We start from the raw sequence: 889,638 nt of genomic DNA on the forward strand, positions 1-889,638 counted from the left end.
ACGCCAGATCACGCTGTTGATGCTGCGCGGCAGGACGGTGCGCACATCCGCGCACTCGCCCGCTGCCGTTCCGATCAGTTCTATGCCCGAATAGGCGAACACCACGCCCTGCACCAGCAGCAGGCTGGCAATCAGCCCGTGGGGGAAGATGCCGCCATTATCGGCAATCAGGTGCAGGCCGGTCTGGTGGCCACCCACGGGCATGCGCACGCCCAGTATGATGCTGCCCGCCACAAGGAACAGGCACAGGGCCACGATCTTGATGAGCGAGAACCAGAACTCGATCTCGCCAAACCACTTGACGCCCACCAGGTTCAGCGCCGTGACCACGCATAGCGCCATGAGGGCGAAGACCCATTGCGGCACGAAGGCGAACGTGCCCCAGAAATGCATGTACAGCGCCACCGCCGTAATATCGACAATGCCGGTCATGGCCCAGTTCATGAATGACAGCCAGCCAGCCACGAAGGCCGCCTTCTCGCCCAGGAACTCGCGCGTGTAGGACACGAAGCTGCCGCAGGTGGGGCGGTACATCACCAGTTCACCCAGCGCGCGCATGATCAGGAACGAGAACATGCCGCACACAAGATAGACCAGCGCCAGCGATGGCCCCGCCGCCTGCAGCCTTGAGCCCGCGCCAAGGAACAGGCCCGTGCCGATGGCGCCCCCCACGGCGATCATCTGGATCTGGCGGCTGCCTAAACCCTTATGATAGCCCTCGTCATCTTCCGCCGGCAAAATGGGGGTGCTGTCTTCCTGCGCGTGGTCCGGTATGCTCATGCTGTTGTCTCCGCCGTGGTCATCGCAGATGGGAGGGTGAAGGGAGGCGCCAGCCGGGTGTCCGGCCTGGCATTGTTCGGGGCTGGCCTAAACCATGTACAAAAAATATGCAGTTTCGCTGTATGGTCGAAACGGATCAGTCCGGTCCGTACTGATCCGGCCTGCGGGGGGCAGATCCTGTGCGGTGGGGAAGAAAAAGAAAGAAATATCATGCAGCATCAAATAGTTGTTCTGTCGCGAACATTGTCAGACACATTAACGGCTGACAAGCAAAGATGCCTTGATAAAAGCGTTATGATTAAAAAATGAACATAATTTTTGAAGCTTTGGCAGAAAATGCATTATATTTCATCATGAAAGGGAGCCGTTCCATCATGTCTGAACAGGAATCAGGCCCCGCGAGAGTCCGCTTTGCCGCCCTGATTGCTGGCCTGCTTGGCGCCGTCACCATCCCGGTCGCGGCCCATGCCGATAATCAGCGTTTTGATGGTGGCGAACTCGCACAGGATGCGCCGCAGTATTTCGTGCTGCGCCCCGATGATGTGGCCACCACCACGCAGATGGGCGAACTGCGCCTGTCCGAAAGCAGCATTGATTTCAGCAATGGCGAGCGGCTTGACGTCAGGCCCGATCCGGGCGGGCGGGCGGGGCATCTGCTTTACCGGGTGGATTACGGGCAGAATCCGGTCATGCCAACGGGCAACCTGCTGTGCGCGGCCCCTCTTAACCCGCTTTATCTCGATTTCGCGGCCCGGGGCGATGACGAAGCGCATTATGACATGACGCTGTACTGCAGTTCGCGCGTGGTGCCGTTCCGCGCGATTGGCGCGGGGCGCAGCGCTGCCGTGTTTCATTACACCCGCGCCACCGATACGGTCTGGGCGCACAGCCCGGCCGAGAGCGGCTACCTGCATGGGGCGGTGGCGCAGTACTGCACCCGCCATCACGCGCATGACACGCAGGCAGCCTGCACCGCGCGCGAGGAATCAGCCTATGCCGCCATCATGGCGCGCCAGATCGCGCCGCCCGTGCTCAAGCAGTGCGCGGCCTATGTTACGGGCAGGCGCGAGCATGCGGGTTATGTCAGCTTTAGCGGCCTGCTCAACTGCGCGCGCCTGCGCGACAGCAGGGCCGTGTTTGATTATTGCGCCGCCCGCATTACCGGGCAGAAGCGGGCTGATGATACGGTTTTTTTCGATGCCTCGCCCGCCCAGGCAGATGGCGCGGCGCTATGCTTTAACGCGCTCGCGGCCCGTCAGGCGCGTGATTAGGGTCAGGATTTATGGCCCTGTGCGTCATGCCCCGGCCGGTCGCAGGTATTGCGGGCCGTAACATCAGCAAATGCACGGGTTGAGCAGGCTGCATTCATGTCCGGGGGCACGCTTTAGGCGATAAACCTGATCACTGCCACCGCCTGCCCGTGCCAACCACGACTGGCCTAACACGCAGGGCCTGTTCCTGCCCGTCAGGCGCAAAAGCACATGACATTTTTCAGGGAACAGGATGTTCAGGCCACGTCGGGCACTTCAATACCCGATACGAATTTGTAGACATCTTCATGATGCAGCAGGAAGATGCGGTGTTTCTTGCCCAGCAGCAGCGCTTCCTGCGTGTAGGGCGCGTTGGAGACGATGGCGCCGATATCGGCACGGCTTTCGGTCTTTTCCTTTATGCCCTGCCAGATCACGTCATCATGCACGGGCTTGCGGTCGATCCAGCAATGCACCAGCATCTTCAGCCCGTTGCGGCTGCAATGGATGACCGAGCCCAGGCCTGTGGCTACCGGGGGGCGGATTTCCCAGCCCGCCTTTTCAATCCATTGCGAGCAGAAGGCCGCGTATTCCGCCTGGTTCATGTCCTGGTGGTAAATGCCAGGCGTAAGGACAGTGGCAGAGGACGTGCGGGCGGTATTGGCCGCAAGCGTGGTGAGATGCGCACACACCGTCTTGTGAATGGCAGGCCATAATGCGCTCTGCCCGTCACGCGCGAGCGCGGGCAGGAGGGTGGTGCGCGTGAAACGCTCCACATGCGTGCTCCACGGCGTAGGGCTGTGGGGCAGGGCGGTGGCGCCATCCTCGGCCTGCTGGTACCAGCGCGCCAGCATGGGGCGATGGCGCTCGGCCAGTCGCAGGCAGGTGCCAATGGCCTTGCGCCGCCGCGCCATGAGCCAGATCGTGCGCAACACCCGCATCATGATCCACCCGGCACCGGCGATAAGCATCAGCGTGAGGGTGAGCGAGCCGAGTTTCTGGAAGCCGCGCGTCATGAAAAACAGGTCGGTTGGCAGCGGTCTTTCCTGGTTCTGCACGATCACGGGTGGCGCGATCGGGGGCAGGTCGTCCTCGACCGGCTGCTGCGGGCCTTCAGGGGTGGGGGTATCGGCCACGACGGGTGCGGGGGGCGGCGCGACATGAACCGGCGCAGATGCAGGCGCGCCGATGGCCGTGATGTCACCGGTCATGAAATACAGCGGCGCCAGCCCCGGCACCGGCGGCACGCGGCGCATGAGTGGCAGCCCGTTGCGGTTTGCAATCTTTTCCCACTTTATATCGGGGGTAACGGCATGGCAGTCGCCCTGCCGGAGCAGCGTCTTGCGCCAGGCGGGGGGGTGCTGGGCTACCATGGCGGGATCGGACACGGCACGCAGGGCGGCATCATCCCCACAGGCAACGGTGGGATGGGTCGCGCTGAACAGGCCCGCGGCGCTGGCGCTGGCAGGCAGCCACAGGAGCAGGCAGGCACTCGCCCATATCCGCATGATGCTCTTTATCCTTCCGGTCTGGTGAGGTGGCTGGCGCAGACCCTGGGTATCAGCAAATCAAGATGTGTTAACGTGCAGATGCCGATATGCAGAATACAGTTGTTCTTGTAAACAGGCTTTATTTAGTCCTGTATGTTTGAATCTCGATCCCGCTGAACAGGGCGGTACGAAAAGTGGCATGTCCTTATCGGGTATCTGCCCCCTTGCCGCTCTTATGGCGATGTTCACGAACTTCGCGGATGCTCAGCGCGACATGTTGGAAAGCAGGAGCGGATGACTGACCGTTTTGCAGTAGTGCTGGCGCGCCATCCCGCCGTAACCGGCGCGGAAGGCGTGTGTTACGGCCAACACGACGTTGCCCTGGCCGAGGGCTGGGAGCGCATGGCCGATGGCCTGCGCACCGTCATGCAGGGTGTGGGGTGCCGGATTCTGTTCTCTTCTCCCGCGCGGCGGTGCCGCATGGTGGCGGAGCGTGTGGCGCAATTCATGAATCTGGAGTTGAGGGTGGATTCACGTCTGCGTGAGATCAGCTTCGGGGAGTGGGAGGGGCGCCCCTGGAGCCGAATCTCGCGCACGGCACTCGATGCATGGGCGGCGGATGTGAGCGGGTTTGCGCCACCCGGCGGCGAGAGCGGCAGCGCGTTGCGGGCCCGCGTGCGCCATTTCTGGACCGAGATGCAGCAGCGCGGGCAATCCTGCGCCATCATCACCCATGGTGGCCCGCTGCGCCTCATGCACGGCATGGTTCATGGCACGGCGGGCAACCTGCTTGCACCTTCGCCGCCCATGGGGTCGGTGCGGGTGATCGAGCAGGGCAGTACCCCGTTCAGTACAGGGCCGTCAGAACTGCGCATTCCGTCACGACTGCCGTTGCACCAAGAACGTCACCGGTCTGTCCGCCAAGTTGCCACCGTGCAAGGCAGCACATAAGCACGCTGGCCAGCATGGCCACGGCGCAGGCGGTCATGGCCCCTGGAGCGGGCAACAGTATGGCCGCCAGTGCCACGGCAAGGCCCAGGCAGGCCAAAAGTGCTGTGCGGGGCAGGCTGGCCATGGTGCTGGCCAGTCCATCACGCCGGGCGGGTGGCAGCCGCCAAAGCACGCCTGCCATGGCGGCACGGGCCAGCGCGCCCGCCACCGGCAGCGCCACCAGCGCTCCCGGCCCCGACATGGCTGCAAGGGCCGTAATGCGCACCAGCAGGGCCACGACCAGCGCCATCACGCCATAACTGCCCACGCGGCTGTCACGCATGATCTCGAGCTTGCGCGCCCGGTCGCGGCCGCCGCCACAGCCATCGGCCATGTCGGCCAGGCCATCCTCATGCAGCCCGCCGCATAGCAGCAGCAGCCCGCCCACGCACCAGCCCGCAGCGGGCAGGGGGGCAAGGCCAAGCCGCAGGCTGGCCCCATAGGCAAGGGCTGCAAGCGCGTTGATGCCCGCGCCAATCAGGGGCCAGCACCATATCGAGCGTGTCATGCTGTAGGGCAACCCGTCGCGTGCCAGCCAGCCCGTGGGCAGGCGGGTCAGCAGCCCCAGCCCGCACACAAGATCGGCGCGCAGTCGGGCCGTCATGCTCATTCCCGCCCGCTCACCTGCGCCTGCGCGAAGGTGGCCATGCCGCACAGGCACGCCACCGCCGCGCGCACCAGCCCCACGGCCAGCCCCGCGCCCGAGCCTTCGCCCAGCCGCAGCCCCAGTTCCAGCAGCGGCGCCAGACCCAGTTCTGCTGCAAGGTGGGCATGCCCGCCTTCAGCCGAGCAGTGGGCCAGCCGCGTATGGGCCAGCCCCCCGGTGGTCAGCACGCCCAGCGGGGCGACCGCTGCCGTGCAGATGAAGCCATCAACCAGCACGGGAATATCCATGTAACGCGCGGCCAGAACCGCCCCGAATATGGCCGCAAGCTCGTGCCCGCCCACATGGCGCAGGATTTCGAGCGGGTCGGCCAGTCCGGCGTGATGGGCCAGCGCGCGGTCGATTACCGCCGCCTTGTGGCGCACGCCAGCCGCGTCCAGCCCGGTGCCGCGCCCGGCCCATCGCGCCCCACCCCCGCCAAACAGGGCGGCGCAGATGGCGGCGGCGGGAGTGGTGTTGCCAATGCCCATCTCGCCCACGCACAGCAGGTCCGTGCCCGGCTGGACCGCGCGGATGCCGGTGGCGATGGCGCGCAGGAAGGCGGCTTCATCCATGGCGGGAGCCTGCGTAAAGTCCGCCGTGGGGCGCAGGTCTTCAACCTCGACCACATGCAGCCGGGCGGCTGCCACGCGGGCGATCTGGTTGATGGCGGCTCCGCCCGTGCGAAAATTCTCGACCATCTGGCGCGTGACATCGCTGGGCCAGGGCGTGACACCCTGCGCGGTGATGCCGTGATTGCCCGCGAAGATGAGGATATCCACCCGCTCGGCCCGGGGGCGCCCGGTGCGCTGCCACTGGCCTGCCCACAGTGCCAGTTCCTCCAGCCGGCCAAGGCTGCCCGGGGGCTTGGTCAACCGGCTGTCATGAGCGGCAATGGCGGCACCGGCGGCGCTGTCGGCGGTGGGGAGGTCGCGGCACAGCACGCGCAGCGCGGCCATGTCCTGCGGTATGGAAAGACGGGATGGCATGGGCAGCGTTGTGTGGTCTTATGCGCGCCGATGCAAGATGCCCATGCAAGACGATGGAGAATAAAATGACGGCGCACCCCGCGCAGACCATGACTGCAGGCCTGCAGGGCTGCATTTTCGTGCTCGGTGGCGCGCGTTCGGGCAAGAGCGCCTTTGCCGAGGCGCTGTTCACGCCCTGGCCCGCGCCCTGGACCTACCTTGCCACCTGTAAGCCCCATGATGGCGAGATGGATGCCCGCATCAGCCGCCATCGCGCCCGCCGGGGTGAAAACTGGCGCACCGCCGAGGAACCGCTCGACCTGCATCGCGTGCTCGACGGGGCGGGCGCAAGCCCCGTGCTGGTTGATTGCCTGACCCTGTGGCTGACCAACCTCATGCTGGGCGAGCACGACATAACGGCGGCAACCCGCGCCCTGCTGGCCGCCCTTGCGCGCCGCGCGGGGCCGACGGTGCTGGTTTCGAACGAGGTGGGGCAGGGCATCGTGCCCGACAATGCGCTGGCGCGGCGCTTCCGGGATGAGGCAGGGCTGCTGCATCAGGCTATTGCGCGTGAGGCGGCTCGTGTTGTCTTTGTGGTGGCAGGCCTGCCAATGGAGATGAAATGACCCTGACCCCCGAAGAAATCCGCCACCGTGAAAAAATGGCCAAGCGCAAGGCCGTGCAGGACCGGGAGGTGGAGAGCAAATCCATCGAGAAAGGGCTGCTGGCCGTGCATACGGGGGCGGGCAAGGGCAAGTCCACCGCCGCCTTCGGCATGGCGCTGCGCACGCTGGCCCATGGTGGGCGGATCGTGGTGATCCAGTTCATCAAGGGCGCATGGAATACCGGCGAGCGCAAGACGCTCGAACGTTTTGGCGACCAGGTGGAATGGCATGCGCTGGGCGAGGGCTTTACCTGGAACACGCAGGACCGCGCGAAAGACATCGCCAACTGCCGCATGGCGTGGGACCAGGCCAGGGCCGCGCTGAAGCGCAGTGACGTGAACATGGTGATCCTTGACGAACTCAACATCGCCCTGCGCTACGACTACCTGCCCATTGACGACGTGCTGGCCGATATCGCCGCCCGCCCCCCCATGCAGCACGTGGTGGTGACAGGCCGCAACGCCCGTCCGGCCATGATCGAGGCCGCTGACCTCGTGACCGAGATGACGCAGGTGGCCCATCACTTTAAAAAGGGCGTCAAGGCGCAGGCCGGGATCGAGTTCTGAGCATGGCGCGCGCACTCATGTTTCAGGGCACCGGCTCGAGTGTTGGCAAGTCCGTGCTGGTGGCCGGGCTGTGCCGCGCCCTGACCCGCCGGGGGCTGCGCGTGCGCCCGTTCAAGCCGCAGAACATGTCCAACAACGCCGCCGTGACCGCTGATGGCGGCGAGATCGGGCGCGCGCAGGCATTGCAGGCGCGGGCGTGCGGCGTGCCGCTTTCGGTGCATATGAACCCGGTGCTGCTCAAGCCGCAGGGCATGACCGGCTCGCAGCTTGTGGTGCGCGGGCAGATGCGCGGGCAGGTGCGCGCGCGTGACTTCCAGTCCTTCAAGCGCGGGCTGATGCCCGAGGTGCTGGGCAGCTTCCGCACCCTTGCTGAGCAGGCCGACATCGTGCTGGTGGAAGGGGCGGGTTCCGCTTCGGAGGTCAATCTACGGGCTGATGACATCGCCAATATGGGCTTTGCCCAGGCGGCGGATATTGATGTGGTGCTGATTGGCGATATCGACCGGGGCGGCGTGATCGCGAGCCTCGTGGGCACGAAGGTGGTGGTGGCGCCGGATGACGCGCGGCGCATCCGGGGTTTTATCGTCAACCGCATGCGTGGCGACCCCACGCTGTTTGCCGCAGGCATGGACGGGATTGCCCGCATGACCGGCTGGCAGCCCATGGGCCTCGTGCCGTTTCTCGACCGGGTGCGCGCCCTGCCTGCGGAGGACGCAGCCGACCTTGCCGCTGGTGGCAAGCTGCGTGGGAAGGGCGTGCGCATTGTCGTGCCGTGCCTGCCCATGATCGCCAATTTTGATGACCTCGACCCGCTGGCGGCGGAAGAAGGCGTGTCGCTAACCATGGTGCCACGCGGGCAGGTGCTGCCCGCATGTGACCTGATCGTCCTGCCCGGCGCCAAGGCCACTATTGCCGATCTGGCCACACTCCGTGCGGAGGGGTGGGATATCGACATCCACGCCCATGTGCGCCGTGGTGGGCATGTGCTGGGCATATGTGGTGGCTACCAGATGCTGGGCCACAGCATTGCCGATCCCGATGGCATCGAGGGACCGCCCGCCACGGTGGACGGGCTGGGACTGCTCGATGTGACAACCGTGCTGGCGGGCCACAAGCGGCTGGAGGACGTAACCGGCAAACTGCTGCCCGAAGGCGTGCCCCTGCATGGTTATGAAATGCATATCGGCCGCACCGAAGGGCCAGATCACGCCAGCCGCCCGCTGATCGACCTTGGCGGGCGGCCTGATGGCGCGGTCAGTCCATCGGGGCGGATATGGGGAACTTACGTGCATGGGCTGCTGGCCGATGGCCGCGCGCGGGCAGCGCTGCTGGCGCGGCTTGGCGCAGGCTCGCATGCGCAGGATCATGATGCGACGGTGGATGCGGCGCTCGATGCGCTGGCCGACCATCTGGAAGCGCATCTCGATATTGACGGGCTGCTGGCCATGGCGCGGCCGGTGCAGCGTGGGTAAGGAAATAATAAAAGTTTTTGGTGAAGGTTTTTTTTAAACTTCAGAATAATGCTATGTTTTTTGGGAAAAGTACTGCCCGGAAACCTTGATTGCTTTCGGTCAGCGTCGCCGTAATGTCCGGCCAAGCAGAGCCATGGCTGTTACGCCCGCCAGTGTCTGGATCAGGCATGCGCGACGGTACAATGCCAGTGCGCGGTACAGGTCAGCCGGGCGCAGGTCGGGCGTGCCATCGCCCACCCATGGCTCGGCCACGCGCACGCCGTTATAGGCGCGTGGGCCAGACAGGCGGATGCCCAGCGCCCCCGCCATGGCCGCTTCCGGCCAGCCCGCATTGGGTGAGCGGTGGGTGCGGGCATCACGCCGCAGCACGCGCAGGGAACCACGCGCATCCATGCCGGGCAGGCTCAGGGCGGCAAGGATGATCCACAGGGCGGACAGGCGCGAGGCGGGCAGGTTGACCAGATCATCAAGCCGTGCCGCCGCATAGCCAAAGGCTTCATGGCGGGGCGTGCGGTGGCCGATCATGCTGTCAGCCGTATTGACTGCCTTGTAGAACACCGCCCCCGGCAACCCGCCCAGCGCCATCCAGAACAGCGGGGCCACGATCCCGTCGGAGAAGTTTTCGGCCAGCGTCTCGGTGGCCGCGCGTAGCACGGCGGCCTCATCAAGCTGTTCGGGGTCACGGCCCACGATGTGCGAGACTGCGCGCCGGGCGGCAGGCAGGCTGACCTGCGCCTGTTGGGCCACGGCCAGCACATGGTCATGCAGCGAGCGCTGGGCCACCAGCGAACTGGCCAGCACGCCGGTCAACGGCAGGGCCAGGCTGCGCGGCAGGATGCGGCGGATGCTGCGTTCAAGGGCTATGGCGGCCAGGGTTGGCACGGCCACGATCACGGCACTCGCCACAAAGCCGTTGGCCCGGCGGCGGGCGGGGGTGCGTTCGGGCGTGTTAAGGCGACGGTCCAGCCCACTGATCAGGCGGCCAATCCAGATCACGGGGTGCCCGATCCGGCTGACAAGCGCCTGCGGGTAACCAGCCATGGCATCGGTGACCGAGGCCACGCATGCGGTGCTGACAGGGCGAAGCAGAAAACGGGAAAGGCGCATGCCCGATGGATATTGCGCCCCCTGCACACGGTCAAGGGAGGCGATAACGGACGATGCGCGGGTTTTCCGCCATGGCGCGTGAACGTGCTTTTGGCGGGCAATGCAGGTCCTGCGCATGGCAGATATAGGACTTATGGGGTTCTATTGCTGCATGTGAGGTAATTATAGTGGTGACAACTGTGGGACTGAAATCTTTTTAAGGTATATGTAAAAAACTACAATAAAAATAACCTGTATTTTATTGGCAGAATAATACGGAAAAGGGAAGCCGTGGCCAGACTTCAAAAAAACGGCAGGCCTGCCGCGCGCGTGTGGACCGTTGATGCCACAACCATCCGGCCATGGGGTCGAATATCAGGATGAATGTCGCTGTGATCTACGGGAAAGAAATGCGTCATAACAATAAAATTAAAAAACTGTTTTTTCCAATGCTGATTTTACCACTTCTTGGTGGCTGCATTCATCCGCACCCACCTGCAATGCCATTCAACAGCAGTGAGGTGGCATGGGCGCAAAAGCCGGGTCATGCGGCCATCAGGGGGTGTGTCAGTGGGGCAATATTTACAAAACAGACGTCTACGCCCATGACTTTTGGAAATGAAACGGTCTATACGTTTCATGATGTACCGAGTTCCATCATGCAGATACCGCGAGGCCATTTTACAGTAGAGCTGCTTCCGGAAAGTGAATATATGCATGCGCTGTCAAAAAAGATGGAGTTTTACAGTACCCGGCTTATCGGCCCCACGGCCGTAAATGATCCCCGTTGGGTTGATCCGTCGGTGCTGTCTTTCATCCGGCGTATTTCCTGCCCGGTTGCCGGTCCGGATATCTGTACGTCTGTTGGTCATTTTCTCTGGACCAATCTTCCCGCGGGTCAGTGGTATATCGTTACGTCATATGACGCAGCAAACGTAGATGACAGTAGTGTCGTTGATGTACAGAAAATAACCACGGTTGACGGCAAGACGGTTCCGTTTCTTTCATGGACCGGCACGAGAAGGGTCCTATGCAGTTCGTGAAGCCTGCCACGGGCGGATGACACCACGACCCCGGCATATTCCCTGTGCCGCGCCTTAAATCCCGGATCATTTTTTCTTGCATTAAGGGAAATCATGCAAAAGGCTGCTAGGCAGCCTGTCCTGCCTCACGGATAAAGTGAGGGCAGGAGGCCGGTAGAGGCATGGCGTCAGGGGGAAGGCAGTTTTTGGGTATCAACGGTTCAGGGTTCATTTCATCGCGGCGGCGCTTCATGCAGGGGCTGGCTGGTGTTGCTACCTGCGGCACGGTATCTGCTTCCGGCACGGGGGCGGCCGCTCCGCCAAAGGCATACACGCCGGTTTTCTTTAACGTGGCGGAATGGAATTTTCTCCTGGCCGCCTGTGATCGCCTGATCCCGGCTGATGCCAGCGGCCCCGGCGCGTTGGCACTCAACGTGCCCCGCTTCATCGACCAGCAGATGACCACGCCCTACGCGCAGGGCGCACAATGGTACATGGCCGGCCCCTTCGTGCAGGGACCGGATAATCTGGGCTACCAGTTGCCTTACCCCCCGCGCGACCTGTACCGCCACGGCATCGCAGGCATGGATGCGCATGCCACCACCCGCCACGCCAGACCCTTTGCGGCCCTCGCGCCCGATGTGCAGGATGACCTGCTGCGGGCTGCCGAAGGCGGCAAGCTGGTGTTTGGCGATGTGCCATCGGCTGCGTTTTTCGATCAGCTTCTGGCCAATGTGATGGAAGGCGCGTTCAGCGACCCCATTCATGGTGGCAATACTGGTCTTGGCGGCTGGGCCATGCTGGGCTTTCCCGGCGCGCGGGCGGATTTCATGGATTGGGTGGACCGCTACGGGGCGCATTACCCGCTGGGCAGTGTCTCCATAACGGGGGAAACGGCATGAGCGATGATGCACGCAAACTCGGGCAGGTTGACGTAGTGGTGGTGGGCGGCGGTTGGGCGGGGTCCATCATGGCCAAGGAAATGACCGAGGCCGGGCGCTCGGTTGTCATGCTCGAACGCGGACCCGACCGGAGCACGGCGGGGGAGGGGGCCTATCCGGCCTCAATCGACGAGCTTGAGGCCAATTTCCGCTACAAACTGTTCCAGGACCTTTCCAAAAATACCGTCACCATCCGCAACAACGGCAACCAGACGGCGCTGCCCTATCGGCGCATGGCCGCCTTTTTGCCGGGCGAGGGCGTGGGTGGGGCGGGGCTGCACTGGTCGGGCGTGCATTTCCGCATCCCGCCCGATGACCTGCGCCTGCGCTCGCGCGTGATCGAGAGATACGGCGCCAAATTCATCCCCGAAGGCATGAACCTTCAGGATTACGGCGTGACCTATGAGGAACTCGAACCCTTTTTTGACAAGGCCGAGAAAGTGTTCGGCACCTCGGGCGAGGCCTATAAGGTCAATGGCCAGGTCGTGGGGCAGGGCAATGTGTTCGCACCCTCGCGCTCGGATCATTTCCCCCTGCCGCCGCTCAAGGATGTCTATACTGCCCACCTGTTCCGCAAGGCGGCGGCGGAAGTGGGTTTTCATCCCTATTCGCTGCCCGCGGCCAATGCCTCGCAGCAATATACCAACCCGTATGGGGTGCAGATGGGGCCGTGCAATTTCTGTGGTTATTGCAGCGGCTATGCCTGTTACATGTATTCCAAGGCCTCGCCCAACGTGAACATCCTGCCGGTGCTGCGCAGACATCCGTTGTTCGAGCTTCGGCCCAACTGCCATGTGCTCAGGGTGGAACGCGACAGCACGGGCAAACGCGCCACGGGTGTTACCTATACCGATGCCGATGGCAAGGTCGTGACCCAGCCTGCGGAAATGGTGATCCTGACCGCCTTCCAGTTCCATAACGTGCGGCTGATGCTGCTTTCGGGCATTGGCAAGCCGTATGACCCGCTCAAGAACGAAGGCGTTGTGGGGCGCAATTTTGTCTACCAGAACGTAACCACCAGCACGGTGTGGCTCGACCCGAAGGTGGAGACCAACCAGTATATCGGCGCAGGCGGCGGCGGCGTTGCGTTTGATGACTTCAACAGCGAGAACTTTGACCACGGGCCGCTCGGCTTCGTGGGTGGTTCGCCGGTGTGGGTCAACCAGGCAGGGGTCAGGGCCATTGCGGCGGCACATTCCGGCGGCCCGCCGGGCACGCCACGCTGGGGCAGTGCGTGGAAGGCGGGCATGATCGACACCTATCGCCACTCCCTGCGCATCGACGCGCATGGGGCGAACATGGCTTACCGCGATGTCTATCTCGATCTCGACCCGACATGGAAGGACGCCTACGGCCAGCCGCTGCTGCGCATGACGTTTGACTGGAAGGACAACGACATCCGCATGAACCGCTACGTGGTGGATAAAATTGGTGACGTGGCGAAAGCCATGGGCGCGCGTGACGTGCATCTGACCAGGCGTGAATTCGGCAGGCCATTCGATACGCGCCAGTACCAGACCACCCATCTGGGTGGTGGCGCCGTGATGGGCACGGACCCGCAGACAAGCGCGCTTAACCGCTACATGCAGTCATGGGATGTGCATAATGTGTTCGTGATCGGGGCCAACGCCTTCCCGCAGGGCACGGGCTACAACCCCACCGGCATGGTCGCGGCCCTGGCCTACTGGGCGGCGCACCACATCCGCACCACCTACCTTGCCCATCCCGGCCCGCTGGCCGGATGAGGGGGGTATGGAAATCCGGGCTGCGCCTCATGGCCGCAGTCCTGCTGGTCCTGTCGGCTCGGGGTGCCCCGCCTGCGCGGGCGCAGGAGGCGCAGGCTCCGGCAGATCTGGTCACGCGTGGGGAATATGTGGCCGAGGCGGCGGATTGCGGCGCCTGCCACACCGTGCCCGGTGGCCCGCACTTTGCAGGCGGGATGGCCTTTCACCTGCCCACCGGCACGCTGTATGCGCCCAACATCACGCCGGATGCAAAGGCGGGGATCGGCCAGTATTCCGAAGCCGAATTCATCCGCGCCATACGCAATGGCATCCGCCGCGACGGGGCCACGCTGTACCCGGCCATGCCCTATCCCTCCTACGCCCGCATGACCGATGACGACCTGCATGCGCTTTATGCCTATTTCATGCAGGGGGTTAAGCCTGTCGCTACGCCGGTGGTGCAGGATGGCATGCACTGGCCGTTGTCCATGCGCTGGCCGCTCACGGTATGGCGCAGGCTGTTTGCCCCTGATCCGGCGGCAACGCTAAAGGGGGCTACGGCGCGTAATTTCCCCGACCCGGTGGTGGCGCGCGGGGCCTATCTGGTCGAAGGGCCAGGCCATTGCGGGGCCTGCCACACGCCGCGCGCCGTGACCATGCAGGAAAAAGCCCTGACGGCGGAGGATGGTGCGCTCTACCTGTCTGGCGGGGCCCCGGTTGATGGCTGGCGGCCTGTCAGCCTGCGTGGCGAGAACCGTACCGGGCTGGGGCGGTGGAGCGAGCAGGATATCGTGCGCTTTCTGGCCACCGGGCGCATGCCACTTGGTGCTGCCTTTGGGGGCATGACCGATGCCATCAACCACGGCACCCAGCACATGACGGCGGATGACCAACTCGCCATTGCCCGCTACCTCAAGACCCTCTCGCCCACAACACCTGCAAAGGCGCCGGGCTGGGCATATGACCCTGCCGCCACCAATGCCCTGCGCGCGGGTGATATGGGCGCGCGCGGCGCGCGGCATTACGTGGATAGCTGTGCCGCCTGCCACCGCACCGACGGGCACGGCTACCCCACAACCTTCCCGCCGCTGGCGGGCAACCCGGTGGTGATGGACCCGACACCGGATTCGCTCATTCGCATCGTGCTGGAGGGCAATACGCTGCGGGCGACGAAGCAGGCCCCTTCCGCCTTTGTCATGCCCGGTTTTGCCGCCCGCATGGATGATGCGGCGGTGGCCGATACCGTAAGCTTCATCCGCGCCGCATGGGGTAATGATGCGCCTGCTGTGAATGTGGCCGATGTTGCGCGCATCCGGCGCAGCCTGTCGCCTGAACACCCGCCCGCCTCGCTGCCCATGAACTGATTGTGAACGCCATGCGGCGCGTGGCGCGATTGCCCTTGCGGTCCTGACTTGCATGAATGGGCGCGGGCCGCACAAACCGGGGGAGAATATCCATGACCATGCACAGGCGTGATCTGCTGTTCGGTGCGGCTCTCGTGGCGGTAGCGGGTTCTGCTTCCCTGGCGCAGGCGGCTGAACCCGCGCAGATGCCCATCAATCACGACCATGGCGCCGCCCCCGAAGGCCCGTTCGAGATCGTGGCCCGTTTCGATGGTCCCGGCCCGTCGGGCATTGCGGTCACGGGCGGGCGGGTGTTCGTGGGGTTTCCGCGCCATGCGGTCAACCACAGGGGCGCGACGCTGGCCGAACTGAAAAATGGCCGTCTTCTGCCCTATCCCGATGCCGCTACCGCCATGCCCTCAGGCCGGCCGCCTGCCACCCGGCTCATGTCCATCCACGGCATGACCACCGATGCGAAGGGGCGGCTCTGGGCCATTGATGATGGCAAGCTGGCAGGCGAGCCACTGGCGGCGGGGGCGGCCAAGGTGATCGGCATCGACCCGGCCACCAACCACATCTTCGCCAGTATCGTGCTGACTGCGCCCACCCTCCTGCCCGACAGCCACATGAACGACCTGCGCGTGGACCTGACGCATGGACCGCAGGGCACGGTGTTCATTACCGATTCCTCGTTTGGCCAGTCGCCCGCCCTCGTGGTGGTGGATGTAGCGAGTGGCCGCCAGCGCCGGGTGCTGGCAAGTCACCCCTCCATTCAGGCCGAACACCCCTTCATGGCGGTGGTGGAGGGGCGGCCGCTGGTGTTTGACCCGCCTGCGCACAAGCCTGCCTTTGTCTCGGGCGGGGTGGATGGCATCACGCTCTCGCCCGACAGCGCCACGCTGTATTACAGCCCGCTGACCAGCAGGCGGCTGTACAGTATTCCCACCGCCCTGCTGGCCGATTTTGACAAAACCGATGCGCAGCTTGCCGCAGCCATAAGCGATCTGGGCGAAAAGGGTGTGGCTGACGGGCTGGCCACTGATGCGCAGGGCCGCATCTACACCACCAATTTCGAGCATGACGCCATCTTCCGCCGCAATACCGATGGCTCGTTCGACACCATGGTGCGCGACCCGCGCGTGCTCTCGCCCGATGGCATTTTTGTTGATGGCACCATGGTTTACTGCACGCTGGGCCAGTGGAACCGCCTTGGTGGCCTCAACGGGGGCCATGATCTGCGCGTGCCGCCCTATTACCTGATCCGCTTCCCCACCGATGCGCCAGCACCGGTTGATGCCACAAAGCCCTTGCCGGGTTAGTTGCCCCTTTCCCCCGGCGCTGAATTGCGGCAACAATCGTGGCCATGAATATTATGTCGCGCATGATCCTGCCCCTGATGCGGCGCCTGGAGCCCGAGGCCGCCCATCATATTGCTCTTGATGCCCTGCAACTTGGCCTTGGCGGCGTCTCCTGCCCCGGTAATGACGACCCGGCGCTGTCCGTCCGCGCCATGGGGCTGCGCTTTCCCAACCCCATCGGCATGGCGGCGGGGTTTGACAAGAACGCCGTGGTGGTGCGCCCGCTCACGCGCGCGGGCTTCGGCTTTGTCGAGGCCGGCACCGTCACTCCGCGCCCGCAGCCCGGCAACCCGCAGCCGCGCCTGTTCCGCCTGACCGAAGACCGCGCCATCATCAACCGCATGGGCTTCAACAACCAGGGCATCGACCGCTTTGCCGTGCGCATGGCGCGGCTGCATCGCGTGTCCTCGCCGCGCCGCAAGCCCGGCGCGCAGGTGCCGGTGGGGGCCAACCTTGGCATCAACAAGGTGGGTGCAGACCCCGAGCGCGATTACCCCATGCTGGTGGGGCGCGTTAAGCACTATGCCGATTATATCGTCATCAACCTGTCATCGCCCAACACGCCGGGGCTGCGCGACCTGCTTGAGGCATCACGGCTCAAGGGCATTCTTGACGCCATCAATGCAGCCCACCCCGAGCGCCCGCCGCTGCTGGTCAAGATCTCGCCCGATATCGCGCATGATGATGTCGAAGCCGTGGTCGAGGCCGCCATTGCCGGCGGCGCGCAGGGGCTGATCGTGTCCAACACCACCATCTCGCGCCCGGCGGGGCTGCTCAGCCCCTACGCTACCGAGACCGGAGGGCTGTCGGGCCGCCCGCTGCGCCCGCTGGCGCAGGACATGCTGACCCGCGTGGCGAAGGTGGCGGCAGGCCGCGTGGCGCTGGTGGCCAGCGGTGGCATCGAGACCGGCGTGGACATTCTCGACCGGGTCAAGGCCGGGGCCGACCTTGTGCAGATCTATACGGCTTATGTGTACGAAGGGCCGGGCATTCTCAAGCGCCTCAAGGCCGAGACGCTCCGCGCCCTGCGGGCCGAAGGTTTCGAGACGCTGGCCGATGCCAAAGGGGCCGCCCTTAAATGAAATGGCATGATGGCCTGGCCGCGCTAAGCCTTGATTATGATGGCTATATCCTCGACCTGTGGGGCGTGGTGCATAATGGCGTAGTACCTTATCCCGGCGTGCTGGAATGCCTGCAACGCCTGCGCGAGGCGGGCAAGCGGGTGGTCCTGCTCTCCAACGCGCCGCGGCGCACCGCCACGGTGGAGCCGGGCCTGCGCCGCATGGGCGTGAGTGCGGACCTGTATGATGGCATCATGACCAGCGGCGAGTGCACGCATCGCATGCTTGCCGCCCGCACCGACCCGTGGTTTGCGGGGCTGGGCCGCCGCATGGTCCATCTCGGCCCCGACAAGGACGTGGATGTCTATGCCGGGCTTGACCTTGATGTGGTGACCGACCCCGCTCAGGCAGATTTCGTGCTCAATACCGGGCCGGACGCCGAACTGGGCGAGGAGGAAATTACCCCCTACCTGCCCCTGCTGGAGCAGTGCGCGGCCCGCAGCCTGCCCATGATCTGCGCCAACCCCGACCAGCAGGTGATTCGCGGCAGCCAGCGCCTGATCTGCGCGGGTGCGATGGCAAGCTGGTATGAAAGCCGCAACCGTGCCGTGCGCTGGATTGGCAAGCCCTACCCGGAAGTCTACGCGCTGGCGTTATCGCTACTTGATGTGCCGGGCGAGCGCGTGCTGGCGCTAGGCGATGCGCTGGCCACCGACATGCGTGGTGCCGCCACGGCAGGCATTGACGGCTGCTGGGTGCTGGGCGGCATCCATCAGGAAATGCTGGGCGGCAGCTGGGAGCACAACCGCAACCCCGATTACGATCTGGCGGTGGCGGAAGCGACCGCAGCCGGGCTAACCCCGGTCGCCTGCGTGCCGTCGCTGCGCTGGTAGGCCATATGCGTCTGGCCCGGCGCATGTGACATCCGCAATGCCCTGAAATGATAAAAGTTTTTGGCGACGTTTTTCAAAAAGCTTCGAAAGACGTCGCCTTTAAAAAAGGCGATACCCAAAAACTTTTCTTCTGTAAAACAAGTCCGGATGGATCGCGTGTTTCACTGTCCCATCGATCAGGATACGCGCGCCAGGGTCTGGCGTGATTGCATGCAGTTTGAAAGATTCTGCCAAGGCGGCCTGCACGTGTGGCAGCCGGTCCTGACTGACGTCAGGCGTGGCCCGCCGCCCCGGTAAACCACGCCGGGTCAATGCGCACGCTGGCCAGCGCCTGCCGCCACTTGGCGTTATGGTCGGGGCCGAACACGATGGCCTCGGTGGCGGGGGCGGCAACCCAGGCATTGTGGTGCAGCATCTCGTCTTCCAGCTGGCCTGCCTCCCAGCTGGCATGGCCCATGGCCAGCATGGCGTGGGCCGGGCCGTTGCCATCGGCAATGTCACGCAGCACGTCAAGGCTGGCGGTCAGCGTCGTGCTGTCATCGACCGGCAGGCTGCCATCGCCGCTCCAGTCCGATGTATGCAGCACGAAGCCGCGCCCGTTATCCATCGGGCCGCCCGCGCACAGATTGATGCGGCGGCGGGGCGGCACGGGCGCAATGCCAAGCTGTTCAAGCACATCATCAAGTACGGGTTGCGACAGCCTGCGGTTGACGACCAGCCCCATTGCGCCATCCTCGGGCGTATGGGCGCATAGATAGATGACACTCCGCGCGAAGGCGGGGTCGGTCAGGGCAGGGGTGGCCACCAGCAGGTGACCGGTCAGGCTACGGCCTGGAGATGTCGCGAAGGAAGCCATACACCACCATAGAACCGGATTTGCCCTCTTTTGCAACCATTTCAGCTTCGGGTTGTATGGTTGTTAGCCCCCATGACGGGAGGCGACGGATATGCAAGGCTGACCACCGACACAGCAGGAGAAAAGACCATGAAGCAGATTGCACTGGTAACGGGGGCCACGGCCGGATTCGGCAAGGCAATCGCCACGCGGCTCGTGCGTGATGGGTATCGTGTCATTGCCACCGGCCGCAGGCGCGAACGCCTTGATGCGCTGGCGGCCGAACTCGGGCCGGACCTGCTGGCCTTCGAGCTGGACATGACCGATGCCGCAGCCATTGCCGCCCTGCCGGGCAGCCTGCCCGAGGGCTGGCGCGATGTGGATGTGCTGGTCAATAACGCGGGTCTCGCCCTGGGCATGGAAAAGGCGCAGGAGGCGGACGTGGCCAACTGGCAGACCATGATCGCCACCAACGTGACCGGCATGGCCGAACTGACGCGCGTGCTGCTGCCTGGCATGGTGGCGCGCGACCGCGGGCATGTCGTGACGCTGGGCAGCACGGCGGGCATCTATCCCTATACCGGCGGCAATGTGTATGGCGCGACCAAGGCGTTCGTGCGCCAGTTCACCCGCAACCTGCGCTGCGACCTGCTGGGCCATAATGTGCGCGTGACCAATATCGAGCCGGGCCTGTGTGGCGGCAGCGAGTTCAGCACCGTGCGCCTGCGCGACCCGGCCAGGGCGGCGGCGGTGTATGAAGGGACCAAGCCCCTGCTGCCCGAGGATATTGCCGAGACCCTGTCCTGGATCATTGCGCTGCCGCGTCATGTGAATATCAACGAGGTGGAGATGATGCCGACCTGTCAGGCGGCTGGTGGCCTCGCGGTGGCGCGGGGCATGAAGGATTGAGTATGGCCCGCAAGAAAACGACCACAAACACGCTCGCGCGGCGTTTCAGCGTGCATAATGGCAAGGGGTTCTCCCTTGCCGACTGCCCGACCCGGGCAGCGGAGGCCTGCGGGCTGGACAAGAAAACCGGCAAGCAGCTGCTCAGGGAGCGCATCCGTCACCTCTCGCAACTGCAGGCCCTGCTATACGCCAACAACACATGGTCGGTGCTGGTCGTGCTGCAGGCCCTTGATGCGGGCGGCAAGGATGGCGTGATCAAGCATGTCATGTCGGGCATCAACCCGCAGGGGGTCAGTGTCTCGTCATTCAAGCAGCCCGGCCCGGTCGAGCTGGCGCATGGTTATCTGTGGCGCGAGCACATGGTGGCGCCTGCTGCTGGCCGCATCGGCATCTTCAACCGCAGCCATTATGAGGAAGTGCTCGTCACCCGCGTGCACCCCGAACTGCTCGAGCACGAATGCCTGCCGCTGAGCCTGCGCCGCAGGCCCACCTTCTGGAAGGACCGTTACGAGGATATCAGCAGTTTCGAGCGCTACATGGCCCGGCAGGGCACGATCGTGCTGAAGTTCTTCCTGCATCTTTCCAAGGAGGAGCAGCGCCTGCGCTTTTTGAAGCGCATCAGGCACCGCGCCAAGAACTGGAAGTTCTCACCTGCCGATATTCATGAGCGTCAGTACTGGGATGACTACCAGAACGCCTATGAGGAAGCGATCCGTCACACGGCCCACCCCGATGCACCGTGGTTTGTCGTGCCCGCCGACCAGAAATGGTTCGAGCGCCTGGTCGTGATCGAGGCGATCATCGACGCGCTGGAGAAGCTGCACCTGAAAATGCCCGCCATGGACCCCGCCATGGAGGCGGATATGGAAAAGGCCCGCAGGCAGCTTGAGGCGGAAGCCCCCCGGCCCGCGCATAACCCCGTTCATTGACGCCGCCGCCCGCGCACCGCAAAAGATTGTAATCTTTTGAAGAGGGAGAACATTCAGATGGCGGCAATGCGCTGGCAGCGATGCGTGATGACGGGGCTCGGGGCGGTCGTGGCACTGCAGATGGGGAGTATTGCGCCCGCCCATGCGCGGCACCACCACCACCGGCACGAAAGTGAATACACGCGTGATGAGACGCAGGACACGCAGGGCGCGCAAAGCGGCCGCGAGGGCGGCAGCTCACGCCCGCAGCCCATTGCCAGCCCCGTGCCCACGGCCTGCGATGACGGCAAATTCCTAGCCGATCTTCAGGCTGCGGAAGCCAGCAGCAGCGAAGCCCACCCCGACCGGGTCGAGCATGTGTGCGGGAAGGTCATCGCCGTTTCGGCGTCCAAGCGCACGCGCAGCGGCCTGCACGGGTATTTTTATGTTGACGTGGGGCATGGCGTGTCCATCCGCATCGTGTCGGATCTGGACCGGATGACAGCACCCACATGGCCTTGGGTGGCCAAGGACGACCAGGCCGATGTGCTGGGCCGCTATTATTATGATAATGCCCGCCGCCAGGGCATTGACTGGACCCATCATGGCACCGGGCGGAGCTGGCCGGTTGAGGGCTATGTCAGCGTCAACGGCACCCGTTACCAGTAATCACGTTGATAAGAGTTTTTGGGGGCCGCCTTTTTTCAAAAAGGCGGCGTTCTTCTGAAGCGTTTTGAAAAATGCTTCTCCAGAAACTCTTGTCAGGGATGGGCGCGTGGAGCGAACAGGATCAGCCCTGCACCCGCAAGGCAGATCGCGGCGCCCAGTATATCCCACCGATCAGGCGGCAGGCCTTCGACCAGCCAGGACCAGATCAGGCTGGCCACGATGTACACGCCACCATAAATGGCATAGGCCCGCCCCGCGTTATCAGCAGGGCTGAAGGTCAGCAGCCACGCAAAAACCACCAGCGACAGGCAGCCCGGCACCAGCACGAACGGCGAGCGGCCAAGGCGCATCCAGGCCCAGAAACAGAAGCAGCCGCCAATCTCGGCAAAGGCTGCGGGAATGTAGATGGCGGCGGTGAGCATGGTCTTCCTGTAGAAAAAAGATCAGAAGTTTTTAGTGAAGCTTTTTTCAAAAAAGCAGCGCTAAAAAAAACAGGAGCCATTTCTGGCTCCTGTTCTTGTTTTCAGGTTAAGCGGATTACGCTCAGTCAGCAGCTTCGGCTTCGCGGGTGCTGTCGCCTTCATCGCCTTCGGGGGAATCGTTTTCCGCCTGCGAGATATATTCAAAGTCGAGCTTGCCATCCTTGAGCGTGATCTTGGCAACCCCGCCCTTGGTCAGCTTGCCAAACAGCAGTTCCTCGGCCAGCGGCTTCTTGATGTTTTCCTGAATGACACGGCCCAGGGGGCGCGCGCCATACAGGCGGTCGTAGCCACGTTCGGCCAGCCATTCCCGCGCGGCGGACGAGATCTCGATCATCACGTTGCGATCAGCCAACTGGGCTTCAAGCTGGAAGATGAACTTCTCCACCACCCGGTCCACCACATGCGGCGACAGGTTGGCGAACGGAATGATCGCATCAAGCCGGTTGCGGAACTCCGGCGTGAACAGGCGCTTGATCGCATCCTCGTCCTCGCCTTCGCGACTGGTGCGGCCAAAACCGATGGCCTCCTTGCTCAGGTCGGCGGCGCCCGCGTTCGTGGTCATGATCAGCACCACGTTGCGGAAATCGACCGTCTTGCCGTTATGGTCGGTCAGCCGCCCATGGTCCATCACCTGCAGCAGCACGTTATACAGATCCTGATGCGCCTTCTCGATTTCATCAAGCAGCAGGACCGCATGCGGGTGCTGGTCAATGGCATCGGTCAGCAGGCCACCCTGGTCAAAGCCCACATAGCCCGGCGGTGCGCCGATCAGCCGCGAGATCGAATGCCGCTCCATGTATTCCGACATGTCGAAGCGGATCAGCTCAATGCCCAGCGTTGCCGCAAGCTGCTTGGCCACTTCCGTCTTGCCCACGCCCGTGGGGCCGGAGAACAGGTAGTTGCCAATCGGCTTTTCCGGGTCGCGCAGGCCCGCGCGTGACAGCTTGATCGCGGCCGTCAGGGCCTCGATCGCCTTGTCCTGCCCGTACACCATGCCCTTGAGGTCACGCTCGAGCGAACGCAGGGTTTCCTTGTCGTCCGACGAGACGCTCTTGGGCGGGATGCGGGCGATCTTCGCCACGATGTCTTCCACATCCTTCAGCGTAACGGTCTTGCGGCGGCGGTTCTCGGGCACCAGCATGCGCGAGGCGCCAACCTCGTCAATCACGTCGATGGCCTTGTCGGGCAGCTTGCGGTCGTGGATGTACTTGGCGGCAAGTTCCACCGCCCCACGGATCGCATCATCGGTGTAGCGCACCTTGTGGTGCTTCTCGTAATTGACCTTGAGGCCACGCAGGATCTTGATCGCATCCTCGACCGAAGGCTCCGCCACGTCGATCTTCTGGAACCGGCGTACGAGTGCACGGTCTTTCTCGAAGTGCTGGCGGTATTCCTTGTAGGTGGTCGAGCCCATGCAGCGCAGCGTGCCGGCGGCAAGGGCGGGCTTGAGCAGGTTGGAGGCATCCATCGCCCCGCCCGAGGTGGCGCCCGCGCCAATCACGGTATGGATCTCGTCAATGAACAGGATCGAGCCGGGATTGTTGTCGAGTTCGGTCACGACCGCCTTCAGCCGTTCCTCGAAGTCGCCACGGTAGCGCGTGCCCGCAAGCAGCGCGCCCATGTCGAGCGAGTAGATGGTGGCGTTGAGCAGCACTTCAGGCACGTCGCCTTCAACGATGCGCTTGGCCAGCCCTTCGGCAATGGCGGTCTTGCCCACGCCGGGGTCGCCTACGTAAAGCGGGTTGTTCTTGGTGCGGCGGCACAGGATCTGGATCGTGCGCTCGATTTCAGAGTCGCGGCCGATCAGCGGGTCGACCTTGCCTTCCTGCGCCTTGTCATTGAGGTTGGTGCAGTAGGTGGACAGCGCATCCTGGTTCTTCTGCCCGGTCTTGCCGCGCTCCTCGGTCTCGCCGCCTTCGGGCGGGCTGCCCGCAACCGGGCGGCGCGTGGAGCGGTCGGGTGCCTTGGCAATGCCGTGGGAGATGAAGTTGACCGCATCAAGCCGCGTCATGTCCTGCAACTGCAGGAAGTAAACGGCATGGCTCTCGCGCTCGGCAAACAGGGCTACAAGCACGTTGGCCCCGGTCACCTCGTCGCGCCCGGTGGACTGCACGTGAATGGCCGCGCGCTGAATTACGCGCTGGAAAGCGGCCGTGGGCTTGGGGTCAACGGTGCGGTCGGCCGCGAGGCCTGCGAGATCCTTGTCAAGAAAATCGGTCAGGTCGGTGCGCAGCTTGTTCAGATCGACCCCGCAGGCGCGGAATACCGTTACGGCATCAGGGTCATCGATCAGCGCGAGGAGGAGGTGTTCAAGCGTTGCGTATTCGTGCCGGCGGTCGCCAGCCAGTGTCAGCGCACGGTGAAGCGTCTGTTCAAGATTACGTGACAACATGCCGAGACGCTCCTTTTCCAAGTGGGGCCACCAGAGCCCCGGAGATCATAACCGGTAAGCCAGGACAATCCTTGCCCTGTTGCGATGGAAATGCCAGCACAAAATGCCATGGAACGCGATCGGATCGCGACGGGGGCGTTAAGATGCGCTTGCTCGTGGGCTCAGTCCTTTTCGATCGTGCATTGCAGCGGGTGCTGGTTCTGGCGCGCGAGGTCCATCACCTGCGTTACCTTGGTTTCGGCAACCTCGTACGTAAAGACCCCGCACACGCCCACGCCACGTTTGTGAACGTGGAGCATGATGTCAGTCGCTTCCTCGCGGTTTTTCTGGAAAAAGCGCTCGAGCACATGCACCACGAATTCCATGGGCGTGTAATCATCATTGAGCATCAGCACCTTGTACATCGCCGGCTTGCGGGTCTGTGGCCGGGTGCGGATGACCACGTCGATCATGCCGTCATCATTGCCCGGCGGCGAGTCCTGCCCGCCGTTACGGCGCGGGGGCGTATTGCCCCCATGCCCATATGGGCGCGGGCTGTCCGCGCAGGGTCGGGGCGCGGGGTGGGGCAGGGAAACTTGAGCAATAGAAGACATGACAGGTACCATATTGGAACTTTGCCGCCGGTTGAAAGGGGCGAGCGCCGGGGGGCAGGGATTTTTTTGCATGTGCCCTGATCCGCTGCCGCCCGCGTTTATGGAATGGCAAGGATATAAATACGCTCTGGACGAATAGAAAACCTTTCTTTTAGAATGGTTGCAGCCAAGCAACCCGTGAATGGATGGAGGGGTGCCGGGTAACCCCGTGCGCCCGAAGCCGTATGATGATGATTGCACGCGCAGGTTTCGCCATCCCATGAGCCGTTTATCCGCTACCCGTTTTTCCCGCCTCAAGGTCACTGTAACCGTGGGGCTGTGTGTCGGCCTTGGGGGCATGCAGGCGGCAAGGGCGCAATATGTGGGGCAGGTCAGCTCCATCGTGGTCGATGCCCGCACCGGGGCCGTGCTGTCGCAGCAGGATTCGGACCTGCGTCGCTACCCCGCCAGCCTGACCAAGCTGATGACGCTTTACCTCGCTTTCAAGGCCGTGCGCACGGGGCAGGTTGCATTTAATCAGGAAATGCCGGTTTCGGTTCACGCCGCCTCGATGGAGCCCTCCAAGCTTGGCCTGCGTCCGGGTTCGCAGCTTACGGTGGAGCAGGCGGTGCTCGCACTGGTCACCAAGTCCGCCAATGACGCGGCCTGCGCGCTTGGCGAGTTCCTTGGCGGTGGTGACGAGACCCGCTTCGCCGCGATGATGACGCGCGAGGCCGGCAGGCTTGGCATGTATGACACCGTGTTCCGCAACGCGTCCGGCCTGCCCAACCCCGAGCAGATGACATCGGCGCGTGACCTCGCCATCCTGGCGCGCCACCTGATCGTGGATTATGGCGAGTACTATCATTATTTCGCGGTGCCGGGCTTCTATTTCCACGGGCGCGAAGTGCCCAACCATGATCCGATGCTCGGCGCCTATCCCGGCGCCGATGGCCTCAAGACCGGTTATACGGATGAGGCGGGGCATAACCTCGTCACCTCCGCCGTGCGCGACAACGTGCGCCTGATCGGCGTGGTGATGGGGGCGAAGTCCAATACGCGGCGCAACACCACCATGGCCGCCCTGCTTGACACGAGCTTTGCGGCCGAGGGCGTGGCCCCCGTGGCACGTCCTGCCACAAGGCCGCTGCTATTGGCGCGTGCGGGCGGCAGGTCTGCCCTCGGCCGCCATGGCATGACGCTGGCCTCCGCGCGGCTGCGGGCCGAGACAGCGGATGAAGTGGCCGAGGCCCCGGCCATTCCCGCCTCTTACACCCGCATCCGGCGCGGGCATGGCACGGTGGTGCACGTGCACCCAGCCCCCGTGCGGGCGCATGTGCATCTGGTCAGCATGGGGCATGTGGCGCACGCCACGCACGCACGCGCCAAGTCACGAAGCTGACAGCACGCGTCGGGCAGGGTATAGAAGGCACGATTATCCATCCGGCGCGGCTGGCAGGCGGGTCAGGCGTGTTCCTGTTGTCCCTCTCATGACTGCGGGCGGGTGGTCATGCACAGATGACAGGAAAGGTTAGCGGCATGGAAGGCGATATGCACGGCGGCGCGGTAAAGATTCACACGCCAGAAGACTTCGTGGGCATGCGGGCAGCGGGCCAGCTTGCCGCCCGCACGCTCGACATGATCACCCCGCACGTGCGCGAGGGGGTCACCACGGGCGAACTCGACCGCCTCATTCATGATTACATGCTGGCCAATGATGCGGTGCCCGCCACGCTGGGCTATCGCGGCTACCCGGCCTCGAGCTGCATTTCGATCAATCATGTCGTCTGCCACGGCATTCCGGGCGAAAAGACGCTGAAGGATGGCGACATCCTCAACATCGACGTGACCGTCATCCTTGATGGCTGGTACGGTGATACGAGCCGGATGTACACCGTGGGCAAGGTCAAGCTGCGCGCGCAGAAGCTGATCGAGGCGACCTACGAATCCCTCATGCTGGCCATTGATGCCGTGCGCCCCGGCGCGACGCTGGGCGATATCGGGCACATCATCCAGACCTATGCCGAGGCGCGGCGCTTTTCAGTGGTGCGTGATTTCTGCGGGCATGGAATCGGGCGCACCTTCCACGCGCCGCCCAACGTGCTGCATTACGGCAACCCCGGCGAGGACCTGGTGCTGCGTCCGGGCATGTTCTTCACCATCGAGCCCATGCTCAATATCGGCCGCCCGGACGTGAAGATCCTTGAGGACAAATGGACCGCCGTGACGCGCGACCGTTCGCTGTCCGCCCAGTTCGAGCACATGATGGGTGTGACGGAGGACGGGTGCGAGGTCTTCACCCTCTCGCCCGCAGGCTATACCTGCCCGCCCTATCCGCAGGCGTAATACGCTGCCCCCCGCCGCCGCGCGCGGGGGATAAGGATACCGACGACACCCGAGAGGAAACGCCCATGCCTTCTGCCCGTGGCCCGCACTACCGCGCGCTCCTTCTTTCATGCTTTGTCGCCGCCCTGCCGGTGGCGGGGCAGGCCGCGGTGGTGGACCCGCTGGCATTTGAGAACACGCCGGGCGGGCAGGCCATCGGCATGGCCCCCACGCCGGGGCGCAATGGCATGGTGGTCGTAGCCCAGGATCTCGCGGCGCATGTAGGGGCCGATATTCTTGCGCGTGGCGGCAACGCGGTCGATGCCGCCGTTGCGGTGGGCTACGCCATGGCGGTGGTCTACCCCGCCGCGGGCAATATCGGCGGCGGCGGGTTCATGACCCTGCGCCTGCCCGACGGGCAGGCCACCTTTGTTGATTTCCGCGAACGCGCGCCGGGGGCGGCCACCGCCACCATGTATCAGGATGCGGCGGGCCACGTCCTTGCCGGGGCCTCCACCAGGGGGTGGAAGGCTGTTGCCATTCCCGGCACCGTGGCAGGGCTGGAGCAGGTGCATGACCGGTGGGGCAAGCTGCCGCGCGCGGATGTCATGGCGCCTGCCATAACGCTGGCGCGTGACGGGTTCATCCTCAAGCCCAGCGATGCGGACCTGCTGCATACCTCCACGGCGGCCTTTGCCAAAGATCCTTATGCCAGCAGGATATTCCTGCACCCCGATGGCACGCCGCTCATGGCGGGCGAGCGGCTGGTGCAGCCTGATCTTGCCCGCACGCTCGAGCGGATCGCGCGCAAGGGGGCCAGCGGCTTTTATGAAGGGCCGGTGGCGAAAGAGATCGTCAGAAGCAGCGAAAAGGGCGGTGGCATCCTGTCGCGCAAGGATTTTGCCAGTTACCACACCCGCATGATGGCGCCGCTGACCTGCGACTATCGCGGCTATCATATTGATACGGCCCCGCCGCCGAGTGGTGGCGGTGTTGCGCTGTGCGAGATGCTCAACATCCTGTCGGGCTATGACATGCATGCGCTCGGGCTGCACACGGCCGCGGGCGTGCAGCGCGAGGTCGAGGCCATGCGCCACGCCTATGCCGACCGGCAGGACCTTGGCGACCCCGCCTTCGTCAATAACCCGATCGCGCACCTGACAGACCCGGCTTACGCAGCGCAGGTGCGCCAGCACCTGCCGGCGGGCCATGCCGTTTCCTCCGCCAGCCTGCGCCCCGGCGCGCCGGAAGGCGAGAAGGAGGAAACCACCCATTATTCCATCGCCGACCAGTCGGGCATGACGGTGGCCGTGACCTATACGCTCAATGGCTGGTTTGGCGCGGGCGTGGTGGCGGGCAGCACCGGCGTGGTCATGAATGACGAGATGGATGACTTCGCCACCCGGCCGGGCGAGCCGAACATGTTCGGTATCGTGGGCAGCCAGGCCAATGCCATAGCCCCCGGCAAGACGCCGCTTTCCTCCATGGCGCCGACCATTGTTTCGCATGATGGCCAGCCCGCCATGGTGCTCGGCAGCCCCGGCGGCTCGCGCATTCCCACCATTATCCTGTCGGTGCTGACCGGCATGGTCGATTACGGGCTCGACGTGCAGCAGGCGGTCGACCTGCCGCGCATTCATGAGCAGTGGCAGCCCGATGTGGTGCAGGTGGAACGCGGCGCGCTGTCGCCCGCTGTCATCCGCACGCTCACCCATGAAGGCTACACGGTGGAGGAACATGCGCCCTGGGGTGTTGCCGAGAGCATTCTCGTTGGTGGCCCGCGCATCGGCAAGGTAGGACAGGCGCGTTATTATGGCGGAGCCGACCTGCGCCACCAGTCCGGCGCGGCCGTGGGGGAATAAGCGTGATTTTTTTGCCCGCCCCCTTGTGCATGGGGCGGGTGTATGTGTTAGAACCCGCTCGGGAGATCGGTTGTAGACGGATACCTTGCTAACCTGGTCAGATCCGGAAGGAAGCAGCCATAGTGAGTTTCGTCCGGGTTATGGCCGGTCTCTCACCTGAAACACGTTTCTGTGCCGCCATCGCGCCGCGTACGTCATGGCCACTTCTCCAGCCCGGATGCATCAATGACCGTTTCGTCGGATCAGGATCGTTCCGAGGAGGCCGGGCTGCCTGCACCGCCCGCAGATGGCCCCGGCCTGTTTGGTGACACCCCCCCGCCATCGGCGCCCCCCGCCGTAGCTGATGCCGCACCCGCCGCGCCTTACCGCGTGCTGGCCCGCAAATATCGCCCCACCACATTCGATGACCTGATCGGTCAGGAAACCACAGTCCGCATCCTGCGCAACGCCTTTGCGCTCGGGCGTGTGGCGCATGCCTTCATGCTGACCGGCGTGCGTGGCGTGGGCAAGACCACCACGGCGCGCATCATTGCCCGTGCGCTCAACTGCACCGGGCCTGATGGCAATGGTGGCCCCACGGCGGACCCGTGCGGCGTGTGCCCCAACTGCGTGGCTATCCTCGCCGACCGCCACCCCGATGTGCTGGAGATGGATGCCGCCTCGCGCACCGGCGTGGACGACGTGCGCGAGATCATCGAGGCGACCCGTTTCCGTCCCATGCAGGGGCGCATGAAGGTCTTCATCATCGATGAGGTCCACATGCTCTCGCGCAACGCGTTCAACGCGCTGCTCAAGACGCTGGAAGAACCGCCCGCGCAGGTTACCTTCATCTTCGCCACGACCGAACTGCGCAAGGTGCCGGTCACCGTGCTGTCACGGTGCCAGACATTTGCGCTGCGCCGCGTGCCGCAGGTGGAACTCGCCGCCCATTTCGACCGCGTGGCCCGCGCCGAAAACGTCACCTTCACTCCCGATGCGCTGGCCCTGATCGCGCGCGCGGCTGATGGCTCGGTGCGTGATGGGCTGTCGCTGCTCGATCAGGCCATAGCCCAGGGCACGCTTGATGGCGAGGGCGGCACGGATGCAGCCCCCATCGGGCTGGACCTTGTGGCGGGCATGCTCGGCCTGGCCGATCGCGGGCTGGTGTTCGACCTGCTCGATGCCGTGCTGGAAGGCCGCCCCGAGCGCGCGCTGGCCATTACCGGCGATGTTTATGAGCGCGGCGGCGATCTGGGCGTGATGCTCGGCGATGTGCTGGAACTTGTGCATACCGTTTCGCGCCTCAAGGCCATTCCCGCCCTGCGCGACAACCCCGAGATGCCCGAGGCCGAGCGCCAGCGCGGTTCTGCGCTGGCCGAGCGCGTGCCGGTGCCGGTGCTGGGCCGCACCTGGCAGATGCTGCTCAAGGGCGTGGCTGAGGTCGAGCAGGCGCCTGACCGCAGGCAGGCTGCCGAGATGGTGCTGATCCGCCTGTGCTACGTGGCTGACCTGCCGCCGCCGGGCGACCTCGTGCGCCGCGTGCTGGGGCAGGATGCCGCCGCCGCACCCGTGCAGGTTTCCGCATCACCTGCCGGGCCCACGGGTGGCGGCGTGCAGGCAGGCGCATCGTCCAGTGTCACAACGGGGCCAGAGGGGGGTGGTGGCGGCGCGATCCGCATGGTGGCCAATGGTGGCGTGCGGGTGGATGCCATGCCGCAGCACGCGCCCGATATGGGCCGGGTGGAGGATGAGGCGCTTGCGCCTTCGCCACGCACATGGCGCGAGACGCTGGCGCTTGTGTCCGGGCGGGACGCCATGCTGCACGGCCATCTTTATCATGCGGTGCATCTTGTTGCGTTTGCGCCGCCGCTGATCACGATCCGGGTGGAGCGCAACAGCCTGCCCGGCCTGGCCCGGCGGCTCGAAACCTTCCTGCGCGACATGACGGGCGATGCCACATGGCAGGTCCGTCAGTCCGAGGAGGAAGGCGAGGCCACGATTGCCGAGCAGGGCGCCGAGATCATCGAGTTGTACCGTGCGCAGGCCGAGGCCCATCCGCTGGTGCAGGCGGTGCTCGCGGTCTTCCCCACCGCCCGGCTTGGCGCCGTGACCGATCATGCGCTTGATGATTACGGCCTGCCACCCGAAGAACTGGCGCTAGAAAGTCTGGCGCCAGACCTCGAATTCGCCCCTCTTGATGCCGATCTGGTAGAAGAGGATGATCTGGATGCAGATGATTTTGCCTGAGGAGAGACACGGAACATGAAAAATCTTGCCGGCCTGATGAAACAGGCCACCCAGATGCAGGCCCGCATGGAAGAAATGCAGGCCAAGCTTGAAGACATGGTCATTGAAGGCAGCGCGGGCGCTGGCATGGTCACGCTGACCATGAACGGCAAGGGCGACATGAAGTCGATCACCATCGACCCCAAGCTGGCCGATCCCGGTGAGATGGAAATGCTGCAGGATCTGATCCTTGCCGCCAGCGCCGATGCCCGCAAGAAGCTCGACGCCACTGCCAGCGAGGAAATGAAGAAGGTCACTGGTGGCCTGAACCTGCCGGGCGGGATGAAATTCCCGTTCTGAGCCATGGCGCGGGAGGGGATGCATGAGCGGGCGGGGTGAGATTGACCGGCTGGTGACCCTGCTGGGCCGCCTGCCGGGGCTCGGGCCCCGCTCGGCCCGCCGGGCGGCGCTGGCCCTGCTGCGCCAGCCCCATGCCCGCATGCTGCCGCTTGCACAGGCCATGGAGCAGGCGGCGCGCGCCGTGCGCACCTGCTCGACCTGCGGCAATCTGGACACGACCGATCCCTGCGCCATCTGCGCCGACCCCACCCGCGATGCGGGGCTGGTGTGCGTGGTGGAGAATGTAGGTGATTTGTGGGCGCTCGAGCGCGCGGGCGTGCATCGCGGCGTGTATCAGGTGCTTGGCGGCACACTGTCGGCCCTATCCGGCATCGGGCCGGATGACCTGAACGTGCAGCCGTTGCTTGACCGCATTGCCCAAGGCGGCGTGCGCGAAGTGATCCTGGCCTTGGGTGCCACGGTGGAAGGGGCCACCACCATGCACTGGCTGCATGAACGGCTGGCTCGGTTCGACATCAAGATCAGCCGTGTGGGGCAGGGCGTGCCGGTAGGGGGCGCGCTTGATGTGCTTGATGATGGCACGCTGGCCGCCGCCATCATGGCGCGCAGGCCCGCATGAGCATGGTCTGGCCCGTGCCTGCCGGTATGCCGCGCGTAGCCCTTGTTACCGGCGGGGCGGCCCGTCTTGGCCGCGCCATTGCGCTGGAACTGGCGCGCGCGGGCTTTGATGTTGCGCTGCATTACAACACCTCCGCACAGGCGGCGGAACAGACCGCCGCCGGGATCCACGCGCTGGGCCGCAGGGCCGTGCTGCTGCCCGCCGATCTGGCGCAGGAGACAATGGTCACGCCGCTCATGGCCGAGGCGACCCGCAAGCTTGGCCCGGTGGGCGTGCTGGTCAACAACGCCAGCGTGTTCATGCGCGATGAATGGGACAGCGCGACAAGGGCAGGGTGGGATGCCCACATGGAGCCCAACACCCGCGCGCCGTTCGTGCTGATGCAGGAATTCGCCCGCCTGCTGCCCGAGAGCGCGCAGGGCATGGTGCTGAACATGCTTGATGAGCGCGTATGGTCGCTCACGCCTCATTTTGTCAGCTATACCGTGTCCAAGGCGGCGTTGTGGACCCTGACGCAGACCATGGCGCTCGCACTTGCTCCACGCCAGATTCGCGTCAACGCCATCGGTCCCGGCCCCGTGCTGCCCACGCCAAGGCAGACGGCGGAACAGTTTGCCCGCCAGTGCGCTTCCGTGCCGCTAGGCCAGGGTGCAACACCCGATGAGATCGCGCGCGCGGCCCTGTCGCTTGTGTGCCTGCCATCGGTTACCGGGCAGATGCTCGCCCTTGATGGCGGACAGCACATGCAGTGGTCGCCCGCCCCCCCCGTGCGCTGACCCTCTCCCGACTGACAGGAAGAACCATGTCCGTATTCCCGCCGTGGAATGAACCCGACCACCTGCGCTGCCTGTTCGTGCGCAATATGGTGCTTGATGCCCGTATCGGCGTGTTTGAACACGAGCAGGGCGTGACCCAGCGCATTCGCGTCAATGTGATGTTTGGCGTGCCCGACAGCGCCTCGCTGGAGGTGGGGGCGGATGATCTGGCCCGCACTGTATCATATGAACGTGTGGTGCTGCTGGTGCGCGAACTGGTGGGGCAAGGGCACATAGCCCTGGTAGAAACGCTGGCCGAGCGAATCGCGGCTGGCGTGCTGGCGGAAAAGCGCGTGCGCATCACGCGCGTCAGCATCGAAAAACTCGACATTTTCGATGATGCCGAATCGGTTGGCGTCGAGATCGAGCGCCGCAACCCCGCCTGATGCAAAAACGGCCCGGAGCGTGCTCCGGGCCGGTCAGGCTCAGTTGTCGTGGTCGTCCTTGTCGGTTTTTACGTCGATGTCAGCGCTGCTGATGTCGTCGTCATCATCGTCGTCAAGGCCTGCGTCATCCGGCAGAACGGCGTCGGAATCCTCATCCGCATCGGCGTCGAGATCGACATCCACGTCGTTATCGACCGCGTTCTCGCCGGTCTTGGGCTTGGATTCGGGGGCAGCTTCCACCGGGCGGCGCAGGCGGGGCAGTTCCACGGGCTGTTCAGCGCCGCATTTGGGGCAGACGGCCGGATTCTTGTTCAGATCGTAGAAACGGGCGCTGCAGGAGACACAGACACGTTTGGTGCCGAGGTTGGACTGAGCCATCTTGAACCTGTCGATCCTGTTTTTAATGATGAATGGAGCCACCGTATCCGGAAGTGGCAAAAGGCGCAGCCCCATGCCAGTTTGCGCGGCTGATGTCAAACATTGCCCCCGCATCCCGGCATCCCGATCATGCCGATCTGTGATTGACTTTGTCACCCGGAATACGGAATGGGATGCGTTATGAAAACCGATCATGCCCCTTCTTCCGTTCGCGCGCTGACGGTTCATGCCCCGCGCGCGCCCCTGTCCGGTTCGGTCCATGTGCCGGGTGACAAGTCGATCAGCCACCGCTCGCTGATGTTTGCCGCCCTCGCGCGCGGCACGACCCACATCACCGGCCTGCTGGAAGGCGAGGACGTGCTGCGTACCGCCGATGCCATGCGTGCCCTTGGCGCCGACATCACCCGCGAGGGTGCGGGGCAGTGGCGCGTGCAGGGCTGCGGGCTCGACGGGCTGCGTGAACCGGCCGATGTGCTGGACATGGGCAATTCCGGCACGGCGGCACGCCTGCTGTCGGGCATTCTGGCCAGCCACGGCTTCACCTCGGTCATGACGGGCGATGCCAGCCTGCGCGGCCGCCCGATGAAGCGCGTGACCGACCCGCTGGCCGCCACGGGGGCAACCTTCCTCTCGCGCCACGGCGGGCGGCTGCCGCTGGCCATTGCGGGCAACGCCAACCCGCCGCCGCTGGCCTACCGGCTGCCGGTAGCCTCGGCACAGGTCAAGTCCGCCGTGCTGCTGGCCGGGCTGAACGCGGTGGGCGAGACACGGGTGGAAGAGCCAGTTGCCACCCGCGACCATACGGAAAACATGCTGCGCCACTTTGGCGCGCAGGTGCAGGTCGAACCCATGGGTGCGGGCGGGCGTGTCATCACCCTTCAGGGCCGCCCCGACCTTGTGGCGCGTGACATCGTGGTGCCGGGCGATCCGTCCTCGGCTGCCTTCGTGCTCGTCGCGGCCCTGCTGGTGCCCGGCTCGAGCGTGCGCGTGCAGGGCGTGGGGCTGAACCCGCTGCGCACCGGGCTGTTCACCTCGCTGCGCGAGATGGGGGCCGACCTTGCCATCAGCAACGAGCGCATTGAAGGCGGCGAACCCGTGGGCGACCTGACCGCGACCGCAGGCGCGCTGCATGGCGTGGACGTGCCCGCCATCCGCGCGCCGTCAATGATCGATGAATATCCGGTTCTGGCCGTGGCCGCCGCCCATGCTGCGGGGCAGTCGCGCTTTCGCGGGCTGGAGGAGCTGCGCGTGAAGGAAAGCGACCGCCTTGCCGCCACAGTGGCGCTGCTTGAGGCCAACGGCATCAAGGTGGACGTGGTGGGCGATGACATGATCGTGCACGGCACCGGCGGCGCCATTCCCGGTGGCGGGCTGGTCGAGACCCGCATGGACCACCGCCTGGCCATGAGCGCCATCGTGATGGGCCTTGCAGCACAAAAGCCGGTCAGCGTGGATGACACCGCCTTCATCGACACGAGCTTCCCCGGATTCGTGGGGCTGATGAACAGCATCGGTGCGGGGCTTGCGGCATGACGCAGCGCCTGGTCATAGCGGTTGACGGCCCGGCCGCTGCGGGCAAGGGCACGCTGGCCCGCAGCCTGGCCGAGGCGCTGGGCCTGCCCTATCTCGATACCGGCCTGCTCTACCGCGCCACCGGGCGGCGCATGATCGATGCGGGCCACGACCCCGCCACCGCCCCGGCGGAGGAATTTGCGGCGGGTGTCGGCATGGAAGACCTGCGCCGCACCGACCTGCGCGTGCCCGAGGTGGACCGCGCCGCAAGCCTCGTCGCGGCCCAGCCCGCCGTGCGCCGGATGCTCGTTGATGTGCAGCGCCGCTTTGCCGGCGCCCATGGCGCGGTGCTCGACGGGCGCGATATCGGCACGGTCATTTTTCCCGATGCGCAGGTCAAGCTCTACATCACCGCTTCGGCCCGCACGCGCGCCGAGCGGCGATGGGAGCAGATGGCCACCGACCTCAACGCCCCTGACCGCGCGGCGCAGATAGCGCAGGTGGAGCGCGAGATCGCCGCGCGTGACGCCGCCGATTCCGCCCGCGCCACCGCGCCCTTGCGCCCGGCGGAGGATGCCGTGCATATCGAGACCGACCACCTCGATGCCGCCGCCGTGCTGGCCGAGGCCCTGCGGATCGTGGCGCTAAGGACGCGATAGCGCGCTTTTGTGCGCGAACCCTTGGCCCCCGGCACGGTTTTTATTGACATCCGCCGCCCATAGGGTGTCTGTGCTGAGCGGTATATGCCCCGCGCGCCTGCGTTGGGGCATGGCATTTCAACATCTGGCCCGCAGGCGTGCCGCGACCGTGTCGTGGCGGGGAGCCCGGGCAAGCCGTTCCCATGTTACCGCGCAGGCGGGCAGGCGGGGGCGCAGGATTGTCCACATCCACCGCCGCGCGGTCGTGATGTGGTTACAGGATTTACGAGTAACTCATGGCTTCAGCCACAACACAGCCCGTCGAGAACTTTGCCGATCTCCTCGAGGAAACCCTCGGTCGCGATTCCGCGTTTGACGGTTCCGTCGTCACCGGTCGCGTCGTTCGCCTGACGGATGAATACGCCATCGTCGATGTCGGCCTGAAAAGCGAAGGGCGCGTTTCCCTCAAGGAATTCGGCCCGCCGGGCGTTACCCCCGATGTCAAGCCGGGTGATGTCATCGAACTGTTCGTCGAGCGGTACGAAGATCGTGACGGGTCCATCGTCCTGTCGCGCGAGAAGGCCCGCCGCGAGGAAGCCTGGTCGAACCTTGAAAAGGCGTTCGAAGGCAACCAGCGCGTCAACGGCACCATCTATGGCCGCGTCAAGGGTGGCTTCACCGTCGACCTCGGCGGCGCGATGGCGTTCCTGCCCGGCTCGCAGGTCGATATCCGCCCCGTGCGCGATGTGACCCCGCTGATGGGCGTGCCCCAGCCGTTCCAGATCCTGAAGATGGACCGCGCACGCGGCAACATCGTCGTGTCGCGTCGCGCCGTGCTCGAAGAGACCCGTGCGGAGCAGCGCAGCGAGCTGATCCAGGGCCTGAAGGAAGGTATGATCCTCGATGGCGTGGTCAAGAACATCACCGATTACGGTGCGTTCGTTGATCTTGGCGGCGTCGATGGCCTGCTGCATGTGACCGATATCGCATGGAAGCGCATCAACCACCCGTCCGAGGCGCTGCAGATCGGCCAGCCGGTCCGCGTGCAGGTCATCCGCTTCAACCCCGACACGCAGCGTATCTCGCTGGGCATGAAGCAGCTTGAGGCTGACCCGTGGGAGAACGTGGCGATCAAGTACCCGCCGGGTGCCCGCTACACCGGTCGCGTCACGAACATCACCGACTACGGTGCGTTCGTCGAGCTCGAGCCGGGCGTCGAAGGCCTGGTGCACGTGTCCGAGATGTCCTGGACGAAGAAGAACGTCCATCCGGGCAAGATCGTCGCCACTTCTCAGGAAGTCGATGTGATGGTTCTGGATGTGGACAGCGCGAAGCGCCGCATCTCGCTGGGCCTGAAGCAGGTGCAGCGCAACCCGTGGGAGCAGTTCGCCGAGGAACACAAGGTTGGTTCCGTGGTGGAAGGCGAGATCCGCAACATCACCGAGTTCGGCCTGTTCATCGGCCTGTCCGCCGACATCGATGGCATGGTTCACATGTCCGACCTGTCGTGGGACGAGCCGGGCGAAGTCGCCATGAGCCACTACGAGAAGGGCCAGGTCGTAAAGGCCAAGGTTCTGGACGTGGACGTGGAGAAAGAGCGTATCTCGCTGGGCATCAAGCAGCTGCATGAAGACCCCGCCGCTGACACGCTGAGCAAGGTGCAGAAGGGTGCGGTCGTGACCTGCATCGTTACCGCGGTGCAGGCGAACGGCATCGAGGTGAAGGTTGACGACGTTCTGACCGGCTTCATCCGCCGTGCGGAACTGGCCCGTGACAAGGCCGACCAGCGCCCCGAGCGCTTCGCCGTTGGCGAACGCGTCGATGCGAAGGTCGTGTCGGTTGACCGCGCAGCCCGCAAGCTGGCCCTGACCATCCGCGGCCGTGAGGTCGAGGAAGACAAGCAGGCGATCTCCGACTACGGTTCTTCCGATAGCGGTGCTTCGCTGGGTGACATTCTGGGTGCCGCGATCCGTCGCCGTAACGCCGAGAGCTGATCCGAGCCACAGGTTCTGGCCCGCGCATGCGTGGGCTGGAGCCGGGCATGAAAAAGGGCGGTGCAGAAATGCACCGCCCTTTTTTTATGTCGAGAGAGAAGAAAAAAAGTTTTTTTACCGTGTTGCAGGCGGTCCCTTAATGATCTCGGCCAGATCGTCAGGACGGATCCATTTGCGGAAGGCATCGCGGATCGCCTCGGCACTCAGGGTGTAATAGGCCTGGGCTGCAATATCGTTCTGGTTGAGCGGCAGGCCAAGATCGCTGAAATGCAGGTAACCTGCCGCGATGGTGTCGAGGCTGGCTGATTGCAGCGCCAGGCCGCGCAGCATGCCCGCGCGCGCCATGGCCAGTTCATCCGCGCTGACAGGCTGGGCCTGCATGGCGGTGATGTCCTGTATCGCAGCACGCCGTGCGGCATCCACCTTCTGCGGGTCAGCGCCGAACGAAATGCTGTAGGCCGCGCGCTGGCGCTTCCATGTCAGGTGGCTGCGCACGGTATAGACATAGCCGGTGCGCACCCGCAGGTCGCGATACAGACGGGATGAAAAGCCCGAGCCCAGAATCTCGTTGCCCAGGTTGAGCGCGAAATGCTCCGGGTTGCTTGCCGTCAGCCCAAGGCTTTCGGGCAGGGAAACCGTGGCCTGCGTGCTTGATGGGTCGGGCACGCGGGTCACGCTGGCCCTGCTGTCGGGGCGCGGCGGCAGGTCAACTGCGGGCGTGGGGCCGGTGGCCCGCCATGCGCCAAAGGTGCGGGCAATGGCCTTGTAGGCGGCATCGGGCGTGATGTCGCCGGTAATGACGATGGTGGTCAGGTCAGGCCGATAGGCGGCGGCGTAAAAGGCACGGCAGTCCGCTACATTCAGCTTCATGATGCCTGCAGGCTCGGCCTGCCGCAGCGACGGATCGCCCTTGGGCGAGACAGCGGCCTGCATTGCACGGCCAAACAGATAGTCAGGCGAATGCAGCAGCCCGGACAGCGAGGCCGCCGCATTGGCCTGCACCACCTTGAAAGCCGCTTCGGGCAGGGCGGGGTGCAGTTCATTTTCCGCCAGCAGGTCAAGTCCGCGCCCGAAATCGGGGGTGAGCACGCTCAGGCTGAAATCGGAGCCCGCGCTTTCCGTTGCGGCAATATCATCAAGCGCCTTTTGCAAGCCGATCCGGTCATGCGTGGTGCTGCCGTAGCGGAACATCTCATCGGTGATGTCGGCAATGCCTTCCTTGCCCTTTGGTTCCTGCATGTCCTCATTCTGGCGGATGGTGCCGTACAGGCTGACCGTATGGCTGACATTGGCCGGGCGCACGATCAGGCGCAGCCCGTTGGGCAATGTAAAGGCGGCAGGCTGGGCGGAGGGCGTGGGGGCGGTCACGCCCATCAGGCTGTCATTGGCCCATTGCGGCAGGCTGACGGGGTGATCGGGTGTCGCGGCAAAGGATTCCGAGCCGCCAAAACCCTTGCCCTCAACCGGATGGCCACCATCACGCGGGGTAAGGATGGCGGTAATGGATTGCTGCGGGTCAAGCACCTGCCGGGCCAGGCGGTTGACATCCTCCGGGGTTACGGCGGCAAAGGCGGTGGCTTCATCATCGGGCGATTGCAGGCCCATGATGGCCTGTGCCTCCGACCAGCTTTCCGCAAGACCCGCAATGCTGTTGGCGGCAAAACCGAGCTGGGCCAGTTCCTTGCGTTTCGCGGCGTCTACCAGATCGGCGGGCACGCCGTTTTCACGCAGGGTTTTCAGTATTTCCTGCATGCGGGCCTGCAGGGGGGCTGCCTCGCCGCCCTTGGGGAAGGCAGCAATGGCAATGCCGATGCCTGCATCCGCCTTGGTGACGAAATCGAAGCTCGACAGCAGCGCGCGGCCCTGCGGCACGAGTTCGTACAATGCTCCGCGCTGGCTGCACAGTACATCGGCCAGAATGCGGGCGGCGGCATAATCATGGCTGTTCTGGCCGGGCATGCGGCTGGCAATGGCCACCAGCCCCACCGGGTAATCGGTGGGGAAGTGCAGTGTCTGGGCATGGACCGGGCCGGGGTGGACCTGCGGGCGGGCAGGCAGCGCGCGGGCGGGAATGGCGCTAAAGGCCGCGCGCACCTGCGCCATGGCGCGGGCGGGGTCAACATCACCGGCAATGACCAGAATGGCGTTGTTGGGCGCGTACCAGTCGCGGTAGAACCGGCGCAGCAGGGCGGTATCAGTCTTGTCAAAGGATGGCCTGCTGCCCAGCGCATCATGCTCATAGGGCGTGCCCGCGAACAGGATGGATTGCAGCCGGGCCAGATACACATAGCCGGGGCTCGACAGATCGCGTGAGACTTCCTGCTCGATCGCGCCGCGCTCATGCGCCCAGTCATCAGCCGCCAGTGTCAGGCCCTTCATGCGCAGGGCTTCGATATGCAGCAGCACGTCAAGGTTTTCCGCCGGGGCGGTATAAAAGAACTGCGTTACGTTTTCCGTCGTGTCGGCATTGTAGTTGCCGCCCAGCCGCGCCCCGATGGCGGCAAGCTGGTCGCGGTCCAGCCCCTCGCTGCCACGGAACATCATGTGCTCGAGCGCATGCGCCGTGCCGGGAAAGCCCGCCGGTGCGGCGGCCGAACCGGCCAGATAGTTGATCTCGGTGCTCACAACCGGGGCCAGCCGGTCGGGCACGATCACGACCCGCAGCCCGTTGGGCAGGGTGGCCTGCACCGGCATGTCGGGCTGGGGCGCGGCACTTGCGGCCCGCGCGGGGGGCAGCGTGGCAAGGGCGCTCCCACATAACAGGAGGGAGAGACATAATGTCTTGGAAAACAGGCGTGCTATCATGCCACAAGGTTACGCCGCTTTGCGGGCGGGGGCCAGTTCGCGTGTTGCGCTGCCAGCCATGAAGGAGCACGGTCATGTCCATAACCCAGCCGGAAACGACCCGCATGGCCGCGCGGGTGCACGATGTCATGGAAAGTGCGGTGGCCGCGGGCCGTCTGGTCGGCGCAGTGGTGCTGATCTCCGTTGATGGCGATGTGGTGGTGCGCGAAGCCGTGGGCCTTGCTGACCGTGAGGGCCGCCGCCCGATGCGGGTCGAGACTCCTTTTCGCCTCGCCTCGCTGACCAAGCCGGTCATCACCGCCGTGGCGCTGGCCCTGGCGGAGGCGGGACGGCTTGATCTTCATGCCCCGATTACGCGCTATCTGCCTGATTTCCGTCCTGCCCTGCCTGATGGTGCGCCCTGTCAGATCACGTCTCATCAGTTGCTTACCCATACCAGCGGGCTGGCATACAGCTTCTCCTTCCCGCAAAATGATAATCCCTATACCCGCGCAGGCGTGTCGGACGGCATTGCCGAGCCGGGGCTGTCGCTGGCGGATAATCTGGCGCGGCTGGCTTTGACGCGCCTCATCTTCGCGCCGGGGCAGGGATGGGCCTATTCGCTGGGGCTGGACGTGATGGGTGGCGTGATCGAATCCGTGGCCAGGTGCACGTTGCCTGAGGCGCTGCACCATTATGTGGGTGGCCCGCTGGGCTGGAAGCAGACAGGCTTTACCCCGCCAGAACCCGGCATGCTGGCTACCTGCTACGCCGATGGCAGACCCGCCCCCATCCGTATGGGCGCGGAATACGTGCTGCCCCGCCTGCTGCCCGGTGGCGGGGTGGGGGCCATCCGTTTTGCGCCCGACCGGATCTATAACCCGGCCTCCTATCCTTCAGGTGGGGCAGGCATGGTGGGCAATGCTCCGGAATTCCTTGCATTTCTCGAGGCAGTGCGGCTCGGCGGTGAGGGGCTGCTCTCGCCCGCATCAGCCATGCTGTTCGGGCGCAATGCCACAGGTGCGATCGAGATGGGGCCGCTCATGCGTGGGCGCGGCTTCGGTTATGGCGGGGCGGTGATAACCGACTCCACCGCCGCGCGCACGCCGCTCAGCGCGGGGAGTTTTACATGGGGGGGTGTGTACGGGCATCAATGGGCGGTGGACCGGGCGCGCGGCATGAGCATTGTCATGCTCAGCAACACCGCGCTGGCTGGAATGGCGGGCAGCTACCCCGATGCGGTCGTGGCCGCCGCCTGCGCGTGATGAGAAAGAAGGCTGGAAACTGTCATGTCATTTGGTGAACGCGTCAATAAGTTAGACGCCTGGCTGCTGGAGCGGGTTTTTCAGCCTGTTGCCGATGCACTACCCGAGCGCCTGACGGCGATGGACGTGGGCATGAGCTTTCTGATCGGCGCGGTCCTGCTTTCCGCTGCCGCCATTTCTGCCCTGCTGCTGCTTGATGGCATGACGATAAACAACCTCATCACCAATGTGCTGGGCTGGTTTTTCGAGGTTATTTTCTACATGGGCATTCACCGCATGCGGGCCATGGTGCGGCCGGGTTACCTGAACCCTTTTCGCGTCATGCTGGTAGGCATGCGGCCCATTTCCATTCCGTTTGCGGCCTATGCGCTGTATCAGGCCGTGACGGCGGATGCGGTGTATGAACTCGCGCTGTGGTTCAATTCGCTCTCGCAGCTTGTGTTCGTGGCCGGGCTTTACCTGATCTCGTGCAATGTGCCGCCGCCGGGGCATCGCGCGCGGCAGACATCCTTCGGGCGTGGCCCGCTGCCCAACGAACTCTGAGCAGAAACCCAATAAGAATGCCGCCTTTTTGAAAAAAGGCGGCACCCGGAAACGTCTGTCATTTAAAATTTCCGAAGCGTCGGGATCAGAAATCCACACAGCGGCCCTTCACCGTCCAGTCGCCGTACCGGGTGGGTTCCGGCCCCTTGGGGCCACCCACTTCATCGGCCTCGGCGGGCTGTTTCAGCAATGCGGCTTCCTTGGCCGCTTCATCCTGCGCGCTATCAGCCACAGGGGCGGGTGTGGGGGATGTGTCCTTGCTCATACCCACCATTTTCCGCCCGGCACGGGCGGGCTGGCAAGCGCAAAAGACCGCATCAGGCCACAGTAGCGCGTTATTGATGTTCAGACTGGGCAATGCGCTGCTGCACCGTCATGCGCCACGGGGCATTCGCAGGGGCGGCGTCAAGCGCGCGGCGGTACAGATCGGCGGTTTCGGGTGAGATATGGCCATCATCGGCCATCATCTGCGCTTCTGCGGCCCGGGCTGCTACCTCGGGGTCGAAACGCTGCTCGATGGCGCTGCGCCAGGCCTGGGCGGCGGCGGCGTAATGGTCGCGCCCGGCCTCGGCCTGACCAAGCAGCACGTAACCCTGGAACAGGCTCGGATCACCCGGCGGGATCTGCCTGAGCTGGTCGCGCAGGCGGTCGATCAGCGCGTCGTTGCGGTGGTCTTCCTTCTGCAGCGCCACAAGGCGCGGGGCCAGCGGCTGGGCAGGCAGGCCGGGGTGGCCCACGGTCATGTACAGCGCAATGGCCGCAACCGGCAGGCCAATGAGGGCTGCCGCAATGGCTCCGGTCGAAGCACCCTTGCGCGCAATGAAGGCAGGCAGCATGTCAGCCCCGAGCACGCGGCGCTGGATTTCCAGCCGGGCGCTGTCGTGCTCGGTGGGCGCGATCATGCCTTCGGCCAGGTCGCGCTCGAGTTCGGCCAACTGGGCCTGATGCAGCACCAGCGCGCTCTCGCGCTCGTCACGCAGGAGCGTGGCGCGGCGGAACGACAGGAGTGCTGGCACAAGCGCGATCACGCCAAGCAGGCAGATACCAATCCAGATCATATCAATCTCAGCGTGTTTCGGTCAGGTCGGACAGGCGGCGGCGTTCTTCATCCGAAAGCGGCGGCGGCGTGGGCGCGCGCGGGCGGCGGAAGGTCCACCACGCAATGCCGATGCCAATGCAAAGCGCCAGCAGCGGCATGACCCATAGCAGCAGCGTGCCAATGGTGAAGGGGGGCTTGAGCCGGATGAAATTGCCGTAGCGGTTGACCATCCAGTCCATGATCTGCTGGTTGCTCTCGCCCTTGGCCACATGCTCGCGCACCACGTGGCGCAGGTCGCGCGCCAGGTCGGCGCTGCTGTCCTCGATCGATTCGTTCTGGCACACAAGGCAGCGCAGTTGTGCGCCAATGGCCTCGGCGCGCTGCTCCTGCGCCGGGTCGGGCAGCATTTCCGATGGGTCATCCACCGCCAGCGCGACGAGCGGCGCAAAGATCAGGCAGGCCAGCAGGGCGATCAGGCCACCACGGCGTAGGGGATGTGTCTTCATGATTTGAGGCTGTCCGCCAGCGGCATGATGGTGTTGGTGATCATGGCCTCGGTGATGGGGGAGGCGGTGTGCCAGCGAATGATCCCGCCCGGCCCGACCAGGAAGGTTTCCGGCACGCCGGACACGCCCCAGTCAATCGCGGCCAGCCCGTCATGGTCGGCGGCGATGCGGGCATAGGGGTTGCCCGCGCGCTGCACGAAACCCAGCGCATGCTCGGGCTTGTCCTTATATGCAATGCCCCAGATCGGCAGCCTGTCCTTCAGCACGTTGAGCACCGGCATCTCGGCCACGCAGGGAATGCACCATGAGGCGAAATAGTTCACCAGCACCGGCGCCTTCAGCCCCCGCAGGTCGGCGGCTGAAAAGCCTGTGCCCGGCGCCTGGTCGGGCAGCGTGAAATCGGGCACGGGGCGGTTGAGTGCCGGGGCATGGATGTCATGCGGATCGAACGAGCCCCTGGTCATGCCCGAGAGCATGCGCCAGAAGCCCACGCCAACCCCGCCCGCCACAACCAGCGGGGCCGCCATGAGCAGGCGGCGGCGCGTGGGGGAAGAAGGCTGTTCGCTCATTGCGCCACCACCACATCAACGGTTTTGGCCCGGCGTGGCGCGCCCACGCGCACGCGCCGGTCGGACAGGGAAAGCGCGCCGCCAAAGGCCATGATAAGGCCCCCCAGCCACATCCACGGCGCCAGCGGGTTGTAGTGCAGGCGCAGCACGTAGGTCGGGTTGGCGTCATCGCCATGCTTGTCGCCCAGCACGCCATAGATGTCGGCCATGAGGTTGGTGTGGATCGCAACCTCGGTCGTGGTCTGGTGCTGGCTGGCAAAGGTGCGCTTGGAGGGGTGCAGCGTGGTGACCAGTTTGCCGTTGTGGCGCACTTCAATGGTTGCCACCAGCGCGGTGTAGTTCGGGCCCTCGGCCGGTTTCACGTCGGTCAGGGTCCAGCTATCGCCCGCCAGCATCTCGCTTTGGCCCACATGCACCTCGACAATGCGGTGTGCCGCCTGCGACATGCCGGCAATGCCCAGCACCACAATGCCCACGCCCGCATGGGCCAGGGCCGCGCCAAATACCGCACGCGGCAGGCTGCGCGCGCGCTGCCAGCTCTGGCCCAGAGGCTGGCGGAACAGGCGCAGGCGCTCGGCAATATCAGCAACACTCGAGCAGATCACCCACACGGCGGTGGCCGTGGCCAGCACCGGCAGGATCTCGCGCATCTGGAAAGTGGCCACCACGAGCGCCACAGCGGTCACGCAGGCGGCCCACCACAGGCGGCGCAGCACCGGCCACATCTGCGCGCGCTTCCACGGCATCATGGGGCCGAAGCCCATGAACACCATGAGCGGAATGGCCAGCGGAATGGTGGTTGCATCAAAGAACGGCTTGCCGACCGAAATGGTCTTGCCGAACAGCAGCGACATGAAGGGCGGATACATCGTGCCCGTCAACACCACCGCACAGATCGAGCACAGCAGGATGTTGTTGAGCACAAGCAGCCCCTCGCGCGAGACGGGGGCAAACAGGCCGCCTGTGGTCAGTTGCGGGGCGCGGATGGCGAACAGCAGCAGCGAGCCGCCAATGACAAGGGCCAGCAGGCCAAGGATGAACACGCCACGCGCGGGGTCATTGGCAAAGGCATGCACCGAGTTGAGAATGCCCGAGCGCACGAGGAACGTGCCCGAAAGCGAGAACGAGAACGTGCCGATGGCCAGCAGCACGGTCCAGATCTTCAGCGCCTCGCGCTTTTCCACCACGATGGCCGAATGCACCAGCGCCGTGCCCGTCAACCACGGAATGAGGGAGGCGTTCTCCACCGGGTCCCAGAACCAGTAGCCGCCCCAGCCCAGCACGTAATACGACCACCATGACCCCATGGCGATGCCACAGGTCAGGAAGCACCATGCCGCTACCGCCCACGGGCGCACCCAGCGGCCCCAGGCGGCATCCACCCGCCCCTCGATCAGGGCGGCGATGGCAAAGGCGAAAGGCACGGCAAAGCCGACATAGCCGGTGTAGAGAATGGGCGGATGAAAGGCGAGGCCGGGGTCCTGCAGCAGGGGGTTCATGCCCTGTCCGTCCATGGGGGCGGGCCACACGCGGGCAAACGGGTTGGATGTGGTGAGGCAGAACAGCTCAAAGCCTGCTGCAACCCCGCCGAGCACCGCAATCACGCGCGCCTGGAGTGCTGAGGGCAGGTTGCGGCCAAACAGGGCCACTGCGCCACCACATATGGACAGGATCATCGCCCACAGCAGCACCGAGCCCTCATGGTTGCCCCACACGCCGGTGATCTTGTACAGCAGCGGCTTGCTGACCGCACTGTTGGCCGCCACGTTCTGCACCGAAAAGTCATTGGTGATGGCAGCATGGATCAGGCAGGCAAACGAGGTGATGAGCGCGATCATCTGCCCCACCGCCAGCGCCGGTGCCAGCGCCATCAGGCGCGCATCGCGGCGGCTTGCGCCAATCAAGGGCAGGATGGCCTGTCCGGCGGCCATGCAGCATGCCAGCGCCAGCGCAAAATTTCCAAGTTCCGGGTTCATTGTCGGATGTCAGTTTCCGTTAAGGCGTCTGGGTGGCCGGTTTTTTCGCATTGTCGGCGGCGGTCATGGTGTTCCAGCTCGCGGCGTCAGGAGCCTTGCCGAAGCGCGGATCCCACTTGCCGCTGCGGCGCAGCTCCTCGGCCACTTCCTTGGGCATGTAGGTCTCGTCATGCTTGGCCAGCACTTCGCTGGCGCGGAACGTGCCATCGGGGTTGACCGTGCCCACCGCCACCACGCTTTGCCCCTCGCGGAACAGGTCGGGCAGGATGCCCTCGTAGCGCACGGTCACGGCGGCCTGCCCGTCGGTTACGTCAAAAATGGCGACCGGGGCGTCCTTCACCTTCTCCTGGTGCACGCTGCCTGCCACCACCATGCCGCCCAGGCGGATGGTGCGGTCGGCTGGCGGCGGCTTGCTGTGCACCTGCGAGGGCGCCATGAAGAACACGATATTGGAGGAAAAGGCATTGAGCGTAAGGGCGGCTGCCGAGCCCAGCCCGATCATGCACGCCACCACCAGCCACAGGCGTCTGCTCTTGCGGGTCATGAGGGCTGGCGTGTCCGGGGCTGTTCAATGGCGGCAAGGCGCCTGCGGGCCTGGCGCAGGCGCACGGTGGCATTGACCGACAGGATGGCGGCAACGCCAAGGGTCAGGCCATAGGCGGCCACGATATAGGGCAGGTGGGTCATGGGGTGGCGCGATCGGGCTGGGGGGCGGCAGCGGCGGACTGGCGGCCCCGGTTGGCGGCAAGGATGGTACGCACGCGGCTTTCCATGACCGAGGCGCGCAGCCGGGCGAGCACGATGGCGGCGAAGCCGAGCGTAAAGCCCAGTGTAGTCAGACCGAGCGGCCACAGCATGGAGGTGGACATGGTGGGCGCGCCGGTAACCGTAATGCTGTCGGGCTGGTGGAGCGTGTTCCACCACTGCACGCTGAACTTGATGATGGGCAGGTCAACCGCGCCTGCAAGGCCAAGGATGGCGGCGGCGCGGTAGCCGCGCTGCGGTTCGTCAAACGCGCGGATGAGCGCGATATGGCCCAGATACAGGAAGAACAGCACCAGCACCGAGGTCAGCCGCGCATCCCACACCCACCATGTGCCCCACATCGGCTTGCCCCAGAGCGAGCCGGTGGCCAGGCACACGGCGGTGATGGAAGCACCCACCGGCCCGATTTCCACCGCCGCAAGGTCGGCCAGCGGATGGCGCCACACCAGCGAGAGCAGCGAGCACACCGCCAGACCCATATAACCTGATGATGCCAGCCATGCAGTGGGCACATGCACGTACATGATGCGCACACTGTCGCCCTGCTGCCAGTCAGCGGGGGAGAAGAACAGCCCCCACACGATTCCGGCAACCGACAGCGCAAGGGCGGGCCATGTCAGCCACGGCTGCAGCTTGGCCCCCATGCGCAGGAAACGGCCAGGGTTGGCATAACGGTGAAAAAGGTTACCGGTTCGCGCGGTAAGGCTCTGCGTTGCGTTCAAGGTTGATCCATCCGTGCCGGGGGCACCTGTCCCTGCAATGAAAACGGTCAAGAAATTCCGGCCTTCCCCCATGGGTGGGTAGGGGCTGACGTTTTGTTGCTCTACACTATCGCGTTAAAAAAGACACGGCCAGTCCTGTCCCAATCATGAGGCAGCAGGCCCACAGGAGGATAAAACATGCTGTTTGCCATCATCTGCACCGACAAGCCCGGCAGCCTCGAAACCCGCAAGGCAACCCGCGAGCGCCACCTTGCCTACCTTGAGCAGCACCGGTCGCATCTCGTGCACGGCGGACCGCTGCTGGACGCGGAAAACCGCCCCTGCGGCAGCCTGCTGGTAGCGGATCTGGCCGACCGCGCGGCCGCCGAGGGATTCGCGGCGGAAGACCCGTATGCCAAGGTGGGCCTGTTCGAGAGCGTGGTGATCCGTCCGTTCCGTTCAGTTTTTCGTGATGGGCTGCGGGTGGAGTAGAAAACGGTCATGGCCTACTGGCTGATCAAGTCCGAGCCGGACGCGTTTTCATGGGCCGAGCAGGTGGAAAACGGTGTTGAACCCTGGACCGGCGTGCGCAACCACCAGGCGAAGAAAAACCTCGCCGCCATGCAGGTGGGCGACAGGGCGTTTTTCTATCACTCCAACGTGGGCCGCGAGATCGTGGGCGTGGTTGAAGTCGTGCGCGAAGCCTATCCCGACCCCACGGCGGCGGATGGCAAGTGGGTGTGCGTGGACGTGCGCGCCGCAGGCCCGATGCCACGCCCCGTAACGCTGGCCGAAATCAAGGCCGATCCGGCGCTGGCCGACCTGGCGCTGGTGCGGCAGTCGCGGCTTTCCGTCGTGCCGGTATCGGAGGCGCACTGGGCGCATCTGTGCCGCATGGGGGGCTGGAACAGCTAGGCTACGCCCGCGTTTCATGGCGGCGGGCATGGTCATGCCCGTTGCAAGAACGCCATCATGGTGCTGAAACGGTGGCAATTGCCACATGGGCGTCGCGGCTGGCCATGTGGGGCCGCGCCGCCACGGCGCGGCCCGCAGGCTGGCGCGCGGTACGATAGATCAGGCGAAGGGCATTGTAATGAGTGCAGGTTCCGCAAACGAACTGGCACCGCTGACGCTGGACAGCGCGTGTATCACTGAACTCCAGCAGGCGCTGGAACGTGTCGAGACCGGGCGGGGCGTGCTGGTGCGCCTTGCCGACCTCATGGGGGGTGCCGTGGGGCAGGCGGCCATGCTGGGCATGCGCACGCTGGGGCTTGCGCCCACGCTGCAGGCCAAGTTGCAGGCCACGGCGGAGGCGGCCATCCGCCGCGCGTTCGACCTTGCGGTGGTGGGCATGGACCGCCCGCATGATGTCTCGGCCGAGGCCAGCGCCGGGAGCACGTGGCGCGACCCCGCGCTGAAGGCGGCGGTGACCGTGTCGGGCGCCGTGGGCGGCTTTACCGGCCTGCCGGGGCTGGTGGCTGACGTGAGCTTCACCACCATGGCCATCATGCGTGATATCGCCCGCATCGCGCGCGAGAATGGCGAGGATCTCTCCACCGAAGCCTCGCGCGCGGCCTGTCTTGAGGTCTTTGCGCTGCGGGCCTTCCCATTTGGCGCAAGGAAAGGCCCGGCGGAAGAAAGCGAGCTTGGCTACTTCTCCGCCCGCGCCATGCTGCGTGGCCGCCCGGTGGTGATGCTGGTCAGCGAGGTGGCCACCCATTACGGGCTGGGCCTGTCGCGCAAATTCGCGGTGCAGATGATGCCGGTGGCGGGCGCTCTGTGCGGGGCCTCGCTCAATGCGGCGTTCCTGTCGCATTATCGCGCGGTGGCGCAGGCGCATTTCACCATTCGCAGGCTCGAGCGTGAATACGGACCCGAAGTGCGCCGCACCGCAGCCGACCTCAAGGCCCATGCCGCCACCCAGGCGCGTGAGGCCTGAGATAGAAGTTTTTGGGGTGCCGCCTTTTTTCAAAAAGGCGGCGTTCTTCTGAAGTTTTTAAAAAAAGCTTCACCAAAAACTTTTGTTTTTAAAGAGTTAAGGCTGTTTCAGGCCCTCTTTTGCCACGGCGGGGCGGAAGGCATTGCGCAGTTCAATGCACGTCGCCACCAGCATGAAGCCCAGATAGAACTTCAGCAGCGTGCCCAGAATGCCCCCATAGCGGGGGGCCAGCAGGTCCAGCCCGATGGTGATCAGCGTGAAGATAACGAAAATACCGGCAATGCCCATGTCTGTTTCTCCGTAAAGGGGGCGGGTCAGCCCTTGACCGGGGTCAGGGCGGCGCGTCCGTTCAGCACGGCCTCCACGTTATCGAGTGCCAGCATGCCCATGTCGCTGCGTGTCTCGGTGGTGGCGCTGCCCACATGCGGGGTCAGGAACACGTTGGGCAGTTCGAGAAAGCGCGGATCGGGGTTGGGTTCGTTGCGGTACACATCCAGCCCGGCGGCGGCAAGCTGGCCGCTTTTCAGCGCCGCGATCAGCGCATCCTCATCCACCAGCGCGCCACGGGCGGCATTGATGAAAATGGCCCCCCTAGGCAGGCGGCCGAGCAGGTCGGCATTGATCATGCCGTCGGTCTCGGGTGCCGCAGGCAGGTGCAGGCTCAGGATATCGCAATGCGGCAGCATGTCGGTCACGGTGCTGAAATAGGTTGCCCCTTCCTCCTGCCCGGCAGGCAGGCGGCGGCGGTTGGAATACATCACCTGCATGTCAAACCCGCGCGCGCGTTTCGCCACGGCGCGGCCAATGCGCCCCATGCCCACAATGCCCAGCCGCTTGCCGCTGATGCGCGTGCCCAGCATCTCGTCCATGGCCAGGCCGCGCCCCCAGCCCTGGCGCATCAGCGTGGTGTATTCGCCCGCCCGGCGCGCTGCGGCAAGCATAAGCAGCATAGCCATGTCGGCATTGCAGTCGGTCAGCACGTCGGGCGTGTTGGTCACGATGATGCCGCGCGCGTGCAGGGCGGATATGTCGAGATGGTCAGTGCCGACGCTGACGGTGGCCACGATTTTCACGCAGTCGGGCAATTGGGCCACATCGTCGTGGCGCAGCGGCAGGCTGGTGGAAATCAGGATGGCCTGCGGCTGGAACGCCCGGGCAGCATCAAGCAGTTCGCGCGTTGTGAGTTTATGCTCCGATACGCCAGATATGTTAAAACTCTGTTCAATACGCTGCATTACGGGAAGGGTCTGGCGCTGGGTCAGCAGAAGGCGGGGACGGGTGTCGGACATGGGGTATGGTTTCTCCTGCCAGATGGGTGCATGCGGGGGGCGGTCATGCCCATGATTGCGTGCGAAAGGGTTATCCTAAGAACATGACGGGTCAAGAGACGGTTTCCATCACGCCGGACCTTATGCTGCGTGCCTACAGGGCGGGGCTGTTTCCCATGGCGCCCGATGCCCGTTCCGATGATCTGGAATGGTTCTATCCCGAGATGCGGGGCATCCTGCCGCTTGATGATGGCTTCCATGCATCGCGCAGGCTCATGCGCACGGTGCTGTCGCCGCGTTTCGAGGTCACGACCGACCACGATTTCCCCGCCGTGATGGATGGCTGCGCGGAACCTGCGCCAGGGCGCGAGAATACATGGATCAACCCGCGCATCCGCGCCCTGTTCTGCCAGCTTCATGGCATGGGCCATGCCCATAGCGTGGAAGTGCGCCATGAGGGCCGTCTGGTGGGCGGGCTGTATGGCGTGGTGATCGGGCAGGCCTTTTTTGGCGAGAGCATGTTCAGCCGCATGCGTGATGCCTCGAAGGTGGCGCTGGTGCATCTGGTCGCCCGGCTGCGTCTGGGCGGATTCACGCTGCTCGATACGCAGTTCGGCACCACCCACCTTGCCGGGTTTGGCGGGGTCGAGATCCCGGCCGATGACTACATGCGCCTGCTGGGCCGCGCGGTTGCGGGGCAGGCGGCATGGGTGGGCAATGATGAGGGCACGCGGCTGCATGCCGCCCTGCTGGCCCTGCGGGGCGGGGTGGAGGGGGCAGGCGGTTGACAGGGCCACGCATGCGGGCTTCCGTCTGCGCAGATGAAAGGGAATATGTGATGAAGCATGCAACGGCCCGCCCGGCGCGGCGCGCGATGATGAGGCGCATGCGGCTGCCGGGCCGGGTGGCGCTCGTGGCGGCGGCGCTGTCCGCCACGGGGCTGTGCGCCGCGCGCGCGCAGGATGGCGCGAGTGTGCATCCGCCGCTTACCCCCACCCGCGACGTGCAGGTGGACTATAACGTGCAGCCCGATGGCGTGCCCGAGCCCAAGCCCATCCGCACATGGTTCGCCTATAATGGCGGGCTGATGCGAATCGACAGCCCGCAGGGCATGGGCGAGACGATTCTCAACCGCATGAGCCGCCAGGTCACCATCATCATCAACCCGCAGAAGGTGTACAGCCAGCTCGATGCCCGCTATGGCATCCGCAACCCCTTCCTGCTTGACCTGTCCATGACGTTTGCGCGCAAGGGCACGTCGAGCGTTGCAGGTGTGGCCTGCACGCAGTGGGATGTCACGACCGACCAGGGCAACGCCACCGCCTGCGTGACCGATGATGGCGTGGTGCTGCAGGAGATCGGGGTGGATGGCGACGGGCTGAAAGGCCGGCTTGAGGCGACGAAAGTGGTCTACGGCCCCATACCCGACAGCATGTTCCAGCCGCCCGAGGGCTACCGCAAGGTCGAGCCGCCACCGCCGCCCGGCACGCCTGCGGCCAAGGACAACAAGGGCGGCTGACCGCCAGCCCGTTTTTTTCAAGGATTGCATGACGTGACACGGATTACCCCAGCCCTGGGCCGGGCCTGCCTGCTGGCCTGCCTGCTGGCGGCTGGCGCAGGCAGCGCGCGGGCCGCCGATGAGGCTTCATCCCCCTATGTCACCCCGCAGGCCGATGTGGACGTGACCTACACCATCTACCCCCCGCACGACACGAGCCAGACCATGAGCCAGCGCATGCGGTGGTCGGCCAGCCGCATGATGCAGCGCGTCGATCCCGCCAATGCCACCACCTACATGATTACCGATTACCGCGCGGGCACGCTGACGGTGGTGAACGCCGACCAGAAGATCAAGACCATCATTCCCGCCCCCGGGGCTGCCAATGTGCAGATGGGCCAGCGCGCGCAGGGCAGCTGGCTGCGCACCGGCGTCTCAAAAGTGGCGGGCCTGCCCTGCGCCCTGTGGCAGACGCAGGACACCGACCAGCGCTCCAGCGAGATCTGCTACACCGATGATGGCGTGATGCTTGAGGTTATCCGCGATGGCAAGGTCATGGTCGAGGCGACATCGGTCAACCATGCCACGCAGGATGCGAGCGTGTTCGAGACCCCGCCGGGGCTGAAGGAACTGCGCGCGGCCCATCCGTAACGCTCCGGTCCGCTTTATGGCATGAAAAGGGCACCCCCTGCCCGTAAATCGCCATGTCCATCTGGTCTAGACGGTTCTGGCGGGGCTGTGTGCCCCACCGGAACAGGACAATCAGGAAACAGGTCATGAAGAACATGGGGCGTATTGCAGCGGGGCTGACCCTTCTTGCCGCAATGGCAGTGGCGGCGCCGCAGGCCCAGGCCCATGGGCGTGGCGCGGGCGATGCGTTTGCAGGCGGGCTGGTGGGTGGCCTGGTGGGCGGTATCGTTGGCGGTGCCATGGTTGATGCCTTTGGCCCGCCGCCGCCCCCTCCGCCGCCGGTCTATTACCGCCCGCCGCCGCCGCCCCCACCGGTGGCCTATTATGCGCCGCCGCCTCCGCCCCCGCCGGGCGCGTTCTATGGCCCGTATGGCCCGCCGCGCCCGTATTACTGACCTTTGGCGCCAGCCTGTAGTGTGAGGGCTGTAATGGCCTTGCGCACGGCAGCCACATGGTTCGTGACCTTGACCTTGCGCCATGCATGCACGAGGTGGCCGGTTGCATCGACAAGGAAGGTCGCGCGTTCGATGCCCATGTATTTGCGGCCATACATCGATTTTTCCACCCACACGCCATAGGCCTCGGTCACGCTTCCATCCGTGTCGGAGGCAAGCGGAAAGGTGAGGGCATGGTCGGCTGCGAATTTCTCGATGGCGGCCATGCCATCGCGCGAGACGCCGATCACGCTCACGCCATCTTTCTGCAGGTCGGCCAGGGCGGCCTCGAATTCACAGGCCTCCTTCGTGCAGCCCGAGGTATTGGCCTTGGGGTAGAAATACAGCACGAAGGGATGGCCCTTCTCGTCCTTCAGGCTGACCGTGCGGCCGCCGCTTGCGGGCATGTCAAAATCGGGGACGGCGCTACCGGGTTCGGGAAAGGGGATGGAAGCCTTGCTCATGACCTGCCTTGCTGCTCTGGGTGCGGGAGCCACGTCACGCGCTGGCCCCCGGCGGGGTTGAAACGGGGGCGATCATGCAACGCTTCAGGCGGCGGGGAAACCACCGTCATGCCCATCATGCGCGCCATCGGGCGCATCCGTGAGCGGAATCAGCCGATCGAACACGCCTGTGACATCATTGGCCATGCGGTCCATGCGGCGCAGCAGCCCCGCCGCATCGGCGGCCCCGACCTCGCCCGTCAGGATCTCAAGGCTTGCGGGCGCAATGGTGTCGGGCACGTCATGGCCACAGATGATGCGGATCAGCCCCTGCAACGCCCGCCAGAACAGATCGGCCCGGCGCAGCAGGCGAGCATCGGCCATGCTGATCTCGCCCAGCCGCGCCAGCCGCAGCAGCGCCGTGCGGGTGGACTGGCTGCGGCATGCGGGCGAGCGCGCCACGAGCTGCAGCCCTTGGGCCACGAATTCCACATCCATCAGCCCGCCCCGGCGGCGCTTTATGTCCCACGGGCTGGAGGCGGGGCGTTCGCGCGCCAGGCGTTCGCGCATGTGGCGCACGTCATGGAGCACCCGTGCGCGGGCCTGCGCCGTGTCGGGCGCGTGGTCAAGCGCGGTGGCAATGGCGGCATTCAGCGGGCCTGCAAGCCCGGGCGGCCCGGCCACCACCCGCGCGCGGGTCAGCGCCATGCGCTCCCATGTCCAGGCGGATTCGGCATGGTAGCGGCGGAAGGCGGAGAGCGAGACCGCCACGGGCCCCTTCGAACCCGAGGGGCGCAGCCGCATGTCCACCTCATAGAGCGGGCCTTCGCGCCCCGGCGCGGTCAGCGCCGCGACAAAGGCATGCGCCAGCCGCACGTAATAGGTTCCGGCGGAAAGGGGGCGGGCACGCGGGCCATCGCTGGCGCTGACCACGCTCTCGCCCGCCTCCTCGGGGTGGTCGAACACCACCATCAGGTCCAGGTCCGAGCCGGGCATCATCTCGCGCGAGCCGACCTTGCCCAACGCCACCACCGCCACCGCGCCGCCGGGCACGATGCCGTGGCGCTGGCGGTGCTCGGCGCTGACCAGGCGCAGCAGGCCGCGCATGACCGTCTCGGCCATGGCGGTGCGGGCGCGGGCGGCGCGGTCTTCGCTCATGCGGTGCTCAAGGCGGGCGACCGACAGGCGGAACTCCTCGCCACAGACCAGCCCGCGCAGCACCGGCAGCACCTGCTCGGCCGACTGCGCCGCCGCCACCTGCCGCCGCGCCAGGGCTGTCACCGTGCTGACCGCGCCGGGGCCGCCATCCATGTCAAGCAGGCCATCGAGCGCGGAGGGGGTCTCGGCCAGGTGGTCCGCCAGGAAGGGCGCGCAGTCCAGCACGGTCACGATGCGGTGGATCAGGGCGGGATTGCGCTCGAGCAGCGACAGGAACTGCACCCCCGCCCACTGCCGCTCGAGCAGCGCATCGAAGCGGCGCAGCACGGCCAGCGGCTGCTGGCGGCGGCCCATCTCGGCCAGCAGGCCGGGCAGCAGGCGGCGCAGCAGCTTGCGGGCGCGGTCCGAGCGCAGGGCGCGCAGGCGGTTGCCTTCCCACCGGTTGAGAATGGCCAGCGCGTCGTTGATGTCAGCCGCGGGAAAGCCGTGCGCGCGCAGGCGGTCGGCGGCATCGGCATCCTCGGGGGCGATGGTGATGTCCTCGCGGCCGCTTTCGGCAAACTGCTGGTCAAAGATGCGCCGCGAACGCTGCATGACCGCAAGCAGGCTGCTGGGCAGTTCATCGGGCGGGCCCATGTTCATGAAGGTGGCGAAGCGCGCGAATCCGTCCTCCGTGTCGGGCAGGCTGTGGGTCTGGTGGTCGAGGCGCATCTGCAGCCGGTGCTCGGCCTGCCGCAATATGCGGTAATTGCGGGCCAGTATTGCGGATTGTTCACGCGCCAGCAGGCCTGCCCGGCGCAGCCTGCGCAGCGCGCCCAGCGTGGTGGGGTCGCGCAGTTCCGGCCTTCTGCCACCCCATACAAGCTGCAGGGCCTGAGCTACGAATTCCACCTCGCGGATGCCGCCCTGCCCGAGCTTGACATTCTGGCCCAGCAGCCAGCGCAAGGCAGTGTCGGGGTTGCTGATATCTTCCGCGCGCAGGCTGTCCAGATTGGCGTGCCCTGCGTTACGGTGGCGGTCGATGCGGGCTTTCATGTCATGCAGATCATCAATTACCGCGAAATCCAGATGGCGGCGCCAGATGAACGGATGAATGGTTTTGAGGAAACGGCGCCCCGCCGTGATGTCGCCCGCCACGGGCCGCGCCTTGGTCATGGCCGCGCGTTCCCATGTGCGGCCCATGCTCTCGTAATACTGTATGGCGGCGGGAAACGACACGGCGGCGGGGGTCGCGCTCGGATCGGGTCGCAGCCGCAGGTCCATGCGGAAAACGTAACCATTTGCATCACGCGCTTCCATAAGCGTGACAAGATCGCTAGTCATGCGCACAAAGGTATGTCGCAGTTCCCCATTGCCGGGGTGGCGGTCCGGGTCATACAGAATGATCAGGTCTATGTCCGAGGAGTAGTTCAGTTCCCGCGCGCCCAGCTTCCCCATCGCCAGAACCACGAAGCCGCTGCCCCGGCACGGGGTTTCGGGGTAACGCAGGCGCAGGCGTCCGGTCTCGTGCGCGTGGAGCAGCAGATGCCTGAGTGCCGTGTTCAGCGCGTTCTCGGCCAGTTCGCTCAGCGCCAGGGTCACCTGCTCCAGCGACCATGCGCCCCCGATATCGGCCAGCGCTATGGCCAGCGCCGCCTGACGCTTGGCCTCGCGCAGTTCGGCCATGATCTCGGCGCGGGGCGTTGCGGGCGGCACGGTATCGAGTGCGGTAAGGATGCGCCGCACGCAGGTTTCCGCGCCTTCATGCACAAGGGTGGCGAAGGCTTCCGTATCACGCAGTGCCAGGTCGGACAGGTAGGGGCTGTTGCCCCCCAGCGCATCAAGCATGGGCATGATGCCCGGCGTGGCCGCCAGGTCGGGCAGGCCTGCGCGCGCGCACGCATCGGACAGGTTCTCGCGCAGGATGCGGGCGGCACGTGGGTCGGCGGGTCGGGGCCATGTGCATCCCTGCCACGAGGCATGTGGCGCGGGCAGGGGCGGGGTTGGCTGATCCATGGAGAAATGTCCGGCAAGAGACTGGGAATGAACGCTTATTGGCGCGGGAGCGTAGCGTGGACGGCATGACGCAGGCAGGTCAAGCCTCGCCGCCGCCCGGTGGCACGCCGCAACGCCCGAGCCGCGTGCGCCGCGCGGTACTGGCCGCGGGCCGCGTGGTGGTGTGGCTGGTGCTGCTGTGCATTACGCTGCCTGCGGTGCTGCTGCTGGTGCTGACCCTACGCCTTTCGGCAGGGCCGCTTGAGGTCACGCCGGTGGTGCGCCTGTTCATGCCGCTGCCCGTGGCCCATGGGCGCAGGCATGCGGATATTATTGGCAGCCTGTCGGCGGCGCATGTGCGGCTGGGCTGGAATGCGATGCATGAGGGGCTGCGCGCGCCGTTCGTGATCTGGGTGGAGGATGTGCGCATCGCGCGGCGCGATGGCGCCGTGGCCGATACGCTGCGCCGGGGGCGCATTACGCTCGATAGCCCGGCGCTGGCGCATGGCGTTGTCCGTATTCTTGAACTGTCGGTCTCGCACGGGCGGTTGCAGCTTGCGCGTAGCCGCGAGGGCAAGATCGGCCTCGACCTGGGGCCGGATACTCCCTACCCGCCGCATGAGAAGGAAGAACCCTCGCCGCTGGACATGAGCGCGCTGCGCAGGGCCATGGTGTCGGACACGCATGTGCAGTTCACCGATCGCATGACCGGGCGCAACTGGCGGCTGGGCGAGGCGGATGCCCGGCTGAAGGTGGTGAACGATACCGGGCAGAAAGGGGTGGAAGGCGATATCCGCCTCGGGCTGGAAGGCAATGGCGAGCGGCTGGTGCTGCACGGCCAAGGCATCCATGCCGGCCCCCGCCATGTTGACTGGACCCTAGTGCTCGACCCCATCAGCCCGGCGGCCTTTGCGCCGGGGCAGAAGCAGGTCGCCCCGCTTGACCTGCCGGTGGGCGGGCGGTTGCAGGTTGCTTTCCGTGATGGGGGGCAGGATCAGGGCTTCCTCATGCCGCGTGATTTCACGCTGCACCTCGATGCGGGCAACGGGCAGGTCACCACGCGCAAGGCCGGGCAGTTTTTGGTGGGCGAGGGGGTGGCCGACCTTGTCGGTTCACTGGGGCCGGGACCGGCCAACGCGCCGTTTGATGGCCCGCTGAAGGTGGCGCTGCGCAACCTTGAACTGCATCTGCGCGCACCGGGCCATGCCGATGATGATGGCAGCGGCCCCACGCTGAACGCCACGGCCGCACTCAGCGCCGCATCACTGATGAAGCCTGCCAACGTCCAGCTTGACGTAGGCGCGCATGCGCGGGCGCTGGAGTTTGAAACGCTGGGTGCGTTCTGGCCGCCCGCCGCCATGAAGGGCGCGCGCCGGTGGGTGACCGAAAACATACCGCATGGCCATGTGCGGCAGTTGCAGGTCAATATGGGCCTGACCAGCCACAAGGGCTGGGGGGGGCTGGATCTCGCCTCGCTTGGCGGCACGATCGATGCCGACGCGATGGAACTGCACTGGCTCAGCCCCATTCCGCCGCTGCACGACATGGATGCCCACCTGACCTTTGATGGTCCCGACGAGATCATGATCCATTTCGGCCATGCGTACCAGCTTGTTGACCTTGCGGGGCGGCATGTCGATGCCACCGGCACCGGGCGGATCGAGGTCGGCCCCGGCTCCATGCGCATTACCGGCCTGAACGAGAAGGTGCAGGTAGGCGACATCAACGTGACCCTGCTGGGCAATGCGCGCGACGTGCTGGCGCTGCTGGCCGAGCCCCGGCTCAATGTACTCTCGCGCCACCCCATGTCGTTCACGCACCCGTCGGGGCGGGCCAATGTGTCGCTGCACATAGCCCTGCCGCTCGATGCGCATGTGCGCCTCGACCAGATCGACCTGCGCAGCCATACCGATCTTGCGCAGGTGCATCTGGGCAATGTGGTGGTGGGGCGCCCGCTTGATAATGGCATCCTGGGCATCGACGCCACCACCAACGGCCTGCTGCTGCAGGGCACGGGCGTGCTGGCGGGCATTCCCTCGAGCGTGATCTACACCATGGACTTCCGCAGCGGGCCGATGGTCCATGCGGTGGAAAGCGCCAGCCTGCAGGGCCATGTCACGCCGGAGGGGGTGAAGCGGGCCGGATTTGAGATGGGCGAGCATTTCTCGGGCAGCGCCCTGCTTGATGTGGATTACGACCGCTACGTGGGCGGCAAGGCGCAGGTGAATATCGACCTCGATCTTGATCGCGCGGCGCTGGCCATACCCATCTGGTCCAAGAAGGTGGGGCAGGAGGCCAATGCCTCGGTCGAGCTTGACCTCGACCATGGGCAGATTGCAGGCATCGAGAACATGCGCGCCGTAGGCCCCGACCTGCTGATTGATGGCCATGCCGAGACCGCAGGCGGGGTGACGCGCCGGCTGGTGCTGCGTGGCTTCCGTATCGGGCGCTCGATGGGCAATGCCTCGGTGCTGCTGCCGCAGCGCGAGAACGACCCCATTGGCGTGAACGTGGCGGCCAGGGTGCTTGACCTCTCGCCGCTGGTCTCGTTCCAGACCGCGCCCGACAGCACGGCGGCGACCAAGGTGGCCGCCCACCAGGGCGATAGCGGTGGCTACCACATGCCTGAAATGGCGACCGGACGGGTCAACGGCCCGCCGGGCCGCCGGTGGGATCTGAACGTGGATGCCCGCACCCTGTATTACGGCCCCACCGATACGCTGACCAACGTGCATAGCCACCTTGAAACCAATGGCGTGCGCCTGACCCGTGGCGTGCTGACGGTGGAAGGCCCGGTGCCCGCGCAGGCGCACCTGACCCAGCAGGGCAATGTCCGCCTGCTTGACGTGCATGTGGCAAGCCTGGGCGACCTGCTGCACAACATGAAGGTGACTGACGAGATGCAGGGTGGCGTGACCGACATCACCGGCCAGTTCGATGACAGTTCGGCCACCGCCCCCTTCTCGGGCACGGTGCATATGGGGCCGTTCAAGCTGCGCAACGTGCCTGCCGTGGTCAGGCTGGCCAATAATGCCTCGATCTATGGCTGGCTGCGCGCGCCGCATGCGCCGGGCATGCAGATCGAGCAGCTGAACGCGCCGGTGAAGATGGATGAAGGCGACATCCATATCTCCGACGGGCTGGTCAGCAATGCCTCCCTCGGGGCCACGGTGTCAGGCGAGGTGAACCTGGAGAAGAAGACCCTTAACCTTGATGGCACCATCATCCCCGCCTTTGCGGTCAATGCGGCACCCGGCCACCTGCCGGGCCTGCTGGGCTGGCTGTTCAGCCCGGAGAAGAACGGGGGCGTGCTCTCGGCCACCTATCAGGTGACCGGGCCGATGGGCAACCCGGCAGTGCATGTGAACCCCTATGCCATGCTGCTGCCCGGCTTCCTGCGCAACCTGATGCATGTGCATTGAGAACATAAGGAAAAGTTTTTGGTGAAGCTTTTTTCAAAAAGCTTCAGAAGAAAGCCACCTTTTTGAAAAAAGGCGGCGCCCAAAAACTTTTATCTTTGATTTCAGGCTTCCGGCGTGATTCGGTCATGGCCGGGCAGCACGAACAGCACGGTCAGCAGCGAGCAGGCGATGCAGCCGGTCACGTACCAGTAAAACAGACCCTCATGCCCGATCTGCTTGAACCATAGCGCCACATATTCCGCCGTGCCGCCAAACACCGATACGGTTAGCGCATAGGGCAGCGCCACACCCAGCGCGCGCACGCGGGTGGGAAAGAGTTCGGCCTTCACCACCGCGTTGATCGATGTGTAGCCTGAAATGCCGATCAGTGCCGCCGTGACCAGGCCAAAGGCCGCCAGCGGTGAGTGCACGGTGGAAATGGCCTGCATGAGCGGCACGGTGCCCAGGCAGCCGATCACGCCAAAGGACAGCAGCAGCCGCCTGCGGCCCACCCGGTCGGACAGCGCGCCAAAGGCGGGCTGGATCAGCGCGAACACGAACAGCGATGCGGTCGAGACCAGCGTGGACTGCTCCTTGGCCAGCCCCGCCGTGTTGACCAGATATTTCTGCATGTAGATGGTGAAGGTGTAGAACGCCACCGTGCCGCCCAGCGTCAGGCCGCATACGCCCAGTACCTCGCGCGGGTGCTGCAGCAGCACGCGCAGGCCGCCATGTGTGTTCCTGTCTTTCGTGGCGGCGCTGAACTGCTCGCTTTCGGCCATGCCGCGGCGGAACCACAGGATGGATAGCGCCAGCAATGCGCCAATGCCAAACGGCACCCGCCAGCCCCATGCGCCAAGCTGTGCCGGGCTGAGCAGTACGAACTGCAGTGCGAGCAGCACCACGAGTGCGAGCAACTGCCCCATCACCAGCGTGACATACTGGAAGCTGGCATAGAACCCGCGCTGGGCCGGTGGCGCGATTTCGGAAAGGTAGGTCGCACTCGCCCCGTATTCCCCGCCAAGGCTCAACCCCTGCAACAGCCGGGCGAGCAGCAGGACGGAGGGCGCCGCCAGCCCGATCTGCTCATAGGTCGGGCACAGGGCAATGGCCAGCGAGCCCGCGCACATGGCGATGATCGACACGCTCAGCGCCGCCCGCCTGCCATGGCGGTCAGCCATCAGCCCCATCAGCCACCCGCCCACCGGGCGCATCAGGAAGCCGATGGCAAACACCGCAGCACTGCGCAGCAGTTCGCTTGTCGGGTTGCCGGGCGGAAAGAACGAATGGGCAAAATACATGGAAAATGCCGCATAGACGTACCAGTCGTAATATTCGATCAGATTTCCCGATGAACCCGCAACAATGCTTCGTATTCTTTGCGCGGTGGTCAGTGCGCCAGTCTGGGGCTTGAAAACAGGCATGTTATGAAACCTATGGACGCAAATGAAGAGACGAGAGGGAAAACAGGGCGTTAGTGAATGGTAGGCCGAGGGTGGTCATCGGCGGGCATGACGGGCGTATCGGCCTGCGCGTTGCTGATCCGCCCCGACAGGGCGGCGGCAAGGCGCTGTGTATCGAGCGCGCCTTCCCACCGGGCCAGAACGATGGTCGCCACCGCGTTGCCGATGATGTTGGTCAGCGACCGGCATTCGGACATGAAGCGGTCAATGCCAAGGATCAGCCCCATCCCCGCCACCGGCACGTCAGGCACTACCGCCAGCGTTGCGGCAAGGGTAACGAAACCGGCTCCGGTCACGCCTGCCGCGCCCTTTGAGCTGATCATGGCCACGAGCAGCAGGCTGATCTGCTGGCCCAGCCCCAGATGCACGTCGGTCGCCTGGGCGATGAACAGGGCCGAGAGCGACATGTAGATGTTGGTGCCATCAAGATTGAAGGAATAGCCCATCGGCACCACAAGCCCGACCACGGAGGGGGCGCAGCCTGCGTTTTCCAGCCGGGTGATGAGGGTGGGCAGGGCGGATTCAGATGAACTCGTGCCCAGCACGATCAGCAGTTCCTCGCGCAGGTAGCGCAGCAGCGGCAGGATGCGAAACCCGTTCCACCGCGCCACGGCCCCCAGAATGACCAGCACGAACAGGGCGGAGGTGGCATAGAACGTGGCTACCAGAAAGGCGAGGTGCAGTACCGCGCCAATGCCAAAGCGCCCGATGGTGAACGCCATGGCACCCAGCGCCCCGATGGGGGCTGCGTACATGACCAGCCGCACCACGCCAAACACCAGCTGCGTCAGCTGCTTGAGCAGGGTCAGGATGGCCTGCCCTTTGCTGCCCATGCGCGACAGGCTGATGCTGAACAGGATGGCGACCAGCAGCACCTGCAATATGTCGCCTGACACAAAGGCGCTGACCACCGTATCGGGGATGATGTTGAGCACGAAATCGCTGAATGAATGCGCCTGCGCCTTTGCCGTATAGGCAGCCACCGCATGCGCATCGAGCGTTGCGGGGTTGGCGTGGATATGCGCGCCCGGCTGCACCACGTTGGCCACGATCATGCCCACCACCAGCGCAAGCGTGGAGAAGGCGATGAAATAGACCATCGCCTTGCCCGCAAGCCTGCCCGCCTGCCCAAGGTCGGACAGGCCGGCAACGCCTGTGACCACGGTGAGGAAGATGACCGGCGGGATCACCATCTTGACCAGGCGGATGAACCCGTCGCCCAGCGGCTTGAGGGCCACGGCCGCATGCGGGCAGAAATGCCCCAGCGCAATGCCCGCCACCACCGCGATGATCACCTGCGCGTACAGGCTGGTGAACAGGGATCTGCCGCGCGCGGGCTGGCCCTGCGGGCAGGTCGGCGTTGGCTTGGGCATGGTAAGGCTGGTCCTTGGGGTCGTGTCGGTTCTATGGGCCGTAAACAGGCGGGGTGACGGCATGCCGGGGGCACGCTAGTGGGTTTTGGCGCGGCGCGAACCTGAAAATCAGGTGAGATGCAGATTGTTTCGGTTGGTGCATATCATCGGTTGCCAGATATTCCAAAAAAACATGATGACTTTACATCAGCCGCATGACAGGGCACGGACATGGTTTGTTCTTTTTTGTGGGAAATGGTTCATCATGGCTGATCTGTCCGCATCGCCCGTTATCTGGATTGGTCTGTTGTGCGCTGTCCTGTCGTGCCTGGTGTCGTTTATCGTGCTGCGCAGGCTGTCTTTCATGGGGGGCGGGCAGGATGCGGAATTGCTCGGGCGGCTATGCGTGATGATGGAGCGCGAGACCGCCGCCCGCATGGCCGGGAGCGAGGCCCAGCGCGCCCGCATGGCCGAGATCGAGCGCGCACTTTCCAACCGTTTCGACCAGCGCCATCAGGAACTGACCGAGACCTTCAACCGCATTGCCCGCATGATGGGCCGCGACCTGTCCGAGATGCGTGTGACCCAGTCCGAATCCCTGCGCGAGATGGCGGAGGAGGGCAGGCGCAACAGCGATGAACTCCGCGCCGCCGTAAACGAGCGCCTGCATGAGGCGGTGGAAAAGCAGATGCAGACCTCCTTCCAGCGCGTGCTCGAGCAGATCGGCGCGATGCAGAAGGCAATGGGCGAGGTCTCGGCCATGACCGCGCAGGTGGGTGACCTCAAGCGGCTGTTCTCCAACGTCAAGACCCGTGGCGGCTGGGGCGAGGCGCAGTTGCGCACCATCCTTGATGACGTGCTGCCCGCAGGCAGCTACGACACCAACCGCCGCCTGCGCGATGATAGCCGCGAGGTGGTGGAATTTGCCGTGCGCATGCCGGTGCGCGCCACCGTGCCGCCGGTGCTGGCCATTGATTCCAAATTCCCCACCGAAGCCTATGAGCGCCTGCTACAGGCCGTGGAGGACTGCAACCCCGATGCCGAGCGCGCCGCCCGCCGCGCGCTTGAAACCACGCTGCGCATCGAGGCCCGCAAGATCGCCACCAAATACATCGTGCCGCCCGTTACGGTGGAATTTGCGGTGCTGTACCTGCCCACCGATGGGCTTTATGCCGAGGTGGCGCGTATTCCCGGCCTGCTTGATGAAATCGGGCGCACCTACCGCGTTATCGTGATGGGGCCGGGGCTGATGCCCGCTATGCTGCGCACCATTCATCTTGGCTACGTGACCCTTGCGCTCGAACGCCGCACCGATGACATCGCCCGCCTGCTCGGCGCCACACGGCAGGAAATGCTGCGCATGGATGGCGTGCTGGAGAAACTGGCCCGCAATGCGTCCGCCATGTCCTCCTCGATTGATGAGGCCCGCCGCCGCACCGGGCTTGTCAGCCGCAGGCTGCGCGAGCTTGATGTCGATACGCAGGAGGCGGGAGCACCCGATTCCGCCGCCACGCCCCCCGCTCCTGACGCGCAGGGCGACATGACCGCGCGGTGGGGGCATGAGGGTGCTCCGCCTCGCTGAAATTGATTTTAATTGGCCGCGTTTGGCCACGCGCGGCATAAGGAGCAGGTGATGAGTGTTCCGTCTGAAAACCTGCCGCCCGACCCCATGCCCACCGTGCCCCGGCCCGAGGCCACGCCGCGCGTGCTGCTGGTGGAGGATGATGGCAAGATCGCGCAGGAAGTGATCGAGGAACTGGAAAGCCGGCACTTCGTGGTGCAGCACGAGTTTTCGGGGGCGGCGGGGCTGTCCATTGGGCTGAACGCGCATTTTGATGTGATGATCGTTGACCGCATGCTGCCCGAACTCGATGGCCTGACGCTGATCGAGACCCTGCGCGAGCGGCAGGTGCACGTGCCGGTGCTGGTGCTTTCCGCCCTTTCGGCGGTGGATGACCGGGTGAGCGGGCTCAAGGCGGGGGGCGACGACTACCTGACCAAGCCGTTTGCCATGGAGGAACTCGCCGCCCGCCTCGAGGCCCTGCTGCGCCGCCCCGACACCTCGCGCCACACCATGCTGCGCGCGGGCCCGCTGGAGATGGACCTCATCACCCGCACCGTGCGGCGCGATGGCGAGCTGATCGAGTTGCTGCCGCGTGAGTTCAGGCTGCTCGAATACCTCATGCGCCGCCCCAACCAGGTGCTCACGCGCAACATGCTGCTTGAGGATGTGTGGAACTACCGCTTCATTCCCCAGACCAACCTCGTGGACGTGCATATCGGCAAGCTGCGCCGCAAGATTGATGAAACGGGTCGCCCGCCCCTGATCCAGAGCATTCGCGGCGCGGGGTTCATGCTGCGTGTTTCGTAACGAGCTGTTCCGCACCGCCACCTTCCGCCTCACGCTGGCGGTCGTGGCGGCGATGATCGGCTCGGCGGCGTTGCAGTTCTTTTTTGGCTACAGCCAGGCGAATGTGTTCGAGGCCAAGCGTTCGGACACCCTGCTGCTGCGTGAGGCCAGCATCCTGCAGCACGAAACCCCGGAAGCGCTGGAGCAGCAGGTGCGCGACCGCGCCACCGATGACCTGCGCATCATCATGAACGCCACCACCCTGTTCGATGCCGGGCAGCATTACATCGTGGGCGACCTGCATAGCTGGCCCACCGGGCTGGTGGCCGACGGGCGCGTGCATGTCATAGCCCCCGAGGCCACGGGGGGCAGTTCGGTCACCGTGCTGCGCATGGTGGCGGTGAGCGTGCCCGGCGGGCGCTATCTGGTGCTCGGGCGCAGCCGGCAGATGCGCACCGAACTGCGGCTGATGATGCGGCATTCCATGCTGGTCTCGATCGTGCCGACCGTGCTGTTCGCGCTCATTACCGGCATCATTCTCAGCCACCGCGCGCTCTCGCGCGTCAAGGTCATGCATGAGGCGATTGACCGCATCATGGAAGGCGACCTGCATGAGCGCCTGCCCGCGGGGCGGCAGAATGACGACCTCCAGCGCCTTGCGGGCAGCGTCAACCGCATGCTCGACCGCCTCGAGCAGCTGCTTGATGAAATACGCGACGTGGGCAACGACATCGCCCACGACCTGCGCACGCCGCTCGCCCGCGTGCGCGCCCGGCTTGACCGCGCGCTCAACGCCGATCACTCGGCGGAGGCGCTGCGCAATGTCATCGCCCGCACCATTGATGATCTTGACCAGTCCTTTGCCATCATCACCGCGCTGCTGCGCATAGGCGAGATCGAGAACGGGCGCAGGCGGGCCGGGTTCGGCACGGTGGACCTCGGTGCGCTGGTGGCCGATATCGTCGATCTGTATGAACCCATAGCCGAAACCAAGGGTATCATCCTGGCCTGCGCCGCCCGCGAGGCGCCCATCAGGGTGCAGGGCGACCGCGACCTCCTGATCGAGGTGCTGGCCAACCTGGTGGACAACGCCATCAAATTCACCCCCGGCGGCGGCCGGGTTGAAATTCATACCGCAATGAACGGGGAGTGCGCCCTGCTGCAGGTGATCGATACGGGCATCGGCATCCCGGCAGCCGAGCGCAAGGCGGTGACGGGGCGCTTCTACCGCTCGGACAAAAGCCGCCACATTCCCGGATCAGGCCTGGGGCTGAGCCTGGTCTCCGCCATCGTGGCGCTGCATCATGCGCAGCTCGACATCACGCCCACGCGTGTGCACGAGCGGCGACCGGGCGTTACCATGACCATAATTTTTCCGCCTTTCTGTGTGGTGCAGGCCGGAAACTAAATTGAAATTTCATTTGCCACCTGACGCACCCCCATTAACACCGAATGGACAGACGGGGAGACGAGAGATGCAAGAACACCACCTGTCCCGGCCCGGGCCGCGCTGCGCGGGCTTCATGGGGCCGGGCCTGCCGACAGGGCAGGGGGCAACAGGCCGCGCATGAACGGTATTGTCGTTACCGCGCTCAAGCGGCCCTATACTTTTGTTGTCCTGTCCATTCTCATCGTCGTGTTCGGTGTCCGTGGCCTGCTCCGCACGCCAACCGATGTCTTCCCCAGCATCAACATTCCCGTGGTGGCGATCTGCTGGACCTATACCGGCCTCATGCCCGAAGACATGTCCGGCCGCGTGGTCTATTATTACGAGCGCGCGCTGACCGCCACGGTCAACAACATCGAACATATCGAGAGCCAGTCCTATTACGGGCGTGGTATCGTCAAGGTGTTCTTCCAGCCCGGCACCAACACCGCCGTGGCGCAGACGCAGATCACCGCCGTCTCCCAGACCGTCATCAAACAGATGCCCGCCGGCATGACGCCGCCGCTGGTGCTGACCTACAATGCCTCGTCTGTGCCGGTGCTGACGTTACAGGTCTCATCGGATTCCATGACGGCGTCGCAGATCTACGACATGTCCTCCAACCTGATCCGGCCCGCGCTGGTTTCGGTCGCGGGGGCGGCCATCCCCAACCCCTATGGTGGCCAGCCGGGCAACATCATGGTCGATCTCGACCAGAGCAAGTTGCTGGCGCACGGGCTTTCGGCCACCGATATCGGCAATGCGCTGAGCAAGCAGAACATCGTGCTGCCAGCAGGCGACCAGCAGATCGGCGCGTTTGACTGGATGGTGCAAACCAACGCCTCGCCTGACGAGATCGACAGTTTCAACAACATGCCCATCAAGCAGGAGGGGAATTCCGTCGTCTACCTGCGCGATGTGGCGTGGGTGCACGCAGGCGGGCCGCCACAGACCAACATGGTGCTGGTCAAGGGGCACCAGGCGGTGCTGATCGTCATCATGAAAAGCGGCGATGCCTCGACGCTTTCGGTGGTGAGCGGGATCAAGGCGCTGCTGCCCTCCATCGTGCGCACGCTGCCGCCCGGCGTTGACATTACCGTGCTGGGCGATGCCTCGACCTTCGTGAAGGAGGCGGTGCGCGACGTGGTGCAGGAAATGGGCACCGCCGCCCTGCTGACCAGCCTTGTCGTGCTGCTGTTCCTTGGCTCGTGGCGATCGACCGTCATCATCGCCACCTCCATCCCGCTGGCCATGCTGTGCTCGGTCGTTGGGCTGGGGGCTGCGGGCCAGACCATCAATGTCATGACGCTTGGCGGCCTCGCGCTGGCCGTGGGCATCCTGGTCGATGATGCGACGGTGATGATCGAGAACATCGATGCGCATCTGGAAATGGACAAGGATCTGGAAACGGCCATCATCGACGCCGCCAACCAGATCGTCATTCCCACCTTCGTCTCGACATTGTGCATCTGTATCGTGTGGATGCCGCTGTTCCAGCTGACGGGCGTTGCGGGCTGGCTGTTCATGCCCATGGCCGAAGCCATCATCTTCGCCATGATCGCCTCGTTCATCCTGTCGCGCACGCTGGTGCCGACCATGGCCAAATACATGCTCGCAGCCCAGGTCGCGGCACACGCCAGGGCCAAGGCGGAGGGCGGCCATCATGAGCCGACCAATATCTTCGGCCGCTTCCAGCAGGGTTTTGAGCGCCGCTTCGTCACCTTCCGCAACCGCTACAAGGCGCTGCTCGAGCACCTGCTGCTCATCCGCGGGCGTTTCGTGCCGATCTTTGGCGTCGCGGCCTTCGCCTCGCTGGGCCTGCTGCTGTTTGCCGGGCAGGACTTCTTCCCCGAGATCAATTCCAACGCGCTGGCCATTCACATGCGCGCGCCCATGGGCACCAAGATCGCGGAAGCAGGCAAGATCGCCATGCTGGTCAATGGCGAGATCGAGCGCCTGCTGCCCGGTCAGGTCGAGGGCATTGTCAATAACTGTGGCCTGCCGTTCAGCCCGCTCAACCAGGCCTTCATCCCCACGCCCACCGTCGGCGCGCAGGACTGCGACCTGACCGTGACGCTGAAGGACGAGGAAGCGCCGGTGGCGAAGTTCCGCGGCATCCTGCGCAAGGGGCTGGCCGAAAAATTCCCCGGCACCGACATCACCTTCATGCCAGCCGACCTGACCGCCAAGATCCTGAATTTCGGGCTGCCCGCGCCGCTCGACGTGCAGGTATCGGGGCGCAACCTGTATGACAATTTCGATTTTGCCGAGAAGCTGGCCGAGAAGCTGCGCCACGTCACCGGCATTGCCGACGTGTCGGTGCAGGAGCCGCTCAACACGCCCACGCTGCGCGTCAACGCCCGCCGTACCTACGCGCTGGGCACGGGGCTGACGGAATCGGACGTGGCCAATAACGCGCTCGCCGTGCTGTCGGGCAGCGGGCAGGTGGCGCCGACCTACTGGCTCGATCCCAAGACCGGGGTCTCGCATCTGGTCGATATCCAGACGCCGCTGCAGTTCCTGCAGACCATGAACGACCTCGAGACCATTCCCATCGACAAGGGCGATGGCAACCCGTCCGACAAGGCGCCCCAGATCCTTGGCGGCCTGAGCGAGATCGTGCAGACCGGCACGCCGGGCGAGGTGTCGCACTACAACATCATGCCCGTGTTCAACATCTATGCCTCGAACGAGGGGCTGGACCTTGGCGCGGTCTCGCGTGAGGTCGAGCGCGTGGTTGATGAAACCCGCAAGGAACTGCCGCAGGGCTCGAGCCTGACGATCTACGGCCAGGCCTCGACCATGAACGGAGCCTATACCCAGCTTATCGGCGGGCTCGCGATGTCGATTTTGCTGGTGTACCTGATCATTGTCGTCAACTTCCAGTCGTGGCTTGACCCGTTCATCATCATCACCGCGCTGCCCGGCGCCCTTGGCGGCATCGCGTGGGCACTGTTCCTCACGCACACGGCGCTGTCGGTTCCGGCGCTGACGGGCGCGATCATGTGCATGGGCACGGCCACGGCCAACTCCATCCTTGTCGTGTCATTCGCGCGTGAGCGGATGGACCTGCATGGCGATGCGGTGAAGGCCGCGATCGAGGCGGGCTACGAGCGTATCCGCCCGGTGCTGATGACGGCATCTGCCATGATCATCGGCATGCTGCCCATGTCGCTGAGCAATTCGCAGAATGCGCCGCTCGGGCGCGCGGTGATGGGGGGGCTGCTGGTCGCCACCTGCGCCACGCTGTTGTTCGTGCCGTGCGTTTTTGCGCTGATCCATTCCAGAAAGTCCAAGAAAGCCGCCGCTGCTGGCGAAGGAGAGCACGCATGACCGCCTCAGGGGAAAACCAGACGCCGCGCATGTCCAGGCGTGGGCGGCTGTACGTGACCCTTGGCGGGGTTGTGGTGGCTGCCATTGTTGCCGGGGGTATTCTCGAGCGGCGCATCCATGTCTCGAACCTGAAGGAGGCGGCGCAGGATGCCGCCATCCCGCGCGTGCAGGTCATCACGGCTGAAAAAGGCCCCACCACCCGCACGCTCGACCTGCCGGGCAACATCTCGGCATGGTACCAGGCGCCGATCTACGCGCAGGTCTCGGGCTATGTGCAGATGTGGTACAAGGATATCGGCGCCAAGGTGAAGGCGGGCGAGATCCTGGCCACCATCGACACGCCGGGCCTTGATGCGCAGTATGCGGCCTCAAAGGCCAATTTTGACGTGGCGATGGCGCGGTACCGCCTTGCGCAGATCACGGCCAAGCGCTGGCGCGCGCTGCAGGGCACGCAGGCTGTCTCGCAGCAGGAGGTGGACGTGCAGGCCGCCGATGCCGAGGCCCGTCAGGCCGAGGTCGAGGCCGCCCGCCACGAGGTCTCGCGCTATGCGGCCCTGATCGGGTTCAAGCAGCTTGTCGCCCCGTTTGATGGCGTTGTCACCAACCGTCTTGCTGACGTGGGCGATTACGTGAATGCGGGTGGCGGCGATGTTTCCTCACGCGGCACGGCCACCGAGCTGTTCAGCGTGGCCGATGTGCATCGCATGCGCGTGTTCGTGTCCGTGCCGCAGGATTATGCCGATATCATCAGCCCCAAGCTGGAGGGTGATGTGTCGGTGCCGCAATATCCGGGCCGGGTGTTCAAGGCCAAGTTCCTTGCCACCGCCAAGGCGTTCAACGCGGGCACCCGCACCGTGACCACCGAACTGGTGGTCGATAACGACAAGCGCGAACTGTGGCCTGATTCTTACGCCAATGTACACTTTGTCGCACCCGGCGACCCCGATATCCTGATAGTGCCTGAAGGCGCGCTTGTATTTCGCGCGCAGGGCATGCAGGTGGCGATCGTGGACAAGGACGACCGCATCCGCCTGCATAACGTGACGGTGGGGACGAACCTGGGTACCAAAGTGCAGATCCTGGCGGGCATCGGCCCGCAGGACCGGATTGTGAACAACCCGTCGGCAGGGCTGCTCGAAGGCCAGAAGGTCTATCTGGTCGGGTCGACGCCCGGCTATAACGATGCCGGCGCCACGGCCACGGCCGCCGTGGGCAAGGGAGATGATGTGCGCGCCATGCCAGCAGGAGACAGCAGTGCGAGTGACGCGGGAGTGCGTCAATGAGTGCAGCGCCGCGCAGCCGGTCACGTCATATCCTGTCCCGTCGCATGCTTTCCCGTCGTATGCTCTCTCTGGCCGGATGCGCCGCCCTTGCGGGCAGCCTGGCCGGGTGCGTGGATCTGGCGCCCAAATATCGCCACCAGCATTATCTCCTGCCCGATAACTGGAAGGGCGACAGCCTGATGCAGTACGGCACGCCGCAGGATGGCGCGTCGCGCGGGGACTGGTGGACCGTTTTCAACGACTCCACCCTCGATGACCTCGAGGATCGCGCCAGCCGCATGAACCCCAACCTGCAGGCCGATGCGGAAACCTTCACCCAGGCGCGTGACATCGCCGCCGAGGCGCAGTCCAACCTGTATCCGCAGATATCGGGCAACACCGGGGCCTCGAATAACCAGGCCTCCTCGCACAGGCTGTGGCGTGGCGCGGGCTCGACGGGGCCGATCTACATGTCATCGGAGCAGTACAGCGCCACTGCGCGGTGGGAGCCGGATTTCTGGTCGGCCATCCGTAACCGCAGGCGGGTGCAGCAGCGCATGGCGCAGGCGGCGGCGGCCGATTTTGCAGTGGCCCGGCTGAGCATCCAGTCCGAGCTGGCCAATGATTACATGCAGCTACGTGGCATGGACGCGCAGCACGCCGTCTATCTCGACTCGATCCACTATTACCAGACCGCCGTGCAGATCACGAAAATGCGGCAGGCAGGCGCGATTGCGGCGGGTATTGACGTAGCCCGCGCCCAAACCCAGCTTGCCTCCACCCAGGCGGCTGATACCGACCTGCAGGCCCATCGCGCGGTGATGGAGCATGCCATTGCCATCCTGTGCAACGTGGCGCCTTCCAGCTTCCGTATCGCGCCGCGGGCGCAGATCAGCTTCCCCAAGGTGAAGACTCCGGTCGGCCTGCCCTCGACCCTGCTCGAGCGGCGGCCCGACATCGCCAGCGCCGAGCGGCACATGGCGGCGGCCAACCGGGCCATCGGCATTTCACGCGCGGCGTTCTACCCGCATGTGACCTTCAGCGCCATGGCCGGTTTCATGGATAACGGCTTCACGCTCGATAAGATCGCCAACGGCATGTACAATTATGCCGCCCAGGCCGTGCTGCCGCTGTTCCAGGGGGGCTTGCGCCGTGCGGAACTGCAACGCAACTGGTCGCAGTACCGCCAGGCCGAGGATCAGTACCGCGCCACCGTGCTTGATGCCTTCAAGGACGTGGAAGACGGGCTGAGCATGACGCATGACCTCAACATTGAGGCCGGCCAGCAGGCCGAGGCCGTGCAGGCCTCCATGCGCACGCAGAACATGACCATGCAGCTTTACACCGGCGGCCTGACCAACTACCTCGACGTGGTGGTGGCGCAGGTGGCGGCCCTTCAGGCCCGCATTGCCGAGGTGCAGGTGGAGACCCGCTACATGCAGGCGCAGGTGGAACTCATCCGCTCGCTCGGCGGCGGCTGGACCACGGCCGAACTGCCCAACAACAAGCAGATCCGCCCGTTTGACGTGATGCAGTACAACCACCTGCGCATGCCCAAGGCCGTAAACGGGGTCAGTGTCGATAATGGACCCGAGTCCCTTGACCTGTCCGGCAGCGGATTCCATGACAAAGACTTGACAGGCACCCCAAAACAGCGGTAGGTGCGCGCCTCTTATCGGAACGCGGGAGGTCGCCCGCCCTGCCCATGCGGGCAGGCAGGTGGCCACCAGAACCGCGGTCCGGGTGAAACAGTCAGGAGCCCCGGATATGGCCAAAAAAATCGTTGGCTACATCAAGCTGCAAATCCCCGCCGGCAAGGCGAATCCGTCACCGCCGGTTGGTCCGGCACTGGGTCAGCGCGGCCTGAACATCATGCAGTTCTGCAAGGAGTTCAACGCCAAGACGCAGGGCCTCGAGCCCGGTATGCCGATTCCCGTCGTCATCACCGCCTATGCCGACCGTACGTTCAGCTTCATCACCAAGACCCCGCCGAACACCTACTTCCTGATGAAGGCTGCCAAGGTCTCCAAGGGCAGCTCGACCGTAGGCAAGGCCGCGAGCGTTGGTAAGGTGACCATTGCGCAGCTGCGCGAGATTGCCGAGACGAAGCAGAAAGACATGAACGCCAACGACATCGACGGCGCCGTGCGCATGCTGGCAGGTTCTGCCCGCTCCATGGGCCTCGACGTGGTGGAGGGCTGATACCAATGGCAAAGAACAAGCGTCTGACCGCAGCCCGCGCCGCAGTCGATACCACCAAGCAGTATGGCCTCGATGAGGCGATCAACCTGGTCAAGAACAACGCCAAGGCGAAGTTCGACGAGACGGTCGAGATCTCCATGAACCTGGGTATTGACCCGCGTCATGCCGATCAGATGGTCCGTGGCCTGCTGTCCCTGCCCAACGGCACGGGCAAGACCCTGCGCGTTGGCGTGTTCGCCCGCGGCCCCAAGGCCGAGGAAGCGCAGGCCGCCGGTGCCGACGTGGTTGGCGCCGAAGACCTGGCCGAGAAGGTGAAGGCTGGCGAGATCGAGTTCGACCGCTGCATTGCCACGCCGGACATGATGGCGCTCGTGGGGCGTCTGGGCAAGATCCTCGGCCCGCGTGGCCTGATGCCCAACCCCAAGCTGGGCACCGTGACCATGGACGTGAAGGGCGCGGTTTCCGCTGCCAAGTCCGGCCAGGTCGAATACCGCGCTGAAAAGGCCGGTATCGTGCACGCAGGCGTTGGTAAGGCTTCGTTTGACGAATCCAAGCTCGCTGAAAACATCCGCGCCTTCGTGGATGCCGTGCAGAAGGCCCGCCCGACGGGCGCCAAGGGCACGTATGTGAAGAAGATCGCCCTGTCCTCCACCATGGGGCCGGGTGTTACGGTTGACGTCGCCGCTTTCACGGCGGGCTGATTAACCAAAGAATGACCCTTTCCCGCTAGGGGGAGGGGACAGGGGCTGGCGGTTTTGCCGCCAGTTTCCGAACCTGTCCATGACCGGATGTGGCGCAAGCCTTGATGGCCCCGAAAGGGCGGCAACCGGGAGACGGGGATTACCGGATCGGGGCGAAAGCCCACACTGGTTGTTCCGTTAAAAGGACAGGCGAACCGGGATGCACCGGCTTGTCGGCGCATCCCCAGGGTAAACCCTACCTGCTGGCCCTGGCTGGCAGGTGATGATGGAGACGGGATTTGGACCGTACGGAGAAGCGGGAGTTTGTTGCCTCCCTCGCAGCCGTGTTCGCTGAAACGTCCATGGTCATTGTCACCCGTAATGACGGGCTGAGCGTGGCTGATGTGACGGACCTTCGGCGTCGCGTGCGTGCGGCTGGAGCTACACACAAGGTCGCGAAGAACCGGCTGGCCTCTCTCGCCCTGGCAGGGACCCAGTTCGAAGGCATCAAGCCGCTGCTTAAGGGGCCGACCGCGTTGTCGTGGGCGGATGAACCGGTAGCCGTGGCGAAGGTGCTCGTCGAGTTCGCCAAAACCAATGACAAGCTTGTTCTGCTCGGCGGATCGCTTGGTGCTCAGACGCTCAACGTCGAAAGCATCAAGGCTCTGGCCGAACTGCCGTCGCTTGACGTTCTGCGCGCGCAGCTGGTGGGGCTCATCTCCACCCCCGCTACGCGGATCGCAGGCGTGCTGCAGGCGCCGGCCGGACAGCTTGCACGGGTTTTTGGTGCCTATGCCAAGACGGGCGAAGCCGCCTGAGACCCCATGGCCCGGCCCGCCGGGCTATCAACAAAACGGCATTTTCCCTAAAAAACGGGATTGTGTCGTGCCAACCAGTGTATAAATTAGGAAGACCAATACCATGGCCGATCTGAACAAGATTGTTGAAGACCTTTCCGCCCTGACCGTTCTGGAAGCGGCTGAGCTGTCCAAGCTGCTGGAAGAGAAGTGGGGCGTTTCCGCCGCAGCTCCGGCCGCTGTTGCTGTTGCCGCTCCGGGCGCTGGCGCTGCTCCGGCAGAAGAGAAGACCGAGTTTGACGTTGTCCTGACCAAGGCTGGCGACAAGAAGATCAACGTGATTAAGGAAATCCGTGCGATCACCGGTCTGGGCCTGAAGGAAGCCAAGGACCTGGTCGAGGGCGCGCCCAAGACCATCAAGGAAGGCGCCAGCAAGGATGAAGCCGAGAAGATCAAGAAGACCCTTGAAGACAACGGCGCTTCGGTCGAAATCAAATAAGTTGGCCAATCGGGATGCGTCGTTTATGACGCACTCAGGCTGATTGTTCAGGTGAGGGTGGAAACCGTCTGGTTTCCGCCCCCTTGGGCGTTACAGGCACCCTGGCCGCAAGGCTTCGGGTGCCTTTGGCGGTAGTGAAGGGTTGGCCAGACTCAGGTCCGGTCGATCTGCCAAGAATTTTCAAGGGCCGCGCAGTCCGCGTGACATGACCATGTCACGACCGTGCGGGCCTGTGTGGATGGGGGCTGGATAGGCGATGAACGCGATTACGAAATCGTTCACGGGACGCAAACGCATCCGCAAGAGCTTCGGGCACATACCCGAAGTGGCTCCGATGCCCAATCTGATCGACGTGCAGCGGGCAAGCTACGAAACGTTCCTTCAGATGAATGTGGCGCCCGACAGCCGGACGCCGACGGGCCTGCAGGAAGTGTTCCGTTCCGTCTTTCCGATTAATGATTTCGCGGGGCGCGGACGTCTCGAGTTCGTAAGCTACGAACTCGAGGAGCCGAAATACGACGTTGAGGAATGCATCCAGCGCGGGCTGACCTTTGCCGCCCCGCTGAAGGTGATCCTGCGCCTGATCGTATGGGACGTGGATGAGGATACCGGGTCGCGCTCGATCCGCGATATCAAGGAGCAGCCGGTCTATATGGGCGATATGCCGCTCATGACCGATAACGGCACGTTCATCATCAACGGCACCGAGCGCGTCATCGTCAGCCAGATGCACCGCAGCCCCGGCGTGTTCTTTGACCACGACAAGGGCAAGACCCACTCTTCGGGCAAGTTCCTGTTCGCGGCCCGCGTCATTCCCTATCGTGGCTCGTGGCTCGATTTCGAGTTCGACAGCAAGGACCTGATCTACGTCCGCATCGACCGCAAGCGCAAGCTGCCGGTCACGACGCTGCTGTACGCGCTCGAAGGTGCTGCCTCCGAGGCCGCCCGCGCCGCCAAGGCCGCCGAGGGCGGGGATGTGGAGTCGATGGAAATCCAGGGCATGGACCCTGATGAGATCCTGTCCTACTTCTACGGCAAGGTGGAATTCACCAAGACCGAGAAGGGCTGGGCGCGTCGTTTCGATGCCGATGCCTTCCGTGGCCAGAAGCTGCTCGAGCCGCTGATCGACGCCCAGACCGGCGAGGAAGTGGCTCCCGTCGATGCCAAGCTGACCGCGCGGATGGTCCGCAAGATCGCCGAGACCACCAAGGAAGTGCTCGTCGGCCCCGCAGGGCTGATCGGCCGCTTCATCGCAAGCGATATCGTCAACGAGCACACCGGCGAGATCTATGCCGAAGCCGGCGACGAACTGACCGAGCAGAAGCTTGAGGAACTCGAGGGCGAAGGCCTGACCACGCTGACCACGCTGGCGGTGGACGCGGCCAATGGCCCGTGGATCCGCAATACGCTGGCGGTGGACAAGAACGCCTCGCGCGAGGAAGCGCTGACCGACATCTACCGTGTCATGCGCCCCGGCGAGCCGCCCACGCCCGAGACGGCGGAAGCGATGTTCTCCGGCCTGTTCTTCGATCCCGACCGCTATGACCTGTCCGCCGTGGGTCGCGTGAAGATGAACATGCGCCTTGGCGTGGACGTGCCCGACACGGTGCGCGTGCTGCGCAAGGAAGACATCCTGCGCACCGTCAAGATCATGTGCGAGCTGAAAGACGGTCGCGGCGCGATCGACGATATCGACAACCTTGGCAACCGTCGCGTCCGCTCCGTGGGCGAACTGATGGAAAACCAGTATCGCGTTGGCCTGCTGCGCATGGAGCGCGCCATCCGCGAGCGCATGGGCTCGGTCGATATCGATACGGTCATGCCGCATGACCTGATCAACGCCAAGCCGGCCGCCGCCGCCGTGCGTGAGTTCTTCGGTTCCTCGCAGCTCAGCCAGTTCATGGACCAGACCAACCCGCTTTCGGAAGTGACGCACAAGCGCCGCCTCTCGGCGCTTGGCCCGGGCGGCCTGACCCGTGAGCGTGCGGGCTTTGAAGTCCGTGACGTGCACCCGACGCATTATGGCCGCATCTGCCCGATCGAGACGCCGGAAGGCCCGAACATCGGTCTGATCAACTCGCTGGCCACCTACGCCAAGGTGAACAAGTACGGCTTTATCGAGACCCCGTACCGCATGGTCGAGGACGGCGTGCTTCAGGATGGCTGGAAATATCTTTCCGCCATGGAAGAAGAGAAGCTGATCGTCGCCCAGGCCGATGCGAAGCAGGACGAGCAGGGTCATCTGACCGATGATCTGGTCTCCGTGCGCCGTGGTGGTGACTTCCGCCAGGTACCCCCGACCGAAGTGACCGCCTGCGACGTCTCCCCCAAGCAGCTTGTTTCGGTTGCCGCAGCGCTCATCCCGTTCCTTGAGAACGATGACGCCAACCGCGCCCTGATGGGCTCGAACATGCAGCGTCAGGCCGTGCCGCTGGTGCGCTCGGATGCGCCGCTGGTCGGCACGGGCATGGAAGCGGCCGTTGCGCATGACTCGGGCGCCGCCATCGTGGCCCGCCGCCATGGCGTGGTGGACCAGATCGACGGTGCGCGTATCGTGGTGCGCGCCACCGATGATGGCGGTGCGACACAGGGCGTGGATATCTACCGCCTGCGTAAATACATGCGCTCCAACCAGTCCACCTGCATCAACCAGCGCCCGCTGGTGCGCGTGGGTGACCAGGTGCGTGCGGGCGAGATCATCGCCGATGGTCCGTCCACCGAGCTGGGTGAACTGGCGCTGGGCCGGAACGTGCTGGTCGCGTTCATGCCCTGGAACGGTTACAACTTCGAAGATTCGATCCTGATTTCCGAGCGGATTGCGCGTGATGACGTGTTTACCTCGATCCATATCGAGGAATTCGAGGTCATGGCCCGCGACACCAAGCTGGGCCAGGAAGAAATCACGCGCGACATTCCCAATGTCGGCGAGGAAGCGCTGCGCAACCTCGACGAGGCGGGCATCGTTTATGTCGGCGCGGAAGTGAACCCCGGCGATATCCTGATCGGCAAGGTCACGCCCAAGGGCGAAAGCCCGATGACGCCGGAAGAAAAGCTGCTGCGCGCCATCTTTGGCGAGAAGGCGTCCGACGTTCGTGACACCTCGCTCAAGCTGCCGCCCGGCACGACCGGCACCATCGTGGACGTGCGCGTCTTCTCCCGCCGTGGCGTGGACAAGGACGAGCGCGCGATGGCCATCGAGCGCGCCGAAATCGAACGCCTCGCCAAGGACCGTGATGACGAGCGCGCCATTCAGGAGCGTTCCTTCTACAACCGTCTGCGCGAGCACCTGATCGGCCAGACCGCAGGTGCAGGCTTCAAGGGCATCCGTTCGGGCACCGAGATCACGGACGAGGTCCTGTCCGAGCACCCCCGTGGTGCGTGGCGCAACATCACCGTCGTGTCCGATGAGGTCATGGCGGAGCTTGAAACGCTGCGCCGTGAGTTTGATGCGGCAGTGGCCAAGATCCAGGCCCGCTTCGACAACAAGGTCGAGAAGCTGCAGCGCGGTGACGAACTGCCGCCGGGCGTGATGAAGATGGTCAAGGTCTTTGTCGCGGTGAAGCGCAAGCTGCAGCCGGGTGACAAGATGGCCGGTCGCCATGGCAACAAGGGTGTCGTCTCGCGCGTCGTACCGGTGGAAGACATGCCGTTCCTTGAGGATGGCACGTCGGTCGACATCGTGCTCAACCCGCTTGGCGTGCCGTCGCGCATGAACGTGGGGCAGATCCTTGAGACGCATCTGGGCTGGGCGTGCGCCAATATCGGCCGCCAGATCGGCCAGCTGGCCAATGACTACCAGCGCACGGGCGAGAAGCGGCAGGAACTGCTTGATGAACTGAAGTCGGTCTATGGCGACGCGGTTTATGACGAGCAGATCGGTGACATGACCGATGCCCAGTTGCTTGAGCTGTGTGGCAACCTGCGCAAGGGCGTGCCGATCGCGACCCCGGTGTTCGATGGCGCGTCCATCCCCGACATCGAGGCGATGCTGACCCGGGCGGGTGTGGACAAGTCCGGCCAGTCGCAGCTGATCGACGGGCGCACGGGCGAGCCGTTCGAGCGCAAGACCACGGTTGGCTACATCTACATGCTCAAGCTGCATCATCTTGTTGATGACAAGATCCATGCACGCTCCATCGGCCCGTATTCGCTGGTGACCCAGCAGCCGCTGGGCGGTAAGGCGCAGTTCGGTGGGCAGCGCTTTGGTGAGATGGAAGTGTGGGCGCTCGAGGCATACGGCGCCGCCTACACGCTGCAGGAAATGCTGACGGTCAAATCGGATGACGTGTCCGGTCGTACCAAGGTCTATGAGGCCATCGTGCGCGAGCAGGATGATTTCGAGGCCGGTATTCCGGAAAGCTTCAACGTGCTGATCAAGGAACTGAAGTCCCTTGGCCTGAATGTTGACCTGGAACAGAGCGGTAACTGATCCGGTCGGCATGTTGCACGTCGGTCCATCTATTTTTCTTTCAGGAGTGGAGGCAGGTGCGGCGCCTGCTTCCGCTTCATTCCCTCAGGGGGTTTGCGGCGCATGAATGAACTCATGAAGATCCTTGGTCAGGGCGGCCAGGCCATGACCTTTGACCAGATCAAGATCCAGCTGGCTTCGGCCGAGCAGATCCGTTCGTGGTCCTATGGCGAGATCAAGAAGCCCGAGACCATCAACTACCGGACCTTCAAGCCGGAGCGTGATGGCCTGTTCTGCGCGCGGATTTTTGGTCCGATCAAGGACTACGAATGCTTGTGCGGCAAGTACAAGCGGATGAAATTCCGCGGCATCATCTGCGAAAAGTGCGGCGTTGAAGTGACGCTGGCCAAGGTGCGCCGTGAGCGCATGGGCCATATCGAGCTGGCCAGCCCGGTTGCGCATATCTGGTTCCTGAAGTCCCTGCCCAGCCGTATCGGCCTGATGGTCGACATGACGCTGAAGGATCTGGAAAAGATCCTGTATTTCGAGAGCTATGTCGTGCTCGAGCCCGGCACCTCGCCGCTCAAGCAGTACAGCCTGCTGACGGAAGATCAGTACCTTGATGTCATGGACGAGCATGGCGACGAGGGCATCGAGGTCGGTATTGGCGCGGAAGCGATCAAGAAGATCCTCGAGCGCATCGACTGCAAGGTCGAGAAGGAAGAACTGCGCCTCGAGCTGAAGGAAACCACTTCCGAAGCCAAGCGCAAGAAGCTGGTCAAGCGCCTGAAGCTGGTCGAGGCCTTCGCCGACAGTGAATCGCGCCCGGAATGGATGATCCTGGACCTCGTGCCGGTCATTCCGCCTGAACTGCGCCCGCTGGTGCCGCTTGATGGTGGCCGTTTCGCCACGTCCGACCTGAACGACCTGTATCGTCGCGTCATCAACCGTAACAACCGCCTCAAGCGGCTGATCGAACTGCGTGCGCCGGATATCATCGTGCGTAACGAAAAGCGCATGCTGCAGGAATCGGTCGATGCGCTGTTTGATAACGGTCGCCGTGGCCGCGCCATCACCGGCGCCAACAAGCGCCCGCTCAAGTCGCTGTCCGACATGCTCAAGGGCAAGCAGGGCCGCTTCCGCCAGAACCTGCTCGGCAAGCGCGTCGACTATTCGGGCCGTTCGGTCATCGTGGTGGGCCCGGAGCTGAAGCTGCACCAGTGCGGCCTGCCCAAGAAGATGGCGCTCGAGCTGTTCAAGCCGTTCATCTACTCCAAGCTGGAAAAATACGGTCACGCCACCACCATCAAGGCTGCCAAGCGCATGGTGGAAAAGGAACGTCCCGAAGTGTGGGACATCCTTGAAGAGGTGATCCGCGAGCATCCGGTCATGCTCAACCGTGCGCCTACGCTGCACCGTCTGGGCATCCAGGCGTTCGAGCCGGTGCTGATCGAAGGCAAGGCTATCCAGCTGCACCCGCTGGTCTGCACCGCGTTCAACGCCGACTTCGATGGCGACCAGATGGCCGTGCACGTGCCGCTGAGCCTCGAGGCACAGCTTGAAGCCCGCGTGCTGATGATGTCGACCAACAACATCCTCAGCCCGGCCAACGGCAAGCCCATCATCGTGCCGTCGCAGGATATCGTGCTCGGGCTGTATTACCTCAGCCTCGAGACGCCCGAATTCCGCGCGACGCCCGATAAGAACAGCTACGACGACAAGGGGCAGGTGACCGTAACCGGCGCACCGTCCTTCTCGAGCGTTGGCGAAGTGGAATACGCGCTGAGCACGGGCGCGGTGAAGCTGCACGACAAGATCCGCGCGCGCATCGAAGGCTTTGATGCCGAAGGCAAGACCGTGCGTGAGACGGTGGTGACCACGCCGGGCCGCATGCTTGTTGCCCAGATCCTGCCGCGCAACCAGGCGCTGCCGTTCTCGCTGATCAACCGCCAGCTGACCAAGAAGATCGTGTCGGACGTGATCGATGCGGTTTACCGTCACTGCGGCCAGAAGGAATGCGTGATCTTCTGTGACCGCCTGATGGGCCTTGGCTTCCGTCACGCCGCGCGTTCGGGCATTTCCTTCGGCAAGGACGACATGATCGTTCCCGTCGAGAAGAAGGAACTCGTGGACCGCACCGCCACCGAGGTGAAGGAGTTCGAGCAGCAGTATCAGGACGGTCTGATCACCGCTGGCGAGCGCTACAACAAGGTGGTCGACGCCTGGTCGCGCTGCACCGATGAAGTGCAGGCCGCGATGATGAAGGAGATCTCCAAGCAGGAGATCGGCAAGCCCACCAACTCGGTGTGGATGATGAGCCACTCCGGTGCCCGTGGGTCGCCAGCGCAGATGAAGCAGCTTGCCGGGATGCGTGGCCTGATGGCCAAGCCGTCGGGTGAGATCATCGAACAGCCGATCATCGCCAACTTCAAGGAAGGCCTGTCGGTTCTCGATTACTTCACCTCCAGCCACGGTGCGCGTAAGGGCCTGGCCGATACCGCGCTCAAGACCGCGAACTCGGGTTACCTGACCCGCCGCCTCGTTGACGTGGCGCAGGACAGCATCATCGTCGAGGAAGATTGCGGCACCGAGCGTGGCCTGACCGTGCGTGCGGTCATGGATGGCGGCGAAGTCGTGGCCTCCCTGTCCGAGCGGATGCTTGGCCGCACGCTGGCCGCCGACGTGCTGGACCCGGCAACGGGCAAGGTGCTCTTCCCGCGCAATACGCTGATCGAGGAAGCCGAGGCCGAGCAGATCGAGAAGGCGGGGGTCGAAAGCCTGCTGATCCGCTCCGTGCTGACCTGTGACAGCCGCGTGGGCGTGTGTGGCCACTGCTATGGCCGTGACCTTGCACGCGGCACGCCGGTCAACATCGGTGAGGCCGTGGGCGTTATTGCAGCCCAGTCGATCGGTGAGCCGGGCACACAGCTGACCATGCGTACCTTCCATATCGGTGGTGCGGCGCAGCGTGGCGCCGAGCAGTCGATGGTCGAGGCCTCGCGTGATGGCAAGGTGACGATCCGCAACAAGAACGTGGTGCATAACAGTCAGAACGTGCCCATCGTCATGTCGCGTAACTGCGAGATCCTGCTGACGGACGACCGCGGCACCGAACGTGCCCGCTACCGCGTGCCCTATGGTGCGCGCCTGCTGGTCGAGGACGGCGCCGAGGTGGCCCGTGGCCAGAAGATGGCCGAGTGGGATCCGTACACCCTGCCGATCATCACCGAGCAGCCGGGTAAGGTGGAATATCTCGACCTGATCGACTCCATCACCCTGGTGGAGCGGATGGATGAGGTGACCGGCCTGACCTCGAAGGTGGTCGTGGATTACAAGCAGGCTTCCAAGGGGATCGACCTGCGTCCGCGCCTGCAGCTCAAGGATGCCAACGGCGACGTGGTGAAGCTGGCCAACGGCAACGACGCCCGCTACTTCCTGTCGCCTGACTCGCTGCTCTCGGTCGAGAACGGCGCCCAGGTCAACGCAGGTGACGTGCTGGCGCGTATCCCGCGTGAAGGCTCCAAGACGCGTGACATTACCGGTGGTCTGCCGCGCGTGGCGGAACTGTTCGAGGCCCGTCGGCCGAAGGATCACGCCATCATCTCGGAAACCGAGGGACGCGTGGAATTCGGCAAGGACTACAAGTCCAAGCGTCGCGTCATCGTCAAGAACGACGAGACAGGCGAGGAGACGGATTACCTTATCCCCAAGGGCAAGCACGTGTCCGTTCAGGAAGGCGACTTTGTCCAGGTGGGCGATCCGCTCGTCGATGGGCCGCGCGTGCCGCATGACATCCTGAAGGTGCTGGGTGTCGAGGCGCTGTCGGACTACCTCGTTAACGAGATACAGGACGTGTACCGACTGCAGGGCGTGAAGATCAATGACAAGCATATCGAAGTCATTGTTCGTCAGATGCTGCAGAAGGTGGAAATTCTTGAGCCGGGCGATACGACCTACCTGATCGGTGAGACGGTGGACCGTATCGAATACGAGGAAGAGAATGCCAAGCGCCTGAACCTTGGTGAACAGCCTGCCGTTGCCATGCCGGTGCTGCAGGGCATCACCAAGGCCTCGCTGCAGACGCAGTCCTTCATCTCGGCGGCCTCCTTCCAGGAGACCACCCGTGTCCTTACCGAGGCCGCTACAGCGGGCAAGAAGGATACGCTCAACGGCCTCAAGGAGAACGTCATCGTCGGCCGCCTGATCCCCGCAGGGACGGGCAGCGTGATGAACAAGCTCCGCGCGGTTGCCGCGGGCGAGGACAAGCAGCGCCTCGCCAAGGCCCGCGCTGCCGTGCCGCCCAAGGCGGCCGAGTAACCATACGAGAGAAATGCCGGATGGCGGGGGACCGCTATCCGGCATGATTCGGTGCTGCACTATTGTCACCATCCGATTCAGGCGGTATCAGCAGCCTGACGGAGCGGTGCTCCGAGTCTGGCGGAACAGAGTCGTTTCGTCGGACTGCTAGCGAATCCTGCGCAAGGCTTGACTTTTGGTCAGTTTGCCCGTAGGTAACGCGCCCTCGGCTAGCCCTGTCTGAAAGACGTCGTTGGCCGTCGAATGCAGCATGCAGACATGCGGTGCCGCAGTCCGGGAATCGGGCTGCCCAGGCCGGATGTAAATATGATGCCCGAACGAATGGTTGTCATTCGTTGGGGTTTTGTTGTGAACGACAGTCGGCAACCAGATATGGGGTTGGCCGGCCGAATTTTGTAAGGATCGGGAAAGGCGTATGCCGACCATCAACCAGTTGATCGCGAAAGGTCGCGAACCCGCAGCCAAACGCAATAAGGTTCCTGCCCTGCAGGGCTGTCCGCAGAAGCGTGGCGTTTGCACTCGTGTTTACACAACCACACCGAAGAAGCCGAACTCGGCTCTGCGTAAGGTGGCAAAAGTACGCCTGACCAACGGTTATGAGGTTGTGAGCTATATTCCGGGTGAGGGGCATAACCTCCAGGAACATAGCGTTGTCCTGATCCGTGGTGGTCGCGTTAAGGATCTTCCTGGCGTGCGTTATCACATCCTGCGCGGCGTTCTGGACACCCAGGGTATCGCCAAGCGTCGTCAGCGTCGCTCGCTCTATGGCGCGAAGCGTCCTAAGTAAAAGGAATAACGAGGCATGAGTCGCCGTCATCGCGCAGTCAAGCGCGAGATTCTTCCCGATCCGAAATTTGGTGATGTCGTCATTACGCGTTTCATGAACGCCCTGATGTACGACGGCAAGAAGTCCACCGCTGAAGGGATCGTCTATGGCGCCCTTGAGGTGCTGCGCCGCCGTGGTGGCGCTGCTGCGGACCCTGTGGTCATGTTCCACAGCGCGCTGGACAACGTCAAGCCGGCTGTCGAGGTGCGTTCCCGCCGTGTTGGTGGCGCCACCTACCAGGTTCCGGTCGAAGTCCGGGCCGAGCGTCGTCAGGCGCTGGCCATCCGCTGGCTGATCGACGCCTCGCGCAAGCGTGGCGAGAACACCATGCAGGATCGTCTGTCGAACGAACTTCTTGACGCCGTCAATAATCGTGGCGCCGCGGTCAAGAAGCGCGAAGACACGCACCGCATGGCCGAAGCCAACAAGGCATTCAGTCATTACCGCTGGTAAAGGCGGTCAGGCCGGTTTATTGACCGGCCCGGCTTCCGAAACGGAACTTTCCAACCCGACTCTCGGCACGAGGCCGAGTTAACGGAGAAAACGATGGCAAAGGCTAAATTTGAGCGGAATAAGCCGCACTGCAACATCGGCACGATTGGTCACGTCGATCACGGCAAGACCTCGCTGACCGCTGCTATCACCAAGACGCTGGCGAAGGCCGGTGGCGCGGAATTCAAGGCGTACGACATGATCGACGCCGCACCTGAAGAACGCGCCCGTGGCATCACCATCTCGACCGCCCACGTCGAGTACGAGACCGCCAAGCGTCACTACGCACACGTCGACTGCCCCGGCCACGCTGACTATGTGAAGAACATGATCACCGGTGCCGCGCAGATGGACGGCGCGATCCTGGTCGTGTCGGCCGCTGATGGCCCGATGCCCCAGACCCGCGAGCACATCCTGCTTGCCCGCCAGGTTGGCGTGCCGGCCCTGGTTGTCTTCCTGAACAAGGTTGACCAGGTTGATGATCCGGAGCTGCTTGAGCTGGTCGAGATGGAAGTGCGCGAGCTGCTTTCCGCTTACCAGTTCCCCGGCGACGATATCCCCATCATCAAGGGTTCCGCCCTGGTGACGCTGGAAGACGGCGATCCGGAAGTCGGTGAAAACCGCGTCATGGACCTGATGAACGCTGTGGACGAATACATCCCGCAGCCGGAGCGTCCGATTGACCGTCCGTTCCTGATGCCGATCGAAGACGTGTTCTCCATCTCGGGCCGTGGCACCGTGGTGACGGGTCGTGTCGAGCGTGGCGCCGTGAACGTTGGCGACGAAATCGAGATCGTTGGCCTGCGCCCGACGCAGAAGACGACCGTGACCGGCGTTGAAATGTTCCGCAAGCTGCTTGATCGTGGTGAAGCAGGTGACAACATCGGCGCGCTGCTGCGTGGCACGAAGCGTGAAGACGTTGAGCGTGGCCAGGTGCTGGCGAAGCCGGGTTCGATCACCCCGCACACCAAGTTCAAGGCGGAAGCCTACATCCTGACGAAGGAAGAGGGTGGCCGTCACACGCCGTTCTTCACCAACTATCGTCCGCAGTTCTATTTCCGCACGACCGACGTCACCGGCGTCGTTCACCTGCCGGAAGGCACGGAAATGGTCATGCCTGGCGATAACGTCGCCATGGATGTCGAGCTGATCGCTCCGATCGCCATGGATGAAGGCCTGCGCTTCGCTATCCGCGAAGGCGGCCGCACCGTTGGTGCAGGTGTTGTTGCTTCCATCACCGCGTGATTGGACAGTAACTGAACTGTGGCATCCCGGTCGGAGTAATCCGGCCGGGTTTCCATTGCGGATCGGGTTCCCCCGAATCAGGTAAAGTTGGACTGAAACAGAAAGATGGACAACCAGAACATCCGCATTCGCCTGAAGGCGTACGATCATCGGGTGCTAGACAACAGCACGAAGGAGATCGTCAATACGGCGAAGCGTACGGGTGCGCGGGTTCGGGGTCCTATCCCGCTGCCGACGCATATTGAACGGTTTACCGTAAACCGCTCCCCCCACGTGGATAAGAAAAGCCGCGAGCAGTTCGAAATTCGGACCCATCGCCGGCTGCTCGACATTGTCGAGCCGACCCCGCAGACCGTGGACGCTCTCATGAAACTCGACCTCGCCGCTGGCGTAGATGTCGAGATTAAACTCTAAGGTCCAGACGATGCGCACCGGATTGATCGCAAAAAAGCTGGGTATGACCCGGCTGTTCAAGGAAGACGGCACACATGTGCCGGTGACTGTCCTGCAGCTTGATGATCTGCAGGTGGTTGATGTCCGCACCACCGAGCGTGATGGCTACGCAGCCGTCCAGCTTGGCGCGGGCAAGGCCAAGGTCAAAAATGTGTCCAAGCCGAACCGTGGCCATTTTGCCAAGGCCAAGGTCGAGCCCAAGAAGAAGCTGGCAGAATTCCGTGTATCGGATGACGCCGTCCTGGAAGTCGGGGCTTCTCTGTCCGCCGCCCATTTCGTGGTGGGGCAGAAGGTGGACGTTACCGGCACCAGCAAGGGTAAGGGTTTTGCCGGCGCGATGAAGCGCTGGAACTTTGCCGGTCTCGAAGCCACCCACGGTGTCTCGATCAGTCACCGTTCGCACGGTTCCACGGGTAACCGTCAGGATCCGGGCAAGGTTTTCAAGAACAAGAAGATGGCCGGCCATCTCGGTTCCGAGCGTATCACTACGCTGAACCTTGAGGTTGCGGCTGTTGACGCCGAAAAGAACCTGATCATGATCCGCGGCTCCGTGCCGGGCGGAAAGAATGAAACGGTTCTCGTTCGTGATGCGATCAAGAAGGCCCGTCATGCCGAGGCGCCGTATCCGGCGGCCCTGGTTGAGGCTGCGGGCTGAGGATAGAGGGCAATGGATTACGAGATCAAAACCCTCGATAACGGAAGCGCAGGTACCGCCAGCCTTCCCGACGAGATTTTCGCCGCAACGCCGCGCACGGATATCCTGGCGCGTGTGGTGCACTGGCAGCTGGCCAAGCGCCGGGCTGGTACGCACAAGGTCAAGGGCATGGGGGAAGTCTCCGGCACGACCAAGAAGCCGTACCGCCAGAAGGGCACGGGTAGCGCCCGCCAGGGTTCGCTGCGCGCGCCGCAGTACCGCACCGGTGGCATCGTTCATGGCCCCGTGGTACGTGACCACGGCTATGACCTGCCCAAGAAGGTGCGTCGCCTTGGCCTGATTTCCGCCCTGTCGCAGAAGGCAGCGGAAGGCAAGCTGGTGGTGCTCGATGCCGCGACTGCCTCGGGCAAGTCGGCTGAGCTGGCCAAGAAGCTGAAGGTCCTGGGCTGGACATCCGCGCTGATCGTGGATGCCGCGGTTGAAGAGAACTTCGGCCGCGCGGCGCGCAACCTGCCGAAGATCGACATTCTTCCGACGGTGGGCGCCAATGTCTACGATATCCTGAACCACGATGTGCTCGCGATCACGCGCGCCGGGGTTGAGGGTCTGAAGGAGCGTCTGGCATGACCAACATCCTGGCAATCCGCAAGAAGGCGGAACGCATGTCTCGGGAAGCGATGTATGACATCATCCGCTCCCCCCTGATCACGGAAAAGGCGACCGCCCTTTCCGAGAAGAACCAGGTTGGCTTCAAGGTTGCGATCAGCGCCACGAAGCCGGAGATCAAGGTTGCGGTCGAGACGCTGTTTGGCGTGAAGGTTCTGGGTGTGAACACGCTCATCCAGAAGGGGAAAGCCAAGCGCTTCAAGGGACGTCCCGGCCAGCGTTCGGATGTTAAGAAAGCGTTTGTTCAGCTTGCAGAAGGTCAGTCCATCGACCTGACCGCGAAGCTGGTCTGACGCGGGGTGACAAGAAATGGCATTGAAGCACTTTAATCCAGTTACCCCCAGCCTGCGCGGAACGGTTCTGATCGACCGCAAGGAGCTGTGGAAAGGCAAGCCCGTCAAGGGCCTGACCGAGGGGAAGAACAAGAGCGGCGGCCGTAACAACCACGGCCGCACCACCTCGCGTTTCATCGGTGGCGGACACAAGCAGTCCTACCGTTATGTTGACTTCAAGCGTCGCAAGTTCGACGTGGTCGGCACGGTGGAGCGCCTGGAATACGATCCCAACCGTACGGCGTTCATCGCGCTCATCAAGTATGCTGATGGCGAGCTGGCCTACATCATCGCGCCGCAGCGCCTGAAGGTGGGTGACGAAGTCATCGCCGGTGCGCGCGCCGATATCAAGCCGGGCAACGCCATGCCCCTGTCTGCCGTTCCGGTGGGCACGATCATCCACAACATCGAGCTCAAGGCCGGTGCTGGTGGCAAGATCGCCCGCTCGGCTGGCACGTATGCACAGCTGGTCGGCAAGGACATGGGCTATGCCCAGATCAAGCTGCAGTCCGGTGAGCTGCGTGTTGTTCGTGCGGAATGCATGGCTACCATTGGTGCCGTGTCCAACCCGGACAACATGAACCAGCACCTGGGCAAGGCCGGCCGCAATCGCTGGCTGGGCCGCCGCCCGCACAACCGTGGTGTTGTCATGAACCCGGTTGACCATCCGCATGGTGGTGGTGAAGGACGCACTTCGGGTGGGCGTCATCCGGTTACGCCATGGGGCAAGCCGACTAAGGGTTACAAGACCAGGGTCAACAAGCGTACGGACAGTCTGATCATCCGTCGCCGGAAGACCGGCAAGTAAGGGGCATTTAAGATGGCACGTTCCGTCTGGAAGGGCCCGTTCGTGGACGGGTATCTGCTGAACAAAGCCGATGCATCGCGCGCGTCGGGCCGTAACGAAGTGATCAAGATCTGGTCGCGTCGATCCACCATCCTGCCGCAGTTCGTCGGACTGACGTTCGGCGTCTATAACGGGCACAAATTCCTGCCCGTGCAGGTTTCCGAGAATATGGTGGGGCACAAGTTCGGTGAGTTCTCACCGACCCGTACCTTCACGGGTCATTCTTCGGACAAGAAAGCGAAGCGGGGCTGAACATGAGCAAGCCTAAGCATCCGCGCACGCTCGCGGAAACCGAGGCGCAGGCGCTGACGCGGAACATCCGCATCAGCCCGCGCAAGCTGAACCTTGTTGCGGGTCTGATCCGCAACAAGCCGGCTGCGCAGGCAATCGCCACCCTCACATTCTCCAAGCGTCGCATTGCCCAGCAGGTCAAGAAGACGCTGGAAAGTGCGATCGCCAACGCCGAGAACAACCATCAGCTGGACGTTGACCAGCTGGTCGTTGCCCGCGCTGAGGTGGGCAAGTCGATCGTGATGCGTCGTTTCCACGCACGTGGTCGTGGCCGTTCGGCCCGCATCGAGAAGTTTTTCAGCCACCTGACCATCGTCGTGGCCGAAAAGAAGCCCGAAGCTGAAACCGAAAAAAAGGCGGCCTGATCCATGGGACATAAAGTTAATCCGATCGGGCTTCGGCTCGGTATTAACCGGACATGGGACAGCCGCTGGTACGCCGATGCGGACTATGCCCGCCTGCTGCATGATGACCTGAAGCTGCGCGCCTACCTGCGTCGCAAGCTGGCAGGTGCGGGTGTATCCCGCGTAGTGATCGAGCGCCCGGCGAAGAAGCCGCGCGTGACCATCTACGCGGCACGCCCGGGCGTGGTGATCGGCAAGAAGGGCCAGGACATTGATGTGCTGCGCAAGGATCTGGCTCGTATGGCCAAGACCGATGTTGCGCTGAACATCGTCGAGATCCGCAAGCCGGAAATCGACGCGACCCTGGTGGCCGAGAATATCGCCCAGCAGCTCGAGCGCCGCGTTGCCTTCCGTCGCGCCATGAAGCGCGCCGTGCAGTCCGCCATGCGCCTTGGTGCGCAGGGGATCCGGATCAACTGCTCGGGCCGTCTGGGCGGCGCGGAAATCGCGCGCGTCGAGTGGTATCGTGAAGGTCGGGTGCCGCTGCATACGCTGCGCGCGGACATCGACTATGGTGTGGCGACCGCCAAGACGACCTATGGCACCTGTGGTGTGAAGGTCTGGATCTTCAAGGGCGAGATTCTTGCCCATGATCCGCTGGCGCAGGACCGTCGCGCCGCCGAACAGGCCCCGCAGCGCTGATCTGCGGGGTCCAATGGACCTAGATGCGCCAGGCGGCGCGTGAGGATTTGAAAAATGCTTTCTCCCAAGCGGACAAAGTACCGCAAGGCCCACAAAGGGCGCATTCATGGGTTGGCCAAGGGCGGCACAACCCTGAATTTCGGGGCTTTTGGCCTGAAGGCTCTCCAGCCTGAACGGATCACGGCCCGCCAGATCGAAGCGGCTCGCCGGGCCATTACCCGTGCCATGAAGCGTGCGGGTCGTGTCTGGATTCGGATTTTCCCTGATCTTCCGGTCTCGACAAAGCCGGCAGAAGTGCGTATGGGGTCCGGCAAGGGGTCGCCCGAATATTGGGTGGCTCGTGTGAAGCCGGGTCGAATCCTGTTCGAGATCGAAGGCGTGCCGCCGGAAGTCGCGCGTGAAGCGCTGGCTCTCGGTGCGGCAAAGCTGCCGATCAAGACCAAATTCGTGACCCGTATCGGAGAGGCGTGAGATGGCAAAGGCAACAAAGCCGGCCGATCTGCGTGCCAAGACTGTTGAAGAACTGGATACGCTTCTCGTCGATCTGAAGCGCGAGCAGTTCAATCTTCGGTTTCAGCATGCGACCGGCCAGACCGAGGGGCAGTCCCGCATGCGCGTGGTTCGTCGTGAGATCGCGCGTGTGAAGACGATTGCGACCGAGGTTGTTAAGAAGAGTTCTGCTGGCCACGCGCCGGCAGCAAAGTCCTGAAGGGAGACGGGCGATGCCAAGGCGCGTCCTGACCGGGCGGGTAACGAGCGACAAGATGGACAAGACCGTTACGGTTCTTGTCGATCGTCGCATTATCCACCCGCTGTATAAGAAGTTCATTCGCCGCTCGAAGAAGTATGCGGCGCATGACGGCTTGAACGAATGCAAGGTGGGCGACACGGTGCGCATTGAAGAATGCAAGCCGATTTCCCGCCGCAAGACCTGGACGGTCGTTGTCCGGAATGGCCAGCCGCTTGCGGCAGCCGCCGGTGCTGCGTCTGGCGCCCAGGCGTAAAGAAGGCATAGACCATGATCCATCCCGAGACCAACCTTGACGTCGCCGACAATTCCGGCGCCCGTCAGGTGCAGTGCATCAAGGTACTGGGCGGTTCCAAGCGGAAGTCTGCCTCGGTCGGCGACGTGATTGTCGTGTCCGTCAAGGAAGCCATTCCCCGTGGCAAGGTCAAGAAGGGCGACGTTCACCAGGCGGTGATCGTGCGCACTTCCTACCCCGTGCGCCGGGCTGATGGCAGCGCCATCCGTTTTGACCGCAACGCGGCCGTGCTGATCAACAAGCAGCAGGAGCCGATCGGTACCCGTATCTTTGGCCCGGTCGTGCGTGAACTGCGTGCCCGCAAGTTCATGAAGATCATCTCGCTGGCACCGGAGGTGCTGTAATGGCTGCTCGTATCAAGAAGGGTGACCAGGTTCTGGTCACCACCGGTGGTTCCAAGGGAACCCGTGGCGAGGTCGTTACGGTCCTGCCCGCAGCCAACAAGGCCGTGGTGCGTGGCGTTGCCATTGCGAAGCGTCATACCCGTCCTTCGCGCATGGGTGAGCAGGGCGGCATTGTCCAGAAGGAAATGCCGGTGCACCTGTCCAACCTGAAGCTGATCGACCCCAAGAGCGGTGATCCGACGAAAGTCGGCTTCCGTGTTCTGGAAGATGGTCGCAAGGTTCGTGTCGCCAAGGCGACCGGCGAAGTAATCGAAGGCTGAGGGGGCGGGAATGTCTGAAGTGAAAGAAGCCCGCGCCCTGCCGCGCATGCAGCAGCGTTATAAAGACGAGCTGCGCGCGAAGCTGCGTGAGGAATTCGGGTACAAGAACGAGATGCAGGTTCCGCGTCTCGAGAAGATTGTCCTGAACATGGGTGTTGGCGAAGCCGCTGGCGACCAGAAGAAGCTCGACGCGGCGGTCAAGGAAATGACCCTTATCGCTGGTCAGAAGCCGGTCAAGACGGTTGCCAAGAAGGCGATCGCCGGTTTCAAGATCCGTGAAGGTCTGCCCATCGGGTGCAAGGTCACGCTGCGCCGTGCCCAGATGTTCGAATTCCTTGATCGTTTCGTGACGATCGCCCTGCCGCGCGTGCGTGATTTCCGCGGGCTGCCGGCGAACAAGGGTTTCGACGGCCGTGGCAACTTCGCGATGGGGCTGAAGGAACAGATTGTCTTCCCGGAAATCGAATACGACAAGGTAGACGAGATCCGCGGCATGGACATCATCTTCGTGACCACTGCGAAGACGGATGCGGAAGCGAAGGCTCTGCTGAAGGCGTTTGATCTGCCCTTCGCTGCATAAAATGTAGCGAAAGGGCTTCCGTCTGAAGTCCAGAAGACCTAATACACACGTTGTTTGGAAAACCGTTGGGACTGGCCCGACAGGTTCCGGAGGGTAAAACAAGGCATGGCCAAAATTTCCGCCGTAAACCGGAATGTCAAGCGCGAGCGCATGGCAGACCGGGACCGGGCTAAGCGGACAGCATTGAAGAACATCATCATGGACCGGTCTCTGCCGGTTGAAGATCGATTCGATGCTTCGCTCAAGCTTGCTGAACTTCCTCGCAATGGCTCGCGCGTGCGCGTGCGCCTGCGCTGCAAGCTCACCGGGCGTCCTCGCGCCAATTACAGAAAGTTTGAACTCTGCCGTATCGCCCTGCGCGACCTGGCCTCTAATGGTCAGATCCCGGGCATGGTCAAGTCAAGCTGGTAAGGGCAGGGAACGATGTCACTTTCTGATCCTTTGGGTGATCTGCTCACCCGGATCCGCAACGCGCAGCGTGCACGGCATGCTGCCTGCGTGGCGCCGGCTTCCAAGCTGCGCGCCAGTGTTCTCGAGGCGCTTCGCCGCGAGGGGTATATCCGTGGTTTCTCGCGTGAGGAACTGCGCAAGGGTGTGGCCCAGCTGCGCATCGAGCTGAAATATCTCGATGGCGAGCCGGTCATCAAAGAAATCCACCGTGTGTCCAAGCCGGGGCGCCGCGTCTATTCCAAGATCAAGGAACTGCCGCGTGTCTATGCCGGGCTGGGTGTGTCGATCCTGTCGACGCCGCGTGGTGTTCTGTCCGATGCGGAGGCCCGCGCTGCCAATGTTGGCGGTGAAGTCCTCTGCCGTGTGTTCTGAGGAGGGATAAATGTCGCGAGTGGGCAAATATCCCGTCGAAGTTCCGTCGGGCGTTCAGGTTTCCGTTGCTGATGGCGTGCTGACCACGAAGGGCAAGCTCGGCGAGCTCAAGCTGCCCCTGTCCGGTCACATCGCCGTTGATGTCGCGGATGGCAAGGTTGCGGTAAAGCCGGTTGGCACCGAGGCCCAGGCCCGCATGATGTGGGGGACCACGCGTTCCCTGATCGCGAGCATGGTCAAGGGTGTGTCGGAAGGGTTTTCCAAGACTCTGGAAATCTCCGGGACCGGTTACCGCGCTGCGGTGCAGGGCAAGAACCTGGTCATGAACCTCGGTTATTCGCATGACATCGTCTATGCGATCCCCGAAGGCATCAAGATCACCACCCCGCGGCCGACGGCCGTGACTGTCGAGGGAATCGACAAGCAGCGGGTTGGTCAGGTTGCGCTTGATATCCGTAGCTTCCGCAAGCCTGAGCCCTATAAGGGCAAGGGTGTCCGTTATGAAACGGAAACCATCCGTCGCAAGGAAGGCAAGAAGAAATAATGAGCACGCAGAAGGATCTGCGGGAGCGGCGGCGCCAGCGCCTCCGTTTCCAGCTTCGCCTCAAGAGTGGTGGCCGTCCGCGTCTGTCGGTGTTCCGTTCGGGCAAGAATATCTACGCGCAGGTGATCGACGATGCCGCTGGCCGCACGCTGGCCGCAGCTTCGACGCTCGACAAAGACCTGCGTTCCACCCTCAAGGGCGGAACGGACGTGAAGGCAGCCGGTGCAGTCGGCAAGCTTCTTGCCGAACGTGCGGTGGCTGCTGGTGTGTCGAAGGTCGTTTTCGACCGCGGCTCGTATCTGTATCATGGGCGTATTAAGGCCCTGGCGGAGGCTGCCCGTGAGGGCGGTCTCTCGTTCTGACGAAAGGGTCACGCATAATGGCACGTGAACCGAGAGAAGGCGGCCGGGGTGGTCGCGATCGTGACCGCGAAGGCGACGATCTGGTCGACAAGCTGGTCACGATCAATCGTGTTGCCAAGGTTGTAAAGGGCGGTCGCCGCTTTGCATTTGCGGCACTGGTTGTTGTTGGTGACCAGAAGGGTCGCGTAGGGTTCGGCGCGGGCAAGGCCCGTGAGGTTCCCGAGGCGATCCGCAAGGCAACCGACCGCGCCAAGCGGACGATGATCCGCGTTCCGATGAAGGAAGGCCGTACGCTGCATCACGATGTGGCCGGTCACTTCGGGGCGGGCAAGGTTGTCCTGCGTTCCGCTGATGCGGGCACGGGCATCATTGCCGGTGGTCCGATGCGCGCCGTGTTCGAGAGCTTGGGCATCAATGACGTGGTGGCCAAGTCGCTCGGCACCCGCAACCCGCACAACATGGTCAAGGCGACGTTCGCCGCGCTGGAGCGTTGCGCCAGCCCGCGTTCGGTTGCCAACCGCCGTGGCAAGAAGGTTTCGGACATTCTGGGGCGCCGCGAGGCTGCGGTAGCGACGGAGGCTGCGGCCGATGTCTGATACCAAGGCAACCATTCGCGTTACCCAGGTGCATTCTGGCAATGGCCAGAAGCCGGGCCAGCAGGCTACGCTGGTGGGCCTGGGCCTGAACAAGATCGGTCGTACCCGCGAACTGGAGGATACTCCTTCGGTTCGTGGCATGATCCGCAAGGTGTCCCACCTGATCAAGGTGGAGGATTGAGATGAACCTGAACGAACTTCGTGACAACGAGGGCGCACGCTATCGCAAGAAGCGCCTTGGTCGCGGCATCGGCTCTGGCAAGGGCAAGACGTCGGGCAAGGGTGTGAAGGGTCAGAAGGCACGCTCCGGTGTGTCGCTGAACGGTTTTGAAGGCGGTCAGCTGCCCATCTACCGTCGTCTGCCCAAGCGCGGCTTCAAGAACATCTTCCGCAAGGATTACGCGGTGGTGAACCTGGGCGTGCTCGACAAGGCGATTGCTGCTGGCAAGATCGATGCCAAGGCCGTGGTGACGGAAGAGATTCTGGCCACTGCCGGTCTGGCCGGGTCGGGCCGCTTCGATGGCATCCGCCTGCTTGCCGATGGCGCGCTGAACCATGCCGTGACCATTGAAGTGTCCGGTGCTTCGGCCGGTGCCATTGCCGCAGTTGAAAAGGCTGGCGGCAAGGTGCAGGTCAAGGTCCAGAAGCAGCAGGCTCCTGCCGCCGAATGACCGGCTGGGGGCACAGGCACGTTCTGTACCCGAAGCATGATAAAAGCGATGCTGCTTGCACTCGGCGGGCGCATCGCTTTATTACTTTCTGCGGTTTTTTTTATCATGACAGCGTCCCGTTTTCGGCGGTGGCGCTGTTCTTGTGAAAGGATGGGCGCATGGCCTCCGCGGCCGAACAGTTGGCTGCCAATCTGAATTTCAGTTCCTTCGCCAATGCAACGGAACTGAAGAAGCGTATCTGGTTTACCCTCGGTGCGCTGATTGTCTACCGGATTGGCACCTATATCCCCGTCCCTGGCGTCGATGCGACGGTGATGGGGCAGCTTCTGGCCCGGCATCAGGGCGGTATCCTGGGTATGTTCGATATGTTCACGGGTGGTGCGCTGGGGCGCATGACCGTGTTCGCACTCAACATCATGCCCTATATCAGTGCCTCGATCATCGTGCAGCTCATGTCAGCGGCCATTCCCTCCCTTGAAGCCCTGAAGAAGGAAGGCGAGGGCGGGCGGCGCAAGCTCAATGAATATACCCGTTACCTGACGGTGGTCATTGCGCTGTTCCAGGCCTACGGCATCGCCATCGGGCTGGAGAACATGCACACGGAGGCGGGCTCGGCCGTTGTCTCGCCGGGGCTGTTCTTCATCGTCTCGTGCGTGCTGACGCTGGTGGGTGGCACCATGTTCCTGATGTGGCTTGGTGAGCAGATAACGTCGCGGGGGGTTGGTAACGGCATCTCGCTGATCATCTTCGCGGGTATCGTGGCAAACCTGCCCAATGCGCTCGCAAGCCTGTTCCAGCTTGGCTATACCGGGGCGCTTTCGCCGTTCTTCGTGCTGGTCTTCCTGGTGCTGGCCGCGGTGACCATTGCGTTTATCGTGTTCATGGAACTGGCACAGCGGCGTGTGGTGATCCAGTACCCCAAGCGGCAGGTCGGCCAGCGCATGTTTGGCGGTGACTCGACGCATATGCCGCTGAAGGTGAACACCGCAGGCTCGATTCCGCCGATCTTCGCGTCATCGGTGCTGCTGATTCCCGTGACCATTGCGGGATTCGTCAATAACAGCTCGATGCCTGGCTGGCTGTCCTTTCTGGGGCAATCGCTGGGGCAGGGGCAGCCGCTCTACATGCTGTTCTATGCGGCGATGATCGTGTTCTTCTCGTATTTCTATGCGGCGGTGACATTCAACCCACAGGAAACGGCCGAGAACCTGCGCAAGCAGGGTGGGTTCGTGCCGGGGATCCGGCCTGGCGCCAATACGGCGGCGTTCTTTGACCGCATCCTGACGCGTATCACGACGATTGGCGCACTCTATCTTGTCGCTGTCTGCCTGTTGCCGCAGATCCTGATCAGCCATTACAACGTGCCGTTCTATTTTGGTGGTACGAGTCTGATCATTATCGTGACCGTGACGATCGATACGGTGACACAGGTGCAGTCGCATCTGGTGGCGCACCAGTATCAGGGCCTCATGCGTCGCGGACGGGGCCGAAAGGGCAAAATGCGGTGAATATTATTTTTCTCGGGCCGCCGGGTGCTGGAAAAGGCACCCAGTCAAAGCGGCTGGAAGAACGCTACGGAATCGCCCAGATTTCAACCGGCGATATGCTGCGGGCTGAAGTCGCGACCGGCAGCCCTCTGGGGCAGAAGGTCAAGGCGGTCATGGCGAACGGGCAGCTTGTGTCCGATGACCTGATCATTGCCATGATTGAAAACCGCATCCGCCAGCCGGACTGCGCCAGGGGGTTCATCCTTGATGGATTCCCGCGCACGCGGGCACAGGCGGAAGCGCTTGACGCCATGCTGGCCCGTAGCGGGCAGCACATCGATGCCGTGCTGCTGCTCGATGTGGACGAGGATGCCCTGGCCGACCGGATCGCGGGCCGTTACACCTGCGCCAAGTGCGGCGCGGGCTATAACGACGTGTCCAAGCGGCCGAAGGTGGAAGGCACATGCGATGTGTGTGGTGGCCACGAGTTCATTCGCCGCGAAGATGACCGGCGGGACACCGTGGCTGCGCGCCTGAAGACCTATCGGGAACTCACGGCGCCGATCCTGCCTTATTACGAGGCGGAAGGCCGTCTGTACCGTGTGGATGGCATGGCGGATATCGATGATGTGACAAAGCAGGTCTTTGGTGTTATCGATCGTATCACTAAAAAGTGATGCAAAATAATTGACTCAATGGGGGGCAGCAGTATATTGCGCGCCCTCAAGGTATGAGCGTCGTGTGAGTCGTCCATGAGGGGCGGCTCGTAGGGCCAGAATGTATGATGATGGGGTTGGCCGGTCCGTAAGCCGGTATGTTCACGATGCTCCCGCCAGACAGGGCGGGTGGTGTGACGCAGCCCTGCCTGATAGTTAGTGCCCTGAATCAGGGGCGGACGAGGAGTAAGTGGCGTGGCACGTATTGCCGGCGTGAACATCCCTAGCAACAAGCGGGTCACAATTGGCCTTCGTTATATCTATGGTATCGGGGCCACCAAGGCCCAGGCGATCTGCGACAAGCTGGAAATCCCGGCTGAGCGGCGCGTCAACGAACTGTCTGACGACGAGATCGGCAAGATCCGTGAACTGATCGACAGCGATTACCGCGTTGAAGGTGACCTTCGCCGTGAAGTGGCGATGAACATCAAGCGCCTGATGGACCTCGGCTGCTACCGTGGCCTGCGCCACCGTCGTGGCCTGCCTGTCCATGGTCAGCGGACTCATACCAACGCCCGTACCCGCAAGGGTAAGGCCGTGGCTATTGCGGGCAAGAAGAAGGCGACCCGCTAATCAGCGGATTGCCTGGTATGAGTGCATGGAGCCTGCGGGTTCCGTGCACCGTTTGAACTGACAGGATCGAGAAAATTATGGCGAAAGCTGCGGCTCCGCGTATTCGTAAGAAAGAGCGGAAAAACATCATCTCCGGTGTGGCGCATGTGCTGTCCACCTTCAACAACACCATGATCACCATCTCGGATGCGCAGGGCAATGCGATTGCCTGGTCTTCCGCTGGTGCCCAGGGTTTCAAGGGCTCGCGCAAGTCCACGCCGTATGCGGCGCAGGTTGCTGCTGAAGATGCAGGCCGCAAGGCCCGCGAGCACGGCATGGAAACGCTGGAGATCGAGGTTTCCGGTCCGGGTTCGGGGCGTGAGAGCGCCCTGCGCGCGCTGCAGGCTGTCGGCTTCTCGATCACGGCCATCCGTGACATGACGCCGGTGCCGCACAATGGCTGCCGTCCTCGCAAGCGCCGTCGCGTCTGATACGCCGTCTGCCTTAAGTCGTATTTCCCCCGCATGCGGGGGAAGATTGTCATTCCGGTATCCTGCCACAGGGTACCATCTGCCACTCTCGGGTGGCAGATCAGTCTTGAAAGGCCATTACCTTGGTCCTCCAGAAAAACTGGCAATCCCTGATCAAGCCGGAAAAGCTGGAAGTCGAACCGGGGGCGGAACCTTCACGCATTGCTACCGTCGTAGCCGAGCCGCTGGAACGCGGCTTTGGCATGACGCTGGGCAACGCGATCCGTCGGGTTCTGCTGTCGTCCCTGCAGGGGGCTGCGGTTACGGCAATCCAGATTGACGGCGTGCTGCATGAATTCTCGTCGGTGGCGGGTGTTCGTGAAGACGTGACCGACATCGTCCTGAACATCAAGCAGCTCGCGCTGCGGATGCATGGCGAAGGCCCCAAGCGCATGGTGCTGACGGCCACGGGCCCAGGCGAAGTGCGTGCCGGCCAGATCCAGACCGGGCATGACATTGAAGTCATGAACCCCGATCTCGTGATCTGCACCCTTGATGAAGGGGTGAAGTTCGGGATGGAGTTTACCGTGAACATGGGCAAGGGCTATGTTCCGGCAGCGGCCAACCGCCCGGAAGATGCGCCGATTGGCCTGATCCCGGTTGACGCCATCTACTCCCCGGTCCGTCGCGTGTCGTACAAGGTGGAGCAGACCCGCGTGGGTCAGGTCACCGATTATGACCGCCTGCTGCTGACGGTGGAAACCAACGGCGCGGTGACACCGGAAGATGCCGTGGCCCTGGCCGCGCGTATCCTTCAGGATCAGCTCCAGCTGTTCATCAACTTCGATGAGCCGCGCACGGTGCGTACGGAAGAGCCGCAGGATGACCTGCCGTTCAACCGCAACCTGCTGCGCAAGGTTGACGAGCTGGAACTGTCGGTCCGTAGCGCCAACTGCCTGAAGAACGACAACATCGTCTATATCGGTGATCTGGTTCAGAAGACCGAGCAGGAGATGCTGCGTACCCCGAACTTCGGCCGCAAGTCGCTCAACGAGATCAAGGAAGTCCTGACCGCCATGGGGCTTTCACTGGGTATGAATGTCCCGGCATGGCCGCCGGAAAATATCGAAGATCTGGCCAAGAGGCTCGACGAGCCGTTCTGATCCTCCGAACCGGATAAAACAGGAAATTACATCATGCGTCACGGTGTTGCCGGCCGTAAGCTCGGCGTTACCTCGTCCCATCGACAGGCCATGTTTCGCAACATGGCTGTCGCCCTGATCAAGCACGAACAGATCACCACCACGCTGCCCAAGGCGAAGGAACTTCGCCCGGTTGTGGAAAAGCTGATCACCCTTGGCAAGCGCGGCGATCTGCATGCCCGCCGCCAGGCTTTCGCCCAGCTGCGTGACGACAAGATCGTGTCCAAGCTGTTTGCTGCCGTGGCTGACCGCTACAAGGCGCGTTCGGGTGGCTACACCCGCGTGCTGCGTGCGGGCATGCGCCATGGCGATGCGGCCGACATGGCCGTAATCGAACTGGTTGACCGCGATGTGTCAGCCAAGGGCCAGGACAGCGGTCCGCGCCCCGAGGCCGCCACGGAAGAAAACCTGGCAGCCTGAGGAACCTCGTTCCTTCAAGAAAACCCGGCTTTATGCCGGGTTTTTTTGTGTCTTGGGCTTAATTAAGCGTTTTCATCGTTATATAGATATACAGGCAGGATTGCGTATATTATTGATTAATACACTTAGGGTCTGTTTAAAAAGCCTCGAAGTGCGTGGTCCGTTTTGAAAACAGGCGGCACGCGACATTTTTTACCAATCGGGTGTTTTAAAAAAAATCGCTTACCAGCAGGGTTTCGCCTGCGCGGCAGGATAGGGCGTAAAACATGGCAGCAAAGGTTTGGGGGCATTTGTTACGGTGCGGGCTTTACGCCATGGCCAGCGTGATGATGCTGTGCGGCACGGTGCAGGCGGCCTCCGTGCGGGTGGGCTATATTCCCGTAATCGGCTCGGCGCCGTTGTTTGTCATGCAGGGCACGAACTGGGGGCATGAGGTGGGGGTGGACCTGCAGCTTGTGCGCTTTCAGTCAGGGCCACAGGCCATACAGGCGCTGATATCGGGCAAGATCGATGCCTATGTGGCGGGCGTGCTGCCGCTGTTGCAGGCCCGCGCGCATGGGGCGGATGTCAAGGTCGTGGCCAGTGCGGCGACGGAGGAACTCGAAGTCGTTGCGCGCGGGGATCTGGCCACGGGCCTGCCCGAGCCGCCAGCAACGCTAACACCTGATGCGCTGCGCCAGCGCCTGGCTGATTTTACCGCCAAGGCTGGCCACAAGCCCAAGATTGCCGCCCAGCCCCTGGGCTCCGTGCCCGATACGCTGCTGCGCTACTGGCTGAAGGCGGGCAACGGGCTCGACCCGGCGCAGGTTGCCGATATTGTGGGCATTGATATCGATGCCGCCCAGCAGGCTTTTCTGGCTGGCGCGGTCGATGGCGCCATCCTGCGTGAACCGGCGCTGACCATCATCCGCCATCGCCTGCCTGCAACACGGGTGCTGGCCTCGGGTCATGACCTCATGCCCGGCCAGCCGGGATCGGTGCTGGCTATCGTCAATGAAAATGCGCCTGACCGGGCCGCGTGGAAGAATGCGTTTGTCAGCGCCTTCGTCAAGGCCACGCAGCTTCTGGCCACCGACCCCGAGCAGGCGGCACCTTACGTGCAGCAGGCGCTCGGCGGCGGCATGCTGCCCAAGGCGATTATCGTCGAGGCGCTGAAGGCCTCGGCAGGCGGCTATGTGTCCGATCCCGGTCGGATCATGGAGGCCGTGGGCAAATTGCAGGATTTCGAGGTTGAAAGCGGCCTGCTGCGCAAGGCGGAGCCGGTAGCTGACCTGTTCGATCTTGAAACCTATCGGCAGGTCCGGCCATGAGTCAGGCGCGCGCCCGCCTGCTGCGCCCCGCTCTCGGGCTGGCTGGGCTGGTCGTGCTGTTTGGCGTATGGGAAGGGGCGGTGCGCGGGGGGTGGATACAGTCCGGTTTCCTGCCTGCCCCCTCCAGCCTTGGCCCGGCATGGCTCGATGAGGTGCGCAGCGGGGCGTGGGTGCAGGCCATTCGCGACAGCCTGACCCATTACCTGACCGGCCTTGTGGCAGGCTCGGTCACGGGCGCGCTGGTGGGGCTGCTGTGTGGGGCGTTGCCGGTGCTTGATGGGCTGCTATCGGGCATCGTGCGCGTGCTGCGCCCCATTCCGGGTCTGGCGTGGGTGCCTTTTGCCATTCTGTGGTTCGGGCTGGACACGGCAGGGGCGACATTCATCATCGCCATCTCGGTATTCTGGATCAATTTCTACGCGGCCTACGGCGCGGTGCGCGCGATCGATCCGGACCTGTATGAAGTCGCCGCCGCATTCGGCCATGGCGGCTTCTGGGCGCGGCTGCGCACGGTGGTGCTGCCTGCCGCAAGCCCCGGCGTGCTTGATGGGCTGCGCACGGGCATCGGTCAGGCCTGGATGTCGGTCGTGGCGGCGGAACTGTTTGGCGTGCCGGGCATTGGCGCCCGGATGATGCAGGCTTCAAGCCTGCTCGCGACCGATCTGGTTGTGGTCTACATGCTCACCATGGCGCTGCTTTATGCCGTGACCGACATGCTGTTCATGCTGGTGCGGCGCAGGCTGCTGGGCTGGCAGGGATGAATACGATGGCAAGACGCGAGACAGACTCCGCCACTACTGCGGACGTCGTGGTGCGGCTGGAGAATATCGGCCTGTCGCACGACCACGGGCGTAGTTTCATCCTGCGCCATGTCGATCTTGAAATCAGGGCAGGCGAATTCGTGGCGCTGCTTGGCCCGTCGGGCGTGGGCAAGTCCACGCTGCTGCGTGTCATCATGGGGCTTGTGCCGCCCAGCGAGGGGCAGGTGACGCTGCAATCGCGCCCTGCGCAGGCGCATCGGCCCGCCGCCATGGTGTTTCAGGATGCCAAGCTCATGCCGTGGCGCAGCGTGCGGCGCAATGTTGAACTCGGGCTTGAGGGGCTGGGGCTGAACCGGGCCGAGCGGCAGGCCCGCGCCATGGCAGCCCTTGAACTGGTGGGGCTGGCCGACAGGGCGGCGCGGTGGCCACGCCAGCTTTCGGGCGGGCAGCGCCAGCGCGTGGGGGTTGCGCGCGCGCTGACGGTCGAACCCGACCTGCTGCTGATGGATGAACCCTTTGGCGCGCTCGATGCCATTACGCGGGCCAGCCTGCAGCGTGAACTGCTCGACATCCATGCCCGCAGGCAGGGCACGGTGCTGTTCGTGACCCATGACCTTGACGAGGCCCTGCTGCTGGCTGACCGGATCATCATCCTGCAGGGGCACCCGGCAGGCGTGAAGGGTGACTTCATGGTGGGGCCGCGCCCGCGCGCGCAGGAAAGTGCTGGCATGCGCGCCATGGCCGGGCGGATGAAGCGGCTCATCGCCGGTGAAGCCGACCCCGGCGCGGATGCCGCCTATTGGCAGGCATCGGAGATATGATAAGTCTCGGCACTCACCCTGCCTGGCGCAGGTAGGCATGAAGGCATGGGGGCAGGGCGGTCGGGTCTGCGCCCCTGGCAAGCATAGGGAAGACAGAACATGACAAATCCCCCCAATCTTGAAGCGCATCTCGAGGAAGGCATTGGCCGCCTTCAGGATGGGCTGGATGGTTTTGTCGGTGATTCCGGCATGCCGCTGTCAGCCCGCATGCAGGGTGCTGGAGGCGCAGCACAGCAGGGCATGGGCGAGATCTGCGACAGCCTGCGTGACGTGACCGCCGACCGCCCGCTCGTGGCGCTGCTCGGTGCATCCTTTCTGGGCTTTATCGTGACCGCGTTCCTGCGCCGCAGGCGTGGCTGAGGCAACATATGCGTTGCTGCTGCGTTGAACGGTGCATGACTGATTTGCAAGGAAATAAGCCATGCTGAAACTGGCACTGTTTTTTCTTATTGTCTCACTCGTGGCCGGTGTGTTCGGGTTCAGTGGCATTTCCGCGGCTTCGGCCGGCGTGGCGAAGATTATCTTCTTTGTCATGATCGTGCTGTTCGTGATCACGCTGCTGATCGCGCTGCTCACGGCCAGCGCCCTATTCAGGTAGCCACCGTCCCTTATTAACGAAAAACCCCCTGTCGCCATGGGCGCAGGGGGTTTTTTCATGCCTATTTGTTAGTGTCCTTCTGGATGAAGGAGGGCAGGAGCGGGTTGTCTTTCTGCAGCGAGTGCTTGCTGGGCAGGCGGGAGGTATCCCACCCGCCGCCAAGCGCCTGCACCAGGCTCACGCTATCGACCATGCGCTGCTGCTGGATGCCAAGCAGCGTCTCGGCATCGCTCAGGGCCGCATTCTCGTTGGTGATGACGGTGGTGTAGATCGCGGTTCCGGCCTGGTACTGGTTGAGCGAGACCTCGACCGTGCGGTTGGCCAGGTCGAGCGCCTTCTGCTGCTGGCTGCCCTGCTCGGCCAGGATGCGCAGGTTCGAGAGCTGATCTTCCGTGTTCTGCAGGGCCGTCAGCACGGTCTGGCGGTAGGTGGCCACCGCGCTGTCATACTGGGCGTTGGCCTCATGCACGGCGGCCGTGCGCGAGCCGCCTTCAAACAGCACTTCGGTGGCCGAGGCGCCAAGCGACCAGACCCGGTTCATGGCCTGCATCAGCGAGGTCACGGGGTCGCCGCCACTTTGTGAATAGCTGGCATTGATGGTGATGTCGGGGAAGAAGGCCGCCATGTCCGCGCCGATCATGGCGTTGTACTGCTCCATCGTGCGCTCGGCGGCGGCAATGTCGGGGCGGCGTTGCAGCAGGTCGGCCGGCACGCTGACCGGAATGGGCGGCACGGTGCGCGACAGTGCGGCCGGGGCGATCGTGACATCGGCGGGCGGCTTGCCCACCAGGACGGCAATGGCGTGCTCATACTGCGCGCGGTTGATGCCCGCCTGCACCAGCGAGGCCCGGTTCTGCTCCAGCGTGGTGCGGGCCTGCAGCACGGCGGTCGGGTCCGCCGTGCCCGCCTCGAACTGGTTCTGGGTGATCTGGAGCGCCTGTTCATTGAAGTGGACATAGCGTTGCAGAAGATCGGTTAGGCTGTCCTGATAGCGCAGGTTGAAATAGGCCGTGGCCAGCTGCGCCTGATAGGACAGCGTGGCGTTGGCAAGGTCGGCGGCACTCGCCTGCGCCGCCGTTACCTGCTCCTGCACCTGCCGGCGGATCTTGCCCCAGATGTCGAGATCCCAGCTGGCGCTGGGGCCGATGTTATAGGTGTTATAGGTCGAGCCCTCCTTGGCGTAATTGCTGCCGCTCGAGGAAAGCGACCCCGCCCCATGCCCCGCGCGGTTGAAGCCAAGGCTACCGCTGATGGTGGGAAAAAGCTGGGCCCGCACGCTGTCGATCATGGCGCGCGCGTTACGGTAATTGGCCTCGTACTGCTTCACGTTCTGGTTGGAGATCGCAACCTGCGCCTCCAGCGCGTTCAGCACGGGGTCGTTATAGATTGTCCACCAGTCATGCTTGGGCAGTTCCGCAAGCTTGGGGTTGGCGGTTTCCCAACCGGGTTCGGGCCGCAATTCCTTGAAGTGGGCCGAGACAATGGCGGCGGGGCGATGGTATTTCGGCCCGATCATGCACCCGCCCAGCGCCGCGAACGGCACGAGGGCCAGGGCAAGGCGCAGGCGGCGGCCCGGTACATGGCTGGCGCGGATGGGGGATGGCGAGGGACGTGTCATCCGGTTCAGGAATCCTGCTGGTGGGAAAGACGATGGCGTCGGGACAGCCGTCCATACAGCCGGTTGAAACGGTCGCGGCAGGCTACCCCCATATGATCGAGATAGAGATAGACAACCGGCGTGGTATAAAGCGTGAGCGCCTGGCTGACGAGCAGCCCCCCCACGATGGCGATGCCCAGCGGGCGGCGCAGCTCCGAGCCGTAACCATGACCGAAGATGAGCGGCAGCGCGCCAAGGGCTGCTGCGAACGTGGTCATCATGATCGGGCGGAAGCGCAGCAGGCAGGCGGTGCGGATGGCCTCGAGCGCGGTATGGCCTTCGTCACGCTCGGCGGTGATGGCGAAATCAACCAGCATGATGGCGTTCTTTTTCACGATGCCGATCAGCAGGATCACCCCGATCATCGCAATCAGCGAGAACGCCTCCCCAAAGAACTGCAGCGCCAGCAGCGCGCCCACCCCGGCTGAGGGCAGGGTGGAGAGAATGGTCAGCGGGTGCACGTAGCTTTCATACAGGATGCCCAGCACCATGTACACTGCCGCCAGGGCGGCGAGGATGAGCAGCGGCTCGTTATTGACCGATTTCTGGAACTGCGCGGCATTGCCCGCAAACGCGCCCTGTATGTTGTCGGGCATGTGCAGGCGCACCATCTCCTCATTGATGATCTGCACCGCCTGGCTGAGCGAGACGCCATTGCTCAGGTTGAACGAGACCGTGCTCGAGACCGTCTGCCCGTCATGATTAATGCTGAGCGCGGTCTTGGTGGGCTTGAGGGTGGAGACCAGCGTGAGCGGCACCATGGATTCCGAATTGGTGGAAACCGCCGAACCGGTCGAGGCGCTGTTGCCGCCCGCCAGCTTGTTGGCCACCTGATTGCGGAAGGACTGGGCACTGAGCTGCGCGGCGGTATTGCCGGTATCGGCCTTGACGCGGATGGTGTTGGACTGCGTGCCGCCGCCCGCCGTGCCGCCCGCAACACTGACCCAGACCTGCTTGAGCGTGGTCGGGTCCGCCCAGAAGCGGGGCTCGACCTCCATCACCACGCGGTACTGGTTCAGCGCATTATAGATGACCGAGGCCGAACGCTGGCCATAGGCATCATAGAGCGTGTTTGACACAAGCTGCGGCGTGATGTTGAGCCGGCTTGCGGTATCGCGGTCGATCTGCACGTCAAGCGCCGAGCCGCCCTGAAGCACGTCCGATGAAATATCGGACAGTTCATGATGCTTCTGCAGCGCCGAGACCAGAAGCGGCGTCCATTTGTACAGATCCTTCGAGGAATCGGAATGCAGCGAATACTGGTAGGCCGCATTGCTCTGCCGCCCGCCAATGCGCAACTGCCCCGGCGCCGAGGCATAGAACGTCGCCCCCACCATGTTGCGCAGCCGGTGCGAGATGCGGGCAATGGTCTGGGCGGGGGTGTCGTTGCGCTCCGACTTGTCCTTGAGGGTGACGAACATGTTGGCCTGGTTGGAACTGCCGCGCCCGCCCATGAAGCCCATGACATGCGCCACGTCCCGATCCGCGATGATGGCGGACTGCACGGTATGGACCTGCGCCTGCATGGCATGGAACGAAATCGACTGATCCCCCATCAGGTGGCCCATCAGCATCCCGGTATCCGATTCAGGGAACAGGCTCTTGGGCATCTTGATGAACAGCCCGACCATGATGGCAATGGTGACAGGCAGCGACAGGATGGTGATGCGCCGGTGCGTGATCGCCCATTCCAGCGAGTGGGCATAGCCCTGCTGGGCGGCGTTCAGCCCGGCTTCCAGCCACAGCCCGAGCCGCCCGAACATGCCCTTGCCCGTGGTGGGTTTTTCATACTGCCTGAGCAGGCGCGAGGTCATCATGGGGGTGAGCGAGAGCGACAGCACCATGGAAATGACGATGGTGAGCGACATCGTCATGGCGAATTCATGGAACAGCCGCCCCGCCACCCCGCTGAGCAGCAGGATGGGCAGGAACACCGCAATCAGCGACACCGTAATCGACAGCACCGTGAACGCCACCTCGCGCGTGCCGAGCAGGGTGGCCTGCAGCCGGTCCATGCCCGCCTCCATGTGGCGGCTGATGTTCTCCACCACCACGATGGCGTCATCCACCACGAAGCCGGTGGAAATGGTCAGCGCCATGAGCGAGAGATTGTCGATCGAATACCCCATCAGCTTCATCGCGCCAAAGGTGGTGATGATGGAGGTGGGCACGACAATGGCGGGAATGATGGTGATGCGCGGCGAGCGCAGGAACAGAAGCACCACCAGCACCACCAGCACGACCGACAGCACCAGCGTGAACTGCGTATCGGCCAGGGCCGCGCGGATGGTGGTGGAGCGGTCCATGAAGTTGCCAAGGTCCACATCCGCGGGCAGGGCGGCGCGCAGCATGGGCAACTGCGCGCGGATCTGGTCATTGGTGTTGATGATGTTGGCCCCGGCCTGCGCGAAGATGATGGCCAGCACGCCGGACTTGCCATCCACGTAGCCCGCGTTGCGCACATCCTCCACGCTGTCATGCACGTAGGCTACGTCTTCAAGCCGCACGGGCCGGTTGTCATGGTAGGCCACGATCAGGTCGCGATAGGCCTGGGCGTTATGCGCCTGGTCATTGGTGGACAGCACGAAGCGGTTGTCGCCCTGGTCGATGAAGCCCTTGGGCGTATGTGCGTTGGCCGAGGCGAGGGCCGCGCGGATATCTTCAAACCCGATGCCGAATTTGTACAGTGCCAGCGGGTTCATCTCTACCCGCACGGCAGGCAGCGAACTGCCGCCAATCTCGACCTGGCCCACGCCCTGAATCTGCGAAAGATGCTGCTGCAGCACGTTTGATGCCAGGTCGTAAAGCTGCGGCGGCGTGCGCGTGCGCGAGGTCAGCGCCAGGATCATGACCGGCGCGCCGTTGGGGTTGGCCTTGAAGTAGCTCGGGTTCTGCCGCAGCGAGGAAGGCAGGTCGGCATGGGCGGCCTGAAGGGCGGCCTCAACATCGCGGGCAGCGCCGTTGATGTCGCGGTCAAGAGAGAACTGCAGCGTGATCCGCGCCTGATTGGCCGATGACTGCGAGGTCATTTCCGTCAGGTCCGCAATGGCGCCCAGATGCCGCTCGAGCGGGGCGGCCACGGAACTTGCAATTTCCTCGGGCGAGCCGCCGGGCTGCTGCGCCTGCACCTGTATGACCGGAAAGTCCACATTGGGCATGTCGGCCACCGGCAGGGTGGTATAGCCGATCACGCCGCCCAGGATCAGCGCCACCGTCAGCAATACGGTGGCGACCGGCCTGCGCACGAAGATGGCAAGCGGATTCATGCAGAAGCCTGCGGGCCGGGCTGACCATCAGGGTCGGCCTCATCCGTTGTGCCAAAGCGGCGGGCCAGCTTCTGGCTGATCCCGTCCATGAGCAGGTAGATGACCGGGGTGGTGAACAGCGTGAGCAGCTGGCTCACTGCAAGCCCGCCCACGATGGCGATGCCCAGCGGGCGGCGCAGTTCCGAGCCGGTGCCGGTGCCCAGCATCATCGGCACCGCGCCCAGCATCGCGGCCAGCGTGGTCATGAGGATGGGGCGGAAGCGCAGCAGGGCGGCGTGGCGGATGGAGTGCAGCGGCGTCATGCCCTCCACCCGTTCGGCCTCAAGCGCGAAGTCGATCATCATGATGGCGTTTTTCTTGACAATGCCGATCAGCAGCACCAGCCCGATGATGCCCATCACATCCAGCCCCGATCCCGTCAGCCACAGCGCCAGTAACGCCCCGATGCCAGCCGAGGGCAGGGTGGACAGGATGGTGATGGGGTGAACAAAGCTCTCATACAGGATGCCCAGCACGATATAGACCGCCACCAGCGCTGCGAGCACCAGCCACGCCTCGTTTGACAGCGAACTGCGGAAGGCCGCCGCCGTGCCCTGGAACGAGGTCTGGAAGCTCGAGGGCAGGTGGATGTCCTTCGCCGCGCGCTCGATCGCATCCGTAGCATCCCCCAGCGCATAGCCGGGCCTGACGTTGAACGAGACGGTGGTGGCCGGGAACTGCCCCACATGCGTGATCAGCAGCGGCGCGGTATCCTGCGTTACCGTGGTGACGGATGCGAGCGGCACCAGCCCCGACGTGGGCGAGCGGGTGGGGCCTGATGTGCTCTCGCCCGCATTGCCGCTGATGCCCGGCAGGTAGATCTGGCTCAGCGAGCTCATGTCCTGCTGGAAGGAGGGCGTGGCCTCAAGGATCACGCGGTACTGGTTGGACTGGGTGAAGATGGTCGAGATCTGGCGCTGGCCAAAACTGTCATACAGCACGTTGTCGATGGTCTGCGGCGTGATCGAGTAGCGCGCGCCCGTGGTGCGGTCGAGATCGACATGCGCCACGAGCCCTGCCGCCTGCAGGTCCGATGTTACATCCGACAGCGCCTTTTCGTGCTGCAGGCGGGCGATGAATTTCGGCACCCAGGTGGTGAACTGGCTGTAGTCGGGGTTTTCAAGCAGGAACTGGTACTGCGTGGCGGCGACCGAGGTATCGAGCGAGAGATCCTGCACCGGCTGCACGTACAGTTCAGCCCCCGGTATGTCGGCGGTTTCCGCCCGCAGGCGGGTCGCGACCTGCTGCGCGGTAGCCGAGCGCTTGTCCACCGGCTTGAGGTTGATGAGGAAGCGCCCCTGGTTGAGGGTGACGTTCTGCCCATCCACCCCCACGAAGGAGGACAGGCTGGCCACGTCCTTATCGCTCAGGATCCGGTCGGCAAGTTCCTGCTGGTGGCGCTTCATGGCGCTGAACGAGGTGGACTGCGCCATGACCGATATGCCCTGGATCACGCCCGTGTCCTGCACGGGGAAGAACCCCTTGGGAATGATTACCGCCAGCACGCCGGTCAGCATCAGTGTCGCGCCAAACACGCCCAGCGTCAGCCTGCGGTGGCGCAGCACGACGTCGAGCGCGCGGCCATAGCCCTCGATCGTGGCGACCGTCCAGCGCTCGATGGCGGCCGACCACGCGGGTTCGGCATGTTTGGTGTCGTGTTCATGCAGCAGGCGGGCGCACATCATGGGCACCAGCGTGAGCGAGACCACGGCGGAGAGGATGATGGTGACCGCCAGCGTCATGGCGAATTCATGGAACAGGCGGCCCACCACATCACCCATGAACAGCAGCGGGATCAGCACCGCGATCAGCGATACGGTGAGAGAGATGATGGTGAACCCGATCTCGCCCGCGCCCTTCAGCGCGGCCTGCATGCGGGTGTCGCCCATTTCGATGTAGCGGGCGATGTTCTCGATCATGACGATGGCGTCATCCACCACGAAGCCCGTGGCGATGGTGAGCGACATGAGCGAGAGGTTGTCGAGCGAGAAGCCGAACAGGTACATCACCGCCAGCGTGCCCACCAGCGACAGCGGCACCGACAGGCTGGGGATCAGCGTTGCGGGCACGTTGCGCAGGAACACGAAGATCACGCCCACAACCAGCACCAGCGCCAGACCAAGCTCGAACTCCACATCCTCCACCGAGGCGCGGATGGTGGTGGTCCGGTCGGTCAGCGGGGTGATGGTGATGCCCGGCGGCAGGGATTCCTGCAGGCGGGGCAGGGCGTATTTGATGTTGTCCACCACCGCGATCACGTTCGCGCCCGGCTGGCGCTGCACGTTCATGACCAGGGCTGGCGTGCGGTTGGCCCAGGCGGCAAGCTCGGTGTTCTCGGGGCCGATCACCACGCTGGCCACGTCGCGGATGCGCACGGGGCCGTTGTTCTGGTAGGCGATGACCTGGTCAAGCAGTTGCTGCACCCCGGTGATCTGGCCATCAATGCGCAGCGTGGTCGCGCGCTTGGGGCCATCGAACGTGCCGGTGGGGGAGTTGATGTTCACGTTGCCAATGGTGGTGCGCAGCGTATCGAGATCAATGCCGAACGAGGTCAGCTTGGGGATGTTGACGCGCACCCGCAGCGCCTTGCGGTTGCCGCCCGAAAGCGTGACAAGCCCCACGCCCGAGATCTGGCTGATCTTTTCGGCCAGGCGGGTATCGACGTAATCCTCCACTTCCGTCAGCGGCATCGTCTTGGACGAGATGCCAAGGGTCACGACCGGCGTATCGGCGGGGTTGACCTTGGCATAGACCGGCGGGGCTGGCAGGTCGGTGGGCAGCAGGGAATTGGCCTGGTTGATCGCGGCCTGCACTTCCTGCTCGGCAATGTCCATGGTCATGGTCAGGCCAAAGCGCAGGGTAATGACCGACGAGCCACCCGATGAGCGTGATGTCATCTGCTGCAGCCCCGACATTTCGCCCAACTGCGTTTCAAGCGGGGCGGTGACGGAGGTGGCCATCACATCGGGGCTGGCGCCGGGGTAGAAGGTCTGCACCGTGATGGTGGGGTATTCCACCTCCGGCAGGGCCGATACGGGCAGGAAGTGATAGCCCAGCAGCCCCGCCAGCAGGATGGCCAGCATGAGCAGCGTGGTCGCGACCGGACGGTGTATAAAAAGGCGGGAGGGATTCACGCAGTAATCTCCGGCAACGCGCAGGGCAGGTCAGGCAGGGTGGCGGGCAGGCGGGCGCGCACCCTATTCCTTGCCCTTCTGCACGGCGGCGGGGCTGTCAGGCTGGGGAATGCTTACCTTTACCCCATCACGCAGGTGGTCCACGCCATCGGTCACCACGCGCTCGCCTTCCTTTACGCCGTCTGTCACCACGGTCATGGTGTTGTTGGCATGGCCGGTCTGGACGTTGCGCACCTCGACCGTGCTGTCCGCCTTGACAATATAGACGAACTGGCCGTTCGGGCCGTTCTGCAGGGCATTGGTGGGCACGAGCAGGGCATCATGGTCGGTGCTGACCAGCATGCGGGCGTTGACGAACTGGTTGGGGAACAGTTCTTCTTGCGAATTGGGGAAGATCGCGCGCATGCGCACCGTGCCGGTCGAGGTATCGATCTGGCTGTCGAGCACGCTGGCCTGGCCGGTTGCGATCTTGTTGAGGTTGGCGCTGTCCCAGGCATCGACCTCGAGCGGCGTGCCTTCGCGCAGGCGGGTGGCGACGGGGCCGATATCATTTTCGGGCAGGGTGAAGATGACCGAGATCGGCTGCATCTGCGTCAGGATCACGAGGCCATTGGTCTGGCCCGCGGTGATGTAGTTGCCCATATCGACCTGGCGGATGCCCACGCGCCCGTCAACGGGGGCCACGATATGGCAGTAGGTGATCTGGAGCTTCTCGTTATCGACAAGGGCCTGGTCGGCCTTGACCGTGCCTTCGAGCTGCTCGACCTTGTACTGCTGGTCCTTGGCCGTCATGGCGGCAACGCTGTTCTGCTGGATCAGGCGCTGGTAGCGGGCGTTATCCACCTGGGCGGCCCTGAGCTGGGCCACGTCCTGCGCCAGCTGGCCTTCGTACTGTGCCAGCAGCACCTCATAGGGGCGCGTGTCGATCAGGGCCAGCAGGTCGCCCTTGTGCACGTGCTGCCCCTCGGTAAAGAGCACCTGCATCAGGTAGCCATCAATGCGCGACTGCACGGTAACGTTGGTGATGGGCACCACCGTGCCGAGTTCCGTCAGCACCACGGGCATGTCGCCCCTGCTTACGGCGGTGACCGCTACCGGCTGGTCGCCGCCTGCGGCGTGCTTCTTTTGGGTGCCGCCATGGGGGCGCAGGAACGCGACCGCCAGGATGACCGCCAGCGCCCCGCCCGCCAGGTAGAGCACGCGCCGCCCACGGCGCGGTCGGTCGGTCGGGGGCGTGGGTGTGGCGGTGGTGCGGGGCGGGGGGGGCGTCGTATCCATGCGGTCGGGGTTCTGCCTGCTTGCTGTCGGATGGGGACCGGTGTGAATGACCGGGTCGTTATGAAAAAAGCGTAGGGTCAACCCTGGGATGGCCCAGTATTAACATGGCGCGTGAATGGAAGAAGTTATCGAATGTAACATTCTGTGCAGCGGGTGGAAGGGCCAAAACCGGACCATGTTTCATAACCGGTTCTTTTGTGCGGCGGTGTGGTCATGACCACTCACCGCCGCCCCCGCGCTGGGTGAAAGCCGCAGCAGAACGGGCAGCGCGATCGTGGCGACAATACCGCACAGGATAAAGGTCAGGCGGTAATCCCGCATCTGGAGCGATGGCGGCAGAACCAGCCGCGCGGAGGTCAGCGCGCCTGCCGCAAAGCATATGCCCAGCGTGAGCATGACCTGCTGGGCGGTTGAATAGAGGCTTGTCGCCGCCCCCATGCGCGCAGGCGGCATGTCGGCATAGGCGATGGTGTTGTAGCCGGTATAGACCGTGGTCTGCCCCATGCCATGCACGGCCAGCAGCGCCAGCAGCACGACCGTGCCCATGGCGGGGTTGTACAGCGCCAGCAGCAGGCACACGCAGGGCAGGGTGAGGCTGCTGGCGCACATGACGGCACGGTAGCCCCGGGCGCGGTACAGCGCGGGTGCGGCAAAACGCATGACCAGCGCGCCCATGGGGGCGATGAAAGTGATCAGCCCGCTCTGCGCGGCACTCGCGCCAAAGCGGGTCTGGAGCAGGGAGGGCAGGAGAAAGATGATGCCCCCGGTGGCGATGCGCGTGCACGCCCCCGCCATGACCGAGATGCGGAAGGTGCTGACCCGCAGCAGCGACAGGTCAAGCACCGGATGCGCGACCCGGCCCGCGTGGCGGATATACGCCACGCTGCACACCGGCGGCAGTACGAGCAGGGCGCAGGCCACGATGCGGGCCGTGCCGGAATGGGTCAGCAGTTCCAGCCCGAAGATCAGCCCCGCCAGCCCCAGCGCGCACCACGCGTTGCCCCTGAGGTCAAACGGTGGGGGATGGGGCTTGCGCACCTGCGGAATGAACCGCCCGATCAGCCCGATGGCCAGCAGCCCGAGCGGGATGTTGATGTAGAACACCCACCGCCATGACAGCAGCGAGGTCAGCACGCCGCCCAGCACCGGGCCGGCCATGGGCCCGATGGTGGCGGTGAGCATGACCCACGCCATGGCCGACATCAGCTCCGACTTGGGCACGTTCTGCAGGATCACGAGCCGGCCCACCGGCACCATCATCGCCCCGCCCAGCCCCTGCACCAGCCGCGCAAGCGCCAGCACGGGCAGGTTGGGCGCAAGCCCGCCAAGCAGCGAGCCGCCAAGGAACACGATGATGGCCCAGCGCAGCGTGACCCGGTTGCCAAACCGCTCGGCAATGCGGCCCGAGGCCGGGATCAGGGCCGCAAGCCCCAGCATGTAGACCGTAAGCGTGATGCTGGTCTGGGGAATATCGACATGGAAGTCCGTTGCCATGGCGGGCAGCGCCGTGGTCAGCGCCGTGCCATCGATCTGTTCCATCATCATCAGGCTCGACACGATCAGCGCCATAAGCCTTTTGCGCCGGGGCGAAAGAGGAGGCATGTCGGCGCCGGGCGCGGGCCGTTCGGTTTGGGCTGTCGTCAAGGGCGGCATCATCATGCATGATAGTAAGGGGTACGGAACCGTATGCGCCATCGTGGCGTTATGGGTCCACGCTACAGAACAGCGATATTACGGAGTGTGAATGATGTCGGAAGACAAGGCAAAAAACATCGAGACCAAGGGCGAAGGCATGATCGATGAAGGCATTGGCCGCCTGAAGGACGCCGCTGGCGGCCTTACGGGCAATGTGGGCATGCAGGCCGAAGGCAAGGTCGACCAGCTTTCGGGCATGGCGCGGCAGGAATTTGCCGATCTGTATGATGAAAGCGAGGGCAAGCTCGAGCGCGCCGTGACTTTCGTGCGCGAACGCCCGCTGTTTTCCCTCGGTATCGCGGCGGTGCTCGGCACCATCCTGGGGCTGATTTTCATCCCCCGTCGCAAGGGCTGATCGCGGGTCGAGTCGTTTTTTTTCATTTTAAGGGACTCGATGAGTCCACAGCATCTTGCACAACCGTGCATAAAAATGGTTTCCATCCTTCCAGAACATGAATCTGGTGCGAATCGGGCCTGAACCCCGATTCGCACCATGACGGGAAGGACTGGATGCCGGATTACACGCTTGAGCACGCCCATGGGGGACGGGTCGCCGGTGTCGATGAAGTCGGTCGCGGCCCGCTGGCGGGTCCGGTCGTGGCAGCGGCGGTCATGTTCCTCTCGGGCGTGCCAGGCAACCTGGCCGACACGCTTGATGATTCAAAAAAGCTCAGGCCAAAGGTCCGGCAGCAGCTTTACGATACGCTGCATGACACCCCTGATGTCCTGATCGGGGTGGGCGCGGCCTCCGTGGCCGAAATCGAACAGCACAACATCCTGCGCGCGTCATGGATCGCCATGCAGCGCGCTGTCGGTCGCCTGCCGCAATGGCCCGAACTGGTTCTGGTTGATGGTAACGCCGCGCCCGATTTCGGGTGCCCGGCGCAATGCGTCGTGGGCGGCGATGCGATCAGCCTGTCCATTGCCGCGGCCTCGGTCGTGGCCAAGGTCGTGCGCGACCGGGCCATGGAGCGCCTGGCCCGGCGCTGGCCCGCCTATGGCTGGGAGCGCAATGCCGGTTACGGCACGCCCATCCATCGCGCGGGCCTGATGGCCCACGGCGTCAGCCCCCACCACCGGGCGGCATTCGGCACGGTGCGCCGCATCATGCAGGCTTCCGGTCCTTCTTCCTTACATTCAAGCGCGGAGCAGCCATCATGCTGAACAATTCATGAGCGGTGCGGTAATGATGGAATTGCCCCTTGACCAGGTGCTGCGTGGCGACTGTGTCGAGATGATGCAGACCCTGCCCGCAGGGTCGATCGACTGCGTGTTCGCCGATCCGCCATACAACCTCCAGCTCAAGGGCGAGCTGCGTCGCCCGGATGACAGCGTGGTTGATGGCGTGGATGATGACTGGGACAAATTCGCCGACCTGCGGGCCTATGACGAATTCACCCGCGCCTGGCTGACCGAGGCGCGGCGCGTGCTGCGCAAGGATGGCACGATCTGGGTCATCGGCTCGTATCACAACATCTTCCGCATCGGGGCGATTTTGCAGGATCTGGGGTTCTGGATTCTTAATGACGTGATCTGGCGCAAGTCCAACCCCATGCCCAACTTCCGTGGGCGGCGCTTCACCAACGCGCATGAAACGCTGATCTGGGCGGCGCGTGGGCCAGACAGCCGCTACCGCTTCAACTACCAGGCCATGAAGGCGCTCAATGACGATGTGCAGATGCGCTCGGACTGGTACCTGCCGCTCTGCACCGGCGGCGAGCGGCTGCGCAACGAACATGGCCTGAAGCTGCACCCCACCCAGAAGCCCGAAAGCCTGCTGCACCGCGTGCTCGTGGCCTCGACCAATGTAGATGACGTGGTGCTCGACCCCTTTACCGGCACCGGCACCACCACGGCCATGGCGCGCAGGCTGCGCCGCCGCTTTATTGGCATCGAGCGCCACCCGGACTATGCCGAGGCCGCGATTGGCCGCGCCCGGCGCGAAAAACCCGTGCCGCTGGACAGCGTGCTGACCACGCCCGCCCGGCGCGAAAGCCCACGCGTGCCCTTTGGCGTGCTGGTCGAGCGCGGCATGGTGCCTGCGGGCACCGTGCTCATGGACCGGCAGAAGCGCGTGCGCGCCACCGTCTCGCCCGATGGCACGCTGGTCAGCGGGCGGCACCGGGGCTCCATTCACAAGATGGGGGCGACACTGACCAACGCGCCCTCGTGCAATGGCTGGACGTTCTGGTATTTCGAGCACGAAGGTGAACTGGTGCAACTCGATACGCTGCGCAGCGAGATCCGGGCGGAGCAGGCAGCCGTCGCGTCCTGATGGCGGGGGAAGGCAGGGTGGCATGAACCGGTGCCCCGATCCTGACGGGCCGCATGGCCTGCCCAGCATGGAATGGAGCCCGGCCCGCCATGCCGCGCTGCTGACCGAGGATTACCTGTTCAGCCAGCTCATTCCCTATATCGGCAACAAGCGAAAGCTGCTCGGCCTGATCGCGCAGGCCATCGCGGCCACGGGCGAGGCGCCACCCCGCACGGACTTCATCGACCTGTTTGCAGGCACCGGCGTGGTATCAAGGCTGGCCAAGCAGCTTGGCTTTCGCGTGCTGTGCAATGACTGGGAGCCCTATAGCGAGCAGATCAACCGCTGCCATGTGGCCCAGTCGCGCGCGCCGGTCTTTCATGGCGGGCGCAGTTATGAACAGGTCATGGCGGAACTCAACGCCCTGCCGCCCCTTGAGGGCTGGATCACCCGCCACCTGTGCCCTGATGATGACGTGCATTATGACACCGCGCGCGACCGGATGTTCTACATGCGCAAGAACGGCATGCGCATTGACGCCATCCGCACGCAGGTTGCGCAGTGGGAACACGATGGCCTGCTTGATGCCGGACAGAAGGCCTGCCTGCTGGCCCCGCTGCTGTACAGCGCCAGCTACAACAGCAATACCAGCGGGCTGTTCAAGGGGTTTCATCGCGGCTGGGGCGGGCGCACGGGCACGGCGCTGTACCGCATCGCCGCCGACCTCATGCTCCGCCCGGCGGGTTTTATTGATAACGGGCATGAGCACAGGGTGCTGCGCATGGATGCCCATGCCCTGGCCGCCAGCCTGGCGGGGGAGGTGGGGGAAGCGGCCATCGCCTATATCGATCCACCCTACAATCAGCACCCCTATGGCGCCAATTACCACGTGCTCAACACCATTGCCCTGTGGGACAGTCCGCCCGTCGCGCCAAAGATTACCGGGCGCGACAAGGCGGCCATACGCCAGGACTGGCGCACCGAGCGCCGCAGCCCCTACAACCACCGCAGGCAGGCGCTTGCGGCCTACCGGCACCTGCTCTCGGTGCTTGATACGCGCTGGATCGCCACGAGTTACAGCACCGATGGCTTCATTGCGCTCAAAGACATGCTGCGGGCCAATTGCGAGCGCGGCGCGGTGCAGGTCTTTACCCGCCCCTACAAGCGCTATCGCGTCAGCCGCCAGCGCTATTCCGCACGCCCCATGACGCTGGAATTCGTCGTGCTGACCAACACCCGCCGCCCGCCACAGCGCACGGCCGATGAGATCTGGCACGAAATCACCACTCTTGAGGCCAGCCTGAACAAGGTGCCCTGAATAAAGATGTTTCTGGTGAAGCTTTTTTCAAAAAGCTCTGGAAAGGCTGCCGTACTTTAAAAAGCAGCCCCTGATGTGCCCGTATTTCTGTCAGTGCCGAGGGGTTTAGCTGCCGCCAAAGCCCAGAAACCCGATCGACGGGTCGGCATGGCCGCCCGAGGCATCATAGCGCCGGTCGGGCGAGGCGGTGGTCGAGGCATGTTTGGGCATGGTCAGCGGCGGGGTGTCGTCCGCGCCGCTTTCAAGGTTGTTGGAGGCGAAATGCGGGTCCGCGTCCGAGAAGGTGCGCATCGACAGCAGCAGGAAGGTAATGTCGTTACGGTTCAGGTCGATGGCCATATCAAGCGGCGTCTGGCCAAGCTGGTTCTGGGCCGTCATGTCAGCACCGCGGTTCAGCGCTTCCTTCGCCGCGCCAAGGCTGCCACGGTTGATGGCATCGAACAGCGCATTGGTCGGGTTCATGTCGGAATTGGCGTGGCCGTGCTCTTCCTCGCGCGATTCAGCGCCAGGCAGCGCCGCTGGCGGGGCTGCGGCCTTGGCCGCGCGGCGGGCCTCGGCCTTCTTGGCGGCCTCGGCGGCGTCAGCCTCGGCTTCAGCATCTTCGGCATCCTGCGCATGTGCCACATGCAATGGCATGCACATGGCAGGAAGGCCCGCGAACAGGGCGGCAACAAGAAGATATATACCGGATCTGGAAATCATGTCCTGTCCCGAGAGTGAGCGTTCAGCCAGCCGCGCAACAGCCCTGCGCTGCCTGCCGGTTCTGCTGATTACCGCAAAATCGTGGTGGATGCGACGATTAATCCACTTTCCCGCCACCGCTGCCTGAAAAGCCAGTCCGCTCAACAGCCTGCCATCATGAAGGTGGTTGTGACGATGCTTTTTTCCAGGGCATTGCCATACTCAGGGGCGGCTCTCCCGCCACCATGCCATGAACACCATCAGCAGCACGAACAGCCCCATGACCCAGGCCGGGAGCACGGCATTGGCCTGTTGCCCCGATATGCTGTGCGCATTGCGGGCCGGGAAGGCAAAGCGGCTGGCTGATGAAGCGTGGCCGCCCTCTGTCATCACCATCTCCGGCATGGAAGGGGTCTGCGCGTCCGCGCCAAGCCAGTGCACGCCGCCGCCGGTTGCTGCTGCCATGGGGCCAAGCACGGAGGCCGTGGCCCGCAGGTCGGCAAATTCCAGCGGGTCTTCCACGCGCGGGGCGGCGAAGGCTTCATGCCCGGCATCATCGCGCACGGTCCATATGCCTTCCTGCGTTGCGGGCAGGCGGGCGCGGGCGAGGCCGGTATTGCCCGCAGGCTCGAGTGTGACCTGCTGGCTCTTGCCATCAGGCGCCGTGACATGCACCACCGGCGCGGGCCCGGTCGTGACCGAGCGGCGGGTGATGGTCATCTGCCCTGCCGTAATGCTGGCCTCAAGCTGGTTTTCCTCGAGTTCCGGCTCTTTCATCAGCCAGTGCGAGATGCGGCGCAGCAGTTCGGACTGCGGGCCGCCGCCACCCTCCCCATGCGACCACAGCCATGCCTGGTCAGACATCAGGAAGGCCACGCGCCCCTTGTCCGCATGGTCGAGCACCAGCAGGGGCTGGTGTTCGGGGCCGGTCATCAGCACCTCGCCCCGGGCGGAATCGCTGCGCAGGCTGCGATACCACGGCCCCCAGCCCGGCCTGGCCCCTGCATGCTCGGGCGCGCCCGGCAGGCCGGAGGTGACCGGGTGGCGCATGCCGGTTTCGGTCAGGTCTGGCCTGAAGCGCTGGATGGCCATGCCATCGCCCGTGGTTACGTGCGCGGGCAGGATATCGGAAAGTGGCGTATCCTGCAGCGAACCGGCGGTGAGGAATTCCGGCCCGCCAATCAGCAGCAGCCCACCGCCTTCACGGATGTGGTTGACGATGTTGCGCAGATAGGCCTCGGGCAGGATGCCACGGTTTTCAAACCCGTCGAGAATGATGAGATCGAATTGCCCCACCTTCTGCTGGAACAGTTCATTGACCGGGAAGGCGATCAGCGCCAGGTCCGAAAGCGGCGTGCCATCATCGCGGTCGGGCGGCCGCAAAATGGTGAAGTGCACGAGATCAACCGAAGGGTCGGCCTTGAGCAGCCGCCGCCACACGCGCTCGCCCTGGTTGGGCGTGCCGGATACCAGCAGCACGCGCAGCCGGTCGCGCACGCCGTTGATGCGGATGACATCATGGTTGTTGCGCGTCGAGACCTCGCCGGGCAGTTCGGGCGCTGACAGGCCGATCAGCATCTCGCCCGGATGGGTGACAGGCAGGGTAATGTCCTGCGGCTCGCCAATTTTTACCGGGCGGGTAAAGGTCGCGCCATCGCCCTGCGTGAGCGTAAGCTGCGTGGCCGCCCCCGGCTGAGGGGGCGCGCCCTGGTCATCAATCTGCACGCGGATGGTCACGTCCTTGCCCACGATGGCAAAGGGCGGGGCCTGAAGCACGCGCAGGTGGCGGTCGGTTTCCTCGCCCTTGCCGGTCAGCAGTACGTGCAGCGGCAGAAGGGTGCGGTGGCCATGGCCATCATCGGGGTTGAGCGTGTCGGGCACGGCGGCGGGCACGTCATGGTCCTCGCCATCGGTAATCAGCACGGCCCCCGCCAGGCGGGAGGGGGGAATGTCAGCCGCCGCCTGCTGCAATGCTGCAAACAGCCGCGTGCCGCCATGCTGCGCCTCGCGCACGGTCACGATGCGCGGCACGAGGCCGGGCACGCGGTTCATGGCGGCCTGCACGCGCGCTGCCGTGTTGCGCGCCATCTCGCCCCGGTTGCGCTCGTTCATCGAGGCCGACTGGTCCACCACCACAAGTGCTGTTTCAGGCAGGGGGTGCCATGTCTCGGTAATGCGCTGGGGGTTGTACAGCCACAGGGCCACCCCCAGCCCGGCCAGCAGCCGCCACATGCTGCCGCGCACGCGGCGGGCAAGGCCCCACAGGGCAAGGGCTGCGCAGGCGGCCACCAGCAGGTTGATGCACCACGGCGGCACAAGCGGGCTGAGCGCCATCATGTGGCGCGACAGATCAGGCATGCCGCTTACTCCCCAAGCCGTTTGAGCAGCGCAGGCACATGCACCTGGTCCGCCTTGTAGTTGCCGATCAGGGCATAGATCACGGCATTCACGCCAAAACGGTAGGCCGTGACGCGCTGTTCCGCCCCGTCGGGCACGGGGGCGTAGGGCGTGTTGCCTGCTTCATCCACCGCCCAGGCATGTGCCCAGTCATTGCTGCCGATAATGACCGGGCTCACCCCGTCATTCGTGCTGTCACCCTCCTGCGCCACCCAGACGGGCATGCCATCGTACCGGCCGGGAAAATCATGCAGAAGGTAGAAGGTGTGCGAGAGCACATGATGGCTGTCGAGCTGGGCGAGCGGCGGAATGTCCAGCCCCGCCGTCATGCGCTTCAGTGCTGCCGCCGTGCCGGGTGCCGAGCCGGTATAGCTGCTGGCGTTTTCGGGTGCCGTGGCCGGGTCCTGGCCCTGCGTGTCGATCAGCAGGATGCCGCCGTGGCGCATATAGGTGTTCAGCGCTGTCGTGCGGGCCGGGCTGGTGAGGGCATCAGGCGTAACCGGCCAGTAGATGAGCGGGTAATAGGACAGGTCATCACGTTCCGGCGTCACGCCATCGGGGTGGCCCAGCACGGCGGAGGTGCGGGCGTTGACGTAGTCCGACAGGCCCTGAAGCCCTTCTTTCGACACGTCATCAATCTCGGGGTGGCCGGTCACGATATAGGCCAGCCGGGTTTCGAGCGCGGCACGCGGCACGTCGGGCGGTATGTCGGCGCCCTGTGCCGCGGCGCTGGCCATGCCCATGCCGCAGCACAGAACAAGAGCCGCAAGCCCGCGCCCGCGCCATGGCTGCCCGCGCTGCAGGATGCTGACCAGCCCGTCGGCCAGCAGCAGCACGGCGGCGAGCACGAGCAGCACCGGCCCGATGGACAGGTCAGCCACCTGCCCGCGCAGGTCGGATACGGTGCCGATGGGGGCCTGGGCTGCAAGGGCTGCCGGGTCATCGCCCATATTGAGCGCGCGGCGGCTGCTGCGCGGGCCATACAGCCCCGGCGGGTGTTCGGGGCCGGGGGCGGTGTGGCCAAACGCATCGGCCCGCAGCGCCTGCGCGCCCGCGGGGGGTGCGACCAGCGTGCCATCGCCATCAAGCGCCATATAGGGGGCGAGCAGCGTGGCGCCAGCGGGTGTTTCGATGCCCGAGGCCTGATCGATCAGGTGCTGGAGCATGCCCACGAACAGCCCCGACAGCGGCAGGTTCGACCATTCCGCCGTGCTGGTCACATGGAACAGCACGACCTGCCCCGCGCCCAGTGCTGCGTGGGTGACCAGCGGCGTGCCATCATCGAGCCGCGCCCAGCTATGGCTGTCGAGATCGGTGGAAGGCTGGGCCAGCACCTGCCGCGATACCGTGACATCGGCCGGGATGTCCAGATCATGGAATGGCGATGTGGCGGGGAAGGGAGCGAGATGTTCAGGCCTGCTCCATGACATCGCGCCGCCAAGCACGCGGGCGCCATCCATCAGCGGCACGGGCACAAGCGGGTCGGCCTGCGGCTGTGGCGTGTCGCTCCCGCCATTCGTGGCATCCGCCCCCTGAATGAGCAGCGGGCCGGCAAAACGGATCAGCGTGCCGCCCGCGCGCACCCATGCCGCGACTTTCTTGCGGCTGTCAGGGCTGCCCAATGTGCCGTCGGGCGCGATGATGACCGAAAGCGGGCGCGCGAGCAGCGTATCGAGGTCGCCCTCACGCAGTTCGGCTGTGGGTTGCAGCGCGCGCCGCAGGTAGAACAGGCTGCCCATCAGCGGCGTGTCGGAACTGCCGGTTGCGATCAGCCCCACCGGGCGCTGGCGCTCGCGCTCGTCCAGCAGGCGGATGCCAGCAGGCCCCCCCATGCCATCAAGGGCGAGGTGATCGACCTTGTTGCGCAGTTCGGCGGGCAGGTCGGGGGCAAGATCGGCGTGGTCGGCGCCTGCGGGCAGGTTGACCGGCAGCAGGCCGAGCGTGCCGCCGGTCGCGGTTTCAAGGCGGAGCTGGCCGGTGCGCGGATGGTCGCGCGGCACGGTGCGCAGCCGTGTGGCCAGATTGCCCTGACCGCTGGCAGGCGGCGCCAGCAGCATGATATCGGATTGCGGCACCTGCATGTCATGCACGGGGCCAATGCTAGCCAGGGCGGCTGCAAAATCTGCGTCGCCCCCCGTCGCCAGTCCGTCGGCAATGTAAACCACCGGCCCGCGCCAGTTCTGGTCTGCAAGGGCCTTGAGCGCATGGGTGGCCGCGATACGGTCGGCGGCCCATGCGCGGGGCAGCATCGGGTCGATCTGACTGCGTAGCAGGTCGGCCTGCACGGCGGGCTGGACCGTGATGGGATCAAGCGCATCATTGCGGGCAGTGAGCAGCAGGCGGGCGGTGTGGCCCGTGCGGGCAAGGTGATCGAGCAGGCCATCAAGCGCGTGGATGCGCTGCGACCACGTGCCCGCCGCGGCCCAGCCATTATCAAGCACGATCAGGCAGTCGGCATCGGGCAGGCCGCCCTGGCCACGCGGAAAGACCGGCTGCGCCAGCCCCAGCACCAGCCCCAGCACGGCCAGACAGCGCAGCAGCACGCGCCACAGCGGGGCGGAGGTCGCATCAGGCGGCGGGGCCGTGAGGGCGCCCAGCAGCCGCATGGGCGGGAAGGACTGCGTGCGTGGCGCGGGTGGGCGGGCATGCAGCAGCCACCACACAAGAGGCAGGGCCAGCAGGCCAAGCAGCATCCAGGGTGCCAGCAGGATCATGGCCGTCCTCCCGCCGCAAGCACGGTGTGTAGCGCCATCAGCGCCGTAAGCGACGGCTGGTCGGTCATGTGTACTACGGGCGGGCTGCCTGCGGCCGTGCACAGCGCGCGCAACTGCGCCTGATGGCGCTGCCAGATCACGGCATAATCCTGTTGCAGCGTGGGGCTGCCATAAAGCAGGCGGGCCGTGTCATCCTCCACGCCGGTAAAGCGGGTGGGGCCGGAATAGGGCAGGGTGGTCTCCGCCGGGTCAAGGGTCTCCACCAGCGTGGCGGTGGCCTGACGCGTGGCAAGCTGGCGCAGGAAGGCCTCCAGTTGCGCGGGCGGGTACAGCCCGTCACCAAACAGCAGCACGCGACTGCGGGCGGGGATGGCGGCGGTCAGTGGCAGGTCTGGCGTATCGGGCGCGTGGCGCAGGGCCGCCAGCAGGGCATGGGCCATCTGTTCCAGCGCGCGATGGCCATGCAGGCGCAGCGGCGGGGTTGTGGGGTTGGTGGCCAGCAGGCGGATCTGCTCGCCCTGCCGTAGCAGCATGGCCGCACTGGCCAGCGCCAGCACGAAGGCCCGCTCGGCCTTGGGCGGCAGGCCCTGCTCTGAATGCCAGCGCATGGAGGCGCTATTATCGCACCAGATGCATATGGTGTGGGGAGTCTGGGCTTCGCGCTCGCGCACGAAGGCCCGGTCGCCCCGTGCCGACTGCCGCCAGTCAATGGCGCTGGCCGCCTCGCCCTGTGTGGCGGGGCGGTATTGCCAGAATTCGTCGCCCTGGCCCGCCCTGCGGCGTGCATGGCTGCCCTGGCCCACGGCATGGGCAATGCGCTCGGCGGCCACCAGCAGGGCGGGCAGCCTGCCTGCCAGGTCATCGGCCAGCGCGGTGGCGGTGATGGCATTGCGCGGCAGGAATCCAGTCCCCGCCGCCTGTGCGGGGCGTGACGCGCCGGGCGCGCGGGCGGCGTTCGGGATCAGCCGCGACAGGAAGGAGGGAAAGGCAGCCAATGTCAGCCGATCCGTCCGGCCAGCGTATCGATCAGCGTGGACAGGCGCAGGTTTTCCGCCCGCGCGGTAAAGGACAGCGCCATGCGGTGGGCCAGGATGGGGTGGGCCAGCGCCACAACGTCCTCGATGGTGGGGGAAAGCCTGCCATCAAGCAGGGCGCGTGCGCGGGTGGCCAGCATCAGCGCCTGTGCGGCGCGCGGGCCGGGACCCCAAGCCACTGCCTCGCGGATGGTGGGGTCATCGCTGGTTTCTGGCCGGGCCGCGCGCACAAGGCGCACGATTGCATCGACCACCTGCTCGCCCACCGGCAGGGCGCGCACGAGCGCCTGCGCCTCGATCACGTCGGCCGCCGTGAGCACGGGGCTGGCGGTGGCGGTGGTGGTGCCGGTGGTGGCCAGCAGCATGGCGCGCTCGGCCTCGGCCGTGGGGAAGTCGAGCGTCACCTGCATCAGGAAGCGGTCAAGCTGCGCTTCGGGCAGGGGATAGGTGCCTTCCTGCTCGATGGGGTTCTGGGTTGCCAGCACATGGAAGGGGCGGGGCAGCGGGTGGTTGGTGCCCGCAATGGCCACCTCGCGCTCCTGCATGGCCTGCAGGAGTGCCGACTGCGTGCGCGGGCTTGCGCGGTTGATCTCGTCCGCCATGAGCAGCTGGCAGAAGACCGGCCCCGCCACGAAGCGGAAGCTGCGGCGGCCGGCCTCGTCCTCATCAAGGATTTCGCTGCCCAGAATATCGGCGGGCATGAGGTCGGGCGTGAACTGCACGCGGCGTGCGTCCATGCCCATTACGTGACCCAGCGTTGTGACCAGCAGCGTCTTGCCCAGGCCCGGCGCGCCCACTAAAAGCGCGTGTCCGCCCGCCACGATGGTGGTCAGCACCAGGTCGATCACCCGGTCCTGCCCCAGTATGACGCGCCCGATTTCGGCCCGCGCGGCCCGCAGGCGCGCACCCATGCTCTCGGCCCGCGCCGCGATCTGCTCGCCGGTCAGGGAGGGGGGGGGTGTCATGCCCGCCTGCGGCGCCGCATGGAGGGGTGAGGTATCATCCATGGTCATCATTCCAACAGTCTGACAGGTCCGGGGGTTTCATCAAGCCGGTGTTGATCCCTATATCAAGTCCAGCAGCTTCCATAGTGTCGGGTTAACGCAATTGATGGACGATTTCGAGACAGGACAGAACCCGCCAGCCCGTGCGCCGGGGCAGGCGGGAACATGCGGCGCGCTGCCGTTTGTCATCAGCCGTGACGGAACGTGGCTGTACCGTGGCTCCCCCATCCGCCGCAAGCCGATGGTCTGCCTCTTCGCCTCGACCCTGCGGCGCGACGCGCAGGGCGGCTTCAGGCTCCAGACGCCGGTGGAGCAGGGCACGATCGAGGTGGAGGACGCCCCGTTCGTGGCCAACCACCTTGAATGGCACGGCTGCGGGCGGGGGCAGGTGCTCTCGTTCCGCACCAATGTCGATCAGGTGATCTGCGCAGGCCCGGACCACCCGATTCGATGTGACTGGAACGTGCCGTGCGAAGGCTGCGGCACCGGCCCGGTGCCCTACCTGCATGTGCGCGATGGCGATGGCGCGCTGCCGATCGAAGCCCGCATTGCCCGGCCGGTTTATTACGAACTCGCCGCCCTTGCGGTGGAGGGGTACCATCAGGGCGTGCCCTGCCTTGGCGTGTGGAGCCAGAATGTGTTCTTCCCGCTTTCCGCCATGGAGGCCGCTTCGTGAGCAGCCCGCTTGCCACGCTGGCCCACGCCATGCCCGGGGCGCTGGAACAGCTTGGCCGGATCTGGACCATCATCCCCGATGCAAGGCTGGTGGGCGGCGCCGTGCGTGACCTGCTGCGCGGGCAGGCGGTGGCCGATATCGACCTGGCCTGCGCCGAGCCGCCCGACAGGGTGATGGCGAAGCTGAAGGCTGCGGGCATGAAGGTGGTGCCCACCGGGCTTGCGCATGGCACGGTCACCGCCATCATCGACCGCCGCCCCTTCGAGATCACGACCCTGCGGCGCGATGAGGAAACCGATGGCCGCCACGCCACCGTGGCCTGGACGCAGGACTGGCGCGAGGATGCGGCAAGGCGTGATTTCACCATCAACGCCATGTCGTGCGACAGCGCGGGCGTGGTGCATGATTATTTTGGCGGTCAGGCCGACCTTGCGGCAGGCCGTGTGCGTTTTGTGGGCGATGCCCGCCTGCGCATTACCGAGGACGCGCTGCGGATCCTGCGCTTCTTCCGCTTTCAGGCCCGGTATGGCCGCGGCCAGCCTGACCCGCAGGCGATTGCCGCCATGACCGATCTCGCTGGCCTGATCGACCGCCTCTCGGTCGAGCGGATCTGGTCGGAGCTGCGGCGCATCCTGACCGGGCCGGAGGTGGTGCGCACGCTACGGCAGATGCACGATTGCGGCGTGCTGGCCCATGTCCTGCCCGAGGGCTGCGATATTCCCCGCCTTGAGCGCCTGCTGGCCTGCGGCGCGCCGGATGAGCCGGTGTTGCGACTGGCGGCGCTGGTTGCGGGCGACGCGCGTGCGGTGGCGCGGCGGCTGAAGCTGTCGCGCGCGGAAACGGGCGCGCTGGCCCATGCGCGCGGCGAGCCGGTGCCGTGCCCTGACCTTGATGGCGCGGCCATCCTGCGCCTGCTGGCTGACCATGCCCCGCGCGACCTGCTGTGGCGCGCATGGCTGCGGCAGGCGGACGTGCCGGGCCACCCCGATGCCGGGTGGGATGCCCTGCGCCACCAGCTTGCGCATACGCAGCCGCCGGTTTTTCCGCTCAGCGGGAGCGACGTGGTGAGCGCAGGCTGCCCACCCGGCGCCGTGGTGGGGCAGGTGCTGGGGAAGGTGCGGCAGTGGTGGCTGGAAAAGGGCTGTGCGCCGGACCATGCAGCCTGCATCGCGCGCCTGCGCGTCGTGCTGGGTGAAGGTGCCACGCGCGCGACATAATTTGTAACCGTATGTCGCAGCGCTTTGTTTTGCGCTGGCTTGCGGCTATAGGCCGATTGATGAACGCTATAAAACTGACTGCGCCGGATCGTGCGGCGGCGCCTGATGCAGCCGCGCCGTCACGTCGCCTCATGCGGCGACTGTGGCGCGATGAACTGGCCTGCCACAAGCTGCGTATCATGACCGTCATGGTGCTGACGGCGTTCATGGCCATATTCAGCGCGCTCTACCCGCTGGTGATCCAGCGCGCGCTCGACATGTTTGCCGATCATGACCCCCGCATCCTGTATCAGGTGCCCATTCTGGTGGTGGTGATTACGGTGGCCAAGGCCATCTCGCAATACGGGCAGGCAATTGCGGTGCAGTCACTGGTGCTGCTGGTGATCCGGGGCCTGCAGGGGCGCATGTTCCATCATCTGGTCAATGCCGATATCTCGCGCATCGAAACCGAGGCCCCCGCCCAGATCGCCGCGCGCTTCACCACCGATGCCGTCTCGATTCGCGAGGCCATGATCCGCGCCACGAATTCGCTGGGCGATGCGGTGACCGTGGTGGGGCTGATCGCCTCCATGCTGTACATGGACTGGGAACTCAGCCTGATCGCCGCCGTGCTCTACCCCATCGCGGCCCTGCCCGTGCGCAGGCTGGGCAAGCGGCTGCGGCGGGAATCCGGCGGCGTACATGAACAGATTGGCGAGACCAGCGCCATGCTGGCCGAAAGTTTTGGCCAGTCGCGCACCATCCGCGTCTATCGCCTTGAAGCCGAGGAGGAAAGCCGCGCCGCCCGCGTGCTCGACACCCTGCATGACCGCCTGCTGCGTATTGCCCGGGGGCGTGCGCGCGTGGACCCGATGCTTGAGGTGCTTGGCGGTATTGCCGTGGCCGCCGTGCTGGGCTTTGCGGGCTGGCGGGCCACGCAGGGGGGCGCCACGCTGGGCGATTTTTCGGGCTTTGTGGCAGCCCTGCTGCTCGCTGCCCGCCCGCTGCGCTCGCTCGGCACGCTCAACATTGCCCTGCAGGAAGGGCTGGGCGGGCTGCAGCGCGTATTTGATGTGATTGATGAGCCCGTAGCGGTGGCGCAGGCGCCCGATGCCATCAGCCTGCCCGCGGGCGGCGGCGACCTGCGCTTCGAACAGGTGGCCTTTCGCTATCCCGATGGGCGCATGGGGCTGGACGGGCTGGATTTCGTGGCCGCTCCCGGCCTGACCGTGGCCCTTGTCGGCCCATCGGGGGCAGGCAAGTCCACGGCACTTTCACTCATTCCGCGCCTGCATGATGTAACCGGCGGGCGCATCACGCTTGATGGCGTGGACCTGCGCCGCCTGATCCTGGCCGATCTGCGCGATGCCATCGCCTATGTCAGCCAGGACACGCTCCTGTTCGACCTGCCGGTGATCGACAACATCCGCATGGGCAACCCGCGGGCTACTGACGCGCAGGTGCATGAAGCCGCCCGGGCCGCTGCGGCCGATACGTTCATTCAGGCCCTGCCGCAGGGCTACGCCACCGTGGTTGGCCCCGGCGGGCAGCGCCTTTCGGGCGGGCAGCGGCAGCGCGTGGCGCTGGCCCGCGCCCTGCTGCGCAACCCGCGCGTGCTGCTGCTTGACGAGGCGACAAGCGCGCTTGATAGCGAGAGCGAGGCCATCGTGCAGCAGGCCCTGACCCATCTGCGCCACGGGCGCACGACCATTGTGGTGGCGCACAGGCTTTCCACCGTGCGCTCGGCGGATCTGGTGGTGGTGATTGCCCAGGGCCAGAAGGTCGAATGTGGCACGCATGATGCGCTGATGGAACATGATGGCCTGTATGCCCGCATGGTGCGCAATCAGGCCTTCACGCTCTGACAGCACGGGTGAATGTGCACGTGAACCGGGGTTGGCGGTTGAAGTGTGGCAAGCTTCGTGCAATGGATTGACCGACCCGTTCGGTCAATGCGTGAGATGACAGGATCAGGGGCTGCAATCAAGGATGATGAGGGAAGCAGATGGCCGCGGACGAAGGCAAGGCACCTGAAGACGGACAGGACAAGCAGAAAAAGGAAGTATCGCCGCGCCGCAAGCTGATCCTGATCGGTCTTGTTGTTGTGGTGGTGATACTGGGCGGGCTTTACTGGTTCCTGCACCGCAACGAGGTGGAAACCGATGACGCCTTCACCGCGGGCCGCGCCGTGGCGGTGGCCCCCCATGTGTCCGGCTACGTGACCGAACTGCTGGTGAACGACAACCAGTTCGTCCATCAGGGCGACATCATTGCCCGTATCGATGATCGCAACTGGCGCGCCCAGCGTGACCAGGCGGCGGCTGCCGTCGATATTGCGCGCGCGCAGGTGCAGAACTATGCCCTGCTTGCCGAAGTGGCCAAAAAGAACTTCCCCGGTCACCTCATGGTGGCGCAGGGCCAGTTGCAGCAGGCGCAGGCGCAGGAATTCAGGGCCGAGACCGATTATCGCCGCCAGCATGGCGTAACCCGCGAGGCGACATCGCAGCAGAACATTGATTACGCCACGGCGGCGCTGAACGCGGCCAAGGCGCAGGTGCTTGAAGCGCAGGGCAACCTTGAAACCGCGCTGCCCGTCATCCCCAACATTGCCAGCACCGAGGCCCGCGTGAGCGAGCAGCAGGCCACCCTGACACAGGCCGAGGCGAAGCTGCGCGAGGCGGAACTGAACGTGGAATGGACCACCATCCGCGCGCCCCATGATGGCTGGATCTCGCAGCGCAACATAGAGCGCGGCACGTATGTGACCGCAGGCCAGACGGTCGTGTCCGTGGTCGAGCCGGAAATATGGGTCGTGGCCAACTACAAGGAAACGCAGCTTACCCACATGCGTCCGGGCCAGAAGGTTGATATCGCGATTGATGCCTACCCGTTCCTGAAACTGAAGGGCCATGTTGACTCGCTGCAGCTTGGCACCGGGGCGACCTTCAGCGCCTTCCCGCCCGAGAACGCCACCGGCAACTACGTGAAGATCGTGCAGCGCGTGCCGGTCAAGATCCTGATCGACGAGGGGCTGCGTGCTGACCTGCCGCTCTCCCTCGGGCTGTCGGTTGAGCCTACGGTCCATACGGAATGAGCGCGCAGGCAGCGCCTGCGGCCCCGGCGGATGGCGCGGGCTGGAAACCGAAGCACAACCCATGGCTGATCGCCGTGGTCGTGACGGTGGCCGCCTTCATGGAAATTCTCGATACCACCATCGTCAACGTGGCGCTGCCGCATATCGCAGGCAGCCTGTCCTCCACCTATGATGATGCGACATGGACGCTCACCTCCTATCTGGTGGCCAACGGCATCGTGCTCACCATATCGGGCTGGCTGGGCAAGCTGTTCGGGCGCAAGCGCTATTTCCTGATCTGCATTGCCATGTTCTCGCTCTCGTCGTTCCTGTGCGGCATTGCGACGAGCCTGCCCGAGCTAATCCTGTTCCGCCTGATGCAGGGCTTCTTTGGCGGCGGGCTGCAGCCCAACCAGCAATCCATCATCCTGGACACCTTTCCGCCCGACAAGCGGGCCGCGGCCTTTGGCCTGACGGCGATCGCCACCGTGGTGGCCCCCGTGCTCGGCCCGTCGCTGGGCGGGTGGATTACGGATAACTATTCGTGGCGTTGGGTGTTCTTCATCAACGTGCCGGTGGGCATCCTTGCCACCATCGCGGTCTCGATCATGGTTGATGATCCGCCATGGGCGCGCAAGCAGCACGCGCCGCTCGACTTCGTGGGCATCGGGCTGATCACCATCGGCTTCGGTTGCCTTGAAGTGGCGGTTGACCGTGGCGAGGACGAGGACTGGTTCGGCTCGCGCATTATCGTCACCATGGCCATCCTTGCTGTTCTCGGCATAGGGGGCGCCATCATCTGGCTGCTGCGGGCCAAGAACCCGGCGGTGGACCTGCGGGTGTTCAAGGACCGCAACTTTGCCGTGGGCACCGGGCTGATGGGGGCGGTGGGCGCGCTGCTCTATTCCTCGGCCATTATCGTGCCGCAGTTCTCGCAGCAGATCATGGGCTATACCGCAACACTGTCGGGGCTGATCCTCTCGCCCGGCGGCATTGTGGTGATCGTGCTGATCCCGTTGGTGGGCATTGCGATGAAATACGTGCAGTTGCGCTATATCATCGCGCTGGGCTTCTTCCTGATGGGTGTATCCATGATCTGGTCGGCGCAACTGGTGCCTGACCTTGATTTTAGGCACCTGGTGCTGTTCCGCATGAGCCAGACGGGCACGATGGCCTTCCTGTTCGTGCCGATCTCGACCATTACCTACGCCACCTTACCACGCAGCCTGAACGCTGATGGCTCGGCGCTGTTCAGCATGGCGCGTAACGTGCTGGGCTCGCTCAGCATTTCGGGCGCGACGGCCATGGTGACGGAACTGCGTCAGGCGCACCAGAACCAGATGGTGCACTGGATGACACCCTACCATCAGCCCTTTAACGAATACCTCGCCCAGAGCCGGGGTGTTGCGGTCATGCGTGGCTATGCGCAGGGCGCGCTCAATAACGTGGCGATGGGGCGGCTGTATAAGGAGTTTCAGCGCCAGGTGGCCATCCTTGCCTATAACGAGGTCTTCATGATCCTCGGCATCGGGTGCATGCTGGTCGTGCCGTTCTGCTTTCTCATGTCGCCGCTCAAGGGCGGGGACAAGTAGCGTATAAAAGTTTTTGGTGAAGCTTTTTGCAAAAAGCTTCAAAGAACGCCGCCTTTTTGAAAGAAGGCGGCACCCAGAAACTTGTATTCGTTTCAGGCAGGAGAAAGGCCATGACAAAAGTAATCCGGGTCGTCTGCGCCGCGATTATTGAACAAGAGCGGTTGCTGGTCGTGCGCAAGCGCGGCACCACGGCCTTCATGCTGCCCGGCGGCAAGCCCGAGGCTGGTGAAAGCCCGCAGCAGGCATTGCGGCGTGAAATTGACGAGGAACTGGGTTGCGCCCTGACAGTGGGGGCGGAACTGGCGGGCGATTTCTCAGCGGCTGCCGCCAATGAGCCGGGTTATACCGTGCAGGCCCGGATATGGACCGGGCGGCTTGAAGGCACGCCCACGGTCGCGGCTGAAATTGCCGAACTGCGCTGGATTACGGCTGCCGATGCCGCAGGGCTATGCCTCGCCCCGCTGCTCAGTGGCAAAACGTGGAAGGCGCTGGCCCGCGCGGGCCTCATGCCTCAGCTCGTGGTGGCGTAAGGCGCGAAATAGGCGGCAAGCCGGGCATAAATATCTTTTTTTATGCCCACATTGAGGTGGGGCAACTGATCGAGCGCCACCCATTTCCATAAATCGAATTCGGCGGGCTGGTGGGTATCCAGCCGTATGTCCCCGTCCTGCCCGGTAAAGCGCAGGGCGAACCACTGCTGCGTCTGCCCCCGGTAGCGACCGCCGAGCGCCTTGCCAATCAGGTGGGCAGGCAGGTCGTAGCTCAGCCATTCGGGGTAGGCGGCCAGGATCTCGGCCCTGTCGGTGCCGATTTCCTCATGCAGTTCGCGCAGAACGGCAACCTGCGGGGTTTCGCCTGCATCAATGCCGCCCTGCGGGCACTGCCACACGCCTTCATCCGGTGGGCCGCCCGCGCCCGGCATGTCGGTGCGGCGGGCGACAAGCACCTGCCCGCGCAGGTTGAACACGAGCGCACCCACATTGGGGCGGTAGGGCAGGGTGGTCTGGCTGGTCATGAAGGCAGGCCTTCCGGCACGGTCAGGGGTGAGCGGGTGCTGCGGGAACCGCAGGCGTGGCCGGGGCCGCCGCAGGGGCCTGCTTTTCTGCCGGTGCGGGCGGCGGGGCAGGGGTTGCGGGCGGTGGTGCATCCGGCGTGGCCGCAGGGGCTGTGGGTGATGTGGCGGCAGGCGGCGCGGCCTTGGGGGCTGGTGTTGCCGCGGCGGTGGCAGGCGCCTTGCCGGGCTGGGTTGCGGGCGGCTCGGGCGGCACCGGCAGCCCGGCCATGGAGCGCACGACCCGCAGCCCTTCCTGTAGCTGGAAGTCGGTCGTGGGCTTGGTCGGATCAAATTCCGGCCAGTTTGCGGGCGGCTGGGTCGGGATGGTCTTGGCTATGGCGGGCAGATCGGTGCGCGTGGGCGGCTGGGCCGTATTGCCGCCCCGGTTCTTGATGATGTGCGCAAGATCGGCTTCGTGAATGCTGTAGCCGCTATCATCATGCGCCTCGCGCACGGGGATGTCGGGGATGATGCCCAGCCCCTGAATGGAACGGCCCGATGGCGTGTAGTAACGCGCTGTGGTCAGGCGGATGGCGCCTTCACCGGGAATGGGCAGGATGGTCTGCACCGAGCCCTTGCCAAAGGTCTTCTCGCCGAGCAGCACGGCGCGCTGGTGGTCCTGCAGCGCACCGGCCACGATTTCACTGGCCGAGGCCGAGCCGCCATTGATCAGCACCACGATGGGCAGGCCGCCGGTAATGTCGGAATTATGCGCATCCCAGCGCTGGCTGTCCTGCGCATGGCGGGCGTGGGTGGAAACGATCTCGCCACTGCGGACGAAGTCGGAACCCACGTCGATCGCCTGTGTCAGCAGGCCGCCGGGGTCGGAGCGCAGGTCGATGATCAGGCCCGCCATCTTGTTATGGGTCTGGGCCTGCAGCTTTTTATAGGCTGCCATCAGGCCGGACTGCGTTTCCTCGTTGAACTGCGCGATTCGGATGTAACCGATATTGTCATACAGCGCGGACTTGATGACCTGCAGCGGAATGATGGCGCGCGTAAGCGTGACGATGACGGGCTTGGGCGTCTTTTCACGGATCAGGGTCAGGGTGATGCGCGTATCGGGCTTGCCGCGCATGCGGGTCACGACCTGATCGAGCGGCTGGCCATCAATGTTCTTGCCATCGATCGCCACGATGAAGTCACCGGGCTTGATGCCCGCGCGGGCGGCGGGCGTGTCATCAATGGGGGAGACCACGCGCACGTGCCCGTCCTCGCCCTGAACTTCCAGCCCGAGGCCACCAAAGGAGCCCTTGGTCTGGACCTGCAGGTCCGAGAACTGCTTCTCGGTCATGTAGGAGGAGTGCGGGTCCAGCCCGCTCAGCATGCCGTTGAGCGCGTTGGTGATGAGGTCGCGCGTCGAGACCGGCTCGACGTAATTGGCCTTCACCTTCTCCAGCACGTAACCGAACAGGAACATGAGCTGTTCGATTTCCTGAGGGGAATTGTCATCCTTGGGAACAGCATCTGCCGCATGGGCCATGGGGGCGAAGCCGCCCCACCTGCTGGCTGAATAGTGGGCAATCTGCGGGGCCGCCACGATCCCTGCAAGAAAGGCGCAACCGATCAGCAGGCCATTACGGAATTTCATGCGTCGTTGTCTCCTGGATGCCCGCCGCCATGCTCCGGCAGGCCTGCACGTAATCTTCGCGTTGCGTTGTAACGTGGTCTTGCCCATCCGTCACGGGTCGGTAGCATATACCGAACCCGTGCTGGGATAAAACCGCCTTGCGCGCCATTACAGGTATGGCGCCGGGTTGACCGTGCTCCCCCCGTGGCGCAACTGCACGAACAGGGTCGGCCTTGAGCCGCCGCCGCTCCATTGCGGCATCTGGCCGACCGCCGCCCCGCGGCTGACCTGCTGGCCCGCCGCCACCGCGATTTCGCCCAGTCCCGCCAGTACGAAGCGGTAGTGCTTGCCACAGTCAAGGATCATCATCTGGCCATAGGTACGGAACGGCCCGGCAAAATCAATGCGTCCCGTGCATGGTGCGCGCACGCTTGCGCGTGAAGGCGGCGCGTAGGTGATGCCGGTGGCAGGTCCGCTTTCGGTCGGGTGGCCCCAGCCGGTCAGCACCGTGCCCGCCACGGGCGCGCCCGCGCTGGCGTTGGTGGTGCTGATGCCGGGGCCCGCGCCATCGGCCATTTCATGCGCCTGGCGGCGGGCGGCGGTGGCGGCCTGCATGTTATGCGCGCGCTCGGCGGCGCGGGCGGCCTGTTCGAGGTTTTTTTCGGCCTGTTCCTCGGTTTCCTCGATGCGGGTGATGGCGTCCTGCACGCTTGAGGCGCGACGGGCGGCGTCTTCTACCGCCTGGGTTGCGCTCTGGGCCGCGGCATTCGAGCGCTGCTGGGCCTCAAGGGCGGCGTGGGCCGCGCGGTTGACCGCATCGCGCTGGGTTTCACGCTGGGTTACGACCTGGCGCATCTGCTGCTGCTGGCGGCCGAGTTCATCATCAAGCGCGAGCAGGCGGGCGCGGCGGTCATGTATGGCGCGGGCCTGCCGGGCGATGTCGGCCATCATGCCATGCACCACAAGCAGGCCGGTCACGGCGCGGTCAGCGGGCAGGGGCACGGCCAGCAATGTGTCGGCGGGGTAAAGCGACAGGCGCTCGGCCAGCGGCAGCAGGGGGGCGAGGCGGGCAATCTGGGCGGCAAGCTGCTGGCGCAGGGCCGCCTGCTCGGCATGGAGGTCGCCAATCCGGTCATCGAGATCGGCAGCCTGCTGCTCGGTGTGTTGGAGCCGGGCGGTGGCGTCCACCGTGGCGGCGGACAGGCTGGCGGCTTTTTCAGCATCCGCGCGGGCCTGTTCGCGGGCCTGCTGCTCTTCCCTGCGGCGGGCCTCGAGGTCATGGGCTTGCTGCTGCTCGCGCGCCAGCAGGTTTTCATGCGCGGTGCGGGCAGCCTCGAGCTGCTGGCGGATGCGCTGCTCGCTGGCCGTGGGGGCATGGGCCGTGGTGTGCGTGGCATGGCCCGCATGGGCATGGGGCGTGCTGACCCCCGCATGGGCAGGCACTGCCCCGGCCGGTGCATGTGCTGCGCATGAAAGCAGGAACCCGCTGGCCAGGCGGACCGGCCAGCGGGCTTGGGAATGCAGGCGTGATGTCAGGATGGCGCAGGCCCATCCAGCAGCGACTTCCCGGTCATGGCGGCGGGCTGGGGCAGGTGCATGAGTTGCAGCAGCGTGGGCGCCAGATCGGCCAGGCGGCCATCATGCAGTTCCATGCCCTGCGGGCCACCTGCAAGCACCACGGGCACCACGTTGAGCGTGTGGGCGGTATGGGGGCCGTTGGTTTCGGAGTCGAACATGGTTTCCGCATTACCGTGATCGGCGGTGACCAGCAATGCGCCACCTGCGTGTTCGATGGCTTTGGCAATGCGGCCCAGCCCCGTATCCACCGCCTCGACCGCTTTGATGGCGGCGGCGAGCACGCCGGTATGGCCCACCATGTCGGCATTGGCGAAGTTGAGCACGATCAGGTCGTATTTGCCGCTGCCGATCGCCTCCACCGCGCGGTCAGTCAGTTCGGAGGCCGACATTTCGGGCTGGAGGTCATAGGTCGCGACCTTGGGGGAGGGGACCATGATCCGGTCCTCGCCCGCAAGCTGTGCCTCGCGCCCGCCATTGAGGAAGTAGGTGACGTGCGGGTATTTTTCCGTCTCGGCCATGCGCAGCTGTTTCAGTCCCGCGGCACTCACCACATCGCCAAGCAGGTCATGCAGGGATTGCGGCGGAAAGAGCACGGTAATCAGTTCGGCCAGCCGGTCGCTGTAGCGGGTCATGCCGGTGACGGCAGCGAAATTGACCACTTTCGCGCGCGTAAAGCCCTCGAAACCCGGCTCGAGCAGCGCATCGAGCAACTGGCGGATGCGGTCGGCGCGGAAGTTGAAGCTCAGCACCCCATCGCCATCACGCATGCCGCCATATTCGCCAATGACGGTGGGGATGATGAACTCATCGGTCGTGCCCGCCTCATAAGCCTTGTCGAGCACATCGAGCGCATCGCCCGCATGCGGGCCTTCACCGGCCACGATGGCGTTGTAAGTCTTCTCCACCCGCTCCCATCGCCGGTCGCGGTCCATAGCGTAATAGCGGCCTGACACGGTGCCGATGCGGGTGCCCTCGGGCAGGGCCGAGAGCAGTTTGCACACATAGCCGTGCCCCGATTGCGGGGCGGTGTCGCGGCCATCAGTAAAGATGTGCATGGTCACCGGCACGCCCGCCGCGCGCACAATGCGGGCAAGGGCCACCGCATGGTCCTGATGCGCATGCACGCCACCGGGCGAGACGAGGCCCATGAGGTGGCAGGTGCCGCCGGTTTTCTTGAGCGCTGCGATGAAGTCCTGCATCACGGCGCTGTTCGCCACCGTGCCATCGGCGAGGCCCGTGCTGATGCGCGGCAGTTCCTGCATGACCACGCGGCCTGCGCCGATATTGAGGTGGCCAACCTCGGAATTGCCCATCTGGCCATCCGGCAGGCCCACGTCCTCGCCGCAGGTCTTGAGGAAGGCGTGGGGACCGGTCGCCCATAATTTATCAAAAGCGGGGGTACGGGCGGCCCTGATCGCGTTATCAGCGTCATCCTCGCGCCAGCCGAATCCATCAAGCACTGCCAGCATGACGGGGCGGAGCGGCCGGTTCACTGTTTCATGGTCGTTCATGGGGTTATTTTCTCCCTGTTTTATTTTGTGTGGCATGATGCCCTAAAAGCGTTCAGCGTCAAATGCCTCTATGGCCAAGGAAGGAAGCAGCCATGTCTGATCCCGCAAACAAGGGAGGCGCATCATGCGGCTGCCTGAGCCCCGAGCAGTTGCGCATACTGCGCGAACACGGCACCGAGCGCCCCGGTTCCAGCCCGCTGAACAATGAAAAGCGTGCTGGGGAATATCGTTGCGCGGGCTGTGGCACGCCGCTGTTCTATTCTGGCACGAAATATGAAAGCGGCAGCGGCTGGCCCTCATTTTTCGAGGCCATACCCGGCGCGGTGGGCACCGCCACCGATACCACCCACGGCATGACCCGCACGGAGGTGCACTGTGCGCACTGCCAGGGGCATCTGGGCCATGTGTTTCCCGATGGGCCGCCGCCCACGGGCCTGCGCTATTGCATGAACGGGCTGGCCCTGACATTCGTGCCGCGTGACGGTGCTGCGTAAAGCAGGCCAAAAAAGTTTCTGGAGAAGCTTTTTTCCAAAAGCTTCGAACGACGCTGCCTTTGTGAAAAAAGGCGGTGCCCATTGAACTTTTATGAATTCTAGAAGGAAGCAAGATGACCGAGCCTGCCACCTCGCATGATGCGGGTGTTGTTGTTGTCGATCACCCGCTGGTGCAGCACAAGCTGACGCTGATGCGCGAACGCCAGACCTCGACCGGGGAATTCCGCCGACTTGCACGTGAACTCAGCCTGCTGCTCGGCTATGAGGCGATGCGCGACCTGCCGCTTGAGCCGGTGGAAATAAACACTCCCATGGAGCGCATGGAGGCCCGGCGGCTGGCGGGCAAGAAGTTGTGCCTTGTTTCCATCCTGCGCGCGGGCAATGGCATTCTCGACGGGCTGCTCGACCTTGTGCCCTCGGCGCGTATTGGCCATGTCGGGCTGTATCGCGACCCCGAAACGCTGGAGCCGGTCGAATATTACCTCAAACTGCCCGATGATGTTGGCAACCGCATCTGCCTTGTGGTCGACCCCATGCTGGCCACGGGCCACAGCGCCGTGGCCGCCATTGATCGGCTGAAGCAGGCTGGCTGCGGCAAGATGGTGTTCGTGTGCCTGCTCGCCTCGCCCGAAGGGGTGGCATGCCTGCGCAAGGTGCACCCCGATGTGCGGATCGTAACCTGCGCCATTGATCGCGGACTGGATGAGCATGGCTATATCCGCCCTGGCCTGGGCGATGCGGGCGACCGCCTGTTCGGTACGAAATAAGTGCTCGAACAGCGCCATGTTCAGGCACTGATCTGCGCTCCTTGTTTTTGAGGGCGTCTGCGCGGTGTTGATGCGTTCGCGATAACGATGCAATAAGGCCTCCGCAAACAGGCAGTTGTCTGCAGCGGTGCCGCCAACATGCCCGTCCTGACCGGAAAAAGGTTTTTGTATCGGTTCTTAGCGGGCATCCCGCAAATCATATCGCTGCATCAGTCCGTTCTCCCCAAAGCTGGTGAAACACGCTGCACACGCATCAAAAAAGCGTAACCTTCAAATACGCCACCGCTAACCGGGGACACGCCGCAGCGTGCGCTGGCGGAGTAGGCAGGGTTCCGTTATTGCCCTGCACCTTGTCTCATCCACACCCGAGATGAGCATATCGCGCTGGTCAATAGCGGGAATAGTAAGGTCTACATATATAAATTTGGATTACATAATTTTACAAATTAAAAATAATTTCTCCTGCTTGTGGGATCTAATTTCCTTATGATAAATAAAAGTACGTTTATAAAAAAATTATATTCATGAAAACAAAGGGGGGTGTGTATAATAATGAATCTTGTTATTTTAACTAAACATATAAAAAACTTAATAAGTGATAAAAGTAATATTTACATATTTTCTTTTTCCATCTTATTCTATTTCATTAACAAGCATGTGTCCCATCATGATGGATCGTATAAACCTATTCATTTTGAAGATAAATATATTTTATTAATTTGTTTTCTTGCGGCAATGGGGAAAGTTGTTTCGTCAATAACGGTCCCATTAATTGTTATTTTTAGCTTACTTTATTACTATACCTCTTTGAGATATGGTCTTGTTACAAAATCCATGATGCAGGCTATCGCTGGCACGAATATTCATCAGGCATTATCGATGATGACCTCGGTTAATATATTAATGCCATTTGTTATCGTGGTTTTTGTTGCATTGCTGGTTTTTATAACATGGAAATGTAACCGCTTTCGTCCGTTGCTTCTGCTCGTTTCCATGTTAAGTATGGTTCATCCCTTATATTATGCATGGGAAAACGGTACAAGCATAAATAAAGAACGGAATAGGCACAATATTGTCGAGAGAGCCTATTACCTCAAGCGGTTTATACCTGGCATCCTTGGGGAACTGATCTATTCGGTAGGCATGTGGTGTAGTCAGGAAAACCGTCCAGCCGTACCCCATACTAAAATAGATCCGGCAGTAATCGGTAAAAATGAGGGACGACGCAAAAACATTATTATGGTCATAGGGGAAAGCGCTTTTGCCAGTCGTCATACATATTATGGCTACAAAGCCGAGAATACGACCCCGAACATGCAGAAACTGATAAATGACAACAGGATATGTGTCCTGCCACACACTCATTCTGCCGCCAACATGACGCGCGAGGCCGTACCCATGCTCGTGTCATTTTTTGAGCCAGAGCATCAAGAGAAACTCTATTCAGAAAAGAATATCATCGAACTTGCCAAAGATAATGGTTACAAAACATTCTGGATTGCCTCTCAGCCAGGGCGGGGTGAATATTCGCGAACCTTTGGATATATTTCTGAATTCAGTGATTATGTAACGCGGCAAGACTATAATAACGCTGTCAGTCATGTGACGTGGCGAGATGAATCCCTGTTGCCTGTAGTAAAGGAAAAATTTGGCGAGCAGGTTGATAAAAAGTTTTTTGTCATACATCTCATGGGTAGTCATGAGAGCTACGCCGATGACCGCACGCAGGAAGATATAGACAGCCTGCCTCATGCCGATCCGTATGATCAGAGCATTCACCGGACAGACCGGATCCTGCAGCAGATCATTGATATGGCGGATAAAAAACTGGGTGAATACACACTCATCTATATATCCGACCATGGTGAAATTGTTAATCAGGGGCATGGCATACAGTTTGGTGGCTATGACCAATATATGATTCCGGCATTCATAATAGATAAAAATAATGAATATTGTAAAACAGCCAACGACATGCGTAATTATGAAAATTACTATACGTCTCTTTTCACAAAATATCTGGTTCTCGACATGCTGGGCTATAATGTAGATTCAAAATACATTGAACATATCAAAAGTAATGATGTTGTTTTGCATTCTGATGGGGAAGTATATAACTACAAGGATATACCTCAGCCACCGGCTCATTAATTATTCGATCATCGAAAATAATAGGCTATATTTTTTTTCTCACTGTAGGCGCTTGGTGCGCCTACAGTGGAAGCTATTCGTTATTTAGGTATGTAAGATTGTATATTATAGAGTGATTTTACAATCGTCATAATCCGCGATGACGGATTGAAGTGAATTGCACAGCATGTTTCCGGCCCGTGCGGCGCTCAGGCGCGCCGCACGATATAGGTCTTGGCCAGTTCAGCTTCGAGTGCCCGGGCATGCTCGGGGTCACGCGCCTCGATCATCACTTCAAGCTCGGCGGCCTGCACGCTGGGCGTGGTGAACAGGCGTTGATGCGAGACCTCGATGATGTTGCCGCCCTCATCGCCTATCTTGCGCGAGATGTCGGCCAGCACGCCGGGGCGGTCGGGAATCTCCATCTTCAGGCACAAAAGCCGTCCGTCGCGCAGCAGCGAGCGCAGCAGGGTGTTGGCCAGGATGCGGCTGTCGATGTTACCGCCCGTAATGGGCAGCGCCACGCGCTTGCCCCGGAACAGTTCAGGGTAGGTCAGCACGGCGGCAAGGGCTGTAGCCCCCGCGCCCTCGCTCACCTGCTTGGCCCCTTCAGCCAGCATGGTGATAGCGGTCTCGATCGCGCTTTCCGGCACGACCAGCACGCTGGAGACGAGTTCCCGAATGATCTCGAGCGGCTGGCGGCCGATCTGCAGCACCGCAATGCCCTCGGCGATGGTGGCACCGCCCGGCGGCATCACCTCATCACCGGGAAAGCCGGAGAGCGAGGAGAAGTTTTCCACCTGCACGCCAATGATGTCCATGCCCGGCTGGAGCGCGCGCCCGGCCACGGCACAGCCCGAAAGCAGGCCACCGCCGCCAATGGGGCAGACGAATGTGTCAAGCGGACCCGCATCCTCGAACAGTTCGAGCGCAAACGTGCCCTGTCCGGCCATGACCTCGGGGTCGTCATAGGGGTGCACGAACACGCGCCCCTCGCGCTGGCACAGCATGTTGGCATGTGCCGTGGCTTCGGCGAAGTTGTCGCCTTCAAGCACCACGGTGGCGCCCCAGGCGGCGGTGCGCGTAACCTTGGCGGCAGGCGTGAAGCGCGGCATGACAATCACCGCGTCAATGCCGAGCAGCGAGGCATGGCGGGCCACGCCCTGCGCGTGGTTGCCTGCTGATACGGTAATCACGCCGCGTTCACGCTCACGCGGGGTGAGCAGGGCGAGCTTGTTGGCCGCCCCGCGCTCCTTGAACGAGCCGACCGCCTGCAGGTTATCGAGCTTGAGCACGATATCCGCGCCGGTCGCGCGCGAGAGGGTCTGGCACGGTATGGTGGGCGTGTGCAGCACGCGCCCCTTTATCCGCTTTGCGGCGGCGGTGATATCTTCAAGCGTGATCACGGGTTTATGGCCTAGCCGTAGGTAACTTCCAGGATTTCGTAGGTCCGGTCGCCGCCGGGGGCGGGCACGGACACGCTGTCGCCCACGCTCTTGCCAATCAGCGACTTGGCCAGCGGCGAGGAGATGGACAGAAGCCCCTGCTTGATGTCGGCCTCGTACACGCCCACGATCTGGTAGGTGGCTTCCTTGTCGGTTTCCTCATCCACCAGCTTCACGCGCGCGCCGAATTTGACCTGATCGCCCGAGAGCGAGGCCGGGTCGATCACCTCCACGGAGGAGACGATTTCCTCAAGTTCCTGAATGCGGCCTTCGGTAAAGGGCTGGCGCTCACGCGCGGCATGGTATTCCGCGTTTTCCGAAAGGTCGCCATGGCTCCGCGCTTCGGCAATGGCGCGTATGATCGCGGGGCGTTCTTCACTCTTGAGCTTGCGCAGTTCGTCTTCAAGCCGTTCGAGCCCGGGGGCTGTCATCGGAAATTTCTGCAAGGTTTGTCCCCGAGGTGAAGGTCAGTTTCCGCAACTGACGGTTGGTTGCTGTGTCCGGGCATATCGCCAGTAATACAACGCGGGTAGCCTGCCAGCCCAGGGACCGGCAGACCACCCGCGTTGTGGCGATGCGCTCAGAATGATCCCTTAAAATAGGATTGAAGCGGCGCGACTTCAAGAACCCCCTCGCGCATGGCCGAAATGGCATGCGTCGCGGCCCGCGCTCCCGCAATGGTGGTGTAGTGCGGAATGCCGTGGGTGAGTGCGGAACGGCGGATGTCGAAGCTGTCGCTCACTGCCTGCGCGCCCTGGGCTGTGTTGATGACCATCTGGATCTCGCCCGAGCGGATGGCATCGACACAGTTGGGGCGGCCTTCGAGCACCTTGTTGATCACGTCCACCGCAACGCCTGCTTCACGCAGGTATTTGGCGGTGCCGCGGGTTGCCACGACCTTGAAGCCCATCTCGACAAGCAGGCGGCCAATCGACTTGACGGCGGCCTTGTCGCTGTCGCGCACCGACAGGAATACCGTGCCCGAAAGCGGCAGCTTCACGCCCGCTGCAAGCTGCGACTTGGCGAAGGCCCGCTCGAACGAGGCATCAAGCCCCATGACCTCGCCCGTCGAGCGCATCTCGGGGCCGAGGATCGTATCCACGTCGGGGAAGCGGTTGAAGGGGAACACCGCCTCCTTCACCGCCACATGCGGGGCCACGGCGCGGTCATCGAGCCGGAACTCGGCCAGTTTCGCGCCAGCCATGACGCGCGCGCCGATCTTGGCCACCGGCACGCCGGTCGCCTTGGCCACGAAAGGCACGGTGCGCGAGGCGCGGGGATTGACCTCGAGCACGAAGATCTCCTGCCCCTTGATCGCGTACTGCACGTTCATCAGGCCCACGATGCCCAGTTCACGCGCCATGGCCTCGGTCTGGGCCTTGAGTTCGGTCACGATGGCGGGCGAGAGCGTATAGGGCGGCAGCGAGCAGGCGCTGTCACCCGAATGGATGCCCGCCTCCTCGATGTGTTCCATCACGCCTGCAACATAGACTTCCTTGCCATCGGCAATGCAGTCCACGTCGGCTTCGATCGCGTCGTTCAGGTAGTGGTCGATCAGCACCGGGCCGTTGGCCACTTCCGCGCCTGCAAGCTGCAGCGCCACGCGCATGTAGCGCTGCAGGCTCGCGCGGTCATGCACGATCTCCATCGCACGGCCACCGAGCACGTAGGAGGGGCGGACCACGACCGGGTAGCCGATCTTCTCGGCCACGGCCTCGGCTTCCGCCGGGCTGCGGGCAATGCCGTTGGCGGGCTGGCGCAGGCCGAGCCTGTGCAGCATGGCCTGGAAGCGCTCGCGGTCCTCCGCGCGGTCGATCGCATCGGCAGGGGTGCCGAGCAGCGGAATGCCAGCAGCCTCTAGCGCGTGCGACAGCTTGAGCGGGGTCTGCCCGCCATATTGCACGATGCAGCCCAGAACCGTGCCATTCTCCTGCTCGCGGCGGATCAGGGCGATCACGTCCTCGGCGGTCAGCGGCTCGAAATACAGGCGGTCCGACGTGTCATAGTCGGTCGAGACGGTCTCGGGGTTGCAGTTGACCATGATCGTCTCGAAACCGGCCTCGCGCAGGGCGTAGGCGGCATGGACGCAGCAGTAGTCGAACTCGATGCCCTGGCCGATGCGGTTCGGCCCGCCACCAAGAATGACGATCTTCTTGCGGTCCGTAGGCCTGCTTTCGCATTCCGGCACGCCGTATCCGCCTTCATAGGTGGAATACATGTAGGGCGTGGGCGATGCGAACTCACCGGCGCAGGTGTCGATGCGCTTGTACACCGGGGTCACGCCCCGGCCTTCGCGCAGCTTCGCAACCTCATCGGCCTGCGTGCCCGACAGGCGGGCAAGCTGGATGTCGGAGAAGCCCAGGGCCTTGAGCGCGCGCAGGCTGTCGGCATCCTCGGGCAGGCCGTCACGCACTACCGCGTGCTCGGCAGCCACGATCTTGGCCAGTTCGCGCAGGAACCACGGCTCGAAGCGGCAGGCATCGTGAATGTCTTCAACGCTCAGCCCCGCGCGCAGGGCCTGGGCGGCCATGAGGATGCGCTCGGGCCGCGGCTGCGAAAGCGCTGCGCGGAAGGCATCCGGCCCGCCATCGCCCGGCGCCTCGACCGGGTCCAGACCCGCCAGCCCGATTTCCATCGAGCGCAGGCCCTTCTGCATCGCCTCGGGGAAGGAGCGGCCAATGGCCATCGCCTCGCCAACCGACTTCATGCTGGTCGAGAGCAGGGCAGGCGTACCGGGGAACTTCTCGAACGTAAAGCGCGGGATCTTGACCACCACGTAGTCGATCGTGGGCTCGAACGAGGCGGGCGTGCTGCCGGTAATGTCGTTGGTCAGTTCATCAAGCGTGTAGCCCACCGCCAGCTTGGCCGCGATCTTGGCAATGGGGAAGCCCGTGGCCTTCGATGCAAGCGCGGAGGAACGCGACACGCGCGGGTTCATCTCGATCACCACAACGCGGCCATCAACCGGGTTGATGCCGAACTGCACGTTCGAGCCGCCGGTTTCCACCCCGATCTTGCGCAGGCAGGCCAGCGACATGTCGCGCAGGCGCTGGTATTCCTTGTCGGTCAGGGTCAGGGCGGGGGCGACGGTGATGGAATCACCGGTATGCACGCCCATCGGGTCGATGTTCTCGATGGAGCAGATGATGATGCAGTTGTCAGCCGTGTCGCGCACGACCTCCATCTCATACTCCTTCCAGCCCAGCACGGATTCCTCGATCAGGACTTCCGTGGTGGGGGAGGCATCAAGCCCGGAGGTGACGATGCGGTCGAACTCTTCCTTGTTATAGGCAATGCCGCCGCCCGAGCCGCCCATGGTGAAGGAGGGGCGGATGACCGAGGGCAGGCCCACGGTGGCAAGGGCCGCGCGGGCCTCATCCAGCGTATGGGCGATCAGGCTGCGCGGGCTCTCGATGCCGATCTCGTCCATCGCCTCGCGGAATTTCTGGCGGTCCTCGGCACGGTCGATCACTTCGGCATTGGCGCCGATCAGCTCGACATTGTGCTTTTTGAGGAAGCCGGACTTGTCGAGCGCCATGGCGGTGTTCAGCGCCGTCTGCCCGCCCATGGTGGGCAGGACCGCATCGGGCTTTTCACGCAGGATGATGCGCTCGACGAATTCCGGGGTGATCGGCTCGATATAGGTCGCATCCGCCAGCCCCGGATCGGTCATGATCGTGGCGGGGTTGGAGTTGACCAGAATGACGCGGTAGCCTTCTTCCTTCAGGGCCTTGCAGGCCTGTGCGCCGGAATAGTCGAATTCGCACGCCTGGCCGATTACGATCGGGCCGGCGCCAATAATCAGGATGGAGCTGATGTCTGTCCGTTTGGGCATGTCGGGTCGGCTTTCACGCGGTCTTGGTTGTGGTGTCGATCAGATCGACAAAACGGCGGAACAGGTAGTGGCTGTCTGACGGGCCGGGGCTGGCCTCGGGGTGGTACTGCACCGAGAAGGCCGGGTAGCGGCTGGTGGCGATGCCCTCGTTCGAGCCGTCAAACAGGCTGGTATGGGTGGCGCGCACATCGGCGGGCAGCGATTTGTCATCCACCGCGAAACCGTGGTTCTGGCTGGTGATTTCCACCTTGCCGGTTTCAAGGTCCTTGACCGGCTGGTTCGCCCCACGGTGGCCACGTGCCAGCTTGTAGGTTTTCGCGCCAAGCGCCAGGGCCAGAAGCTGGTGGCCAAGGCAGATGCCGAATACCGGCTTGCCGGCCTCCAGCACGCCCTTGATGGCGGGCACGGCATAGGCGGCGGTTGCCGCCGGGTCGCCCGGCCCGTTGGACAGGAACACGCCCGCAGGGTCGAGTGCCAGGATTTCCTCGGCGGTCGCGGTGGCGGGCACCACGGTCACGTCGCAGCCAGCCGAGGCGAGGCAGCGCAGGATGTTGCGCTTGGCTCCGTAATCAACGGCCACCACCTTGCGGCGCTTGGCGGGCAGGGGGGCTGTGCCATGCGGCCACTGCCACACGCCTTCGCTCCAGCCATAGGGCTTGGCACAGGTCACTTCACGCGCAAGATCCATGCTCTCCAGCCCCGGCCAGGCGCGGGCCTGGGCCTGCAGGGCGGGGATGTCGAATTTGCCATCTGCCGGGTAGGCCACGATGGCCGTCTGCGGACCACCTTCGCGGATGCGGCGCGTAATGGCGCGGGTGTCGATGCCGCAGATGCCCGGCACGTTCTGCGCCCTGAGCCACGCGTCGAGCGATTCGGTCGCGCGCCAGTTGGCGGGCGCGGTCAGGTCTTCCTTCACCACCAGCGCGCGGGCGTTGATGGCGGTGGCTTCATCATCCTCCGGCGTGGTGCCGGTATTGCCGATATGGGGAAAGGTGAACGTGATGATCTGGCCTGCAAAGGACGGGTCGGTCAGCGTTTCCTGGTAGCCGGTCATGCCGGTGGAAAAGCAGATCTCGCCCAGCGCGCGCTCCGTGCTGTACGCGCCGAATCCGCGCCCCCACAGGATGGTGCCATCGGCCAGGATCAGGGCGGCTGTCGCAGCTTTGGGCCTTTCGGCCGGTGCGATCGGGTTTGACGTGCTCATCGGGGGCTCCGGTCGGTCGGATTCTGTATCGGGTTGCAGGTCGGACAGTGACAGGCCGGTGGCGCGCAGCACGGTGGTCCAGTGCTTGGGCGGAATGGCGCGGGCCTGCCGCCATTTGCGAATGGCCTCGGTGCTGACGCCAGCCAGCTTCGCGGCCTGTTCGGCCCCGCCAAGGCGTTCGATAATACTTTCTATCGTCATCGGCATTGGATGATGTCCCTTCCGGGAGTATTGCCTAACAGCGTCTCTGGTAATTGGGAAGAAAATTCCCACATATCCTTACACCGAGACATTGGGAAAATTATTCCCGGCATGCAAGGGGGCATCGTGCCCTCCCGCCGGGCAGAGGAGTTGACAGCATGTCCCTGCGCGCACGTTTCATGGATGACCTGAAAACCGCCATGAAGGCTGGCCAGAGCGAAAAGGTCGGCACCATCCGCATGATTACGGCAAAGCTGAAGGATGTCGATATCGCAGGTCGCGCCAAGGGCGAGGACCAGGTGAGCGATGAGGCCGTGATTTCCATGCTGCGCGGCATGATCAAGTCCCGCACGGAATCGGCGGCGATGTACATCAAGGGCGGCCGCCCCGAACTGGCCGACAAGGAAGAGGCCGAGATCGCCATCATCCGCGACTACCTGCCCCCCGATCTCGATGACGCCACCATCGAGGCCGCCGTGCGCGAAGCCATCGAGCGCACCGATGCCACCTCCATGAAGGACATGGGCAAGGTCATGGCGGCGCTGAAGGAGCAGTTTGGCGCGGCGCTGAACCCGGCCAGCGCCTCCGCCGTGGTGCGCGCGCGGCTCTCGGCCTGATCGCGCCGGAGCCCGGTTACGATGGCGCTTGACCCCGCATTCCTTGACGAACTGCGTGCCCGCACGCCCATCGCCCCCGTGATCGGGCGGCGCACCAAGCTGGTGCGCTCGGGGAAATACTGGAAGGCATGCTGCCCCTTCCACGGGGAAAAGACGCCATCGTTCTACATTTATGATGACCACTACCACTGCTTTGGCTGCCAGGCGCATGGCGATGTCATCAGCTTTGTCATGCAGAGCGAGGGCCGCTCCTTCCCCGAGGCGGTGGAGGAACTGGCCACGGCAGCGGGCATGGAAATGCCCAGGCCCGACCCGGTGCAGCGCGAACGCGCCGAGCAGGCCCGCACGCTGGGCGATGTGCTCGAGGCCGTGCAGCAGTCATGGCAGCGCAGGCTGTATGAGCCGGAGGGGCGCGAGGGGCTGGCCTACCTCCACGGCCGTGGCCTGACCGATGAGACCATCGCTGGCTTCGGCCTGGGCTGGTCGGGGGCCGGACGGGGCGAACTGGTGGCCGAAATGGCCAAGCTCGACATCACGCCCGCCATGTTGCGTGATGCAGGGGTCATGCGCGCTGATGAAAGTGGCGCCCCCCAGCGTGAACTGTTCTTCAACCGCGTGACCTTTCCCATCCGCGACCGGCGTGGGCGGCTGGTCTCGTTTGGCGGGCGCATTCTGGGCAATGGCCAGCCCAAATACCTCAACGGGCCGGAGACCGCGGTCTTCTCCAAGCGCCGGGTGCTGTTCGGCCTCGACCGCGCGCGCGAGGGCGTGCGTGGCAGCGGGGCAGGGGCGGAACTGCTGGTGGTTGAAGGCTACATGGATGTGATTGCGCTGCATCAGGCAGGTTTTCATGGCGCGGTCGCCCCGCTGGGCACGGCGCTCACCACCGAGCAGCTCGAGGCGCTGTGGCAGGTCGCACCCGCGCCGGTGCTGTGCTTCGATGGCGATGGCGCGGGCCAGCGCGCGGCGGTGAAGGCGGCGGAAACCGCCCTGCCGCTGCTCAATGTCGAGCGCACGCTGCGCTTTTGTACCCTGCCCGAAGGCGAAGACCCCGACAGCCTCGTGCGCCGCCATGGCAGTGCCGCCATGGCCGCCATGATCGAGGGCGCGCGCCCGATGGGGCAGGTGCTGTTCGGGCTGATGAGCGAGGGCGTGCGCGACCCCGGCCCCGAGCAGCGCGCGGCCCTGCGGCGCAAGCTCGTGGCGGTGGCGGCCCTCATACCCGACAAGACGCTGGCCGCCGAATACCGCTCGACCCTGCTTGACAGCTTTTTCCAGACCTTCCGCCGCGATGGGCGCGGCGGCACGAAAAGGGTGCCCGTGGCCACCGCGCCGGTCGCCCCCATGGCCGCCGACCTGCAGCGCCAGTGCATTCTCAGCGCCATCCTGCTCGAACAGCCCCGCGTGCTCGATGCGGTGCAGGATGCCTATTGCCGCCTTGAACTCCCCCCCGATCTCGCGGCCCTGCGCGAGGAACTGCTTGAGCTATATGACCGCAATGGCGAACTGCCCGATGCGGATGAACTCGCAGCCCGGCTGGCGGCCGCAGGCCTGGCCGATGTGCGCCAGCGCGTGGACGCCACCCGCGGGCGGCGCGGTGTTGCGGCGGATGCCGACCTGTTCGACACCGACCCCGTGCAGGAGTGGTGGCATTTCTACGCCCTGCTTGACGTGGAGCGGTTCGCCGCCGAACTGCGCGCCGATACCGAGCGCCTGTGCGCGGGCACGCCCGATGAGGCGGAATGGAACAGCCTGCGCACCCGCCTCATCGCCCTCGACGCCCTGCGTCGCGGTGGTGACGAGGAGGAGGAATGAGGCGGAAAATGGGCCGATTGAATGAAATGGAGGGCGCGTGCCCTTGACTTCGACCATGTTATCGACCACCTGCACCAGACAAATGCAGATGAAAACGGTATGATTGGCCGTATCCTGTCCCGCTGCGCGAAGGGGACGGGGAAAGGGCGCGGCCCCTGTGCGCGGGCTGGTTTGGGCGCACGCGTGTAAACGGATTTGCTGGGTAGGGATTGATCGGGCATGGCGACAAAGACAGCCACGGGTACGGACACGGCTTCAGGGGATCAGGACAACGATACAACCCTGCTGGACACCCGGTCCGGCGCCGTAAAGAAACTGATCGCGCGCGGTAAGGAACGCGGCTACATCACGTTCGACGAACTCAACGCCGTCCTGCCGCAGGACCAGATGTCCTCCGAGCAGATCGAGGATGTGATGGCCGCCCTGTCCGAGATGGGCATGCAGGTGGTCGAGAACGAGGATAACGACGACACCGAGGCCGCTCCCGCCGCTGAAACCAAAAGCGACGACACCGCCGAGGAAGAAACCGAGAGCGAGGAACCCGCCGCCGGTAACGTCGATACCGAAAGCCTTGGCCGCACCGATGACCCGGTGCGCATGTACCTGCGCGAGATGGGTTCGGTCGAACTGCTCTCGCGTGAGGGTGAGATTGCCATCGCCAAGCGCATCGAGGCGGGCCGCGACGAGATGATCGGCGGCCTGTGCGAAAGCCCGCTGACCTTCCGCGCCATCATTTCGTGGCATGAGCGGCTCAAGGCCGGTGAGATGCTGCTGCGCGACATCGTTGACCTCGAGGCCATGCAGGCGGGCGGCAACGACCCGGCCGAGGCCGCCGAGGGCGAGGGCGCCTTTGCCGAGAACGAAGGCAACGAGGCGGAAGAGACCGAGGAAAGCGAGAGCGAAGGCGAGGGTGAGGGCGAAGGCGCAGGCCTGTCGCTTTCCGCGCTGGAAGAAAAGCTCAAGCCCGAGATCCTCGAGCAGTTTCAGGAAGTCGAGGCGCTGTACGAGGCGCTGCACAAGGTGCAGGCCGAGCGGCTGGAAAAATTCACCGCAGGCAGCGAAATCTCCGCCGATGAGGAAGCCCGCTACGAGCAGCTGCGCCTGGAGCTGGTGGGCAAGGTGCAGCAGGTTCACCTGCACAATGCCCGCATCGAGGTGCTGGTCGAGCACCTCAAGGAAATCTTCCAGCGCCTCAACGGCCTCGAAGGCCGCATGCTGCGCCTTGCCGAGAGCACCCGCGTCTCGCGTGATGACTTCCTGCTCAAATACCGTGGCCGCGAACTCGATCCGGGCTGGATGGACATGGTCGCCACCCTGCCTGCCAAGTCGTGGAAGAACTTCCTGGCCAAGCATGCCGAGACGGTGATCCGCCTGCGCAACCAGGTGGCCGAGCTTACGCAGGAAACCGGGCTGCCGGTGGGCGAGTTTCGCCGTGTCTATGCCACCGTCTCACGCGGGGAGCGGGATTCGGCGCGCGCCAAGAAGGAAATGATCGAGGCCAACCTGCGCCTCGTGATCTCGATCGCCAAGAAATACACCAATCGCGGCCTGCAGTTCCTTGACCTGATTCAGGAAGGCAATATCGGCCTGATGAAGGCGGTGGACAAATTCGAATACCGCCGTGGCTACAAGTTCTCCACCTACGCCACGTGGTGGATCAGGCAGGCCATCACCCGCTCGATCGCGGATCAGGCGCGCACCATCCGTATTCCCGTGCACATGATCGAGACGATCAACAAGCTTGTGCGCACCTCGCGCCAGATGCTGCACGAGATCGGGCGCGAACCCGCGCCTGAGGAACTGGCCGAGAAGCTGGGCATGCCGCTTGAGAAGGTGCGCAAGGTGCTCAAGATCGCCAAGGAGCCGATCTCGCTCGAAACGCCGATCGGCGATGAGGAAGACAGCCACCTTGGTGATTTCATCGAGGACAAGGCCGCCGTCATTCCGCTTGATGCCGCGATCCAGACTAACCTGCGCGAGGCGACGACGCGGGTGCTGTCCTCGCTCACCCCGCGTGAGGAGCGCGTGCTGCGCATGCGCTTTGGTATCGGCATGAACACCGACCACACGCTTGAGGAAGTGGGCCAGCAGTTCAACGTCACCCGCGAGCGTATCCGCCAGATCGAGGCCAAGGCGCTGCGCAAGCTCAAGCACCCGAGCCGGAGCCGCAAGCTGCGCTCGTTCCTTGATGATAACTGGGGTTCCATGTGCCCCCAGCCGCGACGAGCCGGATGGGGGTGGAACACGGATCGGGGTGGATGTGACGTTCCTGTGCATGGACCGTCCGCCACCAGGAATCCCCCCCGCGCTGCCGCCGGGCTACAGCATCCGCCAGACCTTCCGCCCCGGGGTGGCGTGGTACCGCGCCCTGTATGATGCGGTGGGGCAGGATTACTGCTGGTGGCTGCGCCGCGTCATGCCCGATGCCGAGCTTGCCCGCCTGCTCTCGGGCCCCGGCATTGCCGTGCATGTGCTTTATGATGGCGATGAGCCTGCCGGTTTCTGCGAACTCGACAGCCGTTACGGGCCTGATGTCAATATCGCCTATTTCGGCCTGCTGCCTGCCTGGATCGGGCGCGGGGTGGGGCAGGCCTTCCTGCACAACATGGTGGTGCGGGCCTGGGGGCTGCGGCCTGCCGTGCTCAGGGTCAATACCTGCTCGGCCGATCATCCGCGCGCCCTGCCCAATTACCTGCGGGCGGGCTTTCGCAAGGTGCGCACCCTGCATGAGATCTGGACCATTCCGCATGCGCTCGGCCTTGTGCCGCCCGCGCGGCTGCGGCTGGCCTGAATGCAGGTATGCGCATCAAAACAGCATCTCAGATATTGTTATAACACGAAACCGTTACCATCTCCTTCTTGTTGCCATAATTGGAGAGAGGGAAATGGAGTTCGACGTATCCTACTATAAATTCCACGGTGTGGATCGGGCAGCCCTGCTCGATGCGCTCGGCCTGCGTGACACCGACACGCCCGATCCGGGTGGTGAGGCGCCTTATGCCATAGCCGACCTGCCCAACGGGTGGTTTGTCATCCGTGTTGATAACGACAGCGGGCTCCTGGCCGATTATGACCGCAGGACCCTGGTGCGCGAGGGCAGGCTGGTAACGTGCGATGTGGGGAGCGTCGACCCTGTCAGCCAGGCTCAGGGCTATGAGGCGGGTGAGGAATGCTGGAGCGTGGTGCATGACGGGCGCGGAGGGGAGATGCTCGCGCTCGACATACGCGGCGAGGCCCCGCCCGCCGTGCCTGCGCTGCACAAGGAAGCCTTTGCCGCCACCCGCGCCATGATGGCCCAGGGCGAGACCCGTGCCCCCGGCCCGATGCTTGACGTGCCGCTTGCGGTGGTCAAGTCGGTTACCGGGTTCCGCCATGATGAGCCGCAACTGGTCTCGCCCGAGCCGGTCTTCATGTGGCTGGCGCCGAAAGATCCGAAGTAAACCGTACTTTTTCCTTGTGCAGGGGCTGGGTTTGTGTTTCAACCCGCTCCTTCCCTGCCGGGTGCGTGGCATCGCCTCCGGCTATACCCGTGCCCTATGGGCAACATGGCGGACCGTGTCCGTCCATGCCGGGGTTGAAGTGATCCGAAGGGAGTTCCAATGCCGTTGTATGAAACCGTGCTGATTGCACGTAATGACGTGTCGCAGCAGCAGGTTGAAGCCATTGCTGATGGCATCGCCACCTATCTGGAAGCCGAATCCGGCTCCATCAAGAAGCGCGAATACTGGGGCCTGCGCACGCTGGCTTACCGTATCAAGAAGAACCGCAAGGGCCACTACATGCTCCTCGGCCTTGATGCGCCTGCTGCTGCGGTCAAGGAAATCGAGCGCCAGCTCGGCCTGAACGAAGATATCCTGCGCGTTCTGACCCTGCGTATCGACGAGATCGACGAGGCTCCCTCGGTCATCCTGTCGCGCAAGGGTGACGAGCGTGAGCGTGGCTTCCGTGGGCCCAAGCCCACCGGCCGTTTCGAGAGCGGCCGTGGCACGCGCCGCAATTTCGATGACCGCGAGGAGTTCCGCGCCCGTAACGAGCGTGAAGAACAGCAGCGCGCCAACGCCACTGCCAGCGCCGAAGCGGAGTAAGAGCTGATGTCTGAAACCACCGAGATCAACCCCGCCGCCCGCCGCGTTGCGGTTGGCGCGCGCCGTCCGTTCTACCGTCGCCGCAAGTCCTGCCCGTTCTCCGGCCCCAACGCGCCGAAGATCGACTACAAGGACGTGCGTCTGCTGAGCCGCTTCCTGTCCGAGCGTGGCAAGATCGTTCCCAGCCGCATCACGGCAGTCTCCGCCAAGAAGCAGCGTGAACTGGCCCAGGCCATCAAGCGTGCGCGTTTCCTGGCTTTGCTGCCCTACATTGTAAGCTGAGGGAGGCAGAATCATGTCCGCAGTAGAACTCATCCTGCTCCAGCGCGTCGAGAAGCTGGGCCAGATGGGCGAGATCGTCACGGTGAAGCCGGGCTACGCCCGTAACTTCCTGCTGCCCCAGGGCAAGGCGATCCGCGCCAACGCGCATAACCGCGAGCGCTTCGAGCGTGAGCGCGTGCAGCTTGAGGCCCAGAACCTCAAGAACCGCGAGGAGGCCGAGCGCCTGTCCGAGCGCATGCACGGCCTGTCGGTCATCCTGATCCGTCAGGCGGGCGACAGCGGCAGCCTGTATGGTTCGGTCACGACCCGCGACATCGCTGAAGCGGCGACCAAGGCTGGCCTGACCATCACCCGTAACCAGGTGATCCTGCCCGAGCCGATCAAGCAGCTTGGCCTGTATGACGTAAGCGTTGCCCTGCACCCGGAAGTGTCCATGCAGGTGACCGTGAACGTTGCCCGCTCTGAGGAAGAAGCAGAGCGTCAGGCCCGTGGCGAAGAAATCGGCGCTGATATCGACGACGAACCCACACTGGCTGATGAAGGCGTGGTAACCGAGGGCGAAGTTTCGGAAGAGACCGCCATCGAGGAAACCCCGGCTGTCTGACTGACCTGACCCATCACCCGCTTCGCGGGTGGCTGGAACGGTTGTGAAAGCCCGGAAGAGGAAACTCTTCCGGGCTTTTGCCGTTCGGGTTGCAGCGTAAGGCATGCGGGGAGAAGACCGATGGCGCCTGTACTGCTGGACCGGGCTTTCGCCCATTTCATCACATCAGGCCGGCTTGAGGTCTATTACCCTGATGGCGACCGGCGTAGCTACGTGGGCAGGCCCGGCCCACAGGCCGCCATGCGCCTTGCTGATGCTGCTACCGCGCGCGCCCTGCTGCTCGACCCCGCGCTGAAGGTGGGTGAGGCCTACATGGCGGGCACGCTGCACCCCGTGGGCTGCACGCTGTATGAACTGATGCATGTGCTCATGCGCAACGTGATGGAGCGCAGCCCGGCGGGTGAGCGCGTGTTTTCCACCCTGCGCTACATGGCGCGGTCCTGGCTGCAGGATAACACCCGAGGGCGCGCGCGGCGCAATGTCGCCCATCATTATGACCTCGACAGCACGCTGTACCGGCATTTCCTTGATGAGGACATGCAGTATTCCTGCGGCTATTTCCCCACCGGGCACGAAACGCTGGCCGAGGCGCAGGCCGCCAAAAAGCATCATCTCGCCGCCAAGCTGCACCTGCACCGTCCCGGCATGAGCGTGCTGGATGTGGGCTGTGGCTGGGGTGGCCTTGGGCTGACGCTGGCGCGGGAGTACGGCGCGTATGTCACCGGCATCACGCTGTCGCGCGAGCAGTTGCACATCGCGCAGGGCCGGGCGCGTGCTGCGGGGCTGGAGGGCAGGGTGCGCTTCGAACTGCTCGATTACCGTGCTGTGGCCCGGCAGTATGACCGGATCATTTCAGTGGGCATGTTCGAGCATGTGGGGGTGGCGCATTACCCTGCCTTTTTTGCCGCCATGCGCCGCGCGCTCCGGCCCGATGGCGTGATGGTGCTGCACGCCATAGGCCGCAGGGAAGGGCCGGGCGTGACCAATCCGTGGATCGACCGCTACATCTTTCCCGGTGGCTATTCCCCTGCCGTGAGCGAGGTGATGGGAGCAGTGGAGCGGGCCGGGCTGTGGCTGGCCGATTGCGAGATCTGGCGCCTGCATTACGCCCGTACCATCGCTCACTGGCGCAGCCGCTTCAATGCGCGGCGCGCCCAGATCGCCCGGCTGTATGATGAGCGTTTCTGCCGCATGTTCGAGTTCTATCTGGTGGTGTCCGAACTGGCGTTTCGCGTGCAGGGGCACATGAACTTCCAGCTTACGCTCTCACGTGAAATCGATGCCCTGCCACTGGCGCGCGATTACATGCTGGCGCGTGGGCAGCGGGTGGAAAGTGCTGCGTAAGCCGCAACAGGATAAAAGTTTTTGGGCGCTGCCTTTTTTCAAAAAGGCGGCATTCTCCTGAAGCTTTTTGAAAAAAGCTTCACCAAAAACTTTTATCTCTTCAGGTTACGGCGGCGCTGCGGCGGGCATGCAGGCGGGCAAGGCGGTCGAAATCCGCGATCTCGAGCGTTTCCGCCCGGCGGCTGCCCTCAATCCCTGCTTCGGCCAGAAGCGCTTCGCCACCGATGGATTTCAGCGACCCGCGCAGCATCTTGCGCCGCTGCCCGAAGGCGGCCGCCGTAACCTGCTCCATGGCGCGGAACAGGGCGGCATCCGGCTGTTCGGCATGCGGGATCAGCCCCACCACGGCGGAATGGACCTTGGGTGGCGGCGAGAACGCGCCGGGGGGAATATGCATCATCACCCCGCACCGGCATGTCCACTGCGCCAGCACGCCCAGGCGGCCATAATGGTCGGAGCCGGGGGCGGCGCAGATGCGCTCGGCCACTTCCTGCTGGAACATGAGCGTCAGCCGCGACCAGGCACTCGCCTGGCGCAGCCAGCCTACAAGCAGCGGCGTGCCTACGTTGTAGGGCAGGTTGGCAATGATCTGGCGCGGGGCGGGGCACAGCGTGGCCAGATCGCGGCGCATGGCATCTGCCTCGATGATCTGCAGGCGCCCCGGTGCGTGCGTGGCAAGCTCGGTAATGACCGCCACCGCGCGTGGATCAACCTCCACGGCGATGATGCTGGCGGCTTTTGTGTCAAGCAGCGCGCGGGTCAGGCCACCGGGGCCGGGGCCAACCTCGACCACATACTGCCCCGCAAGGTCGCCTGCAAGGGCTGCAATCCGTGCCGTAATGCCCGGATCAAGCAGGAAGTGCTGCCCAAGCGCCTTGCGCGCATCCAGTCCATGCCGCGCAATGGTGTCGCGCAGCGGCTCAAGCCCGTGGGGGCGCTGTGGCATGGTCATGACAGCACTCAGGTCTTGGAGCGCATGTCGATGATCGCGCGGCGCTGCAGGTCGCGGTTGAGCTGGCGCGAGGTCTGCTCCACGCGCTCGCTCATCAGGTGATCGGCAATCTGGCTGGGGGTCTGGATGGCAATGTTACGCTCTTCACGCGAGCAGACCATCAGCACCAGAATTCCATCCATCGAAACCAGCGGGTGGCTGGCCTTGCCGGGCGGGAGCGGCTCGAGCACTTCGCGCATCTGCGGGTTGAGGTGGTTGAGCATCAGCTCGCCGGGGTCGGAGGGGTGTTTTTCGCCGTTTTTCTTGTTCGCCGCTTCCACCTGGTCGCAATTCTTGGCGCTGGCGGAAAAGGTATTGGCGGCATCGAGCGTCTGCTTCTGCTGGTCCGTCGGGTTTTCGGGGTCAAGCGGCGCATCGAAGGGGAAGAAGGCCTGCCGGATGGACAGTATGGTCACCATCTGGTGGCCTACCGTGCGGCGCTCGGCAATGGTGGCGATCACGTAGCCACCCGCCACCCGGATGGGGTTGGAGATGGCGCCATCGGGCATCTGGCGCGCGACGGCCACCACCTGCGGGTCCAGCCCGTCTTCCTGCGTCCAGCCCATCATGCCGCCGTCAAGCGCGCTCTGCCCCTGCGAGAACTGGGCCGCGACAATGGGGAAGGGCGCGCCCTCGCGCAGTTCCTGAATGATGGTTTCGGTGAATTTCAGCTCGCCTTCGGGGTGGCGCTGATCCTCGACGGGAATGAAGATCTCGCTGATCATGTATTCCGGCTTGCCATCCTCGCGCTTGAGCGCCGCCATGCGCTGCTCGATCTCGGCTGCGGTGATGCGCCCGTGTTCCGCCGTTTCCTGCCGCAGCACCTGCGACCAGCCAAGCTGCACGCGGATCTGGTCGATCAGCGTGGTGAGCGACACGCCATCTTCCGCCAGCTTGTTGCGCAGCGCGTTCTCGGGCATGCCATTGCGCTGCTCGATGCCGGAAATGGCCCCCGCGATCTGCTGGACAGGCACGTTGATGTGCCGATCGAGCATTTCCTGCATGCGCAGCTTCTCATCGATCAGCTGGCGCACGATCTGCGGGCGCAGGCGCTGCATCACGTCATCGCTCACATCCAGCCCCGACGAGAGCGCAAACAGCCGTCCGCGCGTGTCGACATCGCGCTTGGTCAGCACCGCGCCGTTGACGGTGGCGATAATGGCATCCTGATCTTCCGCCGCCTGGGCCTGCTGGGCAATGGCATGGGCGCTGCGGGCGCTGGCCACGGGCTGGTGCCCCGCCAGCGCCAGGCAGGCCAGCAGGGCCGTAGCCAGCATGCGGCGCGGGCCACGGCTGCACGGTGCGGGGGGGAAGGCTGTGCCACGGGTGGCGGGGAAGAGGGACATCCGGCTCGGTCTTTCGCGCATCAGGTCAGCCATTTATACCAAACGTGCCGATGGTTTTGAACGTAAGGGAGAACATTACGGTCGAATTGCTCTGTTGGCCACCAATCGTGGTGTACTGCTTGAGATACATGACATCCAGCCCGAAGCAGTCATTCTGGTAGCCCGCATCGCCACCCACCGCCACGCTTTCCTTGCGCGACAGGCTGCGGCGCAGATAGGCGGCAATGTGCCAGTTATCCCAGTTGGAGGCAGCCCCCAGCGTGAGTTCGCTGACCGGCTTGTAGTAAATTTCCGGCGGCGCCGTGGCATAGGAGCGCTGGGCGTAATAGTAATACGGCGTTACCGGCTCGAACAGGTAGCCACCCGTTACGCGGAAATGGCGGAACCCCGCGCTGCCCAGCGCATCGGCGAAGTCCACCTTGCCAGCATAGGGGTCGAGCCGCATCTTGCCGTCAAAATCGAAATACTGGTTGGGCACCATGTGCGTGCCCATCACCACATCCGACAGGTGATGGTTCAGCCCCGAATAGGGGATGCGGTTATGGTCGATATGCTCCTGGAAGCTCTCGCCGATCAGCACGTCGATCTGGTGGCCGTTCCATGTCCAGTTATTATGCAGCCCCACATTGGCGCGCAGGCCGCCGTCAAGCCGGTCGGTGCCCGCGTAGCGGTTGATGGCGAACAGCGTGGAATCGGTGAACTCGTAGGTCAGGCTGTCCTCGTTGGGGATATTGCGCGAGGCGCTGTTGCCGGTGTTGGGCGCGGCGATGAACTGCACGATCGGCTCGAGGATCTGGGTGCCGGTGTTATGGTTGAAGCTGCGCAGGAAGGGCCAGTTCATTTTCAGCGCGACGGTCGGCTGCACCTGGCCCTGCACCTGTGCGCGCGCCGTGCGGCCAAAATTGGGCTGCCCATTGAGGTCGGTCGCGCGATGAACGGCGGATTCGACATGCAGCGTCAGGTTCCAGATCTGCCCCAGCGAGTTATGGAAGGGGCGGTCCCAGTTGAGCGAAAGCTGGCCGCGCTGGTCGGATGTGCCGTTCTGGCGATAGACATAGAAATCCGTCGTATCAAGCGCGAAGCGGCCGCCGAGCGCATCGGGCTGGCCAAAATAGCTGTAGGTGTAGCGCGGCAGGACCCAGGGCAGGTCCTTGTTGTTGATGATGCCCTGGTTCATGCCCTGATAGCCCTCGGCATCGATGCGCGAGTACGAGCCTGTGGCAAAGCCTTCAAGGTAGAGGTTTGAATTGAGCGTGTCCTGCCCGTAGCCGCTGACACGGTAGTCGCGCATGTAGTTGGGCGAACTGGCCCAGCGGATGTTGCCGCCCGCGCGCCAGGTCTTGTTGATGTTCACCTGCCCGCTGGCCGAGATGTAGCCCTGCACGCCGTGGTTGTTCGAGCTGTCCACCGTATCGCCAAACGTATTGACGTATGTGCTGTCATGGTGGGTGTCATAGGCGATGTTGCCGTCAACCTTGAGGCGCGCGTTGTTGAAATACCGGCGGAAATTCAACATGATTTCCGGCCCGGTGCGGGTCGCGAACAGCCCGGTGGCCGTAAGATCCGAGAAGCGGTCGATCACCCAGTAATACGGAATGGTGACATAGGTGCCCAGATAGCGGTCATGCGGGGTGAAGCCGGGGGTGAGGAACCCGCTCTGGCGGCGCACGGACGGGTCGGTCATGGAGAAGGCGGGCAGGTAGAAAACCGGCACGCCAAAGAAATCGAAGAACACATCGCGGAATTCCAGCCGCTTGTGCTGCAGGTCATGCGTGGCGTCAAACGAGCGGAACTGCCAGAACGGCGCGCGCTCGGGGTGGCGGGCGCAGATCTCGCACGCGGTATAGACCACGCGCGTGAGGTCATTGACCTTGCTGTTGGTGCGGCGCAGGCCGTTGGCGGCAAGGCGGGCGTTGTCATACATCTGGGCGTACATGCGCGTCATGATGCCATCGCGCATGCCGTTGCTCAGCTCGGCATATTCAGTAAACAGCACCGTGCCGTCAGGCTCGACAAGGGCCACGTTGCCCCGCGCCGCGGCAACGCCGGTATTGCGGTCATATACCACCCTGTCCGCGCGCATGATCTGGTCATTCTGCCACAGCTGCACGTTGCCGGTCCACGTGGCGATGCCGTTCTTGCTGTCATAGGCCACATGGTCGGCCTGGAAGGTCATCGGGTCGGTATTGGAGACCGTGCCGGTAAACGAGGCCGGTGCTTCGGGCTGGCTCTTGGGCGCGTGGATGGGCATGGCGCGCACCGGCCCGTCCGCCCGCGCCTGCGCCCCGAACATGATCCCGCCCAGCGCGGTGGCCGCAAGCAGCAGCCCGCGCGAAAACCACCGCATGGCGGCAGGTGGCCTGACCATTGACGGCGCGCGCGGGGAAGGGACGGGACGGGACATTAACCGTCCTCTAGATGAAGAAGTAGCGTGACTGCAAGACAAAGCCCGGCCACGGTGGGCGCCCATGCGGCCAGAAGCGGTGGCAGGGTTCCCGTTTCACCAAACTGCGCCGCGATCTTTGAGATGGCGAACAGCGCAAAACCGGCAGCCACGCCAAAGCTGATCATGCGCACCACGCCGCCGCGCCGCGCGGGCCGCATGGAAAAACCCGCCGCCACCAGCGCCATGGTGCCCGACAGCACCGGCAGCGTGAGCAGGGTCTGGAAATGCAGCCGGTGGCGGATGGTGGAAAAGCCCGAGCGCTTGAGCTGGCGGATAAAGCCCGGCAGCGCCCAGACGGACAGCGTATCGGGCGAGGCAAAGCTTTCCTCCACCCCGGCCAGGGTCAGGTCGGCGGGGAGCGTGACCTCGCCCATCGCCTCGGGCATCTCGTCGGGGCGCAGCAGGCGGGCCGTGGTCAGGATCCATCGCCCCTTGCCCAGATAGCCGCGCTCGGCCTCGATGCGGGTGATCAGGTCATCATCAGGCCCCATGCGGAAGACGGTAATCTCCCCCACATGCAGCACCCCGCCACTGAGCCTGACCTTGCGGGCATGGATGATGGCCATGCCATGGCTGACCAGCCCGTTATCGCTCTGGCGCAGCCACAGCGTGCCGCCGGTCATGTTGAGCGTCTTGCCGTTATTGTCACGCAGGTATTGCTGGTCGAGTACCTCCGCGCGGCGGTACATGACAGAGGAAAGCGGCGAGATGGCGGTTGTCGCCACCGTGCCGATCAGCATGGCGCAGATGACCGGGCCTGCCAGGAACTGCCATGCCGATATGCCTGCCGCCCGCGCCACCACCAGCTCCGACGTGCGGGCAAGCCGCCAGAAGCAGATGATGCCGCCAAGCAGTACGCCAAAGGGCAGGATCTCGAGGCAGGCGAAGGGAATGTGCAGGAACGCGATCTCGCTGACCAGCGAGGTCGGCACGTTGGGGCGCGTCGAGACCCGGCGCAGCAGGTCGATGAAATCGAACATCGTGATCAGCCCGGTCAGGAAGGCGATCACGGCCAGCGTGGCATAGGTGAACTGCCGCGCGATGTAGAGCGAGAGCGTAAAGGCCATGTTCATGGGCGTGGGTTGCCCGCCGGGGCAGGTTTTTCGCGGTCGGCGCGGAATTCGGGCCAGAACAGGAGTGCTGCGCAGATCAGGCCGGGGGTGAGCGTGCAGATCCACATCAGCGGCATGAGCTGCAGGTTGCGCGAGGCCAGGTTCTGCACCGCCAGCGTGAGGGCCTGCACGGCCACCACGCCAAGGATGGCCAGCACCGGGCGGATGATGCTGGCCTGGCGGGAATAATTGCCCCCCATCGCGCCAAGCAGCCCGATCATGGCGAACGAGAAGGCGCAGAACGGCGTGCTCAGCCTGCGCCACGCCTCGATGACCATCTTGCTTTCATCGCGGCGGGAATAGAGGTGCATGTCCGGGTGCAGCAGCTGGGCTATCGGCAGTTCATTGGCATCGGGCTGGCGGGTGTGGTTGCCGTGCGGGCTGGACAGGTCGATGGTGTTGCGCGCGAAGGTGAGCACGTTGAGCCGGCCCGTATGGGCGTCGATTTCCTGCCGCGAGCCGTTGAACAGTACCACGCGCGGCTGGTCGCCCACGATGACGAGGTTGCCTTCCTCGGCCAGGATGGTGGCCTCGGCGCCGGGGGTGCGGTCATCTTCCACCATGATGCCATGCAGCGTGCCGTCCTTGTCGCGCGCGCGGATATAGACCGTCATGCTGTCCGATACCTGCGTGAACACGCCATCCTGAATCAGGAAGGCGGCCATGCGGTTGCGGATCTGGAATTCGTATTGCCGGAAGGCGTGGTACGAGACCGGCACCACCCATACGTTGAGCAGCAGGCACGCCCCGGTGGCGATGGCGGCGCATATCAGTCCCGGTCGCGCCATCATGAAGGGCGAGAGGCCGGCAGCCTGCATCACGGTCAGTTCGCGGTCGGTGCCGAAACGCTGGTAGATGAACTGCACCACGACAAAGGTGGTGATGGGCAGGATCACCGCCACGAAGGAGGGGATGAGCAGGCTGGTCAGTTCCAGGAACACGCGCAGCGAAAGCCCGCGCCCCACCACCAGCGAGACGAAATGCAGCGACTGGGTCAGCCAGATCAGGGTTGCCAGCGCGCCCGTGCTCGCTGCCAGCGCCAGCAGGAGCTGGCGCAGCATGTAACGATCCAGAATCGACAGGCGTGGTGCAAGACGGTCGGGACCAGGGCGGAGGGCAGTCATGCCCCTGTCTACCCCTGTTCCCGCCGGGGCAAAAGGGGTGAACCCCGCCCGGATGGGGGGGTGGAACAGTCTGTTACGCGCGGCACGGCGGGGTGTGGGGTCATGCGCCCGGCTGGGCGGGGGGCAGGACCTTGCCGGGGTTCATGAGGTTTTTGGGGTCGAGGGCGGCCTTGATGTGGCGCATGGCCGCAAGCTCCGCGCCACCACGCCAGGCGGGCATCATGTAGGGCTTGAGCTGGCCCACCCCGTGCTCGGCCGAGAACGAGCCATCAAGCGCCTTCACGATATCGGCCACCGTATCCATGATGTCATGGCTGCGGGCCAGGAAGGCCGCGGGGTCCATGCCCTCGGGCTGGACAAGGTTGAAGTGGATGTTGCCATCGCCCATGTGGCCAAAGGGGGCGGGGCGGATGCCGGGTATCAGCGCCTCGCACGCTGCCGTTGCGCGGCGGATCAGTTCAGGCACGTGCGTGACCGGCACCGATACATCGTTTTTCACGCTCGCACCCGCGCGGCGCTGGGCCTCGGCATGTTCCTCGCGCAGCTTCCAAAGCCCCGCGCGCTGGCCTTCGCTCTCGGCAATCACGGCATCGGTGATGATGCCTTCCTCAAGGGCCTCGCCCAGCACTTCCTCGGTGTATTCACGCAGGTCGGCATCGGGGCGGGGGGTGGCGAGTTCAACCAGCACATAGGCGGGCGCGCGTTCGCCAAGCGGCAGGGCGGTGCCGGCGATCAGGCTGGTCACGAGGTCCATGCCCGTGCCGGACATGAACTCGAACGCCTGCACCAGCGCCGGGTCGCGCCCGCGCAGCAGGCCGAGCAGCTTCAGCGCCGCATCGGCATCGTCCACCGCGCACAGTGCGGCCTCGATGGCGCGGGGCTGGGGGTGGAGCTGGATGATGGCGGTGGTGATGATGCCCAGCGTGCCTTCCGAGCCGATGAGCAGTTGGCGCAGCGCGTAGCCGGTATTGTCCTTGCGCAGGCGGCGCAGGCCATGAAACACGCTGCCATCGGGCATGACCGCCTCGACGCCCAGCGTGAGTTCACGCGCATTGCCATAGCGCAGCGTGTTGTTGCCGCCCGCATTGGTGGCCAGCACGCCGCCCATCTGCGCCGAGCCTTCCGATGAGATGGAAAGCGGCAGCATGAACCCCGCCTCGCGCGCCGCGTCCTGCGCAGCCTTGAGTGTTACGCCAGCCTCGACCTCCATGGTCAGGTCGGCGGGGTCGATGGCGCGCACGCGGTTCATGCGCGAAAGGCAGATCACCACCTCGCGCCCGCTCCCGTCAGGCGTTGCGCCGCCGACCATGCTGGTGTTGCCGCCCTGGGGCACCATGGGCACGTCATGCTCGTTGCACAGGCGCACGATGGCGGCGAGTTCCGCCGTGTTGGCGGGCCGGAGCACGGCCAGTGCGCGGCCATGGTACAAATCGCGCCAGTCGGTGCAGAAACTGGCGGTGTCCGTCGCATCCACCAGCACGCCAACCGGGCCGAGCAGATCGGTAAAGCGCGCGATCAGGTCAGGGCGCGTGAGCGCGGGCGAGGGGGATACGGTCATGACAGCATGTGTCCTGTAAGGGAGGGGAAGGAAGAAGGCATGAGCCATGCCTGCCCATGATGGCGCACTGGCGGATAGGTGGCGCTGGCCTGTGCCGGGCTGGGCTGGGCCAGCAGGTGAAAGACCTCGGTCAGCGCAAAGCCGGTCAGCGCGCCCACGGCGGCGGCCACGATCAGGCCCGATGAACGGCGGCCCGCCGGGCGGCTGCTGTTATGCGCGGCCGAGAGGGCGGCCTGCGTCTCGGCGCGGGCCTGCTGGGTCTGGCGCAGCTCGGCGGTCAGGGCATCGTTGCGGGCAAGGGAGGCGCGCAGTTCAACCCGCGTGTCGCGTAGTGTCGCATCGAGCGTGCGTATGCTTTCCGCCATCTCGGCAATGCGGGCGTGCGACTCTTCGATCTCTTTCTTGGCGGCAGCACTCGCCTTGGTGGTGCGCGGCGCGCGGGGCTTGGGGGCAGCCTTGGGCGGCGGATTGGGGGCGATGGCGGTGAACAGGTTCTTGAGCGCGCCGCCCGTGACCTGGTTCTTGCCAGCGCGCGCGCGGATGGCCGCCAGCGCTGTTTCCGACTGGCCAGCGTTCTCATCCAGCACAAGGGCGAGAATATCCGAAAGGATTCTCAGTTCCCTGGGGTCGATTGTCTGTGTATCGCTCATGTCAGCTGCACCAGGGTCGGATCATGCGGTTGAAATCATTACGAACGCGGACAGGCCGCACGGGTCAGCCGGTCGCGGATGGCCCGCCCCAGCGCATGCCGGGGCACGGGCTGCACGGCAATCCCGACCAGCCCCCGGCGCTGCCCCTCCATATCAAGAAACCGCAGCCCCGCGAAGAGGCGGGCTGCCGCTTCGTGCAAATCACCGCTTTCGCTCAGGTTCCACACCAGCGGGCTGCCCGGCAGGGGGGCGCCAAAAGCCAGCAGGGCTTCATTCGCGCCCACGGCGGTGGCGTCAAGCCTTACGGGCAGGCCGGGCGCGTAATGCGATGAAAGCTGGCCGGGGGCGGAGGGGCGGGCATCATTGCTCGCGGCCTGCGGCAGGGCCACGGGCATGCCGCAGGCTTCCTCCAGCGCTTCGAGCGTGATGCCGCCGGGGCGCAGCAGCACGGGCACGGGGCCGCTGAGGTCGATGATCGTGCTCTCCACCCCCACGGGGCAGGGGCCGCAATCGAGCACCGCGTCAATCCGGCCTGCAAGCCCTGCCATGACATGCTGTGCGTCTGACGGGCTGACCTTGCCCGAGGGATTGGCCGAAGGCGCCACGACGGGAAAGCCGCACGCCTGCAGCAGCGCCAGCGTGGTGCGGCCTGCGGGCACCCGCACGGCGGCGGTGGGCAGGCCTGCCGTGGCGATGGGCGAGATGGCGCAGCCGGGCGCCTGGGGCAGCACCATGGTCAGCGGGCCGGGCCAGAACCGCGCGGCGAGCAGGTGGGCCAGCGTCGTTGCCGCGACCTGCGCGAAGGCGGCCTCGGCGCTGGCGAAGTGGCTGATGAGCGGGTTGCGCCCCGGCCTGCCCTTGGCGGCGTAGATGGCGGCCACCGCCCGGTCATTGCCTGCATCCGCGCCAAGGCCGTAAACCGTCTCGGTGCCGAAGGCCACAAGCCCGCCCGCGCGTAAAATCGCGCTTGCGGTCTCGATCCCGGCGGGGGTGTCAGGGAGCAGGCGGGTTTGCATGCGTTCTGGCCTAGCGTGCCCCACGGCACACGAAGTGCGGGTTGCGCCATTCCGGCTTGCCATAGGCCAGTGGCAAGCCATCGGGCGTGAGGATCGCGCCACCGGCGGCCTCGACCACGGCCTGCGGGGCGGCGGTGTCCCACTCCATGGTGGTGCCGAGGCGGGGATAGAGATCGGCCAGCCCTTCCGCCACGCGGATGAACTTGGCCGCCGAGCCGATATTGCCCAGATGGGCGACGGGATGGCCGCCCAGGAATTCCTTGAGCCGCGGATCATCGGCATAATGGCGCGAGGCCAGCACGGTCAGCCCCTCCGCCGGGGGGGTGCGGACATGGATGGCCTGCTCGCCCTGCGCATCAATGCGGAAGGCCCCGCGCCCCGCGCCCGCACCATAAAGCTGGTGGTAGGCGGGCAGGGCCACGGCGCCGAGCACCGGGCGATTGTGGCGGATCAGGCCGATATTGACGGTAAAATCATCGCGGCCCGCGGCAAATTCGCGCGTGCCATCAAGCGGGTCGACCAGCCAGAACTCGCTGCCGGGATCGACGCGGATGCCCGCGGCCATTTCCTCCTCCGCCACGACGGGGATAGCGGGCGCATGGGCGCGCAGGCCCTTGAGGATATGCGCTTCCGCCGCGTGGTCGGCCTCGGTTACGGGGGAGCTGTCGGTCTTGACCTTGGTGGCGAAGCCGCGCGCGCGGATGGCGCGGATCAGTTCGGCGGCTTCATCGGCAAGGCGCAGGGCCAGATCCAGAAGGAATCTGTCCTCATAAGCTGGCATGGATGGCGTATTCATGCTGTTCGCATTAGCTTACTCGTGCCGCGCCGTCATGCCTTTATCGGCCCTGATGGTGCCCGGCGGCGAAAAACCGGCCCTTTTGCGCATGTAGGGGCAGGATTTCACGCCGTTCATCCACCCTGTATCAAAGCGGAGCCCCGTGATCCATATGCTCGATATCGCCTTTTCCGATGCCACGACGCCCGCCGGCGGCACGATCGCCATCCTTGCGCCCTCCGGCACGGCGCCCGCAGGCATGTTTGCCCAGATCGATGCCGCGACCGGCGGGGCGCTGGCACGGGCCGCCAGGGCCGCCCACTTTGGCTTCGAGCTTGCCAAGACCTGCGTAGTGCTCGCGCCCGGCGCAGGCTACGACCGCGTGATCCTTGTCGGGCTGGGCGCGATGGATGCGTTGTGCGCAACCGGGGCGGAGCGCGCGGGCGTTGCCGCAGCGCGCGCCCTGGCGCAGGGCGGCGCGCAGGGCGCCATCGTGGCCGACAGCCTTTCCCCCGGCCTTGCCGCCCATGCCGCGCTTGGCGTCGTGCTGGGCAGCTATCGTTTCGATTCGTATCGCACGACCCCGCGCAAGGGCGAGGCAGAAAAGCTGGCCAGGGTGAGCGTGCTTGCGGCTGACCCGGCGGCCACGCAGGCGGCATGGCAGCCGCTTGCCGCGGTGGCGCGTGGCGTGTTCCTGTGCCGCGACCTGGTATCCGAGCCTGCCAACATGCTGCGCCCGCCGGAATTCGAGCAGCGCATCCTCGCCCTGCGCGATCTTGGCGTGGAAGTGGAGGTGCTCGACCGTGACGCCATGCACAAGCTGGGCTTTGGCGCGCTGCTGGGCGTGGCCCAGGGCAGCGATGCGCCGCCCCGCACCGTCATCATGCGCTGGAATGGCGGCGTGGCAGGCGAAGCCCCGGTGGCCTTCGTGGGCAAGGGCGTGACCTTTGATTCCGGCGGCATCTCGATCAAGCCTGCCGCTGGCATGGACGAGATGAAGACCGACATGGGTGGTGCCGCCGCCGTGGTCGGCACCATGGCGGCACTGGCCGGGCGCAAGGCGAAGGTCAACGCGGTTGGTGTGGTCGGCCTTGTTGAGAACATGCTGTCCGGCAACGCCCAGCGCCCCGGTGATGTGGTGCGCACGGCCGCGGGCCAGACGGTGGAGGTGCTCAACACCGATGCCGAAGGCCGCCTCGTGCTGGCCGATGTGCTGTGGTACACGCAGGACCGCTTCAAGCCGCGCTTCATGGTCAACCTTGCAACGCTTACCGGCGCGATCGTGGTCAGCCTTGGCGTGGAACGCGCGGGCCTGTTCTCGAACAATGATGAACTGGCGGGCTACCTGTCCGGCACGGGCGAGGCCACGGGCGAGAAGCTGTGGCGCATGCCGCTTGATGCCGCCTACCTCGAGCTGCTGCGCTCGGACATTGCCGACCTCAAGAACATCGGCGGCCGCCCCGGCGGGTCGATTACGGCAGCCAAGTTCCTTGAATGCTTTGTCAATGACGTGCCATGGGCGCATCTCGACATCGCGGGCACGGTGTTTTCATCCCGCGCCACGTCGCATGCGCCCAAAGGGGCCACCGGCTTTGGCGTGCGCCTGCTCGACCGCCTGGTCAGCACGCATTACGAGGGGTAATGCCTGCCCCGCGTGGCAGGACAGGGCAGGACAGGGAACTCCATGGCGCAGATCGGCTTCTATCACCTGACGCGTTCCAAGGCGGTGGAAGTGCTGCCCGCGCTGCTTGGCCGCACGCTTGCGGCGGGCAGGCGCGCGGTCATCCGCTGTGGCACGGCCGAGCGGGTGGCCGAACTCGATGACGGGCTGTGGCGTTCCGCCAACCCGCTATGGCTACCCCATGGCACAAAAGCCATGGGGCACGGGGAATGGCAGCCCATCTGGCTGACGGAGGGCGAGGACGTGCCCAATGGCGCGACCTTCGCCTTTGTGCTCGATGGCGTGGAACTGCCCGACCTTTCCCCCTTCGAGCGGGTGTTCGACCTGTTCGATGGGCATGACGAGGCCGCCGTGGCGGGTGCCCGCGCGCGCTGGGTGGCATGGCGCGAGGCCGGGCATGAGCTGAGCTACTGGCAACAGCAGCCCAAGGGCTGGGCGCGTCGCAAATAGGCACCATCGCGCGGGGCAATCCCGCGCGGCATGGACGAAAGGCAGGTTGCGTATGAAGACGGTCACTTTCCCCAACGGCACCACCGTCCCGGCCCTTGGCATGGGCACATGGAACATGGGGGACAGCGACAGCCGCCGCGCGGATGAAATAAAAAGCATCCATGCAGGGCTTGAGGCCGGTATCCGCGTTGTCGACACCGCCGAGATGTACGGCTCCGGCCGATCGGAAAAACTGGTGGGCGAGGCGATACGCGGGCGGCGTGATGATGTGTTCCTGGTCAGCAAGGTGCTGCCCTCAAACGCATCGCGCAAGGGCGTGCGCCGCGCGTGCGAGGCCTCGCTCAAGCGGCTGGGCACCGAATACCTCGACCTCTACCTGCTGCACTGGGAGGGCAGTGAGCCGCTGGAGGAAACCATAGCAGGCTTTGATGATCTGGTGGCAGCGGACCTGATCGGCAGTTGGGGCGTTTCCAATTTCGATACCGACGCCATGCGTGAGGTGGAAAGCATAAAGGCCACCACGCCGTGCGCCACCAATCAGGTGCTGTACAGCCTTGACTACCGTGGCGCGGAATTCGACCTGCTGGCGCGTGACCGTGAAGCGGGGATCGTGACCATGGCTTATTCGCCATTAGGGCAGGGCGGCGACCTGCTGCGCGCGCCGGTGCTTGGCCGGGTGGCTGCACGGCACAAGACCTCGCTCGGCCCGGCAAGCCCCGCCCAGATTGCGCTCGCCTGGGTGCTGCGGCAGGAGAACGTGCTGGCCATACCCAAGGCAGGTAGCCCGAAGCACCAGCATGAAAACTTTGCCGCAACCGAAATCACTTTGACGCGCGACGATCTTGCCGAGATCGACGCCGCCATTGCCCCGCCGCGCCGCAAGGAAGCGCTGGCCATGATCTGACAGGGTAGTAGGTCTGGATAAACAAAAAACGCCGTCTTTACTTTAGTTAAAGGCGGCGTTTGAAAATTTTATTTAGTGCTATATTTTATCATAAGTGAGCGTGATGACCGGTTTTATTGGTCCGGCGCAATCCATTGCTTCTTGTCATCCTGCCTAAAAAACTGAACACGCTCATCAGTGGCCTGATTGGGGAACTGCATGACAACACGGCATTTGAAAGTTTTCTTGTTCTCGTCAGCGAAGGCGCAATCCCTGACTTCGGTCACGGTGGGTTTGTCATAGCTGAATTTCTGATTGATATACTCCTGCGCGACCTGCTTTAGGTCCTGTGGCTCAGGGGCTTTGTCACCACAGGCGGAAAGGGCGATAACCGGGAGCGCAAACATAAGGCTGTACAGATCGTGCCTGCACAGCCTTATGCTTATGCCATTGCGGGTTGTATCAGTAGTTTCTGCTTTTCATCGCGGAGACGGTGATGATGATCGCGGTCAGGGTGCAGACATAGAAACCGAACCCCAATGATTCGGTATCGTGGCCGGGCGGGCCTATGCGGGCGTGGCATGTGCCTGCTTTAGAGACTGGTACCGATGGGGGCGATTTCCCGCCATGCGTGGGTCGCCCTGCCGTGGCGGGACGGAGCCGCATGACATGATGGCCGGTCAGCGTGCTGCCCGCATGAAACCGCCAGCGCAACCGCGATCATCTTGACGCGCGATGGTCTGGCGGAGATTGATGGAGCATCGCGCCGCCGCGCCGCAAGGGGACCGCCGGCCATGATCTGATCCACCCGGCCAGCCGGGAGCAAGCCGGAGGGCCATCATCATTCCTGTCATCCTTGTCGTTGCCCTGCTTGTGGTGGGGCTGGCAACTGCTTTGTGCGTCGGTCTGCCGGGGCAGGCGCGCTGGGCAAGGCCCGTGCGGGCGGCGGGCTGGCTGGTGGTGTGCGGCATGGCCATGGCCTGTTCGCACCGGTGTGCCCTGCCCGGTGGGGTGGTGGCATGGCCGGGCGTTTTTGCTGGCGGCCCCGATGTGATGCTGCTGGTGCCGCTCGGGCTTGTCGCAGCCCTGGCCCGCATCCCGCGTGACTGCTCGGCCAGCCTTGGCGCGGCCCTTGCGGTAATCGGGGGGGGCGTCGTGTCATCCATCGGGGCGGGGTGGGTCCTGCTGGCGCTGTGCCGCACGCCACAGGCAGGCAGGCGGCACGCGCCCGACATGATTGCCCTGCTGCTGGTGGCGGCGGGCAGTCGGTTTCCCGGTCAGGTCGGTTACCTGCTGCCCGGTCTGTGCTGGCTGGCCACGCAGGGGCTGCTGGGGCTTTCGCTCTCCCTGCGGGTGGCCCCGCGTGGCCTGCGACCGTTCCACATGGCCGATATCGCCGCGATGATCGCCGCCATGAGCCTGTGGGCGCGCCTGCCCGCGGGCACGGCGGTGGCCGACATGCGCTGGGGCGGCGTGCTGATCGTGGCGGGGTGCCTGTTTTACATGACTGCCTCGTGGCGGGCGCTGCGGGCCCCTGACGCGCGCCGGGTCATGACCGGGCTGGCGGGCGGCACGGGGGCCATCATCATCACGCTCGCGGGCCTCATGCTGCTGGCGCGGGCCGATGACCTGCCCGGCATGGCCAGTTGCGCCCAGCGCACCTATTTGCTGGTTGCGGGCCTGCTGCTTGCTGGCGTGCTGGCCGTCCGGGCGCTTGATGTGATGGAGCGCGAGGCGGGCGCGCTCTTGCTGTTCAGGCTGGGCGGGCTCGGGGTGCTCATGCCGCGCCTGTCCGCGCTGTTTGCCCTGGCGCTGCTGGCCGAAAGCGGGCTGCCGCCGCTGCTGGGGTTTTCCATTATCTGGATGCTGCTGCGCTTGCTGGCCTCCATGCCGCATGCGGGCGGGCTGGCGGGCGAGGTGCCGCTGCTGCTCGCGCTGGCCGTGCTGGGCGTGGGCTGGGCGGTGCGCATGCTCGCCCTTGTGCGCATTGTCGCGGTCATGCTGTGTGGCAGGCCGCGCACGCCACGCGGCGCGGGGGCGGCTGATCCACCCGTGCGTGAGCAATGGGCTGTGCTGGGGGCGGGGCTGCCGATCATGCTGGTTTCCATCTGGCCGGGCTGGTGGCTGGCATTGATGCAGGGCGCTGACGCGCAGGTGGCCAGCGCATGGCCGCACCTTGCCGCCGTTGCCCTGACCGCGCCCGATGGGGGCGCAGCGCTGCATCCCGCCCGCCTGTGCCTGTTTGCAGCGCTGGTGGGGGCCGTGGTGGCGGTGGTGCGTCGGCTGGCCCGCCGGCCGCCTGCGCGGCAGGTGGCAGGGTGGCAGCAGGGCGCGCCCGTGGTGCCGCCGTGGATGGTGTTTGGCGATCCGCTCACGCAGGTCGGGCCGGGCAACCCCGCGCGCATGCTGCTTGATATGGCTGTGGCCGCACCGGCGCGGCGGCGCTTCGTGCGTGATTACGCGCACGGCCTGCTGCTGGCGCGCAGGCTCATGCGATCGGGCACAGGCCGCGTGGCAGATGCTGGCTGCTGGCGGCGGGTGCCGGGGGCGGTGGTGCTGGTGGTGGCCTGCGTTCTCGCCCTCATGTTCATAGCGTGGCAGGGGTAGGGGTGATGCCGTTCCTTGTCGCGCACATGCAGACGCTGTTGCTGGCGGGCTGGCATATGGCGCTGGTTGCGCTGATGGCTCCGGTCTGGATTGCCCTGCTGCGCTGGATGGCGACCTGCATGGAAGGCGAGCGCCGCCCGCCAGACCCGCTGGCCCACTGGCGCGTGCTGCGCCATGCGTGGCGGCAGGCGGGCGTGCGCTCGGCGGCGGGCGCGCAGGTTACGGCGGTCGCCCCCTGGCTGGGTCTTGCGGCGGCGCTGGCCGCGGCAGGGCTGGTGCCATCATTTTGCATTGGCCTGCCCGGCAGTGACCTGTCGGACCTGCTGATCGTGGGTGGCCTGCTGGAGATGGCGTTTCTGGCCCTTGTGGTCACGGCCCTTGCGGCGGGGCTGGCCCGTCCCGGCCATGCCGGGCTGAAGGCGGCGTGCATGGGCATCATGATCCAGCCCGTGCTGCTGCTGGTGTGCGTGGTGCTGGGGCTGTGCCTGCCCGATGGCACGCTGGCGGGGCTGGTGCGGCAGGCGCATGTGGCGGATATGAACGTGGTGCGCGTGCCGCTGGCGCTGGTGGCGGCGGCACTGGTGCTGGCGGGAGTGGAGGAAAGCGATGGCGCGGCATTACGCCTGTTTGCCACCATGCTGGAGGATCTGGCAGGCCCCGACCGCGCGGTGGCGCTGTATGCGCGTGACCTGCTGGCGGTGGTGTGGATGATGCTGGCGCGTGATCTGGTCTGGCCTGAAGGGGTCGTGGAGCCCGATCTCATGGCCCGCTCCTGGCGGGGCATGTCGCTGCTGGGGGCGATGGGGCTATGGGCCGCGCACATGCTGCTGGCCTGCGGGTGCGTTGCGGGGCTGCGGGTGTTCGTGGTCTCGGCGGGCAGGCGGCATGCGGGCTGGCGGGCCGGGCTTGCCCTGTTATGCGCCCTGATGGCCGGGGTGCTGCTGTTTGCGGGCCGGGGGGCGGATTGAGCATGCTTGTGCTGTTGCTGGGCATGGTGGTGATCCTGTCGCTTTCCGGCTCCGGGGGGCGGGGCGGCGGCCTTGCCTGGCATGCGGGCTTGGCTGCGGCATGCGTGGGGCTGTGGCAATGGGCGCAGGGCAGCGTGGGGGTAACCTGCCTTTTGGCGGTGGTGCAGGCGGGGCTGGTCGGGCTGCTGGGTTTGCAGATGCTGTACGGCCAGACAGGCCCGCGTGAGCGCAGCGGCCTGCGCCTTGCGGGTGGGCTGGCCTGTGTTGCGGTGCTGGCGCAGGTGATCGTACCCGGCATGCCCGGTGGCATGACGGCGCGGCTCATGGGGCTGGCGGGATTATCCGCCATTGTGTGCGGGGTGTGGGGGGCGTGCATCGCCCGCGCGCCTGCCGCCCTGTGCGCGGGGCTGGCATGTGGGCTTGATGGCGTGATGCTGCTGGCGGGGCTGGCCGATAGCCCGCTGGTCATGACGGAAACGCTCGTGGCGGCAGCAGTCCTGAACCTCGTGCTGCTGCGCACGCGCCGCTCCGTTGGGGCAGCGCCATGATGTCTCCTGCGCTTTTCATCAGTCTGGTGGCGGGCTGGATGGTGCTTGCGGTCATGGCCCTGCTGGCAACCGGCAGCCCCAGGGCGTTGCGTGGCCTGCTGGCCATGCTGCTTTTAGGGTTATGCGCCGTTGGCTGCCAGCCCGCCCATACTCTGGCGCAGGCGCTGATGCTGGCCTGTCCGGCGCTGGCTCTGTGCGTGCGTATTTTCATGCCGGGAACTGCCGTGCGGGCGGCAGGCCGCATGGCGGGGCTTGAGCCCTTCATCCTGTCGGCCAATGCAACGCTGGCCCTGGCCTGCGGGCGGTGCGACCTGCTGGTCATGTTCATCGGGCTGGGGCTTGGCCTGCATCTGGCTTGTGGCAGGCACGGCGACTGGGGCGCGCTGCGTGTGGGGCTGGGCGGGCTGGTCATGGCGCAGGGCGGGCTGTTCGTGCTGCAGGCCGGGTGGGGCGCGCGGCAGGAGCAGGCCGGTGCCGTGCTGCTGGCGGGCGGGTTGCTGCTGGCCTGTGGCGTGCTGTCGGGCAGCGTGCGCGAGCAGGCGCTGGCGGACAGGCAGATGGCGCTGCTGGCCACAATGCCGGTGCTGGCGCAGGCGGCGATAGTGTGGCCAGCCCTTCGGGCCGCGCTGACCTTTCTGGGCTGCGTGTGCCTGCTGTGGTCGCTACGGCCCCGGCCTCGCGCCCTTTCAGGCGGCATGGGCTGGTCGGGCTGGGTCGTGCTGGCCGCAGGGTTGCCTCCCGCCACGGCATGCCTGCCGCTTGCAGCCTGTCTGCTGGCGCTGGCCTGTGGCGGTGGAGCCGGGCGCGGGGTCGTGGCTCTGCGCCTGTTATGGCCGCCCTTTCTGCCGGGGGTGGCGCTGGCCCTCGTGCTGCTGGCCGAGATGGCGGCCATGCCGGAGGTAGCCCTGCTGGCCGGAGCCTGCCTGTGGCCTGTGTTCACCAGCGCGCCTTCTGCCGTGGCAGAGTCGGCCCCGGTTGCATGGGCGCGGGCAGGTCTGGCGCTGGTATTGGGCTGCATGGTGCTGGCTCTGGCCCTGCGTGGCGGGATGGTGCTGGCATGAGCGCGGATGTCGCAGCCCTTATCCGCCAAGGCAGCCCCACGCCCTGCGCCGGGCGCTTTGTGCTTGAAGGTGAGGCGTGGCAGGCCATGATCGCGGGGTTGCCCGATGCGGACTTGCCCCTGCTGGGGCTATGGGCTGATGGCGTGCAGGTGCATGCCCTGTTTCGCCATGACCAGACACCGCTGGTTGCCAGTGTTGTGGTATCACCCGGGGGCTATCCGGCCCTGTCGCCCGTGTGTGGGGGGGCGGGGGCACCAGAGCGCATCATCCATGATTTGTGGGGCATTCCGGCTATTGGCGGCAGGCGCGATCCCTGGCTGGATCAGGGTCGATGGCCCGTGGCAACCCCTCTGGCGACCCATCCCGCCCCCACGCCCGGCCTGCCGGAGGGACAGGAATTCACCGACAGCGCGACGGTGATGCAGGCAGGCGGCACGGTGCTGGGTTATGGCCCGGCGGAAGGGGATTTCCGTGCTCCATTCCATCTACGGCTCGGCCTGCCGGGCGAGCGCATCGTGGAGGTGCAGTCCTGCATGGGCTATGCGCATCGCGGGCTGGCCGCGCGGCTGCGGGGGCTTGCGCCAGAGCAGGCCGGGCGGCTTGTGGCCCGGATTGATGCGACCGCAACCGTGGCGCACCAACTGGCTTTTGCCCGTGCCCTGTACAACGCGACTGGCAACCCCATGCCCGCGCGGACCGTGGCGGCAGGCGTGATGCTGGGCGCTGTGGAACGGATTGCCACCCATCTGGATGTGCTGGCGCAGGTCAGCGCGATGCTGGGCGATGGACGCAGCGCCACCCTGGCCGCCACCATGCTGGAGCAGGTGCGGCAGGCCTGCAAAAATATGTGCGGCCGACGCCTGCTGTTTGATGTCATTCCGCCCGCAGAAGCCCTGCCAGTACGTGTGGATGACGCGCAGCTTGCCTCGCTGGCGGCGCAGCATGCGGCCCTGCACCGGCTGTTCTGGCGGCCGCGTGGCCTTGCGGCGCAGGCACGTGGCAAGGGCGTGGTGTCCGCCGCAACGGCTGCCTGCTGGGGCATCATGGGCTGTAACGCGCGGGGGGCGGAAAGGGGGCAGGGTGATATGACCGCCCGGCTTGATACCCGCCTGAGCGAGATCGGGGAAAGCCTGTCCCTGCTTGCAGCCCTGCCTGAAGCCCACATGATGGAGGCTGAAAGAGGAAAGGGAGAAGGTCTGGGCTGGGCCGAAGGCCCGGCAGGTCCGGTCTGGCACTGGGTGCGGCTGGAGGCAGGGCATGTTGCCGCCTGGTGGTGTGGCGACCCGTCGCTGGCGCTGGCGCAGGCATTGCCCGCGATCCTGTCTGGCGCGGCTTATGAGGATGTTGAGCTGATTCTGGTCTCGCTGGGCCTGTCAGCCGCCGGGGCGGATCTGTAATGGCGCAGATGCACCTGTTCTGGCCCGAAGGCACGCCGTTGCCGCGGCTTGAGGCGCTGGACATCTTTCATATCGAAAGCGGTGGCTGCACCGGTTGCGCGCTTGAGCTGGCCAGCCTGTCGCGGGCGTTGCTGGCGGGCAATCACCCCATCCGCTTCGTGCCCACCCCACGGCAGGCGGGCATGCTGCTGCTGACCGGCAGTCTGACAGTAGGCATGGCGCCTGTGGTTGAACTGGCGTGGCAGGCCATGCCCGGCCCGCGCGTGCTGGCCGTGATCGGGGATTGTGCGGTGGATGGGGGGCTGTTTGGCGGCAATTATGCCGTATTTGGTGGCGTGGGCGTGCGGGCGCGCAGCAGCGTGTCGCTGCCCGGATGCCCCCCTGCGCCAGATGAAATCCTCGCCTCCCTCGTGCGCTGGCAGGCGAGTATTAAGGAAACATAAAAATAAAAGGTTTTGGATGCCGCCGTTTTTCAAAAACGGGGCACCCTGGAACCTTTCTAGCCCGGGCTGTGGGGCGCGGGTTCGTCACTTTCCTGCAAATCTTCCGCCGCGCGCCGCAGGCGGTGAAAGCTGCGCCTGCTGATGGGCAGGAGCAGGATATAGATCACGCCTGCCGCCGCAAGCGCGCCCCATGGCTCGGCAATCATGATGGCGGCATACGCCCCCGTGCCCAGCATGGTGGGCAGGATGAACGGCGAAGGCACCTTGAAGTTCTTGAACGACCAGACCGGCAGGGTCGACACCAGCAGGAAGGCCGTGCCGCTGAGCGTCAGCGCGGGCAGGAGCGGCTCGCGGGTGAAGTCATACAGCCAGGTCAGGTGCAGGCGCTGCGCCTCCAGCCCCAAAAAGAGCGGAAACAGCGCCAGCCCCGCACCGGCAGGTGCCGGCACGCCGGTAAAGAAATTGGCGGCGTATTTGGGCTGGTTGGCGTCATCATCAAGGCTGGCGTTGAAGCGTGCCAGCCGCAGCGCCATGCATACCGTGAACATGATGCACGGAATGTAGCCAAACCGCCCGCCTTCATGCAGCGCCCACAGGTACAGCACAAAGGCGGGGGCCACCCCAAAGCACAGGAAGTCGGACAGGCTGTCGAACTCCGCGCCAAAGCGGCTGGTGCCGCGCAGCAGCCGCGCGATGCGACCGTCAAGCCCGTCGATGCACGCGGCAATGAGGAGGGCCGTGGCCGCGCCGCCAAAGCGTCCCTCCAGCCCGAATCGCATGCCCGTCAGGCCCGCGCACAGGCCGAGCATGGTCATCAGGTTGGGGATCATCCGGTTGAACGACAGGCCCCGCACGCGGGGGCGCTGGCGTTTTTTCAGCCTGCGGATGCGGCGTGACCGGTCGGCGGGGGGAGGAACTGCCATAACCGCTTAGAGCCGTGCCATCACGGTTTCGCCGCCGATCATGGTCTGCCCGACCTCGACAAGCGGGGCCACGTCAGCGGGCAGGTATAGATCGGTGCGTGAACCGAAGCGGATCAGGCCGAAGCGCTCGCCGGCCTCATACTGCATGCCTTCTTCGGCATCGCACAGGATGCGGCGCGCGATCAGGCCTGCAATCTGCACCACGGCAAGCTGCCGCCCGTCCTTGAGCGTGAGCCGCAGGGCGTTGCGCTCATTGAGTTCGGAGGCCTTGTCGAGGCTGGCGTTGAGGAACTGCCCCGCATGGTACGACACGCGCGTGACCGTGCCCGCGATGGGCATGCGGTTCACATGCACGTCGAGCACCGACAGGAACGTGGCGATACGCCAGACCGGGGCATTGCCCATATCGAGTTCCGGCGGCGGAGCCACTTTCTCGATCGAGACGATATGCCCGTCCGCCGGGGCCACGGCCACGTTGGCTTCGGCCGGGGTGACGCGCTCGGGGTCACGGAAGAAATACAGGCAGAAGCCGAAGAACAGGCCACTGGCCGTACCAAGCAGCTTTGTCGCCCGCCACGGCAGCAGCCGCCCGATCCCGGCGCCCGCGCCAGAGGCGAGCAGGAAGGGGCGCGCAGCCGGGTGCGGCGGGGCAAGGACAAGCTTGAGGGATTGAATTAGCGACATGGGACAATGTTCATGGAGATTCCCGCAAAATTGGTCAAGTATCCTGCGCGTTTCCATCCCGCTGGCGATGGGTGAGGCTGCGCGAAAACAGCCGCGCGGGCCGCAGCCGCAGCCCTGCGGGCATGATCGTGGCCGGGCGGGTGGGCACGCCGGCGTAAATGTCTTTCACCGCCTCGATCATGCATACGCCGCCGAGCCGGGGGAAAAGGGTCCGCCCTGTCCATTCCGCCATGGTGGCGGGGCCTGCGGGGCAGGGACCGGCGGGGGGAATGTACAGGGCATCTTCATGGCGCTCGGCGCGGAAGCAGGCATTGGCCAGCCAGCGGTCGATCTGGCGGCGCGAAAAGGGCGTGCCCTGCCCGAAGGGTGAATTGTCAGCGTGCGCCCACAGCCCGGCCCGGTTGGGCACAATGAGCAGCAGCACGCCATCATCCTTGAGAATTTTCCAGACCTGGCGCAGCAGGGTGTTCTTGTCCTCGCTGGTTTCAAGCGCGTGGATCATGAGGATGCGGTCGAATTTCAGGTCATCGAAGGGCAGGCTGTCGCCACGCACCACGCAGTCGCGGCCCTGCCACGGGCCGCCCTCACGCGTGACGGGCGTGTCGAGCCTTGCCGAGAAGCAGGGCTGCCCGGCCCGGTCCCATAGCGGCAGGAAGGGCAGGGCGTAGCCAAGCCCGAGCATGTGGCCACGCGCCCCCTCCGGCCAGAATCCGGCCATGCGCTGCCCGAGCAGCCGGGCGGCCATCTGGCCCCGGCGGGAAGCATAAAAGCTTGCGGCGGTGTGCATGTTGGCGCCCATGGGTGTTACACTAACAGGCGATAAGCCCGCGCACCATGCCCATGGCGTTACGGGTGGCCGCATGGCGCGCCGATCGGGTCTGGACAGGGCGCGTTATGGTGGCATCAGCCAGTATTTCTGAAAGGGGGATTCATGACACGGAAGCTTTTGATCGAGGCGGTTCCCATCCTGTCGGACAATTACGCCTGGTTCGTGCATGATGGCCCGTCAGGCCCCGCCGCCATGATCGACCCCGCTGAGGAAGCGCCGCTTGTCAGCGCCATCGATGAAGCGGGCGGGCGGCTGGACATGATCTTCCTCACCCACCACCATGTCGACCATATTGCCGCAGCCGAGGCCCTGCGCCAGCGTTATGGCGCGCGGATCGTGGGGGCGGCGGCGGATGCGTACCGCCTGCCACCGCTCGATATCGCGGTGCGCGATGGCGATGTGGTGCCGTTTGGCACGCAGCAGGTGCAGGTGATTGCCACGCCGGGCCATACCTCAGGCGAGGTGTCGTATTATTTCCCCACGGGGCCTGCGCTGTTCTGTGGCGATACGCTGTTCAGCATGGGCTGCGGGCGCCTGTTCGAGGGCACGCCGGCCGACATGTTCGCCTCGCTCCGCCGCATCAATGCCCTGCCCGGTGAGACGCTGCTGTGCTGCGGGCATGAATATACGCAGTCAAACGCGCGTTTCGCCCTGCATGTTGATCCGGACAATCCCGCCGTGCAGGCGCGCGCGGCCGAGGTCGCCACCCTGCGGGCGCGTGGCCTGTCCACCCTGCCAGTCAGGCTTGATGTGGAGCGTGCGACCAATCCCTTCCTGCGCGCGCCCGACGTGGCGACGCTGGGCCGGTTGCGAAAAGAGAAGGACAGCTTCTGACACAATACGTCATGAATGCACCCGACAGGGCGCGTGTGGCCTTACGGGCGCAAAAAGCCTGCGCATGGTCCACCGGCGGGGCAGGATATGGCGTTCTGTCAGGGTGGAAAGTAAAGGTTTAATGATAGGGCTCATGGTCGGGGCGCGGGTTATGCCCTAAAGGAAAAAGGCACGCCTCACGCTCAGGGCGTCCGCGCGGGGCGCTGTGGCCCCTCGGCCCGGTTCCCGCGCCATGTGAAAGGAAGGCATGTGTCGGTCTCTTCTGCTCCCGTCGTTATCAAGAAATATGCCAACCGGCGGCTGTACGATACCGAAGTGTCGGCATACATCACGCTCGAGAACCTGATGGACATGGTCAAGCTCGACCGTGCCTTTGTCATTCTCGATGCCCGCACCGGCGATGACATTACCCGTGGCGTGCTCGCCCAGGTGATGCTTGAGGAGGAAACGCGCGGCCGCGCCATGCTGCCGGTCGCCTTCCTGCGCCAGCTTATCCGCTGTTATGGCGATAGCCGGCAGGGCGAGGTATCTGACTACCTTGAGCGCATGATGGGCGAATTCATGGACCGCCAGGCCCCGGATGCGGCGGGTGACGGGCTTGAGGCGCTCGGGCACGAGCAGGCCGCCGTGGTGCGGCAGGCCATGTCGCTGTTCACCTCGCTTTACGCCGTTGAGCGCGCGGGCAACCGCACGGTGGAGAACCTGCTGCAGGAAATCATGGACCTGCGCCAGCAGGTGAAAACGCTGCAGGACCAGCTTGAAGGTCATCCCCCCACGGCGGACTGACGGGCAGCGGTTCTTTCTCTGCCGCCCCGATATGCCGCCGCGCATTCCGCCGTGCGGGCGGGGCGGAGGACCGGCACGGGCAGCTATCTGCAATCCAGTTGGCGCGCAGTTACGCGTGCGTGCACCCTCCATCGCCATAACCGCACGTGATGTCGTGGCGCGGGCAGGGATGACGCGCGTGTGTCATGCGCCCGCAGGTTGCCTTGCGGCGGCGGGAGCCTGCGGCACGGGCAGGCCGTTGCCCGTGCATAATTCATGCCACGCGTCGCCAATGGCGGGCAGAAGCTGCGCGCGCTTCAGCCCCGCGGGCAGGGGCCTGCCCACCACGATGTGAATGGTGCCTGGCGTCTTGACCAGCGCCTTTGGCCCCCAGTGCAGCCCCGCATCGGTCGCGACCGGAATGACCGGCAGGCCGGTATGGGCTGAAAGGGCGGCAATGCCCGGTTGCAGCCTGATCGGCGCGCCGGGCGCGGTGCGCGTGCCTTCGGGGAAGATGATGATCTGCCGCCCTTCCTTGGCCGCCCTGTCGGCCTCGGCCAGCAGGGCGCGCAGCGCTTTGGCGCCCCCATCGCGGTCCACGCCAATCATGCCGGTCAGGCGCAGCATGGGGCCAACCAGCGGGATGCGCTCAAGCTCGCGTTTCATGACATAGGTGGGCAGGGGCACGATGTTCATCCATGCCAGCGTGTCGAACATCGACTGGTGCTGGCATGCCAGCAGGCACGGGCCGGGCGGCAGGTGCTCCAGCCCGCTTACCTGTATGTCGATGCGGCAGATGCGTTCCAGCCCGCGCAGGGTCAGCCCGGTCCACAGCTTGGCATAGGCCAGCGCGTATTTTTTGCCGAACAGCCGGATGGCGAAGGCCGCGATCCCCATCACAAGGGTCAGCACGATAAAATACAGGTTGAACACGAAGGCGCGCAGTACGGTCATGGGGCTAACAGGTCCATCGGGGTGGTTCAGCGCTATCCTAACACCAGAAAACGCCGTGGGCGACAAGCCGCCCGCTCACCCCATGGGCGCGGCAGGGCGCGTGTCGGCATGGTTGAGCAGGCCATGCAGCGGGCGGGTCAGGCGGGCGACATCAAGGCAGGCGAGCAGCCATTTGTCATATTCCACCACCATGAGCCGGATCGTGCCGGGGTGCAGCGGCTGGCGCAGGGCAGGCGAGCGGATGGGGTAGCCATACAGGCGCACGCCGGGCACGGTGCGCGCGATCTCGAGCATGGCGCGGCGGATATGGTAGCCAGCGGTCACCACGATCACGCTCTTCATGCCGTATTCATGCACCCAGGTGGCGGTTTCATCCGCATTGCCCAGCGTGGAGGCGGCGCGGTGGCCCAGTGTCGTATGGGTCCACAGCGTCAGGGGCACGGGCGGCGGCTGGTGGCGCAGGAAATCGCCCAGCGTTGCATGCCGGTCCACGCCCGAAATCAGCAACCGGTCGCCATAACCGTGCGCCAGTAACTGAAGCGACTGCTCGATCCGGCCCTGCCCGCCGGTCAGCGCCACGATGCCGTCGGCATGCGGGGGCACGGCAGGCGGGCGGCAGGCATCATTGATGAACCAGCCCAGCCCCGCACCCCACGTGACAAGGCCCAGCAGGCCCGGTAGCAGCAGGCGGCGCAGGCGCGTCATGGCAGGCGGCGCAGCCAGGCCCGCACGGTCAGCTGCGTGGTGGCCCAGCCGGTCAGCCCGGCTGCGGGCGGCACGATCACGAGCATCCACAGCAGGGCGGGGGGCAGCATGGCTGTCCATGCATGCAGGTCGTGCCAGTCAGGCATGGCGGCCGGGGCATCGCTCATGGCGGTAAAGGGGGCGGCAAGGCGCGACAGGGCCAGCAGCATGGGCAGCGCCAGCACGCTGCCGCACACCCCGCCCCACAGCGCCAGCAGCCCCACGCGCGTGGCGAAGCGACCCGAGATGTAGCTATCGGTCGCCCCGAGCGCATGGATCAGCCCGATGGCCTGCCGCCGCGTGAGCAGCCCCGCCCGCGTCGCGGCCATGACCACGCACACCGCCACCGTCATCACCACCAGCACCGCCAGCCCCGCGCAGGCCTGCAGGCTGCCCGCCAGCGCCGCCAGCCGGTCGCTCCATACGCTGTCATGCTCCATCAGCACGCCCGGCGCCTGCGCCTGCAGCCGGGGCAATACGCCTGCCGCCACGTCCTGCCCCGGGACTGTGTGCAGTTCGATCACGGCGGGCAGGGGCAGGCTGGGGTCGCCGGTCTGCTCGATCCACGGGGCGAGCAGCGCGCGCAGTTCGGCATCGCTCAGGCGATGGGTGTCGGTAATGCCGGGGGTGGCGGCGAGGGTGGCCAGCACCGCGTCGATGCGGGTTGCGGGCATCTGGCCCATGGCGGCTGTGGCCGTGGCGGGGTCGGTGGGGCTGGGCACCTGCACGGTGGTTACGGCGCCCGCCCCATGCGTCCAGCGTTGCGAGAGGCTGTGCGCCGCAATGCCGCCTGCCAGCGCGAGCGCGGCAAGAAACGCCATGCTGCCCACAAGGAACGGCAGGAACCGCCCCGGTAGCGCCTGCCGCAGGGCCAGCCCGTCATGATAGCGCTGGCGGGCCATCAGCCGTGATCCCGCACGAGATGGCCGTGGAGCAGTTCGATGGTGGGGGCGGGGTATTTCGCCACGATGGCATCGTTATGGGTGGCGACCACAATGGTCGTGCCCAGTTCTGCCAGGCGGTGGAACATGCGCATCAGGCGGCCGGCCTGGCGTTCGTCAAGCGCATTGGTCGGTTCATCGGCCACCAGCAGGGCGGGGCGGTAGATCACGGCGCGCGCAATGGCCACGCGCTGCTGCTCACCGCCCGAAAGCTGCGGTGGCAGGGCCTCGAGCCGGTTTTCCAGCCCCACCCATTTCATGATGGCGTGCACCTCATGCGCAATTTCGGCCTCTGCCCGGTGCTGCAGGCGCAGCGGCAGGGCCACGTTGTCGAACACGCTCATGTCGGGCAGCAGGCCAAAATCCTGTTTCACCGCCCCGATGCGCCGCCGCAGCCGCGCCAGCCCCGCCCGCCGCGTCTGCCTGACCGGCACGCCCAGAATCTCGACCATGCCCGAACTGGCCTGCACTTCCAGCGACAGGATGGACAGCAGCGACGACTTGCCCGCGCCTGACGGCCCCAGCAGCCAGCGGAATTCGCCCTGCGCCACGTCGAGGCTGACATGCGACAGCGCGGCCACGCCGGTCTGGCTGCCACCATAGGCGTAGCTGACATCATGCAGGCGGAACATAGGGCGGGTCCGTCCGTTTATTTACATGGTGCGCGCGGCGATGGTGGACAGCGTGGCGCATAATGCCGCCAGCGCCATGAGCATCAGCCCGTCAAACACCAGCGAGGACGGCGTGAGAAAATGCGAGCCCACCTCAAGATGATCGGGAATGGAGTGGGCCACATGGGCAATCATGTCGCGGGCCTGCGGGTCGCTGCCCGCCGCCCCGTTGACGATGCCGATCACATGCGGCAGCGCGCTCCAGCCAATGCCCAGCACCAGCACCAGCGGCGCCACCAGCTCGGAAATCTGCTGCACGAGGTAGAACGCAAAATAGAACACTGCCCACACGCCAACTTTCGTGATGCGCGACATGTTCAGCCCGCCGGGGGGGGCTGCGTCAGGTGGCAGCGTGCGGTCCTGGGAACGGTTGGAAAAGGAACTGTCCATCAAAACAAGACTCCGGCATGGGGCGGCTTCCCCGGATTGTAGGAAATGCATTCCTGCCCGAGGTAGCGATGGCTTGTATTAAATGCAAACTTCTGCCTTGTGCATATGGCAAACAGCGAAGGTCGCCGGAGCAATGGATCACGCCAGCCCACAGCAGGCCGCAGCACGGGGGGCAGCCCGCCCCGATGCCCCGCCGGTCATGGTGTTTCGGGTGGGAGAGCGGCAGTACGGCCTGCCCGCAGGGCTGGTGGTGCGCGAGTGCATGCCCGTGCCCGCCCTGCGCACGCCCATGGTGGTGGTGGCACATGTTTCAGGCTGGTTCCACCTTGGGGCGGAGATGGTGGCGGTGCTTGACCTTGGCGTGCTGCTTGGCGTGCGCGCCCAGGCCGTGCGCGCGCCGCTCGATCTGCTGTACCGCCCGCTGCTTTTGTGCAACCAGCCCGGTGGCGGCTGTGTCGCGCTGCTGGTTGATGCGGCCCTTGATGTCATGCGCCCGCAAAAGGGCAGCCCTGCCATGGTTGACGCAGGGACCGGGGAAGCCGAGGGTGCGGGGCAGGAACTTGAACTGGGGGATGGCAGCATTGCCTTCATGTTGCGCATGACCGACATCCTGGATGATGATGAACGCATGCGGCTCGACAGCCTGCTCGAGCGCACCCGTGCGCGCGCGGCGCTGTGGGCGCAGACGGACCCCGATGCCACTACAGCAATGGATGGCGCGCCGTGAGCGGATCGGTCGCTTTTCCGCCCGTAGGCTTTCGCAGGCTGGTCAATGCCGTGACCCGGCGCACCGGCCTGCATTATTATGTCGACAAGGCCGACCTGCTTGAAGAGGTGGTGGGCGCGCGCATGCGCCTGCATGGCTGCCTTACCTGCCATGACTACCTGGCCCTGCTGGCGGATGCGGAGCGCGGCGATGCGGAATGGCGCGAGCTGGAATCGGTCATCACCATCGGGGAGACCTTCTTCTTCCGCTATGCCGAGCAGTTCGCGGCCCTTGAGCGGACCATCCTGCCCCGGCTGATTCGCAAGGCGCAGGCAACGCGTCATCTGCGGATCTGGAGCGTGGGCTGCGCCAACGGGGCCGAGCCTTACTCCATCGCCATCGTGCTGACGCGCCTGCTTGAAGAGGCGGCCGAGAAACTGGCTGACTGGCGGATCGACATCCTGGGCACCGACATCAGCACCCGCGCCCTCGATCAGGCGCGCGAGGCCGCGTTCAGCGCGTGGAGCCTGCGTGACATTGCCCCCACGCAGCGCGCGGAATGGTTCACCCCGGTCAGCGCGCGCCTGTGGCGGCTGCATGAGGGGTACCGGCGCATGGTCACCTTCCGCTACAGCAACATCCTTGACCTGCTGCGCCCCGATGGTGGCCCCGCAGGTCCGTTTGACCTGATCCTGTGCCGCAACGTGCTGATCTATTTCGCGCAGGCGCAGGCGGTGGGGCTGGTTCACGCCATGGCGGGGCGGCTTGTGCCCGAGGGGTGGCTGCTGCTGGGGCATTCGGAACCGGTTTCCGATTTCAGGCCGTTTCTCGAGACCGTGCGCCTGCCCGGCACGCTGGCTTTCCGCGCGCCCTTGCCGGGGGGCGTGCAGGCTGCGCCCGTCGCGGCACAACCGCAACCCGCGCGCCATGTGCCGCGTGCGGCAGTGCCAGTGGCGTTGCCCGATAGCACGCCCATCGCCGCCGCGATCCGCCGCGTGGCCGATGGGGGGCACGTGGTGCGCGCCATACAGATGTGCCGCGACCATCTGGCCCGGCATCCGGTTGACGTGCGCATCCATTTCCTGTTCGCCGTGCTGGCATGGGGGAATGGGAACCTGCTGCAGGCCGAGGAATCGTTCCGCCGGGTCATCTATCTGTGCCGCGACCACGTCATGGCGCGCTGCTACCTTGCCCGCCTGCTTGAAGATGCGGGCGGCCACGCGCAGGCCGCCCGCATCCGCGCGCAGATGACCGAACTCGCCAGCCGCTGCCCGCCCGATGCCCCCCTGCCTGATGGCGATGGCCTGACCGCAGGCGGCCTGCTGCGGCTGGTGCGCCAGCTTGATGAGTCGCCCCGCGCCCCCGTAGCCTTGGCCCGCGCGCAGCGGGTGCCCTCCTGATGGCGCGTTTTGCCAGCCCTCCCATCGCCGTTTCCCCCGTGGCAGGGCGCGAGGCCTTTGCGCGGCGCGTGCTGGCCGACCGGGCGCGCATCATGGCCGCCCGCGCCAATACCGAAGGCCCCGCGGTCCCCGCGCGCCCGCTGGTCATGCTGGATCTGGCAGGCCAGTGCTGCGGGGTGGACCTGCATGCCGTGCTGCGCGTGACCGACCCGGTGTGGAGCGACATGCCGCGCAGGCCCGACTGCCCGCCCGGCGTGCGCGGCGTGCATGGCTATCAGGGTGATCTTTATACCGTGTTCGACCTGTCGGTGCTGCTGGGTGGCGCTGCGCTGGCGCAGCCCGGTGTCATGCTGCTGCTGCGCTCGGTCTCGAGCATTCCGCTCGGGCGCATCGCCCTGCTGGCCAGCGGGGCGGGGGGCACGGTGGACATTACCGCAACGCCTATCGCGCTTACGCCCTCGGGCTTTCCGCAGGCCAGGCTGGCCGATGGGCGCAGCATGACGGTCATTGATCCCGCGCGCCTGTTTTCTTCCCGTTATGTCGGAGTGTGAAGTCCCGTGACTATCGCCAATCGCCTGCTGTTCGGTTTCATGGTCGGTGTCCTGCTCATGGTTTCGCTGGGCATCTATGCGCTGGGGCAGATCCGCGACGTGCGCGACGAGATGACCATCATCGTCACGCGCGACCTGTCGGTCTATCGTGAGCTGACCCATATCCGCGCCAATGAGAACGACCTCGTCGCCCGCAGGCTCGCCATCCTGGCGCATTACTACGCCCATGATTTCGAGACTGCCCCCGCCGTGCTCGAAGACGCCATTGCCAGCTGGGATGAAAAGGCCCGCGAGGCTGACAGCCTGCTCGCAGGCGTGCTCTCCCGTGCTGAGGAGGGCGGGCGCCTTGCGCGCAGCAACGACCAGCGCGAGATGTTCAATACCGTTGCCAGCCAGTTGCGTGACATTTCCAGCCAGTTCCAGATGGATACGCGAGGTGCCGGGCTTCTGTTCCAGGCCATCCGCGCGGGCAATGACCCCAGCGTGCGTGAGCAGGCCTCGCGCATAGACAGCCGCGAACAGTCGATCGACCTGCTCGTGGGCCGCGCCGCCTCGCTGCTCGACCACGGGGTGCAGGTGGCCGAAACCCAGGGTGCCGCCTCCTATGACTACAGCCGCCGCTCGCTGGCCATTGGCATGGTGCTCGCCGTGGTGGTGGCGCTGATCGTGACCTTCTGGACGCGGCGCTCGATCATGGAGCCGATCTCGTCGATCATGCATGTGATGGAACGCGTGGGGCAGGGCGACCTTGCCACGCGGGCCAAGGTGGGCGGCATGGGCGAGGAGCGCGATGAAGTGGCCCGCCTTGCAGCAGGCCTGAACCGCATGATCGATGGCCTGCGCGAGATCGCCCGCCAGAGCGGCGAGGTAACGCAGAACCTCGATGCGGCGGTGGCCGAGATCCGCGCCTCCACCCAGCAGCAGGCCGCAAGTGTTGAAGAGCAGTTTGCCGCCGTGCAGGAAACGGCGGCCACGGTGGACGAGATTACCCATTCGGGTGCCCAGATCAGCAAGCGCGCGCGTGAGGTGATTTCATCAGCGGAGGTGATCGTGCATAGTTCGGCCAGCGGGCTTGAAGCGGTGGAGGAAACCGCCCGCGCCATGGCCCACACCCATGATGGCGCCGAGGCCGTGGCCTCGAACATCGTGGCCCTGTCCGAGCGCACCGAGGCGATCAGCGAGATCATTGCCTCGGTCAATGACCTGTCGGAGCGTTCGCACCTGCTTGCCCTCAACGCCGCGATCGAGGCGGCGGCGGCAGGCGAGCATGGCCGCTCGTTTGCCGTGGTGGCCGCCGAGATGAAGATCCTCGCCGACCAGTCGCGCGACGCCACCCAGAACGTGCGCGCCATATTGGGCGACATCCAGCGTGGCATCAACACCTCGGTCATGCTGACGGAGGAGGCGGTCAAGCGCGTCTCGGCGGGCAAGGAACGCACCGACATCGCCTACCGCACCATCGAGCGCATGACCGGCGGCATCCAGGAGGGCGTGAATGCCTTCCAGCAGATCGTGGCGTCAACCAACCAGCAGCAGATCGGCATCGAGCAGGTCATGACCGCGCTGCAGAGCATCCGCCAGGCCAGCCAGCAGACATCGGGCGGCACGCGCAACCTCGAGGTCTCGGCCAGCAATCTTGGCAAGCTGTCCAAGCAGCTCCTCACCATTTCCGCGCGTTACCGGACCTGACGGTCGGCCCGTGGACAACCTGAGGGATGAATTGCTGGCGGTATTCGATGCCGAATACCGTGACCACCTGCGGGCCATCCGCGCCATTGTGGCTGCGGGCTGCCCGGATGCGCAGGGCCTTGCGGAAATCTTCCGCCGTGTTCATTCCCTCAAAGGAGCGGCGCGCGCGGTTGAACTGCCGGTGGTCGAGGGCGTAGCCCACGCGCTGGAGAACCGCCTCTCCGCGCTGCTCTCGGCCCGTGCGTTGCCCGACGCCGCCGATCTTGCCGCCATTACCGATACGCTCGACGAGATCGACCTGCTCATGACCGCCGCCCCGGCGGATACGCATCCCGCCCCTGATGAGACGGCGGTGCAGGTGGAAAACCCGGCCTATGTGCAGGTGCCCGTGGCCCGGCTCGATGCGCTTGCCGCCGCCGTGCATGACCTCATGGCCGTGGCCGACCGGCATGAGCGGCTATGGGCGCAGGTGATGGACCTGCTTGGTGATGCGCGGGCCGTCATGCACGCGCCCGAGCGCATGCGTGCCGACCCGGTGGCCGAATTCGCGCGCATGACGCGCAGGCTGATGGGGGTGGGGCGCGAGCGTGAACTCATGGCAGGCCAGATCGACCGCGCCCTGCTGCGCCTTGGCGAGGAAGTGCACGCCGTAACCCTCGTGCCTGCCGAGAGCGTGTTCGGCTCGCTGGCCGCCATGGCCCGGCGCATCGCGCGTGAGCATGGCGGCCCGGAAGCGGGCGTTGAGGTGCACATGACCGGCATGGACGTGCAGACCGAGCGCCGCGTGATGCAGGCATTGCGCGATCCGGTCATTCACCTTGTGCGCAATGCCATCGTGCACGGGCATGAAACCCGCGCCGAGCGGCTGGCGGCGGGCAAGTCGGAATGCCTCAACATCACCATTGCCGTCACCATGACCGGGGTGCGGCTGCAGGTAGCGGTCAGCGATGACGGGCGCGGCCCTGACCTGCGGGCCATTGCCGCCCGCGCGGCGGGGCAGGGGCTGGTCCATGCCGATGCCCCGCTTGATGCGCGGCAGTTGCTGGCACGCGTGTTCGAGCCGGGTTTTTCCACCCGTGGCAAGGCCGACAGCCTGGCCGGGCGCGGTGTGGGGCTTTCGGTTGTGGCGGAAGCTGCGCGCGCACTCCATGGCAGCGTGCGCATGGAGCAGCGCCAGCCCGCGGGCACCACCGTCATCCTGACCGTGCCGGTCTCGCAGCGCCAGCGCACCGTGCTGCTGGTTGAAAACGCGGGCCAGTCCCTTGGCCTGCCCGGCCGGGTGATCCGCCACCTGCTGCGCGTGCGGCGCGACGAGATCCGCATGCTGGCGGGCATGCCGTTCGCCGTGGTGCCCCACCCGCCCGATGGCACGGGCGTGAGCAGCGAACAGCGCGACGAGGAACTGGTGCCGCTCGTGCCGCTGCGGGCCTTCGTGGGTGATGAAAACGCCCCGCTGCCGGTGCGCGATGGCGCGGTAAGCGTGGTGGTGATGGAGGTCGATGGCGTGCGTTGCGGCTTTGCCGTCGAGCGCATGGTCGATGTGCGCACGCTGCTGGTGTCAGACGCCACCGCCGTGGGGCTGGATAGTGAACTCGTGCCCGGCATAGCCTGGCCGCGCGAGGACCAGCCGGTGTTCGTGCTCAGTCCCGACCGGCTGTTTGCGCGCTGGCGCGAGCGCGGCAATGGCGGGGGCGCGCATTTCAGCGATGCGGACAGCGCCGCCCCCGTGGCGCCCGTGCGCCACGCGCCGCTGGTGATGGTGGTCGATGATTCGATCACGACCCGGACATTGCAGAAAACGATCCTCCAGTCCCACGGTTATGACGTGTGCCTTGCCGTGGATGGGGAGGAGGCGCTGGCCATGCTCCAGCAATCCTCGCGGCATGTGGATGTGGTGGTGACAGATGTGGAAATGCCGCGCATGGATGGCCTGGCCCTGCTTGCCGCCATGCAGGGGGATGCGCATCTGGCCCATATTCCCGTCGTGCTCATGACCTCGCGCGATGATGGCGATGATATCCGTCGCGGCATGGAAGGCGGCGCGCGCGCCTACCTGACCAAGCAGCGCTTCGATCAGGGCGAACTGATTGATACCATAAGGGGGCTTTTGTGAACGTGATCGCGCCCCAGCCCGCCCAGCCACCAAGGCGCGTGCTGATCGTGGAGGATTCGGCGGTATTGCGCCACCTGCTCATGCGCGTGGTGGCCGATGACCCGCGCCTTGAACTGGCCGAAGCGGTGGAAACGGCGGAGGAGGCCCTGCGCCTCGTGCCGCGCCTGCGCCCGGACGTGATCTCGATGGATATCTGCCTGCCGGGCATGGACGGGCTTGAGGCCACGCGGCAGATCATGGCGCATTTTCCCACCCCCATCGTGATCGTGAGCGACACGCTGGGCGGGCAGGCGACGCATGTCTCGATGAACGCGCTGCGCTCGGGCGCGCTGACGGTCATCGAGAAGCCGCAGGGCCTCACGGGCAGCGCGGGCGCTGTCGTGGCGCAGGGCATTGCCACCCAGCTTTACATCATGAGCCAGGTGCCGGTCATCCGGCGCAGGCTGATGCAGGCGGAGCCCTCTCGCCACAAGGGCATGTGGTCGCGCCCGCTTGCCATTCACCCCCGCATCCTGGCCATGGCCGCCTCCACCGGGGGGCCGACCGCGTTCGCCCGCGTGCTGGGCGACCTGCCGCCCGACTTCGCGCTGCCGGTGGTGCTGGTGCAGCATATGGGCCAGAGCTTCATGGAGGGTTTTGCCCGGTGGCTCGACCAGCAGGTGGCGCTGCCGGTCCGGATTGCCCAGCACGGTATGCCGCTCGAGCGCGGGCAGGTGCTGGTGGCGCCGGGCAACCGGCACATGACGGTGGGCACGCGTGGCGAGGTGCTGCTGCATGACTCGGCCCCGGTGCAGGGGCAGCGGCCCTCGGCTGACGTGCTGTTTTCCTCAGTGGCAAAGGTTTTTGGCGCCGATGGGCTTGGCGTGCTGCTGACCGGCATGGGCGAGGACGGCGTGGAGGGGCTGGGCCGCATCCGTGCGCGCGGCGGCTACACGGTGGTGGAGGACCGCAGCACCGCCGTCATTCACGGCATGCCCGGTGCTGCCGAACGCGTGGGGGCGGCGTGCATCAGCCTGCCGGTGCACGAAATCGCCCCCCATATCCTCCGGGCCATGGCGGGCGGCCCGGTTCCCTCCCAAGACCCCCTGGCTGGATAAGACGACCCCATGGTGCTGACCGACCGCGAAGACATTGCCGACACCCTGCTGCTGGTGGAGGATTCGGACACGCAGGCCCTGCGCATCCGCCGCATGCTCGAGAGCCACGGCTTTCATGTCCATCGCGTGGCCAGCGGGGAGGAGGCGCTCGATACGCTTGATGTGCGCCTGCCGGGGCTGGTGATTGCCGACTATCACCTGCCGGGCATGAATGGCGGCCAGCTTGCCCGCCAACTGCGCATGAACGCGGTCACGCGCACCATACCGGTGCTGATCCTGACCGAGGGGATCGAGCCGGGGCTGGAGCGCGAGGGGCTGGAAAGCGGGGCGGATGCCTATATCCCCAAATCCTCGGACCCGGCGCTGATCGTATTCCGCATCCGCGCGCTGTTGCGCGAGCACGCGGCGCATGCGCCATCCCTCCTGCCGCAGCGCGTGTTCCGCCGCGCGCGCATCATGGTCATCGCCCCCGAGCCCGAACACAGGCGCGCCGTGCCCGAACTGCTCGACCAGCTACGGCGTGACGGGCATATCGTGACCCTGTGGCATGATCCCTCCCGCCTAGTGCCCGCACTCCTGCATGACCCCGAGCACATGCCCGACTGCGTGGTGATCGACCTTGCGTGCCGGGAGTTCGACGGGCTGGAAGTCTGCCGCAGGCTTGATGAATGGCGACAGGAGGATCTGCTCTCGGGCAACGTGCCGCCGCGCATACTCGGCGTGGATGGCGCGCCCCGGCCCGATGCGAAGGAGTTCTCGGCCCGCGTGTTCGAGGCGGGGATTGATGATCTCGTCTCACGCGATGTGGGGCCTGCGGCACTGGCGCTGCGCATTCGCGTGCTGGTGCGGCGCAAGCTGTTGCAAGATGACGTGCGCCGCATCGAGGTGGAGCGGCAGGCGCGTGAGATCGCGGTCAAAAGCGCGCGCGCGGAGGCGGCGGCCATTGCATCGAAAGCCTCGCTGGCCGAAGCGCTGGAGCAGGCCAACCGCGAACTGGCCGATGCCAACCGCAAGCTGATCGAAACCCAGGGCAAGCTGGTGCAGACCGCCAAGATGGCTTCCTTGGGTGAACTGGTGGCGGGCATCGCACACGAGATCAACAACCCGCTGGCCTTCATCCTGGCGCATAAGGACACGGTGGCGCGTGGGCTGGACCGGCTCGCGGCCATGGAAACCGCGACCACCGACCCCGACCACGAACAGCGCGAGGCGATCCTGACCAAGTGCCGCGACCGGGTGGGGTCGATGAACATGGGGTTGCGGCGCATCCAGAACCTTGTGCTGAACCTGCGCAAATTCTCGCGCCTTGATGAAGGGCTGTTCCAGATCATCGACGTGCCCGAGGCGCTGGAAACGGTCATGGCGCTGTTGACCCAGAAGCTGGGCAGCGGCATTGCGGTCAGGCGGCAGTATGAGGCCCCTGACCGGCTGTACTGCCAGGCGGCGCTGCTCAATCAGGTCATCATGAATATTATCAGCAATGCGGCGGATGCAATTCTTGCCGCCCAGCATGATGATATGTCTGGCCAGGGCGGTATAGCGGTGGGCGAGATCGGCATCCACACCTATCTCGCCCATAATGACAGCGGGCCGGACAGTTACGTCTTTGTCATTACCGATAGCGGCCCCGGCATTGCGCCCGATGTGCAGGAGCGCATCTTCGAGCCGTTCTTCACCACCAAGCCGGTGGGCGCGGGCACCGGCTTGGGGCTGGCCATTGCCTATAGCGTGGTGCAGGCGCACCAGGGCAGCCTGTCGGTCGGGCGGGCGCCGCAGGGTGGGGCGCGCTTCACCATTTCCATACCGTGGCATCCGGGGCAGGAGGGTGAAAGCCCGCTACCGGCCACCACATCATCCGGGCGCATGGCCTAGCCATGCCACAGGCCCGCGTGCAGGGAGAGACCATGCCCATCAATACAGATCCCGCCACGCAGGCGCGCCCCGTTGTCCTGCTGGTGGATGACGAGGCGGAGATCCTCGTTGCCCTGACCGACCTGCTGGAAGACACGTTTACGGTCCTGTCCACCACATCGCCCACCGAGGCGCTGGAGATCCTCTCCACCCGCAACGATGTGGACGTGATCGTGTCCGACCAGCGCATGCCCGAGATGGGCGGCGACGTGATGCTGGTCCGTGCCCGCGCCCATAGCGACGCCCAGGCCATACTGCTCACCGGCTATGCCGATATCGGCGCGGTGGCGGCGGCACTCAACCAGGGGCGCATCTCGTTCTATTCCCACAAGCCATGGGATCCTGATGCCCTGCGCGCCATGATCGTGCAGGCGGCGGATTACCATCGCCTCGAGCGCGAACTGCGCACCGAGCGCATGCTGCTGCACGGGCTGCTTGACAACCTGCGCTCGGGCCTTGGCTTCAAGGATGCGCAGGGGCGCTTCATCCGCATCAACCAGCAGGCGGCCGATTTCTATGGCCGCGACATCAATGCCTGCCTTGGCCACACGGAGGAGGAACTGTGTGATGCCGGCCTCCTGCCCATTATCCGTGCGGCCAGCGCGCGCCTGCGGGCGGAGGGGCGCGACGAGGAATCGCTGGAACTGCCTGCTCATATCCGCGGTGCCGCACAGGGGCGGTGGCGCGAGATCACGCGCGTGGTGCTTGGTGCGCTGGGCGATGGCTCGGCCGGCTCGGTCGTGATCAACCGCGACATCACCCGCCAGCAGGAAATGGCGGCTCGCCTGCGCCAGGCGGAAAAGATGCAGGCGCTCGGCACGCTGGCGGGCGGCATTGCGCATGACTTCAACAACCTGCTCACCGCCGTTCTCGGCTCGCTCGAACTCGTGCGTGACATGGGGCCGGAGGAAGGGCCGATGGCCCGCCTGCTCGATAACGCCGCCGCCGCCGCCCAGCGTGGCGCATCACTCACGCGCAGGCTGCTCAATTTCAGCCGCCCGCGCGACCTGAGCTTTGAGCCGGTGGATGTGAACGCCCTGCTGCACGGCATGAAGGATCTTCTGGCCCAGACCGTGGTCTCGCGTCAGGGCAAGGGGGCAAACGGGCAGCCCTGTTCCATCGTGGTCGACACCGCCGGCTCTGACGGGGTGCTGCCGCCCGTGTGCACCGATGCAGGCCAGCTTGAGCTTGCCGTGCTCAATTTGTGCATCAACGCGGTCGACGCCATGCCCGGCGGCGGCATGATCGTGGTCTCGACCGCGCTCAAGCAGGTGAAGGAGATCGTGGCGGGCACCAACCTCGTGCCGGGCAACTACGTGATGGTTTCGGTCACCGATCAGGGGGTGGGCATGTCGCCCGAGACGCTGGCGCGCGTGTTCGAGCCGTTCTTCACCACCAAGGATGTGGGGCGTGGCACGGGGCTGGGCCTGTCCATGATCTATGGGTTCATCCGCCATGTGGGCGGCGAGGTGCAGGTGCGCAGCCAGCCGGGCGAGGGCACGCGCGTGGACCTGTGCCTGCCGGTGCAGGGTGGCGTCACGGCCGGCCGCCCCCTGCCTGCGGCAGCCCCGCAGGCGCAGGCAGGTGACACGAGCGCGCGTGCGCTGCATGTGATGGTGGTGGATGACGAGCCGGGCGTGCGCGCAGTTACAGCAGGCTTCCTGCGCGCGCGGGGGCATGAGGTGTGCGAATATTCCTCCGGCACGGCGGCGGTTGAGGCGATGAAGGCCGGGCTCGGGCCGATCGACCTCGTGATCATGGACGTGATGATGCCGGGCATGGGCGGGCTCGAGACAGTGCACCACCTCCAGGCCCTGCGTCCCGGCCTGCGCGTGCTGTACCTGACCGGCTATGCCAGCGCGGGCGCCCTGCCTGCGGGCAGCGCCAATGTCATGCACAAGCCCTTCACGCAGGCGGATCTCGCCGCCCATATCGACCGGATCATGCAGCGCCCGCCTGACTGAAATGCGGCGCGCGCCCGGCGGTGGGCGCGTTGCCCCTTGTGCTGGCGCAGGAAGGTTTTATCTGTAACATCATGCAAGATCATCATTCCTCATCCCATGACCCGGTCGGGTGGCATGGTACGACCATTCTGTGTGTGCGGCGCGGTGGCCGTGTTGCCATGGCGGGCGACGGGCAGGTGACGCTGGGCGCTACCGTGATCAAGGGCAATGCCCGCAAGGTGCGCCGCATCGGGCCGACGGGGCAGATCCTGGCAGGCTTTGCCGGGGCGACGGCTGATGCCTTCACGCTGCTGGAGCGGCTGGAAAACAAGCTCGAGCGCTATCCCAACCAGCTTGAGCGCGCCTGCGTGGAACTGGCCAAGGACTGGCGCACCGACCGCTACCTGCGCCGGCTGGAAGCGATGATGGCCGTAGCCGATGCCGAGCGCTCCTTTACGCTGACCGGTAATGGCGATGTGCTGGAACCCGAGGACGGCATCATCGCCATTGGCTCGGGCGGCAATTACGCGCTCTCCGCCGCGCGGGCCCTGCTGGGCATTGACGGGCTGGGTGCCGAGGAGATTGCCCGCCGGTCGATGAAGATCGCCGGTGATATCTGTGTCTATACCAACCATTCCGTCATTGTGGAGACACTGGGCGCGGATGCGCATGAAGGGGCAGCGTAATGGAAATACCCAATCATACCCCGCGTGAGATTGTCTCCGAACTCGACCGCTTCATCATTGGCCAGGGCGATGCCAAGCGCGCCGTGGCCATTGCGCTGCGCAACCGCTGGCGTCGCGCACAATTGCCCGATGCGATGCGTGAAGAGGTCGTGCCCAAAAACATCCTGATGATCGGGCCGACGGGCTGCGGCAAGACCGAGATCGCCCGCCGCCTTGCCAAGCTCGCGCAGGCGCCGTTCCTGAAGGTCGAGGCCACCAAATTCACTGAAGTGGGTTATGTTGGCCGTGATGTGGAGAGCATCATCCGCGACCTGATCGAGGTCTCGATCAACATGCTGCGCGACCTGCGGCGCAGGGATGTCGAGGCCAATGCCGGGGAAGCCGCCGAGAAGCTCCTGCTCGATGCGCTGGTGGGCGAGGGGGCATCAGCCGAGACGCGCAACAAGTTCCGCCGCATGCTGCGCGCGGGCGAGCTTGAGCACAAGGAAGTCGAGATCTCGATTGCGGAGGGCGGCAACCCGACCCAGTCCGACATGCCGAACATGACGCCGGGCACCGTCATCAACTTCTCGGACATGATGAAGGGCTTCATGAACCGCGTGCCGCAGCAAAAGCGCATGACGGTCGCCGCCGCCCGCGCGGCCCTGATCCGGCAGGAAGCGGACCGCATGCTCGATACCGAGGCCCTGACGCGTGAGGCCGTGGTCCACGCGCAGGACCACGGCATCGTCTTCCTCGACGAGATCGACAAGGTCTGCGCCCGTGCCTCCGAAGGGGGTGCGCGTGGCGGCGATGTGTCGCGTGAAGGCGTGCAGCGCGACCTGCTGCCGCTGATCGAGGGCACCACCGTCTCGACCAAATACGGCCCGGTGCGCACGGATCATATCCTGTTCATTGCATCGGGCGCGTTCCATATTGCCAAGCCGTCCGACCTGCTGCCCGAGTTGCAGGGGCGGTTGCCCATCAGGGTGGAACTTGCCTCGCTCACGCGCGAGGATCTGCGCCGCATCCTGACCGAACCAGAGCATTCGCTGCTCAAGCAGTATGTTGCCCTGCTGGGCACGGAGGATGTCACGCTGTCGTTCAGCGATGGGGCGATTGACGCGCTGGCGGAACTGGCGGCGGATATTAACGAGCGGGTGGAAAATATCGGCGCGCGGCGTCTGGCCACCGTGCTTGAGCGCCTTTTGGAGGATGTGTCCTTTACCGCGGCTGACCGCAAGGGCGAAGCTGTGGTGATCGAGGCGGCCGACGTGCAGGCCAAGGTTGCGCCCCTGGCCCGCAAGGGTGATCTGAGCCGCTTTATCCTGTAGGGCATGACCTAACCCGCAGGGGGCCGCGCCGCAGGGTGCGGCCTTTTGCATTCTGACCGATTTGACGGCCACCAATGCTGGAAAGATGATGACCGATCCGTTTGTAAAGCCCGAGGACGATACCGCCGCTGACGCCATTGCCGAGATTGGCGAGGAACTGGCCCTGTTTGATGACTGGATGCAGCGCTACCAGTACATCATTGAACTGGGGCGCAAGCTGCCGCCTTTTCCCGCCGCGTGGCAGGATGACGCCCATCGCGTGCCCGGCTGCCAGAGCCAGGTCTGGATGGAAGTGCAGCCACGCGATGGCGCGCTCTACCTTGCTGGCGCATCGGATGCGGCCATCGTGTCGGGGCTGGTGGCGCTGCTGCTGCGGGTCTATTCCGGCCGCAGCAGGCAGGAGATTCTGGATACGGACCCGGCCTTCCTGCGCGAGCTGGGGCTGGTGCAGGCGCTCTCCACCAATCGGGGCAACGGGGTGGAAGCCATGGCGCAGGCCATTCGCAAGGCAGCGGCGGCCCTGCCCGCCTGAAACAGCAGAAAGCGTTGAAAACAGCCGCCTTTTCAGAACAGAAAGGCGGCGTGTGAACGATTCTGGCGTTCAGTAACCCGCATCAAATCCTGCGTCGTCCACGGCGGCGTACAGGTCTTCGAGGTTGGTCGAGCGGGCATCATAGGTCACGAAAGCCTTGCCCTGTTCAAGCGAGACCTCAACCATCGAAACACCATCCACCCCTTCGAGTGCGCGCTGCACCTTGGCAGCGCAGCCATCGCAGGTCATGCCCTGTATGTTCAGTGTCAGTTTTTCCATGGTCTGGCTACCTTCATGCTGTTTCACGCCCGCAGGTGCTACGTTGGGTTGATCAGTCGAATTATTACAACGGAAAAGAGTGTGGCGCCATCGCCTCTTCCGCAGTGTGCCCGCCCGTGGCGCGGGATATGTGCCGGAGTTGCCTCCATCAGTTCTACATGACCGATTATGCAGTCCGACCGCACATGACATGATTGGCACGGGTTTTGCATGGCCGGTGGCTGACGTGTGATCTGGCAATCCGCCATGAAGCCGTTTTTTTATGTCAGTGCGACGGAAGGGGAAATCCTGTTCCCTGCATGGATAGGCCACTGATAAAGACGGCTTTCGGGTGTCGCGTGCAGGTTCGGACAGGCGGCCTTTCTGCGCTGTCATTATGATAAATAATATTATCACACATAATAAAAATGGAATCATTTCTATTTTGTTCTGATAGGGGAGCTATCACGATCCTGGCGTGTGCATGCGGCGGCATAGAGCAGGAAAACTTCCTGTATCACGCACGACATGCAGGCAATGACTATGGAAATAGTGCATTGATAAAAAAGGATAAAAGTTTTGGGTGCCGCCTTTTTGAAAAAAGACGGCGGTCTTTGAAGCTGTTTGTAAAAAGCGTACCAGGCGTTTTGCCCGCTGGCTTTTAAGGCAGCCACGGCAGCGCCGCGGAAGGGGGCGCACATACAAAAAGGGCCGGTGCTTGCGCAACCGGCCCTTGCATGGCGGGGTGATCGACGCGGGGCGTCAGTCAACCGTGCTCATGCGGGTTTCATCAACGAACTTTTCGGTATCATCATCGATCTTGCGCGACTTGCGGCCAGCCGGGCCATGCACGTACAGCGTCTTGCGGTCGACCTTCTGGTCAGAACCCTGCGGCTTGAGCGGCATTTCATATTCCGGCTTCTGCGCGTGGTCGGCCATCTGCAGTTCGGGGTTGAACACCGAGTTGAACTTCCAGATCATGGTCAGGAAGTTGGTCTGCCCACGCAGCGCAAGGCGCAGGGCAATGCCCAGCGTGTCCTTGATCGCGCTCCAGCCCAGATGCTTGTTATTGAGGATCTGCTGGGTCTTGACGAGTTCCTCATAGAACTCGCGCAGCGGCAGGGTGGTGGGCATGACCGCGTGCTGGATGTCGAACAGACGGTAGTCGCGCGTGGTCAGCTTGCGGGACTCGCTCTCCCAGATTTCGGTGCCGGGGTAGGGGGTCGTGACCGAGATGTTCACGATATCCGGAATCTCGAGGCACCACTGGCGGATGACCTCGAAGCGCTCGCGGTCCCATGACGGATCGGCAATCAGGTTGATGGCCACGATCAGGTCGAGCGAGCGGGCGTATTCCAGCGCCTCGAAGTTGCGGTCCATCGACACGCGCTTGCGGAAGCGCTTCAGCCCTTCGGCATCCACTGCCTCAAGCCCGATGAAGATGTAGCTCAGCCCGATCTCTTTCCAGACCGCGAACACTTCCTTGTTGCGCATCAGCACGTCGGCGCGCGTCTCCAGGTAGTATTCCTTCTGGATGTTGCGGCGCTTGATCTCGTCGGCAATGGCCATGCCGTGCTCGGCATGCACGAAGGCCACGTCGTCGACGATGAAGATGCCGGGCTCCTTGATCTCCTGCAGTTCCTCGCCAATCACCTTGGCGCTCGCCGTGCGGTAGGAGCGGCCATAGAAGGTCCAGGCGCTACAGAACGTGCAGTCCCACGGGCAGCCACGGGCGAATTCGATGGAGGCGGCGGGGTCAAGTGTGCCGATGAAGTATTTGCGGCGGTGGCGCAGCAGGTCGCGCGCGGGGCGCACCACATCAAGCGATTCGATGAAGATGGGCGGCGGGCCATCACCATCCATGGTCACCACGCCGGGCACGGTGGTCAGGTCCTTGCCCTGCTCCCATGCCTCGAGCAGCAGGCCGACGGTGGCGTCGCCTTCACCCTTGAGCACGCAGTTGATGGCGCCATCGGACAGGGCCAGCACGTCACGCGCGATGAACGAGATGGAATGGCCGCCAATGAACAGGAACACGTTGGGCAGGCGCTTGCGCGTTTCCTTGCACAGGTCAATGATCTCGGGAACATTGGCCAGGTAATTGCCCGAGAAGCAGATGGCATGCGGGCGGAATTCCTCGATGCGCTGCCAGTAATCGGGGTGTTTCTCGACCTGCAGGTCGATGATCTGCACGTCATGCCCCTTGTTGCGCGCTGCACCGGCAACCAGTTCAAGCCCCAGCGGTTCAAGACGCAGGAAGACCTTCGTGTACATGAGCGAGCTTGGATGAACGGCCAGTAATCTCATTCTTTTACCTCAGGCATCGATGGGGACGGGGGACAACGCGCGACAGCCATACGCAATCTGGTAACAAATTTACAGCCGGTCCGGTGCTGTATTTGCAATTTTTATATATCACACATGATTTAAAAAAAATCAGAATAATGACAGAGGGTGGCAATATAAGTGCCGCCTGTCACCAAGATCACGGTAATATCACCTATGCATTCAGATGATACCACCATCTGGCTTCATCATATTTTCTTGGCAGGTATGCTTTGTGTTCATGTCCGGCATTGCCGGTAGGGCACCTATGCATTGCCAACGCGGCACCGCCTGCGGGGGTATCTTGTCCCCTATCGCGGGGAGCGCTTTCGTGGCAGTCTTGCCAGCGCTTAAGCGACGGGGTCGAAATGAAGCTGAAGATTGTGGAAAAACTGCCCGCCCGCCTCGGGCTGCTGGCATGTGGGCTGGTGGTGCTTGGTGGCTGCACGGCCGAGATCGGGCGCAAGCCGTTCGAGAGTGACGTAAAATGCCTGCGCGAGCAGTTGGGCACCACCATGCAGCTCAGCTTTCCCATCGCGGCGAATACCTGCCAGCGCATGAGCGACCACAACTTCATCTTCGGTTCCAAGAAGAAGAAGGCCCAGCCGCTGCCGCTCAACCTGCGTGGGGCGCCCGACCTGCAGAAGATGGCCGATGAATACGGCTACAGCTACACAAAATAGCGTGTCCGCCCGATAGGGGAACTCTGCCCGCCCCGCCGCGTAACGCCTGCGTTCCGCCCTGGCAGGTATTGCCCGCCGGGACGGGGTAGCTTCAGTTTTCGAGTTCGGTATCCCAGTACAGATAGTCGCGCCAGCTTTCATGCAGGTAGTTGGGGGGGAAGGCGCGGCCATTTTCCTGCAACCTGCGGCTTGAGGGCCGCGCGGGCGTGCGGGCAGGATACATGCGGATCTGGTGCGGCATGTAAGACCCCTTGATGAGGTTGCACGGGCCGCAGGCGGTCACCACGTTCTCCCAACTCGTTCTGCCCCCCTTGCTGCGGGGAATGACGTGGTCGAATGTCAGTTCCTGCGTGGGGAAGCGGGTGTTGCAGTACTGGCAGGAAAAATTGTCGCGCAGGAAGACATTGAACCGCGTGAAGGCAGGCTTGCGGGCGGTGGGGATATAGTCTTTCAGCGCAATCACGCTGGGCAGGCGCAGGCTCTGGGTGGGGGAGTGGACGACCGTGTCATATTCGCTCAACACCGATACGCGGTCGAGCCACACGGCACGGATGGCATCCTGCCATGACCACAGCGAAAGCGGAAAATAGGAGAGCGGCCTGAAATCCGCATTCAGGACGAGAGCTGGCAGGTATTGACTGTCACAGGGCACGGACGCATTCCTTTCCGAATGCCGCCGCACAAAGTTCAGGCGTACTCTGTTCCGAAGCGAACGCCTTATGGATGTGCGTCGTCGTCAGGTAACTGTCGAATCTATTGCAGACCCCGCATAGCGTGGCAACCCCATGCCCGCGCGGCCGCAGGAGTTGATCCATCAACGCAGCAGGGCAGGGTGTTGGCGCAATTTTTCGCCACAACCCTGATTTGACTTGATAATGGCTAAAATAACCCGTTTTGCGCCCAGCCCCACGGGGCACCTGCATCTGGGGCATGTGGCCTCGGTGCTGCACGCCTGGCGCGCGGCCATGGAGTCGGGGGGGCGCTTCATCCTGCGGGTGGAGGATATCGACACCACGCGCTGCCGGCCCCAGTTCATTGCCGATCTGTATGCCGACCTCGCCTGGCTCGGCCTGTCATGGCCGCAGCCGGTGCGCCGACAGTCAGGGCATATGCCTGAATATCGCGCCGTGCTTGACCATCTGGCGGCGCATGGCCTGCTCTATCCGTGCTTCTGCACCCGGCGCGATATTGCCGAGGCCGCGGGCGCCCCCCACCACGCGCCCGATGGGGCCCTGATCTATCCCGGCACCTGCCGCCACATGGATCCCGGCCTGCGGGCGGCGAAACTTGCGGCGGGCACCCCACACGCCCTGCGGCTTGACATGGCGCGCGCCCTGCAATGGCCGGGCGCCGCCACGCTGACATGGCACGAAATGGGCGAAGGCCCGCAGCCCGCCTGTGCCGCGGCATTTGGCGATGTGGTGCTGGCGCGCCGGGATGTGCCCGCCTCCTATCATCTATGCGTCACCCATGATGATGCCCTGCAGGGCATTACCCTTGTCACGCGCGGGGCGGACCTGCGGCCCGCAACCGGCCTGCACCGGCTGTTGCAGCACATCATGGGCTGGCCCGCGCCGCGCTACAGCCACCATGCGCTGCTGTGCGATGCGGGGGGCAGGCGGCTGGCCAAGCGCGATGGCGCGCCCTCCATCCGCGCCATGCGCGCCGCGGGCATGACGCCACGGCAGGTCTGCGCGGCGGCAGGTCAGGGCGACGGCATATCTGCTGTTTCCTCCGGCCCGGCTTCGCTTTAGGCTGGCCTTCCGTTTCCCGGTAGCAGGCCGGGTGTGTTGTCCCACTACTTGATGGATCTTGAACATCATGGATCTTACCGCCGCCCGGCTGGCCCGGATCAGCCCGAGCCAGACGATTGCCATCTCAACCAAGGCGCGTGAACTCAAGGCGGCGGGGAAGGACATTATCAGCCTTTCCGCCGGTGAGCCGGATTTCGATACGCCAGACAGCATCAAGAAAGCCGCCATCCGCGCCATCGAGGCGGGCGAGACCAAATATACCGATGTTGCGGGCACGCCCGCCCTGCGCCGCGCCATTGCCGAGCGTTTCCGCGCCGATAACGGGCTGGATTACACCTGGGATGAAGTGATTGTTGCCAATGGCGGCAAGCAGATCATCTATAACGCCATGGTCGCCACCATCAATCCGGGTGACGAGGCCATCATTCCCGCGCCGTGCTGGGTGTCGTATCCCGATATCGTGGCGCTGGCCGAGGGCACGCCCGTCATCGTGCCGTGCAGCGTGGAAAACGGCTTCAAGCTCCAGCCTGCCGAACTCGAGGCCGCGATCACGCCGCGCACCAAGTGGCTGCTGCTCAACTCGCCCAACAACCCCACGGGTGCGGCCTATTCCTTCGAGGAGATGCGCGGCCTGTGCGACGTGCTGCTGCGCCACCCCGATGTGTGGATCCTGACCGACGATATCTATAACAAGCTGGTCTATGACGGCTTCCGCGCCCCCACCGTGGTCGAGGTCGAGCCCCGCCTGCGCGACCGCACCGTGACCATGAACGGTGTGTCCAAGGCCTATGCCATGACCGGCTGGCGCATTGGCTATTCCGCGGCCCCCGTGCAGATGACGCGGGCGATGAACAAGCTGCAGGGCCAGTCCACCTCCGGCCCCGGCTCGGTCAGCCAGGCGGCGGCAGTCGAGGCGCTGACCGGCCCGCAGGACTTCATCGGCACCATGGTCAGCACCTATCAGGCGCGGCGTGACCTTGTGGTGGGCATGCTCAACGAGGCGAAGGGCCTGAGCTGCCCGGTGCCCGAGGGCGCATTCTATGTGTTTCCCTCACTCGTCGGCTGCCTGGGCAAGACCAGCGCGGGCGGCACGCTGATCGATACCGATGAAGCATTTGTCACGGCCCTACTTGATGAGGAAGGCGTTGCCACCGTGCATGGCAGCGCGTTCATGTTCGCCGGGCATTTCCGCATTTCCTATGCCACCGACACGGCCAGCCTGAAGGAGGCCTGCCTGCGCATCCAGCGTTTCTGTGCGGCCCTGCGTTAAGGAACGGATGGCCATGAACAGGAATGAAGGGCTTGCCCATCCGCTGTTTGCGCAGCGGATGGAGCGCCTGAGAGTGCCCGCCACCATCGCCATGGCGCAGCGCGCGCGTGAACTGCGCGCGAAGGGGGAGAAAGTGCTCTCGCTGGCCCTGGGCGAGCCAGACTTCGCAACGCCCCCCGCCGTGATCGAGGCGGCGCATCGCGCAGCGCTGGACGGGCAGACCAAATACCCCCCCGTTGACGGTACGCCCGCGCTCAAGGCCGCGATCGCGCGCAAATTCGCGCGCGAGAACGGGCTGGACTACGCGCCGGGCGAGATCATGGTCTCGAACGGGGGCAAGCAGGTCATCTTCAATGCGTTCATGGCCACCGTGCAGCCGGGCGATGAAGTGGTCATTCCGCGCCCGTACTGGGTCAGCTACCCGCTGATTGTGGAGATGTTTGGCGGCACGCCGGTTTATGCCGACTGCCATGAGGTCGATGATTTCCGTCTCCGGCCCGAGGTGCTCGAGGCCGCGATCACGCCACGCACCAAATGGCTGGTCCTCAACTTCCCCAACAACCCCACCGGCGGCACCATGGGGCAGGCGGATCTTGCAGCCGTGGCCGAGGTGCTGCGCCGCTACCCGCATGTGCATGTGCTCTCCGACGAGATATACGAGCACCTGCTCTATGACGGGCTGCGTCATGCTTCGCTCGCCGCCGTCGCCCCCGACCTCAAGGGCCGTATCCTGACCCTGAATGGCGTGTCGAAAGCCTATGCCATGACCGGCTGGCGAGTGGGTTACGTGGGCGGCCCCACGCCACTCATCCGCGCCATGACCGCCATACAGGGCAGCGCCACTTCGGGCATCTGTTCCATCAGCCAGGCTGCTGCTGCCGCCGCCCTTGACGGGCCGCCCGACATTATTGCGCAGATGTGCGCGGTCTATGCCCGCCGGCGCGAGATGGTGGTGTCAACCCTGCGCGCCATTCCCGGCCTGACCTGCGCCATGCCGCACGGGGCATTTTATGCCTATCCCGGCATTGCAGGCTGCATCGGGCGCAGGACAGCGGGTGGCCGGATGCTCAACACGGACGAGGATTTCGCCATCGCCCTGCTTGCCGAGCAGCATGTGGCCGTGGTGCATGGCTCGGCCTTCGGGCAGGGGCCTTACCTGCGCCTGTCCTATGCCACGAGTGACGACATTCTTACGGAATGCTGCACGCGCCTTGCGCGGTTTGTCGATGGGCTCTCCTGACAGCAGACTGGTCAAAGAAGCCGGATGCCGCCCTGTTTTGAACAGAGGCGGCATTTTTTTTGCAGCATCTTTCAGTCAGGATCGGGCGAGGGCGGGTTGAGCAGGAAAACCCCCTCGGTCAGGATGGCGGGCAGGAGCGGCGTGGCCAGCGGCAGGCCGGAAAGCACGATCGCCCCTGCCGAGGCGGCACAGGCCCCCACGTAGCCGGTGCGGCCGCCCAGACGCTCGGCAATGACAAACAGAAAGACCGCCACGAGTTCCAGCACCGCCGCCCCGCCAAGCCGCAGTGGGTGCAACTGCGTCTGGAGCCCCATGTCCGCCAGCAGGCGCAAAAGTGTGGGCGACTGCTCCTGCGTGCCGCCGCCTAACCCGAACATGAAAGAAAAGGGCAGGATCAGCACGCCGAGTATGTCGCGCAGCAGGTTGATCAACCCGCTGACCAGCGGCAACAGCACCATGATGGCGAGGCTCATGCTGGTGCAGGTGGCGACAATGATCAGTCCGACCTGTCTCTGCCGGGCCGCAGGGTTGCGCGGGGGCTCATCGGGTTCCATGGGCACGGCGGCTTGCGGCTGGCGTTACCACCACTTTACGGGTTCGGGTTCATTGGGGTCAGCCGCGTCGTCGCCCGTCTGGGGAGGGGCAGCCGGTACGATCCGGTTTTCCGTCACGCGGTTTCTGGCCTTGTGTCGGCTGGCTTCCTCGCGCAGGCGGTCGGCTTCTTCGCGCGCGGCATAGAGTTCGGCGCGCAGGCTCAGTATTTCGGCATCACGTTCGGCAAGTTTTGTCTTGTGCTCGGCGGCGATGACATCGGCATGGCCAATGCGGGTGGTCAGGGAGCGGATCTGCGCCTGCGCTTCGGAAAGGCGGAGTTCGGCTTCCTCGCGCAGCTTCTGCTCGAACTGGATCTTGTGGCGCAGCTGCTCCGTCTCGCCCCGGTCTTCAGGCTGGGCGTGCAGCACGCGCGGCGAAGCGCGGCCGGTGGTCAGCGAATGATGTTCGACACGCACATCGCCATCCTGCACGAATTTGCGGCGGCGCTGGGTGGGGTCGGCCTGGCGCACGGGGCGCGCCTTGGCCTGTGGGGCCTTGGTGGGCGTGCCGGAGCTGCGCGGCTTGCCCTTGCCCAGGCGCTCGAGCGCCTGGCGGAAGGCGGTTTCATTGACTTCGTCGCGTTGGGGGCTCTGGTCTTCTTCCTTCGGGAAGGAAAGAAAATCGTTATAAGATGACACAGCAGAACTCTCGATAACTCAATGCACCATGCGAGATGTTGAACGGGCCATTTTTAGGAAATTATTCCTCTGGCCGGGATGCCGATGGTGTCTGTTTTTCAGTGATTGATTGATTATATAATGCCTTTTGGGCGGTCTGCGCAAGAGGTATGAAGGTAAATATAATAATGAATGACATAATTATTATGTCATAATATTTTTAACAAAATTCCAATAAATTAAACAGGGTAAAGGATATAAATCGATAATATTATTTCAGTTTCAAACAAAAAATACAGCATCATTCATAATGGAATTCGCTGTATTGGCGCCAGCGCACGGTAGCCGTCACTTGCATTCTGGGGGGGAGTTGGGCCAGATAACGCGCGATAATGTCTTTTCCGTAATATCCGGCAGGATACAGAATGTGTGACAATGGGCAAAATGCCGTTGCGGTCTCTCTCTCTCGCAGGCTCGGGCAGGCGGCGCGCCCGCGCGTGCTGGTGGTGATGGGGGTATCAGGGTGTGGCAAGAGCACCGTGGCCCAGCTTATGGCCGCGCGCATGGGCTGGCCTGTCATTGAAGGCGACGACCTGCATCCGCCCGCCAATATCGCGCGCATGAGCAACGGCATTCCCCTGACCGATGAGGATCGCGCCCCCTGGCTCGACCGCATTGCCGCCGAGATACAGGCCTGGCGTGACCAGGGGCAGTGCGGCATCGTGACCTGTTCATCGCTGCGGCGCGCCTATCGTGAGCGGATCAGCAATGGCCATGCAGAAGTATGCTTTGTCTACCTCAAGGGCAGCAGGGAAGATATTGCCCCGCGCCTGCGCCAGCGCACGGGGCATTTCATGCCGGTTGGCATGCTCGACAGCCAGTTCGCCACGCTGGAAGAACCCGACATGCACCATGAGGTGGTCATGGTGCTCGATGTCAACGCCCCGCAGGCCCATCTGGCCGAGCAGGCATGCCTTCATCTGGACCGCCTGCCGGGCTGAAAGCCCTCATTCCGCCGTGGGTGGCGGAGAGGCCGGAGTCCATGTCAGGTCACCGGCCCCGTTATCATTGAGGTGACGCCCGAGTACGAACAGGTAATCGGACAGGCGGTTCATGCAGGCGGGAATATCGGGGCCGATGTTTTCGCTGCGCGCCAGCGTGGCCAGCCGTCGCTCCGCCCGCCGCACCACGGTGCGCGCCAGATGGGCGTGGGCCGCGGCCATCGTGCCGCCGGGCAGGACGAAGCTGGCCAGCGGCGGAATATGCGCGCGCAGGTGCTCCACCTCGTCTTCCATGGCCTTGACCGCTACGGCCCCCTGCGCCAGCGCGCGGGGCGGATTGGCGGGCATGCACACCACGCCGCCAATATCGAACAGAAGCCCCTGCAGCCAGGCAATGAAACGGGCGTTCCGGCCCGCAGGCAGGGTCGCGCGCAGCAGGCCGATCACAGCATTGGCTTCATCAAGGGCGCCAAGGGCCTCGATGCGCACCGAGTCCTTGGCCACGCGCGTGCCATTGCCCAGCGCGGTCTGTCCGGTGTCGCCGCCACGGGTCACGACCCGGTCGATGCGAATGCTCATGGATTTATCCGTTTGTCATGAGGGAAGTAATGAAAGCGTTTTCAAGTAAAATGGCATTTATATATTTAATAAGTTCCAGAAAACATTTTGCAGATCAAAAGTTTCTAGCGAAGATTTTTTCAAAAAGCTTCAGATAAACGCTGCCTTTTTGGAAAAAGGCAGCACCTGAAAACGTTTATCAGTCATGGCAACGCGCAGTCTTCAGCGTGAAGGCTTGGCGGCACCCAGCTTCAGGGAATCGTTGAGCAGGGTCTGCAGCGTGTCCGCCGTGGTGGAGGCATAGGTCTTGAGTTCGGGGTCGGAGGCGGATTCCGCCTCGTTCTGGAACATGGCCAGCGCATCGCTTGCGGCCTGCGCCTGCAGGTCGAGGTAATCGCGCTCGAACTTGGCGCCGCTTTCAGTCTTGAGCTGGGCTGCGACGTCCTCCTCGTCCGGGCTCATGTCCTTGTGCAGGGTCAGCCCGTGCTTGAGCGCGAGGGCGGAGAGAGCAGCCTCGTTGGTGGTGTGCAGCCTGACCGATCGCGTGGCAAATTCCTGCACTTTCCGCCGTTTGGCCTCCGTTGTGGCCATTTTGGAGATGGTGATCTCGAATGCGTTCAGGGCCGACACGTTTTCAGAAAAGGTGGAATCGGATTCCGTCAGCGGCGGCAGGCTCGGCGCGGGTGCTGCCACAGGGGGCGCGGCGGGTGCAGTGGCAGGACGTGCCGCAAGGCCTGCTACGGGAAGAAGGCTGACAGACGCGCAAAGAAACCAGACGGCGTAATTTTTCATGCTTTCATCTTCCCAACGTGTAAAATTCAGGTGGTTTTACTGAATGCTCACCCGGTTTATCAGTTTTGGGTCGCCATACAAAGCCAGCGGGGCACAATAGTGGCCCATTATGGCGGGCAAATGTGATCGGGCAGAGCAAAGGAAAACTTTCCTAATCCTGAATCGGGGCATGCCGGGCGCAGTCATCTGGTCTGCTGGCCTGCACCCGCCCTCACGCCGGGCTGGCCTATACGATGCGCCCATGCCGGGAGTAGGGTGTGCCCGCCCGCTTTGTGTGCGGGTTGTCACCCTGTTTGCGGATACCCTGAATGCCTACTGTTGTCCGGTTCCTGTTGTGTTTTGCGGCGCTGGCCGCGTTCTGTGCCGTTATGGGCGGGGCGCTGACCGCCCATCTGCCTGACCGTTTCTTTGCCGAGGGCGGGCGTGACATGGCCCGGCAGGCCATACAGATGCAGATGTGGCACGCACTGGCCATGATCGGCATTGCGGTGCTGATGATCCAGCAGGGGTGCCGCACGCTCATTTCCCTTTCCGGCTGCCTCATGGCGGCGGGTACCGTCCTGTTCAGCGTGGGCGTGGCGCTCACGGCGTTCTGGGGCATCCATCCCGGTCCGGTAGCGCCAACGGGGGGCAGCATCCTGATGGGGGCGTGGCTTTTGCTGGCGGTGGGGGTCATGCGCGCATGAACACGCAGCCTGAATTACACACGCAGCCCGCGTGGCCCGTGCGCAGCGCCTATCTGGCCGCACCCGGCTTTGAGGATGTTCTGGAGCAGGAACTTGCGCGTAAGGGGGCAGGGGAGTTGTGCTGGCATGGACGGCTGGCGCTGTCAGCCCGGCCGCCCGTGGCCAGCCTGTGGGCGATTGACATATGGGATACGCCGCAACTGCACGCGGTGCCCTCCATCAAGGGTGCGGCGCGGATCATGCGCGGCCTGCAGCGCAACTGGGCCGGTTATGCCCCCGTGCTCCACCGCCGTAGCGCCCTGATTACCGATGCCCTGCCGCCGGTGCGGCCGAGGCCGGTCAGCTTTCCCGCCACCCCGCCCGATGCCCATCTGGGCGGCTGGACGCTGCTGGCCCCGGACCAGTTGCTGCTTTCGCCCACCAAATCCTCGCCGTTCATCAATGGCGAGGTGGCGTTTGTCGAGAACCGTACCGACCCGCCTTCACGCGCCTACCTCAAGTTATGGGAGGCGCTGTTCCGCCTTGGCCGCTGGCCCGTGGCAGGCGAGACCTGCATCGACCTTGGGGCCTGCCCCGGTGGCTGGACATGGGTTGCAGCCAGCCAGGGCGCGCATGTCACGGCCATTGACCGCGCACCTTTGGACGAAAGCGTGGCCGCCCTGCCCAACGTGACATGCCGCTATGAAAGCGCCTTCGGGCTGGACCCCGCCGCCTGCGCGCCGGTGGACTGGCTGTTCTCCGACATCATCGCCTATCCCACCCGCCTGCTTGCGCTGGCGCAGCGGTGGATTGCTTCAGGCCGGGCGGCACGAATTGTCATGACCATCAAATTCCAGGGCGAGACCGACCACGACACGGCCGATGCCTTTGCCGCCATTCCCGGTGGGCGCGTGCTGCATCTGTGGCACAACAAGCATGAACTCACTTTTTTCTGGGAGCGCTGCGGCGCATGAGCAGCCGGTCAGCGATTTCGACCACGCCTATGGCAAGCAGGCAGCACACAAGGGCCACCGCCATCACGATCAGCCGTTCCTGCTCGGTCTCATCAGTGGCGCCTGCAAGGCGGTAGACGGACAGCCACATATCGGTGCCTGCAATGCGGTCGACCAGACCGGCGACGGTGGTGCTCAGGCGCAGGCTGAGCATGAACAGCACCGTCAGTCCAAGCACGGCCAGCGTCTTGTAAAGGGTGCGGGCAACCGTGGGCGTGTTGGTGGGCATGCGTTCCCCCTGAGGCAAGAGCACGTTTTTAAGTGATTGATGAAAAACAAAAGGTTTTGGTGAAGCTTTTTTCAAAAAGCTTCAGAAGACGCCGCCTTATTTCAAAAAAGGCAGCGCTCTAGAACAGGTTCCCGCTTTCAGTCATCCAGCAGGGCGCGCGCGGTGCGCACCACATCGGCCAGCGTGCCGGGCTGGAAGGGGGACTGAAGCCCGGCCGAACGCACAAGGCGGGTAAAGGGTTGCGCGCCCCCCCGTGCGCACAGGTCGACATAGGCCTTGAGCGCACCCGGCGCGTCATCGCGGCTGCGAATCCAGAACTGCATGGCGCAGCACAGGGCAAGCGCGTAATCGATATAATAGAACGGCGAGCGGTAGATATGCCCCTGCGCCTGCCATCGCCCCCCCATGGTGGGGTGGGGCAGGCCGCCATAGTTGCGCCACGGCAGGTAGCGCTGCTCAAGGTCGCGCCACACGGCATGGCGCTCGGCGGGGGTCATGTCGGGGCGGGCATAGACCTCGTGCTGGAAATGATCGACACACACGCCATAGGGCAGGAAGGCGAGCGACGAGATGAGGTGCATGCGCCGGTAGCGCTCGCCCTGTCCGGGCTCGACCATCAGGTCGATATGCGGCCAGGTGAGGAATTCCAGCGCCATCGAGTTGATCTCGGCGGCGTCCATGGTCGGCCACAGCAGGTCGATGGCGGGCAGCTTGCGGCTTTTCCAGTTCTGGTAGGCATGGCCCATCTCGTGCGTGAACACGTTGATGTCGTGCTGCGTGCCGTTGAAGTTGGCGAAGATGAACGGCATGCCCACCGTGGGGAAGGACGTACAGAACCCACCCCCCGCCTTGCCCGGCCGGTTGATGAGGTCGAGATAGCCGTTCTCGCGCATCTGGGCAAAGAAGGGACCGAGATCGCCGCCCATGCGGTCGAACATGGTCTGCGCGCGCGCCATCAGCACGTCATGGCCGCCTGCGGGGCGTGGGTTGCCCAGCGGGTCGATCAGCGGTTCATCCCATGAATGCAGCACCTCCCACCCCATGGTGGCGGCGCGTTTTTGCAAGATGTCATGCACCAGCGGCACGACATGCGCCTGCACGTCATCGCGAAAGCGCGCCACATCGGCTGGCCCGTAATCCACGCGGCGCATGCGGCGGTAGGCCAGCGGAATGTAGCTGTCATAGCCCAGCGTGCGTGCCATGCCATCGCGCAGGTGCACCATATCATCAAACAGGGTGTCGAGCCGGGTCGCGTTTTTGGCAAAGAACGCCCAGCGCAGTTCTTCGGCCTGCTGGCGCACGGTCCGGTTGGTGCTCTCGGCATAGGGCGCAAGGCCGGACAGGTTGACCTGCTGGCCATCGATTTCCACGCGCGCGCTGGCCAGCAGGGCGGTGTATTCACCACTCAGGCGGGCTTCCTCCTCCAGCGCATCGGCAATGCGGGGGTCGAAGGTGGTGATGTCCGTGCGCCACAGTTCCAGCGTGTGCGGGGTTACGACCTGGGCCACCGCCGTGGGGTCGGGATATTCAAGCAGCCTGCGCTTGAGGGTGACTTCATGCGCGGTGACATACGGGCCCAGCCCATCGGCATAGTCACGGTCGGCCTTGGCGGCGGGGCTGGTGGTGTCCTGTGCAAAGCGCAGGTCGACCAGTGCGGACCAGCTTTCATAATCGCGGCGGATCGTATCGAACAGGCCGGCGGCATCGGCCACGCGGCCCTGGTCGAGCAGGGTCGAGACCTGGCCGAAGCGCAGGGCCAGCGCATCACGCGCGGGGCGGGGAAAGGCGAGGCTGTCAAAAGGGCGGGACATGCAGGCAGGGTGCCATGGAAAGCGGGCCTGCGTCCATGCCCCCTGATGGGCTTATCCGCCCGTGCCGCCCCGCTGCGCGCGGGCAAACCACAGGCATAGGGCGCAGAAGGCCACAAGCCCCGCAAGTTCGGGCAGCAGGCCGCCCATGCCCGCGGGCCGCAGCGAAAGCGGCGCGTCACGCCCGCTTGCGGCGGACAGGCAGGCCAGCACCACCCCGGTCAGGCTTTCGCCCACGATCAGGCCCGAGGCGACCATGGTGCCCTGATGGCGGCCTGCGCCTTTTGTCAGCCGCATCATGACATGGCCGAGCAGCGCGCCCACGGCCAGCGTCATGGAAATGCTCATGGGCAGGTAGATGCCAATGCCCACGGCCAGCGGGGGCAGCGCGCCGCGCCCGCTGCGGCGCAGGGCGCCATCAAGCGCAATCAGCCCGCAGCCCGCAGCCACTCCCAGCCCCAGCATGCTCCAGTCAAGCTGATGCAGGAAAATGCCTGATGTAATCATGAGCAGCAGCGCAGGCTGCGGGGCGGCCAGCGCCTGCGTCGGGTCCATGCCCGCATGTGGCATGGCGCCGACAAAGCCATAGGTCTGGTACAGCACGTTCAGCACGGGCGGAATGACCACGGCCCCGGTTACGCAGCCGATCAGCAGGGCGATTTCCTGCCGCCATGGCGTGGCATTCACCATGCGGCCGGTTTTCAGGTCCTGCAGGTTGTCATTGGCAATGGCGGCGGAGGCGGTGATGGCGGTCAGCGCATACAGGCAGAACCCGATGGTGAAATGCTGCCCCTCCGCCCCGGCAAACAGTCCAATCGCCCGCAGCGCCACGAACACGCAGGCCAGACACATCGCCGCCAGGATGATAACGCCCGACAGCGGCGAGGATGATGATCCCACCAGTCCCGCCATGTAGCCGCACGCCGCCGCCACGAACAGCCCCAGCCCAAGGCAGCACGCAAGTCCCGCCAGCGCGGCCACCAGCGCCGATGCCAGCCCGACGGAGGTGGAAAAGGCCACGAACATGCCGCCAATCGTCACGACCACCAGCCCGGCCACGGCCAGCATGGCGCGGGGCGAGAGGTCGGTGTCGGTGCGGGCGGGCCGCCCTGCCGGGGTGGATGGGCGCGCCAGCAGCCCGCGCATGCTGCCCAGCAGCGGGCGGCCCATGCGCAGCACGGTCCAGATGGCGGCGACGCCAATCAGCCCCACACCCATGAAACGCGCCTTGTCCTTCCAGATCTGCGTGGCGAAGTCATCTGCACTCAGCCCCGGCGGGTGCGGCAGCATGTGCGCCATGACCGGAATGGTGATTTCCCATGTCAGCAGCGCGCCCAGCAGCATGGCCAGACCGCCTTCCAGCCCCACGAGGTAACCCGCACCCAGCAGTGCTGGCGAAAAGCCGAGCGAAAACCGGAAGGCCGAAAGCCCGTAGGTGAGCGAGGCGGTAACCCCATCGCCCAGCAGCCGCAGCCCCGCCGAGGCGAAGGTGAAGCCGCCCGCAAGGATGCCGCCGTGCACCAGCGCGCGCAGGCCACCGGGGCTTTCCCCATGGTGGCCCGCGCGCAGGATCTCGGCTGCCGCCACCCCTTCGGGGAAGGGCAGGGTCGGGTCAGCCAGCATGACCCGGCGCAGCGGGATGGTGAACAGCACGCCCGTCATGCCGCCCGCCGCCGTGAGCACGGCGGTCTGCAGAAAGGGAAAACGCTGCCAGAACCCGGCCATGACCAGCGCGGGCAGGCTTGCAAACACGCAGGACAGCGTGCCCGCCGCCGAGGCTTGGGTCTGCACGAGGTTGTTCTCGAGGATCGTCCCGCCACCCAGCGCGCGCAGCACCGCCATGGAAATGACGGCGGCGGGGATGGAGGTGGCCACCGTCAGCCCGACCCGCAGGCCAAGATAGACATTGGACGCGGTGAAGACGACGGTGATCAGCGCGCCGATCACCACGCCGCGCCAGGTCAGTTCCGTCATATCTGCTGCGCGGTCGGGCACGGGACGGCCTTACATCTTGTGGAAGGTGGGCATGACAAGATGGGCGCGGTTGAAGTCAAGCTGCGCCTTGGTGAGCTGGAAGCCGATCTCGATATGGTACTGGTCGCTGTGGATATGGCGCGACACCGGCAGCGTGATGGGAATGTCGCGGGTGTGGGTCAGGTCCTGCATGCGCCCGTCAGCAAACGAGACATGGGCCACGAATTCCTTCTTGCTCTTGATCTCGCCATTGAACACCACAGCCACGAAATACGGGATGTTGACGAAATTGACGCCCGAGGCGGGTCCGCGCTCGACATGCAGGCCAATCTTCATGTTGGTCATGACCGTGCGGTGCTGGCCTTCCTCGCACGAGCCGACCACGCGCGTCAGGCTGGCGCGCGCCACGAGGTGGGTCACGTCGTGGTCATTGCCGGTGTACTGGTAGTAATCCGCTGCCTCGCCCGGAATTTCCACCACCGGGCAGGCCGGGGCGAAATCGATCGAATCGGATTCGCCCTCGCACGCGCCCAGCAGGGACAGCCCCGCGACCGTGCAGATTTTCAGGGCATTGCGCCACAGGCGCGGCGACACAGGGGCAGGGATCATGCGGGCGTTCCGGCTAGGTCAGGTGTGAATGAAGCCCCATGGCGCGGGCATGGCGCGGGGGGCAATGGGCGGGTGGCATGGCGAGGGGGGAGGACAGGCATGGCAGAATACGTTAGGATGAACGGGAAAATGGCTTGCGCCATTGCCGTGGTTTGCGTAGGGCCGGGTCCATCGCTCGGGATGCCGGCGCCGCAACTGTAGCAGATCGCGGCCCGTATCCTATACCGCCCGCCGGATGTTTGGGGAACACCATGCCCGACCAGATGATTCATACGCCCGATAATACCGCCGCCGATGCCCCGCCCCGCGTGCTCAAGGTGCTGCTCGCAGGGCCGCGCGGCTTCTGCGCCGGTGTCGATCGTGCCATCCGCGTGGTGGAGGAAGCAATCCGCCGTTATGGCGCGCCGGTCTACGTCCGCCACGAGATCGTGCATAACCGCACCGTGGTCGAGGCGCTCGAGGCGCAGGGCGCGATCTTTGTCGAGGAACTCGATGAAGTGCCCGCCGATGGCCAGGTCGTGTTCTCGGCCCATGGCGTGCCCAAGACCGTGCCGGCCGAGGCCATGCGCCGCAACCTGCTCTATCTTGACGCCACCTGCCCGCTGGTCTCGAAAGTGCACCGCGAGGCCGAGCGCCACTTCGCCGATGGCGGGCCGGAAAGCCGCCATATCCTGATGATCGGCCACGCCGGTCACCCTGAAGTGGTGGGCACCATGGGCCAGCTGCCCGTGGGCGCCGTCACCCTCATCAACGATGCCGAGGAAGCCCGCACCGTCCAGCCCGCTGATCCGTCACGGCTGGCCTTCATTACCCAGACCACGCTCTCGGTTGATGATACGGCGGAGATCGTGGACATCCTGCGCGACCGCTTTCCGCTGATCGAAGGCCCGCGCCGCGAGGATATCTGCTACGCCACCACCAACCGCCAGGAAGCGGTCAAGGCGATCGCGCCGGGCTGCGACCTGGTGATCGTGATCGGCTCGCCCAACTCGTCGAACTCGCAGCGCCTGCGCGAGGTGGCCGAGCGCTCGGGCGCGCCGCGCGCTCTGCTGGTGCCGCGCCTGAACGCGCTGGACTGGTCGGCGCTTGATGGCGTGTCCACGCTGGGCATCACGGCTGGCGCGTCCGCTCCGGAATCGCTGGTGCAGGAAATGGTGGCGGCACTCGCCAAGCGCTTCACGCTCGAGATCGAGGAAATCACCGTGAAGGAAGAAAACGTGGCCTTCCGCCTGCCGGCGCCGCTGGGCTGATCCGTACCGTCACATGGCAGTCTATACCGAAGTGCCGGAAGATGCGCTGGCTGCGTTTCTCGAAGGCTATGACATCGGCAGGCCCGTCGCCTGCCACGGCATTGCGGAAGGGGTGGAGAACAGCAATTTCCTGCTGAAGACCACCGAAGCCACCTTTATCCTCACGCTCTACGAGCGCCGGGTGAACCCCGAGGAACTGCCATGGTTCCTCGGGCTGATGCAGTATCTGGCATCACGCGGGCTGTCCTGCCCGCTGCCCGTAGCCGACCGCGAGGGCCGCACGCTGCGTGAGCTGTGTGGCAGGCCCGCTGCCATCACCACCTTCCTGCCCGGCAAGGGTGTTGCGGCGGTGGATGTGGATATGTGCGCGCAGGTGGGCGCCGCCATGGCGCGGCTGCACCTGCTCGGCGAGGGATTCGTGGCCGAGCGCCCCAACTCCATGGGGCCACAGGTCTGGACCGGGCTGCTTGAATCCTGCCGTGCGCGCGGTGATGAACTGCGTCCCGGCCTTGTGCGCGACATCGGGGCGGTTCTGGCCCGCGTGCTGCCCGCCTGGCCGGGCACGGGCAACAACCCCAGCCTGCCGCGTGGGCAGATCCATGCCGACCTGTTCCCCGATAACGTGTTTTTCCGTGATGGCGCGCTGTCGGGCATCATCGATTTCTATTTCGCCTGCACGGACTGGTATGCCTACGATCTGGCCATTACCATCAATGCCTGGTGCTTTGACGCCACGCACCGTTTCGTGCCCGCGCGGGCGGCGGCCATGATTGCGGCCTACCGCCATGTGCGCCCGCTGGAAGCGGCGGAAGACCTGGCCCTGACCACGCTGGCCACGGGGGCGGCGATCCGCTTTACGCTCACCCGGCTGTATGACTGGATCAACACCCCGCCCGATGCGCTGGTCACGCGCAAGAACCCGCTTGATTATCTGGCGCGCATGGAATTCTTTGCCGCCCATCTGGGTCAGGAATTTCCCGCATGAGTGAAGACACGGCCCCCGCTGAGGTCACGCAGCCCGCAACCGATCTGGTTGAAATCTGGACCGATGGCGGCTGCAAGCCCAATCCCGGCCCCGGTGGCTGGGGGGCGCTTTTGTGCTTTCGCGGGCAGGAGCGCGAGCTTTCTGGCGGCGAGGCGGAGACCACCAACAACCGCATGGAACTCACCGCCGCAGCCGAGGCGCTCGAGGCGCTCAAGCGCCCCTGTCGCGTGGTGCTGCATACCGACAGCGAATACGTGCGCAACGGCATAACCCGCTGGAGCACCGGCTGGGTGCGGCGCAAGTGGCGCAATGCGGCGGGCGACCCGGTGGCCAACATGGACCTGTGGCGGCGGCTGCTCGACATCAGCGCAAAGCACGAGATCGAGTGGAAATGGGTGCGCGGCCATTCGGGCGACGTGAATAACGAGCGCGTGGACCAGATGGCCACCGCCGCGCGTGATGCGCTGGGCATCGCCTACCCCAAACGTAAAAAATGACACCGCCGCCCCCCGGCATCCGGCTTGAAGGCGTCGGGCTGGACTTTGGCAATGCCCCGCTGTTTCGCGGGCTGGACCTGCTTGTGGCTGCCGGGCACATGACCGTGCTGCTTGGCGCAAGCGGGGTGGGCAAGACCTCGCTGCTGCGCATGATCGGTGGGCTGGCCGTGCCGGATTACGGGCGCATTGTGGCTGATGATGGCCTGCCCCTTGCGGGTAGGGTGGCGTGGATGGGCCAGCAGGACCTGCTGCTGCCCTGGGCCAGCGTGCTTGATAACGTGACACTGGGCGCGCGCCTGCGTGGCGAGCGGGCCGACCTTGCCCGCGCGCGCCATCTGCTGGGCTGCGTGGGGTTGGCCGATCAGGCGGCAGCACTCCCTGCCGCCCTGTCTGGTGGCATGCGCCAGCGCGCGGCCCTTGCCCGGGTGCTGTATGAAAACCGCCCCGTGGTGCTGATGGATGAACCCTTTTCCGCGCTCGACAGCATAACGCGCGCCCGCATGCAGGATCTGGCCGGGCGCATGCTGGCCGAGCGCACCGTGGTGCTGATTACCCATGACCCGCTCGAGGCCTGCCGCCTGGCCGATACCATGCTGCTCATGGCAGGCAACCCCGCCACCATGAGCCGCCTGGACGTGCCCGGGGGCACTGTGCCGCGCCCGGTCGACGCCCCGGCGGTGCTGCGCGCGCAGGCCAGCCTGCTGCGGCGCATGATGCAATGACATGTCTCATCCGTTCCCGCGCCCTGACGGGGGCGCATGTGCTCTCGCTTCGGCTGAGGAGGAAGGGGCAATGATACGGTCCATCGCCCGCCATGTGGTCGCATCCGTAGCAAGGGCAGAACCCGTCTCTTTTCGCGGCATAAGGGTGTCATGCCCGGTGAAGGCTGCGTCGATGCTGCGCGTGCTGTCATGCAAACTGCGGGGGAGGGGGCGATGACACGACCCGTTTCCTCCCGTCGCGGCATGGCGGTGCTGCGCCCGGTGGTGACCTGTGCCGGCCTGGTGGCCCTGTGGGCAGCGCTGGCGCGGTGGGGGCAGGTGCCGCCCTATATGCTGCCTGCGCCCGATGCCGTGGCGCGCGCGCTGTGGTCGGGTCGCGCCCAGCTTGAACCTGCGGCCCTGACCACGCTGGAGGAAACGCTGCTCGGCCTTGGCATTGGCATCGGGGCGGGCAGCGCGCTTGCCATCGCCATGGCGCTGTGGGCGCCCCTGCGGCGGTGGGTCATGCCCATGGTGCTGCTCAGTCAGGCCGTGCCGGTTTTCGCGCTCGCGCCGCTGCTGGTGCTGTGGTTCGGATTCGGCATGACATCCAAGGTGGTGATGGCGGTGCTGGTCATCTTCTTTCCCGTTACCTCGGCACTCGGCGATGGCCTGCGCCAGACCGAGGCAGGGTGGATGGATCTGGCCCGCACCATGGGGGCCACGCGCTGGCGCGTGCTGGTGCACATACGCCTGCCCGCCGCCATGCCCGCCTTCGCCACCGGCGTGCGCATGGCCACGGTCATTGCCCCCATCGGGGCGGTGGTGGGGGAGTGGGTGGGGGCATCCTCCGGCCTGGGCTTTCTCATGCAGACGGCGAATACCCGCTTCCAGACCGACCTCATGTTTGCAACCCTTGCCGTGCTGGCGGTCATGACCGTGCTGCTGTGGTGGGGGGTGGACAGGCTTCTAGCGCGGGCGCTGTACTGGCGGCCAGCCCATGCGGATATTGATTAATGTGTTGTTTTTAAAAAGATAAAAGTTTTTTGATGCCTCCTTTTTTCAAAAAGGCGGCGTTTTTTGCGGATTTTTGAAAAAAGCGGCACCAAGCACTTTCTTCTGTTTGCCGCACCGGCTTTTTAGCCCACCCAACAGGCCACGGTTGACGGAACTGTTGTAACAGGCCACCACCAGCACACCGCGCAACCCATGCAGGACAGGATGCCCATGACACGCCCCATCATTCTTGATCTGACGCCCGGCGCGCAGGCAGCGGCAACCCTGCTGGCCGCCCTCCAGCTACCCGCGCATGTGCGCGTGGCAGGCGTGCTGTTCAGCGGTGCGGGCACGGAGGTCGGGGCCGCCATGGCCCATGCGCGTGACATGCTGGACCAGAACGGCCTGGCGGATGTGGGCATTTACGCAGGCGTGCCCGGCCCGATGGTGCCGTCTCATGGCGCGGGGCGCGCCCTGCCTGCGGGCCATGACGGACTGGGCGCGGCGCAACTGGTGCAGGCCATACGCGCCTGCCCGCCTGATAGCGTGACGGTGTGCTGTAGTGGTCCGCTGAGCACGCTGGCGCTTGCCATGGTGCAGGCCCCTGATCTGGCGGCGCATCTGCATGGCGTGGTCATGGCAGGTGGCGCCTTTCATGTGCCGGGCAACGTGACGACGGTGGCCGAGCGCAATATCGCGGCCGACCCCGAGGCGGCATCCGTCGTGCTGGGGATGGATGTGCCGCTTACCCTTGTGCCGCTCGACTGCACCTCCCGCTTCGTGGCGGATGCGGTGTGGATGGAGCCGCTTGCCGCCATGGGGCATGATCCTGCCTCGGTCGCGGGCAGGGTGCATGCCGATCTGGTGGCCGCCCGCATGGGCCGTGGCGGCGGCAACGGGGCGGATCTTGCGCTGGCTGCGGCAGCGCCCCTGCTGGCGCTGGTGGCGCCTGCCCTGTTCAGCGGTCATCTGGCTCATGTGGCGGTGGAATGCTGCGGCACGTTCACCCGTGGCATGACCGTGATCCAGCTTCCCCAGCGTTCAGGCGGGCAGCCCAATGCGCTTGTGCTCGAGCGCATGTCGGTTGATGCGGCGCGGGGCGTGCTGCGTGACCTGCTGCTGGCTGCGGTGAAATAACGCGCGGCATTGCCGCCGGAATTGCACAAAAATACAACGATCTGGCGCAAACTTCGCCCTTGGGCGATCATGACGGTTGCAGAACCGCCATCCGGTCCAGTATTGGTCCCGGCATTCCGGTGTGCCTGCGGGCGCGAATGTTGAGAACTTTGATGCGTGTGGCGGCACGGAGGTCTTCTGTATGGAGCGGTCTGCAACATCCCCTTCGGCCCTGACCGGGGCGGTAAAGGGAAACGGGGATGCCGTATTCGCCGCCATTGTCCGCTGTAGCGCGGCCCTGATCCTGCTGGGGCTGGGGGGCATGGTTGCCGTCATGGCCTGGGGCGCGCGCGGCGCGTTTGCCAGATTCGGGCTGGGCTTCGTGTTCGACAAGGCATGGAATCCCGTCACCCAGCATTTTGGCGCTGCCGCCCCCATGTTCGGCACGGTCATCACGGCGCTGCTGTCCATTCTTCTCGCCGTGCCGCTGGCCTTCGGCATTGCGGTGTGGCTGACCGAGATCGCCTCGGCGCGGATCGCGGGCGTGATCGGCACCCTCATCCAGCTTCTGGCCGCCGTGCCGTCCATCATCTTCGGCATGTGGGGCTTTGCGGTGCTGGTGCCGTTCATGGCGCATTATGTCGAGCCGCTGGCCAGCCACACGCTGGGCCGGGTGCCGGGCATCGGCACGCTGTTCCGTGGCGCGCCATACGGCACCGGCTTCCTGACCGGCGGCATGATCCTCGCGGTCATGATCACGCCCTTCATCTGTGCGGTAATGCGCGATGTGTTCCTGTCCATGCCCGCCGTGCTGAAGGAAAGCGCCTACGGGCTGGGCATGACCCGGTGGGAGGTGGTGCGCCGCATCATCCTGCCATGGTCGCGCTCCTCGGTGGTGGGTGGCGTGATGCTGGGGCTGGGCCGCGCGCTGGGCGAGACGATGGCCATCACCTTCGTTATCGGCAACGCCAACCATATCGGCTGGTCACTGTTCTCGCCGGGCAACACCATCGCCTCGCTCATCGCCCTCGAATTCCCCGAAAGCGCCGTGGGCAGCCTCAAATTTTCCTCTCTCATGGCGGCGGGGTTCCTGCTCATGCTTATCTCGCTTGGCACGCTGGTCTGCTCGCGGCTGCTGCTGCGCACCAAAGCGGCGGGCCGCTGATAATGGCCACGCATCCGACCACCCCCACCGTGCAGGCGGCACCCTGCGCCGGTGCCCGCTGGCAGGGCAACAGCGTGTCCGACATCCGCCGCCGCATGGTTGACCGCGTGGCCACCACCCTGTGCTGGGCGGCGACCGTGCTGGTGCTGCTCATGCTGTTTTCCATCCTGTTCGTGCTGGTGCGCAACGGGGTGGGCGGCCTGCGCTGGGTTACGTTCGTGCATGTGACCCTGCCGCCGGGGCAGGCGGGGGGACTGGCCAACGCCATCGTGGGCAGCTTGATCCAGACCGGACTTGCCGTGCTGATCGGGGCGCCGGTAGGGCTGCTGGTGGGCATCTACCTTGCCGAGTTCACCGCTACTGACGGGAAGCTGATCAATTTTGTCCGCTTCGTGTCCGACCTGCTGCTGTCGGCCCCGTCCATTCTGGTGGGGCTGTTCATCTACATGATCGTGGTGGTGCCGAGCGGGCATTTTTCAGGGCTGGCGGGGGCGCTGGCGCTGTCCATGCTGGTGGTGCCGGTGGTGGTGCGCACCACCGAGGACATGCTGCGCCTCGTGCCGCTGGCCATGCGCGAGGCGGCGATTGCGCTGGGCGCACCACGGTGGCGGATGATCCTGTTCGTGTGCCTGCGCGCCGCGCGTGAAGGGGTGGCGACGGGCATCCTGCTGGCGCTGGCCCGCGTATCGGGCGAGACGGCGCCGCTCCTGTTCACCTCGCTGGGCAACATGAACTGGTCTATAGCCCCCGGCAAACCCATGGCCAGCCTGCCGGTCACCATCTACCAGTATGCGGGGGCGGCCTATGCGGACTGGACCGCGCTGGCCTGGACCGGCGCGCTGCTGATTACAACGGGCATCCTGATGATCAACATAACCGTGCGGCTGGGGCTGGGACGTAACAGGAAATGAACATGACAGTCGCGCAAAACGATGCCGCGCCCGCAGCGATCTCGGTGCGGAACCTCGATTTCTATTACGGCGCGCACCATGCGCTCAAGAACATCTCCATCGACTTCCCGCAAGGGCAGGTTACGGGCATGATCGGGCCTTCGGGCTGCGGCAAGTCCTCGCTGCTGCGCGTGCTCAACCGCATGTACGATCTTTATCCCGGCCAGCGCGCCACGGGCGAGGTGATCTTTGATGGCTGCAACATCATTGGCCCCAAGGTGAACCTCAACGTGCTGCGCTCGCGCGTGGGCATGGTGTTCCAGAAGCCCACGCCTTTCCCCATGTCGATCTATGACAACATCGCCTTTGGCGTGCGCCTGCATGAGCGGCTTGACCGCGCGGCGATGGATGCGCGGGTGGAAGACGTGCTCAGGCGCGTGGCCCTGTGGCCCGAGGTGCGTGACCGGCTGCGCGATTCGGCGGCGGCCCTTTCCGGCGGGCAGCAGCAGCGCCTGTGCATTGCGCGCACCATCGCCACCCGCCCCGAGGTGGTGCTGCTCGATGAGCCGACCAGTGCGCTCGACCCGGTCTCGACCGCGCGGATCGAGGAACTGCTTGATGAACTGAAGGCCGATTTCACCATCGCCATTGTCACTCACAACCTGCAGCAGGCCGCACGCTGCGCCGATCAGGTGGCGTTTTTCTATATGGGCGAGGTAGTGGAGGTGGACAGCGCCGACCGCATGTTCACCACGCCCCGTGAAAAGCGCACGCAGGACTACATTACCGGGCGTTTTGGCTAGCCGCGCGGGCTGACCTTACATTTTGTAGCAAGTTTGCCCCTGTTGAACCCGATGGGGTGATGTAGCGTTGCGTTTACAGGCCTTGTATCAGCCGCAGACTGTATGCAGGGTATGACGCAGGTTATAACAGGAGTAGACTTGGTTCCCATGATGAAGAAACTGATTCTCGCTGCCACGATCGTTGGCGGTATGGCAACCGGACTTTCCGGTCAGGCTTTCGCCAAGCATCACCACTGCCCGCCGCCCCCGCCGCCGGGTGGTGGCTGTGGCATGATGGCCGGCCCGATGGGTGGCCCGGGTGGTGGCGCCTATGGCATGCCGTTCCTTGGCAACGTGCAGCTGACCTCGGCCCAGCACAAGAAGCTGCAGGCGATCCTGAAGGACAGCCACCCCGATTTCCACGCCGACATGGAACAGGAGCACGGGCTGCACAAGCAGATCCAGGCCCTGCTGGTGGCGCCGGGCAAGGTTGATGAATCCCAGATCGTTGGCCTGCAGCAGCAGATCACGGCCATCCACCAGCGCCATGAAGCCGCCCGCCTGCAGACGGCCATCCGCATTCATGACATTCTCACACCCGACCAGCTGAACCAGATCCACGCGACGCAGGACAAGATCGACAGCCTGCACGAGCAGCTGCACGCGCTGACCGCGCCGCCGCAGTCGCCGGATGATGCGAAGAAGTAAGACCGTCCTGCCTGCCCCGCGCAGGTAAGCGGAACATGAGCGGCTGCCCGGCTTCGTGCCTGGCAGCCGTTTTTTGTTGCGGAGTCCCCGCAATGCTTGACACGCAGGGGCAGGGCGCGATACATCCGCCCGACTAATCAGGCACGTCACTTCGCGAGGGTTCGCGCAGTGGCGCGTCTTCTTTTGGGGAAATACGTTGTTCGAGACGCTGTCAGGCAAGCTTTCCGGTGTGTTCGATGGTCTTGCCAAGCGCGGGGCCCTGTCGGAAGCAGATGTTACGGAAGCAATGCGCGAAGTGCGTCTGGCCATGCTTGATGCCGACGTGGCGCTGCCTGTCGTTAAGGATTTCGTCAACAAGGTGCGCGAACGCGCCGTGGGCCATGAGGTGCTCGACAGCATCTCGCCCGGTCAGGCCGTTGCCAAGATCGTCAATGACGCGCTGATCGATGCCCTTGGCGGCGCCGGCGCCGTTCCCCTCAACCTGAATGCCGCCCCGCCGGTGCCGATCCTGATGGTCGGCCTGCAGGGCTCGGGCAAGACCACCACATCGGGCAAGATCGCCCGCCGCCTTGCCCAGCGCGAGCGCAAGAAGGTGCTGCTCGCCAGCCTCGATACCCAGCGCCCCGCCGCCCAGTTGCAGCTTGCCCAGTTGGCCGAGCGCGCGGGCGTGGCCTCGCTGCCCATCATCGCGGGCCAGACGCCGGTGCAGATTGCCGAGCGCGCCATGGATACGGGCCGACGCGAGGGGTATGACATCGTCATCCTCGATACCGCAGGCCGCCTGTCCATCGATGAAGCGCTGATGGACGAGGTCCGCACCATCCGGGCCGCGACCGACCCGGCGGAAACGCTGCTCGTCGTCGATGCCATGACCGGGCAGGACGCGGTCAACACCGCCAAGGCGTTCAACGAGGCCGTGGGTGTTACCGGCGTGGTCATGACCCGCATGGATGGTGACGCCCGTGGCGGCGCCGCCCTGTCCATGCGCGCGATCACGGGTGCGCCGATCAAGCTGACCGGCTCGGGCGAGAAGCTCGATGCCCTGGAGGAATTCCACCCCGAGCGTGTTGCCGGCCGTATCCTTGGCCTGGGCGACATCGCGGGGCTGGTGGAAAAGGCGGCCGATACCCTCGATCATGAGGAGAGCGAGAAGCTCGCCCTCAAGATGATGCAGGGCAAGTTCGATCTGGATGACTACGCCGCCCAGATCCGTCAGATCAACAAGATGGGGTCCATTTCCGGCATTCTGGGCATGCTGCCGGGCATGGGCAAGCTGAAGGACGCGCTGGGCGACAAGGAGCTTGATACCTCCGTGCTCAAGCGCCATCAGGCCATCATTTCATCCATGACCCGCAAGGAGCGGCGCACGCCCTCCATCATCAAGGCCTCGCGCAAGAAGCGCATCGCCAGCGGGTCCGGTACGACCGTGCAGGAGATCAACCGTCTGCTCAAGCAGTATGACGCGATGGCCTCCATGATGAAGCGGTTCAGCAAGTTGGGCGTGAAGGGACTGATGCGTCAGGGTCTGTCCGCACTCATGCCAAACGGGGGTCGCCCCCCGGGCGGCGGCGGGCGGCCACCTTTCGGCTGAGCCTGAGCGTCGTTCCCGTTTTTTCTTTTTGTCTTTCTACTGTCTGGAGAAATCTTAAATGAGCCTCAAGATCCGTCTCGCCCGCGCAGGCGCCAAGAAGCGCCCCTACTACCACATTGTCGTGGCTGATAGCCGCTCCCCGCGTGATGGCCGCTTCATCGAGCGCGTGGGTTCCTACAACCCGATGCTGCCGTCCGACCATGCTGACCGCGTGCGTCTGGTTGCCGAGCGCATCACGCACTGGCTGTCCAACGGCGCGCTGCCGACCGACCGCGTGGCCCGCTTCCTGGGTAACGCTGGCCTGGCGCCGAAGCCGACCTGGAACGAGCAGCCCAAGAAGTCCGCGCCCAAGAAGCGCGCGCAGGAGCGTGCCGCCGCCGCTGCCGAAGCAGCCGCAGCGTAACTGACGCGATAGACAGGCAGGAAAGGCAGGCAGTCATCCCATGAACCACGATCAGGTCCTGATGGGTGTGGTGGGTCGTCCGCATGGCGTGCGGGGGCTTGTGCACGTGCACAGCTACACCGCCGTGGCGGAAGATCTGGCCACCTATGCGGGCCTGGTCGATGATCTGGGGCGCCCGTGGCGGCTGACATGGCATGGCAATGGCATCGCCCGGCTGCATGATGCGGCGGGTAATGCCATTGATAGCCGCGAAGCCGCCCACCAGATGGTCAACCGCAAGCTGTACGTGCCGCGCACCAGCCTGCCCGAACCCGATGCGGACGAATTCTACTTCGCCGATCTGGTCGGGCTGGACGTGCGCGAGCAGGGCAGCGGGCGGGTGATTGGCCGGGTGATGGCCGTGCATGACTATGGCGCTGGCACCAGCCTTGAAATCGATGGGGCAGGGGGCAACATCCTGCTGCCGTTCACCGAAGGCTGCGTGCCGGTGGTGAACGTGCGCGCAGGGTGGATTGACGTCTGCCTGCCCGACGAGATCGAGGTTCCGGTCGAATGCTTTCCCGGCACCAGCCACGCGGATGACGCACCATGACCTGGCAGGCAACGGCGCTGACGCTGTTCCCCGCCATGTTTCCCGGCACGCTGGGGCAGTCGCTGGCCGGGCGTGCGCTCGAGCGTGGCATCTGGTCCATGGAGGCGCGTGACATGCGTGACTACGGGCTGGGGCGCCACCGGGTGGTGGATGACACGCCTTTTGGCGGTGGCGCGGGCATGGTCATGCGGCCTGACGTGGTGGCGGCGGCGATTGCCGGTATCGAGCGTGCCGGTCGCCCGCTGGTCTATCCCACGCCACGCGGTCGCCCGCTGGCGCAGGCCGATATCCGCCGTTATGCGGCGGGTCCGGGCGTTGTGGTGCTGTGTGGCCGCTACGAAGGGGTGGATGAGCGCGTGCTCGAAGCCTCGGGTGCCGAACAGGTCTCGATCGGGGATTACATCCTCTCGGGCGGGGAAGTGGCGGCAACGGTGCTGCTTGATGCCTGCGTGCGGCTGCTGCCGGGCGTGATGGGATCGGGCGAAAGCGCGGTTGAGGAAAGCTTTGCCGATGGCCTGCTTGAATATCCGCTTTATACCAAGCCGGCGCAATGGGACGGGCGCGACGTGCCCGAGGTCCTGCTGTCCGGTCATCATGCCGCGATCGCCAAATGGCGGCACGCGGCATCCGAGACGGTGACGCAGGCGCGTCGGCCGGACCTGTGGGCGGCCTATCAGGCCCGCGCGGGTCAAGACACTCCCCGGATCGCAGGCCCCCATGCCGATGCGGACCGGCTGAACTGAACATGAAATCCTATCGAACGAGGACCGGATCATGAACGTTATCCAGAAGTACGAGGCGGAAGAGATCGCCCGCCTGACCGCCATCCGCGCGGTGCCCGAATTCGCGCCGGGTGACACCGTGCGCGTTGGCGTGGAAGTGGTTGAAGGCACCCGCAAGCGCGTGCAGAACTACGAAGGCGTGGTCATTGCCCGCTCCAACAAGGGCCTGAACAGCAACTTCACCGTGCGCAAGATTTCCAATGGTGAAGGCGTGGAGCGCGTGTTCCCGCTGTATTCCCCCACCATTGCCGAGATCGCCGTGGTGCGTCGTGGCGTTGTCCGCCGCGCGAAGCTGTATTACCTGCGTGGCCGTCGCGGCAAGTCCGCCCGCATTGCCGAGCGCAAGCGCGAAGTGGCTGCACCCGCCGCGATCGCAGCAGCCGAGTAACAGACTGACCCTTCGCCCGTTTCCCGCCGCATGGTGGAAACGGGCGAACCGTTTCATGCAAGATTTTCTGGCTGCCTGTCGCGTGCGCACCCTGCGCGTGATGGCGGCCTGTTTCCGTCCGGGAGAGGAAAAGCAAGATGGCCCCGCGCACATTGTTCGACAAGATATGGGACAGCCATGTGGTCGAAACCCTTCCGGACAAGACGGCCATCCTCTACATCGACCGCCACCTCGTGCATGAAGTCACGAGCCCGCAGGCGTTTGAAGGCCTGCGCCTGAGCGGCCGCCGCCTGCGCCACCCGGATGCGACGATTGCGGTGGTCGACCACAACGTGCCCACATCCGACCGCACCCAGCCCATCGAGGAGGCGGACAGCCGCAACCAGATCGAGACGCTCGAGCGCAACGTGAAGGAATTCGGCGTGCCGTATTTCCCGCTGCTCTCGGCGCGGCAGGGCATCGTGCACGTGGTGGGCCCCGAGCAGGGCATCTCGCTGCCGGGCATGACCATCGTGTGCGGCGACAGCCATACCTCCACCCACGGCGCGATGGGGGCCCTGGCGTTTGGCATCGGCACGTCCGAGGTCGAGCATGTGATGGCGACCCAGACCATCCTGCAAAAGCCTGCCAAGAACATGAAGGTCGTGGTCGAGGGGCAGGTTGGCCCCGGCGTCACCGCCAAGGACATCATGCTCGCCATCATTGGCCATATCGGCACGGCGGGTGGCACGGGGCACGTGATCGAATTCGCGGGTTCGGCCATCCGTGAACTCGACATGGCGGGCCGTATGACGCTGTGCAACATGTCGATCGAGGCCGGTGCCCGCGCCGGGCTCGTCGCACCGGACGAGACCACGTTCGAATACGTGCGCGGCCGTCCCTTCGCCCCCAAGGGTGAAGCGTTTGACGAGGCCGTGGCCTACTGGAAGACGCTGGCTGCCGACGAAGGCGCGCATTATGACCGCGTGGTCGAACTGCGCGCCGAGGACATCACCCCCGTGCTGACCTGGGGCACCAGCCCCGAGACGGTCATCCCCGTCAGCGGCACCGTGCCCGACCCGGCAGCCGAGGCCGATCCGGGCAAGCGCGCGCAGATGCAGCGCATGCTGGATTATATGGGGCTTAAAGCTGGCCAGAAGATTGCGGGCACGCCGGTTGATGTCGTGTTCATCGGCTCATGCACCAACAGCCGCATCGAGGATCTGCGCGCCGCCGCCGCCATCGCGGCAGGCCGCAAGGTGGCTGCAGGCGTGCGGGCGATGATCGTGCCCGGATCGGGCATCGTGAAGGCGCAGGCGGAAGAGGAAGGGCTGGACAGGGTGTTCCTTGATGCCGGGTTCGAGTGGCGCGAGGCGGGGTGCTCCATGTGCCTTGGCATGAACCCCGACCGGCTGACGCCGGGGCAGCGCTGTGCCTCCACGTCCAATCGTAATTTTGAGGGCAGGCAGGGCCCCGGCGGGCGCACGCACCTGCTCTCGCCCGCCATGGCGGCGGCGGCCGCCGTGACCGGATGCCTGACCGATGTGCGGGAGCTGATCTGAAAATGGATAAATTCACTGTTCTGTCGGCCGTGGCGGCCCCGCTGCCCGAGGAAAACATCGACACCGACAAGATCATTCCCGCGCGCTTTCTCAAGACCACCAAGCGCACCGGCCTTGGCGTGCATGCGTTTGACAGCATGCGCTACCGCGAGGATGGATCAGAAAACCCGGATTTCGTGCTCAATCAGGAGCCTTACCGCAAGGCGCAGATCCTGATTACGTATGACAATCTTGGCTGTGGCTCCTCACGCGAGCATGCACCGTGGGCGCTGCTGGATTTTGGCATCCGCTGCGTGATTGCGCCGTCATTCGCCGATATCTTCCACAACAACTGCTTCAAGAATGGCATCCTGCCCATCGTGCTGCCGCATGATGTCTGCGAACGGCTGATGGAAGATGCCCGCATGGGCGGCAATGCGCGTCTGACCATCGACCTGCCCCGGCAGGTGGTGGTGCGCCCTGATGGTACCGAGGTGCCGTTCAAGGTTGATCCGCTGCGCAAGAAGCTGCTGCTCGAAGGGCTGGACGATATTGGCCAGACGCTGCAGCACGAGAAGGAAATCACCACCTTTGAGGAGCGCCGTGCGCAGGCGCAGCCGTGGATTCCGCGTATCGTGCTGGACTGAGCGGGCCGGGCGGTTCCTGCCGCCCGCAGCCGCACGGCAAAGAGCATTTAACAAACCGATTTAACGGATGGGAAACGTCATGTCCGCACCCAAGAAGCTCCTGATCCTGCCTGGCGATGGCATTGGCCCCGAGATCATGAACGAAGTCCGTCGCATCATGGACTGGATGGCGCAGGCACGCGGCATCCGCTTTGATGTGAGCGACGACCTCGTGGGCGGCGCATCGCTTGCGGTGCATGGCCAGCCGATTACGCAGGAAGTGATCGATGCGGCACGGGCGGCGGATGCGGTGCTGTTCGGCTCGGTGGGTGACCCCAAATGGGCTTCTGCCGGGTTTGACCGCAGGCCGGAGATCGCGATTCTCAAGCTGCGTCAGGAGCTTGGCCTGTTCGCCAACCTGCGCCCGGCCAAGGTGTTCGATTCACTGGCCGATGCCAGCACGCTCAGGCCCGACGTGGTGCGCGGCCTCGATATCATGATCGTGCGCGAGACGGTGGGCGGCATCTATTTCGGTAATCCGCGCGGCATCGAGACCTTGGCTGATGGCACGCGCCGCGGCATCAACACCGAGGTTTACACCACGCCGGAAATCGAGCGCGTGGCCCGTGTGGCATTTGAACTTGCCCGCAAGCGCGATAACCGCGTGTGCTCGGTCGAGAAATGCAACGTGATGGAAAGCGGCCTGCTGTGGAAAGAGGTCGTGACCGACCTGCATGCGCGCGAATACCCCGATGTGCAGCTGACCCACATGCTGGCCGATAACTGCGCCATGCAGCTTGTGCGCAACCCGCGCCAGTTTGATGTGATCGTGACTGGCAACCTGTTTGGCGACCTGCTGTCCGACCTGGCCTCGATGCTGACCGGCAGCCTGGGCATGCTGCCTTCGGCCACGCTGGGCGCCAAGGGCGAGGATGGCCGTATGCCTGCGCTGTATGAGCCGATTCATGGCAGCGCGCCCGACATTGCGGGGCAGGGCAAGGCCAACCCGCTGGCGCAGATCCTCTCGTTTGCCATGCTGCTGCGCTATTCGTTCGACATGCAGGACGATGCCACCCTGATCGAGCAGGCGGTTTCCAACGTGCTGGATCGTGGGCTGCGTACGCCCGACATCATGAGCGCGGGCAAGACGGAAGTGAATACGACAGGCATGGGCGCCGCCGTGGTGGAAGAGCTGGCACGGCTGAACAAGGCTGGCTGATTGACGCCCCTTACCGAAAAGCCCGGCATGGTGTTCATGCCGGGCTTTTTTATGCCTGTGCGCAAAAAAAACGACTGAAAGTTTTTGGTGCAGCCTTTTTTCAAAAAGCTTCAAAGAATGCCGCCTTTTTGAAAAAAAGACGGCACCCAAAAACATTTATCTTTTTTACAACCCCGGCTTGAGCACGTAGCCCTTGCCGCGCACGGTCTGCAAGAAGCGCGGCTCCTTGGGGTCGGGCTCGATGCGGCGGCGCAGGCGGGTCACCTGCACATCCACCGCGCGTTCACCAATTTCTTCCATGTCGAGCGTGGTGGCGATGGCGGTGCGCGACAGGATCTCGTTGGGGTGGCGGGCCAGCACCGAAAGCAGCGCCGATTCGCCGCCCGTCAGGTGCACGATTCCCTCCGCATTCGACAGAAGCCCCCGCACGGGATCGAACTCCAGGTCGCCAAGCCGCACGATGCGCAGGTTGCTGCTTGGTGCGGGCGGCACGAAGCGGCGCAGATGCGCCTTGAGCCGCAGCAGCAGCTCGCGCGGCTCGAACGGCTTGGCCAGATAGTCATCGGCTCCGGCTTCGAGGCCAATGATCCGGTCTTCGGGCTCGCCGCGCGCGGTGAGCAGCAGGATGGGAAAGTTCAGGTTGTCGCGCCGCAGTTCGCGGGTCAGTTCCAGCCCGTTTTCCCCCGGCATGGTAATGTCGAGCACCAGCGCATCGGGCTGCATGAAGCCCAGCACCTGCCGCGCCTCCTGCGCCGAGCACGCGGCGCTGACCCGAAAGCCCTGCTCGCTGAGGTAACGGTGCAGCAGGCGGCGCAGGCGGGGGTCGTCATCCACCACCACCACATGGGCATCCATGATCATGCTGTCGCGGGGGAGGGCGGAATCGCAGGCCGTCTGGATCATGAAGAACTCCGGTCAGGAGGGTGAAAGGCATCGGTGGATACGCCGGGTATGGTCGATTCGTCTATCAGGCCGCGCATCACGCGGCGAAAACCGTCAACCGCCCGGCCACCCGCGTTGCGGTACACCCGTAGCAGCACTTCACGTTGCAGCGAAAAAAGCCGGTTTTCAATCTCCGCCCCGCGCGCGCTCAGGTACAGGCAGCGCCGCCTGCGGTCCTGTGGCGTGGTTTCGTGGCGCAGCAGGCCGTGGGCCACCAGTTCGCCCAGCGTGCGGCTCATGCTCTGCTTGGTTATGCCCAGCACATCAAGCAGCGCGCCCACGGCAATGCCCGGCTGCAGCGCCACGGTCTGCATGATGCGGTAATGGGCGTGGCCCAGCCCGTATTCCTGCAGGGCGGGGTCGATCACGTTGCCAAAGGCGCGGCAGGCCAGCAGGAGCAGTTCCTGCGCCTGGCGCATGTCCTCATCGCGCAGGAACAGAAGTTCCACGCCCGCGCCCGCCACAGGGGCAGGGCGCGCGGCAGGTGGCCGGGGCGGGGTGGTCATGGCAGGCGGGTGACCGTCAGGCGATGCGGCCGGTCAGCCGGTTGCGCAGGCGGGTGATGCGCCCGATCTCGGCAAGCCTGCGGTCAAGGAATTCCTCCACCGAGGCCGGGTTGCCCCCGCGCGTGAGCCAGAATAGCAGGGTGGCGACATAGACCCCGCTCAGGCTCAGCCGCTTGGTCATGTAGGTGAAGCCGGTGGAGGTATCGCCCGCCGCATCCCATATCGCATTGACGCTGCGGCCCAGCACATGGGCCAGGCTGCGGGCATGGGTGGGCACCATCAGCACCGCCAGCGCCTGCCTTATGGCCGCGCGGTGGGGGGCTGCGCGTTCCAGCCGAAACAGGATGGCCGCGCGCACCCGGCGGCTGATCTTGCGGCTGCGAAAGGTGTGGGCATGGTCCAGCATGTCGCGGTCCATCAGGTCGAAGCAGGCTTCGGCCAGTTCCGCCATGCCACCGGGAAAGAGCAGGTCCGAATCCGGCCCGGCGCATTGCAGCAAGAGTTCTGGGGTCCAGGCGTGGCTGCCCGCGCGCGAATCGGCCAGGAAATGGCGGAGCAGCGCATCACCTTGATGTGAATGTTGCACCGCGGGCGGATGCAGGCACGACGCCGCGCGCGCGACCAGGGCGGAAGGATTCATGGGCGCTCTCCATAACGGGCCATTTCGCTGTCAAAGCCCATGCGGCCAAGGTTGGTCATGCGCATGGGGTAGAGGATTCCGTTTAGGTGGTCGTATTCATGCTGCAATACATTGGCGAGAAAGCCCGATGCAACGCCCTGCACCACATGCCCGTGCGCATCCAGCCCGCTATAGGCCACGCGGGCATGGCGCGGCACCCACCCGCGCAGGCCGGGAATGGACAGGCAGCCCTCCAGCCGGTCCACCATCTCATCGCCCACCGGCTCCAGCACGGGGTTGATCAGGGCGGAAGGCGGGCGCGGCGGGTCATCCTCGCCCGTGCTGCGCGCCAGCGGCACATGATAGACGAACAGCGCCAGCCCGTAATGCACCTGTGGCGCCGCGAGTCCCGCGCCCCCTGCGTCGAGCATCGTCTCGATCATGTCGGCCACCAGCGTGCGGATGGCGGGCGCCTGCGTATCGGCCACCGGCTGCGTTGGTTGCAGCAGCACCGGATGGCCCATGCGGGCGATCTTGAGCAGCGTCATGCGGCGAAAGGCCTTCCTGTTTTGCAGAACATGTATATGACAGCGTTGGCGCGTAAAGCGCAGCACCAAAATTCATGCGGGTTTATATGCGGGAATGATTTGTGTTGCGCGGCGCGAGTGTGATATAGGTGCGGCCCGTTTGGGAATCGCACGAAGGGAATGGCCTCGGGCGGACGTTCCCCAAGTTTCAGTTTCATGGATCATCCATACCGGATGGCAGATCAGGAGTTGACGACCCAGTGCAGGTTCTCGTTCGTGACAACAATGTTGATCAGGCCCTCAAGGCCCTCAAGAAGAAAATGCAGCGCGAAGGCATCTTCCGCGAAATGAAGCTGCGTCGCCACTATGAAAAGCCGTCCGAGCGCAAGGCGCGCGAGGCAGCCGAGGCCGTGCGTCGTGCCCGCAAGATGGAGCGCAAGCGCCTCGAGCGTGAAGGCTTCTAATCCTTCGCGTATCGGAATACGGGTTATGACCCACAAAAAACCGGCTTCTGCAAAGAGGCCGGTTTTTTTGTGTCTGGAGAGGGAAAGCCATGGGCATGGAATCCGCACCCGGCGCTGAATACGCGCCCGAAGCCCCCACAGGCTGGCGGCGGTGGCGGGGGCGGCTGGCGCGTCGCATCCTGCCGCGCTCCCTGCTGGGGCGGATGCTGCTGATCGGGTTCATCCCGCTGCTGACCACGCAGGCCATCTCGCTTGAACTGTTTTACGGCAACTACCTGCAGATCGTCTCGCGCCGCCTGTCAGGCGACATGGCCACCACCATTGCCATGACGCTGGACATGCTCGAGCGCTATCCTTCCCCTGCTGATCGCAAGTGGATTCTGGAAGATGCAGGCCGCAGGGCAGGGCTGGTCATGACCCTGCATGAGGGGGGGAGCCTGCAAAGGCGCGGCTCGAACCACGTGCTCGGCCCCATTGACGAGGATCTGGCGCGCGACCTGGAGGCCAGCGTGCGCTGGCCCACCTTCGTTGACTGGAAAAAGGCCCACCGCCGCGTCATGATCCTGGTGCAGACCCCCATTGGCGTGCTGCAGGTGGTGGCATTGCGCAAGCGGCTGGACGTGGCGCCGGTGTGGCTGTTCGTGGCATGGGCCTCGGGCAGCGCGCTGCTTCTGTTCCTGATCGCAGCGCTGTTCATGCGCAATCAGGTGCGTGCCATCCGCAGGCTGGCGCGGGCGGCGGAACTGTTCGGGCTCGGGCGCGATACGGTGCCCATCGTGCCCGAAGGCGCACAGGAAATCCGCAAGGCCGCCGTTGCCTTCAACCGCATGCGCGACCGCATCAACCGTTTTGTGGAACAGCGCACCACCGTGCTTGCCGGAGTCTCGCATGACCTGCGCACGCCGCTCACCCGCCTGCGGCTTTCACTGGCCATGTTCCCGCGCACCGGCATGATCCGTGCGGAGGATCTTCAGCCCGATATTACTGACATGATCGGTGATATTGTGGAGATGGAACACATGATCGAGGGGTATCTGTCGTTTGCGCGCGGGGAAGGGGCGGAAACGCCCTCGGTCATCCGGGTGGAGGATCTGTTCGAGGAGAGCGTTACCGCCCTGCGCCGCGTGGGCGCGCGGGCGAGCATCGGGTTCGTCAATCCGCCAGACCTGACCATTACCGGGCGCAGCAATGCCCTGCGCCGCGTGCTGAACAACGTGGTGGAAAACGCGCGGCATCACGCCACCCGTATCGAGCTTTCAGCCGAGCGCGGGCGCAAGCAGGTGTTCGTGTATGTTGATGATAACGGCTGCGGGGTGGAGGAAGCCCGGCGCGAGAGCGTGTTCCGTGCCTTCGAGAGCGACAAGGAAGGGGGCACGGGCCTTGGCCTGGCCATAGCGCGTGACATCATTCACGCCCATGGTGGCCATATCGGGCTGGAGACCGGGCCGCTGGGCGGCGCGCGGGTCAGGATCGAGCTGCCAGCCTGAGCGTGGCCAGGCGGGTCGTGGCGTCAGGGCAGGGTGTTGCCCGCGCCACCATGGCCGGGGCCACCGTTCATGCTGTTCATGGGGCCGGTGCTGCCGCCATAGGTGCTGCTCATCTGGCTGAGCGGGTTGTAGCGGCCCACATTGCCCAGGATCTGCTGCATGATGTTGATCTTGGTGCCCGGCGTGGGGGTCCTGCCCGGCATCATGGTCACGTAGCGGGCGTCATCCTTGTGCAGCGTGCGCAGGCTGCGCAGCACGCCCTCCTGGTCAAAGGTCAGCACCACCACTTCCTGCTTCTTGATCTGCGGGAAGCTGATGGGAGCCAGCACCTGCTTCATGGAAACATAGAGCCATGTATTGTCATCAAACGTGGCATGGCCGGTGGGGGAGCCGAGGGCATCCATCACGTCCGAGCGTGAGGTCTCGCCAACCTTGAGCTTGTTGTAGTCATCCGCCTCGACGAGCGAACCGCGCTGCATGGTGCTTGGCTTGAAAAGGCTGCATCCGGACAGCGCAATCCCCGCCCCGATGACAGCGCACGAAAACACGCGTAATGAACGGGAGCGGGGCTGGTTGTCCTTGGGTGACCTCATGGTCGGGAAAATATCCTGAAATAGGGCAGTGCGCATATGCGGTTCGTCTTTCCGGTGCCCCATCGGGTAAATGAAGTCAATCACAGATCGCCCTGGTGGTGGAAAAACACCCCGCCAGCCCCATATTTTTACCATCATCGCAACACGGGCGCCCCCCGTGGTCACATGTGCAGGAGTTAAGACGAGATGGATGCAGAATTTTCCCGCCCGCTTGCCGTGGGCCGCATCCCGGTCCAGGGCATGGAAACGGTGATCGAGGCAAGGGACACCGAATGTCGCGCACTCGCCCGCCGTTTCGGCATTCCCGGCCTGCGCAACCTGTCATGCCGCTACCGGCTCAAGCCGGGGCAGGACGGGGAGGTGCTGGCCGAGGGCTGGCTGACCGCCCATGTCACGCAGGAATGCGTGGTCAGCCTCGAGCCGTTCGAGGATGTCATGGCAGAATCGTTCACCGTGCGCTGCATCCCTGCCGCGCGTTTCCGGGAGGACGACGAGGTTGACCCGTTCTCGATCGATGAAGTGCCCTACGAGCGCGACACCATCGACCTTGGCGAACTCGCGGCGGAGGAAGTTTCGCTGGCGCTCGATCCCTATCCGCACAAGCCCGGCTGCGAAATTCCGGCCGAATTTGCGGGCACGGAAGAGGGTGTTCCGGAAGAAACCACGCGCAGGCAGCCTTTTTCCGCTCTGGCTGAGTTGAAAAAAAAGCAGAACTGACGCAAAGGAGAGGCGCGAGCGGGGGTGTCTCGCCATGAGCCTTGCACATAATCCCTTGTGCAAGTGCAAATGGTCTGCTAGAGCGCCCCCCTCAATTATTGATAACTGACCGGTGTATCGCCACGAGGGTGTGCCTGCCGGTTGTGATCCAGATCGGAGGGGCCCGGGCCCATGGCTGTACCCAAGAGAAAAACCTCGCCGTCCCGTCGTGGCATGCGTCGCAGCCACGCTGCGCTGAGTGTTCCGGCGCATGCGGAATGCTCCAACTGTGGCGAACTCAAGCGCCCGCATCATGTCTGCAGCCACTGCGGGCACTATGATGGCCGCGAAGTCGCTTCCGCCGGCAAGGCGCTGAAGACGGCGGTCCGCGCCTGATAACACGACGCTACAGGCGTCATTACCCGGTAACGGCGCGGCCCTGTTTGGTCGCGTCGGCGGGCTGGCCTCGGGCCGTCCTGTCCGGGTCGCGCGGGGAATGTAATCTTTTCAAAGTGTATTCCCCGATCTTGCGCGTTCCTTTCTTACCCGGCACAAGACGAGCATGAGCGAGACAGGTTCCTCCTTTTCCGAGACTGGGCCCTACACCCTTGCCATTGATGGCATGGGCGGGGATGGTGGTCCGGAAGTTGTAGTGGCCGGACTGGCGATTGCGGCAGACCGACATCCTTCAGCCAGAATTCTTCTGGTTGGTGATGAGGCGACGTTGTCCGGCCTTCTGGCCCGCCATCCGCGCGCGGCCGCCATCTGCACGATCCGTCCGGCCAATTCGGCCATCCCCATGGACATGAAGCCCACCGCAGCCCTGCGCGTGCGCGATTCCTCCATGCGGCTGGCCATGGATGCAGTATCACAGGGTGAGGCGCAGGGCGTCGTTTCCGCTGGCAACAGCGGCGCGATGCTGGCGCTGGCCAAGATCGTGGTCAAAACCCTTCCCGGCATTACCCGCCCGGCCATGGCCGCCATCAGCCCCACCACGCGGGGCGATGTGGTCATGCTCGACCTTGGCGCCAACGTCTCGTGCGACTGGCGCAACCTTGTCGAGTTCGCCATCATGGGCGAGGCCTTCGCCAAGGCGGTGCTCGGCCTGCCCGCGCCCACCATCGGGCTGCTCAATGTCGGCTCCGAGGAACTCAAGGGTGACGAGCGCCTGCGCCAGGCGGCTGAAGTGTTGCGCAACAGTTCGCTTGCCCGCCAGTTCCACGGCTTTGTTGAAGGCCACGACATCACCGCCGGCACGACCGATGTGGTGGTGACGGACGGCTTTACCGGCAATGTCGCGCTGAAAACGGGCGAGGGCGCGCTGAAAATGGCGTTTACGCTGCTGCGGCAGGTCTTTACCTCCAGCCTGCTGGGCCGGATTGGCTACCTGCTGGTGCGTCCCGGGCTTGAGCGGATGAAGGAATGGCTCGACCCGCGCCGCTATAATGGCGCGGTGTTCGTGGGGCTGAACGGGGTTGTGGTCAAGTCGCATGGCGGCACGGATGCCGAAGGCTTTGCCGCGGCGGTTGACGTGGCGATGGACATGGTCACCCACCGCTTTACCGACAGTATCCGCGAGCGCCTCGGGCACATGGAAAGCCTGACCGCCGTCAAGGCGTCCGACCCGTCGCAGACGGTCCCTGCATCCTGATGCGGCAATAACAGCCGGTGTGGGGGCAGCGGGCATGCTCCGCCTGCGCCCACCCGTGCATATGAAATGATAGTGGTGGAAAAACAGGCATGACGGCGAAACGCTCGCTTCTGTCCGGTTTTGGCGGTTACCTGCCCGAGCGGATCGTTACCAACGATGAACTGGCCACCTGGCTCGATACATCGGATGAATGGATTCGCGCCCGCACGGGAATTGCCCAGCGCCATATGGCGGGCGAGGGTGATACCGCCGTTTCCATGGCGGCGCAGGCTGCCCGGCAGGCGCTGGACTATGCAGGGGCCACGCCCGCTGATGTCGATGCCGTCATTGTCGCGACCAGCACGCCCGACCAGGCCTTTCCCTCCACCGCCGTGCGGGTGCAGGCCGAACTGGGCATGACGGGCGGCTTTGGCTTTGACCTTGCCGCCGCGTGTTCGGGCTTCATCTATGCACTGTCCATGGCCGATTCGCTCATTCGCAGCGGGCAGGCGCGTTCGGCGCTGGTGATTGGCAGCGAAGTCTATTCCCGCATCCTCGATAAATCAGACCGGGGCACCTACGTGCTGTTTGGCGACGGGGCAGGGGCGGTGTTCGTGACCAGCACGGATGATGCGGCGGGAAATGCTGGCATCCTGTCCACCCATCTCCACTCAGATGGCCGTTATGGCGACCTGCTGTTCGTGGATGGCGCAACGGGCCAGCATGACAAGCCCGCCCACCTGCGCATGAACGGGCGCGAAGTGTTCCGCCATGCGGTGGGCAAGCTGTCTTCCTCGGTGGATGAGGCGCTGGCCGCCAATGGCCTGACCCATGCGGACGTGAACTGGCTGGTGCCGCACCAGGCCAACCTGCGCATTATTGATGGCGTGGCCCGCAAGCTGGCCCTGCCGCCGGAGCGCGTGGTGGTGACGGTGGACCGGCATGCCAATACCTCTGCCGCTTCCATCCCGCTGGCCCTGAACGAGGCCGTGCGCGACGGGCGCATCAACAAGGGCGATCTGGTGCTGATGGAAGCGCTGGGTGGTGGCCTGACATGGGGTTCGGCGCTGGCGCGGCTGTAATGTCGTTTCGGTACCACATTGAAACGGACGCGCAACAAACAGCGCGCAGGCTTACGACATTCAATTGACGATGCCTACGCGCATGCATAACGTTTACGCATGAGCACCGTCACGCGCGCCACTCTGGCAGAACACATATACGATCAGGTCGGCCTGTCCCGCCATGAATCCGCCGATATTCTGGAAGATATCCTTGAGCGGATGGCACGGACCCTTGAGGCTGGCGATACCCTCAAAATAAGCGGTTTTGGCACGTTTTCTGTCCGGCAGAAGGGGCAGCGCACGGGCCGCAACCCCAAAACCGGCGTGGAAGTGCCGATTCTGCCACGCTCGGTTCTGGTGTTTCGCCCCAGTCAGTTGCTTCGTGCCCATGTCAACGGACAGTCCGCCGGGCAGGCCCCGCCGGAAGGAGACGATGAATGACCACGGAGCACTCTCCGAGCAGCACGGTCGAGCCAGGCACGGACTGCCTGCCGATCTATGAGGTCGCGCGCGAGCTTGGGCTTGCGCAGCATGTCATGCGCATGTGGGAGGCCAGCTTTCCGCAGCTTCAGCCGCTGCGTGGGCCGGTAGGGCGGCGCTACTACCGCCCGCAGGACATAACCGTGCTGCGCGAGATTGCCGATCTGCTTTACGTGCGCAAGCTGTCGGTGGCGCAGGCGCAGGCCGAACTGGCGCGCGAGGCTCTGACCGCCCCCGAATCCGAAGGCCAGGCCGTAACCCCGCCTGCCGAACCACCCGTGGCGCAGGCCCCTGTGGTTCAGGACATGCCGGTAGAAGCCGCCCCCGCGACCGAGACGGCAACGAACACCATGCAGGTGACGGTGATCGAGGAAGTGGTGGAAACCGTCGTGGCCTGTGAAGAGCCCCCCACGGTGGCCCCGCCCGCGCCTGAAGCGCCCCTGGCGGAGGAAGCCGCGGCAACCGTGGTGGTGGAGACGGCCCCGGAGCCCGAAAGCATTGCGGAGACAGTAGCGCAGGCGCCTGTGGACGAGCCGGAACAGCCGCCGCTTGAGCAGATTGTCATGATCGAGGTTGAGCGCCTCCAGGCGGAAAATACGGTGCTGCGCGACAGCCTGCGCGGCGTGCTGGTTGAACTGCAGGCCCTGCGGCAGATGGTGCCGGTCTGATCAGGGCATTTTTTTTCGTTTTGGTTCATTACATGGGTTGCAGTCCCCCCTATCGGCTGCTACACCCTGCGCATCGCAGACAGGCGGGCAGTAGCGCAGCCTGGTAGCGCATCAGTCTGGGGGACTGGGGGTCGTGGGTTCGAATCCCGCCTGCCCGATATCCCTGTCTGCGATAAAAAGACCAAGCAAGCAAAGCATCCTGCAAAGGGTGCTTTTTTTGTATCTGGCGCCTGACAGGACCGGCCGCTAGTAGCGGGCCCGGCTCCAGTTCAGCCACAGCATGTGCAACACCGCCATGATGGCAGGCCCCATGAACAGGCCAAGCAGGCTCCAGCTTTCAGCCCCGCCAAGTATGCCCGCCAGCACCCACAGGAAGGGGAGCTGCGTCGAGCCGCCAATCAGGGCAGGGCGCACGAGGTGGTCGGCCAGAAAGATCACGGCCATGCCCAGCAGGATGATGGCCATGGCGCCGAACAGCGCGCCGGTCTTGATGAGCAGCATGAGGGCAACGGCGCTGATGGCGATGAACGCGCAGAACGGGATCATGGCGGCAATGGCCGTCACCACCCCGAACAGGAAGGGATGCGGCGCGCCCGCGACCAGATAGGCCACGGCCATCAGCATGCCTTCGCCAATGCCGACGAGCACCAGCCCCGACACCGAGCCATGCACAGAGGCGATCATCTGCAGCGCGATCCGCTCGCCCCGCTTGCCAAAGGCGCGGCGCGAGACATTGAGCGACTGGCGAATGACGGAATCGCCATCCTTGAGCAGGAAAAACAGCGTGAGGATGGCAAAGGCGAACAGCAGCACCCGGTGCAGCACCTGCGAGCCAAGCTGCTGCGTGACCTTGACGCTCTGCCCGATATTCATCGAGCCGAGCAGGGCGGACACATCCGCCGGGTTCTTCAGGTGCTCGTTCCACAGGGCGGTGATCGCCCGCTGCCCATAGGGCAGGTGATTGAGCCACTGTGGCACGGGAATGCCGGCATGGCGGGCCTCGTTGAGGAAGCGCAGCACGCCTTCCGCCTCGCGCCCCGCCTCCAGCCCGAACAGCGCGAGCGGCCCGATGAAGATGAAGGCGATGGCCAGCGTAAACAGCAGCGGCAGCAGTGTTTTATGCGCCCGCCCGTTCCATCGCCGCCGCGCCCGCGCGTAAAGCGGCCAGGAGGCGATGGCAAACACGCAGCCCCATATGAGCGAGGGCAGGAAGCCGCGCACCGTATAAAGCCCAAGCAGCACGAAAAACAGCGCCAGCACCGCGCGCGCGATGCGCTGCGTGCGCTGGGTCTCGCGGAATGAACGGAAGGTTCGCATCGTGGAGGGATCGACCTCACGCCCCGTCATGGGGGCGGGAAAGCCATCCTGATCCGCGTTGTGGGGCTCCGTCATTCTTGTTCCTCTGGGATGTGCTGGCTCTGCTGTATGGGGCTACTTATGCTAACGCGCCCGTGTGCGGAAAGACATTAATCCTGCCGGGCGGGTGCGGTTTCAATCGCCCACAGGGCAAAAGCGTGGATCAGCGCCGCTTCCTTGAGGGAGTCGAAGCGCCCCGTGGCCCCCCTGTGCCCGGCCTCCATATTGGTGCGCAGCATGATGGGCCGGGCCGAGCGGTTATGCGCGCGCAGGCGGGCTACCCATTTGGCGGGCTCCCAGTAGGTCACACGCGGGTCGGTCAGGCCGCCCATGGCCAGAATGGCGGGGTAGGCGCGGGGGGCTATCTGCTCATAGGCGGCGTAACTGGCAATCAGGTCATAGGCTGCCGCATCTTCCACAGGGTTGCCCCATTCAGGCCATTCCGGCGGTGTCAGCGGCAGCGATGCGTCGGACATGGTGTTGAGTTCATCCACAAACGGCACCACGGCCACGATGCCCGCAAACAGGTCGGGCCGCATGTTGGCGATGGCTCCCATTACCATTCCGCCAGCGGAACGTCCATCGGCCACGATGCGGCCCGCGGCGCCAAAGCCTTCGGCCACGAGGGTTTCGGCACAGGCGATGAAATCACTGAACGTGTTGGGCTTGTTGCGCCCGCGCCCGCCAAGAAACCAGTTCCAGCCCTTTTCCGAGCCACCGCGCACATGGGCGATGGCGTAAAACCAGCCCCGATCGACAAGGCTGAGCGTGCGGGTGGAAAAGACCGGGTCGATGGCATGGCCATAGGCGCCGTAGCCATAGAGCAGCAGCGGGGCCGCGCCATTGATGGGCGTGTCGTGGCGGCCCAGCACCGTAATTGGCACCAGCTCGCCATCAGGGGCATGGGCCATGAGCCGCCAGCAGCGGTACTGCGCCGGGTCGTGGCCTGACGGCACCTCCTGCTGCTTGAGCAGGGTCTCGGCCCCGCTTGCCATGTCACGCGCATGCCATGTGCGCGGGGTGGTGGGGGACTGGTAGACGTAGCGCAGTTCGGTGGTGTCGTATTCGTAGCCACCTACCAGTGTCAGGTCATAGGCGGCTTCATCAGGCTCGAGGGCCTCGGTCGTGCCGTCCACGCTGCGGATGACGATGCGCGTATTGGCGTCACGGCGCTCGCGCCAGGCCAGGTGGCCCGACCACACCATGCACTCCGTAATGTAGCGGCCCGGCTCATGGGGCACGAGGTCGCGCCAGTTGGCGCGCGCGGGCGCCGTGTCGGGCGTGGTCATGAGCTTGAAGTCATACGCGCCATCGGCATTGGTCAGGATGATGAAATCCGTGCCCTGATGGTACAGCCCGTACATGAGGCCCGTCTCGCGCACGCTTGCGCAGCCTGGGGCGGCCTGCGGGTCATGGCCGGGAATGAGCCAGGACTCGGATGTGTCATGATTGCCGCTGGAAATGATGATCCACCCGCCCGAGCGCGTGGCCTCCACGCCCACGAAAAAGCCGGGATCGGCTTCTTCATACACCAGCGTGTCGTGGTCCTCGCCAATGCGGCGGCGATAGACGCGGGCCGGGCGGCCATGGCTGTCGCGCCAGACCCAGAACAGGAAGGTGCTGTCGGGCGAAAACACAAACGCCCCGCTACAGTTCTCGACCGGGGGCAGGGGCGCGCCGTCACCGCTCAGCCTGCGGATGTGGATGCGGTAGATTTCCGAGCCCTGCGTGTCCTCCGCATGGGCGAACAGGCTGTGGTCGGGGCTGTGGGCGGCGGCGGCGACGGCGTAATATTCATGCCCCCTGGCCGCGTCATTCACGTCCAGAAGCACTTCTTCCGCCGCCGGGGTGGCTGTGGGGTAGCGTTTATAGACCGGATACTGCGCGCCTGCCGTGTAGCTGGTCTGGTAGCTGTAGGGGCCATGCGGGCTGGGCGGATAGGTGTCATCCGCCTGCATGCGCCCCTTCATCTCGGCCACGAGGCGGGCCTGCAACGCGTCCGTGCCGGACAGGACGGACTGCGTATAGGCATTTTCCGCCCGCAGGTGATCGGCAATGTCGGGGCGCAGGAGCGTGGGGTCGCGCAGCACCTCCTGCCAGTTATCGTCCTTCATCCACGCATATTCATCATGCCGGGTGCGGCCAAGCTGCGTGATGGCGTGGGGGATCTGGCGGGCAATGGGGGGCGTGGTCATCGCATGGTCCTCGGGCAGGGGTTCAGGCGGAGCGGGGAGCGTGCCAACCGGTCAGGCCTTCGCGCAGGCGCTGGCCTTCGGGGCTGGTGGCGTCAATCATTCCCGTGCGCAGGAACAGGTCGATCAGCACGAGGTTGACGTTGAACTTGAACGCATCCGTGTCACGCACCAGCGTATAGGCTTCCTCGATCGGGATCAGGCGGAATTCCTCCACCTCGCCGTCGGCAGGGGTGGGCACGAAGTCAGGCGGCAGTTCCAGCTCAAAACAGTGCAGCACGTCGCGGCGCAGCCCCTCGGGCCGGTCTAGCGCATAGCGGATATCGGCGGTGGGGCGGGCGCGCTGCACCAGTTCGGCGGGCAGGCTGGCTTCCTCCGCCGCTTCCTTGAACAGGGCTTCGGCCGCCGTATGGCCCGCCGGTATGCCGCCTGCCACGAGGTGGTCGAGCTTGCCGGGGTCGAGCCGCTTGGTCATGGAACGCCGCGCGATCCACAGATGCAGCCCCTGGGGCAGGCGTACGAGGCCGTTGAGGTGCACGCCCGCGGCCATCAGGCCAAACAGCGGCAGCGCGCCCCGGTCGATGCGGGCCACGGGGGGCTGGGCCATGTCGGTCCAGACATCGAACAGTTCATGGTGTGAGCGATAGACGCCTGCCTGGGCCATGGCCTCGCCAATGGCTTCGAGCCGCGCGGGGTTGGCGAGGGTGACGGTATTGCCCGCATGGGTCATGCCGTGTGCAAGCAGCACTGGCAGCAGGGCGGGCTGCACCCAGCCCGCGGCGGCATCCCCCAGCCGGAACTCCAGCCGCCCGCCGGGCAGCAACGCCGTATTGCAGGCGGCGATATGACGAAAGAAACCTTCAAGGCTGCGTGACATGTTTCATCCCTGTCCTTCGGGTTGAGGCTGGCATAACGGCTGCCCCCCAGCCTGACAATGCCAGCCATGGCATGGCGGCGCATGGGAATATGGGTTGCAAAACAGGCGGCGTGTGCCACATGCGATGGCTATGGCTGTTTCCCCCACGGCCCGGCCCGATATGCCGGAGCGCTCCGCCGCCGCCACCCTGCGCGGCCTGTTACCCTATCTGTGGCCCCGTCATGACCCGCGCACCCGCCTGCGCGTGGTGGGGGTGTGCGCGCTGCTGGTCGCGGCCAAGGTGGCCACCATTGGCGTGCCCTATGCCTACAGCCGCGTGATCGACGCACTCCAGCCCCATGCGGGGGGCGTTGCCATGATGCCGCTCCTGCTGATCGTGGGGTATGGCCTGCTGCGCATGGCGGCGGCGGGCCTGGGTGAGTTGCGTGATGCCCTGTTCGCCCCGCTGCGCTACCGCATCAGCCGCGTTGCGGCCATGCAGAGCTTTACGCACATGCACCAGCTTTCGCTGCGCTTTCACCTCAACCGGCAGTCGGGCGGGGTGACGCGGGCCATCGCGCGCGGCACGGAAGCCATCGAGACGCTGCTGCGCGTGGGCGTGTTCAACGTGGTGCCCACGCTGATCGAGGCGCTGATGGTCATCATCGTGATCTGGCGGCTGTTTGACTGGCGCTACGCGGTGGTGATGCTCGCGGCGGTGGCGGCGTATGTGGCGTTTACCATCAAGTTCACCTCATGGCGCATCGGCCTGCGCCGCCAGATGAACGAGATCAACAGCGAGGCGAGCTGGAAGGCGCTCGACAGCCTGCTCAACTACGAGACCGTCAAGTATTTCGGCAACGAGGACCATGAGCGCAAGCGCTACGAGGATGCCCAGCGCCGTTACGAGCAGGCGGCCATCCGCACCCAGATTTCGCTCAACGGGCTCAATTTCGGGCAGGCGGCGATCATTGCCGTGGCCCTGATCGCGGTCATGCTCATGGCCGGGCGCGATGTTGAGGCAGGCCGCATGACGGTGGGGCACTTCGTGCTGGTCAATACCTACCTCATGCAGCTTTACCTGCCGCTCAACTTTCTGGGCAGCGTGTATTCCTCGCTGCGCAATTCCCTGGTCGACCTCGAGCACATGTTCGGCCTGATGGATGAACGCGCCGACATTACCGATTCCGCAAGCGCCCTAGTCCTGCCCGCGCGGCTTGATGAAGCGCCCGCCGCCGATATCCGCTTCGAGGACGTGCAGTTCAGCTACCGCCCCGACCGCGAGATCCTGCGCGGCATCAGCTTTCATGTGCCCGCGGGCCACCGGGTGGCCATCGTGGGGCCGACAGGGGCGGGCAAATCCACCATCAGCCGCCTGCTGTTCCGTTTTTATGATGTGACGGCAGGCCGCATCATGGTCGATGGGCATGACATCCGCGACTACACGCAGGCGGCCCTGCGCGGAGCCATTGGCGTGGTGCCGCAGGATACCATCCTGTTCAACGATACCATCGGCTACAACATCGCCTATGGCCGCCTCGGGGCCACGCAGGCGGAGGTGGAGCAGGCGGCGCGTCTGGCCTGCATCCATGACTTCATCATGAGCCTGCCCGAAGGCTACGCCACGAGGGTGGGCGAGCGGGGGCTCAAGCTCTCGGGTGGCGAGAAGCAGCGCGTGGCCATTGCCCGCACCATTCTCAAGAACCCGCGCGTGCTGCTGCTCGATGAGGCGACAAGCGCGCTTGACACCGGCACCGAGCACGAGATCCAGACCGCCCTGCGCGCGGTCGCGGCCAACCGCACCACGCTCATCATCGCCCACCGGCTCTCCACCATCGTGGATGTGGATGAAATCCTTGTGATGGGCCACGGCCAGATCCTCGAGCGCGGCACGCATCGCGCCCTGCTCGAGCGGGGCGGCCTTTATGCAGGCATGTGGGCCGCCCAGGCGGAGGAAGATGCCGAGCGCGGGTGACGCCCCTCACGCGGGCTTGTGACCCCTTGCATGACCGCCCCGCACTGGTCAGGCGCGGCAAGGCGGTACATATCAGGGATAACGCGAAAAGGAGCCGTGACATGACGGACAAGACCAACCCGCCCCCCGAAGGCGACGCCATCCCCCCCGAGCTGAGCCATTGCGGCGCGGTGGTGGACAAGGCCATCGAATACATGCTGGGCGAAAACCTGCCGCCCATGGCCATTGCCTCCGCCCTGCTGGGCGGCTCGCTGGGCCTGCTGTCGCGCACCATGGGGCGCGAGGCCATGCAGGGCCTGCTTGAAAACGCGCTGCACAGCGTGCAGGCGGGCGAACTGCACCCCGACCATGAAGGCGGCGCGGCCTGAGGCCTCAGGGCCACGAAAGGGCTGGAACGGAGCCGTTTCAGCCCTTTCGCATACAAAATATGCCGAATCATGCTTATGCATCTTGACGGATGGCGGTGGTTTGGCGATAAGCCGCGCCTAATCTAGACGATCCTTGCCGGGCATTTATGCCTCGGCCAAAGTTATATCCGAGGATGATAAAATGTCTCGCCGCTGCCAGATCACAGGCAAGGGCGTGCTGACGGGCAACAACGTCAGCCACGCCAACAACAAGTCCCGTCGTCGTTTCCTGCCCAACCTGCAGGAAACCTCGCTGCTGTCCGATATTCTCGGCACGGCCGTTCCCCTGCGCATGACCACCAACGGGCTGCGCACGGTCGAGCACAATGGCGGGCTGGACTCGTTCCTGCTGTCCACCCCGAACCGCAAGCTGACGCCGGAAGCCATGACGGTGAAGCGCCGCATCCTGCGCGTTCAGGAAAAGAAGGCCGCCGTGGCCTGACACACCCTGGGTCACCTGCCTGCAAGCGCGGGCAGGCGGCCTGGTGCTGTCAAAAAGCCTGACTAAAGTCTGGCGCATTGTTCCGCTGTGCCGGTCTGCGTCGTCCAGGTTGAAAGAGACTGAGGGCGGAAGCAGCTTACGGTTCCGGCAGGCGCGAAAGGGAAAGGTTCCCCTTCGCGCCCGTGTTGTCTTGTGGAGGTTCCCCCGTGTCCGCCAAGTCTGATCTGTCCCTGATTCGCAATATCGGTATTACCGCGCACATTGATGCCGGCAAGACCACCACCACCGAGCGCATCCTGTATTACACCGGTGTGTCCCACAAGATCGGTGAGGTGCACGAAGGCAACACCACCACCGACTACATGGCGCAGGAGCGTGAGCGTGGCATCACGATCACCTCGGCTGCCGTGACGTGTGAGTGGGAAAACCACCGCATCAACATCATCGACACCCCGGGCCACATTGACTTCAACATCGAAGTCAACCGCTCGCTGCGCGTGCTCGATGGCGCGATCTTCATCATCGAAGGCGTTGCCGGCGTGCAGCCGCAGTCCGAGACCAACTGGCGTCTGGCTGACCGCTACAACGTGCCGCGCATCATCTTCATCAACAAGCTCGACCGCACGGGCGCCAACTTCTACAACGCGTTCGACACGCTGAAGGAGAAGCTGGACATCGTGGCGATTCCGCTGCAGCTGCCCATCGGCGCGGAAGAGAACTTCGTTGGCGTGGTCGACCTGATCGAAATGCGCGCCATCGTGTGGGAAGGCGGCGAACTCGGCGCGAAGTTCCACTACGAGGAAATTCCCGCCGACCTGAAGGAAAAGGCCGAAGAGGCCCGCCAGAACCTGCTCGACACCGCGCTGTCCGTTGATGACGCCGCGATGGAAGAATACTTCGACAAGGGCGACGTGGACGTTGCAACGCTCAAGCGCTGCATCAAGAAGGGCACCATCGCCGGTGACTTCCGCCCCGTGCTGTGCGGCACCGCCTTCAAGAACAAGGGCGTGCAGCCCCTGCTTGATGCCGTGATCGACTTCCTGCCTGCGCCGAACGACGTGGAAGGCATCCGCATCGCGCCGCCGGAAGACGAGGAAGTTGACGAGAACAAGCTGCCGATCATCCCGGTTGACCCCGATGGCAAGTTTGCTGGCCTCGCCTTCAAGATCATCAACGACAAATACGGCACGCTGACCTTCGTGCGTGTTTACCGTGGCGTGCTCAAGACCGGCGATACGGTGCTGAACACGACCAAGGGCCACAAGGAGCGTATCGGCCGCATCTACCAGATGCACGCCGACAAGCGCGAGGAACTGTCTGAAGTGCACGCGGGCGACATTGCCGCTTTCGTGGGCCTGAAGGACAGCCAGACCGGTGACACGCTGGCCGACCCCGCCGATCCGGTGGTGCTCGAGCGCATGACCTTCCCGATCCCGGTCATCGACATCTCGGTCGAGCCGAAGACGAAGGACGGCGTGGAAAAGATGACGCTGGCGCTGCAGAAGCTGTCTGGCGAAGATCCCTCCCTGCGCCTGAAGACCGATCAGGAAACCGGCCAGACCATCCTGTCCGGCATGGGCGAGCTGCATCTCGACATCATCATCGACCGCCTGCGCCGCGAATATGGCGTGGACGCGAACATCGGCGCGCCGCAGGTGGCGTATCGTGAAACGATCACCAAGCCGCATATCGAAACCTACACCCACAAGAAGCAGTCGGGTGGTTCGGGTCAGTTCGCGGAAGTGAAGATCGAGTTCGCGCCGGTCGAGCGTAACGAAGGCATCTCCTTCGAGAACAAGGTCGTTGGCGGCACGGTGCCCAAGGAATACATCCCGGCAGTGGACAAGGGCATCCAGGCCCAGGCCACGACCGGTGTGCTAGCGGGCTTCCCCACGGTTGACTTCAAGTTCACGCTGCTCGACGGCAAGTACCATGATGTCGACTCCTCGGCGCTGGCGTTCGAAATCGCGGCAAAGGCCTGCTTCCGTGAAGGCATGAAGAAGGCCGGTCCGGTCATTCTCGAGCCGATCATGGACGTGGAAGTGACCACGCCGAACGATCACGTGGGCGACGTGGTGGGTGACCTCAACCGTCGCCGTGGCATGATCCAGAGCCAGGAAACCGCAGGTTCCACCGTTATGGTCCGCGCTTCGGTGCCGCTGAAGGAAATGTTCGGCTACATCTCGCACCTGCGCTCCATGACCAAGGGCCGTGCGTCCTTCACCATGCAGTTCCACCACTACGATCCGGTGCCCCGCAACGTTGCGGAAGAGATCATGGCGCAGTCCGCCTGATCTTTCTCGAAAGAGAGCATCAAAAAGAAACCGGCTCCCGAAAGGGGGCCGGTTTTTTTTGTATCGGGCGGCGGCTCACGCAAACCGCCCCCAGCAGCCAGAAGGTTTTGGTGAAGCCTTTTTCGAAAAGCTTCAAAAAAAAACGCCACCTGTTTGAAAAACGGTGGCGTCCGGAAGTTTTATGGCTGTCTGTCAGGCAACTGTTTTTGCCCACTGGTCGCCGTGCAACTGGACCTTCCCGTCCTCTAGCAGCTTTTCAAGGTGCGCGTGCAGGTTCAGCCGTGCCGCGCGGCGCAGGCCGGGGCGCAGGTTGTGGTACAGGCTGTCCACAATTTCATCGAGCGTGCTCGGGTGCGTCGGCAGTAGCGCCATGATGCTGTCCTCGCGCGCCACGCGGTGGGCGACAAGACCATCAATGCAGGCTTCCACCCGGGTTACGGCAGGGCCGTGAGCGGGCAGCAGCAGGCGGGCGTTGCGGGCGCGGAGGATGTCCATGCTGCGCAGGAACTGCCGCACCGAGCCATAGGGCGCAGGCGGGATCATGGTGGTGGACCAGCCCATGACATGATCGCCGGTAAAGATGATGCCATCTGCCGTTTCAAGGCAGATATGGTCGCTGGCATGGCCGGGCGTGTGCAGCACTCGCAGGCCAGCAATCCTGTCGCCATCGCGCAGGCCGATATCGGGGGTGAAATCCGGGTCTTCGCTGGTATGGAACCCACAGACCGGGATGCCGAGCCGCGCACCAAGCGGACGCGCGCCATCAAGGTGGTCATGATGGGTATGGGTCAGGATGATGTGGGTCAGCGGCCGCTCGCCTGCCGCCGCCACAAGGGCATCGAGATGGGCAGGGTCCGTGCTGCCGGGGTCGATGACCGCGCAGCCGCCTTCATGCTCCACCAGCCAGCTATTGGTGCCATTGCCGGTCATGGGGCCGGGATTGTGGGCGACGACCCGCCTTATGGCGGGTGTCTGGGGCAGTGGCACCTCATAGGGCGGGGGCGGTTCACTCACCCGCCACCCGTTGCGCGGGGCCAGCTTAGCCAAACGCGCCAACATGATGCATCACGCCAGTGCTGATTTCACGCACCATCTGGAACAGGCGCTGCATCGGCTCGAACACTTCGGTGTATTCGCGGCTGTAGGTGCCTTCCTGCCGGGGGCCGTGGGGCTCGTGGAAATCAAGGTCGAAGCTGCCATCGGAGCGGTAGGGGAAGATCTGCTCCAGTTCCTTGAGCACGGCGGGCACTTCCAGGCACAGCACCTTCAGCGTCATCATATCGCGCGAGAAGGCATGCCGGGGCGAGAAGTAGGGCACGCGGGTGGAAAGCATCCAGATCTGTTCGATCAGTGCGATGCGGATGGCGTGCAGCAGCAGTTCATCAGGCTGCATGCGCGGGGCTTCGGGCCAGGCGCGGCGCAGGGCAAGGTGGTCGGACTGGATGCGGCGGAACATGGCCTGCGTGCTGGCCCAGAAATCAAGCTGTTCCAGCCCGTGCATCAGGGTCAGGCAGGCCTCCTGCGCGCCCGCGTCGCGCTGGCTGGTGGCGCGTTCAAGCCACATGTCGGGGTCGAGCAGGCGGATCACGCCGCGTAGCACCCCATGGTCGGAATGGGCCAGGCCGTGGGCCGCGAAATCCATGGCGCGACGGAAGCGCGGGCTCTCGGCCAGGTATTTCTCGAAGGTTTCGGGGTGGCGGGCGGCTGCCGTGCCCAGCCCCTGCAACGTGTTCGCGCACCAGGCGAGCTGTTGCAGGATGGCGTTGTTGGGAATGGCGCGGAGCTGGCTGGGGTGCTTGATGCGCGTGACCGTGGAGGCGGCATCGCTCTGCCGCGCCGAGGGGCGCGAGCCGGTCTTGTCGATCAGCGAGGGGCCGAACGCGCCAAGGAGGGCGGCATAGCCGGGGTCTTCCACCAGCCCGGTCATGCCATTGGCGATGGTGGAGAAGAAATCGGCCGAGAAATCCGGCTCGTCATAAACCGGGTCGCGGTCGAGCGCGCTGGTGGCGAAGGCGTGCTCGGCAATGATGCTGACCGTGGCATCGGCCAGGGTCTGGGTGCCGAACAGCAGGTAGCCATCCCCGCCCTGGAAGGCGGTTTCCTCACGCAGCTGAATGCCTGCGCGGGTGTAGCGGGCGCGGGCATGGGGCGGGGAAAGGTAGTCGAAACGGTCGGCCAGCCGGTAGGGGTGCGCGCCGCGGCCAATGCTCTCGCCATGCGTGTCGAACAGGATCACCTCGACAAAGGCGAGATCCCACTTGCGCAGGAGGTCACAGACCTTGATGCGCAGCCGCTCGATCAGGTAGGTCGCGGCCAGCTGCCCCACATACCGCCCGGAATCGGAGAAGCCGAACTGCAGGCTCAGCTTGCGCGTGCGCTGCAGGTAGGCCCGCCAGTGCGGCGAGCGCAGGGCCTCCTCGATGATCTGCTCGCCGTTCTCCAGCGCGTCCTGCGTCTCGAACAGGGGCGAGATCTCGATCATGTCCTCCACGCCATACAGCCGCGCCAGCCACAGCGCGGTGAGCAGCGTGTAGCCGGTTTCGGTCTCGGCAATGAGGAAGCGGATGGGGCTGGTGCGGTCGATATGGCGCAGGATCTGGCGCACCGTCATCATCAGCCGGCCCGCGCTGGCCTGCTCCATCAGCAGCGAACCGAAATCGATCTCGATCGGCTCCACCGTGTCCAGCGCCTCGTTCATGCGGCTGATCAGCGCGCGACGCTGGGCGGGGATGTCGGGGCTGTCGGTAATGTTCAGCCGCTGGCGGGCAATGTTGTGCAGCTGGGTGGCGTTGAGGCGCGTATGCGTGTGCGCTGCGGAAAGTCCGTGCGCCATGAAGCCCGCGCGGGCAACCGCCAGCGCCATCTTGTCCTCGGGCGTGGCGGCGTCGATCGCCTCGCTGAAGGTCGCGCTCAGGTCGTTGCTGCTGGTCAGGGCCTCCGTGCTGCGGTTGATGAGCACATCGGCAAAGCGCGACACGCCTTCGGGCTCGGGGCCGGTGGGGCAGGCGGCGATCTGGGCGGTCACGGCCTCAAGGGCTGTCGCCACGCGGGCATGGAGGTCATTGGCGCAGGAGGTAACGGGCTCGAGCTGGGCCTGCAGGCGGCTCAGCTGCAGCTGCTTCATGCGCAAGCGCAGGCGCAGCGTGTCCCACCAGCCGATATCGGTGCGGCCATCGGTGTCATAGCCCACCCAGCTGGTCATGATGATGGGGCGGGGCACGAGCGTGGACCACTGCTGCGGCCAGTGGGTGCGCGCCTCTGACAGCAGGGTGGTGTTGAGCCGGTCGAGCGCGTTGCGCCCGCGCAGTATGGCCTGGGTGGCGAGCGTGAACTCCTCATCCAGCGTGGGCGGCCCCACGCGCCGGTGCGTGAGGAAAGCGGGAACGTGTTCCGGGGCCTCGGCGGGGTTGGTGGAGGCCAGTTCGGCCAGGGCCTCATAGACCGGGTTGGCCAGCGCGAAGGTGGGGTGCGCGGTAAACACGGCGGCAAAGCGGCTGCGCTCGATGGCGGCGCGGAAGCGCGCGATGGGCACCGGGCTGTCAGTGGGGTCGGGCTGCACGATGTGGCGGGCGACGTTGCGCATGCGCGTGGTCACGGCCTGTTCATCAGGCCCGTCGAGATAGGTGGCGATATGGTGGGCGCGACCGGCAAAGGCGCGGTCGCGCAGCAGGCGCACGATGTCCTCCACCGCGTCCATCGGCAGGGCGCCACTGGCCATCTGCCTGCCAATCTGGCGGGCAAGCGCCATGACGGGACTGCCCGATGCGGTCTCGTCATGGCTTGCAATCAGTTGGCTGGCCTGCGCGAGCAGGTCGGACACATTCCGCGCGGCGGCTTCGGTCATCGGGTTGTCCTGTCATGAAAGGTCGTCATGGTTCAGCCCCTCAAATCCCATGTTCGGCGGCGGGCTGCAATGTCCCGCGTGGTTTATTCACGTCTATTTGGCGGGGAATATCGAGTGTTGCTTGGGCTGGAGGGGAGACAATGGTATCAGTGGCTTCATGAATGGTATTCCACAAACGGACCAGGATGCACGGCGCACCCTGCTGCGCTACAAGCGGTCCGCAACGGGCCTGCTGGCCGCCATGGCGGGGCTGACGGTGGCAGGCTACGCCCTGCCGCAGATGGGCTGGCTGGCCGACCGGCCCTGGCTTGAAATCCTGCGTTCGGGCACCAAGGCGGGCGTGGTGGGTGGCCTTGCGGACTGGTTTGCCGTGACCGCCCTGTTCCGCAGGCCGATGGGGCTGCCGATTCCGCACACCGCCATCCTGCCCGCCCAGAAGGAGCGGCTGGCGCAGGCGCTCGGGCGTTTTGTCTCGAACAATGTGTTTACGGAAAAGGAAGTGGGCGCCGCGTTCAGTCGCATCGACCTGCCTTCCCTGATTGGCAATATCCTTCAGGAGCCTGAAACGGCCGAGATGGTCAACCGCGCCGTGCTCGGTTCCGTGCCCCACGTGCTCGACCGGCTGGAGGATGGCCGGGCGAGTTCCGCCATAGCCAGCCTGCTGCCCACCCTGCTTGGCGGCGAGGAGATCGCCCCCATCGTGACCCGCAGCCTGCGCGCGATGGTGGAGGGTGACTGCCACCAGGAGGTGCTGTCCTTCCTGCTCTCGCGCCTGAAGGAAGGGATCAAGGCCAAGGAACCGGCCCTGCGCATGATGATCGAGGACCGCGTGCGCGAGCAGGGCGGCCGTGTGCTGGGCTGGGCCATTGGCGGCTCGATCGCCACCAAGGTGCTGCTTGCCGCCAGCCAGGAACTCGACCGGATCGACCCGCAGAACTCCGAGCTGCGCGAAGGCTTTACCACCTGGGTGCGCACCGAGATTGACCGGATCGAACTCGACCCCGTGCGGCGCGGCGAGATTACGGATGCCGTGATGGGCGTGCTGACGCATGACAGCGTGCGCGGCTGGAGCAGCGATGTCTGGCACCGCCTGCGCGGCGTGATTGAAGAGGACATGCGCAAGGGCGAGACCAGCTGGGTGGCCACCCTGGTGCGTGACGCCCTGCAGCGCCTGGCCGACCAGATGTATAACGACGCCGCCATGCGCAAGCGCGTGGAAGACGGCGCGCGCAACATGATCGTGAGCAGCCTGCCTTTCCTGCGTGAGCGCATGTCGCGTTTTATTTACTCGGTCGTGAACGGCTGGGATGCGGAAAGCCTGAGCGACCGGCTGGAGCTGCGCGTGGGCAAGGATCTACAGTATATCCGGCTTAACGGCACCTTGGTCGGTTTTCTGGCGGGGTGTGGCCTGTCCGTGTTATTACAGCTGATATTCGGAACCGGGATCGGCTAGGGCATGCCTGCTTTACGATTGGACTTGACGACGCCCGGCTGGTAGCCCATCTGAAACTTCAGGAAACAGTACTGTTCTGGTCCAATTATGGATGCAGGCTCAGGACGTACGGGAGAGCGGAATGCTGAAACTGTCGAAACTGACCGATTACGCCGTGGTGGCTCTGGTCCGGCTGGGGCAGAAGAGCGAGGTCACAACCTCGCCTGTCCTGTCGCGTTCGACCGGCATTCCCGAACCCACGGTGGCGAAGGTGCTCAAGATTCTGGCGACCCAGGGCATCGTGACCTCGCAGCGCGGCGCGCGCGGCGGCTACAGGCTGGCCCAGCCGCTTGAGGATATCTCGATCGCGGCCGTGATCCAGGCCATTGATGGCCCCATATCGCTGACCACCTGCGTTGATGGTGGCGATTGCGACGCGCGCTCCACCTGCGGGCTGGGCGGGCAGTGGGATATGGTCAATGCCGCCATCCGCCATGCGCTTTCAGCCATTACGCTGGCAGACATGAAGAACCATACAGTAACGGACAGACTGGGTGGCCTGCACGTGCCGCCCATGCCCGACGGGCCCGAGGTCACGGCCTGAAACAGGGGAGGAAAGACACATGCCGGCAGTAGCCGAAACCCGTAAGACGGTCGAAACCCTGGGCCAGAACACCTATAAATGGGGGTTCGAGACCGATATCGAGATGGATATCGCCCCCAAGGGCCTGAACGAGGACACGATCCGCCTCATCTCCAGCCGCAAGAACGAGCCCGAATGGCTGCTGGAATGGCGCCTGAAGGCCTACCGCTCGTGGCTGGAAATGCGCGAGCCGACCTGGGCCAAGGTCCATTACCCGCCCATCGACTACCAGGACGTGCATTACTACGCCGCACCTCGCAAGAAGCCCGGCCCCAAGTCGCTTGAAGAAGTCGACCCCGAGCTGTTGCGCACCTACGAGAAGCTGGGCATTCCGCTGCACGAGCAGGCGATGCTGGCAGGCGTGGAACTGCCAGAAGGCGAGGAAGCCCGCCCGCCGGTCGCCGTCGATGCGGTGTTTGACAGCGTGTCCGTCGCCACCACCTTCCGCAAGACATTGCAGGAAGCGGGCGTGATCTTCTGCCCGATTTCCGAGGCGGTGCAGGAGCACCCCGAACTGGTGCGCAAGTATCTCGGCTCGGTCGTGCCGGTGACGGATAATTTCTACGCCGCCCTCAACGCCGCCGTGTTTACCGATGGCTCCTTCGTCTTCGTGCCCAAGGGCGTGCGCTGCCCGATGGAACTCTCGACCTATTTCCGCATCAATGCCCGCAATACCGGGCAGTTCGAGCGCACGCTGATCATTGTGGAGGACGGGGCTTCCGTCTCCTACCTTGAAGGCTGCACCGCGCCGATGCGTGACGAGAACCAGCTCCACGCCGCCGTGGTCGAGCTTGTGGCGATGGAAGACGCCTCGATCAAGTATTCCACCGTGCAGAACTGGTACCCCGGTGATGAGAACGGCCGCGGCGGCATCTACAACTTCGTGACCAAGCGCGGGGCGTGCCGTGGCGCGCGCTCCAAGATTTCATGGACACAGGTTGAAACCGGCTCGGCCATTACGTGGAAGTATCCGTCGTGCATCCTGCAGGGCGAAGGCTCGGTGGGCGAGTTCTACTCGGTGGCGGTGACCAACAACCACCAGCAGGCCGATACCGGCACCAAGATGATCCATATCGGGCGCAACACGCGCTCGACCATCATCGCCAAGACCATCAGCGCGGGCCAGTCGGACAGTACCTATCGCGGGCTGGTGCGGATGATGCCCAAGGCCTCGGGCAGCCGCAACTTCACCCAGTGCGACAGCCTGCTGATCGGCGATCGCTGCGGGGCGCATACCGTGCCCTATATCGAGAACCGCAACATGTCCGCGCGCGTGGAGCATGAGGCGACAACCTCCAAGATATCGGAAGACCAGCTGTTCTACTGCCGCCAGCGCGGCCTGTCGGAAGAAGATGCGGTAGGGCTGATCGTAAACGGGTTCTGCAAGGACGTTCTGAAGGAACTGCCGATGGAATTCGCCGTGGAAGCCCAGAAGCTTCTGCAGATCAGCCTAGAAGGCAGCGTGGGCTAACAGGGATTCAAAGACGTGAGCAAGCAATTCGTAAGCATCAATGGCCTGTGCGCCCGCATCGATGATGGGGAAGCCCACAAGGAAATCCTGCGCGGGGTCGATCTCGAGATTCCGGCAGGCGAGGTCCATGCCATCATGGGGCCAAACGGCTCGGGCAAGTCCACCCTGTCCTATGTGCTGGCCGGGCGCGAGGATTATGAGGTGACGGGCGGCTCCGCCACCTTCAAGGGGCAGGACCTGCTTGCCCTCGAGCCCGAAGAGCGTGCGGCCCTTGGCCTGTTCCTCGCGTTCCAGACGCCGGTGGAACTGCCGGGCGTGAACAACGCCAACTTCTTGCGTACCGCCGTCAACGCCGTGCGCCGCGCACGTGGGGTGGACGAGCTTGATGCCGTGGCCTTCCTCAAGGCCGTGCGCAAGGAGACCAAGCATCTGTCCATGTCCGACGAGATGCTCAAGCGCAACGTGAATGTCGGTTTCTCGGGTGGCGAGAAGAAGCGCAACGAGGTGCTGCAGATGCGCATGCTCCAGCCTTCCTTCGCCATCCTTGACGAGACCGATAGCGGGCTGGACATCGATGCCCTGCGCATCGTGGCCGAAGGCGTGAACTCGCTGCGCTCGCCCGATTTCTCGGCGCTGGTCATCACCCACCATCAGCGCCTGCTGGACTATATCGTGCCTGACCGCATTCACGTCATGGCCAAGGGGCGCATCATCCATAGCGGCGGGCCGGAACTGGCCAAGCAGCTTGAGGCGCAGGGTTACGCCCAGTTCCTTTCGGAGGCGGCGTGAACGCCATTGCACCGGTCGGGATCAGTCCCTCCGCCTTTCTCGACCGGGGTGACGTAAAGGGCAATGCCGCGCGGCTCAAGGCCGCCGATTACCTGCGCGCGGTGGGCCTGCCGCGTGCGGGTGTTGAGGCATGGAAATATACCTCGCTGCGCGCGCTGGCCGACGTGCCGTTTGCTGATGCGCCGCGCGATGTCGATGCCGGCGCGGTCGACACGCTGCTGGCCGAGGTCGAGACCATCTCGGGTCTCGGGGCCGGGGCCAATCGCGCTGTGTTCGTCAATGGCCGTTTCGATGCCGGGCGCTCGCGCCTGCCCGAAGGGGTGAAGGTTGCAGCCTTCGACCCGGCCGCCGGGGCGCGTGACGGGATCGACCCGGCAGGCGACGTGACAACGGCGCTGAACACCGTGCTGGCGCGCGATGGGCTGGGGCTGATCGTGCCCGCAGGGGTTGATGCAGGCTGCCTGCTGCTGGTCAGCATTGGCCTGGCGGGGGAGGATGCGCCGGTTTCCTTCCACCCGCAGCACCGCATTGTGGTGGAAGGGGGCGGCAGGCTGGCCGTGCTCGATGCCACCGTGGGCAGGGGCTATTACCTGCATAACCCGCTCTATGACATTACGGTGGAAGAGGGCGGCTACCTGTCGCATGCCCGCATCCAGGCAGAAGGCAAAAAGGCGCTGCACCTTGCGGTCAGCCATGCCCGCGTTGCCAGCCGTGGCGTGTATGACAGCTTCACGCTCACGCTCGGTGCCAGCCTGTCGCGCCATGAGGTGCATGCGGGGCTGAATGCGGCGGGTGCCAGCGTGCACGTAAACGGCGCGCAGCTTCTGGCCGGCCACCAGCATGGCGACCTGACCAGCGTGATTACGCACGCTGCACCGGACTGCATCTCGCGCCAGACGGTCAAGAACGTGCTGGCCGACCATGCGCGCGGCGTGTTTCAGGGCAAGATCCATGTCGAGCGGATTGCCCAGAAGACCGATGGCTACCAGATGAACCAGGCGCTGCTGCTGTCTGACACGGCCGAGATCGATGCCAAGCCCGAACTCGAAATCTACGCCGATGACGTCAAGTGCAGCCATGGCGCCACCGTGGGCGCGCTGGATGATGACCAGCTTTTCTACCTGCGTAGCCGTGGCATCCCCAATGATGCCGCCCGTTCCATCCTGATCCGCGCCTTTTTGCATGATGTGGTGGACCAGATCGATGATGCGCGGCTCAAGGACAGCCTGAACCTTGCGGTAGAAGCCTGGTGGAAGCGGGAGGTCGCCTGATGGACCAGAGCGTCATGACCCCAAAGAATGCCGCAGGCAGCCTGCGGCATGTCCGTGATGACTTCCCCATTCTGAGCCAGAAGGTGCATGGCAGGGATCTTGTGTTCCTTGACAGCGCGGCCTCGGCCCAGAAGCCCCGGCAGGTGATCGACTGCATGGCCGAGACCATGCGCACCCAGTACGCCAACATCCATCGTGGCCTGTACTGGATGAGCGAACGCACGACCGAGGCATACGAGGCCGTGCGCGATCAGGTGGCCAGTTTTCTGGGCGCGGCCTCGCGTGAGGAAATCGTCTTTACCCGCAACAGCACCGAGGCCATCAACCTTGTGGCCTATTCCTACGGTTCGCTGCTGAAGCCGAGGCAGGTGGTGCTGGTGTCCGAGATGGAACACCACGCCAACCTCGTGCCCTGGCAGATGCTGCGCGACCGTACCGGCATTGAACTGCGCGTCACCCCCATCACCGATGACGGGGCGCTGGACATGGAAGCGCTGGAGCGCAATCTGGCCGATGGCCGGGTGGCGCTGGTGGCCATCACCCATATGTCCAACGTGCTGGGCACGATTACCGATGCCCGCGCCATTATCGACATGGCGCATGCGGCAGGTGCAAAGGTGCTGCTTGATGGCAGCCAGCTTGCCGTGCATCGCCGGGTGAACGTGCAGGAACTGGGCGCTGATTTCTATGTCGTGACCGGGCACAAGCTGTATGGCCCCACCGGCATTGGCGTGCTGTGGGCGCGGCGTGAGCTGCTGGAGGCGATGCCGCCTTTTCTTGGCGGCGGCGACATGATTTCCACCGTGTCGTTCGAGCGCTCGACCTGGGCGAACGTGCCGCATAAATTCGAGGCCGGCACGCCCGCCATCATCGAGACCATTGGATTGGGCGCGGCCCTTGCCTATATCGAATCCATCGGCTTCGAGGCGATCGGCGCACATGAAGATGCGCTGACGGCCTACGCGCTTGAGGCGCTGGGCAATGTCAGCGGGCTGAAGGTGATTGGCACGGCGCCGCAGCGTGGCGGGGTGATCTCGTTTACCATGAAGGATGTTCATCCGCATGATATCGCGACCCTGCTCGACCGGAATGGCATTGCCGTGCGGGCGGGCCATCACTGCGCCGAACCGCTCATGCGCAGGCTGGGCGTGACGGCCACGGCGCGGGCAAGCTTTGGCATCTATACCACGCCGGAGGAAATCGACACGCTGGCCGCGACGCTGGAACAGATCCGTGGCTTTTTTGTCTGATGGCAGATGATGGCGCAGGATGATCTGTACCGTACCGTGGTGCTGGAGCGCGCGAAGGCGCCACGCCATGCGGGGCCACTGCCCAAGGCCACGCTGAACGGGCAGGGGTCCAACCCGCTATGTGGCGACCGGGTGCAGTTGCACGCGGTACTGGATGCGCAGGGGCGGATTGCGGCAATCCGGCATGAAACGCGGGGCTGCGCCATCTGCGCGGCTTCCGCCGACCTTATGGCCGGGCGGGTAACAGGCCAGGACCGCACGCGGGTGAACAGACTGCATGCGGAACTGGTCGAGGCGGTTGAAACCGGCACGGCCCCGGAGGGACTGGGCGAGCTTGCGGCCTTTGCGCCCCTGCACCAGCACCGTTCGCGCAGGCGCTGCGCCCTGCTGCCGTGGTCGGCACTGATTGATATGCTCAATGATGATAAAGACAGGTGAAGGTCTCATGGACGAGAAAAATCAGGTAGAGCCTGCCATGGGCATGGCGGAAGAGACCAGGCATTTTTCCCTTGAGGCCAGCGATGCGCCTGCCGAGAAAGCAGCCCCCGTATCGACCTGGACACCGGATGGCGAGCAGCCTGCCGCCCCCGAAGGCAAGGCGGCCATGCCCGATGAGGACGCAGTGATCGAGGCGATCGCCACGGTGTATGATCCTGAAATTCCGGTCAATATTTATGAACTTGGCCTGATTTACGCCATCGACCTGCATGAGGATGGATCGGTCAAGGTCGAGATGACGCTCACGGCCCCCAACTGCCCCAGCGCGCAGGAACTGCCCGCGCAGGTGAAGGAAGCCGTTGAAAAGATCGAGACGGTGACCAGTGCCACGGTCGAGATCGTGTGGGAGCCGCCATGGGACATGTCGCGCATGAGCGAAGATGCCCGCCTTGCCCTGAACATGTTCTGAACCCTCAAGGGGAATGTGCCATGACCGAACACCAGACAGCTACGCCCGCAAAAGCCCCCGCCCGCCGCGCCCTGCCGCCGCTCATGACCCTGACGGACCGGGCGGCGGCACGGCTGGAAAAACTCTACCAGACCAGGAACGCGGGCCACCTGCTGCGCATTGCGGTTTCAACCAAGGGCTGCTCGGGCCATGCCTATGACATGAGCTTTGTCGAACAGGCGGGGCCTGGCGATGAAGTGGTGGTGGACAAGGGCGTGACCCTGCTCGTGGACCGCAAGGCGACGCTGTTCCTGATCGGCTCGGTGATGGATTACGAGGTCAAGCAACTCGAATCCGGCTTTACCTTCACCAACCCCAATGAAAAGGGTCGCTGTGGCTGCGGAGAAAGCTTCCACGTCTGAAGCCTGACGATAAAGACAGAAGTTTTTGGGTGCCGCCTTTTTTCAAAAAGGCGGCATTTTTTTTAAGCGTTTGAAAAAAGCTTTACCAAAAACTTTTCTCTGTTTTTAGCGCCGGTGATTTTTGCCCGTGCCCGGAAGCTTTAGAACGCACACGGCCTCGACCTCGGTTGACCACAGGAACTGGTCGATCACCGTCAGCCGCTCCAGCCGGTAGCCCAACTGCTGCAACGGGGTCAGGTCACGCTGCAGGGCAGTCGGGTTGCAACTGACATAAATGACATGGCGCGGCTTGCCTGCCACGATCTGCGCCATCTGCGTGCCCGCACCGGCATGGGGCGGATCAAGCACCACGGCCGCAGCCTTGGCCAGTTCGGCCGCCATGACCGGCTGGCGGTTCAGGTCGCGCAGCGCAGGCAGCACGCGGGTGCCCCCACTGGCCTGTTTGAGGCAGGCCAGCGCGGCCCTGTCCCCTTCATAGGCCAGCACCTTGGCATGGGCGGCGAGCGCGAAGGACAGCGTGCCGCAGCCTGCATAAAGCTCGATAATGCCTGCCTTCAGCCCCTTGGTGGGGAGTGCCGCCACCACGGCAGCCCTGATGGCGTCCTCGCCCGCGCGGGCAGGTTGCAGGAAGGCACCGGGCGGCGGGGTAACGCGCACGCCATCAAAATGGTGAAAGACCGGCCCGTTCAGCGCCAGCGTTTCGGGTGGCGTGCCGCCCAGCGAGATGCGCGGTATGCCATGCGCCTTGCTGAACTGCGCCAGAATGCGCCGGTCATTGGCATCCGGCGTGCCATCCATCGTAATCAGCAGGTCCGGCCCGCTATCGAGCAGGTTGATCTGGATGTCACCACCCGCATGCACGCCGGGCAGCGAATGCAGCATGTCGCGCAGCGGCGAGAGCAGGGCAAACAGGGCGGGGTCGAGCAGAGTACATGCGGTCATGTCCACCACATCGCCCCGGCGGCGATGCAGCCCGAGCACGATGCGCCTGCCTTCGCGGCGGAAGGCCAGATCAACGCGCCGCCGTCCCTGTGGGGCAACCTGCACGGTGGCAGGCGTGGGGATGGTATCAAAGCCTGCGCGTTGCAGCGCATCAAGCACGCGTCCGGCCTTCCAGCCCAGCAGGGCAGGCAACGCCATTTGCTGCACGCGGCAGCCACCGCACTGGCCAAACAGGGCGCAGGGCGGCGTGACCCGATCCGGGCTGGGGCTAATGATGCGCTCGAGTGCTGCGTGGGTGCCATGCAGCACTCCAGGTTGCACGACATCGCCCGGCACGGCACCGGGCACGAAGATCCGTCCTGCCGGGGTTTCGGCTATGCCATCCCCGTCATTGCCAAGCGCCACCACCCGGATGGCGCCGGCCATGTCCTGTTCCATGCCTGCTCTGTTTATTCGTCAGCCGGGACGACGGGCTTTTCCCGGCGCGGCAACTGCATGAAGGCCGGGATATCATCGCCAAACCCGGTAATGGCATGGTCAGGAGCCGCCGGAAGCAGGCCCTGATCGCGGCGGCCCGAGCCCATGGCGGGCGCAGAGCGGCTGCGCGAGGGCTTGGGCGCGGGTGCGGCTTCCTCAACCGGCGCAGCAGATGCGGGCGCGGGGGCAGGGGGGGCTGCATTGCTCTTGCGGCGCGAACCGCTTTCGGCACGGGATTTGCGTCGGCCGCCCGCAGGGCGCGGTTCATCCGACCATTCCAGGTTATCCACGCCTTTGACCTCGATTCGGGGTATGGGTTTGCCCGTCAATTTCTCAATGGCCTGGGCAAGGCCTTCCTCGTCGGGCGTGGCGAGGCTGTAGGCATGGCCGGTGCGGCCAGCACGGCCCGTGCGGCCGATTCGGTGCACGTAATCCTCGGCATGGAACGGCAGGTCGAAGTTGAACACATGCGACAGGCCGCCAATGTCGATTCCGCGTGCCGCAATGTCGGAGCAGACGAGGATTTGCAACGCACCCGACTTGAACGCCTCAAGCGTCGAGAACCGGACCGACTGCGGCAGGTCGCCATGCAGCGCACCGGCTGAAAAACCATGCTTGATCAGCGATTTGCACAGCACATCCACATCACGCTTGCGGTTGCAGAACACGATGGCGTTCTGCATGTCCGCCTCACGCAGCAGCTTGCGCAGCGCGCGGCGCTTGTCAGCGCCATCGACAATGGCAAGTCCGGTCTCGATGGTGGAGGCAACCGAGGAGGGGCGGCTGACCGTGATTTCCTTGGGGTTGCTCAGGAACGCATCGGCCAGGCGGCGGATCTCGGGTGCCATCGTGGCCGAGAAGAACAGCGTCTGGCGCAGCGGCGAGAGCATGCCCACGATCTTCTCGATATCGGGGATGAACCCCATGTCGAGCATGCGGTCGGCTTCATCGATCACCAGCAGCTTGGTCTGCGTCAGCAGCAGGCCGCCGCGCTCGAACAGGTCAATCAGGCGGCCCGGCGTTGCAATCAGCACGTCCACGCCACGGTTGAGCACTTCCTTCTGCTCGGCCATGCTCTCGCCGCCAATCAGCAGCGCATGGGTCAGCTTGAGGTGCTTGCCGTAATTGACGAAATTCTCGGCAACCTGCAGGGCCAGTTCGCGCGTGGGCTCAAGGATAAGCGAACGCGGCATGCGCGCCCGGGCACGTGAACCCTGAAGGATCTCGAGCATGGGCAGCGTGAAGGATGCCGTCTTGCCCGTGCCGGTCTGGGCCACGCCAAGCACGTCACGGCCCATCAGCACGTAGGGAATGGCCTGCGCCTGAATGGGGGTGGGATGACGGTATCCCATTTCATCAATGGCGCGCTGGATGGGTTCGGACAGGCCGAGTTCCGAAAACAGGGGCAGCGCCTCTTCCTGCGCCGGGGCGGCCTGCTCTGGCGCGTCAGGCGGCAAGGCCGCTTCCGTGCTGGTGGCGGGGGCCGGGGCTACCGCTTTCTTTGCAGAACGGGTCGGGGCGGGGGACGTTTTTTTGGCGCTCAAATTACTCTCGAACGTATCAGCAGATGAATATGGCCCCGTCCGATTGCCACCGTGTCGCGCTGTATCAGGCTGCCGTCCCTGATGTACCTGCAGCAATGCAGGGAAGGGGAGTGTGGCACACGATGGGGATAAACCCCTCAAAGCGCCACATTCCCCGTGCCTATCGAGATTTGCAATGAAAATCAAGGGGGCGTGAAGTTACGCCCCATATTTGTCAGAAAGGATGGGCCAGGCAGGCGGTGATGATGGTCAGGATGCCGATGCCGGTGTTGAGCAGCACCAGCGAGCGGATCGAGTCGAACTGCCCCGGCTGCGGGCGCATGGCGCGGCGGGCCTTCTGGTAGGGGCCGAAATAGATGCGCGCGAACACGCCTGCCATGATCAGGCCAAGCAGCTGCATGAGATTGATCTGCCACGGCACGACCGCAAACCCGCCCTCGTGATAGATCATGAGCCAGCCGCTCACGAGCACCATGGGCATGGTGTGCCACACGATGCGGAAGAAGCGGTTCAGCGTCTGTAGATGCACCGAGGCGCGCTGCGTTGCATCAAGCAGGTTCAGGCTGGGCCTGAGCACGAAGGCCGCATACATCATGCCGCCAACCCAGGCCGCCATGCCTGTAATGTGGAGTGCGAGCACAAGGCTCCAGACAATGGATAGGGACATGAAGCCTCCTTGCGGGGATAAGGAATAAGGAAAACGCTTACCTGCCATAAAGCAGGATGCGGGATGCTTGTTTCCTCATTCCTGTATCATGTGCAAGGCCAGTGCGGCAGCCAATTGCCGGAAAAAGGGAGAGAACATGCCCGCCAGTGAACAGATGCAGGCCCTTGCGGCCGCCCGCCTCGTGCTGCCCACGCCAGCGCAGATGGGCCAGATCGACGCGGCTGCCGCCCGCAGCGTGCCGGTGTCGACGCTGATGGAAAACGCGGGCCGCGCGGTGGCCCGCGCCATACGCCAGCACATGCGCCCGTGCCGGGTGCTGGTGCTGTGCGGGCCGGGCAATAATGGCGGCGATGGTTATGTGACGGCCCGCAGGCTGGCCGAGCAGGGCTGGCCGGTTTCGGTGGCGGCCCTTGCAACGCCGCGCCCTGGCGGGGAGGAAGCCGCCGCTGCCGCCCTGTGGCACGGCCCGATGGTGCCATTTGCGCCTGAAAGCGCAGCCGCCTTTGATCTGGTGGTCGATGCCGTGTTCGGCGCGGGGCTGAGCCGTGACGTGGCGCCTGATGTGGTGGCCGTGCTCAGGGCTGCGCGGCGCATCGTGGCCATCGACATGCCCAGCGGCGTGGATGGGGCGACAGGCGCCGTGCGCGGTGGCGCCGCACAGGCCGAAATGACGGTCACCTTCTGCCGCCTCAAGCCCGGCCACCTGCTGCTGCCGGGCCGCACGCTGTGCGGGCGCACCGTGCTGGCCGATATCGGCATTCCCGAATCAGTGCTCGGTGAGGTGCCGATTCGCACCTGGCGCAATGAGCCCGGCCTGTGGCGCACGCCTGCCTGCACGGTCACTTCCTATAAATACAGCCGTGGCGTGGTCAGTATCTGTGGCGGGCGCGAGATGCCGGGCGCGGCCCGTCTTTCCGCCGCGGGCGCGCGGGCGGCAGGGGCGGGGCTGGTGCGGCTGGCTGCAGGCGAGAGTGCCGAGGCCTATCGCATGACCGCGCCCGCTGGCCTGATCGTGGATTCCGACCCGCTGGAAACCCTGCTGGAAGACAGGCGCCGCCATGTATGGGTGTGTGGCCCCGGCCTTTCGGTGGCGGAGGTGGCGGCGGTCTTTCCTGCGCTGGCAGGGGCAGGCCGCGCGGTGATTGCCGATGCCGGGGCCTTCAGCATGGCGGCAGGTCACCCCGAGCGGCTGAAGGGGGCCTCCATCATCACGCCGCATATCGGCGAGTTCTCGCGCGTGTTCGGCAAGCCCGGCGCGGACCGGGTGGAAGCCGCGCGCGCGGCGGCAGTGGGCACGGGTGCCGTGACGGTGCTCAAGGGGCCGGATACCATCATCGCCGCACCCGATGGCCGGGTGGCGATCAACGATCACGCCACCCCCATGCTGGGCACGGCAGGCTCGGGCGATACGCTGACCGGCATCATCGCCGCCATGCTCGCCGCGGGCATGCCCGCGTGGGAGGCCGCCTGCGCCGGGGTCTGGCTGCATGGCGATGCAGCGCGGCATGCGGGCGAATGGCCGCTGGCCGAGGATTTCGACCGCCACATCGGCGCGGCCCGCCACCGGGCGGAGGCGCAGGCGAAAAAAGTTTTCGGCTGAAAAGCCCAATCCTTTTCCCTTCGCATCTTGCCCCATGGCCTGTGGTGCGCTAAAGCCGCGCGCTTACAGGCTGGGCACTGTGCGGGCGTGGTGGAATTGGTAGACACGCCAGATTTAGGTTCTGGTGGCGCAAGCCGTGGGGGTTCAAGTCCCTCCGCCCGTACCAATGATCCCGGCAAGTCGCGTTATGCGAGCAGACGTGGTGGCCCCAACCGGCTTCTTGCGTTCTTTGACACGTTCTGACCGAGAGGATGGCCTGGCAGATGCAGGTTACTGAAACGCTTTCCGATGGCCTGAAGCGCGGTTTCACCGTTACGGTGCCCGCAGCAGAAATCGAGAGCAAGCGCACCGCGCGCCTGAAAGAAGTTGGACAGTCCATGAAGCTGCCGGGTTTCCGCCCGGGCAAGGTGCCGATGAGCATCCTGCAGCAGCGTTTTGGCGAATCCGTGCAGGGTGAGGTGATGGAGCAGGTCGTAAGCGACGCGACCCGCACCCTGCTTGACGAGCGCGGCCTGCGCCCTGCCATGCAGCCGAAGGTTGACCTCGTTTCCGGCAGCGAGCCGGGCAGTAAGGAAGACCTGAAGTTCACGGTCGAGTTCGAGATCCTGCCCGAGATCACCATTCCCGACCTGTCCACCCTGTCGCTCGAGCGCCTCAAGTCCGAGGTGAATGCCGAGACGGTGGACAAGGCGCTCAAGGAAATCGCCAGCCGCCAGCGCGAGTTCGAGAAGGTCGAGGAAGACCGCCCCGCCGCCGATGGCGACGTGGTGAGCGTGGACTTCGTGGGCAAGGTTGACGGCACGGCCTTTGAAGGCGGTTCCGCTGACGACGTGAACGTCGAACTCGGCGGCGCGGGCTTCATCCCCGGTTTCGCCGAGCAGATCGTGGGCATGAAGGCCGGTGAAGAAAAAGTGATCACCGTCACCTTCCCCGCCGATTACGGCGCGGAGCACCTTGCGGGCAAGGAAGCGACCTTCGACATCAAGGTGAAGGAACTCAAGCGCCCGGTCGAAGCCAAGATCGACGACGAGCTGGCCAAGAAGCTCGGCTTCGAGGGGCTTGAGCAGGTGCGCGAGCTGATCACGCAGCAGGTCACGCAGGAATACGACCAGCTTTCCCGCCTGCGCCTCAAGCGCGAGCTGCTCGACAAGCTGGCCGAAAAGACCGACTTCCAGGCGCCTCCGGGCATGGTGGATGCCGAGTTCAGCCAGATCTGGGCCCGCATCGAGGAAGACCGCAAGGCCGGCCGCCTCGATGAGGAAGACAAGGGCAAGGACGAGGACACGCTGCGCGCCGACTATCGCAAGATTGCCGAACGCCGCGTGAAACTTGGCCTCCTGCTTGCCGAAATCGGCCGTGTGAACAACATCACCGTGACGCAGGAAGAAATCGTTCACGCCGTTCGGGCCGAAGCCGCGCGCTATCCGGGTCAGGAACAGGCCGTGTTCGAATATTTCGGCAAGAACCCGCAGGCGATCGATGGCCTGCGTGGCCCGATCTTCGAGAACAAGGTCATCGACTACATCGTCGAGCTGGCCAAGGTCGAGGATAAGGTCGTGACGCCGGAAGAACTGGCCGAAATGCCGGAAGCTGACGTCTGATCCGCTCTGGCGGCATAGGTAACGCCTGCGGCGCGCGGAAGGGGACTTCCGCGCGCCGTATGTGTTTGTGGACAGGTGAACACGCGCGGATTGTGCGGCCCGTTTCTGGCAAAATGACAGGGGTGGGGTGGTATCTGGCGTGTTTGTCTCTATTTTGTCATAAGTAACCGGGAAGGGTCCGGCTGCGCCAGCGCTGTCCGTGCCTCCTGCACCGGGCGCGTAACGTGGAACGGGCCCTTGCTTTTCAGGATCGGGAATATGGCTATGAGGGATCGGGATCCCGTAGAGATCTTCAATAACGCTCTGGTACCGATGGTGGTCGAACAGACCTCCCGCGGGGAACGGGCATTCGACATCTATTCCCGCCTTCTGCAGGAACGGATCATCTTTCTCACCGGGCCGGTCTATGATCAGGTCTCGGCGCTGGTTTCCGCGCAGCTGCTTTATCTGGAAAGCGTGAACCCCAGCAAGGAAATCTCGTTCTACATCAACAGCCCCGGCGGCGTGGTGTCGGCGGGGCTCGCCATCTACGACACCATGCAGTACATCCGCTGCCCCGTCAGCACGGTGTGCATCGGGCAGGCGGCGTCGATGGGGTCGCTGCTGCTGGCCGGTGGCGAGAAGGGGCGGCGATTCGCGCTGCCCAATTCACGCGTCATGGTGCACCAGCCTTCGGGCGGGGCGCAGGGGCAGGCCAGCGACATTGAGATCCAGGCGCAGGAAATCCTGACCATCCGCCAGCGCCTGAACGAGATCTACAAGGAGCACACCGGCCGCACGCTTGAGGAGATCGAGCAGAAGCTGGAGCGCGACAGCTACATGTCAGCGGAAGAGGCGCAGGCATTCGGCATCGTGGATGAAGTGGTCCGTCGTAACGTTGCATCAAAACCTGCAGAGTAATCTGCATCAGGGGGCGCGTTCGCAGGCGCGCTCCCGGCCCCGGTGGGGAAGGGTTGCCTGCGGCGGTCCAGGCAGCGTTTCCTGCCCGGTCGCAAGGTATGGAGAAGTTCCCCTGAGTGGGAATAGGAGCGGTTATGAATAACAAATCCGGCGATTCCAAAAATACGCTTTACTGCTCGTTCTGTGGCAAGTCGCAGCATGAGGTCCGCAAACTGATCGCCGGTCCCACCGTGTTCATTTGCGATGAATGCGTCGAATTGTGCATGGATATCATCCGTGAGGAGCACAAGACGCATCTGGTCAAATCGCGCGACGGGGTGCCTACGCCGCGTGAAATCTGCAAGATTCTCGATGATTACGTCATCGGCCAGGGTCATGCGAAGAAGGTGCTGTCGGTAGCGGTGCACAACCACTACAAGCGCCTCGCCCATGCCCAGAAGAACAATGATGTCGAGATTGCAAAATCCAACATCATGCTCATCGGCCCCACCGGCTCGGGCAAGACCCTGCTGGCCCAGACGCTCGCCCGCATCCTTGACGTGCCCTTCACCATGGCCGACGCCACCACCCTGACCGAAGCGGGCTACGTGGGCGAGGATGTGGAGAACATCATCCTCAAGCTGCTGCAGGCGGCCGACTACAATGTGGAGAAGGCCCAGCGCGGCATTGTCTACATCGACGAGATCGACAAGATCTCGCGCAAGTCGGACAACCCTTCCATCACCCGCGATGTCAGCGGCGAGGGCGTGCAGCAGGCCCTGCTCAAGATCATGGAAGGCACGGTTGCTTCCGTGCCGCCGCAGGGCGGGCGCAAGCACCCGCAGCAGGAATTCCTGCAGGTGGACACCACCAACATGCTGTTCATCTGCGGCGGCGCGTTTGCGGGGCTCGACAAGATCATCAGCGCGCGCGGCAAGGGTTCGGGCATCGGCTTTGGTGCCGATGTGCAGTCGCCCGACGAGCGGCGCATGGGTGCCGTGCTGCGTGAGGTTGAGCCCGAGGATCTGCTGAAATTCGGCCTGATCCCCGAATTCATCGGTCGCCTGCCCGTGGTCGCCACGCTGGAAGATCTTGATGAGGCCGCCCTGATCGAGATCCTGACCAAGCCCAAGAACGCGCTCGTCAAGCAGTATGCCCGCCTGTTCCAGATGGAGGACGTGCAGCTCACCTTCACCGAGGATGCGCTGCGTCAGGTCGCCCAGCGCGCCATTGCCCGTCGCACGGGCGCGCGTGGCCTGCGCGCCATTCTCGAAAGCATCCTGCTGTCGACCATGTTCGACCTTCCCGGCCTGAAGAATGTCGAGGAAGTGGTGGTCAACAAGGAAGTGGCCGAGGGCAAGGCGCAGCCTGTCTATGTGTATGGCAAGAACCAGCCGGCCGAACAGTCCGCCTGACGGTCTGGCCGCTTTACGCCGAATTGTCGCCACCGGGCTTGTGGTGGCGGCGCGTCGTGACAACATTGAAGTGAGGTTGTCGCATATGCGGCGCAACGGATGGGCAGGCCACATGCTTGGGTGCCCATCCGGGATCGTCCATCAGGAGGTCAAAAAAACAATATGTCTGAAACTGACAGACTGACTCCCGCGCCTGAAGGCACGGAAACCACCGATACCAACACCGCCGGCACCCCCGTCGCCACCACGCGTGGCGCGGAGGAAGCTGATGACGATACGCGTGACACGATTGCTGTCCTGCCCCTGCGCGATATTGTTGTCTTTCCGCACATGATCGTGCCGCTGTTCGTGGGGCGTGAGAAATCCGTCCGCGCGCTGGAAGCCGTAACGCGCAGCGACAAGCAGATCCTGCTCGTGGCCCAGAAGAACGCGGCGCAGGATGACCCTACGCCCGAGGATATCTACCGCTACGGCACGGTCTCCACCATCCTGCAGCTGCTCAAGCTGCCCGATGGCACGGTCAAGGTGCTTGTTGAAGGCGGCAGGCGCGCCCACATTACCGCTCTGCACGAGGTCGATGGCCATTTCGAGGCCGAGATCGAGGACGTGCCCGAGCAGGAAACCGATGGCAAGGAAGCCGAGGCCATTGGCCGCACGCTGATCGGCCAGTTCGAGCAGTACATCAAGCTGAACAAGAAGATCGCGCCCGAGGTGCTGGTCTCCCTCAACCAGATTGATGACCTGTCGAAGCTGGCGGACACCATTGCCAGCCATCTGAACCTGAAGATTCCCGAAAAGCAGGAAATCCTCGAGATCCAGGACGTGAATGCGCGTCTGGAGCGGGTTTTCGCGCATATGGAAGCCGAGATCGGCGTGCTTCAGGTTGAAAAGCGCATCCGTAACCGCGTGAAGCGGCAGATGGAAAAGACCCAGCGCGAGTACTACCTCAACGAGCAGCTCAAGGCGATCCAGAAGGAACTTGGCGAAGGCGAGGACGGCAAGGACGAAACCGCCGAACTTGAGGAAAAGATCGCCAAGACCAAGCTGAGCAAGGAAGCGCGCGAAAAGGCCATGGCCGAGCTGAAGAAGCTGCGGAGCATGAGCCCGATGTCGGCCGAGTCGACGGTGGTGCGCAACTATCTCGACTGGATTCTGGGCATTCCGTGGAAGAAGCGCTCGAAGGTCCGCCATGACCTGTCCGAGGCCCAGAAGGTGCTCGACACCGACCATTACGGGCTGGAGAAGGTCAAGGAACGCATCATCGAGTATCTGGCCGTGCAGAGTCGCGCCCAGAAGCTCAAGGGGCCGATCCTGTGCCTTGTGGGGCCGCCAGGCGTGGGCAAGACCTCGCTGGCCAAATCCATCGCCAAGGCGACGGGGCGGCAGTATGTGCGCATGTCGCTTGGTGGCATGCGCGATGAGGCCGAGATCCGTGGCCACCGCCGCACCTATATCGGCTCCATGCCCGGCAAGATCATCCAGGGCATGAAGAAGGCCAAGACCTCGAATCCGCTCTTCCTGCTTGATGAGATCGACAAGCTTGGCGCCGACTGGCGCGGCGATCCGTCTTCCGCACTGCTGGAGGTGCTGGACCCCGAGCAGAATTCAACCTTTGGCGATCACTATCTCGAGGTCGATTATGACCTGTCGGATGTGATGTTCATCACCACCGCCAACAGCCTGAACATGCCCCAGCCGCTGCTGGACCGCATGGAGATCATCCGCCTGTCGGGTTACACCGAGGATGAGAAGGTCGAGATTGCCAAGCGCCACCTGCTGGGCAAGCAGACGGAGGCCAACAACCTCAAGCCGGGCGAGTGGTCGGTGTCCGATGATGCCCTGCGTGAGCTGATTCGCAGCTACACGCGTGAGGCCGGTGTGCGTAACCTCGAGCGCGAAATTGCGACACTGGCCCGCAAGGCCGTGACCGAGATCGTGACCGGCAAGGCCAAGACCGTGGCGATCACGGCCGAAAACCTTGAAAAATACGCGGGCGTGAAGCGCTTCCGCCACGGTGAGACCGAGTCGGAAGACATGGTCGGAGTCGTGACCGGGCTGGCCTGGACCGAAGTGGGCGGAGAAATCCTGACCATCGAAAGCGTGATGGTGCCGGGCAAGGGCAACATCAAGCTGACCGGCAAGCTTGGCGACGTGATGAAGGAAAGTGTCGCGGCAGCCCTGTCCTACGTGCGTAGCCGTGCGGTGACCTTTGGCATCAGCCCCGCCCTGTTTGAAAAGCGCGACCTGCACGTGCATGTGCCTGAGGGTGCCACGCCCAAGGATGGTCCTTCGGCCGGTATCGGCATGGCCACCTCGATCGTGAGCGTGATGACGGGCATCCCCGTGCGGCGCGACGTGGGCATGACCGGCGAAATCACGCTGCGTGGCCGCGTGCTGCCGATTGGCGGCCTGAAGGAGAAGCTGCTGGCCGCCCACCGCGCGGGCCTCAAGACCATCTTCATCCCCAAGGATAACGAGAAGGATCTGGTCGATATCCCCACGGTGGTGACCGAGGCGCTGACCATCCTGCCGGTTTCGCATGTGGATGAAGTGATTGGCCAGGCACTGGTGGAAAAGCCCGAGCCGATCGAATGGACGGAGCCGGCAGCAGCCTCCTCCGTCGAAGGAGCCGCAACACCTGCATTGACGCATTGAGCGCCGTAGGGCAGGGGTGCGTGGTCGCAAAATTGTCATGATGGAGGGGAATGACGGTTTTCTCTGTCATTCCCCGAATTCTGTTGGTTGACGTGAGAAAAAACAGCGGCATAGTGCGAGCAGAAATGCGGCGCGATGTTTGAATGATTGCGTAAGCGCACAGTACAAAGAAAGGCGTAAAATGGAGAAGCCACTTAACAAGCAGGAACTGGTTGCTGCGGTAGCCGAGGAAGCCGATCTGGCCAAAGCCAAGGCTGGCGAAGTGGTTGATGCGGTTTTCGGTGCGATCGAAAAGGCGCTGGCAAACAATCAGGAAGTCCGTCTGGTCGGTTTTGGCACGTTCGTTACGGCGACCCGCAAGGCCGCCAAGGGCCGCAACCCCCGCACGGGTGAACCGCTGGACATTCCGGAATCCACGTCCGTGCGTTTCAAGCCGGGCAAGAACCTGAAGGAAGCGGTCAGCAAGTAAGACCGCCTGTTTCAGGAAAAAAAGAGGGGGCAATCCATTTTCCGGGTTGCCCCCTTTTTTGTAATCCCTTACTAGGGGCGCGGGCGATTAGCTTAGCGGTAGAGCATCTCGTTTACACCGAGAGGGTCGGCGGTTCGATCCCGTCATCGCCCACCATGTTTTCCTGTATCCGTGCAGGGACATGCCCCATGCGGGTGTAGCTCAGTTGGTTAGAGCGCCGGCCTGTCACGCCGGAGGTCGCGGGTTCGAGCCCCGTCACTCGCGCCATTATGGCGCAGCCCATCATAATGTTCCGCACCACGCCAGATGCCATTGCACTGGCGTTTTTTTGTGCCCGTTTTTCCACACGGAAAAATGAGAATAATAAATCGTACCATTATAGTCATGACAGAGCAGTGTTAACGGAAGTGTTACTGTATTCAGCCTCACGGTAATGTTCATGAGTGCACACGGTTAAGTAACTGTTCCCCCCACCGGGTTGGGTCTAGCATCCCTTCAGCCACATATAAGTCGATAAAGACACCGGGCGGCGTATTAACAGGTTGGGAACACGGAAGATGCATTCCGTTATCGCTGATTATTTGCCCGTACTGATATTCGGGTGCATTGCTGTGGTGATCGCGGGAGCCATGCTGGGCAGTTCGCTGCTTTTTGGTCACCAGAAACCCTATGCCGAGAAAACGTCGGCCTATGAATGTGGTTTCGAGGCATTTGACAATGCCCGCCGCCGGTTTGACGTGCGGTTCTATCTGGTGGCGATCCTGTTCATCATTTTCGACCTTGAGGTCGCTTTCCTCTTTCCCTGGGCGCTCAGCCTGTCGCGCATCGGCTGGTTCGGCTTTGCATCCATGATGGGTTTCCTCGGCGTTCTGGTCGTCGGCTTCATTTACGAATGGAGCAAGGGCGCGCTGGACTGGGATTGAGCATGACAAGGGGAGGCGCCCCAATGGGCAACGATGATACCTCAGGGCCAGGCCGGCCCGCTGACAGCATTGCCTGGAACCGCGACATGCTGCCTCCGGGTCCGGAGCAGGATGCGGTGATAAAAGGCATCACCGGTGAGATGACGGAAAAGGGCTTTGTCGTCGCCAGTCTCGACAAGTTGGTCAACTGGGGGCGCACGGGCAGCCTGTGGCCCATGTCGTTCGGGCTGGCATGTTGCGCGGTGGAGATGATCCACGCCTACATGCCGCGCTATGACCTTGACCGCATGGGCATCATTCCGCGCGGTTCGCCGCGCCAGTCCGATGTGATGATCGTGGCGGGCACGCTGACCAACAAGATGGCCCCGGCCCTGCGGCGCGTGTACGACCAGATGGCCGAGCCGCGCTGGGTCATCTCCATGGGGTCATGCGCCAATGGGGGCGGGTATTACCATTATTCCTACTCCGTCGTGCGCGGGTGCGACCGGATCGTGCCGGTGGATGTGTATGTGCCCGGCTGCCCGCCCACGGCGGAAGCGCTGATCTACGGCATCCTGCAACTGCAGAAGAAGATCCGCAGGACAGGGACAATCCGCCGTGGCTGATGTGCAGAACCTTCCCGCCACCACCGGGCCGCGCGGCGTTACGGGCAGCCTTGGGGCCATCAGCTTCCGGCTTTCCACCACCGTGCCGGGCATCATGTCCGCTGGTATCGAAAAGGGCGAACTGGTGGTGCGCACCACGCGTGAGCGGCTGCTCCCCCTCATGGCCATGCTGCGTGATGACCCGCTTTATACCTGCCAGCAGGTGATGGACATATGCGGCGTGGACTTTCCCGACCGGGCCGAGCGGTTCGAGGTGGTCTACAACCTGCTTTCGGTCACCCATAACCACCGCATCCGCGTGATCGTGACCACGGATGAGACCCATCCCGTGCCGTCGGTGCACCAGCTCTGGCCTGCCGCCACATGGTGGGAGCGCGAGGCGTATGACCTGTTTGGCATCCTGTTCACCGACCAGCCGGATCTGCGGCGCATCCTGACCGATTACGGCTTCGAGGGGCATCCGCTGCGCAAGGACTTCCCGCTGACCGGCTATGTCGAGATGCGGTACGACGAGGAACGGCGGCAGGTGGTCTATGAGCCGGTCGACCTGGTGCAGGACTTCCGCAATTTCGACTTTGAATCGCCATGGGAAGGCATCCTGACCCTGCCGGGCGATGAAAAGGCCCATGCCGACCGCCACGACATCAAGCGAAAGGGCTGAGCCGATGAGCGATGTCACACTGCGTAGCGATACGGACATTCCCGACAGCCTGCTGCCAGAAGAGCCCGATGGCGAGGTGAAGCGCCATGTGGTGGAAATTGACTCCCACGCGCTGAACTTCGGCCCCCAGCACCCCTCCGCCCATGGCGTGCTGCGGCTGGTGCTGGAAATGGAGGGCGAGGTCGTGGCCCGTGCCATTCCGCATGTGGGGCTCTTGCATCGTGGCACGGAAAAGCTGATCGAATACAAGACCTACCCCAAGGCGCTGCCCTATTTCGACCGGCTCGATTACGTCTCGCCCATGTGCGAGGAGCAGGCGTTTGCGCTGGCGGTGGAAAAGCTGCTCAACATCGAGGCCCCGGACCGCGCGAAGTGGATCCGGGTCATGTTTGCCGAGATCACGCGCATTCTCAACCACATCCTCAACCTCACCTCCTTCGGGCTTGACTGCGGTGCGCTCACGCCTGCGCTGTGGGGGTATGAGGAACGCGAGAAGCTGATCGAGTTCTATGAGGCCGCGTCCGGCGCGCGCTTTCATGCCAACTACGTCCGCCCCGGCGGCGTGTCACGCGACCTGCCTGCCGGGCTGGAGGAGCGCATTGCCAACTGGGCGCGCACCTTCCCGCAATGGATTGATGACCTTGAATCCCTGCTGACCAGCAACCGGATCTGGAAGCAGCGCACGGTGGGCATTGGCGTGTTCACCACCGAGCAGGCGCTGGCCTGGGGCTTTAGCGGCCCATGCCTGCGGGCTTCGGGCGTGCCGTGGGATCTGCGGCGCAGCCAGCCCTACGATAATTACGACAAGGTGCAGTTCAACGTGCCCGTAGGCCGGCAGGGTGACTGCTACGACCGTTATCTCGTGCGCGTGGCCGAGATGCGCGAGAGTGTCAGCATCATCAACCAGTGCCTCGAGCAGATCCGCCCCGGCCCGGTAAAAGTGCGTGACCACAAGATCACGCCACCGCCACGGCGCGAGATGAAGCGCTCGATGGAAGCGCTGATCCATCACTTCAAGTTGTTTACCGAAGGCTATCATGTGCCTCCCGGCGCCACCTACACCGTGACCGAAACGCCCAAGGGCGAGTTTGGCGTGTATCTGGTGGCTGATGGCAGCAACCGGCCGTATCGCTGCAAGATCCGGCCCACGGGTTTTTCCCATCTCCAGGCAATCGACGAGATGTCGCGCCGCCACATGCTGGCGGATGCCGTGGCCATTATCGGGTCGCTCGACCTGGTGTTTGGCGAGATTGACAGGTGACCGACATGTCTACCCAGCCCAATGCGCCCGCAGGCGTGGAACCCACCCATTTCGCATTCGATGCCGAGAGCGAGCGGCAGATTGCGGTCATTCTTGCCAAATACCCGCCCGAGCGCAAGGCAAGCGGCGTGCTGCCCCTGCTTTACGTGGTGCAGAAGCAGATGGGCCGCCAGACCGGCAGCGCGTGGATACCGCGCATCGCCATGGATGTGGTGGCCGGGCGCCTCGAGATGGCCCCGATCCGCGTGTATGAGGTCGCGACCTTCTACCTCATGTTCAACACGAAGCCGATTGGCCGCTACCACCTGCAGGTGTGCACCACCACCTCGTGCTGGCTGCGCGGGTCGGATGATGTGACGGCGGCGTGCAAGGCGGCCACGGGCATCAGGGCGTTTGGCGAGACCAGCGCGGATGGCCTGTTCACCCTGACGGAGGTGGAATGCCTCGGCGCCTGCGCCAATGCCCCGATTTTGCAGGTTGATGATGATTACTATGAAGATCTCGATGGCCCGCGCACGCTTGAGCTGATCGAGGCGCTGAAGCGGGGCGAACGCCCCACGCCCGGCCCCACCATCGACCGCCTCAACTCGGCCCCTGCGGGCGGGTGCAAGGTACTGGTGGATGATGCGGCGGCCAAGCCGCAGGGGCAGGGGTAAAGCGCATGTTGCACGACAAGGACCGCATCTTCACCAACCTGTATGGCCAGAATGACTGGACGCTGGCCGGGGCCCGCGCCCGGGGCGACTGGGATGGCACGGCGGAAATTCTGGCGCGCGGGCGCGATGCCATCATCGGCGAGATGAAGGCATCGGGCCTGCGCGGGCGCGGCGGCGCAGGTTTTCCCACCGGGGTCAAATGGTCGTTCATGCCAAAGAAGAATGATGGGCGGCCGCATTACCTCGTCATCAATGGTGATGAATCCGAACCCGGCACCTGCAAGGACCGCGAGATCCTGCGCCACGACCCGCACAAGCTGGTTGAAAGTGCGCTGATCGCCTCCTTCGCCATGGGGGCGCATGCGGCCTACATCTATATTCGCGGCGAGTTCTACAACGAGGCCATGCACCTCCAGCACGCCATTGACGAGGCATATGAAGCAGGCCTGATCGGCCCGAACGCCTGCGGCTCGGGCTGGGATTTCGACTTCTACATCCATCGCGGCGCGGGTGCTTACATATGCGGCGAGGAAACGGCCCTGCTTGAAAGCCTTGAGGGCAAGAAGGGCCAGCCGCGCATGAAGCCGCCTTTCCCTGCCGCCATGGGCCTGTATGGCTGCCCCACCACGGTCAATAACGTGGAAAGCATTGCGGTTTCCGCCACCATCCTGCGGCGCGGGGCGGCATGGTTCTCGGGCCTTGGGCGGCCCAATAACGCGGGCAGCAAGCTCATGGCCATATCAGGCCACGTCAACACGCCCTGCGTGTTTGAAGAAGAGCTGGGCGTGCCGATGCGCGAGATCATTGAAAAGCATGGCGGCGGCGTGCGCGGCGGGTGGGACAACCTGCTGGCCGTCATCCCCGGTGGCTGCTCGGTGCCCATGCTGCCGCGCGATGTGTGCGAGACTGTGCTGATGGATTACGACAGCCTGCGCGCCGAAGGCTCCGGCCTTGGCACGGGCTGCATGATTGTCATGGACAAATCCACCGACATCATCGCGGCCATCGCCCGGTTCTCGAAATTCTTCAAGCATGAAAGCTGTGGCCAGTGCACGCCCTGCCGCGAAGGCACGGGCTGGATGATGCGCATCATGGAACGCATGGTGGAGGGGCGCGCCGAGATCGAGGAAATCGACATGCTCGAGCAGGTCACCCGCCAGGTGGAAGGCCACACCATCTGCGCGTTGGGCGATGCGGCGGCCTGGCCCATCCAGGGCCTGATCCGCCGGTTTCGCCCGGTAATGGAGGAACGCATCCACGCCTATAAGGCGGCCCATGGCGGCGGGCGCGCAGTGCAGGTGCCCACCGGCCTTGTTGAAGCGGCGGAGTAGGAACAGTGGTCAAAGTAACCGTTGACGGTATTGTTGTTGATGTAGCCCCCGGTTCTTCCGCGCTGCAGGCATGCGAGGCGGCGGGCAAGGAAATACCGCGTTTTTGTTACCATGAGCGGCTGTCGGTGGCGGGCAACTGCCGCATGTGCCTTGTGGAAGTATCAGGCGGGCGCAAGCCGGTGGCGTCATGCGGCTTTCCCATCAGCAATGGCATGCAGATCTTTACCGACACCGAGGTGGTGCGCCGCGCGCGCCGCGCGGTGATGGAGTTCCTGCTCATCAACCACCCGCTTGACTGCCCCATCTGCGACCAGGGGGGCGAGTGCGACCTGCAGGACCAGGCCTTCGGCTACGGGGCGGACCATTCGCGCTACCGCGAGAACAAGCGCGCGGTGACCGACAAGTATCTCGGCCCGCTGGTCAAGACGGTCATGACGCGCTGCATCCAGTGCACGCGCTGCATCCGCTTTTCCACCGAGGTGGCGGGTGTTCCGGAACTCGGCGGCGTATCACGCGGCGAGAACCTCGAGATCACCAATTACGTCGAGAAGGCGCTGACATCAGAACTGTCAGGCAACCTGATCGATATCTGCCCTGTCGGCGCGCTGACCTCGCAGCCCTACGCCTTCAGCGCGCGGCCCTGGGAACTCAAGCGCACGGACTCGATTGATGTATGCGATGCGGTGGGCACCAACATCGTCATGCAGGCACGCGGTGCGTCGGTGCTGCGCATCGTGCCGCGCATCAATGATGAAGTGAATGAGGAATGGCTGGCCGACAAGGGGCGCTTCGTGGTCGATGGCTTCCGCCGCCGCCGCCTTGACCGGCCCTGGGTGCGGGTGGAAGGCAGGTTGCAGCCCGCAAGCTGGGCGGATGCGTTCTCGCTCATCGCAACGCGCTTCAAGGGCGTGCCCGGCGCGCGTATTGGCGCGATCGCGGGTGACATGTGCGACGCCGAGAGCCTGATGGCGCTGAAAGACCTGATGGGCATGCTCGGCTCACCCAATATCGACTGCCGTCAGGACGGCGCGCGTTACGATACGTCGCGCCGCGACTTCTATACTTTCAATACCGGTATTGCCGGCATTGACGAGGCGGATGCGCTGCTGATCGTAGGTTCCATCCCCCGGCAGGAAGCTCCGGTGCTCAATGCCCGCATCCGCAGGCGGTTTGTCGATGCGGGGCGGGGCAAATTCCCCATCGCCATGATCGGCGCGCCCAATGCCGACCCGACCTACACCGCCACCGTGCTGGGCGAGGGGCCGGATGTGCTGGCAAAACTCGCCGCAGGCGAACTGCCCTTTGCCGAGGTGCTGGCCAACGCCAAGAACCCCATGATCATCGTGGGCCACGGTGCGCTGACCCGTCCTGACGGGCAGGCCATTGCAAAGGCGTGCTGGGATCTGGCTGTGCAGGTGAATGCCATCCGCCCCGACTGGCACGGCTTCAACGTGCTGCACACGGCGGCCAGCCGGATGGCGGGGCTGGACCTCGGCCTCGTGCCCGGCCCGCAGGGGCGTGACGTGGCGGGCATGCTCGGTGGCGGGGTGGACGTGCTATGGCTGATGGGCGCCGATGAGTTCGCGGTGCAGGACATCGGGCCGGACACGTTCGTCATCTATCAGGGCCACCATGGTGATGCGGGGGCGGCGCGGGCGGATGTGATCCTGCCCGGCGCGCTCTATGCCGAAAAGCCAGGCACCTACACCAATACCGAAGGGCGCGTGCAACGCGCCTTCCGCGCGGTCATGCCGCCAGGCGAGGCACGTGAGGACTGGCGCATCCTGCGGGCCTTCTCGGAGGTGGTGGGCCGCAAGCTGCCCTATGACAACCTCGAGGCCCTGCGCGCGCGCATCGCGCAGGCGCACCCGGCTTACGGGCAGGCGGAACACGCCCGGCCTGGCGCGTCAGACACCACGGCGCCGCAGGCAGGCAGCGTGGCGGTTGCGACAACGGCTTTTTACCCGGTCATTGCCGATTATTACCTGACCCATGCCGTGTGCCGCGCAAGCCCGACCATGGAAACCTGTTCGGGGATTTACGTGCGCCCCGCAATCGAGGCGGCGGAGTAGGGACATGGCGGATTTCTTCTTTCACACCACGCTTGGCCAGATTTTGCTGATCGTGCTGGAATCCCTTGCGGTGCTCGTGCCGCTGCTGCTTGGCGTGGCCTACCTTACGCTGGCCGAGCGCAAGGTGATGGCCGCGATGCAGCTGCGCAAGGGGCCAAACGTGAACGGCCCGTTCGGCGTGCTGCAGGCGTTTGCCGATGCCATCAAGATGCTGACCAAGGAGACGGTCATCCCATCAGGCGCCAACCGGATGCTGTTCCTGTTCGCGCCGTTCCTGACCTTTTCGCTGGCCATGATCGCGTGGGCGGTCATTCCCACCGGCAACGGGCTGGCCATTGCCAACATCAATGTGGGCATCCTCTACCTGCTGGCCATCTCGTCGCTCGGTGTTTACGGCATGCTCATCGCGGGGTGGGCGTCGAACTCCAAATACGCCTTCCTCGGTGGGCTGCGGTCGGCGGCGCAGATGGTGTCGTATGAAGTGTCCATCGGGCTGGTGATCGTGTCGGTACTGCTGGCGGTGGGCAGCCTCAACCTCAACGACATCGTGCTGGCGCAGCGCCATGTATGGTTCTGCCTGCCCATGTTCCCGATGTTCATCGTGTTCTTCATCTCGGCGCTGGCCGAGACCAACCGCGCGCCGTTTGATCTGCCCGAGGGCGAGAGCGAACTGGTGGCAGGCTTCTTTGTGGAATATTCAGCGCTCGCCTTCGGCCTGTTCTTTCTGGGTGAATACGCGAACATGTTCCTCATGTCCGGCATGGTCAGCATCCTGTTTCTGGGTGGCTGGCTGCCGCCGCTGGCCATCGCGCCCTTTACATGGATACCGGGGCCCCTGTGGCTGATCGCCAAGATCCTGTTCTGCCTGTTCGTGTTCATCTGGGTGCGCGCGACATTTCCCCGCTACCGCTACGACCAGTTGATGCGACTGGGCTGGAAGGTGTTCCTGCCGTTCTCGCTGGCATGGATGGTGCTGACGGCGGGGTTCCTGATGGTAACGGGCCTTCTGCCCGGAGGAGCAGGCTGATGAATGCATTGACCAAAGCCGCCCGTTCCATGCTGCTCGCCGAGCTTGCGGCTGGCATGGGGGCAACGCTGAAGGCGTTTTTCAAGCCCAAGGCCACGATCAACTACCCCTACGAGAAAGGCGTGCTCTCGCCGCGCTTTCGGGGTGAGCACGCGCTGCGCCGCTACCCCAATGGGGAGGAACGCTGCATTGCGTGCAAGCTGTGCGAGGCGACGTGCCCGGCCGAGGCGATCACCATCGAGGCCGAACCGCGCGATGACGGCTCGCGCCGCACCACGCGTTATGACATCGACATGACCAAATGCATCTATTGCGGCCTGTGCGAGGAAGCCTGCCCGGTCGATGCGATTGTCGAAGGGCCGAATTATGAGTTCGCGACCGAAACCCGCGAAGAACTGATGTACGACAAGAACAAGCTGCTGGCCAATGGCGACCGCTGGGAAAGCGTGCTGGCCCGCAGGCTCGAGCTTGATGCCCCGTACCGCTGACAGCGCCCGGCCGCCCCGGCGCGTGCCGGGGCGGCGGAGCCAGCAGGAGGAAACATCCATGCGGCAGGAAACCTACCCATGATGACCCAGATTGTCTTTTACGTTTTTGCTGCGGTTCTGGTCCTGTCCGCCACCATGGTGGTGAGCGCGCGCAACCCCGTGCATTCGGTGCTGTTCCTGATCCTTGCCTTCTTTAACGCAGCAGGTCTGTTCCTGATTGCAGGCGCCGAGTTCCTGGCGATGACGCTGGTCATTGTCTATGTCGGCGCGGTGGCGGTGCTGTTCCTGTTCGTGGTCATGATGCTTGATGTCAACTTCACGCAGATGCGCGAAGGGGTGCAGCGTTACGCGCCCGTTGGCGGGGTTGTGGGCGGCGTGCTGCTGGTTGAATTGCTCATGGCGTTCATGAACTGGCGGGCGGCAACCAATATCGGGCAGATCGTGCATCTGGTGCCCTCATCACCCACGCGCACCAACACGGCGGCGCTCGGTGATGTGATCTATACGCACTACATCTTCCTGTTCCAGACCTGCGCGCTGGTGCTGCTCGTGGCCATGATCGGGGCCATCGTGCTCACCCTGCGCGAGCGGCCGACAGGACGACGGCAGAACATTGACCGCCAGCATGACCGTGCGGCTGCTGATTCACTTGAAATGCTGCAGGTGCCGCTTGGCGCGGGCGTTGATGCCCAGGGCGGGTTCCTGCGCCCGCATGAAAGCTACGACATCGCTGCCGTGCCCGGCACCTATGGCACCGAGGCCTGGCGCGTGGCCGAAGCACGCGAAACAACCGGCACCGCGCTGGTGGTGACAACGCCTGCGACTGGCACGAAAGGAGAGGGCGATGAATAGCCCGATTGAGGCCATCGGCCTGACACCCTACCTCAGCATTGGCGCGATTTTGCTGGTGCTTGGCGTGTTCGGCATTTTTCTCAACCGCAAGAATGTCATCATCATCCTGATGTCGATCGAACTGATCCTGCTTTCGGCCAACATCAATTTCGTGGCGTTCTCGGCTGCTACCGGCGACCTGTCGGGGCAGGTGATGACCCTGTTCGTGCTGACCATCGCGGCGGCGGAATCCGCCATCGGGCTGGCTATTGTCACGGTATATTTCCGTAATCGCGGCTCGATTGAAGTCGACGATATTACGATGATGAAGGGGTAAGGAACATGCAGGCGGCATCCTTCCTTTTTGAAGTCGCGGTTTTCGCGCCCCTGATCGGGTTTCTCCTCGCCGGTGGCTTTGGCCATCTGATGGGCGATGGTGCTGCGCGCTTTACCACCATTGCCCTCATGCTGTGCGCGGCCCTGTCCGCCATTGGCGTGCTGGGCTTCGAGATGGGGGGCGTGAACCCGATTGTCGTGCCGGTGGCCGACTGGATCCATGCGGCAGGCTTTACGGCCGACTGGCAACTGCGCATGGACATGCTCTCGGTCAGCGTGGTGGCCATGGTCACGACCGTGTCGCTGCTGGTGCATGTGTACAGCGTGGGCTACATGGCGCATGAGGCGCAGCCGGTTTACCGCTTCTTCTCCTATCTCTCGCTGTTTACCTTCGCCATGCTCATGCTGGTCACGTCGGACAACCTGCTCCAGCTCTTCTTTGGCTGGGAAGGGGTGGGACTGGCGAGCTACCTGCTGATCGGCTACTGGTATGACCGCCCTGCCGCCTGTGCGGCGGCCATCAAGGCGTTCGTGGTCAACCGTATTGCCGACCTGTTCTTTCTTGTCGGCATCTCGCTCATCTACATCCGGCTGGGCAGCGTGTCGTATGATGCGATCTTTGCCGCCATTCCCTACCATGTGCATGACACGTTCCAGCTTTTCGGCACGCATCCGCTGCTGGAGGTGATCGCGACCCTGCTGTTCATCGGGGCCATGGGCAAGTCGGCGCAACTGTTCCTGCACACCTGGCTGCCCGATGCGATGGAGGGGCCAACCCCGGTTTCCGCCCTGATCCACGCGGCCACCATGGTCACGGCGGGTGTGTTCCTGATGGTGCGCATGTCGCCGCTGGTGGAACTCGCACCCGTAACCCGCGACCTGATTATCCTGATCGGTGGCACGACCAGTTTCTTTGCCGCAACCGTGGGGCTGGTGCAGCCTGACATCAAGCGCACCATTGCCTATTCCACCTGCTCGCAGCTTGGCTACATGTTCGTGGCTGTTGGCGTGGGGGCGTATCAGGCCTCGATGTTCCACCTCACCACGCATGCCTTCTTCAAGGCGCTGCTGTTCCTTGGGGCTGGCTGCGTGATCCATGCCGTGCATGACGAGCAGGACATGTTCCGCATGGGCGGTCTGTGGCGCAAGATTCCCTATACCTATGCCGCCATGTGGATTGGCAGTCTTGCGCTGGCCGGTATCTTTCCGTTCGCGGGCTACTGGTCGAAGGATGCCATTCTGGAGGCCGCATGGATGTCGGGTTCCTCCATGGGCCATTATGGCTGGATGATGGGCTGCATCACCGCGTTCCTTACCGCGCTATATAGCTGGCGGCTGATCTTCCTGGTGTTTCATGGCAAACCGCGTGAGGTGCACCTGCATGAGGGCGCGCATGAAAGCCCGCCTTCCATGATGGTGCCGCTTGTGGTGCTGTCGGTCGGCGCCGTGCTGGCGGGCGTTGTGCTGGCGCCGTTCTATGTGGGTGCCAACCAGGTCGGGTTCTGGGGCGGGGCGATTGCCAGCCTGCCGGGGCATGACATCATGGAGCGCCTTGAGCAGACACCGGGCCTGATTGCGCTGGTGCCAACCTTCGCTGCCATTGCGGGCATTGCGGTGGCCTATCTGTGCTACATCGCAAGCCCCGGCATTCCGGCAGCACTGGCCCGCAGCCTGCGCCCGCTTTACCTGTTCCTGCTCAACAAATGGTATTTTGATGAGGTGTATGACGCCGTGTTCGTGCGCCCCTATCGCGCCCTGGCGCGGCTGTTGTGGAAGGGTGCTGACGAAGGTGTTGTCGAAGCCATACCCGAAGGGCTGGCCAGACTGACCGCAGGCAGTGCCGGGCAGGCCGTGCGGGTGCAGACCGGGTCGATGGCGGTCTATGCCTTTTCCATGCTGATCGGGCTGGTGGTGCTGCTGACCACCATCCTGTTCGCCCGCTAACCCCAGGGATGTCAGGGTCAAACCAATGAACTGGACACTTGCTCTGCCCGAAATCGTGCTGGCCCTGTCCGGGCTGGTCATCCTGCTGGCCGGGGTGATGCAAAAGCGCGGTCAGGCTTTCTTTTCATGCACCATGATGACGCTGTTCGCCCTGGTGGTGACGGCGGCGCTGGTGGTGCTCTCGCCCGATGGCACGGGTTACAGCCATGTCTTCATCAATGATGACTTCGCGCGCTTCATGAAGGTGCTGGCGCTGGCCGGGGCCGCGCTCTCGCTGGTGCTGGGCATCGGTTATGCGCGGGAGATGGAAATCGACAAATTCGAGTTCCCCGTGCTGGTGCTGTTCTCGACGCTGGGCGCCATGATCATGGCATCGTCCGGCAACCTCATGACGCTGTTCGTGGGGCTGGAGCTTTCCTCGCTGTCCATCTACATCCTGTGCGCGTTTGCGCGCGATCAGGTCACGGCGGCGGAGGCGGGGCTGAAATACTTCGTGCTGGGGTCGCTGGCCTCGGGCATCCTGCTCTATGGCATCTCGCTGGCCTATGGCTTTGCAGGCACGCTGGACTATGCCGGGTTGCAGCAGGCGGTGCGTGGCAGCGCCGTGTTGCCTGCGGGGCTTATGGTAGGCATCGTGTTCGTGCTGGTGGGGCTGTGCTTCAAGCTGTCCATGGTGCCGTTTCATATGTGGACGCCCGATGTGTACCAGGGCGCGCCCACCTCGGTCACGGCCTATATGGCGGGCGCGCCCAAGATTGCGGCGTTTGCCGTGCTGCTGCGGGTCATGGCGGGGCCGTTCGGCTCCATGGCGCACCAGTGGCAGCTGCTGATCGAGGTGGTCTCGGCGGCGTCGATGGTGTTTGGCGCGCTGGCCGCCATTCCGCAGGGCAATATCAAGCGGCTCATGGCATATTCCTCCATCGGGCATATGGGTTACGCCATGATCGGCCTTGCGGCAGGCACGGCGGAGGGCACGCGTGGCACGCTGGTCTATCTGGTGACGTATCTGTTCATGAACGTGGGCGCGTTCGCGGGCATCGTGGCCATGCGGCGCAAGGGGCGCGCGGTCAGCCGCATCAGCGACCTTGCGGGGCTGGGCCGCAGCGACCCGGGCATGGCGCTGGCCATGGCGGTGTTCATGTTCTCCATGGCGGGCGCACCCCCGCTGGCCGGGTTCTTTGGCAAGCTGATGGTGTTCTATGCCGCGATCAACGCGCAGCTTTACGGGCTGGCGGCAATCGGTATCATCAGTAGCGTGATCGGGGCGTATTATTATATACGCATCGTCAAGATCATGTTTTTCGATGCCGCCGCCCCGGCGCTTGATCGCGCGCCGGTTTCGGTCTCGTTCGTTTCCGTTGGCATGGGGCTGGTGACGGTATTCTTCATCGTGGCGCTCGGCCCGGTCGCCACGGCGGCGCAGGCGGCGGCTGGCGCATTGTTCAGGTAGTTCATGACCCATAGCCCCTCTGCCTTTCGCACCATGAGCGTTCCCCGCGGCGGGGGGCAGGCATGGCAGTTGCAGGTGCATGACAGGCTCGGCTCCACATCCGACCTGTGCAAGGACATGCTGGCGGCAGGGCAGGGACGCGACGGGCTTGCGGTAATGGCGCTTGAACAGACAGCCGGGCGCGGCAGCCGGGGGCGCGAGTGGCGTGATCCGGGTGGCAATCTGGCGCTGTCGGTCATGCTGGTGGGGCAGGGGGCTGGAGTGCCGGTAGGGCTATGGCCGTTCATCGCGGGTCTTGCGCTGCATGAGGCCGTGGCGGGTTTTTTGCCCGAACCGAACGCGCTGGAACTCAAATGGCCCAATGACCTGCTGCTGCACGGGCGCAAGATGGCGGGCATCCTGATCGAGACCGGGGCCGGTGAGGCAGGGCCATGGCAGGTGATCGGCATGGGGGCCAACCTCAGCGCGGCCCCGCGCATAGAAGGCCGCGAACTGGCCTGCCTGGCCGAATGCGGCGTTGCGGTCAGCCCGACCGACATGGCGCGTGCCGTTTTGCAGGCACTCGATGGATGGCTGGAATGTTATGCGGCGCAGGGTTTTGGCGCCATACGCATGGCGTGGCTGGCCCGCGCCCACCCTCCGGGCACGAAACTGCGGGTGGTGGCGGGCAACCAGGCCTTCAGCGGCACGTTTGCAGGACTGGCGGAGGACGGAATCCTGCTGCTCGACACGCCTGCAGGCCCCCGGCAGGTGGTGACGGGCGAGGTGCTGATGGCGGGTGGCAGGCAAGAATAATCCGCCCCGATTGCGGAAAGAGATTTAAGTCAGCGGGATTACATGATAATCCCTTGCAGGAATTCATCGTGCGTCGTTTTGTTTCGGTGCGGTGTCGAACGCCATTTTCCGGGCGGGAAATGCGCTGGTTCCACCGCCTGCATCAGGTCGCGCACACTGCCAGCTACTGGCGAGAGAACGGAATCTTGGCCCTGATCGGGCTGACAACAGGACAGGCAAACCGGCACGGAACAGGCGTTCCGGGCCCTTTCTTCAAACGCATCTTCCAACCCATGATATCTTGTAACAGGACTTTTTAATGAATGACATGACAGGCGTTTCTTTCCTTCCGCTAGGCGGAACCGGCGAAATTGGCATGAACCTCAACCTCTACCGCCAGGGCGACACGTGGCTGGCGGTGGATTGTGGCATCGGCTTCAGTGGCAATGACACGCCCGAGGCCGAGATCATCCTGCCCGACCCCGTGTTCATTGCCGAGCGCCGCAAGGCGCTTGCAGGCCTGGTGGTGACCCATGCGCATGAGGACCATCTCGGCGCGATCGCCCATCTGTGGCCGCAGCTTGGCTGCCCGGTCTATGTCACGCCGTTTGCTGCAGCCGTGCTGCGCCGCAAGCTGGGCGAGGCGGGGCTTGTGCAGCAGGTGCCCCTTCATGTGATCGCGCCCGGTGGCGCGTTCAACGTGGGGCCGTTTGACCTGCGCTTTATTTCGGTCACGCATTCCGTGCCGGAATCACAGTCGCTGGTGCTGCGCACGCCGCAGGGCATCATCATCCACACCGGTGACTGGAAGATCGACCCCGACCCGCAGGTGGGCCCGCCGACCGATCTTGAAACCTTTGCAGCCCTTGGCCGCGAGGGCGTGCTGGCCATGGTGTGCGACAGCACCAACGTGCGCACCGAAGGGCCTTCCGCCTCGGAAGCCGATGTGCGGCGCGAGATGACCCGCCTCATCGCCTCGCTTGAAGGGCGCATTGCCGTCACCTGCTTCGCGAGTAACGTGGCGCGGGTGGAAACGCTGGCCAAGGCGGCGCAGGCCGCGGGCCGCCGCGTGGCCGTGGTGGGCCGCAGCCTGCGCAACCTTGAGGTTGCGGCGCGTGAATGTGGCTACCTGTCCGATGTGCCGAACTTCCTGTCCGAGCAGGATGCCAATTCGGTGCCCGACAACCAGATCATGCTGATCGTGACCGGCAGCCAGGGCGAGCCGCGCTCGGCCCTGTCGCGCATCGCGTCCGACACGCACCCCAACATCTCGCTTGGCGAGGGGGATACGGTCATCTACAGCAGCCGCATGATTCCCGGTAACGAGCAGGCCGTCATCCAGGTGCAGGACAACCTGACCCGGCGCGGCGTGCATGTCATTACCGACAAGGACCACCTCGTGCATGTGTCCGGCCATGCCACGGGCGGCGACGTGCGCAAGCTGTATGACCTCGTGCGCCCGCGCTTCCTCATTCCCGTGCATGGCGAGTGGCGTCACCTGACCGCCAATGCCGCCATTGCGCAGGAACTCAACATCGAGCCGGTGCTGCTTGAGGATGGCGATATTCTCGACATCCGCAGCGACGGGGTGGAAGTTGGCGATACCGCGCCCACCGGGCGGCTGGTGCTTGATGGCGGCCGAATCCTGCCCATGAATGGTGGCGTGTTGTCGGCGCGGCGGCGCATGCTGTTCAACGGCATGGTGCTGGGCAGCTTCGCGGTGGATGATGAAGGCTACCTGATTGGCGACCCCAAAGTGAGCGCCCCCGGCCTGCTCGATGCCGAAGACCCCGAGACCGTGCGCGTGACGGAAGAATTCGGCAATGCGCTGGATGAAATTCCCGATGAACTGCGCGAGAACGACACCACCTTCCGCGAGGCCGCCAAGACCGCGCTGCGCCGCGCGCTGGGCCGCAAGCTGCAGAAACGCCCGCTGGTGGATGTGCACCTGCTGCGCGTCTGAACCCGCGCCACATAACGGTGCAAATATTTATGGCAGGGAACGGATGGACCGTTTCCTGCCATTTTTTTGGTACGTTTTCCCTAAACCCGGCGGCTTTCGTGCAACCCGATTTGTGTGGGCACCATACGCCCGCAAGGCCTGCGGGGCCATGCCTGCTCACGCGGATGTTTACGGCCACGCGGGCCTGTTCCATCACGCTTGAGTGTAATGTGAGGGCAGGCTGCGCACATGCCCCATTCCACGGGCGTTGTGATTGGTCTAGGGTCCGCAGCATTATCGGTTCTCATACGTCAAGGTTCATACGGATATGCGTCTGTCCCGCAGTTTTCTGCCGACTCTTAAGGAAAATCCGGCCGAGGCCCAGATCACCTCGCACCGGCTCATGCTGCGCGCGGGCATGATTCGCCAGACATCGGCCGGCATCTATGCCTGGCTGCCCGCCGGGCTGCGCGTGCTCGAGAACATCGCCGGTATCGTGCGTGATGAGCAGGATGCCGCGGGCGCGCAGGAAGTGCTGATGCCCACCATGCAGTCCGCCGAGTTGTGGAAGCGTTCGGGTCGGTATGATGATTATGGCCCCGAGATGCTGCGCATCCGCGATCGCCACGAGCGCGACATGCTGTTCGGCCCGACCAATGAGGAAATGATTACCGATATCTTCGGTCAGGTGGTCAAGTCCTACAAGGAACTGCCGCAGGTTCTCTACCAGATCCAGTGGAAGTTCCGCGACGAGGTGCGCCCCCGCTTTGGCGTGATGCGTGGCCGCGAGTTCTATATGAAGGACGGCTACAGCTTCGACCTTGATACGGCCTCGGCGGTCGATACCTATCGCCGCATGATGCTGGCCTATCTGCGCACCTTCCAGCGTCTTGGCGTGCGGGCCATCCCCATGCGGGCCGATACCGGGCCGATTGGCGGCGAGCTGAGCCATGAATTCCTCATCCTTGCCCCCACGGGCGAGAGCGGCGTGTTCTTTGACAGCGCGCTCGAGGATCAGGACTGGCTGGCTGAGAACGTGGATATCAATGACCGCGCCTCGCTGGAAAAATTCTTCACGCGCATGACCTCGTTTTATGCCGCGACCGACGAGATGCATGACAAGAAGGCGTGGGCCGAAGTGCCTGCCGACCGCCAGCGCGAGGGGCGTGGCATCGAGGTGGGGCATATCTTCAACTTCGGGCGCAAATACACCCAGTCGATGGATATTGCGGTCAGCGGCCCCGATGGCGCGCCGCTCTACCCCGAGATGGGCTCCTACGGCATTGGCGTCTCGCGTCTCGTGGCCGCCATCATCGAGGCCAGCCACGATGAAAACGGCATCATCTGGCCGGAATCGGTCGCCCCCTTCAAGGCGGTCATCATCAACCTCAAGAATGGCGACGCTCAGTGCGACGCGCTGTGCGACCAGCTTTACGGTGCAGCCCCCAAGGCCCTGCTGTATGATGACCGCGCCGAGCGTGCGGGCGCCAAGTTTGCCGATGCTGACCTGATGGGCCACCCGTGGCAGCTGATCGTGGGCCCGCGCGGGGCGAAGGAAGGCAAGGTGGAGGTCAAGAACCGCCGCACCGGCGAGCGCACCGAGGAAACGCTGGAAGGCGCGTTGGCCCTTATTGCCAAACTGCAGGGCTGAGCATGTTCGGTCCCTTCGAGCGGATGATCGCCGGGCGCTACCTGCGGGCCCGGCGGGGGGAACGGTTCGTTTCCATCATCGCGATCTTTTCGCTGGTCGGGATCGCACTTGGCGTTGCCACGCTGATTATCGTGATGTCGGTCATGAACGGGTTCAAGGCTGACCTGCTTGGTCGCATCCTTGGCCTTAATGGCGATCTGAGCGTGTATGGCCTGAGCCGCACCATCAGCGATTATGATGCCGTGGCGGGCCGCGTGCGCGGCGTGCCGGGCGTGGTTTCGGCAGCACCTCTGGTTGAATCGCAGGTGCTGCTCAATTCGGGCAGCTACAACGCGGGCGGCCTGGTGCGCGGCATGGCGCGGGCCGACCTGGTAGGCCTGCATGAGGTCAGTGACAACCTTGTGGCAGGCAGCCTTGATGACTTTGGCGGTGATGACACGATCATCGTCGGCACCACGCTGGCCGAGCGGGCAGGGCTGACCGTGGGCGGCAGGCTCACCCTTGTCTCGCCACAGGGGGCGGCCACCGCATTCGGCACCATGCCGCGCGTGCGCGCCTATCGCGTGGTGGCGATCTTTGATGCAGGCGTGAGTGACTATAATTCCAGCTACGTGTTCCTGCCGCTTCATGCCGCCCAGGTCTATTTCCAGCTGCCGGGGCAGGTGACGCAGGTGCAGGTGATGACGAAGGACGCGGAAAACGTCATCCCCATCCGCACGGCGATTGAAAAGGCGATGGATGGCGAAGTGCGCGTGATGGACTGGACCCAGAGCAACAACGCCTTCTTTGGCGCGGTGCAGGTGGAGCAGAACGTAATGTTCCTGATCCTGACGCTCATCATCCTTGTCGCCGCCTTCAACGTCATTTCCTCGCTCATCATGATGGTCAAGGACAAGAGCGCCGATATTGCCGTGCTGCGCACGCTCGGTGCCACGCGGGGCGCGATCATGCGCATCTTCCTCATGTGCGGGGCCTCGGTGGGGGTGACGGGCACGTTTGTCGGCACCGGACTGGGCATCGTGTTCTGCCTCAACATCGAGCGGATCCGCCAGTTGCTCCAGCGCATGACCGGCACCGACCTGTTCAATGCCGAGGTGTATTACCTTGAGCACCTGCCCGCCAAGCTGGTGTGGTCGCAGGTGATCGAGGTGATTGGCATGGCGCTGGTGCTCTCGCTGCTGGCAACACTCTACCCCTCATGGCGGGCGGCGAGGACTGACCCTGTGGAGGCCCTGCGCCATGAATGACACCGTAAACACCGCCCCGCCGCTGCGTCTTGATGGCGTGGTGCGCCGCTATATCAGCGGCGAGGAAACGCTTGAGGTTCTGAGCGGGGCTGACCTGACGCTGCGCGGCGGCGAGATCGTGGCGCTTGTGGCCCCCTCAGGCACCGGCAAGTCGACCCTGCTGCATGTGGCGGGCCTGCTGGAAAAACCCGATGAAGGCTGTGTGCTGCTGGCAGGGCAGGATGCGGGGGCGCTGCCGGATGGCGGGCGCACGGAGCTACGGCGCGACCGGATCGGGTTTGTCTATCAGTTCCATCATCTGCTGGCCGAGTTCACCGCGCGTGAGAATGTCATGATCCCGCAGATGATTGCAGGCGTGCCACGCAAACAGGCGCGGGCGCGGGCGGATGAACTGCTGGGCGATTTTGGCCTGGCGCACCGGCTGGATCACCTGCCGGGCAAGCTTTCAGGCGGCGAGAAGCAGCGCGTGGCCATTGCCCGCGCGCTGGCCAACCGCCCGCATGTGCTGCTGGCCGATGAGCCAACCGGCAACCTTGATGTCAATACATCCGATGCCGTGTTTGACGCCCTGCTCGTCACCGTGCGCGCCCATGGCGTGGCGGCCCTGATCGCGACCCATAACATGGACCTTGCCCGCCGCATGGACCGCATCGTGACCCTGCGGGATGGAAAGGTGGTGCCGGTGGAGGGGTGATCTCCTTGTGCCCGGAAACACAGGACCGATAGGCGTGCAGGCCCGTGCCGTAAGCAGTGACCGCATGCGCGATGCGGTTCGTGGTATCACGATGGTCGGGAAAAGAACGGGGGGAGGGTATGAGTTATTTTGAACGATACAGACATCTTCATATCGAACTGTTTGGCCGTGACGAGAACAACCTGCCGCTGAAGTGGATCAGATGCTACGATACGGACAAGCCGGGCATCTATGATGACTGTTTCCTGATCGACTGGAACGGTTCCATACGGGCGCATGCGATCTGGTATGAAGATAACAACCTTGCCATTCAGCAACATACGGCGCTTTCATTCACCACGCATGTGGATGACCTGTTTCTTCATATGAAGAAAATGCATGAACAGGCACAGTTTTTTGTTTTCACAAATGAATATGTGCTGCAGCACAACCTGTTCAGGCTTGAAGGCACACCACCTTTTGCAAAAGAGCCGGGACTGGATATCAACCACATTGTAAAATTCATGCAGAAAAAGAAAAAGCGCGAAGAACAGGAAACCATCGAGAATAAAGCCAGGCTCTCGATGATGAATTTCATTCACCGGATTACAACGCTTTTCTGACAGGACGGCGCATGGCCCGTCCTGATCCCGACCCTGCCAGCACCATGACAGGGCACAAGAATACGTAGGCCCGCGCCCCGGTTATTCTGCCTGCCAGGAAGGTCAGGCACATGCCACCTTCGCCGCTTTGCGGTCACGTCAAGGGAGTGCACATCGTGCCCCGAGTGCGGTAGACTGGCTGCATGTCCCATGCCGATTTTGTCCATCTGCGCGTCCACTCCGCCTATTCCCTGAGCCAGGGGGCCATCCGCGTGCCTGAACTGGTGGCGCTGGCGCATGACATGCGCATGCCCGCCGTTGCCATAACCGATACGGGCAACATGTTTGGCGCGCTCGAATTTTCACAGTATTGCGGCAAGAAAGGCGTGCAGCCCATCATCGGCTGCCAGCTCGCACTCCCGTCGCGTAGCGACAAGCCCGGCATGCCCGCCGAGCCACTGGTGCTGCTGGCCCGCAACCCGGAGGGGCTGGCCAACCTGCAGTTCCTGTCCTCGGCCGGGTTCTTGCAGCACGAAACGGATGAGCCAACCGTAACACTCGACCAGCTATGCGAACGCGCGGGCGGGCTGTTCCTGCTTACCGGCGGCAGTCGTGGCCCGCTGTTTCACATGTTGGCCGAAGGGCAGGAGAAAGAGGCCGCCCGTTTCATGGACCGCCTGCAGGAGGCCTATGGCAGCCACATGGCGGTCGAACTGCACCGCCACGGGCAGGCGGCCGAGCGCGCGGTGGAGCCGGGCATGATCGCCATGGCCGACCGCATGGGCCTGCCGCTGGTCGCCACCAATGAGTGTTTCTTCCCCCGGCCAGACATGTACGAGGCGCATGACGCACTGCTGTGCATTGCCCAGGGCCGCACCATGGCCGAGCGTGAGCGCTGGCGCGTTACCCCCGAGCACTGGTTCAAGCCGCCGGAGGTGATGCGCGAACTCTTTGCCGACCTGCCCGAAGCCTGCGACAACACGCTCGAGATCGCGCGCTGCTGCGCAGTGCAGGTGGAAACGCGCAAGCCGCTTCTGCCCATGTGCCCCAAGGTGCAGCCCGGCAAGACCGAGGATGAAACCCTGCGCAACATGGCCATCACCGGCCTGAAAAACCGCCTGTCGCGCATGAGCGTGGATGACGACACGCGCACGAAATACGAGGAACGTCTGGCGTTCGAGCTCGATATTATCGCGCAGATGGGATTTCCCGGCTACTTCATGATCGTGGCCGACTTCATCCAGTGGGCCAAGGCGCATGACATCCCCGTGGGGCCGGGGCGTGGTTCGGGGGCAGGCTCGCTCGCGGCGTGGGCGCTGACCATTACCGATATTGACCCCATTCCCTTCAACCTGCTGTTCGAGCGCTTCCTCAATCCCGAGCGCGTGTCGATGCCGGATTTTGACATCGATTTCTGTCAGGACCGGCGCGATGAGGTCATCAGCTACGTCCGCACCGAATACGGCCCGGACCGCGTGGCCCAGATCATCACATTCGGTAAGCTGCAGGCGCGTGCCGCCGTGCGTGACGTGGGGCGCGTGCTTGGCCTGCCGTTTGGCATGGTCAACCGCGTGGCCGAACTCATCCCCAACAACCCCGCCCAGCCGGTAACACTGAAGCAGGCGATCGAGGGCGAGCCGCGCCTGCAGGAAATGCGCGACGAGGACGAGGCCATCCGCCGCCTGCTGGAAATTGGCCAGCAGCTTGAAGGCCTGTTCCGCCACGCCAGCACGCATGCCGCAGGCGTTGTGATTGGTGACCGCGAGCTTGTGGAACTGGTGCCGCTTTATCGCGACCCCAAGAGCGAGATGCTGGTCACGCAGTATAACATGAAGTTCGTGGAGCAGGCGGGGCTGGTCAAATTCGACTTCCTTGGCCTGACCACGCTCACCATCTTGCAACGCGCGGTGCAGTTCCTGCATGGCATGGGCATCGAGGTCGATCTGTCCGCCCTGCCGCTGGATGACGAACTGACTTACGACATGCTGGCGCGCGGCGATACGGCGGGCGTGTTCCAGTTTGAAGGCGCTGGCATGCGCGACGTGCTCAAGCAGATGCGCCCGACCCGGCTCGAAGACCTGATCGCCGCCGTGGCCCTGTATCGTCCCGGCCCGATGGCCAACATCCCCGATTACTGCAGGCGCAAGCACGGCGAGGCGTGGGAGCCGCCGCACGAGGAAATCCGCGACATTCTTGAAGAGACCTACGGCATCATGGTCTATCAGGAACAGGTCATGCAGATTGCCCAGAAGATGGCGGGCTACAGCCTTGGCGGGGCCGACCTGCTGCGCCGCGCCATGGGTAAGAAGATCCGCGCCGAGATGGACCGCCAGCGCGAGATCTTTACCGAAGGGGCGATGAAACGCGGCATCGAGCGCGACAAGGCCGCCGAGGTGTTCGACCTCATGGCCAAGTTTGCCGATTATGGCTTTAACAAATCACATGCCGCAGCCTACGCGCTCGTGTCGTACCAGACCGCGTGGATGAAGGCGAACCACCCCGTGGCCTTTATTGCCGCGTGCATGTCGCTGGCGCGGGAAAAGACCGACAAGCTGGCCGGCCTGCGGCAGGAAGCCGACCGGCTGGGCATTCCGCTGCTGCCACCCGACATCAACGCATCGGGCGCCGACTTTACGGTGGAAAAACTGCCCGATGGCGAGACCTACGGCATCCGCTACGCGCTGGCGGCGATAAAAAAGGTAGGGCTGGGGGCCATGCAGTCGCTCGTGGCGGTGCGCGGCAACAGACCCTTTACCGACCTTGAGGATCTCGCCGCCCGCCTTGACCCCAGACAGGTCAACAAGATGCAGCTTGAAAACCTGGCCCGCGCGGGTGCGTTCGACACCATCCTGCCCAATCGCGCGCAGGCCTGCGGGGCGGCCGAAACCGTCATGCGCCGCGCGCAGGCTAACGCTCAGGAGGCGGCGAGCGGGCAGATCGGCCTGTTTGGTGGCGGCAGTGGCGCACCGGCGCAGCGCGAGCCGCTGCGCATGCCGCGCTGTGCGGACTGGCCGGAATTCGAGCGGCTGAACATGGAGGCCGATGCCATCGGCTTTCACCTGACCGGGCACCCGCTGGATTCTTACGGCCCGCTCATGCGCAGGCTCGGCGCGATCCGCGCCACGGGGCTGGAGGCGGCGGCGCAGGCCGGGATCGGGCGGGTCAAGATCGCGGGCTGCGTGGTGGACCGCAAGGAACGCCCCACGCGCACGGGCAACAAGATGGCGTGGGTGCGCCTGTCAGATGCATCGGGCGGGTGCGAGGTCACGTTCTTTTCGGAGGTGCTGTCGCGCGCGCGCGAAATTCTGGTGGCGGGTAATGCCGTGGTGGTCACTGCCGACCTCAAGCTGGAAGGCGAGGCGCTGCGCATTACCGCATCCGACGTGATGGAACTCGAACAGGCCGCGGCGGAAGCGGCAGCCGAACTGCGTATCTGGTTCGATCAGGCCGAGGCCATCGAGCCGATCCGCGATGTGCTGCTTGGCCATGGCAGCGGGCGTGGACGGGTGATCCTGATGCCATCGCTCGCGGCCACGCAGGATGTGGAACTGACCCTGGCCGAGCGCTACCGCGTGACCCCGCGCGTGGCGCAGATGATCAAGGCCATTGAAGGCGTGGGCAAGGTCGAGCAGTTCTAGGGGCGGATGCGCAAGGACGCCATCCGGCCCGCAGTGCGCAAGGCAGTGTGCCAGTATGGAAGAAAAACGCATAAAGACAATGCTGCCAGATGGCACGATCAGGGCAACATCCATACGGATTTTTGCTAAGGAGGGGGCCGGGCTGATTGAACTGCCGTTACCGGACGGCACGCTCAGGCGATATGAAGCGGTTGATATCTGGACCGCTTTCCGGGCCATGTGGAATGAGATGGAACACGGCGGGGTGCGCCTGCTGTGTGCCGGTGCACGGCGTGATGCCACCATATCGGGCATGGCCAGAAGCATGTGTGGCGGCCGCAAGGCCTATATCGTGCACAAGGGGCAGGCCGCCCGTGTCGCGGATCTGGTGGATATATTTGACCATGCTGAACCCATGCAGGTGGGAACGGCCCGCCAGCAGCGTGATTTTATCAGGGACTGGCACAAGAGTTTTCGCACTGACTGATCATGGAAAGGTTTCTGGTGACGCTTTTTCAGTGAACGGATGATGTTCCATGCCCGCATGCGTTGCAGGCGGCTATGGCGTGCCGCGTTCACGCCTGCGTATGAATCTTGCATGGGCAGGGCGGCGGTGTCATACGCAGGGGCTGCCATTTTTTTATCATTCCTGTTCATGCAACGCCGGATACAGAATGGACAACGCCATTCCCGCCACCAGCCTGTCGCACCAGAGCGTAACCTTTGCCGAGGGCCTGCCGCTTGACTGTGGCTTCCATCTCGCACCCGTTGACGTGGCGTACCGCACCTATGGCACGCTCTCGCCCGCGCGCGATAACGCCATCGTGGTGTGTCATGCGCTGACGGGCGACCAGTACGTGGCCGACCCGCATCCGCTCACCGGCAAGCCCGGCTGGTGGAGCCGCATGGTCGGGCCCGGCCTGCCGATCGATACCGACCGCTTCTTTGTCATCTGCTGCAACGTGCTTGGCGGCTGCATGGGCACGACCGGGCCGCGCAGCCCGCGCGTGCTGCCCGATGGCATGCAGGAGCCGTGGGGCACGGATTTTCCCCCCATCACCATCCGCGACATGGTGCGTGCGCAGAAGCTGCTCGTTGACCATATGGGCATTACCCGCCTGCTGGCCGTGGTTGGTGGCTCGATGGGCGGCATGCAGGTGCTCGAATGGGCCGCCACCTACCCCGAATGTGTGTTCGCGGCCATGCCCATTGCCACGTCGCCGTTCCATTCCGCCCAGAACATCGCGTTCAACGAGGTCAGCCGTCAGGCCATCTTCGCTGACCCGCAATGGCATGGCGGGCGGTACTGGGAATGTGGAGAGATCCCGGCGCGCGGGCTGGCGGTGGCGCGGATGATGGCGCACATCACCTATCTTTCCGAGGCCGCGCTGACCCGCAAGTTCGGCCGCCGCGTGCGCCATGAGCCGGGTAAGGGCGGGGCAGGGGCGCCGGGCTCGCTGTTTGGCGAGATGTTCGAGGTGGAAAGCTACCTGCGCCACCAGGGCTCGACCTTCGTGCGGCGGTTTGATGCCAATTCCTACCTCACCATCACCCGCGCCATGGATTATTTCGACCTCGGCGCCGAGCATGATGGCGATATGTCGCACCCGTTTGCGGGCACGCGCACGCGGTTTTGCATCGTATCGTTTTCATCCGACTGGCTGTTCCCCACCTCGCAGTCGCGGCTACTGGCGCGCGCGCTGAACCGGGTGGCGGCCAACGTGTCGTTTGTCGAGATCGAGAGCGACAAGGGCCATGATGCCTTTTTGCTTGATGAGCCGGATTTTGACCGTACCATCCGTGGTTTCCTGTGTGGAGCCGCCGAACATGCCGGGATTGCCTGACCATGCGCCTTGACCAGCGACTCATCGCCGGCATGATCCGCCCCCGCACCCGCGTGCTCGACGTGGGCAGCGGCGATGGCGCGCTGCTCGACTACCTGTTCCGCAATAGCGGCTGCGACGCGCGTGGCATCGAGATCGACATGAAGGAAGTGACCCGCTCGGTCGCCCACGGCCTGCCGGTCATGCATGGCGATGCGGATCATGACCTGGCCCATTACCCCGATAACGCCTTTGACTACGTGGTGCTGCAGCGCACGCTCCAGGCCGTCGAGCGCCCGCGCGAGGTGCTGCGCCAGATGTTGCGCATCGGGCGGTATGCCATCGTCTCCTTCCCCAATTTTGGCCACTGGCGGCTGCGCCTGCAACTGCTCACGCGCGGGCGCATGCCCATGACCAGCGTGTGGAGCAGGCCGTGGTACGACACACCCAATATCCACCCATGCACCATTCTCGACTTTTTGACGCTGTGCCGAGACGAGGGTTATGGTGTGCAGCAATGGATGGCCGTTGATGAAGACGGCGAGCGCGCACCGTGGCGGCGCTCGATCCGGCTGGCCAACCTGTTTGGCGAACAGGCGCTGTTCCTGCTGCGGCGCAAGGACGGCCCACGCCCCTGACGCGCCACGAGGGGGAGACCCGACCATGGACACACTCGCAGCCATTCGCACCCGGCGCGCCATCCGCGCCTATGACCCCGACCACCGGATCAGCGATGCCGAGTTGCGCAGCCTGCTCTCGGCGGCCCGCATGGCGCCCTCGGCGTTCAATGTCCAGCACTGCCGGTTCGTGGTGGTGAAAGACCCGGCCCTGCGGCGTGAACTGCGCAAGGTGGCGTGGGACCAGCCGCACGTGACCGACGCCTCGGTGCTGATCGTGCTGTGCGCCGACCGCGATGCGTGGAAGGAAGACCCCGCCCGCTACTTCAATGGCGCGCCCGATGCGGTCAGGCAGCAGATGGCAGCGAAGATCACCAGCTATTACGAAGGCCGCGAATGGGTGCAGCAGGACGAGACCATGCGCAGCTGCGGCCTTGCCGCCCAGACGCTCATGCTCGCCGCCACCGCCATGGGCTACCAGTCCTGCCCGATGGATGGCTTTGATTATGAGGCCGTGGGCAAACTGATCAACCTGCCGCCCAACCATGTGGTGGCGATGTTCGTGGTGATCGGCAGGGGCACGCAGGAGGCGCGCGCCCGTGTGGGCAAGCTGCCTGACAGCGAAGTCATCCTGACCGACCGCTTTCCCCCGCGCTGAAGCCGGGGGCAGGGGGGCGCATTAAAAGCTTGCGGTCGGGCCCGCAACGCGATAGAGCATCACGCTTGGGAACGGACCGCGCCTGTTCCCCGTGCTGGCTAGGATTGCACGTGTCCTTGACGCGGGGGACACGACCATAAGCAGACTGGACCGGCCTTTATTCCTTACATGATATCCTTGCGACGACAGAACGAACGTCCCCATGCATATGGGGTCCGGTTCCGGATTCATCTGTCGGTTCGCCACCCGGGCATGCAGCGCCGCCAAAGGGTCGCTGCCCCGTTTTTTTGCGCCAGGAGGCGCCATTCATGACAACGACGTTTGCCGATCTTCATCTTGCAGAGCCCCTGCTGCGGGCACTGGACGAGGAAGGCTACGCCACGCCCACCCCCATCCAGGCCGGCGCCATTCCCTACCTGCTGGAAGGGCGCGACCTGCTGGGTCTGGCCCAGACCGGCACGGGCAAGACCGCGGCCTTCGCGCTGCCCATCCTTGACCGTCTTTTCCGCGAGAAGGGCCGTGCCCACCCCAAGGGCGCGCGCGCCCTGGTGCTGGCCCCCACGCGCGAGCTGGCCTCCCAGATCGGGGAAAGCTTTGCATCCTATGCCCGCCACATGCGCTTCAGCCACGCTGTCGTGTTCGGTGGCGTGGGGCAGGGCCGCCAGATCGAGGCGCTGCGTCGTGGCGTGGACGTGCTCGTGGCCGCCCCCGGCCGCCTGCTTGACCTGATGGGTCAGGGCCATGTCGATCTGTCCGGCCTTGAAGTGCTGGTGCTTGATGAAGCCGACCGCATGCTCGACATGGGCTTCGTGCGCGATATCCGCAAGATTGTCGCAGCCCTGCCCACCGACCGCCAGACCCTGCTGTTCTCGGCCACCATGCCCAAGACCATATCGGACCTGGCGCACGGCCTGCTGCGCGACCCGGCCACGGTGCAGGTCACCCCGCCGTCCAGCACGGTGGACCGCATCCGTCAGGCCGTGATGTTTGTCGATACCGGCAACAAGCGCGAGGCGCTGAAGCTGCTGGTGGACTCGCCCAAGGTCGAGCGCGCCGTGGTGTTCACGCTGATGAAGCATGAGGCCAACAAGGTCGCGACCTTCCTCAACGAGCACGGCATCACCGCCGAGGCCATTCACGGCAACAAGTCGCAGGGTGCGCGTGAGCGCGCCATGTCAGGCTTCCGTTCGGGCAATGTGAAGGTGCTGGTGGCGACCGATATCGCGGCCCGCGGCATTGACGTGGATGACGTGACCCACGTGTTCAACTACGACCTGCCCAACGTGCCCGAGAGCTATGTGCACCGCATCGGGCGTACGGCGCGCGCGGGGCGTGAAGGCTGGGCGGTCTCGCTGTGCGATGCCGAGCAGCGCGCCTGGCTGCGTGATATTGAAAAGAATATCGGCAAGAAGATCCCCGTGGTGTCCGAGCATCCGTACCATTCGGAAACCGCCGAGAACTCGACCATGCGCCCGCCCGTGCTCGGTGGCGGCGGTCGTGGTCGTGGCGGCGGCGGTGGCCGCCCCGGTGGTGGTCGCCCCGGTGGCGGCGGTCGTCCTGCCGGTGGCGGTCGCCCGCCCGCCGGTGGCCGGGGTGGTCGCCCCGGTGGCAACCGCTCCGGTGGCGGTGGCCGCCGCGCAGTCTGACCCGGCCATGGCCCGCCTTGCGCATGCAGGTGGGCCACGGCACCCGGCATGATTGAAAAAAGGCGCCTGGCCTCTGGTCGGGCGCCTTTTTGCATGGGTTGTTGCAGGCTGGATAAAGTATTTTTATGAATTAATTGATGCTATATCATTTAATAAAATTATAAATAGGGCCTGATATAAAATGTATTCTGCAGGTTGCAATATTTATACTGGCAAAATAAACAGCGCGGCGTATCTGTGCCATCCGATTGTGAAATAAGTGAAAAAACCGGATAATATCTTGCAGTGATGGGGGCTGCTCATTTACTGTTCCGGCTCGTTAAGAAAAGCCTAACAGACACATTCTTTTTTTGTGGAGCCATCGATTATAGGGAACAGGGCGCAGCCGTAGCACGATGGGCAACCTGTTGCCCGCAGGGGCTTCTGGCGCGCCCTTGGGCGTGCATATACGTATTGTAGAGCTTTATGTTCGGGTAATCTGGTTGTTAATCATGTTCAGGGAATTATGGCTGAAGTGGGGCGGGGCGGCATTCATGGCCACGCCCGCCGCGCAGAGGGGGCTGATCTTCCTGCTCATGGCGGGCGGTGCGCTCATCTGCGTCTCGGTAGGGGGGGTTAGCGTCTCGCCTGTGCAGCAGGGCTGCATTTCCATTGGCACGGTGGGGCTGTTCTTTTTTCTCAACCAAAGGCCGGGGCGGCATATTACCTGCATCCTCATGATGCTGTCGCTGTTCGTATCCTTCCGCTACCTGATCTGGCGGCTGGGCAGCACGGTGCAGTTTGGCAATTCGCTCCAGATCGTGCTGTCAGTCGCGCTGCTGGTGGCGGAAGGGTATGCACTCTCGACCCTGTGCCTGAGCTATTTCCAGATGTCGTGGCCCCTGCACCGCAAGCCCCACCGCCTGCCAGCCAACCTTGATGACTGGCCGATGGTGGATGTGTACGTTCCCTCCTATAACGAGGATCTGGAACTGGTGCGTTCAACCGTGCTCGGCGCCATGGACCTGCACTGGCCCGAAGGCAAGCTCAACGTCTATATTCTCGATGACGGGCGGCGCAAGGCGTTCCATGACTTCGCCAAGGAATCCGGGGCGGGCTACATCATCCGCTCCGAGAACAATCACGCCAAGGCGGGCAATCTCAACCATGCGATGAAGATCACGAAAGGCGAATTCGTGGTCATTTTCGATTGCGACCACGTGCCCACGCGCTCGTTCCTGCTCAAGACCATTGGCTGGATGGTGGCCGACCCCAAGCTGGCCCTGCTCCAGACACCGCATCACTTCTATTCCCCCGATCCGTTCCAGCGCAATCTGGCCGCCGGCTATGACGTGCCGCCCGAAGGCAACATGTTCTATGGCCTGGTGCAGGACGGCAATGATTTCTGGGATGCCACCTTCTTCTGTGGTTCATGCGCCGCCATCCGCCGTTCAGCCCTGCTCAGCGTGGGCGGGTTCGCGACCGAGACGGTAACGGAGGATGCGCATACCGCGCTCAAGATGCAGCGCAAGGGGTGGGGCACCGCCTATCTGCGCCAGCCGCTGGCAGGCGGGCTGGCCACCGAGCGGCTGATCCTGCATATCGGGCAGCGCGTGCGCTGGGCGCGCGGCATGCTCCAGATCATGCGGCTCGATAACCCCATGCTCGGCCGTGGCCTGCGGTGGGAGCAGCGGCTGTGTTACCTGTCGGCCATGTCGCACTTCCTGTTTGCCATACCACGAGTGACCTTTCTGGTTTCGCCGCTGGCGTTCCTGTTTCTGGGGCAGAACATCATCGCGGCCTCGCCGTTTGGCATTACGGTTTATGCATTGCCGCACATCTTTCATTCCATCATGACGCTCTCGCGCATCGAGGGGCGGTGGCGCTATTCTTTCTGGAGCGAGATTTACGAAACCTCGCTTGCGCTATTCCTGGTGCGCATCACCATCGTGACCCTGCTCCAGCCGCACAAGGGCCAGTTCAACGTGACCGACAAGGGCGGCCTGCTGGCAAGGGGCTATTTTGATTTCAGCGCGGTGTATCCCAATGTCATCATGGCGCTGGTCCTGTTTGGCGGCATGGTGCGTGGCCTGTTCGGCATGGTGTTCGACTATCACGATAAACTGGCTTTCCAGTCCTTCGCGCTCAATACGTTGTGGATCACCATCAGCCTGATCGTGGTGCTGGCCTCCATTGCGGTGGGGCGGGAAACACGGCAGATCCGCCATGCGCCACGCGTGCGGGCCAAGTTGCCGGTTGATGTCTGTTTTGAAAATGGCGATGTCTTTCATGCCCATACAACCGATATCTCGCTTGGCGGGGCGGGCGTTACGCTCAACCTGCCCGCCAAGCTTGAAACGCCCGTTGATATCGAACTGCGCTATACCCACCCCGAGGATGGCATTGAAGTGGCCGTGCCCACCCGCATTCTGGGCCAGCGCGGCGCATGGCTGCACCTGCAATGGAAGATCGAGACGCTGGAAGAGGAACGGCAGGTTGTGAGCATGGTATTCGGGCGCAGTGATGCATGGGATAACTGGGCCGACTTCAAGGATGACCGGCCGCTTAACAGTATCTATCAGGTTATCAAAAGCATCGGGGGGCTGCTTGCGCCGCCATATCTGTGGAATATCAGCCCCGCAGGCGATAGCGAGGATGAGAAGGAAGCCGGAGGGAAGAAAGAGGAAGAAAAACTGGAAAAGAAGAGTCTGATCGTGCCCCCCACTCATCCCAGCAGCATACGCGGTACTGCAGGCGCGCTGATAGCATCCCTCATGCTGGCGGTCTTTCCCGCCATGGCGGATGAACCCGCGCACCCCACGGTTTTTGACCGCACGGGCGTATCGTCCACTACGCCGTGGGGCGACAGCAATTCCGGTGATCTGTCGCCTGTGCCGCAGCCGGTGGATGCCGCCGCTGCCGGGCGCATCGCCGATACCGAGGTCACGCGCACCATTTCATTTCGCGACATGGGGCTGGTCAACGGGCCGCTGAGCCTGACCGGCATCTCTCCGCTGCAGGGGCTTGATGTGGTGGTGCCGGCCAACCGCGTGGTCACGCACGCGACGCTGAGCCTGTCAGGCGCGATTTCACCTTCGCTTCTGCCTGAAGCCTCTGCCGTCAACGTCACACTCAATGAGCAGTATGTCGGTACGATCCGGGTTGATCCCACGCACCCGACCTTCGGGCCGATCGAGTTCCCAATAGACCCGCTGTATTTTACCGAGGACAGCAAGCTCAACTTCCGCTTTGCGGGTGAATACCGGCGCGACTGTAACGACCTGTATAATGATGTGCTGTGGGCCAAGATATCGGACCAGTCCACCATTACCCTCACCACCGCCCGCATTGCGCCCGAACGCACGCTTGCCCGCCTGCCTGCGCCTTTCTTTGACCCCGCATTGCAGACAGCAATGCGCGTGCCCGTTGTCCTGCCCGCAGCCACGCCCGTGCCGGAGGTTCTGCGCGGGGCGGGGCTCGTGGCCTCGTGGCTGGGCAGGATGGCGGGTTCGCGCCAGATTTCCTTTCCCGTATCATCCGCCCTGCCTGATACGGGCAATGCCATCGAGATTGGCGAGAACCTGGCGGTTGATGACCAGGGCCACATGCCCGCAGGGCCAACCCTGCTGGAAATGGCCAATCCTGCCGACAGATGGGGGACCATCCTTGTCGTGACCGGGCGTAATGCGAAGGAAGTCGAGATCGCGGCGCGCAAGCTGGTGTTCTCGCCTGATACGCTGGGTGATGTTCCGTCCACCGTGGTGCGGGATGTCACCCTGCGCCCGCGCAAGCCTTATGACGCGCCTGCGTTCATTCCCACCGACCGGCCGGTGCGGCTGGGCGAACTCGTGGCCGCAAGCGACCTGCAGGCATCGGGTTTTGTCGGGGCGCCATTGCATGTGCCCTTTCATCTGCCGCCCGACCTGTATACTTGGCACCAACTGCCTTTTCTGATGGATCTGTGGATCCGTGCGCCTGATGGGGCAGTGATGGACCTCAATGCATCGCGGCTCGATATCCATCTCAACCACAATTATATCCAGAGCTATTCGCTACGCCCCAACAGCCTGTGGCAGGCATGGTCGGAGCGGATGGTGACCCAGCACGCAGGCGCCATGGGGCATGTCACCGCCATGCCGCCCTGGCTTCTGTTCGGGCAGAATGACCTTCAGTTCAGCTTCAATACCCGCCCGGTGGACTTTGGCGCATGCCGCCGCACGCCCGGCGACGTGCAGATGGCGGTTGATTCGGATTCCATGCTCGATTTCCGGCGTGGGGTGCATTTCACCATGCTGCCCAACCTGTCCTATTTTGCCGAGATCGGTTTTCCGTTCTCGCGCATGGCCGATCTGGGCGAGACCACGGTGGTGATGCCCCGCGCGCCTGATCACGACACGCTTGGCGCCTATCTGGACCTGATGGGCTTTTTTGGGTCGATTACGGGTTATCCGGTCGCGGGCGTGCATCTGGCCAGCACGGATGAGGTCGCGCACAAACCCCCTTCGGGCGATGTGATCCTGCTGGCGCCGGTGCGGCAGATGGGAGAGGCTGCCGCGCTGCTGTCACGTTCGGCCTATCATATTGATGAGAACCATCTCGCCGTCGGGCAGAACATGGGGCTGCAGGGCATCTGGTACCTGTTTCAGGACCGGGATAGCGCTGGCCTGCGCAATGGCGTGACAGCCAACCTTGATGCCCCCGTCAAGGGTGCGGCCTTCATGATCGGGGCGGAATCACCCTATGCGGCGCATCGGTCGGTCCTGGCGCTGATTGGTGATGATGGCGGCCGGATTCATGAACTCGTGGTCAGCCTGCATGACAGCAGGGTGCTGCCGCAGATACAGGGCGATCTGGTGCTGAAAAACGGCAGCCAGTTGACCACCTATCGCACCTCGCCCACCTATAGCGTGGGGCACCTGCCGTTCTGGATGTGGGTGGACTGGTTCCTCTCACGTCACCCGATGCTGATGTATCTATGCGGCGTAACGGGATCGGTCATGCTGGGCACGGGCGCGTGGATGTGGCTGCGCGCGCGGGCGCGGCGCCGGGTGCGTGAACAGGAAAAAGCCGATGAAGAAGCCCGCATGCGCGGGGAGGGGCACTAACAGGCCCTTTATGTGGCAGTGTGCCATTTGCCGTGCGCGCTGCCATGATGGCAGCATAAGGCAGCATGATTTCGCTGTCTTCCTGGCGCATGGAATTTGGAATGGGGATAAGGCGTTACGAGTTGAGCACGCCGCAATGGCGCTTATTGCGCCCCTCCTGCCCGGCAAATTCAGTGATGCGGATCATGGGGCAGCGGATACCCGCCTGTTCGTGAATGGCTGCCTGTGGATCCTGCGTTCGGGCGCGTATTGGCACCATCTGCCTGCGCGGTATGGTCAATGGCAGACAGTGTATCCCCGCTTTAACCGCTGGTGCCATGCAGGCGTGTGGGAAAAAGTTTTCGGGATACTGGTTGCTGATTCGGATAATCAGTATCTGATGTTTGATACAGACATCCTGCAGGCCCATCAGCAGGCCACGAATGCACCAGGACCATCAGGCTTCAGGCGCTGGGGCGTGCCCGATGTGATCTGACTGCCACTCAAATGGCCAGTGCAAAACAGATTGGTGTCAGGTGAGGAGTGTTGGCGGAGAGGGTGGGATTCGAACCCACGGTACGCTCACACGCACGGCGGTTTTCAAGACCGCTGCCTTCAACCGCTCGGCCACCTCTCCTTAAAGTCTGTTTAGCTAGGTCTGCTGCCGCCGTCTAGAGGTTACGCCGCACAAAAACCGCGCCGTGCATGCATGCCGGTGCGCAGTCATTGTTGCCATGAAAGGCGTTAGTGCTGATCGAAAAGGGAAACCGGACCAGTGAGCCGATGCGCATTGCTGATCGTGGGATAACTGACCAGTGCAGCGCTTGGAATGGTCAGCGCCAGGAAAACGGCCTTCTTGATCATGCACAGTTCCCCTTGAATGAGAGGAAATATTAACGGGGGCATGTGTCGCCTGTATGTCTGGTGCATGTCATTTTGTATCATATTTTTATGGTATCGAGTGGCCATTTTATTTAAAGACAGCATTTCATAAGGCTATACGGAAACATCCTTGTCAAAAATGTCCTTATAATTTTAGAAATTAAAATGTTTAAAAAAGATGTATTGAACAATATTAATGGCCCGTGGCTTTTCAAAACAGACCATCAGCCAGATGTTTATAATAGCTATGATCCAGTCATTTTATCTGGATCGTCAATGCAGGCGCATGATGCTTTCTATGATGAAATTTACAAAAAATTCCATGCACCGTCCTATGCGGGTAAAAACTTCAATGCACTTTGGGACATCCTGACGGACCTGTCATGGATCATGAACAAAAACAGGTATGTTGTCTTTTTTCAAAATGCAGAAGAAGTACTTATCAAAGAAAAAGAAAATGCCTTAATGGGCTTTCTGGAAATATTAGAGGCCGTAGGCAGGCAATGGAGCCAGCCCGTGCATCAGGGTGAAACATGGGATCGACCCGTCATGCCGTTTCATTCCATTTTACAGGTAAAAGAGCTTTCCGCATCTCGATTTCCCTGTACAGTTCCTGTTATCGGGCCTGTTTAAGCCGATACGCGGTGCACCGTCATTCAGACCGGCCTAATACAGATGCATGCCCGATACCTGTTCATGGGCCAGGGTGCGGAAGCGTTCCTGCTCTTCCAGCGTGGCGGCGTGGGCATCTGCCCCGATGGTCCATTGCCGGTCCGGGTAGTGTAACTGAAAGATCTTTCTGGCCAGCCGTTCAATGTCTTCAGGCGTATAGGACATGGGGCTGCTTCCCGCATTTGTCTCGACATATTCAGGAGCGATAGCCGGGCCATCCTGCGGATGGCCCGGAAAACAGGGCAGGCGGATCAGACGCCCACCGTCAGTCAAATGACCGGCGCAGGCATGGCGGGGCCTCAGGCGAAGGCTTCATCCCACGTGCCCTGCGTCGCACCGCGGCTGTATTCGGTGGCGCGGTTTTCAAAGAAGTTGGTGTGTTCCACCGCGTTCATCATCTCGTCAATCCACGGCAGCGGATTGCTCGGCACGTCATAGATCGGGGCCAGTTCAAGCCCGATGAGGCGGCGGTTGGCGATGAAGCGGATATACTGCTTGACCTCCTCGGCGCTCAGCCCCTGCACCGGGCCCATGCGGAAGGCGAGGTCGATGAAGCGGTCCTCGTTGGTTACGATCTCGCGGCAGGCTTTATGGATGGCGGCTGCGACGGCGGGCTTGTCGATCTGGTGGCCGAATTCCTGCATGTAGGTCTTGAACAGGCGCGTGATGGATTCAACGTGCAGGCTCTCGTCGCGCACCGACCACGTCACGACCTGGCCCATGCCCTTCATCAGGTTATGGCGCGGGAAGTTGAGCAGCATGGCAAACGACGCAAAAAGCTGCAGCCCTTCGGTAAAGCCCGCGAACACGGCCATGGACAGGGCCGTGTTGTAGTGGTCCTCCATGTTGAAGCGCTTGAGGAACTCATGCTTGGCGGCCATTTCCTCATATTCGAGGAAGGCGGCATATTCCGTCTCGGGCATGCCGATGGTGTCGAGCAGGTGGCTGTAGGCAGCCTGATGGATGCTTTCCATGTTCGTGAATGCCGAGAGCATCATGCGCACTTCGGTCGGCTTGAAGCGCGGCATGTACAGGTCGATATAGGCGTTCTCGACCTCGGTATCCTGCTGGGTGAACAGCCGGAAGATCTGGGTGACCAGATAGCGCTCGGTTTCGGACAGGTTGTTGTTCCAGTCCTTCACGTCATCGCCGAGGGGAATTTCCTCGGGCAGCCAGTGCAACTGCTGCTGGGTCTGCCATGCCTCATACGCCCACGGGTAGCGGAAAGGCTTGTAGACCGGGCTGGGCGAGAGAAGATTCGGTGTGTCTTTGCTCATGAGTCGTCCCTTAGCCAAAATGGGGCCTGATGATAAGCATCATCATGGTCTATATGAGAGGGGACAGCATCCCTGCATTAGAGGACATACACCATGGAGCGAGGTGTATGAAAACGTTTTCCCTGCAAACAGGCACTCTTTTGATTTGAAAAGTTTTTGGTGGAGCTTTTTTCAAAAAGCTTCAGGAAACGCCGCTTTTTTGAAAAAAGGCGGCGCCCAGAAACTTTTATTTTCATCAGGGTCTGTCATCAGCATGCGCCGAGGGGCTGGCGCGCAGGGGCGGCCCCTGTATGCCCTCACCGTTATGGTGGGTCGGCTCCGGACCGTAACAGCCGCCAAGCAGCAAGGTCAGGAGCAAAGCGGCGAGGGGACAGGAGATCAGGCGCATCATGGCCTCCGGGGAATACCGCCTGAACGCGGCAGGCAGGCGGGAGTTTGTATGGGCGCTATGCCCCGCAACGCGGCGCGGGCATCCAATCCATTTTGTTTCCGCATGGCGGTGCGATACACCGGGCGCGGACAGAGGCACGATGGGCAGGGTGAATGCATCAGGTTGAGCGATGGATGCGGCGGATCGCAGTCGGGCTGGTCATCCCCATGCCGCTGCTGCTGCTTTATGCCCTTGCCCCGGCAGAAATCGTCATGACTGCCGTGGCGGTCCTGTTTGCGGCCCACTGCCTGCTGCGACGAGACTGGAACTGGTTGCGACAGGGCTGGGTGGGGGCGGCCGGACTCCTGTGGGTGCAGATCATGCTGGCTTCCTTTATTGCCGGGCATGGCGTGGCGCAGGCCGCAGCGTTCGTGCGGTATTTTGTCTTTGTCGCCGCCCTTCAGCACTGGGTCCTGCCCGATCCGCGCATGCGCCAGATTCTGGCCCGGGCTTACGGGGCCGTGGCCGTGTGGCTGGTGGCGGGGTGCTGGCAGCAATATCTGTGCGGGCGGAATTTCATGGGGTACGGACGATGGGCGGATGGCGCGCTGCTCGGCCCGTTATGGGCACCGCGCGCGGGGCATGCGCTGGTCATGACGGCATTGCCGGGCCTGTTTCCGCTGGCCATTGACCTTGCGCGGCGCGAGGGCGCGAGGGGGCGGGTCATGGCCGAGATTCTGCTGCTGGGGCTGGTGGTGACCATGGTGCTGATAGCCCAGCGCATGCCGCTTTTGCACCTGCTGCTGGCCATGGGGCTGTGCGGCCTGCTCGTGCCCCGCCTGCGCGCCGTGGTGGGGGCAACGGTTGCGCTGGGGGCGGGGGCCGTGGCCCTTTCGCCGCTGCTGGCCCCGCAGGCCTACCACAAGCTGGTGCTCAACTTTGTCGCGCACATGCAGGGCTTTGCCGATAGCCCGTATGGCATGCTGTTCATCCGCGCGGGCGTGATGATCGAGCGCCATCCCCTGTTCGGGCTGGGGTTTGACGGATTCAGGCATGCCTGTCCCGATCCGGCGTATTTCCATGGCCTGCCCTGGCTTGGCGTGGGTGAAGGCGTGCACGGAGCGGCAGGAGGGTGCAACCTGCATCCGCATAATTTCTACCTGCTCATGGGCACCATGGGGGGCGTGCCCGCCATGGCGCTGTTTGCCGCCTTTGCCGCATGCGTGCTGACGCGGGCATGGCGGGGCGTGGGGGCCGCGCGCGATCCGCAGCGGCTGATGCTGGCGGTGACGTGTGTTGTGGTGCTGTGGCCGTTGCAGTCAACGAGTTCGTTGCTGACCCAGCCCACGGCGGGCTGGCTGTTCATGGCCCTGGGCTGGGCGCTGGCGTGTGTTCCGGTTGCCTCTCATTTGCAATCCGTGCGCGGCAGGGACTAGCCCCCGGCGGCCTGGCGCACTAGAGTGCCCCGCGCGGTCGGCCCGGATGCCATTTCCGGCCCGTGACCGTTCTTGAACCAAGGGAGCCTGCGCCATCGTTTCCCCCTGTTGTTCTGTAGGAACGTGTCCGGTTTCGCGCCGGGCGCGGGTATCTGTGCGTGTGGTGACCCATGGCGAGTGAATCGGGCGATGCGCTCAAACGTATTTTTGGCAATACGGGCTTCCTGATCGCAGGGCGCGCGACCAATGCCATATGCAGCTTCCTCTACATCGCCTGGGCGGTGCGGGCGCTGGGGCTGTCGCGCTTTGGCGTGCTCATGCTGGTCACCACCTTCGGCACCGCGATCTCGACCGCAACCCACCTGCAATCGTGGCAGCCGCTGCTGCATTATGGCACCGAGCCCTTCACCAACGGGCGGCGCGCGCAGTTCTCGCGTGTGCTGGCGTTCTGTGTGCGGGCCGATTACCTCAGTGGCGGGGTTGGCTGGCTGGTGGGCACGCTGGGGGTGGCGCTGTTTGGCACCGCCATGGGCTGGCCCGCAGCCGACCAAGGGGCGGCGATGGTGTATATGACCACCATCGCGTTCATGAATTTTTCATGGTCGGCAGGGGTGTTCCGGCTGTGCAACACCTTCTGGCTGAACATGCTGGTTGACCTGTCGGGCACGCTGGTGCGCACCGTGGGGTCGGGGCTGGGCTTCATGTACCATATGGGGCTGGATTATTACCTGCTGGTGTGGAGCATGACGCAACTGGCCATGTTCACCACCAGCACCCTTCTGGGCCTGCTGCAACTGCGGCTGGCGGGTGGCATCCGCTTCAACCCGTTTGCCCGCCTGGCCGAAGGAGATGCGCCGGGCATCTGGCGCTTTACCCTTTCCACCAGCGGCAACCATGTGCTGAGTTCGGTTTTCAACCAGTTTGGCACGCTGCTCGTCGGCGGACTGCTCGGCCCCGCCGATGCCGCCGTCTATCGCGTCTCGCGCCAGATTGGCGAAGGGATCGCCAAGCCCGCGCAACTCATGGTGCCCGCCCTTTACCCCGAATTCATCCGCCTGCGTGATAAACAGGACTGGTATGGCATCAAGCGCGTGACCGTACAGCTTTTCCTGACGATTGGTGGTTTTTCCATAGCGCTCATGGGCGTTGCGATGCTGATGGGCAACATCCTGCTGACATGGATGCTGCATGTGCACTGGCATGGTGGCCGCCACCTGATCATGCTCATGCTGGGCAGCGCGGTGCTTGGCCTGGGCATCGTGCCGCTCGAGCCGCTGCTGACCGTGATCGGGCAGGTCTCGCGCGTGCTCCGCGCCCGCATCATCGTCACCCTGACCTACCTGCCGCTGGTTTATGGCATGACCCGGCTGTGGCGGCTGGAGGGTGCGGCGGCGGCGGGCGTTGTGGCGGGGCTGATCATGTTTGGCATCTGCCTGCGCCCGGTGCTGGCCTGGTTTGGCCAGATGGCCCCAGGCCGCGCGCCGCTGCCGCCCGCCACGGTGGAAACGCAGGGCGGAGAAAGCGGGACACGCACCTGAAGCGCTGCCCCGCTCTGGTTGTCAGAAGCTGGCCGTCAGGCTCACATTGAACGACCGGCCCATGCCGGGCAGGGCGCGCAGGCTGCCGGTGGCGGCGTAATCGGCCAGCGACCAGCCGCCCAGTGGCAGTTCGTATTTCTGGTTCAGCACGTTGTCGATACTGGCATCGAGTGTCATGTAGCGCCAGTGATACTGCCCGCCCAGCCCCAGCAGGGCATAGCCGGGGGTGCGGGGTTCGTTGCGCACCCAGTCCACCGTGTCCTTGGCCTTGACGAAGGTCATCTCGACCCGGCCGCTCCAGTTCTTCCACCGTTCATTAAGCGTGACGCTGCCGTTGGTGGGCATCTGGTGGTACAGGCCCGCGCCGTTGGTCAGGTCCTGCCCGCGCACCCAGTTGATGTTGGCCACGATCTCGCCCCGGCCAAAGCGGCCATTCTGCCACAGCCGGTAATTGCCTGATCCGTTGATGCCATAGCTCTGGGCATTATGGTTGGCAAAGCCAAGCGTGCTGAACTGCCGCACGCTGGCAATATGGTAGGCGTTTATGTAGTCGTGGGTATAGGTGTAGTAGGGCTGGACCTTCAGATCCCACCTGTCGCCATCGGGGTCGTGCCAGTCGGCGGTGATGGAGGCGGTATTGGCCACCTCCGGCTTGAGGTCGGGGTTGCCCACGTAGCCGTTGCCATCGCCAAACCAGTTGATCATGCTCGAGACCATGGCCGAGCGCCCCCAGGCATAGCGCTCATACAGGTTGGGCGAGCGGGTCTTGCGGGCATAGCCGCCCTCGATGGTCAGGTCGCGGCGCGGTTTCCAGCGCACCAGCGCCGTGACATCGAAGTTTACGTCCGTCCGGCCCCGGTCGGTTGTGTTGAACGCATTGGCCGCCGTGATGTTGGCCATGTTCATCATGTTCATGGTGGAGGAATAGCCTGAAACCGGGCCAGTATTCATCATGACCAGATCATTGCGAAAGCCCAGCAGCGTGGTTACGCGCGGGGTCCATGCGGCCTCCCACTCCACAAAATGGCCCAGACGGTCGCGGTGGCCGTTATTGATGCTGTGATAGGTGTCGGGCCCCATCATCATGCTGCCCGCCACCGGCGGCCACCAGTCATTGAGCCCGGAATGGTCGAACGAACTGCCCAGGCGCAGGGTTTGCCCCTCCGCCAATGGGATGGTGGCTTTGATGCTGTAGCCTGCCATGCGGGCATTGGTGTTCATGGGCATGTGGGTGGTCTTGGCGCGGTCGGGCAGGAAGTCCATCGCGTGGTCCTCGCGCTGCCAGTAGCCGCGCGCCTCAAGCTCGCCCCAGTCGAACGTGCCGAGATACTTGCCGTTGACGAAGGTGGAGCGGTTGTTCGTCATGTCCATGTATTGATTGGCAAACCCCTCATGCGGGGTGTCCTGCTGGCCAAAGGTGAGGGCAAGCAGATGGTTGCCCTTGTGCACGCCAAAGGTCACCGCATGGTTGTAGGTCAGGTAGCTTGTCGAGCGCACCAGCCCCGCATCGCCACCGCCTTCATAATCGCCCGCCTGCGCGTAGGAGGCGTTATAGCGCAGGCTGAACGTGTCATTGGCCACCGTCAGGCTGCCCGATGCACCATAACCACCGCCATTGCTGCGATAGGTGCCGGTGACGTGGCCGGTCACGAGAACCTTGCCATGTTTGGCAAATTGCGGGTCCTTGCGCTCGACATCGATCGTACCGCCGGTGCTGTCGCCGCCCATGCTGACGGGTGTTATGCCCGCAATGGCGGTGGCGGTGTCCACGCTGTCGGGGTCGATGAAGGACAGGGCGGGGTTCATGTGGTTGGGGCAGCCCGAGGCGATGCGCACGCCATCGACCACGGTGGCCACGCGGTCATCGGCCATGCCGTTGAGCACGGGCAGGGAAGCGAGGCCGCCTGCCGAATACGTGCTGACACCGGGCTGGTTGCGAAACAGGCTGGCGGCATCGGGGCTGCTCAGGCTGGCCGCCGTGCGCTGCGAGGCCGAAGGAGACGACGCCGAGAGCAGATGGTCGCCCATGGGCGTGCTGTCCGCCGTATCCTCGATCGAGAGGCCGGGCAGGGTTACGGTGGTCTGGGCGCGCGCGCCCAGCGGGTGCAGGGAGACTGCCAGCATGCAGCCGCCTGCGGCCACCACGAGGGGGGTGGCCGTTTTTTTCATGGAAGTCACTTTTCATGTCCTGAACAGGAAAACGAAAAACACGCACGCCCCAACAGGGCATGCGGCAGCGCGTGAGTTCAGGAGATGGAAGGTGGCCCGCAGGCCGGGGGCAGCCCCAGCGGAGTGGGAGGGGGCGCGCGGGGCTGGCGGGGTTCATGCCGGTGGGCGGCCCATGTCATGGGTGGCATGGGCAGGAAGGGCAGAACCACCAGCGCAAGGGCGGGCAGGTGCAGGAGCGGGCAGAGCGGGCAGCCTTCGGCATGGTCGTGGCCGTGCGGGGCCGTATCGCCATGCTGATGGGGGGCGGGTTCATCCGCCATCACCATGTGGTGATGCGGCGGCGTGGCGTGCCGGTCCGCTCGCATGGTGACGGGAGCAATATCGATTCCCGTCAGCCGCATGATGGTGCCGCGCGGCAGTTCGCCGGGCAGGCTGCGGCTTTCAACCAGCAACTGACCCCACAGCCCCAGACACGCGCACAGCACCATGACCCAGCGGATCACAGGCATGTCATGCATGAAGGGGTGGCGGGCTTGGTCCATGATGGACAGGTTCTTTGCGGTTGTAAGAAGAAGGCGGTAACAGGAGAGTGTTCTCGGAGGTCGGGGGCTTTTTGTCAAATGACAAGGTAGTCCGCGCCCATGCCCCAATGGATGGAAGCGTGCAGCAGCAGGACAGAACGGCAGGCAGGATTCTCGTCACGCCAACCGGCCCCACGGGCTGGGGGCGGGGGCGGCTGCTTGCAAGCTGGGCCATTATGGCCGCCGTGCTGGGCCATGGGCTGGTTGCCGCGTGGCTGCTGCCCGCCCGCACACCCGTGCCCGCGGCGCCAGCGGAAAAAAACAGCATTCAGGTCTTTTTTGACCGGCCAGGGGTTGCGGCGCCCCCCCCGGAGGCTACGCCACAGCCACAGCCACAGCCACAGCCACAGCCACAGCCACAGCCACAGCCACAGCCACAGCCACAGCCACAGCCACAGCCACAGCCACAGCCACAGCCACAGCCACAGCCACAGCCACAGCCACAGCCACAGCCACAGCCACAGCCACAGCCACAGCCACAGCCACAGCCACAGCCACAGCCACAGCCACAGCCACAGCCACAGCCACAGCCACAGCCAAAAGCCATGGCCACGCCGCCTGTTGCCGCGCGGCCTGCCGTAATGCCTGCCGCGCCTGCTGCTGCGCGGTCCAGGCCATTGTCTGCTTCTCCCCCCCTCCGGCCCACTGGCGCACCGGCCGGGTCAGCCCCGGCGCTAACGCAGAATGGGCCAGGAGCGCCCAGCACGGCGCAGACAATGGCGGCAGCACCAGCCGCGCCCCATTGCACGCCGCCCGCCTGGCGTTATCCCGCCATGGCCCGACACATGCATGAGGAAGGCAATGCCATGGTTGATGTCGTGCTGGGCAGCGAGGGGCAGGTAACACAGGTCAGCCTGAAATCCGGTACCGGCTATGATGACCTGGACAGCACGGCCCTTGCCGCTGCGCGCAAGGTGCAGTGCACCCCGCAGGGGCACCCGCTGGAGGGTACGCATGTTCTGCTGCCGGTTACATTTCACCTGCATTGAGTAAAAAGGCGTTCTCAAGGGGCGTTTTCGGTGAGGGCTTTTTAAAAAACTGGTGTTTTTTCAGGCTGGAAGTTTTTCAAAGAAGGATAGAATCGATATTGATTATCAGTTTTTTAGGAATATTTTCCGTATAAGGGCCTGTCGTTGGAATCATGCAGGTTCTGGCGATGGCAGCCCCGATCACGATCGACCATCCATCCTGACGGTCGGGGCTGTCGCGTCTTCAACGGCATTGGCTTTAATGTATTCTATAGGGCTGAAATCAGGTAATATTTGATGAAATTCAAATATATGCCCTGTGCAGCAAACTCATCATGTCGATTGGCACCGCTTTCCCGGTTGCGGCTCATGCCACGTTTGATGGTTCAAGCCACAATGAAGGCGGCCAGCATCGTGGCGGCTGAGGCGGTCACGGCGCTGAGGGCCATGGTGACCGGAATGATTCCCGGGCCTTTTTAATTGCCTGCGCTGCAGGCACAGGCAAACCGGGCCGCTAAATAAGAAAGTTTTTGGTGAAGCTTTTTGCAAAAAGCTTAGAAAAAAGGCATAGGCCGCCATGCCGCAAAATGGGCCGGATGACCCATAGCGCACTGCAAAAGATGCAAAAGTGTCAGCTGCTAAGTCATTGAAATCTGGCGCGCCCTGCTGGATTCGAACCAGCGACCCACAGCTTAGAAGGCACTGGCATTTCCTTTAAAAACAAGGGGATGTTTTGCATCTATGGTGTTTATAGGCGTCTCGATTCGTTTACACGAGTCGAGACGTTTGCAGTTATGGCCTCTGGCCGACGAACGGAACGAGCGGCGCCTGTCCACCGCACTTGCCGGTGTTCCAGGTATCAATCATTAGCTGCACCTTGCGCCGCAGGGCTTCTCGGTCAGCGATCAGGCGTGCGGCCTCGGCGTGTCGGACATCATCATTCTGGGCGAACACGGACGCCTCGTAGCCAAGTTGTCGCCCCATCTCCACATCAGGCATGGACGACAACGGCGCATAGGCCACCGGCAGGCTGATGGCCTGCCCGCGCGTCCGGCTGGCATCCGCCTGCACCCCGAACGTAGGCACAGTGGTGGCCGCTCCTACGCTGAACTGGCCGCCCTGCGTGAACTGGCCGGAGAGCTGTAGCGTCACGTCGCCTGCAATCGTGCCCACAACCGGGTCGGGCGTGTGCTGGCTGCACTGGGCTGTGCGCACGGCGTGCGTGAATCGGGCATCCTGCTCCGCCGTCCACTCGCCGGCATGCGAGACCGACACTACCCCGGCCTGCGCCAGGCTGGACTGGATGGATGCCATGGCCTGCGGGATCGTGGTCTGCACGGATGCCTGATGGGCGCAGGCAGATAGGCCGAGGGCGCAGGCCAGTGCCAAGACCGCCCTCACGCCACCCCCCTCAGATACGCATCATTGGCCGCGACCAGCGCCTCCCAGTCCGGCTGGCTCGGTGCCAGAGCCGTGGCGGGCAGCAGCTGGCGCCAGGCGAGCGCATGGGCTTCCATGATGCGCGAGCGCATCCAGCGCCAAGTCGCGCGCTGCGTGGTGCCCCAGGTGAGCAGGGTCACGATGTCCGTGTCATCGGTGCCGGTGTAATCCCAGCCCAGCAGGCAATGGCCGTTCGCGGGATTAGGGTTCGGATCGCCATGCCCGGCCGGGGTGTCGGTATCCCACACCGGAGCCAGTGCGCCGTTCTCGTCCTCCCACAGATCGGCGTCAGCCAGCTGCACGCCGAGATAGGCCGCCGACAGGCCTGCCATGACATTGCGCATGCCATTCAGGTCACCCGGATCCGCGCTGCCCCACAGCGGGAACAGGGTCTGGTTGGTCACGGCATACCCATCGCGCAGCGCCGTGGTCAGCACATCGACCTCCACGCCGCCGCGATCCGTGGCCGGGGTGCCCGGCACATAGCCGGTGGAGCGGGAATAGAACGCCACCGCCTGCGCTGTGGTGATGTCGGTCTGGAAGCCGCCCAGCGCGGACGTGGCGCGGATATGGTTGCCGATCCCGGCCGAGGTGCAGTCGCCCAGCATGTCATTACCCAGCAGCAGCGGGGCAGGATCGATATGGCCGCGGTCAAGCCGGGCAGGGGCCTGCCGGGCCATGAAGCCACGCATGGCCGACATGGAGGGCTGGCCCGCACGCGTCTGCGCAGGACGACAGCCGAGCATTCGCTGTGTCATATTCTACCTATCTGGATTTTATGGGATTATCGACGGATGACGGATTTGATCTCACGGACCGATGCATTTGCCGCAGCGGCACACGCCAGCATCGACCAGCGCCGCAAATACACGGGTGATCCGTACATCGTGCATCCGCGCCGTGTTGCGCAGACCGTGAAGGAGGTCGGTGCTCGCGATGAGGTGATCGCAGCAGCGCTCCTGCATGACGTGGTGGAAGATACACCAGTCACGCTGGATGAGATCAGGGCTGCATTTGGTGAGGACGTGGCAGCCCTGGTCGAGATGGTGACAGATGTCAGCCGACCGAAAGACGGCTACCGCAAGGTGCGCAAGGCGATGGATCGGGATCATCTGACCGAGGCCTCGGCCGAAGGTCAGACCATCAAGCTGGCAGACCTGATCGATAATACGGCGTCCATCACCCGATATGATCCGGGATTCGCAAGGGTCTACATGCGGAAAAAAGCGGAACTGCGTGGCATTCTTAAGAAAGGGAATAAAACATTGCGCCAGCATGCTGCAGCTCTTATGAAGCTGCATGGTTGGCAAAAATAAGATTCATTTAAATGCGAAATATCAGCTAACGTCCTCTTTCCGACCATAAGGACCCTGAGCACCGTTACGCATGGCGGACGTGCCCAATTCTAACTTAACGCAGCCACTTCAGGCTAGTGATCGCATTGCAATCGCGTTGAGGCGCCACCCGTAGCGTAATAGCAGAATGCATATCCTTCGCCCGCGAACGAGGCATTGTCTCGCTTGCTTAATCGATGCTCCTGATGCAAGATTCAACTGGTGGTGCGTGCGAGCTGCAGGGCTCGAGCTCTCGCACGAGACGCCCTGCGAGCAGGGGATCATAATATGAACGATCAGCGAAACGTCCGCCGGTTACGTAGCGTCGGCCAACGCGACAATGATCATGGGCGCATTAAGGACACGATGACCGCGCTCATTGAGGAAGCGCACTTCCAGCAGAAGCATGGCCTCGCCTCTCGTCTCGTAAGACGTACGTCCCCGACCGTAGGTCGCGCTGTTTCTGCCCCGTGCTCCACCGACAGAGAATCGCCCATGTTGCCCGACAGTTTGCAGCTTCTGCTCCGTGAGACCTTTCCGCGTCGTCGGATCAATGAACTGGTTCACAGTCGCGCAATCCGTAGTGAGGTTCGGGAGCTTATCGCCGAGATCGCGCAGACGTCGCTTCTCCGATCGCACTCACTTGAACCGCGTCACACGGTGCTACTGGTGGGACCGCCGGGTACTGGCAAGACCAGTCTTGCTGAAGCCCTCGCAGCTGAACTCGGCATGCCGTTCCTCACGGTCCGCTATGAAGGACTCGTCGGCAGCTATCTGGGAGAGACCGGCTCTCGGCTGCAGGAGATTGTGCAGTACGCATCACGCATGCCGTGTGTCCTGTTCTTCGACGAGTTCGAAAGTGTCGGCAAGGAGCGCTCTGACGCGCAGGAGACCGGTGAAATCAAGCGCGTGGTAAGTTCGCTTCTGATGCACATGGACGCACTGCCGACCCACTGCGTGGTGGTCTGTGCCACGAATCATCCGGAGTTGCTTGATCGAGCAGTCTGGCGACGGTTCGAGGTCCGACTAACGCTTCCAGCACCTGGCGCTACCGAATTGAAGGAGTGGCTGGCCAGAACCAATAAGACTTTCGGCGATATCGGCATGACCGCAAAAGAGTTCATTGAACTATTCTCGGGTGAAACTTTCTCCGAAATAGAAGCCATAACTCTCGACGCTCGTCGCAAAGTCGTTTTATCTTATGGTAAGAAGACCCCGGCGCTGGCCTTCAAGGAGGCTGTAGCCTCATGGGAGCGGCGGCGGCGAGTAAGTGGGATAAACGCAGTTGGCACAACGACCAATCGTAAGAATGCGGCGAGAATCCGAAAGCCAGAAGCGAATAAAGGGAAGGAAACCCCGGTTTCCTCGAGCCTTCTCTTCGGAGACGCAGAGGATCAGATTAGGTAACAAGTTCAATGCGTTAGAACGAAGCGTCGATGACATTCTGAGTGGCGCCGACTTGTCCACCCGTCCTTCCGAGGTCAGCCCCGATCGTGCATTGGTCTTCGAGGTCATTGGGCCAGTGGCGAAGTTCATTACTGCCGCAAGGCAGGTCGGCCTCGAGTGGCTTACCGAGGCGCAAGACGGCAGTCCCTTCAGGGGAGAGGACGTCGATGAGGAAGATGAAGATGTAGAGGGCGACGGCTCCGCAGTAGGAGAAACACTGCTCTATGTGACCATGCCCACAATCGGCGGGCTCCAGCGTGTTCTTGCTCTTTGGAATCGTTATATCGCAGGCCGTCCGAAACCAACCGACGACGGCAACTGGTGGGCGCTTTTCGGTTACCTTTCTGACCTTCGAACGTGGTCGGCGCGAGACCGGGTGGATCCCATTTCCCAAGCCTACGTCAACCGGATGCTTGAGCGATATCCCGATCGACCGGTCCGATTGGAGCTTGATCTCTGGTTTAGGGAATCATCCGAGCTAAGGGAAAGCGCAGAGGCTTACGTCGAGGCACTGATGGACTCGGTCGGTGGCGAAGTGCTTGATTTCGCCACAATTGAGCCAATCTGCTACCAGGCGGCGCTGGTCGAACTACCAGGTAACCGAGCGCGGCAGCTTGGTTCTTTGCGCGGCCCCTTGGCGAATGCCGACAAAGTGATGCGGGTCCGCCCACAGTCGCTTTACACGACGGATCCGCGCAATCCCATCGACAATCCCATCGATATTCGTCCTATTCCGACGGCGGTCGACGAGCGCGAGCCGGTGGCAGCCCTCTTGGATGGCTATCCTGTTCAGAACCACGTTCTTCTCGCGAACCGAGTTGATATCGAGGAAGTCGACGTAACCGGCGCGATGTCACCGGTTAGGCGGCGTCAACACGGCACCGCCATGGCGTCACTTATCATCCACGGCGATCTTGCCTCCGAACAGGATCCAATCCCCCGGCTCCTCAAGGTAGTGCCAATCCTCGCTGCGCCTCAAGGAGCAAACGAGGAGTGCACTCCCCCAAACAAATTGCCGATCCTGATGGTGTATCGGGCGGTGACAGCCCTTGTCGAAGGTCTTGGCGGCGAGCCGCTTGGCCGTCGCGTGGTGGTAATCAACCATTCTATCTGTGATCAAGAGGCGCCATTCGTTCGAGGTGCGAGCCCTTGGGCGAAGCTGCTGGACTATCTAGCCCATCGATACGACCTTTTATTCGTCGTGAGCACCGGAAACTGCAATGCGCAGTTCCACCTTGACAGCTACGAATCCTGCGAAGAGTTCGAAGATGCAGCCGAGCTCGAGCGCCAGGTTGTCATCCTTAGGTCGATCGAGAAAGCGAAGGGCACCCGTTCGCTGCTTAGCCCGGCTGAGTCGGTTAATGCTCTCACGGTGGGGGCGGTGCACGAGGATGCCGCCGGTGACTGCCCGATTGGCCACATCGAGCCTTTCGCGGCAGCCGGCGTCACAAATATCGGCTCCGGTCTCGGGCTGGGGGTAAACCGAGCCATCAAGCCGGAGGTGGTCGAAGCCGGTGGTCGACAGCTTGTCCGCACTCAAACGATTGATGGCGTTATCTGTTGATTTTCACTGAGAACTGACCCGGGTTTTTCATCAGGAATTGACCCAGCCAGATGCTATTTCAGGCATAGTGAGGCGGGCGGTCAAGAAGAGGATCTGTCCTTTTTGTTTTTTGACGCGGCGGTGCTGGCGCGGAACCTGTAGCTGTCATTTCCTGTCTCGAGGATATGACAGTGATGGGTCAGCCGATCGAGGAGCGCCGTCGTCATCTTCGGGTCACCAAAGACATCACCCCATTCACTGAAGCTGAGATTGGTTGTGATGATGACACTGGTGCGCTCGTAGAGGCGGCTGAGCAGATGGAACAGCAGGGCGCCCCCTGATGCACTGAAGGGGAGATAACCGAGTTCATCAAGGATCACGAGATCCAGGCGGAGCAGCCTGTCGGCAATCTGCCCGGCCCGGTTGGCGATCTTTTCCTGTTCGAGCGCATTGACCAGGTCGACCGTTGACCAGAAGCGCGCCTTCTTGCGGTGATGGGTGATCGCCTGGATGGCCAGCGCGGTCGCCAGGTGGGTTTTCCCGGTTCCCGGGCCACCGATCAGCACGACATTTTCAGCACGCTCGATGAAGTCCCCGCCATGGAGCTGGCGGATCATGGGCTCGTTGACCTGCGTATCGGCAAAGGAGAACCCGGACAGGTCCTTGTAGGCGGGGAACCGGGCGGTCTTTGTCTGGTAGGCGATGGAGCGGACTTCGCGTTCGGCCAGTTCCGCCTTCAGGAGCTGCGAGAGGATGGGGATGGCCGCCTCGAAGGCGGGCGCGCCCTGCTCGATGAGGTCGGCCGTGGCCTGGGCCATGCCATACATCCGCAATCCACGGAGCATGACGACAAGTGAAGCAGCAGCAGGATCATGACGCATGGCGGCTGTCCCTTCGCAGGATGTCATACCGCCCTGTATCGGCGCACGGTTCGTGTGCGAGCACCAGGGCCTGTGGGGCATCAAGCCGGGGAACCACGGTTCTCTTGGCATCGATCAGGCGATGAAGCGTATTGAGAACATGGGTCTTGGTCGCCACGCCGTCTTCAAGTGCCAGTTCAACCGCGCAGAGGACAGCCTGCTCATCATGCTGCAGCACAAGGGCCAGGATTTCAGCCATTTCCCGGTCGCCTCCAGGCCGCCTGAGCAGTTGATCCTGCAGGGTCCGGAAGGCGGCTGGCAATTCGGTAAACGGCGCGCCATTGCGCAGGGCGCCCGGTTTGCGCTGGATGACCGCCAGATAATGCCGCCAGTCATACACCGTGCGGCCTGGCACACCATGCGAACGCGTGATGATCCGGTCATGCACGCACAGAACCTGCCCTTCGGCGATAATGCGTAGCCTGTCGGGATAAACCCGCAGGCTGACCGGACGATTGGCAAAGGAGGCCGGCACGCTGTAGCGATTGCCTTCGAACTGGATCAGGCAGGTTGGTGAGACGCGCTTGGTCTGTTCGACAAACCCGTCAAAGGGCCGCCCCGGGATCATGAGGTGGGGACGTTCGCTGGCATGGACCTCGGAGACGCTGTGCGGCAATTCAGCATGCTGCAGCCGTTCCCAACAGTCCAGGCAGCGGGCTTCCAGCCAGGCGTTCAGCGCCCCCAGATCAGGAAAGGCAGGCAGATCCTGCCAGATCTGGCGCCGGGCATCCTGCACGGTCTTCTCGATCTGCCCTTTCTCCCATCCGGCTGCCGGATTGCAGAAGGTCGCCTCGAACAGATAATGGCTGGCCAGGGCCATGAAGCGCAGATTGACCTGACGTGCCTTGCCCGACCCAATCCGGTCCACGGCGGTCTTCATGTTGTCAAAAATACCCCGCCGCGGCACGCCACCGAGCACGCGGAAGGCCTCGGTAAGCGCATCGAAAAGCATCTCGTGGGTCTGCAGGGGATAGGCCCTGAGTATGAAGGCCCGGCTGAAGGACAGTTTGGTGTGGGCAACCTGCAGCTTGACGCGATGCCCGGCAATCACCGCCCAGTCCTCGCCCCAGTCGAACTGGAAGGCTTCCCCGGGCTGGAAGCACAGGGGCACGAAAACACCCCGACCCGTTGTCTGGCGTGCCTGGCGCTGTTCGTGTTTCCACTGCCGGATGAAAGCGGCCACCCGTCCGTAGGACCCATCATAACCCAGCGCCACAAGGTCTTCATGCAGTCGTCGCGCCGTGCGCCGGTTCTTGCGGGGGCGAGCGGCTTCCAGGACCAGCCATCCCCTCAGCCTGTCAGCAAACGGGTCCAGTCGGCTGGGACGTTCGGGAACCTGAAACCGTGGTTCAATACTCTGTGCCCGGAGATATTTCCGGATCGTATTGCGTGACAGTCCCGTCCGGCGTTCGATCTCGCGGATCGGAAGATGATCCCGGCAGTGCCACCGACGGATCACACTCAGAAGCTCCATGTCAATCACTCCTCAAACCCCCAGCAGATGCTGCCGGGGAGTGTGAAGGCATGGGTCAAATCTCGATGAAAATTTCCGCCCTACCCGGGTCAGTTCTCAGTGAAAATCAACAGCCTGAAACCTCATGCCCTCAATGACCAGGCGCACCCATGCCTGCGGGAGCTCGAGTTCGGCCGCGAGATCTACGATGTCGAGATCTACGGCAACGGGCAGGGTGAATACCTCGGCATCGTCGCCGAGGACGGCGGACCCAGCAGGATTGTTTTCCGTGGGCCTCTGGTCAGGGAGGGCGATGTCAGGCTGATCCGGGCGCGTGGTGTGCAGGCATGGTTACAGAAAGGGAGCGAGGACAATGGCAGGGGCTGAGAGCTTACCATTTTGGCCCCGTTACCTGACCAAAGAACTGGCGGCGCGATACCTTGGGGTCAGCACATCCACCTTTGATGACGAAGTAAAGCAGGGATGGTGGCCGCCCGCGCGCCCGCGCGGCGGCCGGGGCGGCAGGTTGACGTGGGATCGCAACTTGCTCGACCTATACGCCGATCAGGCTTCTGGAATCGGGGTGGGGGCACCGGCTGCAACCAGTGCCCCCGTTTCTGCAGAAAGCCTGGTCATGACGCCATCTCTAGTGGAGAGAATGAATGCCACGCTCCCGCAGAACCGGGTTGAACGTCGTGCGCAAGAAGCGCAGCGACGGTTCGGTAATTGAGTATTTTTATGATCGTGCGACCAAGAAATTCCTTGGTCATACGCGCGAGGCGGCCCTTGAGCGCCTCAGCTTTCAGGATCCAGTGACCGAGGCGGGTATCGTGCCCGGTTCGATCGCCGCCCTGATCGTGGATTATCTGGGGGATGAAGAAGTGCAGGGCAGGCTGCGCGAGAGCACCCGCAGGCTCTATCGCGGCTACCTGGACCGCATGCGTGATGACTGGGGAGACATCCCCGCCAGAGCGATTACGCGTCAGGAAGTAAAGGCGATCAAAAAGCGCATGCGCGGTACGCCACGCAAGGCCAACCAGATCTTGTCTTTGTTGCAGATCCTTCTTGCGCGGGCAAAGGAACAGGGGATCGTGACTGAGAATGTTGCTGAGCGATTCGGTCGGCTGCACATAGCCAGTCGCGTGCAGATATGGAGCTATGAGATGGAGGATGCTTTTCTTGTCCGCGCCCGTCCTTCGCTTCAACTCGCCTACATGCTGCTGCTTTATACCGTCCAGCGGCCCAGCGATGTGCTGAGCATGGATGCTTCTCGTATTTCCGAACGCGACGGACGGCTGTTCATAGCCTTGCAACAATCCAAGACAGGGACGCTGCTGGATGTTCCTGTGCATGAGAGATTGGCGGGGATGCTGCGAGAGCGCATGCGTCAGATTGAACGAGAAGCGATAAGCAGCCCTGTTAATCTCGTAGGCAGAATTGGCAGGCAAAGCCCCAAGCTTCTGGTACCAAGCCCTACTGGCAAGAAATGGGCGCGGCGAAATTTCTGTCGGGCATGGGATCAGATCATAGCCAGGATGGCACAGGGGGCAGCCAGACAGCTTTTTCGTGAAGGTTTCTCGAAGGAGGAAGTCAGAGAACAGCTGGCGGAGAGCCATCGGCAGCGTCGCGACCTTCGTCGCACAGGTATCGTGCGTCTGGCGGAAGCAGGCGCAACTACACCACAGATCGCCTCTATCAGCGGCCATGGGATCGATTACTGCCAGCGGATCATAGACACATATCTTCCGCGTCGCACCGAGGTCGCGGTCGCAGGTATGCAACTGTGGGAGCAGCATCAGCAGAGGGAGACCAGCAAGGTGGTCTCGATCGCTGCAACGCGGGGTCGTCTGGGGTAGGTCGATACCGCAATGAGCCATAGTGCACTGCAAACCATCTGCAAACCGTGCAAACTTTTTAGCTGCTAAGTCATTGAAAAATGGCGCGCCCTGCTGGATTCGAACCAGCGACCCACAGCTTAGAAGGCTGTTGCTCTATCCAACTGAGCTAAGGGCGCGAGCCTGCCCTTGTGCCAGATCGCGCCTAATGCGTCCAGTTCTGTATCCGGTCATACCGGAAATTATCAGCATAGGCCTTTGGCCTGCGATGGCGCGGGGCGGGGATCTCGATGTCATACGCAATGCCCTGCGCGGTGGCATAGGCAATGGCGCTGTTCTGGTCGGGAAACTGAAGCTGTAGCTGCGATGGCGTATCGGTGCTGCCGGTCCAGCCCATGAGGGAATCGACATGGCGCGGGCGGTTCTGCCCGTAATCCAGCACCCATGTATGGGTCATGGCCTGGCCAGACTGGCCAGCGGGCTTTGATTGCCTGTAAATCCGGGCTCGCATGAGCATTGTCACTCCCAGGATATGGTCGGGGCGCCCGGACTCGAACCGGGGGCCTCGTGTACCCAAAACACGCGCGCTACCAGGCTGCGCCACGCCCCGTGACCACGAGCGGGAACCTATGGGGCAAGGGCCATTCTGGCAAGCACATTCTTGCAAAAAAATACCGCCCCCGCCTGCATCGGGCAAGCCGGGCAGGCGGGGGCGGCGAACAACACGTCGTGTAATGGGCCGGGTATTAAGGGAGAGGTCAGGCTTTCTCGACCGATTTGCTGGCCAGCGGCGGGATGAACAGCGGCGCCGTATCCCACGGGAAGAGCACCCACGTATCCTGCGGCACCTCGACTACGAACAGGTCGGTAATAGGGCGGCCGGCGGGCTTGGCGTAAAGGCAGGCAAACACCGCCTTGGGCAGCAGCTTGCGCACGAGCTGGGCTGTCACGCCCGAATCCACCAGGTCATCAATGATCACGAAGCCCTCGCCATCACCGGCGGCCTCGGCGTTCTTGATCACGTTGGCCTCGCCCATCTTTTCCTCGTCATAGGTCACGACGGAGATGGTCTCGATCAGGCGGCAGTCGAGTTCACGGGCGATGATCGCGGCGGGGATCATGCCCCCGCGCGTGATGGCCACAATGCCCTTGAAGGGGCCACGGTTCATCAGCGTGCTGGCTAGCTGTCGGGCATCGCGGTGCAGCTGGTCCCATGTTACGGTTGCGTAGCTCTTGGCCATCAGAAAAGTTTTCCTCCATCGGGAACACGGCCATCCGGGCGGATCAGGACGGCTTCTCCATTGCTGTCGGGCATGCCCAGTGTCAGCACTTCACTACGGAAGGAGCCAACCTGCCGGGGCGGCACGTTGATCACCGCGCAGATCTGGCGGCCCACCAGCCGGGCCGGGACATAGCGGTGATTGACCTGCACCACCGATGACCGCACCCCGAGATGGGGGCCGAAATCGATCGTGAGCCAGAAGGTGTGCGGCCGCATCTCGCGCAGGGGCCGCGCCTCCACGACCGTGCCGGCGCGGATATCGAGCCACTCACGGGCTTCCCCTTGTGTGCCGGGCACGGTGGCATGCTCTACAGGGTCTGTCATGCAACCGCTTTTGCCCGTGTTGGGGCGGATTTGCAAACGGGAGAATGCGTTTTTTTGATAGGCAAAGCATAGGATATCCAGGAGTGCTGCTGTTAGGATACAGCCATCATGCCTCCTGCTTCCGCTCCGCCTGCCGCTCCCTCCCTGCCGCTGCACCGCCATCCCGGGCTGCTGGCTTTTCTTGCCGCCCGCACGGCGTCCTCCTTTTCAGCCTGCGTGCAGGCCGTGGCCGTGGGGTGGCAGATCTATGCGCTCACTCACAGCACCACGGCGCTGGCGCTGGTGGGGCTGGCGCAGTTCCTGCCCATGGCGGGGCTTCTGCTGCCTGCGGGGCATGCGGCGGACCACTTCAACCGGCGCGTGATCGTGGTGACATGCCAGGCCATCGAGGCGCTCTCGGCGCTGTTCATGGCCATTGCCGCGTTTGGTGGCTGGACCACGCCGTGGATGATCTATGCCATGGTGATGATATTTGGCGCGGCCCGTGCGTTCGAGATGCCCTGCCAGCAGACCTTCCTGCCATCGCTGGTGCCTGCCCATGTGTTTCCCCGTGCCGCGGCGGTGTCCTCCTCGCTGTTTCAGGCGGCGGCGGTGACGGGGCCTTCGGTGGGCGGCCTGCTTTACGGGGCGGGGGCAGGGGTGTGCTACCTTGTGTGCGCGCTGGGGTTTGCCTGTGCGTGCGTGGGCACGCTGTGCATCCGGCTTGTGTTCCAGTCCCGGCCGCGGGTGCCGCTCTCGCTGGCCACGTTTGTCGAGGTGGCGCATTTCATGCGCGCGCGGCCCGACATGCTGGGCGCCATATCGCTTGACCTGTTTGCCGTGCTGCTCGGCGGTGCTACCGCCATGCTGCCGGTCTATGCCAGTGACATCCTGCATGCAGGCCCGGTGGGGCTGGGGCTTTTGCGGGGCGCGCCCGCCATCGGGGCGGTGGCGTGTTCCATCATCCTGGTCTGGAAACCGCTCAACCACCGGGCCGGGGCGCGCATGTTCATGGCGGTGGCCGTATTCGGGCTGGCCACGGTGGTGTTTGCGTTTTCGCGCTCCATGGCGGTGTCCATCATTGCGCTGGCGGTGCTGGGGGCGGCTGATGTGGTGAGCGTGGTGGTGCGCAGCGCCCTGGTGCAACTGCGCACGCCTGACAGCATGCGCGGGCGGGTCTCGGCGGTGAACATGCTGTTCATCGGGTCATCCAACCAGCTTGGCGAGTTCGAGAGCGGCATGCTGGCCAGCCTGATCGGTCCGGTCGAGGCCGTGGCGCTGGGGGGTATCGGCACGCTGGTCATAACCGGGTTGTGGATACGGATGTTCCCCACCCTGTGGCGCGTGGACCGGCTGGATGATATCACCCCTGAATAGGCAGGAATACGGAACATGAAGCTGTACTGGAATATTCATGCACCCGGAGAAGACAGCGGCGGGAGCATGAAAAATCCATCGCCCGATGACGTGATGGAACGGCTGGATGGCATGGAACGTCATGCAGGCGTGGTCGGGCTGGATGATCCGGCAACGTCATCCAATCTTCAGGTCAGAGGCGAGCGCCAGACCTATCTCCTCACGCTCGGCTGTGAGGAAGAGGATGATTATGATGTTAAAACACCTTATTGCGCCACGACCGCGCCTGATATGATTCCCGTTCTGGGCGATCTGTATGATGCCCGGACCCTGACCACAGACTTCGGGTTGGTTCGCGCCATATTCCGGTTATTTCTTGCTGGGGAGCGAAACCCGGACGGGATGGTGTGAGGGCGCGGACCTAGCGCAGTTGCCCCGTCGCCCCCGTGCGCGGCGCGAACAGGCGAAACAGCGGGCCGGTCAGCGCGGTGGAAATGACCGCGAGTACCATGAGCGAAGCGAAGGCGAAGTCCGACAGCATGCCCTGCGCGTGCAGGATGGTGGCGGCCACGATTTCCATCAGCCCCTTGCATTGCAGCAGCGCGCCCACGCTGAGCGCCTGCCGCCGCGACAGGTCGGGCGCGGGCGGGAAGGCATAGACCGAGGCCATCTTGGCCAGCACGGAAATCACCACCAGCATCAGCGACGCCATGACCGAGGGCCAGGTCAGCGCATCACCATTGATGTGCAGCCCGCTATGGCCAAAGAACATGGGGGCCAGCCAGATGAGCGAGAACGTGCCCACCTGTTCCACCGGCAGGCGCGCCACCCAGCGCGGCGGCATGAGCGCGCCGGCAAAATAGGCCCCGATCAGTTCATGCAGCCCCAGTTGCATGCTGGCCCATGAGCCTGCGGCCAGATAGAGTGGCACCGCCAGCCAGATGATGATGGCAGGCGGATTGGGCATGTTGCGCGTGGCCCAGTTGCCCGCAAAGGCCAGAAGTGCGAGCAGGGCGACGGCCACGGCCTCCAGCCCGGTCCAGCCATGCAGGGCGGCAGGGCCGCGAGCGGCGAATTGAAGCAGCACCAGCCCGATCCACAGTGCCGCGTCATCCACCACTGCCAGCTTGAGCGCAAGCTGCCCGATGGAGCGCTGGGTGGGGTCAAGCTCGCGCACGATGCCGATCAGCACCGGCAGGGCGCTGACTGCAATGCACAGCCCGATGGCCATGGCCCCCACCACCGGCCCCACATGCGGCGGCTGCCAGCCGTGAAGCGGCAGGAAAAAACAGTAGACCAGAATGGAGCCGAGCAGGAACGGCCCGCCAAGCGCTACGGCCGCGCCGCCCAGCAGGCGCCCCAGCGGCGGAGCGGGGATGGTGTGGGCCGAGACATGGGCATCGGGCGACTGCCACATTTCAAGCCCGGCGGTAAAGGCCAGCACCAGAACGGCCAGCCAGCCAAGGTTGTCGCCATAGACGGAGGGAATGCCAAAGCGCTGCACGGGCGCATGCATAACGGCCAGGATGATGCCAAGCAGGATGGGCAGGACAACAATCGGTATTGTCCGCCCAAGCAGTCGCCACAACCCCCACGGGAGAAGAACAAAGAGACCAGCATCAAGAACAAGGGCCGTAATGTCTGACAATGGCTATCCTTTCCCATTTATAAACAGGCATATGTTATATGCATAAAAAACGCATGTGGGATTTATTTTTTTTAATTTGCATAAAATAATCAATTTATGCGCGATTTGTTTTTGTTATGTTCTTTTTGATCTTGTGACTGGCCATGTCATGCACCGGCACAAAATTCCGGTATTGGCATCAAACGCGATGTGAAGGCGGTGGTTCGGAACCGGGCTGACATATTTGGTGGCGTGATGGGCCTGATGGCGATGGCCCTTGGGTTCCATTCAGTTCTGAGTATTGAACAGAACGATGAAATCATCAGGAAATGGCAAGTAATCCTGCACAAACCATTTAATGACTGGTTCCAGCATTCATAATACGCGCCTGTGTGGCGGGTCGGAGGCATTTTTATCCCGTGACCCTGTGGGTGAAGAGGCGGCATGCATGGGGTGGCACATCAGTTCAGGTATGTCGTGACTGACGTAAATGAGCGTGGCTTTGAATATTGTTTTATAATCGTATGAATTGCCATCATATTCGTTATCTCTATATGATCTACATTCATTAAAAATAAGTTGTTTTTAAAATATAATAGATAGAGGAATCCTATATTTTTATATTTTATATTCATATGTGGCCAATATTGTTTGATCCTGATCATGGCTGCTCACGCCGCCGTGCGTGACGGTTCCTGCGTCGAGGCCGCCCCCAAAGGGTAACCTGTGATGAAAAAGGACTTTCACCATGCCCAAAAATGTCGTCAATCCCGAATTCCTGCCCATTCTGGAGAAGATGCCGTCCTTCGATGGCCTGTCCGGCCGCTCCCTGCCCGAAGTGCGCGAAATCTTCATGACATCGGTGCGCCTGATCGAAGGCAAGCCCCTGCCAGATGTGGAAGTGCAGGAAGAATACATTCCCGGCCCCGCAGGCGCGCCGGATGTGCGCGTGCTGGTCTATCGCCCCCGCACGCGGCAGCCCGATGCCCCGGCCATGGTCTATATCCACGGTGGGGGCCTGGTATCGGGCCACCCGGAGGTCGATGACCCCAAATGCCAGGTGCTGGCGAGCAAGATGGGCTTCGTGATCGTATCGGTCGATTACCGTCTGGCGCCGGAGGTAAAATATCCCGCTGCAATCGAGGATTGCTACGCCGCCCTCAAATGGGTGCATGACAACGCGGCACAGCTTGGCATCAATCGCGACAAGGTGGCAGTGGCAGGCGAGAGCGCGGGCGGGGGCCTGAGTGCCGCCCTGTCGCTCATGGCGCGTGACCGCAAGGAGTACAAGCTGGCCTATCAGTTGCTCATCTACCCCATGCTGGATGACCGCACGGCCACAAAGGTCGATCCCGCTCCTGATTTTGGCGAGTTTGTCTGGACCCGTTCGGCCAATAAATACGCATGGGAGGCCTATCTGGGCGCGGCTGCGGGTGGCGACAATACTCCGGCCTATGCCGCCGCCGCGCGGGCAAAGGATCTGACCGGTCTGCCGCCCACCTTCATTGGCGTGGGGTCGATGGATCTGTTCCTGTGCGAGGATCTGGAATACGGCCGTCGCCTCATGGCGGCAGGCGTGCCGACCGAGGTGATGGTGGTGCCCGGTGCCTATCATGTGTTCGACATGTTCGTGCCCGAGGCCGAACTGTCGCGCCGGTTCATGGAGGCGTATTGCGCGGGGCTCAAACGTACGCTGGGCCTGTAGGGCGCATGCCTGCCCCGGCCGCGGCATGGGGCAGGCACCATTGCGTGTACGGTGGCTTTTGTGGTTGCAGGCGACCGGCCCGGCTTTGCATCATGCTGCCCATGCGTGAGGGGAGTGCGCCAGATGATGCAATTACACCGATGCATGTGGCGTGAGGGGCTGGTGGCGGCCTTCATTATGGTGGCGCCTGCCGCCCATGCGCAGGGCCATGTGGTCCTGACCCCCAAGCTTGACTGGCAACTGGCCGCCCAACTGGCGGAAGAAGCGGTCAGGACCTGTGCCGCACAGGGTTACTCCGTCACGGCCACGGTGGTTGATACGAGCGGGCATCAGCAGGCCGTCATCAAGGGGGATAGCGTGCCGCTGCAATCGCTGTCCGTCTCCTATCGCAAGGCCTATACCGCCTTTGCCTATGGCCTGGCCTTTAACATGAACACCACCAGTGAACTGATTGCCGCCAAGGTAACGGGGCCTGCCAACGGGGCGCTCAATACCATTCCCGAAGTATTGTTCGTGCCCGGTGGGGTGACGTTGCGGCGGGTGGCGGATAACGCGGCCCTTGGCGGCATTGGCGTGTCTGGCGCGCCGGGCGGCGAGAAGGATGAAGCATGCGCACAGGCGGCTGTGGCGAAATATCGAGCGGAATTCCGTTAAAACGCGTAAAAGTTTTTGGTGAAGCTTTTTTCAAAAAGCTTCGGAAGATGTCCCTGTTTTGAAAAAGGGCGATACTTAAAAACTTTTATAATTTCACGGCATTATTGGGCCGCATCATGGCGAGGGTTACTGCAGTTTCTCGCTATCCTCATCCAGATCATGCAAAAGCGCCTGCGTCAGCGCCTGGTGGGACTGGATCAGCCGCACGTTATCGCGGTTCAGTTTCGGGGCATTCTTCCTGTCTGCTGGCGGGGCGTCACTCATGGTTGCCGTCATTTCAAATGCAGTGAGGCCCATGACAAAATCCCGCGCCGACATATCGTGCGCCTGCAGGATCGCCTGAAGTTCCGGCATGTCCTCGGTGCGGCGGATCGTGATGGCGAGCGGCATGTTTCTTGTCTGCATCGGCGGCGTCAGACGCGCCTGCCGGATGGCCCGGATGAGGGGGAGCATGCGGGCAAAAAAATCCTTGGGGAGCCTGTAATCGGCAGCGCTCTGAATATCCTGCTGCCGGGCCTCGTGCACGGCCCGTTCAATCTCGGCCTTTTGCTCAGCCGAGGGGCCGTGCGTCTCAACGTCCTGCGTCCGTGCCTCCCGCAGCCCAAGGGATGGGGCTGCAAGCACGCAGGCGCAGGCAAAAAGAATTCTGCACGGAATAAAAGCATTCATGCGCGCCTCCATCATGCCCTTCGTGCTGCTGGCCGGCAGGCCATCATGTGCATTCATGTCTGTTGTGCTGATTGTGCGGCAGATCGCGCCCCAGTCAATATGGATTGGCAATTGACGCATGCCCCGGGTCGTAACGCCGCAGCATGGAGTCATTGCCATGACCCATAACCGGTCCAGCCCTGTATGGGATTGAAAAAACGGGGGTGCATATTATCATAAATGCGCTTTTCATAAGAATTTTATCATAAAAATCTGTACATAAACTGCCAATTTACATCACCTGTCGGCAGGATTACGCAGGCTACATGGCAGGTGGCGCGATGGTTCCGGTATAATATGAAAAATAAAGAACAATATTTTTCAAATATGAACCTGATCGGAATAAAAAGTTAACATGAAATCATGCATTTGTGGCGGTGTTTAAAGTAATGAATAAATACATATTGATCACTGCCGCTCTGTTTCTGGCAGGCTGTCATCCAGACCCTGACTCCGTACGCGCGCCTGCTACTGCGTGGGATATGTCATGGTCTACAAAAGAGGGGACAGCCACCATTACCGGCTCGGCATACCACATTTACTTTGACTATCACTACTACCCCAGCGGTAATGGGACCATGCAAACATTGCCTGTTGGCCCGGGGCACAAATTCACCTGCGCCGGGCATGATGTGCAACTGCTGCCGCAAAGTCCGGCATCTGATCCTGTGGTCGATCATATGTTCCGTTACGGTACGATGACCGGACCCAAGGTGGATTCTGCTGAGGTTGCGCCATTCGTCCGGCACGTGACATGTGATGCGGATGGACAGTTTACCTTCTCTAACCTGCCTGCTGGCGTCTGGTATGCAGTGACAAATATCTGGCAGGGAAATATCGCCGTCAAGGAAATCCGGACCCAGTCGGGCCAGACTACGTCCGTCACCCTGAAGCACGACTGGAATTACCCGCCTTCGTGGCGACATGGACCGCATTTATAACAGGTCGTTGCCTGCAGATGGTTGATTGTAGCATCGCCCTGATTTTTATGCGGAGCAGGAGAGACCGTATTTTCAGTCAGTCGCGGGGCAATGTTGGCGCGTCGCGTCAGTCTTTGCAGCATGGCTCGCCCAGGCCTGAACGCGATGATGGTTGCGCGATCCTGTGGCTGACAGGTCGACGCGCAAAACGGGTCGGGGCTGGGTTGCCGCCTACCCGGTCAGTTTGCCCCTCTTTGCGTGACAGCAGGGCGTTGCCGCGACTGCGTGCTCTGGTGCGGTATCCAACCTGCGCCAGTTTGCCCATCAGGTCTGATTGCCAGCGATCACGTTCGGAATCTTCCATCATGATATGCTTTGGTAAGAGGCTGTCAGGCGCCGTATCCAGAAAGGGTATCAGGGCCCGATCCTCATATCCTTCAATGTCGATTTTCAATACATCCACATGGTTTACCTTGGCCTCGGTCAGGATATCGAGCAGCGGCGCTGATGCGCACGGCTTCTCCTTTGCCCTGCCCATTGCTGGACTAGGGGCCGGGTGTTGCCTGACACAAAGGCTGCCTTGTTTCAACGGCGCTACAACATGCCGGTAATATAATAATATATGCCCATACAGACTAACATGAATAAATATAATATACTGTTTTAGAACACTGTTATAAAAATAAATCTTGATTTTTTACCAGATTCTGTTGAAATAATATAATAATATCTGGCCTGCACCCGTCGTCATGAGCAAGGGCACAAACCTCACTAACGGATGTGCGAAGATATAGCTGACATGACAGGCCTGCCGCCCGGCATGAAACACGTAATGGTCCGATATACGGGTCATGTCCTCGTAAAAGAAGTCAAAGCGAGGGGGCGGCCAATCGCGTTCCCTCCTGATTCCACTGTGGGTTGAAGTCGGTGGTATCGAGCATGTCAGCAGCCAGAGGAAGAAAGGCCCGCTCACAAGCAGGCCAATGCATAAACCAGGGGCGTCGCCCCCCTAACGGATGCCCGTGATTTTATAGGGGTTTGCTCCGAGGCCCATTACGCCACGCACCATGCCTGCAAGAAAAAATGAAAAACATGTTGGCAGCATAATAATTAAGATGAGATGGTATACGTATTCCTATGTAATTCACTATGTACAATGTTTTCGCAGATGGTATCAATGTGGACCATTATGTGCGGTATTCCACCTCAAGGCAGGTGAAAGACGAAAAATAACGGTTTCCCACCATTTCCTGTATCGAAGATGAGAGCGCTAGCTGGGAATCCCTTCGTAAGCCTCCAGGAACGCCTCGATATTATCGCTCATCAGCAGCGGCATCCGGGCCCGTATGACCTCCTCCGGCCAGTCCCACCATGCCAATGCCAGCAGCCGCTCGATGGTTCTCTCGGGAAAGCGATATTTGATGACCCGGGCCGGATTGCCGCCCACGATTGCATAAGGCGGCACGTCTTTGGTCACCACGGCTGCCGTGGCAATGATCGCGCCTGACCCGATGGTGACACCCGACATGATGTTGGCCCGCGCGCCGATCCAGACGTCATTGCCGATGACGATATCCCCCTTGGTGGAATGGTCATCCGTTGCATCTGCGGCTTCGGGCCAGAAATTGCACTGGTTCTTGAACGGATAGGTGGTGATCGTGTCCGGGCGGTGGTTGCCCAGGATCATCAGCACCTCGCGGGCGATGGAACAGTATTTCCCGATCTTCAGGCCAGCATATTCGGCCTCTATGACAATGGGAGAGCCCTGGGCGCCATACGTATGGTCCCCGATCTCCCAGCCCCATTCCTCGATCTCGTGGGCCAGCGTGTAGCGTAGTAACAGCGAAAAGGCGTTCTTGCCGTAATACATGGGGCCGCGCTCTCCCGTTCTGGTTGAGATTATGCGATGTGCGTTTTTACATATCGGTTGTCGCACTGTCAGGCTTTTAACGGCACGCACCCAAGGTCCGCAATGTGGCGAGGAAGGTTGCAATGTTTCGTGACCGATCATGGGGTGACGGATATCTCTATGATCGCAATACAGAAACGGTCCTGTGTAGCAAGAACGACTCCCTCACGCACCTGCCAGCCGCAGGTCGCTAACCCAGCGCCTCTTACATAGCGGGGAGGGCAGGGGATTGCCTCCCGCCCGGATAAGCAATGAAGCCTGATTTAAAGGCACTTATTTTTGGCTCAGGGGCTGCGACGACGGATGAGCCGGGTTTGTTTTTCAACCTCTTCCAAGGCGGCACTTACATCAATGTCGGTCTCATTGGCGGCCTGTAATCGCTCTGCCTGTTGGTGGGCCGCATTGTAATCGTCAGGTTATCAGCGATGGCCTTGGATCGCAGGGTGTTATCAGGACTCCCGTCCCGTTCTGGCAGCCTGATGACCGGCGGCGTTGTGCCGGGAAATCAGCAGCATCCAGGAACATGGTCACGATCTGGTTGAGTGCGCGGATTTTTCTCTGGCCAGGGGAGTTTCTGGCAACCGTCACGTCTTCGTTTCGGACGCGTCCCTGTTTTCATGCTGTCAGCCCCATGCACCGTGGCGCAGTCATTGACAGCAAGGAATTTTCAGCCAGAGCAAAGGAGCCGCCACGTGTAAGCTGGTAACCGTGGATGGAGCCGCTTGGGATGTGAAATGGTCGAGGGGTTGGAACAGTGCCAAACAGCACAAGAAACCGGCCTGAACGTATCTGCACGTTCCCGGAAAGCGCCTTGCTCAGTATGGGCTCAGATTTAACAAAATCCGTAACCGACTGATCTAACACTAATTTTTAAGGAAATGTGGCTCCCGAAGTAGGACTCGAACCTACGACCCAGCGATTAACAGTCGCTTGCTCTACCAACTGAGCTATTCGGGATCAGCGTTGGTGAGCAGCTTATAGCTACACTGATGGGGGCGCGTAAACCCCCCTTTTGAACTTTTTTTCAAAAAGGGGAAAAAAGGGAACCCCGGCAGGCTAAAAGAAGGGTAATGCCTTCCCATCTCAGGAGAAACCGCAACCAATGGTCGAACAGAACAGGGAAGGAAAGCCGCGCCAGTTGCTGCGCCGCGCTGTAGTGCCCATGCTCGTGGCGGGCGGATGCGCCATAGTGGGCACGCAATGGGTGCAGAGCCGCCAGCAGGCGCGTCTCGTTCGCCGCGATGATGCCCTGCTTGATGGCCAGCCCCATGACATGACGCTGTCATGGCCCTACGCCCGGTCCTCCACCCTGTATAACGTTGCCCTGCGGCAGGATTTCTTTTTGCAGTATCGCCTGAATGTAAACCTGCGCGAGGGCGTGGCCAACGGGCGTGACGCCATTGCCGACCTGCAGGCGGGGCGCGCCATGGCGGCGGTGGCGCCCGTGCTGTCATGGCTGCAGGCCTGGCAGGCCAGCCCGGATCTGCCGGCGCGGCTGGCCATGGGGTTGCAGGCAGGCACCTTTCGCCTGCTGGTGCGGCGCAAGTTGCGCATTGCCAAGATCGAGGATCTGGTGGGCCGCCGCATTGCCGTGCTCAATGCCGATATGGCCGACCGGCTGTTCTTCTCCATCATCCTGCGCCGCAAGGGCCTGAACCCTGACACCGCGCCCAACTGGGTCATCCTGCCGCCTGATGAAATTGATGACGCGCTTGCCGCAGGCACGGTCGATGCCGTGGCCCTGCACGACCCGCTTGCCTGGCGGTTGCTGCGCAACCCCGCGCTGGATGTGGTGGAACTGGTCAATAGCGTAAACGGACTGTATGCCGGGCGTACCAATCTCGCGCTGGGGGTTTCCACCGATGTGCTGCGCGATACGCCCGCAGCCGCCGTAGCCCTCGTGCTGGCGCTTTATAACGCCGCGCACTGGCTCCCCACCCACATGGCCGAGGCCGCCAGCCTGCTCGATGGCCGCGTTGATGGCATGCAGCAGGACGCCATATTGCAGATGATGCGCCATGAGGTGCTGGGCATCAGCCCTGTAGGCAATGACCTGAAAACCCAGATCGCGCGTTATGTCGATGAACTCAAGCTGCTCGGCCAGTTCCCCGACAGCCTCAATTCCGCCAGCTACGCCCGCAGCATCTCCGCCGATATCCTGCGCCCCGGTCAGCCCCGGCCATAAGGCCGCCTACCGTACATCGCGATAATAGGGCTGGGCCAGGGCGGCAGGTGCCGCCATTACCCGGCGCATGCGGTGCCACACCACCACCGGCACGATGATGAAGGCCATGGTGCCAACATAGGGCAGCATGTTCAGGAAGGCAGGGTCAATCGGCCAGTTATGGGCCTGCCCCACAAAGGACAGCGCTGTGACCAGCCCGAACAGAAGCGCCGAGAGCGTGACGATAATGGGCCGGTAGCCCGCAAAGATCACCAGTGCGAGGGCAATCCATCCGCGCCCCGCCACCATGCCCTCTGACCAGACCGGCACGTAGGTCAGCGTCAGGTACCCGCCTGCCATGCCCGCCATGGCTCCGCCCAGCGTTACGTACCAAAAGCGCATGGCCATGACCGGAATGCCCGCGGCATCCGCTGCCGCCGGGTTCTCGCCCACCGCGCGCATGTTCAGCCCGTGCCGGGTGCGGAACATGATGAAATGCACAGCCAGCGGCAGCAGCACGTAAATCGGTATGATGAGGATATTCTGCCCGAACAGCGCCGGGCCAATAATGGGGATGGAGGACAGCAGCGGAATGGTGACATGCCCGAAGGTCGTCTCCACCGGCTGGCCCGCGTAGCTGTGGCCCAGCGCGGTTGAAAGCCCCAGCCCCATGAAGGTCGTAGCCAGCCCGCACAGCACCTGATTGGCCCGCATCACCACCGCGCCAAAAGCAAATACCATGCCGCCCACGGCGCCCACCATGATGGCCATCAGCAGCCCGACCCAGGGCGAATGCACAGAGGAGACGGTCATCACCGCCGTGACCGCGCCCAGCGCCATGAGGCCTTCCACCCCAAGGTTGGTCACGCCCACGCGCTCGGCCAGCACTTCGCCCAGAGCCGCGAGCGCCAGCACGCCACCGGCCAGCACGGCGGTGGCCAGCATGCCTGTCAGCAGCATGATCATGAGGCTTTCCCCTTGGCTGGCGTGGTGGCGACAGGCCGGTAATGGGCCAGTTCATCGCCAATGGCGATCATGAACAGGATCAGCCCGGTAATGGCGAGGATGACCGAGGCCGAAAGCTGCTGCGTCTGCATGACAATGCCCGAATCAAGGATCAGCGCCATCAGCAGTGCCGCCGGGATCACGTTCAGGCACGACCCGCGCGCCAGCACCGCCACCACAATGCCCAGATAGCCAAAATTGTTGGCCATGCCGCCCTGCAGCCGGTGCACCGTGCCCGCGACCTCGAACATGCCAGCCAGCCCCGCCAGTCCGCCAGAAAGCAGCATGACCGAGATGATGCGCAGCCGCACCGGAATGCCCGCATAGCGCGCGGCCTCAGGGTTGGCCCCGCCCATGCGGATTTCGTATCCCCACCGCGTGCGCGACAGTACGAGCGCCAGCCCGACCACGATCATGATGGCGACCGGAAAGCCCCAGTGCACGATGCCCCACATCTCGGGAATGGACACCGAAAGCCGCTGGGTCGAGACCTGCGCCCCGCTGATCCGGTCGCGCCACGGCCCCGTGGTCAGGTAATAGGTAAGGAGCGATGCGATGAAGTTGAGCAGAAGCGTGGTGATGATCTCGTTCACCCCGGCAAAGGCGCGGGCCAGCGTGGGCACCGCAATCCAGGCCATGCCACCCAGTATGCCCGCAATGGTCATGAGCGGCAGCATGACCAGCGCCGGGCCATGCAGGCCAAGGGCCACGCCCGTCGCGGCAATGGCGCCCGCATAGAACTGGCCCTCCGCCCCGATATTCCACAGCCCGATGGTGCCGCACACCGTAACGGCCGCCCCCGTGAGCAGCAGCGGGCACATGAACAGCGCCAGATCCTCCAGCCCGAAGCGCGAGCCAAGGGTGGAGCGCAGGATCAGTTCCGCCAGCATGAGGGGGCTGTGGCCCGAAAGGGCCAGCACGCCCGCGATGATAAACAGCGAGAGCACGATGGCCACCAGCCGCAGGGCAAGGATGCGGCCCGCGGGTGCCGTGGGCAGGCGCTGAAAGGCGCGTGTCGCCATTACTGCGGCCCTCCCGGCTGGAGATCGGCTGGCTCGCGCCCGCCCATCAGCATGCCGATGGTGGCGATATCCGCATCTTCCGCATCAATCACATCCATCATGCGCCCGTGGAACATCACCCCGATGCGGTCTGACACGTTCAGCAGGTCTTCCAGATCTTCCGAAATAAACACGACGGCCACCCCCTGGTCGCGCAGGTCGGTCAGGTAGCCCAGCATGGTGGCAATGGCCCCGATATCGAGCCCGCGCGCGGGGTAGGCCGCCACCAGCACCCGGCTGGCGATGCGGATCTCGCGCCTTGCCACCAGCCGCTGCTGGTTGCCGCCCGAAAGGTTGCGTATGGGCATGGCAAAATCGGGAATGGTCACGTCGGCCAGCTCCGCAATATCGCGCGCCAGCACGCCTGCGGCCCCTGCATCATACAGGCCGTGGCGGCCGATCGGTGGTTCGGCATACTCACGCAGCGCCATGTTGGTGGTGATGGACAGCGAGGGCGCAAGCGCGCTGCGCAGCCGGTCCTCGGGGATATGGCCCACGCCCGCATGGGCAAACAGGGCGGGGTCGGCACGCTCCACCAGGCTGCCATCCAGCAGGATCTCGCCCGATGTGCGGGCCATCAGGCCGGTCAGCACATGGGTCAGTTCGCGCTGGCCGTTGCCTGCAACGCCTGCAATGCCCAGAATCTCGCCACCATGCAGGTCGAGGCTGACATCGCGCAGCGTTTCCACGCCACGCCCGTCACGCACGCTTACGTGGCGGATCTGCATGATGGGCTGCGGGGCAATCGGGGCGGCCCCTTCGGGGCGCGTGCGCATGTTGCGCCGCACGATGTCGCGCCCCACCATGGTGGCCGCCAGCATGGTGGGATTGCAGTCCGCCGTCCTGAACGTGCCCACCTTGCGGCCGCCGCGCAGGATGCTGACCCGATCGGAAATTTCCATCACCTCATCAAGCTTGTGGCTGATGATGATGACCGCGTTGCCCTGCGCGCGGAAGGCCCGCAGCGCGCGGAAAAGCTCGCCGGTTTCCTCCGGCGTGAGCACGGCGGTGGGTTCATCCATGATCAGCAGCCGCGCCCGACGCGCCAGCACGCGCAGGATTTCCACGCGCTGCTGTTCGCCAGCCGAAAGATCGCACACCCGTGCCGCCGGATCGACGGGAAAGCCGAAGCGCTCCGAAATCTCGCGCGTGCGGGCCTCCATCACGGCAGGCGAGGCGAGGCGGGGGGCCTCGTCCCAGCCCAGATGGATGTTCTCGGCTACGCTGAAGGCCTGCACCAGCTTGAAGTGCTGGTGCACCATGCCGATGCCCGCGCGGATGGCATCCTGCGGGGAGGCAAAGGTCTGGCCATACCCATCGAGGATGATCTCGCCTTCCTCGGGCTGGTAGATGCCGGTCACCACGTTCATGAGCGTGGATTTGCCAGCTCCATTTTCGCCCAGCAGGGCATGGATCTCGCCCGGCCACACATCAAGGTCCACGTCCTTGTTGGCGATCACGCCGGGGAAAAACTTGCCAATGCCGCGCAACTGCAGCACCGGCGGCGTGCCCGGCGCCATGCCGGAGGGGGAGGCAGGGTTATTCAAGGCCCGATACTCCCGCCACCGCCCAGTCGGAGTGATAGATCTCGAGGTCGCTCAGCGCCGTGCCCGCAGGCACGCGCAGGCGGCCATGGTTATCGTATATGGGGCCGACAAAGGGGTTATGGCCCGCCAGCATGCGTGTGCGCATGTCATCGGCGCGGGCGACCGCCTCGGGCGGCACGGTCGGGCCCCATGCATCGCGGTCCACGCCGTGGCCCAGGGTCAGGAAATGCCCTTCCGGCTGCCAGGTGCCCGCCAGCAGGTTGCGCACCTGGCTTATGTAATACTCATTGAAGTCCAGGCACACGGAGCTGACATAGGCCTGCGGCCCGTAATCGAGCATGCCGGTGTTCCACATCGCTGCCTTCAGCCCGCGCTGCACGGCCACGCGTAGATAGGCCGGCTCATCCATGATGCCGCACAGGAAGTCACACCCGTTATCGGCCAGCGCGGTGGCTGCCTGCGTTGCCGCCTGCGGGTCGAACCAGGCATTGATGGTGATGCTCTGGAGCGTGATGGCCGGATTGACCGACTGCGCGCCCAGCAGCGTGGCATTGGCCGAGGCATAGACCGAGGGGATGGGAAACGCGCCCAGAAAGCCGATCTTGTTCGTTTTGGTCATGAGGGCTGCGGCAATGCCGATGACGTAGCTGGCATACCAGTGCGCCACGTAATACCAGCCCAGGTTGCCGGTCATGTTGGTGCCATCGCATTCCATAAACGCGACATCGGGCGCGCGGTCCGACACATCCTTGATGAAGTCGCCATATTCCGACGTGGCCATGACCATCTGCGCGCCCTCGGCCACGAACTGGCGGAACAGGCGCGTGGCATCAGCGGAGTAGGGCACGCTTTCCACATAGATGGTGCGCAGCTTGGGGAACGCGCGGCGCACGGCCTGCACGCCCCGGTCATGCACCATCGACCAGCCGCCATCGGTAATGGGGCCGGTATGGCCAAACGCCACGATGGCGTCGGATTCAGCCAGCGGCCTGCGCCATGCGGGCTGGGCCTGCGCCCGCGCGTGGCGGGGCAGCAGCAGGCTGGAGCCTGCGCCACCCGCAAGGCCCAGCATCTCGCGGCGCGTTGTCAGCAGCCGCCCCCGCGACCCTGAAACTGTCATAAGATGTCATCCCCCTGAAAATCCATGCCGCACCCCGTTGCGGCGGTCTGGCGTGCTGGTCGGTCTGGTGCTCCCGCGCGTGTCAGCCTGTACTCGGTTCCGGTATAAATGTTACGCGACAGGGCCATGCAAGGCCACAGTTATGTTGTGCATCAGGGTGTTGCCTTTTTTCAAAAAGGCGGTGGCTGATGCACCCGTTTCAGATCCGGGGCTGTGGGCGTTGCAGGCCGTATAATTCCACAACCGGTTTACGATCATCAAAATTCCCCCATGTCCGCACCACGATGAGGCCGTGCCTGAGCAGGAGCGCGAGCGTGACCCGGGCATCGATCGTCAGCGCCGTGCCCCACTTTCGGGCAGGGCAGCATAAAATGCCTGCACCCATGCCGTGGCGCGCCGGGTCACGACCGGCCAGGCACTCCCCGCGGGGCGACGGAAAGTTTCTTCGTGCTCCGGCTGGCAGGCAGGCCACACATGTTCGGGCTGCGGCATGCAGCTTTCAGCTTTCGGCCTGCGGGGCAGGCGGCATGCCCGCAAGGACGCGCCAGCTTGCCTCATCCATGGTATCAATGCCCAACTCGGTGGCCTTGCGGGCCTTGGAGCCAGCTTTTTCGCCCAGCACCACAAGATCGGTTTTTTTCGAGACGCTGTCCGACACACGTGCCCCCAGCCTCTCGGCCACGGCGCGGGCCTCGGGGCGGGTCATGGTGGTGAGCGTGCCGGTAAACACGATGGTCTTGCCCGACAGGCTGCCTTCCTCCGGCGCTTCCTCATCAAGCACGCGGGTCAGTTCGCCGGTCAGGTCATCCAGCGTGGCGCGGTTATGGGCCTCGGCAAAGAAGGCGACCAGTTCATCGGCAATGGTCGTGCCGATGCCCGTGATCGAGCCAAGTTCCAGCCGCTCGTCCGACCCCACGATGGCGGCCTTTTCCATCTGCGTGCGCCAGTTGGCCAGTGAGCCATAATGCCGCGCCAGCAGCTTTGCATTGCTGGTGCCAATGCGGCGGATGCCCAGCGCATAGATCAGGCGCGAGAGTTCAATGGTGCGTCGGGCTTCGATCGCATTGACCAGATTGCGCGCCGAGATCTTGCCCCAGCCATCACGGGCGGCGATTTCTGCCTCATGCGCGCCAAGGCGGAAGATATCCGCAGGCGTGCGCAGCCAGCCCAGTTCATGGAACTCGACAATGGTGCGGTCGCCCAGGCCATCAATATCAAACGCATCACGCGAGACAAAATGGATCAGACGCTCCACCACCTGCGCGGGGCAGGTCAGCCCGCCCGAGCACCGCCAGACCACTTCGCCCTCGGGCCGCTCGGCATGCGCGCCACAAACCGGGCAGGTATGGGGGAAGGTGAAGGGCTGCGTTTCACGGTCACGCGGCAGCACCACGCCAGTAACCTGCGGGATCACATCGCCCGCGCGCTGCACATGCACAAGATCGCCCTCGCGGATGTCCTTGCGCGCGATCTCGTCCTCATTATGCAGGCTGGCGCGGGTCACGATCACGCCGCCTACATTGACAGGCTCCAAAAACGCCACCGGTGTCAGCGCCCCGGTGCGGCCTACCTGAATGTCGATCTTTTCCAGCCGGGTGATGGCCTGCTCGGCGGGGAATTTCCAGGCCACCGCCCAGCGGGGCGCACGGCCTGCAAAGCCCAGGCGTTCCTGTAGCGCGCGGTCATCAAGCTTGTACACCACGCCGTCAATATCGTAATCCAGCCCCGAGCGCTCGCGCGTCAGGCGCTCCATGAAGGCTTCAGCGGCCTGCGCGTCGGGTACCTGCGTGCTCAGCGGATTGACGCGAAAGCCCCATTTGGCAAGCTGTTCCAGATAGCCATGATGCGTGGTGGGTAGCGGGCCATCGCAATAGCCTGCGGCATAGGCGAACAGCGAGAGCGGGCGCTTGGCCGTAATGGCGGGGTCAAGCTGGCGCAGCGAGCCTGCGGCGGCGTTGCGCGGGTTGGCAAACGGTTTCTCGCCCGCTTCTTCCTGCGCGGCGTTAAGGTCAAGAAACGCCTGCTTGGACAGGAAGATCTCGCCCCGGATCTCGATCGTATCAGGGAAGGGGGCGGCAAGTTGGTCGGGAATATCGCGCAATGTGCGCAGATTGGCGGTCACGTCCTCGCCTTCCGTGCCATCGCCGCGCGTGGTGCCGCGCACGAAGCGCCCGTGCACATAGGTCAGGCTGATCGACAGCCCGTCGATCTTGGGTTCCGCCACGAAGGAAAGCGCGCGCGCCTGCTCGTCGCCCAGACCAAGAAAGCGGGCGATGCGGCTGACAAAGCCCTCGAATTCCTCGCGCGAGAACACATTGTCCAGCGACAGCATGGGCACCATGTGCCGGTGGCGGCGGAAGGGGCCGCTGGCCGGCGCCCCCACCGTGAGGCTGGGGCTGTCAGATTGGGCGTGACGGGGAAATTCCAGCTCCAGCCGCGTGTTCAGGCGGCGCAGCGCGTCATAGGTGGCATCATCCACCACAGGCGCATCGTGCTGGTGGTAGGCGGCATCGAGCGCGGGCAGCAGGGTGGCAAGCTGCTTGAGCGTGGCGGCCGCATGGGCCTCGGTCTGCGCGTCTGCCGCATAATTGGCCAGTAGCGCGCGGGCCTGCGCGGCCAGTTCGTCGGTCGGGGCGGTAGTCGGCATGTCAGACCCCTTTCAGCAGGCTGTCGGCCGCGGCACGGGCGGCGGGGGTAATGGTGTCGCCTGAAAGCATGCGGGCGATTTCCTCGCGCCGTGCCTGTTCATCCAGCGGGGCGGCATGGGTTTCGGTGCGGCCTTTGTTCACGCTTTTGCTGATGCGCAGATGGGCATCACCGCGGGCTGCCACCTGCGGGCTGTGGGTCACGACCAGCACCTGCACGCTACGGCCCACGGTATAAAGCCGCTCACCAATGGCCGAGGCCGTGGCGCCGCCCACGCCGGAATCGACTTCATCAAACACCAGCGTGGGAATGGCCGAGCGCCCTGCCAGAACCACCTTGAGTGCGAGCATGAGGCGCGAAAGCTCGCCGCCCGAGGCCACCTTGGCCAGCGGCCCCGGCGGCTGGCCGGGGTTGGCCGCGATCAGGAACGAGGCCTGTTCCTTGCCCCGCGCGTTCCACGCTTCGGCCTCAAGCGGCACCAGGGATACGATAAAACGCGCGCGCTCCAGCTTGAGCGGCTTGAGCTCGGCCATCACCGCCTGCTCCAGCCTGCGGGCCGCCTTCTCTCGCGCGGCGGTCAGTTCAAGGGCAATTTCCTCAAACCGGGCGCGGGCCTCGGCCACGGCTTTCTCCAGCCCTTCAATGCGGGCATTGCCCGAATCGAGGACGGCCAGCCGTTCGGTAAAGGCGGCGAGCAGCCCCGGCAGTTCCGGCACGGACACGCCATGCTTGCGGGCCTCGGCGCGCAGGGCAAACAGGCGCTCCTCGGTCTGTTCCAGCAGGCGGGGATCGGCCTGTGCGTCAGAGGCCAGGCGCGAGAGCATGTTCTCGGCCTCTGCCAGTGCTTCTTCCGCGCGTTCGAGCGCATTGAGCGCTTCCTGTGCGGCGACCTGCTCGGCCGCGCCCACGGCCTCGGGGTTGAGGTCGGTGGGGGCGGGCAGCAGGCGCTGCAGGGCGCGGCTGGCATTGCGCAATGCGGAGGCCGGACCGGGGGAGCGCCGGTCGCGCGGGGCAAGGTCGGCCAGGGCCGCGGCAATGGCCTCGGCGCGGCGTTCGCCCTGCTGCAGCGCCTGGCGCAGGCCCGCAAGCTGGGCTTCCTCGTCCTCCTGCGGGGCGAGGGTGCCCAGATCATCCACCGCCTGGCGCAGCCAGTCTTCTTCACGCGCGGCATTTTCCATTTCCGCACGGGCCGCGGCGAGTTCCGCCGTGGCCTCGATCCATGTGCGGTAAGCGCTCGCCGTGCGGCCCCGCAGCGGGCCAGACACGCCAAAGGCATCGAGCAGGTCAAGATGGGTGGCCTGATCGGCCAGGCCCATCTGCTCGTGCTGGCCCTGAATTTCCACCAGCAGGGTGGCGGCGCGGCGCAGCAGGCTGACGGCAACGGGCTGGTCGTTGATATAGGCGCGCGAGCGGCCATCGGTCGTGACCACGCGGCGCAGCAGGATCGGCTCGCGCTCATCATCGAGCATGATGCCCTGCTCGCGCAGCAGTTCATGCAGCGGGTGGTCCGGTATGATCTCGAAACTGGCGCTGACACTGGCCTGCCCGCAGCCTGCGCGTACGAGCGAGGCACTGGCCCGCTCACCCAGAGCCAGGCCAAGGCTGTCAAGCAGTATGGACTTTCCTGCCCCGGTCTCGCCCGTCAGCACGGTCAGGCCGGGGGGGAAGGCGAGGTCCAGTTTTTCGATCAGGACCACGTCCCGTATCGAGAGCTGTGTCAGCATGATCGGTTCCTGTTCAGCACGAAGGATCGTTGGCGGAAATCAGAAAACCGAATGCCACGCCCGCTGGAAGACGTTGCGGCCCTGCTTGTGGTCCTTGCCATCCACGCCCTTGATAAGGTGGTGGGCGCGCAGATGGTCGTACGCATCCTCGTACCACTTGCTGCTGGGGTAGTTATAGGCCAGCACGGAGCCGGTCTTGCGGGCCTGTTCCAGCAGGCCCATGTCCAGATACACTTCAACCAGCCGCTCGAGCGCTTCGGGCACGTGGTTCGTGGTCTGGAAATCCTGCACCACGCGCTGGTAGCGCCCGGCGGCGGCGGGGAAGTCGTTCTGCTGCTGGTAGTAGCGGCCCACCAGCATTTCCTTGCCCGCCAGATGGTCGCGGCACAGATCGATCTTGAGCTGGGCATCACGCGCATACGGGCTTTGGGGGAAGCGGGTAATCACCTCTTCGAGCGCATCCATGGCCTCGATGGTGCCCTGCTGGTCGCGCTGCACGTCGGCTACCTGCTCATAATAGCAGAGCGCGCGCAGGTAGAAGGCATAGGCGGCATCGGAGCTGGTGGGATGCAGTTCCAGAAAGCGGTCAAGCTGCTGCACGGCCTCGGGGTATTTGTTGAGCAGGTAGTTGGCATACCCCTCCATCAACTGCGCATTGGCCGTGTACTGGGAGTAGGGGTAGTTGCGCTGAAGCGTGTCGAACTGGTTGACCGACAGCAGGTAACGGTCCGAGCGCAGGGCATCGACACCGTTATTGTACAATGTCTCGGCCGAGCCGACACGCGGCGCGCGCTCATTGATTGTGCTTGCGCTGTTGCCGCATGCCGCCAGCAGGCCCGCCAGAGGCAGGAACGCCAGCCAGCGTGCCGGCTGGTAGGGGCTGCGCAAAGGCTGCGGGGTTGATTGTGATATGCGTGCGAACATGCCAGCTCTTCCAGTTACGGGAGCTTTATATCATGTGCCGGGTGTGGGTGAAGTCTCCGCGTGCGGATTTCACACTCATCCATCACGCAGCCTGCGTGCAGGGCTGGCCCGCAGGCGTGCCGGCAGGGGCGACATGCCAGTTCGCCTTATCGGCAAACAGCTTGCGCAACAGGCTGTTATTGAGGGTATGCCCCGATTTGTGCCCCCTGAACCGCCCTTCGATCAGGCCGCCAGCCAGATACAGGTCGCCAATCGCATCAAGCACCTTATGGCGCACGAATTCATCGGGGTGGCGCAGGCCAGCGGGGTTGAGCACGCTGTCGCCATTGACCACCACGGCATTGTCGAGCGAGCCGCCACGTGCGAGGCCTATGGCATGCAGGTGCTCGATCTCGGGCTGGAGCACGAAGGTGCGCGCCCGGCTCAGGTGCTGGCGGAACAGGTGGCTGTCAACCTGCGTTGCATAGCGCTGCTGGCCAATGGCGGCAGCGGGAAAGTCGATGGAAATGTCAATGGCCAGCCCCGGCTGCGTGGCGGGGGAGAGCTCGGCAAAGGCATCGCCTTCTTCCACCCGTATGGGCCGGGTGACATGGATATGCTGGCGACGGGCCTCCTGCTGCCTGATCCCGGCGCATTCGAGCAGGAACACGAATTCGGCGGCTGAACCGTCAAATACCGGGATTTCCGGCCCATCCACCTCGACAAGCACGTTATCGATGCCACAGCCTGCGAGTGCCGCCATCAGGTGTTCCACCGTGGCAATGCGCGCGCCCTGTGATCCGTGGCCAAGCACCGTGCTCAGCTGGGTGTCCACCACCGTGTCGTAGCGGGCGGTGACGGGCGGCATGGTGCAGTCGGTGCGGTGAAAGACGATGCCGGTATTCTCTGCCGCGGGCGAGAGGCGCAGTGGCTCAGGCGCCTGGGGCCTGGCGTTTTCCGTAAACAAGGGCGAGCGGGGCGAACTGCGCTGCACCTGCGGCGGCACGGCATGGGGCGAGGGTGCGCGCGGCGGGGCAGGCGGGCGTTGCGCAGCGCCGGGAGCCGGGGCCTGGCCAGGCCGGGAGGGTGCCGCGTGTTGCTGTAGCGGCGGTGCGGAAGGCTGCTGCGGCGCGGCCTGTGCCGTAGTGGGGGCCGCAGGCGGTGCGGCGGCTTCCGGCGCGGGCTGCGCAGGGCTTACGGGTTCCGCAGCCTCGGCAGGCTGGCTGGCGCCCCGGCCTGCCGGCGGGTTGTCGATGCCCGTGGCCACGACCGAGACGCGGATCTTGCCATTAAGCGAGGTGTCGATGGCGGAACCGAAGATGATGTTGGCGTCTTCCGCCACTTCCTCGCGGATGCGGTTGGCCGCCTGATCCACCTCGAACAGGGTCAGATCCTCGCCGCCGGTGATGTTGATGAGCAGGCCCTGCGCGCCCTTCATCGAGGTATCTTCAAGCAGCGGGTTGGAGATCGCGGCCTCGGCTGCGGCAATGGCGCGGTTGTCGCCCTCGGCATCGCCCGTGCCCATCATCGCCTTGCCCATTTCCGCCATGATGGTGCGGATATCGGCAAAATCGAGGTTGACGAGGCCCGGTGCCATCATGAGGTCGGTCACGCCGCGCACGCCCATGTAAAGCACGTTGTCCGCCATCTTGAAGGCATCGCGCCAGCTCGTGCTCTCATTGGCCATGCGGAACAGGTTCTGGTTCGGGATCACGATCAGCGTGTCAACGAACTGCTGCAGTTCGGCAATGCCAGCCTCGGCCGACTTGGTGCGGCGCATGCCCTCGAACATGAAGGGCTTGGTCACCACGCCCACGGTCAGGATGCCGCGCTCGCGCGCCATGCGGGCAATGACCGGTGCCGCCCCCGTGCCGGTGCCGCCGCCCATGCCCGCGGTGATGAACACCATGTGCGCGCCATCAAGGTGGCGGGAGAGTTCATCGCACGCTTCTTCCGCCGCGGCGCGGCCGATCTCGGGCTTGGCGCCTGCGCCGAGGCCCTGCGTCAGATGCGGGCCAAGCTGGATGCGGCGGTCGGCCTTGCTGTGCGAAAGCTGCTGGGCATCCGTGTTGGCGACAATGAATTCCACCCCCTGCAACTGCGAATGGATCATGTTGTCCACCGCATTGGTACCACCACCGCCAACCCCGATCACTGTAATGCGGGGGGTGAAATCGGAATGATTCTGCTGCGGGATGGTCAGGTTGAGGGTCATGCTGGGCTCCCGATGGATGGGGGGTAGGCGTGCTGGCATACTAACGGCAAAAGTACAATAAATGGTTTCCGCGCAAGATCATACCCTATCACGTATGAAATCCACAAAACGTCTTACAAGACCGCCGGGGCGGGCGTCGCGCGTGTCGGGCTCGCCCATTTCATCGGCGGCGCCCGCAGCCCAGGCCAGTAATCCGGCCGAGGTGGAGAACATGGGCCAGGTCGCCGCGTTTTCAGGCAGGCCCACAATGCGGCGCGGGCGGCCAAGACGCACCTGCCGGTTGAGGATGCGCGCCGCCATGGGGCCGATTCCCTCAAGCAGCGAGCCGCCACCGGTCAGGATCACGCGGCCATCGGCAGCGGGGCCTACGGCCGCCATTTCCAGCCTGTCACGTATCATTTCCAGGGTTTCCTCCACGCGTGGATGTATGATCGAGACGATCTTTGAGCGTGAGATTCTGACATAATGATGGTCGTTATCGCCAATCAACTGCACGAGGATGGGATCATTATCATCGCCCGCGAGCAGTTCGGCCGAGCCATACATGGTCTTGAGCCGCTCGGCGCTGTCGATCGAGGTGGAAAGCCCTTGTGCAATATCGCGTGTAATATGCAGCCCCCCCACCGGAATCGTGGCGGTGTGCAGCAGCCTGCCTTCGCCAAACACCCCGATCGAGGTCAGCCCGCCGCCCATGTCCACCACGGTCGCGCCAAGGTTGCGCTCGTCCTCGCTCATCACCGCAAGCCCCGAGGCCAGGGGCGAGGACACCATGCCCGCAATCTTGAGTTCCACGCGTGAGAGCACGGCCTCAAGGTTGCGCAGCGCCGTGGTGTTGGCGTCGATCACATGCAGCCGCGCCGAGAGCAGGTCGCACAGGTGGCCGCGCGGGTCGAGCACTTCCTGCGTGTCATCCACCGCATAGTCGAGCGGCAGGGTATGGATGGCCGAGCGCCCTTCCGATACGGCACGCAGCCGCCCTTCGGCAATGATGCGGTTGACATCGGCCTTGGTGATCTCGCGCCCGCCAATGGGCCAGCGCGCATTGATGTGCCGGCTCTCGGGGTGACCGCATGACAGGTTGACGAAAATCGAATCGCGCCGCTCCGTCGCCATGTCCTCGGCCTGGGCCACGGCGTTGCGGATGGCCGATTCCGCCTCGCGCAGGTCCACGATTCCGCCCGAGCGCACCCCGTGCGAGCGCCGCCAGCCATGACCGAGGATACGGATGGTGTTGTCAGGTTCGCCGCGCCCGATCAGGCAGACGATCTTGGTCGAGCCGATATCAAGCACGCTGAACGGCCCGGTGCGCAGCTTGCGCGCGGGCATGCGCTCGGCGGCGGGCACAAGGGTTGCGGGCGCGCGCGGGCGGGGCACGCGCGCAGGCACGGCAGGCCCGCGGATGGCAGGCACCGCAGGGGGTGCCGGTGTGGTCGTGCGCGTTGCGGGAAGGGTCGTTTTGACCGGTCCCGGCACTGGATGGGTCATGCCCGCCTCCGTCTCAGGCCGTTATCGGGGGAAAGCCATGGCTGCTGCCGGGGGGCCTGGTCGCTTGTGGGGGCTGCCGGTGGCGGGCTGTCGCCCTGGTCAGGTCCATTATTGGTGTTGTCATTCGGCGTCACGGGGTTCTCACGGATGATCAGGCGGTCTGGCAGGCGCATGTCTATGGCGATGACGGGCCGGTCGAGTATTTTTATGGTTTCCTGCATTTGTGCAAGGCGCTTGAGCGCTGCCGCTTCCTGCCCTTCAGGCAGCAGGATGGTCGTGCCGTTGCGCAGCGTCAGGTTCCACCGGCGCTGCCCCACGCGGGCAGCGGCCACGACATGGCTGCTGACTTCGGGCTGGGCCGTGAGTTCATCAATCATGGCGGCGGCGGCAAGATTGGCGTCCGGCCCGACCACGAGCGGCAACTGGCGGAAGGCCTCGGCATCCTTGCCGGTCATGCCCTTGTCGCGCACCTGGTTGCCCGCCCGGTCGATCAGCATGAAATGTCCGTGATTCTGCCATACGGCAAAGGGCTGGCGTTCAAACAGGTGGATGAGAATGGTGCCCGGCAGGTGACGCTCGACCACCGAATGATCGACAAAGGGCAGCGCGTCGATGCGCTCACGCGCGGCCTTGACCGAAAAACCGAGAATGAAATCCCCCGTGCGCACGCCCAGCGCTTCCTGCAGGGCGCTTTCGCTGGTCAGCACGCAGCCGGTTACGTCAATTTCGGTCACGCGCAGCGGCAGCATGTTGATGATCCGCCCCCTGAGTGAGGCAAAGCGCGGGTCGGAGCCGACATGGCGCAGCGCTGTCACGCCACCCGCCACCAGCCCCGCCAGCACCAGCACCAGCAGGGCCGGGCGGATCAGGCGTTTCTGGCGGCGCAGGAAGATCGAAAGCCGGGAAGGGCGGTCGCCGCTGTCGGTCGGTCGCCTCATGTACGGCAGGTCGCCTGGTCAATCATCCACTGGCACAGCGTGGCGTAGTCCATGCCACAGGCGGCGGCCTGCTCGGGCAGGAGCGATGTGGGCGTCATGCCCGGCTGGGTGTTGGTTTCCAGAATCACGAGGCGGCTGGGCTGGTCTGTGCCCGCCGTGTCGTCATAGCGGAAGTCGGTGCGGCTCGCCCCCCGGCAACCCAGCGCGCGGTGGGTCGCCAGCGCCAGTTCGCGCGCCAGCTCGAAGGCCGCGGGGTGAATGCGCGCGGGCAGTTCGTGGCACGAGCCGCCAGCAGCGTATTTGGCCTGGTAGTCATAGAAGGTGGGGCCGCTGCCGGTGGGGGTGATGTCGGTTACGGTCAGGGCGCGGTCATGCAGCACGCCCACGGTCAGTTCGCGGCCGGGAATGTATTCCTCCACCAGCAAGTGGGTGCCGAATGTCCAGCTCCGTGCAATCTCGGCGCGGCGGTTGCTGCCCGCGCGGATGATCTCAACGCCCACCGATGACCCCTCGTTGAGCGGCTTGACCACATAGGGTGCGGGCAGCGGGTCGGCGGGTTCGAGTTCGGCGGGGGTGAGGCACAGGCCGGTGGCGATGGGCAGGCCGGCTGCGGCAAACACCGCGCGGGCGGCATCCTTGTCCATGGCGGTGGCCGAGGCCCGCACGCCGGAATGGGTGTAGGGGATGCCCATCCAGTCGAGTATGCCCTGAATCGACCCGTCCTCGCCAAAGCGGCCGTGCAGGGCGTTGAACACGGCGTCGGGCTGGCCTGCCTGCAGGTCGCGCACCAGCGCCAGCAGGTCAGCGCCGGGGTCGATGGTGTGCACGTCATGGCCCAGGCTGCGCAGCGCGTCCGCCACGTTGCGCCCGCTGTCGAGGCTGACTTCGCGCTCGGCGGAAAGACCGCCCATCAGCACGCAGATGCGGCGGCGTTTCATGTGTTTTCTCCCATGCCGTGAGGGGCAGGCCGCCCGAGGCGCTTTATTTCCCACCGCAGTGTGACGGCCGTGTGGTCATGCACGCGCTGGCGCACGACATCACCCAGCCGCTCAAGGTCGGCGGCGGTCGCGGTGCCGGTGTTGAGCATGAAGTTGCAGTGCTTCTCGCTCATCTGCGCGCCCCCCACCACAAGCCCCCGGCAGCCAGCGGCATCGATCAGCTCCCACGCCTTGCGCTCCGATTCGTCAGGGGCGGGATTGCGGAAGGTGGAGCCCCCCGTGCGCGCGCGCACCGGCTGGGCGCCTTCGCGCGCGGTGCGGATCTCGTCAATGCGCTGGCGGATGACCGCGGAGGGCGCTTCCTGCGCGTTGAGGCGTGCGCGCACCACCACGGCCTGCGGCGGCAGGGTGGCGTGGCGGTAGCCAAAATCAAGCGAGGCGGCGGGCAGGCGCAGCAGCCCGCCATCGCGGGTCACGATCTCCACCCAGTCCAGCACCGTGGCCATGTCCGAGCCGTAGGCGCCTGCGTTCATGGCCACCGCGCCGCCGATCGAGCCGGGAATGCCCGCCAGGAATTCAAGCCCCGCCAGGCCTGCTTCGGCGGCATGTTCGGCCACCGTCATGTCCAGGCAGGCAGCGCCCACGATCAGGCCATCGCCATCGCGGCGGATGGTGGAAAAGCCACGGGCGAGGCGAATGACCAGCCCGTCAATCCCGCCATCGCGCACGATCACGTTCGAGCATGCGCCCAGCGGCAACACCGGCACCTCAAGCGGCAGGCGCCCCAGTGCCTGCGCCAGATCCTCGGCGCATGCGGGCTGGAACAATAGCTCAGCCGCGCCACCCACGCGGAACCATGTGCGCGGGCCAAGGGCGGCCTGCGGGGTCAGGCGGCCACGGGGGCGGAATTCGTCCGTGTCCAGAACCTGCGCCCATTGCGGCAGGGGGGTGGCGGGGCCAGCGGTCATGAATGGGCATCCGCCTTCTGGGCGGGGGCATGGGCAATGCCCTGCAGTTCCGCCAGCTGGGCAGGCAGCGCCTGCGCCCAGTTGGTGATGCTGCCAGCGCCAAGGCACACCACGAAGTCACCGGGGCGGGCGATGGCGTTGATCATTTCCGCCAGATGTTCCGGCCCCGGCAGCGGCACGACCGAGCGGTGCCCGCGCTCGCGCAGGCCCTCGACCAGCGCATCGCGGTCGATGCCCTCGATCGGCTGCTCGCCTGCGGCATACACATCGGCAATGATGACCGTGCCCGCATCGTTCATGCAGGTGCAGAACTCGTTGAACAGGCTCTTGAGGCGTGAATAGCGGTGCGGCTGCATCACCGCGATCACGTTGCCCGCGCCCGCCTGCCTTGCTGCCTTGAGCACGGCTGCGATCTCGACGGGGTGATGGCCATAATCATCGATGATGGTGATGCCACCGGTCTCGCCCGTGCGGGTAAAGCGGCGCTTGACGCCACGGAAGGCGGCGAAGGCCGAGCGGATGGTGGCGTCGTCGATTTCCATCTCGGTGCCCACCGCAATCGCCGCCAGCGCGTTCTGCACGTTGTGGTGGCCCAGCATGGGCAGGCGGAACGGCCCCGCCCGGCGCGAGCGGTTGCGGTTGCGGTTGGTGATCACGACCTCGAAGGTTGCGCCGAGCTTGTCGGTAATCACCTTCTCGGCGCGCACATCCGCCTGCGGCGAGAAGCCGTAGGTGATGATGCGGTGGTCGGACAGGCGCGGAATCATCTGCTGCACGGCGGGGTGGTCGATGCACAGCACGGCAAAGCCATAGAACGGAATGTTCGAAACGAACTGGTCATAGGCCGCCTGCATCGCCTCTTCCGTGCCCCAGTGGTCGAGGTGCTCGGGGTCCATGTTGGTGACCACCGTAATGACCGAAGGCAGGCGCAGGAAGGAGCCATCGCTCTCATCGGCCTCGACCACCATCCAGTCGCCCGAGCCCATGCGGGTGTTGGTGCCATAGGCCTCGATAATGCCGCCATTGATGACCGTGGGGTCAAGCTTGGCGGCCTCGAGCACGGCGGCGACAAGGCTGGTGGTGGTGGTCTTGCCATGCGTGCCGCCAACAGCCACCGACCAGCGCAGGCGCATCAGCTCGGCCAGCATCTCGGCGCGGCGCACCACCGGGATCAGCCGCGCGCGCGCGGCCACCACCTCGGGGTTGTCGCGCTTGACGGCGGTGGAGGTGACCACCACCTGCGCGCCGCCAAGGTTGTCCGCGTCATGGCCGATGGTGACGGGAATGCCGGACGCACGCAGGCGCGCGACATTGGCGCTCTCGGCAATGTCGGAGCCCTGCACCGCATAGCCAAGCATGTGCAGCACTTCGGCAATGCCGGACATGCCAATTCCGCCAATGCCGACGAAATGAATGGTGCCAATCGAAAGGGGCAGGGCTCTCATCTACTCAGGTCTCCGTATTCGCGCTGCCGGGAATTAAGCGGTGCGGGGCGTGTCAGGCAAGCGGGCTTCTATCATATCGGCCAGAAGGCGGGCGGCATCGGGGCGGCCAAGGCGGCTCGCGGCCTGCGCCGTGCGGGCGAGCAGGTCGCGGTCAGCGAGCAATGTGGTCAGGCGCTGCGTGAGCGCGGGCGCGGTAAATGCGGGCTGGCGGATCATCCACGCAGCCCCCGCGTCAACCAGCGCCTGTGCGTTGGCACCCTGTTCATCACGCGCGGCAATGGGCAGCGGCACCAGCAGGGCAGGGCGGCCCGCCACCGTCAGTTCTGCCACCGATGAACCGCCCGCCCGGCCAATCACCAGATGGGCTGCCCGCAACAGGCCGGGCACGTCATCAAGAAAGGGGGCTATGGTGGCGGGAATGCCAGCCGTTTTATAGGCGGCCTGCACGCGCGCCACATCCTCGGCGCGGGCCTGCTGGGTGACCTGCAGCCGCGCGCGCAGCGCGGGCGGCAGGGCGGCAAGGGCTGGGGGCACCACGTCGCTGAACACGCGGGCGCCGAGCGAGCCACCCCACACCAGCAGCCTGAGCACGCCATTGGAGGGTTCATAGCCTTCCCCCGCCAGTGCCGCGATATCGGGCCGCACCGGCATGCCGGTCAGCGTGGTGGGCACCCTGGCAGGCACGCCCGCTACCGTGGGGAAGGACGTGGCGATGCCATCCATGCGCGGGGCCAGGAAGCCATTGGCCTTGCCCAGCACCGCATTGCCTTCATGGATGAACAGCAGCGGGCGGTGTTTTTTGCCCAGCAGGCTGCCGCCCAGCAGTGGCGGCACGGAGGGGTAGCCGCCAAAGCCGATGATGGCGGCAGGGCGAATGCGGCCAATGATGCCGCGCGCCTGCAGCGTGCCGCGCGCCAGCGCCAGTGCTGCCCGGCTGGCCCGCATCAGGCCGCGCCCGGCAATGCCCGCGCCGGGCAGCACGAACTGCTGGCGCCCGGCAAACACGCCGCTTTCGCGCCCGCCGGCGCGCTGGTCGGTCATGAGGATGATGTCATGCCCCCGGCGCACCAGTTCGCAGGCCAGCGCCTCGGCGGGGAAGAAATGGCCGCCGGTGCCCCCGGCTGCCACGGCAATGCAGTGATGGGTCATGACGATACTCTCTGTGCGGGGGATGGGGCTGGCGTAAACTGCCCGAAGCGGTTCTCGTTGGGCCGGTTGCGGGTCAGCGCCAGCACCAGCCCGATGGTCAGCGCCACCGACATGGCCGATGAGCCGCCATAGGAAATGAACGGCAGCGTCATGCCTTTGGTCGGGATGAGGTGCAGCGTCGAGCCCATGTTGACAAAGGCCTGCAGGCCGAAGCCTGTCACCAGCCCCGCTGTTGCCACCGCAATGAAGGGATCATTCTCGCGCAGCAGCTTGAGCAGCGTGCGGATGACGATGGTGGCGAACACGCCAATAATGAACAGGCACACCAGCATGCCGAACTCCTCGCCCGCCACCGCGAACACGAAATCGGCGTGCGCATCGGGCAGCAGGTCCTTAACCCGGCCTTCACCCGGCCCGCGCCCCAGCAGGCCGCCATTGCCAAAGGCGCGTAGTGCCGTGTCGATCTGGTAATGGTCACCCACGGCAGGGTGCAAAAACCGCTCCACGCGCGAGCGCACGTGCGGAAACACCATATACGCGCCAATAAACGCCGCCACCATGCTGGCAACACCTGCGCCGACCAGGAACAGACTCAGCCCATCAACAAAAAGCTGCGCCAGGAATACGGTGGTAATCACGCTCAGCATGCCGATATCGGGCTGCGACTTGAGCAGCAGCAGCACGAGCGCGAACAGCCCCAGCGCCACCAGCAGGCCGGGAAAATACGCCCGCGTCTTGCGCTCGGTCAGCAGCCAGGCGGTGACCACGGCAAAGAAGGGCTTGAGAAATTCGGATGGCTGGACCGACATCATGGGCAGCGCGATCCACCGCCGCGCGCCCTTGATCTCGATGCCATGCACCAGGGTGAGGAAGGTGGCGCCGAGTGCGAGCACGAAGCCGATCCACCCCACCATCCGCACCCCGCGCAGCGAAAGCAGCGAGGTGGTGCATACGATCACCGCCGCGAGCACCAGAAAGACGACCTGCTTGAAAATGAACATATCGCGCGAGGCACCAATGCGCACGGCCACGGCCGGGCTTGCCGCCAGCATCAGGATATAGCCGAACCCGATCAGGATACCCACGCAGATCAGCGTGACTCGGTCGATGCTCCGCCACCATCGCGCCAGATGCGAGGTGTTTATGCGCGACAGGTTGCTCATTGCGTGCCGGTGCCCTCCGGCTTCGCCACAAGGGCCTGCACAAGGGCTGCAAAGCGCGCGCCACGGGCTTCAAAACCGCTGAACTGGTCAAAGCTTGCGCAGGCGGGCGAAAGCATCACCACATCCACGCCCAGCGCGCGGGCGGCCTCGTATGCCTCGGGCACGGCGCGCTCAAGGGTTTCGACAATGCGGTAGGGCACCTTGTGCTGGGCAAGGGTGCGGGCCAGCACCGGCGCATCGCGCCCGATCAGCAGCGCCAGCGCCACGCGCCCGAACAGGGGGGCAAGCGGCTCGATCCCGCCCGCCTTGGCTGTGCCACCCGCAATCCACACCATGCGCTCATGGCAGGCGAGCGCGCGGGCCGTGGCATCGGCATTGGTGGCCTTGCTGTCATTGATGAAGCGGACGCCATCATGGTTGCCCACGGTTTTCTGCCGGTGGTCCAGCGCGCTGAAGCTGCGCAGCGCGCCCTCTACCGCAGCCCGCGGCATGCCCAGATGCAGCGCCATGGCGGTGGCGGCAGCCGCGTTCTCGCGGTTATGGGTGCCGGGCAGGTCGGGCACATGGGTCATGTCGGCAATCACGCCGTGGCGGTCGCACAGCGCATGCGGCGTGCAGTAGAAATCGCATTGCGGTATGTCCGCGCCGCTGATGCAGGCCACGGTGGCGCGGGTTGGCGCAAGCAGGCGGTTCAGGCTGGCATAATCGGGCAGGGTCGCGCCCAGAACGGCCAGATCGCCCGGCCCCTGATGGTCGAACACATGCATCTTGGCCCGCGTGTAGCCGGTCATGTCGCCATGGCGGTCAAGGTGGTCAGGCGTCAGGTTGAGCAGGCAGGCGGCATCGAAATGCAGCCGCTCCAGCCGCTCCAGCATGTACGATGACATTTCCAGCACGTACACGCCATCATCAGGCAGCAGCGGCAGGCTGAGCGCCGCAGGACCAAGGTTGCCGCCAACTGCCACCGGAATGCCGCCACAGGCCAGCATATGCGCCAGCAGCACGGTGGTGGTGGACTTGCCATTGGTGCCGGTAATGCCCGCAAAGCGTGCCCGCCCGCCCGCCGCCCGCAGGGCGCGGAACAGCAGTTCGGCATCCGACAGGATCGGCACGCCGGCCTCCATTGCCATGGTGGCCAGCGGATGCGGGCTGGGCAGGCGGTGCGGAATGCCCGGTGAAAGCACGAGGGCGGCCAGCCCCAGCATGTTGGTGAAGGGGGCGACCTTCAGGTGCGGGTGGGCGGCAAGCGCCTCACGGGCCTCGGACCGGTCATCCCATGCCTGCACGCTGGCCCCCATGGTCAGCAGGGCGGTGACAGCAGCATGGCCGTTACGGCCCAGCCCGGCCACGCCATAATGGTGGCCCGCGAACAGGGTGGGGGGGAAGGTGCCGCTCACCGCAGTTTCAGCGTGGCCAGACCACACAGCCCCAGCACGATGGACACGATCCAGAACCGGATCACGATCTTGGATTCCGCCCAGCCCTTTTTCTCGAAATGGTGGTGCAGCGGCGCCATCAGGAACACGCGCCGCCCGGTGCGCTTGTACCAGAACACCTGAATGATGACCGAAAGCGTTTCCACCACGAACAGCCCGCCCACGATGCACAGCACCAGTTCATGCTTGACCGCAACGGCCACGGCCCCAAGCGCGCCACCCAGCGCGAGCGAGCCGGTATCACCCATGAACACGGCCGCAGGCGGGGCGTTGAACCACAGAAAGCCCAGCCCCGCGCCCACAAGGGCGGAGCAGAACACCCCAAGTTCGCCCGTGCCGGGCACGGCGTGCAGTTGCAGGTAGTCGGCAAACACATGGTTGCCCACGAGGTAGGAAATCAGCGCGAATACGAGGGCTGCGACAATGACCGGCACGATGGCCAGCCCGTCGAGCCCGTCGGTAAAGTTCACGGCGTTGCCAAACCCGGTAATGGTGATCATGGCAAACAGCGGAAAGGCGTAGCCCAGCGGCAGCAGCAGGTCTTTCACGAACGGAAAGGCGAGGTGGTTGGCCAGATCAGGCGGCATCATGTGTTCGAGCCAGAGGCCGCCGATCAGCGAGGCCCCGAACTCGCAGCCCAGACGCATGCGCTTGGACACGCCATCGGTATTGCGGCGTGACAGCTTGAGGTAGTCATCGGCAAAGCCCACCGCGCCAAAGGCCGCCGTGGTGAGCATGACAGCCCAGACAAAGCCGTTGGTCAGGTCGGCCCACAGCAGGGTCGAGCCGAATAGCGAGAGCAGGATCAGCACGCCGCCCATGGTGGGGGTGCCGACCTTTTCAATCAGGTGGCGCTCCGGCCCGAGCTTGCGGATGGGCTGGCCGCCACGCTGGATGCGGCGCAGCTGCGCGATCAGCGGGTTGCCCAGGCACAGGCTGATGACCAGTGCGGTCAGGCACGCAGCCCCCGAGCGGAACGTGATGTAGCGAAACAGGTTGAGCACGGAGGTATGGGCCGTGGCATGGTGCTCGAACAGGTCATAGAGCATCAGGCCGGTCCCACCCGGGCATCATCTTCGCGCAGGGCGGCCACGACATGGCGCATGCGGCTGCCAAGGCTGCCCTTGACCATAACCGTATCGCCCGCGCGCAGGGCTGCGCGCACCAGGGGGGCAAGGGTGGTGGAATCCGGCGTCCAGGCCCCGCGTAGGGCAGGAGGCAGGCTGTCAAAAAGTATTTTCATATTCGGGCCGCAACAGAAGACAGCATCCGCGTTTGCACGGACGGCAGGGAGAAGGGAGGCATGCTCATGCCGCGCAAATGCGCCGAGTTCAAGCATGTCGCCCAGCACGGCGATGCGCCGCCCCGTGGCAACCAGCCCGAGCAGGTCAAGTGCGGCGCGGACAGAGGCCGGGGAGGCATTATAGCTTTCATCAAGCAGGGCAACATTGTCATGCATCACCTTTGCAATCGCGCCCCGCCCGGCGCCGGGGCGGAAAGTGGCAAGGCCCGCTACGGCAAGGTTCATGTCAGCACCCGCCGCATCCGCCGCCGCGAGCGCCAGCATGGCGTTATCGGCCATGTGCCGCCCTGGCGCGTTGACGCGCGCCACGCCCTGCCAGTCCGGCAGCGTGAGGGAGAAGGTGCTGCCATGCGCATCCTGCGCCACGTCATGTGCCCGCGCCGCGCAGTCCGGCGTTGTACCCACGCGCCACAGCGTGGCGCCCTTCTGGCCAGCGTTGCGTTCAAAATGGTCATGTCCCGTAATTCCGGCGGGGATGACGGCGGTGCCGCCCGCGGGCAGGGCCAGCAGGAGTTCGGCCTTTTCGTGCGCAATGGCGTCGATGCTGCCCATCAGCCCCAGATGCGATGCGGCGACCGTGGTCACCACCGCCACGTCGGGGCGCACCATGGCGGCGAGCGGCGCGATCTCGCCTGCATGGTTCATGCCGATCTCGCACACGCAGTAGGCTGCCGTGGCGGGCAGGCGGGCGAGTGTGAGCGGCACGCCCCAATGATTGTTATAAGACGCCACGGCGCCATGGGTCGGCCCGCACGCATTCAGGGCCGCTTTCAGCATGTCCTTGACCGAGGTCTTGCCCACGCTGCCGGTCACGGCCAGCATGCGGCCCGTAAAGCGCGCGCGGGCGAAACGGGCCATGCCCTGCATGGCGGCCAGCGTGTCGCCCACCATCAGGATGCGCGGATCATCACCACAGGGCTCATGCGCCACGACGGCTGCAGCGTCCGCGGCAAGGGCGGTGGCGACATGGGCGTGCCCGTTGCTGTTCTCGCCCTTCAGCGCGATGAATACATCGCCGGGCTGGAGCGTGCGGGTATCGATCGAGACGCCGGTGCCCGCAATGACCACGTCGCCTGATGACGGAAAACGCCCCGATGTCGCGGCCTCAAGGTCCGCGCGGCTCCATAGCACTGTCATTCAGTCCCCGTCGTCAGGCCACGGATCACCGTGGCATCATCAAATGGCAGCACCGCATCACCCACGATCTGCCCCTGTTCATGGCCCTTGCCCGCCACCACCAGTACGTCGCCCGCGCCGAGCATGTCGAGGCCCGCCGCAATGGCCTGCCTGCGGTCACCGATCTCGATGGCGCCAGGGCTGGCCGCCATGATGGCCGCGCGAATGGCGTCGGGCGGCTCGCTGCGGGGGTTGTCATCGGTTACGATCACGGTGTCGGCCAGTTGCGTGGCGGTGGCGCCCATCACGGGCCGCTTGCCCCGGTCGCGGTCGCCGCCAGCCCCCATCACGATCACCAGCCTGCCCGGCGTGTGGGGGCGCAGCGAGTTCAGCAGCCGGGCGATGGCATCGGGCGTGTGGGCGTAATCGACATAGGCGGCGGCTCCGCCCGGCAGCACGGCGGCGCGTTCCAGCCTGCCACGCACGCCATGCAGGTGCGGCAGGAGGGCGAGCGCGCGCGCGGGCGCATCGTCCGCGCTGCCTGAAAGCGCTGCGGCCATGAGCAGGTTATCGACCTGAAAGCGCCCGACCAGCTTCACGCTGACCGCGCATTCCCCCGCAGGGGTGGCGATGCGCAGGTCCTGCCCCATGGGGGTGGCGCGGGCGGACAGCAGGCGCAGGCTCTCGCCCTGTGTGCCGGTGGTGCGCAGCACGAGGTTGCGGCGTTGGGCAATGGCGCGCACGGCAGCGCAGGTCTCGGCGTCCATGTCCGCATTGAGGGCGGCAATGCCCCCTTCGGGCAGAATCGTGTCGAACAGGCGCAGCTTGGCGGCGCGGTAGTGCGCGGCAGTGCCGTGATAGTCCAGATGGTCACGCGTGAGGTTGCTGAAACCTGCGGCATAGGGCGTGATGCCATCGAGCCTGCGCTGTTCCAGCCCGTGCGATGACGCCTCGATGGCGACATGCTCGACCCCGCCCGCCGCCATTGCGCCGAGCAGGCGCATCAGGCCCACGCTGTCGGGCGTGGTGAGCACGGGGCCGCAATCAGGCAGCGGGCAGGGGGCAACTGCGCCCAGCGTGCCGATGGTGCCTGCCTGCAAACCCTGCAGCGCCCAGATCTGGCGCAGGAATTCCGCCGTGCTGGTCTTGCCATTGGTGCCGGTAATGGCCGCGATATGGGCAGGCAGGCGGGGGGCGAGCGCGCGCGCGATCAGGGCCATCGCGCGGCGCGCATCGTCCACCTGCACGCAGGCAACGCCCGGCGGCGGCACGAAATCGGGATCGGCCTGCACCAGCACGGCCGCAACGCCATTGGCCACGGCCTGCGGAATATAAGCCCGCCCATCCACCCGCGTGCCGCGCAGGGCGGCAAAGATCACGCCGGGGCCGGTTGCGCGGCTGTCTGCCGTAATGGCGGTAACGGGGCCGGTTGCGGCAGGCACGGGCCGCGCGACGGCAACGCCTGCGCGGTGCAGGACTTCGGTCAGGTCCATGCGCGTCATCCCCGCTCGCGCTGGTGGTGGGCGGGCGTGCGCCCGGCTTCATTGCCAGCATGCAGGGCATGGCTGGCGGGCGTGGCCTCGGTTACGTCGCGGGAGGCGTGGGTGCGGGCCGCGGCATGGGGCGCTGCTTCATGCTCGTGCTCATGCAGCCTGGCCGTGCCGGGGTCATAGCCCGGCCCAAGCGCGCGGTAGCCACGCGGTATGGCAGGCCGCATGGGAATGGCCAGCGAGGCCTCGATCGCGGCTTCATGCTGCGTATCGGGAAACAGCCCGAGCATGGGGGCGATGCGCGTGATCATGTGGGCTGCCGTAGGGGCCGCGTTCCAACCCGCCGTGGTCCAGCCATGGGTCTGGGCGGTGGGCTTGGGGCTGTCGAGCATGACGTAGATGGCGTAGCGCGGCGCGTTCATGGGGAAGATGCCGGTAAAGGCCGAAACGTTGACATGCTTGAGGTAGCCGCCATGCGCGCCGATCTTTTCCGCCGTGCCGGTCTTGCCGCCTACGTAATAGCCCGGTGATTCCGCCTTCTGCCCCGTGCCCTTGGCCACGTCGAGGCGCAGGATCTTGCGCAGGATATCGGAATTGGCAGCCGAGATCAGGCGCTCCGCATCCGCGGGCATGGCGGTATCGGCATCGGTAGGGGCATCCGTCGTGGTGGGGCTTTCCGCCGCGACAAGGGTGGGCCGCAGCAGGAAGCCGCCATTGGCCGTGGCCGCCGTGCCGCGCACGATGGAAAGCGGCGGCTCCGCCACGCCATGGCCGAACGCCACCGTCATGGTGGTGGAAACCCCCCAGTTATGCACCGAGGGGATGATGGGCCGCCCGGCCTCGGGCAGTTCGATCGGCACGCGCGAGAAGAAGCCCATGCGCCGCAGCCATTCCTGCTGGCGCGGGGCGCCCGCATCAAGTGCGATATGGGCGGCGGCGGGGTTGGAGGAATAGGCCATCACCTCGGGCAGGGACAGCCACGGGGAAAAATGGTCGTTCTTCATGTCCGAGATGGTGAAGCGGCCGATCTTGATGGGCGTGCTCGAGAAGCTGTCCCAGATATGGGCGATGCCTTCCTGCAACGCCATGGCCACGGTCTGGAGCTTGAAGGTCGAGCCGGGTTCGTACATGCCCGTCACGGCGCGGTTGAAGCGTGAATCAGCCGCAGCGCGGCCAAAGTCATTGGCGTCATAATCGGGCAGGCTGACCATGGTGATGATCTCGCCGGTATGCACGTCCATCACGATGGCGCACGCGCCGATGGCCTGGAACATGTCCATCGCGGATTGCAGTTCGTCATGCACCACGTTCTGTACGCGCACGTCGAGCGACAGGCGCAGGGGCTGGCTGTCACTGTCGAGGCGCTTGTCAAAATACCGCTCGATGCCCGCCACGCCGTGGTCATCGATATCCACCCCACCGAGAATGTGGGCGGCCACGCGGCCCATGGGGTAGCGGCGGCGCTCGCCGGGTTCGAAATAGATGCCGGGAATGCCGAGGTTGTTGATGGCCAGTTCCTGCGCGGGCGAGATGTCACGCGCCAGATAGACGAACTGCTTGTTCAGCAGCAGGCGGCGCTTCGTCTCGGCTTCGTCCAGGCTGGGCAGGGCGTGCTTGAGCCGATGGGCGGCATCGGTTGCATCGATCATTTCCTGCGGGTTGGCATAGACCTGGGCCACTGGCAGCGACAGGGCCAGCACCTGCCCGTTGCGGTCGGTGACCGAGGCGCGGTGCACCTGCGGCAGCACCACGTCGCCCGCGATCATTCCCTTGGGGTCGCTTTTGGGAATGGGGGGTACCTGCGGCGCGATCTGCTGTTGTTGCGGCGGCAGGGGATTGATGATCGTGGCCAGTGTCAGCTTGAGCGCAATGGCTGAAAACAGCAGGCAGAACCCCCCGGCCACAACCACCAGCCGCGCATGCATGCGGTCCTGCGCCATAAGCGTGCGCAGGCTCCCCCCGGGGGAAGCCTGTCCACCTCTGTCTGGCTGGTTGCTCAAAGGGTTTTGCATACGGGTTCCGGGCTACAGGGCCGGTAGGAAAAGGACGATCAGTTGCTGACAGGCACCGGCGGCGGCAGGCTTGTCACATGCGGCGTGCCCAGCGAACTGCCCCCCATGCGGGGTGCTGCGGTGGGGTGCCATGCGGCCTCGGCTATGTTCTGGCTGCGGGGGGGATAGCTCGCGGCGGCCATGCGGGCAGGCGTAATCATGCTCTCACGCGGGCTGGGCGGCAGGTGCACGGGCTCGGCCGCCGCCATGCGTTCGGGCAGGTGGGCGTGCTCGGGGGCAGCGTGCGCAGGCGCGCGCGGCTCGATCTGGGCCATGGCGTGGGCCAGCCCGTCATGCGATGGCGCAGGATCGGCATGGCGGGGGGGCAGGGTAGCCACGGCGCGCTCGACATGGGCGGGCGTTACGGGCGCGGCTATTGCGGGCAGGGTCGCCACGGCCGCATGCACGGGCGAAGGCGTTGCATGATCGGCGGCGAGGGTGGCCACCATCGTCGCGCGGGGGGCGGGCGCGGGGTTGTGCGATGGCACGCCAACAGGCGGCAGGTGGGCGCTGAGCGCCGACATCTGCACGAACTGTGTGGGCGCGACGGGCTGGAGCGCCTTGTCGTAACGGCTGGCCAGAGTGCCCAGCCGGTCGGGCTGGTTCAGCATGGCCCATTCGGCGCGCAGCATGGCGGTCTGCGCGCGGGTGCGCTCCGTCTGCTCCACGATCTGGGCAATCTGGTGGTCGAGTGCTGTGGTCTGCTGTTTCTTGTTATAAAGGAACAGGCCGGATGCGGCCGCCACCATGGCAAAGAAAAGCGTTACAAACCGACTCATGCGGCAGGTTCCGATGCTGCGATGGATGGGGGGGCGATGCATTCCATCGCGCGCAGTCTTGCGCTGCGTGCACGTGGATTACGGTGGGTTTCTTCCGCTCCCGGCCGGATGGGGCGTCCGGTCAGGAGTTTGAATCCGGTTGGCCCCGCGCGCTCGGTCATGGCGCGTGGGTCATGGCGGGAGGGGGCGGGCACGCGGCCTGCCGCGCGCAGCATGGCCTGCTTGACCAGCCTGTCCTCCAGCGAATGGAACGAGACAACCACCAACCGCCCGCCCGGCGCCAGCAGGCCGGGGGCCTGTTCCAGCACGGCGCGGATCTGGCCCAGTTCGTCATTGACGTGAATGCGCAGCCCCTGGAACGTGCGGGTGGCGGGGTCGATGCCAGAACGGTCGGGGCGCACGACCGAGCGCACCACGTCGGCCAGCTGGGTGGTGCGCAGCAGCGGGGCCTCGGCGCGGGCTGTCACGATGGCGCGCGCCACGCGGCGTGACAGGCGCTCCTCGCCATAATGGTAGATGATATCGGCCAGTTCCGCCTCGGGCAGGGTATTGACCACGTCGGCTGCTGTCGGCCCCGTGTCATTCATGCGCATGTCCAGCGGGCCATCCATGCGGAAGGAGAAGCCGCGCTCGGCCTCATCGATCTGGTAGGACGACACGCCTAGGTCGAGCACGATGCCATCCACCTTCGTTACGCCATCTTCAGCCAGCAGGGCCGCCATGTCGGCAAAGCCGCCATGAAGCAGGTGCAGCCGCGTGCCGCCATGCCCATCGGGGAAAGCGGGGGCAAGGGCCTCGCCGCGCGCGATGGCGGCGGGGTCGCGGTCGATGCCCCACAACTGGCAGTTGCAGCTTGCTAGGATGGCGCGTGCGTAACCACCGCCACCAAACGTGCCATCTACGTAACGGGCGCTGTCATGCGGGGCGAGGTATTCCATCACCTCGGCCAGCATCACGGGCACATGGCCGGGGTCGTGCGGGGGGAAGGGGCCGTTCATGACGGTGTGCCCGTGGGGAGTGCGCCCCGGCCCGTGGTGAGGCTGCGGGCGCGCAGGCGGGCATCGGCCCGGCGGGCGGCGGCCGCCTGCGGCTCCCAGATCTGGAAAGTGCGGCCCAGCCCCATGAAGGTGGCCTGGTCGGTCAGGCCAGCATGGGCACGCAGGGATTCGGGCAGCAGGATGCGGCCTTCGCGGTCAGCCTCGAACGGGTAGGCATCGGCATAGAGGGCGGTGGCCAGGTCGTCGTGGTCTTCGGAGGAAATGTCCATTTCATCCAGCGGGCGGGTCAGTGCGGCAAAAGCATCAGCGGGCCATGCCTCGAGGCAGGGATGCAGATGGGACGGACGCAGGATGGCCAGCGGCTCGCCCGATTTGGCCCGGGCACGCAGCGCGGCGCGGAATGCGGAGGGAATGGAAACGCGCCCTTTTGCATCCAGCCGGTTCTGGTGTGTGCCCAGGAATACACTCACGCTGCGCGATGCCCTCCCTCGGCAAATTTCGAAAACCCAGTGCTCAGCCCCCGTGGCGCCTGTTACCGCGCCCCTTCTGACTCTGGTGTGAGCATGGGATAACATGGGATTTTATGGGGGGTCAATTAAAGAAGCAGGAAAGATGGCCGAAAAATACTGTTATTGCAGCACAGGCGGTTGATGCGGCATGTAAAACCGCTCCGAGCGCATGCAATATGGCAGGAATGTGCCTTGTTTATGATTTGTTCTTTAGCGTTAATACTTGTAAACAACTCTGGGTAGAGCGCTCCGCGCAAGGCGGTTGAATCATGGAGTGGGGGAAAATGCCAGACGGTCTGTAAGCCGGGTTCTGTCCGCCCCTTACGGGGCGGGACGATCATTCCTCTGCGATGCGCATTGCTACGCACCTGACGCGACCAACCCGAACGACAGGGCGGAAAAACCCCTGATGGCGCCTTGCGGCCCATCCGCCGTTCCTATTCGGTCTTGCTCCCGGTGGGGTTTGCCCTGCCATCCATGTTACCATGCATGCGGTGCGCTCTTACCGCACCGTTTCACCCTTGCCCCCAACGTCGCCCGCATTGCTGCGCGCGCCGCCGTGAGGGCGGTCTGTTTTCTGTGGCACTGTCCCTAGGGTTGCCCCCGCCGGCCGTTAGCCGGCACCGTTTTTCCGTGGAGCCCGGACTTTCCTCCATCACGCGTATGACCACGTGGCAGCGACCGTCCGACCGTCTGGCATGCGGAAACTGGCGGTGCATGCGCGCAGCGTCAAGCGATAAATGAGGGGCCTGTGTTCTTTCAATTCGTTTTCCTGCCGGAAAGGCGCTCCATGCCCGATTCAACCGCCGCCTCCCGCCCTGGCCTGCTCACCCGCACATTGCTGGGCGGCATGCACTGGTGGCACGCGCGGCGGCGCAACGTCGAGCCGCACACGCTGGAGGACATGCGGCGCAAGCTCAACCGCCCATGTTTTCCCATGGGGCTGTCCTCGCTGCAGGTGCGGCGCGTGATAAGCTGCCGCGTGCCGGGGCGTGACGGGCTGCTGGCCGCCCGGCTGTACGTGCCCTATGGGCGGGTGCATGGGGTGGTGCTGTTCATGCATGGGGGCGGGTATGTGCATTGCGGGCTGAACTCGCATCACGGCATATGCTGCAGGCTGGCGCGGCAGTCAGGGGCGGCGGTGCTGTCCATTGATTACAGCCTCGCCCCTGAAAACCGCTTTCCCCATGCGGTGGAGGATTGCTGGGCGGCGTTGCAGTGGCTGGCGGGCGAGGCGCATCGCTGGGGTGGCCCGATTGCTGTCGCGGGTGACAGCGCGGGCGGCACGCTGGCCGCCGTGCTGGCCCAGATGGCGCGTGACCGGGGTGGCCCGGAACTGGCCATGCAACTGCTCTATTATCCCTCGCTGTACGGGGATCGTGACGTGCCCTCCCGCGAGACCTATGCCACGGGCTACATGCTCTCCACCAAGCTGATGGAATGGTATGCCGAGCAGTATATCCGCACGCCTGACGACCTGCATGACCCGCGGCTTGCGCCCATTTTTGCGCCCTCGCTGGCCGGGCTGCCGCCTGCCGTGATCGGGCTTGCGCAATGCGACCCCCTGCATGATGAAGGCACCGGCTACGCCCACGCCCTGCAGCAGGCGGGCGGGCAGGCCGAAACCCGCACATGGCGCGGCACGGTGCATGGGTTCCTCAATTTCTACGCTTTTCTGCCCGCTGGCCGCGCGGCCATAAAATATGGCGCCCATGCCCTGCGCCGCGTGCTGCGCGGGAACGCGTGAAAAACAGGAAAAGCTTCAGGAGGCACCGCCCTTTTTAAAACAGAGAGCGGCGCCATGACCCCTGAACCTCAAGGCAGCGGGTGGAACATGCCCGGTGATTTCCAGTCGGTCAGCGCCTTCTGGTCCAGCCGGTCGATGCGCAGCGTGAACAGCAGCGGCAGCGTATTGCGGTCACCGGGGCATTTGCCGGAATGTTTTTCCATGACCTGAATGCGGGTTGCATCGGCGGGATCATTGCCGTTGACCACAAAGAGCAGGCAGTCCTTCGCGTCCGCTGTCATGCCGTTATGGGTGACGACGGTGCGGAAGTGCTCGACAAGTGCGGTATTGTCGAACCAGCTCGTGCGCGAGAAGGTCAGCTTGTCAGCAGCCTGGTCCAGCCACCCCATGCGGCCCACAAGGATGACGAGGGCCGCCATGGGGATAAGCATGAGCACGCGGCGGACAATGCGCTGTTTGAGCGTGACCGGCGCGCGCCTGCGGCTCAGGCGCGGGGGTGAGGGCGGGGCGTCATTGCTCATGCGGCGGTTATTTCTTCATGTCCTCGTGCCACAGGTGGCCCGACTGCGAGAGCAGGTTGCGCGCGCCTTCCGGCCCCCATGTGCCAGCGGCATAGGGTTCGAGCGGGGCCTTGTTCTCGCGCCAGCCCTGCTCGATGGGGTCGATCCAGCGCCAGGCTGCGGCCACTTCATCGCGGCGGATGAACAGGATCGGGTCGCCGCGCACCACGTCGAGCAGCAGGCGCTCATAGGCATCGGGGTAGCGGATGTTGAATGCTTTTTCGAACTCGATGTTGATGTCGGCCTGGCGCAGGGCAAGGCTGTCGGTGGGGGTGGGGTCTTTGGTCGAGACGGACAGCATCACCCCTTCATCAGGCTGGATGCGGATGATGAGGCGGTTGGGCTCGGGGTTGTTGGTAAAGATCGAGCACGGGGCCGATTTGAACTGGATCACGATCTCGCTCGACTTTTCCGCCATGCGCTTGCCCGAGCGCAGGTAGAACGGCACGTTGCCCCACCGCCAGGTCAGGATCTCGGCTTTCAGCGCCACGAAGGTTTCCGTCTCGCTGGTCACGCCTTCGCCAAGGTCTTCAAGGTAGCTGCCCACTGTCCTGTCGCCAATGGTGCCGCGCATGTACTGCCCGCGTGAAGTATAGATGGCCACGTCATCGGCGGAGATGGGCTTGAGCGCGTGCAGCACCTTGAGCTTCTCGTTGCGCACGCTGTCGGCCTCGAGCGATACCGGCGGGTCCATGGCCACGAGGCACAGCACCTGCAACAGGTGGTTCTGGATCATGTCGCGCAGCGCGCCCGAGCGGTCGTAATACGCGCCGCGCCCCTCCACGCCCACGGTTTCGGCGGCGGTGATCTGCACGTATTCTATGGCATCGCACGTCCATAGCCGCTCGAACACCGGGTTGGCGAAGCGCAGCGCGATCAGGTTCTGCACCGTCTCCTTGCCCAGGTAATGGTCGATGCGGAAGATGTGATTCTCGGGGAAGTGGCGGCCCACGCTGTCATTGATGGCCTCGGCGCTGGCAAGGTCGGTGCCGATGGGTTTTTCCAGCACCACGCGCGACTGCCCGGTCACCAGCCCCTCGCGGCTCAGGTTCTCGCAGATCTGGCCATACAGCGCGGGCGAGGTGGCAAGGTAGTACACCCGGATGCGCGTTGCGGGCACCGCGTCGAGCAGGGTCTTCAGCGTGGGCCAGTCGCTCTCGGCTTCCGCGCCGTTCAGGCTCACGTAATGCACCATGTTCACGAACCGCTGCACCGTGGCTTCATCCAGGGCTTCGGGCTTGACGTGCTCGTGCAGGGCGGCTGTGGCGCGCTGCTGGTAGTCCGCGCGTGACAGCGGCGAGCGCGCGGTGCCGATGATGCGCGAGGCATCGGGGATCTGCCCGTCACGGTAGCGGTGATACAGCGCAGGCAACAGCTTGCGCATGGTCAGGTCGCCCGTTCCGCCGAAAACGATGTAGTCAAAGGTGTCAACGGGGGGAAGATGTGCCATCGAACGTGGGCCTCCTGCCTGTATCTGGTGCCCCGCATGGCCGGGCGGGCATGCTTGACGTATGCGGACATGACGCGAAAGCGGCATATGGGGTGCAGCTTCGATTACGGCCCGGCTCTCTGGCCTGTCAAGTTGGCATTGACCAGCGGGCGGTGGCGCGATAATCCCGCCGTTCCATCCCGTCGCCTAATGACATTCCCTTCATGTGCGCGCGGGCGGGAACGGCGCAATCACGATATCTGGAGAAACCTGCCATGAATGCTGACAATTTCGAGGCGGACGACAACCCCGCCGCTGTTGGTGGTATCGCAGCCGATCGCCTGCGCAGCATCATCGAACGTGTTGAGCGGCTGGAGGAAGAGCGCAAGGCGCTTGCGGGCGATATCAAGGATATTTTCACCGAGGCGAAGTCGGCAGGCTTTGATGTCAAGGTGATCCGCCAGATCATCCGCCTGCGTAAGCAGGAACCGGCGGAAGTGGAGGAACAGGAAACCCTGCTCGATATCTACCGCCGCGCGCTTGGCATGTAACCGGCCCAGGCTGTAGGATCGTCCCTCCAACGCCCCCGCTGGCCGGTGCGTGGTGGCTGGCCATGGCCGCGCCGGGGCACTGTCCGTTCAGGTTGCACGCTGCATGATGTCGTCGCTTTTTCCACAATGGATGCCCGCCTGGGCGCAGGCCGTGCTGCTGGTGGGCGGCATGCTGTTCACCCTGTTGTGGATGCTGGTGCCGTTTGCCGTGTTTGGCGTAAAGGGGCGGCTCGATAACCTGGCCATCCAGCTTGATGACCTGCAGGCCGAACTGCGCGTGCTCGCCCTTGGGCTGAACGGGCAGCCGACGCAGCCCCCGACCGTGGCGGATGCGCTGGCCGACCGGGTGCCTGCGCCCACGCCTGCTGAAGCAGCGCCCGTTTGGGAGCCCGCACCGCCTGCGGATATGGGCCCGGAGGAGGGTGCGCGCGACATCCCCGCCTATGAACGGCGCGCCCCGCGTGCCCAGCCCGCGCCGCCGCCACCCTCCCGGCCTGTCGAGCGTGCCCCCACGCCCGCACAGCGCAGGCCTGTGGAAGAGGATGACTGGAGCCCGCAGCCGCCGCGTGGGCCATCGCCTGCCCAGCCTTACGTGCCCCGTCGCCCCGAGCCATCATATGACACTGAGGCGGAACCCGGCCTTGCGGACTGGAGCCGTGAACCGGCTCGGCCTGCTCCGCGCGTAACGCCTGCGCGCCCGGTCCGGGCTTCGGTCTGGCCGCCAGAGCGCCGCGCACGCGCCGAGCCAACCCTGCGCTGGCCACCGCGCCCTGAATAGGCGCGGCGTGAGGGTGTTGTTTTTCAAAAAGTTGGAATGGTTCTGAAGCTTTTTGAAAAAGCTTCAGGTAGGAATTCTATTTGTATTAGCCTGTCAGGCTTTCCATTTTGGCCAGCAGCACGAGGTCATCGCGGTGAATCAGTTCATCCGCGCCCTGCCAGCCCAGCAGGGTCTCGATCTCGTCTGACTGGTGGCCCGCGATGCGCCTTGCCTCGTCTGCCGCATAGGCGGCCAGCCCGCAGGCAATTTTCTGCCCGCTCCGGTCCACCACCGCAATCATGTCGCCGCGATCAAACTCGCCGGTCACGTCGGTTACGCCCGCAGGCAGCAGGGAAGAGCCACCTGCCAGCGCCCGCACCGCGCCATCATCAATCACCGCCTGGCCTGAGGGTGTCAGGCTGCCTGCAATCCAGTTCTTGCGTGCCGAGCGGGCATCGGCCGCGGGCAGGAACCATGTGCAGCGCCCGCCATCACGCAGGCGGGCCAGCGGGTGCAGCCCTTCGCCTTTTGCAATGGCCATGGCGCAGCCTGCCTGCGTGGCAATGCGGGCCGCCATGAGCTTGGTGCGCATGCCGCCCGAGGAATAGCCCGGCGGGGGCGCGCCACCCATGGCCTCGATGCTGGCGGTCAGTTCTGCAATCACTGGCAGGTGCCGGGCATCGGGGTTGGTGCGGGGGTCGGCGGTGTACAGCCCGTCGATATCCGACAGCAGCACGAGCTGGTCGGCATTGATCATCTCGGCCACGCGCGCGCCAAGGCGGTCGTTATCGCCAAAGCGGATCTCGGTGGTGGCGATGGCGTCGTTCTCGTTGATGATCGGCACGCAGCCCAGGCCGAGCAGCGTGTTGAGCGAGGCCCGCGCATTGAGGTAGCGGTGGCGGTTCTCGGTATCATCGGGGGTGAGCAGAAGCTGGGCCGCTGTTATGTCGAAGCGCGAGAGCGCATCGGTCCAGGCCTGCGCCAGGCGGATCTGGCCAACGGAGGCGGCGGCCTGCTTTTCCTCCAGCCGCAGCACGGGGCGTGTCAGCCCAAGCTGGTGGCGGGCCAGCGCAATCGCACCAGATGAGACGACAACCACTTCCGTGCCCTGCGCGCGCAGGGCCGCGATGTCCTGCGCCACGCTATCCAGCCAGGGCTGGCGGGGAGCCGCCTGCTGTGGGTCCACGATCAGGGCGCTGCCAATTTTTATGACAACGCGCCGCGCATGGCTGAGCTGGGGCAGGGCGGTCTCGGTCATGTCCCGGGGGTCTCCGCTTTGCGCTGTTCGGCCTGTTCGGCGCGGTCGCGCGTTACGTAATCCTGCAGGCGGCGCAGCACGGTATCGACATGCATGTGCGCAACTGACGACATGGTCATGACCTTCTGCCCACATGCCTGCTCAAGGGCAGTGACGCGCTCCTCGATTTCCTCGGGCAGGAGGGCATCGATCTTGTTCAGCACGATGATCTCGGGCTTGTCGGCCAGGCCGCCGCCATATTCGTGCAGTTCGTGGCGGATGGTGCGCCATGATTCGACCACGTCTTCCGCCGTGCCGTCGATCAGGTGCAGCAGCACCGCGCAGCGCTCGACATGGCCTAAAAACCGGTCGCCAAGCCCGCTGCCTTCATGCGCGCCCTCGATCAGGCCGGGAATGTCGGCAATCACGAATTCTTCCGTTACCGACAGGCGCACCACGCCAAGCTGCGGGTGTAGCGTGGTAAACGGATAATCCGCGATCTTGGGCTTGGCCGCCGATACGGTGGACAGGAAGGTGGACTTGCCCGCATTGGGCAGGCCAACCAGCCCCACATCGGCAATCAGCTTCAGGCGCAGCCACACCCAGCGTTCCTCGCCCGGCCAGCCCTTGTCGGCCCGGCGCGGGGCACGGTTGGTGCTGGTCTTGAAGTGCGCATTGCCGCGCCCGCCATCACCGCCACGGCACAGAAGCAGCCGCTTGCCCGCCTCATCAAGGTCGCCGAGCATGGTCTCGCGGTCTTCATCAAAGATCTGGGTGCCGATGGGCACCTTGATCACCACCGTCTGGGCGGCAGCGCCCGTGCGGTCGGAGCCTGCGCCATTGCCGCCCTTGCGCGCACGGAAATGCTGGGTGTAGCGAAAATCGATCAGCGTGTTGAGGTTATCGACCGCCTCGAAGATGATATCGCCGCCACGGCCGCCATTGCCCCCGTCCGGACCACCAAATTCGATATACTTCTCACGGCGGAAGGCCACGACACCGTCGCCCCCGTCGCCGGATTTTACATAGATTTTGGCCTGGTCAAGAAACTTCATTGCCTGCGATCCGGTTGGGGCGAGAATGCGTGCCCCGTGTGCATGCATGATACCAGAAAATGGCGTGCTGGCGTCATACGAAAAAGGGGGCGGCCAGAATGACCGCCCCCTTCAATTCGGGTAATCCCGTAGTGATAAGGCGTATGCCTTATTCCGCTGCCAGCGGCAGGGCTTCCACGGAAACGTGCACGCGGCCTTCAGCGCGGCGCACGAACTTCACATGGCCATCCACCAGGGAAAACAGGGTGTGGTCGCGGCCAACGCCAACGTTCACACCGGGCTTCATCTTCGTGCCGCGCTGGCGCACGATGATGTTGCCTGCGATGACGCTTTCGCCACCAAACTTCTTGACGCCAAGACGACGCCCGGCGCTATCGCGCCCGTTACGGGACGAACCGCCTGCCTTTTTTTGTGCCATTGCCTGAACTCCTTAAAACTGAAATCTCTGATCTGACCTGCCCGGGCGCATAAGCCCGGATAGGGATCAGGCGGCGTTGATCGCGGAGATGCGCACCACGGTCACCGGCTGGCGGTGGCCATTCTTGCGGCGGCTGTTCTGCCGGCGGCGCTTCTTGAAGATGATGACCTTGGCCAGGCGGTCCTGCGCGATCACGGTTGCCGTGACGGTCGCACCCTTGACGGTCGGCGCACCAATGGTCGTGCCGCTTTCGCCGCCAACGGCGAGAACCTGATCGAACGTGATGGTGGCGCCGGCTTCGGCTTCCAGCTTCTCGACCTTCAGGACGGCATCTTTCGCAACGCGGTACTGCTTACCGCCGGTACGGATAACTGCAAACATTCTCTATCTATCTTTCCGATCTCTTGGCGTGCGCGGCATTGCGGGAATGCAGGCGGCACGGCCCAGTCGCTTTTTTATATTGGCCACATTGCAGCGGCACCCCGTCCGCGCGGGGTGAATGCGGGCTTTTACTGGCTGAGGGGGGCGAGGTCAATATTTTTATGGCGCCGTCGAATAGCTAAAAAAGACCCCTTGCGCGGGGGCGCGTGCCACCCTATAAGCCGCTGCATCACCGCGTGCAGTTGGAGAGGTGCCGGAGCGGTCGAACGGGGCGGTCTCGAAAACCGTTGTGCGTGCAAGCGTACCGTGGGTTCGAATCCCACCCTCTCCGCCACTGCATCGCGTGTGTTTTTCCCAAAGCATAAAAGTTTTTGATAAAGTTTTTTCAGAAAGCTTTGGATGAATGCCGCCTATTTTAAAATAGGCAGCACCCATGAACTTCGCCTTGCTGGCAATCCCTTAAAGTGTAGCGTCCTCTTTGCAGTCATGCACCTTCGTGCCGCCTGCATAGGTTGCGCGGATGCTGCGGTCATCGCCCAGCATCATCAGCGTGAACAGCAGGTCGGCCGTGCTGTCGCACATCTGTGTCCGCAGGGCCTGCAGGGGCGTAGCCTTCGGGTCGAGAATGCACAGATCGGCGTCCATGCCCGCAGCTACCGTGCCGATCCGTCCCTCAAGATGCAGCGCCTCGGCGCCGCCGCGTGTCGCCAGCCAGAAAGCCTGTACGGGGTGCAGGCGGTGGCCGTTCATCTGCGCGATCTTGTAGGCCTCGTTCATGGATTGCAGGTGCGACAGGCTGGTGCCCGCGCCAATATCGGTGCCCAGCCCCGTGCGCACCGGGCGTTTTGCATCCATCACATCAAACAGCCGGAAGGACCCGCTACCCAGGAACAGGTTCGACGTGGGGCAGTGCGCCAGCGCGCAGCCGCTTGCATGGCAGCGGCACAGATCCTGTTCATCCACATAAATGCCGTGGCCCATCACGCTGCGCGGGCGCACCAGGCCTGCGCGGTCATACACATCAAGATAGGAGCGGCTGTCGGGGAAGAGTTCCTTCACCCAGGCAACTTCCGCCCGGTTCTCGGCCAGATGGGTCTGCATGAACAATGTATCGTCCTGCGCCAGCAGCGCGCCTGCCAGTTCAAGCTGTTCTGGCGTGCTGGTGGGGGCGAAGCGGGGGGTGACGGCATAGAACTGGCGGTTTTTGCCATGCCAGCGTTCAATCAGCGCGCGCGATTCATCATAGCCGCGCTGGGCGGTATCGCGCAGGAAGTCGGGCGCGTTGCGGTCCATCAGCACCTTGCCCGCGACCATGAGCGTGCCGAGGCGGGTGGATTCGGTAAAGAACGCATCGACCGATTGCGGGTGCACGGTGCAGTACACCGCTGCCGTGGTGGTGCCGCAGCGCAGCAGTTCGCGCAGGAAGGTGCGCGCGATGGTGGTGGCGTAGGCCCCATCGGCAAAGCGGCGCTCGGTGGGGAAGGTGTAGCGCTCCAGCCATTCCAGCAACTGCTCGCCATAGGCCGCGATCATGGGCAGTTGCGGGTAATGCACATGCGTGTCGATAAACCCGGCCGAGATCAGGCATCCCCGGTAATCGGCCACGTCGGTGCCGGGCGGCAGGTGGGCCAGCGTTTCGCTGTAGGGGCCGGCATGGGTGATGCGCCCGTTGGTGATCAGAACCAGCCCGTCAGGTTCCTCCACCAGCGCATCGGCAGGCGGCATGAGGAACGGGTTGCCCCGAAAGGTGACGATATGGCCGCGTAGGGCGGTGTGGACCGGGGGTGTGGGGGCAGGGGTCATGTTGGCTCCATCTCCCTGCCGGTCCGGGCGTCGTGTCAGGACATCTCGCCGGTGCGGTAAGGCTGGGAGGCATCAAGGAAGGCGGCGTTGGCACCGAGTTCATAGGAAATGACCAGCAGATACGCAATGGCGCGGGTGATCTCGATGCGCGATGTGATGTTGCCTTCCGTCGCCTCCAGCCGGCGCAGGCTGCGCGTGGCCCCGCGTGCCACGCGGGCGGTGCGGCCAAAACGCCCGTACCGCCCGCTGAACTGCGACATGCGGTTGAGGAACAGCTCGATGGCCCGGTCCGCAGCCGGCGGCAGTTGCCCGCGTTCGAGCACCGTGCGCAGCCGGATGATGTTCAGCCCGATGGTCATGGCCGAGAGCGTGCCCTGCAGGTAGGCCTCGATGGTGGGGGTGGGCGTGGGGCCTGCATGGCGGATCAGGCGGGAAAAACGGTCGGTATTGCGCCCGATCCATGACTGCGTGCGCGGCATGGGCTGGGCGGAGGCCAGGTGGCGCAGGTCATGCAGCGTGCGGTTGCGCATGCGCCAGCGTTCTTCATCATTATCGAAGGGCAGTACCGCGCGGAAGATCAGCACCGCAAAGCCGATGCTGCACAGCAGCGCGAAGGAGGCATTGAAGTATGCAATCTCGTTCAGGCGCGTCTGGTTGCCCGGCCCAACGAGGTTGGGCAGGAACAGGCAGTACGAGGCGGCGGCCCCCGCCGTGGCCGGGTTGCGCGCGGCAAGTCCGCCCGCAATCATGGGCAGGGCCAGGGCTGCGGCCAGCATTTCGAATTCCGCGGGTCGCGGCATGACCAGCATCACCAGAAAGCCGGATACCAGAACCGCCCAGCACGCCCCGCGCAGGAAGTTCATGGTGCCCACCACCGGGTTCTCACGCGTGGCGAACAGGCCGCATGTCACCGCGACCATGGTGATGAAGCCGATGCCGTTGGCCCAGGCCGTGACTTCCCATATCAGTGCCGAGGCGCCGATGGCCACGGCGGCGCGGATGCCGTTATAGGCGGCTTCCTTGAAGTCACGATGCGCTTCGATGCGGAAATGGAAGTGATCGCCACGGATCTCGTGCTGGCTGGCATCGAATTCGGCAATGGCCTGCTCAAGTTCGCCCAGCAGTTCATCAAGCGCGTTGTGCAGGATGCGGCAGTTCAGCAGGTCGTCCACCTCGGCGGTCGCGGTGGTGGATTCCATGCTGATTTCATGGCTCAGCGCATCAATGATGCGCTGGCGGCACACGCCGCGCAGGTCCTGCAGGTCCTGCTGGATGTGCGGAATTTCGGAATCGTTTTCCAGCCGCGCGGGCACGCCAAGCAGGAAGGTACGGGTGAGCAGCGAGGTCTCGGTAAACTGCTCGTTGGTGGTTTCCAGCGCCTTGATGCGCGCCATCATGCCCAAACCGCGTGAAAGCAGAACCGACACGGCGGCAAGGGCCGCGCGCGCATGGTCGCCTTCATGCCCGTGCGGGCCCATCTCGACTTCACTGAACTCGATCTGGTCATTGATGCTCAGGATGGTGCCAAACAGGGCGCGTGAGCGCACGAAAGCGGCATCATCGCCCGCGAGCAGGTTGGCCACGGCATCGGTGGAACTGCCCAGCGCCATCTGGATCTTCTGGCGCATGTTGCGCCGCGCGCTCGAGGCGAGGTTGTGCGCGAACAGCACCGCCACCAGCGTCTCGCACGTAATGCCCAGCACGATGTAGGACGTGCGCGACATGGTGATCATGAAGATGTTGTCGGGGTCGCGCGTGGCGGCGAGCGCGATGATGGCGCAGGTATAGCCCGACAACACCAGCGCGTAGGAGCGGAAGTTGCGCACCAGGGTTGCGCACATGCAGCACAGCCCGATCCACAGGCTGATGGCGGGAAAGAACAGCCATGGCGCCTGCGGAAACGAACAGACCAGAATGACCGCGCTGATCGCCCCGATGGCGGTGCCCACCAGTCGCCACCGCGCCTTGGAAAGGCTCTCCCCGCGCGAGCCCTGGGCTACGATCCATACGGTCATGGCGGCCCATGGCGGGTCGTCAAGTTCCATCCACATCGCGATCGTCAGCGCCATCAGGGCTGCGACCGTGGTGCGCACGGCAAAGCCGAGCGCTTCAGGCGTGGGGGCGTAGAGCCATTTCAGGCCGCTCATGCGCGCATAGCCTGGCGCGCGGATGGGGGGGAAATGCTTTCCGCTGAAAAGACGGGTCAGGAAAGAGGGCAGAAGATTGAGGTCTGCAGGCACGATATACGGCTTCCGGCGGCAAGGGGCCCTCTACCCATAGCCCATCTTGGCATAACGTAATGGTGTTGCGAGTGCATATCAGGCATCGGCTTTCCTCGTGACGGATTATGTCACGGCAGGGGCAAGGCGGCCTGCGGCCAGGCGCAGGTCGTTGACAAAGCGGTCATATTCACGCGTCCGCGCGGCTTCATCGGGCAGGCGCAGCAGGTAGGAGGGGTGAACCGTCACGAGTCCGTCTGATCCATCCCCCATCGGAATGATGCGCGAACGCTCGCGGCTTATGGTAACGGCGCGCCCCAGCAGGGCCGATGCCGCCGTGACGCCAAGCATGACCACCACGGCCGGGCGGATGATGCGCCGCTCGGCGGCAAGCCACGGGGCGCAGGCGGCGATTTCCGCCGGGCCTGCCTTTTCATGGATGCGGCGCGTGGGGGTGCGGCGGAATTTGAAGTGCTTGACCGTATTGGTCACGTAAGTGTCATCACGCCCGATTCCGGCTTCGAGCAGGGCGCGGTCGAACAGTTGGCCTGCCGGGCCAACAAAGGGGCGGCCGGCGCGGTCTTCAATATCGCCGGGCTGTTCGCCCACGAACATCATGCGGGCTGCCTCCCGGCCTTCGCCAAACACGGTCTGGGTGGCATGGGCGGCCATGGGGCAGATCAGGCATGTTTTTGCCGCCAGCGCTACCGCGCGCAACGACGTGATGCGGGCAATATCAAGGTCCGGCACCATGGGCAGGGCGGGTGGTGGCAGGCTGGTCGGGTCAAGCGGTTGCGGCGCCTGGCCGGGGGTTTCGCACAGCATTTCCTGGCCGGTCCAGCGCAGCGTGCGGTCGGGCATGTCAAGCTGCCAGGGGGCGAAGGAGCGTTGCAGGGTCAGGAACCGCGCATTGCTTTCTGGCACAAGGTCGAGCGTATCCACGCGACCCTGATACGGGGTGGTGCCATCGTGGCTGGGCAGAGCCCTGCGGATTTCATCGCGCAACTGCCGGGTTTGCGTGATGACGTCTTCCTTTGTCCCTGCCATGCGGTCTGCTGCATCTTCGCCCGTCGGCACGCCCATGACATGGTCATAAACCAGCGTGTAGGCGAGGGCGAAGCGGTCGGGCAGGGCGGACTGCACCATTATGGCCGCAAGGTCCATGATCGCGCGCGGCACGGTGAAGCGCGCGGCCGCCGGGTCTGGCGCGGGCAGGGCGGCGGATTCGGTATCGATTGCGATCCGCCATGTAATGTCGGCGGGCGGAGTATGACGCCCGGCAAGGCTGCGCGTGGCTGATCGCCAGCCCGCAAAGTCGGCTTCATGGGCAAGGGTGACGGTTGCGTGGGGCATGATGGCGGTCTCATCGCGGTGGCGGGCAGGCGCAGTAGCGCCCGCGCGGTGTCAGACAAGGCCCATGGCCCGCGCGCTGCGCCACATCATGTAGACTGCCACGATAAAGATCAGGCATGCAAAGATCAGCCGCAGGCGTTGCGGCTGGCGGCCCAGCCTGCGTGCCGCCAGTGTGCCGCCCAGTCCGCCAACCATGCCGCTCGCCACCAGTATGGCCGCCATGGGCAGATCAACCATTCCGGCCACGGCGTAGCTGAGTGATGTGGTCAGCCCGAAGGCGCACACCGCCACCAGCGAGGTCGCGATGGCGTTGAGCATGGGCATGCCTGTTGCCGCCAGCAGTGCCGGCACGATCAGGAAGCCGCCGCCAATACCGAAGAAGCCCGAGCAGAATCCTGTCGCCACGCCATAAAGCAGCACGGGCATCATGGTGGTGCGCTCGGCGGGGGCAGGGGGCTGCGCGCCGGTGCTGCAGCCGCGCGCCATCAGCCCGCCAACGCCCAGCATGACCAGCGCGAACAGGAACAACAGGTGCTGCCCGTTGATGATCTTGCCGCACGCAGCCCCCACCAGCGCGCCGCCCACGCCCGCGCTGGCGAACAGGCCCGCGCATCTCCACCGCACGTTGCCCGCCCGGGCATGGCTGGCGAGGCTGAACAGGGCATTGACCGTGACAGCGACCGCGCTGGTGCCGATGGCGCGATGGGGGTCAGTCATGCCAACCACGTAAAGCAGCAGCGGCACGGCCAGGATGGAGCCGCCACCGCCCACAAGCCCGAGCGTGAAACCGATGATGCCGCCACTGCCCAGACCGAGAGCGACCTGAGCCAGATCAGCCATGGGGCATGATGGGGCGCTGGGGTGGGCGGCTGGGGGTCATGCGGTCAGTCCGGTTTGTGGCATGTGAAGCCTGATAAATAGTTTATTTTTTTAGTATATTATGTATGTATTTTATCAAGCGCTATATTCCTCGCATGCGGCAGGTTGCTGTTGCGCGGGGCGCGAATATGGTACAGCACGCGCACAAACCGCCAGCTGAGAGGGGATATCCCATGCCAAAAATGCCCAGAACACGCGAAGTGGCCGAAAGCCTTGTGCAGCGCCTGCGGCTTCTGGCCCAGCCTCAGCGGCTTATGGTGCTGGCCTGCCTGCTTGAGGGCGAAAAGAGTGTGGGCCAGATCGAAAGCGAGACCGGTATCGGCCAGCCGACCCTGAGCCAGCAGCTTGCGGAACTCCGGCGCGCGGAAATTGTTATAACCCGCAAGGAAGCCCGGCAGGTCATTTACAGTATTAAAGATAGTATGGAGGAGATGCGCGTGCGCCTGATCTGCGCCGTATGCGATCCGGATTTCGACATGGAGCGCCTTGCAGGGCTGGTGCGCCGGGGCGCAGCGGGTCCAGGCCCCACCAAGGATGAACCATCGGCCTGCTTTGCCCGTATATTTATGGAATCGTAATGGCGCGGCTGAAGGCGCGTTTCAAAACAACATATTGATGGAAGCAATAAAGGTTTCTTCCGGGATGCTGTCTTTGTTCAAAATGGCGGCATTTCCCGAAGCGTTCTGAAAAAAGCATCTCGCAAAAAACGTCCATATGATGGCTGAAGGTTTTGCGGCGGGGTGTTTTCGGCACATTTTGAATCAATTTTATACAAATAAATGCTTTCAAACGGCGGCGTTATTTAATACTGGCTATTCCATATAATATAAGAGGTATAGGTGATTAGAATAAGCGTATTCGGTTCAATGTCCTGTATTGTATTCAGAAGTCTGTCCGTATATGTAAGCGTAATGAAGGATCGTGAATAAATCACGAAATTTTATTGTAAGTTAAATAAGGTGCAAAGATCATGTCTGATACTGAACAGGACTTCTCGTGTCTGGAACTGACCGCGCAGATCGTGTCGGCGCATGTTTCCAATAACAGTGTCGGTGCCGATGTGCTGCCTGACCTGATCCGTAATGTTTATGCTGCACTGTCAACCGTGGGTCGTCCGGCGCAGGAGCCCGAAAAGCTTCAGCCCGCCGTGCCCATCAAGCGCTCGGTGTTTGCCGATTACATCGTCTGCCTTGAAGACGGCAAGAAGCTCAAGATGCTCAAGCGCCATCTGCAGAGCGCCTATGGCATGACCCCCGACCAGTACCGTGAGCGCTGGGGCCTGCCGGCCGAATACCCCATGGTCGCCCCCAACTATGCCGAGCGGCGCTCAAGCCTCGCGCGTGAGATCGGGCTTGGCCGCAAGATCACCGCAGCATCCGCCGCGGCAGCCGCTGCGGAAGCCGGTGGGGCGGAAAATGGCCGCGGGCGCCCGGGCCGTCGACGCAAGGCATGATACGGGTCTGTTTTAACGTCTGATCCTGTTCTTCGGTATGGGCGGTATCCGTGGTATTACCCTGACCATGGATACCAGCCCCGATATGTCTATGCACGCTACGTCACGCCGCCGCCAGCTTCTGCTCTGGCGGGGGGGTGCCGTGGCTTTTTTTGTTCTTGCCTGCCTGCTCGCCGTAAGCCGGTCGGGTGGACTGGCCGGCCACGCCCCGCATCTTGTCCACCTCAAGCTTGGTGGGGTCATTGGCGCTGATGAGCATGAGAATGTCGAGGCGCTGAAAAAGGCGGCGGATGATGCCTCGGTCAAGGGGCTGGTGCTTGAAGTCAACAGCCCTGGCGGCGCGGTAACGGGTGGCGAGGTGCTGCATGATGCCGTGGCGGCCTTTGCGCGTCGCAAGCCGGTTGTCGTGTCCATGGGCAGTGTTGCGGCTTCGGCGGGGTATATGGTGTCTGTGCCTGCCAGCCGCATTTTCGCCAACCGCTCCACCCTGACCGGCTCGATTGGCGTGCTGCTGGAATCGCCCGATGTTTCCGGCCTGCTCGAACGGGTGGGCGTGCATGTGGACCAGCTTGTATCCGGCCCCATGAAGGGCCAGCCTTCCGCCGTGCAGCCGCTCTCGCCGCAGGGGCGTGAGATGTTGCAGGGCGTCATTGCCGATCTTTACGGTTTTTTCGTTACCGTCGTGGCGCAGGACCGGCACATGCCGCCCGAGCGCGTGCGTGAACTGGCCGATGGCCGCCCCTATACCGGCCAGCAGGCGCTCGGGCTCGGGCTTGTTGACCAGATCGGCTCGCTTGATGATGCGCGGCAGTGGTTGCTCAAAACCACGCATCTGCCCGACAGTGCGCCGGTGACCGATATCGGGCCGCAGGCAACCGGGGTCAACTGGCGGCACTGGATCGCGGGTGTGCTGTCAGGGGTGCCGGGTGCGGAAATGTTGTTGAAGGAAAGTAGTATGCTTGACGGGGCCGTTGCGATCTGGAAACTATAATTTCTTGTTTAATTTGAGGGGAACAGGATGACCAGATCGGAATTGATCGCCGAGCTTGCCGCAGCCCGCCCCCATATCCCCCTGCGGGATGTGGAACGTATCGTTCAGGTCATCTTTGCTGAAATCAGCAATGCCCTGATGCACGGTGACCGGGTGGAATTGCGTGGCTTTGGCGCATTTACCGTCAAGAAGCGCGATGCCCGCACCGGGCGCAACCCCCGCACGGGAGAGAGCGTATCGGTGGATGAGAAGGTCGTGCCCTTCTTCAAGGCAGGCAAGGAACTGCGCGAACGCGTCAATTCAGCCCCCGCTGCTGATTGAACGAGGCGGCGGGCATTCTGTTTTTTTAACGATTTATTGAAACAGAGAAAAAGGATGTTTCCGGGTGTCGCCTTTTTAAAAGGCGGCGTTCTTTCAGGCTTCTGGCAAAAAGGGGACCCGGAAATTTCCAGCGTGATTGCACGCTATGGCGTCGTGCAGGACTGGCAGGCAGTCATGCAGTGGCGCCTGTCATGTCGCGCGCATCACCCGACCGGACTGAACCGGCGCGGGTGATGCCATGCGCGCTTAGTGGCGGGCGTTGATTTCCGCGAGCAGGAAGTCACGGAAAACGGCCACGCGCTTGGAGGTGCGCAGTTCCTCGGGGTAGACGAAATAGGCATCTACCGTGGGCAGCGGCACCTCGGGCAGGATCTTGACGAGGTTGGGGTACTGCGACGCCGCATAAAGCGGAATCGAGCCAATGCCGATGCCAGCCGCAATGGCGCCCGCCATGGCGGCGAGGCTGTTGACCTCAAGGCGGGCCTGGCGACGCTCATCGGATGGCACGCCGGTCTCGGCCAGCCAGTTGATGTGCGGCACGGGCGGGTGATACCCCCCGAACAGGATCAGCTTGTGGGCGTTGAGCTCTTCCAGCGTGCGCGGCGTGCCGTAATCGTTGAGGTACGACTGCGAGGCATAGATCGGCAGCGGGAAGTCGGCCAGGTGCCGCTGGATCAGGTCCGGCTGGCGGGGTGGATGCATGCGCACGGCCACGTCGGCCTCGCGCATGCCCAGATCAAGGTCGTTATCTTCCAGGATCAGGGTAATCGAAATATCAGGGTTGGTTTCCATGAACCGGTGCAGCCGCGGCGTGAGCCAGCAGGTGCCAAAGCCGGTTGTGGTGGTTACCCGTAGCCGACCGGCCGCCTTTTCCTTGCTTTCCGTCAGCAGGGACTGGGTCATGGCGAGCTTGGAGAAGACTTCCCGAACCGTCTGGTTCAGCGTCTCGCCCTGCTCGGTCAGGATCAGCCCCCGGGCATGCCGGTGGAAAAGAGGAACCTGCAGCGCTTCTTCCAGGGCTGAAATCTGCCGCGATACCGCAGACTGGCTCAGGTTAAGCACGTCGCCGGCATGGGTGAAGGACCCTGCCTCGGCTACAGCATGAAATATCCGGAGTTTATCCCAGTCCACGCGTTGACTCCGCTTTCTATCTTATAAAGGGCGCGCCAAATGTTATGACACTAGGGGTTGTGGTGAAGGAAATGCTGGGGCAGGTCAAGGACTCATGCAGTCCTTTACTGACCGGTGGCAAGAAAGCGCTCGGCCTCGAGCGCTGCCATGCAGCCGGTGCCCGCCGCCGTGACGGCCTGCCTATATATCTTGTCCTGCACGTCACCTGCGGCAAATACGCCTGGCACCGAGGTGCGCGTGCTACCGGGTGCCGTGGTGATGTAACCATCCGTATCAATGGCCACAACATCACGAAAAATTGTGGTGTTCGGGGCATGGCCGATGGCAACGAACACGCCATCCACGTCGATATGACTGGTTGCGCCCGTAACCGTGTCGCGCAGGTCCGCCCCCGTGACCACGGCTGGCGTGCCGCTGCCGGTAATGCGTTCGACCGCCTTGTTCCACAGTACCGATATCTTGGGGTTGGCATGCAGGCGGTCCTGCAGGATCTTTTCCGCCCGTAGGGTGTCGCGGCGGTGGATCAGGGTAACGTGGCTGGCATGGTGGGTGAGGTAAAGGGCTTCCTCCACCGCCGTGTTGCCGCCGCCAATCACGGCCACGCGCCTGCCGCGATAGAAAAAGCCATCACACGTGGCGCAGGCCGAAACGCCGCCACCCTGGAATTCCTTCTCGCCCGGCACGCCAAGCCATTTGGCCTGGGCGCCCGTGGCGATGATGACGCTGCGCGCCTCGTACACCGTGCCGGAATCGCCCGTGGCGTAAAAGCGGCCACTGCCGTCCTTGCGGCTGAAATCGCAGGAAACGATGATGTCATCCATCATGCGCGTGCCGACATTGCGGGCCTGCTCGGCCATCTGCTCCATCAGTTCCGGCCCCTGTATGCCCTTGGCGAAGCCGGGATAGTTCTCGACATCGGTAGTGATCATGAGCTGGCCGCCGGGCTGCAGCCCCGCCACGAGAACGGGCGAAAGACTGGCGCGCGCGGCATAGATGGCGGCGGTATAACCGGCGGGACCCGCGCCGATGACAAGCAGGTCGGTAGAAACGGTCTGGGGCATGAGATCGGGAAAACCTATCGTAGCGTCATAATTTCCTTTGGTATGGTCGTCCACTGGCGTCCGTGCAAGGGTTGGAGTAGAAAGTGCTTCATTATCGTGGCACCCGGTCCGGCGGTTGCCCCCTTGTCGAGAGATGGAATGTGCATGGCGGAACGGATGGCTGATCTGGATGCGATTGATCGTCGGATTGTGGCCGAACTTCAGCTCGACGGACGCATGACGAACGTGGAACTGGCGCGGCGTGTCGGTATTTCCGCGCCGCCCTGCCTGCGCCGCATGCGCAGGCTTGAGGAAGACCACGTGATCCGTGGCTACCATGCCGATACCGATGGCGCGCGGCTGGGCTGGTCGATCACGCTTTTCGCTCTGATCGGCCTGGACAGCCAGAAGGAAACCGTGCTGGCCGCCTTCGAGGCGCAGGTCTCGGCCTGGCCGGAAGTGCGCGAGTGCCACATGATTCGCGGCGGCGGCGACTTTCTGGTGCGGCTCGTGGCGCGTGACGCCACGCATGAAAACCTGCTGACCCGCCAGTTGACCGAAGCCACCCACGTGGTGCGCGTGCAGACACTCCAGACCATCCGCACCAGCCTCAACCGCCCTGGCGTGCCTGTGTGAAGGCAGGAGCGTGAGGGTGAAGGACAGCCCGCGCCCGTGGCTGTGCCTGCTTGGCCTGGTGGCCTGCCTGCGGCTGGTGGTGGCAGCGCTTCTGCCGCTTTCGCCCGATGAGGCCTATTACCGCATCTGGGCGCTGGCGCCTGCCGCAAGCTATCTTGACCACCCGCCCATGGTGGCTGTGTGGATCAGGCTGGGCATGGCGCTTGGTGGCGATGACCCGTTTGGCGTGAGGCTGGCGGGCGTGCTGGCGGGGGCGGGGATATCGTTTTTCCTGTTCAGGGCCGTGCGTGACCTGCTGCCGGGTGCGGCGCCTGTGCTGGCATGGCGGGCCTGCGCGCTGTTGCAGGCAACGCTTGTGCTGGCCATCCAGTCCGTTGTCATGACGCCGGACATGCCGGTGCTCTTTTTCCTGTCCGTGCTGCTCTGGGTCATGGGGCGCATCGTGGCCGGAGGGGGCGCGCGCTGGTGGCTGGCTGCCGGGCTCGTGGCCGGGCTTGCGTTTGATAGCAAATACACCGCCGTGCTGCCTGTGGCGGGCATTGGCCTGTGGTGGCTGGCTCAGAGCCTGTGGCGGCGCGTGCCGGGGCAGGGCAGGCATTGGGTCGCAATTGCAGGCGGGCTGGTTCTGGCCGTGCTGTGTGTCACTCCGGTACTGTGGTGGAATGAAACCCATGGCTGGGCCAGCTTTGCCCGGCAGGGTGGTCGCACGGCGGACTGGCACCCGGCAAAGGCCTTTCAGTTCCTGACCGAACTGCTGGCCGGGCAGGCGGGGCTGATGACGCCGGGCATTGCCGCGTTTTTCGTGTGGGGGCAGGTCCGTGCGTGGGGGCAGGCCCGTCAGGTGCCCGGTGCGGCCCTGCTGGCCTGTTTCGTGGCCGTGCCTGCGTGTGTGTTCGTGCAGCATGGCATAGGCGACCGGGTGCAGGCGAACTGGCCGGGGGTGATCTATCCGGGGCTGGCGGCGGCCACGGCGCTGGTGGGCTGGCGCTGGGGGCGTTGGGCGGTTGGTGGCGGCCTGCTGGTTGGCGCGCTGGTTTACGGGCAGGCGCTGTTTGCCCCGCTGCCCCTTTCTTCCCATACCGATGTGGCGCTGCGGCAGATGGCGGGGTGGCACAGGCTGGCGGCGGATATTAGCGCTGTGGCCAGGCCCGGCGAATTCGTAGCCGCGTGTGATTACGGCACGGCTGCGGAACTGGCCACGGTGCTGCCTGGCCGCATCGTGGTGGGCATTGAGCCGCGCTGGGCGCTGTTTAACCTGCCGCATGACGTGACGGGTGGGGGCATTATGGTCTGTAACCCGCGCCGCACGTTCGATGCAGGTGTCTTCGCCTCCATAGACAGCCTGGGCACGGTAACGCGCGGGCGCAAGGGGCGTGTGGCCGAGCCGGTCAGCCTGTATCGCGTGCAGTTGCGCGATGACCTGTCAGCCACCCAGCGCCAGACGATGGCGCGCCTGCCGGTAGTGGGCGGGGGATGAATGAAGATTTGTTTATATAAAATAAATATAGACGTTTTATTGTCTATTGCTTTCTATTTTATTTTAAACAGCGATTATAGGCAATTCTGAATATAATTAATAAAAGTTTTTGGGTGCCGCTTTTTCCAAAAAGGCGGCGTTCTCCAAAGCATTAAAAAAGCCTTACCAAAACGACGGGCGCGGCGTCGCGCTGCGGCAGCCTCAGTCAGCCACGGGCAATGCCTGCCGCACCTGTTCAAGCATGGCCTTCATGCGGAAGGGTTTTTCCAGCAGGGGCAGGGGGGCGTAGCGTGCCAGCCGGTCGGGGTCGCCGCTCATCACGATCACATGGCTGCCGCGTGCGCGGGCTGCAGCAATGAAGGCATCAGGTTCCCCATCAGGCAGGGTCAGGTCCACCAGCGCCAGGGCGCAGGGGCGGGTTTCAAGCTGGTGCATGGCCTCGGCCACGCTGGGGCATATGGTGGCGGTGATGCCGTCGCTTTCCAGCATGGTGGCGACGAGTTCGGCAATCATGGTCTCGTCTTCAACAATCAGGGCGGTGCGCGCGGTCATGACAGGAGGCTTTCGGCCCGATGGTGGGGGGCGGTATCGGTGGTCGTGCGGGTTTGCGGGGCCAGTGGCCACGGCGCGATGCCACGGGCTGACAGGGCCAGGGCACCGAGTTCGGGCAGGCCGGGGCTGAAGGTGGCCGGGCGGGCGTGCACCTGCTCAAGATCGAACCAGTCCACCGCATCCGCATCATCACCCGCATGGATGTCGGTCCAGCCATTGTCGTGGCATTTCACGGCCACGATCAGGTAGTGAAAGCGGATATGGCCCCTGCTGTCACGATCGATCAGGTCAAAGGCGGTCAGCGTGCCTTCGGCATGGGTGATGAAGCCGGTTTCCTCGCGCAGTTCGCGCGCGGCGGCCTCAAAGCAGGTTTCGCCATGCTCGATGCGCCCGCCGGGAAAGCCCCATAACCCCTGATCGGGCGGATTACGGCGGCGCACAAGCAGCATGCGCCCCTTGCGGACGATGATGGAAAGAACGGCCCCGGCCAGTGTCGTGTTATCGGACATAAACGGAATATATCGGATCATGGCCCCGCATCCATGCCTGTACGGGACCAGAGTGTTCCCGATTGCGTGAGCACGCCCGCGCGAGCGGTATGGCGGGCCTATCGTTTGAGCACGATATGCGCCCGGCAGCGCGGCGTGCCATAGATGCCAACGATGGTCTTGCCTTCGGGATGGGCCTCGAACACCATGGGGTAGGCAGCACCCGAGGGCTGCTGCAGCAGGACCTCGGCATGATAGTGGGCATATCCCTTTTCAGGCCGGCCCCGCAGCGGCACGGAGCCATCGGCGGGGGTGAAGGTGAGGGTTTTCGAGCCAACCTGAAAGGTGGAGGTATCGCGGGTTTCCTCGGTGCAGTTGCCCCTGTCGGCCACGAGCTGGCCGGTCCATAATCCTTTCGGGTCGTGCAGCGCATCGGCTGCGGCGGGGGGCGTAAAGGCAAGGACGCCGGCCAGGCCAAGGGCCACCACCGCTGGCCGCGCGAGGCATGCAATCATGAAAACGGACCTCTGGTTTGTGTTTCAGAACACGGCAGGCGACATGGGCCTGCCTCATGCCTTATATTGTGCTATCTGCGCCCGAAAGACTATCCCACCCTTGCACCGGGTCGCCCGCTCATGCTGGAAGCCCTGTGTATCGATAATGCCGCGACCGAAAGACACATGATGAACGACACCGTGAATACAGCCCCCCCATCGGCAGGACTTGATGAATCCCTGCATGAAGACCGGATCCTGATCCTGGATTTCGGCAGCCAGGTCACGCAGCTGATTGCCCGCCGCGTGCGCGAGAGCGGGGTGTATTGCGAAATCTGGCCGTATTCCAGCACGGCCGAGCGGATTCGGGCCTTTGCGCCCAAGGGCATCATCCTGTCAGGCAGCCCGGCCAGCGTGCTTGACGAGAATGCGCCGACCATCCCGCCGGTGGTGTTTGAACTGAACGTGCCGGTGCTGGGTATCTGCTACGGGCAGCAGGCCATGTGCCGCATGCTGGGCGGTAAGGTCGAATCATCCGAACATCGTGAATTCGGCCGTGCGCATATCGATATCATCAAGGACTGCGCGCTGTTTCGCGGCACATGGGCGCGCGGTGGGCGCGAGCAGGTGTGGATGAGCCATGGTGACCGCGTGACCGCGCTGCCGCCCGGCTTTCAGGCCGTGGCCGTGAGCGAAGGGGCGCCGTTCGCCATCATCGCCGATGAAGGGCGCAGGCTCTATGGCGTGCAGTTCCACCCTGAGGTGGTGCACACCCCGCATGGCGCGGCCCTGCTGCGCAACTTCACGCATGGCGTTGCGGGGTGCCGGGGCACCTGGACCATGGCGGGCTTCCGCGACATGGAGATCGCGCGCATCCGCCAGCAGGTTGGCAAGGGGCGGGTGATCTGCGGGCTTTCGGGGGGCGTTGATTCCTCGGTGGCCGCCGTGCTGATCCATCAGGCCATTGGCGACCAGCTGACCTGTATTTTCGTCGATCCGGGCATCCTGCGCGCGGGCGAGGCGGATGAGGTGATCCGCACCTTCCGTGACCGCTTCAACATCCACCTGATCCACCGCGATGCATCCGACCTGTTCCTCAACGCGCTTGAAGGGGTGAGCGACCCCGAAATCAAGCGCAAGACCATTGGCCGCCTGTTCATTGAGGTGTTCGAGGAGGAAGCCGCCAAGCTTGGCGGCGCCGAGTTCCTGGCGCAGGGCACGCTCTACCCCGATGTGATCGAGAGCGTGAGCTTTACTGGCGGCCCGTCGGTTACCATCAAGTCGCACCACAATGTTGGCGGCCTGCCCGAGCGGATGAAGATGCAGCTTGTCGAGCCGCTGCGCGAACTGTTCAAGGACGAAGTGCGCGAACTCGGCCGCGAAATGGATATTCCCGAAGCGATCGTGGGCCGCCACCCGTTCCCCGGCCCGGGGCTGGCGATCCGTATTCCCGGTGCCATCACGCGCGAGAAGCTGGCCCTGCTGCGTCGCGTTGATTCGATCTTCCTGGAGGAGATCCGCGCGGCTGGGCTGTATGACGCCATCTGGCAGGCCTTTGCCGTGCTGCTGCCCGTGCGCACCGTGGGTGTTATGGGCGATGGCCGCACCTATGATTACGCCTGCGCCCTGCGCGCCGTAACCAGCACGGATGGCATGACGGCGGATATCTATCCGTTTGACATGTCTTTCCTCAACCGTGTGGCCGGGCGTATTGTCAATGAAGTGCGGGGCGTGAACCGCGTGACGTATGACATTACGTCCAAACCGCCCGGAACGATTGAGTGGGAATGATGTTCGGGGCGGGCTGAATTCTCCCGTTCTCTCCCCGAAAACCAGCCTGACGGATATCGTCAGGCTGGCCGATCTGGAACCGTCATGGGCAGATGGACCTGTGACGGTATTTATGATCGGAAATGCTGCGATGCTTATGGCATGGTGCAGTTATATATTTTAAATACAAATTAAAGATAGAAACCGGCATTGCAGGCAAGTGGCCCGTTTTATTATTCAGCCGATCCTGGCTGTTCGATAATAATCCGCATGCCCCATGTTTTTCCGCCATCATTGGTCGTGAGTACAACCTGATAGGTTCCATTATTGGGGATTATGATATGGTCGAGTGGTGTATCGGTTGAGGGCCAGATGATGTTCTTGTCATCATAATGCTTCAATGACACCGTCATCGGCACAACAGGCGCTGCCGTGATCCCGCTTATGATGGCGGCTTTCTGTATATCTTTTGGCAGTAAGGTCTCGATTGCCCTTATATCGATATCGCCACCACGGTTGGAAGGCAGGCTCAGGATGGCGGAAATGCAGGTTTCGTATTCCTTGTAGCTCTCGCTTGTGCAGGGTGTCTGAACGGTTACGTTTGTCGGGGTTCCATCGGGAAGCTTCACGTCCGTTGCATACGCATGGCCAGTCAGCAGGAGCGCCGGAACAAAGGCAGAAAAGCTTTTACGCATGGGACGAGACACCTTACGGGAGATTTGAACAACGCTCACAATCCTGATTTATTACTCCAGATTATTGTCTCTGCACAGGAGGCGATGCGACCAGATCAGGTCGTTGATACACTATTTCATCATTACGTATGTTCCGTGAACATTGCTTTCATGTGCCGGGCAGGCGTGGGTTCATGTCAATTCAGTATAATTTACATGATTTTAATAATTTCGCACATTTCGCCATTCAGAATATCGCCCTGACTGCTGAGGGTTATATCATTGAAAATATTTATGAAATTATGGAAACATGATTTTTTCATTTTCGGATAAAAATCAATATAGTTACAATTCAAGAAAACCACATGCTAGCATGAGAAAATGTGTTTCAGTCATTTTATGAAGTCAGGTGCCCGTCAATCATCAAAAAGTAGTCAAGATTAATATAATACGTCGTATTGAGGGATGCAGGGTTCTGTTGTTATGAAAAAAATTACCGTGGTGCCGCTTATTTTATTGCTGAGCGGATGTTATGGTGTTGGCTCCCAAAGACTGGATCGCGATCAGCTTGATTATTCGCAGGCGTTGATTGGTTCTTCCAAACAGCAGACACTCCTTAACGTCGTTCGTTTGAGGTATGCCGATACGCCTGGCTTTCTGGATACGACCCAATTGATTTCCGGCTACCAGCTACAGCGTAATATTGCCATCGGGGTTGGTTCGGATTCCAATCCGATCAGGCCCGCAGGCACGATTGGTGCCCAGATACAGGAAAGCCCGACTTTTACATTCCAGCCCGTTACGGGTGATGCCTATGCGCAAAGTTTCCTGCGCCCGCTTCCTCCCGGGAGCCTGCTTCCCCTGGCCATGGGTGGGCTGCCCATAGATATTTTATTCCGCCTGTCTGTGCAGTCGGTTAATCTTATCAATAACGCAGGCGCCATAGGGGGTGATCTTGGAAGAGGTTCGCCTGAATTCTTTGAACTCATCTATGATCTCCGGCGGCTGCAGATTGCGGGCCTTTTAGGCATACAGCTTGAACATAGTGAAGAAATACCTGGCAAGACGCCAGCTTTTGACCGGGTATTTCTGACGGTCTCATCAACGACAGACCCCATTCTGGTCGAAGTTGTGAAGGCAACGCGGCAGTTTTTTGCAATGGGCCCCAATGACGAGCGTGTGGAAGTCATTTATGGCGCAGGAAAACCGCAACGTGGTCAGGTCAGGCTTCTCACGCGCACAATGCTGGGCGTTCTGGGGCAGATTGCCTATCAGATCGACGTTCCGCAGGAAGATATTGATTCGGGGCGAACCCTGCCCAAAATCATTCTGATCGGGCGCAATACAAAGCCGACTGTTTTTGTTCATGTCAGTAATGAACGACCAAAACTTTCCTTTGTATCAATAAAATACAATAATAAATTCTACTTTATATCAGATACTGATTATCCCAGCAAACTCGGGTTTACAATGTTGCAGATCCTGATGGAACTTTCCAAAACCACCAAAAATCCGGGTGCCGTGCTGACCATACCCGTAAATGGATAAATACTGTCGTTGTGAATGACATTAAAATACTGACTGGCACATTGCGTTTGTAAAATACTTTATGAGAACTGCTCAATAAAAGTTCTGCAAAGGACATTGCTTTTCAGCATGGTGGTAAAGCGTTCGTTTTTCCGCAACATGCAGCCCGGATGTAAAAGAAAGCGCGCATGGGGGCTATTCCAGGCACATCGTGGTGCGTGATGAATTCGTGCTGCGTCTGCCTGCAGGGTCTGATCCCTCCCGCGCATGGACCGGGGTGATGGGCATTATTGCTCCGTGATCGACATGACCTCGCTCACTGCAGCCTGACAGCCGTAAACGCTTCTGGCTGCCGCCCTTGCAAAGGCGGCATCAGTGGAAGGCGCGACCATGGCTTGCGGGGCAGGCCATTATGGTTTAATTCCATCCGGATGGAATGAAACTATGGAGACCCCGCGCATGGCGCGCCCGAGAACCATCGACCGTGACAGAGTGCTTGATTGTGTCGAACACCTCGTGCAGCGCGAAGGTGCTGCCGCCCTCACGCTCGATGCCGTGGCGCGCGAGGCCGGCATTACCAAGGGTGGCCTGCAATACTGCTTTGGCAGCAAGGATGACCTGATTACCGCCCTGATCGACCGCTGGATTGTGGTGTTTGATGCGCAGGTCAGCCAGAACATGCCCCCCGGGTCCGATGCCACCGATCGGGCGCGCGCCTATGTGGTGGTCGCCAGCCAGATCGATGAGGCCACGCAGGCCCGGATGGCGGGCATGCTCGTTACCCTCATGCAATCCCCCAAACATCTGCATCGGCTGCGGGCGTGGTATGCACGCTGGTTCAAAGTGTGTAATCCGGCCTCTGCCGTGGCGCGTCGGGCCCGCACGGCGCTTTTTGCCGCCGAGGGGGCATTTTTTCTACGCAGCACAGGGTTTATTGAAATGGATCAGGCGGAGTGGGAAACTGTCTTCGCTGATTTTGAGCAACTGGTCACGCCCCTGCGGGCCAGCACGGATTGACAAGGCCCCTGACTATTATATCGCCCACAGGTATGGATGAAATGAACAGCGAAAGTCGCCCTTCACGCAAGCAGGCCGGAACGCCCGGCTCCGACAAGACCGAATCCCGCCCCGATTCCGCTCTGGCGGCGGCTTTCAGGGGCATGGACAACAGCCTGACGCACACGATCTCATCCGCCTGCAAATGGCTGGTGGAGCAGCAGAAGCCCGATGGGCACTGGGTGGGGTCGGTGGCGTCAAACGCCTCGATGGAGGCCGAATGGTGCCTGGCCCTGTGGTTCCTTGGCCTTGAGGACCACCCGCTGCGCCCCCGTCTGGGCAAGGCTCTGCTGGAAATGCAGCGCGAGGATGGCTCATGGGGCATCTATTACGGCGCGGGCAATGGCGACATCAACGCCACCGTCGAATCTTACGCCGCCCTGCGCTCGCTGGGTTATGCCGCCGATGACCCCGCCCTGAGCCGGGCAGCCACATGGATCGCGAGCAAGGGCGGCCTGCGCAACGTGCGCGTGTTCACCCGCTACTGGCTGGCCCTGATCGGGGAATGGCCGTGGGAAAAGACGCCCAACCTGCCGCCGGAAATCATCTGGTTTCCCAACAAATTCGTGTTCTCCATATACAATTTCGCGCAGTGGGCGCGCGCAACCCTGGTGCCGCTGGCCATCCTGTCCGCGCGCCGTTCGTCACGCCCCCTGCGCCCGCAGGACCGGCTTGATGCGCTCTTTCCCGCAGGGCGCGAGAATTTTGATTACGAACTGCCCCCGCGTGACGGGCAGGATCTGTGGGCCACCTTCTTCCGCAAGACCGATCGCGCGCTGCACTGGCTGCAGACGAAATTCCTCAAGCGCAACACCATGCGCGAGGCCGCGATCCGCCACATGCTGGAATGGATCATCCGCCATCAGGATGCCGATGGCGGCTGGGGCGGCATCCAGCCGCCATGGGTCTATGGCCTGATGGCGCTGCATGGCGAGGACTATCAGTTCCATCACCCCGTCATGGCCAAGGGTCTGGCAGCGCTGGATGATCCCGGCTGGCGTTATGACCGGGGCGATGCAAGCTGGGTGCAGGCCACCAACAGCCCGGTATGGGATACCATGCTGGCGCTGATGGCCCTGCATGATGCCGATGCCGAGACCGATTTCAGCCCCGAGATGGACAAGGCGCTGGGCTGGCTGCTCGAGCGCCAGGTGCGGGTAAAGGGCGACTGGTCCGTCAAGCTGCCCGATCTGGAACCCGGCGGCTGGGCGTTTGAATACGCCAATGACCGCTACCCTGATACCGATGACACCGCCGTGGCCCTGATCGCGCTGGCTGCCTGCCGCGACCGGGAGGAATGGAAGAGCCGGGGCGTGGAGGCCGCCATCACTCGCGGCGTGAACTGGCTCGTGGGCATGCAGAGCACCTGCGGCGGCTGGGGCGCGTTTGACAAGGACAACAACCGCGCATTGCTCTCCAAGATCCCGTTCTGTGATTTTGGCGAGGCCCTCGACCCGCCCTCCGTTGATGTCACGGCGCATGTGCTCGAGGCCTTTGGCGTGCTGGGCCTGCCGCGCGACATGCCCGCACTCCAGCGTGGGCTGGCCTATATCCGCGCCGAGCAGGAAGCCGATGGCCCGTGGTTTGGCCGCTGGGGCGTTAATTACCTGTATGGCACAGGTGCCGTGCTGCCCGCCCTTGCCGCCATTGGCGAGGACATGACCCAGCCCTACATCGCCAAGGCCTGTGACTGGCTTGTGGCCCACCAGCAGGAAAATGGCGGCTGGGGCGAAAGCTGCGCATCCTACATGGAGATTGCCTCCATCGGGCGCGGGCCGACCACGCCATCCCAGACCGCCTGGGCGCTGATGGGGCTGATCGCGGCCAACCGCAAGCAGGACCATGAGGCCATCGTGCGCGGCTGCCGCTACCTGATCGACCTGCAGCAGGCCGATGGCCACTGGGATGAGAAGGAGTTCACCGGCACCGGCTTCCCCGGTTACGGCGTGGGGCAGACCATCAAGCTTGATGACCCGGCCCTGACAAGCCGCCTGCAGCAGGGCGCGGAACTCTCGCGGGCGTTCATGCTGCGCTATGACCTGTACCGGCAGCTCTTCCCCATCATGGCGCTGAGCCGTGCCGGGCGCATCCTTAAAAGCAGCACCTGAAACAGGGGGCAGGCGTGTTGTTCAATGCGCCTGCCCATAGCCTTTTTTCAAAAAAGGCGGGGTCCCCGAATACCCGTTATTTTTGCGTCTCATCTTTCCCGGGGGTGGCGGGGCTGGCTTCGATCTGTAGCGGCTGGGCTTTCATGGCATCAGCCGCAGGCACGCCGTTGAGGCGTATGGCCGCGATCTTGCGCAGGATCGGCTCCTTGGCGCGTGACAGGGCTGCTGTCAGCAGCCTGTCCATGCCGGTCTTGCGCAGGACAATCTGGGCATGAGGCGGCAGGTGCGCAATGACCAGATCGGCAAATCGGGCGATGATCAGTTCATCGGCCAGAATATCAAACGCGGCGGACGAGGCGACCTGCCGGATGGTCTGCTCGATCAGCGGACCATATTTTTCCAGCAGTTCGGAATCCCTGATGGACAGGGTCTTGTCCCGCAGCCACTGGATCTTCTCCTGTGATGCATCGCTTCTGTAATAGTCTTTCACCCCTTCCTTGACCTTGCCCGTTCTCTCGGCCACCGAAGCGAGCTTTGATTTCAGCCATCCCTTTTTGCCGCCATTTTCAGGGGGCAGGGGGGCATCGTCACCTTCCGGGCCACTCCGCGCGGCGTCAGTGTGTTCCTGGTCTGCTGTCATCATATTCTCCGACCGGGCGCTGCCATTTTGGGCACGGGTCTTGATAAAGGATGGCCAATGCCTGTCGGGCGGTCAGATGTAAAGCCAGGTTTATTGACATCCATGGGTACCTTTATCATAAGCACGGCCTCAATTCCTGCCCGTGAAAGAACTTTGCATGCGTTTTTCAGTTAAATCCCTGCGTTCAGGCCTGGTACTGTTTCCCGTGCTGGCGCTGACAGCCTGTGGCGGCCCTTCGACGGGCGACATACAGGCGGCTGTGGACAAGAGCATGAAACAGGAACTGGAGCAGGCAAACCACCTCAGCATGGAACTGATCGGGCGGCCCAACCCGCTCGTTTCACAGAACCCGCAGGTCAAGGTTGTTGATAGCGATTGCCACACGCAGGCGGGCGATGATTCCATCTACACCTGCAAGGTCACGCTCAAGAACGCTGAAGGCAACGTGCGCGAGGCGACCCTGCTGATGAAGAAAGTCGAGGGTGAATGGCTTGTTCTGCACAACTGAATAAGGTTTTTTGGAAGTAATGAAAGTTTTTCGAAGCTGACGATCCCTGACGCCCGGGGTCGGAAGCCCTCGGGCGGATGGCTTCAATCCTGCCCGGGCCCCGTGCTCAGCGCCATGCGCTGACGGCTTCAAGCCCCGTGCGCAACAGTTGCGCCGCCCGTTCGGGGCTGGCGGCCTCTACATACACGCGCAGTTCCGGCGCATTGCCTGACGGGCGGAGGTGAATGACCTCGCTGTCCGCAAAGGTCATGCGCAGGCCATCGGTTTCATCCACATGGGCCAGCGGGCCGCAGGCTCCGGTCAGACCCAGCGCGTCGGCCCCCTGTGCCGGGTTGCGGCGCAGGGCGGCAATATGGGCGGCACTCTGCTCGGTGGGCATGTCCTTCAGCCGGTCGCTCAGCGTAAAGCGGCGGGGCAGGGAGGCGACAAGCCCGGCAAGGTCGGTGCCCGTCTCGCGCGCGGCCACGAGCGCGCAGATCATGGGCAGCACGGAATCCCGCGTGGGCAGGGCCGCCAGCGTGCGCTCCCCGCGCGTGACCGGGCTTGCCAGCAGGAAGCCGCCATTGGCTTCATATCCGACCGAGGGTTCATGCCCATCGTGTGCTGCCTGCGTCATGGCCGCGACCACGTAGGGCGAGCCGATGCGCGTGCGCTGCACCGTATGGGCAAAGCCTGCCTGTTCCAGCGCCGTGTTGCTGCTGACCGGGGTGGCCACGGCACGGGCGGCCAGAAACCGCGCGGCCAGAATGCCCAGCACGTCGCCGCGCAGCCAGGCGCCGTGCCGGTCGGCCAGCAGCGGGCGGTCGGAATCACCATCGGTGGTCAGGATGCCGTCCAGCGTGCCATCGGCAGCCCACTCCCGCGCGAGGGTGGCATCCTCGGGGCGGACGGCTTCGGTATCGACGGGGATGAAGCTGTCCATGCGGCCGAGGGGCACGGCGGTGGCGCCAAGGGCCTCGACAATCTGCACCAGCACGTCGCGCCCCACGGCAGAATGCTGGTAAATGCCCAGTTTCAGCCTCGCCAGCGCATCGGCGCCAAAGAAATCACGGTAACGGGCCACGAAGCCGGGCACCACATCTGTCACGGGTGGCAGGTCGGGTGGGGCGGTCAGCGTGCCTTCGGCATCGAACCAGCCTTCGGGCAGGCTCACGTCAAGCGCGCGCATTGCTGCCTCGTCAGGCTTGAGGAACTCGCCGCGCGCGCGGTTGAACTTGATGCCGTTGCGATCGGCCGGGATATGGCTGCCCGTAACCATGAGCGAGGGCATGCCGTGCGCAAATGCGTGCAGGCACAAAGCCGGTGTGGGCACGTAACCGCAAAAGACCGGCACGCCATGCATGTAACGGATCGCGGCGGCACAGGCGCGCAGGATGCGCGGCGTACTCGGGCGCAGGTCCCCCGCCACGGCCACGGCAGCACCCGGCGCGAACTCGCCGAGGCTGGCCAGATGCCGCAGATAGCCCACCGTGTAGGCGAAGCAGACCGAATCCTTCATCGCGCTGACAAGGCCGCGCGCGCCGCTCGTTCCAAACGCGACACCGGAATGCTGCATCCACTGGGCTATCTTCATGGGTTCTTTCTCGCTTCTGGCCAATCCTGCGCGGACTTTCGCGCCTGCCTGCCGACAACGCAGGCGCGTGGACAGGCGTTTATACAAACAATCGTGCCCGATCGAAGTCCCGCATCCGCCACGCGGGCCAGCGTGGGGCAGGGGCGTGGCGCAAATAAGGCGGGCCGCCTGCCTGGAGGCGGCAGGCTGGCCTAGGCAGGCAAGCATTGCGGTCAATGTCTCGCCCCCCGCGCGTTTTCTGAGCATTGTGGAAGGGGCGCTGGCAGGCTCCGGCCTTGCGCCCGCGTGGCTTGAGGTCGAGATTACCGAAAGCATTTTCGTGCAGAGCAGCGCGGCCAACCGCGACATCGTGCCTGATGATGCGGCACCGGCTATTCCTCGCCGGGCTACCTGTGCCCGTTTTGCTTCCAGAAAATCAGGATCGACCGCGTCTTTGTGCACGAACCGCCCGGGCGCGGGTTCGCGGGCATCCATCCGCAGTATCATCAGCCTGGCGCAGGGCATGAACATTCCCATCACGGTGGACGCACCTCAACGCGTTTGGCTGCAATCAGGTGCAGGGCGGCCTGCCCGGTCGCCCACAGCCATCGGAGAGGGGCCGCCAGAGCATCCTGACCCATGCCTGAACGCTGTTGCTGCTGGCCATATCTGAAAATGCACGGCTGTCGCTGATGGAAACGTGAGCCACGCCGCGTGTCGTGCCGGTGCGTATGGTCTTGCAATCGTAACAGAAAACACGTAAAAGCGCGGCCTGCATCAGGAGTTGGGGCGACGCCCAACGCCAACCTGCCGTGCCGGGCAAGGTGGCGCTCCCGCAAGGGGGGATGTGGCCAGGCCGGCAACAAAACGGATCATGCCACGTAGCGCGTCATGCCCCTCGTAATTGAGGATGGACGCGGCAATGCCCATAAGAATACCCGATGATCTCCCCGCCCGCGGCACGCTTGAAGCCGAAGGCGTGATGGTGATGGGCGAGACCGACGCCATACGGCAGGATATCCGCCCGCTGCGCATCGGGCTGCTCAACCTCATGCCCAACAAGATCCGCACCGAGACCCAGATCGCCCGCCTTATCGGCGCAACGCCGCTGCAGGTCGAACTCACGCTGGTGCGCATGAGCGGGCATGTGCCGCGCAATGCTTCAGCCAGTCACATGACCTCGTTTTACCGGGCGTGGGAGGATGTGCGCAACGCGCGGTTCGATGGCTTCATCATCACCGGCGCCCCCGTCGAGCGCCTGCCCTTTGCCGAGGTGACCTACTGGGATGAACTGCGCCGCGTGTTCGACTGGACCCTGACCAACGTGCACCGATGTTTCAACATCTGCTGGGCAGCCCAGGCCGCGGTGCACCACTTTCATGGCATGCCCAAGCACGCGCTCGCCCGCAAGGCGTTCGGGGTGTATGACCACCGCATCCTCGCCCCGACCTCGCCCTACCTGCTCGGCTTTGCCGATGACCTGTCCATTCCCGTCTCGCGCTGGACGGAGGTGCGGCGCGCCGACCTGCCACGCAACACCGACATGACCGTTCTGGCCGAAAGCCCCGAGACCGGCCTGTGCCTGCTTGATGATCCGCGGCACCATGCGCTGCACATGTTCAACCACCTTGAATATGATTCCACCTCGCTGGCGGATGAATATTTCCGCGATCGCGAGAGGGGGCTCGATATTGCGGTGCCGCACAACTACTTCCCCCATGATGACCCGGCCCTGCGCCCCATCAATCGCTGGCGCGCGCATGCGCACCTGCTGGCAGGCAACTGGATCAACCAGATATACCAGACCACCCCCTTCAATATTGCGCGGATCGGGCATGAAAGCCGCGGTCCCGTCCTGGCCTGCGCCTGACAGTAAACGGATATGTGATGGGGTCATGCCTGTTCGCGCAAACGTCAGGCAATCAGCGCAATGGCGGGAGGATGGGGTATTCTCTCCTGTCGGCGGAGGTGCTAAAAAACGGTCAAGGCCATGATCAACGGCTATTTATTGCGGTAAAAAACCGACATAGTTACAGGCATGGCATTGCATGGCATGAAGATCGGCTTTCTGTTCAACCACGACTGTATCCACCAGGTTTCGCACACGGCCCCCATCATCTGCCAGCTCGTCGCATTGGGGCAGGATGTGACGGTCATTACCTCATCGGTGGAGCAGGAGGCGCATGTGCGCCGCACGGTGGCCGCGTGTGCGCAGAATGTCACCTTCGTCCGCATCGACATCAGCCTGCTCGCGCGTGCCGTCAACGTGGTGGCCCGTTCCTTCCTGCCTTTCCGCCGCATTGCCAACCTGCGCGAGAATGTGCGCCTGTTCTCCCGCTTTGACGCGTTAGTGGTGCCCGAGACCACATCCGCCCTGCTCAAGAGCCATTTCCGGCTCGATATCAAGCTGATCTATTTCCCCCACGGTGCGGGCGACCGCTCCATCGGGTTTCGGGATGTGACGCGGTTTTTCGATCTGGTGCTGCTGCCCGGTGAAAAGACGCGCGAGCGCATGCAGGCCAGCCGCCTCATCCGGCCTGATGCACATTCCGTGGTCGGCTACCCCAAATTCGATATTGTTGACCTGTCCAGACGCCGCCGGTTCTTTGATAATGACCGCCCGACCGTGCTGTACAACCCGCATTTCGATCCCGTCCTGTCCTCATGGTGGGACATGGGGCTTGAGGTGCTTGACTGGTTTGCGCGGCAGGATGACTACAACCTGATCTTCGCGCCCCATGTCATGCTGTTCCGGCGCAACCTGCATACATCGGTCGAGCACCGCAGGCTGCGGCTGCGGCGGATGATACCGCAGAAGATCCGCAATCTCTCGCATATCCTGATCGATACCGGCAGCGCCAACTCGGTCGACATGTCCTATGTGCGCGGGGCTGATATTTACCTCGGCGATGTCAGCAGCCAGATCTATGAATGGATCTACCGGCCGCGGCCGTGCATCTTTCTCAATTCGCACGGGGCGCGGTGGCGGGATAATCCCAACTATGCCCACTGGAACATGGGGCAGGTGATCGACCGGGTGGATGAACTGCCCCATGCCCTTGCCGTGGCGCAGGCGCAGCAGGAACTTTATGCGCCACGCCAGCAGGAGGCATTTGCCGCCACCTTCCATACCGTGCCCAACGAGAGCGCTGCCAGCCGCGCCGCCCGGGACATTGTGTATTTCCTCTCGCATGGTAAAACAGCCGCCGCCTGAAAGCTGAGAGAACCCATGACCATCGGTGTGGGGGGAGAGGGTCATGCGGATCGCCTATGTCATCAACACGTTCGAGGGTGGTGGCGCTGCCCTGCCCATACCCGATATCGTGGAGGTATGCCGCGCAAACGGGCACAGTGTTGATGTCGCTGCGCTCTCCCCGCGCAATGGCCGCGCCATGCCAGCCCTGCGCAAGGCCGGGCTGACACCGGTCGTGCTGGCCGAGGATACGTCATCCCCCGCGCTGATGCTGCACCGGCTTGATGCCTGGGTGCGGCAGGTGCAGCCGACCCATATCTGGACATCGCTGACTCGCGCGACCCTGCTCGGGCAGCTTGTGGGGCTGCGCCAGGGCATTCCGGTGGTGAGCTGGCAGCACAATGCGTTTCTCAAGCCAGCCAACCTTGCGCTGCTGCGGCTGATGAAAAACCGCAGCCGGTTGTGGGTGGGCGATTCAGGCTACGTGACCGAACTGACACGCCAGCGCCTTGGCCTGCCCGCAGATCGGGTGATGTCATGGCCCATCTTCCGCATTGATCCTGATCTCGCACCCGCAGCCCCGTGGCGCGCGGGCGAGGTGGTGCGGATCGGCTCGCTGGGGCGGCTTGATCCGTCCAAGGGGTATGACGTGCTGTTCCGCGCGCTGCTGGCCCTGCGTGACGTGCCAGGCCTGCCGCCCTACAGCGTCACCATAGGCGGCGAGGGGGCGGAACATGCGCGGCTGCTGGGTTTCTGCCAGCGCCATGGGCTGGATCAGGTGCATTTCGCGGGTTATGTCGAGGATACGGCAGCCTTCCTGCGCGGCTGCCACCTTTATGTCCAGCCATCGCGGCAGGAAGGGTTCTGCATCGCCGCCCACGAGGCCATGAACATGGGCCTGCCGGTGCTGGGCAGCACCGTGGGCGAGATGACGCATTCCATTACGGAAGGGGTCAGCGGCTGGCACGTCCGCCCCCGTCGCCCGCATGAACTGGCTGGCAAGCTCGAACAGGCCCTGCGCCAGCCCGAGCGGCTGGCCGACATGGGGCAGGCGGCACGGGCCTATGTGGCGCAGCATTTCAGCCCGGCGGCCTTCATGCAGGCAGGGAGCGCGGTGCTGCAGCGCATGGCGGCGCTGGCGTAGCGCCGTCACCTGATTCTGGCATTAAAATAGCAAAAGTTTCCGGGCACCGCCTTTTTGAAAAAAAGCGGCGTTCTTCAGATGCTTTTTGAAAAAGCTTCGCCAAAAACTTTTCAGGTTAAGGGCAGGGGCGTTTTAAAGGATCTCGTCTGGCGGGGTCTGCTTGGTCAGCTGGTCATAGCGCAGCAGGGTGCCCAGCAGGTCTTCCATGGCTGAAAGCGGCAGCATGGTCGCGCCATCGCTCGGGGCCGTGTCGGGATCGGGATGGGTCTCGATAAACAGGCCCGCCACGCCAATGGCAAGGGCTGCACGCGCCAGGATGGGCGCAAACACCCGCTGCCCGCCCGAGGCCGAACCCAGGCCGCCGGGCTGCTGCACCGAATGCGTGGCATCATAGATCACGGGATGGCCGGTGCCCGCCATGATGGGCAGGGCACGCATGTCATTGACCAGCGTGTTGTAGCCAAATGACGTGCCGCGCTCGCACAGCATGATGCGTTCGTTACCGGTCGAGGCGACCTTGGCCGCCACGTTCGCCATGTCCCATGGGGCAAGGAACTGCCCCTTCTTGATGTTGACGGCCGCCCCCGTCTGGCCTGCTGCCAGCAACAGGTCGGTCTGGCGGCACAGGAAGGCGGGGATCTGGAGCACATCGGCCACTTCGGCTACCGGCGCGCACTGGTCTGGCTGATGCACATCGGTCAGGACCGGCACGCCAAAACGCGCGCGCACCTGCGAGAGGATATCAAGCCCCTGCGCCATGCCCACGCCCCGCGCCCCGTTGATGGAGGTACGGTTGGCCTTGTCGAACGAGCTTTTATAGATCAGCCCGATGCCCAGCCGCCCGCATAGGCCCTGCAGGGCATCGGCCACCTCGGTCGCGTGCTGGGCGGACTCGATCTGGCACGGCCCCGCAATCAGCACGAACGGGTGCTCATTGCCAACCGTAAGCGAGCCGATATCGATCGTGGCGTGCGTCGTCATCGCTTGCTTGCCGCGTGCGTCACTGCCGCCTTGATAAAGCCGGAGAACAGCGGATGCGGGTCAAACGGCTTGGACAGCAGTTCAGGGTGGTACTGCACCGCGATGAACCACGGGTGGTCGGGGTATTCCACCACCTCGGGCAGGATGTCGTCAGGCGACATGCCCGAAAAGCGCAGGCCGGTCTTTTCCAGCTGCTCGCGGTAATGCACGTTGACTTCGTAGCGATGGCGATGGCGCTCGCGGATGTCGGTGCGGCCATAGGTCTCGGCTGCGCGTGAGCCTTCGGCCAGCTTGGCGGGGTAGGCGCCAAGGCGCATGGTGCCGCCCATCTCGCCGCCTTCGCGCCGGCGCAGCAGTTCGTTGCCGCGTGCCCATTCGGTCATCAGGCCCACCACCGGCTGGTCGGTCGGACCGAATTCGGTCGAGGAGGCATCAGGAATGCCCGCAAGGTTACGCGCACATTCCACCACCGCCATCTGCATGCCAAAGCATATGCCCATGAAGGGGATGTTGTTCTCACGTGCATAGCGCACGGCGCGGATCTTGCCTTCCGAGCCGCGCTCGCCAAACCCGCCGGGCACCAGAATGGCGTCGCTGCGGGCCAGCATGTTCACCGCGTCGTCCGATTTTTCGAAGCTTTCGGCCTCGACCCAGTTCAGCCGCACGCGCGCGCGGTTGGCAATGCCGCCATGCTGCAGCGCCTCGATCAGCGATTTGTAGCTGTCGAGCAGGGCGGTGTATTTGCCCACCACCGTGACCAGCACCTCGCGGTCGGGGTGGCGCACGGCGTCAACGATCTTCTCCCACCGCGACAGGTCGGGGGCTGTATCGGTCGGCAGGCCAAAATGGTGCAGCACCTCGGTGTCCATGCCCTCGGCATGATACGAGATGGGGCAGGCATAGATCGTGTCTACATCGCGCGCGGCAATGACCGCCTGCGGGCGCACGTTGCAGAAATTGGCGATCTTGCGGCGTTCGTTTTCCGGTATTTCACGATCCGACCGGCAGACGAGCATCTGCGGCTGGATGCCCACGTTCTGCAGTTCCTTGACCGAATGCTGCGTGGGCTTGGTTTTCAGCTCACCTGCGGCTGCAATCCAGGGCAGCAGGGTGAGGTGAATGAACATCGTCTGGTCAGGCGCAAGGTCGTTGCGCAGTTGCCGGATGGATTCAAGGAAGGGCAGGCTCTCGATATCGCCCACCGTGCCGCCGATCTCGACAAGCACGAAGTCGAGATCCTCGGTATCCGCCACGATCGTTTCCTTGATCGAGTCGGTAATGTGGGGAATGACCTGCACGGTCGCGCCGAGGTAATCGCCGCGCCGTTCACGTGCGATCACGCCGGAATAGATCTGTCCCGTGGTGGCATTATCCGCCTTGGTGGCGGGCACGCCGGTAAAGCGTTCATAATGCCCAAGGTCGAGATCCGTCTCGGCACCGTCGTCGGTCACGAAGACCTCGCCGTGCTGATAGGGGCTCATCGTCCCCGGATCGACATTCAGGTAGGGGTCAAGCTTGCGCAAACGGACCCGATAGCCACGGGTCTGGAGCAGGGCAGCAAGGGCAGCCGAAGCGATGCCTTTGCCGAGGGAGGACACCACGCCGCCGGTGATGAATACAAACCGCGTCATGGATGGCCTTCCTACACTGCTTGCAGCCCACGCGCAAAGCCTACCTGCGGGCTGATTGAAAAAATAAAAAGGCCCCCGCTCCGCACAGGCGGGGCGGGGGCCGCAACCCTTGCCCGAAAAGGGGCGGGCTTACTTGCCTGCGGGGGCCGATGTTGCGGGCGGCTGGGCCAGGATATCGTGGCCAACCCCGCTCGAGGCGCCCCGGTTCATGACCGCGAGCGTGAGCGACAGCACCATGAACGCCGTGCCGAGCACCGCGGTCGAGCGGGTGAGTAGCGTTGCCGTGCCACGACCGGACATGAAGGAGCCCATGCCCTGCGAGCCGCCGATTCCAAGCCCGCCACCCTCGCTGCGCTGGATCAGGATGGTGCCGATCAGCGCGATGGTGACGAACAGGTGCAGTAGAAGAAGAACTGTAATCATGCGTCTTTCCAGTAGATCCCCGCAGGCCGCGCGGCAATCACGATGCGCGGGCGGCGCGGACAAGCGGCACGAAGGACTCGGCCTTCAGGCTGGCATTGCCCACCAGCGCCCCGTCAACGTGTTCGACAGGCAGGATATCGGTGACATTGCGTGCGTTAACGGACCCACCATAAAGGATTCGGATCGTTTTGCCAGCTTCACCGAACTGCCGCACCAGTTCGGCGCGGATAAAGGCGGACATATCGGCAATATCCTGCTGGGATGCAGCCTGCCCGGTGCCGATGGCCCAGATCGGCTCATACGCCACGATGCCCCTGAAACCCTGCGGCAGCGAGCCTTCAAGCTGCCAGCCCACGGTCGCCTGCGAATCCCCCGATGAGCGCTGGTCGTCGTTCTCGCCCACGCACACGATGGGGGTGAGGCCAGCGGCCATGGCGGCAACCGCCTTCTCGCGCACCGTCTCGTCAAGCTCGTGGTGTTCGGCGCGGCGCTCGGAATGGCCAAGGATGACGTATTCCACCCCGAGATCGACCAGCATGGGGGGCGAAATATCGCCGGTATGCGCACCGGATGCATCCTTGTGGCAGTCCTGCGCGCCAAGGGCGATGCCCGCTGCCTTGAGCTTGGGCGCAAGGCGGGCAAGCTGCGTAAAGGGCGGACAGACCACCACGTCGGCGCGGGTGGGTAGGGCGGTCAGTTCAGTGGCCAGTCCTTCCACCAGTGCATCCGCCTCGGCGCTCAGGCCGTTCATCTTCCAGTTGCCAACAATGATCTGTTTCATGTTTCCCCTCCTGGCCATGGCCCGGTCGTGCGGCCTGCGGGCGGCACGGGGCATGGCGATGATGGCGGCAAGCCTACACCACGGCTATCGCGGTGTTGCAACCCGCGCGCGCGGCACAACCGGCCCGCATCACGCTAGCGCTGGTCAAACCGCTACCGTGACCGTATGGTGCCCGACCGGAAAACAGGGCCGCCCGCACGGCGTACGGGGTGCGCGGGTCTGATCCGTCCGCCTTTTATCTTGGTCCTGGTGCAGGGTTTTTCATGCTGTCTTTTCTGTATCGCGTGTTTGTCGATTCATGGGTGGGGCGTATCGTCGCCGGGCTGTTCTTCCTGGCCTTCATCGGTTTTGGCGTGGGCGACGTGCTGCTCAATATCGGCTCAGAGCGCGCTGACGTGGCCGCCCGCGTGGGCAACCGCCCCATCCTGGTGCAGACCTACCAGAACGCGCTGCAGACCGAGATGCCGCAGGTGGCGCAGTCCATGCACCTGACCGACCCCTCGCAGATCCCGGCCACCACGCGCGCGCAGGTGGCCCGGCAGGTGCTTGGTCGCCTCATGCTGCAGGCAGAGATTGCCGAGGCGGCCGACCGTCACGGCCTGATCGTGCCCGATTCCGTCGTGCGTGATGAAATCTTCTCCATTCCCGCCTTCAAGGGGCGCGATGGCCAGTTCGACCGCGCCCTGTTCAATGACCGCCTGCGCCGCACCGGCATGACCGAAGGCCGCCTGATCGAACTGGTGCAGCAGGAGCAGGCCTCACGCGTGCTGCTTCAGCCGATTCGCGATGGCGTGACCGCCCCTGATGTAATGGTGCGCCGCGTGTTCGAGTTCGAGGCCCAGACCCGCACCATCGACCTCGTGCGCGTGCCCTTTGCCGAGCAGGACGTGACCGCCACCCCCACCGCGGCGCAGCTGGCCCGCTATCAGGCCAACCATCCGTGGGAATTTACCGTGCCGGAATACCGTCATGCCCGCATTGTGGTGCTGTCAGCCGATACGATTGGCCAGCGGCTTGATATTACCGATGCCGACCTGCATCAGGCCTATGAGGCACAGGCCCAGACCTTCAACCAGCCCGAGCGGCGCAACGTGCAGATCGTGACCGTGCCGACCGAGGCGCGCGCAAAGGCGCTCGCCGCGCAGTGGACGGACGGCGGCGCGTGGGCCAGCGTGCAGAAGGGCGCGGGCAAGGACGCGGCGGCGGTGGAACTGCCGGGCATCAAGATGAGCGACGTGCCCTCGGCCGATCTGGGCAGGCAGATCTTCGCGGCCCCCGCCGATGCCACGCAGGGCCCCCTCAAGAGTGAGGGCGGCTGGGTTGTCTTTCGCGTGACAGCCATCAATGCCGCGCATTCCACGCCCTTTGATGACGTGAAGCAGGCCCTGCACGACAAGCTCGCGCATGACCGCGCCCAGGCGCTGCTCGCTGACCGGGTGCAGAAGCTGCAGGATGCGATTGCAGGCGGCGGGCTTGACGCCATTCCCACCGATCTGGCCGCCACCGCCGTTTCGGGTGATCTTGACGCGCAGGGCCAGACCCATGAAGGCACGGCCGCCCCCATCCCCGGTAGCGACGCCGCCCGGCAGGCGATCATCGCGCGCGTGTTCTCGCAGGCCAGGGGCGCAAACCCCGAGCTGCTGCAGGGGCCTGATGGTGTGTGGTATGCCGTGGCGGTTGATGGCGTAACGCCGGGCCATGTGCAGACCCTGGCCGAGGCCGGGCCGAAGGTTGCCAGCGCGTGGCAGGCGGCGGCCCGTCGCCACATGGCCGACCAGCAGGCCACTGCCTATTACACGCAGGCCGCGGCCCAGGGCGGGCTTGGCCATGTCAGCCCCGCCATTGCCGGGCTTGAGCACAGCCAGCCGATCTCGCCCATGCAGCCCGCGCCTGAAATCCCGCGTGAGGTGGCAGCCCTGATCTTCCGCCTGTCGCAGCCGGGGCAGAGCGTCATGACGCAGGCAGGCGATGCCTATGTCGTGGCCACGCTGACCGCCATCAACCATCCCGACCCGGCCACCCAGAAAAACCTGTATGATCAGGTGCGTGCCGGACTGAACCAGTCGATGGGCGATGATATTGAAATGAGCTATGGCGCGGCCCTTGAGGGCATCGTCAAGCCCAAGCCCAATAACGGTGCCATTCAGGCGGTCATGGCGGAAGTGACCGGCCAGCAGAATGCGGGAGCAGCACAGTGAGCGTACAGGCAGCAGGCTCCGGTTCCTCTTTCCATCAAGCGGCGCTGGCCAGCCTGCGGGCGGGACAGGCCAGTGTGGCGTGGCGCATCGAGCCTGCCGACCTGCTCACGCCGGTCGCGGCCTTCCTGCGGCTGGCAAAGCTGGCGCGCAGCCATGGTGGCGGCAATGGCGGGCATAACGCCTTCCTGCTTGAAAGTGTCGAGGGCGGTACCTCGCGCGGGCGCTATTCGGTCATCGGCCTGCTGCCTGACCTGATCTGGCGCTGCCATGATGGCAGGGCCAGCGTGTGCCACGACCCGGCAGCCCCCACCCATGCCTTCACGCCCGAGGCCGACGCCCCGCTGGTTTCGCTGCGCCGCATTCTACATGAAAGTCGCATCGAGCTGCCTGAGGCCCTGCCGCCCATGACCGGCGGGGTGTTTGGCTATCTGGGCTATGACATGGTGCGTCAGGTCGAGCATCTGCCCGACATGCCCGCCGATGACCTGAACCTGCCCGAAGGCATCCTCATCCGCCCCGGCCTGTTCGCCATATTCGACACCGTGCGCGATGAACTGCTGCTGGCAAGCCCGCTGCGCCCCCGGCCCGGTGTCGCGCCCGAGATCATCTGGGAAGAAGGGCAGGCCCGCCTGCAGCAGGCCCGCGCGGCACTTTCCACCCCGGTGGAACTGCCCGATGCGCCTGCGGGGGCCATCGAGGCGCCGGTGCCGCAATCCACGCTGTCGCGTGAGGCGTTCTGCGATATCGTGCGCAAACTGCAGGAGTACATCGCGGCGGGCGATGCGTTCCAGATCGTGCCGAGCCAGCGCTTCAGCGCGGCCTTCACCCTGCCGCCCTTTGCACTGTACCGCGCGCTGCGGCGCATCAATCCGGCACCTTTCCTGTTCTATCTCGACCTTGACGGGTTCAGCCTTGTCGGCTCCTCGCCCGAGATCCTGGTGCGCCTGCGCGAGGGCACCATGACCGTGCGCCCGCTGGCTGGCACCCGCCCGCGTGGCCACACCACGGCGGAGGATCTGGCGCTGGAGGCGGAACTGCTGGCCGACCCCAAGGAGCGCGCCGAGCACCTGATGCTGATCGACCTTGGCCGCAACGATGTGGGCCGGGTGTGCGAACTCGGTTCGGTCAAAGTGACCGAGCAGTTCGTGATCGAGCGTTTTAGCCATGTCATGCATATCTCCTCGAATGTGGAGGGCAGGCTGCGGCCGGGGCTTGAGGCGCTCGATGCGCTGATGGCGGGCTTCCCCGCAGGCACGCTGACGGGCGCGCCCAAGATCCGCGCCATGGAAATCATTGACGAGGTGGAACCCACCCGCCGCGCCACCTATGCCGGGTGCATCGGCTATTTTGGCCCCGATGGCGACATGGACACCTGCATCGGCCTGCGCATGGCGGTGGTCAAGGACGGGCGGATGTACGTGCAGGCGGGCTGCGGCGTGGTGGCCGACAGCGTGCCCGAGGCGGAATACGAGGAAACCCGCCAGAAAGCCCGCGCCCTGTTCCGCGCGGCTGAGGAGGCGGTGCGTTTTGCCAGTGATGATGGTGCATAAGGCAATTTGATAGCCGGGGCGTGCATGATAGGATGCGCCCAGACATGCCGGGGCAGGCCGCAGGGTTTGACCCGGCCCAGCGGAAAAGCCATGATACGCCCATGATCCTCCTGATCGACAATTATGACAGTTTCACGTTCAATCTCGTCCATTACCTTGGTGATCTGGGCGAGAAATGCGATGTGTACCGTAACGATGCCATCAGCGTGGAAGAGGCGCTTGCGCTCAGGCCCGAGGCCATTGTCATCTCGCCCGGACCCTGTTCGCCCAACGAGGCCGGGATCTGCTGCGACCTGATCGCCGCCGCCGCGGGCAAGGTGCCGGTTTTTGGCGTCTGCCTTGGCCATCAAGCCATTGGGCAGGTGTTTGGCGGCAAGGTGGTGCGCGCGCCCACGCCCATGCATGGGAAGGTCTCGCCGGTCTATCATGATGGCACCGATATTTTTACCGGCCTGCCGGACCCTTTCAACGCCACCCGCTATCACAGCCTGACGGTCGACCCCGACAGCCTGCCCGATACGCTGGTCGCCACTGCCCATACATCCGATGGTGTAATCATGGGCCTGCGTCACGCCAGCCTGCCCATCTTTGGCGTGCAGTTCCACCCCGAGAGCATTGCCTCGGAATATGGCCACGAGATCATGGCCAATTTCCTGTCCATCGCGCGTGGCAAGAACACACCGCGCAAGGCCGCCTGAGCCGGAATGAGCAGCACAATGGACAACGCCCCCGATCCGCAGGCCGCGTTCAGGGATATTCTGGCCCATGTCGTGGGGCAGGGGGCGGTGCCGCCCGAACTGGCGCAGGCCGGGCTGGCGCAGGTTCGCGCAGGGCAGGTGGCGGAAATTCCGGCAGTTGCTTTCCTCACCGCACTACGCCTGCGTGGCATGCTGCACGCTGACCCGGTGGAGCTTGAAGGCGTCATGACCGGCCGCACGGCCGACCCTTCCGCTGAATCTGCCACGTTTCGGGCCATTGTGGATGCGGTGCTTGAAGGCCGGGACCTGCCGCCCGAGATGGCGGATGAAGCCTTCGGGCTGATCATGGATGGCGCGGTGGGCGAGGGGATGCTGGCCGCGTTCCTGACTGCGCTGCACATGCGTGGCGAGAGCGTGGGTGAACTCGAGGCTGCCGTAAAGGCCATGCGCGCGCGCATGCTGGCCGTGCCCGGCATGCCCGATGATGCGCTTGATGTCTGCGGCACCGGGGGTGACGGGCTGGGCACGCTCAATGTCTCGACCGCCGTGGCCTTTGTGCTGGCAGCCCTTGGCGCGCCGGTGGTCAAGCATGGCAACCGCGCCCTGTCATCACGCTCGGGTGCGAGCGACGTGCTGCTGGAACTCGGCGTGCCGATGCCCGTTGAGGCTAGGCCGATCGGGCAGATGGTGGCGGCGCATGGCGTGGCGTTCCTGGCCGCGACAAGCCACCATCCCGCCATGCGGCATGTGGGGGCGGTGCGTCGGGCGCTGGGGTTCCGCACCATTTTCAACCTTGTCGGCCCGCTTTCCAACCCCGCCGGGGTCAGGCGGCAGCTCGTGGGCGTGTTCACCCCGCAGTGGCTTGATGTCATGGTGCGCACGCTCCGCGCGCTGGGTTCCGAGCGCGTCTGGGCGGTGAGCGGAGATTGCGGGCAGGGGCGCTTTATCGATGAACTGACCCTCGCTGGCCCTACGCAGGCCTGCGTGCTGGAAAATGGCCAGGTCCACACCCTGACCATCGAGCCTGAAAAGACCGGCCTGCAGGCTGCTCCCATCGCGGCCATTGCAGGCGGCGCGCCCGCCCATAATGCCGCCGCCCTGCGCGCGCTGGCAGCAGGCGGGCGGGGGGCCTACCGTGATACCGTGCTGCTCAATGCAGGCGTGGCATTGCATGTGGCGGGGCGAGGGGACAATATCATGCACGGCGGCGTGATTGACTATGCCGCCCTGCAGGAGAACATCCGCCGGGCTGCGGATGTGCTCGACAATGGCGCGGTCGCGGCCGTGCTGGAGGCTGTCCGGCAGTTCCGGACAGACGGGCCAAACAGAGTAACAGGGTAAAACATGAACGACACGCCAATGACCTCCCCCCAGACAGGCAGTGTCCAGCCCGTGGATGTGGACAGCATTCCCGATGTTCTGGAACGTATCTGTGCACGGACCCGGGTGGACGTGGCGCAGCGTGCCAAGATCATGCCGCTGAAGGAAATTACCGCCCGTGCGCGTGAGGTGAACACCCCGCCGCGCGGCTTTGGCCAGGCGCTGAAGCAGAAGACCGCCGATCACCAGATCGGCCTGATCGCGGAAATCAAGAAGGCCTCGCCTTCCGCCGGTATCCTGCGCCCCGACTATGAGCCCACAGTCATTGCCGAAGCCTACGAGGCGGCGGGTGCGGCGTGCATTTCCGTCTTGACCGAAGGCTCATGCTTCCATGGCAGCGCCGAGGACCTGACCCGCGTGCGCGAGGCGTGCAAGCTGCCCATCCTGCGCAAGGACTTCATCATCGACCCGTGGCAGGTGCATGAAAGCCGCCTGATGGGCGCGGACTGCATCCTGCTCATCATGGCCATCCTGACCGATGCCGAAGCCGCCGAACTGCTCGACATCGCCCGTGGCCTCGACATGGACGTGCTGGTTGAAGTGCATGATGAAGGCGAACTCAACCGCGCGCTGGCCCTCGATACCTCGCTGATCGGCATCAACAACCGCAACCTCAAGACCCTCCAGACCGATATCGAGACCACCTGCCATCTCGCCCCGCTGGTGCCGCCTGACCGGATCATCGTGTCCGAAAGTGGCATCCGTACGCATGCCGATGTCATGAAGCTCAACGCCGTGGGCGCATCGGGCTTTCTGGTGGGCGAGAGCCTGCTGCGGCATGAAGACGTGGGGGCCGCCGTGCATGCCCTGCTCGGCACCACCGCCCCGGCCAGCCCGGACGCGGGTGAGGCCGCTCCACCTGCCGAGAGCACGCCATGACCGCGCCCCGCCTGTCACACCTCGATGCGGCGGGGCACGCAGTCATGGTCGATGTCTCGGCCAAGCCTGACACACGCCGCGAGGCCGTGGCGCATGGGCACATAAAAATGCGCGCCAGAACGCTGGATCTGATCCTGGCGGGCGCCATGCCCAAGGGCGATGTGCTGGCCACGGCGCGCATCGCGGGCATCATGGCGGCCAAGAAAACGGCGGACCTGATCCCGCTATGCCACCCGCTGGCCATTTCCTCCGTCAAGGTGGAACTCGCGCCGGATAGGGCGGGTGAGGGGGTCGACATTATCGCGCGCGTGCGCACCACCGGGCCGACCGGGGTGGAAATGGAGGCGCTGACGGCAGCTTCCGTTGCGGCGCTGACGTTATATGACATGTGCAAGGCCGTGGAGCGCGATATGGAAATCGGTCAGATCCACGTGATCCATAAATCTGGCGGTGCGTCTGGCACTTATGACCGTGCATCAGGTTCCTGATGGCACCGGCAACACCCTGCAATCGCAACGGCTGCCCTACCCTGCGCGGGTGGCGGCACGGGCACCATGAACCAAGGACGTTCGATGAGTAACGAGACCGATCCCGGCCTGGGGGGCGGGCATAACAGCCGCGCCATGACCGAAGCTGACCTGAAGCATGCCTATTACCAGATGGTGCTGATCCGCCGCTTCGAGGAGCGTTCGGGCCAGCTTTATGGCATGGGGCTGATTGGCGGGTTCTGCCATCTGTATATCGGGCAGGAAGCTGTTGTGGTCGGGATCCAGATGGAGCTCAAGCAGGGTGACAAGATCATCACCTCCTACCGCGACCATGGCCAGATGCTGGCCGCCGGCATGGACCCGCGCGGCGTGATGGCCGAACTGACCGGACGTGAGGGCGGCTACTCCCACGGCAAGGGCGGGTCGATGCACATGTTCTCGAGCGAGAAACACTTCTATGGCGGCCACGGCATCGTGGGCGCGCAGGTCTCGCTGGGCATCGGGCTGGCATTCGCCAACAAGTATCGTGGCACGGACGAGGTCTCGGTCACGTATTACGGCGAGGGCGCTTCCAACCAGGGTCAGGTTTACGAGAGCTTCAACCTGGCCGCCCTGCACAAGCTGCCCTGCCTGTTCGTGCTGGAGAACAACCGCTACGGCATGGGCACTAGCGTGGAGCGGGCCTCGGCCTCCAAGGCACTGTGGCGCAATGGCGAGCCGTGGGGCATTCCGGGCATGTATGTCGATGGCATGGACGTGCAGGCCGTGCGCGCGGCGGCGGCCGAGGCCGTGGCCCATTGCCGCGCGGGCAAGGGCCCGGTGCTGCTCGAGGTCGATACCTACCGCTACCGTGGCCATTCCATGTCCGACCCGGCGAAATACCGCCAGCGCTCGGAAGTGGATGAAATCCGCAAGAACCAGGACCCCATCGACCGCGTGCGCCGCGAACTGCTGGCCATGGGTGTTGAAGAAAACGAACTGAAAGCCATGGACGAACAGGTCAAGGCGGTCGTGACCGATGCGGCGGCGTTTGCCCAGACCAGTCCCGAGCCCGACCCCTCGGAGCTGTGGACGGACATACTGGTGGAAAGCTGATCTAGAGATGGCAACAGAAATACTCATGCCCGCCCTTTCTCCGACCATGAAGGAGGGGAAGGTGGCCCGCTGGCTGCGCAAGCCGGGCGACGCGATTGCCGCAGGCGACGTGATTGCCGAAATCGAGACCGACAAGGCCACGATGGAAGTCGAGGCCGTGGATGAAGGCACCCTTGGCCAGATCCTGGTGCCCGAAGGTACCGAGAACGTAGCGGTCAACACGCCCATCGCCGTATTGCTGGCGGAAGGCGAGGATGCATCGGCCATGCCCGCGGCAGCGCCCACCGCCGCAGCGCAGGCGCCGGCGGCCCAGCCCTCGTGCGGGCCGGTTGCCGCCGCGCCGAGTGCCGCCCCCGTTGCCCCGCAGCCCGAAAAGGACTGGGGCGAGACCGCCGAGATAACGGTGCGCGAGGCGCTGCGTGACGCCATGGCCGCCGAACTCGCGCGTGACGAGGATGTGTTCCTGATCGGTGAGGAAGTGGCCCAGTACCAGGGGGCCTACAAGGTCTCGCAGGGGCTGCTCGACCAGTTTGGCGAGAAGCGGGTGATCGACACCCCCATTACCGAGCAGGGCTTTACCGGCATGGCCATTGGCGCGGCCCTGACCGGGCTCAAGCCGATTGTCGAGTTCATGACCATGAACTTCGCCATGCAGGCCATTGACCAGATCATCAACTCGGCGGCCAAGACGCGCTACATGTCGGGCGGGCAGATGTCGTGCCCCATCGTGTTCCGTGGCCCCAATGGCGCTGCGGCCCGCGTGGGGGCCCAGCATTCGCAGTGCTATGCCAGCTGGTACGGCCATGTGCCGGGGCTGAAGGTGGTGGCCCCGTGGTCGGCGGCGGATGCCAAGGGCCTGCTGCGCGCGGCCATCCGCGACCCCAACCCGGTCGTGTTCCTCGAAAACGAGATCCTGTACGGCCAGCGCTTTCCCTGCCCGGTGGATGAGGATTTCATCCTGCCCATCGGCAAGGCCAAGGTGGAGCGTGAGGGGCGTGACGTGACCATTGTCACCTTCTCGATCATGGTGGGCGTAGCACTTGAGGCGGCAGCGAAACTGGCCGAGCAGGGTATCGAGGCGGAGGTGATCAACCTGCGCACCATCCGCCCGCTCGATACCCAGACCGTGGTGGACAGCGTGAAGAAGACCAGCCGCCTCGTGACGGTGGAGGAAGGCTGGCCGTTCGCGGGCATCGGTGCGGAAGTGGCCATGCAGGTGATCGAGCATGCGTTCGACTACCTCGACGCGCCGCCGGTGCGCGTGGCGGGGGCCGACGTGCCCATGCCGTTTGCCGCCAACCTTGAAAAGCTTGCGCTGCCCAATACGGACTGGATCATCAATGCCGTCCGGCAGGTTGTGTGAGGGGAACGCGCGATGTCCATCAACATCCTGATGCCAGCCCTTTCCCCCACCATGAAGGAAGGCACGCTGGCCCGCTGGCTCAAGGCGGAAGGCGACACGATTGCCGCAGGCGACGTGATTGCCGAGATCGAGACCGACAAGGCCACGATGGAAGTCGAGGCCGTGGATGAAGGCATTCTGGGCCGCATCCTGATCGAGGGCGGTACGCACGGCATTGCCGTCAATACACCCATCGCCATTCTGGTGGCGCAGGGGGAAAGCGTGCCGGAGGCTCCGGTTTCGGCACCCAAGCCCGCACCCGCTGCGGCAGCATCGGCTCCGGCCGCAGCAACGCCCGCCGTGGCGCCTCAGCCTGCCCCGGCGGCCGCGACCACGAGCAAGCGCGTGTTTGCCTCGCCATTGGCGCGGCGCATTGCGGCGCAGAAGGGCATCGATCTTGCCAGCCTCAAGGGCAGCGGCCCCAACGGGCGCATCGTGCGCCGTGATGTGGAGCAGGCCGCCACGGCGCCCGCGCCAAAGGCTGCCGCACCCGTGGCGGCGGTGGAAGAGGCGGGCTTTGAGAGCATTCCACACAGCACCATGCGCAAGGTCATTGCGCGCAGGCTGACGGAATCCAAGTCCACCGTGCCGCATTTCTATGTGGAAATGGACGTGGAGCTTGATGCGCTGCTCGCACTGCGCAGCCAGATGAACGCGGCCTCGCCCGATGAAGGGCCGGGGGCATACAAGATTTCCGTCAACGACATGCTGGTCAAGGCGGCGGCGGTGACGCTGCGCCGGGTGCCGCAGGTCAACGTGTCCTTCACCGAGGAGGCTGTGCGGGTTTATGAGGACGTGGACATCTCGGTGGCCGTCTCCATCCCCGACGGGCTGATCACGCCCATCGTGCGCAAGGCCGACACCAAGAGCCTGCGCCAGATCAGCCTTGAAACGCGCGACCTCGTGGCGCGCGCGCGGGCAGGCAAGCTCAAGCCGGAGGAATTCCAGGGCGGCACCTTCTCCATCTCCAATATGGGGATGTATGGGGTCAAGGCGTTCTCGGCCATTCTCAACCCTCCGCAGGCGGCCATCCTTGCCATTGCGGCAGGCGAGCGCAGGCCGGTGGTCAAGGGCAACGACATCACCATCGCAACCGTCATGACCGTAACGCTCTCGGTCGATCACCGCGTGGTGGATGGCGCGCTGGCGGCGCAGTGGGTCTCGGCTTTCCGCAAGGTGGTCGAAAACCCCATGAGCCTTGTGGTCTGAGGGAGCGCGTTCAATGAGCACCACACAGTTTGATGTGATTGTTATTGGCGGCGGCCCCGGCGGGTATGTCGCGGCCATCCGCGCGGCCCAGCTCAAGCTGAAGGTCGCGGTGGTGGAAGCCGCGGCCCTTGGCGGCATCTGCCTCAACTGGGGCTGCATTCCCACCAAGGCGCTGCTGCGCGCCTCCGAGATCAACCACCTGCTGCACAACCTTGGCGAGTTCGGGTTTGCTGCGGATAACGTGCGCTTTGACTTTGACAAGGTGGTCAAGCGCTCGCGTGCCGTCTCGGCGCAGCTTTCGGCAGGTGTTGCCCACCTGCTTAAAAAGCACAAGGTCACGGTCATCAGCGGTTTTGGCAAGCTGGCCGGAACGGCTGGGGCCAACCGCAAGGTCTCGGTCAGCGTGGAGGGCAGGGAGACCACCGTGCTGACCGCGCCGAACGTGATCGTGGCCACTGGTGCCCGCGCCCGCGTGCTGCCGGGGCTTGAGCCTGACGGCAAGCTGGTCTGGTCCTACCGCGAGGCCATGGTGCCAAAGGCCATGCCGCGCAGCCTGCTGGTGATCGGCTCGGGCGCGATTGGCGTGGAGTTCGCCTCCTTCTACCGCAATATGGGGGCAGAGGTGACCATTGTGGAAGTCGCTGAGCGCATCCTGCCGGTGGAAGATGCCGAGATCAGCGGCTTTGCGCGCAAGGCGCTGGAAAAGCAGGGCATGAAGATCCTGACCGGGGCGACGCTGGGCAAGGTCACCAAAGCCGAGAATTCGGTTACGATAGACATAACTGCTGGCGGCAAGACCGCGCCCGTTACGGTCGAGCGCGTGATCTCGGCGGTGGGTATTGTCGGCAATGTCGAGAATATCGGCCTTGAGGGCACTTCCATCAAGGTGGACCGCACCCACATCACGGTCGATCCCTACTGCCGCACGGGCGAGAAGGGCGTGTTCGCCATTGGCGATATCGCGGCTCCGCCCTGGCTTGCCCACAAGGCCAGCCATGAGGGCGTAATGGTGGCGGAACTAATCGCGGGCCGCCAGGTTCATCCGATCAGCCCCATGAACATTCCCGGCTGCACCTACTGCCGCCCCCAGGTGGCCTCCGTCGGCCTGACCGAGGAGAAGGCGAAGGCAGTGGGTTACAGGATCCGCGTGGGTCGCTTCCCGTTCATCGGCAATGGCAAGGCGATTGCGATGGGCGAGCCCGAGGGCATGGTCAAGACCATCTTTGATGACGCCACGGGCGAACTGCTTGGCGCCCACATGGTTGGCGCGGAAGTGACCGAGATGATCCAGGGCTACGTGATCGCCCGCACGGGTGAACTGACCGATGGCGAACTGAAGGAAACGGTCTTCCCGCACCCCACCATATCGGAGACCATGCACGAGGCCGTGCTGGCCGCGTATGACGGGGCGCTGCATATCTGACCCCCCCACTGAAAGCCGGGGGCAGGGCCATACCGCACCCTGATCGTGCGGATGTGATCCTGCGCCCGGCTCAGGGCGGCAAGAATGCTTGACGTCGCGCGGCAGGCGTTTCACTTCTGGTTATCTGCCTGTTTACGGGATTTTTTGCATCATGTCCGTGCGTTTGATGATCGACCACCGCAAGAAGGGTGAAGCCACGCTGCGCCATCCAGAAAAGGCGCACAGGCCCGATAACCCCATCGCCCGCAAGCCAGAGTGGATCCGCGTGCGGGCACCCAACCACCCCACCTATCACGAGACGCGCAAGCTCATGCGCGACAACAACCTCGTGACCGTGTGCGAGGAGGCGGCCTGCCCCAATATTGGCGAATGCTGGTCGCAGCGCCACGCCACCATGATGATCATGGGCGAGATCTGCACCCGCGCCTGCGCGTTCTGCAATGTCACCACCGGCCTGCCCAACGCGCTTGATGCGGATGAGCCCGGGCGCGTGGCCGATGCCGTGGCCAAACTGGGCCTGCGGCATGTGGTCATTACATCGGTAGACCGTGATGACCTGCCTGATGGGGGCGCGCAGCACTTCGCCCGCGTGATCGGCGCAATCCGCGCGAGTGCGCCCGACACCACCATCGAGATCCTGACACCCGATTTCCTGCGCAAGCCCGGCGCGCTTGAGGTGGTGGTCCGCGCCCGGCCCGATGTGTTCAACCATAACCTCGAGACCGTGCCCCGGCTGTACACCACCATCCGCCCCGGCGCGCGGTACTACCAGTCGATGCGCCTGCTTGATGACGTGAAGCGGATGGACCCCTCCATCTTCACAAAATCGGGATTGATGCTGGGTCTGGGCGAGGAACGGCCCGAAATCCTGCAGGTCATGGATGACCTGCGTATTGCGGACGTTGATTTCATCACCCTGGGGCAATATCTCCAGCCTACGGTCAAGCATGCGGCGGTGGCCCGGTTTGTAACGCCTGAGGAATTTGCCGATTATGCGGGCATGGCCCGGGTGAAGGGCTTTTTGCAGGTCAGTTCCTCGCCCCTGACCCGGTCGTCGTACCATGCGGATTCAGATTTTGCGCAGCTACGCGCCGCACGTGAGCAACGCCTGAAGGCAGAGCGTGGCGCAATGGAGATCAAGTAGATGCCCACCCATGCCGAACGTCGGCTTATTGCCTATTCGCCCAGCCAGCTTTTTGAACTGGTGGCCGACGTCGGGAAATATCCCCAGTTCCTGCCGTGGTGCACCAGTGCCCGCGTGCGCACGCGCACCGCGACCGATCTGGTGGCTGACCTGACCATCGGGTTCGGCCCCTTCCGCGAGACATTTACCAGCCGTGTCCTGCTCGAGGCGCCCAGCACCATCCGCGTCAGCTACGAGAAGGGGCCATTCCGTTACCTCAACAACGTCTGGACCTTCACGCCCGAGCCGCGTGGCTGCCTGGTCGATTTCTTCGTGGATTTCGAGTTCAAGTCCCGCCTGTTGCAGGCTGCGATCGGGGTGGTGTTCAACGAGGCCGTGCGCCTCATGGTCTCGGCCTTCATCCGCCGTGCGCGTGACATCTATGGCCCGCCGCCCGCCGCCGAGCCCGCGCAGGTGAGCGCCGCCAAGGCAGGCAACGCCTGATCCGCCCGTATCGACGACAGGGAAAAACACTTCATGAACAGGATTCTCCCCGCCCTTCTGGGGGCGGCCCTTGTGTGCGCGGCCCCGCTGGCCCATGCCGCCTCGCCCGCGCCGCGCAAGGCGGAAGCCCCCGCGCCCGGCAGCGATGCCGAGACCGCTGACCTGAACGAGCAGAGCCTGCAGAAGGCCCGCGCCTCGCTTCAGGCCCCCGCGCCGGTTGCATCCGCAGGCCACCCGGTGCAGGCGCAGGGCACGGGCCAGACCGCAAGCCCCATCCGCGTGCCGGAAACCGGCAGCACGGTGGCCGGATACTAGATTGCGTTAGGATAGAAGAAAGTTTCTGGTTGCGCCTTTTTGACAAAAGGTAGCTCCGGAAACTTTTGTTATTGTGTTGCCCTCATTCCGCCGCCAGTCGGCCCGCATGATCAAGCAGCAGGCCAAGGGCCGCGCGCACGGCCTGGGTGCGTATATCCCACCGCTCGCCCGCAAAATTGTGCGAGACCGTATGGACCGTGCCGCTGCCAGCCACGGCAAACCACACCAGCCCCACCGGCTTGCCCGACGTGGCCCCGCCGGGGCCTGCAACGCCGGTAATGGCGACCGACAGGTTGGCATCGGGCGCATGGCCCAACGCGCCCTGCGCCATGGCGGCGGCCACTTCGCGGCTGACCGCGCCGTATTCTTCCAGCAGTTTCAGCGGCACGCCCAGCGCATGGTGCTTCATGCTGTTGGAGTAGGTGACAAAACCGCCGCACACGACATCGGACGCGCCAGCGGCCTCGGTCAGGGCGGCGGCCAGCAGCCCGCCGGTGCAGCTTTCCGCCGTGACAACACGCTGGCCTGCGGCGCGCAGGCGGGCCAGGGCATCGGGCATGTGGCCCAGAAAGGTGTCAGGTAACATCCGCGGCATTCTCCTCTTTCAGGGGCGTCAACGCATCAGGCAAGGCAACGGATGCCTGCCAGGATCGCGGCGGCCATGATTCCGGCCACCACGTCATCGCCCATGATGCCCAGCGCATCATGCCTGCGGTCGAACCAGCCCACCGGGCCGGGCTTGGTAATGTCAAACAGGCGGAACAGGGCGAAGGCCAGCGCCAGCCACAGCCCATCGGCCCAGCGCAGGCCATAAAGGGGCAGCGGGGCGAGGGGGAACATGGCGATCCACATGCCCGCCACCTCATCAATCACGATCCAGCCGTGATCTTCCCCGCCTGAGGCAAGCTGCGTGGCGCGGTAGCCCACAAAGGTCACCACCAGCACGGCCAGCGCCATCCATAGCCATTGCCCCAGCAGCGGCACGCCCACGATCAGGGCGGCAAGCGAACCGACCGTGCCCGGCGCGCGCGGCGCAAAGCCGGTGCCACAGAAGCTGGCAATGAAGCGTGCGGGTGAAAACGCCATCAGCCTGCCCCCAGCGCCGGGTCGGTCGCCTGATAGATGGCCATGTTTTCCTCCACCCGCTCCACGTAGTTGCGCGTCTCGCCAAAGGGGATGCTCTCGATCCAGTCCAGCATGGCATCGGGCACCGGGGTGTCGCGCGCGGGATTGCCCAGGGTGAGCAGCCAGCCATCGGTGCGGTGGGGGCCTGCGTTATAGGCGGCGGCCACGTAGGGCACGGCACCGCCCACGCGCTGGGCAATATCGGCCAGGTAGGCGGCGCCAAGCTGCATGTTCAGGTCCGGGTTGGTCAGGCTGGCGGCGCTGACATTTACGTTCAGGCCCGCCTTGCGCGCCACTTCACGCGCGGTGGGCACGAGCAGCTGCATCAGGCCAACCGCGTGGGCGGGGCTGACCACGCCTGCGTCAAACCCGCTTTCCTGCCGGGTTATGGCCAGTTCCACGTCGGGCGGCAGGGTGCTCGTGGGCGGCGCGCAGGCGCGGGGCCAGCCCTCATGCACCAGTGTCAGCCCATCCTTGCCTGCCAGCCGGGCCACCATCACGGCGGCATCGGGTATGCCAAGGCGGGTGGCCATGCGGGCGGCGAGCACGTGGGTGATGGGGCTGGTGCCCTGCGCATCAAGCGCAAGAACGAAGTCACGCGCATGGTGGCGGTCGTTCCATGCCACGAGGATCTCGGCCGCGCGGGCCAGGTCGGTGGTATCGAACCGCACGGAATCAGCCACGCTGGGGGTGGGTTCGCTCTCGCGCAGCAGTTGCGCGCGGATCTGGCGGCCCGCCTTGTCAGGCGTAATGAGCTGGTTGGCGTGGTTGCCTGCCAGCCATTCTATGGCCATCTGGCCATAAAAGGTGTTGGCAAGCGTTGCGGCCTGCGTCCATTGCGCGCGGGCCGGGCCGTGGCGCCCGCGGGCCCAGAGCGCGCGACCTGCCCAGAACAGCCCCCGGCTGCGGGTAATGACCGGCACCGCCTGCGCCAGCGGAGCAAAATCGGCCTGTGCGTGCTCGGCATCATGCAGGTATTCCAGCCGGATCCAGCCTGCGAGGAACAGGGCATCATAATGGTTGGCCGGGCCGATATCCGCCGTGTCGCTGGCCATGAACAGCGCGTCATCTACCCGGTGGGCCAGCAAAAGGTCACGCGCCAGCCCGTCACGCTCGCGCCAGAACACGGTGGCAATGGCGGGGGTCTGCTGTTTTTCGGTATCCACGCCACGGGCGCGCCACAGGGCCAGCGCCTCATCGAGGCGTTGCGCGTGATGCAGCCAGCGCAACTGGTCAAGAACCAGCGCGCCATCGGCCAGTTGCTCGGGCGGCAGGGCGCTCAGGGTATCTTCCGCCAGCGGGTCGTTGCGGCGAAAGGCCAGGCGCGCGCGGGCCACGGGCTGCTGCGTGGCTTCAAGCAGCGCCATCTGCCGGGTGGCGGCATCAATCCTGCCCGCGCGTTCCTGCCGGTCAAAGCGCTGCCAGTGGTCCTGTGGCGTCAACTGTGGCCCGAAGGCTGCCAGCAGGGCCTGCGCATCGGTGGGGCTGTCGGCGCGGTTGATCCATGTATCGCGTACCCATGCCGCCAGTTTTTCGGGGGCAGGGGTGGCATGGGCGCAGCGCAGCAGGGCGTGCACGTCCGTCAGCGGCAGGCGGGGGCACAGCGCGCCCGCCACCGCATCATCCGCTTCCCCCGCCAGCGCCTGCTGGTAGTGGGCAAGCAGGAGGCCACGCTGGGGCCATGCGGGGTTTTCGTTCAGGAAGGTGGTGTATTCCTCCGCCGTGCCGCCAGCACCCGAGAGCAGGCGCAGATAGACCAGCAGCTTGGCCGCGATGGGATCGTCATCGGCATTGCCGGTGGCGGCCTGTCGCGGCGTGGGCCAGTCGCCTTCAGCCGGTGCCGTGGCTGCCGGGGCAGGGGCGGCCAGCCCCGCCATGATGGTGGCAAGGCAGGCCGTCCGGCCCCATTGGCGCAGGCGGACGGAGGTCAGGTATGGCATCAGCCGCCATGCCCCACATGCGCCCAGACCTCGCCACCGCCCTTGACGATGAGTTCAATGGCCACGGCGAGCACTACCAGCAGCCCCACCCATGAAATCCATTTGTACCGCTCCAGCAGCCTGGCGATGAGCGAGGCCGCGACCGCCATCAGCACCACCGATATGACCAGCCCGCTCACCAGCACGCCCATATGCTCGCCCGCAGCCCCCGCCACGGCCAGCACGTTGTCCAGGCTCATGGACAGGTCGGCCACGATGATGCGGATGATGGCGTTACGCAGGGAACCGGGGGCAGGGGTATCCGTTTCGGCATGGGTATCGCCGCGCATCTCGCGGAACATGCGCCAGCACACCCACATCAGCAGAAGGCCGCCCGCCAGTGTCAGCCCGATGATGGCCAGCAGCCTGACCGCCACCAGCGCCAGCCCGATGCGGATGACCGCCGCCCCCAGCACGCCGCACAATATGGCGATTCGGCGTGACTTCTGCGGCAGGTTGCGCACCGCCATGCCCACGACGATGGCGTTATCACCCGCCAGGGTCACGTCAATCAGGATAACCTGGGCCAGTGCGTAAAGGGAGGAAGGAGAAAAAATGGCTGACATGGGCAGAGGGGTTCCTGAAGGAAAGGTCTTGTCGCCGCAGGGCGTGGCGGGCGTGACAGGTACTTTATGCCGCCGGGCGTGGATAACATGCAATCATGCCTGTCATGACAGATTATATGCCATGCGCAGAAAGCGGCGTGAATATAAGGGAGACGCACGCGCCAGAATTGGCTAGGAAGGCGGCCTGATCCTGATTGTGTCGCTTTTTTGAGCCAAGGAAGCCCGAGAACATGGTACCGCGCTATACCCGCCCCGTCATGGCCGCCATCTGGTCCCCCGAGAACCGCTACCGCATCTGGTTCGAGATCGAGGCCCTCGCCTGCGAGGCCATGGCGGAATACGGCGCGATCCCAGCCGAGGCCGCCAAGACCATCCGCGAAAAGGGCGACGCCGCCATGGCCGCCTTCTCGCAGGCCGATCTTGACCGCATTGACGAGATCGAGGCCGAAACCCGCCACGATGTCATTGCCTTCCTGACCTGGCTAGCCGAGAAGGTCGGGCCGGACAGCCGCTTCGTGCATCTGGGCATGACCTCGTCGGATGTGCTCGACACCTGCCTGTCGGTGCAGATGGTGCAGGCGACAGACCTGCTTTTGCAGGATGTCGATGCCGTGCTCGCAGCGCTCAAGCGCCGCGCGTTCGAGCACAAATACACGCTCACCATCGGCCGCAGCCACGCCATCCACGCCGAGCCAACCTCATTTGGCCTGAAGATCGCGGGCCATTATGCCGAGTTCGCCCGCAACCGTGAGCGTCTGGTTCGCGCGCGTGAGGAAATTGCCGTCTGCGCCATTTCGGGCGCGGTGGGCACCTACGCCCATATCGACCCCCGCGTTGAGGACTACGTGGCGAAGAAGCTGGGCCTGAAGCCCGAGGACGTGTCCACCCAGGTCATCCCGCGTGACCGGCATGCGGCCTATTTCTGCGCGCTCGCGGTCATTGCCAGCGGCATCGAGCGGCTGGCCACCGAAGTGCGCCACCTCCAGCGCTCGGAAGTGCGCGAGGCGGAAGAGTTCTTCCACAAGGGGCAGAAGGGCTCCTCGGCCATGCCGCACAAGCGCAACCCCGTGCTGTCGGAAAACCTGACCGGCCTTGCGCGCCTGGTGCGCTCGCATGTCATTCCCGCGCTCGAGAACGTGGCGCTGTGGCACGAGCGTGACATCAGCCACTCCTCCGTCGAGCGTAACATCTGCCCCGATGGCACGATCGGCCTTGATTTCGCGCTCATGCGCCTTGCGGGCATGATGGAAAAGCTGGTGGTCTATCCCGACCAGATGCAGGCCAATATCGAGAGCCTCGGTGGCGTGGTGCATTCGGGCGAGGTGCTGCTGGCCCTTGCGCGCGCGGGCATCCTGCGTGAGGATGCGTACCGCATCGTACAGCGCAACGCCATGGAAACATGGACAAAGCTGGGCCACAAGGATGGAAAGACCTTCCGCGAGAATCTTGCCGCCGACCCCGAGGTTGCAGGCCGGGTTCCGGCGGAAGTGCTTGATGCGGCGATGGACAGCAATGCCCATCTGGGCAAGATCGACCACACCTTCACCCGCGTGTTTGGTGAGGCAGGCCCCGCACGGAGCTGATGCCCCGTGCCCTGACGGAAAACAGCAGCAGGATATCGAGGCGTGTGCACAGTCGTCATTTCCCACGATCCGGATCAGGACTGGCCGCTGCTCATGGCGGCCAACCGTGACGAACGCCTCGACCGGCCCTGGCTGCCGCCGGGGCGGCACTGGGCCGACCAGCCCAACGTCATTGGCGGGCAGGACCAGGTGGCCGGGGGCTCGTGGCTCACGCTCAATGATGCAGGCGTTGTGGCAGGCATCATGAACCGCGTGGGTAGCCTCGGCCCCATGCCGGGCAAGAACTCGCGGGGCGCGCTGCCGCTGCTGGCAGGCCGGTTTGATACGGCGCGGGCGGCGGTGGAACACATTGCCACCATCGATGCAGGGGCATGGCGCTCGTTCAACATGATCGTGGCGGACCGGGCGGATGCGTTCTTCATCCGTGGCCCCGGTTATGGCCAGCCGCAAATCGAGGCGCTCGCGCCCGGCGTGCACATGGTCGCCACCACCGACCCCGATGACATGGGCATGCCGCGCATTGCCCGCCACCTGCCGCGCTTTCGGGCAGCGCACCGGCCCGTGCCGCCGGAATGGGCAGCCTGGACCACGCTGCTCGCCGACCGCTCGCTGCCTGCGGGCAGTGAACTCAACATCCCGCCGCGCTCGGGTTTTGGCACGTGCAGTTCATCGGCCATCGGGGTGGCAGGCGATGGCCGCCGGTCGTGGTTCTTTGCCGCAGGGGCCCCGGACCGCGTGGGCTACCAGCCCATAGACCTCGGGGCGCCACAGCCACGGGCCTGAGGTAAATATGGTATCTTCCCGCCCGGAACGCTGCTATGGCATGCGGACCATTGGGGATCATGCCGCAAACTGATCCTGCAGATCAGGGGAGGGGCCGCTCCCGGCCCGTCCCCACAGCGTTATGTGAAGGACAAGTATGGGCCGCCGCCGCCAGCTTTACGAAGGAAAAGCCAAGATCCTTTTCGAGGGCCCCGAGCCGGGCACGCTCGTGCAGTATTTCAAGGATGACGCCAGCGCCGGCAACGGCGCGAAAAAGGGCATCATCACCGGCAAGGGGGTGCTGAACAACCGTATCAGCGAACACCTCATGCTGCGCCTGCACGATATCGGGATTCCCACCCATTTCATCCGCCGCCTCAACATGCGTGAGCAGCTGATCCGCGAAGTCGAGATCATTCCGCTTGAGGTCGTGGTGCGCAACGTGGCGGCGGGCTCGCTGTCCAAGCGGCTGGGCATCCAGGAAGGCACGCGCCTGCCGCGCCCCATCATCGAGTTCTACTACAAGAACGATGCCCTGAACGACCCGATGGTAAGCGAAGAGCACATCACCGCATTCGGCTGGGCCTGCCCGCACGACATGGAAGACATCGTGGCGCTGAGCATGCGCGTGAACGACTTCCTGTGCGGCCTGTTCATGGGCATCGGCATCATTCTTGTCGATTTCAAGCTGGAATTCGGCCGCCTGTTCGAGGGCGACAACATGCGCATCGTTCTGGCGGATGAAATCTCGCCCGATAACTGCCGCCTGTGGGATGCCAAGACCAGCGAGAAGCTGGACAAGGACCGTTTCCGCAAGGACATGGGCAAGGTTGAAGAAGCTTATCAGGAAGTTGCGATGCGCCTGGGTATCCTGCCCGAGGCCACGAATTCCGACATGAAGGGACCGGAGGTAATGCAATGAAGGTGCGCGTGACCGTCATGCTGAAGGAAGGCGTGCTCGACCCGCAGGGCAAGGCCGTGGAACATGCGCTGCATGTGCTCGATTTTGGCAATGTGGGCGAGGTGCGCATTGGCCGCGTGATCGAGCTTGAAATTGATGAGACCGACCGCGAGCGCGCCCGCGCGCAGGCTGATGCCATGGCGCGCGCCCTGCTGGCCAATCTCGTGATCGAGGATTTCACCACGGAGGTCGTTGGATGAAGATCGCCCGCCTTCTTGCCCTTGGCTGCGTGCTGGCCGTGGGCCTGCCTGCGGCCCATGCATCCGCCCAGCGCGTCTCGCGCCTTGATGGCGCGCGGCTCGGCTCGCTGTGCACCAAGCCCGCAGGCACCGGCATCTGTGATGCCTACATCTCCGGCCTGGCGGATTCGGTAACGCTTGCGCACCTTTTCGATCGCAATGTGGAAAAGGACAGCAAGGACGTTCCGGCCTTCTGCATCACACCCGCCACGCCCACGGCGGACATGCGCGGCAAGGTCGTGAACTGGATGAAGGCGCACCGCGACGACCTGAACCGCCCGGCGGGCGAGGTCGTGTTTACGGCGCTGCATGAATCCTATCCCTGCGGCGGCGGCAAATGAAGGCGGCGATTGTAGTTTTTCCCGGAACCAACCGGGAGCGTGACATGGCCATCGCGCTGCGCAGCGTGACCGGGCAGGCCCCGGCCATGGTCTGGCACCGTGATACGGCCCTGCCCGAAGGGCTGGACCTTGTGGTGCTGCCCGGCGGCTTCAGCTATGGCGATTACCTGCGCTGTGGCGCCATGGCAGCGCATGCGCCGATCATGGCGGCCATCCGTGAATTCGCGCTCAGAGGCGGGCATATCCTTGGCGTGTGCAACGGCTTCCAGATCCTGACCGAAGCGCAGCTCCTGCCCGGCGCGCTGCTGCGCAACGCGGCGCTGCGCTTCCTGTCGCAGGACTGCTGGCTGCGCGTGGAGCGTAACGACACGCCGTTCACCCGCCACTGGGCCAGGGGCGACGTGTACCGCACCCCCATGGCGCATGGCGATGGCAATTACATTGCCGAGGCCGAGACCATCCGCATGCTCGAAGATACCGGTCGCGTGGCCTTCCGCTATGTGGCGGAGAATGGCCGGCTCGACGCAGGCGACCCGCAGATCAACCCCAATGGCTCGATGAACGCCATTGCCGGTGTGTTCAGCGAGAACCTGCGCATCTGCGGCATGATGCCCCATCCGGAGGATCTGGTTGATCCGCTGATGGGCGGCGAGGATGGTAAACCCCTGTTTACGGGACTTGTGGAGGCTCTGGTCGGATGAGTGCAAAGGCACAACGCCCCGTTGATGAGGCACTGGCGCGCGAATTCGGCCTGACGGCGGAAGAATACGGCAATGTCCTGTCCATCATGGGCCGCACGCCCAGCTTTACGGAACTGGGCATCTTCTCGGTAATGTGGTCCGAGCACTGCTCGTACAAATCATCCCGCGCCTATCTCAAGACCCTGCCCACCACGGCGCCATGGGTCATCCACGGTCCCGGCGAGAACGCGGGCGTGGTTGATATCGGGAACGGACTGGCTGCCATCTTCAAGATGGAAAGCCACAACCACCCCTCCTTCATCGAACCCTATCAGGGCGCTGCCACCGGCGTGGGCGGCATCCTGCGTGATGTGTTCACCATGGGCGCGCGCCCCGTGGCCAACCTCAACGCCCTGCGCTTTGGCGACCCCAACAACCCGCAGACCCGCCGCATTGTTGATGGCGTGGTGCGTGGCGTGGGGGGCTACGGCAACTGCGTGGGCGTGCCCACGGTGGGCGGCGAGATCAACTTCCACCCCGCCTATGATGGCAACCCGCTCGTCAATGCCATGACCGTGGGCGTGGCCCGGCAGGACCGCATCTTCCTCTCGGCTGCGGCAGGTGTTGGCAACCCGGTGATCTATGTCGGCTCCAAGACGGGGCGCGACGGCATTCACGGGGCCACCATGTCGTCCTCGGAGTTTGATGAGGATGCGCTGGCCAAGCGCCCGACCGTGCAGGTGGGCGACCCGTTTGTTGAAAAGCTGCTGATCGAGGCCTGCCTTGAACTGATGGCGACCGACGCCATCGTGGCCATTCAGGACATGGGGGCGGCTGGCCTGACCTCTTCCGCCGTCGAGATGGCGGGCAAGGGCGGCGTTGGCATCGACCTCGACCTTGACCACGTGCCCCAGCGCGAACGCGGCATGACGGCGTATGAGATGATGCTGTCCGAGAGTCAGGAGCGCATGCTGATCGTGCTGCGCCCCGATCGCACCGAGCAGGCCCGCGCCATCTTTGACAAGTGGGAACTCGACTTCGCCATCATCGGCCACCTGACCGATACCGGCAATATCGTGATCCGCCACAAGGGCGCGGTCGAGGCCGAGATTCCGCTGGCCCCGCTGGCCGATCAGGCCCCGGTCTATCATCGCCCCACCGCGCCTGCGCAAAAGCCGCAGCCCATGGAGCCGATCATCGACCCCGTGGGCGTGGAACAGGCGCTGATCCGGTTGATCGGCTGCCCGGACCTTGCATCCCGCGCGTGGGTTTACAACCAGTATGACAGCACGGTGGGCGGCCAGACGGTGCGCAGGCCGGGGGCTGCCGATGCCGCGATCGTCAAGGTCGAGGATACGGAAATCGGCCTGGCGCTGACCACCGACTGCACGCCGCGCTACTGCCGCGCCAACGCCAGGCTGGGCGGTGCGCAGGCCGTGGCCGAGGCATGGCGCAACATCACGGCCACGGGTGCCCGCCCGCTGGCGGTGACTGACAACCTCAACTTCGGCTCGCCTGAAAAGCCGGAGGTGATGGGCCAGTTCGTCGATGCCATTGCCGGCATGGGCGAGGCATGCCGCGCGCTCGACTTCCCGGTCGTGAGCGGCAATGTCTCGCTTTATAACGAGACGCGGGCGCCTGATGGCTCATCGCAGTCCATCCTGCCCACGCCCGCCATTGGCGGCCTTGGCGTGCTGGAAAACGTGCGCCAGGCCGTTGGTCTGGAAATGCCCGGGGGCTGCGATGTCATGCTGCTTGGCGAGACGAAGGGCCAGCTTGGCCAGTCGATCTGGCTGCGCGAGATCCTTGGCGCGCAGGATGGCGAGCCGCCTGAACTCGATCTGGCCGCCGAACGGCGCAATGGCGATTTCGTGCGCGGGCTGATCCTTGATGGCACGGTTGTCGCCTGCCACGATGTGGCTGATGGCGGCGTGCTGGTGGCGGTGACCGAGATGGTCATGGCAGGGCAGGCGGGCTGCGTGCTCGATGCCCCGCAGTCAGGCATGCGCCCCGAGGCCTTCTGGTTCGGCGAGGATCAGTCGCGCTACATCGTGGCCGTGCGTGCCGGGCAGGCGCTTGCCACCCTTGCGGCGCAGGCAGGGGTGCCATGCCGCAGGCTGGGCCGTTCGGGCGGCGAGGGTTTGACATTGCCTAGCGGCTCCACAATATCCAAGGCGCGTCTGCTCGCGGTGCATTCCGAATTCTTTCCGCGACTGATGGACCGATAGGGCAGGAGTTTTAAGCCACATGGCAATGACGGCACAGGAAATCGAGACCTACATCCGCGAGGCTCTGCCGGATGCAAAGATCACGATCGATGATCTGGCGGGCGATGGCGACCACTATGCCTGCCGCGTGGTGAGCGAGGCCTTTCGCGGCCTGCCCCGCGTGCGGCAGCACCAGCTGGTCTACAACGCGCTGCAGGGGCACATGGGCGGCAAGCTGCACGCCCTGGCACTCCAGACCCAGACGCCCGACTGACCAAAAAACGGTATCCTTACCCCCAAAGCAGGAAAACAAGATTATGGCCGAAACAATCGCACAGCGCATTCAGGCGCAGATCGATGCCAACCCCGTCATGCTGTACATGAAGGGTGACGCCAACTTCCCGCAGTGCGGCTTCTCCGCGCGCGTGGTGCAGGTGCTCAAGCACCTTGGCGTGCCCTTCAAGACCGAGAACGTGCTGGCCGACGCCGAGCTGCGCCAGGGCATCAAGGACTTCTCGAACTGGCCCACCGTGCCGCAGCTTTACGTCAAGGGCGAGTTCATTGGCGGCTGCGACATCGTGACCGAGATGTACCAGACCGGCGAGCTTGAAAAGCTCCTGACCGAGAAGGGCATTGCCACCGCCGCTGCCTGACCGGGCGGCCCGAGGGCAGTAAAAAACGGCGGGCGGAGCAGAAATGTTCCGCCCGTTTTGTATTTGGGGCATAACATCACTTGCGTTCTGCCACTGCTTTCGCCTAGCTTTCCCCTGCATTTGAAAAAAACAAGGGGGCCTGATGCGCTACACTGACTTGCGTTCTGCTACAATGCTGCTGCTTGGCGCAGGTCTGATTGGAAGCATCGCCACCCCCGCCCATGCCCGCACCCATGCGGTTACCGAGAGCGAGGCCGACCGGCTCACGCTTGGCGCGCTGATCGCGCCCCCGCCGCCAGTACGCCATGTGGCCTATCACCATGCAGCGGGCCGGGGACATGCCGCCCCGGTGGTGCTGGCGGCGCATCATGGCACCGCCGCCCATACGCAGCACACGATGGTGCATACCATCGTCTATCATCCGCATGGCAGCGTAACCCACCATATCCATCCCGCGCCGATCCGCCACCGCACCTGAGGGCCTGTTAAAAAAACAGACCTTCGGGAATATAATAGAAGTTTGTGGGTGCCGCCTTTTTCCAAGAAGGCGGCATTCTTTATTCTGGCGGGACAGCCGTGCTCAGTATTGCCTGAAGGCGTCCGGTATCCATTCAATGACATTGCCCGGCAGCACCGCGCAGACATCAAGGCGCATGCTGTCATAGGTCCAGTGCGGGTTGGCGGCACAGAGTGCCTGCGCCGCATTCATGATGCGCGTGACCTGGGCTGGCCGGATCGATTCGCCCGCTGCCAGCAGGGAAGGGCGCGCCTTGACCTCGATAAAGGCCAGGCAGCCCCCGCGCAGGGCCACGATATCAATTTCACCCCATCGCGTGCGGGCGCGGTGCAGCAGCACCTGCCAGCCTCTGGCCCGCAAATCAGCCATGGCGGCGTGTTCCGCAGCCAGGCCATCGGCAAAGGCGCGCCTGCCACGGCGCTGGCGATGAAGGGCTGGCGGGCGTGCTGTCATGTTTTGTTTTTACAGGTTTTCTGAAATGCCAGTCCAGCAGGCATCCGGCTCCAGAGGCGTGTTTCAAAGCACATCATTGGTAAAAAACAATAACTGTTTCTGGGTGCCACGTTTTTTTAAAGATGGCGTTCTTTGAAGCCTCTTTTGATTTTAAAGCGCCATTATGAGCAGCCTTTTTGACAAAAGGCGACAGGTGGAAAGTTTTATTATTATTTATCAACAAGGTAACTGAAAAATAAGTTCTGCCCCACCGGGGCGTGGCTGGGTAAAACCCGGCGGGTAGGATAAAAGCATGTGGGGTCATGACCGCTTTCATCCGCAGGGCATGACCGGGCTGGAGCAGGATTGAGGTGAAATGATCTTTTATTCCCTGACCATATGGGATCTGGCCCTGCTTGTGCTGCGGCTCTGTTTTGTGGTGCCGGTCGTGATCCATGTGCTCCTGACCAAGCGCGATGTCGGGGCCTCGATCGGCTGGATTGGCGTGACCGTGCTCATGCCGCTCACGGGCGGCATCCTTTACCTCATGTTCGGCATCAACCGCGTGCACCGGCGCGCACGACGCATGGCGGGGCAGCACCCGTGGCGCAGCCGCACCATGTCCTCGCAGTGGCGGTGCGACGAGAAGGGGGCCTTCGCCCCGCTCGGCTCCATGGTGGGCAAGCTGACCGGTCGGCCGCTGCTGGGTGGCAACGCCATCGAGCCGATGCATGATGGTGACACGGTCTACCCGCGCATGCTGGATGCCATCAACGCGGCGCAGCGCAGCGTGCTGCTGTGTTCCTATATTTTCCGCGCCGACAGCATCGGCCGCCAGTTCTGTGATGCGCTGATTGCAGCCCACGGGCGGGGGGTGCAGGTGCGCGTGCTGGTCGATGGCGTGGGGTCGGGGTATTTCAATTGCGGGGTGGCCCGCATCCTGCGCCGCGCCGGCGTGCCGGTAGGGCAGTTCATGCATTCCATGCTGCCGTGGCGCATGCCGTTCATCAACATGCGTGACCACAAGAAGATTCTGGTGACCGATGGGCTGACCGGCTTCATGGGCGGCCTGAACATCGGGGAGGAAAACATCGCCGCCTCCCGTCCCACGCATCTGGTATCCGATACGCATTTCCAGCTCACGGGCCCGGTCGTGCATCAACTGAGCGAGGCTTTCGCGCGGGACTGGGCCTTTACCGTGGGCGAGGAACTGACGGCTGAGATCTACTTCCCCCCCCAGCCCAGCTGTGGCGAAACGCCCGGCCGCATCGTGACCGCGGGGCCGGACATGGATCTGGAAAAGATCGAGTACACCATGCTCCAGGCCTTCACCATGGCGCGGCACAGCATCCGGCTCATGACGCCCTATTTCCTGCCTGATGACCGGTTCCTCACCGAACTGGAACTGGCCTCGCTGCGTGGCATCGAGGTGGATATCGTGGTGCCCGCGCATAGCAACCACACCCTGCTGGACTGGGCGCGCGCGGCCAACCTGCCGCGCTTTCTGGATTCGGGGTGCCGGATCTGGATGGCGCGGCCGCCTTTCAACCATTCCAAGCTCATGGTGGTGGACCGGCACTGGTCGTTCGTGGGCAGTTCCAACCTTGATGTGCGCAGCCTGCGCCTGAACTTCGAGATCAACCTCGAAACCTATGACGCCGCGCTGGCAGGCTCCCTTGATGCGTTTATCGCCAGCCACCGCCATATCAGGCTCACGCACCATGATCTCGACCGCCGCCCGTTCGTGCGCAAGCTGCGCGATGCGGCAGCGCGCCTCATGCTGCCCTACCTGTAGGCGCGACTGCCCGAGGGGCGCAACGTGACCGATATGGGCCGGTGGTCGGAGGCATAGTTCTCGATTACATGCCGCTCGGTGCAGGTCAGGCCGCGCACCAGGCAGCGATCGAGGCGTATGGGCAGCATGTCGGCCATGCGGTGGGTGGGGGCGCGTGGCCCCACATCATGAAAATGGCGGATCAGCGCCGGGCCAACCTGATTGAAATCGCCCAATATGGCGGCCTGATGTGGCAGCAACTGCACCACGCGGCGCAACTGACGGCGATTGAGTAGCTGCCCGTGCGAAAGATGCACGTTGGCTACCACAAGCGACCGGCATTCGATCACCTGCGCCACGCGGCGGATGAGCGTGCCTGCGGGCAGGGTGCAGGTCAGCGGCTGGCGGCGATAGGGCCACGGGCTCCAGCACGCCAGCCCGTGAATGCGGCCGGGCAGGGGCGAGCGCGCGTAGTGGCCGCCAATCAGGGTGGGCAGGGTGTCGATTTCCACCGTAGCCTCCTGCATGAGCAGCAGGTCCGGGCGCTCGGCGTGGATCAGGTTGATCACGTCGCGCACCGTGGCGCCAATGCGGCGCAGCAGGTTCCAGCTGATGACCTTGACCCCATCGCCCTCACGCGCGGGCGGGGTCAGGTCCAGCCGGGGCGGCGTGCCGTGGCGCGGCTGGACGGAAGGCAGGCGGAGATAGGGGCGGGCAAGGGTCATGGTTCGATAAACGGCTCGCGGATTTCATCAGGAACGGGATTGCGGCGGCGCACGTCACCCGCCGCGAATTCGGCCGTAAGCGTATAGCCCACGCCAATCAGCACGGGACCAAGGAAAATGCCCAGTCCCCCGAAGGTCAGCACGCCACCAAGCACGCCGAGCACCGTCAGCAGGTAGGGCATCTGCGCGCCACGGGCAATGAACATGGGGCGGATGATGTGGTCGGCGCCCGATACGATGATGGTGCCATACAGCAGCAGGAAAATGCCCCAGCCGGGATGGTGGGTGATGAGCAGGAACAGGGAAGCGGGAATCCAGATCAGCGGCGCGCCGATGGGCAGCACCGCGACAAAGGCGGTGACCGCACCAAGCAGAACGGGGCTGGAAATGCCCGCGATGGCGAAGCCGATTCCGGTCAGGATGCCCTGTATGATGGCCGTGCCCAGAATGCCGTAAACCGTGCCGCGTATGGTGCGGCCCACGATGCCCAGTATCCGGTCGGCATAAACGCCCGCGATGCGCCTGACCACGGCCACGAACGTGTTGCCCAGCGCATCCCCGCCCAGCCAGAAGAAAAAGGAAATGAACAGCGCCATGGCCAGATGCGCCAGCCCGCTGGCAAGCTGCATCATGGCGCTGAGCACCGACTGCCCGATGCGCCCGGCATAGGGGCGAACGACCTGGTCTATATTGCCGACATCGACCGACCATTTCTGCCATTTTTCAACAATTTCGGGGCCGAAATGCGGAATATGGGCAATTCGCGCAGGCAGCGGCGGCAGGTGCAGCGCGCCGATGGCGTTGACCATGTACTGCAACGTGGCGGGCACATCGGCAATGCTGCTCGACACCACGATGGCCAGCGGCACCACCAGCACCAGCGCGCAGAGCAGCGTCATGACCAGGGCCGCGGGCAGCAGCGCCATGTGGGCGCGCAGCCGCATGAATACCGGCCAGGTGGAAAAAGTCAGGATCGCGGCCCAGAGCAGGGCGGTAAGGAACGGATAGAGGATGAGAACGCAGCCAAATGCGATCCCCCCCAGCATCAACCCCATCATGATACGTTCGACCATATCGGTGGCCTATCTCCTCCTGCCATGAAACGAAAGACAAATGTTCAGCACTTCCGCTCCCGTGCTGTATGCTGCACCTTATTGCCAAACACGCAATTCCTTGAAGACCGGGAGAAGGTATGCATCCGCTGATCTCAGCCACTGATCTGTCACAGGCCATCCAGCATGGTGGTGATATTCTTGTGCTTGATGCCTCCATGGCGCTGCCGGGGCAGGCCTTCGACCCGCAACAACGTTTTGCCAACGCGCATATAGCCGGTGCGGTGCGCTTTGATATCGACAGTTTTTCCGATCCGGAGTCTCCGCTGCCGCATACCATCCCCGGTCAGGCCCGTTTCAGCCGCCTGGCCACCGAGCGCGGCATGGCCAATACAAAGCGCATCGTGTTCTATGATCAGGACGGCATGGCGTGCGCCGCGCGCGCGTGGTGGCTGACGCGCCTGTTCGGCCATGAAAGCGTGCAGGTGCTCGAAGGCGGCCTGCCCGCATGGAAAAGCGCAGGCCTGCCGCTGGAAAGCGGGCCGGACCTGACCACGCCCGCCCCCTTTGTCAGTCGCCCGCATTATGACCGGCTGCACGGCACGGGCGATGTGCTCGACATCGTGCACGGGCGCGTGCCCGGCCTGATCCTTGATGCCCGCAGCCGTGGGCGCTTTGAAGGGCGCGACCCCGAGCCGCGCGCGGGCATCGAATCAGGGCACATGCCCGGCGCGCGCAGCCTGCCTTATGGCGAGCTGCTCGATGAAAACGGTCGTTTCCTGCCAGTTGACGCGCTGAAGGCAAAATTCGGCACGCTGGGCGTGACCGACACCACCACCGTCACCTGCTCGTGCGGCAGCGGCATGACCGCGTGCATGATCGCGCTGGCGCTGGTCTGCGCGCAGGCGGGGGCGGGTGAGCCGGTGGTGTATGACGGCTCATGGGCGGAATGGGCCTCCACGCCGGATGCGCCCATCGTGTGTGGCGCGTAAGGGCGGACAGGCAGCATGACCGATCCGATGGGCCTTGTGCCGGCAGACCTGCTTGAACGCGTGGTGCGCGGCTGGCGCGACCTCTCGCCCCGGCTTGTGTCCCTTGGCCGTGACGCGCCGCAGGGGGCGAAGGGCGTATTCGTCAACCCGCCTGCCGAGCGGGGCTCCACCGTGCTGTTCTCCAGCGTCGGGGCGATGGAGCAGGCGGGTCAGGGCCGCTATGGGGATGAACTGATCTATGGCGCCATGGGCACGCCGATTGGCCACCGGCTGGAGCAGGCCATTGCCACGATCGAGGGCGGCACGCATGCGCAGCTCGTGCCCTCGGGGCTGGCGGCGTGCGCACTGCCGTTCCTGGCCTATGCCCAGGCGGGCGAGCACTGTCTGCTCTCTGATTCCGTCTATGGCCCGACCCGCCGCTTTGCCGAGAAGGTTCTGCGCCGCTTTGGTGTGGAGATCACCTACTTCCCCCCCACCGCGACCGAGGCCGAGCTGCGTGGCCTGATGCAGCCCAATACCCGCATCCTCTTTGCCGAAAGCCCAGGCAGCCATTCGTTCGAGGTGCAGGACGTGCCGATGCTGGGCCGCCTTGCGGCTGAAACCGGCGCGCGCCTGATCGTGGACAATACATGGGGTATCGGCCTGTTCAGCCCGTTTGCCCACGGGGCGCATGTGTCGGTGCAGGCGCTGACCAAATACCCCTCCGGCCATTCCGATACCATTATCGGCGCGGTGACGGTGGCCCGCGAGGCCGACTGGCGGCCCCTGCGCGATGCCGCCATTCAGGCAGGGCAGGTGGCAGGCCCCGATGACTGCGCGCTGACCCTGCGCGGCCTGCGCACCATGGGCGTGCGGCAGGCCCAGCAGGCCGCAACCGCGCTGGCCGTGGCGCTGTGGCTTGAGGGGCGGCCCGAGGTGGCGCGCGTGCTGCACCCGGCCCTGCCATCGTGCCCCGGCCATGAATACTGGCAGCGCGACTTCACCGGCGCGTCCTCGCTGTTTGGCGTGGTGTTTGATGCCGCGTTCACTGCTGATGACATGGTGGCGATGATCGACGGGCTTTCCCTGTTCGGCATCGGGGCCTCATGGGGGGGGTATGAAAGCCTGATCCTGCCCACTACGGGTGGCATTTCGCGCCAGTGCCCGTCGGTTACGCAGGCCGGGCCGACCTGCCGCCTGCATATCGGGCTGGAAGCGGGCGAGGCGCTGGTGGCTGATCTGGCCCGTGGGCTTGATGGCATGTCTGCTGCCCGCCACCGGCACGGGCGAGCCTGATACAGATCAAGGTTGATCTGCCGCCCCGGTGAAAGAGTCACACCCCGGATGCTGTTCCCATCGCCCTGACCGGGCCGGGGGTGGCAAGGTGCAATACCGGCCCGCTCAGGGCAGTGAAACTGAAGGTGCAAGATGGTTGGCAAGATGAAGGCGGCAGTCGTGCGGGAATTCGGCAAGCCGCTGACGATCGAGGAACTCGATATTCCGCAGATCAACGCAAACCAGATTCTGGTCAAGGTCGATGCCTGCGGCGTCTGCCATACCGATCTGCACGCCGCGCGCGGCGACTGGCCCACCAAGCCCAAGCCGCCGTTCATTCCCGGCCATGAAGGGATTGGCCACGTGGTCGAGGTGGGCAGCAACGTCAACTGGATCAAAACCGGTGACGTGGTGGGCGTGCCGTGGCTGTATTCCGCCTGCGGGCATTGCGAGCACTGCCTGGGCGGGTGGGAGACGCTGTGCGAAAAGCAGGAGGATACCGGCTATTCGGTCAATGGCTGCTTTGCCGAATATGTGGTGGCCGACCCCAATTACGTCGCCCACCTGCCCAGGGATATTGACCCCATCAAGACCGCCCCGGTGCTGTGTGCGGGCCTGACCGTGTACAAGGGCCTGAAGATGACCGATACGCGCGCAGGGGAGTGGGTGGCCATTTCTGGCGCGGGCGGGCTTGGGCAGATGGCCATCCAGTATGCCGTGGCCATGGGGCTGAACGTGGCCGCTGTTGACATCAGCGATGAGAAACTGGCCGAAGCCCGCAGGCTTGGCGCGCGCGTGACCGTCAATGCGCTCAAGGAAGACCCGGTCGCCACCATCCGCGCGCAGACGGGGGGCACCCATGGCGTGCTGGTCACGGCAGTGTCGGACAAGGCCTTCAGCCAGGCCGTGGGCTATGCGCGGCGCGGTGGCACGGTGGTGCTCAACGGCTTGCCGCCCGGTGATTTTCCGCTTTCCATCTTTGACATGGTCATGAACGGCACCACGGTGCGCGGCTCGATCGTGGGCACGCGGCTCGACATGATCGAGGCGATGTCCTTTTTCACTGATGGCAAGGTGACCACCGTGGTCAGCCCTGACCGGCTGGAAAACATCAACACCATTTTCGATAATCTCGAACATGGCCGGGTGGCAGGGCGCGTCGTTCTCGACTTCCGCAACGGGGCATAAGGCAACCCGGACCGTTTTGGGGCGTTTGGTTCAGTGACGACGCATGGCGGCCCGCAATGGCCCCATGCCGCAACAGAAAACGGACGGACAGGTAAGGATATCATGAAAAAGACAGTGATCGCGGCAGTGCTGTGTGCAACCGGCCTGAACGTGGCGACGCTTGCGCCAGCACTGGCTGATTCGTGCGATGGCGTGACTGATCATGCTGAATGCGAAGTGCGGCTCAAGGCACAGGACGCCAAGGAAGACACGCGGCATACGGCGCATAAGGCCCATAGAAAAGCTGAAGAAAAAACCGATAGCGCCAAGGACTGGGGCGACCGCACCGGCAAGAAGCTGGATAAATGGGGGCATGACACCAAGGGTGACATGAGCCAGTTCTTTACGGGTCACCGCTGAGGCGCTTGTTCAAAAACAACGCGTTGATGATTATTGCTGGATGCCGCCTTTTTTCAAAAAGGCGGCATTTTTTTTATGAGTGGACATGAATGCATCATCCCCTCCACCGTCGATTTTTACGGAGGCATGTCGATGATATGATCTATATAAAGTAAAATAATGTATAATGAATTTGAGTATTTGTATTAATTTAATACTTAAAATTTATTCCGTTTATATTGGGAATGGGTGGTCATTTACAGGCTCCTGAAAAAGACTTTCTCTTGGCTCGGTATAAGAACGGTGCCGGATCGGATTTGATCGTTTTCTCGCCTGCCGGGCCAAGGCAGTCGCAGTGCTGGCAAGCAATGCAACAGGCAGGGTCTGCATCAGCGAAATGCTTCGTTGACCAGTTGATCTAGCGTCATGCAGGTGTCGCCATTATTGGTGAGGGGCAGCAGCAGTCCGTCTATTGCGAGTACGGCCAGTCCATGCGCTTTTCCCCAACGGGCCGCCATGGTGGCTGCCTGGGTTGTACCTGATTCCCCTGGCCCCGGCAGGGCGGCCAGCCGCCTGAAGGCCCGCTCTGATGCCGTCACAAGGTGCGCGTCAGTGCGATTGATGGCATCGCTGCGAAACATGAGGGTGAACAGGCCCGGATTGGCAATGGCAAAACGGATGTAGGCCAGCCCCACATCACGCGCCAGAAGGGCGTGTGGCGGTGACATTGCTTCAGTCAGTTCGTCAAAACCTTGTGCTGCGAGGACGCTTAACAGTCCGGCCAGATTGCCAAAATAGGGAGCCGCCGCCGTGGCGGAAACACCGGCATGCCGGGTGATGGCCCTGAGCTTCAGCGCTGCAATACCGTCCCGCTCCAGCAGCACCCGCGCCGAGCGTAACAGGGTGGCTTGCAGGTCTCCGTGATGATAGCGGCCTTTTTCTTTTGTTTTCATGTGATGCCCCCCGACTGACTTTACATTGTAAAAATTACTTGACGACCATTCCCTGTCCCTGCCACGCTTTACACTGTAAAGTTAAGGGGAAGCCATGCTGAATAACCGCAATCCGGTCTATCGGGAGATGGATGCAGCCTGCCTTTCCATCGAGGGCAGGCTGCCGCCCGGGCTGCAGGGCACGCTGTATCGCAACGGCCCCAACCCACGGCCGGGCGAAGCCAGCCAGCACTGGTTTCTGGGGCAGGGCATGATCCATGCCATCTCGCTTGGGAGTGGGCAGGCCATCTATCGCAATCGCTGGGTCATACCGCCGCTGAACATCACCCCACAGTTGGGAAAAGCCAATACGCATGTCATCGCCCATGCTGGCACGTTAATGGCGCTGGAAGAGGCGCATGCGCCGGTCCTGCTGGGCCCGGATACGCTTGCCTTTCATGGTCATGGCTGCATGACCGGTCGCTTCACCGCCCACCCCAAACATGACCCTGCCACCGGGGCGCTCGTGTTTTTTGCTTACGCCGCGGATGGCCGGCACACGCGCACCATCCGGTGTGGCAGTCTTGATGCCCACGGTCACCTTGGGTGGGAGACCTGTTTTGAGGCCCCTTTTTGCAGCATGGTGCATGATGCGGCGGTAACAGCGCGGCATATCGCGCTGCCGGTGCTGCCACTGGCGGCAGCGCCTGCGCTGGATGAGGGTGATACCCTTGGATTTGCCTGGCAGCCAGGGCTCGGTGGTCATCTTGCCGTGCTGCGGCGCGGTGCGTATGGGAGCGAGGTGCGCTGGCATGAAGCACCACCGGTCTATGCGTTTCATATCGCCAATGCGTGGGAAGAGCACGACCGGCTGTTCCTTGATCTGTTTGTCTATGATGTGCCGCCTTTGTTTCCTACGTCAGGCGGTGTGCGTGCCAAAGCCGCGCCTGCACGCCCATGCCGCTGGAGCGTGGCGCTTGAGGGGCGCGAACCCGTGCGCGTTGAACGCCTGCATGACATGGCGGGCGAGTTTCCGCGCATTGATGAGCGCCATGCGGGCAGATCTTACGACCAGATTTATTATGCCAGTCGTAGTGGAGTGGAACAGGTGGGTTTTCAGGCCATCACGCGCCTTGATCTGTCGCGCGGGGCGATTGACCAGTTTGATTTTGGCCTGGCGGCTTTTGTGTCCGAACCGGTGTTCGTGCCACGCGGAGATGATGCGTCGATTGATGATGGGTGGCTTATGAGCACGGTCTGGCGACCGGAGTGGGCGGGATCAAAACTGGTCGTGTTCGATGCCGGTCATGTGGCCGATGGCCCGGTTGCCGCTGTCATCCTTCCGCAGCGTGTGCCTGACGGGTTTCATGGCAGTTTCGTGCCTGATGTCTTTCTTGATCTGGAAAAATCCCGATGAAGCGCCCATCGGCTTTGGCCACGATTGCCCTTGATGCAGGTGGCCTGATCCTGTCATGGGTTCTGGGGGTGTTGGGTCTGGCGCCGTATGCCACCATCGCCGTGATCGTGTTCATGGCAGGCGACGGGCTACGGCGCTGGTATTGTGGCCTGGGTTTTCCCCGGGTGTGGTGGCTGTTCAATGGGCTGGCTCTGGTTCTGGCCATTACGGATCTGATTGTCGTGGTCTGGCTGCCTGCGGCGTATGAACCCATTCCTGCCAGTTTGGTTTTTGCTGTGGTGTTTGCCCTGGGGGCTTCGGGCCGCAGGCCGATCGTGCAGGAAATTGCCGAGCAGCGTCGCGGCGCGCCCTTTCCCCCGGAGCGTCATGACCTCAGGGCATTTTTCCGGCTCTATAGCTGGATCTGGGCATTGTATTTTTTCATCAGGGCCGGGCTGTATCTATGGTTTGCGCACAACCTGTCGCCTGAGCGTGCCCATGCGCTTGAGAATATGATCGGGCCTGTCAGCCTGTTCGTGATGCTCATGTCCAGTTTCAGGGGGCAGGCATTGTTTCAGTTGGCCCAACGGGCCGGATTGTTAGGACAGCGTGCAGGCCTGCCTACACCGGCGCCCGACGAGACGCGTGGCTGAACGCCAGCCCGGTTCCGTCGCACTTAACAAAAAAGGGGGCGGGCATTTAATGCGTCGTCCCCTTTGGCATGACCGTGTGCGCAGGATCAGGAATGGTGGTGATCAGCCGCCTCATGCTCGCGCCAGCCGCTTTCAATCGCGTGCAGGAAGGTCTTGAAGTGCTTCTTCACCTCATCGGGCGAGGCCTTTTCCATCACGTCCTTCTTGGCTGCCGTGAGGGTGGCGGCGGCATGGATCAGGGCTGCGTGGATGACGTCGGTCGGTTCTTTGCTCATGGAATTCTCTCCGTTACGTGATGCGTCACGATGGAATAGGACATTGGCGCTGGCAACCTTGCCCCCTGCATGACAGCCGTTCCCTCTCCAAGCCTTGATTTGGCGCGTGGCCATCACGGGGGGGTAGCACTTGTGGCGGGGAACTTCATGCGCACCCTTCCGTTGCCTTGGTCAGACACAGAACAGATGGGATATCCGATGTTTTCAAGGTTTACCGCACTTGCCCTTGCCACTACGGCGGCTCTCGCCCTGCCGGTTGCAGCCCAGGCCGAGCCGGGCGGCTGCGTCAAGGGTGCCGTGGCGGGTGGCGTTGCGGGGCACTTTGTTGGCAGTGGTCATGGCAAGGGCGGTGCCGCGGCAGGCTGTGCCGCAGGCATGGTGCGCCGGCATAATGCCCGCAAGGCCGAGCGCGAAGGGGCCGCGCAGCAGAACCAGCAGCCCGAAGGCGGCCAGCCCGGCGGCAATGGCGCCCCGCCGCCTGCGCCCACCAATGGCAGCAGCGAATAAGACAGGCGCAGCGCTCCGTCAGGGTACCGCCCTGACGGAGGATGCCCCCATGGCCCACGCGTAACACATGGTCAACTGATGGCGCGGGTTGGGGTTGATACCAACGAATATGATGTCCTTGTGCACATAAAGAAGCTTGTGCCGTGGCCCCATGGTGACCTGATGCAGCACGACCGGCTGGTCACGCGCCACCTGCGCGCGCGTGCTGACCACCCAATTATGGCTGATGCGGGCCAGCATTGTCAGGTCAGGGATGACAATGGCCAGATGCATGACTGCAAGCCCTGCGCAGGCTGCCGTCATGACCCTGTTGAAAACCGGCCCCATCGGGCATGAGAACAGCAGGCAGGCCAGATAGCACACCAGAAAGACACTGGCGGGATAGGACACGCGGGCGGCCAGCGCCTCGCGGGGGTAGATGAACAGTAGCAGCATGTAGGCCAGCGCCAGTGCTGCAAACATCCACCCCCGTCCACAGCGCAGGCAGGCGGGAAAGGGGTGCCGCCGCCTGCCCATAAACAGGCCAATGCCAATCAGGAGCACGAATGGCACCCAGAACGGGTCGAACAGGCTGCCAAGATTGCCAATCAGCCCGTCAAGCCGGTCGAGGGGCGAACTCGGTGTCATCACCCGCGCGCGCGCGTAGTTGCCTGGCGCCACGCCCAGCGTGAACGTGCCCAGCGCGTGGCTTGCCGCCAGCGCCCAGGGCACCGGGCGGCTGTTTTTCCATGCCCATGCGGCCCATCCCAGCAGGAGGATCGCCATCAGGAGCGAAATCGATTCCATGGCCGTGGCGATCAGGAACACCGCCCCGTACTGCGCCACGTTCATGCGCGCGCGCCCTGACAGCACCCGCGACAGGATCCACATTTCGCCCGTAACGGCCCACAGATAGCCAATGGCGCCGGTTTTCCATAAGGCGACCTCGGCAATGGTGCGTGGCAGCCACCACAACATCAGAAAAACCAGCAGGCACTGCACAAACCCGACCCGCGCCGTGGGGCCGGGCTCATGGCCTGCCTCGCGCCTGCACATATGCACCACCACATGCACCAGAAACACGAACACCCCCGCATTCACCACCGCAAACGCGGCCAGCGAGCCGTAATGGTGCAGGTCGAGAATGAAAAAGGTGACAAGGGTGATGAACCACCGCCCGGTCCAGAAAAAATAGTTGCCCCACACGATATGGAAGATCATGCGGGGGCTGAAGGGAATGGTGCGACAGTAATCATCTGCCCAGAGTGGCGTAACCCAGTTCGCCCACAGCAGGAACACGAAGCACAGGCCAAGAGCCAGCTTTTCACCGGGCATGAAGCGGGGGGCGGCAGGAACTGGCTCGGTCATGGGGCGGCATCTTTTTTGCGGTCTGGGGCCAGCGTGCGTAACACGGCATGGCCCATACGCGAAAATGATGACCCATAATGCGCCCCGAGGCGGGGTTGTGTCATGGATAAAGGACTGTTGCATCGCCTATGAAGGAAGGGTGAGCGGCGCGGTCGATCCGGATGGCGCCGCAGCGCAGGGGATCAAGTCACGTGTCACAGCCCGTATCTTCGTCCATCGTCACGCCATGCCCGCCGCAGGCCTCTCCGCCCGGTGCCACGGGCGCGCGCGCGGCGCTGACCACCGCCATGGCGGGGCTGCTCGTAGGGCTCGATACCGGGCTGATTGCCGAGGCGCTGGGCTTTATCGGCCACGATTTTCATGCAAGTGCCCGCACGCAGGAATGGATCGTGTCGGTGCTGATGATTGGCGCACTGCTCGGCTCGCTCGGGGCGGGGGTGTTCTCGCGCCGCTTTGGCCGCAGGCTGGCGCTGGGGGCCGCCACCTTGCTGATCGGGGCAGGCGCGCTGCTCTGCGCAACGGCCGGGCTGATCGGGCAGATCCTGCTCGGGCGGTTCCTGATCGGGGCGGCGATCGGCATCTGCACCTTTACCGCCCCACTCTACATATCGGAACTGACCACGGGCAAAATGCGCGGCACCATGGTCTCCACCTTTTCCATGCTCCAGTCCTGCGGCATCCTGCTGGGCTATCTGGCGGGCGGCCTGTTTGCGGGCGGAGGGCACTGGCGGCTGATGGTGGGGCTGCCGGTGGTGCCAGCCATGGCGCTGTTTGCCGCATGCGCGCTGCTGCCCTCCAGCCCTTCATGGCTGGCAGCGCGTGGGCGGTTCGAGGAGGCGCGCAAGGTGCTGCGCGACCTGCGTGGCGATGAAGCCGAGGCCGACCGGGAACTTGACTGCATTCGCCACGAACTCGGCGCGGGCAAGGCGGTCGGCGGCTTTGCCCTGTTGCGGACCAGACCGTATTTCCGCCGCTCGGTGGCGCTGGGCATCGGGCTGCAGGTCATGCAGCAGCTCACCGGCATCAACGTGGTGATGTATTACGCCCCCAAGATTCTGGAAGGCGCGCATTTTGGCACGACCGCCGCCGCATGGGCCACCGTGCTGGTCGGGCTGGTCAATGCCGTGGTGGGCATCGGGGCCATCTATCTGGTCTCGCGCTGGGGGCGCAGGCCGCTGCTGGTGTCAAGCTGCATCATCATGGCCTGCGCCCTGGGGGGTGCCGCCGTGATCGAGGGGATGCACCTGCAGGGTCTGGGGGCCACGCTGAGCCTGGTCGCGGCCCTTCTGGTGTTCGTGGCGGGCTTTGGCATGGGGGCGGGGCCGCTGGTGTGGACCCTGTGTTCCGAGATCCAGCCCATCGCGGGGCGTGACTTTGGCGTGGCGTGCTCCACGCTGGCCAACTGGGGCATGGACTGGGCGGTGAGCAACACGTTCCTCACCATTGTCGCGGCACTGGGGGCGGGATGGACCTTTGCCGGGTTCAGCGTGATGAACATCGGCTTCATGCTGTTTACCGTGCTGCTGGTGCCCGAGACGCGCGACGTGCCGTTGGAGGTGATCGAGCAGCACCTTGAGGCAGGCCTGCCCCTGCGCCGCATCGGGCGCTAGAAACCACGCATCGGCCCGTGGCTGTAGTGCAGCAGCATGCAGCCCACCGCCGTCATGTGCGTGCCTGCGCCAAGCACCACCATCACATGCCACAGTGCGTTGGAAAACAGCATGTTCTCGCGCATGTAGAACACGACCCCGATGCTGAAGAAGAACAGCCCGAGCACGATGAGGAAAAAGATCGGGCTGGGCAGCATCCACACCTGCGGGTCAGGACACAGGAAGAAAACCCACGCCACGCACAGGTAAGGCACGACATGAAACCGGCGTGACCAGGTGAAGAAGCACATCTTGGCCATGATGCCTGCCGCAGCCATCGCCCACAGCAACCCGCAGAACCACAGGCTGGCGCGCCCCTGCCCACCGAGCAGGATGAAGGGCGTATAGGTTGCGGCAATGGCTACGAAGATGATGGACTGGTCAATGCGCTGCAACCCGCCCTTCAGCCGGCAGGGCGGGCAGAAATTATAGGCCGCCGATGACAGGCAGGTGCCCAGTATGCCGCCGCAGTACAGCATGGTCACGCCCGCCGCGAGGCCTGAATGCGCCAGCATGGCCGTGTGCAGCAGCCACACGACGCCATAGCCAAGCCCCACGACGCCGATGATATGGACCGCAAGGTCGGCCGCCCGTTCGGCTACGGAATAGATGGGAAAACGCGTACGGGTGCTCATGCGGCGGAAATTACTCCTTCTTTCAGCTCTGGTCCGGTCCTGTAGCGTGAATAAGTCTGTTTCCCCATATGCAGAAGCGTTCAGGCCTGCGTGAAGGCGGCCAGACCCGTGCCGGACATGGCAATGATGCGCGCGTGCCAGGCCCGCGTGCAGGTCTGCTGTCATAGCCTGCGGTCATGTCGCACGCAAAGCCGGGGCCCCTGCGGGCGGGGCTTGCGGGGCAGGGGCTTGTGGCGCACAACGCGCCCGAAATAACAGGGAGAAAGCGGGACATGGCCCGATTATGGCCACTGGCCTAGGTGCTGATGGCGCTGGGGGTAGGGCATTTTGCCTGCGGGCTGGCACTGACGCCGTGGCATATGGCTGCCATGTTGCTGGCGGGGCTGGGCGGCTTTGCGCTGGTATGGGGGCTGTTTCTGGGCGGCCTGATGCTGCTGGCCTATGTCAGCAGCCTGCTTGAGCGCACGGGCAGCAAGATGCGGTGGTAAAGTGGCGGTGCTGCGGCGGCTAGAGGGTGTTATGCACCTTGGGCGAGCATAGCTGCATTTCTAAGCATGAAGCACGCGAACGCAATGACATGGAGACTTGCGAGTGTTGAAGCGTAACGCTCGTAATCTTTGACGAGCCTACGACAACGTGTTGCCCATGCGAAAGATCGCTCGACAACCCATCGGCGCGGCAGCAGCACAAAGCCGCGTTTGGCTTCGGACAACCTGACGACCTCAAGGGCGATCCCCTGGGCCCGTGCTGCCCTGGCAGGCTTCTCGCCGGTATATCCCTGATCGACATAGGCCAGTTCAACGCTCTCGTCCGTCGCGTCCTGAATGGCGGCGGCAAGACGTCCGACTTCGGCGCGATCATCCCGACTGGCTGGTGTGACATGCAGGGCCAGCAGATACCCCAATGTGTCCACGGCCATGTGCAGCTTTGATCCCCTTTTGCGCTTGGCCCCATCATATCCGGCGCGGGAACCGCTTTCCGGCGTCGAACGTAATGTCCGGCTGTCGATAATGGCTGCCGTTGGCTCCGCCCTGCGGCCAGAAGCGATACGCAGCACGGCACGCAGATCAGACACCAACGCGTCAAAACAACCTGCCTCCATCCAGCGACGGGATTGCTGGTAGACCGCCGACCACGGCGGAAGGTCATTCGGCATGGCGCGCCAGGCAATTCCGTAGCGGATCACGTAACGCAATCCATTGAACAGTTCGCGCAATGCGTGATGTCGTTGGTGCGCATCCTCGCGCATCAGAACCAGATACGGGACAACCAGAGACCATTCTTCATCTGATACATCAGAGGGATACGGTTTGCGTGCAGGCGTCATCCCTCATTACTGCACCAATCAGGCACGAAAATACATAACACCCTCTAGTTCCGTACATAAAAAAACAGGGGTTTCCCCCTGTTTCTCGTTGTGGCGCGAGGCCGCTCAGCGCGCGGTGCGCTCGCCGGTCACGTGGGCGCACAGGGCCTGGATTTCAGCTGCGGTCACGCCTTCGGGGTTGTGCTCGGCCTTTTTGGCGATCTCGTGCTCGGTGCCCGAAGCGCGGCCATGTTCCTTGGCCACATGCTGGGCAATGGCGATCACCTCTTCCTTCTGCAGCAGCTTGGGCTCTTTCAGGCCTTTTGCTGCAAGCTTGTGCATGTGTTCGCGGGCGGCGGCGGTGGGTTTGTCGGTCATGGTCAGGCTATCCTGTTAACGTGGCGCGCTCGATGCGCGTAAGGGTGTGTTATAACTTATAGGATGCACGATCTCACATCGTATTTTACATATCAGCTTTGTCCTGCCTGGTACGGGCGGGCATCTTGACGGAACGCCATATGCAAACGCCCGCTTCCCCCGCGCCTGACAGCGCCCTGACCCGCCTTGCGCCCACCGTGGGGCTGACCGGCCCGCAGCAGGCGCTGATGGATGAGGTGCTGGCCTTCTGCCGCGCCCATACTGCCGATGCACATGCGCTGTTCGTGATCGAGGGGGATGCGGGCACCGGCAAGAGCCTGCTGCTCAACACGCTGTTCACCGCCATCCAGCACGCGGCACGCGGCCGGGATGCAGATGACCCGCTGCATGGCAGCCATAACTGCCTGCTGGTCAACCACCCGGAAATGATCAAGCTGTACCGCAATATTTCCGAATCCCAGCCCTGCCTGCGCAAGAAGGATTTCGAGCGGCCAACCACCTTCATCAACCAGATGGCGGGGCAGGGGCGGCGTGCCGATATCGTGCTGGTGGATGAAGCCCATCTGCTGCTGACCCGAAGCGATGCCTATAACCGCTTCCGCCAGGATAACCAGCTGGCCGAGATCATCCGCCATGCCCGCATCGTGGTGATCGTGTTCGATGCGAGGCAGGTGCTCAAATTCAAAAGCCTGTGGACCGATGAGCGCCTGCGCGCGCTCGTGGCGGGTTATCCGGTCGTGATCCGCAGGCTTGAGCAGCAGTTCCGCATGCAGGCCCATGCGGATGTGATGGACTGGGTCCGCGCCCTGCGTGATGGCTGCCTGCGTGCGCTACCGGCGCCGCAGCCCTTTGATTTTCGTATTTATGATGATGCGCAGGCTTTGTACGAGGCCATATGCCAGCGCAACGCGCAGTACGGGCTGTGCCGCATGCTGGCGACCTATGATTATCCCTACACCCTGAACGGGCAGGACCATTTCATTACCGAGGGGCGTTTTCACCTGCGCTGGGACCGCGCCATGCCGCAGGCCCGCCTGCCATGGGCGGAACGGGCGGATACGATTGATGAGGTAGGTTCGGTCTATACCATTCAGGGTTTTGACCTGAACTATGCGGGCGTGATCCTTGGCCCATCCGTAACCTATGACCCGGCCACCGACCGGATCGTGATCGACCCCACCCGCTACGAGGATCGCGCCGCCTTTACCGGGCGCGACGGGGTGGAGAACCCGCCCGCGGTCATGGCGCGGATCATCCTCAACTCCATCAACGTGCTCATGACACGCGGGGTGAGGGGGCTTTATATCTATGCAAGCGATCCCCGCCTGCATGCACGGCTCAATGCCTTATGGAACGCGCGGCAGGCTGTTCCCGCCGCGCCGTAGGCGTCAGCCCTTCTGGCCGAGGCGCTGGAGGTAGGGCAGGATTTCGGAGCCGGATTCAATGGCGTGGCCGAGAACGGTCTCGACGAGTGTTGCAAGCCCCTGCGCATCAAGCCGCGCGAGGGTCACGCTCAGGTCATGCTTGTCGGCATCGGAAAGCTGGGGGGACTGGATGATGCGCCGTTCGATCGCCGCCTTCATGGCGTCGGTGGTGAAGGGCATGTCGATAATCTGGTCTTTGCTCATGGCCATAAATTTCCTGCATGGATAAAAGGAACAGGCCATGGTACGGGTTGCCGGTTTTCCGGCAACCACCCTGCACGCGATGCGGTTATGCGTTTGCTATTACAGGTGCCGGGCAGGTTTTCAGCCCTGTTCCGGCTGGTCCATGCTGGCCATGCGGTGCAGGCGCGCCGTTTGCGAAAAGCCACGCATTTCCTGTGCAATGCCCTGACGCTCCAGCCGCCGCAGGCCCGTGGCATAGCCAATTTCCTGCTTGAGCTGGCCGAGCAGCATGTTGGTGCGACCGCGGAGCATCGTCTTGAAACGATCCATGTCACATCTCCCCAAAAAGATTCATAGAGCAATGCTGCGTTAAACGCATGTCAGATAACAACACGATGCATGAACGAATGCAACGCTTAATGCATACCTGACAGACATTTAATGCATGAATGGAGGGGGGCTTGCGTGAGACCTATGGGCGCGGATTGGGGCAGAGGAAACGTGTGAAACACGGCTTTAAAAAAACAGATAGGTTTGAGGGCTGCTTTCCCTGTTTCCGGCAATCATATTTTATAAATTATGGAGAGTAGAATAGTAATATTAGAAAGTGATGTTATTGCGATATGTAAATAAATTGTTAGAAATTTTGAGGTGCGAGAATTTTTATCGGGGAAGTTCAAGAAAAAATCATTAAAACATACGACACTTGCTGTGGATACGGGCATTGGATTTGGTTGGATGAGACCCTCACGTGAAGTTATCGTTTACTTTTTCCTTTATTTATAGAGTAAGCAGGCAATGTCTCTATGTAAAAAACATTAGGACGACAAATGGTTGCGTCGATCATATTATTTTAAATAATTATAAGTTACATCAATATTATTACAGAGTTTACGAAATATACATCGCGCTTTATTCAGGTCAGGGCAGGGTTTATACGCAATAATAGGTCTGGTGAACCATATTGGAGAGACATTCCTGAACGTCCAGGCATTATTGAGCGCGTGCTCATGCAGGGGATTTCTTTATTTGAAAAACATGATGATTTTTCAAGAGAAAAAATATGTTGGAGTCTCTGCCAGCAAAATACAGGGTATCTTCATCTGGCAGATGTCAGGAATATGAAAAAAGCAAAGGCGTTATGTTATGTATCACCCGGTACGTGCTTGGAGATAGTGCGATTGAACAGACGGTTATTATCCAACCCGATTGCATGCCCGGTTCGATTGCCCTGCTTTCAATGCCAGTCAGGGCAAAGTGAACAGGCTCCGCATGCCTGAAACAGGCGGCTGGATATGGCAGTCATACGACCATAAAAAGCGTCAGGCTCAGCAGGTTGCTTGCGCGCTTTATTGACCGGACTTATTGTACAGGCAGGTCTTTTCCAGTGCTGTCTTAATATTTTCTTAAAAATAAGGTCTTCCCATGCGCGTTTCTGGCTGGTTGAGCGGCAGTTTTCTGCCTGTCATGCTCCTTTGGGCACCGGCTTTTGCCGCCCCGGCCTACCATCCCGGCTTTGCCTGCCCCCGGCCCGATGGGGCCGATGTTCTGGCTACGGCGCTCTGTGCCGATCCGGTCATGGCAAAAGCTGAACTCGACCTTGAAAAAGTGTTTTATGCCCATCGTGCGCAGGAAGGGGCGGGGGCCTATCCGGCCATCAAGGCGCAGGCTGTTGCCTATGACACGGCACTGCGTAATGCCTGCGCCATTCCGGCAGCGGGTACGCCGGGGGCGGTCCTGCCATCGGGGGCGGCTTCATGCTACGTAAAAGTAACGGAGCAGCAGGCCGGGGAGTGGGCAAAATCCCTCAGCGGGCCTTATGCGCAGGAGGCCGCGCGCGATATCGACCTGCATATCGCCCTACAGCAGAAGCTCATCAATGCCGGATATTCATCCTCTCCCATGGACAGGGCTGATGGAATTTATGGTGATGCCACGCGCACGGCCATCAAAAGCTGGCAGGCTGCCTATGGAGATAGCCAGACCGGTGCGATTACGGATGATGAAGTGCCCCATGTTCAGAAACTCGGCGTCTCGCGTGCCGTGCGGTGGGCCAATCGATCGCCCGAGCCCTCCCTGAGCAGCGATACGGGTGCGCCGCCGCTCCTGCGCATCTTCCAGTTGGACATGCTCGGCATCCAGCGGCCCTTTCTCGAGCAGCTTACAGGGCCCGCCAAATACGTGAACCATTATGCGGACAAGACCACGGCCTATACTTACATCGTCAAGGCCTGCGAACTGACAGCCTATGAACAGGGCGACCAGATTCAGGGCTATGGGCTGAAGGTGACCCCGGCATGCTCGGTGCCGTTGACGCCGTTCATCCAGAATTCGACCCCTACGGTGGCCGAACTGACAATGGGCGACATAAGTGCCGCGCTGAACGGTATCGCCAGGCCTGTTTCCGATTGTCTTGAAAGTTGTGGCAATGCAACTGATCCTGATATCGGGCTCATGGAGCAGGGATCGCATGCCGAGGATTACGTGAATGTTGAGGTCTATGCCCCGGTGATGGATGAACTGGCCCTCAATGCCTCTTCAAACTGGGTGGATGTGCTCAGGAAGCATGAAACCGATGACTACATTCTCAATGGCAGGTTCAATTGCGATGGCAAATATGCCGCCGAAGGGCTGCACGCCATGCGTGACGTGCCGGTGAAGCAGCTTTTTGTGGGCAGGGGCGCATCGGGCACTGGCCAGTACATCAATGGGCAGTGCGGTCAGTAAAAAACCGGCATGCTCTGCGCCGGGCTTCAGCATGTTTTACAGGTCGCCGCAATAAAAGCCATGAGTGGTGACCATAGGCAAAAATGGTTGCGGGATTGTTCATCAATCCCGCGAAGCTTCATCTGGAGCAAATGATTTTTTTTAATTGTTCAGGACAACCCAGTGGCCATCAACCTTCTTCATCGGCACGGGGAGTTCATTGAGGCTGCCCTCCGCGTTCTTCAGCGTAACCGTGCAGTTATAGGCCGAGAAATCAATCCCCTGAACTAATCTGGCATTTACTATCCACGACCTCGATCTTCATGCTCTTTGGCATCATCGGGTTGGAGCCGCCAAGGAGTTGCTGGCTCAGGTCGTTCTCGGTGTTCATGCACTGCTGGCGTGATCTGCCAACCCCCTTTGGCAGACTGGATGACTGTGCACAGACGTCTGCATTATGATGCAAAAGCGGCGTCATCGAGCGGGTTGTGCAGCATCTGGCTGCTGACCATACCAACGAATATAGGATGGTCTACGGCATTCCGCCGACATGGCCTTCACGACCTGGAAGAATATTCCTGATCCGCTTCTACTGAGTGTCGCTCAGACCATACCGTATCAACCTGATCACGCCTGCTTCTGCTCGGTCTGCCCGAGCAAGGCAATCAGGCCAGATGCCACCATAAGCTGCAACGGGCGCAGACGCAGGAAAAAACGCGGCAGCCTGTGCCCGCGCGCCAGATATAGGTCACCGCCCAGCGTGGCCAGCATGCCAGGTGTGGCCAGACGCCACGCGGCCTGCGGCGATAAAATCATGATGCCCAGCCCCATGAAGTGCATGGCCAGGAAAATGACCGGGTCGGACAGTTGCGGCCCCCGCGGGTTATAAAAACTCGCCCCTCGGTGTACTCCGCCAAAAAAGCAGAATAGTCCTGCCACCCACATGCGCGCGAACCGGAGCACGAAGGGCACAAGCGGCCGGGGCACCATCCGCACGCCCACCAGACACACCCCGAGCATAAGCACGGCAGCCCAGCCCAGCAGGCCGCCCTCCAGCGGGGTGCGGGTGGCGGTGGCTTCGCATCCGTCATGTATCCGTACTGTCATGGTCGGGCAGCCCCCGTATCCGCCCTGCGGCTGCCCAGCGCCATGCCGAGGACCATTGAGAGATAGACCAGCGCCATCCTGCGCGGCGACATGACCAGTTCCCACCCGGGTGTAAAGCGCTTTGGCGTGGCCTTGTAATCTACCATATAAGCAACCGGCCCGAGGGCTGCGGTAACAGCCAGCCTGCGCATAAGGCCCGGCTGCCTGCCCAGTGCCCTGTCATACAGCCATGCCCAGAACATGGTGGCGGCGGTGTTGGTGGCGAGCCCCACAAGCGTGACCCGCCCGCCTGTCCGGTCCATATGGGCGGCCTTGTCACCATAAAGCCAGTGCGCGGTGCAGTTTATGCCCGGACCATACGCGCCCGTCTGCCTGCGGCCCTGCAGCATGGCCATGCCCGATGACATGACAGATCCCAAAAGGGTGATCTTGAGTATGCGCGGTATTGCCATGAAACGATGCCCCTGAACTGCGCGTGACGAAAATGCCATAAGTTGTCTTATAGCCAACGCAGCCCTGTCCGCCTTGTTTCCATCAGCCAGCCTCGCTTGACCGCGGGCAGCATCTGCCCGGCGATGGGAAAGGGCGGCGACAGATACGCGGGGCCTTTCAGTAAACAGGTCTCCCGACCTGCTTCAGGATGTCTGCCTTTTATTCGTCTTCTTCAACCATCACTCAGACTACATTTGGGTCGTCTAATTTATTTTCTTGGAGAGGAGGAAAATATGCTGCAAATTATGTTATTACGAGTTCATAACACATATTTTTTATATGAATAAATGACAGGTTTATTTATTGCAATAATGAATGTGATGGTTCGAAATTTTAGAGAAAACCGCGAATTCTTAGTGTACTTGCGCGGCATATGCTCAGCATACGATTTTCTGGATTTCTGAAAATCGATTAGGTATGCACAAAACGCATATGAGACATAAAGTGACATCAGAATGCATCGTTATTATATATCCGCGATACATCTTTAAAATTCATATATATTACAAGAGGTTGTAAAATAATGAAGGGTATCGTTTTTAATATTCTGGAAGAGGTCGTGGAAAAGAACCACGGCGCGGAAGCATGGGATACCCTGCTGGAGGCCGCCAATGTCAGCGGCGCCTATACTTCGCTGGGCAGCTACCCCGATGCCGAAATGCAGGCGCTGGTAGTAGCGTGTTGATTTTCACTGAGAACTGACCCGGGTTTTTCATCAGGAATTGACCCAGCCAGATGCTATTTCAGGCATAGTGAGGCGGGCGGTCAAGAAGAGGATCTGTCCTTTTTGTTTTTTGACGCGGCGGTGCTGGCGCGGAACCTGTAGCTGTCATTTCCTGTCTCGAGGATATGACAGTGATGGGTCAGCCGATCGAGGAGCGCCGTCGTCATCTTCGGGTCACCAAAGACATCACCCCATTCACTGAAGCTGAGATTGGTTGTGATGATGACACTGGTGCGCTCGTAGAGGCGGCTGAGCAGATGGAACAGCAGGGCGCCCCCTGATGCACTGAAGGGGAGATAACCGAGTTCATCAAGGATCACGAGATCCAGGCGGAGCAGCCTGTCGGCAATCTGCCCGGCCCGGTTGGCGATCTTTTCCTGTTCGAGCGCATTGACCAGGTCGACCGTTGACCAGAAGCGCGCCTTCTTGCGGTGATGGGTGATCGCCTGGATGGCCAGCGCGGTCGCCAGGTGGGTTTTCCCGGTTCCCGGGCCACCGATCAGCACGACATTTTCAGCACGCTCGATGAAGTCCCCGCCATGGAGCTGGCGGATCATGGGCTCGTTGACCTGCGTATCGGCAAAGGAGAACCCGGACAGGTCCTTGTAGGCGGGGAACCGGGCGGTCTTTGTCTGGTAGGCGATGGAGCGGACTTCGCGTTCGGCCAGTTCCGCCTTCAGGAGCTGCGAGAGGATGGGGATGGCCGCCTCGAAGGCGGGCGCGCCCTGCTCGATGAGGTCGGCCGTGGCCTGGGCCATGCCATACATCCGCAATCCACGGAGCATGACGACAAGTGAAGCAGCAGCAGGATCATGACGCATGGCGGCTGTCCCTTCGCAGGATGTCATACCGCCCTGTATCGGCGCACGGTTCGTGTGCGAGCACCAGGGCCTGTGGGGCATCAAGCCGGGGAACCACGGTTCTCTTGGCATCGATCAGGCGATGAAGCGTATTGAGAACATGGGTCTTGGTCGCCACGCCGTCTTCAAGTGCCAGTTCAACCGCGCAGAGGACAGCCTGCTCATCATGCTGCAGCACAAGGGCCAGGATTTCAGCCATTTCCCGGTCGCCTCCAGGCCGCCTGAGCAGTTGATCCTGCAGGGTCCGGAAGGCGGCTGGCAATTCGGTAAACGGCGCGCCATTGCGCAGGGCGCCCGGTTTGCGCTGGATGACCGCCAGATAATGCCGCCAGTCATACACCGTGCGGCCTGGCACACCATGCGAACGCGTGATGATCCGGTCATGCACGCACAGAACCTGCCCTTCGGCGATAATGCGTAGCCTGTCGGGATAAACCCGCAGGCTGACCGGACGATTGGCAAAGGAGGCCGGCACGCTGTAGCGATTGCCTTCGAACTGGATCAGGCAGGTTGGTGAGACGCGCTTGGTCTGTTCGACAAACCCGTCAAAGGGCCGCCCCGGGATCATGAGGTGGGGACGTTCGCTGGCATGGACCTCGGAGACGCTGTGCGGCAATTCAGCATGCTGCAGCCGTTCCCAACAGTCCAGGCAGCGGGCTTCCAGCCAGGCGTTCAGCGCCCCCAGATCAGGAAAGGCAGGCAGATCCTGCCAGATCTGGCGCCGGGCATCCTGCACGGTCTTCTCGATCTGCCCTTTCTCCCATCCGGCTGCCGGATTGCAGAAGGTCGCCTCGAACAGATAATGGCTGGCCAGGGCCATGAAGCGCAGATTGACCTGACGTGCCTTGCCCGACCCAATCCGGTCCACGGCGGTCTTCATGTTGTCAAAAATACCCCGCCGCGGCACGCCACCGAGCACGCGGAAGGCCTCGGTAAGCGCATCGAAAAGCATCTCGTGGGTCTGCAGGGGATAGGCCCTGAGTATGAAGGCCCGGCTGAAGGACAGTTTGGTGTGGGCAACCTGCAGCTTGACGCGATGCCCGGCAATCACCGCCCAGTCCTCGCCCCAGTCGAACTGGAAGGCTTCCCCGGGCTGGAAGCACAGGGGCACGAAAACACCCCGACCCGTTGTCTGGCGTGCCTGGCGCTGTTCGTGTTTCCACTGCCGGATGAAAGCGGCCACCCGTCCGTAGGACCCATCATAACCCAGCGCCACAAGGTCTTCATGCAGTCGTCGCGCCGTGCGCCGGTTCTTGCGGGGGCGAGCGGCTTCCAGGACCAGCCATCCCCTCAGCCTGTCAGCAAACGGGTCCAGTCGGCTGGGACGTTCGGGAACCTGAAACCGTGGTTCAATACTCTGTGCCCGGAGATATTTCCGGATCGTATTGCGTGACAGTCCCGTCCGGCGTTCGATCTCGCGGATCGGAAGATGATCCCGGCAGTGCCACCGACGGATCACACTCAGAAGCTCCATGTCAATCACTCCTCAAACCCCCAGCAGATGCTGCCGGGGAGTGTGAAGGCATGGGTCAAATCTCGATGAAAATTTCCGCCCTACCCGGGTCAGTTCTCAGTGAAAATCAACAATTAAGCCGATAACTGAATGCATTCCCGGCGTAATAGGTGCATTTCGAGATACGTTCGGCATGTATGTCGGTGACCCAATAAAGGCTGCTCGTCAAAAGAAAAACCTGGAACGTATTGCGTTTATGGTAAAAGATATCGTCGGGAATCGGACTCTGGATGAAAATATGTCTCAGACAGTTGCTGAATCTGTTCTTGAAGCTGCAAAAGATCAGGATAGAGAGCCGCTTCAAGCAATATGGGCCTCGCTTCTGGCTCGAATAGCTTTAGGTCAAGCAAAAAACATTCGAATCGATTACTTTGAAACCCTAAAAAAATTTGAGCCAATAGACGCTATAACATTTGAAGTTTTATCAAAGCAGGCACTTGTTGGACGAGTATTTCCTGTCGATATGAACGGATGGAAAAGCGTCATAGATGATATTCGACATAAGGCTGAAGTGGATCAGGATGATGTATATATTTCGTTGGAAGCTTTAGTTCAGATGGACTGTGCTCAACGGCACCCAAGCCATAGTCTTCCCATGATAGGCATATCACGAAGAGGCGGAAAAATTTATCAGGCTATCCAACCTCCTCAAGCTTAAGGGAAATTAAGCACGAGCAATATCGAGCGGCACCTGCCGGAAATCATTATCCGGCAGGTCGCGCTCATGAAAACGGATGTAGGCCTTGGTTGCATCAATACGGATGCTGTCCGAAATGGCTTGCATCGCGCACTCCCATTCTGCGTCCTCAATGTTCAATCGGCGCAACCCAAGGATCTTGTCCGTGCGGATCTTGCCCTCTTTGCCGACCTCGAATGCATCCGTCACGATGACCTTAAGGTTCGCATCAGCGCCTTCCGACCAACGCCCCAAACAGCTATCGATCAAAGACTTGGCCGCCTGCAATTCCGGGCCAAACGAAATGGAATCGCCTATGGCAATAGTGATCCGCTTGCGACCGTCGAAGCTGGTCAGAGTAATGTTGCCCTTTTGGCCGCCATACGTGGTGCCATATTGCTCGGTAATGAGTGCGAGAGCGGTGTGGATTAGGTCGAAGGTCTCATCACGAAACCCTTTCAGACCCTCACGTATGGTCCGGGCTTTATCAAACCGTTCCACTACCAAGTCGTTCACCATCAGCTCCTGAGGCTTAACCTTGTCACGCGGGACCAGGCGGCCAGCGGAATCCTGCATGTAACCGTCAGGCATGCCCATCACGCGGCCTCCCGCTGCGCACGACGCATGTTGCTCGCGCATTCTGCCGCGCGGTCGCTGGCCCAGATGCGGACACCAGGGCGACGGTCACGGCCCGCGATGCGACGATAATGTGCGGCGGCGCGTTCCCATACGGTAACATCCGTTGCGGGCTGGCGCGGCTTGCGGCTCGGCTTCATGAGGCTTCCTTGCTTCACAGGTGAGGGGACCGGCGCGCGTGGCGCTACAGGTCCAGAAATTTCCCAGCGCCCGCGCCTTCGCGTGCGTGGCTGTATCGTGTTGTGGTGGCCAGCGATGTGTGGCCCAGCTGCTGCTGCACCACATGCGCTGGTGCGCCGTTGTCCTGCATATGACTGGCGTATGCGTGGCGCAGCCAGTGCGCGGAAACCTGCCCGGGCAGGCCCGCGCGCTTCGCGGCCCGCTTAACGGAGCGGTGGACCGCATCGACGCTAAGCGGACCGCCATCGTGGCCGGGGACCATCGGCGCTTCTGGCCGACTATCAACACGCAGCGCCACGATTTCCTTCCACACCTTGGCGGGGATCTCGACAGTTCTGTTCTTGCCGCCCTTGCCAAACACATGGGCGACGCCGCCCTGCTGGCGGCGCTTGAGGTCTTTCCACCGCACGGCGCAAAGCTCGGATATGCGCAGGCCGGTGGCATACAGCACGCGCAGCATGGTGCGCCTGCGCGGGTCCGTTTCCCCATCAATGAGGTCTCGCACCTGTTCCTGCGTGAGGATCCGCTCATGCAGGCTATCGCGCATCTTCGGCACGCGGACGGCAGGCCCCACATCGCGGGGCAGCATCTCCATGGCAGCGCCGTAGGACAGCAGCGACTTGACGGCCATCAGCTTGCGCCGTCGTGTCGCATCGGCTCCCGTCAGGCTGTCGAACCAGTTCTGCAGGTCGGGCGCAGTCACTTCCGGCAGGGTCTTGCCCACATGCGCAAGGAAGGCGCGGACATCGCTCTCATAGGCCCGGCGGGTGTTCTCGCCACGGTTATGGAGCCATGTCTTGATCAGCAGATTGTCGGCCGAGTTCTGAGGGGCTTTTGGGGCCTCATCAGTGGACGGCATGGCGCGGTCTCCGCTAACCATATGATTTCATTATAAAACAGGGTGGTTGATCCCCCCTGAAATCCGCGTGATAACTGGTGTTATCTTGCGGCGATCAGGCCCCTGTCAGGGGTTATCTTGCGGATGCCAGATCAGGACATGCCAGATAACTTTGAGTTATCCTTGCGGCTATCGGGCACGCCATGCGGCAACACACAGCATGGGTTGCGCCACGATCCATCCCGCGAGAATGAGCAGATCAAAGAACCGGATGACCGGCATTGCGTTCAGTTCATGGATCAGATCGGTCATTTCACGGCCGCCTTGCGCTTCGCGGGAACTGCTTTTCGTCGATGGACCTGCCGCCGGTTACGGGCCTGTAAATAGGCGACAGCGGGCTTGGAACAGATCCATGCAAACACGAGCATCGCAATCACTAGAAAGCGCCATGCGCTCAGATCATTCATCGCTTGTACCGATAGAAGCAGTGAGATAAAATGTGCCAGTTTCATCCTCTGGTCCGTGCAGGGGTGGAACAGAAGGCCGTCGGTGTGTCAGCACCGGCGGTCTTCGCGTATCGAGCCCGTTAGGCTCCAATGCAGTTGACCTTATTGATCTTCATGCACCTCTTTCAGGGAGAAGGATTTCCCCCTGGGCTGTCATCCCAGCGAAGGCGCGCCAACGCGCCGCCCGCGACTGCCCATCATCGGCCCGAAGGCCAGCGTCGATTTAACCAGGCCGGCAGGCATCCGCTCACTCTCGCGAGCCAGTGCCTCACGCCTGATGGCGGCGAGAATGCCTTCCATGGCCTTGGGCAGCATCCGCCCGGCAAAGCGCTGTCCACCACGTCGCACCCAGTGGCTGTCCCAGCAGCGAGCGACTGCATCATGGTAAAGCACTTGGGCAGCCAGCGTGCCGATCCCGATATCTGCGCGGTGGCGCGGGAAGGGGTTCCATTCCAGCGGCACAAGAAGCAGGCGAGATTCAGTCGTGGTTACGACAACGCCGTGCCGGTGACCGCGCACGACAATATCGCCGCGCGACAGGGTCGGCAGCTGTTCTTCCATCTGATGGCTCTATGTTGGGAGCGCCCGAGCGGGCATAAAAAAAGCGTGGCGTCCATTCTCTGGACCCACGCATAACGATAGTTTGCCATAAATGACTTAAAAGCGGTGGCACGTCAACCTTTCCATAAAGGCCCCGGCATCCCGTCATAATGCTCGGTCAACTGCTCCAGCAGGAAACATAGCGCGCCAGAGGTGTTGCGCTTGTCCTGGTGCAAATGGCTGGCGATGTCATTGAGGGAAAGCCCCTCAATCATCAGCAGCACCAGCAGCTGCTCTCCACGCGCCCCAATGCGCTGGCGGATGTAGTCGCGGCGTGCGGCGGACCCCATGCGCCCGATCATGGCATCATGAATATCCCCCCGTTTTGCACCGTGTTCCATTTCGGGATCGGTTCCACCCAGCACGCCGATTTCGTAATCGGTTGCCCAGAACTGGGCAGCGCTGACCTGCCCCTCGGTAATCGCGCGCGAGCGCAGCAGGCCATACAGCCCGGCGCACCGGCGCCAGACTTCGACAGGACGGGATTTCTTGGTGAGCGCAATATCCACCAGCGCAAGGTCATGGTGGGCGATACGTGTTTCCGACGGCTTGAAAGCGGGCCGGAATGTAGACTGAACGGGCGATGGTACCCGACGACGGGAAAGGGCGGCGACAGACACGCGGGGCCTTTCAGTAAACAGGTCTCCCGACGTCATCGTCTCTTTGCGGAACCTGCAACACCGGGGAGCAGGCAGGATCGATCAGCGGCCGGGAAGTAGCATTATTATAACCGCGTTTTTTACATAGGTCAGTAGCCATTTAGCTTTTAGGGACGCTTCGTCAGTTCATCGGGCATCTCATTCATGGTCGTGGCATTTGATTGAAGATGTAGGTCGCACTGGTTTAAAGTTGTGCAGATATTTTGCGTATTTTTTCTTAGGCTACTCTTTTAAATCGATAATAATTGTTTGCATGGTGTACCGTATACCGGGGTTTTTGCAGAGCTTTTTAAGCCATATTTTAATATGCCGCAGACACTGTCCCGTGACATGTTTTGTCATGATTTATCTACCAGGGAATGGAAACGCGGCATGACCCACAATTCGACTAAAGCCGATCCGGGCCCGCTTGGGCTGATGGGGTTTGGTATGACGACTGTCCTGCTTAACCTGCATAACGCCCATATCGTCCCGATGGGCGCAGCCATTCTTGCAATGGGCCTGGTGTTTGGGGGCGCAACGCAATTTGTCGCGGGCCTTCTGGAATATGCAAACAGCAATACCTTTGGCATGACAGCGTTTATGTCCTATGGCGCGTTCTGGCTGTCGCTTGTCGTACTGTTGTTCCTGCCCCACTGGGGGCTTGCGCCTGCATCTTCGCCCGCCCTGATGGGCAGTTACCTGCTAATGTGGGGCCTGTTCACCGCTATCATGACGATCGGAACACTTCGCGCCTCGCGTATGCACCAAGTGGTGTTTGCCACTCTGACGCTGTTGTTTGTCCTGCTAGGCTGTGCGGAAATCTTTGAACAGCCGATCCTGACAATTGTAGCGGGATATGAAGGTCTCTTTTGTGGCTTTAGTGCTATCTGTCTCGCAGCGATGGAACTTCTTGCAGATCAGTCCGCACATGCCGAGGTGCCTGTCGGCGTGGCAGGCGTGCCGACCGAGGTTGCAGCCTGAAGAGAAATTTTAACAACGATTTTGAAAAATTATGCATTGTTTCCAAAGATCGGAAACGTATGAGATGAATGAAACAGGCGGATATGGCTCTTGCTAGTCAGCGAGTAGTGCCAACGCCTTTTCATGCCGCCACGTCCTGCGGGCGGTAGGCGGTCAGATAGGCCTCAAGGGTCAGTTCTGTGGTGGGGCGGCCGCGCTTGGCTGCCATATCGGCCCATTGCTGCTTGGCGCGACCGTAATCCCCCAGTTCCTGCATCAGCGCGGACCATGCCCGGTGATCCTCCATCAGATCCGCGCGGGCCTGCTTCTCCCAGTCCTGCATGACTGGCGATGGCGCGGGCTCGGGCAGGTCAGCCGAGATCTGGTGCTGCGCCCATGCGGCCCGCACCGGTTTGTCGAAGCAGCCGGCATGTTGCGGTATTTCGCGGTTCTGGTGCATCGCGGCCGTATGGTCGGCCACGGCCTGGACGATCACCGGCTCGGGTATGCCAGCCTGTAGCCATTTGCGGACAATGCCCGTATGTCGCCGCGTGCTGTCCTTGGGGAAGCATGCCGCTTCCATGACGGTCCGCACGGCCCGGTCGAGGGTGGCGTCATCGATGACGGCCTCGACCTGGGCAAAACCGGTTTCGGCAGATTCAGATATAGATGAATTAATTTCCTTATCTTTATCTATATCTAGCAGCCTGTCGGGTTGGGCATTTTGCGGCTGATAACGCCAAGGCTGACCTGGCTTATGCTGCCTGAAGCCGCGCCATTCTTTTACAGTTGTATGCGAGAGCAACGAGTGTCCATTCGGTCGTGACTTTTGCAAGGCCACGCAGGCTGAATTTTCTGAAGCCCATGATGCTTTTGATAATTCCAAAGACCGGCTCCACGGTCTGTTTTCGTCGTCTGTAAAGATCTCCGGCTTCTGTAGTTTCCAGCCTGTCCTTCATGGCAAGCCGCCAGGGTTCGGTTATCCGGCGTGGCTCCCTTTCTGCGGGCCGGGGTCGGAAGTCGTAAGGTCTGCGGGCACAGGGCCGTCCAATGGCGACCAGCGGATCAATGCCCTTTTCCCGCAGTTTCCGGACCGCCTGCCCGCTGGCGTAACCGGTATCGGCGAGCACTGTCTTTGGGAGACCGATTGTGTCTTCCATCGACAGCACCGTGTCGGCAAAGGACGGCGCATCCGCTGATGTGGCGACAACGTCGGTTGTCACGATCAACTGGCTGCCTTCGGCGCACACCACGGCCTGGGCATTGTAAGCCTGCCGGAACTCGTGGGCGTCCGAACGCCGCATGAGGCGGCTGTCGGGATCGGTCAGACTGATCTGTCGGTCGGGTGGTGGTTCATCATCGGGCGGTTTGGGCGCCCGGCCGCGACGCCCTGTTTTCGCATCATAAGCGGCTTTCTTCTTCTCGTAGGCCGGTCGCGCCGTTTCAGCCTGCGCCTTCGCATCAGCTTCCAGCCGGGCGCAGGCTTCGTCCAGCTTCGCTTTCAGCGTTTCCCGCCGGGCAAGCTCTTCCGGCAATGCCTGCGGATCTCTGTCTGTGACGTCCGCATGCTCCGCCTGGTCCATCAGTTTCGCGATATCCACAGCCAGCTGTTCGCGCAGCGCCCTGATCCGGTCGTAGCGCACCGAACGGTATTTCGATGCGTCAGCATCGATTTTCGTGCCGTCGATCGACACCACGCCCAGACGCAGCAGACCCGTCTCGCGCGCCAGAAGCAGGACCTGCGCAAATGCAGCTTCAATGGCTGTCCGGTTCGTCCGGCGGAAGGTCGCAATCGTATCATGATCCGGATGCAGGTTCGCCGCCACGAATCGCACCCCGATGTCGCGATATGTCGCCCGCTCGATCCGGCGTGAGGAAAACAACCCGTTCGCATAGCTGAAGATCAGAAGGGCCAGCATCAGGCGCGGATGATACTGCGCCTTGCCTCCCGTGCGCACTGGCACGCAGAACGCACTCATCGGAACCCGCTCAACGGCGGCTACAATGAAATGCGCCATATCATCAGCAGGAAGCCACGACTTCAGATCAGGCGGCAGAAGATACGGCTGAGACCGGTCAAACGGGATGAAGCTGCTCATCACACCACCTTACAATCGCCCCCCTTCACAGGGTACCCCAACCCGACAGGCTGCTAGGGAAACCTCAGAACCCAAAACCGAAACCGAACCCCCGGAAACCGAAAACCGGTTTTGGTTTAGGTTTCGGTTTTTTGCTTCCGCCGGAGCGGGCAGGGATACCATGAGCGGGATGTTGCGCTGGCGGGTGGCGGCTTCGGCTTCCTGCGCGCGGCGGATCCTCGCCTGCTCGGCATTCTCCGTTTTGCGCGGCCTGCCACCCTTTCCACCATTGATCTTGGCATGGTGGCCCCGCAGCGTATCATCAGCCGGGATGATACCCGCCGCCTGGGCAGCCTCGAACCGGCGCAGGTTCTCCTCACGCTCGGCACGCTTTCGCGCACGCTCCTGCCGCCGTATCTCGCGCTGCAGCAGGTGGGGGCTGTATAGCGCGCCCTCATCATCCCGCGCGGCGAAGCCCCATTGCTCGATCAGGGGCAGCGTACGGGCCAGCGTGACCGGGTTTTCGCATATGAACGCTGCAATCTCGTCATCGGACAGCATGTGTGTGCCACTGCGCATCACCACCATCCGGTTGGCCTTGAGCGTGTCGAACAGCGAATGCGCCACGCCACGCGCCTCGGCAGGCATGGTGCGGATCAGTGTCCAGGCTGGCACGGCACCGGCATCAAAATCGGCAACTGTAGGCAGGCAGGTCATGCATCACCTTCCTTGTTCTGGGGCGTGCATTCATGAGGGCAGTCAGCGCACCGAGCGCGCATGCGCTCCAGTTCATCCAGCGCCTGGCGCAATGCCTGCCGGTTCGCCGTGAAATGCGTGACAATGCCAGTCAGGCCGTCAGGCAGCGCATAGATCCGGGTCAGGAACAGGCTCAGGGATGGGAAGCAGCTGCCACGGTCCAGCCGCAGGCCAAAGCCGCGCCCAAAGTCGAAAGAGATGCCCCGTGGCAGTTTTATTCGTTTGGGCATTGTTGCTTGCCTTCATCCACCAGACGGAAAATTTCGTCGCGCAGCTCGTCGCACTCGATCATCAGTTTCATCAGTTCTTCGCCACGCGGGGCGGAGACACCATCCAGCCAGTTGCGCACGGTGCGCGGGCTGGTATCGATCCGGCCGGCAAGCAGCTTGGCGCCGTTACGGATCCGCCCGTACTGGCGCATCAGCACGCCCCGGACCGTGTCGCGGTAAACGGCGGCCGTCATGAAATGAATCTTTTGAGTAAAAATTGACCAATTCTTTCCCACCCTTTTCCTCCATGATCTCTCTCAGCAGCGAGTGAGAACTGGTTCGGGTAGGAGAGAGGTCTATATGCAGCAGCGCGTGCCCCAGCCATCGCGGGTGACGGACGGGGCATGCGCTGCGACAGACCTGATGATGCCTGCTTCATGCTGACACCTCATCCTGTGCAGGCACGTCCTGACCGGCATCGCCAACAGGGGCCGCAAACACGCGCGCCGCATGCTCACCACACCACACACGACGCACGCACGCAGGCCGCCCGCAGAACGCGGGCTGCACGCCATGACGCACATCTCCCTCGATCCGCTGGCAGGTTGCGCTGCCGGTCATGGCAGTGGGTGAACGGCGGGTCATCAGGCTGTAGCAGCCGTGGCGGGGCGCCACGACACGCACGGGAAGTCGTGCCGGTCATAATGGACAACGCAGAGCCACCCACGGCAGTAAAGATTGCGCATCTCCCGCGTGATACCGTCACAAGCAATCTGCAGGGCAAACGTCTCGAATGGGTTTTTATTGGGGGGAAAATCCCATCCAGCGCCCAGAAAGCCATTTTCAATGACGATACGCTTCACTTTCAGGCCGAGCATGGCTGCCTTCGCCAGAGCTTCTTCGACTTTCCGCTTTTCCCCATCGGCGTCATAGGGGGCCTTCGCTGCCGTAGCCGCCCGCAGCATGGCCTCGGGTACGCGGAACCTACCACCAATAATCCGAGCATTCAGGACGCCCACATCAGCTGCTGCTGCAGGCTCATCATCCACAGCAGCCACTTCGCCAGTCAGGATGTAATCCCCAAACGCGTCTGCATGTTCGATGATGTCGTCAGCGTCATACTGGATGCAGGCCGCATCCGCGTGTCTGATGGCCATCTCAAGGCACTGCGCGCGCCTGGTCTTCGGGTTCAGCCAGAAATCGTCTTTCTTGCCCATCGGGTTTGCTTCCAGTTCAGATTGTGGAGGGGAACGGGGCACGCACCGGCTCGACCGCATAAGCGGGAACCCTCGGTGCATATGTCTGGCCTGCAGGCGCATAGGCACCCTTGCGGGCCGACCGATTGTCCGACCGGCCCGCTTGGTCCACCATGGTTGTTGCAACACACACCATGGAGGAACTCGTGTACTCAAAACCCATGCTTATGCGGGCAGGACGATGCCCGCGCTGATCGGCATAGTAATCGTGCTGCTGGTCGGCACATGGATCTGGGGGAAGATAGAAGACGCCTATCATGCAACCATCGGGAAAGTGACGAATGGTGATAGTTTGTCGTTGATTCTGCTGTTTGCGTTTTGCGCCTTCGTACTGGTGTGTCTGTGCATCAATATGTTCGGGCGACGCAAAACTGCCGGGACCGATGGCACGCCTAACAACCGTCCCCAAAGCGCAGCAGGTGGCATTCAGAAACTGCCCCAGAACGCCATACTGGGCCGGTACACTGATGGAGTTGTCGACAATCTCGCAATCGGAGCAGGTGGCAAGGATAGCGTCCGTATTCCCCTGCACATCAGCTATCTGGGCGGAAGTGGAATACCGACCGACCGCAATATAGATGTCCTGTCGTACACGCTGGGATGGACGCCGAAGCACGTTGTTGTGCCACTCTATCTGATGGCTTTCTGCCACCTGCGGAATACGCAGCGCACGTTTCGCGCTGACCGCATCCTTGATGCCTATGATCCTGAAACAGGGGAGGAAATACAGGACTTGTGTGCCTATCTGGACGAAAAAGCCCCTTTGTGTCCACGTGAGCCCAAATACGCTGGTGATGACATCGAATTGCCCAACAATCGTCGTCGGGAACCATCCCGTGACACGATCTTGATCCCGATCTCTCCGTGCAATCTCGTCGTCGAGTATGAAGATCAGAACGGACCAGAAACAAGTGTCGGCACCGTTGAATCGTTCACTTACGTCGTCAATCAGCGCGTGACCGTGGTGATCGATATCAATATCCGACGTGCCTCTGACCAGAAAACGCAGATCGTCAAATACCGACAGGTCACATCTGCGACTGATCCCGCAAGCGGCGGCGCTATTCCCAGTCTGGGCAAGTGGCTCTGGTCGCATCGCATCCGGTAGGGAACAGCATGACCGCCACGCACAGGCCAAGGCAGGGAAGTGTGTTCTCATGCTGCCCCCCGCTGTCCAGTATGTCTGGCGGGCAGTTCCCGACATGGGGCTGTCAGTGCTTGTGCGTGCTGCTGTGGCTCGGGGCCAAACACATCCGGACGAATCGCGTGCGGTGATATGCCTGACAAGCTAGCTACGGTCAGTACATGCACGCTGGGAACCTTTTTCCAGCGGCATACCGCCGAATGGGTTTTCCCGATGGCCTCTCCGATACGAGAAGGGCCACCTGCCGCCCGAATGATATTCCGTACATCCATGCTAGAGAGTGAGCATAACTCACATTCATATGTCAAGCGCGTGCGTGCGCCAAGCTCACACATGGATTGTGCCTAGTGGGCATACTCATTCACATGGAATCTAAGAAAACCATCGGACAGCGCATTCGTGAGCTGCGTAAAGAGATGCAAATGAAACAGGCCGATTTTGTATCTGGGCTGTCTATTTCGCGTTCTTATTTATCCAAAATCGAAAATGGTGATGAGCAACCTGGACGGGAGCTACTCATCAGAATGTGCAGTGAATTTGGAATATCCCTCGACTGGCTGACGTCAGGAGTTGGAGACATGCGGAAGGCCGAGGCCCAAAACGATGAGGAGGCCCTTCTTCTCTATGCGTTTCGGTCTATGCCTCGGGACGAGGCAGAGACACATTTGAAGCTCATGCTACAGCGCGTCAAAAAGGACGTCATCGGGGATGCATGAGTGTGCATAGCTCACAAATCGCTTGACTAAAAATGTGAGCTAATATCACATTCCCTTCATCGCCACCCGCGATGGAGGTTTTTTTGTGTCTACCGATTCCAATATCCGGCCGGAACCGCCCGGCGACCTGATCCGCATCGAGCCGCCAGAGCAGCTTATCGAGTTGCATACCCTGCGCCTTGGGGAGACCGGCCGCGATCGCTGCGTGACCTTCACCGCTGCGGATGAAGCCCGTGCCCGAGCACTCATCGCCGATACCGAGCATGACTGCCTGAAAAAAGGCGAAATGCCCTTCCGCCTGACTGTGCTCCGTGCCCAGCGGGTAGCCACGGCCACCAGTCTGATCCGTATGCTGAGCGGCACTGTCACATTCCCGTCGGCTCTGCACCCCATGGAAGTGTCAGAGCTGCAGCAGAAATGGCAGGCTTTTCTGGCAACCGTTCTGGCCGAGAAAATTGCGGACAACGGGGAAGGTCAATGACTGTCCCGCTTCACGCGGTCTCGCTTGGTGAAGTGCAGGACCTACAATCCGCGGTCCTGCTCCGCCAGGACTGTGAGCGCCAGATGCGCGCCGCCCTGTCCAGCAGCCCCACGCCCGGCCTTGTCCTCACCCACGCTGAACGCTGGCGTATCCGCCACTGCATCGCGCAGCTCACGCGCGCGCTCGATGCCGAGGATATCGCCCTGCACCAGATCAGCCGCCACCGCGCTGCCAGCCATACCCCGAACAGGAAAGAAACTGCGGCATGACCGACATTTTCCGCCCTCTGTCACCGCGCGACCTCGCCGCGCGCATGACCCTCGTCAACCAGTCCGTCAGCCAGAACCTGCTGCATCAGTTCAACCGGTTCATGATCGATGCCGAGCAGGCCAAGGCCGAGGGCATACCACAGGCCTGCCGCCACGCCACCGCCCAGGCCGATGCCCGCTGGCAGGACATGGAAAGCATGCTCATGGGGGCCGCCCCGATCGACCGCACTGGCGGCGAGATCGAGGCCAGCCTGTTCGCCCAGCGCCGCAAAGCGGGGAAGGTGCGGTCATGAGGCTACCCCGGCCAATCCGCCAGCAGCTTCCCACCACCCAGCAGGTTCTGGGCTGCGTGGTGTTCTACGCCCTCATGTGGGGTGCCAGCCTCCTGCTCGTGCTGGAGTGCCTGCCATGAAGCCGAAAGAGCGCGACATGCAGGAAAAGGTGCTGGGAGCCCACCGTGAGGCGATCCGTATCACCCGCGAGCCGTCCGTAACCGCCCACACCGTGTGGCACTGCATGCCCGGCCTCAAGCGCCGCTCGCACGTCACGCGCATCCTGAATAGCCTTGTCGACAAGGGCCTGCTCGCCATCAGCGGCCATCAAGGCCAGCGGGGCAAGTTCGTGGTCACCTACGGCATGCCGGGCAGGATTGGAGGCACGGCATTCAGTGATCTGTCGGAAATGACGGGCCGCGCAGCCCCGCCGTCGCGCCGATCTGATCAGGCATTCACCGACGGCTATCGGGAAGAGCGTAAGGCAGTCCTGCATGCTCCCCTCTCTGGTGAGAACCGTCTGGCTATCACGGGAGAGGTCGCATGAAGCTGCCTGTCAGGCGAAAGCGCATTACCGCGGCAACCATCAAGGCTGGATGGAAAAAGAAAGCACGTGCTCTCACCCAGCCCCAACGCCAGCAGGCCCTCGATATGCTCCGGTCTGGAGCAACTATCGGATCGGTTCAGGAGACCCTTGAAATTGATACGGGCACTGTCCTGGGCATCCTTGAACTGTGCACCGTCAAGACCGTGATCACGTCCCTGAAGGAGGTCGCTCCATGACCACCATTCCCAGCGCGGTAGTGGAGGCTGCCGCGCGTGCGCTGTGCGAATCATACAATGACCCGCGTGGCCCCGATGCAATGGTCATGACCATCAAGGGCGGCACGTTGGTGCCCAACTGGCAGACCTATCGCCGGGCTGCGGCCAATGTCCTGATTGCGGCGGCCTACGCATCCAAGGGTCTGAAACCTCAAGCCCTTGATGACCAGGCGCATCCATGCCTGCGCGGGCTCCAGTTCGGCCGGGAGATCTACGATGTCGAGATATACGGCAACGGTCAGGGCGAATACCTCGGCATCGTGGTCGAGGAGGGTGGCCCATGCTGTATCGTGTTCCGTGGCCCGCTGGTGACCGAGGGCGGCCGCAAGCTCATCCGTGCACGTGGCACACAGGCCTGGCCGAAGGGCACGGAAACATGAAGGACGCGTCGCGCCTGCCATACTGGCCGCGCGCAATGAGCGAAGATATGGCGGCAGCCTACGCAGGCGGCATTAGCGTCACCACGCTCAGGCGCGAGGTGGCGGAAGGTCGGGCTCCCCGGCCACATCATATCTCCGGCCGTCGTGTCGTGTGGTTCATTGAGGAACTCGATGCCTGGCTGGACCAGATCAAGGGCGGCAACGCGAATAAGCCGTCAGAAGTCAAGCAGACTCCAAACTCATGGGCTGCAGCAGCTGCTGCAGCCACAGGAAAAAGCCGTGGCCAACGTCGTTCTCCCTTACGTTAATGCCTACCAGTCCCGTCGCAGGAAGTATTTCTATTACCGCCGTGCGGGTGTGCGGTTGCGGATTGCCGGAGAGATGGGCAGCCCCGCGTTTTTCCAGTCTTATCAGGAAATCCATGAGCGCTTCGAACGCAATGAGCAGCCACGTCCCGGTATTGTACCGGGCAGCCTGATCGAATTGATCACTCGCTATCGCGCAACACCCGAATGGGCGCAGCTCAAGCCCAGCACCCGCAAGGACTATGAAAAATTTCTCCAGCCGTTGGAGGATGATTTTGGCACGGCCCTCGTGGCCGAACTGGACCGGGCGGCCGTTCGCCTGGTCAGGGACCGATATGCAACCCGACCGGGCCGGAAAGAAGGGGATGGTCCAATCCCCAGCCCGCGCCGCGCCAATAAAACCGTATCAATGCTGTCGATCCTGATGAGCTATGCGATCGAGATTGGCATGCGTACGGACAACCCCGCATTGAGACCGAAGCGCCTCAAGACAGGACCGGGATACCGGGCCTGGACACGCGAGGAAATCCAGACCTTTCTGGGCGAGATGCCTGAGTTCCGTCTCCCTCTGTTGCTGGCGTTGGGAACCGGTCAGCGCGGCATTGATCTGATTGCCATGACATGGAGTAGCTTTGACGGGGACGTCATTGAGGTCGTGCAGGAAAAAACAGGTGCCAAGGTATGGATACCCTGTCATCCGGAACTGCAGGAAGCGCTTGAGCGAGAACTGACCCTACGCACGGCACAGACCATTCTGACAACTGATACAGGCAGGCCATGGGAACTCGGGTCATTTCAGACCGCTGTGAGCAAAGCAATTCGCGGCGCGGGGCTGCGCGGTATCGTCTGGCACGGCCTGCGCGCCACAGCAGCCTCATGGCTGGCGGAGATGGGATGTACCGAGCGGGAAATCATGTCGATCACAGGTCACACAACGGCAGCATCGGTGAGTGTGTATGTGCGCCATGCCGAGCAGAAAACGCGCGCCGTCAATGCCATTGCCAAGTTCTCTGCCCGTGCGCTTGATGCCAAGCGGCAGAGAAGGGGAGTGACTAGCGTTTCTGAAAATGGGGAAATCAAGTGACTAGCATCAGCCTCACAAAAGGGCTGTATCAGGATGCCAAGTCCTTGAAAATAAACCCTAACGCAGATGGTAGCGGTGGACGGATTTGAACCGCCGACCAAGGGATTATGATTCCCCTGCTCTACCGCTGAGCTACACCGCCATCGCGTTAGGATGAGTGCGGAATACCCGCGCTTATGGGGCAAGTCAACCCGTGTTTTCGCATTCGGTTTCAAAACACATAAAAAAGCCCCGGATTTGGCACATCCACCCGATAGGGGGTACTAAGGCAGACCCACCCCCCAAAACGGCAACAACCAGAAAAAGGCTGCGCATCCTTCGTGAAAACCGAATTCCTTACACTTCTGACCCACATCAGGCACCTGTTCGGATGGCTGCCGGGACTGCTGTCCTCCATCCTCATGCTGTGTGTGGCCGGACTGGTGGCGGAAATGTTCAGCCGGTTCATCACGAAACTCATCGTGCGCATACCGGGGCAGAAGCGCGGGGCCTTCGTGCGCTCCTTCACCATGGCCATGCAGCGTCCGGTGCGCATCATGCTGGTCATCGTGTTTGTGGGCACCGCGCTGCCGGTGTCGGGCCTGCCGTATGACATCATGCAGGCCACAACCCACGCGCTGGTGGTGCTGTTCGTGCTCATGCTTGGTTATGCCGCCGTCGTGGCCACCCGCATCCTGTCCGATGCGTATCTCAAGCGCATCAACGGCAAGGATGACAAGGACGACATCCTGCTGCGCACCCACATGACACAGGTGCGCGTGCTGCGCCGCACGAGCGACCTGCTGATCGGCCTGCTCACCATAGGCGCGGCTCTGATGACATTCGAGCCGGTGCGGCAGTATGGGCTGAGCCTGTTCGCCTCCGCCGGTGCCGCATCGCTGGTCGTGGGTCTGGCCGCCCGCCCGCTGCTGACCAACCTGTTCGCGGGCATGCAGATCGCCATGACCCAGCCCATCCGCATGGAAGACCTCATCATCATCAACGGCGACTGGGCGTGGGTGGAGGAAATAACCTCCACCTATGTCGTGCTGCGGGTGTGGGACTGGCGGCGGCATATCGTGCCGATCTCGTATTTTCTTGAAAATACGTTCCAGAACTGGACCCATAATTCGGCGGCCCTGATCGGGGTGGTGTTCCTGCATCTTGATTTCAACGCGCCGATGGACCGCATCCGCGAGCGCCTGCGCGAGATCGTGCATTCAGCACCGTTGTGGGATGGCAAGGAATTCGCAGTTCAGGTGGCCGACTGCAATGCCCATGTCATGACCGTGCGCGTCATTGCCAGTGCGCGCTCGGCCATGCAGAGCTGGGACCTGCGCTGCGAGATCCGCGAACAGATCATCGCCTTCCTGCGTGATGAATGCCCCGAGGCGCTGCCGCGTGAGCGCCTGTCTCATGTGGCATCCGTCTCGGGGCTTGATGTGATGACGGACCCGGCATCCCTGTCGCCCCCGGTCAGGCGGCCGCCGCCGGGGGCCTATCTTGGTCCGCGCAATGGCGCGGGTGGTGCTGGCATGGGGTTCAGCGATGGTGGCGGGCAGGGCCATGGCTGAGCGCCCCATGCGGGTCGGTCAGAACGACAGGTAGAGGAACGCGACCACGCCCGCGCCCATGCAGTACCAGCCAAACGGGCGCAGCGCCCAGTCCTCATGGTCGCGGAAGTAGCGCATAAGGATGCCCGTGCACACCAGCGCCACGACACCCGCCACGATGGCGGCGATGATGGCCATGTGCATCTGTTCGGGCTGGGGTGGGGCATGGCGCAGCTTCAGCGCCTCGAGCACGGTTGCGGCCAGAATGACCGGCTGCGCCATGAGGAAGGAGAAGCGCGCCGAATTCTCATGCGAAAGCCCGCGCAGCAGCCCGCCCACAATGCACGCGCCCGAGCGCGACAGGCCGGGAAAGAACGCAAGGCACTGGAACAGTCCGATCACCAGCGCCTCGCCAAAGCCGAGGGAGGCGAGCGGGCGGTCGTTGTGGTGGCGCAGTGTGGCGCGCATGCGGTCCACGGCTAGGAGCATGACGCCATTGAGGGTAAGAAAAACAGCAGCATAACGCGCCGTGCCGAACAGGTTGCGGATGGCATGCTCGAACAGGCCGCCAATCACCACGGCGGGAATGGTGGCCACGCACAGCAGGGCAAGGATGCGGATGCTGTCCATCTGGCAGGTCTCGCCATGACGGCCCGCAGCGCCCGTGAACAGCGCCACCCAGTCGCGCCAGAAAAAGACCAGAAGGGCCGCACAGGTGCCCAGGTGCAGCATGACCAGCAGGGGCAGGAACATCTCCCCATGCAGGTCGAGTGGCCAGTGCAGCATTGCCGGCACGATGGCCGCATGCCCCAGGCTGCTGATGGGGAACTGTTCGGTCGCCCCCTGAATGATGGCAATAATGATAGCCTGAAGGAGTGTCATTGTCCCCCCGTCCATGACGCAGTAGAATGAAAAGATAAGGCAAGGTGTTGCGCCGCATTCCCCTCGCACCGCATTGCGGCAGCTTTGGGGATGGTGTGGCGCACGGGCGGGCAGGGAACCAGCATGGCACGGCAGAGAAGTGGAGCGATCATATGCAGCGGGCTGGTCCTTCTGGTGGCGGGCGGGTTCTGTATTTACGCCCGGGCCTCGCAAAGCGGCGGATCACATGATCGCTATCCCGTCATGGCGCGGTTCGTTTCAGCCAACGGGCTGAAGGTTGGCGCGGATGTTGACATGGATGGCGTGCCCGTGGGCCGCGTCACCTCCATCGCGCTCGACCCCGCCACGTACATGGCCAATGTGGGGTTTACACTCGACCGCACCGTGTTGCTACCGGAAGATACAACCATTTCAATCGGTAGCCCCACGCTCACGGCCGATACCGCGCTGATGGTCGAGGCCGGGCAGGCCCCGGGCCGCATTGCGCCGGGCACCGTCATTACAAATACGCGCGAACCGCTCAGCCTCGAGCAGCAGGTGAGCAACTACATTTTTGGCAATGGTGGCCTGCCCAGCAATTAAGCCGTCTTGCTGATGGCGGCGGAGGCCTGATGCGCCTCCTGCCAAGACAGGCACGGGTTATATGATTTTTATTGTGCAATATTAAAAAAGAAACACGCGAGCGTTTCACGGGCGATGGAGCAGGAAGGAAATATCTGTATCAAACTCGACAGGGCAGAGGTGCTGATCCTGTTTGAAATTCTATCGCGGGAAATGGACCGTCCCCGATACGGAAAATTTCAGGCTTTTGCCGGTTCTGATGCGCAGATATGGGCCTTTGACGGACTGCTTGCCGCCCTCGAGCACGTGCTGTCCGAACCTTTCAGCCACGATTATGATCGGTTGCTGTCAGAAGCCGCCAATGCCCTGATCCGGCGGCGCGGCCGAATTGAACCTGAATGGTAACATGGAGGCTGAAGGGATAAGTATATTTACTATAACAATAAATAATATTCAAAATCTGACAATCAGGTTTATTTATATTTAACAAAATAAGAGCAATGCATCTTTCTTTTTTATCCGTTATGCATAATACATACTATGAATTATAGTTGAAATGCTCCCATTTTGGGTGAGCGCGCCAAATAAATATCAATTTCCGTCGTACCGGGGGCAGCATTGCGGTATGCGGGCCCTACGGTAATGAACGCCCCCTGCATCTGCCTGCAACAATGGAGTGCAGGGCGTCTGTAGCCGCGATGCATGACCATCGCGCAGGTTCAGTCGTTAAGCGGGTAAGTGGCCATGAGTTTGCGCTGGCGCAGCCAGGCGCGGAGCATGGCCATCGCGCCGCTGCTCTTCCAGCCCTCGCGGCGCTTCTTGGCGCCGATGCGGAAAGTTTCGCCGTAATGCTCGAACTGCGTGGCGTAGGCCTCGCGCAGGGTGGTGCGCGCATCCCAGATATGGGTGGCCTCGGAGCCGACGCCATTGATCTCGATGATCTGGAAATCCTTGCCCTCGCGCAAATGGGCGAGACTCAGGGCCTTGGCGTCGATGCGGCCAAAATGAAAATCGGGAATATCGCGCATGATCGCGTTCACCCGCGCAGTCAGTTCAGGCGTGATGTCGGCGGCGCAATCATGAAAGATCGAGCCCTTGCAGTGATTGCCCGCAAAGACCAGCGGCAGTGACTGCCCGGCGGGCGGCACTTCGTTCAGGCGGGGCCTGAGGCGGGGGATGTAGATGTGCGGCACAAGACGGGTGCGCGGGTCGGCGTGGAGCAGTTCCTCTACCGTGGAGTGGCCATCGCCCGTAAGGCAGGGCACTTCCTTGTAGGTGAGCGAGGTGATGCGGCCCTCCGCCTCATCGGGGTGGCGGATGTAGAATATGCCCACCTCATGCCCGTAGGGGATCAGGTGCTGCAGCATGACCGGCACCCCGCGGCCAAAGGCGGCCAGGCCTTCGCGCAGGCTGTCGGCATCGCGCATGATGCGCACGCCGGTGCCGTTGCAGCCCACATCAGGCTTGAGCACGACGGGAAAGGACAGGCCCGCCTGTTCCATGGCGGCCAGCGCGCGGGCGGTGTCGTTCTCGCCCGTGGTCAGCACCGCGTAGGGGGCGATCCACTGCCGCGCCTCGTCGCCTGCCATGTCCAGGATCGAGCTTTTGCTCTCGCCACACAGGCCGCCGGTCTCGATGCGGGGGTTGGCGGCGGTAGGCAGGCTGAAATCGCGGTAGCGCAGCCCGAGCATGATCCAGTACAGCACGATGGGGGTATAGAAGATCCAGCCGGGCCAGAACTCGAAGGCGGAAACCGTGGGGGCGGCAGGCTGCGCATCGGGTCGGCCGTTCACGGTGGTGGTGGTGTCGGTCATCTGGTCTCGTTACCCTGCAAACGTGCGATCATGCGGCTTATCAGAAGGATGGTCAGGACAAAACCACCCATGCCCGCCCATTTCCATGTTCCCAGATGGTCGATCAGGAACTGCCCCACCTGAAGCGAGACGAGAAACAGCATGGTTGTCCATATCAGCGTGGCCAGGATGGCCGCGATACAGAACAGCCCGAACCGGGCATGGAAGAAACCACACGCGGTATAAAGCGGCAAGCGGGCGCCGGGCACGAAGCGGCTGATGAACACGATGCGGAACACGTTGCGGTCAAACCACTTGCCCTCGCGCGCGCCACCGGGCAGCGTGATCCAGCGCCGCGCGGGCGGCCACAATGCCGCCAGCCTGCCCATGCCATACAGCCCCATGTCACCCACCACGATGCCGATATACAGCGCCACCAGCGCCACCCATAGCGCCACATGCCCGGTGCGCACCTGCATGGCGGTCAGGATCGTGGCGGCATCCTCCAGTATGAAGGTGCCGACAATGATCGCCAGCGCCTGCAGGAAGGGGGAGGCGCCCGCCGTGGCCAGGAAAGCTGTCAGCGACGCGGGCATGCGGCGCGCTTTTGCACATCCGGGCGGGACGGGCGGGAAAAACCGTGGCTGGACAAGAACATGCCTTTTGGTCGGCCCGGCATGCGGGCAGGTAAGAAAGATCGGCCATTCACCCAACGCGGGGCGGCGTCCGGCGTTCTTGTCGCATGCTTCGCCTATGGTCACAAACGCGAAATTATGTCGCATAATGTATCGCACGGCCTGCCAGGGGGGTGCTGGTGCAAGTCAGAGATTGAAACGGGCGTGGTGGCGTGGCACAGCATCGGACATGCTCGTACGTCGTCGCCTCCTTCATGCCGCCGCCGCCTCCCTTGCCGGGGCGGGTGCCGCGTGGCTGCTGCCCGCGCAGGCGGCACGTCACAGGCCCCCGGCCACGCCTGCGGCCAGCGGGGATTACACCGCCTTTCTCGCCGCCATCCGGCGCGAGGCGAGTCGGCAGGGGCTGAACGCGCCTGCCGTAACCCAGGCGCTCGATCTGCAAGCGCCCAACGCGCAGGTGATCCAGCGCGACCGCAACCAGCCGGAGTTTCATCTGACCTGGGCGCAGTACCGCAGTCGCGTGCTTGGCGCGCGCAAGATCAGTGACGGGCGCACGGCCTTCGCCGCCCAGCGCGGCGTGCTCGAGCAGCAGGTGCTGACCCGCTATAACGTCGCGCCCGGTGCGGTGATGGGCATCTGGGGGCTGGAATCGGCCTATGGCGCGCTGACCGGCAAATTCACTGTGGTCGACGCGCTGTGCACGCTGGCGTTCGAGGGCAGGCGGGCGCAGTTCTTCCATGATGAGCTGTTCCACGCGCTCGCCATTCTCAATGCGGGCGACATCACGCCAGACCTCATGACCGGCAGCTACGCCGGCGCCATGGGCCAGCCGCAGTTCATGCCCAGCGCCTACCTCAAATACGCCGTGGATATCGATGGCGATGGCAGGCGCGACATCTGGCACTCCATGCCCGACATCTTCGGCTCCATCGCCAACTATCTGGCAGGCTCGGGCTGGGTGGGGGGCGAAAGCTGGGGGCAGGAGATCACCGTGCCCGACAGCGTGGCGCAATCCGCACTCGGGCGCACCCACACCCGCACCCATGCGGAATGGATGGCCATGGGCATCCGCCAGATGGGCGGCGCGCCCTTTGCCGACCCCGCCACGACCGGCGCGGTGCTGCGCCCCGATGGGCCAGGGGGCGAGGCTTTCATGGTCTATCGCAATTTCGCCGCGATCCGTCGCTACAATCCTTCCGATTTCTATGCGCTGGCCGTGGGCCTGCTCGGTAACGAAATCACGTGACGGCTCCCGTCACGCCAGTCGTGCGCGCGGCTGGCACCTACCGGACCAAGGACGCAATGCACACCCGACGTTTCCTTCTGGCTGGGGCCACCAGCCTTCTTGTCTCTTCCACCGCGCTTGCCGCACCCGCGGCCCGACGCCGCCACCCCGCCGGTCCTGCCGCTGTTGACGCGGCGGCGCCGGTCGTTGCGTCCTCGCCCGCCAACAGCCTCATCGGCCCGATCGACACCATCGCGCGCTGGGCGTGCATTGTTGATTACACCACCGGCGCCGTGATCCTGGAGAAGGCGGCCGACGAGCGCATGCCGCCCTCATCACTGACCAAGATGATGACTGCCTATATCGTGTTCGGCATGCTGCGCGCGGGCCGACTGACGCTGGAGCAGATGCTGCCGGTGAGCGAGAAGGCATGGCGCATGCAGGGCTCGAAGATGTTCGTGCCGCTCAATGGCACCGTGGCCGTGGCCGACCTGATCCAGGGCATGGTGATCCAGTCCGGCAACGATGCCTGCATCGTGCTGGCGGAAGGCGTGGCAGGCTCGGAGGATCAGTTCGTGAGCCTCATGAACACGCAGGCAGCGCAGATGGGCATGACCAATACCCACTTTCTCAACGTAACCGGCTGGCCGATGGACGGGCATTACATGTCCGCGCGTGATGTGGCGACCATCGCCATGCACCTGATTCACGATTACCCCGAATACTACCATTTCTTCTCGGAAAAGAGCTTCCGCTACAACAAGATCACGCAGGAAAACCGCAATGCGCTGGTGGTCAAGGGCGTGGCCGACGGGCTCAAGACCGGCCACACCGACGCCGGTGGCTTTGGCCTGTGCGCCAGCGCCGAGCGCGGCGGCAACCGCGTGGTCATGGCCATCAACGGCCTGCCCAGCAGCAATGCCCGCGCCAATGAGGGCGAGCGGCTGTTCGAGTGGTCGTTCGTCAATTTCGAGAACGCGACGCTGCTCCATAACGGCGCGGTGGTGGATCATGCCCCGGTCTGGCTGGGGCAGGCGCCCACCGTGCCGCTGGTGGCCACCCGTGATGTCACGCTCACCCTGCCGCATGGCTGGCAGAACCGGGTGCATGTGAGCATGGACTACCGCAGCCCCGTGCCCGCCCCGGTCACGGCGGGCCAGCAGCTTGGCGAGATGGTGATTGCCAATACGGGTCTTGCCGAGATCCGCATTCCGCTGGTGGCGGGCGCCGATGTGCCCCGCCTTGGCCTGATGGGCCGCGCCACGGCGGTGCTGGGGCGCAAGCTGGGGCATGGCTAGGTCATGACGGGCCTGTTCATTACCCTTGAAGGCGGCGAGGGGGCGGGCAAGTCCACCCAGGCGCGGCTTCTGGCCGAATGGCTGCGCGCGCAGGGACATGATGTCGATCTCACGCGCGAGCCGGGGGGCACGCCGGGGGCGGAGGCATTGCGCGAGCTGCTGCTGTTTGGCGGGCATGGCCTTTGCGCCCGCGCCGAGGTCATGGCCCATTTCGCCGCCCGCGCCGATCATGTCGAGCAGCGCATCGCGCCCATGCTGGCCCGGGGTGGCGTGGTGATCTGTGACCGCTTTACGGATTCAACCGAGGCCTATCAGGGCTATGGCCTGAGCCACGGCGACCCTGCCATGCTGGGCCTGATCGCAACCCTGCGCGGTCTGATCCCGGTCGCGCCCGATCTTACTTTCATGCTTGAGGTGCCGCCCGCCGTGGCCCAGGCCCGTCTGGCCGGGCGGGGCAATGCCCGCACCGATCGGTATGAGGCGGAGGGCGCTGCCTTCCATGCCCGCGTGGCCGAGGGCTTTGACGCCATTGCCCGGCGCGACGCCGCGCGCTGCCGCCGCATTGATGCCAGCTCCGCCACGCAGGCGGTGCAGCATGCCCTGCGCGACGTTGTCACCCCGCTGTTGCCCCATGCATGACCCGCGCACCTGCCGCCGCCTGCTCGGGCATGACACGGCATGGCGGGAATTCCAGGCGGTCATGCGCACGGGGCGGCTGCACCATGCCTGGCTGCTGACCGGGCCGGAGGGCATCGGCAAGGCCAGCATGGCCTTTCTCATGGCGCGCGCCCTGCTGCGGGCCGAGGACCATGACAGCCCGGTGGGCCGCCGCGTGACCGCTGGCACCCATGCCGACCTGCTGGTCATCGCGCGCGGCATGGATGAAAAGCGCAACCGCCTGCGCCGCGAGATCGTGGGTGATGACATCCGCCCCATTGGCGCCTTCCTGCGGCGCACGGCGGCCGAGGGCGGCTGGCGGGTGGTGATCGTTGATGGCGCGGAATACATGAACCGCACGGCAGCCAACGCCATTCTCAAGATTCTGGAGGAACCGCCCGAGCGCGCCATCCTGATCCTGACCACCGCCGTGCCGGGCCGCCTGCTGCCCACCATCCGCAGCCGCTGCCGGGTGCTTGGCTTGTCCGCCCTTGATGAAGCGACGATGCGCGCCGCACTGGCCGCCTTGCCCGATGCCCCGCCACGGGATGCGATCGAGGCCATCATTCCGCTGGCGCATGGCGCGCCGGGCAAGGCGCTCGAACTGCTTGGCGGCGATGGCCCGGCCCTGTCGCGGCTGGTGGCCGATGTGATGGCGGGCACGGCAGGCGAGGGGGCGGGCTATGACATTGCCGCACAGGTCACAAGACGGGAAAATGACTTTTGCGTCTTTTTCGATCTGCTGTGTGATGCCATATCTCAAAAGGCACGCGCCCTGGCCGCCAGCACGGACAGGGTGCACAAAGAGGATCTGCGCCCGGCCCGTCTGGCCCTGCTGTGGCAGGACATGATGCGGCTGCGCGCGGAGACGGAACAGTTCAATCTGGATAAACAGCAGGCGGTCCTTACGGCCCTTGCGCGGGTGAGTGAAACATGACACGGCGCTACTACGTCACAACACCAATCTATTACGTGAACGGGGCGCCTCATATCGGCCATGCCTACACCTCGGTCGCGGCCGACGTGATCGCCCGCTTCAAGCGGCTGGCGGGGTTTGACGTCTTTTTCCTGACCGGCACCGACGAGCACGGCCAGAAGGTGGAGCAGGCCGCCGGGGCAAAGGGCATGCCGCCGCAGGCCTTCGCCGATGCGGTCGCCGCCGACTTCCGCGATATGTACGACACGATGGACATCTCCTACGATGACTTCATCCGCACCACCGAGCCACGCCATGTGCAGGCGGCCCAGGCGCTGTGGAAGAAGCTCGAGGAAAACGGCCACATCTACCTCGATGCCTATGAAGGCTGGTACGCAACCCGCGATGAATGCTTCTATGGCGAGGAAGAACTCATCGACGGCCCGGACGGCAAAAAGGTCGCCCCCACGGGTGCCGCCGTTGAGTGGGTGAAGGAGCCGTCCTACTTCTTCAACCTGTCCAAATTCGGTGACAGGCTGCTCGAACTCTACGAAACCCGCCCCGGCTTCATCGAGCCGCAGAGCCGCCGCAACGAGGTGAAGAGCTTCGTGAAGCAGGGCCTGCGCGACCTGTCCATCAGCCGCACCAGCTTCAACTGGGGCATTCCCGTGCCGGGCGACCCGAAGCATGTGATGTATGTGTGGGTCGATGCGCTGGCCAATTACCTCTCCGCCGTGGGCTACCCCGACGAGACGGCGCCGCGCTGGGATTTCTGGCCCCCCAACCTGCATCTTGTGGGCAAGGACATCCTGCGCTTTCACGCCATCTACTGGCCCGCGCTGCTCATGGCCGCCGACCTGAAGCTGCCCGAGCGCGTGTTCTCGCATGGCTGGTGGACCATTGAAGGCCAGAAGATGAGCAAGTCGCTGGGCAACGTGGTGGACCCGCGCGACCTGGTGAAAACCTTCGGTCTCGACCCCATCCGCTTCTTCCTGATGCGCGAGATGCCCTTTGGCGGCGATAGCGACCTGAGCCGTCGCGCCATCATCTCGCGCATGAATGTCGAGCTGGCCAATGACCTCGGCAACCTTGCCCAGCGCACGCTCTCGCAGGTTGCGCGCAACTGCGAAGGTAAGTTGCCAGCCCAGGGCAGGCATACCGATGAGGACCGCGAACTGCTGGCCACCGCCAGCCTGCTACCTGACATCATGCACCAGCAGATCGACCGGCAGGCCCTGACCGATGCGCTGGAGGAAGTGTGGAAGCTGATCCGCGCGTGTAACGCCTATATCGACCATCAGGCCCCGTGGAAGCTCAAGAAAACCGACCCCGAACGCATGGCCGACGTGCTGCGCGTGCTGGCCGATGCGCTGCGTATCATCGCGACCGTGCTCCAGCCCTACATGCCCGGCAGCATGGACAAAATGCTGACCCAGCTTGGCGTGGCAGAAGACGAGCGTGATTTCGCCGCCCTCGATACGCCACTGCCCGCGGGCCGCGTGCTGCCCAGGCCGGAGGGCGTCTTCCCGCGCTATGAGGAGCCGGAGGCATCATGACCCGCACGGGACTGACCGACTCCCACTGCCATCTCGACCATTTCTCCGATGAGGAAATGCCTGAAGTCCTGGCCCGCACGCGCGAGGCCGGGGTGGACGGGCTGGTGACCATCGGCACGCGCCTGTCACGCGCGGACCAGCAAAAAAAGCTGGCCACGCTCGATACGCCAGGGCTGCGGGTCTGGTGCACCATCGGCACCCATCCCGACCACGTGGATGAGGAGGCGCTGCCCACCGGCGCCGAACTCGCGGCCATGGCGGATGATGCGCGCGTGGTGGGTATTGGCGAGAGCGGGCTGGACTACTTTCACGGCAAGGAAGACATCCGCCCCCGCCAGCAGGAGAGCTTTCGGGTGCATATCGACGCCGCCCGCCGCACCGGCCTGCCGCTGGTCATCCACACCCGTGAGGCCGATGACGATACGCTGGCCATATTGCGTGACGAGACCGCGAACCGGGGGGCGTTTCCGTTCCTGATCCACTGCTTCTCATCCGGGCCGGACCTTGCGCGGGGCGCGCTGGAACTGGGGGGGTATATCAGCTTCTCGGGCATTGCCACCTTCAACCGCGCGCAGTCGGTGCGCGATGTGGCGAAAGACGTGCCCGCTGACCGGCTGCTGGTCGAGACCGATTCACCCTATCTTGCGCCCGTGCCCAAGCGCGGCAAGCGCAACGAGCCGGGTTACGTGGCCTATACGGCCCGCATGCTGGCCGAACTGCGCGGCATGGATGATGCGGCATTTGCCGAGATGACCACGGGCAATTTCAATCGACTGTTCACACAGGCGGTATAACGGCATGGATATGATCATACTGGGCTGCGGCGGTTCATCGGGCGTGCCCATGCTGGGCGGGCCTGACGGGGCAGGGGACTGGGGCGAATGCGACCCGACCGAGCCGCGCAACCGGCGCACGCGTGCCTCCGTGCTGATCGATGACGGGCCGGGCCGCCGCCTGCTCATTGATACGGGGCCGGACCTGCGGGCGCAGTTCCTTGCGCAGCGCATCGGCATGATTGATGCCGTGGTCTATAGCCATGCCCATGCCGACCATATTCTGGGGCTCGATGAACTGCGCGCCATCAACCGCATCATCAACGGCCCGATTCCCATCTATGGCACGGCTGTCGTGCTTGACGAGATCCGTACCCGCTTCGATTACGCCTTTCGCCCCTGGACGCCGCCTGCCATCTTCCGCCCCATATTCGACGTGAATGTCGTCAGCCTGCCGTCTACGCAGGTCATAGCCGGGATGGAGGTGCAGCTTTTTGCCCAGACCCATGGGCACACCGAAACGCTGGGCGTGCGCGCGGGGCCAATGGCCTACTGCACCGACGTGGCCGAAATGGATGAGCACGCCCTTGCCGTGCTGCGCGGGGTCGATACCTGGGTGGTGGACTGCTTCCAGCGCGCGACCCATCCCTCGCATGGCTGGCTGAAGCGCGTGCTGCAATGGCGCGATGTCATACAGCCGCGCCGCACCGTGCTGACCCATATGGGACCGGATATGGACTGGGCGTGGATGCAGGCCAACCTGCCCGCAGGGGTCGAGGCGGCATATGATGGCCTGCGCCTGAGCGCGTAAGGACAGGCTGCCTGCTGTTTTTTGCCCTGCGCGGGCAAGAAAGCGCACGAAGCCCGCGCGTAATGCTTGCCAGCGCCCGTTTAGCCCCCTAAGAGGGTGCGCCAACGGTCGGTGACCCGAGGCGCGGGGTAGCCGCCATCTGCTGACGAGGGCCCTGCATCATGTCTTCCATTTCCAAAACCACATCGACACCCCGGCTTGAGGACCGCATCCGCGAGGCCCTCGCTTTTGATGATGTGCTGGTCGTTCCCGATGAATCGAGCGTGCTGCCTGCGCAGACATCGACAAAAACCCGGCTGACCCGCAAGATCACCCTCAACATTCCGCTGATTTCCTCGGCCATGGATACCGTGACCGAAGATAACATGGCCATCGCCATGGCCCAGAACGGCGGCCTTGGCGTCATCCACAAAAACCTGACCATTGAGCAGCAGGCCGAGCAGGTCCGTCGCGTCAAGCGCTTCGAATCGGGCATGGTGGTCAATCCGGTCACCGTCTATCCCGACCAGACGCTCGCGGAAGTGAACGCCACCATGTCGCGCCACGGCATCAGCGGCCTGCCGGTGGTCGAGCGTGAGACCAACCGCCTCGTGGGCATCCTGACCAACCGCGACGTGCGCTTCGCCACCGATCCCGCCCAGCGCGTGTATGAACTCATGACGCGCGAGAACCTCGTGACCGTGCGCAACGGCGTGGACCGCGACCAGGCCCGCCAGCTCCTGCACCGCCACCGTATTGAAAAACTGCTGGTCGTTGATGACGAGGACCGCTGCATCGGCCTTATCACGGTCAAGGACATGGACCGCGCGGTGCAGTACCCGCAGGCCAACAAGGACAGCCTTGGCCGCCTGCTGTGCGCAGCGGCCACCGGGGTGGGTGATGATGGCGTGGCCCGCGCGCGTGAACTGATCGCGGCGGGCGTGGACGTGGTGGTGATCGACACCGCCCATGGCCACTCGGCAGGCGTGCTGAAAAGCATCGAGCGCATTCGCGCCATCGAGAACGATATCCAGATCATTGCTGGCAATGTCGCCACCCCCGAGGCGGCGCAGGCGCTCATCGGCGCGGGCGCTGACTGCGTGAAGGTGGGCATCGGCCCCGGCTCGATCTGCACCACGCGCGTGGTGGCGGGCGTGGGTGTGCCGCAGTTCTCCGCCGTGATGGAAACCTCGGCCGCGTGCCACGAGCTTGACGTGCCTGCCATTGCCGATGGCGGCGTGCGCACCTCGGGCGATATTGTCAAGGCGATCGGCGCGGGGGCCGACGTGGTCATGATCGGCTCGCTGCTTGCGGGCACGGAAGAGGCGCCGGGCGAGGTGTTCCTGTATCAGGGCCGGACCTACAAGTCCTACCGTGGCATGGGCAGCCTTGGCGCCATGTCGCGCGGGTCGGCGGACCGCTACTTCCAGCAGGACATCAAGGACACGCACAAGATGGTGCCCGAGGGCATCGAGGGCCGCGTGGCCTACAAGGGCGCGATGGGTGCGGTGGTGCACCAGCTCGTGGGTGGCCTGCGCGCGGGCATGGGCTATACCGGCTCGGCCACCATTGCCGACCTGCAGAAGCGCGCGCGCTTCCGCCGCATTACCGGCGCGGGCCTGCGCGAGAGCCATGTGCATGACGTGTCCATCACGCGTGAAGCCCCGAACTACCGGCAGGACTGATCCTGCCGGCCTTCCCCACTATAACGGTTCCCTGATTCATGACACCCAGCGCACGGCTTTCTGCCGCCATTGACCTGCTTGCCGCAATGGAGGCCACGCCGCAGCGCCCCGCCGATGCGCTGGCCAATGCCTTCTTTCGTGAGCGGCGTTATATTGGTGGCGGCGACCGCCGGGCCATCTCGGCGCGCGTGTGGCGCGTGCTGCGGCACTGGCGCAGGCTGCACTGGTGGATTGAACGCGTGGGGGGCAAGGTCACGCCCCGCACGCTGGTGCTGGCCATGATGGCGCTCGAGCCGGATGTGCGTGAAAACCCGCAACATCTCTTTACCGGCGAGCGGTACGCGCCGCTGGGGCTGATCGGCTCGGAAAGCAGCCTTTACACGCAGCTTGAAGGGCAGGGGCTGCTCCACCCCGACATGCCGCCTGCCGTGCGGCTTGAAGTGCCGGACTGGTTGCTGCCCCGCCTTGAGCGCACTTTTGGGGAAGGGCTGGAAGCCGAGCTTGCCGCCATGGATGGCGAGGCGACGCTGGATTTGCGGGTGAACCTGCTCAAATCCGACCGCCCTACCGCGCAGGCGGCGCTTGAGGCGGAGGGCATCCACGCGGTGGATACCACGCTCTCGCCATGGGGGCTGCGGGTTGCGGGCCGCCAGCCCATTACGTCGTGCGCTGCCTTTCGCAGCGGGCTGATCGAAATTCAGGATGAAGGCAGCCAGCTTGTCGTCGCCGCCGTGGGGGCGCGGCCGGGCATGCGCGTGCTTGATTACTGTGCGGGCGCTGCGGGCAAGACGCTGGGCATGGCCATGACCATGGAAAACCGCGGGCACATCGTGGCGTGCGACGTATCCGAGCCCCGGCTGGAAGGCGCGGTGCGCCGCCTGCGGCGCGCGGGCGTGCATAATGCCGAGCGCCACCTGCTGGTGGCGGGCGACCGCTGGGCGCGCCGCCGCAGTGGCAGCTTTGACCGCGTGCTGGTCGATGCACCGTGCACCGGCACCGGCACATGGCGGCGCAACCCCGATGCCCGCCTGCGCCTGCGCGAGCAGGATCTTACGGAACTGACCGAAAAGCAGGCCGCGATCATGGACCGGGCCGCCGCCCTGGTGCGGCCGGGCGGGCGGATGGTCTATGCCACGTGTTCCGTGCTGCGCGAGGAAAATGGCGACCAGATCGCAGCCTTTCTGGCCCGTAACCCGGCTTTTTCGCTGGTTGTGCCCGATGGCGCTGATGATGACCTGCCTGCGGGGCTGAGTACGGATGGGCAGGTCAGTCTGACGCCGCGCCAGCACCATACGGATGGCTTTTTCGCCGCCATCATGCAGCGTGAAGCGGGCTGAAACCCGTTTCCCGATAACAGGGTAAAGTCTCCGGGTGCGGCCTTTTTTAAAGGCAGCATTTCGCCAAAAGTCGCTCCCGGACATTCCTGGCGCGAAACAGGCACCAAAAACCCTGCGGCCCGCCATGCCTGCGCACAGGCATGGTGAACACAGCCATCAATAAAGCGTCAGTATAGCAAAAGACAGTCAAAGGGCACCTGCAGGGTCTTTAACATTCACGCCGTATTCTGTTGCGGCAAGAAATCTTTTTGGCTTATCTATAACAGGCCGGTTCTGGTTTCCTGCCCTGGGGCGTTATTGTTGCACATATACAGTGTCATGTGCCGAAGCTGACGGGATCATGGATGCGGCGCAGGGATGGGTGTGCGCTTGCCGCGCGCGGGCCGGGGGAGGCTTTTCCATCCGTGCTCCATCGGCAGGCTGGCGCCAGCGGCATTAGCAACATTATGGGACATCGGGATGCAGGCAACAAACCTGGCAATTGGAATTCTGTTCGTGCTAGGCGGTGGCATTGCGGCCCAGTGGGTGGCGTGGCGCTTCAAGCTGCCTGCCATCGTGCTGCTGTTCGCCCTTGGGCTGATCTGCGGGCCGGGGCTGGGCATCCTGCATCCGGCCACGGCCATCGGGCCTTATTTCCACCCGCTCGTGTCCATGGCCGTGGCGTTCATCGTGTTCGAGGGCGGGCTGGCGCTTGACCTGCGCCAGTGGCGTGAATCGGGCGAGGGCGTGCTGCGCCTGACGGCCGCGGCGCTTCCCATCAACTGGGTGCTCGGTTCGCTGGCAGCGCATTACGTGGGGCACCTGAACTGGGGCACGGCGTGGCTGTTTGGCGCCATCGTGGTGGTGACGGGGCCAACCGTGGTGCTGCCCCTGCTGCGCCACACCAAGCTGCGGCCAAGGGTGGCGGCCTTCCTGCGGTGGGAGGCGATCGTGAACGACCCCATCGCGGCCATTCTGGCAACCCTGATGCTCGAATGTTTGCTGATCAGTTCCAGCCACACATCCGATGCGTCGCTTGCGGCGGTGGAAATCGGGCCGCATCTGCTGTTCGCCACCATGTTTTCCATCGGGTGCGGTATTTTGCCCGCCCTGCTCATCAAGTTCCTCTCGGCGCGCGACCTGCTGCCCGAGATCCTGCGCATTCCCATGATCCTGGCCTTCGCCATGGGGGTTGCGGCCATCTGCAACCTGCTCATGCAGGGGGCGGGGCTCATGGCGGCCACCGTGTTCGGCATGGCGCTGGCCAACCTGCATGTGACCGGCATGTCCGAGCTTCAGCGCATCAAGGAATCGCTGGGCGTGATCGTGGTCTCGTGCCTGTTCGTGCTGCTGACGGCGGACCTGCAGCGCACGGTGCTGTCCGAACTGTCCTGGCCCATCATGGCGCTGACGTTCACGGTCATGTTCGTCGTGCGGCCGCTGGGCATCTATCTTTCCACCATCGGGGCGAGCATGTCATGGCAGGAGCGGCTGTTCGTGGGCTGGATCGCGCCGCGCGGCATCGTGGCCGCCGCTGTGTCCGGCGTGGTGGGGCTACAGTTGCAGGAGGCCGGTTACGCCGGGGCCAACATGATTACGCCCGCCGTGTTCGCGCTGATCGCCTCGACCATGATCCTGCACGGCTTCTCGCTCAGGCCGCTGGCGCGCGCGCTCAAGCTGACCCTGTCCGATGAGCCGGCGCTGGCCATCATGGGGGCCAATGCGTGGTCCACCAACCTGGCCCGCGTGGTGCATGACCGGGGGGTGCCGGTGCTGCTTGTCGATACGTACGCGCCTGCGCTCAACAAGGCGGCGGGGCTGGGCGTGCCGGTGCTGCGGGCCGAGCTGCTCTCGGTCGAGGGGCAGGAAAGCCTGGAGGAACGCCCCGCCGACTACCTGATCGCCACCACGCCGGATGCCATCTATAATGGCCTGGTCTGCGCGCGCATGGCGCCCGATCTGGGGCGGCAGCGCGTGTTTCAGGTCAGTCCGGGCATTGCGCGGCTGGACCTGTATCACGGGCTGAGCCGGGATTCGCGCGGCAAGGTGCTGGGCGAGCCTGCGTGGAATTTCTCACTCATCGATTCCCGCTACGCCCAGGGCTGGCGCTTTGGCAGCTACATTGCCGATGAAACCATAAGCGAAGCCCGGCTGACCGATGGCCCGGCCATGCTGTTCATGATTATCCGCAAAGGTACGGCAATCTGGGTTTTCTCTGCCGAGGATGCGATTCCGGCCGAACCGGCGGAGGGCGACATCATCGTGCTGTTCATGCCGCCAGGCCAAGATGCCAGCCGCACGGACCTGCCCGTGGTCGATGGGCCTATCCCGGCGGCCTGACCTCGATTTCCGCAAGCCCCGCGGCCAGCAGGCGGCGCAGCGCAGGCTCGGGCAGGGCGATGCAGCCTTCCGTGGGCCTGCCCCCCTTTGGCGGCAGATGCAGGAAAATGGCCGACCCCGCGCCGGAATGGACAGGCGCGTCGTTATAACCAAGCACCACCACAATGTCGTAAACGTGATCCTCGCGCCACAGACGCTCGTGCCGGGCGGGGTGGGGCAGGGTGACATGACGGTTGTAATCGGGGCTGGCGGGGTCATCGCACCAGCCATCAAGCGGCGAGAGCGGCTCAACCGGCAGATGACAAACAGGTGATGCCACCCGGTCGGCGCGATAGAACACGCGCCGTAATGGCAGAATACCGGCAGGCGTTGCGTGATCTCCCTCGATTTTACGGGTTTTTACGCCGCCCGCGCCGATGATGGCGGGCATAATTTCGCGAATGCAATGCAGTTGTGCATCCAGCCCTGTATTCGTTTGCAAAATAGCGCGTATCATGAATTCCTCTGGATCGGGTCGTATTTATGTTATCTCCGGCCTCATCCGGCTGCATACGGCATCGGGGCCGACGGGTCATGGGCCTGTCGGTCATGGGGCCGGGCATGAACGGCAAGACAGAGAGCGGTTCGATAAAGGGCCGTTCTTATAAGTGATAAAGAGGGTTCGATGGCAGGAGCACGTCCCATACTGATAGCGGACGACGATCAGACTTTACGTCAGATGCTCGTTGAACAGCTACAGATTGATGGTGAATTTGAAGCGATCGAGGCTGGCTCCGTCGCCGAAGCCTGGGAAAAGCTGCAGAAACCGGGGGCGCGTTTTGACGCGATCATCCTCGATGTATCCCTGCCCGACGGGGATGGGCGTGATTTCTGCGCTGACCTGCGGCGCAAGGGCAAGCGCATCCCCATCATCATTCTGACTGGTTCTGATGACGAGACGGATGTGGTGCGCGGGCTTGATGCGGGCGCCAATGACTATGTGGCCAAGCCGTTCCGCATTGCGGAGCTTCTGGCCCGGCTGCGGGCGCAGATGCGCATTTTCGAGAACAGCGAGGATGCCGTCTTCGCCATCGGGCCGTATATCTTCCGCCCATCCGCCAAACTGTTGCAGGAAACGGCCAAGAATCGCCGCATCCGCCTGACGGAGAAGGAAGCGGCCATCCTGAAGTTCCTGTACCGCGCAGGCACGCGCCCCGTGCCCCGGCAGGTGCTGCTTAATGAGGTATGGGGCTACAACGCGGCAGTGACCACCCACACGCTGGAAACCCATATCTACCGCCTGCGCCAGAAGATCGAGCCAGACCCCACCAATGCCAGCCTGCTGGTGACGGAAGGCGGTGGCTACCGTCTCGACCCCGAAGGCGGCAAGAGCGCCCTTGCCTGAACAGGTCTTTTTCTGACCTGCGGATTGTGACGGGCCGCCCGGTTTCGGGCGGCCCGGTCGCGTTTGGGCAACCGATTGATCAAACTGACTTGAAGTCAGCCCTCAATGTCGATCAGCACCGGCACATGGTCGGATGGCTTTTCCCAGTCGCGGGCGGCACGCAGCACCTCCATGCCACGCAGGGCGCCCCGCAAGTCGGGCGTGACCCACACATGGTCCAGCCGTCGCCCCCGGTTTGACGCGCTCCAGTCACGGTTGCGGTAGGACCACCACGTGTAAAGCTTCTCATCGGGCGGCACGAATTCGCGCATCGCGTCGATGAAGCCGGTCTGCTGCCAGGCCAGCAGGCGCTCCGTCTCCTCAGGCGTGTGGCTGACGATTTTGAGCAGCTGCTTGTGGCTCCACACATCCTGCTCAAGGGGGGCGATGTTCAGGTCGCCCACCAGCACGGTGCGCCGCATGTCACGCGCCGAGAACCACGTGCGCGCCTCATCAACAAAAGCCAGCTTGTGGGCGAATTTGGGGTTCTCGACCGGGTCGGGCACGTCGCCGCCCGCGGGCACGTAGAAATCATGCACGTCAATCGCGTCATCTCCCGTGCCATGGCGCACGGCGATGTGGCGGCAGTCGCCCTTTTCGCACCAGTCCGGCGTATCCTCCAGCATGGTTACGGGTTGGCGTGACAGGATGGCCACCCCATTATATCCCTTCATGCCGCGAAACACGACATGCCCGAAGCCAAGGGCGCGCACGTCCTCAAGCGGGAACAGGGCGTCGGGCACCTTGGTTTCCTGCAGGCAGACGATATCGGGCGATGTGTCCTGGCACAGCCGGGCGAGAAGCGGCATCCGCAGGCGGAGGGAATTGATATTCCAGGTAACGATACGCATATCGGCTGCATTGCCGATCCGTGGCAGGCTGACAAGAATATTTTTTTCCCCACGCCGCCCAGCGCAGGACGAAAACAGGAACGAATGGCAAAAGGCGGCTGATATTTCCTGCAAAAATGTAATCCAGGCATCAGGACACAGGGATGCCATAATTTGTCCACCTGCGGGGTTGACAGCCCTGAATCCGGCCTGTCGAGGAGCGGATTTTTTTTCCGGCCTCCGCCTTGTCCAATATAGTTGTTTAAAAACAGTAGGTTGTTGTTAGTGATGTTTTTTTGGGCAATCCAAGTACAGGAACGGAAAACCGCCACCCGCACGTTTTTTTCGGCCCCTGCTCCACAGACTTATCCACATAATCGGTGGATGAACGGCTGCTGTCCATGACAACGGCCATTTCCGACGCACTAGCCCGCCCGGTGGGGGTCGACGCGATCCATCATGCCCTGCGCACCATGCCGCAGGCCCCCGGCGTGTACCGCATGCTCGGTGAAAAGGGGGACGTGCTGTACGTGGGCAAGGCGCTGAACCTGAAGAAGCGCGTGACCTCCTACACCCATGTCAGCCGCCTGACCGAGCGCCTGCGCCGCATGGTGTCGGAAACGCGCAGCATGGAAATCGTCACCACCCATACCGAGGCCGAGGCCCTGCTGCTCGAGGCCAATTACATCAAGCGCATGCAGCCGCGTTACAACATCCTGCTGCGTGATGACAAAAGCTACCCGTGGATCATGCTGACCGACCGGCACGACTTCCCCCAGATCAGCAAGCACCGGGGCAAGCCGGTCAAGGGGGCGTCGTACTGGGGGCCGTTCGCCTCGGCCTGGTCGGTCAACCAGACGCTGAACCTGCTCCAGCGCACCTTCCTGCTGCGCTCGTGTTCCGATAGCGAGATGCAGGGCCGCACGCGCCCGTGTCTGCTGCACCAGATCCATCGCTGCTCGGCGCCATGCACCGACCGTATCAGCCGCGAGGACTATGCCGAACTCGCCGCTCAGGCGCGCAGCTTTCTGGCGGGCAAGGACCCGGACATGCGCGAAAAGCTGGGCCGCGAGATGGAACAGGCCGCCGAGGCGCTGGAATTCGAGCGCGCGGCGGCCATCCGCGACCGCATACGCGGGCTTTCGGCCCTGCAGCAGGATTCCAGCGTCATCAACCCCTCCAGCGTGAGTGACGCGGATATCATTGCCATCTGGCAGATTGCCGGGCAGTCGTGCATTCAGGTGTTTTTCATCCGCGCGGGGCGCAATAACGGCAACCGGGCGTTCTTTCCCAGCCATGCGCGCGATGAGAACGCGCCCGACGTGCTCGCAGCCTTCATCGGCCAGTTCTATGATGACAAGCCGCCGCCCGCCCAGGTGCTCGTTAACCAGGACCTGCCGGAGCTTGACGTGCTTACCGCCGCGCTGAGCCTGCGCCGGGGCCGCAAGGTCGAGATCATTCACCCCCAACGTGGCGAAAAGCGTGGCGTGATCGAGCATGCCGCCCTGAACGCGCGTGAGGCGCTCGAGCGCAGGATGGCCGAAAGCGCGGGGCAGGCGAAGCTGTTGCAGGGTGTTGCCGACCTGTTCGGCCTCGAGTCTGCGCCCAAGCGCATTGAAACCTACGATAACAGTCACATTCAGGGGGCTAACCCCTATGGCGTGATGGTGGTGGGCGGCCCGGAAGGGTTTGAAAAACGCGCCTACCGCAAATTCTCCATCAAGGGGCCGGTCACGCCGGGCGATGACTTCGCCATGATGCGCGAGGTGCTTGAGCGGCGCTTCCGCCGTGCGCTGAAAGACCGAGAGGAAGGCGTGCGCCCCGAAGACTGGCCCGACATCCTGCTGATCGATGGCGGGGCAGGGCAGTACACCGCCGTGCGCGGCGTGCTCGATGAACTTGGCGTGACGGGCGTGACCCTGGTGGGCATTGCCAAGGGGCCGGACCGTGATGCGGGGCGGGAATGGTTCCACACCGCCGACCGGCCACCCTTCCAGCTCCCGCCGCGTGATCCGGTGCTGTACTACCTGCAGCGCCTGCGCGATGAGGCGCACCGCTTCGCCATCACCACCCATCGCGCCGGGCGCTCCAAAACGCTGGTGCGCTCGGAACTTGATGATATTCCGGGCGTTGGGCCGGCACGCAAGCGCGCGCTGCTCAAGCATTTTGGCTCGGCGCGCGGCGTGCGGCAGGCTGGCCTGGGGGAACTGGAGCATGCGCCGGGTATCAACCGCGACATGGCGCGGGTCATTTACGGTTTTTTTCATCCCGACTGGACAGGAGAGTGAGCGGCTGTCATGCAGATGTGAGCCTGCAAACTGCCTGACAGGCGTTATCAGTATCTTGGCTTTCTCCCTTTCTTGGTTATAGCAGTATCAGCATGCTTACCGACCTGCCCAACCTCCTGACCCTGTCCCGCATCATCGTGGTGCCGATTGTCGTGGCGCTTGTGGTCATCCACACGGCGCAGACCGATTGCGCCGCGTGCGTGCTGTTCATTCTGGCGGGCATTACCGATTACTTCGATGGCAAACTGGCGCGGGCATGGAACCAGAATTCCGACCTCGGCCGCATGCTCGACCCCATTGCCGACAAGCTGCTCGTTGGCGCGTCGCTCATGGTCATGGCGGGGCTGGAGCGGCTGCCTTACGCATGTCTGTATCCGGCCATCATCATCCTGTGTCGCGAGATCCTGGTCAGCGGCCTGCGTGAATATCTTGCCGCCACCCGTGTTGGCCTGCCGGTGACGAAGCTCGCCAAATGGAAGACTGGCTTCCAGATGACGGCGATTGGCTTCCTGCTGGCAGGCGACAGCACGGCGGGGCTGCTGCATATCGGCTGGCTGCCGGTCAATGCGCTCGGCGCCGTCATGATGTGGATCGCCGCCGCCCTGACGCTGATCACCGGGTGGGATTATGTCTCCACCGGGCTGCGCCATGTGGGGCGCGGCACTTCGGGCGCCACCAAATTATCTTCCTGACCTACATGAAAAATTAACGCGCTTCATGGCTCATCGTCCCTGCGGGCCTCGTGCCCGCCGGTTTGGCGAGGGGGCGAGGGAAGAGCGTGGTGCGCAATGCAATGGTGCTGTCATTGCTGGTGGGGCTGGCAGGATGCGGCGGGTTCGGGCCGATCCTGGCCGATAATACCGAATTTCCCGGCAGCCTGCCCAATACGCCGCGCGCGGAGGGCGAGAACATGCGCCGTGTGAGCGGGCAGGCCCCGCAGGTGCTGCCGATTGTGCCGCAGGCGCGCAACATCTGGCCCGTTCTGGCTGGCGGGCAGATGGCCCCGGCGCAGGGGGAGGTGGTCGCGGCCATGCAGCCCGACGCGGGGCCTGAGCATGACCTGCCCGCGGGCGGCGAGATGCAGATCGGCAACGATGCAGCGGGCGATGGTCTGCCCGGGCACGTTTCCGCATTGTCTTCAGGGCAGGGGGCGACGCATAAGGACGCATCGGATGCGGCGATCATCGTGCCCAATGGTGATGGCACCACAACCGAGGTCAGCGCCGATGGCATGGTGCATGAACAGCAGGCCCCCTGACGCGACCCGCCTGTGCGGGGCGTCGGGCCTGCCCTGAGTGGGAGAGAAGAGCGGAATGCTACGCATTCTTTATTTTGCATGGCTGCGCGACCGCCTTGGCCGCTCCGGCGAGACGCTGCCCCTGCCGCAAGGCGCGCATTGCGTGCAGGATCTGATTGCGGCCCTGCGCGCGCGTGGGGGGGAATATGCTGCCATCTTCGCCAAACCTGAACTGATCCGCGTGGCGGTGAACCAGAGTTTCGCCACGATTGCTGCCCCTATTGCCGCGCATGACGAGATTGCCTTCTTCCCGCCGGTTACAGGAGGCTGAGACCATCATGCCGCGCATCACGATCCGTGTTCAGGCCGAGGCGTTCGATAGCGCCCATGAAACCGCGCTGCTGCTACGCGGGCATGAGGATGTGGGGGGAGTCGCCGCCTTTACCGGAATCGTGCGCGGTGGCGGCGGGCTGGTGGCGCTGGAACTCGAACATTATCCCGGCATGACCGAATCCATGATGCGCCGCATAGCGGAATCGGCGTGCGCGCGATTCGGGCTGGTGGGCTGCACGGTCATCCATCGGGTCGGGCGGCTGGCGGTGGGCATGCCCATCGTGCTGGTGCTGTGCGCCTCCGCCCATAGGGGGGCGGCGCAGGAGGGCACCGCCTTCATGATGGACTGGCTCAAGACCAGCGCACCGTTCTGGAAACGCGAGGAATTTGAAAACGGGCACAGCGCCTGGGTCGAGCCCCGCGCACAGGATGAGGCGGCAAAGGCGCGGTGGGGCAGCCTTACGGCCTGAGGCGGAGGGGAGAAAAATTAAAAAAAATAATCTCCCGTCAATCCGCTTGACGTAAGCTGGCCGCTGATTCGGAACAACGTTCCCCATTTTCCCGGGCCACATTATCTAGTGCAAAGCAGCATGAAATAGTCCATATATAGGGGCATATCATAAAACCCCGTCCCACCACGCAGGCGCCCGAAAGGCCCTGCGTGCCTTGGCGCGGGCCGATTACGGAGAATGTAAATGGTCCTGGATGACGTATCCGGCGGCATGGCCGATCGTTCTGCCAACGGGGATGGGATCGTCCAGGGAAAGGACAGTACGCCCATGCCTGACACGTCTGACATGCTGGACAGCGTGGTCCAGCTTCCCGGTCATCATCCCGTGCGCGTGGACCATTCCCGCGATGCGCTGCTCACGGCATTTGGCAAGGCAACGCTCAACAACCGCTACCTCCTGCCTGATGAGAGCTATCAGGATCTGTTTGGCCGCGTGGCCTCGTATTACGGGGCCAACCCCGCCCATGCCCAGCGGCTGTATGATTACATTTCGCGGCACTGGTTCATGCCGGCTACCCCGGTGCTCTCCAATGGCGGCACCTCGCGGGGGCTGCCCATCTCGTGCTTCCTCAACGAGGCCAATGACAGCCTGCGCGGCATCGTGGACCTGTGGAACGAGAATGTGTGGCTGGCCTCAAAGGGCGGCGGCATCGGCTCCTACTGGGGCAACCTGCGCTCGATTGGCGAGAACGTGGGTCGCAACGGCAAGACCTCGGGCGTCATTCCCTTCATCCGTGTCATGGACAGCCTGACGCTGGCCATCAGCCAGGGTTCGCTGCGGCGTGGCTCGGCTGCGGTGTACCTGCCGGTCTGGCACCCCGAGATCGAGGAATTCATCGAACTGCGCCGCCCCACCGGCGGCGACCCCAACCGCAAGGCGCTCAACCTGCACCACGGCGTGCTGGTGTCGGATGCGTTCATGCGCGCGGTGGCCGATGATGATGAATGGGCGCTGCTCTCCCCCAAGGACAACACGGTCATCCGCAAGGTTTCGGCGCGTGCGCTGTGGATTCGCATCCTGACCGCGCGCATGGAGCAGGGCGAGCCGTACATCATCTATTCCGACCACGTGAACAACGCGCGCCCCGAGCACCACAAGCTGGCGGGGCTCGAGGTCAAGACATCGAACCTGTGCGCCGAGATTACGCTGCCCACCGGCATGGACCACCATGGCCGCGAGCGCACGGCGGTGTGCTGCCTCTCCTCGCTCAACCTTGAAACATGGGATGAGTGGAAGGATGATCCGCAGTTCATCGAGGACGTGATGCTGTTCCTCGACAACGTGCTGCAGGACTTCATCGACCGCGCGCCCGATGACATGGAGCGTGCCCGCTACGCCGCCATGCGCGAGCGCTCGGTGGGGCTGGGGGTCATGGGGTTCCACTCCTTCCTGCAGGCCAAGAACGTGCCGTTCGAGAGCGTTGTGGCCAAGAGCTGGAACCGCAAGATCTTCCAGCACATCCGCGCGCAGGCCGATGCCGCCTCGCGCAAGCTGGCCGAAGAGCGTGGACCCTGCCCGGATGCGGCGGAATATGGCGTGATGGAGCGCTTCTCCAACAAGATGGCGATCGCACCCACGGCGTCGATTTCCATCATCGCGGGCAATGCCAGCCCCGGCATCGAGCCGATCGCGGCCAATGTGTTCCTGCAAAAAACGCTGTCCGGCTCGTTTACCGTGCGTAACCGCCACCTTGACAAGCTGTTGACCAGCAAGGGCCGGAACACCAGCGATGTCTGGTCGTCCATCACGCTCAACAAGGGCAGCGTGCAGCATCTCGATTTCCTGACCCAGCAGGAGAAGGACGTGTTCAAGACCGCGTTCGAACTCGACCAGCGCTGGGTGATCGAGCATGCGGCAGATCGCGCGCCGTTCATCTGCCAGGCGCAGTCGGTCAACATCTTCCTGCCTGCCAACGTGCACAAGCGCGACCTGCACCAGATCCATTATATGGCGTGGAAGCGGGGAGTGAAATCGCTGTATTATTGCCGCTCGCTGTCCATCCAGCGGGCTGACGCGGTGAGCGACGGACAGGAAAAGCGCGACGTGCCGCCAAAGGATGGCGGCAGCCCCCCTGCGACATCGGGCGATTATGAGGAATGCCTCGCCTGCCAGTAGGGCGAGGGAACAAGGTTTTTGGTGAAGCTTTTTTCAAAAAGCCTTGAGAGACCGCCGCCTTTTTGAAAAAAGGCGGCGGCCCGGAAGCTTTTATCTTTTTTCAGCCATACCACTTCGCTTACGGCATAAGCGGCATGCCCTGTTCCAGAATGGCGCGGGCTTGTGGCGTAAAGCGGCCATCTGGCTCATGCAGCACAAGGCCGGGCAGCATTTCGCTGCCCGCGCGTGAGTTCGCCCGCCCCTGAACCAGCATGATACGCGCAGCCTGCCCCGCGCGGGGCCAGAAAGGCAGCACCCTGATCCGGCCCAGCTGCGCGCGCTCCATGGCCGTGCAGCAGGCTGCCAGCAGGCTGCACGGCAGGGCCAGCGTCAGCGTGCCGTGGTGGCGTAGCTGGGCTGCGAGAGCACGCACCCAGCCCCCGAGCGCGCCTGTGGGCAGGCGGCGGGCAAGATCACGCTGGCTGTGGGGGGAAGCTGACGATTCCTGATCGTGCCATGGCGGGTTGGCGAAGGCGTGGTCGATGCGGCGCACGCCGGGGCCGGACAGCAGCGGGTCATCGGGCAGGGCAGGCAGGGTGGCACGATGCACGCGCAGGTCGTGACGATGGTTGAGCATGAAGTTGTGCCGGGCCAGCGCAGCGGTGGCGCCATCATGCTCCAGCCCGATTCCGGTCAGCCGTGGCACCCGATTCGACAGGCAGAGCAGCCCGGCGCCCGCGCCGCATCCACCTTCCATTACGGTCTGCCCGGGGCGCGCGGGCACGAAAGCAGCCATCAAAACAGGCTCAAGTCCGGTCCTGTTTCCGGTCGAAAACTGGCGATAGACCACCTTTCCACCCAGCAGATGGCCTGTGGTTACAGGGTCCATGCCCGAGGGGGGGAGAGGCAGATCATGCGCTGCTCCGTGCCGTATGCCTGTGTGCTCCGGCTTGACCGTTATTCCAGCGCCGCCCATATACTCATTCTATGTTGATACATTCGGAACCGGGAGAGTAACCTTTTGGCCCTAGCAGTTAGTCTGCCGGAATCCGACGAAACGGCAAGTCAGAAAGACGAAGGGGCTCGCCGCCCGATGGCAGATGGATCAGAAGTCGCCCTGCGCGATCTGGCGGAATATCTTGCGGATGACATGGCGGCGTGCAATCGCGCCATTGTCGAGCGGATGGACAGCCCGGTCGCCCTTATTCCCCAGCTTGCAGCCCACCTTGTGGCCGCCGGTGGCAAGCGGCTGCGCCCGCTGCTGACACTGGCTTCCGCCCGGCTATGTGGCTACCAGCCCGATGCCACACACCAGCGCCACGTGGCCCTGGCGGCCTGCGTTGAGTTCATCCACACGGCAACGCTTTTGCATGATGACGTGGTGGACGAGAGTTCGCTGCGCCGGGGCATGGCCAGCGCCAATGCGGTGTTTGGCAACAAGGCCTCGGTTCTGGTGGGGGACTTCCTGTTCGCCCGCTCGTTCCAGCTCATGACGGATGATGGCTCGCTCAAGGTCATGAATATCCTCTCATCCGCTTCCGCCACCATTGCGGAAGGGGAAGTGCTGCAGATGTCCACGCAGAATGACCTCTCCACACAGATCGATCAGTATCTGGAGGTCATTCATGGCAAAACTGCGGCACTGTTCGCCGCAGCCTGCCGCGTGGGCGCTGTCGTGGCTGACCGGGGCGAGGCCGAGGAGCGTGCGCTCGAATCCTATGGCACCAATCTGGGCATGGCCTTCCAGCTGGTGGATGACGCGCTGGATTACGCCGCCGACCAGGCCCGCCTGGGCAAGACGGTGGGTGATGACTTCCGTGAAGGCAAGATCACCCTGCCGGTGCTGGCGGCCTATGCCGCAGGCTCGGAGGAGGATCGTGCCTTCTGGCAGCGTGTGATCGAGGAAAGCGAGCAGAAGCCCGAGGATCTCGATCATGCCCTGCGCCTGATTGAACAGACCGGCGCCATCCGCATCACGCTTGAGCGTGCAACGGAATATGCCGATGCGGCGCGTGAGGCGCTGTCCATCTTCCCGCCCGGCCGCCTGCGCCAGATGTTGCAGGATACGGCCAGCTACACCGTCAACCGCCTGCGCTAAGCAGGCGGCACCTGCAGGGATGGCTTGAAAAGCCTCTCCCTGACACTCTCTAAAAAAACCAGAAGAAGTTTTTGGTGAAGCTTTTTTCAAAAAGCATTCAAGGAATGCTGCTTTTTTTGAAAAAAGGCAGCATCCAGAAACGTTTATTTTCTGTATTCAGGTCCGGGGCTGGCGTCAAACAGCCTCGGTGCATCCTGGCCGTAGCCCAGCGCCACCAGTCCGGGCCGCAGGGCCGCCAGGTCATGCGGTAATGCGGTAAAGCAGAACTGATCGGGCAGGGAAGCGGCAGGCCCGGTCAGGGCAGGGCACGTGGCCAGCACGCGGCGGGTCTGGCGGGCTACGGCAGGGGCCGGGTCCAGCCAGGTGACATGCGGTGGCCCGACTTCACGCATGGCCTCGAGCAGGAAGGTATAGTGCGTGCAGCCCAGCCCCACCACGTCAATTGCCGCCCCGCCGGGCTGCCCGAACAGGCCTGCGAGTTCCGCCTTGAGGCGGGCAGCATCGGGCGGGGTGCCGCGAAAAGTGTTTTCCGCCATGTCCGCCAGTCCGCGCGCGCCATGGGCGAGCAGGGTGCAGTTGGGGGCAAAGCGGGCGCTGAGCGCCTTCAGGTAAGGGCGGCGCACGGTGGCCCGCGTGGCCAGCAGCCCGATCGTGCCGGTGCTGGTCTGGTCGGCGGCCCATTTTATGGGCGGCACGCAGCCCACAAAAGGCACATCATAAGCCGCACGCAGGCTGTCGAGCGCCAGCGTGCTGGCGGTATTGCACGCCACCACCACCACGCTGGGCCGCAGGCGGTCAATGGCAACACCCACCAGGCGCACGATCCGCTCGCGCAGCAGGGCATCGGGTTGTTCGCCGTAAGGGAATACGGCCGTGTCGGCCAGATAGTCGATCGGTATGCCGGGCAGGAGAGAGCGGAGCTGGGCTACGATGCCCAACCCCCCAATCCCCGAATCGAAGGCGAGAACACGCGGCATCAGCCAGCCCGTGGATCAGGCCCCGGCATCACGCTTGGCCTTGAGCGCCAGGGCTTCTTCAGCGCTGCCCACGCCGCCATGCTTGGCCGACCACGCGCAGGGGTCTTCAAGGAAGCGACGGACCTCGGCCGCGTCCTTTTCCGAGAAATAGGGCTTGCCCGCGCAGGCCTCGAGCACATCCCACCAGGTGCACAGCGCATGCAGGCTGATGTCCATATCCGCCAGCGTGCGGTATGCGCCGGGGAAGACGCCGTAGAAGAACACGACAAAGGTGTGGTCCACGATCGCGCCCGCCTTGCGCAGCGCGTTGGCGAACTGCACCTTCGATGAGCCATCGGTAGTCAGGTCTTCCACCAGCAGGGTGCGCATGCCCTCGGGCACGTCACCTTCGATCTGGGCATTGCGGCCAAAGCCCTTGGGCTTTTTGCGCACATAGGCCATGGGCGCCATCATGCGGTCGGCAATCCACGCCGCGAAGGGAATGCCCGCCGTCTCGCCGCCCACCACGGCATCGATGCTTTCATAGCCGACATGGCGGCCGATCTTTTCCACCGCCAGTTCCATGATCTTCTGGCGCGCGCGGGGGAAGAAGATGATGCGGCGGCAATCGATGTAAACTGGGGATTTCCAGCCCGAGGTCAGGGTGTAGGGATCATCGGGGCGGAAGTTGACGGCCTTGATTTCCAGCAGCAGGCGCGCGGTCATGAGGGCCGCGTCGCGGTCCCATGCGGTTGTGCCTGTTGAAAGTCCTGCCCCATTCCCCGTGGCGTCGTGCATACCCTATCTCCGGCCAAATGAATTGCGTGTACTGAATGTCAGCACAGACGATTAACCGCAACAGGGCGGAAAATCCATCGGTGTCCGGGCCAATGGGGGCGGAATTGCCAAAAAAAGGCCGCATCGGAAATATAACGTTACCCGATCAGCAGAGTGTGAGGGCACGCGTACCTTGCCCCCACGGGGTATTCGCTCTAGTATCTCAATATTAATAATCATTCTCAGTAGTGGATCATCGCATCGTGTCTGTTGAAAACAGTCGCATCGCCCGCAAATGCGAGCGTGCCGTAATCACCGCCTACCAGGAACTGCGTGGCGTCGGGACCAGCGATGTGTCGGCTTTCCATGCCTGCACGACCCTCTACCGTATCCACCACCCCGAATCCTCGCTCAACGAGGCCAGGCGTCTGGTGTCTGAATGGATCGACCATCACGTGATCCAGCAGCGCCCTGGGCCGACGGCCGGGTGTGAGTGCGACTGACCACAGGGCAGGGTTTCATGCAAAGCCATAAGGGGCAGGCCGCGTTAGCAGCCTGCCCCTTTCTGCGTGCCCTGTTCTGGTTTTCAAACACTCTCCAGCAGGGCGCCAAAGCCGCCAGGGAGGCCATGCCCCCTGGCGGCAGGGCCGTTCAGGCCCGCTTGTCAAACGGCACGAAGTCGCGCTGCGGCGAGCCGGTATAAAGCTGGCGGGGGCGGCCGATGCGCTGGCCGGGTTCCTCGATCATTTCCTTCCACTGGCTGATCCAGCCGGTGGTGCGGGCTACGGCAAACAGCACGGTGAACATGCTGGTGGGGATGCCCATAGCCTTGAGGATGATGCCGGAATAGAAATCGACATTGGGGTACAGGCTGCGCTTGACGAAATATTCGTCGTGGATCGCAATCTTTTCCAGTTCGATCGCAAGGTCGAGCAGCGGGTCGTCCTTGATGCCCAGTTCGCCAAGCACCTCGTGGCAGGTGGCCTGCATGATCTTGGCGCGGGGGTCGAAGTTCTTGTACACCCGGTGGCCAAAGCCCATCAGGCGCACGCCGCTGGTCTTGTCCTTCACCTTGGCGATGAATTCGGGGATGTTGTCCTTGTGGCCGATATCGGCCAGCATCTTCAGCACCGCCTCGTTGGCCCCGCCATGGGCAGGCCCCCAAAGTGCTGCGATGCCTGCGGAAATACACGCAAACGGGTTAGCCCCCGTCGAGCCGGCAAGGCGCACGGTGGAGGTCGACGCATTCTGCTCATGGTCGGCATGCAGGATCAGGATGCGGTCCATGGCGCGTGCCAGCACCGGATTGATCTTGTAGGGCTCGCTCGGCACCGCGAACATCATGGACAGGAAGTTCTCGGCATAGGACAGGTCATTGCGCGGGTAGATGAAGGTCTCGCCCTGCGTGTATTTATAGGCCCAGGCCGCAATGGTCGGGATCTTGGCGATGATGCGCATGGCCGACTGGTAGCGCGTGGCCGCGTTCGAGACATCCAGCCCTTCATGGTAGAAGGAGGACAGCGCGCCAACCGTGCCGCACAGGATGGCCATGGGGTGAGCATCACGGCGGAAACCGTTAAAGAAATTGCGGATCTGTTCGTGCAGCAGCGTGTGATGCTTGATGGAATTCACAAACCCGTCGTACTGCGCCTTGTCGGGCAGCTCGCCGTTGAGCAGCAGGTAGGCCACTTCCATGAAGGTGGCCTGTTCGGCCAGCTGAGCAATGGGGTAGCCACGATGCAGCAGCACGCCCTTTTCACCATCGATGAAGGTGATCTTGCTGGAGCACGATGCGGTCTCGCCATAACCGGGATCATAGGTGAATACGCCAGCCTGGGCGGGCAGCTTGCGGATGTCGACAACATCCGGCCCCATCGTGCCGGACAGCACGGGCAGTGCAACATCCTTGCCGTCTAGCGAGATTGTGGCAGTTTTTCCGGACTCGCTCATCTACAACTCTCCTCCTGGGGCCACGCCTGCGCTGGTGGGGCAGGGGGCCATATCTCCAACCTCCAGGCATTCTGCCGTTCGTGCGGCAGTTTATGGATATGCCCAAATTATATGCCCGCGCGCCGCCAAGGTGCGGCAATCATCGGGCCTCGGCTCTGACGATAGGAACGAAACCCCCGCCGTGGCAATCCATGCACCCCCTTCGCCGCAATGACATTATTGGCAAGACAGGGCGCTTAGGTGGATTTCCTGATCGGTGGCGGAATTCCATGGATTTTCGGCAGTAAAGCAGGCGATCGAGGCGGGCGGGAAGCCACGCTGCAAAGGAGCCTCAAGGGCGGGCGGGCAATGCCGCGCCCCCCAGCCAAACACCAGGGCACCCAAGGCCGGATTGTGGCCTAAGATCATGATATTACTCGTTTTATCGGCAATTCCATAAAGCAGGTCACGCACCGTTTCGGCGGTTGCCTCATACAGTTCGTTCACATATCGGATATCGGGTTTCCGATCGCCATAAAATGATCCCAGTGCCGCAAGCGTCTCGACCGTGCGCCGCGCGGGGCTGACCAGCACCACCTGCGGGGCAAAGGCTTCCGCCCGCAGCCATGCGCCCTGGGCACGCGCGCTGTCGCGGCCATGCGGGGTCAGCGCGCGGTTGAAATCGGCCTGCGCACCCACATCACCAAACGCGGCAGGGGCGGCCTGGGCATGGCGCATGAGCACAAGCTGGCGGGGCATGGCGGCGGTTACTGGCCTGTGCCCGCGGCAATGGCCTCATGGTGGCGAATGACTTCGCGGATGATGAAGGCCAGGAATTTTTCCGCAAAATCGGGGTCCAGATGGGCAGCGGTGGCCAGTTCGCGCAGCCGAGCCACCTGGCGTGCCTCACGCGCGGGGTCGGCGGGCGGCATGTCGTTGGCGGCCTTGAGCTGGCCCACCGCCTGCGTGTGGCGAAAGCGCTCGGCCAGCATGTAGATCAGGGCGGCATCGATGTTGTCGATGCTGCAGCGCAGCTCTTCAAGCTTGAGCCGGGCTGCTTCCTGTCTGGCCTCGATGGTGGTCATAAGTGTCGGCGCTCCTGCGTTGGGAAAGAAAAGGGGAGTGAAAAAAGACTTACAGCACCGGCGGGAGGTCGATCCACGCCAGGTGCCCCCCCTTGCCGGCCCCGGTATCGGTAAAGATGGCCCGCCCGCCCATGCGGCCGTGGCGCACCCAGGGTCGCCCGTCGGTGGAGCGGCGGTCATGCCCGCAATAGACCGTATAACCCGGCGGAATGTGATCGACCCAGTTCAGCCTGCGCTCGGGGTAGCCATCTTTTTGCATGCGGCCCGTCGTCTCGCCAAACAGGGCGCGTGACAGCAGGGGCGTGACCGTGCCCAGCCCCGGCGGCGGCAGTTCGCCCAGCATGCGGGCATGAAAGCCGCCATGCACGAATATGGACTGCCCCAGCACGATCCACGCGGGCGCGCGGGCAAGGTCATCCAGCGCGCGCTGGTACACGTCGCTGTTTTCCTCGCGCAGGAAGGCGGCCAGCGTTTCCATCAAGGGCGGGTCGCGGCGCATCTTGCGGCCCTGCAGCGCGCGGGCCAGCTTGCGGTCATGGTTGCCCAGTATGAACAGGCCGCGCCCTTCATCGATCAGGCGCTGCATCAGGCGGAACGCGCCCGCGCTGTCCGGCCCGTAATCCACTAGGTCGCCCAGTTGTATGACAAACCGGTCCGTAGCAGCCGCGTGGCGAAAGGCGTGCAGGTCGCCATGCACGTCGCCCACCACGCGCAGGGGGCGACCGGCCAGCAGTCCTGCCAGCGGGTGCGTGGGCAGCGTGGACGCGATAGGGGGGGGCGCTTCTTCCCGCCCGGCGGCGGGCGGGAATGTGGCATCCCGTGCCATGACAGGCCGATGAGAGGGAAAGCGACGTCTCAAACGAAAATCCTCTCCTGTTGATGGCCGGTCCGGGTGGTGCCCCTTGCTGGGTCTGGTCTCCTATTATTCACAAGATTGGCCGCCATGCACTAGGGGGGATGGGCAATAATGTATCCTTAATGACACAAACCGGTTGCATCCGGGTAACGATATTGTACACCAAAAACCGGAATATATTGCCCAGGACACAGACCGGCATAAGGCGTGGCACCCCTGCCGGTAGCGTGGCTGATGGAGTAAACGTGAAACCGCCAACCGGAGTCCGGCTGCGGTGTCACACTCTTTTGTTGTGACGTAGCCTGCAGGACGGAGAACAGATGAAAGCGTCATGCTGAAGTGAAACGCAGGGACAGGCGCCGTGGTGCAAAGGGAATACCCGCGCCACTGCCGCCGCCCCGGCAGATCGGCCCCGGCCAAGGGCCGTGACGGCGGCATACGACATATCCGGCGCGGTCTCGACCGGCCGGGCATAACGATAAGAGTTTGAGGGAAAGTTCATGATCGACCACACCCGAATCCGGAATGCGGCGCTCCGGGCCAAGATCACCACCGCCGAGCAGGCGGCCTCCCTTGTCCGCCCGGGCAGCACGGTGGGCACCAGTGGCTTTACCGGCGCCGGTTACCCCAAGGCCGTGCCGCAGGCGCTTGCCGCATTGATGGAGCGCGCGCACGCCGAGGGTAAGGAATACCGCATCCGCCTGCTCACGGGCGCCTCGACCGGGCCGGAGCTTGATGGCGCGCTTGCCAAGGTCAACGGCATCTCGTTCCGCATGCCCTACAATTCCGATGCCGGCCTGCGCGCGCGCATCAACAAGGGCGAGACGGAATATCTCGACATGCATCTCAGCCATGTCGCCCCCATGGCCTGGGCGGGGTTCTTTGGCACGATCGACACCGCCATCATCGAGGCCACCGCCATCCGTGAAGATGGCAGCATCGTGCCGTCCTCTTCCGTCGGCAATTCCAAGACCTGGCTCGACACCGCCAAGCAGGTCATCATCGAGGTCAATAGCTGGCAGGATGCAGCGCTCGAGGGCATGCACGACATCTGGTATGGCGCAGCCCTGCCGCCGCACCGCCAGCCCATCCCGCTGCTGCGCCCCGATGATCGCATCGGCGGCACCTCGCTCAAGGTCGATCCCGCCAAGATCGTGGCCATTGTCGAGACCAATGCGCCTGACCGCAACGCCCCGTTCTCACCACCCGACGAGACCGCGCGCGGCATTGCGGGCCACCTGATGGAATTCTTCCGCCACGAAGTGAAGATGGGCCGCCTGCCACCGTCGCTGCTGCCGCTGCAGTCCGGCGTGGGCAACGTGGCCAATGCCGTGATGGGCGGGCTGGAGGAAGGCCCGTTTGATGACCTGACCGCCTACACCGAGGTGATTCAGGATGGCATGCTTGGCATGCTGGAAAGCGGCAAGATGCGGGTGGCCTCGGCCACGGCCTTCTCGCTCAGCCCGGAAGCGGCCGAAGCGCTCAACAGCCGCATGCGCGAGTTCCAGAAAAAGATCATCCTGCGCCCGCAGGATATCAGCAACCATCCCGGCCTGATCCGTCGCCTTGGCTGTATCGCCATGAACGGCCTGATCGAATCGGATATCTATGGCAACGTGAACTCGACCCAGATCATGGGCTCCAAGATCCAGAACGGCATTGGCGGCTCGGGTGATTTTGCCCGCAATGCCTATATTTCCGTGTTCATGACGCCGTCGACTGCCAAGGGCGGCAAGATTTCCGCCATCGTGCCCATGGCCTCCCATGTCGATCACATCACGCAGGATTCGCAGGTGCTCGTGACCGAACAGGGTCTTGCCGACCTGCGCGGCCTCTCGCCCAAGCAGCGCGCGGAAGTCATCATCGCCAACTGCGCCCACCCCGATTATCGCCCGATGCTGCAGGATTATTACAAGCGTGCCCGCGCGGGCTCGTTTGGCCAGCAGTCGCCGCACCTGCTGACCGAGGCGCTGTCATGGCACCAGCGCTTCATCGAGACGGGCAGCATGATGCCGTAAGGGCCAACTGGTCGCTGACGGGATGCGGGCAGGCGCCGCCCCCGTCGCACCATATATTGGCAATCATAAAAGTTTTTGGGTGCCGCCTTTTTTTAAAGGCGGCGTTTTCTTTCGAGACTTTCCGGGGAAAGCTTCACCCAAAACTTTTATTTTTATCAACCTGTTATCTGACAGGTTCGGCATCCACCATTTCGGTCGCGCGTTCGAGGTCAACCGACAGCACCCGGCTGACCCCGCGCTCCTGCATGGTCACGCCATACAGCCGGTCCATATGCGCCATGGTCAACTGATGGTGGGTCACGACAAGGAAGCGCGTGCCCGCCTCGGCCACCATGTCGGCCAGCAGGGCGCAGAAGCGGCCCACATTGGCGTCATCGAGCGGGGCATCGACCTCATCAAGCACGCAGACCGGGGCAGGATTGCAACGGAACACCGCGAAGATGAGCGACAGCGCGGTGAGCGCCTGCTCGCCGCCTGAAAGCAGCGAGAGCGTGGCCAGCTTCTTGCCCGGTGGCTGGGCATAGATTTCAAGCCCGGCCTGAAGCGGGTCGTCATTGCCCACCATGCCCAGATGTGCCCGCCCGCCATTGAACATGCGGGCAAACAGCGCCTGAAAGTGCTGGTCGATCTGCGAGAACACGGCCATCAGCCGCTCGCGCCCCTCGCGGTTGAGCTGCCCGATCATGCCGCGCAGGCGGGCAATGGCCGATTGCAGTTCGTCGCGCTCATGCAGGATCGTGTCGATCTTGCCCGATGCCTCCTGCGCTTCAAGCTCGGCGCGCAGGTTGACCGGGCCAAGTTCATCGCGTTGGCGGGTCAGGCGGGCGACCTTGCGGCGCAGGCCGGTCTCGGCGTTCACGCTCAGGTCGGCGGGTACCACGCCAGCGGGCGGCGTTGAGTCGGCCTGCAACTGGGCCAGGAGCACCTGTGCCTGCTCGCGCCTGCCTTCGGCGCGGACCACGGCTTCACGCGCTGCGGTCAGCACCTCTTCCGCCGTGCGGCGGCCCTGCTGCACTTCCGCCATGCGGGTTTCGGCCTGTTGCAGTTCCACCATCGCTACATCGTGGCTGGCTTCGTGCCGGGCCAGTTCGGTTGCGATTGCATCGCGCCGCTCGCGCACGGCAATGGGCTGGGGGGCCACGCGCTCATGTTCGGCGCGCGCATTGCGCAGGCGGGTCTCGGCGGCCTCGGCCTCCAGGCTTGCGGCCTCCACGCGGGCGGTCCACTGCGTCATGTCCTGCCCCGATGCCTCAAAGCGCTGGCGCAGGGTGGCGTCTTCCGTGTGCAGGCGGGCCAGGGTTTCGCGCTGCTCGGTTTCCTGCGCGCGCAGGGTCTCGGCCTGTTCGCGCAGGCTGGCCAGTGCGTGTTCCAGTCCGCTCATGTCGGGCAGGGCTTCAAGGCGGGCGCGGGCTGCTGCAACATCTGCTTGCGCCTGTTGCAGCCCATCGGTCAGGTCGGCCATGCGGGCCTGACGGGCTTCAAGCCGGGCGCCGGTCTCGCGCATTTTCTGCTCGAGGGCGGCGCGTGCGGCGCGCGCCTGTTCCAGCCGGGTCGTGGTCTCTTCCACCACCATGCGGGCCTGTTCCAGCGCCTGGCCTGCCTGTGTCGCGGCGGCCGTCGCCTGCCGGGCTGCATCCTCGGCCAAGGCAGGGGCGGGCAGGGCGGTCAACTGTTCGCGGCTGGTGTCACGTGCCGCGCGGGCGGTGTCGCGATCGTTTTCCAGTCGGGCCTGTTCGGGCAGCAGGGCCTGCAGGCGCGTTTCCGCCTCGCCATGCCGGGTCGTTGCGGCCTGCAGGGCGCGGCGGGCCTGTTCCAGTGCAGCTTCAGCCTGCTGGTGGCGGGCGCGTAGCGCCTTTTCCGCCGTCTGGGCCTGTGTTGCCGCCTGCGTGGCATCGTGGTGGGCCTTGGCCAGTACGTCGAGATCGGGGAGGCTGGCTTCCTGTGCTGCCGCGCGCGTGCTGGCGGCCTCGGAATCTGTCAGGGCGGCCTGTGCCGTGGCCTGCTGCACTGAGAGTGTATCGATCTGGGCCGCGATGGTGGCGTGCTGGCGTGCAAGCTCGGCCTCTGCCGTGCGGGCGGTCTCCAGCGCATTCTCGGCGGCCATGCGGGCGTCGCGTGCCGCTGTCAGGGCCTTGCCGGTCTGCTGGCGGGTGGTTGTGGCGGCCTGTGCCGCCTGTTCCAGCGCCGGGACAGCGCCGCGCACCTGCTCAAGTTCGGCGCGCAGGGTGCGCAGGCGGCCCAGCTGTTTGAGCCGGAGTGCTGCACGGTCTGGCAGGTTGGGGGCCTGAGTGTAGCCATCCCACCGCCAGAGCGCCCCCTCGCGGGTGACAAGGCATTGCCCTGGGGTCAGGCTGGCCTGAAGGGGCGCGCCATCCATGCCATCAGGTAGCAGGCCTGCTGCGCCTAACGCGCGTGACAGGGCAGGCGGGGCCTCAAGCACGGCGGAAAGCGGTTCGATGCCCGCGGCAGGAAAGGGCGCTGGCGTGGCCGGAGGCAGGTCATGCCATGAGCGCGGCGCCGTGCCCTTGACCACCGCCTCAAGCCCATCGGACAGCACTACGGCCAGCGCGGTTTCCAGCCCGGCGGGCACATGCAGGCTGTCGGCCAGCGTCGTGCCACGGGCGGGGTCGGCCTGCGTCTCGCTGTGCAGTGCGCGGGCCAGGCCATCGGCTTCCGCCTCCAGGCCCGACAGGCTGGCGCGGGCTTCGGCAATGCGGGCGGTACAGGCTTCATCTTCCTGCGTGGCGGCAACCGTCGCGGCCTCGACTGTCGCCATGTGCTGGCGGGCAGAGTCCAGCGCTGCTGCGGCGGCCTCGCGTCTGGCCACGAGCGCCTGCAGGGCCTCATCAGGCACGGCCTGTGCGCGCAGGCGCGTCATGCTGGCGGTAAGTGTATCGACTGCGTCGCGCGCGCGCTTATGGGCGGCCCGGGCGGCGCGGAGGGCTTCCTCGGTGGCGTTGCGGGTGGCGCGGGCTTCCTTCAGGCGGGCATTGGCCTGAATTTCGGCCTGTGTTGCCTGCGTTCGGGCCTCCTCTGCCGTGGCGCGTTCGGCGCGAAGGGCATCAAGGGCCACTTCGGCCTCGGTCGCAGCCTGTGCCAGGCGCGTGCGTTCGTCCTCGGGCACAAGTTCGGCGCGGGCGTTGCGCACATGGTTGCCCAGCGTCGCCACGTCGCGCTCAAGCGCTTCAAGCCTGCTGGCGGCGGTCGCGGCATCCTGCGTGGCCTGCGCATGCACGCGCTGGCTTTCGGTCGCGGCATTGCGGGCAAGGTCGGCCTGCAGCGTGGCATCCGCATGGGCGCGGGTGGCGTCCTCGCGGGCTGTCAGGGCGGTGGCGGCCTGTTCTTCGGCCACGCGGATCTGTTCATCGTGGGCGGCAATGGCCTCTGCCGTTGGCATATCGGCTTCCAGCGCCGCGATCTCGGTGGCGAGGGCCGCGTGCTGCGTGGCAAGGCGCTCATGCGCCGTGGTGGCGGTGGCCAGCCCTTCGCGCGCCTGTGTTGCCTGCAGTTCGGCCTCGCGCACGGTGGTGGTGGCCTCTTCCACACGGGCCGCCATTCCGGTCATGGCCTGCGCCAGCGTGGCGCATGCGGCCTGCGCTGCCTCACGCAGGGCGGGCAGGGCGGACAGGCGTTCTTTCACCTGCGCCCGCTCGGCCTCAAGCTGCCCGAGCATGAGGGTGGCGTCATCACGCCGGGCAAGGGCCGAAGCGTGCACGCCTTCGCATTCGGCAAGGCGGGCCTGTGCCTGTTCCAGCGCGGCCTCGGCGCGGGACAGTTCCTCGGCAATGGTTTCGGCGCGGACCTTGAAGCGTTCGAGCGCCGTGCGCCGCATATCCACCTGCTCGCGCAGGGCGGGCAGGGCCTTTGTCACTTCGTAATCGGTGAGAACGGCGGTCTCGGCCATTTCCTCGGCGGCCTTGAGGTCGGTGCGGGCGGCAAGCAGGCCAGCCTCGCCCTCGGCCACGCCGTTATGGGCACGGGCATGCAGCAGCGCCAGAAGGGCGGTTTCGGAGTCGCGCAGTCCCTGCGAGAGTTCGCGGTAGCGGGCCGCCTGTTCGGACTGCTCCTGCAGGTCACCGAGCCGGGATTCGAGTTGCAGGCGCAGGTCTTCCGCGCGCGCGAGATTGGCCTCGGTCGCGCGCAGCTTGAGTTCGGCCTCGTGGCGGCGGCCATGCAGGCCGGTAATGCCCGCGGCTTCCTCCAGAATGGTGCGCCGTTCCTCGGGGCGGGCATTGACCAGCGCCGAGACGCGGCCCTGGCTGACCATGGCCGATGAGCGCGCGCCCGAGGCCAGATCGGCAAACAGCGTCTGCACGTCGCGCCCGCGCGTGGTGCGGCCATTGATGCGGTAGCCGCTGCCCGCCCCGCGCTCGGCGCGGCGGCAGACCTGAAGCTCCTCCTGCCCGGTAAAGGGCGCGGGGGCGATTTCGGCGGCGCCTTCCAGCGTAAGCGTCACTTCCGCCATGTTGCGCGCGGCGCGCGCGGTGGTGCCAGCGAAGATGAGGTCATCCATTTCGCCGCCGCGCAGGGCGCGGGCATTGGTTTCGCCCATGACCCAGCGCAGGGCCTCGACCACGTTGGACTTGCCGCACCCGTTGGGCCCGACAATGCCGGTCAGGCCGGGCAGGATCTCCACGGAGACCGGGTCGGCGAAACTCTTGAAGCCTGCGATGCGCAGCCGGACAAAACGGGCGGTCATGCTCAGCGGGCCGCCGCTTCAACCTTCTGGGCAAACTGCTCGTAAGTCAGTTCCTGCGCCACCTGCTCCTTGTCATTGAAGCGGAAGGTGGGCGTGCCGTCGATCTTGTACTGGGTCTGGGCGCGGTCTTCCTCGTCCATGATGGCATGGCGCAGCTTGTCGTCATGGATGGTCTGCTGGAACAGGTCGGATGACATGCCTGCAAGGGCCGCCATTTTCTGGATCTCGGCCTCGGCTTCCGCCGGTTCCTTGCCAAAGGCCCAGTGATCCTGGCTGGACAGCAGCGCAAGTACGAACGGCTCATAGCGTTCTGGCGCAAGCGAGCGCGCGATCATGCAGGCGGTCAGCGCCACCTGGTCGAGCGGGAAATCACGGAAAATGTAGTATACCTTGCCCGTATCGATCAGCTTGCTGCGCACCTCGGGGAAGACCTCGGCGGCAAAACGCGCGCAATGCGTGCAGGTGAGCGAGAAGAATTCCTCCACATGCACCTTGGCCGCGGGGTTGCCCACGGCGCGGATGGCCAGGCGTGGGTCCGCCGTCTGCGCCATGGCCCGGCCAGACAGCAGGCCGCCAGCCATGAGGGTGGGGGTAAGGGCAAGCAGGGTGCGGCGTGTGATGGGCATTACGGTCACTCTCCGGTGGGGGACTGGGGTGGGGCATGGCCCCGGCACGATCAGTATTAAGGCGGTGCGGGCCGGGCGTAAATCCATCATGCCCCACCGGATGGCGCGCCGGGCTGACGCGCCATCCGTTCAGGCGGGCTGCGCGGCCGCCTCACGCGGGGGCAGGCGCACGCGCACGTGGCGGATATGGCGGGCATCCGAATCAAGGATGCGGAACACCATGCCGCTTTCATGCGTCACGATCTCGCCGCGCGTGGGCACATGGCCCGCAAGGCGGAACACGAGGCCGCCCACGGTCTCGATCTCGGCCTCGCGCTCCTCACGCGTGAGCACGGGGCCGACTTTTTCCTCAAAGGCGGCAACGGGCGTGCGGGCATCGACATCGAGCGTGCCGTCGGGCCGTTCGCGCATCATGTTCACGGTCGGTTCGTCATGCTCGTCCGAAATATCGCCTACGATGGTCTCGATCAGGTCCTCGATGGTGACAAGGCCATCAATGCCGCCGTACTCGTCGATCACGAGGGCAAGGTGCACATGGCGCAGCCGCATCTGCAAAAGCAGGTCGAGCACGGGCAACTGGGGGGCGACCATGAGCGGCTGGCGCAGCAGCGGCTCCATGCGGAAGGCTTCCGACGTGCCGACATAGGCGATCAGATCCTTCACATGGATCATGCCCACGATGTCATCAAGCTGGTCGCGATAGACCGGCATGCGGGAATGGTTTTCCCGCCGCATCATGGCCAGTGCCTCATCAAGGCTGATATCGACCGGCATCGCCACGATGTCGGCGCGCGGAATCATCACGTCATCCGCCGTGATGCCGCGCAGGCGCAGCACGTTGGCCAGAAGCGCGCGCTCCTGCCGGTCGAGTTCGGAGGCGTGGGGGTTGGCGTCATCCCCCGCCGCATCATCAGCTTCCTTGACCAGCGCGGCAATGGAATGGCGCAGCCCCGGCTCAGCGCGCCTGCGGCTGAACAGCGACAGAAATCCCTTGCCGCGCGATCCGGACGGAGGCTCCTCGTTGGCATCGGTGCCGGGGCGGCTCATGAGCGTGCCCCCCGGCTCACCATGCGGCCCGGCTTCCACGGGTTGGCAACGCCAAGACCGGACAGGATGCGGGCCTCGAGCATTTCCATCTCGCGGGCCTCGCCGGGGTGGTGGTGGTCATATTCGGCCAGGTGCAGCACGCCATGCACCACCAGATGCGCCAGATGGGCGGCCATGTCGCGGCCTGCCGCCTGCGCCTCGCGCGCCACGGTCTCGAAGGCGATGATGATGTCGCCGCCCCATATGCCGCCCGCGGCCGGATATTCGAACGTGAGGACATTGGTGGGCTTGTTGCGCCCGCGATGCCGCCAGTTCATGCGGGCCACGGTGCGGTCATCGGCCAGCACCACCGTGACCGGGCCATGGCAGCCCGTGGCCACGAGGGCTGCGCGCGCCGCGCGGTCAACCACGCGGGCAGGGTAGGGGACGGCGCGGTTCCAGCGCCTGTCCGCCACCGTGACATCGGGGCCATCAGGCCCGGCCTTCAGGTCAGGCTGCATGGCCCGCCCTGCTGCGACCCCGCCCGCGTGGGCAGGGCCTGTGCTACTTCGAGGTTTCATCGTTCTCCTGCTGCGACCGGGCGCGGTGGGGGCGGCGTTCGGCCCCGGCACGCTGGTCGTATGCCTCCACTATACGCGCCACCAGCGGGTGGCGCACCACGTCACGCGATTCAAATCGCATCATGCCGATCCCGGGCAGGCCGTCGAGGGTATCGACCGCCTCCCGCAGGCCGGATGTCACGCCACGCGGCAGGTCAACCTGGCTGAGATCGCCGGTAATGACCATGCGCGTGCCTTCACCCATGCGGGTGAGGAACATCTTCATCTGGGCGGGGGTCGTGTTCTGCGCCTCGTCCAGAATGACAAAACAGTGCGCCAGCGTGCGCCCGCGCATGAAGGCCAGGGGTGCGACCTCGATCTCCCCCGTGCCCATGCGCCGGATCACCTGATCGCCCGGCATCATGTCGTGCAGGGCGTCATACAGCGGGCGGAGGTAGGGGTCGATCTTTTCCTTCAGGTCGCCGGGCAGAAAGCCCAGCCGCTCGCCTGCTTCCACCGCAGGGCGTGACAGCACGATGCGGTCGACCTGGCCCGCCTGCAGCATGGCCACGGCCTGGGCTACGGCAAGGTAGGTCTTGCCCGTGCCTGCGGGGCCGAGGCCAAACACCATTTCCTGCCGGGCCAGCATGGCCATGTATTCGGCCTGGCCAACCGAGCGCGGGGCCACGGGGCCGCGCCGGGTCATGATGGTGGGCAGGTCGGCAAGCGTCGGGCTGGCGGGGGCCGTGGCGGTACGGGTGTCGGGCATGGCGGGCAGTCCTCCCGTAACAGGGCGTGGCGCGGGCGCCGAAAAGGCATGGGCGGCAAGCCGGATGGCGGTATCGACGGTGGCGGTATCGACCGCCTGCCCCGCTGTGGCGCGGCGGTAGAGTTCGGTCAGCGTGGCCTGTGTCAGTTCCACTCGCTGGGCAGCACCCGTAATGGCAATGCGGTTGCCCCGACACGCCAGCCGGACATCAAATCCACGTTCAAGATGCAGCAGGTGGCGGTCATGGTCACCCACAAGCTGCGCCAGCAGCACGTTATCTTCAAACTGCATGGTCACGGTGCGGTCATTGGCCGCGGCCGTGCCACCGGGGGTACGCCGCCCGCCGCTGCGACGGGGGGCGTGGAGCGTGGATTGTGTCTGTTCTCTCAAGCCCTGTCTGTCTCCTCTGTCAGGATGCCACCAAGCGAGTTGGTGTACCTGTGGCGGATATCCACATTGGCGATCTGGCCGATCAGGCTGTCCGGGCCTTCAACGCTCACGGCCTGCAGCCATGGGCTCTTGCCCGAAACCTGACCGGGCTTGCGCCCCCGCCCCGTAAAGAGCACGGGCACCACCTGGCCTATGGTTGCATCATTGAATGCATCCTGCTGCACGCGCAGCATGGCCTGGAGTTCCTGCAGGCGGGCATCCTTCACATCCTCGGGCACGTGCATGCCAGCACCTGCGGCAGGCGTGCCGGGGCGGGAGGAATACTTGAAGGAATAGGCCTGCGCGAAGCCGATCTCGTCAATCAGACGCATCGTGTCGGCAAAATCGGCATCCGTCTCGCCGGGATGGCCCACGATGAAATCGGATGACAGCGCAAGGTCGGGCCGCGCCTCACGCAGGCGGGCCACGAGCGTGCGGTAGTCATCAGCCGTGTGGCCCCGGTTCATGGCCGCGAGCACCCGGTCGGAGCCGGACTGCACCGGCAGGTGCAGGAACGGCATGAGCTGCGGCAGGTCGCGGTGGGCGGCGATCAGGTCATCCTCCATGTCGCGCGGGTGCGACGTGGTGTAGCGGATGCGCTCGATGCCCAGCTCTCCCGCCAGCACGCGGGCGAGGCGGGCGAGGCCCCATGTGCGGCCATCCGGGCCTTCCCCATGATAGGCATTCACGTTCTGGCCCAGCAGCGTGATCTCGCGCACGCCACCCGCCACGAGCCTGCGGGCCTCATCAAGCACGGCCTGCGCGGGCCGGCTGCTTTCCGCCCCGCGCGTATAGGGCACGACGCAGAAGGAGCAGAATTTGTCGCACCCTTCCTGAATGGTGAGGAAGGCGGACCCGCCCGCAGGGGCCGCGCGGTCGGCGGGCAGGAAATCGAATTTCTGCTCGACGGGGAAGTCGGTCTCGATCACGGCGCCCGCCGCGCGGGCGGCACGCGCCACCATCTCGGGCAGGCGGTGATAGGTCTGGGGGCCGAGCACGATATCGACATACGGCGCGCGGGCCAGGATTTCCTTGCCCTCCGCCTGGGCAACACAGCCTGCCACCGCGAGCACGGTGGCCGCACCCTGTTCGGCGCGCGCTTCCTTGACCTTGCGCAGGCGGCCGAGTTCGGAGAACACCTTCTCCGCCGCGCGGTCGCGGATGTGGCAGGTGTTGAGGATGATCATGTCAGCCGCATCCGGCGTGCTCACGGCCCGGTAGCCGAGCGGGCGCAGCACGTCGGACATCCGCTCGCTGTCATACACGTTCATCTGGCAGCCCCATGTTATGACATGAAGCCCCCTGGTGGATGACGTGCTGGCTTGTGGCGTGGCCACGCCGGGGCGGGGAGACAGGCTGTTCACGGTCAGGTATCCTCAGGCATCATCGCGGGCACGCGCCCACGCAACGGGGGCAAGACATCGGGCCTTGCCTGCGCGCGGTCAAGAGGCTTGCCGCCGATAAAGCCGGGAACACATGGTCTGCCCATCAACGCTCCTGGTGCGAAGGGTGGGGTGCCGGGCGCGGCCCCCTTGCCCGTTTGAACCCGATCATGCCTGCCGGAATCGGGGGTATGTCAAGCCAGGAACGCGGGCGTGGAGACAGTTTGCAACATCCCCGGCCCGTTTTGTCCTTCAATGCGACAAATTCGGAACTTATTAAGGGAGAAGCGTTAATATCGGTTTGATCATGCATGACGGGAATGGCAGACAATACCCTGTGGGCAACTGACCGCATGAAAGAAGACAGCAACAGGGGCAGCACCGTTTGACAGGATTGCGTCATCCCCGCCTGGCAGCCAGTGCCCGGCGCAGGGCCGGTTATGTTAGCCTGTTCGCGGTCATGACGGTTCTCCTGCCGGGGGTGCCCGTGGCGTTCGCGGCCGACCCGCAGGATTACACCACAACCATCCGCCCCACCGGCAATGCCGACCTTGATGCAGCGCTCAAGGCCTCGTCAGACTTGCTTTCGCTCCAGAAAACACAGGCTGTCAGCCCCTTTGCCCTGACCGGGCGCATCCACAACGATTATTCCCGCCTGATCAGCGCGCTGGAAAGCTACGGCTATTACGCGGGCGCCATTACCATCACCATAAGCGATGGCAGCCACAAGGGCGCCACCCCCGCCGATGGCGGGCAGGACGGGCGCGACCCCGACCTGCCGGAATGGATGCAGGCCCTGCCCGCAGGCCACAAGGCGCAGGTCAGCATCGCGGTGAGTACCGGCCCGCTGTTTCATATCGGCACGGTCACGCTCAACCCTGACAAGGGGGATGCCCCCATCCATCTCAACCCCACCGAGGTTGCGGCCTTCGGCATGAAGCCGGGTGCGCCCGCGCAGGCCGAGGCCGTGCTGACGGCGGGGGCGGCACTCCAGACCGCGCTGACGGAGGAAGGCTACGCGCTGGCCCATGTCAGCACCCCGCAGGCCTGGCTGCGCCCTGCCACCCATACGCTCGACATTGCCTATACGGTGCATCGCGGCCCGGTGGTGAACCTTGGCGCATTCGCCTTTGGCGGGCTGCAGCGCACGCACCCGGCCTATATCGCGCGCAGGCTGACCATTGCGCCGGGCGAGCTGTACCAGCCCTCGCGCATCGAGCGCGCCCGGCAGGACATCGCCTCGACGGGGCTGTTCTCCGATGTGCAGGTCAACCATGGCGATACGCTCGCCCCTGATGGCTCCATGCCGCTCGATTTCGGCTTTCATGAAGGCAAGCGCCACAGCGTGGGGGCCGAGGGCGGGTATTCAACCGACCTTGGTGGCCGCGCGGGTGTGACATGGACGCATAACAACCTGTTCGGCAATGCCGAGCGGCTGCGGCTCACCGCGCTGATTACCGGCCTTGGCGGCTCGGCGGAGCAGGGGCTGGGCTATGATTTCTATGCCGACCTGATGAAGCCCGATTTCGGCTCACGCCAGCAGAACCTGAGTGCCCGCATCGAGGGCATCAAGCAGGAACTCTATTCCTACCGCCAGACCGCGCTGCTCGCGCGCATAGGCATCGTGCGCCATGTCAACCGGCACTGGAACGTGTCGTTTGGCGGGCAGATCGAGCAGGAACAGATTGAGCAGATGCGCGCTACCAACAGCTACTTCATTCTCTCTGTGCCGCTGACTGCCAATTACGACGGCACGGGTGTGGACAACCCCATCACCCCCGCCACCCATGGCGTGCGGATCGGGGCCAGCATCACGCCCTCGGCCTCATTGACCGATGGTACCTCGTTCTTCGCCATCATGCAGGCCACGGTCTCGACCTATTTCGACCTCAAGAACTTTGGCCTCAGTCGCCCCGGCCGCAGCGTGCTGGCGTTTCGCGGTACCATTGGCAATGTGGAAGGGGCCTCGACCTTCGCCATTCCGCCCGATCAGCGGCTTTATGCCGGTGGCTCGGCCACGGTGCGCGGTTTCCGCTATCAGGGCGTTGGCCCGCAATTTGCCAATACGCGCTACGCCATTGGCGGCACGTCGATGGATGCGGGGTCGTTTGAATACCGCCAGCGCATCTTGCAGAAATTCGGCGCGGTGGGCTTTATCGATGCAGGCCAGGTCACGGCAGACCGCACGCCGTTTCAGGGCACGGTGCGCGTGGGGGCCGGGGCCGGGGCGCGCTACTACACCCCCATCGGCCCGGTGCGGCTTGATGTGGCGGTGCCGCTCAACCGCCCCGCCCGGGGCGACAAGTGGGAACTGTACGTGGGCCTGGGGGAGACATTCTGATGCCGCAAGACATGCCATCTTCCTCCGCGCCCCGCGCGGGGCGGCGCATCGCGCGGGCCTGCGCGCTGGCTGCTGGCATTCCTTTCGGGCTGGTGGCCGTGGCGCTGGCCATCGTGCTGGTGGCGGCCAATACCGGGGCGGGCCAGCGCGAGATCGAGCGCCGCCTGCCGGGCCTGACCGGGGGCAGCGTGCATCTGTCAGGGCTGGGGGGGCGTTTTCCCGATGCGCTGCATGTCCAGCATCTTGAACTCGATGACTACAAGGGCGCGTGGCTGTCGATCGATGACCTCCAGCTTGACTGGTCGCCCCTGCGGCTGCTCACGCGGCGGGCGGTCATCAGCAACCTGTCCATGGCGCGGCTGGCCATTCCGCGCCTGAGCGAGGATGACCCCGCCCACCCGCCAGAGCCTGAAAAGCCCTCGAGCGGCAGCATCCATATGGGCGTGGACATCAGGGCCGTGCATGTGGCGCGCATTGACGTGGGCGCGGCCCTGGCGCAGGTTCCGGCCGCCTTCAGCCTCAATGGCCATGCCAGCCTGGCCGATATCGCCCCGGTGCTTGACCATTTCTCGGTCGCCACCCTGCCGCCAGCCGATATCGCGCTGAATCTGACCCGGCTTGATCATCCCGGTAGCCTCGACCTCGTAACGAAGCTGGGCAAGGCCGACGTGGCGCTGGACCTGCACGCCCGCGAAGGGGTGGATGGCTTCCTCGCCACGCTCAGCGCGGTGCCTGCCCTTGCGCCGCTTGATCTCTCGCTGGGGCTGCATGGCCCGCGCGAGAACACGCAACTCGCCCTTGCGCTGGCCACGGGAGGGATTCATGCCAGCGCGCATGGGCAACTGGGCCTGCTCGATCACCACATGGCGCTGGATGTCGCGGCCCATAGCGATGCGGTAATGGCGGCTGGCGGCACGGGCTGGCAGGGCGCGGATCTTGCCGCCCATCTGGGTGGCACGCTGGACCGCCCTACGGGCAACGGCACGCTCGACATCGACAGCCTGGCCTATAACGACACCAGCTTCACCAACCTGCATCTGGTAGCCGACGGCCTGAGCGCCCCGGTTGCGGGCCAGCCGGAACATGCGGCGGTGCACGCTACCGTAACGGGCCTGCGCATTCCGGGTAGCCAGCCCACACTGTTTGCAGCCGATCCGCTAAAACTTGATGTGCTGTGGCGGCCCGACGCGCCCAAGGGGCCGGTCACGCTATCGCTGTCGCACCCGCTGGCGCAGGTGACCGGGCAGGCCACCACCACGCAGCCCATGGCCGCCACCTTCCATGCTAACCTGCCCGACCTGGCCCCGCTGGCAGCGGCAGGCGGCACGGACCTGCATGGTCATGCCGCCCTTGATGGCACCATGAGCCTGTCCGCGAGGGGGCAGGACGGGCAGTTCGGCCTCGAGAGCCAGATCGTGCTTGATGGCGGCCTGCCGGTGGCCGTCGGGCTGATAGGCGATAAAGGGCATGCAAGCGTTGCGGGTACCATGACATCGGGCGGGAAGGACGGCAATACAATCCGCTTCACCACGTTGCAGGTTCAGGGCCGGACCCTGCAACTTGATGCCACGCCCACCCGGATCGTAACCGGCACGCCGCTCAACGTGGATGCCACGGCGCATCTGGCCCTGTCGGACCTGCATGTGCTGGCGCCGACGCTGAAAGGGCACATGCAGGCTGACCTGCATGCAGTCGGGCCGGTCAATGACCTCATGGCCAGCCTGAAAACCCAGGCCAGCATCGCGGCAAGCAACACGGCGGCGGGTGATGTGCAGGCCAGCCTGACCATGGCGCATCTGCCCCAGATCAGGCAGGGGGAACTTGCCATTTCCGGCACGGTGGACCGCGCGCCCATACAGGTCAGCGCCCATCTGGACAGCAATGCCGATAACAGCCGCCACCTGCAGATTGCCCAACTGGGCTGGAAGAGCCTTGGTGGCACGGCGGACATGACGCTGCCCGATGGCCACAAGGTGCCAACCGGCATGCTCGATGTGCACATGACCCGGCTGGCCGACCTGCACGACCTGACCGGGCAGGACATCAGCGGCCATGTCGCCGCCACCGTGCACACCACCAGCGCCACGGCCACGACGCCCGCAGCACTGGCCGTGAATGTGGATGGCGCCCTCAATGCCGCCATAGCCCGCATCGACCGCGTGGTGCTCAAGGGCCATGTGCTTGACCTTACGGGCAATGCGCCCACGACCGACCTCGACCTTGTGGTGGATAACGCCCATTTCCGCGATATGGGGGGGCGGGCGCATGTTACGGCCAAAGGGCCGCTTTCGGGGCTGGATGTAAATGCCCAGTCCACGCTCGATACGCCCTGGACCGGCCCCGCAACGCTGGACATGGCGCTGGTGGCCAATATCAGCGGGCAGTCGGTGAGCGTGCGCCGCCTTGTGGCGCAGGCGCGTGGCGAGCAGGTGCGCCTCGATGGTCCGGTCAGCGTGGGGTATGGCAAGGAAATCGCGCTCGACCACCTGCGCGTGAGCCTCATGCCGCCACGCGGGCAGGCGGGCAGCGTGGAAGCCAGCGGCAAGGTCAGCCCGGCGCTTGACCTGCATGTGGCCATCAACCGCCTCTCGCCCGATCTGCTGGCGCCCTTCGTGCCCACGCTGCACGCGCAGGGCCAGCTCTCGGCCGAGGCCCGGCTGACCGGCACGCCCGCCAGCCCCACGGGCAAGGTGAGCCTGCGCGGCACGGACCTCAAATATCACACCGACTACACATCCTCGCTCGCGCCGGCCTCGATCGAGGCCACGGCCAACCTCAATGCGGGCATGGCGCGGGTGGATGCCCAGATCGAGGCGGGGCCGCAGGTCAATCTGGGGCTGCATGGCACGGCGCCAGTCAATAAGGCCGGGCAGATTACCCTGCAGGCCGATGGCCGGGTGGACCTGGCGGTGGCCAATGCCTATCTCGGCGCGCAGGGCATGCAGGCGGGGGGCAACCTGCAGGTGGCGCTGGGTGTGCGCGGCACCCCGGCCCAGCCCCGGCTTAATGGCACGCTCAGCCTGAGCAATGGCCTGTTCCATGACTTTGGCGAGGGGATACAGCTTTCAGGCATGCAGGGCACGGTCAATGCCCTGGGTGACAGGCTGGTCATTGCAACGCTCACCGCGCAGGCGGGCAAGGGCAGCCTTGCGGCCTCGGGCAGTTATGGCGTGCTCCAGCCCGGCCAGCCGATCGACCTGCACGTTCATGCCGATAACGCCCGCCCGCTGGCCAGCGACCTGATTACCGCCACGCTGAATGGCGACATTGGCGTAAAGGGGCAGCTTTCGAGCCGGATCGACGCCACCGGCAACCTCACGCTCAAGCGGGTGGATATCAACATTCCCGATTCCCTGCCCAGTTCGGTTGCCCATCTGGATGTCATCCGGCCCGAGGATGAGAAAAATCAGGACAAAACCGTCAAAGCCGCGCCGCTGGTGGTGGGGCTGGGGCTCGATGTGACCTCGCCGGGGCAGTTCTATGTGCGCGGGCATGGCCTGAATACGGAAATGCATGGCCATATCCACGCAGGCGGCACCGCCAGCGCGCCGGTGATGACGGGGGCGTTTTCGCTGGTGAAGGGCGGTTTCTCACTCGGTGGCATCTCGCTCGACTTCAGCAAGGGGCAGGTGGGGTTCAATGGCGTGGGGGTAACGCATGCCATTGACCCGACGCTGGATTTCGTGGCCGAGCGCAGCACCAATGATGGCACGGCCCGACTCAACGTGGGTGGCTATGCCAGCGCGCCCAAAATTACCTTCTCGTCCTCGCCGCCGCTTTCGCAGGACCAGATTCTGGCCATTCTGCTGTTCGGCACCGATACGCAGTCGCTCTCGCCCACGCAGATGGCCTCCATCGCCGCCGCCGTAGCCAGCGTGAGCGGTGGCTCCGCCTTCGACCCGCTGGGCATGGTGCGCAAGACCCTGCATCTGGACCGGTTGCAGATGAGCAGTTCCTCCAACGGCTCGGGCGGGAACGATACCGGGGCCATCGAGGCGGGCAAATATGTCATGCGCGGGGTCTATGTGGGGGCCAAGCAGGCTACATCGGGTTCAGGCACGCAGGCGCAGGTGCAGGTTGACCTGACCAAGCGGCTCAAGATCAACACCACCGTGGGCACCGGCGGCAACGTGACCGGCTTCACCACGCCGGAGAATGATCCGGGCAGCAGTATCGGCCTGCTTTACCAGTTCAAATACTGACCTGGGGCCAGCAGGTTCAAAAAAACAGCCCTCAAAACAAAACCGCTGGCACAAAGGCCAGCGGTGTCTTGTCGGTATGGTGGGGATGGGGCGGGATCAGGCCGCCTTCATCACCTCGGTCAGGTTTTCCAGCACTTCGGTCGGCTCCTTGCCTTCCAGCACGGCCACTTCGGCCACGAAGCGTTCCTGTGCCGCCTCGAACAGCTTGCGCTCGCTAAAGCTGCCATCAAGGCTGTCGACATTGCGGCGCAGGTCGCGCAGCACTTCGGCAATCTGCACGAGGTCGCCGGAATTGATCTTTTCCTGATAGGCCACCGCGCGGCGGGCCCACATGCCACGGCTGACATGGGGCTTGCCCTTGATGATGGCCATCGCCTTGTCCACGATCTCGCGCGAGACGATCTTGCGCAGGCCTGACTTGCGCGCCTTCGAGAGCGGGATGCGCAGCGTCATCTGGTTGCCGGGGAACGAGATCTGGATCATCTCCAGCTTCGTGCCCGCGATCTCGTCGACCCCGATCCGGTCAACGCGGCCCACGCCATGCGCGGCATAGACGATGGCATCGCCCTCGCGGAACGGATCTTCATCTTTTACAGCCGTGCTGGACTTGGCCTCGGCTGCCGTGGTCGCGGCGGCGGTCCGCGCCATGGCATCGGTCACAGTGCCCTTCTGGGTGGTTCTGAACATGCTCATGGCCACCCCATAGCATAAATTGCGCCTGTTGTCTTGAGGCGCTTGCACCGCGCGGCTTCAGCCCTGAACGCCCCTGACCGGGGCCAGCGGCGGCGGCGCGGGCAGCCCGCAGGACTGCATGAGGTCGATCTCGATGGTGCGCGATATGGTCAGCATGGGCATGCCGTGCGGCGTTGAGCCAAAGGGGTCCTGCAAATCGCTGCCGATCTTGTCGAGCGCCACGAACAGAAGCCCCACGAGCGATGAGCCGAGCGGCGTGATCCACCCCAGCGTCTGCACCATGGAAAGCGGCAGGATGATGCAGAACACCGCCGCCACCACCTTGGGCAGAACCGAGAACTGGATGGCCAGCGGCGTGTTGCGGATGCGCTCGAGCCCGCCCTGCGCATTGCTCATGTCAGACAGGATGCGGTCGATCTGGCCCTGCAGCGCGCCATCAATATCCATCCTGCGGCATTCCGCCTCCACCCGCAGCCCGATCTGGAACAGGATGGCGGCGGGAATGTTGGCGCGGCCTTCGATGCCGGGCTTCATGGAATCAGGCAAAAGGCGCAGCACGTCATCAATGTCATCAAGCCGGCCGAGCGCGCTGCGCAGCGCGTAGGGGTAGGCGGCCATGGCGCAGGCCAGATCCGGGCAGCCGCGCAGGATGGTGCCCGCCTGCCGCGCAAACGAGCGGCTGTTATTGGTCACGGCCCCCCACAGGGTGCGCCCCTCCCACCAGCGGTTATAGGCGGTGTTGTTGCGAAAGCTCATGAACAGTACCAGCGCCGAGCCGATGAGCGATATGGGCAGGGTGGGCTGTTCCATCCATTCCTGATGGAAGATCTGGAACATTACAACCACGACCACATCCCACGCACAGAGCAGCACGAGCGAGAGCAGGCTCTCGCGCATGAGGATCCACAAGCCGATTTTGCGATTGATGACCATATGGCGTTCCCGGACCGTTTGAAAAAAAGCGGGGTGCTGCTGCCAGCCCCGCTTTCGCGCTTATCACATCCAGCGCCCGGCAGGGCAGCATGGCATGGCGCGTGGCATCATTTGTTACGCAGAGAGCTTAACGCTTTCCTGACCGGGCGACATTGACGTGCCGCGCCCCAATGCCCTTAATCGTTGCGAAGATGTACGGGCCCTGCTGCCTGTAACGCATGTTAAGGAAAGACTGCTTCAATGGATGTAAGGGCCGCCGTTGCCTTCGAGGCTGGCAAACCGCTTGAAATCGAGACCGTGCAGCTCGAGGGCCCGCGTGAGGGCGAGGTGCTGGTGGAAATCATGGCCACCGGCCTGTGCCATACCGACAAGTTCACCCTCTCGGGTGCTGACCCGGAGGGGCTGTTCCCCGCCATTCTGGGTCACGAAGGGGCAGGGGTCGTGCGCGAGGTCGGCCCCGGCGTGCGCCATCTGAAGCCCGGCGACCACGTGATCCCGCTCTACACGCCGGAATGCCGGGAGTGTAAATCCTGCCTCTCGCGCAAGACCAACCTGTGCACGGCCATCCGCACGACACAGGGCAAGGGGCTGATGCCTGATGGCACGTCGCGCTTTTCGTTCAAAGGGCAGCCGATCCATCACTACATGGGCTGCTCCACCTTCGCCAACTTCACCGTGCTGCCCGAGATCGCACTGGCCAAGATCCGGCCCGATGCCCCGTTTGACAAGGTGTTCTACATTGGCTGCGGCGTGACCACCGGCATCGGCGCCGTGCTGTTTACCGCCAAGGTCGAGGCAGGGGCCACGGTGGCCGTGTTCGGGCTGGGTGGCATCGGGCTGAACGTGATCCAGGGGGCGAAGATGGTTGGCGCCGATCGGATCATCGGCATCGACATCAACCCCGAGCGCGAGGCCATTGGCCGCAAATTCGGCATGACCGATTTCATCAACCCCAAAGATCTTGGCCCCGATGGCGACCTTGTCGGCCATATCGTGGAACTGACCGGCGGCGGGGTGGATTACTCGTTTGAATGTGTGGGCAACCCCACGCTCATGCGCCAGGCGCTGGAATGCGCGCATCGCGGCTGGGGGGTCTCGACCGTCATCGGCGTGGCAGGTGCAGGGCAGGAGATCAGCACGCGTCCCTTCCAGCTCGTGACCGGGCGGCGGTGGATCGGCTCGGCCTTTGGTGGCGCGCGCGGGCGCACCGACGTGCCGCGCATTGTAGACTGGTTCATGGAAAACCGCATCGACATTGACAGCCTGATTACCCACAGGCTGCCGCTCGAGCGCATCAATGAGGGCTTCGACATGATGGCGAAGGGCGAAAGCATCCGCACGGTTGTGGAGTTCTGATCCATGAGCAAGATCACAACCCTTGAGGAACACGCAACCTGCGGCGGGCAGGTCGGTTTTTACAGCCATCCCTCCACCACGCTGGGGCTGGAGGCGCGTTTTGGCGCGTTCCTGCCCGCCCGCGCGCTGGCGGGCGAGAAGGTGCCGGTGCTGTTCGTGCTGGCCGGCCTGACCTGCACGCAGGAGACCTTTCTCATCAAATCAAACGCCGTGCGCTTTGCTGCCGAGCACGGGCTGGCGCTGGTCGCCCCCGATACCTCGCCACGCGGCGCTGGCGTGCCGGGCGAGGACGAGACATACGACCTTGGCACCGGGGCCGGTTTCTACCTTGATGCCACCACGCCAGCATGGCGGACGCATTACCGCATGGGCAGTTATATCGATACGGAACTGCCGCAACTGGTGCAGGAGCATTTTGCCGTTGATGGCGCGCGACGTGGCATCATGGGGCATTCCATGGGCGGGCATGGCGCGCTGGTGCATGCGCTCACGGCGCCCCAGGAATGGAAGTCCGTCTCGGCCTTTGCCCCGATCTGCCACCCGGCCATCGTGCCGTGGGGCGAGAAGGCGTTTGCCGCCTATCTTGGCCCGGACCGCAAGGCCTGGGCGCGGCATGATGCGACGCTGCTGCTTGAAGCAGGTCATACCCACCCCACCACCATCCTGATCGATCAGGGTGCGGCGGATCAGTTCCTGCACAATCAGCTCAGGCCCGACCTGCTGCGCGTGGCGGCAGGTGCTGCGGGGCAGGGGCTACAGTTGCGCGAGCATGCGGGGTATGACCACTCCTACTGGTTCATCCAGTCTTTCGTGGCGGAGCATATCAAGCATCATGCCGCGATTTTGGGTGCGCTCTGAATTGCTGTAGGATTCAAAAGAAACGCCGCCTTTTGAAAAAAGGCGGCATCCAAAAATTTTTACGCTTTTCATTCACCCATCAGGTGCAGCACGATCTCGCGCCGGTGGGGGCGGGCGCGGTGCTCGAACAGGTATAACCCCTGCCATGTGCCCAGAACCGGCCTGCCACTGGCCACGGGGATGGAAAGCTGCGTGTTGGTGAGCATGGCGCGCAGATGGGCGGGCATGTCATCCGGGCCTTCATCATCATGGATGTAGCGACCGGGCTGCTCGGGCACGAGGGCCTCGAAATACCGCTCTATGTCCGTGCGCACGGTCGGGTCGGCATTTTCCTGCACGCATAGCGATGCGGAGGTATGGCGGCACCACAGGGTGAGCAGGCCGGTTTCAATGCCGCTGTCGCGCACCCAGGCCAGCACCGGCCGGTCGATCGGAACCAGCCCCTTGCCCCGCGTGCTCACCTGAAGGCTGTGCAGTTCCTGGCGCATGGGGCGGTTCCTTTCGGGTTTATTTCAGGAAGCCGATCAGTGCCTCGGCTTCCGATACGATGGGCTCGGCAATGACGCGGGCGCGGTTGGCTCCTTCGCGCAGGGTGTCGCACAGGAAGCCGGGTTCCCTGAGCAGGCGCTCCGTCTCGGCGGCGATGGGGCAGACAGCGCCTACCACCACCTCGGTCAGCGCCGCCTTGAACGGGCCAAAGCCCTGGCCGCCAAACTGCCGGAGCACATCCGTAACGGGCATATCGGCCAGAGTGGCATATATGGTGACAAGATTGCGGGCCTCGGGCCGGTTTTCAAGGCCTGCTTCCTCTGATGGCAGGGCTTCGGAATCGCTTTTGGCGCGCTTGATCTTGTTGGCGATGGTATCGGCATCATCCGTCATCTCGATCCGGCTCTGGGCGGAGGGATCGGATTTGGACATTTTCTTGGTGCCATCGCGCAGGCTCATCACGCGCGCGCCCTGCGGCGGAATGAGGGCCTCGACCTGCGGGAAGAACTCCACCCCGTAATCATGGTTGAATTTCTGGGCAATGTCGTTGGTCAGTTCAAGGTGCTGCTTCTGGTCTTCGCCCACCGGCACCGCCGTGGCCCTGTAGGCCAGGATGTCGGCTGCCATGAGGTCGGGATAGACATACAGCCCTGCGGAATGCTTCTCGCGGTCCTTGCCCGCCTTGTCCTTGAACTGGGTCATGCGGTTGAGCCAGCCCAGGCGCGCAACACAGTTGAAAATCCACCCCAGCCGGGCATGCGCGCTGACAGCGGACTGGTTGAACAGGATATGCTTCTGCACATCAATGCCCGAGGCCAGCAGCACGGCGGTCTGGGCCAGTGTCTGCTGGCGCAGGGTGGCGGGGTCCTGCCATGTGGTGATGGCGTGCATGTCCACCAGGCAGAAGATGCACTCATGGTCGCGCTGGAGCGCAACCCAGTTGCGTATCGCGCCCAGGTAGTTGCCAAGCTGCGGGATACCGGTCGGCTGAATGCCGGAAAACAGGCGTTGCATAAAAGTATTTTCCGTTTATTTGCCCGCGCCGGTCAAGGTGCGCGGTGGTCAGGGCAGGGGGTGGATTGCATCAAGGCGGCGGCGTTCATCCGCCACCATGCTGCTGCTCAGGGGGTGGGCGCGCTCACGCGCCACCTCGGCTGCGGTAAAGACCGGGGCGGGGTGGGTGTCGCCGCGCGTGGCCAGATAGCTGAGGATGGAGGCGATCTCCTCATCCGACAGATGGGCGCGGAAGGACGGCATGAAGAAGTTGTAGGGCACGCCATCGATCTTCAGCGGGCCATTCAGCCCGTTCAGCAACACATGCATGAGGTACTGCCTGCCCTCGGGCGAGGTGGCGATCCTGTCCACGCGGCCGGTAATGGGCGGGATCTCGCCCTTCAGCCCTTCACCGCCGTGGTGGCAGATGCCGCAATTGGTGCGGTAGCGCGCATAGCCTTCCTGCCCGTGGCGCGTGCAGGCGGCCAGCAGCGCCACGGCGGCCAGCATGCAGCCTCCGCGCAGTACGGACGCCATGCGCCCGGTAGCAATACCCATGTCGGTTGTCCGGTTCCTGTCCCATCATGTGAAAAGAGCCACCCACCCGGCGGATGAATGGCTCTTTCAGGGCTTAACGACCGCCGGGCGAGACGCCTAGCAGCTGGATCTTGAAAATCAGCGGGCTATCCGGCTGGATGATGCCCATTGATTTGTGGCCATAGCCAAGTTCAGGCGGCACGTACAGCATCCACGTATCGCCCACATGCATCTTGGGCACGGCTTCCTGCCAGCCCTTGATCACCATTTCCAGCGGCATCTGCATATACGCGCCGTGGCCATGCTGGTCGGAGCTGTCAAAGATGCCACCATCGGGCAGGCGGCCTTCATAGATCACCATCACGCTGTCATTGATGGTGGGCTGCGCCCCATCCTTAGGGCCGGACTGGAGCACTTTGTAGGCCAGCCCGTCGGGCAGGGTCTGGACACCGGGCTGCTTGCGCACGTTGTCCATGAACTGCGCCGGGGTCAGTTCCGGCTGGTCATCCTTGTTTCCGCCGCCACAGGCCGCAAGTGGCACCGCCACCACGGCTGCGGCAAGAAGGGGAATGACACGGGAAAAGCGTTTCATGACACCTCGGCAGGCTGTTGAAGGGATGAAAGAAGGGGCGCAGGCGATCAGAGCGCGCCACCACGGCGGCCAATCTTGGCGCCAAGCCGCAGGCGCAGCGCGTTGAGCTTGATGAAGCCCTGCGCATCGGCCTGGTTATACGCACCCTGATCGTCCTCGAAGGTGACGACGCGGGTATCATACAGGCTGTTGGGGCTTTCACGGCCCACGCAGATCACGTTGCCCTTGTACAGCTTCAGCCGCACGCGGCCCGATACGGAATGCTGGCTGCGGTCGATCAGCGCCTGCAGCATGTGCCGCTCGGGCGAGAACCACAGGCCGTTATAGATCACCTCGGCATAGCGCGGCATCAGGCTGTCCTTGAGGTGCATGGCCTCGCGGTCGAGCGTGATGCTCTCGATGCTGCGGTGCGCGGTCAGCAGGATCGTGCCACCCGGCGTTTCGTAAATGCCGCGCGACTTCATGCCCACGAAGCGGTTTTCCACCAGGTCGAGGCGGCCAATGCCGTTGTCGCGGCCGAGTTCGTTCAGGCGCGTGAGCAGCGTTGCGGGTGACATGGCCACGCCGTTGATGGCCACCGGGTCGCCGGATACGAAATCGATGGTGATTTCGGTTGCCTTGTCGGGGGCTGCCTCGGGCGAGATGGTGCGCTGGAACACGATCTCATCGGGGCCGACCGCCGGGTCTTCAAGCAGCTTGCCTTCCGATGAGGAGTGCAGCAGGTTCGCATCGACCGAGAAGGGGGCCTCGCCGCGCTTGTCCTTGGCGATGGGGATCTGGTGCTCTTCAGCGAATGAGAGCAGGCGCGTGCGCGAGGTCAGGTCCCATTCGCGCCAGGGCGCGATCACGGTGATGTCGGGCTTGAGCGCGTAATAGGCCAGTTCGAAGCGCACCTGGTCATTGCCCTTGCCGGTGGCGCCATGGGCCACGGCATCGGCGCCGACCTGCTCGGCAATCTCGATCTGGCGCTGGGCGATCAGCGGGCGGGCGATGGAGGTGCCCAGCAGGTACTGCCCTTCATACAGCGCATTGGCGCGGAACATGGGGAAGACGAAATCTTTTACGAAGGTCTCGCGCAGATCCTCGACAAAGATTTCCTTCACGCCAAACATCTCGGCCTTGCGGCGGGCGGGCTCAAGTTCCTCGCCCTGGCCAAGATCGGCAGTGAAGGTCACGACTTCACAGTTATAGGTGGTCTGCAACCAGCGCAGAATCACGGAAGTATCAAGACCGCCCGAATACGCGAGAACGACCTTTTTGACATCCTTGGCGGCCATGGGAGAACGCTCCTGTCGACAAAACGTTTGACAATACTTTGCCGGGAAAACCGGCGGCCTGCCCTCCTAGCATCCCACGCTGCGGGCGACCAGAAGCGAAAGGCGGATTTTTACGTCATTCCACCGGATCGGGCGCGTCATCAGGGCGGGCGGCGCGGCGCAGGCGCTGGCTTTCGGTGCGCAACTGCCCGCAGGCGGCCAGAATGTCGCGCCCGCGCGGCATGCGGATGGGCGAGGCGAAGCCCGCATCCATCACGATATTCGCAAACTTCTCCAACTGCTCGCGCGTGGAGGGTTTGTAGCTGCTGCCTGGCCACGGGTTGAACGGAATGAGGTTGACCTTGGCCGGAATGCCCGAGATCAGCCGCACGAGTTCACGCGCATCGGCCTCGCTGTCATTGATGCCGCGCAGCATGATGTATTCAAACGTGATGCGGCGCGCATTGCTGGCGGCGGGGTAGCGGCGGCAGGCGGCAATGACTTCCTTGATCGGATACTTGCGGTTGAGCGGCACGATCTCGTCGCGCAGGTCATCGCGCACGGCATGGAGCGACACGGCAAGGTTAATGCCAAGCTCGGCCCCGCACTGGTCCATCATCGGCACCACGCCGGATGTGGAGAGCGTGATGCGCCGGCGCGAAAGGCCGATGCCCTCGCCATCCATGATGATGCGCATCGCCTTGGCCACGTTGTCGTAATTGTAGAGCGGCTCGCCCATGCCCATCAGCACGATGGTCGAGAGCAGGCGCGGCGTGTCGCCCTTGGGGCTGGGCCATTCGCCATAGCTGTCACGCGCGGCCATGAACTGGCCCACGATCTCGGCAGCGCCAAGGTTGCGCACCAGCGCCTGCGTGCCGGTATGGCAGAAGGTGCATGACAGCGTGCAGCCCACCTGCGAGGAAATACACACCGCACCCCGGTCTTCCTGCCGGTCGGGGATGTAGACGGTTTCCGCCTCCTGCCCATCACGGAAGCGGAAAAGGAATTTGCGCGTGGAATCCTGCGAGGTCTGCTCCGTCACCACGCCGGGGCGGCCGATGACAAAGCGCTCGGCCAGCTTTTCCTGCAGGGGGCGGGCAATCGAACTCATGCGCGAGAAATCGGTGGCGCCCTGGTGGTAGATCCAGTGCCACAACTGCTTGGTGCGGAATGGCTTTTCGCCAATCTCGACCATGATCTCGGTCAGTTCCTCGCGCGACAGGCCCACAAGGTCTCGCCTGCCATCGGGCAGGGCTGCGGTGGGCGGCGCGAACTGGGCGGATTTGGCCCGGATGCGCGTGCGCTCCGCATCATCAAGGAGCGAGGCCGCCGTCCCGTCACGTAACCGGGAAGGGGAAGTTGCGGGGGCTGCGGACATACCGGGGCTGCCTCTGTTTTTCATGTCATGCGTAAGGGGAGGGGCATTGCATCCCGCTCATGCGGCCTGTGTATCACAGCCGGGGCCGTGGATGCGACTGCCGATCAGCCGTCCTTGCGGGCCGCGATCAGAAATTCCCGGTTGCCTTCCGGCCCGGTGATGGGGCTGGCATCAATGCCCAGCACGGTCCAGCCCGGCAGGTCAGCCCACCAGTCGCGTATCATCGCGCACACGGCCTCATGCACCGCCGGGTCGCGCACCACGCCCTTGGGGCCAACCGCATCGCGCCCGGCCTCGAACTGCGGCTTGATCAGCGCAATGGCCCAGGCGCCGGGCACGCACAGGTCAAGCCCTGCGGGCAGTACCGTGCGCAGGCCAATGAAGCTGGCATCACATACCAGCGCGCCAATGGGGTCGGGGATGATCGTGGCATCGAGCGCGCGGGCATTGCATTTTTCCAGCACCACGACCTGCTCGGTATTGCTGCGCAGCTTCCACGCAAGCTGTCCGTGGCCAACATCGACCGCATAGACCTTTGCAGCCCCTTCATGCAGCAGCACGTCGGTAAAACCGCCGGTCGATGCTCCCACGTCAAGACAGGTCAGGCCAGTAGGCGAGAGGCCGAAATGCTCCAGCCCGTGCGCCAGCTTGATCCCCCCGCGCGAGACCCACGGGTGGTCCTGCCCCTTGAGCGCAAGCGGTGCGTCTTCGGGCAACTGGTCGCCCGCCTTGGCAATGCGCCGGTCGGATGTATAGACCAGCCCCGCCATGATGAGGGCCTGCGCCCGGGTGCGGCTTTCCACCAGTCCCCGGTCCACAAGCATCTGGTCAACGCGTCGTTTTGCCATGAGCGGTACTACCCCGACCGGCCCGCAGCTCAGGCCATCTGCCGTGACTGCGGCACGCCAAGGGCGGAGAGCGCGGTCGCCACGATGGCGGGCGCATCCAGCCCGGCCTCATGGTACTGGGCTTCCTGGCTGTTATGATCGATGAAGCGGTCGGGCAGTGTCATGGGGCGGAAGCGCACGCGGTCGAGCAGGCCGGTTTTTGCCAGATGCGTCATGACAAAGGAACCGAATCCGCCAACCGAGCCTTCCTCGATGGTGATCAGCACCGCATGGTTGCGCGCGAGCTGCTCGATCAGCGCCGTGTCGAGCGGCTTGGCGAAGCGGGCATCGGCCACGGTGGGGGAAAGCCCCTGGGCGGCCAGCATGTCAGCGGCCTTGAGCGCGTCGGCCAGCCTCGGCCCGAGCGAGAGGATGGCGATGCCGCCCTGCTCGGGGCCGGACTGGCGCGCCATCTCGCGCACGATTCGCCCGCGCCCGATCTCGAGGATCTGGCCCGCCGCCGGCAGGTCCAGCCCCAGCCCCGCGCCGCGCGGGTAGCGCAGGCCAAGCGGGCCTTCGTCAAACGCGATCGCGGTGGCGGTCATGTTCAGCAGTTCAAGCTCGTCGCTCGGCGCCATGAGCGTGATGCCGGGCAGGCAGCCCAGATAGGCGATGTCAAACGCACCGGCATGGGTCGCGCCATCAGCGCCGACCAGCCCCGCGCGGTCGATGGCGAAGCGCACCGGCAGCTTCTGCAGCACGACGTCATGCATCACCTGGTCATAGGCGCGCTGCAGGAAGGTGGAATAGATGGCGCAGAACGGGCGCAGTCCCTCGGTGGCCATGCCGGCGGCAAAGGTCACGGCGTGCTGCTCGGCAATGCCCACGTCAAAGAAGCGGTCGGGATAGGCCTTGGCGAACTTGTCGAGCCCGGTGCCCGAGGGCATGGCGGCGGTGATGGTGACGATCTTGTCGTCAGTCGCCGCCTGGCGCACGAGTTCCTTGGCAAACACCGAGGTATAGCTCGGCGGGCCGGACGGGCCCTTCTTCTGCTCGCCGGTGACCACGTTGAACTTCGAGACGGCGTGGTATTTGTCGCCAGCCGATTCGGCCGGGCTGTAGCCGTGGCCCTTTTCGGTGATGACATGCAGCAGCACGGGGCCGACATCCTCGGCATCGCGCAGGTTGCGCAGGATGTGCACGAGCTGGTTCATGTCATGCCCGTCAACGGGGCCGACATAATAGAAGCCGAGTTCCTCGAACAAAGTGCCGCCGGTCATGATGCCGCGGGCGTATTCATCGGCCTTCTTGGCGGTGCGCTCGAGGCGGCCGGGCAGGCGCTTGGCCATCTTGGCGGCGAGTTCACGCAGGGACAGGAACTTGCGCGAGGACATCAGCCGCGACAGGTAGCTCGACATCGCGCCCACGGGCGGCGCGATCGACATCTCGTTATCGTTGAGCACCACGATCAGGCGCTCGGCGCCGGGGCCGCAATGCGAGGCGTTGTTCATCGCCTCATACGCCATGCCCGCCGAGATCGAGCCATCGCCGATCACCGCAATCACGTTGCGCTCGCGGTAGGAGGGGTCTTCCTCCGCGCGCAGGTGATGGGCGACGGCCATGCCGAGGCCCGCCGAGATGGAGGTGGAGGAATGCGCCGCGCCAAACGGGTCGTATTCGCTCTCGCTGCGCCGCGTGAAGCCCGAAAGCCCGCCCGGCTGGCGCAGGGTGCGGATGCGGTCGCGCCGCCCGGTCAGGATCTTGTGGGGGTAGGTCTGGTGGCCCACATCCCAGATCACGCGGTCGGCGGGGGTGTCGAACACGGCATGCAGCGCCACCGTGAGCTCAACCACGCCAAGGGAGGCGCCAAGATGGCCGCCGGTGGTGGACACGGTATCGATCGTCTCCGACCGCAGTTCCTCCGCAAGCTGCTTGAGCTGCTCGACCGAGAGGTTGCGCATGTCGTGCGGCCACTGCACCCGGTCAAGCTGGGCATAGCGCCCAAGGGTGGGGATGGGGGAGGACGTGTTGCTCTCGCTCATGTCGATCAGTTCCTGCGCTCGACCACGTAATGCACCAGGTCGCGCAGGCGATCAGCCTCGGGCCCGAAGATGTCGATATGGGATTCGGCCTGCGCGGCCACGCGCCGCGCCTCACGCGCGGCCCCCTCCACGCCCAGCAGGGCGACATAGGTGGATTTGCCAGCTGCCTCGTCCTTGCCTGCGGTCTTGCCGAGTTCCTCGGCGCTGGCGGTGGCGTCGAGCACGTCATCGGCAATCTGGAAGGCGGCGCCAAGGTCGCGGCCATAGGCCGAGATGCGCTTGCGCACGTCATCGCTGGCCTGGCCGAGGATGGCCCCGGCCTCGGCGGCGTAACGGATCAGGCAGCCGGTCTTGAGCGCGTGCAGGCGGGCGACTTCCTCAAGCGACAGGGCGCGGCCTTCGCCTTCCATGTCGATCATCTGGCCACCCACCATGCCAGCCGCGCCCGAGGCATCGGCCAGCGCGCGCACGAGATTGATGCGCACTTCAGCGGAAGCATGCGTGAGCGGATTGGCCAGGATGTCGAACGACATGGTCTGCAGCGCGTCACCGGCGAGGATGGCGGTGGCCTCATCGAACTTGCGGTGGGTGGAAGGCTGGCCACGGCGCAGGTCGTCATCATCCATGGCGGGCAGGTCGTCATGCACCAGGGAATAGGCGTGCAGCATCTCGACCGAGGCCGCGACACGGTCGGCCGCCTCGGTGCTGGCCTTGAACAGGCTGGCCACTTCGGCCACCAGGTAGCCACGCAGGCGCTTGCCGCCGCCAAGGGTGGCATAGCGCATGGCATCGATCAGGCGGGCCTCGCCGCCTTCCACGCGCGGGAGCAGGCGGTCGATCATCGCCTCGATGGCGGTGGCGCGCGCGGACATGGATGCACGCAGACGGACCATGCGATCCGTTCCGTCTGTTTGGGACGAGGGTGCTGTTGTTTGGCTCATCTGGTGCATCAATCCATTGGTTTCGCTTCCAGCGCGCCATCGGCACGCTGGACAATCGCCTGAACGCGGGCCTCGGCCTCGTCCAGTTTCTTCTGACAGTACTGTCGCAGGGCGGCGCCACGCTCATAGGCCGTGATCGCGTCTTCCAGCCGCAGCTGGCCGACCTCAAGCTGGCGCACGATGGCTTCAAGTTCGGCCAGAGCCTCCTCGAAGGAAAGGTTGGTCAGGTCATCGGTCATGTGGGCGCGGCACTTCCTGAAATAACGGGGCTGGCGGAGGCCTTACATCCTTGAAGGCCCTCCTGCCAAGGGGACAACGCGTTTTACGGCATTTTGGAGTCTATGCCGAGGCCGGTGGCGTGGCGGGGGCGGGCGTTGCGTCGGGCCTGCGGCGGATGACGAAGGAAAGCGTGCCGCCTTCCTCGCCAAAAGCGATGAGGGCATGGCCCGTTTCGCGGCAGAAAGCCTGGAAATCCGCAACCGAGGCCCGGTCGGTCGCGATCACGCGCAGCCGCGCGCCGGGTGGCAGCCCGCGCAGCATGCGGTTGGCCTTGAGCACGGGCAGGGGGCAGGTCAGGCCGCGCGCGTCTAGCAGGATTTCACTCATGGGTGGCCATGCCTCCTTGGTGGTTGGCAGCTATGCCCTTGCATCAGGGTTTGATGTTGCGTGCAGGTACGATCATAAAAGCAAATGCGCCACTGATAAAACATGATGAAAGAAAGACTCCGGATGGCCGACTATCGTATTGGAATTGATTTTGGCGGTACCAAGATCGAAATAACCGCCCTCGGCATGGATGGTGCCGAGCTGCTGCGCCGCCGTATTGCCAATCCTGGCAACTACCCCGCGGCCATCGAGGCCATGTGCGACCTGATCCGGGGTGTTGATCAGGAACTCGGGGGCACCGGCACGGTTGGAATCGGCATTCCCGGCTCCATCAGCCCCGATACGGGCGTGATCAAGAACGCCAATGCCACGTGGCTCAACAACCAGCCCCTGATCGTTGACATGACGGCAGCCCTCGGGCGCGAGGTGCGCATCGAGAATGATGCGAACTGCTTTGCGCTGTCAGAGGCGATTGATGGCGCGGGGGCGGGTCATCACAGCGTGTTTGGCGTGATCATCGGCACCGGCATGGGCGCAGGCATCGTAGTCGACCAGAAGCTGCTGATCGGGCATAACCATATTGCGGGGGAATGGGGGCATGTGCCGCTGCCCTGGCCGCGCATTGAGGAATTCCCCATGCCCAAGTGTTTCTGCGGCAATGAGGGCTGCATGGAGCGCTTTCTCAGTGGCTCGGCGCTGGCGCAGGACTGGAAAGGTCCCGGCCACCGCAGCGCTGCCCATATCGAGCAGGAGGCCGAGGCAGGCGACCTGACCGCCATCGGCGCGCTCGACCGCTACATGGACCGCATGGCCCGCGCCTGCGCCATGGCCATCAATTTCATGGACCCCGACATCATCGTGCTGGGCGGCGGCGTATCGAACCTTGATTCGATCTATGAGCGCGTGCCCCGCCTCATGCGGCGTTATGTCATCACCCCCAACTGCACCACGCCCATCGTGCGTAACAAGCATGGCGACAGTTCCGGCGTGCGGGGCGCTGCATGGCTGTGGGATGACCATCACGCGGCATGATGGCCCGCCGGGGGGAGGGTGGCTTCAGCCTTCCCCTTCGCCATCAAGGCCACGAAAGCCGGTGGCCACCACGTAAAGCTCGCTGGATTCCTTGCGGCTCGCGGGGGGCTTGGCGTGGCGCACCTGCGTGAACAGGCGCTTGAGTTCAGCCAGCATCTGCTTTTCCGATCCGCCCTGAAATACCTTGGCCACGAACGCGCCGCCGGGGGCGAGAATGCGCGTGGCGAAATCCAGCGCGAGTTCGGCCAGGCCAATGATGCGCAGGTGATCGGTCGGCGCATGGCCCGTGGTGTTGGGCGCCATGTCGGACATGACCACGTCGGCCCGCCCGCCAAGCAGGTCCGTCAGGCGGTCTGGCATGTCGGGGTCATTGAAATCCCCTTCGATAATGGTCGCGCCCGGCACCGGATCGACCGGCAGCAGGTCCACGCCCACCACCTCGGCCGCGCCACGCTTGACTGCCACCTGCGTCCAGCCGCCCGGCGCCGCGCCAAGATCGACGACGCGCGTGCCCGGCGTAATCAGGTGAAAACGGTCATCGAGTTCGATCAGCTTGAAGGCCGCGCGTGAGCGCCAGCCCTGCTTCTGGGCGGCCTGCACGTAGGGGTCGTTGAGCTGGCGCTGCAGCCAGCGGTGCTGGGCGGTCGTGCGCCCGCGTGCCTTCTTTACGGTTACGGTCTTGGTGCGGTTGGACTGGGCGGCCTGGCCGTCGCTTGCGCTGTCACCGCCGGGGGTGAGACTGCTGGTACGGGCCTTGCCCGGAATGCGGGTGGTGGAACGCTGCTTCATGACGGGACGCGGTCAGGGACTGACCTGGTGCTCCAAACGATTGTACAGGGAAAAGGAAGGTGGCGCGGTGGCTGGGGCCGCCTGTCGCCTGCGGTCGCCAATCATGCGTAAAAGCAGGCCGTCGCGCAATCCCCGGTCGGCCACGGTCACTTCCGGCATGGGCCATGTGGTGACGATGGCCTCGAATATGGCGCAGCCCGGCAGGATGTAGCGCGCACGCTCCGCCCCGATGATGGGGTTGCGCACCAGCCCTTCCAGCCCGCCGGCGCGCAGGGTGTCGATCATGCTCAGGGCGCGGGGCACGGACAGGGCGGAGCCATCAATGCTGGCCCGGTCGTAACGGTCCTGGCCCAGGGCAAGGCTGGCCAGCGTGGTTACGGTGCCGCTGGTGCCCAGCAGCATGACATTCTGGCGCGCGATTTCACGCGCAATGCAGTGCACGTCGTCAAAGCCGCGCAGCACGTCGCTGATTTCGGATACGACGCCGTGGTAGCCCTGGTCGGTAAAGATGTCGGCGCCATGGCGCTCGGCCAGGGTCATGATGCCCACCGGCAGGCTGACATAGCCCGACAGGTCATGCCGCCCGGCCTCGCGGTCGATGCGCGCCCAGGCGATCTCGGTCGAGCCGCCGCCAATATCGAACAATAGCCCGCGGCTGGTGCCCGCGCGCCCGCCCTGCAGCAGGGAGGTGCACGCCGCAAGGGCAAGCTCGGCCTCCTCCCGCGCGGAAATGACGGATATGTCGAGCCCGGTCTCGTGCAGCACGCGGCCGATGAACTCCATGCCATTGGCCGCCCGCCTGCAGGCTTCGGTGGCGATGGCGCGGTGGCCATGCAGGTCATACAGCCCCATGCGCGCCACACAGGCCTGAAGGGCGGTCAGGGTACGCTCCATGGCGGCATCGGCCAGCTGGCCCGAATGGTGCAGCCCTTCGCCAAGGCGCACGGCGCGGCTGAAACTGTCGATCACGCGCAGACCGTGCTCGCCCGCGCGGGCAATGAGCAGGCGGCAGTTATGGGTGCCAAGGTCAATGGCAGCATAAAGCGGCGCGCGCATGAAGCGGCGGTGCATGGCGGGCGGGCGGGGTGCAATCCCTGCCGGCTGGCGTATATTTGCACTGGGCGGCTGCTGGACCATGTTCATCCCAAACCCGTTTGACGGCCAAGGTATTACCTATTGTGTTGAGTGTTCTGCATGAAACGCAAGACAAAAGAGAAAAGTTTATAAAAAAGCGTGGCAGGGGGTTGCGTGCCCCGGAGCAGGCGGGTATATGCCTGATCACCGCAGCGCATCGCGCCGCTCTCTCCTTGCTGGGGGATAGTTTAGCGGTAGAACTACCGGCTCTGACCCGGTCAGCCCTGGTTCGAATCCAGGTCCCCCAGCCAAAAATTTCCTTAAAAATCGACCAATATCAACAGTCTGCTTCCGGCAGGGCTGTCTTTTGTGCTTTCCGCTACCGCTCCACCCACCGGCTGAGCGTGCGGGCGAGTAGCGGGCCGGTAAACAGCACGAGCACGAAGCGCACGGTCTGCATGGCCATGACGAAGGGCATGTCAACGCCGGGCGTGGTGGCCGCGATGATGGCCACGGTATCCTCACCGCCCGGACTGGTGGCCAGATAGGCGGTCAGCAGCGAGACATGCTTGAAACGGGCGAGCACAAGCGCCATTGCCCCGCAGCCTGCAATCATCAGCGCGATGGCCATCAGGATATAAGGGAGCGCGCGGGCGGCATAATGCAGCGTGGCGCGCGTAAAGCGCAGGCCGATGCCCCAGCCCAGCACTGCATAACCGGCAGCAAGAAACCACGGTGGCAGCTCGATCGAGAGCAGGCCCATATCCTGCAGTCCCGTTGCAATGATAAGCGGCAGCATGAGCGCGCCTGCTGACAGCCGTACTACATGTGCCAGGCATACACCGATCACGATGACGCCAATCGTCTCGCCAAAGGCGGGCCAGGATGCGGGCATCGCCCAGAATGCACTTGCGCCGTCAGCAGTCGTGACCGGGGTTGTGCTGCGCGCCATGGTCGTAGTCGCTATGGCAACGGCGGCGGCCCGGAAATACTGCATGAAAGCGACAAGCCGCATATCCGCGCCATAAGCCTGCGACATCAGCGTCATGACCGTGGCAGCACCCGGCGAGGCCCCCCATAGCGCCGTGCTGCCGGGCAGAACCTTCCACCGCGCCAGGCAGAAGCCGATCAGGGTGCACAGAACGATCACGCACATGACCCCGCCGAGGAAAAGGGGTCCCTCGCCAATCACCTTGGAAAAGATCCTGACCTGCAGGCTGCAGGCGATCATGCACCCCACAATGCCCTGCGCCAGCAAAAAGGCCGGGCCAGGAATGGGGAGATGGGCCTCGTTGACCGCCAGCGCCACGGCAGCGAACATCGGGCCGATCAGGATGGCGGCGGGCAGGTGCATGGCATGTAGCGGAACGGTAAAGGCAACCGACAGGGCAAGCAGGCAGCACCACTTCACGCCTATGTTGCCATTACGGAACGAAAAGGGTCTGGCGGGAGGCTTCTGGGCAGGGGCGGGCGTTGTGTCTGGCATGGAATATCTCGATCGGACGCAGGCGGGCATCAATGCCACGTTTCATCCTGCCCGGATACGGTTTCGCAGCGCGGCGCGCGCGAATGGCTGACCCTTCCGCAAGGAATGGCTTCACGGGCGGGAGCGGGGCGTGGCCGTGCGTGATCGGTGTCGGGGCCGGGCGGCATGGTCGTGCCGCCCGGGTCTTCAAGGGTGGTTCAGGCCGTGATGCCGCCATCGGTCGTCAGCGCCGAGCCAGTAATGAAGCTGGCCTGCGGGCTGGCAAGGAACGAGACCACGGTGGCGATGTCGCTCACCTGCCCGTATTCCTTGTGGCACATGAAGCTGCGCAGCAGGTCGGCCGCTGGCCCGGTGGCGGGGTTCATGTCGGTGTCGATCGGGCCGGGCTGGACCACGTTGATGGTGATGCCGCGCGGGCCAAGGTCACGCGCCGCCCCACGGGCAAACCCGTTCAGCGCCGCCTTGGAGGCTGAATAGAGCGAAATGCCGGGGAAGGGGGAGCGATCGGCAAAGGCCGAGCCGATCAGGATGATGCGGCCGCCCTTGGTCATGTGGCGCGAGGCCTCGATGGCCTCGATCATCACGGCGCGCACGTTCAGGCCCAGCACGGCATCAACCTGCGCGTCGGTCATCTCGCTCACGTCGCCATGGGGGTAGACGCCCGCATTGCACACCAGCGCGTCGATGCGGCCAAGATCACGCACCACGCGCTGGATCGCCGCGCGGTTGCCATTGCCTTCGCCATCGCAGCAGATGGCCATGGCGCGGCGGCCCATGGCGCGGATTTCGGCCACGGTTGCCTCGGCGGCCTTCTCGTTGCGGGCGTAGGAGATGGCAATGTCATACCCGTCACCCGCCAGTGCCCTGGCAATGCCTGCGCCAATGCCGCGGCTGCCGCCGGTTACGTAGGCTACGCGTTGGGTCATTGTGTTTTCCTCCTGATTTATTATGTGCTTTTCCCTCCTACAGCATGGGGCGGGCAGGGGAAAGGACGGCTCAGGCCATCAAGGGGGTTGATCGGGCCTGTCAGGTTGTCTATAGCCTGCCTGTTCGCGCGTCCGGGCCTGTAGGGCATGCCCGGCCGCAATGGCGTTCTTGCCTGTAACAGGGCAGGGCGCAGCCTTTAACCTTAAGGAGAAGCAAATGCCCAAGATGAAGACCAAGTCTTCGGTCAAGAAGCGGTTCAAGATCACCGCCACCGGCAAGGTGCTGGCAGGGCCCGGCAACAAGCGCCACGGCCTGATCAACCGCTCGCAGAAAATGAAGCGCACGAACCGTGGTTCGCAGGTGCTGACGGAAATGGACGGCCGCACTGTAAAGCAGTGGGCCCCCTACGGCCTGGCATAAGGAGCACCTGAGATATGGCACGTGTAAAACGCGGCGTAACGACGCTCGCCCGTCACAAGAAGGTTCTGGCAGCTTCCAAGGGCTTCCGGGGTCGTTCCTCCACCAATTACCGCATCGCGCTGGAACGCCTGGAAAAGTCGCTCCAGTACGCCTACCGCGATCGCCGCAACAAGAAGCGTGAGTTCCGCGCCCTGTGGATCCAGCGTATCAACGCTGCGGTGCGCGAGCATGGCCTGACCTACAGCCGCTTCATCAACGGCCTGGACAAGGCTGGTATCGAGATCGACCGCAAGGTTCTCGCCGCCATCGCCTATGACGACGCGGCAACCTTTGCCGAGATCGTGAAGAAGGCCCAGGCCGCTCTGGCCTGATCCCTGTTTCCGCCCGCGTGGCGACAGGTCCACGAAACGGGTCGTCCGCAGGGGCGGCCCGTTTTGTTTTATACGATGCCCGCGCCCTGCCGCATGGCAGGTGCGGGCGCAAACACGCGCCGGGTCTGGTGGCCAGACTGATGTCCCTATGCCCGCCCGCCCGATTGAGAGCCTGTGCGAGGTGCTATGAGTGACGATCTCGAAACCCTGAGGGAACAGACAGTTCAGGCACTCGCTGCCGCGACCGACCAGCGCGCGTGGGATGCCGTGCGCGTGGGCACGCTGGGCAAGTCGGGCAGGCTGACCGCGCTGCTCAAGGAACTCGGGCGCATGACGCCCGATGAGCGCCGCGCCCGTGGGGCCGCACTCAACCGCCTGCGTGATGAACTGACCCGCCTGATCGAGGCGCGTGGCCAGGAACTCGAGGCGGCCGCGCTCAACGCCCGCCTTGCCGCCGAGCGCGTGGATGTCACGCTGCCCTGCGCGCCCGAGACCAGCGGCCTGCTGCACCCCATCACCCGCACCATCGAGGAAATGGCCGCCATTTTCGGCGCGATGGGTTTCCAGATTGCCGAAGGCCCCGATATCGAGAGCGACTGGCACAACTTCTCGGCGCTCAACACGCCCGCCCATCACCCCGCCCGGACCGATCAGGATACGTTCTACCTGCCGCCCGAGGCCGAGGGGCAGCCCGAGCGCGTGCTGCGCACCCAGACATCAGGCGTGCAGATCCGCACCATGCTGGGCCAGGAACCGCCCATCCGCATCATCGCGCCCGGCCGCACCTACCGCGCCGACCATGATGCCACGCATTCCCCCATGTTCCATCAGTGCGAGGGGCTGGTGATCGAAAAGGGGATTACGCTCGGTCACCTCAAGGGCTGCCTGTCCGACTTCCTGCGCGCGTTCTTCCAGATGCCGGAGCTGCCGGTGCGTTTCCGCGCCTCCTATTTTCCGTTCACCGAGCCGTCGATGGAAATCGACATCGGCTGGTCGCGTAAGACGGGCCAGATCGGCGCGGGCGATGACTGGCTGGAAGTGCTGGGCGCGGGCATGGTCCACCCCCGCGTGCTGGCCAATTGCGGGCTGGATGCGCGTGAGTGGCAGGGCTTCGCCTTTGGCATGGGCATCGAGCGGCTGACCATGCTGCGCCATGGCATCCCCGATCTGCGCTCGTTCTATGAAAGCGATGTCCGCTGGCTGCGCCATTACGGCACCAGCCCCCTGTCTCCCGCCCTGCTGCACGAAGGTCTGTGATCGATGAAGTTCTCCCTGTCCTGGCTGCGCGAACACCTTGAGACCACCGCGACGCTGGAAGAGATCACCGCCACCCTGAACACCATCGGCCTTGAGGTGGAAGGCGTGGAAGACCCCGGTGCCGCGCTGGCATCCTTCCGCACTGCCCGTATCATCGAGGCCGTGCAGCACCCCAATGCAGACCGCCTGCGCGTGTGTCAGGTCGATGCGGGTGAGGGGTTCGAGCGCGTGCAGGTCGTGTGCGGCGCGCCCAATGCCCGCACGGGGCTGCATGTCATCTTCGCGCCGCCGGGCACGCATATTCCGGCTTCCGGCATCACCATCAAGGCAGGCAAGCTGCGCGGCGAGGCCAGTGGCGGCATGCTGTGCTCGCTACGCGAACTCGGCCTTGGCGAGGACCATGACGGCATTGCCGAACTGCCCGAGGGCACGGCGCCGGGCCAGTCCTACCCGCTCTTTGCCAAGCTTGATGATCCCGTGATCGACATCGCCATCACTCCCAACCGGGGCGATGCGCTGGCCGTGCGCGGTGTGGCGCGTGATCTGGCGGCAGCCGGGCTTGGCAGGCTGAAGCCCTGGCTGGTCGATACGGTGGAAGGCCAGGGCGAGAGCACGATTGACTGGCGCATCACCTACCCCGAGGCCTGCCCGTGGGTGCTTGGCCGCACCATCCGTGGCGTAAAAAATGGTCCCAGCCCGGCATGGCTGCGCCGGAGGCTGGAATCAATCGGCCTGCGCCCGATTTCGGCGCTGGTCGATATCACCAATTTCTTCACCCATGACCTTGGCCGCCCGCTGCATGTGTTCGATGCGGACAAGATCCGTGGCGGTGAACTGACCATCTGCCGGGGCGCGGGCGAGCGCTTTACGGCGCTTGATGGCAGCGAACATGTCATGACGCCTGATGACTGCGTGATTGCCGATAGCAGCGGCGTGCTGTCGCTGGCAGGCATCATGGGCGGGGCCGAGAGTGGCGTGGGCGAGGAGACGACCACCGTGTTCGTCGAATGCGCGCTGTTTGACCCCGTGGCCATTGCGCTGTCCGGGCGGCGGCACAACCTGCATTCCGATGCCCGCCAGCGCTTTGAGCGCGGTGTGGATCAGGCCCTGCCGCCCGCAGCCCTGGAGGCCGCGACGCGCATGATTATCGATCTGTGTGGCGGCGTGGCTGATAACGTGGTCTCCGCCGGGGCCGAGCCCGCGTGGCAGCGCCAGGCGCATCTGGAATTCGCCCGCCTTGAAACCCTTGGCGGCCTGGTGGAAGAGCCGGATCATGCCGTGCATCTGCTCGAGGGGCTGGGCTTTGAGGTGCGTGAACGCGACGCCCGCCATGTGGTGGTGGATGTGCCTTCATGGCGCAACGATATTGCCACGCCCATGCTGCTCGACCAGCAGCCCGACCTGCCCGAAGCCCGCGCCAGAGCCGCGGCGGAAGGGGCCGTGGCGATCAACCCGGAAGTGGACCTGATCGAGGAAGTGCTGCGCCTGCGCGGGCTGGACAGCGTGCCCGCCGTGTCGCTGCCGGTGCACAGCGCCGTGCCGCTGCCAGCGCTTACGCCCCGACAGGCCCGCATTGCCAGCCTGCGTCGCACGCTTGCCGCGCGCGGATTGCTCGAGACGGTCGGCTTCTCCTTCGTGGCGCAGGAACAGGCCGCGCAGTTTGGCGAAACGCCCGCTGGCCTGCATCTGCTCAATCCCATTGCGGCTGATCTTGACCAGATGCGCCCGACCCCGCTGGTCAACCTGCTGGCCGCGATCAGGGCCAACGCGGCGCGTGGCTACCCTGATATCGGCCTGTTCGAGGTCGGCCCCGGCTTCGATGCCGATGGCCAGAAGCAGATCGCGGTCGGTATCCGCAGTGGCTATTCCGCCCGTCAGCCCGGCCAGCCAGCCAAGCCGGTTGACCTGTGGCAGGTCAAGGCCGATGCGCTGGCGGCCCTTTCTGTCATGGGTGCCGCCATGGAAGGGCTGAGCCTGAGTGCTGATGCGCCCGCTTATTACCATCCGGGCCGCTCGGGCGTGATCCGGCAGGGACCGAAGCTGGTGCTGGGGCATTTCGGGCAGTTACATCCCGCCCTGCTGGCCGCGCGTGGCATTGATGTGCCGGTGTGCGCGTTTACGCTTTACCCCGATGCGGTGCCCGAGCCCAAGCGCAGGCGCAAGGGCCCGCCCGCGCTCTCGGCCTTCCAGCCGCTCAAGCGTGATTTTGCGTTTGTAGTGGACGCGGATGTGCCAGCGGAAAAACTGCTCAAGGCGGTGAAGGGCGCGGAACGCAACCTGATCGTGGCCGTCAGCCTGTTTGATGTGTATGAAGGCGACAAGATCCCGGCGGGCCAAAAGTCGCTGGGCATCGAGATAACCCTGCAGCCGATGGACGGAACCCTGACCGATGCAGAGATCGAGGCTGTGTGTGAACGGGTGGTGGCCGCCGCGCATAAAAGCTGCAATGCCGTTCTGCGGGGTTAAGCCGCGGGGGCGGAGCATGCGGCGCGCCTCAGGCATGGGGCTGACGGTCATGCTGGCCATGGCCAGCCTGCCTGCCTTTGCGACTGATATAACGGGGGCTGGCTCCAGCTTTGGCGCGCCGATTTATGGCGCCTGGGGGGCAGGGGCGGCAAAGGCCACCGATATCCGCCTCAATTACCAGACCATCGGCTCGGGGGCAGGGCAGAATCAGGTCAAGGCCCGCACGGTGGATTTCGGCGCCTCTGACGCGCCCATGACCGCAGCCCGGTTGCAGCAGAACGGGCTGGTCCAGTTCCCCACCGTGCTGGGCGCCATCGTGCCGGTTGTGAACCTGCCCGGCATTGATGCCAGCCAGTTGCACCTGACCGGCCCCCTGCTGGCTGATATCTATGGCGGCGAAATCAGCATGTGGAATGACCCGCGCATTGCCGCGGAAAACCCGGGCCTGACCCTGCCTGCCATGCCCGTGGCCCCGGTGCGCCGGGCGGATGGGTCTGGCACCACCTTCGTGTTCACCTCCTATCTTGCCCGCGTTTCGGCGCGCTGGGCGCATGAGCAGGGCAGCGGTACCTCGATTGAATGGCCGGTAGGCGAGGGCGCGCGTGGCAATGACGGCATCGCCGCCGCCGTGCGCAACACCGAAGGCAGCATCGGTTATCTTGAATATGCCTATGCGGCAGGCAATCACATGCCCATAGCCCAACTGCGCAATCATCATGGTGATGTGGTGGCGGCGGATGATGCAAGCTTCCGCCAGGCCGTGACTACCGCTCACTGGTCAACCGATGCCAGCCATTCCGCTGATGTGCTTGATGGCGCTGGCGCGGGGGCATGGCCCATCATGGCCGCGACCTATGTGCTGCTCCCGACCGACCGCGCCGATACGCCACAGGGCCGCGCCGTGCGGGAATTCTTTACCTGGAGCATGGCGCATGGCAGCGAGGCGGCGGTGACGCTGAACTATGTGCCGCTGCCCGATGACATACGCGCCAGCATAATCAGCCTGCTCAACGCCCGGTAAAACGACCCAAAAACGCAGCCTTGCTGAAAAAGGGGCAGCAACCAGGAACAGTCAGGGCGGCATCATTGTCGCGGGCACCAGGTCCGGCACGGGGAAGGGGGCAGATATTTTTGCCGCTGCCATTTGCGCCTTTTGTCCCGACACGATAAGCCGGTCTGGCATGACCCAGCCTTCATCTTCCCCTCTGCCTGCTGGCATTTCCCCCTCCGGCCCGACCATATGGATCATGGCGGGGGAAGCCAGTGGCGACGTGCTGGGCAGTCGCCTCATGATCGCGCTGCGCCAGCTGCGGCCTGACCTGCATTTCGCGGGCATCGGGGGGGAGCGCATGCAGGCGCAGGGGCTGCAATCGCTTTTTCCGTTGCGCGACCTTGCGGTGATGGGCCTGCTTGAAGTGCTGCCGCGCATCCGCCACCTCTCGCGCAGGCTTGATCAGGCCGTGGCGGATATTACCGCGCGCAGGCCCGCGCTGGTCATTACCATCGACAGCCCCGGCTTTACCCTGCGCCTGCTGCGCCGCATCGCGCCGCTATCCATTCCCCGCCTGCATTACGTGGCCCCGCAGGTCTGGGCATGGCGCGAGCACAGGGTGCGTGAATTCCCCGGCCTGTGGGAGCGGATGCTGTGCCTGCTGCCCTTCGAGCCGGAATTTTTTGCCCGCCATGGCATCGAAGCCCGTTTTGTTGGCCATCCGGTGGTACAGTCGGGGGCGGATGAAGGATCGGCCGCGGCGTTCCGGGCGCGTTACAGCATTGCGCCGGATGCGCCCATCCTCGTGCTCATGCCCGGCAGCCGCCGTTCCGAAGCGCCGCGCCTGCTGCCGGTGTTTGGCCGCATGCTGGCCCTCGTGCAACGCAACAGGCCCGATATCGTGGCCGTGGTGCCGGTCTCGCCCGTTATTGCCGATATTGTGCGTGCGGGCGTGGCCCGGTGGCCGGTGCGGCCCCTGATCGTGACCGATATGCATGACAAGCACGATGCCTTTGCAGCCGCCTCTGCAGCCCTGACCAAATCAGGCACCTCCACGCTGGAGCTGGCCATGGCCAACGTGCCCATGGCCGTGACCTACCGCGTCAATCCGCTGACGGCAGCCATCGCGCGGCGGCTGATCCGCGTGCCGTATGTTGCCATGGTCAACCTGCTGGCGGGCCACAGGCTGGTGCCCGAACTGTTGCAGGAGCGCTGCACGCCCGAACTGCTGGCCGCCACTGTCGAGCGCCTGCTGGCAGACCCGGCCAGCCGCGACCTGCAACGCGCGGGGTTTGCCCATATCCGCGCGGCCCTGCATGGCCCGGGCGAAAACCCGGCCCATGCGGCAGCCCGCGAGATTATTGACCTGCTGGAGGCGGGGCAGGCGATTGTGCCGGCGCGGCCTGGTCCAGCGTAGCGGGGGCGGTCGTTGCCGCGGGCGGGGAGGCGGGTTCGTTTTCCGAAATCAGGGCGTGCATTTCATTGCGCAGCATGAAAAAGCCCATGAGAACCGTGCCCACCACGGTAATGCCGATCCAGACCAGCTTGCTGATCTGTTCACGTCTTTCTTCGTCGTTTTCCTGCATGATCCGTTCAGCCCTTGCCATAAAGTGTTTCAGCCGCAACCTCGGGTTGCGTGATCTCTACGATCCCTTCGGGGCGCAGCGCATTATAGAAGCAACTGCGCCGACCGGTGTGGCAGGCAACACCTTTCTGGTCGACAAGCAGCAGCACCGCGTCGCGGTCGCAGTCCAGCCGCGCATCCACCAGAGTCTGCACCTGGCCTGATGTCTCGCCCTTGCGCCACAGGCCGTTACGGCTGCGCGAGAAGTAGCACACGCGACCGGTGCGCAGGGTCTCGTCGAGTGCCTCTGCATTCATCCAGGCCAGCATCAGCACCTCGCCGCTGTCATGCTGCTGGGCAATGGCGGTAATCAGGCCGTCGGCATTGAATTTGACGCGCTCGATCATGGCTGCGCGCGTGGCCGGTTCAGGTGGCGTGTAGGGCATGGATCTAGACCTTGAAACGTGAAAACAGGGGCGGGCAGGGCGCCCTATTGCGGCTTGGCGGGCAGGCTGAACCATTGTGGCAGATGCACCTGCAGCGCGTGGTTGGCTGCCATGAGGCCCGTATCGTGCAGATGCTCGCTGCGGATCATGGCCAGCCCCGCGCCATCGCGTGAGGAGCGCATCTCGCCTACCGTCTTTTCCCCCGCCATGATGGGCGTGCCCGGCACGGGCAGGTCGTGGCGGGAGGATACGGGCACGAGATGGCGGCGCACCAGCCCCCTGTAGCGCGTGCGTGCGGTCAGTTCCTGGCCCATGTAGCAGCCCTTGGTCCATGAAATGCCATTGAACTGGTCGAAATTGGCTTCGAGCAGCAGGGTTTTGTCACTTTCGCAGTCACGCGGCCCATCGGGCAGGCCTAGGGCGAGGCGATGACGGTCGTAATCGACTTCATCCGCCGTCGGGTGAGGCATGGGATGACCAAGCAGGAAGCGCCAGCCCGCCCTGGCCACGCGCGGGTCGGGGGCGGCGGGATAGCCTTCGGGTGGGGTAAAGCCTTCGCCCCAGGCCGCATGCACGGCGTAGCCGGTCTCACCGAGTTCAACCTGAGCGCGCAGGCGGTAGCGCGACAGGCGCTGGCGCAGCATGTCAGCCTGACCGGCATTGCAATCGAGCAGCAGCCGCTCGCCCTCGGGATCGGCAAAAACGAAGAAATCCGCCAGCCATTTGCCCTGCGCGGACAAAAACGCGGTCCAGACCGCCTGGCCGGGGGCGACCGTGGTCATGTCGTTGGAGACAAGCCCCTGCAGGAAAGAAACGCGATCAGCACCTGATACGCTGAGCACGCTGCGGTCGGAAAGATGAGCAATTCTGGCCATGGGTGCAATCTGGCCACGCCGGTGCCCGCAGGCAAGGGCAAAGAGAGGTTGGCACGCACGCAAAACCTGACTAGCACCAAAAAAATGCACATCCTGTTCATCACATCCACCCGGCTTGGTGATGCCATCCTTTCCACCGGGCTGCTCGATACGCTGCTCAGGCGCTACCCCGAGGCCGATTTCACCATTGCGTGCGGGCCGGTGGCGGCCGGGCTGTTCGCGCACATGCCACGCCGCGTGCGCACCATCGAGATGGTCAAGCGCCCACGCAACATGCACTGGGTCGATCTGTGGCGGCAGTGCCGGGGGCAGAAATGGGACCTGTGCGTGGACCTGCGCAGTTCGATCGTGAGCTATTTCCTGCGCGTGGGCGAGCGCCACGTCATGCAGGGTGGTCGCCGCAGGGGGCCGCGGATCACGCATATCGGCAACCTGCTGGACCTTAATCCCGCACCGCTGCCGGTAACATGGACGAGTGAGGCCGAGTGCCAGGAGGCCGCGCGCATGCTGCCCGATGATGGCACGCGCTGGGTCGCCCTTGGCCCCACCGCCAACTGGGATGGCAAGATATGGCCGCCCGAGCGGTTTGTCGCGGTATTCAGGGCCCTGCAGGCGGATGATCCGCGCCTGCGGCCGGTCATCCTGTATGGTCCAGGTGATGCGGAGCGTGCCCGCGCCCTGCCGGTGATCGAACACCTGCCCGATGCGCTGGATACGGGGGGCGGCCTGACGGTGACGCAGGTCGCGGCGCTGCTGGCGCGGTGCACGCTGTTCATTGGCAATGATTCGGGGCTCATGCATCTGGCTGCTGCCAGCCGGATTCCCACGCTGGGCCTGTTTGGGCGCAGCAAGGCGATGGAATACGCGCCCGCCGGCCCGTGGGGGCAGGTGGCAATGGCGCCCGGCCCGGTAGGCAACGCGCCAATGGAGGGGCTGAGCGTGAAGCAGGTGGTCCTGACCGCGCAGAGGCTCCTGCGCGACCGGGCACAGGCGAAACGGTGAAAAAACCGGCTTTTTTGCATTTTCCGCCCGCTTATCGCTAGCGGTGCAAAACAGGCCGGTCTATGTGATCGAACAGGCAGAAATGGGCCGTGGCGCTGGCTGGGTGGTTTGCCGTGCCGCGCCGGGCCGGGTATGCTGGGCCGGAAATCACGACGCGTAAGGTGCGATGCGCCACGCAAGCGAGCAGGGAACGACACGAACGTGGCTGACGACATCTTCATGGAAGTCGATGAGGAAATCCGTGCCGAACGCATCCGGGCACTGGCGCGGCGCTATCTTGTCGTCGCCGGTGTCGTGGTGGCGGCCGTGTGCATTGGCGCGGGGGGGTGGCAGTATTCCGTCTCTCGCGCGCACAAGGCGGATGCCGCCGTCTCGGCTGCCTATTTCACCGCCATGCAGGATGCCGCCCGGCCGCCCGATGCCACTGGCGCCGATACCGGCCTGACCACCCGGCAGAAAAAGGGCCTGCAGGAGCTTGAAGCGATTGATGCCAAGGCCCGCCCGCCGCTGCGCGTGCTCGAGCGCATGGAGCGCGCGGCCCTGCTGGCTGAAAGTGGCAGCATGTCCGCCGCCCTAGGTCTGTGGGATGGCGTGAGCCAGGAACATGCGGTTGACCCCACCATTGCGGCACTGGCCAGCCTGCTGTGGGTGCAGCACCAGATTGATGGCGGCGACCCCGCCACCCTGCGTTCGCGGCTGGCGGTGCTTGACGGTGCGGGCCAGCCCTGGCGCGGGCAGGCCATCGAGGCCGAGGCCCTGCTTGACCTGCGAACAGGCAGGCCTGCCGATGCACGCGCCAAATTCGAGCGCCTGGCGATGGATATGACCATTGCCGATGGCGTGCGCAGCCGCGCCGAGGCCATGCTCCAGACGCTGGGGGGCGACGCTGGTGGCTAGCCCGACCCCTGATTCCCCCACGCCGACCGACAGGAAGACCATGAAATCAGCCCTGAGCCGCCGCCATGTGTTGTTGGGCGCGGGGGCGGCGCTGCTGCCTGCGCTGGCCGCATGTTCCGCCCAGCAGAAAAAAGCCCCGCTGCTGATCGGTCATCGTTCGGACGTGCTGCACACCGCCGCTGGCCTGACGGTTGACCCCGAGGAAACGCAGGCCGTGACCGTTCCCGCCCCTACGGCGCTGAACGCATGGCCGCAATCGGGCATCACCCCTGACCACGGGGGGCGCGATATCGCCTGGGCTGGCCAGATGCGCCATGAATGGACGCATGGTATCGGCGCAGGTAATTCAGAGCCGGAACTGCTGTCATACGTGGCGCTGGGTGATAGCGGGCGTGGGATCATCCAGGCAACGCCCGTGGTGCAGGATGGCCGTCTGTTCGTGGTGGATGCGCAGGGCGTGGTCCGTGCCTATCGCTGGCCCGGCATGCACAAGCTGTGGGAATACAACCCCAAGCCGCGCAAGATGATGTCGAACAATCTTGGCGGTGGCATCAGCGTGGACAAGGGCACGCTGTACATTGTCGATGGCATCGGGCAGGCGCTGGCGGTCGATGCGGCTACCGGCAAGCTGAAATGGCGCGTCAACATCCAGGCGCCGGGCCGCTCGGCACCCACCATCGCCGATGGGCGGCTGTTCCTGGGCACGATTGACGAACACCTGTACTGTCTGGATGCGGAAAACGGCAACGTGTTGTGGACCTATGCCGCAACGGCCGCCGATACCGTCATCTATGGCCAGCCCGCGCCCGCCGTGGCCGATGGCGTGGTGCTGGCGGGCTTTGGCTCGGGCGACCTCGTGGCGCTGCGTGCCGAAGGTGGCGAGGTGGTGTGGGCCGATACGCTGGGCAGCACCAACGGCCAGCAGGCGTTGATCGATTTTTCGTGCGTGCATGGCATGCCGGTCATTGCCGATGGCACGGCCTATGCCATCAGCACCGGTGCCGTTCTCGTCGCCATCGACATGCGCTCGGGCCGCAGGCTGTGGGAGCGCGGCATTTCAGGGCAGAACACACCGCTGGTGATCGGGGACTGGATTTTCCTCATCTCCATGGACCAGCAGGTGGCATGCCTCGACCGTCTTTCCGGCCATGTGCGCTGGATCACGCAGTTGCGGCAGTACGAGAATTCCGACAAGCAGAAGCGTGGCATCGTATGGAACGGCCCGATTCTGGCAGGCGGAAAGCTGGTGTTCATATCGAACTTCAAGCAGAACGGCGTTGTCATCATTGATCCCGCGCAGGGGCATATCGACTCCCTGCACGAGCTGCCAGCTGAAGTGACGACCGCGCCGATCGTGGTCGATAATACGCTGTTGCTCATGGATAATAACGGCTACCTTATAGCCTATACCTAAAAAGAAAGTTGCCGCAGTGAGTTCATCTTTTCCATCCGCGCCAGTGGATGCGCTGCCGGTTGTCGTGATCGCGGGCAGGCCAAATGTTGGCAAGTCAACCATTTTCAACCGGCTGGTTGGCCGCAGGCAGGCGCTCGTGGCCGACACGCCCGGCGTTACCCGCGACCGCAAGGAAGGCCAGGCCATCGTGCGGGGCCGTGCCATTCGCATCATCGACACGGCCGGACTGGAGGAGGCAGCACCCGATACGCTGTATGGCCGCATGCGAGCTTCATCCGAATCCGCCGTGGCCGGGGCCGATCTCGTGCTGTTCTGCATTGATGCGCGCAGCGGCATTACGCCCGCCGATCAGCATTTTGCCAACTGGCTGCGCCGTCAGGGTCGCCCGGTGCTGCTGATCGCCAACAAGGCGGAGGGGCGGCAGGGGGCCGCTGCCGCCATGGAGGCATTCTCGCTGGGGCTGGGCACGCCGCTGGCCATGTCGGCCGAACATGGCGAGGGCGTGGCCGATCTCATGAGCGAGATCGTGGACCGCCTGCCACCCACCGATCTGCCACCGGTGAAAAAAGTCACCCGCCGCTCCCGGCGCGAGGATGCGCTGGCCGAGGGCGAGGAAGAGGACGTGCGCCCGCCCGGTCCGCTGCGCCTTGCCATTGTGGGGCGCCCCAATGCGGGCAAGTCCACGCTGCTCAACCGCCTGCTGGGCGAGGAACGGATGATCACTGGCCCCGAGCCGGGGCTGACGCGCGATTCCATTGCCGTCATGCTGCATGATGATGAAGGCCCGATCCAACTCGTCGATACGGCAGGCCTGCGCCGCAAGGCCCGCATTGACGAGACGCTGGAGAAGATGTCCGTCTCCGCCTCCATCGAGGCGTTGAAAATGGCGGAGGTCGTGATCCTCGTGCTCGATGCAACGCTGGGCGTGCATGAGCAGGATCTGCAGATCGCCCGCCTGATCGAGCGTGAGGGACGGTGCTGCGTGCTCGCGCTGAACAAGTGGGATGCGGTGGAGGACAGGGCGGTGACCCGCCAGGCCATCAAGGACCGGATCGAGACTTCGCTTGCGCAGATGCGTGGCATTCCCGTCGTGTCATTCTCGGCCATGACCGGGGCAGGCATCAACCGCCTACTGCCCACCGTGCGCCGGGCGTATGAGGTCTGGAACCGCCGCGTGCCCACCGGCGCGCTCAACCGCTGGTTCGAGATGATGGTCGAGCGCCATCCGCCGCCGCTTGTTGATGGCCGCAGACTCAAGCTGCGCTACATCACGCAGGCCAAGTCGCGCCCGCCCACCTTCATCCTGTTCGGCACCCGTACCGACCAGTTGCCAGAGGACTATCAGCGCTATCTGGTCAACGGCATGCGCGAGACCTTTGACCTGCCCGGCACGCCCATAAGGCTGCTGCTGCGGGCCTCGAGCAATCCGTACGCCAAAAGCTAGGGAAACAGATAAAAGTTTTTGGTGAAGCTTTTTTCAAAAAGCTTCGAAGAATGAAGTCTTTACGAAGTAAAGGCTGCACCCAGAAACTTTTTTCTTTTCGGCAGGGGGCAGCATGACGGCGAACGGGCATTCAAAGACCCTGTTCATCAAGCCCGCCGATGCGCTGCTGGTCATCGACATGCAGGCCGATTTCATGCCCGGTGGTCCGCTGGGCGTGTCTGGAGCCGATGGCATCGTGCCGCTCATCAACCGGCTGTGTGAACTGCCCTTTGGCCTGATTGCCGCAACCCAGGACTGGCACCCGGCGGATCATGTGTCCTTTGACATGCAGGGCGGTCCGTGGCCGGAGCATTGCGTTGCGGGCACGAAAGGGGCAGCGTTCGTGCCCGATCTTGCGCAGGCCCATATTGGCGTGGTGCTGCGCAAGGGCATGCAACCCGACACCGACAGCTATTCCGCCTTTGAGGATAACGCGCGTGCCAGTCGCACCGGGCTTGAGGGTCTGCTGCGGGGCAGGGGGATCAACCGCGTGTTCGTGGTGGGGGTCGCGCTGGAGTACTGCGTGGCAGCCACCGCGCGCGATGCTGTTCGGGCAGGTTTTGCCACCGTGGTCCTGACCGATGCCTGCCGTAGCGTGGCGCACTCTGTTGCTGAGGTGCAGGCGGCGCTCGTCAGTGAGGGTATCGAGACCGCTCACGCGGTGGATGTACTGGCCCTGATGGACAGGGGCCTGACACCCCGGTAGATCGCCAGCGTGCTCGAATCCCTTCTTGCCCGGAAATCATATGTGCAGGCCATCGCTGACAAGGCGCTGGAGATGGGCAACAGCCATTACCGCCCCAGATCCAAAATATTATCGGATGCCCTGATGGAACTCGCCGTGATGGATGCCGGACCGGAATTCGAACTGGACCGGGATGCCATCCGCGCCATCATCAACCGGATCAGATCTGTCTGATAACGTCTACCCCACCACCAGCGACAGCAGCAGCGCAAAGACCAGCCCCAGCACGGCAATCAGGGTCTCGATCACCGACCAGGTCTTTATGGTCTGCCCCACCGACAGGCCAAGATATTCCTTGATCTGCCAGAACCCCGCATCATTGAGCGGCCCAAGCGCCACCGAGCCCGCGCCGGTCACGATCACCATCAGTTCAGGCGAGGCTCCATGCGTATGCACAAGGATCGGCCCCACGATGCCCGCCGCCGTGCTCATGGCCACGGTGGCCGAACCCGTGGCCACCCGCACCACGACTGCCAGCAGCCAGGCCAGCACCAGCAGCGGCACATGGGCACCCACCGCAAGGTCGGTAATGGCGGTTGAAACACCGCTATCGACCAGTTCCTGCCCAAAGCCACCGCCTGCGCCCACCAGCAGCATGATCAGTGCCGTGGGGGCCAGGCAGTCATTGGTGAATTTGAGAATCGTCTCGCGGCTGAAGCCGCGCGCGGTGCCAAAGACTTGAAAGGACAGCAACGTGGCCAGCGCCAGCGCAATATCCGTATTGCCGATGAAGTGCAGCGCATTGTTGAGCGGCGTATGGGGGCCTGCCACCACATCCGCCATTGAACCCACCAGCATCAGCACGACGGGGGAGAGAATGGTCAGGACCGTAATGCCAAAGCCGGGCATGCTCGCTGGCACTTCGTGGTTGACGAACTGCGCCTCCAGCGCGGACGGCAGCACAGGCCCGATGCGCCCGGCAATGAAGCAGGCATAGACCGGCCCGGCAAGGGCTGCGGCAGGCGTTCCGATCACGATGCCCCACAGGATCGTGCGCCCGATATCGGCATGATAGGCCGAAAGCGCAAGCAGCGTTGCCGGATGCGGCGGGATCATGGCGTGCGTGACCGAAAGGGCCGCCCCCATGGGCAGCGCCACGCGCAAGAGCGGCGTGTTGGTGCGCCGCGCCAGCGTGAACGCCAGCGGGATCAGCAGCACGAAGCCCACTTCAAAGAAAACCGGCAGCCCCACCAGCAGCCCGATCACCATCATCGCCCAGCTTACGCGCTTCTCGCCCGCAAGGCGGGTGATGGTCAGGGCAATGCGGTCAGCCCCCCCTGATTCCGCCAGCATCTTGCCCAGCATGGTGCCCAGCGCGATAACGGTGGCCACATGCCCCAGCACCCGCCCCGCACCGGCCTCGAACGAGGCGATGGCCTTTTGCGGCGGCATGCCCGCGCACAGCGCCAATGCCAGCGAGACCGCAAACAGCACGATGAACGGATTGATCCGGAAGCGTGCGATCAGCACCACGACGGATACGATGGCACAGATGGCGAGCGATAGGGCAAAAAAGGATGACATCATGATTTCTGTAACGGATTCATACCCCATACAGGCCGGGGCGGGGAAGGAAAGTCAATGTTTGAAGCGCTTTTTGCGCAATATATGAACAAAAAACAATTCATTTAAGATCTGATATTACAGGCGTGATCAGCCTGCCCCCTCTCGGTTGGTTGCCCGCATGCTGCTATCGTGGCCTTTTGCACAAGCGACAGGAGCGTCAGCATGATCATCCATTCAGACGAGACGGCAGATATCCCAACGCCTTCAGGTATGATGCGGATGCATGTTTTCCGCCCCGCCATTGCAGGGCGCTTTCCCGGAATCGTGCTGTTTTCCGAAATCTATCAGGTTACGGCCCCCATCCGCAGGCTGGCCGCCATGATGGCGGGGCAGGGTTACGTCGTGGCCGTGCCCGAAGTCTATCATGAATATGAACCGGCGGGCACCGTGCTGGCCTATGACAAACCGGGTACGGATCGCGGCAATTTCCTCAAATTCGAAAAGCCGGTCGCAGGCTACGATCATGATGCCCGCGCGGCGCTGGACTGGCTGGCCGCCAGCCCGCACTGCACCGAAAGCCTGGCCACCATGGGCGTGTGCCTTGGCGGTCATCTGGCATTTCGCGCGGCGCTTGACCCACGGGTGCGGGCAACGGTGTGTTTCTATGCCACCGATATCCATTCCGCCACGCTGGGGCAGGGCAAATGCGATGATACGCTTGCCCGCGTGGGCGAGATGCGTGGCGAGGCGCTGATGGTGTGGGGGCGGCAGGACCCGCATGTGCCCTTTGAGGGGCGGCAGATGATCCGTGCCGCGATGGAAAAGGCGGGCACATGCTATGAGTGGCATGAGTTCAACGCCCAGCATGCCTTCCTGCGTGATGAGGGGCATCGCTTTGATGCGGCCCTGTTCCTTCAGTGCATGGGCATGGCGCGTGATTTTCTGGCCCGCGCGCTGCACGTCAGCGCGTAAGCGTTCCCGCCAGCACCGCCAGGGCGATGGCAAGCCCGGTTTCGCGGTTGAAGCGGAACAGGCGCAGGCAGGTGGCGGGGTTGCGTTCATCCAGCCGCCACACCTGCCAGGCCAGCAGGGCTGCGGGCAGCGCCAGCGCCAGCCAGAAGCCCGGCCCCACATGCGCCAGGTAGCCCGCAGCAAGCAGTCCCGCCAGTGTCAGCCCATAGCACGTGCCGACGAACAGCCGCGCATGCCCCGCCATGAGGCGGGAGGTGGAGCGCACGCCAATGCGGGCATCGTCCTCCATGTCTTGAAAGCCGTAGATCGTATCGAAGCCGAGCTGCCACACGATGGTGGCGGCATAGAGCGTGCCGAGCGCCATATCGATATGGTTGGCCGCCGCCGCATAGCCGAGCGGCGCGCCAAAGCCGAAGGTGAAGCCCATGACAAGCTGCGGCCACCACGTGACCCGCTTGGCCAGCGGGTACAGCCCGACCAGAATGAGCGAGGACGCGCCCAGAACCTGCGAGAGCCCATTGAGGTTCATCAGGATGTTGAAGCCGATGAGCAGCAGGGCGGCGAGGAACAGCGCCGCCTCGCGCATGGACAGGGCCCCCGAGGCCAGCGGCCTGCCTGCCGTGCGGGCCACCTGGCGGTCGATGTCACGGTCCCACATGTCATTGACCACGCAGCCCGCGCCGCGCATGACCACGCTGCCAATGCCAAAGAGCACGATCAGGAAAACCCGCTGTTTTGCCGGCACATGGTCCGGCAGCAAAATGCCCCACACGCCGGGCAGGAACAGGAGCCACGTGCCAATCGGCCGGTCGAGCCGCATCAGCAGGGCGTAGGGGCGCAGGCGGGGCGGCAGGCGGCCAATCCAGCCATCCACCCTGATGTCCGTATGGGGTATGGGCTGGTCCACGTTACAACTCCCTGTCGCTTGCCTGCTGCCGGTGGGGCCGGGTTTGCCGATGACGGCGCGCCCCATGGCTGCTAATGGCCACACAGATGGGCCGGAAGGCCCCGTGGGGTCAAGACCGGCCCCTCCTGTATCCTGTCCTGCGCTGAAAGGTTATCATCCGGCATGAGGGATTGTCCGCGCCTGTTCATACCACCCGCCCATATCGCCCCCATGGCGGTTGATGCCGTGTTCGATCTTGAGCCGGGGCAGGCCCATTATCTCGGCACGGTCATGCGCCAGCAGGCCGGGGCCGTGGTTGAGGTCTTCAACGCGCGTGATGGCGCATGGCAGGGCGTGATCGAGCACCTGCGCCGCGACCGCTGCCGCATCCGTGTGGTGGAACAGGCCCGCGCGCCTGCCGCGACACCGGGGCTGTGCCTCGTGTTTGCGCCCCTCAAGCGCGATGCGACCGAAACGGTCATCCGCATGGGCACGGAACTCGGGGTGACGCGGTTTCGCCCCGTGGTGACCGAGCGCACCAATACCCACCGCATCAATGCCGATCGCCTCAGCAGCATCGCCACCGAGGCCACCGAGCAGTGCGAACGCCTTGACGTGCCCACTATCGACGCGCTGGCGCCACTGACCACGGTGCTGTCGCAATGGCCTGATGATACGGCGCTTTTTGCGGCCCTTGAGCGCATGCCACAGGCGGTCGCCGCACCCGCGCCCCATGTGGGCTGTGGCGTGCTGATTGGCCCGGAGGGTGGATTTTCGCCGCGTGAGCACGAGATGCTGTGCAGGCAGGCTTTTGTACGGCCGCTCTCGCTCGGCGCACTGGTGCTGCGGGCCGATACGGCGGCGGCGGCGGCGCTGGCTCTTGTCGGGTCGGGCCTCAAGGCCTTATGTGGTAAGACTTCGTAACGACAATCCTGCTTCCCTTCGGCCTGTTGCCAGCCTTGCCCTGACTGTCATGAGGATATTGCCCCCGCCATGTCGAATCCCGGCGCGCATAATGCAAACGTCATCGAATCCCTTGACCAGATGGTCGCCCTGCTCGCGGCGGGCGCCCGCCCGCGGGCGCAGTGGCGGATTGGCACGGAACATGAGAAATTCGGTTTTGTAAAACCCGATGCCGCAGGCCCCGGCCGTGCGGCATGGTCATCCCCCCCTTACGCTCCGCGCGGAATCGAAGCCCTGCTGCGCGCCCTTTCAGCCGAAGGCGGCGGCACGCAGTGGCAGGACATTATTGATGAGGGCGCGCTGATCGGCCTCAAGGGGCAGGCGCAGGCCAAAGGCAGCTCCATCTCGCTCGAGCCGGGGGGGCAGTTCGAGCTTTCCGGCGGCCCGCTGGTCTCGCTGCATGATACGGCAGCCGAGATGGCGCATCACTTTGAAGCCATCCGCCCGGCCTGCGCCGAACTCGGCCTGGGATTCGCCCCGCTGGGCTTTCACCCCACGGCGCGGCGCTCCGACATTCCGTGGATGCCCAAGAGCCGCTACGCCATCATGCGCGACTACATGCCGCGCGTGGGCACGCTGGGGCTGGACATGATGCTGCGCACCTGCACCGTGCAGGTTAACCTTGATTTCGGCTCGGAAGCTGACATGGCGCGCAAGATGCGGGTCTCGCTGGCGTTGCAGCCGGTGGCGACCGCGCTGTTCGCCAGTTCGCCGTTCTATGAAGGCCACCCCAACGGCTTCCTGTCCAACCGCGCCCGTGTCTGGACCGACACCGACAACGCGCGCGCAGGCATGCCGCGTCAGTTCCTTGAAGATGGCTTCAGCTTCGCCACCTATGTGCAGTGGCTGCTCGACGTGCCGATGTATTTCGTCACGCGCGACGGGCGCATGATCAATGTGGCGGGCCATTCCTTCCGCGACTGGCTTGATGGGCGCTGCCCGCCGGGGCTGGAGGGCGAGCGCCCCACCATCGGCGATTTCGAGGATCATCTGACCACGGCCTTCCCCGATGTGCGGCTCAAGCAGTTCCTTGAAATGCGCGGTGCCGATGCCGGCTTGCCCGCCATGATGCTGGCCCAGTCCGCGCTCTGGACCGGGCTGCTGTATGATGACGCCACCCTGCATGCGGCCGAAAAGTTGGTGCTCGAGCACGGGTGGGATGATTACATTGCCCTGCGCGCTGCCGTGCCGCGCCAGGGGCTCGATGCGCCGTGGGGGCAGGGCACGCTGCGCCCGCTCGCCGCCCGCATGATCGCCCTTGCCACTGACGGGCTGCGCGCCCGCGCCCTGCGTGATGGCAACGGGCACGACGAGACCCTTTATATGGCGCCCCTGCATGAAATCGCGGCAGGCGGCCCCACGCAGGCCGAGACCTTTCTTGCCGCCTATCATGGTCGCTGGAAGGGTGATGTAACCCATGTCTTTACCGAAGCGGCCGTGGTGTAAGCGGCAGGCAGGGGATATTTTTTTACCAAGAAACGTAATCGAGAAGCATAATCATTTTCGATCGTTTTACTTGGGTATTTCAATTGAGAATTATTTGTAACTTTACAATATTCTTGAGGTATTAAGAGAATTTATGCATAGACTGGGCAATGCGTAAATTCTCTTCTCTGTCCGATCAGGAAATCCTCGCGCTTGCCATCTCCAACGAGGAGGAAGACGGGCGCATCTACTCCGATTTTGCCTATACCCTGCGCGAGAAATATCCCGACACATCCAAGATCTTTACCGACATGTCGATGGAGGAGGATGAGCACCGCCGCGACCTGATCGATCTGTATGTCAGCCGTTTCGGCCCGCATATTCCGCTGATCCGCCGGACCGATATTGCCGATTTCATGGTGCGCAAGCCTGCCTGGCAGGTGCAGACGCAGGGCATCGACGCCGTGCGCGTCCATGCCCGACAGATGGAAATTGACGCCGCGCGATTCTACCGTCAGGCCGCCCTGCGCACGACCGATGCCGCGACCCGCAGGCTGCTCGGTGATCTTGCCCATGCCGAGGACCAGCACGAGCAGGCCGCCAATGCCATCACCCTTGACCGCCTGCCCACCAGCAAGCGCGAAAGCGAGGATGAGGATGCCCGCCGCCGCTTCGTGCTCCAGATCATCCAGCCCGGCCTTGTGGGGCTGATGGATGGTTCGGTCTCGACACTCGCACCGGTCTTTGCCGCAGCCTTTGCCACGCATCAGCCATGGAACGCCTTTCTCGTGGGCATGGCGGCCTCGGTAGGGGCGGGGATTTCCATGGGGTTTGCCGAGGCCCTGTCCGATGATGGCAAGCTTTCAGGCCGGGGGGCACCACTGCTGCGCGGGCTGGTATGTGGGCTCATGACCACGGCGGGCGGCATCGGGCATACGCTGCCGTTCCTGATCGATGATTTCTCGGCGGCCATGATCGCGGCCATCATCGTGGTGGTGGTCGAACTGTTCGCCATTTCATGGATACGCTGGCGCTATCAGGACACGCCGTTTGGCTCGGCCATCGTGCAGATTGTCATTGGCGGGCTGCTGGTGTTCGTGGCGGGCGTGCTGATTGGCAGTTCGTAAGAACCGCGCCGGAGGGTTGGCTTGATATTGCGGGGCTGATGGGGCACGACTGTGCGGATAGTGTCTGCACGGATTGCGCCGCATCATGAAATTTCTTCCTGTCATTGCCGCCTGTGGCGTTGCCTGCCTGCTCGGCGCCACCTCCCTTGCGCCTGTTGCCCATGCGCAGGAGCAGATGGCCGTGGGGGCTTCGGACCAGGACCATGCGCTGCTCGAGCGGGTCGAGCATCATCTTGATGCAATCAGCCTGCTCAAGGCGCGTTTCCGCCAGACCGCGCCTGATGGCAAGGTCAGCACCGGCACGGCGTGGATCGACCGCACGAATCGCCGCATGCGCTTCCAGTATGACCCGCCCAGCCCGCTGCTGCTTGTGGCCAATCATGACCAGGTGGTGTTCAACGACAGCCAGCTTGACCAGACCACCACCATGCCGATGGAAAAGACCCCGCTCGGCCTGCTGCTGCGCCCGCATCTGCAACTGTCGGGTGATGTAACGGTCACCGGCCTGTCGCATGATGGCAATGCGCTCGACATTACCGTGGTGCGCACCGATACGCCGGGTGATGGCAGCATGACCCTGTTGTTCCATGATAGCCCGTTGCTGCTGCGCGGCTGGATCATTCAGGATGCCCAGCAGGAAACCACCCGTGTTGACCTGCTCGATGCCACCACCGGCGGCCCCATGCCAGCGGATTCGCTGTTCAATACCGACATTGCGGGGCAGTAACACCCTGCGCGCAGGCGTAAAGCGCCTTTATTCCTTCCCGCGCGCCAGTTCCAGCGCGCGGGCATAGACCGTGCGGCGGGGCAGGCTGGTAATGCCGGCCACAAGGGCTGCCGCATCCTTGACCGAGAGCGTGCGCAGGGCCTCGCGCAACCGGGTGTCGAGATCGGTTGCCGTGCTGTCCTCCTGCAATGGCGGCCCGAGCACCACGGTAATCTCGCCGCGTGCGGGGTGTTCGTCGTAATGGGCGGCGAGTTCGGCCACCGTGCCACGCCGCACTTCCTCAAACCGTTTGGTCAGTTCGCGGGCCACGGCGGCAGGCCGCGCGCGCCCCATGACATCGGCAAGCGTTGCCAGCATTTCCGCCAGCCGGTGCGGGGCTTCGTGCCAGATCAGGGTGGCGGACAGGCCCGCGCATTCGGCGGCGTGCAGTTGCGCCAGCACCTCGCGCCGCGCCGCCTCGCGCGGCGGCAGGAAGCCCGAGAACATGAACGGGTGCGGCGGCAGGCCCGACAGTGTCAGCGCCATGACCGCGGCATTCGGTCCCGGCACGGCCGTAACGTGGCCGCCCTCCGCCACAACGGCGCGCACCAGCCGGTAGCCGGGATCCGACATCAGCGGCGTGCCCGCATCCGAGATCACGGCAATGCGCTGCCCTGCGGCAAGGGCCTCAAGGAGGGCGGGGATCTGCCTGTCCTCATTATGGTCATGTAGCGGGCGGGTCCGGGTGCGGATGCCGTATTCACGCAGCAGTCGCGCGCTGGTGCGCGTGTCCTCGCACAGGATCAGGTCGCAGGCTTCCAGCGTCTCGACCGCGCGGCGGCTCATGTCGCCAAGGTTGCCTATTGGCGTGGAAACAAGCACAACTTCTCCACCCTGACGCACAACCGCTGCGGTTTCATCAGCGTTCCCGTCATGACGGGTGGCGGATTCTCCGCTATGAATATTATCATGGGTTATATCCGCCGGATGGTCCGGGGCATGTTGAGATTTTGAAGGCGAGGAAGATGAGGCGTCAGACATTCGGAACCCAGATGCAAGGACAGGATGCTGATACTGCCTCTGCGCGTCCTGCATGCAAGCGCTTATTGCTCGCGGGGCTGGCGCTGTCGGTACTGACAGCCTGTGCCAGCGGTGAGGGCGGTGGCCATCACGCGCCCCATGCCGGGCGCAACGTGGGCGTGCTGCTGCCGCTGAGCGGGGCGAATGCCCGGCTGGGCCAGGAAATGTTGACCGCCACGCGCATGGCCATGAACACGCCCACGGCGCCCCCGCTTGATGTGCATGATACCGCCGCCCCCGGTGGCAACGCCGCGACTGCGGCACAGGCGGCCATCAAGGCAGGCGACGGGCTGATCCTCGGCCCGCTCACCATGGATGAAACAGTGCAGACAGCACCTGTTGCCACCGCCGCCGGGGTGCCTGTCCTGGCCTTTACCAGCGATATGTCGGTCGCCCAGCCTGGCGTCTGGACCCTTGGCATTGCGCCTGAGCAGCAGGTGCGGCGCATGGTGCTTGCCGCCCGCCAGCAGGGGCGGCAGCATTTCGCGGCGTTCCTGCCCGATAACCGGCTGGGCCATGCGCTTGGGCAGGCGCTGCAGCAGGTATGCGAGGAAAATGGCCTGCAATCACCGCAGATCATGTTCCATGACAGCACGCAGGACGCGATTACTGCCAACCTAAAAACCCTGTCAGCCTATGACAGTCGTGCCGCAGCCGTGCCGCAGCCCGACCCCGTGGCCCCGCCGCCAGTTGCCCCCACGCCCGAGGCCACACCCGATTCCGCGACCATTGACCCGGCCAACCCTGATGGCGCGCCGCAGGCGGCAACACCCGCGCCTGAGGCCACCGCGGCACCCGCTGCCACGCCAGATTTTCCCGCGCCGCCGTTTGACGCGCTGCTTTTGGGTGATACCGGGCTGCAACTGGGCATGATCATCAACGCGCTGGCGCAGGCGCATGTGGACAATACGCATGTGCAGATCATGGGGCCGGGGCTGTGGGGGGCATTCGCCACCAAGCTCGGCGCGTTGCAGGGCGCGTGGTACGCAGCGCCTGATCCCGCAACGCGACAGGCGTTCGTGCAGCAGTTCATGGCTGCTTACCACCATATGCCGACCCCACTGGCCGACCTGACCTATGATGCGGCGGCCCTGGTGAAGGCGCTTGACCAGAACCGCCCGGCCGGGAGCGCCAATGGCTATTCCGTGCAGGCGCTGACCCGCCCCGATGGGTTTGGCGGGGTGGATGGCGCATTCGGTTTTCTGGATAATGGCAAGACGCGGCGCGATCTGGCCGTGTTCCAGATCCTGCCCACCGGTGGCGGCAAGATCGTCATTCCCCCTGCGGGCAGGCTGCGGCGCAACGCCAACTAGGGGGCAATGCAGTAGTTAGGGTGTTCTAACCGTCGCTGGCTTTTCAGGCGGCGACGGTGGCCCCATGTGCAAGCACCGGGCGGATGGCGTGAAGGGCGGCTTCAAAGCTGCTGTAGGTGGCAAGCTGGCGGTCGCGGATCTGGTCAACAAGCACCCAGCCCATGCCTTCGGGGCGGACCATGTAGGCCGGCTTGGCATTCTCGCGCACCCAGACCAGCACATGTTCGATATCGGGTTCGTTTGCATCGTTGTGATCGGAGATATCCGCATCACACAGGCCCATGCACGCACCGGCTTCAAGCCAGCGCGTCAGGTATTCGCGGTGACGGGGCAGAAAGCCCTGCCGCAGGGAAACAACATTGGTGGCGGAAGCCTGCTTGGTCATCATGTGCATTCCGTTGGCCCTCTGACTGTCTTGGCGTGACAAGATAGGAACAACGCTATTCCTGCATGGCAGCTTTGCCAAACTGAATTTCAGGCAGAAAGCCGCACAAACAGGCAGAAACAACACCCTGTGGCAAAAAAGCAATATTTTGTAGCATGCGCGCCTATTTTTTAGGCTTTAAATTAGGCATATGCCTATTCCATCGGCGATGTATCCAGAGCCAACTGCCCGGTTGCTGCCGTATTGTGCCTTCAATCCAGTCATTCACCTGTTGCGTCAGCGTCATCTGGTCTGTCGCGCGGTCGCCGCTATCGGGTAGGTCGATGGGGGGATAGACATGCATGCGCAGCCGCGCCGGTCCCAGCCGCTCGATATAGCCAGGTATGACGGGGCAGCGCAGCTTGAGCGCCATGGCTGCCATGGCGCCCGCCGTCATGGCGGGCAGGCCGAAAAAGCGGGCGGCGATTCCGTCATTCATTTTCTGGTCCACCAGCATGCCCAGATGACCGCCCTTGAGTATGTGGGCCAGCGCGCCCCGGGCGCCCCGGGCTCCCTTGGCAAACAGGGGCACGGGCTTGCCCATCGCGTCATCGCGCAGGTCGCACAGGATGCGATCGACAAGCGGGTTGTTGGGCGCGCGATAAAACGAGGAGAACGGCAACCCGTACCGCGCGACGGCAGGGGGCAGCATCTCCCAGTTGCCGATATGGCCGGATACGAAAATGGTCGGCCCGCCCTTTGCTGCCTGCGCAATGAGGTGTTCCTCGCCCACCACATCCCATCCGGGGCCGCCATCGGCCGGGTTGCGGGGCAGGGTGGCAAGGTGTGGCAGTTCGCCAGCATTGCGGCCGATATTGTCCCACATGGCGCGGATGACGGCGCGCCGCATTCCGGCATCCAGTTCGGGCATGGCCATGCGCAGATTGGCATCGGCTATCTTCGATACGGGCAGGCGCGGCCCAACTGTGCGGCACAGCCAGCCGCCAAGGTTGGAGGCCCGCACCGGGCCAATGCGGCGGAAGAGGGCCACAAGCCCGCGCACCAGGGCTGCTTCAAGGCGCATCTGCCTTGTGGGCTGTCCTGCTTTCATCGCTGTGTCGTGCCCAGCCATAGATCCAGTATCCGTTCGGGCATGGCGGGGGTAGCCCATGCCAGTTGCAGGCCAACCGTGCGCACTTGCGCCCGCAGGGCTGCATTGAGGCGCACGGCATCCTTCTGTGTTGTAACAAGGCAGGCCCCGGATTGCGCTGCAAGCCTGAGCAGCCGGGTCTGTTCGGTTGCGGTATAGGTGTGATGATCGGGGAAGGCGAGGCAACGTGCAGGATGGATGCCACGTTGCGCCAGTCCCTCGAAAAACTTGGCGGGCCGTCCGATCCCCGCAAAGGCGATAATGGGGTGCCCAGGGGGGATGGCCTGCGTGTCAGGTTGCAGGGTTGCTGCGAAAACAGGCAATCCATCCGGCAGGCTGGCCGCAATGCCTTGTTGGTCGGGGCCCATGATCACCACGCCACCCGCGCGGGCGAGTGCTGTGCCTACCGGCTCACGCAGCGGGCCTGCAGGCAGCACCCGGCCATTGCCAAACCCGACCGCGCCATCCACCACCACCAGCGCCAGATCCTGATGCAGGCTTGGGTTCTGGAACCCGTCATCCATCAGCAGGCAATCTGCCCCCGCCGCTATGGCGCGGCGTGCTGATACGGCCCGGTCGGCTCCGACAAAGCATGGCGCGATGCGTGCCAGCAGCAGGGGTTCATCGCCCACGTCGCGTGCGGTGTGATGGGGCGGGTCAACCTGTGTTCCCGCAGGGGCCCGGCCGCCATATCCGCGTGAGAGGAAAGCAGGCCTGCGCCCCCGGCTTATGGCGCGCCGGGCCAGATCCATCACCAGCGGCGTCTTGCCCGCGCCTCCTGCGCCGATATTGCCGCAGCACAGCACGGGCACCTGCGCATGCCAAGGGGTGCGGCGCAGGCGGCGTGCCGTGGCCGCAGCATAGATATGGGCGAGAGGGGCAAGCAGGCCTGCCAGAAGTCCGGCATCGGTGGCCGGTCGCCACCAGAAGGTGGGCGGCTGCATCAGCGCGGGCCCAGTGCAAGCAGGGCGTGGGCTATGTTTTGGGCCAGCGTGGGATCCGGCAGGGCATGCCGCCGCGCGCGCGCACCTGCCTTGTGGCACGCTTCAGGGCTCTGGAGCAGCGGAATGAGCCATTGGGCGATATCGGGCGGGGTTTCGACAAACTGCACGCTGTCCTCCATCCGGGCGTAAGCTTGGCGGAAATTGCCGATCCGTGGCCCACTGGCCACAGGACAGCCAGCGCGCGCGGGTTCCAGCGGGTTATGGCCGCCGCCCGTGCCGCCTGGCAGGCTGTTGCCCATCAGCACCGGTGCGCCAAGGGCAAAGAACAGGCCCATCTCGCCCAGCGTGTCGCAGATCCATAATCCATCCTGTGCCGCAGGGGTCTGACCCAGGGCGCGACGCGGGGCATACGGACTGGCGAGTGCGGCGATATCCGTGCCGCGTTCGGGGTGGCGGGGTATGAGAATGGTCAGGGCATCGGGCATTGCCTGCCGCACAAGGGCGCTCGTGGCGATGATGGTGGCGTCTTCCCCCGGATGGGTGGAGGCCGCGACCCAGATCGGGCGACCGGCCAGAACGGTTTGCAGCCTGGCCAGTTCTGCCGAGTCATGCGGCAGGGGGGGCGCTGCATCTTTCAGGTCGGCAATCAGGTCGATCCGGGTTGCGCCGCCGTGTTGCAGGCGGGCTGCATCCTCCGCGCTGCGGGCCATGACCCACGCAAAGGTCGAGAGCATGCGGGCCAGAAGGCAGGCTGCCCCGCGCCAGCTGGCCAGCGAGCGATCGGACATGCGGCCGTTGAGCAGTGCAAGCGGCATATGCCGCGCGTGGCAGGCGGCGATCAGGTTGGGCCAGAGTTCGCTTTCCACCAGAGCGCCCACGTCAGGATGCCAGTAATCAAGAAACCGCGCGCCCCAGCGGGGTACATCCAGCGGTGCGAATTGCGTAATGACCCGGTCCTGTCCCGCCATGGCTGGCAGGCGGTCATGCAGGATGGCGCTGCCCGTGACCGTGCCGGTCGTGACCAGCACGTGCAGCGTGGGATCAGCATCAAGCAGGTGTTCTACTACCGGCAGGAGGGCAACCGTCTCGCCTACGCTGGCCGCATGCAGCCACGCAAGTACCCCCGGAGGGCGAGGCCGGTTGGCCAAGCCGCGCCGCTGGGGTAGGCTTGCCGGGGTTTCCTTGCCATGCGCCAGCCTGCGGCGCAGGTTTATGCGCAGGACAGGAGCCAGCAGGCTAGACAGACCATACCACCCTGCCTCCAGCACGGCTCCGCACAGGCGGCCCCTTATGGTGGGACGGGGACTCATGCCTGTACCGGTCGGGAAAAAGGGGCGCGCATGCCCTTGCGGTAACATGCCTTGTGATGAGGGAAAAGGCAGAGCGGCGGCAATGCCTGTTCATGGTCTTGCGTGGCGCATGGTGTGAGGGGTGATGTAAGCGACACTCATATTGAATATGGACGTGTCTGCGTGATGAATGACTATAATTAATTATTAAGAGTGTAATTTTTATAAATAAAAATTGCATTGGTTACATATGGAAGCGCAAGGAAACCCACTTTCCATCAGGCAGACCGTTTATGCCCATGGTGTGCGGGCCTGTGCCGCGTTTTGCTCATTTTTCACAATGTTCTCGCGGGCGGCGGGCTGTTTTTTTGTTGAATACCCGCCAATGGGGTTTAATAAGGCCCGCACCGGTCCGATATGCCGGTCATGACCCCCATGCAGGAACCGCGCAGCATCATGGCCTCTCCACCTTTCCGGTCCTTTCTTGTTCCGGGACAACTGGTCCGCCACCCCGACCACCCGGAATGGGGCGATGGCGCCGTGCAGTCGGCCATTGGCGAACGCGTTACGGTCATGTTTCCCCATGCAGGCAAGGTGATGGTCAATGCCATGGTCGTGCAGCTGACCGTGCTATCCTAGGGCCCGTGACTGCATGAACCATGCCCCGCTACCTGATTCCTACGGCCGTCTGCTGACCTACCTGCGCGTATCGGTCACCGACCGTTGCGACATGCGCTGCATCTATTGCATGGCCGAGGACATGACCTTCCTGCCCAAGGCGGAAATCCTGTCATTGCCCGAACTTGAGCGCCTGTGCGCCGCGTTCATCCGTCACGGCGTTCGCAGGTTGCGGGTGACCGGGGGCGAGCCGCTGGTGCGGCGTGATGTCATGTCCTTCTTCCACGAGATGGGCAGATGGCTGCATCGCGATACCGGCCAGCCTGGGCTCGATGAACTCACGCTCACCACCAATGCCAGCAGGCTGGCTGAATTTGCCGATGGCCTGCACGCAGCAGGTGTGCGCCGCGTCAATGTCAGCCTTGATTCGCTTGATCCCGCCCGTTTTGCCCGCATCACTCGGCGTGGCAACCTTGCCCGCACGCTTGATGGCATCCGTGCGGCAAGGGAGGCAGGGCTTGCGGTGCGTATCAACACCGTGGCCATGGCGGGCGTGAATGAGGATGAATTCGATACCCTGATTGCCTGGTGTGGCGAGATCGGCGCCGATCTGTGCCTGATCGAGACCATGCCCATGGGCGAGACGGGAGAGGATCGCACCGACCATTACCTGCCGCTCTCGATCGTGCGCCGCAGGCTTGAGCAGAACTGGACGCTGGAACCACTGGCCTATCGCACCGGCGGCCCGGCGCGGTATGCCCGCATTGGCCAGACAGGCCAGCGTATCGGCTTCATTACGCCCATGACCCATAATTTCTGTGAAAGCTGTAATCGCGTGCGCCTGTCATGCACAGGCAGGCTTTACACCTGCCTAGGCCATGAAGGCTCGACCGACCTGCGCGCGCCGCTGCGCGCGGGTGAGGATGATGCAGCGATGATGGACCATGTCCGCGCCGCCATCCTGCGCAAGCCGCAGGGGCATGATTTCCTGATCGGGCGCGATGCCGATGATCCCGCACGCGTGCGGCGGCACATGAGTGTTACGGGCGGCTGAATGTTACGGTGGCCCGCGCAGCGCCTCTTCCATGCTCACGCTGAACTGACCGGGCCGGAGGGGGAGGGGTTGCGTGGGGGCAGGGGCCCATCCGGTCATGACCGCCATGTGCAGCGACTGCGGCACGCAGCCATCGCCGTCACGCGGCAGGCGGTCAAGGGCCTCGGCCAGCAGGGCGGGCGATGTCAGGCCACGTGCGCGTTGGCACAGGGCATTGGTCTCGCCTGCGTGGCGCAGATCGGCCAGCAGGCCCATGGGGGTCGCGTAACTCAGTTCGATCACATCCGCATCGGCTACTGGCAGGGCAAACCCAGCGCGTTGCAGCAGGGCCGCGCAGTCGCGCAGGCCGGGAAAGGGCGAGATGCGTGGCGAAACGCCCCCGCGCTGCGCCATCTCGGCTTCCATCAGGGCCGTGCGCAACCCGCCCAGCGTGGGCAGGATGGGCATGCAGGCCAGGAACAGCCCGTCAGGCGCCAGCACGCGGCGCACCTGCGCCAGCAGTCCCGGCAGGTCATTGACCCAGTGCAGCGAAAGACACGCCACCACCAGATCAAAGCTGTGCGGCGCAAAGGGCAGCCATTCCCCATCCATCACCACGGCTGGCCCGGTATCAAGAAGGGCCATGCGCGGCGAGAGATCGGTGGCAAGGGTTTCGATGCCGCGCGCGCGCAGGAGCGGGGCCACGACGCCACGGCCGCCAATATCCAGCGCCGTGGTGAACGGGCGCGTGACATCATCAAGCCGGTCGAGCAGGCGGGTAGCGGCTTCTTCCACAATCGGGCGCACCGCCGCCACATTGCATGCGGCGCGGTCACGGTGCAGCCTGACGGCATGGCGGTCGAATATCTGCGGCACATCCGGGCTCATGCCCCTTGGTGTGAACCCATGCCCGCGCCCTGCCAAGCCCACGATCGTGTGAGCCCATGAACCGCGCCACGTGGTGGCGCAGGGCCGCAACCCCGGTGCTTGACCTGCTGTTTCCGCCCCGCTGTCTTGGCTGTGGGGCGGAGGTGATGGAGGCGGGGCATCTGTGCGGCGCATGCGTGGGGCGTCTGCACCTGATTACGCCGCCATTCTGCCGCCGCTGCGCCCTGCCATTCACCTCCCGCGCAGCCGCGGGGCCGGACATGACCTGCGCTACATGCCAGCAGAACCCGCCGCCGTGGCACGAAGCCCGTGCCGCCATGGTCTATGATGACACCGCGCGCAGCCTGATCCTGCCGCTGAAATATGCCGACTGCACGGAAAACGTATCGCTGCTGGCACGTTACATGATCATGGCGGCCAGCGACATCATGACCGGCGAAAGTCTTTTCCTGCCGGTTCCGCTGCATCGCCTGCGGCTGTTTGGCCGTCGCTACAACCAGGCCGCCCTTCTGGCCCGCGCGCTGGCAGGGCTGACGGGCGCTAAGGCCCTGTGTGACGGGCTCGAGCGCATCCGCGCCACCCGCCCGCTGGAGGGGCTGGGCCGCAGCCAGCGCCAGCGCCTCATGCACGGGGCGATTACGGTGCGCCCCGGGCGGATTCCCGTGCTGGCGGGGCGGCACGTCATTGTGGTGGATGACGTGATGACCACCGGCGCCACGCTGGCCGCCTGCGTTGTTCCCCTGCTTGCGGCAGGGGCAGGACGGGTTGATGTGCTTGCCGCCGCGCGTGCCTGTGGCCAGCCGGCGGCGCAATAGGATAGGATGGCCCGAAACAGACAGATGCATCCGCCCCGGACCATAAGGGGGCGGATCAACCCGCAAGCCAAGTGAAGGTTCAATGCCCGCGATCGATATCTACACCCAACCCGGCTGCCCCTACTGCATCCGCGCCGTGCGGCTGCTCGAGCAGAAGGGGGTTCCCTTCAACGAAATCAATGCCCCTTACGGCACGCCCGAGCGCGCGGAATCCATCCGCCGTTCAGGCGGGCGCAGCACGGTGCCGCAGATCTTCATCGACAACACGCCCATTGGTGGCTGCGATGACATGATGGCGCTGGAGCGCGCGGGCAGGCTCGATGGCCTGCTGGGCAAGGCCTGATACATCGGCATGATCCGGTATCAGTTACGCTGCGGCGCGGGGCATGAGTTTGAAGGGTGGTTTCCCGGTAGCGACGCATTCGAGCGGCAGGCCGCAGGCGGGCTTCTGTCCTGCCCGCATTGCGGATCGCCCGACGTGACGCGCGCCCTCATGGCGCCTGCCGTCCATACGGGCATGGCCGCCCGGCAGCCGGAAGAAACCGCAACGCCTGCCACGCCCACGCCACCCGGCCATGCGCCACAGGCCATGCCCGACACCATGGTCGCCCTGTTACAGAAAATACGCGATACGGTTGAGGCGCAGTGTGACGACGTGGGCGACCGCTTTGCCGAGGAAGCCCTGAGCATGCACCGTGGCGAGCGTGAAGCCAGGGGCATTTATGGTAGCATGACGGAACACGAGCATGCCGAACTTGATGAGGCGGGCGTGGAGGTTCACGCCATTCCATGGGTTCGGCGCGCTGACAGCTAAAGGGTAGAAGCATGCGCGCGCCGGGGCATCCACCGGAACGCGCGCCATGTCGGGGGAACGATAGAACATGCACGATACAAAACGGAACACGACCCTGCGCCAGGCGGGTGGCCGCATCATCGCAGCATTCGCCCTGCCAGCCATGGCCGCGTTATGTGCCATGACGGTCGGGCTGGCTTCCCCCGCCACCGCCCATGCCGGGGAGCCGGACATTATTGGCCGCTGGATGACCAAGGACCATGACGGCGTGTTCGAGATCAGCCAGTGCGGGCAGCAGGTGTGCGGCAGGCTGGCAGGGCTGCGCTACACCACCGACATGCCGCGCGACAAGCGGGGCGAGCCCGAATGCAACCTTCCCATGCTCAACGGGTTTACCCCCGACCCAGAAACGCAGGGGCACTGGAATGGCCATGTTACCGATCCGGACACCGGGCATGTGTACCATGCCAAGCTGTGGGTCTCGCAATCGGGCGACCTGAAACTGCGCGGCTTCGTGGCGGTGCCTTTATTTGGTGAAACTGAAACCTGGACCCGCTATACCGGGGATATCGGCCCTGCGTGCAAGCTGCCGTAGCAAGCAATAAAAACAGTTCCAACTGACCGGGATCGCCCTTTCTGTCATGAGCACAAATATCTCCCGCCGTACCTTCGCCGCCGCCCTGGCCGCCACCGTGCCTGCGCTGTCACGGCGCGCCGTGGCCCAGACCGCGCCGGGCAAGCCCCGCACCATCTGCTATATTGGCGGCTACACCCAGCACGCCCCACCGGGAGGCGCTGGCAACGGGCAGGGCATATCGGTGTTCGAGATGAACCCCGATACCAGCAGCCTTTCCCCGCTCATGACCTATGTGGATATCGCCAGTCCGTCCTTCATGGCCATGTCCAGCGATTTCAAGCATCTCTACGCCCTGAGCGAAATTGATGACTTCAACGCCAACAAGGAAGGCTGCGTCACCGCGTTCTCGGTCAACCGTTCGAGCGGGGAACTGACCAAGCTCAATGTCATGCGCTCGGGGGGTGCCGTGCCCGCGCATCTGAGCATCCATGCCTCGGGCAAATACGTGCTGGTGGCCAACTACATGGGCGGCACGGTGGGCGTGCTCCCCATCCATCCCGATGGCAGCCTCGGCGATCCGACCGATGTGGTGCACAACACCGGCCCGCGCATGCCCGACCGCGCGGCGGACAACCCGCCGGGCAACTTCGCCATCAGCGACCATTCCATGGCGCATGTGCACATGGTGGCCTCCGACCCCTCGGGCCGCTACGTGCTGGCCTGTGATGCCGGGCTGGACCGGGTCTATATCTGGACGCTCGACCTGCATACCGGCCGCCTCGTGCCCGCCAAGACACCCTTCATCGCCATGACGCCGGGCTCCGCGCCGCGCCATTTCTCATTCAACGGGAAGGGGACGATGATATACATCCTGGGCGAGCAGGATTCGAAAGTGGTCGCCGCCACCTTCAACCCGCAGACCGGCGAGATCGTGCCGCAGCAGACCGTGAGCACCGTCACGCCGCATTTCCGTGGCAGCACGCTGGCGGCTGGCATCCTGCTCTCGCCCAACGGCAAATACCTGTATGTGTCGAACCGGCTGGGCGATTCGCTGGCCAGCTTCCACGTGAACGATGACGGCACGCTCAACTTGGTGGAAGAAATCTGGATGCATGCCGATTATGGGCGCGCCATGATGTTCGACCCCAGCGGCACCTTCCTGTTCTGCGCCAACCAGCGCAGTGACTCGGTCACGTCGTTCAGGGCCAATGCCCAGACCGGGGTGCTCGACTTTACCTGGAACTTCACCCCCGTGGGCAGCCCGACCACGTTCGCGTTCATGAACACGATCTGAGTGGCCTGACGCCAACGGGTGCGCGGCCCTTATTAGTCGCGCACGAGGGCCGCAATGTAGTTGACCGCCATGTCGCGGCTTTCGCGCCAGCCACCTAGCCCGGGCACCATGCCTGCCACATCGGTCACGCGCAGGCCTGAGCGGGCGGCGTACTGGCCCAGCTCGGCGGGGGTGATGAACTTCTTCCAGTCATGCGTGCCTACGGGCAGCAGGCGCAGCACGTATTCCGCCCCGATCTTGGCCATGGCCATGGAGCGCCACGTGCGGTTCATGGTCGAGACCACCATCACCCCGCCCGGCCTGAGCAGGCTGCCCAGCATGCCCAGAAAGGCGGCCGGGTCGGTCACATGCTCGATCACCTCAAGGGCGGCAATCGCATCGAAGCGGGCGTGGTGGGCCACGAGTTCCTCCGCGCTGCCGCAGCGATAGGCCAAGGGGCCTGCGGACTGGGGCAGGGGGTGATGGCGCAGGTGCAGCCGCCCCGCCGTAATTGCCGCCTGCGATGCATCAAGCCCGGTCACGTCAAACCCCGCGCGGGCGAATGCCTCGCTGGCCAGCCCCGCGCCACAGCCGATATCAAGCAACGTGCGCCGGGTGCCATTCTCCGCCACGGGGGCGGGCAGGTGGCGCATGGCCCAGCCGGTGCGCAGGTCGTTCATGGCATGGAGCGGGCGCATGGGGCCTGTGGGATCCCACCACCGGGCAGCGAGATCGCTGAAATGGGCGATTTCATCCGGGGCGACGGAATCCGCCGACACAACGGTCGAATCGTGATGCTGCATGGGTGCACCGCCTTTCATTTGGCTTTCTCCCGCTGGACGCGGAAGCTGCGGAGATGTATGTGACGCGGCTTGCGCATAACGCAATGCCCCGGATTGGCCAACAGGCCCCCGTTCCGGATATGCTGAAGCCCGAGCCATAATGGAGCCACTATTCCGATGTCCCCTACCGTACCGCGGATCGTGATGAAATTCGGCGGCACTTCTGTCGCTGATCTTGACCGGATTCGGGCCGTGGCGGAAAAAGTCCGGAAACAGGTCGAGGCCGGGTGCGAGGTGGCCGTTGTGGTCTCCGCCATGTCTGGCGTGACCAACCGCCTTGTCGGTTACTGCCGCGATCTTTCCGCCACGCATGATGAACGTGAATACGATGCCGTCGTTTCCACGGGCGAGCAGGTGACCAGCGGCCTGCTGGCCATAGCGCTGCAGAAGCTGGGCATCAACGCCCGCTCCTGGCTGGGCTGGCAGATCCCCCTGCGCACCGATAACGCCCATGGCAAGGCCCGCATCGAATCAATCGACGGCACGGCCCTGATCGAGAGCATGCGCGCAGGCCAGGTGCCGGTCGTGGCGGGCTTTCAGGGCATTGGGGAAGACGGGCGCATCACCACGCTGGGCCGTGGCGGCTCCGACACCTCGGCCGTGGCGCTGGCCGCGGCACTGAAGGCGGATCGCTGCGACATCTACACGGATGTGGACGGAATCTATACAACCGATCCCCGTATTGTTACCAAGGCACGCAAGCTGGACCGCATCACCTACGAGGAAATGCTGGAGCTGGCATCGGTCGGCGCCAAGGTACTCCAGACCCGGAGCGTGGAACTGGCCATGAAGGAGCGCGTGCGCGTGCAGGTGCTTTCCAGTTTCAATGACGGGCCAGCACCATCGGAAGGGCATCTGCCCGGTTCATTAGTCGTGGATGAGGACGAAATCGTGGAACAGGAACAGGTCGCCGGAATTGCCTACTCCCGGGACGAGGCAAAGGTTTCCGTCCGCCAGCTTCCCGATCGGCCGGGCATTGCCGCCGCCGTGTTCGGCCCGCTGGCCGACGCCAACGTGAACGTGGACATGATCGTGCAGAGCACGGGTGATGACGGCATGACCAACATGACCTTCACCGTGGGCAAGACCGATCTCGCGCGTGCCATTTCAGTGCTGGAAAACACGCACGCCACCACCCAGTACGCCGAACTGCAGACCGATGACAGCGTGGTCAAGATCAGTGTCGTGGGCGTGGGCATGCGCTCGCATGCCGGTGTGGCCAGCACCATGTTCCGCACCCTGGCCGAACGCAACATCAACGTGCAGGTCATCTCGACGAGCGAGATCAAGGTCTCGGTGCTGATCGCCTCCGAATATACCGAGCTTGCCGTGCGCGCGCTCCACACCGCTTATGGACTGGATGCCGCGTGAGCACGACCATGCCCACCACCCCTAATGCCTCATCCGCCCTGACCGACCCCGCGCGCCGCAGGGAGGCCCGTGCCCGCCTTGACCACCTGTGTGGCCGTGGCACGCGGTTTCTGGGCAGCGAATACGCGCTGCTGGCCGGGGCGATGTCTTGGGTGAGCGAGCGCAACCTTGTCTCGGCCATTTCCAACGCCGGCGGCTTTGGCGTGCTGGCCTGCGGCGCAATGGAGCCTGAGCGTCTGGCCGAGGAAATTGCCGCCACGCAGGCGCTGACCAACAAGCCCTTTGGCGTGAACCTGATCACCATGCACCCCCGGCTTGATGATCTGGTGCAGGTCTGTATCAGCGCGGGCATTACCCATGTGGTGCTGGCAGGCGGCATTCCGTCCGGCCCGGTCATCCGCGCCATCAAGGACGGGGGGGCGAAGGTCATTGCCTTCGCGCCTGCCTTTGTTCTGGCCAAGCGGCTGGTGCGGCTGGGCGTCGATGCGCTGGTGATCGAGGGCTCGGAAGCGGGCGGGCATGTCGGTCCCGTGTCGCTGACGGTGCTGGCGCAGGAAATCCTGCCCCATATCCATGACGTGCCGGTGTTCGTGGCAGGCGGCCTGGGGCGGGGGGATGCGATCCTGTCCTATCTTGAGCAGGGTGCATCGGGCGCGCAGCTTGGCACGCGCTTTGCCGCCTCACGCGAGAGCATCGCGCATGAAAACTTCAAGAAGGCCTTCATCCGCGCCAACGCGCGCGATGCGGTGACATCGGTGCAGCTTGACGAGCGCTTTCCGGTCATTCCGGTGCGGGGGCTGAACAATGCGGGCACAAGGCGCTTCATGCAGCACCAGGCGGAAACGCTGCGCCGCTTCCAGGGCGGGGAACTGACCAAGGAAGCTGCCCAGCTCGACATCGAGCATTTCTGGGCAGGCGCCCTGCGCCGCGCCGTAATTGATGGCGATGTGGAGAATGGGTCGGTCATGGCCGGGCAGTCCGTGGGCATGATCACCGCCAAGCAGCCGGTCAGCGAAATTATCAATCAGCTGGTCGATCAGGCCATCGATGCCCTGATCCGTCAGGAAGAGAGGGCTCGCTACGGATGACCGACGGCAAGCGCATTTTTCGCGGCAAGGCAACGCCGGGCGCGCCCGCGCCAGCACCGGGCACCACTCCCATCGCCTCGGTGGGCGACATGCTGCGTGCGCGCCGCGAGGAACTGGGCTGGAACCTGCCTGATGTCGCGGCATGGCTGCGCATCCGCCTGCCGTACCTGCAGGCCCTTGAGGATGGACGCCCCGGCGAACTTCCCGGCTCGGCCTATGCCATCGGCTTCCTGCGCAGCTACGCCAATGCGCTGGGGCTGGAAGGCGAACAGCTTGTTGAACGTTTCAAGATAGAAAGCCGCGGGGCCTTTACCCGCAAGGCCGAACTGTCCTTTCCCGTGCCGCTGCCTGACCGGGGGCTGCCTACCGGCGTGCTCCTGCTGTGTGGGCTCGTAATTCTGGTGGGCGCCTATGCGGGGTGGTACAAGCTGACCGGCTCGCAGGGCATTCATGACCTGCCGGCCAAGCTGACCCTGCCGGGCCTGTCATCGGGCACGACCGCATCGCCGCAGGTGGCCTCGGTGCTGCCGCCGGCGGATGAACGGCCCACGCCGCAGCCCCTGCCACCGCAGGAGCGCGAGGCGCTGACCGGCACGCCTGCCGCATTGCCGCCACCCGCAGCGCTTCCACCCATGCCCGCACCGGCTGCCCCCCCGCAGCCGCTGGAAAAAATGGGCGAGGACCGTAACGTGCTGGCCCAGCAGGCTGCGGCTACCCCAGCACCCGTTGCGGCGGGCGATAGCGTGACCCTGAACGCATCGGCCACGACCTGGGTGCAGGTGCGCAAGCACGGTGGCCCGGTACTGTATGACCACGTGCTCCAGCCCGGCGAGACATGGCAGACACCGCAGGGCCAGTCCGATCTGGAACTGACCGTAGGCAATGCAGGCGGCCTGACGCTTGCCGCGGGCGGGGTCACGACCCAGCCGCTCGGTCGCAATGGCGAAGTGCGGCACAATATTCCGCTAAGCCCGGCGGCAGTGGCTGATGGCTCAGTCACGCGCGCCGCACCGGCGGCAAATATCCACCCGCCAATGCCATCATCCATGCAGTCAGGCGGCACAAGCGCCACAGGGAGCGGCAATAATCTCTATCCGCCCCTCCCGCAGCACATCAATCCAGAGTAAAAGGGTCTCCTACGGCATGGTCCACATTGTGGCCGCCATGCCGGGAACCGGCATGTAACAGACCATCGGGCCGTGCCAGGCCCCGCCACGGCGGGCCGGAGCACACACCGCCGCCTTATGTGGAGGGCACAGAAATGAGCAGCTATCGTCCCTATCAGCACATCGAACGCCGCAAGTCGCGGCAGATCCATGTCGGCAGCGTGCCGGTTGGTGGTGATGCCCCGGTTTCGGTGCAGACCATGACCAACACGCTGACCACCGATGCCGAGGCCACGATCGCGCAGATCCGCCGGGCCGAGCTTGCGGGCGTGGATATCGTGCGCGTGTCCTGCCCCGATGAGGAAAGCACGAAGGCGCTGGCCGAGATCGTGCGCGAAGTGAACGTGCCGATCGTGGCCGACATCCACTTCCACTACAAGCGCGCCATCGAGGCCGCCCAGGCCGGTGCCGCGTGCCTGCGCATCAACCCCGGCAACATCGGCAGCGCCGAGCGCGTGCGTGAGGTGGTGAAGGCGGCCAAGGACCACAACTGCTCGATCCGCATCGGCGTCAACGCCGGCTCGCTGGAAAAGCACCTTCTGGAAAAATACGGCGAGCCCAACCCCGAAGCCCTGGTGGAAAGCGCGCTCGAACACGCCAAGATCCTTGAAGATCATGACTTCCATGAGTTCAAGATCAGCGTGAAGGCGTCGGACGTGTTCATGGCTGTCGCGGCCTACCAGCAGCTGGCCGATGTATGCGATCACCCGCTGCATATCGGCATTACCGAGGCGGGCAGCAAGCGCGCGGGCACGGTCAAGTCCTCTATCGGGCTGGGCAACCTTTTGTGGGCGGGCGTGGGCGATACGATGCGCGTCTCGCTCTCGGCCGAGCCGGAAGAGGAAGTACTGGTCGGCTGGGATATCCTGAAGTCACTCGGCCTGCGCCATCGTGGCGTGAAGATCATTTCCTGCCCGTCCTGCGCGCGGCAGGGCTTCAACGTGATCGAGACCGTGCAGACACTGGAAGATCGCCTGGCCCATATCAAGACGCCCATGACGCTGTCGATCATCGGCTGCGTGGTCAATGGCCCCGGTGAGGCGCTGATGACCGATATCGGCGTGACCGGTGGCGGTTCGGGCCGCCACATGGTCTATTCCGCAGGCAAGCAGGACCACACCATGCCTGCAGGCGACATGATCGAGCACATCGTGGAGCTGGTTGAAAAGAAGGTGGCCGTGCTGGAAAAGGCGGATGCCAGCAATACGCCCGCTGAAGAAATGGCCCGCGAGGCCAGCATGTCCACCACGGACTGAATCAAATGCCGCGCGCCCGCTCAGGGCGCGCGGCCCGACCGGTGGCCTGCGTGCGGACCGTCGGTATGAAGACAGGAATATCGCGTAGTGAGCAGCTTACAGCCCGTTCGTGGCACCCATGACCTGATTGGTGAGGAACGCAGGCGGTTCAACCATGTAGTGGAAACCGCGCGCCGCATTGTCGGCCTGTACGGGTTTGATGAGTGGTCGACCCCCGTGTTCGAGGATACGCGGGTCTTTTCGCGCTCGCTGGGCGATACGTCCGATGTTGTCTCGAAAGAGATGTACACATTCGAGGATCGTGGCGGTGAATCCCTGACCCTGCGGCCCGAGGGCACGGCAGCCATCTGCCGCGCGCTGGTCACCAACGGGCTGACGCAGTCGCTGCCGCAGAAGGTGTTCTACGCAGGCCCCATGTTCCGCTACGAGCGCCCGCAGAAGGGGCGCTACCGCCAGTTTCACCAGATCGGCGCCGAACTGCTGGGATCAGCCGAGCCGCTGGCCGATGCCGAGGTCATCGCCATGGGCCGCGACGTGCTGCACGCGCTCGGCATTGGCGATGAAGTGGTGCTGGAACTCAACACATTGGGCGACAGCGCCAGCCGTGATGCCTGGCGCACGGCGCTGATCGCCTATTTCAGTGAACGGCGCGCCGAACTCTCCGCCGACAGCCAGGCCCGCCTCGAGCGCAACCCGCTTCGCATTCTTGACAGCAAGGCCCCGCAGGACCGCGCGCTAGTGGCGGATTCCCCCACCATTGCCCAGTTCCTTACCCCCGAGGCCCAGACCTTCTGGGATGGGCTGCGCAGCACGCTGGACACGATGGGCGTGCGCTTTCGGGAAAATCCGCGCATTGTCCGCGGCCTGGATTATTACGGGCATACTGCCTTCGAGTTTGTGACCGAGCGCCTTGGCGCGCAGGGCACCGTGCTGGCCGGTGGCCGGTATGACGGGCTTGTGGCCGAGATGGGTGGCCCCGCCACGCCGGCCATCGGCTGGGCTGGCGGCATCGAGCGCCTGTCCATGCTGCTTGAAGATGTTCCGGCCGAGCCGCGCCCGGTTGCCGTCGTGCCGATGGGCGCGGATGCGCAGGCCGCAGCCCTGATCGCGTTGCAGGGCCTGCGGGCTGCGGGTATCCGGGCCGAGACATCCTATCGCGGCAACATGAAGCGCCGCATGGAGCGCGCCAACCGCATGAATGCGTCGCATGTCGTGGTGATTGGCAGCGACGAGATTGCACGCGGCGTGGTCCAGCTCAAGAACCTCGATAGCGGACAGCAGACCGAGGTACCCCTCGATGGCGTGGCCGCCGCCCTGCAGGCCGGAACCGCCGCAGGGGGCTGAGCGTGTCAAAATTCGACGAACGCCTGGACCGGATCGTTGGCCGGTGCGAGGAATTGCAGGCCCTGCTGGCGCAAGGCCTGTCGGGCAGCGACTTCGCGCAGGCCTCGCGCGAGTATGCCGAGCTTGAGCCGATTGTCACGCGCGTGAATGCGCTGCGCGGGGCGGAAGAAGCCGAGCGCGACGCCAGCCAGATGCTCGCTGACCCTGAAATGCGCGAACTCGCCCAGGCCGAACTCGAGGAACTGCGCGCGCAGATCCCGACCCTGCGCCACGACATCCGCCTGGCCATGCTGCCGCGTGACGAGGCGGATGAGCGCAGCGCCATCCTTGAAATCCGCCCTGCCGCGGGCGGCGACGAGGCCGGGCTGTTTGCCGCCGAACTGTTTGGCGCCTACCAGCGCTATGCCGACCAGCGCGGCTGGCGTTTCGAGATTCTGGAATATGACCAGTCCGAACTCGGTGGCCTGCGCGAGGGAATCGCCAGCATTACCGGGCGCGGCGTGTTCGCCCGGCTGAAATATGAATCCGGCGTGCACCGCGTGCAGCGCGTGCCCGCAACCGAGAGCCAGGGCCGTATCCATACCTCTACCGTGACCGTGGCCGTGCTGCCCGAGGCGGAAGAGGTGGATGTCGAGGTCAATGATGGCGACCTGCGCATTGATGTCTACCGCGCATCCGGGGCCGGGGGGCAGCACGTCAACAAGACCGAAAGTGCCGTGCGCATTACCCATCTGCCCACCAATATCGTGGTGGCGATGCAGGAAGAGAAAAGCCAGCACAAGAACCGCGCCAAGGCCATGAAGATCCTGCGCGCGCGCCTGTATGAGCGCAACCGCGCCGCGGCCCACGAAAGCCGTGCGGCCGACCGCCGCGCCCAGGTGGGCACGGGCGACCGCTCCGAGCGCATCCGCACCTACAACTTTCCGCAAGGCCGCGTGACCGATCACCGCATCGGTCTTACGCTTTACAAGATCGACCGCGTGATGGCAGGTGAACTCGACGAATTTGTCGATGCCCTGACGCAGGAAGAACAGGCCGCCCTGCTTGCGGCGGATGAGGGCTGAGGAAATACCCGTTCAGGATGTGGGGGCGGCACACAGACTGCTATGACCACGGTGGCGCTCGACGCTTTCGGGCTCATTGTCATCGACAAGGTAGAACTCGGTGAAATTGCGTGAGGCGATGGCCTCGAGATGGTGGCCATCGGGATGATACAGCACGCCTTCGCCGCTGACCTGATGGATCTCGACCTTGCCACCGGGACGGCGGATGTAAATTTCCCCACACAGGGCGTAGCTGTGGTTGAGGCGCCCGATCGCGGTATCGACATGGATCGTCTGGCTGGTATGGTCCGCATCAAGGCGAAAAGTGCCGACAAGCTGCTCATCGACATAGAACCGCTCGGCTTCCGAAATCTCTCCCTCGCCATAATCGTCCCGCACGTCGAACGATCCGGCAAGGGCAGGGGACGCGCCAGCGCACAGCATGGCGGTCAGGAGCAGGCGCGCAAGGCGCGATGAAAGAAGGGCAGGCAGATACATAATGCCCCAGTATGACGGAAAGCAGCGGCGATGAAAGATGCCATGACACCAGCGCCCCTAAATTTGCGCCAGTTGTTGCGTAATGCGACGCAACAACTGCATGCAGTCGGCATTGAGGCCCCCCAGCGCGAGGCCCGCCTGCTCATGGCCCATGCGGCCCGGACCGACCTTGCCGGGCTGCTGCGCATCGATACGCTGAGCGAGGCGGCCCAGGCCCGGTTTGCCGAAATGCTGGCCCGTCGCCTGCGTTATGAGCCCATGGCCTATATTACCGGGCAGGCCGGGTTCTGGTCGCTTGACCTGGCGGTGTCACCGGCAACCCTCATTCCCCGTGCCGATACCGAAACCCTTGTTGAGGCCGTGCTCGACCATCTGCCTGATCGTAATATTCCGCTGCGCGTGCTCGATATTGGCACCGGCACGGGTTGCCTGCTTCTGGCCATTCTGGCGGAATACCCGCGCGCCTTTGGTATTGGCACGGATCTCAACCCGCAGGCCGCAGCACTTGCCAGCTTTAATGCCACGCATAACGGGTTGGCCGCGCGCAGCACTATGCTGTGCTGCAACTGGGCCGATGGGGTTGAGGGGCCGTTTGACCTCGTGCTGAGCAACCCGCCCTATATTCCGCATGCTGATCTGGCCACCCTCATGCCCGACGTGGTGGCCCATGAACCCGCGCGCGCGCTTGATGGCGGGCCGGACGGGCTGATCGCCTATCGCGCCCTGGCCCGCGTCATGCCGGACCTTCTGGCCCCTGGTGGCCTGGGCGTGCTGGAACTGGGTATTGGCCAGAACCACAGCGTGCCCGCACTCATGCGCGCGGCGGGGCTGGATATTGTGGAAATACGCCCCGATCTTGGCGGAATAGGGCGGGCGCTGGTGGTGAAAAAATAATTTGGCAGAAAGAAAGGCGCAGGTTATATTGCCAAGACGCAGGGAAAACGAAAAGCGGGTTGATTGCTGTTTCATTCCCCGCGGGCGATCCCGATTGCAAAACATAAATACAGGCGACCCGAACCCTCAATAGGTTCCGCCACGCGCAGGGATCCGTGTCCGGTGTCGTACCGGACAACCAACATGGCAACAGACGGGACGGGCAGAGACCGCCCCACGGTCCAGGGCAGCGCCAGCGACCGGCAACAGGAAAGTGCTGCGACAGCTTATGAACATGAAACGCATGCGGGGCCGTCACCATCGTTCGGGCGGCAGCAGTGGTGGAACCGTACGCCATAACAATGGCCAGATCCCGTTGAACCGCAACCATGTATTTGACAGCAATGGCCCGGACCTGCGCGTGCGGGGCACGGCACAGCAGCTGTTTGAGAAATACCTGCAGCTTGGCCGCGACGCCAGCAGCAGCGGCGACCGCGTCATGGCGGAAGCCTATTTTCAGCATGCCGAACATTATTTCCGCATTCTCAACGCCATGACGCAGGCTGCCCAGCAGAGCCAGCAGGAGCGCCAGGAGCGCATGTCCAACCGGCAGCCGCGCCCCGTCGAGAACCGTCAGCCCAGCGAGAGCGCTGGCGATGAACCCGCCGAGCCCGCAGCCGAGCAGCCCGCCGTGATCGAGCCTGCGGAAACAGCGCCCCAGCCCACGATCGACGCCGCCCCGGAAGCTGCACCGGCCCCTGCGCCACGCGCCCCCCGCGCGCCGCGCCGCAGCAGCCGCGCCAAGCCCGCCACGGGCAAGAAGGAAGAACTGGAATCTACCCCGTCCTGATAAACGGGCCGACCCCCGCCAGCCCTGCTGCGGGGGTTATTTCATTCAGGGGGCTGGCTTGACCAGCCGCCAGACCTTGCGCTTGCGGCCATCGCTGGCCCCCGGCGCGTCTTCCACCGTGACCAGCCCCTGATTGCGCAGCGCCTGCAGGGCCAGGCGGGCATGATAGGTGCCAAGTTCGGGAAACAGGTCGCCAATTTCCTTGACGGAACGCGCCTGACCATCCGACAGGATCTTCAGTACGATCTGCCGCTTGCTGTCATGATTTGTCATGCGCCAGGATCTATGCTGAAAAAAAGTCATATGCTTCCATACCAGATCAGTCCGTGATGGCCTAGCGCTGATCCGGCAGCAGGCCCCCCAGAACCGTGTGAATTGCAGCGCAAAGGCGGCTGAGCTCGGCTGGCGTGATGGTGAAAGCAGGCGTCAGGTAAACGATATTACGGAAGGGCCGCACCCATACCCCCTGCGCGATCAGGGCGGTCTTGAGCGCATTCATGTCACGTATGCGGTCAAGTTCCACCACGCCAATCGCCCCCATGACGCGCACGTCAACGACATGGGGCAGGTCGCGGCAGGGTTCGAGTTCAGCGCGCATCTGCGCTTCAATACGGGTTACCTGCTGCAGGCGGGGTTCGGTTTCAAACAGGTCGAGTGAGGCATTGGCGCAGGCGCAGGCCATGGCGTTAGCCATGAAGGTCGGCCCATGCATGAGCGCATGCAGCGGATCATCGGACAGGAAAGCCTCGAACACATGCCTGCGCGCCACTGTAGCCGCCAGCGCCATCGTGCCCCCGGTCAATGCCTTTGAAAGGGTAATGATGTCAGGCACGATCCCGGCCTGCTCGCAGGCGAACATCGTGCCGGTGCGCCCGAAACCGGTAAAGATTTCATCAAGAATCAGCAGCACGCCATGGCGGTCGGCCAGAGTGCGCAGGGTGCGCAGCACCTGCGGCGTATGGAACAGCATGCCACCTGCGCCCTGCACCAGCGGTTCGGTGATGATGGCGGCAATACTGCCAGCGTGTTGCGCCAGCAGGGCATCAAGTGCTGCGGTCGTGGCAGCATCGACCGGCAGATCGGCGATGAAATGCTTGGGCAGCGCGCCGTTATAGAGGCTATGCATCCCTTCCTCCGGGTCGCACACGGCCATGGTGGCGATCGTATCGCCATGATAACCGCCGCGGAAGGCCAGCAGCTTTGTCCGCCCGCTCTGGCCCTGGTTGAGCCAGTACTGGATGGCCATCTTCATCGCCACCTCGACCGCGACCGAGCCGGAATCCGTAAAGAACACCCGCTCCAGATCGCCGGGCAGCAGGCCAGCAAGGCGGCTTGCCAGCGTCAGGGCCGGTTCATTGACCAGGCCGCCAAACATGACATGCGGCATGCACTCAAGCTGCGCCGCTACCGCAGCGCGGATATGGGGGTGGTTGTAGCCATGGCAGGCGGTCCACCACGAGGCGATGCCATCAAGCAGTTCCGTGCCATCGGCCAGCGTGATGGTGCAGCCCTGCGTGCGCGTGGCGGGGAGCGGGGGCAGGGCGGTCTGCATTTGCGCGTAGGGCAGCCAGACATGCTGCATGCCTCGCTCCAGCCATTGAGGTCCACACATGCGCTGTCTCCGTGATATTGCATTGGCGGGATTGACCGGGGCGGCAGGCTCCGGCAGGAGAATGCGCTTCATGGCCTGTTTTGATACCCTTTTCCAGACTGCGCTCGACCACATGGCGCAGCGCCATATCCGCCGCGTGCTGCGCCCCGTGCGTCACAGCGGGCCGGTAACCGTTATCCGTGACGGACGCGAACTGGTCAATTTCTCATCCAATGATTATCTCGGCCTGTCACATCACCCGACTCTTGCCGCCCGCGCGGCGCAGTGGGTGCATGAGGATGGAACAGGCGCTGGCGCCTCGCGGCTGGTGACCGGCACCAGTGACAGGCATATGGCGGTGGAAGCACGCCTTGCTGCCTTCAAGGGCGCCGAGGCGGCGCTGCTGCTGGCCAGCGGGTGGCAGGCCAATGCCTCGGTGCTGGCGGCCATATTGCGGCTGGCGGCCGAGCAGGGCACCCCCCCGCTGGTGTTTGCCGACAGGCTGAACCATGCCAGCCTGCATCAGGGCTGCATGGCGGCAGGCGTGCGGCAGATCCGCTTTCGGCACAACGACCTCGATCATCTGGAAAGCCTGCTGATCCGCCATGCCGATGATCCGGGCCTGCGGATCATCGTGACGGAAAGCGTGTTCAGCATGGATGGCGACCGCACCGACATCGCCCGCCTCAGCGCGCTGGCGCGGCAGCACGGGGCCTTCACCTACGTGGATGAAGCCCATGCCACCGGCGTGCTTGGCCCGCAGGGGCGCGGCCTGTGTGCGGGGCATGAGATCGATCTGGTCATGGGCACGTTCAGCAAGGCGCTGGGCGGGTTTGGCGCGTTCGTAACCGGCTCGCGCGCATTGTGCGACTGGCTGGTCAATGCCTGTTCGGGCTTTGTGTTCACCACCGCGCCACCGCCCGCCATGCTCGGCGCGATGGATGCCGCCCTTGAATACGTGCCCCATCTGGATGAAGAGCGTGACCGCCTGGCCCGGAACGCTGCTCATATCCGTGATGTTGTGCGTAGCTGCGGCCTGTCGCCCGACCCATCAACCACGCAGATCGTGCCGATCATGCTTGGCGATGCCGCGCGCGCCCTGCGCTTTGCCGCGAGCCTTGAGGCGCAGGGCCTGCTTGCCGCTGCCATACGCCCGCCAACGGTGCCGCCCAATAGCAGCCGCATCCGCCTTGCGCTGAGTGCTGCCCATACCGATGGCATGATCGATCAGCTTGCCGCGGCCATTCCGCTGGCCCTGCAACAGAGCGCAGCATGAACGCCACCCTGCCGCTGGCCCTCGTGCATGGCTGGGCTTTCGATCCCACCTTCTGGGCTGCGACCCGCACGGCCCTGGGCACGGCACGGACGCGTTGCCTCGACTTTGGCTTCTTTGCCGCCCGCGCCCATATGGAATTGCCGCAAGAACCCTATATCGGAGTCGGGCATTCACTGGGCACGTTATGGCTTCTGCGCCACCATGGCCCGCTATGCCGGGGCCTGATCCTGATAAACGGATTCAGCCGGTTCGGGGCCGGGCCGGATTTTACAGCGGGGATCGGCCGGCGCATGATCGAACGCATGCGTCAGGGGCTGCTGCGTGCGCCGCAGGGATTGCTGCACAGCTTTCGTCTGCGCGCGGGCATTGATTCGCCGGTGCCTGAACCGATCGCGCGCGACCGGCTTGAAACAGGGCTCGAAGCCCTGATGGACATGGATTGCCGGACAGACCTGAACCGCACGACATGCCCGATTCATGTCATGGCGGGCACGCAGGATGCCATTGCGCCCCCCGCGCTGACCGAGGCCTGTTTTCCTTCCCGCCCGATTGAATGGGTGGATGGGGGGCACCTGCTTCCGCTCACGCATGCCACGGCCTGCGCTCATGCCATCTCCACCATGGCCAGACGGATGACACCATCATGACGCGCAAGGACAGCATTGCCGCCCGTTTCGATACGGCGCAGCATTATGAGCAGGCGGCCCGCATGCAGCGCATCGCCGCCACCGAACTGGCCCGGCGCATTGCTGCCAATGCGGCACCTCATGCCCCGCGCCGCATTCTGGAAATTGGCTGTGGCACCGGCTTTCTGACCCGTGAACTGCGCCGCCTGTTCCCTCAGGCCCATATCACCGCTACCGATATCGCCCCCGGCATGCTGCAACGCCTTGCCCAGCGCATGCCCGATGATGACCGGCTTGTGCTGCACTGCATGGATGGCGAAGCACCAGACCTGGCTGGCCCGTTTGACCTGATTTGTTCCAGCCTGGCCATGCAGTGGTTTGCCGACCGCAAGGAAGCGCTTGCCGCACTGGCCTGCCTGCTGGCGCCGGGGGGGCATATGGCGCTGGCAACCCTGTGCGCGGGCAGCTTTCGCCAATGGCGGGCTGCCTATCAGGCCGTGGGCAAGACATGTCCCATGGCCGATTATCCACCCTGCACGACGCTGCAGGCCGAGTGGCCGGGTTGTGGCGCGGGCCTGTGGCAGGATGCTGAAATTATCGATACGCCTGCTTCACCACTGGCCTTTGTGCGTGAACTCCGGGCTATTGGCGCAACTCATACGGATAGCCCCCGCACGGATGGATTGCGGCGCGTAATGGCGGCGGCAGGCGCGGGGAATGCGCCTTTTGCCATATCGTACCACGTGGCGTACGGGCAGTTCCATCGCGCGCCGTGGCCCGGCGTGTTCGTGACCGGCACGGACACGGATGTGGGCAAGACCGTTGCCTCCGCCGCGCTGGTGCGGGCCTGGAATGCAGCCTACTGGAAGCCACTGCAAAGCGGTACGGATGATGCGCCATCCGACAGCACGAGCCTGCGGAACCTGACCGGGCTTGATGCCACGCGGCTTTATCCGCCTGCGGCGAGTTTTGGGGCGTCCCTCTCACCCGAGGATGCGGCGCGGCAGGCCCATGTTCACATCGACCCGGCCTCCATCGCCCCGCCATCTCACGACCCCTCGGCAGGACCGATGGTGGTGGAAGGGGCAGGGGGCGTGTTTGTGCCGATCGCCCCCGATTACCTGATGATCGACCTGATGGCGCGGCTGGCGCTGCCGGTGGTGCTGGTTGCACGCAGCACGCTGGGCACGATCAACCACACGCTGCTCAGCCTTGCCGCCCTGCGGGCAAGGGGGTTGCGCGTAGCAGGCGTTATCCTGAACGGTCCGCCCGAACCGGTGGGGCGCGATGCCATCATACGGCACGGGCAGGTCCGTGTTCTGGCGCAGTTCCCGCCCGTAATGCCCATGGGGGCGGAAGCGGTGGCGCAGCTCGCGGCCCTGCTGCCGCCGTGGCGTGATATCGTGCAGTGATGGGAACGCCGCCTTTTTTGAAAGAAAGGCGGCGCCCGAAAACGTTGGGGCCGCCCCTTAATAGCGCCGGATCAGGCCCGCCAGCGTGCCCTGTATGTACACCCGCCCCGCCGGGAAAACCCGGGTATCATACGCGCTATTGGCCGGGATCAGCGCGATTTCGCTCCCCTGATGGCGGATGCGCTTGAGGGTCACCTCATCGCCATCAATCAGCGCCACCACGATCTCACCGTCGTTTGCGTGGTTCTGTTCCCGGATGATGACCATGTCACCATCAAGAATACCGGCTTCCTCCATCGAGTTGCCCGTTACTTCCAGCGCATAATGGCTGGCCTTGCCCAGCATGTCGGCGGGCACGGTGATACGGGTGGTCTCGGGTGTTATGGCCTCGATGGGATTGCCCGCGGCGATACGCCCCACGAAGGGCACGTCCATCACGGCGGCGATCTGTTCGGGGGCAGGCAGGTCCGGCGCGGGCTGGGGCGAATCGGCAGGACGGGGCGGCGGCGGATCGATATCGGGCAGGCGCAGGATCTCGAGCGCACGGGCCCGATGATGCCTGCGGTGCAGGAACCCACGCTCCTCCAGCGCTGAAATGAGGCGATGAATGCCAGACTTGGAGCGCAGGCCGAGTGCATCCTTCATTTCATCGAAGGAGGGGGAAAAACCCGTCCGACGCAGATGGCTATCGATAAACAGCAAAAGCTCATGTTGTTTTCTGGTGAGCATGCCACATGTCCTTTTGCCGTGAGCAGCGCCGCCGAGAGGGGAACGCCATGGAACAAATCAAAAACCTGTTCCGTGTTCTATATTGGTTCCCCCTTCCGCGTCAACCGGCATTCCGGCCTATGCAAAGACGTGATCGATACGGATCACCGCGCATTTGTCGCCCGCGCGGCCTGCTGGCGCATGGGGCGCGCGCAGCACCAGCGCCTGGCTTTGCGCCAGCACGTGCAGCATGGCCGAATCCTGCACGGGGAAGGGCGTTGCCACCAGGCGGCCCTGCGCATCATGCGCAAGCGTTGCGCGCAGGTGGTCCATGCGCCGGTCGTTTTCCGGCACGTCGCAGCCCAGAATGGCCCGGACCGGCGGTTCGATAGCCTGCGCCAGCCCGGCCATGCGCCGCAGGGCAGGCAGCACGAACACGATGGAACACACGAATGCCGCAACCGGGTTGCCCGGCAGGCCGATAAAGGGCAGGCGGCCCAGATGGCCCGACATCAGCGGGCGGCCCGGCCGCATGGCAATCTTCCAGAAATCGGTTTTCAGCCCCACCTGTTCCAGCCCGCGCCGCACCAGGTCGTGGCTGCCCACGCTCGCGCCGCCTGCGGTCAGCAGCATGTCCACGCCATCAACCATGCGCTCGAGCGTTGCCACGTCGGCCATGTCATCACGCAGCACAGGCAGCATAACCGGCTCTGCGCCTGCCGCGCGCAGCAGGGCGGCAAGCATGGGGGTATTGGCGTTGGCGATCTGGCCGGCACCAATGGGGCTGCCGGGCAGGAGCAGTTCATCGCCCGTGGCGGCAATGGCCACGCGCGGGCGGCGGGCAACCCGCACCCATGCATTGTTGGCCGCTGCCGCCAGCCCCACATCCCGTGCCGACAGCCGCTGGCCTGCGGGCACAAGCATCTGCCCCGCTGCAAAATCCTGCCCCTTGGGGCGCACATAGGTGCCGGGTGCGAGCGTGTGCGTGGTGTGCACGCCCGCGCCCTCGCGCTGCGCGTTTTCCTGTATCAGCACGGCGTCCGTGCCGGTGGGCATGACACTGCCGGTAAAGATCCGCACGCACTGCCCGGGGCCGGCTGTGCCGGTAAAGGGATGGCCTGCAGGGGCCTCGGCAATGCAGGCAAGCGTTACCCCGCCAGCCGAAAGATCCGCCGCGCGCACGGCATAGCCATCCATGGACGAAACATTGGCGGGCGGGTTGAACAGCCCCGCCATGATGGGGGCCGCGCTCACGCGCCCACAGGCCTCGGTCAGGGGCACGACCTCGGCAGGGAGGGGGAAAACCCCTTCCAGAATCCGCTCACGCGCTTGCGCTACACTCAACATCGGGCACGGCACTCCATTTTTTTTGCCATTATGGGACGATTCCAGCAGAAATATTGGTCAAGGTGCTTGACCTGAGCCTTGTGTATGCGCATTTTCCGCCAACTTGAACCACTGCTGCACCTGAGTGTTCCAGCAGCGGCGGAGCAGTGCTGAGGATATCATGGCCAAGAGCAACACCATTCAGATCAAACTCGTCTCCACGGCGGACACGGGCTACTTCTATGTGACCAAGAAGAATGCCCGCGCCCAGACTGGCAAGATGGAACTGCGGAAATACGACCCCGTCGCGCGCAAGCACGTGGCCTTCCGCGAAGCGAAGATCAAATAATCTCCCGATTTGCGGAGATGAAAAAAACCCCGGCAGGTTTTCCGCCGGGGTTTTTTTTGTCTCTGCCGCATGCCGTAGCACATCAGTACAGATGGTCATGCTCCGCGTAAGGCACGACAATCTCGTTCTGGCGCGCAAGGTTCTGCATGGAGCGGGCGCGTTCATCGAGCAGGTCGGTGTCGAGCGCGCCTTCCTTGAGGCCACGCACGCGCCGCAGCCATACTTCCTGCTCGGCCGTGGCATCCTGCTTGGCCGAACGGGCCTCATCAAGCAGGTGCAACTGCGTGGCGTAGCTGTGCAACCCATGCTCGCCGCGCATGACGTTCCAGCCAAAATAGGCCGTCAGCCCAAGGAAAAGGGCAGGGGGAATGGTCGCCCGTATTACACGTTTCGCGATCTTGACTACCTGCATCCCATTGCCCTTTTCCGTATCCTCAAGCCGGACGGGCTTAACCCGCCCGGCGCAGCGTGTCACCCGTTCTTGAGAATCGTGCGCCCGGCATAGCGCGCCGCCGTGGCCAGTTCGTTCTCGATACGGATCAGCTGGTTGTATTTTGCCGTGCGGTCGGAGCGCGACAGCGAGCCGGTCTTGATCTGCCCGCAATTTGTCGCCACGGCCAGATCGGCGATGGTGCTGTCTTCCGTCTCGCCCGAGCGGTGGCTCATCACGGCCGTATAGCCTGCATGCTGGGCCATCTGCACCGCTTCCAGCGTCTCGCTCAGCGTGCCGATCTGGTTGACCTTGACCAGCAGGGAGTTGGCAACACCTGCCTTGATGCCCCGGCGCAGGCGGTCAGGGTTGGTCACGAACAGGTCATCACCCACCAGTTGCAGCTTGTGGCCCAGATTGGCGGTCAGTTCACCCCAGCCTTCCCAGTCGTCTTCGGCAAGGCCATCCTCGATGGAGATGATGGGGTAGCGCGCGGAAAGGTCGGCCAGATAGGCGACCATGCCAGCAGCATCAAGGCTCTTGTCCTCGCCCGCCAGTTCGTAACGGCCATTTTTATAGAATTCGGTGGCCGCGCAATCGAGGGCGAAGGTCACGTCATCACCCGGCTTGTAGCCCGCCGCCTCGACCGCGCGCATCATGAAGCCAAGAGCTTCATCCGCTGATTTCAGCGCCGGGGCAAACCCGCCTTCATCGCCGACGTTGGTGTTGTAGCCAGCGCCTGACAGGCTCTTCTTGAGCTGGGCAAAGATTTCAGACCCCATGCGGATGGCATCCGTAACCGTGGGGGCGCCCACGGGCTGGATCATGAATTCCTGGATGTCGATCGGGTTATCGGCATGCTGGCCGCCATTGATAATGTTCATCATCGGCACGGGCAGGGTGCGGGCGTATACGCCGCCCACGTAGCGGTAGAGCGGGGTCTGGAGTTCCTCGGCCGAGGCCTTGGCCACCGCGAGCGATACGCCAAGGATGGCGTTGGCGCCCAGACGGGCCTTGTTGGGAGTGCCATCAAGGTCGATCATCGCCTCGTCAATGGCGACCTGATCGGTCGATTCCACGCCCTGCAGCGCTTCAAGGATTTCGCCTTCGACATTGGCCGCAGCCTTGAGCACGCCCTTGCCGCCGTAGCGCTTGGGGTCACCGTCACGCAGTTCCACGGCCTCATGCGCGCCGGTGGAAGCACCTGACGGCACGGCAGCGCGGCCCTTGGCGCCCGATGCCAGTTCAACATCCACCTCGATGGTGGGATTGCCCCGGCTGTCGAGAATTTCGCGGGCGATGATATCGATAATGGCGCTCATGGTATCTGTTTCCTCAGATTTGACATTATGGGGATAGCGCATGCCACCGGCACGCATATCCTTCCCCACGATAACAGATGCAACGCATCGCGCCAGAGTAGGCTATGCAACTCAGCACAAGATATTAGGAGACCCCCGCCGTGAAACGCCTGCCGCTGCTTGCCATCATCACTGCCCTGGCCAGCCTGCTGCCACTGATTGGCTGCACCTGCGCGATCCTGTTCCTTTCTCCCGACCACACCCCACGCCTGCTGACTGCTGCTGTAGGCTATGGCGCGGTGATGCTGTCCTTCCTCGGTGCGGTGCATTGGGGCATGGCGCTGGAGCAGCCTGACATCATGCCCGCTGGTGGCACGCAGCGCCTGACCAACCTGCGCCTTGCGGTGGGCGGCCTGCCAGCCTTCATCGGCTGGATCGGGCTGTGCGCCGCCACCGTGCAGGAACTCGCCGGACTCATGACGCTGATTGCGGGATTTGCGGCAACAATCGTGGTGGAACGCATGGCCTGGCGGCGCGGGGCCATGCCGCGGGGTTACATGACGGTGCAGTGGTTTGTCATCTGCCTGGCGGAACTGTGCTTCGTGGCCATTCTTGCTGCCTGCATGGGCATGCGCCCCGGTAGCTGAAGCATTGCGCCGCCTCTTGGCGCAGGCCATGAAAAAAGCCCGGCATGCAAGCGCATGCCGGGCTTTTTTTCATTGTATCCGGATGTAAGGGATCAGCTTCCCTGTAATCCGCGCAGCACATCGGCCGGGCGCACCGGCATATGGCGCAGGCGCACGCCCACGGCATTGAAGATGGCGTTGCCAATGGCAGGCCCCACCACCGTCGTGCCCGGCTCACCAAGGCCCATGGGCTTCTCGGTGCTGGGTAGGAACTCGATGTCCATCTCCGGCGTATCGGCAATACGCAGCGGGGTATAGGTGTTCAGGTTCCGGTCTACGGGCAGGCCGTTCACGATTTCCGTGTTCTCGAACAGGACCATGCTCAGGCCCCACAGCGCCGCGCCCTCGGTCTGGGCCTTGGCGCCATCGGGATCGACCACGGTGCCCGCATCGACCACGATGGTCAGCTTCTGGCATGTGACCACGCCGGTGCTGCGGTCAACATGAACCTGCGCCACGCAGCCGATCCAGGTCGGCATGCCGCGTTCCTGTCCTGCCGTGGTGGCAAGGCCGAGTGCGGTATCCTTGGGCAGGGTGGTCTTGCCCCAGTTCACCTTTTCCATCAGGCGGCGGACAACAGCGGCCTGACGCAGCGCGCCACCTACGGAATCCGGCGCTTCGCCCTTGTTGCGGCCCTGCGCGGTCAGCAGTTCAAGGCGGAACTGGGCGGGGTCCTTTTTCTGGCGGTGCGCAACCTCATCAAGGAAGCACTCGATCCCCCAGCTGGTCCAGCCGGGGCTGACCGAACGCAGCCAGCCGGGGCGGAAGGTCTTTTCCGCCAGGTCATTGCGTAGCGCGCGCACCCGGAAGGCACCGACCTCATACCAGTGATCGCCACCGGCGATGGCGAACTGGTCATAAGGCTTGCCGTCCACACCCTTTTCCATGAAGGCCTGCGCCATCACGCCCGTGGGCCAGCCCGCAGCGGCCTGGTAGTCCATGCTTGTGATCTTGTCGCTGCCATCAAACGCCATGCGCACGCGCTGGACGGAAGGCGAGCGGAAGGAATCGAACTGCATGTCGTCCGAGCGGGTCAGGATCAGCTTGACCGGCTTGCCGCCAAGCGCCTTGGAGGCGAGGGCCGCAGGGATCATGTAGTCACCGTTGAGGCGGCGGCCAAAGCCCCCACCAAGCAGGTAGCTGCGCAGGATCACCTTGCTCTCGGGCACCTGCAGCGCCTTGGCCAGTGTGGGCAGGATCAGGCTCTGCCACTGGTTGCCGGCATGGATCTCGTACACGCCGTCCTTCTCGAAGGCGACGGCATTGGTCGGCTCAAGCTGGTAGTGCAGCACGGATGCGCAGGTATATTCCTGCTCCATGACCGTATGCGCGCCACTGAAGGCCTGGTCCACGCCATCATCATTGAAGATGTAGACGCCACCATCCTTGTTCTTGATCAGCTCGCGGCCACGGTCCTGAATGTCCGCCTCGGATGTGTGGATGGTCTCGCCCGGCGTCCACTCAACCTTCAGCGCATCTGCCGCGCGGATGGCGGCGCTGTAGGTCTTGGCCAGCACCACGACCCAGCCCTGCACCACCTCGGACGGATCCTCGATGATCAGGTAGCGCTCATAGCCCTTGATCTTCTTGGCGTCCGTATCATCAACGGAGCGCACCTTCGAGCCATAGCGGGTGGGCGGCATCTTGGGGCGGGCATAGACCATGCCTTCCACGTTGACGTCGATACCGTAGATGGCGGTGCCGTTGGTCTTGGCCGGAATGTCCAGCGCCTTGATCTCGGCATTGCCGATCAGGCGGCGTTCGCTCGCGGGCTTAAGCGGCAGCTTGGCCATTTCCTCAGGCGTGAAGGAATGCGACGGATGGCCCTTGGCCACGATGTCGCCAAAGCTGATCTGCTTGGCGCCAGCCGTCACGATGCCATTGGCCACCGTGCATTTGTCAGGCGTCGTGCCGAGCAGGCGGGCAGCTTCCTCGACCAGCGCGGTGCGGGTCGCGGCGCCAGCCTGGCGGAACACATCCCATGTCATCCACACCGACCAGCTGCCGCCGGTCACCATCAGGCCCCATTTGGGGTCGGTGTCCACGTAGTTGATGCGGACCTTGCTCCAGTCGGCTTCCATCTCGTCCGCGATGATGCGGGCGAGCGCGGTGCCGATATGCTGGCCCATTTCCGCGCGGATGATGTTGACCGTAATCTCGCCATCGGGCGCAATCGAGCACCAGATGGTCGGCTCGAACGCGCCATCGCCTGGCAGGGCCTTGTCGAGCGGAAAAATCTGGCTGGCCGAAGCAGGCCGTGCGAAGCCGAACATGACCCCGGCGCCAAGCGAGGTGACAAGAAAGCCGCGACGCGACAGCGTGTTCTGTTCGCGGCGTCCGTCCTTGCCCAGGCGGAAGCGGTTTAATCTACCCATTTGATGCATCTCCGCGTGCGTTGGCCGCGGCCTTCTTGATGGCCTCACGAATGCGAATGTAGGTCATGCACCGGCATAGGCTGCCTGCCATGACGGCATCGATTTCCTCATCCGTGGGAGAGGGGTAATCCTTCAGCAGGCTCACGGCCTGCATGATCTGCCCGGACTGGCAGTAGCCGCATTGCGGCACCTGGATCTCGCGCCAGGCCTGCTGCACGGGGTGGTTACCCTCGGGGTCGATGCCTTCGATCGTGGTGATATCAGCACCTTCTGCCGCGCTGACTGGCGTCACGCACGAGCGGGTGGCCCGGCCACCGATATGAATGGTGCACGCACCACACATGCCGATGCCACAACCGAATTTCGTTCCGGTCAGGCCAACTTCGTCACGGATGACCCACAGCAGGGGGGTATCATCCGGCACGTCAACGGTTACGTCTCGTCCATTGAGGCGAAAGGTCGTCATGTTCTAGCTCCGTCTTTCAGCTCAATGGGACGACGCGACAGGCGGCGCGGGCAGGGTCTTGCGCACTTCGGCGGCCTTCTTTTCCAGATCGGTCCACGGCGGCAGGGTCGTGCGTGTCGCACGCAGGTAGGTTGCCAGTCGGGCCAGGTCCGCATCCGAGAAGGAATGGTAGAAACTGGGCATCGACACCGTGGAGATGCCTTCCGTCGTGCCAATGCCGCGCAGGATGACCTGGAACAGGTTGGTCGGCTCATCCAGCCACAGCGCGTTGTTCAGCGCGAGGTCGGGGCGGCCTTCAATCGGCTGCGGGCCAGCATTGGCGTGGCACGCGGCGCAGGCGCCGGCATAGAGCTTGGCGTTCGGGTTGACCTGCGGGCCGACCAGATCCTTCATCGAGGCCTTCATGGCCCATTCGATGGCCTTGGGGTCATTGCTGACGCGGGTGGAGGCGTGATCGATCTCGGCCAGGTAGTGCGCGATGGCGTGCACGTCCGATTCCGGCATCTCGCTCAGGCCGCCATGCACCACCGGCGACATCGGGCCTGCCGCGCTGCCATGCAGCGGCGCGGAACCAAAGCGAAGGTATTTGAAATACTCGTCCTCGGTCCATACGACCGGGGTCGGGTTGTGCTCGTTGAGCGGGGGGGCGATCCAGTTATCGACCGGGGCGCCATCATAAGGCGCGCTGGCCTTTTCGGCCCCCATCAGGTTGCGCGGCGTATGACAGGCCGAGCAGTGGCTCAGGCCTTCGGCCAGATACGCGCCACGGTTCCACTCGGCATCCTGGTTCGGATTGTTCTTGAGCGGCCCTTCATGCAGGAACAGGAGTTTCCAGCCCGCCTGCTCGAGGCGGATGTTGAAGGGGAAGCCCACCGTGTTCTCACGCTTGACCGAATGCACCGGCGCACGGGTCATGAGGAAGGCATAGACAGCGTCGATGTCCTCATCCGTCATGTGCGTGAAGTGATCGAACGGGAAGGCGGGGAAGAGCTGCGTGCCGTCCCGTGAGATGCCCTTGCGCATGGCGCGCTTGAAGGCGGCCTCCGACCAGTGGCCGATGCCCGTTTCGGGGTCGGGCGTGATGTTGGAGGAGAAGATGGCGCCAAAGGGCGTGTCCATCTTGTAGTCACCTGCAAGCTCGACGCCGCGCACGCCATCGGTGCGGGTATGGCACTCCGCGCAGTAGCCGCCAGCGGCCAGCACGCGCCCGCGCTCGATCTGGGCGGCGGTGAAGGTGGAGGGAGGAGGCGGTGCAACCGGCGCAATGGCCGGATACCATGCATAGGCCAGGAACCCGACGCCACCGGCGACACCGATCCCCACAATCGCTGCTGCAATACGTTTAATCACGATGTTCTCGCGGTTGTGAAAGTCATCATATCACCCCGTATCATCCGCCCGGTTCCAGTGCCGTCATGGCGCGAAACACAGGAGGCGGCGCAACATTGCACCCCCTCCGAAGCACCGGAACTGCCGGATGTGCGGGAACATCGGCGCCACGGCGGAAACTTTAGTATTACCATTTCCTAATCAAGCCGTTCGGGCGCACGTAAGATCAAAGCTATGATAAGACTTATTTGATTTTCTGCTTAATGCACGAAAACCCTGCAAACCCGTGGATAATGGTTTGCAAGGTGGCCTGTCTTGGGTAGTATCTATATACATAAGAATATAGATATGACGGGCAATGTCAAGCCGGGGAAGGAAACACTCCTTCCCCGGCGCGGGGCCTCAGTTCCCGTCAGGCAGGCTGTAGGCGACGATGTAGTCACCAAGCTTGGTGCCGAATGACCCGTGGCCGCCATCGGCGGTGACGATGTACTGCTTGCCATCAACCGCATAGGTCATGGGCGTGGACTGGCCACCGGCGGGCAGGCGGTCCTGCCACAGCACGCGGCCATCGGTCACGTCATAGGCGCGGATGTAGTAATCGAGCGTCGAGGTCAGGAACGCCACGCCACCAGCCGTGGTGAGCGGACCGCCAAGGCTGGGCACGCCCATCTTGATGGGCAGGGGCAGCGGCGCACTGTCACGGATCGTGCCGTTGCGGTGCTTCCACACGATCTTGTTGGTGCGCAGGTCGATGCCCGACATGTAGCCCCAGGCGGGCTGCTTGCACGGCAGGCCAAACGGCGAGAGGAACGGATGCAGGTCCACGCCATAAGGCACGCCAAACTGCGGCTGCACGCCACTCTCCGAGCCAGAGGGCAGGGACTTGTCAGGCGTTGCCGGGTTGTTCGGCCCACGCGGGATCAGTTTGGATACGAACGGAATGGCGATGGGGTTGGCAATCGCGATCTGGCGCACGGGATCAACCGCAAGGCCGCCCCATTCGAACATGCCGAGATTGCCGGGGAAGACCAGCGTGCCCTGCAGCGAAGGCGGCGTGAACGTGCCATCATAGCGCAGGCGGTGGAACATGATGCGGCAGACCAGCTGGTCATACATCGTGCCGCCCCACATGTCGGCATCGGTCAGGAGCTTGCTGGGGCGGAAGGTCAGTTGCGAGAAGGGCTGCGTGGGCGAGAGATGGTCGCCCGGCGCGGCCCCCTGCGGCACGGGGCGCTCGGGGGCGGGCACCACGGGCTGGCCGTTGCGCCGGTCAAGCACGAAGATGTTGCCGGTCTTGGCCGGAGCATACAGGGTGGGGATGACCTCGCCCTGTTCGTTGCGGATATCGACCAGGCTGGGCTGGGCGGGGATGTCCATGTCCCACAGGTCATGGTGCACGGTCTGGTAGGACCAGACCAGCTTGCCGGTGGAGGCGTTCAGCGCCACGATCGAGCTTGCATAGCGCTCGGCATCGGCACCGCGGTTGCCGCCCCATATATCGGGCGTCTGCACGCCCATGGGGATGTAGATCAGGTCGAGCTTGGCGTCATAGGATGACGTGATCCACGAATTGGGGGAGTTGGGCACGAAGGTATGGTGCTCGGACGGCATCTCGTTCGGGTCGGGATTGCCGGGGTCGAACGCCCATTTCAGCGCGCCGGTATGCACGTCGAAGCCACGTGTCACCCCCGAGGGCTCGTGCGTGGAATAGTTGTCGGTCACGGCGCCGGACACGATCACGGTGGTATCGGTCACGACCGGGGGGGAGGTGGGTTCATAAAAGCCCAGCGTCTTGACCGGCATGCCGTCCTGCAGGTTCACCACGCCATTATTGCCAAAGCTGGCGCAGCGCGCGCCGGTTGCGGCATCGAGCGCGAAAAGCTGGCCATCATTGGTGGGCAGGAAGATGCGGCGTGCGCACTCGACCGGGCTTGCCGCCCCATCTGCTGCCTGCGCGTCATCCGCCTTGTCCTCGTGATAGGACACGCCACGGCAGGTCAGGTGCTGGAAAGTGGGGTTGTACGCCAGCTTGGGGTCGAACTTCCAACGTGGCTTGCCCGTTTTCGCATCAAGCGCGAACAGGATCTGGTGGGGCGTGCACAGATAGAGCGTATCACGGATCTTGATGGGCGTGACCTCATCGGTGATTTCACCGGGGTCATTGGGGCCGCGCAGGTCGCCGGTGCGGAATGTCCAGGCCACCTTCAGCTTGCTGACATTGCTGGCATTGACCTGCCTGAGCGGGGAGAAGCGATCACCAAACTGGGTGCGGCCATAAGCCTGCCAATCCTCATCGGGCATCTGGTGGGCATCGCCCGGCTCGGGGGCATTCTGCGCTACTGCTGGCAGGTTGCCTGCAATATCCTGCGGGTCCTGTGTCAGGGCAGCACCCACCACCACCACGGCGGCGGCAATCGCGCCAAACAGGGGCAGGCGGGTGGCGGGGCCTGCGGGGTGCAGGTGGCGCGTTACCCACGGAAGGGCAAGCACGATGCCGATGGGCACCAGAATATCGCCACGCGGCGCGAGCGCCCAGAAATCAAACCCGGCTTCCTGCACGGCCCATACCATCGTGCCAAGCAGGAGCACGGCATAGACCGTAAGCGCCATGGCCTGCCGCCGTAACAGCAGCACGGCCGTGGCCAGCAGCAGGGCGCCGGCGACGACATAATAAAAGGAGCCGCCGATGAGACACAGCCATAGCCCGCCTCCCAGCAGGTAGAGACCCGTCAGGGCGCAGACGGCAATGGCCGCAGCGAGAAGGGGAGCCGAGCGTATGAGGCTATTCATAAGTTTTCCTGATTACCGTGATACAGTCCGAACATTTTCAATAAGAAAACGTAGGACACGCCATCAGGTCAAGCCCAACTTTATGAACAAAACGTGTGTCTTAATATGTCAGGGGGTTAGATTTCCCCCTGAATATCTATTCCCCGGTAGATATAACCTCACGCAACGTAACCTGGGTTCCTCGGTCGCGAACTGACTGGCGCAGCGCCAGGTAGCGCTGCACGAAAACCGTGCTTTCCTGCAGATCCCAGCCTGCAAAGGCGGTCATGTCCAGCGCATCTTCAAGGTGTGTCGAGGCTGCCTTGACCCGGTCTTCATCGGTCAAATGGGGCTCGACCACATCATAGACCGTGCCTTTATCATCACGCCCGCGTAAATATTCCGCATAGCAGGCCACAACGAAGGCGATGCGCTCGACCGGGCGGCCATGGGCGATCACGCCCATGGCGGTGCTCTTGATGAACATGGACAGCTTGGAGGTGCTGTCAAAGGCAATGCGCAGCAGCTGGTCGCTGATCGCCTTGTTGCGGAAACGGTGCAGCAGCCGCCTGCCATAATCCCTCAGCGCCATGCCCGGGGGCGCGTGCAGCAGGGGCTCGGCATCGAAGGCCAGATACTGCTCAACCAGCGCGACCTCGTTCAGGTCGAGCATGATCTCGCTGACAAAGCGGTAGCCCGACAGTACGCCCGAAAGCCCGAGCAGCGAGTGCGAGGCATTGAGCATGTGCAGCTTCACCGCCTCATAGGGCTCGACATTATCGGTAAACTGCACGCCCACGGCATCGAGTTCCGGGCGCCCTGCGCAGAATTTGTCCTCGATGACCCACTGGATGAAATCCTCGCAGAAAACCGGAATACGGTCATCAAGCCCGCTTTCGGCATCAAGGCGCTTCACGTCCTCCGGGTGCACGGCAGGGGTGATGCGGTCCACCATGGTGCAGGGGAAGGTGACATTCTCCTCCATCCACTGCGCCAGCCCCGCATCACGCGCCCGCGCCCAGCCAAGGAAGGCCGCGCGCGCCACGTGGCCGTTCTGGGGCAGGTTGTCACACGACAGGATGGTGAACGGACCCGCGCCACTCTCGCGCCGCTGGCGCAGGGCCTCGGTCAGCAGGCCGAACACGGTGTGCGGCACGTCGCGCTTCAGGTCTTCGGCAATGACCGGGTGATCGAGGGGGAAGGCGCCATTTTCATCAACGTAATAACCGCCCTCGGTCACGGTCAGGCTGACAATGCGGATGGCAGGGTCGGCGAGGCGGGCGATGGTGGCGGCCCGGTTGGCGGGGGCGTACATATATTCCGTAATGGAGCCGATCACGTGCACCACGTTTGGCGCATCGGGCGCGCATTCGGTCAGGGAATACAGGCAGTCCTGCGCCGCCATGTCCTGTGCCTTGAGCGCCTCATGCGGGTTTTCCATCAGGCCGATGCCCAGCAGGCCCCAGTCCTGCTGGCCCGGGCGCGCCAGCACGCGGTCGATATAGACGGCCTGATGGGCACGATGAAAGTTGCCAACGCTGATATGCGCGATGCCGGGCGTTACCTTGCTGCGGTCATAGGCAGGCACCACGATCTCGGGCGGCAGGTGGGGCAGGGATGTATTGCTAAGTGGGGTCATGACCATATTCCACGGAAAAGATTTTTCGACGCCTAATCAGAAAAGACCCATGCGGCAACCCGCCCGCATGCGCGTGTGGCGCCTGCCTGCCTGCGGGGCATGGTCAAAAATCGCGCTACCCCGCCCATTGGCCCAAGGCCGGGTGGAAAACATGTTTTTTATTATGCCACGCAGGAGAGGGCAGCCTGCTGGCGCGGCCATGCATAATCATCTCTTCCGGCGCGGCCCCCTGATCGGATAGAAGGAAGGGGTGAATACCATCCAGAATCCTCCCTCCGCTGAGTCCCGCCAGCCGGACTCGCTGCTTGGCGCGCTGCTGACCAACAACAAGGCTTATGATCGCGTTTCCGACTTCCTGACCGGCGCCCATTTTGCCGATGAGATCAACGGGAAGATCTATGATGCGATTTCGCAGCATATCGAGGATGGCAAGCTGGCCGATCCGGTCACGCTGCGCATCTATTTCCAGAATACCGGCGTGCTCGATCCCGTAGGCGGCACGGCCTATCTCGCCAAGCTGCTGACATCGATGGTCGGCATCATCAACGCCGCTGACTATGGGCGCGTGATCCATGATGCCTGGATCCGCCGCCAGTTGATCGATATCGGGCAGGACGTGGTGAACAACGCCTTTGGCGCGCGCCCCGACCTTGATGGCCCCGACCAGATCGCCGCCAGCGAGGAGGCGCTGTTTCGCCTGGCCACCGAGAAAGGGCAGGATGGCGGCTTCCTGTCCTTTGACCGCGCTCTGGCCGATGCGGTCAAGATTGCCCAGCATGCCTTTGACCGCGATGGCGACGTGGTGGGCCTGACCACCGGCCTGCGTGATCTCGACAAGAAAACCGGCGGTCTGCATCCATCCGATCTGCTGATCCTGGCCGGGCGCCCCGCCATGGGCAAGACGGCGCTGGCCACCAAGATCGCGTTCTCCGCCGCGCGCTCGCTCATGCAGGCCGCGCGCGAGGCCGAGGATGACGCCAAGCCCAAGGGCTCGGTGGCCATCTTCTCGCTGGAAATGTCGGCCGAGCAGCTCGCCACCCGTATCCTGTCCGAGCAATCCAGCGTATCGGGCGAGAAAATCCGCCGTGGCGAACTGGTGCAGAAGGAATTCGACCGCTTTGTGCAGGTCAGCCGTGAACTGTCGCAACTGCCGCTGCATATTGACGATACGCCCGCCATTACGCTCTCGGCCATGCGCACGCGCTGCCGCAGGCTGGCGCGCACCAAGGGGCTGAGCCTTGTGGTGGTCGATTACCTGCAGCTTATGCGCCCCTCGGTCGGCACCAAGGCTGATAACCGCGTGCTCGAGATCTCCATGATCACGCAGGGGCTCAAGGCGCTGGCCAAGGAACTGTCGGTGCCGGTCATTGCGCTGTCACAGCTGTCGCGCCAGGTGGAGAGCAGGGAAGACAAGCGGCCGATGCTGTCGGACCTGCGTGAATCCGGTTCGATCGAGCAGGATGCCGATGCGGTGATGTTCGTCTATCGCGATCAGTACTACCTGCAGCAGCGCCAGCCCAAGGAAACCTCCTACGATTCCGTGGACAAGTACCAGACCGCGATGGAGGAGTGGCAGCGCAAGATGGACCTGGCCCATAACCGCGCCGAGCTGATTCTGGAAAAGCAGCGTCATGGCCCGACAGGGACGGTGAACCTGTTCTTCGAAGGTGAGTTCACGCGCTTTGGCGATCTGGACATGTTCCACGACGCTTAAGGGAAGGGTGAAAGTGATGCGCCGTGCCCGGGCGGCGCATCATCGTGGCACATCGGCCACATGCAGCACGGCATGGCTGGCTGGGACAGCAGCGTGCACAAAACCGCACAGCCAGAATGGGATGATGAAGGCAGACAGGTCAGGCACAGGCCCCCTCTTCCCCACGCATCTAAAAGTTTTATAAGAAATATTATGCCAACAAATTCGATGTGAAAGAAGGCCGGGCGCATGATCTGGCCAGTTTCGCCATGTTCCATAATGGTCAAGTTGCCCGCAATCCGGCATCATCCACACATGACTGATACGGCGCTCGCATCGATCTGCGGTTTTGCATTTTCCGGCATCGAGGCCGTTCCTGTCAAAGTCGAGGTCCAGCTTTCTGTTGGCCTGCCATCTTTCCTGATCGTGGGCCTGCCAGACAAGGCGATCAATGAATCGCGTGAGCGCGTGCGCGCGGCCCTGTCGGCCATGGGGCTTGCGCTGCCGGCCAAGCGCATCGTGGTCAACATGGTGCCTGCCAGCCTGATGAAGGAAGGATCGCATTTCGACCTGCCCATCGCTCTTGCCCTGCTTGTCGTCATGGGGTTGCTTTCGGGTGATATGGCGCAGCGTTATGCAGCCTTGGGCGAACTGTCGCTCGATGGTGGCGTCAACCCGGTCTGTGGCGTGTTGCCCGCCGCCATGACGGCGGCCAGCCTGTCGCTCGGGCTCATCTGCCCCGCAGCCCAGGGCGTCGAGGCCCGCTGGGCCAGTGAGGAGATGGATATCCTTGCTATCCGCTCCCTGCCCGAGCTGCTCAACCATTTCCGTGGCCAGCAGGTGATCGAGCCGGTCGAACTGCCCCCCATTGCGCCAGAAGACCTGGGCACCCTGCCCGACCTTGCTGATATCCGTGGCATGGAAACCGCCCGTCGCGCGCTGGAAATCGCCGCCGCAGGCCGCCATTCGCTGCTTATGGTCGGGCCGCCGGGTGCGGGCAAATCCATGCTGGCCGCCCGCCTGCCCGGCATCATGCCCGACCTGACTGCTGTTGAAATGCTGGAAATCAGCCGCATCCACAGTATTGGCGGCCTGCTGAAGGATGGCCAGCCCGTGCGCCGGCCGCCGTTCCGTGATCCGCATCATTCCTCCAGCCCCGCCGCCCTGAGCGGTGGCGGTGCGCGGGCGCGGCCTGGCGAGGTCAGCCTGGCGCATCGTGGCGTGCTGTTTTTGGATGAAATGCCCGAATTCGGTCGTTCGGCGCTCGAAGTACTGCGCCAGCCGATGGAAACCGGCAGCATTTCCATCGCCCGGGCTGCGGCCCATGTCACCTACCCTGCCCGCTTCCAGCTTATTGCCGCCATGAACCCGTGCAAATGCGGCTATCTGGGTGATGCGGCGCAGGAATGCCGTAAGGCGCCCCGCTGTGGCGAGGACTATCAGGGCCGCCTGTCCGGCCCGCTGCTCGATCGGCTGGATATGACCGTGCATGTCGAACCGATGCCCCTGAGCCGCATTGCCGAACTCAAGGGTGGCGAGGCCAGCGCCATCGTGGCGGCCCGCGTGCGCGAGGCTGTGGCCCGGCAGCAGGCCCGCCAGGGCGAAGCCCGTAATGCCGAGGCCTCGACCGATGATTTCCGCATAACCGCGCAGGCGCGTGATTTTGCCGTGCAGGCTGCTGAAAAGATGCGTCTTTCCGCCCGTGGCTTCACCCGCCTGCTCCGCGTGGGCCGCACCATAGCTGATCTGGGCGCGCAGCCCGATGTGGAACGCGGCCATATTGCCGAGGCCCTGGCCTACCGCTTCCGCCGTGCGGGTGGAAAATGACCCGAAAGCGATTTTTCCCTCTTGCGCCCCCCGCCTGGCTGGACTAAATAAGCCCCACCGAAGCGGATGGGTGCGTAGCTCAGCGGTAGAGCATCGCCTTCACACGGCGGGGGTCACAGGTTCAATCCCTGTCGCACCCACCATCCGGCCTAATCCCTTACAATATAAGCGTAAAAACTGCATTGCAGCAGCCCATCACAATGGGTCTGACGCATGCGGCGCATTGCTGTGCGGTCGGTTGGCCGTTCATGCCAGCCTCTGGCGGCCTCCCCCGAAAATAAAAGCTTTCAAAAACAGAGCGTCCTACGGCACGTCGCCCAACGCATCCCGGCATTTGACGTAGGACAGTTTGTCCTGAAACAGGAACAGCACGTAGTAATCCAGCGTGCGACGGCGCTTGCGGGTGGGATTGGTGTAGAACGGAAAGACATCAAACGGCCCGTCATACCCTTCCGGCACGGGCTCGCGTTCGGTTATGCAGCGCACCCTGAACAGCGGCGCATAGACAGTAGCGTCCGCTTCCGTGCGCCGGACATGAAACAGGTTGCGGCGGAACTTGCGCAGCCGCTCGGGCAGGACAAAGATCATGTTCTGCTCAAGAAAATTCTGCGGCGGGTTACGGTCGCGCAGATATTTCATGTCCTGTGGCATGTCACAGAAGAAATTGGTGTCCTGTACGATCATGGTGCGGTCGGTCTTCCTCCATGCCGGTCATGGCCGGTTCATTGCATACGGGCCGGTCAGGCAGGCATAAGCCTCACACCTGCCCGTCGTCACCCGGCATGACGGCCTGCTCAGAACCCGAACATATGGTCGATTGAAAACCGTCCGTCTCCGGTCCTGCGGCCATGATAGCCAAACAGGCGGCAGGTTGTGTCACGGATGATGACATAAGCCCCCTCACCCGCAATTTCCAGCGCGGGCCGCCCGAATACCTCATGCGGAGAGATTTCGCACGAACCGGATTGGGGAATGGCGAGGTGTTCCTGAGCCATGACCGCGCCATGTGCCGCATGGAGCGAAAGCTGCGTATCGGATACCGCATGCCACGGCCCGGATGCCGGATAGATCAGCGTGCAGAAACTGTAGGGTTCATGCACCGCCGCTGTCAGGAACAGCCGTGTGGACAGCCCCGGCGGTGGCCCGGCATAGGATTGTGGTTCCCCGCGATAGGTCATGGCGGTGTTGAAGATATGCGCGCCAAAGCTGGTCTCGGCCACATGGCCGCTCAGGCGGTCCTCGTAGCGGATCAGGGCATGCAGCCAGCCATCAGCCCGGCCGCCTTCGCGAAAGTCATAGACGAGTTCGGCATGCCCTGCCCCGCCTGCAAGCGCGCCCGCATCAAGCACGCTGGCATGGTCGCGCCCCAGATTGCCCATGAACTGCGTGGCCCCGGCCTGTCCGTGTTGGTCGAAGCAATCCACGCGCACGGGTAGGCTTGTCAGGCTTTCGGCCATGGGCGCGGGCACGACCAGCGTGCGGTAACGCTCGGGGTCGGGCACGGGGAAAGGTAGCAGATACCCCCGCCCGAAAAAACGCGGGTCCAGTTCTGCAATGCCGGGATCGGGCTGGAGGTCGGCGCGCTGCACGTTGAGGTGCGCGATACGGGTGCGCGCCCCCCGCGTCACCTCATAGCGCGGGCGCACCACATAGCCACCCGCGCGGAATTCAACCTGCGCGGGCCAGGCCAGATCGGGCAGCATGTCGCGCATATGCACCGCCAGCGTCTGGTACGGGGCCAGCGTCTGGTCAATGGCGACCTGTTCATCGCATCCCATGCGGTTCAGCGTCATGGCGCCAGCGGGAATGGTCAGGTCGTGGCTGTTCTGTACCCACAGCACCACGTCCTCGCCCGGTGTGGGAGCTGGCAGGTTGGCGTAGCGGTTGGCGGGCCAGGCATTGGCGTCGTGCGTGACCGACAGGCTGGCATTCGCCCCCTTGCCCCGTGTTTCCAGCGCATATTTCACCACGTCATGGCCCGCGATGCCGATGGCGTGGATAAACAGCTGGCCGGTAAACTCTGGCAGGTCGAAGCGCTGGCGGATCTCGGCGCTATCGAGAATGATGGCCTGCTCCCCCTTCGACACGGAGTGTTGCCATGTGTGCAGCACGGCACCGTTTTCATCGAACAGCCGCAGCCACAGCCTGACCTCGCGCGCACCATAGCGGGCCCAGTAATTGGCGGTGACCAGACGGGTGGAGAATTCCTCCGTTTCGCGGAAGAAAGCGAAATTGGTGCCGAAGTTGAGCCGGTCAAGATAGTGATGCCCCACCGAGAGCATATCCTGCGGCAGGCGTATCGACGCCAGCGTGTGCAGCGTGCCGCCGGGGGGCATGAGGGCCGCCAGACGGTTTTCCATGATGCCGGAGGCAAAATCCAGCGCCCACACGGTCGTGGCCGTGCTTGCGGGCAGATCGGCCAGCGCGCGCAGCGCCTGCCCGCGACAGTGCTGCCCCACTTTGAGCGAATCATGGGTGTACAGCCCCGCAATCCGCAGGGGTATGGGCAGCAGGGGCAGAATGGTTTCGACCATGCCGTGCGGGTCATAGATCGCGACAGGACCGGATTCGGCCAGTTCGCGGTTCAGAATGGCCAGTTTTTCAGCGGCGAGCGGATGGGTCAGGGCCCGGTAGGCCATGTTGCCGCCAGTGCGCGGGTCAAAGGTGCGAATGCCAAGCATGGGTGCCGTCTTGTTCCACTTCGGTGCGGGCGGGAGGGTCATCAGGCTACGGGCGGCAGGCCACAGTAATGCCGCACGGCCTGCGCCGCCAGTTCGGTATCATCAAGGGGCATGACCTCCCATGTTTCCAGCCGCCCGGCAAAGGGGCGGATGCGGCCAGCCTGTTCCAGTTCACGTAAAAAATGCCCGATGCGCCGTGACCGGCCCGGCAACGCCGCCACCATGACCGGTACGGACGTCGCCACCGCCTCTGATACCATGGAAACGCTATCCATCGTCACCACGATCGCATCGGCGCAGGCCAGCAGGCCAAGATAGGGGTTGGGCCCGGTCTGGTCCCACACCCATGCATCGGGGCCTGCAAGGGCGCGTTGCAGTTCATGGCACACGGCAGGGTCGGTGCGGCGCGAGGGCGTGAGCGCAATGCCCACGCGGTCACGCCGCATCATGGCCGCCAGTTCGCCTGCCAAAGCTGCGCCTTCTGCCGGGCCAAGGCGGAAGCGCCCGTTGCCGCCTCCTACCAGCACCGACACCAGCGGGCGTGGCAGATGTGCCAGACGGGGTAGCCATTCCTCCCGCGCCTGCGCCAGCAGCGCCGGGGTGACACCATGCAGCGCGGTGCGCGTAAGCACGACATTGGGGCCACGCAGCCGGTCATGGTGGTTGGCAATGACCAGATCGAACCGCGCGGGTGAAAGGCGCGGATTCTGCACCTGTATCACGCAGGCCCCTTCCCGCTTCAGCGCCGCTCCCACCGCGCCGCCGCTGCCGCCTATGCTGATGACCGGGTGGTCGCGATACGTATCGGGCAGGCCAAGCGGGCTGATGGCGCGCAGGGGCGCGGGCCACCAGGCGGCGGGCATGTGCCGCCACAGGCCGCGTGGCGCCAGGGCGTGCAGTTCGGGCGCAAGACCCGCGCGCCGGGCCAGACCAAAGGTTTGCGAACGCATGCCCGCAAGGTCTGGCGCGATAACGGTTGCGGGGCGTAAGGGGGCTTGCATGCCTCCATCTGGCGGGACATGGGGCAGGCCGTCAATGCCCTGCCCCTTTTGTCGCGGGCTTACCCGCGCTATGGGGCAGCAATGAGCGAGACAGAACCGACATTTTCCGGCATGGGGCTTGATGGCCGCGTGGTGGCAGCACTGACCCGCATGGGCCTGCACCAACCTTCCGCGATCCAGAACGCGGTCATCCCCCCCATCATGGCGGGCCGGGACGTGGAGGCCCTTGCCAGCACCGGCAGCGGCAAGACCATCGCCTTCGCCGCCCCGCTCCTGTCCGCGCTGATGCAGGGCGATGGCGCGGAGGACAGCGCCGATAACAGCCGCGTGCGCTGCCTGATCCTTTCGCCCACGCGCGAACTGGCGGGCCAGACGGCGGGCGTGCTGCGTGGCCTTGCCCGTGGCAGCGGCCTGCGTGCGCTGCAGGCTACCGGCGGCACGGCGCGCGTGGCGCAGGCCAGGACGCTGGCCGAGGGAATCGCCATCGTGGTCGGCACGCCGGGGCGGGTGATCGATCTTGCGCGTGGGGGCGAACTGGACCTGTCCACCATCACGCAGTTCGTGCTTGATGAGGCCGACCGCATGCTCGACCCCAATTTTGCCGAGGACATGCTGGCCCTTGCCTCAGCCCTGCCGCCACGCCACCAGACGCTGCTCTTCTCGGCCACCATGCCGCCCGCCATGGCCGAACTGGCCGCCCGCCTGCTGCACAAGCCCGTGCGCGTGAGCATGGAGGCCGAACAGGCTCCTGCGCCCCGCATCGCGCAATATGCCATTTTCGTGCCGATGCGCCACAAGGCGGAGGCAACACTGGCCTGCCTGCGGCAGTATGGCATGCAGCGCGTGATGATTTTCGTACGCACGCGACAGGAGGCGGATGCCATTGCCCGCGCGGTCTCGGCGCTTACGCCCGCCGTTGCCATCCATGGCGATCATTCACAGGCCCGGCGCGAGCGCATGCTGCGTGATTTCCGCCAGGGCCGCGTGGGCGTGCTGGTGGCGACCGACGTCATGGCGCGTGGAATCGATATTGACGACATCGCCCTTGTCATCAACCACGATATTCCCACCCCTGCCGAAGCCTATGTGCACCGCATCGGCCGCACGGCGCGCGCGGGCCGGCGCGGCATGGCCGTGGCCCTGTGCGCGCCAGAGGAACGGCAGGCGCTGAAGGACATTGAACGCCTGACCGGACAGCGTATCCGTATCGCAACACTGCCCGAGTAAGCCTGCATGCCGTCATGCATTTGTCATGCCCGGGGTGTTGTGGTGGCCTTGCCGTGGCAGGCGGGCGGGATAAACTGCTGGCATGATGAACTACGATGTCATGCATGTTTCTGGCCTGCGCCGTGATGGGGCCAGCCCGCGCCACGGCGGGCTGCACGGCGCATGACATGCGGGCCGGATGAAACGCCGCTGCCGGTGCGCGTAACGCGCCCCACACCGTTTCTTGACCGCCTGCCCCCACCCGTCCAGCCCCTGCCCCGATGGCGTGTTGACCTCTCGCCACCTGACATCACGCCATGGCGGAAAGGCAATTGCGGCATACCCGGCGTCATGCATTACGAGGGGCGCAGGCCGGGGCCGCATATCGTGTGCGTCAGCCTGATCCACGGCAATGAGTTCTCGGGCGCCATCGTGCTCGACCGCCTGCTGCGCGCGCGCATCCGCCCACGCTCGGGCCGCCTGTCCTTCATATTCGCCAACCCCGAGGCGATGGATCTTTTCGACCCGCGTGACCCCGTAAGGGCACGCTGCGTGGATGAGGACATGAACCGCGTCTGGTCGCCCGCCACGCTGGCAGGTTGCCGCGCGGCGCATGAACTCGACCGCGCGCGGATGCTTCTGCCCGTTATCCTGACGGCGGACAGGCTGCTCGACCTGCATTCCATGTTGTGGCCGGGCGATCCGCTGGTGCTGTCCGGGCTGTCGGCACAGGGGCGGCAGATGGCGCGACGGGTTGACGGCGTGGGAACGACAGTTGCCGATCAGGGGCACCGGAGCGGCTGCAGGCTGATCGACCATCCCCGCTTCAGCGATGACGGCCCTGCTGCCGCCTGCCTGCTCGAAGCCGGGCAGCACTGGCATGAAAGCACGGTTGCCCGCGCCATGCAGGCTGTCATGTCCCTGATCGGGCCGTGCTGCGGCCTGTCGGTGCCCGCGACGGGCACGCCTGAACTGCAACACGATATGGTGGTGACAGATGTGGTGACGGCGCGCACGGGCGCGTTCCGTTTCGTGGCCCCGTTCCGCGGCGGGCATGTCCTGCCCACGCGGGGCACGCTTGTCGCGCATGACGGGCGTGACGAAATCCGCACGCCCTATGACCGGTGCATGCTGGTCATGCCCAATCTGCGCCCCGCGCGCGGGCATACGGCGGTGCGCTTCGCCCGGGCCGCCAGCGGCGCGGCGTAAGGCCCGCCCCGGCAAGGTTGCCAGGGCGGGCGTGCCTCATTGCTCAGGCGTAGATGGGGAAGCGGGCACACAGCGCCTTGACGCGCGCATGCACGGCCTGCTCCGTCTTCTCGCAGCCTTCCTCGCCCGGTGTCCTGGCAAGGGCGGTCAGCACTTCATCGATCATCAGGCCGATTTCATGGAACTCGGCCGCGCCAAAGCCACGCGCGGTAGCCGCCGGGCTGCCCAGGCGGATGCCCGAGGTGATGGCGGGCTTCTCGGGGTCGAAGGGAATGGCGTTCTTGTTGGCGGTAATGCCCGCGCGCTCGAGCGCACGCTCGGCGGCACGGCCCGTAACTCCCTTGGGGCGCAGGTCAACAAGGATCAGGTGGCAGTCGGTGCCGCCGGTCACGATGTCAAAGCCAGCCTTGACCAGTGTCTCGGCCAGAACGCGGGCATTGCTGGCCACGGCCTGCTGATAGGTCTTGAAGTCGGGGCGCAGCGCCTCGCCAAACGCCACTGCCTTGCCCGCGATGACATGCATGAGCGGACCGCCCTGCAGGCCGGGGAACACGGCGGAGTTGATCTTCTTGGCCAGGTCGGCGTCGTTGGTCAGGATCAGGCCGCCACGCGGGCCGCGCAGGGTCTTGTGCGTGGTCGAGGTCACGACATGCGCATGCGGCACCGGCGAGGGATACAGGCCAGCGGCCACAAGGCCCGCGAAATGCGCCATGTCCACCATCAGGTAGGCCCCCACCTCATCGGCAATGGCGCGGAAGCGGGCGAAGTCGATGGTGCGCGGATAGGCGGAGCCGCCGGCCACGATCAGCTTCGGCTTCTCGGCGCGGGCCAGGCGCTCCATTTCCTCGTAGTCAAGCAGGCCGTCCTGCTTGCGCACGCCATACTGCACGGCGTTGAACCACTTGCCCGAGTAGTTGGGGGCCGCGCCATGCGTCAGGTGGCCACCGGCGGCAAGGCTCATGCCCATCACGGTATCGCCCGGCTTGACCATGGCCATGAACGCCGCCTGGTTGGCGTTGGCGCCGGAATGGGGCTGCACGTTGGCGAATTCGGCGCCGAACATCTTCTTCACGCGTTCGATGGCCAGGGTCTCGACCTTGTCCACTTCCACGCAGCCGCCATAATAGCGGCGACCGGGATAACCCTCGGCATACTTGTTGGTCAGGACGCTGCCCTGGGCGGCCATGACGGCGGCCGAGACCATGTTCTCGCTGGCGATCAGTTCGATCCCGTCGCGCTGACGCACCAGTTCCGCATCGATCATGGCGGCGACATCGGGGTCGGCTTCGGTCAGGGGGGCGCGGAAAAACTGCTTGAGGTCACTCTGGCTGATAGGGTCCGACACCGGTATGGTTCTCCATCAAATTATCGTCTGTCATTTCCGGCTGGGCAAACGGACATGACACCTATGGGGACAGGCCTGCTATGTGCGCCATATCATAGCGTTTAGACAACGCCAAAATGACCGGGAGAGGCTGATTTGACCGTTGTTCGACCCCATGCACCCACCTGCGGCACGACAGGCGTGGCCCCATGAGCACAGACATCAGGCGCGCCCTGCTGCGCAGGCTGCCCGTAGGCGCCCCATTGCCCGACGCGGGGCTGAAACGTGTTCTGGGCGTTGGCAGCCTGCTTACTTTAGGTGTGGGGGGCACCATCGGGGCGGGCCTGTTCTCGCTGACCGGCATCGCTGCGGGCGATAATGCCGGACCTGCGGTGATCGTGTCATTCGCGGTGGCGGCCATCGCCTGCGCCTTCGCCGGGCTGTGCTACGGCGAGCTTGCGGGCATGATCCCCTCGGCGGGGAGTGCCTATGTCTATGCCTATGCCGCGCTGGGTGAACTGGCGGGGTGGATCATCGGCTGGGATCTGGTGCTGGAATATACGGTTGGCGCTTCTGCCGTATCGGTCAGCTGGGCGCGGTACATGCGCTCGCTGCTGGAGGGATGGGGCATTCATATCGATCCCCGCTTCATGGCCTCGCCATTCGAGGTGGTGGGCATGGTGGATGGCCAGCCCGTGCATGGTCTGGCCAACCTGCCTGCCGTGTTCATTATTTTCGCGCTCTCCGCCCTGCTCATGCGCGGCATTTCCGAATCCGCGCGGCTGAACGGCGTGATCGTGGTGGTCAAGCTGGTCATCATCGCCGCCGTAATCGGCTTTGGCCTGCCCTATATCAATACCGCGAATTACACGCCCTTCATTCCCCCCAACACGGGTGAATTCGGGCATTACGGGGTGTCGGGCATCATGCGCGCGGCAGGGCTGGTCTTCTTTGCCTATCTGGGGTTTGACGCGATCTCTACCGTAGCGCAGGAAACCCGCAATCCCGGCCGCGCCATGCCCATCGGGCTGATGGGCACGCTGGCCATCTGCACGCTGGTCTATATCAGCTTCTCGTTCGTGCTGACGGGGCTGGTCAATTACCGCGACCTTGCAGGTGACGCCGCCCCCGTGGCCACTGCCATCGACCAGACCCCCTTTGTCTGGCTCAAGGCTGCCGTCAAGGTGGGGGTGATATGCGGGTTCCTGTCGGTCATGCTGCTCATGCTGCTGGGGCAGAGCCGGGTGTTCTTCGCCATGGCGCGCGACGGGCTGCTGCCGCCCATGTTTGGCCGCACCCATAAACGCTGGGGCACGCCAGTTGCCTGCCACCTGTTCTTCATGGTGGTGACCGGAATCATGGCTGCCTTCCTGCCCATTACGCAACTGGCCAACATGACCTCGATCGGCACGCTGCTGGCCTTTGTCATCGTGTGCGTGGGCGTGATGGTGCTGCGTGTGCGTGAAGCTGACCGCCCGCGCGTGTTTCGCGTGCCCGGCGGCATGGTCGTGCCCATTGCAGGCATTATCAGTTGCCTGGTGGTCATGGTCTCGCTCGATGGACTGACCTGGCTGCGGCTGGTGGTGTGGCTGGCCATCGGGCTGGTGATCTACGGGTTGTATGGCATGCGGCACAGCAGGCTGGGCCGGGACATGCCTGCCATGCATGACCGGGCGTAAGTGTTACCGCATCATCATTTGGCACAGCGTGCCGGGCGGATCATAGTCAGGCTCTCTTTACCTCACTGGAGTTGGATTGGATGAGCATCGGTCAGTTTCCCCATGTAAGGCTGCGGCGTAACCGGCATGACCGGTTTACCCGCAGGCTGGTTAGTGAAAACACGCTCTCGACCGATAACCTGATCTGGCCGATTTTTGTGACCGAGGGCGCCAATTCCGTCACTGACGTGGCCTCCATGCCCGGCGTACAGCGTGTCAGCCTTGACAGGCTGGCAGCCCATGTTGAGCCTGCGGCAAAGCTCGACATCCCTGCCCTTGCCCTGTTTCCCATCACGCCCACCACCCTGCGTGACGAGGCCGGGACCGAGGCCACCAACCCCGACAACCTGATGTGCCGGGCCGCCCGCCTGCTGAAAAAGGAATTCCCTGAAATCGGCCTGATCGGCGATGTGGCGCTCGACCCCTATACCAGCCACGGCCATGACGGGCTGATCGAGGATGGCTATGTGGTCAACGACCCCTCGGTGGAAATCCTTGCTACGCAGGCGGTCAACCAGGCTGCGGCGGGCATCGATATCATCGCTCCGTCCGACATGATGGACGGGCGCATCGGCTCCATCCGCACCGCGCTTGACGGCAGCGGGCTGGTCAATACCCGCATCATGTCCTACGCCGCCAAGTATGCCAGCGCCTTTTACGGCCCCTTCCGCGATGCGCTGGGCTCGGGCGGCTTGCTGACGGGTGACAAGAAAACCTACCAGATGGACCCCGCCAATAGCGATGAAGCCCTGCGCGAAGTGGCGCAGGACCTGCGCGAAGGGGCCGACATGGTGATGGTCAAGCCCGGCATGCCGTATCTGGACGTGATCGAGCGCGTGCGGCGGGAATTCGCGGTGCCGACCTTCGCCTATCAGGTCTCGGGTGAATACGCGATGCTGATGGCCGCTATACAGAACGGCTGGCTCGACCGTGACCGCGTGATACTGGAAAGCCTGATGTCCTTCCGCCGCGCGGGCGCCAATGGCGTGCTGACCTATTTCGCGCTTGATGCCGCCCGCCTGCTGCGTGCCTGATCGGGCCTGAAAACGCCCTTTTGGCCACCGCCGGATAGTTGATGCCTGCAACCGGGAAGATATGATAACCGTATAAGCATACGGGCAGTCTTTCTTTCCGGTTTGCAGGGCTGCCTTTTTCCGTTTTCCGGCTGGTGAAGAGCGCATGACCTACACATCGCCACGGCATCCACAGCTGTTCTATACCACCGCCCCCATGCCCTGCCCCTACCTGCCGGGGCGCATGGAGCGCAAGGTCGTGACCGAAATCGGCGGCCCCGAGGCCGTTCCGTTCCATAACCGGCTGTCACGCGCGGGGTTCAGGCGCAGCCACACCATTGCCTATGCCCCCGTATGCGCCAACTGCACCGCCTGCACGCCCATCCGTGTGCCGGTAGCCCGCTTTACGCCCAGCCGTACGCAGCGCCGCGTGCTCGGGCGCAATGGTGGGCTGTGCAGCGCGCGTGTGCCACCCCATGCCACGCCCGAGCAGTTCAACCTGTTCAGCGCCTATCAGGCCACCCGGCATGATGGAGGCGACATGGCCTCCATGACCTTCCCCGATTATCGCGCCATGATCGAGGACACGACGGTCGAGACCTTCATGATCGAGTTCCGTGATGCGGCGGGCCGTCTGGTCTGCGTGGCGCTCGTCGACCAGCTGGATGATGGGCTGTCCGCCGTTTACGATTTTTTTGATCCCGACCTGCCTTCGCATTCGCTAGGCACGTTCGCGGTGCTGCACCTGATCGAATATACCCGCACGCTTGGCCTGCCCTATCTGTATCTGGGCTACTGGATCAGCGAGAGCCACAAGATGGCCTACAAGGCCCGCTTCCGCCCCGCCCAGATCATGACGCGCGGCGTATGGCACGACCTTGACCTGAGCCAGCCTGATGCCGGGCAGCAGCAGCGCGACAGCGCCTTCCTGCCCGATGACCTGTTCCATCCGCCGCAACCAGATCTTGATAAAGAGTAAAAGTTTCTGAACGCCGCCTGTTTTCACAAAGGCGGCGTTCGCTGAAGCTTTTTGAAAAAAGCTTCACCAAAAACTTCTCTTTTTTTCAGTTCTTTGGCTTGCGGGTGGCCCAGACGGGGGCCTGTTTGCCAGTATCGGCACGCTTGCCAACATATTCCTTTACATCAGCAAAGGAGCGGGTGCGGTTGGGGTCTGGCCAGGGCAGGCCTGTAGCGGCTGTAAACACCACCGCATCGCGCAGGCCGCCTTCCTTGTATTTTTGCAAGATCACGCCAAGGCCACGCGTCATTTCCGGCAACTGCTCTAGCGGGAAGACCAGCATGCGCTTGTTCTGCCCCAGCACCAGCACATGATTGCCGCCTGCGGGTGCGCAGACCAGTGCGCTTTCGTTTTCCTTCAGGTTCAGGATCTGCTTGCCGGTGCGCTTTTCCGCCGTCATGGCCGATTCCGCCACGACAAGGCCGCGCCCGGCACTTGAGGCCAGCAGGCGCTTGCGGCTGTCATCAACCGGGAACATCGTGATGATGTCTTCATCATTCGACAGGTCGATCAGCAGGCGCAGCGGCTGGCCATCGCCGCGGCCACGCGGCAGGTCGGCCACGCGCAGCGTAAAGGCGCGGCCATCGGTGGCGAATACGCACAGCCGGTCATTGCTGTGGCATTCCACCGCCATGCCCGGCCCGTCGCCTTCCTTGAACTTGAGGGCCTGCGGGTCCTGCCCGTGGCCGCGCACGGTGCGGATCCAGCCCTTCTGCGACAGGATGACCGTCAGCGGATCACGCTCGACCGGCAGGGCCGCTTCCACATCGATCTCGGGCGGCGGTTCGGCCAGCGTGCTGCGCCGGGCGCCGAGCGCGCCACTGCCAAAGTTCTTCTGGATATCCTTGATTTCAGCTGCAATGCGCTTCCACCGCAGTCCTTCCTGCGCCAGCAGGTCCTGCAGGGATTGCTTTTCCGCGCTCAGCTTGGCGTGCTCGGCGCGGATTTCCATTTCCTCAAGCCGGCGGAGGCTGCGCAGGCGCATGTTGAGCACGGAGTCAGCCTGCAGTTCGGTCAGGCTGAAGGTGGCCATGAGCGCCGCCTTCGCATCATCCTCCTCGCGCACGATGCGGATGACTTCATCAAGGTTGAGATAGACCGCAAGGAAGCCATCAAGAATTTCAAGCCGCCGGTTGACCGCCTGCAGCCGATTGGTGCTGCGGCGCAGCAGCACGTCGTGGCGGTGGTCGAGCCAAGCCTGCAGCACCTCTTTCAGGCTGCGCACGCCGGGCACCTGATCGGCGCCGAGCACATTCATGTTCAGGCCAAAGCGGCTTTCGAGCTGGGTGGCGCGGAACAGTGTTTCCATCAGCACGGCTGGTTCGATGCCGCGTGACTTTGGCTCGAGCACCAGGCGGATGTCGGTCGTGCTTTCATCACGGATATCGGCCAGAAGCGGGAGCTTTTTGAGCTCCATCAAATCGGCCACCTGCTCGATCAGGCGTGATTTCTGCACCTGATACGGGATCTCGGTCACCACGATCTGCCACGTGCCGAACCGGCCCTGCTCCACCTCCCATTTCGAGCGGATGCGGAAGGAACCGCGCCCCGTCTCGTACGCGCGGGCGATGGCGTCACGATCCTCGACAATGGCCCCGCCGGTGGGAAAGTCTGGTCCCGGCATATGTTCGAGCAGGTCGCGCGTGGTGGTGGAGGGCTTGCGGATCAGCGCAAGGGCTGCTGAACAGATCTCGCCCACATTATGCGGCGGGATGGAGGTTGCCATGCCCACGGCAATGCCTGCCGCGCCATTGGCCAGCAGGTTGGGGAAAGCGGCAGGCAGCACGACCGGCTCCTGCTCCTCGCCATCATAGGTGGGGCGGAAATCGACGCTGTCCTCGTCAATGCCTTCAAGCAGGGCCTTGGCCACGGCGGTCAGGCGGGATTCGGTGTATCGCATGGCGGCGGCGTTATCGCCGTCGATCGAGCCGAAATTGCCCTGCCCTTCCACCAGCGGGTAGCGCACGGCAAAATCCTGCGCCAGCCGCACCAGCGCCTCATAAACCGAGGCATCGCCATGCGGATGGTATTTACCGATCACGTCACCCACCACGCGGGCGCATTTCTTGAACCCTGCCGTGGGGTCAAGCTTGAGCTGCTGCATGGCGTAAATCATGCGTCGGTGCACGGGCTTCAGCCCGTCACGCACATCGGGCAGCGAGCGCGACATGATGGTCGACATGGCATAGGCAAGGTAGCGCTGGCTTAGCGCATCGGCCAGCTTGGTATCTTCAATATGGCCGACTGTTGGGTCCACAGGCATGCAATCTTCCTCCCGCAGGTGAACAGATAGCGAAACTTTACGGTTTGTCCAATGGTGTATCAGCCCGGCGGGGCCAGTGTTTCATCCGCGGCTGTATCTGGCGGCGCTATATCGGCCGCGCGCGCGATCAGGTCGAGCAGCCTGAAGCGTGCTTCGGGCACCGGGCGATGGCGCTGGCCAAACGCATCGCGTTGCAGGAAATGCCCGGTCAGGCGCAGGCCATCGTACCAGTCCTGCGGGGTGCCGATTTCATCACGATGCAGCACGAAACCCGGCAGCGGCAGCAGGCGCTGGCGCCATTCCCCTGCCCGTGCGTCTGATACCGCGCGCCCCGTGCGGGGCGAGACCCAGCGCAGGTCATCAGCAGGGCCACCAAGGGCGCAGTGGCCCAGATCAAGGCCAAAGCCAAGATCAGAAAGCAGCATCAGTTCCCAGCGCACGATTTCGGGCATGGCCCCGGCCACCGCCCATTGCGGGTCGAGGCTGATCCGGGCCAGCAGGCTGGCCAGTCCCTGAAAAATGGCGGGGTGCGGCTCGCGCTCGGGCAGGCACCCATCGGCCAGTGCGCACAACGAGGCCAGCATGGCCAGCGGCAGTGGCTCATCGAGGATGCGCGCGGCCGAGGCATGCACCACCTCGGCCGATATGTTGCCCAGCTGCTCGGACAGGCGCGCCACCCAGCGCGCGCACACCAGGTTGCCGGTCTGCCAGACCGCGCGCCCCCGGCTTGATGAACCGCCACGCGCCAGGCCGTGATAGAGACCATGCTCACTGGTGAGCACATGCACGATGGCGCTGCCCTCGCCATAGGGTGCGGCAGAAAGCACAAGGGCGGGTGCCTCCCATTCCATCAGGAAGCCCCCGCCCTTGTTAAAAGAAAACCGGAAACCGGCAACGTGATCAGTTGCCGGCAGCCTTCGCCACTTCAGCGGCAAAGTCGTTGTCTTCTTTCTCGATGCCTTCGCCGAGCTGGAAGCGTTCGAAGCCTGTCAGCTTGGCGCCAGCCTTCTCAACGATCTTGCGCACGCGGCTTTCGCCATCATGCACCCAGACCTGCTCCAGCAGCACCACTTCTTCGTAGAACTTGCGGATGCGGCCTTCGACCATCTTCTCGATGATGGCATCGGGCTTGCCCGAAGCCTTGGCCTGCTCGATCAGCACCGCGCGCTCACGCTCGAGCGACTGCGGGTCAACGCTGTCAACATCCAGCGCTGCCGGGCGGGTGGCGGCGACATGCATGCCGATGCGACGGCCCAGGTCTTCGAGCGCTTCGCTAGCGGAAGGCGCTTCAACAGCGGCCAGAACGCCAATCTTGCCCAGGCCGGGGTTGACCGCGCCATGCACGTAGGTGGCGACCACGCCCGAGGGCACGCTCAGCACGCGCGCGCGGCGGATGGACATGTTCTCGCCAATGGTGGCGATCAGGTGCGTCAGTTCATCGGCCACGGTGCGGCCGCTTTTCAGCACGGCGCCCTTGAGCTTTTCCAGATCATCGCCCACGCTCAGGGCGGCATGCGCCACTTCGGACACGAAGTTCTGGAAATGCTCGTTGCGGGCAACGAAGTCGGTCTCGGCGTTGATCTCGACCATGGCGGCCTTCAGATCGGTCTGCGCCACGCCAACCAGGCCCTCAGCCGTAACGCGGCCGGACTTCTTGGCAGCAGCCGAAAGGCCCTTCTTGCGCAGCCAGTCGATCGCGCCCTCGATGTCGCCTTCGGCTTCGTTGAGGGCCTTCTTGCAGTCCATCATGCCCGCGCCGGTCTTCTCGCGAAGTTCCTTGACGAGCGCTGCGGTAATTTGCGCCATTATGCTGATACTCCATCACGACAGGCGCACGCCCCGCAAGCCGGCGGGGCGTGTCCTTGCTGTGTCAGTTGCGCCAGCGGGGCAAAGCCCCGCCAGCGCCCGTTTTCATTCCGCGCTAGCGGCGGCTTCCGTCACGGCCGTTTCCACGGCGGGGTCAACCGGCAGTTCCTCGGACGCGCCGAAGTCTTCGCCCGATGCGCCCAGCTCGGCGGAGATGCCATCGAGCACGGCGGACGAAACCAGCTCGCAATACAGCGCGATGGCGCGGATGGCGTCGTCATTGCCCGGGATCGGGAAGGTCACGCCACGCGGGTCGGAGTTGCTGTCCAGAACGGCCACAACCGGGATACCCAGCTTGTTGGCTTCTTCAACCGCCAGCTTTTCCTTGTTTGTGTCGATCACGAACAGGATGTCCGGCAGGCCGCCCATTTCCTTGATGCCGCCGAGCGAACGCTCAAGCTTCTCACGGTCGCGGGTGATGTCCAGGACTTCCTTCTTGGTCAGGCCCTGGGTGCCGTTTTCCAGCATCTCGTCAATGCCGCGCAGGCGCTTGATCGAACCGGTGATGGTTTTCCAGTTCGTCAGCATGCCGCCGAGCCAGCGGTGGTTGACGTAATACTGGCCGCAACGCTTGGCGGCTTCGGCCACCTGGTCGGCAGCGGCGCGCTTGGTGCCCACGAACAGCACGCGGCCACCACCGGCCACGGTGTCACGGATCGCCTTGAGCGCACGGTCCAGCATGGGAACGGTCTGCTGCAGGTCGATGATGTGGACCTGGTTGCGCACGCCGAACAGGTACGGCGCCATGCGCGGGTTCCAGCGGCGGGTGTGGTGACCGAAGTGCACGCCAGCTTCGAGCAGCTGGCGCATGGTGAATTCAGGCATCGCCATGTCGGCTAAATCCTTGTGTCTGGTTTATCCTCCGTGAAGCACGCCCTGTATTGCAAGGACACCAGAGGTCTCGGCTTCACGTGCGAATTGGCCCCAACGTGGGACCGTGGCGGGATATGGCCGTTTTGGGCGCATATTGCAAGACCCAACAGGCAGCGAATGCATCGTGATGCAACTTTGGGATCACGGGCCGGTTGCCCAATGCGAGGGATAACCGTCACCCCCGGGTGCCGGATGCGCCCGTACCGCAACTGCATAAAGGACTGAACCGCAATGGCGATTACCAAATTTGCGACGGCTCACTGGTCAGGCGGCCTGAAGGACGGCAAGGGCGAAATCTCGACCCAGAGCGGCGTGCTCAAAAACCAGCCCTACGGCTTCAACACCCGCTTTGAGGACAAGCCCGGCACCAACCCCGAGGAACTGCTTGGCGCTGCCCACGCGGCATGCTTCGCCATGGCGCTTTCGGGCATTCTGGGTAGCGTGGGGCTTACGGCGAAGTCGCTCGATGCAAAATCCGAGATCGTGCTCGACAAGCAGGGCGAAGGCTTTGCCATCACCCATGCGAAACTGACGCTGGAAGCCGAGATTCCGGGCGCTGACGAAGCCCGGTTCAAGGAGCTGGCCGAGAAGGCAAAGGCAGGCTGCCCGGTTTCCAAGCTTTTCAACGCGACCATCACACTGGACGCGAAGCTGAAAAGTTGAACCAGGTGGGAAGTCTAGCTTCCCACCTGCCCCCGGTGGCGCAGCAGGTGATCGGCCAGCACGCAGGCCATCATCGCCTCGCCTACCGGCACGGCGCGAATGCCAACACAGGGGTCATGCCGCCCCTTTGTCATTACGTCCACATTCTCCCCTTCCCGCGTAACCGAGGGAACGGGTGTCAGAATCGAACTGGTGGGCTTGACCGCAAACCGGGCCACCAGCGGCTGCCCGGTTGAAATACCGCCGAGCACTCCGCCTGCATGGTTGGATGCAAAACGGAGATGGCCGCCTTCCATGCGCATGGGGTCGGCATTTTCCTCGCCCGTCAGGCTGGCTGCGGCAAAGCCTTCGCCAATTTCCACGCCCTTGACCGCATTGATGCTCATCAGCGCCATGGCAAGGTCCGAATCAAGCTTGCCATAGATCGGCGCGCCCAACCCCGCGGGCACGCCCTCGGCCACCACCTCGATCACCGCGCCGATGGATGAGCCTTTCTTGCGGATATCGGCCAGATATTCTTCCCATACCGGCAGCGCCTGCGCATCGGGGCAGAAGAGCGGGTTGGTGTTCACCAGATCCCAGTCCAGCCGTGCGCGGTCGATGGCGTGCGGGCCGACCTGCACCATGGCGCCACGAATATGCACGGCTGCGCCAAGCACCTTGCGCGCCACGGCGCCCGCAGCAACGCGCATGGCCGTCTCGCGCGCGGAGGAACGGCCGCCGCCACGATAGTCGCGGATGCCGTATTTGGTGTCATACGCCACATCAGCATGGCCGGGGCGGTAGCGGGTGGCGATATCGCCATAATCACGCGAGCGCTGATCGGTATTGCGGATCAGCAGCGAGATGGGGGTGCCGGTTGTCTGCCCCTCGAACACGCCGGACAGGATCTCGACCTGATCGGCCTCCTGGCGCTGGGTGGTGAATTTTGACTGCCCCGGCCTGCGCCGGTCCAGCCAGGGCTGGATATCGCCTACATCCAGCGGGATGCGCGGTGGGCAGCCATCAATCACGCAGCCAATGGCGGGGCCATGGCTTTCACCCCACGTGGTGACACGAAACATATGGCCGAAAGTGTTGTACGACATGAGGGCAGACTTCCCGCGATCAGTTACCCGCGACCGTAATATCCGGCGCGGTGGGGTTCTTCATGCCGACAATATGGTAGCCGGAATCAACATGATGGATCTCGCCCGTCACGCCGCCCGACAGGTCGGAGAGCATGTACAGCCCTGCCCCGCCCACTTCCTCAAGCGACACGTTGCGCTCGAGCGGGGAGTTGTACTGGTTCCACTTCAGGATATAGCGGAAATCGCCAATGCCATTGGCGGCCAGCGTCATGACCGGGCCGGCCGAGATGCCGTTGACGCGGATGCCGTCGCTGCCCAGATCAACTGCCATGTAGCGCACCGAGGCTTCGAGCGCCGCCTTGGCAACACCCATCACGTTGTAATGCGGCATTACGCGCTCGGCGCCCAGATAGGTGAGCGTGAGCAGCGAGCCATTCGGGTTCATGATGGCGGCGGCCCTGCGGGCGACAGCGGTGAAGGAATAGCACGAGATGTCCATCGCCTTGAGGAAGGCATCACGCGGGGTATCGACATAACGCCCGCGCAGGAACTGCTTGTCCGCCCAGCCAATGGCGTGAACGAGGAAGTCGATCTTGCCCCATTCCTTCTCGATGGCGGCAAAGGTTTCGTCCATTGCCGCATCATCGGTCACGTCGCAGGGCAGCACCAGCGTCGAGCCCACGGTCTCGGCCAGCGGGCGCACGCGCTTGCCCAGCGCCTCGCCCTGATAGGTGAAGGCCAGTTCGCCCCCCTGCTCGGCCACGGCGCGCGCGATGCCCCAGGCAATGGAGCGGTCATTCGCAACACCCATGACAAGGCCCCGCTTGCCTTTCATCAATGAACCCTTGATGGCGATTTTGGGCGCGCCGTCTGACATGCTGCTATCCTTAAACTGGTAAATGACGGATGAAATTTTCGGCCTCGTGGTTGCACAAGCTGCCGTTTCGGACAAGATGCCGAATGCTGTAATTGTAGCTAATATTTGTCACACGGTAACTTACCTTATGTTTCCATATGTTTCGCATCCCGCCGCCCAGCCGGGCGGCGGGCGCGAAATACCCAGTGGACGGAGCCCATGACCTCTCCCCTGATCGACCTTGCCGCCGACCCGTTCGACCTGTTCACGGCCTGGATGGCGGATGCCACGGCCCATGAACCCAACGACCCCAACGCCATGGCGCTGGCCACCGCCACGGCGGAAGGGCGGCCCTCGGTGCGGATGATCCTGCTCAAGGGCGCCGACCGGCGCGGCTTTGTGTTCTATACCAACCTCAACAGCCGCAAGGCCGCCGAACTGAAGGCCAACCCGCACGCCGCCCTGCTGTTTCACTGGAAGAGCATCCGCCGCCAGATCCGCATCGAGGGGCCGGTCGAGCCTGTCACCCCGGCTGAGGCCGATGCCTATTTCGCCAGCCGCAGCCGCATCTCGCGGCTTGGCGCGATTGCCTCGAACCAGTCGCATCCTCTCACCGACCGCGCCGTGTTTGAAAAAGCGGTGGCAGACCTCGAGGCCCGCTACCCCGGCCCCGATGCCGTCATTCCCCGCCCCGCCAATTGGAGCGGCTTTCGCCTCGTGCCCCAGCATTTTGAATTCTGGCAGGACCGCCCCTACCGCCTGCATGACCGCGCCGTGTGGGACCGCACGCCAGACGGGTGGCAGACCGAACGTCTTTATCCCTGATGGCAGAACTTAACGCCGCCTGATCCGTTTCACCCAGCAACGGGTGCCTGCAATGTCACCCATGCGGATAACCCAGAAACGGATCAGGAGGCCCATCAGATGTGTGTGCGCAGGATATTGCTGCCCCTTGGTGGCGCAAGCCACGCGCAGAGTGCGCTGCATGTAGGCGGCGCGATCGCGCGCATGTTCGATGCGCACCTAGCCGTGCTGCATGTCGGCACCGACATGCAGGAAGTCGGGCCGCTGGTGGGCGAAGGCATGTCCGGCGTGATGGTGCAGGACATGATCTCCACCGCCATGAAGGAAAGCGCCGAACGCCTGCATGAGGTGCGCGGCCTGTTCGATGCCTTCACGCGCCGCGAGCGCATTCCTGTCGTGGCGGTGGATTCTCCCCTTTCGCCGGGCAACATGCACGCGCTTTCGGCCAGTTTCATTGCCCATAGCGGGCATACGCGCAGCGTGGTGTCGTTTCAGGCGCGGCTGTCCGATATCGTGGTGCTGCGCCAGCCCAACCCGGAGGGGGATGTCTCCTCATCCGAGACCCTGCACGCCATTCTGTTTGAAAGCGGGCGCGGCGTCATTATCGCACCACCTGTAGCGCCCCCCACCATAGGCAGGCGCATCTGCATTGGCTGGAATGGCACGTCGGAGGCGGCATCGGCCATCCATCACGCCCTGCCCCTGCTGCGCCAGGCCGAGGCGGTGTGCATCCTGTACAGCCCCGCCTACCAGCGACCAGGGCCGGAGGCACGGCATGTGCGCTCTTTCCTCTCGCTGCACGGCATTGAGGCCAATATTCACGAATTCGGGAGTGATACACGCCCCGTAGGCGAGGACATGCTTGCCGCGGCGCATGATTTCAATGCCGACATGCTGGTCATGGGGGCATACTCCCACTCCCGCCTGCGGCAGATGATCCTAGGTGGCGTGACACGTCATATGCTTGAAAACAGCGATATCGTGGTGCTCATGAGCCGTTAGGCGCGCTACGGCTTTCTCCCCCTTGCCGCCATGCCGGGGGCATATATGAAATACGCACCAGAATATGTGTAAATTATGCCTTTCCCTTGATTTTACACTCCACCGAGAGTAGGTGTGGCGTGAAAAGAACGCTATGACCTAGTGTAAATCGGGTGCGGGGAACATTATGCGTATCGATGCGGATGTTGTGGCTGAACTGAAGCAGGCGGGTGAAAACGCATCCGACGTGCTGCGTGTCGCCCTGACGCGGCTGCGCGGCCGGATCGCGCTGGTGTCGTCCTTCGGGGCGGAATCTGCTGTCATGCTGGCCCTTGCGGCGGAAATCGATCCTGCCGTGCCGGTCCTGTTCCTTGAAACGGGGCAGCACTTCCCCGAGACGCTGGCCTACCGCGAGGAACTCGCCCGCGTGCTGGGCCTGCGTGATGTGCGCGACCTGCACCCCAACCCCGCACAGCTTGAAAAGCGCGACCCCACAGCCGAGCTGTGGGCCTTTGACCCCGATGCCTGCTGCGCCCTGCGCAAGGTCGAGCCGCTTGATGAGGCCATGATCCCGTTCGATGCGTGGATTACGGGCCGCAAGCGCACGCAGGCGGCCACCCGGCAGGGCCTGCCCGTGGTTGAGGATGCGCCGGGCGGCAAGATCAAGCTCAACCCCCTCATTGCCTGGACGCCGCGCGAGCTTGATGCCGAGATTACGCGGCGCAATCTGCCGCGCCACCCGCTCACGCTGCGTGGCTATCCTTCAATCGGGTGCGCGCCCTGCACGCGCCCCGTGGGCGAAGGCGCTGACCCGCGCGAAGGCCGCTGGGCTGGAAAAGCCAAGACCGAATGCGGCATACACATGCGCAAGCCAGCGACGCAGGGCACATGATTCCCTTTTCCGCTTCCCCCGCGCCGGGGCTGCCGGTTTCTCCCGTTTTCTTTCCTGTTACGGAAGGTCTGTAATTCCATGGACGATCTCGACCAACTCGAGGCCCAGAGCATCTTCATTCTGCGTGAAGCCTATCGCAAGCTGAAGCCACTGGCGATGCTGTGGTCGCTGGGCAAGGATTCAAACGTCATGCTCTGGCTGGCGCGCAAGGCCTTCCTCGGGCGCGTGCCGTTTCCGGTCATGCATGTCGATACCGGCAAGAAATTCCCGGAAATGTACAAATTCCGCGATGAATACACCAAGAAGTGGAACCTCGAGCTGCTGCTCGGTGACTGCCCGCCGGTCGAGGAAATCGACCCCACCCTGCCGCCTGCCGCCCGTTCCGCCGCGCGCAAGACTGCGGGGCTTGCCGCGATGATCGACAAATACAAGCTGGCAGGCGTGATCGCGGGCATCCGGCGCGATGAACAGGCCACCCGTGCGAAGGAGCGCGTGTTCAGCCCGCGCGGTTCCGGCCACAAATGGGATGTGCGCAACCAGCCCCCCGAATTCTGGGACCAGTACGCCACCCCGCACGAGGCGGGTGTGCATGTGCGTGTTCACCCCCTGCTGTCATGGCGCGAGATCGACATCTGGCGCTATATCGAGCGCGAGGGCATTCCGCTGGTTGACCTGTATTTCTCGAAAGAGGGCAAGCGCTACCGCTCGCTGGGCGATCAGGACATTACCAGCCCGATCGAGAGCAATGCTTCCACCGTGGCCGAGGTGATTGCCGAACTCGAAACCTCGCGCACGTCCGAGCGCGCAGGCCGCGCCATGGACCATGAATCCGAGGATGCCTTCGAGCGCCTGCGCGTGGCCGGCTACCTCTGAGCGGACAGGACGGAGTTACAGACAATGAATACAATCCCGACCCCTGCCCCGCAGGATGCCGCAACACCCATCGTGATCGTGGGCCATGTCGATCACGGCAAGTCCACGCTGATCGGTCGCCTGCTGTATGATACCGACAGCCTGCCCGAAGGGCGCGTGGCGCAGATCATCGAGTCCAGCAAGAAGCGCGGGCTGACGGTTGAATGGAGCTTCCTGCTCGACAGCCTGCAGATCGAGCGTGACCAGGGCGTGACAGTTGATTCAACCCGCATTCCCTTCAAGCTGGGCAGCCGCCAGTTCGTAATCGTCGATGCGCCGGGCCACCGCCAGTTCCTGCGCAACATGATTACGGGTGCCGCCGATGCCGAGGCCGCCGTGCTGGTGGTTGACGCCAATGAGGGCGCTCAGGAGCAGACCCGCCGCCACGCCATGCTGCTGCGCCTGATTGGCATTCGGCATGTGATCGTGTTTATGAACAAGGTCGATATCTTCAACTACGACCAGAAGAAGATCGAGGCCGCCGAGCGCGACATCACGGCACTTCTGCTTCAGCTTGAAATCGAGCCGACCGTGTTCGTGCCTGCATCCGCGCGCGAAGGCGACAACATGGCTTCGCGCTCGGACAAGATGCCGTGGTACAAGGGCCCGACCCTGACCGAGGCACTGGCGGCTGTCCCCGCCCCGTCCTCGCGCGCCGACCTGCCGCTGCGCCTGCCGGTGCAGGATGTCTACCGTTTTGACACCAAGCGCATTGTGGTGGGCCGCATCGAGCGCGGGCGCATCCGCGTGGGTGATGAGGTGGTGATTGGCGTGCATGGTGCCAAGGCCCGCATCGCCACCATCGAAAGCTGGCACACCGCCCCGCAGGTCGCCGCCGTTGCAGGCCAGTCCGTGGCCGTAACGCTTGAGCCGGACGTGATCCCCGACCGGGGTGACTTCCTGTTCCCTGCCGACCACGCACCGCTGCGGGCAGCGCGCATCCGCACGCGCCTGTTCTGGCTGCGTCAGGAGCCGCTGCGCGTGGGCGAGAGCTTCAGGCTGCGTCTTGCCACGGCCGAGCATCAGGTCACGGTTGCTGCCATTGATTCGGTTGTGCGGCTCGAAGACCTGACCGAGCACCCCGCCGAGGAAGTGCCGCCTGAAGGCTTTGCCGAGATTACGCTGGCCGTGTCGGAAACCATGCTGTTCGACCCGTTCGTGCCGGGCACGGCCGATGGGCGTGGCGTGCTGGTCGATCGCAACCAGCAGATCGTGGGCGGCGCGCCGCTGATCGGGGTGGCCGAGAGCGTTGCAGGGCGCAATGCCATTCACCCCACCGGCAGCGCCGTATCGCTGTGGGACCGCGCGCAGGCCAAGGGCCACCGTGGCGGCGTGTTCTGGATGACCGGCCTGCCCGGTGCTGGCAAGAGCACGCTGGCGCGTGAGGCGGAAAACCGCCTGTTTGGCCGTGGTATTGATGTGTCGGTGCTCGATGGCGACACGCTGCGTGCCGGGCTGTGCGCGGATCTTGGCTTCTCGGACGCTGACCGGCGTGAAAACGTGCGCCGTGCCGCAGCCGTTGCCCGCATCCTGGCCGAGAGCGGGCAGGTTGTGATCGTGGCCCTGATCTCGCCCACCGTGGCGGATCGTGAAATGGCGCGCCAGATCGTTGGTGAAGGTTTCCATGAGATCTTCATCGACACGCCGCAGGCCACCTGCGAGCAGCGCGACCCCAAGGGACTGTATGCTGCTGCCCGCGCAGGCAAGATCGAAGGCTTTACCGGCGTGGATGCGCCTTACGAAGCTCCGGCGAAGCCCGACCTGCGGGTTGAGACCACCGATGCATCACGTGATGAGACCGCCGCCCGTCTGGCGACCTACATCACGGATGCTACCCGTCTTGATGCGGCAGCACAGCGCCAGACATCCTGAATGCTGCAACCGGCATGCCCTGTTGCAGGCATGCCGGTATTGCATTACCGGATTGAAAAAAATGGGTGCGCGGGCATGGACTGCGCACCCATTTACAGCAGTTTAAGGCAGTTACATGCCCGTTGCCTGAAAGGGATCGGTTCAGAAGTGGATGTCAGGAACAACCGCCGGGACATGACCGGCGCCAGCGTCATTACCGCCAACCGGCTGCTTGATGGCCGTATCGTGTGGCTTGCGCCGCAGGGCTGGTCGGAGGCGATCAGCCAGGCCCGCGTGTTTGATAATGCAGCGGTGGAAGATGCGATCAGGCAGGCCAGGGCAGCAGATGCAAACACCGTGGTGGGCATCTATGGCGTGCAGCTTGACCCTGACGCCACGCATATTACGCCCCTGACCGTGCGCGAGCGCATCCGTGCCTTTGGCCCGAGCGTGCACCCTGATTTCGCCCCCGTGGAGACGTCTCATGTCCACTGACACCGCAACCCTGCCGGTTGGCCGGTATGCCTATGACCAGGTGGACCGCACCTTCCTGTCGCAGCGCGTGGCCCAGTTCCGCGAGCAGGTGGGCCGCCGCGTGGCGGGTGACCTGAGCGAGGATGAATTCAAGCCCCTGCGCCTGATGAACGGCCTGTACCTGCAGCTTCACGCCTACATGCTGCGTGTGGCCGTGCCCTATGGCATGATGGGTGCGGACCAGATGCGTGAACTCGCCCATATCGCGCGCACGTATGACCGCGATTACGGCCATTTCACCACGCGCCAGAACATCCAGTTCAACTGGATCCGGCTTGAGGACACGCCCGATATCCTTGAGCGGCTGGCGGGCGTGAACATGCATGCCATCCAGACCAGCGGCAACTGCATCCGCAACGTGACCTGCGACGAGTTTGCCGGCGCCGCTGCCGATGAACTACTCGACCCACGCATCCATGCCGAGATTTTGCGCCAGTGGTCCACGCTGCACCCGGAATTCTCGTTCCTGCCACGCAAGTTCAAGATCGCCATCAGCGGCAGCCCGCATGATCGCGTGGCCGCGCGCTTCCATGATATCGGCCTCGTCGCCCATCCCGGCCCGGACGGGCGGCCCGTGTTCGATGTGTTCGTAGGCGGCGGGCTTGGCCGCACGCCCATCATTGGCGTGCACCTGCGCGATAACCTGCCTGAGGAAGACCTGCTGGCCTACCTTGAGGCGGTGGTGCGCGTGTACAACGCCTATGGGCGACGCGACAACATGTACAAGGCGCGGATCAAGATCCTGGTGCAGGCGTTGGGCGTGGAACAGTTCCGCGAGAAAGTGGATGCCGAATTCGCCCAGATGAACCGCGCGGATTACCGTCTTGAGCCTGCCATTGTAGAGGGTATTCGTGCCCGCTTCGGCATTCCTGATCTGGATGCGCCTGCTGATGCGGCCCGGAAGCTTGAAGCTGACCGTAAAGCCGATGCCCGCTTTGACCGTTGGGTGCGCACCAACACCCATACTCACCGGCATGAAGGCTTCATCAGCGCGGTGGTGTCCATCAAGCCCGATGGCGGCATTCCGGGTGACGTCACCGCCGACCAGATGGACCTGATCGCGGACCTGGCCGATGAATTCTCGTTTGGCGAGATCCGCGTCACGCATATGCAGAACGTGGTGCTGGGCCATGTGCGCAAGGACCGCCTGCGTGACCTGTGGCGCAGGCTTGAAGGTGCCGGGCTGGGCACGCCCAATATCGGGCTGGTGGGCGACATCATCGCCTGCCCCGGTCTGGATTACTGCGCGCTGGCCAATGCGCGCTCCATCCCCATTGCCCAGAAGCTGAGCGCGCGCTTCGCCAACCCCGAACTGCAGGAAAACATCGGCACCCTGCGGATCAACATCTCGGGCTGCATCAATGCCTGCGGCCACCATCATGCAGGCCATATCGGCATTCTGGGCGTGGACAAGCGTGGCGAGGAGTTCTTCCAGCTCACCCTTGGTGGCTCGGCCGAGAATGATGTGGCGATTGGCCAGATCATCGGCCCGGCCCTGCCGGAGGATGAAACGGTCGATGCCATTGCCCGGCTGATCGACACCTATCTGGTGCTTCGCAATGAAGGCGAGGCGTTTATCGATACCTACCGGCGCCTCGGCGCCGCCAGCTTCAAGGATGCCGTCTATGCCCCTGCTTGAAAATGGTCATGTGACCGAAGACCGCTGGGCGCAGGCCATCGCAGGTGAAGCCCTGCCCGCAGGGGCCGTGATCGTGCCGCTGGAACGGCTTGAGGAAGGGCTGGCCCGTCCGAAGGATGCGCCGCTTGGCGTGGCCATCGGGCCGGATGTGGACGTGGCGGTGCTACGCCCTGCCCTGCCCCGGCTGGGGCTGGTGGCGGTAAACTTTCCCACCTTTCGCGATGGACGGGCATTTACGCAGGCCCGTGCCTTGCGTGAGCATCTGTCCTTTACCGGCGAGATCCGCGCCACCGGCACGCCGCTGCCCGACCAGTATGAGTTTCTGCTGCGCTGTGGCGTGACCACCGTGCAGACCGACCGGACGGAAGACGTGGCGGTGTGGCAGCAGGCGCATGAAATCATTTCCATCGCCTACCAGCCTTCCGTGCTGCATGAGCGCCCGCAGGGGCTGGGGCTGCGTCGCTTTCTGGTAACAGACTGAAAATACAGGATCAGTGTCGGATCTTTACGACCCAAACCCGCATCGACGCCTCTAGTGCGGGGGGAGCGTGCCGGAAAAATCGGGTGCGCGCAGTCCTGAGGCTTCGAGTTGCGCCGTGATCGCGGCTTTCAGCCGGTCCAGCGCCTCAGCACTCTTCCCTTCTGCCCGGGCGACAAGAACCGCCTGGGTGTTGGAGGCGCGCAGCAGCCACCAGCCATCGGGCGTTGTCACGCGCACGCCATCAATGGTGGAAACACGTGCCCCACTGCATTCCAGTCGCGCAGCCACTTCGGCAATAACCGTGAATTTGCGGGTATCATCGCAGGCAAAACGCAGTTCTGGCGTGGAAACGGCAGTAGGCAGGCTCAACCGCACATCCGAGAGCGGACCCTTGAGGCGCGAGACAATGCCCAGCAGGCGGAGTGCTGCGTATAGCCCGTCATCAAAGCCGTACCAGCGATCGGCAAAAAAGAAATGACCTGACATCTCGCCGGCCAGCGGCGCGCCGGTCTCGGCCATTTTCATCTTGATGGGGGAATGTCCGCTCTTCCACATCAGTGGCGTACCGCCCGCTCGGTCAATCTCTTCAAACAGCACCTGGCTGGCCTTGACATCGGCAATGACCGTAGCACCCGCATGGTCGCGCAAAATATCACGCGCCAGCACAACCAGAAGCTGGTCCGCCCACAGCACGGTGCCGGTATTGTCCACCACGCCAAGCCGGTCGGCATCGCCATCAAAGGCCAGGCCCAGATCGGCCCCCTCTTCCCTTACTGCGGCAATAAGCTGCTCAAGGTTGGCCAGAACGGTCGGGTCAGGGTGATGGGCGGGAAAAGTGCCGTCAATTTCAGCGTTGAGAAGGCGGTGCCTGCCTGGCAGTTTTTTCACCAGTAGCGACAGGATTTCGCCCGCGGCGCCATTGCCGCTGTCCCATACGACATCAAGGGGGCGGTCCGTGCCATCCCAGTCGCGCAGCAGGCGGTCTACATAGGCGGGGATCACGTTTACATCGCGCAGGGTGCCGGTGGCGTGAGCCACGACATCGCCACTTGCGGCCAGTTGGCCCAGTTCACGGATCTGTTCGCTAAAAAATGGCTTGTTGCCGAGCACCATCTTGAAGCCGTTATGGTCGGGCGGGTTATGGCTGCCTGTCACCATAATCGCGCTGTCGGCCTTTAGCGTGGTCGCGGCAAAATAGAGCATCGGCGTGGGGCCACGCCCAATGCGCAGCACGGCCATGCCAGACGCCATGGCCCCTGCCCCGAGCGCCTGCTCAAGGGCGGGGGATGACAGGCGTCCGTCATAACCGATAGCGACGGTCGAGCCGCCAGCCCGTGCCACCATGGAACCGAAGGTGCGGCCGATGGCATAGGCGTCGTCCTGCGTCAGGCTCTCGCCCACAACCCCGCGGATATCGTATTCCCGCAGGCTTGTGGGGTCGAAACGGTGCCTGAAGCTCATTTATACTTTTTGAGGAATTCCCGCACGTCGCCCGCCAGGTCCTCGCGTGCGAGGGCGAAGGCAATCTGCGCCTCAAGGAAGCCCGGCTTGCTGCCGCAGTCGAAGCGCTTGCCTTCGTAGCGGTAACCGTGGAACGGCACGTGACCGATGGTCTTGGCCATGGCGTCGGTCAGCTGCACTTCGCCGCCTGCACCCTTTTCCAGCTTGGCAAGGTGCTTGAGCACGTCTGCCGTCAGCACGTAACGACCAATGACCGACAGGGTCGAGGGCGCGTCCTTGGGGTCAGGCTTTTCAACCAGGCCCTTCACTTCAACCGTCTTGCCGTCATCCGCGCCGACATCAAGGATGCCGTAGCTGCCGGTCTGCTCGCGCGGCACTTCGGTTACGGCCAGCACGTTGCCGCCGGTCTTGTTGTAAACTTCAACCAGCTGGCCAATGCAGGACTTTTCGCTCTGCACCACATCATCGGGCAGCAGGATGGCGAACGGGTCGTTGCCAATGAACTCACGCGCACACCAGATGGCGTGGCCAAGGCCGAGCGGCTCCTGCTGGCGCACGGACAGCATGGACCCCGGGGTCACGCGCGTGGCTTCGAGCGCCTTCAGCGCGGAGGCCTTCTTGCGGGCCTTCAGCGTGTCTTCGAGTTCATAGGAAATGTCGAAATAGTCGATCAGGGAATCCTTGCCCCGGCTGGACACGAGGCAGAATTCCTCGATCCCGGCTTCACGCGCTTCATCGATGGCGTACTGGATCAGCGGACGATCGACAACGGTGAGCATTTCCTTGGGCACGCACTTGGTTGCGGGCAGGAAACGGGTGCCAAGGCCGGCAACAGGCAATACGGCTTTTTTAAGGGGCTTGATCACTAATATTTACCTCAAGATGCATGACAGAAGCAGACAATCCCGGCTGACCCCCCATTTTATAATGATGACAGGGATCAGGGTGTTGCCAGATGAACAAGGATATAGCGTGCTTCATCAGGACCAAACATGATTTAACAGCCTGTCGGGTTGGGGTACCCTGTGAAGGGGGGCGATTGTAAGGTGGTGTGATGAGCAGCTTCATCCCGTTTGACCGGTCTCAGCCGTATCTTCTGCCGCCTGATCTGAAGTCGTGGCTTCCTGCTGATGATATGGCGCATTTCATTGTAGCCGCCGTTGAGCGGGTTCCGATGAGTGCGTTCTGCGTGCCAGTGCGCACGGGAGGCAAGGCGCAGTATCATCCGCGCCTGATGCTGGCCCTTCTGATCTTCAGCTATGCGAACGGGTTGTTTTCCTCACGCCGGATCGAGCGGGCGACATATCGCGACATCGGGGTGCGATTCGTGGCGGCGAACCTGCATCCGGATCATGATACGATTGCGACCTTCCGCCGGACGAACCGGACAGCCATTGAAGCTGCATTTGCGCAGGTCCTGCTTCTGGCGCGCGAGACGGGTCTGCTGCGTCTGGGCGTGGTGTCGATCGACGGCACGAAAATCGATGCTGACGCATCGAAATACCGTTCGGTGCGCTACGACCGGATCAGGGCGCTGCGCGAACAGCTGGCTGTGGATATCGCGAAACTGATGGACCAGGCGGAGCATGCGGACGTCACAGACAGAGATCCGCAGGCATTGCCGGAAGAGCTTGCCCGGCGGGAAACGCTGAAAGCGAAGCTGGACGAAGCCTGCGCCCGGCTGGAAGCTGATGCGAAGGCGCAGGCTGAAACGGCGCGACCGGCCTACGAGAAGAAGAAAGCCGCTTATGATGCGAAAACAGGGCGTCGCGGCCGGGCGCCCAAACCGCCCGATGATGAACCACCACCCGACCGACAGATCAGTCTGACCGATCCCGACAGCCGCCTCATGCGGCGTTCGGACGCCCACGAGTTCCGGCAGGCTTACAATGCCCAGGCCGTGGTGTGCGCCGAAGGCAGCCAGTTGATCGTGACAACCGACGTTGTCGCCACATCAGCGGATGCGCCGTCCTTTGCCGACACGGTGCTGTCGATGGAAGACACAATCGGTCTCCCAAAGACAGTGCTCGCCGATACCGGTTACGCCAGCGGGCAGGCGGTCCGGAAACTGCGGGAAAAGGGCATTGATCCGCTGGTCGCCATTGGACGGCCCTGTGCCCGCAGACCTTACGACTTCCGACCCCGGCCCGCAGAAAGGGAGCCACGCCGGATAACCGAACCCTGGCGGCTTGCCATGAAGGACAGGCTGGAAACTACAGAAGCCGGAGATCTTTACAGACGACGAAAACAGACCGTGGAGCCGGTCTTTGGAATTATCAAAAGCATCATGGGCTTCAGAAAATTCAGCCTGCGTGGCCTTGCAAAAGTCACGACCGAATGGACACTCGTTGCTCTCGCATACAACTGTAAAAGAATGGCGCGGCTTCAGGCAGCATAAGCCAGGTCAGCCTTGGCGTTATCAGCCGCAAAATGCCCAACCCGACAGGCTGTTAAATCACTATTTCCATGCCTCATCGCAAATGATGGCGAAATCGACACCATTTGTAACGTACGGGCCAGCCTGAAGTGCTGTCTGCGGGATGCATCATCCTGCGGTAGATAGAGGCATTCAATGAGGAATAATTGTGACTTTTTTATGACCTGCACCCTAAACGCCCTTCCCGGTGGAAGGTTGCGGGGCGTGTGCGATTCAAATCCGGCCCTGACTGCGCATGTGTAAAAACACACCTGCCCCGGAGGGGTGATGTGTTTTATCTTGCATCAGTTTTCAGAAAAAAAGTGGTGCGGCCAAGAAGACTCGAACTTCCACGGGGTTGCCCCCACAAGCACCTCAAGCTTGCGCGTCTACCATTCCGCCATGGCCGCAACGTGACAACGAGCATCGAGTGAGCGATACCGTCATGACGATGAATGGGCGTATAACCGATGAAAGACGAACGGGCAATGACCGAAAACAACTTTTTATGGGATAAAGCGCCAGAACAGGTGCCCTACCCCACCGCATTGGCGGAAATGGAGGCCCAGGCCCGTGGAATTCGGGCGGGCACGCACCCCGAGCGCGTGTGGCTGCTCGAGCATCCCCCCACATACACCGCCGGAACCTCGGCAAAGGATTCGGACCTGTTCAACCCGCGTGGCTACCCCACCTATCCTGCCGGGCGTGGCGGGCAGTGGACCTATCATGGCCCCGGGCAGCGCGTGGCCTATGCCATGCTAGACCTGACCCGCCCGCGCGCCATGGTGCCGCCGCGTGACCTGCGGGCCTATGTCCATGCGCTGGAGGAGTGGATCATCCGCACCCTCGCCCGCTTTGGCGTAACGGGAGAGCGGCGCGCGGAGCGTATTGGCGTGTGGGTGGTCGATCCCGCTACCGGGCGGGAGGAAAAGATCGCGGCGATTGGCGTGCGTGTCTCACGCTGGGTGAGCTGGCACGGAATCGCGATCAATGTTGACCCCGATCTGAGCGATTTTGGGGGAATCGTGCCTTGTGGCATCAGCGAATACGGCGTGACCAGCCTGGCGAAGCTGGGCAGGCGGGTGCGCATGGAGGACGTGGATGCGGCACTGGCCGAGACATGGGAATCCTGTCTCGGCCCGATTCGCGGCACGCAGGCGTAAAGCCGCGCGCCGCCCTGCGATCAATTGCTGGGGCTGAGGGTAAACATTGTGTCAGGCCAGGCCTGACCGCTGACGGTGGTATCGGTCAGGTCAAGGCGGATGTGCTGGCGCTCCACATCCGTCATTTCAATGACCAGCAGCGACAGCTTGCCCCCGATATCCGCGAATCCGAGGGTCAGGATGCCCTGCGATTCGCTATCGCGCCGCCCCAGCGAGACCTGCAGGCTGTTCTGCCCGTGCTGAACCGCCGTGACTGAAATCTGGCCAGACAGGTGCACCGGCTGGTCAAGCAGCAGGCCGAGCGGCTGGCGGCCAAGCGACATGCGGGTGACCGATTCGCGCCGGTGATCGACAAACAGCAGGCGCCCGTTTGCCGCCACCAGCTTCATTGAGCCCGGGGTGGCATAATCCAGCCGCAGGCGGCCGGGATCATAATGCATGACCCCCTGCCCCTTGCCGCCATCGGGCCATGTCTGCACGAAATTGGCCTGCAGCCCGCGTGAGGTGTTGAGGTAGGTCTCGACGCGCGCGATGTCATCGGCCTGGTTGGGCGATGTGGTGGCGGGCGTGCCCGCGCAGGCGGCGAGCAGCGTGAGCAGGCCGCCCATCATCAGCCGCCGCGTGGCGAAGGGAAAGGCGGGCATCATGCCGTGGCCATCCGCGCCTGCTCTTCTGGCGTGCGCAGCACGAGCGAGAGCGCGTGCATGCCACCTGCGAATTCATCCGCCAGCAGGTTATGCACCAGGCGCGAGCGCTGCACGCGGCCCACGCCCTCGAAGGCGGGGCTGACGATCAGCACGTTATAGTGACTCTCCCCCGCCTGCACGCCGTTGTCGCGCACATGCACGTGGTGGGCGTGGCGGGCGCTGTCATCGTGGATGGCGAGTTCCACCGGGGCGAGGTGTTCGCGTATGATGCGGTCGATCCGTCCGGCCCGGCCGGTTGCGTGCTGTTCCATTGGCGGCTCCATGATAGCGGGATCATTCATTGCACAGCTTCGCTCTTGCACGAAGCATGGACAGGCGCACATAACGGGAATGATGAAGAGAAGGAACACCCGGCACCGCGCCTTTGACCCCGATCCCGATGCGCCGGACCGCTGCTGCGACATGCATGGCTGCGACCAGCCCGCAGGCTACCGGGCTCCGCGCTCGCGTGATGCGCTGAACAAGTATTTCTGGTTCTGCCTTGAACATGTGCGTGAATACAATTCACGGTGGGACTATTATCGCGGCATGTCACCCGGCCAGATCGAGGCGCATATCCGCGCCGATGCCTCATGGGACCGTCCTTCATGGAAGCTGGGCCAGGGCAGCGCTGCCCGCGCGTTCAGCGAGGATGACGTGATCGACCCGCTCGACCTGCTCAAGGGGGCCGCCAAGGCGCGCGCGCGCACCCGCACCCGCCGCCAGCAAGACGAGGACCGCCGGGCCGACGCTCCGCCTGCGCTGCGCTATCCGCTTGGCGTGCTCGACCTGGGCTGGCCCGTGTCGATGGAGGAACTCAAGACCCGCTACAAGCTGCTCGCCCGCCAGCATCACCCCGATGCGAATGGCGGCGACCGCAAGGCCGAAGAGCGCTTCAAGGGCATCAATATCGCCTATACCACGGTGCGCGCCCATCTGGTGGCCACCGCCGGGCACGAGGGCGTGGCCCGACGCGCCTGAAACGGGCCGCGCCATCATATGGCCGATCTGTTACAGATATGTTTATACTCAAAGCCCGATATGCCGCCCTGCGCTGTCATGGTGGGCCCTAACAGACGAAGTGACGGACGAGATAAAGCAGATGAACGAACCAGCAGACCTGACAACTGCCGCCGTGGATGCCAACGGCACGCCACTTCCCGCCATTTCGGCCGTCAATGCGCCCGATCTGCAGGTGAGCGCGCGCGATGTGTTCGGCATCGACAGCGACATGAAGGTGCCCGCCTTCTCGGTACGCACGGATCATGTGCCTGATATCGACCCGTCGTACAAATTCGATCACGATACGACGCTGGCCATCCTGGCGGGGTTCGCCTTCAACCGCCGCGTCATGGTGCAGGGCTATCATGGCACCGGCAAGTCATCGCATATCGAGCAGGTCGCCGCCCGGCTCAACTGGCCGAGCGTGCGCATCAACCTTGATAGCCACATCTCGCGCATCGACCTGATCGGCAAGGATGCGATCGTGCTGAAGGACGGCCAGCAGATCACCGAATTCCGCGAGGGGCTGCCGCCGTGGGGCCTGCAGCACCCCTGCGCGCTGGTGTTTGATGAATATGATGCCGGCCGGCCCGACGTGATGTTCGTAATCCAGCGCGTGCTTGAGGTGGAAGGCCACCTGACGCTGCTTGACCAGAACCGCGTGATCCGCCCGCACCCCTTCTTCCGCCTGTTCGCCACGGCCAACACGGTGGGCCTGGGCGATACGACGGGCCTGTATCATGGCACGCAGCAGATCAACCAGGGCCAGATGGACCGCTGGAACATCGTGACCACGCTCAACTACCTGCCCCACGCGCAGGAAACCGCCATTGTGCTGGCCAAGATGGGCATCGACCCCAAAAAGGACGAAGCGGGCCGCAAGCGGGTGGAAAGCATGGTGGCGCTGGCCGACCTCACGCGTTCGGGCTTCATCGCGGGTGACATTTCCACGGTCATGTCGCCGCGCACGGTCATCAGCTGGGCAGAAAACTTCCGTATTTTCAACGATCTTGCTTTCGCCTTCCGCGTTACCTTCCTCAACAAGTGCGATGAGGCGGAGCGCCCCACGGTGGCGGAGTATTACCAGCGCTGCTTTAACGCCAGCCCGCTGGCGCCACGGGGCTGATGACAGGGCAGGCACGCATGCGCGAGAACCGGAACAAGACCCCCAACCCGCAGGCCGAGGATGAAGCCCGCACCGCCGAGTGCTTCAAGCGCGCCACGGTTGGCGCCGTGCGGGCCGTGGGCGGTCAGGCCCAGACCGAGGTCTCGTTCCTCAATGGTCCCGTGCCGTCCGGCGTGTCGGTCACCGGTACGCATGTGCGCCTGCCCCACCCCTCGCGTCGCATGACCGAGGCGGAAATGACCCGCATGCGCGGCGCTGCCGATGCCGCCGCCCTGCGCCTGCGCCATCATAACGCGCCGCTGCATGAAAGCGCCCGCCCCCCTGCGGGTGAAGCGCGCGAAGTATATGACATGCTCGAGCAGGCCCGGGTGGAAAGCCTTGGCGCGCGCCACATGGCCGGTGTGGCCGCCAACCTTGATGCCCGCCTGGCGCAGGAATGCGCTGATATGGGCCTTGACCGCCTGCCCAGTCACACCAAGCTGCCCACCCCCTTCGCCTTGGGGCTGCTGGCGCGGGAGCGCATGTCGGGCCATCCGGTGCCGCAATCCATGCATGACCTCATGGCGCGCTGGGTCGATGACCTGCCGCCTGCTGCCCGCCGCGCCCTTGACGAGATGGCGGCACGGCAGGACAGCCAGCAGGAATTCGCCCAGGCCGCGCGCAGGCTGCTCATGGCGTGCGACCTGCTCCAGCAGGAAACCACGCCCGAGGAAGGGGCGGATGACGGTACGAACGATGCCGAGGCCGCCAGCAGCGATGATGAGGAACCCGCTGAAGACACCACCCCCGATGCCCAGGAAGATGGCCCGGAGGAGGACGACGGCAACCAGCCCATGCAGATGTCGCAGGGCACGGGTGCCAGCGATGACGAACCCGATGATGGCGAACAGGGTGGCTCGGCCAGCGGGTCGGAAGAGGCCGGTGGCCCTGCCGAGGGTGAAGCGGAGGAGGCTGAACCGCAGCGCGGCTACCATGCCTTCACCACCGTTTATGACGAGGAAATAGCCGCCGAGGATCTGTGCGATGCGGAGGAACTGTTCCGCCTGCGCCAGACGCTCGACCAGCAGCTTGTCAGCATGCAGGGCGTGGTTTCCAAGCTGGCCAATCGCCTGCAGCGCAAGCTCATGGCACAGCAGACCCGCGCGTGGGAGTTCGACCTTGAGGAAGGCATGCTCGATGCCGGGCGGCTTTCGCGCATCGTGGTCAATCCCATGCTCTCGCTGTCCTACAAGCGCGAGCGTGATATGGATTTCCGCGATACGGTGGTCACGCTCCTGATCGATAACTCGGGTTCCATGCGCGGTCGCCCCATCTCGGTGGCGGCCATGTGCGGTGATATTCTGGCCCGCACGCTCGAGCGTTGCGCGGTGAAGGTTGAAGTGCTCGGCTTCACCACCCGTGCGTGGAAAGGTGGCCGCAGCCGCGAGGCATGGGTTCAGGCGCACAAGCCTGAAAATCCGGGGCGGCTGAATGACCTGCGCCATATCATCTACAAGGCGGCCGATATGCCGTGGCGGCGCGCGCGGCGCAACCTTGGCCTGATGCTGCGCGAGGGGCTGCTCAAGGAAAACATCGACGGTGAAGCCCTGCTCTGGGCCCAGCGCCGCCTTGCCAGCCGCCCGGAAGGCAGGCGCATCCTGATGGTGATTTCCGATGGTGCGCCGGTGGATGACAGCACGCTGTCCGCCAATCCCGGCTCCTACCTCGAGAACCACCTGCGCGAGGTCATTGCCCATATTGAGACGCGCACCAGCACCGAATTGCTGGCCATCGGCATTGGCCATGACGTGACGCGCTATTACCGTCGCGCCGTAACCATTACCGACCCCGAGGAACTTGGCGGCACGATGATGAAGAAGCTGTCCGAACTGTTTGGTGAGGAAACAGCACGGGGTGCGCGCCGGAGAAGCTGAAGGTTTCCGGCTCCCCTGCCCCGCGCCATGTAACCGGCGCGGGGCTTTTTTTTCAGCCTGCGACCAGCCTGCGGTCGGCCAGTTCGAGCAGGGCGTCGAGCATGCGGTCAACATCTGCATTGGTGGTGCGGTGGTTGACGATGGCTGCCCGCACGGCCTTGTGCCCGTTGATGATGGTGGTCGAGGGGGCCGCGATCCCGCTTTCATGCAGGTCTTTCACCACCTCGGCATTGAAGTGGTCCAGGTCCTCCACGGGCGCGATGATGCGGAAGCACACGATGTTCAGGGTCACGGGGGCCAGCAGTTCCAGCCGGGGGTTGGCCTCCACGCGGGCGGCAAGGTGGCGGGCAATGGCGCAGCAGTTGGCAATCATGTCGCCCATGCCATCCGCGCCATAGGTGCCTAGCGTCATCCACACTTTCAGCGCCCGGAACCCGCGTGACAGGTCGGGGCCAAGGTCGCAGTACCACGGGCCGTTGGTGGCAAGGCCCCGGTCCTCGCGCGCAAGATAGGCGCGGGACTGGGCAAAGGCATCGACCTGCGCGCCAGGGCGGCGGACAAGGATACAGCCTGCATCGTACTGTACCTGCGCCCATTTATGGAAATCAAACGCCACGCTATCGGCCCGTTCCAGCCCGCGCAGCCCGGGGCGCAGCGTGTCGGACAGCATGGCGAGCGCGCCAAAGGCACCATCGACATGGAACCAGATGTTCTCACGCGCGGCGATGTCGGCCAGCGTGTTCAGATCATCAATCGCACCGGTATCTACCGTGCCAGCCGTGCCGATCACGATAAACGGTTCAAGCCCTGCCGCCCGGTCGCGCGCGATGGCCTGCTCGAGTGCAGGCAGCACCATGCGGTTGTGTTCATCAACCGGGATCACGCGCAGGCTGTCCGTGCCCAGCCCGGTCAGGTCAAATGCGCGCGCAATGCAGCCATGCGCGGTGGCGGCGGCATAGCCCACCAGTTTGCGGCTGCCCACGCCCGCGGCCCGCATCTTCAGCCCATCGGGCACGGCGCGGCTGGCGGTGATGACAGCAATCATGTTGGCCATGGAGGAGCCGGTCACCAGCAGCCCTGTTGTCTCGGCCGGGAAGCCGCACATCTCGGCAGCCCAGCGGATCACCTCGCGCTCGACCTCGATGGGCGCATGGTCGCGGCCGCCGCAATTGGCGTTCAGCCCGCCCACCAGCAGTTCCGACAGCATGCCCACCGCCGTGCCGCCGCCATGCACCCAGCCCATGAAGCCGGGGTGCACGTTGCCGGTGGAATAGGGTTCGACCAGTTCGCGAAAGCGGGCGTACAGCTCTTCCGGCGGGGTGGGCGCGTGCGGCAGGCCGGTGCGCAACTGCTCGCGCAGGGCGGTTGGCATGGGCTGCCACACCGGGCGCTCGCGCAGGGTGGACAGGCGGTCCATCATGTCATCGACCATCTGGTGGCCCAAGGCCCGCAGCGCATCCCAGTTATCCGGGTCCAGTCCTGTCATCTCTCTCCACCATTTCGTGCGGTTGTCATGCCCGGCGGGCATTATTGGCCTGCCTACATACCGGGCCATGCCGCCATGCGCGAGGGGGAAGATGGGGTCAATCCGCCTTCTCCGCGCCAAAGCGCCGCGCCAGTGCGGCGCAGGCAAAAAGCTGGATCTGGTGGTAGATCATGAGCGGCAGCACGATCAGCCCCACATCGGTGGGTGCAAACAGCACGCTGGCAATCGGCACGCCCGAGGCCAGCGACTTCTTGGAGCCACAGAACACGATGGCAATCCGGTCCGCCCGCGCAAAGCCGCCCATGCGCCCCACAAGCAGTGTCAGCCCCAGCACAAGCGCCAGCAGCCCCGCATCGGCCAATGCCACGCGGCCAAGCTGGGTTGCTGGCAGGCGGTGCCACAGCCCCTGCGTCACGGCTTCGCTGAAGGCGGTATAGACCACCACGAGGATCGACCCCCGATCGGAGAAGGAAAGCAGTTTCTTGTGCCGGTGCGCCCAGCCCCCGATCCACGGCTGAAGGACCTGGCCCGCAATGAACGGCACAAGCAGTTGCCCCACGATGGGCATGATCCCGCCGCCGCCCCCGCTGGCATGGCGGCTGAACACGATGCCCACCAGCACGGGCGTTATGAAAATGCCCAGTATGTTGGACAGTGTTGCCGAGCAGATGGCCGCCGCCACGTTGCCGCGCGCAATCGAGGTGAACGCGATGGAGGACTGCACGGTAGAGGGCAGGCAGCACAGGAACAGCATGCCGGTCCACATCGGGGCATCAAGCAGGCGCGGAAAGGCTGCATGCAGGCCCACGCCCAGCAGCGGGAACATGACGAACGTGCAGAGCAGGATGGCAAGATGGATGCGCCACCCGGTCACCCCCTCTACTACCGCGCGGCGAGACAGGCGCGCGCCCTGAAGGAAAAACATGTTCGCGATCATGATGATGGCGAGGATATTGAACACCCGCACCCCTTCCCCCCGGCAGGGAAGCACGCTGGCCATGGCAACGGTGGCCAGCAGGCATATCAGAAACGAATCAAGTCTGCGGAGCATGGTGAAGGGGAGAGCCTGATGCTATGGAAATGATGCGGAGATTATACCGGATTGCATCCGCAGCCCATTCACGCCACCTTGTACTGCAAATGAAGAAAATATTCATCACCACGGTTTTCGCCGCCCTGTCGTGCATGGGCTCGGCGCAGGCTACCGCCCTGCCCGATACCTGCGCCAGCGCACAGCTTGCCAGTAGCCAGCCGCATGGCGACAATGCGCTTGCGGGCCATAACTACAACCTGGCCCTGGCGGGGAATGTGCACCAGACCTTTCACGCGGGCGATATCGCCGCCAGCGGCACGGGGCTGGGGCCGCTGGCCTTGCGGGATATGGAGGACGTGGCCTCGCTCGTGCTGCTGGCCACGCTTACCGGCCACCACTCGCAGGGGTGCGCGGAGGGGTATTTCATGTCCGCCGCAACCCCCATCATGGACGGTCTGCGCGCGGGCCGCAGCTATGACCTGATCTGGCAGGACGGGCTGCTGAGCAGCGGGGAGACGAAGCTCTCCTTCCACCGCGCGCATCTGCACCTTGTCGGCGCCAAAGGCGACACCGCCCCCGCCACCCTTACGCTTGATACGCAGGGCCTCGGCATAGCCGGTTCGCACAACACGCTTCTGGTCAACGCCCTGCCCCAGCAGGCCACAGCCAATGCCTCGGTGCCCAGCGCGTCGCTCGTGCCGCTCGCCGCAGCCATTGCCGGCCACCCGACAGAGGCTGTGATGGTGCCGCTGCATGTCTCATCGCTCACCGCCCAGCGCGGCGCCATGCAGATTACCGGCAATGGTGATGCCAGCCTGACGGGCAATACCGATGCGTCATCCGCCAATGGCCATATTCAGGTGCAGAATCTGGATGCCGTGATCGAGACCATGCGTAACGCGGGCCAGACCCGTGCAAGTGCTGCTTTGGTGCTGGCCAAGCTGTTCGGGCACAAATCGGCCACGGGCGGCACGGGGTGGGATGTCAACTGGGAGGGAGGTGTCATGACCGTAAACCACATCCCGCTGCCCATTCGCTGACGGGCTTCATGGTGTGATTTATATTCATAAATACCAGCAATAATCCCAACCCGCTTAAAAATGGATCAGGAACCTGGCAGGCTGCATTGGCCTGTCAGGTTTTTTTGTGAAGGGACGCCACCAGCACTGATTGAAAGAAGCTTCCGGGGGCCACCCTGCCTTAAAGGCGGCCCGGACGCTTTCTGTGCGTGTGTTGGTTCTATACCCGCGCTCAGGCCGAAAAGGCCGTCTCCTCATGCACCATCTTGACCAGCGCGCCGAGCACCTTGCGGGCCTGCGTGATGCGCTGTGCGTTGGTCATCTCGCGTATGATGGCCAGCTTGTGGTCGGGGCGCAGGCGCACATTGGCGTCCTTCTGCCTGGCAATCCATGCCACCAGCCCCGCCGGGTTGGCGAAGGTATTGCCCCGGAACTGGATGACCATGCCCTTGGGGCCTGCTTCAAGCCGTTCCACCCCGGCCTCGCGGCACAGGCGCTTGAGTGTCACCACTTCAAGCAGGTTGCGCACCTCATCGGGCAGGGTGCCAAAGCGGTCGACCAGTTCGGCTTCCATCGCCTCGACTTCGGCATCATTGGCCAGTGCCGCGATGCGGCGGTACAGGCCAAGGCGCACCGGCAGGTCGGTCACGTAGCTGTCAGGTATGAGCACCGGCAGGCCAAGGATGATGTTGGGTGTCCAGTCACGGTCCTGCAGCTTGCGCCGCCCCTTTTCGGTGCGCAGGTCGGCCACGGCATCTTCGAGCATCTGCTGGTACAGCTCGATGCCCACTTCGCGGATATGACCCGACTGCTCATCACCGAGCAGGTTGCCCGCCCCGCGCAGGTCAAGATCGTGCGACGCCAGCGTGAAGCCCGCGCCCAGCGTATCGAGTGTCTGCATGACTTCCAGCCGCTTCTGCGCTGCGGCCGAGAGCACATGTGTCTGTGGCCAGGTCAGGTAGGCATAGCCACGCTGCTTGCCACGACCCACGCGCCCGCGCAGCTGGTAGAGCTGGCCAAGACCAAACATGTCGGCGCGGTGGATGATGAGCGTGTTGACCGCAGGCATGTCCAGCCCGCTTTCCACGATGTTGGTGGAGAGCAGGATGTCATATTTGCCATCGCTGAACTCGGTCATCACCCGTTCCAGCTCGGTTGGCGTCAGGCGGCCATGGGCCTGCACCAGCCTGGCGTCGGGCACGATCTCGTGCAGGCGGGCGGCCATGCGGTCGAGATCCTCGATGCGGGGCACAACGCAGAACACCTGCCCGCCCCGGAAGCGCTCGCGCTGGATCGCCTCGCGGATCACCACGCTGTCGAACGGCATGATGAAGGTGCGCACCGCCAGCCGGTCGGTGGGTGGCGTTGCGATAAGGCTCATCTCGCGCACGCCGGTCAGGGCCAGTTGCAGCGTGCGTGGCAGCGGCGTGGCCGAGAGCGTGAGCACATGCACGTCCTCGCGCAGGGCCTTGAGCTTTTCCTTGTGGGCCACGCCAAAATGCTGCTCTTCATCCACGATCAGCAGGCCGAGGTCAGCGAACTTTACGGTCTTGGCCAGCAGCGCATGGGTGCCGATCACGATATTGACCGTGCCATCGGTCAGGCCCTTGCGCACGGCAGTGGCTTCCTTGCCCGTGACCATGCGCGAAAGCTGCGCCACATTGACCGGCAGCCCGGCAAAGCGGGCCGAGAATGTGCGGTAATGCTGGCGGGCCAGCAGCGTGGTCGGCACCACCACCGCCACCTGCGCGCCCGACATGGCGGCGACAAAGGCGGCACGCAGGGCCACCTCGGTCTTGCCAAAGCCCACGTCGCCACATACCAGCCGGTCCATCGGCTTGCCTGAGGCCATGTCGTCGAGCACATCGGCGATGGCGCGGGACTGGTCCTCGGTCTCGATGAAGGGGAAGCGGGCGCAGAATTCATCCCACAGCCCTTCTTCGGGCGTGAGTGCCGGCGCTTCACGCAGGGCGCGCGCGGCAGCGGTGCGGATGAGTTCGCCCGCCATGTCGCGGATGCGCTGCTTCATCTTCGCCTTGCGCGACTGCCACGACACGCCACCAAGCTTGTCGAGCGCCACATGCGCCTGATCGGAGCCGAAGCGGCTGAGCAGTTCGATGTTCTCGACCGGCAGGAACAGCTTTTCGTTGCCATCATAGATCAGGCGCAGGCAGTCATGCGGCGCGGTGCCGACCCCGATGGTCTCAAGCCCGTCGTAACGCCCGATGCCGTAATCCTGATGCACGATCAGGTCGCCTTCCGCGATCTCGGAGGCTTCGGAGATGAACTGGTCCGCCTTCTTGCGCCGCCGGGGCGGGCGCGAGATCCGCTCGCCGAGCAGATCCTGCTCGGAGATGAAGGCGAAATTGTCGGCAACAAACCCGCGCTCCAGCCCCAGCGTGAGCAGCCCCACCGTGCCCGGCTTGAGCTTCTGCGCCTCTTTCCATGTGGCAAAGGTCTGCACCGGCAGGCGGTATTCGCGCAGCAGCACGCCAATGCGCTCGCACGAGCCGCGCGTCCAGGCCGTGACATAGGCGCGCCTGCTGGTCTGCGCCCATTCCTCAACGCGTGCATGCAGCATGGGGAAGACGTTCTCGCGCCCTTCGGTCACGGTTTTGGCGAACATCTGGCCCGGCCTGCCGCCCGCATCCATGCCCGGCGCGCCATCGGGCTGGGCGAAGGGCATGAACACCACGGCCTTCCTGCCTGCAATCATTGCATCCCAGCCCTTGCGGTCGAGATACATCAGGTGCGGTGGTAGCGGGCGGTATGGCACCTCGCCTTCCCGCGTGGGCTGTTTGCGGGCGTCGTAATGATCGGCGATCATTTCCAGCCTTGTGGCCAGCACCTCCTCGGCCTGGTTGGCGAGCGAGATGGTGACACCGGGCAGGTAGTCCACCAGCGTTTCCATATGTTCATGGAACAGGGGCAGCCAGTGCTCCATGCCCGCGTGCCGCCTGCCATCCGATATGTGCTGGTAGAGCGGGTCATTGGCGGCAGCGGGGCCAAACAGGTCGCGCCAGCCGGTGCGAAAGCGCGAGATGGAGGCAGGATCAAGGCTGAAATCGGCCACCGGGCGCATGGTCAGGCTATCGATCTTTGCCGTCGAGCGCTGGGTGCCGGGGTCGAAGCGGCGGATGTTCTCCACCTCATCGCCAAACAGGTCAAGCCGCACGGGTTCGGCATCGCCTGCGGGGAAAATATCAAAAATGCCGCCACGCGTGGCGAATTCGCCCTGCTCCATCACCGTGTCGGTGCGGTTGTAGCCGTGGGCGATGAGCAGTTCCATCAGGAATGGCGCATCAAGGCTTTCGCCGGTTCTGATGGTGATCGACTGCCCCGCAAAGGCTGCGCGCGGGGCCACGCGCTGGATGGCGCCCATCACCGTGGTCAGCACGATGCGCGGCGCGGCGGCTTTTTCCAGCAGGCGGGTCAGGGTTGCGACCCGCTCCGCAATGATGGCGGGGTTTGGGGAGACACGGTCATACGGCAGGCAGTCCCAGCCCGGAAAGCGGAGTATTTCCGCTTTGGGCGCGACAAAGGCCAACTGGTCTGCAATGCGCGCCATGGAGGCATCATCACGGCACACATGCAGCACGGGGCCTTCGTTCTCGCCCAGACGGCGAGCGAGCAGAAAGGCGTCATACCCATCCGGCACGCCCCATACGGGAACGGGGGCGCCGGGTGCGAGCGAGAAACCTGCCGTATCGTTCATTTTCCGCCCCGGATCGCGGCAAGACGGGCGGGATCGGTGGCATCAGCCATGATTTCGCGCATCATGGGCGTATTGAGTTCGGGCGGCACCGGGCGGCGGCCGCTCAGCCAGTCGGCCAGATCGGCATCGGGCAGGTCCATCACGGCTTCGAGCGCGTCAAGCTCGGCTTCGGTCATGCCCTCGAGGCGGGGGGCGACGAACCCACCGATCAGCACGTCGGTTTCATGCGTGCCGCGATGCGTGGCGCGGTAATAGATCTTGCGCCGCCGCGTATCGAGGCGGGAGAGATCAGGCGTTCTGGCTTCCATTGCGTTCCACCCCTGTATGGTTGTGTTTTGTTCCGTAACGCAGGTGTCCTATAGCCCTCATGCGGGCATATGTCAGCCCGCATGACAAGCATGCCACCCCGCAGGATGAACCGCCGCGTGTCCGATACCCCTACCCCGCCCGCCAATTCCCTTCTTGCCCCGCTGCTTGCGGGGATTGAAAGCCTGAAGGGCATGAAACCGGCAACCGCAAAGCTGCTGGCGCGGGTGGCTGGGGGCGGGCGAGTGATCGACCTGCTGTTCCACCTGCCGGAATCGGTGGTGGACCGGCGTTACCGCCCTGCCCTGCGCGAGGCGGAAACCGGGCGGGTGTGCACGCTGCTGGTCACGATTGTGCGCGTGGTGCCGCCCGCCCCCGGCGGCGGGCGCGGCAGGCGGCCGTGGCGCGTGGTGGTGAGCGACGGCACGGCAGAGGCGGAACTGGTGTTCTTCTCTCCCCATCAAGTGCGCAGGCTTGAGGCCGGGCAGGACATCGCCGTATCGGGCACGCTGGAGCGTTTTGGGGAGCGGCTGAGCATGGCGCACCCCGATTATCTGGTGCCGCAGGCGCGGCTGGCTGAAATTCCGCTGCTTGACCCGGTCTGGCCGCTTACGGCGGGGCTGTTTCCCAGCCAGGTGCGCAGCGCCATCCGGGCCGCGTTTGATGTGTTTCCCGCCCTGCCGGAATGGCAGGATGCCAGCGTGCTGGCGCAACGCAGATGGCCCGGCTTCGAGCAGGCGCTGCGCACGCTCCACCGCCCATCTGACTTTCCTGACCTGATGGAGGGCGAGGCGCTGATCGGGGCATCCGAACGCGCCCGGGCACGGCTTGCGTGCGATGACCTGCTGGCCCAGCAGGTTGCCATGGCGCAGGCGCGCAGGCTCAACCGCCTGCGGCCGGGGCGTAGCATTGTGGGTGATGGCAGCCTGCGCACGGTGGCGCTGTCGCGCTTTGGCCATGAACCCACCACGGCCCAGACCCGCACGCTGTCGGAAATTGATGCCGACCTTGCCGCCCCCCGCCAGATGACGCGCCTGCTGCAGGGTGATGTGGGGGCGGGCAAGACGCTCGTGGCGCTGCTGGCCATGCTGGGCGCGGTTGAGGCAGGCCACCAGGCAGCCCTTATGGCGCCGACCGAGATTCTGGCCCGCCAGCATCTGGCCACATTCCAAAAACTCTCGCCCGTGCCGGTGGCGTTTCTCAGCGGCAGCGTAAAGGGCAAGGCCCGGCGCGAGGCGCTGGCCAGCATTGCCGATGGCACGGCCCGGCTGGTGATCGGCACGCATGCCCTGTTTCAGGAAAGCGTGGTGTTTCAGGATCTTGCGCTGGCCGTTATTGACGAGCAGCACCGTTTTGGCGTGGAGCAGCGCGCCATGCTGGGCGAGAAAGGCCACCAGACCGATGTACTGGTCATGACCGCCACCCCCATTCCCCGCTCCCTGCTGCTGACCCAGTGGGGCGACATGCTGGTCAGTCGGCTGGATGTAAAACCCGCAGGCCGCAAGCCGGTGCGCACCTCCCTGCATGCGCTCTCGGCCATGGAAGACCTGCTGGCGGGTCTTGAACGCGCCCTTGCGCGGGGCGCGCGGATCTTCTGGGTCTGCCCGCTGGTGAGCGAGAGCGAAACCGTTGACATTGCCGCAGCCGAGGCCCGGCACCATGCCCTTGCCGCCCATTTTGGCATTGATGCCGTGGGGCTGGCGCACGGGCAGCAGGATATTGCGCTACGCGAGCAGGCCATTGCCGATTTCGCCGCCGGGCGTACGCGCATCCTTGTCGCCACCACCGTGATCGAGGTGGGCGTGGATATTCCCGATGCGACTGTGATGGTGATCGAACATGCCGAGCGGTTTGGCCTGGCGCAACTGCACCAGCTGCGCGGGCGCGTAGGGCGTGGGCAGGCGGAATCCTACTGTCTTCTGCTGCATGACAGCGCGCTCGGCCAGACCGCGCGGCGCAGGCTGGCGCTACTGCGCGAAACGGAAGACGGATTTCTGATCGCTGATGAGGATTTTCGCCTGCGTGGCGGTGGCGACCTGACCGGCAGGCGCCAGTCCGGCCTGCCCGACCTGCGGCTGGCCAGCCCGCTTCATGTTGACATGCTGCTCAGGCTTGCCGCGCAGGACGCCCGCAGGCTGGTCGATACCCCCCCCGACAGGGTACCCCCCGCCCTGCGCGGGCGCAGGCAGGCGGTCAGTTTGCTGCTTGAGCTGTTTGCGCGGGCGCAGGCTGTGCGGGCGATACGCGCGGGGTAGCGGGCGGCTGGCATGCAGGTGGCTTGACCCCCAGCGCTGTTGCCGCCTGCGCCATGTAGAACGTGGTGAACAGGTCCAGCGGCTCGGGCGCATGCTCCATGCGTGAGCGCAGCACCGCCCCTTCCCACCCGATCCAGAAATAGCGCGCGAGCTGCATGCAGGTACGCTTCTGCCCGGTGGTGGCCCGCGTGCCGAAGCTTGCGAGCAGGCAGGCATTCACGCGCTTTTCCCACCCGGTCATGATCGTGAGCAGGAGTCCGTGAAACGAATCGGGCAGCATGTCGATTTCCTGCCCGAGGTTGCCGATCAGGCAGCCCCGGCGGAAACCATGATGCTGCATGCTGGCGCGCGCATCATGCACGAAATTGAGCAGGCGCTGCAGCGCGGGCGTATCTGGCTCCTGCAGCCACAGGTCCAGCCTGGCGTTGAAAGACCGGGCATAGTCCTCGATCAGGACCTGACCGAAATCTTCCTTGCTGCTGAAGCAGTAATAGAACGACCCCTTCGAGATGCCGGTAGCGTGCAGGACATCATCCACGCAGGTCGCCGAAAAGCCTTTTTCTGTCAATAAATCAACGCCTGCGCGGACCAGCATGGCGCGTGTGCCCTCGGGTGCGCGGGCGGTCTTGGGCGGTCGGCCCCGACCGCGCCGGGGGGGTGGTGTATCGGGCATGGCGTTTTTTCTTATCTCGGCAAGGGGGCAAATGCATCATTGATCCACCTCGATAATGTGCGACTGCGTCTAGAAATCAAGTGGAATTGTGCATTTAATTTATATCTTTGCGTTCCCCTCTTTTTGCATTCCTGTCCCTCACAAACAGGTCAGGATGAAAATTCGTGTGGCAACCAAAGGCGGGAATATGCTTTGGTGTTGTTGATGCCGATGCGATTTATGCTAGGGTCACCGTAGGATGGAAAAAGTTTTCCTGAGCCGCACGCCGCCTAAACCCCGGCCCAAGGTCAGACAGGCCAGCCTCCATCCTGCAAACGTGCTTTCATTCGGTGGTGTTCCACAACGGAACATCCGCCACCTAGACCTCGGGATTACGACCGTTGAGAAGTAACAGGACCGACCGCAGCTCCCGCTCCCCGCGCCGCGGCGGGTTTGACGATGATTTCATGTCGTCGCCTTCATTTGGTGATCGCGGCGCCCCGCCGCCGCGCCGCTCCTTTGGTGGTGGAGGTGGTGGTCCCCAGATCGTCGCATCCGGGCCGGAGATCAGCGCCACTGTAAAGTGGTTCAATAGCGAAAAGGGCTTCGGCTTCGTTGAGCTGTCCGATGGTTCGGGTGACGTGTTCCTGCACGCCAATGCCCTGAACCCCACCGGGCATGCCACGGTTTCGCCGGGCACCACGCTGGTTGTGCAGATCGGTCAGGGCCCCAAGGGCCGCCAGGTCGCCGGCGTCCTTTCCGTTGATGAAAGCACGGCACAGCCCGAGCGCCCCCGCAGCGCAGGCTTCGGCGCGGCTCCGGGCGCGCGCGCAGGCTTCTCGCGCTCGGGTCGCCCCGCCCCTGACCTGTCGCACGCGCAGGACATGCGCGGCACGGTCAAGTGGTACAACGCCACCAAGGGCTTCGGCTTCATCACGCCCGAGAACGGCGGCAAGGACATCTTTGTCCACGCTTCCGCCCTTGAGCGTTCAGGCCTGTCCGGCCTGACGGAAGGCCAGACGGCAAACGTGCAGGTTGTTGAAGGCCAGAAAGGCCCCGAAGCAGCCGCCCTGTCGGTCGACTGAATATGTTCCCCTGCCCCACGTCAGCTTCTGGCTGGCGTGGTTGGGTGAATTGATAAAAAAACAGGGCCATTCCTTACGGGATGGCCCTGTTTTTTGTTGGGCGTCATATGAGGTATGTTTAATCCTCGCGACGGGAATTGGCTGCAAATGGGGGCTACTTTGCCCCCTCACCCTGCGTAGAATCTAAACAGCCTCACCAAAAAATTCTGAGTTTCCATCAATCCGTTTTTTAGTCTTCACGTCCCTTGTTGCGCAGCAGGCGGGCCTTGTCGCGGGCCCAGTCGCGATCGGCTATGGCGTGGCGCTTGTCTTCTTTCTTTCGGCCCTCGCCCACACCCAGCGTCAGCTTGGCAAGGCCACGGCTGTTGAAGTGAATATCCAGCGGCACCAGGGTCACGCCGTTACGAGCGGTCTCGCCAAGCAGCTTGTCCACCTGCTTCTTGTGCAGGAGCAGCTTGCGCGGGGCACGCGGCTCGAAGCGTGACAGCACGCCACCCTGATATTCGGGGATGTAGCTGTTGATCAGCCACAACTCCCCATTGCGCTCACCGGCATAAGCCTCGTTGATGGTAGCGCGCCCCATGCGCAGGCTTTTGACTTCCGGCCCCTTGAGCACCAGCCCCGCTTCCACCGTTTCAAGGATGGAGTAGTTGAAGCGGCCCTTGCGGTTCTGCGCGGCGATCCCGGTCGAGATCATGCCGCTGCCTTTGTTTTTGGGTGCCATGGTTCAGTCCAGCAGCCCGACGGCGTCGAGCGCAGCCTTCACCTTTGCCCGGCTGGCATCGGCCAGCGGGGCCAGAGGCAGGCGGCAGGTCTCGCCCATCAGCCCCAATACGCTTGCGGCGAACTTGACCGGCACGGGATTGCTTTCACAGAACAGGGAATCATGCAGCGGCAGCAGCCGGTCCTGCAGTTCCATCGCATCCATCACGTTGCCATCATTCCAGCTCTGCTGCACCTGCGCGCACAGCGCGGGGGCGACATTGGCAGTCACGCTGATGCAGCCATCGCCACCAGCAGCGAGGAACGAGACCGCGGTGCCGTCCTCGCCCGAGATCTGGTTGAACGGCTTTTTCACCGCGCGGCGCACGAGCAGAGGGCGCAGCAGGTCGCCCGTGGAATCCTTGACCCCGATGATGTTGGGATGCAGGGCCAGTCGGGCCATGGTCTCGACCGAGATGTCGATGATCGAACGGCCCGGAATATTGTACAGGATGACGGGAATGCTGATCGCATCGGCCACGGCCATGAAGTGGCGGTACACCCCTTCCTGCGTGGGCTTGTTGTAATAGGGCGTGACCACCAGCACCGCCGAGGCTCCGGCCTTTTGCGCCTGCTGGGCCATGCCCACTGCCTCTGCCGTGCTGTTTGAGCCGGCTCCGGCAATGACCGGCACGCGGCCGCCAGCGGATTTTATGGTGAATTCAACGACTTTGGCATGTTCATCATGCGTGAGTGTCGGGCTTTCGCCCGTGGTGCCGACCGGTATCAGTGCGGATGTGCCCTGCTGGATCTGCCAGTCGATGAAGCGGCCCATGGAAGGCAGGTCAAGCGACCCATCCGTATTCATGGGGGTAATAAGGGCGGTCATGGAACCCTTGAACATGGTTGTTTCCACCTGGATCCTGTGTCTTGGCTATGCGTGCGCCGGTAGGCCCGGCACCATCGTTTTCATGTGCTCTGCCCCGGCGCGGGCAGGCATGGTATCATACAGGCAATGCGGCACGGGGGGCAAAATATGCCCGCCTGCCCTGCCCCTTACGCCCCCCGCCGGAAGGGAGATGCAGGATAGACGCCCAGAATTTCCTGGCGTTCCGAAAAGAATGAAAGCTCGCGCAGCGCCTCGAGCAGCGGGGGCGCTTCGGGGTGGCCCTCCACATCCATCAGGAACTGCGTGGCCGAGAACGAGCCTTCCAGCATGTAGCTTTCCAGCCGGGTCAGGTTCACACCCGTCGTGGCCAGGCCGCCGAGCGCCTTGTACAGCGCGCCGGGCTGGTTATTGACCCTGAACAGCAGCGTGGTCATGAAATCGGGGCCCGGTGGCGGCAACGTGGCTGGCTTGCGCGATGCGATGTAGAAGCGCGTGGTGTTGTGGGTAGCGTCCTCCACGTTGCGGCGCAGGATTTCAAGCCCGTTGAGTTCGGCTGCCAGTTCGGATGCCACGGCCACGTCTTCCCTGCGGCCCCATGCGCGCACCATCTCGGCGGCGCCGGCGGTATCGAATTCCACCACCGGCTCCAGCCCCAGTTCGGTTATCACGCCGCGCACCTGCGCCATGGCAACCGGGTGGGTGTGCAGGCGCTTTACATCGCCCAGTTTGGTGCCGGGAATGCCCAGCAGGCAATGCTCCACGCGCTGGAAATGCTCGCCCACGATGAACAGCCCCGCCTGTGGCAGCAGGGCATGAATATCGGGCACGCGGCCCGCAAGGCTGTTCTCGCAGGCCAGCATGGCCAGTTCGGCCTGCCCGTCATGCACGACGGCAATGGTCTGGGCAAAGGTCTGGCACGGCAGCGTGGTCCAGCCCGGCCGTGCCATGCGGCAGGCAAGGTCGGAATAGGCGCCGGGCCGACCCTGGAAGGCGATGATGTGTTCCCCGCTCATGCAACTGCTCCTAGCATCTGGCGCGCGCGTTCAAGATCGGCGGGGGTATCGACCCCGAAGGGTGCCGTGGAGATGCGGGTGCAGCCAATGGTCATGCCAGCCTCAAGCGCGCGGAGTTGTTCAAGTTTTTCACGCTGTTCCAGCCCGCTCTCGGGCAGGCTGACAAAACGGGCGAGCGCCGCGCGGCGATAGGCGTACAGTCCGACATGGTGCCATAGCGGACCGTATCCCCACGGTATGGGCATACGCGAAAAATACAGCGCGCGCGTCACGGCCTGAGGCGCATCGCTGCCAAAGGCACAGGCCACCTTCACCACCGAGGCCGCTTTCGCCTCCGTCTCGTCGCACACGGGCGCAACAAGGGTTGCAATATCCACCGCGCTATCGGCCAGCGGGCGCAGCACCGCGCGCAGGCAGTCAGGGTCGATGCCCGGCAGGTCGCCCTGCAGGTTGATGATGGTGTCATGCCTGCCGGTCGGGTCAAGCGAGCCGAGTGCCTGCCAGATGCGATCCGAGCCGGAGGGCAGATCCGGATTTGTCAGGATGGCGGTGCCACCCGCGTGGGCCACTACATCGGCAATGGCGCGGTCGGCGGTGGCAACGGCAACCGGGCCGATGCCTGCTGCCTGCGCGCGCTCGAGCACATGCACGATCATGGGGCGGCCCGCGATATCGGCAAGCGGTTTGCCCGGCAGACGGGTCGAGGCCATCCGGGCCGGAATCAGGACAATAGGGTTCATGGGGTCTGGGTCTGGGCCATCCGTAATCTGTCGCGGCGGCACGGGCCGCCTGCCGCCGGTGCATGCTTCACACCGGGCGCGCGGCAGTCTAGGTAAGGAGCGGTTTACATGCAACCGTGGGAAGGACGCCCGACTTCATGGACAGTACACGCCTTAACCAGATCGGGGTTGCCTGCCTCATTGCCGTGGGGGTGGTAGGCGCAAGCTGGGGTATTGCCCATACGGCCGTGCCCGAACCCCTGCCCGCGAAGGCTGGCGTGGCCATACCGCATCCGGCAGCCCCCGCGCCGGGCGCCTCCATTGATGATCTGGTGGCGAAGGCCAGCGTGGAAAAGGGCCATGCCCTGGCCGACAGGCAGTGCGCCATGTGCCACAGCATGGCGCCAGATGGCCCCTCCATCATCGGGCCTGACCTGTTTGGCGTGTTCGGCACGCATGTGGGTGATATTCCCGGCTATGACTTCTCGGATGCGCTCAAGGCGCACAAGGACGAGACCTGGACCAACGCCACCCTTTCAACCTGGCTCAAGGGCCCTGCCGATTACGCATCGGGCACCAAGATGTCCTTTCCCGGCATTGCCTCGGAAACCGACCGCGCGGACGTGATCGCCTATCTGCGCTCGCTCAGGCCGGAGACCCCATGATGAGCGCCCTGCCCGCCGGTTTCCCGCGTGATGCGGTGCTTGAAGCCGCCCTTGCCGCCGCCGATGTGGCCCGCAGCGTGGTGCTGCCCTTCTTCCGCCGTGGGGTCATGGCGCATGACAAGGCCGATGCCAGCCCCGTCACCATCGCCGACCGCACGGCGGAGCGCGCGATTCGGGCGGTCCTGTCCGAGCGCCTGCCCGGTTTTGGCATCATGGGCGAGGAATTCGGCCTTGAAGGGGGGGAAAGTCCCTATCGCTGGGTCATCGACCCGATTGATGGCACCCGCGCCTTCCTGACCGGTCGGCCCACTTTTGGCACGCTCATCGCGCTGCTGCACAATGATGTGCCGCTGCTTGGCATCATCGACCAGCCGGTCACGGGCGAGCGCTGGATCGGCCTGCGGGGCGAGGCGACGCGCTTCGTCTCCGCCCTGCCCGGCGCACCGCGCACGCGGGCCTGCGCTGACGTGGGGCAGGCCGAACTCTCCTGCACGGCGCCTGAAATCCTTGATGCCCCGCACCGTCCCGGCTTTGACGCGCTGGCGGCAGCGGCCCTGCGCACAAGCTGGGGTGGCGACTGCTACGCTTACGGCCTGCTGGCGCTGGGGCAGATCGACATCATTGCCGAATGCACCATGAAGATATGGGACTGGGCCGCCCTCGTGCCGGTGGTGGAAGGCGCTGGCGGCCGTATGACCGACTGGGCAGGCCAGCCCCTGCGCGCCAATGGCGATGGCACGGTGCTTGCACTCGGTGACGCTGGCCTCCTGCCGCACGTGCGCGATCTGCTCGTGCCGTGCGCGGGCTGAGGGCACGAATTCATCTTTCCCCCTAGCGATGGCGCGGCCAATCGGATAGGGACGACCTACCTTCTTGACCGTATTCAGAGCGGGAGCACGCGACATGACCAGCCCATCCACCGGCCACCTTTCCCTTCCCAAGGACAAGATCCGCATCCTGCTGCTTGAAGGCATTCATGACAGTGCCGTCAACCTGCTGAAGGAAAACGGATACGAGAATGTTACCCGCCTCAAGACAGCGCTGGAAGGCGAAGCCCTGCAGAAGGCGCTGGAAGGCGTGCATATCGTGGGCATCCGCTCGCGCACGCAGCTCACGCGCGAGGTGATCGAGAAGGCCGACCGCCTGATCGCCATCGGCTGCTTCTGCATCGGCACCAACCAGGTCGATCTCAATGCCGCGCGTGAGGCTGGTATTCCCGTATTCAACGCGCCCTACAGCAACACCCGCTCGGTGGCCGAACTGGTCATGGGCGAGATCGTGATGCTGATGCGCCGCATCTTCCCCAAGTCGCAGGAATGCAATGCGGGCATCTGGAAAAAATCCGCCACCAACAGCTGGGAAGTGCGCGGCAAGACGCTGGGCATCGTGGGCTATGGTTCCATCGGCTCGCAGCTTTCCGTGCTGGCCGAAGCCTTTGGCATGCGCGTGTTCTACTATGACGTGATCGACAAGCTGGTGCATGGCAATGCAACGCCGGTCGATACGCTCGAGACCCTGCTGGCCCAGAGCGACGTGGTCAGCCTGCACGTGCCCCAGACCCCCGAGACCGCCGGCATGATTGGCGAGGCCCAGATCCGCGCGATGAAGAAGGGCTCCTTCCTCATCAACAACGCGCGCGGCAACGTGGTGGACCTCGATGCGCTGGCTGCCGCCCTGAAGGATGGCCATCTGCTCGGTGCGGCCATCGATGTGTTCCCCAAGGAGCCCAAGCAGGCGGGCGAGCCGCTGGAAACCCCGTTGCGCGGGCTGGATAACGTGATCCTGACGCCGCATATCGGTGGCTCCACGGCGGAAGCGCAGGAGCGCATCGGCGTGGAAGTGGCGCGCAAGCTGGTGGAATACTCCGATATCGGTTCCACGCTGGGTGCGGTGAACTTCCCCACCGTGCAGTTGCCCGAAAACCCGCACGGCACGCGCTTCATGCATGTGCACCGCAACGTGCCGGGCATCATGCTGCAGATCAACGAGATCTTCTCCCGTGAATCCTGCAACGTCACCGCGCAGTACCTGCAGACGGCGGGTGAACTGGGTTACGTGGTGGTTGAGGCCGATACCGGCCGCGATGTGGAAAAGGACAACCGCATCCTTGACCGCCTGCGCGAACTCAAGGGCACGCTGCGCGCGCGCCTGCTGTACAAGCAGCAGTAAAAGCGCGTTCCGGATATTTTTCCGGGCAGCTTTGACGAAAAAAGGGGAGCACGCCAATCGGCTTGCTCCCTTTTTTCATGAGGGTGGCAGAAGATCAGGGAAGCTGGACGATGCGGCTTTCGGTTTCCCGATCGCCGGACCTGATTTCAACACTGCCCTTTGCGCATAGTGGGTAAGCCTTCACTACGGGCTCGATCAGGCGGAAGATGGCTTCGGCATCAGGTCCGTACAGAAAGATCTGCGCGGCTTCGGGCCCAAATTCATGCCCGTCCAGAACGCCTGCATCGCCGAGCACGTCTTCTATTTCATCTTCAAGGGTGCTGAGGTCATATTCTTCATAGACCTCCGGCGGCAGGTCATTATTGCCTAGCGTAATGATGACGGCCTGCGTGTTGGAAGACATCGTATTATCCTGCCATGTGTTCAGATGAATATATACAGTATTGAACAATATGGCGGCGGACAAGGACGGTCCCCCTCTCCTCAATGACTTATGGCACGCTCAGGAACGTGGCCGGTTCGCTTCGGCGCAGGCGCGCATGGCGGCGGGTATCGGTCTCGAGCAGGCAGGCCATGAGCAACGCGATTACCCATCCAATCCCAGTCATGCCCAGGGTGCAGTTCACCACCGCTACCACCGCCGCATGATGCACCTTGCGGCGGCACGCGATGAAGGTCGGCAGCAGGAACAGCACCATGCTGCATGCCAGCACAAGCACGGCGCCGACAAGCAGGGTCGTGCCGATCTCCAGCCCGGTGCCCTGTACGGACTGCCAGCCACGGTAGATCTCATAGGTGGAGGGAACATGGATATTCATCACGCTTCATGCTAACCCTAAAGGTAGGCGTGCCGCCACATCGCATGGTACGTTGGGAACTGGCATGCAGCCCTTGCATGCCGGACGGCTTTGTATTTGTCGGGGTTCGCTACAGTGCACGGTTATGTGGACCCTCAGGGGGCAACCTGTGATCTGGGGTGATTTCCAAGCGGTAATCCAGCTATCGGCCGGGCTGAATGTGGCCATTCTCAGCTTTGTCGATATCAGCCTGCCCGCCATAAAGGAACGCAGGCGCGTCTTTGCCAAGGCCCGGCAGGAACTCGAACTGCACCGTAGCGGCACCGACCACCAGCATCCCGATGATGCCGAGGACTATGCCGCCGCCGTGCAGGAAATGGACCGCAAGCTTTTCATGTTATGGCAGGAATCCTCCACCTTCATCCGCGAGGAGGAATCCCTCATCCGCTCCACCGGCGTGCTGGGCGTGTTTGGCGCCGTGCTGAGCCTGGGGTTGCTGTGGTATTCGGCCGTGCATTACAGCGGGGTGATCTCGCTCATGGGGCGGGTGCTGATCATCCTGTCCTTCTGTTCGCTGCTCGGTGCCTTCCTGATCAATTTCATGACCGCATCGCAGGCGGGCGTGTTTACCAAGAAATGCAATTCCATCCGTGAGGAAATGCACAAGCGCCTGTAAAAGCCTGTTTGAAAAACTGGAATTAAAAGAGGTTTGTGGTGAAGCTTTTTTCAAAAAGCTTCAAAAACGTAGCATCCAGAACTGTTATTCTGTTTTCCCAGTGATTTATTTTCCAGGCGGAATGGCGAGGCCAGGCAGCGCTTTTCCTACCCTTTTCGCTCTGCCCGCTTCATGCGCCACAGGATGCGGGTGCCATGGAGCACGAATACCGTCACAAGCCCGATGCCAATGCCATACCACAGCCCCTGCACGCCCATGCCCTGTTCAAAGGCAAGGAATATGCCGGCGGGAAAGCCAAGCCCCCAGTAGCCGATAATGGCCAGCACCATAGGGACGGTGGTATCGCCCTGCCCGCGCAGGATGCCCGTGGCGATGGCCTGGAGGGCGTCCGGCACCTGAAAGGCCGCGCCAATCAGCAGCAGCGTGAGCGCCAGATGCACCGCCTGCGCGTTTTCCGGCAGGGCCGCATCGAGATAGAAGCCAATGATACCCTGCCGCCCCAGCGCCAGGATGAGGGTGGTCACGCAGGCTACCCCCAGGCCCAGCAACATGCCCGCGCCCGCAGAGCGGCGCACCATGGCCGGGTCGTTGCGCCCCGTCCAGTAACCCACGCGTATGTTGCTCGCCTGCGCCATGGCCAGATACAGCACGAAGCACTGCATGCCGATGCCCAGCATGATCTGGAACGCCGCCAGCCCGGCATTGCCCAGCTTGGCGGCCTCGAAGCTGTTGGCCTGGAACAGCGTGACCTCCGCCATCGCGGCTGCCAGCATGGGCAGGCCGGTGCGCAGCAGGGCGCGCGTATGCTCCCAGTCATGCGCGCGCGGGCGCAGTGTCGTACGCAGTTCGGGCCTGCGCGCCATGAAGGCCAGCAGGATGAGGGGCATGCACCACAGGGTGATGACGGTCGCCACCGCCGAGCCGTGCAGCCCCAGCGCGGGCAGGCCAAACCAGCCATGGATGAGCGTTGCGTTCAACACCCCGTTCACCACCGTAATGCACGGCATCACCCGCATGAGAATGCCTTGTGCCCCCATGACCGGCAGCGCCGTGGTCAGCACGCCCTGGCCGAGCAGCGCTGGAGGCACCGCCCACATCAGGATATGCACGAAAGCGGTCACCGGCGCGCGGATGGCCTCGGGCTCGTGCAGCCATGCCAGAAGCCGGTCGATATGGTACAGGCAGAACAGTTCCGGCCCGCACAGCATGATGGCAACCACAAGCATGGAGGTGATTGTGGTGCCAAGGCTTGCATGGTCCTGCCGCCCGCGTGCCTGCGAGAGCAGGATGCCACCGGCTTCGATCATGGCGGCAAGGATGGCGTTGAGCGTGAAAAACGTGCCCGTGGCCAGGCCGCCAATGGCCAGCGCTGCGGCGCCAAGGCTGCCGAGCAGTACGTCATCGGTCAGCCCCATCAGCATCTGGGCGAACTGTGACAGGCCCATCGGTCCGGCAATGGCAAGGATGGAACGGAATTCCGCCCCGAAGGATGTGGTTGGACGCGTCATGAACCCCCTGCTTCACCCATGGCCCCGCCGGGGCACGATCATGTGCGGCACGCGGTATGGTGCTTGGGGTGGGGTTTATACGACCCTATGGCGCACGGCCAGCAGCCATGCGGCGCAAATGCCTGTCATGGTATATTTTTTTATATGGCGGCCCGGCCGGGGCCAACAGTAAGGAGGGGGCATGAAGTGCGATGACAGCCCGCCCCCGTCATGGCCCGTGGTGCCGCTGGGCGCCCTTGTTGAATGCCTCGATGCCGGGCGCGTGCCCCTTAACCGCGCGCAGCGGGCGCTGCGGCCGGGAGTGGTGCCCTATCATGGAGCCAGTGGCGTGACCGGTCATGTCGATCAGGCGCTGTTTGATGGCACGCTCGTGCTGCTTGGCGAGGACGGCGCGCCTTTTTCTGACCCCACGCGTGATGTCGCGTTCTTTCATGAAGGACCGTTATGGGCAGGCAACCATGTGCATGTGCTGCGCCCGCGCGCAGGCGTGGATGGCCGCTTTGTGGCGCATGCCCTCAATACCCTGCCCTATGGCCCGTATGTGGAGGGGGCCACCCGCGCCAAGCTGACGCGTGCGCGCATGAACAGCCTGCCTGTTCCCTGCCCTTCCCTTGCCTGCCAGCGCCTCGTGGCCGACCGGCTGGACGTGAGCCTGCAACGCATTGACGGGCAGTTGCGCGCGCTGGATGAGCTTGATGATCTGGCACGCGAGCAGGTTCAGGCCATCATCGCGCAGGCCATGGGGGCGGCATACGGCACGCGACGGCTGCTGGGGCATGTGTTTGACATTACCGGCGGTGGCACACCCGCCACGACCCGGGCCGCCTACTGGGGCGATGACGTAACATGGCTGACACCGGCGGACCTGCCGCCTGGCCCACCCGGCTGGGTAACGCGGGGGCAGCGCAGCCTTTCGGCGGCGGGGCTGGCGGCGTGCCGGGCCATAATGGTGCCCGCGGGTGCGCTGGTGGTATCAACCCGTGCCCCCGTGGGCCGGGTGGGGCTGGGGCGCGGCCCGCTTGCGGTCAGCCAGGGATGCAAGGCGCTGGTGCCGCGCGGATGTGGGGTGGACCTGCGCTACGCGGCGCTGACGTTATGGGCGGCAGGGCCGGAACTGCGCCGCCGCGCGGGGGGGAGCGTGTTTCCTGAGATGGATACGGTCACGCTGGCTTCGCTGGAACTGACCCTGCCACCGCTACCATGCCAGCGCAGGGTGGCGCAGGCGGTCTGGACACAGCTGGAGCAGGTTGCGGCACAGGCTGCTGAACGGGTGCGACTGGAGGGGCTGCTGCATGAATATCGCGTTGCTGTCCGGCGGGCAGCGATGGGCGCGGGGCCTGAGGCATGATGCAGCCGGGGCATGTGGCCTCAGGCGGGGCGTGCGGGCGGAGCCAGGGCGCTGATGGTTTCAGCGATGTCATTGAATTCCGCGGGCCGGTAATCCCACACATCTACCCCCACATCACAGGACAGGCTGGTGGGTGTGAACCTGTCATGAACATGACCATAAAAATGCAGGCTGTCGTGCCAGAAGCCATTCCATTCCGCGATGGGATAATGAAACAGCACCACCCTGCGGCCATCGAGCTTGAGTTCCGCATAGGCCTGCGATGACGCCCGGCCCGGCCAGGTCCGCACGGCCTCGCTACCGTGCTTGCCCCAGATCAGGTGCTTGCGGCCATTCAGCCGGGGCAGGATCGCTTCGGCCCGCTGCGTGCCGTGCGCCACGTCGCCAAGGTGCCACACGTCATCATCAGGGCCGACGGTGGCGTTCCAGTTGCTGACCAGGGTTGCATCCATCTCCGCCACCGTTTCAAAGGGGCGCTTTGTGTAGCGGATGATATTGGCATGGCCGAAATGGGTATCGGCGGTAAAAAAGGTCTTTGGGCGGCGGGGCATGTCGCGTCAGGGCCATTAGGGAGAATGGGCGGGGAATGGACCAGCTTGCGCCTGCGGGAGCAAGATGGATGATGTCTTTTTGTAAACCGGACCTTTACCCTGTGCTGACATGACAACAACGATGCAGGCCATCTGCCAGAACGTAAGGCCTGCCTGTCATGGCATGATATGACAACCTTTCACGAACCCCAGCAGGATAGAACACACCATATGGACGAAAACCGGAACCGGACCCAGTATATCGGCACCTTCATATTTGTATGCGCGGTCCTGCTGTTTTCCGCATGGATCGAGCAGTCATTCCTGTTTGCCTTCGTGTGGGGGGGTATTCTTACCATCACCACCTTTCCGCTCTATACCCGGCTGGTCGGGCGCGGCATGGGCCGTGGGGCGGCGGCAGGGCTGATCGCGGCAGGCATCTTCGCGCTGCTGGCGGTGCCCATGATCGCCATGGCCGTGCGGGCGGGGCTGGAAATTCCCTCGCTCATGGCGTGGGGGCGCGCCGCGTTGCATGATGGCATTCCCGTCTCGCCGCAGATTGATGAAATTCCGCGCATTGGCCCGAGGTTGGCCGGGCTGTGGCAGCGCTACCTGTCCGACCCCGATGAACTGCGGCACTGGACCAGCGTGGTATCGCACATGGTGGCCACCGGCGATGGCCGCGAGCTGCCGCACCGCCTTATGGAAATGACCGAAACCTTCGTCATCGCCACGCTGTCGGTCTATTTCTATCTCCATGCCTCGCAAACGCTCATTGCCGATATCCGCGCGGTCGGGCAGCGTTTTCTGGGTGAGCGCGCGCGTGATGTGATCCGCAACACCGTGGGCGCCGTGCGCGGCACGGTCGCGGGGCTGGTGCTGGTGGGGCTGGGCCAGGGCGTGCTGGTGGGCATTGGCTACTTCATTGCAGGCACCCCGCACCCTGCCCTGCTCACGCTGCTTACGGCGGTGGTCAGTGTCATCCCCTTCTGCGGGCCGATCCTGCTCTGTGTGACCACGCTCATGACCTTTGCGGCCAATGGCGTGATGCAGGCGGTGATCGTGGGCGTGATCGGCACCATTGCCTATGGCGCGGGCGACCATTTCGTGCGGCCCAAGCTGATCAGTGGCAGCACCAGCATCCCCTTCCTTGCGGTGCTGACGGCCATTCTGGGTGGCCTGCATGTGTTTGGCCTGCTCGGGCTCTTCATCGGGCCTGCGGTCATTGCCGTCGCCCTGTCGCTGTGGCGCACGGCGGCAGCGGAAGAACGCGCCCGTTAACCGCCCATGACCGCGCCCCTGCTGTCAGCCGCGGCCATATGGCGCATTGCAGGCCAGTTGCGCCGCGTGCTGCAACCGGTTGAATATGGGCCAGCCATACTGGCCTTTACCGTGTTGCGGCGGTTTGAGCAGGCGCGGCTGCCCGCGCATGGTGGGCTTGCCGCCCTTGCTGGCGCAGCCGATCCGCTCAAGGTCCTGTCGGGGCTGATCGCGCGCCTGCCCTCCGCCATGCGCGATATCATGATGCAGCTTGAGGTTGACCGGCTTGCGCGGCGGCTGGCGGCAGTTGATATGCTGGCGCCGCTGGCCACGCATTTCGCCGCCCTTGATCTCTCCCCCGCCCTGTATGGCAGCGAAGCCATGGCGCGGCTGTTCGAGGAACTGGTCAGCCACTTCACCACCACGCAGGGCACCGGCACGCATTACACGCCGCCGGAGGTCGCGGACCTGATGGTCGATCTTGTCTGCGCTGCGGATACGCCGGGGACCCGTCCTGCGCTCTATGACCCCGCCGCCGGCACTGGCGCGCTGCTCGGTCGTGCGGCTGACCGCCTGTGCGCGCGCGGCGTAATGGCGGATCTGTACGGGCAGGAACTCAATGGGCAGTCCTGTGCCCTGGCGCGTGCCGACCTGCTGCTGCGCGGACAGAAACCCCGGCAGATGGTGCAGGGTGATACGCTGCTGGCTGATGGTCATGCCCGGCAACGTTTTGGCCGCATGCTGGCCAACCCGCCTTTCGGACTGGACTGGCGTGCCATCCGCGCGGCCATACAGGCGGAACACGCGCAGGGCGCGCAGGGGCGCTTCGGGCCGGGTCTGCCGCGCGTGTCGGATGGATCGATGCTGTTCATGCTGCATCTGCTGGCCAAGATGCGCACGCCCCGCCATGGCGGCAGCCGGATTGGCGTGGTGACGCATGGAGCCGCGCTGAACGGTGGCGGGGTGGAAAGCGGTGAGTCCGCCATCCGCCGCTATCTCGTCGAGCATGACCTGATTGATACGATTATTGCCCTGCCGCAGGACATGTTCATCAATACCGGCATCGGCACCTATGTGTGGGTGCTGGATAATGACAAGCCCGCTGGCCGCAGGGGCATGGTCAGCCTGATCAATGCCGCGCCGCTGTGGCGGCGGTGCAGCCGCAGCCATGGCGAGAAACGGCGCGAGATGACGCAGGCCCATGTAGCCGCTGTGGTGCAGGCCGCGCGCGATGGCACGGTAATGGACCTCGAAGTGCGGGAAGGACCGGATGGCGCACCGGCTTCATGGTGCCTTGTGCCGCCTGGCGTGGCGGTGCCGCAGGGACAGCGAACCGGCTTTTCACGCCAGGTACCGGCACGGGCGTTTTTATATCGCAGCCTGAGCGTGACCTGTGCGGATCAGGCAGGCGCCCCCTCGCGCACGGTGTTCACCACCAGCATGGAAACCGACCCGCAGGACTGGTTCACCCACCTTATCGCCCCCCATGACCCCACGGCCCGGCTGGACACGGAGCGGGCGGGCATTGGATGCGCCATTTCGTTCGCCCGGTATTTCGATACATCCGAACCCGGTCGCGCCCTGCCAGAAATCGAGGCCGATCTGCGCGCCTCCATGGCCCGGCTGGCCGCCCTCATGCCCGGTGGTATGTCCTGATTTATATGCCCTTCCTCTCATTCTCGCCCAGGCATGACAGGAAATCCGCGATCGTGCGCATGTCCGCCAGGTGGTCGAGCACGTAATAGGCGAAGGCCAGCGCACCTGCACGGCAGGTGGCGCGTAGGCGGGGATCGGTGATGGTGTCGAAATCCGCCGTATGGGCATAGCCGATAAGGCGGCGGATGATCTCGATGGCGGCAAAGCCTATGGTGTCGGCCATCACCTCATCCATGAAGGCCTGCTGCACTACATGGGCTGCCGGGCCGTAGGCCAGCGGGCGCAGGGTGCCTGGGGGCGGTGCGTCATTGGCGTTCCATAGCGCCATGAACTGCTCATGAAAGCTGTGCCAGAAGCTGGCAATATCACGCAGCACCGCCTGGCGCGCCGCAAGGTCGGGTGTTGCAAAGAAATGCAGCACGAGGTTGCCCACGAACATGCCGCAGTCAAACCCGATCGGCCCATAAAGCGCGAACTCGCCATCGATTACGCGCGTGTCATCCGCCGTGCTCATGATCGAGCCGGTATGCAGGTCGCCATGCAGTAGCGCCTGCGGTTGCGACAGGAAGCGCCGCCGCAGGTTTTCAACGGCCAGCAGCGCTGCGGCGCTGGTGCGGATGTCCTGCACGATGGGGCTCAGGGCCGGATCATGCCAGTGGTTGCGCGGATGGTCGCGGTACGGGTCATCAAACACCAGGTCAAGCGTGATGCGGGTCAGGGCCTGATTGGCGGCAAAAATCCGGCGAGCGTCAAACACATCCTCGAACGGACGGGCGAGCAGCGAGGTGCCAAAACAGGCCCGGGCCACGAACGTGCCAATGCGCGGCGCCACCTCCGGCCAGTCCGCCCCCTGCATCAGCGCCGTGCGCAGTACGGTGTGGCCGGACAGGCTCTCGACCACCAGCACATAGAGTTCGGGGTCAAAATGCAGGTATTCGGTGGTCAGCTCCCCCACCAGCGGGCCAATGGCGGCAAGCCATGCGGCCTCGAAATACGTACGGTCGAGCGGCATTTTCCAGCTCGGGTCCACGCGCACATGGGGCAGTGACTGCTTGAGGCACACCTCACCCGCAGGCCCGGTGACAAGAAACACGTTGTTGAGGTTGCCATCACTGACTTCATGCACCTGCCACTGTTCCGGCACGCCGCCGAGGCGGGTGGCGATGGCGGGCAGACCGGCGAGGAATTCGCGGATGCCGCCTGCATCAAGTGTGCGGTAGCTGGTCTGGTCCATGTGGCTTCCCTCCCTGCCCTGCCTGGGGGCCGTGCCCTGTGTGTGGCCCGGCCGAGGGTCGCGCGCAGGGCGTGGTTATGCAACGCTTTTTTGTAATTGCGTTGCAGCCTGTCTGGCAGTAACCCGTGAGGGGTATAATATATTTCGCAGGACAGGAAAACGGACATGCCCATCAAGGACCCCAAGGTTATCGAGCACCTGAACACCCAGCTCACCAACGAGCTGACGGCGATCAACCAGTATTACCTGCACGCCCGCACGCTGCGCCACTGGGGCGTGACCCTGCTGGGCAAGAAGGAATACGAGGAATCCATCGAGGAGATGAAGCACGCCGACTGGCTGATCGAGCGTATTCTCTACCTCGGCGGCCTGCCCAACGTGCAGCGCTACAACACGATTCTTGTGGGGCAGGACGTTGAGGAAATCCTCAAATGCGACCTGAAGCTGGAAGAAAAGGCGATTGGCGACCTGCGTGAAGGCATCGCCTATTGCGAGAGCGTGCGTGACTACGTATCGCGCGACCTGCTGCTGCGCATTCTGGTGAACGAAGAAGAGCACGAGGACTTCCTCGACCGTCAGTTCGATCTCATCAAGCAGCTGGGCCTGCCGCAGTACATCAAGCTCAACTCGGCCGCTGCCCCCGATCAGGAATAATCCCGCGACCATGCGGGTCCACCGGTCGTTCATGGCCGGTGGCGGGCGGCGCGCCTTCCTGCCAGGCAAGGATGTCGAGCAGGTCGAGGAAAGCATTTTCCATGAACCGGCGCGCCTGCCGGATCGATACGATGGGTGGCATTCCTGTCATCCCGCCATGTTGGGGCCGCACGTAATGGTGCGGCCCCTTTGGTGTTTTTACAGGCCACCCGTCTGCACGGCAGCCGTCGGGCCGGGCCACATGACCTGCGCGCGGCCCATGTCGGCTTGATGCCAGCGCATGGCCGCAAGGCACCCCGCGCCTACGGGCTGGGCCTGCTGCGCATGGGGCTCGGGCGTGGGATGCGCCGTAGCCGCGCTTACCTGGCGCGGACGCACTACGGGCATCCGGCTGGAGGCTGCCAGCATGTTGCCCCGCCGCGGTAGCCAGTACCCCGCGCCTGCAAGGCACGCGCCAAGTTGCGTAATGGCGGCGGCAAAGGGCGAGAGCACATGGTGGTGAACGAAAATGGGCCGGAGCATGCGCCGCACTTCCCCTTCGTGCCCCTCCTGTGCGGCAGTGGCGGCAAGCAGAAAGCGGTTTTCCGTGCCGGTCAGGTGTGTGGCCGAGCAGATCGCTACATCGACCGGGGTGCGCTGGTAGGCCCGCAGGCGGTTCATGGCCATGTGGAACGCCTCGATCACAGCAGCAAAATCAGCCCTGAAACACGGCAGCGCCAGTCCCGGCGTGCCGCGCGTGCCGTCGCCCTGCCCGCTCAGGCGGCGCACGCACCAGACCAGCAAGCGTTCGCTGGATGAAAGATCATTCATGAAAACTGTGGTGTCGGTCATCATCCGCTCGGGCCGTGGGTGCAGCCCGCTCCCTGAATGTGTTGGTGAGATCTTATTAATGAGAAAGATTATCATTTGCAACTAAAATCGACGGCCCGAACTGCTTATCCCTACTGGACCGGGGCGGTCTGAGTGCATTATGCTCCGGGGTGATGAAAGAGCCGACTTTTCCCGATTCTCCTCTGGCCGATCTGTGCCGTGAACGCGGCCTGAAACTGACGGGCCAGCGCAGGACGATTGCCTTTGTCCTGTCGGACAGTGATGACCACCCGGATGTGGAGGAACTGTACCGCCGCGCGGTGGAAGTCGACCCGCGCATTTCCATCGCCACGGTGTACCGTACCGTGCGTCTGTTCGAGGAAAACGGCATTCTCCAGCGCCGTGATTTTGGCGGCGGTCGTGCGCGTTATGAAGTGGCCGATGGCGATCATGGCGATCATTACCACCTGATCGACGCCGATAGTGGCAAGGTGATCGAATTCGAAAACCCCGAACTCGACGCCCTGCTGGAAAATATCGTGCGCGAGATGGGGTATGATCTTGTCACCACCCGCCTCTCCGTTGTGGGCCGCAGGAAGGCGAAGTCGCGCGGTAATGGCTGAGCGGGTTTTCGCCTGCTTTGCTCCCTTCCCTGATCTCATGGCGTGATGCGCGTGCCAGACACCTCCGATAACGCCCGTGAACCGCTGCCTGCCACGACGCCACTTATGCTGGTTGTGGGGCTGGGCCTGCCTTATGGGCTGGTTATTGGTGGCTTCGTGCTGTTCGAGCATGTTGATGGCGTGGTCTTTGGCTTTCCCCCGGCGGTAGCGTGGCTGTTTGCCTGCATGCTGCTGGTGCCCTGCTGCATGGCGGCGGCGTGGTGGCTGGGCCACGCACGGGCGGATTAATGGAATTCCTCAGTTTTGGCGCGGTCATTGCCGCCTCTGTTGCCCTGGCGGTGTATGCGCGGGTGCGGCGCGGTAGTGACAATGCGCGTGATTTCTTTGTCGCGTCCGGGCAACTGGGGGGACTGCTGGTCTTTTTCCTGACCATTGGCGAGACCTATAGCATCGGCAGCGTGTTGGGCTTTTCCACCGGTGTCTACCTGCATGGCGCGGCGTTTGCCGGGTGGTTCATGGGGTATATCCTGCTGTCCTATCCTGTGGGGTTCGTGCTTGCGCCCCTGTTGTGGCAGTTGGGGCGCAGGACGGGCAGCATGACGCTGGCCGATATTTTTCGCGCGCATTTTGGCAGCCGATTGCTGGAAATGGTGGTGGCGGCCAATGCCGTGGCCTTCCTGCTGCCGTTGGGGCAGACGCAGTTTACCGGCCTGATTTCGGTCATGCGGAGCCTGCACTGGCAGGTTACGCCCGCCGTGCTGGCAGGCGCTGGCGCGGGCATGACCTTTGGCTGGGTGGCGCTGGCGGGCGTGCGTGCGCCGGCCTATGTATCGGTGCTGAAGGATGTGCTGCTGGTGCTGGCCATCGTGGCCGGAGGGAGTGCTGCGCTGCTGGCCACGGGCCTGCCTGTTGCATACCAGTCCACGCCCGCCACTGCCGTGCCTGCGCGGCAGGACATGTTCGTGGTTTCCACCATCTTGCTCCAGTCACTCGGGCTGTGCATTACGCCGCAGGCGGTGGCCTTCGTGTTTACCGCGCGCTCGGCGCGGATGGTGCGCCGCAACCAGATCCTCATGCCGCTTTACATGCTCATGTTCCCTTTTCTGTACATGATCGCGCAATTCGTGCACAGGCGCGGACTGGCCGTTTCATCCGCCAATGACGTGTTCATGCTGGGCATCACCACCACCCTGCCGCCGTGGATGCAGGGTATCGTTGCGGGCGGGTGCGCGGTCTCGGCGCTGGTCATCCTGGCGGGCGTGTGCCTTGCCATCGGGCCGCTGGTCTCACGCAACATGCTTCATGGCCTGTCGGACCGGGGGCAGCGCGTGGGCGCGCAGGTCGTGATCGGGATCTATCTGCTGCTCTCCGCCGCCGGGGCTGCGGGGTTGGGCAGCATCATGGTCACGCTCAATAACCTGTATTATCTCGGCATGATCCAGATAGCGCCCGGCTTGCTGGTGGCCCTGTGTGGATGGCGCGTTCCGGCTCTGGCCATTGCGGCGGGGCTTATGGCGGGTGACGGGCTGGCGGTGGAGCTGTACTGGGCGGGCCTCATGCCTGCCGGGGTCAATCCCGGCCTGATCGGGCTTGCGGCCAATGCCCTGATCGTTGCGGCTGCGGGCATGCGGCGGCTGTCCTGCGCACGCTGAACCCCGCTTTCTGCTTAGCTTTTCTGAGGCGAGGCGGGGGCCAGCCAGTTCGGGTGGCGGCGTTCGATCCATTCCAGCATGCGCGCGCTCATCCTGCGCAGGAAAGGTACATCCTCCGCCAGCAGGATAATACCTAGCGGAAGCATCCATAACCCCAGCACCGGCAGGAAGCCGAGCACGCCCCCCGCTATCAGCAGTCCCCCCATGATGCTGCGGAATACGACCCTGCCGGGTTGCAGCAGCCAGCGCATGGCCTGTTCGCCACGCGCAGGCAGGCGCCGGAGCAGGCGCTCCAGTCGGTCGCGGCGCAGATGCTCGGCGTTATCAGGGGATGATGATGTGTTCATGCTTTGAAAATGGGTACGCCCCCTGCCCCATGCAACATGCCCACGCGCGAACGTGATGGGCAGGCAAGGAAACGAAAAAGGTCCGGATTTTGATATAGTTCAATGTCATTCCCCCAAAGCGCGCGCCAGTGTCATGGCATGATGCGTTTCCTTGCCTCCCCGCGTTCATTTTCCTGCCTTGCATGGCTGGACGCCTGCCGGGGCGGGCTGTAAGGAAATTTGTTGGAATATGCGCTTTTTCATAATGTATTTCGGGAGCAGTCAATGCCCAGCGTAAGCCCTTTTGCCGGCAAGCCGGTCGATCCGGATCGTCTTGTCAATATCGATGCCCTGCTTGATGCCTATTATACCCGCAAGCCTGATCCCTCCATTGCCACGCAGCGGGTGGCGTTTGGCACCTCGGGGCACCGTGGCTCATCGCTGCATACGAGCTTCAACGAAAACCATATCCTCTCGATCAGCCAGGCCATTGTCGACTACCGCAAGAATGCGGGCATTACCGGGCCGCTGTTCATCGGCATCGACACGCATGCGCTCTCGCGCCCGGCGCTGAAATCAGCACTCGAAGTCTTTGCCGCCAATGGCATTGAAGTGCGCATTGATGACAAGGATGGCTACACACCCACCCCCGTCATCTCGCATGCCATCCTGACGTGTAACCGTGGCCGCAACAGCGACCTTGCCGATGGCGTGGTGATTACGCCCTCGCACAACCCGCCCGAGGATGGTGGCTTCAAATACAACCCGCCCCATGGCGGCCCGGCCGATACCGACATCACCAAGGTGATCGAGAACGCGGCGAACGACTACATGGCCAAGGGCATGAAGGGCGTGACGCGCGTGCCGTTCGAGCAGGCGCTCAAGGCCCCCACCACAAAGCGGCATGACTACATCAACCCGTATGTGGCTGACCTTGCCGCTGTGGTGGACATGGACATCATCCGTGAATCCGGCATTTCCATCGGCATCGACCCGCTTGGCGGGGCAGCGGTGGATTACTGGCAGCCGATCATTGACAAATACGGCATCAACGCCACCATCGTAAGCAAGGAAGTCGATCCCACCTTCCGCTTCATGACCGCCGACTGGGATGGGCAGATCCGCATGGACTGTTCCTCCCCCTACGCCATGGCGCGTCTGGTGCAGATGAAGGATCGCTTTGACATCGCCTTCGCCAATGATACCGATGCCGACCGCCATGGCATCGTTTCGGGCAAGTACGGGCTGATGAACCCCAACCACTATCTTGCCACCGCCATCGAGTTCCTGTTCAACAACCGCGCGAACTGGAACCCCGCAGCCGGCGTGGGCAAGACGGTGGTCAGCAGCAGCATGATCGACCGCGTGGCCAAGGAAATTGGCCGCAAGCTGGTGGAAGTGCCGGTTGGCTTCAAGTGGTTTGTCGATGGCCTGTATAATGGCACGCTCGGCTTTGGTGGTGAGGAAAGCGCTGGTGCTTCCTTCCTGCGCCGCGATGGCACGGTGTGGAGCACGGACAAGGATGGCATCATTCTTGGCCTGCTTGCCGCCGAGATTACGGCCCGCACCAAACAGACCCCCGGTGCTGCGTACGAGGCCATGACCAAGCGCCTTGGCACGCCGTACTATGCCCGGATCGACGCGCCTGCCGACCCGGCGCAGAAAGCCATCCTCAAGACCCTCTCGCCCGAGCAGATCGGCATGAGCGAACTTGCAGGCGAGCCGATTGTCAGCACGCTGACCAACGCGCCGGGCAATGGCGCGGCCATTGGCGGGCTGAAGGTTTCAGCCAGGGATGGCTGGTTTGCCGCCCGCCCCTCCGGCACGGAAAATGTCTATAAAATCTATGCCGAAAGCTTCAAGAGCGAGGCCCACCTGAAGGCCATCCAGACCGAGGCGCAGGATGCGATTTCCGCCCTGTTTGCCAAGGCGGCGCAGAAGTAAGATCAGGTAAACGTTTTTGGGCGCTGCCTTTTTTTTAAGGCGGCGTTTCCAGCCTTGGTGCCGTCTGCTCCTTATGGAGCGGGCGGCTTTTTTTATGGGGCGGCGTGCTGTTCCACGCTCCCGCCGCGATCATGCCGTGGGTGGCACGACAGGCAGCGGCCGCCCGTGCCCTGCCGCGCGTTTGCGGGCTTTGACTACGGCGGTATCGAGGGCTGAAAGAAACGTGGAGCGGTCAGCACGGGTAAAGCCGCGATTGCTCTGGGTCACGACACCGGTATCACGCAGGTCGGTCATGAGATTGCGTACGGCCAGCGCCATGCCGATGGCGTTATCATCAAGAATGCGGCCCTTGGGGTCGAGCACGCAGGCCCCGCGCGCGACACAACGCGCAGCCAGCGGAATATCGGCTGATATGACAATGTCATGCGCGGCGGCATGCTCGGCAATCCAGTCATCAGCCACGTCCATGCCCTGGGTCACCACCACGCGCTCGATCAGCGGCGAGGCTGGCACGGCCAGCAGGCTGTTCGACACGACAAAGGTATGCAGCCCGTAGCGTTGCGCCACGCGATAGGTCTCATCACGCACGGGGCAGGCATCGGCATCAATGAAAATGCGGGTCATGGCATGCTCCCTTCTCCCTGGCGGGCGGGAGAGTGCATGGAACGGGCGGGGCTGTACGGCAGGAAGCATGGCATGGCCTTTTTCCTATGCCGTACTGCATGGCGCTGGCAAGGGAAGGTCAGGCGGCCCGGCCCCAGCCGTGTGTGTGCTGTCGGACAGGGATGCAGCTTTTTACAAAAAATGCGCAACAATGGCCTTACCCGTGCGATGGGTCTGATATCGTGAAGAGCATGGCATGCGTTTTTACTTCCGCTGGCGTGGATGATGCGTCAGTATGAAGCTGACAAGCCAAATGGAGGAGACCGTTATGCGTTACCTCGTTGACCATACACGCGAAGGCTTTGGCGTCGCGCTGTTGCTTGGCATGCTGGCTGTCGAGCGTTTTTTCCGCAAGCAGGCTGTCCGCTAGGGCCGCCCCAAACAGACGGACAGGCACCGGATGGAACATCCTTCCTTCCAGCATCGCCATCGTTGCTGCATGCGCATGCGCGAGATGTGCGCCGCAGGCCTGCTGGCGCAGCGCTGCCCCGTTTTCATACGCAACCGTGGCGCGGTCCGGCGGTTTACCCCTCTTGAAAGCCAGAACAGCTGGAGAGGAGAAAACCAGTGCGAAACCTTGCGCGGATGATGATGGCTGCTGCCGTCCTGACCTGTCTTGCCGGGTGCGACAAGCCCAAGCCCGCCGGTGGCGGCTCGGATGATGGCGGCGGTCCCGGTGTCAGCACCCATGGCGGCACGGCGCCCCAGCAGTAAGGGCGTGTTCCCTGCCCTTGTGGAACTGGCTGCAGCCAGAAAATCACCTCTGCATGATCCATATCCTTTCTGTCCGTGCTTGCGTGCTTTATGGGCATAGGCCCGGACAGTAAGGATTATTATGGAAAACGACCTCAAATGCCCCGAATGTGGGTGCGAACATGTCTACCCTGACGGCAGTCTGTGGACCTGCCCTGAATGCGGGTGTGAATGGAACCCGAAGGACAATGCGGCGGGCGCTGCGGATGGCCCCGGCGAGATCCGCGATGCCAATGGCAATGTGCTCGCCGATGGCGATACCGTTACGGTAACCAAGGACCTCAAGATCAAGGGAGCCTCCTCCGTGATCAAGGGTGGCACCAAGGTCAAGGGCATCCGGCTGGTTGATGGCACGGACGGGCATAATATTGCCTGCAAGATTGCAGGTATTGGTGCAATCAACCTGAAATCTGAATTCGTCAGAAAAGCCTGATTACTGACCGGGGTGGCCGTGCAACAGCATGTGCTGCCCCACCCGCACCTGACAGATTGCCGTTTTTTAAATGAGACTGTCAGGTGCTGCCTTTAAAAGGCAGCACCCTACTATAGCTGAACGTTTATCAAACCACCTTCAGCGTTGCTTTTCAGCCAGCCGCCAGTCCTTCAAGCAGGCGGGCCACGGCCTCGGCGCCGGGGTCAGGCACGTTGCGCACGTGCTCGCTGGGCACGTAGGCGGCGCGGCCTGCGCGGGCGCTGTCCATGGTGGTTGTGGCATCGGCCCCCTTGCGCGCGGCCTGTGCTGCCTGTTGCAGGCCACCTCCTGCGGCAAGCGCTTCAAGTGCGGGGTGGAGCGCATCGATCATGGTGCGGTCGCCCGGTTTCGCGCCGCCGCATTCCATCATATGGGCCAGCCCTTCACGCAGGGCCTGCTGCCAGGGCTGGCTGCTGCGTCCTGCCGCCGAGAACATGATGGCGAACAGCACCCCGCTTGAGCCGCCCGCATGCTGGGTCAGGATATTGCCGATGGTCGCCATGAGCTGGTGCGGGTCATTCATGGGCAGGCGGTCGCGCACGGCGGTAATGTCACGCGCGGCGCTGGCGAAGGTGGACCCCGCATCGCCATCGCCGATCTTGCCATCGAGTTCGTTCAGCGCGGCCTCGTTGGCCACCAGCACTTCAGCACCCCGCGCCAGCAGGCTGGCTACAGCCGCATCATGGCCGGGCGTGAAGGGAAAGGCATCGGGCATGGCGGGCATGGGGGCCACGCTGGGGCTGCCAAAGGTGGCGATGCCGGGCCATGCACGCGGCTGGGCGGGCGCCTGCAGGGCGGTGGCGATGGCCTCGTCCAGCTCGATCAGGGTGAGCGAGAAGCCGTTCATGTCCAGCGCCGTCATGAGCGGTGCCGGGCCGATCACGTGCGAGATGCGGCGGGCCAGCGGCGTGCGGCTGAAGGCTTCGAGCAGCAGCGCCATTTCCACTTCAGGCACGGTGCCCAGGTTGTTGAGCACAAGGGCGAAGCGGGTATTGCGCACGGTGGTGGGCAGGCTGTCCTCCAGCGTGCGGGCGGCGAGCGCCATCAGGTCATTCGCACCGGCAACGGCAATGCGCTGCGCGCCCGGCTCGCCATGAATGCCAAGGCCAAGCTCGGCCTGGTCAGCGGCCAGGCGGCTGGCGCGGGCGGACTCATAAGGGTTGCAGTCCTCGAGCGCGAGGCCAATGGTGCGCATGCGCTTCGTGCCGTCGCGCACGAATTCGGTCACATGCTCCAGCGACCAGCCCTGCGCTGCGCCATAGCCTGCCAGCTTGTGCGCCAGCACCGTGCCCGCAACACCGCGCGGCGTGGCGGAACCCGGCAGGGCGATATCATCGCCCACGGTCACCATTTCCACCTTCTTGCCCAGCGCGCGGGCGCGCTCGGCGGCAAGACCGAAGTTCAGGCGGTCGCCGGTATAGTTCTTGACCACCAGCAGGCAGCCTGCCTCGCCTGTCGTGGCAAGGATCGCGGCCAGGATCGCATCGACGCAGGGAGAGGCGAACAGCGCGCCACACACTGCCGCAGTCAACATGCCATGCCCCACGAAGCCCGCATGCGCAGGCTCATGCCCCGATCCGCCACCCGAAATGACCGAAACCTCGTGGCGGTCGATCTCGCGGCGCATGATCACGCAGGTATCGGGGTAGCCATCCAGGCGGCACAGGTGGTGGCCCGCGCTTGAGCGCAGGAACCCGTCCAGTGCTTCGGTCACAACGGTTTCGCGCGTATTGAAAAAACGCTTCATTCTTATGCACTCTCCCTCGGCAGCCCATGGCATGCATGGCGGCGCGGCACTATGGCCGTTAATTCCCCCGCAGCAAAATAACGGAATATGTCACGTGTGGGTTGCGCCTTGCGCGGGCCTGGCTGTTCAGGCGGCTCCGGCGCCAGGGGGCACATGGTCGGGGTCATCGGGGTGGTTGAGCTTGCGGTGCGGGTCATCAAGCCCCGGCACGCGGCCATGGTGGCCAAAATTGACCAGACGCGCCTCAAGCAGGTGCAGCTTGCCCAGCAGGTTCATGCGAATGGCCATGACCGCAAGCGATGCCCCGGCAAAGGGCCCCACAATATAAACCCACAGCCCCGACCATTGCCCGGCAAACAGTGCCGGGGCCAGCGTGCGTGCAAAATTGACGCTATTGCCCGAAAGCCATGCCGTAATCGGGTTGAGCACGAGAAAGAACAGCCCGCCCGACCATGGCGTGATGAACTTCCATCGCGGGTGGGCTGCCAGCCAGTACAGCATGGCGATCAGTGCCGCGGTCACGAACATTTCCGACCACATGGCCCACCAGATCGAAATATGGCCATAGGGCACGGTCGCGCCATAATGCACCGCCACGGCCATATTGCCCCACCAGGCGATCAGCCTGCCTGCTTCATACACCACCGCCGTGCCTATAAACGCGCCGATAACCTGCGCGATCATGTAGTTCAGCGCATCCACCCCGCCGATGCGCCTGGCCAGCGAGAACGCCAGGGTGACGGAAGGATTGATATGCGCGCCGCTGACCTTGCCGAACGGCGTCATGGCCGCCGCCGTGCCTGACAGGCCAAAGCAGAGCCCGCACAGCGCGGTCTGGATATAGGGATGATGCATGAGCACCGCGCCAAGCGGGCTGGCGGGCGCGCTGAGCAGGATGACAGCACTCAGGCCAAGGATCATGAGGATGGCGGTGGCGATCGCCTCGCAGAAATACAGCTTCCAGTGAAACAGGTTGTGCGGGTGCGGGTCGCCTGCCAGCGGGCGGTCATGCACATGGATATGAAGGTACGGCAGGTGTGGCAGGCGCATGGCCGGGCATCCTTGTTTATGCAACATGGGTCCGGCGAAAGAAGCGTGTGGGAGGGGTCACGTCCCGGTGCGCGCCGGTGGTGGAGGCCAGCATAGCAGCCCCCGCACCGCCGGGGTCCGGTTTTGGCACAATCCAGTCATGCCATCACGAATTCGAAAGCCCCCTACCCTTGCGGGATCGATGCATCAAGGGCGGCCTGCAATATGTAAGCCGCCGCCATCTGGTCCACCACCTCGCCCCGGCGCTGGCGCGTCATGTCGGCTTCCGCGATCAGGAAGCGGTTTACCGCGGAGGAAGAAAGCCGTTCGTCCCACATGGCCGCAGGCAGTCCGGTCATGTCAGACAGGTTCAGCGTCCAGTCCCGCGCCGCCTGGGCGGCGGGGCCAAAGCTGCCATCAAGCGATAGCGGCAGGCCCACCACCAGGCCGCCGACATCCTGCGCGCGGGCAATCCTGCTGATTTCGGCCGCATTGACCGACAGTTTACCGCGTTTGAGCCCCATGTGCGGGGAGGCGAGCATCAGGCCGACATCGGACAGGGCGATGCCGATCGTTTTTTTGCCGGGGTCAAGGCCAAGCAGGCGCTGGTCGCGGCGCAGGCCTGCGCGGAGATCGGATATGTTGAACAGGGGCATGGTCGGGGGTATGTTCCTCAGCGGTCCTGCGCCGCAGGATATTCTGCCCCTGTTCTGATGGAAAGTTATTGCTTCATGTCGCTTGATCCCGCGACCGTCCGCCGCATTGCCAGACTGGCACGGATTGGTATTGACGAGTCTGATGTTCCTGCCCTGCAAGGGGAGCTTAACGGGATCCTCGGCTGGGTCGAGCAGTTGAACGAGGTCGATGTCGAGGGGGTGACCCCCATGGTCGGCACGGGCCATGCCGCCCTGCGCACGCGCCCGGACGTGGTGACCGATGGCAACTGCCGTGATGCCGTGCTGTCCAACGCGCCCGATGGCGTTGGCCCCTTCTATACCGTGCCCAAGGTTGTTGAATAAGATGAGCCTGACCGAACTGACAATTGCCGATGCCGCAAGCGGCCTGCGTGCACGCAAATTCAGCGCCGTGGAGCTGGTGCGCGCGCATACCGATGCCATCGATGCCCTGAACCCGCGCCTGAACGCCTACATCACCCCCACCCGTGAGGCAGCGCTCAAGGCGGCGCAGCAGGCAGATGAGGCGCTGGTAAAGGGCGAGGCCCGTAGCCTGACCGGCATCCCGCTGGGCATCAAGGACCTGTTCTGCACCAATGGCGTGCGGACCACGGCGGCGAGCAATATCCTCAAGAATTTCGTGCCCCCCTATGAAAGCACGGTCACGGCCAACCTGCTGCGTGATGGCGCGGTGTTCGTGGGCAAGACCAACCTTGATGAATTCGCCATGGGGTCGGCCAACATCACCTCCGCTTTCGGCCCGGTTGAAAACCCGTGGAAGCGTAACGGCGATGACGCGGCGCTGGTGCCCGGCGGCTCGTCTGGCGGGTCGGCTGCCGCCGTGGCCGCCGGGCTGGCCATGGGGGCGACCGGCACCGATACCGGCGGCTCCATCCGCCAGCCCGCCGCCTATTGCGGCATTGTCGGGCTCAAGCCGACCTATGGCCGGTGCAGCCGGTTTGGCACCATTGCCTATGCCTCGTCGCTCGATCAGGCAGGCCCGATGGCGCGCAGCGTGCGCGACTGCGCCATCATGCTCCAGTCCATGGCCGGTTTTGACGAGCGTGACAGCACCAGTGTCAACTGCGACGTGCCGGATTATTCCGCCGCCGTGGGCCGTAGCCTGAAGGGGCTGAAGGTAGGCATCCCCGCAGAATACCGCGCCGAGGGCCTTTCTGCCGAGATTGCGGCGGCATGGCAGCAGGGCATTGAATGGCTCAAAGCGGCAGGCTGCGAGATTGTGGATGTGTCCCTGCCCCACACGAAATATGGTCTTGCCACGTACTATATCGTGGCGCCTGCCGAGTGTTCCTCCAACCTCGCCCGCTACGATGGCCTGCGCTTTGGCGAGCGCGTGCCGGGCGACACGCTTGATGCCATGTATGAAGCCACCCGCCGCGCGGGCTTTGGCCCGGAGGTGCGCCGCCGCATCATGATGGGCACCTATGTGCTCTCGGCTGGCTATTACGATGCCTATTACCTGAAGGCCCAGAAGGTTCGTACTCTCATCCGCCGCGACTTTACCGAGGCTTTCCAGAAGGTGGATGTCTTGCTCACCCCCACCGCGCCCACCCCTGCTTTCGCGCAGGGTGAACAGAGTGATGATCCGGTCCAGATGTACCTGAACGATATTTTCACCGTGCCTGCCTCCATGGCTGGCATGCCCGCCATGTCCGTGCCCGTGGGGCTGGGCGCTACCGGCCTGCCGCTGGGCCTGCAGCTTATTGGCCGCCCGTTTGACGAGGAAACCCTGCTGGCCACCGGCAGCGCGCTGGAACAGGCCGCAGGCTTTACCCACCGTCCTGCCATCCGTGCGGAGGCCACGAAATGACCTACACGATCGAAGGCAAGACCGGCGCGTGGGAAATCGTGGTGGGCCTTGAGGTTCATGCGCAGGTCATCAGTCATTCCAAGCTGTTTTCCGGGGCATCGGCCTCTTATGGCGGTGAGCCGAACACGCATGTGAGCCTGGTCGATGCGGGCTTTCCGGGCATGCTGCCGGTGCTGAACCAGGAATGCGTGGCCCAGGCCATCCGCACGGGCCTCGGCCTGCGTGCGCGCATCAATCTGGAAAGCCGGTTTGACCGCAAGAACTACTTCTATGCCGATCTGCCCACGGGCTACCAGATCAGCCAGTTCACCCACCCGATCGTGGGTGAAGGCACGGTCGAGATCGAACTGAGCGACGGCACCGTGCGCCATATCGGCATCACGCGCCTGCACATGGAGCAGGATGCGGGCAAGTCCATGCATGACCAGGACCCTGCCCGCTCCTTCATCGATCTCAACCGTGCCGGCGTGGCGCTGATGGAGATCGTGAGCGAGCCGGACATTCGCTGCCCGGAGGAAGCCGGCGCCTACCTGCGCAAGCTGCGCCAGATCCTGCGTTACCTGGGCACGTGCGATGGCAACATGGAGGAAGGCTCCATGCGTGCCGACGTGAACGTGTCGGTGCGCAAGGCGGGCGAGCCGTTCCGCACGCGTTGCGAGATCAAGAACGTCAACTCGATCCGCTATGTCATGCACGCCATCGAGGTCGAGGCTACGCGCCAGATCGAGGTGTGGGAAGATGGTGTCGAGGTGGATCAGGAAACCCGCCTGTTCGACCCGGCCCGCAACGAGACCCGCTCGCTGCGCAGCAAGGAAGATGCCCACGATTACCGCTACTTCCCCGACCCTGACCTGCTGCCTCTGGTCGTGGAGCAGGCCTGGGTGGACGAACTCGAGCGTGGTCTGCCCGAACTGCCGGATGACAAGCGTGATCGCTTCGTCAAGGAATATGGCATCCCCCGCTACGACGCCAGCGTGCTGGTGGCCGAGCAGGCCATTGCCGATTATTATGAGGAAGTGGCCAAAGGCCGCGATGCCCGCCTTGCCGCCAACTGGGTGACGGGTGACCTGTTTGGCGCGCTCAACCGCACCGGTCGCACCATTACCGATAGCCCGATCTCGGCTGCGGCACTGGGCGGCATGCTGGATCTGGTGTCGGACAAGACCATCAATGGCAAGATCGCCAAGGAAGTGTTCGAGGACATGCTCGAGACTGGCGACAGTGCTGCTGACATCGTGGAGCGCAAGGGCCTGAAGCAGGTGACGGACACCGGCGCGATTGATGCCGCTGTAGCCGATGTAATGGCCCGTAATGCCGACAAGGTGGAAGAATACCGTGGCGGCAAGGACCGGCTGTTCGGCTTTTTTGTTGGCCAGGTGATGAAAGCCATGGCGGGCAAGGCCAATCCGGCCATGGTGAACGAAGCCCTGAAAAAAGTTTTGTAAAAACGGGCTTTAACGCATTTTAGGGCTATGCAGGGTTGCCGCAACACGCTAGAAGCAGCCCTGCAAACGCCGTGTTACTTATAATGCGCGCTCTTCGGCGGAGGGGTGGCCGAGTGGCTGAAGGCGGCGGTTTGCTAAACCGTTATACGATGTCAAGTCGTATCGAGAGTTCGAATCTCTTCCCCTCCGCCAGAACTTATTGAAAAATAAGCAGAAATTACCAAGCGCCCTACGGGGCGCTTTGGTCGTTTTGGGATGGTTTTTCAGGCCATTGTGGGGGATTTTGTGGGGACCCCTTCAAAAATCTGCTCAGCCTGGAACTGGACACGCTCCTGTTCCTCCACGGTCAGGAAGCCCAGATAGTTCTGTTCGGTCACCTTCACGGAACTGTGTCCGAGATGCCGTGACAGACGATAGATATTCCCCCCTTCTTTCAGCCAGCGCACCGCAAAGGCATGCCGCAGGCCATGCACCCCGAAGCGCCGGAATAGCGGGTTGTCGCGCAGGATGCGCCTCATGACCTGGGCATGGTTTGATGAGAAATTGGCGAACGGCTTGCCCGTGGTGCCGCTCGTGTAGAGAAAGCCCGTGGCCGCTCCCTGCCCCAGCGCCTGGGTGGCATTGCCGCCGGGCGTGTGCCAGCTGATGGTGCGCGGCCTGCTGGTCTTTGTTTTGGTCAGCAGGATCTGGCGCTTGGGATTGTCCACCTGCCAGCGCTCCAGCATCACGGCCTCGTTCATCCGCATGCCAGTCTCGGCCAGTAGGGTCAGGATGCCCGCGATGCCGGGCGGGGCTGCATCGATGGCGGTCTGGATTTCCCGGCGCGTGGGTGGCCGCCTGGGCTCACGACGCTCACGGATGATCGTGCGATCGAATGCCTGGACCGGGTTGTCGGTGCGCCAGCCGATTGAGCAGCAGAAGCTCAGCAGGCGCGAGAGTGCGGTCAGGTCGCGCTGGATGGAGGCGTTGGAAATCTGTTTCCCCTCCCCGTGCGGCCTGACCGAGCCGATGCGCTTGCGGTCGCTGATCCAGTCGGCAATGTCGCGTGTTGTGATGGAGGCTACCAGCAGGGAGCCGAAACGCTCGTCAAACCGGCGGATGCTGGACAGGTAGCGTGTGCGGACTGAGTCCTTCACCCCGTCCAGCCCCTCGGTCGACCAGCGCACGACCGCGGCTTTCCAAGATTCCTCGCCGGGTACGTCCAGGGCGGTTCTTTCCAGCCGCAGGCGCAGGGCCTTTATCCGTTTTTCCGCTTCCCGCGCATCAGTTGTGCATAGGCTGTGTCGGTATCGTTCGCCTCGAATGACGATTTCCGCCCACCATGTATCGCCGCGAAGGAAGCAGTTCTTCGGTTTTTTGGTCGGCTGTCTACGCGGTGGCTTTGGCAATTAAGGGCCTCCTGTTCAATGATCCATGCTTCAATGCGGGCGGGGCTGAACGTCCAGCGGCGGCCGATCTTGGCGGCCGGGATCTCGCCGCGCTGGGCGAGTGCGAGGATGGTGCGGTGGGGCACGCCAGTGCGTTCGGCAATGGTGTGCGCGTCAACGCGCTTTTCCATCATGTGGGCTGGGGCTGCGGTCATCGGTCTTCCCTGCCCTCCTTCGGCCACGCCATCGTGCCGCGCGCGCGGATGAGCCTGCGGCCGCCCTCGGTCACCAGCGGGCCACGGAACACGATGCGGCATGGGCCATCATCCTCGCGCACGATGCCCACGTACTCGCCCCGGCCATTGCCGTGGATCTCGATGCTGTAGATCTCACGCCCAAAGTCGAGGCCTTGCAGGATCGGGTGGTTGGCAAGGTCACTCATGCCTCGTCCTTTCCTGCTTTTTTGATTGCGGCGTGTGCTTCCGCCCAAAGAATGTCCGCGGCTTTCTCAAAAGTGCCGTGCTGCAGAACGCCTTTGAGTAATTTGAAGATCACGAAGGCCTGCTCTGCCTCAGCCTTTGTTGGAATGGCGGCGCCAGCTTTACGGAATGCATGAGCGTATGGAGCCGCCCGGAAGCAGATAGTCCCCAATGCGCGCTCAATGTCCGGCGTCATGTGATTGGGCAAGGTGAACGTCTCCAGATGCCTAATTTGCGCATCCTTCTCCGCCGTTACCTTCGCAACCTGCGCTTCCATGTCGGCACGGCGGACAAGCTCAATGTCCGTCCCGTTTGCGGATCGGAGAGAAACAGGGAACACCTGCGCCAGATCAAAATCTTCGAGATTGTCGTATAGTGTCGGGGAGGAGACGCACACGGTCTCCACATCCGCGCATGGCTGAATGGGGCTGGCAATGGCCGTCATGTAAGCATGGAAAACCGGCCAGAGGATTTCGCGGCCATACATATCAAACACAACATTCGCAGCCCGGTGTTCCACCTCTGGTGTCACCTTCCCTGGCACAAGATACATTGGTGTTTCTGTCTTCATCTCGTTGGTCATGACTGCTCCTCTGCCAGCAGGCACAGCTGCTGCGACACGGGCGTGCGGTCAGCATGCTGTTGCTGGGCAAAGCGGAAGGTGTTCGTGAGGCCGGTGCGGGGGGCTTCCTCCAGGCACCAGCGTTCGTGGATGCGGGCCGCACTGGCGGCCGTCATCAGGATCAGGCGGCAGGGCTCGGGCCAGATGAGGTCGGGCGGCACGTCGTGGGATACGATGCTGCCGTTGGCACGCAACTGGTCACCGCACCCGTCCTCGCGCAGCTGCTCCACCACCACACGGGTCCAGGTTGGGGAGACGCTGATGCGGACATCCTCTGCCGGAACGTGGGCGACCAGGCGCTCCCATGCCTTCGGGCGACGGGGCAGCAGGTCGAGCGGGTTTAGCTGCGGCGCCGCTGCGGGCGGCGCGGAGATGCCGGCAAGGTAGTCAACAAGATCGAGCTGGCGGACTTCCATCATGGCAGCGCCTCCAGCACGATCAGGACAAGGCCGCCCCACACCACGCAGCACAGCAGCGTGCAGGCCATGACTTCCGACATGGTGGGCAGATGATCGCGGATGCGGTCGACCTGGTGAGCGGGGATCTGAATCATGACACCCTCGCTCCGCAGAAAGGCTCTGTCTTTTCGTAATGAAAGGGCCTTCTTACGCCCGCACTAAACCGCTCAGCACGCAGCAAGGCGAAGCTCAGGGCCTGTTCGGGCGTCTTGCTTTCGTCATCTATTAGGACGGACAACGCACCAAGTGCATACGGTGCGCTACAGCCAACCGCATCGAACGGATAGAGACTTTCACCTACCTGAAAGTCGGACTCGATCTGGAACAGGCGACCCTTGAAGCCAACAAGAAAGCAGCCTCCCCGTTCCTCATTACTCTCGATGCGGGCGTAGCCACCGCTTTTCAGGCAGTCTCGAACTGCCGGTATGAATGCAGTAACCATATAGGTAAACAGGTCCACATCCGAATGATGCTCCGGTACGGACAGATTATATTGCAGAAGCTGCCCCATGCGGAACACCTTATTGTCCTTGCGTAAGGACAAGTCCCATCCCGCGACACCAGCGCTGTCGCCCATCATGTGCACGACGCCGCCAGTGGCGATCGCTGCGATGCATGTCACGACTGCACCCTCCCCGCCTGCGCCCTGCGGTACAGGTCGGCCTCGATCTCGGGGCCTTCGGCCATAAACGGGGTCATGACGATGCGCTCCAGGTCCTCCAGTCGCGCATCGGCAATGCGGGCGGCAAAGCGGGCCGCGTGCAGGCTGCCCTGCTGGCGATAGGCCTCGGCCGCCATGAAGTTGGTGCGGAACTGCTGATGCATGTTGATGGCGGCATCCTGATCCTTACTGACCAGCAGACCGACCAGATGACCAGGCGGGAGGGGCGTGAAATCCTGCGTCATGCCACACCTCGCCCGGCGCAGGGGAGATGGCGGGCAACATGCCGACGGGCGATGCGGTTGAGTTCCGCTTCCTCGGCATCCATCTGCCGGTTGAGTTCGGCCGTGGCGGCACGCAGGGCGCGGCGTTCGGACATGAGCAGGGCAATGCCTGCGCCCTGGCGCGGCAGGGCGTTCAGTATGGCGCTTTCGGCCATCTGGCGGCGGACGATTATGTCCTGCAGGGCATCAGGGACGCTCGGCGGCGGGCCTCTCCTGATGGGAATGATCGTGATTTTTGACATGGAAACTCTCCATTACTGGACGCGCGTCAACAGGCCCGGCAATGCCGGGGGAGCGCGAAAAGCTTGAAAATTGGAATGTAGGGTCTCAAATGCGGGAACGGCTGTTGTCAGCCATTCCCGCACTCTCCATCATCAGGGTTGTTCAGACTCGATGAGGAAACTGATGGCAAAAGAAGACGCACCGCCTCCTCCACCACCGCCGCCTCCACCCCCTCCCCCGCCGCCAAGTCGGCATGATAAAGGGAGCGGAAACCCGCTAAAGGCTACTTGATCCAGAACACCAGCGCAGCGAACAGGCCCAGCCAGGTCAACCCCATTACCGGAATAAGCAGGAACCATATCCATGCCTTGCGCACGATGGAGAAAGTCCGTTTCAGGGTCTGTTCGTTGCGCTTCACTTCGCCAATATAGCGATTGGCAATACCTTCCAGTGTGGTACGCTCCGTGGGTTGCGGCCAGTCCTGCATCAGCCATTCTGGATGAATACCCGTGACCGACCACTTCTTGGGCTGGAATACCTGATACAGGTAATAGCCTGAAACCACGCTTGGGCAGACAACCCCCAGAGATCCAGCAGCCCAAAGCCATGTAGGGTGCGACCCCAGCATACCGGCAACCGCCAGCAGGTCCGCGCAGACCCAGCCTATCAGCGACGTGGCGCGCCCTTCGTGATACGCCATTGTTGCGGCCTGCGATGCCAGCAGCTTTTCTGCCTGGGCCACAGCTTCCCGCGCGCCACAGGGCATAATCCTCGCCCCGTGCGCCGTAAGGCGCGGGCTGATCGGCTTGCTCGGACATGCGGCCCTCCCTGTCTGGATGCAATCATAGCAATGTTGGGGTGGTTCGGCATTGGTCTATGCCTCGGTCCTCGCCAGTTCAGTAGCGAGGATCAAGGACTGGATATCGAGCCACAGAGCGTTGACCTCTTTTATATCCGTAGCCCTGATTTGCGCATCCATGAATGAGCGGGACAGTGTGCGGATCAGTCTGGTCACGGCGGCACGACGGTTGAGGTCCAGTAATAGGATAACCTGCCCTTCAAGGACGGTTGTCTCGTTACGCACGTCTGCCAGATGGGATTCTGCACGCGCTTCGATGCAATCGGAAAAGTCGATGCCCGCTTCGGCAAAATCGCGCATGTGGATGGTCGCGACGCCAATGGTGCGCCGCGGCGGATCAATGCGCGTGATGCGCGAAACCTCGGTAGGTGTAGTGAGCATGAAAAACCTCCATCACGTGGTGTGATGGAGGCAATGTTGCTCAAACCAACATAAACGTCAATTAGAAATGTTGTTCCTGCGAACCTGATAGAGGCAATTGTATCCTCCGTTTATACAGGATTGTGGGTGGGAACCCGGGAAGAACGATGGCCACGTCAGGGCCATCTATCAATGATGCATCGTCACCATAAGTCTTTGCTGCTAAGGGGTAATCTTGGATTCCTCCAAGGACCTGTATCGAAAAATCGTAGATTCCGGCTGGTAACGGCTTTCCGTCTCTGGTCAGTTCTGGGAAAACTATCTCACCATGAGAAGTAATGCCTTCCGAAGATGCCACAAATCCGTATTGAGATGATCCAGCATCCAATTCGAATTTTATTCCATCCACAAGGTTACTTTTCATAACCACTTTCGGCCGACTTCCGGGCTCTATAGTGACTTCTATATGCTCATGATGCATATCGTCTTCAGCGAGAGCTATTGTAGGAATAGATAAAAAAATAGCCGCTAATGCGGCTGGAATAAATTTCATGAATCTTTTCCTGTTTCAGTATGTGCGACTATTAACTTCAGGTGTAATTCTGCTTCATTTTCGGGAAGCCTTCTAAAGGCTTTAATCAAAAGAAGCTCTTTAGCTGTTAAGGTTTCGTTAATTTCTCTCGGTCCGTCGCCTGTAGCTAACCAATCGACAGATACACCGAAAAATTTCGCGAATGCCATAAGCAGGTCCCTTCCTGGTTTTGACCTGCCTCGCTCAATATTAGTGAGATGGGTGCGAGCGGTCCCTACGGCTTCTGCCAGCACTGCCTGATCCAGCTTCGCTTGGGTCCGTAAATTTTTTATCCGCTCGCCGATGGAATGTTGTTCGCTCATAAGCGCATCTTGTGCTTAGGGCGCCTAAGCATGGGATGTTTTTTTCAACATGCGCGTTGACGTTCAATGTTCGTATATGCAACATGAGCTGCATGAACACCCGCGAGATCATCCGCCGAGCTGGCGGCCCCCTGAAGGTTGGTAAGGCGGTTAATCGCCACCACGCCACTGTCATAGGCTGGAAACAGGTCCCGGCCGTGCATGCGCGTACGGTGGCCGAGATGGCCGGTCTTACTCCGCATGATCTTCGCCCTGATGTTTTTGGCCCCGATGAAATGTGTGAGCGAGGTGCGGCATGAGCCTAAAAATCTGCCAAATCAGGAATGGCTGCGTCTCCCCACTTAACGCGCTGGGTCTCGGCGTCTCGTTTGGCGTGCCGAATACGTCGTGCTCCAAGCAATGCTTTAGCCATATTAGGAATCTCTTCGCCGGTTTCGGCATTCGCTATGGAACGTATGCGGCTTCGGGAGACCCAAAATTCAGTTTGAGTACCTTCTGGACGTATTTTCAGAAATACAATTTCTGGGACATATTCTTTTGTAAAAATAAATGTTCCTTCCGTAATAAATACAGATTTTTCTGTGTAATCTCCAGTTTTATCTATGTAATCAATATGGATTTTTACATTATTAATAATGAAGCCATAACGCTGGCGAGGAAAGTCTACACCCGCACGAGGCATATAATCATTTGTTTGTTTAATTGTCTCAATCATTGGCAGGTCCATAAAAAAGATGGGTCTTTTTCTTTTCAACTCGAAACAACGCAAGAGCTAGGTGCGGCATGATTCGCTTCCTGCTGGTCAAGCTCGGGCGCGCCATGGAGCGTGCGGGATATGAGTTCGCCCGTACGCCGGATATGCCGCCGCCCATCACGGTCAAAGAGTTTCTGTTGCGCGAGCGCATCCGAAATCTGTCTATCAGCCTCGCGACACCCGATCTCTCGCCCGAGCGTAATCGTCAGGCAAAAAACCAACTAGATCACTTACAGCGCAGTCTTTCAGCTCTGGAAAGGCAGCGGCTGTCCGCTGCAGGGCTTCAGGAGTGAGCATGTTTTCAATATGCAGCCTCAGATCAAAATCGGCCTGCGCAGCCAGTGCGGCGACTACCTGTTCCAGCACGCGCTGGCGGAATTCCAGTCGGGCAAAGCGGAAGTTTATTACTTCTTCTGGTGTTCTGTTCATGAGTTTTTCCTTTTGTGAGCGAGGTGCGGCATGAACGCGACCCGCGTCATTGATGTGCAGGCTGTCTGGTTTACCGAGGCGGCTACCGGGGGCAATGCCCTCAATCTGCGCTGCCCGACCGAGGGTACGCCGCAGGCGTTCTGGGCTGACATCGCGCTCGACCGCCCGCGCCGCATGCGGTTTGAGCAGGTGGTATGGCTGGATGGTTGCAGCATCTATCGGGCCACGGAAAGTCGGCCGGATGTGTGCTGGATTGCCGCCCAGGATGAGCCGCTGGTCAAACTGAGGATGATGCCTGCGCGAGATGGTGGCAGCCATGAAGATCCCCTTTCGTCAGATCGGGATGCAGTGCGGCGCCAGATCGAAACGGGAACCGTCGTGTTTCCCGGTAATCAGGGAGAGGCAACCGGCGGTTCCCCTGTTTCTGCCGATTATATCAATCGAATGCAGGACGAAATCATGCAGATGATTTCGGGTGATTGTGCATCACGCCATCGGCAATCCGTTCCAGAACGCGTGCGCTTCCGGGCAATGCATGTTTGGGCAGTTTGTCTGCTGTTGCCTGCAGGTGCTGCGCTACTGCTGCATGCGAAGGGCCGCCATTCTTCGCGTAAAAGTCGATGAGACTTGTAATGGCGAGTTCCAATCCGACCAGCGTTCCGGCCAGTGCCGTTGCATCCGGCGTTGCGGCTGTTTTCGCATCGGAAGTCATTCTCGAATCCTCCATGTTTGTGTGTGGTAACCGCATGGTGGTCCGCGCGGGTCGGCCTGACAATGGGCTGACCCGTAAGGGCGGATATTTCCAGTCTGCCGGTAACGGCAGGTATTCATCGGTGAATACCTGATGGCCGCGAAGGTTGATTGGGATGCGGCGCGGGCCGAACTGGTGCCGCTGCTGGTCGAAGGCCTGCCTTATGCCGAGATCGCGCACAGGCTGGGGCTGACCTATTCGGCCGTCAATTTCCGCGTGGGGTTTCTGGGCCTGACGCATCTGCGTCAATGCGGGCGTAAAGGGCGTGCGCCGAACCATGTGGCCTCGAACCTGATGACCGAGGCCCTTGGCACGGAATATGAGCCGAAGGTGAAGAAAGAGCGCATCAAACGCTCCTGCTGCCGGTGCCGGAAGGCGTTTGTGGCCGAAAGCCGCTTCCTGTTCCGCTGCGAGCCGTGCCGCAGGGTGCCTGACTGATGTCTGTGCTTTGTCATGTCCATTCAGGGCGGGCAGGCTGCCAGCTTTCCATGCGTGTCCAGCGCGCTGGCGGCCTGCCCTTTCCTGCCTTGCTCGATACCCGAGGGAAACACCCCTCTGACATCCATGAAGATGTCAGGGAGGGCGTCCGAGGTGTCGGGTATTTTGCCGTTTTTGTCCGAGCGCGCGGGTATTTTGGCCGATTTGTCCGAGCGCTCGGACGTTTTGCCCATTTCACCCGCGCGCGCGGGTGCATCCAGCCCGGATCGGGAGGCCAGATCTAAGATGTGCGCCGATGCGCTGCGCGATGAGTTCCAGAACCTTGTCAGCGCCGAGGTCAGCGCGCGCCGCGACCGGCTCGGGCTGGCTGGCGCCTTTGCGGAAGTGGCCCGCGCGCTCGGCTTTACCGTGCGCCGCGTACGCGCGTGCTGGCACCACGAGGTGCGTGCGGTCACGCTGGCCGAATGGCAGGCCGTGCGCGAGCTCGGCGCAGCCCGCCTGGCACAGGAGGAAAGCCGCCTGCGGCATGAAGATGCGCTGATCCGCCAGCGGCTTGAGAACATCCGGCAGCGGCAGGCCGCACTGCGTGACCTGCTGTGACGCACACCTTTTACATCTGGATCAGCGCGTCGGTTTTCGGCGTGCCCGTGTGCCTGGTGCTGGTCATGCGCCGCGGGCGCGCGTGGATCGTACTGAAGTTTTTCCGCCTGCTCGTTGGCACGCTCGATGCCTGGGCCTTGCGGGAGTCCGCCATTCTTGAGCGCAGGACCGAACGGCTGGAGCGCATTGCGCGCCTCAAGATTCGGCTGCGCCGGAACCTGTTTCACTGATGGGCCGAGGGCGCTGCCTGCGCCCGGCCTGTGCCAGGAGAATATGATGCCAGCCATATCGATTGACTGGGAAAGGCTCGACCCCATGCTGCGCCAGCTGGCGGGCATGGGTGTTTCGGTTTCCACCATGGCGCGGAAGATGGGCGTCTCGCCCCGCGCGGTGCGTTCGCGCATGCAGGCGCTGGGCGTGAACAATCAGGTGAGCGTGTCCATCACGTCCTCTGGCCGCACCTATCTCGGCCGCGCGCGCGTGACGTATTCCTTCCGTAGCGGGAGGCGTTCGTCATGAGCGGCCCCATGCTGACGGCGGCCGAGATGTACACCGTGCTGAACGCGCGGGTGCGCGAGGCAGGTGGCGTGCAGAAACTGGCCACCAGAACTGGCCTGAACATGCATACGCTGGCCAATGCGGTGAACGGACACAAAGGGCTGGGCAAATCCGTGCCGCTGGCGCTGGGTTTCCGGCCAGTGATGGTCACCATGTACCAGCCAATCGACCCGGTTCCTGTTGAGACGGATGAGCAGCCATGAACGGCCCTGCCCCGCTTTTTGGCTCGGCCATGCGCGAGCGCCCCACCAATGTCCCGGCCGAGCAGGCGCTGCTGGGCGCGATCCTGACCAATAACAAGGCGTTCGGGCGCGTGGAGGAAATCCTCCAGCCCGAGCATTTCTATGTGCCGCTGCACGGCGCCATCTTCGCTGCCATGCGTACGCTGATCTGGGCGGGCAACGTGGCCGATCCGGTTACGCTGCGCCCCCGGTTTGAAAATGACCCGCTGCTGCCCATCGACATGACGGCCGCCAAGGTGTTCGCCACGCTGCTGGGCTGCATGGTGGGCATTACCAATGCCGCCGATTACGCCCATGCCATCCGCAGCGCATGGTTCCGGCGCAACCTGTTTGATGTGTGTGCCGAAACCGCCGATCTGTGCTGCATGCCGGGCGACCGGCCCGACAGCGCCCTGATGGAAATGCTGGAAAGCCGCATCACGCGCATCGCGTCGGGCAGCGTGGAGATCCAGCCCACGGTGCAGATCGGTGATGCCATCGGGCAGGCCATCGCCAACGCACGCGCCGCTGCCGAGCGTGGTGATGGGCTGGCAGGCATCACATGGGGTTATGCGGCGCTCGACCGCATGACCGGCGGCCTGCACGCTGGTGACCTGACCCTGCTTGGCGCACGGCCTGCCATGGGCAAGACGGCGCTGGGCCTTGGCATTGCCGTGCGCTCGGCGGCGGCGGGCAATTCGGTGCTGTTCTGGTCGGGCGAGATGCGCGCGGCCCAGCTGGGCGCGCGTGCCGGTGCGGCATGGGCCGGGCTTTCCACGCTGTCTGTCTTTACCGGCCGACGGTACGACATTCCGCCGCACGCCGATACCTCCCAGCGCGAGCCGCTGGCGGAATACCAGTGGCGCGAACTGGAGGAAGGCGAGCACGCTGCCGCCAGCCTGCCGCTGCGCATCGATCACCGCTCGGGCATTACGGTGGCGGAGCTGCGCACGCAGGCCCGCGCCATGAAGCGCTCGAAACAGGGGCTGAACCTGATCGTGGTCGATTATGTCGGGCTGCTCAGCGCCTCGACTGATTCGCGGTCGTTCAACCTCACCCACAAGATGACGGAAATCAGCAAGGACCTGAAAAACCTTGCCGGTGAGCTGGAAATTCCGGTGCTTGCCCTGGCGCAGCTCTCGCGCGAGAGTGCAAAGCGCGAGGACAAGCGGCCGGAACTGACCGATCTGCGCGATAGTGGCTCGCTGGAACAGGATGCGGCCACGGTGCTGTTCCTGCACCGCGACCATTACTACCTGAACAAGCAACTGGGTGACGGCAACATCCCCCGCAATGACCGCGAGACGGATGAGGCCTACAGCGCCCGCTGCGCCAGCCTGATCCAGCGCACGCGCGACAGCAAGGGCAAGGCCAGCGTGTTCATTGCCAAGAACCGGCATGGCGCCACCGGCGGCTGCGCGCTTCAGTTCCAGGACATGACCACATGGTTCCGCGATGTGGATGAGAGTGAAAACGGTCCGGCCTGGACCATTACGGCACCGGAGTTCTGATGATGCGGTATCGCGCACTGGCATCGATTGCCGACTGTGGCCGTGCAGCCCTGCTGGGCACCGTCTGCGGACTTGCCGGATGTGAGGTGACGGGCAGAAGGCCCGCCGCGCTCATGATGATGTTCGGTTTCCTGCTGGGATATGGGCTGCTGTCAGTCCTTGTCCGGTGGGGCCGATGGAAAGGACAGCCCTGAAATGAAATCGCCGCGTCAACGCCCCGGAAAACATGCCCGCGTGCTGATGACAGATCGCCGCTGGCGGCTGCTCGGCCTGTCGGCCCGCGCCATGTGGCTGGAGCTGACCGACGCGGCCGATCTCATGCCGGAACTGCGCGCGCCCGTGCGCACGGCACCTGACAAAGACCAGTTCACCCGGCTTGTGGCGGCTGACGCCGCCGAGGTCGGCACCGCAATCGAGCAACTGGTGCAACTCGACATTCTGGAGCCCTTCCGGAATGGCTACCGCCTGAAAGCGTACTGACATGGCCCGCGTGACAACCGAACAGAAAATGCTCCAGATGGCGACGCACAACATCCGCCTGCGCGCGCTGGGCCATGCCGCCATCGGGATATGGGTGCAGCTCATTTCCTACATCATCGAATACGGAACCGACGGCGTGCTGGTGCCCGGCAGGGACGGCGCGCCGACGCTGGCCGAGATCGCCGAGGTCGGGTTGCGCATGGATGTAACCGAACTGGTAACCCATCTGGAAACCTACGTCGAAACCCAACTGATAACCCACGACCGGGCCATCGGCACAATTGGCCTGCCCGGCGCGCTCATGCCCTCACGCAAGGCGCTGGCTGCGCGGGAGAACGGCAAAAAGGGCGGAAGGCCGCCAACAAAAACCAATCCGAAACCGCAGGACGATCCGCGCCAGCGCACCGCCATCATGGGCATTGCAGGAGGAAAAGACATGACCGCCGAAACCCGACGCGAAACCCACGACCCTAAGCTTGGCTTAGAGGTTAATAATAACCTTAAAGCCAAGCCTGCGGCACAGGACGTGGATGCGGTGTTCAGGGTTTTGGGGCGCAAGGCATGGGATGCAGCCGGTTTCGATCCGGTGCGTGACAAGGGAAACTGGGGTCAGGTGCGCCAGTGGGTAGCCGATGCGCTGGCCGAGGGGCTGAGCGCTGCCGAGACCGAGCGGCTGGTGATGGACGTGGTGGCCAAGGTGACCGACCGCCAGCGGCAGAAAGGCCAGACAATCAAGCACATGGGCTACTTCAACGCTGCGATCGGGCAGGCCATCAAGGCCCGCGACATCCCCGCCCTGGTCTGCACCACGGAAGCCGAGTTCGCGGCGGAAGCAGCTTACACGGAAGCGCACCGCCAGTGGGTGCTGGCCGCAGCCAGTGGCAGCGATGCACCCCAGCCGCGCCGCGAGGATTTCATCGCCAGTGCAAGGGCAGCGGCATGAAGTCTTCCCTCACAATCCCCGAAGGTCTGGCCGTGGCCGATGTGGTCGGCCAGCGACTGTTTGAGGCCGGATGTACGCTGGCAGCCCTGCCCGCCCATGGCCTGAAACCCGGCGGCGTACGGGTAGCATGGCCCGAGATGCTGGAGGAAGCGGATCTCGACTGGATCAATGCCTGTCCAGATGATGACATGCGACCACTCCGCCCCGGCTCGGCTGCAATCACGCGCATGGACGAAGCCCTGTCATGGATCGGCCTGATCGGCGATGACCGGCTGAACTGGCGCAGGGTGGTCTGCCTGCGCCTGATTGTGCATCCCATCTCGCATCGATACCGCTGGACATGGCGGAAAATCGCCAATCGGTTGCACACCAATCACCACACGGCCAAGTCGTGGCACCAGTTGGCCATAGCGGACATCGCCAGAAAAATCGCACAGCCTGCATTTTTCACTTCCCAAACTTCCCATTTTGCCGCATAGCGATTGTTATGTTGAGGCGGCGTGCATCCTTCGGGGTCCACGCCGTTTTTCGTTGCGGGACAGGTCGCCTCTCTCTGCCGGTTTCAGGCCGCCGATCCATGCGTATGGCGCATGGCCTGACCCGCGACTACATGCCCTGACGCATATCTCGTGGGTCCCTCCTGGGAGGGTAGCCCGCCGGGGGTAATTCGCACCCTGGTGTGTCTCTGTATTTGATAAAATTAAAAAAGGCTTTGTGTTGTTGTTGTTGCTGTCGGGGGAAGACTGATGGATCAGCCTGATGGCAGTGGAGATACCCCTCCCGTCAACAAACGCGAGCTTGCCAAGCGGTTGCGTGTTTCGCTTCCGACCCTGACCAACTGGATCGATCGCTGGGAGGATTTCCCCGTCGTCTCGCGTGGCGGGAATGGTGTCAGCTGGGCATTCTCCCTCGAGGAGGTCTTCGCCTTTCTGGCGGATCGACGCGAGGAAGAAGCTCAGTCCAAGGCAGGCCGTGACCAGCAACTGCTTGACCTGCAGCTCTCTTTCGATGCGCTCCTGCCGCCAGATCCCCAACCGGCACCGGGCAGCCGCATGTCGGTCAAGGAACAGATCGACGCATGGAAGCTGCGCGACCTCAAGCGCAAGGAAGCCGAGCGCTGCGGCACGCTTGTCATCGCAGCAGACGTGCAGGAGATGTTCACCTCTGCCGTAGCCCGGCTTTCCCGCGATATTGCTGTCTACATCCGCCAGACCGGCCGCGAACAGGGCTGGCCTGATGCCATGATCCGGCAGGCCGAAGCCAAGCTGGCCGATATGCAGCGCAAATCCGTAACTGACGCGCTCCGCGCGCTGGAGACTGACGAACCTCATGCCGATGATCGACAGCTACACCTCGCCTGATGAGGTCCTGTTTGCCGATCCCCGTGCCATCATTGCGGCTGCCCTGCGGGCCTTCCTCCCGCCCGAGCAGATCAACGTGGCGGATTACGCCGCCAGCAACCGCTACCTCGACAACCGGGGCGGCGGCTATGTCGGCAGATGGAACCATGATGAGGCCCCCTATCTCGTCGGCCCCATGTGTTCCCTCACCGACCGCAACCGCCTGACCACCGCTGTGGTGGGGCCTGCCCGATCCGGCAAGACGGCGCTGGGGCAGAACTGGATGCTCCAGTCGGTCGGTGTCGATCCGGCGGACATGCTGGTCTATGCCCAGACCGAGGGCTTCATAGAGGAATACGTCAAGGCCGAGATCGAGCCCATGATCGAGGCTCACCCCATCCTGCGCGACCGCCTTGGCCGCAGGCCGAAAGACCGGTCCATGGGGTTCAAGAAGTTTCAGGGCATGTGGGTCCAGTTCCTTGGGGGCACCTACAAGAACCTGATCGGCAAATCCGCCCCGCGCATCGTCATGATGGAGCTGGACGCATTCGACACGGCCAAGGGCGACCCGTTTGAGTTGGCCGATATCCGCCGCCAGACCTTCGGCTATGAGTCCATGCTGCTGGCCGAGAGCCACCCTGACAGCGCGGGTGGTGCGGACCCGTCCGACTGGAACGCAGGCATCATGAAGCTCTATGCCGATAGCGACCGGCATGTGTGGTACTGGCCCTGCCCGCACTGCAACGCTTTCTCGGCCCCGCTCAACCCGACCGCCTCACGCGTCATGACGATCGACTGGCCGCAGGATGCCCCGCTCGATGAGATCGAGCAGGCTGCGCGCCTGGTCTGCCCGTCCTGCGGCGGCCTGATAGAAGACCGCTGGCGCCGCGCCATGAACCGCGACGGCCTGTGGGTCGGTGCCGGTCAGGAAATCAGTGAGGATGGCGAGGTCACCGGCCAGCTCATCTCGAGCAAGGTGGCGGGCTATTGGATCACCGGGGCCATGTCGCCCTTCGTCATTGGCGGCATCGGCGCCCTGGCACGCGTCATGGCCAAGGCCCGGCGCGCGGCCGAGGCCGGTGAGGAAGGCGCGGTCCAGCAGCTCAAGGACGTAACCGTCAAGCGCTGGGGCCTGCCATTCCAGCCGCCCAAGGCGGTTGGCAGCCTTGATGCGAAGGCGCTTGCTGACCGCGCCGAGCCCGGCCTGCGCCTCGGCTACGTGCCCGAGGGCGCGCGCTTCATCACGGCTGCGGTCGACATTCAGGGCAACCGCTTTGAAATCCTCGTCCGCGCCTGGGGCGTAGGCGGCGAAAGCTGGATCATCGACTATCGCAAGGTGACCGCTGATCCCGCAACCAGCCCCGGCGACTGGGATGACATGCTCAAGAGCCTGGAGGATGCGCTCTACCCTCTGACCGACAGTTCAGGCCGCGCCATGAAGATCATGGCCATCGGCTTCGACAGTGGCGGGCAGGAAGGTGTGACCCTGCAGGCCTATGACGCCTGGCGCCGTGCCCGCAAGCGCCGCACGGCCCGCAAATACGGCAGCATCGACGGGCGTCACGCCTGGTCCATCCTGCCGCTCAAGGGCAATGGCAGCGTCAACGCCCCGCTCCTGAACCTGACCTACCCCGAAAGCAAACGCCGTGACCGCACGGCAGGCGCGCGTGGCGAGGTGCCGGTCGGCCTGTTTAACCCGAACGCCTTCAAGGATGCCGCCTCGACCCAGATGCAGGTGGCGGAGCCGGGACCGTGGTGCGTGCACTTTCCGGCCGCGCTGCGCGCAGCCGAGCCCCCTCACCCGTTCTTCGACCAGCTGGTGGCCGAGCAGCGTTCCAGCGACGGGCGCTGGGCCAAGGTATCGCCCAACGCTCGCAACGAAGCGCTTGACCTCATGACCATGACCAACGTCATGGCCTTCCTGTTCGGCCTCCCCCGCATGCCGTGGGAAAGCCCGCCCGGATGGGCCGCATCCTGGGATGTCAACACCATGGTGGTTTCCATGGAGGAAGAGGCTGCGGCACGAAACATCACTGCCCTGGCGGCCAGCATGAAGGCCGCGACGCAGGCTGTAACCACGCCAGCGCCATCCGCCACATCACGCGAGGAACGCCGCAAGAGGCTGGCCGCACGGTTGGCCCGTTAATACAGGAGGGAGCCGTGCCGCTCGATCTCAAAGTGTCAGTTGATAGCTCGGCCCTGTTCCAGGCCTTCGCCCAGCTCACGAAGGATGAGCTACCCGGTGCCATAGCCCATGGTCTGAACCGCGTGGCAGGCGTTGCCAAGCGCGCGGTCCAGTCCCGCATGGAAGAAGTGTTCAACAACCCCAAGCCCTGGACGAAAAACGCCTTTTTCGTGCGCACGGCAACGCCGCAGGACCAGACGGCATGGGTCGCTACCCGCGACTTCGCTCCCGGCGGCACCGCAGCCTATGACTACCTGCGCCCTGAAATCTTCGGCGGCCCACGCCCCATGAAGAAATCGGAAAAGGCGCTCCGCCCCATCGTGGGCGATCAGTACTGGGTGCCCGGTCGCGGCGCGCCGCTCGATGCGTACGGCAACATCGAGCGCGGCGAAATCGTGCGCATCCTCAGCCGCTTCGGCCTGATGCAGGACCCGCTGCAGAACATGACCGATCGCACGGCAAAGCGGCTGGCCCGCAGGGGCCAGAACGCTCGCGGCCAGCGCTCGGAATACTTCATCGCCCGCGAGAAAGGAAACGGCCGGGCCAAAGGCATCTACAAGCTCATCGGTCCCGGCAACGTGGTGCCCATCCTCATCTTTGTCCGCCAGCCCACCTACCGCGCCGTGCTGCCGGTCGAGCAGATCGTGCAGGACGCAGCCGACCAGAACACCGAAGCCATGATCGGCAAGGCCGTTCGCTACGCCATACGAAAGCGCCTCGAATGACATTCACAGCCTACCCGCCCATCAGGCCGCAGCAGACCATCCTGTCCGGCCTCACGCGCGAGCAGTTGCAGGCCAACCTCGCGGCGGCCCAGCAGGCCATGCACGACCTCATGATCGGCGGAAAGCCGGTCTCGGTGTCCTTCTCGCAGGTCAACGGGTCGCGCTCTGTCACCTACACTTCGGCCAACCGGGCCGACCTCACCGCCTATATCCAGCTCCTCCAGACCGCCCTGGGGACCAACCGGCGCAGGCCTGTCAGGTTCATGTACCGATGACACAACCCACGGTCAGGATACTGGGGCCGGATGGCAGGCCGCTGCCGCCTGTCCAGCGCCCCCGCCCGCGCCGGGCTGCCGCGCTGAATGGTGGTTTCGGGCAGACACCCTATGACGCGGCAGACATCACCAGTCCGCACATGGCGGCATGGAACCCGCTGCTCTGGTCACCTGATGTCGAACTGAACGTCTACCGCGACCGCATCGTGTCTCGCATCCGCGACCTGGTGCGGAACGATGGCTGGGCATCGGGCGCCATCACCCGCGTGCTGGACAACGCCATCGGTGGCACGTTTCGCCCCATCACAAAGCCGGACTACCGCAGCCTGCGCGTCCGCACCGGATACAGTTTCGATGCGATGTGGGCCGAAGAATGGGCGCGTGAGGTCGATGCGCACTGGCGCTGCTGGGCCGAAGATGAAGATCGGTTCTGTGATGCCGGGCGCCGCCTGACCTTCACCCAGATGATGTGGGTCGCCTTCCGCCATCACCTCGTCGATGGCGACTGTCTGGCGCAGGTCTGCTGGATTCCCGAGCGTGTTCGTGCCGGTGGCGCGGAATATGCCACAGCCTTCCACCTGATCGACCCTGACCGCCTCTCCAACCCCCAGTATAACTGGGACCTCAAGCATATCCGGGGCGGTGTCGAGATTGACGATTATGGTGCCCCTGTCGGCTACCATATCTGTCGCGCGCACCAGGGCGACTGGATGCAGGCAGCCGATACCGTGATCTGGGATTATATCCCGCGCGAGACCGACTGGGGCCGCGCCAACATCGTTCACTATTTCCAGTCGGAGCGCGCGGACCAGCATCGCGGCGGCGCAGGTATCCTGACCCCCGTTGTCCAGCGCCTGAAAATGCTGATCAAGTATGACGGCACGGAACTGGATGCCGCCATCATCAACGCCATTTTCGGCGCGTTCGTGGAATCACCCTATGACCCCGCCCTTGTGGAAGACGCGCTGGGCGGCGATGAGGTGGTCAGCGGCTATCAGGCCCTGCGCACCGACTTCCATGGCGGCAATTCGGTCATGCTGGGCAATGCGCGCATGCCGATCCTCGCTCCGGGTGAGAAAATCGGCACCGTGTCCGCCGCCCGGCCGGATTCCAATTTCGAGCAGTTCGAGAACGCCATGCTTCGCAACGTCGCATCCGGCACCGGCATGGCAACCATGCAGATCAGTAACAACTGGTCGGATGTGAATTACAGCTCGGCACGCGGCGCGCTGGGCGAGGCGTGGAAAACCCTGTTCAGGAGGCGTGAGAACGTCGCAAAGGGATTCGCTTCCGGCATCCGTGCCGCCTGGCTGGAAGAATGCGTAAGCCTGAATGATCTGCCCTTGCCGCGCGGTTGCCCGCCAGATTTCCTCTCGCGCTATTTCCCTGCCATCAAGACCGCACTGGCCCGCTGCCGGTGGCTCGGTCCGGGCCGTGGCTGGCTCGATCCCGTGGCCGAGCGGCAGGGCTCGATCCTCGGCATGGATGCAGGCCTGTCCACGCTCGAGAATGAGGTCGCGGAAAACGCCGGTGGCGACTGGGAGGAATATGTCGACCAGCGTGCCGTCGAGGTCCGCAAGTTCCAGGAATGCGGGCTCACCCCGCCCGACTGGTCCGGCGGCCAGAGCCAGACCGCCACCCAGACCGCAACACCACCACAGAAACCGGATGCGAGCTGATGCACCCTTCCACCCTGCTGCTCAACCAGCCGCTGGCGCTCTCGGCCAGCCGGACGGCCATCATGGCCCGGCTGTTCCGTGATGGCGCATCGGCTGAATCCTTCTTCGGTGACAAGGTGAATGACGATACCCCTTACGAGATCCACAAGGGCATCGCCGTCATCCCCGTCTCCGGCGTGCTGCTGCCCGGTCGTGGCTGGTCATGGTCGGGTGTCACCTATTACAGCGCCATCCGCTCATCCCTGGCCGATGCGCTGGACAACCCCGACGTGTCCAAGATCGCCCTGCTGATCAACAGCCCCGGCGGCACGGTGTCGGAATGCGCCGATACGGCGGATGTCATCTACGCGGCGCGCGGCAAAAAGCCGATCTGGGCCGTGCTGGATGACACCGCCTATTCCGCCGCCTACGCGCTGGCATCATCGGCTGATTTCATCACGGTGCCCCGCGTTGGCGGGGTTGGCTCCATCGGGTGCGTCGGCATGCATGTCGACATCACCCAGGCGCTGGAAAAGGCGGGCATCCTTGTCACCACGTTCCAGTATGGCGCCCAGAAGACCGATGGCGCCCCCACAACCCCGCTCACCGATGGCTCGCGCAAGCGCATGCAGGCCATGATCGATGAGATGGGGGAACTGTTCGTCTCCCAGGTCGCCCGCAACCGCGACCTCGACCTGGGCACCGTCCGCGACACGCAGGCCGGGACCTTCCTCGGCGGTCGCGGCATCGATCTCGGGCTGGCGGACCAGATCGCCACGCCCGAGGAGGCCATCGCGGCCTTCATGAAGCTCTGACCGCTCCCGGTCACCCACACCATGCAGGCCCCTGACGGGGCCTTTTTTTATGGAGCACATGCCCATGTCCCTGCGCAAGAAATCCCGGTTTGCCCACCTGTTCGGCACGCCCCGCGCCGCCACGGATGATGAGGACGAAGACCAGAACGCCCGCCGCGCCGAAGGCGAAGACCCCGAGGACGGTGAAGACGAAGGCGGTAAGGATGAACCGCCGCCCCGCAAAAGCCGCAAGTCCAGGAAGGCGAAGAAAGCCGGTAAGGCAAAAAAGGCCGAGGACGATGGCGATGACGCAGGCGACGACGATGCTGGCGATGATGACGCCGATGCGGAAGATGAGGACGATGAAGAAAAGGCCAGCGCCCGCGCCCGCGAGCGTGGCCGCTGCGCCGCCATCTTCAGCGATCCCGCCGCAGCCCTGAACCCGGTTGCCGCCGCCGAGCTGGCCTTCAACACCAACATGCCCCGCTCGGCCGCCATCAACCTGCTGCGGGTCACCGCCAGCGCTATGCCGCAGGCGCCCGTGCAGGCCAGCGCACCCTCGGCGCTCAACCGGCTTGATGAGCGCATGGCCAGCAGCCGGGTGCAGCCCGTGCCCACGCGGCGGGAATCAAGCCGTCAGAACGGCGGTGGCGACGACGCCACGGCTCTCGCCAACCGCATGATGCAGCGGCACAAATCCCTCACCGGCAAGTAAGGACCCCAGATCATGAGTGGTTCCACCACAGTAAACGGCATCTGGCCGCAGACCCCTGCCGCCTTTGATGCCACCTATCAGCCCGACCAGCTGATCGCGGGCGTCTACCCGCGCGTGACCGAAAACGTCACCCTCGCCGGCGCCCAGGGCGTGCTCATGCGCGGCACGGTGCTCGGCGTGGTTACGGCTACCGGCAAATATGTCGTGTCCACTTCCGCCGCGACCGATGGCAGCCAGACGCCCATCGCAGTGCTTGCCGATACCTATGACACCACGGCAGGCGATGTGGCCGGTGCTGGCTGCTACTTTAGTGGCGAGTTCAACCAGAACGCCGTCACCATGGGCACGGGCTGGACGGCAGCCACGCTGGCCGCTGCCCTGCGGCCTGCCAACATCTACCTCAAGAATGCCGTAACCGCGGCAGACCCGACCTGACGGAGCAAGTGCGGTGAGCTTTCCCACAATTTATGACACCAACGTGCTCGTGCAGGTCGTCAGTAACCTCAAACTGGCCCAGACCTTCCTGCTCGACACGTTCTTCCCCAACATCGTCGAGAGCGACACGCAGTATGTCTCGATCGACGTGGATGTCGGCAAGCGGCGCATGGCGCCTTTCGTCAGCCCCATGGTCGAGGGCAAGCTGGTCGAGCAGCGTCGTATCGCCACCTCCACCTTCGAGCCGCCTTACGTCAAGGACAAGCGTGCCCCCGACCTGCTGCGCCCCGTGCGCCGCATGCTTGGCGAGCGCATCGCTGGCGGCGAGATGATCAATGGCGGCGGCCGCATGACACCCCAGGAACGCATGGAGGCCAATCTGGTCTTCGAGCTGGCCGATCAGGTCGACATGCTCAAGCGGCGGCAGGAATGGATGGCCGCCCAGGCGCTTGTCACCGGCAAGCTGACCGTCTCGGGCGAGGGCTTCCCCACCAGCGTCATCGATTACGGGCGCGATGCCAGCCTGACCGTGGTCAAGACCGGCACAGGCCTGTGGGATGCCGCAGCCACGGTGGCCAACCCCACCGATGACGTGCGCCTGTGGCAGACCATGGTGCTCAAGATCAGCGGCGCGCGCGTGACCGACCTCGTGTTCACGAACACGCCCTACAATACCCTGATCAAGGATGACGAAGTCAAGAACGCCATCCTGAACACCTCCATCCGCGCCAATGACGAGGCCAGGCTGATCCTCGGCCCGCTGGCCGATATGGGCGCGGTGCTGATGGGCTACTGGGGCACCTACCGCGTGTGGCTGTATAACGATTGGTACGTTGATGACGACAACGTCGAGCAGCCCATGATCCCCGACGGCACCGTGCTCGCCATCTCCACCGAGATGAACGGCACCCGTGCCTATGGCGCGATCAAGGATCCTGCCTTCGCTTATGGTGCCATGGCCTACGCGCCCAAGTCGTGGCTGCAGGAAGACCCGGCCCAGCGGTTCCTCATGCTCCAGTCAGCACCCATCGTCATCCCCAGCCGGGTCAATGCGTGCCTGGTGGCCACTGTTACATCATCGGCGGACTGATCATGCCCGGAGCTACAAAAAAAGTCGTCAAGCTGCCCGGCCGCATCCTGTTTAACGGCAGGAAAAAGGTTCCGGTCGGCGTGCCCTTCGACCTGCCCGCAGATGAGGCGGATCACCTGATCCGCCTCGGCCACGTACGCCTGTATGAACCTGATCTGCCACCACTACAGGTGGATCCGCCACCCACGCCCGAACCCGGTGCATGAGCATTGATTTCGATGCTCTCGCCCTTGGTCCCTGCATGGGCACCTTTGGCGAGGACATCGTCTATCAGCCAGCCGCAGGCGGCTCATACACCATCACCGGCATACCCGATGTGCCCTACAAACCGGCCTTCGCTGACCAGATCGATGGCCTGACCCCCACCAATATCATCAGCGATGATGCGGTCGTGAGCATCCAGCTTTCGCAGCTTGCCTTCACGCCCGCGCAGGGTGACCTGCTGACCATGCGGGGCACCCTCTACCGCGTGCGTGAAACCCGGCCCGATGGCCGGGGCGGCATGCTGCTGACCCTCAACAACGCGGACCATGAAAATGACCCCATACCGGGTAATCCTTCGTGAGGCGGCGGCTGCGGTCCTGCTGAACGCGAGCACCGTGGCCGGGCAGAAAATCTATACCGCCCGCAGCCTGCCTTCCACGATCGCGGTTCTGCCAAACGTTTACCTGCAGGTGCCCATCGATCAGGGCACCAGCCTCGGGCGGTCCCAGCCGGGTTTCCGCCGCGTGGCCTATCTCCAGATCGAGGGGCGCGTGACCGGCGGCACTCCGGCCAAGGTCGAGGACACGCTCGACCTGCTGGCCGCCCAGATCGAATACGCCCTGATGCAGGATGCCAGCTTTCAGGCCCAGATCCAGCAGGTCACGGAAATCGATACCCGTATCTCGATCGACAGCAGCGGCTCGCGCCATCTGGGCGCGGTCACCATCCGCATGGGGCTGGAGTTCGACGAATACTATCTGGCCAACGGTCCCGCCCTGACCGAGATCACCGGCACCATGACCGCGAACGGCAACACGGATTTCGCCGGTATGCAGGTCCCCACCACCTAAAACCGAGGCCCTTCCCCATGTTTGTAAAACCCGCCCCGGGCCGCGCAGTGCGGTGGCCCGGCACGATGCGCCTGCTCAGGGCGCAGGGCGAGACCGTGCCCGAAACCGGCTTCTGGCTCCTGCTCCTGCGCAATGGCGATGTGGTGCAGGCCACGCCGCCCGCCGCATCCACCGCTGCGGCCATCCCCGCCCCCTCGCCTGCGCCCGCCAGTGGCGGCGCGGCAGTCACCCCTGACCCTGCCGAGGCCCACGCATGAGCGGCTCCATCACGGTGCCGGGCTACCCGACCAACAACCGGGTGCCCGGCTTTTATTTTGCCCTGGACAATTCCAGGGCGAATACCGCCTCCTACGGCCGCCGCGTCCTGATCGTGGCCCAGACCACCACGGGCGCAGCCCTTGCGGGCACGGCGCGCCTGTCCGCTGGCGTCACCGATGCGCAGGGCCTGTACGGCACAGGCTCGCAGGCCGCGATCATGGTGCAGAACTATTTCAGCGTCGATCCGCTGGGCGAGGTCTGGGTGCTGCCGCTGGCTGATGATGCCGCATCCGTTGCCGCCAGGGGCACGGTCACCATCACTGGCCCCGCTTCCGCATCCGGCACGCTGTGCCTGTATGTGGGCGACCAGCTCATCCCCACGCTGGTCACGGCAGGCGACACGGCGGCCACCATTGCTGAAAACGTGGTCACAGCCGCCCAGGCGGTCACCGGCCTGCCGGTCACGCTTGCGGTCGACGCCACCACAGCAGGCCAGATCAACGTCACGGCGCTGAACAAGGGGCTGTGCGGCAATGACATCCTGCTGGGCGTCAACCTGCTGGGCACCGCTGGCGGGCAGTCCCTGCCCACGGGCGTTGCCGTAACGCTGGGCCAGATGACCGGCGGCACGCAGAACCCCACCACGCTGGCCACAGCGCTGGCCGGGCTGGGTGACCGGGTCTATGACCTGTTCCTCCATCCCTACACCGACACGGCCACCCTCGATGTCTTCAAGCAGGTGTTCAACAACACCGACGGTCGATGGGCTCCGATGGAGCAGCTCTACGGCCACGGCATCACCGCCTACAGGGGCACGTATGGCGAGGCCACGGCCTTCGGCCTGACCCAGAACGACCCGCACACCACCATCATGGCGATCTCTGACAGCCCATCCTCCCCCATGGTCTGGGCTGCCCAGATCGGCGCGCAGGTGGCGGCCAGCATCCGCATCAACCCGGCCCTGCCGGTCACGGGCGTTGCCCTGACGGTCATGCCCCCCACCGATGCCGGGCGCTTCACCCTGCCCCAGCGCAACAGCCTGCTGTGGGATGGCATGAGCACGTTTACGGTGGACGATAGCGGCACGGTCAATATCGAGCGCCTGCTCACCACCTATCAGGAAAACGCCGAGGGCGTGCCCGATAACAGCTACCTCGACATCGAGACGCTGATGACCGCCATGATCTGCCTGCAGGACATGCGCATCTTCCTCGCCTTGATGTTCGGCGGCTTCATCCTCGTAGCCGATGGCACGAAGATCCCGGCCGGTGCGAAAGCCACAACCGCCCAACTGATCGGCAAGGCCTGCGCGGCCCGCTACCGCTGGCAGTGCACGCAGTTCTGGGCACAGAACGCCGATACCTTCGCTGATCAGCTACAGGCGCAGAATCAGGGTGGCGGGCAGGTCTTCCTACTCATGCCATACGATTTCGCCAACCAGCTCTGGGTCATCGCTGGCAACTGCCAGTTCGTCAAATCGTAAGGAGCCGCCATGTCCGGAACCGTCTTTCGCGGGCCGCTCGGCGGCATCGCGACCCTCACCATCAACGGCATCCCCTTCAACGTCGTGGGCGAGGCCCAGTGGCAGGCCTCGGGTGATGTCAATGAAACCGCCAAGGGCCAGACCATGGTCGAAGGCTTCACCGCCATGCCCGGTGAAGGCTTCATCCAGGCCACCCTGCGTGACCGGCGGGATTTTGCCGTCAGCTCCCTGCAGGGCGCATCCGGCCTGACCGTCGTGCTGGTCAACGCCAACGGCAAGGTCATCACCGCCAATGATGCCTGGCACACCGAACGTATCGCCGTGAACACGCAGGAAGGCACCTTCGAGTTCCACGTCGACAGCGCCACCGTAACCGAGGACACCGTCTCGTGACCCATCCCCACCACAAAACTCCCACCGATGCGGAAGTCATGGCAGCACTGGGGCAGCCCGATGAAGAGCTGCCAGCACGCACGGATGACAGCGTGATCGTGCTCGATGACCCGATCATCCTCAAGGATGGCCGTGAGTTTGACGAAATGGTCCTGGGCGAGCCCAACGTCTTCCACATCCTCTCGGCGGCGCAGGTCATCGGCAAGCGCCCCAGTCTGGAGACGGTCTACAGTTCCCAGATCCGGCTGGTCGAACTGGTCAGCGGCTGGCCGCCGCTGGCCACGGGCGAGCTGCCCAGCCATGTGCTGGACCGCGCAGTCGCCTACGTCACGCATTTTCAGGATGACGCCCGCAGGCCCGAGGGCGCGGAGCCCGATCTCTCCCCCTCCCTCACTTTAATTTTCGAGAACCCGATCGAGGCGGTTGGCCGCACCTTCACCACCATGGAGTTGCGGCCACCCAAGGTGCGCGAGCGCAGGGCCGCGCAGGCCTTCGAGACGCGCGGCACGCCGGAAGGTTTCATGCTGTCGGAAATCTCGTTGGTCGAGGCGGTCAGTGAATGGCCCAAGGCGGCCGTTCTCAAAATGCCGATCAGCAAGTTCGCGCGGGCGGCGGATTACCTGACCGGTTTTTTTCGCAATGGCCCCCTGGCTGGGCCGATCTAGGCCCGGAGCTGGGCCTGTTCTTTCAGGGCTTTTCCCTCGGTGATGTCGAGGGCCTGACAGGCGAGCGCATGGCGGAACTGCTGGCGCAGGCCACACGCATCAACGAACATCGCAAGCGGGAGGCTGCACGTGGCAAACAGCGGCGTTAAGGTCGTCATTTCAGCAGCCGATCGGGCCAGCTCCACGCTGGAAAAGATCAACAAGCGCATTGCGGGGCTACAGGCCCCCGTGCGCCGCGCGCAGGCCGCCTTCGGGCGGTTTGCGTCGCTGTCCGGCCTCACCCGCCTGAAAAACGGCTTCGTGGGGGTAGCGCGCGAGGCGCTGGGCGCGTTCCGCTATATCGGCCAGATCGTGCCGGTGCTGGGCGTCATTACCGGCTCGGCCAGCCTAGCGGGCATGTACCGGCTGGTGGATGCATGGGGGCAGTTCGGCACCCAGTTGCGCACGGTATCGGGCAGCATGGGCATGGCGCCCCAGAAACTGCAGGCCATGCAGAACGCCGCCCGCCTGTCCGGCAGTTCCGCCGAGGCCATGACCGGGGCGCTCCAGACGCTGTCGCAAACGCGGTGGCATGCGTTGCATGGCATGGATCCGCGCGCATTGGCTCAATTCAAGGCACTTGGATTGAACATGAAGGAGTTGGAAAAGCTCCCCATGGATCAGTTTTTTGACCGCGTTGCGCATTCCATTCGCGGCTTACGCGACCCGGTTGCTCGTACAATAGCGGCAACCGCACTGCTGGGGGGTGCGGGGGAACAGTTACAGACCGTCTTGCAAGAGACGGACGAGGCGTGGCAGCGTCACCGCAAAGAGGGTGAGCGCCAGTCATGGATGACAAAGGAGATGGCCGACCGGGCTGATGCCTATCGGGAATCCCAGAAGGACCTGACCCTTTCCGTCGAACATTTCGGTGATGTCATAGCGGACGCAGCATCGCCCGCTCTGGTTGACCTGAACCATTTCCTGAAAGATCTGATCGACAGCAACCGCGACTGGATCGCGCAGGATATCGGCAATTACGTCAAGCAGTTCTCCTACTGGTTCCGCAATGGCGGGTGGGACAAGATCAAGGGCGACATAACAGGAATTGCACACGCCACCGAAACGGTCGTCAACAAACTCGGTGGCTGGCAATCCGTAGGTAACGAGATCCTCCTGACCATGGAGGGACTGGTCGCCCTGCGCATCGTGCGCGGTATTTATGCCGTTGCAACCGCATTCGATGCCATGGCTGCGGCGGCAACGGCGGCGGCAGATGCCTCTGCTGCCGCAAGCGTTGCGGCTGGCGGCAAGGGTTGGCTTGGCCGTGTAGCCGGTGCCACCCTGCGCGGCGGCGGCATGCTCATGCGTGGTGGTCTGTATGGCGCGCTCGCTTATGGCGAATACAAGCTGCTCGCCGGCCAGCCATTCCGCACGGGCGGCGGGCGCGATACCGTGGTCAACACCGGCCCCCTGCAGAAAGACATCTATGATGCCGGTTCTGCCGCTGCCCAGAAATATGGCCTCGACCCCGACCATTTCCTCGCTCTGCTCCAGACCGAATCAGGCGGCTATGACCGCACATCCAAGGCTGGTGCATTCGGGCCAAGTCAGCTCATGCCCGACACCGCGCGCTCCCTGGGCGTGGCGGATTCCGTCAATGCCCCGAATTATGACTGGCGGCAGAACCTCGATGCCGGCGCGCGGTATTACAAAATGCAGGTTGATCGCTTCAAAGGCGACTATCTGGCGGCAGATGCAGCCTATAACGCTGGCCCCAACAGCAAGGCAGTGCAGGAATATGCGCGCACCCACATCGATGCGGGCCTGCCTAGCGAGACCCAGCATTACCTTGCCTCCAACGCCGCCATCGCAGCGGAAATGCAGCGCATACGCCGGACGCGTGACCGCCTGAACGCAACAAGCGGGGTAGCCACGCCCCCGCTTTTTGGCGGCAACGCGGGCGACGGCGGGGGGAACGCGCCTGCAAACGTCAATGTCGGGATTTCGGTGCATGCGCCGCACGGCACGAAAGTCCAGGTAACTGACGCTCCGCCGGGTACCACCGTGCGGCCCCAGATCCAGACCCAGCGGGCCATGCCCCCCGAGATAACCGCAACAGGAAGCTGACATGTCCGGCACTCTCACCACCCTGGCCGAGGAATACCTGCAGGCCTCCTTCCGGGGCGTCCCGTTCGTGGTGGTGGGCAGCGGTGGCCAGAATGGCCGCAGCACCGCGCTGCATGTCTATCCCTACAACGACACGCCATGGGTGGAAGACATGGGCCGCGGGCCGCGTCCCTACCGCTTCCGGGGCTTTCTGATCGGGCCGGAATGCTGGGCGCAGCGTGACCTGCTGGTCAAGGCAGCCGAGACCAAGGGCACGGGGCTGCTGATCCACCCCACCATCGGGGCCATACAGGCCAGCCTGCTGCGGTGCGACTGGTACGCCCGTGACGGGGTGATGCACATCATCGACATCGAGCTGGAGTTTATCGAGTCCAGTTCCTACCTGTCTTCCACCATCCTGCTGGCACTTCATGCCACCATAGCCGTTGCGGCTGTGGCGTTTGGCTCGGCCATCTCGTCCGATTACGCCACCACCACGCTCGCCCCCTACAGCTACGGTGCAACCGTGCTGCATGCCGGGCGCGGTATGGCGTCTGACTGGGGCAGCAGGGCCAACGGAGCCATCCGCTCCCCTCGCGCCTTCTCTGGCGCCATGGCGGCGCTCCCCGGCAATATCGGGCGTTACGCCAACGGCAGCGGGGCCGTGGTGGATGAAAATGCTACGGTCGATACCATCCTCGCCGGACTTACCACCAGTACCCAGACGGTCAGCGATAACGTAGCCGCCCTGGCGGATGCGGCGGATCCATCCGCGCTAGGCGCTGCCATCCTTGTGGTGCCTGAATCCATCCGCTCGGCCATAGCCGATCCCGCCGGGCAGATTGCCGTGCTCATGCCGCTGGCCACCTACAGCCCATCGGTCGTGGCCTCGGGCGCACCGATCGGCGGCGCGATTGCAACAGCACAGACCGCCACCGCAACGCTGTGCAGGCAGGCCGCCCTGCTCTCGCTGGCCTACGCCCTGGCCGACTGGCAGCCCGCCACGTCGGATGAGGCGCAGGCCATGCGCACGCGCATCGGCGCCATGCTGGATGATGAGGCAGTGATCGCGGCGGATGGCGGCGATGACGCTACCTTTCAGGCCCTGCGCAACCTGCGCGCCCAGGTGCTGCAGGACCTGGCCGACCGGGCAGCGCGGCTGCCCGATCTGGTTACCGTTACCCGCAACGCGCCCCTGCCCGCGCTGGTGCTGGCCCAGCAGGTCTATGCCAACGGCTCCCGCGCCACGGACCTGATCCAGCGCGCCAATCCCATTCACCCGGCGTTCATGCCGACCAGTTTCGAGGCTTTATCATCATGAGCGGTGTACTATCTGCCCTGTCCGATTTTGTGGGCTGGACGCCCCAGCCGTCCGATCAGGTCTCGGTCATCATCCTGCGCGGCACGAAGGCCTGGGCCATCAGCACATGGACGGGTGCGACCATCCGCATGGGCGTGGAAATCATGCCCTGGACGGCAACCCTGTCCATGACCACGCAGGGTGCGAATGCAGCCAGTACCGTCGATCTGGTGGAAGGCGATAGCTGCCAGCTCCTGATCGGCAGCACGCTGGTGTTCACAGGCTATGTCCAGACCATTGTGGAGGACATCGCACCCGGGCAGCATAGCATCGAGGTGCAGCTGGCATCCAAAAGCATCGATCTGGTGGAATGCGCGGCGGAGTTCAGCACCTTCCAGATGAACAGCACGAACGCGCTGGCCATCGCCCGCGCCGTTTCCGCCTTTGCTGGCATACAGGTGATCTCGGTGGATGGCGCGGGTGATACCGATATTCAGGCCTTCTCCGCCATCCTGACGGAAACCGCCTATGAGATGATCGAGCGCGTCACCCGCCTCGCCGCCGTGCTGTTCTATGACCGGCCCGATGGAAACATCTGTATGTCACGGGTTGGCTCCCGGCGCGCATCCAGCGGCTTTGTATTGGGCGGCAACATCGAGCGCATGCAGCGCGTGCGCAGCATGGCCGGGCGCTTCTCCAGCGTGCAGGCCCTGAACATCGGCGCCATCACGCTGTTTGAATTGCCCCAGGAAGGCAAGGCCGTGCAGCAGATACGTGCCAATACGGCACCATTCGATGCGCAGGCTTTTGACAGGGGCGTAACACGCACCCGCAACATGCTCATTCCGGTGGAGATTGGTGACAATAATGCCGAGATCGCCCGCCAGCGGGTGCAATGGGAAGTCAACCGGCGATATGGCCGCGCCTATCCGATCTCCGTAACCTGCGATAGCTGGCGCGATGATGCTGGCAACCTGTGGTTGCCGAATACGCTCGCGCCTGTTTCCTGTCTGGGGGGCGCGCAGCCGGCTGATCTGCTGATCGGCGAACTGGTCTTGAGGCAGGCCATCGGTGAAGGCACGCATGCCGATGTCGCGCTGATGGACCCCGCCGCCTATGCGGTTGAACCGATCATCAATCCGCTGATGCAGAGCGCCTTTTTCCAGGCGCTTGCATCAGGTCAGGGTCAGCAGGGCTGAAGGTGCCAGATGTCATTTCTTCCCCGCGTCGCCCGTGGCGTGATGATGCTGATCGGCATCGGGCGGCAGACCGCCGATACCGATGAGGCAGCGGCCACGCCCACCGTGCAGGCCACGCTGGCCATGGGCGAAATCCACAGCGACATGCCGCTCATGCAGCACGCAGGCTTCGCCAGCCGCCCGCTGGCGGATTCCGATCATGTCATCGTCTTCATCGGCGGCAACCGCCAGCGCGGCGTATCCATCGCCAGCAATGACCAGAACGGCAGGCCAAAAGACCTGCAACCCGGCGAGGTCTGCCTCTACCACCCCAGGACCGGCAGCCGGATCTGGCTCAAGGCGGACGGCTCCGTCGCCATCGCTCCCGCCAACGGCAAGACAGCCGTAACGGGCGACCTGACCGCCACCGGCACCATCACCGGCAACGAAGTCGTGGCGCAGGGCAAGAAGCTGTCCAGCCACGAACATTCCAACGGCAACAACGGCGCGGATACGGGTCCGCCCGTCTGATGCTTACTCCGCCGCGACCCCATGGACCGGGCGCGACGTGCGCTCGCGCACATCCAGCACCTCGATGCCGATCAGCGTGCCATCAGCGTCATAGTCCAACATCACGCCGGGGGAGACTTCGCGGGTTTCCACGGATTTTGCCCCTTCCGGCCCAACCCGGATGAACATGGCGTCGGCCTCGGGATCATAGCTGGTTTCTATCATGACCAAACCCTGCAGCCGGGCATCACATCAGGACCATGGAGATCACAATCATGCCTTGCCGTGTGCAATTTCCCCGATCCGGTCCGACATTGCATCCAGCCGGGCTTCCACCTGCGTCTCGAAATGCCCGAGACGCCCCATGAGTTCCGCCTTCATCATGAGTTCAATATCATCACGCATTTCCTCAAGGCGGCGTTCAAGCCTGCGGGAGCGGTCTGCGTTTGCAAGGGTCACGGTACGCAGGTCCGCGATTTCCTTGCGGATCAGGCGAAGCTGCTCAAGAATCAGGCTGCTGGTATCTACGGTCATGGTGGCCTCCTGACGGCTTGATAGCACAAAAGATAACGACGCTGCGAGTCAACGCACGTACAGCCCCACGGAAACATAATGGATATCGCAATCACCTGGAACGTCCGCGAGGCTCGTGGCGACTGGCCCATCGTGTCCGGTGACCTGGCGCTCGATAACCCGCTGCGCTCGGCCGTGATGGTCTCGCTTTTTACCGACCGGGTTGCACCCGAACAGCCCTCCTCGGCCGACACGGCCGCAGGCATCCAGTCGCCCACGGGCGCGCCGGGGTCTGCCGGGGCCGACCGGCGCGGCTGGTGGGGCGACGCCTTTGCCGACCTGCCCATCGGCTCCCGCCTGTGGCAGCTCAGACGCGCGGTGAAGGTCGGAACAAGGGCCATCCCGCGCGAGATCGAGAGCATTTGCACCGAGGCCCTGCAATGGCTGGTCGATGATGGCGTGGTCCGCTCGCTCGCGGTCAATGCGTGGTGGAGCGCCACCATCCCCACCATGGCGGAGTTCTCCGTCACCCTCACCCAGCCGGGCAACAGCACGCCCCAAACCTTTACCTTCTCATGGGCCTGGGAGGGCCTGACCTGATATGGCCTATCCACGCCCCACCCTGTCGCAGCTGCGCCAGCAGGCCCTGCAGGATGTCGTCAGCGGTGGCATCCCTGGCGTCGTGGCCGTGCTGCGCTTCTCCGTGCTGTATGTGCTGGCCATGGTGCTGGCCGGGCTGGCGTGGCTGCATTACGGCTATATCGACTGGGTTGCCCTGCAATCCGTGCCGTGGACGGCTACGGATGAATATCTGGCCGCATGGGGCGCGCTCAAGGGCGTGTACCGCAAGGGGGCCACGGCCGCGACCGGCACGGCCACCTTCCCGGCCACCGGCACCAGCACCATCCCCGCAGGCACGCAGTTCGCGCTCCAGGGCGGCGTGCTGGCCACCGCCTCGGCCGAGAGTGTCACGACCGATGGCCAGACCGTGGTCAACTGGACCGCCAGCAGCACCGGCAGCGCGGGCGTCACGCTGGGCACCATCGTCACCCTGTCCAGCCCGGTGCCCGGCATCCAGACCAGCGGCACGGTCACGGGGGTAACGGTCAGCGGGGCCGACATCGAGGGCGAGGATGATTTCCGCACCCGCGTGATGGAAGCCTTTCAGGCGCAGGGGCAGGACGGCAAACAGGCGGATTACGTGGACTGGGCCGAGGCCGTGACCGGCGTCACCCGCGCCTGGTGTGTGGGCAACGGCTTCGGCGCGGGCACGGTGGTGGTCTACATCATGCTCGATGAGGCCAATGCCGCCACCGGCGGTTTTCCCGTTGGCACAGACGGCACGGCGGCAGGTGATCCCCGCTACACCACCGCCACAGGCGACCAGCTAACTGTGGCCAACGCCATTCAGGCCGAGCGGCCCGTCACGGCGCTGGTCATTACCTGCGCCCCCATCGCCCAGCCGGTGGACTTCGTCATCACGGATCTCGGCACGGGCGACACCACGGCCAACCATGCGGCCATCAAGACCGCGCTGGCCGACATGTTCCGGCGCGTATCCGCCCCCGGTGGCACCATCAACCCCAATGACTGGCAGGAGGCCATCGCCGCCATCGGGCTGGACAGCTTCGAGGTCAAATCCCCGACCGATCCCGTGGTCGGTGCGAATCAGGGTTCCATGCCGGTGCTGGGCACGGTGAGCGGCGCGGATGGCATCGCATGGTAGCGCCCATCTTTTCGGTTGCGGATTTCCGCACCGCCCTGCTCAACCTGCTGCCGCGCGGGCGCATCTGGTCGCGTGACCCCGATGGCATGCCCTACCAGATCTCGGGCGTGTGGGCGCCTACATTCCAGCGCAGCGGGCAGTCGGCTGGCGAGCTGATCGGCGATGCCTTCCCCTCCACGACGGCCAACCTGCTGCCGGAATGGGAGGCAACGCTCGGCCTGCCCGATCCCTGCGCGGGCGAGAGTCCCACCATCGAGCTGCGCCGCGCGCAGGTCGTGGCCCGGCTGACCGATAGTGGCGGCGCATCGATCCCTTACTTCGTCCAGTTCGCCAAAACCCTCGGGTTTGACATCACCATCACCGAGTTCGCGCCCAGCCGCTTTGGCCGCAAGTTCGGCACGCCCTTCGGCGGCGATGCCTGGGCGCATACGTGGCAGGTCAATGCTCCGCAGTTCACCGTCACACCCCTGCGCTTTGGCAATGCCTTTGGCGAGCTCTTCGCCACATGGGGCAGCACGGTCCTGCAATGCGAGCTGACCGCGCGCAAACCCGCCCACACCATCCTGATATTCAACTACAGCGAAGGATAGCTGTTCGATGGACCTCATCATCGGCACCGGTACTGTCACCGAGGCCAACCGCGACACGATGCCCGCCACCGGCACGCCCGGCTGGGCCACGGATGGCAACCCGGCGGCCACCATCCCCGCCACCGATTTCCCGGCCGCGCACTACAACATGGTCATGGCGGAGATCATCCAGCCCATTCTTGATGCAGGCCTGAAGCTGGACCCCGCCAACTGGGGGCAGCTCTCGGCCGCCATCAAGGCCCTGGCCAAACAGGCAGCCGGGGGCGCCGTACTCGGCTCGCCCGGCGTGCTGGCTACGGGCGACGTGGCAGGCAGCGTGCTCTATTATTCCGCCGCCCTGGCCGCGCCCGCGTTCACCTACGGCAGCACGACCGTGGGGCTGGCCACCACAACGGCCCTGACCTCGGCGCTGGGTAACTACCTGCCGCTGGGCGGCGGCAACGTCACCGGCGATATGGACTGGGGCGACAAGACGAAGGCCAGCACGGTCACGCACCGGTTCTGGTCGGCAGGGCCGCCTGCTACGGGCGACGCCACGCCTGATGCCACCATAACCGTGACAGGCGGTACGCCGGGCACCGCGAACGCGGGCACTTACCGGCTCTCTACCGGCACGTTCGACCTGAGCGGGTCCGGCAGGTTTCTAGTGCCTGACGTGGTGGACTTCACCACGCAGGGCGCGCTGGGTGCGCGGGTGGCCGAAGCACGCTATATCCGCTCCGTGCCCGCTGCCAGCTCCGGCAATATCCAGATTGCCGATATTGAGTTTGACGCATCCGGGAACGTGCTGGTTACGGATGCGGCGGGGAACGTCACGACCTTCTACCCGCAGAATGTGACGCAAGGGACAGTGAACGGGCAACTGTATCTGTCTTATAAAATAGCGCCAAACCTTCTCGTTCAGAAGTTTTGGAGCGGGGACATAGCGACTAACAGTGGTCCTAAAAGGGTACTATTTCCAACTGCCTATGCCACGGGATCGATCCCCCACATGTCTATGTCCATAGAAACAAACAGCGAAGACAGTTACCAGACCCTTGCCAACTTTAACGGTGGACCAAACAGCCTTGGCCAGTGGGTAGATAACGCTGGTTTTAGTGTTTACGCGGAAGATATTACGAATCAGATAAAAAGAACCGTTGGTTTCTTTATTACCGCCGTAGGAGTGGTGTCATGACCTGGCAGCAGAGTTATCCATCACGCTATTACGTGGCCTATGACACGACTGCCCCCCAGCCCACGCCCGTCACGGCCCGCTACGATATGGCCCAGTATGATGACCTGTCGGGCTTACCCGCCGCCTCTGATCTGATCGCACTGACAGCGGAGCAATACAGCGCAATAGGCCTTTCAGGCATCGGCGTTTCAGGTGGAAAGGTGGTGCCGTATTCGCCACCCGCGCCGCCAGTCCCGTTGCAAACGCAGGCGAAAAATGCGCAGGCATGGATAACGCAGCAGGCCAATCTTGCGGCGGCAATGGGCGAGACCTTTACGGCTGACATGAAAGCCTACGTGATTGCGATCAACGCGATCGCCAGCGGCACCGACACCACCAGCACCGCCCTGCCTGACCAGCCCACGGATGTGATGACGGCCAGTGCGGCGGCCGCCACGACCTGACCCAGCCGCACAAACTGCGCCTGCCCGACCGCCCGATGAGGCGGTTTTTTATTGCCTGGAAATCTGATGTTCATTCTGTGGAGAGTGCTGGGGTTCGGTGATGATCCCCAGCTGCGCGACCGGCTGGTCCGCGTCGAGACCAAGGTCGAATCAACCGAGACCGACCTGCGCGCCCTGCGCGGCGAGGTGCGTGACCTGTCGACCGAGATGCGCGAGTGCATGGGCCAGCTCATCGGGGGCATGAAAGCCCTTCGCCAGATCGGGGCGGCCATCGTCGGCCTGATCACCGTGATCGGCACCATCGCCGCCGCCCTGTTCGCCTATCCACCCTTCTGCGACTGGTTCGGCCAGCTCCTGCACGGTGGACATCCATGAGCCCAGGCAATGCCCCGAACAAGGAACCTGACGCCATGAGCCAACTCCCGCGCGGCATCCGCAACAACAACCCCGGCAATCTCGACTACGTGGGCCAGCCCGGCGCGCATCTGGAAACCGGCGTGCCCTACCCCCGCTTTGCCGCCTTCCCCACCATGGCGGACGGCATCCGCGCGCTGCGCGACCAGTTGCTGCGCTATGGCGAGCGGGGACTGACCACGGTGCGTGCCATCATATCGGTCTATGCGCCTGCCAGCGAGAACCCCACCGGGGCCTATATTTACGCCCTGTGCAGCCATATGGACGTGCAGCCCGATACCGTGCTGGACCTGCACGATCCGGCCACCCAGCGGGCGCTGATCGCGGGCATTGCAACAATGGAGAACGGGCCGGGCCATCTCGGCCTGCCCCAGATCGACCAGGCGCTGCACGCGGCGCCTGCCGTGCCCCAGCACGCCGAGGCCTGACATGGACCCATTCTCCCTCCTGCAGGATGTGCTGTCGATGCTCCCGGCCCAGTATGCCGGGGATGTCGTGGTGGTTCTGTCGTTCCTGATCTCGACCTGCGCCCTGATCGCGCGGTTCTGGCGGCCGCCTGACCCCACCTCGAAATGGGTGCTGGTCTGGACCGTGGTCACCGCCATCGCCCAGGCGCGCGGGTGGAACCTGCCCGCCTACCAGCCGGGCAAGAAGGCGGCGATGGTCCCCGCAACGGTTCCGCGCAGCGCGGTCGAGCAACGCCTCGATGTGCCGCCCGGCTCCACGCGCCCCGGCAAGCCCCCTGCACGCGCTTCCCCGCCCGGCTGACTGGCCGGGCCCGGCTCAATCATCCTGATCCCCCAACCGCCTTTGAGGCGGTTTTTTTGTATGGAGACGCCACCCATGGCTGACGATAACACCACCACTGCCATCCCTGCCCTCGAGACCCTGATCGAGACCGCGCTGGGCAAGCGTGACACGGCCACCGCGCAGGCCGACATCCAGCTGGCAGGCACCCTGCTGCAGACGCTGATCCCCGTAATCGTGGCCCGCGCCGCACCCAGCCTCGACCTGGCGGGCATCGATGCGGCCGTGACGAAAATCCTGACCGGCATAACCGACCTGAAAACCGCGATCGAGACAAAGCCCACCACGGCCAGTGCAACCCCGGCCGCCGCGTCTGCCCCGGACAAAGCCGAGGCCTCGCACCCGATGGTGCCGGGGCAGCCTGTGCGCTGACCGACGGGCCTGAAAGATTGCAAAATCTGGGAAGACAGCCCCGGTGCCAGGTGGATGGCCGATGCACTCCGGGGCTGCACATCCGATGATATGCAACTTTAAGGCGATAATGTGTCCTGAATTGCAACCCAAGGTAACCGCCCCTCAGCCGGGCGGTTTTTTATTGGAGCACGCTTCATGCAGAACCCCACCCGCCGCGCCTTCCTTCGCGGCTCATCCGCCCTTGTCGCGGGCGTGGCCCTGACGGCCTGCACGGTTACCAAAAACGGTGATGTCACCACCCTCACCCTCAACGTGGCCGCCATCAAGGATTACGGGCAGGCAGGCCTCAATGCCGTCTCGACCATCCTCAGTATCGCGGCCCTGGCCAGCGCCATCGGTGCGCCCACGGTGGCGATCATCAATGCAGGCGATACCGCCCTGGGCGCGGCCCTGAACGCCTTTTCCTCGGCGGTCGGGTCCACGCTGACCATCACCTATGATGACACGAACTGGAAAAGCCGGGTGGATAGCGTGCTGTCGGCTCTGGGTACGGTAGAGAGCGACCTGAGTGCTGCCATCACCGGTGTGGAGACCAGGATCGCCAGCACCGACCTCTCCAACGCCAACACCGCCCTGAGCGCGCTGGGCACCATCGTGTCGGCCTTCAAGGGGCTGCTGGACAGCGTAACCGTGCGGCGCCCTGTCGGGGCCATGGTCAATGCCACACCTGCCCCCTCGCAGGCACAGGTGCAGCAGGCGCTTAAAGTGCTGGGGGTGACAGTATGACGCCCGTCGGCATCTTCTTCCTCTGGGCTGCCAGCACCATTGGCGGCGTGCTGGCGGGCTTTATCCTGCTGGCCTATCTGGCGAGCAGTTCACGATGACGCCCTTCATGGAGGGCGTCATCTCCGGTGCGGGCGGCGTTGTCGTCCTCATCGGGCTGCTGATCACGATCCCGCTCAAGCTGCATGCGCTTTATGTGGCAGTGCAGCTACGGGATCGTGGGCTGGGGTAAGAATCGGACAGGCGTCAATATGACTGACTTGGGGGGAACGGAAAGTCCGGTTCCAGATTGCAATGCTGCAAATCGAGTATCCAATAAAAATTAAAATAGTGACCATTTCAGTGTTATGTTGTAATTGAGACTTTCATCAAATTATAATCGTAAGATGCAAAGTCACATAAGAAAAATATAGTAAATTTGAACTCAACCACCTCTAGGAATTAGGCTGCCGCACTTATATTAATTAATCTAGAGAAATTTTTTGATCTATTCCCAGGCTTTCCAATTATTTTCTGAAAATCAAAACTAATCGCGAGAGCTAAATCAATAATGATGAAGGAGGTGATAAAAAACCGCTCGAGGTTTGCCCTTATGAGGTTGGGATTTTCAAAATCATATGAGCAGCTCCGCCAGTCTTTGACCTTAGCCATTAGTGTATCAAATGATGGGGTTGACTTCGGAAATGGAAACCATGTCCCATGAAGTGACTTATAATTAACTTCATTTCGAACTACCGAAAGCCAGTTGCTTGAAGAAAATCTACCGCGCAGAGTCAGCGCATCGGCAAGGTCCAAGAATTTATTAGATAAATCTTGTTGTCGTGAATTAGATGCCCTGAGCGTAAGACACGCATTTGATATCTCTCTAAGAAGAGCTCCAAAATTCTTCCACAGATCTTTATGACTTTCATCGCATTTAAGAAAGTTAATTCTTTTATCTTCAGGAGTGTAGGTTAAAAGATAATACGCCATAGAGAGATGAGGGGTAAACGCTGCTTCAGATACGCATCTATCTCTGAGAAACTTTACATGTCCCGTCTCAAGGTGAGAAAAAGATTTACCAAAAAATCGTAATATTGCGTGCGCTGCGTAATAGGCAGCGTAATATGTTTGTATTACTCTCCATGACGTTAAACTAGAATATGCAGTGCTTTTCTGCAATTCGTAGACCGTTTGTGCAGCGTGAGTGGAAAATCGGAAAGCATCTAAAGATAAAGATTTCCTGATTTCTTCATCACCCTGACAATGAAGAGAAAGTAACGGTGGAGTGTTTATAACGTTATAGCTTCCATCTATCAGCCATAATTTCAGAGATTGTGTGCAGTTCTCGTCGTTTTCAAGGCTTTTAGGTGTCCACAGAGGTCTTAGCAATTCCAAATCAACCGCCTTCACAGCTGAAAGTCTCCTTTGAGCTGCTTTTCAAGGTATTCAACTATTTTTGATTGAGAAGCACCCGATAGCTTTCCGATTTGAATGCTATCAAAAAGAGGTTCTAGAACATTATCAAAATTATTGACTGTATAATCTGGTCCGAAACGGTCTTTAACTCTCCGTGCAACTTGAGTAAAGAATGAAATTAATGCACGGAAAGTTACGTTGTTTAGTAAAATGCTTTCATCTCCTCCATTTCTAATAATTTGGTCACGAATGCTGGCTAAATAATCAGACAATATTTCAGAAATTTCATCTGCACTTCGAGTGGAAAGTGCGGGATAAATGCTTTTTAGAGCCGCATTGAAGGTGACTCGAGATATCTTGGACTTGACTCTTTTCGATGGTGACAGTCGCCCATAGAGAGGACTATTAGGGTCCGACAGCGTAAGATCAAATACCTCTCGAAAGACTTGCTCTTCTGAACTTTCATAATCAGCCTGTTTCTTTATGTCTAACAACAACTCTGATGGAACACCTCTTTGTTTGGAGTTAATATCTATAAAAAGTCTCGACTCATCTTGTCGACTCAAACCGTCATATATGACCACCGGAACTCGAATTTTTGTTTCTGCTAGTTTAAATCCATATACTCTGTGCTGGCCATCAAGAATCAAAAATGATCCTGGATTAGCGAAAAAACTTACAGTCTTACTCCTTGAATCATACCCAAGACCACACGAATTTTGAGCAGACAATATTATTGAAGTTGGGATCGTTCCTAGCCCATTGTCTATGTAGGCGGCAATTTCTTTCGCACGCTTTACATCAAGTAAACGCTGAAAGCCGGTTTCCGGATCTTCATCTCGTGAGGAAACAAATGTACTACTCGCCAAAACATCACTTGGCATAGCAAGTTGATAAAATCTGTGCTCACCCTGTGTAATTAATACTGCTGCGTAACTTTCTCTCGACATAGTAATTCCTCTTCGTGGCGCCGTTATCGAAATAAGTGAGTCAATACCTGCTGCCAATTATATAAAACATATTTCTAAATATCAAGTTAGGCATATACCAACCAGCGTTGCTCTCCTCCATGGGTGAAGTGATAATGCGACTCGGAAGAAAAAATGATCTGATTGTCTGCTTTGATTTATTTCTATTAAAACGTTATATGTCCAGCATGAGGGCGTAAGTCGACCTTGTCTAATCTAAATGAATATCACCGTTTGCTGCCATACTGCTCTGTAAGTGTTGAAGCGCGCTGGCGTAATGTCCTGTCTCCTTTTTTTGAGAACGCCAAGAAGTTCCACTTTCTCCCGCATCATATCGGGTGATGGATGCCGTATTGTCGATCAGGTCTGCCAGCTTGATGGTCTGACCTTCGGCTGAGGCCAGAGCCAGATGATCCCGATCCATCGCCTTGCGCACCCTGCGGTTGCCGTCTTCCGGTCGGCTGACATCTGTCACCATCTCGACCAGGGCCGCCACGTTCTCACCAAATTCAGTCCTGATTTCCTCCAGCGTGACCGGTGTGTCTTCCACCACATCATGCAGAAGCGCTGCTGCGACCACCTCATCGCGGGCACCTGTCTGCTTCACGGTCTGCGCAACACGGCGCGGATGCACGATGTAGGGATCGCCCGTGTATTTGCGGCACTGATTGATGCTGGCGTGTGCTGCTGCGGTAAACGCATCGGCTCGTGAGATCAGGTCTGTCATCCGTCGATGATTCCATAAAATCCAGATAGGTAGAATATGACACAGCGAATGCTTGGCTGTCGTCCTGCGCAGATGCGCGCGGGCCAGCCCTCCATGTCGGCCATGCGGGGCTTCATGGCCCGGCAGGCCCCTGCCCGGCTCGACCGCAGCCATATCGACCCAGCCCCGTTGCTGCTGGGCAACGACGTGCTTGGTGACTGCACCTCGGCCGGGATCAGCAACCATATCCGCGCCACGTCCGCCCTGAACGGGTTTCAGACCGACATCACCACAGCGCAGGCCGTAGCGTTCTATTCCCGCTCCACTGGCTACGTGCCGGACAATCCGGGCACGGATCGCGGCGGCGTAGAGGTCGACGTGCTGACCACCGCGCTACGCGATGGGTATGCCGTGACCAACCAGACCCTGTTCCCGCTGTGGGGCAGCGCAGATCCGGGTGACCTGAACGGTGTGCGCAATATCATGGCTGGGCTGTCGGCAGCCTATCTCGGCGTGCAGCTGGCCGACGCCGACCTGTGGGAGGACGAGACCGGCGCGCTGGCCCCGGTGTGGGATACCGATACCCCGGCCGGACACGGCGACCCGCACCCCAACCCCGCGAACGGCCACTGCCTGCTGGGCTGGGATTATACCGGCACGGACGATACGGACATCGTGACCCTGCTCACCTGGGGCACCACACAGCGCGCCACCTGGCGCTGGATGCGCTCACGCATCATGGAAGCCCATGCCCTCGCCTGGCGCCAGCTCATGCCCGCCACGGCTCTGGCACCGAGCCAGTTGGACTGGGAGGCGCTGGTTGCGGCCAATGATGCGTATCTGCGGGGGATGGCATGAGGGCTGTTCTGGGGCTGGCCTGCGTTCTCGGTCTGTCTGCCTGCACCCATCAGGCACCCGTGCAGACCACGATTCCGGCGGCCATGGCTTCCATCCAGTCCAGTCTCGCGCAGGCCGGTGTGGTGTCGGTCTCGCACGCGGGTGACTGGACGGCGGAGCAGGATGCCCGCTTTACACGCGCCGTGCGTGCCGCCCAGTGCAGCCAGCACACGCCTGACCCGGTGGTCGACACGATTGCAGGTGACGTGACGCTCCAACTCTCCGGCCAGTTCACTCAGGGCGGTCAGTTCAGCGTGGGCACGGCCAGCACGGTGCCCACGTTCGGCGTGCAGGCCGATGCCAGCCGGACGCGCGCGCAGGTTATCAGCCTGCCGGTGGCCTATGCCCCCCTGTCCTCTTTACCTGATGTGGAGATGGGGCGGCAGCTTGGCTATGAAGCAGCAGTCTTTGCGCAGAACGACGATGCTCGGCACGCTGAGGCCTCCCGACTGATTGCAGATCGGGAAGAATTGCGAGGCCGGGTGCAGGCTATGGTTGATAGCTGGACTGTGGATGAATGCCGCGATCGCGTACCGATCAGACCCTTTGCCGGAATCAGGCGATAATCCCGTCATCTAAAAATGTGGGGTATTTGTGGGGAGTGGCCCTCGTGACTATAGCATCTTTTGCCATGCTTGCATTATAGAACCCTTATAAATCAACGATTTATAAATATATTATCATCTGTTTCAGGTTTGCTAAACCGTTATACGATGTCAAGTCGTATCGAGGGTTCGAATCCCTTCCCCTCCGCCAACAAGCCTAATCTATTGACACCAATGAACAATGTTGTAAAAAACCCGAAATAATCGGCGGTTTTTCTGCATTTTTTTAGCGTGCTGTCAAGCCAAAAAAATCACCTGATATCTAACAACAATTCAACAACAACAACAGAATCCCCCTGCCCTGCTGTTGGTGGATTCGTCGTGTTGTCACCTGATTCGCAAGCCTTCGGATGCATCTTGTTCAGGCGTCTGATTTTGGTCTGTCTGATGGCCTGAAACCTGCTGATGATATTCCTGCGCTTGTTGTGCAATCAGTTTATCCAGCGTCTTGTTTTCATCTTCAATGCGTATGTGTTCGCGGATTTCACCGTGCGCGTGCGTGATATGCGTTTTTAACCCGTCTATATCTGCGAATTGTGACTCATATTTTGATGTTTCACCGTTCCAAATCTTCCTTAATTCAATTAATGTCAATTTGTCGTATTCGTTTGCCGATTTATCTAATTCCTTCATATATAACTCAGGGAACAGATTCGCTATTTGTTCACTCATGTAGTCGTTTCCAAGGTCGTTTAACCATTCCTGAAATCCTGCATGTGGCACGTCATGTTTTTTGCATAAATTCGAATATGTCATATATGCCGAACGATATAAACCAAGTGCTTTATATGTCACCGTTTTCTTTTCTTGTTCGGTCATTAAATCAAAGTCTTCACGTGACACGGGTGGCTGAACATCTGGTTTTTTAATAATAGGTGTTGGCTTATTTTTTCTTATTGAATATCCGAATAAGCGCAGGAACATATCAACAAGTAACAAAGATACATTTGCATCTATAGATTTATTATATGTATCTATATGATACTCTTGGTCTTTTATATTTTTGTATTGTTCTCTATAAAAATCACGATTGCCCGTTTTTTCTTTTGCTAATTTATCTTTTATATTTTGTAAATATTCAGGCGTGATAATCGCAAACTTTTCCCTTTTTTTGAAATCCCCGCGCTTTCTTATTTTTGCTGATGCGATGACATTTTTAGAATGTGCGACTGGTTTTTTATAATCTCGTTGTTCTGTTCCGCTATCGTGTTCAACAGGTCTAAAATCTGCTGAATCGGGTCTGGCTGGTCGTTTTCTGGTTTGTCTGTTAGCAAATCCAAAATCTGTCCTGTGTCCGCTTTCACCTTCATCAATGTCGGGTTTTCTTGTGGTCGTGTGGTCGTTTTTGGTTTTTGCTGAATCGGCTTTTTTGGTGTTGGTGTCGGTTTCTTTTTTTCTTCCGTTTTCGTTTTGTTCGGCCATAATTTCATTGGTCTGCTCCTTGTAATCATTAAACATTTTTGCAAAATCTTGTTTCTTAATTTTCAAAAGTCGGCTGGCTGAACCAACCAAGACACCGTCCCGCTCAATTATGAACGTGTCCTTTTTGATTCCTTTTTTTAGTAAAAATCCGTTTTCATTTAATGCGCTGATAAACGCTTTTATGCCGTCGCATTGTTTCCATATCGCTGATATGCGGGCCTTCTCATCTGGTAGTGATAAGCCCTGGCGCTCTGCTATTCTGCGGGTTTCTTCACCATATGATGCGTGCGGTAACGGTGCGCTTGTTGTGTGCTGTATGGCTTTCGCTTGTGCTGTTTTCCCCTCATCAAGCAACTGTTTAAAAACGGCTTTGTTGTGCTTGCCTGTTAAGATTTTCTGACCTGTTCGGATTTCGGACAAACGGCTAAGTTTCTCGTTTCTTTTGTAATTATTCCGCATATTTAAGGCTTTGCCTGTCTGCGGGTTTAGATGCGGGGCAATTAAATGCCAATGTATCGGGCTGTTGCTTGCGGTTGCGCGTTTTTTGCGGTGTTCAACAATCACGCAATCATTTAATTCAAAGCCATACTCTTTTGATATCGCTTTAAAATCTTCTTGCGCTTGCTCTCTTGATATTTCTTTATCGGGGGAAATCTTAAAATGATGAAAGCCATACTTTAGCCCCGCATTGTGTGCATCTTGCATCATGTCTTCCATTGTTTCGGGACAACCCTGCAATGGTGTAATTTGTTCGTTTGCGGGTCCGCTGAATATGTGTTTTGCGGTCTTTTGGTGCCCCGCTGATGCCAATATTTGCCCGCCTTTTATAATCATGACAACCGCCCCCGCATTGATGCCGTTAGTTTTGCTAACTGCTTGCGTAAGCGTGTTATTTCTTTCAATTCGTCGTTTATGTTTCCTATTTGTTCGCCACCGTTCACGCGCTTTGCAATCTGATTCAGATTGTTGCCCTGTGCTGATAATTCGCGCCTAATCGCTTGTAATTCCGTGCGTATTTCGTCGCCTTTTGTGTTGGTTACAATGGCTTGCGTAATATGCTCACGGACAAGAACAGAAAGGCTTTTTTTTATTGATTTTGCGTATGACTGCGCTTTTGCTTTTTCGTTGTCGGTCATACGGATATGCAATGTTGATTCGCGTATCATTTTTGCAAATCACAGTTTTATGCCGTGCGTATAATGTGCAAGCCACACGTCTATATTGCTTGCGTCATCTTTATTGAATTCAATATATTTCAATAATTCTTTTTTTTCTTGTCTTGATAAATGTGATACCCTCATATCAAAATATGTTATGTCATCATGTGATGTATTATTTTCCTTTTTCATTATCATTCCCCCTTATTTATTATATTCTGCTAACTTTTTTAGAATTGTATTTTTTGCTATTCGTGTCGTTTTTTTTGTCTGCAATGTTCTTGAAAAAGCAGACCACCATCCTTTTGACATATATACATAGTCTGGTTGTAATTCTTTCCATTTTTCACATATATATTCTTTCATTTCTTTTGATAATGTTGTGCTGTAACATTTTCCAGACATTGTGACACCGAACATTTTGAAACCATAATATTGATTTACTGATTTCATAATTGCGTTTATTTTTGCATTTCTTCCTTGTTTTTCAAACGGTCTTATTTTTATAGAAAAATTAACCGTCTCCTGTGCTATCTTTTTCAGTTTTATATCATCAAAAAATATCATGTCTTTCGTAATAAATTGCGTCGGCGTTTTATGTATTTGATAGACTGAAAACAAAGATTTGCCACCGATGATAGGCATACCGACGGTTTCCGTCATTGATGCTAAATAATTGTAATCAATCATATCTTTTCCCCTTTTATATCTTGTTTCTTTCGTTAATATTTTGTGTGAAATTAGGTTTTTCAGGTGTTTTGATTTCTGGTTTCTTTACTTCTTCATCGGTCTTGATTTCTTCTTTTTTGTTTTCTGATTTGTGTATTTTCATCAAGTCTGTTTTAATTTTCTGCAAACTATTGATGTGTGTTATTGTGTAGCGGTTGCCCTGATTGTTCAGTTCGGCATTTTCAAAAATATTGATAATTTCATTTAACTTGTTGATTAATATTGACGTGTTTGACATTGATGTATCTCCTTGCAATTTATTCATGTGTATTCATGAACTTCATACATCTATGTAAACAGATATATTCTTAATACTCAAGAAAATCGTGTATTGTTGTCTATATTGCCAGGCATGGCGAATGTTAACACATTCACCAACTGGCAAAGGGGATAAAATCCCCTGTTGAACCCCTTTTCATCAGCATCATGACGCTGCGCGGGCTACGCCTGACGATTGCTCATCGTCATCCTGATGACCGCCGATATTTTGCCGTGTGCGCCTGCTTTTTGCTCATGGAAAGGCGAAGGAAGGGCGTCCCCTTCCGGTGCCTTCACAGCCTTCTACGGGCATCTGTGACGTATCGGGCATACTGGTGCTGTCTGCATGGTGGCGGTATCCCCGTTATGTGTTTGTGTGACGTGTTTGTTTCCATATTTTGACTCCTTTTTTCTATTGACATGATTGCGTATTTTTGTATTTGTGCTATTGTTGGACCTCTTACGCGCACCCGTTCTTTTTTATTAATATTGTATACCTTATCGACTACACTACAGTTTCCGCCATTTTTTGAATGACCACTTGGAATACAAAAACTGACGGCTTGAATCTTCGACGTTTCTGACGACAACCACGAACAACAACATTTTTTTAAATCTTTGAAAGCGCCAAGGTTATCAAGAACGGTCATCATGTTTCTTCGCTCTATGTGAAGCTTGATATATCGTTCCCTGTTGAATTGTTTTTTTTGTTCCGTTGTCATCCCTGCTTTGATTGATGCAAGCCTTTTGCGTCCAGCCTTTGACAACTTGTTATTATCGAAAACATTCACTTCGTGCGGGACTCTGAACATTCGGTCGTATGATTTGATGACGCCCTTTGGTATTCCGAAAAAGCGGGTTTCTGATGACACGACGAACTTTGATTCCTGTTTGTGGTGGTCATCAATAACATCAACTTTTGTGATGTATCGTGCCACGTGTTTTGCTGTTCCTTCGGTTATTCGTTGGATGCATTTTCCTTCACCAAAAGGATGATTTGCGTACTTTTTGTATAAGTTAAGTTCCATTTCATCGATTATGTCTGATGGTGTAAATATGATGGCATGCATGTGCCATATTCCAGATGGCCGTTGTTCCATGGATTTCATGCCGAAGTTTTTGATATTTCGGTCATGTAGGGCTTTCTGCAATCCGTTCCATATGTCTGTGATGCATTGCTTTGATTGTCTGATGTTATTGCGGTCGCATGTTATTGTTAGGAACGTGCCCTTGTAGTCGTGACGTTGTGCGAACTCTTCCAAGCCACCAAGCAATGCGCGATTTCTGTACAATCTGGAACGCTTGGCGCGGTCGTTATCGGATAGGTCATATATTGGCTTAATGGTTTCCTGTTTTCCGTATTCATTTTTTCCAAAATGATACCAGTTGGTGGGCTGTTTGCTGTCATCATCTGTTATCGGTTCCTGGCCTGTTATCGGTTCGATTTCATTGAAATCAGGAAACTGTGACAAGACACGTGAAGCCCAGTCGTTTCCTTGTTTTTTGTATTCATTCAGGTGTGAAATCAGGCATGCCTTCAGTTCCCCGATTGTCCACCTTTCAGGTGTTCCGTCATCCCTGATTACGTCCACAGGGTCGGTATCGGATAACATTGATATGTTTGGTATGTGTTCGCGTCTTAGCCGTGTGACCTGTTGTTTGATAACGGGCTGTGCCTTTGCCATTTGCCACATTGATAACGGCGTATATGACGGGGCTGGTGGCTTGATGACGGGTTTTGATTCCTGTTCAGCCATCTGCCACATGCTGACGGGCTTAAACTTTTTTGCATGTGATTGATTTTTTTTCTTGATGTTTTCACATTTGTTTATTACATTCATAGTTATAGACCTCGTGCTATTTTGGTGCGAATGTTCCTTTTGTCTGGGGGGATTGCGGGAACGGGTTAATTAGTTTGGGGCATCACCATTTTATGGTGGTGCCTTTTCTATTATGAAACCAGATTTTTATGAAAAAGCAAAGAAAATTATTGACCTTTATGTTCAGGTCATTAGCATAAACGCCCTTAAAATGTAATTCTTTCGGCATCATGGTGTGGCACGTTGATTTTGTGAAAAATCAACTATGTCCCGAAGCGCCACGACAAGCATCACGTCAAGCGTGATGCTTGTGTTTGATGCCACCCACCTTCTAAATGGATTTCAAAAGTACGACTGATGTCATTTATTATTTTATATATTTAGAACGGTATTTCATCATCGTCGCCAGGCGTATTTAATTCTACTAAACTTATTAAAGAATCATCCCAGTCGCCGGGAAGCATCGGCTTTAAAGATTTATTTTCATCAAATAGTGATTTTGACACTTGGAATATATAATGTGTATCTTTACCCATACTGACATTGTAAACGGTAAAATCGTCTCTATCTTCTTCATCCCATAATTTGGGTGAAGAAACTAATTTTTTGCCTGCGCGAGCATAGCGAAGCCATTCGTCCATTTCATGTTCGTTGGTAAAAAATAGTCGATATCTCACACGTAAAAGTTTCCGCATTGCTGAAAATAAAGGATGATTTTGGATAAGGATTTCATCCATCATGCGGTTCTTATCGTCTGAATCGCCACTTGTTGATGTTGTGCGGTAAAGTTCTGCTAATCCTTCTAAAGTGGATGTGACCTGTTCCATTTTATTCATCATATCAACAAGTCGAACCTGCGCTTCTCCGTCAAGAAATCTTTCAAATAATCCAGCCCATTGTTCTCTTAAGTACGTAATAAGTTGTGGCATGCTATCAAACGGGAATATTTGATTATTCGCGCTCATGGCATATATTTCATCTATGAATTTATATACTCTAACATCATCAACATGTGAATATTGTATGCCCTTGACATCCTTGTTTTTTACGTATGTAAAATACTCAGACATGACACCAGATTCTATAAATATATAAACCTGCTTACCCTGCTTTTGTGCAGTTTTTAATTCTATATTTGATATGGAATATTTATCTGATGCTTTGGATTGTGAACCAAACCGTCCCCCAATAATTGATATTAAGATATGTACTTTATTAATTTCATTGTAGCAGTAATCTTCCAGGGCAGATTCTTTTCCGTAGGGTATTTGTCCTCTTTCGTTTAATACTGGCTCATAACCCATATCTCTTATAAAGTGTTCGAGTTCCCCACGAGCCAGCCGTAAATCATAAAAAGTAGAACTAACAAAAATACGCGGTTTAGCCATAAAAATGTGCCTTATTGAAGGGAATATATTTCCCCAAAAAAATATGTGTTATATCACAAAAAATCAACGATTTTATATGTCTTGTTCCAATTTGGCGCGGATGTCTTTTTCGCTGGCGTTCACATACCGCAACAGCGTTTGCATCGATTTGTGACCTGACTGGTTTGCGATAGCCCCGACCGATAGCCCTTTGTCTGCAAGCCTGCTGACTGCTTCGTGACGCAAATCATGAAGGCGTAGGTCTTTCAGTCCTGCTTTGTCACGCGCCCTGACAAACCAGTTTTCGACCGTATGTGATGAAATCGAAAACAGCGGTGTGTTGTCTGGTTTTGCCTTGATGCCATCATATAATGGCTGGACTGCTTGAACTGCCCGTGATGATAGATATACGACGCGTCTGTGCCCGTTTTTCGTGTCTTTTTTCGTGACTGACCAGCCTCGCTTTGTTCGGCTGATTTCGTCTTTTGTGATGCTAAGGATTTCGGATTTTCGCATTCCTGTTTCGATGGATAATGTCATAAATGGCGTCATCTGGTCGGCATACATACCGTCTGCGATGGCATCCATTAAAACTTCTTCTTCATATTTGTTAAGTCGTCTTTGTCTGTTTCCGTGAACTGCGGGTAACGCAACGTCTTTGACGGGGTTTGAAATATCAAGCCCCCAGCCGTGTTTTGTCACTGGTTTTCCAGCAATTTCATAGATTGCTGAAATCCTATATATATCATTTCTGACGGTTGACGGTGACTTTGTTCTTGACCGTTCTTTAACCCATTCGGCTATCATGTGCGGTGTTATTTCGCAAAGTTTCATTTCTGAAAATCTTGATTGTTGCCATGCGTTCAATCTTAATAATGCTTGCTTGAAACCTTTCAGCTTATCCAGTTCAGTTAGCTTATATTCTTGGATTGCGCGTGATAGCGTCCAGTCGATTGACGGCGTTGCGTCTTGCAGTCGTTCGTCTTCACGCTGTGCCTTCTTAGATTTTGCGGGTGCGGTCTTTTTCGGAATGTAGTCGTATTTATCAAACGGCTTGCCCGTTGCCAGTTCGTCCTTAATTGCGCGTTCAACTCGTTCCGTCCATTCCTTCGCCTGCGACCTAACTGGGAACGTAAGCGAAACTGAATGACCATTAAGCCTGACGGTCCCCGTATATTTCCAGGCTCCTACTTTCCCGCGTTTCTGAATCTGTTTCATGGAATCCGCCTGTTTTTGGTTGTTGTTGCCCCTATAATTAACATTCTAACAACAAATACAAAAAAAAGACAACAAATACAGGAAATCCGTAGCTTAGGGGGAATTGCTAAACCGTTATACGATGTCAAGTCGTATCGAGAGTTCGAATCTCTTCCCCTCCGCCAGAACTTATTGAAAAATAAGTAGAAATTACCAAGCGCCCTACGGGGCGCTTTGGTCGTTTTGGGGCGGTTTTTTAGGCCACTGTGGTAGAAATTGTGGTACCTGCCGCAAAAATCTGCTCCGCCTGGAACTGGACCCGCTCCTGTTCCTCCACGTGTTGATTTTCACTGAGAACTGACCCGGGTTTTTCATCAGGAATTGACCCAGCCAGATGCTATTTCAGGCATAGTGAGGCGGGCGGTCAAGAAGAGGATCTGTCCTTTTTGTTTTTTGACGCGGCGGTGCTGGCGCGGAACCTGTAGCTGTCATTTCCTGTCTCGAGGATATGACAGTGATGGGTCAGCCGATCGAGGAGCGCCGTCGTCATCTTCGGGTCACCAAAGACATCACCCCATTCACTGAAGCTGAGATTGGTTGTGATGATGACACTGGTGCGCTCGTAGAGGCGGCTGAGCAGATGGAACAGCAGGGCGCCCCCTGATGCACTGAAGGGGAGATAACCGAGTTCATCAAGGATCACGAGATCCAGGCGGAGCAGCCTGTCGGCAATCTGCCCGGCCCGGTTGGCGATCTTTTCCTGTTCGAGCGCATTGACCAGGTCGACCGTTGACCAGAAGCGCGCCTTCTTGCGGTGATGGGTGATCGCCTGGATGGCCAGCGCGGTCGCCAGGTGGGTTTTCCCGGTTCCCGGGCCACCGATCAGCACGACATTTTCAGCACGCTCGATGAAGTCCCCGCCATGGAGCTGGCGGATCATGGGCTCGTTGACCTGCGTATCGGCAAAGGAGAACCCGGACAGGTCCTTGTAGGCGGGGAACCGGGCGGTCTTTGTCTGGTAGGCGATGGAGCGGACTTCGCGTTCGGCCAGTTCCGCCTTCAGGAGCTGCGAGAGGATGGGGATGGCCGCCTCGAAGGCGGGCGCGCCCTGCTCGATGAGGTCGGCCGTGGCCTGGGCCATGCCATACATCCGCAATCCACGGAGCATGACGACAAGTGAAGCAGCAGCAGGATCATGACGCATGGCGGCTGTCCCTTCGCAGGATGTCATACCGCCCTGTATCGGCGCACGGTTCGTGTGCGAGCACCAGGGCCTGTGGGGCATCAAGCCGGGGAACCACGGTTCTCTTGGCATCGATCAGGCGATGAAGCGTATTGAGAACATGGGTCTTGGTCGCCACGCCGTCTTCAAGTGCCAGTTCAACCGCGCAGAGGACAGCCTGCTCATCATGCTGCAGCACAAGGGCCAGGATTTCAGCCATTTCCCGGTCGCCTCCAGGCCGCCTGAGCAGTTGATCCTGCAGGGTCCGGAAGGCGGCTGGCAATTCGGTAAACGGCGCGCCATTGCGCAGGGCGCCCGGTTTGCGCTGGATGACCGCCAGATAATGCCGCCAGTCATACACCGTGCGGCCTGGCACACCATGCGAACGCGTGATGATCCGGTCATGCACGCACAGAACCTGCCCTTCGGCGATAATGCGTAGCCTGTCGGGATAAACCCGCAGGCTGACCGGACGATTGGCAAAGGAGGCCGGCACGCTGTAGCGATTGCCTTCGAACTGGATCAGGCAGGTTGGTGAGACGCGCTTGGTCTGTTCGACAAACCCGTCAAAGGGCCGCCCCGGGATCATGAGGTGGGGACGTTCGCTGGCATGGACCTCGGAGACGCTGTGCGGCAATTCAGCATGCTGCAGCCGTTCCCAACAGTCCAGGCAGCGGGCTTCCAGCCAGGCGTTCAGCGCCCCCAGATCAGGAAAGGCAGGCAGATCCTGCCAGATCTGGCGCCGGGCATCCTGCACGGTCTTCTCGATCTGCCCTTTCTCCCATCCGGCTGCCGGATTGCAGAAGGTCGCCTCGAACAGATAATGGCTGGCCAGGGCCATGAAGCGCAGATTGACCTGACGTGCCTTGCCCGACCCAATCCGGTCCACGGCGGTCTTCATGTTGTCAAAAATACCCCGCCGCGGCACGCCACCGAGCACGCGGAAGGCCTCGGTAAGCGCATCGAAAAGCATCTCGTGGGTCTGCAGGGGATAGGCCCTGAGTATGAAGGCCCGGCTGAAGGACAGTTTGGTGTGGGCAACCTGCAGCTTGACGCGATGCCCGGCAATCACCGCCCAGTCCTCGCCCCAGTCGAACTGGAAGGCTTCCCCGGGCTGGAAGCACAGGGGCACGAAAACACCCCGACCCGTTGTCTGGCGTGCCTGGCGCTGTTCGTGTTTCCACTGCCGGATGAAAGCGGCCACCCGTCCGTAGGACCCATCATAACCCAGCGCCACAAGGTCTTCATGCAGTCGTCGCGCCGTGCGCCGGTTCTTGCGGGGGCGAGCGGCTTCCAGGACCAGCCATCCCCTCAGCCTGTCAGCAAACGGGTCCAGTCGGCTGGGACGTTCGGGAACCTGAAACCGTGGTTCAATACTCTGTGCCCGGAGATATTTCCGGATCGTATTGCGTGACAGTCCCGTCCGGCGTTCGATCTCGCGGATCGGAAGATGATCCCGGCAGTGCCACCGACGGATCACACTCAGAAGCTCCATGTCAATCACTCCTCAAACCCCCAGCAGATGCTGCCGGGGAGTGTGAAGGCATGGGTCAAATCTCGATGAAAATTTCCGCCCTACCCGGGTCAGTTCTCAGTGAAAATCAACAATCAATCGGTAGCTTGCCAAATGCCTGAGCGGCATCACAATGAAAGAGCGCGCCTTGCCCCTGCGCCATGTCTGCTACTGTCTTGACGGGCTGGATAACGCCGGTTTCATTATTCACATACATGATGGAGACAAGTAATGTCCGATCATCAATCAGGGTTGCAAGCCCAGCGAGATCAATAACGCCATCATGCTGAACGGGAGCGTGCACAACCTCAAGCCCCATGGCGGTTAAAGAGCGCGCGGTTTCAAGAATAGATTTATGTTCAATGGCGCTGACAACAATGCGATTTCGTTTTTTATCATTGAGCATGCCCCATTGCGCAATGCCCCGAAGAACGAGATTGTTTGCTTCAGTTGCGCCTGAAGTAAAAAAAATTTCAGCCGGAAGCGCGCCAATCAGATCAGCCACCTGCGCGCGGGCCGTATCGATGCGGGCTAACGCCTGCGTGCCTGCAATATGGGGTGATGCGGCATTGCCTACCAGGGAGAGAGCCTCTGTCATATGCGACAGGACGTAGGGCGAGAGTGGCGTCGTAGAAAAATTATCAATGTAAATAAAATCTGCCATTTTCAAATCCGATAAATCAAAAATAATTCAAGCAGGTAATGCGCATGATCCAAGTATAAAATGGTGGATAAGGAATAAAGTTTTTGGTGAAGATTTTTTCAAGAAGCTTCAAAGGAGCGCTGCCTTTTAAAAGAGACAGCACCTCGGAGCCTTGATTCAACACGTTGTATCCAACCCGTTTCTAATCGACTTTCTGGAACTTCAACTCAAAATTATCGCCCTCGCCAATTGCCTGATATTTGGCATGATCAACAGCGCCGAGCGCGTAAGTGGGCGGCAGTGTCCATACGCCTTTAGGCCAGTCCGTCGTATCTCTGGGGTTGGCGGCGACTTCCGAGGTGCCAACGAGTTTGAATCCCGCCCGTTCAATGAGCGCAATCGCGTAATCCTGCCGCACGTACCCACTTCTGACAGTGGGGTCCTGCGGGCCGGTCGGGCGGGCGCGATGGTCTTCCACGCCAAAGATGCCGCCGGGCCTGAGCGCCTTGTGCACTGCCGCGAGCAGCGCAGGCGCATCGTTATCCTTCATCCAGTTATGAATATTGCGGAAGGTCAGGATAACATCAGCGCTACCAGCCGGTGCGAGATCAGGGTGATCGTGCCCGAACTGCGTGTAATGGATCTGATCATAAAGTGCCGGATGCGCGTCGATCTTCGCTTTCGTGGTGGCGGGCCAGTCCGCGTATTCGCGTTCGACCTTTGTACCATCAGCGACACCCATGGCGGCATAGTAGGTGCCATGGGTGCGCAGCAGGGGGGCGAGAATTTCGGTCCAGTAACCACTGCCGGGCCAGATCTCGACAACCGTGGAATGCGGCGTGACGCCGTAAAAGGAAAGCAGTTCGTAAGGGTGGCGGGCGCTATCACGTCTGACCAGATCGGGGTCGCGGGTGGTGGCTGTCACCGCGTCGTGCAGGGGCTGGTCAACGGGTGGCGCCGCCATGGCGGGCCCGGCGAGGGCAAGGCAGGCGATGGCGTAAAATGCATTCCGCATGGGCATGTTTTCCGATCCTCGCAGGCGTGGCGTTTACGGTCCTGAGCCTAGCACATCGTGCGCCGCGCAGGCCAGCAGCGCCAGCCCTGCCCGCCTGCCTGTCAGGCCGTGGCGCGTGGTCAGGGGCAAAAACCGGCATCTGGCATGTCGCGCTGCGTTGACGTGGCACAGTGCCCCCCGTAATAGTCCGCCCTCCCGCACCAGCGAAGCCCGAACAGGCGTAGCCTTTACAAAGCGCCGGAGGCGCTGCTTGACCATGTCCATGACTTTTGCCGATCTTGCCCTGGCGCCAGAACTCCTGAGCGCATTGGCCGAGGAAGGCTACGCCCGCCCTACCCCGATCCAGGCCGGGTCCATTCCGATGCTGCTGACAGGCCGTGACCTGCTGGGCATGGCCCAGACCGGCACGGGCAAGACCGCCTCGTTTGCGCTGCCGCTGCTCCATCGCCTTGCCATGAACCCCCGCCCTGCCCCCAAAGGTGGCGCGCGCGTGCTGGTGCTGGCCCCCACGCGTGAACTGGTGTCGCAGATCGCTGATGGCTTTACGGGCTTCGGGCGGCATCTCAAGCCCAGCATCACGACCATTTTTGGCGGCGTCAGCCCGTTTCACCAGATCAATGCGCTCAAAGAAGGCGTGGACATCATCGTAGCCACACCCGGGCGGTTGCTGGACCTGATTACCCAGGGTGCGTGCGACCTGTCGCAGCTTGAGGCCCTGGTGCTGGATGAGGCGGACCAGATGCTCGACATGGGCTTTGCCAAGCCCATCGAGCGTATTGTCGCAACCCTGCCCGCAGCGCGGCAGACCGTGCTGTTTTCAGCCACCATGCCCAAATCCATTACGGCGCTGGCCGAGAGCCTGCTGCGCGATCCGGCCCGGGTCGAGATTACGCCGCCCTCCACCACCGTGGAGCGGATTGAACAGTCGGTCATGTTTGTTGATGCGGCTGACAAGAAGGCCGCCCTGCTCGAACTGCTGCGCACGCCGGGCATGGGCCAGGCCGTGGTCTTTACCCTGCAGAAGAACATTGCCAACGAAGTCTGCGCCTTCATTACCGAGGCGGGCATCACGGCCGAGGCCCTGCATGGCAACAAGTCACAGGGGCAGCGCGAGCGCGCGCTCGAGGCCTTCCGGTGTGGTACGGCGCAGGTTCTGGTGGCAACCGACATCGCGGCGCGTGGCATTGATGTCGATACGGTGACGCATGTGTTCAACCATGATCTGCCCAGCCTGCCTGAAAGCTATGTCCACCGCATTGGCCGCACCGGGCGCGCGGGCCGCACGGGCTTTGCCATAACGCTGTGCGATGCTGAGCAGCGCGCCTGGCTGCATGACGTGGAGCGTGAAATCGGTCGCCCGCTGGACGTGCAGGCCGACCATCCGTGGCATTCGGAGGCCGCGCGTAACTCCACCATGCGCGCCCCCGTGCTTGGGGGCGGCCCGGTCAAGCAGATCAAGCCGCCGAAAAAGCGCGAGCGCAAGGTCTGGACCGAGGAAGAGAAGAACGCGGCCCGTGCAGCTGCCGCTGCGGCCAAAGCTGCCAAAGCCTGATCCGGCTGCCTGATGGCGCATTGGCGCGGCTTGCGGTTCTGTCCGCTACCGCGCCAATCGCACGCTTTGCTCAGGCAGGCACAAGAGCTTCCGGAATGGGCCTGAGAACTGGCGGCGCCTGCCAGCTTCCCGTATCAACATTCTCGATCTCTCCATCGATCTCGCTGACAACCTGCCGCGCAAACGGGCCAAGATGCAGGTAGAGCGCGCTGGTCATGACCACATAGGGCAATGCCCTGGGGTTATGCAGCGCGCAATCGAGCATCATCCGCCAGAATGGCCCAAGCGTGCCAGGTCCCGCGCGGTGAATGCGCAGCACAAGCCGCATGAAACTGCGCAGGTCGCCTTTCACCATCCGGTGGCTGCGTTTGCGCCCGAGCATGCGCCCCAGCCTGCGCACGCGGCCAAAATAGGCTTTTGGGTCATAAATTGTCTTGAGTACTGTCCTGTAATCGCTCAGCACATCGCGGCGCGGCCGTTTTGTCTCGAAATTGAGGCCCGCGGTGCACTGGTCGCCCGACTGGGTCTGCTCACTGCCCGAAAACAGCCGCCCTTCGGCCAGCAGGCGGCGCGTCAACTGGGTTGTGGGCAGCGCATAAAGCAGGCCGACCATGCAGACCGGGATCGAGGTGTCCTCGATACATTCGATCATGCCAGGGGCGACGCTGCCCTTCTCGCTGTCAAACCCCACGATGAAGCCCGCATTCACGAAAATTCCGGCCTTGTGGATCGTGTCGATGCTCTGTTGCAGGCTGCGCCTCGTATTCTGCTTTTTCTGCATCAGCACCAGCGAGTCCGTATCCGGGCTTTCGATGCCCACGAACACGGCGAAGAAATTCGTGTCGGCCAGGCTGCGCAGCAGGTCGGCGTCATCAGCGAGGTTGATGGAGGCCTCGGTTGAAAATTCGAAGGGAAATTTCTTCTCTTCCTGCCAGCGCTTCAGGTCGGGCAGGAATTTCTTGAGCGCCTTTTTGTTGCCAATCAGGTTGTCATCAACAAAATCGACATGGCCACGGTAGCCCAGCGCGTAAAGGGCATCGAGTTCAGCCATGACCTGCCCGTTGGTCTTGGTGCGCGGCACCCGGCCATACAGCTCGATAATATCGCAGAACTCGCAGCTGAACGGACACCCGCGTGAAAACTGGATGCCCACATGCAGGTACTGGTCAAGCTTGAGCAGATCAAAGCGCGGCAATGGGCTTGTGGTGACATCCGTCTTGCCCATAGGCGCTTCAAACACGCCCTGCCGGGCCCCGCTGCGCCAGGCCGCGACGAAATCATCCATGATTTCCTCGGCCTCGCCCAGCACCTGAAAATTGGCGGCGCTGTAAAGTGGCGGGCTCGATGTTACATCGGGGCCGCCAACCACCACCGGCTTGCCGCGCTCATGGCATTGCGCGATGATGTGCAGCGCATCATTGCGCTGCGGCAGCATGCCGCCGGTCATGACCATGTCGGCCCAGTCAAGATCGGCATCCGTCAGGTCTTCGGTATTACGGTTGACCAGCCGTATTTCCCAGTGTTTGGGTAGCAGGGCCGCGACCGTGACCAGGCCAAGGGGGGCTGCAGGGTAACGTGCGCCCGCCAGATCGCAGGCTTCCTTATAGTTCCAGAATGAATTGGCGTTGAAAAGCGGGAAGATCATCAGGACCTTGCAGGGATCGGTCATTATGATGAAATCCTTTGACGTGCCTCCTTCGCATGATCGGAATGGCCTCCCCGATCGGGGGTGGAGCACAGGCGGATGTCTGGATCCCGCTGTGATGAAATGGCGATAGTCCGGCACACGGTCGTCATAGGGGTCTTCCATCAGGATGAAGGCCCGCTTGTACACCTCCCTGCCCGCAATAGCGAGAAAAGAGCCTTTGCAATGCCGGATATCCCTCTTTCAAAGTGTAACAGCCCCTCATGATGCCTTGAAAAAACTTTTGCCCCGATCCCGCATTATCATGCCGATGGGGCTTGCATGGACGGGAGTATGGATCATGCCGCGTGGTGACAAAACCGCCTATACAGGCAAGCAGAAGCGACAGGCCGCCCATATTGAGGAAAGCTACGAGCAGCGCGGCATCAATGAGGATGAAGCGAAACGCCGCGCCTGGGCTACGGTCAATAAAGAAACCGGTGGCGGGCAGAAGAAGGGTTCGGGCAAAAACAGGGAATGAAGGCGCCCTGCAGGCAGATCGGTCGCGCGTACCGTGCTCGCTTGAGTGTGCACGGAACAAAGATGAAATGCGATTGAATGGCGACCGGCCAGAACCCGACGAACAGGCCAAATGGGCAAAGCCTGCAACCTGTCCTTGAGTAAGTTCTGGTCTTTTAACAGCACCTGCGTTGACGGGCTGGCCGTAGGCAGGCTGCCTTTGCAATAGCCACCGAAATAGTTCTCATCGACTTCTCCTTCAAGAGTATCATGTTCGGCAATGATTTCCGCAGCACTGCGTGCAGGCGTGCCCGCCACGAAGTGCTCCAGAAGCCGTTTTTGCACGGCACGTTCCAGTCGGCTGCGACAATGTGCTTTCCAAAGTCGTGTTAGAAGTTGGCGTTTAGCCGCCCATAGTAGTACCCACCTGTAAAGGGAATCTGTGATGCCCTGTTATCATAAGGCATTGCACCCAGATAAGCTGCAGCAGCGGGGACAAGGCGCGGGCGCACATTGAAAACGTTATTCGCACCAACCGCCAGATGCCATTTTGAATTAAAACGATAACCAATTTCTATATCCGTCAGCCAGCGTGGAGACTGAATGAACTGATCAAACTGGGTGGTCGAATACCGTACGCTACTTGGTGCCCAGTCCTGATACGTCATCATGTCAGTTGTCTGCCCATATCGTGTCTGTCTAATATTTACGTCCCATTTTCCTATATTGTAAAAAGCATTAAGTATGATCTTGCTACGGGGATAATCTGTTGTAATGCTTGTTATGTCATGCAGGTTCAGGTACTTCTCGCCAAGCGCATCAGTTCCGTTATGATGCAGCCTTGTGCGGTTCAGGTCGAGTGCCATGGTAAGGAACAGATTGCCATATTTATGGAAATGGAAAGCATAATCAGCTTTGATATCCAGCCCTTGTGTTCGCGTGCTTCCGCCATTTGCAAGGTAACTGGCAAATACATCGCTATACCCGGTAAACCCGGCAGGGAGCGCCACGCCGATGCTCTTGAAAGCAGCTGCGGCATTTTCCCCTTCCGAGCAATCTCCATTATGGCATCCGCCGTAATTACTATCTTCAACAATACGGTCACGCAAATTGATCTGGTAAACATCAGCTTCAACATGAAAACCATCGACAGGCTCCAGTACAAAGCCACCACTGACGGTTGTCGAGCGCTCGGGCTTCAACGGTGATGCGCCAATGGAGGCCGCCGCCGCCGATGCATTGGGCAGGATACCACTTGCCCCCGTTGGCGAACTGTTCAGGGCGCTGTAATGAGATTCTGCTAGGGTCGGTGCGCGGAATCCGGTACTGATGGTCGCCCGAACGGCTATGCGCCGGTTGAAGTTGTAACGGGTGGAAATCTTGCCATTTTCTGTATTGCCAATATCTGTATAGTGTTCAAGCCGCCCTGCAAAATCCAGATCCCATTTTCTTGTCAGGTGGAAATCACCATCCAGATACCATGCCCAGATGTCGCGGTACCATGTTCCCGCAGATTGGGGAGATAGTCCGGAATAGGACTGAAAGCCGCCCAACTGGTAAGAATTGGGGTTTCCTGCCCTTATCTCATATGACTCCATGCGTTCTTCAGCCCCGAAAGCAAGGGTCATGGGCACCTTGTGCCCAATATTGAAATGACGCCGGAAATCTACATTATTTGTCCACTGAACTGACGTGAAGGTTTCGGCACGTGTCTTGCGCGGGCTATGTCCGCAACCGTCTGCCGAGTAAACATCAGATTGAGCATTTGTTGAGCAGATGCTTGGGTCTGTACTCAGCATACGAAGATTATAACTGTTATTTAATCCTATCCTGGCAATATCTTCACCATAAACAGAACTGATATCCCAGTTGAAGCCAAGGAAATCATTACCCCGCAAGCCCAGCGTTGCAGCAAAATCGTTTTCTTCATCTACCTCCAATGGCGAGAACCCTTCGGGTGCGAGCGACTGGACGGCCGCATCTACCTGAGGGGAAACCGAAGAGCCAACGGTCGGCAGGCGGAACTGCTCATACGCTTCGGCATGACGGTGGGCATAGGTAATCAGGCCATAAAACTCGATGCCTGGTGTGAATTTCTTGCCCCATTCAATTGCAAGGTTTTCACGGGTTTCCTCCGGTGTGGATTCATATCGGTTGGAATGCACCGAAAGCGGTTGCGATCCGGTATAGGACGCTGCCCCATGATCTGCTGGCTGGGCTTGCAAGCGATGATCGAGATCGACCTTGGGAACCATATGGTCGCTATGATACATCTGTCCACTGATGTGCAGAAAACCACCTTCCCCAAGTTTCATGCCGCCATCTGCATTGAGTTGGTATTGCCAGCCGTCGCCGTTATAGGCATTTGCCCCGGTCTGGCCACTTAGGTTCAAACCGTGATCCTGTTTTTTTGTAATAATATTGACAACGCCTGCCACCGCATCCGACCCGTACATGGCAGCGGCGCCATCTTCCAGCACTTCAATATGGTCTATTGCATTTGCAGGGATCATATTCAGGTCGACTGGCGTGGATGCAAAGTCCGGGCCGCCGTCTGCATTAAAGTTCCCGGTTGTATGGCGTCGTTTGCCATCAACCAATACCAGAACCTCGTTTGGGCTTAACCCTCTCATACGGATTGATGATGTAAGGGCTGCCGTATCATTTCCCATCGGGGTCTGGGTAATTGAGGCATAGGTATGGGTCAATGCATCGGCAAGGTTCATTTGCCCTGAGCGGCGCAATGTAGCAGAACTGATAACAGTAACTGGACTGAGGCTGTCACGCGCCTTGCGATTTCCAGAATGTGTGCCTGTTGTTACACTAATATTTTCAACGGCATTGCTGCGGATTGAATTATTATCAGCCGTTATGGCGGTTGGATATTTCCTGTTCTTGTTGTGAGGAATATCTGTTTTCCTCTCATTTTCAGATTTATCCGATGCTGCAAAAGCGCTTTCAGAATAAAAAAGAGAGAATGCCGCCCCTATCATCAGAAAAAATCGTATATTGGCCATTTTTCCTCCAGTGCAGATAGAAAATGATAAACTGTTGAAAACTAAAGTAATTTTGTATCAAAAATATGCATTAAGTATATTGACTATTTTAAATGTATGAATTGAATATTTTTCTTATCATACACTAATGAAAATACGATTCTAATAGGGATGTGTAAGTTCATCCGTAGTGATTTATAATCTTTCAAATAATAGCGGCGCACACGTTTATCCATGATACTGGCTTATGCAGATAAAAGCCTGAATCATAACCCGCGGAAATCAATAAACTGATTTCCGGTCAGATATTAAGGGCGGCGATCGCCATTCCACCACCAAAGCGCGTGGCAACTGCACACCGGGTCATGGCAGATAAAACCGCAGCCATGGTTTGGCGTAGATCAGACGATCGGGCCGCGCCATGATCGCTGGCCTCCATCCTGGCGATCTCGATGGATTTTATCCAATACCGGGCATAGTGAGGTCAGATGAGGCTCCAGTTTAGAGCCACTTTGATCGGTTATGCTGCGTACCGGGTATGTTGATGGTCTGTCACACAACCCACGCCTATTCCGCGAGCCAACCGAATAATCGACTCAAATTTTCGGCCCGTTGTGCCGAAATAAGTGAGGGTGGCACGAATGGTATTGATTTCATCAACAATGAATACCGCATGTTCCTCCAATGGGGCATAGGCCGGCCCTGCATCAACGGCAATGCCTTGCCAGAGGGCGGCGATACTACCTGAAATATCCAGAACATTTGCGAAATTGGGCTCAGATACTATAGCATTGCCAAAACCTGCAAAAATATCTTTTTCCTCCTGATATTCATGTCCGTGCAGCCCCAGGATCAAGATGGGAGAGAGGCAGTTACGCGCCCATTGGATACCCGCTAAAAAATCACGAGGATCGTAGTCAGACGGATGCGTAACAACAATACGCCAGCAACCCGAACCCCATTTATGGAAACAAATGGGACCCGCAGTCGTATCGGCGTTAAAGTCCGGTGCTTTCCACCCAGGGCATAGGGGCATTGCATTTCTCCGTATGAGAATAGTATTTTTTATATTTGATGTAATATGTATAAATGATTGTAATAAGAATATTGATATAGAAAAGATGCCCGGCATTAAGATGGCCGGAGCCTATTCCTGGCAGCCTGCAGCCAACCGGCGGATATGCTATCGGCTCAGGTCGTCGTCCTGACATGACTGCCACAAAGTAAAAATAATTCTATTTAATCTGCTTATTGAAACTGTATTTTTACGATACGGCTAACCAATCGTGGCAGATGCACGTGCGCAGCGATAATGACGGACGACCTGATTCATCAAGTCACCTGCTGCACTGACAGTATGGTTATGAAAGGTGCGCACGCTATCATGCGCGGCATAGAAGCGCCGGGTTTTACGGTCAGCTTCCAAAATGAGGGCACCGAGAAATGTGCCATCAATTTCTACAATCTGAGATTCAAGCATGGAAATCCTGTCCCTATCTACACGCTTTCACGCGTGTCTCAAGGTCGACAGTCATTCTGCCGACCATTCTATCCGATTGCCGTCACGTATTGTGCGGCGGTCGTGGTGCTACATCGATTCATGCAGCACATTCGTCTGATGGCATGGATCATATGATCTTAATCCCAAACTCTGGCACGCGGGTTAAGGGGAGAACGTGAGGCACCATACACGACCCATATCGTAGGTCAACATATATATCACTTTTTATAGTGGTATAATTTTAATGCATCATTTTTATGTTTTTTATGAAAGGCGATCTCCATTATCGTATAAAATGGACTCCTAACAGATTGTTATGGCGACGGTTTTCTCATGCGCCATGCCTGCTAATTTCTACGCCATGGAGCTGCTCTTTGCTACATCCGGGAGTAGATGGAGGTCAGCGTCTATCGGTTTGCAGACATCGATCATTGATGTCTAATTTCACGATATACAGTCGTTATATAAAAATGAAAACGTCATCGCTTGATACGTCAGGAAATGCCATGTCTTCTTTCAATATGCCGCACTACGGCACAAGAACTGATCCCATGACGACATGCGATTTTTTGAGAACATCCGTTCAGGACATCGACCCGAGTGAAAAAGCAGCGGCAGCACTTGCCAGTTATGATGTCGTCATCGTGCCGGGTTTGGATGGATCAAATCCTCGGCACTGGCAGTCTCGCTGGGAAATATTGTTGCAGCAGCATGGAGCATCCGTATATCGGGTTCAGCAGGACGACTGGATGCATCCATTTTATCCTACGTGGAAGCAGGGATTATTATCTACACTGCGGCAGGCTCATCGGCATGTCATTCTTGTTGCGCACAGTCTGGGGGCAATACTGGTGGCTCGCGTGGCTGCTGAAGAGGGGTTGCCTGAAGTTGCGGGAGCTTTTCTGGTCGCGCCCGCTGATATTGAGCATTATGAAGGCCCTGCCATCACGCGCATAAAGGCATTCGAACCCCTGCCCAGAAAACCCCTGCCTTTTCCCGCTGTCATCATGGCGAGTGAGAATGATGAGTGGTTATCTTTATCCAGGGCACATGTCCTGGCCACTGAGTGGAAAGCAGAATTGGTCAATGCTGGTACAGTCGGGCATATTGGCAATGTTGCGAATATTGGCATGTGGCGTGACGGTCTGTCGGCGTTGACGCAATTTGCTGATAACCTGCCGTCCAGAACGCGGGCCTGTTAGGTTTGTATGATCGAAAGGCATGATCCCGTCTGTCTTTACCTGATGAGACAACGCTCCGCGCCCGCCCTGAGCGCGCCAGGGCGGGCAAAAAGGTAGATACAGCAATTGTGAGGCTCTCGGCCCCAGGATCGGTGTCGCCGCAGGTGGTTATGGGCTGGGCGCTCTTTCATCCTGCCAAGGAAAAACGATCCTCAAGTCGCCTGTCCCCCATGGGCTTGCAGGCACCGGCATCTGACTGAAGACCTGTCAGCTATGCGATGTCCTGATCTTGTTGACTGACAGTAAAACGTCCCTGAAAAGCCAGCTGGTGTAATGCCCGCCGTCCTGATGGCTGTTCGCGCTCCTGTAATGAATCGGGGAGGGTTTTTGTCTCTCCCTGCCGACCGATGATGATAGCGGCATTGAGCGCGTAATCATCGGGTAACTCAAGCCCCGCACGTGCCAGATCCTGATCAAACCCACTGACGGGATGCGTGGCCCAACCTGCCTTGCTGGCCTGAAGCTGGATCAGCACCGAGGCTGCCCCCGCATCGAATGCATGGGTTGGCGCGGGCACGGGCTCGGCCTTTCCGCCCCCCATGACGGTGTGCGATGCGATATAGACCAGGGCGGATGCATGTTGCGCCCAGCCATGGTTGAACGGGATCAGCCATGACAGGAACCGCTCCCATTCCGGCGTATCGCGCCGGGCATAGATAAAACGCCAGGGCTGCGAATTATAGGCCGACGGTGCCCAGCGCCCGGCATCGAGAAAGGCCAGAAGCTCCGCCTCGGCAATCGGGGCAGGCGTAAAGGCGCGGGGCGACCAGCGGTCAAGGATCAGGCGCTCGACCGGGGTATCGGACAGGCGTTCGGGGGCTTGGGTCATGGAAGTCCTGTTTTCAATGCCGTGGAAATACGCGTTCGGGGCCAATGCCCCTTAACCCTGATAGAGCGGCCCCGGCGGCAGCAGCTTGCCGGGGTTGAGGATGTTGAGCGGGTCCATGGCGTGCTTGAGCGCGCGCATGACCGCGAGCGTGCCCGCGCCGTGCTCGGTCTCGAGAAATTCCAGCTTGCCCATGCCCACGCCGTGCTCGCCGCTGCATGAGCCACCAAGGGCCAGCGCCCGGTGCACGATCCTGCGGTCAAGCTCCAGCGCCCGGGCATGACCCGCGGGCGTATCATCGGTGATGATGAGGGAGTGGAAATTGCCATCGCCCACATGCCCCAGCAGCGGCACGCGCAGGCCGGAAGCTGCAATATCCTCCCGCACGCCCGCGATCAGTTCGCCCAGCTTCGAGATCGGCACGATGCAGTCGGTTGAAATGACGCGCGCGGTCGGCTCGATGGCCTTGGCGGCCCAGAAGGCATCGTGCCGGGCCTTCCACAGCCGGGTGCGTTCCTCCGCCGTATCGGCCCAGGCAAAGGCCAGCCCGTTATTGGACAGGGCAATGGCCTCGACCGCCGCCACCTGCTCCTGCACGCTTGCAGGCGCGCCGCCAAACTCGAAGAACAGCGTGGTGAGATCCTGATAGCCGTCCAGCTTCGAATACCGGATCGAGGCCGCCATCTGCACGTCATCGAGCAGTTCCACCCGGCTGATGGGAATGCCGCACTGGATGATCTCGATCGCGGTCCGCACGGCGTCATTGAGGTCGGCAAACTGGCATACGGCGGCGGAAAGCGCCTCAGGGCGGCCATGCAGGCGCAGTTGCACCTCGGTGATGATGCCCAGCGTGCCTTCCGAGCCGATGAACAGCGATGTCAGGTCATAGCCGGTGGACGACTTGCGCACCCGCCCCCCGGTGCGGATCACCTCGCCCGTGGCCAGCACCACGGTCAGGCCCAGCACGTTCTCCTTCATGGTGCCATAGCGCACGGCGGCCGTGCCCGAGGCGCGCGTGGCGCACATGCCGCCCAGCGTGGCCTCGCCACCCGGATCAACCGGAAAGAACAGCCCCGTATCACGGATCTGCGCATTGAGCGCCTGCCGCGTCAGCCCGGCCTGCACGCGGCAGTCCAGGTCCTCGGGGTTCATCCCGACAATGGCGGTCATCTCGGACAGGTCGAGGCTGATGGCCTGTTCGGCCGGCGTGACATGCCCCTCGACCGACGTGCCGGCGCCAAAGGCCACCAGCGGCACCGCATGGGCGTGGCAGGCACGCAGCACGGTGGCCACATCTTCCGTTTTACGGGCAAAGACCACGGCGGCGGGCAGGCAGGCGGTTTCCATGGCCTCGCCATGGCTGTGGGCCTCGAGCACCGAGGGCGATGTGCTGACCTGCCCGGCCAGCCCGCCTGCGCGGATGGCGCTCAGGGCGGCCTGAAGGCGGGCTGCAGCAGGCACGGAGATAATGTTCATCAAAAGAAGATCCCGGTCGCGGCCCGGAAGGCCAGTTACGATCATGCTGCGAGATGGCAGGGCGCGGGAAAAGTCATGTTCTTTTCCCGGTCCTGGCAAATGGCGTTGCAATCAGGTTATGGGCCATCTTCCAGCACGCTGAAGCCATGTGTCCCGTCACGTTCCAGCTGGGCTACAAGTCCGAATTCCCAGTCCAGATAGGCCTGCATTGCGGCGGTGGCATTATCGGTGCCTTCATAAGGGCGCTTGTAGACATCGTCAGCCCGCGACAGGGCACGGCTTTCATCCAGCCCGGTTTCAAGCGGCAGGCCCGCGTTGCGCCATGACAGGGTGCCTCCCGCCAGTACGCGTACGTGCAACCCCTGTTTGCGGAGTTCCGGCGCGGCAATGCGCGCGCCCAGCCCATCGGGAGAAGTCAGGACGATCTTGGCATTCTTCTCCCATGTCTGTGCAGGCAGATCGCTACGAATGGCGAAGACCGCGCCGGGCACATGACCGCGGCGGAACGTGGGGCTGGATGCGAGGTCAATCACAACCGGGGCATGCGGTGTGTCCAGTTCGGCCGCCAGTTCCCGCGCACCCACCGTTTCCACCTCCGGCAGTGGCGCCACCAGCGTGGCGGGTTCAGGCCCGCTGGCGCGCGGCAGCCCTGCCCAGTCATGCAGGACATAGACTTCCTGCCAGCCCAGCTGACGGAGCCAGTGGCCTGTCATGCGCGCGCGCACGCCGTCATCATCGGTCAGCACGATGGTGCCATGGCGCACGCCCACCCATTCATCCGTGGCCTGTACCAGTTGCCCACCGGGCGCAGAACGGAAGCCCTTGAGGTGTTCCGTCACGTATTCCTCAGGTGAGCGGACATCAAGCCGATAAAGGGTGCGTCCTTCCCGTGCTTCCAGCTGGTCCAGTTCCGTGCGCCCGATTTCCCGCACACCCGTGCGGCGGGCAAGGGAGCGGGCTGTCTCGCGCGCCTTTGCCACATTATGGGCTGATGGGTCTCCCGCCTTCCGGGTCGCATCATGATCGAGTTGCAGGCCGGCCAGTGTCCAGCCGATCGTGCCGTTACGCAGCGCAAGGACCGGGTTGGGAATACCGGCATTGACCAGGGACTGCGTGCCGATGATCGAACGCGTGCGCCCGGCGCAGTTCACGACCACCGTTGTATCGGGCGATGGCGCGATATCGCGCACACGCAGCGCCAGTTCTCCCCCGGGCACGGAGCGGGCGGTCGGAATGGACATGGTATTGTATTCGCCAAACCGTCTGGCATCGAGGATGACAATATCCTCCCCCTGCTCCAGCCGCTCATGCAGGTCGCGCGCCGCGATCGAGGGTGTGCTGCGCACGTGTTCCACCAGTTCCCCGAATGCCTTGGAAGGGACGTTGACATCGATGAACAGCTCCCCCCCGGCCTCCCGCCAGCCATCCAGGCCGCCTTCGAGCACACTGACATCGGTATAACCCAGCGCCGCCAGAACAGGCAGCGCACGGGCCACGCGCCCTTCCCCATTGTCATACAGCACAATGGGGGCATCGCGGCGGGGGATCAGCCCCCCGATCCGCTCCTCGATGCGGCCGAGGGGCAGATTGACGGCAAACAGGGGGTGTGCCGAGGCAAACGGACCTTCCTCACGCAGGTCGAGCAGGGCGATTTCATGCCCTTCGCGCAGGCGATCGCGCACGAAACTGACGGAAGCAACGCGGGAAGCCGCAGGAATCTGGATATTCATGCTGCCTCCGCACGGCGGGAGCGATCCCACAGGTTGGGCACTTCTTCGCTGGAATAGCCCGAGATGAAGGTTTTCTCCGCCCCCGTGGCCACATCATAAGTAGCGCGGGCAACGCCACCGATATTATCGCCATAGACATGGATGGAAATGGAGGTCCGATCCGGCAGGGCGTTGGCCACGAGATGGTAGTCATTCACGCCCGGCGTAAGGGAGGCCACCTGCCCCGGCTCAAGAAACGTGGTCTCTATGGCGCGGAACGTGCCATCAGGATCACGCGCGAACTGGGTCTCGCTCTCCCGCCCCCGCAACATGCCGATCAACCCCCATACACGATGATCGTGCAATGGCGTTTTCTGCCCTGCTCCCCAAACAAAACTGACAACCGAAAAACGCTCCAGCGGGTCGCAGTGCAGCAGGTACTGGCTGTACCGCGCCGGGTTGGGGCGGGTAAAGGGTTCGGGCAGCCAGTTATCGTGCTGGACCAGCCTGCGCAGCAGATCGGCGCCTTGAGCCTGAATGGCGGCCGGTGAGAGACCGCGATCATACAGCCTTGTAAAATCGGTTACAAAATCGCGTAGCGGTGAAATGGTGCTCATGTCATTCAGTCCAGTAAATCGGGTTCAAGGGCCACGATCCAGTCCCACAGGGGCTGGAAGCAGAAATACCCGCCCTGCTGGGTGCCCACCTGGCTTGCGGTCAGGCGTGCGATGTCGGGGGCAATGGGTTTGACCTTCCCGGCGGCTTCGGCAAGGAGCTGGGTGTGGGCGGCGTTGTCCATGGTCAGGAACCACCACGCCGCCGCTTCCACCGTCGGGCCAACGGTCAGCAGGCCGTGATTTTGCAGGATCAGCGCCTTGCGCGGGCCAAGGGCGTGGGCCAGACGCTCGCCTTCGCTGTCATCGAGCACAACGCCACTGAAAGGATCAAACAGCTCATGATCCTCATAGAACGCGCAGGAATCCTGCGTGATTGGCAGCAGCTTTTTACCCAGCGCGGAAAAAGCCTTGCCATAGGTGGAATGGGTGTGGGCCGCCGCAATAACGTCGGGCCGCGCCCGGTGCAGGGCGGAATGGATGGTAAAACCCGCCGTATTGATGGGCCGGTCCCCCTGCAGGATCGTGCCGTCGTGATCCACCAGTTGCAGATCGGATACCCTGATCTGGGAGAAATGAACCGCCAGCGGGTTGATCCAGTACTGATCGGGAAACTCCGGATCGCGCGCGGTCACGTGCCCGGCCAGCCCCTGATCGAACCCATAGCGGGCAAACAGCCGGAATGTTGCGGCCAGCCGCTGCTTGCGGTGCAGGCGCTCGGCTTCAAACGATGCGGCTGCCGGGCGTGGTTGCAGCCTGCGTGCCCGTGCCTGCGCCTGATTGTGCCGGGAAGAGGGTAATACGTTCATGAAGAAGGCTCCCTGTCAGGAAAGATCAGTAACCACGGTCCGCATCCACCACATCAAGGAGCGGACGATCGCTAAGGAAACGGTTCAGATTGTCCGCGATGCGGCGGGCGAGGTTCTGGCTCACGGCAGGCCCTGTCCATGACAGGTGCGGCGTCAGCCGTATGGCGGGATGGCTGTAAAACGGGTGCCCGCGGGGCAATGGCTCAGGCGTGGTGACATCAAGGGTGGCAAACCCGACCTGCCCGCGATCAAGCGCATCGAGCAGCGCGTCCTGATCGACCAGGCCACCCCGGGCGACGTTGATCAGGTGGAGGCCGGTCCTGGCACGCGCCAGCAGGGCGGCGTTGACGCATAATGCCGTCTGGGCCGTCAGCGGCAGGGCGAGGACAAGGTGATCGGACTGCCCGGCCAGCGCCTCGAGTGTGGCAACGGGCTGCACATCCGTATCCGCATGGTCCCAGGCGCCACGCCGCCATGCCAGCACCCGCATGCCAAACGCCCGCGCACGCACTGCCACCGCCCGCCCGATCGCCCCATACCCCGCCAGCCCCAGCGTCTGGCCTGCCAGACTGGCCAGCGGCGGCATGGCCTTGGCCTCCAGCCACCCCTCCGGCCCATCCGGCGCAATCGCATCAAGCCGTTTGGCGCGCAGCAGAATGGCCGCAAGCACGTATTCGGCAATGGGGATGGCCGCATCACCACGACCACATGTTACCGTGCGCCCGCGCAGCAGCCATTGCGGAAACCCGTCCACGCCAGCGGAAGCAAGCTGTACCCATCGCGGGCCGTGCCGTTGCCATGCCTCTGGCGGATGACGGGGCGCGTTGCGCCATGCTGGCGTGGGTGCGGTCAGCAGAATATCCGCATGCCCGACATCCCACGGCGCCGCGCATTCACGCTCAGCCGCCACGACTTCTATCCTCTCCGCGAACTCAGCCAGCGCTGGCGCCAGAAACGCGCCAATCTGGTTGACCACGACCGGAGCCCGGGCGATTACGGCCATCCCCCTGCTCCTCAGGCTGCCGCAGTCCGGCCTTGCCCATCCTCGGCCGCAATCAGGGCGCGGACGCGCGGGATCAGGTCGCGCCCGTATTCATAGGCATCCTCCAGCGGATCAAAGCCGCGGATCAGGAAGGTGCTGATCCCGATACGGTAGTAATCCAGCAGCGCCTCCGCCACCTGATCGGGCGTGCCAACCAGCGACGTCGAGTTTCCGCGCGCGCCGGTCAGGGCGGCGATGCCGGTCCATAAGCGCTTGTCGAGGCGTGACCCCTGTTCAGCGGCAGCCAGCAGGCGGCGCGAGCCTTCGTTCGGGATATCGGCGGCACGGGCATAGCCGGTTTCAGCCTGCAGGGCGCGGGCGGTTTCAAGGATCCGGTCGGCCTTGGCCCAGGCGGCCTCTTCCGTATCCGCCAGGATCGGGCGCAGGGAGAGCGAAAAGCGCGGGGAGCGTCCATGCCTTGCGGCGGCGGCCCGTACGCGCGCCACGGTTTCACTCACCTGTTCATAGGTTTCGCCCCACAGGGCATAGACATCGGCATGCTTGCCCGCCACCACGATCGCCTCATCAGAAGAGCCGCCGAAATAAACGGGAATGCCACTTTCACGGTAGGGACGAACCAGCGAGCTGGCCCCGCGCACATTGTAGAAATCCCCCGTATAGTCAAAGGGGACGCGACTGCCCCACTCCGAGCGGACGATATCCAGATATTCGCTGGTGCGGGCATAGCGGCGGGCCTTGGTCGTATGATCGCCATCGGCCTGCAGTTCGACATCACTGCCGCCGGTGATGATATGCACCGCAACGCGCCCCCGGCTCAGATTATCAAGCGTTGCCAGTTGTCGTGCCGCGATGGTGGGGGCGTTGAAGCCGGGCCGGTGCGCGATCAAAACCCCGAGATCGCGCGTAACCGAAGTGACATGCTGCGCCAGAAGAATACTTTCGGGCGAGTTGGAATGAAACGCGATCAACGTACGGTCAAAACCGGCGTTTTCATGGATCTTGGCCGAAGCCTCGATGTGGTTGAGATCAACAGCCGCTCCCTGCGGAGGAATGGTTTCCGACTGATTGCGACTGCCGATAAAGCCGATAAATTCCACAGGCATTGCTGCTATCCCCATATTGCACGATGATGATTCGTCGTTTAGATAAATCTATCACTAGAATAATGTTAATTGGCAATTTAAAAACCGTTATATACCGGTTTAATGTCGTTAATATGAGATGCTCTTTCCTGCCTTATGGAGATAAGTCATCGTGTCACATCCCCCTCCCCCCCGCGCGCCACAGCGGATGGCGCGCAATGTGCAGACTGAACTGCTGCGTTCGTTTGTTGCCATTGTGGAGGCGGGCTCCATGGCGCAGGCGACGGAAACAATCTTCCTGACCCAATCCGCACTGAGCCTGCAGATGAAGCGACTTGAAGACATGCTGCAGCAGAAGTTGTTCCGGCGTGACGGGCGCAGGCTGCTGCTGACCGCAACGGGCGAGGAACTGGTCACCTATGCCCGCCAGTTGCTGGCGCTGAATGACCGGATCATGCAGAATCTGGGCCAGCAGTCCGACCCCGAGCCGATTACGGTCGGCATGGTCCAGGATTTTGCGGATACCATCCTGCCTGACGTTCTGGGTCGTTTCCGGCTGGAGCATCCGCGCGCGCGGTTGATCGTGCGCGTGGGGGGCTCAATGGAACTGCTTGAAATGTTTGACCGTTCTCGCCTTGATCTGGTGCTCTGCCTTGGCCAGCATGGCGACCGGGCCGGTGCATCATGGGATGTCGTGGGGCATGACCAGATGGTCTGGCTAGGCGATCCCGCCAATATCGAACGCGAGGAACTGCCCCTCGTGCTGCTCGAGCCCCCCTGCCGTTTTCGTGATGCAGCCCTGCGCACCCTGACGGAAGCGCGGCGGGATTATCGTATCGTCATGGAGACACCCAACCTGCCCGCCTTGCGCGCAGGCGTGCGCGGTGGGATCGGAATCAGTTGCCGCACGCGCCGGTTCGCCGCCGCCGAAGGCCTGCCGGTCATAACCGCCAGTTCCCTGCCCCCCGTACCTGATATCGAAACCATTCTGGTCCGGCGTGATGGGCTGATGGACAGTGCCCATGATTTTGGCGACCTGCTCGCCGATGCGGCGGGGAACCGATGAATAATCCTCACATGCAGGTTGAGGGAAACTCTTTTGTCGGTTGGGCGAGTGTTAATTCATAATAGCGACTTCTGATCGTGATTTCGCAGGAATCGAGACATGAATGCCGACCATTTCACTACCGGCGCCTCGCTACGAAACCGTTTTCTTGAGCTGGAAAACGAGCGCAAACGCAGTTGGGCGCCTGAAGCGCTGGCCGTAAACGCCAACCAGCGTGCAGCATTGGTTGCCGGGCATGGGCTTCAGCCGCATGTCGTCGTGGGTGACACCTTGCCACCGGCAAGTCTGGCCACCGTGGATGGTCACACGATCACGCTGGATGAGCTGAGTGCGCAGGGGCCAGCGGTTCTGGTCTTTTTCCGCTTTGCGGGGTGTCCCGCCTGCAATATTGCACTGCCGCACTATCGCGATACGCTGTGGCCCGCGCTGCGGGCGGCCCATATCCCGCTTGTCGCGATTTCGCCGCAGCCCCCTGCCCTGCTCAAGGAAATTGTCAGTCGGCATGACCTGCCTTTCCCCGTTGCAACCGACAGCAACCTCGCCCTCTCCCGGGCATTGGGGATCACCTATGTGTTTGATGCGCCATCCCGTAGTGCCGCACAGGCAAAAGGCGGCACCAGCCACGGCCTGAACGGCACCGATGCGTGGGAGCTGCCCAAGCCCGCCGTGATCGTAATCGGGCCCGGCCGGATCGTGCAGTTTGCCGATATTTCACCCGACTGGATGGACCGCACGGAAACACCGGCGATCCTGTCCGCTCTGGGGTTGCCCATTAAGGAAAGTCTTCATGCAGTCTGATACGATCATGCCCGTAAAAGAGGTGCCGGGTGTAACGGGCGATCTCTTCCGTAACGCCATGAGCCGACTGGGCGCGCCTGTTACCGTCGTAACCACCAGCGGCCCGGCTGGCCGGCAGGGATTGACCGTTTCCGCCATAACCAGCGTCAGTGATTCACCGCCCACAGTGCTGGTCTGCCTTAACCGCGACAACCGCTCCCATACGGCGTTCATTCAGAACGGTGTGGTCGGGATCAGCCTTCTTTCGCGGGGGCATGAAGACCTTGCGGGCATATTTGCCAGCAGCCGTCGCACGCCGGATGAAAAATTCGCGGCGGCGGAGTGGCGTACCGATGTAACCGGCGCGCCTTTGCTGGCAGATGCCCTGGTCACGCTCGATTGTACCATTGCCCTCATCCATGCCTCCAGCACGCATGACGTTCTGTTCTGCACGGTAGAGGCCATTCACGTTCATCCCACCGGCGAGACCGGGCTGACCTGGTTCAACCGTCAGTTCCATACCCTGCCGCTGCTTCCGGCCTGAAACCGGCCCAGAACAAGGTTCTCCGATGTCCACATTCTCCCCAATTTCCCGACGGACGGCCCTGACTTCCCTCACCGGGCTGACAGTTTCAGCATTCGTGTCTGGCCGCCGGCAGTCAGCCCGTGCGGCAGATGAAATGCCCGGCATGGACGCTCATGGGGCCTGTGTGGGCGCAGAAGGGAACAGGGACATCGCGCCGCTGCCTGGAGCACCACGCAAACTGACCATTGCGTGGAATGAAACGGCATTGTGTGTCGCGGCCATACCGGTTGCCAGGGAGAAGGGTTTTTTCGCCCGGTACAATCTTGATGTTGACTATGTCAATTTTGGTGGGGCGACCGACCAGCTGCTCGAGGCCCTGTCAACCGGAAAGGCGGATGCAGCCCCCGGCATGGCGCTGCGCTGGCTCAAGCCATTGCAGCAGGGTTTTGATGTCAAGCTGGTGGGTGGCCTGCATGCGGGCTGCATGTACATGCTTGTGCCCCCGGGCAGCGCCATCCGGCAACTGACCGATCTGCGCGGCAAGACCGTGGGGGTTACGGATATCGGCGGGCCTGACCGCAATTTCTTTGGCATCCGCCTCAAACAGGCTGGCGTGGACCCGGAAACCGAGGTGCAGTGGCGGCAGTATCCCGCCGACCTGTTGCCGTTAGCGCTCCAGCGTGGGGATGTGCAGGTCATCACGGATTCCGATCCGTTTACCTATGTGCAGAAACGGCAGTTCGGGCTTGTCGAGATCGACAACAACATGAAAGACGCCTGGGCCCATGCGGCATGCTGCGTGATCGGCCTGCGGGGCAGCCTGATCCGTAATGATCCGCAGGTGGCCGTGGCCGTAACCCGCGCCATACTGGATGCGGGTGCGTGGCTGGCGTGCAACCCCGATGAAGCCGGGCGCATCTTCAAGCCCTATGCCCCAAAGGTCAGCGCCGAGGACCTGGCGCAGATGATCAGGATTGAAGGCCATCATCACCAGAGCGTGGGGCCGAAATTCCATGACGAAATTGTCCAGTATGCCAATGCGTTAAAGGATATCGGCGTCTTCCGCCCTTCCCTTGATAGCGCACGTTACGCCAACCGTGTCACACAGGACCTGTTCAGCGCATGACCCAGACAACGTCCTTCTCCATGCATGATATTGCAACCGTGCCGGAAACCGCCATCTCTGCGCGCAAGGCGTGGCTGCCTGGCCTTCTGCCCTGGCTGGCGGGACCCGCGTGGTTCCTCGCTGCTTTTGTGACATGGTTCTGGCCGGATGCTGATGATTTTCCGGCCACTGACACGCTTGCCATTGCATTCGCAATCATGGGTGCCGTTCTTTTGCCAGCGGCGCTGCTACGGCGTTTTTCGGCAAAAGCGCCCTGGATGATTGCCCTCGGCCTCGGCTTTGCGGCATGGGAAGGCGTTCAGGCCAAACTGCTGCTGCTGCCCCGCCCCTTTTTTGGCACGCCACAGGATCTGCTGGATGTGTTCATGACGGACTGGCGCAAACTGGGGGATAGCCTGCTCCATTCACTGGGCCTGCTCGCGGTTGGTTACATCGCGGGGTCTGTGCTGGGGATTGCCATCGGGGTCGGACTGGGTCGTTCGGCACGGTTCCGATACTGGGTGCAGCCCATCATAAGGCTGGTTGGCCCGCTCCCGCCTGTTGCCCTGCTGCCTCTGGCTTTCGTGATCATTCCCTCAAGCTGGGCGGCAAGCGAGGCGCTGATGGCGCTGGCCTCGGCCTTTCCGGTCATTGTGCTGACATGGTCAGGCATCTCGGCGGTGGACCCTGCCTATTATGACGTGGCCCGCACCATGGGGGCACGTGACCGCTTTCTGGTTTTTCGCGTCGCACTGCCTGCGGCGGCCCCGCAGATATTCGTGGGCCTGTTCATGGGGCTGGGCATGTCTTTTGCCATGCTGGTCGTGGCTGAAATGCTGGGCGTCAAATCAGGACTTGGCTTTTACATGCAATGGGCACAGGGGTGGGCGGCCTACCCCAACATGTATGCCGCCCTTGTGGTCATGTCGCTTATGTGCACCGGCCTGATTACCATTTTGTTTCGTATACGTGACCGTATTCTTGGCTGGCAGAAGGATGGACTGAAATGGTAAACGCCACCATGCCCCCGCTGGGTATCCAGCTTCATAATGTAAGTCACGGCTATGATATCGGGGGGCGTTTTACGCCGGTTCTGGACAATGTGAACCTGAACATTGCGCCGGGTGAGTTCGTTGCCCTGCTCGGCCCTTCGGGCTGCGGCAAATCCACCCTGCTGCGGCTGGTCGCAGGCCTTGAAATACCGCATGATGGCCGCATACTGGCCGATGGTGTTCCTGTCATCGGTCCTGGCCCGGACCGGATTGTCATGTTTCAGGACCCGACCCTGTACCCATGGCGCAGCGTGCGGGCCAATGTTGCGCTCAGTCAGGATATTTCTGGCAGGGTGGACAATGCCGCGGTGGATGCCGCCATTGCCATGGTCGGGCTGCAGGGGTTTGAACGTGCCTGGCCGCACCAGCTTTCTGGTGGCATGGCGCAGCGGGCTGCACTTGCGCGGGCACTGGTCAATAATCCACGCCTGCTCATTCTTGATGAACCGCTAGGCAAGCTGGATAGCCTGACACGGCTGACCATGCAGACCGAACTGCTTCGCCTGTGGCAGGACCGGGGCTTCACCGTCATCATGGTCACGCATGACGTGGAAGAAGCATTATTGCTGGCCACGCGCGTCGTGACCTTTGGTGCCCGCCCGGCCAGCGTGATATCGGATATCAGTATCGACCTGCCTTATCACCGTCATCGCGATGATCCGCACCTGCTTGCATTGCGCCGCGATATTCTGGTCCAGCTTGGACACAGTGCGGACTGGTAAGCAAAAAAGCCGCAAACGGCCCGGCATCCTTTTTTGATATTCCCCGTGCCTTGAATATCTCAGCGGTGGCCCGACTGTTGATAAGGAACATCAATGTCCGAATTTCTCAAAACCCGGCTGCTGTCGCATCCATCACGCCGGACCATGGTGAAAGGCCTGGCAGGCATGGGGCTGCTGGCTTCCGTACGCACCGCCTCTGCGCAGGACAGCCTGCTTATAGGAGACCAGAAAGGCGGAACGCATGCCTTATTGAGCGCGGCAACATCCGGGCATATTGATAATGCCATGATAACATGGAGCCTGTTTGCTGGCGCACCGATGTTGATCCAGGCACTTGCGGCCAACGCGGTGGACACTGGCGCCATCGGGGACGCCCCGCTTGCGTTTGCCCAGGACGGAACCAGTACGATTCGCGCCATAGCTGGCATTCAGAGCGATGGGACGACAACCGCCATCATCACGCGGCGTGATAGTCCGATCCATACGGTTGGCGACTTGAAAGGCAGGTCCATCGCCACCCTTCGTGCCCAGACCGGGCATTACCTGACCCTGGCCGCACTCCGTGCCGCTGGAATGCATGATGATGACGTACACTTTGTCTTCCTGCCGCCCGTTTCTGCACGGGCGGCGTTGCAGACAGGAGCCGTTGACGCATGGGCAACCTGGGGGCCGTATGTTTCTGCGGCCATCATCACCGATGGTGCACGGGAAATCGTGAACGGCGGGCAACTGATGAGTGGCCTGAGCTATGTTGTCGCAACGGTCGATGCCCTGCATGCAAAAAAGGATGCCCTGGCTGCTTATGTACGCCAGTTGAAAGCGGCCCATGAATGGGGTCGTGCCAACCCGGACGAATATGCCGCCGCCTGGGCTACTGACGTCGGGTTGCCCCTGGCCGTTGCCCGACGTGTCGTGCCGACCATGCTGGGTGATGTTGTTACCCTGAATCCGCACGTCATACAGAAGCAGCAGGACGTATGTGACTTCATGTATGATACCCGCATGCTTTCTCATCGACTGGATGCACGTGCTATTATGGATACTGGCTTTATTTTCTAATAATGGACTGTTTTACAGGTCGTTTTTCTTGAAAAAAATAATAGCAATGCTGTTTTCAAGGACTTTTGGGGCGCACCGCAAAGGATAATCCCTCTTCACCAGGCCGGTATTAGCGATAAGCCCGATCGCCAATTCATGCCGGCATCTGCCAAATTACGTTGCTGGAACCTGGTTTGCCGCGCGTTGCAGCGAATGGATGGAAGCTTGAATACCAACATATAACATTCCATGAAATTACTCATTATATTTAAAGAAAACATGATAATATTTCCATTTATAATATAACATTACAAAATATAACATCATGATTTAAAATTATTTATTATTTTATTCCCTCATTCGGGCATATGCAACGCATGAAAACCAGAGGAAATGATACGTTGTACATGAGATATATTTCTACATATCTATCCTTCGTGGGCGTTCTGCTTTCCACTACCGCTTATGCAGCCGACCGTCCTTCCTGGCAGGCAGATAACATAAAAAATACAGAGAGCCTCACACCTTTCCGGCACCACGTACGCAGTCTTCATCACGACAACAAAGAACAGGACAGTTCCGAGCAGATCATCGTAACTGGTACGCGCGACCCGTCACAGACGGCTCGCAAAAGTTCAAGCCCCATTACCGTGATCAATGGAGATAAACTGCGTTCCACTGGCATGACAGATATTCGCGAAGCCCTTGTACAACTTTCACCGTCCATCAGTCGTGAAGTTAATGGCTCCGATCAGGGCTCCATCGTTGATTCCCTCAGCCTGCGCGGCCTGAATGCCGACCAGACACTCGTGCTTGTAAACGGTAAAAGACGCCACACAACAGCAGCTCTCAATTTTGACGGTGGTTCCCAACAGGGCACAACACCGGTCGATCTTGATATGCTGCCCATATCATCAATCGATCATATTGAAATTCTTCAGGATGGCGCAGCCGCGCAATATGGATCCGATGCGATTGCCGGTGTTATCAACATTATTCTCAAATCGAATAATAAAGGTGTTAATCTACAATCCACCAATGGTGGTTATTATGCGGGAGATGGCTTTACTACAGGAGAAAATATCAATGCTGGATTCAACCTCGGAAATCGTGGTTTTTTTAATCTGAGTGCGGAATACAAGCATCAGGACCGAACGCAACGCACCGGCATTGACCCACGCACCGGCCGCGATAACGACCTTGCAACGGGTCAGCCGCAGGTCACACGGGAGGCTATTGAGGGCAATTTTAGCTACCACATCACGAATAAGATTGAAGTTTATGCCTTTGGCACCTTTACCCATCGTGATGCTGAACGATGGGCCTATCTTCGCGCGCCCAGCACAACAGCGGCTGACGGATTATCTGCTGTCTATCCCACCGGGTTTGAACCGGTCGAGACGCTACCTGAAAATGATTACGGCGTTACCGCAGGTGTAAAGGGCAAGCGGTTTGCCAGCTTTGACTGGGATATCAGCTCAACCATTGGGAGCGACCATGATAATCTGAGCGACTACAATTCCGCAAACGCCACCGAATATGCCGAGACCGGCTATACAAAAAAACGTTTCTATTTAGGCACTTACAGCAATCAACAATGGACGAATAATCTCGATGTTAGGAGACCTGTAGATATAGCCCCCCTCTATAAACCACTTAATATAGCCTTTGGTGCGGAATATCGACATGAAACATATGCCATGCATACAGGGGAGCCATGGTCATATATTGGCTCTGGAGCCCAGGGCTACCAGGGCATTACGCCGACATCCCGTGTAGATGCAGCCCGACATGTTGCTGCTGCCTATGTCGATTTTTCCACCCAATTCCTGCGCGGATGGCAATTTGATCTTGCTGGCCGGTTTGAACATTATTCTGACGTGGGTAATGCACACACCGGAAAGATTTCAACACGATATGATGTAAACAGATATATCGGGTTCCGTGGCACCGCAAGCACAGGGTTCCGCGCACCGACCCTGGCCGAGGAAAACTTTGCCAACCTCACAGTAAGCCCCAATTATGCCAATGGACAGATTTCTCCAAATTCTGCCGCAGCGCGTTATCTCGGCTCAACGGGCCTGCATCCCGAAACATCCACCAACTTCAGTGTCGGCATGATCCTCAATCCATTGCCGCGACTTCATGTTAATGTTGATGCCTATACCATAAAAATAAAACACCGTGTGGTTGATGGAGGCGTCTATAACGGTCAAATGGCCATAAATGCTTACAAGTTCAATGGTATTGACGTGAGTGGTTTCGGGGCCGATCCCAATTCCGTCAGCGCCCAGTTCTTTACAAATGGTGCCAACACACGCACGACCGGACTGGACATTACCGCGAGCTATGATACCGATTTTGGGCGTATTGGTCATTTTACCTGGGACGCCGCAGTCAATTTCAATCATACAAATGTTAGTGACATACAGAAAGATGGCAATGGCAATCCTGTTCTGAATGCCCAGCAGATCAATTACATATCAACGGAAAACCCAGCCAATAAACTGATTTTTGGTGGTACATGGCGCAAGGGAAAATGGAATGTGTCCGTGCATGAGATCCGCTATGGTCATAGTACATCCAACCTGACCTATGTCTCGGGCCCTAATGCATGGTCAAACAGTGTCTTTTATGAACAGGTTAATAAACCGCGTTTCGTAACAAATCTCGAAATTGGTTACCAGGTTCTTCCGCAACTGCATCTAGCACTCGGAGGCAATAATATCGGGAATACGTATCCCAGCCGCGTGCCGGTCAACACATCTGACTACAATAACAACAAATATGATACTGGCAGTCAGCAATTATCGGAAGAAGGTGGCTTTTACTATATTCGTGCTGATTTCAGAATATAAAAATATTTAAATATTAATAACTAAAATTACAATACGAATCTATTCTTCGCTCATACCCGAAATATCGTAACCTAAAAAGTAGGACAGTGGTCAAATGACACGATATGCATATAATATCTCTGATTACAGGAAACTGGCAAAAAAGCGTATCCCAAAAGGTATTTTTGAATATATTGACCGAGGCTCCGAGAATGAAATTGCTCTAAATAGAAATAGGGAAGATTTTGACTGTATAGAAATTATACCACGTTTTCTAAGAGATGTACATTCAGTCGATACTGCAACCTGCATACTCGGATGCACATATCAAACGCCTCTTATTGTTGCGCCTACGGCATTCTCTGGTCTTGTGTGGAACAATGGAGAACAGCTTATTGCCCGTGCGGCAGGGCATCTTGGCGTGCCTACCTGCGTTGCAATGATGTCCATTACCCCATTGGAAATGATAGCTCAGGGTACAACCGTCCCGCCATGGTTCCAGCTTTATTTCTGGAAGAACCGCGAAAAGACTTACAATCTGATTAAACGTGTGGAAACTGCCGGTATCGATAAACTCATCATAACCGTTGATGGACCCGTGCGGGCGAACCGGGAATATAACGGGCGCAATGGTTTTGGCATGCCATTTCGCTTTTCATGTCGTTCCATTCTGGATCTGGCCCGGCATCCGTCATGGCTTGTCTCAACCATCCTGCCACATCTGTGGGAAACCGGCCTCCCCTCACTGGTACATTACCCTACGAACGCTCAACCCAATATATTGCATGCCCCTAATGACGGCTCTATCGGCCTTGCAAATGACCTAACATGGGAAGACATCAAGACATTGCGGGACAAATGGCGAGGCAAAATCCTCCTTAAAGGTATTCTAGACGTGGAGGATGCCCTTTTGGCTAAATCCATTGGGGTAGATGGCCTTGTACTATCAAATCATGGTGGGAGAAACCTGGATTCATCCCCCTCTGCTTTATCTGTTTTGGCACAGATATTACAACATGTCGGAAAGGACATGACCCTTCTTGTTGATGGCGGAATCATGCGGGGAAGCGATATCTTTAAGGCCGTTGCGCTGGGAGCATCGGGAGTACTTGCTGGTCGCGCACCATTATGGGGTCTTGCCGCAAAGGGAGAAGAAGGCGCGCGTGCTGCCATTTCCATCCTGATACAGGAATTCAAAACGACCATGGCTCTAGCCGGGTGCAGGAATATATCAGAAGCTAAAAAGATCCATATTACGTAATAACAATATTTGTTTTACTCAAAAATTACATGATAAAATCAAAACTATTGAAAATATGAAAACAGATGATTTGATATATTTCTAAAAACTATTATAGACATTTATACGAAATATAGAAAAAATAGCATCAGAAAAAATGATGGTGTTATTATGAAAATAATTTCCGATCGCAATATGTATAAATATTTATCATTCCTGTTCCTGATAAATATCGCATACGAAAAATCCCACGCCCAATCGGTTTCATCGACCTCGGTGAAACCAGCGCGGCCCCGTGCACATAAATCCGTTAATACAGAAGGCGCTCTTGTCCATCCATACAGCGCCGCGCGCCCTCCTCAGGCCGAACAGGTCATTGTAACTGGTACGCGCAGTAATGTACGAGCATCTCACAGCATGTCGCCTATTGTAGTTCTGTCGCACGCGGATCTTACCCGGACAGGTCAGCCTAACCTGCGCAATGCCCTGGCTACGCTTGATCCATCCATTAATAATACGCCTGGTTATCCGGGACAGTTGGGTTTTACAACTAAAACAGCGTCCTTACGTGGTTTGCCAGCAAACGAAACGCTGGTACTGGTTAATGGCAAACGCCGTCATACCATGTCGTCTATTTTTTACGGTGGTGCCATGGAGGCTCAGTCTCCCGTGGATTTGGACCTTATTCCCATGAGTGCCATTGACCATATAGAGATCCTTAAAGATGGTGCCGCCGCACAGTATGGGTCCGATGCAATTGCAGGCGTTATCAACATTATCCTGAAAAAATCCGACCATGGTGGATCAGCAGAACTGAGCTATAATCAATATGGCTCAACCGTTGGTACACTGGGTGATTATGGTCGTGGTGGCAATCTGTTTTTTAACGATGGATTCAAAATCGGTCATGATGGCGGATATATAAATATCAGTGCAGACATTACCGGAAACCAATGGACCAATACCGCAGGTTATGCCCCCCTTCGGAAGGGAGGTGTCACCACGCAGCTTTACCCCCTGCAGGCAAATGGGCAGCTTGACCCACGCGAATATGGCAACCGATACAGACAGCTTTATGGTGTTCCCGAAACGGAAAAGCAGGCCGTATCCTATGATATGGCGGTGCCATTGGGGAAATGGGCCGAATTCTATTCATTTGCCACATATGCGCACCGCACGGCATATGAGCCAGGCTGGTACCGCCCTGCCAATTCATCACAGAACATCGCCAGCGTATATCCTGAGGGCTACCTACCCATCATATCAACGAAAGATCAGGATTTTCAGGTCACGGCTGGTTTGCGGGGGCGAAACTTTTTCGGGTGGGGCTGGGATCTCAGTGTAAATTATGGACGCGATCAGACAACGCCCGGGCTGAGTAATTCGATCAATGTATCCATGGGGCCTGAAAGTCCTCATAATTTCAATCTTGGCACATTGATTAATTCTGAACTTACAGTTGATTACGATATACATAGAAAATTCGATACAGGTATTTTAAAATATCCACTGTCAGTCGCGGCCGGCGTGGAATATCGCTATAACGAATATCAGATCGTTGCAGGCGAAACGGCTGCCTGGGAAGATGGCGGTTACGTTTTTCCCAATGGTACCAAGGCACTTCCCAGTGCTGCCGGGCTCGGGGCCTATTATCCTTCTGCCGCAGGCACCTATTCACGTATGAACGGAGCTTTTTATCTTGAACTTGACCAGCGCCTGACCAAAAAACTGTCCGTACAGTTGTCTGGACGGAATGAAACCTATAGTGACTTTGGCAATACGCTTAATGGCAAGGTATCAGCGCGCTATCAGGTTACGCCATGGCTGGCCCTTCGCGGGTCGGCAAGTAACGGGTTTCATGCGCCAACCTTACAGCAGGAATATTTCCAGAGCGCGGCAACATTTTACACAACACTGTCACAGCAGAACAACGCCCTCGTTACAACGACAAACGAGTATTCCTCAGTCAACAGTGTAGGGGCAAGGGCACTGGGGGCATCAAATCTCAAGCCAGAGACATCACATAACTTCGGAGCAGGCTTTGTCTTAACTCCGATCAAGAATCTTGATATTTCGGTTGATGTTTATCGAATTGACATTTTCAATCAGATTGTTCCCCTTAATGTATCTGGCAATGGCGTAACCGGTGCGCAGGTCATGAATATACTCCATCAGAGCGGTGCCGTGCCTGATGATGGAAATTATTATCAATACACGTTCATGCGCAATGCGGCACATACCGAAACCGAAGGCCTTGATCTGCAGGCCCATTACCTGTCCCGTTTTGGACGGGCGGGCACGGTCAACTGGACTATAATGATGAATCAGCAACAACATATGATAAAGCGGATCAACCCGCTTGCGCTTAATCTTGGGTCTGCGGTGCAGCCTCTTTTCCGTAACGAGATTGGTAACCTGACAACTATCTACCCGCGCAACACCCTGCGCATGACGGGCACGTGGAACTTTGGCCCCCTTTCTACTACGGTACGTATATCGCGTTATTCATCCACGACAATCCTGTCCAACCTGGGTTCTACCTATGATGAAAAGGTTGAACCAGCATGGCTCATGGACTTTGATATTGCGTACCGCTTCAAGAAAAGATGGATTGTCTCGGTAGGGGGCAACAATGTATTCAACAAACGGCCCAATGTTCTTAGCAGCAAGGCACAATCAGCATCATCATTGTATCAGATCAATCCGAATTACAGCACGGCATCTATTTATGGCGCTGAAGGCTCCTATTTCTATGGAAAGATGCGATATACATGGTAAGGAATTCCCTGCCCCTCTCACGTCGCAAGTGCCTGATGACCATGATGGCAACAGGCATGACCGCGTTTTCCGATCCATCGTGGTCTGATGACCGGACGGTTCTGTCCGTAGGGGACCAGAATGAAAGTCTCCGTTCATTGCTGGAAGCCGCGGGGGAGGCAACAACTTTTCCATATCACATCGAATGGAAACAGTTTTCCCAGGCGCAACCGCTCCTGCAGGCACAAAACGCCGGTGTGATTGATTTCTGTCATGCGGGGGATGTCGCCTTTCTGTTTGCCTATGCTGCGGGTGCGCCCATCGTCGCCATTGGCGGCAGTGTGGATGGCGGTCGAAGCGCAGCCATTGTGGTAAGGAACAAATCTGCAATACATGCGGTCCAGGACCTAAGGGGAAAACGCGTTGCGCTGAGCCGGGCGGGGCTTGGCGAACCCCTGCTATATGGTGCGCTCGCTCAAAGCGGCGTTGACCGGACTGATGTGCAGGTCGTCAATGTGCCGCAGAGTGTAGCCAGAATGGCTCTTGCAACCGGCCAAGTTGATGCGTGGGTTACCTGGCAACCCTATGTGGCCCTTGCAACGGGGATGGATGACGCACGCATTCTGCGTGATGCAAAGGGAATTCTATCATTTTATGTGTTTGCACTTGCGCATCAGGCCGTACTGGAAAATCCTCTCAAGCGGGCCGCCATCATCGACCTTGAAAAACGCGTGGGCCGGGCACTGGAATGGGCACGCACGCATAAGGATGCCTATTGTGAAACCTATGCGAGGATATCTCACCTCCCGCACAACATCGCTGCACTTGCCATCGAAGAAAGTGATCGCCGTTCGATCGTTATTGATGAAAATGTCATAAAAGGAACCAAAGAGTTATACGATAACCTACGCTCATATGGGCTGCTAAAAAATGGTATTGATATCAGCCACGCATTTGACCTGGCCGTGTTGGACTGACTGCCTCCGGCGGGAGTGAGTAACGGCGTGCCTCCCCGGTTATGAAGGTCATTTCGGGGAAACAGCATCAGATAACCATCTGTTTGTGTATCGCTATCGCGCAGGCGCTCCGCGGCGTGATCTGCCTGCCCGCTCTGGTGACTGGCAGAATGTTTACAAAACCTCAGCTGCTGGAGCGAAAGCGACGTGACCAAACAGATTTTCCGCCATCTGGCCGCTGATCACGACAATGAATATATGGATGATTGACAGCACAATCGTCCAAGCACATTAGCATAGCGCGGGAGTTCGTAGAAAAAGCTGCGGATCAGGTCATCGTACGGTCCCTTAACGGACGGGCCTTGGGAATCTGCACGATCGTCGATGCTCCAGGAAAGACGATCGCCCTGTTACTGACACCTGGTCAGAAAGCGAACATTGCAGAAAGAGAACCCTTGCTGGATGACGCGGATCCTCTCATCACATCACCCATCCCTTCAAGGAAAAACCGCTGCAACACACGAAGAGTCTGCTGTCTGCCATATAAAAAGAGAAACGGAATCGAACGATTCTTCGCCAGATTGCAGCAGAACAGAGCATCGCAACATGCTCAGATCAACTTTCCGCAATCCTTTTCAACTCGCCGCAGCTCTCATTGGGTTTACCTGACGACGCACCTCATGCGCCAGCGAGTGGCAGGAATCGCGCTGGGTCATAAGGTAGACTTGTGGCACGGAGCAATCTCTGGCGGTTGGAGATTGCACCCCATGTCATGCACTGTGCCCGGCGCGTCCGCCTCATCATCACGTCGGCCAACCCATGGCAGTACGAATTCGGATTCGCTCATGCATGCTCACGAGTGCAACTCGCCATAAAGCGACCGTCGCGAGAGTATGCCCTGGATTCTGATTGCCGTCACACGACAACAGATCCGTTCCCGCCATCATCAGATGGCAGTGCCCGCTCAGTCGGAGCCATGTCATTGCATAAGAGCCTGTTTGGAAAATCACGGATGTGCGTTTCTGCGCATAAAATTGGCTCCCATGGCGACGAGAATCGTGCCCTTTGACACATCGATGCGACGTTCGTAATCCCGAACCAGGCGCCGCCATCTGATCATCCAGCCGAAGGTTCGCTTCACGACCCATCGGCGCGGCAGTACCTCAAAACTTTTCGCGCCCTCGCGGCCGCGGATGAGTTCAAGGACGAAGTCGAAATACACCGCCTGGTCCATGAGCCTGAGCCGATCGTAGGCGCCATCGGCGAACAGGTGCTTCACCCAAGGCGGCGTTTGCGGATGGCAGCAAGGATCATCTGCGCACCTGCACTTTTCGAGATGTCGGCAGAGGTAAGATTGATCATCAACAGGCATCCATCCGTATCGACGGCAATGTGGCGCCTGCGGCTGACGATCTTCATACCGGCGTCGTCGCCTCTTGTTTGCGCGTGAGACGCCTTGATGCTCCGGCTGTCGGTCACTGCTGCCATAAGGCTGGCGTCGCGGCCTGCCTGAGCCCGATCCATCATCAGTTCCACGTCATGGATGGTCTGGAACAGGACGCGTCGGGCCACTTCACCGAACCAGCCGTCAACAGTCCGGCAGTGCCCGAAGTGGATCGGCAGCATCCGCCAGCCACAGCCCGAACCCACCAGATAGCGCACCGCGTTGATAACCTCGCAGAACTCAATTTCGTGCGGCTTTCCCCGACGTCCGGGGCGTGGCATCAAAGGCGCGTTCCGCTCCCATTCCTCGTCCGTCATGTCAGACGGATAACGTCTTGTCTTTCATCTGATCCTGGCCACCCGGCCCCTGTGCTCGGGCGTCCACATTCTGAGCTTTAGGGCCTGTTAGGCCTTGATATAGTCTGCTGTAGCCGCGATGAGGATGACAGAGAGAAAGGACGCGGCTTTCTTTTCGTATCGGGTCGCGACAGCCCGCCACTCCTTGAGCCTTGCCCACAGGTTTCCGACCAGGTGCCGGTGTCTGTAAGCCCATTTGGGACAGGCGACTTCTGGATCATTCCTCCTTGGCGGGATGACAGGACGAGATCCACGGTTCCAAAGATCTTCACGGAATTTATTTGAAGCATACCCACGATCGCAAACGACATAGATTGGTGGGTGTGGCAGAGCGTCAAGCAGGGCGTAGGCACACGGCAGTTCGTGCGCCTGTCCGGGTGACAGCGTGAAGGACAGTGCCCTGCCATGACTGTCCGCAGCTACACAGACCTTGCTGCCAAATCCTCCACGTGAGCGGCCACGAGCCTCACGATCCTTTCGGCGTTCTCTGTGCCCCCTTTTTTAGCCGCTCCGGCTGCCTTGTGATGGGCACGGATCGTCGTGCCATCGAGAAAGACCATGCCGAGGGCCTGATCCCTGTCTTTGACCTTTTCAAAGAGGCGCTCCCACACCCAAGCTTCGACCAGCGAATGAACAACTGTGCGGCAATCCACCAGGGACCAAACTCAGATGGCAGGGCGCGCTACTTCGCGCCGTTTTGATGGCGCCAGAAAATCGCGGATATCGTCCGTCGAAGATTCTTCGGCGGGGTCTTGCCCTTCGGGCGGACGTCCTCGATCAAAGGCCCCCAGACGGAACATGCGGTATCGGAAAAAACAGACTGCATCATGCTCATCATAAACAGCTATGCAGTCCGTTCTGTCATTCAAGGTCTAACAGGCCCTAATCACATCAGACCGATTTTTCAAACAGGCTCTAACAGCCTGTCGGGTTGGGGTAACCTGTGAAGGGGTGAGGTTGTAAGGTTATGAGATGAGCAGCTTTATCCCGTTTGACCGGTCTCAGCCGTATCTTCTGCCGCCTGATTTGAAGTCGTGGCTTCCGGCTGACGATATGGCGCATTTCATTGTTACCGCTGTTGAGCGGGTTCCGATGAATGCGTTTTGTGTGCCAGTACGCACGGGAGGCAAGGCACAGTATCATCCGCGGCTGATGCTGGCCCTTCTGATTTTCAGTTACGCGAACGGAATTTTTTCCTCACGGCGGATCGAGCGGGCGACATATCGTGACATCGGGGTGCGCTTCGTGGCGGCGAACCTGCATCCGGATCACGACACGATTGCCGCCTTTCGCCGAACGAACCGGACGGCCATTGAAGCTGCATTTGCGCAGGTCCTGCTTCTGGCGCGCGAGACGGGCCTGCTGCGTCTGGGTGTGGTGTCGATCGACGGCACGAAGATTGATGCCGACGCCTCGAAATACCGCTCCCTGCGCTACGACCGGATCAGGGCCCTGCGTGAACAGTTGGGGGTGGATATCGCGAAACTGATGGAACAGGCGGAGCACGCGGACGCCACAGACAGTGATCCGCAGGCATTGCCGGAAGAACTTGCCCGCCGGGAAACGCTGAAAGCGAAGCTGGATGAAGCCTGCGCCCGGCTGGAAGCCGACGCGAAGGCTCAGGCCGAGGCGGCGCGACCGGCATACGAGAAAAAGAAAGCCGTCTATGACGCAAAAACAGGGCGTCGCGGCCGGGCGCCGAAACCGCCTGATGAGGAACCGCCACCCGACCGGCAGATCAGCCTGACTGATCCCGACAGCCGCCTCATGCGGCGTTCGGACGCCCATGAGTTCCGGCAGGCTTACAAATGCCCAGGCTGTGGTCTGCGCTGAAGGCAGCCAGCTGATCGTGACAACCGGCGTTGTCGCCACGTCAGCGGACGCGCCATCCTTTGCCGACACGGTGCTGTCGATGGAAGACACAATCGGTCTCCCGGAGAAGGTGCTTGCTGACACCGGTTACGCCAGCGGGCAGGCGGTCCGGAAACTGCGGGAAAAGGGCATTGATCCGCTGGTCGCCATTGGACGGCCCTGTGCCCGTAGACCTTACGACTTCCGACCCCGGCCCGCAGAAAGGGAGCCACGCCGGATAACCGAACCCTGGCGGCTTGCCATGAAGGACAGGCTGGAAACTACAGAAGCCGGAGATGTTTACAGACTACGAAAACAGACCGTTGAACCGGTCTTTGGAATTATCAAAAGCATCATGGGGTTCAGAAGATTCAGTCTGCGCAGCCTTGCAAAAGTTACGACCGAATGGACACTCGTCGCTCTCGCATACAACTGCAAAAGAATGGCTCGGCTTCACGCAGCATAAGCCGGGTCAGCCTCAGCGGTATCAGCCGCAAAATGCCCAACCCGACAGGCTGCTAAGTGTCTGACCGAAAATGAGTTGAGTGATTTCAGCGGGTTATGATTCATGGGTTTGCGAGAACCTAATGAGATCAAGATGGCCTGGACTGAAATCACCCGCGCGCAGTATCGCCGGGACGACCTGGAATATGCAAGCGACCTTCGCGATGCGGAGTGGGCGCTGATTGCGCCTCTGATGCCCGAGAGGAAACGACTGGGGAGACCACGACGTACGGATTTGCGCCGGGTCATGGAGGCGATCCTCTATATCGTCACGACCGGTTGCCAGTGGCGACAATTGCCTCGTAACTTTCCCGCTTTCACGACCGTGCAGGGCTATTTCTACCGTTGGATCCGCGAGGGACGATGGGAAGCGCTGAACCATATTCTCGTGATCCTGTCGCGTGAGCAGGACGGGCGAGACGCCACACCTTCGGTAGGCATTATTGACAGCAGTCGGTTAAAACTGCTGAAAACGGCGGTCCACGCGGTTATGACGCGGGCAAGAAGATCAGGGGCCGCAAGCGGCATATCACGACCGACACGCAGGGTCATGTCGTGGCAGCTGTCGTGCATCCCGCCAACATTCAGGATCGTGACGGCGGGTATGCTGGCGAGAAGTTGCGTAATGCGCTGGCTGAACTCGGCCGATGGACGATCGAAATCGTCAAGCGTAGTGACCGGACCGAAGGCTTCGTCGTCCTGCCCAAACGCTGGATCGTGGAGCGCAGCTTTGCATGGCTCGGACGCTGCCGTCGCCTTACGAAGGATGTCGAGGCAACACTCTCGTCATCCTGCGCGTGGTTGATGATCGCCCATATCCGCAGAGTTCTGCGGAAAATCAATCAAACCGTTTTCTGATTCAGGCTCTAAGAAATGCGGGTTAAAGAACACTCACCTTTCGCCACAGATCTACATTTCCATCGCGAGCATGATGATCAATTTTGTTCAGCTCATCAGGCGTAAAGCTGGTATTTTTCAATGCATCAAGCGAATTATCCAACTGTTGAACATTACGGGCGCCGATCAATGCCGAAGTAATGCCGGGAATACGTAACACCCATGCAATGGCCATCTGCGCAAGTGTCTGCCCACGCGCCGCCGCAATATCGTTTAATGCCCGAACGTGACGGAGATTCTCGTCATTCAGCATTGTGTTGGCAAAAGAAGTGCCTGCCGCTGCACGAGACGCCGCAGGCATGCCATCAAGATATTTGCTGGTAAGCAGACCCTGCGCAAGGGGCGAGAAGGCTATACAGCCCACGCCCAGTTCTTCAAGTGTTTCAAGAAGTGAGACTTCTATCCAGCGATTGAGCAGGGAATATGAAGGCTGATGGATCAGCAGCGGCACACCTTCAGCTTTCAACAATTCAGCTGTCTGGCGTGTGCGATCCGGACTGTAGGAGGAAATGCCGATATAGAGGGCTTTGCCCTGCCGGACCAGTTGCGCGAGAGCACTGACAGTCTCCTCCAGTGGCACATCTGGCGTGGGACGGTGAGAATAGAAAATATCGACATAATCCACGCCCATACGGCGTAAACTCTGTTCTGCTGATGCCAGGATATGTTTGCGCGACCCACCAGAACCATATGGACCGGACCACATATTCCACCCTGCCTTGGACGAAATAATGAGTTCATCCCGGTGATAGGCAAAATCTTTTTTCAGGATCGTGCCAAAGTTTTCTTCTGCCGACCCATGCGGTGGCCCATAGTTATTTGCCAGATCGAAATGCGTTACGCCTCGGTCAAATGCACGCCGGATGACCGCACGGCCTGTTTCAAACACGTCCGTTCCGCCAAAATTATGCCATAACCCAAGCGAAACTGGTGGCAACCAGAGGCCAGAATGACCACAGCGACGAAATTCCATTCCATCATAACGTTGCTCTGCAGGGAACCAGGTCATACTCTCTCCTTATTGAAAAACGATAAGACGCAAACTGTCAGCCATATACAAATCAAAAAGTGTCATTATATTACAGGCGATAAACAATATCGTATATATCGCCTATATTATTTCATGTCTGATATCAATTGAAACCAATATCAATCCCGGCAAAGACACTCAGCCCATCACCAGGCAACATGGCGGCTACTTCCTTACCCGCAGCCTGATAGGATGGAATGACTGCAGTGGCGTAATGCTTATTGGCAAGGTTGTGCAGGTCAACATATATCATGCGGTGTTTGCCTGGCCATTGATAGCCCATCTGGAAATTATAGATATGATAGGGCGCCGCTCTATACGTGTTATCATATGATGCTTCAACAGAAGAAGAGACCTGTGCATCCGCAGCAATATAGAACCCGTTTTTCATATCAAGGTGCAATTGACCCTGATAGAAATGAGAGGGAATTCCGGGAAGTTTATTATGCCCGAATGTCGGATCATTATTGAATCGAAAGTCCTGATAGGTATAGGCCTGCCGCAGGGAAACAACCCCGCCAGCCCACTGATATAGTACGGAATGTGTTGAGAATTCAACGCCCTGATGCGTGGTTGGCGATGCATTTGCATTCAGCACTTCATTGTAAAGCTGTGATTCCGGGGTCATCACTGACAGCAGCTCATTCCGTATCGCGCTATGATAATAGGTGAGGCTCCAGTCCGTGCCGCGCCAGTTGCCTTCCGTGCCTACTTCAAATGTAGTTGAGGTCGAAGGCTTGATATTGGTTCCACCTGCATTCTGTCCTTTTGCAAGGCCGGAAGTATAGAGTGGCCCCGTGAGGTAGCGCCATATTGTCTGTGGTTCCTCACCTCTTGTTACATTGCCATAAAACTGGATGTGAGGATTGACGACATATCGAAAACCCGCCCGGGGCTGAAAATAGAGGGATTGGGTGTGGAGATCAGAATACGTTGGATAGGTTACAGCGATCTGTCGCGGCGCATAGGTAAGCGCACCTGCCGTTGTCAGCCAGAAGTTATGAAAAATTTCGTAATTATTACTTATATGAAAAGTCGTGGTGCTCCCACCAAAAGTATCGTGTGAGATAAGCTGGCCTACATGCGCACCATAGCTTGCATAATGAGCAAGATCCTTGACTTTCTGCGTTTCCCACAGGCTAAGGATCGCTGTGGTGTAAACCCCTACATGCGTATCACTTTTACGGCCGAACAACGTATCAGACCGGGTATAGTCCAGCATGCCGGATGCGTTCTGGATACCATACTGAAGGCGGGTAAACTGCAGGCGATGATCCATCGGGGTATTCTGGTAATCAAATCCAAGCGTGAATTTTGAACCATCGTTAAAATGGATATTTGTCTTGTCGCCTACAAAATAGCTGCCAGGTTCAAGCGTGTGCGTACCATAGCCATTAGTGCTGGTGTTGCCGTAACCTTTCTGGGCCTGCGTAGGGTCCTGCGCAATCTGGCTACGGGTCAGGTAGCCCGGATACCCTTCATCCGTCTGACGATAGCGAACGAACAGGCGCGTATCCACATGATCGTTGAATTTGTAACCAAAATTGAAATTGACACCAAAGCTGGATGTTTTTGTGTTTTGCTGGTACCCCCCACGATAGGCATTGGTCACGCTGAGGTAATAGTCAGCCTTGCCGTAAACCCCGCCTGAACTCAGCTGTTCCTTGACGTAACCAAAACTGCCCGCCTCTACGCGGGCATGATAGCGATCGGCATCATGGCCCGTCTTGGACACATAGTTGATGGCCCCGCCAAGCAGTGTGCTGCCCATATCGATTGCGTTGCCGCCACGCAATACTTCGGTATACTGTACACCCAGCGGTTCCTGCAATTCATTAACGGCACCGGCTGTTGTTGTCAGCGGCAGGCCATCAAAGAAGAAATTAATCCCATAACGTGTTGCTGACAGACCATCCTGCACACCAGAGCCGCGTACTGAAATACGCAGGTCATCACCGCCGCACACAGCCTGGGCAAACAGGCCGGGCTGAAATTTGAAGATATCCGCATTCGTTGCGTTACTACGCTTTGCCGTGTCTTTTGAATCAATAATACTCGTACCACCCGGTATTTTCTTCAGATTGTTCCATGCCGCTTCAACCTTGCCCGAACGATGATGATGCACCATGATCTTTTCGCTGGATGCGGCAGTCATTCCCGCCTGAGCTTCATGCTCATGCTCATGCTCATGCTCATGCTCATGCGCCATGTGGCCGGTATGGTTCCTGTCAGATCCGGTCTTTCCTGCAGGGAGATTATGTACGGGTTCATCCGCCCACGCCTTTCCATGGATCAGTGTTGAGCATGACAGGATAACCATGAAAGAAAAATGCGAAAAAGCAGGCGCAGCAGCGCGCAGGGGGCGATAATACATAAGAAATCCTTAATGGCTAATGCCGGGCAAATAGCCATGAACAGAAATGGTTTTTATACTGTGGGCAGCCCAAGGTTGGTGCGCAGATACGGACTGGCATAATCTTTTTTGAACAGGCCACGGCGCTGCAGTTCAGGCACGACCAGATCGACAAAGTCCTCCATGCCGGTCGGCGCGGATGTGAACATGATGTTAAAACCGTCTACTGCCCCAGCCTCGAACCAGTCCTGTATATGATCGGCAATATCGGTCGCACTCCCCACAATCAGGCGATGACCGCCGGCAATAAAGAAGCGCAGGATGTCATCCGTCGTGGCCTGCCGTTCCCTGATCCATCTCGCAATCAGGCTCTGCCGGCTTTTGTGTGAATTGGTCTGCGCCAGATTGTCCGGCAGGGTAACAGGCTTGCCCTTGGGCCAGTTTGCCAGGTCAATGCCAAGGCTGGCGTAGTTGGCCAGGCCATTCAGTGTTGCGCCATGATCGAGATAGGAAAGGTAGCGTTCGAATTTTCTTTGCGCATCCTCACGCGTTTTACCAACAATCGGCGCCAGGCCTGGCAATACACGCAGATTGGCGGCCCCGCGACCGTATTTCTGCGCACGCTCGATCAGTTCATTACGGAACGCCAAGGCGTGTTCACGGTCATATTCCGCTGTATAGATCACTTCCCCGATGCGGGCGGCCAGTTCCTTGCCATCATCGGATGAACCGGCCTGGGCAATGACCGGCTGGCCAGCCTGCGCGATACGGGGCGGCGCATTGAGCGGCCCCTGCACGGCATAGAATTCACCCTTATGATTGAGCGGATGGACCTTGGCAGGATCAAGCCACTGCCCGGTTACCTTATTGCGTACGATCGCATCAGGCTCGACACTATGCCACAGTCCCGTCACGACATCATAAAACTCATGTGCGCGCCTGTAACGTTCGGCATGGCCGACATGCTCGGGCAGGTTGAAGTTTTCGCCTCCCCCCGTTGCCGTAACAACATTCCAGCCTGCCCGGCCGTTACTCAGGTGATCAAGCGAGAGAACTTTGCGGGCAATGTTATAAGGCTCGTTGAATGTGGTACTGGCGGTGCCGATCAGGCCAATCCGTTTTGTTACAACCGCGAGTGCAGCCAGCAGCGTGAACGTATCCCACCGCGGAAAGCCGGGGCGATACTCCAGTACTTCAGGGTTGGGTACTGGCAATACATTATCATAGAGAAAGATACTGTCGAATTTGCCACGCTCGAGAATGTGGACATAATGACTGTATCGTTCAAAATTGATATCAGCATCTACATCTGCCTCAGGCAGGCGCCAGGCATCCCCGTTTGTACCGCCACCACCCAGATACGCGCCCAATACCAGATGCTCACGCGGGCGACCGATGCGAGATGTCATTTAATGGTTCCTTGGTGAATAATTAATCTTGTTTCACGATATACATCCTGTTTTTTATTGACGATAAAATAATACAAAAGTGCATCGTTAATTTATTTAATGAATTAAATATTATGTATGACCCGCATTTCACGGTTCACGTCAGATCGTAAACACTTGGTTATACATGACATGACTGATTTTTATGAACAGACAGCAGACCGATCATGCCAGCATGACAGGAATTTCCAGTTTCTACGGAGGCCTCCATGTCGATCTTCGATACATCGTTTTCCCGGCGCCGGTTTTCCCTGGCCGCGACCAGTATGCTGGGGCTTGCCCTGACCGGGCAGCGCAGCCGTGCCGCTGATCTTTCTGCGGTAACGCTCCGTGTCGCCAGCTTCCGGGGCATGGACTCGACACTGCTTCCCGCCCTCGGGCTCAATGATTTCCCCTATCAGGTGACATTCAGCGAGTTCAATTCGGGCAATCTCATCGCGCAGGCCATCAGTGCCAACGCAGTGGATCTTGGGGGATGGAGTGAAATTCCACTCGTATTCATCGCAGCGTCCAGCGCCCGCGTTTCGGTCATCGCGACAATGGATGGCCCCACGACCGACCAGGCGCTGCTGGTGCCCATATCCTCCGACACGAAGTCGATAAAAGATCTACGCGGAAAACGTGTCGGATATATTCGCTCAACAACCGCGCATTACTTCCTTATCCGACTACTTGAACAATCCGGCATGCGTTTTTCCGACATTACGCCGGTAGCACTGAACATGAGCCAGGGGTTGACCGCCATGCGCGCTGGCAGCCTTGATGCCTGGGCAACCTATGGCTACGCCATTCAGATGCTTCAGGCCGATCATTCGGCCCGCATTCTTGCAAGCGCCGCTGATATTCTCTCCGGTCATTACTTCATCGGGGCAAACCCGTTGCGACTTGGCGACGACGCCTTCCGTCATGCTGCCGCGGATTATATTCATCGCCTTGGCAAGGCCTATGCCATTCTCGCCGCCGACAAGCCGCGCTGGGCGAAGATCGTTTCACCGGTCATCCAGGTGCCGGAAAGGGACGTTCTGAATTATCTTGAAAACCAGAACCGCCCCTATCATCCGCGCGCATGGGTTGACAGTGACATCAAAGGTGCGGAATCCGTCGCGCAGGTCTTTGAAAAAGCAGGGCTGAGTCCACATAATGTGAATATCGGAAAGGTATTTTCCAATGTCCTGAACCCGCTGCTACCGGCATAGGGCAACGGACCGCGTTCAGTCGTCATGAACCCCGAGCGCATCCAGAAGCACGGAGCGCAGGCGGGCAAAACGAGGATCCGCATGATGACGCGGCCGATCAGGCTCAATGGCAATATCCGTGCGGATACGCCCGGCATCCAGCACCACCGCGCGATCTGCCAGAAGAAGCGCCTCATCAACATCATGCGTCACCAGCAGCACAGCGCAGCCATGCCGCGTCCATAGTCCCGCCACCAGTTGCTGCATTTTCAGGCGCGTGAGTGCATCCAGCGCCGCAAAAGGCTCATCCAGCATAAGAAATTCAGGCTCCCGCACAAGCGCGCGTGCCAGCGCCGCCCGTTGTGCCTCGCCCCCGGACAGTGTCATCGGCCAGGCGTCGATCCGGTGAGACAGCCCGACTTCTTGCAGAACTGCCTCTGCCCTGCGGCGGCCCGCATCGCCACCAGCCTGACCCAGAACTATGTTTTTCCAGACCCGCTTCCACGGCAGCAGCCGGCTTTCCTGAAACACGACCGCCACATCTTGCGGGCAGGACACATGGCCCTCGTTCACCGGGTCCAGCCCGGACAACGTGCGCAGCAGCGTCGATTTTCCGGAACCGCTGCGGCCAAGAAGAGCAACGAACTCTCCCGGCGCAATCGTCAGATCGAGATGGTTCAGTACCGGCGGTCCCTTGCCAAAACGCCGCGTCAGACCCTGCACGCATACGGCAGCCCCTTCCCGGGGCAAGGGCCGCGTCTGGGGTGCAGACTGCACGCGCGGGTTCATGCCGGCTGCCCTTTGCCGCGCTGCACCGGGCGCCACGCAAGAAAATGATGCTCCAGGGTGCGAACAAGCTGATCGGAGCCCAGACCCAGCAGCCCATAGACAAACAGCCCGACGAGAATGATGTCGGTGCGCAAAAAATCCTGTGCATCCATCATCATATGTCCGATCCCGCTATCAGCGTTGATCTGCTCCGCCACCACCAGCATCAGCCACGAAATCCCGACAGCGAAACGCACGCCGGTCAGCAGATCAGGCAACGCGCCGGGCAAAATGACATCGCGCACCGTCTGCCCACGCGAAAGCCCGAGCGTTCGCGCCATTTCCAGCAGCTTCGGGTCAATCGACCGGATGCCCTTGTGCAGGTTCAGGTAGATCGGGAATGTCGAGCCCAGAGCGACCAGCAGGATCTTCGGTGTCTCCCCGATCCCGAACCAGAGAATGAACAGCGGCACCAGCGCCAGAACTGGCAGCGTGCGCATGATCTGCAATGGCGCGTCCACAATGTCCTCGCCGATACGGGACAATCCCGCGATCAGCGCCAGACTCACCCCGGCGACAACCGCAATGGCAAGGCCCGACACGGCCCGCATAAGGGAAACACCGAGGTTGGAGAACAGCGTGCCGTCATGCGCCAGTGACCAGCCCGTGGCGATAATCTGCCCTGGAGATGCCACCAGCCGTGTCGAGAGGAGTCCTGTTGAACAGCCCACCTGCCAGAAAATCACCAGCAGTACCGGCGATAGGAAGCGTGAGAAATGACGCCAGCCGGGCAACTGTATCATGCCCCGCGATCGGGAGGATGAAGACGGACGAACGGCGCGGACCGGCGTCCGGAGGATGGTCTCGGACATAAGGACTCCGTGGGTTATTCTTCTCCAGTCCGTTCTCCCATATTTCACGATTATCCGTCTGGTGATTTATATTCATGCCACAGTTTTGCGTGATTTAATTGTATTACCGGGAACTCGATGCTGGTTTAAGGCAGGTCTTCCGCCATGAAAGCTGCCTGCCGCATGCGTCATCCCCAGCCCCGGTGCTTTGTCTGTTCCCTGTTTCTGCTGTTTGCAGCCCTGCTTCATCCCCTGCCCGGCCTTGCCGCCGACGTGCCGGATGAACTGGTTGTCGCCGACCAGAAAGGACAGCAGCGGGCTCTCATGGAAGCGGCTGGCGTGGAGCAGGATCTTCCCTTCAGGGTACGCTGGGTCGAGTTCGAGGCCGCATCTCCCCTTCTCCAGGCCCTCGGGGCCGGGGCGGTTGACACCGGCATTGCTGGTGATGGCCCTTTTTTCTTCGCATGGGGTGCGGGCATGCCGGTTAAAGCCGCGTATCTGATCCCGCCCCGTGGTGGCGGCCATGCCACCGCCATCGTCGTCGCGCCCGGATCGACCATCACATCCCCCGCACAGCTTTCGGGCAAACGGATCGCCACCGGGCGCGGTTCGATTGGTCACCTGCTCCTGCTCAGGCTGATCGCAACCGGCGGCATTCCCGCCCCGGCCCCGCAGATCGTTTTCCTGCAACCGGCCCAGGCAAAAGCGGCGCTGGATACAGGCCGCGTCGACGCCTGGTCCACCTGGGAACCCTACATCGCGCTGGAAACGATCGGACACAAAGGCCATATCGTCGTTGACGCGGCCGGCCTGACGCCAAATAACAGTTTTTTCGTCGCAACCACGGCCGCGCTGGCCCAAAAACGTCGGCTGCTGGCTACGTTTTACCAACGGGTTGCCCTGGCCTATGCATGGGGGCAGGCGCATCAGGCGCAGTATGCCCATATTCTTGCGCAGCAGACCGGGCTGCCTGAGGATGTTGCGGTCTCTGTCGCCCGGCAACTGATCGCCTCGCCAGTCCCGATCAGCGATGCCGTGGAACAGGCGGAGCTAATCACGCTCGATACTTACCGCAACGCTGGTCTCATCCAGCCCTCCGCGCCGCTGTCCGAGGCATTTGACAAGGATATCCTGAAACCATGAGCAGGGATCAGACACTGAACTGCCCCGGGTTTACCGGAGAGTAAAACTCCCGGAGGATGAAGCCCATGGTAGAGAAGCAGAAAACATCGCGTTATTCGCCTGAGTTCCGTGAGTGCAGCGTGCGTCCTGTGGTAGGGCATTGATCGATTACCCGAGCATATCGGTGGCCTGTCATGGATTGGTGGCAAGCCTGGCTGTTCGGGCGGCAGGGGGAAACACTCCATTGGGTGGATTAATACAATCACCGATTCCTGCTCGCACCTGTCGGCTACAGGCCTTCCGCGGAAGCCGAATGCGTTTTCCATGCAGATCAGAATAATCCTGATATCGCAGCCTGAGTGCTGAACAAATTGCTCTCCAGCCGACAATAAAAACGCTAGGCTCTTCTTCCGTAACACGTACGGTATTTTTATTTTTCGGTCCGGGTAATGCTATATGACAAGACGCGTTCCGCCACAGAACAGCGTCTGTTCATCCTGACGGGCAATGGCGATCAGGGTCTGGTTCATTGTTTCAGCCGTCCGGAACGCGCGGTAGGTCGGGGCGGAAATTGCAACCACGACGGCAATACCTGCCCGCACGGTCTTGAGCGCCATCTCGAATGAATACCGGCTTGTCAGTAGACAGAAACCCTCATGGAAAACTTCCGGGTTGCAAGCCCGCGCACCGATCAGTTTATCGAGCGCATTGTGCCGCCCCACGTCCTCCCGGATCACGTGGATATTGCCATTATGGTCTGCCCACGCGGCTGCGTGCACCATGCGTGTTGCTGCATTCAGCGTCTGCCACTTGCGCAGTTCATGTAACGCATTGCGTATTGCTGCCACCGACAGGCGCGGCCCTTCCCCCAACGGGGCGGCTGCGACCGCATCATGTTCCGGCACGGTCTCGCTGCCGCATATGCCACAGCTTGAATGGCCGGTCTGCAGGCGGGCATTACGGCGCATGAGTTGCGTCAGCGCCCTGCCCTTTATGGAAATATCAAGGATCAGCCCATCATCCGCTTCTGCAATGTTCACTGAACGGATCTCTGCAACCGAGCCGACGATCTGTTCGGTTATACAATACCCATAGGCGAAATCTTTCAGGTCTGCAGGCGTCATCATCATCGTGCCATACGGAAAAATCCCGTTGAACAGGAGACTGACCGGCACTTCTTCTGCCACATTCAGGCTGAATTTCTCATACGGGCGAGACAGGGAACTCACATCCAGCGGGTAAAAGAGAGCAGACATCACGGTAGCCTCAGGCATCAAGGGGGGCATTGTTCAATGGTCAGAGGGTGTGGCACGGCACCCATCCGGCCTCGCCGCTTGCATAATGTTCATGTTTCCAGATCGGGACGCGCTGCTTGATCTCATCAATAATGTAACGACAGGCGCCAAAAGCCGCATCGCGATGTGCTGCGGAGACGCCAATCCACACTGCCGTTTCACCTATGGGCAGGTAGCCCGTCCGGTGCATGGCGGTCGCACGGCAGATGGCAAAACGCTGTTTGGCCTCCTGCACGATCGCCTGCCCTTCCGTCAGCGCCAGTGGCACGAACGCACTATAGTCAATGCCGGAAACGGCGCGACCTTCATTCGTCTGCCTGACCCACCCTTCAAAGGAACAGAACCCGCCCGCTTCAGGAATAACGAGCCCCTTGCGCAGGGCGCTGATGTCCACCGGCGTTTCCGCCATGATGAAGTCGCTCATCCGCCTGTCACCGGCGGAATGAAGGCGACGTGATCGCCTTCGCGGAGCGGCTGATCCCATGGCGCGAATGCCGAATTGATCGCGACCCGCATGCGGGCCGGTTCAAGCGCAAAACCATAGGCGTCACGGAGTTCATCATACAATATGGCTGCCGTAGGGGCCGGGGTCTGTCGTATTTCGTGCGCCCGTCCGGCTTCATCCTGAAGCTGGGCGAAATACTGCAACTCTATAGTGAGCATTTTAGGTCCTGTTCAGAACATCCGAGGCGTTGCAACACCCGGTTGCGTTCATCAGGTGCATTTACATTTTCCAGTGCACCTGGTTTTTTTACTTCAAGGAGGCGAACCGCAGAACCGCCGAGCATCTGGCGCGGCCGAATTTTCTGGTCCGCCGCCTGCCTGTTCAGGGCGGCCAGTGTCGCCGGCTCCCATATCGTGCAGAGCGGCTCAGGCAGTCCGTCGCTTTCACTCACATAAGCCGTGGCGGCCTGATCCGCATTGCGTTCATGTGCAAGGGTGGCAAGCGTCGTATCATCCAGCATTGGCAGGTCGCAGGCGACGACAAGCCACGCCACATCCGGGTAAGCGATATGAGCGGACAGCACGCCGACCATTGGCCCGCCCCCGAGCATGTCCTTTGTCTCCCGCCTGTCCACAATGCAGGGATAGGACGCCCGGAGCGGGTCAAACTGCTGATCGGGACGTATCGAGACAAAACAACGCTTTACATGCCGCGCCACGAGGTCAAAAGCGCGGGCAAGCTGCGGGCGACCACCATAAGGCAGCGCCGCCTTGTCGTGCCCCATGCGCCGACTTTCGCCGCCGGCCAGCACCAGCCCATACAGGAACGCTGTCATGGCTCGTGCCCCGGTAAATATTGGGGTGTGCACAGAAAATCCACGTTATCCCCCGATATAATGCATTTCGATTTTTTCCGGCGCGGACGCCTTTTCCCCGCCTCCCGATAATGCGGGCGGGTGCGTGCGCTCCTCACTGTAGCGATCGCTCCGGTGGCGCCACACCCGTGAGAGGGTTGCCCGCAGCCGTTCATCAATATCGTCATTCCCACGCAGGAGCGGGCGCAGGTCCGTGCCTGCTGTGGCGAAAAGGCAGGTGTAGAGCTTCCCATCAGAAGACAGGCGTGCACGCGAGCACGCCCCACAGAATGGCGCGCTGACGGATGAGACGAACCCGATCTCCCCTGCCCCATCCACATAGCGATAACGACGGGCCACCTCGCCGCGATAGCGGGGCGGCAGCGGCTCAAGGGGCCAGCGTGCCGCGATGCGGGCGCGCAGTTCGCTGGAGGGCACGACATCGGCACGGTCCCACCCGTTGCGATTGCCCACGTCCATATATTCGATAAGCCGGACCGTCACGCCGGTATGCCGGAAGCGTGCCAGAATATCAGGCACGCCCGCGTCATTCACGCCCCGCTGGACCACGGTGTTGATCTTGACGCCGCCCTCAAAGCCTGCGGCACATGCAGCATCGATGCCCTTCAGCACGGCGGACAGGTCTCCCCTGCCGCCGCTCATATGGGCAAAAACGGCGGGGTCAAGACTATCGAGGCTGACTGTCACGCGCCGCAGCCCCGCCTGCCGGAGTGCTGGTGCAAAACGGGGCAGCAGGACGCCATTGGTTGTCAGTGCGACATCCTCAATGCCCGGCAGGGAGCTCAGGCGCTGCACCAGATCAGGCAGGCCGGCCCGCAGGAGAGGTTCCCCGCCGGTCAGCCGTATTTTGGTCACGCCCAGTTCGGCAGCCATGCGCGCGACCCGTTCGATTTCGTCAAAATCCAGCCGTTCCTTTGGTCCCAGAAACCGGAAGCCCTCGTGATAGGTGGCTTCGGGCATGCAGTAGGGGCACCGGAAGTTGCAGCGGTCCATGACCGAAATGCGCAGGTCGCGCAGCGGGCGGCCAAGCCGGTCAACAGGCGGCGCGGAACGGACCGCGCGGCTGTTCTGAGCGTCATCCATGGCCGCCTGCCCTGTCAGCCTGCAATCCGGATTGGCGGGGCGGATGCAACACTTTCCACCACTTTTACCGGGATGGATTTGGCTGCGGGCGTTCCGCTGATCTCGTCAAAATAGTCGAGCGGCAGCAGCGGGTTCAACTCGGGGTAGTATCCGGCAATGGCGCCACGCGGCATGGGGTAGTCGAGCACGTTCAGCCCATCGACATAGCGCCTGATCCCGTCATCGCTATAGGTTTCCAGCCCGATCACGTCCCCATTCGACAGGCCACGTTCGGCCATATCGTCCTTGTTCATGAACACGACAAGGCGGGTATTGTACACCCCACGATAGCGGTCGCTGTTGCTGTAGATGGTCGTATTGTACTGGTCATGCGAACGGATGGTGGCCAGGCGCAGCATGGCCGCATCCTTCACCGGCACGTTGACTTCCAGCCCCGGCAGCACAAGGAAATTCGCCTTGCCATTGGGCGTCTTCCATACCCGGCGACGGGGCGGGATATCGAGGTGAAAACCATGCGGATCTTTGATCTTCTCGGAAAAATCAGCATAGATTTCAGGATAGACCGCGGCAATCCTGTCCCGGATCAGGGTATAATCGACCATGTACTCCGCCCAGGGCGTGCGGGAGTTGGGCAGTGTTGCCATGGCCATGCGGCAGACGATTTCTGTTTCCGGCAATACGTGTTCGGTTACGGGTTCGAACACGCCGCGCGATGCCGTCACGTTTGACATCGCATCCTCAATGGTCACGAACTGCTCGCCAGCCTGCGTGCGGATGATTTCCGAGCGGGCGACAACCGGCAGGATCAGCGCGTCCCTGCCATGCACCAGATGCCCCCGGTTCAGTTTCGTGGCCACGCCAACCGTGAGGTTGAGGTTGCGCATGGCGGCGTAGGAGCGCTCCGTATCGGGCACGGCGCGGATGAAATTGCCCCCCATGCCGAAGAACACCTTTGCGGTGCCCGCTTCCATGGCCTCGACCGCTTCCAGAACGTGGTGGCCGTGTTCGCGTGGCGGTTCAAACCCGAACACATCGCGCACGCGGTCCAGATAGGCCTCGGTCGGTTTTTCATCAATGCCCACCGTGCGGTCGCCCTGCACGTTGGAATGCCCACGGATCGGCGCGATACCGGCGCCCGGCTTGCCAAAATTGCCGCGCAGCAGAAGCAGGTTGGCGACCTGCTGGATCAGGCGGGATCCTTCCTGATGCTGCGTCAGCCCCATGCCGTAACAGATGATCGTGGCATTGGACTTCATGTAGATATCCGCAATTTTGCGGATCTGTGCCTCGGTTATGCCCGAGATGCGGGTAATCTCGTCCCAGCTACAGCCCATGGCATCATCACGCAGGGCGTCCAGCCCGGCGGTGTGTTCATGGATGAAGTCAAGGTCCAGCACCTTTTCGCCACGTGCTTCGGCCTCAAACAGCGCCTTCATCATGCCTTTGAATATGGCCAGGTCACCACCGATGCGCACATGCACAAATTCGCTGGAAATCGGGGTCGAGCCGAACGTGCCCATCTGCAGCACATCCTGCGGCTCGGTAAAGCGGATCAGCGCACGCTCCGGCATCGGGTTGATCAGCACGATCGGCACGCCGCGTTTGCGGGCTTCAACCAGGTTGGTCATCATGCGCGGCGAATTGGTGCCCGTATTCTGCCCTATGACAAAGATCGCCTCGGCATGCTCGAAATCGCCCATGACGATCGTGCCCTTGCCAATGCCGATGGCAGGTGCCAGGCCACGGCTGGTCGGCTCGTGGCACATGTTCGAGCAGTCGGGGAAATTGTTGGTGCCGAATTCGCGTACGAAGATTGAATAGAGGAACGCGGTCTCGTTCGCCGTGCGGCCCGATGTATAGAACTCGGCCTGATGCGGGCTGTCGAGGGCGCGCAGGTGCTTGCCGATCAGGGCAAATGCGTCATCCCACGCCACTGGCACGTAGCGATCACTTTGGGCATCGTAACGCATCGGCTCGGTCAGGCGGCCCTGCATTTCCAGCCAGTAATCGCTTTTCTGCATCAGTTCGGTGACGGTGTATTTTTCAAAGAACTCGCGTGTCACACGCCCCTTTGTCGCTTCATGCGCCAGTGCCTTGGCCCCGTTTTCACAGAACTCAAGCGTCTTGCGATGATCGGGGTCAGGGAATGCGCAACTGGGGCATTTGAAACCGCCGGGCTGGTTCATGGCCAGCAGCCCGCGTGATCCCTTGACCAGCACGCTCTGTTCCATCAGCACTTTTGCGGTCGCCCCGGCCGCACCCCACCCGCCTGCCGGATGATGATAGGGTTTGTATTCGGGTGTTTTTTCGTTGCTCATGATCTTGACCCTCTTCCTTCAGTTGGGCTGGCGGGCGTGGGCGTGCGATATGGCTGCGGCACCGGGGGCAGAACCCACATCATGCAGCAGGCCAAACTCCAGCATCGCTGGCACGAAATTTTCGTTTTCATGCTTCGAGCGGGCCAGCTTAACCAAAGCAAATCGCTGGAGCGGCAGCAGGGCAGCCCATTGCGTGGCCGTAGGCGGCGCTATGCCATCAGCCTGTGCCTGTATTTTGACTGCCTCGGGCATCCGGCCTTCTTCGCGCCAGTCTTCCAGTCCGCGCACAGCGAGCGGGCGCAGCGGCTCGTCGCTGCGGGTTGCGATCAGGTGGGCGACCAGTTCGCGGTAGGTGGCCTGTTCGGGCACGGTTTCGCACGGCAGGTCGGTAAGCTTGCCCCTTTCCTCGCGCGTAAACCGGCTCCACTGGCGCAGGCTCAGTTTGATGCCGACGATGTCGAGCTTCTGCCGCGCGATCATGGGAATGCACCGCAGGGAGCCCGCGAAGTCACGTTCAAAGTCAAAAAGCATTGGACCAGATCCCGTATTGGAGGGAGGGAAATGTCGGGCAGCCATGCCGCCCGGTTTATTTGGGAACAATCAGGTGCAGCAGCGACGCCGCCCCGAAAAACACGCTGGTGCTCAGCGACCAGATCGCAACGAACCATGCAATCCGCACGCCGGTGCGCGAGGGTGCGTCATCGCCATTGCCCCGGACGATCTCAGTGGTACCCATCGGTTTCCGTCACCTTTCCGCGAAAGACGTGGTAGGAATAGATCGTGTAGGTCAGGATGATCGGCAGCAGGATGGCGGTGCCAATCAACTGGAAGAACTGGCTCGATGGTGGGGATGATACATCCCACAGCGTCAGGCCCGGCGGCACGGCATAGGGCCACACCGTAATGCCCAGACCGGACAGGCACAGGAAGAACCAGCCCAGCGCGCACAGGAATGGCCCCTTCGAGTGCCCCCGGCGCAGCCCCATGACAAACAGCCTGCCCAGCACGACAACCAGAACCGGCACGGGGGCGACGAATGCGATGTTGGGCCAGTCGGTCCAGCGGCGCAGGTAGGGTGCGTGCAGCAGCGGCGTCCACAGGCTGACCGCCACGATGCCGATGAACAGGCCCACGGCCAGCCGGGCGGCCCAGCGGCGGCATGATGCCTCCAGCACGCCGGTGGTGCGCCAGATCAGCCACGTCGCCCCTAGCAGGGCATAACCGCACATGACCGACAGGCCACACAGGATGCTGAACGGCGTGAGCCAGTCGAGCGGGCCACCGGCAAAGGCGCCATCCACAACCTTGATGCCCTGCACCACGCCACCGAGGATCGTGCCCTGACAGAAGGCGGCGATGGCAGAGCCAGCCATGAAACCGGCATTCCACATCCCTTCCCTGCCCGTGCCGCGTGTCATGACACGGAATTCAAACGCCACGCCGCGAAAGATCAGTGCCAGCAGCATCAGCACGATCGGCAGGTAGAAGGCTGGCAGCAGGGTGGCGTAGGCACCGGGAAAGACGCCGTACAGCACGGCCCCGCCCAGCACCATCCACGTCTCGTTGCCATCCCATACGGGGGCGATGGTGTTGACCATCACATCCCGGCGGTCCGGGTGGCGTTCAAGCGCGAACAGCATCCCGATGCCAAGGTCAAAGCCATCAAGCACCACATAGATCGAAATGGCGGCCACCAGAATCACGGCCCAGATTATGGGGAGCCAGTATGCGAAGTCCATCATGCCTCAGGCTCCTTTGCCAGTAGAGGGATCAATCACGCCCGGATGCATGCGGGCTGCCAGAATCTCGGTCGCGAGGGAGGGCGGGGTATCGTGCTCACCTTCCTGCGGCGCACGGCCCAGCATACGGACCAGAATGCCCAGGCCGGAGCCAAACACGAGCACATAGACCACCACGAACGCCGTCATTGAAAACGCCATGGAGGACAGGGCAACCGGCGATACGCTGTCAGACGTGCGCAGCAGGCCATAGACGGTCCATGGCTGGCGGCCGACTTCCGTCGTGATCCAGCCGCACAGCAGGGCCAGGAAGCCCGCAGGCGCCATGCAGAGTGCGACACGGTGGAAGACCGGGTTGGTGAACAGGGTGCTGTTGCGCCGCAGCCACAAAGACCACAGTCCCACCAGCATCATCAGCATGCCAAGTGCGACCATGATGCGGAAGGAGAAGAAGATGACTGGCGAAGGCGGCCGCTGGTCACGCGGAAAGTCCTTCATGCCCGGTACCTTGCCGTTCAGGCTGTGTGTCAGGATCAGCGACCCGGCCAGCGGCAGTTTCACGGCATAATCCGTGTGTTCGGTCTTCATGTTGGGAATGCCGAACAGCAGTTCGGGCGCATGATCTTCCGAGACCCAGTCCCCTTCCATCGCGGCGATCTTGGCGGGCTGGTATTTGAGCGTGTTAAGCCCATGCGCGTCGCCTGCAAGGATCTGCAGCGGGGCCACGATCGCCGCCATCCACATGGCCATGGAGAACATGACCCGTACCGGCTCGCTGGAAAACTTCCCGGCCTTGCGGGCCTTCAGCATATGCCACGCCCCCGTGGCCCCCACGATGAAGGCAACCGACAGGAAAGCCGCCAGACCCATATGCACCAGGCGGAACGGAAAGGACGGGTTGAAGATGATGGCCAGCCAGTCAGCTGGCATGAAGCGCCCGGTGACCGGGTCTATGGTGTAGCCGCGCGGCGTCTGCATCCATGAATTGGAGGACAGGATCCATGTCATGGAAATCAGGGTGCCGACCGATACGCAGCATGTGGCGGCAAAATGCAGTTTGCGCCCCACCTTGTTCATGCCGAACAGCATGACGCCGAGGAAGCCTGCCTCAAGGAAAAAGGCGGTCATGACTTCATAGGACAGCAGCACGCCGGTAATCGGCCCGGCCTTTTTGGAAAAGATCGACCAGTTGGTGCCAAATTCATACGACATGACCAGTCCCGACACGACGCCCATGCCAAAGACGATGGAGAACACCTTGATCCAGTATCGGTAAAGGTCAAGGAATACGGGCCGTCCGGTCTTGAGCCACAGCCCTTCCAGCACGGCCAGATAGGCCGCCAGCCCGATGGAGAAGGCCGGAAAGATGATATGAACGCCTACGGTAAAGGCGAACTGAAAGCGCGCCAGAAGGAGTGCGGGGTCATGTGCGTACTGCATCGATACTTTCCAAAACTTATGCGAGAGAAATAGAAAATAGAAATAACTTCTCGGCATAGTGGTCCCGCAGGCATTGTACCGGCCTGAAAGGCTGGTATTGTGCTGCGGTGTCGTGGAAATGGTAGTAGATCAATCAGGCATATGACGTCCAAGAGGCATTATACATAAGATCATAAGCAGTGCTTATGATCGCATCATTTATAGGAGATGTATGGTTATATCAAAATATAGACAATCAGAAATATTGATAACCGATCACGCGATATTTGGCGGATATCCCCTGTTTTCAGGCAGGAGGCAGTCTCCTCCCGCGACCTGATTATTCATTCTGGATATAATGTGGGTTAGGCAGGCCTGATCCAAAGACCTGTTATGTCTGCATCCCTGAGCAGATGAAATTGAATACGAAAGCCTGTTTGATAGCATCAAGACATCATCTGGCGGTTTTGTTCCGATCCGAACTTCCGGAAGAGTGAGTGCCCGCACGCGACTTTTTTCGCCACGTCCGCGTTCGGTGTTCCGTCGATCGATCAGGGTCAGACCACTTTACGGCATGATCCTGATGTCATGCCAGTTCTCTATGGAGGATTGGAATGAGCAGGCTGCCGATGCTGAGCCGCGAGAAGCCATTATGCCAGAAGACAGCGTGCCTCTTGCAGTTCTTCCTTCAGTTTGCCCATAAGCTGATCTACTGGCATGGCCCGCGCCATAGGGGCGCCCTGACCGGCCCAATAAGCACCAAAACCACTTTCACCACAGTTTCTGGCAGCTTTGTTGAGTGTTTTCCCCGCATCATAAGTAATGGGATAATCGGGAGCCGGTGGAATACCGACACTGTCATTCAGGCTCGTAAACCGGTTTTGAAGACAGCGCGCCGGCCGTCCTGAAATGAGGTCGGTCATGCGTGTATGAAACGCGGCAGGCCCTGCCAAAGCCGTTCGGTAATCTTCATCCGCGCCTGTCTCCGGGCAGAGAATGAAAGCCGTGCCCATCTGTGCCGCGACGGCCCCCAGGCCAAGGGCAGCCGCCATGCCTGCTCCATCCATGATCCCGCCCGCGGCAATCACCGGAATGCGGCATTGGCGCACAAGGAGGCGGGTCAGGGCAAATGTTCCCAGAGCATCGTCGTGACCCGCGGGATCGAAAATGCCACGATGGCCGCCCGCCTCGATCCCCTGCGCTACAATCGCATCCATTCCTGCGGTCTCGGCGGCGCGGGCTTCGTCCAGGCTGGTTACTGTTGCCAGCAAAACAGCGCCTGTTGCCTTCAGGGCCGAAACCGTCTCAGGCGAAGGAAGCCCGAAATGGAAACTGACGACCGGCGGCTTCATATGCAAAAGCATATCGAGCATGTCCGGATCATCATTGAAGCTTCGGTAAATGGGATGCAGTTCGGCTGGCGGAACCGCACTGAACTCGGTAAACAGCGGTTTCAGCCAATCCAGCCATGCTTTGTTGCGGACAGGGTCGATTTCCGGCGTCTTGTGCGCGAACAGGTTAACGTTGAAGGGAGCGGTCGTCTGCTGTCGTATCTGGCAGATCATCTCACGCGCGGCGGTGGCGCTGGCAGCCCCTACTCCGACTGAACCAAGCGCCCCGGCCTGAGACACCGCAGCGGCAAGGGCCGGAGTGGACACGCCTGCCATCGGCGCCTGCACCAATGGAATTGTAAGGCCTAGCTGTTCAGGCCAGTTCATCATCGTTTCCCATCGCGCGAGCCGGTTATCTTCCTGTCCTGATTGTAGTCCATAGCGTTGATTCCGGTATTCAAAACCATATCATCACGCCTTTTTCCCAGCCCGGCTTCATGCGCCATGAAGTTCTGGTCCGGCAAGCCATGCCGCGATGGCACGAAAAAAGAGGCCGCATCTTGCACGACGGCCATACTCTGCATGCCCCCAATGTCAGAAACAAACCCATTTGCCTGATCAAAGCGTATAATGTCCTTTTTGGGAGCCAGCCTGCCTGTGTCATAAAGGCACAGGCCTCCTCTATCCTGGATTATATGCCCAGATGCGCCATCTGTTTCGCTGCCTTGTCGCCATATCGTACATCATGTTGCACACTACAGTCGCGCAGGCGGCATCATTGCCACCACAGGCTTCCAGTCCCGTGCTGGAGCGCGTGGTGCTGATCGCCCGGCACGGCATACGCAGCCCCACCCACCCCATTGCGGAACTGGATGCCCGAACGCACCGGCAATGGCAGGCATGGCCGGTGGCACCAGGTGAACTGACCGAACACGGCCAGCGTGACCTGTCGCTGATGGGGATGGCGTTGGGGCAGTATTATCGGGAGGCGGGCGTGCTGCCCGCGCAGGGATGCAGGGCCGGGGAACTGGCGGTCTGGTCTGATGCGGCCGACCGGCGCACGCTGCAGACCGGTGACATCATGGGTCATGCCATGATACCGGGTTGCCCCGTCACGCCCGGTAGCCTGCCGCCTGGCGTGCATGACCCGGTTTTCAACGACCTGCCCGGACAGGCCAGTTCCACCTTGCGGCAAGCTATCATGACCGACCTGTCAACCGCACTGGCGCGGGACAGGAACACACGCCCCCCCAGCGTACGTCTGGCGCAGGAAATGGCTCAGGCCATAATCCAGCCTGCCGGATGCACCTCCGGCCTGCCCTGCTATACCGCGCCGGACCGGGCTGTATGGTCCAACAATGCGCCGCACCTGTCTGGCGGCCTGTCACAATCTGCCGAGGTGGCAGAAAACATGCTGCTGGAATATGCGCAGGGCATGCCGTGCGCGCATATCGGCTGGGGACATCCCGCCATGCGCCATGCCATTGATACCTTGCAGCCCGCCCATACCTATGCCAGCCAGCTTCTCCGTCGCCTGCCTGCCGTGGCGTTCCCACGGGGTCATATTCTGGCTGGCATGATCATGGATCTGGTGACAGGCAAGGCCGTGCGCGAACCCAATGGCGACATGATCGCTGCCACCACGCCAGTTATCCTGTTTGCCGGGCATGACAGCACACTGGACATGCTGGCAGCGATTTTTGGCCTGAACTGGTCGTTTGCGGATATGCCAGACCCAACCGGTCCCGACACCACGCTGGGGTTCGAGACGTGGCGCATGCCGAACGGGCAGCGTCAGGTAAGGGTCGTCATATTTCATCAGGCATTGGATGCACTGCGCATGGAACAGTTCGTGGCGATAAAGCCCGACATACTGACGCTGCAGGCGTGTCATCATGAACAGGATGATCGTTGCACGATGGACAATTTCACACGGATTTTTAACGACCGCTTTAAAACCGGCAACTGAAATGAAGCTGATTTTTCAATGCCGACGGGGAGTGAGCAGGACCTGAAGGGATAAGCAGACGGCAAGCGTGTCCTTCACACACTGCCATGCGATCCCCTCCCCTTTCTTCTCGATAAATGCCGCCGACGTGACGCCCCGTAAGGCGGACATTCCTGAGGTCAAGCCGTAAACCATTGCCTGCACATAAAGAATTTGACATTGCTTTCTTGTATAGCGTAGTGCATATTTTTGGGTATATATCGGCGAACACGAGCAGGTGGAAACCTTACCAAGCTCCTGAAAAGTCGGTCGTAGATTGTCTGGAGATATGGCCGGTTAAAGCAAAAGATTTCTGGAATTGATAAAGATGCGCGCATAAGTCAGGAGAGGAAAAAATTGTACTCCCAGTTTATTACTGTTCCAAATATTGTTCGACTTATAGCCATAATTCTTATCTCTGCAGGTTTATGGACCAAATGGTGAATACATATTTTATATTCCCATAGGATGATTTTTATAGAAATCATCCTCAAAAAGTATATTTTTGGGCGCTATAAACATTTCCCGGCCAGTTTTCGGCGCAATTTCTGGCCACTGGCTGTCAGGCGGGCGCGCTCCATACCCCAGCGCGCGGAACAGCCACCTGCAACAAACCCCATCAATACGAGGGATGCGCGCACACTTCCTTCATTCAGCAAGGTTCCGTAGCCGCCATCCTCCGGCAAAGACAGGATTGCCTGCTTTTGGAAAGGGGTCAGGGTTTCCGATCCGAAATAGGACCGACTGCCCGCCATGTGCTGATCGCCGATAGTATATGATCTCATTGTCCAGTCTCCCGCTAAACGCATTTTGCGGAATTTCATCCGCAGCATGTGTCGTCACCTTGTGAATTTTTATAGGCTGACAGAAAAACGGGAGTCAGGTTGCGAAACGCGAAGAGATCAGGGCAGCGTGTGAAACAGATGACATGATCGATACTCCGTCTACCGGGCACCCCGCCCGACAGAACTGGCTGGATCACAAAGGCAGGTCTCCTGACTTGCGGGTCAATGACAGCGGTTCCATCTTCCCAGCCTGTTCCCCAGGCCAGTGACCGGTCCTGTTTCAATCAGGACGCACGATCCGCTCTCTCTCCGCTCACAGTTGCGGGGGCAGTCGACGACTTGTTCCCGGGCTCCGATCAGCCCTGCCGGAACGCACGGCGTTCCCTATTAACCCGTTCGCACGGGGCCTTTGAGGTAGCGCAGTCTGACGTATGGCTGACTGTAGTGCAAGTCTGGCAGCTTCCCGCCAGGGTGATGGCCACCATGCCTTTCGGATCGCTCAAAAATCTGTATTGCATAAGTCCTGTAACCTGTCGCATAGTCCATCCGACTATCAAGTCGATGGTGCCGTGCAAGCGGATTAATAGGGAACGCCGTATGCTCTGGCGGGGTCTGTGATGATCCGGGAGCCAGTCGGTGGCTGCGCCCGCAACTGTAGGCGGTATGTAGCTGGATCCGGTCATCTGATGAGAATCAGGTGAGTCACTGCGTGCAAGAAAGCAGGCGGGAAGACAGGACCATGCTGCCATGACCCGCAAGCCAGGAAACCTGCCATCGTCGCAAATCAGGCCAACCGGGCGGGACCGACCGGTAGCAGGAGAACGTCAGTGACCTGTCCATCCGCAGATTGGTGCCACCGCAATTGCGGCATCATATCCGAAACATTTTTCCGTTTTCGGATGCATGCCGGATATATAACAAAAAAACTTCTATAATGCCGTCATAATGCAGCAGGTAGTCAGTGTGCTCTACTGCCGATTATCGCTTTTTCGTCAAAGCCAAAGCGGAAAAGTTGATGGCAACCATGTACGAAACAGATCCCGTCGGCGCGATACACACACTTGCGCCCATCTGTCCCGAACAATCCCATGGCTTGCAGTTGCGCACACGTACCAGTCCATTGGCTTCCAGCTGAACGCGGTAATCCGGTTATGACGCAATGCGTGAATGCATTGCCTCCCAATTAAGTCCATGTCCGTTTGCAATGGTCAAAAAGATGACGTCTCCCGTTCCATCGCCCGAATTCATTCTGATACAGCAGCGTCGGCGCCGCCGATCAATTTCCATGTCCCGCCTTATGGAATGCGCACCCCGTCGCGAGGACGTGCTGAAAGCGGTCGCTGGCACGCCCGTTTGCGTTCCCAACCCTGAAGAAGCGATCCGTGCAGATGGGTTTTCCACATTCCTGCATATAGCCCCGCCAGTCAGCGGACTGCCGATCGTTTTACGGGATCGGGGCGACTATCTGGAGGAACTCTTCTCGCCCCTGCTGCTGGAGGCTCTGGCCCATGTCGATGCAGCTTGCGCAATATCAGACTTCCACGAGCCAGAAGCGCCAATGACTTTGCTGCAAGCCTATATTTCCGCGCAATGGACTATCGGCGCGCGTGATGCCGCCATGCACCTCTATGGTTTGCCGGGTTCAACCGCATAAGGCCTGCCCCCGGGCAGTATTTTACGCATGCCCGGGTCATTAAATGTGCTTCGTAAGGGTCACATCAGAAACGGCCACCACTCCAGAGCCCAACTGTCAGTTCCCCTTCGAGATAGGTCGTTTCCGTACACGTCAGGCCTGCTTCGGCAAACCAGTTCCGCATCTGGCTATCATTGAAACCCAGATGAAGATGTGCGTTCAGGTCCCGCAGTTCGGTGCGGCCATGTTGCGCGAAATCCACGACCAGTAATCGGCCATCGGGAGACAGAATCCTTGCGGCCTCGGCAATTGCGGCGGCTGGATGCTGCACGTAATGAAGAACCTGGTGCATCACCGCCAGATCAACACTTCCGCTCGCCTGTGGCAGGGAATAGATATCCCCCTGTCGCAATGCCGCCCGTTCCAGCCCGGCGGCTGCCAGATTGGTCCGGGCCACGCGCAGCATGGCAGGACTTCTGTCAAACCCGGTGATCAGTTGCGCCTGGGGCGCCAGCAGTTCGATCATGCGACCTGTGCCGGTACCGATATCGACCAGATGATGGATTACGCCCTTGCCGACTATGCGGCGTATTGCGCTTTCCACGTCCTGCTCCGACACATGCAATGAACGGATGGCATCCCATTCGACGGCATGGGTTTCGAAATATTCCTCAGCGGCTGCCGCCCGGACTGAACGCACCGCCCTGAGCCGTTCGGAGTCAGCCATGATTTCAGGATCGCTGCCCGACGGCCAACTGGCCACGGCATCGTAAACGGGCGCCATTTCGGTTTTATGGTCAAGGGTCAGAAACACCCAGTTTCCTTCCTTGCGCCGGGCTATGAGTCCTGCCTGCACCAACGTTTTGATATGCCGGGAAACCCGCGGCTGGCTCTGCCCCAGCACCTGGGCAATCTCCCCCACGGACAATTCCATATTCCGCAATAGCGCAAGGATACGCAGGCGCGTCTGGTCGGCCAGGGCCTGAAAGATAATGACCGGCGTTTGCATGAAAATATCTATATAACGAAATTCGCATATAGACAATAATAATTGACAGACTGATGAAATCTCTTTCTACTCTCACCCTGTCATGGTTCTGCACCCGGGTTTTTGGCGTGTAGCTAAGAGGGAAACCGGTATAAGCCGGTGCTGCCCCCGCAACTGTAAGCGGCGAGTGATGGTCCGTTCAGGCCACTGGAATGTATCCACATTCCGGGAAGGCAGGCCCATTGTGTCGACCCGCAAGCCAGGAGACCTGCCATGGCCGCATAAAATCCTCCGGCGGGGTGTCCGGGCGGGTCGCTACCCTGCCGTGCTGGACCTGGCCTGCTGCCGTGTTCGTGTGGATGATGCGTGGCACCTGCCCTGTTAGCCTCGCCCAACCTGAGTTTGAGGCTATCATGACTGTTTCTGTCGCCACCCTCGGCTTCCCGCGGATCGGGGCGCGCCGCGAGCTGAAAATCGCTCTTGAAAACTACTGGTCCGGTAAAAGCGATGCCGCTACCCTGCTGGCCACCGCGCGCGACCTGCGTGCTGCCGCGTGGGCGCGCCAGCGCGATCTGGGCGCGGATATCATTCCGTCAAACGACTTTTCGCTTTACGATCATGTGCTCGACACGACCGCCATGGTTGGCGCGGTGCCTGCCATTTACGAATGGGATGGGGACAAGGTCGATATCACGACCTATTTCGCCATGGCACGCGGCAATGGCCACCAGCATGACACATGCAACTGCGCTGGCGCACCAGCGGCGGAAATGACCAAGTGGTTTGATACCAATTACCATTACCTGGTACCGGAATTCACGCCCGACCAGACATTCCGCCTCGCCTCAGGCAAGATCGTGGACGAATACCTCGAAGCCCGGAAGCTTGGCATCGACACCCGCCCGGTCCTGCTCGGGCCTGTCAGCTACCTGTTGCTGGGCAAGGCCCGTGGCGGGGCGTTCAATGTCCTGACCCTGCTGCCACGCCTGTTGCCGGTTTATGTGGAAGTACTCAATACGCTTGCGGCGGCGGGCGCCACATGGGTGCAGATCGACGAGCCATGCCTGGTGCTGGACCTGCCCGACGGGGCCGATGACGCCTATGCCCGCGCCTATGCCGAACTGATCCGTGATGTTCCTGCCATCCGCTTCATGCTGACGACCTATTTCGGTGCGCTGGGCGATAATCTGGCAACTGCGCTGGGCCTGCCTGTCCACGGCCTTCATGTTGACCTGGTCCGCGCGCCCGAGCAGCTTGCGGATGTTGTGGCCGGAGCACGGCCGGACCTTGTGCTGTCACTGGGTGTGCTGGATGGACGCAATGTGTGGAAAGCGGACCTGAACGCCATCCTTGACCGGGTGGAACCCATCGTTGCAGCCGGTCGCAAGGTCATTCTTGCGCCGTCGTGCTCCCTGCTGCATACGCCGATCGACCTTGAGCGCGAAACCGAACTTGATGCCGACATCCGTTCGTGGCTGGCGTTCGCGGTGCAGAAGGTTGCTGAACTGGCCGTCCTCGCCAGGGCGCTGAATAACGGGCGCGACAGCGTGCGGCAGGTGCTCGATGCCTCCAGCGCTGCCGTGGCTTCCCGTCGCACATCGCCACGGATCAATAACCCGGCCGTTCAGGCACGCGCGGCAAAGGCGGACGCAACGCTCGCCCGTCGGGCATCGCCTTTCAGCCAGCGCCGCCCGCGCCAGCAGGCCAGACTGCGCCTTCCCGCCTACCCCACCACCACGATCGGTTCCTTTCCCCAGACCCCGGAAATCCGCAAGGCGCGCGCAGCGCATGCCCGGGGCGCGCTTTCGACCGAGGCCTATAATACCTTCCTGCGCGAACAGACCGCCCGGGTTGTGAAATGGCAGGAGGAGGTCGCGCTTGATGTGCTGGTCCATGGCGAGTTCGAGCGCAATGACATGGTCCAGTATTTTGGCGAACAGTTGGCAGGCTTTGCATTCACCAGGCATGCATGGGTTCAGTCCTATGGCTCCCGTTATGTCCGCCCACCCATCATTTATGGTGATGTATCGCGCCCCAAACCCATGACAGTCGAATGGTGGCGGTATGCGCAGTCACTGACCAGCCGCCCCATGAAGGGCATGCTGACCGGGCCGGTCACGATCCTGAACTGGTCTTTCGTGCGGGATGACCAGCCCCGCAACGTCACCTGCCGCCAGATCGCCTTTGCCATTCGCGATGAGGTTGTCGATCTGGAAAAAGCCGGGGCGGCGATCATCCAGATTGATGAGGCAGCCCTGCGCGAAGGCCTGCCGCTGCGCCATCGGGATTGGCAGCATTACCTTGACTGGGCTGTGGAAAGCTTCCGCATCGCGGCATGGGGCGTGGCAGATGCAACCCAGATCCATACCCACATGTGCTACTCGGAGTTCAACGACATCATTGCCGCCATTGCGGCGATGGATGCAGATGTCATTTCCATCGAGACGGCGCGCTCCAGGATGGAACTGCTCGAAGTCTTTGCCGATTACCATTACCCGGCGGAAATCGGGCCGGGCGTGTATGACATCCACTCCCCCCGCATCCCCACCGTGCAGGAGATGGTTGAACTCCTGAAACTTGCGACCGAACGCCTGAGCGCCGATCAGTTGTGGGTCAACCCGGATTGCGGACTCAAGACCCGCAAATGGGAAGAAGTCAGGCCCGCGATCGAGAACATGGTAGCTGCCGCGCGGACCATGCGCGACTGACCTCCGCCCTCCCTTCCCTTCATATGACACGCCTCCGCCCCTGCCGGGTGGGGGCAACCGGCCTGCCTGCCCACGGCCAGCCCTTCGCTGCGTGCACACCGGCATCGCGTTTAGGGGAATTGGGCGTTGCCTTCGCTTCGCGCATAATCAGCACGACCCTTGATTGGCGATGGCCCCGCGCGAGCGGGTTAAAAGGGAACGCTGTAACGCCCCGGCCGGATCATCATGTTCCGGGGGCCAGTCAGCGGCTGCTCCCGCAACTGTATGCGGTATGCCACCGGTTCGTTCACCTGCGGGTGAGCCACTGTTTCCGGCAGGAAATGGGAAGGCGGGAACCGGCAGGCCATGACTCGCGAGCCAGGAGACCTGCCTTCGTCTGTGAACCACGTCGTCGGGCGGGATGCACCGAAGGCAGGAGATTTCCCATGCTGTATGGGAAACGCAGTCGCTTTGTGACCCGGCCTGATGGCCACAAGCCCATACCCGCAATTCCATGAGCCAGCCATCAGGACCGGCGTGTTTTCGCCATCGGGCCTGCACGGCCTGAGCACGCCAGGCCGATGTTCCCATTCATTACAGGGCCATGGCCACAATGCCGGGATAGGCGCCCTGCGCCCCGGCATAAAAATTCTCCGTTATATCCGTCAAATTTTACAACTTGCGGCAAGCACGGAACCACGAAAGAGACATCATGCATACTGCGCAAAAAGCAACCGGCGTCTCGCTGCTTCTGAGCGCCCTGATCGCAGGCGTGGCCGTTCATGCACAGGTCCCGCCAGCGTCAACCCTTCCCCCTGCCGTGCTGGGGCAATGGGTCACGAAAAATCACAAGGGTGTTTTTGAAATCGCGCCATGCGGCACTCATCTGTGTGGCACGCTGGTAGGACTGGATTATAGTGACAGCGTTCCGCGCGACAGGACAGGGCGACCAGAATGCGGGCTGCCGATGCTGCGGGACTTTGCCAGGGATCCGGAGCAGGCAGACCGGTGGAATGGCTCGATCCTCGACCCCAATACCAACCATGTCTATCAGGCGCGTATATGGGTCAATCAGGCAGGACAGCTCAAATTGCGGGGGTATCTTGGCATTCCCCTGTTCGGTCAGACGCAGACATGGCTCCCATATGGTGGTCACATCGGGCCGAACTGCAGGATGACGCCCTGACCCGTCCTGTCGGTCCGTGCCAGAACGATGCCCGCCAGTCATATCAAAAGACCGCGGGCATCGATCAAAGCCTGTCTGTTACCGTGCCCTGTCCTGTTTCATGCCTGGCGGAACGCCATTGTCGATCAGGAGCTGGCGTAGCGCCACGATGACCGGAAATACTTCCTGATTCCGGTCACCCCCCTGTTGCCGCCACGCCTGCTGTTCAAGTTCGACGATTTCCCGATCTTCGGCAAAGACGCGCTCGGTAAAGGCGATTAGCAACGGCCATGCCAGATCCAGTAAAAACGGGATTTTCAACCTGCGTATGGAAAGCAGGCCAAATACCCGGTTGGTCAGTTCTTCCCGATCCTGTGGCACATACGCGATCCACAGTTCCATGACCGGTTCATCTATCCCCTGCGTCTCGATCCGCAATGTCTGATAGGGATACTGCGTACGGATGGTCATGATATCCCGATAGGCGAAATCCCGGCCATCCTTGCGGCGCTGCCCGTAAATCAGGGCCTCGCTCAGCGGCTGCCTGCCAGACGTGCGGGCAAAGGTATAGCGGGCCTCCACGAAGTCCTCTCCCCGCTCCATGCCAAGAAACCGTGGTTTCATGCTTCCGACCAGTCGGCTGTGCAGGATCTGGTGGTTCATGTCCATCAGGTTTTCATGCATGAAGCTGTAGTGACACTGCACGACTTTCCCAAACCGGCGGGTGCGGTAATGTGGGTCACGGACACGCGGAAAGTCCGGTAGCGCCACGCTGTCGGATTTTTCCAGATCCCCCATGAACACAAAGATGAGGCCATCTTTTTCCCTGCAGGCCCATGTCCGCAACCGTGGTGGTTCGTTTTCCAGCTTCATGCCGGGGGAAAAACACTGGCCACGCCGACTGTATTTCAGCCCATGATATGCACAGCGGACAAAATCCCCGCACACTTCTCCCTTGCTGAGCGGTAACTGCCGGTGGGGGCAGACATCATCCAGCGCAAAGATGGCCCCGGCCTCGGGCCTGACCACCACAATGGGCTGCCCCGCGTACCGTACGCCGATCGCCCTGCCCCGACGCAGTTCGCGCGACCATGCAACCGGATACCAGAAATCCGGATTGCTGCGGATACGACGGATATCCTGCTGTGGCGAGGCCACCCCATCCGGGATGGCTGTTTCCGATGTATTTCCTGTCATGATATTTTCAATGTCTCACGCTGTTGTCCGCACACGGGACAAAACGGATGTCGTTTTCGCAGAAGTCGTGAATGGACGTCCCTCGGTGCACCCATCATGAATTCTCATCAGATCAGACAGTATATTGCACGGACCCGGGAATGGGGCCCTACCGTCGCTTTTCCTGATATTCATGGCCGTTGACGGCGTTACGATCAGCAGGCGTCGTGGATACTTCGCCCTGATATCCCCTATCCATCGCACGGCACTGCATATGTCTGTTGGAAACCGGTTCAGGCCATCCACAAATCCCAGCAGGAGACCGCATCGCGGGTTAAGGTGGGAAAGAACATAGGGCAGTTCAGCGCCACCCCGCACCATATCGACATGCAGTCCGCCCATTGGCAGCGACATCACGTGCGGCAGGTTGCGCCAGAACCCGCCGCCACCTCCCACGAGAACAAGTTCCACCGCCTGTCCGGACATCTCCTCAGTCATGGCGCGCCAGGCGAAATCCATCGCCGTGATGCGTTCTTCTGTCATGGGGCCGGCCGTCATAACCGGTTCGTGAATCTGAACCCGGAAACAGCCGGCCATGGCAAGCGCATTCAGGACTGCCTTGTACACCGGAAGCAACTTCAATAACGACCGCACCGGGTCCGTACCGTCACTTTGGCTGCAGGAGGCAAGAAAACTGACCGGCCCCAGCATTATCGGCACGGTTGTTATGCCCCCTCGCCATGCGCTCACAAATGCATCCAGGGCAGGATTGCAGCATAGCTTGAATACCGTTTGATCCGTCAGTTCCGGAGCAGTTTTCCTACGATCAGATCCGGTGTCATCCAGTCCGACCATTCGTGCAGTCTGCAGCACGCGGTCATGCCCGTCTGGACAGGAATTGGAAGTGACATGCGATATGCCAGCGTCTCGCTGGAGCGCAATGAAGTCCGGGGTGTCAAAATCCGTGCCCCCGAGCGTGCCGGTCAGCAGCATGGCGGGCCGCCGCCTGGCTGTGTGTCATCGCACCAGATTCTGATTTCAGTTGTTCCCTGCCCTTTGCGGATAGCGGGCAGGCCCATGCATGGCTGCAAGGCTTGGCTCCTGCCTCCGGTTCTTCCCGCCCGGCGGCCGTGAGATCGACAGTGGCAGGTCTCCTGGCTCGCGGATTATCGAAGATCGTTTCCGCCTTCCCGTTGCTGTTGCAACAGTGGCCCATTTTCTGACGAAAATGGCCGATACGACCCCATACCGCTTACAGTTGCGGGAGCAGCTACCGACTGACTTCCGGGGCGGACCCTGCCGAAGTGGAACGGTATTCCCTTTTCATCCGTTTGCACGGAACCACTGACTGTGTCGGAAAAGATTATGCCATTGCCTGCACGTTTCCAGCAATGTTTTCCCGTCAATGCTGATTAGAGGGATGAAGGCGCTCTCTGGTTGATCATTTCGAGCGCATTCAACCACATATCTTTAGATAAAATCAGGATGTATATCCCCGGCCCGAGCCGGGACCTTCCCATCTAAAAAGTAATATTGCTATGCAGACCAAAAATGGCCTCGTCGCCGGTGCGGCGGGTGGGGAAAGACGGATCGCTGCCGCCGCCTGCGGGATGCCAGACGTACTGGAAGTCAGGCTGCATGACCATCCATGGCGTGACCTGGGCCTGATAGGTCAGTTCAAGATGGTTTTCATTGCCCGGTACCAGCGACTGACTATCCCGGTTGAACTGGCGGAACCCTGAACTGGCGCGGCCAATGCCCCAGCCCAGTCCGATCGTGTCATTGTCGCGCCCCTTGAACGGTGCCTTCAGGTTGACGCCGGCATCAATGGCGAAGCTGATCTGGTTACGATCGCCGCCATTGCCTGTTGCGCGCACGAATACGCCCACCGAACGAGCAGATGTAAGCGATGGCCGCCAGATCATCTGGTCGATGATGCCATAGACCATCCAGTTGCCCCGGTCCCAGCGCGAGGTCAGGTCGCTTTGTGACGTAGCGCTGGTGGCATTCGCCACTGCAGCCCCCAGCGAGCCACCATTGCGGTTGTAGCGGTAATCGGCAAACTTCGCGGTATCATAGTAGCCGCCCAGCTTGTACACGCCCGGCAGGCCGGGGTTCTTGGTCACGTTCGACATATCGGCAGGCTGGGGGTTGAGCGCGTATTGCAGTTCGGTCATCAGCAGCGCGCCGGTGCCCATGTTGAAGTTCGTGCCATTGGCGCCGTTATAGGTCTGGCTGGTGGGGTCGCTGTTGCTACCGAGATCCGACCCCGTGGCCTGCTGGATGGGCGTTGAGTTGTAGCGGTTGCCCGGCGGGTTGTCGTCGGCTGCGGCAAACATGAAGGTGAACTTCTCGCTCGGGCGGTAGCGGATGCGGATGGCGGGCGAGGACAGTGGCCAGGACGGGCCGCCACCATACAGGTTGACCGAGGGCGCCATGGGCCAGCCAAAATTGGCGTTCAGGTAGAGGGATGCATAATCGCTGACCAGAAATTCGGTATCAAGGTCCTGCTGACCAATCTTTACGTCCAGCTTGCCATTGAGAAAGGACTGCTGGTACCACAGCTCGAACAGCCGTGTGGAGCGGTCGGCCTCGAACCCGCTGATGGGGTTGAAGTTATTCAGGTGATCCTGCGAGATCGAACGCCCGCGGGTCTGCAGCGCGCTGACATTGAACAGGCCGCCCTTCAGCCCGAACAGCTTTTCGGTATCGACGGTCAGGGTGGGCATGGTCACGCCATCATAGGAGGGGCCGGTGCTGGAGCCCTGGCCATCGCCATTGGTGCTGGGGGAGCCACCGGTGCCGTTGCCCCAGACTTCATCGACTTCCTGAATGTCAAAGCTGATGCCGTGCTTGTACAGCCACGACCGTGCGCCCCACATGTTGCCCAGCAGGTTGCCGCTTGTATCGAGCCTGTCGCCATCGCCTGCGGTTTTTTCTTCCGCTTCGGCGGAGGCGCGTTCGGAATCACGCACGGTGGCGGGGTCGATCTGTTCGACAAGTGGGGTGGAGTTGCCGAGGCGGGCGCGATCTTCCGCGATCTGCGTCTGGGGTGCCTGGGCATAGGCAGTTGAATAAGCGAAGAGACTGCCTGCCAAGGTAAAATTCGCAAAAAAAACGCGGGCCGGGTGTCGTAAGACAAACGAGGAGCCGAGAAATGTCATTGGAAAGAAGAGCCTGTGTGGAAGCATTGATTAAAAAGAAACAGGGATTTCAACAGTTGTCATTTCCCGACAGGAAAATGAACACCCGCGCCATCACGACAGGACATCAGGGAAAACAAGACATCGTACCTTGACCCGCCTCCGGCTCCACCCGCCCGGCGACATATCTGGACTCGACGGCAGGTCTCCTGACTTACGGGTCACCGCGCTACATCCGCCTTCCCAACCAATGTCAGTGGCTGCTGCCAGGATATGGCAGCTAAGGTTGTAACGCTCGCCGTCTACAGTTGCGGGGGCAGTTGCCGACTGGACTCCCGGAGAGAAATTCTCCAGCCAGAGTCACACGACATTCCCTTTTCACCCGTTCGCACGGGACCGTCGACTTAATATTTGGTCTTATATGATTCTTCGATCTGGCAACGCAAGAGAGGATAATACGGATAATCACGCCAGATTCGAATTTTCCATCATCAATTCTGCCAGTTATTTCAAGGGCGCGCCTGTTTGTTTCAAATCATGTCAGGCCATGCGCTTTTTGGAGTTTTAGATTGGGAGAGAGTAGATTATACGACAGCCAACCATGCACGCGGAAGTCGGTGAAATTCCGGCACGGTTGCGCCACTGTAAACAGGACGGAATGATCTTCCTTATCCGCCTGAAAGTCAGACCCGCGCATGGTCCATTCCACGCGAGACAGGACGCATTATTCCTGGGGAGTCGTTAATGATGTCTGCTACTGCTACAGGTTCTCACGCCATTCCCGCGCCTATTCCCGTAAGGGAAATCGTGCCATGGCTGGTTTTTGGTCTGCTGATGCTTCTCGCCCTCTATTTTGTCGGGGCTGAAGAAGGAGCGACGTCCATTATTCCTGGCATGTATGTTCATGAATGGGTTCATGACAGCCGTCATCTCCTGGGTTTTCCCTGCCACTAACGGGAAGCCGGAACAATGGTCAGAACATTGCTTATTCGCGGGATGCTTGTGGGTTTTCTTGCAGGCCTTCTCGTATTTGGTTTCGCAAAAGTTTTTGGGGAACCTCAGGTTGATCATGCCATTGCGTTTGAATCCGCAATGGATGAAGCCAAGGCGAAAGCCGATCTGGAACATGGAATTCATGACATTGAAGAGCCAGAGCTTGTCAGTCGGAAACTTCAGGCCAGTTATGGCTTGCTGACAGGCGTAATGGTTTATTCAACTGCATTTGGCGGCCTGTTTGCCCTCGTGTTTGCTTATGCAAATGGACGCATGAAGAGTACCGACCCGCGTGTCGTGTCCATTCTGCTGGCAGCGACCGGCCTCATTGCAGTCTATGTCGTGCCAAACATCAAATATCCTGCCAACCCGCCATCCGTGGGGAACCCGGATACGATTGGCATGAGGACAGAGTTATATTTCATAATGATGTTGATCTCTCTCCTCGCGATGATTGCAGCCACTGCCATCCAGGGGCGCTTGCGCTTGCAATATAGTGCATGGACGGCAACCTATATTGCCGCAGCCTGTTACGGTTTGATCGTTTTTGCCACGGGTGAACTGCTTCCTGCGGTTGATGAAGTTCCGGCCAGTTTCCCGGCCGACCTGCTCTGGAACTTCCGCATTGATTCCCTTGGCATGCAGATTATCATGTGGGCATCACTGGGGCTCGGGTTTGGAGCCCTCACGGATTATGCCAATCGAAACCAGTTTGGATATCGCGGCAGACTTGAAAACCGCGCTACCTTTCACTGATCGTAAAATCCAGAAATACTGCAGAAACTGGCGCCAGCTTATAGCTGCGCCAGCCTTCTGTTTAGAACAGAACACGTTCATCGCAGCGCGATCCGCCCTTAATTGGAAAATGATGACCTGCGGCTTTTCTGAGCCCTTGTTCCGCGCAGGTTCGTAATCAGTCCGATCCGGCAAATGCGGGAACGGCCTGTCTGGACCCCACCATAAATTCGGCAAGTCCGGCGTTCATCGCACGCTGGAACGCATCGAGCGTCTCGGCGCTAACGTAATGTTCCAATCCTTCGGCGTCGATCCGCGCATTTTCCTGGCTGATCCCAAGTGACAGCAGGAATGCCTCGACGATGCGGTGCCGGGTACGGACTGCTTCCGCCATCTCCCGTCCTGCCTCGCTGAGGAACACTCCGCGGTATGGCTTACGGACGACAAGCCCTTCATCCGTCAGGCGAACCAGCATCTTGGCCACGGTCGGCTGCGAGACCCCCAGACGTTCCGCCAGATCGACCTGACGGGCTTCGTTACCTTCATCCAGAAGGTCGGCAATCAGCTCCACATAATCTTCGATCAGGGCATTCTGCCTTGCCATCCGGTTGGCGCGAAACCCTTCTGAATGGATTTTCGAGTCCGGGAGCGTATCGGCAGCTTTCTTGAGCTGCTGTAAATCGTTTTGTCTCATTGGGATTTCCACTCCTACGGCAGCAGGCCAACAACATTATTCTTATTAGCATACTTCATCATAAAATGCATAATATGGCATTTGCTGTAGAAAATCGCTTCTGCCCGATTGTTTTCCCTATGCTTTCTATTATAGCATATTGCATATATCCATCGGATTCGATTTAGTGTGCCACCATGCCCAATAATTCATGCCCCACCCCTCTCCCGTCCGCGCCAGAAAAGACGGCGTGGCGTTTTGCAAGCCCCACAGAAGCAGGTAGCAACAGCCTGCCGGAAGTCTTTGCCAGCGTGCGGCTGCCATCTGGCAACGCGCCTTGGTTCCGCCGCTTCCTGGCCTTCGTGGGACCAGGCTATATGGTCTCGGTCGGTTATATGGACCCGGGCAACTGGGCCACGGATCTGCAGGGGGGCGCGCAATTCGGTTACACCCTTCTTGCCGTCATCATGCTGTCGAACCTGATGGCCATTCTGCTGCAGGCGCTATCGGCCCGACTAGGCATCGCAACGGGGCGCGATCTCGCGCAGGCATGCCGCGATCACTTTCCGCCCATCGTCAACATCACGCTGTGGCTGGCCTGTGAACTGGCCATCATCGCCTGCGACCTGGCCGAGGTCATCGGCACAGCCGTGGCCCTGCAACTGCTCTTTGGCATCCCCCTGCTGGTCGGTGCCGTAATCTCGGTGCTCGACGCCTTTATTGTCCTTGTGCTGATGAACCGGGGCTTCCGTTATCTGGAAGCATTCATCATCGGCCTGCTCAGCGTGATTGCAATCTGCTTTGCTGTGCAGGTCGTGGCGGCGGCGCCACCGCTGGCAGGCATCCTGAAGGGCTTCCTGCCCTCGACCGAGATCGTGACCAACAGCCAGATGCTGTATATCGCGATCGGCATTATCGGGGCGACGGTCATGCCCCATAACCTTTACCTGCATTCTTCAATCGTGCAGACCCGCGCCTTCGAGCGCACGCCCGTCGGGCGGCGCGAGGCGATCCGCTGGTCGACATGGGACAGCACGATTGCCCTGATGCTGGCCCTGTTCATCAACGCCGCCATCCTGATCGTTGCGGCCGCCGCGTTTCATACGACCGGCCATCAGGATGTAGCCGAAATCGAGGATGCCTATCGTCTCCTGTCGCCAATCCTGGGCATGGGCATTGCGTCTACCCTGTTTGCCGTAGCCCTGCTGGCAGCGGGCACCAACTCGACCATTACCGGCACGCTGGCTGGCCAGATCATCATGGAAGGTTTTCTGCGGCTTCGTATCCCACACTGGGCACGCCGCCTGCTGACACGCGGGCTCGCGATCATTCCTGTCGTGATTGTTACGGCAATTTATGGCAGCAGCGGCGTGGGGCAACTGCTCCTGTTCAGCCAGGTGATCCTGTCAATGCAACTGCCCTTCGCGGTGATCCCGCTGGTCATGTTCGTATCCGACCGACGGAAAATGGGCGAGTTCGTGATCTCCAGAAAACTTGCCGTGCTGTCATGGATCGTGGCTGCCATTATTCTGCTGCTCAACTTCAAGCTGCTTTACGACACGATCTTCCCCGCCCAGCCCTGACCAGTTCTGTCATTATCAGAAAAATCCGGACGGCATGCGCACATTGAAATCTGTGCGCATGCCGTTTTTGTTTTGCCGGCCATGTCATGGCCAGTGGTGTGGCATGAGATCCTGATAGCCTGATTTTGATTGTGTAGGGATGCCCGTGGCCAGATGCCATGCTCCGTCATATCCGGAGATCAGCCTCTTGCGTTTATGGTATGGTACGTTACCATACCTCTGCTAGCACGAAGGATCCATTTCAACTTATGGTCACAGCACAGTCATGCCATCCCGTTCCACAGGAAAAGGGGCTGCGGCCCAAGGGTATTGATCGGCTCAGGAAGCTGACGCACTCCGCTACCGAGCTTTTCCTCGAACATGGCTACGAGGCCACTTCGGTGGACATGCTGATCCAGAAGGTGGGTGGGTCAAGGCGGAACATTTATGAGCGCTTCGGGGGCAAGGAAGGGCTTTTTTCCACGGTGATCGCGGAAGAATGCAGGAGACTGGCAGAACCCCTTGAAAATCTGACGCTGGAAGATGCCTGCATCAGGCAGACGCTAGAGCAGTTCGGTTCTGAAATTCTCCATATCATCAAACAGCCTCGGGTGATCGAACTGCACCGCCTGATGATCGCGGAAGGCAAGCGGTTTCCCCAGCTCTCGCGAACCATCTGGTCTGCCGGCCACCACAATGCAAAGTCGGTGCTGGCAGGCTGGATCCGTAAACAGCAGGCCCAGGGCAGGCTGCGCACGGATATGGATGCCTCTGGCCTGGCTTACGCCTTCATCCATATGGTCACGGGTGAAGCACAGTTGCAGTTGCTGACTGGTGGCCCCCGAACGACCGCCGATCAGGATGGAAATACGATCGCCCTGTCGGTCTCCCTTTTCCTCACGGCAGCCCAGGACACGGATCATGCGTAACATTTCTGCAAAACAGATTCTTGCTTATGCGCTGGTCGGTTTTTTCATAATCGGCGCGATTGGCAACATCCTTGCGCCAAAGACCATTGCGGATGAATACGCACGGTGGGGCTATCCCGACTGGTTCCATTTTGTAACCGGCAGCCTTGAACTCACGTCGGCTGTGCTGATGGCCCGACAGGCAACCCGGACGATTGGCAGCCTGCTCGCTGCCTGCATCATGGCATCCGCAATCATGACCGTAATATTCCATGGTGAATACACCCACGCGATTGCCCCGGCCGTCGTGCTTGGTTGCGTGGCGCTGTCCGTCTATCTCCACAGGAAATGATCAAATCATGCCTGTCGGGCATGTGAGCGCAGTTTCCGTACCATCATCTGAAGAGGTTCATACATGACCCAGATCCAACCCATTGCCCTCGTCAGCGGGGCGACACGTGGTATTGGCCGCGCCATCGCGCAGGGACTTGCCAGCAAGGGCGTAAAGGTCCTGTTGGGTGCCCGAAACCTTGAGGCTGGCCAGAAAGTTGCAGCCCAAATCAGCACGCCCGCCACACAGGTCGAAGCCGTTGAACTGGATACAACCAGTCAGGCCACCATCGACAATCTGGTAACGTTCATCCGCGAGAAGTACGGTCGTCTGGATATTCTCGTGAACAATGCCGGTATCAGTCTGGATTTCTACCCGGATACCCCGGTTCGGGAAAAACTGTCGCGCACGCTCGAGACGAATGTCGTGGGCACGGCCGCCCTTACAGAAGCCATGATTCCGCTGCTTGAAAAGTCCGGACACGCAAGGATCGTGAACGTGTCATCCGTTCTGGCCTCGTTTACAAGTCGCGCCCAGCCGGACTGGATCTACAAGGACGTCGCCATGCCGACCTACCAGGCCTCCAAGGCGGCACTTAATTCCCTGACGCTCAGCTACGCAAAGCTGCTGATGGAAAAAAATATCAAGGTAAACGCCATCTGCCCCGGCCTGACCGCTACGGATGCCACCAACCATTATGGTGACCGCAAGCCCGATCAGGCGGCACAGGTCGCCATTCAATACGCGCTGCTTGATGACGCGGGCCCGACAGGAACCTTTTGTGATGAAAACGGTCGCGTGGGCTGGTAGCGGGCGAAAATTTTCATCGGGATCTGATCCATGCCTTCCCCCCCCCCGGCGTCATCTGCCGGGGGATCAGTGCATGATCGATGTGGAGCCTTGGGTATGATCCGCCGGTGGCATTGCCGGGATCGTCTTTCGCCCCAGTTCTGATTTACCGCGCAGGGGAACGGTCGTTCTGTTCATGAGACAGATAATGCACAGGGTTTCAGTCTATGATCCACAGAATATAATCAATACTTCAGGCATAACTCATGCAGCATGAGGTAGCATTCGCTTTATCACCCCACACGGAAGAAACCGGCATGGCACATTCGCTGCTTCTGATTTGCGGCACTCATGCCCGAAGTGTGACGATCCGACACATTGGTCGGTGTCTCGATCAGGGGCTGCTTGAAGAGGCCGCGTTCTGGATCCGCATCCGTAATCAGTTCGACGCGTTGCCTCTGGTTACCAGCATGGCTTCCAATACCCGACAATGACCGTGCGCCCTCCCCTGCCGTCAGACTGAAGCGGAAGAAATTTCGGCTGCCTTGCTTCGGGTATCCGAAGCCACTGATGAGTGGCATGTCGAATAAATTCGATTGAAGCATTCAGCTCAGTTTCTGAGCCGAGGTGTTGAGTGCCGCCATATCTGCCAGATCGCTGACACGCAGCGGGCTGGCGAAATTCTCCCGGGTCCACCAGATCGTATTGCCAGCCCGTGCAGGGGGTGTCAGGTGTGGCGATGTCGCGCAGCATCCAGTCGAGCGGTCCCTGCAGGACGCGGAACAGGATCTCTCTCGTTCGTAGGCTGGCGCAAGGGCGGTAATTTCATCCAGGTGTTCCATCAGCCGTAGCAGACAAACTCCTGCATCCAACAACTCCGGCGTAATAGGTGCGACTGGAAAGCCGGGACTGGGAGGATCACTCCCCGCCATTATCGCCAGATAGGGATGGCCCTCTTCCGACGGATGTAAGGCGCCGACGGCGGCCAGATCGACCGACATCACAAAATAGGTCGCCGGATCATAGCGAAGGGTCCGGCTGCCCACTGTCGTGGTCTTTGACCCTGTCGCATGTTCAAGAAAACAGGGCGAAAACCCGGAACGGGGCTACAGACAGCATGCCTCACGTTCCGGGTAATCTGATTAATAAGGCGGTGGTTGCTATGCGTGCACCACTGACCTCATGCCTTCATGATTAATGCCGATGGTCGCGGCGATCGTCTTCCTGATGATCGTGGTGACGTGCGTCCTCACGGTGTTCGTCTTCACGCATGTCTTTACGGTGCTCTTCCTCTCGCGCATCCTTGCGGTGCTCGTCTTCACGCAGATCTTTGCGGTGTTCGTCCTCACGCATATCCTTGCGGTGCGCCTCTTCCTTATGGTGCTGCTCCATCTCGGCCCGGTCATGATGCATATCATCAGCATGCGCGACGATGGGGGTGAGAAGGCCAGTGGCGACGACGGCAGAAAGGGCGAAGGGAAGAATTTTCATGGGTAATATGTCCTTATCTCGGTCTGGAAGAAAGCTGATAATGACCGCCCGGCCATTGAAATGAAATGTTACAAACGCGGGGCACCCATGCATTTCTCCTAACCTATGGAAATTTATGTATTTCCGCATAAGGAATTTTTAACTGATACTCTGCTGTCTCTCTGACCATTTTACTCTCGGTTTGACGTATTTCTCGTGCTCTATAATTCTGAAATTATGATTATTATTTGAATTAATCATATTTTTAGCGAGGGAAGTAAATCGTAGATGAGACAGTAAAGCATACGGAAGCGTTGAAACGCGAGGCCGTGAGGATTGCGTTAAGCAATAGACTATCGCACGCGCATTGCCGCCGCCCTAAATATTGGCAAAGTCACCTTGGGTAAATGGAGAATGGATTACCGTCCGACCACCGGGCCGACATCTGGGCTTCAGACTGATCTGACCCGTGAGAATGAACGTTTTCGTCTGGAGAACCGGATCCTCAGGGAGGAGAGGGAAATTCTTAAAAAAGCGCCCCGGTTCTTCGCGAACCTGAAATCATGAGGTTCGCCTTCATCCAGCAACATCGGCATGAATGGCCAATCAAGAGGCTGTGCCAGGTGTTACGGGTCTCGGCACCGGGTTCCCGGATCTTGATATCCCCATCTGCCTGCGGCTCCGTGACAACACACAGGGCAAACGGGCAGATTTCAGCATAATCCTGTTGAACGCGGGCGCGGGCTTACCCCAACGCAATATGGTGCAATCGCCATGCACCCGCCTTATGCCTGGCGGATCAATCTATGCATCGGGGGTTGCTCCCGCACCGGGAAAAACGGTGGCAATATGACCAACGGTAAGCCGTTTTTTATAAAATTACGGCGTGCCACCTCGCCGGGAGCCGCTTAAAAAAAATGCCGCCTTTTTTATGAAAAGACGGCACCGGAAAACTGTTCCTTACAGGCGTATGGCGTTCTTATTTGCCAAAAAAATCGGCGATGTTCTGCCATACATTGCGTGCAATGATGTCATGCCCGGCCTGGTTGGGGTGGGTCGTATCGGCCAGCCATTTTGTCTGGTCAAGCACATCGGCAAGAGGCTCACCGGACTGGAAAAGATCGAGTTCGGTATCAGCAGGAATCTTTCCGTCCTCGACCGCAGTCGTCAGTGCCTTGCGCGGCGCGCCCTGCGTCATGGCTTCATCGAGGAAAACAACGTGATAGCCAGAATTTTTCAGGCGGCTGGTGATGTGCCCGAGATTATGGACCGTCTCGCCGGTGCCGATATGGTTGGCTGGCAGGTGGTCATTGAAGCCGCCGAACACGACCGCAACCTTGCGGCCGGGCAGGCCTGCCAGCGCTTCCGCCGCAGGCACCATGTCCAGCATCTGCTTGGTCGTGGCGCCTGATACGGCAAAATTGTAGCTCTTGTAGCGGGCGTAACGCTGCATGAGATAGGGCCAGTTCGTGCCATCGCTCAGGCCGTAGCCCTCTGTCCGGCTATCGCCAATGGTAACGACAAGATCGCGCAGCTGCGGCATGTGGTCGCCCGCCACGGCGGCGGCCGCCTCGAAGTCCTGCTCCTGCTCGGCCGTGGCGTCCTGATCGGCTATGACGATGCCGGTCCACTGCCCGGTATTGCGCCCCTGCTCAAACCAGGAGCCGCCATCGGCATTATAGCCGATATACCCGCCTGAAAACGAACCCTCGGGCAGCGCGCCGCCGAGCACGACGTGGTTATTGCCGTTTTCAAGCCGGTAGCCATTGGGTGTTGCGCTGATGCCAAAGGCGGAGGGGTCGTTGCTGATGATGAGGTTCGTGCGCTGGTCCGGGCTGCGCATGTCGGCCACGTGCACAAAGCCGTCAAGCGTGTAGCTGCCCATGAACACCTTGAATTCCCGCCCCTTCTGCCCGAGCATGAGCGGCACGGGAAAGGCCGAATAGCCGGAATTGGATGAGGCATATGTGCCCGTGGTGCCAAAAAAGAAGCTGTTGGCGGGCACCCTGAGCGTCTGTGGCAGGACAAATCCGCCCGGCCCGTTATTCTCACCCCATGACAGGGTTTCCTGCCCCGAAACCTGCACCGCGCCGATATGCACGACATGGTGCCCCGGCGTCGCCACGAGGTGGTTGCCATGGCCGGTCTGGTCATACACGCGGGTCACGGTGGCGAAGGTGCCTGCGTCACGCGCGGCGAGGACGCGACTGAGGGTCGCGGTATCGAGCGTGCCATCGGGGCGTATGGTGAGCGTGGTGGCAACCGTCTGGCCACCTGCCGTCGTCTCTATATCCACCGCAGGGCCGGAATAGGAGCTGACCATCCGCGTAGGTCCGCCAGCAAAAACGGCATGCGCGCCAAAGGTATCGGCGGGCGCGCCCGGTGTGGGCACGGCGGCCCACTGCGCGGCCCCCGGCATGACCGAGGTTGCGCGCCATACATGGCCGCCCGCCTGCCACAGGTCGCCTGAGGCGTAGCCTTTTTTTACGTCATCATCCTTGCCGGGCGGGCGGTTCAGCCCTTTATTCACGGCGCTATTGGCGGGAATGCAGGTTTCTCCACCCTTATGGTCATCTGCCGGGCATTGCGCCGCCATGCCAAGGGCGGGCAGGCTGCCAACAGCCATGGCCGTGATACAGGCCAGAACTCTTCCGCGCGTTTCCATGTAATACTGTTCCTGAACATAAGGCGCAGGGCATGAATCCGCCCCGGACCGATTGTATTATTGACCGTCAAATGTGTAATGCGCCATCAACATGCCACTGGTTTCTGACCAGGGACCAGCCCGGCTGTAGCCACCTTCCATGCCCATGCGCAACCGATGGTTAAACTGATAGACAATACGCCCGCGCATATTGCCAGCAAGGCCACTTGCCCCATTGCCCGAATAATAGTCAGGCGGGTTCGAGGCCGCGAGCTGCTGCAGGCTGGCACTTGTGGGGTAATAGGGCGCCCCGTTGCTGTGATAGTGCTGGAACCCCGCCTCTCCGCGCAGGAACCACGTCCACCGCTGTTTATGCCCCGACCACTCAACCGGCACCATCGCGCCGTAATACTGCTGTGGTGAGAAGTAGCCGCCCTGCCCCCATGTAAAGAAGTAACTGTCACGCTTGTAACCAAAATACATGAGGTCCAAACCCACACGCAACCACTGCCGGTCATGGGTCTGCCATACCGTGGCGGTGCCGCCTGCACCGGCTTCGACCTCGGTATTGCTCTGCACATGCGTGCCATCGAGGTAGGCAAAGCCGCCACCGGCATAGATATTCCACCCCGGCGCGGACCATTCCAGCGCGCCATGGCCGAACATGCGCGTCACCCCGCCCCACACCCGGTTCGTGCCCGGATCGTGCATGCCCGCATAGGACAGTTCGCTATCCGTGACCATGCGGCGGCCCCCGCTTATGCGCAGGCCGAGGTTACGGGTCAGACGCGGGGCGAATTCCACGCCCCCCACCACATTGGTGATGGGGAAGCCCAGCGGAGAAGACCCCACATCGGCCGAGAACCAGTGATTGACGTAGTTCAGGCTCAGCCCCACGCCCTGCGTATAGTAATGATGGTATGCCCCCGGCAGGGCTCCATTGATGGAATAGGTGCCGAACTGATGGGCTGAATAGGAATTGTTCAGCGCATCGCCCGTAAACAGTAGCGTGGGCGTGACCGAGAAGGACAGCCGGTGCTCCCATGATTCAAACGGCAGCGTGCCGGTTATGGGAATGGCGAATTCCGTCAGCTGCCCCAGCCCCGCAGTACCCGTGCGGCTGCGCACGAAGCTGTTGGCGTCGATCTGTGGCGATATGGAATCGCGCAGATAGACGATCTGCCGGTCCATCGCCTCGGGGCCATCATCTTCGGGGATGTAATGATAGGTCGCCGGCAGCGTGGCTCCCTGCAGGTCGATGTAATTGCTGTCAATGAAGGGCCAGCGATAATCGGGCAGGAAGCTTTCATGGCCTTCATACGCGCTTTCGCCATCCAGCGTGCGCTGGGCGCGGCGGGCGTGTTCCACATCGGCAAGCTGGGCACGCGTGTTGCCTGCCACGCGATCGATATCGGAGCGCACTTCCCAGCTCATCGGGCCGTCGGGGTCTTCATGCGCCAGCCGGTCGGCATAGCTCCGCGCCAGATCCATTTTGCTCGCACCGCCCGCATCACGCGCGGCGGCGGCGAGGCCATAGATATTGCGCGGCTTGAGGCGCAGGGCAATCTGGTCTTCCTCCAGCGCGCGCTGGGGCATGTTGCGTGCCTGATATATCCGGCCCATGGCCAGATGCGCCTCGACTGATTCAGGGTGGGCGCGCAGCACGGGGGCCATGACCTGATAGGCCTGCGTGGTCTGGCCGTAGCGGTTGAAGTTATCGGCGGTCAGGATGGCAAGGCCGATGGCGATGTCGTTTCTTATCCGCAACTGTTCCGCCGTGGCGTAGCCCGGAAAGTCGCGAGCCATCGCATCAAAGGTGCTGAGGCAGCGCGTGGCGTCGAACGTGGCATGCAGGCGCAGGTACATCCCGGCATAGGCCAGCATCTGCGCAGCCTTGGGCGGCTGGGTCAGGCGCTCCTCCTGCGCGAGCACCTGCTGGGCTTCACGCGTGGCATGGCGGTCAAGCAGGGCGCCAGCAATCTGCACGCCCCGGTCGCCTGTGGGGTCGGGCTGGCTGGCCAGCGCCACGAGGGCGGCATTATCCGCGCGCGGCGCGCGGTTGAGCGCCTGTATGCGGCGGGCAAGCTCGATCTGGCTGGCGATGCTGTTCATGCCAGCGCTCCGCCCGGTTTCAGGCAGGCGCGCGAGCAGGCGCTCGGCCGTGGTCAGGTCATGTTGCCCCATGGCGTAGATGATCCCGGCCTGCAGGTCATCTGGCGTGACGGATTTTGCGTCTGTCAGGTCATTCATCAGGCTCTGCGCCTGAAAATGGCCGCCTGCATCATCAAGCGCGTGGGCAAGCTTGAGGCGGACCCACGGGTCTGTGGGCTCAATGGCCACGGCCTGGCGCAGCAGGGCAACGCGTTCGTCGGTATCGCGCGTGCGATCGGCGCGGGCGGAAAGGTCGGCGGCCTGTAGGTGTGCCGCCAGCGCCGGGCGCAGCGGTTTGAGGCGTACGATGATATCCTGCGCTTCCGCCCCGCGCCCGGTCTGGATCAGGATGCCGCCCAGATTGAACAGCGCATCGGCATCACTCGGCGCCCGGCTCAGGATTTCGCGGTAGATGCGCTCGGCTTCCGCGTCATGCCCCTGTCTGCGCTCGAGCATGCCTTCCAGCGACAGATAGGTCAGCCCATTGCCGGAGCGGTGGCCCAGCAGGGCAAGATCCGTGCGGGCGGCTTCGTAATGGCCGTTATTGATGGCCTGCAGGATGCGCACCACCAGCGGGTCCATGCCACCCACGCCAGATTGCAGCGCCTTGATGGCAGCCCGCCAGTGCGGCGCTGAATCCGGGTCAGCCTGTATGGCCTGCAAAAAATACTGCGTGGCCTGGGCAGGCTGTTGCCGGGCCTGCGCCACCAGCCCCAATCCGCCCAGCGCATCGGCATCATGGGCATTGAGCGCGAGGGCGCGATGAAAGCGTTCCGATGCCCCTTCCAGGTTGTGGCGGGACAGCAGGGCATAGCCCTCCTGGTGGGCGGTTGCGGCGTCGACGCCGTTCTGCGTTTCCTGCGCCTTGTGCAGCAGTTCGCTCACTTCCGTATCATCGGGGTGCAGGCCAAGCCATTCATTATAGAGCGGAATGGTAGGGCCAGTGATCGGCTCCCACAGGAGCGCCTCGCGCCATGCGGCAACGGCCCCTTCCCTGATGCCCGCAGGCACGTTGGAGCGGGCAAGCGCGCGCAGGCCGTCCATGCCCTCCGGGCGCGACGTGACGCGATAGGTCAGGATCCGGTCCAGCAGCAGCCGGGCATCAAGATCGCGCGGGTTGCGCTGCACCCAGGCGGTCAGTTTGGTCTGGGCTTCCTGGCGGCCAAGAATGGTGGCCCCCAGCACGCGGTAATATTCCAGCGCCAGATCGGGTGGCGGGTCGCCGTTCTTGAACAGGGCTTTGTACTTGAACATGGCGGGCATCATCTTGCCTGCCGCCGCAAGGGCGCGCGCCTCGGCCAGGCCCCCGGGGTCTACGGGGCCAGCCTGTATCTGCGCCTTGAGGTCGGCAACCAGCCCTGGCACCGAGCCCTGGCGCTCCAGCCGGGCCAGCGTGGCCGAGGCCTGCGCCGGGTTGCCCTGTGCCATCTGCAGGCGGCCCTGCAGGTACAGCGCTTCAGGGTTATTGGGCTCGAGCGAAAGCGAGCGTTCTATCGTTTCGCGCGCTTTATCAAGGTTATGCTGCCCCAGCCAGTAATAGCCCTGGTTGAGCAGCAGTTCGAGCACGGCGGCCGCATGCGCCATGTGCGCATTCATGGCCGCGCGCTGTGCATCCTGCTCCTGCGTGGGCGTGACCGTGATGGCTGTGCCATCTGTCGCCGCCGGGCTGTTCTGCGTGGCCTGGGCGGGGTCCACCTGAGCCTGCGCCATCTCGCCCGACAGGACGACCCCTGCCATCATGCCGCAGATGAACTTCAGCGTGCTACTTGCCGCGCGCATGGGCTGGGGCGCCATGACCCAGGCTGCGGGCGCACGCCGCCACCCACGCCCCGAAGGCAGCGCGGTGGGGGCATGGTATCGTCCTTTTATGTCGTGCCTAATGAACACGGGACACATAAGAAATATAGAACAGGATCGCAGCCAGCGTCATGCACGCGCCGACAAGCAGGGCAGCGCCACGATTGCGGGCGGAAACCGTAACCCGGTCCTCATAATCAAGGCCGGTGCGCTCAATGAACACGTAGCTCAGCACGCTGATGACAAGGACGATGCCCAGCACGGCAGCCATCATCCACCCATGCACCTGGAAGAAGAACAGGTAATTCGCCACCACGATACCCGGCCAGTGCCACAGATACACCGAGTAGGAAACGACCCCGAGCGGCGAAATCGGCACAAGGCACAGCCTGCCCACCCGTGTTTCGGGCAGCATGATGATGGTGGCCACCGCAAGGCAGGGGAAAATGGTCATGTAGGACGGGCAGGCAAACTGAAGGGTATAGAACAGCCCTGTCCCCACGATCACCGCCAGTGCGATGGCGTAGATGATGTTGGCAACAACCGGGGAAAGGCGTGGCCGGGGAAATATCCAGATCATGGTGCCAAGTGAAAACTGCCACAGGCGATCGAATATATTGTAATAGGCCTGCGTATCACCCTTGACGTAGCTCCACGCGCAATAGGCCACTGACACGGTAAAAATGCCCGAAAGCACCAGCTTGCGGTGTTTGGTCAGCGGCAGCAGCAGCGCCATCAGGAAGATGATGGTATAGAACTGCATCTCCAGCGAGAGCGACCATGTATGCAGGAACGGGTAGGCAATGCTCTGCCCCTGAAAATACCCGACATGCCCCGAGGCCCATATGTTGGACAGGTACACCAGGGCATAGGCCCCGTTGATGGCAATATCGGCCCGGTCACTTTGCAAAACCCACCACAGCATGCCCGCCGAGACCAAGGCAATCATGCACAACAGCGCGGGCAGCAGGCGGAAGAGCCTGCGGCAGACAAACCGCAGGGGCTGGAACGGATGCTGCATGAGCGCCGAGCGCCCCATGAAATAACCCGAGATCACCACAAAGATATCGACGCCAATAAAGCCGCCCTGCAGCCAGCCTGCATGGAACAGGACCACAAGGGCGATGGCAAGGCCACGCAGCCCATCGATATCACGCCGACGATTGAGGGGGAAAAAGTCTTTCTCAAGTATTTCACGCCACCTGCTTGTGGTAGGGGCAGGTTCATTCAGGTGCAGCATCAACAGTTTTCCACGTCTTGTGCCCGTCATGGGCAGATACGGAAGCTCGCCGCGCGGTGTCGGCCATGCTTCCGTAAGGGGCGACCTTACTGGCCGGTAGCAGGCGGGGCGTCTTTCAGCTTTTCCAGTTCAGGCAGCGTCGCCTGCACGATCGCGTTGCCCCATACCTTGTAGCTTTCAGGCGTTGCATGAATGCCATCAATGGTGTTCACGCTGCCCTGCTTGAGCAGTGCGGTGCCATCAACATAGGTGCAGGGTGCAACTTCACCCTTGAGGAAGCTGGCCATTTCGGTTGCGCGCTGGTCGGTCTTGCCGTAGCGCGGGCTGAACTGGCCCCAGGTCGGCCCCACCCAGATGCACGCGGTCTTGCCAATGGCATAGGTCAGGGTCTTGACCTGCTCGTCCACCCAGTCCTTGGAAACGGAGGCCTGGCCATAGGCTGCCATAGTATCGCCAAGAATCACCATTACCACGTTGGGATGCCATTTGGCCACGAGGTCGCTGATGGGCGGGGGTGATGCGGGCTTCATGTTGGGCGCGCCAATCGGGGCATCGCCAATGCGCTCGGCAGCGCCGCAGCCATTGTTGGGGTTGGGCACGACCCAGTCAGCAGCGGTGGAGGAACACACGCCGTAGGTGACCACTTTTGCGCCCTGGCGGCTGAATTCATCCGGCAGCACGGACAGGAGGGAGTCCTTGAACGTAACGTGACTGTCACCGATGATCAGCAGCGTGAGGCCAGCAAGAAGAGCACTCATGAATTACTTCTCCGTATAAGAATTTATTTATGGGCCAGGGGTGGCGCTACAGGTCTTCCCGCCCGGACTGGCCGCACCGTGTTTTGGTCAGGCCAGCCATGGCGGGGGCGTCGTGCCTTATGCCTCACCGGTCCTGTCATCATCGAGCACGCGCCTGCGTGACTTGGCGCGCAGCCAGCTCCATGCCCCGAACGCGGTCAGCCCCGCTCCTGATAGACCGGTCAGGTAAAGAAGGAAAGGATGATAACTCAGATACCGGTCCAGTTGCAGCCACAGCGGCAGCGAGCCCACTTTATAGGTTGGCGCGGTGCGGTAACTGGTAAACTGCTCGGCGTTCTTGAGCACCAGATCCCCCTGGATGGAGGACAAATCCTTGGTGTTGCGCAGGCTGAGCACCAGGTCATGGATGCGCTGCGGTGTATCCCCCACGAAGGCAATGACCGAGCGGTGGCTGTCATAGGGCGACTGCGCGCCGATCATGACCCCGGCCTCGGCAATCGGCGCATTGAGGTGGGCGGTCACGCCGTTGAGGAGACCTGCATGATCGTGGTCCTGAAACAGGTACCAGATGCCCTGTAGCCCCATGCTCTGGCCAACCCGCACGTGGCCGTCCTTGATCACGTAGGGCGAGCGTGACAGCAGGTCTGCTTGCCCATTCAGCCGGTCGGCGGTGGAGAGCAGGATGATATCACCCTTCGGGGTGGTATTTTTCATCTGGTCTACCGTCATGACATGCACGCCTGCGGCGGGGTACCACGTTGTTGCCCCGAAGAAGCCCATGAGGTCGAGGAACGAGCCTGCGGTACCTGCATCCGGGGCTTGCGGCAGGATGATCGTTGTCTCGGACAGATCGGCCATGCGGGAGAACGGAAACGCGGCCTCGGCAAAATAGGACAGGTTGGGCAGTTCGGCGTAATGGTAGCCTCGGCGGAAATCGAGGGTGGAATCTGAATCCACGCTCATGCGGATATCGCCAGGCGTGCGGCGGCATGCGCCCCGGTCAATCGGTCGGGCATCAAAATTGAACTGGAGCTGGTTCTGGCCAAACAGCAGCCACGGCGGCAACGCCGTCATGTGACCCGTGGCGCCGGCATGCTGGTTGACCGTAACCGGCCGTTTGAGGCCGCCTTATGATTGAGGATTGTGACTGGTAACTTACCGTCGTTAACGACGTCGTTATTGACGTCATTTGAGAGGTAAGAATGACCCAGGAAATCCTGATTGGCGTTGAACGCCGCCGCCGCTGGTCGGATGAACGGAAGCTGGCGATACTGGCTGAAGTTGGTGTGGATGGAGCAAGTGTATCGGATGTGGCACGTCGACATGACCTGACCCGCCAACATCTTTACCAATGGCGGACGTCATTCCGTCAAAGACTATCTTCCCCAGATCAGTCTGTGGCGTTTGTTCCTGTTGCTTCAGTGACGACACCTGCTGTGGCATCTGGCGGTGATCCTGACGAACTGGCCATAGTGCTGCGCAATGGCCGTAGTATCAGGGTGACGGGACATCCTGCCGAAGATCTTCTGGCCCGGGTCATCCGGATTGCGGAGACGGCATGATTGGCGTGGGCAACGGCGTGCGTGTCTATCTGGCCTGCGGGGTGACCGATATGCGCAAGGGCATATCGGGTCTGGCAGCACTGGCACAGGACGTGCTGCGTCAGAACCCGACATCAGGGGCGCTCTTTGCCTTTCGTGGTCGCCGTGGGGACAGGATCAAGCTTCTGATGTGGGACGGTCAGGGGTTCTGTCTTTATTACAAGGTGCTTGAGAAGGGACGTTTTCCATGGCCGTCTCCGGCAGAGGGCGTTGCACGCCTGACGACAGCACAGATGGCCATGCTGTGGGAAGGCATGGAGTGGAGACGCCCTTCCTGGTCTGCACCACCGTCTCGCGTGGCCTGATTTTTATGGCGTGAGAGTGCAGAACATTTTGAATTTTCTTAGGTTTTCTGCTATTTTTTCATAATGACGTCTGCACCTGCGGTCCTGCCTGATGATCCGGATACCCTGAGGGAAATGATTGTTTCCCTGCAGACCGAAGTGGCTCGGCTTTCTGCGTCAGCCCGTGCGTATGAAGCTCTTGTCCAGTCTCTCAAAATCCGGATCGCACGTCTTCAGAAACAGAAATTCGGGGCCAGTTCAGAAAAGATAGACCGTGAGATTGAACAACTCGAACTGCTCCTTGAAGATGTAAAAATCGCCATCGCGGCAGCCGATCCTTCTCCTGATATCAGGGAGCATGATGTCAGCGATGATGCACTCTCTCCCCCACGGCAGCGTGGCAAACCAAAGGTTTCTGACACGACACCACGGGAGCGTATTGTTCTCGACCCAGGTGAGGCCTGTCCTGCCTGTGGCGGTCCCCTGCGTCTTGTAGGCGAAGATGTCACCGAAATACTGGACTTTATTGCGGCAAAACTGAAAGTTGTCGAAACGGCACGGCTGAAGAAATCCTGCCGTCACTGCGAAACACTGGTGCAGCCTGAAGCACCGTCGCGCCCTGTCCCACGGGGGATGGCTGGCACCGGGCTTTTAGCCCATATCCTGGTCTCGAAATTCGATGACCACATTCCGCTTTATCGTCAGAATGAGATCTTTGCCCGTCAGGGTGTGGACATTCCCCGTTCAACCCTGATCGACTGGTGTGGTCAGGCCGTTGCCGTTCTGCGTCCTCTGACAGATCTGATCCGTCAGGATGTCGTAAAGGCAGACCTGCTACATGCTGATGATACACCCATCCAGGTTCTTGACCCCCGTCTGCGTCAGGCTGGCAAACCCCGGGGCGTGAAGGAAGGGCGGATCTGGAGCTATCTGCGCGATCCCCGCCCATGGGGAGGGAGTGATCCGCCCGCCGTGGCCTACTGGTTCTCTCCCGATCGCAAGGGGATCAATCCCCAGACCCATCTGGCACAGTTCCGGGGCATTCTGCAGGCTGACGCCTACGCCGGGTTCAGGGATCTGTATAAACCAGACGCAACAGGAACCGTGCACGTGCGCGAAGCGGCCTGCTGGGCTCATCTCCGCCGGGCCTTCCATGATGTCTGGAAGGGCAGTGATTCGACAATCGCAAGGGAAGCACTTGAACAGATCGGAGAGCTCTACGATATCGAGCGCCAGATCACCGGACACCCGGCCCCGTATCGTCTGGCTGTCCGACAGGAACAAAGCCGCCCCCGTGTCACAGCATTCCACGCATGGTGCGAAACACAGCTTGCCCGTATCCCTGGAAAGGGGGAACTGGCAAAAGCGATCCGTTATGCGTTCAACCGGTGGAAGGCCTTTACCCTGTTCCTCGAAGATGGTCGTGTCGCCATCGACAACAATCCTGCCGAACGCGCCATACGGCCCGTATGCGTGGGGCGAAAAAATTATCTCTTTGCCGGATCCGACACCGGGGGCGACAACATCGCTGATGCCATGACGCTTATCGAAAGCGCAAAACTCTCCCGGCTTAATCCGCACGATTACCTCGCCGACGTCCTGGCCCGTATCAACGAGCACAAGATCAACCGGCTCCACGAACTGTTGCCATGGAACTGGAAACCCGTGAATACACTGCACAGACAGGCCGCATAATCAAGGCGGCCCAGAGCGGCCGGTTACGGTTGACCAGCCTTTCCGACCATTTCTGCCACACGCCCGGAGGCGAGAGCGAATAGCTCTGCAGGTAGTTGTTGTTGAGGCTGACATCGACGCGTGATGTCTCGAGATCCACCACGGGGCCACCCGGCGCGCGCACCCACATGTTCATAAGGTAAGGCCGCCCCCGCCAGGTATACAGGTCGGGCGGCAGGTGGAACGGCAGCGTCATGCCCGCGGGCGTGTAGCCCCCGCCCTGCAGGTCGGCCGCCCCCACAAGCTCACCAAAGCGCACGGGCCGGTCGGTTGGCACGAAGGCAGGCGCATCATAAGGCTGGCGGGGGTCGAGGGTCACGTCCTCCACCACTTTCGAGGCCACGCCGCCAAGCGTATCGTGTGAAAAGGCCAGGTTGCGTGCAGCCGCCTCGACTTCCTGCGCCGTGCGCCCGGTCACGATCAGGATGATGCCCCACGGGTCATTGGGGTTGGCGACCTCGGCCAGGGTCGGGCCGGTGGGCAGCGTGCCATTGGCATCAAGGGGAATGTTCCGGCCCAATTCAACCGCGTTGCCCGATGCAGGCACGGTCGTGGAAACGGGAAAGGACAGCGCGCGGAAATCGGCGATCTTGCCAAACCATGAGGCGATCACGCCCGCGGCCTTCAGGTCATCCCGGCTGTCGGGGGAAGGCATGACGAACGGAACCCGCAGCGCTGCACGCAGGTTGGGATCGAAAAAGGGTGCAGGCAGGCGCGAGAGCTTGCGCTCGGGCGCGATCCGCACCGTAGTCAGGGTAACGCGCGAACTGTCGGAAATGCGTGCCCACAGGATCTCGTTGAAGAGATCATTACAGTCACGCCTGTATTCCCCGGCAAAACGGAAATTGAGCTTGTTGTCGCCCGTAAAATACAGCGGGTCGACATCGAACGTGATGGGTCCGAACTCGGGGTGGTCAGGGTTGACCTTGATCGTGCCGATATACTGCTCATTGAGCGTAACCGTAACAGCGCTCGCCTCTGGCAGCAGCGAGGGCGAGAGTGCGCCAGACAGGGTAAGCTGTGCGTGCGTGACCACTCGGTTGGCGGGCACGATCACATCAAGCCCCTGCAGCGGGGAGTAGCCGCGCAATGTCAGCGGCCCGGTCGTGGCACCAAGGTCACGGAATGACAGGGTGCGCGTAACCTCCGTATCACTGATGCGGGCCGCGGCCAGCGGGTCGACCGGGGGCGTTACATCAGGCACGATGCCCGTATTGCTGTCACCAAACGGGGTCTGGGCGCTGATTCCGGTCTGGTCCACCGTGGCGGTGGCGGGCGCAGGCGGCAGCCCCTGGGCCAGAGCTGCCGGGATCAGGGCCGTGAAGGCTGCGAGGAAGGTGGCGGATAGGGCAGCCCCACTGCGGGCGCCGCGTTGGGCAGGTTTCAGCACGAGGCTCTGTTTCTCCAGTTTTTCTTCCACCATGGGCACGGTGATTTCCTCTGCCTGCGCAATGGGGCGGGGTTTTTCTGGCTTGCGCCATTTAAAGAGGTCGCCAATGCTCCTGAACACCATGGCGATGCTGCGTAAGGGGCGGTCGGGCGGGAAGTCGGCCCAATTGGCCCAGGCATCGTTCCGTCCGAACACCATATCGACCACCTGACGTTCATCGTTCAGGTCACGGCGCACCCATCGCAGCCGCAGGTTGCCCGGGTGCATGGCCATGACCTTGGCGGGCACGTGCGTATGAATGCCGTCGCGCTCGTTATCGTAGCTGACCATGACGGTCTGTGGCGTTTCGACATCATGCGGCCAGTTCATGTTGACCGACAGGCCGCCGAGCGAGATGTCATGCGTATGGGCATGGAATGCCCTGCCCTGCTCATCGGTAACGGTTACGGGCAGGCGCACGCTAATGCGCGGCGCGCTCCGGGTCTGGCGCGTTTCACGCCCCACGGCAATGGCGGCCAGCACGATAATGAGGCTGATGACCACCCACAGGGTATTGAGTGCGAAGGACTGGAGCGCAAGGCGGTCGTGATATTGCCAGATGATGCCAAATATGCCGCGCACAAGGGCTGCAAACAGGATCAGCGCCAGGATGATATTGGGGTACACCGCGCTGAAATCGAAATAGCCGCGCTCCAGCAGGCCGCCCTTGTCGGTCACGTTGAACTTGCCCTTATGGGGCTGGAGCAGGGTTACGATCGTGATCCGCACCAGGAACAGCGCGAGCGAGGTTTCATAAATCTCGCTCCAGAAGGAATAGCGCCACCGCCCCTCGACACGTGAAAGTGTCATGATGGAATGAAAGATATGGGGCAGCGCATAGGCGCTGATGGCCAGCGGCGATGCCGCGATGATGTTTTCACCAAGGAAAAGATAGGCCAGCGGCGAGACCAGAAAGGTCACCCTTGGGATGGCGAACAGGAAGTGCGACATGGCGGAAAGATAGCAAAGCCGCTGCTCCCACCGCAGGCCACGGCCAAGCATGGGGTTGTCGAGCCGCATGATCTGGAGCATGCCGCGTGCCCAGCGCACGCGCTGGCCGATGTGCAGGATCAGGCGCTCGGTCGCAAGTCCGCCTGCCAGCGGTTCGCGCAGGTATCCGGTGCCCCAGCCCTTGCGCTGCATCTTGAGCGCGGTATGGGCATCTTCGGTTACGGTTTCGGTGGCGAAGCCGCCAATCCCCATCACGGCGGAGCGGCGGATGACGGCGCACGAACCGCAGAAGAACGTTGCGTCCCAGAAATCATTTCCATCCTGCACCAGGCCGTAGAACATGTTGCCTTCGGGCGGCACATGCATGCCGGCAGCCAGATTGCGCTGGAACGGATCGGGCGCGTAGAAATGATGCGGGGTCTGCAGAAGGGCAAGGTTGGGGTCGGCAATCATCCAGCCGATGGTTCTTTTGAGAAAGCCACGGGTGGGAACATGATCGCAGTCGAAGATAACGGCGAATTTTCCGTCCGTTACCTTCAGGGCATGGTTGAGGTTGCCAGCCTTGGCGTGGTTGTTTTCCGCGCGGATGATATACCCTGCGCCTGATTCGAGCGCAAAATCACGGAACGCAACGCGCCTGCCATCATCAAGAATATAGACGTTGAGCTTGTCGGCCGGCCAGTCGAGTTCCAGCGCACCAAGAACCGTCGAGCGCACGAGGGACAGTTCTTCGTTATAGGATGGTACATAGACATCCACGCTCGGCCAGTCGGCCGGATCCTCAGGCAGGGCATGCTCCCTGCGTTCCAGCGGCCATGACATCTGGAAGTAACTCAGGCACAGCGTGACCAGGGCATAGGTCTCGGCCAGCAGGAGCAGAACGGACAGGGCGCCCTGTATCCACCCATGAAATTCCAGCGTGGTGGTCAGCCGCCATACAATGTAGCGCAGGGATACAAACAGTGACAGCATCATCAGGAAAATGGTGATGCCCCGCCCCGGCCTGCGGTTGAGTACAAGCAGGAGCGTGACCGTGCCAAAGCACAGCAGGCCCTGTGAATACAGGCTGAGCGTTATGGACCCCGCGAACGCCATGATGAATGCACCAACAGCAACCGGCGCCCATGGAGGCATCCGGCTGAGCGGTGTCTTTTTCATCAGGACCGTAACTTTGTCCGTTATGCGTTTTGCCCTGAACATGTTCAGCTATATCGCTGCCTTGCAACCGTTAATATTCAATCTTCCCCGAGGCATTGCCCCATGGGGGAATGCGCCAATCCAATATGAACGATGTTCATTTTACACCAAAAGTCAGTCCCTGCGTCGGAGTCGAATAATTACAAATGAATGCAGTAGGATGAAAGCGTAGCTGGTTGTATGGGCACAAAGGCTTTCCGCCTCAGTTCCTTATGGTATTAATTTCCGATTAATTTCCTGTCAAGAAAAAAGCATCTCCTATGTAGGAGGGCGAAACATTTCTTCTTTTTCCTAAAGATGGGAATTTTATGATTTTTTCCAACTATTTAAATGATTTTTACCACTGCATTCCAAATATATAAACACATGAAAATTCATATTTTTTACAAAATTAATGTCTGTTTATGATGAGAAAGCGCCCATGAGTGGCATCTCGTGAACGGGGTTATATGAACAGGGTTTATAAAGTTGAGGGTCGGGATCCAGGAAGGGAATTATGTAGTCCGGCCCCACCTCATCGCCGGGCTGATTAATAAAGAGGGCGCATGGTATTTTCTGCCTGACGGCAGGCCGGGGCCACGCTGTCAAGGAAAAAATCCGTTCTGATATCAATGCCAGGCACCCTGTAGTCTGTCAGAGTGGTTCATTTCGCATGCGAGCAGTGTTGGTGAGGATTTCAGGCCAAGATTTTCTTGTATGTAGGCATTTATGGCGACTAAATAAGAAAATAGGAATTATTTCATATGTTGCATAAAATCTATCATTCTTTTTATTATACTCAATTACAACATAATCTCTGATTATAATCTTACATTCATACGCTTATGCCGTGCATTTCCAGAAGGATGCCTTCCCATTTCAAGACGCTATCATAAAGGAAACGTCCCCGAAGACCTGCGCATTGCGACCGTCAGGATACTTGAATCCGAACGGCTCGAAGACCTTTCGGTACGTCGCCTTGCCCGGGAAATCAAAGTCGCGCCTGCCAATTTCTATAACCATTACGGCAGTCTGAACGACCTGCTGCTTGACATTGCCGTGGAGCATTTTCAGGTTTTCCGCAAGCAGATCGCCCATATCAACCGTACTTGCGCCAGTCGCACCGATGCGCTCAAGCGCATTGTATTTTACTGCGTGGATTTTGGTTGCACGCAACCCCAGATCTACCGGCTCATGTTCGGTTACATACAGGACGCCTACGCCTACCCGCGCTATCGTATCATGGCAGGTGCTGCGTTCGAAGATCTGATGGAATTGATCTATGGTAGGCGGGTTTTCACGTTAACCGATGATTTCGGCCCTAATGACATGGAAATCCTGGGTCAGAAAGTGCAGGCCGGTTACGGCATGTACGCCATGCTCTGTGGTTTATCGAACCTGTTTATCATGAATGCGCCCAACGGGCCTTTTTTTGATAGTGATAACCCGCGTGAAAGCATGGCCGCTTTTCTTGGGGGCATTCTCGATGCCTTCATCAAGGGTGATCTGGCCCGCGCACTGGATGCGCAACCGGACGAAACAGAAAGTGGCCTGAAGGAATGATGGACGCCAGGCCCAGATCATCCGTTCCGCTGATGCTGCATGCTCCGGATAATGGGGGCGGTTTTTTGTAGAATGCTTCCTGCTGCCAGCAGCGCCCATCACCACGCCCCGCCCCGATCAACTTCGAATTAAAAATCAGGGCTGGGAAGACTGATCTGAAGAGGCCATGGCGCGGGTTTCACGCAGGATCACTTCTATGGCCCAGCTTATGGCGGCTCCAGCCTCGCTGCCGTTCATATCGAACTCTTCCTTGAGTGTCAGCCACGACAGGATATTGTCGAGGCAGGCAATCACGGCTTCCGCCCGGCGTCGGTCAGCGGCTGGTACGTCTGGCGTATCGCGCCATAGCGTTCTACGCCGACGGATGAGAAGTTCATTGCGGAATTTGATCCGCATCGACCGCCCGACCCGTGTCAGGGCAAGGATGCGAGAAAGATTTGGGTGCTCGTCAAACCGCTCCGCTGCGATGCGGAAGCCCTGCACCAGATCATCCTCATCCGTGCCCAGCGCAAAACCGAATACCTGTGTATTCAGCCATTCGCCCGTAGCCCGCAACAGGGCATCACGGGAAGGAAAATACTTGCGGACAGTCCTTACGGAAAGGTTGGCGTGTTCTGCAATGCGGGTAACCGAGACCGTGACCTCATCGCACTCTTCAATAAGGGCGACAAAGCTTTCAATTATGCGTTGCCGGGTCTGTGCGGCAACTTCGTTGCTCGGCATATGTCATTCCCCTGATTTTATAAAATGGCTTTGTCATGAGAGCATGTATTGTGTCAATGCCACTGATGTAACTCCCTCCGTCGTTCATGTTATGAGTGGCTATAAAATGCTGAAATTCAAGAAGGCCTTTTTAATTTTCCTATGAGCCGTTCGATCCCTGCCCCTTTACAGGGATGCAGAGGGACTGGATGGCGTTTCAATACAGAACGTGCTGATTTTTATTTTGACATGAGGGCTGTAACACATGAAAACTTTCTAGTCTATAATAGAACGGCATGGAAAAGGCAGGGAATATCCATAGTCGGCTACAGGCTGAAAAAATCAGCCGGACCATCGTGTCATCGATCAGTGCATGTTCCATCTCTACCTTTTTGCCAGAATACCGGGAGACCATCTTTGCCCAGTGGTAAGTGATCCATGCAGGTTCTGAATCACATCAGGGCCCTTGAGAAAATTTAATTCTCAACAGGTCCTGACAATATTTACCAAATTATTATTTATAATTTAGAAATTTTTTATTTCATATTATATAATAGCCCATGACACGTCATCGGCTTTATCAATGATGTGTTTTAGCCAATCTCCTGACGTATCCCAAAAGGGGACTTTCACGCCAGCGCAGGCGTGAAAGTCCCTTATTTCTTCCGTCAGGCACCATTATAGGGTGCGGCAGCTTTCGGCAGTCCGCCTTCAATCGGCAGCGCCGGGTTACGCGACCACTCGTTCCACGAACCCATGTAGATACGCAGTCTGCTGAACCCGGCCGAGGCCAGCGCCACATAGGTATTGGCGGCACGCGCGCCCTTGAAGCAGTAGATGATGATGTCATCATCAGGGTAGAGGTTACGCGTGGCGGCCAGCGCCCGGATTTCATCAGGCGTACGGAAGGCGGCGTGGTTGTCGGTCACTTTCATGAAGTCATACCACTCGATCCATACGGCACCGGGAATCCGGCCCTTGCGCGGCGCGAAATCGATCCCGTAGGGCGATGAACTTTCAGCCAGCCATTCAACCCGGTCACGGTTATCGAGCAGCTTGATGGTGGAAGAACCCAGCGCCGCCCGCACTTCGGCCTGCGTTGCCATGAGGCTGGCATCGGGCCGCAGGGGGAAGCCCGTGCGTGTGGTGGTGGTGGCATCGGTCGTCAGCGTGCCCCCTTCCCCGCGCCACGCGCTCAGCCCGCCATCAAGAATGCCCACTTTGGGGTAACCCAGATAACGCAGGATCCAGTAGCCCCGGCACGACGCGCCATAGCGGGTGTGCAGGGCATCTTCATACACGATGGCGGTTCTGGCGCCGTCCAGCCCGTAATCGGCAAAAAGGGGGGCAAAGGTCTGCTGCAGCTTGTGCAACCCATCCTGCGTGGTTTCGGCCAGGTAGGTAAAGATGTCCGGCATGTTGACGGCGCCGGGAATATGGCCTGCCGCGAAATCCTTGGGGTCGCGCACATCAATCAGGAGAACGCTGCTACCAGCGGCACGCACGTCATCTGGTGAATAAAGAACGGTGGAGGACATTAAAATTCCCTGCGGCAAGGAGGTGGACAGACCGTGTTCTCCTATCAGTAATCCGCATGGTCATGGAGGGGCTGCGACACGCCCCGGCCATGACTGGCGCGGGACGCATGCCCGCCGGGTCAGATCGTGCTCAGCACGCCGCCGTCAACGCGCACGGCGGCCCCCGTAGTGGCCGATGCCTGCGGCGAAGACAGGTAAACCACCATGTTCGCCACCTCATCCACGCTGGCGGCACGGCGGATAATGGAGGACGGGCGATGCTGCATCACGAATTCCGCCGCCACTTCCTCCATCGTTTTACCGGTTTTTTCCTGCTCGGGCCTGAGCATTTCCGCCAGCCCTTCCGACAGGGTCGGCCCGGGCAGCACGGAATTGACGGTTACATTGGTGCCCGCCATCCGCTCCGCCAGGCCGCGTGCGATGGTGACCTGCGCGGTCTTGCTGAAACCGTAATGAATCATCTCGACCGGAATATTGAAAGCCGATTCCGATGAAATGAACACCACGCGGCCCCAGTCACGCGCCTGCATTCCCGGCAGGTACGCCCGTGAAAGCCGCACGCCAGACATGACATTGACCTCAAAAAAACGGGTCCAATCGGCATCCGGGGTTTCAAAAAAGTCTTTCTGCTCAAAGATGCCCAGATTGTTTATCAGGATGTCGCAATGCGGATGGTTTGCTACCAGCGCCGCGCACCCTTCCGCCGTGCCCAGATCGCCCGTAAAGCCGGCCACGCTGCCCCTGCCCAGTGTGGAAAGTGCCTTGACCGCCTCAGCTACCGCTGCCGGGCGGCGCCCGTTGATGATGACATGCGCACCGCTTGCAACCAGCCCCCTGGCAATGGCCAGGCCGATCCCGCCGGTCGATCCCGTTACAATGGCCGTGCGGCCTGTCAGATCAATCTGCATGGTCGGTCTTCCTTTCTTTGCGGGCGGGGCACACCCATGCCCCTGGGGTTCCGTGACCCCTACAAGACCATGGATGGCTGGCAAGGACCAGAGGAGCGCGTACCGCTCACGCCATGTAACGACATGACCGCCCTGTTTTACGCGGCCCCCGGTGTTTTTTTCGTAATCACATGATTGGTGCGGTGAGACGGATGTGTGCCGGTCGCTCAGGAAGAATAGATTCCTAACAATACCATTGACGTGCCAAGCAGGACGCCACGCATAAGGAAAAAGCCGGACCCCGCAAAACAGGATTCATACAATCGTCACACTTATGATGTTCCATATTTGTTAAGCATACCTGCCTGCGCTTTGGCGGGCTTTTTCAGAGGTTTCCGGATCATGAATAGACAGTCCGATTCCACCCCCGAACCCCGTAAAGAGCCGCATGAAGAATGGCGTGAAGCCCTGCTGCGCGCCTGGCGAAGCAGGCGTGGCTATGATCACCCGCAGGATGGGGCGCATACGGCATCCGATAAAGGTTTCCTGTATGATGATGCCTGCAATGCATGGCAGCATCACTAAAAATTCAGGTATTGCAGCCCAGAAGCATAAGTGATGCATTCGGTTACAAATGAAATAGCGGTATGCCCTTTATATCATCGGGTCGTTATTTTATAAGATAATATCTGATTTGCAAAAATCAGTTCGTTAAGAAGGAATGAATTACATGAAAAAAGCACTGCTTTTTGCTGCGGCCCTTGGCCTGGCCCTGCCCGTCGCTGCGCATGCGGATGACAACAACGAGCAGCATCACGGTGAACACCGTGGCCACCATGGCGGCCATCGCGGCGGCCATGAAGGCCACGACCAGGGCGGCGAGCATGGTGATCGTGACCACGGTAGTGACGAGCACGGTGGTGAGCATGGTGATCGTGACCATGGTGGTGACGAGCATGGTGGTGAGCATGGTGACCATGACCATGGTGGTAACGAGCACGGTGGCGAGCATGGCGACCGCGAGCATGGTAACCACGAACATGGCGACCATGAGCATGGCGAGCACAACCACGAGCACGGCGATCACGAGCAGCAGTAATCTGCGCGTCTGATACCATGTGTCAAAAAAGGGGGCTCCTGATGGAGCCCCCTTTTTTTGTTCCTGGCATGCCGTGTTCCATTCAGAACAGGATCAGGTCGATGCCAATGCCTAGCGCCATCATGCCCCACAGCCCAACCAGTGTGGCCTTGCGGCGGATGATATGACGCGACAGGAGCACGACCAGCGGGTCGCCCGTTGTTGCGGTGGTCCGCTCGCCGGGTTTGAGTTCCCGGTAAAACCCGCCATTTTCTGTCACGCCCACCATGTTTAACAATCCCTGGCGGAAGCTGCGCAGGTCTTCCTCGGTATAAAGCGTCTCGCGGTTGATGGTGATGGTCTTGGGTCCGCAGCGCAGCAGGCGCATGGCGCGCAGGTGGCGGGGGCGGATACCCAGGTAATCCGATGCTTCGCCTGCAGGCAGGATGTTCCGGCGCGGAAAATGCAGCACGGCTGGTCCCGTATCATTATCAGGGAGGGGCATCATCATGCGAACCTTTCCGTCTCTTCATGCGCAGTGGTGGTCGACTGACCCACGGTGCCCCCTTGGCGCCGCAATGACCAGACCGATTTTGCACCATGCCCGTAATCGTACGCATTACCCCCTTTTCGCCCTACACATATGGCGTTAGAGCGGCCCGGTTCCGCTGTGCTTGAAAGCAGGCGGCGTGCCGGAGATAAATGAGTTTATGATGCGTATCGTCATGCTCTCGATGGGAGCGTTCATCTGGCTGGTGACCGAGGTGCTGCCCATAGGGCTGCTGACGGACATGGCGGCTGGCCTTCATGTCTCGCCCGGTCGCATCGGGCTGCTGGTCACGGGCTATGCCTGGCTGGTGGCGCTGACGGCTATCCCGCTCACACTGCTGACCTCGGGGCTGGACCGGCGCATGCTCATGGCCGTGCTGCTGGGGCTGGCAGGAGTGATGGATGTAGCGTGCGCCTTTGTCAGTCATTATGCGCTCATGGCGGCGATGCGGGTGGTGCTGGCGCTCGGGCATGGCATTTTCTGGTCCACCATAGCGGGAGTCGCCGTCCGCCTCGCCCCCCATATGCCGGTGGCGCGTGCCACGGCATGGGCCTTTATGGGGGTTGCCGTGGGGTTCGCGGGGGGCATTCCCATGGCTGCGGCCATCGGGCAGTGGTTGGGCTGGCGGGCTGCGTTCGTGGTGTGCGGCATTGCGGCGCTGGCCATCATGGGGGGCGTTCTGGCGTTGCTGCCGCCCCTGCCCTCGCCGCGCAGGCATATTGATATTCCCCTCCTTCTGCGCCAACCGGTGCTGCGTTACATCGCCGTACTGACCGCGCTGGTGGTAACCGCCCATTTCACAGCCTATACCTATATCATTCCGCTTCTGTCAGCCATACCGCACATGCCAGCACGGCTGGTGCCGCTGCTGCTGCTTGTTTATGGCGTGGTGGGGATCGGCGGCAACTGGCTGGGCGGTCGCCTGCCGTGGTCGGCGGGGCGCATGATTGGCATCGCCATGATCGCCCTGATATTGAGCCATGTGCTGCTGGTTGCTTCGGGCTGGTTGCCGTGGCTGGCGTGGGTGGATATGGCGGTCTGGGGCATCATTGCCGCCCTGATCAATCTTGCCCCGCAAAGCTATGCCATTGAACTGGCTCCCCATCAGCGCGAGGCCGCCTGTTCATTCTGTGTCACGGGGTTCAATAGCGGCATCGGCGCGGGCGCGCTGTGTGGCGGGGTAGTTCTGTCCAGCGCTGGTCCCTACGCGGTTCTGGCGTGGAGCGCGGGACTGGTCGGGGTGGCGCTCGTTGCGTTGCGCATGGGCAGGCGCTACGGTGGCTGACCTGTTTCCTCTGGCGGCGCGCTGCCCTATGCTATGCCTTTCCCTGACCGGACCAGAATGTCATGACAGAGCATATCGTCTATAAAATCCTGACCGCCCCCGAGCATGAAGCATTTGCGCGCGCGGGCCTGTTCAAAGGCTCGCCGGCTGATATGGCGGATGGCTTCATTCATTTCTCCACCGGCCCGCAGGTACACGGCACGCTTGAAAAGCATTTTGCAGGCCAGAGCGGTCTTATGCTGCTTGCGATCGATCTGGACCTGCTCGACCCGACGGCAGTGCGGTGGGAACCATCACGCGGGGGGCAGCTTTTTCCGCATCTGTATGCTGCCCTGCCTGTTGGCGCGGTTGTGGCCACCACTGCCGTAACCCATGATGCACAGGGGCGTGTGCAGCTACCGCTCTGAGCAGCCTGGTGCAGGCGGCCTATTCAGGGTCATGATCGGCTTCATCGGTTTCCACGCTGATGATGCCATCAATATCCGATAGCGCAGCAACAAGGTGCGAGACGGGCCGCCTGCCGCGCACCTTGATGAATAGCGTGACCGTGCCCTGGTCCGGCCTTGCATCATGTGATGGCAGTTCCGCATCGTGCTGTCGGTCGCGCAGATCCTGCAAGGCCTCGGGGTCTTCTTGCAGGGATCGGCCAGGTGGCTCGAGCTTGACGCGGGTAATGGTAAAACGCAGTCTGGTGCAGCGGATCAGGATCATGCGCAGCAGTCCGCGCCCATCGGGGTAAGACAGGAACAGCCCCACCGAACGGGCGGCATGATCGCGTGGAATAAGGTGGCTGATGCGCGGAAAACCGAGCATGATGATGAAATGGCCGATGGTTGTCGCCACCGCCAGCGTAATCAGTCCCGCTCCACAGGCCATGCCCAGAGCGGCCGTCAGCCAGACTGACGCAGCGGTGGTCAGTCCCCGCACGATATCACGCCGCATGAAGATGACGCCGCCGCCAATGAACCCGATGCCCGATACCACCTGTGCCGCGATGCGCGAGGGGTCCAGCACGACACGCCCGGCATCAAGGATGTTGTTGAACCCGTATTTTGACACCAGCATGAACAGCGCGGACGCCACCCCGACCAGCGTGTAAGTGCGCAGGCCAGCACTTTTCTGCCTGAACTCCCGCTCCATCCCCACCAGCGCCGACAGGACAAAAGCAAGCACAAGTTCACCAAGCTGGAGCCAGCCTTCCCCTGATGACATATTGGCAAAAAGTGACAAGACTGCCCTCCCCCGCGTCAAACCATGCGTCTACCTGTTAAACAGCACGGGAGAAGGCCGGGTTGCGTGCCAGCCCGCAGGGCAGCCCCGTTTTATTCATGGTTATCTGGAGGAAAGGGTGCAGATTGAAAGAGAACAGCGGATGGCGATCATAAACCTGCCTTCACGCCAGGAACTGGCTCTGATGGCCATAACACTGTTCTGGGGTGGCACGTTCCTGATCGTGCATGTCACGCTACGACAGTGCGGACCACTGTTTTTCGTTGGCTTGCGTTTCATGACAGCGGGGCTGATCGGCTGCGCAGTTTTCCATCGCGCCCTGCGGCGGATCACCCTGGCCGAGACGGGCGCGGGCATGGCGATTGGTGTTGCAATATGGGGCTGTTACACCCTGCAGACCTATGGGCTGCAAACCATCAGCAGCAGCCGTTCCGCTTTTCTGACCGCGCTTTACGTACCGATCGTGCCTCTTCTGCAATGGATCGTGCTGCGCAGGCCGCCACGCATCATGAACTGGGTAGGCATCGGGATGGCTTTTGGTGGCCTGGTACTGCTGGCAGGTACGGGTGCCACTCAGGGTGGGTTTGGCCGGGGTGAATGCGCCACCGTGCTGTGTGCCGTATCGGCAGCAGCCGAGATCATGCTGATCAGTCGTTGTGCACCGTTGGGAGACAGCAGGCGCATCACAGTGGTGCAGTTGCTGGTGGCCGGGCTCCTCGCCCTGCTGGCCATGCCAGTTGCAGGCGAGCGCCTGCCTGAATTTTCATGGATATGGGTTGCCGGAGGCGTAGGCCTTGGCGTGGGCAGCATGCTTGTGCAACTGGCCATGAACTGGGCGCAGAAAGCCGTCTCGCCCACGCGGGCCACCATTATCTACGCTGGTGAGCCCGTGTGGGGCGGCATTGTCGGGCGCATGGCCGGTGACCCGCTGCCCGCCACCTCGGTTCTGGGCGCGTGCTGTATCGTAGCGGGCGTGCTGGCAAGTGAAATCAGACTGCCTGCATGCTTCAAACCCAAGGATTGATAGAGAATAGACGTTTTTTGTAACGCAGTTTATAAACAATATTTACCAAAATTTTTTATGGTGGCATGATAGCCCATAACTGGCTTTTCTCATGTCATCGGCGGCCCAAGACGTTCACGGATCATCCGCTGGTGCCGCCAGTGACGTAACATAAAAAGCCCCCCAGCCAGCAGGCTGACAACATTCCCCACCACAATGCCATAAAGAAAGGGAAGTATCGTTGCGACATGTTCCATATTACTTTCCCTGGTCGTGGCAGTCAGGCACCATGCGTTGCCACGAAAACCGTAATTTGCCCGATTGCTTCCTGCGCAGTCAGGGTCGTGCCGATGGTTCGGTGCCGTGTCGTCATGTCCACCATGGCCCTGAGCAGCGAAATCAGCGTTGACGCAGCATTCGCGGCCGTTCTGGCCTCCGAGACGACGCTGCCCGACAGGTCGGACGCCATGCCGGTAATGACCGCAATAACCAGTGTATTGATCTGCCCGATATTGGACACAATACTGTCAAATGCCGTGCGGATGCTGGTGCTGTTATAGCTTACGGACGCGCTCGACCCGGCAGCAGTCTGAAATGCATCAAGCGCCTCCTTGAGTGCGGCGATCACCGTATTGGCCAGTGCCACGTTTGCGGGGCCCATGGCTGCTGTGACAAATGAAAGACTGATGGCAGTATTGGCAAATGACACGATGGCATTACCATAATCCGTTACTTCAGCCACGTTCAGGGTGATGGTGGTGATCTTGCCCGTGCGGGTGAGCGTGCAGCCAGCGAGCATGCCGGCCGTCAGCGTGCCGGCCCCCATGTGCAGCACGCATCGGCGGGAGAGCATAAGGTTCATGTGCCTATTCCTGTAAAAAATGCCCTGGTAGTGGCGGGACATGCGTGACTTATTTTTGCCGTAATGCAGGGTAGAATAGGATTTGCAGCTTCGGCTCACATCGGCCATCCACCTAGCGCCGAAGCTGCACCCCTATTTTTTCAGTATTTCGGGCCTGCCTTTCCTGTTCAAAACCGGAATGCCAGCCGCGGCCACAGCGTGTTTGGCGGCGGGCTTTTCGGCAAGCGGCACGCGCACGCCCGACTGGCCCGGCTTGAAGTGGTTTTCCGCCCAGCCGATGTTCAGGCCGATGGTGGTCATGAGTTGATAGGCCACGGCCCACCGGCTGCCCGCATGGGGTGGCGGGATGATGGTGGTGGCAGCGCTGCACGCGAAAACGAAGATCGCGGCGTAGAGCGCATACTGCTCCGGCACTTCAGTCAGCAGGAGCGCAATGACGGCCCCGAGGCCGCCGAGTTTTGCGGTTGTGTTCATGTCATGCCTCGATGGCTTGTGCGAACAGGGCGACGTGTTGCGGGTCAACGTCCCCTGCCCCAAGCGCGGTGTTGTAGTTGGCTTTCCAGAACCGGCACTGGCCTGCGGCATCATCAGCAGCAGGCAGCGCGGCGGGTGCGCGGTAGCATTTCAGCCGGGCCATGGCGCAGGCGTATGGCAGATTGCCGATCAGTTGCGTGGCGCGGTCCGGCCCTATGGGCCAGCCAGCCTGAAGGGCGAACAGCCGGGCGCGGATGGCTGACTGGCGTGGCGCGGGCAGGAAGGTGGCCCAGATGTCATCATGCGTGAACGGTTCCATCTGCCACAGGCCCAGCGCGGGGCCGCCACCGTTCTGCACCAGTGCACGGCAGCCCGTCTCGGCCAGTGCGATGCCTGCGAGCAGGTTGATGGCGGCGGGACCGCCGAGGCCGATGAACGCCAGCGTCGGGGCGATGATGCGGGTTTTCAGGTCGGACAGGCCCAACCCCTGCGGCGCCATCAGGAATACCCGAACGCGCGTTTGCAGAACGACCACGCAGCATCACCAATCTGCCCCCAGCCCAGCAGCCCGGTGAGGAGCACGATGAATGTCATCGTCACCCACGAGGTCAGTTTCAGGCCACCTTCAATGCGGGCCAGCCTGCCAGATATTTCGTTGTTGCGCTCGGTGGCCGTGTCGGTCATGTCGTCCACCCGCTCCATGATCTCGCGCCGGGTCTGGGCAGCATTTTCGGTTACTGACTGCGTGAGATCGCGCCTGAGGTCGGCAAACTGCTGCGAGAGCGTATTCAGCCCGTCGCGCAGGTTGTCGTGGCCACCCTCCACCTTGGCCAGCCGCTCGCGCACGCGGGCCAGATCCTCGATCGTGGCGCAGCGCTGGGGCATGACCGGGCCGCCCTGCGTCAGGGATGTCGTTTCGCTCATTCATTTTCTCATAAAAAAACCGCCCTGGCGGGCGGCGTGGCAGGCGCGGGTTGTGCGGCTGGGTCAGGTCGTGGCGGCAGCCGTGCTGGCCGTCATCACATCCGTAGGCTGGGCAGGCAGCGCGGTGCTGGTGGTGTCGGTGCCGCTGGCGATGGCATTGATGGCCAGCACGTAGGCTTTCATGTCCGCCGTGAAGGTCTCGCCCATTGCCGCCGTGAGATTGGCCTGCTGCGTTATCCATGCCTGCGCATTTTTCGCCTGTGTTTGCAGCGGAACAGGCGGCGCGGGTGGCGAATATGGCACCACCTTTCCACCTGAAACGCCGATGCCTGAAAGGCCTATTGTGCTGTATTGCTCCGCTGTCAGTGCGATCAGATCAGAGGCGGCGGGCAAGCCCGACAGGTCATCATACTGGGCCATATCGTAGCGGGCCGTGACAGGCGTGGGCTGGGCGGCAGCCGTGTCATAGGCCACGTAATAGCGTGATGGGTAATTCTGTTGCCAGGTCATTATATTTCTCCAACAGAACGAGCGAAAAAACCCGACGTTAATTTACTGGAAGTGTCAAGATGCCGTGCATACACGTCAAATCCGGTGTTACGAACTGCGGATAACGGATCAGAGATCTTGGTGTTAAAATTTACCGACGCCTGGTAGCCATCGCCACTGTTAAAAGAAAACGACGCTGTTATTAATGGCGTCGTTCCGGCCCGGTAGGCGGTTGGAAACAATATGGTTTGCGGACCGTCCAGCGTATCCAGATAGCCTGTAAAAAACTCCTGCACCAACATATTGGACGCGATTTTGTAGGTGAGGCATGGAAAACCGTTCAATGTGCTGACCGTGAGGCTCGGCGGGTAGAAGGCCGTGACGTTCCCCGCCGCATCCGTAACCAGCACGTTCCCGGATGCGTCAAACTCAATATCGGCAATCTGGATATTGCTGGAACCGGCAGCGGGCACGGAGCGGATATACCGCGCTTCGGCCACCCGCGCACCGAGTGCACCCTGCGTGGTGAAGTCCACCACGTCAGGCACCTCGGTCTCGCCCTCGAACGTCACCGGTCCGGTCACGCTCTGGGGCTTCGCGTCATTCAGTTTCAGGCGCCCAGCCAGATCGGTCTGCAGTTCCGGAATGGTTTCGTAAAACGGCGCGTCCTCGGCCTGCGCGATCATGTCCGCCGTAATGGCCGTGGCCGCTGCTGGCACCGTAATGGTCCATAGCGGATACGCGCCATCGGGCACGGTGGTGGCAATACCCAACTGCGCTACGTCCTGCCGCACGGTGGGAGCCGTCTTGCCGCTGTTATCGGCCCCGGCATAGGTCACGGACGGGTCGGCAGCGTTATAGAAGGGCAGCACGGTATCATCCGCATCCACCGTCGCGGGCGTGGCGTAGACAGTATAGGTGGCCCTTGCCCCCGGCACGCTCAGCGTAACCGGATCGCGGCTGATATGCTGGCGCACCAGCACGCTGCCATTTGCGGCCAGCGTGCCATAAGCCGTCGCATCCACCACGCCAGCGGCAAGCAGCGAGCCGGGCGCGATGGTCACGGCAAGCCCGGTGCCCGGCGTGCAGGCAAAGCCGCCAGCAGCCACGGTATCATCGCCATAAGCCATGCCCGCAAGGTGGCCGAGGCCCACGAAGGCGTTACGCTGGGCATTGAGCAGGTCGCTATCAAGCGGGATCTGCGCGGGGTAGACGATCTGTCTGTCCATCAGTCGGTTTTCTCCACGTCCTGCGCCCATGCAATCATGCCCGCAGGCATGACGGCGGCAATCTGGGTCAGGGTCCGGGTTGCGGGTGGGTTGGTGTCGCCGGTCGGCAACTGGGCAAAAAGCTGGAACGGCACGCCGCGCGAGCCGTAGCGCAGGGCAGTCACACCATAGCCGTAGCCACCGCCGGTGGCCGGGCTCGCCAGCGTGCCCAGCCCCTTGCAGTCAGTGGCGTTGCGCGGCTCGATCACGCGGCCTGAGGTGCCCACTTCATCGGCCATCACGTTTACCACATCGGGCCGGGTACCGAGCGAGGGGAACAGCGCTTCCTCGATGCGGGCGCGAAAGGTGTCGTCGCTCTCGCCCGTTTTCCGCGTGAGCGTGGCGCCAAAGAAATCGGCGGCGAACATGTCAAGGAACGCGCCGGTCATGGTGGCGAGCCGGGTCTGGTCGCGTGTGCCGGTCAGCAGGTTCCACACCCAGGCGAACACGCTGCCAAAGCCCTGCAGCAGGGCATTGAGCACCGGGGCCTGTTCGCTCTCGCCCGAACCGGGGGGGGCTGGGAACCAGCCGGTGGGCAGGAGCGCACGGATGCGCAGCGCGAAGCCGTTCCGGGTTGTATCAGCCAAAGCTCACCGTCCCCGCCCGGTAGGCTGTGCCGGTGGTTGCGGGCAGGTCCACCGTGCCGCCTGCCAGCGTCACATCGGTCACGTTGGTCACCGACGTGCTGGCGGCATAGGCGATCTGGATCAGGCGCGAATAACTGGCCGAAGCCCCGATGGCGAGGCCGTTGAGGTAGGTTGCGATATTGGTGCTGATGGTGGCCTGCACGGTGGCGAGATCGCCGGTGCTGCCCACGCTGACGGTCATGGCCACGGGTGGGCGCACAATGTTGGGCCGCACCACCTGAATGGACACGGCAGCGGGCCGCACGTCATCCACCGCCGCATAGACCGCATCGATCACGCTGTCGGACACATCGCCCGAGCCATCATCGACAAACACCACCACGTTGCCGGGCAGGAACGCGCCGGACGTGTCCACGTTCTCGAGCACCTGATAGATCAGGTCGGCGGAAACATCGGTCACCGCGTTCTCGATGGCCGCCACCGTCGCCTTGGAGCGGCTGTTGATGTAGGACACGAACCGCGTGCGCAGCGCCGCATCGCTCTCGCCATCGCTGCCATTGGTCAGGGCGGCGGTGTTGGTCACGGTGTCGATGCCCGATATGGCCGTGCCCAACAGGCAGATGGCGCCCGCCGCGACGTTGCCGGTTGCCCCCGTGGAGGCACATTCCACCGGCACGGTGATCGAACCCGTGCCCGCGGGCCGAACGTAAGCCCCCGCACCTGCAGACCAGGCCGGGTTGGTCATGTCCTGCACCACGGTGAATACGAGGCTCGACGCCGTGCGCACCGTTGCCCCCACCGGCACCGTGGCTGACTGGCTGGCGGGCGAGAACGAGGTGAAGGTGACGGTGCCGGTCGCTGCCGTGCCCGGCAGGCGCGTGAGGCCAAAATCCTGCACGAAGCTGTCGGCATCCGCACCGATGGAGGTGGCCAGTCGCGTGCGCGAGAGGATCTGGAGTGCGATGAACTGGAACCACAGCCCCAGCCCCGCCACGGCCTCGAGCATGGCGCGACCGGGCGAGCCGATATTGAGGTCAAGCAGCGACGGGCACGCCCCCTGCGCGCTCGCCACCATATTGCCCAGCGTGGTCCGGAAGGATTGGAAGGTTAGGGCCAAGACGGACCTCCAATAAAAAAGGCGCCCCGTGAGAGACGCCCGTCATGTGCTCAGTGTGAGTTCCTGCACCGTGCCGGTGTCAGCGTCGGTGTAGGCAATGGCCAGCAGGTAGGCCCCTGCCTTTGGGCTGGAGATCGTGACCGTGATCGGCTGGGTCTGGTCCACCCCGCCCTCTTGCTGCATCTGCTCGAGCACCAGGGCGCGAACACCGGCCTCATCCATCACGCTACCCACGCGCGCGGGCAGTCCGGCCCCATAATCGGGCTGCCAGATATAGGCCCTGGCATTGGTGCACAGCCTGCGCAGCAGCGCCTGCCTTGTCTGGTCGGCGCCCGTGACCACGGCCACGCCGCCGGTGCCCGACAGGTCAAGGTCGCCGCCCATGGTGTGGGAGAGCGCGCTCATTGCGGTGCCCCCGTCGAGCCGCTGCCCGGCTGCACGCCGCTATGGGTGTGGCCCTTGCCCGAGATGCCCGCCGCGAGCACGTCCGTCTTGCCGGTTACGGTGCCCTGGGCGGTCATGTCCTTGTCGGTCGTGATCGGGCCACCGGTCACGGCGAGGCCATTGGTGTCGAGAGTCATGCCGACTGACCCGACGTTCCATGCCTTGGTTGTAGCGGTCAGTGTCTCGGTGGCATTCCCTGCCCCACTGTAGATCGCATCCTTGGTGATGTGCCACCACGGCGCGTTCTGCGTGGCCTGTCCCTGAGCCGTCGCGCCATTGGCGGCGGGCGGCGTGGGGCAGCCTGCCACGATCAGCATCTCGCCGGGCTGGGCCGGTTTGCCGGTGGCGGGGGATGTGGGGGGCATGAGCACGGCGTCAAACACCGGGCAGGCCATGACCATGTGTTCGGCATCACCTTCGACTGGCAGGGTTACGACATGCGCGCCAATATCGGGCAGGCAGGCAATACGCAGGCTGCCTGCCTGCAGCGCGCCGCAGGGCACCCAGCCACTCTCCACCCCGGCGGGCTGAAGCATTACCTTGACGGCATGATTGACCGGGTCCACCGCGCTGACCAGCCCGAAGCCGGGTTGGGCCTGCGCATGCGCCAGGCCTGCGGCGACCATGCGGGTATCAGTCATCGGTTTCATCTCCTGTCATGCTGCGGCTGCGCAGCGTAACCTGTTGCGAAAAACCGCCATTCCATGAAAAACGGCTGCTCACGGCATCCACGTCCAGCGTGCCATCCCATGTCGTGCCGGTATCGGTCAGCCGCATGAAGTCACGGGGCTGGAGCGTGATGCGCCCCGGCAGGGTGCCGGTAATGGTGCGGGCATGGGCCATGATCTGACCGTACTTGCATCGCGCCATCTGCCGCGCCGTATCCAGCCGCGCGCCCGGCAGGCTGAAACTGTGCAGCGTGCCAGCCTGTGCGGGGGGCGTGGCGGAGCCGCCCGCTGCTGACCAGTAATAATCCACCTTCGTGCGCTGTCGGCTGTCCCATGCCATGACATGCACGATAATGCCCCGGTCAATCTGGTAATCGCGCGTGAAATTCAGGCCGTAAGCCCCGGCCCTGACAGGTTGCTCCGGCCCGTTATCGGCATAATCGAGCAGATGGGTATTGGCCTGCGTGGGCGTGGGATAAGGCGCGCAGACAAGCGTGGTGCCCTGCGTGTACAGGTCACAGCCCACCCCGGTGGCCAGCGTACTGGCCAGGTCAAATGCTGTCTGGAACCGGCTGTGGCTGGCTGCGCTGCTCCGTTTGTGCTCCACCTGCCAGAACTGGCCGGTCATGGCCTGTGGCATGCTGACCTGTGGCGTAAGCCCCGCCGCTCTGGCCATGGCCGTGATGACTTCCGCCCCGGTCATGTTCATCCAGTCGGCGCAGATGCGCATGTCCAGCAGCCTTGCCAGATAGTCGCGGCAGGCGATGGTCAGGATTGTGTGCGCCGGGCTGAGGGCAACATGATCAATGATGCCCGTGAATACGCTGCTCCATTGCGCGCCCTCATCTGCCGCGTCACGCATCTGCAGCGTTACGCCCAGTTCGGTCGGGGCGCTGCCCTCTGCAGGGGCTGGCAGGTCAAACCACAGCCCGGTGGCAGGCATGGCGGCACGGTCCAGCGCCAGTGTCATTTCAAGCGTATCGGCCCGGCTGTAGCGGGTGCGGGTCAGGGTGAACTGCTCAATTCCGGTTTCCGCCCGTTCGGTGCCGTTGACCAAAAGCCGTGCGCGCGGCGTGCGCCAGATGGTCTGCCCGGCGGTGGTGTATGAAAGACTGCCGCTCATGCCGCCACCCCCGGCACGCCAGCATCAAGCGCAGTATCGATGGCAGGGAGCGCAAGTGTCACGGGCGCGGTGAAAGTGGACAGGTCAGGGTCGGTCATGCCGTTAAGCTGCGCGATCCGCCACCATGCGGTGGCATCATTCAACTGCCGGGCCGCGACATGGTACAGCGTGCGATCCGCCGCCGTAACCTTTATGGTGAGCACCATGGGTTTGTTACCTCCTGCTCAGTTATTGGCAATCGGGCCATCCTGCACGCCCCCTGTGGCCAGCAGCGTGTTGGCATAGGCGCGGTTGACCAGGCCCGCGCTGTTGACGGTAGCGCTGTGCAACCGTGCATTCTGGGTCAGGGCAGAAAGACTGGCGGCATTATCGGGCGGGATGCTTTCCATATTGGCCCCGGTCTGGCCGATGGCGCCGGTCAGTCCCGCGCCGGATGCCGCAAGCCCCGACACGACGCTGGCAGCGCTATCGGGCACCGAGGCCAGGTTGACGCCAGCGCCAGACAGGCCGCCCACCATGTCCAGATTGTCTTCCACCCCGGACAGGATGCCACCGGCCCCCGCCATATCGGCAATGGGTGCAACCTGCCCGATGATGGTGCCAAGCTGGCCTGTCATGTTGCCTGCAATGGTCGAGACATCGGCAAGCGCATCCGTCAGGCCGGACAGGGCGGAACCCGTATCCGCGCCCACCAGCGCCGAAAGGCCGGACACCACATTGGTGGAGATCGCCATCTGGGGCGGCTGTTCAAGCACCAGCCGATAGGGAATGACCACGCCTTTCTGCGCGTAATCATAGGAATACTGCACGATGCGGACCATAAGTGACAGCCCCGCCCCGCTGAACGGCACCGGCACGCCCGCAATCCGCATCTGCTTGAGCACGCGCGCGCGTTCAATGGCGGTGGGGCCGACAAACGTGCCGGTCAGTTCCAGCCGGTCGGGGTCGTTGCCTACGGCATCAATCACCCGGCCACCACCGGGCAGGCGGTGCACGGCTACCTGCTGGGTGCCACCATCACGGATGAGCCGTGGCACTTCCATGCCAGTCAGGGTCAGGTCACCAATGGTGACGGGGGCTGAAGCCCATAGCCGCCCGATCGAGCCGATGGCGGTCTCGGCGTTCATAAGGGTCAGGGACATGTATTTTCCACTCAGGACAGGCTCTGGCGCCAACACACACGCGGTGCGGACCGTTTGCGTTCACTATTCATATACCCATGGAGCGACCGGGTAGCTGCACATGCTGTATGCCATCGGGCGCGGTGCCGGTGGCGCGATGCTCAAGAAGGGCACGGCTGGTTTCTATGTGGGCAACAGCCTGCCCCACATTATGCTGGTCGAGTGTCACGGGAATGGTGAGCTGTATGATGGGTGCGCCCGGCATGGCCTGATCCTTACTGCCGGGGGAGCGGGCACGGACCATGGGCGCCGGACTGATGAAGGAAGGCCGCGCCTGGCCCCGGGGTTGCCCGCGTGGCGCAATGACGTTTCTGGGGCTACGAACGCTGGCAGGCAGCAATCCACGCCGCGCTCCATGGCTGTCTGGCCTGTCGTTCAGAAAGCCGGATCTGTACGGTGCGACCTGCCTCTTCGCCACAGGCGGTATGGCTACGATGTGCCGCCGACCCGGAACAGCCATGAGGGCGGGCTCAGGCCTGCGTGGTGCAGGCGCAGGCATGGCGTGGATCATACCCCGCTGCCTGACCCCGGCTAAGGCTGTGGCGGCCTGTCGGGAGTTGGATGTGCGAACCATGGACAGGCGCATCAGGGGTGACGCCATGCGTGGTCCATAGGGCATGGGCGCGTGTTCTTTTCCATCCTGCCCGTTCCTGCGCGGAGCAGATGCAGGAACGTTCATGACGGCTGCTCCGGCCCCACGCCAGTCAGGTCCCCCCTGTTGTTCACCACGGCTGAACCAGCGACTGGCAGCGCGACTGACGGGCGGGCGCGACTGTCTTGCCCGCGCATTACGCGCTTCCCCCAGCCCGCTTGGCAAGACCTGCGCGCGGGGCTTGTGGCTACGTTGAGGCGGGTGAAAGCGGGCAGCCATGACAGGCTGTGACCTAGTGTGCCTCATGCGCCCTATCGACGCAGCCAGCCTTGCAATGACAGCGTGCCCGTTGTGCCCCGGCAGGCGGGCTACCGGCGCGGACAGGCCACCAGCCCCGGCAGCCTGAAGCCGCATGACCAGGCGTGTCGTGGCCCGACAGGATTCAGCCATCAGGATACTCCCATTGTTGCGTGGCCCAGTCATAGCGGCCGCCCGCAAGCTCCCCGAAGGCGACCAGAAAAGCCATGCGCCGCACGCGCGGCATGGACATGGCCACATCCCACGGCACCCCGTGCCCGACTAACGCCGCCACTTCGATCAGCACGGGGTGCCGGCTCAGTTTTTTGCGGCTTGGGCCTCCGTATCGGGCGTGGCCTGCGCATCAGGGCCAAACAGGGCCATGCTGAGCGCCTCGATGCCGTCATTGCCGATTTGGTTGGCAAGCTGCTCAAGCTGCACGCGCGTTTGCGGGCGGATGACGGGCACGCCGTCAATCGCCTCGACCGAACTGACCATGAGCGCGTATTCCAGCCATGCGGTCGAGGGCGTGTCCGGCCCGAACTCAAGCAGGGCGAGCACATCGCCCGGCCCGCGCTCGCGGTAGGTCAGGGTGCGGCCATCAGGGGTCTTTACGGTTTTTTCCGTCATGTCGGCGTATTCCAGTTGGAAGATCAGGAAATGCGGTTGCGGGCGCGGGCCGTGAACGTGATGGTCTGCGTGACCAGCGTTTCGGACTGGTAGCGCCCCGCATCCGACAGCCTGAGGGACGCGCCGATGAATTCGTACGTGCTTAGCGATCCATCGCATTCGGTCACATACTGGTAGATGCTGCCCAGAATGACCGTGCCCGCCGACCAGAACCCGCTTTCGATCGCGGCAAACAGGTCATCGGCTCCCGAACCATCGCGCTGGAAGGAAAACTGGCCGCCCCACCCGCCTGGCACATCATAGAACAGGGGCATGTCGTTCAGCGGATTTGATTCCAGCTGGTGGGTGCGCTGGGCCGCATTGAAGCCGGTAACCGTGGGCAGGTCGATGCGGCTGCCGTTATAGACCAGCACTACGCGGCAGTCGCGGCCGATATTGAAGGGTTTGAGAGACATTCATGGCTCCATGAAAAAAGCCACCCTGAAAGGTGGCCCGTGAAGTATCGCGCTACGATGGATGCAGGTTAGACAATAAGGTTTTCTGTATGCGCAGGCAGGTATCAGGCTGCCGCAGTGGCGGTGCTGACTGTCACACTCGCGCCGCCCTGCAGGTTGACTACGAAAAAGCGGTTGATCCCCTGATAGCGCACCTGCACGTCAGCACGCACATAACCCAGCGCCGTGCGCGACTGGGGGTTATTGGTCGTGTCGCACAGCACGGCGTAATCCGTGCTGGCCCCCAGTATGCCGCTGCCCACCATGTTCGACAGCGTGCCCAGCAGCACGGCGCGGATGTCGCCATACAGCGTGGCGCAGATGACAGCGCCCACGAACGCCCCCATGCCCGCGTTGAGCGTTTCGGCAATGTAATTGGTCAGGCGCGTATAGGTGTCATCATCTGTCACGTCGTCTGATGACGTATTGATGCCGCCGCGCACCGCCCAGTAGCTACCACCCGGTGCGGGGTTACAGATCACGTCAATGCCCGCCGTAAACAGGGCCGAGAGTTCGGCCCCGGAATAGGTCGCGGCCTGCCCGCTACTGGCCAGCCCTGCTTTCTGGCTGCCGATTACGCCATACAGTTCCTTGTTCAGGCTCGACTGCTCGGGCGAGAGACCGCCGAGAATACCCGCGGCAAAGGCCTGCGGCGGCACCAGCATGTCGCCATTGGTGTCATCATCCCACCACAGCCAGTCACCAAACATCAGCTTGACGGCGTAGCTATCCAGCCCTGCGGCACTTTTCATGGCCACGGCATTGGCAATCGTGTCGCCTGCCGGGCCGCAGGCAATCATGTACATCCCTTCCCCCAGGCCAAAAGCGGCCTGCGTGGTCCATGAGGTGTCATCCACCACGCCATGCAGCAGCCCGATCGCGCAGCCCTGCCCGCGCAGGGCATACATGCCGGTGCGGCTGGTGCCATCCCTGCCCAGAAACTGCGCGGTCGTGGGCACGCCGCCATCGCTGCCTCCGGCAAGCGTGGCCAAACCGGCTTCAAGTGCGGGCACGGTGGTGGGCACGGTTGCGCGCACGAGCGCCGTGGCATCGGCTGCAATGGCGGCGGCAAGAACCGGCCATGTCGCGCCACGATAGGTACGGCTGCCCAGCACCGCATGGCTGACCGTAAGCGTGTAATTCGTGGTGATGATCGGGTCCTGTGTCAGTGTCGCCACAAGGGCGTTGCCCGCGCTGCCCGTATGGATGGCGGTCAGGGTTACTCCCGCCAGTGTGCCCGTGGCCGCCACATCGGTGCCATCACTGACCCGCACGCAGCGAAAGTCGGATGCACCCTGCAAGATGGCGATGTTGACCGCCGTGCCGATATCATTTGCCTGCGCCTGCTTGGGGCCGAATACGCTCAGGCAGTCACCCATGCCGCCAATGATGACCGGTGACGCCACCGGCCCCCAGGCCGCCGTGCCCACCAGGCCGATCCGCCCGGTTGCCACGCCGTTGAGCGCCAGGGTCTGCGGTTTGAGGATCTGCACATACAGATCCGGCACGCTCAGGCTGTTGGTGTTGAGCTGCCCGGACTGATAGATGGTCATTTTATGCGTCTTCCCTGTTGCGCGGCATGCCGCGTGAAGAAACGGTTCAAGAATGGGGCGTGGTGATCGGGCCATGACCTGTGCCCCGCATGGATGGTTCAGGACGCTGCCGGTGCGCCCAGCAGCACGTCGCCCGCAATCAGCCCATCAGCGCCCCCGATGCCACCAGCCAGCATGAGCGGCATCGACCGGGTCAGGTCGGTATCGAATGTCACGAGATAATGGGCGGGACGGGCAAAGATGCCCCGGTTCATGGCGGTATCATCATTGCTTGCCTCCCGTGCCTCGATGCGGAAGGTGGAGCTGTTTGCATCCACCAGCCAGTCGGTCAGGGCCAGTGCATCAGCCATGGCCTGCCCCAGCGCATCCCGCGCGACCGGACTGGCTGACCAGGCGGTAAGCACGAACATCTGCTGCTGCCTGCGCGCCACGCACCGCGCCGTGGCCGTGCCCGCGTTGATGGCCTGTGCCGTGACAGAGGTGGGCAGCGTGATATTCCCCTCCTGCGCCACGGCACCCGGCACCATCGCGGCAAGGCGGGCTGCAATACTGGCTGCCGTGTCACCCGATTGCGCCCTGTGCAGGCAGCACCCGGCGCCCGTGATGCCCGCAAGCCCCTGTACCCGTAACCCGACAGTGCCACTGGGCACCGTGTCGGGTGCGAGGCCGAGCGTTACCGTGCCATTTGCAATGCTTATGCTGACGGTGGCAGCCTGCGTGTTTTCCATCCGCCAAGGCCGCCCGAGCGGTTCATCAAGGCGGCTCCAGCTTTCTGGCGTGTCGGCAATGGTGATGAAATCGCAGCCTTCGTGCAATGTATGCAGGGCGTTGCCCAGGTCCGCCTGTGTCAGCCCGCCGCGACGGATGATGACGGGACGCCCCGTGCAACTGCTGGCACTCCTCCCCTCAGGGCAGAGCGCTGCAGTAAGGGCCCCCGCAATGGCGGTGGAAATGGTGGCGATATCGGCCATGTCATGGCGCTTCCTGTTATGGCTGGCAAAAAGAATTTCAGACCTGCTGCTGGGCCATCTGGCAGCGCACGCCCCATGGGCTGCTGCGCGCGGCCCCGATGGTGTAGCGTGGGCCACCCCCATCCTGGACCCACATGGCCGCCTGAAGGCTCACGCCGGGAATGGCAGGCAGGAACATCTCGAACCCACCCGCGCGAATGGCACCGGGCTGGACTGGTCCCGGCACGCCCGCCCCGCTGCCCGGCCGGATCATGGCAGGCCAGCCGGTGGCAAGCGTTGCCTGCGCGGCTGCATCGCCCGATGTGGCATACCCCCCCGGATCAGCCGCATCTGTCTGCACGGCCAAGGTGGTGGTTAGCGTGACGACCGCATTGCACAACACGCATAAAGGCGGCCGGAAGGGTTCCACGCGGGCAATGAAATAGGTCTCTGCCCCGCAGGTCAGGATGTCACCCGCCCGCAGGTCCGTCAGATCCGTCAGGGCATAGACAAAAGGCACATCCCACAAGGCAGGCCCGGCAAAGCCGAAAGCCCGGTCATTGCTGAAAGCCGCCCAGCCCTGACCATAAGGGCTGGCGCAGGGCGCAAGCGCGCTGGCAGGCCGATATTGCGCGGTCGCAGCGCCAATACGGGTTGCTGCGCGCGCAAACCCACGCGCGGTCAGGCAGCGCAGGGCGTTGATATCCATCAGATGATGATCTCCCCCATGCCACGTAGCCCCGGCCCGGGCGGCACGCCCATGAAGTTGCATAGCTGCACGCGCCAGCGCGTGTACAGCGTGAAGCGATCGGTGACTTCCGTGCGGTTGCGTGTCCAGACCGCCGCGCGATCGGTATCAAGGTTGCTGCCTGCCCCCATCACCGCGCTCTCCAGCAACTGGCATTGCGCCAGAAAGGCGCGGGCCTGGGCGCATTCGGCGGGTGAAAGATGCGCCAGCCGCCATTCATTGAAGCCATAAACCCGAAAGAACCGCCACGACTGCATGCCGCTATCGGCGCGCCCCATGGCGGGATAGCCCATGTAGCGCCGCGCCTGTGCGCATTCGGTGTCGGTCAGGGCCGTATCGGGCATGCTGGCTGCCGTTATGACAGCGGCTGCGGGGGGCTGGTCCGCGCAGGCCCCCGCATTCTGGCTGGTTGTGGTGGTACCGGCAGCTGCCGTGTCTGCCCCGGTTACGCCTGCATCGGGCGTTGTCGTGGTGTCTGTTGTGCTGGCTGTGCCCGTCATGTCTGTCATGCCTGCCTTTCGTGCATGGTGTGGCTGGCGGTCATGGCCCGCGCAGCGGCACCTATAGGGCGTCGCCGCGCGGGCCGAAGGCTCAGGCCCCGGCGCCGAGGCTCTCGATCACCACACCCCGCTTGAGGTAGCTGTTGGTGGCGGTGGGAATGACGGAGGTATCAGCCGTCAGGTCGGTGGGCAGGGCAAACCCGCCAATCCACGACCACGACTGCGCGATGATCTGCGCCAGGCGATCGAGTGCGGGGCGGGTAATCATGCACACGCCCTCCACATCGGTCAGTTCGCCGCCATCAAGCAGCGGTGCGTAATGGGTGCCGATATTGGCGTAATCCCCCTCGATCAGCGCGCCCTGCCCGCAGATGATGGCACGATGGATGGCGCCCGCGCCAAGCGATACCTGCTGCGGAGCCTCGGTGGTGGGGATGAAGCGCACGCCCAGCAGGTCAAAGATCTGGCCGCTCTGATAGGTGTCGGAGCCATACTGCCCGCGATAGAGCAGCTTGAAGTCCTCATCGCGGAACAGGCCCAGAAGCTGGGCATTGTCCAGATAGCAGTGATACACCCCGCCATCGGGCGTGGGCACGTTGTTGTCGCGCAGGGTGGCCAGCGCGCCCAGAATGGACTGGACCGTCAGCAGGTCGCCTGCCGCGAGTGCCGCCGTGGTGGCCCGCGCATTGGGGCGCAGCACCAGCGGCGCGGTGGCCGCCATGACCGGATTGCCCGCCGTGCCATCGGCCACCTTGACCGATGCCGAGAACGTCAGCGTGCCTGAAATGCCATCCGGCGCGGTGGAGGTATTGGCGGCATCCGCCGTGGCGCCCACCAGCGTGTAAGACCCTGCCCCGATGGTCACGGTCATGCCAGCAGAGGCACCGACCGAAACCACCTGCCCTTCACCCGACAGGATGTTCTGGAATCCCCGGATGTCATCCACGGCAACCGTGCCGCCAGCCGCACCCAGCGTTGCAGTGACGCGCGTATTGCCGCCAAGGTAGCCCCCAACCCCGTTCTGCGCCCCGCCAAACAGCGTGTTGCGCGCCAGGCGGTCGAGCGTCTGGCGCGCATTGATGCCAAGGCGCGAGGCATTGGCGAGGAACTGGTTGGCAATGCCCACGCCTTCGGTCACCTGGTTGAGGTCCATGGTGTTGCCATACTGGTTGATGGTGAGCGTATACTGCTCGACCGACCATTCGGCGGGCGTCATGCCATTGTCAAAGCTGGTATTGGCGGTCGGGTTGAGCGGCGTGGTGGCCGGCGGCAGCAGACCGGCGCGGGTATCGGTAATGGTCTGGCCGATGCGGGCAGGAAATTCCATCTGGTCGGCAATGGAACGGAAACCCAGGCGTGACTGCAACGCATCCTGAAACGCACGCGACAGGAACCCCTGCTGGATGACAGGCTGAAGGGCAGCGGGGAAATTGGCGATAGCCATGAATTTCATTTCCTTGAAAAAACGAAAAAAGCCGCCATGCGCAATGCAGTGGCGGCGGGTAACGGGCAATGGCACTAAAGCGCCATATATGGCCGGGTGGATGGTTAAGGGGCCGTGGCGCACGGCGCGCCATCATGATGGGTAAGTCATCATGCGCCCCTTGCCTGTTCCGCAGGCGAAATTGATCGTGTGCGGAACAGGTAATGGGCGAGTGTAATTTTTAATTACTGTTTATAAATTACTGCATGATTCCAGATAAAAATCATGAGAAGTTTTTGGCGAATTTTTTCAAAATAATGCCGCCTTTTTGAAAAAGGCGGCACCCAAAACTTTTATTATTTTGTAATAGACTATTCCAGGGCAGGCAATAAATGCCCTGTGCTTCAGGCCGGGCGGAAAATGGCATAAACTTTCTTCACATATTCCCGGTTATCCCATGCACAGTCAGCCCCCTGTTCGACAAAGAAGATATCACCTTTAACGAACGTCTTTTCCCGGCCTGCGCCATCCACAAACGTCACGCTTCCTTCGATCAGGTACATCAGTTCAGCGTGGCCATAATGCATGGCGCGGCGGGCATAAGGGGTAGAATCCCATGTGCCGCACACGAGCTCGCCATTAGCGGATTTATAGTCGTTAAAGCTATGGCATGTCGGCGCTGGGCCAAGCAGCAGGTCAGCCGAAGGCGACTTGGAAGGTGCAAGCGTGGGCGCAGGATTGATGACCACCGGTGTCTGCGCACCTGGCGTGCTGGTTTTACTGCCCATGATGATGGCGCGCGTGCCCGGTGCCGCAGCCCAGCTGAAACTGCTCCCCTTGGGCAGCACGATACTGGCGTCGGGACCAAGCACGTTCGCGCCAATGTTGAGTTCGCCCGACAGCACGATCACAAATTCATCTTCTGTCATCGCGGTAATGATGCCAGCGCCTTCCGGGGCGCAGGCCGCGATGGAAAGGCCGTTCCCCTGCCCGGCAAGCAGCGTGCGGGCGCGCACGAAGTCACCGGGCTGGGGGGCGGATGTGGCGGCAAAGGCGCGCAGGTCGATAAAGCTGCGTGCGGTGACGTTGGTCTGGTTCATGAACAGATCCTTGCGGCGGGCGGGGCCGGTACGCGGCTGGGATTTCGCACTACCAGCCTCAGCCCTGCTCCAGGTAATGGATGATTGCCTATTTTAACCGCAATGAATGGGCAGGGTGCGCGTTTTGCCTCCCTGCACGGTACATCCCTGCAAGCTGGGTGCAGCTATTGGCATATTATGCCATCTCTCTTTTCATGCCCCTGACAGACAGGCGTATCTTTGTACCAACAATCATATCCCTCTGTTGAGGATTTTATTTAGGAATATGTAATATATTCCAGTATAGTATTCATAAAAATCAATCTATATTTTCCATACATTATATTCAGCAGACCTTGATAACGCCTCTTTTTATCACACTCATTTTTATAATAAACCATCCTGCGGCCTGTCGGTTCACGCCCTAGAGGGTGTTATGTATTTTCGTGCCTGATTGGTGCAGTAATGAGGGATGACGCCTGCACGCAAACCGTATCCCTCTGATGTATCAGATGAAGAATGGTCTCTGGTTGTCCCGTATCTGGTTCTGATGCGCGAGGATGCGCACCAACGACATCACGCATTGCGCGAACTGTTCAATGGATTGCATTACGTGATCCGCTACGGAATTGCCTGGCGCGCCATGCCGAATGACCTTCCGCCGTGGTCGGCGGTCTACCAGCAATCCCGTCGCTGGATGGAGGCAGGTTGTTTTGACGCGTTGGTGTCTGATCTGCGTGCCGTGCTGCGTATCGCTTCTGGCCGCAGGGCGGAGCCAACGGCAGCCATTATCGACAGCCGGACATTACGTTCGACGCCGGAAAGCGGTTCCCGCGCCGGATATGATGGAGCCAAGCGCAAAAGGGGATCAAAGCTGCACATGGCCGTGGACACATTGGGGTATCTGCTGGCCCTGCATGTCACACCAGCCAGTCGGGACGATCGCGCCGAGGTCGGACGTCTTGCCGCCGCCATTCAGGATGCGACGGACGAGAGCGTTGAACTGGCCTATGTCGATCAGGGATATACCGGCAAGAAGCCTGCCAGGGCAGCACGGGCCCAGGGGATCGCCCTTGAGGTCGTCAGGTTGTCCGAAGCCAAACGCGGCTTTGTGCTGCTGCCGCGCCGATGGGTTGTCGAGCGATCTTTCGCATGGGCAACACGTTGTCGTAGGCTCGTCAAAGATTACGAGCGTTACGCTTCAACACTCGCAAGTCTCCATGTCATTGCGTTCGCGTGCTTCATGCTTAGAAATGCAGCTATGCTCGCCCAAGGTGCATAACACCCTCTAGTTTGCCACCGGCCAGCGTAACCCCGCCGCCATGGCTGCGGCCTTCACATCGCGCGTGCCAGCCGTGCGGGCGTCGAACGGGGCCGGATCGCCTGCGCGGGGTGCGGGGCCTGCGGCAGTGGTGCCACGCACAGCGCCCGATGCGCCCTGCTGCAGGCCGAACAGGTAAGCCCGGCTTTCACGCGCGGCGGCCATGATCGTATCCAGTCCCTGCGGGGCACCATCCTCGCCCAGTGTCACGGCGCTCAGGTCAACAAGGCGAACCACATCGGCAGGCTCCACGGCACCCATGCGGGCGGCAAGGGCACGGGCCTCGGCGCGTATGACGGCACGGTCCGCGCGGGTGCGGGCGGTGCTGACCTGTTCGGTGGCGCGGGCAAGATCGCCTTCAAGTGTTGCGCGGGCACTGACCGCCGCGTCGCGCTCGGCGCGCAGGGTTTCCATCTCGCGGTGCAGGGTTTCAAGGTCGGAGGTCTGGGGCACGCTGGCTCGGGTCATGTCGTTTCTCCGTTAATGGAATATGTCAGTTCGGGTCGGCTGCGTTCAGCCGCGCCCATTCGGCATGCGGGGCCGGGCCACTCGCGCGGGTGGCAAAGATGGCGCAGGCTGTCTGCCGTGACAGGAAGCCCCCCTGCACCGCAGCGCCAAGCCCCTGGGCCAGTTGCGCCAGTTCGGCTTCCGTATCGGCAAAATAGGGCGGCCATTGCAGCGCAAGCCCCGTTGCATCGAGCCTGGTGTAATCCTGCCCGCCAATCTGCACGCCACCTTCGAGCACGTGCGAAAACGCACACACCATGCGGTACAGCGCCAGCAGCCCGTATTCGCCATACGAAAGACGCATGCGGTCCACGAGCCATAAAAGCGGCTGATAGAGCATCTCCATCGCGCGGCCCGATGTGGGGGCGGCAAGACGGTCGGCCTGGGCGCGGTTGCCATGGATCTGTTCCATCACGCTGGCGCGCAGTTCACGGTAATGATCGCGCATGGCGCCCGCGGCATCACCGTTGATTTCGAGCAGCTTGGCATCGCCATCGAGCGGCAGGGTCAGGGCCGCTGAGGCGCCGCCGGTGCTCGCGGAGGTACCATCGGCATAAGGGTCTGGCCCCGCGCGGATGACCAGCCTGGGGTCAGCGCTGTATTTGAGCCCTCGCCCGGATTGCGAGAGCAGGTAATCGCACTCGATAACCGTATCGATGGCCGGGGCAAAGGTGCATGGACCATCCACCGTGCCCGGCGCTGCCAGATTGGCCATCCAGACCCACGGCACGAAGCCAAGGCCGTGATGGGTGCTGCGCGTAGCGTCAAGGCGGGTGGGCAACCCGGCATCGACACGCTGGGGCACATAAACGTGGCAGTCAGCCCGGTCCCACACGCGCAGCCACCAGAAAATGGTAGTGGCGTCATCTGTGGCGATGGGCCAGCCCTGCCCTGCCAGCGTGGCGCCCGTTACCTTGAAGCACTCGGTCACCGAGGCAAGCAGGCCCGCACCATCCCATTGCGGAGTGAGGTAACGGGTGTCATGCACCTGCACGCGCAGGCGGCGGGCCACGGCTTCGACCAGCACGGCAACCGATCCGGTTGCGCCGCGCGTGGCGGCATCGAGCATGAGGGCTGGCAAGGCGGTCTCCGCCCCAAGCTGCGCCAGAATGCCAGGCAGCGCGGGATCGGTGGCAACCGTGGCGGGCCAGTGGCTGGCGCCAAACAGGAGGGATACCGCATCATCCACCACCGCGCGGCACATATTGGTGCGTACCGACGGGCGGCGCTGGCCAAGCGGTATGTATTCGCCTGCGCCATTATATTCGGTGCCAAAAGGGTTGGGTATGGCATCGTATTGCGTACCCTCGAGCACACGCGCGAGCGCGGCAAGCGCATGGGCCCGTGCGGGCAGGTCCGGGTCACGGGGGTATGTGCGCTTGAGTTCCTGCCAGTCCATGAGTGGCTTATCTCCGGCATAGGGTGAGCCTGCGCTGTCATGTCTGCCCATGAACGGGGCAGAACCATCATTCAGGCAGTAAAAAAATCTACTACGTATTATAAAGACTGTTCCTGACAGTATTCAGGAATGTGCCGGTCCCGCACGATACCCGATGCAGCACACACGCGCCGCGCAGGGTCTGGATATTGGGGCAGGCAGAGGCCCTTGGCCGAAGGGCGCGCGCATGACCCTAGCGCCCGAGGTTGAAACGCGTGGGGGCCCAGCGCGCGGGGGCTGCAGGCGGCACGGACAGCATGAGGTCGGTCAGCGCCCAGACCAGCGCATCCGCCCGGTCGGGGGAATGGGGGCCGTGATAGCCACTGGCTGAAAACTGACAGAGCTGTTCCTCCAGTTCCGGATAAGTACCATGATGGATCACACGCCCCTGTTCGTACAACGCCGCCACCGGCTCGGCCCGCGCCGCCTTGCCCCGGCTGGCGGTGACCATGCGCAGGGCCGCATTCGGGTTCAGCCCGCGCAGGGTGGCCTCAACCAGTGCGCCGCCAAAATTATGTTCGGCCACAATGCGCTCGGCTGCCCAGTCCGCCTGGGCCTGCAGGGCAGTCCGCGCCCAGCCCGCAGGCGTATCGCGGCGCGACAGGTCGGCCAGCACATGGCCACACCCCGCACCATCCACCCCGCACACGATGATGCCGATTTCATCAGAGCGGATATCCTCCGGCCCGGAACAGCCTGACGGGTCAACCGCCACCACAATGCGCCGCATCTGCGTGCTTACAGCACGGCGGGTTGCGGGCGTTATTGCGGCGTCACGACGAAAATCCTCCAGGCGCCACAGGGCGCCATCGACAGCCTGCTGGTATTCCCCCTCTACAAAGCGCCGGCGTTCACGCTCCGGCAGGGCCGCGAGTTGCGCCAGATACTCCGCCGAGAGATTGGCCCGGTTGCCCTCGGGGTTGAGTTGCATGGTGGCGTAGCGTGTGGGGTCTGGCAGGGGCTGGCCCGATGAAGGCTCGATACCGGCTTCAAAGACACGGTAAAGCCAGTGCGCGGTGGTGGGAGGATTGGCATCGATATATTCCTTCAGCGCCAGGGGCGATTTCTGCGCCAGTCGTGTGAGCAGCATGTTGCGCGCGCCATAAGTGACCTGACTGGCTTCATTGAGATAGACGGTGGCGAATTCCAGCCCCAGTATCTTTTCAGTCCGTTCCTCATCATCCAGCCCGCCAAACATGATGAGCGAGCCATTGGGCAGTGTCACGCTCCAGTCGGTGCGCGAGAGTTGCCACGGCACGGCGGGAAAGCACCGGCGCATGACGGTGGGAAACGTGTCGGCCACGATGGTGGCCCGCAAAGCATTGAACCTGTGGCGGAATATGCCGTGGCGCGTGCCCGCCGCCCGGAGTGCCCGAATGACCAGCGCGCGCACCAGCACGAATGTCTTGCCCGAACGCGCCCCGCCCCGCAGCAGGATGTGGGTGGCCCCGCCCCCCAGCAGCCGGTTGGCGGCATGCTGGTCGGGTGTGAGGCTAAAGGGCTGCGTCATCAGTGGTGATGGTAATGGCAATGCCGCCTGCCCCCTCGCCCCGCGTGGCGGAAACAGGCGGGCGCAGGCGCGTTGCAACCCACATGCGCGCCTCCATGCGCAGCTTTATGGCCGGTACGTCCTCGCGGCCCGTGGCGCGGTCGGCAATGGCTATGATCTCCTCGGCCAGTGTGTCGGCCGCGGCTTCACGCGCGGTATCATAAAGTGCACGAAAAGCCAGGTTATCGCGCAGCCAGCGCAATATGGTGGCGCGGTGCGGCAGGGCCGGATCAGCACAGATGGCGCGCAGGCTCTGCCCATCAGCCAGCCGCAGGCATATCTCATCGGCCAGCCTGCGGCTATAGGTGCTGCGCCGCGTGCCCGTGGCGGCCTGTTCGGGCATGCTGTTTCTCCGTAAATGCACAACGCCCGGAAACCGCGGAAGCGGCGCCGGGCGTGGGTCTGTCATGATAGGATCTTTATGCTGAAAAACCGCGCAGGCAGCAAATACAGTTTCCAGAAAACCTTATCGGAACATGATGGCGTGCGTGCTGCTGCACGTTTATGCATAATGTGGGCTGTTATTGTGCTGCGCTGGATGGTTTTCGCTGATGTGTTGCCTGTATTTATGCCTTTCCGGGACGGGTCTCGTCCGGGCGGGGTGGATACAGAACTGTCAGGATATGTTTCTTATACTTAGAAACCGTGCAGGCAACAATTTACCTGTGCGGCACAAAAACATATTAACAGAAGACACCCCTCCCGCCTGAAAAATGCAGTGAGGTGCGGGACTGCAACCCTGATGCAGACTCAACCTTCCGGCACACCCTGCAGGAGCGTATCAAACGTCACGCGCCCATTGTCATAGTCCCGCTGGCAGTATTGAAACCCGGTGAGGGCATGAATGAGTTCCACCGGAATATCGAAGTAGAAATCGATCATATCCGGCAGGTAGCCACTATCGGCCTCTTCCTTCCGCATGGCCGTGACAATGGTGGCAAGCTGCGCAGGCGGCGTGCCGGTCATGTGCAGGTCATGCGGGCCGCCTGGCTGCGCGCGGGTGCGCGACGTGCCAACATGGCGCACAGTCCATAGCTGTGCGCCGTTGGCATGGCCGGTGGCTTGCGTCACGTAATCCGGTTCATCGACAAAGAGGGACAGGACTGTGCACCCAGCCGCATAGGTCTCCATATGAGTGGCATGATGAAGGGCTGCGGCGGGGTCATTGAACCATACAACCGTCCATCCATCAGGCAGGCTGGCAATGGCGGCGGGTGCCGGGTTGTCTCCCTCTGGCCTGCCGGTCTCACTCAGGTGCATGCGGTGCAGTATGGCCTCCCGCTCGAGGCCGTGGAACAGGAACAGGCCCACCTTGTAGCCAACCGGGCGTGGCGGGCAGCTTTCGCGTATCCACGGACGCAGGCGGATGGGCGGAAATATATCCTGCGTGCCTTCCGCCATTTCAAGCGGCGCGAATGTGACCCTGCCGTTGGTTATGGTGTAGGGATAGACGAAATTCGCCGCCGTGCCATCGCGATGCGTGCACATGAGCACGGCAGCCTCGGCCTGCTTGCCGCTACCGGGCAGCAGCACGGTGCAGTTGGCCGCCACGACCGCCGCGCGCTGGTAACTGCGGCCTACCCTTTCGCGCAGGGCCTGCTTGAGATGGTCGAGCTGGGCGTTGCCATCCTTTTTGTCCGGCATGGGCTCATCATGCAGTTCAATGTCGCCACGATAGGGCTCGCGCGCCATCAATGCGCCGAAGGGAGCGAAAACCCCATCGCGCCTCAGCCTGGCCTCCACTTCCGGCATGATGAAATCGACAAGGGCTGTAAAGTCCTGCTGTGGCGTGCTGAGCCAGTAGGGTCGATCCGCGTTATCCCCGCCTTCGTGCTGATCCATTACGCCGTCCTTGCTGGCTGTGCCAGCGTTCAGGCTACGTTCGGCACATGAAACCTGTCAATCCGGCACCCGCGTATGGGCGGGGCATGGACATGTCGTCTAAGCCGCCCTACGCCGTGCACCGCGCTATCGGGGCTAGTCCATTTATGCTGCTGCCACACGGGATGGGGCGAAAGAGCTGCTCCACGGGCGGCAGCATCCTGCATGTTCAGGCCGCGTGGTCATGATCGTGGCGGTGATGCAGGTCGGGATAATGGGCGTGGCTGTGCTCAAGCCGCGTGTGCACATGGTAATGAGTGTGCGGTGCGCCCGGCGGATCATCGGGGCCATGTTCGTGCTGATGGTGTTCGTCATGCACATGGCGATGGATATGGGCCATTTCCTCATGCGCGTGCTGGTGGTCATGGCGTTCGGTCAGGTGCAGCCATAGCCCGATACCCATGAGCACCGCCGCCACAAGCAGCCGCACCACGCCCTGCGCCGGGAACAGGGCGAGCGACGCCACCGCCCCCATGAAAGGAGCCAGCGCGAAATACGCCCCCGTCCGCGCGGCCCCCAGATGGCGCAACCCCAGCATGAAGGCGACAAGGCTGACACCGTAACCCAGAAACCCCACAGATCCAGCCCCCGCCACCAGAGCCAATCCCGGCAGGTACGCGTGTTGCAGCCCAAGGGCCGTGAGCAGGTTGACACTGCCCGCCACAATGCCCTTGAGCATGGCGATCCGCACGGGATCTACTGCCGAGAGGCGATTGCTGAGGTTGTTATCAATACCCCAGCACACACATGCGGCAATAATGTAAAGCGCGCCGGGCGCCAGCATCGCATGGCCCTGCCATGACAGCACGCCCGCCCCCAGCACAATGCACGCAGCGCCAAACAGCAGCCTGCGATCAACATTTTCACGAAATACCATCCATGCGATCAGCAGTGTTGCAATGCTCTCGACATTGAGCAGCAACGATGCACTCGCCGCATCCGTGCGGGCAAGGCCAAGCATGAGCAGCAACGGGCCGGCCACGCCGCCCGTGGCGATCACACCGAGCAGCCATGGCAGGTCGCGGCGCGCAAGGGGAGCTTCATCATGCGTGGGCAACCGTAGGACCGCCCGCGCGCCCAGCACTAGTGCCAGCCCCAGACCGGAGCCAAGATAGAGCAGGCCCGCCGCCATCTGGGCTGACATATCGCCAAGCAGCAGCTTGGCGAATGGTGTGCTCACGCCAAACAGCACGGCGGAAAGCAGGGCAAAGCAGAGGCCGGTGGTCTTCATGCCCTTAATATATCATGTCATATTCGCCCCTGCCACGGGCGCCCTGTCTGCAGCACGGGTGATCTGCGATGCCCATGCCTTTGAAGCGCGCGTGCTCGATCATTATATCCGCTACCTTGGCCCGGTCGCGCAGGACTGGCGCGATCGTACGCCTACACAGGACAAACGCTTTTTTGCCACCGCGGGCTGGGGCAATAGAGTGCTTGGGCACCTGACGGCTGCGAACTCGTCTTCGCGGTCGATCAAAAGATGCCCTGTTTCTGGGCGATATGATCAAGTTCACAGTCCCCATTCTGCCCGGCACGCTGCTGACCGGGCTGTATTGCACGATTCCGGCCTTATGCCCGTCTGGCTTTGCCCGTATTGTGCCACAAAGGAGACAGAGTGCCGATTGTCATGATCTGGCTGATCCCGATTTATGAATGCGAGAAAGCTTATATCCAGACCCATGACTGGCGCCGGTTCGAGGCTGAACCCGACCGCCTTGATCCTGACTCTGCACCGGCAGCCGATCCGGCTAGTATGGGCCATGAATATCAGGCTCTAATTTGTTTAAAAAAATTTTCTCAATAGCAGCGCGCTGCCTTACCGCCACTGTTCATGCAACACATCCAGCGCCCTGTGCAGTGTGCGGATGCGGGTGCCGGGGTGTTCATCCAGGCCGCATACGGCGCAGACCGCGCGCGCCCGGGCTGGCGTGAGCAGGGCCAGCGCGCGGTCAATGGCGTGCCGGGCGTTTACGCTGGCTTCGGTTTCCTCCATCGTGCCCGTGCCCTGCCCGGCTTGCGGGCTGTAACGCTGCACCAGTCGCCCCGTGCGCGTGCAACGCCGCCAGCAGGCCCGAAAGCGCAGCCCGACGGCATGCTGCTCGGGGCTCAAGGCAGAATTGGCGCGATAAAACAGCCGGTCGAGTTCGCATGTATCCGTCAGGCGGCGCACGGCGTGTGGGCGCGCACCGGGGGCTAGTTGCACGCGGGCCCGCTCCACCGGGCGCATGAGGGCTGCGGGGCCATCGGCGCCCATATCCGGTTTCAGTCCTGCTGCAATGTCACGCGCGTGCAACCGGGCACGGCGTTCAGCCCGCAGCACGGCGGCAGCATGGACAGGCGCGGGTGAAAAGGGAGCGCGCGGATTGGGCATGGCAATTCCTGTACGACTTTATGCAACAAAGTCATATTATCGCCATAATGTGCAGGCGGGCAGTTCCACCCGCTTGCCACGCCGCTTATCCCAATCCGCAGGCCACCACGCCCCTGCCTCAATACGTGGCGCGAGCACTCATGACATCAAACAAGCACGAGGCCCCATGATAGGCGATGCACCCCGGCCCCTCATCTCTGAAACCGATATTGCCCTGTCCATCAAGCGTAATGTCGAGCCAGCACCCTGTATTCCCGCTGCGCAGCATGCGTGGAAAAGGGGGTGGGCCATTACCAGTGCGCCCATGAACAGAAATTGACGCATAAAGATGTTCTTTTCAGGATTATTTTAAAATAACATTTAAAAATATCGTATAATTTTGAGAACATATTCGGAAAATATTTTTAAAAATAGAATTCTGGATCTCTATTTTACTAATTAATTAATGAAATTTATATTTTACCTGTCACATATCCCCATGTCAGCGTATTGATAGGCGTATCATGACAAGGTGTTCTGCCATAGGGCATCATTTCCTGTGATATACCGCTTGTGGAGTTCATGGTTGGCATCCACCGATGGCGCCGCCATTCAAGAATGTGGGCGCACTTCCTGACACAGGATGCAGGCAATTCCAAAAAAATGGGATAATTCCCACATTGCAAACATAATGGGATATATCCCCCCCTACCCATTGTGTCAATTATGTGGGATATTTCCCATTATGGATGATACACGCTCCCCCGCCGCCGCCGAGATTGAACGCCGCATGGAGCGGCTGAACCTCAATAAAAAACGTCTGGCCGATCTGGCCGGACTGAACGAAACCTACGTGCACGACATCCTGCGCGGCAAATCCCGTAACCCTGGGGGTGACCGGCTGGAAAAAGTGGCCGCCGTGCTGGGCTGCACCGCAAGCGACCTGCTGCGAAGCGGCGGCAATGGTGGGGCAAGTGCCGCCGCCTCGCGGCTCAAGGCCCTGCGGGAACGGGCGGGTTACACCGTGCGGGCGCTGGCGCGCGACGTGGGCATGGGGGAAAAATTTTCCAGCTACGCCTTTTATGAAAACAAGCTGAAAAAAGACTTTATTCCTGTTGAACTGGTGCGCAAACTGGTGCCGCTCCTGACCGATCGTGGCGACCCACCCATTGCCGCATCCGAAGTCTGGGCGCTGTGCGGCATCGTGCCCGGTGCCACGGACCTGAACGAGAGCATAAGCCGCGCCGAACGCGCAAGCATGCCGCTGCATAACGAGGATGGCGCGGTGACCGTGCATGAATACGATATTTCACCCCAGGCCGGTGCAGGCGCGATTGTGGACCACACGGCCGCGGGCGATGCCGAGAGCCACCCCACGCTGGATTCATGGCGCATCCCGCGTGATTTCATTCGCAATTACCTGCCGGATACCGGGGGGCTTGCCATCATTCGCGTGGCAGGCAACTCCATGGAGCCGGAATTCGTGGCGGGTGATCGCGTGCTCGTCGATACGGGCCACCGCATCCCTTCGCCCGATGGCGTGTATGTGTTGTGGAATGGCATGGGCGTGGTCATCAAGCAGTTGATGCTGGTCCCCAATTCCCGCCCGCCGCGCATCCGCATCATCAGCGTCAACCCGACCTATCCGGTGGATGAGGTCGATGCCTCTGACCTCGTGATCAATGGGCGCGTGGTTGGTAAATGGGTTTGGAAGTAAAAATATGCCTTTTCATGATCTGGTAGCCTGCATAAAAAACAATTCGTGTAATTCTCTTGAAGTTGGTGATGAAAGCCTTGCCTCGACCCCTGAAGATATTGCCGAGGTGCGAAAGCATATTGGGCCAGAAACTGCCGCCAAGCTACCTGTTCCTTGCCGAGCATTATGGCTACGCATCTATTTTTGGCGATGAAATATTTTCCATCTACCTTGGGTTCGATCGCAACACGCCCAGCGGTGACATTGCCGAACGCACCGTGCTCTATCGCCGCCAGAACGCCATAAAACCTACGGAAATCGTTCTGTGCCGGACGGATTTCGCGGAAATATTCGTGTTTGACACAACCCGTGCCGATGCACGGGGTGAATACCCGGTTCTGCGCACGGTCGGTGATGAATCAGCCCTGTACGCACCCACATTTGCTGATTTTATTGTAAAATACAGCCACGATGTCATGGCCTGACAGCGGGCGCTGGCCCTGACATAAATCCTACCTATGCCCCCTTGCCCTACTGGCGCCGCATTCGGGTTGTAGGCAGGTGTTCATGCATCCTGTCACGCCTTGCCCCGCGCGTGGTCACGGCCCCATCGGGGGCTGGTGATCCATGTTCGCACAACCTCACGCGGCACCGTGCGTTAAGCTTGCCATGACAGAACATGCACAACGCCCTGCCCAGCGTCGGGCGCGCCCCTTTGCCCTTCTTGCAATAATGCTGGGTTGCCTCGGGCTCCCTACCCTTGCGCGCCCGGCCCATGCCACGCCCCAGCATCTCACGCTTACGCCTGACAATACCGCCGTGCTGCTGCACGCGAGCAGTGTCATCGGCGCAATGGACGGGCAGTTCGGCAAGGTTTCCGGTACGCTGGATTATGACCTGTCGCGCCAGACCTGCCATGTGGACCTGACCATGGACGCCACAACCGTGCACATGGACACCATACTGGAGCGCAAGGCCGCGAAATCAGGCGGCATGCTGGGCACGGATCGCTGGCCCACCGCGCGCTACGTGGGCGACTGCCGGCCACATATCGTCAATGGCGGCGTGGCCTCGCGCATGGTGGGGCAACTGACCCTGCGCGGCCAGACCCATCCCATGACGTTTGATACCCAGATGGACTTTACCGGCAACACGCTCAGCGTGCTTGACAGCACCGGCACGTTCGATGGACGCAAATGGGGCATGTCCACCATGCTGCATACCGTAAGGCAGCCCATGCGCACCGAAACGCGCATCACCCTGCCCAATTCACTCCACTAACCCCGCCGCGCAGAAAGTGCACGACACATGACCGATGAGACGACCGCCCCCCGCACTCTGGCCGAGATTGCAAGCTATCATGTGCATGTCTATTTTGATGATGCCACGACACGCCAGGCCGCAGCCCGGTTGCGAGACCGCATTGCCGAGCGCTTTGCCGTAAGGCTGGGGCGTTGGCATGATGTGGCGGTCGGCCCCCATGTGGCCCCCATGTACCAGATCGCGTTCGAGACGGGGCTGTTCGCAACCTTCGTGCCCTGGCTCATGCTCAATCATGGCGGGCTGAGCCTTCTCGTGCACCCGAACACGACCAATCCCCGCCGCGACCATCTGCGTGACGGCATGTGGATTGGCCGCCCCCGCGCCCTCCTTGCCGACCGCCTGCCCGAACAGACCGACGCCCCCGATCGCGCGGGCGAGGTCAATACACGGCCCGATGGCAGCGTGAAAATCTGAGACCCGATTTCAAAACGATCCTTTGATATAGATTTCCCGATACCGCCTTTTTTTACAAAAAGGCGGTATTTTTGATACTTTTTTTAAAGAAGCCGCCCCAGAAATATTATTACGGAAACAAGGCCCCGCACCCCTGTTTCCATCAGTTTCTGCAGGGGCGTCCAGAGTGTTTTTTTACAAAATCGTTCAGGCGGGGCGCAGGCATTGTTGCAATCGGTCTGTTTTGGTAATGCACTGTAACATTGTCCTGCTGGATAATGACGGCATCATCCCTTGAGCCTGTGGCCTGATCGGACCCGTTTTATATGCAAACGCTGTTGCAGCCTGTGCTTCGTGTCAAAATGTCCAGCGATGTGCATGAGCGTCTGAGCGAACTCCATATTGCCTACCCTCCAGGCCCAAAACGGCAACGGCGCGCGGCGATGGTGCGCGAGCGCGGCCTTCTGTTCATTCATGTGCCCAAAAATGCTGGAACATCCATCACCCGCGCCCTTTACGGCATGGATGTAGGGCATGAAACCATCCGGTATTTCCAGCGCCGACTGCCCGATCTGGTGCGCTTTCCCACCTTTGCCATCCTGCGTGATCCGGTTCAGCGCTTTCTGTCGGCGTATCGCTATGCGCGCGCGGGTGGTGGTGGGGCGCGGCATGTGGCGCAGGGGTTCCGGGCACATTACATGGCGCTGCGTGACCTTGACGATGCGCTCGATCTGGTGGCACAGGCGCGCAACCCCTACCATATCGACCATATTTTCCGGCCACAGACATGGTATCTGACCGGGCACGATGGCGCCATTGCGGTCAACCACCTGTTCATGCTTGATGAAATGGCGCGTATCGAACGCTTTATCGCACCATTTGGCAGCGGGCCGATCACGCATGTCAACGCCACGGCAGCCGGTGATAAAGGCGAACTGCCAGGCCCCGACCAGATCAGGCGGATCAGGCAGATTTACCGTGCCGATTATGACCTGATCGCCCAAGCCCGGCAGAGCCGGTAAAACCGATTACATCCTGCCCCACCCCACTATCAGGCAGGATATGCGATAATGGTGAGGGGCCAGTCAGTATCGGGTTCAGTCGCCAGCCGCGCCAAGCGTGGGGTAGTCGATATAGCCTTGTGGGCCATGGGTATAGAAGGTGGACGGGTCTGGTGGCGTCAGCTCCGCTCCCGTGCGCAGGCGTTCAGGCAGGTCGGGGTTGGCAATAAAGGCTTGGCCAAAGGCGATGGCATCGGCCCAGCCTGCTTCAACGGCTTTTTCCGCGCTGGTGGGGGTGAATTTTTCGTTGGCGATATAGACACCACCGAACTCTTTTTTAAGTTGCGGGCCAAGGCTGTCCGGCCCCTCCGCCTCACGTGCGCAGATGAACGCAATGCCACGCCTGCCAAGTTCACGCGCGACATAGCCAAAGGTAGCGGCAGGATTGGAATCCCCCATGTCGTGCAGGTCGCAGCGGGGCGAAAGATGCATGCCTACCCGGTCTGCTCCCCATACATCAATCGCGGCATCGGTCACCTCAAGCATGAGCCGCGCCCGGTTCTCGATCGGACCGCCATACTGGTCGGTGCGGTGATTGGTGGAATCCTGCAGGAACTGATCAAGCAGGTAGCCATTGGCGCCATGAATTTCCACGCCATCAAAACCGGCAACCCTGGCCAGTTCCGCTCCCCGGCGGAAAGCAGCAACAATGCCCGGTATTTCATCGGTGCGGAGTGCGCGGGGAGTCACGTAATCCCGTTTGGGGCGCAGCAGGCTGACATGGCCCTTTGCCGCAATGGCACTTGGCGCGACCGGGGCCGCACCATCAAGAAAATACGGGTCCGAAATCCGGCCTACATGCCATAGCTGCATGAAAATGCGCCCACCGACCGCATGCACGGCAGCGGTGATCTTTTTCCATCCTTCCGCCTGCTCTTCCGACCAGATGCCCGGCACATCCTCATAGCCGATGCCCTGGGGCGTAACCGGCGTCGCCTCAGACAGGATCAGCCCCGCCAGTGCGCGCTGGGCGTAATAATCGGCCATCAGATCGTTGGGAATATGGTCAGGCCCCGCGCGCAGGCGCGTCAGTGGCGCCATGATGATGCGGTTGGGCAGCGTAAGGGCACCGACCTTAAGCGGTGTGAACAGGGTTGGCATGTCACGTCTCCACGGTTCAGTAGAGGCAATGATGGGCGCATAGCCAGCCTGTCGCAAGAGTACGGTGCCGCATGGCGGAGCACACAAATCTTGCACCCGGCAATGGTTGAAGGCACGTGGGCGGGAAACGGGCGGGCTTCATCATGAGCGCCCGTTCTGGCCGGAAGGAGCGTTTAGTGGCCGCCGTTCACGCATGTGGCGGGCATCTGGGCAGCCTGCATGCCCGGGCCCGGCGTGCAGTACCACGAAATATGTTTCTGTTTGTTGATGCGGGGCGTGATCAACATGCTTTTGTTGTGGGATGTCACCGTAATGGCCATGTTGTGGTCATTCAGCGCCAGGGTGTCGCCATTCTCCAGATGGTCTTTCTGGCCAATCTGGGCCAGCGAGGCGGGAACATCATGATTATTGATGTAGTAATCCTCCAGCGCGGAGCGGGCCGTGGCTGTTTCGCCATACATGAAGTGCGCGCGCAAACGGGGCAGCTGGTCACGATAGATGGGCAGGCCGACCATTATGATGAAAAAGATGATGTAGAAATAGAGGATCACCATCCCTGCCCCGCCAATCCTGCCGCCATAGGGCACCATGGCGGCCAGCACGCCTGCCCAGCGGTTACGGCGCGGCAGGCTGGCCTCATGCCCCATGACACGGGCCACGCGCTTGGTCAGCCACGGATAGCCGCCCGTCAGTTCATGAAAGGACATCCAGAAGCCTGCGGTCTCGGCCACCTGCCTGCCGTAACGCTCAAGGTTGATGTCCTTCCACCGCGCCCGCCCGGCAGCGAGCGCTGCCAGGGCGCGGGCCGCGTTTTCTGGCGTGGTGGAACATGCCGCGCCATGGCGGTCGCACGTGCTTTCCTTCGCGCGGGAATAGGCTGCCCCCAGCAGCGGCAGCCAGAGCGCGGGCCAGCGCAGGAAATGCTTGCCAATATGGCGCATGCGCAGGTGGCCCAGTTCATGCCCGAGGTAAAAGCGCACGCCATCGGGGTGCTCGGCCATGGCATCGACCACGTCAGATAGCAGCACGACATATTGCAGCCCCAGAAACCGCGCGGCGAAGGCATTCATCATCCCGCCGCCCTGCAATACATAGACCTGCGGGTAACCATTGATCTGCAATGTCCGGCAACATGATATGAACTGCGCGTGCAGATCGGGAAACTGCGCCTCGGTAACTTCCACGCCGTTGCCCTTGATATGGGCGATCAGGGCAGACTGCGCGAACAGGTAAAGCACATAGCCTATCAGGACATAGATCAGCATGATGCCGAATGTGCCCGCCAGCATGAGCACCCAGAACAGAATTCCAAGTATCAGCGTTATTTTTGAAAGTGTATATTCGCGGGGATAAACAAGTTCATCCCTCTCTATGCTAGCCATGTCAGTATCCCGAAAAATTAATTACCGTAAGCGTATCTGTATTTTTATTTCATATTAAAATTGACAATAGAAGCCATTAATTATTCCCATTATTTGCAATAAAATTATATCAGGAATTTTATCAGGGCGATGGTCTGAACGCCTATGGCACGGCCCTTTCGGGAGCCGTGCCATAAGTGATCCGTCATGTTTTATGTGTAAGTCAGATTATCATGCCTGACATTACAGGCCTTCATGCGTCTTGACGTTGGAGGATGACATGACGTGATGCCAGACCACATCTCCGTTATAGATGATATCCAGGGTTTTTTCCTTGCCATGCGACCCGTTGGAGAATGCGCCGTAATAGGGAATGAAATTCGTGCCGTTTGCCTTGGTGGTAGCGAAGCTGTACTGCCACTCTTCATGCCCGCTATCCGTAAAGTGGGTGCTCATCGGGTCACCAAACATGGCCCGTACCTGCTGCTTGGTTGTCACGTTATCATGAATCTTCTGGTCGATGGTGTCGGCCGTTTCGTTCTTGATGGAAGTATTGCCGGAGGAAGCACAACCGGAAACCAGAAGAACAGCGGTAAGGCAGCCCGCAATGGCGAATTTTTTCATTAATAATTTTTCCATTAACTTAACAAAAGTAAATTATATCTTTGACTTACATCAAGATCTTCTTTTTCCTGAAATATAGACGTGAGCGATAAAAATCCAGAGCAAAAAACACACTACTACAGAATTTTCGGGAAAAATGGCGCGTTTATCTTTAAACATATATATTTTTTACGTTTTATTTGAAAAAATTCAGTAATAATAAAGAAATTTTCAAAATCTCTCAGGCGCATCACAATCAGGCCTGCCACATTTTTGCCACACTTCGCAACAATTGTGTCAAAGCTTATATAATCTACGGTCCCGCTGATGGTGGCAGGGTAGCGCGGATGGCAGTGGAATACTCCGGTCCGATCACCGCATGCGCGGGCCGTCTGATGCGGCTGGCATCATGGACTGCGGCAAAATCGGGGTAGCGCTTCGGGTCATAGGGGCCAAGCAGGTTCATGTCATAGGCCATGCTGGCGGTGTGGCCGCTCAGTATGATGCGCCAGTCAAAACGGTAGCGCAGTTTCGCCCCCGCGCGCGCCAGGATGCCCGTGGTGCAGTTGTCGCTCAGCGTGTTGTACCACAGCGGGTGGCGAATAATGTCATGGATCGCACTTGTATAGCTCAGGAACAGCCGCTCGCGCACGGCAGGCGAGAGATCAAGCCGGTATAGATAAACCCGCTCCCGGCGCACATCCGTGCGCACGCCAATCAGGTCACGCTCATCGGCCGTGACATAGAACAGTTCGTAATGATGGAAGAACCCCGCAATGGTGGAATAGGGAAAACGCGCCTGCCTACGGGTTTCAATCGACATGGCAAGATGCTGCCCGTCGCTGAAGCCAAAGCTCAGGAAGACATGGGCAATATTTTCACCCGCCCAGTAGGATGTAACCAGATCGACCCGCTCGAGTTTGCTCAGGTCATATGTGGCGTCATACCATGCAGGCAGGTAATCGGTTACCGAGCGGTAGCGGAAATTGCGCACGTTATGCACATGCACCATATCGCCCTCACGCCATGTATCAGCCGGTATGGCGTATTCCTCCGCCCAGACCCGGTCATTGCGC

General features: G+C 62.7%; 878 protein-coding genes, 14 tRNA genes, 2 other RNA genes, 8 pseudogenes and 7 riboswitches (2 of these 909 only partly in view). Of the genes and pseudogenes, 500 read left to right on the plus strand and 402 right to left on the minus strand.

From position 1 onward, the window contains the following. Positions 1 to 780 carry the 5' portion of an amino acid permease gene (locus tag R5N89_RS02880; RefSeq protein WP_110567101.1) on the minus strand. Its footprint begins 675 nt before the window's first position, so 780 of the gene's 1,455 nt are visible here — the first part of the coding sequence; the start codon lies at positions 778 to 780; its stop codon lies beyond the left edge, outside the window. A 374-nt stretch (positions 781 to 1,154) separates the two neighbouring features. Here R5N89_RS02880 and R5N89_RS02885 point away from each other — a divergent pair, with 374 nt between their 5' ends. Continuing rightward, complete coding sequence (locus R5N89_RS02885; protein WP_110567370.1) at positions 1,155 to 2,051, plus strand: hypothetical protein; 897 nt, start codon at positions 1,155 to 1,157, stop codon at positions 2,049 to 2,051. 236 nt (positions 2,052 to 2,287) lie between these two features. Here R5N89_RS02885 and R5N89_RS02890 read toward each other — a convergent pair whose 3' ends face one another. Continuing rightward, complete coding sequence (locus tag R5N89_RS02890) at positions 2,288 to 3,538, minus strand: restriction endonuclease (protein ID WP_110567103.1); 1,251 nt, start codon at positions 3,536 to 3,538, stop codon at positions 2,288 to 2,290. 276 nt (positions 3,539 to 3,814) lie between these two features. On the opposite strand from R5N89_RS02890, the gene R5N89_RS02895 reads away from it, so the two are divergent. Next, positions 3,815 to 4,471: a histidine phosphatase family protein gene (locus tag R5N89_RS02895; RefSeq protein ID WP_110567105.1), complete on the plus strand. Its 657-nt coding sequence runs from the start codon at positions 3,815 to 3,817 to the stop codon at positions 4,469 to 4,471. Here R5N89_RS02895 and cobS (R5N89_RS02900) read toward each other — a convergent pair. After that, a complete protein-coding gene (gene cobS / locus R5N89_RS02900; RefSeq protein WP_244192050.1) occupies positions 4,368 to 5,114 on the minus strand; it encodes an adenosylcobinamide-GDP ribazoletransferase in 747 nt (248 codons plus the stop codon). The genes R5N89_RS02895 and cobS (R5N89_RS02900) overlap by 104 nt on opposite strands. Positions 5,115 to 5,116: 2 nt before the next feature. After that, positions 5,117 to 6,142: a nicotinate-nucleotide--dimethylbenzimidazole phosphoribosyltransferase gene (gene cobT / locus R5N89_RS02905; protein ID WP_110567108.1), complete on the minus strand. Its 1,026-nt coding sequence runs from the start codon at positions 6,140 to 6,142 to the stop codon at positions 5,117 to 5,119. A gap of 65 nt (positions 6,143 to 6,207) precedes the next feature. Here cobT and cobU point away from each other — a divergent pair, with 65 nt between their 5' ends. The 3 genes from cobU to R5N89_RS02920 are packed head-to-tail and all read left to right on the plus strand — an operon-like array spanning position 6,208 to position 8,824. Continuing rightward, positions 6,208 to 6,747, plus strand: coding sequence for a bifunctional adenosylcobinamide kinase/adenosylcobinamide-phosphate guanylyltransferase (gene cobU, locus R5N89_RS02910; protein WP_244192051.1), 540 nt, complete (start codon positions 6,208 to 6,210; stop codon positions 6,745 to 6,747). After that, positions 6,744 to 7,352: a cob(I)yrinic acid a,c-diamide adenosyltransferase gene (cobO, locus tag R5N89_RS02915; protein ID WP_110567112.1), complete on the plus strand. Its 609-nt coding sequence runs from the start codon at positions 6,744 to 6,746 to the stop codon at positions 7,350 to 7,352. The genes cobU and cobO overlap by 4 nt, the downstream gene beginning before the upstream one ends. A gap of 2 nt (positions 7,353 to 7,354) precedes the next feature. Next, positions 7,355 to 8,824: a cobyric acid synthase gene (locus tag R5N89_RS02920; RefSeq protein ID WP_110567114.1), complete on the plus strand. Its 1,470-nt coding sequence runs from the start codon at positions 7,355 to 7,357 to the stop codon at positions 8,822 to 8,824. Here the strand turns inward: R5N89_RS02920 and R5N89_RS02925 are convergent. Continuing rightward, entirely contained in the window at positions 8,716 to 8,949 is a 234-nt protein-coding gene (locus R5N89_RS02925; RefSeq protein WP_110567116.1) for a DUF294 nucleotidyltransferase-like domain-containing protein, read from the minus strand. The genes R5N89_RS02920 and R5N89_RS02925 overlap by 109 nt on opposite strands. Next, positions 8,924 to 9,931, minus strand: coding sequence for an adenosylcobinamide-phosphate synthase CbiB (cbiB, locus tag R5N89_RS02930; RefSeq protein WP_110567372.1), 1,008 nt, complete (start codon positions 9,929 to 9,931; stop codon positions 8,924 to 8,926). The genes R5N89_RS02925 and cbiB overlap by 26 nt, the downstream gene beginning before the upstream one ends. 371 nt (positions 9,932 to 10,302) lie before the next feature. Here cbiB and R5N89_RS02935 point away from each other — a divergent pair, with 371 nt between their 5' ends. The 7 genes from R5N89_RS02935 (at position 10,303) to R5N89_RS02965 (ending at position 18,252) form a co-directional block, all read left to right on the plus strand. Continuing rightward, positions 10,303 to 10,953: a hypothetical protein gene (locus R5N89_RS02935; RefSeq protein ID WP_146220179.1), complete on the plus strand. Its 651-nt coding sequence runs from the start codon at positions 10,303 to 10,305 to the stop codon at positions 10,951 to 10,953. A 185-nt stretch (positions 10,954 to 11,138) separates the two neighbouring features. Next, positions 11,139 to 11,834, plus strand: coding sequence for a gluconate 2-dehydrogenase subunit 3 family protein (locus R5N89_RS02940; protein ID WP_110567118.1), 696 nt, complete (start codon positions 11,139 to 11,141; stop codon positions 11,832 to 11,834). Further along, on the plus strand, positions 11,831 to 13,618 hold the full coding sequence (locus tag R5N89_RS02945; protein WP_110567120.1) for a GMC family oxidoreductase: 1,788 nt from the start codon (positions 11,831 to 11,833) through the stop codon (positions 13,616 to 13,618). The genes R5N89_RS02940 and R5N89_RS02945 overlap by 4 nt, the downstream gene beginning before the upstream one ends. Before the next feature lie 29 nt (positions 13,619 to 13,647). Continuing rightward, the gene (locus tag R5N89_RS02950; RefSeq protein WP_167400815.1) at positions 13,648 to 14,961 is read left to right on the plus strand and encodes a cytochrome c; all 1,314 of its coding nucleotides are present in this window, start codon (positions 13,648 to 13,650) and stop codon (positions 14,959 to 14,961) included. A gap of 86 nt (positions 14,962 to 15,047) precedes the next feature. After that, positions 15,048 to 16,259 carry an L-dopachrome tautomerase-related protein gene (locus tag R5N89_RS02955; RefSeq protein WP_110567374.1) on the plus strand — a complete coding sequence of 404 codons (1,212 nt, stop codon included), beginning with the start codon at positions 15,048 to 15,050 and terminating at the stop codon, positions 16,257 to 16,259. 44 nt (positions 16,260 to 16,303) lie between these two features. Beyond that, on the plus strand, positions 16,304 to 17,380 hold the full coding sequence (locus R5N89_RS02960; protein WP_110567125.1) for a quinone-dependent dihydroorotate dehydrogenase: 1,077 nt from the start codon (positions 16,304 to 16,306) through the stop codon (positions 17,378 to 17,380). Then, the gene (locus R5N89_RS02965) at positions 17,377 to 18,252 is read left to right on the plus strand and encodes a TIGR01459 family HAD-type hydrolase (RefSeq protein ID WP_110567127.1); all 876 of its coding nucleotides are present in this window, start codon (positions 17,377 to 17,379) and stop codon (positions 18,250 to 18,252) included. The genes R5N89_RS02960 and R5N89_RS02965 overlap by 4 nt, the downstream gene beginning before the upstream one ends. A 271-nt stretch (positions 18,253 to 18,523) precedes the next feature. Here R5N89_RS02965 and R5N89_RS02970 read toward each other — a convergent pair whose 3' ends face one another. After that, positions 18,524 to 19,108, minus strand: coding sequence for a YqgE/AlgH family protein (locus tag R5N89_RS02970; protein WP_110567129.1), 585 nt, complete (start codon positions 19,106 to 19,108; stop codon positions 18,524 to 18,526). Between the two features lie 129 nt (positions 19,109 to 19,237). Between R5N89_RS02970 and R5N89_RS02975 the strand changes: the two genes are divergently transcribed. The 3 genes from R5N89_RS02975 to R5N89_RS02985 are packed head-to-tail and all read left to right on the plus strand — an operon-like array spanning position 19,238 to position 21,573. Next, positions 19,238 to 19,996: an SDR family NAD(P)-dependent oxidoreductase gene (locus R5N89_RS02975; protein WP_110567131.1), complete on the plus strand. Its 759-nt coding sequence runs from the start codon at positions 19,238 to 19,240 to the stop codon at positions 19,994 to 19,996. A gap of 2 nt (positions 19,997 to 19,998) precedes the next feature. After that, a complete protein-coding gene (locus R5N89_RS02980; protein ID WP_110567132.1) occupies positions 19,999 to 20,925 on the plus strand; it encodes a PPK2 family polyphosphate kinase in 927 nt (308 codons plus the stop codon). 57 nt (positions 20,926 to 20,982) lie between these two features. After that, positions 20,983 to 21,573: a DUF3465 domain-containing protein gene (locus R5N89_RS02985; protein WP_110567134.1), complete on the plus strand. Its 591-nt coding sequence runs from the start codon at positions 20,983 to 20,985 to the stop codon at positions 21,571 to 21,573. Positions 21,574 to 21,665: 92 nt separating this feature from the next. Here R5N89_RS02985 and R5N89_RS02990 read toward each other — a convergent pair whose 3' ends face one another. From R5N89_RS02990 to clpS, 3 genes are all read right to left on the minus strand, one after another. After that, positions 21,666 to 21,995 carry a YnfA family protein gene (locus tag R5N89_RS02990; protein ID WP_110567136.1) on the minus strand — a complete coding sequence of 110 codons (330 nt, stop codon included), beginning with the start codon at positions 21,993 to 21,995 and terminating at the stop codon, positions 21,666 to 21,668. 121 nt (positions 21,996 to 22,116) lie between these two features. Continuing rightward, positions 22,117 to 24,447, minus strand: coding sequence for an ATP-dependent Clp protease ATP-binding subunit ClpA (gene clpA, locus R5N89_RS02995; protein ID WP_110567138.1), 2,331 nt, complete (start codon positions 24,445 to 24,447; stop codon positions 22,117 to 22,119). Positions 24,448 to 24,608: 161 nt separating this feature from the next. Continuing rightward, on the minus strand, positions 24,609 to 25,040 hold the full coding sequence (clpS, locus tag R5N89_RS03000; RefSeq protein WP_244192052.1) for an ATP-dependent Clp protease adapter ClpS: 432 nt from the start codon (positions 25,038 to 25,040) through the stop codon (positions 24,609 to 24,611). A gap of 259 nt (positions 25,041 to 25,299) precedes the next feature. Between clpS and R5N89_RS03005 the strand changes: the two genes are divergently transcribed. The 9 genes from R5N89_RS03005 to folB all read left to right on the plus strand — a co-directional run bounded on the left by R5N89_RS03005 (position 25,300) and on the right by folB (position 33,591). Next, a complete protein-coding gene (locus R5N89_RS03005) occupies positions 25,300 to 26,421 on the plus strand; it encodes a D-alanyl-D-alanine carboxypeptidase family protein (protein WP_110567140.1) in 1,122 nt (373 codons plus the stop codon). A 137-nt stretch (positions 26,422 to 26,558) separates the two neighbouring features. After that, positions 26,559 to 27,365, plus strand: a complete 807-nt coding sequence (gene map / locus R5N89_RS03010) for a type I methionyl aminopeptidase (protein WP_110567142.1) — start codon at positions 26,559 to 26,561, stop codon at positions 27,363 to 27,365. A gap of 65 nt (positions 27,366 to 27,430) precedes the next feature. After that, positions 27,431 to 29,206 carry a gamma-glutamyltransferase gene (ggt, locus tag R5N89_RS03015; RefSeq protein WP_110567144.1) on the plus strand — a complete coding sequence of 592 codons (1,776 nt, stop codon included), beginning with the start codon at positions 27,431 to 27,433 and terminating at the stop codon, positions 29,204 to 29,206. 61 nt (positions 29,207 to 29,267) lie between these two features. Next, an RNA gene (gene ffs, locus R5N89_RS03020) (signal recognition particle sRNA small type) lies at positions 29,268 to 29,362 on the plus strand. Positions 29,363 to 29,431: 69 nt separating this feature from the next. Further along, the gene (locus R5N89_RS03025; RefSeq protein ID WP_110567146.1) at positions 29,432 to 31,432 is read left to right on the plus strand and encodes a DNA polymerase III subunit gamma/tau; all 2,001 of its coding nucleotides are present in this window, start codon (positions 29,432 to 29,434) and stop codon (positions 31,430 to 31,432) included. A gap of 15 nt (positions 31,433 to 31,447) precedes the next feature. Beyond that, a complete protein-coding gene (locus R5N89_RS03030; protein ID WP_110567148.1) occupies positions 31,448 to 31,771 on the plus strand; it encodes a YbaB/EbfC family nucleoid-associated protein in 324 nt (107 codons plus the stop codon). A gap of 22 nt (positions 31,772 to 31,793) precedes the next feature. Next, positions 31,794 to 32,390, plus strand: a complete 597-nt coding sequence (recR, locus tag R5N89_RS03035) for a recombination mediator RecR (protein ID WP_110567150.1) — start codon at positions 31,794 to 31,796, stop codon at positions 32,388 to 32,390. Beyond that, a complete protein-coding gene (locus R5N89_RS03040; RefSeq protein ID WP_110567152.1) occupies positions 32,387 to 33,166 on the plus strand; it encodes an SDR family oxidoreductase in 780 nt (259 codons plus the stop codon). The genes recR and R5N89_RS03040 overlap by 4 nt, the downstream gene beginning before the upstream one ends. A gap of 26 nt (positions 33,167 to 33,192) precedes the next feature. Next, the gene (gene folB / locus R5N89_RS03045) at positions 33,193 to 33,591 is read left to right on the plus strand and encodes a dihydroneopterin aldolase (RefSeq protein ID WP_110567154.1); all 399 of its coding nucleotides are present in this window, start codon (positions 33,193 to 33,195) and stop codon (positions 33,589 to 33,591) included. 39 nt (positions 33,592 to 33,630) lie between these two features. On the opposite strand, the gene R5N89_RS03050 is transcribed toward folB, so the two are convergent. Next, complete coding sequence (locus R5N89_RS03050) at positions 33,631 to 33,969, minus strand: TIGR02300 family protein (RefSeq protein WP_110567378.1); 339 nt, start codon at positions 33,967 to 33,969, stop codon at positions 33,631 to 33,633. A 180-nt stretch (positions 33,970 to 34,149) separates the two neighbouring features. Between R5N89_RS03050 and aroA the strand changes: the two genes are divergently transcribed. From aroA to rpsA, 3 genes are all read left to right on the plus strand, one after another. After that, positions 34,150 to 35,502, plus strand: a complete 1,353-nt coding sequence (gene aroA, locus R5N89_RS03055; protein ID WP_110567156.1) for a 3-phosphoshikimate 1-carboxyvinyltransferase — start codon at positions 34,150 to 34,152, stop codon at positions 35,500 to 35,502. Then, entirely contained in the window at positions 35,499 to 36,140 is a 642-nt protein-coding gene (locus R5N89_RS03060; protein WP_110567158.1) for a d(CMP) kinase, read from the plus strand. The genes aroA and R5N89_RS03060 overlap by 4 nt, the downstream gene beginning before the upstream one ends. Positions 36,141 to 36,415: 275 nt before the next feature. Beyond that, the gene (gene rpsA, locus R5N89_RS03065) at positions 36,416 to 38,113 is read left to right on the plus strand and encodes a 30S ribosomal protein S1 (RefSeq protein WP_078524594.1); all 1,698 of its coding nucleotides are present in this window, start codon (positions 36,416 to 36,418) and stop codon (positions 38,111 to 38,113) included. A 114-nt stretch (positions 38,114 to 38,227) separates the two neighbouring features. Here rpsA and R5N89_RS03070 read toward each other — a convergent pair whose 3' ends face one another. Continuing rightward, positions 38,228 to 40,918, minus strand: coding sequence for a pitrilysin family protein (locus R5N89_RS03070; RefSeq protein ID WP_208624616.1), 2,691 nt, complete (start codon positions 40,916 to 40,918; stop codon positions 38,228 to 38,230). Between the two features lie 74 nt (positions 40,919 to 40,992). On the opposite strand from R5N89_RS03070, the gene R5N89_RS03075 reads away from it, so the two are divergent. Beyond that, positions 40,993 to 42,162 (plus strand): serine hydrolase, encoded by a 1,170-nt coding sequence (locus tag R5N89_RS03075; protein ID WP_110567160.1) that lies wholly within the window; start codon positions 40,993 to 40,995, stop codon positions 42,160 to 42,162. Between the two features lie 24 nt (positions 42,163 to 42,186). After that, entirely contained in the window at positions 42,187 to 42,705 is a 519-nt protein-coding gene (locus R5N89_RS03080) for a hypothetical protein (protein WP_110567162.1), read from the plus strand. 85 nt (positions 42,706 to 42,790) lie between these two features. Here R5N89_RS03080 and R5N89_RS03085 read toward each other — a convergent pair whose 3' ends face one another. The 8 genes from R5N89_RS03085 to R5N89_RS03120 all read right to left on the minus strand — a co-directional run bounded on the left by R5N89_RS03085 (position 42,791) and on the right by R5N89_RS03120 (position 48,282). Beyond that, entirely contained in the window at positions 42,791 to 42,970 is a 180-nt protein-coding gene (locus R5N89_RS03085; protein WP_110567164.1) for a DUF1674 domain-containing protein, read from the minus strand. Positions 42,971 to 43,040: 70 nt separating this feature from the next. Beyond that, positions 43,041 to 43,763, minus strand: a complete 723-nt coding sequence (gene ccmI / locus R5N89_RS03090; protein WP_110567166.1) for a c-type cytochrome biogenesis protein CcmI — start codon at positions 43,761 to 43,763, stop codon at positions 43,041 to 43,043. Between the two features lie 7 nt (positions 43,764 to 43,770). After that, positions 43,771 to 44,250, minus strand: a complete 480-nt coding sequence (locus tag R5N89_RS03095; protein WP_110567167.1) for a cytochrome c-type biogenesis protein — start codon at positions 44,248 to 44,250, stop codon at positions 43,771 to 43,773. Further along, positions 44,247 to 44,819 (minus strand): DsbE family thiol:disulfide interchange protein, encoded by a 573-nt coding sequence (locus R5N89_RS03100; RefSeq protein ID WP_110567169.1) that lies wholly within the window; start codon positions 44,817 to 44,819, stop codon positions 44,247 to 44,249. The genes R5N89_RS03095 and R5N89_RS03100 overlap by 4 nt, the downstream gene beginning before the upstream one ends. After that, positions 44,816 to 46,795 carry a heme lyase CcmF/NrfE family subunit gene (locus R5N89_RS03105; RefSeq protein ID WP_110567172.1) on the minus strand — a complete coding sequence of 660 codons (1,980 nt, stop codon included), beginning with the start codon at positions 46,793 to 46,795 and terminating at the stop codon, positions 44,816 to 44,818. Before R5N89_RS03105 ends, R5N89_RS03100 begins: the two co-directional genes overlap by 4 nt. Positions 46,796 to 46,814: 19 nt before the next feature. Further along, the gene (gene ccmE / locus R5N89_RS03110; protein ID WP_110567173.1) at positions 46,815 to 47,339 is read right to left on the minus strand and encodes a cytochrome c maturation protein CcmE; all 525 of its coding nucleotides are present in this window, start codon (positions 47,337 to 47,339) and stop codon (positions 46,815 to 46,817) included. Next, positions 47,336 to 47,482: a heme exporter protein CcmD gene (ccmD, locus tag R5N89_RS03115; RefSeq protein ID WP_110567175.1), complete on the minus strand. Its 147-nt coding sequence runs from the start codon at positions 47,480 to 47,482 to the stop codon at positions 47,336 to 47,338. The genes ccmE and ccmD overlap by 4 nt, the downstream gene beginning before the upstream one ends. Next, positions 47,479 to 48,282, minus strand: a complete 804-nt coding sequence (locus tag R5N89_RS03120; RefSeq protein WP_110567383.1) for a heme ABC transporter permease — start codon at positions 48,280 to 48,282, stop codon at positions 47,479 to 47,481. The genes ccmD and R5N89_RS03120 overlap by 4 nt, the downstream gene beginning before the upstream one ends. 177 nt (positions 48,283 to 48,459) lie before the next feature. On the opposite strand from R5N89_RS03120, the gene R5N89_RS03125 reads away from it, so the two are divergent. The 3 genes from R5N89_RS03125 to R5N89_RS03135 all read left to right on the plus strand — a co-directional run bounded on the left by R5N89_RS03125 (position 48,460) and on the right by R5N89_RS03135 (position 50,200). Further along, complete coding sequence (locus tag R5N89_RS03125) at positions 48,460 to 48,753, plus strand: YciI family protein (RefSeq protein WP_110567177.1); 294 nt, start codon at positions 48,460 to 48,462, stop codon at positions 48,751 to 48,753. 9 nt (positions 48,754 to 48,762) lie between these two features. Beyond that, positions 48,763 to 49,176, plus strand: a complete 414-nt coding sequence (locus tag R5N89_RS03130) for an EVE domain-containing protein (protein ID WP_110567179.1) — start codon at positions 48,763 to 48,765, stop codon at positions 49,174 to 49,176. 178 nt (positions 49,177 to 49,354) lie between these two features. After that, entirely contained in the window at positions 49,355 to 50,200 is an 846-nt protein-coding gene (locus tag R5N89_RS03135) for an EcsC family protein (RefSeq protein WP_110567385.1), read from the plus strand. A gap of 96 nt (positions 50,201 to 50,296) precedes the next feature. On the opposite strand, the gene R5N89_RS03140 is transcribed toward R5N89_RS03135, so the two are convergent. Continuing rightward, the gene (locus R5N89_RS03140; RefSeq protein WP_110567181.1) at positions 50,297 to 50,488 is read right to left on the minus strand and encodes a hypothetical protein; all 192 of its coding nucleotides are present in this window, start codon (positions 50,486 to 50,488) and stop codon (positions 50,297 to 50,299) included. Positions 50,489 to 50,514: 26 nt separating this feature from the next. After that, positions 50,515 to 51,489, minus strand: coding sequence for a D-glycerate dehydrogenase (locus R5N89_RS03145; RefSeq protein ID WP_110567183.1), 975 nt, complete (start codon positions 51,487 to 51,489; stop codon positions 50,515 to 50,517). Between the two features lie 83 nt (positions 51,490 to 51,572). On the opposite strand from R5N89_RS03145, the gene aat reads away from it, so the two are divergent. The 4 genes from aat (at position 51,573) to R5N89_RS03165 (ending at position 54,051) form a co-directional block, all read left to right on the plus strand. Further along, a complete protein-coding gene (gene aat / locus R5N89_RS03150) occupies positions 51,573 to 52,256 on the plus strand; it encodes a leucyl/phenylalanyl-tRNA--protein transferase (protein ID WP_110567185.1) in 684 nt (227 codons plus the stop codon). Between the two features lie 98 nt (positions 52,257 to 52,354). After that, the gene (locus R5N89_RS03155; RefSeq protein ID WP_244192058.1) at positions 52,355 to 52,987 is read left to right on the plus strand and encodes a DUF4412 domain-containing protein; all 633 of its coding nucleotides are present in this window, start codon (positions 52,355 to 52,357) and stop codon (positions 52,985 to 52,987) included. A gap of 33 nt (positions 52,988 to 53,020) precedes the next feature. After that, the gene (locus R5N89_RS03160; RefSeq protein ID WP_110567189.1) at positions 53,021 to 53,617 is read left to right on the plus strand and encodes a DUF4412 domain-containing protein; all 597 of its coding nucleotides are present in this window, start codon (positions 53,021 to 53,023) and stop codon (positions 53,615 to 53,617) included. A gap of 125 nt (positions 53,618 to 53,742) precedes the next feature. Next, positions 53,743 to 54,051: a hypothetical protein gene (locus R5N89_RS03165; RefSeq protein ID WP_110567191.1), complete on the plus strand. Its 309-nt coding sequence runs from the start codon at positions 53,743 to 53,745 to the stop codon at positions 54,049 to 54,051. On the opposite strand, the gene R5N89_RS03170 is transcribed toward R5N89_RS03165, so the two are convergent. Continuing rightward, positions 54,045 to 54,554: a peroxiredoxin gene (locus R5N89_RS03170; protein ID WP_110567193.1), complete on the minus strand. Its 510-nt coding sequence runs from the start codon at positions 54,552 to 54,554 to the stop codon at positions 54,045 to 54,047. The two genes, R5N89_RS03165 and R5N89_RS03170, sit on opposite strands and share 7 nt — an antisense overlap. 84 nt (positions 54,555 to 54,638) lie before the next feature. Further along, on the minus strand, positions 54,639 to 57,686 hold the full coding sequence (locus R5N89_RS03175; protein WP_110567195.1) for a bifunctional [glutamine synthetase] adenylyltransferase/[glutamine synthetase]-adenylyl-L-tyrosine phosphorylase: 3,048 nt from the start codon (positions 57,684 to 57,686) through the stop codon (positions 54,639 to 54,641). Between the two features lie 65 nt (positions 57,687 to 57,751). Between R5N89_RS03175 and R5N89_RS03180 the strand changes: the two genes are divergently transcribed. Next, positions 57,752 to 61,087, plus strand: coding sequence for an AsmA-like C-terminal region-containing protein (locus tag R5N89_RS03180; protein ID WP_110567197.1), 3,336 nt, complete (start codon positions 57,752 to 57,754; stop codon positions 61,085 to 61,087). Positions 61,088 to 61,188: 101 nt separating this feature from the next. Here the strand turns inward: R5N89_RS03180 and R5N89_RS03185 are convergent, their stop codons facing one another. Both R5N89_RS03185 and dctA read right to left on the minus strand, forming a co-directional pair. Further along, positions 61,189 to 62,490, minus strand: coding sequence for an MFS transporter (locus R5N89_RS03185; protein ID WP_110567199.1), 1,302 nt, complete (start codon positions 62,488 to 62,490; stop codon positions 61,189 to 61,191). 50 nt (positions 62,491 to 62,540) lie between these two features. Next, a complete protein-coding gene (gene dctA, locus R5N89_RS03190; protein WP_110567201.1) occupies positions 62,541 to 63,902 on the minus strand; it encodes a C4-dicarboxylate transporter DctA in 1,362 nt (453 codons plus the stop codon). 244 nt (positions 63,903 to 64,146) lie between these two features. Here dctA and R5N89_RS03195 point away from each other — a divergent pair, with 244 nt between their 5' ends. The 47 genes from R5N89_RS03195 (at position 64,147) to R5N89_RS03425 (ending at position 105,627) form a co-directional block, all read left to right on the plus strand. Continuing rightward, positions 64,147 to 65,463: a DNA recombination protein RmuC gene (locus R5N89_RS03195; protein WP_110567203.1), complete on the plus strand. Its 1,317-nt coding sequence runs from the start codon at positions 64,147 to 64,149 to the stop codon at positions 65,461 to 65,463. Positions 65,464 to 65,514: 51 nt separating this feature from the next. Further along, positions 65,515 to 66,252: a response regulator transcription factor gene (locus R5N89_RS03200; protein WP_110567387.1), complete on the plus strand. Its 738-nt coding sequence runs from the start codon at positions 65,515 to 65,517 to the stop codon at positions 66,250 to 66,252. Next, positions 66,242 to 67,639: a HAMP domain-containing sensor histidine kinase gene (locus R5N89_RS03205; protein ID WP_110567205.1), complete on the plus strand. Its 1,398-nt coding sequence runs from the start codon at positions 66,242 to 66,244 to the stop codon at positions 67,637 to 67,639. Before R5N89_RS03200 ends, R5N89_RS03205 begins: the two co-directional genes overlap by 11 nt. A gap of 159 nt (positions 67,640 to 67,798) precedes the next feature. Then, positions 67,799 to 70,990 carry an efflux RND transporter permease subunit gene (locus R5N89_RS03210; RefSeq protein WP_110567207.1) on the plus strand — a complete coding sequence of 1,064 codons (3,192 nt, stop codon included), beginning with the start codon at positions 67,799 to 67,801 and terminating at the stop codon, positions 70,988 to 70,990. Next, the gene (locus R5N89_RS03215) at positions 70,987 to 72,273 is read left to right on the plus strand and encodes an efflux RND transporter periplasmic adaptor subunit (protein WP_110567209.1); all 1,287 of its coding nucleotides are present in this window, start codon (positions 70,987 to 70,989) and stop codon (positions 72,271 to 72,273) included. Before R5N89_RS03210 ends, R5N89_RS03215 begins: the two co-directional genes overlap by 4 nt. Beyond that, positions 72,270 to 73,913 (plus strand): efflux transporter outer membrane subunit, encoded by a 1,644-nt coding sequence (locus tag R5N89_RS03220; RefSeq protein ID WP_373320437.1) that lies wholly within the window; start codon positions 72,270 to 72,272, stop codon positions 73,911 to 73,913. The genes R5N89_RS03215 and R5N89_RS03220 overlap by 4 nt, the downstream gene beginning before the upstream one ends. 106 nt (positions 73,914 to 74,019) lie before the next feature. Then, the gene (gene rplK / locus R5N89_RS03225; protein ID WP_039732885.1) at positions 74,020 to 74,454 is read left to right on the plus strand and encodes a 50S ribosomal protein L11; all 435 of its coding nucleotides are present in this window, start codon (positions 74,020 to 74,022) and stop codon (positions 74,452 to 74,454) included. A 5-nt stretch (positions 74,455 to 74,459) separates the two neighbouring features. After that, a complete protein-coding gene (gene rplA, locus R5N89_RS03230) occupies positions 74,460 to 75,155 on the plus strand; it encodes a 50S ribosomal protein L1 (RefSeq protein WP_110567211.1) in 696 nt (231 codons plus the stop codon). Positions 75,156 to 75,433: 278 nt separating this feature from the next. After that, the gene (gene rplJ / locus R5N89_RS03235) at positions 75,434 to 75,952 is read left to right on the plus strand and encodes a 50S ribosomal protein L10 (RefSeq protein WP_078524564.1); all 519 of its coding nucleotides are present in this window, start codon (positions 75,434 to 75,436) and stop codon (positions 75,950 to 75,952) included. Between the two features lie 103 nt (positions 75,953 to 76,055). After that, on the plus strand, positions 76,056 to 76,430 hold the full coding sequence (gene rplL, locus R5N89_RS03240; protein WP_078524563.1) for a 50S ribosomal protein L7/L12: 375 nt from the start codon (positions 76,056 to 76,058) through the stop codon (positions 76,428 to 76,430). Between the two features lie 256 nt (positions 76,431 to 76,686). Beyond that, positions 76,687 to 80,859: a DNA-directed RNA polymerase subunit beta gene (gene rpoB / locus R5N89_RS03245; RefSeq protein WP_110567213.1), complete on the plus strand. Its 4,173-nt coding sequence runs from the start codon at positions 76,687 to 76,689 to the stop codon at positions 80,857 to 80,859. 102 nt (positions 80,860 to 80,961) lie between these two features. After that, positions 80,962 to 85,155 carry a DNA-directed RNA polymerase subunit beta' gene (rpoC, locus tag R5N89_RS03250; protein WP_110567216.1) on the plus strand — a complete coding sequence of 1,398 codons (4,194 nt, stop codon included), beginning with the start codon at positions 80,962 to 80,964 and terminating at the stop codon, positions 85,153 to 85,155. A gap of 415 nt (positions 85,156 to 85,570) precedes the next feature. Beyond that, a complete protein-coding gene (gene rpsL, locus R5N89_RS03255; protein WP_003621118.1) occupies positions 85,571 to 85,942 on the plus strand; it encodes a 30S ribosomal protein S12 in 372 nt (123 codons plus the stop codon). Between the two features lie 15 nt (positions 85,943 to 85,957). Continuing rightward, positions 85,958 to 86,434 carry a 30S ribosomal protein S7 gene (gene rpsG, locus R5N89_RS03260; RefSeq protein ID WP_007399617.1) on the plus strand — a complete coding sequence of 159 codons (477 nt, stop codon included), beginning with the start codon at positions 85,958 to 85,960 and terminating at the stop codon, positions 86,432 to 86,434. Positions 86,435 to 86,527: 93 nt separating this feature from the next. Continuing rightward, the gene (tuf, locus tag R5N89_RS03265; RefSeq protein WP_010506739.1) at positions 86,528 to 87,718 is read left to right on the plus strand and encodes an elongation factor Tu; all 1,191 of its coding nucleotides are present in this window, start codon (positions 86,528 to 86,530) and stop codon (positions 87,716 to 87,718) included. 105 nt (positions 87,719 to 87,823) lie between these two features. Next, entirely contained in the window at positions 87,824 to 88,132 is a 309-nt protein-coding gene (rpsJ, locus tag R5N89_RS03270) for a 30S ribosomal protein S10 (RefSeq protein WP_007282720.1), read from the plus strand. Between the two features lie 10 nt (positions 88,133 to 88,142). Beyond that, complete coding sequence (gene rplC / locus R5N89_RS03275) at positions 88,143 to 88,826, plus strand: 50S ribosomal protein L3 (RefSeq protein WP_110567217.1); 684 nt, start codon at positions 88,143 to 88,145, stop codon at positions 88,824 to 88,826. Between the two features lie 12 nt (positions 88,827 to 88,838). Beyond that, a complete protein-coding gene (rplD, locus tag R5N89_RS03280) occupies positions 88,839 to 89,453 on the plus strand; it encodes a 50S ribosomal protein L4 (RefSeq protein WP_061271391.1) in 615 nt (204 codons plus the stop codon). Positions 89,454 to 89,488: 35 nt separating this feature from the next. Continuing rightward, a complete protein-coding gene (locus R5N89_RS03285; protein ID WP_172157796.1) occupies positions 89,489 to 89,785 on the plus strand; it encodes a 50S ribosomal protein L23 in 297 nt (98 codons plus the stop codon). A 16-nt stretch (positions 89,786 to 89,801) separates the two neighbouring features. Further along, the gene (gene rplB / locus R5N89_RS03290) at positions 89,802 to 90,632 is read left to right on the plus strand and encodes a 50S ribosomal protein L2 (protein WP_061271389.1); all 831 of its coding nucleotides are present in this window, start codon (positions 89,802 to 89,804) and stop codon (positions 90,630 to 90,632) included. 12 nt (positions 90,633 to 90,644) lie between these two features. Continuing rightward, positions 90,645 to 90,923 carry a 30S ribosomal protein S19 gene (gene rpsS / locus R5N89_RS03295; protein ID WP_007399623.1) on the plus strand — a complete coding sequence of 93 codons (279 nt, stop codon included), beginning with the start codon at positions 90,645 to 90,647 and terminating at the stop codon, positions 90,921 to 90,923. 2 nt (positions 90,924 to 90,925) lie between these two features. After that, a complete protein-coding gene (gene rplV, locus R5N89_RS03300; protein WP_007399624.1) occupies positions 90,926 to 91,327 on the plus strand; it encodes a 50S ribosomal protein L22 in 402 nt (133 codons plus the stop codon). A 3-nt stretch (positions 91,328 to 91,330) separates the two neighbouring features. Beyond that, complete coding sequence (gene rpsC, locus R5N89_RS03305) at positions 91,331 to 92,008, plus strand: 30S ribosomal protein S3 (protein ID WP_061271387.1); 678 nt, start codon at positions 91,331 to 91,333, stop codon at positions 92,006 to 92,008. A 54-nt stretch (positions 92,009 to 92,062) separates the two neighbouring features. Then, positions 92,063 to 92,479, plus strand: coding sequence for a 50S ribosomal protein L16 (gene rplP, locus R5N89_RS03310; RefSeq protein ID WP_007399626.1), 417 nt, complete (start codon positions 92,063 to 92,065; stop codon positions 92,477 to 92,479). A gap of 1 nt (position 92,480) precedes the next feature. Then, a complete protein-coding gene (gene rpmC / locus R5N89_RS03315) occupies positions 92,481 to 92,717 on the plus strand; it encodes a 50S ribosomal protein L29 (RefSeq protein WP_110567219.1) in 237 nt (78 codons plus the stop codon). 13 nt (positions 92,718 to 92,730) lie between these two features. Next, the gene (gene rpsQ / locus R5N89_RS03320; RefSeq protein ID WP_061271381.1) at positions 92,731 to 93,012 is read left to right on the plus strand and encodes a 30S ribosomal protein S17; all 282 of its coding nucleotides are present in this window, start codon (positions 92,731 to 92,733) and stop codon (positions 93,010 to 93,012) included. 14 nt (positions 93,013 to 93,026) lie between these two features. Continuing rightward, complete coding sequence (gene rplN / locus R5N89_RS03325; RefSeq protein ID WP_061271379.1) at positions 93,027 to 93,395, plus strand: 50S ribosomal protein L14; 369 nt, start codon at positions 93,027 to 93,029, stop codon at positions 93,393 to 93,395. After that, on the plus strand, positions 93,395 to 93,715 hold the full coding sequence (gene rplX, locus R5N89_RS03330; protein WP_010506725.1) for a 50S ribosomal protein L24: 321 nt from the start codon (positions 93,395 to 93,397) through the stop codon (positions 93,713 to 93,715). Before rplN ends, rplX begins: the two co-directional genes overlap by 1 nt. Before the next feature lie 10 nt (positions 93,716 to 93,725). Beyond that, positions 93,726 to 94,295 (plus strand): 50S ribosomal protein L5, encoded by a 570-nt coding sequence (gene rplE / locus R5N89_RS03335; RefSeq protein WP_110567221.1) that lies wholly within the window; start codon positions 93,726 to 93,728, stop codon positions 94,293 to 94,295. A gap of 105 nt (positions 94,296 to 94,400) precedes the next feature. After that, positions 94,401 to 94,706, plus strand: coding sequence for a 30S ribosomal protein S14 (gene rpsN / locus R5N89_RS03340; protein WP_061271375.1), 306 nt, complete (start codon positions 94,401 to 94,403; stop codon positions 94,704 to 94,706). Positions 94,707 to 94,718: 12 nt separating this feature from the next. Next, complete coding sequence (rpsH, locus tag R5N89_RS03345; RefSeq protein WP_010506719.1) at positions 94,719 to 95,117, plus strand: 30S ribosomal protein S8; 399 nt, start codon at positions 94,719 to 94,721, stop codon at positions 95,115 to 95,117. Between the two features lie 10 nt (positions 95,118 to 95,127). Next, the gene (rplF, locus tag R5N89_RS03350; protein ID WP_110567223.1) at positions 95,128 to 95,661 is read left to right on the plus strand and encodes a 50S ribosomal protein L6; all 534 of its coding nucleotides are present in this window, start codon (positions 95,128 to 95,130) and stop codon (positions 95,659 to 95,661) included. Then, positions 95,661 to 96,023: a 50S ribosomal protein L18 gene (gene rplR / locus R5N89_RS03355; RefSeq protein WP_078524555.1), complete on the plus strand. Its 363-nt coding sequence runs from the start codon at positions 95,661 to 95,663 to the stop codon at positions 96,021 to 96,023. Before rplF ends, rplR begins: the two co-directional genes overlap by 1 nt. A 17-nt stretch (positions 96,024 to 96,040) precedes the next feature. Then, a complete protein-coding gene (gene rpsE, locus R5N89_RS03360) occupies positions 96,041 to 96,619 on the plus strand; it encodes a 30S ribosomal protein S5 (protein WP_014105019.1) in 579 nt (192 codons plus the stop codon). After that, entirely contained in the window at positions 96,612 to 96,800 is a 189-nt protein-coding gene (gene rpmD / locus R5N89_RS03365) for a 50S ribosomal protein L30 (protein WP_061271369.1), read from the plus strand. The genes rpsE and rpmD overlap by 8 nt, the downstream gene beginning before the upstream one ends. 1 nt (position 96,801) lies before the next feature. Next, positions 96,802 to 97,290 (plus strand): 50S ribosomal protein L15, encoded by a 489-nt coding sequence (gene rplO / locus R5N89_RS03370; protein WP_078524554.1) that lies wholly within the window; start codon positions 96,802 to 96,804, stop codon positions 97,288 to 97,290. Between the two features lie 158 nt (positions 97,291 to 97,448). Then, positions 97,449 to 98,798 (plus strand): preprotein translocase subunit SecY, encoded by a 1,350-nt coding sequence (gene secY, locus R5N89_RS03375; protein WP_061271365.1) that lies wholly within the window; start codon positions 97,449 to 97,451, stop codon positions 98,796 to 98,798. Continuing rightward, positions 98,795 to 99,454, plus strand: coding sequence for an adenylate kinase (locus tag R5N89_RS03380; protein ID WP_110567225.1), 660 nt, complete (start codon positions 98,795 to 98,797; stop codon positions 99,452 to 99,454). Before secY ends, R5N89_RS03380 begins: the two co-directional genes overlap by 4 nt. A gap of 234 nt (positions 99,455 to 99,688) precedes the next feature. Further along, a complete protein-coding gene (rpsM, locus tag R5N89_RS03385; protein ID WP_061271361.1) occupies positions 99,689 to 100,066 on the plus strand; it encodes a 30S ribosomal protein S13 in 378 nt (125 codons plus the stop codon). 77 nt (positions 100,067 to 100,143) lie between these two features. Beyond that, positions 100,144 to 100,536 carry a 30S ribosomal protein S11 gene (gene rpsK / locus R5N89_RS03390; RefSeq protein ID WP_003621069.1) on the plus strand — a complete coding sequence of 131 codons (393 nt, stop codon included), beginning with the start codon at positions 100,144 to 100,146 and terminating at the stop codon, positions 100,534 to 100,536. A gap of 122 nt (positions 100,537 to 100,658) precedes the next feature. Continuing rightward, positions 100,659 to 101,678 carry a DNA-directed RNA polymerase subunit alpha gene (locus R5N89_RS03395; RefSeq protein WP_007399646.1) on the plus strand — a complete coding sequence of 340 codons (1,020 nt, stop codon included), beginning with the start codon at positions 100,659 to 100,661 and terminating at the stop codon, positions 101,676 to 101,678. A 33-nt stretch (positions 101,679 to 101,711) separates the two neighbouring features. After that, positions 101,712 to 102,137, plus strand: coding sequence for a 50S ribosomal protein L17 (gene rplQ, locus R5N89_RS03400; RefSeq protein ID WP_061271359.1), 426 nt, complete (start codon positions 101,712 to 101,714; stop codon positions 102,135 to 102,137). A 266-nt stretch (positions 102,138 to 102,403) separates the two neighbouring features. After that, a complete protein-coding gene (locus R5N89_RS03405) occupies positions 102,404 to 103,447 on the plus strand; it encodes an ABC transporter substrate-binding protein (RefSeq protein ID WP_110567226.1) in 1,044 nt (347 codons plus the stop codon). Further along, the gene (locus R5N89_RS03410) at positions 103,444 to 104,208 is read left to right on the plus strand and encodes an ABC transporter permease (RefSeq protein WP_110567229.1); all 765 of its coding nucleotides are present in this window, start codon (positions 103,444 to 103,446) and stop codon (positions 104,206 to 104,208) included. Before R5N89_RS03405 ends, R5N89_RS03410 begins: the two co-directional genes overlap by 4 nt. A 5-nt stretch (positions 104,209 to 104,213) precedes the next feature. Beyond that, positions 104,214 to 105,029, plus strand: a complete 816-nt coding sequence (locus R5N89_RS03415; RefSeq protein ID WP_110567391.1) for an ABC transporter ATP-binding protein — start codon at positions 104,214 to 104,216, stop codon at positions 105,027 to 105,029. A gap of 99 nt (positions 105,030 to 105,128) precedes the next feature. Next, a complete protein-coding gene (locus R5N89_RS03420; protein ID WP_078524547.1) occupies positions 105,129 to 105,389 on the plus strand; it encodes a hypothetical protein in 261 nt (86 codons plus the stop codon). Positions 105,390 to 105,450: 61 nt separating this feature from the next. Beyond that, entirely contained in the window at positions 105,451 to 105,627 is a 177-nt protein-coding gene (locus R5N89_RS03425; RefSeq protein WP_110567231.1) for a DUF1328 domain-containing protein, read from the plus strand. Positions 105,628 to 105,688: 61 nt separating this feature from the next. Here R5N89_RS03425 and R5N89_RS03430 read toward each other — a convergent pair whose 3' ends face one another. The 5 genes from R5N89_RS03430 to R5N89_RS03450 all read right to left on the minus strand — a co-directional run bounded on the left by R5N89_RS03430 (position 105,689) and on the right by R5N89_RS03450 (position 116,570). Next, positions 105,689 to 107,245 (minus strand): efflux transporter outer membrane subunit, encoded by a 1,557-nt coding sequence (locus R5N89_RS03430; protein WP_110567233.1) that lies wholly within the window; start codon positions 107,243 to 107,245, stop codon positions 105,689 to 105,691. A gap of 5 nt (positions 107,246 to 107,250) precedes the next feature. Beyond that, positions 107,251 to 110,550, minus strand: coding sequence for an efflux RND transporter permease subunit (locus tag R5N89_RS03435; protein WP_110567235.1), 3,300 nt, complete (start codon positions 110,548 to 110,550; stop codon positions 107,251 to 107,253). Beyond that, complete coding sequence (locus R5N89_RS03440; protein WP_110567237.1) at positions 110,547 to 113,723, minus strand: efflux RND transporter permease subunit; 3,177 nt, start codon at positions 113,721 to 113,723, stop codon at positions 110,547 to 110,549. The genes R5N89_RS03435 and R5N89_RS03440 overlap by 4 nt, the downstream gene beginning before the upstream one ends. Positions 113,724 to 113,786: 63 nt before the next feature. Then, complete coding sequence (locus tag R5N89_RS03445; protein WP_110567239.1) at positions 113,787 to 115,001, minus strand: MdtA/MuxA family multidrug efflux RND transporter periplasmic adaptor subunit; 1,215 nt, start codon at positions 114,999 to 115,001, stop codon at positions 113,787 to 113,789. 180 nt (positions 115,002 to 115,181) lie between these two features. Beyond that, positions 115,182 to 116,570 carry an MFS transporter gene (locus R5N89_RS03450; RefSeq protein WP_110567241.1) on the minus strand — a complete coding sequence of 463 codons (1,389 nt, stop codon included), beginning with the start codon at positions 116,568 to 116,570 and terminating at the stop codon, positions 115,182 to 115,184. Between the two features lie 178 nt (positions 116,571 to 116,748). Here R5N89_RS03450 and R5N89_RS03455 point away from each other — a divergent pair, with 178 nt between their 5' ends. The 4 genes from R5N89_RS03455 (at position 116,749) to R5N89_RS03470 (ending at position 120,268) form a co-directional block, all read left to right on the plus strand. Further along, on the plus strand, positions 116,749 to 117,051 hold the full coding sequence (locus tag R5N89_RS03455; RefSeq protein ID WP_110567393.1) for a CsbD family protein: 303 nt from the start codon (positions 116,749 to 116,751) through the stop codon (positions 117,049 to 117,051). A gap of 155 nt (positions 117,052 to 117,206) precedes the next feature. Beyond that, complete coding sequence (locus R5N89_RS03460; RefSeq protein ID WP_110567243.1) at positions 117,207 to 117,860, plus strand: ribonuclease HII; 654 nt, start codon at positions 117,207 to 117,209, stop codon at positions 117,858 to 117,860. Between the two features lie 7 nt (positions 117,861 to 117,867). Beyond that, complete coding sequence (locus R5N89_RS03465; RefSeq protein WP_061271341.1) at positions 117,868 to 118,971, plus strand: site-specific DNA-methyltransferase; 1,104 nt, start codon at positions 117,868 to 117,870, stop codon at positions 118,969 to 118,971. 22 nt (positions 118,972 to 118,993) lie between these two features. Beyond that, the gene (locus R5N89_RS03470; RefSeq protein ID WP_110567245.1) at positions 118,994 to 120,268 is read left to right on the plus strand and encodes a DNA adenine methylase; all 1,275 of its coding nucleotides are present in this window, start codon (positions 118,994 to 118,996) and stop codon (positions 120,266 to 120,268) included. A gap of 105 nt (positions 120,269 to 120,373) precedes the next feature. Here R5N89_RS03470 and R5N89_RS03475 read toward each other — a convergent pair whose 3' ends face one another. Beyond that, positions 120,374 to 120,970, minus strand: coding sequence for an ankyrin repeat domain-containing protein (locus R5N89_RS03475; protein WP_110567247.1), 597 nt, complete (start codon positions 120,968 to 120,970; stop codon positions 120,374 to 120,376). Between R5N89_RS03475 and R5N89_RS03480 the strand changes: the two genes are divergently transcribed. Then, a complete protein-coding gene (locus R5N89_RS03480) occupies positions 120,969 to 121,097 on the plus strand; it encodes a hypothetical protein (protein WP_265001365.1) in 129 nt (42 codons plus the stop codon). The two genes, R5N89_RS03475 and R5N89_RS03480, sit on opposite strands and share 2 nt — an antisense overlap. Before the next feature lie 74 nt (positions 121,098 to 121,171). Here R5N89_RS03480 and R5N89_RS03485 read toward each other — a convergent pair whose 3' ends face one another. From R5N89_RS03485 to R5N89_RS03500, 4 genes are read right to left on the minus strand one after another with little or no spacing between them, the layout of a single operon-like run. Continuing rightward, complete coding sequence (locus tag R5N89_RS03485; protein WP_110567249.1) at positions 121,172 to 123,307, minus strand: VWA domain-containing protein; 2,136 nt, start codon at positions 123,305 to 123,307, stop codon at positions 121,172 to 121,174. Positions 123,308 to 123,312: 5 nt separating this feature from the next. Next, positions 123,313 to 126,060 carry a DUF4159 domain-containing protein gene (locus R5N89_RS03490; RefSeq protein ID WP_110567250.1) on the minus strand — a complete coding sequence of 916 codons (2,748 nt, stop codon included), beginning with the start codon at positions 126,058 to 126,060 and terminating at the stop codon, positions 123,313 to 123,315. Beyond that, positions 126,057 to 127,055: a DUF58 domain-containing protein gene (locus tag R5N89_RS03495; RefSeq protein WP_208624617.1), complete on the minus strand. Its 999-nt coding sequence runs from the start codon at positions 127,053 to 127,055 to the stop codon at positions 126,057 to 126,059. The genes R5N89_RS03490 and R5N89_RS03495 overlap by 4 nt, the downstream gene beginning before the upstream one ends. Before the next feature lie 2 nt (positions 127,056 to 127,057). Next, on the minus strand, positions 127,058 to 128,110 hold the full coding sequence (locus R5N89_RS03500; RefSeq protein WP_110567254.1) for a MoxR family ATPase: 1,053 nt from the start codon (positions 128,108 to 128,110) through the stop codon (positions 127,058 to 127,060). A gap of 94 nt (positions 128,111 to 128,204) precedes the next feature. On the opposite strand from R5N89_RS03500, the gene R5N89_RS03505 reads away from it, so the two are divergent. The 6 genes from R5N89_RS03505 (at position 128,205) to R5N89_RS03530 (ending at position 135,165) form a co-directional block, all read left to right on the plus strand. Beyond that, the gene (locus tag R5N89_RS03505; protein ID WP_110567256.1) at positions 128,205 to 128,774 is read left to right on the plus strand and encodes a DUF1285 domain-containing protein; all 570 of its coding nucleotides are present in this window, start codon (positions 128,205 to 128,207) and stop codon (positions 128,772 to 128,774) included. A 29-nt stretch (positions 128,775 to 128,803) separates the two neighbouring features. Beyond that, on the plus strand, positions 128,804 to 129,991 hold the full coding sequence (locus tag R5N89_RS03510; RefSeq protein WP_110567395.1) for a CCA tRNA nucleotidyltransferase: 1,188 nt from the start codon (positions 128,804 to 128,806) through the stop codon (positions 129,989 to 129,991). A 59-nt stretch (positions 129,992 to 130,050) separates the two neighbouring features. After that, positions 130,051 to 131,835 (plus strand): ABC transporter ATP-binding protein, encoded by a 1,785-nt coding sequence (locus tag R5N89_RS03515; protein WP_110567258.1) that lies wholly within the window; start codon positions 130,051 to 130,053, stop codon positions 131,833 to 131,835. Positions 131,836 to 131,975: 140 nt separating this feature from the next. Then, the gene (locus R5N89_RS03520; RefSeq protein ID WP_110567260.1) at positions 131,976 to 133,064 is read left to right on the plus strand and encodes an HlyD family secretion protein; all 1,089 of its coding nucleotides are present in this window, start codon (positions 131,976 to 131,978) and stop codon (positions 133,062 to 133,064) included. Next, positions 133,061 to 134,635 carry a DHA2 family efflux MFS transporter permease subunit gene (locus tag R5N89_RS03525; RefSeq protein WP_110567262.1) on the plus strand — a complete coding sequence of 525 codons (1,575 nt, stop codon included), beginning with the start codon at positions 133,061 to 133,063 and terminating at the stop codon, positions 134,633 to 134,635. Before R5N89_RS03520 ends, R5N89_RS03525 begins: the two co-directional genes overlap by 4 nt. 110 nt (positions 134,636 to 134,745) lie before the next feature. Then, positions 134,746 to 135,165, plus strand: a complete 420-nt coding sequence (locus R5N89_RS03530; protein ID WP_110567264.1) for an NUDIX domain-containing protein — start codon at positions 134,746 to 134,748, stop codon at positions 135,163 to 135,165. On the opposite strand, the gene R5N89_RS03535 is transcribed toward R5N89_RS03530, so the two are convergent. From R5N89_RS03535 to gpmI, 4 genes are all read right to left on the minus strand, one after another. Further along, on the minus strand, positions 135,147 to 135,650 hold the full coding sequence (locus R5N89_RS03535) for an RNA pyrophosphohydrolase (RefSeq protein WP_110567266.1): 504 nt from the start codon (positions 135,648 to 135,650) through the stop codon (positions 135,147 to 135,149). The genes R5N89_RS03530 and R5N89_RS03535 overlap by 19 nt on opposite strands. A gap of 22 nt (positions 135,651 to 135,672) precedes the next feature. After that, positions 135,673 to 137,280 carry a S41 family peptidase gene (locus R5N89_RS03540; RefSeq protein ID WP_110567268.1) on the minus strand — a complete coding sequence of 536 codons (1,608 nt, stop codon included), beginning with the start codon at positions 137,278 to 137,280 and terminating at the stop codon, positions 135,673 to 135,675. 147 nt (positions 137,281 to 137,427) lie between these two features. Then, the gene (locus R5N89_RS03545; RefSeq protein WP_373320438.1) at positions 137,428 to 138,753 is read right to left on the minus strand and encodes a murein hydrolase activator EnvC; all 1,326 of its coding nucleotides are present in this window, start codon (positions 138,751 to 138,753) and stop codon (positions 137,428 to 137,430) included. A gap of 38 nt (positions 138,754 to 138,791) precedes the next feature. Further along, positions 138,792 to 140,348: a 2,3-bisphosphoglycerate-independent phosphoglycerate mutase gene (gene gpmI, locus R5N89_RS03550; protein WP_110567273.1), complete on the minus strand. Its 1,557-nt coding sequence runs from the start codon at positions 140,346 to 140,348 to the stop codon at positions 138,792 to 138,794. A 92-nt stretch (positions 140,349 to 140,440) separates the two neighbouring features. On the opposite strand from gpmI, the gene msrB reads away from it, so the two are divergent. The 3 genes from msrB to R5N89_RS03565 all read left to right on the plus strand — a co-directional run bounded on the left by msrB (position 140,441) and on the right by R5N89_RS03565 (position 143,760). Beyond that, positions 140,441 to 140,842 (plus strand): peptide-methionine (R)-S-oxide reductase MsrB, encoded by a 402-nt coding sequence (gene msrB / locus R5N89_RS03555; RefSeq protein ID WP_110567275.1) that lies wholly within the window; start codon positions 140,441 to 140,443, stop codon positions 140,840 to 140,842. A 113-nt stretch (positions 140,843 to 140,955) separates the two neighbouring features. Further along, entirely contained in the window at positions 140,956 to 141,609 is a 654-nt protein-coding gene (upp, locus tag R5N89_RS03560; protein WP_110567277.1) for a uracil phosphoribosyltransferase, read from the plus strand. A 552-nt stretch (positions 141,610 to 142,161) separates the two neighbouring features. Then, the gene (locus R5N89_RS03565; protein ID WP_110567279.1) at positions 142,162 to 143,760 is read left to right on the plus strand and encodes a phosphoethanolamine transferase; all 1,599 of its coding nucleotides are present in this window, start codon (positions 142,162 to 142,164) and stop codon (positions 143,758 to 143,760) included. Positions 143,761 to 143,948: 188 nt separating this feature from the next. Here R5N89_RS03565 and R5N89_RS03570 read toward each other — a convergent pair whose 3' ends face one another. The 4 genes from R5N89_RS03570 to carA form a co-directional block, all read right to left on the minus strand. Then, the gene (locus R5N89_RS03570; protein ID WP_110567281.1) at positions 143,949 to 145,145 is read right to left on the minus strand and encodes a threonine ammonia-lyase; all 1,197 of its coding nucleotides are present in this window, start codon (positions 145,143 to 145,145) and stop codon (positions 143,949 to 143,951) included. 11 nt (positions 145,146 to 145,156) lie between these two features. Beyond that, on the minus strand, positions 145,157 to 145,630 hold the full coding sequence (gene greA, locus R5N89_RS03575) for a transcription elongation factor GreA (protein WP_354680695.1): 474 nt from the start codon (positions 145,628 to 145,630) through the stop codon (positions 145,157 to 145,159). Positions 145,631 to 145,764: 134 nt separating this feature from the next. After that, complete coding sequence (gene carB / locus R5N89_RS03580; RefSeq protein ID WP_110567283.1) at positions 145,765 to 149,019, minus strand: carbamoyl-phosphate synthase large subunit; 3,255 nt, start codon at positions 149,017 to 149,019, stop codon at positions 145,765 to 145,767. A gap of 13 nt (positions 149,020 to 149,032) precedes the next feature. Beyond that, positions 149,033 to 150,430 (minus strand): glutamine-hydrolyzing carbamoyl-phosphate synthase small subunit, encoded by a 1,398-nt coding sequence (gene carA, locus R5N89_RS03585; protein ID WP_110567285.1) that lies wholly within the window; start codon positions 150,428 to 150,430, stop codon positions 149,033 to 149,035. Between the two features lie 152 nt (positions 150,431 to 150,582). Here carA and R5N89_RS03590 point away from each other — a divergent pair, with 152 nt between their 5' ends. The 9 genes and pseudogenes from R5N89_RS03590 (at position 150,583) to R5N89_RS03630 (ending at position 159,171) form a co-directional block, all read left to right on the plus strand. Then, positions 150,583 to 151,041 (plus strand): GatB/YqeY domain-containing protein, encoded by a 459-nt coding sequence (locus R5N89_RS03590; RefSeq protein ID WP_110567286.1) that lies wholly within the window; start codon positions 150,583 to 150,585, stop codon positions 151,039 to 151,041. Between the two features lie 21 nt (positions 151,042 to 151,062). Next, entirely contained in the window at positions 151,063 to 152,856 is a 1,794-nt protein-coding gene (gene dnaG, locus R5N89_RS03595; RefSeq protein WP_110567287.1) for a DNA primase, read from the plus strand. 219 nt (positions 152,857 to 153,075) lie between these two features. Then, positions 153,076 to 155,052, plus strand: a pseudogene (gene rpoD / locus R5N89_RS03600) (RNA polymerase sigma factor RpoD); the annotation flags it as partial. Beyond that, positions 155,045 to 155,647 carry a GNAT family N-acetyltransferase gene (locus R5N89_RS03605; RefSeq protein WP_110567289.1) on the plus strand — a complete coding sequence of 201 codons (603 nt, stop codon included), beginning with the start codon at positions 155,045 to 155,047 and terminating at the stop codon, positions 155,645 to 155,647. The pseudogene rpoD and the gene R5N89_RS03605, both read left to right, overlap by 8 nt. Before the next feature lie 94 nt (positions 155,648 to 155,741). After that, positions 155,742 to 156,296 (plus strand): hypothetical protein, encoded by a 555-nt coding sequence (locus R5N89_RS03610; RefSeq protein WP_110567291.1) that lies wholly within the window; start codon positions 155,742 to 155,744, stop codon positions 156,294 to 156,296. 159 nt (positions 156,297 to 156,455) lie between these two features. Further along, complete coding sequence (gene rpsF, locus R5N89_RS03615; RefSeq protein ID WP_110567293.1) at positions 156,456 to 156,941, plus strand: 30S ribosomal protein S6; 486 nt, start codon at positions 156,456 to 156,458, stop codon at positions 156,939 to 156,941. Positions 156,942 to 156,947: 6 nt separating this feature from the next. Then, the gene (gene rpsR / locus R5N89_RS03620) at positions 156,948 to 157,223 is read left to right on the plus strand and encodes a 30S ribosomal protein S18 (protein WP_061271282.1); all 276 of its coding nucleotides are present in this window, start codon (positions 156,948 to 156,950) and stop codon (positions 157,221 to 157,223) included. A gap of 13 nt (positions 157,224 to 157,236) precedes the next feature. Further along, positions 157,237 to 157,827 (plus strand): 50S ribosomal protein L9, encoded by a 591-nt coding sequence (gene rplI / locus R5N89_RS03625; protein ID WP_110567295.1) that lies wholly within the window; start codon positions 157,237 to 157,239, stop codon positions 157,825 to 157,827. 120 nt (positions 157,828 to 157,947) lie between these two features. After that, positions 157,948 to 159,171: a cyclopropane-fatty-acyl-phospholipid synthase family protein gene (locus R5N89_RS03630; RefSeq protein WP_110567297.1), complete on the plus strand. Its 1,224-nt coding sequence runs from the start codon at positions 157,948 to 157,950 to the stop codon at positions 159,169 to 159,171. A 100-nt stretch (positions 159,172 to 159,271) separates the two neighbouring features. On the opposite strand, the gene rsmA is transcribed toward R5N89_RS03630, so the two are convergent. The 9 genes from rsmA to cysQ all read right to left on the minus strand — a co-directional run bounded on the left by rsmA (position 159,272) and on the right by cysQ (position 170,210). Next, positions 159,272 to 160,123, minus strand: coding sequence for a 16S rRNA (adenine(1518)-N(6)/adenine(1519)-N(6))-dimethyltransferase RsmA (gene rsmA, locus R5N89_RS03635; RefSeq protein ID WP_110567300.1), 852 nt, complete (start codon positions 160,121 to 160,123; stop codon positions 159,272 to 159,274). An 8-nt stretch (positions 160,124 to 160,131) separates the two neighbouring features. Continuing rightward, positions 160,132 to 161,508 (minus strand): peptidylprolyl isomerase, encoded by a 1,377-nt coding sequence (locus tag R5N89_RS03640; RefSeq protein ID WP_208624619.1) that lies wholly within the window; start codon positions 161,506 to 161,508, stop codon positions 160,132 to 160,134. Positions 161,509 to 161,533: 25 nt separating this feature from the next. Further along, positions 161,534 to 163,912, minus strand: coding sequence for an LPS-assembly protein LptD (locus R5N89_RS03645; protein WP_373320435.1), 2,379 nt, complete (start codon positions 163,910 to 163,912; stop codon positions 161,534 to 161,536). Further along, on the minus strand, positions 163,912 to 165,027 hold the full coding sequence (gene lptG / locus R5N89_RS03650) for an LPS export ABC transporter permease LptG (protein WP_110567305.1): 1,116 nt from the start codon (positions 165,025 to 165,027) through the stop codon (positions 163,912 to 163,914). Before lptG ends, R5N89_RS03645 begins: the two co-directional genes overlap by 1 nt. Next, positions 165,024 to 166,190: an LPS export ABC transporter permease LptF gene (gene lptF / locus R5N89_RS03655; RefSeq protein WP_110567307.1), complete on the minus strand. Its 1,167-nt coding sequence runs from the start codon at positions 166,188 to 166,190 to the stop codon at positions 165,024 to 165,026. Before lptF ends, lptG begins: the two co-directional genes overlap by 4 nt. Positions 166,191 to 166,290: 100 nt before the next feature. Continuing rightward, positions 166,291 to 167,748, minus strand: coding sequence for an FAD-binding oxidoreductase (locus R5N89_RS03660; protein ID WP_110567309.1), 1,458 nt, complete (start codon positions 167,746 to 167,748; stop codon positions 166,291 to 166,293). Beyond that, the gene (locus R5N89_RS03665) at positions 167,745 to 168,398 is read right to left on the minus strand and encodes a hypothetical protein (protein ID WP_110567311.1); all 654 of its coding nucleotides are present in this window, start codon (positions 168,396 to 168,398) and stop codon (positions 167,745 to 167,747) included. Before R5N89_RS03665 ends, R5N89_RS03660 begins: the two co-directional genes overlap by 4 nt. A 38-nt stretch (positions 168,399 to 168,436) precedes the next feature. Beyond that, positions 168,437 to 169,414, minus strand: coding sequence for an L-threonylcarbamoyladenylate synthase (locus R5N89_RS03670; RefSeq protein ID WP_110567312.1), 978 nt, complete (start codon positions 169,412 to 169,414; stop codon positions 168,437 to 168,439). A 10-nt stretch (positions 169,415 to 169,424) separates the two neighbouring features. Next, the gene (gene cysQ, locus R5N89_RS03675) at positions 169,425 to 170,210 is read right to left on the minus strand and encodes a 3'(2'),5'-bisphosphate nucleotidase CysQ (RefSeq protein WP_110567313.1); all 786 of its coding nucleotides are present in this window, start codon (positions 170,208 to 170,210) and stop codon (positions 169,425 to 169,427) included. Positions 170,211 to 170,361: 151 nt separating this feature from the next. On the opposite strand from cysQ, the gene R5N89_RS03680 reads away from it, so the two are divergent. From R5N89_RS03680 to R5N89_RS03690, 3 genes are read left to right on the plus strand one after another with little or no spacing between them, the layout of a single operon-like run. Further along, positions 170,362 to 171,831, plus strand: a complete 1,470-nt coding sequence (locus tag R5N89_RS03680) for a leucyl aminopeptidase (protein ID WP_167400816.1) — start codon at positions 170,362 to 170,364, stop codon at positions 171,829 to 171,831. A gap of 42 nt (positions 171,832 to 171,873) precedes the next feature. Continuing rightward, positions 171,874 to 172,320: a DNA polymerase III subunit chi gene (locus tag R5N89_RS03685; protein WP_110567317.1), complete on the plus strand. Its 447-nt coding sequence runs from the start codon at positions 171,874 to 171,876 to the stop codon at positions 172,318 to 172,320. Positions 172,321 to 172,372: 52 nt separating this feature from the next. Continuing rightward, positions 172,373 to 173,224, plus strand: coding sequence for an aldo/keto reductase (locus R5N89_RS03690; RefSeq protein ID WP_110567319.1), 852 nt, complete (start codon positions 172,373 to 172,375; stop codon positions 173,222 to 173,224). 113 nt (positions 173,225 to 173,337) lie between these two features. Here the strand turns inward: R5N89_RS03690 and R5N89_RS03695 are convergent, their stop codons facing one another. Next, entirely contained in the window at positions 173,338 to 173,610 is a 273-nt protein-coding gene (locus R5N89_RS03695; protein ID WP_110567322.1) for a hypothetical protein, read from the minus strand. Between the two features lie 487 nt (positions 173,611 to 174,097). Between R5N89_RS03695 and R5N89_RS03700 the strand changes: the two genes are divergently transcribed. From R5N89_RS03700 to R5N89_RS03725, 6 genes are read left to right on the plus strand one after another with little or no spacing between them, the layout of a single operon-like run. After that, positions 174,098 to 175,810, plus strand: coding sequence for a hypothetical protein (locus tag R5N89_RS03700; RefSeq protein WP_244192055.1), 1,713 nt, complete (start codon positions 174,098 to 174,100; stop codon positions 175,808 to 175,810). 5 nt (positions 175,811 to 175,815) lie between these two features. Beyond that, entirely contained in the window at positions 175,816 to 176,778 is a 963-nt protein-coding gene (locus tag R5N89_RS03705) for a hypothetical protein (protein WP_110567326.1), read from the plus strand. A gap of 2 nt (positions 176,779 to 176,780) precedes the next feature. Then, positions 176,781 to 177,326 (plus strand): hypothetical protein, encoded by a 546-nt coding sequence (locus tag R5N89_RS03710; RefSeq protein ID WP_110567328.1) that lies wholly within the window; start codon positions 176,781 to 176,783, stop codon positions 177,324 to 177,326. Further along, a complete protein-coding gene (locus tag R5N89_RS03715; protein ID WP_110567330.1) occupies positions 177,323 to 178,387 on the plus strand; it encodes a hypothetical protein in 1,065 nt (354 codons plus the stop codon). Before R5N89_RS03710 ends, R5N89_RS03715 begins: the two co-directional genes overlap by 4 nt. Next, a complete protein-coding gene (locus tag R5N89_RS03720) occupies positions 178,384 to 179,784 on the plus strand; it encodes an NADH-quinone oxidoreductase (RefSeq protein ID WP_110567332.1) in 1,401 nt (466 codons plus the stop codon). The genes R5N89_RS03715 and R5N89_RS03720 overlap by 4 nt, the downstream gene beginning before the upstream one ends. Beyond that, entirely contained in the window at positions 179,784 to 180,227 is a 444-nt protein-coding gene (locus R5N89_RS03725; protein ID WP_110567334.1) for an NADH-quinone oxidoreductase subunit B family protein, read from the plus strand. Before R5N89_RS03720 ends, R5N89_RS03725 begins: the two co-directional genes overlap by 1 nt. A 56-nt stretch (positions 180,228 to 180,283) precedes the next feature. Here R5N89_RS03725 and R5N89_RS03730 read toward each other — a convergent pair whose 3' ends face one another. Genes R5N89_RS03730 through R5N89_RS03740 form a run of 3 tightly spaced genes read right to left on the minus strand, consistent with a single transcriptional unit; the run spans position 180,284 to position 182,633 of the window. Continuing rightward, the gene (locus tag R5N89_RS03730; protein WP_354680696.1) at positions 180,284 to 181,150 is read right to left on the minus strand and encodes a phosphatidylcholine/phosphatidylserine synthase; all 867 of its coding nucleotides are present in this window, start codon (positions 181,148 to 181,150) and stop codon (positions 180,284 to 180,286) included. A 6-nt stretch (positions 181,151 to 181,156) separates the two neighbouring features. After that, positions 181,157 to 181,834: a phosphatidylserine decarboxylase gene (locus R5N89_RS03735; protein WP_110570275.1), complete on the minus strand. Its 678-nt coding sequence runs from the start codon at positions 181,832 to 181,834 to the stop codon at positions 181,157 to 181,159. Positions 181,835 to 181,868: 34 nt separating this feature from the next. After that, a complete protein-coding gene (locus tag R5N89_RS03740; RefSeq protein ID WP_265001323.1) occupies positions 181,869 to 182,633 on the minus strand; it encodes a class I SAM-dependent methyltransferase in 765 nt (254 codons plus the stop codon). On the opposite strand from R5N89_RS03740, the gene R5N89_RS03745 reads away from it, so the two are divergent. The 3 genes from R5N89_RS03745 to phaR all read left to right on the plus strand — a co-directional run bounded on the left by R5N89_RS03745 (position 182,632) and on the right by phaR (position 184,283). Continuing rightward, positions 182,632 to 182,754: a hypothetical protein gene (locus R5N89_RS03745; protein ID WP_265001324.1), complete on the plus strand. Its 123-nt coding sequence runs from the start codon at positions 182,632 to 182,634 to the stop codon at positions 182,752 to 182,754. The two genes, R5N89_RS03740 and R5N89_RS03745, sit on opposite strands and share 2 nt — an antisense overlap. An 11-nt stretch (positions 182,755 to 182,765) precedes the next feature. Beyond that, positions 182,766 to 183,497 carry a hydroxyacylglutathione hydrolase gene (gene gloB / locus R5N89_RS03750; protein WP_110568910.1) on the plus strand — a complete coding sequence of 244 codons (732 nt, stop codon included), beginning with the start codon at positions 182,766 to 182,768 and terminating at the stop codon, positions 183,495 to 183,497. A 249-nt stretch (positions 183,498 to 183,746) separates the two neighbouring features. Beyond that, complete coding sequence (gene phaR / locus R5N89_RS03755; RefSeq protein WP_244192151.1) at positions 183,747 to 184,283, plus strand: polyhydroxyalkanoate synthesis repressor PhaR; 537 nt, start codon at positions 183,747 to 183,749, stop codon at positions 184,281 to 184,283. A gap of 183 nt (positions 184,284 to 184,466) precedes the next feature. Here phaR and R5N89_RS03760 read toward each other — a convergent pair whose 3' ends face one another. The 5 genes from R5N89_RS03760 to R5N89_RS03780 form a co-directional block, all read right to left on the minus strand. Further along, positions 184,467 to 185,216, minus strand: coding sequence for a 1-acyl-sn-glycerol-3-phosphate acyltransferase (locus R5N89_RS03760; protein WP_110568908.1), 750 nt, complete (start codon positions 185,214 to 185,216; stop codon positions 184,467 to 184,469). Between the two features lie 75 nt (positions 185,217 to 185,291). Further along, a complete protein-coding gene (locus tag R5N89_RS03765) occupies positions 185,292 to 185,921 on the minus strand; it encodes a YdcF family protein (RefSeq protein WP_110568907.1) in 630 nt (209 codons plus the stop codon). Then, positions 185,918 to 186,862: an ABC transporter permease gene (locus R5N89_RS03770; RefSeq protein WP_110568906.1), complete on the minus strand. Its 945-nt coding sequence runs from the start codon at positions 186,860 to 186,862 to the stop codon at positions 185,918 to 185,920. Before R5N89_RS03770 ends, R5N89_RS03765 begins: the two co-directional genes overlap by 4 nt. Further along, positions 186,862 to 187,533, minus strand: coding sequence for a cell division ATP-binding protein FtsE (locus R5N89_RS03775; RefSeq protein WP_110568905.1), 672 nt, complete (start codon positions 187,531 to 187,533; stop codon positions 186,862 to 186,864). Before R5N89_RS03775 ends, R5N89_RS03770 begins: the two co-directional genes overlap by 1 nt. A gap of 21 nt (positions 187,534 to 187,554) precedes the next feature. Further along, the gene (locus R5N89_RS03780; RefSeq protein ID WP_110568904.1) at positions 187,555 to 187,962 is read right to left on the minus strand and encodes a hypothetical protein; all 408 of its coding nucleotides are present in this window, start codon (positions 187,960 to 187,962) and stop codon (positions 187,555 to 187,557) included. A gap of 133 nt (positions 187,963 to 188,095) precedes the next feature. On the opposite strand from R5N89_RS03780, the gene R5N89_RS03785 reads away from it, so the two are divergent. From R5N89_RS03785 to R5N89_RS03835, 11 genes are all read left to right on the plus strand, one after another. Further along, positions 188,096 to 188,689, plus strand: coding sequence for a chemotaxis protein CheW (locus tag R5N89_RS03785; RefSeq protein ID WP_110568903.1), 594 nt, complete (start codon positions 188,096 to 188,098; stop codon positions 188,687 to 188,689). Next, positions 188,686 to 190,068, plus strand: a complete 1,383-nt coding sequence (locus R5N89_RS03790) for a protein-glutamate O-methyltransferase CheR (protein WP_110568902.1) — start codon at positions 188,686 to 188,688, stop codon at positions 190,066 to 190,068. Before R5N89_RS03785 ends, R5N89_RS03790 begins: the two co-directional genes overlap by 4 nt. Next, a complete protein-coding gene (locus R5N89_RS03795; RefSeq protein WP_110568901.1) occupies positions 190,068 to 190,619 on the plus strand; it encodes a chemotaxis protein CheW in 552 nt (183 codons plus the stop codon). Before R5N89_RS03790 ends, R5N89_RS03795 begins: the two co-directional genes overlap by 1 nt. A gap of 6 nt (positions 190,620 to 190,625) precedes the next feature. After that, on the plus strand, positions 190,626 to 192,308 hold the full coding sequence (locus R5N89_RS03800) for a methyl-accepting chemotaxis protein (protein WP_110568900.1): 1,683 nt from the start codon (positions 190,626 to 190,628) through the stop codon (positions 192,306 to 192,308). A gap of 10 nt (positions 192,309 to 192,318) precedes the next feature. Beyond that, entirely contained in the window at positions 192,319 to 194,421 is a 2,103-nt protein-coding gene (locus R5N89_RS03805) for a response regulator (protein ID WP_110568899.1), read from the plus strand. An 80-nt stretch (positions 194,422 to 194,501) separates the two neighbouring features. Then, entirely contained in the window at positions 194,502 to 195,518 is a 1,017-nt protein-coding gene (locus R5N89_RS03810; protein ID WP_110568923.1) for a chemotaxis protein CheB, read from the plus strand. Between the two features lie 9 nt (positions 195,519 to 195,527). Beyond that, positions 195,528 to 197,390 carry a response regulator gene (locus tag R5N89_RS03815; RefSeq protein WP_110568898.1) on the plus strand — a complete coding sequence of 621 codons (1,863 nt, stop codon included), beginning with the start codon at positions 195,528 to 195,530 and terminating at the stop codon, positions 197,388 to 197,390. A gap of 38 nt (positions 197,391 to 197,428) precedes the next feature. Further along, on the plus strand, positions 197,429 to 199,393 hold the full coding sequence (locus tag R5N89_RS03820) for a response regulator (protein ID WP_110568922.1): 1,965 nt from the start codon (positions 197,429 to 197,431) through the stop codon (positions 199,391 to 199,393). Positions 199,394 to 199,464: 71 nt separating this feature from the next. Then, positions 199,465 to 200,058, plus strand: coding sequence for an ATP-dependent protease subunit HslV (gene hslV, locus R5N89_RS03825; protein ID WP_110568921.1), 594 nt, complete (start codon positions 199,465 to 199,467; stop codon positions 200,056 to 200,058). Continuing rightward, entirely contained in the window at positions 200,058 to 201,371 is a 1,314-nt protein-coding gene (gene hslU, locus R5N89_RS03830; RefSeq protein WP_110568897.1) for an ATP-dependent protease ATPase subunit HslU, read from the plus strand. The genes hslV and hslU overlap by 1 nt, the downstream gene beginning before the upstream one ends. 85 nt (positions 201,372 to 201,456) lie before the next feature. Then, entirely contained in the window at positions 201,457 to 201,903 is a 447-nt protein-coding gene (locus tag R5N89_RS03835) for a SufE family protein (protein WP_110568896.1), read from the plus strand. 69 nt (positions 201,904 to 201,972) lie between these two features. On the opposite strand, the gene R5N89_RS03840 is transcribed toward R5N89_RS03835, so the two are convergent. Both R5N89_RS03840 and hpnR read right to left on the minus strand, forming a co-directional pair. Beyond that, positions 201,973 to 202,209 (minus strand): heavy-metal-associated domain-containing protein, encoded by a 237-nt coding sequence (locus R5N89_RS03840; protein ID WP_354680697.1) that lies wholly within the window; start codon positions 202,207 to 202,209, stop codon positions 201,973 to 201,975. A 714-nt stretch (positions 202,210 to 202,923) separates the two neighbouring features. Then, positions 202,924 to 204,468: a hopanoid C-3 methylase HpnR gene (hpnR, locus tag R5N89_RS03845; RefSeq protein ID WP_110568894.1), complete on the minus strand. Its 1,545-nt coding sequence runs from the start codon at positions 204,466 to 204,468 to the stop codon at positions 202,924 to 202,926. A gap of 386 nt (positions 204,469 to 204,854) precedes the next feature. Here hpnR and R5N89_RS03850 point away from each other — a divergent pair, with 386 nt between their 5' ends. Beyond that, positions 204,855 to 205,169: a hypothetical protein gene (locus tag R5N89_RS03850; RefSeq protein ID WP_078524471.1), complete on the plus strand. Its 315-nt coding sequence runs from the start codon at positions 204,855 to 204,857 to the stop codon at positions 205,167 to 205,169. A 91-nt stretch (positions 205,170 to 205,260) separates the two neighbouring features. On the opposite strand, the gene R5N89_RS03855 is transcribed toward R5N89_RS03850, so the two are convergent. Then, positions 205,261 to 205,821 (minus strand): HNH endonuclease, encoded by a 561-nt coding sequence (locus R5N89_RS03855; protein ID WP_110568893.1) that lies wholly within the window; start codon positions 205,819 to 205,821, stop codon positions 205,261 to 205,263. A gap of 223 nt (positions 205,822 to 206,044) precedes the next feature. Between R5N89_RS03855 and gluQRS the strand changes: the two genes are divergently transcribed. The 3 genes from gluQRS (at position 206,045) to R5N89_RS03870 (ending at position 209,433) form a co-directional block, all read left to right on the plus strand. Continuing rightward, positions 206,045 to 206,923 carry a tRNA glutamyl-Q(34) synthetase GluQRS gene (gene gluQRS / locus R5N89_RS03860; protein WP_110568892.1) on the plus strand — a complete coding sequence of 293 codons (879 nt, stop codon included), beginning with the start codon at positions 206,045 to 206,047 and terminating at the stop codon, positions 206,921 to 206,923. Positions 206,924 to 206,990: 67 nt separating this feature from the next. Next, the gene (locus R5N89_RS03865) at positions 206,991 to 208,193 is read left to right on the plus strand and encodes a pyridoxal phosphate-dependent aminotransferase (protein WP_110568891.1); all 1,203 of its coding nucleotides are present in this window, start codon (positions 206,991 to 206,993) and stop codon (positions 208,191 to 208,193) included. 13 nt (positions 208,194 to 208,206) lie between these two features. Beyond that, positions 208,207 to 209,433, plus strand: a complete 1,227-nt coding sequence (locus tag R5N89_RS03870; RefSeq protein ID WP_110568920.1) for a pyridoxal phosphate-dependent aminotransferase — start codon at positions 208,207 to 208,209, stop codon at positions 209,431 to 209,433. Between the two features lie 71 nt (positions 209,434 to 209,504). Here the strand turns inward: R5N89_RS03870 and R5N89_RS03875 are convergent, their stop codons facing one another. Beyond that, entirely contained in the window at positions 209,505 to 209,987 is a 483-nt protein-coding gene (locus tag R5N89_RS03875; RefSeq protein ID WP_110568890.1) for a hypothetical protein, read from the minus strand. A gap of 24 nt (positions 209,988 to 210,011) precedes the next feature. Then, a complete protein-coding gene (locus R5N89_RS03880; protein WP_110568889.1) occupies positions 210,012 to 210,665 on the minus strand; it encodes a hypothetical protein in 654 nt (217 codons plus the stop codon). Between the two features lie 404 nt (positions 210,666 to 211,069). Here R5N89_RS03880 and R5N89_RS03885 point away from each other — a divergent pair, with 404 nt between their 5' ends. Beyond that, positions 211,070 to 211,645: a gluconokinase gene (locus R5N89_RS03885; protein ID WP_110568888.1), complete on the plus strand. Its 576-nt coding sequence runs from the start codon at positions 211,070 to 211,072 to the stop codon at positions 211,643 to 211,645. Between the two features lie 6 nt (positions 211,646 to 211,651). On the opposite strand, the gene R5N89_RS03890 is transcribed toward R5N89_RS03885, so the two are convergent. Together R5N89_RS03890 and R5N89_RS03895 are read right to left on the minus strand one after the other, a co-directional pair. Next, on the minus strand, positions 211,652 to 212,224 hold the full coding sequence (locus R5N89_RS03890; protein ID WP_110568887.1) for a cob(I)yrinic acid a,c-diamide adenosyltransferase: 573 nt from the start codon (positions 212,222 to 212,224) through the stop codon (positions 211,652 to 211,654). Positions 212,225 to 212,425: 201 nt separating this feature from the next. Continuing rightward, positions 212,426 to 212,995, minus strand: a complete 570-nt coding sequence (locus R5N89_RS03895; protein ID WP_110568886.1) for a DUF4142 domain-containing protein — start codon at positions 212,993 to 212,995, stop codon at positions 212,426 to 212,428. Between the two features lie 308 nt (positions 212,996 to 213,303). Here R5N89_RS03895 and R5N89_RS03900 point away from each other — a divergent pair, with 308 nt between their 5' ends. Then, complete coding sequence (locus R5N89_RS03900; RefSeq protein WP_110568885.1) at positions 213,304 to 213,681, plus strand: DUF423 domain-containing protein; 378 nt, start codon at positions 213,304 to 213,306, stop codon at positions 213,679 to 213,681. Then, entirely contained in the window at positions 213,678 to 214,634 is a 957-nt protein-coding gene (locus R5N89_RS03905; RefSeq protein ID WP_110568884.1) for an SAM-dependent methyltransferase, read from the plus strand. The genes R5N89_RS03900 and R5N89_RS03905 overlap by 4 nt, the downstream gene beginning before the upstream one ends. On the opposite strand, the gene R5N89_RS03910 is transcribed toward R5N89_RS03905, so the two are convergent. The 4 genes from R5N89_RS03910 to R5N89_RS03925 form a co-directional block, all read right to left on the minus strand. Further along, complete coding sequence (locus R5N89_RS03910; protein WP_110568883.1) at positions 214,603 to 214,902, minus strand: hypothetical protein; 300 nt, start codon at positions 214,900 to 214,902, stop codon at positions 214,603 to 214,605. The genes R5N89_RS03905 and R5N89_RS03910 overlap by 32 nt on opposite strands. Before the next feature lie 137 nt (positions 214,903 to 215,039). Further along, a complete protein-coding gene (locus R5N89_RS03915; RefSeq protein WP_110568882.1) occupies positions 215,040 to 216,713 on the minus strand; it encodes a M3 family oligoendopeptidase in 1,674 nt (557 codons plus the stop codon). A gap of 51 nt (positions 216,714 to 216,764) precedes the next feature. Next, positions 216,765 to 218,684 (minus strand): OPT family oligopeptide transporter, encoded by a 1,920-nt coding sequence (locus R5N89_RS03920; protein ID WP_110568881.1) that lies wholly within the window; start codon positions 218,682 to 218,684, stop codon positions 216,765 to 216,767. Between the two features lie 30 nt (positions 218,685 to 218,714). Further along, positions 218,715 to 219,293: a hypothetical protein gene (locus tag R5N89_RS03925; RefSeq protein ID WP_110568880.1), complete on the minus strand. Its 579-nt coding sequence runs from the start codon at positions 219,291 to 219,293 to the stop codon at positions 218,715 to 218,717. A 251-nt stretch (positions 219,294 to 219,544) separates the two neighbouring features. Between R5N89_RS03925 and ispH the strand changes: the two genes are divergently transcribed. The 18 genes from ispH (at position 219,545) to leuB (ending at position 235,504) form a co-directional block, all read left to right on the plus strand. Beyond that, positions 219,545 to 220,543: a 4-hydroxy-3-methylbut-2-enyl diphosphate reductase gene (gene ispH, locus R5N89_RS03930; RefSeq protein WP_078524456.1), complete on the plus strand. Its 999-nt coding sequence runs from the start codon at positions 219,545 to 219,547 to the stop codon at positions 220,541 to 220,543. Between the two features lie 13 nt (positions 220,544 to 220,556). After that, a complete protein-coding gene (locus R5N89_RS03935; RefSeq protein WP_110568879.1) occupies positions 220,557 to 221,528 on the plus strand; it encodes a homoserine kinase in 972 nt (323 codons plus the stop codon). Next, complete coding sequence (gene rnhA, locus R5N89_RS03940) at positions 221,525 to 222,025, plus strand: ribonuclease HI (protein WP_110568878.1); 501 nt, start codon at positions 221,525 to 221,527, stop codon at positions 222,023 to 222,025. Before R5N89_RS03935 ends, rnhA begins: the two co-directional genes overlap by 4 nt. Then, positions 222,022 to 222,747, plus strand: a complete 726-nt coding sequence (locus R5N89_RS03945) for an ABC transporter ATP-binding protein (protein WP_110568877.1) — start codon at positions 222,022 to 222,024, stop codon at positions 222,745 to 222,747. The genes rnhA and R5N89_RS03945 overlap by 4 nt, the downstream gene beginning before the upstream one ends. A gap of 213 nt (positions 222,748 to 222,960) precedes the next feature. Beyond that, on the plus strand, positions 222,961 to 223,743 hold the full coding sequence (locus R5N89_RS03950) for an ABC transporter permease (RefSeq protein WP_110568876.1): 783 nt from the start codon (positions 222,961 to 222,963) through the stop codon (positions 223,741 to 223,743). Positions 223,744 to 223,953: 210 nt separating this feature from the next. After that, positions 223,954 to 224,859, plus strand: a complete 906-nt coding sequence (locus tag R5N89_RS03955; RefSeq protein WP_110568919.1) for a nucleoside hydrolase — start codon at positions 223,954 to 223,956, stop codon at positions 224,857 to 224,859. A 181-nt stretch (positions 224,860 to 225,040) separates the two neighbouring features. Continuing rightward, positions 225,041 to 226,003 (plus strand): phosphate ABC transporter permease subunit PstC, encoded by a 963-nt coding sequence (gene pstC, locus R5N89_RS03960; RefSeq protein ID WP_110568918.1) that lies wholly within the window; start codon positions 225,041 to 225,043, stop codon positions 226,001 to 226,003. Between the two features lie 2 nt (positions 226,004 to 226,005). Then, complete coding sequence (gene pstA, locus R5N89_RS03965) at positions 226,006 to 226,914, plus strand: phosphate ABC transporter permease PstA (protein ID WP_110568875.1); 909 nt, start codon at positions 226,006 to 226,008, stop codon at positions 226,912 to 226,914. Continuing rightward, complete coding sequence (gene pstB, locus R5N89_RS03970; RefSeq protein ID WP_110568874.1) at positions 226,911 to 227,696, plus strand: phosphate ABC transporter ATP-binding protein PstB; 786 nt, start codon at positions 226,911 to 226,913, stop codon at positions 227,694 to 227,696. The genes pstA and pstB overlap by 4 nt, the downstream gene beginning before the upstream one ends. A gap of 147 nt (positions 227,697 to 227,843) precedes the next feature. Then, complete coding sequence (locus R5N89_RS03975; RefSeq protein WP_110568873.1) at positions 227,844 to 228,383, plus strand: periplasmic heavy metal sensor; 540 nt, start codon at positions 227,844 to 227,846, stop codon at positions 228,381 to 228,383. Between the two features lie 196 nt (positions 228,384 to 228,579). Further along, positions 228,580 to 229,974, plus strand: a complete 1,395-nt coding sequence (gene ffh, locus R5N89_RS03980) for a signal recognition particle protein (RefSeq protein WP_110568872.1) — start codon at positions 228,580 to 228,582, stop codon at positions 229,972 to 229,974. Positions 229,975 to 230,032: 58 nt separating this feature from the next. After that, positions 230,033 to 230,377 carry a 30S ribosomal protein S16 gene (gene rpsP / locus R5N89_RS03985; protein ID WP_010506467.1) on the plus strand — a complete coding sequence of 115 codons (345 nt, stop codon included), beginning with the start codon at positions 230,033 to 230,035 and terminating at the stop codon, positions 230,375 to 230,377. 40 nt (positions 230,378 to 230,417) lie between these two features. Then, positions 230,418 to 230,969: a ribosome maturation factor RimM gene (gene rimM / locus R5N89_RS03990; protein ID WP_110568871.1), complete on the plus strand. Its 552-nt coding sequence runs from the start codon at positions 230,418 to 230,420 to the stop codon at positions 230,967 to 230,969. Next, on the plus strand, positions 230,966 to 231,712 hold the full coding sequence (trmD, locus tag R5N89_RS03995; protein WP_110568870.1) for a tRNA (guanosine(37)-N1)-methyltransferase TrmD: 747 nt from the start codon (positions 230,966 to 230,968) through the stop codon (positions 231,710 to 231,712). Before rimM ends, trmD begins: the two co-directional genes overlap by 4 nt. Before the next feature lie 31 nt (positions 231,713 to 231,743). Further along, the gene (gene rplS / locus R5N89_RS04000) at positions 231,744 to 232,139 is read left to right on the plus strand and encodes a 50S ribosomal protein L19 (protein WP_110568869.1); all 396 of its coding nucleotides are present in this window, start codon (positions 231,744 to 231,746) and stop codon (positions 232,137 to 232,139) included. Positions 232,140 to 232,276: 137 nt separating this feature from the next. Then, positions 232,277 to 233,680 carry a 3-isopropylmalate dehydratase large subunit gene (leuC, locus tag R5N89_RS04005; protein WP_110568868.1) on the plus strand — a complete coding sequence of 468 codons (1,404 nt, stop codon included), beginning with the start codon at positions 232,277 to 232,279 and terminating at the stop codon, positions 233,678 to 233,680. 2 nt (positions 233,681 to 233,682) lie between these two features. Beyond that, complete coding sequence (gene leuD, locus R5N89_RS04010; protein ID WP_110568867.1) at positions 233,683 to 234,306, plus strand: 3-isopropylmalate dehydratase small subunit; 624 nt, start codon at positions 233,683 to 233,685, stop codon at positions 234,304 to 234,306. Between the two features lie 79 nt (positions 234,307 to 234,385). Continuing rightward, positions 234,386 to 235,504: a 3-isopropylmalate dehydrogenase gene (leuB, locus tag R5N89_RS04015; RefSeq protein WP_110568866.1), complete on the plus strand. Its 1,119-nt coding sequence runs from the start codon at positions 234,386 to 234,388 to the stop codon at positions 235,502 to 235,504. Positions 235,505 to 235,669: 165 nt separating this feature from the next. On the opposite strand, the gene R5N89_RS04020 is transcribed toward leuB, so the two are convergent. From R5N89_RS04020 to def, 4 genes are read right to left on the minus strand one after another with little or no spacing between them, the layout of a single operon-like run. After that, positions 235,670 to 236,407, minus strand: coding sequence for a response regulator (locus R5N89_RS04020; RefSeq protein WP_061272125.1), 738 nt, complete (start codon positions 236,405 to 236,407; stop codon positions 235,670 to 235,672). Then, positions 236,404 to 236,952: a MarR family winged helix-turn-helix transcriptional regulator gene (locus R5N89_RS04025; RefSeq protein WP_167400861.1), complete on the minus strand. Its 549-nt coding sequence runs from the start codon at positions 236,950 to 236,952 to the stop codon at positions 236,404 to 236,406. Before R5N89_RS04025 ends, R5N89_RS04020 begins: the two co-directional genes overlap by 4 nt. Before the next feature lie 16 nt (positions 236,953 to 236,968). After that, positions 236,969 to 237,592: a COQ9 family protein gene (locus R5N89_RS04030; protein ID WP_110568865.1), complete on the minus strand. Its 624-nt coding sequence runs from the start codon at positions 237,590 to 237,592 to the stop codon at positions 236,969 to 236,971. Continuing rightward, on the minus strand, positions 237,589 to 238,119 hold the full coding sequence (def, locus tag R5N89_RS04035; protein WP_110568864.1) for a peptide deformylase: 531 nt from the start codon (positions 238,117 to 238,119) through the stop codon (positions 237,589 to 237,591). The genes R5N89_RS04030 and def overlap by 4 nt, the downstream gene beginning before the upstream one ends. A gap of 239 nt (positions 238,120 to 238,358) precedes the next feature. Between def and rpsU the strand changes: the two genes are divergently transcribed. After that, positions 238,359 to 238,562, plus strand: coding sequence for a 30S ribosomal protein S21 (gene rpsU, locus R5N89_RS04040; protein ID WP_010506446.1), 204 nt, complete (start codon positions 238,359 to 238,361; stop codon positions 238,560 to 238,562). Between the two features lie 89 nt (positions 238,563 to 238,651). After that, entirely contained in the window at positions 238,652 to 240,049 is a 1,398-nt protein-coding gene (locus tag R5N89_RS04045) for a HAMP domain-containing sensor histidine kinase (protein ID WP_373320393.1), read from the plus strand. 23 nt (positions 240,050 to 240,072) lie between these two features. On the opposite strand, the gene R5N89_RS04050 is transcribed toward R5N89_RS04045, so the two are convergent. Next, positions 240,073 to 240,642: an outer membrane protein assembly factor BamE gene (locus R5N89_RS04050; protein WP_110568863.1), complete on the minus strand. Its 570-nt coding sequence runs from the start codon at positions 240,640 to 240,642 to the stop codon at positions 240,073 to 240,075. A gap of 186 nt (positions 240,643 to 240,828) precedes the next feature. Here R5N89_RS04050 and R5N89_RS04055 point away from each other — a divergent pair, with 186 nt between their 5' ends. The 7 genes from R5N89_RS04055 (at position 240,829) to R5N89_RS04085 (ending at position 245,338) form a co-directional block, all read left to right on the plus strand. Beyond that, positions 240,829 to 241,359 (plus strand): DUF177 domain-containing protein, encoded by a 531-nt coding sequence (locus R5N89_RS04055; RefSeq protein ID WP_110568862.1) that lies wholly within the window; start codon positions 240,829 to 240,831, stop codon positions 241,357 to 241,359. A 171-nt stretch (positions 241,360 to 241,530) separates the two neighbouring features. After that, positions 241,531 to 241,734: a 50S ribosomal protein L32 gene (gene rpmF / locus R5N89_RS04060; protein WP_010506434.1), complete on the plus strand. Its 204-nt coding sequence runs from the start codon at positions 241,531 to 241,533 to the stop codon at positions 241,732 to 241,734. Positions 241,735 to 241,900: 166 nt separating this feature from the next. Next, positions 241,901 to 242,989 (plus strand): phosphate acyltransferase PlsX, encoded by a 1,089-nt coding sequence (plsX, locus tag R5N89_RS04065; protein WP_110568861.1) that lies wholly within the window; start codon positions 241,901 to 241,903, stop codon positions 242,987 to 242,989. An 89-nt stretch (positions 242,990 to 243,078) separates the two neighbouring features. After that, positions 243,079 to 244,050, plus strand: a complete 972-nt coding sequence (locus R5N89_RS04070) for a beta-ketoacyl-ACP synthase III (protein WP_110568860.1) — start codon at positions 243,079 to 243,081, stop codon at positions 244,048 to 244,050. A 99-nt stretch (positions 244,051 to 244,149) separates the two neighbouring features. Further along, entirely contained in the window at positions 244,150 to 244,473 is a 324-nt protein-coding gene (locus R5N89_RS04075) for an integration host factor subunit alpha (RefSeq protein WP_110568859.1), read from the plus strand. Further along, positions 244,470 to 245,180 (plus strand): MerR family transcriptional regulator, encoded by a 711-nt coding sequence (locus tag R5N89_RS04080; RefSeq protein WP_110568858.1) that lies wholly within the window; start codon positions 244,470 to 244,472, stop codon positions 245,178 to 245,180. Before R5N89_RS04075 ends, R5N89_RS04080 begins: the two co-directional genes overlap by 4 nt. A gap of 84 nt (positions 245,181 to 245,264) precedes the next feature. After that, a tRNA-Pro gene (locus R5N89_RS04085) sits at positions 245,265 to 245,338 on the plus strand. An 88-nt stretch (positions 245,339 to 245,426) separates the two neighbouring features. Here R5N89_RS04085 and R5N89_RS04090 read toward each other — a convergent pair. The 3 genes from R5N89_RS04090 to R5N89_RS04100 form a co-directional block, all read right to left on the minus strand. Then, positions 245,427 to 246,572 carry an AI-2E family transporter gene (locus R5N89_RS04090; protein ID WP_110568857.1) on the minus strand — a complete coding sequence of 382 codons (1,146 nt, stop codon included), beginning with the start codon at positions 246,570 to 246,572 and terminating at the stop codon, positions 245,427 to 245,429. 74 nt (positions 246,573 to 246,646) lie between these two features. Further along, positions 246,647 to 248,731 (minus strand): S9 family peptidase, encoded by a 2,085-nt coding sequence (locus R5N89_RS04095; RefSeq protein ID WP_110568856.1) that lies wholly within the window; start codon positions 248,729 to 248,731, stop codon positions 246,647 to 246,649. Positions 248,732 to 248,753: 22 nt separating this feature from the next. After that, complete coding sequence (locus R5N89_RS04100) at positions 248,754 to 249,605, minus strand: NUDIX hydrolase family protein (RefSeq protein ID WP_110568855.1); 852 nt, start codon at positions 249,603 to 249,605, stop codon at positions 248,754 to 248,756. A gap of 130 nt (positions 249,606 to 249,735) precedes the next feature. On the opposite strand from R5N89_RS04100, the gene R5N89_RS04105 reads away from it, so the two are divergent. The 4 genes from R5N89_RS04105 (at position 249,736) to fusA (ending at position 254,702) form a co-directional block, all read left to right on the plus strand. Then, a complete protein-coding gene (locus R5N89_RS04105; protein WP_208624668.1) occupies positions 249,736 to 251,559 on the plus strand; it encodes an ABC transporter ATP-binding protein/permease in 1,824 nt (607 codons plus the stop codon). Positions 251,560 to 251,660: 101 nt separating this feature from the next. Next, positions 251,661 to 251,927: a hypothetical protein gene (locus tag R5N89_RS04110; protein WP_110568853.1), complete on the plus strand. Its 267-nt coding sequence runs from the start codon at positions 251,661 to 251,663 to the stop codon at positions 251,925 to 251,927. A gap of 181 nt (positions 251,928 to 252,108) precedes the next feature. Further along, the gene (gene rpmB / locus R5N89_RS04115; protein ID WP_061272153.1) at positions 252,109 to 252,408 is read left to right on the plus strand and encodes a 50S ribosomal protein L28; all 300 of its coding nucleotides are present in this window, start codon (positions 252,109 to 252,111) and stop codon (positions 252,406 to 252,408) included. 206 nt (positions 252,409 to 252,614) lie between these two features. Next, the gene (gene fusA / locus R5N89_RS04120) at positions 252,615 to 254,702 is read left to right on the plus strand and encodes an elongation factor G (RefSeq protein WP_110568852.1); all 2,088 of its coding nucleotides are present in this window, start codon (positions 252,615 to 252,617) and stop codon (positions 254,700 to 254,702) included. Positions 254,703 to 254,894: 192 nt separating this feature from the next. Here fusA and R5N89_RS04125 read toward each other — a convergent pair whose 3' ends face one another. Both R5N89_RS04125 and R5N89_RS04130 read right to left on the minus strand, forming a co-directional pair. Then, a complete protein-coding gene (locus tag R5N89_RS04125; protein WP_110568851.1) occupies positions 254,895 to 255,761 on the minus strand; it encodes an MBL fold metallo-hydrolase in 867 nt (288 codons plus the stop codon). Further along, positions 255,742 to 258,546: a phosphoenolpyruvate carboxylase gene (locus R5N89_RS04130; RefSeq protein WP_110568850.1), complete on the minus strand. Its 2,805-nt coding sequence runs from the start codon at positions 258,544 to 258,546 to the stop codon at positions 255,742 to 255,744. The genes R5N89_RS04125 and R5N89_RS04130 overlap by 20 nt, the downstream gene beginning before the upstream one ends. 157 nt (positions 258,547 to 258,703) lie before the next feature. Between R5N89_RS04130 and R5N89_RS04135 the strand changes: the two genes are divergently transcribed. From R5N89_RS04135 to R5N89_RS04175, 9 genes are all read left to right on the plus strand, one after another. Continuing rightward, positions 258,704 to 259,999, plus strand: coding sequence for a DUF445 domain-containing protein (locus tag R5N89_RS04135; protein WP_110568849.1), 1,296 nt, complete (start codon positions 258,704 to 258,706; stop codon positions 259,997 to 259,999). A 121-nt stretch (positions 260,000 to 260,120) separates the two neighbouring features. Further along, positions 260,121 to 260,582, plus strand: coding sequence for an SUF system Fe-S cluster assembly regulator (locus tag R5N89_RS04140; RefSeq protein ID WP_110568848.1), 462 nt, complete (start codon positions 260,121 to 260,123; stop codon positions 260,580 to 260,582). 19 nt (positions 260,583 to 260,601) lie between these two features. Continuing rightward, the gene (gene sufB / locus R5N89_RS04145; RefSeq protein ID WP_110568847.1) at positions 260,602 to 262,092 is read left to right on the plus strand and encodes a Fe-S cluster assembly protein SufB; all 1,491 of its coding nucleotides are present in this window, start codon (positions 260,602 to 260,604) and stop codon (positions 262,090 to 262,092) included. 15 nt (positions 262,093 to 262,107) lie between these two features. Further along, positions 262,108 to 262,881, plus strand: a complete 774-nt coding sequence (gene sufC / locus R5N89_RS04150; protein ID WP_110568845.1) for a Fe-S cluster assembly ATPase SufC — start codon at positions 262,108 to 262,110, stop codon at positions 262,879 to 262,881. Next, on the plus strand, positions 262,878 to 264,152 hold the full coding sequence (gene sufD, locus R5N89_RS04155) for a Fe-S cluster assembly protein SufD (RefSeq protein ID WP_110568843.1): 1,275 nt from the start codon (positions 262,878 to 262,880) through the stop codon (positions 264,150 to 264,152). The genes sufC and sufD overlap by 4 nt, the downstream gene beginning before the upstream one ends. Positions 264,153 to 264,166: 14 nt before the next feature. Further along, a complete protein-coding gene (locus R5N89_RS04160) occupies positions 264,167 to 265,402 on the plus strand; it encodes an aminotransferase class V-fold PLP-dependent enzyme (protein ID WP_110568914.1) in 1,236 nt (411 codons plus the stop codon). A gap of 9 nt (positions 265,403 to 265,411) precedes the next feature. After that, positions 265,412 to 265,840, plus strand: a complete 429-nt coding sequence (gene sufU / locus R5N89_RS04165; protein WP_110568915.1) for a Fe-S cluster assembly sulfur transfer protein SufU — start codon at positions 265,412 to 265,414, stop codon at positions 265,838 to 265,840. A 7-nt stretch (positions 265,841 to 265,847) separates the two neighbouring features. After that, on the plus strand, positions 265,848 to 266,309 hold the full coding sequence (locus R5N89_RS04170) for an SUF system Fe-S cluster assembly protein (protein ID WP_110568841.1): 462 nt from the start codon (positions 265,848 to 265,850) through the stop codon (positions 266,307 to 266,309). Positions 266,310 to 266,329: 20 nt separating this feature from the next. After that, on the plus strand, positions 266,330 to 266,710 hold the full coding sequence (locus tag R5N89_RS04175; protein ID WP_110568839.1) for an iron-sulfur cluster assembly accessory protein: 381 nt from the start codon (positions 266,330 to 266,332) through the stop codon (positions 266,708 to 266,710). Between the two features lie 105 nt (positions 266,711 to 266,815). Here R5N89_RS04175 and R5N89_RS04180 read toward each other — a convergent pair whose 3' ends face one another. The 3 genes from R5N89_RS04180 to R5N89_RS04190 form a co-directional block, all read right to left on the minus strand. Further along, positions 266,816 to 268,090 (minus strand): class I SAM-dependent RNA methyltransferase, encoded by a 1,275-nt coding sequence (locus R5N89_RS04180; RefSeq protein ID WP_110568837.1) that lies wholly within the window; start codon positions 268,088 to 268,090, stop codon positions 266,816 to 266,818. 11 nt (positions 268,091 to 268,101) lie between these two features. Then, positions 268,102 to 269,673, minus strand: a complete 1,572-nt coding sequence (locus R5N89_RS04185; RefSeq protein WP_110568835.1) for a DEAD/DEAH box helicase — start codon at positions 269,671 to 269,673, stop codon at positions 268,102 to 268,104. A 214-nt stretch (positions 269,674 to 269,887) separates the two neighbouring features. Beyond that, positions 269,888 to 270,340: a CopD family protein gene (locus R5N89_RS04190; protein WP_110568833.1), complete on the minus strand. Its 453-nt coding sequence runs from the start codon at positions 270,338 to 270,340 to the stop codon at positions 269,888 to 269,890. A gap of 154 nt (positions 270,341 to 270,494) precedes the next feature. Between R5N89_RS04190 and R5N89_RS04195 the strand changes: the two genes are divergently transcribed. The 36 genes from R5N89_RS04195 (at position 270,495) to R5N89_RS04370 (ending at position 313,353) form a co-directional block, all read left to right on the plus strand. Beyond that, the gene (locus R5N89_RS04195; protein ID WP_110568913.1) at positions 270,495 to 271,940 is read left to right on the plus strand and encodes an NAD(P)H-hydrate dehydratase; all 1,446 of its coding nucleotides are present in this window, start codon (positions 270,495 to 270,497) and stop codon (positions 271,938 to 271,940) included. Positions 271,941 to 272,021: 81 nt separating this feature from the next. After that, positions 272,022 to 272,106 (plus strand) — tRNA-Leu (locus R5N89_RS04200). A 97-nt stretch (positions 272,107 to 272,203) separates the two neighbouring features. After that, the gene (tig, locus tag R5N89_RS04205; RefSeq protein ID WP_110568912.1) at positions 272,204 to 273,541 is read left to right on the plus strand and encodes a trigger factor; all 1,338 of its coding nucleotides are present in this window, start codon (positions 272,204 to 272,206) and stop codon (positions 273,539 to 273,541) included. A 264-nt stretch (positions 273,542 to 273,805) separates the two neighbouring features. Next, entirely contained in the window at positions 273,806 to 274,441 is a 636-nt protein-coding gene (locus R5N89_RS04210; RefSeq protein WP_061272180.1) for an ATP-dependent Clp protease proteolytic subunit, read from the plus strand. A 134-nt stretch (positions 274,442 to 274,575) separates the two neighbouring features. Then, a complete protein-coding gene (clpX, locus tag R5N89_RS04215; protein ID WP_078524412.1) occupies positions 274,576 to 275,835 on the plus strand; it encodes an ATP-dependent Clp protease ATP-binding subunit ClpX in 1,260 nt (419 codons plus the stop codon). 162 nt (positions 275,836 to 275,997) lie between these two features. After that, complete coding sequence (lon, locus tag R5N89_RS04220; RefSeq protein ID WP_354680698.1) at positions 275,998 to 278,490, plus strand: endopeptidase La; 2,493 nt, start codon at positions 275,998 to 276,000, stop codon at positions 278,488 to 278,490. 181 nt (positions 278,491 to 278,671) lie between these two features. Beyond that, positions 278,672 to 278,959: an HU family DNA-binding protein gene (locus R5N89_RS04225; protein ID WP_061272185.1), complete on the plus strand. Its 288-nt coding sequence runs from the start codon at positions 278,672 to 278,674 to the stop codon at positions 278,957 to 278,959. Between the two features lie 81 nt (positions 278,960 to 279,040). Continuing rightward, positions 279,041 to 279,115: transfer RNA gene (locus R5N89_RS04230), tRNA-Val, on the plus strand. Between the two features lie 34 nt (positions 279,116 to 279,149). Next, positions 279,150 to 279,226: transfer RNA gene (locus tag R5N89_RS04235), tRNA-Asp, on the plus strand. Positions 279,227 to 279,516: 290 nt separating this feature from the next. After that, positions 279,517 to 279,882, plus strand: coding sequence for an NADH-quinone oxidoreductase subunit A (locus R5N89_RS04240; RefSeq protein WP_061272187.1), 366 nt, complete (start codon positions 279,517 to 279,519; stop codon positions 279,880 to 279,882). A gap of 23 nt (positions 279,883 to 279,905) precedes the next feature. After that, complete coding sequence (locus R5N89_RS04245; RefSeq protein WP_078524409.1) at positions 279,906 to 280,487, plus strand: NADH-quinone oxidoreductase subunit B family protein; 582 nt, start codon at positions 279,906 to 279,908, stop codon at positions 280,485 to 280,487. 1 nt (position 280,488) lies between these two features. Continuing rightward, complete coding sequence (locus tag R5N89_RS04250; RefSeq protein WP_373320398.1) at positions 280,489 to 281,148, plus strand: NADH-quinone oxidoreductase subunit C; 660 nt, start codon at positions 280,489 to 280,491, stop codon at positions 281,146 to 281,148. A gap of 4 nt (positions 281,149 to 281,152) precedes the next feature. After that, positions 281,153 to 282,409 (plus strand): NADH-quinone oxidoreductase subunit D, encoded by a 1,257-nt coding sequence (locus R5N89_RS04255; protein ID WP_110568827.1) that lies wholly within the window; start codon positions 281,153 to 281,155, stop codon positions 282,407 to 282,409. Between the two features lie 5 nt (positions 282,410 to 282,414). Then, positions 282,415 to 283,065 carry an NAD(P)H-dependent oxidoreductase subunit E gene (locus R5N89_RS04260; RefSeq protein WP_110568911.1) on the plus strand — a complete coding sequence of 217 codons (651 nt, stop codon included), beginning with the start codon at positions 282,415 to 282,417 and terminating at the stop codon, positions 283,063 to 283,065. Positions 283,066 to 283,070: 5 nt separating this feature from the next. Then, positions 283,071 to 284,396 (plus strand): NADH-quinone oxidoreductase subunit NuoF, encoded by a 1,326-nt coding sequence (gene nuoF, locus R5N89_RS04265; protein WP_110568825.1) that lies wholly within the window; start codon positions 283,071 to 283,073, stop codon positions 284,394 to 284,396. 5 nt (positions 284,397 to 284,401) lie between these two features. Next, complete coding sequence (nuoG, locus tag R5N89_RS04270) at positions 284,402 to 286,468, plus strand: NADH-quinone oxidoreductase subunit NuoG (protein WP_110568823.1); 2,067 nt, start codon at positions 284,402 to 284,404, stop codon at positions 286,466 to 286,468. 4 nt (positions 286,469 to 286,472) lie between these two features. Next, positions 286,473 to 287,495, plus strand: coding sequence for an NADH-quinone oxidoreductase subunit NuoH (gene nuoH / locus R5N89_RS04275; protein ID WP_110568821.1), 1,023 nt, complete (start codon positions 286,473 to 286,475; stop codon positions 287,493 to 287,495). After that, on the plus strand, positions 287,495 to 287,983 hold the full coding sequence (gene nuoI / locus R5N89_RS04280) for an NADH-quinone oxidoreductase subunit NuoI (RefSeq protein WP_078524402.1): 489 nt from the start codon (positions 287,495 to 287,497) through the stop codon (positions 287,981 to 287,983). Before nuoH ends, nuoI begins: the two co-directional genes overlap by 1 nt. A gap of 78 nt (positions 287,984 to 288,061) precedes the next feature. Continuing rightward, a complete protein-coding gene (locus R5N89_RS04285; RefSeq protein WP_110568819.1) occupies positions 288,062 to 288,835 on the plus strand; it encodes an NADH-quinone oxidoreductase subunit J in 774 nt (257 codons plus the stop codon). Then, positions 288,828 to 289,151 carry an NADH-quinone oxidoreductase subunit NuoK gene (nuoK, locus tag R5N89_RS04290; protein ID WP_078524400.1) on the plus strand — a complete coding sequence of 108 codons (324 nt, stop codon included), beginning with the start codon at positions 288,828 to 288,830 and terminating at the stop codon, positions 289,149 to 289,151. The genes R5N89_RS04285 and nuoK overlap by 8 nt, the downstream gene beginning before the upstream one ends. 5 nt (positions 289,152 to 289,156) lie before the next feature. After that, a complete protein-coding gene (gene nuoL / locus R5N89_RS04295) occupies positions 289,157 to 291,094 on the plus strand; it encodes an NADH-quinone oxidoreductase subunit L (protein WP_110568817.1) in 1,938 nt (645 codons plus the stop codon). Positions 291,095 to 291,119: 25 nt separating this feature from the next. Beyond that, entirely contained in the window at positions 291,120 to 292,544 is a 1,425-nt protein-coding gene (gene nuoN, locus R5N89_RS04300; protein ID WP_110568815.1) for an NADH-quinone oxidoreductase subunit NuoN, read from the plus strand. A gap of 33 nt (positions 292,545 to 292,577) precedes the next feature. Continuing rightward, on the plus strand, positions 292,578 to 293,339 hold the full coding sequence (locus R5N89_RS04305; protein WP_244192148.1) for a biotin--[acetyl-CoA-carboxylase] ligase: 762 nt from the start codon (positions 292,578 to 292,580) through the stop codon (positions 293,337 to 293,339). A gap of 298 nt (positions 293,340 to 293,637) precedes the next feature. Further along, entirely contained in the window at positions 293,638 to 295,281 is a 1,644-nt protein-coding gene (locus R5N89_RS04310) for a ribonuclease J (protein ID WP_110568811.1), read from the plus strand. Positions 295,282 to 295,588: 307 nt separating this feature from the next. After that, entirely contained in the window at positions 295,589 to 296,911 is a 1,323-nt protein-coding gene (gene proS / locus R5N89_RS04315; RefSeq protein WP_110568809.1) for a proline--tRNA ligase, read from the plus strand. A gap of 2 nt (positions 296,912 to 296,913) precedes the next feature. Next, entirely contained in the window at positions 296,914 to 298,158 is a 1,245-nt protein-coding gene (locus tag R5N89_RS04320) for a lipoprotein-releasing ABC transporter permease subunit (RefSeq protein ID WP_110568807.1), read from the plus strand. Continuing rightward, on the plus strand, positions 298,151 to 298,852 hold the full coding sequence (locus R5N89_RS04325; protein WP_110568805.1) for an ABC transporter ATP-binding protein: 702 nt from the start codon (positions 298,151 to 298,153) through the stop codon (positions 298,850 to 298,852). The genes R5N89_RS04320 and R5N89_RS04325 overlap by 8 nt, the downstream gene beginning before the upstream one ends. A 119-nt stretch (positions 298,853 to 298,971) precedes the next feature. After that, entirely contained in the window at positions 298,972 to 299,454 is a 483-nt protein-coding gene (locus R5N89_RS04330) for a hypothetical protein (protein WP_110568803.1), read from the plus strand. Positions 299,455 to 299,636: 182 nt separating this feature from the next. Further along, positions 299,637 to 303,071 (plus strand): DNA polymerase III subunit alpha, encoded by a 3,435-nt coding sequence (dnaE, locus tag R5N89_RS04335; RefSeq protein WP_110568801.1) that lies wholly within the window; start codon positions 299,637 to 299,639, stop codon positions 303,069 to 303,071. 79 nt (positions 303,072 to 303,150) lie between these two features. Continuing rightward, positions 303,151 to 303,537: a hypothetical protein gene (locus tag R5N89_RS04340; RefSeq protein WP_354680699.1), complete on the plus strand. Its 387-nt coding sequence runs from the start codon at positions 303,151 to 303,153 to the stop codon at positions 303,535 to 303,537. Between the two features lie 187 nt (positions 303,538 to 303,724). Then, positions 303,725 to 304,894 carry a homoserine O-acetyltransferase gene (locus R5N89_RS04345; RefSeq protein WP_110568797.1) on the plus strand — a complete coding sequence of 390 codons (1,170 nt, stop codon included), beginning with the start codon at positions 303,725 to 303,727 and terminating at the stop codon, positions 304,892 to 304,894. Positions 304,895 to 304,896: 2 nt separating this feature from the next. Next, positions 304,897 to 305,511 carry a methionine biosynthesis protein MetW gene (gene metW / locus R5N89_RS04350; RefSeq protein WP_078524387.1) on the plus strand — a complete coding sequence of 205 codons (615 nt, stop codon included), beginning with the start codon at positions 304,897 to 304,899 and terminating at the stop codon, positions 305,509 to 305,511. 25 nt (positions 305,512 to 305,536) lie between these two features. Then, entirely contained in the window at positions 305,537 to 306,148 is a 612-nt protein-coding gene (locus tag R5N89_RS04355) for a nitroreductase family protein (RefSeq protein ID WP_110568795.1), read from the plus strand. A gap of 308 nt (positions 306,149 to 306,456) precedes the next feature. Further along, entirely contained in the window at positions 306,457 to 307,794 is a 1,338-nt protein-coding gene (locus tag R5N89_RS04360; protein WP_110568792.1) for a DEAD/DEAH box helicase, read from the plus strand. A gap of 491 nt (positions 307,795 to 308,285) precedes the next feature. Next, on the plus strand, positions 308,286 to 312,878 hold the full coding sequence (gene bcsA, locus R5N89_RS04365; protein WP_110568790.1) for a UDP-forming cellulose synthase catalytic subunit: 4,593 nt from the start codon (positions 308,286 to 308,288) through the stop codon (positions 312,876 to 312,878). Further along, entirely contained in the window at positions 312,844 to 313,353 is a 510-nt protein-coding gene (locus R5N89_RS04370; protein WP_110568789.1) for a transposase, read from the plus strand. Before bcsA (R5N89_RS04365) ends, R5N89_RS04370 begins: the two co-directional genes overlap by 35 nt. 51 nt (positions 313,354 to 313,404) lie before the next feature. Here R5N89_RS04370 and R5N89_RS04375 read toward each other — a convergent pair. Further along, a tRNA-Ser gene (locus R5N89_RS04375) sits at positions 313,405 to 313,494 on the minus strand. Positions 313,495 to 313,904: 410 nt separating this feature from the next. Between R5N89_RS04375 and R5N89_RS04380 the strand changes: the two genes are divergently transcribed. Beyond that, the gene (locus R5N89_RS04380; RefSeq protein WP_110568785.1) at positions 313,905 to 314,372 is read left to right on the plus strand and encodes a barstar family protein; all 468 of its coding nucleotides are present in this window, start codon (positions 313,905 to 313,907) and stop codon (positions 314,370 to 314,372) included. Between the two features lie 33 nt (positions 314,373 to 314,405). Here R5N89_RS04380 and R5N89_RS04385 read toward each other — a convergent pair whose 3' ends face one another. Next, complete coding sequence (locus R5N89_RS04385; RefSeq protein WP_167400860.1) at positions 314,406 to 314,576, minus strand: hypothetical protein; 171 nt, start codon at positions 314,574 to 314,576, stop codon at positions 314,406 to 314,408. A gap of 134 nt (positions 314,577 to 314,710) precedes the next feature. Beyond that, positions 314,711 to 315,688, minus strand: coding sequence for a ribonucleotide-diphosphate reductase subunit beta (locus R5N89_RS04390; RefSeq protein ID WP_110568783.1), 978 nt, complete (start codon positions 315,686 to 315,688; stop codon positions 314,711 to 314,713). A gap of 564 nt (positions 315,689 to 316,252) precedes the next feature. Between R5N89_RS04390 and R5N89_RS04395 the strand changes: the two genes are divergently transcribed. Beyond that, entirely contained in the window at positions 316,253 to 317,494 is a 1,242-nt protein-coding gene (locus R5N89_RS04395) for an O-antigen ligase domain-containing protein (protein ID WP_244192147.1), read from the plus strand. Positions 317,495 to 317,664: 170 nt separating this feature from the next. Beyond that, entirely contained in the window at positions 317,665 to 319,032 is a 1,368-nt protein-coding gene (locus R5N89_RS04400) for a lipopolysaccharide biosynthesis protein (protein ID WP_110568777.1), read from the plus strand. Positions 319,033 to 319,053: 21 nt separating this feature from the next. On the opposite strand, the gene R5N89_RS04405 is transcribed toward R5N89_RS04400, so the two are convergent. The 3 genes from R5N89_RS04405 to R5N89_RS04415 form a co-directional block, all read right to left on the minus strand. After that, complete coding sequence (locus R5N89_RS04405; protein WP_244192152.1) at positions 319,054 to 321,156, minus strand: TonB-dependent receptor; 2,103 nt, start codon at positions 321,154 to 321,156, stop codon at positions 319,054 to 319,056. Between the two features lie 122 nt (positions 321,157 to 321,278). Continuing rightward, the gene (locus R5N89_RS04410; protein ID WP_244192146.1) at positions 321,279 to 321,743 is read right to left on the minus strand and encodes a DUF2946 domain-containing protein; all 465 of its coding nucleotides are present in this window, start codon (positions 321,741 to 321,743) and stop codon (positions 321,279 to 321,281) included. A 354-nt stretch (positions 321,744 to 322,097) separates the two neighbouring features. Beyond that, positions 322,098 to 322,400 (minus strand): hypothetical protein, encoded by a 303-nt coding sequence (locus tag R5N89_RS04415; protein ID WP_354680700.1) that lies wholly within the window; start codon positions 322,398 to 322,400, stop codon positions 322,098 to 322,100. 98 nt (positions 322,401 to 322,498) lie between these two features. Here R5N89_RS04415 and R5N89_RS04420 point away from each other — a divergent pair, with 98 nt between their 5' ends. After that, entirely contained in the window at positions 322,499 to 322,771 is a 273-nt protein-coding gene (locus tag R5N89_RS04420; protein ID WP_354680701.1) for an energy transducer TonB, read from the plus strand. A gap of 771 nt (positions 322,772 to 323,542) precedes the next feature. Here the strand turns inward: R5N89_RS04420 and R5N89_RS04425 are convergent. Together R5N89_RS04425 and R5N89_RS04430 are read right to left on the minus strand one after the other, a co-directional pair. Continuing rightward, entirely contained in the window at positions 323,543 to 324,151 is a 609-nt protein-coding gene (locus tag R5N89_RS04425) for a hypothetical protein (RefSeq protein ID WP_110568770.1), read from the minus strand. Continuing rightward, a complete protein-coding gene (locus R5N89_RS04430; RefSeq protein ID WP_110568768.1) occupies positions 324,148 to 324,948 on the minus strand; it encodes a hypothetical protein in 801 nt (266 codons plus the stop codon). The genes R5N89_RS04425 and R5N89_RS04430 overlap by 4 nt, the downstream gene beginning before the upstream one ends. A 36-nt stretch (positions 324,949 to 324,984) precedes the next feature. On the opposite strand from R5N89_RS04430, the gene R5N89_RS04435 reads away from it, so the two are divergent. The 3 genes from R5N89_RS04435 (at position 324,985) to R5N89_RS04445 (ending at position 328,534) form a co-directional block, all read left to right on the plus strand. After that, the gene (locus R5N89_RS04435) at positions 324,985 to 325,506 is read left to right on the plus strand and encodes an HD domain-containing protein (RefSeq protein ID WP_110568766.1); all 522 of its coding nucleotides are present in this window, start codon (positions 324,985 to 324,987) and stop codon (positions 325,504 to 325,506) included. Between the two features lie 306 nt (positions 325,507 to 325,812). Further along, entirely contained in the window at positions 325,813 to 326,931 is a 1,119-nt protein-coding gene (locus R5N89_RS04440; protein ID WP_110568764.1) for an AAA family ATPase, read from the plus strand. A gap of 52 nt (positions 326,932 to 326,983) precedes the next feature. Next, entirely contained in the window at positions 326,984 to 328,534 is a 1,551-nt protein-coding gene (locus tag R5N89_RS04445) for a S8 family serine peptidase (RefSeq protein WP_354680702.1), read from the plus strand. Positions 328,535 to 328,614: 80 nt separating this feature from the next. Here R5N89_RS04445 and istB (R5N89_RS04450) read toward each other — a convergent pair whose 3' ends face one another. Beyond that, entirely contained in the window at positions 328,615 to 329,394 is a 780-nt protein-coding gene (istB, locus tag R5N89_RS04450) for an IS21-like element helper ATPase IstB (protein ID WP_087609052.1), read from the minus strand. Next, entirely contained in the window at positions 329,384 to 330,907 is a 1,524-nt protein-coding gene (istA, locus tag R5N89_RS04455; RefSeq protein WP_110570287.1) for an IS21 family transposase, read from the minus strand. Before istA (R5N89_RS04455) ends, istB (R5N89_RS04450) begins: the two co-directional genes overlap by 11 nt. A 99-nt stretch (positions 330,908 to 331,006) precedes the next feature. On the opposite strand from istA (R5N89_RS04455), the gene R5N89_RS04460 reads away from it, so the two are divergent. Together R5N89_RS04460 and R5N89_RS04465 are read left to right on the plus strand one after the other, a co-directional pair. After that, entirely contained in the window at positions 331,007 to 331,273 is a 267-nt protein-coding gene (locus R5N89_RS04460) for a hypothetical protein (protein WP_244192186.1), read from the plus strand. 275 nt (positions 331,274 to 331,548) lie between these two features. After that, complete coding sequence (locus R5N89_RS04465; protein WP_208624692.1) at positions 331,549 to 332,742, plus strand: tyrosine-type recombinase/integrase; 1,194 nt, start codon at positions 331,549 to 331,551, stop codon at positions 332,740 to 332,742. Between the two features lie 81 nt (positions 332,743 to 332,823). Here the strand turns inward: R5N89_RS04465 and R5N89_RS04470 are convergent. From R5N89_RS04470 to R5N89_RS04490, 5 genes are all read right to left on the minus strand, one after another. Beyond that, positions 332,824 to 332,900 (minus strand) — tRNA-Arg (locus tag R5N89_RS04470). A gap of 26 nt (positions 332,901 to 332,926) precedes the next feature. After that, positions 332,927 to 333,232: an ETC complex I subunit gene (locus tag R5N89_RS04475; RefSeq protein ID WP_167400872.1), complete on the minus strand. Its 306-nt coding sequence runs from the start codon at positions 333,230 to 333,232 to the stop codon at positions 332,927 to 332,929. Between the two features lie 22 nt (positions 333,233 to 333,254). Continuing rightward, a tRNA-Pro gene (locus R5N89_RS04480) sits at positions 333,255 to 333,331 on the minus strand. 148 nt (positions 333,332 to 333,479) lie between these two features. Continuing rightward, on the minus strand, positions 333,480 to 333,962 hold the full coding sequence (gene gpt, locus R5N89_RS04485; RefSeq protein WP_110569273.1) for a xanthine phosphoribosyltransferase: 483 nt from the start codon (positions 333,960 to 333,962) through the stop codon (positions 333,480 to 333,482). Next, positions 333,962 to 334,327, minus strand: a complete 366-nt coding sequence (locus tag R5N89_RS04490) for a tRNA-binding protein (RefSeq protein WP_110569272.1) — start codon at positions 334,325 to 334,327, stop codon at positions 333,962 to 333,964. Before R5N89_RS04490 ends, gpt begins: the two co-directional genes overlap by 1 nt. Positions 334,328 to 334,435: 108 nt before the next feature. Here R5N89_RS04490 and R5N89_RS04495 point away from each other — a divergent pair, with 108 nt between their 5' ends. Beyond that, a complete protein-coding gene (locus tag R5N89_RS04495; RefSeq protein WP_110569271.1) occupies positions 334,436 to 335,683 on the plus strand; it encodes an MFS transporter in 1,248 nt (415 codons plus the stop codon). A 15-nt stretch (positions 335,684 to 335,698) separates the two neighbouring features. Further along, positions 335,699 to 336,073 (plus strand): DUF6911 family protein, encoded by a 375-nt coding sequence (locus tag R5N89_RS04500; RefSeq protein WP_110569270.1) that lies wholly within the window; start codon positions 335,699 to 335,701, stop codon positions 336,071 to 336,073. 10 nt (positions 336,074 to 336,083) lie between these two features. Here the strand turns inward: R5N89_RS04500 and R5N89_RS04505 are convergent, their stop codons facing one another. Then, a complete protein-coding gene (locus R5N89_RS04505) occupies positions 336,084 to 337,310 on the minus strand; it encodes a cation:proton antiporter (RefSeq protein WP_110569269.1) in 1,227 nt (408 codons plus the stop codon). 727 nt (positions 337,311 to 338,037) lie between these two features. Here R5N89_RS04505 and R5N89_RS04510 point away from each other — a divergent pair. Both R5N89_RS04510 and R5N89_RS04515 read left to right on the plus strand, forming a co-directional pair. Then, positions 338,038 to 338,994 carry an alpha/beta hydrolase gene (locus tag R5N89_RS04510; RefSeq protein ID WP_110569268.1) on the plus strand — a complete coding sequence of 319 codons (957 nt, stop codon included), beginning with the start codon at positions 338,038 to 338,040 and terminating at the stop codon, positions 338,992 to 338,994. A 177-nt stretch (positions 338,995 to 339,171) separates the two neighbouring features. Next, positions 339,172 to 339,648 carry a heme-binding protein gene (locus tag R5N89_RS04515; protein ID WP_373320389.1) on the plus strand — a complete coding sequence of 159 codons (477 nt, stop codon included), beginning with the start codon at positions 339,172 to 339,174 and terminating at the stop codon, positions 339,646 to 339,648. 126 nt (positions 339,649 to 339,774) lie between these two features. Here R5N89_RS04515 and R5N89_RS04520 read toward each other — a convergent pair whose 3' ends face one another. After that, positions 339,775 to 340,332, minus strand: coding sequence for a hypothetical protein (locus tag R5N89_RS04520; RefSeq protein WP_244192184.1), 558 nt, complete (start codon positions 340,330 to 340,332; stop codon positions 339,775 to 339,777). A 395-nt stretch (positions 340,333 to 340,727) separates the two neighbouring features. Between R5N89_RS04520 and R5N89_RS04525 the strand changes: the two genes are divergently transcribed. Next, positions 340,728 to 341,297, plus strand: coding sequence for a prealbumin-like fold domain-containing protein (locus R5N89_RS04525; protein ID WP_146220207.1), 570 nt, complete (start codon positions 340,728 to 340,730; stop codon positions 341,295 to 341,297). 106 nt (positions 341,298 to 341,403) lie between these two features. Here the strand turns inward: R5N89_RS04525 and R5N89_RS04530 are convergent, their stop codons facing one another. Together R5N89_RS04530 and R5N89_RS04535 are read right to left on the minus strand one after the other, a co-directional pair. Beyond that, entirely contained in the window at positions 341,404 to 341,814 is a 411-nt protein-coding gene (locus R5N89_RS04530; protein WP_208624691.1) for an FkbM family methyltransferase, read from the minus strand. Between the two features lie 732 nt (positions 341,815 to 342,546). Further along, a complete protein-coding gene (locus R5N89_RS04535) occupies positions 342,547 to 343,146 on the minus strand; it encodes a CatB-related O-acetyltransferase (protein ID WP_110569266.1) in 600 nt (199 codons plus the stop codon). A 290-nt stretch (positions 343,147 to 343,436) separates the two neighbouring features. Between R5N89_RS04535 and R5N89_RS04540 the strand changes: the two genes are divergently transcribed. Beyond that, on the plus strand, positions 343,437 to 343,562 hold the full coding sequence (locus R5N89_RS04540) for a hypothetical protein (RefSeq protein ID WP_265001321.1): 126 nt from the start codon (positions 343,437 to 343,439) through the stop codon (positions 343,560 to 343,562). A gap of 504 nt (positions 343,563 to 344,066) precedes the next feature. On the opposite strand, the gene R5N89_RS04545 is transcribed toward R5N89_RS04540, so the two are convergent. Then, positions 344,067 to 344,142: transfer RNA gene (locus tag R5N89_RS04545), tRNA-Asn, on the minus strand. Between the two features lie 145 nt (positions 344,143 to 344,287). Between R5N89_RS04545 and R5N89_RS04550 the strand changes: the two genes are divergently transcribed. Then, positions 344,288 to 345,370: an ABC transporter substrate-binding protein gene (locus R5N89_RS04550; RefSeq protein WP_110569264.1), complete on the plus strand. Its 1,083-nt coding sequence runs from the start codon at positions 344,288 to 344,290 to the stop codon at positions 345,368 to 345,370. A gap of 6 nt (positions 345,371 to 345,376) precedes the next feature. Here R5N89_RS04550 and R5N89_RS04555 read toward each other — a convergent pair whose 3' ends face one another. From R5N89_RS04555 to rnpB, 26 genes and pseudogenes are all read right to left on the minus strand, one after another. Then, complete coding sequence (locus R5N89_RS04555) at positions 345,377 to 346,315, minus strand: ABC transporter permease (protein WP_110569263.1); 939 nt, start codon at positions 346,313 to 346,315, stop codon at positions 345,377 to 345,379. Then, positions 346,312 to 347,376, minus strand: coding sequence for an ABC transporter permease (locus tag R5N89_RS04560; protein WP_110569262.1), 1,065 nt, complete (start codon positions 347,374 to 347,376; stop codon positions 346,312 to 346,314). The genes R5N89_RS04555 and R5N89_RS04560 overlap by 4 nt, the downstream gene beginning before the upstream one ends. After that, complete coding sequence (locus R5N89_RS04565) at positions 347,376 to 348,935, minus strand: ABC transporter ATP-binding protein (RefSeq protein ID WP_110569261.1); 1,560 nt, start codon at positions 348,933 to 348,935, stop codon at positions 347,376 to 347,378. Before R5N89_RS04565 ends, R5N89_RS04560 begins: the two co-directional genes overlap by 1 nt. A gap of 19 nt (positions 348,936 to 348,954) precedes the next feature. Continuing rightward, positions 348,955 to 350,082 carry a BMP family ABC transporter substrate-binding protein gene (locus R5N89_RS04570; RefSeq protein WP_110569260.1) on the minus strand — a complete coding sequence of 376 codons (1,128 nt, stop codon included), beginning with the start codon at positions 350,080 to 350,082 and terminating at the stop codon, positions 348,955 to 348,957. 333 nt (positions 350,083 to 350,415) lie between these two features. Then, positions 350,416 to 350,574 carry a hypothetical protein gene (locus R5N89_RS04575; protein ID WP_167400871.1) on the minus strand — a complete coding sequence of 53 codons (159 nt, stop codon included), beginning with the start codon at positions 350,572 to 350,574 and terminating at the stop codon, positions 350,416 to 350,418. Positions 350,575 to 350,581: 7 nt separating this feature from the next. Beyond that, positions 350,582 to 352,729: an NAD-dependent DNA ligase LigA gene (gene ligA, locus R5N89_RS04580; protein ID WP_110569259.1), complete on the minus strand. Its 2,148-nt coding sequence runs from the start codon at positions 352,727 to 352,729 to the stop codon at positions 350,582 to 350,584. 1 nt (position 352,730) lies between these two features. Then, positions 352,731 to 354,452: a DNA repair protein RecN gene (gene recN / locus R5N89_RS04585; RefSeq protein ID WP_110569258.1), complete on the minus strand. Its 1,722-nt coding sequence runs from the start codon at positions 354,450 to 354,452 to the stop codon at positions 352,731 to 352,733. Between the two features lie 39 nt (positions 354,453 to 354,491). Then, entirely contained in the window at positions 354,492 to 355,376 is an 885-nt protein-coding gene (locus R5N89_RS04590; RefSeq protein ID WP_110569257.1) for an outer membrane protein assembly factor BamD, read from the minus strand. Positions 355,377 to 355,458: 82 nt separating this feature from the next. Beyond that, a complete protein-coding gene (gene lpxC / locus R5N89_RS16355; RefSeq protein WP_408887036.1) occupies positions 355,459 to 356,223 on the minus strand; it encodes a UDP-3-O-acyl-N-acetylglucosamine deacetylase in 765 nt (254 codons plus the stop codon). Positions 356,224 to 356,283: 60 nt separating this feature from the next. Further along, positions 356,284 to 357,570 (minus strand): annotated as a pseudogene (ftsZ, locus tag R5N89_RS16360) (cell division protein FtsZ); the annotation flags it as partial. Positions 357,571 to 357,648: 78 nt separating this feature from the next. Next, the gene (gene ftsA / locus R5N89_RS04600; protein WP_110569254.1) at positions 357,649 to 359,055 is read right to left on the minus strand and encodes a cell division protein FtsA; all 1,407 of its coding nucleotides are present in this window, start codon (positions 359,053 to 359,055) and stop codon (positions 357,649 to 357,651) included. Further along, a complete protein-coding gene (locus R5N89_RS04605) occupies positions 359,052 to 359,993 on the minus strand; it encodes a cell division protein FtsQ/DivIB (protein WP_110569253.1) in 942 nt (313 codons plus the stop codon). The genes ftsA and R5N89_RS04605 overlap by 4 nt, the downstream gene beginning before the upstream one ends. Beyond that, a complete protein-coding gene (locus R5N89_RS04610; protein ID WP_110569252.1) occupies positions 359,990 to 360,931 on the minus strand; it encodes a D-alanine--D-alanine ligase in 942 nt (313 codons plus the stop codon). The genes R5N89_RS04605 and R5N89_RS04610 overlap by 4 nt, the downstream gene beginning before the upstream one ends. Next, positions 360,928 to 361,899, minus strand: coding sequence for a UDP-N-acetylmuramate dehydrogenase (murB, locus tag R5N89_RS04615; RefSeq protein WP_110569251.1), 972 nt, complete (start codon positions 361,897 to 361,899; stop codon positions 360,928 to 360,930). The genes R5N89_RS04610 and murB overlap by 4 nt, the downstream gene beginning before the upstream one ends. Beyond that, entirely contained in the window at positions 361,896 to 363,344 is a 1,449-nt protein-coding gene (gene murC / locus R5N89_RS04620; protein ID WP_110569250.1) for a UDP-N-acetylmuramate--L-alanine ligase, read from the minus strand. Before murC ends, murB begins: the two co-directional genes overlap by 4 nt. 33 nt (positions 363,345 to 363,377) lie before the next feature. Next, a complete protein-coding gene (gene murG / locus R5N89_RS04625) occupies positions 363,378 to 364,493 on the minus strand; it encodes an undecaprenyldiphospho-muramoylpentapeptide beta-N-acetylglucosaminyltransferase (RefSeq protein WP_110569249.1) in 1,116 nt (371 codons plus the stop codon). Next, positions 364,490 to 365,656 carry an FtsW/RodA/SpoVE family cell cycle protein gene (locus tag R5N89_RS04630; RefSeq protein WP_110569248.1) on the minus strand — a complete coding sequence of 389 codons (1,167 nt, stop codon included), beginning with the start codon at positions 365,654 to 365,656 and terminating at the stop codon, positions 364,490 to 364,492. Before R5N89_RS04630 ends, murG begins: the two co-directional genes overlap by 4 nt. Further along, the gene (gene murD, locus R5N89_RS04635) at positions 365,653 to 367,053 is read right to left on the minus strand and encodes a UDP-N-acetylmuramoyl-L-alanine--D-glutamate ligase (RefSeq protein WP_110569247.1); all 1,401 of its coding nucleotides are present in this window, start codon (positions 367,051 to 367,053) and stop codon (positions 365,653 to 365,655) included. Before murD ends, R5N89_RS04630 begins: the two co-directional genes overlap by 4 nt. After that, the gene (mraY, locus tag R5N89_RS04640; RefSeq protein ID WP_110569246.1) at positions 367,050 to 368,141 is read right to left on the minus strand and encodes a phospho-N-acetylmuramoyl-pentapeptide-transferase; all 1,092 of its coding nucleotides are present in this window, start codon (positions 368,139 to 368,141) and stop codon (positions 367,050 to 367,052) included. Before mraY ends, murD begins: the two co-directional genes overlap by 4 nt. Then, the gene (murF, locus tag R5N89_RS04645) at positions 368,141 to 369,532 is read right to left on the minus strand and encodes a UDP-N-acetylmuramoyl-tripeptide--D-alanyl-D-alanine ligase (protein WP_110569245.1); all 1,392 of its coding nucleotides are present in this window, start codon (positions 369,530 to 369,532) and stop codon (positions 368,141 to 368,143) included. Before murF ends, mraY begins: the two co-directional genes overlap by 1 nt. After that, positions 369,529 to 371,004, minus strand: coding sequence for a UDP-N-acetylmuramoyl-L-alanyl-D-glutamate--2,6-diaminopimelate ligase (locus R5N89_RS04650; RefSeq protein ID WP_110569285.1), 1,476 nt, complete (start codon positions 371,002 to 371,004; stop codon positions 369,529 to 369,531). The genes murF and R5N89_RS04650 overlap by 4 nt, the downstream gene beginning before the upstream one ends. Positions 371,005 to 371,009: 5 nt before the next feature. Then, positions 371,010 to 373,013, minus strand: coding sequence for a penicillin-binding protein 2 (locus R5N89_RS04655; protein WP_110569244.1), 2,004 nt, complete (start codon positions 373,011 to 373,013; stop codon positions 371,010 to 371,012). A 38-nt stretch (positions 373,014 to 373,051) separates the two neighbouring features. After that, positions 373,052 to 373,831: an ABC transporter permease gene (locus R5N89_RS04660; protein WP_110569243.1), complete on the minus strand. Its 780-nt coding sequence runs from the start codon at positions 373,829 to 373,831 to the stop codon at positions 373,052 to 373,054. Next, the gene (gene rsmH, locus R5N89_RS04665; protein WP_110569242.1) at positions 373,828 to 374,829 is read right to left on the minus strand and encodes a 16S rRNA (cytosine(1402)-N(4))-methyltransferase RsmH; all 1,002 of its coding nucleotides are present in this window, start codon (positions 374,827 to 374,829) and stop codon (positions 373,828 to 373,830) included. The genes R5N89_RS04660 and rsmH overlap by 4 nt, the downstream gene beginning before the upstream one ends. Next, on the minus strand, positions 374,826 to 375,299 hold the full coding sequence (mraZ, locus tag R5N89_RS04670; RefSeq protein ID WP_110569241.1) for a division/cell wall cluster transcriptional repressor MraZ: 474 nt from the start codon (positions 375,297 to 375,299) through the stop codon (positions 374,826 to 374,828). The genes rsmH and mraZ overlap by 4 nt, the downstream gene beginning before the upstream one ends. A 322-nt stretch (positions 375,300 to 375,621) precedes the next feature. After that, an RNA gene (gene rnpB, locus R5N89_RS04675) (RNase P RNA component class A) lies at positions 375,622 to 376,035 on the minus strand. 93 nt (positions 376,036 to 376,128) lie between these two features. Here rnpB and R5N89_RS04680 point away from each other — a divergent pair. Beyond that, positions 376,129 to 377,085 (plus strand): alpha/beta hydrolase, encoded by a 957-nt coding sequence (locus R5N89_RS04680; RefSeq protein WP_110569240.1) that lies wholly within the window; start codon positions 376,129 to 376,131, stop codon positions 377,083 to 377,085. A 68-nt stretch (positions 377,086 to 377,153) separates the two neighbouring features. Here the strand turns inward: R5N89_RS04680 and R5N89_RS04685 are convergent, their stop codons facing one another. Together R5N89_RS04685 and zwf are read right to left on the minus strand one after the other, a co-directional pair. Continuing rightward, positions 377,154 to 377,606, minus strand: coding sequence for a hypothetical protein (locus R5N89_RS04685; RefSeq protein WP_110569239.1), 453 nt, complete (start codon positions 377,604 to 377,606; stop codon positions 377,154 to 377,156). A gap of 7 nt (positions 377,607 to 377,613) precedes the next feature. Then, positions 377,614 to 379,095 carry a glucose-6-phosphate dehydrogenase gene (gene zwf / locus R5N89_RS04690; protein WP_110569238.1) on the minus strand — a complete coding sequence of 494 codons (1,482 nt, stop codon included), beginning with the start codon at positions 379,093 to 379,095 and terminating at the stop codon, positions 377,614 to 377,616. Between the two features lie 254 nt (positions 379,096 to 379,349). Between zwf and R5N89_RS04695 the strand changes: the two genes are divergently transcribed. Then, positions 379,350 to 379,625 carry a DUF2312 domain-containing protein gene (locus R5N89_RS04695; RefSeq protein WP_061275776.1) on the plus strand — a complete coding sequence of 92 codons (276 nt, stop codon included), beginning with the start codon at positions 379,350 to 379,352 and terminating at the stop codon, positions 379,623 to 379,625. A 103-nt stretch (positions 379,626 to 379,728) separates the two neighbouring features. Further along, positions 379,729 to 380,403, plus strand: a complete 675-nt coding sequence (locus tag R5N89_RS04700) for a hypothetical protein (RefSeq protein WP_110569237.1) — start codon at positions 379,729 to 379,731, stop codon at positions 380,401 to 380,403. 85 nt (positions 380,404 to 380,488) lie between these two features. Here R5N89_RS04700 and proB read toward each other — a convergent pair whose 3' ends face one another. The 4 genes from proB to rplU all read right to left on the minus strand — a co-directional run bounded on the left by proB (position 380,489) and on the right by rplU (position 383,473). After that, on the minus strand, positions 380,489 to 381,640 hold the full coding sequence (proB, locus tag R5N89_RS04705) for a glutamate 5-kinase (protein WP_110569236.1): 1,152 nt from the start codon (positions 381,638 to 381,640) through the stop codon (positions 380,489 to 380,491). Further along, a complete protein-coding gene (gene obgE, locus R5N89_RS04710; protein ID WP_110569235.1) occupies positions 381,637 to 382,674 on the minus strand; it encodes a GTPase ObgE in 1,038 nt (345 codons plus the stop codon). The genes proB and obgE overlap by 4 nt, the downstream gene beginning before the upstream one ends. A 148-nt stretch (positions 382,675 to 382,822) precedes the next feature. Further along, a complete protein-coding gene (gene rpmA / locus R5N89_RS04715; protein WP_061275785.1) occupies positions 382,823 to 383,092 on the minus strand; it encodes a 50S ribosomal protein L27 in 270 nt (89 codons plus the stop codon). Positions 383,093 to 383,158: 66 nt separating this feature from the next. Further along, positions 383,159 to 383,473: a 50S ribosomal protein L21 gene (rplU, locus tag R5N89_RS04720; protein WP_061275787.1), complete on the minus strand. Its 315-nt coding sequence runs from the start codon at positions 383,471 to 383,473 to the stop codon at positions 383,159 to 383,161. A gap of 244 nt (positions 383,474 to 383,717) precedes the next feature. On the opposite strand from rplU, the gene R5N89_RS04725 reads away from it, so the two are divergent. Then, positions 383,718 to 383,807, plus strand: a tRNA-Ser gene (locus tag R5N89_RS04725). Between the two features lie 125 nt (positions 383,808 to 383,932). Here the strand turns inward: R5N89_RS04725 and guaD are convergent. From guaD to R5N89_RS04745, 4 genes are all read right to left on the minus strand, one after another. Next, a complete protein-coding gene (gene guaD / locus R5N89_RS04730; RefSeq protein ID WP_110569234.1) occupies positions 383,933 to 385,276 on the minus strand; it encodes a guanine deaminase in 1,344 nt (447 codons plus the stop codon). A 35-nt stretch (positions 385,277 to 385,311) separates the two neighbouring features. Next, a complete protein-coding gene (locus R5N89_RS04735; protein WP_110569233.1) occupies positions 385,312 to 387,516 on the minus strand; it encodes an FUSC family protein in 2,205 nt (734 codons plus the stop codon). A 105-nt stretch (positions 387,517 to 387,621) separates the two neighbouring features. Continuing rightward, positions 387,622 to 388,848 carry a UdgX family uracil-DNA binding protein gene (locus R5N89_RS04740; protein ID WP_110569232.1) on the minus strand — a complete coding sequence of 409 codons (1,227 nt, stop codon included), beginning with the start codon at positions 388,846 to 388,848 and terminating at the stop codon, positions 387,622 to 387,624. 51 nt (positions 388,849 to 388,899) lie between these two features. Beyond that, positions 388,900 to 389,688, minus strand: coding sequence for a sulfite exporter TauE/SafE family protein (locus R5N89_RS04745; RefSeq protein ID WP_110569231.1), 789 nt, complete (start codon positions 389,686 to 389,688; stop codon positions 388,900 to 388,902). 212 nt (positions 389,689 to 389,900) lie between these two features. Between R5N89_RS04745 and R5N89_RS04750 the strand changes: the two genes are divergently transcribed. From R5N89_RS04750 to R5N89_RS04770, 5 genes are all read left to right on the plus strand, one after another. Further along, entirely contained in the window at positions 389,901 to 390,305 is a 405-nt protein-coding gene (locus tag R5N89_RS04750) for a helix-turn-helix transcriptional regulator (protein ID WP_110569284.1), read from the plus strand. A 392-nt stretch (positions 390,306 to 390,697) separates the two neighbouring features. Then, the gene (locus R5N89_RS04755) at positions 390,698 to 391,180 is read left to right on the plus strand and encodes a MucR family transcriptional regulator (protein ID WP_110569230.1); all 483 of its coding nucleotides are present in this window, start codon (positions 390,698 to 390,700) and stop codon (positions 391,178 to 391,180) included. 67 nt (positions 391,181 to 391,247) lie between these two features. Then, positions 391,248 to 392,171, plus strand: a complete 924-nt coding sequence (sppA, locus tag R5N89_RS04760; RefSeq protein WP_110569283.1) for a signal peptide peptidase SppA — start codon at positions 391,248 to 391,250, stop codon at positions 392,169 to 392,171. Positions 392,172 to 392,198: 27 nt separating this feature from the next. After that, positions 392,199 to 392,492, plus strand: a complete 294-nt coding sequence (ihfB, locus tag R5N89_RS04765; protein ID WP_110569229.1) for an integration host factor subunit beta — start codon at positions 392,199 to 392,201, stop codon at positions 392,490 to 392,492. A 54-nt stretch (positions 392,493 to 392,546) separates the two neighbouring features. Then, positions 392,547 to 392,726, plus strand: a complete 180-nt coding sequence (locus R5N89_RS04770; RefSeq protein WP_110569228.1) for a hypothetical protein — start codon at positions 392,547 to 392,549, stop codon at positions 392,724 to 392,726. A gap of 12 nt (positions 392,727 to 392,738) precedes the next feature. On the opposite strand, the gene R5N89_RS04775 is transcribed toward R5N89_RS04770, so the two are convergent. Beyond that, positions 392,739 to 393,623, minus strand: a complete 885-nt coding sequence (locus tag R5N89_RS04775; protein ID WP_014104779.1) for a LysR family transcriptional regulator — start codon at positions 393,621 to 393,623, stop codon at positions 392,739 to 392,741. Positions 393,624 to 393,727: 104 nt separating this feature from the next. Then, on the minus strand, positions 393,728 to 394,684 hold the full coding sequence (trxB, locus tag R5N89_RS04780) for a thioredoxin-disulfide reductase (protein WP_110569227.1): 957 nt from the start codon (positions 394,682 to 394,684) through the stop codon (positions 393,728 to 393,730). Positions 394,685 to 394,828: 144 nt separating this feature from the next. Between trxB and R5N89_RS04785 the strand changes: the two genes are divergently transcribed. Further along, complete coding sequence (locus R5N89_RS04785) at positions 394,829 to 395,299, plus strand: Lrp/AsnC family transcriptional regulator (protein WP_061275817.1); 471 nt, start codon at positions 394,829 to 394,831, stop codon at positions 395,297 to 395,299. 10 nt (positions 395,300 to 395,309) lie between these two features. Then, positions 395,310 to 396,776, plus strand: a complete 1,467-nt coding sequence (locus R5N89_RS04790; protein ID WP_110569226.1) for a glycosyltransferase family 39 protein — start codon at positions 395,310 to 395,312, stop codon at positions 396,774 to 396,776. 201 nt (positions 396,777 to 396,977) lie between these two features. On the opposite strand, the gene R5N89_RS04795 is transcribed toward R5N89_RS04790, so the two are convergent. The 3 genes from R5N89_RS04795 to R5N89_RS04805 all read right to left on the minus strand — a co-directional run bounded on the left by R5N89_RS04795 (position 396,978) and on the right by R5N89_RS04805 (position 398,331). Next, positions 396,978 to 397,328 carry a response regulator gene (locus R5N89_RS04795; protein WP_110569225.1) on the minus strand — a complete coding sequence of 117 codons (351 nt, stop codon included), beginning with the start codon at positions 397,326 to 397,328 and terminating at the stop codon, positions 396,978 to 396,980. Then, complete coding sequence (locus tag R5N89_RS04800; protein WP_244192180.1) at positions 397,325 to 397,858, minus strand: NUDIX hydrolase; 534 nt, start codon at positions 397,856 to 397,858, stop codon at positions 397,325 to 397,327. The genes R5N89_RS04795 and R5N89_RS04800 overlap by 4 nt, the downstream gene beginning before the upstream one ends. A gap of 77 nt (positions 397,859 to 397,935) precedes the next feature. Further along, on the minus strand, positions 397,936 to 398,331 hold the full coding sequence (locus R5N89_RS04805) for a hypothetical protein (RefSeq protein WP_244192179.1): 396 nt from the start codon (positions 398,329 to 398,331) through the stop codon (positions 397,936 to 397,938). A gap of 168 nt (positions 398,332 to 398,499) precedes the next feature. Here R5N89_RS04805 and guaA point away from each other — a divergent pair, with 168 nt between their 5' ends. Next, a complete protein-coding gene (gene guaA / locus R5N89_RS04810) occupies positions 398,500 to 400,101 on the plus strand; it encodes a glutamine-hydrolyzing GMP synthase (protein WP_167400873.1) in 1,602 nt (533 codons plus the stop codon). A gap of 212 nt (positions 400,102 to 400,313) precedes the next feature. On the opposite strand, the gene R5N89_RS04815 is transcribed toward guaA, so the two are convergent. Next, positions 400,314 to 400,775 (minus strand): hypothetical protein, encoded by a 462-nt coding sequence (locus tag R5N89_RS04815; RefSeq protein ID WP_110569222.1) that lies wholly within the window; start codon positions 400,773 to 400,775, stop codon positions 400,314 to 400,316. Positions 400,776 to 401,237: 462 nt separating this feature from the next. Between R5N89_RS04815 and R5N89_RS04820 the strand changes: the two genes are divergently transcribed. The 3 genes from R5N89_RS04820 to shc all read left to right on the plus strand — a co-directional run bounded on the left by R5N89_RS04820 (position 401,238) and on the right by shc (position 405,445). Next, complete coding sequence (locus tag R5N89_RS04820) at positions 401,238 to 402,302, plus strand: hypothetical protein (RefSeq protein WP_110569221.1); 1,065 nt, start codon at positions 401,238 to 401,240, stop codon at positions 402,300 to 402,302. 438 nt (positions 402,303 to 402,740) lie between these two features. Then, positions 402,741 to 403,298, plus strand: a complete 558-nt coding sequence (locus R5N89_RS04825) for a TetR/AcrR family transcriptional regulator (protein WP_110569281.1) — start codon at positions 402,741 to 402,743, stop codon at positions 403,296 to 403,298. Positions 403,299 to 403,441: 143 nt separating this feature from the next. Beyond that, positions 403,442 to 405,445: a squalene--hopene cyclase gene (shc, locus tag R5N89_RS04830; protein ID WP_244192190.1), complete on the plus strand. Its 2,004-nt coding sequence runs from the start codon at positions 403,442 to 403,444 to the stop codon at positions 405,443 to 405,445. Between the two features lie 76 nt (positions 405,446 to 405,521). Here the strand turns inward: shc and R5N89_RS04835 are convergent, their stop codons facing one another. After that, positions 405,522 to 406,088, minus strand: a complete 567-nt coding sequence (locus R5N89_RS04835) for a hypothetical protein (protein WP_110569220.1) — start codon at positions 406,086 to 406,088, stop codon at positions 405,522 to 405,524. A gap of 154 nt (positions 406,089 to 406,242) precedes the next feature. On the opposite strand from R5N89_RS04835, the gene R5N89_RS04840 reads away from it, so the two are divergent. Further along, positions 406,243 to 406,593: a hypothetical protein gene (locus R5N89_RS04840; RefSeq protein WP_110569219.1), complete on the plus strand. Its 351-nt coding sequence runs from the start codon at positions 406,243 to 406,245 to the stop codon at positions 406,591 to 406,593. 106 nt (positions 406,594 to 406,699) lie between these two features. Here R5N89_RS04840 and R5N89_RS04845 read toward each other — a convergent pair whose 3' ends face one another. Further along, positions 406,700 to 408,148, minus strand: coding sequence for a phosphomannomutase (locus R5N89_RS04845; RefSeq protein ID WP_208624693.1), 1,449 nt, complete (start codon positions 408,146 to 408,148; stop codon positions 406,700 to 406,702). 163 nt (positions 408,149 to 408,311) lie between these two features. On the opposite strand from R5N89_RS04845, the gene R5N89_RS04850 reads away from it, so the two are divergent. The 4 genes from R5N89_RS04850 (at position 408,312) to R5N89_RS04865 (ending at position 412,482) form a co-directional block, all read left to right on the plus strand. Further along, positions 408,312 to 408,818 carry a hypothetical protein gene (locus R5N89_RS04850; RefSeq protein ID WP_208624690.1) on the plus strand — a complete coding sequence of 169 codons (507 nt, stop codon included), beginning with the start codon at positions 408,312 to 408,314 and terminating at the stop codon, positions 408,816 to 408,818. 96 nt (positions 408,819 to 408,914) lie between these two features. After that, positions 408,915 to 409,022: riboswitch (SAM-I-IV-variant riboswitch) on the plus strand. Positions 409,023 to 409,067: 45 nt separating this feature from the next. Beyond that, positions 409,068 to 410,015: a homoserine O-succinyltransferase gene (gene metA, locus R5N89_RS04855; RefSeq protein WP_110569279.1), complete on the plus strand. Its 948-nt coding sequence runs from the start codon at positions 409,068 to 409,070 to the stop codon at positions 410,013 to 410,015. A gap of 183 nt (positions 410,016 to 410,198) precedes the next feature. Then, on the plus strand, positions 410,199 to 411,359 hold the full coding sequence (locus R5N89_RS04860; protein ID WP_244192178.1) for a hypothetical protein: 1,161 nt from the start codon (positions 410,199 to 410,201) through the stop codon (positions 411,357 to 411,359). Positions 411,360 to 411,402: 43 nt separating this feature from the next. Then, positions 411,403 to 412,482: a glycosyltransferase family 4 protein gene (locus R5N89_RS04865; RefSeq protein ID WP_110569216.1), complete on the plus strand. Its 1,080-nt coding sequence runs from the start codon at positions 411,403 to 411,405 to the stop codon at positions 412,480 to 412,482. A gap of 132 nt (positions 412,483 to 412,614) precedes the next feature. Here R5N89_RS04865 and kdsA read toward each other — a convergent pair whose 3' ends face one another. From kdsA to tpiA, 4 genes are all read right to left on the minus strand, one after another. Further along, entirely contained in the window at positions 412,615 to 413,463 is an 849-nt protein-coding gene (gene kdsA / locus R5N89_RS04870) for a 3-deoxy-8-phosphooctulonate synthase (RefSeq protein WP_110569215.1), read from the minus strand. Then, entirely contained in the window at positions 413,460 to 415,094 is a 1,635-nt protein-coding gene (locus tag R5N89_RS04875; RefSeq protein ID WP_110569214.1) for a CTP synthase, read from the minus strand. The genes kdsA and R5N89_RS04875 overlap by 4 nt, the downstream gene beginning before the upstream one ends. Positions 415,095 to 415,223: 129 nt before the next feature. Then, positions 415,224 to 415,517 carry a preprotein translocase subunit SecG gene (gene secG / locus R5N89_RS04880; RefSeq protein ID WP_110569213.1) on the minus strand — a complete coding sequence of 98 codons (294 nt, stop codon included), beginning with the start codon at positions 415,515 to 415,517 and terminating at the stop codon, positions 415,224 to 415,226. 37 nt (positions 415,518 to 415,554) lie between these two features. Continuing rightward, a complete protein-coding gene (gene tpiA, locus R5N89_RS04885; protein ID WP_110569212.1) occupies positions 415,555 to 416,298 on the minus strand; it encodes a triose-phosphate isomerase in 744 nt (247 codons plus the stop codon). Between tpiA and R5N89_RS04890 the strand changes: the two genes are divergently transcribed. From R5N89_RS04890 to R5N89_RS04955, 14 genes are all read left to right on the plus strand, one after another. After that, the gene (locus R5N89_RS04890) at positions 416,297 to 416,521 is read left to right on the plus strand and encodes a hypothetical protein (RefSeq protein ID WP_146220206.1); all 225 of its coding nucleotides are present in this window, start codon (positions 416,297 to 416,299) and stop codon (positions 416,519 to 416,521) included. The genes tpiA and R5N89_RS04890 overlap by 2 nt on opposite strands. A gap of 40 nt (positions 416,522 to 416,561) precedes the next feature. Next, positions 416,562 to 418,496, plus strand: coding sequence for a peptidylprolyl isomerase (locus tag R5N89_RS04895; protein WP_110569211.1), 1,935 nt, complete (start codon positions 416,562 to 416,564; stop codon positions 418,494 to 418,496). Continuing rightward, positions 418,493 to 420,046, plus strand: coding sequence for an anthranilate synthase component I (gene trpE, locus R5N89_RS04900; RefSeq protein WP_110569210.1), 1,554 nt, complete (start codon positions 418,493 to 418,495; stop codon positions 420,044 to 420,046). The genes R5N89_RS04895 and trpE overlap by 4 nt, the downstream gene beginning before the upstream one ends. Positions 420,047 to 420,147: 101 nt before the next feature. Beyond that, entirely contained in the window at positions 420,148 to 420,744 is a 597-nt protein-coding gene (locus R5N89_RS04905; protein ID WP_110569278.1) for an aminodeoxychorismate/anthranilate synthase component II, read from the plus strand. Between the two features lie 6 nt (positions 420,745 to 420,750). Then, positions 420,751 to 422,085: an anthranilate phosphoribosyltransferase gene (gene trpD, locus R5N89_RS04910; RefSeq protein WP_110569209.1), complete on the plus strand. Its 1,335-nt coding sequence runs from the start codon at positions 420,751 to 420,753 to the stop codon at positions 422,083 to 422,085. An 18-nt stretch (positions 422,086 to 422,103) separates the two neighbouring features. Further along, on the plus strand, positions 422,104 to 423,003 hold the full coding sequence (gene trpC, locus R5N89_RS04915) for an indole-3-glycerol phosphate synthase TrpC (RefSeq protein ID WP_110569208.1): 900 nt from the start codon (positions 422,104 to 422,106) through the stop codon (positions 423,001 to 423,003). Further along, a complete protein-coding gene (gene moaC / locus R5N89_RS04920; RefSeq protein WP_110569207.1) occupies positions 423,000 to 423,491 on the plus strand; it encodes a cyclic pyranopterin monophosphate synthase MoaC in 492 nt (163 codons plus the stop codon). Before trpC ends, moaC begins: the two co-directional genes overlap by 4 nt. A 135-nt stretch (positions 423,492 to 423,626) precedes the next feature. Beyond that, complete coding sequence (gene pdhA / locus R5N89_RS04925; protein WP_244192188.1) at positions 423,627 to 424,586, plus strand: pyruvate dehydrogenase (acetyl-transferring) E1 component subunit alpha; 960 nt, start codon at positions 423,627 to 423,629, stop codon at positions 424,584 to 424,586. A gap of 7 nt (positions 424,587 to 424,593) precedes the next feature. Next, positions 424,594 to 425,949: a pyruvate dehydrogenase complex E1 component subunit beta gene (locus R5N89_RS04930; RefSeq protein ID WP_110569205.1), complete on the plus strand. Its 1,356-nt coding sequence runs from the start codon at positions 424,594 to 424,596 to the stop codon at positions 425,947 to 425,949. Positions 425,950 to 425,961: 12 nt separating this feature from the next. After that, positions 425,962 to 427,197, plus strand: a complete 1,236-nt coding sequence (locus tag R5N89_RS04935; protein ID WP_110569204.1) for a pyruvate dehydrogenase complex dihydrolipoamide acetyltransferase — start codon at positions 425,962 to 425,964, stop codon at positions 427,195 to 427,197. A gap of 13 nt (positions 427,198 to 427,210) precedes the next feature. Beyond that, positions 427,211 to 428,620, plus strand: a complete 1,410-nt coding sequence (lpdA, locus tag R5N89_RS04940) for a dihydrolipoyl dehydrogenase (protein WP_110569203.1) — start codon at positions 427,211 to 427,213, stop codon at positions 428,618 to 428,620. Positions 428,621 to 428,771: 151 nt separating this feature from the next. Then, entirely contained in the window at positions 428,772 to 429,764 is a 993-nt protein-coding gene (gene lipA, locus R5N89_RS04945; protein WP_110569202.1) for a lipoyl synthase, read from the plus strand. Continuing rightward, positions 429,765 to 430,247: a type II toxin-antitoxin system RatA family toxin gene (locus R5N89_RS04950; protein WP_110569201.1), complete on the plus strand. Its 483-nt coding sequence runs from the start codon at positions 429,765 to 429,767 to the stop codon at positions 430,245 to 430,247. Between the two features lie 33 nt (positions 430,248 to 430,280). Then, a complete protein-coding gene (locus tag R5N89_RS04955; protein ID WP_110569200.1) occupies positions 430,281 to 430,562 on the plus strand; it encodes a hypothetical protein in 282 nt (93 codons plus the stop codon). A gap of 82 nt (positions 430,563 to 430,644) precedes the next feature. On the opposite strand, the gene R5N89_RS04960 is transcribed toward R5N89_RS04955, so the two are convergent. Genes R5N89_RS04960 through R5N89_RS04975 form a run of 4 tightly spaced genes read right to left on the minus strand, consistent with a single transcriptional unit; the run spans position 430,645 to position 434,232 of the window. After that, complete coding sequence (locus R5N89_RS04960) at positions 430,645 to 431,148, minus strand: CinA family protein (RefSeq protein WP_110569277.1); 504 nt, start codon at positions 431,146 to 431,148, stop codon at positions 430,645 to 430,647. 35 nt (positions 431,149 to 431,183) lie between these two features. Next, entirely contained in the window at positions 431,184 to 431,648 is a 465-nt protein-coding gene (locus R5N89_RS04965) for a phosphatidylglycerophosphatase A (RefSeq protein WP_110569199.1), read from the minus strand. Then, positions 431,648 to 433,627: a lytic transglycosylase domain-containing protein gene (locus tag R5N89_RS04970; RefSeq protein ID WP_110569198.1), complete on the minus strand. Its 1,980-nt coding sequence runs from the start codon at positions 433,625 to 433,627 to the stop codon at positions 431,648 to 431,650. Before R5N89_RS04970 ends, R5N89_RS04965 begins: the two co-directional genes overlap by 1 nt. Next, positions 433,627 to 434,232, minus strand: coding sequence for a YjbE family putative metal transport protein (locus R5N89_RS04975; protein ID WP_110569197.1), 606 nt, complete (start codon positions 434,230 to 434,232; stop codon positions 433,627 to 433,629). Before R5N89_RS04975 ends, R5N89_RS04970 begins: the two co-directional genes overlap by 1 nt. Positions 434,233 to 434,462: 230 nt before the next feature. Here R5N89_RS04975 and purB point away from each other — a divergent pair, with 230 nt between their 5' ends. From purB to R5N89_RS05025, 10 genes are all read left to right on the plus strand, one after another. Beyond that, the gene (gene purB, locus R5N89_RS04980) at positions 434,463 to 435,815 is read left to right on the plus strand and encodes an adenylosuccinate lyase (protein ID WP_110569196.1); all 1,353 of its coding nucleotides are present in this window, start codon (positions 434,463 to 434,465) and stop codon (positions 435,813 to 435,815) included. A 42-nt stretch (positions 435,816 to 435,857) separates the two neighbouring features. After that, positions 435,858 to 436,598 (plus strand): NRDE family protein, encoded by a 741-nt coding sequence (locus R5N89_RS04985; protein WP_110569195.1) that lies wholly within the window; start codon positions 435,858 to 435,860, stop codon positions 436,596 to 436,598. A 136-nt stretch (positions 436,599 to 436,734) separates the two neighbouring features. Continuing rightward, positions 436,735 to 437,499 carry a phosphoribosylaminoimidazolesuccinocarboxamide synthase gene (gene purC, locus R5N89_RS04990; RefSeq protein ID WP_061274201.1) on the plus strand — a complete coding sequence of 255 codons (765 nt, stop codon included), beginning with the start codon at positions 436,735 to 436,737 and terminating at the stop codon, positions 437,497 to 437,499. Further along, positions 437,496 to 437,738: a phosphoribosylformylglycinamidine synthase subunit PurS gene (gene purS / locus R5N89_RS04995; protein ID WP_110569194.1), complete on the plus strand. Its 243-nt coding sequence runs from the start codon at positions 437,496 to 437,498 to the stop codon at positions 437,736 to 437,738. Before purC ends, purS begins: the two co-directional genes overlap by 4 nt. After that, entirely contained in the window at positions 437,735 to 438,118 is a 384-nt protein-coding gene (locus R5N89_RS05000) for a Rap1a/Tai family immunity protein (protein WP_110569193.1), read from the plus strand. The genes purS and R5N89_RS05000 overlap by 4 nt, the downstream gene beginning before the upstream one ends. Further along, a complete protein-coding gene (gene purQ / locus R5N89_RS05005; RefSeq protein ID WP_110569192.1) occupies positions 438,115 to 438,819 on the plus strand; it encodes a phosphoribosylformylglycinamidine synthase subunit PurQ in 705 nt (234 codons plus the stop codon). The genes R5N89_RS05000 and purQ overlap by 4 nt, the downstream gene beginning before the upstream one ends. Next, positions 438,816 to 441,026, plus strand: coding sequence for a phosphoribosylformylglycinamidine synthase subunit PurL (gene purL / locus R5N89_RS05010; protein WP_110569191.1), 2,211 nt, complete (start codon positions 438,816 to 438,818; stop codon positions 441,024 to 441,026). The genes purQ and purL overlap by 4 nt, the downstream gene beginning before the upstream one ends. A 19-nt stretch (positions 441,027 to 441,045) precedes the next feature. After that, positions 441,046 to 441,279, plus strand: coding sequence for a BolA family protein (locus R5N89_RS05015; protein ID WP_010514265.1), 234 nt, complete (start codon positions 441,046 to 441,048; stop codon positions 441,277 to 441,279). 43 nt (positions 441,280 to 441,322) lie between these two features. After that, positions 441,323 to 441,658 (plus strand): Grx4 family monothiol glutaredoxin, encoded by a 336-nt coding sequence (gene grxD, locus R5N89_RS05020; protein ID WP_078524283.1) that lies wholly within the window; start codon positions 441,323 to 441,325, stop codon positions 441,656 to 441,658. A 142-nt stretch (positions 441,659 to 441,800) separates the two neighbouring features. Next, positions 441,801 to 442,136 carry a hypothetical protein gene (locus tag R5N89_RS05025; protein WP_208624689.1) on the plus strand — a complete coding sequence of 112 codons (336 nt, stop codon included), beginning with the start codon at positions 441,801 to 441,803 and terminating at the stop codon, positions 442,134 to 442,136. 102 nt (positions 442,137 to 442,238) lie between these two features. Here the strand turns inward: R5N89_RS05025 and R5N89_RS05030 are convergent, their stop codons facing one another. Together R5N89_RS05030 and R5N89_RS05035 are read right to left on the minus strand one after the other, a co-directional pair. Further along, positions 442,239 to 442,628 (minus strand): YraN family protein, encoded by a 390-nt coding sequence (locus R5N89_RS05030; RefSeq protein WP_208624688.1) that lies wholly within the window; start codon positions 442,626 to 442,628, stop codon positions 442,239 to 442,241. A 73-nt stretch (positions 442,629 to 442,701) separates the two neighbouring features. Beyond that, complete coding sequence (locus tag R5N89_RS05035) at positions 442,702 to 442,932, minus strand: hypothetical protein (protein ID WP_146220205.1); 231 nt, start codon at positions 442,930 to 442,932, stop codon at positions 442,702 to 442,704. 51 nt (positions 442,933 to 442,983) lie between these two features. Between R5N89_RS05035 and cls the strand changes: the two genes are divergently transcribed. Continuing rightward, positions 442,984 to 444,402: a cardiolipin synthase gene (gene cls / locus R5N89_RS05040; protein WP_110569189.1), complete on the plus strand. Its 1,419-nt coding sequence runs from the start codon at positions 442,984 to 442,986 to the stop codon at positions 444,400 to 444,402. On the opposite strand, the gene R5N89_RS05045 is transcribed toward cls, so the two are convergent. Next, the gene (locus R5N89_RS05045; protein WP_110569188.1) at positions 444,393 to 445,106 is read right to left on the minus strand and encodes an endonuclease/exonuclease/phosphatase family protein; all 714 of its coding nucleotides are present in this window, start codon (positions 445,104 to 445,106) and stop codon (positions 444,393 to 444,395) included. The two genes, cls and R5N89_RS05045, sit on opposite strands and share 10 nt — an antisense overlap. Beyond that, positions 445,103 to 446,179: an AI-2E family transporter gene (locus R5N89_RS05050; RefSeq protein WP_110569187.1), complete on the minus strand. Its 1,077-nt coding sequence runs from the start codon at positions 446,177 to 446,179 to the stop codon at positions 445,103 to 445,105. Before R5N89_RS05050 ends, R5N89_RS05045 begins: the two co-directional genes overlap by 4 nt. Positions 446,180 to 446,298: 119 nt before the next feature. Here R5N89_RS05050 and R5N89_RS05055 point away from each other — a divergent pair, with 119 nt between their 5' ends. The 4 genes from R5N89_RS05055 to R5N89_RS05070 all read left to right on the plus strand — a co-directional run bounded on the left by R5N89_RS05055 (position 446,299) and on the right by R5N89_RS05070 (position 449,991). Then, a complete protein-coding gene (locus R5N89_RS05055) occupies positions 446,299 to 447,150 on the plus strand; it encodes a sulfurtransferase (RefSeq protein WP_110569186.1) in 852 nt (283 codons plus the stop codon). 15 nt (positions 447,151 to 447,165) lie between these two features. Continuing rightward, positions 447,166 to 448,425 (plus strand): cystathionine beta-lyase, encoded by a 1,260-nt coding sequence (metC, locus tag R5N89_RS05060; RefSeq protein WP_110569185.1) that lies wholly within the window; start codon positions 447,166 to 447,168, stop codon positions 448,423 to 448,425. A 132-nt stretch (positions 448,426 to 448,557) separates the two neighbouring features. Next, positions 448,558 to 449,592, plus strand: coding sequence for an alcohol dehydrogenase AdhP (adhP, locus tag R5N89_RS05065; protein ID WP_110569184.1), 1,035 nt, complete (start codon positions 448,558 to 448,560; stop codon positions 449,590 to 449,592). Positions 449,593 to 449,694: 102 nt separating this feature from the next. Beyond that, entirely contained in the window at positions 449,695 to 449,991 is a 297-nt protein-coding gene (locus tag R5N89_RS05070) for a hypothetical protein (RefSeq protein WP_110569183.1), read from the plus strand. 368 nt (positions 449,992 to 450,359) lie between these two features. On the opposite strand, the gene R5N89_RS05075 is transcribed toward R5N89_RS05070, so the two are convergent. Continuing rightward, positions 450,360 to 450,923, minus strand: coding sequence for a TetR/AcrR family transcriptional regulator (locus tag R5N89_RS05075; protein ID WP_110569182.1), 564 nt, complete (start codon positions 450,921 to 450,923; stop codon positions 450,360 to 450,362). Positions 450,924 to 451,017: 94 nt separating this feature from the next. Between R5N89_RS05075 and R5N89_RS05080 the strand changes: the two genes are divergently transcribed. Together R5N89_RS05080 and R5N89_RS05085 are read left to right on the plus strand one after the other, a co-directional pair. Then, positions 451,018 to 452,319: a carotenoid oxygenase family protein gene (locus R5N89_RS05080; RefSeq protein WP_110569181.1), complete on the plus strand. Its 1,302-nt coding sequence runs from the start codon at positions 451,018 to 451,020 to the stop codon at positions 452,317 to 452,319. Continuing rightward, positions 452,316 to 452,951 (plus strand): hypothetical protein, encoded by a 636-nt coding sequence (locus R5N89_RS05085; RefSeq protein WP_110569180.1) that lies wholly within the window; start codon positions 452,316 to 452,318, stop codon positions 452,949 to 452,951. The genes R5N89_RS05080 and R5N89_RS05085 overlap by 4 nt, the downstream gene beginning before the upstream one ends. Positions 452,952 to 453,037: 86 nt before the next feature. On the opposite strand, the gene R5N89_RS05090 is transcribed toward R5N89_RS05085, so the two are convergent. Then, complete coding sequence (locus R5N89_RS05090) at positions 453,038 to 453,226, minus strand: hypothetical protein (protein ID WP_078527645.1); 189 nt, start codon at positions 453,224 to 453,226, stop codon at positions 453,038 to 453,040. Between the two features lie 198 nt (positions 453,227 to 453,424). Between R5N89_RS05090 and R5N89_RS05095 the strand changes: the two genes are divergently transcribed. Further along, positions 453,425 to 453,733: a hypothetical protein gene (locus R5N89_RS05095; RefSeq protein WP_110569275.1), complete on the plus strand. Its 309-nt coding sequence runs from the start codon at positions 453,425 to 453,427 to the stop codon at positions 453,731 to 453,733. A gap of 18 nt (positions 453,734 to 453,751) precedes the next feature. On the opposite strand, the gene R5N89_RS05100 is transcribed toward R5N89_RS05095, so the two are convergent. Beyond that, positions 453,752 to 455,080: a DUF6056 family protein gene (locus tag R5N89_RS05100; RefSeq protein WP_110569179.1), complete on the minus strand. Its 1,329-nt coding sequence runs from the start codon at positions 455,078 to 455,080 to the stop codon at positions 453,752 to 453,754. Between the two features lie 287 nt (positions 455,081 to 455,367). Between R5N89_RS05100 and R5N89_RS05105 the strand changes: the two genes are divergently transcribed. Continuing rightward, positions 455,368 to 456,690 (plus strand): sugar porter family MFS transporter, encoded by a 1,323-nt coding sequence (locus R5N89_RS05105; RefSeq protein WP_408887037.1) that lies wholly within the window; start codon positions 455,368 to 455,370, stop codon positions 456,688 to 456,690. Here R5N89_RS05105 and R5N89_RS05110 read toward each other — a convergent pair. After that, a complete protein-coding gene (locus R5N89_RS05110; RefSeq protein WP_110569177.1) occupies positions 456,687 to 457,364 on the minus strand; it encodes a PAQR family membrane homeostasis protein TrhA in 678 nt (225 codons plus the stop codon). The two genes, R5N89_RS05105 and R5N89_RS05110, sit on opposite strands and share 4 nt — an antisense overlap. 305 nt (positions 457,365 to 457,669) lie before the next feature. Here R5N89_RS05110 and R5N89_RS05115 point away from each other — a divergent pair, with 305 nt between their 5' ends. Next, positions 457,670 to 457,852 (plus strand): hypothetical protein, encoded by a 183-nt coding sequence (locus tag R5N89_RS05115; protein ID WP_110569176.1) that lies wholly within the window; start codon positions 457,670 to 457,672, stop codon positions 457,850 to 457,852. 29 nt (positions 457,853 to 457,881) lie between these two features. On the opposite strand, the gene R5N89_RS05120 is transcribed toward R5N89_RS05115, so the two are convergent. Both R5N89_RS05120 and R5N89_RS05125 read right to left on the minus strand, forming a co-directional pair. Then, a complete protein-coding gene (locus tag R5N89_RS05120) occupies positions 457,882 to 458,691 on the minus strand; it encodes an IS5 family transposase (protein ID WP_110570284.1) in 810 nt (269 codons plus the stop codon). A gap of 105 nt (positions 458,692 to 458,796) precedes the next feature. Then, positions 458,797 to 459,048, minus strand: a complete 252-nt coding sequence (locus R5N89_RS05125; protein ID WP_110570244.1) for a hypothetical protein — start codon at positions 459,046 to 459,048, stop codon at positions 458,797 to 458,799. Positions 459,049 to 459,188: 140 nt separating this feature from the next. Between R5N89_RS05125 and R5N89_RS05130 the strand changes: the two genes are divergently transcribed. Further along, positions 459,189 to 460,433 (plus strand): DUF2075 domain-containing protein, encoded by a 1,245-nt coding sequence (locus R5N89_RS05130; RefSeq protein ID WP_110570243.1) that lies wholly within the window; start codon positions 459,189 to 459,191, stop codon positions 460,431 to 460,433. A 3-nt stretch (positions 460,434 to 460,436) separates the two neighbouring features. Here R5N89_RS05130 and R5N89_RS05135 read toward each other — a convergent pair whose 3' ends face one another. Both R5N89_RS05135 and R5N89_RS05140 read right to left on the minus strand, forming a co-directional pair. After that, positions 460,437 to 460,676 carry a hypothetical protein gene (locus R5N89_RS05135; RefSeq protein ID WP_208624745.1) on the minus strand — a complete coding sequence of 80 codons (240 nt, stop codon included), beginning with the start codon at positions 460,674 to 460,676 and terminating at the stop codon, positions 460,437 to 460,439. 120 nt (positions 460,677 to 460,796) lie between these two features. Continuing rightward, complete coding sequence (locus R5N89_RS05140; protein WP_110570241.1) at positions 460,797 to 460,985, minus strand: CsbD family protein; 189 nt, start codon at positions 460,983 to 460,985, stop codon at positions 460,797 to 460,799. Positions 460,986 to 462,122: 1,137 nt separating this feature from the next. Between R5N89_RS05140 and R5N89_RS05145 the strand changes: the two genes are divergently transcribed. Then, positions 462,123 to 463,382: a peptidoglycan-binding protein gene (locus R5N89_RS05145; protein WP_167400924.1), complete on the plus strand. Its 1,260-nt coding sequence runs from the start codon at positions 462,123 to 462,125 to the stop codon at positions 463,380 to 463,382. Between the two features lie 606 nt (positions 463,383 to 463,988). Here R5N89_RS05145 and R5N89_RS05150 read toward each other — a convergent pair. Both R5N89_RS05150 and R5N89_RS05155 read right to left on the minus strand, forming a co-directional pair. Continuing rightward, entirely contained in the window at positions 463,989 to 464,468 is a 480-nt protein-coding gene (locus R5N89_RS05150; protein ID WP_110570239.1) for a hypothetical protein, read from the minus strand. Further along, positions 464,465 to 464,920 (minus strand): hypothetical protein, encoded by a 456-nt coding sequence (locus R5N89_RS05155; protein ID WP_244192314.1) that lies wholly within the window; start codon positions 464,918 to 464,920, stop codon positions 464,465 to 464,467. Before R5N89_RS05155 ends, R5N89_RS05150 begins: the two co-directional genes overlap by 4 nt. 563 nt (positions 464,921 to 465,483) lie before the next feature. Here R5N89_RS05155 and R5N89_RS05160 point away from each other — a divergent pair. Beyond that, positions 465,484 to 465,645, plus strand: coding sequence for a heme NO-binding domain-containing protein (locus R5N89_RS05160; protein WP_244192313.1), 162 nt, complete (start codon positions 465,484 to 465,486; stop codon positions 465,643 to 465,645). A gap of 80 nt (positions 465,646 to 465,725) precedes the next feature. On the opposite strand, the gene istB (R5N89_RS05165) is transcribed toward R5N89_RS05160, so the two are convergent. Both istB (R5N89_RS05165) and istA (R5N89_RS05170) read right to left on the minus strand, forming a co-directional pair. Next, positions 465,726 to 466,505, minus strand: coding sequence for an IS21-like element helper ATPase IstB (gene istB / locus R5N89_RS05165; protein ID WP_087609052.1), 780 nt, complete (start codon positions 466,503 to 466,505; stop codon positions 465,726 to 465,728). Next, positions 466,495 to 468,018: an IS21 family transposase gene (istA, locus tag R5N89_RS05170; RefSeq protein WP_110570287.1), complete on the minus strand. Its 1,524-nt coding sequence runs from the start codon at positions 468,016 to 468,018 to the stop codon at positions 466,495 to 466,497. The genes istB (R5N89_RS05165) and istA (R5N89_RS05170) overlap by 11 nt, the downstream gene beginning before the upstream one ends. Before the next feature lie 172 nt (positions 468,019 to 468,190). On the opposite strand from istA (R5N89_RS05170), the gene R5N89_RS05175 reads away from it, so the two are divergent. Beyond that, positions 468,191 to 468,715 carry a hypothetical protein gene (locus tag R5N89_RS05175; RefSeq protein WP_146220241.1) on the plus strand — a complete coding sequence of 175 codons (525 nt, stop codon included), beginning with the start codon at positions 468,191 to 468,193 and terminating at the stop codon, positions 468,713 to 468,715. 6 nt (positions 468,716 to 468,721) lie between these two features. Here the strand turns inward: R5N89_RS05175 and R5N89_RS05180 are convergent, their stop codons facing one another. From R5N89_RS05180 to R5N89_RS05210, 7 genes are all read right to left on the minus strand, one after another. Beyond that, positions 468,722 to 469,330: a DUF3164 family protein gene (locus R5N89_RS05180; RefSeq protein WP_110570253.1), complete on the minus strand. Its 609-nt coding sequence runs from the start codon at positions 469,328 to 469,330 to the stop codon at positions 468,722 to 468,724. After that, on the minus strand, positions 469,330 to 469,509 hold the full coding sequence (locus tag R5N89_RS05185; protein ID WP_078525185.1) for a hypothetical protein: 180 nt from the start codon (positions 469,507 to 469,509) through the stop codon (positions 469,330 to 469,332). Before R5N89_RS05185 ends, R5N89_RS05180 begins: the two co-directional genes overlap by 1 nt. Before the next feature lie 44 nt (positions 469,510 to 469,553). Continuing rightward, positions 469,554 to 470,429 (minus strand): tyrosine-type recombinase/integrase, encoded by an 876-nt coding sequence (locus R5N89_RS05190; RefSeq protein ID WP_110570252.1) that lies wholly within the window; start codon positions 470,427 to 470,429, stop codon positions 469,554 to 469,556. A gap of 147 nt (positions 470,430 to 470,576) precedes the next feature. Next, complete coding sequence (locus R5N89_RS05195; RefSeq protein WP_265001388.1) at positions 470,577 to 470,699, minus strand: hypothetical protein; 123 nt, start codon at positions 470,697 to 470,699, stop codon at positions 470,577 to 470,579. Then, entirely contained in the window at positions 470,696 to 470,899 is a 204-nt protein-coding gene (locus R5N89_RS05200) for a hypothetical protein (RefSeq protein ID WP_146220240.1), read from the minus strand. Before R5N89_RS05200 ends, R5N89_RS05195 begins: the two co-directional genes overlap by 4 nt. Positions 470,900 to 471,046: 147 nt before the next feature. Next, the gene (locus tag R5N89_RS05205; RefSeq protein ID WP_110570251.1) at positions 471,047 to 471,454 is read right to left on the minus strand and encodes a hypothetical protein; all 408 of its coding nucleotides are present in this window, start codon (positions 471,452 to 471,454) and stop codon (positions 471,047 to 471,049) included. Positions 471,455 to 471,567: 113 nt separating this feature from the next. Next, complete coding sequence (locus R5N89_RS05210) at positions 471,568 to 472,113, minus strand: hypothetical protein (protein ID WP_244192316.1); 546 nt, start codon at positions 472,111 to 472,113, stop codon at positions 471,568 to 471,570. Between the two features lie 411 nt (positions 472,114 to 472,524). Between R5N89_RS05210 and R5N89_RS05215 the strand changes: the two genes are divergently transcribed. Further along, positions 472,525 to 473,115, plus strand: a complete 591-nt coding sequence (locus R5N89_RS05215) for an acetate uptake transporter (protein WP_078525177.1) — start codon at positions 472,525 to 472,527, stop codon at positions 473,113 to 473,115. 121 nt (positions 473,116 to 473,236) lie between these two features. On the opposite strand, the gene R5N89_RS05220 is transcribed toward R5N89_RS05215, so the two are convergent. The 7 genes from R5N89_RS05220 to R5N89_RS05250 form a co-directional block, all read right to left on the minus strand. Continuing rightward, positions 473,237 to 473,677, minus strand: coding sequence for a hypothetical protein (locus R5N89_RS05220; protein WP_146220239.1), 441 nt, complete (start codon positions 473,675 to 473,677; stop codon positions 473,237 to 473,239). Positions 473,678 to 473,849: 172 nt separating this feature from the next. Continuing rightward, positions 473,850 to 475,193 (minus strand): IS1182 family transposase, encoded by a 1,344-nt coding sequence (locus R5N89_RS05225; protein ID WP_233043190.1) that lies wholly within the window; start codon positions 475,191 to 475,193, stop codon positions 473,850 to 473,852. Positions 475,194 to 475,202: 9 nt separating this feature from the next. Then, on the minus strand, positions 475,203 to 475,889 hold the full coding sequence (locus R5N89_RS05230) for a hypothetical protein (protein ID WP_244192228.1): 687 nt from the start codon (positions 475,887 to 475,889) through the stop codon (positions 475,203 to 475,205). After that, complete coding sequence (locus R5N89_RS05235) at positions 475,886 to 476,158, minus strand: hypothetical protein (protein WP_078525173.1); 273 nt, start codon at positions 476,156 to 476,158, stop codon at positions 475,886 to 475,888. The genes R5N89_RS05230 and R5N89_RS05235 overlap by 4 nt, the downstream gene beginning before the upstream one ends. Continuing rightward, on the minus strand, positions 476,143 to 476,391 hold the full coding sequence (locus R5N89_RS05240) for a hypothetical protein (protein WP_078525171.1): 249 nt from the start codon (positions 476,389 to 476,391) through the stop codon (positions 476,143 to 476,145). Before R5N89_RS05240 ends, R5N89_RS05235 begins: the two co-directional genes overlap by 16 nt. A gap of 181 nt (positions 476,392 to 476,572) precedes the next feature. After that, positions 476,573 to 476,782 carry a hypothetical protein gene (locus R5N89_RS05245; protein ID WP_078525169.1) on the minus strand — a complete coding sequence of 70 codons (210 nt, stop codon included), beginning with the start codon at positions 476,780 to 476,782 and terminating at the stop codon, positions 476,573 to 476,575. Further along, entirely contained in the window at positions 476,782 to 477,354 is a 573-nt protein-coding gene (locus R5N89_RS05250; RefSeq protein ID WP_078525167.1) for a hypothetical protein, read from the minus strand. Before R5N89_RS05250 ends, R5N89_RS05245 begins: the two co-directional genes overlap by 1 nt. Before the next feature lie 220 nt (positions 477,355 to 477,574). On the opposite strand from R5N89_RS05250, the gene R5N89_RS05255 reads away from it, so the two are divergent. The 11 genes from R5N89_RS05255 to R5N89_RS05310 all read left to right on the plus strand — a co-directional run bounded on the left by R5N89_RS05255 (position 477,575) and on the right by R5N89_RS05310 (position 482,866). Further along, a complete protein-coding gene (locus R5N89_RS05255) occupies positions 477,575 to 478,501 on the plus strand; it encodes a hypothetical protein (RefSeq protein ID WP_078525165.1) in 927 nt (308 codons plus the stop codon). Positions 478,502 to 478,902: 401 nt separating this feature from the next. Further along, positions 478,903 to 479,253, plus strand: coding sequence for a helix-turn-helix domain-containing protein (locus R5N89_RS05265; protein WP_078527825.1), 351 nt, complete (start codon positions 478,903 to 478,905; stop codon positions 479,251 to 479,253). An 85-nt stretch (positions 479,254 to 479,338) separates the two neighbouring features. Next, the gene (locus tag R5N89_RS05270; protein WP_110569679.1) at positions 479,339 to 479,734 is read left to right on the plus strand and encodes a hypothetical protein; all 396 of its coding nucleotides are present in this window, start codon (positions 479,339 to 479,341) and stop codon (positions 479,732 to 479,734) included. Next, a complete protein-coding gene (locus R5N89_RS05275) occupies positions 479,731 to 480,003 on the plus strand; it encodes a hypothetical protein (protein WP_110569680.1) in 273 nt (90 codons plus the stop codon). Before R5N89_RS05270 ends, R5N89_RS05275 begins: the two co-directional genes overlap by 4 nt. After that, on the plus strand, positions 480,000 to 480,296 hold the full coding sequence (locus R5N89_RS05280; RefSeq protein WP_110569681.1) for a hypothetical protein: 297 nt from the start codon (positions 480,000 to 480,002) through the stop codon (positions 480,294 to 480,296). Before R5N89_RS05275 ends, R5N89_RS05280 begins: the two co-directional genes overlap by 4 nt. Next, positions 480,293 to 480,415: a hypothetical protein gene (locus tag R5N89_RS05285; RefSeq protein ID WP_265001319.1), complete on the plus strand. Its 123-nt coding sequence runs from the start codon at positions 480,293 to 480,295 to the stop codon at positions 480,413 to 480,415. The genes R5N89_RS05280 and R5N89_RS05285 overlap by 4 nt, the downstream gene beginning before the upstream one ends. Further along, the gene (locus tag R5N89_RS05290; protein ID WP_110569682.1) at positions 480,412 to 480,822 is read left to right on the plus strand and encodes a hypothetical protein; all 411 of its coding nucleotides are present in this window, start codon (positions 480,412 to 480,414) and stop codon (positions 480,820 to 480,822) included. The genes R5N89_RS05285 and R5N89_RS05290 overlap by 4 nt, the downstream gene beginning before the upstream one ends. Next, positions 480,819 to 481,058: a hypothetical protein gene (locus tag R5N89_RS05295; RefSeq protein WP_110569683.1), complete on the plus strand. Its 240-nt coding sequence runs from the start codon at positions 480,819 to 480,821 to the stop codon at positions 481,056 to 481,058. The genes R5N89_RS05290 and R5N89_RS05295 overlap by 4 nt, the downstream gene beginning before the upstream one ends. Next, positions 481,055 to 481,477 carry a hypothetical protein gene (locus tag R5N89_RS05300; RefSeq protein ID WP_110569684.1) on the plus strand — a complete coding sequence of 141 codons (423 nt, stop codon included), beginning with the start codon at positions 481,055 to 481,057 and terminating at the stop codon, positions 481,475 to 481,477. Before R5N89_RS05295 ends, R5N89_RS05300 begins: the two co-directional genes overlap by 4 nt. Next, a complete protein-coding gene (locus tag R5N89_RS05305) occupies positions 481,474 to 481,785 on the plus strand; it encodes an AlpA family transcriptional regulator (protein WP_110569685.1) in 312 nt (103 codons plus the stop codon). Before R5N89_RS05300 ends, R5N89_RS05305 begins: the two co-directional genes overlap by 4 nt. Continuing rightward, entirely contained in the window at positions 481,757 to 482,866 is a 1,110-nt protein-coding gene (locus R5N89_RS05310; RefSeq protein WP_110569686.1) for a tyrosine-type recombinase/integrase, read from the plus strand. The genes R5N89_RS05305 and R5N89_RS05310 overlap by 29 nt, the downstream gene beginning before the upstream one ends. A 67-nt stretch (positions 482,867 to 482,933) precedes the next feature. Here the strand turns inward: R5N89_RS05310 and R5N89_RS05315 are convergent. Beyond that, a tRNA-Met gene (locus tag R5N89_RS05315) sits at positions 482,934 to 483,008 on the minus strand. Between the two features lie 178 nt (positions 483,009 to 483,186). On the opposite strand from R5N89_RS05315, the gene R5N89_RS05320 reads away from it, so the two are divergent. After that, positions 483,187 to 484,419: a mechanosensitive ion channel family protein gene (locus tag R5N89_RS05320; protein WP_110569687.1), complete on the plus strand. Its 1,233-nt coding sequence runs from the start codon at positions 483,187 to 483,189 to the stop codon at positions 484,417 to 484,419. A gap of 18 nt (positions 484,420 to 484,437) precedes the next feature. Here R5N89_RS05320 and R5N89_RS05325 read toward each other — a convergent pair whose 3' ends face one another. Further along, entirely contained in the window at positions 484,438 to 485,280 is an 843-nt protein-coding gene (locus R5N89_RS05325) for an undecaprenyl-diphosphate phosphatase (RefSeq protein ID WP_110569688.1), read from the minus strand. Between the two features lie 123 nt (positions 485,281 to 485,403). Here R5N89_RS05325 and R5N89_RS05330 point away from each other — a divergent pair, with 123 nt between their 5' ends. After that, positions 485,404 to 485,862, plus strand: a complete 459-nt coding sequence (locus R5N89_RS05330) for an MlaD family protein (RefSeq protein ID WP_110569733.1) — start codon at positions 485,404 to 485,406, stop codon at positions 485,860 to 485,862. Between the two features lie 114 nt (positions 485,863 to 485,976). Continuing rightward, on the plus strand, positions 485,977 to 486,246 hold the full coding sequence (locus R5N89_RS05335; protein WP_146220221.1) for a hypothetical protein: 270 nt from the start codon (positions 485,977 to 485,979) through the stop codon (positions 486,244 to 486,246). A gap of 314 nt (positions 486,247 to 486,560) precedes the next feature. Here R5N89_RS05335 and R5N89_RS05340 read toward each other — a convergent pair whose 3' ends face one another. Together R5N89_RS05340 and R5N89_RS05345 are read right to left on the minus strand one after the other, a co-directional pair. Beyond that, positions 486,561 to 487,655: a D-alanine--D-alanine ligase gene (locus R5N89_RS05340; protein ID WP_110569690.1), complete on the minus strand. Its 1,095-nt coding sequence runs from the start codon at positions 487,653 to 487,655 to the stop codon at positions 486,561 to 486,563. Continuing rightward, the gene (locus R5N89_RS05345) at positions 487,652 to 488,230 is read right to left on the minus strand and encodes a DedA family protein (RefSeq protein WP_110569734.1); all 579 of its coding nucleotides are present in this window, start codon (positions 488,228 to 488,230) and stop codon (positions 487,652 to 487,654) included. Before R5N89_RS05345 ends, R5N89_RS05340 begins: the two co-directional genes overlap by 4 nt. A gap of 268 nt (positions 488,231 to 488,498) precedes the next feature. On the opposite strand from R5N89_RS05345, the gene R5N89_RS05350 reads away from it, so the two are divergent. From R5N89_RS05350 to R5N89_RS05395, 10 genes are all read left to right on the plus strand, one after another. Beyond that, entirely contained in the window at positions 488,499 to 489,515 is a 1,017-nt protein-coding gene (locus R5N89_RS05350; protein ID WP_167400890.1) for a lytic transglycosylase domain-containing protein, read from the plus strand. Continuing rightward, positions 489,512 to 490,792, plus strand: a complete 1,281-nt coding sequence (locus tag R5N89_RS05355; RefSeq protein ID WP_110569691.1) for a D-alanyl-D-alanine carboxypeptidase family protein — start codon at positions 489,512 to 489,514, stop codon at positions 490,790 to 490,792. The genes R5N89_RS05350 and R5N89_RS05355 overlap by 4 nt, the downstream gene beginning before the upstream one ends. A 3-nt stretch (positions 490,793 to 490,795) precedes the next feature. Next, positions 490,796 to 491,431, plus strand: a complete 636-nt coding sequence (gene tmk, locus R5N89_RS05360) for a dTMP kinase (protein WP_110569692.1) — start codon at positions 490,796 to 490,798, stop codon at positions 491,429 to 491,431. Continuing rightward, positions 491,424 to 492,386: a DNA polymerase III subunit delta' gene (locus R5N89_RS05365; protein WP_110569693.1), complete on the plus strand. Its 963-nt coding sequence runs from the start codon at positions 491,424 to 491,426 to the stop codon at positions 492,384 to 492,386. Before tmk ends, R5N89_RS05365 begins: the two co-directional genes overlap by 8 nt. Next, the gene (metG, locus tag R5N89_RS05370) at positions 492,383 to 493,921 is read left to right on the plus strand and encodes a methionine--tRNA ligase (RefSeq protein ID WP_110569694.1); all 1,539 of its coding nucleotides are present in this window, start codon (positions 492,383 to 492,385) and stop codon (positions 493,919 to 493,921) included. The genes R5N89_RS05365 and metG overlap by 4 nt, the downstream gene beginning before the upstream one ends. Further along, entirely contained in the window at positions 493,918 to 494,715 is a 798-nt protein-coding gene (locus R5N89_RS05375; protein WP_110569695.1) for a TatD family hydrolase, read from the plus strand. Before metG ends, R5N89_RS05375 begins: the two co-directional genes overlap by 4 nt. Before the next feature lie 4 nt (positions 494,716 to 494,719). Next, positions 494,720 to 495,505 (plus strand): MBL fold metallo-hydrolase, encoded by a 786-nt coding sequence (locus R5N89_RS05380; RefSeq protein WP_110569696.1) that lies wholly within the window; start codon positions 494,720 to 494,722, stop codon positions 495,503 to 495,505. Between the two features lie 161 nt (positions 495,506 to 495,666). Then, a complete protein-coding gene (gene guaB, locus R5N89_RS05385; RefSeq protein WP_110569697.1) occupies positions 495,667 to 497,169 on the plus strand; it encodes an IMP dehydrogenase in 1,503 nt (500 codons plus the stop codon). Positions 497,170 to 497,207: 38 nt separating this feature from the next. Further along, complete coding sequence (locus R5N89_RS05390) at positions 497,208 to 498,506, plus strand: RsmB/NOP family class I SAM-dependent RNA methyltransferase (RefSeq protein WP_110569698.1); 1,299 nt, start codon at positions 497,208 to 497,210, stop codon at positions 498,504 to 498,506. 459 nt (positions 498,507 to 498,965) lie between these two features. Continuing rightward, positions 498,966 to 500,825: a sodium:proton antiporter gene (locus tag R5N89_RS05395; protein WP_110569699.1), complete on the plus strand. Its 1,860-nt coding sequence runs from the start codon at positions 498,966 to 498,968 to the stop codon at positions 500,823 to 500,825. Here R5N89_RS05395 and R5N89_RS05400 read toward each other — a convergent pair. After that, positions 500,809 to 501,321, minus strand: coding sequence for a L,D-transpeptidase (locus tag R5N89_RS05400; protein WP_208624706.1), 513 nt, complete (start codon positions 501,319 to 501,321; stop codon positions 500,809 to 500,811). The two genes, R5N89_RS05395 and R5N89_RS05400, sit on opposite strands and share 17 nt — an antisense overlap. A gap of 168 nt (positions 501,322 to 501,489) precedes the next feature. On the opposite strand from R5N89_RS05400, the gene R5N89_RS05405 reads away from it, so the two are divergent. After that, on the plus strand, positions 501,490 to 502,209 hold the full coding sequence (locus tag R5N89_RS05405) for a response regulator transcription factor (RefSeq protein WP_061273227.1): 720 nt from the start codon (positions 501,490 to 501,492) through the stop codon (positions 502,207 to 502,209). A gap of 95 nt (positions 502,210 to 502,304) precedes the next feature. On the opposite strand, the gene R5N89_RS05410 is transcribed toward R5N89_RS05405, so the two are convergent. Continuing rightward, positions 502,305 to 503,099 carry an exodeoxyribonuclease III gene (locus R5N89_RS05410; RefSeq protein ID WP_208624707.1) on the minus strand — a complete coding sequence of 265 codons (795 nt, stop codon included), beginning with the start codon at positions 503,097 to 503,099 and terminating at the stop codon, positions 502,305 to 502,307. Positions 503,100 to 503,479: 380 nt separating this feature from the next. Between R5N89_RS05410 and uvrC the strand changes: the two genes are divergently transcribed. The 6 genes from uvrC (at position 503,480) to R5N89_RS05440 (ending at position 509,563) form a co-directional block, all read left to right on the plus strand. Continuing rightward, complete coding sequence (uvrC, locus tag R5N89_RS05415; RefSeq protein WP_208624708.1) at positions 503,480 to 505,366, plus strand: excinuclease ABC subunit UvrC; 1,887 nt, start codon at positions 503,480 to 503,482, stop codon at positions 505,364 to 505,366. 92 nt (positions 505,367 to 505,458) lie between these two features. Then, positions 505,459 to 506,058: a CDP-diacylglycerol--glycerol-3-phosphate 3-phosphatidyltransferase gene (pgsA, locus tag R5N89_RS05420; RefSeq protein ID WP_110569702.1), complete on the plus strand. Its 600-nt coding sequence runs from the start codon at positions 505,459 to 505,461 to the stop codon at positions 506,056 to 506,058. Between the two features lie 101 nt (positions 506,059 to 506,159). Next, the gene (locus R5N89_RS05425) at positions 506,160 to 506,624 is read left to right on the plus strand and encodes a hypothetical protein (protein WP_110569703.1); all 465 of its coding nucleotides are present in this window, start codon (positions 506,160 to 506,162) and stop codon (positions 506,622 to 506,624) included. A gap of 55 nt (positions 506,625 to 506,679) precedes the next feature. Next, the gene (gene moaD, locus R5N89_RS05430) at positions 506,680 to 506,934 is read left to right on the plus strand and encodes a molybdopterin converting factor subunit 1 (protein WP_110569704.1); all 255 of its coding nucleotides are present in this window, start codon (positions 506,680 to 506,682) and stop codon (positions 506,932 to 506,934) included. Positions 506,935 to 506,941: 7 nt separating this feature from the next. Further along, positions 506,942 to 507,406: a molybdenum cofactor biosynthesis protein MoaE gene (locus R5N89_RS05435; protein ID WP_110569705.1), complete on the plus strand. Its 465-nt coding sequence runs from the start codon at positions 506,942 to 506,944 to the stop codon at positions 507,404 to 507,406. A 309-nt stretch (positions 507,407 to 507,715) separates the two neighbouring features. Continuing rightward, on the plus strand, positions 507,716 to 509,563 hold the full coding sequence (locus R5N89_RS05440; protein WP_244192230.1) for a ribonucleoside-diphosphate reductase subunit alpha: 1,848 nt from the start codon (positions 507,716 to 507,718) through the stop codon (positions 509,561 to 509,563). 118 nt (positions 509,564 to 509,681) lie between these two features. Here the strand turns inward: R5N89_RS05440 and R5N89_RS05445 are convergent, their stop codons facing one another. After that, positions 509,682 to 510,431 (minus strand): tRNA1(Val) (adenine(37)-N6)-methyltransferase, encoded by a 750-nt coding sequence (locus R5N89_RS05445; protein ID WP_110569707.1) that lies wholly within the window; start codon positions 510,429 to 510,431, stop codon positions 509,682 to 509,684. Between the two features lie 204 nt (positions 510,432 to 510,635). On the opposite strand from R5N89_RS05445, the gene R5N89_RS05450 reads away from it, so the two are divergent. Then, a complete protein-coding gene (locus tag R5N89_RS05450; protein ID WP_110569708.1) occupies positions 510,636 to 511,640 on the plus strand; it encodes a polyprenyl synthetase family protein in 1,005 nt (334 codons plus the stop codon). Positions 511,641 to 511,783: 143 nt separating this feature from the next. Here the strand turns inward: R5N89_RS05450 and murI are convergent, their stop codons facing one another. Both murI and R5N89_RS05460 read right to left on the minus strand, forming a co-directional pair. Then, positions 511,784 to 512,617: a glutamate racemase gene (gene murI, locus R5N89_RS05455; protein ID WP_110569709.1), complete on the minus strand. Its 834-nt coding sequence runs from the start codon at positions 512,615 to 512,617 to the stop codon at positions 511,784 to 511,786. A 15-nt stretch (positions 512,618 to 512,632) separates the two neighbouring features. Beyond that, positions 512,633 to 513,394, minus strand: coding sequence for an orotate phosphoribosyltransferase (locus R5N89_RS05460; RefSeq protein ID WP_061273257.1), 762 nt, complete (start codon positions 513,392 to 513,394; stop codon positions 512,633 to 512,635). 227 nt (positions 513,395 to 513,621) lie between these two features. On the opposite strand from R5N89_RS05460, the gene R5N89_RS05465 reads away from it, so the two are divergent. Next, the gene (locus R5N89_RS05465; protein ID WP_110569710.1) at positions 513,622 to 513,876 is read left to right on the plus strand and encodes a hypothetical protein; all 255 of its coding nucleotides are present in this window, start codon (positions 513,622 to 513,624) and stop codon (positions 513,874 to 513,876) included. A 148-nt stretch (positions 513,877 to 514,024) separates the two neighbouring features. On the opposite strand, the gene gltA is transcribed toward R5N89_RS05465, so the two are convergent. The 4 genes from gltA to R5N89_RS05485 all read right to left on the minus strand — a co-directional run bounded on the left by gltA (position 514,025) and on the right by R5N89_RS05485 (position 517,213). Next, complete coding sequence (gene gltA, locus R5N89_RS05470; RefSeq protein WP_110569711.1) at positions 514,025 to 515,323, minus strand: citrate synthase; 1,299 nt, start codon at positions 515,321 to 515,323, stop codon at positions 514,025 to 514,027. Between the two features lie 216 nt (positions 515,324 to 515,539). Continuing rightward, on the minus strand, positions 515,540 to 516,061 hold the full coding sequence (locus tag R5N89_RS05475) for a histidine phosphatase family protein (protein WP_110569712.1): 522 nt from the start codon (positions 516,059 to 516,061) through the stop codon (positions 515,540 to 515,542). Between the two features lie 8 nt (positions 516,062 to 516,069). After that, positions 516,070 to 516,387 (minus strand): chorismate mutase, encoded by a 318-nt coding sequence (locus tag R5N89_RS05480; RefSeq protein WP_110569713.1) that lies wholly within the window; start codon positions 516,385 to 516,387, stop codon positions 516,070 to 516,072. A gap of 49 nt (positions 516,388 to 516,436) precedes the next feature. Beyond that, positions 516,437 to 517,213: a metallophosphoesterase gene (locus R5N89_RS05485; protein WP_110569714.1), complete on the minus strand. Its 777-nt coding sequence runs from the start codon at positions 517,211 to 517,213 to the stop codon at positions 516,437 to 516,439. A gap of 530 nt (positions 517,214 to 517,743) precedes the next feature. On the opposite strand from R5N89_RS05485, the gene R5N89_RS05490 reads away from it, so the two are divergent. Next, complete coding sequence (locus R5N89_RS05490) at positions 517,744 to 519,261, plus strand: acetyl-CoA hydrolase/transferase family protein (protein WP_110569715.1); 1,518 nt, start codon at positions 517,744 to 517,746, stop codon at positions 519,259 to 519,261. Between the two features lie 163 nt (positions 519,262 to 519,424). On the opposite strand, the gene R5N89_RS05495 is transcribed toward R5N89_RS05490, so the two are convergent. The 6 genes from R5N89_RS05495 to miaB all read right to left on the minus strand — a co-directional run bounded on the left by R5N89_RS05495 (position 519,425) and on the right by miaB (position 528,641). Further along, positions 519,425 to 523,960, minus strand: a complete 4,536-nt coding sequence (locus R5N89_RS05495) for an AAA family ATPase (RefSeq protein WP_110569716.1) — start codon at positions 523,958 to 523,960, stop codon at positions 519,425 to 519,427. A 2-nt stretch (positions 523,961 to 523,962) separates the two neighbouring features. Beyond that, positions 523,963 to 524,586 (minus strand): thioredoxin domain-containing protein, encoded by a 624-nt coding sequence (locus tag R5N89_RS05500; protein ID WP_110569717.1) that lies wholly within the window; start codon positions 524,584 to 524,586, stop codon positions 523,963 to 523,965. Positions 524,587 to 524,715: 129 nt separating this feature from the next. Beyond that, complete coding sequence (locus tag R5N89_RS05505) at positions 524,716 to 525,633, minus strand: hemolysin family protein (protein ID WP_110569718.1); 918 nt, start codon at positions 525,631 to 525,633, stop codon at positions 524,716 to 524,718. Further along, complete coding sequence (gene ybeY / locus R5N89_RS05510) at positions 525,630 to 526,133, minus strand: rRNA maturation RNase YbeY (protein ID WP_244192231.1); 504 nt, start codon at positions 526,131 to 526,133, stop codon at positions 525,630 to 525,632. Before ybeY ends, R5N89_RS05505 begins: the two co-directional genes overlap by 4 nt. A gap of 43 nt (positions 526,134 to 526,176) precedes the next feature. Beyond that, on the minus strand, positions 526,177 to 527,238 hold the full coding sequence (locus tag R5N89_RS05515) for a PhoH family protein (RefSeq protein ID WP_110569720.1): 1,062 nt from the start codon (positions 527,236 to 527,238) through the stop codon (positions 526,177 to 526,179). Positions 527,239 to 527,327: 89 nt separating this feature from the next. Further along, on the minus strand, positions 527,328 to 528,641 hold the full coding sequence (gene miaB / locus R5N89_RS05520) for a tRNA (N6-isopentenyl adenosine(37)-C2)-methylthiotransferase MiaB (protein ID WP_306345100.1): 1,314 nt from the start codon (positions 528,639 to 528,641) through the stop codon (positions 527,328 to 527,330). 505 nt (positions 528,642 to 529,146) lie between these two features. Here miaB and R5N89_RS05525 point away from each other — a divergent pair. Continuing rightward, on the plus strand, positions 529,147 to 531,093 hold the full coding sequence (locus R5N89_RS05525) for an autotransporter assembly complex family protein (RefSeq protein ID WP_110569737.1): 1,947 nt from the start codon (positions 529,147 to 529,149) through the stop codon (positions 531,091 to 531,093). After that, on the plus strand, positions 531,093 to 535,295 hold the full coding sequence (locus R5N89_RS05530; RefSeq protein ID WP_110569722.1) for a translocation/assembly module TamB domain-containing protein: 4,203 nt from the start codon (positions 531,093 to 531,095) through the stop codon (positions 535,293 to 535,295). The genes R5N89_RS05525 and R5N89_RS05530 overlap by 1 nt, the downstream gene beginning before the upstream one ends. Before the next feature lie 96 nt (positions 535,296 to 535,391). Here the strand turns inward: R5N89_RS05530 and R5N89_RS05535 are convergent, their stop codons facing one another. Together R5N89_RS05535 and R5N89_RS05540 are read right to left on the minus strand one after the other, a co-directional pair. Further along, positions 535,392 to 535,988 (minus strand): CarD family transcriptional regulator, encoded by a 597-nt coding sequence (locus R5N89_RS05535; RefSeq protein WP_078524182.1) that lies wholly within the window; start codon positions 535,986 to 535,988, stop codon positions 535,392 to 535,394. Positions 535,989 to 536,045: 57 nt separating this feature from the next. Further along, the gene (locus tag R5N89_RS05540) at positions 536,046 to 536,921 is read right to left on the minus strand and encodes a bestrophin family protein (RefSeq protein ID WP_110569723.1); all 876 of its coding nucleotides are present in this window, start codon (positions 536,919 to 536,921) and stop codon (positions 536,046 to 536,048) included. Between the two features lie 240 nt (positions 536,922 to 537,161). On the opposite strand from R5N89_RS05540, the gene R5N89_RS05545 reads away from it, so the two are divergent. Both R5N89_RS05545 and fghA read left to right on the plus strand, forming a co-directional pair. Further along, entirely contained in the window at positions 537,162 to 538,277 is a 1,116-nt protein-coding gene (locus R5N89_RS05545) for an S-(hydroxymethyl)glutathione dehydrogenase/class III alcohol dehydrogenase (protein ID WP_110569724.1), read from the plus strand. Between the two features lie 3 nt (positions 538,278 to 538,280). Next, the gene (gene fghA / locus R5N89_RS05550) at positions 538,281 to 539,135 is read left to right on the plus strand and encodes an S-formylglutathione hydrolase (protein ID WP_110569725.1); all 855 of its coding nucleotides are present in this window, start codon (positions 538,281 to 538,283) and stop codon (positions 539,133 to 539,135) included. A 68-nt stretch (positions 539,136 to 539,203) separates the two neighbouring features. On the opposite strand, the gene R5N89_RS05555 is transcribed toward fghA, so the two are convergent. The 11 genes from R5N89_RS05555 to R5N89_RS05605 all read right to left on the minus strand — a co-directional run bounded on the left by R5N89_RS05555 (position 539,204) and on the right by R5N89_RS05605 (position 548,796). Next, the gene (locus R5N89_RS05555; protein WP_110569726.1) at positions 539,204 to 539,623 is read right to left on the minus strand and encodes a secondary thiamine-phosphate synthase enzyme YjbQ; all 420 of its coding nucleotides are present in this window, start codon (positions 539,621 to 539,623) and stop codon (positions 539,204 to 539,206) included. A gap of 19 nt (positions 539,624 to 539,642) precedes the next feature. Beyond that, positions 539,643 to 540,638, minus strand: coding sequence for a tryptophan--tRNA ligase (trpS, locus tag R5N89_RS05560; RefSeq protein WP_110569727.1), 996 nt, complete (start codon positions 540,636 to 540,638; stop codon positions 539,643 to 539,645). Between the two features lie 48 nt (positions 540,639 to 540,686). After that, on the minus strand, positions 540,687 to 541,175 hold the full coding sequence (locus R5N89_RS05565; protein WP_110569728.1) for a cytochrome c: 489 nt from the start codon (positions 541,173 to 541,175) through the stop codon (positions 540,687 to 540,689). A 73-nt stretch (positions 541,176 to 541,248) separates the two neighbouring features. Further along, complete coding sequence (locus tag R5N89_RS05570) at positions 541,249 to 541,746, minus strand: FKBP-type peptidyl-prolyl cis-trans isomerase (RefSeq protein ID WP_110569729.1); 498 nt, start codon at positions 541,744 to 541,746, stop codon at positions 541,249 to 541,251. Between the two features lie 47 nt (positions 541,747 to 541,793). Further along, positions 541,794 to 543,023, minus strand: coding sequence for an argininosuccinate synthase (locus R5N89_RS05575; protein ID WP_110569730.1), 1,230 nt, complete (start codon positions 543,021 to 543,023; stop codon positions 541,794 to 541,796). A gap of 115 nt (positions 543,024 to 543,138) precedes the next feature. Beyond that, entirely contained in the window at positions 543,139 to 544,380 is a 1,242-nt protein-coding gene (rlmN, locus tag R5N89_RS05580; protein WP_110569731.1) for a 23S rRNA (adenine(2503)-C(2))-methyltransferase RlmN, read from the minus strand. 104 nt (positions 544,381 to 544,484) lie between these two features. Then, positions 544,485 to 545,228 carry a TlyA family RNA methyltransferase gene (locus R5N89_RS05585; protein ID WP_110569732.1) on the minus strand — a complete coding sequence of 248 codons (744 nt, stop codon included), beginning with the start codon at positions 545,226 to 545,228 and terminating at the stop codon, positions 544,485 to 544,487. A 29-nt stretch (positions 545,229 to 545,257) separates the two neighbouring features. After that, positions 545,258 to 547,249, minus strand: coding sequence for a 1-deoxy-D-xylulose-5-phosphate synthase (gene dxs, locus R5N89_RS05590; protein WP_354680704.1), 1,992 nt, complete (start codon positions 547,247 to 547,249; stop codon positions 545,258 to 545,260). Positions 547,250 to 547,254: 5 nt separating this feature from the next. Next, a complete protein-coding gene (locus R5N89_RS05595) occupies positions 547,255 to 548,142 on the minus strand; it encodes a polyprenyl synthetase family protein (protein ID WP_110568090.1) in 888 nt (295 codons plus the stop codon). Positions 548,143 to 548,198: 56 nt separating this feature from the next. Beyond that, entirely contained in the window at positions 548,199 to 548,429 is a 231-nt protein-coding gene (locus R5N89_RS05600; protein WP_061271667.1) for an exodeoxyribonuclease VII small subunit, read from the minus strand. Between the two features lie 100 nt (positions 548,430 to 548,529). Further along, positions 548,530 to 548,796 carry a sulfurtransferase TusA family protein gene (locus R5N89_RS05605; protein ID WP_078524159.1) on the minus strand — a complete coding sequence of 89 codons (267 nt, stop codon included), beginning with the start codon at positions 548,794 to 548,796 and terminating at the stop codon, positions 548,530 to 548,532. A 123-nt stretch (positions 548,797 to 548,919) separates the two neighbouring features. On the opposite strand from R5N89_RS05605, the gene R5N89_RS05610 reads away from it, so the two are divergent. Beyond that, positions 548,920 to 549,828: an ROK family protein gene (locus tag R5N89_RS05610; RefSeq protein ID WP_110568091.1), complete on the plus strand. Its 909-nt coding sequence runs from the start codon at positions 548,920 to 548,922 to the stop codon at positions 549,826 to 549,828. 24 nt (positions 549,829 to 549,852) lie between these two features. Here the strand turns inward: R5N89_RS05610 and R5N89_RS05615 are convergent, their stop codons facing one another. Then, positions 549,853 to 550,617 (minus strand): RlmE family RNA methyltransferase, encoded by a 765-nt coding sequence (locus R5N89_RS05615; RefSeq protein ID WP_110568093.1) that lies wholly within the window; start codon positions 550,615 to 550,617, stop codon positions 549,853 to 549,855. A gap of 12 nt (positions 550,618 to 550,629) precedes the next feature. Further along, positions 550,630 to 551,760 (minus strand): Ppx/GppA phosphatase family protein, encoded by a 1,131-nt coding sequence (locus tag R5N89_RS05620; RefSeq protein ID WP_110568095.1) that lies wholly within the window; start codon positions 551,758 to 551,760, stop codon positions 550,630 to 550,632. A gap of 168 nt (positions 551,761 to 551,928) precedes the next feature. Here R5N89_RS05620 and R5N89_RS05625 point away from each other — a divergent pair. Then, positions 551,929 to 552,002 (plus strand) — tRNA-Gln (locus R5N89_RS05625). 68 nt (positions 552,003 to 552,070) lie between these two features. On the opposite strand, the gene R5N89_RS05630 is transcribed toward R5N89_RS05625, so the two are convergent. Together R5N89_RS05630 and R5N89_RS05635 are read right to left on the minus strand one after the other, a co-directional pair. Next, a complete protein-coding gene (locus R5N89_RS05630) occupies positions 552,071 to 553,177 on the minus strand; it encodes an AbrB family transcriptional regulator (protein ID WP_110568096.1) in 1,107 nt (368 codons plus the stop codon). 197 nt (positions 553,178 to 553,374) lie between these two features. Further along, positions 553,375 to 554,103, minus strand: coding sequence for an SDR family NAD(P)-dependent oxidoreductase (locus tag R5N89_RS05635; RefSeq protein ID WP_110568098.1), 729 nt, complete (start codon positions 554,101 to 554,103; stop codon positions 553,375 to 553,377). A gap of 217 nt (positions 554,104 to 554,320) precedes the next feature. Between R5N89_RS05635 and rpmI the strand changes: the two genes are divergently transcribed. The 6 genes from rpmI to lpxB all read left to right on the plus strand — a co-directional run bounded on the left by rpmI (position 554,321) and on the right by lpxB (position 561,026). Beyond that, complete coding sequence (rpmI, locus tag R5N89_RS05640) at positions 554,321 to 554,524, plus strand: 50S ribosomal protein L35 (RefSeq protein ID WP_007400447.1); 204 nt, start codon at positions 554,321 to 554,323, stop codon at positions 554,522 to 554,524. A 14-nt stretch (positions 554,525 to 554,538) separates the two neighbouring features. Beyond that, a complete protein-coding gene (gene rplT / locus R5N89_RS05645) occupies positions 554,539 to 554,895 on the plus strand; it encodes a 50S ribosomal protein L20 (protein ID WP_014104634.1) in 357 nt (118 codons plus the stop codon). Between the two features lie 186 nt (positions 554,896 to 555,081). After that, on the plus strand, positions 555,082 to 556,152 hold the full coding sequence (gene pheS, locus R5N89_RS05650; RefSeq protein ID WP_110568100.1) for a phenylalanine--tRNA ligase subunit alpha: 1,071 nt from the start codon (positions 555,082 to 555,084) through the stop codon (positions 556,150 to 556,152). A 3-nt stretch (positions 556,153 to 556,155) separates the two neighbouring features. Then, the gene (gene pheT / locus R5N89_RS05655) at positions 556,156 to 558,618 is read left to right on the plus strand and encodes a phenylalanine--tRNA ligase subunit beta (RefSeq protein WP_110568102.1); all 2,463 of its coding nucleotides are present in this window, start codon (positions 556,156 to 556,158) and stop codon (positions 558,616 to 558,618) included. A 16-nt stretch (positions 558,619 to 558,634) separates the two neighbouring features. Continuing rightward, on the plus strand, positions 558,635 to 559,639 hold the full coding sequence (gene pstS, locus R5N89_RS05660) for a phosphate ABC transporter substrate-binding protein PstS (protein ID WP_110568104.1): 1,005 nt from the start codon (positions 558,635 to 558,637) through the stop codon (positions 559,637 to 559,639). Positions 559,640 to 559,799: 160 nt separating this feature from the next. After that, positions 559,800 to 561,026 (plus strand): lipid-A-disaccharide synthase, encoded by a 1,227-nt coding sequence (gene lpxB / locus R5N89_RS05665; RefSeq protein ID WP_110568106.1) that lies wholly within the window; start codon positions 559,800 to 559,802, stop codon positions 561,024 to 561,026. Here the strand turns inward: lpxB and R5N89_RS05670 are convergent. From R5N89_RS05670 to R5N89_RS05680, 3 genes are read right to left on the minus strand one after another with little or no spacing between them, the layout of a single operon-like run. After that, positions 560,968 to 561,195 (minus strand): hypothetical protein, encoded by a 228-nt coding sequence (locus tag R5N89_RS05670; protein WP_110568108.1) that lies wholly within the window; start codon positions 561,193 to 561,195, stop codon positions 560,968 to 560,970. The two genes, lpxB and R5N89_RS05670, sit on opposite strands and share 59 nt — an antisense overlap. 7 nt (positions 561,196 to 561,202) lie before the next feature. Further along, positions 561,203 to 561,619 carry a phosphoribosyl-AMP cyclohydrolase gene (hisI, locus tag R5N89_RS05675; protein ID WP_110568110.1) on the minus strand — a complete coding sequence of 139 codons (417 nt, stop codon included), beginning with the start codon at positions 561,617 to 561,619 and terminating at the stop codon, positions 561,203 to 561,205. A 44-nt stretch (positions 561,620 to 561,663) separates the two neighbouring features. Further along, positions 561,664 to 562,494 (minus strand): folate-binding protein YgfZ, encoded by an 831-nt coding sequence (locus tag R5N89_RS05680; protein WP_110568112.1) that lies wholly within the window; start codon positions 562,492 to 562,494, stop codon positions 561,664 to 561,666. A gap of 84 nt (positions 562,495 to 562,578) precedes the next feature. Between R5N89_RS05680 and R5N89_RS05685 the strand changes: the two genes are divergently transcribed. From R5N89_RS05685 to R5N89_RS05710, 6 genes are all read left to right on the plus strand, one after another. Then, the gene (locus R5N89_RS05685; RefSeq protein WP_110568114.1) at positions 562,579 to 563,496 is read left to right on the plus strand and encodes a glycosyltransferase family 9 protein; all 918 of its coding nucleotides are present in this window, start codon (positions 562,579 to 562,581) and stop codon (positions 563,494 to 563,496) included. A 201-nt stretch (positions 563,497 to 563,697) separates the two neighbouring features. Beyond that, complete coding sequence (locus tag R5N89_RS05690; RefSeq protein ID WP_110568116.1) at positions 563,698 to 564,393, plus strand: hypothetical protein; 696 nt, start codon at positions 563,698 to 563,700, stop codon at positions 564,391 to 564,393. Between the two features lie 40 nt (positions 564,394 to 564,433). After that, a complete protein-coding gene (locus R5N89_RS05695) occupies positions 564,434 to 565,807 on the plus strand; it encodes a PQQ-like beta-propeller repeat protein (protein ID WP_110568118.1) in 1,374 nt (457 codons plus the stop codon). Positions 565,808 to 565,823: 16 nt separating this feature from the next. Beyond that, positions 565,824 to 567,251 (plus strand): ribosome biogenesis GTPase Der, encoded by a 1,428-nt coding sequence (gene der / locus R5N89_RS05700; RefSeq protein ID WP_110568120.1) that lies wholly within the window; start codon positions 565,824 to 565,826, stop codon positions 567,249 to 567,251. Positions 567,252 to 567,363: 112 nt separating this feature from the next. After that, complete coding sequence (locus R5N89_RS05705) at positions 567,364 to 567,996, plus strand: nicotinamidase (RefSeq protein WP_110568122.1); 633 nt, start codon at positions 567,364 to 567,366, stop codon at positions 567,994 to 567,996. A gap of 9 nt (positions 567,997 to 568,005) precedes the next feature. Next, positions 568,006 to 568,209, plus strand: a complete 204-nt coding sequence (locus tag R5N89_RS05710) for a hypothetical protein (RefSeq protein ID WP_110568124.1) — start codon at positions 568,006 to 568,008, stop codon at positions 568,207 to 568,209. 6 nt (positions 568,210 to 568,215) lie between these two features. Here the strand turns inward: R5N89_RS05710 and R5N89_RS05715 are convergent, their stop codons facing one another. Then, positions 568,216 to 569,559: a gluconate:H+ symporter gene (locus R5N89_RS05715; protein ID WP_110568438.1), complete on the minus strand. Its 1,344-nt coding sequence runs from the start codon at positions 569,557 to 569,559 to the stop codon at positions 568,216 to 568,218. A gap of 204 nt (positions 569,560 to 569,763) precedes the next feature. Here R5N89_RS05715 and R5N89_RS05720 point away from each other — a divergent pair, with 204 nt between their 5' ends. After that, entirely contained in the window at positions 569,764 to 570,513 is a 750-nt protein-coding gene (locus R5N89_RS05720; RefSeq protein WP_110568126.1) for a dienelactone hydrolase family protein, read from the plus strand. Here the strand turns inward: R5N89_RS05720 and ubiA are convergent. Further along, entirely contained in the window at positions 570,503 to 571,420 is a 918-nt protein-coding gene (gene ubiA, locus R5N89_RS05725) for a 4-hydroxybenzoate octaprenyltransferase (protein WP_110568128.1), read from the minus strand. The genes R5N89_RS05720 and ubiA overlap by 11 nt on opposite strands. A 162-nt stretch (positions 571,421 to 571,582) precedes the next feature. Here ubiA and R5N89_RS05730 point away from each other — a divergent pair, with 162 nt between their 5' ends. The 4 genes from R5N89_RS05730 to R5N89_RS05745 all read left to right on the plus strand — a co-directional run bounded on the left by R5N89_RS05730 (position 571,583) and on the right by R5N89_RS05745 (position 575,641). Continuing rightward, a complete protein-coding gene (locus R5N89_RS05730; RefSeq protein ID WP_110568130.1) occupies positions 571,583 to 572,323 on the plus strand; it encodes a 16S rRNA (uracil(1498)-N(3))-methyltransferase in 741 nt (246 codons plus the stop codon). A 69-nt stretch (positions 572,324 to 572,392) separates the two neighbouring features. After that, positions 572,393 to 573,808, plus strand: a complete 1,416-nt coding sequence (locus R5N89_RS05735; protein WP_110568132.1) for a glutamate--cysteine ligase — start codon at positions 572,393 to 572,395, stop codon at positions 573,806 to 573,808. 149 nt (positions 573,809 to 573,957) lie between these two features. Further along, positions 573,958 to 574,914: an iron exporter MbfA gene (gene mbfA, locus R5N89_RS05740; RefSeq protein WP_110568134.1), complete on the plus strand. Its 957-nt coding sequence runs from the start codon at positions 573,958 to 573,960 to the stop codon at positions 574,912 to 574,914. 85 nt (positions 574,915 to 574,999) lie between these two features. Further along, entirely contained in the window at positions 575,000 to 575,641 is a 642-nt protein-coding gene (locus R5N89_RS05745; RefSeq protein WP_110568136.1) for an outer membrane lipoprotein carrier protein LolA, read from the plus strand. A gap of 27 nt (positions 575,642 to 575,668) precedes the next feature. Here R5N89_RS05745 and rsmI read toward each other — a convergent pair whose 3' ends face one another. After that, positions 575,669 to 576,661, minus strand: coding sequence for a 16S rRNA (cytidine(1402)-2'-O)-methyltransferase (gene rsmI, locus R5N89_RS05750; protein WP_167400843.1), 993 nt, complete (start codon positions 576,659 to 576,661; stop codon positions 575,669 to 575,671). An 11-nt stretch (positions 576,662 to 576,672) separates the two neighbouring features. Here rsmI and R5N89_RS05755 point away from each other — a divergent pair, with 11 nt between their 5' ends. Beyond that, positions 576,673 to 578,013 (plus strand): penicillin-binding protein activator, encoded by a 1,341-nt coding sequence (locus R5N89_RS05755; RefSeq protein ID WP_373320461.1) that lies wholly within the window; start codon positions 576,673 to 576,675, stop codon positions 578,011 to 578,013. Between the two features lie 43 nt (positions 578,014 to 578,056). Here R5N89_RS05755 and R5N89_RS05760 read toward each other — a convergent pair whose 3' ends face one another. From R5N89_RS05760 to R5N89_RS05775, 4 genes are all read right to left on the minus strand, one after another. Continuing rightward, entirely contained in the window at positions 578,057 to 578,401 is a 345-nt protein-coding gene (locus R5N89_RS05760) for a hypothetical protein (RefSeq protein ID WP_110568141.1), read from the minus strand. A 160-nt stretch (positions 578,402 to 578,561) separates the two neighbouring features. Then, positions 578,562 to 579,488: a lauroyl acyltransferase gene (locus tag R5N89_RS05765; RefSeq protein ID WP_110568143.1), complete on the minus strand. Its 927-nt coding sequence runs from the start codon at positions 579,486 to 579,488 to the stop codon at positions 578,562 to 578,564. Then, the gene (gene lpxK / locus R5N89_RS05770; RefSeq protein WP_110568145.1) at positions 579,485 to 580,471 is read right to left on the minus strand and encodes a tetraacyldisaccharide 4'-kinase; all 987 of its coding nucleotides are present in this window, start codon (positions 580,469 to 580,471) and stop codon (positions 579,485 to 579,487) included. The genes R5N89_RS05765 and lpxK overlap by 4 nt, the downstream gene beginning before the upstream one ends. Continuing rightward, positions 580,471 to 581,781: a 3-deoxy-D-manno-octulosonic acid transferase gene (locus R5N89_RS05775; protein WP_110568146.1), complete on the minus strand. Its 1,311-nt coding sequence runs from the start codon at positions 581,779 to 581,781 to the stop codon at positions 580,471 to 580,473. The genes lpxK and R5N89_RS05775 overlap by 1 nt, the downstream gene beginning before the upstream one ends. A gap of 396 nt (positions 581,782 to 582,177) precedes the next feature. On the opposite strand from R5N89_RS05775, the gene R5N89_RS05780 reads away from it, so the two are divergent. After that, positions 582,178 to 582,399: a DUF3553 domain-containing protein gene (locus R5N89_RS05780; protein ID WP_110568148.1), complete on the plus strand. Its 222-nt coding sequence runs from the start codon at positions 582,178 to 582,180 to the stop codon at positions 582,397 to 582,399. Between the two features lie 13 nt (positions 582,400 to 582,412). Beyond that, positions 582,413 to 583,432: a GTP 3',8-cyclase MoaA gene (gene moaA / locus R5N89_RS05785; protein ID WP_110568150.1), complete on the plus strand. Its 1,020-nt coding sequence runs from the start codon at positions 582,413 to 582,415 to the stop codon at positions 583,430 to 583,432. A gap of 3 nt (positions 583,433 to 583,435) precedes the next feature. Here moaA (R5N89_RS05785) and R5N89_RS05790 read toward each other — a convergent pair whose 3' ends face one another. Then, complete coding sequence (locus R5N89_RS05790; RefSeq protein WP_110568152.1) at positions 583,436 to 584,299, minus strand: methyltransferase domain-containing protein; 864 nt, start codon at positions 584,297 to 584,299, stop codon at positions 583,436 to 583,438. A gap of 56 nt (positions 584,300 to 584,355) precedes the next feature. On the opposite strand from R5N89_RS05790, the gene R5N89_RS05795 reads away from it, so the two are divergent. From R5N89_RS05795 to R5N89_RS05815, 5 genes are all read left to right on the plus strand, one after another. After that, on the plus strand, positions 584,356 to 585,114 hold the full coding sequence (locus tag R5N89_RS05795; RefSeq protein ID WP_110568154.1) for a ComF family protein: 759 nt from the start codon (positions 584,356 to 584,358) through the stop codon (positions 585,112 to 585,114). A gap of 82 nt (positions 585,115 to 585,196) precedes the next feature. Further along, entirely contained in the window at positions 585,197 to 585,457 is a 261-nt protein-coding gene (gene grxC / locus R5N89_RS05800) for a glutaredoxin 3 (protein WP_110568156.1), read from the plus strand. 9 nt (positions 585,458 to 585,466) lie between these two features. Further along, positions 585,467 to 585,928 carry a DUF1178 family protein gene (locus R5N89_RS05805; protein ID WP_110568158.1) on the plus strand — a complete coding sequence of 154 codons (462 nt, stop codon included), beginning with the start codon at positions 585,467 to 585,469 and terminating at the stop codon, positions 585,926 to 585,928. A 67-nt stretch (positions 585,929 to 585,995) separates the two neighbouring features. Next, positions 585,996 to 586,502, plus strand: coding sequence for a DUF2147 domain-containing protein (locus R5N89_RS05810; protein ID WP_244192115.1), 507 nt, complete (start codon positions 585,996 to 585,998; stop codon positions 586,500 to 586,502). Positions 586,503 to 586,548: 46 nt separating this feature from the next. After that, a complete protein-coding gene (locus R5N89_RS05815; protein WP_110568160.1) occupies positions 586,549 to 587,778 on the plus strand; it encodes a lactonase family protein in 1,230 nt (409 codons plus the stop codon). Positions 587,779 to 587,810: 32 nt separating this feature from the next. Here R5N89_RS05815 and ubiG read toward each other — a convergent pair whose 3' ends face one another. Continuing rightward, a complete protein-coding gene (gene ubiG, locus R5N89_RS05820; protein ID WP_110568162.1) occupies positions 587,811 to 588,560 on the minus strand; it encodes a bifunctional 2-polyprenyl-6-hydroxyphenol methylase/3-demethylubiquinol 3-O-methyltransferase UbiG in 750 nt (249 codons plus the stop codon). 156 nt (positions 588,561 to 588,716) lie between these two features. Between ubiG and R5N89_RS05825 the strand changes: the two genes are divergently transcribed. The 6 genes from R5N89_RS05825 to prfA all read left to right on the plus strand — a co-directional run bounded on the left by R5N89_RS05825 (position 588,717) and on the right by prfA (position 595,888). Further along, on the plus strand, positions 588,717 to 589,970 hold the full coding sequence (locus tag R5N89_RS05825; protein WP_110568164.1) for an aspartate kinase: 1,254 nt from the start codon (positions 588,717 to 588,719) through the stop codon (positions 589,968 to 589,970). A gap of 8 nt (positions 589,971 to 589,978) precedes the next feature. Further along, positions 589,979 to 591,058: a nitronate monooxygenase family protein gene (locus R5N89_RS05830; protein ID WP_110568442.1), complete on the plus strand. Its 1,080-nt coding sequence runs from the start codon at positions 589,979 to 589,981 to the stop codon at positions 591,056 to 591,058. Then, entirely contained in the window at positions 591,055 to 592,185 is a 1,131-nt protein-coding gene (locus R5N89_RS05835) for a helix-turn-helix domain-containing protein (protein ID WP_110568166.1), read from the plus strand. Before R5N89_RS05830 ends, R5N89_RS05835 begins: the two co-directional genes overlap by 4 nt. A gap of 134 nt (positions 592,186 to 592,319) precedes the next feature. Beyond that, positions 592,320 to 593,480, plus strand: coding sequence for a flavodoxin-dependent (E)-4-hydroxy-3-methylbut-2-enyl-diphosphate synthase (gene ispG, locus R5N89_RS05840; protein ID WP_110568168.1), 1,161 nt, complete (start codon positions 592,320 to 592,322; stop codon positions 593,478 to 593,480). Between the two features lie 87 nt (positions 593,481 to 593,567). Further along, entirely contained in the window at positions 593,568 to 594,824 is a 1,257-nt protein-coding gene (hisS, locus tag R5N89_RS05845) for a histidine--tRNA ligase (RefSeq protein ID WP_110568170.1), read from the plus strand. A gap of 2 nt (positions 594,825 to 594,826) precedes the next feature. Further along, positions 594,827 to 595,888, plus strand: coding sequence for a peptide chain release factor 1 (gene prfA / locus R5N89_RS05850; protein ID WP_110568172.1), 1,062 nt, complete (start codon positions 594,827 to 594,829; stop codon positions 595,886 to 595,888). A gap of 12 nt (positions 595,889 to 595,900) precedes the next feature. Here the strand turns inward: prfA and R5N89_RS05855 are convergent, their stop codons facing one another. Continuing rightward, positions 595,901 to 596,365: a hypothetical protein gene (locus R5N89_RS05855; protein ID WP_110568174.1), complete on the minus strand. Its 465-nt coding sequence runs from the start codon at positions 596,363 to 596,365 to the stop codon at positions 595,901 to 595,903. A 30-nt stretch (positions 596,366 to 596,395) separates the two neighbouring features. On the opposite strand from R5N89_RS05855, the gene prmC reads away from it, so the two are divergent. Together prmC and R5N89_RS05865 are read left to right on the plus strand one after the other, a co-directional pair. Further along, on the plus strand, positions 596,396 to 597,259 hold the full coding sequence (prmC, locus tag R5N89_RS05860) for a peptide chain release factor N(5)-glutamine methyltransferase (protein WP_110568176.1): 864 nt from the start codon (positions 596,396 to 596,398) through the stop codon (positions 597,257 to 597,259). 283 nt (positions 597,260 to 597,542) lie between these two features. Beyond that, positions 597,543 to 598,088: a DUF4167 domain-containing protein gene (locus R5N89_RS05865; protein ID WP_244192116.1), complete on the plus strand. Its 546-nt coding sequence runs from the start codon at positions 597,543 to 597,545 to the stop codon at positions 598,086 to 598,088. 45 nt (positions 598,089 to 598,133) lie between these two features. Here R5N89_RS05865 and R5N89_RS05870 read toward each other — a convergent pair whose 3' ends face one another. Further along, the gene (locus R5N89_RS05870; RefSeq protein ID WP_110568179.1) at positions 598,134 to 598,391 is read right to left on the minus strand and encodes a hypothetical protein; all 258 of its coding nucleotides are present in this window, start codon (positions 598,389 to 598,391) and stop codon (positions 598,134 to 598,136) included. A 31-nt stretch (positions 598,392 to 598,422) separates the two neighbouring features. Then, complete coding sequence (locus R5N89_RS05875) at positions 598,423 to 599,700, minus strand: adenosylmethionine--8-amino-7-oxononanoate transaminase (protein WP_110568181.1); 1,278 nt, start codon at positions 599,698 to 599,700, stop codon at positions 598,423 to 598,425. A gap of 61 nt (positions 599,701 to 599,761) precedes the next feature. Here R5N89_RS05875 and R5N89_RS05880 point away from each other — a divergent pair, with 61 nt between their 5' ends. The 3 genes from R5N89_RS05880 to bioD are packed head-to-tail and all read left to right on the plus strand — an operon-like array spanning position 599,762 to position 602,993. After that, positions 599,762 to 600,955, plus strand: a complete 1,194-nt coding sequence (locus tag R5N89_RS05880) for an 8-amino-7-oxononanoate synthase (protein WP_110568183.1) — start codon at positions 599,762 to 599,764, stop codon at positions 600,953 to 600,955. Next, positions 600,952 to 601,602, plus strand: coding sequence for an alpha/beta fold hydrolase (locus R5N89_RS05885; protein WP_110568185.1), 651 nt, complete (start codon positions 600,952 to 600,954; stop codon positions 601,600 to 601,602). The genes R5N89_RS05880 and R5N89_RS05885 overlap by 4 nt, the downstream gene beginning before the upstream one ends. Continuing rightward, on the plus strand, positions 601,599 to 602,993 hold the full coding sequence (bioD, locus tag R5N89_RS05890; protein ID WP_110568187.1) for a dethiobiotin synthase: 1,395 nt from the start codon (positions 601,599 to 601,601) through the stop codon (positions 602,991 to 602,993). Before R5N89_RS05885 ends, bioD begins: the two co-directional genes overlap by 4 nt. Before the next feature lie 57 nt (positions 602,994 to 603,050). Here the strand turns inward: bioD and lexA are convergent, their stop codons facing one another. Together lexA and glp are read right to left on the minus strand one after the other, a co-directional pair. Next, positions 603,051 to 603,722: a transcriptional repressor LexA gene (gene lexA, locus R5N89_RS05895; RefSeq protein ID WP_110568189.1), complete on the minus strand. Its 672-nt coding sequence runs from the start codon at positions 603,720 to 603,722 to the stop codon at positions 603,051 to 603,053. Between the two features lie 117 nt (positions 603,723 to 603,839). Further along, on the minus strand, positions 603,840 to 605,048 hold the full coding sequence (glp, locus tag R5N89_RS05900; protein ID WP_110568191.1) for a gephyrin-like molybdotransferase Glp: 1,209 nt from the start codon (positions 605,046 to 605,048) through the stop codon (positions 603,840 to 603,842). A 160-nt stretch (positions 605,049 to 605,208) separates the two neighbouring features. Between glp and rpmG the strand changes: the two genes are divergently transcribed. Then, positions 605,209 to 605,376 (plus strand): 50S ribosomal protein L33, encoded by a 168-nt coding sequence (gene rpmG / locus R5N89_RS05905; protein ID WP_007400522.1) that lies wholly within the window; start codon positions 605,209 to 605,211, stop codon positions 605,374 to 605,376. Positions 605,377 to 605,458: 82 nt separating this feature from the next. On the opposite strand, the gene R5N89_RS05910 is transcribed toward rpmG, so the two are convergent. Together R5N89_RS05910 and eno are read right to left on the minus strand one after the other, a co-directional pair. Continuing rightward, positions 605,459 to 605,788 (minus strand): septum formation initiator family protein, encoded by a 330-nt coding sequence (locus tag R5N89_RS05910; protein WP_110568193.1) that lies wholly within the window; start codon positions 605,786 to 605,788, stop codon positions 605,459 to 605,461. A 59-nt stretch (positions 605,789 to 605,847) separates the two neighbouring features. Next, positions 605,848 to 607,128, minus strand: a complete 1,281-nt coding sequence (gene eno / locus R5N89_RS05915; protein WP_110568444.1) for a phosphopyruvate hydratase — start codon at positions 607,126 to 607,128, stop codon at positions 605,848 to 605,850. 140 nt (positions 607,129 to 607,268) lie between these two features. Between eno and R5N89_RS05920 the strand changes: the two genes are divergently transcribed. After that, positions 607,269 to 607,754, plus strand: coding sequence for a DUF3429 domain-containing protein (locus R5N89_RS05920; RefSeq protein ID WP_110568196.1), 486 nt, complete (start codon positions 607,269 to 607,271; stop codon positions 607,752 to 607,754). Positions 607,755 to 607,846: 92 nt separating this feature from the next. On the opposite strand, the gene R5N89_RS05925 is transcribed toward R5N89_RS05920, so the two are convergent. The 5 genes from R5N89_RS05925 to R5N89_RS05945 form a co-directional block, all read right to left on the minus strand. Further along, positions 607,847 to 610,168 (minus strand): molybdopterin cofactor-binding domain-containing protein, encoded by a 2,322-nt coding sequence (locus R5N89_RS05925; RefSeq protein ID WP_110568197.1) that lies wholly within the window; start codon positions 610,166 to 610,168, stop codon positions 607,847 to 607,849. Further along, on the minus strand, positions 610,161 to 610,634 hold the full coding sequence (locus R5N89_RS05930; RefSeq protein ID WP_061271735.1) for a (2Fe-2S)-binding protein: 474 nt from the start codon (positions 610,632 to 610,634) through the stop codon (positions 610,161 to 610,163). The genes R5N89_RS05925 and R5N89_RS05930 overlap by 8 nt, the downstream gene beginning before the upstream one ends. 21 nt (positions 610,635 to 610,655) lie before the next feature. Further along, entirely contained in the window at positions 610,656 to 611,984 is a 1,329-nt protein-coding gene (locus R5N89_RS05935) for a cytochrome c (RefSeq protein WP_110568199.1), read from the minus strand. A 381-nt stretch (positions 611,985 to 612,365) separates the two neighbouring features. Beyond that, the gene (locus tag R5N89_RS05940) at positions 612,366 to 614,756 is read right to left on the minus strand and encodes a glucose/quinate/shikimate family membrane-bound PQQ-dependent dehydrogenase (protein ID WP_110568200.1); all 2,391 of its coding nucleotides are present in this window, start codon (positions 614,754 to 614,756) and stop codon (positions 612,366 to 612,368) included. 136 nt (positions 614,757 to 614,892) lie between these two features. Continuing rightward, positions 614,893 to 616,374, minus strand: a complete 1,482-nt coding sequence (locus R5N89_RS05945) for a mannitol dehydrogenase family protein (protein WP_110568446.1) — start codon at positions 616,372 to 616,374, stop codon at positions 614,893 to 614,895. A gap of 250 nt (positions 616,375 to 616,624) precedes the next feature. Here R5N89_RS05945 and R5N89_RS05950 point away from each other — a divergent pair, with 250 nt between their 5' ends. From R5N89_RS05950 to R5N89_RS05960, 3 genes are all read left to right on the plus strand, one after another. Continuing rightward, positions 616,625 to 618,088, plus strand: a complete 1,464-nt coding sequence (locus R5N89_RS05950) for a replicative DNA helicase (RefSeq protein WP_354680705.1) — start codon at positions 616,625 to 616,627, stop codon at positions 618,086 to 618,088. Positions 618,089 to 618,382: 294 nt separating this feature from the next. After that, positions 618,383 to 619,894, plus strand: coding sequence for a YifB family Mg chelatase-like AAA ATPase (locus tag R5N89_RS05955; protein ID WP_110568204.1), 1,512 nt, complete (start codon positions 618,383 to 618,385; stop codon positions 619,892 to 619,894). A gap of 68 nt (positions 619,895 to 619,962) precedes the next feature. Continuing rightward, positions 619,963 to 620,037: transfer RNA gene (locus tag R5N89_RS05960), tRNA-Val, on the plus strand. Between the two features lie 160 nt (positions 620,038 to 620,197). Here R5N89_RS05960 and R5N89_RS05965 read toward each other — a convergent pair. The 3 genes from R5N89_RS05965 to R5N89_RS05975 form a co-directional block, all read right to left on the minus strand. Next, positions 620,198 to 620,578, minus strand: a complete 381-nt coding sequence (locus R5N89_RS05965; protein WP_110568206.1) for a hypothetical protein — start codon at positions 620,576 to 620,578, stop codon at positions 620,198 to 620,200. A 110-nt stretch (positions 620,579 to 620,688) separates the two neighbouring features. Then, positions 620,689 to 622,575, minus strand: a complete 1,887-nt coding sequence (locus tag R5N89_RS05970; RefSeq protein ID WP_110568448.1) for a hypothetical protein — start codon at positions 622,573 to 622,575, stop codon at positions 620,689 to 620,691. Positions 622,576 to 622,616: 41 nt separating this feature from the next. Then, the gene (locus R5N89_RS05975; protein WP_110568208.1) at positions 622,617 to 623,576 is read right to left on the minus strand and encodes a mitochondrial fission ELM1 family protein; all 960 of its coding nucleotides are present in this window, start codon (positions 623,574 to 623,576) and stop codon (positions 622,617 to 622,619) included. Positions 623,577 to 623,687: 111 nt separating this feature from the next. Between R5N89_RS05975 and R5N89_RS05980 the strand changes: the two genes are divergently transcribed. Together R5N89_RS05980 and R5N89_RS05985 are read left to right on the plus strand one after the other, a co-directional pair. Continuing rightward, positions 623,688 to 624,803, plus strand: a complete 1,116-nt coding sequence (locus R5N89_RS05980) for a DEAD/DEAH box helicase (RefSeq protein ID WP_110568450.1) — start codon at positions 623,688 to 623,690, stop codon at positions 624,801 to 624,803. Positions 624,804 to 624,965: 162 nt separating this feature from the next. After that, on the plus strand, positions 624,966 to 625,991 hold the full coding sequence (locus tag R5N89_RS05985) for a succinylglutamate desuccinylase/aspartoacylase family protein (protein WP_110568210.1): 1,026 nt from the start codon (positions 624,966 to 624,968) through the stop codon (positions 625,989 to 625,991). A gap of 43 nt (positions 625,992 to 626,034) precedes the next feature. Here the strand turns inward: R5N89_RS05985 and glyA are convergent, their stop codons facing one another. Next, positions 626,035 to 627,324 (minus strand): serine hydroxymethyltransferase, encoded by a 1,290-nt coding sequence (gene glyA / locus R5N89_RS05990; protein ID WP_208624655.1) that lies wholly within the window; start codon positions 627,322 to 627,324, stop codon positions 626,035 to 626,037. Between the two features lie 200 nt (positions 627,325 to 627,524). Between glyA and R5N89_RS05995 the strand changes: the two genes are divergently transcribed. From R5N89_RS05995 to R5N89_RS06005, 3 genes are all read left to right on the plus strand, one after another. Then, on the plus strand, positions 627,525 to 628,994 hold the full coding sequence (locus R5N89_RS05995) for an amino acid permease (protein WP_167400845.1): 1,470 nt from the start codon (positions 627,525 to 627,527) through the stop codon (positions 628,992 to 628,994). An 80-nt stretch (positions 628,995 to 629,074) separates the two neighbouring features. Beyond that, positions 629,075 to 630,067, plus strand: a complete 993-nt coding sequence (gene hemB, locus R5N89_RS06000; protein ID WP_110568213.1) for a porphobilinogen synthase — start codon at positions 629,075 to 629,077, stop codon at positions 630,065 to 630,067. A gap of 145 nt (positions 630,068 to 630,212) precedes the next feature. Next, entirely contained in the window at positions 630,213 to 631,025 is an 813-nt protein-coding gene (locus R5N89_RS06005; RefSeq protein ID WP_110568216.1) for an arginyltransferase, read from the plus strand. Between the two features lie 85 nt (positions 631,026 to 631,110). Here the strand turns inward: R5N89_RS06005 and parC are convergent, their stop codons facing one another. The 4 genes from parC to rpsB form a co-directional block, all read right to left on the minus strand. Beyond that, a complete protein-coding gene (parC, locus tag R5N89_RS06010; protein ID WP_110568218.1) occupies positions 631,111 to 633,327 on the minus strand; it encodes a DNA topoisomerase IV subunit A in 2,217 nt (738 codons plus the stop codon). 59 nt (positions 633,328 to 633,386) lie between these two features. Further along, on the minus strand, positions 633,387 to 634,178 hold the full coding sequence (recO, locus tag R5N89_RS06015; RefSeq protein WP_110568220.1) for a DNA repair protein RecO: 792 nt from the start codon (positions 634,176 to 634,178) through the stop codon (positions 633,387 to 633,389). Positions 634,179 to 634,227: 49 nt separating this feature from the next. Beyond that, positions 634,228 to 635,133 carry a translation elongation factor Ts gene (tsf, locus tag R5N89_RS06020; protein WP_110568222.1) on the minus strand — a complete coding sequence of 302 codons (906 nt, stop codon included), beginning with the start codon at positions 635,131 to 635,133 and terminating at the stop codon, positions 634,228 to 634,230. Positions 635,134 to 635,238: 105 nt separating this feature from the next. Further along, a complete protein-coding gene (gene rpsB / locus R5N89_RS06025) occupies positions 635,239 to 636,024 on the minus strand; it encodes a 30S ribosomal protein S2 (protein WP_061271752.1) in 786 nt (261 codons plus the stop codon). Positions 636,025 to 636,297: 273 nt separating this feature from the next. Here rpsB and R5N89_RS06030 point away from each other — a divergent pair, with 273 nt between their 5' ends. Further along, entirely contained in the window at positions 636,298 to 636,729 is a 432-nt protein-coding gene (locus R5N89_RS06030; RefSeq protein ID WP_110568224.1) for an OsmC family protein, read from the plus strand. Positions 636,730 to 636,743: 14 nt separating this feature from the next. Here R5N89_RS06030 and aroC read toward each other — a convergent pair whose 3' ends face one another. Beyond that, positions 636,744 to 637,817, minus strand: a complete 1,074-nt coding sequence (aroC, locus tag R5N89_RS06035; RefSeq protein ID WP_110568226.1) for a chorismate synthase — start codon at positions 637,815 to 637,817, stop codon at positions 636,744 to 636,746. Between the two features lie 19 nt (positions 637,818 to 637,836). Continuing rightward, complete coding sequence (gene fabI / locus R5N89_RS06040; protein ID WP_110568228.1) at positions 637,837 to 638,676, minus strand: enoyl-ACP reductase FabI; 840 nt, start codon at positions 638,674 to 638,676, stop codon at positions 637,837 to 637,839. Positions 638,677 to 638,874: 198 nt separating this feature from the next. Between fabI and pdxH the strand changes: the two genes are divergently transcribed. The 8 genes from pdxH (at position 638,875) to R5N89_RS06080 (ending at position 646,749) form a co-directional block, all read left to right on the plus strand. After that, positions 638,875 to 639,480: a pyridoxamine 5'-phosphate oxidase gene (gene pdxH, locus R5N89_RS06045; protein WP_110568230.1), complete on the plus strand. Its 606-nt coding sequence runs from the start codon at positions 638,875 to 638,877 to the stop codon at positions 639,478 to 639,480. Between the two features lie 99 nt (positions 639,481 to 639,579). After that, positions 639,580 to 640,461, plus strand: a complete 882-nt coding sequence (locus R5N89_RS06050; RefSeq protein WP_110568232.1) for a universal stress protein — start codon at positions 639,580 to 639,582, stop codon at positions 640,459 to 640,461. Positions 640,462 to 640,627: 166 nt separating this feature from the next. Further along, a complete protein-coding gene (locus tag R5N89_RS06055; RefSeq protein ID WP_110568234.1) occupies positions 640,628 to 641,332 on the plus strand; it encodes a phosphoadenylyl-sulfate reductase in 705 nt (234 codons plus the stop codon). A gap of 78 nt (positions 641,333 to 641,410) precedes the next feature. Further along, complete coding sequence (cysD, locus tag R5N89_RS06060; RefSeq protein WP_061271758.1) at positions 641,411 to 642,205, plus strand: sulfate adenylyltransferase subunit CysD; 795 nt, start codon at positions 641,411 to 641,413, stop codon at positions 642,203 to 642,205. A 24-nt stretch (positions 642,206 to 642,229) separates the two neighbouring features. Beyond that, positions 642,230 to 644,116 (plus strand): adenylyl-sulfate kinase, encoded by a 1,887-nt coding sequence (gene cysC / locus R5N89_RS06065; RefSeq protein WP_110568236.1) that lies wholly within the window; start codon positions 642,230 to 642,232, stop codon positions 644,114 to 644,116. A 147-nt stretch (positions 644,117 to 644,263) separates the two neighbouring features. Further along, on the plus strand, positions 644,264 to 644,590 hold the full coding sequence (locus tag R5N89_RS06070; protein WP_110568238.1) for a DUF2849 domain-containing protein: 327 nt from the start codon (positions 644,264 to 644,266) through the stop codon (positions 644,588 to 644,590). Continuing rightward, complete coding sequence (locus R5N89_RS06075; RefSeq protein WP_110568240.1) at positions 644,580 to 646,268, plus strand: nitrite/sulfite reductase; 1,689 nt, start codon at positions 644,580 to 644,582, stop codon at positions 646,266 to 646,268. Before R5N89_RS06070 ends, R5N89_RS06075 begins: the two co-directional genes overlap by 11 nt. Beyond that, positions 646,255 to 646,749: a DUF934 domain-containing protein gene (locus R5N89_RS06080; protein ID WP_110568242.1), complete on the plus strand. Its 495-nt coding sequence runs from the start codon at positions 646,255 to 646,257 to the stop codon at positions 646,747 to 646,749. The genes R5N89_RS06075 and R5N89_RS06080 overlap by 14 nt, the downstream gene beginning before the upstream one ends. Before the next feature lie 51 nt (positions 646,750 to 646,800). On the opposite strand, the gene pgmG is transcribed toward R5N89_RS06080, so the two are convergent. Together pgmG and galU are read right to left on the minus strand one after the other, a co-directional pair. Further along, positions 646,801 to 648,210, minus strand: coding sequence for a phosphoglucomutase/phosphomannomutase PgmG (gene pgmG, locus R5N89_RS06085; RefSeq protein ID WP_110568244.1), 1,410 nt, complete (start codon positions 648,208 to 648,210; stop codon positions 646,801 to 646,803). Then, on the minus strand, positions 648,207 to 649,076 hold the full coding sequence (gene galU, locus R5N89_RS06090; RefSeq protein WP_110568246.1) for a UTP--glucose-1-phosphate uridylyltransferase GalU: 870 nt from the start codon (positions 649,074 to 649,076) through the stop codon (positions 648,207 to 648,209). Before galU ends, pgmG begins: the two co-directional genes overlap by 4 nt. A 188-nt stretch (positions 649,077 to 649,264) precedes the next feature. On the opposite strand from galU, the gene R5N89_RS06095 reads away from it, so the two are divergent. Continuing rightward, a complete protein-coding gene (locus R5N89_RS06095; protein ID WP_233043190.1) occupies positions 649,265 to 650,608 on the plus strand; it encodes an IS1182 family transposase in 1,344 nt (447 codons plus the stop codon). A gap of 342 nt (positions 650,609 to 650,950) precedes the next feature. Here the strand turns inward: R5N89_RS06095 and R5N89_RS06100 are convergent. Next, positions 650,951 to 651,036, minus strand: a tRNA-Leu gene (locus R5N89_RS06100). 60 nt (positions 651,037 to 651,096) lie between these two features. On the opposite strand from R5N89_RS06100, the gene lipB reads away from it, so the two are divergent. Beyond that, on the plus strand, positions 651,097 to 651,789 hold the full coding sequence (gene lipB, locus R5N89_RS06105; RefSeq protein WP_110568250.1) for a lipoyl(octanoyl) transferase LipB: 693 nt from the start codon (positions 651,097 to 651,099) through the stop codon (positions 651,787 to 651,789). Between the two features lie 20 nt (positions 651,790 to 651,809). On the opposite strand, the gene R5N89_RS06110 is transcribed toward lipB, so the two are convergent. Then, positions 651,810 to 652,436 (minus strand): outer membrane lipoprotein carrier protein LolA, encoded by a 627-nt coding sequence (locus R5N89_RS06110; RefSeq protein ID WP_110568252.1) that lies wholly within the window; start codon positions 652,434 to 652,436, stop codon positions 651,810 to 651,812. Continuing rightward, positions 652,433 to 652,747, minus strand: coding sequence for a BolA family transcriptional regulator (locus R5N89_RS06115; RefSeq protein ID WP_110568254.1), 315 nt, complete (start codon positions 652,745 to 652,747; stop codon positions 652,433 to 652,435). The genes R5N89_RS06110 and R5N89_RS06115 overlap by 4 nt, the downstream gene beginning before the upstream one ends. A 79-nt stretch (positions 652,748 to 652,826) precedes the next feature. Between R5N89_RS06115 and R5N89_RS06120 the strand changes: the two genes are divergently transcribed. From R5N89_RS06120 to R5N89_RS06130, 3 genes are all read left to right on the plus strand, one after another. Next, positions 652,827 to 653,456 carry a J domain-containing protein gene (locus R5N89_RS06120; protein WP_110568256.1) on the plus strand — a complete coding sequence of 210 codons (630 nt, stop codon included), beginning with the start codon at positions 652,827 to 652,829 and terminating at the stop codon, positions 653,454 to 653,456. A gap of 121 nt (positions 653,457 to 653,577) precedes the next feature. Beyond that, positions 653,578 to 654,603 carry a cobaltochelatase subunit CobS gene (cobS, locus tag R5N89_RS06125; RefSeq protein WP_354680706.1) on the plus strand — a complete coding sequence of 342 codons (1,026 nt, stop codon included), beginning with the start codon at positions 653,578 to 653,580 and terminating at the stop codon, positions 654,601 to 654,603. Positions 654,604 to 654,620: 17 nt separating this feature from the next. Next, the gene (locus tag R5N89_RS06130) at positions 654,621 to 656,516 is read left to right on the plus strand and encodes a cobaltochelatase CobT-related protein (protein WP_110568454.1); all 1,896 of its coding nucleotides are present in this window, start codon (positions 654,621 to 654,623) and stop codon (positions 656,514 to 656,516) included. Between the two features lie 52 nt (positions 656,517 to 656,568). Here R5N89_RS06130 and R5N89_RS06135 read toward each other — a convergent pair whose 3' ends face one another. Then, positions 656,569 to 658,002, minus strand: a complete 1,434-nt coding sequence (locus tag R5N89_RS06135) for a pyridoxal-dependent decarboxylase (RefSeq protein WP_110568260.1) — start codon at positions 658,000 to 658,002, stop codon at positions 656,569 to 656,571. Positions 658,003 to 658,099: 97 nt separating this feature from the next. After that, on the minus strand, positions 658,100 to 659,053 hold the full coding sequence (locus R5N89_RS06140) for a bile acid:sodium symporter family protein (RefSeq protein WP_110568262.1): 954 nt from the start codon (positions 659,051 to 659,053) through the stop codon (positions 658,100 to 658,102). Between the two features lie 29 nt (positions 659,054 to 659,082). On the opposite strand from R5N89_RS06140, the gene R5N89_RS06145 reads away from it, so the two are divergent. After that, positions 659,083 to 660,075 carry a hypothetical protein gene (locus tag R5N89_RS06145; RefSeq protein ID WP_244192118.1) on the plus strand — a complete coding sequence of 331 codons (993 nt, stop codon included), beginning with the start codon at positions 659,083 to 659,085 and terminating at the stop codon, positions 660,073 to 660,075. 211 nt (positions 660,076 to 660,286) lie between these two features. Here R5N89_RS06145 and mfd read toward each other — a convergent pair whose 3' ends face one another. Both mfd and R5N89_RS06155 read right to left on the minus strand, forming a co-directional pair. Next, positions 660,287 to 663,769, minus strand: a complete 3,483-nt coding sequence (gene mfd, locus R5N89_RS06150) for a transcription-repair coupling factor (RefSeq protein ID WP_110568266.1) — start codon at positions 663,767 to 663,769, stop codon at positions 660,287 to 660,289. Next, a complete protein-coding gene (locus R5N89_RS06155) occupies positions 663,766 to 664,077 on the minus strand; it encodes a succinate dehydrogenase assembly factor 2 (protein ID WP_110568268.1) in 312 nt (103 codons plus the stop codon). Before R5N89_RS06155 ends, mfd begins: the two co-directional genes overlap by 4 nt. Positions 664,078 to 664,182: 105 nt before the next feature. On the opposite strand from R5N89_RS06155, the gene recG reads away from it, so the two are divergent. Continuing rightward, complete coding sequence (gene recG / locus R5N89_RS06160; RefSeq protein ID WP_110568269.1) at positions 664,183 to 666,330, plus strand: ATP-dependent DNA helicase RecG; 2,148 nt, start codon at positions 664,183 to 664,185, stop codon at positions 666,328 to 666,330. Here recG and R5N89_RS06165 read toward each other — a convergent pair. Next, the gene (locus R5N89_RS06165) at positions 666,269 to 667,003 is read right to left on the minus strand and encodes a TetR/AcrR family transcriptional regulator (protein ID WP_244192119.1); all 735 of its coding nucleotides are present in this window, start codon (positions 667,001 to 667,003) and stop codon (positions 666,269 to 666,271) included. The genes recG and R5N89_RS06165 overlap by 62 nt on opposite strands. Positions 667,004 to 667,383: 380 nt before the next feature. Between R5N89_RS06165 and R5N89_RS06170 the strand changes: the two genes are divergently transcribed. Continuing rightward, positions 667,384 to 668,067, plus strand: a complete 684-nt coding sequence (locus R5N89_RS06170) for a cold-shock protein (RefSeq protein WP_110568272.1) — start codon at positions 667,384 to 667,386, stop codon at positions 668,065 to 668,067. Between the two features lie 229 nt (positions 668,068 to 668,296). Here the strand turns inward: R5N89_RS06170 and smpB are convergent, their stop codons facing one another. From smpB to R5N89_RS06190, 4 genes are all read right to left on the minus strand, one after another. Next, positions 668,297 to 668,791: an SsrA-binding protein SmpB gene (gene smpB / locus R5N89_RS06175; RefSeq protein ID WP_110568273.1), complete on the minus strand. Its 495-nt coding sequence runs from the start codon at positions 668,789 to 668,791 to the stop codon at positions 668,297 to 668,299. A 3-nt stretch (positions 668,792 to 668,794) separates the two neighbouring features. Continuing rightward, positions 668,795 to 669,673: a 4-hydroxy-tetrahydrodipicolinate synthase gene (gene dapA / locus R5N89_RS06180; protein WP_110568456.1), complete on the minus strand. Its 879-nt coding sequence runs from the start codon at positions 669,671 to 669,673 to the stop codon at positions 668,795 to 668,797. Between the two features lie 152 nt (positions 669,674 to 669,825). Next, complete coding sequence (locus R5N89_RS06185; protein ID WP_110568275.1) at positions 669,826 to 670,671, minus strand: prephenate dehydratase; 846 nt, start codon at positions 670,669 to 670,671, stop codon at positions 669,826 to 669,828. After that, a complete protein-coding gene (locus R5N89_RS06190) occupies positions 670,668 to 671,411 on the minus strand; it encodes a 3-deoxy-manno-octulosonate cytidylyltransferase (RefSeq protein ID WP_110568276.1) in 744 nt (247 codons plus the stop codon). Before R5N89_RS06190 ends, R5N89_RS06185 begins: the two co-directional genes overlap by 4 nt. A 137-nt stretch (positions 671,412 to 671,548) precedes the next feature. On the opposite strand from R5N89_RS06190, the gene R5N89_RS06195 reads away from it, so the two are divergent. From R5N89_RS06195 to serA, 3 genes are all read left to right on the plus strand, one after another. Further along, on the plus strand, positions 671,549 to 672,055 hold the full coding sequence (locus tag R5N89_RS06195) for a cytochrome c family protein (protein ID WP_110568277.1): 507 nt from the start codon (positions 671,549 to 671,551) through the stop codon (positions 672,053 to 672,055). After that, positions 672,055 to 672,864, plus strand: coding sequence for an inositol monophosphatase family protein (locus tag R5N89_RS06200; protein ID WP_110568278.1), 810 nt, complete (start codon positions 672,055 to 672,057; stop codon positions 672,862 to 672,864). The genes R5N89_RS06195 and R5N89_RS06200 overlap by 1 nt, the downstream gene beginning before the upstream one ends. 94 nt (positions 672,865 to 672,958) lie before the next feature. Beyond that, positions 672,959 to 674,224 carry a phosphoglycerate dehydrogenase gene (gene serA, locus R5N89_RS06205; protein ID WP_110568280.1) on the plus strand — a complete coding sequence of 422 codons (1,266 nt, stop codon included), beginning with the start codon at positions 672,959 to 672,961 and terminating at the stop codon, positions 674,222 to 674,224. A 94-nt stretch (positions 674,225 to 674,318) separates the two neighbouring features. On the opposite strand, the gene R5N89_RS06210 is transcribed toward serA, so the two are convergent. Together R5N89_RS06210 and R5N89_RS06215 are read right to left on the minus strand one after the other, a co-directional pair. Next, positions 674,319 to 674,690 carry a hypothetical protein gene (locus tag R5N89_RS06210; protein WP_146220191.1) on the minus strand — a complete coding sequence of 124 codons (372 nt, stop codon included), beginning with the start codon at positions 674,688 to 674,690 and terminating at the stop codon, positions 674,319 to 674,321. A gap of 25 nt (positions 674,691 to 674,715) precedes the next feature. Next, entirely contained in the window at positions 674,716 to 675,042 is a 327-nt protein-coding gene (locus tag R5N89_RS06215; protein ID WP_110568282.1) for a superinfection immunity protein, read from the minus strand. Positions 675,043 to 675,190: 148 nt separating this feature from the next. Here R5N89_RS06215 and R5N89_RS06220 point away from each other — a divergent pair, with 148 nt between their 5' ends. Continuing rightward, a complete protein-coding gene (locus R5N89_RS06220; protein WP_078523993.1) occupies positions 675,191 to 675,697 on the plus strand; it encodes a hypothetical protein in 507 nt (168 codons plus the stop codon). 146 nt (positions 675,698 to 675,843) lie between these two features. Here R5N89_RS06220 and R5N89_RS06225 read toward each other — a convergent pair whose 3' ends face one another. Next, positions 675,844 to 677,205 (minus strand): MATE family efflux transporter, encoded by a 1,362-nt coding sequence (locus R5N89_RS06225; protein WP_110568284.1) that lies wholly within the window; start codon positions 677,203 to 677,205, stop codon positions 675,844 to 675,846. 181 nt (positions 677,206 to 677,386) lie between these two features. Here R5N89_RS06225 and R5N89_RS06230 point away from each other — a divergent pair, with 181 nt between their 5' ends. Then, on the plus strand, positions 677,387 to 678,553 hold the full coding sequence (locus tag R5N89_RS06230) for a restriction endonuclease subunit S (protein WP_110568285.1): 1,167 nt from the start codon (positions 677,387 to 677,389) through the stop codon (positions 678,551 to 678,553). Between the two features lie 20 nt (positions 678,554 to 678,573). On the opposite strand, the gene R5N89_RS06235 is transcribed toward R5N89_RS06230, so the two are convergent. Then, the gene (locus tag R5N89_RS06235; RefSeq protein WP_110568286.1) at positions 678,574 to 679,104 is read right to left on the minus strand and encodes a metallophosphoesterase; all 531 of its coding nucleotides are present in this window, start codon (positions 679,102 to 679,104) and stop codon (positions 678,574 to 678,576) included. A 210-nt stretch (positions 679,105 to 679,314) separates the two neighbouring features. Here R5N89_RS06235 and R5N89_RS06240 point away from each other — a divergent pair, with 210 nt between their 5' ends. Both R5N89_RS06240 and R5N89_RS06245 read left to right on the plus strand, forming a co-directional pair. Continuing rightward, a complete protein-coding gene (locus tag R5N89_RS06240) occupies positions 679,315 to 680,364 on the plus strand; it encodes an AI-2E family transporter (protein WP_110568288.1) in 1,050 nt (349 codons plus the stop codon). Between the two features lie 6 nt (positions 680,365 to 680,370). After that, the gene (locus R5N89_RS06245; protein ID WP_110568289.1) at positions 680,371 to 681,999 is read left to right on the plus strand and encodes a class I SAM-dependent DNA methyltransferase; all 1,629 of its coding nucleotides are present in this window, start codon (positions 680,371 to 680,373) and stop codon (positions 681,997 to 681,999) included. A 1-nt stretch (position 682,000) separates the two neighbouring features. Here R5N89_RS06245 and mtnK read toward each other — a convergent pair whose 3' ends face one another. Continuing rightward, on the minus strand, positions 682,001 to 683,233 hold the full coding sequence (mtnK, locus tag R5N89_RS06250) for an S-methyl-5-thioribose kinase (protein WP_110568290.1): 1,233 nt from the start codon (positions 683,231 to 683,233) through the stop codon (positions 682,001 to 682,003). Positions 683,234 to 683,398: 165 nt separating this feature from the next. Here mtnK and bfr point away from each other — a divergent pair, with 165 nt between their 5' ends. Beyond that, on the plus strand, positions 683,399 to 683,887 hold the full coding sequence (gene bfr / locus R5N89_RS06255; protein ID WP_110568292.1) for a bacterioferritin: 489 nt from the start codon (positions 683,399 to 683,401) through the stop codon (positions 683,885 to 683,887). On the opposite strand, the gene R5N89_RS06260 is transcribed toward bfr, so the two are convergent. Next, positions 683,856 to 684,029 (minus strand): hypothetical protein, encoded by a 174-nt coding sequence (locus R5N89_RS06260; protein ID WP_167400846.1) that lies wholly within the window; start codon positions 684,027 to 684,029, stop codon positions 683,856 to 683,858. The two genes, bfr and R5N89_RS06260, sit on opposite strands and share 32 nt — an antisense overlap. A gap of 56 nt (positions 684,030 to 684,085) precedes the next feature. Continuing rightward, positions 684,086 to 684,721, minus strand: a complete 636-nt coding sequence (locus R5N89_RS06265; protein ID WP_110568293.1) for a hypothetical protein — start codon at positions 684,719 to 684,721, stop codon at positions 684,086 to 684,088. Positions 684,722 to 684,870: 149 nt separating this feature from the next. On the opposite strand from R5N89_RS06265, the gene R5N89_RS06270 reads away from it, so the two are divergent. Genes R5N89_RS06270 through R5N89_RS06280 form a run of 3 tightly spaced genes read left to right on the plus strand, consistent with a single transcriptional unit; the run spans position 684,871 to position 686,972 of the window. Next, on the plus strand, positions 684,871 to 685,320 hold the full coding sequence (locus R5N89_RS06270) for a Fur family transcriptional regulator (RefSeq protein ID WP_110568294.1): 450 nt from the start codon (positions 684,871 to 684,873) through the stop codon (positions 685,318 to 685,320). 42 nt (positions 685,321 to 685,362) lie between these two features. Next, positions 685,363 to 685,608: a hypothetical protein gene (locus tag R5N89_RS06275; protein WP_354680707.1), complete on the plus strand. Its 246-nt coding sequence runs from the start codon at positions 685,363 to 685,365 to the stop codon at positions 685,606 to 685,608. After that, positions 685,608 to 686,972 (plus strand): sodium:solute symporter, encoded by a 1,365-nt coding sequence (locus R5N89_RS06280; protein WP_110568297.1) that lies wholly within the window; start codon positions 685,608 to 685,610, stop codon positions 686,970 to 686,972. Before R5N89_RS06275 ends, R5N89_RS06280 begins: the two co-directional genes overlap by 1 nt. Before the next feature lie 14 nt (positions 686,973 to 686,986). Here R5N89_RS06280 and R5N89_RS06285 read toward each other — a convergent pair whose 3' ends face one another. After that, on the minus strand, positions 686,987 to 687,319 hold the full coding sequence (locus tag R5N89_RS06285; RefSeq protein WP_110568298.1) for a hypothetical protein: 333 nt from the start codon (positions 687,317 to 687,319) through the stop codon (positions 686,987 to 686,989). 264 nt (positions 687,320 to 687,583) lie between these two features. On the opposite strand from R5N89_RS06285, the gene pgm reads away from it, so the two are divergent. Beyond that, positions 687,584 to 689,242, plus strand: coding sequence for a phosphoglucomutase (alpha-D-glucose-1,6-bisphosphate-dependent) (gene pgm / locus R5N89_RS06290; RefSeq protein WP_110568300.1), 1,659 nt, complete (start codon positions 687,584 to 687,586; stop codon positions 689,240 to 689,242). Between the two features lie 129 nt (positions 689,243 to 689,371). Here pgm and R5N89_RS06295 read toward each other — a convergent pair whose 3' ends face one another. Beyond that, entirely contained in the window at positions 689,372 to 689,866 is a 495-nt protein-coding gene (locus R5N89_RS06295; protein ID WP_110568301.1) for a YaiI/YqxD family protein, read from the minus strand. Between the two features lie 606 nt (positions 689,867 to 690,472). Between R5N89_RS06295 and R5N89_RS06300 the strand changes: the two genes are divergently transcribed. After that, a complete protein-coding gene (locus R5N89_RS06300; RefSeq protein WP_165399117.1) occupies positions 690,473 to 690,619 on the plus strand; it encodes a hypothetical protein in 147 nt (48 codons plus the stop codon). 121 nt (positions 690,620 to 690,740) lie between these two features. Continuing rightward, a complete protein-coding gene (locus tag R5N89_RS06305) occupies positions 690,741 to 691,091 on the plus strand; it encodes a zinc ribbon domain-containing protein YjdM (protein ID WP_146220193.1) in 351 nt (116 codons plus the stop codon). Positions 691,092 to 691,242: 151 nt separating this feature from the next. On the opposite strand, the gene R5N89_RS06310 is transcribed toward R5N89_RS06305, so the two are convergent. The 3 genes from R5N89_RS06310 to ruvX all read right to left on the minus strand — a co-directional run bounded on the left by R5N89_RS06310 (position 691,243) and on the right by ruvX (position 694,562). Beyond that, on the minus strand, positions 691,243 to 692,877 hold the full coding sequence (locus R5N89_RS06310; RefSeq protein WP_110568304.1) for a dihydroxyacetone kinase subunit DhaK: 1,635 nt from the start codon (positions 692,875 to 692,877) through the stop codon (positions 691,243 to 691,245). A gap of 126 nt (positions 692,878 to 693,003) precedes the next feature. Then, on the minus strand, positions 693,004 to 693,927 hold the full coding sequence (locus tag R5N89_RS06315; protein WP_110568306.1) for an MIP/aquaporin family protein: 924 nt from the start codon (positions 693,925 to 693,927) through the stop codon (positions 693,004 to 693,006). Between the two features lie 164 nt (positions 693,928 to 694,091). Beyond that, the gene (ruvX, locus tag R5N89_RS06320; protein ID WP_110568308.1) at positions 694,092 to 694,562 is read right to left on the minus strand and encodes a Holliday junction resolvase RuvX; all 471 of its coding nucleotides are present in this window, start codon (positions 694,560 to 694,562) and stop codon (positions 694,092 to 694,094) included. A gap of 75 nt (positions 694,563 to 694,637) precedes the next feature. On the opposite strand from ruvX, the gene gatC reads away from it, so the two are divergent. The 4 genes from gatC (at position 694,638) to R5N89_RS06340 (ending at position 698,048) form a co-directional block, all read left to right on the plus strand. Beyond that, entirely contained in the window at positions 694,638 to 694,925 is a 288-nt protein-coding gene (gene gatC, locus R5N89_RS06325) for an Asp-tRNA(Asn)/Glu-tRNA(Gln) amidotransferase subunit GatC (protein WP_078527604.1), read from the plus strand. 1 nt (position 694,926) lies between these two features. Then, positions 694,927 to 696,411: an Asp-tRNA(Asn)/Glu-tRNA(Gln) amidotransferase subunit GatA gene (gatA, locus tag R5N89_RS06330; RefSeq protein ID WP_110568310.1), complete on the plus strand. Its 1,485-nt coding sequence runs from the start codon at positions 694,927 to 694,929 to the stop codon at positions 696,409 to 696,411. After that, positions 696,408 to 697,856: an Asp-tRNA(Asn)/Glu-tRNA(Gln) amidotransferase subunit GatB gene (gene gatB / locus R5N89_RS06335; RefSeq protein WP_110568312.1), complete on the plus strand. Its 1,449-nt coding sequence runs from the start codon at positions 696,408 to 696,410 to the stop codon at positions 697,854 to 697,856. The genes gatA and gatB overlap by 4 nt, the downstream gene beginning before the upstream one ends. 99 nt (positions 697,857 to 697,955) lie before the next feature. Continuing rightward, positions 697,956 to 698,048 (plus strand) — tRNA-Ser (locus R5N89_RS06340). Positions 698,049 to 698,119: 71 nt separating this feature from the next. On the opposite strand, the gene R5N89_RS06345 is transcribed toward R5N89_RS06340, so the two are convergent. From R5N89_RS06345 to R5N89_RS06405, 13 genes are all read right to left on the minus strand, one after another. Next, on the minus strand, positions 698,120 to 699,022 hold the full coding sequence (locus R5N89_RS06345) for a site-specific integrase (protein ID WP_244192120.1): 903 nt from the start codon (positions 699,020 to 699,022) through the stop codon (positions 698,120 to 698,122). 71 nt (positions 699,023 to 699,093) lie between these two features. Then, on the minus strand, positions 699,094 to 699,438 hold the full coding sequence (locus R5N89_RS06350; protein ID WP_167400847.1) for a helix-turn-helix domain-containing protein: 345 nt from the start codon (positions 699,436 to 699,438) through the stop codon (positions 699,094 to 699,096). Then, positions 699,435 to 699,665, minus strand: coding sequence for a hypothetical protein (locus tag R5N89_RS06355; protein WP_110568315.1), 231 nt, complete (start codon positions 699,663 to 699,665; stop codon positions 699,435 to 699,437). The genes R5N89_RS06350 and R5N89_RS06355 overlap by 4 nt, the downstream gene beginning before the upstream one ends. Beyond that, positions 699,662 to 700,285 (minus strand): hypothetical protein, encoded by a 624-nt coding sequence (locus tag R5N89_RS06360; protein WP_110568317.1) that lies wholly within the window; start codon positions 700,283 to 700,285, stop codon positions 699,662 to 699,664. The genes R5N89_RS06355 and R5N89_RS06360 overlap by 4 nt, the downstream gene beginning before the upstream one ends. After that, positions 700,282 to 700,743: a hypothetical protein gene (locus tag R5N89_RS06365; RefSeq protein WP_244192121.1), complete on the minus strand. Its 462-nt coding sequence runs from the start codon at positions 700,741 to 700,743 to the stop codon at positions 700,282 to 700,284. The genes R5N89_RS06360 and R5N89_RS06365 overlap by 4 nt, the downstream gene beginning before the upstream one ends. Continuing rightward, positions 700,740 to 700,877 carry a hypothetical protein gene (locus R5N89_RS06370; RefSeq protein WP_167400848.1) on the minus strand — a complete coding sequence of 46 codons (138 nt, stop codon included), beginning with the start codon at positions 700,875 to 700,877 and terminating at the stop codon, positions 700,740 to 700,742. The genes R5N89_RS06365 and R5N89_RS06370 overlap by 4 nt, the downstream gene beginning before the upstream one ends. Next, positions 700,874 to 701,404, minus strand: a complete 531-nt coding sequence (locus R5N89_RS06375; RefSeq protein WP_110568320.1) for a hypothetical protein — start codon at positions 701,402 to 701,404, stop codon at positions 700,874 to 700,876. The genes R5N89_RS06370 and R5N89_RS06375 overlap by 4 nt, the downstream gene beginning before the upstream one ends. Continuing rightward, positions 701,401 to 701,688, minus strand: a complete 288-nt coding sequence (locus tag R5N89_RS06380) for a hypothetical protein (protein WP_110568322.1) — start codon at positions 701,686 to 701,688, stop codon at positions 701,401 to 701,403. Before R5N89_RS06380 ends, R5N89_RS06375 begins: the two co-directional genes overlap by 4 nt. Beyond that, the gene (locus R5N89_RS06385) at positions 701,685 to 701,969 is read right to left on the minus strand and encodes a hypothetical protein (protein ID WP_110568324.1); all 285 of its coding nucleotides are present in this window, start codon (positions 701,967 to 701,969) and stop codon (positions 701,685 to 701,687) included. Before R5N89_RS06385 ends, R5N89_RS06380 begins: the two co-directional genes overlap by 4 nt. A 263-nt stretch (positions 701,970 to 702,232) precedes the next feature. Next, entirely contained in the window at positions 702,233 to 702,691 is a 459-nt protein-coding gene (locus R5N89_RS06390) for a hypothetical protein (protein WP_146220194.1), read from the minus strand. Positions 702,692 to 702,823: 132 nt separating this feature from the next. Then, positions 702,824 to 703,189, minus strand: coding sequence for a hypothetical protein (locus R5N89_RS06395; RefSeq protein WP_110568330.1), 366 nt, complete (start codon positions 703,187 to 703,189; stop codon positions 702,824 to 702,826). 61 nt (positions 703,190 to 703,250) lie between these two features. Continuing rightward, on the minus strand, positions 703,251 to 703,721 hold the full coding sequence (locus tag R5N89_RS06400; protein ID WP_146220195.1) for a hypothetical protein: 471 nt from the start codon (positions 703,719 to 703,721) through the stop codon (positions 703,251 to 703,253). Next, the gene (locus tag R5N89_RS06405; RefSeq protein WP_110568332.1) at positions 703,718 to 704,062 is read right to left on the minus strand and encodes a helix-turn-helix domain-containing protein; all 345 of its coding nucleotides are present in this window, start codon (positions 704,060 to 704,062) and stop codon (positions 703,718 to 703,720) included. Before R5N89_RS06405 ends, R5N89_RS06400 begins: the two co-directional genes overlap by 4 nt. Positions 704,063 to 704,154: 92 nt before the next feature. Here R5N89_RS06405 and R5N89_RS06410 point away from each other — a divergent pair, with 92 nt between their 5' ends. After that, entirely contained in the window at positions 704,155 to 704,361 is a 207-nt protein-coding gene (locus R5N89_RS06410; protein WP_110568333.1) for a hypothetical protein, read from the plus strand. Between the two features lie 2 nt (positions 704,362 to 704,363). On the opposite strand, the gene R5N89_RS06415 is transcribed toward R5N89_RS06410, so the two are convergent. Next, on the minus strand, positions 704,364 to 704,777 hold the full coding sequence (locus R5N89_RS06415) for a hypothetical protein (protein WP_167400849.1): 414 nt from the start codon (positions 704,775 to 704,777) through the stop codon (positions 704,364 to 704,366). Positions 704,778 to 704,845: 68 nt separating this feature from the next. On the opposite strand from R5N89_RS06415, the gene R5N89_RS06420 reads away from it, so the two are divergent. The 4 genes from R5N89_RS06420 (at position 704,846) to R5N89_RS06435 (ending at position 706,434) form a co-directional block, all read left to right on the plus strand. Further along, positions 704,846 to 705,109, plus strand: a complete 264-nt coding sequence (locus R5N89_RS06420) for a hypothetical protein (RefSeq protein ID WP_110568337.1) — start codon at positions 704,846 to 704,848, stop codon at positions 705,107 to 705,109. A gap of 13 nt (positions 705,110 to 705,122) precedes the next feature. Further along, positions 705,123 to 705,263, plus strand: a complete 141-nt coding sequence (locus tag R5N89_RS06425) for a hypothetical protein (RefSeq protein WP_167400850.1) — start codon at positions 705,123 to 705,125, stop codon at positions 705,261 to 705,263. Between the two features lie 12 nt (positions 705,264 to 705,275). After that, complete coding sequence (locus R5N89_RS06430) at positions 705,276 to 705,869, plus strand: hypothetical protein (protein ID WP_110568339.1); 594 nt, start codon at positions 705,276 to 705,278, stop codon at positions 705,867 to 705,869. A gap of 220 nt (positions 705,870 to 706,089) precedes the next feature. Continuing rightward, the gene (locus R5N89_RS06435) at positions 706,090 to 706,434 is read left to right on the plus strand and encodes a sigma-70 family RNA polymerase sigma factor (protein WP_110568343.1); all 345 of its coding nucleotides are present in this window, start codon (positions 706,090 to 706,092) and stop codon (positions 706,432 to 706,434) included. Positions 706,435 to 706,457: 23 nt separating this feature from the next. Here R5N89_RS06435 and R5N89_RS06440 read toward each other — a convergent pair whose 3' ends face one another. Then, a complete protein-coding gene (locus R5N89_RS06440; RefSeq protein ID WP_167400851.1) occupies positions 706,458 to 706,667 on the minus strand; it encodes a hypothetical protein in 210 nt (69 codons plus the stop codon). Between the two features lie 52 nt (positions 706,668 to 706,719). Here R5N89_RS06440 and R5N89_RS06445 point away from each other — a divergent pair, with 52 nt between their 5' ends. From R5N89_RS06445 to R5N89_RS06560, 24 genes are all read left to right on the plus strand, one after another. Beyond that, entirely contained in the window at positions 706,720 to 707,034 is a 315-nt protein-coding gene (locus tag R5N89_RS06445) for a hypothetical protein (RefSeq protein WP_110568346.1), read from the plus strand. After that, the gene (locus R5N89_RS06450; protein ID WP_061273133.1) at positions 707,031 to 707,264 is read left to right on the plus strand and encodes a hypothetical protein; all 234 of its coding nucleotides are present in this window, start codon (positions 707,031 to 707,033) and stop codon (positions 707,262 to 707,264) included. Before R5N89_RS06445 ends, R5N89_RS06450 begins: the two co-directional genes overlap by 4 nt. A gap of 43 nt (positions 707,265 to 707,307) precedes the next feature. Further along, positions 707,308 to 707,553, plus strand: coding sequence for a hypothetical protein (locus tag R5N89_RS06455; RefSeq protein ID WP_244192122.1), 246 nt, complete (start codon positions 707,308 to 707,310; stop codon positions 707,551 to 707,553). Further along, on the plus strand, positions 707,550 to 707,795 hold the full coding sequence (locus R5N89_RS06460; protein ID WP_110568349.1) for a hypothetical protein: 246 nt from the start codon (positions 707,550 to 707,552) through the stop codon (positions 707,793 to 707,795). Before R5N89_RS06455 ends, R5N89_RS06460 begins: the two co-directional genes overlap by 4 nt. Continuing rightward, entirely contained in the window at positions 707,792 to 709,324 is a 1,533-nt protein-coding gene (locus R5N89_RS06465; RefSeq protein ID WP_110568351.1) for a DnaB-like helicase C-terminal domain-containing protein, read from the plus strand. The genes R5N89_RS06460 and R5N89_RS06465 overlap by 4 nt, the downstream gene beginning before the upstream one ends. Positions 709,325 to 709,564: 240 nt before the next feature. Beyond that, positions 709,565 to 709,804: a hypothetical protein gene (locus R5N89_RS06470; protein WP_244192130.1), complete on the plus strand. Its 240-nt coding sequence runs from the start codon at positions 709,565 to 709,567 to the stop codon at positions 709,802 to 709,804. A gap of 1 nt (position 709,805) precedes the next feature. After that, complete coding sequence (locus R5N89_RS06475) at positions 709,806 to 710,747, plus strand: hypothetical protein (protein ID WP_110568357.1); 942 nt, start codon at positions 709,806 to 709,808, stop codon at positions 710,745 to 710,747. Next, a complete protein-coding gene (locus R5N89_RS06480; RefSeq protein WP_110568359.1) occupies positions 710,744 to 711,226 on the plus strand; it encodes a DUF6362 family protein in 483 nt (160 codons plus the stop codon). Before R5N89_RS06475 ends, R5N89_RS06480 begins: the two co-directional genes overlap by 4 nt. Before the next feature lie 267 nt (positions 711,227 to 711,493). Then, the gene (locus R5N89_RS06485; protein ID WP_110568361.1) at positions 711,494 to 712,108 is read left to right on the plus strand and encodes a terminase small subunit; all 615 of its coding nucleotides are present in this window, start codon (positions 711,494 to 711,496) and stop codon (positions 712,106 to 712,108) included. Continuing rightward, the gene (locus R5N89_RS06490; protein ID WP_244192123.1) at positions 712,077 to 714,233 is read left to right on the plus strand and encodes a terminase gpA endonuclease subunit; all 2,157 of its coding nucleotides are present in this window, start codon (positions 712,077 to 712,079) and stop codon (positions 714,231 to 714,233) included. Before R5N89_RS06485 ends, R5N89_RS06490 begins: the two co-directional genes overlap by 32 nt. Before the next feature lie 14 nt (positions 714,234 to 714,247). Then, complete coding sequence (locus tag R5N89_RS06495; protein ID WP_110568365.1) at positions 714,248 to 714,997, plus strand: hypothetical protein; 750 nt, start codon at positions 714,248 to 714,250, stop codon at positions 714,995 to 714,997. Continuing rightward, complete coding sequence (gpW, locus tag R5N89_RS06500) at positions 714,994 to 715,272, plus strand: gpW family head-tail joining protein (protein ID WP_110568367.1); 279 nt, start codon at positions 714,994 to 714,996, stop codon at positions 715,270 to 715,272. The genes R5N89_RS06495 and gpW overlap by 4 nt, the downstream gene beginning before the upstream one ends. Next, positions 715,269 to 716,951 (plus strand): phage portal protein, encoded by a 1,683-nt coding sequence (locus R5N89_RS06505; RefSeq protein ID WP_110568369.1) that lies wholly within the window; start codon positions 715,269 to 715,271, stop codon positions 716,949 to 716,951. Before gpW ends, R5N89_RS06505 begins: the two co-directional genes overlap by 4 nt. Then, positions 716,951 to 717,745: a S49 family peptidase gene (locus R5N89_RS06510; RefSeq protein ID WP_110568371.1), complete on the plus strand. Its 795-nt coding sequence runs from the start codon at positions 716,951 to 716,953 to the stop codon at positions 717,743 to 717,745. Before R5N89_RS06505 ends, R5N89_RS06510 begins: the two co-directional genes overlap by 1 nt. A 64-nt stretch (positions 717,746 to 717,809) precedes the next feature. Continuing rightward, on the plus strand, positions 717,810 to 718,439 hold the full coding sequence (locus R5N89_RS06515) for a hypothetical protein (protein ID WP_244192124.1): 630 nt from the start codon (positions 717,810 to 717,812) through the stop codon (positions 718,437 to 718,439). A 12-nt stretch (positions 718,440 to 718,451) separates the two neighbouring features. Further along, on the plus strand, positions 718,452 to 718,874 hold the full coding sequence (locus R5N89_RS06520) for a head decoration protein (protein ID WP_110568373.1): 423 nt from the start codon (positions 718,452 to 718,454) through the stop codon (positions 718,872 to 718,874). A 13-nt stretch (positions 718,875 to 718,887) separates the two neighbouring features. After that, positions 718,888 to 719,964 carry a major capsid protein gene (locus tag R5N89_RS06525; protein ID WP_110568375.1) on the plus strand — a complete coding sequence of 359 codons (1,077 nt, stop codon included), beginning with the start codon at positions 718,888 to 718,890 and terminating at the stop codon, positions 719,962 to 719,964. A gap of 2 nt (positions 719,965 to 719,966) precedes the next feature. After that, positions 719,967 to 720,170 (plus strand): hypothetical protein, encoded by a 204-nt coding sequence (locus R5N89_RS06530; protein ID WP_110568377.1) that lies wholly within the window; start codon positions 719,967 to 719,969, stop codon positions 720,168 to 720,170. Further along, a complete protein-coding gene (locus R5N89_RS06535) occupies positions 720,167 to 720,529 on the plus strand; it encodes a hypothetical protein (RefSeq protein WP_110568379.1) in 363 nt (120 codons plus the stop codon). Before R5N89_RS06530 ends, R5N89_RS06535 begins: the two co-directional genes overlap by 4 nt. Next, entirely contained in the window at positions 720,501 to 721,019 is a 519-nt protein-coding gene (locus R5N89_RS06540) for a hypothetical protein (protein ID WP_110568381.1), read from the plus strand. Before R5N89_RS06535 ends, R5N89_RS06540 begins: the two co-directional genes overlap by 29 nt. 17 nt (positions 721,020 to 721,036) lie before the next feature. Further along, positions 721,037 to 721,276, plus strand: a complete 240-nt coding sequence (locus R5N89_RS06545; RefSeq protein WP_110568383.1) for a DUF2635 domain-containing protein — start codon at positions 721,037 to 721,039, stop codon at positions 721,274 to 721,276. Continuing rightward, the gene (locus tag R5N89_RS06550; RefSeq protein ID WP_110568385.1) at positions 721,273 to 722,760 is read left to right on the plus strand and encodes a phage tail sheath subtilisin-like domain-containing protein; all 1,488 of its coding nucleotides are present in this window, start codon (positions 721,273 to 721,275) and stop codon (positions 722,758 to 722,760) included. The genes R5N89_RS06545 and R5N89_RS06550 overlap by 4 nt, the downstream gene beginning before the upstream one ends. A 9-nt stretch (positions 722,761 to 722,769) precedes the next feature. Continuing rightward, the gene (locus R5N89_RS06555; RefSeq protein ID WP_110568388.1) at positions 722,770 to 723,153 is read left to right on the plus strand and encodes a phage tail tube protein; all 384 of its coding nucleotides are present in this window, start codon (positions 722,770 to 722,772) and stop codon (positions 723,151 to 723,153) included. Then, entirely contained in the window at positions 723,150 to 723,818 is a 669-nt protein-coding gene (locus R5N89_RS06560) for a phage tail assembly protein (RefSeq protein ID WP_110568391.1), read from the plus strand. The genes R5N89_RS06555 and R5N89_RS06560 overlap by 4 nt, the downstream gene beginning before the upstream one ends. Here the strand turns inward: R5N89_RS06560 and R5N89_RS06565 are convergent. Then, complete coding sequence (locus R5N89_RS06565) at positions 723,815 to 723,976, minus strand: hypothetical protein (RefSeq protein ID WP_354680708.1); 162 nt, start codon at positions 723,974 to 723,976, stop codon at positions 723,815 to 723,817. The genes R5N89_RS06560 and R5N89_RS06565 overlap by 4 nt on opposite strands. Here R5N89_RS06565 and R5N89_RS06570 point away from each other — a divergent pair. The 4 genes from R5N89_RS06570 to R5N89_RS06585 are packed head-to-tail and all read left to right on the plus strand — an operon-like array spanning position 723,948 to position 728,915. Further along, positions 723,948 to 725,927, plus strand: a complete 1,980-nt coding sequence (locus R5N89_RS06570; RefSeq protein ID WP_208624652.1) for a transglycosylase SLT domain-containing protein — start codon at positions 723,948 to 723,950, stop codon at positions 725,925 to 725,927. The two genes, R5N89_RS06565 and R5N89_RS06570, sit on opposite strands and share 29 nt — an antisense overlap. 1 nt (position 725,928) lies before the next feature. Further along, positions 725,929 to 727,227, plus strand: a complete 1,299-nt coding sequence (locus tag R5N89_RS06575) for a DNA circularization protein (RefSeq protein WP_110568393.1) — start codon at positions 725,929 to 725,931, stop codon at positions 727,225 to 727,227. After that, on the plus strand, positions 727,224 to 728,405 hold the full coding sequence (locus R5N89_RS06580; RefSeq protein WP_110568395.1) for a phage baseplate assembly protein: 1,182 nt from the start codon (positions 727,224 to 727,226) through the stop codon (positions 728,403 to 728,405). The genes R5N89_RS06575 and R5N89_RS06580 overlap by 4 nt, the downstream gene beginning before the upstream one ends. A 9-nt stretch (positions 728,406 to 728,414) precedes the next feature. Continuing rightward, positions 728,415 to 728,915, plus strand: a complete 501-nt coding sequence (locus R5N89_RS06585; protein WP_110568397.1) for a phage baseplate assembly protein — start codon at positions 728,415 to 728,417, stop codon at positions 728,913 to 728,915. Between the two features lie 3 nt (positions 728,916 to 728,918). On the opposite strand, the gene R5N89_RS06590 is transcribed toward R5N89_RS06585, so the two are convergent. Both R5N89_RS06590 and R5N89_RS06595 read right to left on the minus strand, forming a co-directional pair. After that, positions 728,919 to 729,119 carry a DUF2283 domain-containing protein gene (locus R5N89_RS06590; RefSeq protein WP_110568399.1) on the minus strand — a complete coding sequence of 67 codons (201 nt, stop codon included), beginning with the start codon at positions 729,117 to 729,119 and terminating at the stop codon, positions 728,919 to 728,921. A 48-nt stretch (positions 729,120 to 729,167) separates the two neighbouring features. Continuing rightward, positions 729,168 to 729,428 carry a hypothetical protein gene (locus tag R5N89_RS06595; RefSeq protein ID WP_110568401.1) on the minus strand — a complete coding sequence of 87 codons (261 nt, stop codon included), beginning with the start codon at positions 729,426 to 729,428 and terminating at the stop codon, positions 729,168 to 729,170. A 78-nt stretch (positions 729,429 to 729,506) separates the two neighbouring features. Between R5N89_RS06595 and R5N89_RS06600 the strand changes: the two genes are divergently transcribed. The 11 genes from R5N89_RS06600 (at position 729,507) to R5N89_RS06650 (ending at position 735,933) form a co-directional block, all read left to right on the plus strand. Further along, a complete protein-coding gene (locus tag R5N89_RS06600; RefSeq protein ID WP_110568403.1) occupies positions 729,507 to 730,007 on the plus strand; it encodes a phage GP46 family protein in 501 nt (166 codons plus the stop codon). Position 730,008: 1 nt separating this feature from the next. Further along, positions 730,009 to 731,133 carry a baseplate J/gp47 family protein gene (locus tag R5N89_RS06605; RefSeq protein WP_110568406.1) on the plus strand — a complete coding sequence of 375 codons (1,125 nt, stop codon included), beginning with the start codon at positions 730,009 to 730,011 and terminating at the stop codon, positions 731,131 to 731,133. Next, positions 731,127 to 731,723: a YmfQ family protein gene (locus R5N89_RS06610; protein WP_110568409.1), complete on the plus strand. Its 597-nt coding sequence runs from the start codon at positions 731,127 to 731,129 to the stop codon at positions 731,721 to 731,723. Before R5N89_RS06605 ends, R5N89_RS06610 begins: the two co-directional genes overlap by 7 nt. A gap of 7 nt (positions 731,724 to 731,730) precedes the next feature. Continuing rightward, positions 731,731 to 732,900 (plus strand): hypothetical protein, encoded by a 1,170-nt coding sequence (locus R5N89_RS06615; protein ID WP_244192126.1) that lies wholly within the window; start codon positions 731,731 to 731,733, stop codon positions 732,898 to 732,900. Then, positions 732,897 to 733,343 (plus strand): hypothetical protein, encoded by a 447-nt coding sequence (locus R5N89_RS06620; RefSeq protein ID WP_110568412.1) that lies wholly within the window; start codon positions 732,897 to 732,899, stop codon positions 733,341 to 733,343. Before R5N89_RS06615 ends, R5N89_RS06620 begins: the two co-directional genes overlap by 4 nt. A 51-nt stretch (positions 733,344 to 733,394) precedes the next feature. Next, positions 733,395 to 733,718, plus strand: a complete 324-nt coding sequence (locus tag R5N89_RS06625) for a hypothetical protein (protein WP_236944472.1) — start codon at positions 733,395 to 733,397, stop codon at positions 733,716 to 733,718. Positions 733,719 to 733,753: 35 nt separating this feature from the next. Next, a complete protein-coding gene (locus R5N89_RS06630) occupies positions 733,754 to 734,185 on the plus strand; it encodes a structural protein (RefSeq protein WP_244192127.1) in 432 nt (143 codons plus the stop codon). A 1-nt stretch (position 734,186) separates the two neighbouring features. Continuing rightward, positions 734,187 to 734,525 (plus strand): hypothetical protein, encoded by a 339-nt coding sequence (locus R5N89_RS06635; protein ID WP_110568418.1) that lies wholly within the window; start codon positions 734,187 to 734,189, stop codon positions 734,523 to 734,525. A gap of 75 nt (positions 734,526 to 734,600) precedes the next feature. Continuing rightward, positions 734,601 to 734,936, plus strand: a complete 336-nt coding sequence (locus tag R5N89_RS06640; RefSeq protein WP_244192128.1) for a hypothetical protein — start codon at positions 734,601 to 734,603, stop codon at positions 734,934 to 734,936. Between the two features lie 177 nt (positions 734,937 to 735,113). Next, entirely contained in the window at positions 735,114 to 735,704 is a 591-nt protein-coding gene (locus tag R5N89_RS06645) for a hypothetical protein (protein WP_110568423.1), read from the plus strand. Between the two features lie 106 nt (positions 735,705 to 735,810). Further along, positions 735,811 to 735,933 carry a hypothetical protein gene (locus R5N89_RS06650; protein WP_354680709.1) on the plus strand — a complete coding sequence of 41 codons (123 nt, stop codon included), beginning with the start codon at positions 735,811 to 735,813 and terminating at the stop codon, positions 735,931 to 735,933. A 209-nt stretch (positions 735,934 to 736,142) separates the two neighbouring features. Here the strand turns inward: R5N89_RS06650 and R5N89_RS06655 are convergent, their stop codons facing one another. The 3 genes from R5N89_RS06655 to R5N89_RS06665 form a co-directional block, all read right to left on the minus strand. Then, positions 736,143 to 737,093 carry a hypothetical protein gene (locus R5N89_RS06655; protein ID WP_110568425.1) on the minus strand — a complete coding sequence of 317 codons (951 nt, stop codon included), beginning with the start codon at positions 737,091 to 737,093 and terminating at the stop codon, positions 736,143 to 736,145. After that, positions 737,090 to 738,049 carry a DGQHR domain-containing protein gene (locus R5N89_RS06660; RefSeq protein ID WP_110568427.1) on the minus strand — a complete coding sequence of 320 codons (960 nt, stop codon included), beginning with the start codon at positions 738,047 to 738,049 and terminating at the stop codon, positions 737,090 to 737,092. The genes R5N89_RS06655 and R5N89_RS06660 overlap by 4 nt, the downstream gene beginning before the upstream one ends. 229 nt (positions 738,050 to 738,278) lie before the next feature. Further along, positions 738,279 to 738,794: an HD domain-containing protein gene (locus R5N89_RS06665; protein WP_110568429.1), complete on the minus strand. Its 516-nt coding sequence runs from the start codon at positions 738,792 to 738,794 to the stop codon at positions 738,279 to 738,281. Between the two features lie 36 nt (positions 738,795 to 738,830). On the opposite strand from R5N89_RS06665, the gene R5N89_RS06670 reads away from it, so the two are divergent. Together R5N89_RS06670 and R5N89_RS06675 are read left to right on the plus strand one after the other, a co-directional pair. Next, the gene (locus tag R5N89_RS06670; RefSeq protein WP_110568431.1) at positions 738,831 to 739,631 is read left to right on the plus strand and encodes a hypothetical protein; all 801 of its coding nucleotides are present in this window, start codon (positions 738,831 to 738,833) and stop codon (positions 739,629 to 739,631) included. Then, positions 739,628 to 740,236, plus strand: coding sequence for a hypothetical protein (locus tag R5N89_RS06675; protein WP_110568434.1), 609 nt, complete (start codon positions 739,628 to 739,630; stop codon positions 740,234 to 740,236). Before R5N89_RS06670 ends, R5N89_RS06675 begins: the two co-directional genes overlap by 4 nt. A gap of 366 nt (positions 740,237 to 740,602) precedes the next feature. Here R5N89_RS06675 and R5N89_RS06680 read toward each other — a convergent pair whose 3' ends face one another. The 11 genes from R5N89_RS06680 to R5N89_RS06730 all read right to left on the minus strand — a co-directional run bounded on the left by R5N89_RS06680 (position 740,603) and on the right by R5N89_RS06730 (position 752,618). Then, complete coding sequence (locus R5N89_RS06680; protein ID WP_146220196.1) at positions 740,603 to 742,531, minus strand: relaxase/mobilization nuclease domain-containing protein; 1,929 nt, start codon at positions 742,529 to 742,531, stop codon at positions 740,603 to 740,605. Then, the gene (locus R5N89_RS06685) at positions 742,528 to 742,833 is read right to left on the minus strand and encodes a plasmid mobilization protein (RefSeq protein ID WP_167370157.1); all 306 of its coding nucleotides are present in this window, start codon (positions 742,831 to 742,833) and stop codon (positions 742,528 to 742,530) included. The genes R5N89_RS06680 and R5N89_RS06685 overlap by 4 nt, the downstream gene beginning before the upstream one ends. 225 nt (positions 742,834 to 743,058) lie before the next feature. Beyond that, positions 743,059 to 743,544: a hypothetical protein gene (locus tag R5N89_RS06690; RefSeq protein WP_146220197.1), complete on the minus strand. Its 486-nt coding sequence runs from the start codon at positions 743,542 to 743,544 to the stop codon at positions 743,059 to 743,061. Between the two features lie 13 nt (positions 743,545 to 743,557). After that, entirely contained in the window at positions 743,558 to 743,821 is a 264-nt protein-coding gene (locus R5N89_RS06695; protein WP_078523958.1) for a hypothetical protein, read from the minus strand. Positions 743,822 to 744,134: 313 nt separating this feature from the next. Then, a complete protein-coding gene (locus R5N89_RS06700; RefSeq protein ID WP_110568436.1) occupies positions 744,135 to 745,682 on the minus strand; it encodes a hypothetical protein in 1,548 nt (515 codons plus the stop codon). A 359-nt stretch (positions 745,683 to 746,041) separates the two neighbouring features. Further along, positions 746,042 to 747,049 carry a DUF4062 domain-containing protein gene (locus R5N89_RS06705; RefSeq protein WP_078523956.1) on the minus strand — a complete coding sequence of 336 codons (1,008 nt, stop codon included), beginning with the start codon at positions 747,047 to 747,049 and terminating at the stop codon, positions 746,042 to 746,044. Between the two features lie 72 nt (positions 747,050 to 747,121). Next, positions 747,122 to 748,246, minus strand: coding sequence for a site-specific integrase (locus tag R5N89_RS06710; RefSeq protein ID WP_078523955.1), 1,125 nt, complete (start codon positions 748,244 to 748,246; stop codon positions 747,122 to 747,124). 403 nt (positions 748,247 to 748,649) lie between these two features. Continuing rightward, positions 748,650 to 749,429, minus strand: coding sequence for an IS21-like element helper ATPase IstB (gene istB, locus R5N89_RS06715; RefSeq protein ID WP_087609052.1), 780 nt, complete (start codon positions 749,427 to 749,429; stop codon positions 748,650 to 748,652). Further along, positions 749,419 to 750,942, minus strand: coding sequence for an IS21 family transposase (gene istA / locus R5N89_RS06720; RefSeq protein ID WP_110570287.1), 1,524 nt, complete (start codon positions 750,940 to 750,942; stop codon positions 749,419 to 749,421). Before istA (R5N89_RS06720) ends, istB (R5N89_RS06715) begins: the two co-directional genes overlap by 11 nt. Positions 750,943 to 751,048: 106 nt before the next feature. After that, positions 751,049 to 751,624 (minus strand): cysteine desulfurase family protein, encoded by a 576-nt coding sequence (locus R5N89_RS06725; protein ID WP_110570194.1) that lies wholly within the window; start codon positions 751,622 to 751,624, stop codon positions 751,049 to 751,051. A 181-nt stretch (positions 751,625 to 751,805) separates the two neighbouring features. Next, on the minus strand, positions 751,806 to 752,618 hold the full coding sequence (locus tag R5N89_RS06730) for a class I SAM-dependent methyltransferase (protein ID WP_244192302.1): 813 nt from the start codon (positions 752,616 to 752,618) through the stop codon (positions 751,806 to 751,808). Here R5N89_RS06730 and R5N89_RS06735 point away from each other — a divergent pair. Continuing rightward, a complete protein-coding gene (locus R5N89_RS06735; protein WP_167400922.1) occupies positions 752,606 to 752,779 on the plus strand; it encodes a hypothetical protein in 174 nt (57 codons plus the stop codon). The two genes, R5N89_RS06730 and R5N89_RS06735, sit on opposite strands and share 13 nt — an antisense overlap. A gap of 95 nt (positions 752,780 to 752,874) precedes the next feature. Further along, entirely contained in the window at positions 752,875 to 754,170 is a 1,296-nt protein-coding gene (locus tag R5N89_RS06740) for a DEAD/DEAH box helicase (RefSeq protein WP_110570195.1), read from the plus strand. A gap of 70 nt (positions 754,171 to 754,240) precedes the next feature. Here the strand turns inward: R5N89_RS06740 and R5N89_RS06745 are convergent, their stop codons facing one another. Then, positions 754,241 to 755,839, minus strand: coding sequence for a B12-binding domain-containing radical SAM protein (locus R5N89_RS06745; RefSeq protein ID WP_110570196.1), 1,599 nt, complete (start codon positions 755,837 to 755,839; stop codon positions 754,241 to 754,243). A 316-nt stretch (positions 755,840 to 756,155) separates the two neighbouring features. On the opposite strand from R5N89_RS06745, the pseudogene R5N89_RS06750 reads away from it, so the two are divergent. After that, positions 756,156 to 756,323, plus strand: a pseudogene (locus R5N89_RS06750) (plasmid stabilization protein); the annotation flags it as partial. A gap of 379 nt (positions 756,324 to 756,702) precedes the next feature. Here R5N89_RS06750 and R5N89_RS06755 read toward each other — a convergent pair. The 3 genes from R5N89_RS06755 to R5N89_RS06765 form a co-directional block, all read right to left on the minus strand. After that, the gene (locus tag R5N89_RS06755; RefSeq protein WP_244192304.1) at positions 756,703 to 759,330 is read right to left on the minus strand and encodes a TonB-dependent siderophore receptor; all 2,628 of its coding nucleotides are present in this window, start codon (positions 759,328 to 759,330) and stop codon (positions 756,703 to 756,705) included. Positions 759,331 to 759,829: 499 nt separating this feature from the next. Then, on the minus strand, positions 759,830 to 760,345 hold the full coding sequence (locus R5N89_RS06760; protein ID WP_110570197.1) for a peroxidase: 516 nt from the start codon (positions 760,343 to 760,345) through the stop codon (positions 759,830 to 759,832). 240 nt (positions 760,346 to 760,585) lie between these two features. Continuing rightward, a complete protein-coding gene (locus R5N89_RS06765) occupies positions 760,586 to 760,789 on the minus strand; it encodes a hypothetical protein (protein ID WP_110570198.1) in 204 nt (67 codons plus the stop codon). A 527-nt stretch (positions 760,790 to 761,316) separates the two neighbouring features. Here R5N89_RS06765 and R5N89_RS06770 point away from each other — a divergent pair. Further along, positions 761,317 to 762,012 carry an alpha/beta hydrolase gene (locus R5N89_RS06770; protein ID WP_244192305.1) on the plus strand — a complete coding sequence of 232 codons (696 nt, stop codon included), beginning with the start codon at positions 761,317 to 761,319 and terminating at the stop codon, positions 762,010 to 762,012. A 250-nt stretch (positions 762,013 to 762,262) separates the two neighbouring features. Here the strand turns inward: R5N89_RS06770 and R5N89_RS06775 are convergent, their stop codons facing one another. The 7 genes from R5N89_RS06775 to R5N89_RS06805 all read right to left on the minus strand — a co-directional run bounded on the left by R5N89_RS06775 (position 762,263) and on the right by R5N89_RS06805 (position 769,591). Continuing rightward, a complete protein-coding gene (locus R5N89_RS06775) occupies positions 762,263 to 762,880 on the minus strand; it encodes a nitroreductase family protein (RefSeq protein ID WP_110570199.1) in 618 nt (205 codons plus the stop codon). A 51-nt stretch (positions 762,881 to 762,931) separates the two neighbouring features. Beyond that, positions 762,932 to 764,353, minus strand: coding sequence for an FAD-linked oxidase C-terminal domain-containing protein (locus tag R5N89_RS06780; protein ID WP_354680710.1), 1,422 nt, complete (start codon positions 764,351 to 764,353; stop codon positions 762,932 to 762,934). Between the two features lie 116 nt (positions 764,354 to 764,469). After that, entirely contained in the window at positions 764,470 to 766,083 is a 1,614-nt protein-coding gene (locus tag R5N89_RS06785) for a rhodanese-like domain-containing protein (RefSeq protein WP_110570101.1), read from the minus strand. Beyond that, on the minus strand, positions 766,080 to 766,679 hold the full coding sequence (locus R5N89_RS06790; protein ID WP_110570100.1) for a cysteine dioxygenase: 600 nt from the start codon (positions 766,677 to 766,679) through the stop codon (positions 766,080 to 766,082). The genes R5N89_RS06785 and R5N89_RS06790 overlap by 4 nt, the downstream gene beginning before the upstream one ends. Positions 766,680 to 766,684: 5 nt before the next feature. Further along, a complete protein-coding gene (locus R5N89_RS06795; RefSeq protein WP_110570099.1) occupies positions 766,685 to 767,485 on the minus strand; it encodes a class II aldolase/adducin family protein in 801 nt (266 codons plus the stop codon). 25 nt (positions 767,486 to 767,510) lie between these two features. Next, positions 767,511 to 768,488 carry an NAD(P)-dependent oxidoreductase gene (locus R5N89_RS06800; protein WP_110570098.1) on the minus strand — a complete coding sequence of 326 codons (978 nt, stop codon included), beginning with the start codon at positions 768,486 to 768,488 and terminating at the stop codon, positions 767,511 to 767,513. Positions 768,489 to 768,499: 11 nt separating this feature from the next. Continuing rightward, a complete protein-coding gene (locus R5N89_RS06805; RefSeq protein WP_110570097.1) occupies positions 768,500 to 769,591 on the minus strand; it encodes an LLM class flavin-dependent oxidoreductase in 1,092 nt (363 codons plus the stop codon). A gap of 151 nt (positions 769,592 to 769,742) precedes the next feature. Here R5N89_RS06805 and R5N89_RS06810 point away from each other — a divergent pair, with 151 nt between their 5' ends. From R5N89_RS06810 to R5N89_RS06860, 11 genes are all read left to right on the plus strand, one after another. Further along, positions 769,743 to 770,636, plus strand: coding sequence for a LysR substrate-binding domain-containing protein (locus R5N89_RS06810; RefSeq protein ID WP_244192292.1), 894 nt, complete (start codon positions 769,743 to 769,745; stop codon positions 770,634 to 770,636). Positions 770,637 to 770,735: 99 nt separating this feature from the next. Beyond that, positions 770,736 to 771,434 carry a peroxiredoxin-like family protein gene (locus R5N89_RS06815; protein WP_110570095.1) on the plus strand — a complete coding sequence of 233 codons (699 nt, stop codon included), beginning with the start codon at positions 770,736 to 770,738 and terminating at the stop codon, positions 771,432 to 771,434. After that, on the plus strand, positions 771,424 to 771,957 hold the full coding sequence (locus tag R5N89_RS06820) for a flavin reductase (protein ID WP_110570094.1): 534 nt from the start codon (positions 771,424 to 771,426) through the stop codon (positions 771,955 to 771,957). Before R5N89_RS06815 ends, R5N89_RS06820 begins: the two co-directional genes overlap by 11 nt. A gap of 145 nt (positions 771,958 to 772,102) precedes the next feature. Beyond that, the gene (locus R5N89_RS06825) at positions 772,103 to 773,065 is read left to right on the plus strand and encodes an ABC transporter substrate-binding protein (RefSeq protein WP_244192291.1); all 963 of its coding nucleotides are present in this window, start codon (positions 772,103 to 772,105) and stop codon (positions 773,063 to 773,065) included. Further along, positions 773,062 to 774,057: an ABC transporter permease gene (locus tag R5N89_RS06830; protein WP_110570092.1), complete on the plus strand. Its 996-nt coding sequence runs from the start codon at positions 773,062 to 773,064 to the stop codon at positions 774,055 to 774,057. Before R5N89_RS06825 ends, R5N89_RS06830 begins: the two co-directional genes overlap by 4 nt. Beyond that, a complete protein-coding gene (locus R5N89_RS06835; RefSeq protein ID WP_110570091.1) occupies positions 774,051 to 774,818 on the plus strand; it encodes an ABC transporter ATP-binding protein in 768 nt (255 codons plus the stop codon). Before R5N89_RS06830 ends, R5N89_RS06835 begins: the two co-directional genes overlap by 7 nt. Positions 774,819 to 774,911: 93 nt before the next feature. Beyond that, positions 774,912 to 775,877, plus strand: a complete 966-nt coding sequence (locus tag R5N89_RS06840) for an aliphatic sulfonate ABC transporter substrate-binding protein (protein ID WP_244192290.1) — start codon at positions 774,912 to 774,914, stop codon at positions 775,875 to 775,877. 386 nt (positions 775,878 to 776,263) lie between these two features. Then, the gene (locus R5N89_RS06845) at positions 776,264 to 778,714 is read left to right on the plus strand and encodes a TonB-dependent siderophore receptor (RefSeq protein WP_110570090.1); all 2,451 of its coding nucleotides are present in this window, start codon (positions 776,264 to 776,266) and stop codon (positions 778,712 to 778,714) included. A 94-nt stretch (positions 778,715 to 778,808) separates the two neighbouring features. Beyond that, on the plus strand, positions 778,809 to 779,954 hold the full coding sequence (locus tag R5N89_RS06850) for an alpha-hydroxy acid oxidase (RefSeq protein ID WP_110570089.1): 1,146 nt from the start codon (positions 778,809 to 778,811) through the stop codon (positions 779,952 to 779,954). A 150-nt stretch (positions 779,955 to 780,104) separates the two neighbouring features. After that, the gene (locus R5N89_RS06855) at positions 780,105 to 782,711 is read left to right on the plus strand and encodes a TonB-dependent siderophore receptor (protein WP_244192289.1); all 2,607 of its coding nucleotides are present in this window, start codon (positions 780,105 to 780,107) and stop codon (positions 782,709 to 782,711) included. A gap of 35 nt (positions 782,712 to 782,746) precedes the next feature. Continuing rightward, positions 782,747 to 783,667, plus strand: coding sequence for an aliphatic sulfonate ABC transporter substrate-binding protein (locus R5N89_RS06860; RefSeq protein WP_354680954.1), 921 nt, complete (start codon positions 782,747 to 782,749; stop codon positions 783,665 to 783,667). Between the two features lie 985 nt (positions 783,668 to 784,652). Here R5N89_RS06860 and R5N89_RS06865 read toward each other — a convergent pair. Continuing rightward, positions 784,653 to 785,407: pseudogene (locus R5N89_RS06865) on the minus strand (IS5 family transposase). A gap of 87 nt (positions 785,408 to 785,494) precedes the next feature. Continuing rightward, a pseudogene (locus R5N89_RS06870) lies at positions 785,495 to 786,272 on the minus strand (IS5 family transposase). Between the two features lie 146 nt (positions 786,273 to 786,418). Between R5N89_RS06870 and R5N89_RS06875 the strand changes: the two are divergent. Next, a pseudogene (locus R5N89_RS06875) lies at positions 786,419 to 787,763 on the plus strand (IS1182 family transposase). Positions 787,764 to 787,895: 132 nt separating this feature from the next. After that, positions 787,896 to 788,659, plus strand: a protein-coding gene (locus tag R5N89_RS06880; RefSeq protein WP_110569888.1) for an IS5 family transposase whose coding sequence is annotated in 2 segments (ribosomal slippage) — positions 787,896 to 788,250 and positions 788,250 to 788,659 — 765 coding nt in all. Because the reading frame shifts where the segments join, the coding sequence is not laid out codon by codon here. A gap of 22 nt (positions 788,660 to 788,681) precedes the next feature. On the opposite strand, the gene mgrA is transcribed toward R5N89_RS06880, so the two are convergent. The 3 genes from mgrA to R5N89_RS06895 all read right to left on the minus strand — a co-directional run bounded on the left by mgrA (position 788,682) and on the right by R5N89_RS06895 (position 793,490). Continuing rightward, on the minus strand, positions 788,682 to 789,707 hold the full coding sequence (gene mgrA / locus R5N89_RS06885) for an L-glyceraldehyde 3-phosphate reductase (protein WP_110569880.1): 1,026 nt from the start codon (positions 789,705 to 789,707) through the stop codon (positions 788,682 to 788,684). A 124-nt stretch (positions 789,708 to 789,831) separates the two neighbouring features. After that, positions 789,832 to 792,102: a TonB-dependent receptor domain-containing protein gene (locus tag R5N89_RS06890; protein ID WP_244192256.1), complete on the minus strand. Its 2,271-nt coding sequence runs from the start codon at positions 792,100 to 792,102 to the stop codon at positions 789,832 to 789,834. A gap of 53 nt (positions 792,103 to 792,155) precedes the next feature. Then, positions 792,156 to 793,490, minus strand: a complete 1,335-nt coding sequence (locus R5N89_RS06895) for an NtaA/DmoA family FMN-dependent monooxygenase (RefSeq protein WP_110569879.1) — start codon at positions 793,488 to 793,490, stop codon at positions 792,156 to 792,158. A gap of 248 nt (positions 793,491 to 793,738) precedes the next feature. On the opposite strand from R5N89_RS06895, the gene R5N89_RS06900 reads away from it, so the two are divergent. Next, on the plus strand, positions 793,739 to 794,725 hold the full coding sequence (locus R5N89_RS06900) for an ABC transporter substrate-binding protein (protein ID WP_110569878.1): 987 nt from the start codon (positions 793,739 to 793,741) through the stop codon (positions 794,723 to 794,725). A gap of 15 nt (positions 794,726 to 794,740) precedes the next feature. Here R5N89_RS06900 and R5N89_RS06905 read toward each other — a convergent pair whose 3' ends face one another. After that, positions 794,741 to 795,493: an ABC transporter ATP-binding protein gene (locus tag R5N89_RS06905; RefSeq protein ID WP_110569877.1), complete on the minus strand. Its 753-nt coding sequence runs from the start codon at positions 795,491 to 795,493 to the stop codon at positions 794,741 to 794,743. After that, positions 795,490 to 796,275: an ABC transporter permease gene (locus R5N89_RS06910; protein WP_110569876.1), complete on the minus strand. Its 786-nt coding sequence runs from the start codon at positions 796,273 to 796,275 to the stop codon at positions 795,490 to 795,492. The genes R5N89_RS06905 and R5N89_RS06910 overlap by 4 nt, the downstream gene beginning before the upstream one ends. 321 nt (positions 796,276 to 796,596) lie before the next feature. Between R5N89_RS06910 and R5N89_RS06915 the strand changes: the two genes are divergently transcribed. Next, the gene (locus R5N89_RS06915) at positions 796,597 to 797,466 is read left to right on the plus strand and encodes an aliphatic sulfonate ABC transporter substrate-binding protein (RefSeq protein ID WP_244192255.1); all 870 of its coding nucleotides are present in this window, start codon (positions 796,597 to 796,599) and stop codon (positions 797,464 to 797,466) included. 431 nt (positions 797,467 to 797,897) lie between these two features. Here the strand turns inward: R5N89_RS06915 and fdhD are convergent, their stop codons facing one another. The 12 genes from fdhD to R5N89_RS06975 all read right to left on the minus strand — a co-directional run bounded on the left by fdhD (position 797,898) and on the right by R5N89_RS06975 (position 808,524). After that, a complete protein-coding gene (gene fdhD, locus R5N89_RS06920) occupies positions 797,898 to 798,701 on the minus strand; it encodes a formate dehydrogenase accessory sulfurtransferase FdhD (protein ID WP_110569886.1) in 804 nt (267 codons plus the stop codon). 40 nt (positions 798,702 to 798,741) lie between these two features. Beyond that, positions 798,742 to 799,164, minus strand: coding sequence for a molybdenum cofactor biosynthesis protein MoaE (locus tag R5N89_RS06925; protein ID WP_110569874.1), 423 nt, complete (start codon positions 799,162 to 799,164; stop codon positions 798,742 to 798,744). Continuing rightward, positions 799,161 to 799,403: a MoaD/ThiS family protein gene (locus tag R5N89_RS06930; RefSeq protein WP_110569873.1), complete on the minus strand. Its 243-nt coding sequence runs from the start codon at positions 799,401 to 799,403 to the stop codon at positions 799,161 to 799,163. The genes R5N89_RS06925 and R5N89_RS06930 overlap by 4 nt, the downstream gene beginning before the upstream one ends. Next, complete coding sequence (locus tag R5N89_RS06935; protein ID WP_208624716.1) at positions 799,391 to 800,020, minus strand: NTP transferase domain-containing protein; 630 nt, start codon at positions 800,018 to 800,020, stop codon at positions 799,391 to 799,393. Before R5N89_RS06935 ends, R5N89_RS06930 begins: the two co-directional genes overlap by 13 nt. A 45-nt stretch (positions 800,021 to 800,065) precedes the next feature. Then, the gene (gene moaA, locus R5N89_RS06940; protein WP_110569871.1) at positions 800,066 to 801,142 is read right to left on the minus strand and encodes a GTP 3',8-cyclase MoaA; all 1,077 of its coding nucleotides are present in this window, start codon (positions 801,140 to 801,142) and stop codon (positions 800,066 to 800,068) included. A 14-nt stretch (positions 801,143 to 801,156) separates the two neighbouring features. Further along, positions 801,157 to 803,460, minus strand: coding sequence for an FdhF/YdeP family oxidoreductase (locus tag R5N89_RS06945; RefSeq protein ID WP_110569870.1), 2,304 nt, complete (start codon positions 803,458 to 803,460; stop codon positions 801,157 to 801,159). An 18-nt stretch (positions 803,461 to 803,478) separates the two neighbouring features. After that, a complete protein-coding gene (locus R5N89_RS06950; RefSeq protein ID WP_110569869.1) occupies positions 803,479 to 803,991 on the minus strand; it encodes a nitrate reductase associated protein in 513 nt (170 codons plus the stop codon). A 55-nt stretch (positions 803,992 to 804,046) separates the two neighbouring features. Beyond that, the gene (locus R5N89_RS06955; RefSeq protein ID WP_110569868.1) at positions 804,047 to 804,196 is read right to left on the minus strand and encodes a DUF2474 domain-containing protein; all 150 of its coding nucleotides are present in this window, start codon (positions 804,194 to 804,196) and stop codon (positions 804,047 to 804,049) included. Then, positions 804,183 to 805,202: a cytochrome d ubiquinol oxidase subunit II gene (gene cydB, locus R5N89_RS06960; protein ID WP_110569867.1), complete on the minus strand. Its 1,020-nt coding sequence runs from the start codon at positions 805,200 to 805,202 to the stop codon at positions 804,183 to 804,185. The genes R5N89_RS06955 and cydB overlap by 14 nt, the downstream gene beginning before the upstream one ends. Positions 805,203 to 805,205: 3 nt before the next feature. Next, on the minus strand, positions 805,206 to 806,639 hold the full coding sequence (locus R5N89_RS06965) for a cytochrome ubiquinol oxidase subunit I (protein ID WP_110569866.1): 1,434 nt from the start codon (positions 806,637 to 806,639) through the stop codon (positions 805,206 to 805,208). A 629-nt stretch (positions 806,640 to 807,268) separates the two neighbouring features. Next, entirely contained in the window at positions 807,269 to 808,339 is a 1,071-nt protein-coding gene (locus R5N89_RS06970; RefSeq protein ID WP_279629368.1) for a nitronate monooxygenase family protein, read from the minus strand. Next, positions 808,336 to 808,524: a hypothetical protein gene (locus tag R5N89_RS06975; protein WP_146220225.1), complete on the minus strand. Its 189-nt coding sequence runs from the start codon at positions 808,522 to 808,524 to the stop codon at positions 808,336 to 808,338. The genes R5N89_RS06970 and R5N89_RS06975 overlap by 4 nt, the downstream gene beginning before the upstream one ends. Positions 808,525 to 808,652: 128 nt before the next feature. Here R5N89_RS06975 and R5N89_RS06980 point away from each other — a divergent pair, with 128 nt between their 5' ends. Then, positions 808,653 to 809,918, plus strand: coding sequence for a histidine-type phosphatase (locus R5N89_RS06980; protein ID WP_110569864.1), 1,266 nt, complete (start codon positions 808,653 to 808,655; stop codon positions 809,916 to 809,918). Positions 809,919 to 810,448: 530 nt separating this feature from the next. On the opposite strand, the gene R5N89_RS06985 is transcribed toward R5N89_RS06980, so the two are convergent. Next, positions 810,449 to 810,769 carry a hypothetical protein gene (locus tag R5N89_RS06985; protein WP_244192254.1) on the minus strand — a complete coding sequence of 107 codons (321 nt, stop codon included), beginning with the start codon at positions 810,767 to 810,769 and terminating at the stop codon, positions 810,449 to 810,451. 134 nt (positions 810,770 to 810,903) lie between these two features. Further along, positions 810,904 to 811,147: riboswitch (cobalamin riboswitch) on the minus strand. A gap of 119 nt (positions 811,148 to 811,266) precedes the next feature. Next, positions 811,267 to 811,512: riboswitch (cobalamin riboswitch) on the plus strand. A gap of 368 nt (positions 811,513 to 811,880) precedes the next feature. On the opposite strand from R5N89_RS06985, the gene R5N89_RS06990 reads away from it, so the two are divergent. Further along, on the plus strand, positions 811,881 to 812,375 hold the full coding sequence (locus tag R5N89_RS06990) for a hypothetical protein (RefSeq protein WP_110569863.1): 495 nt from the start codon (positions 811,881 to 811,883) through the stop codon (positions 812,373 to 812,375). Positions 812,376 to 812,439: 64 nt separating this feature from the next. On the opposite strand, the gene R5N89_RS06995 is transcribed toward R5N89_RS06990, so the two are convergent. After that, on the minus strand, positions 812,440 to 813,363 hold the full coding sequence (locus tag R5N89_RS06995) for a metalloregulator ArsR/SmtB family transcription factor (protein WP_110569862.1): 924 nt from the start codon (positions 813,361 to 813,363) through the stop codon (positions 812,440 to 812,442). Positions 813,364 to 813,429: 66 nt separating this feature from the next. Beyond that, positions 813,430 to 813,633: riboswitch (cobalamin riboswitch) on the plus strand. 122 nt (positions 813,634 to 813,755) lie between these two features. Between R5N89_RS06995 and metE the strand changes: the two genes are divergently transcribed. Both metE and R5N89_RS07005 read left to right on the plus strand, forming a co-directional pair. Further along, entirely contained in the window at positions 813,756 to 816,050 is a 2,295-nt protein-coding gene (gene metE / locus R5N89_RS07000) for a 5-methyltetrahydropteroyltriglutamate--homocysteine S-methyltransferase (RefSeq protein WP_354680711.1), read from the plus strand. Positions 816,051 to 816,203: 153 nt separating this feature from the next. After that, positions 816,204 to 816,439: riboswitch (cobalamin riboswitch) on the plus strand. A gap of 302 nt (positions 816,440 to 816,741) precedes the next feature. Continuing rightward, positions 816,742 to 817,215 carry a DUF2147 domain-containing protein gene (locus tag R5N89_RS07005; protein ID WP_110569861.1) on the plus strand — a complete coding sequence of 158 codons (474 nt, stop codon included), beginning with the start codon at positions 816,742 to 816,744 and terminating at the stop codon, positions 817,213 to 817,215. Positions 817,216 to 817,293: 78 nt separating this feature from the next. On the opposite strand, the gene R5N89_RS07010 is transcribed toward R5N89_RS07005, so the two are convergent. The 3 genes from R5N89_RS07010 to R5N89_RS07020 form a co-directional block, all read right to left on the minus strand. Continuing rightward, entirely contained in the window at positions 817,294 to 818,391 is a 1,098-nt protein-coding gene (locus tag R5N89_RS07010; RefSeq protein WP_110569860.1) for an aromatic ring-hydroxylating dioxygenase subunit alpha, read from the minus strand. A 15-nt stretch (positions 818,392 to 818,406) separates the two neighbouring features. Beyond that, positions 818,407 to 819,363 carry a 5-methyltetrahydropteroyltriglutamate--homocysteine methyltransferase gene (locus R5N89_RS07015; protein WP_110569859.1) on the minus strand — a complete coding sequence of 319 codons (957 nt, stop codon included), beginning with the start codon at positions 819,361 to 819,363 and terminating at the stop codon, positions 818,407 to 818,409. 133 nt (positions 819,364 to 819,496) lie between these two features. Further along, positions 819,497 to 819,731, minus strand: a riboswitch (cobalamin riboswitch). A gap of 159 nt (positions 819,732 to 819,890) precedes the next feature. Next, positions 819,891 to 821,534, minus strand: coding sequence for a carbohydrate porin (locus R5N89_RS07020; RefSeq protein ID WP_244192252.1), 1,644 nt, complete (start codon positions 821,532 to 821,534; stop codon positions 819,891 to 819,893). A 160-nt stretch (positions 821,535 to 821,694) separates the two neighbouring features. Continuing rightward, positions 821,695 to 821,929: riboswitch (cobalamin riboswitch) on the minus strand. Positions 821,930 to 822,260: 331 nt separating this feature from the next. On the opposite strand from R5N89_RS07020, the gene R5N89_RS07025 reads away from it, so the two are divergent. Both R5N89_RS07025 and R5N89_RS07030 read left to right on the plus strand, forming a co-directional pair. Further along, positions 822,261 to 822,467, plus strand: coding sequence for a CbtB-domain containing protein (locus R5N89_RS07025; RefSeq protein ID WP_110569882.1), 207 nt, complete (start codon positions 822,261 to 822,263; stop codon positions 822,465 to 822,467). 15 nt (positions 822,468 to 822,482) lie between these two features. Next, a complete protein-coding gene (locus R5N89_RS07030) occupies positions 822,483 to 823,262 on the plus strand; it encodes a CbtA family protein (protein WP_110569858.1) in 780 nt (259 codons plus the stop codon). A gap of 157 nt (positions 823,263 to 823,419) precedes the next feature. Here R5N89_RS07030 and mntR read toward each other — a convergent pair whose 3' ends face one another. Beyond that, positions 823,420 to 823,935: a manganese-binding transcriptional regulator MntR gene (gene mntR, locus R5N89_RS07035; RefSeq protein WP_110569857.1), complete on the minus strand. Its 516-nt coding sequence runs from the start codon at positions 823,933 to 823,935 to the stop codon at positions 823,420 to 823,422. A 176-nt stretch (positions 823,936 to 824,111) separates the two neighbouring features. Here mntR and R5N89_RS07040 point away from each other — a divergent pair, with 176 nt between their 5' ends. From R5N89_RS07040 to R5N89_RS07055, 4 genes are all read left to right on the plus strand, one after another. After that, positions 824,112 to 825,497 (plus strand): Nramp family divalent metal transporter, encoded by a 1,386-nt coding sequence (locus tag R5N89_RS07040; protein WP_110569856.1) that lies wholly within the window; start codon positions 824,112 to 824,114, stop codon positions 825,495 to 825,497. Between the two features lie 386 nt (positions 825,498 to 825,883). Beyond that, complete coding sequence (locus R5N89_RS07045) at positions 825,884 to 826,405, plus strand: TetR/AcrR family transcriptional regulator C-terminal domain-containing protein (protein WP_354680712.1); 522 nt, start codon at positions 825,884 to 825,886, stop codon at positions 826,403 to 826,405. Further along, on the plus strand, positions 826,398 to 826,736 hold the full coding sequence (locus R5N89_RS07050; protein WP_110569854.1) for a DoxX family protein: 339 nt from the start codon (positions 826,398 to 826,400) through the stop codon (positions 826,734 to 826,736). The genes R5N89_RS07045 and R5N89_RS07050 overlap by 8 nt, the downstream gene beginning before the upstream one ends. 63 nt (positions 826,737 to 826,799) lie before the next feature. Next, positions 826,800 to 827,525 (plus strand): SDR family oxidoreductase, encoded by a 726-nt coding sequence (locus R5N89_RS07055; RefSeq protein WP_110569853.1) that lies wholly within the window; start codon positions 826,800 to 826,802, stop codon positions 827,523 to 827,525. Positions 827,526 to 827,797: 272 nt separating this feature from the next. Here the strand turns inward: R5N89_RS07055 and R5N89_RS07060 are convergent, their stop codons facing one another. The 8 genes and pseudogenes from R5N89_RS07060 to R5N89_RS07095 form a co-directional block, all read right to left on the minus strand. Then, a complete protein-coding gene (locus R5N89_RS07060) occupies positions 827,798 to 828,109 on the minus strand; it encodes a hypothetical protein (protein ID WP_110569852.1) in 312 nt (103 codons plus the stop codon). Further along, positions 828,110 to 828,550, minus strand: coding sequence for an AraC family transcriptional regulator (locus tag R5N89_RS07065; protein WP_244192251.1), 441 nt, complete (start codon positions 828,548 to 828,550; stop codon positions 828,110 to 828,112). Positions 828,551 to 828,698: 148 nt separating this feature from the next. Beyond that, positions 828,699 to 828,995, minus strand: a complete 297-nt coding sequence (locus tag R5N89_RS07070) for a hypothetical protein (protein WP_167400897.1) — start codon at positions 828,993 to 828,995, stop codon at positions 828,699 to 828,701. Between the two features lie 958 nt (positions 828,996 to 829,953). Continuing rightward, positions 829,954 to 831,639 carry an SGNH/GDSL hydrolase family protein gene (locus R5N89_RS07075; RefSeq protein ID WP_110569850.1) on the minus strand — a complete coding sequence of 562 codons (1,686 nt, stop codon included), beginning with the start codon at positions 831,637 to 831,639 and terminating at the stop codon, positions 829,954 to 829,956. Between the two features lie 57 nt (positions 831,640 to 831,696). Beyond that, on the minus strand, positions 831,697 to 835,563 hold the full coding sequence (locus tag R5N89_RS07080; RefSeq protein WP_244192250.1) for a cellulose biosynthesis protein BcsC: 3,867 nt from the start codon (positions 835,561 to 835,563) through the stop codon (positions 831,697 to 831,699). Between the two features lie 82 nt (positions 835,564 to 835,645). Then, positions 835,646 to 836,806 (minus strand): acyltransferase, encoded by a 1,161-nt coding sequence (locus R5N89_RS07085; protein ID WP_110569849.1) that lies wholly within the window; start codon positions 836,804 to 836,806, stop codon positions 835,646 to 835,648. A gap of 86 nt (positions 836,807 to 836,892) precedes the next feature. Next, entirely contained in the window at positions 836,893 to 837,564 is a 672-nt protein-coding gene (locus R5N89_RS07090) for an SGNH/GDSL hydrolase family protein (RefSeq protein WP_110569848.1), read from the minus strand. 117 nt (positions 837,565 to 837,681) lie between these two features. Then, a pseudogene (locus R5N89_RS07095) lies at positions 837,682 to 838,668 on the minus strand (cellulose biosynthesis cyclic di-GMP-binding regulatory protein BcsB); the annotation flags it as partial. Between the two features lie 98 nt (positions 838,669 to 838,766). Here R5N89_RS07095 and tnpA point away from each other — a divergent pair. The 3 genes from tnpA (at position 838,767) to tnpC (ending at position 841,144) form a co-directional block, all read left to right on the plus strand. Then, positions 838,767 to 839,126: an IS66-like element accessory protein TnpA gene (gene tnpA / locus R5N89_RS07100; protein WP_007400224.1), complete on the plus strand. Its 360-nt coding sequence runs from the start codon at positions 838,767 to 838,769 to the stop codon at positions 839,124 to 839,126. Continuing rightward, complete coding sequence (gene tnpB / locus R5N89_RS07105) at positions 839,123 to 839,470, plus strand: IS66 family insertion sequence element accessory protein TnpB (RefSeq protein ID WP_010510701.1); 348 nt, start codon at positions 839,123 to 839,125, stop codon at positions 839,468 to 839,470. Before tnpA ends, tnpB begins: the two co-directional genes overlap by 4 nt. 63 nt (positions 839,471 to 839,533) lie before the next feature. Beyond that, positions 839,534 to 841,144: an IS66 family transposase gene (gene tnpC / locus R5N89_RS07110; RefSeq protein ID WP_130732979.1), complete on the plus strand. Its 1,611-nt coding sequence runs from the start codon at positions 839,534 to 839,536 to the stop codon at positions 841,142 to 841,144. Positions 841,145 to 841,166: 22 nt separating this feature from the next. Here the strand turns inward: tnpC and bcsA (R5N89_RS07115) are convergent. Then, positions 841,167 to 844,721, minus strand: a pseudogene (gene bcsA / locus R5N89_RS07115) (UDP-forming cellulose synthase catalytic subunit); the annotation flags it as partial. A gap of 1,077 nt (positions 844,722 to 845,798) precedes the next feature. Between bcsA (R5N89_RS07115) and R5N89_RS07120 the strand changes: the two are divergent. Continuing rightward, positions 845,799 to 846,302: a TetR/AcrR family transcriptional regulator gene (locus R5N89_RS07120; RefSeq protein WP_244192278.1), complete on the plus strand. Its 504-nt coding sequence runs from the start codon at positions 845,799 to 845,801 to the stop codon at positions 846,300 to 846,302. 135 nt (positions 846,303 to 846,437) lie between these two features. Here the strand turns inward: R5N89_RS07120 and R5N89_RS07125 are convergent, their stop codons facing one another. The 3 genes from R5N89_RS07125 to R5N89_RS07135 form a co-directional block, all read right to left on the minus strand. Further along, a complete protein-coding gene (locus tag R5N89_RS07125; RefSeq protein ID WP_110570010.1) occupies positions 846,438 to 847,025 on the minus strand; it encodes a TetR/AcrR family transcriptional regulator in 588 nt (195 codons plus the stop codon). A gap of 647 nt (positions 847,026 to 847,672) precedes the next feature. Beyond that, entirely contained in the window at positions 847,673 to 848,542 is an 870-nt protein-coding gene (locus R5N89_RS07130) for a sulfurtransferase (protein ID WP_110570011.1), read from the minus strand. A 119-nt stretch (positions 848,543 to 848,661) separates the two neighbouring features. Beyond that, complete coding sequence (locus R5N89_RS07135; RefSeq protein WP_110570012.1) at positions 848,662 to 849,450, minus strand: SDR family NAD(P)-dependent oxidoreductase; 789 nt, start codon at positions 849,448 to 849,450, stop codon at positions 848,662 to 848,664. Positions 849,451 to 849,831: 381 nt separating this feature from the next. On the opposite strand from R5N89_RS07135, the gene R5N89_RS07140 reads away from it, so the two are divergent. Continuing rightward, on the plus strand, positions 849,832 to 850,014 hold the full coding sequence (locus R5N89_RS07140) for a hypothetical protein (RefSeq protein ID WP_110570013.1): 183 nt from the start codon (positions 849,832 to 849,834) through the stop codon (positions 850,012 to 850,014). Between the two features lie 118 nt (positions 850,015 to 850,132). Here R5N89_RS07140 and R5N89_RS07145 read toward each other — a convergent pair whose 3' ends face one another. Further along, the gene (locus R5N89_RS07145) at positions 850,133 to 850,516 is read right to left on the minus strand and encodes a hypothetical protein (RefSeq protein WP_110570014.1); all 384 of its coding nucleotides are present in this window, start codon (positions 850,514 to 850,516) and stop codon (positions 850,133 to 850,135) included. Positions 850,517 to 850,610: 94 nt separating this feature from the next. Beyond that, entirely contained in the window at positions 850,611 to 851,018 is a 408-nt protein-coding gene (locus R5N89_RS07150) for a hypothetical protein (RefSeq protein ID WP_244192279.1), read from the minus strand. 199 nt (positions 851,019 to 851,217) lie between these two features. Between R5N89_RS07150 and R5N89_RS07155 the strand changes: the two genes are divergently transcribed. Next, the gene (locus R5N89_RS07155) at positions 851,218 to 852,342 is read left to right on the plus strand and encodes an MFS transporter (RefSeq protein WP_110570015.1); all 1,125 of its coding nucleotides are present in this window, start codon (positions 851,218 to 851,220) and stop codon (positions 852,340 to 852,342) included. A gap of 62 nt (positions 852,343 to 852,404) precedes the next feature. Beyond that, complete coding sequence (locus R5N89_RS07160) at positions 852,405 to 852,749, plus strand: DUF952 domain-containing protein (protein WP_110570016.1); 345 nt, start codon at positions 852,405 to 852,407, stop codon at positions 852,747 to 852,749. Positions 852,750 to 852,768: 19 nt separating this feature from the next. On the opposite strand, the gene R5N89_RS07165 is transcribed toward R5N89_RS07160, so the two are convergent. Next, positions 852,769 to 853,554 carry an MgtC/SapB family protein gene (locus tag R5N89_RS07165; RefSeq protein ID WP_110570039.1) on the minus strand — a complete coding sequence of 262 codons (786 nt, stop codon included), beginning with the start codon at positions 853,552 to 853,554 and terminating at the stop codon, positions 852,769 to 852,771. Between the two features lie 202 nt (positions 853,555 to 853,756). Between R5N89_RS07165 and R5N89_RS07170 the strand changes: the two genes are divergently transcribed. Continuing rightward, complete coding sequence (locus tag R5N89_RS07170) at positions 853,757 to 854,596, plus strand: DMT family transporter (RefSeq protein ID WP_244192280.1); 840 nt, start codon at positions 853,757 to 853,759, stop codon at positions 854,594 to 854,596. Between the two features lie 89 nt (positions 854,597 to 854,685). Here the strand turns inward: R5N89_RS07170 and R5N89_RS07175 are convergent, their stop codons facing one another. From R5N89_RS07175 to R5N89_RS07290, 24 genes are all read right to left on the minus strand, one after another. After that, positions 854,686 to 854,832 carry a hypothetical protein gene (locus R5N89_RS07175; protein WP_167400903.1) on the minus strand — a complete coding sequence of 49 codons (147 nt, stop codon included), beginning with the start codon at positions 854,830 to 854,832 and terminating at the stop codon, positions 854,686 to 854,688. A gap of 23 nt (positions 854,833 to 854,855) precedes the next feature. Further along, a complete protein-coding gene (locus R5N89_RS07180; RefSeq protein ID WP_110570018.1) occupies positions 854,856 to 855,437 on the minus strand; it encodes a hypothetical protein in 582 nt (193 codons plus the stop codon). A 132-nt stretch (positions 855,438 to 855,569) separates the two neighbouring features. Continuing rightward, entirely contained in the window at positions 855,570 to 855,911 is a 342-nt protein-coding gene (locus R5N89_RS07185) for a hypothetical protein (RefSeq protein ID WP_110570019.1), read from the minus strand. 1 nt (position 855,912) lies between these two features. Further along, positions 855,913 to 856,410, minus strand: a complete 498-nt coding sequence (locus R5N89_RS07190) for a hypothetical protein (protein ID WP_110570020.1) — start codon at positions 856,408 to 856,410, stop codon at positions 855,913 to 855,915. Further along, positions 856,410 to 856,835, minus strand: coding sequence for a hypothetical protein (locus R5N89_RS07195; RefSeq protein WP_110570021.1), 426 nt, complete (start codon positions 856,833 to 856,835; stop codon positions 856,410 to 856,412). Before R5N89_RS07195 ends, R5N89_RS07190 begins: the two co-directional genes overlap by 1 nt. 63 nt (positions 856,836 to 856,898) lie before the next feature. Continuing rightward, positions 856,899 to 857,345, minus strand: a complete 447-nt coding sequence (locus tag R5N89_RS07200) for a hypothetical protein (RefSeq protein WP_146220229.1) — start codon at positions 857,343 to 857,345, stop codon at positions 856,899 to 856,901. Beyond that, positions 857,345 to 858,553 (minus strand): hypothetical protein, encoded by a 1,209-nt coding sequence (locus tag R5N89_RS07205; protein WP_244192281.1) that lies wholly within the window; start codon positions 858,551 to 858,553, stop codon positions 857,345 to 857,347. The genes R5N89_RS07200 and R5N89_RS07205 overlap by 1 nt, the downstream gene beginning before the upstream one ends. Then, positions 858,553 to 859,179 carry a hypothetical protein gene (locus tag R5N89_RS07210; protein ID WP_110570023.1) on the minus strand — a complete coding sequence of 209 codons (627 nt, stop codon included), beginning with the start codon at positions 859,177 to 859,179 and terminating at the stop codon, positions 858,553 to 858,555. Before R5N89_RS07210 ends, R5N89_RS07205 begins: the two co-directional genes overlap by 1 nt. Next, complete coding sequence (locus R5N89_RS07215; protein ID WP_110570024.1) at positions 859,172 to 860,296, minus strand: baseplate J/gp47 family protein; 1,125 nt, start codon at positions 860,294 to 860,296, stop codon at positions 859,172 to 859,174. Before R5N89_RS07215 ends, R5N89_RS07210 begins: the two co-directional genes overlap by 8 nt. A 42-nt stretch (positions 860,297 to 860,338) precedes the next feature. Next, a complete protein-coding gene (locus R5N89_RS07220; protein WP_110570025.1) occupies positions 860,339 to 860,701 on the minus strand; it encodes a phage tail protein in 363 nt (120 codons plus the stop codon). After that, positions 860,698 to 861,381, minus strand: a complete 684-nt coding sequence (locus R5N89_RS07225; RefSeq protein ID WP_110570026.1) for a phage baseplate assembly protein V — start codon at positions 861,379 to 861,381, stop codon at positions 860,698 to 860,700. Before R5N89_RS07225 ends, R5N89_RS07220 begins: the two co-directional genes overlap by 4 nt. Further along, complete coding sequence (locus R5N89_RS07230; protein ID WP_110570027.1) at positions 861,374 to 862,531, minus strand: hypothetical protein; 1,158 nt, start codon at positions 862,529 to 862,531, stop codon at positions 861,374 to 861,376. Before R5N89_RS07230 ends, R5N89_RS07225 begins: the two co-directional genes overlap by 8 nt. Continuing rightward, positions 862,528 to 862,737 carry a hypothetical protein gene (locus R5N89_RS07235; RefSeq protein ID WP_110570028.1) on the minus strand — a complete coding sequence of 70 codons (210 nt, stop codon included), beginning with the start codon at positions 862,735 to 862,737 and terminating at the stop codon, positions 862,528 to 862,530. Before R5N89_RS07235 ends, R5N89_RS07230 begins: the two co-directional genes overlap by 4 nt. An 18-nt stretch (positions 862,738 to 862,755) precedes the next feature. Next, on the minus strand, positions 862,756 to 863,673 hold the full coding sequence (locus R5N89_RS07240) for a hypothetical protein (protein WP_110570029.1): 918 nt from the start codon (positions 863,671 to 863,673) through the stop codon (positions 862,756 to 862,758). 67 nt (positions 863,674 to 863,740) lie between these two features. Further along, positions 863,741 to 863,917 (minus strand): hypothetical protein, encoded by a 177-nt coding sequence (locus R5N89_RS07245; protein ID WP_167400904.1) that lies wholly within the window; start codon positions 863,915 to 863,917, stop codon positions 863,741 to 863,743. Between the two features lie 829 nt (positions 863,918 to 864,746). After that, positions 864,747 to 864,908 carry a hypothetical protein gene (locus R5N89_RS07250; protein WP_167400905.1) on the minus strand — a complete coding sequence of 54 codons (162 nt, stop codon included), beginning with the start codon at positions 864,906 to 864,908 and terminating at the stop codon, positions 864,747 to 864,749. An 11-nt stretch (positions 864,909 to 864,919) separates the two neighbouring features. Further along, positions 864,920 to 865,231, minus strand: coding sequence for a hypothetical protein (locus tag R5N89_RS07255; RefSeq protein WP_110570031.1), 312 nt, complete (start codon positions 865,229 to 865,231; stop codon positions 864,920 to 864,922). A gap of 23 nt (positions 865,232 to 865,254) precedes the next feature. Continuing rightward, entirely contained in the window at positions 865,255 to 865,686 is a 432-nt protein-coding gene (locus R5N89_RS07260; RefSeq protein WP_110570032.1) for a hypothetical protein, read from the minus strand. Between the two features lie 104 nt (positions 865,687 to 865,790). Beyond that, complete coding sequence (locus R5N89_RS07265; protein WP_110570033.1) at positions 865,791 to 867,278, minus strand: phage tail protein; 1,488 nt, start codon at positions 867,276 to 867,278, stop codon at positions 865,791 to 865,793. A gap of 98 nt (positions 867,279 to 867,376) precedes the next feature. Beyond that, on the minus strand, positions 867,377 to 868,249 hold the full coding sequence (locus R5N89_RS07270; RefSeq protein WP_110570034.1) for a hypothetical protein: 873 nt from the start codon (positions 868,247 to 868,249) through the stop codon (positions 867,377 to 867,379). A 37-nt stretch (positions 868,250 to 868,286) separates the two neighbouring features. Beyond that, positions 868,287 to 868,937 (minus strand): hypothetical protein, encoded by a 651-nt coding sequence (locus R5N89_RS07275; RefSeq protein WP_110570035.1) that lies wholly within the window; start codon positions 868,935 to 868,937, stop codon positions 868,287 to 868,289. Beyond that, a complete protein-coding gene (locus R5N89_RS07280) occupies positions 868,937 to 869,485 on the minus strand; it encodes a hypothetical protein (RefSeq protein WP_110570036.1) in 549 nt (182 codons plus the stop codon). The genes R5N89_RS07275 and R5N89_RS07280 overlap by 1 nt, the downstream gene beginning before the upstream one ends. An 82-nt stretch (positions 869,486 to 869,567) precedes the next feature. Further along, positions 869,568 to 870,920, minus strand: coding sequence for a DUF4043 domain-containing protein (locus R5N89_RS07285; RefSeq protein WP_110570040.1), 1,353 nt, complete (start codon positions 870,918 to 870,920; stop codon positions 869,568 to 869,570). A gap of 383 nt (positions 870,921 to 871,303) precedes the next feature. After that, positions 871,304 to 871,999 carry a cupin domain-containing protein gene (locus R5N89_RS07290; RefSeq protein ID WP_110570037.1) on the minus strand — a complete coding sequence of 232 codons (696 nt, stop codon included), beginning with the start codon at positions 871,997 to 871,999 and terminating at the stop codon, positions 871,304 to 871,306. A gap of 451 nt (positions 872,000 to 872,450) precedes the next feature. On the opposite strand from R5N89_RS07290, the gene R5N89_RS07295 reads away from it, so the two are divergent. Further along, complete coding sequence (locus tag R5N89_RS07295; protein WP_354680669.1) at positions 872,451 to 873,260, plus strand: IS5 family transposase; 810 nt, start codon at positions 872,451 to 872,453, stop codon at positions 873,258 to 873,260. A 6-nt stretch (positions 873,261 to 873,266) separates the two neighbouring features. Here the strand turns inward: R5N89_RS07295 and R5N89_RS07300 are convergent, their stop codons facing one another. From R5N89_RS07300 to R5N89_RS07315, 4 genes are all read right to left on the minus strand, one after another. Beyond that, the gene (locus R5N89_RS07300) at positions 873,267 to 873,767 is read right to left on the minus strand and encodes a hypothetical protein (RefSeq protein ID WP_110569385.1); all 501 of its coding nucleotides are present in this window, start codon (positions 873,765 to 873,767) and stop codon (positions 873,267 to 873,269) included. A gap of 25 nt (positions 873,768 to 873,792) precedes the next feature. Beyond that, on the minus strand, positions 873,793 to 875,205 hold the full coding sequence (locus tag R5N89_RS07305; protein ID WP_110569384.1) for a portal protein: 1,413 nt from the start codon (positions 875,203 to 875,205) through the stop codon (positions 873,793 to 873,795). Positions 875,206 to 875,437: 232 nt separating this feature from the next. After that, on the minus strand, positions 875,438 to 876,754 hold the full coding sequence (locus tag R5N89_RS07310) for a phage terminase large subunit (protein ID WP_110569383.1): 1,317 nt from the start codon (positions 876,752 to 876,754) through the stop codon (positions 875,438 to 875,440). Then, the gene (locus R5N89_RS07315) at positions 876,738 to 877,136 is read right to left on the minus strand and encodes a terminase small subunit (protein ID WP_110569382.1); all 399 of its coding nucleotides are present in this window, start codon (positions 877,134 to 877,136) and stop codon (positions 876,738 to 876,740) included. Before R5N89_RS07315 ends, R5N89_RS07310 begins: the two co-directional genes overlap by 17 nt. 78 nt (positions 877,137 to 877,214) lie before the next feature. Here R5N89_RS07315 and R5N89_RS07320 point away from each other — a divergent pair, with 78 nt between their 5' ends. Next, entirely contained in the window at positions 877,215 to 877,433 is a 219-nt protein-coding gene (locus tag R5N89_RS07320) for a hypothetical protein (RefSeq protein WP_146220213.1), read from the plus strand. Between the two features lie 110 nt (positions 877,434 to 877,543). Here R5N89_RS07320 and R5N89_RS07325 read toward each other — a convergent pair whose 3' ends face one another. After that, entirely contained in the window at positions 877,544 to 878,635 is a 1,092-nt protein-coding gene (locus tag R5N89_RS07325; protein ID WP_110569381.1) for a hypothetical protein, read from the minus strand. Between the two features lie 208 nt (positions 878,636 to 878,843). Next, complete coding sequence (locus tag R5N89_RS07330; protein ID WP_110569380.1) at positions 878,844 to 879,905, minus strand: DMT family transporter; 1,062 nt, start codon at positions 879,903 to 879,905, stop codon at positions 878,844 to 878,846. A gap of 384 nt (positions 879,906 to 880,289) precedes the next feature. Between R5N89_RS07330 and R5N89_RS07335 the strand changes: the two genes are divergently transcribed. After that, the gene (locus R5N89_RS07335; RefSeq protein ID WP_167400881.1) at positions 880,290 to 880,478 is read left to right on the plus strand and encodes a hypothetical protein; all 189 of its coding nucleotides are present in this window, start codon (positions 880,290 to 880,292) and stop codon (positions 880,476 to 880,478) included. 12 nt (positions 880,479 to 880,490) lie between these two features. On the opposite strand, the gene R5N89_RS07340 is transcribed toward R5N89_RS07335, so the two are convergent. Continuing rightward, a complete protein-coding gene (locus R5N89_RS07340; protein WP_110569379.1) occupies positions 880,491 to 881,045 on the minus strand; it encodes a hypothetical protein in 555 nt (184 codons plus the stop codon). Between the two features lie 724 nt (positions 881,046 to 881,769). Between R5N89_RS07340 and R5N89_RS07345 the strand changes: the two genes are divergently transcribed. The 5 genes from R5N89_RS07345 to R5N89_RS07365 all read left to right on the plus strand — a co-directional run bounded on the left by R5N89_RS07345 (position 881,770) and on the right by R5N89_RS07365 (position 885,458). Continuing rightward, complete coding sequence (locus tag R5N89_RS07345; protein WP_110569378.1) at positions 881,770 to 882,741, plus strand: helix-turn-helix domain-containing protein; 972 nt, start codon at positions 881,770 to 881,772, stop codon at positions 882,739 to 882,741. A 119-nt stretch (positions 882,742 to 882,860) separates the two neighbouring features. Beyond that, on the plus strand, positions 882,861 to 883,205 hold the full coding sequence (locus tag R5N89_RS07350; protein ID WP_167400880.1) for an SMI1/KNR4 family protein: 345 nt from the start codon (positions 882,861 to 882,863) through the stop codon (positions 883,203 to 883,205). Between the two features lie 184 nt (positions 883,206 to 883,389). Beyond that, positions 883,390 to 884,001, plus strand: a complete 612-nt coding sequence (locus R5N89_RS07355) for a YceI family protein (protein ID WP_110569376.1) — start codon at positions 883,390 to 883,392, stop codon at positions 883,999 to 884,001. Positions 884,002 to 884,028: 27 nt separating this feature from the next. Next, positions 884,029 to 884,457, plus strand: coding sequence for a DOPA 4,5-dioxygenase family protein (locus R5N89_RS07360; protein WP_110569375.1), 429 nt, complete (start codon positions 884,029 to 884,031; stop codon positions 884,455 to 884,457). 341 nt (positions 884,458 to 884,798) lie between these two features. After that, the gene (locus R5N89_RS07365) at positions 884,799 to 885,458 is read left to right on the plus strand and encodes a sulfotransferase family 2 domain-containing protein (protein WP_244192203.1); all 660 of its coding nucleotides are present in this window, start codon (positions 884,799 to 884,801) and stop codon (positions 885,456 to 885,458) included. A gap of 75 nt (positions 885,459 to 885,533) precedes the next feature. Here R5N89_RS07365 and R5N89_RS07370 read toward each other — a convergent pair whose 3' ends face one another. The 4 genes from R5N89_RS07370 to R5N89_RS07385 all read right to left on the minus strand — a co-directional run. Continuing rightward, positions 885,534 to 886,598: an alkene reductase gene (locus R5N89_RS07370; RefSeq protein WP_110569373.1), complete on the minus strand. Its 1,065-nt coding sequence runs from the start codon at positions 886,596 to 886,598 to the stop codon at positions 885,534 to 885,536. Positions 886,599 to 886,771: 173 nt separating this feature from the next. Then, a complete protein-coding gene (locus R5N89_RS07375) occupies positions 886,772 to 887,980 on the minus strand; it encodes a M48 family metallopeptidase (protein ID WP_110569372.1) in 1,209 nt (402 codons plus the stop codon). 222 nt (positions 887,981 to 888,202) lie between these two features. Beyond that, positions 888,203 to 888,583: a hypothetical protein gene (locus R5N89_RS07380; protein ID WP_244192202.1), complete on the minus strand. Its 381-nt coding sequence runs from the start codon at positions 888,581 to 888,583 to the stop codon at positions 888,203 to 888,205. 292 nt (positions 888,584 to 888,875) lie between these two features. Then, positions 888,876 to 889,638: the 3' portion of a DUF4105 domain-containing protein gene (locus R5N89_RS07385; RefSeq protein ID WP_110569370.1), read on the minus strand. The gene runs 248 nt beyond the window's last position; only the last 763 of its 1,011 coding nucleotides appear in the window; its start codon lies off the right edge, out of view — the gene reads right to left on this strand; it ends in the stop codon at positions 888,876 to 888,878.

It is taken from the genome of Komagataeibacter sucrofermentans DSM 15973, assembly GCF_040581405.1.
Classification (GTDB): domain Bacteria; phylum Pseudomonadota; class Alphaproteobacteria; order Acetobacterales; family Acetobacteraceae; genus Komagataeibacter; species Komagataeibacter sucrofermentans.

What these genes read in the sequence shown, in the direction of transcription:
- R5N89_RS05440 (WP_244192230.1), top strand. Translation starts at nt 507,716, where the DNA reads ATGCCTGACACGTCTGACATGCTGGACAGCGTGGTCCAGCTTCCCGGT.
- rplN (WP_061271379.1), top strand. Translation starts at nt 93,027, where the DNA reads ATGATCCATCCCGAGACCAACCTTGACGTCGCCGACAATTCCGGCGCC.
- fabI (WP_110568228.1), bottom strand. Translation starts at nt 638,676, where the DNA reads ATGTCAGACGGCGCGCCCAAAATCGCCATCAAGGGTTCATTGATGAAA.
- R5N89_RS03610 (WP_110567291.1), top strand. Translation starts at nt 155,742, where the DNA reads ATGGAGTTCGACGTATCCTACTATAAATTCCACGGTGTGGATCGGGCA.
- R5N89_RS05975 (WP_110568208.1), bottom strand. Translation starts at nt 623,576, where the DNA reads ATGCAAGCCCCCTTACGCCCCGCAACCGTTATCGCGCCAGACCTTGCG.
- R5N89_RS06745 (WP_110570196.1), bottom strand. Translation starts at nt 755,839, where the DNA reads ATGACCGATCCCTGCAAGGTCCTGATGATCTTCCCGCTTTTCAACGCC.
- R5N89_RS04695 (WP_061275776.1), top strand. Translation starts at nt 379,350, where the DNA reads ATGAATGCTGACAATTTCGAGGCGGACGACAACCCCGCCGCTGTTGGT.
- carB (WP_110567283.1), bottom strand. Translation starts at nt 149,019, where the DNA reads ATGCCCAAACGGACAGACATCAGCTCCATCCTGATTATTGGCGCCGGC.
- R5N89_RS04960 (WP_110569277.1), bottom strand. Translation starts at nt 431,148, where the DNA reads ATGTTACCTGACACCTTTCTGGGCCACATGCCCGATGCCCTGGCCCGC.
- R5N89_RS06235 (WP_110568286.1), bottom strand. Translation starts at nt 679,104, where the DNA reads ATGCCCCGCCGCCCAAAGACCTTTTTTACCGCCGATACCCATTTCGGC.
- metE (WP_354680711.1), top strand. Translation starts at nt 813,756, where the DNA reads ATGACTGTTTCTGTCGCCACCCTCGGCTTCCCGCGGATCGGGGCGCGC.
- R5N89_RS06245 (WP_110568289.1), top strand. Translation starts at nt 680,371, where the DNA reads ATGACCGCGCCCCTGCTGTCAGCCGCGGCCATATGGCGCATTGCAGGC.
- lpxB (WP_110568106.1), top strand. Translation starts at nt 559,800, where the DNA reads ATGACCCAGCCTTCATCTTCCCCTCTGCCTGCTGGCATTTCCCCCTCC.
- R5N89_RS06405 (WP_110568332.1), bottom strand. Translation starts at nt 704,062, where the DNA reads ATGAGCGAACAACATTCCATCGGCGAGCGGATAAAAAATTTACGGACC.
- R5N89_RS06420 (WP_110568337.1), top strand. Translation starts at nt 704,846, where the DNA reads ATGATTCGCTTCCTGCTGGTCAAGCTCGGGCGCGCCATGGAGCGTGCG.
- R5N89_RS06845 (WP_110570090.1), top strand. Translation starts at nt 776,264, where the DNA reads ATGAGATATATTTCTACATATCTATCCTTCGTGGGCGTTCTGCTTTCC.
- tnpA (WP_007400224.1), top strand. Translation starts at nt 838,767, where the DNA reads ATGACCCAGGAAATCCTGATTGGCGTTGAACGCCGCCGCCGCTGGTCG.
- R5N89_RS06620 (WP_110568412.1), top strand. Translation starts at nt 732,897, where the DNA reads ATGACCTGGCAGCAGAGTTATCCATCACGCTATTACGTGGCCTATGAC.
- R5N89_RS07265 (WP_110570033.1), bottom strand. Translation starts at nt 867,278, where the DNA reads ATGACCATCTATCAGTCCGGGCAGCTCAACACCAACAGCCTGAGCGTG.
- R5N89_RS06725 (WP_110570194.1), bottom strand. Translation starts at nt 751,624, where the DNA reads ATGGCAGATTTTATTTACATTGATAATTTTTCTACGACGCCACTCTCG.
- lptF (WP_110567307.1), bottom strand. Translation starts at nt 166,190, where the DNA reads ATGACTGCCCTCCGCCCTGGTCCCGACCGTCTTGCACCACGCCTGTCG.
- R5N89_RS04245 (WP_078524409.1), top strand. Translation starts at nt 279,906, where the DNA reads ATGGGCAACGATGATACCTCAGGGCCAGGCCGGCCCGCTGACAGCATT.
- istB (WP_087609052.1), bottom strand. Translation starts at nt 749,429, where the DNA reads ATGCGTCATGATCCTGCTGCTGCTTCACTTGTCGTCATGCTCCGTGGA.
- R5N89_RS03155 (WP_244192058.1), top strand. Translation starts at nt 52,355, where the DNA reads ATGCGGCTGCCGGGCCGGGTGGCGCTCGTGGCGGCGGCGCTGTCCGCC.
- R5N89_RS06165 (WP_244192119.1), bottom strand. Translation starts at nt 667,003, where the DNA reads ATGCCCGATACACCACCCCCCCGGCGCGGTCGGGGCCGACCGCCCAAG.
- R5N89_RS04385 (WP_167400860.1), bottom strand. Translation starts at nt 314,576, where the DNA reads ATGTCCTATACGCCTGAAGACATTGAACGGCTGGCCAGAAAGATCTTT.
- R5N89_RS04340 (WP_354680699.1), top strand. Translation starts at nt 303,151, where the DNA reads ATGCTGCCAGATGGCACGATCAGGGCAACATCCATACGGATTTTTGCT.
- R5N89_RS06260 (WP_167400846.1), bottom strand. Translation starts at nt 684,029, where the DNA reads ATGCCACCCATCGTATCGATCCGGCAGGCGCGCCGGTTCATGGAAAAT.
- R5N89_RS02965 (WP_110567127.1), top strand. Translation starts at nt 17,377, where the DNA reads ATGAAATGGCATGATGGCCTGGCCGCGCTAAGCCTTGATTATGATGGC.
- R5N89_RS05855 (WP_110568174.1), bottom strand. Translation starts at nt 596,365, where the DNA reads ATGTATCTGCCTGCCCTTCTTTCATCGCGCCTTGCGCGCCTGCTCCTG.
- R5N89_RS03460 (WP_110567243.1), top strand. Translation starts at nt 117,207, where the DNA reads ATGCCGGATTACACGCTTGAGCACGCCCATGGGGGACGGGTCGCCGGT.
- R5N89_RS06670 (WP_110568431.1), top strand. Translation starts at nt 738,831, where the DNA reads ATGACACAGCGAATGCTTGGCTGTCGTCCTGCGCAGATGCGCGCGGGC.
- metC (WP_110569185.1), top strand. Translation starts at nt 447,166, where the DNA reads ATGACCGATCCGATGGGCCTTGTGCCGGCAGACCTGCTTGAACGCGTG.
- R5N89_RS04865 (WP_110569216.1), top strand. Translation starts at nt 411,403, where the DNA reads ATGCGGATCGCCTATGTCATCAACACGTTCGAGGGTGGTGGCGCTGCC.
- R5N89_RS05760 (WP_110568141.1), bottom strand. Translation starts at nt 578,401, where the DNA reads ATGATGACCAAGCAGGCTTCCGCCACCAATGTTGTTTCCCTGCGGCAG.
- R5N89_RS05175 (WP_146220241.1), top strand. Translation starts at nt 468,191, where the DNA reads ATGTATGTCGGTGACCCAATAAAGGCTGCTCGTCAAAAGAAAAACCTG.
- rpsG (WP_007399617.1), top strand. Translation starts at nt 85,958, where the DNA reads ATGAGTCGCCGTCATCGCGCAGTCAAGCGCGAGATTCTTCCCGATCCG.
- R5N89_RS05105 (WP_408887037.1), top strand. Translation starts at nt 455,368, where the DNA reads ATGGCGGGGCTGCTCGTAGGGCTCGATACCGGGCTGATTGCCGAGGCG.
- R5N89_RS05545 (WP_110569724.1), top strand. Translation starts at nt 537,162, where the DNA reads ATGGATGTAAGGGCCGCCGTTGCCTTCGAGGCTGGCAAACCGCTTGAA.
- R5N89_RS06440 (WP_167400851.1), bottom strand. Translation starts at nt 706,667, where the DNA reads ATGGGCAAAACGTCCGAGCGCTCGGACAAATCGGCCAAAATACCCGCG.
- leuD (WP_110568867.1), top strand. Translation starts at nt 233,683, where the DNA reads ATGGATAAATTCACTGTTCTGTCGGCCGTGGCGGCCCCGCTGCCCGAG.
- R5N89_RS05500 (WP_110569717.1), bottom strand. Translation starts at nt 524,586, where the DNA reads ATGCCCATCACACGCCGCACCCTGCTTGCCCTTACCCCCACCCTCATG.
- tsf (WP_110568222.1), bottom strand. Translation starts at nt 635,133, where the DNA reads ATGGCGCAAATTACCGCAGCGCTCGTCAAGGAACTTCGCGAGAAGACC.
- ispH (WP_078524456.1), top strand. Translation starts at nt 219,545, where the DNA reads ATGCCCGACCAGATGATTCATACGCCCGATAATACCGCCGCCGATGCC.
- R5N89_RS03725 (WP_110567334.1), top strand. Translation starts at nt 179,784, where the DNA reads ATGGCGCAGATGCACCTGTTCTGGCCCGAAGGCACGCCGTTGCCGCGG.
- R5N89_RS06310 (WP_110568304.1), bottom strand. Translation starts at nt 692,877, where the DNA reads ATGAAGCGTTTTTTCAATACGCGCGAAACCGTTGTGACCGAAGCACTG.
- rplS (WP_110568869.1), top strand. Translation starts at nt 231,744, where the DNA reads ATGAACGTTATCCAGAAGTACGAGGCGGAAGAGATCGCCCGCCTGACC.
- R5N89_RS04135 (WP_110568849.1), top strand. Translation starts at nt 258,704, where the DNA reads ATGAATGGTATTCCACAAACGGACCAGGATGCACGGCGCACCCTGCTG.
- bioD (WP_110568187.1), top strand. Translation starts at nt 601,599, where the DNA reads ATGACGCGCAAGGACAGCATTGCCGCCCGTTTCGATACGGCGCAGCAT.
- R5N89_RS05695 (WP_110568118.1), top strand. Translation starts at nt 564,434, where the DNA reads ATGAAATCAGCCCTGAGCCGCCGCCATGTGTTGTTGGGCGCGGGGGCG.
- pgmG (WP_110568244.1), bottom strand. Translation starts at nt 648,210, where the DNA reads ATGAGCTTCAGGCACCGTTTCGACCCCACAAGCCTGCGGGAATACGAT.
- R5N89_RS03765 (WP_110568907.1), bottom strand. Translation starts at nt 185,921, where the DNA reads ATGACGCGCCTGCGCCGCCTGCTGCTACCGGGCCTGCTGGGCCTTGTC.
- rpsQ (WP_061271381.1), top strand. Translation starts at nt 92,731, where the DNA reads ATGCCAAGGCGCGTCCTGACCGGGCGGGTAACGAGCGACAAGATGGAC.
- R5N89_RS03200 (WP_110567387.1), top strand. Translation starts at nt 65,515, where the DNA reads ATGAGTGTTCCGTCTGAAAACCTGCCGCCCGACCCCATGCCCACCGTG.
- R5N89_RS03705 (WP_110567326.1), top strand. Translation starts at nt 175,816, where the DNA reads ATGCCGTTCCTTGTCGCGCACATGCAGACGCTGTTGCTGGCGGGCTGG.
- adhP (WP_110569184.1), top strand. Translation starts at nt 448,558, where the DNA reads ATGGTTGGCAAGATGAAGGCGGCAGTCGTGCGGGAATTCGGCAAGCCG.
- R5N89_RS07055 (WP_110569853.1), top strand. Translation starts at nt 826,800, where the DNA reads ATGACCCAGATCCAACCCATTGCCCTCGTCAGCGGGGCGACACGTGGT.
- R5N89_RS04355 (WP_110568795.1), top strand. Translation starts at nt 305,537, where the DNA reads ATGGACACACTCGCAGCCATTCGCACCCGGCGCGCCATCCGCGCCTAT.
- R5N89_RS06935 (WP_208624716.1), bottom strand. Translation starts at nt 800,020, where the DNA reads ATGACAGCGTTCCTGTATGGGCTGGTGCTGGCCGGCGGCGAAAGTCGG.
- tnpC (WP_130732979.1), top strand. Translation starts at nt 839,534, where the DNA reads ATGACGTCTGCACCTGCGGTCCTGCCTGATGATCCGGATACCCTGAGG.
- R5N89_RS05410 (WP_208624707.1), bottom strand. Translation starts at nt 503,099, where the DNA reads ATGCGTATCGTTACCTGGAATATCAATTCCCTCCGCCTGCGGATGCCG.
- R5N89_RS06385 (WP_110568324.1), bottom strand. Translation starts at nt 701,969, where the DNA reads ATGTCAAAAATCACGATCATTCCCATCAGGAGAGGCCCGCCGCCGAGC.
- R5N89_RS03850 (WP_078524471.1), top strand. Translation starts at nt 204,855, where the DNA reads ATGAAGCTGAAGATTGTGGAAAAACTGCCCGCCCGCCTCGGGCTGCTG.
- R5N89_RS07305 (WP_110569384.1), bottom strand. Translation starts at nt 875,205, where the DNA reads ATGGACTGGCAGGAACTCAAGCGCACATACCCCCGTGACCCGGACCTG.
- R5N89_RS04160 (WP_110568914.1), top strand. Translation starts at nt 264,167, where the DNA reads ATGACCCCAAAGAATGCCGCAGGCAGCCTGCGGCATGTCCGTGATGAC.
- R5N89_RS04345 (WP_110568797.1), top strand. Translation starts at nt 303,725, where the DNA reads ATGGACAACGCCATTCCCGCCACCAGCCTGTCGCACCAGAGCGTAACC.
- R5N89_RS04020 (WP_061272125.1), bottom strand. Translation starts at nt 236,407, where the DNA reads ATGATCCAGACGGCCTGCGATTCCGCCCTCCCCCGCGACAGCATGATC.
- R5N89_RS06400 (WP_146220195.1), bottom strand. Translation starts at nt 703,721, where the DNA reads ATGAAATTTATTCCAGCCGCATTAGCGGCTATTTTTTTATCTATTCCT.
- secY (WP_061271365.1), top strand. Translation starts at nt 97,449, where the DNA reads ATGGCCTCCGCGGCCGAACAGTTGGCTGCCAATCTGAATTTCAGTTCC.
- R5N89_RS04565 (WP_110569261.1), bottom strand. Translation starts at nt 348,935, where the DNA reads ATGGCGCCGGGCACGCCGCCGGTGCTGCAGTTGCGCGGCATTGGCAAG.
- R5N89_RS05720 (WP_110568126.1), top strand. Translation starts at nt 569,764, where the DNA reads ATGATCATCCATTCAGACGAGACGGCAGATATCCCAACGCCTTCAGGT.
- R5N89_RS07045 (WP_354680712.1), top strand. Translation starts at nt 825,884, where the DNA reads ATGCTGATCCAGAAGGTGGGTGGGTCAAGGCGGAACATTTATGAGCGC.
- R5N89_RS06730 (WP_244192302.1), bottom strand. Translation starts at nt 752,618, where the DNA reads ATGCGGAATGCATTTTACGCCATCGCCTGCCTTGCCCTCGCCGGGCCC.
- R5N89_RS06835 (WP_110570091.1), top strand. Translation starts at nt 774,051, where the DNA reads ATGGTAAACGCCACCATGCCCCCGCTGGGTATCCAGCTTCATAATGTA.
- istA (WP_110570287.1), bottom strand. Translation starts at nt 330,907, where the DNA reads ATGGAGCTTCTGAGTGTGATCCGTCGGTGGCACTGCCGGGATCATCTT.
- parC (WP_110568218.1), bottom strand. Translation starts at nt 633,327, where the DNA reads ATGCCTGTGGACCCAACAGTCGGCCATATTGAAGATACCAAGCTGGCC.
- R5N89_RS05220 (WP_146220239.1), bottom strand. Translation starts at nt 473,677, where the DNA reads ATGGAAGCGGCATGCTTCCCCAAGGACAGCACGCGGCGACATACGGGC.
- grxC (WP_110568156.1), top strand. Translation starts at nt 585,197, where the DNA reads ATGCCCGCGATCGATATCTACACCCAACCCGGCTGCCCCTACTGCATC.
- R5N89_RS06295 (WP_110568301.1), bottom strand. Translation starts at nt 689,866, where the DNA reads ATGACCCGCATTTTCATTGATGCCGATGCCTGCCCCGTGCGTGATGAG.
- R5N89_RS05115 (WP_110569176.1), top strand. Translation starts at nt 457,670, where the DNA reads ATGGCGCTGGGGGTAGGGCATTTTGCCTGCGGGCTGGCACTGACGCCG.
- ftsA (WP_110569254.1), bottom strand. Translation starts at nt 359,055, where the DNA reads ATGACCCATCCAGTGCCGGGACCGGTCAAAACGACCCTTCCCGCAACG.
- R5N89_RS05630 (WP_110568096.1), bottom strand. Translation starts at nt 553,177, where the DNA reads ATGCCAGACACAACGCCCGCCCCTGCCCAGAAGCCTCCCGCCAGACCC.
- R5N89_RS03430 (WP_110567233.1), bottom strand. Translation starts at nt 107,245, where the DNA reads ATGACACGTCCCTCGCCATCCCCCATCCGCGCCAGCCATGTACCGGGC.
- R5N89_RS06185 (WP_110568275.1), bottom strand. Translation starts at nt 670,671, where the DNA reads ATGAGCGGGGAACACATCATCGCCTTCCAGGGTCGGCCCGGCGCCTAT.
- R5N89_RS05075 (WP_110569182.1), bottom strand. Translation starts at nt 450,923, where the DNA reads ATGAAAACAAAAGAAAAAGGCCGCTATCATCACGGAGACCTGCAAGCC.
- gpW (WP_110568367.1), top strand. Translation starts at nt 714,994, where the DNA reads ATGACATTCACAGCCTACCCGCCCATCAGGCCGCAGCAGACCATCCTG.
- R5N89_RS06540 (WP_110568381.1), top strand. Translation starts at nt 720,501, where the DNA reads ATGACCCCATACCGGGTAATCCTTCGTGAGGCGGCGGCTGCGGTCCTG.
- hpnR (WP_110568894.1), bottom strand. Translation starts at nt 204,468, where the DNA reads ATGAGATTACTGGCCGTTCATCCAAGCTCGCTCATGTACACGAAGGTC.
- R5N89_RS06830 (WP_110570092.1), top strand. Translation starts at nt 773,062, where the DNA reads ATGACCCAGACAACGTCCTTCTCCATGCATGATATTGCAACCGTGCCG.
- R5N89_RS03170 (WP_110567193.1), bottom strand. Translation starts at nt 54,554, where the DNA reads ATGAGCAAGGCTTCCATCCCCTTTCCCGAACCCGGTAGCGCCGTCCCC.
- R5N89_RS03695 (WP_110567322.1), bottom strand. Translation starts at nt 173,610, where the DNA reads ATGTTTGCGCTCCCGGTTATCGCCCTTTCCGCCTGTGGTGACAAAGCC.
- R5N89_RS03565 (WP_110567279.1), top strand. Translation starts at nt 142,162, where the DNA reads ATGAATCTTGTTATTTTAACTAAACATATAAAAAACTTAATAAGTGAT.
- R5N89_RS06585 (WP_110568397.1), top strand. Translation starts at nt 728,415, where the DNA reads ATGTCATTTCTTCCCCGCGTCGCCCGTGGCGTGATGATGCTGATCGGC.
- pstC (WP_110568918.1), top strand. Translation starts at nt 225,041, where the DNA reads ATGGAGCGGTCTGCAACATCCCCTTCGGCCCTGACCGGGGCGGTAAAG.
- R5N89_RS07320 (WP_146220213.1), top strand. Translation starts at nt 877,215, where the DNA reads ATGCTGAAAAACCGCGCAGGCAGCAAATACAGTTTCCAGAAAACCTTA.
- R5N89_RS05810 (WP_244192115.1), top strand. Translation starts at nt 585,996, where the DNA reads ATGCACGATACAAAACGGAACACGACCCTGCGCCAGGCGGGTGGCCGC.
- R5N89_RS04950 (WP_110569201.1), top strand. Translation starts at nt 429,765, where the DNA reads ATGCCCACCCATGCCGAACGTCGGCTTATTGCCTATTCGCCCAGCCAG.
- R5N89_RS04285 (WP_110568819.1), top strand. Translation starts at nt 288,062, where the DNA reads ATGATGACCCAGATTGTCTTTTACGTTTTTGCTGCGGTTCTGGTCCTG.
- R5N89_RS04825 (WP_110569281.1), top strand. Translation starts at nt 402,741, where the DNA reads ATGGCGCGCCCGAGAACCATCGACCGTGACAGAGTGCTTGATTGTGTC.
- ccmI (WP_110567166.1), bottom strand. Translation starts at nt 43,763, where the DNA reads ATGATCTGGATTGGTATCTGCCTGCTTGGCGTGATCGCGCTTGTGCCA.
- R5N89_RS04435 (WP_110568766.1), top strand. Translation starts at nt 324,985, where the DNA reads ATGACGGATTTGATCTCACGGACCGATGCATTTGCCGCAGCGGCACAC.
- R5N89_RS07195 (WP_110570021.1), bottom strand. Translation starts at nt 856,835, where the DNA reads ATGAGCGAAACGACATCCCTGACGCAGGGCGGCCCGGTCATGCCCCAG.
- R5N89_RS07315 (WP_110569382.1), bottom strand. Translation starts at nt 877,136, where the DNA reads ATGCCCGAACAGGCCGCCACGGGCACGCGGCGCAGCACCTATAGCCGC.
- nuoK (WP_078524400.1), top strand. Translation starts at nt 288,828, where the DNA reads ATGAATAGCCCGATTGAGGCCATCGGCCTGACACCCTACCTCAGCATT.
- R5N89_RS03005 (WP_110567140.1), top strand. Translation starts at nt 25,300, where the DNA reads ATGAGCCGTTTATCCGCTACCCGTTTTTCCCGCCTCAAGGTCACTGTA.
- hslV (WP_110568921.1), top strand. Translation starts at nt 199,465, where the DNA reads ATGCAAGATCATCATTCCTCATCCCATGACCCGGTCGGGTGGCATGGT.
- R5N89_RS04100 (WP_110568855.1), bottom strand. Translation starts at nt 249,605, where the DNA reads ATGTCACGCAGCCTTGAAGGTTTCTTTCGTCATATCGCCGCCTGCAAT.
- R5N89_RS03210 (WP_110567207.1), top strand. Translation starts at nt 67,799, where the DNA reads ATGAACGGTATTGTCGTTACCGCGCTCAAGCGGCCCTATACTTTTGTT.
- R5N89_RS03605 (WP_110567289.1), top strand. Translation starts at nt 155,045, where the DNA reads ATGATAACTGGGGTTCCATGTGCCCCCAGCCGCGACGAGCCGGATGGG.
- R5N89_RS05265 (WP_078527825.1), top strand. Translation starts at nt 478,903, where the DNA reads ATGGAATCTAAGAAAACCATCGGACAGCGCATTCGTGAGCTGCGTAAA.
- R5N89_RS03885 (WP_110568888.1), top strand. Translation starts at nt 211,070, where the DNA reads ATGTGTGACAATGGGCAAAATGCCGTTGCGGTCTCTCTCTCTCGCAGG.
- pstS (WP_110568104.1), top strand. Translation starts at nt 558,635, where the DNA reads ATGCGGCGCGCCTCAGGCATGGGGCTGACGGTCATGCTGGCCATGGCC.
- pstA (WP_110568875.1), top strand. Translation starts at nt 226,006, where the DNA reads ATGGCCACGCATCCGACCACCCCCACCGTGCAGGCGGCACCCTGCGCC.
- uvrC (WP_208624708.1), top strand. Translation starts at nt 503,480, where the DNA reads ATGACAACGGCCATTTCCGACGCACTAGCCCGCCCGGTGGGGGTCGAC.
- R5N89_RS05535 (WP_078524182.1), bottom strand. Translation starts at nt 535,988, where the DNA reads ATGAGCATGTTCAGAACCACCCAGAAGGGCACTGTGACCGATGCCATG.
- R5N89_RS06840 (WP_244192290.1), top strand. Translation starts at nt 774,912, where the DNA reads ATGTCCGAATTTCTCAAAACCCGGCTGCTGTCGCATCCATCACGCCGG.
- R5N89_RS04935 (WP_110569204.1), top strand. Translation starts at nt 425,962, where the DNA reads ATGTCCATCAACATCCTGATGCCAGCCCTTTCCCCCACCATGAAGGAA.
- R5N89_RS02885 (WP_110567370.1), top strand. Translation starts at nt 1,155, where the DNA reads ATGTCTGAACAGGAATCAGGCCCCGCGAGAGTCCGCTTTGCCGCCCTG.
- R5N89_RS03215 (WP_110567209.1), top strand. Translation starts at nt 70,987, where the DNA reads ATGACCGCCTCAGGGGAAAACCAGACGCCGCGCATGTCCAGGCGTGGG.
- R5N89_RS05925 (WP_110568197.1), bottom strand. Translation starts at nt 610,168, where the DNA reads ATGGGTAGATTAAACCGCTTCCGCCTGGGCAAGGACGGACGCCGCGAA.
- R5N89_RS05110 (WP_110569177.1), bottom strand. Translation starts at nt 457,364, where the DNA reads ATGAGCACCCGTACGCGTTTTCCCATCTATTCCGTAGCCGAACGGGCG.
- R5N89_RS03185 (WP_110567199.1), bottom strand. Translation starts at nt 62,490, where the DNA reads ATGCCTGTTTTCAAGCCCCAGACTGGCGCACTGACCACCGCGCAAAGA.
- R5N89_RS04700 (WP_110569237.1), top strand. Translation starts at nt 379,729, where the DNA reads ATGATGTCGTCGCTTTTTCCACAATGGATGCCCGCCTGGGCGCAGGCC.
- R5N89_RS05330 (WP_110569733.1), top strand. Translation starts at nt 485,404, where the DNA reads ATGGCACGGCAGAGAAGTGGAGCGATCATATGCAGCGGGCTGGTCCTT.
- R5N89_RS03070 (WP_208624616.1), bottom strand. Translation starts at nt 40,918, where the DNA reads ATGATAGCACGCCTGTTTTCCAAGACATTATGTCTCTCCCTCCTGTTA.
- R5N89_RS06575 (WP_110568393.1), top strand. Translation starts at nt 725,929, where the DNA reads ATGTCCGGCACTCTCACCACCCTGGCCGAGGAATACCTGCAGGCCTCC.
- R5N89_RS06690 (WP_146220197.1), bottom strand. Translation starts at nt 743,544, where the DNA reads ATGATTGATTACAATTATTTAGCATCAATGACGGAAACCGTCGGTATG.
- R5N89_RS05055 (WP_110569186.1), top strand. Translation starts at nt 446,299, where the DNA reads ATGCATCCGCTGATCTCAGCCACTGATCTGTCACAGGCCATCCAGCAT.
- R5N89_RS03760 (WP_110568908.1), bottom strand. Translation starts at nt 185,216, where the DNA reads ATGACCGTACTGCGCGCCTTCGTGTTCAACCTGTATTTTATCGTGCTG.
- R5N89_RS05825 (WP_110568164.1), top strand. Translation starts at nt 588,717, where the DNA reads ATGTCCCCTACCGTACCGCGGATCGTGATGAAATTCGGCGGCACTTCT.
- R5N89_RS06190 (WP_110568276.1), bottom strand. Translation starts at nt 671,411, where the DNA reads ATGAACCCTATTGTCCTGATTCCGGCCCGGATGGCCTCGACCCGTCTG.
- cls (WP_110569189.1), top strand. Translation starts at nt 442,984, where the DNA reads ATGATCTTTTATTCCCTGACCATATGGGATCTGGCCCTGCTTGTGCTG.
- R5N89_RS05795 (WP_110568154.1), top strand. Translation starts at nt 584,356, where the DNA reads ATGAACCGCGCCACGTGGTGGCGCAGGGCCGCAACCCCGGTGCTTGAC.
- R5N89_RS06905 (WP_110569877.1), bottom strand. Translation starts at nt 795,493, where the DNA reads ATGAACCCGCGCGTGCAGTCTGCACCCCAGACGCGGCCCTTGCCCCGG.
- R5N89_RS03175 (WP_110567195.1), bottom strand. Translation starts at nt 57,686, where the DNA reads ATGGATCAGCCAACCCCGCCCCTGCCCGCGCCACATGCCTCGTGGCAG.
- R5N89_RS06760 (WP_110570197.1), bottom strand. Translation starts at nt 760,345, where the DNA reads ATGCCCCTATGCCCTGGGTGGAAAGCACCGGACTTTAACGCCGATACG.
- R5N89_RS06120 (WP_110568256.1), top strand. Translation starts at nt 652,827, where the DNA reads ATGATGAAGAGAAGGAACACCCGGCACCGCGCCTTTGACCCCGATCCC.
- R5N89_RS03285 (WP_172157796.1), top strand. Translation starts at nt 89,489, where the DNA reads ATGTCTCGGGAAGCGATGTATGACATCATCCGCTCCCCCCTGATCACG.
- R5N89_RS05605 (WP_078524159.1), bottom strand. Translation starts at nt 548,796, where the DNA reads ATGAGTGAAATCCTGCTAGACGCGCGCGGCCTGACCTGCCCCCTGCCC.
- R5N89_RS04805 (WP_244192179.1), bottom strand. Translation starts at nt 398,331, where the DNA reads ATGATTGCATGCCTCGCGCGGCCAGCGGTGGTGGCCCTTGGCCTGGCC.
- R5N89_RS07090 (WP_110569848.1), bottom strand. Translation starts at nt 837,564, where the DNA reads ATGAGTGCTCTTCTTGCTGGCCTCACGCTGCTGATCATCGGTGACAGT.
- R5N89_RS05705 (WP_110568122.1), top strand. Translation starts at nt 567,364, where the DNA reads ATGACGGCGAACGGGCATTCAAAGACCCTGTTCATCAAGCCCGCCGAT.
- ccmE (WP_110567173.1), bottom strand. Translation starts at nt 47,339, where the DNA reads ATGACCCGCAAGAGCAGACGCCTGTGGCTGGTGGTGGCGTGCATGATC.
- zwf (WP_110569238.1), bottom strand. Translation starts at nt 379,095, where the DNA reads ATGGCACATCTTCCCCCCGTTGACACCTTTGACTACATCGTTTTCGGC.
- rpsB (WP_061271752.1), bottom strand. Translation starts at nt 636,024, where the DNA reads ATGGCGATGCCTGAATTCACCATGCGCCAGCTGCTCGAAGCTGGCGTG.
- R5N89_RS07030 (WP_110569858.1), top strand. Translation starts at nt 822,483, where the DNA reads ATGGTCAGAACATTGCTTATTCGCGGGATGCTTGTGGGTTTTCTTGCA.
- R5N89_RS07155 (WP_110570015.1), top strand. Translation starts at nt 851,218, where the DNA reads ATGATGCGTATCGTCATGCTCTCGATGGGAGCGTTCATCTGGCTGGTG.
- rpsS (WP_007399623.1), top strand. Translation starts at nt 90,645, where the DNA reads ATGGCACGTTCCGTCTGGAAGGGCCCGTTCGTGGACGGGTATCTGCTG.
- R5N89_RS06155 (WP_110568268.1), bottom strand. Translation starts at nt 664,077, where the DNA reads ATGGAAGCCAGAACGCCTGATCTCTCCCGCCTCGATACGCGGCGGCGC.
- R5N89_RS06590 (WP_110568399.1), bottom strand. Translation starts at nt 729,119, where the DNA reads ATGATAGAAACCAGCTATGATCCCGAGGCCGACGCCATGTTCATCCGG.
- obgE (WP_110569235.1), bottom strand. Translation starts at nt 382,674, where the DNA reads ATGAAGTTTCTTGACCAGGCCAAAATCTATGTAAAATCCGGCGACGGG.
- R5N89_RS04770 (WP_110569228.1), top strand. Translation starts at nt 392,547, where the DNA reads ATGTTTCCGGGTGTCGCCTTTTTAAAAGGCGGCGTTCTTTCAGGCTTC.
- rplF (WP_110567223.1), top strand. Translation starts at nt 95,128, where the DNA reads ATGTCGCGAGTGGGCAAATATCCCGTCGAAGTTCCGTCGGGCGTTCAG.
- rsmH (WP_110569242.1), bottom strand. Translation starts at nt 374,829, where the DNA reads ATGAACGGCCCCTTCCCCCCGCACGACCCCGGCCATGTGCCCGTGATG.
- ihfB (WP_110569229.1), top strand. Translation starts at nt 392,199, where the DNA reads ATGACCAGATCGGAATTGATCGCCGAGCTTGCCGCAGCCCGCCCCCAT.
- R5N89_RS04095 (WP_110568856.1), bottom strand. Translation starts at nt 248,731, where the DNA reads ATGACCACGCCCCCCATTGCCCGCCAGATCCCCCACGCCATCACGCAG.
- R5N89_RS05485 (WP_110569714.1), bottom strand. Translation starts at nt 517,213, where the DNA reads ATGGCACGGGATGCCACATTCCCGCCCGCCGCCGGGCGGGAAGAAGCG.
- R5N89_RS07365 (WP_244192203.1), top strand. Translation starts at nt 884,799, where the DNA reads ATGTCCAGCGATGTGCATGAGCGTCTGAGCGAACTCCATATTGCCTAC.
- R5N89_RS05790 (WP_110568152.1), bottom strand. Translation starts at nt 584,299, where the DNA reads ATGAGCCCGGATGTGCCGCAGATATTCGACCGCCATGCCGTCAGGCTG.
- R5N89_RS03485 (WP_110567249.1), bottom strand. Translation starts at nt 123,307, where the DNA reads ATGCCTGATCTGTCGCGCCACATGATGGCGCTCAGCCCGCTTGTGCCG.
- trmD (WP_110568870.1), top strand. Translation starts at nt 230,966, where the DNA reads ATGACCTGGCAGGCAACGGCGCTGACGCTGTTCCCCGCCATGTTTCCC.
- R5N89_RS06755 (WP_244192304.1), bottom strand. Translation starts at nt 759,330, where the DNA reads ATGGCCAATATACGATTTTTTCTGATGATAGGGGCGGCATTCTCTCTT.
- R5N89_RS05380 (WP_110569696.1), top strand. Translation starts at nt 494,720, where the DNA reads ATGGATATGATCATACTGGGCTGCGGCGGTTCATCGGGCGTGCCCATG.
- rpsJ (WP_007282720.1), top strand. Translation starts at nt 87,824, where the DNA reads ATGGACAACCAGAACATCCGCATTCGCCTGAAGGCGTACGATCATCGG.
- R5N89_RS03100 (WP_110567169.1), bottom strand. Translation starts at nt 44,819, where the DNA reads ATGAGCGAACAGCCTTCTTCCCCCACGCGCCGCCGCCTGCTCATGGCG.
- R5N89_RS03645 (WP_373320435.1), bottom strand. Translation starts at nt 163,912, where the DNA reads ATGTCCCGTCCCGTCCCTTCCCCGCGCGCGCCGTCAATGGTCAGGCCA.
- R5N89_RS05755 (WP_373320461.1), top strand. Translation starts at nt 576,673, where the DNA reads ATGCAAGGACAGGATGCTGATACTGCCTCTGCGCGTCCTGCATGCAAG.
- R5N89_RS07295 (WP_354680669.1), top strand. Translation starts at nt 872,451, where the DNA reads ATGACGCCTGCACGCAAACCGTATCCCTCTGATGTATCAGATGAAGAA.
- R5N89_RS04560 (WP_110569262.1), bottom strand. Translation starts at nt 347,376, where the DNA reads ATGGCGACACGCGCCTTTCAGCGCCTGCCCACGGCACCCGCGGGCCGC.
- R5N89_RS03630 (WP_110567297.1), top strand. Translation starts at nt 157,948, where the DNA reads ATGGCGCCTGTACTGCTGGACCGGGCTTTCGCCCATTTCATCACATCA.
- R5N89_RS04080 (WP_110568858.1), top strand. Translation starts at nt 244,470, where the DNA reads ATGACCACGGAGCACTCTCCGAGCAGCACGGTCGAGCCAGGCACGGAC.
- R5N89_RS05225 (WP_233043190.1), bottom strand. Translation starts at nt 475,193, where the DNA reads ATGAGCAGCTTCATCCCGTTTGACCGGTCTCAGCCGTATCTTCTGCCG.
- R5N89_RS07340 (WP_110569379.1), bottom strand. Translation starts at nt 881,045, where the DNA reads ATGCCCAATCCGCGCGCTCCCTTTTCACCCGCGCCTGTCCATGCTGCC.
- R5N89_RS04305 (WP_244192148.1), top strand. Translation starts at nt 292,578, where the DNA reads ATGAGCGTTCCCCGCGGCGGGGGGCAGGCATGGCAGTTGCAGGTGCAT.
- R5N89_RS05245 (WP_078525169.1), bottom strand. Translation starts at nt 476,782, where the DNA reads ATGACCCGCCGTTCACCCACTGCCATGACCGGCAGCGCAACCTGCCAG.
- R5N89_RS06005 (WP_110568216.1), top strand. Translation starts at nt 630,213, where the DNA reads ATGACCTACACATCGCCACGGCATCCACAGCTGTTCTATACCACCGCC.
- R5N89_RS03895 (WP_110568886.1), bottom strand. Translation starts at nt 212,995, where the DNA reads ATGAAAAATTACGCCGTCTGGTTTCTTTGCGCGTCTGTCAGCCTTCTT.
- R5N89_RS02960 (WP_110567125.1), top strand. Translation starts at nt 16,304, where the DNA reads ATGAATATTATGTCGCGCATGATCCTGCCCCTGATGCGGCGCCTGGAG.
- R5N89_RS05255 (WP_078525165.1), top strand. Translation starts at nt 477,575, where the DNA reads ATGCCCGCGCTGATCGGCATAGTAATCGTGCTGCTGGTCGGCACATGG.
- R5N89_RS05765 (WP_110568143.1), bottom strand. Translation starts at nt 579,488, where the DNA reads ATGAAAGCAGGACAGCCCACAAGGCAGATGCGCCTTGAAGCAGCCCTG.
- R5N89_RS04475 (WP_167400872.1), bottom strand. Translation starts at nt 333,232, where the DNA reads ATGCGAGCCCGGATTTACAGGCAATCAAAGCCCGCTGGCCAGTCTGGC.
- mgrA (WP_110569880.1), bottom strand. Translation starts at nt 789,707, where the DNA reads ATGACCTGGTTCCCTGCAGAGCAACGTTATGATGGAATGGAATTTCGT.
- lpxC (WP_408887036.1), bottom strand. Translation starts at nt 356,223, where the DNA reads ATGCCGCCCGTCACCGCCCGCTACGACACGGTGGTGGACACCCAGCTG.
- rplT (WP_014104634.1), top strand. Translation starts at nt 554,539, where the DNA reads ATGGCACGTGTAAAACGCGGCGTAACGACGCTCGCCCGTCACAAGAAG.
- R5N89_RS06680 (WP_146220196.1), bottom strand. Translation starts at nt 742,531, where the DNA reads ATGATTATAAAAGGCGGGCAAATATTGGCATCAGCGGGGCACCAAAAG.
- nuoF (WP_110568825.1), top strand. Translation starts at nt 283,071, where the DNA reads ATGTTGCACGACAAGGACCGCATCTTCACCAACCTGTATGGCCAGAAT.
- R5N89_RS05540 (WP_110569723.1), bottom strand. Translation starts at nt 536,921, where the DNA reads ATGGTCATCAATCGCAAAATCGGCTTGTGGATCCTCATGCGCGAGAGC.
- R5N89_RS04785 (WP_061275817.1), top strand. Translation starts at nt 394,829, where the DNA reads ATGGCGGAACGGATGGCTGATCTGGATGCGATTGATCGTCGGATTGTG.
- R5N89_RS07040 (WP_110569856.1), top strand. Translation starts at nt 824,112, where the DNA reads ATGCCCAATAATTCATGCCCCACCCCTCTCCCGTCCGCGCCAGAAAAG.
- R5N89_RS04535 (WP_110569266.1), bottom strand. Translation starts at nt 343,146, where the DNA reads ATGTATTACGGCAAGAACGCCTTTTCGCTGTTACTACGCTACACGCTG.
- R5N89_RS05575 (WP_110569730.1), bottom strand. Translation starts at nt 543,023, where the DNA reads ATGGCCGCCAAGGATGTCAAAAAGGTCGTTCTCGCGTATTCGGGCGGT.
- R5N89_RS05340 (WP_110569690.1), bottom strand. Translation starts at nt 487,655, where the DNA reads ATGACCGACACCACCACCACCGTGAACGGCCGACCCGATGCGCAGCCT.
- upp (WP_110567277.1), top strand. Translation starts at nt 140,956, where the DNA reads ATGACCGAGCCTGCCACCTCGCATGATGCGGGTGTTGTTGTTGTCGAT.
- rpsK (WP_003621069.1), top strand. Translation starts at nt 100,144, where the DNA reads ATGGCGAAAGCTGCGGCTCCGCGTATTCGTAAGAAAGAGCGGAAAAAC.
- R5N89_RS05045 (WP_110569188.1), bottom strand. Translation starts at nt 445,106, where the DNA reads ATGACCCTTGCCCGCCCCTATCTCCGCCTGCCTTCCGTCCAGCCGCGC.
- R5N89_RS06355 (WP_110568315.1), bottom strand. Translation starts at nt 699,665, where the DNA reads ATGAGTGACCTTGCCAACCACCCGATCCTGCAAGGCCTCGACTTTGGG.
- R5N89_RS04140 (WP_110568848.1), top strand. Translation starts at nt 260,121, where the DNA reads ATGCTGAAACTGTCGAAACTGACCGATTACGCCGTGGTGGCTCTGGTC.
- R5N89_RS06800 (WP_110570098.1), bottom strand. Translation starts at nt 768,488, where the DNA reads ATGGCCGTAATCGCCCGGGCTCCGGTCGTGGTCAACCAGATTGGCGCG.
- R5N89_RS06520 (WP_110568373.1), top strand. Translation starts at nt 718,452, where the DNA reads ATGAGTGGTTCCACCACAGTAAACGGCATCTGGCCGCAGACCCCTGCC.
- R5N89_RS06145 (WP_244192118.1), top strand. Translation starts at nt 659,083, where the DNA reads ATGATGCGGAGATTATACCGGATTGCATCCGCAGCCCATTCACGCCAC.
- R5N89_RS06475 (WP_110568357.1), top strand. Translation starts at nt 709,806, where the DNA reads ATGGCCCGCGTGACAACCGAACAGAAAATGCTCCAGATGGCGACGCAC.
- R5N89_RS05490 (WP_110569715.1), top strand. Translation starts at nt 517,744, where the DNA reads ATGATCGACCACACCCGAATCCGGAATGCGGCGCTCCGGGCCAAGATC.
- R5N89_RS07355 (WP_110569376.1), top strand. Translation starts at nt 883,390, where the DNA reads ATGACAGAACATGCACAACGCCCTGCCCAGCGTCGGGCGCGCCCCTTT.
- guaB (WP_110569697.1), top strand. Translation starts at nt 495,667, where the DNA reads ATGTCTTCCATTTCCAAAACCACATCGACACCCCGGCTTGAGGACCGC.
- R5N89_RS05715 (WP_110568438.1), bottom strand. Translation starts at nt 569,559, where the DNA reads ATGTCATCCTTTTTTGCCCTATCGCTCGCCATCTGTGCCATCGTATCC.
- R5N89_RS06965 (WP_110569866.1), bottom strand. Translation starts at nt 806,639, where the DNA reads ATGCAGTACGCACATGACCCCGCACTCCTTCTGGCGCGCTTTCAGTTC.
- R5N89_RS05495 (WP_110569716.1), bottom strand. Translation starts at nt 523,960, where the DNA reads ATGACCGCCCGTTTTGTCCGGCTGCGCATCGCAGGCTTCAAGAGTTTC.
- R5N89_RS04685 (WP_110569239.1), bottom strand. Translation starts at nt 377,606, where the DNA reads ATGAGCAATGACGCCCCGCCCTCACCCCCGCGCCTGAGCCGCAGGCGC.
- R5N89_RS03715 (WP_110567330.1), top strand. Translation starts at nt 177,323, where the DNA reads ATGATGTCTCCTGCGCTTTTCATCAGTCTGGTGGCGGGCTGGATGGTG.
- R5N89_RS05290 (WP_110569682.1), top strand. Translation starts at nt 480,412, where the DNA reads ATGAAGCCGAAAGAGCGCGACATGCAGGAAAAGGTGCTGGGAGCCCAC.
- pheT (WP_110568102.1), top strand. Translation starts at nt 556,156, where the DNA reads ATGAAGTTCTCCCTGTCCTGGCTGCGCGAACACCTTGAGACCACCGCG.
- R5N89_RS05835 (WP_110568166.1), top strand. Translation starts at nt 591,055, where the DNA reads ATGACCGACGGCAAGCGCATTTTTCGCGGCAAGGCAACGCCGGGCGCG.
- rsmI (WP_167400843.1), bottom strand. Translation starts at nt 576,661, where the DNA reads ATGTCTGACGCCTCATCTTCCTCGCCTTCAAAATCTCAACATGCCCCG.
- recN (WP_110569258.1), bottom strand. Translation starts at nt 354,452, where the DNA reads ATGCTGACACAGCTCTCGATACGGGACGTGGTCCTGATCGAAAAACTG.
- R5N89_RS05015 (WP_010514265.1), top strand. Translation starts at nt 441,046, where the DNA reads ATGGCAATGACGGCACAGGAAATCGAGACCTACATCCGCGAGGCTCTG.
- R5N89_RS06515 (WP_244192124.1), top strand. Translation starts at nt 717,810, where the DNA reads ATGTCCCTGCGCAAGAAATCCCGGTTTGCCCACCTGTTCGGCACGCCC.
- R5N89_RS04430 (WP_110568768.1), bottom strand. Translation starts at nt 324,948, where the DNA reads ATGACACAGCGAATGCTCGGCTGTCGTCCTGCGCAGACGCGTGCGGGC.
- R5N89_RS05425 (WP_110569703.1), top strand. Translation starts at nt 506,160, where the DNA reads ATGGTGCTGTCATTGCTGGTGGGGCTGGCAGGATGCGGCGGGTTCGGG.
- R5N89_RS04510 (WP_110569268.1), top strand. Translation starts at nt 338,038, where the DNA reads ATGCCCAAAAATGTCGTCAATCCCGAATTCCTGCCCATTCTGGAGAAG.
- R5N89_RS06675 (WP_110568434.1), top strand. Translation starts at nt 739,628, where the DNA reads ATGAGGGCTGTTCTGGGGCTGGCCTGCGTTCTCGGTCTGTCTGCCTGC.
- R5N89_RS07060 (WP_110569852.1), bottom strand. Translation starts at nt 828,109, where the DNA reads ATGCTTCAATCGAATTTATTCGACATGCCACTCATCAGTGGCTTCGGA.
- R5N89_RS05885 (WP_110568185.1), top strand. Translation starts at nt 600,952, where the DNA reads ATGAACGCCACCCTGCCGCTGGCCCTCGTGCATGGCTGGGCTTTCGAT.
- R5N89_RS03730 (WP_354680696.1), bottom strand. Translation starts at nt 181,150, where the DNA reads ATGGCAGTTCCTCCCCCCGCCGACCGGTCACGCCGCATCCGCAGGCTG.
- gloB (WP_110568910.1), top strand. Translation starts at nt 182,766, where the DNA reads ATGACACGGAAGCTTTTGATCGAGGCGGTTCCCATCCTGTCGGACAAT.
- R5N89_RS06900 (WP_110569878.1), top strand. Translation starts at nt 793,739, where the DNA reads ATGTCGATCTTCGATACATCGTTTTCCCGGCGCCGGTTTTCCCTGGCC.
- R5N89_RS04495 (WP_110569271.1), top strand. Translation starts at nt 334,436, where the DNA reads ATGCCTCCTGCTTCCGCTCCGCCTGCCGCTCCCTCCCTGCCGCTGCAC.
- R5N89_RS07300 (WP_110569385.1), bottom strand. Translation starts at nt 873,767, where the DNA reads ATGACCCGAGCCAGCGTGCCCCAGACCTCCGACCTTGAAACCCTGCAC.
- R5N89_RS04905 (WP_110569278.1), top strand. Translation starts at nt 420,148, where the DNA reads ATGATCCTCCTGATCGACAATTATGACAGTTTCACGTTCAATCTCGTC.
- R5N89_RS06445 (WP_110568346.1), top strand. Translation starts at nt 706,720, where the DNA reads ATGTGCGCCGATGCGCTGCGCGATGAGTTCCAGAACCTTGTCAGCGCC.
- R5N89_RS03420 (WP_078524547.1), top strand. Translation starts at nt 105,129, where the DNA reads ATGACAAATCCCCCCAATCTTGAAGCGCATCTCGAGGAAGGCATTGGC.
- R5N89_RS04210 (WP_061272180.1), top strand. Translation starts at nt 273,806, where the DNA reads ATGAGGGATCGGGATCCCGTAGAGATCTTCAATAACGCTCTGGTACCG.
- R5N89_RS06645 (WP_110568423.1), top strand. Translation starts at nt 735,114, where the DNA reads ATGCAGAACCCCACCCGCCGCGCCTTCCTTCGCGGCTCATCCGCCCTT.
- R5N89_RS07290 (WP_110570037.1), bottom strand. Translation starts at nt 871,999, where the DNA reads ATGAACCAGACCAACGTCACCGCACGCAGCTTTATCGACCTGCGCGCC.
- R5N89_RS06510 (WP_110568371.1), top strand. Translation starts at nt 716,951, where the DNA reads ATGCACCCTTCCACCCTGCTGCTCAACCAGCCGCTGGCGCTCTCGGCC.
- R5N89_RS07345 (WP_110569378.1), top strand. Translation starts at nt 881,770, where the DNA reads ATGGATGATACACGCTCCCCCGCCGCCGCCGAGATTGAACGCCGCATG.
- cbiB (WP_110567372.1), bottom strand. Translation starts at nt 9,931, where the DNA reads ATGCGCCTTTCCCGTTTTCTGCTTCGCCCTGTCAGCACCGCATGCGTG.
- glp (WP_110568191.1), bottom strand. Translation starts at nt 605,048, where the DNA reads ATGTTGAGTGTAGCGCAAGCGCGTGAGCGGATTCTGGAAGGGGTTTTC.
- R5N89_RS06280 (WP_110568297.1), top strand. Translation starts at nt 685,608, where the DNA reads ATGGAATTCCTCAGTTTTGGCGCGGTCATTGCCGCCTCTGTTGCCCTG.
- R5N89_RS04500 (WP_110569270.1), top strand. Translation starts at nt 335,699, where the DNA reads ATGAAGCTGTACTGGAATATTCATGCACCCGGAGAAGACAGCGGCGGG.
- R5N89_RS05615 (WP_110568093.1), bottom strand. Translation starts at nt 550,617, where the DNA reads ATGAAGCAGCGTTCCACCACCCGCATTCCGGGCAAGGCCCGTACCAGC.
- R5N89_RS04415 (WP_354680700.1), bottom strand. Translation starts at nt 322,400, where the DNA reads ATGGCCTGGACCGCGCAGCAGCAGGCGCGGCAGGCATTACGGCAGGCC.
- rplO (WP_078524554.1), top strand. Translation starts at nt 96,802, where the DNA reads ATGAACCTGAACGAACTTCGTGACAACGAGGGCGCACGCTATCGCAAG.
- R5N89_RS06860 (WP_354680954.1), top strand. Translation starts at nt 782,747, where the DNA reads ATGACCATGATGGCAACAGGCATGACCGCGTTTTCCGATCCATCGTGG.
- R5N89_RS04755 (WP_110569230.1), top strand. Translation starts at nt 390,698, where the DNA reads ATGTCTGATACTGAACAGGACTTCTCGTGTCTGGAACTGACCGCGCAG.
- R5N89_RS06140 (WP_110568262.1), bottom strand. Translation starts at nt 659,053, where the DNA reads ATGCTCCGCAGACTTGATTCGTTTCTGATATGCCTGCTGGCCACCGTT.
- R5N89_RS04125 (WP_110568851.1), bottom strand. Translation starts at nt 255,761, where the DNA reads ATGTTGGCGCGTTTGGCTAAGCTGGCCCCGCGCAACGGGTGGCGGGTG.
- R5N89_RS07375 (WP_110569372.1), bottom strand. Translation starts at nt 887,980, where the DNA reads ATGGCTAGCATAGAGAGGGATGAACTTGTTTATCCCCGCGAATATACA.
- R5N89_RS03740 (WP_265001323.1), bottom strand. Translation starts at nt 182,633, where the DNA reads ATGGGCGCCAACATGCACACCGCCGCAAGCTTTTATGCTTCCCGCCGG.
- rplK (WP_039732885.1), top strand. Translation starts at nt 74,020, where the DNA reads ATGGCCAAAAAAATCGTTGGCTACATCAAGCTGCAAATCCCCGCCGGC.
- R5N89_RS06615 (WP_244192126.1), top strand. Translation starts at nt 731,731, where the DNA reads ATGGACCTCATCATCGGCACCGGTACTGTCACCGAGGCCAACCGCGAC.
- R5N89_RS05460 (WP_061273257.1), bottom strand. Translation starts at nt 513,394, where the DNA reads ATGCACGACGCCACGGGGAATGGGGCAGGACTTTCAACAGGCACAACC.
- R5N89_RS06955 (WP_110569868.1), bottom strand. Translation starts at nt 804,196, where the DNA reads ATGGGTACCACTGAGATCGTCCGGGGCAATGGCGATGACGCACCCTCG.
- R5N89_RS05435 (WP_110569705.1), top strand. Translation starts at nt 506,942, where the DNA reads ATGCCGCGCATCACGATCCGTGTTCAGGCCGAGGCGTTCGATAGCGCC.
- mbfA (WP_110568134.1), top strand. Translation starts at nt 573,958, where the DNA reads ATGCGTAAATTCTCTTCTCTGTCCGATCAGGAAATCCTCGCGCTTGCC.
- R5N89_RS05475 (WP_110569712.1), bottom strand. Translation starts at nt 516,061, where the DNA reads ATGCCCCGCCAGCTTGTGCTCATGCGCCATGCCCAGGCCGCCCCTGCC.
- hisI (WP_110568110.1), bottom strand. Translation starts at nt 561,619, where the DNA reads ATGCCCTACACGCCACCTGAACCGGCCACGCGCGCAGCCATGATCGAG.
- R5N89_RS06460 (WP_110568349.1), top strand. Translation starts at nt 707,550, where the DNA reads ATGAGCGGCCCCATGCTGACGGCGGCCGAGATGTACACCGTGCTGAAC.
- R5N89_RS04520 (WP_244192184.1), bottom strand. Translation starts at nt 340,332, where the DNA reads ATGATGGAGGCGCGCATGAATGCTTTTATTCCGTGCAGAATTCTTTTT.
- R5N89_RS03890 (WP_110568887.1), bottom strand. Translation starts at nt 212,224, where the DNA reads ATGAGCATTCGCATCGACCGGGTCGTGACCCGTGGCGGCGACACCGGA.
- rpsF (WP_110567293.1), top strand. Translation starts at nt 156,456, where the DNA reads ATGCCGTTGTATGAAACCGTGCTGATTGCACGTAATGACGTGTCGCAG.
- R5N89_RS05025 (WP_208624689.1), top strand. Translation starts at nt 441,801, where the DNA reads ATGCGCTACACTGACTTGCGTTCTGCTACAATGCTGCTGCTTGGCGCA.
- R5N89_RS03535 (WP_110567266.1), bottom strand. Translation starts at nt 135,650, where the DNA reads ATGACCAGCCAGACCACCCTGCCCTACCGCCCCAATGTGGGTGCGCTC.
- R5N89_RS04105 (WP_208624668.1), top strand. Translation starts at nt 249,736, where the DNA reads ATGGCTGTTTCCCCCACGGCCCGGCCCGATATGCCGGAGCGCTCCGCC.
- R5N89_RS06975 (WP_146220225.1), bottom strand. Translation starts at nt 808,524, where the DNA reads ATGGCCGTCGTGCAAGATGCGGCCTCTTTTTTCGTGCCATCGCGGCAT.
- R5N89_RS05875 (WP_110568181.1), bottom strand. Translation starts at nt 599,700, where the DNA reads ATGTGTGGACCTCAATGGCTGGAGCGAGGCATGCAGCATGTCTGGCTG.
- R5N89_RS06710 (WP_078523955.1), bottom strand. Translation starts at nt 748,246, where the DNA reads ATGAAACAGATTCAGAAACGCGGGAAAGTAGGAGCCTGGAAATATACG.
- R5N89_RS07235 (WP_110570028.1), bottom strand. Translation starts at nt 862,737, where the DNA reads ATGGTGCTCACCATAAAGGTTACGGCGGCGGATCGCACGCTGTACCAT.
- rimM (WP_110568871.1), top strand. Translation starts at nt 230,418, where the DNA reads ATGAACCACGATCAGGTCCTGATGGGTGTGGTGGGTCGTCCGCATGGC.
- R5N89_RS04965 (WP_110569199.1), bottom strand. Translation starts at nt 431,648, where the DNA reads ATGGCGTTTTCACCCGCACGCTTCATTGCCAGCTTCTGTGGCACCGGC.
- R5N89_RS03775 (WP_110568905.1), bottom strand. Translation starts at nt 187,533, where the DNA reads ATGTTCCGCCTGCATGATGTCAGCTACGCCTATGGTGGCAGCCAGACC.
- R5N89_RS04190 (WP_110568833.1), bottom strand. Translation starts at nt 270,340, where the DNA reads ATGTCCCTATCCATTGTCTGGAGCCTTGTGCTCGCACTCCACATTACA.
- R5N89_RS05230 (WP_244192228.1), bottom strand. Translation starts at nt 475,889, where the DNA reads ATGACCTGCCTGCCTACAGTTGCCGATTTTGATGCCGGTGCCGTGCCA.
- clpX (WP_078524412.1), top strand. Translation starts at nt 274,576, where the DNA reads ATGAATAACAAATCCGGCGATTCCAAAAATACGCTTTACTGCTCGTTC.
- R5N89_RS07280 (WP_110570036.1), bottom strand. Translation starts at nt 869,485, where the DNA reads ATGACAGACATGACGGGCACAGCCAGCACAACAGACACCACGACAACG.
- moaD (WP_110569704.1), top strand. Translation starts at nt 506,680, where the DNA reads ATGCTACGCATTCTTTATTTTGCATGGCTGCGCGACCGCCTTGGCCGC.
- R5N89_RS05830 (WP_110568442.1), top strand. Translation starts at nt 589,979, where the DNA reads ATGCCCACCACCCCTAATGCCTCATCCGCCCTGACCGACCCCGCGCGC.
- R5N89_RS03470 (WP_110567245.1), top strand. Translation starts at nt 118,994, where the DNA reads ATGAACCGGTGCCCCGATCCTGACGGGCCGCATGGCCTGCCCAGCATG.
- R5N89_RS05035 (WP_146220205.1), bottom strand. Translation starts at nt 442,932, where the DNA reads ATGACCCCACATGCTTTTATCCTACCCGCCGGGTTTTACCCAGCCACG.
- R5N89_RS03450 (WP_110567241.1), bottom strand. Translation starts at nt 116,570, where the DNA reads ATGGCGCTGATCGTGTCGAGCCTGATGATGATGGAACAGATCGATGGC.
- rplR (WP_078524555.1), top strand. Translation starts at nt 95,661, where the DNA reads ATGAGCACGCAGAAGGATCTGCGGGAGCGGCGGCGCCAGCGCCTCCGT.
- R5N89_RS06605 (WP_110568406.1), top strand. Translation starts at nt 730,009, where the DNA reads ATGGCCTATCCACGCCCCACCCTGTCGCAGCTGCGCCAGCAGGCCCTG.
- R5N89_RS05400 (WP_208624706.1), bottom strand. Translation starts at nt 501,321, where the DNA reads ATGATACGCGCTATTTTGCAAACGAATACAGGGCTGGATGCACAACTG.
- R5N89_RS07175 (WP_167400903.1), bottom strand. Translation starts at nt 854,832, where the DNA reads ATGGAACATGTCGCAACGATACTTCCCTTTCTTTATGGCATTGTGGTG.
- miaB (WP_306345100.1), bottom strand. Translation starts at nt 528,641, where the DNA reads ATGAACGTGTATGACAGCGAGCGGATGTCCGACGTGCTGCGCCCGCTC.
- lpdA (WP_110569203.1), top strand. Translation starts at nt 427,211, where the DNA reads ATGAGCACCACACAGTTTGATGTGATTGTTATTGGCGGCGGCCCCGGC.
- gatC (WP_078527604.1), top strand. Translation starts at nt 694,638, where the DNA reads ATGTCGCTTGATCCCGCGACCGTCCGCCGCATTGCCAGACTGGCACGG.
- R5N89_RS05200 (WP_146220240.1), bottom strand. Translation starts at nt 470,899, where the DNA reads ATGAAACTGGCACATTTTATCTCACTGCTTCTATCGGTACAAGCGATG.
- ubiG (WP_110568162.1), bottom strand. Translation starts at nt 588,560, where the DNA reads ATGCAGCATCACGATTCGACCGTTGTGTCGGCGGATTCCGTCGCCCCG.
- R5N89_RS07330 (WP_110569380.1), bottom strand. Translation starts at nt 879,905, where the DNA reads ATGAAGACCACCGGCCTCTGCTTTGCCCTGCTTTCCGCCGTGCTGTTT.
- R5N89_RS03515 (WP_110567258.1), top strand. Translation starts at nt 130,051, where the DNA reads ATGAACGCTATAAAACTGACTGCGCCGGATCGTGCGGCGGCGCCTGAT.
- R5N89_RS05635 (WP_110568098.1), bottom strand. Translation starts at nt 554,103, where the DNA reads ATGACCCAACGCGTAGCCTACGTAACCGGCGGCAGCCGCGGCATTGGC.
- R5N89_RS03130 (WP_110567179.1), top strand. Translation starts at nt 48,763, where the DNA reads ATGGCCTACTGGCTGATCAAGTCCGAGCCGGACGCGTTTTCATGGGCC.
- R5N89_RS03640 (WP_208624619.1), bottom strand. Translation starts at nt 161,508, where the DNA reads ATGTCCCTCTTCCCCGCCACCCGTGGCACAGCCTTCCCCCCCGCACCG.
- R5N89_RS05780 (WP_110568148.1), top strand. Translation starts at nt 582,178, where the DNA reads ATGCCGGTCATGACCCCCATGCAGGAACCGCGCAGCATCATGGCCTCT.
- rplQ (WP_061271359.1), top strand. Translation starts at nt 101,712, where the DNA reads ATGCGTCACGGTGTTGCCGGCCGTAAGCTCGGCGTTACCTCGTCCCAT.
- trpC (WP_110569208.1), top strand. Translation starts at nt 422,104, where the DNA reads ATGACCTCCCCCCAGACAGGCAGTGTCCAGCCCGTGGATGTGGACAGC.
- R5N89_RS05480 (WP_110569713.1), bottom strand. Translation starts at nt 516,387, where the DNA reads ATGACCACCATCGAGGCCAGACAGGAAGCAGCCCGGCTCAAGCTTGAA.
- gluQRS (WP_110568892.1), top strand. Translation starts at nt 206,045, where the DNA reads ATGGCTAAAATAACCCGTTTTGCGCCCAGCCCCACGGGGCACCTGCAT.
- R5N89_RS03745 (WP_265001324.1), top strand. Translation starts at nt 182,632, where the DNA reads ATGGGTGTTACACTAACAGGCGATAAGCCCGCGCACCATGCCCATGGC.
- R5N89_RS03815 (WP_110568898.1), top strand. Translation starts at nt 195,528, where the DNA reads ATGGTGCTGACCGACCGCGAAGACATTGCCGACACCCTGCTGCTGGTG.
- R5N89_RS04540 (WP_265001321.1), top strand. Translation starts at nt 343,437, where the DNA reads ATGAAGCCTGATTTAAAGGCACTTATTTTTGGCTCAGGGGCTGCGACG.
- R5N89_RS05185 (WP_078525185.1), bottom strand. Translation starts at nt 469,509, where the DNA reads ATGAAGCCGAGCCGCAAGCCGCGCCAGCCCGCAACGGATGTTACCGTA.
- cysD (WP_061271758.1), top strand. Translation starts at nt 641,411, where the DNA reads ATGGACGATCTCGACCAACTCGAGGCCCAGAGCATCTTCATTCTGCGT.
- R5N89_RS07205 (WP_244192281.1), bottom strand. Translation starts at nt 858,553, where the DNA reads ATGGACAGACAGATCGTCTACCCCGCGCAGATCCCGCTTGATAGCGAC.
- R5N89_RS03480 (WP_265001365.1), top strand. Translation starts at nt 120,969, where the DNA reads ATGTCCTGTCCCGAGAGTGAGCGTTCAGCCAGCCGCGCAACAGCCCTG.
- R5N89_RS07325 (WP_110569381.1), bottom strand. Translation starts at nt 878,635, where the DNA reads ATGGATCAGCACGAAGGCGGGGATAACGCGGATCGACCCTACTGGCTC.
- mraY (WP_110569246.1), bottom strand. Translation starts at nt 368,141, where the DNA reads ATGCTCTATGACCTGTTCGAGCACCATGCCACGGCCCATACCTCCGTG.
- R5N89_RS05300 (WP_110569684.1), top strand. Translation starts at nt 481,055, where the DNA reads ATGACCACCATTCCCAGCGCGGTAGTGGAGGCTGCCGCGCGTGCGCTG.
- R5N89_RS05445 (WP_110569707.1), bottom strand. Translation starts at nt 510,431, where the DNA reads ATGGACCCTGTAACCACAGGCCATCTGCTGGGTGGAAAGGTGGTCTAT.
- R5N89_RS05565 (WP_110569728.1), bottom strand. Translation starts at nt 541,175, where the DNA reads ATGGGTATTGCTACCGGGCGCATGGCGTCCGTACTGCGCGGAGGCTGC.
- R5N89_RS06435 (WP_110568343.1), top strand. Translation starts at nt 706,090, where the DNA reads ATGGCCGCGAAGGTTGATTGGGATGCGGCGCGGGCCGAACTGGTGCCG.
- R5N89_RS06770 (WP_244192305.1), top strand. Translation starts at nt 761,317, where the DNA reads ATGTCTTCTTTCAATATGCCGCACTACGGCACAAGAACTGATCCCATG.
- R5N89_RS03950 (WP_110568876.1), top strand. Translation starts at nt 222,961, where the DNA reads ATGACACGACCCGTTTCCTCCCGTCGCGGCATGGCGGTGCTGCGCCCG.
- R5N89_RS04390 (WP_110568783.1), bottom strand. Translation starts at nt 315,688, where the DNA reads ATGAGCAAAGACACACCGAATCTTCTCTCGCCCAGCCCGGTCTACAAG.
- sufU (WP_110568915.1), top strand. Translation starts at nt 265,412, where the DNA reads ATGGCGCAGGATGATCTGTACCGTACCGTGGTGCTGGAGCGCGCGAAG.
- pgsA (WP_110569702.1), top strand. Translation starts at nt 505,459, where the DNA reads ATGCTTACCGACCTGCCCAACCTCCTGACCCTGTCCCGCATCATCGTG.
- purQ (WP_110569192.1), top strand. Translation starts at nt 438,115, where the DNA reads ATGAAGGCGGCGATTGTAGTTTTTCCCGGAACCAACCGGGAGCGTGAC.
- R5N89_RS07245 (WP_167400904.1), bottom strand. Translation starts at nt 863,917, where the DNA reads ATGCCGGGCGCACCCATCATACAGCTCACCATTCCCGTGACACTCGAC.
- R5N89_RS07370 (WP_110569373.1), bottom strand. Translation starts at nt 886,598, where the DNA reads ATGCCAACCCTGTTCACACCGCTTAAGGTCGGTGCCCTTACGCTGCCC.
- R5N89_RS03025 (WP_110567146.1), top strand. Translation starts at nt 29,432, where the DNA reads ATGACCGTTTCGTCGGATCAGGATCGTTCCGAGGAGGCCGGGCTGCCT.
- R5N89_RS04800 (WP_244192180.1), bottom strand. Translation starts at nt 397,858, where the DNA reads ATGATCCGATATATTCCGTTTATGTCCGATAACACGACACTGGCCGGG.
- cydB (WP_110569867.1), bottom strand. Translation starts at nt 805,202, where the DNA reads ATGATGGACTTCGCATACTGGCTCCCCATAATCTGGGCCGTGATTCTG.
- purB (WP_110569196.1), top strand. Translation starts at nt 434,463, where the DNA reads ATGGTACCGCGCTATACCCGCCCCGTCATGGCCGCCATCTGGTCCCCC.
- R5N89_RS05505 (WP_110569718.1), bottom strand. Translation starts at nt 525,633, where the DNA reads ATGAGCCGCCCCGGCACCGATGCCAACGAGGAGCCTCCGTCCGGATCG.
- dnaE (WP_110568801.1), top strand. Translation starts at nt 299,637, where the DNA reads ATGTCCCATGCCGATTTTGTCCATCTGCGCGTCCACTCCGCCTATTCC.
- R5N89_RS06850 (WP_110570089.1), top strand. Translation starts at nt 778,809, where the DNA reads ATGACACGATATGCATATAATATCTCTGATTACAGGAAACTGGCAAAA.
- R5N89_RS03085 (WP_110567164.1), bottom strand. Translation starts at nt 42,970, where the DNA reads ATGAGCAAGGACACATCCCCCACACCCGCCCCTGTGGCTGATAGCGCG.
- R5N89_RS06635 (WP_110568418.1), top strand. Translation starts at nt 734,187, where the DNA reads ATGGACCCATTCTCCCTCCTGCAGGATGTGCTGTCGATGCTCCCGGCC.
- R5N89_RS04380 (WP_110568785.1), top strand. Translation starts at nt 313,905, where the DNA reads ATGTTTAAAAAAGATGTATTGAACAATATTAATGGCCCGTGGCTTTTC.
- R5N89_RS03720 (WP_110567332.1), top strand. Translation starts at nt 178,384, where the DNA reads ATGAGCGCGGATGTCGCAGCCCTTATCCGCCAAGGCAGCCCCACGCCC.
- proS (WP_110568809.1), top strand. Translation starts at nt 295,589, where the DNA reads ATGCGTCTGTCCCGCAGTTTTCTGCCGACTCTTAAGGAAAATCCGGCC.
- carA (WP_110567285.1), bottom strand. Translation starts at nt 150,430, where the DNA reads ATGCCGATGACGATAGAAAGTATTATCGAACGCCTTGGCGGGGCCGAA.
- R5N89_RS05235 (WP_078525173.1), bottom strand. Translation starts at nt 476,158, where the DNA reads ATGCCCAAACGAATAAAACTGCCACGGGGCATCTCTTTCGACTTTGGG.
- cysC (WP_110568236.1), top strand. Translation starts at nt 642,230, where the DNA reads ATGAATACAATCCCGACCCCTGCCCCGCAGGATGCCGCAACACCCATC.
- R5N89_RS04090 (WP_110568857.1), bottom strand. Translation starts at nt 246,572, where the DNA reads ATGACGGAGCCCCACAACGCGGATCAGGATGGCTTTCCCGCCCCCATG.
- rplE (WP_110567221.1), top strand. Translation starts at nt 93,726, where the DNA reads ATGTCTGAAGTGAAAGAAGCCCGCGCCCTGCCGCGCATGCAGCAGCGT.
- R5N89_RS07020 (WP_244192252.1), bottom strand. Translation starts at nt 821,534, where the DNA reads ATGACATTTCTCGGCTCCTCGTTTGTCTTACGACACCCGGCCCGCGTT.
- R5N89_RS04860 (WP_244192178.1), top strand. Translation starts at nt 410,199, where the DNA reads ATGAAGATCGGCTTTCTGTTCAACCACGACTGTATCCACCAGGTTTCG.
- R5N89_RS06265 (WP_110568293.1), bottom strand. Translation starts at nt 684,721, where the DNA reads ATGATGACCGACACCACAGTTTTCATGAATGATCTTTCATCCAGCGAA.
- grxD (WP_078524283.1), top strand. Translation starts at nt 441,323, where the DNA reads ATGGCCGAAACAATCGCACAGCGCATTCAGGCGCAGATCGATGCCAAC.
- R5N89_RS05070 (WP_110569183.1), top strand. Translation starts at nt 449,695, where the DNA reads ATGAAAAAGACAGTGATCGCGGCAGTGCTGTGTGCAACCGGCCTGAAC.
- R5N89_RS07025 (WP_110569882.1), top strand. Translation starts at nt 822,261, where the DNA reads ATGTCTGCTACTGCTACAGGTTCTCACGCCATTCCCGCGCCTATTCCC.
- trpD (WP_110569209.1), top strand. Translation starts at nt 420,751, where the DNA reads ATGAGCAGCACAATGGACAACGCCCCCGATCCGCAGGCCGCGTTCAGG.
- R5N89_RS05585 (WP_110569732.1), bottom strand. Translation starts at nt 545,228, where the DNA reads ATGGCAAAACGACGCGTTGACCAGATGCTTGTGGACCGGGGACTGGTG.
- recO (WP_110568220.1), bottom strand. Translation starts at nt 634,178, where the DNA reads ATGGAATGGGAGGCACCCGCCCTTGTGCTTTCTGCCGCACCCTATGGC.
- gatA (WP_110568310.1), top strand. Translation starts at nt 694,927, where the DNA reads ATGAGCCTGACCGAACTGACAATTGCCGATGCCGCAAGCGGCCTGCGT.
- R5N89_RS07230 (WP_110570027.1), bottom strand. Translation starts at nt 862,531, where the DNA reads ATGAGCGGCAGTCTTTCATACACCACCGCCGGGCAGACCATCTGGCGC.
- R5N89_RS06945 (WP_110569870.1), bottom strand. Translation starts at nt 803,460, where the DNA reads ATGAGCAACGAAAAAACACCCGAATACAAACCCTATCATCATCCGGCA.
- recR (WP_110567150.1), top strand. Translation starts at nt 31,794, where the DNA reads ATGAGCGGGCGGGGTGAGATTGACCGGCTGGTGACCCTGCTGGGCCGC.
- R5N89_RS04955 (WP_110569200.1), top strand. Translation starts at nt 430,281, where the DNA reads ATGAACAGGATTCTCCCCGCCCTTCTGGGGGCGGCCCTTGTGTGCGCG.
- R5N89_RS06855 (WP_244192289.1), top strand. Translation starts at nt 780,105, where the DNA reads ATGAAAATAATTTCCGATCGCAATATGTATAAATATTTATCATTCCTG.
- R5N89_RS05805 (WP_110568158.1), top strand. Translation starts at nt 585,467, where the DNA reads ATGATCCGGTATCAGTTACGCTGCGGCGCGGGGCATGAGTTTGAAGGG.
- R5N89_RS04050 (WP_110568863.1), bottom strand. Translation starts at nt 240,642, where the DNA reads ATGAGGTCACCCAAGGACAACCAGCCCCGCTCCCGTTCATTACGCGTG.
- R5N89_RS05865 (WP_244192116.1), top strand. Translation starts at nt 597,543, where the DNA reads ATGCGGGGCCGTCACCATCGTTCGGGCGGCAGCAGTGGTGGAACCGTA.
- R5N89_RS04225 (WP_061272185.1), top strand. Translation starts at nt 278,672, where the DNA reads ATGGAGAAGCCACTTAACAAGCAGGAACTGGTTGCTGCGGTAGCCGAG.
- R5N89_RS06580 (WP_110568395.1), top strand. Translation starts at nt 727,224, where the DNA reads ATGAGCGGTGTACTATCTGCCCTGTCCGATTTTGTGGGCTGGACGCCC.
- secG (WP_110569213.1), bottom strand. Translation starts at nt 415,517, where the DNA reads ATGATTACAGTTCTTCTTCTACTGCACCTGTTCGTCACCATCGCGCTG.
- R5N89_RS06380 (WP_110568322.1), bottom strand. Translation starts at nt 701,688, where the DNA reads ATGACGCAGGATTTCACGCCCCTCCCGCCTGGTCATCTGGTCGGTCTG.
- sppA (WP_110569283.1), top strand. Translation starts at nt 391,248, where the DNA reads ATGGATACCAGCCCCGATATGTCTATGCACGCTACGTCACGCCGCCGC.
- R5N89_RS06395 (WP_110568330.1), bottom strand. Translation starts at nt 703,189, where the DNA reads ATGCTCACTACACCTACCGAGGTTTCGCGCATCACGCGCATTGATCCG.
- rpoC (WP_110567216.1), top strand. Translation starts at nt 80,962, where the DNA reads ATGAATGAACTCATGAAGATCCTTGGTCAGGGCGGCCAGGCCATGACC.
- R5N89_RS04680 (WP_110569240.1), top strand. Translation starts at nt 376,129, where the DNA reads ATGCCCGATTCAACCGCCGCCTCCCGCCCTGGCCTGCTCACCCGCACA.
- R5N89_RS06665 (WP_110568429.1), bottom strand. Translation starts at nt 738,794, where the DNA reads ATGACAGACCTGATCTCACGAGCCGATGCGTTTACCGCAGCAGCACAC.
- R5N89_RS03180 (WP_110567197.1), top strand. Translation starts at nt 57,752, where the DNA reads ATGACGCAGGCAGGTCAAGCCTCGCCGCCGCCCGGTGGCACGCCGCAA.
- R5N89_RS04255 (WP_110568827.1), top strand. Translation starts at nt 281,153, where the DNA reads ATGAGCGATGTCACACTGCGTAGCGATACGGACATTCCCGACAGCCTG.
- lptG (WP_110567305.1), bottom strand. Translation starts at nt 165,027, where the DNA reads ATGAACATGGCCTTTACGCTCTCGCTCTACATCGCGCGGCAGTTCACC.
- rpsR (WP_061271282.1), top strand. Translation starts at nt 156,948, where the DNA reads ATGTCTGAAACCACCGAGATCAACCCCGCCGCCCGCCGCGTTGCGGTT.
- R5N89_RS03690 (WP_110567319.1), top strand. Translation starts at nt 172,373, where the DNA reads ATGAAGACGGTCACTTTCCCCAACGGCACCACCGTCCCGGCCCTTGGC.
- serA (WP_110568280.1), top strand. Translation starts at nt 672,959, where the DNA reads ATGACCAGCCCATCCACCGGCCACCTTTCCCTTCCCAAGGACAAGATC.
- R5N89_RS05375 (WP_110569695.1), top strand. Translation starts at nt 493,918, where the DNA reads ATGACCCGCACGGGACTGACCGACTCCCACTGCCATCTCGACCATTTC.
- R5N89_RS05945 (WP_110568446.1), bottom strand. Translation starts at nt 616,374, where the DNA reads ATGACCCCACTTAGCAATACATCCCTGCCCCACCTGCCGCCCGAGATC.
- R5N89_RS04360 (WP_110568792.1), top strand. Translation starts at nt 306,457, where the DNA reads ATGACAACGACGTTTGCCGATCTTCATCTTGCAGAGCCCCTGCTGCGG.
- R5N89_RS03040 (WP_110567152.1), top strand. Translation starts at nt 32,387, where the DNA reads ATGAGCATGGTCTGGCCCGTGCCTGCCGGTATGCCGCGCGTAGCCCTT.
- R5N89_RS07165 (WP_110570039.1), bottom strand. Translation starts at nt 853,554, where the DNA reads ATGTCATCAGGGGAAGGCTGGCTCCAGCTTGGTGAACTTGTGCTTGCT.
- R5N89_RS03525 (WP_110567262.1), top strand. Translation starts at nt 133,061, where the DNA reads ATGAGCGCGCAGGCAGCGCCTGCGGCCCCGGCGGATGGCGCGGGCTGG.
- R5N89_RS05100 (WP_110569179.1), bottom strand. Translation starts at nt 455,080, where the DNA reads ATGACCGAGCCAGTTCCTGCCGCCCCCCGCTTCATGCCCGGTGAAAAG.
- rplD (WP_061271391.1), top strand. Translation starts at nt 88,839, where the DNA reads ATGGATTACGAGATCAAAACCCTCGATAACGGAAGCGCAGGTACCGCC.
- R5N89_RS06455 (WP_244192122.1), top strand. Translation starts at nt 707,308, where the DNA reads ATGATGCCAGCCATATCGATTGACTGGGAAAGGCTCGACCCCATGCTG.
- R5N89_RS07070 (WP_167400897.1), bottom strand. Translation starts at nt 828,995, where the DNA reads ATGAAAATTCTTCCCTTCGCCCTTTCTGCCGTCGTCGCCACTGGCCTT.
- R5N89_RS03080 (WP_110567162.1), top strand. Translation starts at nt 42,187, where the DNA reads ATGTCATTTGGTGAACGCGTCAATAAGTTAGACGCCTGGCTGCTGGAG.
- R5N89_RS05570 (WP_110569729.1), bottom strand. Translation starts at nt 541,746, where the DNA reads ATGAAACGCTTTTCCCGTGTCATTCCCCTTCTTGCCGCAGCCGTGGTG.
- R5N89_RS04330 (WP_110568803.1), top strand. Translation starts at nt 298,972, where the DNA reads ATGAGTTATTTTGAACGATACAGACATCTTCATATCGAACTGTTTGGC.
- sufB (WP_110568847.1), top strand. Translation starts at nt 260,602, where the DNA reads ATGCCGGCAGTAGCCGAAACCCGTAAGACGGTCGAAACCCTGGGCCAG.
- R5N89_RS03075 (WP_110567160.1), top strand. Translation starts at nt 40,993, where the DNA reads ATGTCCATAACCCAGCCGGAAACGACCCGCATGGCCGCGCGGGTGCAC.
- trpS (WP_110569727.1), bottom strand. Translation starts at nt 540,638, where the DNA reads ATGCAACGCCTGTTTTCCGGCATTCAGCCGACCGGTATCCCGCAGCTT.
- R5N89_RS03145 (WP_110567183.1), bottom strand. Translation starts at nt 51,489, where the DNA reads ATGTCCGACACCCGTCCCCGCCTTCTGCTGACCCAGCGCCAGACCCTT.
- dnaG (WP_110567287.1), top strand. Translation starts at nt 151,063, where the DNA reads ATGGCGCTTGACCCCGCATTCCTTGACGAACTGCGTGCCCGCACGCCC.
- R5N89_RS02980 (WP_110567132.1), top strand. Translation starts at nt 19,999, where the DNA reads ATGGCCCGCAAGAAAACGACCACAAACACGCTCGCGCGGCGTTTCAGC.
- nuoN (WP_110568815.1), top strand. Translation starts at nt 291,120, where the DNA reads ATGAACTGGACACTTGCTCTGCCCGAAATCGTGCTGGCCCTGTCCGGG.
- R5N89_RS04260 (WP_110568911.1), top strand. Translation starts at nt 282,415, where the DNA reads ATGTCTACCCAGCCCAATGCGCCCGCAGGCGTGGAACCCACCCATTTC.
- rplA (WP_110567211.1), top strand. Translation starts at nt 74,460, where the DNA reads ATGGCAAAGAACAAGCGTCTGACCGCAGCCCGCGCCGCAGTCGATACC.
- R5N89_RS06640 (WP_244192128.1), top strand. Translation starts at nt 734,601, where the DNA reads ATGGCTGACGATAACACCACCACTGCCATCCCTGCCCTCGAGACCCTG.
- gpmI (WP_110567273.1), bottom strand. Translation starts at nt 140,348, where the DNA reads ATGAACGACCATGAAACAGTGAACCGGCCGCTCCGCCCCGTCATGCTG.
- R5N89_RS05030 (WP_208624688.1), bottom strand. Translation starts at nt 442,628, where the DNA reads ATGACAGCACGCCCGCCAGCCCTTCATCGCCAGCGCCGTGGCAGGCGC.
- pgm (WP_110568300.1), top strand. Translation starts at nt 687,584, where the DNA reads ATGCCCAGCGTAAGCCCTTTTGCCGGCAAGCCGGTCGATCCGGATCGT.
- rpmB (WP_061272153.1), top strand. Translation starts at nt 252,109, where the DNA reads ATGTCTCGCCGCTGCCAGATCACAGGCAAGGGCGTGCTGACGGGCAAC.
- guaA (WP_167400873.1), top strand. Translation starts at nt 398,500, where the DNA reads ATGAACGACACCGTGAATACAGCCCCCCCATCGGCAGGACTTGATGAA.
- moaC (WP_110569207.1), top strand. Translation starts at nt 423,000, where the DNA reads ATGACCGCGCCCCGCCTGTCACACCTCGATGCGGCGGGGCACGCAGTC.
- R5N89_RS03475 (WP_110567247.1), bottom strand. Translation starts at nt 120,970, where the DNA reads ATGATTTCCAGATCCGGTATATATCTTCTTGTTGCCGCCCTGTTCGCG.
- R5N89_RS07185 (WP_110570019.1), bottom strand. Translation starts at nt 855,911, where the DNA reads ATGAACACAACCGCAAAACTCGGCGGCCTCGGGGCCGTCATTGCGCTC.
- R5N89_RS06315 (WP_110568306.1), bottom strand. Translation starts at nt 693,927, where the DNA reads ATGCGCCTGCCACACCTGCCGTACCTTCATATCCATGTGCATGACCGC.
- R5N89_RS03910 (WP_110568883.1), bottom strand. Translation starts at nt 214,902, where the DNA reads ATGCCCACCAACACGCCCACGGTTGCCCGCACCCTTTACAAGACGCTG.
- prmC (WP_110568176.1), top strand. Translation starts at nt 596,396, where the DNA reads ATGAAAGATGCCATGACACCAGCGCCCCTAAATTTGCGCCAGTTGTTG.
- R5N89_RS04660 (WP_110569243.1), bottom strand. Translation starts at nt 373,831, where the DNA reads ATGAGTCGGTTTGTAACGCTTTTCTTTGCCATGGTGGCGGCCGCATCC.
- rplI (WP_110567295.1), top strand. Translation starts at nt 157,237, where the DNA reads ATGTCCGCAGTAGAACTCATCCTGCTCCAGCGCGTCGAGAAGCTGGGC.
- R5N89_RS04515 (WP_373320389.1), top strand. Translation starts at nt 339,172, where the DNA reads ATGGTGGCGCCTGCCGCCCATGCGCAGGGCCATGTGGTCCTGACCCCC.
- R5N89_RS02920 (WP_110567114.1), top strand. Translation starts at nt 7,355, where the DNA reads ATGGCGCGCGCACTCATGTTTCAGGGCACCGGCTCGAGTGTTGGCAAG.
- R5N89_RS06430 (WP_110568339.1), top strand. Translation starts at nt 705,276, where the DNA reads ATGAACGCGACCCGCGTCATTGATGTGCAGGCTGTCTGGTTTACCGAG.
- ruvX (WP_110568308.1), bottom strand. Translation starts at nt 694,562, where the DNA reads ATGCCCCTGTTCAACATATCCGATCTCCGCGCAGGCCTGCGCCGCGAC.
- R5N89_RS04655 (WP_110569244.1), bottom strand. Translation starts at nt 373,013, where the DNA reads ATGCAAAACCCTTTGAGCAACCAGCCAGACAGAGGTGGACAGGCTTCC.
- R5N89_RS06815 (WP_110570095.1), top strand. Translation starts at nt 770,736, where the DNA reads ATGAATGCCGACCATTTCACTACCGGCGCCTCGCTACGAAACCGTTTT.
- R5N89_RS05880 (WP_110568183.1), top strand. Translation starts at nt 599,762, where the DNA reads ATGCGCTTCATGGCCTGTTTTGATACCCTTTTCCAGACTGCGCTCGAC.
- cobS (WP_354680706.1), top strand. Translation starts at nt 653,578, where the DNA reads ATGAACGAACCAGCAGACCTGACAACTGCCGCCGTGGATGCCAACGGC.
- R5N89_RS03795 (WP_110568901.1), top strand. Translation starts at nt 190,068, where the DNA reads ATGGCGCGTTTTGCCAGCCCTCCCATCGCCGTTTCCCCCGTGGCAGGG.
- R5N89_RS04180 (WP_110568837.1), bottom strand. Translation starts at nt 268,090, where the DNA reads ATGGAACAGGACATGGCCGGCGCCATCCGGGTGGTGGCGCTTGGCAAT.
- R5N89_RS03125 (WP_110567177.1), top strand. Translation starts at nt 48,460, where the DNA reads ATGCTGTTTGCCATCATCTGCACCGACAAGCCCGGCAGCCTCGAAACC.
- cobU (WP_244192051.1), top strand. Translation starts at nt 6,208, where the DNA reads ATGACGGCGCACCCCGCGCAGACCATGACTGCAGGCCTGCAGGGCTGC.
- aroA (WP_110567156.1), top strand. Translation starts at nt 34,150, where the DNA reads ATGAAAACCGATCATGCCCCTTCTTCCGTTCGCGCGCTGACGGTTCAT.
- R5N89_RS07170 (WP_244192280.1), top strand. Translation starts at nt 853,757, where the DNA reads ATGGCCATAACACTGTTCTGGGGTGGCACGTTCCTGATCGTGCATGTC.
- R5N89_RS05940 (WP_110568200.1), bottom strand. Translation starts at nt 614,756, where the DNA reads ATGAATAGCCTCATACGCTCGGCTCCCCTTCTCGCTGCGGCCATTGCC.
- R5N89_RS06970 (WP_279629368.1), bottom strand. Translation starts at nt 808,339, where the DNA reads ATGATGAACTGGCCTGAACAGCTAGGCCTTACAATTCCATTGGTGCAG.
- lipA (WP_110569202.1), top strand. Translation starts at nt 428,772, where the DNA reads ATGTCCGTGCGTTTGATGATCGACCACCGCAAGAAGGGTGAAGCCACG.
- tnpB (WP_010510701.1), top strand. Translation starts at nt 839,123, where the DNA reads ATGATTGGCGTGGGCAACGGCGTGCGTGTCTATCTGGCCTGCGGGGTG.
- rnhA (WP_110568878.1), top strand. Translation starts at nt 221,525, where the DNA reads ATGAGTGAAGACACGGCCCCCGCTGAGGTCACGCAGCCCGCAACCGAT.
- R5N89_RS07075 (WP_110569850.1), bottom strand. Translation starts at nt 831,639, where the DNA reads ATGGAAACGCGCGGAAGAGTTCTGGCCTGTATCACGGCCATGGCTGTT.
- rpsE (WP_014105019.1), top strand. Translation starts at nt 96,041, where the DNA reads ATGGCACGTGAACCGAGAGAAGGCGGCCGGGGTGGTCGCGATCGTGAC.
- R5N89_RS03710 (WP_110567328.1), top strand. Translation starts at nt 176,781, where the DNA reads ATGCTTGTGCTGTTGCTGGGCATGGTGGTGATCCTGTCGCTTTCCGGC.
- proB (WP_110569236.1), bottom strand. Translation starts at nt 381,640, where the DNA reads ATGACCGAGACCGCCCTGCCCCAGCTCAGCCATGCGCGGCGCGTTGTC.
- R5N89_RS04845 (WP_208624693.1), bottom strand. Translation starts at nt 408,148, where the DNA reads ATGCAGCATTCCGGTGTCGCGTTTGGAACGAGCGGCGCGCGCGGCCTT.
- R5N89_RS05150 (WP_110570239.1), bottom strand. Translation starts at nt 464,468, where the DNA reads ATGACAGTACGGATACATGACGGATGCGAAGCCACCGCCACCCGCACC.
- cobO (WP_110567112.1), top strand. Translation starts at nt 6,744, where the DNA reads ATGACCCTGACCCCCGAAGAAATCCGCCACCGTGAAAAAATGGCCAAG.
- R5N89_RS06820 (WP_110570094.1), top strand. Translation starts at nt 771,424, where the DNA reads ATGCAGTCTGATACGATCATGCCCGTAAAAGAGGTGCCGGGTGTAACG.
- R5N89_RS05160 (WP_244192313.1), top strand. Translation starts at nt 465,484, where the DNA reads ATGAAGGGTATCGTTTTTAATATTCTGGAAGAGGTCGTGGAAAAGAAC.
- R5N89_RS06360 (WP_110568317.1), bottom strand. Translation starts at nt 700,285, where the DNA reads ATGACCAACGAGATGAAGACAGAAACACCAATGTATCTTGTGCCAGGG.
- R5N89_RS05250 (WP_078525167.1), bottom strand. Translation starts at nt 477,354, where the DNA reads ATGGGCAAGAAAGACGATTTCTGGCTGAACCCGAAGACCAGGCGCGCG.
- def (WP_110568864.1), bottom strand. Translation starts at nt 238,119, where the DNA reads ATGACGCTGCTCAAGATCGCCCGCATGGGCCATCCGGTGCTGCTGCAA.
- R5N89_RS05775 (WP_110568146.1), bottom strand. Translation starts at nt 581,781, where the DNA reads ATGAGTCCCCGTCCCACCATAAGGGGCCGCCTGTGCGGAGCCGTGCTG.
- leuC (WP_110568868.1), top strand. Translation starts at nt 232,277, where the DNA reads ATGGCCCCGCGCACATTGTTCGACAAGATATGGGACAGCCATGTGGTC.
- R5N89_RS05180 (WP_110570253.1), bottom strand. Translation starts at nt 469,330, where the DNA reads ATGGGCATGCCTGACGGTTACATGCAGGATTCCGCTGGCCGCCTGGTC.
- R5N89_RS04630 (WP_110569248.1), bottom strand. Translation starts at nt 365,656, where the DNA reads ATGAGCAACCTGTCGCGCATAAACACCTCGCATCTGGCGCGATGGTGG.
- R5N89_RS07080 (WP_244192250.1), bottom strand. Translation starts at nt 835,563, where the DNA reads ATGGCGCCCCAGCCCATGCGCGCGGCAAGTAGCACGCTGAAGTTCATC.
- rplL (WP_078524563.1), top strand. Translation starts at nt 76,056, where the DNA reads ATGGCCGATCTGAACAAGATTGTTGAAGACCTTTCCGCCCTGACCGTT.
- R5N89_RS04820 (WP_110569221.1), top strand. Translation starts at nt 401,238, where the DNA reads ATGAAAAAAATTACCGTGGTGCCGCTTATTTTATTGCTGAGCGGATGT.
- R5N89_RS05985 (WP_110568210.1), top strand. Translation starts at nt 624,966, where the DNA reads ATGACATGCGGGCCGGATGAAACGCCGCTGCCGGTGCGCGTAACGCGC.
- R5N89_RS05350 (WP_167400890.1), top strand. Translation starts at nt 488,499, where the DNA reads ATGCTCGTACGTCGTCGCCTCCTTCATGCCGCCGCCGCCTCCCTTGCC.
- istA (WP_110570287.1), bottom strand. Translation starts at nt 468,018, where the DNA reads ATGGAGCTTCTGAGTGTGATCCGTCGGTGGCACTGCCGGGATCATCTT.
- murI (WP_110569709.1), bottom strand. Translation starts at nt 512,617, where the DNA reads ATGCCGCGTGTTCTCGCCTTCGATTCGGGGATTGGGGGGTTGGGCATC.
- fdhD (WP_110569886.1), bottom strand. Translation starts at nt 798,701, where the DNA reads ATGTCTGCTCTCTTTTACCCGCTGGATGTGAGTTCCCTGTCTCGCCCG.
- R5N89_RS05345 (WP_110569734.1), bottom strand. Translation starts at nt 488,230, where the DNA reads ATGCCCGCGTCGCTGACAGCTTTCCTGGCCACGGCGGGCGCCTCCCCC.
- R5N89_RS05390 (WP_110569698.1), top strand. Translation starts at nt 497,208, where the DNA reads ATGACACCCAGCGCACGGCTTTCTGCCGCCATTGACCTGCTTGCCGCA.
- R5N89_RS05735 (WP_110568132.1), top strand. Translation starts at nt 572,393, where the DNA reads ATGTCGAATCCCGGCGCGCATAATGCAAACGTCATCGAATCCCTTGAC.
- bfr (WP_110568292.1), top strand. Translation starts at nt 683,399, where the DNA reads ATGCCCATCAAGGACCCCAAGGTTATCGAGCACCTGAACACCCAGCTC.
- R5N89_RS05620 (WP_110568095.1), bottom strand. Translation starts at nt 551,760, where the DNA reads ATGAACATGGTCCAGCAGCCGCCCAGTGCAAATATACGCCAGCCGGCA.
- R5N89_RS03670 (WP_110567312.1), bottom strand. Translation starts at nt 169,414, where the DNA reads ATGCAAACCCGCCTGCTCCCTGACACCCCCGCCGGGATCGAGACCGCA.
- R5N89_RS02945 (WP_110567120.1), top strand. Translation starts at nt 11,831, where the DNA reads ATGAGCGATGATGCACGCAAACTCGGGCAGGTTGACGTAGTGGTGGTG.
- R5N89_RS05930 (WP_061271735.1), bottom strand. Translation starts at nt 610,634, where the DNA reads ATGACGACCTTTCGCCTCAATGGACGAGACGTAACCGTTGACGTGCCG.
- R5N89_RS03770 (WP_110568906.1), bottom strand. Translation starts at nt 186,862, where the DNA reads ATGGCCCGCCAGCGCTATCATGACGGGCTGGCCCTGCGGCAGGCGCTA.
- R5N89_RS04610 (WP_110569252.1), bottom strand. Translation starts at nt 360,931, where the DNA reads ATGAAACGCCGCCGCATCTGCGTGCTGATGGGCGGTCTTTCCGCCGAG.
- R5N89_RS06735 (WP_167400922.1), top strand. Translation starts at nt 752,606, where the DNA reads ATGCATTCCGCATGGGCATGTTTTCCGATCCTCGCAGGCGTGGCGTTT.
- R5N89_RS05275 (WP_110569680.1), top strand. Translation starts at nt 479,731, where the DNA reads ATGACTGTCCCGCTTCACGCGGTCTCGCTTGGTGAAGTGCAGGACCTA.
- R5N89_RS06700 (WP_110568436.1), bottom strand. Translation starts at nt 745,682, where the DNA reads ATGAATGTAATAAACAAATGTGAAAACATCAAGAAAAAAAATCAATCA.
- R5N89_RS03875 (WP_110568890.1), bottom strand. Translation starts at nt 209,987, where the DNA reads ATGGAACCCGATGAGCCCCCGCGCAACCCTGCGGCCCGGCAGAGACAG.
- clpA (WP_110567138.1), bottom strand. Translation starts at nt 24,447, where the DNA reads ATGTTGTCACGTAATCTTGAACAGACGCTTCACCGTGCGCTGACACTG.
- rlmN (WP_110569731.1), bottom strand. Translation starts at nt 544,380, where the DNA reads ATGTCCGCAGCCCCCGCAACTTCCCCTTCCCGGTTACGTGACGGGACG.
- R5N89_RS06535 (WP_110568379.1), top strand. Translation starts at nt 720,167, where the DNA reads ATGAGCATTGATTTCGATGCTCTCGCCCTTGGTCCCTGCATGGGCACC.
- R5N89_RS07135 (WP_110570012.1), bottom strand. Translation starts at nt 849,450, where the DNA reads ATGCAGATTGATCTGACAGGCCGCACGGCCATTGTAACGGGATCGACC.
- R5N89_RS03865 (WP_110568891.1), top strand. Translation starts at nt 206,991, where the DNA reads ATGGATCTTACCGCCGCCCGGCTGGCCCGGATCAGCCCGAGCCAGACG.
- R5N89_RS03810 (WP_110568923.1), top strand. Translation starts at nt 194,502, where the DNA reads ATGCGCGTGGTGGCCGATGACCCGCGCCTTGAACTGGCCGAAGCGGTG.
- R5N89_RS04795 (WP_110569225.1), bottom strand. Translation starts at nt 397,328, where the DNA reads ATGACCGCGCGCACCGCCCTGATTGTTGAAGACGAGACCATGATTGCC.
- R5N89_RS04440 (WP_110568764.1), top strand. Translation starts at nt 325,813, where the DNA reads ATGAACGATCAGCGAAACGTCCGCCGGTTACGTAGCGTCGGCCAACGC.
- R5N89_RS07085 (WP_110569849.1), bottom strand. Translation starts at nt 836,806, where the DNA reads ATGCTGCACCTGAATGAACCTGCCCCTACCACAAGCAGGTGGCGTGAA.
- R5N89_RS05140 (WP_110570241.1), bottom strand. Translation starts at nt 460,985, where the DNA reads ATGGATCGTTTCAAGACGATGCTCCGCGGTCGCACCAACATGCTGCTC.
- pdhA (WP_244192188.1), top strand. Translation starts at nt 423,627, where the DNA reads ATGACCGAAGCTGACCTGAAGCATGCCTATTACCAGATGGTGCTGATC.
- R5N89_RS05205 (WP_110570251.1), bottom strand. Translation starts at nt 471,454, where the DNA reads ATGGAAGAACAGCTGCCGACCCTGTCGCGCGGCGATATTGTCGTGCGC.
- R5N89_RS03835 (WP_110568896.1), top strand. Translation starts at nt 201,457, where the DNA reads ATGATGACCGATCCGTTTGTAAAGCCCGAGGACGATACCGCCGCTGAC.
- R5N89_RS07255 (WP_110570031.1), bottom strand. Translation starts at nt 865,231, where the DNA reads ATGACGGAAAAAACCGTAAAGACCCCTGATGGCCGCACCCTGACCTAC.
- R5N89_RS06130 (WP_110568454.1), top strand. Translation starts at nt 654,621, where the DNA reads ATGCGCGAGAACCGGAACAAGACCCCCAACCCGCAGGCCGAGGATGAA.
- R5N89_RS04530 (WP_208624691.1), bottom strand. Translation starts at nt 341,814, where the DNA reads ATGGGCAGGGCAAAGGAGAAGCCGTGCGCATCAGCGCCGCTGCTCGAT.
- lexA (WP_110568189.1), bottom strand. Translation starts at nt 603,722, where the DNA reads ATGCTCACCAGAAAACAACATGAGCTTTTGCTGTTTATCGATAGCCAT.
- nuoL (WP_110568817.1), top strand. Translation starts at nt 289,157, where the DNA reads ATGCAGGCGGCATCCTTCCTTTTTGAAGTCGCGGTTTTCGCGCCCCTG.
- msrB (WP_110567275.1), top strand. Translation starts at nt 140,441, where the DNA reads ATGTCTGATCCCGCAAACAAGGGAGGCGCATCATGCGGCTGCCTGAGC.
- R5N89_RS07225 (WP_110570026.1), bottom strand. Translation starts at nt 861,381, where the DNA reads ATGACTGATACCCGCATGGTCGCCGCAGGCCTGGCGCATGCGCAGGCC.
- R5N89_RS06740 (WP_110570195.1), top strand. Translation starts at nt 752,875, where the DNA reads ATGTCCATGACTTTTGCCGATCTTGCCCTGGCGCCAGAACTCCTGAGC.
- pdxH (WP_110568230.1), top strand. Translation starts at nt 638,875, where the DNA reads ATGACCTCTCCCCTGATCGACCTTGCCGCCGACCCGTTCGACCTGTTC.
- ggt (WP_110567144.1), top strand. Translation starts at nt 27,431, where the DNA reads ATGCCTTCTGCCCGTGGCCCGCACTACCGCGCGCTCCTTCTTTCATGC.
- R5N89_RS06805 (WP_110570097.1), bottom strand. Translation starts at nt 769,591, where the DNA reads ATGCCTGTGGAATTTATCGGCTTTATCGGCAGTCGCAATCAGTCGGAA.
- mtnK (WP_110568290.1), bottom strand. Translation starts at nt 683,233, where the DNA reads ATGGACCAGACCAGCTACCGCACACTTGATGCAGGCGGCATCCGCGAA.
- istA (WP_110570287.1), bottom strand. Translation starts at nt 750,942, where the DNA reads ATGGAGCTTCTGAGTGTGATCCGTCGGTGGCACTGCCGGGATCATCTT.
- R5N89_RS04075 (WP_110568859.1), top strand. Translation starts at nt 244,150, where the DNA reads ATGAGCACCGTCACGCGCGCCACTCTGGCAGAACACATATACGATCAG.
- R5N89_RS04405 (WP_244192152.1), bottom strand. Translation starts at nt 321,156, where the DNA reads ATGCTGGCAGTCTCCCTGCACCCGCTGGGCGCGCGCGCCCAGACCACC.
- R5N89_RS07050 (WP_110569854.1), top strand. Translation starts at nt 826,398, where the DNA reads ATGCGTAACATTTCTGCAAAACAGATTCTTGCTTATGCGCTGGTCGGT.
- rpoB (WP_110567213.1), top strand. Translation starts at nt 76,687, where the DNA reads ATGAACGCGATTACGAAATCGTTCACGGGACGCAAACGCATCCGCAAG.
- R5N89_RS03680 (WP_167400816.1), top strand. Translation starts at nt 170,362, where the DNA reads ATGCTCGATATCGCCTTTTCCGATGCCACGACGCCCGCCGGCGGCACG.
- R5N89_RS03095 (WP_110567167.1), bottom strand. Translation starts at nt 44,250, where the DNA reads ATGAAGACACATCCCCTACGCCGTGGTGGCCTGATCGCCCTGCTGGCC.
- rplX (WP_010506725.1), top strand. Translation starts at nt 93,395, where the DNA reads ATGGCTGCTCGTATCAAGAAGGGTGACCAGGTTCTGGTCACCACCGGT.
- R5N89_RS03490 (WP_110567250.1), bottom strand. Translation starts at nt 126,060, where the DNA reads ATGATCCTGCTGGCACCCTGGATGCTGCTTGGCCTGCTGGCCCTGCCT.
- cysQ (WP_110567313.1), bottom strand. Translation starts at nt 170,210, where the DNA reads ATGAATACGCCATCCATGCCAGCTTATGAGGACAGATTCCTTCTGGAT.
- R5N89_RS06415 (WP_167400849.1), bottom strand. Translation starts at nt 704,777, where the DNA reads ATGATTGAGACAATTAAACAAACAAATGATTATATGCCTCGTGCGGGT.
- pheS (WP_110568100.1), top strand. Translation starts at nt 555,082, where the DNA reads ATGAGTGACGATCTCGAAACCCTGAGGGAACAGACAGTTCAGGCACTC.
- R5N89_RS03735 (WP_110570275.1), bottom strand. Translation starts at nt 181,834, where the DNA reads ATGTCGCTAATTCAATCCCTCAAGCTTGTCCTTGCCCCGCCGCACCCG.
- R5N89_RS06790 (WP_110570100.1), bottom strand. Translation starts at nt 766,679, where the DNA reads ATGAGCACCATTTCACCGCTACGCGATTTTGTAACCGATTTTACAAGG.
- R5N89_RS03455 (WP_110567393.1), top strand. Translation starts at nt 116,749, where the DNA reads ATGTCGGAAGACAAGGCAAAAAACATCGAGACCAAGGGCGAAGGCATG.
- R5N89_RS04815 (WP_110569222.1), bottom strand. Translation starts at nt 400,775, where the DNA reads ATGCGTAAAAGCTTTTCTGCCTTTGTTCCGGCGCTCCTGCTGACTGGC.
- gpt (WP_110569273.1), bottom strand. Translation starts at nt 333,962, where the DNA reads ATGGCCAAGAGCTACGCAACCGTAACATGGGACCAGCTGCACCGCGAT.
- ccmD (WP_110567175.1), bottom strand. Translation starts at nt 47,482, where the DNA reads ATGACCCACCTGCCCTATATCGTGGCCGCCTATGGCCTGACCCTTGGC.
- R5N89_RS06775 (WP_110570199.1), bottom strand. Translation starts at nt 762,880, where the DNA reads ATGACCCAAGCCCCCGAACGCCTGTCCGATACCCCGGTCGAGCGCCTG.
- R5N89_RS06050 (WP_110568232.1), top strand. Translation starts at nt 639,580, where the DNA reads ATGTGTGTGCGCAGGATATTGCTGCCCCTTGGTGGCGCAAGCCACGCG.
- R5N89_RS04745 (WP_110569231.1), bottom strand. Translation starts at nt 389,688, where the DNA reads ATGGCTGATCTGGCTCAGGTCGCTCTCGGTCTGGGCAGTGGCGGCATC.
- R5N89_RS03785 (WP_110568903.1), top strand. Translation starts at nt 188,096, where the DNA reads ATGGATCACGCCAGCCCACAGCAGGCCGCAGCACGGGGGGCAGCCCGC.
- R5N89_RS05530 (WP_110569722.1), top strand. Translation starts at nt 531,093, where the DNA reads ATGCCGCAAGACATGCCATCTTCCTCCGCGCCCCGCGCGGGGCGGCGC.
- R5N89_RS03920 (WP_110568881.1), bottom strand. Translation starts at nt 218,684, where the DNA reads ATGACGGAACTGACCTGGCGCGGCGTGGTGATCGGCGCGCTGATCACC.
- R5N89_RS03660 (WP_110567309.1), bottom strand. Translation starts at nt 167,748, where the DNA reads ATGACCGTATCCCCCTCGCCCGCGCTCACGCGCCCTGACCTGATCGCG.
- eno (WP_110568444.1), bottom strand. Translation starts at nt 607,128, where the DNA reads ATGAGCGCCATTATCGATATCATCGCCCGCGAAATTCTCGACAGCCGG.
- purS (WP_110569194.1), top strand. Translation starts at nt 437,496, where the DNA reads ATGAAGGTGCGCGTGACCGTCATGCTGAAGGAAGGCGTGCTCGACCCG.
- leuB (WP_110568866.1), top strand. Translation starts at nt 234,386, where the DNA reads ATGTCCGCACCCAAGAAGCTCCTGATCCTGCCTGGCGATGGCATTGGC.
- R5N89_RS07380 (WP_244192202.1), bottom strand. Translation starts at nt 888,583, where the DNA reads ATGAAAAAATTCGCCATTGCGGGCTGCCTTACCGCTGTTCTTCTGGTT.
- R5N89_RS05335 (WP_146220221.1), top strand. Translation starts at nt 485,977, where the DNA reads ATGGAGCAGGAAGGAAATATCTGTATCAAACTCGACAGGGCAGAGGTG.
- R5N89_RS05145 (WP_167400924.1), top strand. Translation starts at nt 462,123, where the DNA reads ATGCTCCTTTGGGCACCGGCTTTTGCCGCCCCGGCCTACCATCCCGGC.
- R5N89_RS03590 (WP_110567286.1), top strand. Translation starts at nt 150,583, where the DNA reads ATGTCCCTGCGCGCACGTTTCATGGATGACCTGAAAACCGCCATGAAG.
- tpiA (WP_110569212.1), bottom strand. Translation starts at nt 416,298, where the DNA reads ATGAAACAGATCATTGTTGGCAACTGGAAGATGAACGGCCTGAGCGCC.
- R5N89_RS06565 (WP_354680708.1), bottom strand. Translation starts at nt 723,976, where the DNA reads ATGACGACCTTAACGCCGCTGTTTGCCACGTGCAGCCTCCCGCTTGCG.
- R5N89_RS06950 (WP_110569869.1), bottom strand. Translation starts at nt 803,991, where the DNA reads ATGCTTTTTGACTTTGAACGTGACTTCGCGGGCTCCCTGCGGTGCATT.
- R5N89_RS03060 (WP_110567158.1), top strand. Translation starts at nt 35,499, where the DNA reads ATGACGCAGCGCCTGGTCATAGCGGTTGACGGCCCGGCCGCTGCGGGC.
- R5N89_RS06685 (WP_167370157.1), bottom strand. Translation starts at nt 742,833, where the DNA reads ATGACCGACAACGAAAAAGCAAAAGCGCAGTCATACGCAAAATCAATA.
- R5N89_RS04740 (WP_110569232.1), bottom strand. Translation starts at nt 388,848, where the DNA reads ATGCCCCACGCAACCGTCACCCTTGCCCATGAAGCCGACTTTGCGGGC.
- trxB (WP_110569227.1), bottom strand. Translation starts at nt 394,684, where the DNA reads ATGCCCCAGACCGTTTCTACCGACCTGCTTGTCATCGGCGCGGGTCCC.
- R5N89_RS04650 (WP_110569285.1), bottom strand. Translation starts at nt 371,004, where the DNA reads ATGGACCTGACCGAAGTCCTGCACCGCGCAGGCGTTGCCGTCGCGCGG.
- R5N89_RS05595 (WP_110568090.1), bottom strand. Translation starts at nt 548,142, where the DNA reads ATGGTCCGTCTGCGTGCATCCATGTCCGCGCGCGCCACCGCCATCGAG.
- R5N89_RS03975 (WP_110568873.1), top strand. Translation starts at nt 227,844, where the DNA reads ATGATGAAGAAACTGATTCTCGCTGCCACGATCGTTGGCGGTATGGCA.
- lpxK (WP_110568145.1), bottom strand. Translation starts at nt 580,471, where the DNA reads ATGCAGCCGCCCACCTTCTGGTGGCGACCGGCCACCGATGCCGGACTT.
- shc (WP_244192190.1), top strand. Translation starts at nt 403,442, where the DNA reads ATGGACAACAGCCTGACGCACACGATCTCATCCGCCTGCAAATGGCTG.
- R5N89_RS06795 (WP_110570099.1), bottom strand. Translation starts at nt 767,485, where the DNA reads ATGAACGTATTACCCTCTTCCCGGCACAATCAGGCGCAGGCACGGGCA.
- R5N89_RS05095 (WP_110569275.1), top strand. Translation starts at nt 453,425, where the DNA reads ATGTTTTCAAGGTTTACCGCACTTGCCCTTGCCACTACGGCGGCTCTC.
- R5N89_RS03935 (WP_110568879.1), top strand. Translation starts at nt 220,557, where the DNA reads ATGGCAGTCTATACCGAAGTGCCGGAAGATGCGCTGGCTGCGTTTCTC.
- R5N89_RS06425 (WP_167400850.1), top strand. Translation starts at nt 705,123, where the DNA reads ATGCAGCCTCAGATCAAAATCGGCCTGCGCAGCCAGTGCGGCGACTAC.
- R5N89_RS06785 (WP_110570101.1), bottom strand. Translation starts at nt 766,083, where the DNA reads ATGAATATCCAGATTCCTGCGGCTTCCCGCGTTGCTTCCGTCAGTTTC.
- R5N89_RS05090 (WP_078527645.1), bottom strand. Translation starts at nt 453,226, where the DNA reads ATGAGCAAAGAACCGACCGACGTCATCCACGCAGCCCTGATCCATGCC.
- R5N89_RS06225 (WP_110568284.1), bottom strand. Translation starts at nt 677,205, where the DNA reads ATGACGCGTCCAACCACATCCTTCGGGGCGGAATTCCGTTCCATCCTT.
- R5N89_RS04370 (WP_110568789.1), top strand. Translation starts at nt 312,844, where the DNA reads ATGAAGAAGCCCGCATGCGCGGGGAGGGGCACTAACAGGCCCTTTATG.
- metA (WP_110569279.1), top strand. Translation starts at nt 409,068, where the DNA reads ATGCCCATAAGAATACCCGATGATCTCCCCGCCCGCGGCACGCTTGAA.
- R5N89_RS06595 (WP_110568401.1), bottom strand. Translation starts at nt 729,428, where the DNA reads ATGACCGTAGATACCAGCAGCCTGATTCTTGAGCAGCTTCGCCTGATC.
- R5N89_RS03410 (WP_110567229.1), top strand. Translation starts at nt 103,444, where the DNA reads ATGAGTCAGGCGCGCGCCCGCCTGCTGCGCCCCGCTCTCGGGCTGGCT.
- mfd (WP_110568266.1), bottom strand. Translation starts at nt 663,769, where the DNA reads ATGAACGATACGGCAGGTTTCTCGCTCGCACCCGGCGCCCCCGTTCCC.
- R5N89_RS03425 (WP_110567231.1), top strand. Translation starts at nt 105,451, where the DNA reads ATGCTGAAACTGGCACTGTTTTTTCTTATTGTCTCACTCGTGGCCGGT.
- metW (WP_078524387.1), top strand. Translation starts at nt 304,897, where the DNA reads ATGCGCCTTGACCAGCGACTCATCGCCGGCATGATCCGCCCCCGCACC.
- R5N89_RS07220 (WP_110570025.1), bottom strand. Translation starts at nt 860,701, where the DNA reads ATGAGCGCGCTCTCCCACACCATGGGCGGCGACCTTGACCTGTCGGGC.
- R5N89_RS06470 (WP_244192130.1), top strand. Translation starts at nt 709,565, where the DNA reads ATGACAGATCGCCGCTGGCGGCTGCTCGGCCTGTCGGCCCGCGCCATG.
- R5N89_RS03870 (WP_110568920.1), top strand. Translation starts at nt 208,207, where the DNA reads ATGAACAGGAATGAAGGGCTTGCCCATCCGCTGTTTGCGCAGCGGATG.
- R5N89_RS04195 (WP_110568913.1), top strand. Translation starts at nt 270,495, where the DNA reads ATGCAGGCCCTTGCGGCCGCCCGCCTCGTGCTGCCCACGCCAGCGCAG.
- recG (WP_110568269.1), top strand. Translation starts at nt 664,183, where the DNA reads ATGAACCGCCGCGTGTCCGATACCCCTACCCCGCCCGCCAATTCCCTT.
- R5N89_RS07200 (WP_146220229.1), bottom strand. Translation starts at nt 857,345, where the DNA reads ATGACCTGGCAACAGAATTACCCATCACGCTATTACGTGGCCTATGAC.
- R5N89_RS03945 (WP_110568877.1), top strand. Translation starts at nt 222,022, where the DNA reads ATGACACCGCCGCCCCCCGGCATCCGGCTTGAAGGCGTCGGGCTGGAC.
- R5N89_RS02990 (WP_110567136.1), bottom strand. Translation starts at nt 21,995, where the DNA reads ATGCTCACCGCCGCCATCTACATTCCCGCAGCCTTTGCCGAGATTGGC.
- R5N89_RS06480 (WP_110568359.1), top strand. Translation starts at nt 710,744, where the DNA reads ATGAAGTCTTCCCTCACAATCCCCGAAGGTCTGGCCGTGGCCGATGTG.
- R5N89_RS02985 (WP_110567134.1), top strand. Translation starts at nt 20,983, where the DNA reads ATGGCGGCAATGCGCTGGCAGCGATGCGTGATGACGGGGCTCGGGGCG.
- R5N89_RS06030 (WP_110568224.1), top strand. Translation starts at nt 636,298, where the DNA reads ATGGCGATTACCAAATTTGCGACGGCTCACTGGTCAGGCGGCCTGAAG.
- R5N89_RS03405 (WP_110567226.1), top strand. Translation starts at nt 102,404, where the DNA reads ATGGCAGCAAAGGTTTGGGGGCATTTGTTACGGTGCGGGCTTTACGCC.
- murG (WP_110569249.1), bottom strand. Translation starts at nt 364,493, where the DNA reads ATGACCCATCACTGCATTGCCGTGGCAGCCGGGGGCACCGGCGGCCAT.
- R5N89_RS04875 (WP_110569214.1), bottom strand. Translation starts at nt 415,094, where the DNA reads ATGACGCGGTTTGTATTCATCACCGGCGGCGTGGTGTCCTCCCTCGGC.
- R5N89_RS06780 (WP_354680710.1), bottom strand. Translation starts at nt 764,353, where the DNA reads ATGAACATTATCTCCGTGCCTGCTGCAGCCCGCCTTCAGGCCGCCCTG.
- R5N89_RS06080 (WP_110568242.1), top strand. Translation starts at nt 646,255, where the DNA reads ATGCCCCTGCTTGAAAATGGTCATGTGACCGAAGACCGCTGGGCGCAG.
- R5N89_RS05610 (WP_110568091.1), top strand. Translation starts at nt 548,920, where the DNA reads ATGGCCGACTATCGTATTGGAATTGATTTTGGCGGTACCAAGATCGAA.
- R5N89_RS03540 (WP_110567268.1), bottom strand. Translation starts at nt 137,280, where the DNA reads ATGAAATTCCGTAATGGCCTGCTGATCGGTTGCGCCTTTCTTGCAGGG.
- R5N89_RS05155 (WP_244192314.1), bottom strand. Translation starts at nt 464,920, where the DNA reads ATGGCAATACCGCGCATACTCAAGATCACCCTTTTGGGATCTGTCATG.
- R5N89_RS04325 (WP_110568805.1), top strand. Translation starts at nt 298,151, where the DNA reads ATGAATGACACCGTAAACACCGCCCCGCCGCTGCGTCTTGATGGCGTG.
- R5N89_RS05050 (WP_110569187.1), bottom strand. Translation starts at nt 446,179, where the DNA reads ATGGTCGAACGTATCATGATGGGGTTGATGCTGGGGGGGATCGCATTT.
- R5N89_RS05120 (WP_110570284.1), bottom strand. Translation starts at nt 458,691, where the DNA reads ATGACGCCTGCACGCAAACCGTATCCCTCTGATGTATCAGATGAAGAA.
- R5N89_RS06215 (WP_110568282.1), bottom strand. Translation starts at nt 675,042, where the DNA reads ATGAATATCCATGTTCCCTCCACCTATGAGATCTACCGTGGCTGGCAG.
- hemB (WP_110568213.1), top strand. Translation starts at nt 629,075, where the DNA reads ATGAGCATCGGTCAGTTTCCCCATGTAAGGCTGCGGCGTAACCGGCAT.
- bcsA (WP_110568790.1), top strand. Translation starts at nt 308,286, where the DNA reads ATGTTCAGGGAATTATGGCTGAAGTGGGGCGGGGCGGCATTCATGGCC.
- istB (WP_087609052.1), bottom strand. Translation starts at nt 329,394, where the DNA reads ATGCGTCATGATCCTGCTGCTGCTTCACTTGTCGTCATGCTCCGTGGA.
- R5N89_RS05240 (WP_078525171.1), bottom strand. Translation starts at nt 476,391, where the DNA reads ATGACGGCCGCCGTTTACCGCGACACGGTCCGGGGCGTGCTGATGCGC.
- aat (WP_110567185.1), top strand. Translation starts at nt 51,573, where the DNA reads ATGACGGGTCAAGAGACGGTTTCCATCACGCCGGACCTTATGCTGCGT.
- R5N89_RS06650 (WP_354680709.1), top strand. Translation starts at nt 735,811, where the DNA reads ATGGAGGGCGTCATCTCCGGTGCGGGCGGCGTTGTCGTCCTCATCGGG.
- R5N89_RS05970 (WP_110568448.1), bottom strand. Translation starts at nt 622,575, where the DNA reads ATGCTTGGCATTCGCACCTTTGACCCGCGCACTGGCGGCAACATGGCC.
- rplV (WP_007399624.1), top strand. Translation starts at nt 90,926, where the DNA reads ATGAGCAAGCCTAAGCATCCGCGCACGCTCGCGGAAACCGAGGCGCAG.
- R5N89_RS03195 (WP_110567203.1), top strand. Translation starts at nt 64,147, where the DNA reads ATGGCTGATCTGTCCGCATCGCCCGTTATCTGGATTGGTCTGTTGTGC.
- R5N89_RS05870 (WP_110568179.1), bottom strand. Translation starts at nt 598,391, where the DNA reads ATGACTTTTTTTCAGCATAGATCCTGGCGCATGACAAATCATGACAGC.
- cobT (WP_110567108.1), bottom strand. Translation starts at nt 6,142, where the DNA reads ATGCCATCCCGTCTTTCCATACCGCAGGACATGGCCGCGCTGCGCGTG.
- R5N89_RS06705 (WP_078523956.1), bottom strand. Translation starts at nt 747,049, where the DNA reads ATGGCTAAACCGCGTATTTTTGTTAGTTCTACTTTTTATGATTTACGG.
- R5N89_RS03925 (WP_110568880.1), bottom strand. Translation starts at nt 219,293, where the DNA reads ATGATCCCTGCCCCTGTGTCGCCGCGCCTGTGGCGCAATGCCCTGAAA.
- R5N89_RS06485 (WP_110568361.1), top strand. Translation starts at nt 711,494, where the DNA reads ATGGATCAGCCTGATGGCAGTGGAGATACCCCTCCCGTCAACAAACGC.
- R5N89_RS04025 (WP_167400861.1), bottom strand. Translation starts at nt 236,952, where the DNA reads ATGACCACCCCGCCCCGGCCACCTGCCGCGCGCCCTGCCCCTGTGGCG.
- smpB (WP_110568273.1), bottom strand. Translation starts at nt 668,791, where the DNA reads ATGGCACCCAAAAACAAAGGCAGCGGCATGATCTCGACCGGGATCGCC.
- R5N89_RS03050 (WP_110567378.1), bottom strand. Translation starts at nt 33,969, where the DNA reads ATGGCTCAGTCCAACCTCGGCACCAAACGTGTCTGTGTCTCCTGCAGC.
- R5N89_RS07190 (WP_110570020.1), bottom strand. Translation starts at nt 856,410, where the DNA reads ATGGCGCCGCAGGGGTTGGGCCTGTCCGACCTGAAAACCCGCATCATC.
- R5N89_RS07010 (WP_110569860.1), bottom strand. Translation starts at nt 818,391, where the DNA reads ATGACAGGAAATACATCGGAAACAGCCATCCCGGATGGGGTGGCCTCG.
- R5N89_RS04895 (WP_110569211.1), top strand. Translation starts at nt 416,562, where the DNA reads ATGCTGTCTTTTCTGTATCGCGTGTTTGTCGATTCATGGGTGGGGCGT.
- R5N89_RS05395 (WP_110569699.1), top strand. Translation starts at nt 498,966, where the DNA reads ATGCAGGCAACAAACCTGGCAATTGGAATTCTGTTCGTGCTAGGCGGT.
- R5N89_RS04930 (WP_110569205.1), top strand. Translation starts at nt 424,594, where the DNA reads ATGGCAACAGAAATACTCATGCCCGCCCTTTCTCCGACCATGAAGGAG.
- R5N89_RS03105 (WP_110567172.1), bottom strand. Translation starts at nt 46,795, where the DNA reads ATGAACCCGGAACTTGGAAATTTTGCGCTGGCGCTGGCATGCTGCATG.
- R5N89_RS03030 (WP_110567148.1), top strand. Translation starts at nt 31,448, where the DNA reads ATGAAAAATCTTGCCGGCCTGATGAAACAGGCCACCCAGATGCAGGCC.
- rpmG (WP_007400522.1), top strand. Translation starts at nt 605,209, where the DNA reads ATGGCCAAGAGCAACACCATTCAGATCAAACTCGTCTCCACGGCGGAC.
- R5N89_RS05280 (WP_110569681.1), top strand. Translation starts at nt 480,000, where the DNA reads ATGACCGACATTTTCCGCCCTCTGTCACCGCGCGACCTCGCCGCGCGC.
- R5N89_RS05285 (WP_265001319.1), top strand. Translation starts at nt 480,293, where the DNA reads ATGAGGCTACCCCGGCCAATCCGCCAGCAGCTTCCCACCACCCAGCAG.
- R5N89_RS06930 (WP_110569873.1), bottom strand. Translation starts at nt 799,403, where the DNA reads ATGCTCACTATAGAGTTGCAGTATTTCGCCCAGCTTCAGGATGAAGCC.
- R5N89_RS06555 (WP_110568388.1), top strand. Translation starts at nt 722,770, where the DNA reads ATGTCCGGAACCGTCTTTCGCGGGCCGCTCGGCGGCATCGCGACCCTC.
- R5N89_RS03465 (WP_061271341.1), top strand. Translation starts at nt 117,868, where the DNA reads ATGAGCGGTGCGGTAATGATGGAATTGCCCCTTGACCAGGTGCTGCGT.
- R5N89_RS07015 (WP_110569859.1), bottom strand. Translation starts at nt 819,363, where the DNA reads ATGCTGCTGACCGGCACGCTCGGGGGCACGGATTTTGACACCCCGGAC.
- R5N89_RS04840 (WP_110569219.1), top strand. Translation starts at nt 406,243, where the DNA reads ATGCGTTTTTCAGTTAAATCCCTGCGTTCAGGCCTGGTACTGTTTCCC.
- R5N89_RS05295 (WP_110569683.1), top strand. Translation starts at nt 480,819, where the DNA reads ATGAAGCTGCCTGTCAGGCGAAAGCGCATTACCGCGGCAACCATCAAG.
- rplP (WP_007399626.1), top strand. Translation starts at nt 92,063, where the DNA reads ATGCTTTCTCCCAAGCGGACAAAGTACCGCAAGGCCCACAAAGGGCGC.
- rpsP (WP_010506467.1), top strand. Translation starts at nt 230,033, where the DNA reads ATGAGCCTCAAGATCCGTCTCGCCCGCGCAGGCGCCAAGAAGCGCCCC.
- R5N89_RS07310 (WP_110569383.1), bottom strand. Translation starts at nt 876,754, where the DNA reads ATGACGCAGCCCTTTAGCCTCACACCCGACCAGCATGCCGCCAACCGG.
- murF (WP_110569245.1), bottom strand. Translation starts at nt 369,532, where the DNA reads ATGACAGTGCTATGGAGCCGCGCGGACCTTGAGGCCGCGACATCGGGG.
- R5N89_RS06630 (WP_244192127.1), top strand. Translation starts at nt 733,754, where the DNA reads ATGAGCCAACTCCCGCGCGGCATCCGCAACAACAACCCCGGCAATCTC.
- R5N89_RS07140 (WP_110570013.1), top strand. Translation starts at nt 849,832, where the DNA reads ATGAATAGACAGTCCGATTCCACCCCCGAACCCCGTAAAGAGCCGCAT.
- R5N89_RS02970 (WP_110567129.1), bottom strand. Translation starts at nt 19,108, where the DNA reads ATGGCTTCCTTCGCGACATCTCCAGGCCGTAGCCTGACCGGTCACCTG.
- R5N89_RS03520 (WP_110567260.1), top strand. Translation starts at nt 131,976, where the DNA reads ATGGCCGCGGACGAAGGCAAGGCACCTGAAGACGGACAGGACAAGCAG.
- R5N89_RS06055 (WP_110568234.1), top strand. Translation starts at nt 640,628, where the DNA reads ATGCGTATCGATGCGGATGTTGTGGCTGAACTGAAGCAGGCGGGTGAA.
- R5N89_RS06270 (WP_110568294.1), top strand. Translation starts at nt 684,871, where the DNA reads ATGAAAGAGCCGACTTTTCCCGATTCTCCTCTGGCCGATCTGTGCCGT.
- R5N89_RS03505 (WP_110567256.1), top strand. Translation starts at nt 128,205, where the DNA reads ATGGACGATTTCGAGACAGGACAGAACCCGCCAGCCCGTGCGCCGGGG.
- R5N89_RS04320 (WP_110568807.1), top strand. Translation starts at nt 296,914, where the DNA reads ATGTTCGGTCCCTTCGAGCGGATGATCGCCGGGCGCTACCTGCGGGCC.
- R5N89_RS04575 (WP_167400871.1), bottom strand. Translation starts at nt 350,574, where the DNA reads ATGCCGCAGCCCGAACATGTGTGGCCTGCCTGCCAGCCGGAGCACGAA.
- map (WP_110567142.1), top strand. Translation starts at nt 26,559, where the DNA reads ATGGAAGGCGATATGCACGGCGGCGCGGTAAAGATTCACACGCCAGAA.
- ispG (WP_110568168.1), top strand. Translation starts at nt 592,320, where the DNA reads ATGAGCAGCTATCGTCCCTATCAGCACATCGAACGCCGCAAGTCGCGG.
- R5N89_RS06910 (WP_110569876.1), bottom strand. Translation starts at nt 796,275, where the DNA reads ATGATACAGTTGCCCGGCTGGCGTCATTTCTCACGCTTCCTATCGCCG.
- R5N89_RS04835 (WP_110569220.1), bottom strand. Translation starts at nt 406,088, where the DNA reads ATGATGACAGCAGACCAGGAACACACTGACGCCGCGCGGAGTGGCCCG.
- tuf (WP_010506739.1), top strand. Translation starts at nt 86,528, where the DNA reads ATGGCAAAGGCTAAATTTGAGCGGAATAAGCCGCACTGCAACATCGGC.
- R5N89_RS04605 (WP_110569253.1), bottom strand. Translation starts at nt 359,993, where the DNA reads ATGAGGCGACCGACCGACAGCGGCGACCGCCCTTCCCGGCTTTCGATC.
- R5N89_RS07240 (WP_110570029.1), bottom strand. Translation starts at nt 863,673, where the DNA reads ATGTCCCTGACCCTTATGAACGCCGAGACCGCCATCGGCTCGATCGGG.
- dapA (WP_110568456.1), bottom strand. Translation starts at nt 669,673, where the DNA reads ATGTTCAAGGGTTCCATGACCGCCCTTATTACCCCCATGAATACGGAT.
- R5N89_RS06610 (WP_110568409.1), top strand. Translation starts at nt 731,127, where the DNA reads ATGGTAGCGCCCATCTTTTCGGTTGCGGATTTCCGCACCGCCCTGCTC.
- R5N89_RS06545 (WP_110568383.1), top strand. Translation starts at nt 721,037, where the DNA reads ATGTTTGTAAAACCCGCCCCGGGCCGCGCAGTGCGGTGGCCCGGCACG.
- tmk (WP_110569692.1), top strand. Translation starts at nt 490,796, where the DNA reads ATGACGGGCCTGTTCATTACCCTTGAAGGCGGCGAGGGGGCGGGCAAG.
- R5N89_RS05815 (WP_110568160.1), top strand. Translation starts at nt 586,549, where the DNA reads ATGAGCACAAATATCTCCCGCCGTACCTTCGCCGCCGCCCTGGCCGCC.
- R5N89_RS06985 (WP_244192254.1), bottom strand. Translation starts at nt 810,769, where the DNA reads ATGCTGCGGATGAAATTCCGCAAAATGCGTTTAGCGGGAGACTGGACA.
- rpmI (WP_007400447.1), top strand. Translation starts at nt 554,321, where the DNA reads ATGCCCAAGATGAAGACCAAGTCTTCGGTCAAGAAGCGGTTCAAGATC.
- tig (WP_110568912.1), top strand. Translation starts at nt 272,204, where the DNA reads ATGCAGGTTACTGAAACGCTTTCCGATGGCCTGAAGCGCGGTTTCACC.
- R5N89_RS05405 (WP_061273227.1), top strand. Translation starts at nt 501,490, where the DNA reads ATGGCAGGAGCACGTCCCATACTGATAGCGGACGACGATCAGACTTTA.
- R5N89_RS07260 (WP_110570032.1), bottom strand. Translation starts at nt 865,686, where the DNA reads ATGTCTCTCAAACCCTTCAATATCGGCCGCGACTGCCGCGTAGTGCTG.
- guaD (WP_110569234.1), bottom strand. Translation starts at nt 385,276, where the DNA reads ATGACCCCTGCCCCCACACCCCCGGTCCACACCGCCCTACGCGGCCAT.
- R5N89_RS06695 (WP_078523958.1), bottom strand. Translation starts at nt 743,821, where the DNA reads ATGTCAAACACGTCAATATTAATCAACAAGTTAAATGAAATTATCAAT.
- rpmD (WP_061271369.1), top strand. Translation starts at nt 96,612, where the DNA reads ATGTCTGATACCAAGGCAACCATTCGCGTTACCCAGGTGCATTCTGGC.
- folB (WP_110567154.1), top strand. Translation starts at nt 33,193, where the DNA reads ATGTCCGTATTCCCGCCGTGGAATGAACCCGACCACCTGCGCTGCCTG.
- pstB (WP_110568874.1), top strand. Translation starts at nt 226,911, where the DNA reads ATGAACATGACAGTCGCGCAAAACGATGCCGCGCCCGCAGCGATCTCG.
- R5N89_RS07180 (WP_110570018.1), bottom strand. Translation starts at nt 855,437, where the DNA reads ATGAACCTTATGCTCTCCCGCCGATGCGTGCTGCACATGGGGGCCGGC.
- R5N89_RS03510 (WP_110567395.1), top strand. Translation starts at nt 128,804, where the DNA reads ATGCCCGGGGCGCTGGAACAGCTTGGCCGGATCTGGACCATCATCCCC.
- R5N89_RS04970 (WP_110569198.1), bottom strand. Translation starts at nt 433,627, where the DNA reads ATGCCATACCTGACCTCCGTCCGCCTGCGCCAATGGGGCCGGACGGCC.
- R5N89_RS06410 (WP_110568333.1), top strand. Translation starts at nt 704,155, where the DNA reads ATGAACACCCGCGAGATCATCCGCCGAGCTGGCGGCCCCCTGAAGGTT.
- R5N89_RS04030 (WP_110568865.1), bottom strand. Translation starts at nt 237,592, where the DNA reads ATGAATCCTTCCGCCCTGGTCGCGCGCGCGGCGTCGTGCCTGCATCCG.
- R5N89_RS06350 (WP_167400847.1), bottom strand. Translation starts at nt 699,438, where the DNA reads ATGACCGCAGCCCCAGCCCACATGATGGAAAAGCGCGTTGACGCGCAC.
- R5N89_RS07160 (WP_110570016.1), top strand. Translation starts at nt 852,405, where the DNA reads ATGACAGAGCATATCGTCTATAAAATCCTGACCGCCCCCGAGCATGAA.
- R5N89_RS04410 (WP_244192146.1), bottom strand. Translation starts at nt 321,743, where the DNA reads ATGGACCAAGCCCGCCACCCCTTCATGCATGACATGCCTGTGATCCGC.
- R5N89_RS03135 (WP_110567385.1), top strand. Translation starts at nt 49,355, where the DNA reads ATGAGTGCAGGTTCCGCAAACGAACTGGCACCGCTGACGCTGGACAGC.
- R5N89_RS04110 (WP_110568853.1), top strand. Translation starts at nt 251,661, where the DNA reads ATGACGGACAAGACCAACCCGCCCCCCGAAGGCGACGCCATCCCCCCC.
- moaA (WP_110568150.1), top strand. Translation starts at nt 582,413, where the DNA reads ATGAACCATGCCCCGCTACCTGATTCCTACGGCCGTCTGCTGACCTAC.
- R5N89_RS04240 (WP_061272187.1), top strand. Translation starts at nt 279,517, where the DNA reads ATGCATTCCGTTATCGCTGATTATTTGCCCGTACTGATATTCGGGTGC.
- R5N89_RS03500 (WP_110567254.1), bottom strand. Translation starts at nt 128,110, where the DNA reads ATGATGACCATGGATGATACCTCACCCCTCCATGCGGCGCCGCAGGCG.
- R5N89_RS04055 (WP_110568862.1), top strand. Translation starts at nt 240,829, where the DNA reads ATGGATGCAGAATTTTCCCGCCCGCTTGCCGTGGGCCGCATCCCGGTC.
- R5N89_RS04310 (WP_110568811.1), top strand. Translation starts at nt 293,638, where the DNA reads ATGAATGACATGACAGGCGTTTCTTTCCTTCCGCTAGGCGGAACCGGC.
- R5N89_RS05080 (WP_110569181.1), top strand. Translation starts at nt 451,018, where the DNA reads ATGCTGAATAACCGCAATCCGGTCTATCGGGAGATGGATGCAGCCTGC.
- R5N89_RS06200 (WP_110568278.1), top strand. Translation starts at nt 672,055, where the DNA reads ATGAGCGCCCTGCCCGCCGGTTTCCCGCGTGATGCGGTGCTTGAAGCC.
- kdsA (WP_110569215.1), bottom strand. Translation starts at nt 413,463, where the DNA reads ATGACGACGCACGCCACGATCGATATCGGCTCGCTTACGGTTGGCAAT.
- R5N89_RS07125 (WP_110570010.1), bottom strand. Translation starts at nt 847,025, where the DNA reads ATGCCGAGCAACGAAGTTGCCGCACAGACCCGGCAACGCATAATTGAA.
- rpmF (WP_010506434.1), top strand. Translation starts at nt 241,531, where the DNA reads ATGGCTGTACCCAAGAGAAAAACCTCGCCGTCCCGTCGTGGCATGCGT.
- R5N89_RS06195 (WP_110568277.1), top strand. Translation starts at nt 671,549, where the DNA reads ATGGACAGTACACGCCTTAACCAGATCGGGGTTGCCTGCCTCATTGCC.
- lon (WP_354680698.1), top strand. Translation starts at nt 275,998, where the DNA reads ATGTCTGAAACTGACAGACTGACTCCCGCGCCTGAAGGCACGGAAACC.
- lipB (WP_110568250.1), top strand. Translation starts at nt 651,097, where the DNA reads ATGAAAGACGAACGGGCAATGACCGAAAACAACTTTTTATGGGATAAA.
- R5N89_RS02890 (WP_110567103.1), bottom strand. Translation starts at nt 3,538, where the DNA reads ATGCGGATATGGGCGAGTGCCTGCCTGCTCCTGTGGCTGCCTGCCAGC.
- R5N89_RS06490 (WP_244192123.1), top strand. Translation starts at nt 712,077, where the DNA reads ATGCCGATGATCGACAGCTACACCTCGCCTGATGAGGTCCTGTTTGCC.
- R5N89_RS03415 (WP_110567391.1), top strand. Translation starts at nt 104,214, where the DNA reads ATGGCAAGACGCGAGACAGACTCCGCCACTACTGCGGACGTCGTGGTG.
- fghA (WP_110569725.1), top strand. Translation starts at nt 538,281, where the DNA reads ATGAGCAAGATCACAACCCTTGAGGAACACGCAACCTGCGGCGGGCAG.
- R5N89_RS06980 (WP_110569864.1), top strand. Translation starts at nt 808,653, where the DNA reads ATGCGCCATCTGTTTCGCTGCCTTGTCGCCATATCGTACATCATGTTG.
- R5N89_RS03685 (WP_110567317.1), top strand. Translation starts at nt 171,874, where the DNA reads ATGGCGCAGATCGGCTTCTATCACCTGACGCGTTCCAAGGCGGTGGAA.
- rpsL (WP_003621118.1), top strand. Translation starts at nt 85,571, where the DNA reads ATGCCGACCATCAACCAGTTGATCGCGAAAGGTCGCGAACCCGCAGCC.
- R5N89_RS05730 (WP_110568130.1), top strand. Translation starts at nt 571,583, where the DNA reads ATGAGGGATTGTCCGCGCCTGTTCATACCACCCGCCCATATCGCCCCC.
- R5N89_RS05000 (WP_110569193.1), top strand. Translation starts at nt 437,735, where the DNA reads ATGAAGATCGCCCGCCTTCTTGCCCTTGGCTGCGTGCTGGCCGTGGGC.
- R5N89_RS03780 (WP_110568904.1), bottom strand. Translation starts at nt 187,962, where the DNA reads ATGGACAGTTCCTTTTCCAACCGTTCCCAGGACCGCACGCTGCCACCT.
- R5N89_RS03900 (WP_110568885.1), top strand. Translation starts at nt 213,304, where the DNA reads ATGCCTACTGTTGTCCGGTTCCTGTTGTGTTTTGCGGCGCTGGCCGCG.
- R5N89_RS04400 (WP_110568777.1), top strand. Translation starts at nt 317,665, where the DNA reads ATGGCGAGTGAATCGGGCGATGCGCTCAAACGTATTTTTGGCAATACG.
- R5N89_RS03905 (WP_110568884.1), top strand. Translation starts at nt 213,678, where the DNA reads ATGAACACGCAGCCTGAATTACACACGCAGCCCGCGTGGCCCGTGCGC.
- R5N89_RS06095 (WP_233043190.1), top strand. Translation starts at nt 649,265, where the DNA reads ATGAGCAGCTTCATCCCGTTTGACCGGTCTCAGCCGTATCTTCTGCCG.
- R5N89_RS06115 (WP_110568254.1), bottom strand. Translation starts at nt 652,747, where the DNA reads ATGGAACAGCACGCAACCGGCCGGGCCGGACGGATCGACCGCATCATA.
- purC (WP_061274201.1), top strand. Translation starts at nt 436,735, where the DNA reads ATGGGCCGCCGCCGCCAGCTTTACGAAGGAAAAGCCAAGATCCTTTTC.
- R5N89_RS03220 (WP_373320437.1), top strand. Translation starts at nt 72,270, where the DNA reads ATGAGTGCAGCGCCGCGCAGCCGGTCACGTCATATCCTGTCCCGTCGC.
- R5N89_RS05685 (WP_110568114.1), top strand. Translation starts at nt 562,579, where the DNA reads ATGCACATCCTGTTCATCACATCCACCCGGCTTGGTGATGCCATCCTT.
- R5N89_RS07130 (WP_110570011.1), bottom strand. Translation starts at nt 848,542, where the DNA reads ATGTCCTCCACCGTTCTTTATTCACCAGATGACGTGCGTGCCGCTGGT.
- istB (WP_087609052.1), bottom strand. Translation starts at nt 466,505, where the DNA reads ATGCGTCATGATCCTGCTGCTGCTTCACTTGTCGTCATGCTCCGTGGA.
- R5N89_RS06660 (WP_110568427.1), bottom strand. Translation starts at nt 738,049, where the DNA reads ATGTCGAGAGAAAGTTACGCAGCAGTATTAATTACACAGGGTGAGCAC.
- R5N89_RS05450 (WP_110569708.1), top strand. Translation starts at nt 510,636, where the DNA reads ATGGCAGATGGATCAGAAGTCGCCCTGCGCGATCTGGCGGAATATCTT.
- R5N89_RS06505 (WP_110568369.1), top strand. Translation starts at nt 715,269, where the DNA reads ATGACACAACCCACGGTCAGGATACTGGGGCCGGATGGCAGGCCGCTG.
- R5N89_RS06135 (WP_110568260.1), bottom strand. Translation starts at nt 658,002, where the DNA reads ATGACAGGACTGGACCCGGATAACTGGGATGCGCTGCGGGCCTTGGGC.
- rsmA (WP_110567300.1), bottom strand. Translation starts at nt 160,123, where the DNA reads ATGACCATGCCACAGCGCCCCCACGGGCTTGAGCCGCTGCGCGACACC.
- R5N89_RS06765 (WP_110570198.1), bottom strand. Translation starts at nt 760,789, where the DNA reads ATGCTTGAATCTCAGATTGTAGAAATTGATGGCACATTTCTCGGTGCC.
- gatB (WP_110568312.1), top strand. Translation starts at nt 696,408, where the DNA reads ATGACCTACACGATCGAAGGCAAGACCGGCGCGTGGGAAATCGTGGTG.
- R5N89_RS05135 (WP_208624745.1), bottom strand. Translation starts at nt 460,676, where the DNA reads ATGAGCAAAGACCAGATTATCGACATGCCCTTCACCACCGACGCCATG.
- R5N89_RS06240 (WP_110568288.1), top strand. Translation starts at nt 679,315, where the DNA reads ATGGACGAAAACCGGAACCGGACCCAGTATATCGGCACCTTCATATTT.
- R5N89_RS05680 (WP_110568112.1), bottom strand. Translation starts at nt 562,494, where the DNA reads ATGGCCAGAATTGCTCATCTTTCCGACCGCAGCGTGCTCAGCGTATCA.
- R5N89_RS04750 (WP_110569284.1), top strand. Translation starts at nt 389,901, where the DNA reads ATGCCAAAAATGCCCAGAACACGCGAAGTGGCCGAAAGCCTTGTGCAG.
- murC (WP_110569250.1), bottom strand. Translation starts at nt 363,344, where the DNA reads ATGAGAGCCCTGCCCCTTTCGATTGGCACCATTCATTTCGTCGGCATT.
- R5N89_RS05980 (WP_110568450.1), top strand. Translation starts at nt 623,688, where the DNA reads ATGGGGCTTGATGGCCGCGTGGTGGCAGCACTGACCCGCATGGGCCTG.
- R5N89_RS05190 (WP_110570252.1), bottom strand. Translation starts at nt 470,429, where the DNA reads ATGGTTAGCGGAGACCGCGCCATGCCGTCCACTGATGAGGCCCCAAAA.
- nuoI (WP_078524402.1), top strand. Translation starts at nt 287,495, where the DNA reads ATGAATGCATTGACCAAAGCCGCCCGTTCCATGCTGCTCGCCGAGCTT.
- R5N89_RS03915 (WP_110568882.1), bottom strand. Translation starts at nt 216,713, where the DNA reads ATGTCCCGCCCTTTTGACAGCCTCGCCTTTCCCCGCCCCGCGCGTGAT.
- R5N89_RS06530 (WP_110568377.1), top strand. Translation starts at nt 719,967, where the DNA reads ATGCCCGGAGCTACAAAAAAAGTCGTCAAGCTGCCCGGCCGCATCCTG.
- rpsH (WP_010506719.1), top strand. Translation starts at nt 94,719, where the DNA reads ATGTCACTTTCTGATCCTTTGGGTGATCTGCTCACCCGGATCCGCAAC.
- rplB (WP_061271389.1), top strand. Translation starts at nt 89,802, where the DNA reads ATGGCATTGAAGCACTTTAATCCAGTTACCCCCAGCCTGCGCGGAACG.
- aroC (WP_110568226.1), bottom strand. Translation starts at nt 637,817, where the DNA reads ATGTCGTACAACACTTTCGGCCATATGTTTCGTGTCACCACGTGGGGT.
- R5N89_RS03530 (WP_110567264.1), top strand. Translation starts at nt 134,746, where the DNA reads ATGACAAAAGTAATCCGGGTCGTCTGCGCCGCGATTATTGAACAAGAG.
- cobS (WP_244192050.1), bottom strand. Translation starts at nt 5,114, where the DNA reads ATGACGGCCCGACTGCGCGCCGATCTTGTGTGCGGGCTGGGGCTGCTG.
- gltA (WP_110569711.1), bottom strand. Translation starts at nt 515,323, where the DNA reads ATGAGCGAGTCCGGAAAAACTGCCACAATCTCGCTAGACGGCAAGGAT.
- mntR (WP_110569857.1), bottom strand. Translation starts at nt 823,935, where the DNA reads ATGAGACAAAACGATTTACAGCAGCTCAAGAAAGCTGCCGATACGCTC.
- R5N89_RS05125 (WP_110570244.1), bottom strand. Translation starts at nt 459,048, where the DNA reads ATGACCGACAAACCCACCGCCGCCGCCCGCGAACACATGCACAAGCTT.
- R5N89_RS06370 (WP_167400848.1), bottom strand. Translation starts at nt 700,877, where the DNA reads ATGATTCAGATCCCCGCTCACCAGGTCGACCGCATCCGCGATCATCTG.
- R5N89_RS05995 (WP_167400845.1), top strand. Translation starts at nt 627,525, where the DNA reads ATGAGCACAGACATCAGGCGCGCCCTGCTGCGCAGGCTGCCCGTAGGC.
- R5N89_RS05085 (WP_110569180.1), top strand. Translation starts at nt 452,316, where the DNA reads ATGAAGCGCCCATCGGCTTTGGCCACGATTGCCCTTGATGCAGGTGGC.
- R5N89_RS03955 (WP_110568919.1), top strand. Translation starts at nt 223,954, where the DNA reads ATGACACGCCCCATCATTCTTGATCTGACGCCCGGCGCGCAGGCAGCG.
- hslU (WP_110568897.1), top strand. Translation starts at nt 200,058, where the DNA reads ATGGAAATACCCAATCATACCCCGCGTGAGATTGTCTCCGAACTCGAC.
- dctA (WP_110567201.1), bottom strand. Translation starts at nt 63,902, where the DNA reads ATGCCCAAGCCAACGCCGACCTGCCCGCAGGGCCAGCCCGCGCGCGGC.
- R5N89_RS06995 (WP_110569862.1), bottom strand. Translation starts at nt 813,363, where the DNA reads ATGCAAACGCCGGTCATTATCTTTCAGGCCCTGGCCGACCAGACGCGC.
- R5N89_RS06925 (WP_110569874.1), bottom strand. Translation starts at nt 799,164, where the DNA reads ATGAGCGACTTCATCATGGCGGAAACGCCGGTGGACATCAGCGCCCTG.
- dxs (WP_354680704.1), bottom strand. Translation starts at nt 547,249, where the DNA reads ATGAGCGAGAGCAACACGTCCTCCCCCATCCCCACCCTTGGGCGCTAT.
- R5N89_RS04465 (WP_208624692.1), top strand. Translation starts at nt 331,549, where the DNA reads ATGCCACGCTCCCGCAGAACCGGGTTGAACGTCGTGCGCAAGAAGCGC.
- nuoH (WP_110568821.1), top strand. Translation starts at nt 286,473, where the DNA reads ATGGCGGATTTCTTCTTTCACACCACGCTTGGCCAGATTTTGCTGATC.
- R5N89_RS04550 (WP_110569264.1), top strand. Translation starts at nt 344,288, where the DNA reads ATGGTCGAACAGAACAGGGAAGGAAAGCCGCGCCAGTTGCTGCGCCGC.
- R5N89_RS06895 (WP_110569879.1), bottom strand. Translation starts at nt 793,490, where the DNA reads ATGACATCTCGCATCGGTCGCCCGCGTGAGCATCTGGTATTGGGCGCG.
- R5N89_RS06990 (WP_110569863.1), top strand. Translation starts at nt 811,881, where the DNA reads ATGCGTGAATGCATTGCCTCCCAATTAAGTCCATGTCCGTTTGCAATG.
- R5N89_RS02950 (WP_167400815.1), top strand. Translation starts at nt 13,648, where the DNA reads ATGGCCGCAGTCCTGCTGGTCCTGTCGGCTCGGGGTGCCCCGCCTGCG.
- R5N89_RS04590 (WP_110569257.1), bottom strand. Translation starts at nt 355,376, where the DNA reads ATGTTCGCACGCATATCACAATCAACCCCGCAGCCTTTGCGCAGCCCC.
- metG (WP_110569694.1), top strand. Translation starts at nt 492,383, where the DNA reads ATGACACGGCGCTACTACGTCACAACACCAATCTATTACGTGAACGGG.
- R5N89_RS07360 (WP_110569375.1), top strand. Translation starts at nt 884,029, where the DNA reads ATGACCGATGAGACGACCGCCCCCCGCACTCTGGCCGAGATTGCAAGC.
- R5N89_RS04395 (WP_244192147.1), top strand. Translation starts at nt 316,253, where the DNA reads ATGCGGCGGATCGCAGTCGGGCTGGTCATCCCCATGCCGCTGCTGCTG.
- R5N89_RS07285 (WP_110570040.1), bottom strand. Translation starts at nt 870,920, where the DNA reads ATGGCTATCGCCAATTTCCCCGCTGCCCTTCAGCCTGTCATCCAGCAG.
- R5N89_RS03165 (WP_110567191.1), top strand. Translation starts at nt 53,743, where the DNA reads ATGAAGAACATGGGGCGTATTGCAGCGGGGCTGACCCTTCTTGCCGCA.
- R5N89_RS07275 (WP_110570035.1), bottom strand. Translation starts at nt 868,937, where the DNA reads ATGGATATCAACGCCCTGCGCTGCCTGACCGCGCGTGGGTTTGCGCGC.
- R5N89_RS04170 (WP_110568841.1), top strand. Translation starts at nt 265,848, where the DNA reads ATGGACGAGAAAAATCAGGTAGAGCCTGCCATGGGCATGGCGGAAGAG.
- R5N89_RS06825 (WP_244192291.1), top strand. Translation starts at nt 772,103, where the DNA reads ATGGACGCTCATGGGGCCTGTGTGGGCGCAGAAGGGAACAGGGACATC.
- R5N89_RS05365 (WP_110569693.1), top strand. Translation starts at nt 491,424, where the DNA reads ATGCATGACCCGCGCACCTGCCGCCGCCTGCTCGGGCATGACACGGCA.
- R5N89_RS04070 (WP_110568860.1), top strand. Translation starts at nt 243,079, where the DNA reads ATGACGGCGAAACGCTCGCTTCTGTCCGGTTTTGGCGGTTACCTGCCC.
- R5N89_RS04420 (WP_354680701.1), top strand. Translation starts at nt 322,499, where the DNA reads ATGGCGGCAGCACCAGCCGCGCCCCATTGCACGCCGCCCGCCTGGCGT.
- R5N89_RS05670 (WP_110568108.1), bottom strand. Translation starts at nt 561,195, where the DNA reads ATGCAGGAAAACGACGAAGAAAGACGTGAACAGATCAGCAAGCTGGTC.
- R5N89_RS03140 (WP_110567181.1), bottom strand. Translation starts at nt 50,488, where the DNA reads ATGGGCATTGCCGGTATTTTCGTTATCTTCACGCTGATCACCATCGGG.
- R5N89_RS02895 (WP_110567105.1), top strand. Translation starts at nt 3,815, where the DNA reads ATGACTGACCGTTTTGCAGTAGTGCTGGCGCGCCATCCCGCCGTAACC.
- R5N89_RS06890 (WP_244192256.1), bottom strand. Translation starts at nt 792,102, where the DNA reads ATGTATTATCGCCCCCTGCGCGCTGCTGCGCCTGCTTTTTCGCATTTT.
- plsX (WP_110568861.1), top strand. Translation starts at nt 241,901, where the DNA reads ATGAGCGAGACAGGTTCCTCCTTTTCCGAGACTGGGCCCTACACCCTT.
- R5N89_RS04975 (WP_110569197.1), bottom strand. Translation starts at nt 434,232, where the DNA reads ATGTCAGCCATTTTTTCTCCTTCCTCCCTTTACGCACTGGCCCAGGTT.
- moaA (WP_110569871.1), bottom strand. Translation starts at nt 801,142, where the DNA reads ATGGATGACGCTCAGAACAGCCGCGCGGTCCGTTCCGCGCCGCCTGTT.
- R5N89_RS06110 (WP_110568252.1), bottom strand. Translation starts at nt 652,436, where the DNA reads ATGATGCCCGCCTTTCCCTTCGCCACGCGGCGGCTGATGATGGGCGGC.
- ybeY (WP_244192231.1), bottom strand. Translation starts at nt 526,133, where the DNA reads ATGCAGCCTGACCTGAAGGCCGGGCCTGATGGCCCCGATGTCACGGTG.
- R5N89_RS05555 (WP_110569726.1), bottom strand. Translation starts at nt 539,623, where the DNA reads ATGCGCCAGGAACTGCACAGCCTTCAGGTGAGCACGCGGGGCAAGGGG.
- ligA (WP_110569259.1), bottom strand. Translation starts at nt 352,729, where the DNA reads ATGCCGACTACCGCCCCGACCGACGAACTGGCCGCGCAGGCCCGCGCG.
- R5N89_RS03435 (WP_110567235.1), bottom strand. Translation starts at nt 110,550, where the DNA reads ATGAATCCGCTTGCCATCTTCGTGCGCAGGCCGGTCGCCACCGTATTG.
- R5N89_RS05910 (WP_110568193.1), bottom strand. Translation starts at nt 605,788, where the DNA reads ATGCAGGTAGTCAAGATCGCGAAACGTGTAATACGGGCGACCATTCCC.
- R5N89_RS06075 (WP_110568240.1), top strand. Translation starts at nt 644,580, where the DNA reads ATGTCCACTGACACCGCAACCCTGCCGGTTGGCCGGTATGCCTATGAC.
- R5N89_RS05215 (WP_078525177.1), top strand. Translation starts at nt 472,525, where the DNA reads ATGACCCACAATTCGACTAAAGCCGATCCGGGCCCGCTTGGGCTGATG.
- rpmA (WP_061275785.1), bottom strand. Translation starts at nt 383,092, where the DNA reads ATGGCACAAAAAAAGGCAGGCGGTTCGTCCCGTAACGGGCGCGATAGC.
- R5N89_RS06465 (WP_110568351.1), top strand. Translation starts at nt 707,792, where the DNA reads ATGAACGGCCCTGCCCCGCTTTTTGGCTCGGCCATGCGCGAGCGCCCC.
- R5N89_RS05965 (WP_110568206.1), bottom strand. Translation starts at nt 620,578, where the DNA reads ATGATCGTACAGGACACCAATTTCTTCTGTGACATGCCACAGGACATG.
- rpmC (WP_110567219.1), top strand. Translation starts at nt 92,481, where the DNA reads ATGGCAAAGGCAACAAAGCCGGCCGATCTGCGTGCCAAGACTGTTGAA.
- R5N89_RS07005 (WP_110569861.1), top strand. Translation starts at nt 816,742, where the DNA reads ATGCATACTGCGCAAAAAGCAACCGGCGTCTCGCTGCTTCTGAGCGCC.
- R5N89_RS07270 (WP_110570034.1), bottom strand. Translation starts at nt 868,249, where the DNA reads ATGGCCGATATCGCCACCATTTCCACCGCCATTGCGGGGGCCCTTACT.
- R5N89_RS04130 (WP_110568850.1), bottom strand. Translation starts at nt 258,546, where the DNA reads ATGACCGAAGCCGCCGCGCGGAATGTGTCCGACCTGCTCGCGCAGGCC.
- R5N89_RS06550 (WP_110568385.1), top strand. Translation starts at nt 721,273, where the DNA reads ATGAGCGGCTCCATCACGGTGCCGGGCTACCCGACCAACAACCGGGTG.
- R5N89_RS05130 (WP_110570243.1), top strand. Translation starts at nt 459,189, where the DNA reads ATGCAAACGCCCGCTTCCCCCGCGCCTGACAGCGCCCTGACCCGCCTT.
- rpsN (WP_061271375.1), top strand. Translation starts at nt 94,401, where the DNA reads ATGGCCAAAATTTCCGCCGTAAACCGGAATGTCAAGCGCGAGCGCATG.
- R5N89_RS06600 (WP_110568403.1), top strand. Translation starts at nt 729,507, where the DNA reads ATGGATATCGCAATCACCTGGAACGTCCGCGAGGCTCGTGGCGACTGG.
- R5N89_RS04570 (WP_110569260.1), bottom strand. Translation starts at nt 350,082, where the DNA reads ATGACAGTTTCAGGGTCGCGGGGGCGGCTGCTGACAACGCGCCGCGAG.
- R5N89_RS05325 (WP_110569688.1), bottom strand. Translation starts at nt 485,280, where the DNA reads ATGACACTCCTTCAGGCTATCATTATTGCCATCATTCAGGGGGCGACC.
- R5N89_RS06305 (WP_146220193.1), top strand. Translation starts at nt 690,741, where the DNA reads ATGGAAAACGACCTCAAATGCCCCGAATGTGGGTGCGAACATGTCTAC.
- R5N89_RS06365 (WP_244192121.1), bottom strand. Translation starts at nt 700,743, where the DNA reads ATGATGGAAGTCCGCCAGCTCGATCTTGTTGACTACCTTGCCGGCATC.
- R5N89_RS06230 (WP_110568285.1), top strand. Translation starts at nt 677,387, where the DNA reads ATGAAGTGCGATGACAGCCCGCCCCCGTCATGGCCCGTGGTGCCGCTG.
- murB (WP_110569251.1), bottom strand. Translation starts at nt 361,899, where the DNA reads ATGACCGCTGGCCCCGCCACCCCCCTGCCGCAATGGGCGCAGGTTCTG.
- R5N89_RS06285 (WP_110568298.1), bottom strand. Translation starts at nt 687,319, where the DNA reads ATGAACACATCATCATCCCCTGATAACGCCGAGCATCTGCGCCGCGAC.
- rpsC (WP_061271387.1), top strand. Translation starts at nt 91,331, where the DNA reads ATGGGACATAAAGTTAATCCGATCGGGCTTCGGCTCGGTATTAACCGG.
- R5N89_RS05600 (WP_061271667.1), bottom strand. Translation starts at nt 548,429, where the DNA reads ATGACCGATGACCTGACCAACCTTTCCTTCGAGGAGGCTCTGGCCGAA.
- R5N89_RS03445 (WP_110567239.1), bottom strand. Translation starts at nt 115,001, where the DNA reads ATGGATACGACGCCCCCCCCGCCCCGCACCACCGCCACACCCACGCCC.
- R5N89_RS07150 (WP_244192279.1), bottom strand. Translation starts at nt 851,018, where the DNA reads ATGATGATGCCCCTCCCTGATAATGATACGGGACCAGCCGTGCTGCAT.
- rplC (WP_110567217.1), top strand. Translation starts at nt 88,143, where the DNA reads ATGCGCACCGGATTGATCGCAAAAAAGCTGGGTATGACCCGGCTGTTC.
- R5N89_RS05955 (WP_110568204.1), top strand. Translation starts at nt 618,383, where the DNA reads ATGACTGATACGGCGCTCGCATCGATCTGCGGTTTTGCATTTTCCGGC.
- rplU (WP_061275787.1), bottom strand. Translation starts at nt 383,473, where the DNA reads ATGTTTGCAGTTATCCGTACCGGCGGTAAGCAGTACCGCGTTGCGAAA.
- clpS (WP_244192052.1), bottom strand. Translation starts at nt 25,040, where the DNA reads ATGTCTTCTATTGCTCAAGTTTCCCTGCCCCACCCCGCGCCCCGACCC.
- R5N89_RS04045 (WP_373320393.1), top strand. Translation starts at nt 238,652, where the DNA reads ATGGGCATGGAATCCGCACCCGGCGCTGAATACGCGCCCGAAGCCCCC.
- R5N89_RS05745 (WP_110568136.1), top strand. Translation starts at nt 575,000, where the DNA reads ATGAAATTTCTTCCTGTCATTGCCGCCTGTGGCGTTGCCTGCCTGCTC.
- rpsA (WP_078524594.1), top strand. Translation starts at nt 36,416, where the DNA reads ATGGCTTCAGCCACAACACAGCCCGTCGAGAACTTTGCCGATCTCCTC.
- R5N89_RS03665 (WP_110567311.1), bottom strand. Translation starts at nt 168,398, where the DNA reads ATGAGCGATACACAGACAATCGACCCCAGGGAACTGAGAATCCTTTCG.
- R5N89_RS04555 (WP_110569263.1), bottom strand. Translation starts at nt 346,315, where the DNA reads ATGATCATGCTGCTGACAGGCATGCTGGCCACCGCCGTGCTGGCCGGT.
- R5N89_RS04890 (WP_146220206.1), top strand. Translation starts at nt 416,297, where the DNA reads ATGTTTCCCCTCCTGGCCATGGCCCGGTCGTGCGGCCTGCGGGCGGCA.
- R5N89_RS02975 (WP_110567131.1), top strand. Translation starts at nt 19,238, where the DNA reads ATGAAGCAGATTGCACTGGTAACGGGGGCCACGGCCGGATTCGGCAAG.
- R5N89_RS04175 (WP_110568839.1), top strand. Translation starts at nt 266,330, where the DNA reads ATGACCGAACACCAGACAGCTACGCCCGCAAAAGCCCCCGCCCGCCGC.
- R5N89_RS04490 (WP_110569272.1), bottom strand. Translation starts at nt 334,327, where the DNA reads ATGACAGACCCTGTAGAGCATGCCACCGTGCCCGGCACACAAGGGGAA.
- R5N89_RS05305 (WP_110569685.1), top strand. Translation starts at nt 481,474, where the DNA reads ATGAAGGACGCGTCGCGCCTGCCATACTGGCCGCGCGCAATGAGCGAA.
- purL (WP_110569191.1), top strand. Translation starts at nt 438,816, where the DNA reads ATGAGTGCAAAGGCACAACGCCCCGTTGATGAGGCACTGGCGCGCGAA.
- R5N89_RS05195 (WP_265001388.1), bottom strand. Translation starts at nt 470,699, where the DNA reads ATGACCGATCTGATCCATGAACTGAACGCAATGCCGGTCATCCGGTTC.